Origin of the sequence: Cellulomonas sp. CW35 (assembly GCF_052378485.1) — a bacterium.
In the GTDB taxonomy this organism is placed as follows: Bacteria; Actinomycetota; Actinomycetes; order Actinomycetales; family Cellulomonadaceae; genus Cellulomonas; species Cellulomonas uda.
Genome location: NZ_CP199000.1, coordinates 1303752 through 2226497 on the forward strand (window position 1 = coordinate 1303752; position 922746 = coordinate 2226497).

At 73.9% G+C, this 922746-nt stretch carries 786 protein-coding genes, 10 tRNA genes, 3 rRNA genes, 1 other RNA gene, 10 pseudogenes and 5 riboswitches (2 of these 815 running past the window's edge); of the genes and pseudogenes, 371 read left to right on the forward strand and 439 right to left on the reverse strand.

Annotated features, from left to right (window positions below; translation table 11 throughout):
* From ACT17Q_RS06135 to ACT17Q_RS06150, 4 genes are all read left to right on the forward strand, one after another.
* Positions 1-1532, forward strand: partial view of an ABC transporter substrate-binding protein gene (locus ACT17Q_RS06135; RefSeq protein WP_444665118.1) — the 3' portion only. It extends 109 nt beyond the left edge of the window; 1532 of the gene's 1641 nt are visible here — the last part of the coding sequence; its start codon lies off the left edge, out of view; the stop codon is at positions 1530-1532.
* Positions 1533-1611: 79 nt separating this feature from the next.
* Complete coding sequence (locus tag ACT17Q_RS06140) at positions 1612-2706, forward strand: ABC transporter permease (RefSeq protein WP_444665119.1); 1095 nt, start codon at positions 1612-1614, stop codon at positions 2704-2706.
* 1 nt (position 2707) lies between these two features.
* The gene (locus tag ACT17Q_RS06145) at positions 2708-3856 is read left to right on the forward strand and encodes an ABC transporter permease (protein WP_444665120.1); all 1149 of its coding nucleotides are present in this window, start codon (positions 2708-2710) and stop codon (positions 3854-3856) included.
* Positions 3853-5562, forward strand: a complete 1710-nt coding sequence (locus ACT17Q_RS06150; RefSeq protein WP_268530937.1) for an ABC transporter ATP-binding protein — start codon at positions 3853-3855, stop codon at positions 5560-5562. The genes ACT17Q_RS06145 and ACT17Q_RS06150 overlap by 4 nt, the downstream gene beginning before the upstream one ends.
* 63 nt (positions 5563-5625) lie before the next feature.
* Here the strand turns inward: ACT17Q_RS06150 and ACT17Q_RS06155 are convergent, their stop codons facing one another.
* On the reverse strand, positions 5626-7371 hold the full coding sequence (locus tag ACT17Q_RS06155) for an alpha/beta hydrolase (RefSeq protein WP_444665121.1): 1746 nt from the start codon (positions 7369-7371) through the stop codon (positions 5626-5628).
* A gap of 70 nt (positions 7372-7441) precedes the next feature.
* Here ACT17Q_RS06155 and ACT17Q_RS06160 point away from each other — a divergent pair, with 70 nt between their 5' ends.
* Positions 7442-8077, forward strand: coding sequence for a hypothetical protein (locus ACT17Q_RS06160; protein WP_141319304.1), 636 nt, complete (start codon positions 7442-7444; stop codon positions 8075-8077).
* 9 nt (positions 8078-8086) lie between these two features.
* Here the strand turns inward: ACT17Q_RS06160 and ACT17Q_RS06165 are convergent, their stop codons facing one another.
* On the reverse strand, positions 8087-9136 hold the full coding sequence (locus ACT17Q_RS06165) for a glutathione S-transferase family protein (protein WP_444665122.1): 1050 nt from the start codon (positions 9134-9136) through the stop codon (positions 8087-8089).
* 77 nt (positions 9137-9213) lie between these two features.
* Here ACT17Q_RS06165 and ACT17Q_RS06170 point away from each other — a divergent pair, with 77 nt between their 5' ends.
* From ACT17Q_RS06170 to ACT17Q_RS06185, 4 genes are all read left to right on the forward strand, one after another.
* Positions 9214-10893, forward strand: a complete 1680-nt coding sequence (locus ACT17Q_RS06170; protein WP_444665123.1) for a hypothetical protein — start codon at positions 9214-9216, stop codon at positions 10891-10893.
* Positions 10894-10970: 77 nt separating this feature from the next.
* Positions 10971-12812, forward strand: a complete 1842-nt coding sequence (locus ACT17Q_RS06175; RefSeq protein ID WP_444665124.1) for a metallophosphoesterase family protein — start codon at positions 10971-10973, stop codon at positions 12810-12812.
* 87 nt (positions 12813-12899) lie between these two features.
* On the forward strand, positions 12900-14483 hold the full coding sequence (locus tag ACT17Q_RS06180; protein ID WP_444665125.1) for a D-alanyl-D-alanine carboxypeptidase family protein: 1584 nt from the start codon (positions 12900-12902) through the stop codon (positions 14481-14483).
* Positions 14484-14488: 5 nt separating this feature from the next.
* Positions 14489-15208 (forward strand): metal-dependent transcriptional regulator, encoded by a 720-nt coding sequence (locus ACT17Q_RS06185; RefSeq protein WP_141319314.1) that lies wholly within the window; start codon positions 14489-14491, stop codon positions 15206-15208.
* A 36-nt stretch (positions 15209-15244) separates the two neighbouring features.
* Here the strand turns inward: ACT17Q_RS06185 and ACT17Q_RS06190 are convergent, their stop codons facing one another.
* Positions 15245-17086, reverse strand: a complete 1842-nt coding sequence (locus ACT17Q_RS06190; protein WP_141319316.1) for a helicase HerA-like domain-containing protein — start codon at positions 17084-17086, stop codon at positions 15245-15247.
* Positions 17087-17139: 53 nt separating this feature from the next.
* Between ACT17Q_RS06190 and leuS the strand changes: the two genes are divergently transcribed.
* From leuS to holA, 5 genes are all read left to right on the forward strand, one after another.
* Positions 17140-20064 (forward strand): leucine--tRNA ligase, encoded by a 2925-nt coding sequence (gene leuS, locus ACT17Q_RS06195; protein WP_444665126.1) that lies wholly within the window; start codon positions 17140-17142, stop codon positions 20062-20064.
* Positions 20065-20156: 92 nt separating this feature from the next.
* Positions 20157-21074, forward strand: coding sequence for a DegV family protein (locus ACT17Q_RS06200; RefSeq protein ID WP_444665127.1), 918 nt, complete (start codon positions 20157-20159; stop codon positions 21072-21074).
* Between the two features lie 97 nt (positions 21075-21171).
* A complete protein-coding gene (locus tag ACT17Q_RS06205; protein WP_444665128.1) occupies positions 21172-22026 on the forward strand; it encodes a ComEA family DNA-binding protein in 855 nt (284 codons plus the stop codon).
* Positions 22023-23618, forward strand: a complete 1596-nt coding sequence (locus ACT17Q_RS06210; RefSeq protein WP_444665129.1) for a ComEC/Rec2 family competence protein — start codon at positions 22023-22025, stop codon at positions 23616-23618. The genes ACT17Q_RS06205 and ACT17Q_RS06210 overlap by 4 nt, the downstream gene beginning before the upstream one ends.
* Complete coding sequence (holA, locus tag ACT17Q_RS06215; protein WP_268534607.1) at positions 23615-24580, forward strand: DNA polymerase III subunit delta; 966 nt, start codon at positions 23615-23617, stop codon at positions 24578-24580. The genes ACT17Q_RS06210 and holA overlap by 4 nt, the downstream gene beginning before the upstream one ends.
* 37 nt (positions 24581-24617) lie before the next feature.
* Here holA and ACT17Q_RS06220 read toward each other — a convergent pair whose 3' ends face one another.
* From ACT17Q_RS06220 to ACT17Q_RS06235, 4 genes are all read right to left on the reverse strand, one after another.
* Entirely contained in the window at positions 24618-25232 is a 615-nt protein-coding gene (locus ACT17Q_RS06220; protein WP_094180373.1) for an EAL domain-containing protein, read from the reverse strand.
* 73 nt (positions 25233-25305) lie between these two features.
* Complete coding sequence (locus tag ACT17Q_RS06225; RefSeq protein ID WP_268534597.1) at positions 25306-26043, reverse strand: EAL domain-containing protein; 738 nt, start codon at positions 26041-26043, stop codon at positions 25306-25308.
* A 193-nt stretch (positions 26044-26236) separates the two neighbouring features.
* Complete coding sequence (gene rpsT / locus ACT17Q_RS06230) at positions 26237-26497, reverse strand: 30S ribosomal protein S20 (protein WP_094180372.1); 261 nt, start codon at positions 26495-26497, stop codon at positions 26237-26239.
* Between the two features lie 238 nt (positions 26498-26735).
* Complete coding sequence (locus ACT17Q_RS06235; protein ID WP_444665130.1) at positions 26736-27299, reverse strand: type II toxin-antitoxin system PemK/MazF family toxin; 564 nt, start codon at positions 27297-27299, stop codon at positions 26736-26738.
* A gap of 178 nt (positions 27300-27477) precedes the next feature.
* Between ACT17Q_RS06235 and ACT17Q_RS06240 the strand changes: the two genes are divergently transcribed.
* From ACT17Q_RS06240 to ACT17Q_RS06255, 4 genes are read left to right on the forward strand one after another with little or no spacing between them, the layout of a single operon-like run.
* Complete coding sequence (locus tag ACT17Q_RS06240; protein ID WP_444665131.1) at positions 27478-27921, forward strand: hypothetical protein; 444 nt, start codon at positions 27478-27480, stop codon at positions 27919-27921.
* A 34-nt stretch (positions 27922-27955) separates the two neighbouring features.
* Positions 27956-29563 (forward strand): circularly permuted type 2 ATP-grasp protein, encoded by a 1608-nt coding sequence (locus ACT17Q_RS06245; RefSeq protein WP_444665132.1) that lies wholly within the window; start codon positions 27956-27958, stop codon positions 29561-29563.
* Positions 29557-30486: an alpha-E domain-containing protein gene (locus tag ACT17Q_RS06250; RefSeq protein WP_268534591.1), complete on the forward strand. Its 930-nt coding sequence runs from the start codon at positions 29557-29559 to the stop codon at positions 30484-30486. Before ACT17Q_RS06245 ends, ACT17Q_RS06250 begins: the two co-directional genes overlap by 7 nt.
* Entirely contained in the window at positions 30483-31322 is an 840-nt protein-coding gene (locus tag ACT17Q_RS06255; protein WP_094180367.1) for a transglutaminase family protein, read from the forward strand. Before ACT17Q_RS06250 ends, ACT17Q_RS06255 begins: the two co-directional genes overlap by 4 nt.
* A gap of 19 nt (positions 31323-31341) precedes the next feature.
* Here ACT17Q_RS06255 and ACT17Q_RS06260 read toward each other — a convergent pair whose 3' ends face one another.
* From ACT17Q_RS06260 to ACT17Q_RS06275, 4 genes are all read right to left on the reverse strand, one after another.
* Entirely contained in the window at positions 31342-32172 is an 831-nt protein-coding gene (locus ACT17Q_RS06260) for a PKD domain-containing protein (RefSeq protein WP_444665133.1), read from the reverse strand.
* A complete protein-coding gene (locus ACT17Q_RS06265; RefSeq protein WP_444665134.1) occupies positions 32169-32855 on the reverse strand; it encodes a DUF6318 family protein in 687 nt (228 codons plus the stop codon). The genes ACT17Q_RS06260 and ACT17Q_RS06265 overlap by 4 nt, the downstream gene beginning before the upstream one ends.
* 132 nt (positions 32856-32987) lie before the next feature.
* Positions 32988-33188 carry a dodecin family protein gene (locus tag ACT17Q_RS06270; RefSeq protein ID WP_094180364.1) on the reverse strand — a complete coding sequence of 67 codons (201 nt, stop codon included), beginning with the start codon at positions 33186-33188 and terminating at the stop codon, positions 32988-32990.
* Between the two features lie 129 nt (positions 33189-33317).
* A complete protein-coding gene (locus tag ACT17Q_RS06275) occupies positions 33318-34073 on the reverse strand; it encodes a maleylpyruvate isomerase family mycothiol-dependent enzyme (RefSeq protein ID WP_268534582.1) in 756 nt (251 codons plus the stop codon).
* 158 nt (positions 34074-34231) lie between these two features.
* Between ACT17Q_RS06275 and lepA the strand changes: the two genes are divergently transcribed.
* Both lepA and hemW read left to right on the forward strand, forming a co-directional pair.
* Complete coding sequence (gene lepA, locus ACT17Q_RS06280; RefSeq protein WP_094180362.1) at positions 34232-36103, forward strand: translation elongation factor 4; 1872 nt, start codon at positions 34232-34234, stop codon at positions 36101-36103.
* 24 nt (positions 36104-36127) lie between these two features.
* The gene (hemW, locus tag ACT17Q_RS06285) at positions 36128-37366 is read left to right on the forward strand and encodes a radical SAM family heme chaperone HemW (protein ID WP_094180361.1); all 1239 of its coding nucleotides are present in this window, start codon (positions 36128-36130) and stop codon (positions 37364-37366) included.
* Between the two features lie 21 nt (positions 37367-37387).
* Here hemW and ACT17Q_RS06290 read toward each other — a convergent pair whose 3' ends face one another.
* Positions 37388-37792 carry a DUF4870 domain-containing protein gene (locus ACT17Q_RS06290; RefSeq protein ID WP_244937671.1) on the reverse strand — a complete coding sequence of 135 codons (405 nt, stop codon included), beginning with the start codon at positions 37790-37792 and terminating at the stop codon, positions 37388-37390.
* Between the two features lie 185 nt (positions 37793-37977).
* Here ACT17Q_RS06290 and ACT17Q_RS06295 point away from each other — a divergent pair, with 185 nt between their 5' ends.
* The gene (locus ACT17Q_RS06295) at positions 37978-38871 is read left to right on the forward strand and encodes a hypothetical protein (protein ID WP_444665135.1); all 894 of its coding nucleotides are present in this window, start codon (positions 37978-37980) and stop codon (positions 38869-38871) included.
* A gap of 55 nt (positions 38872-38926) precedes the next feature.
* Here ACT17Q_RS06295 and ACT17Q_RS06300 read toward each other — a convergent pair whose 3' ends face one another.
* Positions 38927-39778, reverse strand: a complete 852-nt coding sequence (locus ACT17Q_RS06300) for a DUF3097 domain-containing protein (RefSeq protein WP_094180359.1) — start codon at positions 39776-39778, stop codon at positions 38927-38929.
* 158 nt (positions 39779-39936) lie between these two features.
* Between ACT17Q_RS06300 and hrcA the strand changes: the two genes are divergently transcribed.
* From hrcA to ACT17Q_RS06315, 3 genes are all read left to right on the forward strand, one after another.
* Positions 39937-40956 carry a heat-inducible transcriptional repressor HrcA gene (gene hrcA / locus ACT17Q_RS06305; RefSeq protein ID WP_141319347.1) on the forward strand — a complete coding sequence of 340 codons (1020 nt, stop codon included), beginning with the start codon at positions 39937-39939 and terminating at the stop codon, positions 40954-40956.
* Between the two features lie 75 nt (positions 40957-41031).
* Positions 41032-42162, forward strand: coding sequence for a molecular chaperone DnaJ (gene dnaJ, locus ACT17Q_RS06310; RefSeq protein ID WP_094180357.1), 1131 nt, complete (start codon positions 41032-41034; stop codon positions 42160-42162).
* A gap of 25 nt (positions 42163-42187) precedes the next feature.
* Positions 42188-42946, forward strand: a complete 759-nt coding sequence (locus ACT17Q_RS06315; protein WP_444665136.1) for a 16S rRNA (uracil(1498)-N(3))-methyltransferase — start codon at positions 42188-42190, stop codon at positions 42944-42946.
* A gap of 82 nt (positions 42947-43028) precedes the next feature.
* Here the strand turns inward: ACT17Q_RS06315 and ppdK are convergent, their stop codons facing one another.
* Entirely contained in the window at positions 43029-45734 is a 2706-nt protein-coding gene (ppdK, locus tag ACT17Q_RS06320) for a pyruvate, phosphate dikinase (RefSeq protein WP_141319352.1), read from the reverse strand.
* Between the two features lie 327 nt (positions 45735-46061).
* On the opposite strand from ppdK, the gene ACT17Q_RS06325 reads away from it, so the two are divergent.
* The 19 genes from ACT17Q_RS06325 to ACT17Q_RS06415 all read left to right on the forward strand — a co-directional run bounded on the left by ACT17Q_RS06325 (position 46062) and on the right by ACT17Q_RS06415 (position 74380).
* Positions 46062-47099 (forward strand): PhoH family protein, encoded by a 1038-nt coding sequence (locus tag ACT17Q_RS06325; protein ID WP_444665137.1) that lies wholly within the window; start codon positions 46062-46064, stop codon positions 47097-47099.
* Positions 47096-47548, forward strand: coding sequence for an rRNA maturation RNase YbeY (gene ybeY / locus ACT17Q_RS06330; protein ID WP_094180354.1), 453 nt, complete (start codon positions 47096-47098; stop codon positions 47546-47548). Before ACT17Q_RS06325 ends, ybeY begins: the two co-directional genes overlap by 4 nt.
* Positions 47545-48834 (forward strand): hemolysin family protein, encoded by a 1290-nt coding sequence (locus tag ACT17Q_RS06335; RefSeq protein WP_141320142.1) that lies wholly within the window; start codon positions 47545-47547, stop codon positions 48832-48834. The genes ybeY and ACT17Q_RS06335 overlap by 4 nt, the downstream gene beginning before the upstream one ends.
* Positions 48831-49763 (forward strand): GTPase Era, encoded by a 933-nt coding sequence (gene era / locus ACT17Q_RS06340; protein WP_141320144.1) that lies wholly within the window; start codon positions 48831-48833, stop codon positions 49761-49763. Before ACT17Q_RS06335 ends, era begins: the two co-directional genes overlap by 4 nt.
* A 107-nt stretch (positions 49764-49870) precedes the next feature.
* Positions 49871-51367, forward strand: coding sequence for an alpha/beta hydrolase family protein (locus ACT17Q_RS06345; protein ID WP_444665138.1), 1497 nt, complete (start codon positions 49871-49873; stop codon positions 51365-51367).
* 186 nt (positions 51368-51553) lie between these two features.
* Complete coding sequence (locus ACT17Q_RS06350; RefSeq protein ID WP_232514689.1) at positions 51554-52384, forward strand: PP2C family protein-serine/threonine phosphatase; 831 nt, start codon at positions 51554-51556, stop codon at positions 52382-52384.
* Complete coding sequence (locus ACT17Q_RS06355) at positions 52381-54051, forward strand: FHA domain-containing protein (protein ID WP_444665139.1); 1671 nt, start codon at positions 52381-52383, stop codon at positions 54049-54051. The genes ACT17Q_RS06350 and ACT17Q_RS06355 overlap by 4 nt, the downstream gene beginning before the upstream one ends.
* 63 nt (positions 54052-54114) lie before the next feature.
* Positions 54115-55671, forward strand: a complete 1557-nt coding sequence (locus tag ACT17Q_RS06360) for a serine/threonine-protein kinase (protein WP_268533672.1) — start codon at positions 54115-54117, stop codon at positions 55669-55671.
* Positions 55672-55694: 23 nt separating this feature from the next.
* Positions 55695-61871, forward strand: a complete 6177-nt coding sequence (locus ACT17Q_RS06365) for an Ig-like domain-containing protein (RefSeq protein ID WP_444665140.1) — start codon at positions 55695-55697, stop codon at positions 61869-61871.
* A gap of 47 nt (positions 61872-61918) precedes the next feature.
* On the forward strand, positions 61919-62875 hold the full coding sequence (locus ACT17Q_RS06370) for an AAA family ATPase (RefSeq protein WP_094180346.1): 957 nt from the start codon (positions 61919-61921) through the stop codon (positions 62873-62875).
* Complete coding sequence (locus ACT17Q_RS06375; protein WP_444665141.1) at positions 62875-64017, forward strand: DUF58 domain-containing protein; 1143 nt, start codon at positions 62875-62877, stop codon at positions 64015-64017. The genes ACT17Q_RS06370 and ACT17Q_RS06375 overlap by 1 nt, the downstream gene beginning before the upstream one ends.
* Positions 64014-66422, forward strand: a complete 2409-nt coding sequence (locus tag ACT17Q_RS06380; protein WP_094180344.1) for a transglutaminase domain-containing protein — start codon at positions 64014-64016, stop codon at positions 66420-66422. The genes ACT17Q_RS06375 and ACT17Q_RS06380 overlap by 4 nt, the downstream gene beginning before the upstream one ends.
* Positions 66419-67639, forward strand: a complete 1221-nt coding sequence (locus tag ACT17Q_RS06385; protein WP_444665142.1) for an RDD family protein — start codon at positions 66419-66421, stop codon at positions 67637-67639. The genes ACT17Q_RS06380 and ACT17Q_RS06385 overlap by 4 nt, the downstream gene beginning before the upstream one ends.
* 330 nt (positions 67640-67969) lie before the next feature.
* On the forward strand, positions 67970-69328 hold the full coding sequence (locus ACT17Q_RS06390) for an outer membrane protein assembly factor BamB family protein (protein WP_444665143.1): 1359 nt from the start codon (positions 67970-67972) through the stop codon (positions 69326-69328).
* A gap of 196 nt (positions 69329-69524) precedes the next feature.
* Positions 69525-71318 (forward strand): 2-isopropylmalate synthase, encoded by a 1794-nt coding sequence (gene leuA, locus ACT17Q_RS06395; protein ID WP_094180341.1) that lies wholly within the window; start codon positions 69525-69527, stop codon positions 71316-71318.
* A 66-nt stretch (positions 71319-71384) separates the two neighbouring features.
* Positions 71385-72116: a DNA repair protein RecO gene (gene recO, locus ACT17Q_RS06400; protein WP_094180340.1), complete on the forward strand. Its 732-nt coding sequence runs from the start codon at positions 71385-71387 to the stop codon at positions 72114-72116.
* A 34-nt stretch (positions 72117-72150) separates the two neighbouring features.
* A complete protein-coding gene (locus ACT17Q_RS06405) occupies positions 72151-72942 on the forward strand; it encodes an isoprenyl transferase (RefSeq protein WP_094180339.1) in 792 nt (263 codons plus the stop codon).
* A 125-nt stretch (positions 72943-73067) separates the two neighbouring features.
* Positions 73068-73775, forward strand: coding sequence for an ABC transporter ATP-binding protein (locus ACT17Q_RS06410; protein WP_444665144.1), 708 nt, complete (start codon positions 73068-73070; stop codon positions 73773-73775).
* On the forward strand, positions 73772-74380 hold the full coding sequence (locus ACT17Q_RS06415; RefSeq protein WP_444665145.1) for an FtsX-like permease family protein: 609 nt from the start codon (positions 73772-73774) through the stop codon (positions 74378-74380). The genes ACT17Q_RS06410 and ACT17Q_RS06415 overlap by 4 nt, the downstream gene beginning before the upstream one ends.
* Here ACT17Q_RS06415 and ACT17Q_RS06420 read toward each other — a convergent pair.
* Positions 74340-76040, reverse strand: a complete 1701-nt coding sequence (locus ACT17Q_RS06420) for an FAD-dependent oxidoreductase (protein WP_444665146.1) — start codon at positions 76038-76040, stop codon at positions 74340-74342. The genes ACT17Q_RS06415 and ACT17Q_RS06420 overlap by 41 nt on opposite strands.
* Positions 76041-76126: 86 nt before the next feature.
* On the opposite strand from ACT17Q_RS06420, the gene ACT17Q_RS06425 reads away from it, so the two are divergent.
* From ACT17Q_RS06425 to ACT17Q_RS06435, 3 genes are all read left to right on the forward strand, one after another.
* Positions 76127-76720: a helix-turn-helix domain-containing protein gene (locus ACT17Q_RS06425; protein ID WP_369826316.1), complete on the forward strand. Its 594-nt coding sequence runs from the start codon at positions 76127-76129 to the stop codon at positions 76718-76720.
* Positions 76721-76759: 39 nt separating this feature from the next.
* Positions 76760-77110, forward strand: a complete 351-nt coding sequence (locus ACT17Q_RS06430) for a VOC family protein (protein WP_444665147.1) — start codon at positions 76760-76762, stop codon at positions 77108-77110.
* Between the two features lie 172 nt (positions 77111-77282).
* Complete coding sequence (locus ACT17Q_RS06435) at positions 77283-78668, forward strand: glycine--tRNA ligase (RefSeq protein ID WP_094180334.1); 1386 nt, start codon at positions 77283-77285, stop codon at positions 78666-78668.
* 75 nt (positions 78669-78743) lie between these two features.
* Here the strand turns inward: ACT17Q_RS06435 and ACT17Q_RS06440 are convergent, their stop codons facing one another.
* From ACT17Q_RS06440 to ACT17Q_RS06455, 4 genes are all read right to left on the reverse strand, one after another.
* Positions 78744-79616: a hypothetical protein gene (locus ACT17Q_RS06440; RefSeq protein ID WP_444665148.1), complete on the reverse strand. Its 873-nt coding sequence runs from the start codon at positions 79614-79616 to the stop codon at positions 78744-78746.
* Positions 79616-80263, reverse strand: coding sequence for a SigE family RNA polymerase sigma factor (locus tag ACT17Q_RS06445; protein WP_444665149.1), 648 nt, complete (start codon positions 80261-80263; stop codon positions 79616-79618). Before ACT17Q_RS06445 ends, ACT17Q_RS06440 begins: the two co-directional genes overlap by 1 nt.
* Before the next feature lie 87 nt (positions 80264-80350).
* Positions 80351-81949, reverse strand: a complete 1599-nt coding sequence (locus tag ACT17Q_RS06450) for a hypothetical protein (RefSeq protein WP_444665150.1) — start codon at positions 81947-81949, stop codon at positions 80351-80353.
* Positions 81946-82527, reverse strand: coding sequence for a SigE family RNA polymerase sigma factor (locus ACT17Q_RS06455; protein ID WP_094182223.1), 582 nt, complete (start codon positions 82525-82527; stop codon positions 81946-81948). The genes ACT17Q_RS06450 and ACT17Q_RS06455 overlap by 4 nt, the downstream gene beginning before the upstream one ends.
* Before the next feature lie 90 nt (positions 82528-82617).
* Between ACT17Q_RS06455 and dusB the strand changes: the two genes are divergently transcribed.
* Positions 82618-83796: a tRNA dihydrouridine synthase DusB gene (gene dusB / locus ACT17Q_RS06460; protein WP_444665365.1), complete on the forward strand. Its 1179-nt coding sequence runs from the start codon at positions 82618-82620 to the stop codon at positions 83794-83796.
* A gap of 27 nt (positions 83797-83823) precedes the next feature.
* Here dusB and ACT17Q_RS06465 read toward each other — a convergent pair whose 3' ends face one another.
* The gene (locus ACT17Q_RS06465) at positions 83824-84732 is read right to left on the reverse strand and encodes a carbohydrate kinase family protein (protein WP_444665151.1); all 909 of its coding nucleotides are present in this window, start codon (positions 84730-84732) and stop codon (positions 83824-83826) included.
* On the opposite strand from ACT17Q_RS06465, the gene ACT17Q_RS06470 reads away from it, so the two are divergent.
* Positions 84701-86314, forward strand: a complete 1614-nt coding sequence (locus ACT17Q_RS06470; protein WP_444665152.1) for an alpha-amylase — start codon at positions 84701-84703, stop codon at positions 86312-86314. The genes ACT17Q_RS06465 and ACT17Q_RS06470 overlap by 32 nt on opposite strands.
* A 73-nt stretch (positions 86315-86387) precedes the next feature.
* On the opposite strand, the gene ACT17Q_RS06475 is transcribed toward ACT17Q_RS06470, so the two are convergent.
* Entirely contained in the window at positions 86388-88103 is a 1716-nt protein-coding gene (locus ACT17Q_RS06475; protein WP_444665153.1) for a glycoside hydrolase family 13 protein, read from the reverse strand.
* Between the two features lie 151 nt (positions 88104-88254).
* Positions 88255-89316, reverse strand: coding sequence for a LacI family DNA-binding transcriptional regulator (locus ACT17Q_RS06480; RefSeq protein WP_444665154.1), 1062 nt, complete (start codon positions 89314-89316; stop codon positions 88255-88257).
* 243 nt (positions 89317-89559) lie between these two features.
* Here ACT17Q_RS06480 and ACT17Q_RS06485 point away from each other — a divergent pair, with 243 nt between their 5' ends.
* The 7 genes from ACT17Q_RS06485 (at position 89560) to dnaG (ending at position 100567) form a co-directional block, all read left to right on the forward strand.
* Positions 89560-90819: a sugar ABC transporter substrate-binding protein gene (locus ACT17Q_RS06485; RefSeq protein WP_444665155.1), complete on the forward strand. Its 1260-nt coding sequence runs from the start codon at positions 89560-89562 to the stop codon at positions 90817-90819.
* Positions 90820-90992: 173 nt separating this feature from the next.
* Entirely contained in the window at positions 90993-92615 is a 1623-nt protein-coding gene (locus ACT17Q_RS06490) for an ABC transporter permease subunit (RefSeq protein WP_444665156.1), read from the forward strand.
* Entirely contained in the window at positions 92615-93520 is a 906-nt protein-coding gene (locus ACT17Q_RS06495) for a sugar ABC transporter permease (protein ID WP_094180317.1), read from the forward strand. The genes ACT17Q_RS06490 and ACT17Q_RS06495 overlap by 1 nt, the downstream gene beginning before the upstream one ends.
* Entirely contained in the window at positions 93517-95364 is a 1848-nt protein-coding gene (locus tag ACT17Q_RS06500) for a glycoside hydrolase family 13 protein (protein ID WP_444665157.1), read from the forward strand. Before ACT17Q_RS06495 ends, ACT17Q_RS06500 begins: the two co-directional genes overlap by 4 nt.
* Positions 95365-95392: 28 nt before the next feature.
* Entirely contained in the window at positions 95393-96676 is a 1284-nt protein-coding gene (locus ACT17Q_RS06505) for a deoxyguanosinetriphosphate triphosphohydrolase (protein WP_268532304.1), read from the forward strand.
* 247 nt (positions 96677-96923) lie between these two features.
* Positions 96924-98540: a glycosyl hydrolase family 18 protein gene (locus tag ACT17Q_RS06510; protein ID WP_444665158.1), complete on the forward strand. Its 1617-nt coding sequence runs from the start codon at positions 96924-96926 to the stop codon at positions 98538-98540.
* 95 nt (positions 98541-98635) lie between these two features.
* Entirely contained in the window at positions 98636-100567 is a 1932-nt protein-coding gene (gene dnaG, locus ACT17Q_RS06515) for a DNA primase (RefSeq protein WP_444665159.1), read from the forward strand.
* A gap of 33 nt (positions 100568-100600) precedes the next feature.
* On the opposite strand, the gene ACT17Q_RS06520 is transcribed toward dnaG, so the two are convergent.
* Entirely contained in the window at positions 100601-101422 is an 822-nt protein-coding gene (locus ACT17Q_RS06520) for a transglutaminase-like domain-containing protein (protein WP_094182218.1), read from the reverse strand.
* Positions 101423-101692: 270 nt separating this feature from the next.
* Between ACT17Q_RS06520 and ACT17Q_RS06525 the strand changes: the two genes are divergently transcribed.
* Positions 101693-102490: a DUF1206 domain-containing protein gene (locus ACT17Q_RS06525; RefSeq protein ID WP_444665160.1), complete on the forward strand. Its 798-nt coding sequence runs from the start codon at positions 101693-101695 to the stop codon at positions 102488-102490.
* 3 nt (positions 102491-102493) lie between these two features.
* Here ACT17Q_RS06525 and ACT17Q_RS06530 read toward each other — a convergent pair whose 3' ends face one another.
* The 3 genes from ACT17Q_RS06530 to ACT17Q_RS06540 form a co-directional block, all read right to left on the reverse strand.
* Positions 102494-103831, reverse strand: coding sequence for an MFS transporter (locus ACT17Q_RS06530; RefSeq protein WP_444665161.1), 1338 nt, complete (start codon positions 103829-103831; stop codon positions 102494-102496).
* Positions 103832-104003: 172 nt separating this feature from the next.
* Positions 104004-104076, reverse strand: a tRNA-Asn gene (locus ACT17Q_RS06535).
* Positions 104077-104122: 46 nt separating this feature from the next.
* The gene (locus ACT17Q_RS06540) at positions 104123-104635 is read right to left on the reverse strand and encodes a hypothetical protein (protein WP_141319813.1); all 513 of its coding nucleotides are present in this window, start codon (positions 104633-104635) and stop codon (positions 104123-104125) included.
* A 64-nt stretch (positions 104636-104699) separates the two neighbouring features.
* Here ACT17Q_RS06540 and ACT17Q_RS06545 point away from each other — a divergent pair.
* Together ACT17Q_RS06545 and ACT17Q_RS06550 are read left to right on the forward strand one after the other, a co-directional pair.
* Positions 104700-104773, forward strand: a tRNA-Ile gene (locus tag ACT17Q_RS06545).
* Between the two features lie 293 nt (positions 104774-105066).
* Positions 105067-105744 (forward strand): transposase, encoded by a 678-nt coding sequence (locus tag ACT17Q_RS06550; RefSeq protein ID WP_157732524.1) that lies wholly within the window; start codon positions 105067-105069, stop codon positions 105742-105744.
* A gap of 2 nt (positions 105745-105746) precedes the next feature.
* Here the strand turns inward: ACT17Q_RS06550 and ACT17Q_RS06555 are convergent.
* Positions 105747-106324: pseudogene (locus tag ACT17Q_RS06555) on the reverse strand (transposase); the annotation flags it as partial.
* Between the two features lie 842 nt (positions 106325-107166).
* Between ACT17Q_RS06555 and ACT17Q_RS06560 the strand changes: the two are divergent.
* A complete protein-coding gene (locus ACT17Q_RS06560) occupies positions 107167-107679 on the forward strand; it encodes a sigma-70 family RNA polymerase sigma factor (RefSeq protein ID WP_094180308.1) in 513 nt (170 codons plus the stop codon).
* Positions 107680-107951: 272 nt separating this feature from the next.
* Positions 107952-108260: a hypothetical protein gene (locus ACT17Q_RS06565; RefSeq protein ID WP_444665162.1), complete on the forward strand. Its 309-nt coding sequence runs from the start codon at positions 107952-107954 to the stop codon at positions 108258-108260.
* Between the two features lie 22 nt (positions 108261-108282).
* Here the strand turns inward: ACT17Q_RS06565 and ACT17Q_RS06570 are convergent.
* Together ACT17Q_RS06570 and ACT17Q_RS06575 are read right to left on the reverse strand one after the other, a co-directional pair.
* A pseudogene (locus ACT17Q_RS06570) lies at positions 108283-109291 on the reverse strand (IS481 family transposase).
* 574 nt (positions 109292-109865) lie between these two features.
* A pseudogene (locus ACT17Q_RS06575) lies at positions 109866-111178 on the reverse strand (ISL3 family transposase).
* Positions 111179-111446: 268 nt separating this feature from the next.
* Here ACT17Q_RS06575 and ACT17Q_RS06580 point away from each other — a divergent pair.
* The 5 genes and pseudogenes from ACT17Q_RS06580 to ACT17Q_RS06600 form a co-directional block, all read left to right on the forward strand.
* Positions 111447-111593 (forward strand): annotated as a pseudogene (locus tag ACT17Q_RS06580) (ISL3 family transposase); the annotation flags it as partial.
* 66 nt (positions 111594-111659) lie between these two features.
* Complete coding sequence (locus ACT17Q_RS06585) at positions 111660-111977, forward strand: helix-turn-helix domain-containing protein (RefSeq protein WP_115941774.1); 318 nt, start codon at positions 111660-111662, stop codon at positions 111975-111977.
* Entirely contained in the window at positions 111974-112921 is a 948-nt protein-coding gene (locus tag ACT17Q_RS06590; protein WP_444662423.1) for a transposase, read from the forward strand. The genes ACT17Q_RS06585 and ACT17Q_RS06590 overlap by 4 nt, the downstream gene beginning before the upstream one ends.
* A gap of 10 nt (positions 112922-112931) precedes the next feature.
* Positions 112932-114101: pseudogene (locus ACT17Q_RS06595) on the forward strand (ISL3 family transposase); the annotation flags it as partial.
* Positions 114102-114491: 390 nt separating this feature from the next.
* Positions 114492-114566: riboswitch (cyclic di-GMP riboswitch) on the forward strand.
* An 18-nt stretch (positions 114567-114584) separates the two neighbouring features.
* Positions 114585-114809 (forward strand): BldC family transcriptional regulator, encoded by a 225-nt coding sequence (locus ACT17Q_RS06600; protein ID WP_094180305.1) that lies wholly within the window; start codon positions 114585-114587, stop codon positions 114807-114809.
* Between the two features lie 111 nt (positions 114810-114920).
* On the opposite strand, the gene ACT17Q_RS06605 is transcribed toward ACT17Q_RS06600, so the two are convergent.
* From ACT17Q_RS06605 to ACT17Q_RS06615, 3 genes are read right to left on the reverse strand one after another with little or no spacing between them, the layout of a single operon-like run.
* A complete protein-coding gene (locus ACT17Q_RS06605; RefSeq protein WP_094180304.1) occupies positions 114921-115457 on the reverse strand; it encodes a TetR/AcrR family transcriptional regulator in 537 nt (178 codons plus the stop codon).
* A 39-nt stretch (positions 115458-115496) separates the two neighbouring features.
* The gene (locus tag ACT17Q_RS06610; RefSeq protein ID WP_444665163.1) at positions 115497-117920 is read right to left on the reverse strand and encodes a YhgE/Pip family protein; all 2424 of its coding nucleotides are present in this window, start codon (positions 117918-117920) and stop codon (positions 115497-115499) included.
* A gap of 25 nt (positions 117921-117945) precedes the next feature.
* Positions 117946-118737, reverse strand: coding sequence for an ATP-binding cassette domain-containing protein (locus tag ACT17Q_RS06615; RefSeq protein WP_268532324.1), 792 nt, complete (start codon positions 118735-118737; stop codon positions 117946-117948).
* A 140-nt stretch (positions 118738-118877) separates the two neighbouring features.
* On the opposite strand from ACT17Q_RS06615, the gene def reads away from it, so the two are divergent.
* Together def and ACT17Q_RS06625 are read left to right on the forward strand one after the other, a co-directional pair.
* Positions 118878-119366, forward strand: coding sequence for a peptide deformylase (gene def, locus ACT17Q_RS06620; RefSeq protein ID WP_094182215.1), 489 nt, complete (start codon positions 118878-118880; stop codon positions 119364-119366).
* A 221-nt stretch (positions 119367-119587) separates the two neighbouring features.
* A complete protein-coding gene (locus ACT17Q_RS06625; RefSeq protein ID WP_094182214.1) occupies positions 119588-120088 on the forward strand; it encodes a DUF3145 domain-containing protein in 501 nt (166 codons plus the stop codon).
* A gap of 63 nt (positions 120089-120151) precedes the next feature.
* Here ACT17Q_RS06625 and ACT17Q_RS06630 read toward each other — a convergent pair whose 3' ends face one another.
* The 5 genes from ACT17Q_RS06630 to ACT17Q_RS06650 all read right to left on the reverse strand — a co-directional run bounded on the left by ACT17Q_RS06630 (position 120152) and on the right by ACT17Q_RS06650 (position 125243).
* Entirely contained in the window at positions 120152-121396 is a 1245-nt protein-coding gene (locus ACT17Q_RS06630) for a beta-ketoacyl-[acyl-carrier-protein] synthase family protein (RefSeq protein WP_268532327.1), read from the reverse strand.
* A gap of 156 nt (positions 121397-121552) precedes the next feature.
* Positions 121553-121801: an acyl carrier protein gene (locus tag ACT17Q_RS06635; RefSeq protein ID WP_094180300.1), complete on the reverse strand. Its 249-nt coding sequence runs from the start codon at positions 121799-121801 to the stop codon at positions 121553-121555.
* 100 nt (positions 121802-121901) lie between these two features.
* Positions 121902-122903: a beta-ketoacyl-ACP synthase III gene (locus ACT17Q_RS06640; RefSeq protein WP_444665164.1), complete on the reverse strand. Its 1002-nt coding sequence runs from the start codon at positions 122901-122903 to the stop codon at positions 121902-121904.
* Positions 122900-123889: an ACP S-malonyltransferase gene (locus ACT17Q_RS06645; RefSeq protein ID WP_094180298.1), complete on the reverse strand. Its 990-nt coding sequence runs from the start codon at positions 123887-123889 to the stop codon at positions 122900-122902. The genes ACT17Q_RS06640 and ACT17Q_RS06645 overlap by 4 nt, the downstream gene beginning before the upstream one ends.
* A 109-nt stretch (positions 123890-123998) precedes the next feature.
* A complete protein-coding gene (locus tag ACT17Q_RS06650; RefSeq protein WP_444665165.1) occupies positions 123999-125243 on the reverse strand; it encodes a PucR family transcriptional regulator in 1245 nt (414 codons plus the stop codon).
* Between the two features lie 169 nt (positions 125244-125412).
* Here ACT17Q_RS06650 and ACT17Q_RS06655 point away from each other — a divergent pair, with 169 nt between their 5' ends.
* On the forward strand, positions 125413-126099 hold the full coding sequence (locus ACT17Q_RS06655; RefSeq protein ID WP_243860745.1) for a hypothetical protein: 687 nt from the start codon (positions 125413-125415) through the stop codon (positions 126097-126099).
* Between the two features lie 101 nt (positions 126100-126200).
* Here the strand turns inward: ACT17Q_RS06655 and aceE are convergent, their stop codons facing one another.
* Entirely contained in the window at positions 126201-128948 is a 2748-nt protein-coding gene (aceE, locus tag ACT17Q_RS06660; protein WP_094180296.1) for a pyruvate dehydrogenase (acetyl-transferring), homodimeric type, read from the reverse strand.
* A gap of 352 nt (positions 128949-129300) precedes the next feature.
* Between aceE and ACT17Q_RS06665 the strand changes: the two genes are divergently transcribed.
* The 7 genes from ACT17Q_RS06665 (at position 129301) to ACT17Q_RS06695 (ending at position 134406) form a co-directional block, all read left to right on the forward strand.
* Complete coding sequence (locus ACT17Q_RS06665; protein WP_094180295.1) at positions 129301-129720, forward strand: DUF3052 domain-containing protein; 420 nt, start codon at positions 129301-129303, stop codon at positions 129718-129720.
* A complete protein-coding gene (locus tag ACT17Q_RS06670) occupies positions 129717-130190 on the forward strand; it encodes a peroxiredoxin (RefSeq protein WP_444665166.1) in 474 nt (157 codons plus the stop codon). The genes ACT17Q_RS06665 and ACT17Q_RS06670 overlap by 4 nt, the downstream gene beginning before the upstream one ends.
* Before the next feature lie 95 nt (positions 130191-130285).
* Positions 130286-130362: transfer RNA gene (locus ACT17Q_RS06675), tRNA-Val, on the forward strand.
* Between the two features lie 42 nt (positions 130363-130404).
* Positions 130405-131235 (forward strand): MOSC domain-containing protein, encoded by an 831-nt coding sequence (locus tag ACT17Q_RS06680; protein ID WP_444665167.1) that lies wholly within the window; start codon positions 130405-130407, stop codon positions 131233-131235.
* Between the two features lie 27 nt (positions 131236-131262).
* Positions 131263-132450 carry a Nif3-like dinuclear metal center hexameric protein gene (locus tag ACT17Q_RS06685; protein ID WP_444665168.1) on the forward strand — a complete coding sequence of 396 codons (1188 nt, stop codon included), beginning with the start codon at positions 131263-131265 and terminating at the stop codon, positions 132448-132450.
* Positions 132451-132514: 64 nt separating this feature from the next.
* Complete coding sequence (locus tag ACT17Q_RS06690) at positions 132515-133255, forward strand: zinc ribbon domain-containing protein (RefSeq protein WP_444665169.1); 741 nt, start codon at positions 132515-132517, stop codon at positions 133253-133255.
* Complete coding sequence (locus ACT17Q_RS06695; RefSeq protein ID WP_444665170.1) at positions 133255-134406, forward strand: bifunctional RNase H/acid phosphatase; 1152 nt, start codon at positions 133255-133257, stop codon at positions 134404-134406. The genes ACT17Q_RS06690 and ACT17Q_RS06695 overlap by 1 nt, the downstream gene beginning before the upstream one ends.
* Here the strand turns inward: ACT17Q_RS06695 and ACT17Q_RS06700 are convergent.
* From ACT17Q_RS06700 to ACT17Q_RS06710, 3 genes are read right to left on the reverse strand one after another with little or no spacing between them, the layout of a single operon-like run.
* The gene (locus ACT17Q_RS06700) at positions 134403-135575 is read right to left on the reverse strand and encodes an SLC13 family permease (protein ID WP_444665171.1); all 1173 of its coding nucleotides are present in this window, start codon (positions 135573-135575) and stop codon (positions 134403-134405) included. The two genes, ACT17Q_RS06695 and ACT17Q_RS06700, sit on opposite strands and share 4 nt — an antisense overlap.
* Positions 135572-136351, reverse strand: coding sequence for a YaaA family protein (locus ACT17Q_RS06705; protein WP_444665172.1), 780 nt, complete (start codon positions 136349-136351; stop codon positions 135572-135574). The genes ACT17Q_RS06700 and ACT17Q_RS06705 overlap by 4 nt, the downstream gene beginning before the upstream one ends.
* 37 nt (positions 136352-136388) lie before the next feature.
* Complete coding sequence (locus ACT17Q_RS06710; RefSeq protein WP_444665173.1) at positions 136389-136736, reverse strand: DUF6191 domain-containing protein; 348 nt, start codon at positions 136734-136736, stop codon at positions 136389-136391.
* A gap of 49 nt (positions 136737-136785) precedes the next feature.
* Between ACT17Q_RS06710 and rnpB the strand changes: the two genes are divergently transcribed.
* The 3 genes and pseudogenes from rnpB to ACT17Q_RS06725 form a co-directional block, all read left to right on the forward strand.
* Positions 136786-137183: RNase P RNA component class A (gene rnpB / locus ACT17Q_RS06715), an RNA gene on the forward strand.
* A 78-nt stretch (positions 137184-137261) separates the two neighbouring features.
* Entirely contained in the window at positions 137262-137888 is a 627-nt protein-coding gene (locus ACT17Q_RS06720; RefSeq protein WP_444665174.1) for a hypothetical protein, read from the forward strand.
* Between the two features lie 75 nt (positions 137889-137963).
* Positions 137964-138311, forward strand: a pseudogene (locus ACT17Q_RS06725) (copper resistance CopC family protein); the annotation flags it as partial.
* A 146-nt stretch (positions 138312-138457) separates the two neighbouring features.
* On the opposite strand, the gene ACT17Q_RS06730 reads toward ACT17Q_RS06725, so the two are convergent.
* From ACT17Q_RS06730 to map, 4 genes are all read right to left on the reverse strand, one after another.
* Positions 138458-139558, reverse strand: coding sequence for a DUF817 domain-containing protein (locus ACT17Q_RS06730; RefSeq protein ID WP_444665175.1), 1101 nt, complete (start codon positions 139556-139558; stop codon positions 138458-138460).
* Between the two features lie 73 nt (positions 139559-139631).
* The gene (locus tag ACT17Q_RS06735) at positions 139632-140435 is read right to left on the reverse strand and encodes an MBL fold metallo-hydrolase (protein WP_444665176.1); all 804 of its coding nucleotides are present in this window, start codon (positions 140433-140435) and stop codon (positions 139632-139634) included.
* A 31-nt stretch (positions 140436-140466) separates the two neighbouring features.
* On the reverse strand, positions 140467-141222 hold the full coding sequence (gene ppgK / locus ACT17Q_RS06740; protein ID WP_444665177.1) for a polyphosphate--glucose phosphotransferase: 756 nt from the start codon (positions 141220-141222) through the stop codon (positions 140467-140469).
* On the reverse strand, positions 141219-142082 hold the full coding sequence (gene map / locus ACT17Q_RS06745) for a type I methionyl aminopeptidase (RefSeq protein ID WP_094180283.1): 864 nt from the start codon (positions 142080-142082) through the stop codon (positions 141219-141221). Before map ends, ppgK begins: the two co-directional genes overlap by 4 nt.
* 92 nt (positions 142083-142174) lie before the next feature.
* On the opposite strand from map, the gene ACT17Q_RS06750 reads away from it, so the two are divergent.
* The gene (locus ACT17Q_RS06750; protein ID WP_141319775.1) at positions 142175-142351 is read left to right on the forward strand and encodes an SPOR domain-containing protein; all 177 of its coding nucleotides are present in this window, start codon (positions 142175-142177) and stop codon (positions 142349-142351) included.
* Positions 142352-142407: 56 nt separating this feature from the next.
* Here the strand turns inward: ACT17Q_RS06750 and panB are convergent, their stop codons facing one another.
* The gene (gene panB, locus ACT17Q_RS06755; RefSeq protein ID WP_094182210.1) at positions 142408-143220 is read right to left on the reverse strand and encodes a 3-methyl-2-oxobutanoate hydroxymethyltransferase; all 813 of its coding nucleotides are present in this window, start codon (positions 143218-143220) and stop codon (positions 142408-142410) included.
* Positions 143221-143313: 93 nt separating this feature from the next.
* Positions 143314-144966 (reverse strand): NAD+ synthase, encoded by a 1653-nt coding sequence (locus ACT17Q_RS06760; RefSeq protein WP_268535439.1) that lies wholly within the window; start codon positions 144964-144966, stop codon positions 143314-143316.
* A gap of 150 nt (positions 144967-145116) precedes the next feature.
* Between ACT17Q_RS06760 and ACT17Q_RS06765 the strand changes: the two genes are divergently transcribed.
* The 3 genes from ACT17Q_RS06765 to ACT17Q_RS06775 all read left to right on the forward strand — a co-directional run bounded on the left by ACT17Q_RS06765 (position 145117) and on the right by ACT17Q_RS06775 (position 150451).
* A complete protein-coding gene (locus ACT17Q_RS06765; protein ID WP_094180281.1) occupies positions 145117-146454 on the forward strand; it encodes a glutamine synthetase family protein in 1338 nt (445 codons plus the stop codon).
* 5 nt (positions 146455-146459) lie between these two features.
* Positions 146460-149507: a bifunctional [glutamine synthetase] adenylyltransferase/[glutamine synthetase]-adenylyl-L-tyrosine phosphorylase gene (locus ACT17Q_RS06770; RefSeq protein WP_444665178.1), complete on the forward strand. Its 3048-nt coding sequence runs from the start codon at positions 146460-146462 to the stop codon at positions 149505-149507.
* Positions 149508-149764: 257 nt separating this feature from the next.
* Positions 149765-150451 (forward strand): BTAD domain-containing putative transcriptional regulator, encoded by a 687-nt coding sequence (locus ACT17Q_RS06775; protein ID WP_268531708.1) that lies wholly within the window; start codon positions 149765-149767, stop codon positions 150449-150451.
* 14 nt (positions 150452-150465) lie between these two features.
* On the opposite strand, the gene ACT17Q_RS06780 is transcribed toward ACT17Q_RS06775, so the two are convergent.
* The 20 genes from ACT17Q_RS06780 to glnA all read right to left on the reverse strand — a co-directional run bounded on the left by ACT17Q_RS06780 (position 150466) and on the right by glnA (position 179736).
* Positions 150466-156420 (reverse strand): hypothetical protein, encoded by a 5955-nt coding sequence (locus ACT17Q_RS06780; protein WP_444665179.1) that lies wholly within the window; start codon positions 156418-156420, stop codon positions 150466-150468.
* 5 nt (positions 156421-156425) lie between these two features.
* The gene (locus tag ACT17Q_RS06785) at positions 156426-159659 is read right to left on the reverse strand and encodes a hypothetical protein (protein ID WP_444665180.1); all 3234 of its coding nucleotides are present in this window, start codon (positions 159657-159659) and stop codon (positions 156426-156428) included.
* A gap of 19 nt (positions 159660-159678) precedes the next feature.
* A complete protein-coding gene (locus ACT17Q_RS06790; RefSeq protein ID WP_444665181.1) occupies positions 159679-161142 on the reverse strand; it encodes a hypothetical protein in 1464 nt (487 codons plus the stop codon).
* On the reverse strand, positions 161139-162032 hold the full coding sequence (locus tag ACT17Q_RS06795; protein ID WP_444665182.1) for a hypothetical protein: 894 nt from the start codon (positions 162030-162032) through the stop codon (positions 161139-161141). The genes ACT17Q_RS06790 and ACT17Q_RS06795 overlap by 4 nt, the downstream gene beginning before the upstream one ends.
* Before the next feature lie 3 nt (positions 162033-162035).
* Positions 162036-163718, reverse strand: coding sequence for a hypothetical protein (locus tag ACT17Q_RS06800; protein ID WP_094180275.1), 1683 nt, complete (start codon positions 163716-163718; stop codon positions 162036-162038).
* Between the two features lie 27 nt (positions 163719-163745).
* Positions 163746-164693, reverse strand: a complete 948-nt coding sequence (locus ACT17Q_RS06805; RefSeq protein WP_141319761.1) for a hypothetical protein — start codon at positions 164691-164693, stop codon at positions 163746-163748.
* A 17-nt stretch (positions 164694-164710) separates the two neighbouring features.
* On the reverse strand, positions 164711-165208 hold the full coding sequence (locus ACT17Q_RS06810) for a hypothetical protein (protein WP_094180273.1): 498 nt from the start codon (positions 165206-165208) through the stop codon (positions 164711-164713).
* Between the two features lie 9 nt (positions 165209-165217).
* Positions 165218-166492, reverse strand: a complete 1275-nt coding sequence (locus tag ACT17Q_RS06815; RefSeq protein ID WP_444665183.1) for a hypothetical protein — start codon at positions 166490-166492, stop codon at positions 165218-165220.
* Positions 166489-168276 carry a baseplate J/gp47 family protein gene (locus ACT17Q_RS06820; RefSeq protein WP_444665184.1) on the reverse strand — a complete coding sequence of 596 codons (1788 nt, stop codon included), beginning with the start codon at positions 168274-168276 and terminating at the stop codon, positions 166489-166491. Before ACT17Q_RS06820 ends, ACT17Q_RS06815 begins: the two co-directional genes overlap by 4 nt.
* On the reverse strand, positions 168273-168725 hold the full coding sequence (locus ACT17Q_RS06825) for a DUF2634 domain-containing protein (protein ID WP_141319753.1): 453 nt from the start codon (positions 168723-168725) through the stop codon (positions 168273-168275). The genes ACT17Q_RS06820 and ACT17Q_RS06825 overlap by 4 nt, the downstream gene beginning before the upstream one ends.
* A complete protein-coding gene (locus tag ACT17Q_RS06830) occupies positions 168722-169123 on the reverse strand; it encodes a PAAR domain-containing protein (protein WP_094180270.1) in 402 nt (133 codons plus the stop codon). Before ACT17Q_RS06830 ends, ACT17Q_RS06825 begins: the two co-directional genes overlap by 4 nt.
* Entirely contained in the window at positions 169123-169773 is a 651-nt protein-coding gene (locus ACT17Q_RS06835) for a phage baseplate assembly protein V (RefSeq protein ID WP_444665185.1), read from the reverse strand. The genes ACT17Q_RS06830 and ACT17Q_RS06835 overlap by 1 nt, the downstream gene beginning before the upstream one ends.
* On the reverse strand, positions 169770-170780 hold the full coding sequence (locus ACT17Q_RS06840) for a hypothetical protein (RefSeq protein ID WP_444665186.1): 1011 nt from the start codon (positions 170778-170780) through the stop codon (positions 169770-169772). Before ACT17Q_RS06840 ends, ACT17Q_RS06835 begins: the two co-directional genes overlap by 4 nt.
* On the reverse strand, positions 170777-171481 hold the full coding sequence (locus tag ACT17Q_RS06845) for a hypothetical protein (protein ID WP_444665187.1): 705 nt from the start codon (positions 171479-171481) through the stop codon (positions 170777-170779). Before ACT17Q_RS06845 ends, ACT17Q_RS06840 begins: the two co-directional genes overlap by 4 nt.
* Positions 171478-172866, reverse strand: coding sequence for a hypothetical protein (locus ACT17Q_RS06850; RefSeq protein ID WP_444665188.1), 1389 nt, complete (start codon positions 172864-172866; stop codon positions 171478-171480). Before ACT17Q_RS06850 ends, ACT17Q_RS06845 begins: the two co-directional genes overlap by 4 nt.
* A gap of 12 nt (positions 172867-172878) precedes the next feature.
* Complete coding sequence (locus tag ACT17Q_RS06855) at positions 172879-173259, reverse strand: hypothetical protein (protein WP_094180266.1); 381 nt, start codon at positions 173257-173259, stop codon at positions 172879-172881.
* Between the two features lie 10 nt (positions 173260-173269).
* Positions 173270-174964 carry a hypothetical protein gene (locus tag ACT17Q_RS06860; RefSeq protein ID WP_444665189.1) on the reverse strand — a complete coding sequence of 565 codons (1695 nt, stop codon included), beginning with the start codon at positions 174962-174964 and terminating at the stop codon, positions 173270-173272.
* Between the two features lie 185 nt (positions 174965-175149).
* Positions 175150-176298, reverse strand: a complete 1149-nt coding sequence (locus ACT17Q_RS06865) for an AI-2E family transporter (protein ID WP_444665190.1) — start codon at positions 176296-176298, stop codon at positions 175150-175152.
* Positions 176299-176711: 413 nt separating this feature from the next.
* A complete protein-coding gene (locus tag ACT17Q_RS06870) occupies positions 176712-178109 on the reverse strand; it encodes a cellulose binding domain-containing protein (RefSeq protein WP_444665191.1) in 1398 nt (465 codons plus the stop codon).
* 202 nt (positions 178110-178311) lie between these two features.
* Entirely contained in the window at positions 178312-179736 is a 1425-nt protein-coding gene (glnA, locus tag ACT17Q_RS06875) for a type I glutamate--ammonia ligase (protein ID WP_141320525.1), read from the reverse strand.
* A gap of 213 nt (positions 179737-179949) precedes the next feature.
* Here glnA and ACT17Q_RS06880 point away from each other — a divergent pair, with 213 nt between their 5' ends.
* A complete protein-coding gene (locus ACT17Q_RS06880) occupies positions 179950-180438 on the forward strand; it encodes an RDD family protein (RefSeq protein ID WP_444665192.1) in 489 nt (162 codons plus the stop codon).
* An 83-nt stretch (positions 180439-180521) separates the two neighbouring features.
* Here ACT17Q_RS06880 and ACT17Q_RS06885 read toward each other — a convergent pair whose 3' ends face one another.
* Both ACT17Q_RS06885 and lipA read right to left on the reverse strand, forming a co-directional pair.
* Positions 180522-181232: a DUF4191 domain-containing protein gene (locus tag ACT17Q_RS06885; RefSeq protein WP_094180260.1), complete on the reverse strand. Its 711-nt coding sequence runs from the start codon at positions 181230-181232 to the stop codon at positions 180522-180524.
* Positions 181233-181273: 41 nt separating this feature from the next.
* Entirely contained in the window at positions 181274-182275 is a 1002-nt protein-coding gene (lipA, locus tag ACT17Q_RS06890; protein ID WP_444665193.1) for a lipoyl synthase, read from the reverse strand.
* A 152-nt stretch (positions 182276-182427) separates the two neighbouring features.
* Here lipA and ACT17Q_RS06895 point away from each other — a divergent pair, with 152 nt between their 5' ends.
* Entirely contained in the window at positions 182428-182919 is a 492-nt protein-coding gene (locus tag ACT17Q_RS06895) for a flavodoxin domain-containing protein (RefSeq protein ID WP_141320519.1), read from the forward strand.
* A gap of 31 nt (positions 182920-182950) precedes the next feature.
* Here the strand turns inward: ACT17Q_RS06895 and lipB are convergent, their stop codons facing one another.
* The gene (lipB, locus tag ACT17Q_RS06900; RefSeq protein WP_444665194.1) at positions 182951-183646 is read right to left on the reverse strand and encodes a lipoyl(octanoyl) transferase LipB; all 696 of its coding nucleotides are present in this window, start codon (positions 183644-183646) and stop codon (positions 182951-182953) included.
* Between the two features lie 42 nt (positions 183647-183688).
* Between lipB and ACT17Q_RS06905 the strand changes: the two genes are divergently transcribed.
* Together ACT17Q_RS06905 and ACT17Q_RS06910 are read left to right on the forward strand one after the other, a co-directional pair.
* Positions 183689-184711 carry a Gfo/Idh/MocA family protein gene (locus ACT17Q_RS06905; RefSeq protein WP_444665195.1) on the forward strand — a complete coding sequence of 341 codons (1023 nt, stop codon included), beginning with the start codon at positions 183689-183691 and terminating at the stop codon, positions 184709-184711.
* Positions 184712-184781: 70 nt separating this feature from the next.
* Positions 184782-186155: a hypothetical protein gene (locus ACT17Q_RS06910; RefSeq protein WP_444665196.1), complete on the forward strand. Its 1374-nt coding sequence runs from the start codon at positions 184782-184784 to the stop codon at positions 186153-186155.
* A 3-nt stretch (positions 186156-186158) separates the two neighbouring features.
* Here ACT17Q_RS06910 and ACT17Q_RS06915 read toward each other — a convergent pair whose 3' ends face one another.
* The 5 genes from ACT17Q_RS06915 to ACT17Q_RS06935 all read right to left on the reverse strand — a co-directional run bounded on the left by ACT17Q_RS06915 (position 186159) and on the right by ACT17Q_RS06935 (position 192450).
* Positions 186159-187049, reverse strand: coding sequence for a TIGR01777 family oxidoreductase (locus ACT17Q_RS06915; RefSeq protein WP_444665197.1), 891 nt, complete (start codon positions 187047-187049; stop codon positions 186159-186161).
* Between the two features lie 111 nt (positions 187050-187160).
* Complete coding sequence (gene sucB, locus ACT17Q_RS06920) at positions 187161-188984, reverse strand: 2-oxoglutarate dehydrogenase, E2 component, dihydrolipoamide succinyltransferase (protein WP_444665198.1); 1824 nt, start codon at positions 188982-188984, stop codon at positions 187161-187163.
* 27 nt (positions 188985-189011) lie between these two features.
* Positions 189012-190397: a dihydrolipoyl dehydrogenase gene (gene lpdA, locus ACT17Q_RS06925; RefSeq protein WP_094180252.1), complete on the reverse strand. Its 1386-nt coding sequence runs from the start codon at positions 190395-190397 to the stop codon at positions 189012-189014.
* A gap of 171 nt (positions 190398-190568) precedes the next feature.
* The gene (locus ACT17Q_RS06930; protein ID WP_094180251.1) at positions 190569-190937 is read right to left on the reverse strand and encodes an oxidoreductase; all 369 of its coding nucleotides are present in this window, start codon (positions 190935-190937) and stop codon (positions 190569-190571) included.
* A gap of 40 nt (positions 190938-190977) precedes the next feature.
* Positions 190978-192450 carry a leucyl aminopeptidase gene (locus ACT17Q_RS06935; RefSeq protein ID WP_268531663.1) on the reverse strand — a complete coding sequence of 491 codons (1473 nt, stop codon included), beginning with the start codon at positions 192448-192450 and terminating at the stop codon, positions 190978-190980.
* 95 nt (positions 192451-192545) lie between these two features.
* Between ACT17Q_RS06935 and ACT17Q_RS06940 the strand changes: the two genes are divergently transcribed.
* The 4 genes from ACT17Q_RS06940 to ACT17Q_RS06955 are packed head-to-tail and all read left to right on the forward strand — an operon-like array spanning position 192546 to position 194638.
* Entirely contained in the window at positions 192546-192905 is a 360-nt protein-coding gene (locus ACT17Q_RS06940) for a hypothetical protein (RefSeq protein ID WP_141319367.1), read from the forward strand.
* Between the two features lie 20 nt (positions 192906-192925).
* Positions 192926-193378 (forward strand): hypothetical protein, encoded by a 453-nt coding sequence (locus tag ACT17Q_RS06945; RefSeq protein WP_444665199.1) that lies wholly within the window; start codon positions 192926-192928, stop codon positions 193376-193378.
* A 4-nt stretch (positions 193379-193382) separates the two neighbouring features.
* Positions 193383-194429, forward strand: coding sequence for a quinone-dependent dihydroorotate dehydrogenase (locus tag ACT17Q_RS06950; protein ID WP_444665200.1), 1047 nt, complete (start codon positions 193383-193385; stop codon positions 194427-194429).
* Positions 194426-194638: a hypothetical protein gene (locus ACT17Q_RS06955; protein ID WP_268531659.1), complete on the forward strand. Its 213-nt coding sequence runs from the start codon at positions 194426-194428 to the stop codon at positions 194636-194638. Before ACT17Q_RS06950 ends, ACT17Q_RS06955 begins: the two co-directional genes overlap by 4 nt.
* 24 nt (positions 194639-194662) lie before the next feature.
* Here ACT17Q_RS06955 and yczR read toward each other — a convergent pair whose 3' ends face one another.
* A complete protein-coding gene (gene yczR / locus ACT17Q_RS06960) occupies positions 194663-196126 on the reverse strand; it encodes a MocR-like transcription factor YczR (RefSeq protein WP_268531657.1) in 1464 nt (487 codons plus the stop codon).
* Positions 196127-196372: 246 nt separating this feature from the next.
* On the opposite strand from yczR, the gene yczE reads away from it, so the two are divergent.
* Positions 196373-197053, forward strand: coding sequence for a membrane protein YczE (gene yczE, locus ACT17Q_RS06965; RefSeq protein WP_232514682.1), 681 nt, complete (start codon positions 196373-196375; stop codon positions 197051-197053).
* A 2-nt stretch (positions 197054-197055) separates the two neighbouring features.
* Here yczE and ACT17Q_RS06970 read toward each other — a convergent pair whose 3' ends face one another.
* Complete coding sequence (locus ACT17Q_RS06970) at positions 197056-198066, reverse strand: aldo/keto reductase family protein (RefSeq protein WP_094180245.1); 1011 nt, start codon at positions 198064-198066, stop codon at positions 197056-197058.
* 295 nt (positions 198067-198361) lie between these two features.
* On the opposite strand from ACT17Q_RS06970, the gene ACT17Q_RS06975 reads away from it, so the two are divergent.
* The 4 genes and pseudogenes from ACT17Q_RS06975 to ACT17Q_RS06990 form a co-directional block, all read left to right on the forward strand.
* Positions 198362-198649, forward strand: a complete 288-nt coding sequence (locus tag ACT17Q_RS06975; protein WP_444665201.1) for an AAA family ATPase — start codon at positions 198362-198364, stop codon at positions 198647-198649.
* 48 nt (positions 198650-198697) lie between these two features.
* Positions 198698-199856 (forward strand): annotated as a pseudogene (locus tag ACT17Q_RS06980) (IS3 family transposase).
* A 146-nt stretch (positions 199857-200002) separates the two neighbouring features.
* Positions 200003-200155, forward strand: coding sequence for a transposase (locus tag ACT17Q_RS06985; RefSeq protein ID WP_444665202.1), 153 nt, complete (start codon positions 200003-200005; stop codon positions 200153-200155).
* A 275-nt stretch (positions 200156-200430) separates the two neighbouring features.
* Positions 200431-201598: pseudogene (locus ACT17Q_RS06990) on the forward strand (IS30 family transposase); the annotation flags it as partial.
* Between the two features lie 159 nt (positions 201599-201757).
* Here ACT17Q_RS06990 and ACT17Q_RS06995 read toward each other — a convergent pair.
* Positions 201758-202348: a DUF3043 domain-containing protein gene (locus ACT17Q_RS06995; protein ID WP_444665203.1), complete on the reverse strand. Its 591-nt coding sequence runs from the start codon at positions 202346-202348 to the stop codon at positions 201758-201760.
* 26 nt (positions 202349-202374) lie between these two features.
* Between ACT17Q_RS06995 and ACT17Q_RS07000 the strand changes: the two genes are divergently transcribed.
* The 4 genes from ACT17Q_RS07000 to ACT17Q_RS07015 all read left to right on the forward strand — a co-directional run bounded on the left by ACT17Q_RS07000 (position 202375) and on the right by ACT17Q_RS07015 (position 214029).
* Positions 202375-203775 (forward strand): dipeptidase, encoded by a 1401-nt coding sequence (locus ACT17Q_RS07000; protein WP_444665366.1) that lies wholly within the window; start codon positions 202375-202377, stop codon positions 203773-203775.
* Positions 203776-204143: 368 nt separating this feature from the next.
* Entirely contained in the window at positions 204144-207047 is a 2904-nt protein-coding gene (locus ACT17Q_RS07005) for a LamG-like jellyroll fold domain-containing protein (protein WP_444665204.1), read from the forward strand.
* Between the two features lie 386 nt (positions 207048-207433).
* Positions 207434-213532 carry an RHS repeat domain-containing protein gene (locus tag ACT17Q_RS07010; protein WP_444665205.1) on the forward strand — a complete coding sequence of 2033 codons (6099 nt, stop codon included), beginning with the start codon at positions 207434-207436 and terminating at the stop codon, positions 213530-213532.
* A 17-nt stretch (positions 213533-213549) separates the two neighbouring features.
* Entirely contained in the window at positions 213550-214029 is a 480-nt protein-coding gene (locus ACT17Q_RS07015) for a hypothetical protein (protein WP_444665206.1), read from the forward strand.
* 16 nt (positions 214030-214045) lie between these two features.
* Here the strand turns inward: ACT17Q_RS07015 and ACT17Q_RS07020 are convergent, their stop codons facing one another.
* From ACT17Q_RS07020 to nadA, 3 genes are all read right to left on the reverse strand, one after another.
* Entirely contained in the window at positions 214046-214588 is a 543-nt protein-coding gene (locus ACT17Q_RS07020; RefSeq protein ID WP_444665207.1) for an acyl-CoA thioesterase, read from the reverse strand.
* 77 nt (positions 214589-214665) lie between these two features.
* Positions 214666-215265 (reverse strand): DJ-1/PfpI family protein, encoded by a 600-nt coding sequence (locus ACT17Q_RS07025; protein WP_444665208.1) that lies wholly within the window; start codon positions 215263-215265, stop codon positions 214666-214668.
* A gap of 36 nt (positions 215266-215301) precedes the next feature.
* Positions 215302-216522 (reverse strand): quinolinate synthase NadA, encoded by a 1221-nt coding sequence (gene nadA / locus ACT17Q_RS07030; RefSeq protein ID WP_444665209.1) that lies wholly within the window; start codon positions 216520-216522, stop codon positions 215302-215304.
* A gap of 93 nt (positions 216523-216615) precedes the next feature.
* Between nadA and ACT17Q_RS07035 the strand changes: the two genes are divergently transcribed.
* Positions 216616-217812 (forward strand): glycerate kinase family protein, encoded by a 1197-nt coding sequence (locus tag ACT17Q_RS07035; protein ID WP_444665210.1) that lies wholly within the window; start codon positions 216616-216618, stop codon positions 217810-217812.
* A 156-nt stretch (positions 217813-217968) separates the two neighbouring features.
* The gene (gene erpA / locus ACT17Q_RS07040) at positions 217969-218319 is read left to right on the forward strand and encodes an iron-sulfur cluster insertion protein ErpA (RefSeq protein ID WP_094182205.1); all 351 of its coding nucleotides are present in this window, start codon (positions 217969-217971) and stop codon (positions 218317-218319) included.
* 99 nt (positions 218320-218418) lie between these two features.
* Here erpA and ACT17Q_RS07045 read toward each other — a convergent pair whose 3' ends face one another.
* Positions 218419-219588 carry a cysteine desulfurase family protein gene (locus tag ACT17Q_RS07045; protein ID WP_444665211.1) on the reverse strand — a complete coding sequence of 390 codons (1170 nt, stop codon included), beginning with the start codon at positions 219586-219588 and terminating at the stop codon, positions 218419-218421.
* Between the two features lie 250 nt (positions 219589-219838).
* Between ACT17Q_RS07045 and ctaC the strand changes: the two genes are divergently transcribed.
* The 3 genes from ctaC to ACT17Q_RS07060 are packed head-to-tail and all read left to right on the forward strand — an operon-like array spanning position 219839 to position 222923.
* On the forward strand, positions 219839-220717 hold the full coding sequence (gene ctaC / locus ACT17Q_RS07050) for an aa3-type cytochrome oxidase subunit II (RefSeq protein ID WP_094180229.1): 879 nt from the start codon (positions 219839-219841) through the stop codon (positions 220715-220717).
* Positions 220717-222528, forward strand: a complete 1812-nt coding sequence (gene ctaD / locus ACT17Q_RS07055) for an aa3-type cytochrome oxidase subunit I (protein WP_094180228.1) — start codon at positions 220717-220719, stop codon at positions 222526-222528. The genes ctaC and ctaD overlap by 1 nt, the downstream gene beginning before the upstream one ends.
* Positions 222525-222923, forward strand: a complete 399-nt coding sequence (locus ACT17Q_RS07060; RefSeq protein WP_094180227.1) for a cytochrome c oxidase subunit 4 — start codon at positions 222525-222527, stop codon at positions 222921-222923. Before ctaD ends, ACT17Q_RS07060 begins: the two co-directional genes overlap by 4 nt.
* A gap of 414 nt (positions 222924-223337) precedes the next feature.
* Here ACT17Q_RS07060 and ACT17Q_RS07065 read toward each other — a convergent pair whose 3' ends face one another.
* From ACT17Q_RS07065 to ctaE, 5 genes are all read right to left on the reverse strand, one after another.
* Positions 223338-223967: a superoxide dismutase gene (locus tag ACT17Q_RS07065; protein WP_141319383.1), complete on the reverse strand. Its 630-nt coding sequence runs from the start codon at positions 223965-223967 to the stop codon at positions 223338-223340.
* A 110-nt stretch (positions 223968-224077) separates the two neighbouring features.
* Complete coding sequence (qcrB, locus tag ACT17Q_RS07070; protein ID WP_444665212.1) at positions 224078-225799, reverse strand: cytochrome bc1 complex cytochrome b subunit; 1722 nt, start codon at positions 225797-225799, stop codon at positions 224078-224080.
* Positions 225796-226839, reverse strand: a complete 1044-nt coding sequence (qcrA, locus tag ACT17Q_RS07075) for a cytochrome bc1 complex Rieske iron-sulfur subunit (protein ID WP_444665213.1) — start codon at positions 226837-226839, stop codon at positions 225796-225798. The genes qcrB and qcrA overlap by 4 nt, the downstream gene beginning before the upstream one ends.
* Positions 226836-227621 carry a cytochrome bc1 complex diheme cytochrome c subunit gene (gene qcrC / locus ACT17Q_RS07080; protein WP_094180223.1) on the reverse strand — a complete coding sequence of 262 codons (786 nt, stop codon included), beginning with the start codon at positions 227619-227621 and terminating at the stop codon, positions 226836-226838. Before qcrC ends, qcrA begins: the two co-directional genes overlap by 4 nt.
* 46 nt (positions 227622-227667) lie before the next feature.
* A complete protein-coding gene (gene ctaE / locus ACT17Q_RS07085; protein WP_094180222.1) occupies positions 227668-228315 on the reverse strand; it encodes an aa3-type cytochrome oxidase subunit III in 648 nt (215 codons plus the stop codon).
* 275 nt (positions 228316-228590) lie between these two features.
* Here ctaE and ACT17Q_RS07090 point away from each other — a divergent pair, with 275 nt between their 5' ends.
* Positions 228591-229016 (forward strand): response regulator transcription factor, encoded by a 426-nt coding sequence (locus tag ACT17Q_RS07090; protein ID WP_141319387.1) that lies wholly within the window; start codon positions 228591-228593, stop codon positions 229014-229016.
* On the forward strand, positions 229013-230056 hold the full coding sequence (gene trpD, locus ACT17Q_RS07095; protein ID WP_094180220.1) for an anthranilate phosphoribosyltransferase: 1044 nt from the start codon (positions 229013-229015) through the stop codon (positions 230054-230056). The genes ACT17Q_RS07090 and trpD overlap by 4 nt, the downstream gene beginning before the upstream one ends.
* Positions 230057-230093: 37 nt before the next feature.
* On the opposite strand, the gene ACT17Q_RS07100 is transcribed toward trpD, so the two are convergent.
* Together ACT17Q_RS07100 and ACT17Q_RS07105 are read right to left on the reverse strand one after the other, a co-directional pair.
* Entirely contained in the window at positions 230094-230375 is a 282-nt protein-coding gene (locus tag ACT17Q_RS07100; RefSeq protein WP_094180219.1) for an Lrp/AsnC family transcriptional regulator, read from the reverse strand.
* A 23-nt stretch (positions 230376-230398) separates the two neighbouring features.
* On the reverse strand, positions 230399-232309 hold the full coding sequence (locus ACT17Q_RS07105; protein WP_444665214.1) for a DEDD exonuclease domain-containing protein: 1911 nt from the start codon (positions 232307-232309) through the stop codon (positions 230399-230401).
* A 130-nt stretch (positions 232310-232439) separates the two neighbouring features.
* Here ACT17Q_RS07105 and ACT17Q_RS07110 point away from each other — a divergent pair, with 130 nt between their 5' ends.
* Both ACT17Q_RS07110 and ACT17Q_RS07115 read left to right on the forward strand, forming a co-directional pair.
* Positions 232440-233807, forward strand: a complete 1368-nt coding sequence (locus ACT17Q_RS07110; protein WP_444665215.1) for an NYN domain-containing protein — start codon at positions 232440-232442, stop codon at positions 233805-233807.
* A 70-nt stretch (positions 233808-233877) separates the two neighbouring features.
* Positions 233878-234111, forward strand: a complete 234-nt coding sequence (locus ACT17Q_RS07115) for a hypothetical protein (protein WP_094180216.1) — start codon at positions 233878-233880, stop codon at positions 234109-234111.
* A gap of 145 nt (positions 234112-234256) precedes the next feature.
* On the opposite strand, the gene ACT17Q_RS07120 is transcribed toward ACT17Q_RS07115, so the two are convergent.
* Positions 234257-236080: an AMP-dependent synthetase/ligase gene (locus ACT17Q_RS07120; protein ID WP_094180215.1), complete on the reverse strand. Its 1824-nt coding sequence runs from the start codon at positions 236078-236080 to the stop codon at positions 234257-234259.
* A 258-nt stretch (positions 236081-236338) separates the two neighbouring features.
* On the opposite strand from ACT17Q_RS07120, the gene ACT17Q_RS07125 reads away from it, so the two are divergent.
* Complete coding sequence (locus ACT17Q_RS07125) at positions 236339-237283, forward strand: ROK family glucokinase (RefSeq protein ID WP_094180214.1); 945 nt, start codon at positions 236339-236341, stop codon at positions 237281-237283.
* 16 nt (positions 237284-237299) lie between these two features.
* Here the strand turns inward: ACT17Q_RS07125 and ACT17Q_RS07130 are convergent, their stop codons facing one another.
* Positions 237300-237932, reverse strand: coding sequence for a hypothetical protein (locus ACT17Q_RS07130; RefSeq protein ID WP_444665216.1), 633 nt, complete (start codon positions 237930-237932; stop codon positions 237300-237302).
* A gap of 115 nt (positions 237933-238047) precedes the next feature.
* On the opposite strand from ACT17Q_RS07130, the gene ACT17Q_RS07135 reads away from it, so the two are divergent.
* The 3 genes from ACT17Q_RS07135 to ACT17Q_RS07145 all read left to right on the forward strand — a co-directional run bounded on the left by ACT17Q_RS07135 (position 238048) and on the right by ACT17Q_RS07145 (position 241584).
* Complete coding sequence (locus ACT17Q_RS07135; RefSeq protein ID WP_141319432.1) at positions 238048-238833, forward strand: lysophospholipid acyltransferase family protein; 786 nt, start codon at positions 238048-238050, stop codon at positions 238831-238833.
* Between the two features lie 181 nt (positions 238834-239014).
* Positions 239015-240235: a pyrophosphate--fructose-6-phosphate 1-phosphotransferase gene (locus tag ACT17Q_RS07140; RefSeq protein WP_141319399.1), complete on the forward strand. Its 1221-nt coding sequence runs from the start codon at positions 239015-239017 to the stop codon at positions 240233-240235.
* Complete coding sequence (locus ACT17Q_RS07145) at positions 240232-241584, forward strand: class II 3-deoxy-7-phosphoheptulonate synthase (RefSeq protein ID WP_094180210.1); 1353 nt, start codon at positions 240232-240234, stop codon at positions 241582-241584. The genes ACT17Q_RS07140 and ACT17Q_RS07145 overlap by 4 nt, the downstream gene beginning before the upstream one ends.
* A gap of 85 nt (positions 241585-241669) precedes the next feature.
* Here ACT17Q_RS07145 and pknB read toward each other — a convergent pair whose 3' ends face one another.
* Positions 241670-243679, reverse strand: a complete 2010-nt coding sequence (gene pknB, locus ACT17Q_RS07150; protein WP_094180209.1) for a Stk1 family PASTA domain-containing Ser/Thr kinase — start codon at positions 243677-243679, stop codon at positions 241670-241672.
* A 124-nt stretch (positions 243680-243803) separates the two neighbouring features.
* Entirely contained in the window at positions 243804-245003 is a 1200-nt protein-coding gene (locus ACT17Q_RS07155) for a LysM peptidoglycan-binding domain-containing protein (RefSeq protein WP_094180208.1), read from the reverse strand.
* Between the two features lie 167 nt (positions 245004-245170).
* On the opposite strand from ACT17Q_RS07155, the gene ACT17Q_RS07160 reads away from it, so the two are divergent.
* Complete coding sequence (locus ACT17Q_RS07160) at positions 245171-245575, forward strand: Rv2175c family DNA-binding protein (RefSeq protein WP_232514677.1); 405 nt, start codon at positions 245171-245173, stop codon at positions 245573-245575.
* Between the two features lie 65 nt (positions 245576-245640).
* On the opposite strand, the gene ACT17Q_RS07165 is transcribed toward ACT17Q_RS07160, so the two are convergent.
* Together ACT17Q_RS07165 and ACT17Q_RS07170 are read right to left on the reverse strand one after the other, a co-directional pair.
* The gene (locus tag ACT17Q_RS07165; protein ID WP_244937675.1) at positions 245641-246792 is read right to left on the reverse strand and encodes a polyprenyl synthetase family protein; all 1152 of its coding nucleotides are present in this window, start codon (positions 246790-246792) and stop codon (positions 245641-245643) included.
* A gap of 9 nt (positions 246793-246801) precedes the next feature.
* Positions 246802-247323, reverse strand: coding sequence for a hypothetical protein (locus ACT17Q_RS07170; RefSeq protein WP_141319401.1), 522 nt, complete (start codon positions 247321-247323; stop codon positions 246802-246804).
* A 108-nt stretch (positions 247324-247431) separates the two neighbouring features.
* On the opposite strand from ACT17Q_RS07170, the gene ACT17Q_RS07175 reads away from it, so the two are divergent.
* The 3 genes from ACT17Q_RS07175 to ACT17Q_RS07185 all read left to right on the forward strand — a co-directional run bounded on the left by ACT17Q_RS07175 (position 247432) and on the right by ACT17Q_RS07185 (position 251168).
* Positions 247432-248685 (forward strand): DUF4192 domain-containing protein, encoded by a 1254-nt coding sequence (locus ACT17Q_RS07175; protein ID WP_198303535.1) that lies wholly within the window; start codon positions 247432-247434, stop codon positions 248683-248685.
* A gap of 122 nt (positions 248686-248807) precedes the next feature.
* Positions 248808-249200, forward strand: a complete 393-nt coding sequence (locus tag ACT17Q_RS07180) for a universal stress protein (RefSeq protein WP_444665217.1) — start codon at positions 248808-248810, stop codon at positions 249198-249200.
* A gap of 372 nt (positions 249201-249572) precedes the next feature.
* On the forward strand, positions 249573-251168 hold the full coding sequence (locus ACT17Q_RS07185) for an RNA polymerase sigma factor (protein ID WP_444665218.1): 1596 nt from the start codon (positions 249573-249575) through the stop codon (positions 251166-251168).
* Positions 251169-251467: 299 nt separating this feature from the next.
* On the opposite strand, the gene ACT17Q_RS07190 is transcribed toward ACT17Q_RS07185, so the two are convergent.
* Positions 251468-251716 carry a DUF7455 domain-containing protein gene (locus ACT17Q_RS07190; RefSeq protein ID WP_444665367.1) on the reverse strand — a complete coding sequence of 83 codons (249 nt, stop codon included), beginning with the start codon at positions 251714-251716 and terminating at the stop codon, positions 251468-251470.
* A gap of 195 nt (positions 251717-251911) precedes the next feature.
* Here ACT17Q_RS07190 and ACT17Q_RS07195 point away from each other — a divergent pair, with 195 nt between their 5' ends.
* The 3 genes from ACT17Q_RS07195 (at position 251912) to ACT17Q_RS07205 (ending at position 256005) form a co-directional block, all read left to right on the forward strand.
* Positions 251912-254041 carry a DNA gyrase/topoisomerase IV subunit B gene (locus tag ACT17Q_RS07195; protein ID WP_141319405.1) on the forward strand — a complete coding sequence of 710 codons (2130 nt, stop codon included), beginning with the start codon at positions 251912-251914 and terminating at the stop codon, positions 254039-254041.
* 52 nt (positions 254042-254093) lie between these two features.
* Positions 254094-255131, forward strand: a complete 1038-nt coding sequence (locus ACT17Q_RS07200; protein ID WP_444665219.1) for a GNAT family N-acetyltransferase — start codon at positions 254094-254096, stop codon at positions 255129-255131.
* 115 nt (positions 255132-255246) lie between these two features.
* Positions 255247-256005 (forward strand): lysoplasmalogenase, encoded by a 759-nt coding sequence (locus ACT17Q_RS07205; protein WP_094180203.1) that lies wholly within the window; start codon positions 255247-255249, stop codon positions 256003-256005.
* Positions 256006-256033: 28 nt separating this feature from the next.
* On the opposite strand, the gene ACT17Q_RS07210 is transcribed toward ACT17Q_RS07205, so the two are convergent.
* Complete coding sequence (locus ACT17Q_RS07210) at positions 256034-258520, reverse strand: DNA gyrase/topoisomerase IV subunit A (protein ID WP_444665220.1); 2487 nt, start codon at positions 258518-258520, stop codon at positions 256034-256036.
* Between the two features lie 119 nt (positions 258521-258639).
* Between ACT17Q_RS07210 and ACT17Q_RS07215 the strand changes: the two genes are divergently transcribed.
* The 4 genes from ACT17Q_RS07215 to ACT17Q_RS07230 all read left to right on the forward strand — a co-directional run bounded on the left by ACT17Q_RS07215 (position 258640) and on the right by ACT17Q_RS07230 (position 263983).
* Complete coding sequence (locus ACT17Q_RS07215; RefSeq protein ID WP_444665221.1) at positions 258640-261405, forward strand: GNAT family N-acetyltransferase; 2766 nt, start codon at positions 258640-258642, stop codon at positions 261403-261405.
* 68 nt (positions 261406-261473) lie between these two features.
* Positions 261474-262046: a DUF5998 family protein gene (locus ACT17Q_RS07220; RefSeq protein WP_094180200.1), complete on the forward strand. Its 573-nt coding sequence runs from the start codon at positions 261474-261476 to the stop codon at positions 262044-262046.
* 13 nt (positions 262047-262059) lie between these two features.
* Entirely contained in the window at positions 262060-263277 is a 1218-nt protein-coding gene (locus ACT17Q_RS07225; RefSeq protein ID WP_232514675.1) for an alkaline phosphatase family protein, read from the forward strand.
* A gap of 19 nt (positions 263278-263296) precedes the next feature.
* Positions 263297-263983 (forward strand): thymidine kinase, encoded by a 687-nt coding sequence (locus ACT17Q_RS07230; protein ID WP_094180199.1) that lies wholly within the window; start codon positions 263297-263299, stop codon positions 263981-263983.
* Positions 263984-264032: 49 nt separating this feature from the next.
* Here ACT17Q_RS07230 and sepH read toward each other — a convergent pair whose 3' ends face one another.
* The gene (sepH, locus tag ACT17Q_RS07235; protein ID WP_444665222.1) at positions 264033-265163 is read right to left on the reverse strand and encodes a septation protein SepH; all 1131 of its coding nucleotides are present in this window, start codon (positions 265161-265163) and stop codon (positions 264033-264035) included.
* A gap of 149 nt (positions 265164-265312) precedes the next feature.
* Here sepH and ACT17Q_RS07240 point away from each other — a divergent pair, with 149 nt between their 5' ends.
* The 3 genes from ACT17Q_RS07240 (at position 265313) to ACT17Q_RS07250 (ending at position 267279) form a co-directional block, all read left to right on the forward strand.
* Entirely contained in the window at positions 265313-265966 is a 654-nt protein-coding gene (locus ACT17Q_RS07240) for a TRIC cation channel family protein (RefSeq protein WP_268531592.1), read from the forward strand.
* Positions 265954-266817, forward strand: a complete 864-nt coding sequence (locus tag ACT17Q_RS07245) for an inositol monophosphatase family protein (protein WP_444665223.1) — start codon at positions 265954-265956, stop codon at positions 266815-266817. The genes ACT17Q_RS07240 and ACT17Q_RS07245 overlap by 13 nt, the downstream gene beginning before the upstream one ends.
* Positions 266818-266979: 162 nt before the next feature.
* The gene (locus ACT17Q_RS07250) at positions 266980-267279 is read left to right on the forward strand and encodes a DUF4193 domain-containing protein (protein WP_013883495.1); all 300 of its coding nucleotides are present in this window, start codon (positions 266980-266982) and stop codon (positions 267277-267279) included.
* Positions 267280-267361: 82 nt separating this feature from the next.
* Here ACT17Q_RS07250 and ACT17Q_RS07255 read toward each other — a convergent pair whose 3' ends face one another.
* The gene (locus ACT17Q_RS07255) at positions 267362-267874 is read right to left on the reverse strand and encodes a DUF3093 domain-containing protein (protein WP_444665224.1); all 513 of its coding nucleotides are present in this window, start codon (positions 267872-267874) and stop codon (positions 267362-267364) included.
* Between ACT17Q_RS07255 and dut the strand changes: the two genes are divergently transcribed.
* The 4 genes from dut (at position 267873) to ACT17Q_RS07275 (ending at position 270472) form a co-directional block, all read left to right on the forward strand.
* Positions 267873-268418, forward strand: a complete 546-nt coding sequence (gene dut, locus ACT17Q_RS07260; protein ID WP_141319418.1) for a dUTP diphosphatase — start codon at positions 267873-267875, stop codon at positions 268416-268418. The genes ACT17Q_RS07255 and dut overlap by 2 nt on opposite strands.
* A 133-nt stretch (positions 268419-268551) precedes the next feature.
* Entirely contained in the window at positions 268552-269322 is a 771-nt protein-coding gene (locus ACT17Q_RS07265) for a DUF3710 domain-containing protein (RefSeq protein ID WP_444665225.1), read from the forward strand.
* Positions 269319-269687: an OB-fold nucleic acid binding domain-containing protein gene (locus tag ACT17Q_RS07270; protein ID WP_094180192.1), complete on the forward strand. Its 369-nt coding sequence runs from the start codon at positions 269319-269321 to the stop codon at positions 269685-269687. Before ACT17Q_RS07265 ends, ACT17Q_RS07270 begins: the two co-directional genes overlap by 4 nt.
* Positions 269688-269770: 83 nt before the next feature.
* Positions 269771-270472 (forward strand): DUF3159 domain-containing protein, encoded by a 702-nt coding sequence (locus ACT17Q_RS07275; protein ID WP_444665368.1) that lies wholly within the window; start codon positions 269771-269773, stop codon positions 270470-270472.
* Here ACT17Q_RS07275 and ACT17Q_RS07280 read toward each other — a convergent pair.
* Together ACT17Q_RS07280 and ACT17Q_RS07285 are read right to left on the reverse strand one after the other, a co-directional pair.
* Positions 270408-271121, reverse strand: a complete 714-nt coding sequence (locus ACT17Q_RS07280; RefSeq protein ID WP_444665226.1) for a potassium channel family protein — start codon at positions 271119-271121, stop codon at positions 270408-270410. The two genes, ACT17Q_RS07275 and ACT17Q_RS07280, sit on opposite strands and share 65 nt — an antisense overlap.
* A complete protein-coding gene (locus ACT17Q_RS07285; RefSeq protein WP_094182198.1) occupies positions 271118-271768 on the reverse strand; it encodes a potassium channel family protein in 651 nt (216 codons plus the stop codon). Before ACT17Q_RS07285 ends, ACT17Q_RS07280 begins: the two co-directional genes overlap by 4 nt.
* Before the next feature lie 104 nt (positions 271769-271872).
* Here ACT17Q_RS07285 and ACT17Q_RS07290 point away from each other — a divergent pair, with 104 nt between their 5' ends.
* Together ACT17Q_RS07290 and ACT17Q_RS07295 are read left to right on the forward strand one after the other, a co-directional pair.
* Positions 271873-273873: an APC family permease gene (locus ACT17Q_RS07290; RefSeq protein ID WP_094180190.1), complete on the forward strand. Its 2001-nt coding sequence runs from the start codon at positions 271873-271875 to the stop codon at positions 273871-273873.
* The gene (locus ACT17Q_RS07295) at positions 273866-275134 is read left to right on the forward strand and encodes a class I SAM-dependent RNA methyltransferase (protein ID WP_444665227.1); all 1269 of its coding nucleotides are present in this window, start codon (positions 273866-273868) and stop codon (positions 275132-275134) included. The genes ACT17Q_RS07290 and ACT17Q_RS07295 overlap by 8 nt, the downstream gene beginning before the upstream one ends.
* Positions 275135-275200: 66 nt before the next feature.
* Here ACT17Q_RS07295 and ACT17Q_RS07300 read toward each other — a convergent pair whose 3' ends face one another.
* Positions 275201-277066 carry a carboxypeptidase regulatory-like domain-containing protein gene (locus ACT17Q_RS07300; protein ID WP_444665228.1) on the reverse strand — a complete coding sequence of 622 codons (1866 nt, stop codon included), beginning with the start codon at positions 277064-277066 and terminating at the stop codon, positions 275201-275203.
* 250 nt (positions 277067-277316) lie between these two features.
* Between ACT17Q_RS07300 and ACT17Q_RS07305 the strand changes: the two genes are divergently transcribed.
* A complete protein-coding gene (locus ACT17Q_RS07305) occupies positions 277317-277490 on the forward strand; it encodes a translation initiation factor 2 (RefSeq protein ID WP_094180187.1) in 174 nt (57 codons plus the stop codon).
* A gap of 320 nt (positions 277491-277810) precedes the next feature.
* Entirely contained in the window at positions 277811-280555 is a 2745-nt protein-coding gene (gene acnA, locus ACT17Q_RS07310) for an aconitate hydratase AcnA (protein ID WP_268531566.1), read from the forward strand.
* Between the two features lie 152 nt (positions 280556-280707).
* On the opposite strand, the gene ACT17Q_RS07315 is transcribed toward acnA, so the two are convergent.
* The 6 genes from ACT17Q_RS07315 to ACT17Q_RS07340 all read right to left on the reverse strand — a co-directional run bounded on the left by ACT17Q_RS07315 (position 280708) and on the right by ACT17Q_RS07340 (position 286024).
* A complete protein-coding gene (locus tag ACT17Q_RS07315; RefSeq protein WP_268531565.1) occupies positions 280708-281181 on the reverse strand; it encodes an aromatic ring-opening dioxygenase LigA in 474 nt (157 codons plus the stop codon).
* Between the two features lie 163 nt (positions 281182-281344).
* On the reverse strand, positions 281345-282238 hold the full coding sequence (locus ACT17Q_RS07320; RefSeq protein WP_094180184.1) for a phosphotransferase: 894 nt from the start codon (positions 282236-282238) through the stop codon (positions 281345-281347).
* On the reverse strand, positions 282235-282957 hold the full coding sequence (locus tag ACT17Q_RS07325; RefSeq protein ID WP_232514672.1) for an NUDIX hydrolase: 723 nt from the start codon (positions 282955-282957) through the stop codon (positions 282235-282237). The genes ACT17Q_RS07320 and ACT17Q_RS07325 overlap by 4 nt, the downstream gene beginning before the upstream one ends.
* Positions 282954-283652, reverse strand: a complete 699-nt coding sequence (locus ACT17Q_RS07330; protein ID WP_232514671.1) for a type 1 glutamine amidotransferase — start codon at positions 283650-283652, stop codon at positions 282954-282956. Before ACT17Q_RS07330 ends, ACT17Q_RS07325 begins: the two co-directional genes overlap by 4 nt.
* On the reverse strand, positions 283649-285103 hold the full coding sequence (locus ACT17Q_RS07335; RefSeq protein ID WP_444665229.1) for a GuaB1 family IMP dehydrogenase-related protein: 1455 nt from the start codon (positions 285101-285103) through the stop codon (positions 283649-283651). Before ACT17Q_RS07335 ends, ACT17Q_RS07330 begins: the two co-directional genes overlap by 4 nt.
* A 93-nt stretch (positions 285104-285196) precedes the next feature.
* Complete coding sequence (locus ACT17Q_RS07340; protein ID WP_444665230.1) at positions 285197-286024, reverse strand: alpha/beta fold hydrolase; 828 nt, start codon at positions 286022-286024, stop codon at positions 285197-285199.
* 65 nt (positions 286025-286089) lie between these two features.
* On the opposite strand from ACT17Q_RS07340, the gene ACT17Q_RS07345 reads away from it, so the two are divergent.
* The 4 genes from ACT17Q_RS07345 (at position 286090) to pflA (ending at position 292012) form a co-directional block, all read left to right on the forward strand.
* The gene (locus tag ACT17Q_RS07345; RefSeq protein WP_094180181.1) at positions 286090-286677 is read left to right on the forward strand and encodes a DUF4126 domain-containing protein; all 588 of its coding nucleotides are present in this window, start codon (positions 286090-286092) and stop codon (positions 286675-286677) included.
* A gap of 78 nt (positions 286678-286755) precedes the next feature.
* Positions 286756-288645, forward strand: a complete 1890-nt coding sequence (gene dxs, locus ACT17Q_RS07350) for a 1-deoxy-D-xylulose-5-phosphate synthase (RefSeq protein WP_444665231.1) — start codon at positions 286756-286758, stop codon at positions 288643-288645.
* Between the two features lie 111 nt (positions 288646-288756).
* Entirely contained in the window at positions 288757-291030 is a 2274-nt protein-coding gene (gene pflB / locus ACT17Q_RS07355; RefSeq protein WP_444665232.1) for a formate C-acetyltransferase, read from the forward strand.
* An 88-nt stretch (positions 291031-291118) separates the two neighbouring features.
* Positions 291119-292012, forward strand: a complete 894-nt coding sequence (pflA, locus tag ACT17Q_RS07360; protein ID WP_444665233.1) for a pyruvate formate-lyase-activating protein — start codon at positions 291119-291121, stop codon at positions 292010-292012.
* On the opposite strand, the gene ACT17Q_RS07365 is transcribed toward pflA, so the two are convergent.
* The 6 genes from ACT17Q_RS07365 to ACT17Q_RS07390 form a co-directional block, all read right to left on the reverse strand.
* Positions 292009-292677: a maleylpyruvate isomerase N-terminal domain-containing protein gene (locus ACT17Q_RS07365; RefSeq protein ID WP_094180177.1), complete on the reverse strand. Its 669-nt coding sequence runs from the start codon at positions 292675-292677 to the stop codon at positions 292009-292011. The genes pflA and ACT17Q_RS07365 overlap by 4 nt on opposite strands.
* Positions 292678-292837: 160 nt before the next feature.
* A complete protein-coding gene (locus ACT17Q_RS07370; protein WP_444665369.1) occupies positions 292838-294952 on the reverse strand; it encodes a 3-hydroxyacyl-CoA dehydrogenase NAD-binding domain-containing protein in 2115 nt (704 codons plus the stop codon).
* Positions 294953-295005: 53 nt separating this feature from the next.
* Entirely contained in the window at positions 295006-296268 is a 1263-nt protein-coding gene (locus ACT17Q_RS07375) for a thiolase family protein (protein ID WP_444665235.1), read from the reverse strand.
* 191 nt (positions 296269-296459) lie between these two features.
* Positions 296460-297794 (reverse strand): HRDC domain-containing protein, encoded by a 1335-nt coding sequence (locus ACT17Q_RS07380; protein ID WP_444665236.1) that lies wholly within the window; start codon positions 297792-297794, stop codon positions 296460-296462.
* A gap of 67 nt (positions 297795-297861) precedes the next feature.
* Entirely contained in the window at positions 297862-298365 is a 504-nt protein-coding gene (locus ACT17Q_RS07385) for a helix-turn-helix transcriptional regulator (RefSeq protein WP_280525816.1), read from the reverse strand.
* A gap of 113 nt (positions 298366-298478) precedes the next feature.
* Complete coding sequence (locus ACT17Q_RS07390) at positions 298479-299063, reverse strand: DUF3000 domain-containing protein (RefSeq protein ID WP_094180174.1); 585 nt, start codon at positions 299061-299063, stop codon at positions 298479-298481.
* A gap of 149 nt (positions 299064-299212) precedes the next feature.
* On the opposite strand from ACT17Q_RS07390, the gene ACT17Q_RS07395 reads away from it, so the two are divergent.
* From ACT17Q_RS07395 to ACT17Q_RS07405, 3 genes are all read left to right on the forward strand, one after another.
* Positions 299213-299785 (forward strand): YbaB/EbfC family nucleoid-associated protein, encoded by a 573-nt coding sequence (locus ACT17Q_RS07395; RefSeq protein ID WP_444665237.1) that lies wholly within the window; start codon positions 299213-299215, stop codon positions 299783-299785.
* Between the two features lie 127 nt (positions 299786-299912).
* The gene (gene gndA, locus ACT17Q_RS07400) at positions 299913-301373 is read left to right on the forward strand and encodes an NADP-dependent phosphogluconate dehydrogenase (RefSeq protein WP_094180172.1); all 1461 of its coding nucleotides are present in this window, start codon (positions 299913-299915) and stop codon (positions 301371-301373) included.
* Positions 301370-302635 (forward strand): carboxylate--amine ligase, encoded by a 1266-nt coding sequence (locus ACT17Q_RS07405; RefSeq protein WP_444665238.1) that lies wholly within the window; start codon positions 301370-301372, stop codon positions 302633-302635. The genes gndA and ACT17Q_RS07405 overlap by 4 nt, the downstream gene beginning before the upstream one ends.
* A gap of 33 nt (positions 302636-302668) precedes the next feature.
* Here ACT17Q_RS07405 and ACT17Q_RS07410 read toward each other — a convergent pair whose 3' ends face one another.
* The 8 genes from ACT17Q_RS07410 to ACT17Q_RS07445 are packed head-to-tail and all read right to left on the reverse strand — an operon-like array spanning position 302669 to position 310208.
* The gene (locus ACT17Q_RS07410) at positions 302669-303154 is read right to left on the reverse strand and encodes a hypothetical protein (protein ID WP_094180170.1); all 486 of its coding nucleotides are present in this window, start codon (positions 303152-303154) and stop codon (positions 302669-302671) included.
* The gene (locus tag ACT17Q_RS07415; protein WP_444665239.1) at positions 303151-303963 is read right to left on the reverse strand and encodes a dihydrofolate reductase family protein; all 813 of its coding nucleotides are present in this window, start codon (positions 303961-303963) and stop codon (positions 303151-303153) included. The genes ACT17Q_RS07410 and ACT17Q_RS07415 overlap by 4 nt, the downstream gene beginning before the upstream one ends.
* A 34-nt stretch (positions 303964-303997) precedes the next feature.
* Positions 303998-305182 (reverse strand): uroporphyrinogen-III C-methyltransferase, encoded by a 1185-nt coding sequence (gene cobA, locus ACT17Q_RS07420; RefSeq protein ID WP_444665240.1) that lies wholly within the window; start codon positions 305180-305182, stop codon positions 303998-304000.
* Positions 305182-306690, reverse strand: coding sequence for a sulfate adenylyltransferase subunit 1 (locus tag ACT17Q_RS07425; protein WP_444665241.1), 1509 nt, complete (start codon positions 306688-306690; stop codon positions 305182-305184). Before ACT17Q_RS07425 ends, cobA begins: the two co-directional genes overlap by 1 nt.
* Positions 306690-307640, reverse strand: a complete 951-nt coding sequence (gene cysD, locus ACT17Q_RS07430) for a sulfate adenylyltransferase subunit CysD (RefSeq protein WP_444665242.1) — start codon at positions 307638-307640, stop codon at positions 306690-306692. Before cysD ends, ACT17Q_RS07425 begins: the two co-directional genes overlap by 1 nt.
* Complete coding sequence (locus tag ACT17Q_RS07435; RefSeq protein ID WP_444665243.1) at positions 307637-308356, reverse strand: phosphoadenylyl-sulfate reductase; 720 nt, start codon at positions 308354-308356, stop codon at positions 307637-307639. Before ACT17Q_RS07435 ends, cysD begins: the two co-directional genes overlap by 4 nt.
* The gene (locus tag ACT17Q_RS07440) at positions 308353-308550 is read right to left on the reverse strand and encodes a hypothetical protein (protein WP_444665244.1); all 198 of its coding nucleotides are present in this window, start codon (positions 308548-308550) and stop codon (positions 308353-308355) included. The genes ACT17Q_RS07435 and ACT17Q_RS07440 overlap by 4 nt, the downstream gene beginning before the upstream one ends.
* Positions 308547-310208 (reverse strand): nitrite/sulfite reductase, encoded by a 1662-nt coding sequence (locus tag ACT17Q_RS07445; RefSeq protein ID WP_444665245.1) that lies wholly within the window; start codon positions 310206-310208, stop codon positions 308547-308549. The genes ACT17Q_RS07440 and ACT17Q_RS07445 overlap by 4 nt, the downstream gene beginning before the upstream one ends.
* A gap of 331 nt (positions 310209-310539) precedes the next feature.
* Here ACT17Q_RS07445 and zapE point away from each other — a divergent pair, with 331 nt between their 5' ends.
* Both zapE and ACT17Q_RS07455 read left to right on the forward strand, forming a co-directional pair.
* Positions 310540-311595 carry a cell division protein ZapE gene (gene zapE, locus ACT17Q_RS07450; protein ID WP_444665246.1) on the forward strand — a complete coding sequence of 352 codons (1056 nt, stop codon included), beginning with the start codon at positions 310540-310542 and terminating at the stop codon, positions 311593-311595.
* Positions 311596-311700: 105 nt separating this feature from the next.
* Entirely contained in the window at positions 311701-314769 is a 3069-nt protein-coding gene (locus ACT17Q_RS07455; RefSeq protein ID WP_444665247.1) for a pectate lyase family protein, read from the forward strand.
* 57 nt (positions 314770-314826) lie between these two features.
* Here the strand turns inward: ACT17Q_RS07455 and ACT17Q_RS07460 are convergent, their stop codons facing one another.
* On the reverse strand, positions 314827-318306 hold the full coding sequence (locus ACT17Q_RS07460) for a proline dehydrogenase family protein (protein WP_444665248.1): 3480 nt from the start codon (positions 318304-318306) through the stop codon (positions 314827-314829).
* Between the two features lie 403 nt (positions 318307-318709).
* Between ACT17Q_RS07460 and ACT17Q_RS07465 the strand changes: the two genes are divergently transcribed.
* The 3 genes from ACT17Q_RS07465 to ACT17Q_RS07475 all read left to right on the forward strand — a co-directional run bounded on the left by ACT17Q_RS07465 (position 318710) and on the right by ACT17Q_RS07475 (position 322211).
* Positions 318710-319960, forward strand: coding sequence for a hypothetical protein (locus tag ACT17Q_RS07465; protein WP_444665249.1), 1251 nt, complete (start codon positions 318710-318712; stop codon positions 319958-319960).
* A complete protein-coding gene (locus ACT17Q_RS07470) occupies positions 319911-321245 on the forward strand; it encodes an RHS repeat-associated core domain-containing protein (RefSeq protein WP_444665250.1) in 1335 nt (444 codons plus the stop codon). Before ACT17Q_RS07465 ends, ACT17Q_RS07470 begins: the two co-directional genes overlap by 50 nt.
* A gap of 369 nt (positions 321246-321614) precedes the next feature.
* Complete coding sequence (locus ACT17Q_RS07475; protein WP_444665251.1) at positions 321615-322211, forward strand: DUF416 family protein; 597 nt, start codon at positions 321615-321617, stop codon at positions 322209-322211.
* 11 nt (positions 322212-322222) lie between these two features.
* On the opposite strand, the gene ACT17Q_RS07480 is transcribed toward ACT17Q_RS07475, so the two are convergent.
* The gene (locus ACT17Q_RS07480) at positions 322223-322456 is read right to left on the reverse strand and encodes a hypothetical protein (RefSeq protein ID WP_444665253.1); all 234 of its coding nucleotides are present in this window, start codon (positions 322454-322456) and stop codon (positions 322223-322225) included.
* A 39-nt stretch (positions 322457-322495) separates the two neighbouring features.
* Here ACT17Q_RS07480 and ACT17Q_RS07485 point away from each other — a divergent pair, with 39 nt between their 5' ends.
* From ACT17Q_RS07485 to ACT17Q_RS07500, 4 genes are all read left to right on the forward strand, one after another.
* Complete coding sequence (locus ACT17Q_RS07485; protein ID WP_444665255.1) at positions 322496-323275, forward strand: transposase; 780 nt, start codon at positions 322496-322498, stop codon at positions 323273-323275.
* A gap of 186 nt (positions 323276-323461) precedes the next feature.
* On the forward strand, positions 323462-324808 hold the full coding sequence (locus tag ACT17Q_RS07490; protein WP_444665257.1) for an IS30 family transposase: 1347 nt from the start codon (positions 323462-323464) through the stop codon (positions 324806-324808).
* Positions 324809-325114: 306 nt separating this feature from the next.
* Positions 325115-325309: a hypothetical protein gene (locus ACT17Q_RS07495; protein WP_444665259.1), complete on the forward strand. Its 195-nt coding sequence runs from the start codon at positions 325115-325117 to the stop codon at positions 325307-325309.
* 5 nt (positions 325310-325314) lie between these two features.
* Entirely contained in the window at positions 325315-325581 is a 267-nt protein-coding gene (locus ACT17Q_RS07500) for a hypothetical protein (protein WP_094180150.1), read from the forward strand.
* A 101-nt stretch (positions 325582-325682) separates the two neighbouring features.
* Here ACT17Q_RS07500 and treZ read toward each other — a convergent pair whose 3' ends face one another.
* The 4 genes from treZ to ACT17Q_RS07520 all read right to left on the reverse strand — a co-directional run bounded on the left by treZ (position 325683) and on the right by ACT17Q_RS07520 (position 333467).
* The gene (gene treZ, locus ACT17Q_RS07505) at positions 325683-327485 is read right to left on the reverse strand and encodes a malto-oligosyltrehalose trehalohydrolase (RefSeq protein WP_444665261.1); all 1803 of its coding nucleotides are present in this window, start codon (positions 327483-327485) and stop codon (positions 325683-325685) included.
* Between the two features lies 1 nt (position 327486).
* On the reverse strand, positions 327487-329994 hold the full coding sequence (gene treY, locus ACT17Q_RS07510; RefSeq protein ID WP_444665263.1) for a malto-oligosyltrehalose synthase: 2508 nt from the start codon (positions 329992-329994) through the stop codon (positions 327487-327489).
* Entirely contained in the window at positions 329991-332255 is a 2265-nt protein-coding gene (gene glgX, locus ACT17Q_RS07515; RefSeq protein WP_444665264.1) for a glycogen debranching protein GlgX, read from the reverse strand. Before glgX ends, treY begins: the two co-directional genes overlap by 4 nt.
* A 114-nt stretch (positions 332256-332369) precedes the next feature.
* Entirely contained in the window at positions 332370-333467 is a 1098-nt protein-coding gene (locus ACT17Q_RS07520) for a carboxylate-amine ligase (RefSeq protein ID WP_444665370.1), read from the reverse strand.
* A gap of 345 nt (positions 333468-333812) precedes the next feature.
* On the opposite strand from ACT17Q_RS07520, the gene ACT17Q_RS07525 reads away from it, so the two are divergent.
* Genes ACT17Q_RS07525 through ACT17Q_RS07535 form a run of 3 tightly spaced genes read left to right on the forward strand, consistent with a single transcriptional unit; the run spans position 333813 to position 338289 of the window.
* Positions 333813-335519, forward strand: coding sequence for a glycosyltransferase (locus ACT17Q_RS07525; RefSeq protein WP_444665265.1), 1707 nt, complete (start codon positions 333813-333815; stop codon positions 335517-335519).
* A complete protein-coding gene (locus ACT17Q_RS07530) occupies positions 335516-336247 on the forward strand; it encodes an HlyD family efflux transporter periplasmic adaptor subunit (RefSeq protein WP_094180140.1) in 732 nt (243 codons plus the stop codon). The genes ACT17Q_RS07525 and ACT17Q_RS07530 overlap by 4 nt, the downstream gene beginning before the upstream one ends.
* Positions 336244-338289 carry a glycosyl hydrolase gene (locus ACT17Q_RS07535; RefSeq protein ID WP_094180139.1) on the forward strand — a complete coding sequence of 682 codons (2046 nt, stop codon included), beginning with the start codon at positions 336244-336246 and terminating at the stop codon, positions 338287-338289. The genes ACT17Q_RS07530 and ACT17Q_RS07535 overlap by 4 nt, the downstream gene beginning before the upstream one ends.
* On the opposite strand, the gene ACT17Q_RS07540 is transcribed toward ACT17Q_RS07535, so the two are convergent.
* The 7 genes from ACT17Q_RS07540 to ACT17Q_RS07570 are packed head-to-tail and all read right to left on the reverse strand — an operon-like array spanning position 338248 to position 344127.
* On the reverse strand, positions 338248-338808 hold the full coding sequence (locus tag ACT17Q_RS07540) for a pyrimidine dimer DNA glycosylase/endonuclease V (RefSeq protein ID WP_444665266.1): 561 nt from the start codon (positions 338806-338808) through the stop codon (positions 338248-338250). The genes ACT17Q_RS07535 and ACT17Q_RS07540 overlap by 42 nt on opposite strands.
* 11 nt (positions 338809-338819) lie before the next feature.
* Positions 338820-339749 carry a prenyltransferase gene (locus tag ACT17Q_RS07545; protein ID WP_369826306.1) on the reverse strand — a complete coding sequence of 310 codons (930 nt, stop codon included), beginning with the start codon at positions 339747-339749 and terminating at the stop codon, positions 338820-338822.
* Complete coding sequence (locus tag ACT17Q_RS07550) at positions 339746-340078, reverse strand: lycopene cyclase domain-containing protein (protein ID WP_094180138.1); 333 nt, start codon at positions 340076-340078, stop codon at positions 339746-339748. Before ACT17Q_RS07550 ends, ACT17Q_RS07545 begins: the two co-directional genes overlap by 4 nt.
* Positions 340075-340488, reverse strand: a complete 414-nt coding sequence (locus ACT17Q_RS07555) for a lycopene cyclase domain-containing protein (protein WP_094180137.1) — start codon at positions 340486-340488, stop codon at positions 340075-340077. Before ACT17Q_RS07555 ends, ACT17Q_RS07550 begins: the two co-directional genes overlap by 4 nt.
* Positions 340485-342086 carry a phytoene desaturase family protein gene (gene crtI, locus ACT17Q_RS07560; protein WP_444665267.1) on the reverse strand — a complete coding sequence of 534 codons (1602 nt, stop codon included), beginning with the start codon at positions 342084-342086 and terminating at the stop codon, positions 340485-340487. Before crtI ends, ACT17Q_RS07555 begins: the two co-directional genes overlap by 4 nt.
* Positions 342083-342985 (reverse strand): phytoene/squalene synthase family protein, encoded by a 903-nt coding sequence (locus ACT17Q_RS07565; protein WP_444665268.1) that lies wholly within the window; start codon positions 342983-342985, stop codon positions 342083-342085. The genes crtI and ACT17Q_RS07565 overlap by 4 nt, the downstream gene beginning before the upstream one ends.
* Positions 342982-344127 carry a polyprenyl synthetase family protein gene (locus ACT17Q_RS07570; protein ID WP_444665269.1) on the reverse strand — a complete coding sequence of 382 codons (1146 nt, stop codon included), beginning with the start codon at positions 344125-344127 and terminating at the stop codon, positions 342982-342984. Before ACT17Q_RS07570 ends, ACT17Q_RS07565 begins: the two co-directional genes overlap by 4 nt.
* Positions 344128-344245: 118 nt before the next feature.
* On the opposite strand from ACT17Q_RS07570, the gene ACT17Q_RS07575 reads away from it, so the two are divergent.
* The gene (locus ACT17Q_RS07575; RefSeq protein WP_444665270.1) at positions 344246-344776 is read left to right on the forward strand and encodes a MarR family winged helix-turn-helix transcriptional regulator; all 531 of its coding nucleotides are present in this window, start codon (positions 344246-344248) and stop codon (positions 344774-344776) included.
* A gap of 33 nt (positions 344777-344809) precedes the next feature.
* Here the strand turns inward: ACT17Q_RS07575 and ACT17Q_RS07580 are convergent, their stop codons facing one another.
* Positions 344810-345874: a LacI family DNA-binding transcriptional regulator gene (locus tag ACT17Q_RS07580; RefSeq protein WP_444665271.1), complete on the reverse strand. Its 1065-nt coding sequence runs from the start codon at positions 345872-345874 to the stop codon at positions 344810-344812.
* A 74-nt stretch (positions 345875-345948) separates the two neighbouring features.
* The gene (locus tag ACT17Q_RS07585; RefSeq protein ID WP_094180133.1) at positions 345949-346197 is read right to left on the reverse strand and encodes a hypothetical protein; all 249 of its coding nucleotides are present in this window, start codon (positions 346195-346197) and stop codon (positions 345949-345951) included.
* A gap of 275 nt (positions 346198-346472) precedes the next feature.
* Between ACT17Q_RS07585 and ACT17Q_RS07590 the strand changes: the two genes are divergently transcribed.
* The 11 genes from ACT17Q_RS07590 to ACT17Q_RS07640 all read left to right on the forward strand — a co-directional run bounded on the left by ACT17Q_RS07590 (position 346473) and on the right by ACT17Q_RS07640 (position 359853).
* A complete protein-coding gene (locus ACT17Q_RS07590) occupies positions 346473-347393 on the forward strand; it encodes a phosphatase PAP2 family protein (RefSeq protein WP_444665272.1) in 921 nt (306 codons plus the stop codon).
* Between the two features lie 192 nt (positions 347394-347585).
* Positions 347586-348797, forward strand: a complete 1212-nt coding sequence (locus ACT17Q_RS07595; RefSeq protein WP_094180131.1) for a toxic anion resistance protein — start codon at positions 347586-347588, stop codon at positions 348795-348797.
* A 7-nt stretch (positions 348798-348804) separates the two neighbouring features.
* Positions 348805-349329 (forward strand): hypothetical protein, encoded by a 525-nt coding sequence (locus ACT17Q_RS07600; RefSeq protein ID WP_444665273.1) that lies wholly within the window; start codon positions 348805-348807, stop codon positions 349327-349329.
* Positions 349326-350894 carry an AAA family ATPase gene (locus ACT17Q_RS07605; protein WP_444665274.1) on the forward strand — a complete coding sequence of 523 codons (1569 nt, stop codon included), beginning with the start codon at positions 349326-349328 and terminating at the stop codon, positions 350892-350894. The genes ACT17Q_RS07600 and ACT17Q_RS07605 overlap by 4 nt, the downstream gene beginning before the upstream one ends.
* Complete coding sequence (locus ACT17Q_RS07610) at positions 350891-352171, forward strand: hypothetical protein (RefSeq protein ID WP_444665275.1); 1281 nt, start codon at positions 350891-350893, stop codon at positions 352169-352171. Before ACT17Q_RS07605 ends, ACT17Q_RS07610 begins: the two co-directional genes overlap by 4 nt.
* Positions 352171-353163: a glutamate ABC transporter substrate-binding protein gene (locus ACT17Q_RS07615; RefSeq protein WP_444665276.1), complete on the forward strand. Its 993-nt coding sequence runs from the start codon at positions 352171-352173 to the stop codon at positions 353161-353163. Before ACT17Q_RS07610 ends, ACT17Q_RS07615 begins: the two co-directional genes overlap by 1 nt.
* Complete coding sequence (locus tag ACT17Q_RS07620) at positions 353160-354278, forward strand: hypothetical protein (RefSeq protein ID WP_444665277.1); 1119 nt, start codon at positions 353160-353162, stop codon at positions 354276-354278. Before ACT17Q_RS07615 ends, ACT17Q_RS07620 begins: the two co-directional genes overlap by 4 nt.
* Positions 354275-356602 carry a tetratricopeptide repeat protein gene (locus tag ACT17Q_RS07625; protein WP_444665278.1) on the forward strand — a complete coding sequence of 776 codons (2328 nt, stop codon included), beginning with the start codon at positions 354275-354277 and terminating at the stop codon, positions 356600-356602. The genes ACT17Q_RS07620 and ACT17Q_RS07625 overlap by 4 nt, the downstream gene beginning before the upstream one ends.
* The gene (locus ACT17Q_RS07630) at positions 356599-357699 is read left to right on the forward strand and encodes a PP2C family protein-serine/threonine phosphatase (protein WP_444665279.1); all 1101 of its coding nucleotides are present in this window, start codon (positions 356599-356601) and stop codon (positions 357697-357699) included. The genes ACT17Q_RS07625 and ACT17Q_RS07630 overlap by 4 nt, the downstream gene beginning before the upstream one ends.
* 64 nt (positions 357700-357763) lie before the next feature.
* Entirely contained in the window at positions 357764-359041 is a 1278-nt protein-coding gene (locus ACT17Q_RS07635; RefSeq protein WP_094180124.1) for a vWA domain-containing protein, read from the forward strand.
* Positions 359038-359853 (forward strand): FHA domain-containing protein, encoded by an 816-nt coding sequence (locus ACT17Q_RS07640; RefSeq protein ID WP_444665280.1) that lies wholly within the window; start codon positions 359038-359040, stop codon positions 359851-359853. The genes ACT17Q_RS07635 and ACT17Q_RS07640 overlap by 4 nt, the downstream gene beginning before the upstream one ends.
* A 22-nt stretch (positions 359854-359875) precedes the next feature.
* On the opposite strand, the gene ACT17Q_RS07645 is transcribed toward ACT17Q_RS07640, so the two are convergent.
* Both ACT17Q_RS07645 and ACT17Q_RS07650 read right to left on the reverse strand, forming a co-directional pair.
* Positions 359876-361648: an acyltransferase family protein gene (locus ACT17Q_RS07645; protein ID WP_444665281.1), complete on the reverse strand. Its 1773-nt coding sequence runs from the start codon at positions 361646-361648 to the stop codon at positions 359876-359878.
* Positions 361624-361854 carry a hypothetical protein gene (locus ACT17Q_RS07650; protein ID WP_444665282.1) on the reverse strand — a complete coding sequence of 77 codons (231 nt, stop codon included), beginning with the start codon at positions 361852-361854 and terminating at the stop codon, positions 361624-361626. Before ACT17Q_RS07650 ends, ACT17Q_RS07645 begins: the two co-directional genes overlap by 25 nt.
* 248 nt (positions 361855-362102) lie before the next feature.
* On the opposite strand from ACT17Q_RS07650, the gene ACT17Q_RS07655 reads away from it, so the two are divergent.
* The 5 genes from ACT17Q_RS07655 (at position 362103) to ACT17Q_RS07675 (ending at position 364629) form a co-directional block, all read left to right on the forward strand.
* Positions 362103-362174, forward strand: a tRNA-Gly gene (locus ACT17Q_RS07655).
* A gap of 45 nt (positions 362175-362219) precedes the next feature.
* A tRNA-Cys gene (locus ACT17Q_RS07660) sits at positions 362220-362290 on the forward strand.
* Between the two features lie 17 nt (positions 362291-362307).
* Positions 362308-362382 (forward strand) — tRNA-Val (locus ACT17Q_RS07665).
* 248 nt (positions 362383-362630) lie between these two features.
* Positions 362631-363764, forward strand: coding sequence for a chorismate-binding protein (locus tag ACT17Q_RS07670; RefSeq protein ID WP_444665283.1), 1134 nt, complete (start codon positions 362631-362633; stop codon positions 363762-363764).
* Between the two features lie 4 nt (positions 363765-363768).
* Positions 363769-364629 carry an aminotransferase class IV gene (locus ACT17Q_RS07675; RefSeq protein ID WP_444665284.1) on the forward strand — a complete coding sequence of 287 codons (861 nt, stop codon included), beginning with the start codon at positions 363769-363771 and terminating at the stop codon, positions 364627-364629.
* A gap of 97 nt (positions 364630-364726) precedes the next feature.
* Here the strand turns inward: ACT17Q_RS07675 and ACT17Q_RS07680 are convergent, their stop codons facing one another.
* Positions 364727-365155, reverse strand: coding sequence for an SsgA family sporulation/cell division regulator (locus tag ACT17Q_RS07680; protein WP_094180119.1), 429 nt, complete (start codon positions 365153-365155; stop codon positions 364727-364729).
* Positions 365156-365613: 458 nt separating this feature from the next.
* Between ACT17Q_RS07680 and ACT17Q_RS07685 the strand changes: the two genes are divergently transcribed.
* From ACT17Q_RS07685 to ACT17Q_RS07780, 20 genes are all read left to right on the forward strand, one after another.
* Positions 365614-365688: transfer RNA gene (locus ACT17Q_RS07685), tRNA-Val, on the forward strand.
* Positions 365689-365930: 242 nt separating this feature from the next.
* A complete protein-coding gene (gene thrS / locus ACT17Q_RS07690; protein WP_444665285.1) occupies positions 365931-367946 on the forward strand; it encodes a threonine--tRNA ligase in 2016 nt (671 codons plus the stop codon).
* A gap of 36 nt (positions 367947-367982) precedes the next feature.
* The gene (locus tag ACT17Q_RS07695) at positions 367983-368552 is read left to right on the forward strand and encodes an HIT family protein (protein WP_232514761.1); all 570 of its coding nucleotides are present in this window, start codon (positions 367983-367985) and stop codon (positions 368550-368552) included.
* A gap of 4 nt (positions 368553-368556) precedes the next feature.
* On the forward strand, positions 368557-369201 hold the full coding sequence (pgsA, locus tag ACT17Q_RS07700) for a phosphatidylinositol phosphate synthase (RefSeq protein ID WP_094180117.1): 645 nt from the start codon (positions 368557-368559) through the stop codon (positions 369199-369201).
* A complete protein-coding gene (locus ACT17Q_RS07705; RefSeq protein ID WP_444665286.1) occupies positions 369198-370178 on the forward strand; it encodes a phosphatidylinositol mannoside acyltransferase in 981 nt (326 codons plus the stop codon). The genes pgsA (ACT17Q_RS07700) and ACT17Q_RS07705 overlap by 4 nt, the downstream gene beginning before the upstream one ends.
* 20 nt (positions 370179-370198) lie before the next feature.
* A complete protein-coding gene (locus tag ACT17Q_RS07710) occupies positions 370199-371395 on the forward strand; it encodes a glycosyltransferase family 4 protein (RefSeq protein WP_444665371.1) in 1197 nt (398 codons plus the stop codon).
* Positions 371392-372069, forward strand: coding sequence for a hypothetical protein (locus ACT17Q_RS07715; protein WP_094180114.1), 678 nt, complete (start codon positions 371392-371394; stop codon positions 372067-372069). The genes ACT17Q_RS07710 and ACT17Q_RS07715 overlap by 4 nt, the downstream gene beginning before the upstream one ends.
* A 261-nt stretch (positions 372070-372330) precedes the next feature.
* Positions 372331-373179 carry a pyridoxal 5'-phosphate synthase lyase subunit PdxS gene (pdxS, locus tag ACT17Q_RS07720; RefSeq protein WP_208405197.1) on the forward strand — a complete coding sequence of 283 codons (849 nt, stop codon included), beginning with the start codon at positions 372331-372333 and terminating at the stop codon, positions 373177-373179.
* The gene (locus tag ACT17Q_RS07725) at positions 373176-373829 is read left to right on the forward strand and encodes an NUDIX hydrolase (protein ID WP_232514664.1); all 654 of its coding nucleotides are present in this window, start codon (positions 373176-373178) and stop codon (positions 373827-373829) included. Before pdxS ends, ACT17Q_RS07725 begins: the two co-directional genes overlap by 4 nt.
* A 69-nt stretch (positions 373830-373898) precedes the next feature.
* Entirely contained in the window at positions 373899-375083 is a 1185-nt protein-coding gene (locus ACT17Q_RS07730; RefSeq protein ID WP_444665287.1) for a pyridoxal phosphate-dependent aminotransferase, read from the forward strand.
* A gap of 88 nt (positions 375084-375171) precedes the next feature.
* On the forward strand, positions 375172-375777 hold the full coding sequence (gene pdxT / locus ACT17Q_RS07735; RefSeq protein ID WP_268534280.1) for a pyridoxal 5'-phosphate synthase glutaminase subunit PdxT: 606 nt from the start codon (positions 375172-375174) through the stop codon (positions 375775-375777).
* A 7-nt stretch (positions 375778-375784) separates the two neighbouring features.
* Positions 375785-376540, forward strand: coding sequence for a YebC/PmpR family DNA-binding transcriptional regulator (locus ACT17Q_RS07740; RefSeq protein ID WP_141319228.1), 756 nt, complete (start codon positions 375785-375787; stop codon positions 376538-376540).
* 178 nt (positions 376541-376718) lie between these two features.
* A complete protein-coding gene (gene ruvC / locus ACT17Q_RS07745) occupies positions 376719-377279 on the forward strand; it encodes a crossover junction endodeoxyribonuclease RuvC (protein ID WP_444665288.1) in 561 nt (186 codons plus the stop codon).
* Between the two features lie 95 nt (positions 377280-377374).
* The gene (gene ruvA, locus ACT17Q_RS07750; RefSeq protein WP_444665289.1) at positions 377375-377998 is read left to right on the forward strand and encodes a Holliday junction branch migration protein RuvA; all 624 of its coding nucleotides are present in this window, start codon (positions 377375-377377) and stop codon (positions 377996-377998) included.
* Positions 377991-379064: a Holliday junction branch migration DNA helicase RuvB gene (ruvB, locus tag ACT17Q_RS07755; protein ID WP_444665290.1), complete on the forward strand. Its 1074-nt coding sequence runs from the start codon at positions 377991-377993 to the stop codon at positions 379062-379064. Before ruvA ends, ruvB begins: the two co-directional genes overlap by 8 nt.
* Before the next feature lie 157 nt (positions 379065-379221).
* Positions 379222-379677: a preprotein translocase subunit YajC gene (gene yajC / locus ACT17Q_RS07760; protein ID WP_232514663.1), complete on the forward strand. Its 456-nt coding sequence runs from the start codon at positions 379222-379224 to the stop codon at positions 379675-379677.
* Positions 379678-379821: 144 nt separating this feature from the next.
* Complete coding sequence (gene secD, locus ACT17Q_RS07765) at positions 379822-381771, forward strand: protein translocase subunit SecD (RefSeq protein WP_444665372.1); 1950 nt, start codon at positions 379822-379824, stop codon at positions 381769-381771.
* A complete protein-coding gene (gene secF / locus ACT17Q_RS07770) occupies positions 381771-382865 on the forward strand; it encodes a protein translocase subunit SecF (protein WP_444665291.1) in 1095 nt (364 codons plus the stop codon). Before secD ends, secF begins: the two co-directional genes overlap by 1 nt.
* Positions 382862-383416, forward strand: coding sequence for an adenine phosphoribosyltransferase (locus ACT17Q_RS07775; RefSeq protein WP_444665292.1), 555 nt, complete (start codon positions 382862-382864; stop codon positions 383414-383416). The genes secF and ACT17Q_RS07775 overlap by 4 nt, the downstream gene beginning before the upstream one ends.
* A gap of 120 nt (positions 383417-383536) precedes the next feature.
* The gene (locus tag ACT17Q_RS07780) at positions 383537-385924 is read left to right on the forward strand and encodes a RelA/SpoT family protein (protein WP_244937662.1); all 2388 of its coding nucleotides are present in this window, start codon (positions 383537-383539) and stop codon (positions 385922-385924) included.
* Here the strand turns inward: ACT17Q_RS07780 and ACT17Q_RS07785 are convergent.
* From ACT17Q_RS07785 to ACT17Q_RS07795, 3 genes are all read right to left on the reverse strand, one after another.
* Positions 385882-386520 carry a hypothetical protein gene (locus ACT17Q_RS07785; protein ID WP_444665293.1) on the reverse strand — a complete coding sequence of 213 codons (639 nt, stop codon included), beginning with the start codon at positions 386518-386520 and terminating at the stop codon, positions 385882-385884. The two genes, ACT17Q_RS07780 and ACT17Q_RS07785, sit on opposite strands and share 43 nt — an antisense overlap.
* A gap of 61 nt (positions 386521-386581) precedes the next feature.
* Complete coding sequence (locus tag ACT17Q_RS07790) at positions 386582-388231, reverse strand: DUF349 domain-containing protein (RefSeq protein ID WP_094180105.1); 1650 nt, start codon at positions 388229-388231, stop codon at positions 386582-386584.
* Positions 388228-389019 (reverse strand): peptidylprolyl isomerase, encoded by a 792-nt coding sequence (locus tag ACT17Q_RS07795; protein ID WP_444665294.1) that lies wholly within the window; start codon positions 389017-389019, stop codon positions 388228-388230. Before ACT17Q_RS07795 ends, ACT17Q_RS07790 begins: the two co-directional genes overlap by 4 nt.
* Positions 389020-389226: 207 nt before the next feature.
* On the opposite strand from ACT17Q_RS07795, the gene ACT17Q_RS07800 reads away from it, so the two are divergent.
* The 4 genes from ACT17Q_RS07800 (at position 389227) to aspS (ending at position 394405) form a co-directional block, all read left to right on the forward strand.
* Positions 389227-389955, forward strand: coding sequence for an MBL fold metallo-hydrolase (locus ACT17Q_RS07800; RefSeq protein ID WP_444665295.1), 729 nt, complete (start codon positions 389227-389229; stop codon positions 389953-389955).
* Between the two features lie 44 nt (positions 389956-389999).
* Positions 390000-391379: a histidine--tRNA ligase gene (gene hisS / locus ACT17Q_RS07805; RefSeq protein WP_444665296.1), complete on the forward strand. Its 1380-nt coding sequence runs from the start codon at positions 390000-390002 to the stop codon at positions 391377-391379.
* Between the two features lie 91 nt (positions 391380-391470).
* The gene (locus ACT17Q_RS07810; RefSeq protein ID WP_444665297.1) at positions 391471-392499 is read left to right on the forward strand and encodes an Rv2578c family radical SAM protein; all 1029 of its coding nucleotides are present in this window, start codon (positions 391471-391473) and stop codon (positions 392497-392499) included.
* 121 nt (positions 392500-392620) lie between these two features.
* A complete protein-coding gene (aspS, locus tag ACT17Q_RS07815) occupies positions 392621-394405 on the forward strand; it encodes an aspartate--tRNA ligase (protein WP_444665298.1) in 1785 nt (594 codons plus the stop codon).
* 102 nt (positions 394406-394507) lie between these two features.
* Here the strand turns inward: aspS and ACT17Q_RS07820 are convergent, their stop codons facing one another.
* Positions 394508-394783 (reverse strand): hypothetical protein, encoded by a 276-nt coding sequence (locus ACT17Q_RS07820; RefSeq protein ID WP_444665299.1) that lies wholly within the window; start codon positions 394781-394783, stop codon positions 394508-394510.
* 87 nt (positions 394784-394870) lie between these two features.
* The gene (locus tag ACT17Q_RS07825) at positions 394871-397105 is read right to left on the reverse strand and encodes an MMPL family transporter (RefSeq protein ID WP_268534267.1); all 2235 of its coding nucleotides are present in this window, start codon (positions 397103-397105) and stop codon (positions 394871-394873) included.
* 139 nt (positions 397106-397244) lie between these two features.
* On the opposite strand from ACT17Q_RS07825, the gene ACT17Q_RS07830 reads away from it, so the two are divergent.
* The 10 genes and pseudogenes from ACT17Q_RS07830 to ACT17Q_RS07875 form a co-directional block, all read left to right on the forward strand.
* The gene (locus ACT17Q_RS07830) at positions 397245-398642 is read left to right on the forward strand and encodes a replication-associated recombination protein A (RefSeq protein ID WP_444665300.1); all 1398 of its coding nucleotides are present in this window, start codon (positions 397245-397247) and stop codon (positions 398640-398642) included.
* 228 nt (positions 398643-398870) lie between these two features.
* Positions 398871-399497 carry a 30S ribosomal protein S4 gene (rpsD, locus tag ACT17Q_RS07835; protein WP_094180098.1) on the forward strand — a complete coding sequence of 209 codons (627 nt, stop codon included), beginning with the start codon at positions 398871-398873 and terminating at the stop codon, positions 399495-399497.
* Between the two features lie 142 nt (positions 399498-399639).
* The gene (locus ACT17Q_RS07840; protein WP_094180097.1) at positions 399640-400008 is read left to right on the forward strand and encodes a DUF948 domain-containing protein; all 369 of its coding nucleotides are present in this window, start codon (positions 399640-399642) and stop codon (positions 400006-400008) included.
* On the forward strand, positions 400008-400400 hold the full coding sequence (locus ACT17Q_RS07845) for a hypothetical protein (RefSeq protein ID WP_444665301.1): 393 nt from the start codon (positions 400008-400010) through the stop codon (positions 400398-400400). The genes ACT17Q_RS07840 and ACT17Q_RS07845 overlap by 1 nt, the downstream gene beginning before the upstream one ends.
* 89 nt (positions 400401-400489) lie before the next feature.
* Entirely contained in the window at positions 400490-403186 is a 2697-nt protein-coding gene (gene alaS, locus ACT17Q_RS07850) for an alanine--tRNA ligase (RefSeq protein WP_444665302.1), read from the forward strand.
* Entirely contained in the window at positions 403186-403812 is a 627-nt protein-coding gene (gene ruvX / locus ACT17Q_RS07855; RefSeq protein ID WP_141322107.1) for a Holliday junction resolvase RuvX, read from the forward strand. Before alaS ends, ruvX begins: the two co-directional genes overlap by 1 nt.
* The gene (gene mltG, locus ACT17Q_RS07860; RefSeq protein WP_444665303.1) at positions 403809-405044 is read left to right on the forward strand and encodes an endolytic transglycosylase MltG; all 1236 of its coding nucleotides are present in this window, start codon (positions 403809-403811) and stop codon (positions 405042-405044) included. The genes ruvX and mltG (ACT17Q_RS07860) overlap by 4 nt, the downstream gene beginning before the upstream one ends.
* A 96-nt stretch (positions 405045-405140) precedes the next feature.
* Positions 405141-406310, forward strand: coding sequence for an endolytic transglycosylase MltG (mltG, locus tag ACT17Q_RS07865; protein ID WP_444665304.1), 1170 nt, complete (start codon positions 405141-405143; stop codon positions 406308-406310).
* Positions 406307-407173, forward strand: coding sequence for a shikimate dehydrogenase (locus ACT17Q_RS07870; protein ID WP_444665305.1), 867 nt, complete (start codon positions 406307-406309; stop codon positions 407171-407173). The genes mltG (ACT17Q_RS07865) and ACT17Q_RS07870 overlap by 4 nt, the downstream gene beginning before the upstream one ends.
* A 260-nt stretch (positions 407174-407433) precedes the next feature.
* Positions 407434-407616, forward strand: a pseudogene (locus ACT17Q_RS07875) (DUF1269 domain-containing protein); the annotation flags it as partial.
* A 68-nt stretch (positions 407617-407684) separates the two neighbouring features.
* Here ACT17Q_RS07875 and ACT17Q_RS07880 read toward each other — a convergent pair.
* Positions 407685-407758: transfer RNA gene (locus ACT17Q_RS07880), tRNA-Leu, on the reverse strand.
* A 163-nt stretch (positions 407759-407921) separates the two neighbouring features.
* Here ACT17Q_RS07880 and ACT17Q_RS07885 point away from each other — a divergent pair.
* Positions 407922-408545 carry an ANTAR domain-containing response regulator gene (locus ACT17Q_RS07885; protein ID WP_232514760.1) on the forward strand — a complete coding sequence of 208 codons (624 nt, stop codon included), beginning with the start codon at positions 407922-407924 and terminating at the stop codon, positions 408543-408545.
* Between the two features lie 64 nt (positions 408546-408609).
* On the opposite strand, the gene ACT17Q_RS07890 is transcribed toward ACT17Q_RS07885, so the two are convergent.
* Positions 408610-409383: an endonuclease/exonuclease/phosphatase family protein gene (locus ACT17Q_RS07890; protein WP_444665306.1), complete on the reverse strand. Its 774-nt coding sequence runs from the start codon at positions 409381-409383 to the stop codon at positions 408610-408612.
* Positions 409384-409633: 250 nt separating this feature from the next.
* Here ACT17Q_RS07890 and ACT17Q_RS07895 point away from each other — a divergent pair, with 250 nt between their 5' ends.
* Complete coding sequence (locus tag ACT17Q_RS07895) at positions 409634-410938, forward strand: ABC transporter substrate-binding protein (RefSeq protein WP_094180089.1); 1305 nt, start codon at positions 409634-409636, stop codon at positions 410936-410938.
* Between the two features lie 187 nt (positions 410939-411125).
* On the opposite strand, the gene ACT17Q_RS07900 is transcribed toward ACT17Q_RS07895, so the two are convergent.
* The 4 genes from ACT17Q_RS07900 to ACT17Q_RS07915 are packed head-to-tail and all read right to left on the reverse strand — an operon-like array spanning position 411126 to position 415311.
* A complete protein-coding gene (locus tag ACT17Q_RS07900) occupies positions 411126-411902 on the reverse strand; it encodes an ABC transporter ATP-binding protein (protein WP_369826337.1) in 777 nt (258 codons plus the stop codon).
* Between the two features lie 23 nt (positions 411903-411925).
* Entirely contained in the window at positions 411926-412885 is a 960-nt protein-coding gene (locus tag ACT17Q_RS07905; protein ID WP_444665307.1) for an ABC transporter ATP-binding protein, read from the reverse strand.
* Positions 412875-413861, reverse strand: coding sequence for a branched-chain amino acid ABC transporter permease (locus tag ACT17Q_RS07910; protein WP_444665308.1), 987 nt, complete (start codon positions 413859-413861; stop codon positions 412875-412877). Before ACT17Q_RS07910 ends, ACT17Q_RS07905 begins: the two co-directional genes overlap by 11 nt.
* Positions 413862-413877: 16 nt before the next feature.
* Positions 413878-415311 (reverse strand): branched-chain amino acid ABC transporter permease, encoded by a 1434-nt coding sequence (locus ACT17Q_RS07915; protein WP_444665309.1) that lies wholly within the window; start codon positions 415309-415311, stop codon positions 413878-413880.
* 429 nt (positions 415312-415740) lie between these two features.
* Between ACT17Q_RS07915 and ACT17Q_RS07920 the strand changes: the two genes are divergently transcribed.
* Positions 415741-416418, forward strand: coding sequence for a GNAT family N-acetyltransferase (locus ACT17Q_RS07920; protein WP_094180085.1), 678 nt, complete (start codon positions 415741-415743; stop codon positions 416416-416418).
* A 63-nt stretch (positions 416419-416481) separates the two neighbouring features.
* Here ACT17Q_RS07920 and ACT17Q_RS07925 read toward each other — a convergent pair whose 3' ends face one another.
* The gene (locus ACT17Q_RS07925) at positions 416482-416949 is read right to left on the reverse strand and encodes a hotdog fold thioesterase (RefSeq protein WP_094180084.1); all 468 of its coding nucleotides are present in this window, start codon (positions 416947-416949) and stop codon (positions 416482-416484) included.
* Positions 416950-417094: 145 nt separating this feature from the next.
* Between ACT17Q_RS07925 and polA the strand changes: the two genes are divergently transcribed.
* From polA to ACT17Q_RS07940, 3 genes are all read left to right on the forward strand, one after another.
* Positions 417095-419755 carry a DNA polymerase I gene (gene polA, locus ACT17Q_RS07930; RefSeq protein WP_444665373.1) on the forward strand — a complete coding sequence of 887 codons (2661 nt, stop codon included), beginning with the start codon at positions 417095-417097 and terminating at the stop codon, positions 419753-419755.
* A gap of 175 nt (positions 419756-419930) precedes the next feature.
* Entirely contained in the window at positions 419931-420275 is a 345-nt protein-coding gene (locus ACT17Q_RS07935) for a DUF485 domain-containing protein (protein WP_444665374.1), read from the forward strand.
* On the forward strand, positions 420272-421930 hold the full coding sequence (locus tag ACT17Q_RS07940) for a solute symporter family protein (protein WP_094180081.1): 1659 nt from the start codon (positions 420272-420274) through the stop codon (positions 421928-421930). Before ACT17Q_RS07935 ends, ACT17Q_RS07940 begins: the two co-directional genes overlap by 4 nt.
* 64 nt (positions 421931-421994) lie before the next feature.
* On the opposite strand, the gene ACT17Q_RS07945 is transcribed toward ACT17Q_RS07940, so the two are convergent.
* Positions 421995-422816 (reverse strand): class I SAM-dependent methyltransferase, encoded by an 822-nt coding sequence (locus tag ACT17Q_RS07945; RefSeq protein WP_444665310.1) that lies wholly within the window; start codon positions 422814-422816, stop codon positions 421995-421997.
* A gap of 139 nt (positions 422817-422955) precedes the next feature.
* Between ACT17Q_RS07945 and ACT17Q_RS07950 the strand changes: the two genes are divergently transcribed.
* The 8 genes from ACT17Q_RS07950 to ACT17Q_RS07985 all read left to right on the forward strand — a co-directional run bounded on the left by ACT17Q_RS07950 (position 422956) and on the right by ACT17Q_RS07985 (position 431983).
* On the forward strand, positions 422956-423981 hold the full coding sequence (locus ACT17Q_RS07950; RefSeq protein ID WP_094180079.1) for a 6-phosphofructokinase: 1026 nt from the start codon (positions 422956-422958) through the stop codon (positions 423979-423981).
* A 218-nt stretch (positions 423982-424199) separates the two neighbouring features.
* Complete coding sequence (rpsA, locus tag ACT17Q_RS07955; RefSeq protein ID WP_094180078.1) at positions 424200-425669, forward strand: 30S ribosomal protein S1; 1470 nt, start codon at positions 424200-424202, stop codon at positions 425667-425669.
* Positions 425670-425813: 144 nt separating this feature from the next.
* A complete protein-coding gene (gene coaE, locus ACT17Q_RS07960; RefSeq protein WP_444665311.1) occupies positions 425814-426458 on the forward strand; it encodes a dephospho-CoA kinase in 645 nt (214 codons plus the stop codon).
* A 225-nt stretch (positions 426459-426683) separates the two neighbouring features.
* Positions 426684-427100 carry a hypothetical protein gene (locus ACT17Q_RS07965; protein WP_444665312.1) on the forward strand — a complete coding sequence of 139 codons (417 nt, stop codon included), beginning with the start codon at positions 426684-426686 and terminating at the stop codon, positions 427098-427100.
* A 63-nt stretch (positions 427101-427163) separates the two neighbouring features.
* Entirely contained in the window at positions 427164-429269 is a 2106-nt protein-coding gene (gene uvrB, locus ACT17Q_RS07970; protein WP_094180075.1) for an excinuclease ABC subunit UvrB, read from the forward strand.
* 172 nt (positions 429270-429441) lie between these two features.
* Positions 429442-429756: a VOC family protein gene (locus tag ACT17Q_RS07975; protein ID WP_444665313.1), complete on the forward strand. Its 315-nt coding sequence runs from the start codon at positions 429442-429444 to the stop codon at positions 429754-429756.
* Positions 429757-429990: 234 nt separating this feature from the next.
* Positions 429991-430989 (forward strand): TerC family protein, encoded by a 999-nt coding sequence (locus tag ACT17Q_RS07980; protein WP_094180073.1) that lies wholly within the window; start codon positions 429991-429993, stop codon positions 430987-430989.
* A 1-nt stretch (position 430990) separates the two neighbouring features.
* Positions 430991-431983 (forward strand): TerC family protein, encoded by a 993-nt coding sequence (locus tag ACT17Q_RS07985; protein ID WP_094180072.1) that lies wholly within the window; start codon positions 430991-430993, stop codon positions 431981-431983.
* Positions 431984-432054: 71 nt separating this feature from the next.
* Here the strand turns inward: ACT17Q_RS07985 and ACT17Q_RS07990 are convergent, their stop codons facing one another.
* Positions 432055-432339, reverse strand: coding sequence for a YciI family protein (locus ACT17Q_RS07990; protein ID WP_094180071.1), 285 nt, complete (start codon positions 432337-432339; stop codon positions 432055-432057).
* Between the two features lie 90 nt (positions 432340-432429).
* On the opposite strand from ACT17Q_RS07990, the gene ACT17Q_RS07995 reads away from it, so the two are divergent.
* Together ACT17Q_RS07995 and ACT17Q_RS08000 are read left to right on the forward strand one after the other, a co-directional pair.
* Positions 432430-433245 carry an aldo/keto reductase gene (locus tag ACT17Q_RS07995; protein WP_094180070.1) on the forward strand — a complete coding sequence of 272 codons (816 nt, stop codon included), beginning with the start codon at positions 432430-432432 and terminating at the stop codon, positions 433243-433245.
* 49 nt (positions 433246-433294) lie between these two features.
* Entirely contained in the window at positions 433295-434452 is a 1158-nt protein-coding gene (locus tag ACT17Q_RS08000; RefSeq protein WP_094180069.1) for an acyl-CoA dehydrogenase family protein, read from the forward strand.
* A 23-nt stretch (positions 434453-434475) separates the two neighbouring features.
* Here the strand turns inward: ACT17Q_RS08000 and ACT17Q_RS08005 are convergent, their stop codons facing one another.
* Both ACT17Q_RS08005 and ACT17Q_RS08010 read right to left on the reverse strand, forming a co-directional pair.
* Positions 434476-435189: an MBL fold metallo-hydrolase gene (locus ACT17Q_RS08005; protein WP_444665314.1), complete on the reverse strand. Its 714-nt coding sequence runs from the start codon at positions 435187-435189 to the stop codon at positions 434476-434478.
* A complete protein-coding gene (locus tag ACT17Q_RS08010) occupies positions 435186-437075 on the reverse strand; it encodes a glycoside hydrolase family 15 protein (protein WP_444665315.1) in 1890 nt (629 codons plus the stop codon). Before ACT17Q_RS08010 ends, ACT17Q_RS08005 begins: the two co-directional genes overlap by 4 nt.
* Before the next feature lie 135 nt (positions 437076-437210).
* Here ACT17Q_RS08010 and uvrA point away from each other — a divergent pair, with 135 nt between their 5' ends.
* Complete coding sequence (uvrA, locus tag ACT17Q_RS08015) at positions 437211-440072, forward strand: excinuclease ABC subunit UvrA (protein ID WP_094180067.1); 2862 nt, start codon at positions 437211-437213, stop codon at positions 440070-440072.
* Between the two features lie 65 nt (positions 440073-440137).
* Here uvrA and ACT17Q_RS08020 read toward each other — a convergent pair whose 3' ends face one another.
* Positions 440138-440641, reverse strand: a complete 504-nt coding sequence (locus ACT17Q_RS08020) for an OsmC family protein (protein ID WP_094180066.1) — start codon at positions 440639-440641, stop codon at positions 440138-440140.
* A 130-nt stretch (positions 440642-440771) separates the two neighbouring features.
* Here ACT17Q_RS08020 and uvrC point away from each other — a divergent pair, with 130 nt between their 5' ends.
* The 9 genes from uvrC (at position 440772) to ACT17Q_RS08065 (ending at position 450023) form a co-directional block, all read left to right on the forward strand.
* Positions 440772-442778 (forward strand): excinuclease ABC subunit UvrC, encoded by a 2007-nt coding sequence (uvrC, locus tag ACT17Q_RS08025; RefSeq protein ID WP_444665316.1) that lies wholly within the window; start codon positions 440772-440774, stop codon positions 442776-442778.
* Complete coding sequence (gene rapZ / locus ACT17Q_RS08030) at positions 442775-443716, forward strand: RNase adapter RapZ (RefSeq protein ID WP_141321604.1); 942 nt, start codon at positions 442775-442777, stop codon at positions 443714-443716. Before uvrC ends, rapZ begins: the two co-directional genes overlap by 4 nt.
* 106 nt (positions 443717-443822) lie before the next feature.
* A complete protein-coding gene (locus tag ACT17Q_RS08035) occupies positions 443823-444827 on the forward strand; it encodes a gluconeogenesis factor YvcK family protein (RefSeq protein WP_141321630.1) in 1005 nt (334 codons plus the stop codon).
* Between the two features lie 46 nt (positions 444828-444873).
* Positions 444874-445854 carry a DNA-binding protein WhiA gene (gene whiA / locus ACT17Q_RS08040; RefSeq protein WP_094182171.1) on the forward strand — a complete coding sequence of 327 codons (981 nt, stop codon included), beginning with the start codon at positions 444874-444876 and terminating at the stop codon, positions 445852-445854.
* 289 nt (positions 445855-446143) lie between these two features.
* Positions 446144-447148, forward strand: a complete 1005-nt coding sequence (gene gap / locus ACT17Q_RS08045) for a type I glyceraldehyde-3-phosphate dehydrogenase (protein WP_094180063.1) — start codon at positions 446144-446146, stop codon at positions 447146-447148.
* A 120-nt stretch (positions 447149-447268) separates the two neighbouring features.
* Positions 447269-448468 carry a phosphoglycerate kinase gene (locus tag ACT17Q_RS08050; RefSeq protein ID WP_094180062.1) on the forward strand — a complete coding sequence of 400 codons (1200 nt, stop codon included), beginning with the start codon at positions 447269-447271 and terminating at the stop codon, positions 448466-448468.
* Between the two features lie 3 nt (positions 448469-448471).
* Positions 448472-449266 carry a triose-phosphate isomerase gene (gene tpiA, locus ACT17Q_RS08055; RefSeq protein WP_444665317.1) on the forward strand — a complete coding sequence of 265 codons (795 nt, stop codon included), beginning with the start codon at positions 448472-448474 and terminating at the stop codon, positions 449264-449266.
* A gap of 152 nt (positions 449267-449418) precedes the next feature.
* Positions 449419-449664 carry a preprotein translocase subunit SecG gene (gene secG / locus ACT17Q_RS08060; RefSeq protein WP_094182170.1) on the forward strand — a complete coding sequence of 82 codons (246 nt, stop codon included), beginning with the start codon at positions 449419-449421 and terminating at the stop codon, positions 449662-449664.
* Positions 449665-449675: 11 nt separating this feature from the next.
* Positions 449676-450023 carry an RNA polymerase-binding protein RbpA gene (locus tag ACT17Q_RS08065; RefSeq protein WP_094180060.1) on the forward strand — a complete coding sequence of 116 codons (348 nt, stop codon included), beginning with the start codon at positions 449676-449678 and terminating at the stop codon, positions 450021-450023.
* A 28-nt stretch (positions 450024-450051) separates the two neighbouring features.
* Here ACT17Q_RS08065 and ACT17Q_RS08070 read toward each other — a convergent pair whose 3' ends face one another.
* The 6 genes from ACT17Q_RS08070 to tkt form a co-directional block, all read right to left on the reverse strand.
* Positions 450052-450750, reverse strand: coding sequence for an O-methyltransferase (locus tag ACT17Q_RS08070; protein ID WP_268534238.1), 699 nt, complete (start codon positions 450748-450750; stop codon positions 450052-450054).
* Between the two features lie 18 nt (positions 450751-450768).
* On the reverse strand, positions 450769-451539 hold the full coding sequence (gene pgl / locus ACT17Q_RS08075; protein WP_444665318.1) for a 6-phosphogluconolactonase: 771 nt from the start codon (positions 451537-451539) through the stop codon (positions 450769-450771).
* On the reverse strand, positions 451536-452465 hold the full coding sequence (locus ACT17Q_RS08080; protein ID WP_094182169.1) for a glucose-6-phosphate dehydrogenase assembly protein OpcA: 930 nt from the start codon (positions 452463-452465) through the stop codon (positions 451536-451538). Before ACT17Q_RS08080 ends, pgl begins: the two co-directional genes overlap by 4 nt.
* The gene (gene zwf / locus ACT17Q_RS08085; protein WP_094180057.1) at positions 452462-454003 is read right to left on the reverse strand and encodes a glucose-6-phosphate dehydrogenase; all 1542 of its coding nucleotides are present in this window, start codon (positions 454001-454003) and stop codon (positions 452462-452464) included. The genes ACT17Q_RS08080 and zwf overlap by 4 nt, the downstream gene beginning before the upstream one ends.
* Positions 454000-455130 carry a transaldolase gene (gene tal, locus ACT17Q_RS08090; RefSeq protein WP_444665319.1) on the reverse strand — a complete coding sequence of 377 codons (1131 nt, stop codon included), beginning with the start codon at positions 455128-455130 and terminating at the stop codon, positions 454000-454002. Before tal ends, zwf begins: the two co-directional genes overlap by 4 nt.
* Positions 455131-455250: 120 nt before the next feature.
* Positions 455251-457419 (reverse strand): transketolase, encoded by a 2169-nt coding sequence (gene tkt, locus ACT17Q_RS08095; protein WP_444665320.1) that lies wholly within the window; start codon positions 457417-457419, stop codon positions 455251-455253.
* Positions 457420-458080: 661 nt separating this feature from the next.
* Between tkt and ACT17Q_RS08100 the strand changes: the two genes are divergently transcribed.
* From ACT17Q_RS08100 to ACT17Q_RS08165, 14 genes are all read left to right on the forward strand, one after another.
* Complete coding sequence (locus ACT17Q_RS08100) at positions 458081-458971, forward strand: heme o synthase (RefSeq protein WP_094182168.1); 891 nt, start codon at positions 458081-458083, stop codon at positions 458969-458971.
* A gap of 13 nt (positions 458972-458984) precedes the next feature.
* The gene (locus ACT17Q_RS08105; RefSeq protein WP_094180054.1) at positions 458985-459947 is read left to right on the forward strand and encodes a site-specific tyrosine recombinase XerD; all 963 of its coding nucleotides are present in this window, start codon (positions 458985-458987) and stop codon (positions 459945-459947) included.
* Between the two features lie 136 nt (positions 459948-460083).
* The gene (locus ACT17Q_RS08110; protein ID WP_444665321.1) at positions 460084-460950 is read left to right on the forward strand and encodes a ParA family protein; all 867 of its coding nucleotides are present in this window, start codon (positions 460084-460086) and stop codon (positions 460948-460950) included.
* Positions 460934-461914, forward strand: a complete 981-nt coding sequence (locus ACT17Q_RS08115; RefSeq protein WP_444665322.1) for a segregation and condensation protein A — start codon at positions 460934-460936, stop codon at positions 461912-461914. The genes ACT17Q_RS08110 and ACT17Q_RS08115 overlap by 17 nt, the downstream gene beginning before the upstream one ends.
* Entirely contained in the window at positions 461911-462564 is a 654-nt protein-coding gene (gene scpB / locus ACT17Q_RS08120) for an SMC-Scp complex subunit ScpB (RefSeq protein ID WP_444665323.1), read from the forward strand. The genes ACT17Q_RS08115 and scpB overlap by 4 nt, the downstream gene beginning before the upstream one ends.
* Positions 462561-463490 (forward strand): pseudouridine synthase, encoded by a 930-nt coding sequence (locus ACT17Q_RS08125; protein ID WP_094180052.1) that lies wholly within the window; start codon positions 462561-462563, stop codon positions 463488-463490. Before scpB ends, ACT17Q_RS08125 begins: the two co-directional genes overlap by 4 nt.
* On the forward strand, positions 463487-464596 hold the full coding sequence (locus ACT17Q_RS08130) for a prephenate dehydrogenase (RefSeq protein ID WP_444665324.1): 1110 nt from the start codon (positions 463487-463489) through the stop codon (positions 464594-464596). The genes ACT17Q_RS08125 and ACT17Q_RS08130 overlap by 4 nt, the downstream gene beginning before the upstream one ends.
* Positions 464578-465300, forward strand: coding sequence for a (d)CMP kinase (gene cmk, locus ACT17Q_RS08135; protein WP_444665325.1), 723 nt, complete (start codon positions 464578-464580; stop codon positions 465298-465300). Before ACT17Q_RS08130 ends, cmk begins: the two co-directional genes overlap by 19 nt.
* Positions 465297-465983, forward strand: a complete 687-nt coding sequence (locus tag ACT17Q_RS08140) for a lysophospholipid acyltransferase family protein (protein WP_444665326.1) — start codon at positions 465297-465299, stop codon at positions 465981-465983. Before cmk ends, ACT17Q_RS08140 begins: the two co-directional genes overlap by 4 nt.
* A gap of 91 nt (positions 465984-466074) precedes the next feature.
* Positions 466075-467550, forward strand: a complete 1476-nt coding sequence (gene der, locus ACT17Q_RS08145) for a ribosome biogenesis GTPase Der (protein ID WP_444665327.1) — start codon at positions 466075-466077, stop codon at positions 467548-467550.
* Positions 467547-468683: a hypothetical protein gene (locus ACT17Q_RS08150; RefSeq protein WP_444665328.1), complete on the forward strand. Its 1137-nt coding sequence runs from the start codon at positions 467547-467549 to the stop codon at positions 468681-468683. The genes der and ACT17Q_RS08150 overlap by 4 nt, the downstream gene beginning before the upstream one ends.
* Before the next feature lie 28 nt (positions 468684-468711).
* Positions 468712-468785 (forward strand) — tRNA-Pro (locus ACT17Q_RS08155).
* A gap of 134 nt (positions 468786-468919) precedes the next feature.
* A complete protein-coding gene (locus ACT17Q_RS08160) occupies positions 468920-469432 on the forward strand; it encodes a YfcE family phosphodiesterase (protein WP_268534218.1) in 513 nt (170 codons plus the stop codon).
* A 45-nt stretch (positions 469433-469477) separates the two neighbouring features.
* Positions 469478-469888, forward strand: coding sequence for a hypothetical protein (locus ACT17Q_RS08165; protein WP_444665329.1), 411 nt, complete (start codon positions 469478-469480; stop codon positions 469886-469888).
* 39 nt (positions 469889-469927) lie between these two features.
* Here ACT17Q_RS08165 and ACT17Q_RS08170 read toward each other — a convergent pair whose 3' ends face one another.
* Positions 469928-470857 carry a VOC family protein gene (locus ACT17Q_RS08170; RefSeq protein ID WP_444665330.1) on the reverse strand — a complete coding sequence of 310 codons (930 nt, stop codon included), beginning with the start codon at positions 470855-470857 and terminating at the stop codon, positions 469928-469930.
* 165 nt (positions 470858-471022) lie between these two features.
* Between ACT17Q_RS08170 and ACT17Q_RS08175 the strand changes: the two genes are divergently transcribed.
* Positions 471023-473290, forward strand: coding sequence for an aryl-beta-d-glycosidase (locus tag ACT17Q_RS08175; RefSeq protein WP_444665331.1), 2268 nt, complete (start codon positions 471023-471025; stop codon positions 473288-473290).
* Here ACT17Q_RS08175 and ACT17Q_RS08180 read toward each other — a convergent pair.
* Positions 473287-473907, reverse strand: a complete 621-nt coding sequence (locus ACT17Q_RS08180; RefSeq protein WP_444665332.1) for a TetR/AcrR family transcriptional regulator — start codon at positions 473905-473907, stop codon at positions 473287-473289. The genes ACT17Q_RS08175 and ACT17Q_RS08180 overlap by 4 nt on opposite strands.
* Positions 473908-474010: 103 nt before the next feature.
* On the opposite strand from ACT17Q_RS08180, the gene ACT17Q_RS08185 reads away from it, so the two are divergent.
* Positions 474011-474355 (forward strand): hypothetical protein, encoded by a 345-nt coding sequence (locus ACT17Q_RS08185; RefSeq protein WP_232514660.1) that lies wholly within the window; start codon positions 474011-474013, stop codon positions 474353-474355.
* Positions 474356-474385: 30 nt separating this feature from the next.
* On the opposite strand, the gene ACT17Q_RS08190 is transcribed toward ACT17Q_RS08185, so the two are convergent.
* The 4 genes from ACT17Q_RS08190 to ACT17Q_RS08205 all read right to left on the reverse strand — a co-directional run bounded on the left by ACT17Q_RS08190 (position 474386) and on the right by ACT17Q_RS08205 (position 477880).
* Positions 474386-474700 carry a DMT family transporter gene (locus tag ACT17Q_RS08190; RefSeq protein ID WP_141321260.1) on the reverse strand — a complete coding sequence of 105 codons (315 nt, stop codon included), beginning with the start codon at positions 474698-474700 and terminating at the stop codon, positions 474386-474388.
* A 10-nt stretch (positions 474701-474710) separates the two neighbouring features.
* A riboswitch (guanidine-III (ykkC-III) riboswitch) is annotated at positions 474711-474775 on the reverse strand.
* Positions 474776-474829: 54 nt separating this feature from the next.
* Positions 474830-476416: an esterase/lipase family protein gene (locus ACT17Q_RS08195; protein ID WP_444665333.1), complete on the reverse strand. Its 1587-nt coding sequence runs from the start codon at positions 476414-476416 to the stop codon at positions 474830-474832.
* Between the two features lie 79 nt (positions 476417-476495).
* Complete coding sequence (locus ACT17Q_RS08200; protein ID WP_444665334.1) at positions 476496-477290, reverse strand: universal stress protein; 795 nt, start codon at positions 477288-477290, stop codon at positions 476496-476498.
* 104 nt (positions 477291-477394) lie between these two features.
* Positions 477395-477880 (reverse strand): YbaK/EbsC family protein, encoded by a 486-nt coding sequence (locus tag ACT17Q_RS08205; protein WP_094182162.1) that lies wholly within the window; start codon positions 477878-477880, stop codon positions 477395-477397.
* A 127-nt stretch (positions 477881-478007) separates the two neighbouring features.
* Between ACT17Q_RS08205 and ACT17Q_RS08210 the strand changes: the two genes are divergently transcribed.
* The 3 genes from ACT17Q_RS08210 to ACT17Q_RS08220 are packed head-to-tail and all read left to right on the forward strand — an operon-like array spanning position 478008 to position 479535.
* A complete protein-coding gene (locus tag ACT17Q_RS08210; RefSeq protein ID WP_444665335.1) occupies positions 478008-478526 on the forward strand; it encodes an RNA polymerase sigma factor in 519 nt (172 codons plus the stop codon).
* Complete coding sequence (locus ACT17Q_RS08215; RefSeq protein ID WP_444665336.1) at positions 478523-479152, forward strand: methylated-DNA--[protein]-cysteine S-methyltransferase; 630 nt, start codon at positions 478523-478525, stop codon at positions 479150-479152. The genes ACT17Q_RS08210 and ACT17Q_RS08215 overlap by 4 nt, the downstream gene beginning before the upstream one ends.
* A 32-nt stretch (positions 479153-479184) precedes the next feature.
* Positions 479185-479535, forward strand: a complete 351-nt coding sequence (locus ACT17Q_RS08220) for a DUF2277 domain-containing protein (RefSeq protein ID WP_094180041.1) — start codon at positions 479185-479187, stop codon at positions 479533-479535.
* Positions 479536-479566: 31 nt separating this feature from the next.
* On the opposite strand, the gene ACT17Q_RS08225 is transcribed toward ACT17Q_RS08220, so the two are convergent.
* A complete protein-coding gene (locus ACT17Q_RS08225; RefSeq protein WP_444665337.1) occupies positions 479567-479863 on the reverse strand; it encodes a hypothetical protein in 297 nt (98 codons plus the stop codon).
* Complete coding sequence (gene mqo / locus ACT17Q_RS08230; protein WP_243860956.1) at positions 479860-481293, reverse strand: malate dehydrogenase (quinone); 1434 nt, start codon at positions 481291-481293, stop codon at positions 479860-479862. The genes ACT17Q_RS08225 and mqo overlap by 4 nt, the downstream gene beginning before the upstream one ends.
* Before the next feature lie 252 nt (positions 481294-481545).
* Between mqo and ACT17Q_RS08235 the strand changes: the two genes are divergently transcribed.
* Complete coding sequence (locus ACT17Q_RS08235; protein ID WP_094180038.1) at positions 481546-481752, forward strand: hypothetical protein; 207 nt, start codon at positions 481546-481548, stop codon at positions 481750-481752.
* A 73-nt stretch (positions 481753-481825) separates the two neighbouring features.
* Here ACT17Q_RS08235 and ACT17Q_RS08240 read toward each other — a convergent pair whose 3' ends face one another.
* The 4 genes from ACT17Q_RS08240 to ligD (ACT17Q_RS08255) form a co-directional block, all read right to left on the reverse strand.
* Entirely contained in the window at positions 481826-483007 is a 1182-nt protein-coding gene (locus ACT17Q_RS08240) for an App1 family protein (RefSeq protein ID WP_094180037.1), read from the reverse strand.
* Positions 483004-483588, reverse strand: a complete 585-nt coding sequence (locus ACT17Q_RS08245; RefSeq protein WP_094180036.1) for a Dps family protein — start codon at positions 483586-483588, stop codon at positions 483004-483006. Before ACT17Q_RS08245 ends, ACT17Q_RS08240 begins: the two co-directional genes overlap by 4 nt.
* 179 nt (positions 483589-483767) lie before the next feature.
* The gene (gene ligD / locus ACT17Q_RS08250) at positions 483768-484673 is read right to left on the reverse strand and encodes a non-homologous end-joining DNA ligase (RefSeq protein WP_094180035.1); all 906 of its coding nucleotides are present in this window, start codon (positions 484671-484673) and stop codon (positions 483768-483770) included.
* Positions 484670-485593, reverse strand: coding sequence for a non-homologous end-joining DNA ligase (ligD, locus tag ACT17Q_RS08255; protein WP_094182160.1), 924 nt, complete (start codon positions 485591-485593; stop codon positions 484670-484672). The genes ligD (ACT17Q_RS08250) and ligD (ACT17Q_RS08255) overlap by 4 nt, the downstream gene beginning before the upstream one ends.
* Before the next feature lie 207 nt (positions 485594-485800).
* Here ligD (ACT17Q_RS08255) and ku point away from each other — a divergent pair, with 207 nt between their 5' ends.
* From ku to ACT17Q_RS08270, 3 genes are all read left to right on the forward strand, one after another.
* A complete protein-coding gene (gene ku, locus ACT17Q_RS08260; RefSeq protein ID WP_444665338.1) occupies positions 485801-486724 on the forward strand; it encodes a non-homologous end joining protein Ku in 924 nt (307 codons plus the stop codon).
* Positions 486721-487809: a PHP domain-containing protein gene (locus ACT17Q_RS08265; RefSeq protein ID WP_444665339.1), complete on the forward strand. Its 1089-nt coding sequence runs from the start codon at positions 486721-486723 to the stop codon at positions 487807-487809. The genes ku and ACT17Q_RS08265 overlap by 4 nt, the downstream gene beginning before the upstream one ends.
* Before the next feature lie 114 nt (positions 487810-487923).
* The gene (locus tag ACT17Q_RS08270) at positions 487924-488205 is read left to right on the forward strand and encodes an HU family DNA-binding protein (RefSeq protein WP_094180033.1); all 282 of its coding nucleotides are present in this window, start codon (positions 487924-487926) and stop codon (positions 488203-488205) included.
* Positions 488206-488272: 67 nt separating this feature from the next.
* Here ACT17Q_RS08270 and ACT17Q_RS08275 read toward each other — a convergent pair whose 3' ends face one another.
* On the reverse strand, positions 488273-488743 hold the full coding sequence (locus ACT17Q_RS08275) for a DUF6328 family protein (RefSeq protein WP_444665375.1): 471 nt from the start codon (positions 488741-488743) through the stop codon (positions 488273-488275).
* Between the two features lie 141 nt (positions 488744-488884).
* Here ACT17Q_RS08275 and ACT17Q_RS08280 point away from each other — a divergent pair, with 141 nt between their 5' ends.
* A complete protein-coding gene (locus tag ACT17Q_RS08280; protein ID WP_444665340.1) occupies positions 488885-489973 on the forward strand; it encodes a threonine aldolase family protein in 1089 nt (362 codons plus the stop codon).
* A gap of 154 nt (positions 489974-490127) precedes the next feature.
* Here ACT17Q_RS08280 and ACT17Q_RS08285 read toward each other — a convergent pair whose 3' ends face one another.
* From ACT17Q_RS08285 to ACT17Q_RS08295, 3 genes are all read right to left on the reverse strand, one after another.
* A complete protein-coding gene (locus tag ACT17Q_RS08285; RefSeq protein WP_444665341.1) occupies positions 490128-491924 on the reverse strand; it encodes a cellulase family glycosylhydrolase in 1797 nt (598 codons plus the stop codon).
* Positions 491925-492041: 117 nt separating this feature from the next.
* Positions 492042-494171, reverse strand: coding sequence for a glycoside hydrolase family 6 protein (locus tag ACT17Q_RS08290; protein WP_444665342.1), 2130 nt, complete (start codon positions 494169-494171; stop codon positions 492042-492044).
* A 221-nt stretch (positions 494172-494392) separates the two neighbouring features.
* Positions 494393-495382 (reverse strand): LacI family DNA-binding transcriptional regulator, encoded by a 990-nt coding sequence (locus tag ACT17Q_RS08295; protein WP_444665343.1) that lies wholly within the window; start codon positions 495380-495382, stop codon positions 494393-494395.
* A 318-nt stretch (positions 495383-495700) separates the two neighbouring features.
* On the opposite strand from ACT17Q_RS08295, the gene ACT17Q_RS08300 reads away from it, so the two are divergent.
* The gene (locus tag ACT17Q_RS08300) at positions 495701-498202 is read left to right on the forward strand and encodes a substrate-binding domain-containing protein (RefSeq protein ID WP_268534180.1); all 2502 of its coding nucleotides are present in this window, start codon (positions 495701-495703) and stop codon (positions 498200-498202) included.
* 132 nt (positions 498203-498334) lie between these two features.
* Here the strand turns inward: ACT17Q_RS08300 and ACT17Q_RS08305 are convergent, their stop codons facing one another.
* Positions 498335-500188, reverse strand: a complete 1854-nt coding sequence (locus tag ACT17Q_RS08305) for a DEAD/DEAH box helicase (RefSeq protein WP_444665344.1) — start codon at positions 500186-500188, stop codon at positions 498335-498337.
* A 270-nt stretch (positions 500189-500458) separates the two neighbouring features.
* Positions 500459-500926: a CoA-binding protein gene (locus tag ACT17Q_RS08310; protein ID WP_444665345.1), complete on the reverse strand. Its 468-nt coding sequence runs from the start codon at positions 500924-500926 to the stop codon at positions 500459-500461.
* A 38-nt stretch (positions 500927-500964) separates the two neighbouring features.
* Here ACT17Q_RS08310 and ACT17Q_RS08315 point away from each other — a divergent pair, with 38 nt between their 5' ends.
* From ACT17Q_RS08315 to ACT17Q_RS08350, 8 genes are all read left to right on the forward strand, one after another.
* Positions 500965-501594 carry a CDP-alcohol phosphatidyltransferase family protein gene (locus tag ACT17Q_RS08315; protein WP_244937680.1) on the forward strand — a complete coding sequence of 210 codons (630 nt, stop codon included), beginning with the start codon at positions 500965-500967 and terminating at the stop codon, positions 501592-501594.
* Positions 501591-502709: a DUF881 domain-containing protein gene (locus ACT17Q_RS08320; RefSeq protein ID WP_444665346.1), complete on the forward strand. Its 1119-nt coding sequence runs from the start codon at positions 501591-501593 to the stop codon at positions 502707-502709. The genes ACT17Q_RS08315 and ACT17Q_RS08320 overlap by 4 nt, the downstream gene beginning before the upstream one ends.
* Positions 502706-503038, forward strand: coding sequence for a small basic family protein (locus ACT17Q_RS08325; RefSeq protein WP_094180027.1), 333 nt, complete (start codon positions 502706-502708; stop codon positions 503036-503038). The genes ACT17Q_RS08320 and ACT17Q_RS08325 overlap by 4 nt, the downstream gene beginning before the upstream one ends.
* Positions 503039-503040: 2 nt before the next feature.
* A complete protein-coding gene (locus ACT17Q_RS08330) occupies positions 503041-504456 on the forward strand; it encodes a DUF881 domain-containing protein (RefSeq protein ID WP_444665347.1) in 1416 nt (471 codons plus the stop codon).
* Between the two features lie 125 nt (positions 504457-504581).
* The gene (locus ACT17Q_RS08335; RefSeq protein WP_444665348.1) at positions 504582-505034 is read left to right on the forward strand and encodes an FHA domain-containing protein; all 453 of its coding nucleotides are present in this window, start codon (positions 504582-504584) and stop codon (positions 505032-505034) included.
* Between the two features lie 166 nt (positions 505035-505200).
* The gene (gene ftsR / locus ACT17Q_RS08340; protein ID WP_268534322.1) at positions 505201-505884 is read left to right on the forward strand and encodes a transcriptional regulator FtsR; all 684 of its coding nucleotides are present in this window, start codon (positions 505201-505203) and stop codon (positions 505882-505884) included.
* A 90-nt stretch (positions 505885-505974) separates the two neighbouring features.
* Positions 505975-506478, forward strand: coding sequence for a bifunctional nuclease family protein (locus ACT17Q_RS08345; RefSeq protein WP_141319449.1), 504 nt, complete (start codon positions 505975-505977; stop codon positions 506476-506478).
* A 148-nt stretch (positions 506479-506626) separates the two neighbouring features.
* On the forward strand, positions 506627-507214 hold the full coding sequence (locus ACT17Q_RS08350; RefSeq protein ID WP_094180023.1) for a MerR family transcriptional regulator: 588 nt from the start codon (positions 506627-506629) through the stop codon (positions 507212-507214).
* A gap of 125 nt (positions 507215-507339) precedes the next feature.
* Here the strand turns inward: ACT17Q_RS08350 and ACT17Q_RS08355 are convergent, their stop codons facing one another.
* Positions 507340-508104 (reverse strand): ParA family protein, encoded by a 765-nt coding sequence (locus ACT17Q_RS08355; protein WP_444661813.1) that lies wholly within the window; start codon positions 508102-508104, stop codon positions 507340-507342.
* A 125-nt stretch (positions 508105-508229) separates the two neighbouring features.
* Between ACT17Q_RS08355 and ACT17Q_RS08360 the strand changes: the two genes are divergently transcribed.
* From ACT17Q_RS08360 to ACT17Q_RS08380, 5 genes are read left to right on the forward strand one after another with little or no spacing between them, the layout of a single operon-like run.
* On the forward strand, positions 508230-509039 hold the full coding sequence (locus tag ACT17Q_RS08360) for an MBL fold metallo-hydrolase (protein ID WP_444661815.1): 810 nt from the start codon (positions 508230-508232) through the stop codon (positions 509037-509039).
* A gap of 28 nt (positions 509040-509067) precedes the next feature.
* Positions 509068-509562: a GNAT family N-acetyltransferase gene (locus ACT17Q_RS08365; protein ID WP_094182152.1), complete on the forward strand. Its 495-nt coding sequence runs from the start codon at positions 509068-509070 to the stop codon at positions 509560-509562.
* 60 nt (positions 509563-509622) lie between these two features.
* A complete protein-coding gene (locus tag ACT17Q_RS08370) occupies positions 509623-511005 on the forward strand; it encodes a ferredoxin reductase family protein (RefSeq protein WP_444661817.1) in 1383 nt (460 codons plus the stop codon).
* Positions 511002-511544, forward strand: coding sequence for an FMN-binding protein (locus tag ACT17Q_RS08375; protein WP_444661819.1), 543 nt, complete (start codon positions 511002-511004; stop codon positions 511542-511544). The genes ACT17Q_RS08370 and ACT17Q_RS08375 overlap by 4 nt, the downstream gene beginning before the upstream one ends.
* 9 nt (positions 511545-511553) lie before the next feature.
* Positions 511554-512288 (forward strand): FAD:protein FMN transferase, encoded by a 735-nt coding sequence (locus ACT17Q_RS08380; RefSeq protein WP_444661821.1) that lies wholly within the window; start codon positions 511554-511556, stop codon positions 512286-512288.
* Here the strand turns inward: ACT17Q_RS08380 and ACT17Q_RS08385 are convergent.
* Together ACT17Q_RS08385 and ACT17Q_RS08390 are read right to left on the reverse strand one after the other, a co-directional pair.
* Positions 512251-513495: a sensor histidine kinase gene (locus ACT17Q_RS08385; RefSeq protein WP_444661823.1), complete on the reverse strand. Its 1245-nt coding sequence runs from the start codon at positions 513493-513495 to the stop codon at positions 512251-512253. The two genes, ACT17Q_RS08380 and ACT17Q_RS08385, sit on opposite strands and share 38 nt — an antisense overlap.
* The gene (locus tag ACT17Q_RS08390) at positions 513492-514166 is read right to left on the reverse strand and encodes a response regulator transcription factor (protein WP_444661825.1); all 675 of its coding nucleotides are present in this window, start codon (positions 514164-514166) and stop codon (positions 513492-513494) included. Before ACT17Q_RS08390 ends, ACT17Q_RS08385 begins: the two co-directional genes overlap by 4 nt.
* Before the next feature lie 148 nt (positions 514167-514314).
* Between ACT17Q_RS08390 and ACT17Q_RS08395 the strand changes: the two genes are divergently transcribed.
* The 4 genes from ACT17Q_RS08395 to ACT17Q_RS08410 all read left to right on the forward strand — a co-directional run bounded on the left by ACT17Q_RS08395 (position 514315) and on the right by ACT17Q_RS08410 (position 518333).
* Positions 514315-516786, forward strand: coding sequence for an FAD-dependent oxidoreductase (locus tag ACT17Q_RS08395; protein WP_444661827.1), 2472 nt, complete (start codon positions 514315-514317; stop codon positions 516784-516786).
* Positions 516787-516926: 140 nt separating this feature from the next.
* Positions 516927-517280 (forward strand): VOC family protein, encoded by a 354-nt coding sequence (locus tag ACT17Q_RS08400; protein ID WP_444661829.1) that lies wholly within the window; start codon positions 516927-516929, stop codon positions 517278-517280.
* Positions 517281-517478: 198 nt separating this feature from the next.
* Positions 517479-517814: a VOC family protein gene (locus ACT17Q_RS08405; protein WP_232514654.1), complete on the forward strand. Its 336-nt coding sequence runs from the start codon at positions 517479-517481 to the stop codon at positions 517812-517814.
* Positions 517815-517871: 57 nt separating this feature from the next.
* Positions 517872-518333 (forward strand): hypothetical protein, encoded by a 462-nt coding sequence (locus tag ACT17Q_RS08410; protein WP_444661831.1) that lies wholly within the window; start codon positions 517872-517874, stop codon positions 518331-518333.
* Positions 518334-518336: 3 nt separating this feature from the next.
* On the opposite strand, the gene ACT17Q_RS08415 is transcribed toward ACT17Q_RS08410, so the two are convergent.
* The gene (locus tag ACT17Q_RS08415) at positions 518337-520622 is read right to left on the reverse strand and encodes a rhamnogalacturonan lyase family protein (RefSeq protein ID WP_444661833.1); all 2286 of its coding nucleotides are present in this window, start codon (positions 520620-520622) and stop codon (positions 518337-518339) included.
* Positions 520623-520848: 226 nt separating this feature from the next.
* On the opposite strand from ACT17Q_RS08415, the gene ACT17Q_RS08420 reads away from it, so the two are divergent.
* Both ACT17Q_RS08420 and ACT17Q_RS08425 read left to right on the forward strand, forming a co-directional pair.
* Positions 520849-521355 (forward strand): hypothetical protein, encoded by a 507-nt coding sequence (locus tag ACT17Q_RS08420; RefSeq protein ID WP_444661835.1) that lies wholly within the window; start codon positions 520849-520851, stop codon positions 521353-521355.
* 192 nt (positions 521356-521547) lie between these two features.
* On the forward strand, positions 521548-521892 hold the full coding sequence (locus ACT17Q_RS08425; protein WP_048341874.1) for an RNA polymerase-binding protein RbpA: 345 nt from the start codon (positions 521548-521550) through the stop codon (positions 521890-521892).
* Between the two features lie 48 nt (positions 521893-521940).
* Here ACT17Q_RS08425 and ACT17Q_RS08430 read toward each other — a convergent pair whose 3' ends face one another.
* From ACT17Q_RS08430 to ACT17Q_RS08475, 10 genes are all read right to left on the reverse strand, one after another.
* Positions 521941-522732: a polyprenol monophosphomannose synthase gene (locus ACT17Q_RS08430; RefSeq protein WP_444661837.1), complete on the reverse strand. Its 792-nt coding sequence runs from the start codon at positions 522730-522732 to the stop codon at positions 521941-521943.
* Positions 522729-524297 carry an apolipoprotein N-acyltransferase gene (lnt, locus tag ACT17Q_RS08435; RefSeq protein WP_444661839.1) on the reverse strand — a complete coding sequence of 523 codons (1569 nt, stop codon included), beginning with the start codon at positions 524295-524297 and terminating at the stop codon, positions 522729-522731. The genes ACT17Q_RS08430 and lnt overlap by 4 nt, the downstream gene beginning before the upstream one ends.
* 536 nt (positions 524298-524833) lie before the next feature.
* Complete coding sequence (locus tag ACT17Q_RS08440; RefSeq protein WP_444661841.1) at positions 524834-526450, reverse strand: amidohydrolase; 1617 nt, start codon at positions 526448-526450, stop codon at positions 524834-524836.
* A gap of 28 nt (positions 526451-526478) precedes the next feature.
* Positions 526479-529388 (reverse strand): DEAD/DEAH box helicase, encoded by a 2910-nt coding sequence (locus ACT17Q_RS08445; RefSeq protein WP_444661843.1) that lies wholly within the window; start codon positions 529386-529388, stop codon positions 526479-526481.
* Between the two features lie 29 nt (positions 529389-529417).
* Positions 529418-530335 (reverse strand): diacylglycerol/lipid kinase family protein, encoded by a 918-nt coding sequence (locus ACT17Q_RS08450; RefSeq protein ID WP_444661845.1) that lies wholly within the window; start codon positions 530333-530335, stop codon positions 529418-529420.
* A complete protein-coding gene (gene tatC, locus ACT17Q_RS08455; protein ID WP_094180007.1) occupies positions 530332-531117 on the reverse strand; it encodes a twin-arginine translocase subunit TatC in 786 nt (261 codons plus the stop codon). The genes ACT17Q_RS08450 and tatC overlap by 4 nt, the downstream gene beginning before the upstream one ends.
* 46 nt (positions 531118-531163) lie before the next feature.
* The gene (tatA, locus tag ACT17Q_RS08460) at positions 531164-531490 is read right to left on the reverse strand and encodes a Sec-independent protein translocase subunit TatA (RefSeq protein WP_444661847.1); all 327 of its coding nucleotides are present in this window, start codon (positions 531488-531490) and stop codon (positions 531164-531166) included.
* 87 nt (positions 531491-531577) lie between these two features.
* Positions 531578-531904, reverse strand: coding sequence for a hypothetical protein (locus ACT17Q_RS08465; RefSeq protein WP_094180005.1), 327 nt, complete (start codon positions 531902-531904; stop codon positions 531578-531580).
* 1 nt (position 531905) lies between these two features.
* Entirely contained in the window at positions 531906-532907 is a 1002-nt protein-coding gene (locus ACT17Q_RS08470; RefSeq protein ID WP_444661849.1) for a helix-turn-helix transcriptional regulator, read from the reverse strand.
* Entirely contained in the window at positions 532900-533922 is a 1023-nt protein-coding gene (locus ACT17Q_RS08475) for a helix-turn-helix transcriptional regulator (protein WP_094180003.1), read from the reverse strand. The genes ACT17Q_RS08470 and ACT17Q_RS08475 overlap by 8 nt, the downstream gene beginning before the upstream one ends.
* A 35-nt stretch (positions 533923-533957) precedes the next feature.
* Here ACT17Q_RS08475 and ACT17Q_RS08480 point away from each other — a divergent pair, with 35 nt between their 5' ends.
* Positions 533958-535094: a DUF3866 family protein gene (locus ACT17Q_RS08480; RefSeq protein ID WP_444661852.1), complete on the forward strand. Its 1137-nt coding sequence runs from the start codon at positions 533958-533960 to the stop codon at positions 535092-535094.
* A 20-nt stretch (positions 535095-535114) separates the two neighbouring features.
* Here the strand turns inward: ACT17Q_RS08480 and ACT17Q_RS08485 are convergent, their stop codons facing one another.
* The 26 genes from ACT17Q_RS08485 to ACT17Q_RS08610 all read right to left on the reverse strand — a co-directional run bounded on the left by ACT17Q_RS08485 (position 535115) and on the right by ACT17Q_RS08610 (position 562567).
* Complete coding sequence (locus tag ACT17Q_RS08485) at positions 535115-535540, reverse strand: PH domain-containing protein (RefSeq protein WP_369826293.1); 426 nt, start codon at positions 535538-535540, stop codon at positions 535115-535117.
* The gene (hisG, locus tag ACT17Q_RS08490) at positions 535540-536388 is read right to left on the reverse strand and encodes an ATP phosphoribosyltransferase (RefSeq protein WP_444661855.1); all 849 of its coding nucleotides are present in this window, start codon (positions 536386-536388) and stop codon (positions 535540-535542) included. Before hisG ends, ACT17Q_RS08485 begins: the two co-directional genes overlap by 1 nt.
* Before the next feature lie 69 nt (positions 536389-536457).
* Positions 536458-536721: a phosphoribosyl-ATP diphosphatase gene (locus ACT17Q_RS08495; RefSeq protein ID WP_094180000.1), complete on the reverse strand. Its 264-nt coding sequence runs from the start codon at positions 536719-536721 to the stop codon at positions 536458-536460.
* Positions 536708-537460: a nicotinamide riboside transporter PnuC gene (gene pnuC / locus ACT17Q_RS08500; RefSeq protein WP_444661857.1), complete on the reverse strand. Its 753-nt coding sequence runs from the start codon at positions 537458-537460 to the stop codon at positions 536708-536710. The genes ACT17Q_RS08495 and pnuC overlap by 14 nt, the downstream gene beginning before the upstream one ends.
* A complete protein-coding gene (ribH, locus tag ACT17Q_RS08505; RefSeq protein WP_094179998.1) occupies positions 537457-537933 on the reverse strand; it encodes a 6,7-dimethyl-8-ribityllumazine synthase in 477 nt (158 codons plus the stop codon). The genes pnuC and ribH overlap by 4 nt, the downstream gene beginning before the upstream one ends.
* Positions 537930-539285, reverse strand: a complete 1356-nt coding sequence (gene ribB, locus ACT17Q_RS08510) for a 3,4-dihydroxy-2-butanone-4-phosphate synthase (RefSeq protein ID WP_094179997.1) — start codon at positions 539283-539285, stop codon at positions 537930-537932. The genes ribH and ribB overlap by 4 nt, the downstream gene beginning before the upstream one ends.
* Positions 539282-539881 carry a riboflavin synthase gene (locus ACT17Q_RS08515; RefSeq protein ID WP_094179996.1) on the reverse strand — a complete coding sequence of 200 codons (600 nt, stop codon included), beginning with the start codon at positions 539879-539881 and terminating at the stop codon, positions 539282-539284. Before ACT17Q_RS08515 ends, ribB begins: the two co-directional genes overlap by 4 nt.
* Before the next feature lies 1 nt (position 539882).
* On the reverse strand, positions 539883-540935 hold the full coding sequence (gene ribD, locus ACT17Q_RS08520) for a bifunctional diaminohydroxyphosphoribosylaminopyrimidine deaminase/5-amino-6-(5-phosphoribosylamino)uracil reductase RibD (RefSeq protein WP_141319504.1): 1053 nt from the start codon (positions 540933-540935) through the stop codon (positions 539883-539885).
* A gap of 80 nt (positions 540936-541015) precedes the next feature.
* A riboswitch (FMN riboswitch) is annotated at positions 541016-541157 on the reverse strand.
* Between the two features lie 76 nt (positions 541158-541233).
* The gene (gene rpe / locus ACT17Q_RS08525; RefSeq protein WP_094179994.1) at positions 541234-541896 is read right to left on the reverse strand and encodes a ribulose-phosphate 3-epimerase; all 663 of its coding nucleotides are present in this window, start codon (positions 541894-541896) and stop codon (positions 541234-541236) included.
* 57 nt (positions 541897-541953) lie between these two features.
* Positions 541954-543549 (reverse strand): RsmB/NOP family class I SAM-dependent RNA methyltransferase, encoded by a 1596-nt coding sequence (locus ACT17Q_RS08530; protein WP_444661861.1) that lies wholly within the window; start codon positions 543547-543549, stop codon positions 541954-541956.
* A complete protein-coding gene (gene fmt / locus ACT17Q_RS08535; RefSeq protein WP_444661863.1) occupies positions 543546-544535 on the reverse strand; it encodes a methionyl-tRNA formyltransferase in 990 nt (329 codons plus the stop codon). The genes ACT17Q_RS08530 and fmt overlap by 4 nt, the downstream gene beginning before the upstream one ends.
* A gap of 93 nt (positions 544536-544628) precedes the next feature.
* The gene (locus tag ACT17Q_RS08540) at positions 544629-546713 is read right to left on the reverse strand and encodes a primosomal protein N' (RefSeq protein WP_444661865.1); all 2085 of its coding nucleotides are present in this window, start codon (positions 546711-546713) and stop codon (positions 544629-544631) included.
* A gap of 82 nt (positions 546714-546795) precedes the next feature.
* The gene (gene metK, locus ACT17Q_RS08545) at positions 546796-547998 is read right to left on the reverse strand and encodes a methionine adenosyltransferase (protein ID WP_094179990.1); all 1203 of its coding nucleotides are present in this window, start codon (positions 547996-547998) and stop codon (positions 546796-546798) included.
* 37 nt (positions 547999-548035) lie between these two features.
* Entirely contained in the window at positions 548036-549232 is a 1197-nt protein-coding gene (gene coaBC / locus ACT17Q_RS08550) for a bifunctional phosphopantothenoylcysteine decarboxylase/phosphopantothenate--cysteine ligase CoaBC (RefSeq protein ID WP_444661868.1), read from the reverse strand.
* A gap of 11 nt (positions 549233-549243) precedes the next feature.
* Complete coding sequence (gene rpoZ / locus ACT17Q_RS08555) at positions 549244-549507, reverse strand: DNA-directed RNA polymerase subunit omega (RefSeq protein ID WP_094179988.1); 264 nt, start codon at positions 549505-549507, stop codon at positions 549244-549246.
* 62 nt (positions 549508-549569) lie between these two features.
* Positions 549570-550139, reverse strand: a complete 570-nt coding sequence (gene gmk, locus ACT17Q_RS08560) for a guanylate kinase (RefSeq protein ID WP_141319518.1) — start codon at positions 550137-550139, stop codon at positions 549570-549572.
* An 88-nt stretch (positions 550140-550227) separates the two neighbouring features.
* Positions 550228-550539: an integration host factor, actinobacterial type gene (gene mihF, locus ACT17Q_RS08565; RefSeq protein ID WP_094179986.1), complete on the reverse strand. Its 312-nt coding sequence runs from the start codon at positions 550537-550539 to the stop codon at positions 550228-550230.
* Between the two features lie 280 nt (positions 550540-550819).
* Positions 550820-551644 carry an orotidine-5'-phosphate decarboxylase gene (pyrF, locus tag ACT17Q_RS08570; protein WP_232514752.1) on the reverse strand — a complete coding sequence of 275 codons (825 nt, stop codon included), beginning with the start codon at positions 551642-551644 and terminating at the stop codon, positions 550820-550822.
* A 47-nt stretch (positions 551645-551691) separates the two neighbouring features.
* Positions 551692-555018, reverse strand: a complete 3327-nt coding sequence (gene carB / locus ACT17Q_RS08575; protein WP_444661871.1) for a carbamoyl-phosphate synthase large subunit — start codon at positions 555016-555018, stop codon at positions 551692-551694.
* On the reverse strand, positions 555018-556241 hold the full coding sequence (gene carA / locus ACT17Q_RS08580; protein WP_141319524.1) for a glutamine-hydrolyzing carbamoyl-phosphate synthase small subunit: 1224 nt from the start codon (positions 556239-556241) through the stop codon (positions 555018-555020). Before carA ends, carB begins: the two co-directional genes overlap by 1 nt.
* Entirely contained in the window at positions 556238-556786 is a 549-nt protein-coding gene (locus tag ACT17Q_RS08585; protein WP_444661874.1) for a PH-like domain-containing protein, read from the reverse strand. The genes carA and ACT17Q_RS08585 overlap by 4 nt, the downstream gene beginning before the upstream one ends.
* Entirely contained in the window at positions 556783-558099 is a 1317-nt protein-coding gene (locus ACT17Q_RS08590; protein WP_094179982.1) for a dihydroorotase, read from the reverse strand. The genes ACT17Q_RS08585 and ACT17Q_RS08590 overlap by 4 nt, the downstream gene beginning before the upstream one ends.
* Positions 558096-559109: an aspartate carbamoyltransferase catalytic subunit gene (locus tag ACT17Q_RS08595; RefSeq protein ID WP_444661876.1), complete on the reverse strand. Its 1014-nt coding sequence runs from the start codon at positions 559107-559109 to the stop codon at positions 558096-558098. The genes ACT17Q_RS08590 and ACT17Q_RS08595 overlap by 4 nt, the downstream gene beginning before the upstream one ends.
* A complete protein-coding gene (gene pyrR / locus ACT17Q_RS08600) occupies positions 559106-559771 on the reverse strand; it encodes a bifunctional pyr operon transcriptional regulator/uracil phosphoribosyltransferase PyrR (RefSeq protein WP_268534096.1) in 666 nt (221 codons plus the stop codon). The genes ACT17Q_RS08595 and pyrR overlap by 4 nt, the downstream gene beginning before the upstream one ends.
* A 110-nt stretch (positions 559772-559881) precedes the next feature.
* Complete coding sequence (locus tag ACT17Q_RS08605) at positions 559882-560679, reverse strand: putative protein N(5)-glutamine methyltransferase (RefSeq protein ID WP_444661878.1); 798 nt, start codon at positions 560677-560679, stop codon at positions 559882-559884.
* A 130-nt stretch (positions 560680-560809) separates the two neighbouring features.
* On the reverse strand, positions 560810-562567 hold the full coding sequence (locus tag ACT17Q_RS08610; protein WP_444661880.1) for a S8 family serine peptidase: 1758 nt from the start codon (positions 562565-562567) through the stop codon (positions 560810-560812).
* 180 nt (positions 562568-562747) lie between these two features.
* Between ACT17Q_RS08610 and ACT17Q_RS08615 the strand changes: the two genes are divergently transcribed.
* The gene (locus ACT17Q_RS08615) at positions 562748-565012 is read left to right on the forward strand and encodes an EAL domain-containing protein (protein WP_141321889.1); all 2265 of its coding nucleotides are present in this window, start codon (positions 562748-562750) and stop codon (positions 565010-565012) included.
* Between the two features lie 94 nt (positions 565013-565106).
* Here ACT17Q_RS08615 and nusB read toward each other — a convergent pair whose 3' ends face one another.
* On the reverse strand, positions 565107-565523 hold the full coding sequence (gene nusB, locus ACT17Q_RS08620) for a transcription antitermination factor NusB (RefSeq protein ID WP_094179977.1): 417 nt from the start codon (positions 565521-565523) through the stop codon (positions 565107-565109).
* A gap of 1 nt (position 565524) precedes the next feature.
* Positions 565525-566088, reverse strand: a complete 564-nt coding sequence (gene efp / locus ACT17Q_RS08625) for an elongation factor P (protein WP_094179976.1) — start codon at positions 566086-566088, stop codon at positions 565525-565527.
* A 235-nt stretch (positions 566089-566323) separates the two neighbouring features.
* Here efp and ACT17Q_RS08630 point away from each other — a divergent pair, with 235 nt between their 5' ends.
* A complete protein-coding gene (locus tag ACT17Q_RS08630) occupies positions 566324-566767 on the forward strand; it encodes a hypothetical protein (protein ID WP_444661884.1) in 444 nt (147 codons plus the stop codon).
* Between the two features lie 10 nt (positions 566768-566777).
* Here the strand turns inward: ACT17Q_RS08630 and ACT17Q_RS08635 are convergent, their stop codons facing one another.
* The 4 genes from ACT17Q_RS08635 to ACT17Q_RS08650 form a co-directional block, all read right to left on the reverse strand.
* Entirely contained in the window at positions 566778-567416 is a 639-nt protein-coding gene (locus ACT17Q_RS08635) for a hypothetical protein (protein ID WP_444661886.1), read from the reverse strand.
* A gap of 49 nt (positions 567417-567465) precedes the next feature.
* On the reverse strand, positions 567466-567906 hold the full coding sequence (locus tag ACT17Q_RS08640; RefSeq protein WP_444661888.1) for a type II 3-dehydroquinate dehydratase: 441 nt from the start codon (positions 567904-567906) through the stop codon (positions 567466-567468).
* Between the two features lie 61 nt (positions 567907-567967).
* Entirely contained in the window at positions 567968-569089 is a 1122-nt protein-coding gene (gene aroB / locus ACT17Q_RS08645) for a 3-dehydroquinate synthase (RefSeq protein WP_444661890.1), read from the reverse strand.
* A complete protein-coding gene (locus ACT17Q_RS08650) occupies positions 569086-569688 on the reverse strand; it encodes a shikimate kinase (protein WP_094179971.1) in 603 nt (200 codons plus the stop codon). Before ACT17Q_RS08650 ends, aroB begins: the two co-directional genes overlap by 4 nt.
* Before the next feature lie 232 nt (positions 569689-569920).
* Between ACT17Q_RS08650 and ACT17Q_RS08655 the strand changes: the two genes are divergently transcribed.
* Positions 569921-573844, forward strand: coding sequence for a fibronectin type III domain-containing protein (locus ACT17Q_RS08655; RefSeq protein WP_444661893.1), 3924 nt, complete (start codon positions 569921-569923; stop codon positions 573842-573844).
* 115 nt (positions 573845-573959) lie between these two features.
* On the opposite strand, the gene aroC is transcribed toward ACT17Q_RS08655, so the two are convergent.
* The 12 genes from aroC to ACT17Q_RS08715 all read right to left on the reverse strand — a co-directional run bounded on the left by aroC (position 573960) and on the right by ACT17Q_RS08715 (position 587258).
* Positions 573960-575147 (reverse strand): chorismate synthase, encoded by a 1188-nt coding sequence (aroC, locus tag ACT17Q_RS08660; protein WP_444661895.1) that lies wholly within the window; start codon positions 575145-575147, stop codon positions 573960-573962.
* Between the two features lie 141 nt (positions 575148-575288).
* Complete coding sequence (locus ACT17Q_RS08665; RefSeq protein WP_444661897.1) at positions 575289-576131, reverse strand: hypothetical protein; 843 nt, start codon at positions 576129-576131, stop codon at positions 575289-575291.
* A complete protein-coding gene (locus ACT17Q_RS08670; protein ID WP_198303525.1) occupies positions 576131-576889 on the reverse strand; it encodes a PilN domain-containing protein in 759 nt (252 codons plus the stop codon). The genes ACT17Q_RS08665 and ACT17Q_RS08670 overlap by 1 nt, the downstream gene beginning before the upstream one ends.
* Positions 576886-577950, reverse strand: coding sequence for a type IV pilus assembly protein PilM (gene pilM / locus ACT17Q_RS08675; protein WP_094179967.1), 1065 nt, complete (start codon positions 577948-577950; stop codon positions 576886-576888). Before pilM ends, ACT17Q_RS08670 begins: the two co-directional genes overlap by 4 nt.
* 111 nt (positions 577951-578061) lie before the next feature.
* Complete coding sequence (locus ACT17Q_RS08680; protein WP_094179966.1) at positions 578062-578844, reverse strand: prepilin peptidase; 783 nt, start codon at positions 578842-578844, stop codon at positions 578062-578064.
* A 6-nt stretch (positions 578845-578850) separates the two neighbouring features.
* Positions 578851-580689: a hypothetical protein gene (locus ACT17Q_RS08685; protein WP_444661900.1), complete on the reverse strand. Its 1839-nt coding sequence runs from the start codon at positions 580687-580689 to the stop codon at positions 578851-578853.
* Positions 580680-581363 carry a PilW family protein gene (locus ACT17Q_RS08690; RefSeq protein WP_094179964.1) on the reverse strand — a complete coding sequence of 228 codons (684 nt, stop codon included), beginning with the start codon at positions 581361-581363 and terminating at the stop codon, positions 580680-580682. The genes ACT17Q_RS08685 and ACT17Q_RS08690 overlap by 10 nt, the downstream gene beginning before the upstream one ends.
* Entirely contained in the window at positions 581360-581881 is a 522-nt protein-coding gene (locus ACT17Q_RS08695) for a hypothetical protein (protein ID WP_444661902.1), read from the reverse strand. The genes ACT17Q_RS08690 and ACT17Q_RS08695 overlap by 4 nt, the downstream gene beginning before the upstream one ends.
* A gap of 29 nt (positions 581882-581910) precedes the next feature.
* Positions 581911-582354: a prepilin-type N-terminal cleavage/methylation domain-containing protein gene (locus ACT17Q_RS08700; protein WP_094179962.1), complete on the reverse strand. Its 444-nt coding sequence runs from the start codon at positions 582352-582354 to the stop codon at positions 581911-581913.
* A 164-nt stretch (positions 582355-582518) separates the two neighbouring features.
* The gene (locus ACT17Q_RS08705) at positions 582519-583751 is read right to left on the reverse strand and encodes a type II secretion system F family protein (protein ID WP_094179961.1); all 1233 of its coding nucleotides are present in this window, start codon (positions 583749-583751) and stop codon (positions 582519-582521) included.
* Positions 583751-585454 carry a type IV pilus twitching motility protein PilT gene (locus ACT17Q_RS08710; protein ID WP_444661905.1) on the reverse strand — a complete coding sequence of 568 codons (1704 nt, stop codon included), beginning with the start codon at positions 585452-585454 and terminating at the stop codon, positions 583751-583753. The genes ACT17Q_RS08705 and ACT17Q_RS08710 overlap by 1 nt, the downstream gene beginning before the upstream one ends.
* Before the next feature lie 124 nt (positions 585455-585578).
* The gene (locus ACT17Q_RS08715) at positions 585579-587258 is read right to left on the reverse strand and encodes an ATPase, T2SS/T4P/T4SS family (protein WP_268531182.1); all 1680 of its coding nucleotides are present in this window, start codon (positions 587256-587258) and stop codon (positions 585579-585581) included.
* 278 nt (positions 587259-587536) lie between these two features.
* Between ACT17Q_RS08715 and ACT17Q_RS08720 the strand changes: the two genes are divergently transcribed.
* A complete protein-coding gene (locus ACT17Q_RS08720) occupies positions 587537-588163 on the forward strand; it encodes an alpha/beta fold hydrolase (RefSeq protein ID WP_444661907.1) in 627 nt (208 codons plus the stop codon).
* Positions 588164-588251: 88 nt separating this feature from the next.
* On the opposite strand, the gene pyk is transcribed toward ACT17Q_RS08720, so the two are convergent.
* From pyk to ACT17Q_RS08800, 16 genes are all read right to left on the reverse strand, one after another.
* Complete coding sequence (gene pyk / locus ACT17Q_RS08725) at positions 588252-589679, reverse strand: pyruvate kinase (RefSeq protein ID WP_444661909.1); 1428 nt, start codon at positions 589677-589679, stop codon at positions 588252-588254.
* A gap of 119 nt (positions 589680-589798) precedes the next feature.
* The gene (locus ACT17Q_RS08730; RefSeq protein WP_094179956.1) at positions 589799-591268 is read right to left on the reverse strand and encodes a glutamate synthase subunit beta; all 1470 of its coding nucleotides are present in this window, start codon (positions 591266-591268) and stop codon (positions 589799-589801) included.
* Positions 591261-595820 (reverse strand): glutamate synthase large subunit, encoded by a 4560-nt coding sequence (gltB, locus tag ACT17Q_RS08735; protein ID WP_268531171.1) that lies wholly within the window; start codon positions 595818-595820, stop codon positions 591261-591263. Before gltB ends, ACT17Q_RS08730 begins: the two co-directional genes overlap by 8 nt.
* Before the next feature lie 178 nt (positions 595821-595998).
* Positions 595999-596970 (reverse strand): prolipoprotein diacylglyceryl transferase, encoded by a 972-nt coding sequence (lgt, locus tag ACT17Q_RS08740; RefSeq protein ID WP_094182143.1) that lies wholly within the window; start codon positions 596968-596970, stop codon positions 595999-596001.
* A gap of 17 nt (positions 596971-596987) precedes the next feature.
* Entirely contained in the window at positions 596988-597827 is an 840-nt protein-coding gene (trpA, locus tag ACT17Q_RS08745; protein ID WP_444665376.1) for a tryptophan synthase subunit alpha, read from the reverse strand.
* Positions 597828-597862: 35 nt separating this feature from the next.
* Entirely contained in the window at positions 597863-599149 is a 1287-nt protein-coding gene (trpB, locus tag ACT17Q_RS08750; protein ID WP_094179954.1) for a tryptophan synthase subunit beta, read from the reverse strand.
* Entirely contained in the window at positions 599146-599958 is an 813-nt protein-coding gene (gene trpC / locus ACT17Q_RS08755) for an indole-3-glycerol phosphate synthase TrpC (protein ID WP_094182141.1), read from the reverse strand. The genes trpB and trpC overlap by 4 nt, the downstream gene beginning before the upstream one ends.
* Before the next feature lie 141 nt (positions 599959-600099).
* Entirely contained in the window at positions 600100-600729 is a 630-nt protein-coding gene (locus ACT17Q_RS08760) for a DUF4190 domain-containing protein (RefSeq protein ID WP_444661913.1), read from the reverse strand.
* Between the two features lie 91 nt (positions 600730-600820).
* The gene (locus ACT17Q_RS08765) at positions 600821-601264 is read right to left on the reverse strand and encodes a DUF2752 domain-containing protein (protein ID WP_444661915.1); all 444 of its coding nucleotides are present in this window, start codon (positions 601262-601264) and stop codon (positions 600821-600823) included.
* An 8-nt stretch (positions 601265-601272) separates the two neighbouring features.
* Positions 601273-602127: a hypothetical protein gene (locus ACT17Q_RS08770; RefSeq protein ID WP_444661917.1), complete on the reverse strand. Its 855-nt coding sequence runs from the start codon at positions 602125-602127 to the stop codon at positions 601273-601275.
* A gap of 4 nt (positions 602128-602131) precedes the next feature.
* On the reverse strand, positions 602132-602437 hold the full coding sequence (locus ACT17Q_RS08775; RefSeq protein ID WP_141319149.1) for an HGxxPAAW family protein: 306 nt from the start codon (positions 602435-602437) through the stop codon (positions 602132-602134).
* A gap of 145 nt (positions 602438-602582) precedes the next feature.
* Entirely contained in the window at positions 602583-603203 is a 621-nt protein-coding gene (locus ACT17Q_RS08780; RefSeq protein ID WP_444661919.1) for a Trp biosynthesis-associated membrane protein, read from the reverse strand.
* Complete coding sequence (locus tag ACT17Q_RS08785; protein WP_141319145.1) at positions 603196-604764, reverse strand: anthranilate synthase component I; 1569 nt, start codon at positions 604762-604764, stop codon at positions 603196-603198. The genes ACT17Q_RS08780 and ACT17Q_RS08785 overlap by 8 nt, the downstream gene beginning before the upstream one ends.
* Positions 604761-605132 carry a phosphoribosyl-AMP cyclohydrolase gene (gene hisI / locus ACT17Q_RS08790; protein ID WP_094179949.1) on the reverse strand — a complete coding sequence of 124 codons (372 nt, stop codon included), beginning with the start codon at positions 605130-605132 and terminating at the stop codon, positions 604761-604763. Before hisI ends, ACT17Q_RS08785 begins: the two co-directional genes overlap by 4 nt.
* 92 nt (positions 605133-605224) lie before the next feature.
* The gene (locus ACT17Q_RS08795) at positions 605225-607057 is read right to left on the reverse strand and encodes an ABC transporter ATP-binding protein (protein ID WP_444661922.1); all 1833 of its coding nucleotides are present in this window, start codon (positions 607055-607057) and stop codon (positions 605225-605227) included.
* The gene (locus ACT17Q_RS08800; protein WP_444661924.1) at positions 607054-608997 is read right to left on the reverse strand and encodes an ABC transporter ATP-binding protein; all 1944 of its coding nucleotides are present in this window, start codon (positions 608995-608997) and stop codon (positions 607054-607056) included. The genes ACT17Q_RS08795 and ACT17Q_RS08800 overlap by 4 nt, the downstream gene beginning before the upstream one ends.
* A 117-nt stretch (positions 608998-609114) precedes the next feature.
* Here ACT17Q_RS08800 and ACT17Q_RS08805 point away from each other — a divergent pair, with 117 nt between their 5' ends.
* Positions 609115-609762 (forward strand): TIGR03085 family metal-binding protein, encoded by a 648-nt coding sequence (locus ACT17Q_RS08805; protein ID WP_094182139.1) that lies wholly within the window; start codon positions 609115-609117, stop codon positions 609760-609762.
* A gap of 28 nt (positions 609763-609790) precedes the next feature.
* Here ACT17Q_RS08805 and hisF read toward each other — a convergent pair whose 3' ends face one another.
* The 6 genes from hisF to ACT17Q_RS08835 form a co-directional block, all read right to left on the reverse strand.
* Positions 609791-610561, reverse strand: coding sequence for an imidazole glycerol phosphate synthase subunit HisF (gene hisF / locus ACT17Q_RS08810; RefSeq protein WP_444661927.1), 771 nt, complete (start codon positions 610559-610561; stop codon positions 609791-609793).
* Positions 610558-611436, reverse strand: a complete 879-nt coding sequence (locus tag ACT17Q_RS08815; RefSeq protein WP_094179945.1) for an FKBP-type peptidyl-prolyl cis-trans isomerase — start codon at positions 611434-611436, stop codon at positions 610558-610560. Before ACT17Q_RS08815 ends, hisF begins: the two co-directional genes overlap by 4 nt.
* A 155-nt stretch (positions 611437-611591) precedes the next feature.
* A complete protein-coding gene (gene pafA, locus ACT17Q_RS08820; protein WP_094179944.1) occupies positions 611592-612953 on the reverse strand; it encodes a Pup--protein ligase in 1362 nt (453 codons plus the stop codon).
* Positions 612953-613651, reverse strand: a complete 699-nt coding sequence (gene prcA / locus ACT17Q_RS08825; protein WP_094179943.1) for a proteasome subunit alpha — start codon at positions 613649-613651, stop codon at positions 612953-612955. Before prcA ends, pafA begins: the two co-directional genes overlap by 1 nt.
* Positions 613648-614490: a proteasome subunit beta gene (prcB, locus tag ACT17Q_RS08830; protein ID WP_444661930.1), complete on the reverse strand. Its 843-nt coding sequence runs from the start codon at positions 614488-614490 to the stop codon at positions 613648-613650. Before prcB ends, prcA begins: the two co-directional genes overlap by 4 nt.
* 6 nt (positions 614491-614496) lie before the next feature.
* Positions 614497-614688: a ubiquitin-like protein Pup gene (locus ACT17Q_RS08835; protein ID WP_094179941.1), complete on the reverse strand. Its 192-nt coding sequence runs from the start codon at positions 614686-614688 to the stop codon at positions 614497-614499.
* A 125-nt stretch (positions 614689-614813) separates the two neighbouring features.
* On the opposite strand from ACT17Q_RS08835, the gene ACT17Q_RS08840 reads away from it, so the two are divergent.
* Positions 614814-618515, forward strand: coding sequence for an SCO7613 C-terminal domain-containing membrane protein (locus ACT17Q_RS08840; protein ID WP_444661932.1), 3702 nt, complete (start codon positions 614814-614816; stop codon positions 618513-618515).
* Between the two features lie 18 nt (positions 618516-618533).
* Here ACT17Q_RS08840 and dop read toward each other — a convergent pair whose 3' ends face one another.
* The 4 genes from dop to ACT17Q_RS08860 all read right to left on the reverse strand — a co-directional run bounded on the left by dop (position 618534) and on the right by ACT17Q_RS08860 (position 624219).
* Positions 618534-620141, reverse strand: coding sequence for a depupylase/deamidase Dop (gene dop, locus ACT17Q_RS08845; RefSeq protein WP_444661934.1), 1608 nt, complete (start codon positions 620139-620141; stop codon positions 618534-618536).
* Positions 620142-620230: 89 nt separating this feature from the next.
* On the reverse strand, positions 620231-621865 hold the full coding sequence (gene arc, locus ACT17Q_RS08850; RefSeq protein WP_444661936.1) for a proteasome ATPase: 1635 nt from the start codon (positions 621863-621865) through the stop codon (positions 620231-620233).
* 140 nt (positions 621866-622005) lie between these two features.
* Positions 622006-623037 (reverse strand): tRNA (adenine-N1)-methyltransferase, encoded by a 1032-nt coding sequence (locus ACT17Q_RS08855; RefSeq protein ID WP_141319125.1) that lies wholly within the window; start codon positions 623035-623037, stop codon positions 622006-622008.
* Between the two features lie 45 nt (positions 623038-623082).
* Positions 623083-624219, reverse strand: coding sequence for a site-2 protease family protein (locus ACT17Q_RS08860; protein ID WP_444661939.1), 1137 nt, complete (start codon positions 624217-624219; stop codon positions 623083-623085).
* Between the two features lie 81 nt (positions 624220-624300).
* Between ACT17Q_RS08860 and ACT17Q_RS08865 the strand changes: the two genes are divergently transcribed.
* Positions 624301-625248 carry a RecB family exonuclease gene (locus ACT17Q_RS08865; protein ID WP_444661941.1) on the forward strand — a complete coding sequence of 316 codons (948 nt, stop codon included), beginning with the start codon at positions 624301-624303 and terminating at the stop codon, positions 625246-625248.
* A 24-nt stretch (positions 625249-625272) separates the two neighbouring features.
* Here the strand turns inward: ACT17Q_RS08865 and ACT17Q_RS08870 are convergent, their stop codons facing one another.
* Positions 625273-625995 (reverse strand): HAD family hydrolase, encoded by a 723-nt coding sequence (locus ACT17Q_RS08870; RefSeq protein WP_268530474.1) that lies wholly within the window; start codon positions 625993-625995, stop codon positions 625273-625275.
* 154 nt (positions 625996-626149) lie between these two features.
* Here ACT17Q_RS08870 and ACT17Q_RS08875 point away from each other — a divergent pair, with 154 nt between their 5' ends.
* Positions 626150-626434 carry a hypothetical protein gene (locus ACT17Q_RS08875; protein ID WP_444661944.1) on the forward strand — a complete coding sequence of 95 codons (285 nt, stop codon included), beginning with the start codon at positions 626150-626152 and terminating at the stop codon, positions 626432-626434.
* Positions 626435-626554: 120 nt separating this feature from the next.
* Positions 626555-627409 carry a PAC2 family protein gene (locus ACT17Q_RS08880; RefSeq protein WP_094179935.1) on the forward strand — a complete coding sequence of 285 codons (855 nt, stop codon included), beginning with the start codon at positions 626555-626557 and terminating at the stop codon, positions 627407-627409.
* A gap of 52 nt (positions 627410-627461) precedes the next feature.
* On the opposite strand, the gene mshC is transcribed toward ACT17Q_RS08880, so the two are convergent.
* Complete coding sequence (mshC, locus tag ACT17Q_RS08885) at positions 627462-628721, reverse strand: cysteine--1-D-myo-inosityl 2-amino-2-deoxy-alpha-D-glucopyranoside ligase (protein ID WP_444661946.1); 1260 nt, start codon at positions 628719-628721, stop codon at positions 627462-627464.
* Between the two features lie 70 nt (positions 628722-628791).
* On the opposite strand from mshC, the gene ACT17Q_RS08890 reads away from it, so the two are divergent.
* On the forward strand, positions 628792-629841 hold the full coding sequence (locus ACT17Q_RS08890; RefSeq protein WP_444661948.1) for a CorA family divalent cation transporter: 1050 nt from the start codon (positions 628792-628794) through the stop codon (positions 629839-629841).
* Positions 629842-629847: 6 nt separating this feature from the next.
* On the opposite strand, the gene ACT17Q_RS08895 is transcribed toward ACT17Q_RS08890, so the two are convergent.
* Positions 629848-630741 (reverse strand): undecaprenyl-diphosphate phosphatase, encoded by an 894-nt coding sequence (locus tag ACT17Q_RS08895; RefSeq protein ID WP_444665377.1) that lies wholly within the window; start codon positions 630739-630741, stop codon positions 629848-629850.
* Positions 630742-630820: 79 nt separating this feature from the next.
* Here ACT17Q_RS08895 and ACT17Q_RS08900 point away from each other — a divergent pair, with 79 nt between their 5' ends.
* Positions 630821-631792 (forward strand): aldo/keto reductase, encoded by a 972-nt coding sequence (locus ACT17Q_RS08900; protein ID WP_094179933.1) that lies wholly within the window; start codon positions 630821-630823, stop codon positions 631790-631792.
* Between the two features lie 22 nt (positions 631793-631814).
* On the opposite strand, the gene ACT17Q_RS08905 is transcribed toward ACT17Q_RS08900, so the two are convergent.
* Positions 631815-632195, reverse strand: a complete 381-nt coding sequence (locus ACT17Q_RS08905; RefSeq protein ID WP_444661951.1) for a primosomal protein — start codon at positions 632193-632195, stop codon at positions 631815-631817.
* 164 nt (positions 632196-632359) lie between these two features.
* Between ACT17Q_RS08905 and ACT17Q_RS08910 the strand changes: the two genes are divergently transcribed.
* Complete coding sequence (locus ACT17Q_RS08910) at positions 632360-632593, forward strand: DUF5703 family protein (RefSeq protein WP_236120559.1); 234 nt, start codon at positions 632360-632362, stop codon at positions 632591-632593.
* A gap of 24 nt (positions 632594-632617) precedes the next feature.
* Here ACT17Q_RS08910 and ACT17Q_RS08915 read toward each other — a convergent pair whose 3' ends face one another.
* Entirely contained in the window at positions 632618-633958 is a 1341-nt protein-coding gene (locus ACT17Q_RS08915; protein ID WP_236120558.1) for a M20/M25/M40 family metallo-hydrolase, read from the reverse strand.
* 132 nt (positions 633959-634090) lie between these two features.
* Between ACT17Q_RS08915 and ACT17Q_RS08920 the strand changes: the two genes are divergently transcribed.
* Together ACT17Q_RS08920 and ACT17Q_RS08925 are read left to right on the forward strand one after the other, a co-directional pair.
* Positions 634091-635242 carry a TRAFAC clade GTPase domain-containing protein gene (locus tag ACT17Q_RS08920; protein ID WP_444661953.1) on the forward strand — a complete coding sequence of 384 codons (1152 nt, stop codon included), beginning with the start codon at positions 634091-634093 and terminating at the stop codon, positions 635240-635242.
* Positions 635239-635616, forward strand: a complete 378-nt coding sequence (locus tag ACT17Q_RS08925) for a hypothetical protein (protein ID WP_236120556.1) — start codon at positions 635239-635241, stop codon at positions 635614-635616. The genes ACT17Q_RS08920 and ACT17Q_RS08925 overlap by 4 nt, the downstream gene beginning before the upstream one ends.
* Here ACT17Q_RS08925 and ACT17Q_RS08930 read toward each other — a convergent pair.
* Positions 635594-637678 carry a M3 family metallopeptidase gene (locus ACT17Q_RS08930; RefSeq protein WP_444661955.1) on the reverse strand — a complete coding sequence of 695 codons (2085 nt, stop codon included), beginning with the start codon at positions 637676-637678 and terminating at the stop codon, positions 635594-635596. The two genes, ACT17Q_RS08925 and ACT17Q_RS08930, sit on opposite strands and share 23 nt — an antisense overlap.
* Before the next feature lie 181 nt (positions 637679-637859).
* On the opposite strand from ACT17Q_RS08930, the gene ACT17Q_RS08935 reads away from it, so the two are divergent.
* Positions 637860-639407 carry a M20/M25/M40 family metallo-hydrolase gene (locus ACT17Q_RS08935; RefSeq protein WP_094179929.1) on the forward strand — a complete coding sequence of 516 codons (1548 nt, stop codon included), beginning with the start codon at positions 637860-637862 and terminating at the stop codon, positions 639405-639407.
* A gap of 55 nt (positions 639408-639462) precedes the next feature.
* Here the strand turns inward: ACT17Q_RS08935 and ACT17Q_RS08940 are convergent, their stop codons facing one another.
* From ACT17Q_RS08940 to ald, 3 genes are read right to left on the reverse strand one after another with little or no spacing between them, the layout of a single operon-like run.
* Positions 639463-639942, reverse strand: a complete 480-nt coding sequence (locus tag ACT17Q_RS08940) for an ACT domain-containing protein (protein WP_094179928.1) — start codon at positions 639940-639942, stop codon at positions 639463-639465.
* On the reverse strand, positions 639939-641033 hold the full coding sequence (locus ACT17Q_RS08945) for a lactate/malate family dehydrogenase (RefSeq protein WP_094179927.1): 1095 nt from the start codon (positions 641031-641033) through the stop codon (positions 639939-639941). The genes ACT17Q_RS08940 and ACT17Q_RS08945 overlap by 4 nt, the downstream gene beginning before the upstream one ends.
* 59 nt (positions 641034-641092) lie before the next feature.
* Complete coding sequence (gene ald, locus ACT17Q_RS08950) at positions 641093-642208, reverse strand: alanine dehydrogenase (protein WP_094182134.1); 1116 nt, start codon at positions 642206-642208, stop codon at positions 641093-641095.
* A gap of 111 nt (positions 642209-642319) precedes the next feature.
* Here ald and ACT17Q_RS08955 point away from each other — a divergent pair, with 111 nt between their 5' ends.
* Complete coding sequence (locus ACT17Q_RS08955; protein WP_232514649.1) at positions 642320-643075, forward strand: fructosamine kinase family protein; 756 nt, start codon at positions 642320-642322, stop codon at positions 643073-643075.
* Positions 643076-643081: 6 nt separating this feature from the next.
* Here the strand turns inward: ACT17Q_RS08955 and ACT17Q_RS08960 are convergent, their stop codons facing one another.
* Entirely contained in the window at positions 643082-644293 is a 1212-nt protein-coding gene (locus ACT17Q_RS08960; protein WP_094179926.1) for an AI-2E family transporter, read from the reverse strand.
* Positions 644294-644478: 185 nt separating this feature from the next.
* On the opposite strand from ACT17Q_RS08960, the gene ACT17Q_RS08965 reads away from it, so the two are divergent.
* The 3 genes from ACT17Q_RS08965 to ACT17Q_RS08975 all read left to right on the forward strand — a co-directional run bounded on the left by ACT17Q_RS08965 (position 644479) and on the right by ACT17Q_RS08975 (position 646532).
* Positions 644479-644561 (forward strand) — tRNA-Leu (locus tag ACT17Q_RS08965).
* Positions 644562-644808: 247 nt separating this feature from the next.
* The gene (locus ACT17Q_RS08970) at positions 644809-645405 is read left to right on the forward strand and encodes a hypothetical protein (protein WP_444661959.1); all 597 of its coding nucleotides are present in this window, start codon (positions 644809-644811) and stop codon (positions 645403-645405) included.
* A gap of 11 nt (positions 645406-645416) precedes the next feature.
* Positions 645417-646532 (forward strand): SPFH domain-containing protein, encoded by a 1116-nt coding sequence (locus ACT17Q_RS08975; RefSeq protein ID WP_444661961.1) that lies wholly within the window; start codon positions 645417-645419, stop codon positions 646530-646532.
* A gap of 149 nt (positions 646533-646681) precedes the next feature.
* Here the strand turns inward: ACT17Q_RS08975 and ACT17Q_RS08980 are convergent, their stop codons facing one another.
* The 3 genes from ACT17Q_RS08980 to ACT17Q_RS08990 all read right to left on the reverse strand — a co-directional run bounded on the left by ACT17Q_RS08980 (position 646682) and on the right by ACT17Q_RS08990 (position 650947).
* Positions 646682-648310, reverse strand: a complete 1629-nt coding sequence (locus ACT17Q_RS08980; protein WP_444661963.1) for a glycoside hydrolase family 43 protein — start codon at positions 648308-648310, stop codon at positions 646682-646684.
* Positions 648310-649881: an alpha-N-arabinofuranosidase gene (locus ACT17Q_RS08985; RefSeq protein WP_444661965.1), complete on the reverse strand. Its 1572-nt coding sequence runs from the start codon at positions 649879-649881 to the stop codon at positions 648310-648312. Before ACT17Q_RS08985 ends, ACT17Q_RS08980 begins: the two co-directional genes overlap by 1 nt.
* Positions 649882-649945: 64 nt before the next feature.
* Positions 649946-650947, reverse strand: coding sequence for a LacI family DNA-binding transcriptional regulator (locus ACT17Q_RS08990; protein ID WP_444661967.1), 1002 nt, complete (start codon positions 650945-650947; stop codon positions 649946-649948).
* A gap of 537 nt (positions 650948-651484) precedes the next feature.
* Between ACT17Q_RS08990 and ACT17Q_RS08995 the strand changes: the two genes are divergently transcribed.
* From ACT17Q_RS08995 to ACT17Q_RS09060, 14 genes are all read left to right on the forward strand, one after another.
* Positions 651485-653152, forward strand: a complete 1668-nt coding sequence (locus tag ACT17Q_RS08995; protein ID WP_444661969.1) for an extracellular solute-binding protein — start codon at positions 651485-651487, stop codon at positions 653150-653152.
* A 92-nt stretch (positions 653153-653244) separates the two neighbouring features.
* The gene (locus ACT17Q_RS09000) at positions 653245-654297 is read left to right on the forward strand and encodes an ABC transporter permease (protein WP_444661971.1); all 1053 of its coding nucleotides are present in this window, start codon (positions 653245-653247) and stop codon (positions 654295-654297) included.
* A gap of 9 nt (positions 654298-654306) precedes the next feature.
* Positions 654307-655269 (forward strand): carbohydrate ABC transporter permease, encoded by a 963-nt coding sequence (locus ACT17Q_RS09005; RefSeq protein WP_094179921.1) that lies wholly within the window; start codon positions 654307-654309, stop codon positions 655267-655269.
* A gap of 184 nt (positions 655270-655453) precedes the next feature.
* Positions 655454-655987, forward strand: coding sequence for a DUF624 domain-containing protein (locus ACT17Q_RS09010; protein WP_232514648.1), 534 nt, complete (start codon positions 655454-655456; stop codon positions 655985-655987).
* Between the two features lie 56 nt (positions 655988-656043).
* Positions 656044-658086, forward strand: a complete 2043-nt coding sequence (locus tag ACT17Q_RS09015; RefSeq protein WP_444661974.1) for a right-handed parallel beta-helix repeat-containing protein — start codon at positions 656044-656046, stop codon at positions 658084-658086.
* A gap of 343 nt (positions 658087-658429) precedes the next feature.
* Positions 658430-658975 carry an outer membrane protein assembly factor BamB family protein gene (locus tag ACT17Q_RS09020; protein ID WP_444661976.1) on the forward strand — a complete coding sequence of 182 codons (546 nt, stop codon included), beginning with the start codon at positions 658430-658432 and terminating at the stop codon, positions 658973-658975.
* Positions 658900-660111 (forward strand): outer membrane protein assembly factor BamB family protein, encoded by a 1212-nt coding sequence (locus tag ACT17Q_RS09025; RefSeq protein WP_444661978.1) that lies wholly within the window; start codon positions 658900-658902, stop codon positions 660109-660111. The genes ACT17Q_RS09020 and ACT17Q_RS09025 overlap by 76 nt, the downstream gene beginning before the upstream one ends.
* Before the next feature lie 155 nt (positions 660112-660266).
* Entirely contained in the window at positions 660267-661769 is a 1503-nt protein-coding gene (locus ACT17Q_RS09030) for a DUF3375 domain-containing protein (protein ID WP_444661980.1), read from the forward strand.
* Positions 661762-662478 (forward strand): DUF4194 domain-containing protein, encoded by a 717-nt coding sequence (locus ACT17Q_RS09035; protein ID WP_444661982.1) that lies wholly within the window; start codon positions 661762-661764, stop codon positions 662476-662478. Before ACT17Q_RS09030 ends, ACT17Q_RS09035 begins: the two co-directional genes overlap by 8 nt.
* Positions 662475-665849 carry an ATP-binding protein gene (locus tag ACT17Q_RS09040; RefSeq protein ID WP_444661984.1) on the forward strand — a complete coding sequence of 1125 codons (3375 nt, stop codon included), beginning with the start codon at positions 662475-662477 and terminating at the stop codon, positions 665847-665849. The genes ACT17Q_RS09035 and ACT17Q_RS09040 overlap by 4 nt, the downstream gene beginning before the upstream one ends.
* Complete coding sequence (locus tag ACT17Q_RS09045) at positions 665846-667096, forward strand: Wadjet anti-phage system protein JetD domain-containing protein (RefSeq protein ID WP_444661986.1); 1251 nt, start codon at positions 665846-665848, stop codon at positions 667094-667096. Before ACT17Q_RS09040 ends, ACT17Q_RS09045 begins: the two co-directional genes overlap by 4 nt.
* Before the next feature lie 49 nt (positions 667097-667145).
* A complete protein-coding gene (locus tag ACT17Q_RS09050) occupies positions 667146-667922 on the forward strand; it encodes an LLM class F420-dependent oxidoreductase (RefSeq protein WP_444661988.1) in 777 nt (258 codons plus the stop codon).
* Positions 667923-667956: 34 nt separating this feature from the next.
* Positions 667957-668904 carry an ATP-grasp domain-containing protein gene (locus ACT17Q_RS09055; RefSeq protein WP_444661990.1) on the forward strand — a complete coding sequence of 316 codons (948 nt, stop codon included), beginning with the start codon at positions 667957-667959 and terminating at the stop codon, positions 668902-668904.
* Positions 668905-669148: 244 nt separating this feature from the next.
* Complete coding sequence (locus ACT17Q_RS09060; RefSeq protein WP_444661992.1) at positions 669149-669643, forward strand: CarD family transcriptional regulator; 495 nt, start codon at positions 669149-669151, stop codon at positions 669641-669643.
* 1 nt (position 669644) lies between these two features.
* Here ACT17Q_RS09060 and ACT17Q_RS09065 read toward each other — a convergent pair whose 3' ends face one another.
* On the reverse strand, positions 669645-671195 hold the full coding sequence (locus ACT17Q_RS09065) for an ATP-dependent DNA ligase (RefSeq protein ID WP_444661994.1): 1551 nt from the start codon (positions 671193-671195) through the stop codon (positions 669645-669647).
* Between the two features lie 111 nt (positions 671196-671306).
* On the opposite strand from ACT17Q_RS09065, the gene ACT17Q_RS09070 reads away from it, so the two are divergent.
* The gene (locus ACT17Q_RS09070; protein WP_236120527.1) at positions 671307-671930 is read left to right on the forward strand and encodes an SRPBCC family protein; all 624 of its coding nucleotides are present in this window, start codon (positions 671307-671309) and stop codon (positions 671928-671930) included.
* Between the two features lie 68 nt (positions 671931-671998).
* Positions 671999-672562: a cysteine hydrolase family protein gene (locus ACT17Q_RS09075; protein ID WP_236120526.1), complete on the forward strand. Its 564-nt coding sequence runs from the start codon at positions 671999-672001 to the stop codon at positions 672560-672562.
* Between the two features lie 18 nt (positions 672563-672580).
* On the opposite strand, the gene ACT17Q_RS09080 is transcribed toward ACT17Q_RS09075, so the two are convergent.
* From ACT17Q_RS09080 to ACT17Q_RS09090, 3 genes are read right to left on the reverse strand one after another with little or no spacing between them, the layout of a single operon-like run.
* A complete protein-coding gene (locus ACT17Q_RS09080) occupies positions 672581-676243 on the reverse strand; it encodes an error-prone DNA polymerase (RefSeq protein WP_444661996.1) in 3663 nt (1220 codons plus the stop codon).
* Positions 676236-677990 (reverse strand): DNA polymerase Y family protein, encoded by a 1755-nt coding sequence (locus ACT17Q_RS09085; protein WP_444661998.1) that lies wholly within the window; start codon positions 677988-677990, stop codon positions 676236-676238. The genes ACT17Q_RS09080 and ACT17Q_RS09085 overlap by 8 nt, the downstream gene beginning before the upstream one ends.
* A 10-nt stretch (positions 677991-678000) precedes the next feature.
* A complete protein-coding gene (locus tag ACT17Q_RS09090) occupies positions 678001-678879 on the reverse strand; it encodes a hypothetical protein (protein ID WP_444662000.1) in 879 nt (292 codons plus the stop codon).
* Positions 678880-679145: 266 nt separating this feature from the next.
* Between ACT17Q_RS09090 and ACT17Q_RS09095 the strand changes: the two genes are divergently transcribed.
* The 5 genes from ACT17Q_RS09095 (at position 679146) to ACT17Q_RS09115 (ending at position 682739) form a co-directional block, all read left to right on the forward strand.
* The gene (locus ACT17Q_RS09095; protein ID WP_444662002.1) at positions 679146-679481 is read left to right on the forward strand and encodes an ArsR/SmtB family transcription factor; all 336 of its coding nucleotides are present in this window, start codon (positions 679146-679148) and stop codon (positions 679479-679481) included.
* Positions 679478-681274: a SulP family inorganic anion transporter gene (locus ACT17Q_RS09100; protein ID WP_444662004.1), complete on the forward strand. Its 1797-nt coding sequence runs from the start codon at positions 679478-679480 to the stop codon at positions 681272-681274. Before ACT17Q_RS09095 ends, ACT17Q_RS09100 begins: the two co-directional genes overlap by 4 nt.
* A gap of 13 nt (positions 681275-681287) precedes the next feature.
* The gene (locus ACT17Q_RS09105) at positions 681288-681827 is read left to right on the forward strand and encodes a YbhB/YbcL family Raf kinase inhibitor-like protein (protein ID WP_444662006.1); all 540 of its coding nucleotides are present in this window, start codon (positions 681288-681290) and stop codon (positions 681825-681827) included.
* A gap of 65 nt (positions 681828-681892) precedes the next feature.
* A complete protein-coding gene (locus ACT17Q_RS09110) occupies positions 681893-682456 on the forward strand; it encodes a YbaK/EbsC family protein (protein WP_232514647.1) in 564 nt (187 codons plus the stop codon).
* Between the two features lie 151 nt (positions 682457-682607).
* A complete protein-coding gene (locus ACT17Q_RS09115; RefSeq protein ID WP_255407184.1) occupies positions 682608-682739 on the forward strand; it encodes a hypothetical protein in 132 nt (43 codons plus the stop codon).
* 48 nt (positions 682740-682787) lie between these two features.
* Here the strand turns inward: ACT17Q_RS09115 and ACT17Q_RS09120 are convergent, their stop codons facing one another.
* The 10 genes from ACT17Q_RS09120 to ACT17Q_RS09165 form a co-directional block, all read right to left on the reverse strand.
* Positions 682788-683621: a TrmH family RNA methyltransferase gene (locus ACT17Q_RS09120; protein WP_141319998.1), complete on the reverse strand. Its 834-nt coding sequence runs from the start codon at positions 683619-683621 to the stop codon at positions 682788-682790.
* Positions 683622-683640: 19 nt separating this feature from the next.
* Positions 683641-684846 (reverse strand): endo-1,4-beta-xylanase, encoded by a 1206-nt coding sequence (locus ACT17Q_RS09125; RefSeq protein ID WP_444662010.1) that lies wholly within the window; start codon positions 684844-684846, stop codon positions 683641-683643.
* Between the two features lie 30 nt (positions 684847-684876).
* A complete protein-coding gene (locus ACT17Q_RS09130; protein ID WP_094179905.1) occupies positions 684877-686160 on the reverse strand; it encodes an MFS transporter in 1284 nt (427 codons plus the stop codon).
* A gap of 58 nt (positions 686161-686218) precedes the next feature.
* Positions 686219-688990, reverse strand: a complete 2772-nt coding sequence (locus tag ACT17Q_RS09135) for a hypothetical protein (protein ID WP_444662012.1) — start codon at positions 688988-688990, stop codon at positions 686219-686221.
* 254 nt (positions 688991-689244) lie between these two features.
* Positions 689245-690366 (reverse strand): lytic polysaccharide monooxygenase, encoded by a 1122-nt coding sequence (locus ACT17Q_RS09140; protein ID WP_444662014.1) that lies wholly within the window; start codon positions 690364-690366, stop codon positions 689245-689247.
* A gap of 167 nt (positions 690367-690533) precedes the next feature.
* Positions 690534-692426 carry an ABC transporter ATP-binding protein gene (locus tag ACT17Q_RS09145; RefSeq protein WP_444662016.1) on the reverse strand — a complete coding sequence of 631 codons (1893 nt, stop codon included), beginning with the start codon at positions 692424-692426 and terminating at the stop codon, positions 690534-690536.
* A gap of 137 nt (positions 692427-692563) precedes the next feature.
* Positions 692564-694306 carry an ABC transporter ATP-binding protein gene (locus ACT17Q_RS09150; RefSeq protein ID WP_444662018.1) on the reverse strand — a complete coding sequence of 581 codons (1743 nt, stop codon included), beginning with the start codon at positions 694304-694306 and terminating at the stop codon, positions 692564-692566.
* A 214-nt stretch (positions 694307-694520) separates the two neighbouring features.
* Positions 694521-695756, reverse strand: a complete 1236-nt coding sequence (locus ACT17Q_RS09155; protein ID WP_094179900.1) for an SPFH domain-containing protein — start codon at positions 695754-695756, stop codon at positions 694521-694523.
* Positions 695757-695788: 32 nt separating this feature from the next.
* Positions 695789-696223, reverse strand: a complete 435-nt coding sequence (locus ACT17Q_RS09160) for an NfeD family protein (RefSeq protein ID WP_094179899.1) — start codon at positions 696221-696223, stop codon at positions 695789-695791.
* Between the two features lie 125 nt (positions 696224-696348).
* Positions 696349-697140 carry an ABC transporter ATP-binding protein gene (locus ACT17Q_RS09165; protein ID WP_141320012.1) on the reverse strand — a complete coding sequence of 264 codons (792 nt, stop codon included), beginning with the start codon at positions 697138-697140 and terminating at the stop codon, positions 696349-696351.
* Positions 697141-697223: 83 nt separating this feature from the next.
* Here ACT17Q_RS09165 and ACT17Q_RS09170 point away from each other — a divergent pair, with 83 nt between their 5' ends.
* Entirely contained in the window at positions 697224-698030 is an 807-nt protein-coding gene (locus tag ACT17Q_RS09170; protein ID WP_444662022.1) for a hypothetical protein, read from the forward strand.
* Here the strand turns inward: ACT17Q_RS09170 and glgA are convergent.
* A complete protein-coding gene (gene glgA, locus ACT17Q_RS09175; RefSeq protein WP_444662024.1) occupies positions 698009-699256 on the reverse strand; it encodes a glycogen synthase in 1248 nt (415 codons plus the stop codon). The genes ACT17Q_RS09170 and glgA overlap by 22 nt on opposite strands.
* A 117-nt stretch (positions 699257-699373) precedes the next feature.
* Here glgA and glgC point away from each other — a divergent pair, with 117 nt between their 5' ends.
* Both glgC and serB read left to right on the forward strand, forming a co-directional pair.
* On the forward strand, positions 699374-700615 hold the full coding sequence (gene glgC / locus ACT17Q_RS09180) for a glucose-1-phosphate adenylyltransferase (protein ID WP_141320016.1): 1242 nt from the start codon (positions 699374-699376) through the stop codon (positions 700613-700615).
* A 116-nt stretch (positions 700616-700731) separates the two neighbouring features.
* The gene (gene serB / locus ACT17Q_RS09185) at positions 700732-701343 is read left to right on the forward strand and encodes a phosphoserine phosphatase SerB (protein WP_232514746.1); all 612 of its coding nucleotides are present in this window, start codon (positions 700732-700734) and stop codon (positions 701341-701343) included.
* 9 nt (positions 701344-701352) lie between these two features.
* On the opposite strand, the gene ACT17Q_RS09190 is transcribed toward serB, so the two are convergent.
* The 3 genes from ACT17Q_RS09190 to ACT17Q_RS09200 are packed head-to-tail and all read right to left on the reverse strand — an operon-like array spanning position 701353 to position 703488.
* Entirely contained in the window at positions 701353-701862 is a 510-nt protein-coding gene (locus ACT17Q_RS09190; RefSeq protein WP_444662026.1) for a SixA phosphatase family protein, read from the reverse strand.
* 56 nt (positions 701863-701918) lie between these two features.
* Entirely contained in the window at positions 701919-702689 is a 771-nt protein-coding gene (gene fabI, locus ACT17Q_RS09195) for an enoyl-ACP reductase FabI (protein WP_141320020.1), read from the reverse strand.
* A 43-nt stretch (positions 702690-702732) separates the two neighbouring features.
* The gene (locus tag ACT17Q_RS09200; protein ID WP_444662028.1) at positions 702733-703488 is read right to left on the reverse strand and encodes a beta-ketoacyl-ACP reductase; all 756 of its coding nucleotides are present in this window, start codon (positions 703486-703488) and stop codon (positions 702733-702735) included.
* 143 nt (positions 703489-703631) lie between these two features.
* Here ACT17Q_RS09200 and ACT17Q_RS09205 point away from each other — a divergent pair, with 143 nt between their 5' ends.
* The 3 genes from ACT17Q_RS09205 to ACT17Q_RS09215 are packed head-to-tail and all read left to right on the forward strand — an operon-like array spanning position 703632 to position 705108.
* Entirely contained in the window at positions 703632-703979 is a 348-nt protein-coding gene (locus tag ACT17Q_RS09205) for a DUF3099 domain-containing protein (protein WP_444662030.1), read from the forward strand.
* Positions 703976-704212: a hypothetical protein gene (locus ACT17Q_RS09210; protein ID WP_094179891.1), complete on the forward strand. Its 237-nt coding sequence runs from the start codon at positions 703976-703978 to the stop codon at positions 704210-704212. Before ACT17Q_RS09205 ends, ACT17Q_RS09210 begins: the two co-directional genes overlap by 4 nt.
* Positions 704209-705108 (forward strand): SURF1 family cytochrome oxidase biogenesis protein, encoded by a 900-nt coding sequence (locus ACT17Q_RS09215; protein ID WP_444662033.1) that lies wholly within the window; start codon positions 704209-704211, stop codon positions 705106-705108. The genes ACT17Q_RS09210 and ACT17Q_RS09215 overlap by 4 nt, the downstream gene beginning before the upstream one ends.
* Before the next feature lie 6 nt (positions 705109-705114).
* Here the strand turns inward: ACT17Q_RS09215 and ACT17Q_RS09220 are convergent, their stop codons facing one another.
* A complete protein-coding gene (locus tag ACT17Q_RS09220) occupies positions 705115-706710 on the reverse strand; it encodes an ABC-F family ATP-binding cassette domain-containing protein (RefSeq protein WP_094179889.1) in 1596 nt (531 codons plus the stop codon).
* Between the two features lie 235 nt (positions 706711-706945).
* Here ACT17Q_RS09220 and ACT17Q_RS09225 point away from each other — a divergent pair, with 235 nt between their 5' ends.
* The 5 genes from ACT17Q_RS09225 to ACT17Q_RS09245 are packed head-to-tail and all read left to right on the forward strand — an operon-like array spanning position 706946 to position 710884.
* Positions 706946-707632 carry a biotin transporter BioY gene (locus ACT17Q_RS09225; protein WP_444662035.1) on the forward strand — a complete coding sequence of 229 codons (687 nt, stop codon included), beginning with the start codon at positions 706946-706948 and terminating at the stop codon, positions 707630-707632.
* On the forward strand, positions 707632-708366 hold the full coding sequence (locus ACT17Q_RS09230; protein ID WP_094179888.1) for an energy-coupling factor ABC transporter ATP-binding protein: 735 nt from the start codon (positions 707632-707634) through the stop codon (positions 708364-708366). The genes ACT17Q_RS09225 and ACT17Q_RS09230 overlap by 1 nt, the downstream gene beginning before the upstream one ends.
* Positions 708363-709004, forward strand: a complete 642-nt coding sequence (locus ACT17Q_RS09235) for an energy-coupling factor transporter transmembrane component T (RefSeq protein WP_232514645.1) — start codon at positions 708363-708365, stop codon at positions 709002-709004. The genes ACT17Q_RS09230 and ACT17Q_RS09235 overlap by 4 nt, the downstream gene beginning before the upstream one ends.
* 37 nt (positions 709005-709041) lie before the next feature.
* Positions 709042-709926, forward strand: a complete 885-nt coding sequence (gene ypfJ, locus ACT17Q_RS09240) for a KPN_02809 family neutral zinc metallopeptidase (protein WP_268532928.1) — start codon at positions 709042-709044, stop codon at positions 709924-709926.
* Between the two features lie 25 nt (positions 709927-709951).
* The gene (locus ACT17Q_RS09245) at positions 709952-710884 is read left to right on the forward strand and encodes an NYN domain-containing protein (RefSeq protein ID WP_141320032.1); all 933 of its coding nucleotides are present in this window, start codon (positions 709952-709954) and stop codon (positions 710882-710884) included.
* An 88-nt stretch (positions 710885-710972) separates the two neighbouring features.
* Here ACT17Q_RS09245 and ACT17Q_RS09250 read toward each other — a convergent pair whose 3' ends face one another.
* The 9 genes from ACT17Q_RS09250 to ACT17Q_RS09290 all read right to left on the reverse strand — a co-directional run bounded on the left by ACT17Q_RS09250 (position 710973) and on the right by ACT17Q_RS09290 (position 718778).
* Complete coding sequence (locus ACT17Q_RS09250; protein WP_444662039.1) at positions 710973-711737, reverse strand: hypothetical protein; 765 nt, start codon at positions 711735-711737, stop codon at positions 710973-710975.
* A 10-nt stretch (positions 711738-711747) separates the two neighbouring features.
* Positions 711748-711865, reverse strand: a riboswitch (SAM riboswitch).
* 103 nt (positions 711866-711968) lie between these two features.
* Positions 711969-712298: a metal-sulfur cluster assembly factor gene (locus tag ACT17Q_RS09255; RefSeq protein WP_094179884.1), complete on the reverse strand. Its 330-nt coding sequence runs from the start codon at positions 712296-712298 to the stop codon at positions 711969-711971.
* Positions 712295-712771, reverse strand: coding sequence for a Fe-S cluster assembly sulfur transfer protein SufU (gene sufU, locus ACT17Q_RS09260; RefSeq protein WP_094179883.1), 477 nt, complete (start codon positions 712769-712771; stop codon positions 712295-712297). The genes ACT17Q_RS09255 and sufU overlap by 4 nt, the downstream gene beginning before the upstream one ends.
* A 48-nt stretch (positions 712772-712819) precedes the next feature.
* Positions 712820-714106, reverse strand: a complete 1287-nt coding sequence (locus ACT17Q_RS09265; protein WP_444662042.1) for a SufS family cysteine desulfurase — start codon at positions 714104-714106, stop codon at positions 712820-712822.
* Between the two features lie 69 nt (positions 714107-714175).
* Positions 714176-714931 (reverse strand): Fe-S cluster assembly ATPase SufC, encoded by a 756-nt coding sequence (sufC, locus tag ACT17Q_RS09270; RefSeq protein WP_141320038.1) that lies wholly within the window; start codon positions 714929-714931, stop codon positions 714176-714178.
* 22 nt (positions 714932-714953) lie between these two features.
* Positions 714954-715286, reverse strand: coding sequence for a non-heme iron oxygenase ferredoxin subunit (locus ACT17Q_RS09275; protein ID WP_141320040.1), 333 nt, complete (start codon positions 715284-715286; stop codon positions 714954-714956).
* Positions 715283-716578: a Fe-S cluster assembly protein SufD gene (gene sufD, locus ACT17Q_RS09280; protein WP_444662044.1), complete on the reverse strand. Its 1296-nt coding sequence runs from the start codon at positions 716576-716578 to the stop codon at positions 715283-715285. The genes ACT17Q_RS09275 and sufD overlap by 4 nt, the downstream gene beginning before the upstream one ends.
* On the reverse strand, positions 716578-718017 hold the full coding sequence (gene sufB / locus ACT17Q_RS09285) for a Fe-S cluster assembly protein SufB (protein ID WP_094179878.1): 1440 nt from the start codon (positions 718015-718017) through the stop codon (positions 716578-716580). Before sufB ends, sufD begins: the two co-directional genes overlap by 1 nt.
* Positions 718014-718778 (reverse strand): helix-turn-helix transcriptional regulator, encoded by a 765-nt coding sequence (locus tag ACT17Q_RS09290; protein WP_444662046.1) that lies wholly within the window; start codon positions 718776-718778, stop codon positions 718014-718016. Before ACT17Q_RS09290 ends, sufB begins: the two co-directional genes overlap by 4 nt.
* Before the next feature lie 203 nt (positions 718779-718981).
* Here ACT17Q_RS09290 and ACT17Q_RS09295 point away from each other — a divergent pair, with 203 nt between their 5' ends.
* The 5 genes from ACT17Q_RS09295 (at position 718982) to ACT17Q_RS09315 (ending at position 723786) form a co-directional block, all read left to right on the forward strand.
* Positions 718982-719926: an ABC transporter ATP-binding protein gene (locus tag ACT17Q_RS09295; protein ID WP_268532960.1), complete on the forward strand. Its 945-nt coding sequence runs from the start codon at positions 718982-718984 to the stop codon at positions 719924-719926.
* The gene (locus ACT17Q_RS09300; protein ID WP_268532963.1) at positions 719923-720741 is read left to right on the forward strand and encodes an ABC transporter permease; all 819 of its coding nucleotides are present in this window, start codon (positions 719923-719925) and stop codon (positions 720739-720741) included. Before ACT17Q_RS09295 ends, ACT17Q_RS09300 begins: the two co-directional genes overlap by 4 nt.
* An 81-nt stretch (positions 720742-720822) precedes the next feature.
* The gene (locus ACT17Q_RS09305; RefSeq protein ID WP_444662049.1) at positions 720823-721827 is read left to right on the forward strand and encodes a COX15/CtaA family protein; all 1005 of its coding nucleotides are present in this window, start codon (positions 720823-720825) and stop codon (positions 721825-721827) included.
* Positions 721828-721921: 94 nt separating this feature from the next.
* On the forward strand, positions 721922-722974 hold the full coding sequence (locus ACT17Q_RS09310) for an ATP-binding cassette domain-containing protein (RefSeq protein WP_094179874.1): 1053 nt from the start codon (positions 721922-721924) through the stop codon (positions 722972-722974).
* The gene (locus ACT17Q_RS09315; RefSeq protein WP_094179873.1) at positions 722974-723786 is read left to right on the forward strand and encodes an ABC transporter permease; all 813 of its coding nucleotides are present in this window, start codon (positions 722974-722976) and stop codon (positions 723784-723786) included. Before ACT17Q_RS09310 ends, ACT17Q_RS09315 begins: the two co-directional genes overlap by 1 nt.
* Before the next feature lie 70 nt (positions 723787-723856).
* Here the strand turns inward: ACT17Q_RS09315 and ACT17Q_RS09320 are convergent, their stop codons facing one another.
* From ACT17Q_RS09320 to argC, 26 genes are all read right to left on the reverse strand, one after another.
* Positions 723857-724465, reverse strand: coding sequence for an NUDIX domain-containing protein (locus tag ACT17Q_RS09320; RefSeq protein WP_094182120.1), 609 nt, complete (start codon positions 724463-724465; stop codon positions 723857-723859).
* On the reverse strand, positions 724462-726129 hold the full coding sequence (locus tag ACT17Q_RS09325; protein WP_444662052.1) for a CTP synthase: 1668 nt from the start codon (positions 726127-726129) through the stop codon (positions 724462-724464). Before ACT17Q_RS09325 ends, ACT17Q_RS09320 begins: the two co-directional genes overlap by 4 nt.
* A gap of 11 nt (positions 726130-726140) precedes the next feature.
* Positions 726141-727817 carry a murein biosynthesis integral membrane protein MurJ gene (gene murJ / locus ACT17Q_RS09330; protein ID WP_444662054.1) on the reverse strand — a complete coding sequence of 559 codons (1677 nt, stop codon included), beginning with the start codon at positions 727815-727817 and terminating at the stop codon, positions 726141-726143.
* The gene (locus ACT17Q_RS09335) at positions 727814-728701 is read right to left on the reverse strand and encodes a hypothetical protein (protein WP_268532975.1); all 888 of its coding nucleotides are present in this window, start codon (positions 728699-728701) and stop codon (positions 727814-727816) included. The genes murJ and ACT17Q_RS09335 overlap by 4 nt, the downstream gene beginning before the upstream one ends.
* Positions 728698-729759, reverse strand: a complete 1062-nt coding sequence (locus ACT17Q_RS09340; protein ID WP_141320057.1) for a copper transporter — start codon at positions 729757-729759, stop codon at positions 728698-728700. The genes ACT17Q_RS09335 and ACT17Q_RS09340 overlap by 4 nt, the downstream gene beginning before the upstream one ends.
* Before the next feature lie 43 nt (positions 729760-729802).
* Complete coding sequence (gene steA, locus ACT17Q_RS09345) at positions 729803-730990, reverse strand: putative cytokinetic ring protein SteA (RefSeq protein WP_094179868.1); 1188 nt, start codon at positions 730988-730990, stop codon at positions 729803-729805.
* 6 nt (positions 730991-730996) lie between these two features.
* Positions 730997-732730 (reverse strand): DNA repair protein RecN, encoded by a 1734-nt coding sequence (gene recN / locus ACT17Q_RS09350; protein ID WP_444662057.1) that lies wholly within the window; start codon positions 732728-732730, stop codon positions 730997-730999.
* Entirely contained in the window at positions 732727-733620 is an 894-nt protein-coding gene (locus tag ACT17Q_RS09355) for an NAD kinase (RefSeq protein WP_094179866.1), read from the reverse strand. Before ACT17Q_RS09355 ends, recN begins: the two co-directional genes overlap by 4 nt.
* Positions 733617-734426 carry a TlyA family RNA methyltransferase gene (locus ACT17Q_RS09360; RefSeq protein ID WP_444662060.1) on the reverse strand — a complete coding sequence of 270 codons (810 nt, stop codon included), beginning with the start codon at positions 734424-734426 and terminating at the stop codon, positions 733617-733619. The genes ACT17Q_RS09355 and ACT17Q_RS09360 overlap by 4 nt, the downstream gene beginning before the upstream one ends.
* Positions 734427-734430: 4 nt before the next feature.
* Positions 734431-734787 carry a hypothetical protein gene (locus ACT17Q_RS09365; protein ID WP_444662062.1) on the reverse strand — a complete coding sequence of 119 codons (357 nt, stop codon included), beginning with the start codon at positions 734785-734787 and terminating at the stop codon, positions 734431-734433.
* Between the two features lie 146 nt (positions 734788-734933).
* On the reverse strand, positions 734934-735968 hold the full coding sequence (locus ACT17Q_RS09370; protein WP_094179863.1) for an HAD-IIA family hydrolase: 1035 nt from the start codon (positions 735966-735968) through the stop codon (positions 734934-734936).
* Positions 735965-736798: a hypothetical protein gene (locus ACT17Q_RS09375; RefSeq protein ID WP_444662064.1), complete on the reverse strand. Its 834-nt coding sequence runs from the start codon at positions 736796-736798 to the stop codon at positions 735965-735967. Before ACT17Q_RS09375 ends, ACT17Q_RS09370 begins: the two co-directional genes overlap by 4 nt.
* A gap of 1766 nt (positions 736799-738564) precedes the next feature.
* A 5S ribosomal RNA gene (gene rrf, locus ACT17Q_RS09380) occupies positions 738565-738681 on the reverse strand.
* A 96-nt stretch (positions 738682-738777) separates the two neighbouring features.
* Positions 738778-741886, reverse strand: a 23S ribosomal RNA gene (locus ACT17Q_RS09385).
* Positions 741887-742314: 428 nt separating this feature from the next.
* Positions 742315-743833: ribosomal RNA gene (locus tag ACT17Q_RS09390) — 16S ribosomal RNA — on the reverse strand.
* Together the 16S, 23S and 5S rRNA genes form the textbook arrangement of a ribosomal RNA operon.
* A gap of 689 nt (positions 743834-744522) precedes the next feature.
* Positions 744523-745785: a tyrosine--tRNA ligase gene (tyrS, locus tag ACT17Q_RS09395; protein ID WP_444662066.1), complete on the reverse strand. Its 1263-nt coding sequence runs from the start codon at positions 745783-745785 to the stop codon at positions 744523-744525.
* A 97-nt stretch (positions 745786-745882) separates the two neighbouring features.
* Positions 745883-746737, reverse strand: a complete 855-nt coding sequence (locus ACT17Q_RS09400) for a DNA-3-methyladenine glycosylase (RefSeq protein ID WP_094179860.1) — start codon at positions 746735-746737, stop codon at positions 745883-745885.
* The gene (locus ACT17Q_RS09405) at positions 746734-747324 is read right to left on the reverse strand and encodes a uridine kinase (protein WP_268530961.1); all 591 of its coding nucleotides are present in this window, start codon (positions 747322-747324) and stop codon (positions 746734-746736) included. The genes ACT17Q_RS09400 and ACT17Q_RS09405 overlap by 4 nt, the downstream gene beginning before the upstream one ends.
* Positions 747321-748769 carry an argininosuccinate lyase gene (argH, locus tag ACT17Q_RS09410; RefSeq protein WP_094179858.1) on the reverse strand — a complete coding sequence of 483 codons (1449 nt, stop codon included), beginning with the start codon at positions 748767-748769 and terminating at the stop codon, positions 747321-747323. Before argH ends, ACT17Q_RS09405 begins: the two co-directional genes overlap by 4 nt.
* A complete protein-coding gene (locus ACT17Q_RS09415) occupies positions 748762-750000 on the reverse strand; it encodes an argininosuccinate synthase (RefSeq protein ID WP_094179857.1) in 1239 nt (412 codons plus the stop codon). Before ACT17Q_RS09415 ends, argH begins: the two co-directional genes overlap by 8 nt.
* A gap of 52 nt (positions 750001-750052) precedes the next feature.
* Complete coding sequence (locus ACT17Q_RS09420; protein WP_198303567.1) at positions 750053-750595, reverse strand: arginine repressor; 543 nt, start codon at positions 750593-750595, stop codon at positions 750053-750055.
* 41 nt (positions 750596-750636) lie between these two features.
* Positions 750637-751569, reverse strand: coding sequence for an ornithine carbamoyltransferase (argF, locus tag ACT17Q_RS09425; protein ID WP_094179856.1), 933 nt, complete (start codon positions 751567-751569; stop codon positions 750637-750639).
* Positions 751566-752882 carry an acetylornithine transaminase gene (locus ACT17Q_RS09430; protein WP_141320861.1) on the reverse strand — a complete coding sequence of 439 codons (1317 nt, stop codon included), beginning with the start codon at positions 752880-752882 and terminating at the stop codon, positions 751566-751568. The genes argF and ACT17Q_RS09430 overlap by 4 nt, the downstream gene beginning before the upstream one ends.
* Complete coding sequence (argB, locus tag ACT17Q_RS09435) at positions 752879-753850, reverse strand: acetylglutamate kinase (RefSeq protein ID WP_444665378.1); 972 nt, start codon at positions 753848-753850, stop codon at positions 752879-752881. The genes ACT17Q_RS09430 and argB overlap by 4 nt, the downstream gene beginning before the upstream one ends.
* Before the next feature lie 50 nt (positions 753851-753900).
* The gene (argJ, locus tag ACT17Q_RS09440; protein WP_444662071.1) at positions 753901-755121 is read right to left on the reverse strand and encodes a bifunctional glutamate N-acetyltransferase/amino-acid acetyltransferase ArgJ; all 1221 of its coding nucleotides are present in this window, start codon (positions 755119-755121) and stop codon (positions 753901-753903) included.
* The gene (gene argC, locus ACT17Q_RS09445) at positions 755118-756182 is read right to left on the reverse strand and encodes an N-acetyl-gamma-glutamyl-phosphate reductase (RefSeq protein ID WP_444662073.1); all 1065 of its coding nucleotides are present in this window, start codon (positions 756180-756182) and stop codon (positions 755118-755120) included. Before argC ends, argJ begins: the two co-directional genes overlap by 4 nt.
* A gap of 95 nt (positions 756183-756277) precedes the next feature.
* Between argC and ACT17Q_RS09450 the strand changes: the two genes are divergently transcribed.
* The 3 genes from ACT17Q_RS09450 to ACT17Q_RS09460 all read left to right on the forward strand — a co-directional run bounded on the left by ACT17Q_RS09450 (position 756278) and on the right by ACT17Q_RS09460 (position 759511).
* Positions 756278-757261, forward strand: coding sequence for a quinone oxidoreductase family protein (locus tag ACT17Q_RS09450; RefSeq protein WP_094179852.1), 984 nt, complete (start codon positions 756278-756280; stop codon positions 757259-757261).
* Complete coding sequence (locus ACT17Q_RS09455) at positions 757258-758025, forward strand: DsbA family oxidoreductase (RefSeq protein ID WP_444662075.1); 768 nt, start codon at positions 757258-757260, stop codon at positions 758023-758025. The genes ACT17Q_RS09450 and ACT17Q_RS09455 overlap by 4 nt, the downstream gene beginning before the upstream one ends.
* A gap of 172 nt (positions 758026-758197) precedes the next feature.
* A complete protein-coding gene (locus ACT17Q_RS09460; protein WP_141320854.1) occupies positions 758198-759511 on the forward strand; it encodes a TrpB-like pyridoxal phosphate-dependent enzyme in 1314 nt (437 codons plus the stop codon).
* Positions 759512-759555: 44 nt separating this feature from the next.
* Here ACT17Q_RS09460 and thiD read toward each other — a convergent pair whose 3' ends face one another.
* The 11 genes from thiD to infC form a co-directional block, all read right to left on the reverse strand.
* On the reverse strand, positions 759556-761088 hold the full coding sequence (thiD, locus tag ACT17Q_RS09465; protein WP_444662077.1) for a bifunctional hydroxymethylpyrimidine kinase/phosphomethylpyrimidine kinase: 1533 nt from the start codon (positions 761086-761088) through the stop codon (positions 759556-759558).
* A complete protein-coding gene (thiE, locus tag ACT17Q_RS09470; protein ID WP_094179850.1) occupies positions 761085-761801 on the reverse strand; it encodes a thiamine phosphate synthase in 717 nt (238 codons plus the stop codon). Before thiE ends, thiD begins: the two co-directional genes overlap by 4 nt.
* Complete coding sequence (thiM, locus tag ACT17Q_RS09475; RefSeq protein ID WP_444662080.1) at positions 761798-762742, reverse strand: hydroxyethylthiazole kinase; 945 nt, start codon at positions 762740-762742, stop codon at positions 761798-761800. Before thiM ends, thiE begins: the two co-directional genes overlap by 4 nt.
* A riboswitch (TPP riboswitch) is annotated at positions 762736-762831 on the reverse strand. It overlaps the preceding gene by 7 nt.
* Positions 762832-763024: 193 nt before the next feature.
* Positions 763025-768307 carry an ExeM/NucH family extracellular endonuclease gene (locus ACT17Q_RS09480; protein ID WP_444662081.1) on the reverse strand — a complete coding sequence of 1761 codons (5283 nt, stop codon included), beginning with the start codon at positions 768305-768307 and terminating at the stop codon, positions 763025-763027.
* 272 nt (positions 768308-768579) lie between these two features.
* A complete protein-coding gene (gene pheT, locus ACT17Q_RS09485; RefSeq protein WP_444662083.1) occupies positions 768580-771147 on the reverse strand; it encodes a phenylalanine--tRNA ligase subunit beta in 2568 nt (855 codons plus the stop codon).
* Entirely contained in the window at positions 771147-772235 is a 1089-nt protein-coding gene (gene pheS, locus ACT17Q_RS09490; RefSeq protein ID WP_268530986.1) for a phenylalanine--tRNA ligase subunit alpha, read from the reverse strand. Before pheS ends, pheT begins: the two co-directional genes overlap by 1 nt.
* A 306-nt stretch (positions 772236-772541) precedes the next feature.
* Positions 772542-773192, reverse strand: coding sequence for an RNA 2',3'-cyclic phosphodiesterase (thpR, locus tag ACT17Q_RS09495; RefSeq protein ID WP_444662085.1), 651 nt, complete (start codon positions 773190-773192; stop codon positions 772542-772544).
* A complete protein-coding gene (locus ACT17Q_RS09500; protein ID WP_268530990.1) occupies positions 773189-774067 on the reverse strand; it encodes a TrmH family RNA methyltransferase in 879 nt (292 codons plus the stop codon). Before ACT17Q_RS09500 ends, thpR begins: the two co-directional genes overlap by 4 nt.
* A 93-nt stretch (positions 774068-774160) precedes the next feature.
* Positions 774161-774544: a 50S ribosomal protein L20 gene (gene rplT, locus ACT17Q_RS09505; protein WP_444662088.1), complete on the reverse strand. Its 384-nt coding sequence runs from the start codon at positions 774542-774544 to the stop codon at positions 774161-774163.
* A 62-nt stretch (positions 774545-774606) separates the two neighbouring features.
* Positions 774607-774801 carry a 50S ribosomal protein L35 gene (rpmI, locus tag ACT17Q_RS09510; protein ID WP_013883985.1) on the reverse strand — a complete coding sequence of 65 codons (195 nt, stop codon included), beginning with the start codon at positions 774799-774801 and terminating at the stop codon, positions 774607-774609.
* An 89-nt stretch (positions 774802-774890) separates the two neighbouring features.
* Positions 774891-776063, reverse strand: a complete 1173-nt coding sequence (gene infC / locus ACT17Q_RS09515) for a translation initiation factor IF-3 (protein ID WP_444665379.1) — start codon at positions 776061-776063, stop codon at positions 774891-774893.
* Between the two features lie 346 nt (positions 776064-776409).
* Here infC and ACT17Q_RS09520 point away from each other — a divergent pair, with 346 nt between their 5' ends.
* The 3 genes from ACT17Q_RS09520 (at position 776410) to ACT17Q_RS09530 (ending at position 778965) form a co-directional block, all read left to right on the forward strand.
* Positions 776410-776838 carry a Fur family transcriptional regulator gene (locus ACT17Q_RS09520; RefSeq protein ID WP_094179843.1) on the forward strand — a complete coding sequence of 143 codons (429 nt, stop codon included), beginning with the start codon at positions 776410-776412 and terminating at the stop codon, positions 776836-776838.
* A 117-nt stretch (positions 776839-776955) separates the two neighbouring features.
* A complete protein-coding gene (locus tag ACT17Q_RS09525) occupies positions 776956-778455 on the forward strand; it encodes a catalase (protein WP_444662091.1) in 1500 nt (499 codons plus the stop codon).
* A 141-nt stretch (positions 778456-778596) separates the two neighbouring features.
* Positions 778597-778965 (forward strand): DUF1844 domain-containing protein, encoded by a 369-nt coding sequence (locus tag ACT17Q_RS09530; RefSeq protein ID WP_141320830.1) that lies wholly within the window; start codon positions 778597-778599, stop codon positions 778963-778965.
* Here ACT17Q_RS09530 and ACT17Q_RS09535 read toward each other — a convergent pair.
* Positions 778946-780199: an MFS transporter gene (locus tag ACT17Q_RS09535; RefSeq protein ID WP_444662093.1), complete on the reverse strand. Its 1254-nt coding sequence runs from the start codon at positions 780197-780199 to the stop codon at positions 778946-778948. The two genes, ACT17Q_RS09530 and ACT17Q_RS09535, sit on opposite strands and share 20 nt — an antisense overlap.
* Before the next feature lie 63 nt (positions 780200-780262).
* Here ACT17Q_RS09535 and ACT17Q_RS09540 point away from each other — a divergent pair, with 63 nt between their 5' ends.
* From ACT17Q_RS09540 to ACT17Q_RS09550, 3 genes are all read left to right on the forward strand, one after another.
* The gene (locus ACT17Q_RS09540; protein WP_444665380.1) at positions 780263-780946 is read left to right on the forward strand and encodes a hypothetical protein; all 684 of its coding nucleotides are present in this window, start codon (positions 780263-780265) and stop codon (positions 780944-780946) included.
* Positions 780947-781026: 80 nt separating this feature from the next.
* Complete coding sequence (locus ACT17Q_RS09545; RefSeq protein WP_268530337.1) at positions 781027-781749, forward strand: S1 family peptidase; 723 nt, start codon at positions 781027-781029, stop codon at positions 781747-781749.
* A gap of 98 nt (positions 781750-781847) precedes the next feature.
* Positions 781848-782417 (forward strand): hypothetical protein, encoded by a 570-nt coding sequence (locus tag ACT17Q_RS09550; RefSeq protein ID WP_094179840.1) that lies wholly within the window; start codon positions 781848-781850, stop codon positions 782415-782417.
* An 11-nt stretch (positions 782418-782428) separates the two neighbouring features.
* On the opposite strand, the gene ACT17Q_RS09555 is transcribed toward ACT17Q_RS09550, so the two are convergent.
* From ACT17Q_RS09555 to ACT17Q_RS09610, 12 genes are all read right to left on the reverse strand, one after another.
* The gene (locus ACT17Q_RS09555; protein WP_444662096.1) at positions 782429-783160 is read right to left on the reverse strand and encodes an SseB family protein; all 732 of its coding nucleotides are present in this window, start codon (positions 783158-783160) and stop codon (positions 782429-782431) included.
* Positions 783161-783163: 3 nt separating this feature from the next.
* Complete coding sequence (priA, locus tag ACT17Q_RS09560; RefSeq protein WP_094179838.1) at positions 783164-783919, reverse strand: bifunctional 1-(5-phosphoribosyl)-5-((5-phosphoribosylamino)methylideneamino)imidazole-4-carboxamide isomerase/phosphoribosylanthranilate isomerase PriA; 756 nt, start codon at positions 783917-783919, stop codon at positions 783164-783166.
* Between the two features lie 91 nt (positions 783920-784010).
* Complete coding sequence (gene hisH, locus ACT17Q_RS09565; protein ID WP_141320822.1) at positions 784011-784652, reverse strand: imidazole glycerol phosphate synthase subunit HisH; 642 nt, start codon at positions 784650-784652, stop codon at positions 784011-784013.
* A gap of 69 nt (positions 784653-784721) precedes the next feature.
* Positions 784722-785897: a GH12 family glycosyl hydrolase domain-containing protein gene (locus tag ACT17Q_RS09570; protein ID WP_444662099.1), complete on the reverse strand. Its 1176-nt coding sequence runs from the start codon at positions 785895-785897 to the stop codon at positions 784722-784724.
* Positions 785898-786039: 142 nt separating this feature from the next.
* Complete coding sequence (locus ACT17Q_RS09575; RefSeq protein WP_444662101.1) at positions 786040-786633, reverse strand: RNA polymerase sigma factor; 594 nt, start codon at positions 786631-786633, stop codon at positions 786040-786042.
* Positions 786630-787460, reverse strand: a complete 831-nt coding sequence (locus ACT17Q_RS09580; RefSeq protein WP_444662103.1) for a hypothetical protein — start codon at positions 787458-787460, stop codon at positions 786630-786632. Before ACT17Q_RS09580 ends, ACT17Q_RS09575 begins: the two co-directional genes overlap by 4 nt.
* A 122-nt stretch (positions 787461-787582) precedes the next feature.
* Positions 787583-788167 carry a hypothetical protein gene (locus ACT17Q_RS09585; protein ID WP_444662105.1) on the reverse strand — a complete coding sequence of 195 codons (585 nt, stop codon included), beginning with the start codon at positions 788165-788167 and terminating at the stop codon, positions 787583-787585.
* A complete protein-coding gene (hisB, locus tag ACT17Q_RS09590) occupies positions 788164-788793 on the reverse strand; it encodes an imidazoleglycerol-phosphate dehydratase HisB (protein WP_244937620.1) in 630 nt (209 codons plus the stop codon). The genes ACT17Q_RS09585 and hisB overlap by 4 nt, the downstream gene beginning before the upstream one ends.
* Entirely contained in the window at positions 788790-789917 is a 1128-nt protein-coding gene (locus ACT17Q_RS09595) for a histidinol-phosphate transaminase (protein ID WP_444662107.1), read from the reverse strand. Before ACT17Q_RS09595 ends, hisB begins: the two co-directional genes overlap by 4 nt.
* A gap of 63 nt (positions 789918-789980) precedes the next feature.
* A complete protein-coding gene (gene hisD, locus ACT17Q_RS09600; protein ID WP_444662109.1) occupies positions 789981-791303 on the reverse strand; it encodes a histidinol dehydrogenase in 1323 nt (440 codons plus the stop codon).
* Between the two features lie 83 nt (positions 791304-791386).
* A complete protein-coding gene (locus tag ACT17Q_RS09605) occupies positions 791387-791911 on the reverse strand; it encodes an SRPBCC family protein (RefSeq protein ID WP_268534008.1) in 525 nt (174 codons plus the stop codon).
* Positions 791908-792291, reverse strand: coding sequence for an ArsR/SmtB family transcription factor (locus ACT17Q_RS09610; protein ID WP_444662111.1), 384 nt, complete (start codon positions 792289-792291; stop codon positions 791908-791910). Before ACT17Q_RS09610 ends, ACT17Q_RS09605 begins: the two co-directional genes overlap by 4 nt.
* Positions 792292-792371: 80 nt before the next feature.
* Between ACT17Q_RS09610 and ACT17Q_RS09615 the strand changes: the two genes are divergently transcribed.
* A complete protein-coding gene (locus tag ACT17Q_RS09615) occupies positions 792372-792584 on the forward strand; it encodes an RNA-binding S4 domain-containing protein (protein ID WP_166772119.1) in 213 nt (70 codons plus the stop codon).
* A gap of 22 nt (positions 792585-792606) precedes the next feature.
* Here the strand turns inward: ACT17Q_RS09615 and dnaE are convergent, their stop codons facing one another.
* From dnaE to mraZ, 21 genes are all read right to left on the reverse strand, one after another.
* Positions 792607-796104, reverse strand: a complete 3498-nt coding sequence (gene dnaE, locus ACT17Q_RS09620) for a DNA polymerase III subunit alpha (protein ID WP_444665381.1) — start codon at positions 796102-796104, stop codon at positions 792607-792609.
* Positions 796105-796223: 119 nt separating this feature from the next.
* Positions 796224-797159 carry an RluA family pseudouridine synthase gene (locus tag ACT17Q_RS09625; RefSeq protein WP_444662114.1) on the reverse strand — a complete coding sequence of 312 codons (936 nt, stop codon included), beginning with the start codon at positions 797157-797159 and terminating at the stop codon, positions 796224-796226.
* Positions 797152-797823 carry a signal peptidase II gene (gene lspA / locus ACT17Q_RS09630; protein WP_444662116.1) on the reverse strand — a complete coding sequence of 224 codons (672 nt, stop codon included), beginning with the start codon at positions 797821-797823 and terminating at the stop codon, positions 797152-797154. The genes ACT17Q_RS09625 and lspA overlap by 8 nt, the downstream gene beginning before the upstream one ends.
* A 38-nt stretch (positions 797824-797861) precedes the next feature.
* Positions 797862-798323 (reverse strand): TraR/DksA family transcriptional regulator, encoded by a 462-nt coding sequence (locus ACT17Q_RS09635; RefSeq protein WP_232514637.1) that lies wholly within the window; start codon positions 798321-798323, stop codon positions 797862-797864.
* A gap of 178 nt (positions 798324-798501) precedes the next feature.
* Positions 798502-799164, reverse strand: a complete 663-nt coding sequence (locus ACT17Q_RS09640) for a DivIVA domain-containing protein (protein WP_094182107.1) — start codon at positions 799162-799164, stop codon at positions 798502-798504.
* A gap of 113 nt (positions 799165-799277) precedes the next feature.
* Positions 799278-799574, reverse strand: a complete 297-nt coding sequence (locus ACT17Q_RS09645) for a YggT family protein (RefSeq protein WP_141318556.1) — start codon at positions 799572-799574, stop codon at positions 799278-799280.
* A gap of 3 nt (positions 799575-799577) precedes the next feature.
* The gene (locus ACT17Q_RS09650; RefSeq protein ID WP_094179827.1) at positions 799578-800048 is read right to left on the reverse strand and encodes a cell division protein SepF; all 471 of its coding nucleotides are present in this window, start codon (positions 800046-800048) and stop codon (positions 799578-799580) included.
* 211 nt (positions 800049-800259) lie between these two features.
* Entirely contained in the window at positions 800260-801030 is a 771-nt protein-coding gene (gene pgeF, locus ACT17Q_RS09655; RefSeq protein ID WP_444662119.1) for a peptidoglycan editing factor PgeF, read from the reverse strand.
* 10 nt (positions 801031-801040) lie between these two features.
* Positions 801041-802276 (reverse strand): cell division protein FtsZ, encoded by a 1236-nt coding sequence (gene ftsZ, locus ACT17Q_RS09660; RefSeq protein WP_444662121.1) that lies wholly within the window; start codon positions 802274-802276, stop codon positions 801041-801043.
* Between the two features lie 314 nt (positions 802277-802590).
* Positions 802591-803334, reverse strand: a complete 744-nt coding sequence (locus ACT17Q_RS09665) for a cell division protein FtsQ/DivIB (RefSeq protein WP_444662123.1) — start codon at positions 803332-803334, stop codon at positions 802591-802593.
* Between the two features lie 311 nt (positions 803335-803645).
* A complete protein-coding gene (murC, locus tag ACT17Q_RS09670) occupies positions 803646-805097 on the reverse strand; it encodes a UDP-N-acetylmuramate--L-alanine ligase (RefSeq protein ID WP_444662125.1) in 1452 nt (483 codons plus the stop codon).
* On the reverse strand, positions 805094-806248 hold the full coding sequence (locus ACT17Q_RS09675) for a UDP-N-acetylglucosamine--N-acetylmuramyl-(pentapeptide) pyrophosphoryl-undecaprenol N-acetylglucosamine transferase (RefSeq protein WP_444662127.1): 1155 nt from the start codon (positions 806246-806248) through the stop codon (positions 805094-805096). The genes murC and ACT17Q_RS09675 overlap by 4 nt, the downstream gene beginning before the upstream one ends.
* Before the next feature lie 10 nt (positions 806249-806258).
* Positions 806259-807560, reverse strand: a complete 1302-nt coding sequence (gene ftsW, locus ACT17Q_RS09680; protein ID WP_444665382.1) for a putative lipid II flippase FtsW — start codon at positions 807558-807560, stop codon at positions 806259-806261.
* 5 nt (positions 807561-807565) lie between these two features.
* Positions 807566-808999, reverse strand: coding sequence for a UDP-N-acetylmuramoyl-L-alanine--D-glutamate ligase (gene murD / locus ACT17Q_RS09685; RefSeq protein WP_444665383.1), 1434 nt, complete (start codon positions 808997-808999; stop codon positions 807566-807568).
* Between the two features lie 87 nt (positions 809000-809086).
* Entirely contained in the window at positions 809087-810169 is a 1083-nt protein-coding gene (mraY, locus tag ACT17Q_RS09690) for a phospho-N-acetylmuramoyl-pentapeptide-transferase (protein ID WP_094179822.1), read from the reverse strand.
* Complete coding sequence (locus ACT17Q_RS09695; protein WP_094179821.1) at positions 810166-811656, reverse strand: UDP-N-acetylmuramoyl-tripeptide--D-alanyl-D-alanine ligase; 1491 nt, start codon at positions 811654-811656, stop codon at positions 810166-810168. The genes mraY and ACT17Q_RS09695 overlap by 4 nt, the downstream gene beginning before the upstream one ends.
* Positions 811653-813248, reverse strand: a complete 1596-nt coding sequence (locus ACT17Q_RS09700) for a UDP-N-acetylmuramoyl-L-alanyl-D-glutamate--2,6-diaminopimelate ligase (protein ID WP_444662130.1) — start codon at positions 813246-813248, stop codon at positions 811653-811655. Before ACT17Q_RS09700 ends, ACT17Q_RS09695 begins: the two co-directional genes overlap by 4 nt.
* A 62-nt stretch (positions 813249-813310) precedes the next feature.
* Positions 813311-815197 carry a peptidoglycan D,D-transpeptidase FtsI family protein gene (locus tag ACT17Q_RS09705; protein WP_444662132.1) on the reverse strand — a complete coding sequence of 629 codons (1887 nt, stop codon included), beginning with the start codon at positions 815195-815197 and terminating at the stop codon, positions 813311-813313.
* A gap of 83 nt (positions 815198-815280) precedes the next feature.
* Positions 815281-815703 (reverse strand): hypothetical protein, encoded by a 423-nt coding sequence (locus tag ACT17Q_RS09710; RefSeq protein WP_094179819.1) that lies wholly within the window; start codon positions 815701-815703, stop codon positions 815281-815283.
* Positions 815700-816716 carry a 16S rRNA (cytosine(1402)-N(4))-methyltransferase RsmH gene (rsmH, locus tag ACT17Q_RS09715; RefSeq protein WP_444662135.1) on the reverse strand — a complete coding sequence of 339 codons (1017 nt, stop codon included), beginning with the start codon at positions 816714-816716 and terminating at the stop codon, positions 815700-815702. Before rsmH ends, ACT17Q_RS09710 begins: the two co-directional genes overlap by 4 nt.
* Positions 816717-816898: 182 nt before the next feature.
* Complete coding sequence (gene mraZ / locus ACT17Q_RS09720) at positions 816899-817336, reverse strand: division/cell wall cluster transcriptional repressor MraZ (protein ID WP_094182104.1); 438 nt, start codon at positions 817334-817336, stop codon at positions 816899-816901.
* A 441-nt stretch (positions 817337-817777) separates the two neighbouring features.
* On the opposite strand from mraZ, the gene ACT17Q_RS09725 reads away from it, so the two are divergent.
* Genes ACT17Q_RS09725 through ACT17Q_RS09735 form a run of 3 tightly spaced genes read left to right on the forward strand, consistent with a single transcriptional unit; the run spans position 817778 to position 822397 of the window.
* Positions 817778-818779, forward strand: coding sequence for an AAA family ATPase (locus tag ACT17Q_RS09725; RefSeq protein WP_141318572.1), 1002 nt, complete (start codon positions 817778-817780; stop codon positions 818777-818779).
* Between the two features lies 1 nt (position 818780).
* Positions 818781-820031, forward strand: coding sequence for a DUF58 domain-containing protein (locus tag ACT17Q_RS09730; RefSeq protein WP_094179816.1), 1251 nt, complete (start codon positions 818781-818783; stop codon positions 820029-820031).
* Entirely contained in the window at positions 820028-822397 is a 2370-nt protein-coding gene (locus ACT17Q_RS09735) for a transglutaminase family protein (protein ID WP_444662138.1), read from the forward strand. Before ACT17Q_RS09730 ends, ACT17Q_RS09735 begins: the two co-directional genes overlap by 4 nt.
* A gap of 132 nt (positions 822398-822529) precedes the next feature.
* Here the strand turns inward: ACT17Q_RS09735 and ACT17Q_RS09740 are convergent, their stop codons facing one another.
* From ACT17Q_RS09740 to ACT17Q_RS09750, 3 genes are read right to left on the reverse strand one after another with little or no spacing between them, the layout of a single operon-like run.
* On the reverse strand, positions 822530-822943 hold the full coding sequence (locus ACT17Q_RS09740) for a DUF3040 domain-containing protein (RefSeq protein WP_094179814.1): 414 nt from the start codon (positions 822941-822943) through the stop codon (positions 822530-822532).
* A gap of 39 nt (positions 822944-822982) precedes the next feature.
* On the reverse strand, positions 822983-824266 hold the full coding sequence (locus ACT17Q_RS09745; RefSeq protein ID WP_094179813.1) for a DNA polymerase IV: 1284 nt from the start codon (positions 824264-824266) through the stop codon (positions 822983-822985).
* Positions 824263-824694, reverse strand: a complete 432-nt coding sequence (locus tag ACT17Q_RS09750; protein ID WP_094179812.1) for an SAV_6107 family HEPN domain-containing protein — start codon at positions 824692-824694, stop codon at positions 824263-824265. Before ACT17Q_RS09750 ends, ACT17Q_RS09745 begins: the two co-directional genes overlap by 4 nt.
* Before the next feature lie 106 nt (positions 824695-824800).
* Here ACT17Q_RS09750 and ACT17Q_RS09755 point away from each other — a divergent pair, with 106 nt between their 5' ends.
* On the forward strand, positions 824801-825721 hold the full coding sequence (locus ACT17Q_RS09755; protein ID WP_444662141.1) for a spermidine synthase: 921 nt from the start codon (positions 824801-824803) through the stop codon (positions 825719-825721).
* Between the two features lie 170 nt (positions 825722-825891).
* Here the strand turns inward: ACT17Q_RS09755 and ACT17Q_RS09760 are convergent, their stop codons facing one another.
* The 5 genes from ACT17Q_RS09760 to ACT17Q_RS09780 all read right to left on the reverse strand — a co-directional run bounded on the left by ACT17Q_RS09760 (position 825892) and on the right by ACT17Q_RS09780 (position 830784).
* A complete protein-coding gene (locus ACT17Q_RS09760; protein WP_094179810.1) occupies positions 825892-826095 on the reverse strand; it encodes a cold-shock protein in 204 nt (67 codons plus the stop codon).
* Between the two features lie 317 nt (positions 826096-826412).
* The gene (locus ACT17Q_RS09765; protein ID WP_094179809.1) at positions 826413-827348 is read right to left on the reverse strand and encodes a proteasome assembly chaperone family protein; all 936 of its coding nucleotides are present in this window, start codon (positions 827346-827348) and stop codon (positions 826413-826415) included.
* Between the two features lie 141 nt (positions 827349-827489).
* Positions 827490-827924, reverse strand: a complete 435-nt coding sequence (locus tag ACT17Q_RS09770) for a response regulator (protein WP_094179808.1) — start codon at positions 827922-827924, stop codon at positions 827490-827492.
* Positions 827925-827953: 29 nt separating this feature from the next.
* Positions 827954-829609 (reverse strand): sensor histidine kinase, encoded by a 1656-nt coding sequence (locus ACT17Q_RS09775; protein WP_444662144.1) that lies wholly within the window; start codon positions 829607-829609, stop codon positions 827954-827956.
* Positions 829606-830784 (reverse strand): PP2C family protein-serine/threonine phosphatase, encoded by a 1179-nt coding sequence (locus tag ACT17Q_RS09780; RefSeq protein ID WP_444662146.1) that lies wholly within the window; start codon positions 830782-830784, stop codon positions 829606-829608. The genes ACT17Q_RS09775 and ACT17Q_RS09780 overlap by 4 nt, the downstream gene beginning before the upstream one ends.
* A gap of 221 nt (positions 830785-831005) precedes the next feature.
* Between ACT17Q_RS09780 and ACT17Q_RS09785 the strand changes: the two genes are divergently transcribed.
* Entirely contained in the window at positions 831006-833237 is a 2232-nt protein-coding gene (locus ACT17Q_RS09785; protein WP_141318586.1) for a HelD family protein, read from the forward strand.
* Between the two features lie 97 nt (positions 833238-833334).
* The gene (gene serA / locus ACT17Q_RS09790) at positions 833335-834534 is read left to right on the forward strand and encodes a phosphoglycerate dehydrogenase (RefSeq protein ID WP_094179805.1); all 1200 of its coding nucleotides are present in this window, start codon (positions 833335-833337) and stop codon (positions 834532-834534) included.
* Between the two features lie 100 nt (positions 834535-834634).
* Here serA and ACT17Q_RS09795 read toward each other — a convergent pair whose 3' ends face one another.
* The 4 genes and pseudogenes from ACT17Q_RS09795 to ACT17Q_RS09810 form a co-directional block, all read right to left on the reverse strand.
* On the reverse strand, positions 834635-834823 hold the full coding sequence (locus ACT17Q_RS09795) for a DUF5302 domain-containing protein (RefSeq protein ID WP_094179804.1): 189 nt from the start codon (positions 834821-834823) through the stop codon (positions 834635-834637).
* A gap of 65 nt (positions 834824-834888) precedes the next feature.
* Positions 834889-836898 carry a S9 family peptidase gene (locus ACT17Q_RS09800; protein WP_444662149.1) on the reverse strand — a complete coding sequence of 670 codons (2010 nt, stop codon included), beginning with the start codon at positions 836896-836898 and terminating at the stop codon, positions 834889-834891.
* A 277-nt stretch (positions 836899-837175) separates the two neighbouring features.
* Positions 837176-837661, reverse strand: a pseudogene (gene nrdR, locus ACT17Q_RS09805) (transcriptional regulator NrdR); the annotation flags it as partial.
* A gap of 114 nt (positions 837662-837775) precedes the next feature.
* Positions 837776-838189 (reverse strand): LysM peptidoglycan-binding domain-containing protein, encoded by a 414-nt coding sequence (locus ACT17Q_RS09810; protein WP_157732488.1) that lies wholly within the window; start codon positions 838187-838189, stop codon positions 837776-837778.
* 470 nt (positions 838190-838659) lie between these two features.
* Here ACT17Q_RS09810 and lexA point away from each other — a divergent pair, with 470 nt between their 5' ends.
* Together lexA and ACT17Q_RS09820 are read left to right on the forward strand one after the other, a co-directional pair.
* Positions 838660-839373 carry a transcriptional repressor LexA gene (lexA, locus tag ACT17Q_RS09815; RefSeq protein ID WP_268534055.1) on the forward strand — a complete coding sequence of 238 codons (714 nt, stop codon included), beginning with the start codon at positions 838660-838662 and terminating at the stop codon, positions 839371-839373.
* Entirely contained in the window at positions 839370-839606 is a 237-nt protein-coding gene (locus tag ACT17Q_RS09820) for a hypothetical protein (protein ID WP_444662151.1), read from the forward strand. The genes lexA and ACT17Q_RS09820 overlap by 4 nt, the downstream gene beginning before the upstream one ends.
* A gap of 65 nt (positions 839607-839671) precedes the next feature.
* Here ACT17Q_RS09820 and ACT17Q_RS09825 read toward each other — a convergent pair whose 3' ends face one another.
* The 5 genes from ACT17Q_RS09825 to ACT17Q_RS09845 all read right to left on the reverse strand — a co-directional run bounded on the left by ACT17Q_RS09825 (position 839672) and on the right by ACT17Q_RS09845 (position 846345).
* Positions 839672-840685, reverse strand: a complete 1014-nt coding sequence (locus ACT17Q_RS09825; RefSeq protein ID WP_094179798.1) for an L-lactate dehydrogenase — start codon at positions 840683-840685, stop codon at positions 839672-839674.
* 90 nt (positions 840686-840775) lie between these two features.
* Positions 840776-842914: an ATP-dependent DNA helicase gene (locus ACT17Q_RS09830; RefSeq protein ID WP_444662153.1), complete on the reverse strand. Its 2139-nt coding sequence runs from the start codon at positions 842912-842914 to the stop codon at positions 840776-840778.
* Positions 842915-843033: 119 nt separating this feature from the next.
* Complete coding sequence (locus ACT17Q_RS09835) at positions 843034-844680, reverse strand: ABC transporter permease (RefSeq protein ID WP_444662155.1); 1647 nt, start codon at positions 844678-844680, stop codon at positions 843034-843036.
* Positions 844677-845600, reverse strand: coding sequence for an ABC transporter ATP-binding protein (locus tag ACT17Q_RS09840; protein ID WP_444662157.1), 924 nt, complete (start codon positions 845598-845600; stop codon positions 844677-844679). The genes ACT17Q_RS09835 and ACT17Q_RS09840 overlap by 4 nt, the downstream gene beginning before the upstream one ends.
* Positions 845601-845649: 49 nt before the next feature.
* Positions 845650-846345 carry a TetR family transcriptional regulator gene (locus tag ACT17Q_RS09845; protein ID WP_268533523.1) on the reverse strand — a complete coding sequence of 232 codons (696 nt, stop codon included), beginning with the start codon at positions 846343-846345 and terminating at the stop codon, positions 845650-845652.
* A 150-nt stretch (positions 846346-846495) separates the two neighbouring features.
* On the opposite strand from ACT17Q_RS09845, the gene nhaA reads away from it, so the two are divergent.
* On the forward strand, positions 846496-847806 hold the full coding sequence (nhaA, locus tag ACT17Q_RS09850) for a Na+/H+ antiporter NhaA (protein ID WP_444662160.1): 1311 nt from the start codon (positions 846496-846498) through the stop codon (positions 847804-847806).
* Positions 847807-847822: 16 nt separating this feature from the next.
* Here nhaA and hflX read toward each other — a convergent pair whose 3' ends face one another.
* On the reverse strand, positions 847823-849367 hold the full coding sequence (gene hflX / locus ACT17Q_RS09855) for a GTPase HflX (RefSeq protein ID WP_094179792.1): 1545 nt from the start codon (positions 849365-849367) through the stop codon (positions 847823-847825).
* Positions 849368-849495: 128 nt separating this feature from the next.
* Here hflX and ACT17Q_RS09860 point away from each other — a divergent pair, with 128 nt between their 5' ends.
* Both ACT17Q_RS09860 and ACT17Q_RS09865 read left to right on the forward strand, forming a co-directional pair.
* On the forward strand, positions 849496-850116 hold the full coding sequence (locus ACT17Q_RS09860) for a methyltransferase (RefSeq protein WP_268533517.1): 621 nt from the start codon (positions 849496-849498) through the stop codon (positions 850114-850116).
* 36 nt (positions 850117-850152) lie between these two features.
* Positions 850153-851616, forward strand: coding sequence for an MFS transporter (locus ACT17Q_RS09865; protein WP_232514632.1), 1464 nt, complete (start codon positions 850153-850155; stop codon positions 851614-851616).
* Here the strand turns inward: ACT17Q_RS09865 and ACT17Q_RS09870 are convergent.
* The 5 genes from ACT17Q_RS09870 to ACT17Q_RS09890 are packed head-to-tail and all read right to left on the reverse strand — an operon-like array spanning position 851544 to position 855236.
* On the reverse strand, positions 851544-851912 hold the full coding sequence (locus tag ACT17Q_RS09870; RefSeq protein ID WP_444662163.1) for a TlpA family protein disulfide reductase: 369 nt from the start codon (positions 851910-851912) through the stop codon (positions 851544-851546). The two genes, ACT17Q_RS09865 and ACT17Q_RS09870, sit on opposite strands and share 73 nt — an antisense overlap.
* Positions 851909-852886, reverse strand: a complete 978-nt coding sequence (gene dapF, locus ACT17Q_RS09875; protein ID WP_094179789.1) for a diaminopimelate epimerase — start codon at positions 852884-852886, stop codon at positions 851909-851911. The genes ACT17Q_RS09870 and dapF overlap by 4 nt, the downstream gene beginning before the upstream one ends.
* Positions 852883-853842, reverse strand: coding sequence for a tRNA (adenosine(37)-N6)-dimethylallyltransferase MiaA (gene miaA / locus ACT17Q_RS09880; RefSeq protein WP_444662165.1), 960 nt, complete (start codon positions 853840-853842; stop codon positions 852883-852885). Before miaA ends, dapF begins: the two co-directional genes overlap by 4 nt.
* Complete coding sequence (locus ACT17Q_RS09885; protein WP_444662167.1) at positions 853839-854606, reverse strand: hypothetical protein; 768 nt, start codon at positions 854604-854606, stop codon at positions 853839-853841. Before ACT17Q_RS09885 ends, miaA begins: the two co-directional genes overlap by 4 nt.
* A 48-nt stretch (positions 854607-854654) precedes the next feature.
* On the reverse strand, positions 854655-855236 hold the full coding sequence (locus tag ACT17Q_RS09890) for a YbjN domain-containing protein (protein ID WP_444662169.1): 582 nt from the start codon (positions 855234-855236) through the stop codon (positions 854655-854657).
* Between the two features lie 87 nt (positions 855237-855323).
* Between ACT17Q_RS09890 and ACT17Q_RS09895 the strand changes: the two genes are divergently transcribed.
* Positions 855324-855923 (forward strand): YbjN domain-containing protein, encoded by a 600-nt coding sequence (locus tag ACT17Q_RS09895; protein ID WP_094179787.1) that lies wholly within the window; start codon positions 855324-855326, stop codon positions 855921-855923.
* Complete coding sequence (locus tag ACT17Q_RS09900) at positions 855920-856438, forward strand: YbjN domain-containing protein (protein ID WP_094179786.1); 519 nt, start codon at positions 855920-855922, stop codon at positions 856436-856438. The genes ACT17Q_RS09895 and ACT17Q_RS09900 overlap by 4 nt, the downstream gene beginning before the upstream one ends.
* A gap of 55 nt (positions 856439-856493) precedes the next feature.
* Here ACT17Q_RS09900 and miaB read toward each other — a convergent pair whose 3' ends face one another.
* A complete protein-coding gene (miaB, locus tag ACT17Q_RS09905) occupies positions 856494-858089 on the reverse strand; it encodes a tRNA (N6-isopentenyl adenosine(37)-C2)-methylthiotransferase MiaB (RefSeq protein ID WP_444662172.1) in 1596 nt (531 codons plus the stop codon).
* 156 nt (positions 858090-858245) lie between these two features.
* Between miaB and ACT17Q_RS09910 the strand changes: the two genes are divergently transcribed.
* From ACT17Q_RS09910 to ACT17Q_RS09925, 4 genes are all read left to right on the forward strand, one after another.
* Positions 858246-859034, forward strand: coding sequence for an amino acid ABC transporter ATP-binding protein (locus tag ACT17Q_RS09910; RefSeq protein WP_094179785.1), 789 nt, complete (start codon positions 858246-858248; stop codon positions 859032-859034).
* Between the two features lie 66 nt (positions 859035-859100).
* A complete protein-coding gene (locus tag ACT17Q_RS09915) occupies positions 859101-859967 on the forward strand; it encodes a glutamate ABC transporter substrate-binding protein (RefSeq protein WP_094179784.1) in 867 nt (288 codons plus the stop codon).
* Positions 859968-860055: 88 nt separating this feature from the next.
* Positions 860056-860730: an amino acid ABC transporter permease gene (locus ACT17Q_RS09920; RefSeq protein ID WP_094179783.1), complete on the forward strand. Its 675-nt coding sequence runs from the start codon at positions 860056-860058 to the stop codon at positions 860728-860730.
* Positions 860727-861605 carry an amino acid ABC transporter permease gene (locus ACT17Q_RS09925; RefSeq protein WP_444662175.1) on the forward strand — a complete coding sequence of 293 codons (879 nt, stop codon included), beginning with the start codon at positions 860727-860729 and terminating at the stop codon, positions 861603-861605. The genes ACT17Q_RS09920 and ACT17Q_RS09925 overlap by 4 nt, the downstream gene beginning before the upstream one ends.
* Positions 861606-861667: 62 nt before the next feature.
* Here the strand turns inward: ACT17Q_RS09925 and rny are convergent, their stop codons facing one another.
* From rny to ACT17Q_RS09955, 6 genes are all read right to left on the reverse strand, one after another.
* Complete coding sequence (rny, locus tag ACT17Q_RS09930) at positions 861668-863206, reverse strand: ribonuclease Y (protein ID WP_444662177.1); 1539 nt, start codon at positions 863204-863206, stop codon at positions 861668-861670.
* 149 nt (positions 863207-863355) lie between these two features.
* Entirely contained in the window at positions 863356-863946 is a 591-nt protein-coding gene (locus ACT17Q_RS09935; RefSeq protein ID WP_198303563.1) for a regulatory protein RecX, read from the reverse strand.
* Between the two features lie 25 nt (positions 863947-863971).
* Positions 863972-865015 carry a recombinase RecA gene (gene recA, locus ACT17Q_RS09940; RefSeq protein ID WP_094182098.1) on the reverse strand — a complete coding sequence of 348 codons (1044 nt, stop codon included), beginning with the start codon at positions 865013-865015 and terminating at the stop codon, positions 863972-863974.
* 233 nt (positions 865016-865248) lie between these two features.
* Positions 865249-866115, reverse strand: a complete 867-nt coding sequence (locus ACT17Q_RS09945; protein ID WP_444662180.1) for an MBL fold metallo-hydrolase — start codon at positions 866113-866115, stop codon at positions 865249-865251.
* Position 866116: 1 nt separating this feature from the next.
* The gene (locus tag ACT17Q_RS09950) at positions 866117-868228 is read right to left on the reverse strand and encodes an alkaline phosphatase family protein (protein WP_444662182.1); all 2112 of its coding nucleotides are present in this window, start codon (positions 868226-868228) and stop codon (positions 866117-866119) included.
* Positions 868229-868325: 97 nt separating this feature from the next.
* A complete protein-coding gene (locus ACT17Q_RS09955) occupies positions 868326-868559 on the reverse strand; it encodes a DUF3046 domain-containing protein (protein WP_094179779.1) in 234 nt (77 codons plus the stop codon).
* A 121-nt stretch (positions 868560-868680) separates the two neighbouring features.
* On the opposite strand from ACT17Q_RS09955, the gene ACT17Q_RS09960 reads away from it, so the two are divergent.
* Both ACT17Q_RS09960 and ACT17Q_RS09965 read left to right on the forward strand, forming a co-directional pair.
* Positions 868681-873726 (forward strand): Lhr family helicase, encoded by a 5046-nt coding sequence (locus tag ACT17Q_RS09960; RefSeq protein WP_444662184.1) that lies wholly within the window; start codon positions 868681-868683, stop codon positions 873724-873726.
* Between the two features lie 9 nt (positions 873727-873735).
* The gene (locus tag ACT17Q_RS09965) at positions 873736-874503 is read left to right on the forward strand and encodes a DNA-formamidopyrimidine glycosylase family protein (RefSeq protein WP_444662186.1); all 768 of its coding nucleotides are present in this window, start codon (positions 873736-873738) and stop codon (positions 874501-874503) included.
* A 2-nt stretch (positions 874504-874505) separates the two neighbouring features.
* Here the strand turns inward: ACT17Q_RS09965 and ACT17Q_RS09970 are convergent, their stop codons facing one another.
* The 3 genes from ACT17Q_RS09970 to pgsA (ACT17Q_RS09980) form a co-directional block, all read right to left on the reverse strand.
* Positions 874506-874847 (reverse strand): helix-turn-helix domain-containing protein, encoded by a 342-nt coding sequence (locus ACT17Q_RS09970; RefSeq protein WP_094179777.1) that lies wholly within the window; start codon positions 874845-874847, stop codon positions 874506-874508.
* A gap of 282 nt (positions 874848-875129) precedes the next feature.
* Positions 875130-875657: a CinA family protein gene (locus tag ACT17Q_RS09975; protein WP_444662189.1), complete on the reverse strand. Its 528-nt coding sequence runs from the start codon at positions 875655-875657 to the stop codon at positions 875130-875132.
* A gap of 1 nt (position 875658) precedes the next feature.
* The gene (gene pgsA, locus ACT17Q_RS09980; protein ID WP_094179775.1) at positions 875659-876246 is read right to left on the reverse strand and encodes a CDP-diacylglycerol--glycerol-3-phosphate 3-phosphatidyltransferase; all 588 of its coding nucleotides are present in this window, start codon (positions 876244-876246) and stop codon (positions 875659-875661) included.
* A 219-nt stretch (positions 876247-876465) separates the two neighbouring features.
* Between pgsA (ACT17Q_RS09980) and ACT17Q_RS09985 the strand changes: the two genes are divergently transcribed.
* Positions 876466-877776 carry a CapA family protein gene (locus ACT17Q_RS09985; RefSeq protein WP_444662191.1) on the forward strand — a complete coding sequence of 437 codons (1311 nt, stop codon included), beginning with the start codon at positions 876466-876468 and terminating at the stop codon, positions 877774-877776.
* 6 nt (positions 877777-877782) lie between these two features.
* Here ACT17Q_RS09985 and ACT17Q_RS09990 read toward each other — a convergent pair whose 3' ends face one another.
* On the reverse strand, positions 877783-880191 hold the full coding sequence (locus ACT17Q_RS09990; RefSeq protein WP_444662193.1) for an EAL domain-containing protein: 2409 nt from the start codon (positions 880189-880191) through the stop codon (positions 877783-877785).
* Positions 880188-882866, reverse strand: a complete 2679-nt coding sequence (locus ACT17Q_RS09995) for a DNA translocase FtsK 4TM domain-containing protein (protein WP_444662195.1) — start codon at positions 882864-882866, stop codon at positions 880188-880190. Before ACT17Q_RS09995 ends, ACT17Q_RS09990 begins: the two co-directional genes overlap by 4 nt.
* Positions 882867-883002: 136 nt before the next feature.
* Between ACT17Q_RS09995 and ACT17Q_RS10000 the strand changes: the two genes are divergently transcribed.
* Positions 883003-883971, forward strand: coding sequence for a DMT family transporter (locus tag ACT17Q_RS10000; protein WP_444662197.1), 969 nt, complete (start codon positions 883003-883005; stop codon positions 883969-883971).
* On the opposite strand, the gene ACT17Q_RS10005 is transcribed toward ACT17Q_RS10000, so the two are convergent.
* Complete coding sequence (locus ACT17Q_RS10005; RefSeq protein WP_166772113.1) at positions 883938-884108, reverse strand: hypothetical protein; 171 nt, start codon at positions 884106-884108, stop codon at positions 883938-883940. The genes ACT17Q_RS10000 and ACT17Q_RS10005 overlap by 34 nt on opposite strands.
* A 21-nt stretch (positions 884109-884129) precedes the next feature.
* Here ACT17Q_RS10005 and ACT17Q_RS10010 point away from each other — a divergent pair, with 21 nt between their 5' ends.
* The gene (locus tag ACT17Q_RS10010; protein ID WP_094179773.1) at positions 884130-884492 is read left to right on the forward strand and encodes a helix-turn-helix domain-containing protein; all 363 of its coding nucleotides are present in this window, start codon (positions 884130-884132) and stop codon (positions 884490-884492) included.
* An 18-nt stretch (positions 884493-884510) separates the two neighbouring features.
* Here the strand turns inward: ACT17Q_RS10010 and ACT17Q_RS10015 are convergent, their stop codons facing one another.
* The 4 genes from ACT17Q_RS10015 to ACT17Q_RS10030 form a co-directional block, all read right to left on the reverse strand.
* On the reverse strand, positions 884511-886196 hold the full coding sequence (locus tag ACT17Q_RS10015; RefSeq protein ID WP_444662200.1) for a ribonuclease J: 1686 nt from the start codon (positions 886194-886196) through the stop codon (positions 884511-884513).
* A 74-nt stretch (positions 886197-886270) separates the two neighbouring features.
* A complete protein-coding gene (gene dapA / locus ACT17Q_RS10020; protein ID WP_141321169.1) occupies positions 886271-887188 on the reverse strand; it encodes a 4-hydroxy-tetrahydrodipicolinate synthase in 918 nt (305 codons plus the stop codon).
* Between the two features lie 79 nt (positions 887189-887267).
* Positions 887268-887801, reverse strand: coding sequence for a dihydrofolate reductase (locus ACT17Q_RS10025; protein WP_094179771.1), 534 nt, complete (start codon positions 887799-887801; stop codon positions 887268-887270).
* Entirely contained in the window at positions 887798-888610 is an 813-nt protein-coding gene (locus tag ACT17Q_RS10030; protein WP_094179770.1) for a thymidylate synthase, read from the reverse strand. Before ACT17Q_RS10030 ends, ACT17Q_RS10025 begins: the two co-directional genes overlap by 4 nt.
* Positions 888611-888691: 81 nt before the next feature.
* On the opposite strand from ACT17Q_RS10030, the gene ACT17Q_RS10035 reads away from it, so the two are divergent.
* From ACT17Q_RS10035 to ACT17Q_RS10050, 4 genes are all read left to right on the forward strand, one after another.
* Entirely contained in the window at positions 888692-889513 is an 822-nt protein-coding gene (locus ACT17Q_RS10035) for an AzlC family ABC transporter permease (RefSeq protein WP_444662203.1), read from the forward strand.
* Positions 889510-889830 (forward strand): AzlD domain-containing protein, encoded by a 321-nt coding sequence (locus tag ACT17Q_RS10040; RefSeq protein WP_444662205.1) that lies wholly within the window; start codon positions 889510-889512, stop codon positions 889828-889830. The genes ACT17Q_RS10035 and ACT17Q_RS10040 overlap by 4 nt, the downstream gene beginning before the upstream one ends.
* 153 nt (positions 889831-889983) lie before the next feature.
* Complete coding sequence (locus ACT17Q_RS10045; protein WP_444662207.1) at positions 889984-890640, forward strand: TIGR00645 family protein; 657 nt, start codon at positions 889984-889986, stop codon at positions 890638-890640.
* Complete coding sequence (locus ACT17Q_RS10050) at positions 890637-891191, forward strand: GNAT family N-acetyltransferase (RefSeq protein ID WP_094179766.1); 555 nt, start codon at positions 890637-890639, stop codon at positions 891189-891191. The genes ACT17Q_RS10045 and ACT17Q_RS10050 overlap by 4 nt, the downstream gene beginning before the upstream one ends.
* Positions 891192-891235: 44 nt before the next feature.
* Here ACT17Q_RS10050 and ACT17Q_RS10055 read toward each other — a convergent pair whose 3' ends face one another.
* The 11 genes from ACT17Q_RS10055 to ACT17Q_RS10105 all read right to left on the reverse strand — a co-directional run bounded on the left by ACT17Q_RS10055 (position 891236) and on the right by ACT17Q_RS10105 (position 904910).
* Positions 891236-891718, reverse strand: coding sequence for a hypothetical protein (locus ACT17Q_RS10055; RefSeq protein ID WP_208405505.1), 483 nt, complete (start codon positions 891716-891718; stop codon positions 891236-891238).
* Entirely contained in the window at positions 891715-892470 is a 756-nt protein-coding gene (gene dapB / locus ACT17Q_RS10060; RefSeq protein WP_444662210.1) for a 4-hydroxy-tetrahydrodipicolinate reductase, read from the reverse strand. The genes ACT17Q_RS10055 and dapB overlap by 4 nt, the downstream gene beginning before the upstream one ends.
* A 49-nt stretch (positions 892471-892519) precedes the next feature.
* Positions 892520-893323 carry a hypothetical protein gene (locus ACT17Q_RS10065; RefSeq protein WP_444662212.1) on the reverse strand — a complete coding sequence of 268 codons (804 nt, stop codon included), beginning with the start codon at positions 893321-893323 and terminating at the stop codon, positions 892520-892522.
* Between the two features lie 61 nt (positions 893324-893384).
* Positions 893385-894728, reverse strand: coding sequence for a M16 family metallopeptidase (locus ACT17Q_RS10070; RefSeq protein ID WP_094179762.1), 1344 nt, complete (start codon positions 894726-894728; stop codon positions 893385-893387).
* A 1-nt stretch (position 894729) separates the two neighbouring features.
* A complete protein-coding gene (locus ACT17Q_RS10075) occupies positions 894730-896958 on the reverse strand; it encodes a polyribonucleotide nucleotidyltransferase (RefSeq protein ID WP_141321157.1) in 2229 nt (742 codons plus the stop codon).
* A 293-nt stretch (positions 896959-897251) separates the two neighbouring features.
* Entirely contained in the window at positions 897252-897521 is a 270-nt protein-coding gene (gene rpsO / locus ACT17Q_RS10080) for a 30S ribosomal protein S15 (protein ID WP_094179760.1), read from the reverse strand.
* 170 nt (positions 897522-897691) lie between these two features.
* On the reverse strand, positions 897692-898723 hold the full coding sequence (locus tag ACT17Q_RS10085; protein ID WP_444662215.1) for a CAP domain-containing protein: 1032 nt from the start codon (positions 898721-898723) through the stop codon (positions 897692-897694).
* Between the two features lie 116 nt (positions 898724-898839).
* Positions 898840-899850 (reverse strand): bifunctional riboflavin kinase/FAD synthetase, encoded by a 1011-nt coding sequence (locus tag ACT17Q_RS10090; RefSeq protein ID WP_444662217.1) that lies wholly within the window; start codon positions 899848-899850, stop codon positions 898840-898842.
* 133 nt (positions 899851-899983) lie between these two features.
* The gene (locus ACT17Q_RS10095; protein WP_444662219.1) at positions 899984-902992 is read right to left on the reverse strand and encodes a glycoside hydrolase family 9 protein; all 3009 of its coding nucleotides are present in this window, start codon (positions 902990-902992) and stop codon (positions 899984-899986) included.
* Between the two features lie 332 nt (positions 902993-903324).
* Positions 903325-904317: a tRNA pseudouridine(55) synthase TruB gene (gene truB / locus ACT17Q_RS10100; RefSeq protein ID WP_444662221.1), complete on the reverse strand. Its 993-nt coding sequence runs from the start codon at positions 904315-904317 to the stop codon at positions 903325-903327.
* Complete coding sequence (locus ACT17Q_RS10105) at positions 904314-904910, reverse strand: TetR/AcrR family transcriptional regulator (RefSeq protein ID WP_232514627.1); 597 nt, start codon at positions 904908-904910, stop codon at positions 904314-904316. Before ACT17Q_RS10105 ends, truB begins: the two co-directional genes overlap by 4 nt.
* A gap of 107 nt (positions 904911-905017) precedes the next feature.
* On the opposite strand from ACT17Q_RS10105, the gene ACT17Q_RS10110 reads away from it, so the two are divergent.
* A complete protein-coding gene (locus ACT17Q_RS10110) occupies positions 905018-906568 on the forward strand; it encodes a DHA2 family efflux MFS transporter permease subunit (RefSeq protein WP_444662223.1) in 1551 nt (516 codons plus the stop codon).
* Between the two features lie 64 nt (positions 906569-906632).
* Here the strand turns inward: ACT17Q_RS10110 and rbfA are convergent, their stop codons facing one another.
* From rbfA to rimP, 5 genes are all read right to left on the reverse strand, one after another.
* Complete coding sequence (rbfA, locus tag ACT17Q_RS10115; protein WP_444662225.1) at positions 906633-907082, reverse strand: 30S ribosome-binding factor RbfA; 450 nt, start codon at positions 907080-907082, stop codon at positions 906633-906635.
* Between the two features lie 171 nt (positions 907083-907253).
* Positions 907254-910112, reverse strand: a complete 2859-nt coding sequence (gene infB / locus ACT17Q_RS10120) for a translation initiation factor IF-2 (protein ID WP_444662227.1) — start codon at positions 910110-910112, stop codon at positions 907254-907256.
* 92 nt (positions 910113-910204) lie between these two features.
* Positions 910205-910489: a YlxR family protein gene (locus ACT17Q_RS10125; protein ID WP_378079048.1), complete on the reverse strand. Its 285-nt coding sequence runs from the start codon at positions 910487-910489 to the stop codon at positions 910205-910207.
* Between the two features lie 191 nt (positions 910490-910680).
* The gene (gene nusA, locus ACT17Q_RS10130) at positions 910681-911730 is read right to left on the reverse strand and encodes a transcription termination factor NusA (RefSeq protein WP_444662229.1); all 1050 of its coding nucleotides are present in this window, start codon (positions 911728-911730) and stop codon (positions 910681-910683) included.
* A complete protein-coding gene (rimP, locus tag ACT17Q_RS10135) occupies positions 911730-912290 on the reverse strand; it encodes a ribosome maturation factor RimP (RefSeq protein ID WP_444662231.1) in 561 nt (186 codons plus the stop codon). The genes nusA and rimP overlap by 1 nt, the downstream gene beginning before the upstream one ends.
* Positions 912291-912414: 124 nt before the next feature.
* Between rimP and ACT17Q_RS10140 the strand changes: the two genes are divergently transcribed.
* Positions 912415-913479 (forward strand): hypothetical protein, encoded by a 1065-nt coding sequence (locus ACT17Q_RS10140; protein ID WP_444662233.1) that lies wholly within the window; start codon positions 912415-912417, stop codon positions 913477-913479.
* Positions 913480-913513: 34 nt separating this feature from the next.
* Here ACT17Q_RS10140 and ACT17Q_RS10145 read toward each other — a convergent pair whose 3' ends face one another.
* Positions 913514-915307 (reverse strand): proline--tRNA ligase, encoded by a 1794-nt coding sequence (locus tag ACT17Q_RS10145; protein WP_444662235.1) that lies wholly within the window; start codon positions 915305-915307, stop codon positions 913514-913516.
* A gap of 127 nt (positions 915308-915434) precedes the next feature.
* Here ACT17Q_RS10145 and ACT17Q_RS10150 point away from each other — a divergent pair, with 127 nt between their 5' ends.
* Positions 915435-916325, forward strand: coding sequence for an Fpg/Nei family DNA glycosylase (locus ACT17Q_RS10150; protein WP_444662237.1), 891 nt, complete (start codon positions 915435-915437; stop codon positions 916323-916325).
* A gap of 27 nt (positions 916326-916352) precedes the next feature.
* Here ACT17Q_RS10150 and ACT17Q_RS10155 read toward each other — a convergent pair whose 3' ends face one another.
* From ACT17Q_RS10155 to ACT17Q_RS10165, 3 genes are all read right to left on the reverse strand, one after another.
* Complete coding sequence (locus ACT17Q_RS10155) at positions 916353-917252, reverse strand: GNAT family N-acetyltransferase (RefSeq protein ID WP_094179748.1); 900 nt, start codon at positions 917250-917252, stop codon at positions 916353-916355.
* A 35-nt stretch (positions 917253-917287) separates the two neighbouring features.
* Complete coding sequence (gene ispG / locus ACT17Q_RS10160; protein ID WP_141318425.1) at positions 917288-918445, reverse strand: flavodoxin-dependent (E)-4-hydroxy-3-methylbut-2-enyl-diphosphate synthase; 1158 nt, start codon at positions 918443-918445, stop codon at positions 917288-917290.
* A 135-nt stretch (positions 918446-918580) separates the two neighbouring features.
* Positions 918581-919900, reverse strand: a complete 1320-nt coding sequence (locus ACT17Q_RS10165) for a M50 family metallopeptidase (protein WP_141318429.1) — start codon at positions 919898-919900, stop codon at positions 918581-918583.
* Positions 919901-920035: 135 nt separating this feature from the next.
* Here ACT17Q_RS10165 and ACT17Q_RS10170 point away from each other — a divergent pair, with 135 nt between their 5' ends.
* On the forward strand, positions 920036-921211 hold the full coding sequence (locus ACT17Q_RS10170) for an NAD(P)/FAD-dependent oxidoreductase (RefSeq protein ID WP_444662240.1): 1176 nt from the start codon (positions 920036-920038) through the stop codon (positions 921209-921211).
* Between the two features lie 53 nt (positions 921212-921264).
* Here the strand turns inward: ACT17Q_RS10170 and dxr are convergent, their stop codons facing one another.
* Both dxr and ACT17Q_RS10180 read right to left on the reverse strand, forming a co-directional pair.
* Entirely contained in the window at positions 921265-922434 is a 1170-nt protein-coding gene (gene dxr, locus ACT17Q_RS10175; RefSeq protein ID WP_444662242.1) for a 1-deoxy-D-xylulose-5-phosphate reductoisomerase, read from the reverse strand.
* Positions 922435-922477: 43 nt separating this feature from the next.
* Positions 922478-922746: the 3' end of a DivIVA domain-containing protein gene (locus ACT17Q_RS10180; RefSeq protein WP_094179744.1), read on the reverse strand. It continues 286 nt past the right edge of the window; the window shows 269 of its 555 coding nt (coding positions 287-555); its start codon lies off the right edge, out of view — the gene reads right to left on this strand; it ends in the stop codon at positions 922478-922480.

Sequence of the window (922746 nt, forward strand, 5' to 3'; positions counted from 1 at the left end):
GCCCGACCGGCGGGGGCGGGGGCACGCTGACGATCGGGACGACGGACAAGGTCACGACGCTCGACCCGGCCGGCTCGTACGACAACGGCTCGTTCGCCGTCATGAACCAGGTGTTCCCGTTCCTGCTGAACACGCCGTACGGCAGCCCCGACGTCGAGCCCGACATCGCCGCGTCCGCGGAGTTCACCGCACCCACCGAGTACACCGTCACGCTCAAGCCCGGCCTGAAGTGGGCCAACGGGAACGACCTGACCTCGTCGGACGTCAAGTTCACGTTCGACCGTCAGCTCACGATCGCCGACGAGAACGGTCCCTCGTCGCTGCTCTACAACCTCGAGAGCGTCGAGGCCAAGGACGACACCACGGTCGTGTTCCACCTCAAGAGCGAGAACGACCAGGTCTTCCCGCAGATCCTGTCGAGCCCCGCGGGCCCGATCGTCGACGAGGAGGTCTTCGCGGCCGACGCGCTGACCCCGGACGCCGACATCGTCAAGGGCAACGCGTTCGCGGGCCAGTACGTCATCACGAGCTACGACTTCAACAACCTCGTCTCGTACGAGGCGTACGCGGACTACCAGGGCGTCCTGGGTGCGGCGAAGACGAAGGAGGTCAACGTCAAGTACTACGCGGACTCCTCCAACCTCAAGCTCGACATCCAGCAGGGCAACATCGACGTCGCGTTCCGCAGCCTCACCGCGACCGACATCGAGGACCTGCGCGGGAACGACGCCGTCCAGGTCGTCGACGGCCCCGGTGGCGAGATCCGCTACATCACGTTCAACTTCGACACGCAGCCGTACGGCGCCAAGACGCCCGAGGCCGACCCGGCCAAGGCGCTCGCGGTGCGCCAGGCCGTGGCGGACCTCATCGACCGGGACGCGATCTCGGAGCAGGTCTACAAGGGCACCTACACGCCGCTGTACTCCTACGTCCCGGCAGGTCTGACGGGCGCGACCGAGTCGCTCAAGGGGCTGTACGGCGACGGCTCGGGCGGCGCGGACGCCGCGAAGGCCAAGGAGCGCCTCGCGGCCGCGGGGGTCACGACGCCCGTGAAGCTCGGCCTGCAGTACTCGAACGACCACTACGGCCCGTCGTCGGCGGACGAGTACGCGATGATCAAGGACCAGCTCGAGGCGGACGGCCTGTTCTCGGTCGACCTGCAGACCACGGAGTGGGTGCAGTACTCGAAGGACCGCACCGCCGACGTCTACCCGGCGTACCAGCTCGGCTGGTTCCCGGACTACTCGGACGCGGACAACTACCTCACGCCGTTCTTCCTGACGGAGAACTTCCTGGCGAACCACTACGCGAACCAGGAGGTCAACGACCTCATCCTGCAGCAGGCGGTGACCACGGACCCCGCCGAGCGCACCTCCGTGATCGAGAAGATCCAGGACGAGGTCGCGGCGGACCTGTCGACGGTGCCGTACCTGCAGGGCGCGCAGGTCGCGGTCGTCGGCAAGGACGTGCAGGGCACGCAGGACACGCTCGACGCGTCGTTCAAGTTCCGCTACGGCGCACTCTCCAAGTGACCCGACGACGGCCCGCCCCGCAGCTCGCGGGGCGGGCCGTCGCCCGTCACGCACCTCCGACGCCGAACCGGGACGACCCATGACGACCCTGACCACCGACGACACGGCGAGCGCCGCACCGGCGGCGACCACGCCCGGGCGACGACGCCCGGGCGGTGGCCTCGGCCGCTACCTGCTGGTGCGCTTCCTGCTGATCTTCCCGACGATCCTCATCCTCGTGACGACCGTGTTCGTCATGATGCGCGCGACCGGCGACCCGATCACCGCGGCCCTCGGCGGCCGCCTGACGGCCGACCAGCTCGCCGAGCGCATCCACGACGCGGGGTACGACCGGCCGATCGTCGTGCAGTACCTCGAGTACCTCGACGGCATCCTGCGGGGCGACTTCGGCACGACGATCTCCGACAACCGGCCCGTGACCGAGGTCCTCCTGACGTACGGCGCGGCGACGCTCGAGCTCGCGGTCTACGCGCTCGTCGTCGCGTTCGCGGTCGGCATCCCGCTCGGTCGGCTGGCCGCCGCGCGCCGCGACACGGGTGCGGACGCGACGCTGCGGGTGTCCGCGGTGCTCGTGTACGCCACGCCGGTGTTCTTCGCGGGGATGCTCCTCAAGCTCGTGTTCTCGGTCTGGCTCGGGTGGTTGCCCGTGGCCGGCCGGGCGTCCACGGGCGCCGAGATCCAGATGCAGCGCACCGGAGCGGACACGGGGATCTACCTCGTCGACGCCATCAGCACGGGCGACGGCGCGGTCGTCGCGGACGTGCTCGAGCACGCGGTGCTGCCCGCGATCGCGCTGGGCCTGCTCACCGCGGGGGTGTTCCTGCGCCTGGTGCGCACCAACGTCATCGGGACGCTGACCACCGGGTACGTCGAGGCCGCGCGCTCGCGCGGCGTCTCCGAGCGGCGCCTGCTGCGCAAGCACGCGTGGCGCCCCGCGCTCGTCCCCATCATCACGGTCATCGGCCTGCAGATCGCGCTCCTGCTCGCGGGCGCGGTGCTCACCGAGACGACCTTCGAGTGGAAGGGGCTGGGCTTCCAGCTCGTCCAGTACCTGCTCGCGCGCGACTTCGTGGCGGTGCAGGGCATGGTCGCGATGCTCGCCGTGATCGTCGCGCTGACCAACTTCGTCGTCGACGTGATCGCGGCGCTCGTCGACCCCCGGGTGAGGTACTGACATGGCGACCGAGTCCCCTGTGCCCACCCCGGTGCCCACCCCCGTCGGGGCCGTCGCGACGCCCGAGCACACGTCACGCTGGAAGCGTCTGCCGGTGGTGCACCAGCTGCGCACGAGCGTCGGCCTGCAGCGCGGAATGCTCGTCGCGGGCCTGGTGCTGTGCGTGGTGTTCCTGGTCGTCGCGCTTCTCGCACCCGTGCTCGCGCCGTACGGGTGGGCGCAGCTGCGCGCCGACGGCGAGTTGTTCGGCGCGCACGTCGAGCCGAACGCCGACCACCTGCTCGGCACGACGGTCGCCGGCTACGACGTGCTGTCGCGCGTCGTGTGGGGCGCCCGCACCGCGCTGTACACGATCGTGATCGGCGTCGCGGCGTCCATCGTCATCGGCGTGGTGCTCGGCCTGGTGTCCGGGTACTTCGGCGGGTGGCTGGACCGCGTGCTCGTCGTCGTGTCCGACGCGATCTACGCGTTCCCGTCGCTGCTGCTCGCGATCCTCGCGGCCATCGTCATCAGCGGCGGGCAGTCGTCCATGTGGGGCGGTGTGATCGCGACCGCCGTGTCCATCACCGTGGTGTTCATCCCGCAGTACTTCCGCGTGGTGCGCGCGGAGGTGGTGCGCGTCAAGGGCGAGGCGTTCGTCGAGTCGGCGCGCGTCGTCGGCTCGGGACACGTGCGGATCATGACGCGGCACGTGCTGCGCAACGCGGTCCGCACCCTTCCGCTGATCGTCACGCTCAACGCGTGCGAGGCCGTGCTGACCCTCGCGGGCCTCGGCTTCCTGGGGTTCGGCATCGAGCCGACCGCCGCGGGGGACTGGGGCTACGACCTGCACAAGGCGCTCGCGGACGTGACGAGCGGCATCTGGTGGACGGCGATCCCGCCGGGTGTCGCGATCGTGCTCACCGCGCTCGGCGTGACGCTCGTCGGGGAGTCGCTCAACGACCTCGCCGACCCGCGCCTGCGCACGCGCCGCCGCAAGGCCCTCGTCGCGGGCGAGGTCGGCCAGACCGTCGCCGTGCCCGGCGGCGTGCTCGCGGCCGGTCCGGAGGGTGTCGGCGGCCTCGACGCGCTCGAGGGCCCGCCGCCCGACGTCGTCCCCGAGCCCGAGGACGGCCCCGCCGAGGAGCCCGCCGAGGAGAAGGACCGATGAGCACACCCGTCGTCGACATCCGCGACCTGCGGATCACGTTCGACACCGACGCCGGACCCGTCGAGGCCGTGCGGGGCGTGAGTCTGCAGGTCGCGCCCGGCGAGGTGCTGGCGGTCGTGGGGGAGTCCGGCTCGGGCAAGACCGTGACGGCCCGCACGATCCTCGGGCTGCTGCCGCGCACGGCACGCACGCAGGGCGCGGTCCTGCTCTCGGGCCGCGGCGGCGGCGGGGCGCGCGACGTCACCACCGCGTCGCCCGCCGAGCTGCGTCGGCTGCGCGGGCAGGACGCCGCGATGGTGTTCCAGGAGCCCTCGTCGGTGCTCAACCCCGTCTACCCGGTCGGCTGGCAGATCGCCGAGGGGCTGCGCTCGCACACGCGCATGTCCCGCGCCGCAGCGCGCGAGCGGGCGGTCGACGTGCTGCGGCGTGTCGGCATCCCGGACCCGGAGCACCGCGTCGACCACTACCCGCACCAGTTCTCCGGCGGGCAGAAGCAGCGCATCGTCATCGCGCAGGCGCTGGTCCTGAACCCGGGTCTGGTGATCGCCGACGAGCCCACGACCGCGCTCGACGTCACGGTGCAGGCCGAGATCCTCGACCTGCTGCGGATCCTGCCGCGCGAGTTCGGCGCGGCGATCGTGCTCATCACGCACAACATGGGCGTGGTCGCCGACCTCGCCGACCGCGTCGCGGTGATGTACGACGGCGAGATCGTCGAGCAGGCCGACGCGCGCACGCTGTTCACCTCGCCCCAGCACCCGTACACGCGCCGGCTCCTGGACTCGGTGCCGCGGGTCGGCGGGCCGTCGCTGCGGGCGCGCCCCGAGCCCACGCTCACGTCGCACCCGGCGGACGCGGGGGCGGCGGCGGGAGCGGTGGCAGGGGCGGTGGTCCGCGCACGCGCGCTCGAGGTGACGTACCCGGGCCGGCTGCGTCGCCCGGGGTTCCGTGCCGTCGACGGCGTGGACCTGCACATCGGGGCCGGTGAGGTGCTCGGCCTGGTGGGCGAGTCCGGTTCCGGCAAGACGACGATCGGGCGCGCGATCGCCGGCCTGACGCACGTCACGGGCGGCTCGCTCGAGGTGCTGGGCGTCGAGATGAACGGCGTGCGCGAGCGCCGGTTCCGCCCGGTGCGCAAGCGCATCGGGTTCGTCTTCCAGGACCCGGCGACGAGCTTCAACCCGCTGCTCACGATCGCGCAGTGCGTCGCCGAGCCGCTCGTCGTGCACGGTGTCGCGACGTCGCCGCAGGCGGCGCGCGGCCGGGTCGACGAGCTGCTCGAGGCCGTGCAGCTGCCGCGCGCGTTCGGTGACCGGTTCCCGCACGAGCTGTCGGGCGGGCAGCGCCAGCGTGCGTCGCTGGCTCGTGCGCTCGCGCTCGACCCGGAGCTGCTGATCGCGGACGAGCCGACGTCCGCGCTGGACGTCTCGGTGCAGGCGCGCGTGCTGGACCTGTTCGCGCGGTTGCAGGCCGAGCTCGGGTTCGCGTGCCTGTTCATCAGCCACGACCTCGCGGTGGTCGACCTGCTGGCGGACCGCATCGCGGTGCTGCACCGCGGGTCGCTCGTCGAGGAGGGCACGGGCGCCCAGGTGCTGGGCGACCCGCAGCATCCCTACACGCAGCGCCTGCTGGCGTCGCTGCCGGTGCCGGACCCGGTCGAGCAGGCCGAGCGCCGGGCGCGGTGGCAGGAGCTGCGCACGCCGTGAGCGGACGAGGGGCGGGGTGCCGGACCGCGGTGCCCGGCCCCTCGTCGACCGTCGCCCGGGCGGTCAGGCCACGGACTCCACGAGCCCGACGACCTCGCGCAGCACGGCCGTGTCCTGGGTCGTCCAGCCGGGCGGCGGGGCGATCGCCGACCAGCCGTCGGCGTACTCCGTGTGGTAGTTGTGCCCGTGGCCGGCGGGTGCCGACCCCGCGACGAACAGGTCGATCGTCGTCTGCCAGAACGTGATGATCGGCACCCAGCGGGTCGAGGGGAGCACGTCCGAGCCGCGAGGCTCGCTCAACCGGTCCGGCTTGTTGAGGACGAGGCGCGGAGACCACCAGGTCACGCCGTCCGACGCGTGCTGGTCGTACACGACGCGCGGACGCTCCCAGTCGTCCCCGAGCGCCCACAGCTGGCGGTCCGAGCCGTCGGCGGGCCGGTTGGCCCACCGCACGGTCCGGCCGTCGTCGAGCACGGGCGTGATCTCGGGCGAGCCGGGGTCGCGGTCCGCGGTGAGCTCGCCCCACAGCGGCGTGAAGCCGGGCGTGCCGACCCACAGGGCGCCGTCCGTGCGGGCGACGACGTCCTGCACCGACGAGAAGGCGCCCTGGGAGCCGTACGACCCGAGCGAGATGCCGGCGGCGTACAGCAGCGGCCGGTCGTCCTCGGGGAGCTGCGACCAACGGTCGTACACGGCCTCGAACAGCGCCTTGCCGGCCGCGGGCGGCGTCGAGCGGTCGCCGACGAAGCTGATCCACGACGGCAGGTAGGAGTACTGCATCGACGCGATCGCCGTGTCACCGCCCCACAGCAGCTCGAGGGAGTCCGACATCGACGGGTCGACCCATCCGGTGCCGGTGGCGGTCACGACGGCGAGCACCGAGCGGTCCCACGCGTGGGTGCGGTCCAGCTCGGCGACGACGAGCTGCGCGACCTCGTCGAGCGAGTCTCCCGCGGACAGCCCGGCGTAGACGCGGATGGGGTCCTGCAGCGGCTCGGTCCTCCCCGTGCGGGCCGCGACCTCCTCGAAGTGGGCGGCCGGGCGTCCGCCGGCGACGAAGGTGCGCCCCTGCAGCCCGAGGTCGTCCCACGCGGACGACGACTCGGGCGACCCGCTGCGCAGCGGGTCGCCGGGTTGCACCACGCCCGGCGCGGTCCCGCTGTCGAGCGTCGAGTAGACGCCGTTGAGCGCCGCGAGGCCGCCCCGCACCACCGTGCCGTCGAGCACCACGACCGTGAGCCACGCGACCAGCGCCACCGCCACGAGGCGGGTGACGGGGACCGGTACCCACCGGCCCAGCACGCGGCCGACGAGCCCGCCCACCCAGCGTGTGACGCGCCGCAGCCCGCGCCCGACCTGGAGCAGCAGCACGGCGAGGACGAGCGCGAGCGTCACGACGACGAAGGGGTGCGACGACTCCGCGGGCGGCTCGCCGAACAGCCCGCGCAGCTCGTCCTGCCACGTGCGGTTCCACCACAGCGCCGCGGGGACCGCGACGAGCGTCGCGGCGAGCAGGACGCGTCGGAACCAGCGGCTCACGCGGCGTGACCACGGCACCCCGGCGCGGCGCACCACCCAGGCGAGCAGCGCGCCGAGCCCGTACCCGATCGCCGCGCAGATGCCCGCGACCGCGCCCTGGTAGAACGCGGCGCGGGGGAGCAGCGCCGGACCCAGCGAGATCGTGAAGAACACGAGCGCCCCGGCCAGACCGGGGCCGGACAGCCGGCGGGGCCAGCGCGCGAACGCGTCGAGGACGCGACGTCCGAGCGTGGGTCGGTGGGGCGTGGCACCGGGGCGCTGGACCGTCATGGCGTCCTCCGAGGTCGCATCGCGGCGCGGCAACCGTCGCGCTCGCCCGTCGCGACCCTAGCGTGGGGGCGTGAGCGACACCGGGTACGGGGACTTCGAGTTCGAGCGACGGTTCTGGGTGCGGGACCTGCCGGTCGACCTGCTCGACGAGTCGCCGACGATCATCGTGCAGTCGTACTTCCTGGCCGACGAGGGTTTCGCGCTGCGCGTGCGCGTCCAGACGTCGGGCGGCGCCCCCGCGGTGGACCCGGCGAGGTCGCCGCTCGAGGTGCTCGACGAGCACGCGGACCGGTTCGACTTCTGCGCCGTCACCGTGAAGGGCCCGATGAACTCCGGCACGCGGTACGAGGCCGAGCGCGAGCTCGACGTCGCGGTGGGGATGGAGCTCGTGCGGCGCGGTGGGCAGCGGGTCGCCAAGACACGGCACTCGGTGTGGCTGGGCGACGACGGCTGGGTCGTCGACGTGTTCGCGGGTGCGAACGCGCCGCTCGTCGTGGCCGAGGTCGAACGTGGCGGACCCGTCACGGACCTCGTCGTGCCCGAGTTCTGCGTCACGGAGGTGACCGACGACCCGCGGTTCGGCAACGACGCGCTCGCGCGCACGCCGTACGGCGCGTGGGCCGCTGGCTACGAACGCGAGCTCGCCGCGACCGGCCCCCGGTTCCTGCCGGGCCTGGGCCGTACGCGTCGCGCCGGCCAGGACTGAGCGGACCCCTCAGGCGGGTCGGGGGGCGGTGTGCTCCGCGGGGACCTCCTCGCCCGGCGCCACCGGACCCGGCGGCGTGCCGTCACCGAACGGTCGCCCGCCGAGCTGCTCGCGTGCGTGCGGCGTCCACCAGCCCGACAGGTCGGGACCCAGGGGCACGATCCCGCGGGCGTTCAGGTCGCGGTGCACCTCGTAGTAGTGCCGCTTGATGTGGACGAAGTCGACCGTGTCGCCGAACCCGGGCGTCTGGAACAGGTCGCGCGCGTACGCCCACAGCACCGGCATCGCCGCCAGCGTGCTGCGGTTGCACTTGAAGTGCCCGTGGTAGACCGCGTCGAACCGCACCAGGGTCGTGAAGAGGCGCACGTCGGCCTCGGTGATGGTGTCGCCGACGAGGTAGCGCCGGCTCGCGAGCCGCTCGCTCAGCCGGTCGAGCCGGTCGAACAGGCGGTGGAACGCCGCGTCGTAGGACTCCTGGTCGCCGGCGAACCCGCACCGGTACACACCGTTGTTGACGTCGCGGTACACGGTGTCCGCGACCTCGTCGATCTCGTCGCGCAGGTGCTCGGGGTACAGGTCCGGCGCGCCCGCGCGGTGGTGCGCGGTCCACTCGGTCGACAGGTCGAGCGTGAGCTGGGCGAAGTCGTTGGTGACGACCTGCCCGGTCGGCACGTCGACGATCGCGGGCACCGTGATGCCGCGCGGGTAGTCGGGGAACCGCGCGAGGTAGGCGTCGCGGATCCGGGGGATCCCGAGCACGGGGTCGACCCCGCCCGGGTCGAGGTCGAACGTCCACGATCGCTCGTCGTGCGTCGGCCCGCACACGCCCAGCGACAGCACGGGTTCGAGGCCGAGCAGGCGTCGCACGATGATCGCGCGGTTCGCCCAGGGGCAGGCCCGCGCGACGACGAGCCGGTACCGGCCCGGCTCCACGGGGTAGCCGTCTCGGCCGTCGGCCGTGATGCGGGTGGTGATGTAGCGCGTGTCCCGCCGGTACTCGGTCCCGTCCTGGGAGTACACACCGGGACGGTCGTGCGCGTCCTGCGCGGTGGGGCTCATCGTCCGATCATGCCCGGTCCGCCCACCGCCGGCAGCCGTAGAGTGGCGGGCCTTGTCTCCGGCAGGAAGGGTGGGGCGTGGGTCGAGGTCGGGTGGTCGTCACCGTCGTGGTGCTCGCGGTGCTGGTGGGGACGCTGGCAATCGTCGTGGGGAGCCAGGGCTGGCCGCAGGCGTGGTCGCCCCGGGGCGCCTCGACCGCACCGTCGGCCGGGGCGTCGGCGGGCACGACGCGCGCGGCGCCGACGCCGACACCGTCCCCCGCGGTCCTCGCCGCGCGGGTGCGGGCCCCGCAGGAGGCGGCCACGGTGCTGGCGGCGGACGACCCGGTCGCCGCGGCGGTGCAGGCGTCCTCCGCGGTGTTCGCGTCCGCGCCCGTCGTCGTGATCGCCCCCGACGACGACCCCGCGGCCCAGGCCACGGGCGCGTCCGCCGCGGTCGAGGTCGGTGGCCCGCTGCTGCTCATGACGGGGTCGACGGCCGACCGACCCGTGCGCGCCGAGATCGTCCGGCTCGCGGCGCGGGCCGTCCTCGTGGTCGGCTCCGCCAGCACGCGCGCACTGCCCGAGTCGCTCGCGCTGGTGCCCGTCCCCGCGGACGCCGACGCCGACGAGCTCGCGGCGGTCACCGGCGCGCGGACGCCGGTGACGGCCACCCGCGCACCGACGCCGTCCGCGTCGTCGCGCGCGACCCCGCCGGCCACCCGACGCCCGGCGCGTGTGCCGGGCCTCGTCGGGCTCACGGGTGCGGGCGGTGACACGACCGCCGCGGTCGCGACGCTGCGAGCCGCACGGATCCCGCTGGTCGCGGTGCCCGGCGCCGACCCGCGCGCCTCGACGCACACGGTCCGGGCGCTCGCGAAGGCCGAGGCGACGCACGTGGTCGCGCTCGGGGCCGCGTTCGGACCCGCGGACCGCCTCGCGGCGCGGGTCGCGACCGCCGCCACCGGGACGCTCGCCCCCGGGGGCGGCCAGCTCGTGTTCCCCGCGGTCGAGGGCGTGCCGGCGAAGCGGTACGTCGCGCTGTACGGCTCGCCCGGCTCGGGTGCGCTGGGTGTGCTCGGCGAGCAGGACGTGCCCGCGACGATCGCACGCGCGCAGAAGGTCGCGCGGCACTACCGTCCGCTCACCGACGCCACCGTGGTGCCCGCCGTCGAGGTCATCGCGACCATCGCGTCCGCCGAGCCGGGTGACGACGGCGACTACTCGCGCGAGCGCCCCGTCGCGGAGCTTCGTCCGCTCGTCGAGGCGGCGGGGGAGGCGGGCCTCGCGGTCGTGCTCGACCTGCAGCCGGGCCGCACGGACTTCCTCACGCAGGCGAAGCGGTACCGCGAGCTCTTGGAGCTGCCGTACGTCGGGCTCGCGCTCGACCCCGAGTGGCGCCTCGAGCCCGACCAGAAGCACCTCGCGCAGATCGGCTCGGTCGGCGTCGACGAGGTCGACGCGGTCGGCGACTGGCTCGCCGAGCTCACCGCGTCGCGCCGGCTGCCGCAGAAGATGTTCGTGCTCCACCAGTTCTCGCTGCGGATGGTCGAGGGCCGCGAGCGGCTCGACACGAGCCACGACGAGCTCGCGATCGTGATCCACGTCGACGGGCAGGGCACGCAGCCCGCCAAGCAGGGCACGTGGCGCACGCTGCGACGGGGTGCGCCAGCCGTGCACTGGGGGTGGAAGAACTTCTTCGACGAGGACTCGCCGATGCTGACCCCGCGGCAGACCTACCAGGTCGACCCGGTCCCGGACCTCGTCACCTACCAGTGAGCCCACGGCCAGGCGGGCCGTCGCGGTCCGACGACCCCGCCGCGATGCGGCGCGCTCACGCGTCTAGGCTCGTCGCGATGAGCGAGCAGACCGACGCGACGAGCGACGACCGGCGCACGCGGTGGCTCGTGCGCGCCGCCCTCGCGCTCGTCGCGGTCCTGGTGTCGCTGACGTACGGCCTCACGACGGCGCGCGCCGAGGCCGGCTTCGGGCCGCACCTGGCGCAGTACGCCGTCACCACCGACGACCTCGTGGTGGTCGACCTCGGCCCGCTCGGCACGCTCGAGGTCGACTCGCCGCTGCCCCTCACGCTGGGTGCGCGCGTGACCGTGCAGGAGATCCCCGCGACGCTGACCGAGGTCGACGACGCGACCACGCTCCAGGCCCTGTCCGGGGACCTGCAGCGGTACGTCCAGTTCTTCTCCGCGCCGCGCGCGACGATCGAGGACGTGACACGCGCGATCGTCGCCGACGCGCTGCGCCGCGCCGGGGGCGCGCTCCTCGTGCTCGTCGGGCTGTGGTGGCTCGGGCGCGTCGCGCTCGGGGCGACCCGTCGCGCGGAGCTGGGCGCCACCTGGGGCGCGCACCGCGCGCAGATCGCCGTGGGCACCGCGCTCGCGGTGGCGGTCGCGAGCCTGACCACGTCGAGCCTCGGGCCGCGGGACCACGTCGACGAGGCGCGGCAGGTCTCGCGCGTGTTCGACGGCACCGCGCTCGAGGGGGCGCGGGTCACCGGCCGGCTCGGCGGCGTCATCGACACCTACGGCGCGAAGGTGCTCGCGGCGTACCGCACGAACGAGGAGTTCTACGCACGCGCGGACGAGGCGCTCGCGGTCGCGTGGGACGAGCGGCAGGACGCGCAGGCGCGTGAGGCGGCGCAGGCGGCGCAGGCCGAGCGGCTCGCGCAGGAGCTCGCCGAGCGCGAGCGCGCGGCGGCCGGGGGTGCCGCGCCTCCCGCCCCGACCACGGACACGACGACGGACCCGACGAGCGCCCCGACGTCGGACCCGACGAGCGCCCCGACGTCGGACCTGACGAGCGCCCCGACGACCTCACCGACGGCCGCCCCGCCCACGACGAGCCCGAGCCCGACACCGAGCCCCACACCGAGCCCGACACCGCCGACGCGCGCGGAGGACCTCGTGACGCTCGTCGTCGTCTCCGACCTGCACTGCAACGTGGGGATGGCCCCGCTCATCACGACGCTCGTCGAGCGGTCGGGTGCGTCGGTCGTACTGGACGCGGGCGACACGACGATGAACGGCACGGCGGTCGAGCAGTACTGCACGTCGACGTTCGCGTCTGCCGTCCCGGACGGCGTCGACCTCGTCGCGGTCGGCGGCAACCACGACTCGGCCGAGTCGGCGCACAGCTACGCGAAGGCGGGCGCGACCGTCCTGTCCGGCAAGGTGGTCGAGGTCGACGGCATCCGGGTCCTCGGCGACGCCGACCCGAACGAGACGCGCGCGGGTGCCGCGACCGCCTCGCTCGGCGAGAGCGCACGGGACGCGGGCGAGCGGCTCGCGGCCGTGGCGTGCGACGACGACGGCGTCGACCTCCTGCTCATCCACACCCCCGCGGTGGGGGAGGCCGCGATGTCGAGCGGCTGCGTGCCCGCGCAGGTCTCGGGCCACCTGCACCGGCGCACGGACCCGCAGCAGGTCGGTCTGGGCGCCCGGTTCATCAGCTCGAGCACCGCGGGCGCGACGCTCGGGCAGGCAACGGTCGGCCCGCTGAACGGCACCGCGGAGCTCACCGTCCTGCGGTGGGACCCCGCGACGCGGCTGTTCGTGGACTCCCAGGTCGTGCGGGTGTCGCCCGCGGCGACGGTCGAGGTGCTCGAGCGCCGCCCCTGGCCGACGGTCGTGCGGCCCGAGCGCGGGTCGCCCGTGCCGATCCGGGGCCCGGTCCCCTTCTGACGGTTCACCCGTGCCTGCTCGCGCGCACGGGCTTACCGTGGACCGGTGGCGAGGCGGCCCGGGGGGATCGCGCCGCGACGGTCGAGGGTGACCGCCGCGTCGTCGCACACGTCCCTGCGGCACTCGCTCGTGCGGGTCGTGCTGACGATCCTGCTGGCCCTGGGCCTGACGGTCCTCGCGATGCTCGGTCCGGTCGCGCCGGGCAACGCGGGTGCGGACACCGACCACCTCGCCGCGGGCGAGTCCCTGCGGCCGCGCGAGTCGCTGGTCTCGCCCGGGGGGACGTCGGTGCTCGTCGTGGGCGCGTCCGGACGGGTGTCGGTGTACGGCCCGGGCGGTGACGTGGTGTGGACCGTGGGCGGTCGCTCGCGCGGTGCGGCGCTCGAGCTCGACGACGAGGGCCACCTCGGGCTCGTCGGGCGGGGCGGGCGCACGCTGTGGACGCCGGACCTCGGCGAGGGCCGCGTCGTCGGGGCCCGCCTCGAGCTGCGGGACGACGGCGACCTGGTGCTGCTCGACGACACGGGCGCGACGGTGTGGGCGACGGGCACGGCGCAGCGCTCGTCGACGCTCGCGGCCGGCGGCTCCGTCCTGCCCGGCCAGCCGCTCACGTCACCGGACGGGCGGCACGTGCTCGTCGTGCGGCGGACGGGCAACGTGGTGCTGCTCGGCCCGGACTCGCGTCCGCGCTGGTCGAGCGCGACCGAGGGCGCGGGCACGGCGTTGACGCTGGACGCGGACGGCGTGCTCGCGGTCCGCGACGCGCAGGGTGCCGCCGTGTGGACCACGCACCGCGCGGCCGTGCCCGGCTCGACGCTCGTCCTGCGCGACGACGGTGACGTGGTGCTCACGGCGCCCGACGGCAACGCGGTCTGGAGCAGCGGGACCGGGCTCGGACCTGCGTCCCTGCCGGTCGACGCCGCGCTGACCGAGGGGCAGCGCCTCGACGGCCCCGACGGTCACCTGCACCTGGACCTTGCCGCGGACGCGCTGACGCTGCGCTACGACGACACCACGGTGTGGACCGCGCCGGCGGCCCCCGGCCCGGGCGGCTCGTTGCACGTGCGCGGTGACGGGCGGCTCGTGCTGGTCGACGGCGACGGCCGGGCCGTCTGGGGGACGCAGGCCCCGGAGGGCGGGGCGCCCGGTTCCGCGCTGCGTCTCGACGCCGCCGGTGCGCTGCTCACGGCGGGCAACGGTCAGGAGCTGTGGCGCGTCGACGTCCCCGCGGACGTGCTCGCGGCCGCGACCGCACCACCGCCCGCCGACTGCTCGCTCGTCGACGGTCCGGTCGGCCTCGACGCCACGGTCCTGACCAGCCACGGCGTGCGCGTGCACGCCTGCCTGGCGGACGCGGTCGACGAGCTGCTCACGCAGGCCCGCGCGGCGGGCATCGACCTCGGGGCGTCCGGCTGGCGCAGCCACGAGCAGCAGGTGGCGGCCCGCGCCCGCAACTGCCACGCGACGTCGTCGGGCGTCGTGTGCCGTCCACCGACCGCCGTGCCGGGCAGCTCGCGGCACGAGCGCGGGCTCGCGCTCGACCTCACGGACCACGGACGGCTCGTGCGGACCGGGACGCCCGCGTGGGACTGGCTGGTCGAGCACGCCGGGCGGTACGGGCTGCAGAACCTGCCGGGCGAGCCGTGGCACTGGAGCGTGGACGGGTCCTGACCCGCATGGTCGCCTGGCCTAGCCTGGTCGTCGTGACCGATGCCCGACCCGAGCCGACCCCCGCGCTGTCGCCCGTCGCGCAGGACTACCTCAAGGTCGTGTGGTCGGCCACGGAGTGGGCCGAGCGACCGGTCACGACGAAGCTGCTCGCCACGCGGCTCGGCGTCGGCGCCTCGACCGTCTCGGAGACCGTGCGCCGGCTCGCGGACCAGGGTCTGCTCACGCACGAGCCGTACGGCGCCGTCGGCCTGACCGACGAGGGGCGCCGGCACGCGCTCGCGATGGTGCGCCGCCACCGGCTCGTCGAGACGTTCCTCGTCGAGGTGCTCGGGTACGGCTGGGACGAGGTGCACGACGAGGCGGAGGTGCTCGAGCACGCCGTGAGCGACGTGTTCGTCGAGCGCGTCGCCGAGCGGCTCGGCCACCCGGTGCGCGACCCGCACGGCGACCCGATCCCCGGCCCCGACGGCAGCCTGGTGGCGCCCGACGCGACGCCGATGTGGGACGCCGACCCGGGACGGTGGACGGTCGCGCGGATCAGCGACGCGGACCCCGACCTGCTGCGCTACCTCGACGAGGTCGGCATCGGCATCGACACCGTGCTGACGGTGGGCCCGCGCCGCGACGCGGTCGGGACGGTCGGCGTCACCGTGGGTGACCGGGCGCTGGACCTGGGCCAGGTCGCGGCGCACGCGATCTGGATCACCCCGGCCGCGACGCGCTGAGCAGGCGGCGGACGCGACGCCCGGGAGGTGCGGCGCTCAGCGCCGCCGCGTGCCGAACACCGTCCGGGTGATCTCCCGGCCGAGCTGCGTGCCGACCGAGCGCAGCAGCGAGTCGAACGCACCGCTCGTGCGCTGCGTGGTCTTCTTGCGTGCCGCGGCGGCCTCCTTCTCGCGCTGCTTGGCGACCCGCTCGGCCTCCTCGGCCTTCTCCTTCGCCTGCTCCGCCTCCTGCGCGGCCTGCTGCGCGGCGAGCCGCTCCGCGGCACTCTGCTCCGCCCGCGCCGTGAGCAGCTCGTACGCCGACTCCCGGTCCACGGCCTGCGCGTAGCGGGCGGCGAGAGGGCTGGCGGTCACCGCGGCGGTCTGCTCGTCGGCCGGGGCCGGGTCCATCGACGACTGCGGCGCACGCAGCCGGGTCCACGCGACGGGCGTCGGGACACCCTTCTCGCCGAGCACCGTCACGACCGCCTCGCCCGTCCCCAACGAGGTGAGCACCTCCTCGAGGTCGTAGGGCGACGTCGGGAACGTGCGCGCGGCGGCCCGCAGCGCCTTGGCGTCCTCCGGGGTGTAGGCGCGCAGCGCGTGCTGCACGCGGCTGCCGAGCTGGGCGAGCACGTCCGCGGGCACGTCCTTGGGGCTCTGGGTCACGAAGAACACGCCGACACCCTTGGACCGGATGAGCCGGACGGTCTGCGTGACCTGCGTGAGGAAGTCGTCGGACGCGTCGTGGAACAGCAGGTGCGCCTCGTCGAAGAAGAACACCAGGCGCGGCTTGTCGGGGTCACCGACCTCGGGCAGGACCTGGAACAGCTCCGCGAGCAGCCACATGAGGAACGTGGAGAACAGCGCGGGCCGGTCCTGCACGCCGGGCAGCTCGAGGGCCGTGACGACCCCGCGGCCGTCGGCGGCGGTGCGCAGCAGCTCGGTGACCTCGAACGCGGGCTCGCCGAAGAACGCGTCGGCACCCTGCGCCTGCAGCGCGACGATCTCGCGCAGGATCACTCCCGCCGTCGCGGCGGACAGCCCGCCGATGCCCTTGAGCTCGGCCTTGCCCTCGTCGGACACGAGGTACGCGATCGTCGACTGCAGGTCCTTGAGGTCGAGCAGCGCGAGCCCCTGCACGTCCGCCCAGTGCATGATCAGCCCGAGGCTGGACTCCTGCGTCGCGTTGAGCCCGAGCACCTTGGCGAGCAGCAGCGGACCGAAGTCCGTGACGGTCGTGCGCACCGGGACCCCGGTGCCCATCCCGCCCAGCGTGAGCAGCTCCACGGGCGACGCCGTGGGCACCCACTCCTGGCCGACGCTGCGCGTGCGCTCGAGGAGCTTGTCCGACGACGTCCCGGGCCGCATGAGCCCGGACAGGTCGCCCTTGACGTCGGCGACGAACACCGGGACGCCCGCGGCCGAGAGCCCTTCCGTCATGACCTGCAGCGTCTTGGTCTTGCCCGTGCCGGTCGCGCCCGCGACCAGGCCGTGCCGGTTGAGCATGGCGAGCGGGAGGCCCACCTGCACGGACGCGACGGGGGAGGAGTCCTCCAGGAACGCGCCGAGCGGGAGCACGGCGCCGGAGAACGTGTAGCCCGCGCGCACCGTCGCCGCGTGCTCCGACAACGTGGCGGGCGTCGACGCGGCCGGCTGGGCGGCGGCGGGCGTCGTTCCGGGCGCCGTGTCAGGCGTCGTACCGGGCGCCGACGAGAGTGCGGCGGCCTCGGCCGCGGCGAGCGCGGCTGCGGCGGCGGCCGCCTTCGCCTCGGCCGCCTCGGCGGCCGCTGCTGCCGCGGCGGCGCGCAGCGCGGCGAGCTCCGCCTCGCCGGCGGGGGCGCTCGGGGTGCTCGGGGTGCCGGCGGCGCCGGCGGCAGGGACCTCGCTGTCCGACATGCGTCGATCCTAGAGCGGCCAGGGGCCCCGCGCGGGCTCGGTAAACTCGCGGGGTGACCACGACCCCTGCGCAGAGCCCCGATCCGAGCGTCGAGTCCCGCGACGACGTGCCGTTCCGCTACACCGCGGACCTCGCACGAGAGATCGAGCTCCGCTGGCAGGACGAGTGGCAGGAGCGCGGGACGTTCTTCGCCGCGAACCCCACGGGTCACCTCACCGACGGTGAGGGGCGCCACGCGGACCCGTCGAAGCGCACGTTCTTCGTCATGGACATGTTCCCGTACCCCTCGGGCGCGGGCCTGCACATCGGTCACCCGCTGGGCTACATCGCGACCGACGTCGTGGCGCGCTACCGCCGCATGCAGGGCGACAACGTGCTGCACGCCCTCGGCTTCGACGCGTTCGGCCTGCCGGCCGAGCAGTACGCCGTGCAGACGGGCCAGCACCCCCGCGTCACGACCGAGGCGAACATCGCGATCATGCAGCGTCAGCTGCGCCGCCTGGGCCTCGCGCACGACCCGCGACGCTCGTTCGCGACGATCGACCCGGAGTACGTGCGCTGGACGCAGTGGATCTTCCTGCAGATCTTCGGCGCCTGGTACGACGAGGACGCGGTGCGCGCCGACGGCGGCCGCGGCAAGGCCCGGCCGATCGAGGACCTCGAGGCCGAGCTCGCCGCCGGCACGCGGCCCGTCCCGGTCGTCGACGGAGTGCGCGCGAATGTCGCGTGGGCGGACCTGGACGCCGTCGAGCGTCGTCGCGTGCTGGACTCGCGCCGCCTGGCGTACGTCTCCGAGACGCCCGTGAACTGGTGCCCGGGCCTCGGCACGGTCCTCGCGAACGAGGAGGTCACCTCCGACGGTCGCTCCGAGCGCGGCAACTTCCCCGTGTTCCAGCGCAGCCTGCGCCAGTGGAACATGCGGATCACCGCGTACGCGGACCGCCTGACCGACGACCTCGAGCACATCGACTGGCCGGAGAAGGTCAAGTCGATGCAGCGCAACTGGATCGGGCGCTCGTCGGGTGCGCACGTGACGTTCGCGGTCGAGGGCGGCCAGGAGGTCACGGTCTTCACGACGCGGCCCGACACGCTGTTCGGCGCGACGTTCATGGTCGTCGCGCCCGAGCACCCGCTGCTCGACGAGGTGCCCGCGGCCTGGCCCGACGGGACCAAGGACGCGTGGACGGGCGGTCACGGGTCGCCCGCCGCGGCCGTCGCGGCGTACCGCGCGGAGGCGGCCGCGAAGACGGCCGTCGAGCGGCAGGCGGACGCGGGCCGCAAGACGGGCGTGTTCACCGGCCACCTGGCGGTGAACCCCGTGAACGGCGAGCCGCTGCCGGTGTTCACCGCCGACTACGTGCTCATGGGCTACGGCACCGGCGCGATCATGGCCGTCCCCGGCGGCGACGCGCGTGACTTCGCGTTCGCGCAGGCGTTCGACCTGCCGGTCGTCTACACGGTCGACGGCGAGGAGACGGACGCCGCCCGCACGGGCGACGGCGCCGTCGTCAACTCCTCGAACGACGAGATCTCGCTCGACGGTCTGGACGTCGCGACCGCGAAGGACCGGATCACGCAGTGGCTCGAGGCCAAGGGCGTGGGGGCGGGCACCGTCACGTACCGCCTGCGCGACTGGCTGTTCTCGCGCCAGCGGTACTGGGGAGAGCCGTTCCCGATCGTCTACGACGAGCACGACCTGCCGATCGCGCTGCCGCTCGACGCGCTGCCGGTCGCCCTGCCCGACGTGCCCGACTACTCACCGCGCACGTTCGACCCCGACGACGCGGACTCCTCGCCCGAGCCGCCGCTGGGCCGCAACGAGGACTGGGTGGCCGTCACGCTCGACCTGGGCGACGGACCGCGCACCTTCCGCCGCGACACCAACACGATGCCGAACTGGGCGGGCTCGTGCTGGTACTACCTGCGCTACCTCGACCCCGCGTCGCAGGACGTGCTCGTCGACCCGGTGCTCGAGAAGTTCTGGCTGGCGCCGGGCCACTCGGGCGACCCGACGGACACGGTCGGGGGTGTCGACCTGTACGTCGGCGGCGTCGAGCACGCGGTGCTGCACCTGCTGTACGCGCGGTTCTGGCACAAGGTGCTGTTCGACCTCGGCCACGTGAGCGGCGCCGAGCCCTTCCACAAGCTGTTCAACCAGGGCTACATCCAGGCGTACGCCTACACCGACGAGCGGGGCGTGCACGTGCCCGCGGCCGAGGTGGTCGAGGACGCGTCGTCGCCCACGGGGTTCTCCTGGGAGGGCCGGCCCGTCAACCGCGAGTACGGGAAGATGGGCAAGTCGCTGAAGAACATGGTGACGCCCGACGAGATGTACGCCGAGTACGGCGCCGACACGCTGCGCGTGTACGAGATGTCGATGGGGCCGCTCGACCTGTCGCGGCCGTGGGAGACGCGCGCGGTCGTCGGGTCGCAGCGGTTCCTGCAGCGCCTGTGGCGCAACGTGGTCTCGGAGACGGACGGCACGCTCGTCGTGTCCGACGACGCCCCGTCGGACGAGACGCTGCGCGTGCTGCACCGCACGATCGCGGACGTCACCGAGGACATGGCGCACATGCGGATCAACACCGCGATCGCCAAGCTCATCGTCCTCAACAACCACCTCACGACGCTGGACGCGGCGCCGCGCGCGGCGGTCGAGGCGCTCGTGCTCATGACCGCGCCGATCGCACCGCACCTCGCCGAGGAGCTCTGGGCCCGCCTGGGCCACGAGCGCTCGCTCGCGCACGCGCCCTACCCGGTGGCGGACCCGGCGTACCTCGTCGAGGACACCGTCACGTGCGTCTTCCAGGTGCAGGGCAAGGTTCGGGGTCGCGCGGAGGTCTCGCCGCAGGTGTCGGACGACGACCTGCGCGCGCTCGCGCTCGCGGACGCCGGTGTGCAGCGCGCGCTCGACGGCCGTGACGTGCGCACCGTGATCGTGCGCGCACCCAAGCTCGTCAACGTGGTGCCGGCCTGATCGGGCGCCGCGGGCGGCCGGCCGCCGGGCCGGTCGCCGTCGTCACGGACTCCACCGCGTCGCTGCCCGAGGGGCTCGCGGAGCGGTGGGGCGTGCGCGTGGTGCCGCTCGACGTGCTCGTCGGGACGCGACGGCACGTCGAGGGCGTGGACCTCAGCCCGGCCGACCTGCTCGGGGCGCTGCAGCGCGGTGAGCGCGTCAGCACCTCGCAGCCACCGCCCGCGGCGTTCGCGGCCGCGTACCGCGCGGCCGCGGAGGCCGGGGCGCGCGAGGTCGTCTCCGTGCACCTGTCGGGAGAGCTGTCCGGCACTGTCGGGGCCGCGCGGGTCGCCGCCGCCGACGCACCGGTCCCGGTGCACGTGGTCGACTCCGCGGTCACCGTCATGGCGCTCGGGTTCGCGGCGCTCGCCGCAGCCCGGCACGCGCGAGGCGGTGCCGTGGGCGGTCCCGTGGGCGGCCCAGGGGGCGACGAAGGCGTTGTGCGTCTCCTGGACGGGCCGCAGGTGTCCGAGCCCGCGTCCACGCGCCTGGTCGACCGGGTCGCGCAGTGGGTCGCCCGGGGCGACGCGCCCGCCCTGCCCGACGGTGACGACGTCGCGCGCGTCGCACGCGAGCGCAGCGCCGCCGCGCGGGCGTGGTTCCTCGTCGACTCGCTCGACCACCTGCGACGTGGTGGTCGGCTGTCCGCGCCCGCGGCGGCGCTCGGCACCGTGCTGGGGCTGCGTCCGCTCCTGACGCTCGACGAGGGCCGCGTGGTCGTGGCCGAGAAGGTCCGCACCCGGCGCGCGGCGCGGGAGCGTCTCGAGGCCGTCGCGCGTGCCCACGCCGAGACACGCGGCCCGGTGCGGGTCGCCGTGCACCACCTGGGGCAGCCCGACGTCGCGGCGGAGCTCGTCGCTCAGGTGCGGCGGTGGCCGCGCGTCGTCGAGGCCGTCGCGTGCGAGACCAGTGCGGTCATCGCGGCGCACGTCGGCCCGGGGCTGCTCGCGGTCGTCGTCGTCGACGCCTGACGCGCCACCCGACCCCAGCCCCCGCACGGGCGCGAGGTCTCCACAGCCGGGGACCGCGCCGTCCGCCGACGGGACGCCGCGGCCTAGCGTTCGGGCGGTGATCCCGCTCGACCCGACCCGGTCCCGCGACGTGCGCTCGCGGCTGCGCGCCCTGACGGCGCCGGACCCCGACGCGGCCGACGACCCCGCACGGCCGGTACCGTCCGGGTCGCGGCGTCCGTTCGGGGACGCGCTCGCGGTCGCCGCGGAGCGGTACGCCGACGCGCACGGCGTGCTGCCGGTGCCCCACCCGGAGCCCGCCCGCGTGCGGTGGCGGCCGAGCGTGCGCAGCGCGCTCGCGGGAGCGGTCGCGCTCGCGCTCGTCGCGGGAGCCGTCGTCGTGCGCAGCGTCGCGACGCAGCCCGGGCACCCGGTCACGCTCCCCGTGCCGGCGCCGCTGGCCTCGTCCCCGGCCCCGCCGTCGGACGCGACGAGCGGCGGCGCGCCGGGTCCCACGGGGCCGGGTGCCACGGCGACCGCGGCGCTGGAGGTCGTCGTGGACGTCGCCGGGGAGGTCGTCCGGCCCGGCGTCGTGCGCCTGCCGGCGGGGTCACGCGTCGTCGACGCGATCGAGGCCGCCGGGGGAGCGACCGGCGGCGCGGACCTCGCGCGGCTCAACCTCGCGCGGGTGCTCGTCGACGCGGAGCAGGTGCTCGTCCCGCGCCCGGGGGATCCGCTCCCGGCCGGTCCGACGTCGGCGTCCTCGAGCGCGTCGTCGGCGGGCGCCCTCGTCGACCTCAACCTCGCCGACGCCGCGACGCTCGACACGTTGCCCGGCATCGGCCCGGTGCTCGCCGGGCGCATCGTCGAGCACCGGACGCAGCGCCCCTTCGGGAGCGTCGACGAGCTGGTCGACGTCCCCGGCATCGGGACGGCGCTGCTCGAGCAGCTGCGCGACCTGGTGCGCGTGTGACGGTCGACCTCCGCCTCGCACCGGCCGCGCTCGGGTCCTGGCTCTCCGCCCTGCTCGTCGTGCGCGCTCCGCCCGGGACGGCGCTCGTCGCCGCGGTCGCTGCGGGGGTCGTGGCGCTCGTCGTGGCGCTCGGGCCGAGCCGGCGCCGCTGGGACGGGATCGAGCGGCCGACGTGGCGGGCGTCGGTGGTCCTGGCGCTGCTGGCGGCCGCGGCGGTGGGTGCCGCCGGCGCCGCGCAGGTCGGGGCGCGGGAGCGCGGCCTGCTCCCCGAGCTCACGGCCGGCGCCGCGGTGGGCACGGTGGTCGGCCGTGTCAGCGCCGAACCGGTGCCGGTGCGCGCGGCGTGGCCGGGTGCGCCGCCGCGCGTGCGGTGGGCGCTCGACGTGACGCGTGTCGAGGCCGCCGGTCGGGCGTCGGGCGCCGTCGGGCGGGTCGTGGTGCTGAGCGGCGAGCCCGCAGCCGGCGGACCGGCGTACGGCGCGCGCGTCCAGGTCACCGGCCGGGTGCACGCGGCGCAGCGCGGGGCCCGCGAGGTGGCGCTGCTGGTCGCGTCCGCCGACCCGGTCGTGCTCGCGCCCCCGCGGGCCTGGGACGCGGCCGCGGGACGGGTCCGGGCGCACGTCCGCGGGCTCGCGGACCCGCTCCCCGGCGACGCGGCGGCGCTCCTGCCGGGCGTGACCGTGGGGGACACCGCGCGCGTGCCCGACGACCTGTCGGACGCCATGCGGGCGTCCGGGCTGACCCACCTCGTGGCCGTCTCGGGCGCGCACTTCGCGCTCGTCGCCTCGCTCGTCCTCGCCGGCACGGCAGCCCTGCGCGCGCCGCCGCGCGTGCAGGCCGCCGCGACCGTCGTCGTCGCCGCCGGGATGCTCGTGCTCGTGCACCCCGAGCCGAGCGTGGTGCGGGCGGCCACGATGGGGGCGGTCGCCGTGCTCGGACTGGCGGCCGGGCGGCCGGCGCGCTCACCCGCGGCGCTCGGCGCGGCCGTGACGGTGCTGCTCGTCGCGGACCCCTGGCTCGCGGCCGAGCTCGGCTTCGCGCTGTCGGTCGCCGCCACCGCAGGCATCGTCCTGCTCGGCGTCGCGCTCACCCGGCGCTGGGCGGGACGGCTCGGGCACGGCGTCGCGGCTGCGCTCGCGGTCCCGGTCGCGGCGCAGCTGGTGTGCGCCCCGCTCGTCCTGGTGGCGAGCGGGGTCCTCACGCCGTGGGGCGTCCTGGCGAACGTCGCGGTCGCGCCCGCGGTCGCGCCGGCCACGCTCCTGGGGCTGCTCGCCGCGGCGCTGGCGCCGTGGTGGCCGGGCGGCGCGCAGGCCGCCGCGGCGGCCGCCGGGGCCGCGTGCTGGTGGATCGGCGCCGTCGCCCGGCACGCCGCGCAGCTGCCCGGTGCGCGTCTCGAGTGGATGCCGGGGACGGCGGGCGTGACGCTCCTCGCCGCCGCCGGCCTCGCGCTCGCGCGGCTGCTGCTCGGGCGGCGGCGGGAGGTGTCGGCGGCGTCTGGCAGGCTGGACTCGTGCCCGCGCCCACCCGCTCCAGCCGTTCCTCCGGTGGTCGTCCCGGCGGTCAGCGCCGCCCGTCGTCGCCCCCCGGCCTGACGTGGGAGGAGGCGGCGCCCGCACCCGTCGTGCTCGTGCGCGGTGCGGAGGGCCTGCTCGTCGACCGTGCGACCGACCGGATCGTCGGCCTCGCGCGCGAGGCGGACCCCGACGTGGAGGTGACGCGGATCGACGCGGCGCAGTACACGGCTGGGATGCTGGGCGTGACGACGAGCCCGTCGCTGTTCGCCGAGGACAAGGTCGTCGTGGTCGAGGCGCTCGAGACGGGCACGGACGACGTGTTCACCGACGTCCAGGCCTACCTGACGGCGCCCGCACCGGGCGTCGTGCTCGTCCTGCGCCACAGCGGGGGAGCCCGCGGGAAGAAGACGCTCGACGCCCTCCGCGCCGCGCGGGTGCCGGAGGTCGCGTGCGACGCCGTGACCTCCGACTCGGACAAGACCTCGTTCGTGAACGCCGAGCTGCGGCGAGCGGGCCGGCGCGCCGACGGCGCCGCGGTGCGCGCGCTCGTCGACGCCGTCGGCAGCGACCTGCGCGAGCTCGCCGCGTCGTGCTCCCAGCTCGTGGCCGACACCACCGGCATGATCGGCGTCGAGGTCGTCGAGCGGTACTACGGCGGCCGCATCGAGGCGACCGGCTTCCGGGTCGCCGACGCCGCGGTGGCGGGCGACGCGGGTCAGGCGGTCGCCCTGCTGCGCCACGCGCTCGCCACCGGGCTCGACCCCGTGCCCGTCGTCGCCGCGCTGGCCGCCAAGCTCCGCACCATCGCGAAGGTCGGCGCCGTGCGCGGCCGCGGGCAGGGCGCGCTGCGGGACCTCGGGCTGGCCCCGTGGCAGGTGGACCGCGCGCTGCGCGAGCTGCGCTCGTGGACGCCGGAGGCGCTCGCGGAGGCGATCAGCGCGGTCGCTCAGGCGGACGCCGAGGTCAAGGGCGAGAGCCGGGACCCCCGGTTCGCGGTCGAACGGGCCGTGCTCCGCGTGGCGGCGGCCGCCCGCTCCTGACGGTCGACCGTCCGCCCGGCCGGCGCCAGGGCGACGGTCAGAGCATCGTGGCCGCGGGGCCGAGGATGTCGCCCTGCAGCAGGTCGAACCCCCACGCGACGCAGTGGTCCACGAGCGCGGCGTCGCTCACCCGCTCGGCGACCACCTGCGCCCCCGTGCTGCGTGCGAGCTCCACGAGCGCGCTGCCGTGCCGGACCAGGTCGCGGCAGTCGATCTTCACGTAGTCGGCCCACGGCAGCATCGCGAGCTGCGCGGCGGTCGCGGTGAAGTCGTCGATCGCCAGGCGGTAGCCCGCCGACCGCAGCCGCGTGAGGCCCGCGAGGGCGGCGTCGTCCGCCGGGACGGTCTCGACGACCTCGAGCACGAGCCGGTCGCGGTGCGGCGGCAGGGTGCGGCTGTCGACCAGGTAGCCACGCGTGACGTTGACGAACGCGAGCGTGTCGTGCAGGTCCATCGTCGGGATCCGGCCGAGCACCGCCTCGGTGGCGTCCTCCTGGCGCCCCTCGTCCCAGTGGTCCACGCCCGCCGGTGTGCCGTCCGGCCTGCGGTACAGCAGCTCGTAGCCGTGCAGGTCACCGCCCGGTGACCAGATCGGCTGGCGCGCGACCTGCGGCGGCGTCGAGGGCCGTGACGCGCTCGTGGAGGGACTCACGCTGGATGAGAGGCGCAGACGCGCGATCCATGACGCCGTTTCGTGAGACACGTCGCCGGCGTCCGTGTCCGCGTCAGTCGACGATCTGGGCGCTCGCGCGGTCGAGGACGCCCGCGCGCTCGAGAAGGTTGCCCTGGAACAGGGTGAACCCCAGGTCACGGGCGTGTGCCATCGCCTCGGGGGTCTCGACGTACTCCGCGACGAGGCTCGCGCCGTACGAGCGGGCGAGCGTGACGACGGGGTGCCCCTCGACGTCGAGGTCCCGCACGTCGACCTTGACGTAGTCCGCGTGCGGCAGGAGTCGACGCTGCGCCGCGCTGCTCACGAACGCCGGCAGCGCGAACCGGTAGCCCTCGGCGCGCAGGCGCCGGACGCCGGCGAGCACGTCGGCGTCGATCGGCACGGTGTCCGGGACGACGAGCACGAGCCGGTCGGGGCGGCGCGGCACCGCGAGGTCACCGACGAGGTACGCGCGCGTGCACCGCACGAACAGCAGCCGTCCGTTCGCGACGCTCTCGAGGTCCGCGCGGCCGAACGTCGCGGACAGCACGTGGGCGGTCGCACGCTCGTGCTGCTGCGCGCTCCAGGAGCCCGCGGAAGCGCCCGACAGGGCGCCGTCCCCGCGGTAGGAGAGCTCGTACGCGACCGGTTGGCCGGATGCGGTGAAGATGCCCTGGCGGCCGACGAGCACGGGGGAGGCCGAGACGTGCGCCTCCCACTGCGTGCGAAGGGCCCCCGGGATCGCGTCGTCCACAGCCGCCGCGAGGCGCCGGAGTGCCGCGTCGTCGAGGTCGTCCTTCACACGCACCATGACATCACAGGTGCGCGGCGCGGTTGCGCGAACGCCCGGGTGGAAATCGCTCGCCCCAAACGTTTCATCCACGCCGTGGTCCACGCTGCCGCGACGCGCGGCCGCCGGAGACGGGACGAGGCGCCACCCCCTCAGGGGTGACGCCTCGTGGCTCACGCACGACGTGCGGCGTGTGCTGCCCGCGCGCGGGAACTCAGAGCGAGTTGACCGACTTCGCGAGCGCCGACTTCTTGTTGGCCGCCTGGTTGGCGTGGATGACGCCCTTGCTGACCGCCTTGTCGAGCTTCTTCGACGCGGTCTGCAGCGCGGCGGTGGCCGCGTCCTTGTCACCGCCGGCGACGGCCTCGCGGACGCGACGGACGTGCGTCTTGAGCTCGGACTTCACCGACTTGTTGCGCAGGCGCGCCTTCTCGTTGGTGCGGATGCGCTTGATCTGGGACTTGATGTTCGCCACTGGTGGACTCTCTTGTGCGTTCGCCGAAGCGATCTGACAGGTCGTAGAGGGCGCGCGCAGCTCCGGGACTGGGGCGTGGGGACACCCGCGGAGAGGAGCTGGGCGAGTGCCCGCCGACCTGGGCGGACACGCAAGGGAAGATGCTACCCGACGCGGACGCCCCCACCCAAGCCGCGCAGCCCGGACCGGCGGACGTCACACCGGGTCGCCACCGCCGGGGTCTCGGGGGCGATGGCCCTCAGACCCGGCCGCGCAGCTCGGTCAGCGCGTCGGTCACCCGCACGAACAGGTCGTGGTCGACGACGGCGCCCTCGCGGCGGATGGAGTCGGGGTCGAGGCGCAGCACCCGGTCCAGGCGGACCTCGCTGTCCCGGCGCCGCGCGTCCCACGGGCCCGAGCCGATGTCCATCCACACGCGACCCTTGCGCGCCTCCCGCGCGGCGTTGCGGCCGTGGTCCGTGCTCGTGAGCATGAGGCCGAGCACGACCGGCCCGTCCCAGCCGACGACGAGCACCGGGCGGTCCTTGCCCTGTGTCGCGTCCTCCTCGTAGGGCACCCACGTCCACACGATCTCGCCCGGGTCGGCGGCGCCGTCCGGCTCGGGGCTGTAGTGGATCGGCACCGCGCCGACGTGGTCCGGCAGCGTGCGGCGTGCGGTCTGTGGGGCCGTCGGCCCCGCGGGGCGCGGTGGGCGCGGTGGGCGCGGGCGTTCGCGGGTGCTCGTCGAGCCGCGTGCGCCGAGCGCGCGCAGCAGCGCGGCAGCGCTGCGCAGGAGGTGCGAGACGGAGGACGAAGCGGGCACGCCCGGGAACCTAGTGGGTCGTCCGGGTCGGTGTGCAACCTCGTCGGGACCCACCGGGTCGCATACCGGGTCTCGTACCAGGTCTCGTACCGGGTCTCGTATGAGGTCCAGCACCAGGTCTACGGTCGGCGCGTGGACGTCCCGGCCGGACGCCACGCGAGGATGGAGGGGAGCGCACATGGCGGGACGGACCACCCGCGTCGAGCCCTGGGACGGGTGGGTCGCGAGCCGGCCCGCGTGCCACCTGCGGGCGTCCGCGGCGCCCGGCGTCCTGCTCGACGCGTTCGTGCGCGCCGCGCGCGGCGCACGGCTGCGCGTCGCCGTCGGCGCGGCGGGGGCGCGCGCCGCGCGGGGCGTGCGCCTGGGCGGCCTCGCCGCCGAGGTCCTCCAGCTGCCCGTCGCGCACCTGTGGGCGCGTCTCGAGGTGCGGGCCGCCGAGCACGCGGTCGTCGACGAGCCGCAGCTGCGCGAGCTGCGGGTCGTGTGCGTCGCGGGGGAGCGCGAGCCGGGCAGCGCGACGAGTGTCGCCCGGCTCCTCGACGACGCGGTGGCGCGCGTGGAGCGCTCGGGCGTCGCCGTCGACGTGCTGCCCTGGGCCGCCGCGCTCGACGGGGCCACGTAACGCGCCGGTGATCTGCCCGGGCTACGTTCGGCCCATGGCGGACCTCTTCGACGACTACCCGGCCGGGGTCGCCTGGGACGAGATGCTCGACCCCGCGACCGGCCCGCGCGCCGCGTACAAGCACGTGCACGCGGCGCTCGCGCAGCTCTCCGCCGGCGAGCTGCGGGCTCGCGCCGACGCTCTCGCCCGCACCTACCTGACGCAGGGCGTGACGTTCGACTTCGCGGGCGAGGAGCGGCCCTTCCCGCTCGACGTCGTGCCGCGCGTCCTGGCGGGCGACGAGTGGGAGCACGTCGCGCCGGGCGTCGCGCAGCGGGTCCGCGCGCTCGAGGCGTTCCTGGCGGACGTGTACGGGCCGCAGCGGGTCGTCGCGGACGGCGTGCTGCCGCGCTCGGTCGTCGTCTCGTCGACGAACTACTGCCGCGCCGCGCGCGGGATCACCCCGCCCAACGGCGTGCGGGTGCACGTGTCGGGCATCGACCTGATCCGCGACTCGCTCGGTGGCTGGCGTGTGCTCGAGGACAACGTGCGCGTCCCGAGCGGCGTGAGCTACGTCCTGTCGAACCGGCGGGCGATGGCGCAGACGTTCCCGGAGCTGTTCGCGGCGCTGCGGATCCGGCCCGTCTCGGACTACCCGCGCCGCCTGCTCGCCGCGCTGACCGCGGCCGCCCCGGCTGGCGTGGACGACCCGACGGTCGTCGTGCTGACGCCGGGCGTCTACAACAGCGCGTACTTCGAGCACTCGCTGCTCGCGCGGACGATGGGCGTCGAGCTCGTCGAGGGTCGCGACCTGTTCTGCGCCCAGGGTCGCGTGTGGATGCGCACCACGCAGGGTCGTCGTCGGGTGGACGTCATCTACCGCCGGGTCGACGACGACTTCCTCGACCCGGTCACCTTCCGTGCCGACTCGCTGCTGGGCTCGCCCGGCCTCATGACGTGTGCGCGCAACGGCACGGTCACCATCGCCAACGCGGTGGGCAACGGCGTGGCCGACGACAAGCTCGTCTACACGTACGTGCCGGACCTGATCCGCTACTACCTGGGCGAGGAGCCGATCCTCGCGAACGTCGACACGTGGCGCCTGGAGGAACCCGGGTCGCTCGAGGAGGTGCTGGACCGGCTCGACGAGCTCGTCGTCAAGCCCGTCGACGGCTCGGGCGGCAAGGGGCTCGTCGTCGGCCCGGCGGCCACGCGCGCCGAGCTCGACGCGCTGCGCTCGCGGCTCGTCGAGGACCCGCGCGGGTGGATCGCCCAGCCCGTCGTGCAGCTGTCGACCGTCCCGACGCTCGTCGAGGACGGGTTGCGCCCCCGGCACACGGACCTGCGCCCGTTCGCCGTCAACGACGGCGACGACGTGTGGGTGCTGCCCGGCGGTCTGACGCGCGTCGCGCTGCCGGAGGGGCGGCTCGTCGTGAACTCCTCGCAGGGCGGAGGGTCCAAGGACACGTGGGTGCTGGGCGGTGCGCCGCCGCGACGCGAGCCCGCGACCGCGGCCGTGCACCAGCCCGTCCCCGTGGGGAACGCGGTGCCGATCGACGCGAACCCGCAGGACATCCGCGCGCACGTCATGCAGCAGCAGCAGCAGACGCTCGACGGTCCCGTGCGCGCGTCGTCGTCGGACCAGGAGGTGGTGACGTGCTGAGCCGCATCGCCGAGTCGCTGTTCTGGATCGGCCGCTACGTGGAGCGGGCCGACGACACCGCGCGCCTGCTCGACGTGCACCTGCAGATCCTGCTCGAGGACCCGTGGGCCGAGGAGGACCTGGCCTGCCGCTCGCTGCTGTCCGTCATGGACCGCCGGCTGCCGGCCCAGGGCGCGCCGATCGGTCGCGTCGAGGTGCTGGACGTGCTCGCGTACGACCGGTTCTCGCCGTCGTCCATCGCCGGCGCGCTCGTCTCGGCGCGGGAGAACGCGCGTCGGGCCCGCGAGGTCATCTCGACCGAGCTGTGGGAGAGCCTCAACGCGACGTGGAACCAGCTCCCGTCGCACATGCGCCCGGCACGGCCGCACGACTACTTCACGTGGGTGCGGGAGCGGGCCGCGGTGGTCGCCGGGGTCGTCGACGCGACCGCGTCCCGCGACGACACGTGGGCGTTCATGGTCCTGGGCCGCTCGATCGAGCGTGCGGACATGACCGCGCGCCTGCTCACCACGCGCGCGCTCGCGGGGTCCGGCGGGCCGGGCTGGACGACCCTGCTGCGCTCGTGCGGCGCGCACGAGGCGTTCCTGCGCACGTACCGCGGCGCGGCGTCCGACGAGCGTGCGGCAGGGTTCCTGCTGCTCGACCGCCTGTTCCCGCGCTCGATCGTGTTCGCGCTCAACCAGGCCGAGGCGTGCCTGGCGGCGCTGGAGCCCGTCGCGGACCGGGCGATCGTCGACGACGCGCGTCGCCACATCGGCCTCGTGCGCACCAACCTCGAGTACCGGCCGCTGATCGACGTGCTCGACGCGCTCCCGCGCGAGATGGAGCAGGTGCAGCGGGCGTGCGCCGCGGCGTCCGACGCGGTCCGCGGCCGCTACTTCCCGTCCGCGCTCACCACGACCTGGGTGGGGGAGAACCTGTGAACCGGCTCCGCGTGGTGCACACCTCGACGTTCCGCTACGCCGCGCCCGTGCAGGCGTCCTACAACGAGGCGCGCATGACCCCGGTGTCGCAGGCCGGGCAGACCGTCGTCTCGAGCAGGTTCGAGGCCCAGCCGCACACGTGGTCGTACGAGTACCGCGACTACTGGGGCACCGCGGTCACCGCGTTCGAGGTGCTCGTGCCGCACGAGTCGATGGTCATCACGGCCGAGCACGTCGTCGAGGTGCGTGAACCCGCCCCGCCCCGCGCGGTGCTCGGGTGGGACGCGCTCGGCACCGACGAGGTCCGCGACCGGATGGCCGAGTTCCTCGCCGACACCCCGACGACCGCCGCCCCCGACGAGGTCGCCGAGCTCGCGCGGGCGAGCGCCGAAGGGTTCGAGCCCTCCGACGCGGCCGTCGCGGTGTGCGAGGCGCTGCGTGACCGCGTCGAGTACATCCCCGGTGTCACCACGGTGCACACCCCGGCCGCCGAGGCATGGGCGGCCCGCGCGGGGGTGTGCCAGGACGTCGCGCACCTCGCGCTGGGTGCCCTGCGGTCCGTCGGCATCCCGGCGCGCTACGTCTCGGGCTACCTGCACCCGACTCGCGGCGGGGAGGTCGGCCAGACCGTCACCGGTGAGTCGCACGCCTGGGTCGAGTGGTGGGTCGGCGACTGGGTCGCGTACGACCCGACGAACCGGGTCCCCGCGGGCGAGCACCACGTCGTCCTCGCGCGCGGCCGGTCCTACGACGACGTCGCGCCGCTGCGCGGCATCTACGCAGGCGCCGGCACGCAGGAGCTCGACGTCGAGGTCCGCATCACCCGCGAGGCCTGACCCCGCAAGCAGGCGCCGGTCAGCCGTCGAGGTGGCTGCGGAGCTCGACGATCTCGAACTGGGGCGTGCTCGACGTCGTGAACGCCGTGCCGTCGATGTCGCGCCACTTGTGCAACGGGTCGATGTCCACTCGGTAGCGACCCGTCCATGTCGTGTACAGGGTGATCCGCGCGCTCCCGGGCTCACGGTACGACCGCGCCAGGTCGTGGTCGGGGTAGGGGTGACCGGGACTCGTCGTCTCCAACGGACGCTCGCCGTCGCCGAAGTCCCACACGAAAGCGATCGGTGTCGCCTCGATATCGAGTCCGAACCCCAGGAGCTCCGTCCGGAAGGTGGCCGGTTCTGCCTCCGTGTAGACGATCGTGGGCTTGTTGACGAGGACCTCACCCCGATCCGGTTGCATGTGCGCTCGCAGCGGCGTGATCGTCAGCTGCCGGAAGTCGTCCTCGGCGACGGCGGGGAGCAGGTCCTCCGGGCAGTGCCATCCCACCTGCTGCTCCCACGGGTTCACGTCCCGTATGCGACGCCAGATCGGCTGGAGCGCGTCGCCGTCCTCACACTCAGGCGGATCGTGCTGGACTGCCGATCCACCCCAGCAGAGATCGTGGCTGACGTCGTCGATCTCCGGAGCACGACTCCAGCACGGGAGGTCGCGCTTCCACTCGTAGATGCCTGCGGTCGGGTTCGCGACATACGCGCTCAGGCCCGCGGTCGCGTTGATCGCGCGAAAGACCAGTTCGTCGTCTCGGGCGCGGCCGCCGACCCCGATCGCGGTACCGGGCGTTGCAACCGTGACTGAGAGGCCGAGTGCAGAGAGGATCGCGACGCCGAGACGGAAGGCTGACCTCATGACGGCTCGACCAGCCCGATCACCTTCCAGCCGTCGTCGGTGTGCATGACGTCGACTTCGAAGGGATGGTTGGTCGCTCCCGGATCTTCCTCGACGATCGACCCGTCAGGAGCAATCTCTCGCGACGGTTCCTGGGTCAGCCTGACCGTCACCGTGAAGTAGTCGGCACTGCGCGCCATGACGTCGGTGGAGTTCACGACGATCGCGCCACCTTCGGTTCTGACCCCTTGTGACTCGTAGTCGCCGATGAGCTCGATGATGCGGTTGCAATACCGGCAGTCGTCGTGGGAGAGGGCCTGCATGCCTTTGAGGTCGTGCGTTGCCGCGGCGTACGGGAAGAGGAGGACGAAGTACTCCGCGACGTCGGCGGCGGCGTCCTCGTCGGCGGGCGCATCCAAGGCTGCCGGGCGCGGCGGAGGGGTCGTGAGGTCAACCGAACTGAGATCCGGCGCCGCCTGGGTCGGTGTAGGCGTCGGTGCAGGCGATGGGGTGATGGGTGCTGTCGTTTCGCGATCGTGGGTGACTCGCGCAGTGGGAGTGTCGGCGGGCGCGCTCGCTGTGCACCCCGCCAGCGCGGCCGTCGCGATGACGGTCGCTGCGAGCGTGCGTGGGCGGAAACGCGAGCGTGGCGTGACCGTGCGGCGGGATCGGTCACACGCCGTGACCGTTGCGAGAAGGCGCATGTGCCGAAGGTACCCAAAGCGGACAGGGCGTCGAGCCGCAGTACGTCAGGCTGTGGACGAGTGTCCGGGGCGTGCAACGACGCCCCGCGGCCGAGGCGTGCGGGGCGTCGCGCGACGATGGTCGATCCGGGGTCACTCGAGGACGAAGGTGACCTCCAGAACCACGTGGTACGCGGTGATCGTGCCGTCGGCCACCTCGACCTTCTGGTCCTTGACCCACGCGCCCGACACGTTGCGCAGGGTCGCCGACGCGCGTTCGACCCCGAGCCGTACGGCGTCGTCGAAGCTCTTCTCGGAGCGGGCGCTGATGGTGGTGATGCGGGCGACGGACATGACGCGACCTCCTGTGGGTTGGTGGTGCGGTGGCAGGTCAGCGCGGGCCGTGCGTGGTGCTGCGCTCGCTGCCGACCGTCCTTCGACTGTGGCCGCGGTCACACCAGCCCGCAACCGGACGGAGCGCCGTCAGGGCGTCAGGCGGCGGGCGAGCGCGTCGTCGAGTGCGGCGGCGTCACCGCGCACCGCGACCTCGTCGGGCGACCGGCGGCCCCACACCAGGAGCGCGAGGTCCTGCGCGGTGCCCTCGACCGTGACGGAGGGTGTGCCCGTGCCGCCCAGCAGCCAGGTCTGGTCCGCGTCGGTCGCGACGAGGCGCACCGGGGCGGGCAGGGGCTGCATGCGCCCCATCGCCTGCTGGCGGGGCTGCATGACGGTGACGACCTCGTCGACCGTGTCGGACCACACGGCGGCGTCGTCGTCGAGGGGGAGCCCACCCGCGGTGCGCAGGTCCCACAGGTGGACGGTCGTCTCGTGGAGCTGGCGGCGGCGCCACCAGGACGCGGGACCGTTGCCGACCAGGGTCCAGCCCTCGGTGTCGCCGAGGCGGACGAGGGTCTCGCGCAGCTCGGCGGCCTGGGTCGCGTAGAACGTGTCGAGCACGAACGGCCCGCGTCCCAGCGGTGTCTCCTGCCGCTTCGACGCCTGGCCCGCGGCCCAGTGGTGGATGCGTCCCAGGTGCACGACGAGGTCGCGCACGCGCCAGCGCCCGCACCACGGCACGCGCGTCGTCGGGTCCACCTCGGCGATCGAGGCGAGGAACGCGTCCTGCGCCGCCACGAGGTGCGTGAGGTGGTCGAGCCCGAGCGGTGCGGGGGAAGGCGCACCGTCCGAGGCGCGTGCGGGCGGCTCGGCGGTCGCGGCGTCGTACGGGGCCCGGGTCATGGGACCATGGTGGCGCCGGGCACCGACACCCACGAGTGCCGGTCCGGCCGAGTCCCGGGCATCTTCCGCCAGGTCCTCGAGCACCGCACCGCACGGCGAGTCCCGGTCGACCGGGGCCTGCCGGCCGTAACCCCGACGAGAACCGGAGCACCCGCCGCGTGTCCCCGATCCCGAGTGCCGCAGCCGCAGCGCGCATCCGCCCTGCCGCCACCGCGCCCGAGCTCCTGCGCAACTTCTGCATCATCGCCCACATCGACCACGGCAAGTCGACCCTGGCCGACCGGATGCTGCAGCTCACGGGCGTCGTCGAGGCGCGCGCGATGCGGGCCCAGTACCTCGACCGCATGGACATCGAGCGCGAGCGCGGCATCACCATCAAGTCGCAGGCCGTGCGCATGCCGTGGCAGGTCGGCGACACCGCGTACGCGCTCAACATGATCGACACGCCCGGTCACGTGGACTTCACGTACGAGGTGTCGCGCTCGCTCGCCGCGTGCGAGGGCGCGGTGCTGCTCGTCGACGCCGCGCAGGGGATCGAGGCGCAGACGCTCGCGAACCTGTACCTCGCGCTCGAGAACGACCTCGCGATCATCCCGGTGCTCAACAAGATCGACCTGCCGGCCGCGCAGCCCGAGAAGTACGCGGAGGAGATCGCGGGCCTCGTCGGCGGCGACCCGGGCGACGTCATGAAGGTGTCCGGCAAGACGGGCGAGGGCGTCGAGGCGCTGCTCGACCGCATCGTCGGGACCATCCCCGCGCCCGTGGGCGCCGCGGACGCGCCGGCGCGCGCGATGATCTTCGACTCCGTGTACGACACCTACCGCGGCGTCGTCACGTACGTGCGCGTGGTCGACGGCAACCTCAACCCGCGCGAGCGCATCGCGATGATGTCGACCAAGGCGACGCACGAGCTCCTCGAGATCGGCGTGATCAGCCCCGAGCCGGTCCCGACGAAGGGCCTGGGCGTCGGTGAGGTCGGTTACCTCATCACGGGCGTGAAGGACGTGCGGCAGTCCAAGGTCGGCGACACGGTGACCAACGCGGCCAAGCCCGCCGCGGAGGCGCTCGGCGGCTACTCGGACCCCAAGCCGATGGTGTTCTCGGGCCTGTACCCGATCGACGGCTCGGACTACCCCGCGCTGCGTGACGCGCTCGACAAGCTCAAGCTCAACGACGCCGCGCTGAACTACGAGCCGGAGACGTCCGTCGCGCTCGGGTTCGGGTTCCGCGTCGGGTTCCTCGGCCTGCTGCACCTCGAGATCATCCGCGAGCGGCTCGAGCGCGAGTTCGACCTCGACCTCATCTCGACCGCCCCGAACGTCGTCTACGACGTCGTCATGGAGGACCGCACGGAGGTCCACGTGACGAACCCGTCGGAGTTCCCGGGCGGCAAGATCCGCGAGGTCCGCGAGCCCGTCGTCAAGGCCACGATCCTCGCGCCGAGCGAGTTCGTCGGCGCGATCATGGAGCTCAGCCAGTCCAAGCGCGGCGACCTGCTCGGCATGGACTACCTGTCCGAGGACCGCGTCGAGATGCGCTACACGCTGCCGCTCGCGGAGATCGTGTTCGACTTCTTCGACCAGCTCAAGTCCCGCACGCGCGGCTACGCGAGCCTCGACTACGAGCCCTCGGGCGAGCAGGTCGCGGACCTGGTGAAGGTCGACATCCTGCTCCAGGGCGAGCAGGTCGACGCGTTCAGCGCGATCGTGCACAAGGACAAGGCGTACGCGTACGGCGTGATGATGACCGCCAAGCTCAAGGAGCTCATCCCGCGCCAGCAGTTCGAGGTGCCGATCCAGGCGGCCGTCGGGAGCCGGGTCATCGCGCGCGAGACGATCCGCGCGATCCGCAAGGACGTCCTGGCCAAGTGCTACGGCGGCGACATCACGCGCAAGCGCAAGCTGCTCGAGAAGCAGAAGGAGGGCAAGAAGCGGATGAAGACGATCGGTCGGGTCGACGTGCCGCAGGAGGCCTTCATCGCCGCGCTGTCGTCGGACTCCGCGGCGCCCAAGGACGCCAAGAAGAAGTGACGCACCTCCCGCTGTGAGCCGCCCGTGAGTCCCGCCCTGCCCGACGGCGACGCCGCTCCCGACGACGGCGCCCTGCCCTCGTCGGTGGTCGAGGGCGCCGACGCGCGCGCGTTCGGGGTGTACCTGCACGTGCCGTTCTGCACGGTGCGCTGCGGGTACTGCGACTTCAACACCTACACCGCGACCGAGCTGGGCGGCGGGGCGAGCCAGGTCTCGTACGCCGCGACCGCGATGCGCGAGGTCGCGCTGGGCGCGCGGGTGCTGCGCGACGCCGGGCTGCCGGAGCGGCGGGTGTCGACGGTGTTCGTCGGCGGCGGCACGCCCACCGTCCTGCCGGCCGACGACCTCGTCGGGATGCTCCGTGCGGTCGACGACGCGTGGGGCCTGGCCGACGACGCCGAGGTCACGACCGAGGCGAACCCCGACTCGGTGACCCCGCGGTCGCTCGCGGCGCTCGCGGCCGGTGGCTTCACGCGCGTGTCGTTCGGCATGCAGTCGGCTGTGCCGCACGTGCTGCGCACGCTCGAGCGCACGCACGACCCGGCACGCATCCCCGACGTCGTGCGGTGGGCGCGGGACGCCGGGCTCGACGTGTCGCTCGACCTGATCTACGGGACGCCGGGGGAGTCGCTCGACGACTGGCGGGTCTCGCTCGAGTCGGCGCTCGCGACCGGCGTCGACCACGTCTCGGCGTACGCGCTCGTCGTCGAGCAGGGCACGCGCATGGCGGTGCAGGTCCGTCGCGGTGAGCTCACGCTGCCGGACTCCGACGACCAGGCCGCCAAGTACGAGCTCGCGGACGACCTGCTGACCGCGGCGGGGCTCGGCTGGTACGAGGTCTCGAACTGGGCGCGCGGCGCGGAGCACGCGTGCCGGCACAACCTCGCCTACTGGCGCGACGACGACTGGTGGGGCGTCGGGCCGGGCGCGCACTCGCACGTCGGTGGCGTGCGCTGGTGGAACGTCAAGCACCCGCGCGCGTACGCGGCGCGCCTCGACGCGGGCCTGAGCCCCGCGGCCGGGCGGGAGGTCGTCGACGAGGAGGGGGCCGCGCTCGAGCGGCTCATGCTGCACGTGCGGCTCGCCGAGGGGATGCCGCTCGACGAGCTCGCCGACGACGAGCGGAGCCGGGTGGCCGGGCTCGTCGCCGACGGGCTCGTCGACGGTCGGACGCTGCTGACCGCGCGGCGTCTGGTGCTCACGCGCCGCGGGCGGCTGCTCGCGGACCTCGTCGTGCGGACGCTCGCGGGCTTCGGCGCCTGAGCACCGCCCGCGAGCGCCGCGTCACTTGACCAGGCGGAGGGTCAGCGGGTAGCGGTACCACTCGAAGCGGCTCGCGGCGACGGCGGCCATGATCTCGAGCACGAGCGCACCGATGCCGACGACGGCGAGGATGACGAAGCCGACCAGCACGATCGTGAGGATCGAGCCCACGACGACCGCGATGAGCACGGTGATCTGGAAGTTCAGCGACTCCTTCGCCTGGTTCTCCAGGTACGGGCCGCGGCCGCGGAACACCAGCCAGATCACGAGCGGCGCGATGAAGCCGAGACCGATCAGGGGCAGGACGTGCGCGAGGATCGCCCACATCTTCTCCTCGTCGGGCCGCAGCGGCTGCGGGCCCGCGCCGTACGCGGGCGGCGGCGGGGCCGAGTCCCAGCCCTGGCCGTTCGGGGGGGTCGTGCTCACGAGGTACCTCCGTCGTGTCGGTGGGTGCGCGTCGGACGTCACCCGGATCGGTGAGGCGGCGACTGTGCTGGTCGCAGGGTAGTCGTTCGGGGTCGTCCACAGGGTCTGCACGGTTCCTTGACACGACTGGTGCACTTCGGTTCGCTTTCGTGGGGCCACCCCCGGCCCACTGACGAAGGAGACGCATGAGCGACACCACGCCGCGGCCGGACGACGGGAGCAACCCGGTCCCGCCCGGACCGCAGGAGCCCACGCCGCCGGCGCCCGAGGGTGCCTACCCGCCGCCTCCCGCCGGTGCCTACCCGCCGCCCCCCGCGGGCGCCACCCCGCCGCCCCCCGGCGGCTACCCGCCGCCGCCCGCCCCGGGCGGCTACGGCGGCGACCAGAGCGTCGACGTCGTCGAGGGCTTCAAGTGGGGCTGGAAGAAGTTCACCGAGAACCTCTCGCCGATCCTCATCGCGATCGTCGCGTACGTCGTCGGCTCGATCGTCGTCATCGGCATCTGGTACTTCGTGATCGCGGGCCTGTTCCTGCGCACGTCGGAGACCACGATCGACGACGAGGGCAACATCACCTTCGGGTCGGGCCCGGGCTTCGCGGCGGTGCTGGTCTCGACGGCGCTGATCTCGGTCGTCGCGGTGCTCGTGCTGTCGATCGTGCAGGCCGGCTTCGTGCAGGGCGCGCTGCGGATCAGCCGTGGCGAGGCGCTGACCGTCGACACGTTCTTCAAGTTCAAGAACCTGCCCGCGGTGATCCTGGCGTCGCTGCTGGTCGCCGTGCTGACGGCCGTCGGCTACGCGCTGTGCTACCTGCCGGGCATCGTGGTCGCGTTCTTCGCGCAGTTCACGCTGTACTACGTCGTGGACCGCGGCTCGGGCGCGGTGGACGCGCTCAAGGCCAGCTTCCAGCTCGTCAGGGACAACATCGTGCCCGCGCTGCTGATCTTCCTCGGCGTCGCGCTCGCGAGCGCCGTCGGTGGCCTCGTGTGCGGTGTCGGCACGCTCGTCACGCTGCCCGTCGCGCTGCTCGCGCAGACCTACGTGTACCGCCGGCTGAACCGCGAGCCGGTCGTCCCCTGACCGGTCCGGAACCGAGGACGGGCTCCCGCGCCGCAGCGCGGGGGCCCGTCCGTCGTCAGGCCGTGACGAAGTCGATGAGCTCCTCGACGCGGCCGAGCAGCGCGGGCTCCAGGTCGGCGAAGGTGCGCACCGTGCCGAGGATCCGCTTCCAGGCCTGCGCGACGTCGGCCTGGTCGGCTGCCGGCCAGCCGAGCTCGCGCAGGATCCCGAGCTTCCACTCGGTGCCGCGCTCGATCGTCGGCCAGGCGGTCAGGCCCAGCCGCGCGGGACGCACGGCCTGCCACACGTCGACGTAGGGGTGCCCGAGCACCAGGACCGTGCCCGCGGGCGCGACGCGCACGGCCTCGGCGGCGATCCGCGCCTCCTTCGACCCCGCGACCAGGTGGTCGACGAGGACGCCGACGCGCCGCTCGGGGGTGGGGGAGAACTCCCGCAGCGCCTCGACCAGGTGATCCACGCCCTCGAGCAGCTCGACCACGACCCCCTCGACGCGCAGGTCGTCGCCCCACACCTTCTCGACCAGCTCGGCGTCGTGCCGGCCCTCGACCCAGATGCGGCTGCCCCGCGCCACCCGCGCCCGGGCGCCCTGGACGGCGCGCGAGCCGGACGCGGTGCGCTCGGGCGGACGCGGCGCCGTCGACGTCACGGGCGCCGTGAGGACCACCGGCTCGCCGTCGACCCAGAACCCCGGCCCGAGCGGGAACGTGCGCGTGCGGCCCTTGCGGTCCTCGAGCACGACGACGTGCTGCCCGCCCGACTTCTCGACGCGCACCACGGCACCCACCCACCCGGTGGTGACCTCCTCCACGACGAGCCCGCGCTCGGCGGCCTGCGGACGCGACGTCCGCGGTCCTCGGTGGTGCTCGGCACGTCCGCCGCCCAGCACGTCCGACCCGTAGCGATCCATCAGCCTGGCTCTCCCTCGTCGCGGTCCGTCGGTCCGTCACCCTAGGGTGCCCACGGACCGCTCGGGCGGCAGCGCCCGCGCGCGGCGTAGGATTGGCACTCGGACGAGGCGAGTGCTACCAGTGACGGGCAGCGGGCGGCGCGACGGACGGAGGCGAGATGAGCGACGAGCGGCGGATGGACGTGCTGCGCGCGATCGTCGAGGACTACGTCTCGACGAGCGAGCCCGTGGGCTCGAAGGCGCTGGTCGAGCGGCACGCGCTCGGGGTGTCGTCGGCGACGATCCGCAACGACATGGCCGCTCTCGAGGAGAGCGGCTTCATCGCTCAGCCGCACACGTCCGCCGGTCGCATCCCGACCGACAAGGGGTACCGCGTCTTCGTCGACCGCCTGACGACCGTCAAGCCGTTGTCCGGGCCCGAGAAGCGCGCGATCGGCGCGTTCCTCGAGGACGCGGTCGACCTGGACGACGTCGTCGACCGCTCGGTGCGGCTGCTCGCGCAGCTCACGCACCAGGTCGCCGTCGTGCAGTACCCCTCGCTGCGGCGCTCCGCGCTGCGCCACATCGAGCTCGTGCCCGTGGGCCAGCGACACCTGCTCGTCGTGCTCATCACCGACACCGGCCGCGTCGAGCAGCGCACCCTCGAGGCGTCGGCCGAGCTCGACGAGCTCGGCGTCGCGCAGCTGCGCGCGACGCTCAACGCGCGCGTCGCCGGCCGCCGGCTCGCGGAGCTGCGCGGCGTGGTCGACGAGGTCTCGCAGCGGTACACCGACGACGACCTCGCGCTGCTGCGCCAGGTCGTGGGCGTGGTCGAGGAGACGCTCGCGCAGGAGAGCGAGGAGCGCGTCGTGCTCGCGGGCACGGCGAACCTCGCCCGCGGGGGCACGGACTTCGCGCGCAGCCTCGGTCCGGTGCTCGAGGCGCTCGAGGAGCAGGTCGTGCTCCTGCGCCTGCTGTCCGAGATGGCCGAGGACACGGCCGCGGTCTCGGTGCGGATCGGGCACGAGACGCAGCACGACGGTCTGGTCGAGACGAGCTTCGTCACGAGCGGGTACGGCGACGAGGGCGGTTCGGTCGCCCGGGTCGGCGCGATCGGTCCGACCCGCATGGACTACCCCGCGACCATGGCGTCCGTGCGCGCCGTGGCGCGCTACCTCACGCGCATCCTCGCCGGGTAGCCCCCGGCCACGCACCGCGGACGCCCGGCGTCCCGACCATCCGACGAGCCCGCCAGGAAGCGAGCAGACCACCACGTGAGCACCGACTACTACGCGATCCTCGGCGTCCCGCGCGACGCGACGCCCGAGCAGATCAAGAAGGCGTACCGCAAGCTCGCCCGGGAGCACCACCCGGACGTGGCGGGCGACGACCCGGCCGCGGAGGAGCGGTTCAAGGACGTCTCGCGCGCCTACGAGGTGCTCGGCAACCCGGAGAAGCGCCGCGCGTACGACCTGGGGGGCGACCCGTCGTCGCCCGGCGGCGGCATGGGCGGGGGCTTCGGCTTCCAGGACATCTTCGAGACGTTCTTCGGCGCCGCGACGGGTGCGGGCGCGCAGCGCGGCCCGATCCCGCGCGCGCGGCGCGGCCAGGACGCGCTGCTGCGCCTCGACCTCGACCTCGCGGAGGTCACGTTCGGCACGCACCGCGAGGTCCCGGTCGACACCGCGGTGGTGTGCCCCACGTGCCAGGGGTCCTGCTGCCGGCCCGGCACGTCGCCGCGGACGTGCGAGGCGTGCCACGGCCGGGGCACGGTGCAGCGCGTGGCGCGCTCGTTCCTCGGCCAGGTCATGACGAACCAGCCGTGCGCGGCGTGCCGCGGGTTCGGCACGACGATCCCGGAGCCGTGCACCGAGTGCGCGGGCGAGGGGCGCGTGCGTGCGCGTCGCACGATCGCGGTGGACGTCCCCGCGGGCGTCGACACGGGCACACGCATCAAGCTCACGAGCCAGGGCGAGGTCGGCCCGGCGGGCGGCCCGCCCGGTGACGTGTACCTCGAGGTGCGCGAGCGCCGGCACGAGGTGTTCACGCGCGACGGCGACGACCTGCACGCGACGCTGTCCGTGCCGATGACCGCCGCCGCGCTGGGCACCGTGCTCACGTTCGAGACGCTCGACGGCGAGCAGGAGGTCGACCTGCGCCCCGGCACGCAGCCCGAGCAGGTCGTGACGCTCAAGGGGCTCGGCGTGGGGCACCTGCACGTCGGCGGACGCGGCGACCTGCACGTCCACGTCGAGGTGACCGTCCCGACGGGCCTCGACGACGAGCAGGCCGAGCTGCTTCGCCGCCTTGCGGCGCTGCGCGGCGAGGAGCGCCCCGAGGGCCGGCTCGCCGCCGCGCACCAGGGCGTCTTCGGCAAGCTGCGCGACAAGCTCGCCGGCCGCTGAGCGTGCGGGACAGGACCCGTAGCCGATGACCGCACCCGTCTTCGTCGTCGACCCCGGCCGCCTCGACCCCCTCGCGGTGGGCGACACGTTCCGGCTCGACGGCACCGAGGGCCGCCACGCCGGGGTCGTGCAGCGCCGGGCGCGCGGTGAGCGGGTCGACGTGGTCGACACGCGCGGCGTACGGCTCGTCGGCGTGGTCGCGCACGCCGGCCACGAGGGCGTCGACGTCGAGGTGCTCGAGCTCGTGCGCGAGCCCACGCCCCGCGTGCGGCTCGTGCTCGTGCAGGCGCTCGCGAAGGGCGACCGCGACGAGCTCGCGATCGAGGCGGCGACCGAGGTCGGCGCGGACGCGGTCGTGCCGTGGCAGGCGGACCGCTCGATCGTCGTGTGGCGCGGCGAGCGCGCCGCCAAGTCCCGCGCGCGCTGGCTCGGCACGGTGCGCACGGCCGCGAAGCAGTCACGCCGCGCGTGGGTGCCGGAGGTGGACGTCGCGCTCGACTCCCGGGCGCTCGCGCTCCGCGCGCGTGAGGTGGTCGCGGCCGGGGGAGCCGTGCTGGTGCTGCACGAGAGCGCGACCGACCCCCTGGCGGGCGCCGAGCTCCCGCAGGACGGCGACGTGCTCGTCGTCGTGGGTCCGGAGGGCGGCATCGGCGACGACGAGCTCGCGCGGCTCGTCGACGCGGGCGCGCGGCCCGTGCGCCTCGGACCGCACGTGCTGCGCACGTCCACCGCGGGCCCGGTCGCGCTGGCGCTGCTCGCGACCCGCCTGGGCCGCTGGGGCTGAGCACGACGGCGCCGGCCCGCGTATCTCCGCGCGGACCGGCGCCGTGCTCGTGCCCGGCGTCACCCCGCCGGGAAGGGGTCCGTCAGCGCGTGTCGCTCGCCGCCGCGACCGCGGAGCGACCGGCCTCGAGCCGCGCGACCGGCACCCGGAACGGGCTGCAGGACACGTAGTCCAGACCGACCGCGTGGAAGAACCGGATGCTCTCCGGGTCGCCGCCGTGCTCGCCGCACACGCCGAGGTGCAGGTCGGGCCGCACGGCGCGGCCCTCCTCGACCGCGATCTGCACGAGGCGCCCGACGCCGCGGGTGTCGACCGTCTCGAACGGGGAGACCGCGAGCACGCCGTTCGCGTTGTACTGCGGGAAGAACGCGCCCTCGACGTCGTCACGCGAGAAGCCCCACGTGGTCTGCGTCAGGTCGTTCGTGCCGAACGAGAAGAACTGCGCCTGCGTCGCGAGGCGGTCCGCGGTGAGCGCCGCACGCGGGAGCTCGATCATGCAGCCGACCGGCAGGTCGAGCGGCTGACCGGTCTCCTGCGACACGTCCGCCATGATCCGCAGCGCCTCGTCGCGTACGAGCCGCAGCTCCTGCACCGAGCCGACGAGCGGGACCATGATCTCGGGCCGTGGCGCGAGGCCGTCCGTGAGCAGCTGCGCGGCCGCCTCGCAGACCGCACGGATCTGCAGCGCGAACAGCCCGGGCACCACGAGCCCGAGGCGCACGCCACGCAGGCCGAGCATCGGGTTCGCCTCGTGCATGCGCCGTACGGCGGCGAGCAGGTGCAGGTCGTGCGGGTCGACCTCGCCGCGCGACTCGGCGAGCGCGACGCGCACCGAGAGCTCGGTCAGGTCGGGCAGGAACTCGTGCAGCGGCGGGTCGAGCAGCCGGATCGTCGTCGGCAACCCGTCCATGGCCCGCAGGATCCCGACGAAGTCCTCGCGCTGGACCGGCAGGAGCGCGTCGAGCGCGGCCTGGCGCTCGTCGTCGTCGGTCGCGAGGACCACCCGCTCGACGAGCACGCGACGGTCGCCCAGGAACATGTGCTCGGTGCGGCACAGCCCGATGCCCTGCGCACCGAGGCGGCGCGCGCGGGCGGCGTCCTCGGGCGTGTCGGCGTTCGCGCGCACGCCGAGGCGGCGGACGGCGTCGGCGTGCGTGAGGATCCGGTCGACCGCGACGACGAGCTCGGCCGTCTCCTCGTCCGCGGCCTCGGCGAGCGCGACGTCGAGACCGTCGTCCAGGTAGCGGCTCACGGGTGAGGGCCGCACGGGTACGGACCCGACGAAGATCTCGCCGGTGGTGCCGTCGATCGCGATGACGTCGCCCTCGTGCACGGTGCGCGGCCCCACGTGCAGGCGGCGGCCGGGCAGGTCGATGTCGAGCGCCTCGGCGCCGACCACGCAGGTGCGGCCCATACCGCGTGCGACGACCGCGGCGTGCGAGGTCTTGCCGCCGCGCGCGGTGAGCACGCCCACGGCGGCGATCATGCCGCCCAGGTCGTCCGGGTTGGTCTCTCGGCGGACGAGGACGACCTCCTTGCCCTCGGCGGCCCACTCCTGGGCCGTCTCCGCGTCGAACACCGCCATGCCGACGGCCGCACCCGGCGACGCGGCCATGCCGCGGGCGAGCAGGTCGCGCTCGGCGCCCGCGTCGAACTGCGGGAACAGCAGCTGGGACAGCTGCGCGCCGGTCACGCGGTCGAGCGCCTCGTCCATCGTGATGAGGTTCTCGTCGACGAGCTGCACGGCGACGCGGAACGCGGCGGGTGCGGTGCGCTTGCCGACGCGCGTCTGCAGCATCCAGAGCTTGCCGCGCTCGACCGTGAACTCGATGTCGCACAGGTCGCGGTAGTGGGTCTCGAGGCGGCGCATCGCGCGGCGCAGGTCCTCGTACGCCTCGGGGTCGAGCCGCTCGAGCTCGGTGAGTCCCGAGGTGTTGCGGATGCCCGCGACGACGTCCTCGCCCTGCGCGTTGGCGAGGTAGTCGCCGTAGACGCCGGACCGGCCGGTGGCGGGGTCGCGCGTGAACGCGACGCCGGTGCCGGAGGTGGGGCCGAGGTTGCCGAACACCATCGCGCACACGTTCACCGCGGTGCCGAGGTCGTCCGGGATGCGCTCCTTGCGGCGGTACAGCCGTGCGCGCTCGGTGTTCCAGGAGTTGAACACCGCGGTGATCGCGAGGTCCAACTGCTCGCGCGGCGACTGCGGGAACTCGCGCCCCGTCTGCTCGCGGACGATGTCCTTGTACGCCCCGACGAGGTCACGCAGGTCGTCGGTGCCGAGCTCGACGTCCGAGCTGACGCCGCGGGCGGCCTTCGCCTTGTCGAGCGCGTCGGCGAACTCCTCACCCGGGATGCCGAGCACCGTGCGGCCGAACATCTGCACGAGCCGCCGGTAGGAGTCCCACGCGAAGCGCTCGTCGCCCGTGAACGCGGCGAGGCCGTGCACGGTCAGGTCGTTCAGACCGACGTCGAGGACGGTCTCCATCATCCCGGGCATCGAGAACTTCGCGCCCGAGCGGACCGAGACGAGCAGCGGGTCTGCCGGGTCGCCGAAGTGCCGCTGCATGGCGTCCTCGAGCCGCCGCATCGCCATGGTGACCTCGACGCGCAGCTCGGCCGGCACGTCGCCGTCGGCCATGTACTCGCGGCACGCCTGTGTCGTGATCGTGAACCCGGGCGGCACCGGCAGGCCCAGGCGGGTCATCTCCGCCAGTCCCGCACCCTTGCCACCGAGAAGGTCGCGGGCATCCTTGTCGCCCTCGCTGAAGTCCCATACGTAGCCGGCCACGGCTCCACCTCCTGGGAGTACGGCCGGGCGTCCTTGCCCGACCGCGAGTAGCTCACCCGAGCCCCGTCGCGCGGGTGACCCACCCAGTCTCGTCCCACCAGGCGGACGCCTCCACGGGACCAACGTCCGCCCTCGCCACCTGCTGCGACGCCGACCCCGCGGTTCCTCCGGCTCTCGCCGCCGATGCCCGGAGCAACCGCGGGGTCGGGGCCGGGGCGGGTCGGGGGCGGGGCTCGGGGCACGGGAGCCGCCGAGAGAGACGGGGGTGGGGGACCGTAGGATGGGGCAGCAGACCACGACGAAGGAGCGACGGCGCACGCCGAGCACATGGCCGACCAGAACCCCGCCCCGCGCGGCGCGAGCACCCCGGCGCCGCACACCGGCGCACCCGCGCTCGTCGAGCACCGCATCACCGTCCCGTCCGAGGTCTCGATGGTCGAGCTGCTCGGGCTGCGCGACGAGGTGCTCAAGGAGATCGAGTCCGGGTTCACCGGAATCGACGTGCACGTGCGCGGCAACGAGGTACGCCTCGCAGGTCCCGCGGGCGACGTCGCGCTGGTCACGCGCCTCGTCGACGAGCTCGTCGAGATGACCGCCGCGGGGACGCCGCTGACCCCGGACGTGGTGCGCCGCACGGTCGCGATGCTCAGCGCCGGGTCGCACGCGCGGCCGGCCGACATCCTGACGTTCAACATCCTGTCGACGCGCGGCAAGACGATCCGGCCGAAGACCGCCGGGCAGAAGGAGTACGTCGACGCGATCGACCGCAACACGGTCACGTTCGGGATCGGTCCCGCGGGCACCGGCAAGACGTACCTCGCGATGGCGAAGGCCGTGCAGGCGCTCAACGACCGCTCGGTCAACCGGATCGTCCTGACGCGCCCGGCGGTCGAGGCGGGGGAGCGCCTCGGGTTCCTGCCCGGCACGCTCGCCGAGAAGATCGACCCGTACCTGCGCCCGCTGTACGACGCGCTGCACGACATGGTCGACCCCGAGTCGATCCCGCGGCTGCTCGAGGCGGGGACCGTCGAGGTCGCGCCGCTCGCCTACATGCGCGGGCGCACCCTCAACGACTCGTTCATCATCCTGGACGAGGCGCAGAACACGTCCGTCGAGCAGATGAAGATGTTCCTCACCCGCCTCGGCTTCGGGAGCAAGGTCGTGGTGACGGGCGACGTCACGCAGGTCGACCTGCCGTCGGGCACGACGTCCGGCCTGCGGGTCGTCGAGCGCATCCTCGGCGACGTCGACGACGTGGCGTTCTGCCGGCTCTCGTCGTCCGACGTGGTCCGCCACCGGTTGGTGAGCGACATCATCGACGCGTACGCGCGCTGGGACGCAGACGGGAGCCACGAGCGCCGATGAGCATCGAGGTCAACAACGAGACCGGGTTCGCGGTCGACGAGGCCGAGTTCGCGGCGCTCGCGCGGTACGTGCTCGACGAGATGCACGTGCACCCGCAGACGGACCTGTCGATCATGCTGGTCGACACGGACGTCATGACCGAGCTGCACGTCAAGTGGATGGACGAGCCCGGGCCGACCGACGTGCTGTCCTTCCCGATGGACGAGCTGCGGCCCGGCCGCGAGGGCGACGTGACCCCCGCCGGTCTGCTCGGCGACGTGGTGCTGTGCCCCGAGGTCGCCGCGCAGCAGGCGGTCGCCGCGGGCCACTCGACGGTCGAGGAGCTGTTGCTGCTCACGACGCACGGGATCCTGCACCTGCTCGGGTTCGACCACGCGGAGCCCGAGGAGGAGAAGGAGATGTTCGGCCTGCAGCGCCGGCTCCTGCTGACCTTCCTGGCCGGCCGGTGAACGACGAGCCGGTCGCGCTCCTCGTCGTCGTCGCCGTCCTGGGCTGGGTGCTCGCGGCGGCGCTGTCGGCGGGCGAGGTCGCGGTGCAGCGCGTCACGCGCGCCGCGGTCACCGAGCTGGTCGCGCGTCGCCACCCCGCCGCCGACCGGATCCTCGGGCTCGTCGAGCACCCGCAGCGCGTGGCCTCCGCCGCGGCGTTCTTCCGCCTCGTCGTCGAGGTGCTCGCGACCGTGTGCCTCACGATCGTCGTCGCCGCCAGCGACCTGCCGTGGTGGGGCGTGCTGCTCGGCGGTCTCGCGCTCGGCGTCGTGTTCGCCTACCTGGTGGTGCGCGTCAGCCCCCGCACGATCGGCCGGCGCCACCCCGTGCGCGTGCTGACCACCCTGTCGCGGCTGCTGGCCGTCGTGTCCGCCGCCGCCGGCCCGCTCGCGCGGCGCACCACCTCGGCGCGCGGCGTGACGGACGACGACGAGGCCGAGCTGCGCGACATGGTGCAGCGCGTGAGCGAGTCCGAGGCGATCGAGGACGACGACCGCGAGCTGTTCCGCTCGGTGCTGTCGCTCGGCGACACGCTCACGCGTGAGGTCATGGTGCCGCGCACCGACATGGTCGTGACGCAGGTCGACACGCCGCTGCGCAAGGCGCTCGCGCTGCTGCTGCGCTCCGGGTTCTCGCGGGTGCCCGTCGTGGGGGAGTCGGTCGACGACCTGCGCGGCGTGCTCTACCTCAAGGACGTCGTGCGGCGGATCTCCGTCGCGGACGCCCAGGGCGACGACGAGGACCCGCTCGACGCGCCCGCCGAGGCGCTCGCGCGGCCCGCCGTGTTCGTGCCCGAGTCGAAGCCCGTCGACGACCTGCTGCGCGAGCTGCAGGAGGGCTCCTCGCACATCGCGATGGTCGTCGACGAGTACGGCGGCATCGCCGGGCTGGTGACCATCGAGGACGCGCTCGAGGAGATCGTCGGCGAGCTCACCGACGAGCACGACCCGAGCGCGCCCGTCGTGGAGGACCTCGGCGACGGTGTGTACCGCGTGCCCGCCCGTCTGGGCCGCGACGAGCTCGGCGAGCTGTTCGGGCTCGAGGTCGACGACGAGGACGTGGACTCCGCGGGCGGCCTGCTGACCAAGGCGCTCGGCAAGGTCCCGCTGCCGGGGTCGTCGGGCGAGATCCACGGGCTGCACCTGGTGGCCGAGAAGGTCGAGGGTCGCCGCCGGCGGCTCGCGACCGTGCTGGTGAGTCGCGTCGAACGGGACGACGACCCCGAGGACGAGGACGAGACACGATGAACGACACCCCCGCGGCACCCTTCCGGTCCGGGTTCGCCTGCTTCGTCGGGCGGCCCAACGCCGGCAAGTCGACGCTGACCAACGCGCTCGTCGGCCAGAAGGTCGCGATCACCTCCGGACGACCGCAGACGACCCGGCACACGATCCGGGGCATCGTGCACCGCGACGACGCGCAGCTCGTGCTCGTCGACACCCCCGGCCTGCACCGCCCGCGCACCCTGCTCGGCGAGCGGCTCAACGACCTGGTCAAGGACACGCTGACCGAGGTCGACGTCGTCGGGTTCTGCCTCCCGGCCGACCAGAAGGTCGGGCCCGGGGACCGGTTCATCGCCGAGCAGCTCACGGACATGGCGCGCGACGGCCGGGGCACGCCCGTGGTCGCGGTCGTGACGAAGGCCGACCTGGTCTCGCGCCAGCGGCTCGCGGAGCACCTGCTCGCGGTGCAGTCGCTCGGGGACTGGGCCGACATCGTGCCCGTGTCCGCGGTCGGCGGGTACCAGGTCGACGTCCTGGCGGACGTGCTCGTCGGGCACCTGCCCGCCGGGCCCGCGCTGTACCCGGACGGTGAGCTCACCGACGAGCCCGAGGACGTCATGGTCGCCGAGCTCGTGCGCGAGGCCGCCCTCGAAGGCGTGCGCGACGAGCTGCCGCACTCGCTCGCGGTCGTCGTCGAGGAGATCGTCCCGCGCGAGACGCCCGCCGCCGACGGCACGCCCATGCTCGACGTGCGCGTCAACCTGTACGTCGAGCGCGACAGCCAGAAGGCGATCGTCATCGGCCGGGGCGGCGCGCGGCTGCGCGACGTCGGCAGCGAGGCGCGTCGCGGCATCGAGGCGCTGCTGGGCGCGCGGGTCTACCTCGACCTGCACGTGAAGGTCGCCAAGGACTGGCAGCGTGACCCCAAGCAGCTCGGCCGGCTGGGCTTCTGAGGGCTGCGCAGGAAGGGACGAGAGCCACGACCGCCACCAGGATCCCGCCGACGGGCACGGAGCACGTTCGGCACCGGGACGAGCACCTGCTCACCGGGCCGTACCGCGTGCTCGCGAGCACCGTGCTCGGCGTCGTCGTGCTCGCCGTGCTCGGCGCCGTCATGGGGCCGCAGTGGGACCCCGTGCCGCTCACCGACCCGCTCACGGTCGAGACGTCGTCGACCGCGATCGGTCAGGCCCCCGCGACCGAGCACCACGACGTGCGCCGCGAGGTCGTCTCGGTGCAGCTCGACGGCGCGACCGTCGAGGCCCAGCTCACCGTGCCGGTCGGGCTGAGCGGGCCCGCGCGCGCGGTGGTCTTCGTGCACGGCGCCGGGACCGGGACGTACTCCGACGCGTTCCACGAGCAGGCGCGCGCGCTCGCCGAGGCCGGTGTGGTCACGCTCGTGCCGAACAAGCGGCTCGACACGTACACGTTGCGGCACCGCGACTACGTGGCGATGGCCGACGACTACGCGCGCTCCGTCGCCTACCTGCGCTCCCTGCCGGAGGTGGACCCCGAGCGGGTCGGCGTGTACGCGGAGAGCGAGGGCGCCTGGATCGCGCCAGTCATGGCCGCGCAGGACCCCGGCCTCGAGTTCGTCGTGCTCGTCTCCGCGCCGGTCGTCCCGCCGCGCCAGCAGGCCGCGTTCGCGGCCGACGCGTACCTGCGCGCGACCGGCGTGCCGCACGGCGTGTTCCGCGCCATCCCGCGCGCGGTCGGCATGGCGATCCCCGGCGGCGGCTTCGAGTACGTCGACTTCGACGCGACGTCCTACCAGCGCCGCCTGACCCAGCCCGTGCTCATGGTCTACGGCACCGGGGACTCGTCGATGCCGATCGTCCAGGGCGCCGTCCAGGTGATCCGGGACGCCGCGATCGCGGGGAACAGCGACGTCACGGTGCGGTACTACGAGGGTGCGTCGCACGGGATCCGGGTCGACGACCAGATCGTGCCCGCGTTCCTGCACGACATGACCGGCTGGGTCGTCGGGCTGCCCGGCACGGCCGGCGCCAGCCCGAAGATCGCGGGCGACCAGCCCAACCAGACGTTCCTCGCGATGCCCGTGCCCGAGCCGCGCTGGCTGCACAACGGCGATGTCGTGGCGGTCACGATCATCGCGTCCTGCGCCGTCGTGCTGCTCGCGGGTCTCGTCGTGCCCGTCTCGCGCGGCGCCGAGCTCGCCGCGGTCCGCCGCGGCGGTCAGCGGTCCGGGCGCCGGTTCGCGCCGGGCGTGGCCCGGTGGACGGCGGCGCTCGGCGCCGGTGCGGTCGTGACCACCGTCGCGTTCGTCTGGTACATCCTCGTGATCGCCCGGCTCGCGCTCGACTACTCGAGCAACGGGCTCGTCGTCACGGGCCTGTGGCTCGCGATCCGCGTCGTCGGCGTGCTCGTCGTCGCCGTCGCGTGCCTGCTGTCCCGCTCGATCGTGCGCAACCGCGCGCAGCACGTGCCGATCGCGCCCGGTGCCGCGCGCACGGTCGCGCTCGTCGGGGTGGTCGGCGCGTCCGCCGTCCTGCTCGTCGTGCTCGCCTACTGGGGTGTGTACCAGCTGGGCATCTAGGATGCCCCGAGCGATCAGGGCGACACCGGACGATCGACCGACTTTCGGGCGGTGATACTCCAGCGCCGCCCTGGTGAGGCACCATGTGGGGGCCGCCACCCGGCGGCCCGGCACCATTCGAGGCGGAGAGGGGCTCGCGTGCGAACGTCGTGGGGTTCTGCGACCGATCGCGGTCTCATCCGTGAGGTGAACGAGGACGCGCTGCTGGCCTACCCGCCGGTGTTCCTGGTCGCCGACGGCATGGGCGGTCACGACGCGGGGGACCTCGCGAGCCGCATCGCGGTCGAGGAGTTCGCGCAGCTCGCCGGCCAGAGCGCCGCGACCGCGGACGACATCCATTCGTGCTTCTCGCGCACGTCCGCGCGCATCCGGGGCGAGTTCACCGGCGGCCGTCAGGGCGGGACGACGGTCGCGGGCGTCGCGGTCACGGTGCACGACGACACGGCCTACTGGCTCGTGTTCAACGTGGGCGACTCGCGCGTGTACCGGTGGGCCGAGGACACGCTCGAGCAGGTCAGCGTCGACCACTCCGTGGTCCAGGAGCTGCTGGACCAGGGCCGGATCGAGCCCGCCGACGCCGACACGCACCCCGAGCGGCACGTGCTGACGCGCGCGCTCGGCACGGGCGACGAGCCCGAGCCCGACTACTGGCTGCTGCCCGCCGGGCTCCACGACCGGCTCCTGATCTGCACCGACGGCCTGACCCGTGAGCTCGGGGACGGCGAGATCGAGGCCGTCCTGTCGCAGGTGGCCGACGCGCAGGACGCGGCCAACGAGCTCGTCCGCCGCTCGCTCGACGCGGGCGCCCGCGACAACGTCAGCGCGGTCGTCGTGGACGTCGCCACGTCCGTCGGCGCGCTCGACGACGTGCACATCACCGTCCCCCGCGCGGGCTCGCAGCTCGGCCCGCACCTGTGGGACGAGATGCTGCACGGCGCGACGGTGCCCCGCGCCCGCCGCTCGTCCACGCAGGCGCCCGGCGCCGGCGACCCGTCGTCCGAGGAGGTCACGTCATGAGCGTCCCCGAGTACCTGCCCGGCCGGTGGACGGCCGTGTCGCGCCCCGGGTTCGTGGCGCTGCTCGGCCCGACCGCCGCGCCCGCCACCGCTCGCGCGGTGTGGGAGGCGTCGCCGGACGGTCTGCTCGCGGCGCTCGTCGTGCTGGCCCGCAACGGGTTCGCGGGGCTCCCCGCGTTCGCGCTCGTGCACCTCGACGGCGACCGCGCGCACCTCGCGCTGCGCGGCGACGTCACCGTCGAGGTCGGCACCGCCTCCGGTCCGCGCACGCTGCGGTCGGGGGACGTGGGCACGTGGAGCGAGCAGGTCGTGGAGGACGTCACCTGGGTGCGGCTGCTGGGTGACGACGCGTCCGACGAGGGGACGCCGCTGCCGCTCGCGGACGGGGTCGCGTCCGGGTCGGTGCTGAGCGTCGTGCTCGTCGAGGGCGCCGACGAGGCCGGCGACGACGAGGCCTCGGACGACGAGGCGCGCGACGGGGCGACCGGCGCGGTCGCGGGGGCCGGCGACGAGCCGACCCCGGACCCGGCCGCCCAGCCTGGTTCCGAGCCAGCTGTCGAGCCCGTCGTCGAGCCCGCTGCGGAGCGCGTCGTCGAGCCCGCTCCCGAGCCCGCCGCCCATCCCGACGACGTCGTCATCGAGGCGCCGCCGGCGCCGCTCGCGCCCACCTCGCCGGTGCTGCCCCCGCCCGGAGCCCCGATCCTCGGCGCCCCGCTGGACGAGCCGGTCGAGGTGCCCGCGCAGCGCACCGAGCCCGACGTGCCGGTCGCCGCCGAGACCGCGGCGACCGGCACGGACGCCCTCGAGCAGGAGGCCGCCGACGAGACCGCCGACGAGAACGCCGCCGACGAGACCGCCGCCGACGAGGGTGACGACGAGGCTGCTCCCGACGAGGAGGCCGCGCACGAGGGCCCCCGCGGCGGGGCCGGTGCGGACGAGAGCGGGTCCGCCGCGGGCCGGGACGCGGCGCCGCGCGCCGACGCGCAGCCCGGCGACGCCCCGACCGACGCGACCCCGACCCACGTCAGCCCGGTGGTGCCCGACGTCCCGGCGGTCCCGGACCTCCCGGTGCTCCCGGCGCCGCCCGCCCCCGAGCCGGTGCCCGCGCTCGTCGCGCTGGGCACCCCCGAGGCCGACGTCGAGTCGACCGTCGACGACGTCCGCACGCTCGTCGGGCCCGCGTCGCAGGACGACCACGACGGTCTGACGATCCTGTCGTCGGACCTCGCGCAGATCCGCGAGCAGCTGCCCGCGTGGGCGGCCCAGTGGCCGCAGGAGGGCGCGACGCCCGGCCCGTTCACGGTCCCCGAGCCGGTGGTCCAGCCCGACCCGCCACGGCTCGTGCTGTCGACCGGCGTGGAGGTCACGCTCGACCGGACCGTGCTGCTCGGCCGCGCGCCGCAGGTCGCGCGCGTGACGAACCGCGAGCTCCCGCGCCTGGTCGCGGTGCCCAGCCCGCAGCAGGACATCTCGCGCACGCACGCCGAGGTCCGCGCCGAGGGCGAGCACGTGCTCGTCACGGACCTGCACTCGACCAACGGCGTGCACGTCACGCGGCAGGGCGAGGGCGCGCGCCGCCTGCACCCGGGCGAGGCGAGCGTCGTCGTGCCGGGCGAGGTCGTCGACCTCGGTGACGGCGTGACGTTCACGGTGGAGGCCGGGCGGTGACGGTCACGGCATGACTTCCCTCACCACGGCACGCGCCGACGCGCGCTGCGCGGGTGCGCGCCGATGACCGCGAGACGCGAGGCGTCGGCACCGCCCACGCTGCCCGGGTACGCGCACGTGCGGACCCTCGGGCTCGGCGGCTTCGCTGACGTGTTCCTGTACCGGCAGGACCTGCCGCGACGTGAGGTCGCGGTCAAGGTGCTGCTCGCGGGCAGCCTGGACGACGAGGTGCGCGCCCGGTTCCAGACCGAGGCCAACCTCATGGCCCAGCTGTCGCACCACCCGTCGATCGTCACGGTCTACCAGGCCGCGATCGCGTCGGACGGACGGCCGTACCTGGTCATGGAGTACTGCTCGCGGCCGGGGCTCGCGGAGCGGTACCGCTCCGAGCGGATCGCGGTGCCGGAGGTGCTGCGCATCGGCGTGCGCCTGGCGTCGGCCGTCGAGACCGCGCACCGCGCGGGCATCCTGCACCGGGACATCAAGCCCGCGAACGTCCTCACCACGGACTTCGGCTGGCCCGCGCTGACGGACTTCGGCATCGCCGCGACCACGGGGCAGGGCGCCGGGGCGACGGTCGGGATGTCGATCCCGTGGTCGCCCCCCGAGCTGCTCGCGGAGCACCCGCACGGCGACGAGCGGTCCGACGTGTACTCGCTCGCGGCGACCCTCTACTCGCTGCTCGCGGGCCGCACGCCGTTCGAGATCCCGGGCGGGCAGAACGGGGCGCAGCAGCTCGTCGCGCGCATCGAGCGCGCGCCGCTGCCGCCCACGGGCCGCGACGACGTGCCCGCGGACCTGCAGGCGGTGCTCGAGCGCGCGATGGCGAAGGTGCCCGAGCTCCGGCACCCGTCGGCCGCCGCGCTGGGCCGCGCGCTGCAGCAGATCGAGGCGGACCTGCGCCTGCCCGTCACGCCGCTGGACCTGCTGGACGAGGGCGTCGTCGAGCCCGCGGCACCGCAGTCCGACAGCGGCGCCGCGGACGCGACGCGGCTGCGCTCGATCGTCGAGATCTCGTCGGCCCCGCCGGCCGCCGCCACCGACGACGCCCAGACGCGCGTGCGGGGCCCGGTCACGGTCCAGCACGACGCCCAGCACGACCTCCAGCACGGCCCCCAGCCGGTGGGACCCGGCTTCCTCGCGCCGCCCCCCGCACCGCCGCAGCCGGTGCCCCTGGGGGAGGTCGAGCACGACGAGGCGCCCGCGCGCGGCCGCACCGTCGCGGCGCTCGTCTCGGGTGCTGTCGTGCTCGCCGCGCTGGCCGTGGTCGCCGCCGCGGCCCTGGGCGGTGGGGACCCCGAGCCACGCCCGGGGGACACGGACTTCGCCCCGACCGACGGGACGGCCGTCGAGGCGGTCGTCCCCGCGCCGCACTCGCTCGAGGGCGTGCGCGACGCGTCGGGGGCCGTGACGTTCTCCTGGGTGAACCCTGACCCGAAGCCGGACGACCACTACCTGTGGGGGGTGCTGAAGGTGACCGGACAGCCGGAGCTGGAGGTGGTCGACGAGCCCACCGTGACGATCCCCGCCGCGCGAGCCGGGGACGAGGTGTGCGTCGAGGTGTCGATCGTGCGCGCCGACCGGCGCGCGTCCGCCAAGCCCGCGCAGGCCTGCGCATGAGGGGCCCGACGTCGCGTCGCAACGTGACGACCGCCGCGGCGGTCGTGACGGTCCCCGCCGTCGTCGCGGTGCTCGCGCTGCTGAACCCGGGCTTCCCGCTCGCGCGCGTGGAGCTCAACGACGGTGCGGTCTGGCTCACGGCCACGCAGGAGCAGAAGCTCGGCCGCTACAACGTGCAGGTCGACGAGCTGAACGCCGGGCTCGTCGCCGAGCAGGGCACGTTCGACGTGCTCCAGGACGGCGCCGACGTGGTGCTCGTGGAGCCCGGCCGGATCTCGGTCGTCGACCCCGCATCGGTGTCGCTCACCACGCAGGTCGCCGCGGCGGGGGTGCAGCCGTCGTTGCGGCAGGACTCGGCGGTGTCGATGACGGCGGGCGTCCTGTCGCTCGTCGACGCCGAGGGCGGGCTGCACGTGCGCGCGCTGTCGGACCTCGACTCGATGCGGCCGGGGGAGGGGGAGCCCGACGCCGAGCTGGGTCGTGGCGCTCGCGCGGTCGTCGGGACGGACGGCGTCGCTTACGGGGTCGCCGCCGACGGCGCGGTCACCGAGGTCGGCGTCGCGGGCGGTGGCGCGCGCGTCTCGCAGGACGGCTCGTTGGGCGAGGGGGAGCTGGACCAGCTCACGGCCGTCGGCGACGAGCCCGTGGGCCTGCGCGGCAGCACGGTGGTCACGCGGCACGGCTCGGTCGAGCTGACCGGCACCAACCTCACGCTCCAGCAGCCCGGGCCGGCGTCGTCGCGCGTGCTCGTCGCGAGCGACACCGCGCTGGTCGAGGTGCCGCTGGACGGGGGGTCGCCGATCGAGCACCCGTCGAACGGCTCGGGCAAGCCCGCCGCGCCCGTGCAGGTCGGCAGCTGCGCGCACGGCGCATGGGCGTCCGCGCAGGGCTCCTACCAGCGGTTGTGCGACGGTGCGGCCCCCGTGGAGCTCGCGCTCGAGGACATGTCCGCGCAGGACGCGCTCGTCTTCCGGGTGAACCGGTCGCAGGTGGTGCTCAACGACGCCGTGCGCGGCCGGGTCTGGGAGCCGCAGGAGGACACCGAGCTGCGGACCCTCAACTGGGAGGACATCAAGCAGAAGAAGGACCCGGAGTCCACGGACGACAAGAACGAGTCGGAGGTCAGCTCGAGCGAGCTGCAGGCCGAGTGCTCCGCCGAGACCGCGCCGCCCGTCGCGAAGGACGACACGTTCGGCGTGCGCCCGGGCCGGACGACGGTGCTGCCGGTGCTCGCGAACGACTCCTCGTCCGACTGCGGCATCCTCGTCGTCAGCGAGTTCGAGTCCCAGAAGGTGCCGACCGAGTTCGGCAGCGTCCGGTCGATCTACGGCGGGCGGGCGTTGCAGGTCGAGGTCGACGGCGACGCCGGCGGCACCGTCGAGTTCTCCTACACGATCGAGGACGGCCGGGGGACGTCCGCGCCGTCGACCGCGACCGTCACGCTCGAGGTCCACGGTGACGGCGACAACACCGCGCCCGTCGAGGACCGTCGCGGTGCGATGGAGGTCGAGCAGGGCGGACAGGCGCGCTACGACGCGCTCGCGAACTTCCACGACCCCGACGGCGACGACATGGTGCTCGTCGGCGCCACGACGGACGCGTCGATCGGGACGGTGCGCTTCCGCCAGGACGGGACCATCACGTTCCGGGCGGACGGCGGCAAGCTCGGCCGGGCGACCGTCACGGTCCTGGTCTCCGACGGCTCGTCGCTCGAGCCCACGGCGGGCACGATCGAGGTCGACGTGCGTTCCGCGGGCTCCCTCGCCCCGCAGATCGACCCCGTGCACGCGGTCACCTACGTGGACCAGCCGGTGCTGCTCGAGCCGCTCGACGCGGTGCGCTCGACGGGCGCCGAGCCCGCGCGGCTCGCATCGGTCGAGGAGGTCACCGGCGCCACCATCACCACGGACCTGCAGGCCGGCACGTTCACGTTCGCCGCGCCGCGCACCGGCTCGTACTACGTGAAGTTCGTGATCGCCGCCCCGCCGCAGCAGGCGACCGGACTCGCGCGCATCGACGTGCGGGAGTGGCCCAAGGAGGCCGAGCCGCCGGTCGCGGTGCGTGACCGGGCGTTCCTGCCCGCGGGCGGCGAGGTCACGATCGACCCGCTCGCCAACGACTCGGACCCCGCCGGCGGGCTGCTCGTGCTGCAGTCCGTCGACACCGCCGACGCGGACGGTCTCAGCGTCGCGATCCTCGACCACCACCTCGTCCAGATCCGTTCCGAGCGCACGCTCGACCGCGTGGTCGTCCTGCCGTACACGATCTCGAACGGCAGCAAGACCGCCACCGGCCAGATCGTCGTGCAGCCCGTGCCGCCGACGTCGTCGACCCAGCCGCCCGTCGTCGAGCCGATCGAGGCGACGGTCCGCACGGGTGGCGTGGTCACCATCCCCGTGCTCGAGAACGCCTACGACCCCGACGGTGACGCGCTCACGCTGCGCCGCGCGCTGGTCGAGGAGCTCGGGGAGGGCGAGGGGCTGATGTTCGTCTCGGGCGACGTCCTGCGCTACCAGGCGCCGTCCAAGCCGGTCACCGCGCGTGCGGTGTTCGAGGTCGAGGACTCGACCGGCGCGGTGACGGCAGCGGCCGTGACGGTGCGCGTGCACGAGTCCGACCCGTCGTCGAAGGCGCCGCCGCAGCCCCGCGATCTCGAGGCGCGCGTGTTCGCGGGCGAGGTCGTGCGCATCGACGTGCCGCTCATCGGCATCGACCCCGACGGCGACGGCGTCGCGCTGCTCGGGCTCGCGAGCGGGACGACGAAGGGACGCGTGCGCGCCGTCGGGCCGGACTGGATCGAGTACGAGGCGTACGCCGACTCGACCGGCACCGAGGAGTTCCAGTACGCCGTCGAGGACTGGGTCGGCCAGCGCGCGGTGGGGACCATCCGCGTCGGCATCAGCCCACGTCCGAGCGACGCGGCCGCCGTGGTCGCGCGCGACGACGAGGTGACGATCCGGCCCGGTGAGCGCATCGAGGTCCGCGTGCTCGCCAACGACGTCGACAACTCCGGTGACGAGCTGACGCTCGCGGGCATCGAGGCCGACGAGGGCGTCGACGCCGTGATCAACGGCCGCCGCGTCGTGGTGACGGCGCCCGACGAGGAGACCGTGCTGCAGATCCTGTACACGGTGACGAACTCGCGCGGCGGGCAGGACTCCGCGGTGCTGACCGTCCGGGTGACCGCGGACGCCGCCGTGCTGCCGCCGGTCGCGGAGGACGTCGTCGTACCCGCGACCGAGACGTTCGGGCTCACCGAGGTCGTCGTCGACGTGCTCGCGACCGCCCAGAACCCCAGCGGGCCGGAGAGCGACCTCGACGTCCGGATCCCCGCGTCCGTCGCGTCGGTCGCGAAGGTCACGGGCGACCGCAAGGTGCTGGTCACGCTGTCCGACCAGACGCAGACCCTGCCGTTCGAGCTCGTCAACGTGCGCGACCCCGAGCGGGCCAACGCCTTCGCGTTCATCACGGTCCCGCCGCTCGGCTTCATCCGCCCGTCGCTGCGCCCGGGCGCCCCGGCGCTGCGCGTCGCGTCCGGCGAGACGCTCACGATCGGGCTCGAGGAGCAGATCAAGGTCGCGCAGGGCCGTCAGCCGTCGGTCGGCGACCCGCTCGAGGTCTCCGCGACGCGAGGCACCGTCAAGATCGCGAAGGACGGCCGGTCGGTCACGTTCACGCCGGCCGACGAGTACTCCGGACCGGCGTCGGTCACGATGCTCGTCACCGACGCGACGTCCGCGAACGACACGTCGGCGCGGACCGCCTACCTCACGTTGCCCATCGAGGTCTTCGCGGTCGACAACCACCCCCCGTCGTTCCTGTCGTCCGCCGTCGAGGTGGCGCCGGGCGACCCGGCGAAGACCGTCGACCTGCGCGCGTTCACGCAGACCCCGGAGGGCACCGAGCCCGCGGAGGGTCGGTACACGTACGCGATCTCCGGTGCCGTGCCCGCCGGCTTCAAGGCGACGGTCGACGGCTCGATGCTGGCCGTGAGCGCGGACTTCGCAACCGACAAGGGCACGCGCGGCGTGCTCCAGCTCACGATCGGGTACGGGCGCGCGGGCAAGCTCGACGCCCAGATCGACCTGCGCGCGATCGCGAGCACCCGGCCCAAGGCGAAGGTGCTCGACTGGACGGTCGAGAAGGCCGAGGAGGGCAAGGCCGAGACGCTCGACGTGCTCGAGGGCGCGTTCAACCCCTTCGCACCCGAGCCCCTGCGCGTGGTCGGTGCCACCGTCGAGTCCGGTCAGGGCACGGCCGCCGCGACGGCGTCGCGGGTCACGGTCACCCCGGCGGAGGGCTTCATCGGCACGCTCGTGGTGCGCTACCGCGTGCGTGACGTGATCGACGAGGCCGACCGTGAGGTCGACGGCCGCGTGACGCTCAAGGTCCGCGGGGTGCCGGACCAGCCCACAGCGCCCAAGGTCGTCGAGTCCCGCGACCAGACGGTCGTCCTGTCGTGGACGGCGCCCGACAGCCGCGGCGCGGCGATCACGGGGTACCGCCTGACGACGAAGGGCGGGCTGTCGACGACGTGCAAGTCGACGACGTGCACGTTCGACGGGCTGACCAACGCGCAGACGTACACGTTCACCGTGGCGGCCCAGAACGAGGTCGGCTGGTCGCAGGAGAGCGCACCGTCCGGTGAGGCCGTGCCCGACGCCGTGCCCGACGCGCCCACGCGCGTCGACGTGGAGGCGTTCGGCGACGGGTGGCTGCGGTGGAGCTGGCCGGCAGCGGCCTCGCGGGGCTCGTCGATCACGAAGTACGACGTGCAGATCTCGCCCACGCCGCCGAGCGGTGGGGCGACGCGCACGTCGACGACCACCGGCATCAAGATCGGCGGGCTGGAGAACGGCACCGCGTACTCGGTCCGGGTCCGGGCGTACAACGACCTCGAGACGCCGAGCCCGTGGTCGGTGTCGTCGGCGACGGAGGTGCCGGCGGGTGTGCCGGACGCGCCGTCCGACGTCACCGCGAACCGGGTCGACACCGAGATGGGCGGGCAGATCACGGTCCGGTGGTCGGTGCCGCCGAACAACGGCGACGCGATCTCGGGGTACCGGCTCACGATCTCCGGCGGACCGAACTCGGGCGAGGTGTCCGTCCCGGCCGGCTCCGACCCGTCGTACGCGTTCAAGGGCGCCAAGAACGGCGTCGAGTACCGGTTCTCGGTCACCGCGGTCAACAAGGCCGGCGAGGGGCCCGCGGGCACCGCGACCGCGCTGACCTACGGCCTGCCGGGCGCGCCCCAGATGTTCACGCCGTCGGCGCCCGCGTTCGAGGGGCGGGTCGACCTCGCCTGGCGGGCGGTGGACGACAACGGTGCGGCCGTCACCTACGAGGTGCGCCAGGACTCCGGCGACCCGCACCCGGTGGGCCCGGGGACGAGCTGGCAGTTCACGGGGCTGGCCGGCGGGGTCTCGCACTCCTACCAGGTGCGCGCCGTGAACGCGGCCGGCCGCAGCGCGTGGAGCGACCCGGTGTCCGCGACGCCGACCACGCCCGCGTCCGCACCCACGGGCGGCGAGGCGACCATCACGGACCGGGCGGACTACGGCAAGCCGACGCAGCTCACGGTCTCGTGGTCGCCGCCGAGCGACGCGGGCTCGAGCGCGACGGTCCGCTACCGCTGGGCGGTGTGGACCGCCCAGAACTCGGCCGAGTCGTCGAGCTCGTCGGAGGCGCGCAGCGCGGCGATCGACATCTCCGGCTGGGACTGGCCCCCGGGCCGGACCCGCACCGTGACGCTGCGTGTGACGGCCGTGACCGAGATCGACGGTCGCACGCGTGAGGGCGGCGTCCTGACGAGGCAGTGGGAGTTCGACGGGTGGGGCTCGCGTCCGTCCGAGGTCACCTCGATCACGGTGACCCCCAGCCCGAGCACGACCGACCCCTCGTCGTTCACGGTCGCCTGGACGGCGCCCTCGGACGGCGGTGTCGCGATCGAGCGGTACGACATCGGGTACCGCATCCAGGAGGGCGGCAGCTTCTCGGGGTGGCGGTCGGTCGGCACGAGCACCGAGGCGACCATCTCGGGGTCCGACGTGATGTCCGGCCGGAAGCCCGGCTCGTACACGCTGATCGTCACGGTGCGGGCGGTCAACGCGCTCGGCGAGGGCCCCGCGGGCCAGAGCACGGCGACGTTCACGATCTCCGACCCCGACGCACCGGACCCCGAACCCACCGGTGGCGGCTGACCGCCGCCGCCCCACGACCGTCGTCGCACACTGAGGAGACCCCGTACATGACCCCCGAGCAGAGCACCTGGTTCGCGGAGACGTTCTCCGCGCTCGCGGAGAACGTCAGCCGCGTGCTGCTGGGCAAGGACCGCACGGTGCGGCTCGCGCTGACCGCGATGGTGGCGGAGGGCCACCTGCTGCTCGAGGACGCGCCGGGCACGGGCAAGACGTCGCTCGCGAAGGCGCTCGCGGCGACGGTGCAGGGCACGCACCACCGCATCCAGTTCACGCCGGACCTGCTGCCGTCCGACGTGACGGGCGTGACGATCTACGACCAGGGGACCGCGCGCTTCGAGTTCCACCCGGGGCCGGTCTTCGCGACGATCGTGCTGGCGGACGAGATCAACCGCGCCTCGCCCAAGACGCAGGCGGCGCTCCTCGAGGTCATGGAGGAGGGCAACGTCACGGTCGACGGCGTGTCCCACCCGGTGGGTCGGCCGTTCATGGTGATCGCGACGCAGAACCCGATCGAGCAGGCGGGCACCTACCGGCTGCCGGAGGCGCAGCTGGACCGGTTCCTCATCAAGACGAGCCTGGGCTACCCGGACCGTGCCTCCACGGTCGAGATCCTCGCGGGGGCCAAGGACCGGACGGTGGGCCTGGGTGCGCGCATCACCACGGAGGCCGTCGGCACGATGGCCGACCTCGCGCGGACGGTGCACATCGACCCCGTCGTGCTGGACTACGTCGCGCGCATCACCGAGGCGACGCGTGACGACAGCCAGACCGCGCTCGGCGCGAGCGTGCGCGGCGGGCTCGCGTTGGTGCGGACCGCCAAGGTCTGGGCCGCCGCGCAGGGCCGCGAGTACGTGCTGCCCGACGACGTGAAGGACCTCGCGCAGCCGGTGCTCGCACACCGCCTGGTGCTCGACGCGGAGGCGGAGTTCGCGGGCGTCACCGCGATCGACGTGCTCGCGCGACTGCTCGACCAGGTCGCGCCCCCGGTGCTGCGGGCGGCCTGATGCGGATCTCGGGCGTCGGCTGGGGGTGCGTGCTCGTCGCGCTCCTCGGCCTCGTGCTGGGCCGGGTGCTCGGCTGGGTCGAGCTCGCGGCTCTCGGCGCGGGTCTCGGCGGCGTCCTCGTGGCGTGCCTGCTCATGACGGTCGGCCGCGCGCGCTACGCGGTGACGCTCGACATGGCGGACAACCGCGTGAAGATCGGCGAGCGCGCGGTCGGTCGCATCGAGATCCGCAACGCCGCGCGGCGCCGGTCGCTGCCGTCGCGGCTGGAGCTGCCGGTCGGGGCGGGTCTCGCGGAGCTCGCCATCCCTTCGCTCGCGCCGGACGCGACGCACGACGAGCTGTTCGCGATCCCGACGGCGCGGCGCGCGGTCGTCGTCGTCGGTCCGGTCCGCTCGGTCCGCGGCGACCCCCTGGGCATCGCGCGACGCAGCGTGCTGTGGACGCGGCCCGTCGACCTGTACGTGCACCCCGCGCTGGTCGCGCTGGGCGGTGCGAGCGCCGGCCTGCTGCGCGACCTGGAGGGGCAGTCGACGCGCGACCTGTCGGACTCGGACATGTCGTTCCACGCGCTGCGGGACTACGTCGCGGGCGACGACCGCCGCTACATCCACTGGAGGACGACCGCGCGGCGCGGCAAGCTCATGGTCAAGCAGTTCGAGGACACGCGACGCACGCAGACGGTCCTGGCGCTCGCGACGAGCCCGGGCGACTACGCGGACGACGACGAGTTCGAGATCGCGGTGTCCACGGTCGCGTCGATCGGCGTGCAGACGCTGCGCGACGAGCGTGACCTCGCCGTGCTCGCGGGTCCGGGGTCGTTGCGGGTGAACACGCCGCCGCTGCTGCTCGACGACTGCTCCGGCCTCGAGCAGGACCCGACGGGCGCGGACGTCACGCTGCTGGGCCGTCGCGTGGTGCGCGAGACGCCGCAGTGCTCGGTCGCGGTGCTGGTGACCGGTTCGGTGCCGACGGACGGCGACCTGCGCCTCGGCACGCGTCACCTGCCGGCGGGCACGCGCACGCTCGTCGTGCGGTGCGAGCTGGCCGCGGAGGTCTCGGTCCGGACGCAGGGTCAGCTCACGCTCGGGACCCTGGGCTCGCTCGACGACCTGCCCCGGCTCCTGCGGCGGGTGGTCTCGTGACGACGACGCTCGAGCGGCCGCGCACCTCGCCCGCGGCGGCCCCCGCGCAGCGGTCCCGCGCCGCCGCGCGGCGCCGTCCGCGCCCGCTCGCGCACGGCGTCGTCGACGCCGTGGTCCTCGTCGGGGTGCTCGCACTGGTGCTCTGGCCGCTGGTCGAGGTGTTCGGTGGCGGTACGGCGGTGCCCGCCGTGGCCGGCGGCCTCCTGCTCGGGACGCTGCTCGCGCTCGCGGGCGCGTGGGCGCGCTGGTCGGGGCTGTCGGTGGTGGCGGTGGCGCTCGCGACGTACGCCCTGGTGGGCGGCGCGCTGGCGGCCCCGACGACGACCGTCGCGGGCGTGGTCCCGACGCCGCAGACCGTGCTGGCGCTCGCGCGCGGCGCGGTGACGTCCTGGTCGCAGGTCGTGACGTTGCAGCCGCCGCTCGGCTCGGGCGGCACGCTGCTCGTCGCGCCGCTGCTGCTCGCGTACGTGGGCGCGCTCGTCGCGGTCGCGACGGCGGTGCGCGTGCGCGGCCGGTGGTCCGCGGCCGCGGCGCTCGTGCCGGTCGCCGTGCTGGTCGTCGTGATCCTGCTCGGCACCCGGTTCCCGAGCGTGCCGCCGCTCCTCACGGGCCTCGTGCTCGCGCTGGTGCTGCCGGCGTGGGCCGCGTGGCGCACGGGTGCGCTGCGACCGCGGCGCGTCGTCGCGCTCGGTGCGCTGGCCGCGGTGGGCGTGGGCTCGGGCGTGCTGGCGTCGCCCGCGGTCGTCGACGACGAGCCGCGCTACGTGCTGCGCGACGAGATCGTCCCGCCGTTCGACCCGCGGGACTACGCGAGCCCGCTGTCGGGCTTCCGGCGGTACCTCAAGGACCTCGAGGACTCGACGCTGCTGACCGTCGAGGGCCTCGAGGCGGGCGACCGCGTGCGGCTCGCGACGATGGACCGGTACGACGGTGTCGTGTGGAACGTCGCGGGAGACGGCTCCGCGCAGAGCTCGGGCGAGTTCCGGCGGGTCGGCGACGTGCTCCCGACGAGCGTGCGCGGCGAACGCCGGACCGTGCGCATCACGGTCGACGAGCTCGCGGGCGTGTGGCTGCCGACGGTCGGGCAGGCGACGTCGTTCCACCTCGACCGCGGCCAGTCGTCGCAGCTGCGCTACAACGACGCGACGGGTGCGGCGGTCCTCACCGGCGGCCTGCGCCGGGGCACGACGTACGAGATCGACGCGGTGGTGCCGCCCGTCCCCGGCGAGGACGACCTCACGTCGTCGGCCGCCGCCGACGTCGCGCAGCCCGCGCTCGAGGGCGTGCCCGACGTCGTGGGCGTGACGGCGGCGGACGTGGCGCGCGAGGCGGGCCGCGCCGTCGAGATCGCCGACGCGCTCGCCGACTGGCTCATCGACGAGGGCTACTACAGCGACGGGCTCGAGGGGCAGGTCGACTCCCTGTCCGGGCACGGCGCGGACCGGATCGCGACGCTGCTGGGCGCCGACCAGATGATCGGCGACGGCGAGCAGTACGCGGCCGCGATGGCGCTCATGGCGCGCTCGATGGGCCTGCCGGCCCGGGTGGTGCTGGGCTTCGTGCCGTCCCGCGAGGACGTGGCGGAGGGCGAGCCGGTCACCGTGCGGGGCGCCGACGTCCAGGCGTGGGTGGAGATCGCGTTCACGGGCCACGGCTGGGTGCCGTTCGACGCGACGCCGCCCAAGGAGAAGACGCCCGACACCGACCCGACCGAGACCGAGGACGACCCGAACCCGCAGGTCGTCCAGCCGCCCCCGCCGCCGCCCGGCGCGGTGACGCCGCCCGACGACGACACCGAGCAGCCCGCACCCGAGCAGCCCGAGGAGGACGACGACGCGTCGGCGCTGTGGCGCACGATCGCGGTCGTCGCCGTCGCGGTCGGCATCCCGGTGCTGCTGCTCGCCGCGCCGTTCCTCGTGGTCGGCGCGATCAAGGCGGCTCGTCGTCGCCGGCGGCGCCGACGTGGCGACACGGTGACGCGCGTGGCGGGCGGCTGGGACGAGGTGCTCGACCACGCCGTCGACCTGCGCCGCACCCCACCGGCCACCGGGACGCGGCTCGAGGCGGCCCGTGCGGTCGCCGCGGCCTTCACGCCCCCCGCCGACGCCGCAGCGCGGCGGCACGCGGTCGCGGGTGAGCTCGGCGGGCGGGTCGCGACGCTCGCGCAGGGCGCCGACCGGGCGGTGTTCGGGCCGGGTGAGCCCGACGACGCGCTCGTCGGCCGCTACTGGTCGCAGGTCGACGAGGCGCTCGCGACGATGCGGGCGACGGTCGGGTGGCGCGGCCGGCTCCGGGCGCGGCTGTCGCTGCGCTCCGTGCGGGCGCGACGCCGTGCCCGCCGCGCACAGGACGGTGCCCCGGTCGCTCGGGGCGCCGCTCGCAGGTCCAGGAAGGAGTCCCGGTGATCCGACACTCGACGGCAGCCCCCGCTGCCGGTCTGGGCCGGCGCGCTGCCGCGGTGGTTGTCGACGCGTCGCTGACCCTCCTGGCGGGCGGCTGGCTGTGGGTGGTGGCGGGCGCGCGGTCCGTGGCCGCGGCGGCCGACGGTCGCACGTCCGCGCTCGGCGACACGGGGCTGCCCGCGTGGGTCACGCCCGCGTGCGCGGCCGCGGTGCTGGTGCTGACGGTCGCGCAGTGGGTGCTGCACGGGAGGTTCGGCTGGACGGTCGGGCGTCGCCTGGTGGGCGTGCGGACCGTGGACGAGCGCAGCCGCCGGCCGATCGGGATGTGGCGCGTGCTGCTGCGTGGCCTCGTGGTCGCGGCGGGCTCGCTCGTGGTGGGCGTCGGCCAGCTCGTCGTGCTGCTGTCGCCGCTGTTCGACTCCTCCGGCCGGCGCCAGGGGTGGCACGACCGTGCGGCGCACGCGATGGTGCTCGACGTGCGGGGCGGTCTCGGTACGGCGGCCGCACCTCCGCCGCCCCCGCGACCCGACCTGCTGCGTGCCGGGACGACGACGTCGTTCCGCGCCCCGGCCGACGAGGTCGGGGTGGTGGGGCCGGTGCCCCCCGTGCCCGCCGTGCCCCCCGTGCCCCCGCCGCCCGGCCCCGGCGTCCCGCACGCCACGGGTGCTGTCCCGCGGCCGCTGGTCCTCGCGCCGCTCGCCCCGCACCGTGCGGGCCCCGACCTCGACACGCGCGCGCTGCCGCTCGTCCCGCCCCCGCCGGCGCCCACGGCCGCCGAGGCGCCGGCCGGCGAGAGCGTGCCGCAGCCGTCGGACGACGACGAGGACGTGGAGTCGACGCGCCGCCGGATTCTCCCGCCGCCGCCCCCGCCCGCGCACGAGCGCGGGACGGTGACGGTCGCGGTGGTGGAGATCAGCGACGGCCAGCGGGTCGAGGTGCGGCGCACCGCGCTCGTCGGGCGCAACCCGGCCGCCGCCGCGGACGGTGTGCAGCTCGTGCGGGTGGTCGACCCCGGCCGGTCGGTGTCCAAGACGCACCTGCAGATCGCGGTCGAGGAGTCGGGCGTGTGGGTCGCGGACCGCGGCTCGACCAACGGCACGGTCGTGACGCTCCCCGACGGCGCGCAGGTCATCTGCCCGGTGGACCAGCCCGTGCGGCTGCGCCTCGGGTCGGTCGTGATGTTCGGGGACTGCGCGATGCGGCTGGTCGCGACGTCCTGACGGGGCGCCCGCGGGTCGTCGTGCTCCCGGCAGGTGACGCGGGGGACCGGGATCGTCGTTCGGCGCCCGTGCGGCGCCCGGCCCCCCTACGCTGGCGGTATGTCCAGCGGTCGTCGGGCTGCACAGCTGCAGCTTGTCGAGGTCGACGAGGAGACCGCCCCCACGGTCGCCCGTGGCAGCTCAGCGCCCGCAGACGGCCGCGCAGACGGCTCCACCGACGGCTCCGCGGCTCGCCCCCGGGCGGGTCGGGCTGACGGTACCGACGCCCCCGGGCCGGCCTCGACGGCCGGCACTGCGGCCGGCACTGCAGACGGCACTGCAGACGGCACGGTGGACACGGTCCCCGACGACGGCGGTCCGGGCGGCCGGCGCGGGCACCTGCGCCGGCATGCGGTGCTCTGGTCGGTCGTCGCGCTCGTCGTCGTGGCGCTCGTGGCGGTGCTCGTCGCCGTCGACGCGGCGCGCCGGGACCGCGCCTACCAGCAGGCCGTGACGGTCCCCGGCCTGCTGACGCCCGTCGACGGCCCGGTGCACGTGCGCTGGCGCGCACCCGCCAAGCCCGGCCCCGGCACGGTGCTCGTCGCCGACGACACGGTCGTCGTCGTCACGCAGGACTCGCAGGGCCGCCACCTCACCGGCTACGAGGCGGGTTCCGGCGCGCAGCGCTGGACCGCGCGCGTCACCCCCGCGCAGGCGGGTGCGCAGGACGTCCCGGTGCAGTGCCCGAGCTGGCGCGAGGGGCGCGTCGACTCGCTCGTCGTGTGCGTCACGGGGCTGATCGAGCCCGTCTACGTGGACGGCGAGGAGGTGACCGCCGGGCTGCGGATCCTCGCGTTCGACGCCGTGACGGGCCAGGAGCTCGGGGCGTGGACGCGCCTCGGCACGCTCACCGGGTTCGGGCGGGTCGGTGGTGACGTGGTCGTCGCGGTCACGGAGCCGGACGGGCAGACCGCGGTCGAGCGGCGGGACGGTCGCACGGGCGACGTGCGGTGGTCGTACCGGTCGCACGAGCGCCTCGCGAGCGCGCTCGCGATCGAGCGCACGACGATGGAGTTCACCGACCGGGTCGCGGTGGTGCGCGGCGCGCAGATCGCGGTGCTGCGGCTCGCGGACGGGTCCGTCCTGCACGACGAGGGGCGCGGGCGCGCCCTGGCGCTCCTGCCGTACCGGGACGGCTACGCGGCGTGGACCCCGGCCGGCAGCGGTCGGCTGTACGACGGCGCCGGCGACGAGGGTCCGGCGATCCCCGCCGTGCCCTCGCGCCTCGACATCGACGACGACTCGGCACCCGACGTCGTGGTGGTGTCCACGGGGCTCGCGATCCGCGCGCTCGAGGCCGCGACGGGTGAGGAGCTGTGGTCGCTGGGCCTGCGCGCCACGCCGCGTGCCGTGGTCGGCACGACGCTGCTCGCGTCCGACGGCGGTCGGTACGCGGCGTACGACGTGCGCACGGGGGCCCCGCTGTGGTCCGACGCGTCGGACGCACCGGACTGGCCGCCGTTGACCGACGGCTCGCTCGTGCTGACCGCGGCGCAGGACGACGGGGTCACGACGTTGACGGCGCGCGGTCTGCGCGACGGGGCGCAGCGCTGGCAGGTGGACCTGCCGCGCCAGGTGACGCAGCTCGCCGCGGTGGGCGGGCTGCTCGTCGGGCGCACGGCCGACGGCATCGTCGTGCTGGGCGCGTGAGCCGACCGGGGCGCGAGCGGGGTTTGCGGACCCCGCCGGGCGGGGGAGTAAGGTGACCGACGTGCTGAGCACCACACGCGTGAGCCTCCTCCTTCGGTGCCGCGGCGGGGCCTTCTAGGCCGGATCCCTGCCGCGGTGTCGTGATGCGCCGGCTGACCACTCGCCGAGTCGAACCACCGAAGGAGCAGGTCCCCTCATGAGCGTCACCCCCACGGGCGCGAGCTACCAGCAGACGAGCCCCCAGAAGCCCTCGGGCATGCCGGTCCACAAGTACCGGCCGTTCCACGAGCAGATCCGCGTGGACCTGCCGGACCGCACGTGGCCGGACGCGCGCATCACGAAGGCCCCGCGCTGGTGCGCGGTCGACCTGCGCGACGGCAACCAGGCGCTGATCGAGCCGATGAACCCGGCCCGCAAGCTCGAGATGTTCGAGCTGCTGGTGGACATGGGCTACAAGGAGATCGAGGTCGGCTTCCCGGCGGCGTCGCAGACGGACTTCGACTTCGTCCGGATGCTCATCGAGGAGAACCGGATCCCCGACGACGTGGTGATCCAGGTGCTGACGCAGTCACGCGAGCACCTGATCGAGCGCACGTACGAGGCGATCGCGGGCGCGAAGCAGGCGATCGTCCACCTGTACAACTCGACGTCGACGCTGCAGCGGGACGTGGTGTTCCGGTCCGACGAGGACGGCATCGTCGACATCGCGGTCTCGGGTGCGCGGTTCTGCAAGAAGTACGAGGAGCTGGTCCCGGACACCGAGGTGTACTACGAGTACTCCCCGGAGTCGTACACGGGCACCGAGCTGGAGTTCGCGGTGCGGATCTGCAACGCGGTGCTCGAGGAGTGGCAGCCGACGCCCGACCGGCCCGTCATCGTCAACCTGCCGGCGACGGTCGAGATGGCCACGCCCAACGTGTACGCGGACTCGATCGAGTGGATGAGCCGCAACCTGCGCTTCCGGGAGTCGGTGGTGCTGAGCCTGCACCCGCACAACGACCGCGGCACGGCCGTGGCGGCCGCGGAGCTGGGCTACATGGCGGGCGCCGACCGCATCGAGGGCTGCCTGTTCGGCAACGGCGAGCGCACGGGCAACGTCTGCCTGGTGACGCTCGGCATGAACCTGTTCAGCCAGGGGGTGGACCCGGAGATCGACTTCTCCGACATGGACCGCATCCGGCGCACGGTCGAGCGCTGCAACCAGCTGCCGGTGGGCGAGCGCCACCCGTACGGCGGCGACCTGGTCTTCACCGCGTTCTCGGGCTCGCACCAGGACGCGATCAAGAAGGGCCTGGACGCCCTCGAGTCGCGTGCCGCGGCGCTGGGCCGCACGGTCGACGACGTGGTGTGGGCCGTGCCGTACCTGCCGATCGACCCGAAGGACGTCGGCCGCTCGTACGAGGCGATCATCCGCGTCAACTCGCAGTCCGGGAAGGGCGGCATCAGCTACCTGATGAAGTCCGAGAAGGACCTGGACCTGCCGCGCCGGCTGCAGATCGAGTTCTCGCAGGTGGTGCAGCGGCACACGGACCAGCACGGCACCGAGGTCACGGCGGACGACCTGTGGCGCATCTTCGTCGACGAGTACCTGCCCGTGGAGGCCGCGAAGGTCGCGACGCCCGCGCAGGAGTTCGGCGGCCTCGTCCCCTGGGGCCGGTTCTCGCTGCAGGGCACGCGCGCGACGAGCGCGCAGGACGGCCCGGACACGCTCTCGGTCGACCTGGTCGACCGGGGGCAGGTCCGCACGCTCGAGGGCTCGGGCAACGGTCCGGTCGCGGCGTTCGTCGCCGCGCTGAAGCAGGTCGGCGTCGACGTCGCGGTGCTCGACTACGCGGAGCACGCCCTGTCCTCGGGAGGCGACGCGACGGCCGCGGCCTACGTCGAGCTCGCGATCGGCGACGAGATCCTGTGGGGCGTCGGCATCGACCCGTCGATCACGACGGCGTCGCTCAAGGCCATCGTCTCGGCGATCAACCGCCACCTGCGCTGAGCCCGCCGAGGGCCTTCTCCCCGCGCCGTCCGCCCGAGCGTGGGCGGCGTGGGGGAGGATGGCCCGGTGAGCCTCTACCGCGACGAGGCGATCGTGCTGCGCACCCACAAGCTGGGTGAGGCGGACCGGATCGTCACGCTCCTGACCCGCCAGCACGGCAAGGTGCGTGCGGTCGGCAAGGGCGTGCGCCGCACGACCTCACGGTTCGGCTCACGCCTCGAGCCGTTCATGCACGTCGACCTGCAGCTCTCGACGGGCCGCAACCTCGACATCGTGACGCAGGCGGAGACGTTGGGGCCGTACGGTCGGCCGATCGCCGAGGACTACGCGCTGTACACGGTCGGCACCGTGATACTCGAGACCGCCGAGCGGCTCGTGGAGGCCGAGCACGAGCCGGCGCTCCAGCAGTACTGGCTGCTCGTCGGCGCGGTCCGCGCGCTCGCGACGCGCGAGCACACGCCGGGCCTCGTGCTCGACTCCTACCTGCTGCGCGCGCTCGCGGTCGCGGGCTGGGCACCGAGCTTCGCGGACTGCGCGCGCTGCGGTGAGCCGGGCCCGCACCACGCGTTCAACGTCCAGTCGGGCGGCGCGGTGTGCGCGCGGTGCCGTCCGCCGGGCTCGGCGTCGCCGGCTCCCGAGACGTTCGCCCTGCTCGCGGCGCTCATCTCGGGCGACTGGGTGGTCGCCGACGCGAGCGCGGAACGACACCGAGGCGAGGCCGCGGGCCTCGTCGCGGCCTTCAGCCAGTTCCACCTCGAGCGGCGTCTGCGCTCGTTGCCGCACGTCGAGCGGGTGTAGCAGGCGTCCCGCACGCGGTCCCGCGGGCGGCACAATGGCGGACGTGTCGACGAGCGTGCAGCCCCCGTTCCCGCACCCCTCGGGTGCGCGGCCCCCCGCCATCCCGCGTCAGTTCGTGCCGCGGCACGTCGCGGTCGTCATGGACGGCAACGGCCGCTGGGCGAACGCCCGCGGGCTGAGCCGCATCGAGGGGCACAAGGCGGGCGAGGCGTCGCTGCTCGACGTGGTGGCGGGAGCGATCGAGATCGGCGTCGAGTACGTCTCGGCGTACGCGTTCTCCACGGAGAACTGGAACCGCTCGCCCGAGGAGGTGCGCTTCCTCATGGGCTTCAACCGCGACGTGATCCGGCGGCGGCGCGACGAGATGGCGTCATGGGGCGTGCGCGTGCGGTGGGCCGGCCGGCGGCCGCGGCTGTGGCGTTCGGTGATCTCCGAGCTCGAGGAGGCGGAGCGACGCACGAAGGACAACACGGTCTGCACGCTGACGATGTGCGTCAACTACGGCGGGCGTGCCGAGATCGCCGACGCGGCCGCGGCGCTCGCGCGCGACGTGCAGGCGGGCCGGGTGAACCCCAACCGCGTGAACGAGAAGGTGTTCGCCCGCTACCTCGACGAGCCCGACCTGCCGGACGTCGACCTCTTCGTGCGCTCGTCGGGTGAGCAGCGCACGTCGAACTTCCTCATCTGGCAGGCCGCGTACGCCGAGATGGTGTTCCTCGACGAGCCGTGGCCCGAGGTCGACCGCCGGCACCTGTGGCGCGCGATCGAGGAGTACGCGCGCCGGGACCGCCGGTACGGGGGAGCGGTCGACCAGCCGAAGGTCTGACCGGGCGTATCCGCCGAGAGGATGACAACGTCTTGCGGCAGGACCGCCGAGGGTCGCACGCGAGCCCGGTACGACGAGACCCGTGAGGGACGTCCGACGCGCGCGTCCGGCGCCAGGCTGGGCGCATGACCTCGACCGCCGCGCACCCGCTCCTCGAGATCACGACGCCCGGGCAGCCGCGTCTGGTCGCCCGTGGCCTCGTGAAGCGCCACGGCGCGACGACCGCGCTCGCGGGCGTGGACCTGGAGCTCGGTGAGGAGGAGTCGCTCGCGCTCACGGGGCCGTCGGGCTCGGGCAAGTCGACGCTGCTGCACGTGCTCGCGGGCATCCTGACGCCCGACGAGGGCACGGTGGCGCTCCGCGGCCGACGTGTGGAGGGCATGTCGGAGCGCGAGCGTGCGCTGCTGCGGCGTGGGCGGTTCGGGTTCGTGTTCCAGCACGGGCAGCTGCTGTCCGAGCTGTCGGCGCTCGAGAACGTCGCGCTCGCGGCGATGCTCGACGGGGAGCCACGCGCCTATGCGGAGGGGTTGGCGGGGCAGTGGCTCGCGCGTCTCGGCCTGGCCGGCGACGAAGGTCGCCGGCCGGGCGAGATGTCCGGCGGCCAGGTGCAGCGCGTCGCGGTCGCGCGAGCACTCGTGACGCGCCCGGACGTCGTCTTCGCGGACGAGCCGGCGGGCCTGCTCGACGAGGCGACGAGCCGCGAGGTCCTGCGCGTCCTGGTCGACTCGACGCGTGCGATCGGCGCGTCGCTCGTCGTCGTCACGCACGACCCGCTGGTCGCCGGGTGGTGCGACCGCCGGGTCGAGCTGCGCGACGGGCGGCTCGACCCGTGAACCCCGTCCTGGCGCTCGGGCCGCGGCTGCGCCGCGCCGAGGGGCGCGACGGCCGGGTGCGGACGGGCGTCGCGGTGGCCGCGTCCGCGCTGACGACGGTCCTCACGACGAGCGTGCTCGCCGTGACCCTCGCGTTCGCGCAGCGCGCCGCGCACCCGGCCGCGGCGTCGGGTCTCGACCACCCGCAGGTGCGGCTCGCGTCCGCCGCGACCGTGCTGCTCGCCGTCGCGCTCGTGGTGCTCGGCGCCGCCGCGGCCCGGCTGGGTGCCGGACGCCGCGACGAGCGGATCGCCACGCTGCGCCTGCTGGGCGCGACGCCGCACGAGGTGCTCGGGCTCACCGCGGTGGAGTCGGCGTCGCACGGGCTGGTGGGTGCGGTGCTCGGGTCGCTGCTGTACGGCGCGCTGCTGCCCGTGTGGGCCGCCGTGGCGCCACCGGGCGCGTTCACGGTCGCGGAGCTGTGGGTCGGCCCGTCGTCGCTGGCGCTCGTGGGTGCGGGCGTGGTGCTGCTCGCGGCGGTGAGCGGCGTGGTGACCGTGCGTCGCACGCTCGTCGGGCCGCCGGTCAGGCGCGTCGCGCTCGCAGCACCGCGTCGTGCACCGTGACGGTCTCGCCCTCGCGCGTGGTCGCGTGACGCGGGACGGCGAGCGCGACCTCGACCGTCCATGCCGCGTCGAGCGCGAGCAGCTCGTCGCGCACCTCGTCCACCCCGGGGAACATCGACGGGTCGTCGGGCCGCCCCACCGGCGCGGCGAGGTCGAGCGCGTGGTGCTGCACGAGCAGGAGCGTCCCGCCGGGTGCGACGAGCCGGGCCGCGCGCGCGACGTGCCCGCGTCGGGCCTGCGGCGCGAGGTGCAGGAAGTGTGACGTGACCAGGTCGAACGTCGACCCGCCGTCGAGCGCCCCGTCATCCAGCGTCGCGAGGTCCGCCTGCACCCAGCGCACGTCCACCCCGGCCTCCTGGGCCGCGCGGGCACCGCGCTCCAGCGCGGTCGCGGCGAAGTCGACGGCGGTGACGCGCCAGCCGCGCTGCGCGAGCCACACCGCGTCGCGGCCCTCGCCCGCCCCCAGGTCCAGCGCGGTGCCCGGCGTCAGGTGCGCCGTCTGGGCGACGAGCGCGGCGTTGGGCTGCCCGCTCCACACCGCGGGCGCGGTGCCGTAGCGCTCCTCCCAGCCGTGCGCGTCGAGCGACCACGCGGACGTCGCGTCGGGCCCCGAGGTGAGCCCGCGCCACCGGCCGACGGCCTCGAGTGCGTCCAGCTCGACCAGCTCGGCGTTGAGCATCCCGGCGACGGTGGCGCCCTGCGCGGCCGAGACCAGCACGGTCGCGGCGGGGTCGGACACGTTGCCCGCCACGCGCACGCCCGGCACTCCGGTCCCGCCCCAGGCGTCCGTGGGCACGGCGCGGGCCACGACGACACCGGCGTGCTCGACGGGCTCCGCACGCAGCCCGAGCGGCGCGAGGTGCTCGTCGTCCGCCTCGAGCAGCGTGCGCACGACCAGCGCGTCGGCGGCGAGCGTCTCGCCCGCGTCTGACCGCACGCCGGTCAGCCGGTCGTCGGTCACGACGAGCTCGGCGAGCCGTCCGAGCGCGACGCGCACGCCCCGTGCGGCGAGCCGTGCCGCCTCGTCGGCGGGCAGCGCGGCGTCCGGGCGCAGCAGCGTGACGCGCGGCGTCCACTGCCGCCACAGCAGCGCGGCGTGGACGCCGAGCGGACCCTCGGCGGCGACGACGACGCGCCCGTCGCCGACCTCCCAGCCGTGGCAGTACGGGCAGTGCAGGACGTCCCGCCCCCACCGCTGCGCGAGGCCCGGGACGTCGGGCAGCGCGTCACGGCCGCCCGTGGCGCTGACGACCGCGCGCGCCGCGAGCCGCGTGCCGCCCTCGAGCGTCACGACGAACGCGCCGAGCTCGCCCTCGACGGCCGTCACGCGCCCCGGCAGCACCTCGCCGCCGTAGCCGAGCACCTCGTCGCGACCGTGCGCGAGCAGCGCGCGCGGGGCGGCGCCGTCGCGCGTGAGGAAGCCGTGCGCGTGCGCGGCGGGTGCGTTGCGCGGTGCGCCCGCGTCGACGACGAGCACGCGCCGCCGGGCGCGGGACAGCACGAGGGCCGCGGCGAGGCCGGCGGGACCGCCGCCTGCGACGACGACGTCCCAGGGTCGGTCGGCGGCGGGCGGGTCAGGCGTCGGTGGGGTGGGCCGCGCCGCGGGGGCGTCCTGGGCGGGCTCGTCGTGGCGGTGGCCGTGCGTGCGCTCGTGCGTCATGGTGTGCTCCTCGCGGTCGTGGTGTGCTGTCCGCACCGTCCCGCATCCGCGGTTGGGGTGGCAAGGATCGTTGCCGGACTGGCAACATGGCGCGCATGACGGACGACGTGCTCTCGGGGGTCGGGCCCCGGCTGCGTGCGCTGCGCCAGCGCAGGGACCTCACCCTCGCCGCGGTCGCGGAGGAGACGGGCATCTCGATCAGCACGCTCTCGCGTCTCGAGGCGGGCCAGCGCCGCCCGACGCTCGAGCTGCTGCTCCCGCTCGCACGGCTGCACCGCGTGGCGCTCGACGACCTCGTCGGCGCACCCGAGTCGCGCGACCCGCGCGTGCACGCGACGCCGATCCACCGGCGCGGGCGCACGTACGTGCCCCTCACGCGCCGTCCCGGCGGGATGCGCGCGTACAAGGTGGTCCTCCCGCCCGAGCCGGGCCCGCCCGGCGAGCTGCAGGTGCACGAGGGGCACGAGTGGGTCTACGTCCTGACGGGACGGCTGCGCCTGCTGCTGGGCGACCGCGACCTGGTGCTCACCGAGGGCGAGGTCGCCGAGTTCGACACCCGGACGCCCCACGCGCTGCTCAACCCCGGGCCCGGACCGACCGAGCTGCTCACGCTGTTCGGTCCGCAGGGCGAGCGCATGCACGTGCGCGCCCGGACCCGGCGGGTCGACGACGCGTCCTGACCCGGCTCGCGTGTCGGCGCCCGGCCCTACGGTGTGCGCATGGCACTCATGGTGGAGATGGTCACGTTCGACTCGACGGACCCGCACGCGCTCGGCGTGTGGTGGGCGCGCCAGCTGGGTGGCACCGTCCAGGGCGAGACCGACGCGTGGTTCGTCGTGGTGACGGACGTGCGCGGCGTGCAGCAGCTCGGGTTCCAGCGCGTCGAGAGCCCGACGCCGGGCAAGAACCGCGTGCACCTCGACCTGCAGGCGCCGGACGTGGCGGCCGAGGTCGAGCGGCTCGTCGCGGACGGTGCGACGCTCGTCGCCCGGCACGCGGAGCACGGCCTGTCGTGGACCGTGCTCGCCGACCCGGACGGGAACCAGTTCTGCGTCTCGCAGCACGCCTGAGCGCTGCGTCGCCCCACGCGCGCGGGGGCGCCCGGCCTGGGTCCTGCGGTACCCGGACGGGCGCGTCGGGCCGGTAGCCTGGGCGGGCTCCGCGGCGCACGTGCACCGCGGACGTCACCCATCCGGCTCACGGCACCCAGCCGCGGGCACCGAGCACCAGGAGAGCACCGCCGTGGCAGCACCCTCGCGTCTGGATTCCGTCGTCTCCCTCGCCAAGCGGCGCGGGTTCGTGTTCCCGAGCGGCGAGATCTACGGCGGTACGCGCTCCGCCTGGGACTACGGACCGCTGGGAGTGGAGCTCAAGGAGAACATCAAGCGCCAGTGGTGGCGTGCGATGGTCACGAGCCGCGAGGACATCGTCGGCCTCGACTCGTCGGTCATCCTGCCGCGTCAGGTGTGGGTCGCGTCGGGCCACGTCGGTGTGTTCACCGACCCGCTGACCGAGTGCCTGAGCTGCCACAAGCGCTTCCGCGAGGACCAGTTGCTCGAGGAGTTCGAGGAGCGCAAGGGCCGGGCGCCCGAGGGCGGCCTCGCGGGCGTGCCGTGCCCGAGCTGCGGCACCAAGGGCGAGTGGACCGAGCCGCGCGACTTCAACATGATGCTCAAGACGTACCTCGGCCCGGTCGAGGACGAGTCCGGCCTGCACTACCTGCGGCCCGAGACCGCGCAGGGCATCTTCGTGAACTTCAAGAACGTGTACACCGCGGCGCGCATGAAGCCCCCGTTCGGCATCGGCCAGATCGGCAAGTCGTTCCGCAACGAGATCACGCCCGGCAACTTCATCTTCCGCACGCGCGAGTTCGAGCAGATGGAGATGGAGTTCTTCGTCGAGCCCGGCACCGACGAGACCTGGCACCAGTACTGGATCGACTACCGCACGGACTGGTACGTCGACCTGGGCATCGACCGGGACAACCTGCGGCACTACGAGCACCCGGCCGAGAAGCTGTCCCACTACTCGAAGCGGACGGTCGACATCGAGTACCGGTTCGGCTTCCAGGGCAGCGAGTGGGGCGAGCTCGAGGGCATCGCCAACCGCACCGACTTCGACCTGTCGACGCACACGGAGCACTCGGGACAGGACCTGTCGTTCTTCGACCAGGCCAAGAACGAGCGGTACGTGCCCTACGTCATCGAGCCCGCCGCGGGACTGACGCGCTCGCTCATGGCGTTCCTCGTCGAGGCGTACGCCGAGGACGAGGCGCCCAACACCAAGGGTGGGGTCGACACGCGCGTCGTCCTCAAGCTCGACCCGCGCCTCGCGCCCGTCAAGGCGGCCGTGCTGCCGCTGTCCCGCAACGAGCAGCTCTCGCCCAAGGCCCGGGACCTCGCGGCCGAGCTGCGCAAGAGCTGGAACGTCGACTTCGACGACGCCGGCGCGATCGGCCGTCGTTACCGTCGCCAGGACGAGATCGGCACGCCGTTCTGCATCACGGTCGACTTCGACACGCTCGACGACCAGGCCGTGACCATCCGCCACCGCGACGACATGTCGCAGGAGCGCGTGGCGCTCGACCAGGTGACGTCCTACCTCGCACCGCGTCTTCTGGGCGCCTGACGCCCGGGTCCCGTGGCCGCACGCGCGGCGAGGCCCGTCCCCGGTCGGGGACGGGCCACGCCGCGTGCTAGCGGGTCACTGCAGGACCTCGCGCGCGAGGTCCTCCATCCACTGCTCGCTCTCCTCGACCTCGCAGGTCGCGTCCGGGCCACGGGAGCCGCAGCTGGTCATCTCGTAGGTCCCGTCCGCCCGGCGGATGACCACGTGGTCGCGGCCGACCGTCGAGCCGTCGGGAAGCTCGCTGCCGGGGCCCTGGTAGAACACGTAGAACCAACGGTCCGAGCCCGGGATCTGGAAGAGCGGCAGCTCGGCCGCCGTCGTCGGGCTCGTGATGATGGCTGCCCTGGGCTCGGGCTCCCCGCCCTGGCCGAGGTGCCCGAGGGTGACCTCGGGGTGGTTCGGACCATCCTTGCCCTCAGGGTCGTCGGGGAACCGCTCGATGCGGTGGCTGGGGTAGAAGAACTCCCGGGACCGCGGCTCCAGCGGATCCGGGGCGTCGTGGAAGTCCCAGACGAGCCCGCTGGGGTACTCGACCCGCACGGCGACGTGGTCCGCGTCGCCGTCGGAGCGCAACCAGACCTTGACCCCGCCCGGTGCGCCGAGGTAGCCGTCGGCACCGGGCCCGACCGCCGCGACGTGGTCGTGGCCGAGGTCGACCGGCTCGGGCGGCGTGGCGGGGACGGCGGTCGCGTCGGTCGGCTCGACGGCGGCCGTCTCGGAGGACGACGAGGCGGGGTCGGTCGTGCCGTCCGCCCGGTCGAGCAGCGGCGCGCCGACCGCGACCGCCGCGGCGAACGCGGCGACGCCCGCGACGGCGCCGGCGGCGTACCGGGTCCGGCGCCTGCGGCGGCCGCGCGACAGGACGAGCGCGGGGTCGAGCGCGGGGCCGGGCTCGGGTGCTGTGTCGTGCGCGGTCGCGCGCAGGTGGTCGAGCAGCGGGTCGTTCATCAGGGCGTCTCCGTCCAGGTCGGTGCGTGCGGGTGGGGTCCACGGGGCGGCTGGTGCTCGGTGCCGGCGGTCATCGCGGCCCGCAGCACGGCGAGCCCGCGGGACGCGGTCGACCGGACGGTCCCGGGGCTGATCCCCAGGTCGTCGGCGACCTCCGTGTCGGACAGGTCGAGGAGGTGGCGCAGCACCACGATGCGGCGCTGACGCGGGGTGAGGAGCGCGAGCGCGCGCAGGAGCTGGTCGCGGTCCTCCGCGCGCCGCGAGGCGGCCACCGGCGTGTCCGGCAGCTCGTACGGCGAGACGAGGACCTCGCGGCGCCGGCGGCGCCACGTGTCGACGCGCAGGTTCACCAGCACCCGCCGCGCGTACGCGAGCGGGTCGCGGCGGGCACGGGACCACGCCGCGTACGTGCGCACGAGCGCCTGCTGCGTGAGCTCCTCGGCGCGGTGCTCGTCACCGACGAGGAGCCACGCGGCGCGCAGCAGGTCGCGCCGGTGCTCGGTCATGAACGCGGTGAACTCCGCGTCCCAGGAGACCTCCGTGGTGGCGGCCCGACCGCGGAGCAGGACGTGCCCGAGCTCGCGAGGGACCGCCGGTGGGCCGGGCTCCGGCCCGCGGTGGTCGTCGGACGTGGACGTCAGCGGCATCGTGGTCACACCGTAGAGAACGCAGCAACCCCGTCCGGTGTTGAGTCCCGACCGTGCCCGACCCGACCGGGAACGCTCGGGTCGCGGTCAGCCGTCCGCGTCGGTGGTCCCGGTCCGCACGCCGCGTGCGGCGAGCTCGGCCAGCAGCGCGGCGCCGCCGTCCGGCTGCGCGTCGAGGCACTCCGCGGGCACACCGGTGCACAGGCCGCCGGTGTCGAGCACGTCGGCCGTCGACCCGCCGCCCAGGTGCAGGACCAGCGGAGCGGCGCCGGGTCCGTCGGCGCGCATCACGCTGCCGAGCGCGACCACGTACAGCCGGGCTCCCGTGCCGGTGGGGTCCTCGAAGGTCGGGATCTCGAGCGCGTGCACGGTGCGCCCGTCGTCGTCGCGGATGCCGTCCGGGAACCAGAGCAGCACGTCGGCCCGGGGCATCCACGGGGGGACGACGCCCGTGACGAGCCGCACGTCGTCCGCGCCCCAACGGGCCGCGCCGGGGTAGGACGAGTCCGCGGCGAGGCGTTCGGCGGTGTCGTCGTCCGACCACGTGACGGGCAGCCGGATCTCGGTGCCCGCGACTCGCGCGACCACGCCGCGGCCGGGTCGTTCGCCGTCCGGACCCCCGGCGGCGAGCAGGTCGGCGGGTGTGGCGCGCGCGAGGCTCACGGTGCGCTCGACCGTCGCGACGACCGAGACGGGCACGCGGACCCCGGTGTCCCAGCCCGCACCCGTCGAACGGGCGAGCGCGGTCGTGGCGCGCACGCCGGGCGCGAGGTCGGTGACGGAGGCGGCCGCGTCGCGCGGCTCGGCGCGGATGGCGGCGACCGCGTCGGCGAGGCCGGGCACCTCGTCGACGTCCGGGCACTGCTCGGGGCCCGCCCCGTCGCACGGCACCGGGACGACGTCCCCGTCGGAGTCGACCAGGAGGACCCCGGACCGGCCCAGGCGCATCCGGGCCGCGACGGAGTAGTCGCCGAGCGCGGCGGCCAGCAGCTGGCCGTCGGGTGCGGCGAACGTCGGCAGCTCGACCACCGTGGTGGCGCCGCCGGTCACCGCGAACCCGGTCGTGCTCCACAGCAGCACGTGGGGCTCCCGGAGGTCCTGGGGGAGGACGACGAGCTCGGTCCACTCGCCGGTCTCGAGCTCGCCCGAGAACCGCAGGCCCTCGGTGGCGGGGGCGCTGCCCCAGGTCCACGTCCCGCCGCCCGTGCCTTCCGCGCTGCCGGCGGCGACACCCGTGTAGTAGGCGGCGGCCTCCTGCTCGCCGTCGGACTCGTGGCCGACCGTGAGCACCAGCTCGCGCTCGTCCGAGCTGAGGCCGAGGTCGACCTGCCACTGCGCGTCCCCGGCGAGGGGCACCGAGTGGCGTTGCGGGGCGCGCGGCGCGCCGACCCGGTTGACCGCGAGCAGCCCCTGCGCGACCTCGACGACGTGGTCGTCGCCCAGGGGCAGCGCGATCTGCGTCGGCGGCTGCGCGGGACGCGGCTCGGCGGTGCGGTCGGCCAGGTCGACGACCACGGTCGCGGCGAGCGCGACCGCGAGCACGCCGCCGGCGACGCGCGTCGCCGTGCGCCGCCGGACGTGCCGGTGCGCCGCGTGCAGCAGCGCGTCGCGGTCCAACGACATGGGCGGGGTCGCCTGCGCGGCGCGCGCGGCGAGGTCCGGGTCCGGACGCAGCTCGGCGCTCATCGGGCCTCCTCCTGGTGCGTGGCGAGCGCGGCGCGCAACGTCGCGAGCCCGCGGGACGCGGTGGACTTCACGGTGCCGACGCTCACACCGAGCTCGGCGGCGACCTCGGCCTCGGGCATGCCGATCATGTGCCGCAGCACGACGATGCGTCGCTGCCGCGGGCTGAGCAGCGCGAGCGCGCGGGCGAGCTGGTCGCGGTCCTCGGTGCGGGCGTGCACGTCGTTGCGCGCGCGCTCCGGCAGGTCCTCGGGCGCGGTGAGCACCTCGCGGCGTCGTCGTCGCCACGTGTCGACGCGCAGGTTCGCCAGGACGCGCCGCGCGTACGCGAGCGGGTCCTGCGCGCGGTGCCACGCGGCGTAGGTGCGCACGAGCGCCTGCTGGGTCAGCTCCTCGGCGCGGTGGGCGTCCCCGCACAGCAGCCAGGCGGTGCGCAGCAGGTCGTCCCCGTGCTCGGCGACGAACGCGCTGAACTGCTCGTCCGTCGCGCTGCGGGTCCGGGCTGCGCGCGGGCGAGGGGCGACGACCGTGAGCTGCTCGACGCGGACGGTGCCGTCCTCGTCGCGTGTCCCGGCTGTCATGGTGGTCACACCGTAGGAGACGCACGAGCGTGCGCGAAGGTTGAGTGCCGGGCGTCACGTCGTGGCGATGGGAGGATGGGGCGCGTGACTGTGACGAACGAGGCGACCACTCGCGCGGCGGGGGCGGTGCTCCCGCCGCTGCGGATCGGCCCCCTGCAGGTCGACACGCCCGTCGTCCTCGCGCCGATGGCGGGCGTGACCAACGCGGCGTTCCGCCGCCTGTGCCGCGAGCAGGGGGCGGGGCTGTACGTCGCGGAGATGGTGACGAGCCGCGCGCTCGTCGAGCGTGGTGAGGAGTCGCTGCGGATCATCCAGCACGAGCCCGACGAGCGGCCGCGGTCGGTGCAGCTGTACGGCGTCGACCCGAGCACGGTCGAGGCGGCGGTGCACATGATCGTCTCGGAGGACCGCGCGGACCACGTGGACCTCAACTTCGGGTGCCCGGTCGCGAAGGTCACGCGCCGCGGCGGCGGCTCCGCGCTGCCGTGGAAGCGCGGGCTGTTCCAGGACATCGTCACGCGGGCCGTGCGTGCCGCGCAGCCGTACGGGGTGCCCGTGACGGTCAAGATGCGCAAGGGCATCGACGACGACCACCTGACGTACCTCGAGGCAGGCCTCGTGGCGCAGGACGCAGGCGTCGCGGCGGTCGCGCTGCACGCGCGCACCGCGGCGGAGTACTACTCGGGCACGGCGGACTGGGAGGCGATCGCGCGGCTCAAGCAGACGGTCACGGACGTCCCGGTGCTCGGCAACGGGGACATCTGGTCCGCGCAGGACGCGCTGACGATGGTCGAGCAGACGGGGTGCGATGGCGTGGTCGTCGGGCGCGGCTGCCAGGGGCGGCCGTGGCTGTTCGCGGACCTCGCGGCCGCGTTCGCGGGGTCCGACGAGCGGGTGCGGCCGGGGCTGCGCGAGGTGGCGCACACGGTGCGCCGGCACGCCGAGCTCATGGTGGAGCACTTCCGCGACGAGTCGAAGGCGCTGCGCGAGATGCGCAAGCACATGGCGTGGTACTTCAAGGGCTACGTGGTGGGTGGCGACCTGCGCGCGCGGTTCGGCCTCGTGAGCTCGCTGGCCGAGCTCGACGAGCTGATCGCGCTGCTCGACCTGGACCAGCCCTACCCGGGCGAGCCCGCCGAGGGTCAGCGCGGCCGGGCGGGCTCGCCCAAGAAGGTCGTGCTGCCGTACGGCTGGCTCGACTCGCGTGACCTGTCCGACGACTTCCGCCGCGAGCTGCACGAGGCCGAGCTCAGCGTCTCCGGGGGCTGACCCCGCTCCGCACGGCGGGGCGGGACCTCACTCGACGCGCGCGACCCGCACCGTCGCGGCGAGCCGGGCCACGTCCTGCACGGTGGCGAGCGGGGCGCCGAGCCCGACGTGCGTGACGGCGAGCCCCGCGGTCGCGGCGGCCTCGGCGAGCGTCCGCGCGCGCGGCTCGCCCGCGAGCACGGCGCGCAGCAGGCCGGCGAGGAACGCGTCACCGGCGCCCTCGGCGTCGAGCACCGGTCCGACGTCGGCCGGCCCGACCTCCCACCAGCCGTCCGCGTCGCGCGCGATGGCCCCGCGGGCGCCACGCGTGCAGACCGCGAGCGACGCGCCGCCCGCGACCGCCGCGGACAGGTAGGCGCCGGGGTCGGCGAGCCGCGCGTCGGACACCAGCAGGACGTCCGCGGCCGCGACGAACGCGCGCTGGTGGTCGCCGATGCCGTCGTCGTCGTGCACGTCGCACCACACCGGGACGTGCGCGGCGCGCGCGACGCTCAGGAGCTCGCGCGAGGACGTGGCCAGGTCGAGGACCGCGGCGTCGGCGGAGCGCACGAGGTCACGCAGCGCGTCGTCCGCCGGGGGAGCGGTGGGCAGCTCGAGGTAGACGGAGAGCCGGTCGCCGTCGTCGGAGACGAGGTTGACGTGCCGCTCGGTGCGGCCCGCGACCGCCGGCCGGCTGAGCACCGTGAGCGGCGCCGCGCCCGCGCGCGGCCGGAGCGCGGTCAGGACCCGCTCCGCGTGCTCGTCGTCGCCGAGGGTGGTGGCGAGCGTGGTGGGCACGCCGAGCGCGGCGAGGGTGCGGGCCTTGCCGGCGGACGTGCCGCCGAGGCCGTCGTGGTGCGCGGAGGCCAGCACCATGTGCGGGACGGGCTCGGGGAGCTCGGCCACCCGGACGACGGTGTTCCAGGTGGCGGGTCCGTTCACGACGACGTGGGTCACGCACGCAACCTACGGCGCTGGACCCGTACCCTGGAAGCGCGCGACGAAAATTGCTGCAACGGATTGCAGCACGCGCAGACCTGTCGACGACGACCTGGTGGTGACGATGACGCACCTCGCACGCCGCACGTGCCGCGGCTTGGCCGCGCTCGCGGCCCTGCTCCTCCTGCCCGCCGCGCTCGGCGCGTGCTCGGACGACCCCCCCGACCCCGCCACGCAGCCCGCGTCGGACGGCAGCGGGCACGACGTCGGCGTGCAGCTCTTCCAGTGGACGTGGGACGCGATCGCGCAGGAGTGCGCCACGACGCTCGGGCCCGCGGGGTACGCGTGGGTGCTCACCTCACCGCCCAACGAGCACATCACCGGCGAGCCCTGGTGGACGTCGTACCAGCCCGTCAGCTACCGCATCGAGTCGCGGCTCGGCACGCGCGAGCAGTTCGCGTCCATGGTCGACGCGTGCCACGAGGCGGGCGTCGACGTGCGCGTCGACGCCGTCGTCAACCACATGACGGGGCAGGACGTGCCCGGCACCGGCTGGGCCGGCTCGCCGTACGAGCACTACGAGTACCCCGGCACGTGGACGCCCGCGGACTTCCACCACTGCGGGCTGACGCCGGACGACGACATCGCGATGTACCTGGACCGCGCGCAGGTCCAGACGTGCGAGCTGCTGAACCTCGCGGACCTCGACACCGGCGCCGCCCACGTGCGCGAGCGCCTCGCGGCGTACCTGCAGGACCTCGTGGACCTCGGGGTCGACGGCTTCCGCATCGACGCGGCCAAGCACATGGCGACCGAGGACGTCGCGGCGGTCGTCGCTGCCCTGCCCGACGACGTCGCCGTCATGCAGGAGGTCATCCGCGGCTCGGCGGAGCCGATCACGCCCGAGGAGTACACCCCGAACGGCCAGGTGTACGAGTTCACGTACGGCAAGGAGCTCGCCGGGGTCGTCGCGGGCTCGCCGGGGCTCGCGCTCGAGCTCGGCGAGTCGACCGCCCGGTACGTGCCGTCCGCCGACGCGGTCGCGTTCGTCGAGAACCACGACACCGAGCGCAACGGCTCCACGCTGTCCTACCGCGCCGGGACCGACGACGCGCTCGCGACCGTGCTGATGCTCGCCGGCACCTACGGCACGCCGCAGGTGTACTCGGGCTACGCGTTCGAGGACGTCGACGCGGGCCCGCGTCAGGACACCGACGGGCGGGTGCTCGACGCGACGTGCGCGCCGGACGTCGCGCCGGGCGACGACCTGGCCCCCGGCGACTGGGTCTGCCAGCACCGCTGGCCGCAGGTCGCGGGCATGGTGGGCTGGCGCGGCGTCGTGGGCGACGCGCCCGTCGTCGACACGTGGTCGCAGGGCGACGCCGTCGCGCTCGGGCGCGGACAGCGCGGGTTCGTCGTCGTGAACCTCGGCGACGACGAGCTGCGCGCGACGCTCGCGACCCGGCTGCCCGACGGCGAGTACTGCGACGTGCTCGCCGGGGCCGGGACGTGCGCGCCGACCCGGGTGCGTGACGGACGCGTCGACGTCGTCGTGCCCGCCGGGTCCGCGGTGGCGTGGGACGTGAGCCGCACGCGCTGACCGCGCCACGACGACGAAGGGCCGGGTCCCGCGGACGTCTCCGCGAGGCCCGGCCCCGGCCGTCAGGCGTGCGTCAGGCGCGCACCCACACCGTGGTCTCCGGCTCGACGAGCAGCGCGCCGGAGGCGTCGCCCGAGACCGGGCCCGACGCGAGCAGCAGCTGCGTCGGCGCGGGCAGCACGACCGGCTCGGCCGACAGGTTCGCGACGACACGCACGTCCCGGTTGACCAGGTCCAGGACGTCGTCGTGCGACGCGTGCCAGGCCAGCCCGCCCGAGCCGAGCGCCTCGGTCTTGCGCAGCGCGAGCGCCGCGCGGTAGAGCTCGTACGTCGAGCCGGGCACACCCCGCTGCGCGTCCAGCGCGTACCGCGCCCACGACAGCGGCTGCGGCAGCCAGGCCGCACCCGTGGGCGAGAAGCCGAACGCGGGGGCGTCGGCCGACCAGGGCAGCGGCACGCGGCAGCCGTCGCGGCCGAGCTCGGCACCCTGCGTGCGGAAGAACGCGGGGTCCTGACGCGCGTCGTCGGGCAGCGCGGTGTGGTCCGGCAGGCCGAGCTCCTCGCCCTGGTAGACGTACGCCGAGCCGGGCAGGCCGAGCATGAGCAGCGTCGCGGCGCGTGCGCGGCGCAGGCCCAGCTCCTCGTCGGGCTGCTCGTCGCGCGCGCCGATGCCGTTCGGGCGCGAGCCCGGCACCGGCAGGCCCAGCCGGGAGGCGTGGCGCACCACGTCGTGGTTCGACAGCACCCACGTGGTGGGCGCGCCGACGGCGTCGCTCGCGGCGTACGACGCCGTGATGACGTCGCGCAGCGAGGGCGCGTGCCACAGCGTCGCGAGGAACGCGAAGTTGAACGCCTGCTGCATCTCGTCGGGGCGCACGTAGCGCGCGAGGCGGGACAGCGGCTCGACCCACGCCTCGGCGACGAGCGCGCGGTCGCCGTCGTACTCGGCGAGCACCCTGTTCCAGGCGCGGTAGATCTCGTGCACGCCCTCCTGGTCGAACATCGGGCCCTGGTTGCCGGACCCCGTGACCTCGTCGACGCGGTCGAGCGCCGACGCGTCCTGCGACCCCTCGATCATGGACACGTGGCCGTGCCAGTCGGGCAGGCCGGGTGCCTTGACCATCCCGTGCGCGACGTCGATGCGGAACCCGTCGACGCCGCGGTCCAGCCAGAACCGCAGGACGTCCTCGAACTCGGCGCGGACCTCGGGATGCTCCCAGTCGAGGTCGGGCTGCTTGGAGTCGAACAGGTGCAGGTACCACTGGCCGTCCGGCACGCGCGTCCAGGCCGGGCCGCCGAAGATCGACTGCCAGTTGTTCGGCGGCAGCTCGCCGTGCTCGCCGCGGCCGTCGCGGAACAGGTACCGCTCGCGCGCGGGAGAGCCCGGGCCGGCCGCCAGCGCCTCGACGAACCACGCGTGCTCGTCGGACGTGTGGTTCGGCACCAGGTCGACGATCACGCGCAGCCCGAGGCCGTGCGCGGCCTCGAGCATGACGTCGAAGTCCGCGAGCGTGCCGAACAGGGGGTCGACGTCGCGGTAGTCCGCCACGTCGTAGCCCGCGTCGGCCTGCGGCGAGCGGTAGAACGGCGAGAGCCACACGGCGTCGACGCCGAGATCGGCGAGGTGCGGCAGGCGCGCGGTGATGCCGGGCAGGTCGCCCACGCCGTCGCCCGTGCCGTCCGCGAACGAGCGCGGGTAGACCTGGTAGATGACGGCGTCGCGCCACCACTCGCCGTCGGGCGAGCCGGGTGCGTGGACGAGGGTCGGTCGGGTGTCGAGGGTGGTCACGCGGTGGTCTTTCTCTGGGGTCCGCGGGCGCGGACGTGCGGGGGTCGGCCGGGGGTGGCCGGGGACCGGGGGAGGCGGGGCTCGACGTCGTGCGCCGGTCCACGCAGCGAGGTGCCGCGGGCCCGGTGACCGGGCCCGCGGCGCTCGCGGGTCAGCGGGTCGCTGCGGGCGCGAGCCCGACCGTGGCGGGTGCCGCACCCGTGGACCCGCGCACGATGAGCTCGGGGTGGAACTTGAGCTCGATGCGCGAGGCGGGGGTGCCGTTGATCTCGGCGACGAGCGCCGAGACCGCCGCGTGCCCCATCGCGAGCACGGGCTGGCGCACCGTGGTCAGGGGCGGGTCGGTGAACGCGATGAGCGGCGAGTCGTCGAACCCGACGACGGACAGGTCGTCCGGCACCTCGAGGCCGCGCGAGCGGGCGGCCCGGATCGCGCCGAGGGCCATGAGGTCGGAGCTGCAGACGACGGCCGTGTGGCCCGAGGCGATGAGCTCGAGCGCGGCGGCCTGGCCGCCCTCGACCGTGAACAGGGTCGAGACGATGTGGTTCTCGGCGTCGGTGAGGCCGAGGTGCCGGTTCAGGTTGTCGGCGAACGCGGCGCGCTTGCGCTGTGCGGGCACGAACCTGTCGGGGCCGATCGCGAGACCGATCGAGCGGTGGCCGAGCGACACGAGGTGCCGGAACGCGAGGTCGAGGGCTGCCTCGTCGTCGATCGAGACGAACGGCGCGTCGACACCGGACGCGAACCCGTTGACGAGCACGATCGGCATACCCCGGCTGCGCAGCCGGTGGTAGCGCTCCTTGCTCGCGGAGGTGTCGGCGTGCAGGCCCGAGACGAACACGATGCCGGCGACGCCGTGCTCGAGCAGCATCTCGACGTACTGGTCCTCGGTGGTGCCGCCGGGTGACTGCGTGCACAGCAGCGGCGTGTAGCCGCGCTCGGTCAGCATCGACTCGATGACCTGCGCGAACGCGGGGAACACGGGGTTGGCGAGCTCGGGCACGACGAGGCCGACGAGGCCCGCGGAGCGGGTGCGCAGCTTCTCGGGGCGCTCGTAGCCGAGCACGTCGAGGGCGGCGAGCACCGCCTGGCGTGCCTGCGCCGACACGCCGTGCTTGCCGTTGAGGACACGGGACACGGTGGCGGTGCTGACACCGGCCTGTTCCGCAAGGTCCGTCAACCGCGTACGCACGGGAGGCAGCGTAGGGGACATGGGACCTCCTCGTCCTCGCCCATTCGGGTTCGTGGGTCTCTCCGGGTCGTTCGAGCAGCCATTCTGGACGTCTGGACGACCGTCTGAAACCGTTGCCTGAAAGTTACCGTAACGACTTGCAGGTCGCGTTGCAACGGCGTTAGCGTCGGCATCATCAGGCCAGAGCCGGTCGCAGGGCCCGTCACAGCACGGTCGTCGCGTGGGCGTCTCTGGGCTACGCCACCCAAGATCAGGAGACACACGATGCGACGGAGCATCCCGGCCCTCGCGGCCGCGCTGGGGCTCGCACTTACCCTCACCGCGTGCGGCGGCAGCGGTGACGACGGTGCGAACGAGACCACGGAGCCGACGGCCGGCGCGGCCACCACCGAGCCCGCGCTCACCGGCACGCTCACGATGTGGGTCGACGAGACCCGCATCGACGTCATGAAGCCGATCGTCGAGGAGTTCCAGTCCGAGACCGGCGTCAAGGTCGACCTCGTGCAGAAGGTGTCGGGCGACATCCGCACCGACTTCGTCTCGCAGGTCCCGACCGGCCAGGGTCCCGACGTCATCATCGGCGCGCACGACTGGACCGGCGAGTTCGTCAACAACGGCGTCGTCGCCCCGATCCAGCTCGGCGCCAAGAGCGACGAGTTCGCGCCGTCCGCCGTGCAGGCGTTCACCTACGACGGCCAGGTCTACGGCGCCCCGTACGCGATCGAGAACATCGCGCTCGTCCGCAACAACAAGCTCGTCCCCGAGACCAAGGCGACGACGTTCGACGAGCTGGTCGCCGAGGGCAAGGCCGCCGGCGTCAAGTACCCGGTGCTCATCCAGCAGGGTGACCAGGGCGACGCGTACCACCTGTACCCGCTGCAGACCTCGTTCGACGCCCCGATCTTCGCCCAGACCGCGGACGGCTCGTACACCACCGACCTCGGCCTCGGCGGCGAGAACGGCGGGAAGTTCGCGACGTACCTGCAGAAGCTCGGCAAGGAGAAGGTCCTCGACCCGGCGCTCGGCGGCGACCAGGTCAAGGAGGCCTTCCTCAACGGCGAGTCGCCGTACATCGTGACCGGCCCCTGGTACACGACCGAGTTCACCAAGGCCGGCCTCGACATCTCCGTCCTCCCCGTCCCGAGCGCGGGTGGCGCGGAGGCCAAGCCGTTCGTGGGCGTGCAGGGCGCGTTCATCTCGGCGAAGTCGGCCAACCCGGTCCTCGCGAACGAGTTCGTCGTGAACTACCTGACGACCGAGGCCGTCCAGTCGAAGCTGTTCGACCTGGGTGGCCGCATGCCGGCCCTGAAGGCCGCTGCGGCCAAGGTCGACGACCCGATCCTCCAGGGCTTCAACGAGGCCGGCGCGACCGGCGCCCCGATGCCGTCGATCCCCGAGATGGGCGCGATGTGGCAGTTCTGGGGCACCACGCAGGTGCAGATCATCGGCGGCCAGGCCACCGACCCCGTCGGCGCCTGGAACACGATGGTCAAGAACATGCAGGACGCGATCGACGCGGCGTGACCTGACCGGCCGCCCGCACCGCCACCCGGCGCGTGCGGGCGGCCGCCTCACGTGCCGTGACCCGGCACGTCCCGGACCCCGCGCCCCCGTACCGCGCCCACGCGCGCGCCGTGCGGCGGCGGAGCACACTGCACACATCGGCGCCCGACGGCGGGCGCCGCGCGGAGGACCCTATGTCGCAGCAGACGATCGCGCCCGACAGCGAGCACGCCCCACCCGAACCACCTCCCGGCGACGCGCGCCCCGTGCGCGGTGACTCCTCGCCGGCCCGGGACTTCTCCCGGGGCTTCCTGGTCAAGCTCGTGCTGGTCGGCCTGATCGACGCGATCGGGCTGTACGGCATCCTCACGGCGATCTCGGTCGAGCAGTGGGCGATCGTCGCCTTCCTCGTCCTGGCTCTCGTCGCCGTCAACTGGGCGTACTTCTCGCGGCGGGCGCTCGCCGCGAAGTACCTGCTGCCCGGGCTCGTGTTCCTGCTCGTCTACGTGATCTTCACCGCCTGCTACACGGCGTACGTGGCGTTCACGAACTACGGCGACGGCCACAACTCCACGAAGGACGACGCGGTCGCCGCGATCCTCGCGCAGAACGAGCAGCGCCTGGAGGGCTCGCAGGCGTACCCGCTGACGATCCTCACCGACGGTGACGGGGCCCTCACGTTCGCGATCGTGCGCGACGGCCAGGCGCTCGCCGGCACGCAGGGGGACCCGCTCGCCCCCGCGCCGGACGCGACCGTCGAGTCCGACAAGGTCACGGCTCTGCCCGACCACGAGGTGCTCGGTTTCGGGGCCGTGGCGCAGCGGCAGCAGGAGATCGTCGACCTGCGCGTGCCGGTGTCCGACGACGCCGCCGACGGGTCGCTGCGCACGCAGGACGGCTCGACGGGCTACATCTTCGAGTCCGTCATGGAGTACGACCCCGCCGCCGACACCATGACCGACACGCAGACCGGCGTGGTTTACCGGCCCAACGACCATGGGCAGTTCCAGGCCGAGGACGGCTCGACCATCACGCCCGGCTGGCGCGTCAACGTGGGCTTCGAGAACTTCACGCGGGCGTTCAGCGACGACCGCCTGCGCACGGCGTTCGTCGAGATCTTCCTGTGGACGTTCGCGTTCGCCCTGCTGTCGGTTGTCACGACGTTCGTGCTCGGCCTGTTCCTCGCGGTCGTGTTCAACGACCCGCGCGTGCGGGCCCGCAAGCTGCTGCGCGCACTGTTGATCCTCCCGTACGCGGTCCCGGCCTTCATCTCCGCGCTGGTGTGGAAGGGCATGCTCAACACGCGCAGCGGCTTCCTCAACCAGGTGATCCTCGGTGGCGCCGAGATCCCGTGGCTGACCGACCCGTGGCTCGCGAAGCTCTCGATCATCGCGGTCAACCTGTGGCTCGGCTTCCCGTACATGTTCATCGTGTGCACGGGCGCGCTGCAGTCGATCCCCGGTGAGGTCTACGAGTCGGCACGCATGGACGGCGCCAAGCCCTGGCGCATCATGCGCTCGATCACGCTGCCGCTGCTGATGGTCTCGGTCGCACCGCTGCTGGTCGCGTCGTTCGCGTTCAACTTCAACAACTTCGCGCTCATCTACATGCTCACCGGAGGTGGTCCCAACTTCGTCGGCACGCCCGTCGTCGTCGGGCACACGGACATCCTCATCTCGATGGTCTACTCCATCGCCTTCGAGAGCGGCCTCAAGCAGTACGGCTTCGCGAGCGCCCTGTCGATCCTCATCTTCATCCTGGTCGGCGCGATCTCCTGGTGGGGCTTCCGTCGCACGCGTCGTCTCGAGGAGCTGTGATGACCACCACCCAGACCCAGCCGGGCAGGGCCACGACGAACCTGCGCCGCAGCGGGACGCACGGGCGGCGCTGGTGGCGCGAGGTGTCGTGGCGCTACCTCGTGGCGCTCGTCATGATCGTGATCTGCGTGACGCCGTTGCTGTACGTCATCTCCGCGTCCCTCAACCCGGGCGGTTCGCTCGTCGGGTCCAACCGCCTGTTCCGCACCGTCTCGGGCGAGAACTTCGCCGACCTGGAGGCGCGCGGGTTCTGGACGTGGCTCGGCAACTCGCTCGTCGTGTGCTCCGTGACGGCGATCGGCACGGTCCTCATGGGCGCCGCGGCCGCGTACGCGTTCTCGCGGTTCCGGTTCAAGGGCCGTGAGAAGGGGCTCACCGGGCTGCTGCTCGCGCAGATGTTCCCGCAGACCCTCGCGTTCGTCGCGATCTTCCTGCTGCTGCTCACGCTCAAGGACGTGTTCCCGGCGTTGGGGCTCGACAGCCTGCTCGGGCTGATCTTCGTGTACCTCGGTGGCGCGCTGGGCGTGAACACGTTCCTCATGTACGGCTTCTTCAACACGGTCCCGCGCGAGCTCGACGAGGCCGCGAAGATGGACGGCGCGACGCACGGCCAGATCTACTGGACGATCATCCTGCGCATGGTCACGCCGATCCTCGCGGTCGTCGGGCTGCTGTCGTTCATCTCGTCGTTCGGCGACTTCCTCATCGCGAAGGTCGTGCTGCAGCGCTCGGACCACTGGACCGTCGCGGTGGGGCTGTACTCGCTCGCGGCCGACGAGCGCACCGCGCCGTGGGGGCTGTTCGCCGCCGGTGCCGTCGTCGCCGCCGTGCCCGTCGTGCTGCTGTTCATGTTCCTGCAGAAGTACATCGTCGGCGGCCTCACCGCGGGGTCCGTCAAGGGATGACGTCATCGGGCCTGCCGCACCACGACGGGTCGGAGCTGTACGTCGCACGCGGCACGCCGCGGCTCGGGGACGTCGTACCCGTCCGGGTGCGCGTCCCCGCGTCGCGGACCGAGCGGGGCGTGTGGGTGCGGGTCGTGCGGGACGGCGAGCCGCGGCTCGTCCCCGCGCGGCTCGATCGCGGCGACGAGCACGAGCGCTGGTACGTCGCCGACGTGCTCGTGCACAACCCCGTCACCTCCTACCGGTTCCTGCTCGACGAGCCCGGCGGGTACCGCTGGCTCGACGGGCGCGGCCTGCACGCACGGGACGTGACCGACGCCGGCGACTTCCGGTTGACCGTGCACGAGCCGGCCCCGCGCTGGCTCGACGACGCCGTGGTGTACCAGGTGTTCCCGGACCGGTTCGCCCGCTCGTCGGGCCACACCGGTCCGCCTACCGGCCCGCTGCCCGACTGGGCGCTGCCGGCCGCGTGGTCCGACGAGCCGATCGGCGCGGGCCCGGGCGTGGCGCAGCAGCTCTACGGGGGTGACCTGGCAGGGATCGAGGCGCGGCTGGACCACCTGCAGCGGCTCGGCGTCGACACGCTGTACCTCACGCCCGTCTTCCCGGCGCGCTCGAACCACCGCTACGACGCGACGTCGTTCGCGCACGTCGACCCGCTGCTCGGCGGCGACGCGGCGCTCGCGTCCCTCGCGGGCGCGGTGCACGCCCGGGGGATGCGGGTCGTGGGCGACCTCACGACCAACCACACCGGCGCGGGCCACGACTGGTTCACCCGGGCGCAGTCCGACCCGACGAGCGACGAGGCGCAGTTCTACTACTGGACCGAGGATCCGCCCGGCTACGTCGGCTGGCTCGGCCACGCGTCCCTGCCGAAGCTCAACTACAACGCCGCGGGTCTGGCCCGACGGCTCGTCGAGGGCCCGGACTCCGTGGTCGCGCGCTACCTCGAGCCGCCGTTCGCGCTCGACGGGTGGCGGATCGACGTCGCCAACATGACGGGGCGGCACGCGGCCGACGACCACACGCACGCGGTCGCCCGCGCGATCCGCACGACGATGGCGCAGGCCAACCCGTCGGCCGTGCTCGTCTCGGAGCACTTCCACGACGCCGCGGCCGACCTGGTGGTGGGCGGCTGGCACACCAACATGAACTACTCGGCGTTCACCCGGCCCGTGTGGACGTGGGTGGTCGAGCCGGGCTCGACGCTGCCGTTCATGGGTCTGCCCGTGCCGGTGCCGAGGTCCGGGGGAGCGGCCATGGTCGCCACGATGCGTGACTTCGACTCGACCGTCCCCTGGTCGGTCACGCGGCACCAGTGGAACCTGCTCGGCTCGCACGACACCGCGCGCATCCGGACGGTCGCCGGGTCGCGCGAGCGCGTGGAGGTGGCTGTCGCGCTGCTGGCGACCTACCCCGGCACGCCCGTGGTCTGGGCGGGCGACGAGGGTGGTCTCACGGGCGTCAACGGCGAGCACGGTCGCGTCCCGATGCCCTGGGACCGCATCGACGGCCGGCCGGGTGCGCAGGGCGCGCCGTGGGACGTCGAGACGTTCGAGACGTACCGCGAGCTCATCGCGCTGCGGCGCTCGTCGCGCGCGCTGCGTGAGGGCGGGCTGCGCTGGGTGCTGGCCGAGGACGACGCTGTGGCGTACCTGCGCGAGACCGCCGACGAGCGCGTGCTCGTCGTGCTCGCACGCGACGCCTGGCCGGGCGCGCGCCTGGCGGTGACCGCGCGCGCGGCCGAGCGGCTGCACGGCGACGGCTCGGTGACCCTGACGCCGGCGGGGCTCGTCGTCGGCGGGTCGCGGGGGCCGTCAGCGCAGGTCTGGCGGCTGTCCTGACCCGTGCCGTTGCGTACGCTGGGCACCGATGACCACGCTGGAGCACCTGGACGTCGGCGGCTACGTCGACGTCGACCGTGAGCGCTGGGTCGCCGAGTCGGCGAAGTCCAAGGGGCGCACGCCGTTCGAGCGCGACCGCGCGCGCATCGTGCACTCCTCGGCGCTGCGCCGCCTGGGTGCCAAGACGCAGGTGCTCGGTCCCTCGTCGGACGACTTCGTGCGCACGCGGCTGACGCACACGCTCGAGGTCGCGCAGGTGGGGCGTGAGATCGCGAAGGCGCTGGGGTGCGACCCGGACGTCGTCGACACCGCGTGCCTCGCGCACGACCTCGGCCACCCGCCGTTCGGGCACAACGGCGAGCGTGCGCTCGCGGCGCTCGCGAAGGGGATCGGTGGCTTCGAGGGCAACGCGCAGACGCTGCGTCTCCTGACGCGGCTCGAGCCGAAGGTCGTCGCGCCGGACGGGCGCTCGGTGGGGCTCAACCTCACGCGCGCCTCGCTCGACGCGTCGGTGAAGTACCCGTGGCGGCACCTGCAGGGGCCCGTGAGTGCGGCGAGCGGGCGGCCGACGCACAAGTTCGGCGTGTACGAGGACGACCTGCCGGTGTTCGAGTGGCTGCGCCGGGACGCGCCCGCGGGCCGCAAGTGTCTCGAGGCGCAGGTCATGGACCTCGCGGACGACATCTCGTACTCGGTGCACGACGTCGAGGACGCGGTGGTGGGCGGCCGCCTCGACCTCGCGGTGCTGTCGATCCCCGACGAGCGGGCGCGCGTCGCGGAGGCGATCTCGACCTGGTACGGCGACGCGGTGGACGAGAACGGGCTGCTGGAGGCGATGGACCGCCTGGTCGCGGCGCGTCTGTGGGCGCCCGGCTTCGACGGCTCACGCGGTGCGCTCGCCCTGCTCAAGGACGCCACGAGCCAGCTCATCGGCCGGTTCGCGAAGGCCTCCCAGAAGGCCACGCGCGCGCAGTACGGCGCCGGTCCGCTCACGCGCTACGCGGCGGACCTCGTCGTGCCGCTCGAGACGCAGGCGGAGATCCTCGTGCTCAAGGGGCTCGCGGTCGCGTACGTGATGGCGCCGCGCGAGCTCGAGCCGCTGTACCACCGCCAGCGCGAGGTCCTCACGGACCTGGTGCACGTCATGGCCGACCGGGCGCCGCTCGCGCTCGAGCCGCCGTTCGCGGCGGACTGGACGCAGGCCGCGGACGACGCGGCACGGCTGCGCGTCGTGGTCGACCAGGTCGCGTCGCTCACCGACGTCTCCGCGGCGGACACGCACGCGCGGCTCGTCCGCCCGCCGCGGCACTGACGGTCCGGGGGCGCCCCCGTCGGATCGCGGGGGAGTGCTGCGTGCGCTCCCGCCGATTTCCCGCGCATCGTTGACCGGATTCCGGCGTTCTGGCTAGTTTCATGGGTGAGGGATTTGTGAATTTCCCTTACAAAATGCCCGCACTTCCCCATCGCACAGGGAGGCAAGGATGCATCACCCCACCAGGCGGGCCGGCGACGGCGCCGGACCCGCACACCAGCAGCGACGACGAGGAGCCCTCGTCGCGATGGCCGCAGCCGCGGCGCTCGTCGCGACCGGCCTCGTCGCCGCACTCCCGGCCACCGCGGCCGGGGCCTTCACGGCGACGTTCACGTCCGCCGGGGACTGGGGGACCGGTCACCAGGCGTCCGTCACCGTCACCAACGGCACGACGAGCACGGCGAGCACCTGGACGCTCGAGTTCGACCTGCCGGCCGGCACCACGATCACCAGCTCGTGGGACGCGGACGTGACCCGCACCGGCACCCACTACAAAGTCACCTCCAAGAGCTGGGCCGGCCCCTTCGCCCCGGGCGCCACCCAGACGTGGGGGTACATCGGCAGCGGCCCGTTCGCGCAGCCCACGGGCTGCACGGTCAACGGCGCCACCTGCACCGGCGGGACCGTCCCGACGAACCCGACGACGAGTCCGACGACGGGTCCCACGACGAACCCGACGACGGGTCCCACGACGGACCCGACGACGAACCCGACCGCGAACCCGACCGCGAACCCGACCGCGAACCCCGCAGGCCGCAAGCTCGTCGGGTACTTCGCGGAGTGGGGCGTCTACGGGCGCAACTACCACGTCAACAACATCAGGACGTCGGGCAGCGCGTCGAAGCTGACGCACATCCTGTACGCGTTCGGGAACACGACCGGCGGGCGCTGCTCGATCGGCGACGCGTACGCGGCCTACGACAAGGCGTACACCGCCGACCAGAGCGTCGACGGCGTCGCGGACACGTGGGACCAGCCGCTGCGCGGCAACTTCAACCAGCTGCGCAAGCTCAAGGCCGCCAACCCGGGCCTCAAGGTCCTCTGGTCGTTCGGGGGCTGGACCTGGTCGGGCGGCTTCACGCAGGCGGCGGCGAACCCCACCGCGTTCGCGGACTCGTGCTACTCGCTGCTCAACGACCCGCGCTGGGCCGGTCTGTTCGACGGCATCGACGTCGACTGGGAGTACCCGAACGCGTGCGGCCTGAGCTGCGACTCGAGCGGTCCGCAGGCGTTCGACCGTGTCGTCACGGCGCTGCGCGACAAGTTCGGCTCGAGCTTCCTCGTCACGGCCGCGATCACGGCGGACGGCAGCAGCGGCGGCAAGATCGACGCGACCGACTACGCCACCGCGGCGACCAAGCTGAGCTGGATCATGCCGATGACGTACGACTACTTCGGCGCATTCAACCCGCAGGGACCGACGGCACCGCACTCGCCGCTCACGTCCTACCCGGGGATCCCGCAGGCGGGCTTCAACTCCGAGGACGCGGTGAACAAGCTCATCGCCAAGGGGATCCCGGCGAGCAAGATCCTGCTCGGCGTCGGGTTCTACGGACGCGGCTGGACGGGCGTCACGCAGAGCGCACCCGGCGGCTCGGCGACCGGCGCCGCGCCCGGCACGTACGAGGCGGGGATCGAGGACTACAAGGTCCTCAAGAACCGCTGCCCGGCCACCGGGACGGTCGGCGGGACCGCGTACGCGAAGTGCGGCAACGAGTGGTGGAGCTACGACACCCCCGCGACGGTCGCCACCAAGACCGCCTGGGCCAGGAGCAAGGGCCTCGGCGGGGCGTTCTTCTGGGAGCTGTCGGGTGACACGAGCAACGGCGAGCTGGTCTCGGCGCTCAAGTCGGGCATCGGCTGACCGGACGACGAGGTGAGGGGGTCGGCGCCGACGGCGTCGGCCCCCTCACCCGCCCGGACGTCGGGACGACGGCGCGGACGACCTAGACTCCTGGCGTGGCGGGACGCATCCGGCGGGAGGACGTGGAGGCGGTCCGCGAGCGTGTGCGCATCGACGAGGTGGTCGGCGCGCACGTGCAGCTCAAGACCGCGGGCGTCGGCTCCCTCAAGGGTCTGTGCCCCTTCCACGACGAACGCTCGCCGTCGTTCCACGTGCGGCCCCAGGTCGGCCGCTACCACTGCTTCGGCTGCGGCGAGGGCGGCGACGTCATCGACTTCGTCATCAAGGTCGACGGCCTGGGGTTCACCGAGGCGGTCGAGTACCTGGCGGGGCGCGTCGGGATCCAGCTGCGCTACGAGGAGGGCGGCGGTCCCGCCCGGCCCGAGCAGGAGCCCGGCCGTCGGCGCCGGCTGATCGAGGCGCACAAGGTCGCCGAGGAGTTCTACCGCGAGCAGCTCACGACGCCCGCCGGTGCCGCCGGCCGGCAGTTCCTCGCCGAGCGCGGCTTCGACCGGACCGCTGCCGAGCAGTTCGGCGTCGGGTTCGCCCCCACCGGGTGGGACGCGCTCATGCGTCACCTGCGCGGGCGCGGGTTCACCGAGCCCGAGCTCGTCGCCTCGGGGCTCGTCAGCCAGGGGCAGCGCGGCGTCTACGACCGGTTCCGCGGGCGGCTCGTCTGGCCCATCCGCGAGGTCACCGGCGAGACCATCGGGTTCGGCGCGCGCCGCCTGTTCGACGAGGACAACGGCCCCAAGTACCTCAACACGCCCGAGACCGCGCTGTACCGCAAGTCCCACGTGCTGTACGGGCTCGACCTCGCCAAGCGCGAGATGCAGCGCGCCAAGCAGGTGGTGGTCGTCGAGGGGTACACCGACGTCATGGCGATGCACCTGTCCGGCGTGGGGACCGCGGTCGCGACGTGCGGTACCGCCTTCGGCTCCGACCACGCGCGCATCGTGCGCCGTCTCATCGGCGACTCCGGTTCCAGCAGCGGCGTGCAGCTCGCGACGGGGGCGTCCGTCGGCGGCGAGGTGATCTTCACGTTCGACGGGGACGCGGCCGGGCAGAAGGCCGCGCTGCGCGCGTTCGGCGAGGACCAGACGTTCGCCGCGCAGACGTTCGTCGCGGTCGAGTCGAGCGGGATGGACCCGTGCGAGCTGCGCCTCGCGCGCGGACCGGACGCGGTGCACGCGCTCGTGCGCGGCCGCCAGCCGCTGTTCGCCTTCGTCCTGCGCTCCACGCTCGCCGCGTACGACCTCGCGACCGCCGAGGGTCGCGTCGCCGCGCTGCGCGCCGCGGCGCCCGTGGTCGCCGGGATCCGCGACACCGCGTTGCGCCCCGAGTACACGCGCCAGCTCGCCGGCTGGCTCGGCATGGAGGACCTGTCGACCGTGCAGCGCGCCGTCGACGGGGCGCGTCGCGGCGGGCCGTCGGGCCGCGGCACGACGAGCGGGCCGACGCGTGCCGGTGCACCCGAGCAGGGCCGCCCCGCCCGTCCGGACCGGTCCGACCCCGTGCTGCTGGTCGAGCGCACCGCCCTCGAGGTCGTGCTCCAGGCGCCGACGCTCGTGCCGGGCGAGTTCGACGAGCTGGGGGCCGACGCGTTCGCCGCTCCGGCCCACCGCGCCGTCCACGAGGCGATCCGGGCCGCCGGCGGTGTCGTCGCCGGTGCCGCGTCCGTCGGCGCGGACGGCAGCGCCGCCGCGTGGGTCGGTGCCGTGCTGGAGGAGGCCGCCGAGCCCGTGCGCGCGCTCGTCACCGAGCTCGCGGTCGCGCCCGTGCCCGAGGACCGTCCCGAGGCGGTCGCCGACTACGTGCGCGGCGTCGTGCTGCGGCTCGTCGAGATGGGCTTCACGCGCCAGATCGCCGAGCTGCGCGGACGCCTGCAGCGCATGGACTCGGGCGCCGACCCGGCGGCCTACCAGGCGGCGTTCGCCGAGCTCGTCGCGCTCGAGGGCCGTCGTCGCACGCTGCGCGAGAGCGCCTGACGCGGCCCGGGGCCGCGGGCGTGACCCGACGCGTCAGCGCAGCGTCCGCAGACCCGTGCCGTCGTCGGACGTGGCCTGCGCCGCCCCGGCCTCGTCGGACGAGGGCGTGACGCTCGCGGTCACCGTCATCGCGCGCAGCGAGAGGTCGCCGCCGTAGTACGACAGGAACGCGGTGTCGGTCGCGTCGCGGCCGGTGGCGATGCGCAGCATCGTGTCGCGCGGCGCGAGGCGGGTCGCGTCGAGCACGTGCCAGGCGCCGTCGACGTACGCCTCGGCCACCGCGTGGAAGTCCATCGGCCTGAGCCGGGGCGCGTACACCGACGCGAGGCGCGCGGGCGTGTCGCACGCGCGCAGCAGCGCGACGACGAGGTGCGCGAAGTCGCGGCACACCCCACGGCGCGCCAGGAGCGTCTCGGTCGCGCCGTCCGTCGGCTGGCTCGCGCCCGGCACGTACCGCACGTGCGAGGCGACCCACCCGACGACGGCGTCGACGAGCTCGGCCCCCGCCAGACCGCGGAACTGGTCGCGCGCGAAGGCGAGCAGGCGGTCCGACTGGACGTACCGGCTCGGGCGGCGGTACTCGACGAGGTCGAGGTCGTCGACGGGCGGGGGCCCGGACCGCCCGGACACGGTCGCGTGGTAGTCGACGACGACCCGGCCCGCGGGGACGTGCACGCGGTGCGAGCGGCCGCCGTGCCCGGACTTGATCTCCAGGACGTCGAGCGGACCGTCCTCGTGGCGCACGACGAGCTGCTCGGTGCGGTCGTAGGAGCCGTCGGCGACCGCGACGGCGAGGTAGAGCTCGAGGGGGCTGCGCACGTCGAGGGAGAGGTGGCAGGAGACGGTGCGCAGCACGGCCGGCGGGTCCATTTCCCCGGCTGTCGGTGGCCGGAATCACGAGGGGGCAGCGCAAGTGTGAGGCTCGCGGGACGGTTCGACAAGCCCGCCCGGTGGGCACGGTGAAACCGCAGGTCAGGCGCCTGTGCTGCGGGTCGCTCGCCGCGTGCGGGGCCTCGACGCGTGGGTGGGTGCACCCCGCCGGGTGCCGCCTGCGGTCGCGCGACCGCGGGGGCGCTGCCACGATCGGTCCTGCCTCCTTCGCCACCCCCCACGACGGGAGACCTCATGTCGAGCGCCACGTACTTCACCGGGACCACGCAGGACGCGTGGGAGAAGGCCGCGCGTGCCGGATACGCCGTCAGCGGCGTGCTGCACGCGCTCATCGGCGTGCTCGCGCTGCGGCTCGCGTTCGGCGACAGCTCGGCCTCCGCGGACCAGTCGGGCGCGCTCTCGACCGTCGCCCAGGAGCCGTTCGGCCAGGTCGTGCTGTGGGTCGCGGCCGTCGCGTTCCTCGCGCTCGGCGCGTGGCAGGCGGCCAAGGCCGCGCACGTCGGCCACGCGGGCCGTGCGCACCGCGGCGACCGCGCGAAGGCCGTCGGCCGCGCGGTCGTGTACCTGGCGCTCGCCGCCACGTCGGTCGCGTGGGCGGATGGTGCGGGCTCGTCGTCGTCGGACCAGTCGAAGGGCATGACGTCGGACCTGATGTCCGCGCCGGGGGGCCGGCTCCTCGTCGGCGCGATCGGCGTCGCCGTCCTCGCCGTCGGGGTCTACCACGTGGTCAAGGGCTGGCGGAAGAAGTTCCTCGAGGACCTCACGGGGCTGCCGGGCGGGCAGGCGGGGCGGGGGACCGTCATCGCCGGCCGCGTCGGGTACATCGCCAAGGGTGTCGCGCTCGGCATCGTCGGCGTGCTGTTCGCGCTGGCCGCGTGGCACGCGGACGAGTCGGAGGCCACCGGGCTCGACGGCGCGATGCGGACGCTCAAGGAGGGGCCCGCCGGGACGCTGCTGCTCGCGCTCGTGGCGGTCGGCTTCATCGCGTTCGGCGTCTACTGCGTGGTGCGCACCCGCTACGGCCGGCTCTGAGGGTCAACGGTCGCGCGCGCGGCGGGGCACGTGCGGGCGGCGCACCGCGTCCCGCAGGCGCGGCACGACGACGCCCTCGTCGGCCATCACCGCGCGCGTCCGTGCGCGGCTGCGCAGCACACCCCACACGCCCAGCAGCCACGGGACCAGGAGCACGCTGAACGCCCAGCGGTAGGCGTCGAGCGAGTACGTCGTCGCGCCCGCGGGGGAGACCGCCTGGAGCGCGACCCCCACGGCCAGGACGCCGACGATCGTGGAGACGAACCCGCCGGTGTTGACGAAGCCGGACGCGGTCCCGAGCCGCTCGGGGGCGCTGTACGTCCGCGCGAAGTCGATCCCGACGAGGGACACGGGGCCGCCCATGCCGACGAGCACGACGAACAGCACCAGCTGCCACATGGGCCGCGGGGTCGAGGGCACCAGCACGACCAGCCATGCGACGAGCGTCATGCCGCACGACCCGAGCACCGCCCAGGTGCGCCGCAGCGGGTGGCGCCCGGTGAACCGGCCGACGAGCGGGCCCGTGGTCATCGCGGTGACGGTCAGCACGGTCAGCAGGGCCCCGGCCTCGGTCGTCGAGCGCCCCTGCGCGGTCACGAAGAACGGCACGCCCCACAGCAGCGCGACGACGTTCGCGGAGAACGGCGTGGCGAAGTGGCTCCACCAACCCAGGCGGGTACCCGGCGGCTCGACCGCGGTGCGCACCGCCCGCAGGAACGACGTGTCGGAGCGCGGCGCGTCGCTCCGGTCGTCGTCGGGCTCGCGGACCCCCAGGAACGAGGCGACGGCCGCGACCGCCCCGACCACCGCGAGCACGGTGAACGTGGACGTCCAGCCGTGGTGGTGCACGAGCCACGCGACGGGGATCGCCGACGCGAGCTGGCCCGACTGCCCGATGAGCCCGGTCACCTGCACCATCAGCGGCGCGCGCATCGGCGGGAACCACTGCGCCACGAGGCGCACGGCCGAGATGAAGATGCCCGCGTCGCCCGCTCCGATCAGCACACGCGCGGCGAGCGCCAGCGGCACGTCGTCCGCGAACGCCAGCAGGAGCTGGCCCGCGGCCATCACCGCCGAGCCGCCGCCGATGACGACGCGCGCGCCGAACCGGTCGAGCACCCGTCCCGCCGGGAGCTGCATGCCCGCGTACACGGCGAGCTGCACGACCGAGAACATCGACAGCGCGGTCGCGCCGAGGCCGAACCGCTCGATCGCCTCGACGCCCGCGACGCCCAACGACGTGCGGTGCAGGACGGCCACGAAGTACGCGGCGACCGCGGCCGTGAACACGACCATCGCGCGGTGCGACGACGTGCGCACGGGGTGCGGCACGCCGGTCATGGGGAGGCTCCGTCTCGGTGGGCGGCTCGGTGAGGGTCGGGACAGGTGCCTCGACGAACCGACCACCAGCCTACGTCCGGCCCGCCGCCGCACCGACCGCGCCACGGGGGCGCGACAGCCGCCCGAGCACGACGAAGGCCCTGCCTGCGATGCAGGTCAGGGCCCCGTGGAGCTCCCCCGACTGGACTCGAACCAGTAACCCTTCGATTAACAGTCGAATGCTCTGCCAATTGAGCTACGGGGGATCGCGCTGCAGAACTCTAGCAGCCGTTCGGGGGTGCTCCCGACCAGTCAGGCCGGCAGCCCGGCGCTCGCGCGGAGCTCGGACTCCGCCGCGTCGACCAGCGCCGCGACCTCGGGCCGGGCGAGGTCGACGCCCTCGTCGGCGACGACCTGCGTGAACAGCTCGCCGTCCTCGTCGCGCCGCAGGGCGACCCGCGCCTGACCGCCACCCGGGAGCGTGACCGAGGTGGCGTGCACCACGGACGACTGCACGCGCTCCCGGAACGTCTGCGCGAACCGCACCGACTGGCGGTCCGTGCCGAAGACGAACGTGTCGCTCGCCCCCCACACCCACCGCACGGCGAGCGTGCGCGTCTCGGGGTCGAGCGAACCGCGGTCCACGTCCGCCCACGGCGTGCGCGCCGCCTCGCCGTCGCGCAGCACGTGCAGCGCGAGTCGCGAGGCGGCGACCCGGCGGCCGTCCGTCAGGGTCGCGGCGACGAGCACACGGTCGCCGCGACGCAGGTCGAGCAAGCGACGGTCGTCGTCCGTGAGCGCGCGGGTGGAGAGGAAGCCGGCCACGGGCCCACGGTACTCGGCCCTGGTCCGGTCCCGTCCTGGTCCCGGTAGCCTGGCGGTCGATCTCGGGGCAGTAGCTCAGCCGGTCAGAGCAGCGGACTCATAATCCGTGGGTCGTGGGTTCAAGCCCCACCTGCCCCACTCGCGTTCTCCCATGTCAGCCCGTACTTTGGCGTCGCCGTCGGGCTACCGGGCGACGACGGGGACCAGTTCAGCCGCCGTGGGGACCAGTTCACGCCCGTCTCGCAGCGCCCGCATCGCCGCGCACCATGCCGACGCTGAGCTCGCCCCGGTGCGGCTCGCTGCCCTGGGCAATACACGAGATGAATCCACTTTCGTCTGGCAGTGGCGCCGGGCCTCTGGCTACCCGTAGCGTTTTCCGCGTAGGCGCTGTACGGAGCCGACACGCCCCCGGAGTGACAAGCCGGGTCGCGATGCCAAGCGACTCGACGGGAAACTGCGAAAGACAGGGGACCAGCGCGAGGAGCGGCAGCGGAGGGTTCACCGGCTTCAGGACCGCCGCTGCCGAGGAGCTGCCCGACGCCGTCGCGGTGATGGACCCCTTCCACGTGGTCCGCCTGGCCAGCGATGCGCCCGACCGGTGCCGACGACGGGTCCAGAACGACCTGCACGGACACCGCGGACGGGCATCCGACCCGCTCTACAAGGCCCGCCGGACCCTGCACACCGGGTCTGACCTGCTCAAGAACAAGCAGAAGGCGATCATCGCCGCGCTGTTCGCGGGAGACGAGCACGTCGAGGTCGAAGCAACGTGGCAGGTCTACCAGACGATGATCGGCGCCTACCGCGACCCCGACGCCACGGCCGGACGGGAGCGGATGACCACGCTGATCGCGTCGATCTCCACCGGCGTCCCGGCAGCGTTGGTCGAAGTCCGCCCCCTGGGTCGGACCCTGAAGCAGCGCGCCGCGGACGTCCTGGCCTACTTCGAGCGGCCGGGCACGAGCAACAGGCCGACCGAAGCGATCAACGGGCGCCTGGAACACCTGCGCGGCACCGCGCTCGGCCTTCGGAACCTGACCAACTACATCACCCGCAGCCTGCTCGAGACCGGCGGCTTCAGGCCGGTCCTACACCCTCCATTGCGATGAGCCGCCAACGGCTCCCCGGTGCCCTCGGGGCCGTGGTCGACGAACGCGCACAACGGGTGGAACCCGAACCCGCGCTTGAACGTCGCCGCGGCCTTCTCCTTCTCGGAGTGCGCGCCCACCAGGGTCGCGTCCAGGTCGATCACCAACGGGCTCGCTGCGCTGCGGTCGTGGTCGGGCGCGTTGACCCCGGCCGCCGCCCAGACCCTGGCCCGCGCCTTCGCGCGTGCGGTGTTGACCGCGGCCAACACCTTGTCCACATCCGTGGCCAGACGCGCGATCGTGCGTGAGGCCGTCGGGTCGGAGGCCACCGGCCCGAACACCGCCGGCTCACCGCGCACGACCGCCAGGTCCGAGCACGCGTCCCACCCAGCGCGAGGGTCAACGCGAGATCCAGCAGCACCTTGGCCGGGTCATGGTGAGCCAGCGGCGCCCGCCACGGCGCGAGCGCCTCCCGCAACGCCACGTCCAGCCCCGCCGCGCGGACCGTGGAGGTCAGCAGGACACCACCTGCCTGCGAGACCGCCGACCCGCCGTTCGCGTCGACCGCAGGTCGCGGGGAAGACCCGGTAGGCTTCTTCACCTGGAAGGTGCTCCTTGAACTGGGTTGATATGTCCGTCGCAAGACACATCATCGCAGGTCAGGAGCACTTTTCACGTCTACGGCACGCCACCGGCGTGAAAGACTGAGGCTAGGTTGTCATGGCTCACGACAGTTCGTGCCGTCGCGTAGGAGTGAGGCAGTGGTGCCCTCGCGGGGGTGGTAGACGTGCAGCCAGCGCCCGGCCGCAGGCACGCCTGTCCCTCGAGGAGTCATCGCTGACGCGGCGGCGGCCTTCGGCGGGCGCCTGGCGCAGCGCTGAGCGCGTCGTCCGATCGCGCAGGTTGCGACCGGGTAGGTCTCGGTGCAGGCGGTGTCGAAGGTGGACGGCAGGTTCGACGAACTGGGCGAGCCGGGACTGAGTCGGCGGCGCATCGTCCAGCAGCGCTGCCCGCCCGTTCGACGACGCAGCCGTTGCGCGCATCGAGGCGCTGCGTCGTGCTCAGGGGACGAAGACGCGGTAGGTCTGCGGGCCTGACCGCCGAATGACGTGGCCGTGTCCACGGCCTGGGGACGGCCGGCCCGACTGGATGGTGGCCGGCGGCGCGACATCGACCCTGACGGTTCGAGCAACACCTCGCGCTCACACAGCGGTGGCCGACCGGCTCACGACTCCCGCCCCGGCCACCCGCGTCCAAGGCCAGAATGTCCAGTGAGCACGACTCGGCATGGGAGCCCCACCGCAGGCGGACGGACGGATCTCGTCGGGACCTGAGCGGTTCGGCGGGACTCGCAGTCGGGCCGACGAGCGACGCGAGTAAACACTCTGGGTCGCTCGGTTCGTCTTAGTAGTAGTGGTGCGGTGACAAGGAGGTGAGCGAACTGTGGCACAGCTCGACGCCGGCGGTGACATGAGCGTCCCTGCGTTCGTTGACGAACACTGGGCGGACCTCATGCGGCTCGCCGTGGCGTTGTGTCGTGACCACGTCGCAGCCGAGGATCTCGTGCAGGACTGTCTAGAGCGACTCCTCTCCCGATGGGGCCGTGTCCAGTCGGCAGACTCGCCGTTAGCGTACGCCAAGCAGTCGCTCGTGCGCCTGTTCATAGACCAGACACGGCGTCGGCGGGTTCGTCTGGTCGAACTCGGCGAAAGCGATGGGCGATCGTCTGACGGTGGCATCTCCGTCGTCGATGGGTACCTGACCGCACTGGCGATGTTGCGGCAACTGCCGCCGCGGGAACGTGCGGTGCTCGCACTCCGATACATCGAGTGCATGGACGACGCGTCCATCGCTCACACACTACGCATCACGCGGAGCACGGTGCGTACAACAGCTCACCACGCACTACGCAAGCTCTCTGTAGGCACTGACACAGAACTGGAGGCTGCAAGATGATGATCTCCGAGGCAGACTTCGCCGCTCGGTTGCGTGCCGAGGCCTCTGCAGCGTCCAGCGATCGGCCACCGCGCCTACTCACCCCAGTCGACGGAACGCGTAGATCCTGGAACAGGGTGGTCCTTGCCGGAGCCGTACTTGCGGTTGCCCTAGGAGGCATCGGCACTCTTGCCGTGCAACTAGGCAACAGTGCGCCCGGGACAGCGGTGCCGCCCGGGGCCGCGCCGACCTCCGTGGACCTCCCCGCAGACGTTGCATCCATCCAGGCGGCTATGAGCGACTCGCTAGCAGTAGGTGACGCGAGGTATGAAGGTGGGACGCTGGCGGACATCGATGGCTGCCTTGGCATCGATGATCGTTTGCTCGTGCTGAAGCGTTCGTTCTGGACGTGGAACACGCAAGAGCAGACGCTGACGTCCCGCACGACCGGTGCGACTTACCGAATCGGCGACGAGTTGCCGCCGCTCAGTGGTGGTTCGTTTGGTGCGCGAAGCGTGCAGGAGACAAGCATCGAGCTGCCTTCAAACTGCGCAGACTTCGACGGCGGCGCCTTCGTGGCTGGTCCGCCGACTGCCCTCTGACGTCCGGCATCCCCCGGGACACCTAGGTGTTCTGGGTCATGACGTTGGTGACGCGTGCGCGCAGGCGTGAGGCCGGGGGCCGGTCGCCGGCGGCGGTGTGAGCGCGATGGTAGTTGTAGTGGATGTTCCAGATCTTGATCGCCGCGGCCCGCTCGGCTTCGGAGGTCCAGACCCGGGCGTAGAGGAACTCCTCGGCCAGGATCCGGTTGTAGCGCTCGACCTTGCCGTTGTGGCGGGGCGTGTGCGGGCGGATGCGCTGGTGGCGGGAGGCGGCCGCGACGACGGTGCGGGTGAAGGCGGTGGCCTTGTAGTTCGCTCCGTTGTCCGTGATCACGCGCACGATCCGAGCGATGCCGTGGGCGGCGAAGAACGCTCTGGCGCGGTGGAAGAACCCGATGGTGGCGGCGGCCTTCTCGTCGGGCAGGTGCTCGGTGTAGGCCAGGCGGGAGTACCCGTCGATCGCCGAGTGCAGATAGACGTAGCCCGCCCGTGCACCCTTGGTCTTCGCGCGCTGGGCGGCCTTGTCCTGCTTCGATCCGCGGCCGTGGGCGCGCCACCCGCCGCCGTCGGGGATCCGTCCGACCTTCTTCACGTCCAGGTGGACCATGTGCCCGGGGTAGCGGGCGGTGATCCGCCCGGTGGCGCGGTTGGCCGACCCGTCGGGGTCGATGTCCCGGCGACGGTTGATCCCCAGGCGCACCAGCCACCGCGAGACCGTCGCGAGCCAGACCCGGTGCCCTGCGCGGGTCAGCTCAAGGTGAATCTGCCGGGCGGTCCACTTGTGCGCTCGGCGCAGCCGCTCGATCAGCTCGACCAGGTCCGGGTCCAGCTGCGTCGGGCTCGAACCGGGCACGCTGGAGCGGTCGAGCAGTCCGACCTCGCCGAGCTCGTCGTAGCGGGCCTTCCCCTTGGACAGGCACTGCCGGGAGATCCCGGCCTCGGCCGCGACATGCGCGATCGGACGCGACCGGCAGCGCTGGACCAGGCGAAAACCGGCCGACAGGGGTCAACGGGGCGTTAGCGTGGCTCATGAGGGGTAGGCCTCTCTCGGCGCGGATGTGTAGGTCGCACTTCCCATCCTGCCGCCGACGGGCCTACCCCTCCCTCACACCCCGCGCCGTGTCACCAACCTCATGAACCACAACACCTAGCAGCCGTCCCACCCACGCCTCGCCGCCGACTCGCAGCCGCCTCGCCCCACACCGCCGTGGACTGGTCGGCCACCGGAGCGGGGGTGCTGGCGCCGACGCCGCAGGCGGCAGCGACGGCACCGACCACCGCCACCTGGTCTCGGTCGTCGCCCCGTCCGTCGTCACGTCGGGCGTCACGGTGTCGCCTCGCCTGCATGGTCATGCGGTCCGGGTTACGCCTGTGCAGGCTTGGTCAGCGGGCTTCGGCAATCTCCGTCCCGGCCGCGGACGACAACGGTGCCCTCGCTGCGGGCAGGCCGGTCGCCTGCGGAAAAGCTGGTCATCGACCCCACCCGGCCCCGCTGCAATGACGCAATCCTGTCAGTTCCTGCATAGACATCGCTCCGCGTGTCTATGCGGACTGCCGTATACTCTTGCGCATGACCGAGACAGTCACACCCACTTTCCAGGCTCTTCACAATGCAGGGTGTAGTCGGGGTCTGAAGCCGCCGGTCTCGAGGAGGCTGCGGGTGATGTAGTTCGTCAGGTTCCGGAAGCCGAGGGCGGAGCCGCGCAGGTGTTCGAGCCGCCCGTTGATGGCCTCGGTGGGGCCGTTGCTGGTGCCGGGCGGTCGAAGAACGCGAGGACGTCCGCGGCACGCTTCTTCAGGGTCCGGCCGAGGGTGATGATCTCGACCAGCGACGTCGGTACTCCGGTAGCGACGCAGTCGATCAGCGCGGTCATGATCTTCTTGCCGGTGGTCCGGTCCGGGTGCCGGTAGGCGCCGATCATCCGCTGGTAGATGCCCCAGGTCGCCTCGACGGGCACGTGCTCCTCGTCGGCGAACAGGGCCTCGAGGCGGGCGGCTTGCCGGTCGGTGAGCAGGTCAGCACCGGTGTGCAGGGTCCGCCGGGCCCGGTAGAGCGGATCGGTCGCGAGGCCGCGGTGCCCGTGGAGCTCCTGCTGGACCCGGCGCCGGCACTTGTCGAGGGCGTCACCGGCGAGGCGCACGACGTGGAACGGGTCCATGACCGCGACCGCGTCGGGGAGCTCTTCGGCGGCGGCGGTCTTGAACCCGGTGAACCCGTCCATCGCGACGACCTGGACGCCCTGCTGCCACGCCTTGGGCCGCCCGGCGAGCCAGTCCTTGAACACCGCCTTGGAGCGGCCCTCGATCATGTCGAGCAGTCGGGACGGCCCCGTGCCGTCCTTCACGGGGGTCAGGTCGATGATGACGGTGACGTACTTGTCGCCACGGCGGGTGTGCCGCCACACGTGCTCGTCCACGCCGATGACGGTGACCCCGTCGAACCGGGCCGAATCGGCGATCAGCACGCGGTGGCCTTCGGCGAGGACGGCGTCGTTGACCGTGTTCCAGGCCACGGCGAGCGCGTCGCGCAGCCGGGCGACGGTCAGGTGCTGGACCACCAGCCCGTTCAGCGCCCACGCCAGCGCGGCACGGGAGAGCTTCGCACGCGGCTCCGCCGCCCGGGTGGTGTCCTGCCGCCACACCCGCTCACAGGTGGGACACCGGTAACGGCGCACCCGCACGTGCAGCGTGGTGGGCCGCCACCCGAACGGCTCGTGCGCCAGTCGGCGCGTGACCGTGTCCCGCACGAGGCCCTCCGCACCGCACTGGCGGCAGAACTCGTCGCCCGGCACCGGGACGACCCGGCACTCGAGCACCGTGCGGCGGTCGGTGACGTGCTGGCCGACGACGACCAAGCCGAGATCGTCCAGACGGGCGAACGTGGTCAGGTCAGGCGGGCAGAAGGTAGCGTCGTCCAACGTCGAGGTCTTTCGGATGGGTTGGTGTGAGAACCCCCATCTTCGGAAGACCTCGACGCCTTCCCCCACCTCGACACGCCCGCCACCACGCCCGACGTCTCACGACATCGTCGACACTCCTACACCCTCATCTGTGATGAGCCACTTTGGCTCTTCGCAGTTGAGGGTGTAGAGCTACGTTGAGGTCGGCGGCGTGGCGGTGCTCGCCGAGGCGTCGAGGTCTTCCGATGATGGCGGTTCCTACGCCGGCCACCCGGAAGACCTCGACATACGCGACGCTACCTTCACCGACCCCGACGTGACGACATTCACGCGCCTGGACGGCCACGGCCTGCGGGTCGTCGGCCAGCGCCTGGAGCCCGGCCGGGCGGTCTTGGCCTGCCGTGTCGCCGAGCCGGATCCTTGGTGTCGGTGTCGCGCGTCAGACTTTGTGGCAGGGCCCGTTGCTTGCGGGCCTGACCTGTGAGGAGTCTGATCGTTCATGGCAAGACCACCGGCCGTTCCGGCCGAGGAGAAGACCAGGATCGTGTTGTCGGTCTTGGCCGGCGAGGTCACCGTCGCCGAGGCCGCCCGGCGGGCGAAGGTGTCCGAGCAGTCGGTCGGGAACTGGAAGCGGGCGTTCCTCGAGGCCGGCAGGACCGGCCTGGCGGCGGGGAAGTCGGGGCCCTCGACGCGTGAGCAGCAGCTGGAGGCCGAGGTCGCCGAGTTGACCCAGGCCCTGGGTGAGGCGCACCTGGAGGTCCGGGTGTGGAAGAAGTCCGCGGAGGGCCGGCTGGGCCCTTCGAGGACCTCGAGGTGATCCGCATCCAGGCGGGCATGCCGACCACGAGGTTCTGCCAGGTGATCGGCGTGCCCGAGCGGTCGTGGCGGCGCTGGCAGGCCCGCGCCCGGGCCGGGTCCCCGGTCAAGGGGCCGTGGCCGCGCCCGGCGCGCGAGAGCGTGCGCGTGGCCGCGCGGCGGCACGCGTTGGCGCATCCGGCATGGGGGCACCGCAAGGTGTGGGCCATGGTGCGCCACGACGGGCACCGGGTCTCCCAGGCCACCGTGCTGCGCCTGCTGCGCGATGAAGGGCTGATCCTGCCCGCCGCCTACCAGCGGGAACGCCGCCAGCTCGCGGCCCGCAGGAAGGCCGCGTTCGCCACCGAACCGACGGGGCCGAACCAGGTGTGGCAGCTGGACTTCTCCGAGTTCGAGACCACGACCGGCGGCACGTGGCGCATCGCCGGGTGCCGGGACTACTGGTCGAAGTACGAGCACCCGTGGCATGTGTCCCCGACCGCGAACCAGCACGACGCGATCGCCGCGATCGAGCTTGCCCTGGCCGACTACGAGGCGATGTTCGGCCGCCCCCTGATCGACGCGTGCGCCCGCGACGGCGACGGCAACGTCGTGCCCGCGGTGACGGTCGTGACGGACAACGGTGGCCCGTTCCGCTCGTTCCGGTTCGAGGCGTTCATCACCGCCCACCCCGAGCTGCGGCACGTGCGCACCCGGGTGCGTACGCCCGGGCAGAACGGGTCACGCGAACGCGGGTTCGGCTCCCTGAAGTACGAGCGGCTCTTCCTCGAAGAGATCGACGACGTCCTGTCCCTCGTCGCGCACGCCGACGACTACCGGGCCGAGTACAACACCGTGCGACCGCACGAGGCGATCGCCTGGAACCGGCCCCTGGAGGTCCACCTGGGCCTGGCCGACCCGCTGACCCCCAACTTTCCCGAGACCCAAGACCTGCCAGCAGCTTGACGCGGGACATCGGCGCTGCGGCGCCGAAGGCGTGGTCCGCGGGACGGTGGTGCGTGAGCTCGCGCACGAGCCTGTGGGCTGGCGCCCCACGATCGTGCAGGTCAGGGTTCCCCGCTATCGGTGCGAGGGCTGCGCGCACGTGTGGCGCCACGACATCTCGGCGGCGGCCGCGCCGCGCGCGAAGCTGACCCGCGGGGCGCTACGGTGGGCGTTGGAGGGCATCGTGATCGCCCACCTGTCGATGGCTCAGGTCGCCGCCGCGCTGGGCGTCGCGTGGCACACCGCGAACACCGCCGTGCTCGCCGAAGGGCGGGCGTTGCTGATCGCCGATGAGCACCGCTTCAACGGCGTGCACGTCATCGGCGTCGACGAACACGTCTGGCGTCATGCCCGCACGGGCGGGAAGTACGTCACGGTGGTCATCGACCTGACCCCGGTGCGCGCCGGCACCGGTCCGGCGCGGTTGCTGGACGTCGTGGAGGGCCGCTCCAAGCAGGTCTTCAAGACCTGGCTCGCCGAACGGCCCGCCGATTGGCGGGCGGGACTGGAAGTCGTCGCGATGGACGGGTTCACCGGCTTCAGGACCGCCGCTGCCGAGGAGCTGCCCGACGCCGTCGCGGTGATGGACCCCTTCCACGTGGTCCTCCTGGCCAGCGATGCGCCCGACCGGTGCCGACGGCGGGTCCAGAACGACCTGCACGGACACCGCGGACGGGCATCCGACCCGCTCTACAAGGCCCGCCGGACCCTGCACACCGGGTCTGACCTGCTCAAGAACAAGCAGAAGGCGATCATCGCCGCGCTGTTCGCGGGAGACGAGCACGTCGAGGTCGAAGCAACGTGGCAGGTCTACCAGACGATGATCGGCGCCTACCGCGACCCCGACGCCACGGCCGGACGGGAGCGGATGACCACGCTGATCGCGTCGATCTCCACCGGCGTCCCGGCAGCGTTGGTCGAAGTCCGCCCCCTGGGTCGGACCCTGAAGCAGCGCGCCGCGGACGTCCTGGCCTACTTCGAGCGGCCGGGCACGAGCAACAGGCCGACCGAAGCGATCAACGGGCGCCTGGAACACCTGCGCGGCACCGCGCTCGGCCTTCGGAACCTGACCAACTACATCACCCGCAGCCTGCTCGAGACCGGCGGCTTCAGGCCGGTCCTACACCCTCCATTGCGATGAGCCGGGAATACGCGCGAATCGCCAGGTGAGCAGCTCGCCGAGAGCGTGCCGACCAGCGGCCTCATGATCCGTTGGTCGTGGGTTCAAGCCCCACCTGCCCCACCCAGCAGCTCCAGCACCCCACCCGGTGGTCGGTTCGTCGCCCGGGACACGCCGAGACCCCACAAGTGACCGAGATCACTTCCGAAACGTCGTCGCGCGTGTCGGGGCGTGTGCCAAGTCAGCAAGAACGGCCCTGAACTGGACGAATGTCCGGATCACAAACCGGACGTCCGACTTGGTCCTGTTCCTCCTGGTCCACCGCGTCCGAATTTCACCCGAATGCCCGTGGTCTCCCACGGCTCGGCTTCTTGCACGCCTGTCCAATTTCGGGGATAGTTCTGAGTTGTCAGCGACAAATGGCAAACCCTCCGCGAGGAGGGGACGCAAAGCCACGGGGCCCACCGGGTCAGCCGAGCTACCGAACGACGAAGGAGAGCCACCATGGCCATCACCACCCCCCACACCGACGCCCCCCTGCAGCAGGGCGCTCTGCTGACCCCCGGCGAGGTCGCGGTCCTCTTCCGGGTCGACCCCAAGACCGTCACCCGGTGGGCGCAGGCCGGCAAGCTCTCGGCGGTCCGCACCCTCGGTGGGCACCGTCGCTTCCACGAGGCCGAGGTCCGTCAGCTCCTGCAGGGCGTCCCGCAGCAGCGCGCGGGCGAGTGAGCGCGGCGGGGACGTCCCGCACGTACGTCAGGCGCAAGGGCCGGTGACCGCGTCACCGGCCCTTCGTCATGCCCGCGCCCGGCGGCGTCCCGCCCGCGGTGCTCGGACCGGTCAGGAGAGCGTCGCCAGGACCGCGGCGCGCACGTCCTCGACCGGGCGGTCCGGCTGGAACACGAGCCACTCGAGGCCCGCGACGAGCGTCGCGCCGAACAGCGCGGCCGCCGTGAACCACGCGTCCCGCTCGGGCCACGCGTCCTGCACGACGGCGGCCAGCGCGCCCATCGACTCCTCGCGCACCTGACGGATCGAGTCCTGCCACGCACGTCCGGAGCGGAACGACTCCGCGACGACGAGCTTGGCGAAGTCGGGGTGGGCCTGCACCTGCTCGAGCAGCGCGCCCACCATGGACTCGACGGCGGCCCGGCCGGACCGGCCGGCGCCCGCCTCCTGCAACGCGGCGGTGAGCCGCGTGACGCCCGCGGCGATGATCGCCTCGAACAGCCCCGACTTCGAGCCGAAGTTGTAGAACACGCTGCCCTTCGCGACGCCGGCCGCGGCCGCGATCTCGTCGACGGTCGTCGCCCCGATGCCGCGGTCGGCGACCAGCGCGAGAGCGGCATCGACGATCTGCTGCCGCGTGTCCGTCATGGTCCGCAACCCTAGACCGCCTCTCGTCGTCCGCCCGGCCTAGATCGACAGGACGGGGTGCAGGCGCTCGAGCGTCCACGTGCGCATGCGCCCCGCGCGCCACGCCGTCACGGCCAGCGAGCCCACGAGGACGCCCGCCAGGACGGCGACCGCGACCCAGAACCGCGCGTCGACGGGCCCCGTGATGACCTCCCGCAGGCCGGTGACCGCGTAGCTCATGGGCAGCAGCGGGTGGATGGCGCGGAAGAACGCGGGCGTCGTCTCCACGGGGTAGGTCCCGCCCGACGAGGCGAGCTGCAGCATGAGCAGGGCGAGGATCGCGACCTTGCCGGCCGCGGGGCCGAGCACCGCCATGAGCATCTGCTGGAGAGCGAGGAACGTCGCCGCCACCAGCATCGTGAACGCGAGCGTGCCGATCCCGGAGCTGAGGTCGAGCCCGAGACCGAGGTGCACCACGCCGAGCATCACGACGACCTGCGCGACGCCGAGCGCGAGCGCCGGCAGGTACCCGGCCAGCGTGACGCGAGCACCGGACGCGGGCGTCGCGAGCGCGCGCGGGGGCAGGGGCCGCAGGAGCAGCCACGTGATGAGCGCGCCGACGAACAGCGCGAGCGGCAGGAAGAACGGCGCGAAGCCCTCACCGAAGCCCTCGGCCTGGCTCACGTGCTCCTCCGTGACGTGCACCGGGGAGGCGATGGTGCTCGCGCGTGCCGGCGCCGCGACGTCGGCGGGGATCGCGGACTCGCCGTCCACGAGGCCGTCGGCGAGCTGCCCCGCGCCCTCCTGCAACCGGCCCGAGCCGTCGGCGACCTTCCCGGCGCCGTCGGCGAGCGTCGCGGTGCCGTCCGCGAGCCGGCCGGCGCCGTCCGCGAGCTCACCCGTGCCGTCGACCAGCTCGTCCGCACCGGACGCGAGGTCGGCGGATCCCGAGCCGAGGCGGGTCAGCCCTGCCGCGAGGCGGGACGTGCCGTCCGCGAGGGCGTCGGCCCCCGTGGCGGCGCTCGTGGTCCCGGTCGCGAGCGCGCTGGATCCGCTCTCGAGCGTGTCCAGACCGTCGGAGAGCGAGGACGTGCCGTCCGCGAGCGTGCTCGCGCCGTCGGCCAGCCGGCCGAGGCCCGAGGCGAGGTTGCCCGTGCCGTCCGCGAGGTCCTGCGCGCCGGCCGCGAGCGTCGAGACGCCGCCGGCCAGGTCGTCCGCGCCGCTCGCTGCGCTCGCCGCGCCGCTGGACAGCGCCGCCAGGCCGTCGGACAGCTCGGAGAGCTGCGCGTCGGACGGCAGGGCCCCGGCCTGCGCGGACAGTCCCGTCAGCAGCTGAGCGGCGGTCGTGTCGCCCGCCTGCGCGCGAGCCGTGAGGTACGCGGAGACCTGACCGAGCCCGGTGCGCAGGGTCGGCACCGCCGACACGAGGGGCGACAGCTCGTCCTCGAGGATGCTCACGCCGGTGGCGAGCGCGGCCGTGCCGTCCCGCAGGTCGTCCGCCCCCGACGAGGCGCTCGTGAGCCCCGAGGCGAGCGTGCCCGCACCGGAGTCGATGCGCGCGGCGCCGTCGGCGGCGGTCTGCGCGGAGCTCGCGAGCGTGGCCGCGCCGTCGGCCAGGGAGTCGGCGCCGTCGGCGGCGTCGTGCGCGCCCTGCGCGACGCGTCCCGCGCCGTCGTCGAGCGTCCCGAGGCCCGCTGCGAGGTCGTGCGCGCCGCTCGCGGCGTCGCCCGCGCCGCGCGTGGCGCTCGTCGCTCCCTCGGCCAGCGTGGCGGCGCCCGTGGCCAGGCGTGCCGCACCCGCGTCGAGCGCGCCCGCCCCCGCGGCCAGGTCCCTGGCTCCGTCCGCCGCGTCGTGTGCACCGCCGGCGACCCGGGTCGCGCCGTCGTCGAGGTCGCCGGCCGCCGCGTGCAGCGTGAGCGCACCGTCGGACGCCTGCGCGAACCCGTCGCGGGCAGCGCCGAGCCCGACGAGCACGCGCTGGGTCGCCTGCTCGCCGATCGAGTCGGAGACCGCGGCCTCGACCTGCGTCATCGCGCTGCGTCCCAGCGTGGAGGCGAGGAAGGAGTTCGCGTCGTCGTACGTCACGAGGATCTGCGCGCTCGTCGGGTCGTCGCCCGACGCGGACGCGACGTCGGCCGAGAAGTCTGCCGGGAGCGTGACCGCGAAGTAGTACGTCCCGTCCGCGACCCCGGCCGCCGCGTCGCGCGCGTCGGTCGGGCGCCAGTCGAGGTCGGCCGACGACGTGAGCGCCTCGGCCACCTCGTCGCCGGCCCGCAGCGGTGCGCCGTCCAGGGTCGTCCCCGCGTCGGCGTTCACGAGCGCGACGGGGAGCCGGTCGAGGTGCCCGGTCGGGTCCCAGAAGGCCCACAGGTACAGGGCCCCGTAGAGCAGGGGCACGAGGATCATCGCGGCGACGGCGAGCCGGGGCAGCCGTCCGCGGCGGAACCGGCGCAGCTCGGTGCCGGTGGTGGTGAGCGCGGGCATGGGGGAGTCCTCGGGGTGAGCGCGGTCAGGCGGCGTCGGTCGCGGGCACGGCGTGCGGGCCGGTCGCGAGCGTCACCTGCGTGGGTGGGGTGCGCCAGGGCGTGCGGCCGACCTCGTCGAGCGAGGCGACCGCCGCGACGACGGTCGTGCCGGAGGCGGTCAGCGCCTCGAGCCGCGACCAGAGAGTCGCCCGGCGGGTGGAGTCGTGGACCTGGTCGACGTCGTCCACGACGAGCAGGCGCGGGCGCTGGGCGGCCGCGAGCGTCACGCGCAGGAGCAGGGTGTCGACCTCGTCGAGGTCCCACACGACGCTCGTCGTCCGGGGCAGGGGCCGCTCGCCGAACACGGGGCGTGCGAGCGCGGCGAACGTGCGCTGGTCCACACGCGGCACGCGCCGGTACCAGGGGGCGAGCCACGTGAGCCGCTCCCGGACGACGTCGCCGACCGTGACGCTCGGGTCGAGGTCGTCGATCCCCGCGAAGCCCGCGATGGCGGCCTCCCGCTGGACGCGGTCGCGCTCGCGGGGCAGGGCGTGGCCCAGGACGGTGAGGGACGACCCGGCGTCGGGGACCATGCGGCCCGCGAGCGTGAGCAGCAGGCTCGAGCGTCCGGCGCCCTGGGGTCCCTGCACGACGGTCAGGGCACCGGCGGGCAGCTCGAGGTCCACCGGGCCGTACACGACGCCACGATCGCCGTGCAGCGCGAGCCGGTGCGCGGCCACGGCCGCCGGGACCGGGGGTGTCCCGGTGTCGGGATCGGAGGCTGCCGGCTGACCGGCGACGTGCTGGGGCGGGCGGAGAGGGGTCTGCTGAACCATGCGATCGGACTCCTGACTGACTGGTCAGTACAAAGCATAGGTCGCGATGCCCGACTCGTCACCCCGCGGGCGCTGTCTGTCCCGTCACACGCGCGGACCGGGCGAGAGCCCGCGCGGCGCGGCATGGGAAGATGCTCGGCATGGCGATGCGAGAGATCCGGACCGTCGGCGACCCCGTGCTGCGCACCCCGTGCGACCCGATCACCACCATCGACGACCGCGTCCGGTCCCTGGTCGAGGACCTGCTCGAGACGGTCGACGAGGACGGTCGCGCCGGGCTCGCCGCGAACCAGATCGGCGTCGGCCTGCGCGCGTTCTCCTGGAACATCGACGACGAGATCGGCTACGTCCTCAACCCGACGATCGTCGAGCTGTCCGAGGACGAGTACCAGGACGGCGACGAGGGCTGCCTCTCGGTCCCCGGGCTCTGGTTCCCGACCCGGCGCGCCTGGTACGCGCGCGTCGTCGGGCACGACCTGGACGGCAAGGAGGTCGTGGTCGAGGGCACCGAGCTCATGGCGCGCTGCCTGCAGCACGAGGTCGACCACCTCGACGGGATGCTGTACCTCGACAGACTCGAGCGGTCCGTGCGCAAGAAGGCGATGCGCGCGATCCGCGAGCAGCTCTGAGCCGCCGCGCCGGCCCGGTCCGGCCGTCGTCGATACGCCCTCCCGGCAACCGGTCAGGCCGGCCGCGTCACGCATCCGGGGGACGTGCGGCGGTTCCGCTTGGCGTCTCGTCGCCTCGTCGTGCATCCTGAAGGCCGTACGCCGCGTGCGCCCCAGGGTGCTCCGCAGCAGTCACGAGGTCGTTGGGGAAGGCGAACCTCGAGCCGCTGATGGAGGACGACATGGCAGGTGCGATCACCCGCGGTGTGCTTTTCGTGCACTCGGCACCGCGTGCGCTGTGCCCGCACATCGAGTGGGCGGCGGGCAACGTGCTGGGTCAGCGCGTCTCGCTGGACTGGACGGAGCAGCCGGCCGGTCCGGCGTTCTACCGTGCCGAGCACTCGTGGCAGGGCGTGCCGGGCACCGGCGCGCGGCTGGCGTCCGCGCTGCGCGGCTGGGCCCACCTGCGCTACGAGGTCACCGAGGAGCCGAGCCACGGCACCGACGGCTCCCGCTGGAGCCACACGCCCGACCTCGGCATCTTCCACGCGCAGACGGACGTGCACGGCAACGTCGTCGTCCCCGAGGACCGCATCCGTGCGGCGCTCGAGCACGCGGGCGACCCGGCGCGCCTGCGCGCCGAGCTCGACCTCGCGCTCGGCCAGGCGTGGGACGACGAGCTCGAGCCCTTCCGCTACGCGGGAGCGGGCGCACCCGTGCGCTGGCTGCACCGCGTCGGCTGAGCTCGCACCCGACAGCACGAAGGGGCGCCCCCACCGGGGGCGCCCCTTCGTCGTGCGTGAGGGTCAGGCGCTCGTGACCACGAGAGCGACGTTGTGACCGCCGAAGCCGAACGAGTTGTTGATCGCGGCAATGTCGCCCGAGGGCAGCGCACGCGGCGTGTCGCGCACGAGGTCGAGAACGAGCTCCGGGTCCGGGTTGCTGACGTTGATCGTCGGCGGGGCCTGACGTCCGTGCAGCGCGAGGACCGTGAAGATCGTCTCGAGCGCACCCGCACCGCCCAGCAGGTGGCCGGTCATCGACTTCGTCGCGGACAGCGCGACGTGGTCCGCGTCGTCGCCCAGCACCCCGCGGATCGAGCGGGCCTCGATGAGGTCGCCCACCACCGTGGAGGTCGCGTGCGCGTTGACGTGCACGACCTCGGGCGCGGACACGCCCGACTCCGCGAGCGCGGCACGCATGGCGCGGACCTGGCCGTCGCCGCTCGGCTCGGGGGAGGTGATGTGGTACCCGTCGGCGGACAGGCCGACGCCCGCGATGCGGGCGTACACGCGCGCCCCACGGGCCGCGGCGTGCTCCGCGCTCTCGAGCACGACGACACCCGCGCCCTCGCCGATCACGAACCCGTCGCGGTCGACGTCGTAGGGCCGGGACGCGCCCTGCGGGTCGTCGTTGCGCAGCGACAGCGTGCGCGACGCCGCGAACGCGGCGATCGGCATGGGGTGGATCGTCGCCTCGGTGCCGCCCGCGATGACGACGTCGGCGCGCCCGGCGCGGATCATGTCGACGCCGTAGCCGATCGCCTCGGCACCCGACGCGCACGCCGAGACGAGCGCGTGCGCACCCGCCTTGGCACCGAACTCCAGCGACACGTAGGCCACGGGGGAGTTGGGCATGAGCATGGGGACGGTCATGGGCAGCACGCGACGTGCGCCCTTCTCGCGCAGCAGGTCCCAGCCGTCGAGCGTGGTCCAGATGCCGCCGATGCCGGACGAGACGACCGCGCCCAGGCGCTCGCCGTCGACCTCGGGGGTGCCCGCGTCTGACCACGCCTCACGCGCCGCGATGATCGCGTACTGCGCGGAGGGGTCCATGCGCTTGAGCTCGGGCCGCTCGAGGACGTCCTCGGGACGGACCTTGATCGTCGCGGCGAACTGCACCGGGATGCCGTAGCGCTCCGACCAGTCCTCCTCGAAGGGACGGGCGCCGGACTCGCCGGCGAGCGCCGCGGCCCACGTGCTCTTCACGTCGCCGCCGAGGGGCGTGGTGGCGCCCAGGCCGGTGACGACGACGTCGGTCGTGTGGCTCATCGTTGCTCCCAAGAGGTCGGGTCCCGGTCTCACGGGTGTCGTGCGGGGGTTCCGGCGGTGCCGGGTGGCCGGGGCCGGACGGGCGGGTGCCGGACGGTGTCCGACGACGCCCGGCGCGTCCGTCCTGCGCACGCGCGCAGGACGGACGCGGGTGGGTCAGGCCTGCGCGTTCGCGATGAAGCTGACGGCGTCGCCGACGGTCGCGAGGTTCTTGACCTCGTCGTCGGGGATGCGCACGTCGAACTTCTCCTCGGCGAGCGTGACGATCGTCATCATCGACAGCGAGTCGATGTCGAGGTCGTCGGTGAACGACTTCTCCGGCTGCACCGCGTCGGTCGGCAGGCCGGTCTCCTCGCTCACGATCTCGGCCAGGCCGGCCAGGATGTCCTGCTCGCTGTACGCCATGGGTGTCTCCTTCGTGGGACGTTAGGGGTCGGACGAACGGTACAGCCGGGCGGCCGGACCGACGGGGGAGTGCGGACCGCGGTCGCGGCCCGCGGGGGTGTCAGGGCAGGACGACGACCTGGGCGGCGTAGACGAGCCCCGCACCGAAGCCGATCTGCAGTGCGAGCGCGCCCGACGACACCTGGCCCTCCCGGAGCAGGCGCTCGGTCGCGAGCGGGATCGACGCCGCGGAGGTGTTGCCCGTGTCGACGATGTCGCGTGCGACCACCACCGACTCGGGCAGCTTGAGCTGCTTGATCATCTGGTCGACGATCCGCATGTTCGCCTGGTGCGGGATGAACGCCTCGACCTGGTCCGCGGTGATGCCCGCGGCATCGAGCGCCTTCTGGGCGACGGGCGCCATCTGCCACACGGCCCACTTGAAGACCGACTGGCCCTCCTGGCGCAGCGTGGGCCAGCCCGCGCCCGTCTGCGTCTCCTTCCAGGAGTGCGTCTGGCGGATGGCCTGCGCCTGGCCGCCGTCCGAGCCCCACACCGTGGGGCCGATGCCGGGCGTGTCCGACGGTCCGACGACCACCGCGCCCGCACCGTCGCCCAGCAGGAACGAGATGGAGCGGTCGGTCGGGTCGATGAAGTCGCTCATCTTCTCGGCGCCGATGACGAGCACGTGGCGTGCGGTGCCGGCGCGCACGAGCGCGTCCGCCTGGCCGATGCCGTAGCAGTAGCCCGCGCACGCGGCCGAGATGTCGAACGCGGCGGCGGGCGTCGCGCCGATCCGGTCGGCGATGATCGCGGCCCCCGCAGGGGTCTGGTGGAAGTACGTGACGGTCGACAGGATGACGGCGTCGATGTCCGCACCGGTCAGACCGGCGTGCTCGAGCGCCTTGCGTGCCGCGCCCTCGGCGAGGTCGAGCACGTCGGTGCCCTCGCCGGCGCGGGCGCGCGTGACGATCCCCGTGCGCTGGCGGATCCACTCGTCGGACGAGTCGATCGGCCCGGCGATGTCGTCGTTCGTCACGAGGTTCTCGCCGCGGACGCCGCCGATCCCGAGGATGCGGGTGTGCGCGGGGCCGGTGGCCTGCGTGAGGGTGGGACGGGTCACGACGACTGCTCCTGGCTGCTCGCGGACGTGGGGACGGCCGACGACGCGTGGCGGCGCACGAGGTCGCGTGCGGCGTCGAGGTCGGCGGGGGTCTTGACGGCGACGGTCTCGACCCCGGGCAGCGTACGGCGCGCGAGGCCCGTGAGCACACCACCGGGGGCGACCTCGAGCAGGCCGGTGACGCCCAGCTCGAGGAGGGTCGCGCAGCACAGGTCCCACCGCACCGGGTTGGCGACCTGCGCGACGACCCGCGCCAGGGCCTGCGCGCCGCTCGCGACCGCGGCGCCGTCGGCGTTGGACAGCAGCGTGACGCCGGGCTCGCCGGGCGTCACCTCGGCTGCCGCCGCGCGCAGCTCGTCGACCGCGGGCGCCATGTGCTCGGTGTGGAACGCGCCCGCGACCTGCAGGGGCACCACGCGTGCGCGGGCGGGGGGCTCGGCGGCGAGCGCGGCGAGGGCGTCCAGCGTGCCGGCGGCGACGACCTGGCCGCCCCCGTTGACGTTCGCGGGCACCAGCGCGTGGCGCGCGAGGGCCGCGAGCACCTCGTCGGGGTCCCCGCCGAGCACCGCGCTCATGCCGGTGGGCGTCACTGCGGCCGCGCGGGCCATGGCGGCACCGCGCACCGCGACGAGCCGAAGCGCCTCGTCGTCGGTCAGGACGCCCGCGACCGCCGCTGCGGCGAGCTCACCCACCGAGTGGCCAGCGGTCACGTCCACGCGGTCCGCGACCGCCGCGCCCAGCGGGGCGCTCACGTCCAGCTCGAGGACCGCGCGCAGCGTCGCGAGCGCGGAGGCGACCAGCAGCGGCTGTGCCACGGCGGTGTCGCGGATCGTGTCGGCGTCCGACGTCGTGCCGTGCGCGACGAGGTCGAGGCCGGTGGCCTGCGATGCACGGCCCACGGCCTCGGCGACGGAGGGCAGCTCGAGCCAAGGGGCGAGCATGCCGGGGGACTGGGCACCCTGTCCGGGGCAGACGACGACGAGCACCCGTCAACTGTGCCTGCCCGACGGCGGGGCACCGGTACGCGGCGCGCACCGAGAATGTGGCGGGGCGTTGTGGCTGTCCTACAAAGCCCTCCTGTCGGTGCGCCGGCGGTCAGGAGGTCGCGTCGAGCCGCCCCACGGCGAGCGCCGTCTGGAGCACGTACGACTCACGCGGGTCGAGCGGGTCCCACCCCGTGACGTCCGCGACGCGCTTGAGCCGGTACCGCACCGTGTTGGGGTGCACGTAGAGCGAGCGTGCGGCCGCCTCGAGCGAACGGCCCGTCCCCAGGTACGCCGAGATCGTCTCGAGGAGCGCGCCCTGGCTCGCGGACAGCGGGTCGTACGCCTGCGCGACGAGCGTGCGGCGTGCGAGCGGGTCGCCGACGAGCACGCGCTCGGGCAGCAGGTCGTCCGCTGCGACGGGCCGCGGCGCCTGCGGCCACGCCGCCGCGGCCTGCAGCCCGGCGAGCGCCGCACGGGCGGAGCGTGCGCTCTCCGTCAGGTCCGCGACCTGCGGCCCCACGACGACGGGCCCCGGCCCGAAGCGCGGGAGCAGCGACGTCACCGCCGCGCGCAGGTCGCCCTCGCCGCCCAGGAAGATGACGAGCCGGTCGCCCTGGATCCCGACGAGCGCGTCGTCGGCCGCGCGGCTGGTCGCACGCCGCAGGTCCGCCGCGCGGACCTCGTCGATCGGCGCCGCGGTCGTCCCGACCACGACGAGGGTGGGACCGCGCCCGCCCCAGCCGAGCGCGGCGACGCGCGAGCGGACCGAGTCGTCCACGTCGCCGCGGACCAGCGCGTCGACCACCAGCGCCTCGAGCCGGGCGTCCCACGCGCCGCGCACCTCGGCGGCGCGCGCGTAGACCTCGGCAGCGGAGAAGGCGACCTCCCGCGAGTACAGGAGCACCGCCTCGCGCAGCTCGCGTTCCTCGCCCGGCGCCGCGAGGCGCTCGGCGTGCGTCTCGACGACGTCGACGACCACGCGCACGAGGTGCAGCGTGTGCTGCAGGGAGATGGACCGCGTCAGCTCGGGTGGGGCGCTCGCGAAGATGTCGCTCACACCGTGCGGCGGGCGGGTCGAGTCCGCGAACCACGTGATGAACGCGCTGATGCCGGCCTGGGCGACCAGGCCGACCCACGAGCGGTCCTCGGCGGGCAGTGTCCGGTACCAGTCCAGGTCCTCGTCGAGGCGGCGCATCGCGGCGGCCGCGAGCAGCCCCGCGCCCTCCCGCACGCGCCGCTGCGTCTCGCTCGTCGGGACGTGCTGCGCCACCGCCTGGGACGGCGTGAGCGCCCCCGGGGCCGCGGCCCGCGGCGTCGTCGTGGAGCGCGCGGGGCGGTCGGAGGAGCGGGACATGCGCCGAGCATAGGCGGACGGCTTGTGGGAAGTCGACAAAGCCCGGCGCGCGTCGCGGCCCGGTTCGCGCCGCTGGGGCCCCGCCCGGAGCCCCGGCGGATCGTCCGTCTGGCCCGGTTCGCGGCGTCTCGGGTCGGTCCCCCGGACGCCGACGGGCTAGTGTCGCAGCATGGCTCTGCTGCCCCGTCTGAGACAGCTGATGCGTCGGCCCTCGTCCGCCTCGCGCGTCGGCGCCCGTCGTCCCACGAGCACGGCGCGCCGCGGCGACACCCTCCACGAGGACGCCCTGCGGTCGATGTTGTCCGACGACCCGAACAACGTGCGCGCGTTCGCGGCCCTCGCCGAGATCGTGCGCCGTCGCGCGGCCGAGACCGGCCCCGACGGCGACCCGTTGACCGCGCCGCAGGACGACGCCGAGCGGCAACGTGCGGCCGACCTCGCGGTGTGGTCGCTCGGCGAGGAGCTCGCGGGCAACCCGCGCGCCTGGTACCCGCTCATCGAGGTCGCCCGCCTGTCGGTGCGCGACGACCACGAGGGGACGCTGCGCCGGCTGACGACCGCCGCGGAGCGTGACCCGTCGGGCACGGCGCTCGTGGAGGCGCTGAGCCTGCTGCGGGAGGCGGGCAAGCCGGTCGACGCGCTCGGGATCGGCGTCGGTCACTGGCGGCCGCGCGAGCACGACCCGGCGGTCGCGCGCCAGCTCGTCCTCGCGGCGGTCGAGGCCGACCGGCCGCTGGACGCCAAGCAGTACCTCGCCAACCTCGACCTGTACCCGGACCAGGCGTCGGTGCGCGAGCTGCGTGAGGAGCTCGCGCACGTCGTCGCGCAGGCACAGCAGGCGATGCCGGGGACCTGAGCGCTCCCGTACCTGAGTACTCCCGCGCCGTCGCGGCGCGGACGACGAAGGGGGCCGACGATCGCTCGTCGGCCCCCTTCGCGCATGTCAGGCGCGGACCGTCAGGAGTCGCCGCCCGCATTGCCGGACGTGCCGGCCGTGACGTCGTGCAGGCGGTAGCGCTCGATCGCCTGCGCCGGGGCGTCCGCGGCCACCGCACCCGTGCGCGCGAGCTGCTGCAGCACGCGCACCGCGGTCGACGGGCCGTCGATCTTGAAGTGCCGGCGAGCGGCGGCGCGCGTGTCCGAGAAGCCGAAGCCGTCGGCACCGAGCGTCGCGTACGTGCCGGGCACCCACGCGCGGACCTGGTCCGCCACGAGGTGGTCGTAGTCCGTCGTCGCGACGAACGGACCCTCGGCCCCCGCGAGCTTCTGCGTGAGGTACGCGGTGCGCGGCTCCTCGTCCGGGCGCAGGAACGCCTGGGCGTCGGCCTCGAGACCGTCGCGGCGCAGCTCGCTCCACGACGTCACGGACCACACCGCGGCCCGCACGCCCCAGTCCTCGGCGAGCAGGTCGCGCGCCTCGAGGGCCCAGGGCACCGCGACACCCGACGCGAGGATCTGGGCGCGCGGCCCGTCACCCTCGGCGGGGGCCAGCAGGTGGATGCCCTTGAGGATCCCCTCGACGTCCACACCCTCCGGCTCGGCGGGCTGGACGATCGGCTCGTTGTAGACCGTGAGGTAGTAGATGACGTCACGGTCACGACCGCCGTTGTCCGGCGCGTACATGCGGTCGATGCCGTCGCGCACGATGTGCCGGATCTCGTAGCCGTACGCCGGGTCGTAGTGCACGACGTGCGGCATGGCGCCCGCGATGAGCGGCGAGTGCCCGTCGGCGTGCTGCAGGCCCTCACCGGTGAGCGTGGTGCGCCCCGCGGTCGCCCCGATGAGGAAGCCGCGCGCCATCTGGTCGCCGGCGGCCCAGAACTGGTCGCCCGTGCGCTGGAACCCGAACATCGAGTAGTAGAAGTAGAACGGGACCAGGGGCTCACCGTGCGTCGCGTACGACGTGCCGACGGCCTGGAACGCGGACGCGGACCCGGCCTCGTTGATGCCGGTGTGCATGATCTGCCCGGACTCGGACTCCTTGTAGCTCAGCATCAGGTCGCGGTCGACCGCGAGGTAGTGCTGACCCACCGTGTTGAAGATCTTCGCGCTGGGGAAGATCGAGTCCAGGCCGAACGTGCGGGCCTCGTCGGGGATGATCGGCACCAGCCGGTGGCCGAACTCCTTGTCCTTCAGGAGGTCCTTGAACAGGCGCACGAGCGCCATGGTCGTGGCGACCTCCTGCTGGCCCGAGCCCTTCGCCAGGCCGTCGTACTTCTCCGGCGCAGGCGTCGTGACGGGCTTGTGCGTCGAGCGGCGCTCGGGCACGAACCCGCCGAGCTGACGGCGGCGCTCCAGCATGTACTGGATCGCCTCGTCGTCGGCACCCGGGTGGTAGTACGGCGGGACGTAGGGGTTCTCCTCGAGCTGCGCGTCCGTGAACGGGATGTGCAGCGTGTCGCGCAGCGTCTTGAGGTCGTCGATCTTGAGCTTCTTCATCTGGTGGGTCGCGTTGCGCCCCGCGAAGCCCGAGCCGAGCCCGTAGCCCTTGATCGTGTGCGCCAGGATGACGGTCGGCTGGCCGGTGTGCTCGCGCGCCGACTTGTAGGCCGCGTAGATCTTCCGGTAGTCGTGACCGCCGCGCTTGAGCGCCCAGATCTCGTCGTCGGTCATCTTCTCGACGAGCGCCTTGGTGCGCGGGTCGCGCCCGAAGAAGTGCTCGCGGATGAACGCGCCGTTCTCGGCCCGGTACGTCTGGAAGTCGCCGTCCGGCGTGATGTTCATCAGGTGGACGAGCGCGCGGTCCTTGTCGGCGTTGAGCAGGACGTCCCACTCGCGGCCCCAGATGACCTTGATGACGTTCCAGCCCGCACCCCGGAACTCGGCCTCGAGCTCCTGGATGATCTTGCCGTTGCCGCGCACCGGCCCGTCGAGGCGCTGCAGGTTGCAGTTCACGACGAACGTGAGGTTGTCGAGGTTCTGCTGCGCCGCGAGGTGGATGAGGCCACGCGACTCGGGCTCGTCCATCTCGCCGTCGCCGAGGAACGCCCACACGTCCTGCTGGCTGGTGTCCTTGATGCCGCGGTTGTGCAGGTAGCGGTTGGTCCACGCCTGGTAGATCGCGCCCGACGGGCCCAGACCCATCGACACGGTCGGGAACTCCCACAGGTCCGGCGCGAGGCGCGGGTGCGGGTAGGACGGCAGGCCGCCGCCGGGGTGCGACAGCTCCTGACGGAACCCGTCGAGCTGGTGCTCGCTCAGGCGTCCCTCGAGGAAGCCGCGGGCGTACACGCCGGGGGAGGCGTGGCCCTGGAAGTACACCTGGTCGCCGCCGCCCGGGTGGTCCTTGCCGCGGAAGAAGTGGTTGAGGCCGACCTCGTACAGCGTCGCGACCGACGCGTACGACGAGATGTGGCCACCGACGCCGATGCCGGGGCGCTGCGCCCGCGTGACCATGACGGCCGCGTTCCAGCGGTTCCACGAGCGGTAGCGCCGCTCGATGACCTCGTCGCCCGGGAAGTAGGGCTCGTTGTGCACCGCGATCGTGTTCACGTACGGCGTGTTCATCGACGACGGGATCGCCACGTTCCGCTCACGCGCGTGCCGCAGCAGGCTCATGAGCACGTACCGCGCGCGCGGGCCGCCCTTGTCGTCGATGAGTCCGTCGAGGGACTCGACCCACTCCCCGGTCTCGTCGGGGTCGATGTCCGGTACCTGGCTGAGCAGGCCGCCGATGAGCGGGCCTGTCTCGTCGATCTGAGCCACCAGTGCTCCTCGCCTCTCGTCGGCGCGCGGGCCGGATCGGCCACGGCGCACATCGTCGGCCCGGGCCCGAGCGTGGCTGGCTGCCGCGTGCACGGGGCGGGTAGTCCGCCCCATTCTCGGACCCTGACGGCCCGAAAGTCACACGCGGGTCATCTCTGGTGCACGTGACGTCCGTGACAGTGCCTCCTGCGTCACACGCCCACCGCACGCCCACCGCACGGCCGCCGACCCGTCCGGCACGGTCCACCGCGGCGACTCTTGCCAGGTGGCGCCTGCTGCGGTGGGCTAGGTTGTGCGCACATCGGGAGGCGCCCGCAGGGGTGGGGGCCGCGACGAAGGGATCGGACGGGACGTGTCAGCGAGTGCGGACGCCGGGCAGCAGCAGGCTGCTCGACTGGGATTCGCCGCGGGGCAGGTGATCCAGGAGCTCGGCTACGACGACGACGTCGACGAGGGCCTGCGCGAGTCGATCGAGGCGATCACGGGTGCCGAGATGGTCGACGAGGAGTACGACGACGTCACCGACGGTGCGGTGATCTGGTTCCGTGAGGACGACGGTGACCTCACCGACTACCTCGTCGACGCCATGACGGTGCTCGAGGACAACGGCCCGATCTGGGTGCTGTCGCCGAAGTCGGGCCGGCCGGGCCACGTGTCGCACTCCGACATCGAGGAGGCCGCGACCACGTCGGGCCTGCACGCGATGTCGACGTTCGCGATCGCCCCGGACTGGTCGGCGACGCGGCTCGGCACGCGCGGCCGCGGGAAGTGACCGCAGCGGGCACGCGTGCGCTCGTCGTCGGCGAGCCCGTGCCGGACCTGACGCTGCCCGACACGCACGGCACGCCCGTCACGCTGTCGCAGCTGCGCGGTGGCGCCGTGGCCGTCGTGTTCGTCCCGTTCGCGTTCTCCGGGATCTGCACGAGCGAGCTGTGCGAGCTGCGGGACAACCTCGAGGCGTTCGACGAGGCCGGTGTACGGCTGCTCGTCGTCTCGTGCGACCCGATGTTCACGCTGCGGGCGTGGGCGGAGCACGAGGGCTACACGTTCGACCTCCTCTCCGACTTCTGGCCGCACGGCGAGGCCGCGCGCGCGTTCGGCGTGTTCGACGAGAGCACCGGGCACGCGCTGCGCGGCTCGTTCCTCGTGGACGCGCAGGGCGTGCTGCGGTGGAGCGTCGTCAACGCGCGCGGCCAGGCGCGTCCGCTCGGCGCCTACCGCGAGGCGCTCGCGGCGCTGTGAACGCCAGCGGGCGCCCGCTGGCGGGCCACCGCGCCGGGCGCCGGGCGCTGCCGGTAGGCTGTGCCGCCGTCGGGCGCCCGGGCGCGCGGCAGCAGGGGCCTGTAGCTCAGCTGGTCAGAGCACCGCGCTTACACCGCGGGGGTCGCCGGTTCGAACCCGGCCGGGCCCACCAGGCGGACGCCGCGACGACGCGCGCACGAGGAGATTGCCCGTCATGAGTGACGCCCGCTCGGGGCCGCTGCGTGTCGCGACGCTCGCCGTACGGCCCGTGAAGTCGCTGCGCGGCGTCGAGGTCGAGCGGGTCGCGCTCGACCGGCACGGGCCCCGCGGGGACCGGCGGTGGATGGTGGTCGGCCCGGACGGCGCGACCGTCACCGCACGGCAGGTGCCGGCGATGCTCGGCCTCACCGCGCGCCCGGTCGACGGGGGTGTGGAGCTCACGGCCCCCGGGCGCGTGCCGCTCGTCGTGCACGAGCCACGCGCGGGCCGGCGGGTCCCCGTGACGCTGTCCCGGGTGGGCGAGGCGACCGCGTGCGCGGCGGAGGCGGACGCGTGGCTCTCCGAGGCGCTCGCGCTCGCGGTGCGGCTCGTGTGGCTCGACGACCCGGCGCGACGGTCGGTCTCGCCCGACCACGGCGGGCGACCCGGCGACCCGCTGTCGTTCGCGGACGCCGCGCCCGTGCTCCTGACGACGACCGCGTCGCTCGACGCGCTCAACGGCTGGCTCGCGCACGAGCAGGGGCACCCGCCGCTGTCGATGGAGCGGTTCCGCCCCACGCTCGTGGTCGACGGTGACCTCGAGCCGTTCGCGGAGGACCGGTGGGCGCGCGTGCGCGTCGGAGACACCGTGCTGCGCTTCGCCGAGCGGTGCGACCGGTGCGTCATGACGACGGTCGACCTCGACACGCTGCGCACCGGCACCGAGCCGACGCGCACGCTCGCACGGCACCGCCGCGAGGGCGGCAAGGTGTGGTTCGGGGTGCGGCTCGTGCCCGAGCAGGTGGGAGAGCTCGTCGTCGGCGCGCCCGTCGTCCCGCTGACCTGACCCGCCCGCCGGGTAGCGTGCTCGTCTGTGAGCGCTCCTCGTCTGGCCGACGTCGTCCGGGTCCTCGAACGGCGCTACCCGCCGTCGACCGCCGAGTCGTGGGACGCCGTCGGCCTGGTCACCGGTGACCCCGACCAGCCGGTACGTCGCGTGCTGTTCGCGGTGGACCCCGTCGCCACGGTCGTCGACGAGGCGCTCGAGTGGGGTGCGGACCTCGTCGTGACCCACCACCCGCTCCTGCTCAAGGGCGTGACGTCGGTGGCTGCGACGACGTTCAAGGGGGCGGTGCTGCACCGGCTGGTGCGCGGCGGCTGCGCGCTGCTGGCCGCGCACACCAACGCGGACGCCGCGACCGACGGCGTCGCGGACGCGCTCGCCCAGGTGCTCGGGCTCGTCGACGTCGAGCCGCTGCTGGCGGACGCGGGCCCTGCGCTCGACAAGCACGTCGTGTTCGTGCCGGTCGCCGACGCGCCGCGCGTGGTCGACGCCATGGCAGCGGCCGGGGCCGGCGCCCTCGGGGCGTACGAGCGGTGCGCGTGGACGACGACCGGCGAGGGGACGTTCACGCCGCTGCCGGGCGCGTCGCCCACGATCGGCTCGGTCGATACCCGCGAGGTCGTCGTCGAGGCCCGCGTCGAGATGGTCGCGCCGCGCGGTGCCCGCACCGCGGTCGTGACGGCGATGCGCGGCGCGCATCCGTACGAGGAGCCCGCGTTCGACGTGCTGGAGGCCGCGAGCCTGCCCGGGAGCACCGGCACGGGACGCGTCGGCAGGCTCGCCGAGCCCACGACGCTGCGCGCGTTCGCGCAGTGCGCCGCGGACGCGACGCCGGCCACCGCGCAGGGCGTGCGGTTCGCGGGCGACCCGGACGGTCGCGTCGAGCGGGTCGCGGTCGTCGGCGGGTCGGGCGACCCGTTCTTCGACGCGGCGCGCGCGGCGGGTGCCGACGTGTACGTCACGGCGGACCTGCGCCACCACCCCGCGTCCGAGCAGCGCGAGCGTGCGGCGTTCGACGCGCGCGGGGGCAGGGCGGCGACGCCCTACCTCGTGGACCTCGCGCACTTCGCGTCCGAGTGGCCCTGGCTGCCGCTCGCCGCGCGCGACCTGGCGGCGGACCTGCACGCGCAGGGCACTACGGTGGAGACCCGCGTGAGCGTGCGGTGCACCGACCCGTGGACGGGTCGCGTCGGCCGCACGGACTCCCGCAGCAGCTAGCCCCGCCATCCGGCGAGAGCCGACGACGACCCACGCGCGCCGCCGCGTACGGAAAGGACTGCCCGTGGCCAACGCCCCCGCAGCGGACCAGCGACGACTCCTCGACGTCCAGGCGCTCGACACGCGCCTCGACCAGCTCGCGCACCGGCGCCGGACGCTGCCCGAGCTCGCGCGCATCGCCGAGCTGGACTCGCAGGTCGCGGACCTGCACACCGCGCTGGTCACGTCGCAGACGGCCGTCGCGGACCTGCGCCGCGAGCTCGCGAAGGCCGAGGCGGACGTGCAGCAGGTGCGGGACCGCGCGGCGCGCAACCAGGCGCGTCTCGACGCGGGTCAGGGCACGGCCAAGGACCTGCAGGCGCTGCAGCACGAGCTCGAGTCCCTCGCGCGGCGCCAGGGCGACCTCGAGGAGGTCGAGCTCGAGGTGATGGAGCGTCTCGAGGCGCACGAAGCAGCGCTCGCCGAGGTCACCGCGGCGCACTCGCAGCTCGTCGAGAGCAAGGCGCAGGTCGTCTCCGAGCGGGACGCGGCGTACGCGCAGCTCGACGCCGAGGCCGCCACCGTGCAGGCCGAGCGGGCGGGCGCCGCGAGCGGTCTCGACGCGGGCCTGGTCACGCTGTACGACCGGATCCGCGCGCAGCTCGGGGGGCAGGGCGCGGCAGCGCTGCGCGGCCGACGCTGCGAGGGGTGCCACCTCGACCTCAACCCGTCCGACGTGGACGTCATCACGGCGAAGCCGGACGACGCGGTGGTCCGCTGCGAGGAGTGCGGGCGGATCCTGGTCCGGCTGCCCGAGGGGCAGTGATGCGGCGGCTCGTCGTCGAGGCCGACGGGGGCTCGCGCGGCAACCCGGGTCCCGCCGGGTACGGCGCGCTCGTGCGTGACGCGGCCACGGGCGAGGTGCTCGCCGAGCGGGCCGACTACGTCGGGATCACGACGAACAACGTCGCGGAGTACTCGGGCCTCGTCGCGGGTCTGCGCGCCGCGGTCGGCATCGACCCCGACGCGGCGATCGAGGTCCGGATGGACTCCCAGCTGGTCATCCGCCAGATGAGCGGTGAGTGGCAGGTCAAGCACGACGACATGCGCCGGCTCGCGGCGCAGGCCCGCGCGCTCGTCGACCCCACGACGGTCACGTGGACGTGGGTGCCGCGCGCCGAGAACGCCGCCGCGGACCGGCTCGCGAACCGCGCGATGGACACGCGTGGCCCGGTCGTGACCGACGCGGCCGCGTCGGCGTCCGTGGCGGCTGAGGCCGTGCGGCGGCGGCAGCCGGGCCCGTCCGGGGCGGGCGTGCGGTTCGACGACGAGCAGCCCGTCACGGTCGTGCTCGTGCGGCACGGCGAGACCGCCATGACCGTCTCGCGCGGCTACTCGGGCTCGGGCGAGCCCGGCCCGCCGCTCAACGACCACGGCCGCGCACAGGCGCGTGCCGCGGCCGCGCTCGTCGACCGCGTGGGCCGCGACCTGTGGGGGGACATCGAGTACCCGAGCGAGCTCCTCGCGTCGCCCATGGTGCGCACGCAGGAGACCGCCGGGATCGTGGCGGAGCGGCTCGGGCTGCCGGTGCGGACCGACGACCGCGTCAAGGAGGCGGACTTCGGTGAGTGGCAGGGTCTGACGTCGGAGCAGATCGAGGAGCGCTGGCCGGGCACGCTCGAGCCGTGGCACACGCTCGCGACGGTGCGACCGCCGGGCGGGGAGTCGATCGCCGACGTCGGGGAGCGGCTGCGGTCGGTGTACGACGACCTCCTCGCGGCGGGCGGGGGACGCACCGTGGTCGTCGTCTCGCACGCCGTCGCCATCCGCGCGGCGCTCGGTCTCGCGATGGGTGCGCACCCCGGGACGTGGAGCCAGCTGCGCGTCTCGCCCGCGTCCGTCAGCATCGTGCGCCTGTACTCCGACCGGCGCCACGAGATCGCCGTGGCGGGAGCGCCGAGCGAGGGCTGGTCCTAGGTCGCGGCGACCAGGGCCGCGACCGACGCCACGAGCGCGAGCGGCGCGAGCAGCAGACCCTGCCGGACGATCGTCGCGGCCGGCACGTCGAGCAGCACCTGACGGCACCGCTGCCACCACAGGACGGTCGCGAGCGAGCCCCACGGGGTGAGGATGGGTGCGACGCCCGTCCCGACGAGCAGCGCGGCGATGCGCAGCGGGTCGCCCGCCGTCGCCGGGTCGAGCGCCAGGAACGCGGGCAGGTTGTTGATCCCGTTCGACGCGAGCGCCCCGACGCCCGCGAGCCGCAGCAGGTCCAGCGGGCCGTGCCCGTCGCCCGCCGCGCGGTGCAGCACGCCCGCGAGGCCGTGCGCGTGCGCGGCCGCGACGAGCACGAACAGCGCGGCGACGACGAGCAGCGTGCGCCACGGGACCATGTCGCCGGGCGCGACCGGCAGCGGTCGGCGCCGCGCGAGCGTCACGGCGAGCAGCACGAGCGCCGTCACGCCCGCGGCGAGCTCGGGCGTGACGCCGACGACGAACGCGACGGCCATCGCGGCGACGGCGACGCCGGTGACGCGCAGCAGGACGGGGTCGGGGGCGTCGGGCGTCGCGACGGGTGCGTACCGGCCGCGGATCGCGCCCCGGTCGCGCACGGCCAGCACGACGACCGTCACGACGACCGCCGCGAGCGCCGGCGCCCACATCAGCGTCAGGTAGTCGGTGCCCGAGCGCCGGATCTCGTGGTCCGCGAGCAGGTTCGTCAGGTTCGAGACGGGGAGCACGAGCGAGGCCGTGTTCGCGAGCGCCACGATGGCGAGCGCCATCGGCAGAGGAGGCGTGTGCGTGCGGCGCGCGAGGGCGATCACGACGGGCGTGAGCAGCACCGCCGTGGTGTCGAGCGAGAGCACCGCGGTCACGACGGTCGCGAGCACGACGACACCGGCCCACAGGACCCAGCGGCGGCCGCGGGCGGCGCGCGCCGCGAGCGCTGCCGCGGCCGCGAACAGGCCGGCGCCGGCGCAGAGCTCGGACACGACCGTGAGCGCGGCGACGAACAGCAGGACGGGGCCGGTGCGCTCGGCGAGCGCGACCGCGTCGTCGCGCGGCAGCACCCCCGTGGCCACCACGACCACCGACACGACGAGCGCGACCACCCACCACGGGCGGCCGCGAGCCGGCGTGCTCACCCCACCACGAGCGTGAGCGTGCGCGGCCCCCGGGCACGTGCGTCGCCCAGCTCGACACCCAGGAGGGCCGTGCCGACGAGCTCGCCGGCCGCGTGCGCCAGCGCCTCGGCGTCCCGCGGCGGCTGCGCGCGACGCGTCAGCAGGTGACGCGCGAGGACGCCCCGCGTGTGCTTCGCGTGGTGCGACACGACCGACCGTCGCCCCGCGAGCTCGCGCTCGACCCGCACGGCCACCCAGTCCGCTCCCGCGGGCGGGCGCCACATCGCGACGTAGTCCGCCGACCGGCCGTCGACGACGAGCGCGCCCTGCGCCTCGGCGTCGAGCACGTCCGGCAGCGCCGCGCGCCAGGCCGCCGCGAGCGGACCGATGCCGGGCAGGTCGACCCTGCCCGACAGCCGGTACGCCGGCACCGCGTCGTCGGGGGTCACGACGCCCCACAGCCCCGAGAAGATCCGCACGCACGCCGCCGCTCGTCGCCGCTGGGCGGGTGTCAGCCCGGCGAGCCCCGCCGCCGCGTACAGCACGCCCGTGTAGACGCCGCGCCCGGGCGCGGCGGGCGCCTCGCGCAGCCGGGTGTTGCGCGCGACCTCGTCGGCCAGGCCGGGGGACACGCCGAGCACCTGCGCCGCGTCCGGCCGGGCCGAGACCTCGACGAGCGCGTCGAGCACCTTGGCGCGCAGCGGGTTCAGCGCGGGGGAGGACAGCGCGTCGAGGTCGACCGGGGCGCCGCGGCGCGGCGCGGTCTTGCCCTCGGACGGGGGGAGCAGCAGGAGCACCGCACGACTGTAGGACGCCCGCACCGCGCGGGCCGCGTCAGTCCGGGTGCGGCGCGACGTGACGTGCGTCGTCCTCGTCGCCGGGCCGGGCCCGCGGTCGCAGCACGACGGTCCCGGAGTCGAGGTCGAACGGCGGTGCGTCGTCGCCCGCGTAGTGGATGTCGAGCCGCTGACGCTCCTTCTCGGCCGTCAGGTGCTCCCGGTTCGGCTGGAACAGGTCGCCGAGCGAGTCGAACAGCCCGCCGGCCGCGCTCCCGACGTCCGTGCGCACCGCGCGCGGCCGGTCGAGGAACCGGTCGAGCCGCCCGCTCGCCACCAGCCGGTCGGCGACGACCAGCAGCCCGCCGACCACCGCGACCCCGACGACCCAGGCGAGCCAGCCCATGCGCCCATGCTGGCACGCGCCCGCGACGTGCGTAGACTCGTCGCGCGGATGAGTCAGCCAGGCGGCCGCGTCGGTGAGGCCCTCGGGCCCCACCGCCGAGGAACGTCCGGGCTCCGTAGGGCAGGGTGGTGGGTAACACCCACCCGGGGTGACCCGCGGGACAGTGCCACAGAGAACAGACCGCCCCGACGTGCCGGTTCGCCGGCCCGGCCGGGGTAAGGGTGAAACGGTGGTGCAAGAGACCACCAGCGCACCGGGTGACCGGTGCGGCTCGGCAAACCCCACCCGGAGCAAGACCAGACAGGGAGCGTTCGAGGGCGGCCCGCCCGAGCTCCCGGGTAGGTCGCTGGAGGCGTGCGGCAACGTACGTCGTAGATGGATGGCCGCCACCCGTGCGCGGGCGACCGCACACGGGGACAGAACCCGGCGTACCGGCTGACTCATCCGTGCCAAACCGTTGAGGTGCGGGGATTCTCACACCTCACGGTGAGGACCTTGGTCCCGTACGCGGGCTAGCGTCGGCTCATGACCAGGGCGTCCACCGCACCGGCGCGTCTCGCGCGTGCGGCGGCGCTGTCGGTCCTGGTGGTCGCGCTGGCCGCGGTCGGGCACGCGCTCGGCGGGGGACCCGCGCCGCAGCCCGGTCTGCTGGTGGCGCTCGTCGCGGTGTCCTCACCCGTCACCGTGCTGCTGTGCGGCCGACGCGTGACGCGCGGGGTCGCGCTCGCGGTCCTCGCCGTGGGGCAGCTGGCGCTGCACGGTGCGTTTACCGTCGTCGGCTCGTGCGCGACGTCCGGACCCGCCGCGGGGGCGCACGCGCACCACGGGGGTGCGCACCTGCAGCACGTGTGCGCCACGGGTGCCGAGTCGCTCACCGGTCCCTCCGCCGGTGCGATGGTCGCGTGGCACGTCGTCGCGACGGTCGTCACCGCGCTCCTCGTCGCGGGGGTCGAGCGCGGCTTCCCGCTCGTCGCAGGGGTGCTCGCGGCCCTGTTCCAAGCGCCCGCCGCGCTCGTCGCACCCGTGCTGGCGCGGCTCCTGCCCGCCGGCGAGCCCGACGCGCGCGTCGCGACGCTGCACCTGCGGGGCACGCCGGCGCGCCGCGGACCCCCTCCGCTGGCGTCCCCGCCCACCGGCACACCGCCGAGCTGACGCGCCGACCGCGCGCGGCCCGGTGCGCCGCACCGACCCCGCCGCCCCGCGGCCCGCCCGAAGGACCCCTGACCCATGCACCGCACCGACCCCACCCCGACGCTGCGCGACGCGCCCCCGACCACCCGACGCACGCTGCGGTCCCTTGCGGCGCTCGTCGCGACGGGGGTGCTGCTCGTGGCCGGGGCGAGCGCCACGCACGCGCACGACACGCTCCTGTCGACCGACCCGGCCGACGGCTCGACCGTCCCGGTCGCGCCCGAGGCGGTGACGCTCACGTTCTCGTCGCCCGCGATGGCGCTCGGCACGCGCGTCGTCGTCCTGACGCCCGACGGCCGGGACGCCGCGGCCGGTGAGCCGCTGCTCGACGGCGCCGCCGTGACCCAGCCGCTGTCGGGTGAGCTGCCGCCCGGCCGGTACACCGTGCAGTGGCGCGTGACCTCCGCCGACGGCCACCCCGTCGACGGGACGTTCGCGTTCACGGCGGCGAGCGGCACCGGGACGCCCGAGCCGCCGCCCACCCCCACGCCCACCCCCACGCAGGCGCAGTCGCCCACCTCCGGTGCGGGTCAGACCGCCGCGCCGTCCCCGACGCCGTCGGCGCTGCCGACGATCGACCCCGGCCCGCGCAGCGGTGGCCCCGCGTCGTTCGTCGTCGGGGCGCTGTTCGTCGTCGTCGCGGCCGTCGCCGTCGCCGCGCTCCTCGCCGCCCGTCGTCGTCGCCCCTGACGTGCGGGCACGTCCCGCGTCCCGCCGACGGTCACCGCGCCGGCCGGCGGGCGCGGGACGTGCACCCACGTGACGAGCACGACCGAGATGACCAGCAGCAGGAACCACGCGACGAGCTTGTGCGGCGACACGGGGTGCCAGCCGGCGGCCTGCGCCGGGTACAGCCACGCGCCGGCGAACGTCGCGAGGTTCTCGGCCACCCAGATCACTGCGGACACGAGACCGAACGCCACCAGGACGGGCATGCGCACCACGCGCGTCAGCACCCGCACGTGCATCACGCAGCGCGCCCACACGGTCAGCACCGCGGCCACCAGCAGCCAGCGCGCGTCCCACCACCAGTGGTGGGTGAAGAAGTTGACGTACACCGCGGCGGCGACGAGCGCCGTGACCCACCGCCGCGGGTAGCGCTCGAACCGCAGGTCGAAGATCCGCATCACGCGCACCAGGTACGAGCCGACCGCCGCGTACATGAAGCCCGAGAACAGCGGCACGGCGCCCACCCGCAGGACGCCGTCCGCGGCGTACGACCACGAGCCCACGTCCGTCTTGAACAGCTCCATCGCGGTCCCGACCACGTGGAAGACCCCCACGACCCGCAGCTCCGCGACCGTCTCGAGGCGCGTGACGAGCATCAGCACCTGCAGCGCCAGCGCCGCGAGCGTCAGGAGGTCGTTGCGTGCCAGCGGCGCGTCGTCGGGGTACCAGAGCCGGGTCGCGAGGATCACCGCGAGCAGCAGCGCACCGAACAGGCACGCCCACGCCTGCTTGAGGACGAACACCACGAGCGTGACCAGCCACGCCCGCGGACCGTCCGTCGGGAGCCCGTCGAGGCGGCGGTGCGCCCACGCGTCGACGCGCTGCTCGACCGAGGTGAGGCCGCGCTCGACGGCGGAGCGGGCGTGAGCCAGCGGGGCGACGACGCGCCGGGGGAGCAGCACGCCACCACCTCACCACGACGCGCCGCCCGCGGGCGGTCGTGCGTGTGGAGGTTCGGGGTGGGGACCGGGCAGGTCAGCGGTGCAGGAGCCGCCGCTGACGGTCGTCGGCGGCACGCTGCCACGCCGACGCCAGGCGCGGGTCGCCCCCGGCACCCCGGTCCGTGGGGGTCGCGTCCGTGAGACCGGCGAGGTACGCGCGGTCCGCCGCGACGCGCGGGGCGAGCGGCCCGGGCGCGCCGTGCCCGGGCACGACGAGCCCGGCGCCCGAGGCGGCCAGGGCGTCGAGCGCCAGGACGTAGTCGCCGAGCGGGTCGCTCGCCGCCTCGTCGAGCAGCGGGACCTCGACGTCGCTCAGCATGTCGCCCGCGACGAGCACGCCCACGTCCGCCACGAGCAGCGCGCCGTGCCCCGGGGCGTGCGCGCGGTGCGCGAGGACCAGGACCCGTGGTCCCGCCCAGCCGAGCGCGGCCGTGTCGAGTGAGCGCCAGCCGGGCGGTGCACCCGCCGGGGCGGGGTGCGTCGGGGCGACCGCGGGGACCGGTGCCATCGCGGCGGGGCCGTCCCCGGGCCGGGACCGCAGGACGCGCGCGAGCTCGTCGTCCGCGTCCCGCTCGGCGGCGAGCGTCGCGTGCTCGTCGTCGCGGGCCGCGACCGCCCAGCGCGGCACACCCGCGAACGCCGGCCCGTCGAGCCGGTGGTCCCAGTGCGGGTGCGTCGACCACACGGCCACCGCGCGCCACCCGGCCGCCGCGAGCTGCGCACCCAACGCCGCGACCTCGTCGGCCGTCACACCCGGGTCCACGACGAGACACGCGCCGCCGGACCCGACGAGCACGGTCGTCGTGGTCGCGTACACCGCGCTCGTCGTGACGAGCACGCCCGGCGCGACCTGCGCGAGGGCCAGGGCGTCAGTCCTCGTCCGTGACCGCCGCGAGGGCCGCCGCGCCCACGATGCCCGCCGCGTTGCGCAGCTGCGCCGGGACGATGCGCGTGCGCAGGTCCAGCAGCGGCAGGAACTTCTCGTGGTGCTTGCTGACCCCGCCGCCGACGACGATGAGGTCGGGCCAGAACAGGTTCTCGACGACCGAGAAGTACCGCTGGAGCCGCTGCGCCCACTGCTCGAAGTCCAGGCCGTCACGGTCGCGCGCCGCGTCCGAGGCGCGCGACTCCGCGTCGTGCCCGTCGATCTCCAGGTGCCCGAGCTCGGTGTTCGGCACGAGGCAGCCGTCGACGACGAGCGCCGAGCCGATCCCGGTCCCGAGCGTCACCACGAGCACGACGCCAGAGACGTCCTTCGCCGCGCCGTACCTCGCCTCGGCGAAGCCCGCCGCGTCCGCGTCGTTCACCGCCACCACGTGCCGGCCGGTCGCCTCCGCGAACAACGTCTGCGCGTCCGTGCCGATCCACGAGTCGTCCACGTTCGCGGCCGACTGCGCGACGCCGTGCAGCATCACGGCCGGGAACGTCACGCCGATCGGGACGTGCTTGTCCAGGTCGAACGAGTCGACGATCTCGCCGACCGTCCGTGCGACCGCGTCCGGCGTGGCCGGCTGCGGGGTGGGGATGCGCAGCCGGTCGTCGGTGAACTCCCCCTTCTTGAGGTCCACGGGGGCGCCCTTGATGCCGCTGCCGCCGATGTCGATGCCGAACGCTCGCTTGCTCATGGCAGTGTCAGGATCTCCGCTCCGTCGTCCGTGACCAGCAGGGTGTGCTCGAACTGCGCGGAGCGACGACCGTCGGCCGTCAGGACCGTCCAGTCGTCGTCCCACATGACCCAGTCCGGCGTGCCGAGGTTGAGCATGGGCTCGATCGTGAACACCATGCCGGGCTCGATGACCGTGTCGTACTGCGGTGCCGCGTCGTAGTGCGGGACCACGAGGCCCGTGTGGAACGCCGGTCCCACGCCGTGCCCGGTGTAGTCGCGCACGACTCCGTACCCGAATCGTGCTGCGTACTTCTCGATCACGCGACCGATGACGTTGATCTCCCGCCCCGGCCGGACCGCCTTGATCGCGCGCTCCAACGCCTCGCGCGTGCGCTCGACGAGCAGGCGCGACTCCTCGTCGACGTCTCCCGCGAGGAACGTCGCGTTGTTGTCCCCGTGCACCCCGCCGACGTACGCCGTGACGTCGACGTTCACGATGTCGCCGTCCTGCACCACCGTGGAGTCCGGGATGCCGTGGCAGACGACCTCGTTGAGGCTCGTGCACAGCGACTTGGGGAAGCCGCGGTAGCCGAGCGTCGAGGGGTACGCACCGTGGTCGAGGAGGAACTCGTGGCCGATGCGGTCGAGCTCGTCCGTCGTCACACCCGGCCGCACGTGCGCGCCGACCTCGGCGAGCGCCTGCGCGGCGAGACGCGCCGCGACCCGTACCCGCGCGACCGTCTCGTCGTCCAGCACGTCGGGTCCGCGGTACGGCGTCGGCGCCGGCTTGTCCACGTACTCGGGGCGCGCGATGGTGGCGGGGACGGCACGACGAGGGCTGATCGTCCCCGGGACGAGCGGGGAGCGGACGGGCGACATGCCTGGCAGTCTACGGACCACGCCGGACGAAGCCCCAGGTCCGGGCCGACGCGCGACCCGAGAGACGCGGACCGACGAGCGAAGGAGCGGACGTGAGCGAGACCCAGTACTGGTACAACACCGAGACCGGCCAGGTCGAGGAGGGCCGGCAGAGCGACTGGAGCAAGGTCATGGGGCCGTACCCCACGCGGGACGCCGCGCAGCACGCGCTCGAGCAGGCGCGGGCGCGCTCCGCCGCGTGGGACGCGCAGGACGAGGCGGACCGCTGACGGCGCCCTGAGCCGCGCGACCGGGCCGCCCGCTCCCGCGCGGGCGGCCCGGTCGCTCACTTCTCGAAGCTGTGCGCCGCGTCGGGGAAGGACCCCGAGCGGACCTCGTCGACGTACGCCGTCGCCGCGGCGCGCAGCGCGGCACCGACCTCGCCGAACCGCTTGGCGAACCGCGGCGACCAGTCGCCCATGCCCGCCATGTCGACCCAGACCAGCACCTGGCCGTCGCACTCCGCGCCCGCGCCGATGCCGATCGTCGGGATCGCGACGATCTCCGTGATGCGCGCCGCGACCGGCGCCGGGACCATCTCGAGGACCACCGCGACCGCACCGGCGTCCGCGACCGCGAGCGCGTCCTCGGACAGCTCCTCGGCGGCCACGTCGCCGCGACCCTGGACGCGCGGGCCGCCCAGCAGGTTCTCGGACTGCGGCGTGTAGCCCAGGTGGCCGACGACGGGGATGCCCGCCGACGTGATCGCCCGGATCTGCGCCGCCGAGCGCTTGCCGCCCTCGAACTTCACCGCGTCCGCGCCCGTGGCCTTCATGACCCGCACCGCCGACTCGAGCGCCTGCTGCGGGCCCGCCTCGTACGAGCCGAACGGCAGGTCCACCACGACGAACGCGCGCGTGGCGGCGCCCGCGACGGCCCGCGCCGGCGGGATCATGTCCTCGATCGTCACGGGCAGCGTGGTGGCGTGCCCGTGCATCGTGTTCCCGATCGAGTCGCCGACGAGCAGCATGTCGACGCCGGCCTCGTCGAAGATCCGCGCGGTGACCGCGTCGTACGCCGTGAGCATCGTGAGTCGCTCACCGCGCTCCTTCGCCGCTCGCAGGTGGTGCACCCGCACGCGCTTGATGGTCTCGCTCATCGTCGCTCCGTTCGTACGTCCCGCGGACGTGGGGTCGGTGGTGATGCGTCGGTGGTGCCGCGTCGATGGTGCTGCGTCGGTGGTGCCGCTCGGTCAGGGCTCGCGCCACCGCGAGGTCACGGGCAGGCGGCGGTCGCGGCCGAACGCGAGGGCGGTGACCTTCGGGCCGAGCGGGTACTGACGGCGCTTCCACTCCGCGCGGTCGACCAGCTGCAGCACCCGGTCGACGACGGCCTCGTCGTACCCGCGGGCCAGCAGCTCGGCACGGCCCTCGGCGTGCTCGACGTACGCGTCGAGCACCTCGTCGAGCAGGTCGTACGGCGGCAGGGAGTCCTGGTCGGTCTGGCCCGGGCGCAGCTCGGCGCTGGGCGGCTTGGTGATCGAGGACTCCGGGATCGGCGGGATCTCGCCCCGGTCCAGCGCGTGGTCGTTGCGCCACCGCGCGAGCGCCCACACACGCGACTTGTCGACGTCCTTGAGGGGCGCGAAGCCGCCGATGCTGCCCGCGTCGTAGATCGTCGCGTAGCCGGTCGCGAGCTCGGACTTGTTGCCCGGTGCGATCACGAGGTGCCCCTCGCGGTTGGAGATCGCCATGAGGATCACGCCGCGCACGCGCGCCTGCAGGTTCTCCTCGGCGACGCCCTCGAGCGCGAGCTGCTCCTGGAACGCGTCCACCATCGACGCGATCGGCTGGACGCGGTAGTCGGCGCCGAGCCGCGCGGCGAGGTCCGCCGCGTCGTCCTTCGAGTGCTGGGACGAGAACGACGACGGCATGGAGACGCCGACGACGTTCTCGCCGCCGATCGCGTCCGCCGCGATCGCCGCGGTCAGGGCCGAGTCGATCCCGCCGGAGACGCCCAGCACCACCGAGCGGAAGCCGTTCTTGCGCACGTAGCCCGCCAGGCCCAGCACCACCGCGCGGTAGGTCTCCTCGTCCGCCCCCAGCGGCGGCACCTGCGGGCCGGGCAGCGACGGCTCGCCCTCGTCGGCCAGGTCCCACACGAGCAGGTGCTCGACGAACTGCGGCGCGGTCGCCAGCGTCGTCCCGTCGCGGTCCACCACGAACGACCCGCCGTCGAACACCAGGTCGTCCTGGCCGCCGACGAGGTTGACGTAGACGACGGGGGCGTCCACCTCCGCGGCGCGTCGGGCCGCGAGCTCCGCGCGCACGTGCCCCTTGCCCTCCTCGAACGGCGAGCCGTTGAGCACGACCAGCGCGGCCACCTCGTTCGCGTCCATCTGGGACACCGGACCGCCGTCCTGCCAGATGTCCTCGCAGATCACCACGCCGAGGCGGCGGCCCGCGACCTCGACGACGCAGATCTCGTCGCCCGAGGTGAAGATGCGGAACTCGTCGAACACGCCGTAGTTGGGCAGGTGGTGCTTCGCGTACCGGGTCTCGACGCGACCGTCACGCAGCAGGACCGCGTCGTTCGTCGGGCGCCGCACGCCCGTCGCGCTCGTGCGCTCGCCGACCGACCCGACGAGCACCGCCACCGCGCCGAGCCCGGCCGCGGCCAGGTCCTGCGCGAGCCGGTCCAGCGTCGCCTGCGCGGCACGCCGGAACGACGCGCGCAGCGCGAGGTCCTCGATGGGGTAGCCGGTGAGCGTCATCTCGGGGAAGACGACGAGGTCGGCGCCCGCGTCCGCCGCGCGGCGGGTCCACTCGAGCACCAGGCGCGCGTTCCCCTCGAGGTCCCCGACGCACGTGTCGACCTGCGCTGCAGCGATCCTCACCCGGCTCACCCCCCGACCCTACCCAGCACCCCGCACCCACCACGCCCCGGGTGGTGTCGGGGGCGGGGTGGGGTGGTGGGTGAGGGGTGGGCGGGGCGTGGCGCGCCGGTGGGTGGGATGGGGGCGGCGCGCGGCGGCGGATCGGGCAGGATATGCGCCATGGACAGGCAGCAGGAGTTCGTGCTCCGCACGGTCGAGGAGCGGGACATCCGCTTCATCCGCCTCTGGTTCACCGACGTGCTCGGCATCCTGAAGTCGGTGGCGGTGGCCCCGGCCGAGCTCGAGGCCGCCTTCTCCGAGGGCATCGGGTTCGACGGGAGCGCGATCGAGGGCCTGACGCGCGTGTACGAGGCCGACATGATCGCCCGGCCCGACCCGTCCACGTTCCAGGTGCTGCCGTGGCGCGGCGAGCGGCACGGCACCGCGCGGATGTTCTGCGACCTGCTCACGCCCGAGGGTGAGCCGAGCCTCGCGGACTCGCGCAACGTGCTCAAGCGTGCGCTGAGCCGGGCGAGCGACAAGGGGTTCACGTTCTACACGCACCCCGAGGTCGAGTTCTACCTGTTCGACGCGCCGGCCGACCCGTCGCAGCCGCTGGTCCCGGTGGACCAGGGTGGCTACTTCGACCACGTGCCGCGCGGCACCGCGCACGACTTCCGCCGTGCGGCGATCACGATGCTCGAGTCCATGGGCATCTCGGTGGAGTTCTCGCACCACGAGGCCGGCCCCGGCCAGAACGAGATCGACCTGCGCTACGCCGACGCGCTGACGACCGCGGACAACATCATGACGTTCCGCCAGGTGGTCAAGGAGGTCGCGCTGGAGCAGGGCGTGTTCGCGAGCTTCATGCCCAAGCCGCTGGCCGACAAGCCGGGCTCGGGCATGCACACGCACCTGTCGCTGTTCGAGGGGGACCGCAACGCGTTCCACGAGCCGGGTGCGCACCTCGAGCAGTCGAAGGTCGCGCGCAGCTTCATCGCGGGTCTGCTCAGGCACGCGGCGGAGATCACCGCGGTGACCAACCAGTTCGTGAACTCGTACAAGCGCCTGTGGGGCGGCTCCGAGGCGCCGAGCTACATCTGCTGGGGCCACAACAACCGCTCGGCGCTGGTCCGCATCCCGATGTACAAGCCCGGCAAGGGCAACTCGGCACGCGTGGAGTACCGCGCGGTGGACTCGGCCACCAACCCGTACCTGGCGTTCGCGGTCCTGCTCGCGGCGGGCCTCAAGGGCATCGAGGAGGGCTACGAGATGCCCGACGGTGCCGAGGACGACGTGTGGGAGCTCACCGACGCGGAGCGCCGTGCGCTCGGCATCGAGCCGCTGCCCACGTCGCTCGACGCGGCGATCGAGGTGATGGAGCGTTCCGAGCTGGTCGCGGAGACGCTCGGTGAGCACGTGTTCGACTTCTTCCTGCGCAACAAGCGCCAGGAGTGGGAGGAGTACCGCTCGCAGGTGACGCCGTACGAACTGAAGCGGTTCCTGCCGGTCCTGTGACCGCGATGAGCGACCGGAGCGAGCGCGGCACGTCGCTGGGGGGCCGGCTCACGCGGGCCGGGGTCGACGACGTCCCGCGCGCGCAGCGCCTGCTCGAGGACGCCGCGCTGCTCGAGGTGCTGCCCGACGCGACGGAGGTGCTCGTCGGGCCGCTCGCGGAGGTCGCCGACCCGGACGCGGCCCTGCTCGCGCTGGCGAAGCTCGCCGGCGTCGTCCGTCCGGACCCGGAGCTGAGCGCTCTGCTCAGGGACGTGCTCACGCACGACGACGAACGGCGTCAGCGCCTCCTCGCCGTGCTCGGGGCCTCGGTGGCGCTGGGCGACACGCTCGGCGCGCACCCGGCGAACCTGCGCGTGCTGGCCGACCCGACCCCGGGCACGGGCGTCCCGGTGGCGCAGGTGCGAGCGGAGCTGCTCGCGGCCGTGGGCGCGGACCCCGACGCGGCGGTGCCGGTCGCGACGCTCGTCGGCACCGCGGGCGTGGACGCGATGCGGCGCGCGTACCGCACACGGCTGCTGCGCATCGCCGCGACGGACCTCACGGTCGTCGACCCGCTGAACCGCATGCCGGGGGTCGCCGCGGCGCTCGCGGACGTCGCGTCGGCCGCGCTGGAGGCGGCGCTCGCGCTGGCGCGCGCCGACCTGCCGGACCACGGTGCGGGCGTGCGGCTCGCGGTGATCGGGATGGGCAAGGCCGGCGGCCGCGAGCTCAACTACGTCTCCGACGTGGACGTCGTGTACGTGTGCGAGCCCGACGAGGGCGCGGGCGTCAGCGAGGCGGACGCGCTGGCCACGGGCACGCGGCTGGCGACGGGTCTGGCGCGCGCGTGCGCGACGCCGTCGGGTGAGCCCGCGCTGTGGCCGGTGGACGCGGCGCTGCGGCCCGAGGGCAAGGACGGCCCGCTGGTCCGCACGCTCGCGAGCCACCGCGCGTACTACGAGCGCTGGGCCAAGACGTGGGAGTTCCAGGCGTTGCTCAAGGCGCGTCCGCTCGCGGGCGACCGGGACCTCGGGCGCGCGTACGTGGAGATGACCCAGCCGTTCGTGTGGTCCGCGGTGCAGCGCGAGCACTTCGTCGAGGACTCGCAGCGCATGCGCCGCAGGGTCGAGGACAACATCCCGGCCGCGGAGGCGGACCGCCAGCTCAAGCTCGGGCGCGGTGGCCTGCGGGACGTGGAGTTCACGGTCCAGCTGCTGCAGCTGGTGCACGGCCGCTCCGACGACGAGATCCGCTCGGGCAGCACGCTCACCGCGCTCGGGGCGCTCGCGGCCGCCGGGTACGTGGGCCGGGACCACGCCGCGCGGCTCGCGGTCTGCTACCGGTTCCTGCGCCTGCTCGAGCACCGCATCCAGCTGCACCGGCTGCGGCGCACGCACCTGCTGCCGACCGCGGACGCCGACCTGCGCCGGCTCGCGCGGTCGGTCGGGATGCGCGCGGAGGGCGCCGAGGGTCTGCTCGAGCGGTGGCGGCAGGTGCGGCGCGACGTGCGGCACCTGCACGAGGAGCTGTTCTACCGCCCGCTGCTGCCCGCGACCGCGCGCCTGTCCGACGAGGAGGCGAGCCTCGCGCCGGACGCCGCCAAGGCCCGGCTCGCGGCGATCGGCTACCGCGACCCGGCGGGCGCGGTCCGGCACATCGCGGCGCTCACCGAGGGTGTCTCGCGCCGCGCGTCGATCCAGCGCCAGCTCCTGCCGGTGATGCTCGGCTGGTTCGCGGACGGGCCCGACCCGGACGGCGGACTGCTGGCGTTCCGCCGGTTGTCCGACGCGCTCGGCCGCACGCACTGGTACCTCAAGCTGCTGCGCGACTCGGGCACGGCCGCGCAGCGGCTCGCGCGCGCGCTGTCGACGTCGCGGTACGTCGCGGACGCGCTCATGCGCTCGCCCGAGTCGGTGCCGTGGCTCGCGGACGACGACGAGCTCGAGCCGCGCACGCGCGAGCGCCTCGCCGCCGAGGCGGACGCGATGCTCACGCGCGCGGACGAGCCCGTGCCCGCGGTCACGCTGCTGCGGGGCTTGCGTCGCCGCGAGCTCGCCCGGACGGCGGTCGCGGACGTGCTGGGCGTCGTGACGGGCATCCGGGCCGCGCAGAGCATGACGGTCGCCGCCGACGTCGTCCTCGCGGGTGCGCTGCGCGTGGCGCGGTGGGAGGTCCGCGAGGCGCGCGGGCTCGCGCAGGACCCGACGCGCATGCTCGTCGTCGCGATGGGCCGGCTCGGGGGCGGGGAGATGGGGTACGCCTCGGACGCGGACGTGCTGTTCGTGCACGACCCGGTGCCGGGCGCGGACCCGCGCGAGGCCCAGGCGTTCGCTGTCGCGGTGGCCACCGCGATGCGCCAGCTGCTCGGTGCGGTGGGCGCCGAGCCGCCGTTGGCGGTCGACGCGGACCTGCGCCCCGAGGGCCGCAACGGGCCCCTCGCGCGGTCGTTCGACGCGTTCGTGGAGTACTACGGCCGCTGGTCGTCGCCGTGGGAGAGCCAGGCGCTGCTGCGCGCGCGTCCCGTGGCGGGCGACGACGAGCTGGGCGAGCGGTTCGTCGCGCTCGTCGACCCGCTGCGCTACCCGGCCGGCGGCCTCGACCCGGCGGCGGTGCGCGAGGTGCGCCGGATCAAGGCGCGCGTCGAGGCCGAGCGGCTGCCGCGCGGTCAGGACCCGGCCCGGCACCTCAAGCTCGGGCGCGGCGGGATCGCGGACGTGGAGTGGACCGCGCAGCTGCTGCAGCTGCAGCACGCCCACGCCGTGCCGGGACTGCGCACGACGAGCACGCTCGACGCGCTCGCCGCCGCGCACGAGGCCGGGCTGCTCGAGGACGACGACCTGCCGGTGCTGGTGCAGGCGTGGGAGCTCGCGTCGCGGCTGCGGGACGCGAACGTGCTGTGGACGGGGCGCGCGGAGGGGGCGCACACGGACGTGCTGCCGCACGACCACCACACGCTCGCGGGGCTCGCGCGCGTGATCGGGATGCCGCCCGGCTCGGGTGGCGAGCTCGAGGAGACGTACCTGCGGACCGCCCGGCGGGCGCGGGCGGTGGTCGAGCGCGTGTTCTACGGCTGACCGGCGCGGCGGACCCCCGGTGCCCGCGGCGCGCCAGGGGTATCTGGGCGCGGTGCCGCGCGCTCCTTCCCGACGACCATGGCGGTCGAACCTGCGGAGGGGCGCGGTGACGACGATGTCGGGTGAGCGTGGCCGGCCCGCGGCGGCCGGTCGGTGACGGGCGGCGACGGGCGATGTCATCCCGTGCGGGGGAGACGGCGTCGGAGGCGGCAGGGGTACCCGGTGCCGCGTCGGTCGAGCGGGGTGGGCAGGCCCACGTGACGCTCCTGGGCGACTTCCGGCTGCAGGTGGCGGGTCGCTCGGTCGAGCTCGGGACGTCGTGCCGGCGGGTCGTGGCGCTCGTGTGCCTGCGCGGCGCGGTGCCGCGCGCGCGGGCGGCGGGGACGCTGTGGCCCGCGGTGGCCGACCGGCGCGCGGGCGCGAACCTGCGGACCGCGCTGTGGCGCGTCGGTGCGGTGGCGCCGCAGGTGCTGCGCGTGGAGCGCGGCTGGCTGGAGCTCGGGCCCGGGGTGTCGGTGGACGTGCGGGACGTCGCGCAGCGCGCGCTGCGCGCGCAGGACGCCGCCGACGACGTCGCGGACCTGCCGCGGCTCGCGGACGCGGACCTGCTGCCCGACTGGGACGACGAGTGGGTCGCGGAGGACCGCGAGCGGGTCCGGCAGCTGCGGCTGCACCTGCTCGAGGCCGTCGCGCGCACGCTCGCCGGGCGGGACCGGTTCGCGGCGGCGGTCGACCTGGCGCTCACCGCGCTGCGCGCCGACCCGCTGCGCGAGAGCGCGCACCGCACGGTGATCGCGGTGCACCTCGCGGAGGGCAACGTCGCCGAGGCGCGGCGGGCGTTCGCGGCGTGCCGCGCGCTGCTGCACGCCGAGCTGGGTGTCGAGCCGTCGGCCGCCACCGCGGCCCTCGTCGCGACGCCCGTGCGAGCGCTGACGGTCAGCTGACTGTCAGCTGACGGTCAGCTGACGGTCACAGCGCACGTCAGGGTGTGCGACGTCGTCCCGTCGCCCACGCTCACGGTGAGCACGTAGGCGCCGGGGGTGGCGGCGGCGGGGAACAGGACGCGCCACGCGGAACCGGTCGCGCCGAGGAACGCGGCCGCGTCGGGCGCGTCGGCGCGAGCGACCGGGTCCGGGGTGCCGGCGGGCGGCGGTGCTCCGCCGATCGTCGCGACGGCGGGCGGCCCGGTCACGTTCGCGGGGACCAGCAGGAACGCCTCGGTGCCGCGGGCGAGCGTGGTGACCTCGGCCGCGTCCGCGCGTGCGGCGGCGCGCAGGGGCACGGTCGTGACGACCTCGACGGTGAACGTCCGCACGGGCACGTCGAGGTCGCGCGACAGGTGCATGCCCGCGAACGCGAGCCCGCCGGTGTACCGCCCGTCGGTCGCGGCGTAGTGCCGGCTGACCTCGACGGGGACGGGCGCGGTGGTGGCCGACACCGCGGTCAGCCGCGCGTCGCGCACGGTCACGGAACCGGCCGGGTCGAGCGCGGTGACCCGGTGGACGCGGGGCGCCCCGGGCGTCGTCGTGACGTCCACGGACTGCGTGGGGACGAGCACGAGACGGTCGCTCGTGCCGGGTGCCGTCGCGTCCAGCGTGCGGCCTGCGGCGGTGACGGTGACGTCCGCGACCGTGACGTCGAACCACAGCGTCTGCAGGTCCTTGGCGTGCGCCTCGACGGCCTCGGTGGCGCCGGCGATCCCGTTGCGGGTGGTGACCCGGTGGTCGCCGGGGCGGGTGAACGCGGCGTAGACGCTCTCGTTGCGCTCGAGCCGCGCGCTGACCGGGACCGAGCCGAGCGCGGACGCGCGGTACCCGAGCGCGTCCGGCGTCCCGCCGCCGTTGAGGGGGAGGGCGCGCGGGTCGGTGTCGCCCTCGTGGTCCGTGAGGACCGCGGAGACAAACCCGCCGGGGTCGGGCGTGGCGGCGTCGGCGCGGACCGCGCCGTTCGGGTCGGCGGACGTGCCCGTGGACGAGCGGGTGGGCATCACGCGCAGGGTCCGCGACAGGTGCACGCCGGGCGCGTCGAGCCGGTCGCGCGTCACGAACGTGCGCGAGCGGTCCCCGGGCGTGAAGCGGTACCGCATGACGTCGCCCACGGTCGCGCGCCGGTCCGCGATCGCGCCGCCGCGCTCGACCTCGCCGGTGAGCCGGGCGAGCGGCGAGTACACGTCACCGGACTCGCTCGACGCCTCCTGCTCGATCGGTGCCTCGTGCTCCTTCTGGAGGCCGAACAGCCGCCCCCACCACACGTACCCGAACGGCAGCAGCGAGAAGTTCTGCGTGCCGAGCAGCCAGCGCATCACGCGCAGCAGCCAGCGCGTCCAGTCGCCCGGTGCGACCGCGGGCTCGACCTGCCCGTACGGGTCGAAGAGCCACTTCATCCACCCCATGCCCATCTCGACCATCGCCGCGGAGTCGGCGTTGCCGAGCGGGTCGCTCGCGCCGACGCGCGCGATGCGCACCGACAGCTCGTCGCCCGTGACGGGGACCCGGGCCGCGAGCTCGACGCGCCCGCCCGCCACCGCGAGGACGTCGGTGCGGAACGGGCGTCCCGACCGGTACCGCACGACGACCCGGTCCTCGGGCTCGAGACCGTGACCCGCGCCCAGGTCCACCGCGAAGTGGTTCGCGGCGTCGACCGTCCCGGCGCGGTAGTCGTACCAGTCGAACGCGCTGCCGGGCTCGTGCGAGTCGTACGCGGCCACGCGCACGTCGCCCGTGAACGTGACCGGCTCGCCGAGCGAGAGCGTCTGCCCGGCGCGGGTCGCGGAGCGGATGACGGTGTCCTCGCCCTGCCGGACGGTGACGCGCCCGGTCGCCGGGATCTTCTCGGCGTCGCCGGCTCGGGCGAGCGTGATCGTCGTGCCCCCGACCGTCACGGTCCCCGCGTACAGGTCCCCGGTGCCGCCGATCGCGCGCCCGAGCCCGTAGAACGCCTTGCCGACGAGCCAGAAGATCCCGCCCCACGTGGAGCCGGCGAGCAGGTTCACCAGACCGCCGTGCGTCATGAGGTCGAGGATCGCGATCGACACGTCCCACCCCGCGGCGCTCTGCTTCTTGCGGACCGCGACGCGGCCGGTCGGCACCGTGCCCGACGAGACGCGCACGCGCACCACGTCGCCCGACGACGAGCGGACCTCGGCCTCGACGATCCGTGCGCCCTGCACCACCTGGAGCGTGTCGCCCTCCGCGAGGGACACCCCGCCGCGCTGCGGGATCGTGACGTCCCACAGCGCGTCCGCGCCCGCCGCGACGCTCGCGTCGAGGAACGCGGAGAACTCCGGCAGCTCGGTGTCGGACGTGAGGATCGCCGGCAGCTCGAGGGCGATCATCGGGAACGCGCAGAACCACAGGGGCCCCCACCGTGCGTACTGGACGGTGTGCGTGAGCTCGTGGTTCGACAGGGACTGGCCGCGGTCGATCTCGGTGGTCTCCTCCTCGGGGACGAGCAGCGTCCCGGGGCCGAGCGTGACGGTACGGGCGTCGCCCACCGCCTCGAGCGCCACCGCGACGACCGACTGGCCGGGCGCGGTCGTGATGGTGCCGGCACCCGGCGGCGTCTCGGCGAGCAGCACGCCCCCGTCGCGCGTCACGGACGCCAGGACCGCCGTCGTCACGTGCGTGAACACCTCCACGTCGACCGCCGACGCGGTGAACGTCGTCGAGAACGTCACGGACCGCACGAGCGCGCCGCCGTTCTGCTGCACGGGGTGCGTGACGTCGCCGTCGACGATGCCGAGCGCCGCGGTCCCCGCGGGGAGGTCGTCGGACCGCCACAGCGAGAACGTCGCCGTCGTCGTCGCGCCGCTTCCCGTGCGCGTGCCCCTGATCCCGAGGGAGGGGCACCCGGTGTCCGGGTCGCCGACGGCGGCCTGGCGCACGGTCGCGGCCGCGCCGGGGGTCAGCGCGGTCGTCGCGGCCGTCACCGTGACGCGCCCGGCGGCCTCGGCGGTGACCCGGTGCCACGTCGTCGCGCCGCCGGACGTGACCTCGACCAGGTCGCCGGGGCGCAGCCGCGGGAACGGCGCGTCGACCGGTGTCCCGGCGACCGTCACCGTCGCACGCAGGTCGAGCGCGTCCGCGGCGGCGACGACCGCGTCGTACGCGAAGCCCGTCGGCTCGAGCCGCACGAGGCGCAGGTCGCCCGCACCGAGGTCGACCGCGGGCGTGAACGTCACGTCGCACCGCAGGTCGCGCACCGCGGTGTGCTCGGTGCCGACGCGCACCGGGAAGCCCGCGCGCAGCCCCGCCGCGGCCGTCGGCGTCGCCAGGGTCGTCGTGCCCGCCGTGACGTCGACGCCCGTGAGCGCGCCGGTGACGGTGGGCGGCTCCCCGGCGACCCGCGTGAGCAGCAGGGGCATGCCCTCGAACCGTTCGGGCGAGGGCACGACGACGGACAGGACCTGCGCGAGCGTGAGCGACGTGAGCGCGGTGCCGCGCGTGCGCCACCGCTCGACGGTGAACGGCCCGGCGCCGACGAGCGGCCGGTCGAGGACGACGACGTCGTGCGTCGGCGCAGCGGGCACCACGCGGGCGTGCGCGGTGCCCCCGGACTCGACACGCAGGACGACGAGACCGGCGGAGCCGTCGGGTGCCGAGCCCGCCGTGAGCGGGGTGTACGTGAGCGCGGGGTCCGTCTCGGCCGCGCCGGTCCGGGTGCCGAGGACCGTGCTCGCGGTCACGGTCTGGAAGCCGGTGGTGCTCGCGGGGGCCGCCACGTCGACCGTGGTGGTCGAGCCGGTCGGGTCCGTCTCGACCCGCACGCCCGTCGTCGTACCGCCGACGAGCAGCCCCGTGGTGCCGCGGCCCGGCGGCGTGGCGGGCGCGAAGTCGAGCGTCGTGCCGGTCGCCGTGACGGTCGTGGTGGGACCCACGACGCCGGTCGCGACCGCGATCGGCCCCGCGAGCGCGGCGGGCAGCGCGCGTTCGAGCGGCACCCGCGCCTCCAGGTGCGCGACGCGCGCGACGAGCACCTGCCCGCCCGCGGCCCGGACGCGCACCAGGTCACCCGGCGCGTACGTCGTCGTCGTGCCGCGCGCGTCGAGGGACGCCGCGGGTGCTCCCGCGGGACGGGACTCCGACGACGCGGGCGCGGCCTCCAGCGGCGTCACGCGCAGCGACGGGCCGGTGAGCGTGAGCTCCTCGGCGAGCTGCACGCGCTCGCCGCCGGGCACCGGGACGACGCCCACCACGGTCGCGATCGCGAGCGCGGTGCCGTCGTCGACGAGCACGAGCGCCCCTGCCGCGAGCCCCGTGGCGGCGTTCGACGTGAGCACCGACCGCTGCTCGAAGTCGCCGACCCCCACCGGGCCCGGTCGCAGCTCGGTGAGCGTCGCGTCGACGTCGTGCCGCGTGTCCATGCGGGGCGTGTCCAGGTGCAGCCCGCCGGACGGGAACCACGGCGTGAGCGTGCCGGGTGCGGCCGGCACGCCCAGCCCGCCGTGGCGGGACCAGGAGGTCAGGTTGCCCGGGAGCCCGGGCATCGTCGTCGGGCCGCACGCCAGGAACGACGTCGGCGCCCCCGTCGGCGCGAGCGACAGGACCGTGCCGTAGTGCGTGGGCTCGTACGCGCCGCGCGGGTCGACCACCTCGCCGCGCTGCAGGAGCGCGAACTCGCTGTCCGGGGACCACACGATGTGCTGCGTGGTGAACGCGCGGCCACCCGTGATGACGTTCATGAACCCGTCGCGGCGCACGCCGAACGACCCCAGCCGGTCGGTCGACGACAGCCCGGTCGAGGAGAAGAAGTCGTACCTGTCGCCCGCGAACGGTGCCGCGAGCAGGCTGAGGAACAGGTTGAACCACCAGTCGATCCCGAAGAACGTCATGATGTTGTTCTGGAACGACCACGTCAGCGTCGACAGCACGAGACCCGCCGAGACCCCGCCCGTCGGGTCGGAGCGACCGACCGGGTCGCCGCGGCACACCTCGAACGCCGAGCGTGGCTCCTTCTCGACCGGCACGGGGCCGGTGTACCCGGCGGGCCGGCGCGGGTCGTCGTCGCCGCCGTGCCACGGGTCCGGCTCGCAGAACGCGCCCGTGCGCGGGTCCAGCCGCCGCAGCGGGAGGTGCACGACGCCGGCGTGCACGCGCCCCCCGAACAGCCCCGGCACGTCGGGCACGTCGAGCAGCCCCTCGCCGTACGCGTCACGCGGCAGCCGCCGCGTACCGTCGGCCGTCACGACGCGCACCGGCGTGCCCGACGGGTCCAGGCTCAGGACCGCAGCCAGCGGGCTGCCGAGCGGGCCGTCCACCCGTGCGAGGCAGCGCATGCCGTCCCACAGGAACACGCAGCGCACGCGCCCGTCGGGCGCACGCGTGACCCAGGTGCGACCCTCGTCGTCCACCGTGTCGCCCGCCGGCCGCGCCGCCAGGAGCCGGTGGCCGCGCGCGTCGTGCGCGAGCACCGTGTCCCCGGCCTCGTCGTGCACCTCGCGCGCACGACCGTCGGGCCCGAGGACGACGCGGCGCTCGCGGCCGGGGCCGCGCACCTCGACGAGCCCGCGCTCGTCGTGCGTGTAGAGCCAGCGGTGCCCGGCCGGTGCCGGGTCCGGACCGCCGGGCAGGCACGCGACGACGCGGCCGCTCGCGTCGCGGCGTACCTCGACGCCGTCGACGAGCACCAGGTGGTCGCCCGACCAGCGGTAGTGCTCGGTCCACGCCGCGCCCGTCACGGGCCGCACCCGGCGGGCCAGCGTGCCCTCGCCGACCTGCTCGCTCGTCGTGCAGACCCCGTGCCAGACGCGCGTGCCGTCGTGGCCGACCGTGAGGTAGTCGCGGCCACCGCCGCGCAGCGCGACCAGCACGCCGGACTCCGCGTCGCGCTCGACCTCGAGCACGCCCGCGTCGCCCAGGTCGACCCGGTCGGTGACGCCCGCGACGTGCGCGGGCCGGTCGGTCGTCGTCGTCATGGTCGTCACCCCACGGAGGCGGACACGGACACGGACGCCGACGCCGAGGCGCCCGCGTACCGGATGGACTCGAGCAGCGCGACGAGCTCGTCACGGATCACCTCGACGAGCGTCGAGACACCGTCCGCGACCTGCGGCGGGATCGCGTCGACGATCGCGAGCATCCCCTCGACGTCGAGCGCGCGCAGCTGGTCGCCGACGGCCTCGAGCTGGGTGCCCACGCCGTCCAGGGCCTCCAGCGGCAGCACCTGCGCGATGCGTGCGACCTGCGCCTCGACGCCCGACAGATCCGGCATCAGGTGCGCCGGGTCGAGCCCACGGATCGCACCCGCCACCTGGCCGAGCAGCGCGTCGAGCTGCGCGGCGAGCACCGCGGGGTCGTACGCCGCGATCGTCGCGCGCACGACCGCGTGCACCTCACCGAGCTCGTCGGCCAGACGCGCGGGGTCGAGCAGCGCGAGCTCGTCACGCAGCACCTCGACGACCGCGAGGTACCGCTGCGCGAGCGAGCCGGGGTTGAACTCCTCGACGAGCGCGCGCACGCGGTCGGCCAGCTCCGTCACGGCGGACCCGGCCGCCGTGAGGAACCCGGGGACCGCCGCGACGATCGAGGCGAACAGCGCGTCGAGCTCGGCGGCGAGCGGTTCCGGGTCGAGCGCCGCGAGCAGGCCGTCGGCGTCCGCGAGCACGCCCGCCGGGAGCGCGGCCTCGAGCAGCGCGGCCACGTTCTCGAGGTCGTCGGCCACGGGTCCGACGAGCGCGCCGGCGAGCCCGCGCGTGCCGTCGAGGACGATCGCGCGCTCACCGTCCACGGCGCGCAGCAGCGCGCCGGGCGAGACGCCGCCGACGAGCTCGACGGACACCGCGACGTCGAGCCCGCCCGCGCTCAGCGCGGCCGACCCGCGCAGCGCGAGCTGCGCGTCGAGCTGCGCGGCGCCGACGGGCGCGAGCGCCGCGGCGAGACCGGCCTCGACCTGCGCCTGCAGCCCGAGCAGCCGGTCACGCGTCGCACGCAGCGCGGCGGCGGTGCCCGTGAGCGTGTCGTCGATCGTCGCGAGCACCTCGCCGACCGGACCGGTACCCAGGTCCTCGAGCGCCTCGCGCAGGCGCGCGGGCAGGTAGCCGACGAGCCGCACGACGTCGCCGAGCCGCAGGTCCGGCGGGGGAGTCGGCTGGGGCCGGTCCGTGGTGGGTGCCGAGCCGCCCGCGCCCACCGCGCTCAGCGTGGGCTCGACGACCGCGCGCGCCGCGGCCTCCCCGGCCTGCGCGGTGACCGCGCCGACGCGCGCACCGATCGCGTCCGGTGCCGGCACCGGGATCGCGCCGGTGAGCTGGCGGTACAGGTCGATCGCCGGGCTGAGCAGCGTGCGCGGGTGGACGCGGTCGACCGCGCCGAGGACCTGTGCGAACACGTCGCTCGCAGGCGCGACGAGCTCGGTCAGGTGGACGCCCTCGACGGCACCGGCCGCGTCGTCGAGGAGCTGCGTGACGCCCGAGGTGAGCGACGAGACGTCGATCGACCGCAGCTGGTCGAACGCGTCCGCGAGCAGCGCGTCGAGCTCGGCCGTCAGGTCGGCGGGGACGAGCGAGGAGATCGCGTCGCTCACGGCCTGCAGACCCTCGCGCACGGTCTGGCCGACAGCCGGCGGGACGGTGAGCCGGGACGCGGCGTCCTCGAGCGGGCGGCGCACGGCCTCGTCGAGGTCGATCGAGTCGAGCAGCCCGACGAGCTGGTCGACGCCCGCGCGCAACGGCTCGGGCAGCTCGACGGACGAGACCACCTCGCCGACCTCCTCGCGCAGCTCTCGCAGCTCGGCGGCGATCGCGGCCGCCGTGTCGGCGATCTGGGTGCCGCCCACCGCGTCGGCGATCGCGTGCGCCGCCTCGGAGAACGCCCGCAGCCCGTCGACCGCACGCCCGAGCACCTCGCTCGCCTCGTCCGCGACGGCCGCGACACCCTCGGCGATCCCGCCCAGCGCGTCGCGCACCGCGTCCACGAGGTCCCGCACGACGCCCTCGAGCCGCTCGACGGCGGACGCGACGAGCGCCGCGGGGTCCGCCTCCGCGAGCGTCTGCGCGACCTGCGTGAGGGTGTCCCGCACGACCGCGACGGGTGCGTCGAGGTCCGCGTCGTCGATCACCCGGGCGAGCCGGGCGATCGCCTCCGACAGCTCCTGGCGCAGCGGACGCAGCGGCAGCTCGCGCAGCAGGTCGCGCACCCAGCCCTTGATCACCTCGACCGACTGGTCGACCACGCCGAGCACGGTCTCGCGCGCCGCGCGCTCGACGTCGTCGAGCAGGTCGCGTGCCGCGTCGAGGGCGGCCTGCGGGTCGATGCCGTCGACGAAACCGCGCGCGTCGGCGAGCATCCCGCGCCACTCGTCGAGCTGGTCGAGCGCGCCCTTCTCGACCGTGTGCAGCGCGCCGCGCAGGGCCCGCACGGGAGCGGCGAGGTCGCCGACGCGCGTCGCGGACAGCACGCCGGCGACCGTGCGCAGCGCCGCGGCGAGCTGGGTGACCGTCGCGGCGCGGACCTCGGCGAGCGTCGCGAGCGCCGTGCGCACCGCGGCGACGTCACCCGCGTCCGCCGCCGCCCGGAGGCGGCCCAGGGCGACGACGAGGCCCTCGCCGAGCCGCGGGTCGATGCGCACCCGGTCGAGCTGCGCGTCCACGGTGCGCGCCCAGCCCCGCACGGGGTCGACCGCCGCCGTGCCGAACGGGAGCAGGATCTGCATGGCGACGCCGACGAGCGCGGCGGGGTCGCGCGGCAGCCCGCGGTCCACCAGCTGCACGAGCGACCGGAGCTGCTCCGCACCGCCCGCGACGGCGCTCGCCTGGTCGCCGAACCCGTCGGCGACGCGTGCCAACGCGTCGCCCGCGTCGCCGGTGCCGGGCATGCTCAGGCGCAGCGGGTCACCCGAGAGCGCGCCGACCAGCCCGGCGACGATGCGTGCGCCGTCCGCGACGGCGCTCGCGTACTGCGCGAGCGGCAGGTCCGCGCCGATCGAGTCGAGCAGCTCGAGCAGCGCGGCGGCGAGCGGCTCGACGAGCGTGGACGGGTCCTCGACGGCCGCCACGGCGGTGCTCACCGCGGTGCCCAGGTCGCCGAGCACGGTCGCGACCGCGCCGTCGCCGAGCAGCGCCTGGAGATCGGACACGTCGAGCGCCGCGGCGATGTCGAGCTTCCCGCCGACCACGGCGGACAGGTCGAGCGCCTGCAGGTCGTCCAGCAGCGTCATGCGAGCCTCCTCACCGCGGTCATGGCGCGAACTCCATGACCGCGCTCGAGAGCGCGACGGTGACGAGCTGGTCGGTCGTCACGTCCCACCCGTCGGTGCCGGCGAGCGACACCCCGGGCACGTGCGTCTCGGGCCCGGTGAGCGTGACCGTGAGCCCGCCGACGGTGACGTGCGCGCCCGCCGCGGGTGCCTCGACCGCGAGGCGCACCGCGGGCTCGGGCGCCGCGAGCCATGCGAACGTGCCGCGGGTCGCGCGCAGCGTCACCTCGAGCGGACGGTCGACCGTCACCGCGTCGCCCAGGTCGAACCACACGACCTGGGGCGTCGAGCGCCCGACGGGCCCGACGAGGCCGGTCGCAGTCACCGTGCGACCCAGCACGACGAGCGACAGGTCCGTCCCGGCGGACGGCCACCCGACGACGCCGACCCGCACGAGCCGCGCGTCGGCGAGCGTCGCTGCCGCGACCCGCCGCGTGACGGGCTCGTCGCGCACCGTGGGACCGCCCAGGCCCGCGTCGACGGCGGGCACCGGGTCGGAGGCCGGGTGCAGCGCGGCGCCGTGGTGGGTCACCGTCAGGTCCGCCCGGGTGCGGGTCGGGGCGCGTCCGGGTGCGACGCCCGGCCGGGGCAGCGTGGTCGCCGTCCCGTCGCAGCCCACGGTGAGCCGCCCGTCGAGCGCGCGCTCGATGACGACGTCCTGCACGTCGAGCCGCACGTGCGCCTCGCCCACGACGTCCGAGCGCACCGTCACCGGAGCGGTCCCGCCCGGCTCGGTCCGCACCGCGGCGGCGAGGTGGCGTGCGAGCGCGGGCGCCAGGTCGTGCGACACCCGGCCGCGCACCGGCCCCGCGACCGCGAGCTGCTCGTCGCCGTCGGGCCCCAGGACGTGCAGCCCCACGGGCATCGGTGCGGCGCGCAGGCGCACGTCGCCGTGCGCGAACGGGAGCTCGGTGAGCGCGTCGAGCGTCCGGCCGGACACGACAGTGACCGTGAGGTCGCCCAGGAGGTCCGGCAGCGTCACGCGCGAGCCCGAGACCGTCCCGCCCGGCAGCTGCGCCGGCACGTAGCCGACCGCCGGCAGCGGGGGAGCCGCGACCACCGGTCGCCCGTCCTGCCGCACCATCACGTGCAGGTCGTCGGACCAGGGGAACGTCTCGCCGTCGGGTGCCGTCACCCACTGCGGGACGGTCAGCGCGCGCGTGGGGACGCGCGGGTCCGGGGGCCGGACGGTGATCGAGGTCGTCGGTCGCTTCGCGGGTGCGACGACGCCCAGGTCGCGCCCGTCGCCCGCGGTCACCGGGTCGAGGGTGAGCAGCGCGCGGCCGACGCGCGCGCCCGTCGCGCCGGCGACGGCCCGCCACGGCGTGCTCAGCACGTGACCGGCGGGCGGCACGGTGACGGGGGCCGGGAGCAGGACGGTGTACCCGGTCATGTACCCGGTCACGGCGACGGCCGGGACCCCGAGCAGGGAGACCCCGGTCACGGCGTCACCACCAGGTCGAACCGTGCGAGCTCCATGCCGGTGCGCGCGTCGGCGCCCTCGCCCGCGCGCGCCAGCACGACGAGCTGCTCGCGCGCGGCGGTCGCCGGTGGGACGTACGTGAACGTCGTGCCCGCACCCGCGTCCCGCGCGTCGACGCTCGCGACGACCTGCGTCCCGGCGGGCGAGGCGGGTGTGTCCAGCGACCCGGCGCCCGGGCCACCGCCCGCGTCGAGCAGGTGCAGCGCGAGCTCGCCGAACGGTGCGCTCGTCGTCGCGCCCGCGGTCACGTCCGCGGTCCCGGTCGCGCCGAGCACCAGGTCGCACGCGACGCCCGCACCGCCCGCGACGAGCGGACCGCCGAGCGTCAGGCGCACCGGGAGCCGGACCTCACGCACGAGGGCCCGGACGATCGCGCGCCCGTCCTGGCCCGCGACGCCGACCGGCCAGAACCAGCCGACCGCCTCGAGCAGCACCGCCGGGTCGTCGTCGCCCACGTCGAGCAGCTCGAGGGAGTCGAGGCGGAACCCCTGGTCACCGGGCGCCAGGAGCGCGCGCCCGGACCGCACCTCGGGCGCCTGCAGCGCGAACAGCAGCGCGTCGGTGGCCGCGAGCAGGCCCAGCCGGTCGCCGGGCGGGTCGGTCGTGACGTCGACGCCGAGCCGCACCCGCAGCCGCACGACGCGCCGCAGCGACGGTGCCCCGGCGCCGGTCTCCGGGCGTGCGGAGAACAGGTCGGGCTCGAGCGGCGAGTACGCCTCGACCCCGAGCCGGACCACCGGTCCGGCACCGTTCGGTGGCGCGGCGCCCCGCCTGCGCACACGTCCGCCGAACGGCGCCGGCAGCGCCGCTCCGAGGACGTCCGCGAGGCGGGACTCGAGCTCGGTGAGCACCCGTCACCCCCGTCCGACCCGCACGTCGACGATCCGTTCGAGCTCGGGGCGCAGCGTCGCGAGCTGCTTCTCGACGATCGTCGGGATGTCCTGGGTCTGCCGCGCGACCTCGTTGGTGACCAGCCCCGCGACCTGCACCTGGAACCCGGCGAGCTCGGCCGCGACCGTGTCCCGCACGCCCGCCGTCTCGCTCGCGACCGCCGAGCGGACGACGCCGGTGACGTCGGTGCGCAGGCCGGTGCCGAGCACCTGCACCTCGGTCGCCGCGGCCTGCCGGGCGACCTCGGCGAGGCGCACCTCGAGGTCGCGCTGGGCCGCGGTGACCTCGGCCTGCAGGTCGAGCCCGAGCTGCGTGCGCGCGTCCTGGACGTCGCGCCCGATGCGCGTCGCGGTCTCCCGGTCGAGCCGCTCGACCTCGGTGAGCAGCTCCTGGCGCAGCGTGTCGCGCTCGTCGACCCCGACGCGGCGGTTGACCTCGATGCGCTCCTCGAGCCGGTCCACCCGCACACCCATCTCCTTGAGCACGCCCTCCAGCCCGGACATGCGCTCGTCCACGCCGCCGACCCGCGCGGTGAGCTCGCCCAGCACGTCCGCCAGGCGGCCCTCGACGGTTTTCTCGACGAGCGCGCCGAGGCTCGCGTCGATGTTCGCCAGCGCCTCGCGCGTCGCCTCGTCGGCCGCGCGCAGCCGCGCGTCGACGTCCGCGCCGACGGCCTCCCGCACCCGTGCCGCCATCGAGTCGAGACCCGCGGCGAGGTCCGCGCGGGACGTGGTGAGGACCTCGTCGACCAACCCGGCGGTCGCCCGCCGCACCCGCGCCTCCACCTCCTCGCCGACCTCCGCGAGCCGGGCGGACAGCACCGAGCGCAGGTCCGTGCCGAGCGTCTCGACAGCGGACGTCGCCTCGGCGCGACCGGCCTGCCGTGCCGCGTCGAGCACCTGGTCCAGGTCGCCCGGGCCGCCGCTGCCGCGCACCTCGTCGATCGCCTCGGTCAGCTGGTCCTGCGTGACGAGCGCGGACTGCAGCTCCGACAGCCGGATCTCCAGCCCGGACGCGTCCAGCAGCGAGCCGTCCGGGCGCGTGAGCCGGTCCCGCAGCTGCTCGACGGACCCGAGCCGCTCCACGAGCCCCGGCACGTCCAGCGGAGCACCGTCGACCTCGAGCATGCTGCCCACCTCGACCGCGCGCCCCACCTCGGTCTGGAGGGTGCGCAGGGTCGAGCGCAGGTCGGCGATGTCACCGCGGTCGTCGGCCGCGCCGAGGACCTTGCGGTTCAGGCGGTCGAGCGTCGCGGACCGCGTCAGGTCGTTCGTCGCGACCACGTCGACGCGCGTGCGCGTCGCGGCCAGGTCGTCGCCCACCCGGCCGATGCGGGTGTCGAGCAGACTCACGTCACGGCGCAGCCTCACGAGCGTCGAGTCCAGCGCCGGGTCCTTGAGCCCGCCGCCCGTGACGATCTGCCGCAGCTGCGGGTCGAGCCAGCCGATGCCCACCTGGTCCGGGTGCTCGTGCTGCGGCACGCCCGCCTGGCCGGTCGCGACCGTGGCCCGGCCGATCTCGACGATCGCGGACACGAGCGTGTTCCAGTCGTCGGCCGCGATGAGCTCACCGCGCGTCTTGCCCGCCAGCGGGCGCAGGCGTTCGACGAGCGCCTGCAGCCGCTCGATCTCGACGGCTGTTGCCATGGTCGTCCTCCTCGCGAGGGTGGGCCGTCACAGGGCCCGGAACAGCGACGGGCCGGTGGCCGCGACGCCGCGTCGGTACGTCTCGAGCTCCTCCTCGGGACGGCTCGCGCCGCCCGCGGAGGAGAACGTCTGCAGCAGCGTCAGCGCGCCGCTGACCTCGGGCGACGCGAGGAACTCGTCGGCCCCCGTGCCCTGCTCGTTCGCGAGCTCGAGGACCTCGCGGATCGCCGCGTTGGAGTGGTTCGCGATGAGCGGGGTCCACTGCGCGGTCGTGACGAGCGTCGACTGCTGCAGCTCGGCGACGCGGCCGAGCACCCGGTCGCGCACCGCGCTGGTCGCCGCCCCCTTGTCGAGCACGGCCGTCAGGCGGCCGCGCAGGTTCTGGCTCTCGACCTCGCGCCGCAGCTCGAGCAGGCTCCGCCCGAACGACTCGCTGAACCGCACGATGTTGCCCTGCACCTCCGCGAACTTCTCCGCGATCTCGGGGTGGTCGTGGCCCACGGGGGACACGAGCCGCGTCAGCTCGCCGACGGCGCGCGCGAGGTCGGCGACCGCCGCCGCGAGGACGTTCCAGTCCTCGGCGCGGATGACCTCGCCCGGCGCCTTGTTCGCGAGCCGTCCCACGTTCGTCGTGACCGCGCCCGCCTGCTGCTGCACCGGGGCCAGGTCGGCGTCCTGGATGTCACGGATCGGCGAGTCCCGGAACAGGTCGGGCGGCACGACCACCGGCACACGCGTGGGGATGTCCTGCGGGAAGAGCCGCACGACACGTCGGTCGATGACGTTCACGAGGTTGGGGTGCGTGACCGTCATCTCCCAGCTGCCCGGGTCGAGGTCGCGCACCAGCAGCGAGCCGTCGAGGAACGGCTTGCGCTCCACCTGCTGCCCCGTGGACTGGTTGACGAGCTTGACGACGGCGTCGCGGTTCGCGGGCACGAAGCCCTCGAGGCGGATGTCGAACGCTGCCTTGGCCATGGTCGGTTCCCTTCGACTCAGGTGAGCCACTGGAGGTCGCCGTACGGGAACTCGACTTCCCAGAACAGCGTCAGCTCGTGGTCGTCGCCCTTGTCGACGGGCGCGAAGACCACGCGGTTGTAGAGGACGGCGTCCGTGTCGCCCTGCGAGACGAGGCCCGCCTCGCGGATGCGCCCGACGGCGGCGTCGTCCGGGAGCGTCGCGCGCACCCGCACCCGCACGACGCGCCGCTCCGGCACGAGCATGGCCGTGAACGCCGACGCGGCGACGGGCGTCGTCGTCGCGCCCACCAGGGCGGCGTCGTCCCCGCCCCCGTTCGTCAGGGCGGTCACCGAGACGTCCTCGGGCGAGTCGTCGTTGGTGCCCACGCCCATGTGGGTGATGGGGTTGCCGACCCCCGCGAACAGGTCCGCGATGATCCGCGCGCCGCTCGCCATCACGGTGTTGTGGGCGCGTCGCTCGTCGACGACGGAACCGTCGTGGTCGCTCAGCACCAGGTGCAACGTGGCCTTCATGGCGCCTCCTCAGGCAAGGACCGAGTCGTCGAAGTCGGTGACGTCGAACGCCGCGCCCGCGTCGGGCAGCGCGTCGGCGCCGGTGGGTCCGGCCTCGCGGAACGTGCGCGGCCAGACGCCGACGAGGTGCGCCTCGCCCGGCTGCCGCTCGGTGAACGCGCGCAGCACCACGTCCGCCGCGATCCCCGCGCCTGCGGTCCGCTCCACCGCGGCGTCGAGGCCCGCCTCGAGCCGGTCACGCGCCAGCACGGCCTGGTCGGCGGCGCCCGCGTCGCTGACCAGCGTGCTCGCGGGCAGTCGGACCTCGAGAGTCGCCGGCTGCGCCTCGACCCACGCGACGCGTGCGGCCACGAGCGCGGGCTGCGCGAACAGCGAGCGGTCGAACGCCGTCGAGTCGAACCGGGCCTGGGTGAGCGAGTCGTCGGCCATCGCGAGCAGGTACCGGTCGAGGCCCGGGGCGTCGTAGGTGGCCAGCGGCAGGAACCACAGGACGTTGGTGCCGCGTGCGAGCGCGCCCGCGACGAGCGTGCCGGCCGGCTCGCCGGGGCCGTCGGCGCCCGCCCGCAGGTCGGTCCAGACCGTGAGCCGGCTCGTCACGTCGCGCCCGTCGAGGTCGGCGCGCAGCAGCGAGCGGTCGGCGGCGGACGGCGCGATCGTCAGCCGCTGGCCGGGCGCGAGCGAGCCGCGGAACAGCACCGCGTGACCGGTGGTGCGGTTCACGACGACGGGCGAGTGCTCGGGCTGCTCGCCCGTGCCCCGCAGCACCACCGCCCACGGCGCGGGATCCATGCCGCGGTTGTCGACCTCGAGGTGCGCGAGCGGTTCCCACCCGCCCGCCTGGGGCAGCCGGGTCTCCCGCACGAGCGTCGGGTTGTCGACGAGCTGCGGGCCGTCGGGCGCGGTCGACCACGCGTCGACGTGGCCGACGGTGCGGATGCCCGCCGCCCGCTGGAAGCCGTCCGCGTAGTCGCTCACGAGCACCCGCAGCGCCTCGCGCGTGACCGCACCGAGCTGCAGGCGGGCGCGCACGACCGCGTGCACCCACGCGCGGTACTCGCCGAGCCCCGCGTGGAACGGCTCGGGCGGGATGTCGAGCAGCGCGGCGAGCGCCGCGGCCTCGTCGAGGTCGGGCGTCGCGTCGAACCAGTGCGCACGCTGCACGCTCACGCCCGCTTCGTCGAGGCCGTCGAGCTGCACGCCCCACGTCCCGGCGAACGCGCCGAGCAGCTCGCCCTCGCGGTACAGCGTGGGCAGGTGGGACAGCACCGCGTCCGTCCGCATCACACGCCCCCCTCGCGCACGTCGAGCGCCACGGAGCGGATCCGGGCGGAGTCCTGCGCACCGAGCGCGTGCGTGCCGAGGCCGTCGGCGAGGCGCAGGAACCGGCCCTCGGCCTCGGTGGTCAGCGCGACGTGCGCGCGCACCACCGCGTACCGCGTGTCGTCACGCACCGCCGCGACGAACGCGTCGACCGAGATCTGCGTGCCGGGGCCGAGGCCCGCGGCCCACGACCGCGCGGCCAGGCTCATCGCCTGCTCCGCCTGGCCCGCCGTGACGCCGGGGGCGAGGTGCACGGGGACGAGCGCGTCGACCTCGACGGTCGCACCCGGGCCCGTGCCGGACTCCGTGCTCACGAGGTGCGTGAACGGCCGGACGGCCGACAGCACGTGCCCCGTCGGGGCCGTCACGCTCGGCTGCGGCCCGGCTCCCGTGTCGAGCCCGAACGTCGCGTCGACGATGCGCGGGTCGGACAGTGCGGCGGCCGAGAGCTGGGCCGCACGCGCGGTGCCGCCCGGCGGCAGCGCGCCGACGATCGCGGCGACGCGCTCCTCGAGCGCGCTCTGCAGCGACTGCAGCTCGGCCCCGCCGACGCCCGAGCCGGCGAGCACGAGCGTGGCGGTCACCTGCACGGGCTGCGGCTGCGTGCGCCCGAGGGTGACCCGCACGCCCGCGGGCCGCAGGTCGTCGACCCGTGCCACGACGCGCGCCAGCAGGTCCGGCGTGGGCTCCCCGTCGTACGAGACCGACAGCAGCACCTCGCCCGGCAGGCCGTGCGGGAACTCCGTGACCGTGACGTCCTGCACGCCCTCGAGGTTCGCCACGCCGTGCCGCAGCGCGTCGAGCGTCCCGCGCGCCGCGACCGCGAGCGCGCCGCGCGCGCGTCGACGCAGGTCGTCGTCGGGCTCGGGTCCGCCCGCCGCCGCCGCGGGGGACTCGTTCGTCACCGCGCCGACCCCCGCGATGAGCACCTCGAGCCGGTCGAGCGCACCCGCCTCGACCGCCGCGGTCGCGGGGGAGAGCGCGGCCGCGAGCACCTCGCGCGAGTCCTCGCCGGTCTCGAGGACCAGCGGGACGGTCGTCGCGTAGCGGTTGGCCTGCGCGTCGGAGACGACCGTGCCGACGGGCACCGTGATGCGTCCGGTCGAGCCGGCGGCGCGCGTGAACCGCACGCGCGCGGTCGGCACGCCCCCGGGTCGTCGGGCGACCCCGACGAGCGCGACGACCTTGTCGAGCGAGGTCCCCTGCGCGGTCTCGAGGAACGCCGAGCGGTACACCGCGTCGAGCCCCAGCTCGACCAGCGCGAGCTCGCGCGCCACGGACTCGAGCAGCGTGCGCGCGACCGACCCGACGCTCAGGTCCGTGACCGGCGCCGGACGGGACTGCGACGGGTAGTAGTTGACGACGACGGTCGAGCCGGTCGGCGGCCGACGGCCCGTGGGCCGGAACCGGATCGCGTCGCGCTCGACACCCTCGCGGCCCGTCGCGACGACCTCGAAGTCGGCGTCCGTGAAGCGGTACGGCACGGGCACCTGCTCCTCGACGGTGCGGCCCTGCGCGTCGCGCACGAGGTCGCCGTTGACGTCCCGCAGCGGCCGGGTGACCTCGACGACGCCCTGCAGGTGGCTCACGCGCCGGATCGGGCGGTCGCGCAGCGAGTCGAGCACGACGAGGTCGCCCGCGGGCACGGTGACGACCTCGCGCACCGTGCCGCCCGTGAGCGTGGTGAGCGTGTCCCGCACGATCTCCGGGTACGGGCGCGGCGAGTAGCCGTCCGGCAGGCCGTTCACAGCTCCACCCCCAGGTCGACCGACACGGGCTGCCCGCCCTCGACGGGCTGGACCGTGAGCAGGAACCGCAGCTCGGACGGTCCCTCCGACGGGATGTCGAACGTCAGGTCGACGACCTCGTCCAGCACGCGCGGCTCGGCGGCGACCGCCTCGAGGACGAACGCCTTGCACCGGGCGCGGCTCGACTCGTCCTTGCGCTCGCCGACCAGCTCGTGCAGACGCGACCCGTACGCGGCGTGCCCGAGCCCGGCGAGGGTGCCGCGCGGCGTGAGCAGCCGCAGCACAAGTGCCTGACCCAGGTTGTGGCGGTCCGAGACGAGCTGCGGGCCGTCCGCGGCGCGGTCGACGAGGCCTGCGCCGAGCCGCAGGTCGAGTGCGGCCGCGTCGTGCGCGGCCATGCCGGGCGGGCCGAGCAGCACGCGCAGGTCGGTGCCCAGGACGTCGCTCATCCGACCATCACCGTCCCGACGGGTCCGACGAGCGTGCCCACGGGCTGGTCGCTCGGGTCGTTGCACGTGGTCACCTGGTCGCCGACACGGGCGACGCCCTTGCCGCCGATCGTCACGGTGCTCGAGGCCTGCGTGACGGTGCCCTCGTCGGACGGCGGCGACTGGAACGTGGTGCCGGGGGGCGTGGCGACGTGCGGGGGCTTGTTCCTGGCGACCGAGTCGAGCGTCGCGGCGGCCTTGCCGCCGATCGTCACGGTGGACGACGTGGCGCTGGTGATCGTGCCGGAGAACACGTGCGGCAGCGGGGTGGGCACGGTCCCGCCGGGCGTCGGGACGAGCACGACGTGCGTGTCGACCGCGACGACCATCGCGTCGGTGCCCACGGCGGGGGTGCCCATCAGTTCACCTCCACCAGGCCGCCGGAGACCGTGACCTTGCTCGACCCGTCGATCACGACCTCGGGCGCCTTGAGCGTCAGCCGGGTCGACGCCTCGAGGCTCACCTCGCCGTTCCCGCCGAGCGTGAGCGTGCTGTCCTTCGCGGTGAGCGTCACGCCGCCGGGGGAGGCGCCGTCGACGACGACCTCGCAGTCGCCGATCGTGAGCGTCGCGCGGTCCTTGGCGAGCTCGATGCTCGTGTCGCCGACGACGAGCGTGACCTGCGGTGCGCTCGCGTCGACCTGCAGGTCGACGTCCTTCCCGCCGGGTGGCAGCTGCAGGACGACCTTGCCGTCGCCGTGCTCGGGCGGTGCCAGGTCGCGGTGGTACAGCCGCCCGACGACGACGCCCGCGTGCGGGTCCCCGTCGGCGAACGCGACGACGACCAGGTCGTCGACCGCGGGCGTGGCGACGAACCCGAGCGCGCCCACCGCGACCGGGACCCGCGGGACGACGACCGCGGTGTCCCGCAGCCGCACGCTCACGCTGTGGTCGGGCGAGCCGGCGGCGGTCGTGTGCACCTCGGTGACGACGGCGACGCTGACCCACGAGCGCGCGTCGGCCTCGTGGCGCGCGATGCGCGCGACGGCGTCGTACAGCACGTCGGTCACAGCAGCCCCCCGAGCGCTCCGGCGAGCCCGCCGAGCAGGTCGTCCGACGCGCCGGCCGCGACGCCCGCGAGCGTGGTGCGCGCGACGCCCGGTGCCAGCTCGTGCCGCACGGTGGTGAGGAGCCACGGGCCGGACTGCGCGGGGTCGGTGGTCTCGTCGATGCGCACGACGTCGCCGGGTCGGCGCGCGGGCTGCAGCCAGCACGTCCCGCGCATGCGCGCCGTCGCGGCACCGCGCCGGGAGGACTCGCCGCGGGCCGCGAGGTCCACGTCGCTGCGGGTGCGCAGGACGGGGGCGGGGGACCAGGTCCGCGTCCCGTCGGGCTCGTCGGCGCCGGTCAGGGGGTCCGTGCTGGGCACCCACGCGTCGGGTGCCTGCGCGGCGCCCGACCCGCCCGCGCCCACGGGCGTGAACTCGTGCGCGGGCGTGTGCGCGGACGTGGTGAACGACGTGAACTCGCGGTCGAGCCGCATCGCGGCGGTGGCGACGCCGACCGGCCACGCGACCACGGTGACGCGCCCCTCGGCGTCCACGGCGGCGACCGCGTCGGACCGGTGCGCGATCGCGGCGACGTGCTCGGCAGCGGTGCGCCGCGCGTCCGCGACGTACGCGGCGGTCTGCGTGAGCGCCGCGACCTGCCCGGTGTCGGCCGACGCGAGGTCGGCGAGCTTGCCGACCACCTGCACAGCGGTGAGCCCGTTGTACGTCTCGGAGGGCCGGGTGGCGGCGAGCGCGGCACCCGCGTCGGTCACGACGACGACCGCGCCGCTCGTCGTGCGCTCGACGTGGTCGACGGTGCCGGTGAGCACGACGGCCGTACCGTCGCCGCCGTCGAGCTCGACGCTCGCGCGCGCGCCGGCGGCCGCGGGCACGTCGACCCCCGCCGCGATCGCGACCTCGGCGCGGTTCACGCCGGGCAGCAGCACGAGCTCGGCCGCGACCGAGCGGATCTGGGCGGTGTAGCGCAGGTCGTCGAGCGTGACGGTGGCGCCGGTCGCGAGGGTCATGAGCCGAACACCTGCCCGAGCGCGTCGAGCGCGGTGCCGAGCTGGTCGCCCGCGGTCTCGATCGAGCGCTGCAGGTCCTGCACCGGCGCCAGGACGCCGTCGAAGTCGAACGACGCGAGCCCGGACAGGGCGGACAGCGCGTCGACGGCGGCCAGCGCGCCCTCGACGGCGCCGGCGACGTCGTCCGCGAGACCGGACAGGTCGTCGAGCAGGTCCGTGTCGAAGCCGAGATCGCCCAGCCCGAAGTCGTCGAGCCCGCCGAACCCCGCGAGCTGCGCGGGCGGAGGCAGGGGCGGGTCCTCGGCCAGCTCGAGCAGCACCTCGACCACGCCGGGCCGCCCGGCGACCTCGCTCGCCGCGAGCCGCGTGACCACCACGTGCTGCAGCTCGAGCGCCGTGACGATGTCCGCCGTGAAGGTCGTGGGCTCGCCCGACGCGGCGAGCGTCTGGAGCGTGCCGAGGTCGTCCAGCGCGGTGGGCCCCGCCAGCACCGCCGCGATCGCGACCCGGTGGCTCGGGCGGCCCGAGCGCTGCTGCGCGTGCCCCGGCAGGCCGAGGACGGGGACGTCGACGAAGCCGCCGTCGAGCGCGTGGTCGACGCGCTGCGCGGCCGTGAGGGTGACGTCGCCGATCACCGGCATGGGGCGGGCACCCTGCTCCGGACCGGGTGCGGGGGCCGACGGCAGGGTCGGGATGCTCATCGCCGCACCCCGCGCAGGTCGGCCGCGCGGTGCAGCGCGCGTGCGAGGGCGTCGGTGTCGACGGGCTCACCGCCCGGGGCGGCGACGTCCGAGGTCCAGGCGGGCCGCGCGGGGGCGGGCGAGCGGTCGTCGAGCGGCCGGCCCGGCGCGCGCCCCGTCGTCACGAGCGAGCCGGGGACGAGGGTGCCGGGGCCGGGAGCTCCGGGCGCGGCGGCCGCGCGGGGCTGCGTGGTCGCCCGTCCTGGCCCGCGGACCGTCGCGTCGGATGCGGTGGACGGTCCGGGCGCGGTCGGCCACGCGTGACCGTCCGGCGCGCCCCACCGGTCGAGCGCCGCGTGCGGCACCGGCAGCGGGGCTCCCGCCGCCGTCGCCGCCCGGCCGTGCGCGGTGCCCGGGCGCGCGTGGTGCGCCGCGCCGTGCCGCTCGGCGGGGGCGGGCGCGGGGCCGACGGCCGCGGCACCGCCCGGCGCCGAGGTGAGCGCCGACGCCTCGTCGCCATGCCCAGCCTGCCCAGCCTGCCCGGCCTGCCCGGCCTGCTGCCGGGAAGCCGGCCGCACGGCGGACCAGCGCCCGTCCGTCGACGCTCGCCCGCCGACCGGTCCCGGCCCGAGCGGGGACGCGCCGTCGCACGGCACGGCGTCGCGGGCGTCGGCGGGCGGGCACGCGCGGTCGTCCCGCGTGCCGAGCGGAGCGCGCACGGCCACCCCGGGCGAGCCGGCCGGACCGGGCGGGTCGTCAGGGTCGGCCGGCGGCGTCAGCCCGCCCGCGACGGGCGCAGCGTCGGGTACCCACGTGCCGGCGTCGGCGGGGCCGCCCGGTGCGGCCAGCACCAGGACGCGCGCGAGGCCGGGGTCCAGCGCCTCACCCGCGCGGGCGAGGAGCCCTGCCGCCAGGTGGTCGCGCACGTCGTCGGGCGTCCGCGGCGCCACGTGGGCCTCGTGGTGCAGCGCGATCCGGGTCCACCCGTCGTCGTCCGTCACGGCGTGCGCGAGGCGGCCCGCGAGGTCGTCGGCGTCCGCGGCGGCGAGGTCGCCGCCCGCAGCCCCCGCTGCCCGGGTCGCGAGCAGACGTGTGCGGACCAGAGCGCCCTCGTGCTCCGCACCGGCCAGGTGCAGCGCCACGGCCTCGAGCGCGGCGCGCGTCTCGTCGTCGCCCGTGCTGCCCGTCCCGCAGGCGGCCGCGAGCACGAGGCGCGCGAGCGAGCGCACCGCGTCGGGACCGGTCAGCTCCGCGGCGAGCGCGACGAGGTCGTCGCGCTCACGCAGCCGCAACCGGCGCAGGCGCGTGCCCAGCACGGCGACGCGCCCGTCGGGCAGCAGCCCTCCGGGGAACGTCGCGTCGCCGACCCGCACCTGCCCGGCGATGAGCTGGACCGCAGCACCCATGACCGTCCGACCTCACCGCTCCTCGCGCACGCGTGTCGCGGTGAACGCGTAGACCGTCTCGCCGTGCCCGCCCGCGCTCATCGCGAACGACTTCTCGGTGAGCAGGCACTCGTCGAAGCTCACCGTGACGGTGGTCTCGCCCTGCCGCAGCGGCGCGGTGATCTGGAAGAACGCGTCGCCGACGAGCGCGTCCAGGTCGGGGGCCGACGACGCGACCCGGATCCGGCCCTCGACGCTGCGACCGCCGGTGATGACGCCGATGCGCTCGGACGAGCCGATCGCGTACAGGTCGGAGCGGGCCACGAGCGAGCGGTGCTCGACGGAGCGCACCCCCTCGACGGGCGTCCCGTTGACCAGGACGGAGCTCTCGTTGGCTGCGTACACGGTGGGCATGGCACGCCTCTCAGTTCTTCACGCGGATGGTGGCGTAGACGAAGTCGATGGCGCGCACGGGGCGGACCGCGATGTCGATGCGGACGTTGCCCTGCGCGAAGTCGAGCTGCGTGGAGTACACGTCGACGAGGAACGCGGGGTCGGTCCCGTCGGTCGACGGCACGAGCTCGCCCGCGCGCTCCATGCGCGTGAACGTCGCGACGATCTGCTGGCGCAGGGCCGTGCGGGCGTCGACGGTGTTGAGCTGGCCGATGAAGTTCTCGGCGATGGCCTTGACCTCGCGCACGCACGCGTCCGCGACGCGGGTGACGGAGATCTGGTCGCCGCTGGTGTCCAGCCCGCGCAGCACGATCACGCCGCGGCCCGACCGGTCGGCGACGACGAGCGCGTTGTGCGTCGGGCCGAGCAGCCGGTTGAGCTCGCTGTCGGTGTAGCGGGCGGGCGGGATGCCGAACAGCGGCACGGGCTTGAACGTCGGGGAGACGGACGGCCCGGTGCGCGCGACCGCGCCCAGCACGGCGCCCGCCGCGCCCGCGGGTGTGACGAGCACGAACCGGCGGTTGCGCACGCCGGCGGCGTGGTCGCGGATCCGGTCGAGGCTGCCCTGCTCGGCGGGGGTCACGGAGCCGAACGCGATGCGCGGCGCGCCGGCGTCGGCCTGCGCCACGGCGTGCGCGACGAGGGCCTGGTGCACGGTCGCGACGAACGTCTCGCCGCGCGTCGGCTCGATGGACGCGGCGACGAGGCTGATGCGCGGGTCGGTCGCCAGCAGGTCGATCGCCGCCTGGTAGTCGGCGGCGCTCGGGGACGTCGCCCCGGCGAGCGGGGTGGGCGCGATCGCCACGGGGAGCCGGTCCGGCCCGGCCAGGGACGAGGCCTGCCGCACGTGGATCAGCGCGCTCTCGCGCAGCACGACGGCGGGCAGGTAGTTCGCCGAGTCGGGGTTCATCGTCAGGCGCGTGAACTCCTCGGCCTGCGCACCGTCGCGCAGCACGCGCACGCGCACGTTGTCCGCCGAGGGCGACAGGAGCTCGACCGTGAGGCCCTCCGGGTCGACGCCGGGCTCCGCGAACAGCGTGAGCAGGGTCTGCGCGGCGCCCGAGCGGGGCACGACGACGCCGGTCCCGTCCGCCGGTATCACGTACGTCCCCGCGGCGGGCAGCGCGTCCGCGAGCGACGGGTCGAGCGCGACGAGGTACAGCGAGCGGGTGTTGATCGTGTCGAACAGGTCCTGGTGCGAGCCGGGCTCGACCACGAGGTCCGTGAACTCCTCGACGACCTGCCCGGCGCGGAACACGCGCAGGCTCACGCGGACGGTCTCGCCCGCGGCGTTCGTCACGGTGCGCACGTCCACCGCGACCTGGTGCGCCCACGTGCCGACCGACCGCGCGCGCAGCAGCACCGCGTCGGTGGACACCGCGTTGCGCAGCAGGAGGGACGCGGCACCGCCGCCCCCGACGGGCGCGACGAGCACCTCGGACGCGCCGTTGGCCAGGGCGTGCACGATCTCGGGCGCGGACGCGACGGTCCCGGGCCCGAGGGCGCCGGCGATCTCCGCGGCTCGTGAGAGGCCGACCAGCGCGGCGGGGGCGGGCGGCCGGTCGACGATGCCGGCGATGCCGACCACGCCCGACGAGGCGGGCAGCGGCGGCAGCACGTCGAACCGTGTCTCGACCTGTACCCCGGGTACGACGAGCGTCGCCATGGCTTCCTCCTCGCGCGACGACCACCGGCACGGTGCACCGGCGACGGGAGCCCGCAGGTCGGACGCCTGCGTCACAGCCCCTGGCAGGGAGCGTGCGCCGCCGCGCGCCTCACGCGCGTCACGCGCGCGTCACAGGGACCGCTCGCGACGGCGTCGGGGCGGGGGAGGAGCGGGTGAAACCCGGGTCAGTCGTCCGTGCGGTCGGCCGGCGCGTCCTCGAGTTCGAGGTCCTCCCAGCCGTGGTCGCGCCGCATGGCCTCGGCGTCCTCCCGCAGGAGCGGGTCGTCGACGATCTCGTGCCGCCGCACGTAGGTGGAGGCGACCGCCTGGATCGTGGCCATCACGGGCAGCGCGAGGAACGCGCCCATGGCACCGAACACGGCGCCGAACCCGATGACCCCGAGGAACGACACCGCGGGATTGAGCAGCAGCGCCCGCGCCGAGATCTTCGGCGAGAACAGGTAGTTCTCCACCTGCTGGTAGGCGATGATCCACGCGAGCACGAGCAGCGCCTTGACCGGCGAGACGGTCAGCGCCACGGCGACCGGCAGGGCGCCACCGATGTACGTACCGATCGTGGGCACGAACTGCGACACCACGCCTGTGAACGCCGCGAGCGGGAGCGCGTACGGGACGTGGATCAGCATGAAGAACACCCAGGTGAACGCCGTGGACAGCGCGGCGAGCACGAGCCGGGAGTTGATGAAGTCCGCGACCTTCTCCTGCGAGACCTCCCACACGCGCAGCACCTCGCGCTGACGGCTCGGCTCGAGGTACGCCAGGACCGCGGCCCGGAACCGCGGGCCGGCGCTCGCCATGTAGTAGGTCACGAGCAGGATCGACGTGGCGTTGAAGATGCCGCCGATGAGCGAGGCCCCGGCCCCGATGATGCCGGGCGCGAGCGACTGCCAGTGCGTCCCGAGCGTGTCGAGCGCCTCGTCGGCCGTCGGGATCTGCGCGCCGAACCGGTCGTCGAGCCACTCCGCGAGGTCCGCGTAGTAGTCGGGCAGGTGCGTGACGAAGTCGACGACCTGCTGCACGAACAGGCTGCCGAAGAGCGCCACCACGACGGTCACGACCACGCCCGCGCCGAGCATGACGAGCCCCGTGGCACGCGTGCGCCGCAGCCCGTGCCGCACGAGCCAGCGGATCGGCGGCTCCATCGCGAGCGCGATGAACCACGACCACACGACGATCGTGATGACGTTCGTCAGGAGCCCGAGCGAGCGCCACACGAGAACGGCGGCGAACACCGCGAGCACGCACATGAGCAGCGCGCGCGGCAGCCAGGCCGGGGGCCGGCGGGCGTCCATCGCGGTGCGGGGCTTCGGCATCGGACCTCGTCACGTCCAGGCGGGGCGGTGCATGTCGCGACGACCGTACCGGGACCGTGACCGGCGCGGGCGCAACCCGGCGCGAGGCGCACCGGTGCGCCGCGCGGTGCACCGGCGCGCGGACCTGCGGATCGCCCACGCCGGGTGGTGCGCCGCTGCGGGCGGTGCTGCGATGGTCGGTGCGCTGCGGTCCCACCCGACCCTCGACGGAGGTGCGTCATGACGGACGGCGAGCTGCGCGCACGGCTCGCGGCGCTCGAGGCCGAGATCGACGCGTCGTTCCCGCTCATGCAGAGCGAGGATCTTGTCCGGCCGCAGAACGCGTACCGCCTGCTGCGCGGCGGCCCGCGGGTGCGATGCAGGACCGGCCGGCACGCGTGCTGCCGTGCCGGCCGGTCCTGCGTGCTCCGGGGTCAGGCGGCCGTGCAGGTCACCGTCGCACCCGCGCCCGACCCGGTGCCCTGGAACCCGAACACCGTGCTCTGTCCCGCGCCGAGGCGCCCGTTCCACGGCGCGTTGGTGACCGTGAGCGGTGAGGTGCCCGTCGACTGGCCGCTCCACACGTTCGTGGCCGTCCCCGACGGCAGGGTCACGGCGACCCGCCACCCGTCGACCGCCGCGTTGGCGGCGACCTTCACCTCGGAGACGAACCCGCCGGGCCAGCTGCTGACGACCGTGTACGTCGCGGTGCACCGGCCCTGCGGGGCGGGCGAGCTCGTGGTCCCGCCGGTCGGCTCGTCCGTCGGGCCGCCGGTCGGCTCGTCGGTGGGCTCGTCGGTGGGCTCCTGCGTGGGCTCGTCCGTCGGACCGGGACCCGGGTCGACGTCGGCCCAGGCGTCCTTCAGGAACGCGGCGATCGTGTCCCAGCTCGGGTTCGGGCTGCCCTGCGTGACGGTCTCACGGCACCCCTGCGTCGTGCGGACCGTCTGCTGGCCGTAGCGCGACGAGCTCGTGACGTCCGCGTGGCTGTGGCCGGCGCCCGGGACGGAGAAGAACCGCGTGTCGACGCACGCGGCCTTGAGCGCGTCGTACAGGATCTCGGTCTGCGCGTGCGGCACGACGTTGTCGGCCCGCCCGTGCAGGAGCAGCATCGGCGGGTCGTTCGCGTCGACGTAGCGGATCGGGTCGGCCTGCCGGGCCTTGTCGGGGCACGACGGGATCGCGCAGCCGAGCAGCTGCGCCTCGGGCGCGTCGGGGCTGTTGTGGTCGATCCAGCCGCCCTGGTCCTGCTGCGCGAGCCGGATGAAGTCGGTGGGGCCGAAGAAGTCGACACCGGCCTGCACCGCGCTCGACACGCCGGTGGTCCCGATCTGCCCCTCGAGCGCCGCCACGCCGCCGGTGAGGGCGCCCATCGCGGCGACCCACCCGCCCGACGAGTCGCCCATCGTCGCGAACCGTGCAGGGTCGATCCGGTACTGCGCCGCGTTGGCGCGCAGGTACCGGATCGCCGCCTTGATGTCGTACACCTGGGCGGGGAACTTCGCCTGCGAGCTCGACCGGACGCTGACGCCCGCCACCGCGATCCCGCGGGGGTTGAGCTGCTGGGCGATGGCGTTGGCCCCCGACTTGCCGTCGTCGGACGTCCAGGCGGAGCCCGTCGACCACACGACGAGCGGCCACGGCCCGGCGCCGTCGGGGACGTACAGGTCGAGCAGGTGCCCGCGGCTGCCGGCCGGGTCGGCCGGTGCGTACGCGACGTTCGTCGTCGTCTGCACCGCGTTCGCCTCGGTCCCCACGGCCGCCACGACCCCCGCGGCGACGAGCGCGGCGACCGCCCACCGCGCCGTCATCCTGATGCGTGCGCTCCACATGACTGTGTCTCCCCTCGAGCGTGGTGTGATCGATCACACCTTCCTGAGGAAGATCGGTGCGGGACCAGGTCCCGAATCCTTTCGGCGTCATGCCCGCACATTTCGGACGAGACGCCACGAGGAGCGCCCCCCGAGCGGGACGCCACGAGGGGCGCCCCGCGAACGGGACGCCCCTCGTGCCGAACTGATCGGGAGCAGCCGATCAGACGTCGTAGTAGAGCTCGAACTCGTGCGGGTGCGGACGCAGCCGGATCGGGTCGACCTCTGCCGAGCGCTTGTAGTCGATCCACGTCTGGATCAGGTCCGGCGTGAACACGTTGCCGGCCGTGAGCCAGTCGTGGTCCGCCTCGAGGTTGTCGAGCACCTCGGACAGCGAGCCCGGGACCTGCTGGATGAGGGCGTGCTCCTCGGGGGGCAGCTCGTACAGGTCCTTGTCGACCGGCTCCGGCGGCTCGATGCGGTTCTGGATACCGTCGAGGCCGGCCATGAGCATGGCCGCGAACGCGAGGTACGGGTTCGACGACGGGTCCGGCACGCGGAACTCGATGCGCTTGGCCTTCGGGTTCGAGCCGGTGACCGGGATGCGGATGCACGCGGAGCGGTTGCGGGCCGAGTAGACCAGGTTGACCGGGGCCTCGAAGCCGGGGACCAGGCGGTGGTAGGAGTTCACCGTCGGGTTCGTGAACGCGAGCAGCGCGGGGGCGTGCTTGAGCAGACCGCCGATGTACCAGCGCGCGAGGTCGGACAGGCCGCCGTAGCCCTTCTCGTCGAAGAACAGCGGCTCGCCGTCCTTCCACAGCGACTGGTGCACGTGCATGCCCGAGCCGTTGTCGCCGAACAGGGGCTTCGGCATGAAGGTCGCGGTGCGGCCGTTGGCGTGCGCGACGTTCTTCACGACGTACTTGAACAGCTGCACCTTGTCCGCGGACTTGGCGAGCGTGTCGAAGCGGTAGTTGATCTCCGCCTGGCCGGCGGTGCCGACCTCGTGGTGGGCGCGCTCGACCTGCAGGCCGAGCTCGTCGAGCTGCAGCGAGATCTGGTCGCGCAGGTCCGCGAAGTGGTCGACCGGGGGGACCGGGAAGTAGCCACCCTTGTAGGGCGTCTTGTGGCCGAGGTTGCCACCCTCCTCGACGCGGCCCGTGTTCCAGGCGGCCTCGATGGAGTCGATGTAGTAGTACGACGCGTTCTGCTTCGTCTCGAAGCGGATGTCGTCGAAGATGTAGAACTCGGCCTCGGGGGCGAAGAACGCCGTGTCCGCGATGCCGGTCGACTTCAGGTACGCCTCGGCCTTCGCGGCGACCTGACGCGGGTCGCGGCTGTAGGGCTCGTCGGTGTACGGGTCGACGATGTGGAAGTTGATGTTCAGCGTCTTCTCGGCACGGAACGGGTCGACGTAGGCCGTCGAGACGTCGGGCACGAGCTTCATGTCCGACTCGTGGATCGCCTGGAAGCCACGGATCGAGGAGCCGTCGAACATCTGGCCGTCGGTGAAGAAGTCCGCGTCCAGCGACTGGGCCGGGACGTTGAAGTGCTGCATGACGCCGGGCAGGTCGCAGAACCGCACGTCGACGAACTTGACGTCCTCGCTCTTGATGAACGCCAGGACTTCCTCTGGCTTGCTGAACATCCGCTGCTCCTCGGTTGGTGGTGCCCCCATCGGGCTGTGCCGAAACTAGGCCGGGGGGATTTCTCGGGTGTGTGTCCTTTGTTACCGCGAGGTTACGGGGACCGCCCTCGTGTAACGATCATGCGAATCGGCCGGCTCGACCCGCCTTGCGCCCGTAGCCCTGCCCGACGTGCGCGGACGGGGCGGACGCACCCGCGCACGTAGGCTGAGCCGGTGACGACGAGGCAGAACGTGGGGTCGTGGCTCGAGGGCGGGCCGTCGGGCGAGGGCGACCATGGCGCCGGGCTCGGACTGGCGCCGAGCGGACCGGGGTCGGCCGCGCCGCTCGGCCGCCGCGGGCTCGCCCTGGTGCTCGACTGGACCCTGTCGCTGCTCCTCGCGTCGGCGTTCTTCTCGTCGTCCGAGGGGCCGTTCTGGGAGCGTGCGGACCCGATGGTGACGCTCGCGGTGTTCGCGGTCGAGAACCTGCTCCTCGTCGGCACGCTCGGGTTCACGGTGGGGCACCGGGTGCTCGGGCTGCGCGTGCGCCGCGCGGGTGCGACCCCCGACGGCCCGCTGCCCGACGACGGCCGCGCGCCCGGTCTCGGCCGTGCGGCGGTGCGCACCGTGCTGCTGTGCCTCGTCATCCCCGCGGTCGTGTGGGACTCCGACGGTCGCGGGCTGCACGACCGCTCCGCGGGCACCGCGATCGTCCGCCGCTGAGCCGGCGGCACCACGACCGTACGACGAAGGGCCCCGCCGCAGGACGGGGCCCTTCGTCATGGGTGCGAGCACGGCGCGGGACGTCAGCGGCCGCGCATCCCCTTGCGGTCCGGGCGCATGCGCATGGGGTCGATGCCCTTCGGGACGGGCAGGCGGGCACCGCCGAGCGCCTGCAGGCGCTTGGTGACCTCGGCGACCTCGGGCTTGGTGAGGCGCGGCTTGAGCTTGCGCACCGCGGCGGGCAGCTTGCGCAGCGGCACCTGGCCCTCGCCGCGGCCGGCGACGATGACCGTGACGGGGACGGTGGGCAGCACGCGGGTCGTGCGCTTGCGCTCCGACTCGAGCAGTCGCGCGACGTTGCCCGTGCCCTCGCCGACGAGCACGACGCCCGGCCGGCCGACACCGCGGAACACCATGTCCTGCGAGCGGGGGTCGATCGCGACGGGCTCCTCGACGAACGTCCAGCCGCGGCGCAGCGTGCGCAGCGCCGCGAGCGCGGCACCCGGCTGTCCCTCGATGCGGGAGTAGGCGGCGGCCTCGGCGCGGCGCGCGAGCAGGAACATCGCGACGAGCAGCGCGAACGGCAGCGACATCAGCACGAAGTAGATGACCGCGTCGAGCAGGACGCCGACGATCACGCCGATCCCGACGACGACGACGAACGCCCCGACGACGACCCAGGTGACGGCGGGATCGGTCTCCCGCGTCATCTTGTACGCCTCCCACAGCTGGTGGTACCAGCGCACCTTCTTGGTCTTGGGCGCGTTCGAGGAGGCGGACTTGTCTCGGGCCATGGTCGCGAGTCTACCGAGCCGCGGGACCCGTCCCGCGCGCGTCAGCGGGCGAGCAGGCTGGACGCCTCCTGGCGGGCCGTCGTCGGCTCGCCGAGGTGCGCGAGGGCCTCGGGGATGGGCAGCCCGCGGCGGCGCATCGCCTGTCCCCACAGCCGTCCGGCGCGGTACGACGAGCGCACCAGCGGACCCGACATCACGCCGAGGAAGCCGAGGTCCTCCGCGACCTGGGACAGCGCGACGAACTCCTCGGGCCGGACCCAGCGCTCCACGGGGTGGTGCCGCACCGACGGGCGCAGGTACTGCGTGATCGTGATGAGGTCGCAGCCGGCCTCGTGCAGCGCGCCGAGCGCGTCGACGACCTCGTCGTACGTCTCGCCCATGCCGAGGATGAGGTTGGACTTGGTGACGAGCCCGGCCTCGCGCGCCCGCGTGATCACGGACAGCGAGCGCTCGTAGCGGAACGCGGGACGGATCTGCTTGAAGATCCGCGGCACGGTCTCGAGGTTGTGCGCGAGCACCTCGGGGCGCGAGTCGTTCACCTCGTCGAGCAGCTCGGGGATCACGTTGAAGTCCGGGATGAGCAGCTCGACGCCCGTGCCGGGGTTGAGCGCGTGGATCTGCCGGACGGTCTCGGCGTACAGCCACGCACCGCCGTCGGGCAGGTCGTCGCGTGCGACGCCCGTGACGGTCGAGTACTTCAGCCCCATCGCCTGCACGGACTCCGCGACGCGCCGCGGCTCGTCGGCGTCGAAGTCCGCGGGCTTGCCCGTGTCGATCTGGCAGAAGTCGCAGCGCCGCGTGCACTGGTCGCCGCCGATGAGGAACGTGGCCTCGCGGTCCTCCCAGCACTCGAAGATGTTGGGACAGCCCGCCTCCTCGCACACCGTGTGCAGGCCCTCGCGCCGCACGAGGCCCTTGAGCTCGGAGTACTCCGGGCCCATGGTCGCGCGCGTGCGGATCCACTCGGGCTTCTTCTCGATGGGCGTGGCGGCGTTGCGGGCCTCGACGCGCAGCATCCGGCGCCCTTCGGGTGCGATCGTCACGCGAGCCACACTAGCCGCCGCGGCCGCACCTGCACCCGCGCGCCCCGGGAGGCGGGCGTCACACTCGGCGGGACCCAGGTCCCGTGCCCTCGCGCCGCGCGCCGGAGAGGCTGGACGTGGCGGCAAGGAGGCCCCGAGGGAGGGAGACCCACATGCGAGTCCTGGTGACGGTCGCGTCCCGGCACGGCGCGACCAAGGAGATGGGCGACGTGGTCGCCGAGGTGCTCCGCGAGGCGGGGCACGTCGTGGACGTCGTCGAGCCCGACGACGTCGACCGGGTCATGCCGTACGACGCGGTCGTGCTGGGCTCGGCGGTCTACGTCGGCCGGCTCTCGGCCTCGCTGCGCGACCTCGTGGTGCGTCAGGGCGCGCACCTGCGGCTGCGTCCGGTGTGGCTCTTCTGGTCGGGTCCCGTGGGCGCGAACCCGGCGACGAGCGAGCCCGACGACGTGCAGGCGATGGTCGAGGCGACCGGTGCGCGCGAGGCACGCTGCTTCGTCGGCGCGCTCGACAAGGCGTCGCTGTCGTTGTCGGAGCGGGCGCTCGTCGCGCTCGTGCGGGCGCAGGACGGCGACTACCGCGACCTCGACGCGGTGCGCGCGTGGGCCGTGGGCGTGGCTGCGGAGCTGCAGACCGCGGCCTGACGCCCGGGGTCGGTCCTGGCGGTGGGCGCCCTCAGGCCGGCGACGGTCCCGGTGCCGTGAGCGCGGGCTCGTCGTCGGGCGTGCCCGTTGCCACCACGCCCGCGAGCGCGTCCCGCAGGTGGCGCTGCACCGGGGCGAGGACGTCGGCGATCGACACCCGCCGGCCGCACTCGACGCTCAGCGACGTCACATCGGCGTCGGGGATCCCGCACGGCACGATGCGGTCGAACGCGTGCAGGTCCGGCTCGCAGTTCAGCGCGAACCCGTGCATCGTCACGCCGCGCGAGACGCGCACGCCGATCTGCGCGACCTTGCGCTGCAGAGCCCCCGGTCGCGCCTCGAACCACACGCCGCTGCGTCCCTCGACGCGCACGGCGGCCAGCCCCAGGTCGGCGCACGTCCGGATGAGCGCCTCCTCGAGCGCGCGGACGTACCGCACGACGTCCACCGGCTCGCGCAGCCGCACGATCGGGTAGCCGACGAGCTGGCCCGGGCCGTGCCACGTGATGCGACCGCCCCGGTCGACGTCGACGACCGGCGTGCCGTCGACCGGCCGGTCCCAGCGCGCCGTGCGTCGGCCGGCGGTGTAGACGTCCTCGTGCTCGCACAGCAGCACGGTGTCCTCGCGCACGCCGTCGGCGACCTCCGCGTGCACCTGGCGCTGCAGGTCCCACGTCGGCAGGTAGGGGACGAGCCGGTCGCCCAGGTCGAGCTCCTCGAACCGCATGCCCTCACCCTAGGCGCTGCCCGCGCGCCTAGGGTGAGGCGCATGGGGACGCTACGGGTCGCTCTGGTCGGGTACGGCGGTGCGGGACGCGGGATCCACGCACGTCTCGTGCGCGCCGCGGGGCAACGGGTCGTGGCGGTCGTCACGCGCAGCCGGGCGGCGCAGGTCGAGGCGGACTGGCCGGGCGCGCGTGTGCTGCCGGACGTCGGGTCGCTGCTGGCGGACCTGTCCGACGTCGACCTCGTCGTGGTGGCGAGCCCGACCGGCGACCACGTCGCGCACGTCGGGGCAGCGCTCGACGCGGGCGTGCACGTGCTCGCCGACAAGCCCCTCGCGACGACCGCGCGGGACGCGGCGGACCTCGTCGCGCGCGGCGGGGACCGGCTGACGGTGTTCCAGAACCGCCGGTGGGACCCCGAGCAGCTCGCGCTGCGCGGGCTGCTCGCGCGGGGGGAGCTCGGCGACGTGCACCGGTTCGAGCGGCGCTGGGAGAGGTTCCGGCCGCAGCCGCAGGACCGCTGGAAGGAGAACGACGTCGAGGCCGGCGGGTTGCTGCTCGACCTCGGCACGCACCTCGTGGACTCCGCGGTGCAGCTGTTCGGGGCGGTGCGCGAGGTCTACGCCGAGCTCGCGGCGCGCAGCACGCCGGCGGTCGACGACGTCTTCCTCGCCCTGCGTCACCGGTCCGGCGTGCTCAGCCACCTGCAGGCGGGCGGACTGGTCGGTGCGCCCGGCCCGCGCACGCGCGTGCTCGGCTCGGCCGGCGCGTACCTCGTGTCGAGCTTCGAGGGCGAGCCGACGCCGTTCGGTGCCCTGGACGACGCGTACGAGGAGGGCCGGCGGCCGGGGGAGCCCGTGCACGAGGGCTGGTTCGTCCAGGGCGCGCAGCGCACCGCCGTGCCCGCCCCGACCGGCGGGCACCACGAGATCTACCCCGCCCTCGCGGCGTGGGTCCGGGGAGACGCACCCGCCCCCGTCGACCCCGCGGACACCGTCGAGACGGCCCGCGTGCTCGACGCCGCGCTCGTCTCCGCGCAGACCCGCACGGTGGTCCCGGTGGTCTGACGGTGGCCTGACGGGTCTCCCTGTGGATGACGCCCGACGGCGTCCGCCCGGATCGGGTTGCATGCGGTCCATGGACGCACGGGTGGACCCAGCGGTGGACCGGGCGCTCGCCGCGGCGGGCTTCCGCGCGGCGGCGCGCGACGCGCACGGCTCGTGGCGTGCGGTCGCGCTCGACGGCTCGGACCGGACGGTCGACCTGCACGTGCTCCCGCAGGACGCGACGACGGGTGCGCGCGCCCGTGCGTTGCAGTCCGTCCGGCACGAGCACCTGGCGCGCGTGCTCGAGGTCGTCCCGCTCGACGACGCTCGGCTGGGCGTGTTCGCCGAGCACGTCGACGGCATCCCGCTCGACCGGCTGTGCGCCGCGCGTGACGCGCTCTCGCCCGGCGAGGCGGCGACCGTCGCGATCCCCGTCGCGCAGGCGCTCGAGGCGCTGCACGAGGCCGGGGTGCAGCACGGGGCGCTGAGCGCGGGGGCCGTCGTCGTCGGACGCGACGGTCGGCCGGTGCTCGCGGGGCTCGGCGCGGCGCTCCACCACGTGCCACGGGCGCACGACGAGTCCGCCGAGGACGTGCGGGCGCTCCTGACCGCGGTGCTCACGTACCTGGCACCCGACGACGGACCGTCCGGATCGGGCGAGGGGCTGCGCGGCGCGCTCGAGGAGCTGTGGCGCGAGGACGCGCCCGCCGCGGGTCGGGTCGTCGACCGCTGCTTCCGGGTCGCCGTACCGTGCGCGGTGCGCCTGCCGCCCGCGCCGGACCGCGAGGTGCCCCGCCGGGGCGTACCGGGCGGCGACGAGGCCCGCGCCGCCACGCGCAGCATCGCCGCGCTGCGCGAGGCGGGCCGCGGCGGCACCGGAGCGCACCGCGTGCGGCCCGCCTCGCGCGCCCGGGCGGTGCGGCCCCTGCTCGTCGGCGCGCTCGCCCTCGGGCTGGCCGCCGTCGGGACCTGCGCCGTGCTGGTCGCCCCGTGGCGCGGGACGACGGACGGCGGATCGGCCGTGGCCTCGGTGCCCTCGTCAGCCGCGCCGCGGGCGACGGGGACGCCGGTCGGGGCGGTGTCGCAGCGCCTCGCTCCCGACGACGCCGCGGTGGCGCTCACGCAGCGGCGTGCCGCGCTGCTCGAAGCCGGCGAGCGGGCGGCGCTCGCGCAGGTCGAGGTCGCGGGCTCGCCCGCGCACGACGCCGACGTGCGGATGCTCGCCGGCCTCGGTGACGACCGGGTGGCGGGGCTCGAGGTCACGGTCACGCGCGTCGAGGCCCTCGACGACGGAGCCGGCGACGAGGCGCGGGTGCGCCTCACGAGCACGACCAGCGCGTACGAGCGCGTGTCGCCGGACGGGACACGCCGCCCCGGCGGACCGGCCACGACGTCTACGGTCGTGCTGGTCCTGCGATGGACCGAGCAGGGGTGGCGCGTCTGGGACGTCGCCGCGGGGGAGTGAGGCTCAGGCGCTCCCGGCGGTCCACCGTGCCGCGGTCTCGAGGTCGGCGTGCTCCGGGACGAACCCGCTTGCGTCGAGGACGGCCGGGACCGCCCGCACCGAGCCGAGCACCTCGGACGCGAAGTCGCGCAGCGCGAGCCGCAGCGCGAACGCCGGCACCGGCACGACCGCGGGTCGGCCGAGCGCCCCGGCGAGCGCGGCCACCACGTCCGCGTTGCGGTCCGCGTGGGTGACGAGGTTGACCGGCCCCGCGACGTCCGCGGTCAGCAGGTGCTCGATCGCGCGGACCTCGTCGTGCAGCGTGATCCACGGCCAGAACTGGCGTCCGGACCCCAGGCGCCCGCCCAGCCCGGCGCGCAGCACGGGCCACAGCGGGCGCAGCGCGCCGCCGCCACGGCCCAGCACGACGCCCGTGCGCAGCAGCACGACCCGCGCGCCGGCCTCCCGCGCGGGCGCGGTCGCCTCCTCCCACTGCCGGACCACCTCGGCGAAGAACGTCGTGCCGAGCGGCTCCCGCTCGTCCAGCTCGGTCTCCCCGCGGTCGCCGTACGCGCCGATACCGGAGGCCTGCAGGAGCGCCGGGCGAGGCCCGTCGAGACCGGCGATCGTGCGCGCCAGCAGCCCGGCGGTGTCGACCCGCGACGCGACGACGTCCCGCTTCCGGGCCGCCGTGAGCGGCCGCGTGCCGGGGTTGGTGCCGGCGAGGTCGACCACGGCGTCGACCCCGGCGAGGGCGGCGGGATCGAGCCGGCCGCGCGCGGGGTCCCAGGACACCTCGGCCGGGCCGCTCGCCGGCCGGCGCACGAGCACCCGGACGTCGTGGCCGGCGTCCCGCAGCCGCGCGAGCAGAGCGGTGCCGATGAAGCCGTGCGAGCCCGCGACCAGGATCTCCATGCTCGCCACCCTAGGCAGCGCGCGGCACCTGCGCCCGCCCGTTCGGCATCCGGGGTCGTCCGGGTACGCCGGAGGCCCGGCCCCTCGCAGGGACCGGGCCTCCGGACGGGGTCACAGACCGAGCTCGGCCTCGAACGCGCCCTCCTCGAGACGGGCCTTGACCGCAGCGAGGTAGCGCGACGCGTCGGCTCCGTCGACCAGGCGGTGGTCGTAGGACAGGCACAGGTAGCACATGGAGCGCACCGTGATGACGTCCTCGCCCTCCGGGCCCTTGACCACGGCCGGGCGCTTGACGATCGCACCCGTGCCGAGGATCGCGGACGTCCCGACCGGGACGATCGGGGTGTCGATGATCGCGCCACCCGAGCCGGTGTTCGTGACGGTGAACGTCGCGCCCGACAGCTCGTCCGGCGAGACCTTGTTGCCGCGCGTGCGGGTCGCGAGGTCCGCGATCTTGCGCGACAGGCCCGCGAGGTTGAGGTCGCCCGCGTCGCGGATGACGGGCACGACGAGGCCGCGCTCGGTGTCGACGGCGATGCCGACGTTCTCCTGGCCGTGGTACGTGATCTGGTTGCCCTCGAGCACCCCGTTGATCTTCGGGAACGCCTTGAGGCCCTCGATCGCGGCGAGCACGAAGAACGGCAGGAACGTCAGGTTGGTGCCCTCGCGCGCCTTGAAGTCCTCCTTCGCGGCGGCCCGCAGACGGGCGATCTTGGTCACGTCGACCTCGACCACCGTCGTGAGCTGGGCCTGCGTGTGCAGCGCCTCGACCATGCGCTCGGCGATGATCTGACGCAGGCGGCTGGCCTTCTCCGTGGTGCCGCGCAGGGGCGAGACGGCAGGGACCTTGGGCGCGGCCGGGGCCGCTGCGGGCGCGGCGGGTGCCGCAGGAGCGGCCGCAGCGGCCTTCGCCGCCTCGGCCTTCGCCGCGGCCTCGAGGACGTCCTCCTTGCGGATCCGACCGCCCACGCCCGTGCCCGTCAGGGTCGAGACGTCGACGCCCTTGTCCGCCGCCAGCTTGCGCACGAGCGGGGTGAGGTAGCCGCCGGCGGCTGCGGGTGCGGCCGCAGCGGCGGGTGCCGGGGCGGCGGGCGGCGCAGCGGCCGATGCCTGGGCCGGAGCTGCCGGAGCAGCCGGAGCGGAGGCGGCGGGTGCCGGGGCCGCGGGTTCAGGGGCGGCCGGAGCCGGGGCCTGCGCCGCGGGCTCAGGGTTGGCCGGCACGGGGGCCGGCTGCGCGGGCGCGGCAGGGGCCTCGGCCGGTGCGGCCGCGGCGCCGGACCCGACCCGAGCGAGCACGGCACCGACCTCGACCGTCTCGTCCTCCTGGACGAGGATCTCGACGAGCGTGCCCGCCACGGGCGACGGGATCTCGGTGTCGACCTTGTCGGTCGAGATCTCGAGCAGCGGCTCGTCGACCTCGACGCTGTCGCCGACCGCCTTGAGCCAGCGCGTCACGGTGCCCTCGGTCACGGACTCGCCGAGCGCCGGGAGCGTGACGTCCTCGGTGTCACCCGAGGCCTGCGGGGCAGCCGCGGCCGGCGCGGGCGCGGCCTCCTCGTGCTGCTCGACCGACTGCTGCGCGGGCGCGGCCTCCGCGGCCGACTCCTCGGCGGGGGCCTGCTGCGCGGGCGCCTCGTCCGCGGGCGCCTGCTCGGCGGGCTGCGCGGCGGGCTCGGCGGACTGCTCGGACGCGCCCTCTCCGGAGCCGATGACCGCGAGCGTCGCGCCGACCTCGACGGTCTCGTCCTCCTGGACGAGGATCTGCTCGAGGACGCCGGCGAACGGCGACGGGATCTCGGTGTCGACCTTGTCGGTGGAGATCTCGAGCAGGGGCTCGTCGACCTCGACCGTGTCGCCGACGTTCTTCAGCCAGCGGGTGACGGTGCCCTCGGTGACGGACTCACCGAGCGCGGGAAGCTGCACGTTCTGGGACATGACCGCGTCGTCTCCTTCGATTCCAGGTCAGTTGTGGGCGTGCAGCGGCTTGCCGGCGAGTGCCAGGTGGGCCTCGCCGAGCGCCTCGTTCTGCGTCGGGTGGGCGTGGACCAGGGCGGCGACGTCCTCGGGGTACGCCTCCCAGTTCACGATGAGCTGCCCCTCGCCGATGAGCTCGCCGACGCGCGCGCCGATCATGTGCACGCCGACGACGGGGCCGTCCTTCTGCCGCACGAGCTTCACGAAGCCCTGCGTGCCGAGGATCTTGCTCTTGCCGTTGCCGGCGAGGTTGTACTCGAGCGTCTCGACACCGTCCGCGCCGTACAGCTCCTTGGCGCGCGCCTCGGTCACGCCGACCGAGGCGACCTCGGGCTCGGAGTACGTGACGCGCGGGATGCCCGACTCGACGATCGGCGCGGGGTTGAGGCCGCAGATCTGCTCGGCGACGAAGATGCCCTGCGCGAAGCCGCGGTGCGCGAGCTGCAGGCCCGGGACGATGTCGCCGACGGCCCAGATGTTCGCGACGCCCGTGTGCAGCTTCTCGTCGGTGATCACGAAGCCGCGGTCGAGCGTGATGCCCTGCTCCTCGAAGCCGAGGCCCGAGGTGCTCGGTCCGCGGCCGACCGCGACGAGCAGCACGTCGGCGTCGAACGTCTTGCCGTCCTCGAGCGAGACGTGCACGCCGTCGTCGTCCTGCGTGACGCCCGAGAACCGGACGCCCAGGTTGAAGGCGATGCCGCGCTTGCGGAACGCGCGCTCGAACGCCTTGGACAGCGCCTCGTCCTCGTTGGGGACCAGGTGGGGGAGAGCCTCGATGATGGTGACGTCCGCGCCGAACGACTTCCAGACGGACGCGAACTCCGAGCCGATCACGCCGCCCCCGAGGATGATCGCCGACTTCGGGATCCAGTCGAGCGTGAGGGCCTGGTCGGAGGTCATGACGCGACCGCCGATCTCGAGGCCCGGCAGCGAGCGCGCGTACGAGCCGGTGCCGAGCACGATGTGCTCGCCCGTAAGCGTCTGGTCCCCGACCTGGACGGTGTTCGGGCCGGTCAGCTTGCCGTAGCCCTCGACGACCGTGATCTTGCGCGACTTGATGAGGCCCTGCAGGCCCTTGTACAGGCCGCCGATCACCGAGTCCTTGTACTGGTTGACGCCCGCCATGTCGACGTGGTCGAGCGTGGTGTGCACGCCGTAGTGCGCACCCTCTCGCGCGTTGTCGGCCAGCTCGGCGGCGTGCAGCAGCGCCTTCGTCGGGATGCAGCCCTTGTGCAGGCAGGTGCCGCCGACCTTGTCGGCCTCGACGAGGGCGACGTTCTTGCCGAGCTGGGCCGCGCGCAGGGCGGCCGCGTAGCCACCGCTTCCCGCTCCCAGGACGACGATGTCGAAGGCGGTGCCGGTGGTCTCGGCCACGTGCAGACTCCTCAGCTCAAGGACGACAGGTTCGCAGGCCGCGCACGCGGGGGTGTGGGTCTGCCGAGTCGCCGACCATCTTGTCATCACGGCTGCGACGGATCGACCGTAGCCCCTCGGCGACCGGTGTGACGCTCGGAACAGTCATCCCAGGTCTGCTGTCCGAGGCGGTCAGGACGACGCCGCGCGGCGCCGCTCGATCCGCTGGCGCGCGTTCCAGTCGCGCACGCGCTGCGGGTACCCCGTGCGCTGCACGTCGTACACCGGGATACCGAGCGTGGACGCGAGCTGCGCGGCGGCACGCGCGTCGGGGACCCGGCGCCGCGTCCACTCGCCGTCCGTCGCCACGAGCATCACGGTCGTGGGGGTCACGTTGGTCTGCGGCTCGACGTACGCCTCGACACCCACGCGCGTGCTGACGAAGTCCTGCAGGTGGGCGAGCGTCGCCTCCCGCGCCTCCTTGGGGGAGGGTTCGCGGGACTCGTCGGACGTGCCGGAACGGTCGGGACGTCGCGAGGAGAGTCGGCGGAACAGGCCCATGGCGAGAGGGTAACCGTCGGGGCTGTGCCTGCGCGGGCCGTCAGGCGTACGACTCGACGAGCGCGAGCAGCGTGCGCACGCCGACGCCGGTGCCGCCGACCGGCGTGTAGTCGTGCGCGCTCTTCTCGTTGAACGCGGGGCCGGCGATGTCGAGGTGCGCCCACGGCGAGTCGCCGACGAACTCGCGCAGGAACACACCGGCGGACAGCATCCCGCCCCAGCGCTCACCGATGTTCGCGATGTCCGCGATCTTCGACTTCAGGCCAGCGCGCAGCTCGTCGGGCAGCGGCATGGGCCAGAACAGCTCGCCGGACTCGCCCGCGGCGGCGACCACGCGGTCGCGTGCCTCGTCGGTGCCCATCACCGCGGACACGCGGTGGCCGAGCGCGACGACCTGCGCACCCGTGAGGGTGGCGATGTCGAGCACGACGTCGGGCTTCTCCTCGAGCGCCGCGACGAGGCCGTCCGCCATGACGAGGCGGCCCTCGGCGTCGGTGTTGAGCACCTCGACCGTCGTGCCGCCGCGGATCGTGATCACGTCGGACGGGCGCTGCGCGGTGCCCGAGGGCATGTTCTCGGCGAGGCACAGCCAGCCGGTCACGGCCACCGGCAGGCCGAGCCGGGCGGCGGCGGCGACCGTGTGCAGCACGGCGGCGGCGCCGGCCATGTCGGACTTCATCGCCTCCATGCCCGCGGCGGGCTTGATCGAGATGCCGCCCGAGTCGAACGTGATCCCCTTGCCGACGAGCGCGACGGTCGCGCGCGGCTTGGCCGGCGAGTACGCGACGCGCACGAGGCGCGGGGGCCGGGCCGAGCCCTGGCCGACGCCGACGAGCCCGCCGTAGCCGCCCGCGGCGAGCGCCTTCTCGTCGAGCACGGTGACCTTGACGCCCTTCACGCCCTTGACCGCGGCCTTCGCCTCGTCGGCGAACACGGCGGGGTAGAGGTCGTTGGGCGCGGTGTTGACCAGGTCCCGCGTCGCGTGCACGGCGGCCGCGACGACCTCGGCACGCGCGACGGCCTCGCCCGCGGCCTTGTCCCGGGTGCGGTCCGTCACGAGCTCGACGCGTGCGACGGGCGCGTCGTGCAGCGAGTGGTAGCGGCTGAACGCGTACGCGCCGAGCAGCGCGCCCTCGGCGACCGCGCCCACGGACGCGACGTCGGGCGTCGGCAGCGCGACCGCGACCGACTCGAGCCCGGCGACCTCGCGCGTCGCGGCACCCGCGGCGCGGCGCAGCGCCTCGCGCCCGGCCGCCGAGCCGTCGAGCTCGGCGTCACCGACGCCGGTCAGGACCAGCGTCGACGCCTTGAGCCCCGTCCCGGGCAGTCGGCGGACCTCGTCGACGGCGCCCGTGATGCCCAGGCGCGCGGCGTCGCGTGCCAGGAGCTGCACGAGCTCCTTGGGCAGCCACGCGGCGTCGACCGCGTCCACCGCGTTCCCGCGGGGGCGGACGGCCACGACGACGGCGTCGACGGCGAGCTGGGCGGGGTTCTTCGAGGTCAGTGAGATCACGCGACGATCGTAACCGCGTGTCCGCGCCGTGCCTCGGGACGTGCGGGGTGGCGCGGGGCCGGTGCGTGCGCGGTGCGGGGGTAGGTTGTGCAGCCGTGAACCTCGTGATCGCCGTCGTCGTCGGCCTGCTCTGCGCGGCCCTGGCCGGCTGGGCCCTGTGGTTCGTCGTGCGGGACCGCGCGGTCGTCCTGCGCCAGCTGTGGGGTGCCGCGGTGGTCGAGGGCGCGCTCGTCGTGCAGGCCGTGGTCCTGGCGGTCGTGCAGGTCACGGGCGAGCACGCGGTGGACGGCGTGCTCGTGTGGGGCTACGTGGTGACCCAGCTGATCGTCCTGCCGCTCGCCGCCGCCTGGGCGTTCGCGGAGCGCACGCGCTGGAGCTCGGTCGTGCTGCTGGTCGCCGCGCTCACCGTCGCCTTCCTGGAGCTCCGGCTCCTGCAGATCTGGGGGACCCTGTGACCGGACCGTCGCACGCTCCGATGCCCGGGCCGGCACCGGCCCACCGCCCCACGGGCTCGGGCGCGGGCCGGCTCCTCGTCGCGGTGTACGGCGTGCTGGCCCTCGCGGCGACCGCGCGCGGCCTGTACCAGGTGACGACCAAGCTCGACGAGGCGCCGCTCGCGTACGCGCTCTCGCTCCTGGCGGGGATCGTGTACGTCGTGGCGACGATCGCGCTCGCCCGTGACCTGCGGCGACTCGCGTGGGTCACGGTGGGCTTCGAGCTCGTCGGGGTGCTCACGGTCGGCGTGCTGTCGCTCGTCGACGTGGGCGACTTCCCGGACGAGACGGTGTGGTCGCAGTTCGGCGCGGGCTACGGGTACGTCCCGCTGGTGCTGCCGTTCCTGGGGCTGTGGTGGCTGTGGCGGACGGGTCGGCCGGTGCCGCCCGGCCTGGACGTACCCGACGACGACGCCGCGCCGACCGTAGGGTGAGCGCGTGTACCGCCTCCTGTTCGACCTGGTCTTCCGGCGTATGGACCCCGAGCGCGCGCACGAGGTCGCGTTCGGCCTGATCTCGTTCGTGGGGCGGGCGCCCGTGCTGCGCGCGCTCGTCGCCCCGCTGTTCGCAGTCCCGCGCAGCGGCGCGGTCCGGGTGTGGGGGCGCGAGCTGCCCGGCCGGTTCGGCCTCGCGGCGGGGTTCGACAAGAACGCCCGTGCGGTCGAGGGGCTGGCGATGCTCGGCTTCGCGTTCGTGGAGGTCGGCACGGTCACGGCCCAGGGGCAGCCCGGCAACGAGGCGCCCCGGCTGTGGCGGGTGCTGGACCGCCGCGCACTGCGCAACCGGATGGGCTTCAACAACGAGGGGTCGCAGGTGGTGGCGCGCCGCCTCGCGCGGCTGCGCAGCACGCCGCACGGCCGCTCGCTCGTCGTCGGCGTCAACATCGGCAAGACGAAGGTGACGCCCGCCGAGCAGGCGGCCGCGGACTACGCGACGAGCGCGTCCCGGCTGGCGCCGTACGCCGACTACCTGGTCGTCAACGTCTCGTCGCCCAACACCCCCGGCCTGCGTGACCTGCAGTCCGTCGAGGCGCTCCGCCCGATCCTCGAGGCGGTGCGTGCGGCGGCCGACGAGGCGACCGCGGCGGCCGCCGTCAACCCCGTGCCGCTGCTGGTCAAGATCGCTCCCGACCTGTCGGACGCGGACGTGGACGCGGTCGCCGACCTGGCCGCCGAGCTCGGGCTCGACGGCGTGGTGGCGGTCAACACGACGATCGGCCACGACCTGGGACCCGGTGGGCTGTCCGGCCCGCCGCTGCTCGCGCGGGGCCTCGACGTGGTCGCCCGGCTGCGCACCCGGCTCGGTGAGGACGCCGTGATCATCGGGGTGGGTGGCATCACGACGCCCGCGGACGCGCGCGAGTACCTCGCGGTCGGCGCGACCCTCGTGCAGGGCTACACGGCGTTCATCTACGAGGGCCCCGCGTGGGCGGCGCGGGTGGGCCGCGCACTGGCGGCCGAGGCCCGGCAGGAGGAGGCGGCGTGAGCACGCTGCGCCCCCAGTGGGAGTGGCAGCTCTCCGGCTCGTCGGGCCCACTGGACCGGCCCGTCAGCCCGGTGTTCGGCAACCGTTACGACGCCGAGCAGTGGCTCGGGGAGCACTGGCGTACCCTCGCCGGGCAGGGCGTCACGGTGGCGTCGCTGCGTCAGGAGGACCGCCCGGTCGGTCCGCCGATCCCGTTGCCCCGGTCCTGACCCTCCTCGCCCGGGCGGCGAGGCCTAGATCACGACGAGCGACGGCTCGGCCTGCGCGGGCGCTCGCTCGACGACACCCAGCTCGGCCCAGGCCCGCGCCAGACCGTCCACCGCGCGCTCGAGCCGCTCGGGCGGCTCCGTGAACGGCACGCGCAGGTAGCGCTCGAGCCCGGGCTCGACACCGAACACCGGGCCCGCCGCGACCCGCACGCCGTGGCGCGGCGCCAGTGCGGCGAGCGCCGACGAGACGGGCGCGCCCAGGTCCACCCACAGGGCCAGGCCGCCGGGCGGGAGGTTCGGCCGCCAGCCGGGCAGACGCTGGGCGAGCAGACCGCGCAGCAGGTCGCGGCGCTCACGCAGCATCGCGCGACGCTGCGCCAGGACCGTGTCGCGCTCGGCGAGCAGGCGGGCGACGACGAGCTGGTCGAGCACCGACGAGCCGATGTCGACGTGCGCACGCTGCGCCGTGAGCCGGCCCACGAGGTCACGGTGCCCGCGCACCCAGCCGATGCGCAGCCCGCCCCAGTACGTCTTGGACGCCGAGCCGAGGCACGCGACCTGGCCGGCGGTGCCGTCGCCCGCGAACGACGCCGGCTCCGGCCCGTCCAGGGTGAGGTCGGTGAGCGCCTCGTCGCCGACGACGAGCGTGCGCGTGCGCACGGCGAGGTCCCGCACGCGGGCACGCTCGTCCGCCGAGAGCGACGTGCCCGTCGGGTTGCGGTGGTCGGGGATGAGGTAGGCGAGCCGAGGTGACGCCTGACGCACGGTCGACGCGAGGAGGTCGAGGTCGAGGCCGTCCGGACCGGACGGCACGGCGACAGGTCGCGCGGACGCGGCCCGCACGGCGTCGAGCGCGTGCGGGTACGTGGGGTGCTCGAGGAGCACGCGGTCGCCCGGCCCGGCGTGCGCGGCGACGAGCAGGTGGATCGCTTCCTGACCACCCGTCGTGACCAGCACCTGATCGGGGGTCGTCGGGGTGCCGCGCTCGGTGTACCGCGCCGCGATCGCGGCCCGCAGCTCGGGCAGGCCGGCGGAGGAGTAGCCGGTGGTCGGGAGGTAGCGGGGCAGCAGGTCGAGGGCGTCGCGCACCGCGTCGTGCAGGCCCTCGGGCGCCTGCGGGGCGGCGGTCGTGAGGTCGACGAGGTCGTCGGGGCGCAGGCTCGTCCGCGGGGTGGGTGCCGGGCCCGGCTGCGGCAGGCGCGCGGGGAGCGTGGTGACCGTCCCGGAGCCGCGGCGCGAGACGAGGTAGCCCTCGTCGCGCAGCGCGTCGTAGGCGGCGGTGGTGGTGGTGCGCGACACCCGCAGCGCCTCGGCCAGCTCGCGCTCACCGGGCAGCCGGGTGCGCAGCGGCAAGGCCCCGGACAGGACGGCCTGACGCAGAGCGTCGGCGAGGGCCACGTACGCCGGGCCCGGTCTGGTCCACGCGCCGAGGAGCGTGGCGACCCCGTGCCCGGAGACGCGCCGGTCGATGGAGAGCTCGTCTGCCATGTAGCCACTCTTGCAGAAGTGGCTATGGAATCAATAGCCATGCCCCGCCAGATTGGTGCCCATGGAGATGGTGGTCGTCGTGACGGGGGTCCTCGTCGCGCTCGTGGCAGCGTTGGGGCGGGTCGTCCGTGCGGACGGTTCGCGCGGTCGCAGGGCCGGTGCCGCAGCGGCGCCGCGGGACTGGGCGGAGGGAACCACCCTCGAGCTCCCGCGCAGCACGTCGGTCCCGTCGGCGAGGATGGGTCGGTGATCCCCGCCCCCGCCGGTCGGCGCCTCGTGCGCCTCGCGCTCGGCCTCGTGCTGTACGCGCTGTCCATCGCGATGCTCGTCGACGCCGGGCTGGGCAACATGCCGTGGGACGTGCTCAGCCAGGGCGTCTCGGGCCGTACGGGGGCGAGCTTCGGCACGGTCACGATCGCGATCAGCGCGCTCGTGCTCGCGTGCTGGATCCCGCTGCGGCAGCGCCCCGGGTTCGGGACGGTCGCCAACGTGCTCGTCATCGGCGTGCTCGTCGACCCGTTCCTCGCGCTGCTCGGCGGTGTCGATGACCTCGCCCCGGGCTGGCGCGTGCTCGTCGCCGCCGCGGGCATCGCCCTCAACGGCCTCGCCACCGCGCTCTACGTCGGCGCCGGGCTCGGCCCCGGCCCACGTGACGGGCTCATGACCGGCCTCGTCGCGCGCACCGGCTGGCCGGTCGCCGTCGTGCGGACCTCCATCGAGGTCGTGGTGGTGGCGACGGGGATGCTGCTCGGCGGGCGGTTCGGCGTCGCCACCATCGCGTACGCGCTGCTCGTCGGACCGCTTGTGCACGTCCTGCTCCCGCGCCTGCGGGTGGACGCCGCGCCGTCGACGCGGCACGACGCGGTCGGGCCGGCCGTCGACCACGACGACCGGCCCGACCGAGCGGGTGTTCCCGAGAGGCGCTGAGGTCAGCGCGACGAGGGCGAGGTCCGGGCGGTCTCGCCCGGGTCCCGCACCACGCTGTCGCCCAGCACCTCGTCGATGCGGGCGAGCAGCTCGTCGGGGATCGTGACGCCCGACGCCTTGACGTTCTCCGCGACCTGCTCGGGACGCGACGCCCCGATGATGGCCGCGGCCACGTTGTCGTTCTGCAGCACCCACGCGACCGCGAGCTGCGCCATCGACAGGCCCAGCTCATCCGCGACCGGTCGCAGCTGCTGCACGCGCTCGAGCGTGGCGGAGTCCTCGAGGAAGCGGCTGATCATCTGCGCGCCGCCCTTGGAGTCGGTGCCGCGCGACCCCGCAGGGGCGGGCTGGCCGGGCAGGTACTTGCCCGTCAGCACGCCCTGCGCGACCGGCGACCACACGATCTGCGAGAGGCCTTCCTCACGCGACGCGGGGACGACCTCCTCCTCGATGACGCGCCACAGCATCGAGTACTGCGGCTGGCTCGAGACGAAGGGGATGCGCAGCTCACGCGCGAGGGCGGCGCCCTCGCGGATCTGGTCCGCCGTCCACTCGCTGACGCCGATGTAGAGCGCCTTGCCCTGCCGCACGACGTCCGCGAACGCGACCATCGTCTCCTCGAGCGGCGTCGAGTGGTCGTAGCGGTGCGCCTGGTAGACGTCGACGTAGTCCGTCTGCAGACGCTGCAGCGAACCGTCGATCGACTCGAGGATGTGCTTGCGCGACAGGCCCGAGTCGTTGGCGCCCTTCGGACCCACCGGCCAGTAGACCTTCGTGAGGATCTCGAGCGACTGGCGGCGCTCGCCCTTCAGCGCCTCGCCGAGGACGGTCTCCGCCGCGGTGTTCGCGTACACGTCGGCCGTGTCGAACGTCGTGATGCCCGCGTCGAGCGCGGCACGCACGCACGCCTTCGCGGTGTCGTTCTCGACCTGCGAGCCGTGCGTCAGCCAGTTGCCGTAGATGATCTCGGTGACCTTGAGGCCAGAGCGGCCCAGGAATCGGTAGTTGACCATTCCACAACCCTACTTCGCCAGACAGGCCTCGTCGGACCTAGGTGCACGACTTCTCCCGCTCGGGCGGCGCGCGACACGCGCGCTTGCCGCCTTCGAGGCGTTCGTCCGCCGCTACTGTGAGTTCGCCCCCAACATCGATGGAGCGTGCCGTGTCGGAGCGCAGTCCCGAGGACGTGTTCACACCGAAGACGATCGTCTCTCGCGAGATGTTCGAAAAGCGGAACGAAGAGGACCTCGAGGGCAACCCCGGGCTGCAGGACACGCTTCGAGATGCGCTCCGCGAGCAGGGGGGCAGGTGGTGGTCTATGGCGACACCGGCGTGGGTAAGTCATCACTCCTCCGCTATGCCGCCGAAGACGAGAACATGGACACTGTCGTCGTCGAGTGCATGTCATCGAAGTCGTACACGGATCTCCTCGAGGATGCCCTACGGAAGCTGATCGACGTAAAGGAGATCCGGCGCTCGAAGTCGTCTTCGACATCGGGGAGCGCTGAGCTCGGTGGAACTCTCAAACTTCTCGTGACAGTCAAGGGCACCCTCACAGGCGCGCGCGGCAAGAGCTCGGGGCTGATGCACGAGTAGGTGACACCCACCTGTGGCGCCGCGGGCGCCGCTGGAAGGATGTGCACCGTGCCCAGGCCCTATCCCAAGGAGCTCCGCGACGATGTCGTAGCGGTGGCTCGCCGCGGGGATGCTCCGATCAAGCAGGTCGCAGCCGACTTCGGGATCGCCGAGTCGTGCCTGCGTAACTGGCTGCGTGACGCCGACGTCGAGGACGGTCAGCGGCCCGGCGTGAGCCGTGTCGAGTCCGTCGAGCTGCGCGAGGCCAACCGCCGCATCCGGCTGCTCGAGCAGGAGAACGAGATTCTGCGGCGAGCTGCGGCGTACTTATCGCAGGCGCATCTGCCGGGAAAATGCTCTACCCGCTCGTGAGCGAGCTCGCCGGCGACGGCATCCCCGTCGCGGTGACGTGCCGGGTCCTCAAGCTCGCCAGACAGCCCTACTACCGCTGGCTCGCCGCACCCGTGGGAGCCCGCGAGCTCGACGAGGCGCACCTGGCCAACGTGCTGTTCGACGCCCACCGGGACGATCCGGAGTTCGGCTACCGGCTGCTGGCCGACGAGGCCGCCCGGGCCGGCCTGCGGGCGTGTGACCGGCGGGTCTGGCGGATCTGCTCGGACAACGGCTGGTGGTCAGCGTTCGGGAAGAGACGGCTCCGGGGTGGTAAGAAGGCCGGCCCGCCGGCCCACGACGACCTCGTCTTGCGCGGTTCCGGGCCGACGGGCCGAACCGGTTGTGGCTCTGGGACATCACCGAGCACCCCACGGCCGAGGGCAAGGTCTACCTGTGTGCGATCAAGAACGTGTTCTCCAACCGGATCGTCGGGTACTCGATCAGCGACCGCATGACGTCCCAGATCGCGGTGAACGCCCTGGTCAGCGCCATCCAGCGGCGCCGGACGGTCGCCGGGTGCGTGGTGCATTCGGACAGGGGCAGCCAGTTTCGAAGCCGGAAGGTGGCCCGCATCCTTGCCGCTCATGACCTGGCCGGGTCGATGGGCCAGGTCGCCTCCGCGGGCGACAACGCCGCCATGGAGAGCTTCTTCTCACTGCTCCAGAACAGCGTTCTGAACCGTCGCCGCTGGACCACCCGCGACGAGCTTCGCCTGGCGATCATCACCTGGATCGAAAGGACCTACCACCGCCGCCGACGCCAGCACCGACTCGGACGGCTGACACCGATCGAGTTCGAGACCATCATGACCACTCAGGTCGCACTCGCCGCCTGAGACCAACTGTCACCAACTCGTGCACCAGCCCCTCTTGCGCCGGTTCCGGGCCGACGGGCCGAACCGGTTGTGGCTCTGGGACATCACCGAGCACCCCACGGCTTGGATTCCAGCGATCGTCGCAACGCCTGCGATGAGGAGTGGCGATGCCGGCGAGGAAGTACACCGACGAGCAGCGACTGGAGTTCCTGGCGTTGATCGATCGGGGCGGCTCAGTCCGGGCGGCCTGCGCGGCGGTCGGGGTGCACCCCGACGCGGCCTACGCGTGTGTCGACGACGCGCTGAGACTGACCCCCTGACGACGAGTGGAAACCACCCCGTCGCTACGGGGTCAGTTCCAGTCCGTCGTTGACAGCGTGGATGAAGAAGGCGGGCTTGTCGACCCCGCGCAGCACGCAGCGCCGGTACACGGCGGCTCAGAAGGGCGAGTTCCTGCGCCGACTCCGAGAGTCAGGAACGTGTCGGCGGTCGCCCGGGAACTCCACTCGGCATCAACCGGGTGACGGCCTACGTCTGGGCGCACAAGGCCGGGATCTTCACCGCCGAGTACTCCGACGCCAAGCGCCAGGAGTTCCTGCGTCTTCGTCGGGAGGGCGTCTCCCGTCGTGCTGCGGCCCGGACGCTGGGTGTCGAGGCGCACCAGGCCTCTGACTGGGACAAGGGGATCCGGGTGTTCTCGAAGGGTCGGATCTACCCCGACGGCAGGGTGGTGCTCTACCGGCCCGAGGAGGTCCTGGCCAACGTGCGCAACCCGAGAACAGCGTGGGTCCAGGCGAGCGGGTCCCGCTGGCCCGCGTCGAGCAGGTCATCCACGCCCGCTACCTGAGCTGCTCGAGCGCGAGCAGCTCAAGGACCTGGTCACTGAGGGCATGTCGATCCGGCAGATCGCGCAGGTTATGGGCCGCTCAGCCTCGACGATCAGCCGCGAGCTGCGCCGCAACACCGTCGCCCGGGGCGACTACCTCCCGCACACCGCGCACCGCCTCTCGGTCAAGCGGCGCGAACGCCCCAGGACCGCGAAGCTGGCCTCCGAGGGACCCCTGCGGGACGACGTCGCGGCGAAGCTGAAGAAGCGATGGTCGCCGGAGCAGATCGCCGCGCGTCTTCGGCGAGAGTTCCCTCATGACCCCAGGATGCGCGTGAGCTGCGAAACGATCTACCAGGCGATCTACGTCCACGCCCACGGTGAGCTGAAGCGCGAGCTCGCCAGATCGCTGCGCCGCGGCCGGTCCAGGCGCAAGCCGCACCGCGACCCCGAGGCCCGCTCGAGCAGGTTCACCGACCCGATGACCCCGCTGTCCCAACGTCCCGCGGAGGTCGAGGACCGGGCGGTCCCAGGACACTGGGAGGGCGACCTGATCCTCGGGGCGGGATCCCGCTCGGCCGTCGCGACAGTCGTCGAACGCACCACCCGCTACCTCGTCCTGGGGCACCTGCCCGTCGAGCGGACCGCCGAAGCCGTCCGTGACAGCCTCGTGGCCGCACTCGCCCAGATGCCGACGAGTCTTCGGCGCACGCTGACCTGGGACCAGGGCGCCGAGATGAGCGAGCACCGCACCTTCACCATGGCGACCGACATGGCCGTCTACTTCTGCGAGCCTGCCGCGCCCTGGCAGCGCGGCACGAACGAGAACACCAACGGGCTCCTGCGCCAGTGCCTGCCCAAACGCTCCGACCTCAGCTCCCACGACATCGACGTCCTCGCCGCGATCGCCGAGGAACTCAACGGACGACCACGCAAGGCCTGGCTCGAGCACTCAACACAGAACGCCGCCACAGCGCACTGGGGGCAAGGCACCGAGGCGCCGCCTGCTACCAACCTGATGGCCGGGTACACCGAGCCGTCGATCGAACCGACTCGATCCAGGGCGCGGGAGGTCTGGGCGCGGCCGCGACGGGACTCACTCGGGGTAGGCGCGGCGCTTCACCTGAGGCTTGGGTAGACGCGAGCGGCGTACCTGGAAGGCTCGCACGAGGCCGTAGAACAGAGCGCCCTGCTGTACTTCGCCGAACTTCGCAATGACGCGTCGCTTGAGCCGGAACCATAGGACGATCGCGTCAATGATCGCCGCCACCGTGAAGGCGTAGAGCACGGCGAGCGCGATCAGGGATGCCCACGCATTGATCTGCATGAATGTCATCTGAACGACGAAGCAGACGAGCACGATCGGGAGAAAGACCTCAACAAGGTTGAGGCGGGCGTCCACCCAGTCGCGCACGAACCGCCGAACGGGACCTCTGTCTCGTGCTGGCATCGCGCTCTCATCTCCGCGCTTCTGTGCCTCATACTCGCGCTCGCGCTGCGTGCGCTGCGCGACGCGAGCGGCCTTCGCCGCGCTCTGCCGGTCGGACGGGACCAGCGGCCGCCGGTTCGCGGCCTCCGCCTCCTTACGGCGCGGCGTCGGACGGCCCTTCCCCTCGATGATGCCGACCGGCAGGTCGTCGCCCGGCTCGGTGGGGGGAGTCACAGGGGGCTTCTGGCGTCCGAACACCCCTACAGGCTAGTCGAGTAGCGTGGCTGGCTGTGACCACCGACCACGTCCCGCCCTGCCTGCCCACCCCCGAGCGGGTCGCCGAGCTGCGCTCGCGCACGTCCGACGCGTTCCCCGCGCTGCGGACCGAGCTCGAGCGGCTCGTGCGCATCCCGAGCGTCTCGAACGCCGAGTTCGACCAGAGGCACGTCGCGGCCAGTGCGGCGCACGTCGCCGAGCTCCTGCGGGGTGCTGGCCTGCCCGACGTCCGCGTGGTCCACGCGGCCGGGGCCGACGGCCGTCGCAGCCGCCCGGCCGTGCTCGCCACGCGGCCCGCGGCGCCCGGCTCGCCGACTGTGCTGCTCTACGCCCACCACGACGTGCAGCCCCCGGGCGACGACGCCGAGTGGCACACCGCACCGTTCGAGCCGGTCGAGCGCGACGGGCGGCTGTACGGGCGCGGTGCGGCGGACGACAAGGCGGGGATCGTCGCGCATGTGGGTGCGCTGCGCGTGCTGGGCGACGAGCTCGGCGTCGGCCTCGTCGTGTTCGTAGAGGGCGAGGAGGAGATCGGCTCGCCGACCTTCGCGGATTTCCTGCACGCGCATCACGACGACCTCGCGGTCGCCGACGTCATGGTCGTCGCGGACTCGTCGAACTGGGCGGTCGGCACGCCGGGCCTGACGACCTCGCTGCGCGGCCTGGTCGACCTGGAGGTCGAGGTGGCCGCGGTCGATCACGCGATCCACTCCGGCATGTACGGCGGCCCGGTGCTGGACGCCCCGACCCTGCTCGCGCGCCTCGTCGCGACGCTGCACGACGAAAACGGCGACGTCGCTGTCGCCGGGCTGCACCGCGCTGCCGACCCGAGCGTCGACTACGACGAGGCCGCGCTGCGCGCCGACGCGGGCGTGCTGGAGGGCGTCCGGCTCGCTGGCACCGGCCCGCTGACCGCTCGTCTGTGGACGCGCCCGGCGATCAGCGTGATCGGCTTCGACGCGCCGCGCGTCGCGAGCGCGTCCAACACCATCGCGCCGCGCGCGACCGCCAAGATCTCGGTTCGCATCGCACCCGGCAGCGACCCGGCGGAGGCGATGGCGGCGATGCGCGCACACCTGGAGTCGCACACGCCGTTCGGCGCCCGGGTCACGGTGCGACCGGGAGAGCAGGGCAAGCCGTTCCAGGCGCCCGCCGACTCACCCACGATGCAGGCCGCCCGGTGGGCGTTCGCGCAGGCATGGGGGACGGACCCGGTCGACATCGGCATCGGCGGCTCCATACCGTTCATCACGGACCTGCTCGAGCTGCGGCCCGACGCAGCGATCCTCGTCACGGGTGTCGAGGACCCGGACTCGCGCGCGCACGGCGCCAACGAGTCGGTGCACCTGGGCGAGCTCGAGAGGGTCGTCCTGGCCGAGGCGCTCCTGCTGGACCGCCTCGCTCGCTGACGCTTGTCGACCAACGACCCCGGCCAGTGCCTGGCCGCCTCGTGTGAGTGCGGGCGGATCGCCGAGCGACACGGAAGCAGTTGGTCGCATCACGGCGACCCGCGCGCTGTTCGACCGCGCCCATGACGCATGCCGACGAGGCGGACGCCGGGCAACATGCGCCGGGACGCGACGACGGACCGTGACCGTCCGACGTGCCGTCGCCCGAACGAGTGAACCGCGTTGAAATCGTCACTGTGGGTCCGGGAGTTCGCACATACTCCAGGCGCCGGGTCGCGCACCGTTGCCCGTCGTGCAGTCTCGGGTTGCAGGGGGAGCGTGTGCGTAAGGGCTTGATGGGTCGTGGCCGGCGGACGGTCGTGACGGCGGTGGTCGCTGTGCTGGTCGCGGGTGCGGCGTATGCGGCGGCGGACGCGGTGCGGGGTTCCGATGTCGACTGCTCGGCGACGGAGGCGCCCACGCTGACCGCGGCGTTGCTGCTCGCTCAGGCGTGCGGGCACGACGTGGTCGCGCTGGACTCGTTGGACCCGTACAGCTCGTTGACCGCGACGCCTGTGGGTGCGGTGCGCGCGAGTGCGAGCACGGGGGCGGTTCGTACGGACGTCTCGGGTGAGTGGGCGCCGGTCGACCCGCGCGTGGTGACCGACGAGGAGTCGGGTGAGCTTCGGGTCGCTTCGCCGGTGCATGCGATCACGTTCGACCCGAAGGACGGGTCGGGGTTCGTCGCCATCGAGTCGGACGAGGGTGCGATCAGCCTCGACGTGCCGGTCGACCTCGGTGCTCCGCGAGTGAGCGGCACGCAGGTGGTGTGGGACGTGCTCGACGCGGCCGGGTCAGTCATCGACGGCGTGGAGCTGATCGCTCAGGTCCAGCCGGATGCGTCCGGTGTGACTCCGTTGTTCGAGGTCCGTGACGCGGCCGCCTACGAGGACCTGGAGCAGGCCTCGGGAGGTCGGATCGCGTTCGAGTACGTGACGTCTGGTTCGCTCGAGCTGCGTGACGAGCGGGGCAAGGCGTTCTCCGCGGTCGATGGCCAGACGGGGGACACGGTGTTCGCGGCTGCCGAGGCGCGGCAGTGGGACAGCGCGTCCGGGGTGCCATCGGGCGGGGAGCGTGAGGGCACCAAGGCTGGGGCGGTCGACTCTGGTGTGGCGCCGGCGGACGGTGACAGCGTTTCCACGCTCGAGGTCGAGGTGAGGGACGACGCGGCGACTGTCGTGGCCGACGGTGACATGGCCGGCGACCCGGACACGGTCTGGCCGGTGACCATCGACCCGAAGATCGAGGACCACAAGCTCAACCAGTGGATCGTGGTCCGCGACTTTGCGGGCTGGCCGTCGAAGTACAACACCGACGGGAACGAGGGCGTGGGGTACTGCCCGTCGGTCTCGGTCACGGCCGGTTGTCAGGGGGTGCACAGGTCCCGGGTCTTCTGGCAGTTCAACAACATGGGGGTGCTCAAGGAGCTCAGCGCGCAGGACGTCATCTCGGCGCAGTTCCGGGCCAAGGGCGTGCACTCCTGGGACTGCTCGGGGCCGGCTCTCGACCTGTACCTCACGGGCGGGTTCACCTCGTCGACGACCTGGGCCACGCAGCCGGCGACGAAGATGAAGCTCTCTTCGGCGAGGCCCAAGCACCGGGACGCGTGTGGTGGGGCGACGTTCGACGAGTGGGACGCGACCGCGGCGGCCAAGGACTACGCGGGCGTGAACACCTCGATGACGCTGGGCCTGCGAGCGGCCAGTGAGACCGAGCCGTCGTGGTGGCGGTACGAGCTGCACACCGCCCAGCTCGACGTCCTGTTCAACCGTGCTCCGACGATCGACACGGCGTCGAGGACGACGTTCTGGACCGCCCGGAAGGCGACCAAGGAGAACGCTTGCAGCGCCACCCCTGTGCTGGTGAACTCGACGGACGTCCAGGTCTCGGTTCTCGCCCGGGACCCCGACGGGAGCCAGGTCAGGGTGCACCTGCAGGTGTACAAGTCCGGGTCGCGGCTGTGGGACTACTCGTTCCAGCTGAAGTCGTCGGGGACCGCGTTCGTCAAGACGATCCCGTCCGAGCTGTTGGGTGACGGCACGTTCAGCTGGCGGGTGCGCGCTGAGGACCCTGACGGGTTGCTCAGTGAGTGGACCTCGTCCTGTTTCTTCGAGATCGACACCGTCAAGCCGGGGCCGATCCAGATCAGGGCGATGGAGGGCGACGAGCGCAAGGAGATTCGAGCCGTCTACGCGCAGCGCCTCGAGCGCGGTGGCGTCGGTCAGACCGGTTGCTTCGAGCTGAGCAGCTCCGCCTCTGATGCCCACCAGTTCTGGTACTCGTTCGGTACCACGGCGCGCGACGAGCACATCCTCGCCTCGAACGGCAAGGCAGTCGTGTGCTTCACGCCGGAGGCAGCCGGGTCCGCGTTCATCAGCGCTCTCATCAAGGACAGGGCCGGCAACGAGTCGGAGAACACGAAGTACGGCTTCTTCGTCGCCCACCCTCGTGAGGACGGGGTGTGGTCGTTCGACGAGGGCACGAGCCCGGCGAAGGACGACTCGCTCGCTTGGGAGCGGGACCCCAAGCTCGGGGTCGGTCCGATCACTGTTGCCGGTGCGAAATGGGCCCAGGGTCCGCACGCGGAGTTCTTGTCGCGCGAGGGTGACCTGGCGCTGGACTTCGACGGTCAGGATGACGAGGCGTACACGGCGTCCCCGGTGTTCGCCACCGACGACAGCTTCGTGATCGCGGCGCACGTTCGGCCCGACGCCGTGGCGACCCCCCGGACGGTCATCGTCCAAGAAGGTGCGACCAACGGTGTCTGGAGCGTCGGACTGGTGAACTCCGGGTGCCCCGGAACGCTCACGACGTGCTGGGGCTTCTCGACGCTGGACAAGTTCGGCGCCACCTGGACCGTGCGGTCTTCGGTTGCACCGGCGAAGTACGCGTGGACCCAGCTGACCGCCGAGTACGACGCCTCCAAGGGCCGGATCCGGCTGTGGGTGTGCGACATCGGCACGCTCAACCGTCCAGCGCCCGGGGAGCCGATCGAGTCGAAGGTGAGCACGCCCAACCCGCTGAGAAGTGCGTCTGGTCCGGTCGTACTGGGACGCGGGCAGAGCGGCGGTGCTGCGGCGGGGTGGTGGGACGGGCGCATCGACAACGTCCGGATGTTCAAGGGCCAGGTCGTGGCTGACGCCAAGATCCGGCGCATGTGCCAGGGCGCCGAGGCGAACCAGGTCCAGGGCGGCGAGGCAGCGCTCGACCCCACGACGACGGTGGGGCAGTGATGAGGGGGACAGTGGTGCGCGGATCGGTGCGTGGGCGGTGGGCCGGGGTGCTGGGCGCGGTCGCGCTTGCGGTCACGGTGACGCTCGTCATGGAGCCGACGCTGAGCGTCGCTGACGACCTTCCTCCGGTGGTGGATGGCCTGGCGACGCGTGCGGAGAACTTCGAGGCCGCATTGGCGGCGTTGGATGAGGAGCAGCCTGTCGAGCCGGCTCCCGTGCCGTCGGGGGAGGCGGATCCGGTTCCCGTGGCTTCCGACGCGCCGGTTGCGCTGGTGGAGCTGCCGTCCGCTGGTCAGACGATCGTGTCGTTCGGCGGCGGGACGCTCGCTCGTGCGTCGACGTCGTCTGCGGCGGCGTCGACGTCCTCCCAGGGCACGGACGGGTGGGTGAGCAGCGTCGTCGGCGGGTTGCCGGTGGCGTTGGCACCCGTTGACGGGGAGAGCGCGCCGCAGGCGGTCGCGGTCCGCGTCGCGTCGCCGGAGGAGTCGATCGCAGAGGATCTCGGGGGCGTGATCGTCGAGGTCGAGGATGCCTCGGACGAGCCGGCGGGGCCGTCGAGCCTGCACCTGCGCCTCTCGTACGAGGACATCTCGGGTCTGTCAGGAGCGGACTGGGGTCCGCGGCTCACGTTGTTCGAGAAGACGGGCTGCGAGCCCGGCGCACCGACCGGTGATGCGGGCACCTCGGATGGTCTCGACGCGGGGTGTACGTGGCTGCCACTGGAGTCGGCGATCAACGACGTCGACGGCCGGACGCTCACCGCGAAGATCGACCTGGCGTCAGCGTCCTCGACCACGGCCGGGTCTTCCGCGTCCGCCGTGACTCTCGCGGTTGCTCCCGCGGCGTCCGGGGCGAACGGTGACTGGGGTGCCACGAGCCTGTCGTCGTCGGCGTCGTGGAATGCGTCCGGCTCGTCGGGGGCGTTCACGTGGACCTACCCGATGCGCGTGCCTGGCGTCGCGGGCGGGCTGGAGCCGCAGCTGTCGCTGTCCTACTCGTCGGCGGTGTCGGACGGCCGTGTCGCCTCGACGAACAACCAGGCGTCGTGGGTCGGTGAGGGCTTCGACCTGACCTCGAGCTACATCGAGCGCAAGTACGTGCCGTGCGCCGAGGACATGGGCAAGGTCGACGGCAGCGCGGCGAGCAACCGGGTCAAGACGGGTGACCTGTGCTGGGGCAAGGACAACGCCTCTCTGGTCCTGAACGGCGTCGCCTCGGAGCTGGTCCCGACCGGGGACGACGAGAACGGGACGCACGCGGCCTGGCGTCTCAAGCACGACGACGGCACCCGCGTGGAGCTGGTGACCACTTCCGTCTCGGACACGGTGCGTGAAGAGTACTGGCGGGTCACGACGTTGGACGGGACGCGCTACACGTTCGGCGAGCACGACGCGGCCTCGAACGCGACCTGGACGGTTCCGGTCTTCGCGAACCACCCCGGCGAACCGGACTACGAGGCAACCTTCAAGTCCGCGAGACGCCTGACGGCCTGGCGGTGGAACCTCGAGTCCGCGCAGGACACGTCGGGGAACACGATGTCGTACTGGTATGTGGCCGAGAAGGCGGCGTACCACAGCCTGGGCGCGCAGAACGTGCTCGGGTACACCTCTGGCGGGCACCTGCAGGAGATCACCTACGGGACCAGGAGCACGAGCGCCCGCGATGGCGCTCCCGCGAAGGTCGTGTTCACGACGAAGGACCGGTGTATCGAGCAGTCGTGCAGCCAGACACAGATGCGGGCCAAGCCGCACCTGTGGCCTGACCTGCCCGCGGACCAGTACTGCGCCCCCGGTTCCACGAAGGCGACGTGCAAGACGCAGTTCTCCCCGGTGTTCTTCGACCGCACCAAGCTGGTCCAGGTCAAGACAGTGACGCTCGACGGTGGCGGCTACGTCCCCGTCGACTCCTGGGCGCTGGCGCAGGTGCTCCGCGCTCCTGACGGGACGACGGCCAAGCAGCAGTCCTCGGGGAGCATCCTGCAGCTCAACTCCCTGACCCACACCGGCATGGGGGGCACGGCCGGATCCAGCGACGACATCGCCCTCGACCCCGTCCTGTTCGAGTGGGAGCTGAAGGACAACCGTGTGGACTCACCGGCCGATGGCCCGTCGGCGATGCGGCGTCCCCGTCTGACGGTGGTCCGGTCGGAGTCGGGCGCCAAGACGCACATCGAGTACGCGGGCGCTGACGAAGCGTGCGCACCGGGCAAGCTCTCGACGATCGACCCGGCGAGCAACACGGCCCGCTGCTTTCCCGTGAACTGGGATCCCGACGGCCAGACGAAGAGCAAGCCGGACTGGTTCCACAAGTACGTGGTGCGATCGATCTCCGAGGACCCCACGTCCGGCAAGAACGTGGACGGCACGGCGGTCACGACGGGCTCAGACTCCGTCGTCTCGACGTACACCTTCGAGAATCCACGCTGGGAGAAGCCCAAGGATGCGTTGACCAAGCCCTCGCAGATCACGTACTCGGACTTCAAGGGCTTCGCCGTCGTCACCGCACGCACGGGCGAAGGGTCTGAGCAGGCCACGTCCGTGACGCGGTACCTGCAGGGCTCCGGGGCCTCCGTCACGGTCGATATCGGAGACACGGAGCCGGTCAAGATCACGGACCGCGACCGGTTCGAGGGGATCGCGTACGTCCAAGACCAGCGCAATGGGGAGAAGGTGGTCACGCGGACGGTCACGCAGCCGACGTCCGTCGTCACCACGGCGACCAGCAGTGTCGACTCGAGCGTGACCGCGCAGGTCATCGGGCAGGTCACGAACCACGAGGTGACCTACGCGGCATCCGGCGCCCGTGACGCGCTGACGCGCGCCACGACGACGTACAACGACCGAGGGCTGCCGGTCATGGTCGATGACGCAGGGGATGTCGCGTCGAGCGAGGACCAGCTGTGCACCCGGTACACGTACGTCGACGCGAGCGAGGCCCGTGCGCGCAACCTCTACGGACTCGTCGAACGGACCGAGGTCGCCCACGTGGGGTGCGATCGAAAGCCGCAGGGACCTGCGGAGGTCGTGTCCGACTCCCTGACGGAGTACGACAGCGCCGGTCGCCCGGTCGCCGCCTGGCGTCTCGACCCCGACATCACGGACGAGGCGACCCGCGCCCCGGACGATCCCGCCAAGCCGGGCTACCAGCTGGTGGGCCGTACCGAGTACGACGCCTTTGGCCGAGTCGTGCAGGTGCGAGACGCACTCGGCAGATCCACGACAACCGCGTACTCACCGATGGGCGCCTCGCTCGTCGAGAGCGTGTCGGTGACGACCCCGCAGACCGCCAGTGGCGACCGCCTCACGACGACGACCACCTATGTCCCGCAGACCGGTTGGCCGGTGCGGTCGACCGACGCGAACAAGCTCGTGACGACGGCCGAGTACGACGCTCTCGGGCGACTGGCGAGCGTGAGGTACCCCCAGCACGCAGGGTCGGGCCCTGCTTCGATCCAGTACGAGTACGAGGTCAACGCACGCGGGCAGAACGCCGTCGTGACCAGGACCCTGGGCGCCGATGGCAAGACCCAGCACGTCAAGGCGGCGCTGTACGACGGGCTCCTGCGTGTGTTCCAGACGCAGGACGAGAATCCCGCGGTCACCACGAAGGGGCAGACGGCCGAGCAGCGTGGGACGGTCCTGTCGCACACGTACTACGACTCAGCCGGCCGCGTGAAGAAGGTCGCGGGGCCATGGGTCGTCTCCAAGACGGTGCCCTCCGCGGTGCCCCAGGACACGCCGAGCTCCAGTCGTCGGGTCACGACGTACCGGTACGACCGAGCTGGTCGGGTCACCGACGAGATCGTCTGGCACAACACCACCTCGAACTCGAACAACGAGAAGTTCCGTACGGTCACGCTCTACGACGGCCGGTACACCACGGTGGTGCCGCCTCAGGGTGGGACGGCCTCGACGACGATCGTGGACGGCAGGGGCAGGACGGTCGCGGCGCGGCAGTACACGACCCGCCCGACCGTCCAGATCACTCTCAACGACTCCACCGTGTCCCTGGACCCGAGGACGGCGTCGTCGGCCGGGTACGTGGAGGCCAGGTACACCTACACGCGGGCCGGCCAGCTGAAGTCCGTGGTGCAGGACTCCACGACCAGCGAGAGCCCGACCTGGACGTACACGTACGACAAGGCGGGCCGCAAGGTCTCCTCGCAGGACCCGGACAACGGCACGACGCGCACCGTGTACGACGCCGTCGACCAGGTCGTCCAGGTCACCGACGCGCGCGGGTACTCGACGTCGACGACCTACGACCAGCTCGGACGCAAGACCGCCGTCGTCGGGAAGACCTCTGCTGGTGCGACCCTCAGCACGGCGACGTTCGTCTACGACACCGCCCCGCTCGTCGGGAAGGAGAGGCTGGCGCTCGGTCAGCTCGCGTCGTCGTCGCGGACCATCGGCAGCGACGTGTACACCACGGCCGTGGACGGTTACGACGTCGCGGGCCGTCCGACGAGCACGACGGTGACGCTGCCCGCTGTCGGCGCGTTGGGCGAGCTGGAGAACCGGTCGTTCACCACCGCGTACACGTACATGGCCGACGGTCAGGTCGAGTCCCTCGCGCTGCCTGCGGTGACGACCGAGGGCGCGTCCGGTGGTGAGGGCGTCCTGGGTGCGGAGACCGTGCGCACGTACTACGACCAGGCGTCCAAGCCTCGGTGGATGGCCGGTGGGTTCGGGTGGGGTACCTACGTCGCGGACTCCCGCTACGACTTCACCGGTCAGCCGAACGCCCTCGACCTGGGCACGACGTACGGCGCCGCGGTCGCCTACTCCTACGACGACCTGACACGCCGGCTGACCGGTGTCGCGCTCATGCGCGAGCAGATCGGCGGGACGGACCTTGACGTCACGTACACCTACGACGACGCGGGCAACCTCACCTCGGCTGTCGACGAGCCGGGGAACACCGCGCTCGGGGTGCACCGCTGCGACGTGCAGAACTTCCGGTACGACGGGTTGCGCCGGCTCACCCAGGCGTGGACCGCGAACGACACCGGTGAGTGCGCGAAGAACGCCACGAACGCCATCTCGAGCAGCCCGGCGCCGTACGACGTGGCGTACACCTACGACGTCATGGGTAACCGCACGACCGCGACCGCCACCGGTGTGAACGGTGCGGTCACGACGACGAGGTACACGTACTCCTCGACCAGGCCGCACCAGCTGCTCGCGGCGAGCACCACCGGCGCGGCCAGCGCGACGGCGACGTTCGCGTACGACGCGGCGGGTCACCAGATCACACGAACGACCAACGGGTCCGAGGTGGGCCTAACCTGGGACGCCGAAGGTGAGCTGACCTCGGTGGGCACGGACACCTCGGCCGTGTACGACGCCAACGGTGACCGCCTCATCCGTGTCGATGGCACGGGCACGACGGTCTACCTGCCCGGTGGCCAGGAGCTGTCGATCAACGCCGGCAAGGTCACCGCGACCCGCTACTACACCTTCGCCGGTCAGACCGTCGCCGTGCGCACAGGACGCGGCCTGGGCGCTGTGACGTCACTGGTCGCGGACATGCACGGCACCACCCTCGCCGCGGTGTCCAACGGTTCCTGGAAGACGACGTCCGTCATCAAGCAGTACACCGACCCGTTCGGCGCGACCCGCGGCACCGCCGCCGCCGTCCCGGGCGACCGCCAGTTCCTCGACAAGACCCGCGACCAGACCGGCCTGACCCTCATCGGAGCCCGCTACTACGACGAACACACCGGCCGGTTCATCAGCCTCGACCCACTGCTGGACCTGTCCGACCCGCAGCAGTGGAACGGCTACGCCTACGCCAACAACAACCCCACGACGTGGGATGACCCCTCGGGCCTCTGGATCCCTGTTCGGCCTGATTACGAGAACGCCGGGCGAACCGGGAATATGCAGACGGGCCACCGCGCCCCCAGCGTCCGGCCTGCGAGCCCTGCAGTCTCCCAGGGTGCGCAGCAGACGATCAGCGTCACACAGACCGTGATGGACATCTTCATGGCCGCGACTAGGGAGTTGTACGAGAAGGCGCACGTGGCTGAAACTACGGCGGCCGCCTATCGGAGGTCCCCGCCCCAGGGTCGCAAGGAGATGAGGGCAGCGCGGGTTGCAGAGGAGTTCAGTAGTAAGTTCGATAAGGGCAAGGGCCTAACGGCACTGGGCAGGGTTGGAGAGGTCGTCGACTTTACGAAGGCAACGACCGTGTTCGGCGTCGCCGGTGTTGCGACGTCCGGAGTCATCTCCTACTCGAACTCGAAGTCGAATGGCGAGTCCGATAAGGTGGCGGTCGCGAGGGGCGTAGGGTCGGCCGCGGCATCCGCAACGGGCGCGCTCACAGGCGCGACCGCCGGAGCTGCGCTTGGTAGCTTTATACCCGTGCTCGGCACGGGGATCGGCGCGCTAGTCGGCGGTGCGATTGGCTTCTTCGCGGGCGCGGTGTATTCCCGTACCACCGACGACGCCATCGACATGACTATTGGACGCGAGCATGAGTAAGGCGGAGGAATCGACTCGTGCTTGAGCAGTATGGGATGTACGCGGCCGCGCTCTGTGGAGTCGTCGCGGTCGTTTTGACCCTCGCGCGCGTGTTGAAGCGCGGTCGGGCCATCGGAGAGTGTCGTAGGCAGTTAGTCGATCGCGGCTATCGTTCGAGCATATACGTCCTGCTCGGGGTTGGCACTGAAGAACTGCTCGGTTGTGCGCCGAGCCACTGGGACGACGTTCCCGCGCTCCTCGCGTGGGGAGGGCCTGGCGTAGCGCTTTGGGGGATCGAGCCGATTCCGCGTAAGTTCCTCGAGGCAGATATGGGCGCGGTCGTCGACGTATATCGAGGATCCGTTCTGCGGCGTAACAACATGCGTGCTGATTCATTGGTTTGTGTCCTTGAGGACGGACAGGAGATCCGCGCACGGTTACGTGCGGGGCGCGTGCGGTCGCGGCGGCTGGATCGGCTCGTCGACGAGGTCCAGCGAGCGGCTGGAATCGAGATGTGAGGGCCCGAACGAGCGCTCAGCGGGCGGCGACGTCGACCGCGCGGGCCCAGGCCGCGACGTCGTCGGGGATCGGGGGGCTCGGCACGGGAGCGCCCGCGAGGAGTTCGACCACGTCGGGGGCCGCGACGCGCGTCCCGTCGCGCCCGAGGAACCGTCCCGCGACCACGCCGCGCGCGACGTGCTCGGGCTGCCCGTCCTTCCCGCGCCGCGAGAACGACTGCTCGAGGTAGACCACGCGCGCGTCCCAGCCGAGCAGCGTCGTCGTGATCTCGAACCGCTGACGGAACGTGAGCGAGCGGCGGTACTTGATGGTCTGCGCGGCGACCACGGGGTACCAGCCGCGCTCGTTGAGCGCGGCGAAGGACCCGAGGTCCGCGAGGTAGTTCGACCGGGCCACGTCCATGCACTGCAGGTAGATGCCGTTGTTGACGTGGCGGTACAGGTCGAGGTCGGACAGGTGCACGCGCATGCGCGTGACCGACGGGCTGAACAGGTCCTGACCGGGGACCACGCGGCGCGGGCGGAACGTGGCGGCCGCGAGCTGGAGGGTGCGGATCACGTCGCGATGTTACTCAGCAGTACGCCTGCCCGCCCGAACCCTGCCTCGTCGTTCGGCGTCCGTCGTCCGGCGCCCCGTCAGACCGGCGGGCGCGGGTCGTACTGGATGCCGCGTCGCACGCCGCGCGCCGCCTCGACCGAGTCGAGCCGCGCGACCAGGTGCAACGCCATGTCGATGCCGGCCGAGACACCCGCCGAGGTGACCACGTCGCCGTCGTCGACGTACCGCGCCTCGCGGTCCACCTGCACGCTCGGGTCGATCTCGGCCAAGAGGTCCAGCGAGGCCCAGTGCGTCGTGGCGGGACGGCCGGCGAGCAGACCGGCGGCCGCGAGCACGAGCGCCCCGGTGCACACGCTCGCGACGAGCGGCGTGCCGGCGCGCATCCGGCGCACCCACGCGAGGTGCTCCTCGTCGCGCATCAGCACCCGGGTGCCCTGGCCGCCCGGGTGCACCAGGACGTGCAGGTCCTGCGCGCCGTCGGCGTCGGTGTCGGGCACCAGACCCAGACCTTTCGCGCAGCGCACGGCGCGGCCGTCGGCCGAGAACGTCACGACCTCGGTGTGCGAGCGCCCGTGTCGCGCCCACGACGCGAGCACGTCGTACGGGCCGACGACGTCGAGCTCCTCGCAGCCGTCGAACACGAACAGACCGATGCGCACAGGCTTCTCGGTGGACACGACTCCTCCTGGGTGCCGGGCCGGGGCGAGACCGGGTCAGTAGCCGGGCAGCGCGAGCATCTGGTCGAGCGCGACGCGTGCCCAGTGCGCGTCGTCCGGGTCGACGACGATCCGGTTCACGACCCGCCGCGCGGCGAGCGACTCGAGCGTCCACACCAGGTGCGGCAGGTCGATCCGGTTCATCGTCGAGCAGAAGCACACCGTCGAGTCGAGGTAGTGCACCGTCTTGTCGGGGTGCGCCGCCGCGAGGCGACGTACGAGGTTGAGCTCGGTGCCGATGGCCCACGACGAGCCGGCCGGGGCGGCGTCGAGCGCCTTGATGATGTACTCGGTCGACCCCACCATGTCCGCCGCGGTGACGACCTCGTGCTTGCACTCGGGGTGCACCAGCACCGTGACGCCCGGGTCGGCCGCGCGCACGTCCGCGACGTTGCGCTCCGAGAACCGCCCGTGCACCGAGCAGTGCCCGCGCCACAGGATCATCCGCGCGTCGCGCAGCTGCTGCGTCGTCAGCCCGCCGCCGGGACGCCGCGGGTCGAACACCACGCAGTCGTCGAGCGACAGGCCGAGCTGCTGCACCGCCGTGTTGCGGCCCAGGTGCTGGTCGGGCATGAACAGCACCTTGCCGGTGCCGTCGACGCCGCCGACCTTCTCGAACGCCCAGCGCAGCGCGACGTGCGCGTTGGACGACGTGCAGACCGTGCCGCCGTGGCGGCCCGTGAAGGCCTTGATCGCCGCGGTGGAGTTCATGTAGGTCACCGGGACGGTGTCGTCCGCGACGCCCGCGTCGACGAGCACGTCCCACGCGTCCTCGACCTGGTCGATCGCGGCCATGTCGGCCATCGAGCAGCCCGCCGCGAGGTCCGGCAGGACGACCTGCTGGGCGTCCGAGGTGAGGATGTCGGCCGACTCGGCCATGAAGTGCACGCCGCAGAACACGACGAACTCCGCCTCGGGACGCGCCGCCGCCTCGCGTGCGAGCTTGAACGAGTCGCCCGTGACGTCGGCGAACGCGATCACCTCGTCGCGCTGGTAGTGGTGCCCGAGGACGAACGCCCGGTCGCCGAGCGCCGCGCGCGCCGCGCGCGCCCGTTCGACGAGGTCGGGGTCGCTCGGGGCCGGCAGGGCTCCCGCGCACTCGACCCCGCGCTCGGACGTGAGGTCCACGCCGCGGCCCAGCAGCAGGAGGGCCGAGGGGGCCGGCTCGACGAACGCGCCGGTGGTCGGCTCGGACGTGCCAGTGGTCGTCAGGCTCACGGGGCGATCCTCGCACAACGCACCCGCGCGCCCGCGACGACTGCGCGTGCGCGCGGGCGTGGGCGACGTCACAGTCCGCCCGCACGTGCGACGATGCGCGGCGTGCGAGTGCTGGTGGCCCCCGACTGCTTCGGCTCGAGCCTGACGTCCGCGCAGGCCACGACGACCGTCGTCGACGCGTGGCGCGCGGCCGCGCCGCACGACGAGGTGACCGGCTGCCCCCTGTCGGACGGCGGGCCGGGGTTCGTCGAGACGCTGCGCGCGACGCTCGGCGGCGAGCTCGTCGCGGTGACCGTGGCCGGACCGCTCGCAGACCCCGCGCCGGCCGCGGTGCTGGTCGTCGACGACGAGCGCGGCCGCACCGCGTACGTGGAGTCCGCGCACGCCGTGGGCCTCGCGCTCGTGCCCGCCGACCGCCGCGACCCCACGCGCACCACCACGCGCGGCCTCGGTGAGCTGCTCGCCGCCGCGCGAGCCACCGGGGCCCGCCGCGTCGTCGTCGGCCTCGGCGGGTCCGCGACCAACGACGCCGGCGCGGGCCTGCTCGTCGGTCTCGGCCACCCGGACCCCCGCGACGTCCTCGGCCACGGCGGCGGTGCGCTCACGGACGTCCGTCCCGACGACCTGCACGGGCTGCGTGCGCTGCGCGACTCCTGGCGCGACGTCGACCTGCTCGTCGCGACCGACGTCGACGTCCCGCTGCTCGGCCTGCAGGGCGCGAGCGCAGGCTTCGCCCCGCAGAAGGGCGCGACCCCCGAGCAGGCGCAGGACCTCGAGCGCGCGCTCGCCACGTTCTCGCGCGCCGCCGTCGACGCGCTCGGCGCGGACCTGCGGCCCGACCTGCTCGCGGGACCCGCGGGCCCGGCCGCCGCGGCGAAGCGGCTCACGCACGCGCCCGGCGCCGGCGCGGCGGGCGGCCTGGGCTTCGGGCTCGCGCTGCTCGGCGGGCGGGTGGTGCCCGGTGCCGCGCTCGTCGCGGACGTCGTCGGCCTCGACGCGCGCATCGCCGCGAGCGACCTCGTCGTGACGGGGGAGGGACGCTTCGACTGGCAGTCGCTGCACGGCAAGGTCGCCGCGCTCGTCGCGGAGCGCGCCCTGCCGCACGCCGTCCCGACGATCGTCGTCGCGGGTCAGGTCGAGGTCGGGCGCCGCGAGTGGGCCGCCGCCGGGCTCGCCGGTGCGTACGCGGTCGCCGACCGGGACGACCTCGTCGCGGCCGCGCTCGCCGACCCCGCGGGCACGCTCGCGGCGAGGGTCGCGCGTGTCGCACGCACGTGGTCGCCCGCCTGAGCCTCGCCACGCTGTGGCGTGCCTCTCGGTCCCGCGGCTCACCGGGCGTGCGGGCGTACGCTTGTCGCCAGGATCCGCACCCGCCCACCGGGAACATCTGCCGCGCCGGCGGGGTTGGGTCCTGCGAAGAACGTTCGTCTTCCGTCAGGAGTGCTCATGAGCGAGACCACCGAGGTCGCCACGCACGGCGTGAACCTCACCGACGTCGCGGCGGACAAGGTTCGCAGCCTGCTCGAGCAGGAGGGTCGTGACGACCTGCGCCTGCGCGTGGCCGTGCAGCCCGGCGGCTGCTCCGGCCTCATCTACCAGCTGTACTTCGACGAGCGCCTGCTCGACGGCGACGCGGTGCGCGACTACGACGGCGTCGAGGTCGTCGTGGACCGCATGTCGGTGCCGTACCTCGAGGGCGCGACGATCGACTTCGCGGACACCATCGAGAAGCAGGGCTTCACGATCGACAACCCGAACGCGGGCAGCGCCTGCGCGTGCGGCGGCTCCTTCAGCTGACGCCTCGGACCTGGTCCGACGACGGCCCGTTCCTCGCCCCGGCGAGCGAGCGGGCCTTCGTCGTCCCTGCGGTCCTCGTCGTCCTTGCGGGTGCTCCCGTCAGACCACGCCGAGGCTCGAGCGCAGCTCCGCGACGACGCCCGGCAGCACGGCCAGGAAGTCGGTGACGTCCTGCGCCGTGGTGGCGTGGTGCAGCGCCACGCGCACGTTGCCCTGGGTGAGCGCGCCCATGGCGGCGAGCACGTGCGACGGCTCCAGGGTGCTCGACGAGCACGCCGAGCCCGAGCCGACCGCGAAGCCGTGGCGGTCCAGCTCGGAGACGATCGCCTCACCGTCCACGTACAGGCACGAGAACGTCAGCACGTGGGGGAGCCGGTGCACCGGGTCGCCGACGACGTCGACATCGGGGACGCGCGCCGCGACCGTCGCGCGGATCGTGTCGACGAGCGGGCGCAGCCGCTGGTCCTCCTCGCGCGCGGCCGCGACCGCGTCCTGCAGCGCGACCGCCGCGGCGAGCGCCGCGGGGACCGACACACCGCCCGGGAACCATCGGTCCTCGTCCTGCGGCCAGTCCGGTGCACGCCGCACGCCCGTGCGCGTGACCAGCACGCCGAGACCACCTGGGCCGCCCCAGTCACCCGGGTCCGCTGCGAGCACGTCCCACGACGATCCCGTGGGCACGTGTCCCACGCTCGCGCCGGCGTCGACGAGCAGCGGCACACCCGCCGCGCGCGCGGCGGCGTGCACCGCGTCGAGGGGCTGGAGCGTGCCGACCTCCCCGTTCGCGTGCTGCAGCGCGGCGAGCGCGACGCCCGGCGCGCGCAGTGCGGCCGCGAGAGCGTCGGGGTCGACCGCGCCCGACCGGTCGACCGGCACGGTGACGTGCTCGCCGGCCGAGCGTTGCGTGACGAAGTCCGCCGCGTGCAGGACGGCGGCGCGCTCCACGGCGCTCGTGACCACGTCCGCGCCGACGCGGCGCCGCCCGCGCGCGACCATGAGCACCGCGGCGTGCAGCGCGGCGGTGTGCGACCCGGCGAGGTCGACGTCCTGCGTCCGTGCGCCGAGCGCACCCGCGATCGCCTCCCGCGCGCCGTCGAGCAGCGCGCGGGCGCGGCGGCCCTCGGCGTGCAGACGGCGCGGGTCGGCCCAACCCTGGTCCAGCGCCTCGACGAACGCGGCGCGCGCACTCGGACGCAGGGGAGCGCGCCCGCCGGCGTCGAGCACCACGCGCCGCGGGGCAGCGGGGCCAGCGCTGAGGTCGTCGTCCACGGCGCCACGCTAGCGGGAGGCGGCGTGGACACCCGTGCACACGTGCACGAGTGGTCGGCCGCAGGGGGTGGCACGGCGGGCGGCAGCGTCGAGCGAGTGTGACGGTGCTGACACGGCGTCGTCATCGCGCGCCGCGAGCGACCAGCAGGGCGGTTCGCGCGCTAGGCTGCACGAGTCGAGGACGAAGGTCCCAGGTGCGTGACGCCCTCGCGGGCGCCGCGGATCGGGGACGCGAGCGAGAGGTCCCCCGTTGCACCCGGAAACCCCCCGCCGGACGCGGCGCCCGGCCCTGAAGTGGGCAGGCATCGCGGCCGTCGCAGCTGTCGCACTGAGCGGATGCTCCGAGCAGGTCGAGCGCGGCTGGCTGCCCGGCAGCTCTGACGCCGAGGTCACGAACCAGACGGGCCGCATCACCGACCTGTGGGTCGGCTCGTGGATCGCGGCGCTCGTCGTCGGCCTCATCACGTGGGGCCTGATGCTCTGGTGCGTCGCCGTGTACCGCAAGCGCAAGTCGGACGACGTGCTGCCCGTCCAGCTCCGCTACCACGTGCCGCTCGAGATCATGTACGTGATCCTCCCGATCGTCATGGTCGGCGTGCTGTTCTTCTTCACGAACCGCGACATGACCGAGATCACCGACACGTCCGGCGAGGCCGACGTGCACGTGCAGGCCATCGGCAAGCAGTGGAGCTGGGACTTCAACTACCTCGACGACGACGTGTACGACACGGGCCAGCACGCCCAGAACGTCGGCACGACCGAGGGCGTCCTCGACGACCAGATCACGCTCTACCTGCCCGTCGGCGAGTCCGTCGAGTTCACGCTGGACTCGCGCGACGTCATCCACTCGTTCTGGGTCCCCGCGTTCCTCTACAAGCTCGACATGATCCCGGGCAAGACCAACCACTTCCAGGTCACGCCTCAGCAGGAGGGCCTCTACCGCGGCAAGTGCGCCGAGCTCTGCGGCGAGGAGCACTCCTCGATGCTCTTCAACGTCAAGGTCGTCTCGCGCGAGGAGTACGACGCGCACATCGACGAGCTCCGTGCCAAGGGGCAGACCGGTGCGCTCGGGCTCGAGTACAGCCGCAAGCAGGACCTGAACAGCGCGACGCAGGAGGACGAGAACTGATGGCCGCGGTCGTGGAGAACATCCCGGGCCTGGCGCCGTCGCGCCAGGGTCTCGGTCGCACCGTGGTCAAGTGGGTCACCTCCACCGACCACAAGACGATCGGGTACATGTACCTGATCACGAGCTTCGTGTGGTTCATCGTCGGAGGCCTGCTGGCGCTGCTGATCCGCGCCGAGCTCTTCACGCCGGGAATGGACCTGTTCCAGTCCAAGGAGCAGTACAACCAGGCGTTCACGATGCACGGCACGATCATGCTGCTGCTGTTCGCGACGCCGCTGTTCGCGGGCTTCGCGAACGTCATCATGCCGCTGCAGATCGGCGCGCCCGACGTGGCGTTCCCGCGCCTGAACATGTTCGCGTTCTGGCTGTTCTTCTTCGGCGGGCTCATCGCCGCCGCCGGCTTCCTCACGCCGCAGGGCGCCGCCTCGTTCGGCTGGTTCGCCTACGCGCCGCTGTCCAACACCGTGTACTCGCCGGGGCTCGGCGGTGACCTGTGGGTCTTCGGCCTCGCGCTCGGTGGCTTCGGCACCATCCTCGGTGCGGTCAATTTCATCACCACGATCGTCACGATGCGCGCCCCCGGCATGACGATGTTCCGGATGCCGATCTTCACGTGGAACACCCTCGTGACGTCGCTGCTCGTGCTCATGGCGTTCCCGCCGCTGGCCGCCGCGCTGTTCGCGCTGGGTGCCGACCGTCGCCTCGGCGCGCAGGTCTTCAACCCGGACAACGGCGGCGCGCTGCTCTGGCAGCACCTGTTCTGGTTCTTCGGGCACCCCGAGGTCTACATCATCGCCCTGCCGTTCTTCGGCATCGTCACCGAGATCCTGCCGGTGTTCAGCCGCAAGCCGATCTTCGGCTACAAGGGCCTCGTCTACGCGACCATCGCGATCGCCGCGCTGTCCGTCACCGTGTGGGCCCACCACATGTACGTGACCGGGTCGGTCCTGCTGCCGTTCTTCGCGTTCATGACGATGCTGATCGCGGTGCCGACCGGCGTGAAGTTCTTCAACTGGATCGGCACGATGTGGCGCGGGAAGCTCACGTTCGAGACCCCGATGCTCTGGACCATCGGCTTCCTCGTGACGTTCCTGTTCGGCGGTCTGACGGGCATCATCCTGTCCAGCCCGGCGCTCGACTTCCACCTGTCCGACACGTACTTCGTGGTCGCGCACTTCCACTACGTGGTGTTCGGGACCGTCGTGTTCGCGATGTTCGCGGGCTTCTACTTCTGGTGGCCCAAGTTCACCGGGAAGATGCTCGACGAGCGCCTGGGCAAGATCCACTTCTGGACGCTGTTCATCGGCTTCCACACGACGTTCCTGGTGCAGCACTGGCTCGGCGTCGTCGGCATGCCGCGTCGTTACGCGGACTACGCCGAGGCGGACGGGTTCACGTGGATGAACCAGCTGTCGACCGTCGGCGCGGTGATCCTCGGCGCCTCGATGCTGCCGTTCTTCTGGAACGTCTACACCACCGCGCGCAACGCGCCGAAGGTGACCGTCGACGACCCGTGGGGCTTCGGCGCCTCGCTCGAGTGGGCCACGTCCTGCCCGCCGCCGCGGCACAACTTCACCTCGCTGCCGCGCATCCGCTCGGAGCGCCCCGCGTTCGACCTGCACCACCCCGAGGTCGCCGCGATGGACTTCGTCGAGCCCGACCCGGGTCCGCTCGACTGGGAGGCCCAGCGCACCGGTGAGACCAGCACGGCCGCCGAGCGTGTCGCGAACGGCACCGGTGAGCCCGAGCAGTCCACGACCGAGATCGTCGACGAGCCGCGCACCAACCCGAACGAGGAGGGGACGAAGTGAAGCTCGAGGCCAAGCTCTTCGGCTACGGGATCGCGTTCTTCGTCCCGGTCGGGCTCGTCTACGCGCTGTGGAGCGACGGTGAGCCGGTCGGTACCGTCGCCATCCCGCTCGTCGGTGGCCTCGTGGGCATGATCGGCGCGTACTTCGCGCTCCTCGCCCGCCGCATCGACCCGCGCCCCGAGGACGACGAGCACGGCGAGATCGAGCAGGGCGCCGGCGACCAGGGCGTCTATGCGCCGTGGTCGTGGTGGCCGCTCGCGATCGGCGCGGCGTCGGCGATCGTGTTCCTCGGCCTCGCGGTCGGCTGGTGGCTCGTCTTCATCGGGGTCGCGGTCGGCGTGGTCGGGCTCGTCGGCTGGGTGTTCGAGTTCTCCCGCGGACAGCACGCGCACTGACCTCCAGCCACGTGCACTGACAGCACACCACAACGCACGAGGCCCGACCGGCACAGCCGGCCGGGCCTCGTCGTCTCTCCGTCGAACCCTGCGAGCCCGCGGTGTCACGGCGCGGCGTGCCGCCGAGCCCGTGGTTGCTCCGGCTCAGCGGTCCGCAACCCGGAGGATCCGCGGGGTCGTCGCGCGGCGTGCCGCCGAGCCCGTGGTTGCTCCGGCTCAGCGGTCCGTAACCCGGAGGATCCGCGGGGTCGTGATGCGGCGTGTGCCGACCCCGTGGTTGCTCCGGCTTACCGGCCGCTTGCCCGGAGAAATCGCGGGGTCGTTGCGTCTGCGCGTCGCTGCGGACGCGGCCAGGGGTGTGCGGGTATGCCGAAGGCCGCCACGCAGGGCGTGACGGCCTTCGGCGGGAGGGTGTCAGACGGCCGGGACGATGAGGCCCGAGGTCTGCGAGCGGGCGCGCTCGAAGCGCGACGCGGCGTCCGCCCAGTTGACGATGTTCCACCACGCCTTGACGTAGTCCGCCTTGACGTTGACGTAGTCCAGGTAGAACGCGTGCTCCCACATGTCGAGCACCACGATCGGGACGAGGCCGAGCGGGAAGTTGCTCTGCTGGTCGTAGAGCTGGAAGATCGCGAGCTTCTGCCCGATCGAGTCCCAACCGAGGATCGACCAGCCGGAGCCCTGGATGCCCACGGCGTTGGCCGCGAAGTGCTTCTGGAAGGCGTCGAAGGACCCGAAGAACTCGTCGATGGCTGCCGCGAGCTCGCCCGTCGGCTTGTCGCCGCCCTCGGGGGAGAGGTTCTGCCAGAAGACCGAGTGGTTCACGTGCCCACCGAGGTTGAACGCGAGGTTCTTCTCGTGGAGGTTGACCGCACCGAGGTCACCGGACTCGCGAGCCTCGGCCAGCTTCTCGAGCGCCGTGTTGGCACCGGTGACGTAGGCGGCGTGGTGCTTGTCGTGGTGCAGCTCCATGATCCGGCCGGAGATGTGCGGCTCGAGCGCCGCGTAGTCGTACGGCAGGTCCGGAAGCGTGTAGTCAGCCATGCGTGAGTACCTCTCCTGCGTCGCGCGGGGGCGAGTGGCTCCCGCTGGGTACGAGTAGGGCGGCCCGCCGGAGTGGCGAGCCGCCCGACCCGGTCAACTCTGGTCCGGGATCAGTGATTCCGCTCGTCGGCGGCCGTCTCGGATGCTGGAGCGCCGGCGCCGACCTGCGCCGGGACCCCGTTCGAGGCCTCGACGGCGTGGTCGTCGTGGTGGCCGTGCGCGGCGTGGGCCGCGGCGAGCTCGGCAGGTGTGACGGGCTCGACCCGGTCCTCGTAGAACAGCTGCGAGAGCCGCTGCCGCAGACGGTCCGCCTTGTAGCCCTTGCGACGCACACCGCGCGAGTCCTCGGCCGGCTCGATCTCGAGCGGCCGGATGGCCTCGTGCTGCACCCGCAGCCAGCGCTCGTGCGCGTCGAGCGGCTTGTGGACCTCGATGTACTCACCCGACGCGTAGCGGACGATGCGACCGGTCTCGTGACCGTGGAGCACGAGCTCACGGTCCTTGCGCTGCAGGCCGAGGCAGATCCGCTTGGTGATCAGGAACGCGAGCCACGGGCCGACGAAGATCAGCACCCGGAACGCCCACGTGATGTCGTTGATCGACATGTGGAAGTGGGTCGCGATGAGGTCGTTCGAGCCCGCCAGCACGAGGATGCCGAACGCGACGAGGAGCGAGACACCGAACGCCGTACGGAACGGGCGGTTGCGCGGGCGGTCCAGCACGTGGTGCTCGCTCTTGTCGCCGGTCGCGAACGCCTCGATGAACGGGTACGCGCCCAGGAGCGTGAACAGGATGCCCGGCACGATCATCGCCGGGATGATCACATTCAGGCTCAGCGTGTAGCTGCCGAGCATGATCTCGGTGCCGCCCGGCATCAGTCGCAGGGACCCTTCGAGGAACAGCATGTACCAGTCGGGCTGGGCGCCCGCGGACACGGGGGACGGGTCGTACGGCCCGTAGTTCCACACGGGGTTGATCGACATCGTGCCCGCCATGAGGGCGATCACGCCGAACACCACGAAGAAGTTGAAGAGCAGCTTGCCGGCGTACGCCGGGAGTGCCGGGTAGCCCACCACGTTGGTGTTGCTGCGGCCCGAGCCCGGGTACTGGGTGTGCTTGTGCATCACCATGAGGAACAGGTGCAGGCCGATGAGGGCGAGGATCAGGCCCGGCACCAGCAGGATGTGCACGGTGAACAGGCGGGGGATCAGGTCGGTCCCCGGGAACTCGCCGCCGAAGATGAAGTACGACAGGTAGGACCCGATGATCGGGATCGCCTTGACGACGCCGTCGGTGATGCGCAGGCCGTTGCCGGACAGGACGTCGTCCGGGAGCGAGTAGCCCGAGAACCCGGCCGCGAGGCCCAGGATCAGCAGCACGAAGCCGACGACCCAGTTGATCTCACGCGGCTTGCGGAACGCGCCCGTGAAGAAGACACGGAACATGTGGACGACGATCGACGCCATGAAGATCAGCGCCGCCCAGTGGTGGATCTGCCGCATGAGCAGACCGCCACGGACCTCGAACGACAGGCGCAGCGTCGAGGAGAACGCCTCGGACATCTCCACGCCGTTCATCGAGGGCCACGGGCCCTCGTAGTGCGTCTCGGCCATGCTCGGCACGAAGAACAGCGTCAGGAACACGCCCGAGATGAGCAGCGTGACGAAGCTGTAGAGCGCGATCTCGCCGAGGAAGAAGGACCAGTGGTCCGGGAACACCTTGCGCGCGAAGAACTTGACCGCGTTGCCGACGCCGGTGCGCTGGTCGAGGTAGTCCGCCGTCGCTCCCGCCGCCTTCGCGCCGCGGGACGGGGCCGTCTTGAGGTCGCTCACTTGGTCGCACGCTCCCAGAAGCTCGGGCCGATGGGCTCGGCGAAGTCGCCCTGCGCGACGAGGTAGCCCTCGTCGTCCACGGTGATCGGCAGCTGCGGCAGGGGACGCTTCGCGGGGCCGAAGACGACCTTGCAGCTGTCCGCCACGTCGAACGTCGACTGGTGGCACGGGCACAGCAGGTGGTGGGTCTGCTGCTCGTACAGCGCCACGGGGCACCCGACGTGCGTGCAGATCTTCGAGTAGGCGACGATGCCGTCGTGCGACCAGGTCTCGCCCTCGGGCGACTGGTCGGACTTGAGGTCGCGCGGGTCGAGCCGCACGAGCAGGACGACGGCCTTGGCCTTCTCGTCGAGCTTGCCCTCGTGCAGGTCCTCGAGGCTCTCGGGGATGACGTGCCAGACGTCGCCGATCGTCACGTCCGACGCCTTGATCGGGCGGCCGGTCGGGTCGGTCGCGAGGCGCGTGCCCTTCTTCCAGATCGTGTGCTTGAACTTGCGCACGTTCCAGTCCTCGCCGACGTTGCCGATCAGCGGGACGAGGAGGGACAGCGGGAACAGGGCGAGCGCGGTGACGCCTGCGCCGATGATCGCGCCGCGACGCGTCAGGCCGGAGTCCTCGCCGCCGTCCTTGAGCATCTGGACGGCGATCTCGCGGGTCTCGTCGGACGAACGGATCTCGTGCCGCTCCTCGACGTACTCGCGGTTGCTCATGAGGAGCTTGATGTAGTAGTTGCCACCGATGCCGATGCCGAGGAGGCACACGGCGAGGCCGACGCCCAGCACGAGGTTCGACAGCCGCATCGAGCCCACGGTCTCGCCCGGGGGGAGCGCGAAGTACGCCCAGACGACGGCGATCGTGCCGAGGATCGACAGCGTGAGCAGCAGGAGGACCTGACGCTCGACGCGCTTGGTGACCCGGGGGTCCACGTCCGCCTGACGCGGCTTGTGCTCGTGCAGCCCGGGGTTCTCGAACCGCGCGGGCGGCTGAGCCTGACCGCCGGAGACGCTGAGCTCCTGGTGGGAGTCGTGGGGGGTGCTCACGAGGACTTCGCTCCGATCCAGACAGAGAGGCCCAGCAGCAGGCCGAGGCCGACGACCCAGGCCCACAGGCCCTCGCTCACGGGGCCGAGCGAGCCGAGGTCGAGACCACCCGGGGAGCCGTTGCCCTGCTCGTCGATGAACGCGATGATGTCGCGCTTCTCCTCGGGAGTGAGGTTGGCGTCGTTGAACACCGGCATCGACTGCGGACCCGTGAGCATCGCCTCGTACAGGTGCGTCGGCGTCGTGCCCCACAGGTTCGGGGCGAACTTGCCCTGCGAGAGCGCGCCGCCCGCGCCGATGGCGTTGTGGCACATCGCGCAGTTGGTGCGGAAGAGCGCCATGCCGGACGCCGAGTCGCCGAGCGCGGGGTCGACCATCTCGGACGTCGGGATGGACGGGCCCGCGCCGAGCGACGCGACGTAGGCCGCGAGCTGCGCGATCTGCTCGTCCGTGAACTGCACGGGCTTCGCCTGGGCCTGCGGGCCGCTCATCTGCATCGGCATGCGACCGGTGCCGACCTGGAAGTCGACGGCGGCGGCGCCCACGCCGATCAGCGACGGTGCGCTGTCGGTGCCGGCCGCGGACGGTCCGTGGCAGGTGGAGCAGTTGGCCTGGAACAGCTTCTCGCCGGCGGCGATGTCGTCAGCGGTCGCGGTCTTCGTGGCGGCCTGGGCCGACGAAGGGGCGACCACGGCGTACACCGCACCGACCAGCAGCAGCGCCAGCAGGAGCAGCAAGGCCGGTGCGCGCCGGTCGTGCCTGCGGGCTGCGAGTGCCTTCACGGATCGATCCTCGTCTCGCAAGTAAGGGGGCAGGGGCGGTGCTGCGTCAGCGCAGCAGGTAGATGACCGCGAACAGCGCGATCCAGACGACGTCGACGAAGTGCCAGTAGTACGAGGTCACGATCGCCGTCGTCGCCTCGTGGTGCCCGAACCGCTTGGCCGAGAACGAGCGGCCGAGCAGGAACAGGAAGGCGATGAGGCCGCCCACGACGTGCAGGCCGTGGAAGCCGGTCGTCAGGTAGAACACGGAGCCGTAGGCGCTGGACGAGATCGTCAGGCCCTCGTGCACCAGCTCGGCGTACTCGAAGACCTGGCCGCCGATGAAGAAGGCGCCCATGAGGTACGTGAGCGTCATCCACTCGTTCATGCCCCAGCGGTTGACCTGCAGGAGCGAGCCGCTCCGCACGGGCTGGAAGCGCTCGGCGGCCCACACGCCCATCTGGCACGTCACCGACGACAGCACCAGGACGGTCGTGTTGATCGCCGCGAAGGTGAGGTTGAGCTTGGCGGTCTGCTCCGCGAACTCCTCGGGCACGGCAGCGCGCACGGTGAAGTACATGGCGAAGAGTCCGGCGAAGAACATGAGCTCGCTGGCGAGCCACACGATCGTGCCGACCGAGACGGGGTTCGGTCGGTTGACGCTCACGTGGGGGGCAGAGCGAGGGGCAGCCGTTGCGGTCGACACGCTGGCCATTATGGCCGATGCGGCGTCCGCATGGGTCATTGGGCCCAGGCGCGGCGGGCGGTAAATGTCACATCGTCATGAACTCCCGGCGTGTCGGGCCGTGCGTTCGTCCGGTGGAGCCGCTGCGCGCGTCCCGTGCGGAGCCGGTGAACAGGCGGCGACGGGGTCTCGCGAGGCCCTGCGGGCCGGTCCAGCCGCCCGCCGGCCCGCCGGGGTCGTCGTGTCCCGCGTCACGCCGTGCCAAGATGCGTTCGACGCACGTCGACGACGAGTGAGGAAGCACCATGAGCACCGCCCAGGACCAGGCCGCCGCGACCCCCGGACCGCGGATCGTCCTCTACAGCGACGACGTGGACGTGCGCGCCCAGGTGCGGCTCGCGCTCGGTCCGCGCCTGCAGCACGGGGCCCCTGCTATCGACTGGGTCGAGACCGCGACCCCTGCGGCGGTCGTCGCCGCGACGGAGGCCGGCGGCGTCGACCTGCTCGTGCTCGACGGCGAGGCCGACAAGCTCGGCGGCATGGGTCTGGGTCGCCAGCTCAAGGAGGAGGTCTACCGCTGCCCTCCGGTGCTGGTGCTGACCGGCCGCCCGCAGGACGCGTGGCTCGCGTCGTGGTCGAACGCCGACGCGACCGTCAGCCGGCCCCTCGACCCGCTGGAGCTGCACCGCACGGTCGTCGAGCTGCTCGCCGCGCAGGCCGTCGCCGGATGAGCCCCGCCGCCACGTGGCCGGACCTCCTGACGGGTCTCGTCGCCGGTCAGGACCTCACCGCGCAGCAGGCGTCATGGGCGATGGACGAGATCATGCGCGGCGAGGCGTCGCCGGTGCAGATCGCGGGGTTCCTCGTGGGCCTGCGGGCCAAGGGTGAGACGGTCGACGAGCTCACCGGGCTCGCCGAGACCATGCTCGCGCACGCCCACCGCATCGAGGTGCCCGGCCGGACGGTCGACATCGTCGGCACGGGCGGCGACCGCGCGCACACCGTCAACATCTCGACGATGGCGTCCCTCGTCATCGCGGGCACGGGGCTGCGCGTCGTCAAGCACGGCAACCGTGCCGCGTCGTCCTCGTCGGGTTCCGCGGACGTCCTCGAGCAGCTCGGGATCCGCCTGGACCACACGCCCGAGCGCGTCGCGCAGATCGCGGCCGAGGCGGGCATCACGTTCTGCTTCGCGCAGGTGTTCCACCCGTCCTTCCGGCACACCGCCGTGGCGCGCGCCGGTCTGGGCATCGCCACGGCCTTCAACTTCCTCGGTCCGCTGACGAACCCGGCGCAGCCACCGGCGGCCGCGATCGGCGTCGGGGACGGGCGGATGGGGCCGCTCATCGCGGGCGTGCTCGCGCGCCGCGGCGTCAGCGCGCTCGTGTTCCGCGGCGAGGACGGCCTCGACGAGATCGCCCCGACGGCCCCGACCCGCATCTGGCACGTGTCCGACGGTGAGGTTGTCGAGCACGTCGTCGACTGGGCTGACCTCGGGGTCGCGCGCGTCGAGCTGGCGGAGCTGCGCGGCGCCGACGCGGGCTACAACGCCGGCGTCGCCCGGGCACTGCTCGACGGCGCGCCGGGACCGGTGCGCGAGACCGTGCTGCTCAACGCGGCGGCCGCGCTCGTCGCGGACGGCACGCTGCCCGGGACGGGCGAGGGCACGCTCCTCGAGCGTCTGACCGCGGGCGTGGAGCACGCACGCGCGTCCGTCGACTCGGGGGCCGCGCGGGAGTCGCTGGAGCGCTGGCGGCGCGCGAGCGCCTGATCACGCGGCAGACGCGGCCGGGGAGCGCCGGGCGACGTCAGTCCTCGAGCCCCAGCGCGAACGCCTGGTCGAGGTCGTGCTGGCTGTAGGTGCGGAACGCGATGTAGGTCTGCGTGCGCAGCACGCCCTCGACCTTGCTCACCCTGTCGGCGATGACGTCGGCGAGGTCGTCGTGCTCGCGCACGCGGACGAGGGCGATGAGGTCCACCTCGCCGGTCACCGAGTAGACCTCGCTGACGCCGCGGATGTCGGCGATCTGCGAGGCGACCTCGGGGATCCGGGCGGCGTCGGTCTCGATGAGGACGATGGCGGTCAGCATGGCGCCATCATGCCGCGCACCGGTCAGGCCGTGCGCGGCATCACGCCCGGCGCGTCGGCCACCGCGCGTGCGAGGTCCACGGGCGTCGTGCCGTCGGCGGAGGGCCGCAGGGCGACCTCGGCGCTCGCCACGTCGTGGCCCGCGACCGCGGCGGCGTGCGCGGCGATCGCGGCCGCCGGCTCGACGTCACCGAGCGCTGTGCGCACCGGGAGCGCCCAGACGCCCACGACGTCGACGATGCGGACGCCCGGACGCTCGAGCCAGTCGAGCACGAGGTCTGCCTCCTCGGGGTGCGCGGCTGCCGCCGGGGGCACAGGTGCCGGGACGTGCTCGGCGGTGGCGCGCAGCGTCGCGATGGTGGGCCGCGGGTCCGTCGCGCGGTCGACGCGGGCCGTCGCGGCGAGCCGGCCGTGGCGGACCAGGACGATCTCCCAGCCCCCGTCGTCGCTGCGGCGCGCCGCGACCACTTCGGCACACCGCGCGACGGGGCCGACCCGCTGCGCGCGAGCGGCACCGCGCAGGAACGCGCCCAGCCGGTCGCGCACGGTGGCGGCCTCCTCGTAGCGCTGCTGCGCGACGAGCGCGTCGATCCGCTCGGCGTGCGCCCCGACGACGGGCGCGGGGTCGCCCAGCATGGCGGAGCGCACACGGTCGGTGACGGCCGCGTACCCGGTGGCGTCCTGCCCGCCGACGCAGGGCGCACCGCACCGGCCCATGTCGGCGAGCGCGCACGCGGACGTGCCGGGGGTGGCGACGAGCGGCAGGCGGCGCGTGCACTGCCGCACCGGGAAGGACTCGTGCAGCGCCTCGAGCGCGAGCTGCGCGGACGACTGCGAGCCGAACGGGCCGATGTAGGCGGCGCCCGGCTCGTCGCGCACCTCGCGCACCACGGACAGGCGGGGGTAGGGCTCGCTCGTCAGCCGGACCCACGGCATCCGCTCGGGGAACCGCGAGCGACGGTTGTAGCGCGGCGAGTGCTCGGCGATGAGCCGCAGCTCGCGCACCCGCGCCTCCAGCGGCGTCGCGCAAACCACGGGGTCGACGCGCTCGGCGATGCGCACCATCTCCTGGATGCGACCACGCTTCTCCGACGACGTGAAGTACGAGCGCACGCGCGTGCGCAACGACGTCGTCGAGGTCCCGACGTACAGGACCTCCTCGTTCGGGCCGCGGAACAGGTAGACACCGGGCGCGTCGGGCAGCCCGTCGGCGAGCGTGCGCTTGCGCCGGACCTCCTGGGGGACCGGGTCGGTCGCGGTCGCGAGGTCCTCGAGGTGCGTGACGCCCAGCGGGCCGAGGCGTCCGAGCAGCGCGTGGAGCACGTCGACCGTCGCGCGCGCGTCCTCGAGCGCGCGGTGGTTCGGCGTCACCCGCGCGCCGAACAGTGCGGCGAGCGTCCCGAGCTTGTGGTTGGGGGCCTCGTCGCGGGTCACGACGCGGCGCGCGAGGCGCACCGTGTCGACGACCCGGTAGCCGGGCCACGGATGACCCGTGCGCGCGGCCGCGGCCCGCAGGAACCCGACGTCGAACGGCGCGTTGTGCGCGACGAGGACGCTGCCGCGGGCGAACTCCAGGAACGAGGGCAGGACCTCCTCGACGGGCGGGGCGCCGACGAGCATCGACGACGTGATGCCGGTGAGGACCTGGATGAACGGGGGCACGGGGCCGCCGGGGTCCACCAGGGTCTGGAACTCGCCGAGCACCTCGCCGCCGCGCACCTTGACCGCACCGATCTCCGTGATGCCGCACTCCGCGGGCGTGCCGCCCGTCGTCTCGAGGTCGACGACCACGAACGTCACCTCGGAGAGCGGCGTGCCGATCTCGTCGAGCGCGAGCTGCACGGGCGCCGGCCCGCCCGCGCCCGGCGTCGCACCGGGTCCCGGCACCGGGTCCCCGACCCAGACGGGTCGCAGGCGGTGCAGGCTCGAGCGCATGTCCCGGACCGTACCCCCGCGCTCCGACACGCCCCGCCGGGCGTGCGCCGCGTGTCGCGTCCCGGTCGGCTCCCGACGACGCGCCCGCGGACTGCGCGCGTGCACCCGAGGCGCGGCCTAGGGTGACGCCATGGTGGTCGACGCGCAGGTCCCGGCGTCGCTGCGGGCCGAGCTCGTCGCGGTCGCCGCCCGCACGCTCGCGGGGTACGACCCGAGCGCGGTCCCGCCGTCGCTGCGGCGCGTCGCGGCGTTCGCCCCGGCGAAGCGCGCGTCCGCGGGTGCCGTCCCGTTGTGGTCCGCGCTGGACGACGAGCACTTCCGCTCGCGCGCCGCGCGCACGTGGGCGGGTGAGCACCCGGACCTCGCGGCCGCGCTGGGCGCGCCCGCGAGACCCCACGAGCCGGACGACGAGCCCGGCGACCAGCCGGAACACGAGCCCGACGACGAGCCCGGCGACCAGCCGGAGCACGAGCCCGACCGTGAGCAGGACCGTGAGCCGCAGGGGCCGCCCGTCGCGGCCCCTGCGCCGTCCCTCGCTGCCGCGGCCGGGGCGTGGCTGCTGGGCGCCGACTGGCGCGCGCTGCTGCCGTCCACCGCGACCGCACCGCACCGCACCGGCCCCGCCACGCCGCCCGACGCGGCCGCGCGCGCCCGGGACGAGCTCGAACGCGTGCGTGCCGAGCGCGACGCCGCACTCGAGGAGCTGGCCACGCTGCGCAAGCAGGCGCGCAGGCTCCGCTCGGACGCCGACCGCGCGCGTGCGGAGGGACGTCGCGCGCTCGAGCAGGCCGCCGAGGAGCTCGCGCAGGCCCGTGCCGCGCGTGACGAGGCGGCGACCGCGCTCGAGGTGGCGGGTGACGAGCGACGAGCGGCCGACGCGGAGCGGACCGCGGCGCGCGCGGAGCTGCGGGTGGCCCGCAAGCTCGCCGACGTGCGCGTGCGGCTGCTGCTGGACACGATCGTCGACGCGGCGAGCGGGTTGCGCACGGAGCTGGCGCTCCCACCGGCGAGCGAGCTGCCCGCGGACCTCGTCGCACCGGCGCAGGAGGCTGCCCCCGCGCGGCTGGGGTCGCGCGGGCGGCACGTCGACGACCCCGGGCTGCTCGACGAGCTGCTGCGGCAGCCGCGCGCGCACCTCGTCGTGGATGGTTACAACGTCACGAAGACGGGGTACGCCGAGCTCACGCTGGAGCGGCAGCGACGCATGCTCGTCGACGGCCTCGCGGGCCTCGCGACGCGCACCGGGGCGGAGGTCACGTGCTGCTTCGACGGCCGCCCGACGCCGCTCGCACCGGGCACGCTCGCCCACGGCGTGCGGGTGCGGTTCTCGGTGGGGGAGATCGCCGACGACCTCATCCGTCGGCTGGTGCAGGCCGAGCCGACCGGACGTGTGGTGGTCGTCGTCACGAGCGACCAGGAGGTGGCGCGCGACGTCGAGGCGCGGGGTGCGTACGTGGTGCCGTCGGCCACGCTCGTCGCACGGCTGCGGCACGCCTGAGCGACCGGCGCCACGCGCGGGCGCCAGGCGTGTCCCGGGCGTGTCGGAGGTCGGCCCTAGCGTCCGGCTCATGATCATCGACTGCGAGGGGTGCACCGCCCGCCCGGCCGCCTGCGCCGACTGCGTCGTCACGTTCGTCCTCGAGGTGCCCCGCCGGCGCGGCGCCGAGCGCACCGGCGGTGGGGACGCGGCCGCGCGGGTCGGCCCGCCGGCGTTCGAGCTCGACGAGGCGGAGCGGGCGGCCCTGGGCACGTTGTCCGACCTGCGGCTGGTGCCGCCGCTGCGCATGGCCGAGGGCGGCTGACGCGCGAGGCAGGACGACGGGTGCGACGACGACGGGTGCGACGACGAGGGTTGCGACGACGACGGTCGCGACGACGACGGGCGGGCGGGAGATCCGTGGGACCTCGCCGCCCGCCCGTCGTCAGTGCACCCGACGCGCGGCGCCGTCAGCCGACGTCGTGCCCGCCGGTCGTCGGGTCGTACAGCGCCTCGACGTCCGCCGCGAAGTCCTTGAGGACGACCGCGCGCTTCACGCTGAGCTTCGGCGTGAGGTACCCGTTCGCGATGGTGAGGTCGGTGTCGAGGATGCGGTAGCGGCGGATCGACTCGGCACGCGAGACGGCCTTGTTCGCGCGCGCGACGGCCTTGTCGATCGAGGCGAGGACGTCGGGGTCCTGCGCGGCCTCCTCGAGCGTGAGGGCGGGCTTGCCGTGCGCGGTCAGCCAGCCGGGGACGCCCTCGGGGTCGAGCGTGACGAGCGCCCCGATGTAGGCGCGCTGGTCGCCCACGACGACGACCTGGCTGATCAGCGGGTGCCCACGCAGCCGGTCCTCCAGCACCGCGGGCGCGACGTTCTTGCCGCCGGCGGTCACGATGATCTCCTTCTTGCGGCCCGTGATGGCCAGGAAGCCCTCGTCGTCGAGCGAGCCGAGGTCGCCGGTGCGGAACCAGCCGTCCGAGAGGGACTCCGTGGTCGCCGCCTCGTTGGCGTGGTAGCCGCGGAACACCTGGATGCCCTTGACCTCGACCTCGCCGTCGTCGGCGATGCGCACGGACGTGCCGGGCAGCGGCACGCCGACGGTCCCGATCTTCGTCCGGGAGGGCAGGTTGACCGTGGCGGGCGCGGTCGTCTCGGTGAGGCCGTAGCCCTCGAGGACGTTGAGCCCCACGCCCCGGTAGAAGTGCCCGAGCCGCTCGCCGAGCGGCGCGCCCCCCGAGATCGCCCACCGTGCCTGCCCGCCGAGCAGCGCCCGGATCTTGTGCAGGACGAGCACGTCGGCGACCTTGTGCTGCAGGCGCAGCCACGGGCTGGGGCCCTTGGGGTCGTCGAGCGCACGCGAGTAGACGATCGAGGTCTTGGCGGCGCGCTGGAAGATCGCGGCCTTGCCGCCCGCGGCGGCCTTCTGCTCGGCGCCGTTGTAGACCTTCTCGAACACGCGGGGGACCGCTAGCACGAACGTCGGCCGGAAGCTGCCGAGGTCCTCGAGCAGCGTGCGCGTGTCGGACGAGTGGCCGAGCACCGCGCCCGCGGGGATGCACAGCACGTGGATGAACCGCGCGAACACGTGCGCCATGGGGAGGAACAGCAGCGTGCGCGCGCCCGGGTCGGAGACGACCTCCTTGAGCCCCTCGACCGCGTTGACGGTGAGCTCGTAGAAGTTGCCGTGCGTCAGCTCGACGCCCTTGGGGCGACCGGTCGTGCCCGAGGTGTAGATCACGGTCGCGACGCTCGAGAGCTCGGCGGACGACCGGCGGCGCGCGACCTCGTCGTCGGCGACCTGGGCACCCGCGGCGACCAGCGTCTCGATCGCGCCCGCGTCGATCGTCAGCACCTCGCGGAGCCCGGGCGCCTCGGCGCGGACCTCGTCGACCGTCGCCGCGTTCGCCTCGTTCTCGACGACGAGCACGCTGACGTCGGCGTCCGTGAGGATCCAGGACACCTGCTCGGCCGACGACGTCTCGTAGATCGGCACCGGGATGGCGCCGGCCGCCCAGATCGCCCAGTCGAGCAGCGTCCACTCGTAGCGGGTGCGCGACATGATGCCGACGCGGTCGCCCGGTTCGACGCCCTTGGCGACCAGGCCCTTCGCGACGGCCACGATCTCGGCGTCGAGCTCGCGTGCGGTGATCGGGATCCAGGGGCCGCTCTGCTCCGTCTTGTGCTCGACGACGACGCCGTCCGGGTCCGCGGCGAGGCGCTCGGCGAACAGGTCGTTGAGGTTGCGGTCAGGCGCGATCTCGACGAGCAGAGGTGTGCTGTACTCGACCATTCTGGCTCCATTGGCAGTGGCGACGGGTCCGACGAGGATACGGGACGTCCGTCCAGGTGGTCGGCCTCCGGCGCGCGTTAGCCTCACGAGGTCGCCCGGACGGACTCACGCACGACCCCCCGCGGGTTGGCGCTAGCGTGGGGGCGCCGGGGATGCGCCGTCAACGCGTCCGCCGAGGCCTCGCAGCACGCGGCCGCACACCACCGACCACGGCTCCTGCCGTGGCCGCAGCACACACTCATCGGGAGCACGAGACGCATGCACGCCATCGGGGTGGACATCGGCGGGACGAAGATCGCCGTCGGTGTGGTCGACGACGAGGGTCGGATCCTGGCGCAGACGCGACGTGACACCGAGCCCGACGACGTCGCGAGCATCGACGCGGCGATCGCGGACGCGTACGCCGAGCTCGCGGTCGAGCACAAGGTCGGCGCGATCGGCCTCGCCGCTGCGGGCTTCGTCGCGGCGGACCGCTCGGGTGTGCTGTTCGCGCCGAACATCGCGTGGCGTGACTACCCGCTGCGGGACCGGATCGCCGCGCTCGTCGAGGACAAGGTCGAGATCGTCGTCGAGAACGACGCGAACGCCGCGGGCTGGGCCGAGTTCCGGTTCGGCGCGGCGCGCGACGTGGACGACATGCTGACCCTGACGATCGGCACGGGCCTCGGCGGTGCGGTGGTCTCCAACGGCGCGCTGGTGCGTGGCTTCGCGGGTGTCGCGGCCGAGGTCGGCCACATGCGGGTCGTGCCCGGCGGCCACTACTGCGGCTGCGGGCACGAGGGCTGCTGGGAGCAGTACGCGTCCGGCAGCGCGCTGGTGCGCGACGCGCAGGCGGCCGCGGTCGCCCACCCGGACCGCGCGACCCGCATCCTGGAGCTCGCCGGCGGTTCGGCCGAGAAGATCGTCGGCCCGCACGTGACGCAGGCGGCGCAGGAGGGCGACGAGCTCGCGGTGCACCTGCTCGCGGAGCTCGGCCGGTGGGTGGGGGAGGGCGCGGCGTCCGTCGCGGCGCTGCTCGACCCCGCGATGATCGTGATCGGCGGCGGCGTGGCCGCGGCCGGGGACCTCGTCCTCGAGCCGGCACGCAAGGGGTTCGCGGACCAGCTCTCGGCGCGCGGGCACCGTCCGGAGGCGACCATCGTCGTCGCGTCCATGGGCAACGACGCGGGCATCGTCGGCGCGGCCGACCTCGCCCGCCTCTGACGCCGGTCCGGGGCGGCTAGACGACCGCCCCGTCGTCGTCCTGGCGCTCGCGGCGCTGCGGCATCCGCCACACCAGCACCGCGACGCCCAGGACGAACACGATGCACGCCGCCTGGGCGAGCGCGGCGGGGGCGTCGCGCCACGCGATGAGGATGACGAGCAGGAGCAGGGGCATGCCGGCCGCCGCGAACCAGGCCATCGTGAGGAGCGGGTCCCCGCCGAGCACGGGGCCCGGGTCGGGCGGGACGAAGCCGTCCTGCGCGTCGAGGTCGTCCTCGGCCTCGTCGTACTGCGAGGTGCCGTCCCAGTCGCGTCCGCTGGCGGAGGCGAGCGGGTCGCGCGGCGTGTCTGGGCCCGCAGCGGGGCGGACGACACGCGCGGCGTCGAACGGCGAGTCGACGCCCGGTGCCACCGGGAAGTCGAGGCCGCCCCGGGCCGCGCTCTCCGCCGCGGTCTCGACGTCGCCGAGCTGCGCGACGATGCTCGCCCAGTCGTCGTCGGCGACGGGGGCGTCCGGGTCCGGCCCCGCGGTGCGGCCCGTCGCGTCGTCGTCGGAGGGGTGCGCGGGCGTCCCGTCGGGACGCGCGTCCGCATGCTCGTCGGGTCGCTCGTCGGGTCGCTCGTCGGGTCGGTCGGAGCGAGCAGCCATGAGAGCACTCTAGAGTCGGTCCAGCGGTCCTGGCGGTCCGCACGGGCGGCCGAGGGTCGTCCGGCGGCGGGTGCCGCCGACGGTGCAGGAAGGTGAACCCTTGTTCTACTGGTTGATGAAGCGGGTCTTCGTGGGTCCGTTGCTGCACCTGGTGTACCGGCCGTGGATCCGGGGCGAGCAGAACATCCCCAGCCAGGGCGCGGCGATCCTGGCGAGCAACCACCTCGCGGTGATCGACTCGTTCTTCCTCCCGCTGATGCTGGACCGCGAGCTCGTGTTCATCGGCAAGCAGGAGTACTTCTCGGGCCGCGGCGTCAAAGGCCGGCTGACCGCGGGCTTCATGCGCGGCGTCGGGACGATCCCCGTGGACCGCGGTGGCGGCAAGGCCTCGGAGGCCGCCCTGCGCACCGGCCTGCGCCGCCTCGAGGAGGGCGACCTGTTCGGGATCTACCCGGAGGGCACCCGCAGCCCCGACGGCCGGCTGTACCGCGGCAAGACGGGCGTCGCGCGCCTCGCGCTCGAGTCGGGGGCGCCGGTCATCCCCGTCGCCATGATCGGCACGAACGTCGCGCAGCCGCTCGGGCGCACGATCCCCAAGATCATGCGCATCGGCATGGTCGTGGGCGAGCCGCTCGACTTCTCGCGCTACAAGGGCATGGAGAACGACCGCTTCATCCTGCGGTCGGTCACCGACGAGATCATGTACGCGATCATGAGCCTGTCCGGGCAGGAGTACGTCGACGTGTACGCGGCCACGCAGAAGGCGCGCATCGCGGCCGGCGTGGCCGACGCGCAGCCCGCGGACACCGAGCCGCGCACCGCGGCCCCGGGCGGTCGCCCCGCGCCCGACGTCCAGGTTCCGGTCCCCCCGAAGGACGAGGGCGAGCCGTCAGTAGGATGAGCCGGACGTCCGTCGTGCACGGTCGTCGTCGAGCCGCGGGACGTGCCCGCGAGCCCGGCCCCGAGTACAGCCGATAGTCCCGCCGTCCCCCGTAGAAGGTCCCGGTCGCGCCGTGCGGCCGCGGCCTAGGGTCGCGGCGTTCCCGCAGGGTCGTCCTGCAGCTCAACGGAAGGTGCCTGTCATGTCGGTCCGTCGCGTCGCCCTCCTCACCGCGGGTGGCTTCGCCCCGTGCCTCTCGTCCGCCGTCGGTGGGCTCATCGAGCGCTACACCGAGATCGCGCCCGACGTCGAGATCATCGCGTACGAGCACGGGTACTACGGGCTGCTGCGGGGCGACAAGATCGTCGTCGACGCCGAGACCCGCAAGAACGCCGGCATCCTGCACCGCTTCGGTGGCTCGCCGATCGGCAACTCGCGCGTCAAGCTGACGAACGCGAAGGACTGCGTCAAGCGCGGCCTCGTCGCCGAGGGCCAGGACCCGCTGCAGGTCGCGGCCGAGCAGCTCAAGGCGGACGGCGTCGACGTGCTCCACACGATCGGTGGCGACGACACCAACACGACCGCGGCGGACCTCGCCGCCTACCTCGCGGACAACGGCTACGGCCTGACCGTCGTGGGCCTGCCCAAGACGATCGACAACGACGTGGTGCCGATCCGTCAGTCGCTGGGCGCCTGGACCGCCGCCGAGGAGGCCGCGGGCTTCGCGGCGAACATCATCGGCGAGCACCGCAGCGGCCCCCGCATGCTCATCGTGCACGAGGTCATGGGCCGGCACTGCGGCTGGCTGACCGCGGCCGCCGCGGTCGAGTACCGCAAGTGGCTCGACCAGCAGCAGTGGGTCCCCGGCATCGGCCTGACGCGTGAGCGCTGGGACGTCCACGCCGTCTTCGTGCCCGAGCTCGCGATCGACATCGACGCCGAGGCGGAGCGCCTCAAGGCCGTCATGGACACGCAGGGCAACGTCAACATCTTCCTGTCGGAGGGTGCGGGCATGCACGAGATCGTCGAGCAGCTCACGGCCGCGGGCACGCCCCCGGAGCGGGACCCGTTCGGCCACGTCAAGCTCGACACGATCAACCCGGGCCAGTGGTTCGCGAAGCAGTTCGCGGAGAAGCTCGGCGCCGAGAAGGTCATGGTCCAGAAGTCGGGCTACTACTCGCGCGCCGCTGCGGCGAACGCCGAGGACCTGCGCCTCATCAAGTCGATGACGGATCTCGCGGTCGAGTGCGCCCTGCGCGGCGAGGCCGGTGTGATCGGGCACGACGAGGAGCGCGGCGACGTGCTGCGCGCGATCGAGTTCCCGCGCATCGCGGGCGGCAAGGCGTTCGACGTGTCGCAGCCCTGGTTCGGTGAGCTGCTGGCGGACATCGGCCAGCCCCTGGTCCCGGCGAGTCACGAGTGAGCGTCACCCCCGACCCCACGGTCGTCGAGGGGCTCGACGCGTGGCGCTCACTGCCCGTCGTGCAGCAACCGGTCTGGCCCGACGCGGACGCGCTGACGCGCGCGACCGACAAGCTCGCGTCGCTCCCGCCGCTCGTGTTCGCGGGCGAGGCCGACGCGCTGCGCGCCCAGCTCGCGGCCGCGGGCCGGGGTGAGGCGTTCGTCCTCGTCGGGGGCGACTGCGCCGAGACGTTCGCCGAGGCGACCGCCGACAACATCCGCAACAAGATCAAGACGATCCTGCAGATGGCGGTCGTGCTGACGTACGGCGCGAGCATGCCGGTCGTGAAGATCGGGCGCATGGCGGGCCAGTACGCCAAGCCGCGCTCGTCGGACACGGAGACCCGCGACGGGGTGACGCTGCCGGCGTTCCGCGGCGACATCGTCAACGGGTTCGACTTCACGCCCGAGGCGCGCACGCCGGACCCGCAGCGGTTGCTCGAGGCGTACCACACGTCCGCCGCGACGCTGAACCTCATCCGTGCGTTCACGACGGGCGGCTTCGCGTCGCTCCTGCGGGTGCACGAGTGGAACCGCGGCTTCACCAAGACCCCCGCGTACGCGCGGTACGAGGTGCTGGCCGCGGAGATCGACCGCGCCATCCGGTTCATGGCGGCGTGCGGCGCCGACTTCGACCAGCTGCGCACGGTCGACTTCTACTCCAGCCACGAGGGGCTGCTGCTCGACTACGAGCGGCCGCTCACGAGGATCGACTCGCGCACGGGCCTGCCGTACGACTGTTCGGCCCACTTCGTGTGGATCGGCGAGCGCACGCGTCAGCTCGACGGGGCGCACGTCGACTTCTTCTCGCGCCTGCAGAACCCGATCGGTGTGAAGCTCGGCCCGACCGCCTCGGCGGACGACGCGCTCGCTCTGCTCGACAAGCTCAACCCGACCGGTGAGGCCGGCCGGATCACGTTCGTGACCCGTATGGGTGCGGGCAAGGTCCGTGACCTGCTGCCGGGCCTCGTCGAGAAGGTCGCGGCCGACGGGCGCCCGGTCACCTGGGTGTGCGACCCGATGCACGGCAACGGGATCACGTCCGCGACCGGGTACAAGACGCGCCGGTTCACGGACGTCATGGACGAGGTCGCGGGGTTCTTCGAGGTGCACCGCGCGCTCGGCACCGTGCCCGGCGGCCTGCTCATCGAGCTCACCGGTGACGACGTGACCGAGGTGCTCGGCGGTTCGGTCGAGATCGACGACGAGCGGCTCGCGGAGCGGTACGAGACCCTCGTGGACCCGCGTCTGAACCACCAGCAGTCGCTGGAGCTGGCGTTCCAGGTGGGCGAGCTGCTGCGCTCGGCCTGACACGTGCGCTGACCACGTGCGCTGACCTGCGCGCGTGCGACGGAGGGTCGGGTCCGCTCTCGGGCGGTCCGACCCTCCGTCGTCGTCAGGTGATCGTGAGGACGACGACCGTGCCCTTGGGGTGCATCGACCCGCCCCCGGGCTCCTGACCGACCACGAACCCGAGGCCGAAGTACGTCGCGGCGTGCCTGACCTCGACCTCGAAGCCGGCGGCCTTGAGCGTGTCCGTCGCCGACCCGATGCCGTTGCGCATGACGTCCGGCACCTTGAACAGCTCGGGTCCCTTCGACACGACGAGCGTCACGGTGTCGCCCCGGTGCCCCCGGGTGCCGCCCTCGGGCGACTGCCGGATCACGACGCCGGCCTTGACGTCGGAGCTGAACTCCTCGGTCGTGCGGACCTTGAGGCCGTCGCCCTTGAGCTGCTTCGCGGCCGCGTCGGCGGCGGCGCCGACCTGGGAGGTGACGGTCACGGGCGCAGGACCCTTGGAGGTGGTCAGCGTCACGACGGTGTGCCGGATCGTGCGCTCACCGGCCTTCGCCGGGGTGCCGTCGGGGAGCTCGGCCGCGACGACGACGCCCAGCCCCGCCTTGTCGTCGTAGACCGGGTCGGCGTACTCGACCTCGAGGTCCGCCGCCACGAGCGCGGCCTCGGCGTCCGCCTGGAGCGTGCCGACGACCCCGTCCGGGACGTCCACGTAGTCGGGTCCCTTGGAGAGGGTGACCTCGACCGTCCCGTCCTTGCGGACCTTGTCGCCCGGCGCGGGATCGCTCGTGACGACGAGGCCCTTGGCGACGTCGCTCGAGAACTCGGAGGTGGTCGTGGACTCGAGCCCGACGGCGGTGAGCGCGGCACGCGCGGCCTCGGCGCTCGATCCCGCGATCTCGGGCACGGTCGTGTAGGCGCCGGGCCCGGCCACCACGTACCACCAGCCCGCGCCCCCGAGCCCGAGCGCCACGAGCAGGGCGAGCACCGCGGCGAGCAGCCGGCGACGCGGTCGACGAGCGGGAGCGGGCGCGGCGGCGGCCGGCGCGATCGCGCGAGGTCCGGAGCCGCCGGTGCCCAGCCCGATCGGGAGCGCGACCGTCGAGCCGCGCGGCAGGTCCTCGATGCGGACGGTCGAGCCGTCGTCGCCGGGGACCGCGTCCGCGCCGTCGGGCAGGGGCGTCTCGTCGGGGTCCGTCGCGGCGGGGAGCACGATCGACGGGGCGACGTCCGCGCGGCGCGAGAGCGTGGCGTCGTCGAGCTCACCGCGGGCGCGGCGCAGGAGGCCGACCGCGGCGGCCGCGTCGACCGGCCGGTCGTCGGGATCGCGTGCGGCGAGCGCGCGGACCAGGTCGTCGACCTCGACGGGGAGCCACTCGAGGTCGTCGGACGGTGCGGGCACGTCGCTGTTGACGTGCTGGTAGGCGACCTGGATGGGCGTCTCGCCGACGAAGGGCTGGCGGCCCGTGAGCATCTCGAACAGCAGGATCCCGCAGGCGTAGACGTCGGTGCGGGCGTCGCTCGCGCCGCGCACGACGAGCTCGGGCGCGAGGTACGCGACCGTGCCCAGGACCGTTCCCGTGGTGGTCGAGGTGACCTCGGTGACGGCGCGTGCCAGCCCGAAGTCGGCGAGTTTGATGCGACCGTCCGTGGCCAGCAGCACGTTCTCGGGCTTGATGTCCCGGTGGACGAGGTCGCCCCGGTGCGCCGCGGCGAGCGCGTCCAGCACCGACTCGGTGATGCGCAGCGCCTCGGAGACGGTGAGCGCACCCTGCTCCGCGAGGCGTCGGCGCAGGTTGGACCCGTCGACGTACTCCATCGTGAGGTAGCTGGTCTCGCCGTCGACGCCCTGGTCGTAAACCGCGACGAGGCCGGGGTGGGTGAGGCGTGCGGCGGCTCGCGCCTCGCGCCGGAACCGCGCGACGAAGTCCGCCCCGGAGCCGCCCTCCGCCAGGTGGGGGTGCATGACCTTGAGCGCCACGTCACGGTCGAGCCGTCGGTCCACCGCGAGGTAGACGGTCGCCATGCCGCCGCGCGCGATCCGGGAGACGACCTCGTACCGGCCGTCGACCAGACGGCCGACGAGCGGATCGGTGACGGCGGTTCCCACGCGGCGAGTCTACGTTCGGCGGGCGCTCGGCCCGGGTATTGGGGCGAGCGTCACGCGCGCGTCGCCCGGCCCGGAGCCCGGCGTCACCGCGTCCCTCACGGGTCCCCGACCGGTGCGTCGCCGGTCAGCGGAAGCGGGTCATGAGGGTCTGGACGTTCGCGGCGTAGCGACGCGTGTCCGAGAACATGCCGTACTTCCGCACCGAGGCCGCACCCTGGTAGTAGCCGGCGATCGCGCTGGGCAGGTCCGGCGACATGCGCACGAGCGCACGCAGGATGACGACGCCCGCGGTGACGTTGTCGTCGGGGTCCAGCAGGTCGAGCTGACGCCCGACGATGCTCGACGCCCAGTCGCCCGAGCTCGGGATCACCTGCATGGTGCCGATCGCGTTGGCAGGGGAGACGGCCGTGTGGTTGAACCCGGACTCCTGGAACGCGATGGCCTGCGCGAGCGCCGGGTCGAGGCCGTAGGCCCGTGCGGTCGCGGCGACCTTCGCCTGCATCTGCGCCGTCGAGGGGACGCCCGCGGCGAGCAGCGCGCGCTTGTTGGCGTTGGCGGCGTCGACGACGTCACGCGCGTAGGTGCGGCCCTCGAACGTCGAGCCGACGAGCGGGCGTCCCGTCGAGGGGGCAGGCGTCGACGAGGCGGCGCCGCCGAGGCGCAGCGTCTGCCCGACCCGGATCATGGCGTTCGCGCCGAGTCCGTTGGCGGAGACGATGGCGGAGACGCTCGTGCCGAACCGCGCCGCCACGCCGGAGACGGTGTCGCCGGCGCGGACGGTGTAGGTCCGCCCCGGGGCGGTCGTGCGTGCCTGCGGCGCGGTGCTGCCGCTGCCGGGGATCGTCAGGGTCTGGCCCTCGATGATGAGGCCGTCGGCGCGCAGGCGGTTGGCCGCGATGATCGCCCGGACGCTCGTGCCGGTCCGCGCGGCGATGCCCGACACGGTCTCACCCGCGCGCACGACGTGCCGCGCCACGGGCGCCTGCGCCGGGGTGCTCGTCGGGCGCGCGGCCGAGCGGGACGACGTGGTCGGGATCGTCAACACCTGCCCGGCGCGGATGCGCGAGGGGTCGGCGAGGGCGTTGGCGCGCGTGATCGCGGCGATGCTCGCGCCGGTGCGGGTGGCGATGTGGCTCACGGTGTCGCCGTCGCGCACGGTGTAGGAGTCGTCCGCGTGCGCGGCTCCGGAGGTGGAGACCGAGATCGCGACGAGCGCGAGCGTGGCACCCGTCCCGCTCGCGGCCCGGCGTGCGGTCCGCCGACGACCGTCGCGCTCGGCGCGGGCGGTCTGCGAACGGCGTGCGGCTGCGGTGCTCGAGGCCATGACGCCCCCCTGAACGGTGTGACACGAGTCAAGACGCGTGACTGGTGTGGCTGATGTGACAGAAGTGAAACTAGCCGACACGCCCGGAGGAGGAAACCCCGAGCCCCGCGCGCCACCCGGACGGCGGGTGCGCGGCGACGGCCCGGACGCTGCGTAGTCTGGGCACCGTGAGCGAGACCCTGGACCCGCACGCGGCTGCTGCCGACGCCCTCGTCGACTCCTGGTTGACCCTGCCCGACGTCGCCGAGCGCGTCGGCCTCGACGTCGGCAAGGTCCGGCGCCTGCTGCAGGAGCGCAAGCTCGTCGGCATGCGCCGGGGCGAGCCCCGCGTCCTGTCGGTGCCGGAGCGTTTCCTGGTGCCCGGTCACCAGGGCGCCGGCGCGACCGGCGAGTGGGCCGCGCTGCCGTGGCTCCAGGGCACGCTGACGGTGCTCGCCGACGCGGGCTTCTCCGACGAGGAGGCGATCGTCTGGCTCTTCACGCCGGACGACTCCCTGCCCGGCGCGCCGATCGACGCGCTGCGGGCAGGCCAGAAGACCGAGGTCCGACGCCGCGCCCAGGCCGAGCTCTAGCTCCCGCCCGCCGGCGCGTCCACCGCGACCGGGGCCTCCGCGACGCGGTGACCGTCAGGTAACGGTCAGGCGCGCCGGTCGACCGCCGCGTGCGCGAGCCGCGTCAGCACGTCCGCGGCGGGCGCGGGCCAGGGCTGCTCGGCGAGCAGCGAGAGGGCCTCGTGCGCCAGGTCGTCGATCAGTCGCTCGACCTCGTCCACGGCACCCGTCGCGCGGATCGCCCGCGCCACGCGCGCGACCTGCGCGTCGTCGAGCGTGCGGTCGCCGAGGCTCGCGCCGAGCAGGTCACCCGTCGCGGCGTCGCCACGCTCGCGTGCCCGCCGCGCCGCACGCGCGACGAGAACCGTGCGCTTGCCCTCGCGCACGTCGTCACCCGCCGGCTTCCCCGTCGTCGCGGGGTCGCCGAACACGCCCAGCACGTCGTCCCGGAGCTGGAACGCCTCGCCCAGCGGGAGCCCGACGGCCCGCACCGTCGCGAGCGCGTCGTCGTCCGCGTCCGCCAGGGCAGCCCCCAGCGAGAGCGGGTGCTCGACGCTGTACCGCGCCGACTTGGCCCGGATGACCTCGCGAGCCCGTCGCTCGTCGGCGGCCGGGTCTCGACCCCACGGCTGGGACTGCGCGAGCACGTCGAGGTACTGGCCCACCGTGACCTCGGTGCGCATGAGGTCGAACACGGCCCGGGCCCGCTGCTGGCGCGCGAGGGGCAGCGGCTCGAGCGCGCGCGCGAACTCCTGCTCGCTCGCGACGAGCGCGAGGTCGCCCAGGAGGATCGCCGCGGAGGTGCCGAACCGGACGGCGTCGCCGTGCAGGCCCTGCTCGACGTGGAGGTCCGCGAACGCGCGGTGCGCGGCGGGCAGGCCGCGGCGCGTGTCGGAGTCGTCCATGACGTCGTCGTGGAACAGTGCCGCCGCCTGGAACAGCTCCAGGGCCGCGCCCACGCGCAGGACCGCCGCGGCGTCCGGTCCGTCCGGCTCGCCGCCGTGCGCGCGCCAGGACCACCAGCAGAACGCCGCGCGCAGGCGCTTGCCGCCCGACAGCATCCTCTCGACCGCGTCGGCGAGGAGGTCGGCCTCCGGGCTGATCGCCGCGAGCGTGCCGCGCAGCTGCGTGACGTGCTCCGCCAGCAGCGCGTCGACCCCGCCGCGGACGTCCTCGAGGTCGACGAGCGTGCGCACGTCGGACGTGGACTCGGACGAGGGGTCGGTGTGGCGGGTCACCACGGCAGCCTAGGGGACCACCACGCGGCCGCCGAGCGTGAGCGTGCGGACACCGTCACGGTCGAGGACCGCGACGGTGAGGACCTCGCCGGACCTGCGCGCGAACGTCGACTCCGCCGCGACCCCCGCCGGCGGCGTCGCGACCGGTGCCTCCGTGAAGCCGGCGTCCGTGAGCGCGCGCCGCAGGTCCGTCATGAGCGTGGTGGCCTCGACCGCCGTGCGCAGGTTGAGGCTGAGGGTCGTGGTCCCGCCGTCGGCGTCGACCTCGGCGGACGACACGAGGATCTGCGCGTCGGCAGGCAGCGGCACCAGGTCCGCAGGGAAGCCGTCGGCGAGCTCGCCGACGGCCGCGTGCTCGTCGTCCGGCGTGTCGAACGTCGCCTCGGCGGTGACAGCGGGCTCGGCGAGCAGGGAGTGCTCGTCCGCCTCCTGCGACGGGTCCAGCCGCGCGGGCTGCGAGCTCGTGCAGCCGCTGACGGCGAGCAGCGCGGCGACCGCCAGGGCGGCGACGCGTGATGTGGTCCGGAGCACCGCGACAGCGTAGCCGCGACCCGACCCCAGGCCGCCGGGCTGCCCGCACGTTCCACAGGCCGGGGGAGCGGCGCCCCGCGTGCCCCCCGCGTGCGGTGTGCTGCGGCCATGACGGCGACCACGACGCTGCGGGTGAACGAGCCCCGCGAGATCCTCTCCCTGCTCCCGTACCGGCTCGGCTTCCGGCCGCGCGACAGCGCGGTCGCGGTCAGCCTGCGCGCACCGCGCGGACGCGTCGGCGTGGTGATGCGTGTCGACCTGCCCGCGCTCGCCGACCCGGACGTGGGGGCGCAGGTCGCGCGGGCGACGGTGGCCGTCATGGGCCGCGACCGGGCGCAGGGCACGATCCTCGTCGTCTACACCGACGCCGACCCGCGGCTGGCCGACGACGACGAGGCGCGCGCGCTGGCGCGTGCGGTCACGCACTACCGCGAGGCGGCGGACGCCCCGCTCGGCGAGGTCGCCGTGTGGGTGGTGACGTCGACCGGCTACCTGTCCTACGACTGCGCGCGCTCGTGCTGCCCGCCGGGTGGCCGCCCGCTGCGCGAGCTCGAGTCGACGCAGGTCTCGGCGCGCATGGTGCTCGAGGGTGCCACCGTCGCGAGCTCGCGCGACGACCTCGTGCGCATCCCGCTGGCGGATCCGCAGCGTCGGCGCGTCGTCGCCCGCGCCCGCCAACGGTGGGAGCGACGCGCCGCGCAGGCGCAGACCGACGGGCCGGCCGCGTGCGAGCACTGGCGGCTCGGGGCGGTGGCCGCGTGGCGGTCGGCGGTCGACCTCGTCGCGGGACGCGCGCCGGCGGGGACGCCCGCGCCGTGGGGTCGGCTGGAGGCCGGGCTCCAGGACCGCCGGGTGCGGGACGCGGTGCTCGCCTCGTTCGTGCCCGGTGTCGGCGACCTGCCGGAGCGCAGCGTGCGGGGCGAGCGGCCCAGCGTCTCGGTGGACGCGGCGATGCAGCAGGTGACCGCGCGGATCGTGCGCTCGGACGCGGCGCTGCCCCCGCCCGAGACGCTCGTCCGGCTGCACGAGGAGACGCTCGAGGCGCTCGTCGCGCACGGGCGACGTGACGCGCAGGCCCCCGCGCTGTCCCTGCTCGCGCTCCTCGCGTGGTGGCGCGGTGACGGGGCGCGCGCGCAGATCCTGCTCGACCGTGCCCTGCGCGACGACCCGGGCTACCGGCTCGCGGCGCTGCTGGCATCCGCGCTCTCGGCGGGGCTCGGCCCGGGCTGGACGCGTGACGACGTGCCGGAGGACGCGGGCACGCCCGACGACGTGCCGGGTCCCGACGCCGGCGTCGACGGTGGGATCGACGACGGCCGCGCGGACCACGCGCCCGACCCTCGGGACGTCCCGCCGAGGTAGCGGCGCGCGGGTGCGGCACGCCGGTGCGAGGTGCGACGCGCCACGCCACGCGCGTCGCCGCAGGTGGAGCCACGGGCCGCGCGGCGGTACGGTCCTCGCACGGGCGTCGAAAGGAGCTCAGCATGGGCATCGTGGTCGGCTACCTGGCGACGCCGGAGGGTCGCGCCGCCCTGCACGCGGCGGTCCAGGAGGCGAACATCCGTGGTCGTAGCGTGGTGGTCGTCGTGAGCTCGCGTGCCGACGAGCCCGCGGAGCAGCGCGCGCTGGTCGAGTCGGAGCTCGCGAGCGTCGCGGCGAACCTCACGTCACAGGGTGTGCCGCACGAGGTGCGGCTGCTCGACGGCGGGGACGTCGCGGACGACCTCATCGCGACGGCGGAGGAGACCGGGGCGGAGCTGGTGGTGCTCGGCCTGCGGCAGCGCAGCCCCGTGGGCAAGCTGATCCTCGGGGCCAACGCCCAGCGCGTGCTGTTCGACGCCCCCTGCCCCGTCCTGACGGTCAAGCCCAAGCACTGACGCGTCAGGGGCTTCGGGTCCCAGACGTCGCGGGGGGCCTCGGTCCGTCGCGCTCGGTGCGCCCGTTCGGGTGATCGGCGGCACGTCTTCCCGGGCCGGGAATCCTCCGGGCCGTCCGTGCGTTGGGTGGGGGTGGAGGTCCCGGCGTCGCCACCGACCGGCCGCGTGAGAGGACTCCACCTGCGTGCCGCGCGCGCCGACGACGGTCCGACCGCTCGTCCCCCCGCGGCGCCAACGAGGCTCCCGCCGAGAACTCCACCCGGTCGTCGCGCACACGTGTGCGCAGGACGACTCTGCGGTGGCGTCGGCTCGGTACAATATCCGTCTACCACCCGGCCTCGTCGCCGGTGTCGTGCTGCCGAAAGGTCGTTCGTGTCGTCCCAGACCCCGCATCCCGCACTCCCTCGTGAGTTCGAGCACCCTGCGCTGCAGGACCTCGTGGTCAGGGGCCGTACCCACGGCTCCGTCGGAGCCGCCGAGGTCCGCTCGGCGTGCGAGCAGGCCGGCGTCGAGGACGCCAAGCGGCTCAAGGCCGTCGTCCGGGGCCTGGCCACGGCGGGCGTCACGGTGAGCGACGCGGCCGCTCCGCGGGTCGCCGCTGCGACCAGCGCCAAGACCCGCACCACCGCGAAGGCGGCGGTCGCCGCCGCGCCCGCGACGAAGTCGGCATCGAAGGCCGTCAAGGCGGTCGCGACCGCCGACGACGACGAGCCGGCTGCGAAGCCAGCCGCGAAGCCGGCGGGCAAGGCGGCCGCCAAGCCTGCGGCGAAGGGCGGCGCGAAGACGACCGCCAAGGGCGCGAAGTCCGCGGCCAAGGGCACCGACGACGACGCGCCGGCCGAGGACGACGAGGACGTCGAGATCGAGGAGATCGACGAGGCGGAGCTCGAGGTCGAGGCCGACGCCGAGCCGGACGCCGAGGCGGCCGACGAGGACGCCGAGGAGGAGAAGCCCGCCGCACCGGCGGCCAAGGCCACCGAGGAGTCCGAGGACTCGGGCTTCGTCTACTCCGACGCGGACGACGACGACGCACCCGCGCAGCAGGTCGTCACCGCGGGTGCCACGGCCGACCCGGTCAAGGACTACCTCAAGCAGATCGGCAAGGTCGCGCTGCTGAACGCCGAGCAGGAGGTCGAGCTCGCCAAGCGCATCGAGGCCGGCCTGTTCGCGGAGGAGCGTCTCGGCTCGGGCGTGTCGATGGAGCCGAAGCTGCGGCGCGAGCTCGAGTGGATCGCGGGCGACGGTCGTCGCGCCAAGAACCACCTGCTCGAGGCGAACCTGCGCCTCGTCGTCTCGCTCGCCAAGCGGTACACGGGCCGCGGCATGCTCTTCCTGGACCTGATCCAGGAGGGCAACCTCGGTCTGATCCGTGCGGTCGAGAAGTTCGACTACACCAAGGGCTACAAGTTCTCGACCTACGCGACGTGGTGGATCCGCCAGGCGATCACGCGTGCGATGGCCGACCAGGCGCGCACCATCCGCATCCCGGTGCACATGGTCGAGGTCATCAACAAGCTCGCCCGCGTGCAGCGCCAGATGCTCCAGGACCTGGGCCGCGAGCCCACGCCGGAGGAGCTGGCCAAGGAGCTGGACATGACGCCCGAGAAGGTCGTCGAGGTCCAGAAGTACGGCCGCGAGCCGATCTCGCTGCACACGCCTCTCGGCGAGGACGGCGACAGCGAGTTCGGTGACCTCATCGAGGACTCCGAGGCCGTCGTGCCCGCGGACGCCGTGAGCTTCACGCTCCTGCAGGAGCAGCTGCACCAGGTCCTCGACACGCTCAGCGAGCGCGAGGCGGGCGTCGTGTCGATGCGCTTCGGCCTGACCGACGGCCAGCCCAAGACGCTCGACGAGATCGGCAAGGTCTACGGCGTGACGCGTGAGCGGATCCGTCAGATCGAGTCCAAGACGATGTCCAAGCTGCGCCACCCGTCGCGCTCGCAGGTCCTGCGCGACTACCTGGACTGACGCGTCGGCCCGTCGGCCCTCAGGGCCGTCGCACCGCACGCACGCCGAACGAGCCCCCGCACCAGTCCGGTGCGGGGGCTCGTGCCGTCACGGGTCGTTCCGTCACGGGTCATTCCCTCACAGGTCGTGCCGGGCTGCGAGACGCTGATGTGCCGACCGGGGCGCGCGACGGGCGGGCGGCCGGACACGGGCGTGCGACACGAGGGGTGGACGACGACGAGGCCCGGACCTTCGCGGTCCGGGCCTCGTCGTCGAGACAGTCGTCGAGAGCGCTCGTCGAGCGGGTCGACGAGAACGCGTCAGCGCACTGCGCCGGCGCCGTGCTCCTCGAGAAGTCGGTCGGTCTCGTCGTGCACCTCGGTCGCCAGCTCGGCGAACTTCGGGGCGTGCTCGCGCGCGTGGTGCGCGCAGAACAGCAGCTCGCCCACGGGGAGCACGACGCGGACATAGGCCTGTGCACCGCACCGGTCGCAGCGGTCGGCGGCGGTGAGCTGGGGGGTCGTCGTCGCTGTCACATCCCCATACAACCATCCGGGCGCTGGATGCATCCCCTCGAGGGCGGGTGGTTCGCTCACCGCGTACCCGAACGTCACACGATCGTGACGGACGCGACACGCAAGGGACCTTCGGCGCACGCCGCGCAGGTCGCCGGGCTGCGGGTGCGGACGTCCCGCGTGTCACGGTGCGTCGCGCCCGGCATGGCGAGCGGGGGAGCGTGGGTGGGCGCGACTACCATCGCACGCGTGACGACGACCTCCTCCCGCTCGGACTACACCGCTCGGCACCTGTCGGTGCTGGAAGGTCTCGAGGCCGTCCGCAAGCGCCCGGGCATGTACATCGGCACGACGGACAGCCGCGGGCTCATGCACTGCCTCTGGGAGATCATCGACAACGCGGTCGACGAGGCGCTCGCCGGCCACGGCGACCGCATCGACATCGTGCTGCACGCGGACTCGTCGGTCGAGGTCCGGGACAACGCACGTGGCATCCCCGTCGACGTCGAGCCCAAGACGGGGCTCACGGGCGTCGAGGTCGTGTTCACCAAGCTGCACGCGGGCGGCAAGTTCGGCGGCGGCTCGTACGGCGCGTCGGGCGGTCTGCACGGCGTGGGCGCCTCGGTCGTCAACGCGTTGTCGTCGCGTCTCGACGTGGAGGTCGACCGCGAGGGCCGGACGCACCGCATGACGTTCCACCGCGGCGAGCCGGGCGTCTACGACGACTCGGCGGGCCGGACACCCGAGTCGCCGTTCGAGCCGTTCGTCTCGGGCTCGGAGCTCGCGGTCGTCGGCAAGGTCGCGAAGGCGCGCACCGGGACGCGCGTGCGGTACTGGGCCGACCGGCAGATCTTCCCGAAGTCCGCGGTGTTCGCGTACGACGAGCTCGTGACGCGCGCCCGGCAGACGAGCTTCCTGGTCCCGGGCCTGACGATCGTCGTGCGCGACGAGCGCGGGCTCGCCGGCACGCCCGGCGAGCACGGGCCGCACGAGGAGACGTTCTGCCACACGGGCGGCGTCGTCGACTTCGTCGACCACCTCGCGCCCGACGCACCGGTGACCGACACGTGGCACCTCACGGGCTCGGGCACGTTCACCGAGACGGTCCCGGTGCTCGACGAGAAGGGCCACATGACGCCGCGCGAGGTGCAGCGCACGTGCGAGGTCGACGTCGCGCTGCGCTGGGGCACCGGCTACGACACGGAGCTGCGCACGTTCGTCAACATCATCTCGACGCCCAAGGGCGGCACGCACCAGGCCGGCTTCGAGGCGGGGCTGCTCAAGACGCTGCGCAAGCAGGTCGAGGCGAACGCGCGCAAGCTCAAGATCAGCGCGAAGGACGCGGCGACCGAGCGCATCGAGAAGGAGGACGTGCTCGCGGGGATGACCGCGGTGCTGACGGTCCGCCTCGCGGAGCCGCAGTTCGAGGGCCAGACCAAGGAGGTCCTGGGCACGGGACCGGTGCGCGGCATCGTGAGCAAGGTCGTCGAGAGCGAGATCACGGCGCTGTTCTCCTCGAGCAGGCGTGAGCACAAGGCGCACTCGGCGGCGCTGCTCGAGAAGGTCGTCGGCGAGATGCGCGCGCGCCTGTCCGCGCGCAAGCAGAAGGAGATCTCGCGGCGCAAGAACGCGCTGGAGTCGTCGTCGCTGCCGGCCAAGCTCGCGGACTGCCGGATCGACGACGTGGAGCGCAGCGAGCTGTTCATCGTCGAGGGAGACTCGGCGCTCGGCACCGCCAAGCTCGCGCGCTCGTCGGACTTCCAGGCGCTGCTGCCGATCCGCGGCAAGATCCTCAACGTCCAGAAGGCGTCCGTCACGGACATGCTGAAGAACGCGGAGTGCGCGGCGATCATCCAGGTGATCGGCGCGGGCTCGGGGCGCACGTTCGACCTGGAGGCGGCGCGCTACGGCAAGATCGTGCTGATGACGGACGCCGACGTCGACGGTGCGCACATCCGCACGCTGCTGCTGACGCTGTTCTTCCGGTACATGCGCCCGCTCGTGGAGAACGGTCGGGTGTACGCGGCGGTCCCGCCGCTGCACCGCATCGAGCTCACGGGCGTGCGCGGCGACGGCGACAAGTACATCTACACGTACTCGGAGGCCGAGCTCGCGGCGACGCTCAAGAAGCTCGACAAGGCCGGTAAGCGTTACAAGGACGACATCCAGCGCTACAAGGGCCTCGGAGAGATGGACGCCGACCAGCTGGCGGAGACGACGATGGACCCGCGCCACCGGACCCTGCGCCGGGTCACGGTCGAGGCCGCGCAGCGCGCCGAGGAGATCTTCGAGCTGCTGATGGGCTCGGACGTCGCGCCGCGCAAGGACTTCATCGTGGCGGGCGCGCACGCGCTCGACCGCGCGCGCATCGACGCCTGACCCACCCCAATTCCGGTTGCCCGTGAGCCGGTCGAGGCCCGAGCCTGGGCGCATGTCCTCCGACACCACCACGCTGCGCCCGATCGCGGAGCGCGCTCAGGCGCCCGCCGAGGTCCGGGTGCCGTCCACCGCGACCGGCCTCACCTGGCGTCCGCTCACGCCGTCCGACACGCCCGCGCTGACCCGGCTCGTCAACGACATCGAGGTCGCCGACGCGGAGCCGTTCCGCACGTCGGACGAGGAGATCGCCGAGCGCTTCGACGGCTCGGGCAAGGACATCGCACGGGACACGCTCGCGGGCGTCGACGAGGCCGGTGAGCTGCGGGCGTGGGCGTTCGTCGTCCAGCCGCCCGGCGACGTGAGCGTGGTACGCACGTTCCTGGAGGGCGGCGTGCACCCGCGGTGGCGCGGCCGCGGCGTCGGGCGCGAGGTGCTCGCGTGGGAGGTCGACCGGGCGCGCCAGCTCCTCGCCGCGACCGGCAAGGACGTACCGGCGCGCATCGGTGCGTTCGCGTCCGAGCAGGCGGCCGCCACGGTGGGCCTGCTGCGGTCCGCGGGGCTGACGCCCGTGCGGGTGTACTTCGAGATGCGCCGGCCGCTCGACGTCGCCCTCCCGGACGCGCCCCTGCCGCCCGGCCTGCGCGTCGAGGCGTGGTCCGACGCGCGCGACGAGGACGCGCGGCTCGCGCACAACGACGCGTTCGCGTCGCACTGGGGGAGCGAGCCCCGTACTCCCGAGTCGTGGCAGGAGGGCCGCGCGCAGTTCGCGCCCGGGTGGAGCCTGCTCGCGGTGGACGATGCGACCGACGAGATCGCGGGCTACCTCGTGGCCGGGCGGTACGAGCAGGACTGGGAGGTCGCCGGCTACAGCTCCGGCTACGTCGAGCTGCTCGGCGTCCGGCCAGCGTGGCGCGGGCGGGGCATCGCCCCGGCGCTGCTGACCGCGTTCATGGCGCGGCTGCGGGAGGAGGGCATCCAGGTCGCCGAGCTCGGGGTCGACACCGAGAACCGGTCCGGGGCGCTCGGGCTGTACACGCGGCTGGGGTTCGAGGCGTTCCACAGCTCGACGCTGTACTCGATCGAGCTCTGAGCGTCGAAGCCCTGACCGGGCGTCCCGGCGCGCGCGTCGGCCCGGGTAGCATCCCGTCCGGCGGACGACGAGGTCCGCCGTCGTGCTGCCGGGACACCGGCGGGAAGGACGCCCGATGCTCTCGTCGGCCGTGCTGCGGTCGTGGTCCGTCGCCTACGTCGTGCTCGTCGCGACCCACCTCGGCGCGCTGCTCGCGGATGCCGACGCGCTCGCCGACCTCACGCAGTGTCTGGTGATGCCCGCGCTCGCGGGTGTGCTCGCGGCCGCGACCCGCTGGCCGCGCGGGCGCGTCGTGACGTGGGCCTTCGCGGCGCTCGCGGCGTCGTTCCTGGGGGACTCGCTGCCGCGGCTGCTCGACGGTGACGCCGCGTTCCTCGCGATGGTCGGGTGCTTCCTGCTCGCGCAGGTCGCCTACGTGGTCGCGTTCGCCCCGCGCGTGCGCCGCAGCGTGGTGCGCACGGCGCCCGGCCGGCTCGCGGCGTACGCGGGCGTGCTCGTCGTCCTGGTCGCGGTGTGCGCCCCGCACGCGGGCGCGCTGCTCGTGCCGGTGGCGGTGTACGGGGGCGTCCTGACCGCCATGGCGGTGCTCGCCACCGGGCTCGGGCGGCTCGGCGCGGTGGGCGGTGCGGTGTTCCTGGTGTCCGACGCGCTCATCGCGCTGGGGCGGTTCGTGCCCGGCTGGGACCTCGCGGGCCACGACGTCTGGGTCATGCTCACGTACACCGTGGGCCAGGCGCTGCTCGTCGTCGCGGTCGCGCGGGACAACCGCGAGCGTCGCCGCGTGCGTCCCGCCCCGGCCCGCGAGGTGCGCGCCGCGCGGCCGCCCGACAACGTCGTGGCGCTCGTCGCGGCGCGCCGGGGGCTTCAGGTCTGAGCGCGCGGTCGGACGCCGCCCCGACGCCTCACCCGATGGCGTGCACGGGCGCGTGCAGGGGGACGCCGGACATGTCGCGGCGGGGGTCCACCGCCGGCAGCTCGACAGGCTGCCCCGCCGAGCCGCACGCCCACGCGGGAGCGGGTCCGACCCACGCGAGGATCAGCGCGTCCTCGCCCTTGAGGAACCGGTGCGAGCGCACGCCGCCCGTCGCGCGGCCCTTGCCGGGGTAGACCTCGAACGGCGAGACCTTCGCGGATCCCGCCTGCGTGCCCGGCAGCGCCGACGACGACCCCGCGACGGTCACCACGACGGCCTCACCGGCGCGTGCGGCGGGCACGCTCGCGAACGCGACCACGCGCTGGCCCGCGGCGAGCTTGATGCCCGCCATGCCGCCTGCCGCGCGGCCCTGCGGCCGGACCTGCGAGGCGGTGAAGTGCAGCAGGGACGTGTCGGACGAGACGAGCACGAGCTCGTCGTCGTCCGTGACGTGCGCGGCGCCGACGACCTCGTCCCCGTCCTTGAGGGAGACGACCTCCCACGCGTCCTTGTTGCCCGGCACGTCCCCCTGCGCGACGCGCTTGACGACGCCCTGCGCGGTCGCGAGCGCGAGCGTCGGGGCGTCGTCGGCGAGCGACGCGAGCGCGACGACGCGCTCGCCCGCCTCGAGCGCGACGACCTCGCCGAGCGGGACACCGCCCCCGAGCGACGGCGCGCCGTTCGTCGGGGGCAGCGCGGGCAGGTCGAGCACCGAGAGGCGCACGACCCGGCCACGGGAGGTGACCGCGCCGATCTCGGCACGCGCGCTGGTCGCGACGACCGAGGCCAGCACGTCGTGCTTCGAACGCCGCGCGTCGGCGGCACGCTCGAGCGGTTCGTCGGTCGCGGTGCGCGCGAGCAGGCCGGTGCCGGACAGCAGCGCCCAGCACGGGGTGTCGGCGATCTCGAGCGACGGTGCGGCGGCGCGGGACGAGCCCTTCGCAGCGGGCGCACCGCTGAGCGCCGTGCCGCCCGCGGACTCGAGGAGGATCGTGCGGCGGGGCGTGCCGTAGGTCGCGGCGGCCTGCGCCATCTCGTCGGAGACGAGCTCGCGCAGCCGCGCGTCGTCCGCGAGGATCGCGCGCAGCTCGGCGATCTCGGACTCCAGCTGCTCCTTCTCGCGCTCGAGCTCGAGGCGCGAGAACTTCGTCAGCCGGCGCAGGCGCAGCTCGAGGATGTACTCCGCCTGCGGCTCCGACAGGTCGAACACGACACGCAGGCGCGAGCGGGCGGCCTCCGCGTCGTCCGACGACCGGATGACCTGGATGACCTCGTCGATGTCGAGGATCGCGACGAGCAGGCCCTCGACCAGGTGCAGGCGCTCGAGACGCTTGTCGAGCCGGTGCTGCGAGCGGCGGCGCACGACGGACAGCCGGTGCGCCACCCAGACCTCGAGCAGCTCGCGCAGGCCGAGCGTGCGCGGCTGGCCGTCGACGAGCGCGACGTTGTTGATCGAGAACGAGTCCTCGAGCGGGGTCGCGCGGTAGAGCTGCTCGAGCACGGCGTCGGGGTCGAAGCCCGTCTTGACCTCGATCACCAGGCGCAGGCCGTGCGCGCGGTCGGTGAGGTCCACGACGTCCGAGATGCCGGAGAGCTTCTTCGCCTGGACGCCCTCCTTGATCTTCTCGATGACCTTCTCGGGGCCGACCGTGTAGGGCAGCTCCGTCACGACGATGCCCTTGCGGCGCGGCGTGACGTTCTCGATCCGCGCGGTCGCCCGGGTGCGGAACGCGCCGCGGCCCGTGCGGTACGCGTCGCGCACGCCGTCGAGCCCGACGATCTTGCCGCCGGTCGGCAGGTCGGGACCCGGCACGAACCGCATGAGGTCCTCGAGCGTCGCGTCGGGGTGCATCACGAGGTGGCGGGCCGCGGCGACGACCTCGACGAGGTTGTGCGGGGCCATGTTCGTCGCCATGCCGACCGCGATGCCGGACGCGCCGTTGACCAGCAGGTTCGGCAGCGCGGCGGGCAGGACCTCGGGCTGCGTGAGCTTGTTGTCGTAGTTCGGGACGAAGTCGACGACGTCCTCGTCGAGCTCCGCGGTCATCGCCGTGGCGGCCGGCGCCATGCGCGCCTCGGTGTACCGCGGTGCGGCCGGGCCGTCGTCGAGCGAGCCGAAGTTCCCGTGCCCGTCCACGAGCGGCAGGCGCAGGCTGAACGGCTGCGCGAGGCGCACCATCGCGTCGTAGATCGCGGCGTCCCCGTGCGGGTGGAGCTTGCCCATGACCTCGCCGACGACGCGCGCCGACTTCACGTACGGCCGGTCGGGACGCAGGCCCATGTCGGCCATCTGGAACAGGATGCGCCGCTGCACGGGCTTGAGGCCGTCGCGGGCGTCGGGCAGCGCGCGCGAGTAGATGACCGAGTACGCGTACTCGAGGAACGAGCCCTCCATCTCGGTCGCGACGTCGATGTCGACGATCTTCTCGACGAGGTCCTCGGGCGGGAGGTTCGGGGTCGCGGGGCGACGCGCCATGGGTGGATGCGCTCCTCGGGTGCTGCGGCTGCGGCGTGGTCCGGCGTGGGGTCGACCCACATTGTCGCGTGCGGGACGAGGTGGACGTGCCAGGCGCGCGGGATCGCTAGCCTGGCGGGATGGACGAGCAGGTGGCCCGCGACGAGGCGGAGGCACGGTACCCGGCCGCGTGGGAGGCCGACGTCGTCCTCCAGGACGGCGGGACCGCGCGCGTGCGTCCGATCCGCCCGTCCGACGCCGACGCGCTCCAGGCGTTCCACGTCGCGCAGTCCGAGCGCTCGACGTACCTGCGGTTCTTCGCGCACCTCGAGCGGCTGCCGGAGCGTGACCTGCGACGGCTCGTGACGGTCGACCACGACGCGCGGGTCGCGCTCGTCGCGACCGTCGACGACGACGAGGCACCCGGGTACCGGATCATCGGCGTCGCGCGGTACGACCGGCTGGACGACGACGAGGCCGAGGTCGCGTTCAACGTGTCCGACGCGCACCAGGGCCGGGGCGTCGGCTCCGTGCTGCTCGAGCACCTCGCCGCGGCGGCGCGCGAGCGCGGTGTGCGGCGGTTCGTGGCCGAGGTGCTGCCGCAGAACGGTCGCATGCTCGCGGTGTTCCGCGACGCCGGGTACGAGGTCCGCCAGCACGCCGAGGACGGCGTGGTCGCGCTCGGGTTCGACATCGACCCCACGGACCGGTCGCTCGCGGTCATGGCGGACCGGGAGCACCGCTCCGAGGCGCGCTCGATGCGTGCGGTGCTGGGTGCGCGGTCGGTGCTCGTCGTCGGACCCGCCCTCCCGGGTACCGCGCACCCGCGCCGGCTGCACCTGGGCATCGCCCGCGCGCTCGTCGCGCACCTCGCGCTCGCGGACCCGGCCGTGCGGGTGCAGTCGGTGGGCACGGACCCGCTGCCGGAGGCGGCGCCCGACGAGAACGGCGGGGACGAGGCCGACCACGGCGCGGCGTTCACGGCGGCGTTCGCGCACGTCACCGGCCCGGTCGACCTGGCGGTCCTGGCGGTCCCCGCCGCCCGCGCGCCGGCGGTCGTGCGCGCGGTCGCGCAGACGGGCGCCCGCGCGGTCGTCCTGACGAGCACCGGGTACGCCGAGACCGGGCCCGAGGGGCTCGCGCTGCAGCGCGAGGTGCTCGCCGCCGCGCACGGCGCGGGGCTGCGCGTCATCGGGCCGGGGTCCTACGGCGTCGTGTCGCTCGGCGAGGACGGTGCGCTCAACGCCTCGCTCGCCGACGAGCTCCCGCGCCCCGGGCGGCTCGGCCTGTTCAGCCAGTCCGCCGCGCTCGCCGTCCCGCTGCTCGCCGCGGTGCGCCGCCGAGGGCTCGGGCTCGCGGAGTTCGTCTCGGCCGGGCACCGCGCGGACGTGTCGGGCAACGACCTGATGCAGTTCTGGGCGGACGACGACGGCACGGACGTCGTCGGCCTCTACCTCGAGTCGATCGGCAACCCCCGCAAGTTCTCCCGCGTCGCGCGGCGGCTCGCGCTCGCCAAGCCCGTGATCGTGCTGACCGCGGGCCGCTCCGGCCACGTGGTGCCGCCCGGGCACGCGGTCCGCGCGACCCAGGCGCCCGCCCGCGTCGTCGACGAGCTCATGCGGCAGTCGGGGGTGATCCGCGTCGAGAACACGCACCAGATGCTCGACGTCGCGCAGGTCCTGGGCGCACAGCCACTGCCCGCGGGACGGCGCGTCGCGGTGGTGTCCAGCTCGTCGTCCGTCGCGGCGCTCGTCGCGGAGGCCGCCTCGACGGCCGGGCTCGTCGTCGCGGGCGCCCAGGTCCTGCCGGAGGACGCGAGCGACGAGGCGGCGCACGCCCAGGTGCGCGCCGCGCTCGAGGACGACGACGTGGACGTCGCGATCGTCGTGCGGATCCCGCTCGTGGGCGGACCGGACCTCGCGTTCGCCCGAACCCTGGCGGGCGTCGCCGCGAGCAGCGGCAAGACGGTCGTGGCGTGCATGCTCGGCCTGCACGGGCTGACCGACGAGCTCACGGCGCCGGACGCCGACGGGACGCCGCGCACCGTGCCCGCCTACGCGACGCCCGAGGACGCGGCCCTCGCGCTCGGGCTCGCGGCGCGCTACGCCTCCTGGCGCGCGCGCGACCACGGCCGGCCCCTGCACCCCGAGGGCGCGGACCTGCGTGCCGCAGGACGCCTCGTGCGCGGGTGGTTGCCCGCGGCGGCGGAGCGCGAGGTCGAGCTGACCGCCGCGCAGGCCGCGCAGCTCCTCGCGACCGTCGGCGTGGACGTGCTCGCGTCGACGCCCGTGCACGACGCCGACGAAGCGGTGGCCGCCGCCCGCGCGATCGGCTACCCGGTCGCGCTCAAGACCACCGTCCCGGCGCTGCGGCACCGGGCCGACCTGGGCGGGATCCGGCTCGACGTGGCGGACGACGTCGAGCTGCGCGCGGACGTCGCCGAGGTGCTCGCGCTCGCGGCGCAGCACCGCTCCGAGGCGGGCGTCGCCCCGCTCGAGGTGCAGGCGATGGCGCCGCGCGGGTCGTCGTGCGTGCTGCGCACCGTCGAGGACCCGCTGTACGGGCCCGTGCTCAGCCTCGGGATGTCGGGCGACGCGTCCGACCTGCTCGGCGACGTGTCGTACGGCATCCCGCCGCTGACCGACGTCGACGTGGCCGACCTCGTGCGCGCGCCGCGCGCCGCGCCGCGGCTCTTCGGGTACCGCGGGCTGCCGCCGCTCGACGTGGCCGCGCTCGAGGACGTCGTCGCGCGCGTCGCCGTCCTGTCCGACGCGCTGCCCGAGCTGCGCAGCCTCGAGCTCAACCCGGTCGTCGTCGCGGAACGGGGAGCCGTCGCGCTCGCGGCCCGCGCGACGCTCGCGCACGCGGACCGCGCCGACGCGACCCGCCGCCTGCAGCGCGGCTGACGCCCGTGTGTCCACATCCACGCCCCGCGCGCTGGGGCGCAGCGGCCGACCGGTGCGAGGATGTGCAGATGCCCGCAGCTTCTCGCTCCCTCCACGAGGACCTGTACCGCGCCGGGTACTACCCGGAGCTCGTCGCCGACGTCCTCGACGTCGCGCTCGCCGACGAGCCGGTCATGGCGCACCTCGTCCACCCCGAGACGACGTTCGACTCCGCCGAGGTGCGCCGGCACGTGACGGTGCTCGTCCTGACCCCGACGCGCCTGGTCTGCGCGCACGTCGACGACCACCCCGCCGACTCCGAGCACCCGTCGTCGGCCGCCTCCGCGACCACCGAGTCGGTGCCGCTGAGCGAGCTGCGCTCGGTCGTGCTCACGCACGTGGTCGAGCGGCCCGAGAGGCACAGCGCGGGCAAGCCCACGCTGGAGCTCACGCTGGCGATCGGCTGGGGCGCGGTCTCGCGCGTGGACCTCGAGCCCGCGTCGTGCGGCGACCCGGCGTGCGAGGCCGACCACGGCTACACCGGCACGCTGGCGCCCGACGACGTGGTCGTGCGTGTGAGCGCCGCCGCCGAGGGCGCCGAGTCCGTGCGCGCGGCGACCCAGTTCGCGCGCACGCTCTCCGCGGCCAGCGCGGCTCGCTGACGTGGTGACCCACGTGGAGGGTCGGGCTCTGCCCGCGGTCCTCGAGGAAGCCGTCGAGCAGCACGGTTTCGTGCTCCCCGGCTCCGACGCGCGTGCGGGCCTCGGCTCGGTCCTCGTCGCGGCGGCGGGCGCGGTGCTGACCGGGACGGCGCCCGCGGGTGCCACCTCGCTCGACGCGGTCGCGGGCGCGTGGCACGCCGCGCAGGAGCGGCTCGGCCTGCCCGTCGCGCCGCGCGTATGCGTCGTGCTCGTCGACGGGCTCGGCCACCTCAACCTCGCCGAGCGCAGCGGCCACGCACCGTTCCTGCGCCGCGCCGGCGCCGGCTGCGAGCCTGTGACCAGCACGTTCCCGTCGACGACCGCCACCGCGCTCGGCACGTTCGGCACGGGCGTCGAGCCCGGCGGGACCGGGATGCTCGGCTACACCGTGCGCGTTCCGGGCACGGGCGCGCTCGCGAACCTCGTGCAGTGGAGCGGCGCGCCCGAGCCGGAGGAGTTCCAGCCGCACGCGAGCACGCTCGAGCTGCTCGCGGGCGCCGGGGTCACCGTCACCAGCGTCGGGCCCGCGCGGTTCGCCGGGTCGGGACTCACGCGCGCCGCGCTGCGCGGCGCGCGCTACGTGCCCGCGGAGTCCCTCGCGGACCGCGTCGACGCCGCGGTGCGCGCGCTGCGCGAGCCAGGTCTCGCCTACCTGTACTGGGGCGACGTCGACAAGGTCGGCCACCACCAGGGGGTCGGCTCGCACGCGTGGGGCGACGCGCTCGCGGACGCCGACTCGGAGCTCGCCCGGCTGGCGCGCTCGCTGCCTCGCGGCACCGTCCTCGTCGTGACCGCGGACCACGGGATGGTCGACGTCGACCCCCGGCTGCGCTGGGACGTGGCGACGGACCCACGACTCGCCGCGGGCGTCGCGCTCGTGGCGGGGGAGCCGCGCGCGAGCCACGTGCACCTCGAGACGGGCGCCCCGCTCGAGCGCGTGCGGGACGCGTGGCGCGACGTGCTCGGCGACGCGGCAGTGGTCCTCACGCGCGGGGAGGTCGTGGACGCCGGGCTGCTCGGTCCCGTCGCGGACCGTGTGCTGCCGATCGTGGGGGACCTCATGGTCGCCATGACGGGTGTGGCGACCGTCGTGGACACGCGCACGCAGACCGCCGCGTCGCTCGAGATGGTCGGCGTGCACGGGTCGCTCACGCCGCAGGAGATGCTGGTGCCGTGCATCGTCGTGGCATGACGCAGGGGTGGGGGTAGCGGTGGCCGAGCTCGTCTTCTTCTCGGGCACGATGGACTGCGGGAAGTCGACCCTCGCGCTCCAGATGCACCACAACCACGCGGCGCGGGGCCGTGACGGTCTGCTCTTCACCCGCCAGGACCGCGCGGGCTCCGCCACGATCTCGTCCCGGCTCGGCCTGACCAAGCGCGCGTACGAGGTCGACGACCGCACCGACTTCTGGGTCGAGGTGCTCGGCCGCCGCACGCAGGGCCGGCCCGTGGACTACCTCATCGGCGACGAGGCGCAGTTCTACACCGCGGCGCAGGTCGAGCAGCTCGCTCGCGTGGTCGACGAGCTCGGCGTCGACGCGTACGCGTTCGGGATCTCGTCGGACTTCCGTGCACGCCTGTTCCCCGGCGCGCAACGGCTCGTCGAGCTCGCCGACCGCGTCGAGATCCTCCAGGTGCGAGCCCTGTGCTGGTGCGGTGCGCGCGCGACGCACAACGCCCGCACGGTCGACGGCGTCATGGTCGTCGAGGGCGAGCAGGTGGTCGTCGGCGACGTCGCGGGGGCGTCCGACCCGCACCACGGCGAGGTGCAGTACGAGGTGCTGTGCCGGCGCCACCACATGCGCCGCATGACGGCCGCCGCGTCGCGCGCGCTCGCGCCGGACGCGGCGCCCGCCCCCCAGCCCGTGCTCGCGGAGCAGCCGACGCTCGACGTGTGACGCGGGGGACCGCCGGGGGACCGCCGGGGCGCTCGCCCCGGCGCGTGCCTCACTCGGGGCGGGCCCCGAACACGATCTCGTCCCAGCTCGGCACCTTCGCGCGGCCCTTGCGGGCTCGCGGGCGCTCCTCGGCCGCCGGCTCCACCGCGGGCTCGGCCGTCGGCTCCGACGGCGGCGCGGTCTCGTCGGCCACCGCGACGGTCGAGTCGGCCTTGTCGGCCCGGGCGGGCAGGTCGTGCGACCCCGCGACGGGAGGCATCGACGGGCGGCGCGGGTGCAGCACGACGGCCTCGCGCTGCGGGTCCGCGTCCGCCGGGTGCGCGCCCGGGACGTCGTCGAGCCGCGTGAAGTCGAACGCGTGCTGCGGCCCGAACCCCTCGAACGCGCCGTCGTCCTCGTCGTCGTCGCCCTCGGCGACGCTCTGCCGCACGCCCCGCCGCGCCTGCAGGTCGTCGAGCAGCGCGTGCGTGCGCTCGTCGGCGTCCACCGCCGGCTGCTCGTGGGTGTCGTCGTCGACCGGCCCGTCGCCGACGTGGCGCACCGAGCCCACCGACTCGAAGTCGAAGACCACGTCCCGCACCGCCGACAGGTGCCGACGTGCCACGGGCTCGTCGGGCAGCTCCGTCTCGGACAGCCACCGGGCCTCGTCCTCGTCCGCGACGAGCGTGCGCGCGCCCGGGTCGAACGTCCAGCGGGCCTCGCGCGGCGAGTCGTCCACCGAGAACCGCGCGAGCACGCACCAGGGGCCGTGCGGCTCACGCGCCGCGTCCCACGAGAGCGAGCCGAGGTCCACCCCGCGCGCGGCGAGCCGGTCCGTGACGAGGTCGCCCAGCACCGGGGCGCCGTGGTCACGCCCGACGCGCGTCGCGCGCGCCTGCTCCGCGACGTACTCGCGCTCCGCGAGGACCGGGCCCTCGTAGCGGCGCACGTGCGCGACCGGCAGGCCGGACGCGTCCGCGACCTCCTGCGTCGTCGCACCGGCCCGGATGCGCGCCTGGATCTCACGCGGGCTGAGCGAGCTCGCTCCCTCGGCCCGCAGCTGCTCGAGCTGTGGGCGGTCGCGCCGCACCGCGGCGCGCAGCGGCTCGTCGATGCGGACGCGGAAGCGCTGGCCGTCCGCGCGCGCGAGCACCAGGTGCTCGCCGTCGTCGTGCAGGCCCACCAGCTCGAGCTCGTCCATGCGTCCTCCTACTGCGTCACGGTCGAGGGTGCCACCTTCTGGGTGTCTCGCGGCGGAGGTGCGCCCGGTGTGCCGCCTGTCGTCGTGATCGTCACACCGCGACACGCCAGGACGGTGCCCGCGACCGCCCCGGCTGTCATCATGCCGTCGTGGTGGAGGACATCCCGTTCGGACCGGTGCTCGAGCTCGTCGGTGTGCTCGTGGGCGCGATGTCCGGAGCCCTCGCGGCCGTGCGCAAGCAGTTCGACGTGTTCGGGATCGTCGTGCTCGGCTGGGCCGCAGGGCTGGGCGGCGGCATGCTGCGCGACGTCCTGATCGGCGCCGTGCCACCGGTCGGGATCGCGGACTGGCGGCTGATCACGACAGCGGTGCTCGGGGCGTTCCTCATGTATTTCTTCCACCCGCGGCTGGAGCGCGCGCGGCGGGTCATCGTCGTGCTGGACGCCGGTGCGCTCGCCGTGTTCACCGTCGTCGGGACCGTCAAGGGCCTCGAGTACGGCACCACGGCCGTGGCGGCGGTCATCGTGGGCGTGATGACCGGCGCCGGCGGGGGAGTGCTGCGCGACGTGCTCTCGGGCGAGGTGCCGGTCGTCCTGCACGACCGCCAGCTGTACGCCATCCCGTCGATGCTGGGCGCGATCGGGGTCGCGGTCTGCTGGTCCGTGGGGTGGCGGACGCCCGTCGTCCTGTCGGCGGTGGTGGTCGGGATCTTCGCGCTGCGGGTGCTGTCGCTGCGGTTCAGGCTGCACGCGCCGGGCCCGTGGCGGGGCCGCCCCGGCGGGCAGGCAGGATGGTCGCCATGACGACCTCCGCACCGCACGACGTCCAGGCCCTCGTCGAGACGGCCGCCACCCTCGCGCGTGAGGCCGGTGCGCTGGTCCACGACGGACGGCCCGACACGGTCCAGGTGCACGCCACCAAGTCGAGCCCGGTCGACGTCGTCACCGCGATGGACCTCGCGTCGGAGGCGCTGCTGCGGCGACGGCTCGCCGAGCTGCGGCCCGGTGACGGGATCCTCGGCGAGGAGCAGGGGTACGAGCCGGGCACGACCGGTGTGACGTGGGTCGTCGACCCGATCGACGGGACCGTGAACTACCTGTACGGGCTCTCGTCGTGGTCGGTGTCCGTCGCGGCGGTCGTCGGGGAGCCCGGTGCGCCGCTGGACGTCGCTCCCGGACCGCGGACGTGGACCGTGCTCGCCGGTGCGGTGCACGCGCCGGTCGAGGGCCGCACGTTCCTCGCCGGCCGAGGTCTGGGCGCGACCCGCGACGGCGTGCCGCTGCGCGCGAACGACGCCCGGCCGCTCGACCGCTGCCTGGTCGGGACGGGCTTCGGCTACCTGGTGGAGCGGCGCCGGGCGCAGGCCGCGGTCGTCGCCGAGCTGCTCCCGCTCGTGCGTGACGTCCGTCGTCTCGGGTCCGCCGCGCTCGACCTGTGCGCGGTCGCGTCGGGCACTCTCGACCTCTACTACGAGCGTGGGCTGCAGCCGTGGGACCTCGCGGCGGGGGCGCTCGTCGCGCAGGAGGCGGGCGCGGTGGTGACGGGTCTGCGGGGGCGTCCGGCGGACCAGGAGATGACCGTCGCCGGGCCGCGCGGCGCCGTGGAGCCGCTGGTAGCGTTCCTCGAGGCGAAGGGTGCCGACACGACGGCGTGAGCGGTATCACTCGTCCGAGTGATCCCGAGTGCGCAGGTTGCGCTCGCACGCGTCCCGGAAGTGGTGCACAATCCCCTCCGCGCGGGAACAAACGGCTCCAGTCATGCATTGATCACGCGTACTCATCAGCCTGCAACACCAAGACGGAGTGTGACGCCCCACATGGCTACCGACTACGACGCCCCGCGCAAGACCGAGGAAGACCTCAGCGAGGACTCCCTCCAGGAGCTTCAGGCGCGGCGTGCGGACAAGAACTCGGGCGTGGTCGACGAGGACGAGACGGAGGCCGCCGAAGGGTTCGAGCTCCCGGGTGCCGACCTGTCCGGCGAGGAGCTCTCGGTCCGCGTCCTGCCGCGCCAGGCGGACGAGTTCACGTGCTCGCGCTGTTTCCTCGTGCATCACCGCAGCCAGCTCGCGTACGAGCGCGACGGCCAGCAGGTCTGCTCGGAGTGCGCTGCCTGACGTCCTTCGTCACCGCAGGCGCCCGTACGACGACGGCCGGTCCCTCCGGGGGTCGGCCGTCGTCGTGTCCGGGCCGGCCGGGTCAGTCGCGCGTGAGCGCGGCGACGAGCGCGGCGGGGCGGCGGGTCGAGACGAGCCAGTACGGCGTCGGGTCCTGCGGGTCCTCGACGTCGACGCGCACGGCCGTGCGGATCCACCCGCGCAGGCACACGTAGGCGCGCGCGTCGAGGCCGGGGCCGAGCGCCTCGCGCAGCGCGGGCCCCTCGAGCACGACCGGGTCGCGCAGGAGGTCCAGCGGGATGTGCGCGCGGCCGGCGTGCAGCTCGCCGGCGTGGACGCGCACACGCGGCGTCCACCGCAGCACCAGCACGACCGTGACGACGGCGACGACGAGCGCGACGACGGTCGCGAGCACGGCGTCCACGGGCAGCAGCGCGACCCACACCGTCAGCGCGAGCCCGACGACCGCGAGCCACCCCAGCGGGGCGGGGCGTAGCCGCTCGTCGAACGAGGCGCCCGGCACGGGGGAGGGAGCGGACGCGGGACGCGTCGTCTCGTCGGACGTCGGGCGTGCGGGGTCGGAGCTCGCGGACATGGCACCAGCATCCCAGACCGGGGCCGGTAGGGTCGGCGCCGTGACGACCGACCCCGCGCTCGAGGTGCTGCTGCAGCGCCTCGACCCCGACCTGCCCGTCCCGTCGTACGCCCACCCGGGCGACGCGGGCGCCGACCTCGTGACCAGGGTCGACGTCGTGATCCCGCCGCAGGGTCGGGTCACGGTGCCGACGGGCACGGCGATCGCGCTGCCCGACGGCTACGCCGCGTTCGTGCACCCCCGATCGGGCCTCGCGGCGCGCCACGGCCTGACCATCGTCAACGCGCCCGGGACCGTGGACGCGGGCTACCGGGGCGAGATCGCGGTGACCCTGCTGAACACCGACGTCGAGCACCCCGTCGAGCTGCACCGCGGCGACCGCGTCGCGCAGCTCGTCGTGCAGAAGGTCGAGCGCGTGCGCTTCGTCGAGGTCGAGCGCCTGCCCGGCTCGCACCGCGGCGAGGGCGGGTTCGGGTCGAGCGGCGGGTGGAGGTCCGCGGCCGCGGCGGCACCGGCCGAGCAGGCGGCAGGCCCCGACGCCTGACGAGGGCCCGTCTGCGGCTAGGTTCGGGACGCCGCGCGGGCTAGTGTCGAACGAGGAGCACCAGTGCAGGCTGCCCGCCGCCGGACGGCGCGGGCGCGCGACGGGCGCGACAGCGCCCGAGGAGGAGTGACACGTGGCGATTTTCCGGCGCCGCCCGCAGGGCGACGACGAGCCCCAGGTGGCCGACGAGCGGCTCGACGCCGAGCCGACCGGGGACGCGGAGGCGGACGCGTCCGCCTCCGACGACGCGCTCGACACCGTCACCGCGGAGCGTCCGGCCGGCGGGCCGTGGGACGCCGACGACGAGGCGACCGCACTGCCGCGGCTCGACCTCGGCGCGCTGCGGCTGCCCGGCGTGCCCGGCATGGAGCTGCGCATGGAGGTCGACAAGACCACGAACGCGGTGTCCGCGGCGGCGGTCTCGATCGACGGGTCGACGCTGCAGCTGCAGGCGTACGCCGCACCGCGCACCGAGGGCATCTGGGACGAGATCCGTCAGGAGATCCAGCAGTCCGTGGTGCAGCAGGGCGGCGCCGCCGACGACCTGCCCGGCCCGTTCGGGCGCGAGCTGCTGGCCCGGCTCCCCGCGCGCACGCCGGAGGGCCGCACGGCCCACCGCCCGGCGCGCTTCCTGGGCGTCGACGGGCCGCGCTGGTTCCTGCGCGGCGTCATCACGGGCCGCGCGGCGGTCGAGCCGGACGCCGCCCAGGTGCTCGAGCGGGTCTTCGGCGAGGTCGTGGTCGTCCGGGGCACCGACGCCCGCCCGCCGCGCGACCTGCTCACCCTCACGCTGCCCAACCGGCAGGAGCCCGGCGCGGCGCCGGCGGCCGACGAGCCGCCCGCAGCGCAGGAGCCCGACTTCGACCCGCTCACGCGGGGTCCGGAGATCACGGAGATCCGATGACGCTCAAGGAGCTGCTGCACACGCTCTCGGCCTCGCAGGCCGAGGTCGAGGCCGCGGAGGAGCGGGTCGAGGCCGGGCGGTCCGTGGGCTGCACGACCGTCGAGAGCGCCCCGCCGCGGCGTCGCGCCAAGGTGAGCGGCGTCCTGCGCTCGGTGACGTTCCGTCCCCGGCAGGGTGTGCCCGCGCTCGAGGCCGAGCTGTACGACGGCTCGGGCTCGCTCGCGCTCGTGTGGTTGGGACGCCGCGAGATCGCCGGCATCATCCCGGGCCGCCGCCTGACGGCGGAGGGCATGGTGTGCCTCGTCGACGGGCGCCGCGCGATCTTCAACCCGCGCTACGAGCTGCGCCCCCGGCCGGGCGAGTGAGCACGCCCGACGAGCGGCCCCCGGCCGCACCGCTTGACGCGGTCGACGACGTGGTCCCGCCCGAGGAGGGCGGGGCACGCGGCATGCGCGTGCTGGCCTCCGACACGTTCTCGGCGTCGGACGCCGTCGGCGGGGTGCGGGGCGTGGTCGAGTCCATCGCGCCGGGGCTGCTGTTCGTCGTCGTGTACCTCGCCACCGGGCAGCGGCTGACGCCCGCGCTGGTCGCCGCGGCCGGCGCCGCGCTCGTCGCGGTCGTCGTGCGGCTCGCGCAGCGCACGCCCGTGACGCAGGCGCTGTCGGGCGTGATCGGCGTCGGCGTGGGTGTCGTGTGGGCGTGGCGGACGGGCGACGCGAGCGACTACTTCGCGTACGGGCTGTGGGTCAACGCGGCCTACCTCGTCGGCACGCTCGCCACGGTTCTCGTCGGGTGGCCGCTCGTCGGTCTCGTCATGGGGCTGTTCGCGGCCGACGGGCCGCTGTCGGGCGGTCCCTGGCGCAACGTCGTCGCGTGGCACGACGACCGCGAGCTGCGCCGCGCCTACACGCTCGCGACGCTGCCGTGGGTCGGGATGTTCGCACTGCGGCTCGTCGTGCAGGTCCCGCTGTACCTCAACGACGACGTCGCGTGGCTCGGCACGGCGAAGCTGGCGATGGGCGTGCCGCTCACGGCGCTCGTGCTGTGGGTCAGCTGGGTGCTGGTGCGTCCGGTGCAGCGAGCCGTCAGGGCACGCTCGGCGCAGGACCCGCAGGACCAGCAGGAGCAGGCACCTTCGTCGCACCCGTGAGGAGGGCCTCGAGGGCGCCCTCGTCGGCCTCGCGGCTCGTCACGAACAGCAGCTCGTCGCGCCCCTCGAGCGTGTCGTCGACGCTGGGTGCGATCGGGCGGCCGTCGCGCACGATGCAGGCGAGCACCACGTCGGTCGGCCACGCCACCTGACCCACGCGCACCCCGACGAGCGGGGCGTCCAGCGGGAGCGTGATCTCGAGGATGTCGGCACCCGACTGGTGGAACGTGAAGATCCGCACCAGGTCGCCGACAGCCACGGCCTCCTCGACCATCGCCGTCATGATGCGCGGCGTGGAGACCGCGACGTCCACGCCCCACGCCTCGTCGAACATCCACTCGTTCTTCGGGTTGTTCACGCGGGCGACCGTGCGCGGCACGCCGAACTCGGTCTTCGCGAGCAGGGAGATGACGAGGTTCGCTTTGTCGTCGCCCGTGGCGGCCACCATGACGTCGCACTCGTCGGCGCGTGCCTCGCGCAGCGTCGGCAGCTCGCACGCGTCCGCGAGCAGCCAGTCGGCCTCCGCGACCTGCGCCACCCGCATCGCCGTCGGCTGCCGGTCGATCAGCGTGACCTCGTGCTCGTGCGCGAGGAGCTCGCGCGCGATCGAGCGGCCCACGGACCCCGCGCCTGCGATGACGACCCTCATTCGGACACCCCCGGCTCGGCGGTCAGCACGCGCTCGACGTGCGCGAGGCCGTCGACACGGGCCATGACGTGCACGACGTCGTTCTCCTGCAGGACGGTCGACGCGTCCGGCAGCACGCCGTCGCCGTACCGCGTGAGGTACGCGACGCGCACGCCCGCGGCGGCCTCGAGCTGCGTGACGGGCCGGCCGACCCAGCCCGTGTGGACGTCGACCTGGGCGAGCGTGAGCTGCCCCGACGAGTCGCGGAACTCGTCCGTGGCGCCGAGCGGCAGCAGGCGGCGCAGCACCTGGTGCGCCGTCCAGCGCACGGTCGCGACCGTCGGGATGCCGAGCCGCTGGTAGATCTCGGCCCGGTGCGGGTCGTAGATGCGGGCCACGACATTCTCGATCTTGTACGTCTCGCGTGCGACCCGCGCCGCCAGGATGTTCGAGTTGTCGCCGTCCGCGACGGCCGCGAAGCCGTACGCGTCGTCGATCCCGGCCTTCACGAGGGTGTCCCGGTCGAAGCCGAGACCCGTGACCTTGTGCCCCGCGAAGCCGCCGGACAACCGGCGGAACGCCTCGGGGTTCTGGTCGATCACGGCGACGGAGTGGCCGTTCTCCTCGAGCGTCTGCGCGAGGTTCGCGCCCACCCGACCGCAGCCCATGATGACGAAGTGCACAGCGCGTCACGCTATACCCCCGCAGGTGCACCCGCAGCCACCGGGGCGCGTCGCACGCGCACGGCCGGGTACGCCTACGATGGGGCATCGTGTCGGACCTCGCGGATGCCGCCAAGAGACTTCTCCTCGGACGCCCCGTCCGCAGCGACAGGCTCGGCCACACGCTCCTGCCGAAGCGGGTCGCGCTGCCGGTGTTCGCCTCTGACGCGCTCTCGTCCGTCGCGTACGCCCCCGACGAGATCCTGCTGACGCTGTCGCTCGCCGGCATGTCGGCGCTCGTGATCTCGCCGTGGGTCGGTCTGGCCGTCGTGGTCGTGATGATCACCGTCGTCGCCAGCTACCGGCAGAACGTCCACGCCTACCCCTCGGGCGGCGGTGACTACGAGGTCGCGACGGTGAACCTCGGGCCGAACGCCGGCGTGACCGTCGCGAGCGCCCTGCTCGTGGACTACGTGCTGACCGTCGCGGTGTCGATCTCGTCGGGCGCGCAGTACGCCGCCGCGGCGGTCCCGGCCCTCAAGGGGCACGAGGCCGTGTTCGCGATCGGGCTCGTCGTGCTCCTCACGCTGGTCAACCTGCGCGGCGTGAAGGAGTCCGGCAGCGCGTTCGCCGTCCCCGTGTACCTGTTCATGCTCGCGATCGGCATGATCGCGGTGGTCGGCTCGGTGCGCTACGCCATGGGCACGCTGCCCATGGCCGAGAGCGCGGGCTTCGAGGTGGCCGCCGAGGCCGGGTTCGAGAACGGGCTCACCGGCCTCGCCGGGTTCTTCCTCGTCCTGCGCTCGTTCGCGTCGGGGTGCGCGGCGCTCACCGGTGTCGAGGCGATCAGCAACGGCGTGCCGGCGTTCCGCAAGCCCAAGTCGCGCAACGCGGCGACCACGCTGGCGCTGCTCGGCGCCATCTCGGTGACGATGATCCTGTCGATCCTCATGCTCGCGCGTGCCACCGGGGTGAAGTTCGCCGACGACCCGCACGAGCAGTTGCTGGTCGACGGCGTGCCCGTGGGAGCCGACTACGAGCAGCACCCGGTGATCGCGCAGCTCGCGTCGGCGGTGTTCGAGGGTGCACCCGTGCTGGTCGCGGTCATCGCGATCGTCACCGGCCTCATCCTCGTGCTCGCCGCGAACACCGCGTTCAACGGCTTCCCGGTGCTCGGCTCGATCCTCGCGCGGGACGGGTACCTGCCGCGCCAGCTCCACACGCGCGGCGACCGGCTCGCGTTCTCCAACGGCATCGTCACGCTCGCCGTGGTCGCGATCGGGCTCATCTGGGCGTTCGACGCCGAGGTCACGCGGCTCATCCAGCTCTACATCGTCGGCGTGTTCGTGTCGTTCACGCTCAGCCAGCTCGGGATGGTCCGGCACTGGACGCGCGCGCTGCGCACCGAGCCGAACCCGACCACGCGAGCCCGCATGAAGCGTTCGCGGGTGGTCAACGCGATCGGTCTCGGGATGACGGCGACCGTGCTCCTGGTCGTCCTGGCCACCAAGTTCACGCACGGCGCGTGGATCGCGATCCTCGCGATGGTCGTCGTGTTCGTGCTCATGCAGGCGATCCACCAGCACTACGTGACCGTGCGGCGCGAGCTCGCGCTGGGCGAGGACGCCGCCGCGGCGCGCGCGCTGCCGAGCCGGGTGCACGCGATCGTCCTCGTCTCGCACCTGCACCGTCCGACGATGCGCGCGCTCGCGTACGCGCGAGCCGCACGCCCGCAGGTCCTCGAGGCGGTCACGGTGGGCGTCGACGAGGAGGACGTCGCGCGGCTGCGCGCGCAGTGGGACGAGATGGACCTGCCCGTGCCGCTGCGGGTCCTCGACTCGCCGTTCCGCGAGATCACGCGCCCGGTGCTGCAGTACGTGCGTTCCGTGCGCCGCGACAGCCCGCGCGACCTCGTCGTCGTGTACATCCCCGAGTACGTCGTCGGGCACTGGTGGGAGCAGCTCCTGCACAACCAGAGCGCGCTGCGGCTCAAGGGGCGCCTGCTGTTCACGCCCGGCGTGGTGGTCGCGTCGGTGCCCTGGCAGCTCGCGTCCTCCGAGGGTCACACCGGCCTCGAGGACCGCGTGCGCCCGGCGGTGCCGCGTGACTGAGAGCGCCACCGACGAGAAGGAGACGGCCATCATCGAGCTCGAGATCGAGCGGGTCGCCCACGGCGGCCACTGCGTCGCACGGCACGACGGGCGCGTGGTGTTCGTGCGCCACACGCTGCCGGGCGAGCGCGTGCGCGCGCGCCTCACGGACGCCGAGCCGGACGCCACGTTCTGGCGTGCCGACGCGGTCGAGGTCCTGGCGGCCTCGCCCGACCGCGTGGAGAGCGCGTGGCCGGCGGCCGGGCCGGACGGGGTCGGCGGTGGCGAGCTCGCGCACGTCGCGCTCCCCGCGCAGCGGGAGTGGAAGGCGGCCGTGCTCCGCGAGCAGCTGCAGCGGCTCGGCGGCGTCGAGCGTGACGTCGTCGTGCACGCGGCGCCGGGCGACGACGAGCGCGGCGGGCTCGCGTGGCGCACGCGCATCGACCTCGTGACGGACGACGAGGGCCGGGCGGGGATGCGACGCCACCGCTCGCACGACGTCGTCGCGCTCGACACGATGCCGCTCGCGGTCGAGGCGATCGCCGAGCTCGACCTGTTCTCGCGACGCTGGCCGGCGGGTGTGCGCGTCGAGGCGGTCGCGCCGGTCGGCGGGGACCGGCCCCTGGTGCTCGTCGACGGCACGCCGTTCGACCTGGGCCGGCGCCGCCCCGACACGCGGCCCAACGCACGCTCGTCCGTGCGCGAGGTGGTCGAGGCCGCCGGGTCGCGGTGGGAGTACCGCGTCGCGGCGGCCGGGTTCTGGCAGGTGCACCGCACGGCGCCCGCGACGCTCGTCGACGCGGTGCTGAGGGGTGCCGGTGACGTCGCCGGGGCGACCGTCGTGGACCTGTACGCGGGGGCGGGCCTGTTCACGGCGCCGCTCGCGGACGCCGTCGGTCCCGAGGGGCGTGTCGTGTCGGTCGAGGGCGACGCGCGGGCCGTGCGCGACGCGCGGCGCAACCTGCACGACCGGGAGCAGGTGACGCTGCACGTCGGTGACGTCGCGCGCACGCTCACGGGCGGTCGCGGGCAGGAGCCCGCGGTCGCGCACGCGGACGTCGTCGTGCTCGACCCGCCGCGCGCGGGTGCGGGTCGCAAGGTCGTCGACGCTCTCGTGTCGCTCGAGCCGCAGCGGGTCGTGTACGTCGCGTGCGACCCGGCCGCGCTCGGGCGCGACGTGGCGCTGCTCGCCGCCGCCGGGTACGAGCTCGTCGACGTCGCCGGTCACGACCTGTTCCCGATGACGCACCACGTCGAGGCGGTGGCCGTCTTCTCCCGCTGACCCCCGGCGCACGCCGCGACGCCCGCCGAGCCCCTGGGCCGGCGGGCGTCGCAGCGCGCGGGCCGGTCAGACGACCTTGGCGGTGCTCGCCGACGACCGCGACTGCGACACGTACCCCGACCGCGAGCCCGTGACCCGCACGTGCAGGCGCGCCCCGCGGTCGGCCTTCGCCACGACGTACGTCTTGCCCGTCGCGCCGGAGATGGCCGTGCCGTTGCGGTACCAGCGGTAGGTGAACGTGACGCCCGAGGGCTTCCACGTGCCGACCTTCGCGGTGAGCGTCCGGCCGACCTTCGCGGTGCCGCTCACGGTGGGCGTCGCGGGCACGAGGACGCCCTTGACCGTCGCCGTGCTCGCCGACGTGCGCGACGCCGTGTCGTAGCCCGCGCGGGCGCCCGTGACCTTGACCTTCACCCTCGCGCCGCGGTCCGCCGCCTTGAGCGTGTAGGTCTTGCCGGTCGCCCCGCTGATCGCCGTGCTCCCGCGGTACCACTGGTAGGTGAGGGTCGTCGGGGTCGGCGACCACGTGCCGACCTTCGCGGTGAGGGTCTGGCCGACGACCGCGGTGCCCGCCACGGTCGGGGTCGCGGGCGTGAACGCCAGGCCGGGGACCCGCACCTTCGCCGTCGCGAGGCGCTCGCCACCGCCGCTCGCCGTGAACCGGGCGCGCACCTCGACGGTCGCGGTGCGGTGCGCCGTCGTGACGGCGAACGTCGTGCCGTAGCCGGCGGGGACGCCGTTCACGTACCACTCGGACCAGACCGACGAACCGGCGGGCGAGAGGGCGCCGTGCGACGCGGTGAGGGTCTGGCCGGGCGCGGGCGTGCCCGTGATCGTCAGCGGCGAGGTGACCGTCGGAGCGGTCCGGCCGATCGGGCCCAGCGAGGTGAGCCGGGTGGCGGTCGCGTACCCGGTGCGCCGCCCCGTGACCTCGACGCCGACCTGCATGCCCTGCTGCGCGCTCGTCGTCGTGAACGTCGCGGCCGTCGCACCCGGGATCTGCTCGCGCCCACCGGCCTCCGAGTACGTGTACCACCGGTAGCTCAGGCTCACGGTGCCGGGGCCCCACGTCCCGGGGGACGCGGTGAGAGTCGCGCCCGTGTCCGTGCTGCCGACGATCGCGGGGTAGCCGAGGGTCAGCGCCTTGCCTGCCGTCGGCATGACGACGGTGACGTCCACGCGCTGACCCACGTCCGTGAACGAGATGTCGCTCGCGTCGGCGAGCGCCACGCCGGACCCGCCGCCCGCGTCCCAGCACCCGTCGGTGTGGCGGACCGCGGGCGTCCACCTGCCCATGCCCTCGTCGGTCGGCTGGTACCAGGAGTCGGTGAAGCAGAGTCGCCACGTCGTGCCAGGGTCCGCCGCGAACCACATGCGACCGCCCTCGTCGGTCAGCAGCGGCCCGTACTGGCGGCCGAGCCACGCACCGGTGTCCGGGTGCTGCTCGAGGACGTCCCACGCGATGTTCGCGAGCGGGACCCCGTGCTCGTCGACCGCGTGCCCGACGAAGCCCGAGGTCGGCCGCAACCGGAACGCCACGCCCGTCAGGTCGCTCGTGCCCGTGTCGAACGTCGTCCACGCCTCGACCCCGGCGGTGCCGTCCCACGTCTGGTGCCGCCACCGGTCCTCGGCCGCCCAGTCGTCGTCGACCGAGAGCTCGCTGCGGCCGGGCGGGACGGCCGCGATGGTGAACCGGCCGTCGCTCGCGGTCGTGGCCGACAGCACGCGGCCACCGCCGTCGGGGCTGATCGAGACGACCAGGTCCGCGATCGGCTGGTCGGCCTCGTCGGTCACGCGGCCGGACACGGAGATGGTGTCGGCGGCGTGCGCGGGCAGCGCCGGGGCCAGTGTCGCGAGGAGCAGGGCGACCACGACGGACGCGGTCCTGCCTCGTCGTCGCAGGGGAGTGCGGGGGCGGTCGGGCAGGTGCACGGTCGTGTCCTCAGGGTCGGTCGTCGTGGCCAGGGCCCTCGGGGGCTGCGCCATCGTATGCGCGTGCACGGCACGAAAGGCCCGGGTTCGTCCCGTGACGCACGGTTCACCCGACCGTGGTGCGCCGACGGTGTCGGTGGTGCGCCGTTCGGGGCGTCGCTGCCGTGCGCGCGGGCGCGGACGCGCCTAGCGTGGAGGCGGGCCCGGCCGGTGCCGGCCGGGGCCGCACACGAGCCGAGAGGAGCCGGGCATGAGCGAGCAGGACGCGGCCCACAAGCTGGCCGAGGCGCGTCGCGTCGCGACGGAGGAGCTGTTCAAGCAGGGCACGCCGGAGTACGACCAGCGCGCGCACCAGCGAGCCGTCGAGGCCGAGCGCAAGGCCGCCGAGGCGGCCCAGGCGGCGAAGGCGGACGGCGAGCACTGAGCCGGCGGGGGAGCCGGGTCGGGCTGACGCGCGACGACGAGGGCCGGGCGGCTGCGGATGCCCGGCCCTCGTGCTCGTCGTCCACGTGCTCGTCGTCCACGCTCGTCGTGCTCGTGCCCGTGCTCGTGATCGTGCCCGGCGGGGCGCTGCCGAGCGCGCCGCGCCGTGGGACGGACGTGCACGAAGGCCCTTCGACCATGTATCTTGACGTCGAGATAACTGGTCGTCCCACCGGCGTCGTCACGGCCTAGGCTGGCATCGACGCCCTGCGGTCCGGAGGACCCCCGTCCCCGGCGCACTCGCCCCAGAAGGAGCCGCCCGTGAGCACCGTCGACAGCTTCGGATCCAAGGGAACGCTGCAGGTCGGTGACGCCTCGTACGAGGTGTACCGCCTGTCCGCCGTCCCCGGACTGGAGCGACTGCCCTTCAGCCTCAAGGTCCTCGCCGAGAACCTGCTGCGCACGGAGGACGGCGCGAACATCACGGCGGACCACATCCGGGCGCTCGCCACGTGGGACCCCGATGCGCAGCCCGACACGGAGATCCAGTTCACGCCCGCGCGTGTGATCATGCAGGACTTCACGGGCGTCCCGTGCGTCGTCGACCTCGCGACCATGCGCGAGGCCGTCGCTGAGCTGGGCGGCGACCCCGAGCGCATCAACCCGCTCGCGCCCGCCGAGATGGTCATCGACCACTCCGTGCAGATCGACGTCGCCGGCCGCGCCGACGCGTTCGAGCGCAACGTCGAGCTCGAGTACCAGCGCAACCGCGAGCGCTACCAGTTCCTGCGCTGGGGCCAGACCGCGTTCGACGACTTCAAGGTCGTCCCGCCGGGCACCGGCATCGTGCACCAGGTGAACATCGAGTACCTGGCCCGCGGCGTCATGGTCCGCGACGGCAAGGCGTACCCCGACACGTGCGTCGGCACCGACTCGCACACGACGATGGTCAACGGCCTCGGCGTGCTCGGCTGGGGCGTCGGCGGCATCGAGGCCGAGGCCGCCATGCTCGGCCAGCCCGTCTCGATGCTCATCCCGCGCGTCGTCGGGTTCAAGCTCACGGGCAACATCCCCGCGGGCGTCACCGCGACCGACGTCGTGCTCACGATCACCCAGAAGCTGCGCCAGCACGGCGTGGTCGGCAAGTTCGTCGAGTTCTACGGCGAGGGCGTGGCGGCCGTGCCGCTCGCGAACCGCGCGACGATCGGCAACATGAGCCCCGAGTTCGGCTCGACCGTCGCGATCTTCCCGATCGACGGCGTGACGATCGACTACCTGCGCCTGACCGGCCGCTCGGCCGAGCAGCTCGCGCTCGTCGAGGCGTACGCCAAGGAGCAGGGCCTGTGGCTCGACCCGACGGCCGAGGGGTACACCGAGCCGGTGTTCTCCGAGTACCTCGAGCTCGACCTGTCGACGGTCGTCCCGTCGATCGCCGGCCCGAAGCGCCCGCAGGACCGCATCGAGCTCTCGAAGGCCAAGGAGCAGTTCCAGCGAGACCTGCCGACCTACGCGCCCGAGCTCAACCAGGTCGACGAGGCCGAGCGTGAGTCGTTCCCGGCGTCGGACTCGCCCGCGATCTCGTCGTCGGCGACCCGCACGTACTCGGTCACGGACAGCGAGGGTCGCGCGTTCGAGCTGTTCCACGGTGCGGTCGCGATCGCCTCGATCACGTCGTGCACCAACACCTCGAACCCGTCGGTCATGATGGCCGCCGCGCTGCTCGCGAAGAACGCGGTCGAGAAGGGCCTCGTCGCCAAGCCGTGGGTCAAGACGTCGATGGCGCCCGGCTCGCAGGTCGTGACGAACTACTACGAGAAGGCCGGCCTGTGGCCGTACCTCGAGAAGCTCGGCTTCCACCTGGTCGGCTACGGCTGTGCGACGTGCATCGGCAACTCCGGCCCGCTCGACGAGAAGGTGTCGGCCGTGGTGCAGGAGCACGACCTGGCGGTCGCCGCGGTGCTCTCCGGCAACCGCAACTTCGAGGGTCGCATCAACCCCGACGTGAAGATGAACTACCTCGCGTCGCCGCCGCTGGTCATCGCGTACGCGCTCGCCGGGACCATGGACTTCGACTTCGAGGCCGACCCGCTGGGCCGCACCGAGGACGGGCACCCGATCTTCCTGGCCGACATCTGGCCCGCGCCCGAGCAGGTGCAGGCCACGATCGACGCGTCCATCGACCGCGAGATGTTCGAGGACGACTACGCCGACGTGTTCTCGGGCGACGAGCGCTGGCGCGGGCTGGACACGCCCGAGGGCAACGTCTTCTCGTGGGACCCGCAGTCGACGTACGTGCGCAAGCCCCCGTACTTCGACGGCATGGGCGCCACGCCCGAGCCCGTCACGGACATCTCGGGTGCGCGCGTGCTCGCGAAGCTCGGCGACTCGGTCACGACCGACCACATCAGCCCCGCGGGCTCGATCAAGGCGGACAGCCCGGCGGGCGTCTACCTCGCCGAGCACGGCGTCGAGCGTCGTGACTTCAACTCCTACGGCTCGCGCCGCGGGAACCACGAGGTCATGATCCGCGGCACGTTCGCGAACATCCGGCTGCGCAACCAGCTCGTGCCCGGGGTCGAGGGCGGGTTCACCAAGAACCTCCTCACGGGCGAGGACACGACGATCTACGACGCGTCGGTCGCCTACCAGGCAGCGGGCGTCCCGCTGGTCGTGCTCGGTGGCAAGGAGTACGGCTCGGGCTCGTCGCGCGACTGGGCCGCCAAGGGCACGCGCCTGCTCGGCGTGCGTGCGGTGATCACCGAGTCGTTCGAGCGGATCCACCGCTCCAACCTCATCGGGATGGGCGTCCTGCCGCTGCAGTTCCCGGAGGGGGAGTCCGCCGACTCGCTCGGCCTGGACGGCACGGAGACGTTCGACATCGCCGGTGTCACCGCGCTCAACGACGGCGTGACGCCGCGGACGGTCAAGGTCACCGCGACGAAGGCGGACGGCTCGCGCGTCGAGTTCGACGCGGTCGTGCGCATCGACACCCCCGGTGAGGCGGACTACTACCGCAACGGCGGCATCCTGCAGTACGTCCTGCGCCAGGTCGCCGGCGTCGCCTGACGCACCACCGCACGAGGCCCGCTCCCGAACCCGGGGGCGGGCCTCGTCGCGTCGCAGGGTCCGGAAGCGGGCCGCACCTGCGGGTACGACGAGGGCCCCTGCCCGCCGGGGGAAGCGGGAGGGGCCCTCGTCGTGGGGGGACGTGCGGTGCGTCAGACCGCCGAGGAGGCGAGCGTCGGCGCGTTCGTCGCGGCCGCGTCGGCCGGAGCGAGCTTGCGGATCGCGACACCCGTGACGGCGAGGACGACGCCCAGGCCCATGACCAGCAGCGCGACACCGAAGGCCACGACCGAGGTGAACAGCGACGCCCGCAGGAAGGAGCCGTTCATCGCGACGGCGCGCAGCGGGTCCTCCTTGTCGAGCTCGGCGTAGGTCTTGCCGCCGGTCGCGTCCAGCGCGTGGTGCTTGATGATGTCGGCCTGCGAGAAGGCCTCCCACGGGGTGTCGACGCGGCCGCCGGCGAATGCCGCGGCGTCGTCGGCGACCGTGATGTTCTCGGCCTTGAGGTTGACCGAGACGGCGGTCCAGGTCGCGGCACCGGCGACGAAGAAGATCGCGCCGAAGATGATGACGATGAGGCCCAGCAGGCGGGGGAGCTTGGTGGTGGAAGCGGTCGGCGTCGACATCGTGTGAAGTCCTTGTCTGATCCCTCGGTCGGAGCTTGTGGCTCCGGCGAACCGGTCCGGCTCGCTGAACTGATCGTTCACCCCCGAAGACGCGTCGACCTGGGACCAACGGTCCATGTGCCTCGGGTCACATGTGGACGCGTATACACCGCGCCGACGCAGGTCAGGACGCCGCGATCTGCTCCGCCGCGTGCCGCCCGACGCGCGCCATGAGCGGGTAGTCCTCGGGGTGGGCCAGGAACACGGGCACGAGCCCGGCGGCCCACGCCCGGGCCCGGCGCCAGGTCGCGTCGTCCCACGCGCGCATCTGTGCGGTGCGTCCGACGAACGCCTCGCGGCCTGCGACGTCGAACGTCAGCCAGCCGGTCGCGAGGTCACTCGCGGGGTCGCCGTGCCCCAGGTCGCCGAAGTCGAGGAGCGCGGTGAGCCGGCCGGCGTCGCTCACCAGGTTGCCGGGGTGCGGGTCGCCGTGGACCCAGACCGGCGCTCGGTCCCACACGGGTGCGGCCAGACCGTCGCGCCACGCGTCCACGAGAGCCGCACGGTGCGGGATGCCGGGCGCGTCGGTGAGCCGTGGGCCGACGACGTCGGCACGTGACGCGAGCGAGCAGCCGCGGTACGGGTTGACCGGAGCGTCGGCGGGCGCGGGCACGTGCAGCGCCGCGAGCGCCTCGGCCAGCTCGTGCGCCCACGGCGTGCGCTCGGTGACGTCGGTCGCGGCCACGACGCTCCCGGGGAACCACGGCACGACCGTCCACGGCCACGGGTAGCGCGCCGACGGGCGGCCCGTGCGCACCGGGGCCGGCACGGGCACGGGTACCCGTGCGGCGAGCTGCGGCAGCCACCGGTGCTCGGTCGCGACGAGGGGCGCGCTCACCTCGCGGACCGGGAAGCGCAGCGCGAGCGTCTCGCCGAGCCGCCAGGTGATGTTGTCCCACCCGTGCACGCGCCCGTGCAGGGACAGGTCGGCGAGGTCCGGGTGCTGCTCGACGAGCAGGTCCCGCGCGAGCGCAGCGCTCACCTCGACCTCGATCAGCGGGTGCCGTGGGCCGCTCACGTGGGCCCGCTCGGCTCGAACCTCTGCCGCTCGAACGCCCGGGTGCGGTCCCACGGGACCGTCCACCCCAACCCGTCGAGGATCCCGTCCAGCACGAGCGCGGTGAAGCCCCAGACCAGCACGCCGTCACCGACGACGAACGCGGGAGTGCGGAGCCGGCCGCGCACACCGGCGTGCTCGACGACCCCGCGTCGGGCCGGGTCCAGCAGCTCGGCGACCGGCGTGCGGAACACCTCGACGGCCTCGCGGTGGTCGACGGCCGCGACCCGGGACGGCGTCGCCCACCACGCGACGACGGGGGTCACGAGGTTGTCGCTCACCGGGAGCGGGACGTCCGCGAGCGTGCCCAGCACCTCGACGCCCGCGGGGTCGAGACCGGTCTCCTCGACCGCCTCACGCACCGCGGCCTCGCGCGGGCCGGCGTCCTGCGGGTCGAGGCCGCCACCGGGGAACGCCACCTGGCCAGGGTGGTGCCCGACCGTCGCGGATCGGCGCTGCAGCAGCACGTCGAGGTCGGCCGGCACGCGTGGCACCCCCGGCGCGTGCGCGGGGAGGTGGTCGAGCACCCCGAGCAGCACCAGCACGGCCGACCGGCGCGCGCGAGCAGGGTCGCGCAGCGCACGCGCGGGGTCCACGGGCCAGCGCACGCCGCGCTCGACGAGCGCCACGAGCTCGTCGCGTGCGTCCGCAGGGCTCAGGGGTCGACCGGGCGAGCTCACCCGCGCGTCCGCACCTGCTCGGCGAACAGCTGCACGACCTTGCGCGCGGCGGGCACGAGGGTCGGCAGCACGCGGGCGCCGTCGAGGCGCACCTGCTCGACCTCGTCGTCCTCCAGGCCGCCCACGAGCCCGGGCGTACCGAGCCACAGCTCGAGCATCGACGCGTCGACCTCGAGGTGGAACTGCACCCCGAGCGCGCTCCCGGCGCGGAACGCCTGGACGGGCGTGACGTCCGACGACGCGAGCAGCGTCGCGCCCGGCGGCAGGCCGACCGCGTCGGAGTGCCAGTGCAGCACGGTGGGACGCGAGCCGAGCGGGCCGAGCACGAGGTCGTCGTGGTGGACGTCGACCGGTGCGAACCCGATCTCCGTGCCGTGCCGGCGCAGCAGCGGTGCGCCCAGCGCCATGCCGAGCAGCTGGGCGCCGAGGCACACGCCGAGCACCGGGACGTCCGCCTCGACCGCGGCCGCGAGCAGCCGCCGTTCGGCGGCGAGCCCGGGGTGGCCGCGGTCGTCGTCGGCGTCCATCGGACCGCCCATGACGACGAGGCCGGAGATCTCCGCGACGTCCGGCAGGGCGGGGTCCGCGGTCCCGACGACCGTGCGCACCCGCACCGGCGCGTCCAGACCGGGCGCGATCATGCCCGGTCCCTCGTACGGGACGTGCGTGAGGACCAGGACCGGGCGCACGCTCACCACCCGTCCGGGAGGGGGCGGCCCTCCTCGTAGCCGGCGGCCGACTGGATGCCGACCGTCGCACGGTCGTGGAGCTCGTCGAGCGTCGCGGCGCCGACGTACGTGGCTGCGGACCGCACCCCGGAGGTGATGTGGTCGATCAGGTCCTCGACGCCCGGCCGGCGCGCGTCCAGGTACATGCGCGAGGACGAGATGCCCTCCTCGTACAGCGCCTTGCGTGCCCGCTCGAACGCCGAGCCGCCGCGCGTGCGCGCCGCCACCGCCCGCGCGGACGCCATGCCGAACGACTCCTTGTAGAGCCGGCCCGAGCTGTCCTCGTGCAGGTCGCCGGGCGACTCGTGCGTGCCCGCGAACCACGAGCCGATCATCACCTGCGACGCACCGGCCGCGAGCGCGAGCGCGACGTCGCGCGGGTGGCGCACGCCGCCGTCCGCCCACACGTGCGCACCGAGGCGGCGCGCCTCCGCGGCGCACTCGAGGACGGCCGAGAACTGCGGCCGTCCGACGGCCGTCATCATGCGCGTCGTGCACATCGCACCCGGGCCGACGCCGACCTTGACGATGTCGGCTCCCGCCTCGACGAGGTCGCGCGTGCCTTCCGCGGTCACGACGTTGCCCGCGACGACCGGCACCTGCGGGTCGAGCGCGCGCACCGCGGCGAGCGCGTCGAGCATCTTGCGCTGGTGGCCGTGCGCGGTGTCGACCACGATCGTGTCGATGCCCGCCTCGAGCAGCGCCGCGGCCTTGGCCTCGACGTCGCCGTTGATGCCGACCGCGGCCGCGATGCGCAGGCGGCCGGAGTCGTCCAGCGCCGGGCGGTAGATGGACGAGCGCAGCGCGCCGACCTGGGTGAGCACGCCGACGAGCACGCCGTCGCGGACCACCGGGGAGAACCGGCGCCGGCTCGAGTGCAGCTTCTCGAACGCCGCCTCGAGCCCCCGCGCACCGCCGGCCTCGACGACCTCGAGGTCGACCGTGGTGGGGTGCGGGGTCATGACGTCCTCGACCTGCGTGAAGCGGTCGACGCCCTGGCAGTCGGCCTCCGTCACGACGCCGAGCGGGCGGCCGTCCGCGACGACCACCGCGGCGCCGTGCGACCGCTTGCCGATGAGCGTCAGGGCGGTGTGCACGGTGTCGTGCGGCGAGACGACGACCGCGCTCTCGACGACGGGGTGCGCGCCCTTGACGGACCGCACGACGTCCTCCACGACGTCGACCGGGATGTCCTGCGGGATGACCGCCATCCCGCCGCGGCGCGCGACCGTCTCCGCCATGCGGCGGCCCGCGACCGCCGTCATGTTCGCGACGACCACGGGGATCGTCGTGCCGGTGCCGTCGGTCGTCGCCAGGTCGACGTCGAAACGTGAGGTGACCTCGGACCGCGTCGGGACGAGGAAGACGTCGCCGTAGGTCAGGTCGGAGGTGGCCGAGTGGCCGGGCAGGAATCGCATGAGGGGTACCCCTTTCCGATGCATGTTACCCGGCGGGGGTACCACCGGCCGGTCCGCTGCCGTGGCCGCCGGTCGGGTCCGCGGGAGACGCCGTCAGTCGCCGAGCGTGTCGATCAGCCAGTCCAGCGCGACGGGCAGCGCACGGAGCACCGAGACGTGCCCGTCGTGCGGGCGCTCCCACAGCTGGGCGTCCGGCAGCAGGCCGAGCAGGCGGCGGCTGTGCGTCGACGGCACGACGCCGTCGAGGCCGCCATGCACGAGCAGCACGGGCGCGCGCACGTCACGGGGGGAGAACCCCCACGGTGAGGCGTAGGCGACGTCGTCGTCGACCGCGCCGTCGGGCCAGGCCTCGCCCGCGGGTCCCGCGTCGGCACCGAGCGCGGCCCACGGGCCCTCCAGCACGTGCCAGTCGGCGTCGACGAACCCCGCGACGCCGCCGTCGTCCACGCGCGCCCGGGCCTCGCGCCCGGCGGACGCCGCTCGCAGCGCGGCGTCCGAGGCCATGCCGGCGGCCCAGTCGAAGCCCGGGTCGAACGGCGCGAGCCCGGCGATGCTGACGACCGCCGTCGCACGCCCCGGCAGCAGTGCGGCGCACGCGAGTGCGTGGGGGCCGCCCCCGGACGCCCCGACGTGCGCCGCGCGCGGCACGTCGAACGCGTCGAGCACCGCCGCGACGTCGCCTGCGGCCGACGCCACGTCCCGGCCGGGCGCGGGCGACGACCCGCCGTACGACGGTCGCGCGTAGGACACGACGCGCAGGCCGCGGGGTCGCGCTGCGGCGAGCACGGGCTCGAGCAGCGCGCCGGACTGCGGCGTGCCGTGGTGCCACACGACGACGGGTGCGTCCGGGCGTGCGTCGCTCGCGTGCGCGCGCAGCACACGGCCGTCGGGCAGGGTCAGCGTGCGGGACGTGGTGGCCACGGCCCGAGTATGGGTCCGGGCGCCCACACGCGCCGCGGGGGCGCCGGCTCGCTAGGGTCGCCGTCATGTTCGTCGCGCTCACCGGGATCGGCCTGTCCATGGCCGCGGGCCTGAACGCCTACATCCCGTTCCTCGTGGTCGCGCTCCTCGCGCGCCTGACCGATGTGGTGACGCTGCCCGACCCGCTGGTGTGGATCGAGTCCTGGTGGGCGATCGGCATCGGCACCGTGCTGCTGCTCGCGGACGTCGTGCTCGACAAGGTGCCCGTGGTCGACTCGGTCAACGACGCGGTGCAGACCGCGATCCGGCCGCTGTCCGGCGGCGTGGTGTTCGCCGCGACCTCCGCCGCCGCTGACCTCGAGCGGTCGGACTGGGTCGAGCGGCACGCGTGGGTGCCGTTCGTCGCCGGGGTGCTCGTCGCGGCCCTCGTTCACGCCGGCAAGGCGACGGTCCGGCCCGTGGTGAACGCCGCGACGCTGGGGGCCGGTGCGCCCGTCGTCTCGACGGTCGAGGACGGCACCTCCGTGGGGCTGAGCCTGGCCGCGGTGTTCGTCCCGGTCCTCGTCCTCGTGCTGCTCGTCGCGCTCGTCGTGGCGTTCGTCGTGCTCCGGCGCCGGCGGCGTGCCGCGACGCGCGGGCCCGACCCGGCCTAGAGTGGGACGTCCGCCGTCGCCGCGCCCACCGGTCACGGGCGAGCGGGCGGGCACCAGGACGAGGGAGGCAAGGACCGCGTGGCACGTTCGCTGCTGTCGTCCATCCGCACACCGGCGGACGTCCGGGCGTTGCGCCCGGGCCAGCTGGACGCGCTCGCGCAGGAGATCCGCACCTTCCTGGTCGACCAGGTCGCGCGCACCGGCGGCCACCTCGGCCCGAACCTCGGGGTCGTCGAGCTGACGATCGCGATGCACCGGGTGTTCTCCTCGCCGCGGGACACGTTCGTGTTCGACACCGGCCACCAGTCCTACGTGCACAAGCTGCTCACGGGACGCCAGGACTTCGCCGCGCTGCGGCGCCGCGACGGCCTGTCCGGGTACCCGAGCCGCGCGGAGTCCGAGCACGACGTCGTCGAGAACTCCCACGCCTCCACGGCGCTGAGCTGGGCGGACGGCCTCGCCAAGGCCAACGAGCTGCAGGGCCGCTCGGACCGGCACGTCGTCGCGGTGATCGGTGACGGGGCGCTCACCGGCGGCATGGCCTGGGAGGCGCTCAACAACATCGCCGCCGCGCAGGACCGTCGGCTCGTCGTCGTGGTCAACGACAACGGCCGCTCCTACGCGCCCACGATCGGCGGCCTCGCGATGCACCTCGACGCGCTGCGCACCACGCAGGGCTACGAGAACGTGCTGTCCTGGGGCAAGCGCACGCTCACGCGCTCCGGCCCGCCGGGACGCCTCGCGTACGACGCGCTGCACGGCCTCAAGAAGGGCATCAAGGACGTCGTCGCGCCGCAGGGCATGTTCGAGGACCTGGGTCTGAAGTACGTCGGTCCGGTGGACGGGCACGACGAGCAGGCCGTCGAGCGCGCGCTGCGACGCGCGCAGGCGTTCGGCGGCCCGGTGATCGTGCACGTCATCACCGAGAAAGGGCGCGGCTACACGCCCGCCGAGCAGGACGTCGCGGACCGGTTCCACGCGGTCGGCGTGATCCACCCCGAGACGGGGCTGCCGGTCGCACCGTCGCGGTTCGGCTGGACGAGCGTGTTCGCCGACGAGATCGTCCGCATCGGCCGGCGCCGGCCGGACGTGGTGGCGGTCACCGCGGCCATGCTCCAGCCGGTGGGTCTCGCGCCGTTCGCGGCGGAGTTCCCGGACCGCGTGTTCGACGTGGGCATCGCGGAGCAGCACGCCGCGACCTCGGCCGCGGGCCTGGCGTTCGGTGGCCTGCACCCGGTGGTCGCCGTGTACGCGACGTTCCTCAACCGTGCGTTCGACCAGGTGCTCATGGACGTCGCGCTGCACCGCGCGGGCGTCACGTTCGTCCTGGACCGCGCGGGCATCACGGGCGACGACGGCGCGAGCCACAACGGCATGTGGGACATGGCGATGCTCGCGATCGTCCCGGGCCTGCGGCTGGCCGCCCCGCGCGACGAGGCGACGCTGCGCACCGCGCTGCGCGAGGCGGTGGACGTCGACGACGCACCGACCGTGGTCCGCTACCCGAAGAGCGCGCTCGTGGCCGAGATCCCCGCGCTCGAGGACCTCGACGGCCTGGACGTGCTGGCGCGCCACGAGGCCGCGGACGCCGACGCCCGGCGCGTGCTCGTCGTCGGCGTGGGGTCGATGGTCGGCACGGGGCTCGAGGTGGCCGAGCAGCTCGCGGCGCACGGGCTGCACGTGACGGTCGTCGACCCGCGCTGGGTCCTGCCGGTCCCGGAGGCCCTCACGAAGCTCGTCGGCGAGCACGACCACGTCGTGACGGTCGAGGACGGTCTCGTGGATGGGGGAGTCGGGTCGCACGTCGCGCAGCGCGCGGTCGAGCAGGGCGTGGTCGTGCCGGTCCAGGCCTTCGGCGTGCCGCGCGAGTTCCTGCCGCACGCGACGCGCGACCAGCTGGTCACAGCCCTGCGGCTCACGCCCGGCGACATCACGCGGGACGTGCTGACGGCTCTGTCCCGGCGCTGACGCGAACAGGTGTGATTCGGGGCACACGGGGTACGGGACCAGGGTCCCGAGACATCCCATCATTCGCTCCGTAGGTTCGGTGGTACCGGACCGATTCCACGAGGAGCGAAGATGTCCACCACCGCCGTACCCGGCACCGACAACCTCGAGGCGACGACGCCTGCAGCCTGGGCGGGGTTCGTCGCCGGACCCTGGGTCGACCACGTCGACGTGCGCGACTTCATCCAGCGCAACTACACGCCCTACGAGGGTGACGGGGCGTTCCTGGCCGGCCCCACCGCGCGGACCACGGGCATCTGGTCGAAGCTCTCCGAGCTGTTCCCCGAGGAGCGCGAGAAGGGCGTCTACGACGTCGACGCCGCGACCCCGTCGACCATCACCTCGCACGCCCCCGGGTACATCGCGAAGGACGACGAGGTCATCGTCGGCCTGCAGACCGACGCGCCGCTCAAGCGCGCGATCATGCCGAACGGCGGCTGGCGCATGGTCCAGACCTCGCTGCAGACGTACGGCTACGAGGCACCGCAGGAGATCGTCGACATCTTCACCAAGTACCGCAAGACGCACAACGACGGCGTCTTCGACGTGTACCCCCCGGACGTGCGCGCCGCGCGCTCGTCGCACATCATCACCGGCCTGCCGGACGCGTACGGCCGCGGCCGCATCATCGGTGACTACCGTCGCGTCGCGCTGTACGGCGTCGACACGCTGATCGACGCCAAGAAGCTCGAGAAGGCCGAGCTCGACATGGAGCGTTCGGTCGAGGACGTCATCCGGGCCCGCGAGGAGCTGGCGGAGCAGATCCGCGCGCTGGGCGAGCTCAAGCAGATGGCCGCGTCCTACGGCTACGACATCTCGGGCCCCGCGACGACCGGCCGCGAGGCCGTGCAGTGGCTGTACTTCGGCTACCTCGCCGCGGTGAAGGAGCAGAACGGCGCCGCGATGTCGCTGGGCCGCACGTCCACGTTCCTCGACATCTACCTCGAGCGCGACCTGGCCGCCGGCACCATCACCGAGGAGCAGGCGCAGGAGATCATCGACGACTTCGTCATCAAGCTGCGCATCGTCCGGTTCCTGCGCACCCCCGAGTACGACAACCTGTTCTCGGGCGACCCGACGTGGGTCACCGAGACCATCGGTGGCATGGGCGAGGACGGCCGCACGCTCGTCACCAAGAACTCGTTCCGCTTCCTGCAGACCCTCTACAACCTGGGCCCGGCGCCCGAGCCGAACATGACGGTCTTCTGGACCGACGCGCTGCCCGAGGGCTTCAAGAAGTTCTGCGCGCAGGTGTCGATCGACACGTCCGCCGTGCAGTACGAGTCCGACGACCTGATCCGCGCCGACTGGGGCGACGACGCCGCGATCGCGTGCTGCGTGTCCCCGATGCGGGTCGGCAAGCAGATGCAGTTCTTCGGCGCCCGCGTGAACCTCGGCAAGGCGCTGCTCTACGCCATCAACGGCGGTCGCGACGAGGTGTCGGGCAAGCAGATCGCCCCGGTGTCCGCGCCGGTCGAGGGCGAGTTCCTCGACTACGACGACGTCATGGCGAAGTTCGACAAGACGATGGACTGGCTCGCCCAGACCTACGTCGATGCGCTCAACTGCGTGCACTACATGCACGACAAGTACGCGTACGAGCGCATCGAGATGGCGCTGCACGACCGCGACATCCTGCGGACCATGGCGTGCGGCATCGCGGGCCTGTCGGTCGTGGCGGACTCGCTGTCGGCCATCAAGTACGCGAAGGTGCGCGCGCTGCGCACCGCGGACGGTCTCGTCACCGAGTACCAGGTGGAGGGCGACTTCCCGACCTACGGCAACGACGACGACCGTGCCGACGACATCGCGGTGTACCTGGTCGAGACGTTCATGCGCAAGATCCGCCAGAACCCGACGTACCGCGGCGCGCTGCACACGCAGTCCGTGCTGACCATCACGTCGAACGTCGTGTACGGCAAGGCGACGGGCTCCACGCCCGACGGCCGGCGCCACGGCGAGCCGTTCGCCCCGGGCGCCAACCCGATGAACGGCCGCGACACGCACGGCATGCTCGCCTCCGCCCTGTCGGTCGCGAAGCTGCCCTACTCTCAGGCGCAGGACGGCATCTCGCTCACGTCGTCGGTCGTGCCCTCGGGCCTCGGCCGCACGCGGGACGAGCAGGTCGCCAACCTCGTCGGCCTCCTGGACGCGTACACGATGTCCCACGGCTACCACATGAACGTCAACGTGCTGAACCGTGAGACGCTCGTCGACGCGATGGAGCACCCGGAGAACTACCCGCAGCTCACCATCCGCGTGAGCGGCTACGCCGTGAACTTCGTCCGGCTGACGCGCGAGCAGCAGCTCGACGTCCTGTCGCGGACGTTCCACGGCGCGGTCTGACACGACGCCGCCGGGGTGGGTCCGTCCCGCTGACACGCGGACCCGCCCCGGTCGGCCCCCCCTTCCCGCACCCCCAGAGGAGACGACGATGAGCACGGTGACCGACCCGCAGGTCGGGGCCCCGGTCGTCCCGCTGGGGATGCCGCTCGTCGGCGGCGCGCACGGGCGCGTGCAGGGTGCCGGCACCGAGGGCCTCGAGGAGGCCACGAACGAGGACCGGTCCGCGCGGCTCGCCGCCGTGCGGGCCGGCGAGGTCGGGTCGGTCCACTCGTGGGAGCTCGTCACCGCGGTGGACGGGCCCGGGACCCGCATGACGGTCTTCCTGGCCGGCTGCCCGCTGCGCTGCCTGTACTGCCACAACCCCGACACCATGCAGATGCGCCGCGGCACGGACGTCACGTCCGACGAGCTGCTCGCGCGGGTGAGCCGCTACCGCGGCGTCATGCGTGCGACGCACGGCGGCCTGACGATCTCCGGCGGTGAGCCGCTCATGCAGCCCGCGTTCGTGCGGCGCCTGCTGCGCGGCGCGAAGGCCATGGACGTGCACACCGCGATCGACACGTCCGGCTACCTGGGTGCGCAGTGCACCGACGAGATGCTCGACGACCTCGACCTCGTCCTGCTGGACGTGAAGTCCGGCGACCCGGAGACCTACAAGCGCGTCACGGGCCGTGAACTCGAGCCCACGCTGCAGTTCGGCCGGCGCCTCGCGGCGCGCGGCGACACGGAGGTCTGGATCCGCTTCGTGCTCGTGCCCGGCCTGACGGACGACGTCGAGAACGTCGAGAAGGTCGCGCAGTACGTCGCGTCGCTCGGCGAGTGCGTCACGCGCGTCGAGGTGCTGCCGTTCCACCAGATGGGCCGCGACAAGTGGGCCGAGCTGGGCATGCGGTACGAGCTCGAGGACACGCAGCCGCCCAGCCCCGAGCTGGTCGAGCGGGTGCGCGGTCAGTTCCGGGCGCGCGGCCTGCAGGTCTTCTAGAACGCGCTGACCTGCTCGGGAGCACGCTGGGGGCGGCTCAGCGTCCGCACCAGTGCGTCCTGCCCGTGCCGGCGCAGTGCGAGGTCGGTCAGGAGGGTCAGCACGGGCGACAGCGCCTCGGGCGCGAAGCGCGGTGCCGGGACCGACAGGCTCGCGGCCAGGTCGTCGGAGTGCACGACGATCTCGAGCAGCCGGGTCGCGACGAAGTCCTCGATCGCCATGGCCGCACCGGTCCAGGGCACGACGACGACAGGCGGCGCGGTCGTGAGCGCGACGTCGAGCCGTGCCGCGACCTCGACCGCCGCGGCGGCAGCCGCCTGCGGGCCCGCGGCCGCCTGCTCCTCGCCGCGCTCGCGCACACCGACGTTCGACGGGCCGTCGAGGTCCTCGCGGATCCACACGGCGTTCGCGTAGTGCGTCGAGACGGGGATCGGCTCGGCCAACCGGGAGTCGTGCGGGTCGTGGGCCGCGAGCGTCTCGACGATCCGCTGCGGCTGGTTCACGAGGTGCCAGGTGAGCGCCCCGACGCTCATGCCGGCGCACGCAGACTCGTCGTGCCAGCGCGTCGTGATCTCGGGCCAGGCGACGAGGCCGGCGAGCAGGCGCGACGCCCCCACGGCCGCGCGGGGGTCGAGGGAGCCGACGAAGGTCAGATCGGGCCACATGGGGACAACCTTGTCACGTCCGGTGGGTGAGGAGGTGGGACCGCGCGTGAGAGCGGCCGCACCGTGGGTGCGACCGCCCTCACGCGTCGTCGTGCGGTCAGGTCGTGCGGTCAGGTCGTCGTGAGAGCGCGTGGTCAGAGCGCGCTGTCGGGCCGCGTGGTCACGCTGTGGGGACGTTCGCCACGCCGTCCGGCAGCAGCCGGCGCCCGAGCACCCGCTCGCTGCAGCCCGTGCGGTCCAGGTACGGCGTGATCCCACCGAGGTGGAAGCCCCAGCCGGCACCCAGGATCATGCACAGGTCGATCTGCTGCGGGGTGGCGACCACGCCCTCGTCGAGCATGTGCCCGATCTCGCGCGTGAGGGCCGTGAGCACCGAGTCGAGGACGCCCGCCTCGTCGAGCGGTTCGCCGAGCGGCTCGGCCTCGCGGGCCGCGTCGAACGTCGCCTGGATTGCCGGGTCGACAGGCTTGGGCAGGCCCTTGCCGGCGGCGGGCAGCACGACGGTCGTGCCGTCCTCGACGAGCCTGGCCAGACCGGGGGAGCGGGGGAACCGCTCGCCCAGGTCCTCGCGCAGCGAGGTGAGCACGTGCAGGCCTACGGCCGGACCGACGAGGTCGAACAGCTCGAACGGCGGCATGGGCAGGCCGAGCGGCCGCAGCGCGCGGTCCGCGACCTCGACGGGCGTGCCCTTCTCGACCGCGTCGACGATCACGCCGAGCAGCAGCACCAGCAGCCGGTTGACGACGAAGCCCGGGCGGTCGGCGACGAGCACGGCCGTCTTGCGGAGCCGGCTCGCGACCGCGAACCCCGTGGCGAGGGCCTCGGGCGAGGTGCGCTCGGCCTGCACCACCTCGACGAGCGGCATGGCGGCGACCGGGTTGAAGAAGTGCAGCCCGACGACGCGCTCGGGATGCTGCAGGTCCGCCGCCATCTGCGTGACCGACAGGGCGGAGGTGTTCGTCGCGAGCACCGCGTCAGGCGAGACCACCTGCTCGACCTCCGCGAACACCCGCTTCTTGAGCGAGAGCACCTCGGTCACCGCCTCGATCACGAGGTCGCAGTCCGAGAGGTCGGCGAGGTCCGTGGTGCCACGCACGGAGCCGAGCAGGCGCGACGCGGCCGCGGGCGACAGCCTGCCGGTCGACGTGAGCCGCTCCACGCCCGAGCGGACCGCCTCGAGCCCCTTGGCCACGCGCTCGTCGTCGAGGTCGCGCATGACCACCGGTACCCCGAGGCGCTGCGCGAGCAGCAGCGCGATCTGCGCTGCCATGAGCCCGGCGCCGACGATCCCGACGCGCGTCACCGGGCGGGCGAGCGCGGCGTCGGGTGCGCCGACGGGTCGCTTGCCACCCGAGACGAGCCCGAACGCGTAGACCGACGCGCGCATCTCGTCGGACAGGATGAGGTCGGCGAGCGCCTCGTCCTCCGCGGCGAACGCCTCCTCGCGTGAGCGGTCGCGCGCGTGGGCGACGAGGTCCAGCGCCCGGTACGGAGCGGGCCGCGAGCCGTGGATCGTCGCGTCGAGGCGTGCGCGGGCGGCGTCGGTCACCGCGCGCCACGTGGCTTCGTCGTCGAGCTCGCGGCGCGGCACGACGACCTCGCCCCGCAGGACGCGCGCGGCCCAGCGCACGGACTCCTCGAGGAAGTCGGCCGTGTCGAGCACGACGTCGACCAGCCCGATCCGCTCCGCCTGCTGCGCCGTGAACGGCTTGTTCGCCGCGGGGCGCGTGAGGATGACGTCGAGCGCGTCCTGCACGCCGACGAGCCGCGGGACCAGGTACGCACCGCCCCACCCCGGCACGAGGCCGAGCCCCGTCTCGGGCAGGGCGAGCGCGCGGACGTCGGCGGCGGCCGTGCGGTAGTCGCAGTTCAGCGCGAGCTCGAACCCGCCGCCGAGCGCGACGCCGTTGACGAACGCGAACGTCGGCACGCCCATGTCGTGCAGGAGCCCGTACGCGGCGTGGCCGCCCCGGCCGAGCGCAAGAGCCTCCTCGCGGCTCGTGACGCCCGCGACCTGCGTGAGGTCGGCGCCGGCGGCCAGGTAGTACGGCTTGCCCGTGACCGCGACCGCCTGGACCTCGCCGGCGCGCACGCGGTCGCGCACCGACGTCAGCGTCGCGGTGAGCTCCGCGATGCCCGTCGGGCCGAACGTGGTGGGCTTGGTGTGGTCCAGGCCGTTGTCGATCGTGACGAGGGCGAGCGTCCCCGCCCCGTCGGGGAGGCGGACGTCGCGGGCGAGGGCGTGCGCGACGCGCTCGGTGCGCGGCGAGCCCACGGCGCCGGTCGTGCGGCCGGTCGTCGGGCTGGGCGTGGGGGTGGTCTCGCCGCTCACGGGGCGACCTCCTCGTCGGTCGGGGCGGCGCCGGCCGCGGTGGTGGCCGTCGGCTCGTACTCGGCGTGGTGCGGGTTCTCCCAGATGACGGTGCCGCCCTGGCCGAGACCGACGCACATCGTCGTGAGCCCGTAGCGGACCTCGGGCCGCTCGGCGAACTGGCGGGCGAGCTGCGTCATGAGCCGGACGCCCGACGACGCGAGCGGGTGACCCACGGCGATCGCACCGCCGTACGGGTTGACGCGCGGGTCGTCGTCCGCGATCCCGAACGCGTCGAGGAATGCGAGCACCTGCACGGCGAACGCCTCGTTGATCTCGAAGAGCCCGATGTCGTCGATCGTCAGACCCGCACGCTCGAGCGCGCGGTGCGTCGCGGGCACCGGACCGACGCCCATGATCTCGGGCTCGACGCCCGCGTACGCGAAGGAGACGAGCCGCATGCGCACCGGCAGGCCGAGCTCGGCGGCGGTGTCCTCGGCGGCCAGGAGGCACGCGGTGGCGCCGTCGGTCAGCGGCGCGGAGGTGCCCGCCGTGACGCGCCCGCCGGGGCGGAACGGGGTCGGGAGCGTGGCGATCGCCTCGACGGTCGTGTCCGGACGGGGCGGCTCGTCGGCCGTCGCGAGGCCCCAGCCCCGCTCGGGGTCGCGCGTGGCGACGGGCACGAGGTCCGGGTCGATCTTGCCCGCGGCGAGCGCGTCGGCGTACTTGCGCTGGCTCGCCACCCCGTACGCGTCGGCGCGCTCGCGCGTGAGGCCCGCGTCGCGGTCGTGCAGGTTCTCGGCCGTCACGCCCATGTTGAGCGCGTCGGCCGCGACGAGCCGCTCGGACAGGAAGCGCGGGTTGGGGTCGGCGTCGAACCCCATGGGGTGGTGGCCCATGTGCTCGACGCCGCCGGCCAGCGCGACGTCGGCCGCGCCCACGCCGATCTGACCCGCGAGGTTGGTGACCGCGGTCATCGCGCCGGCGCACATGCGGTCGATCGCGTAGCCGGGCACGCTGCGCGGCAGCCCGGCGAGCACGCCGACCGTGCGGCCGAGGGTCAGGCCCTGGTCGCCGGCCTGCGTGGTCGCGGCGATCGCGACCTCGTCGACCCGCTCCGGCGGGAGCTGCGGGTGGCGGCGCAGGAGCTCACGGACGGTCTTGACCGCGAGGTCGTCGGCGCGTGTGTGGCCGTACAGGCCGTCGGGGCGTGCGCGGCCGAACGGGGTGCGGACCCCGTCGACGAACACGGTGCGACGGACGGCGGGGGCGGCGGGCATCGGGGCCTCCTGAGGGACGACGGTGTCCAGGGGTGGTCAACGACCGGGAAGCGCTGCGGGTGTCCCGCGAGCTGCACGGACGCCGGGACCTTCGACCCACCGGGCCGAAGTTACCCGAGAGTAACATCCGTCGCCCGGCCCCGGGCGGGTTCCGCGCAGCGATCCGGGCTCAGGCCCGGCTCAGGCCCGGCTCAGGCCCCGAGGGTCGCGAACGCCGCCGCGAACGGCCCCGCCACGAGCTCGACCTGCCACGCGCGAGCGCCCCCGGCGGTGAGCTGCTCGGCGATCGACCCCGCGTCGAGCGAGGAGGGCGGCGACCAGCACAGGCGCCGCAGCAGGTCCGGCTGCAGGAGGTTCTCGACCGGCACCGTGTGCTGCTCCGACAGGCTCGCCACCACGTCGCGCGCGGCGGCGAGCCGTGCGGCAGCGGCAGGGTCACGGTCCGCCCACGCGCGCGGCGGCGGGGGCGCGTCGCTCTTCGGCCCGCGCACCGACGGCAGCTCGGAGTCGGGCAGCGCGAGTGCGCGGTCGATCGCGGACTGCCACAGCGGTGCGCGCCGCCGCGTGCCCTTGCCCGAGAACGCCGGCAGTGCCGTCAGTGCCGCGACACCGCGTGGCAGCGCCTGCGCGGCCGCGACGATCGCCGCGTCCGGCAGCACGCGCCCGGGCGACAGGTCGCGCTGGCGCGCGTTCGTGTCACGCGTCTCCCACAGCTCCCGCACGACCGCGAGCCGACGCGCGTCCCGGACCGCGTGCAGGCCCGAGACGCGGCGCCACGGCTCCACGCGCGGGGGCGGCGCGGGTGCGGTCCGCACGGCCTCGAACTCCTGGGCGGCCCACTCGGCCTTGCCGCTCACCGCGAGCCGCTCCGCCAGGACCTCACGCACCTCCACCAGCACCTCGACGTCGAGCGCCGCGTACCGCAGCCACTCCACCGGCAGCGGACGCGTGGACCAGTCCACGGCCGAGTGCTCCTTGGCGAGGCCGAGGCCGAGGGTGTCGGCCACGACGGCCGCGAGCCCCACGCGTTCCATGCCCAGCAACCGGGCGGCGAGCTCGGTGTCGAACACGCGCGAGGGGCGCATGCCCTGCTCCGCGAGGCCGGGCAGGTCCTGCGACGCGGCGTGCAGCACCCACTCGACGCCGACGAGCGCCTCCGACAGCGCCGACAGGTCGGGCAGCGCGATCGGGTCGACGAGTGCCGTGCCGGCGCCCTCGCGCCGGAGCTGGACCAGGTACGTGCGCTGGCCGTAGCGGTACCCCGACGCGCGCTCCGCGTCGACCGCGACGGGGCCGGTCGCCGCGCCGAAGGCCGCGACGACGGCGGCGAGCGCCTCGGGGGTGTCGACGACCGGCGGGACACCCTCGGCCGGCTCGGTCAGTGCGACGACCTCCACCGCCGCGGGGGTCCCGGGCGTCGTGGTCTCGTCGGTCGCTGCCGGGTCGGTCGCTGCAGGGTCGGCCACGGTCGAGGAGTCGACGTCCGCGGTCCCGGCGGGCGCGCGCTCGTCGTCCTCAGGTCGCATGTTCCCACCGTAGGCGACGTGGCTGCGCTGCCACGCGAAGCGCGCCGCAAGTCGTGGGACGACAGCGTCAGTCGAGGAGTCCGCCACGGAACGACATGGCGACCAGGTGGGCACGGTCGCCCGTGCCGAACTTGCGGGAGATGCGCGCGAGGTGGCTCTTGACCGTCAGCGCGGACAGGCCGAGCTCCTCGCCGATCAGCCGGTTGCTGCGCCCCTGGGCGACGAGCTTGAGGACGCTCAGCTCACGGGTCGTGAGCTCCGGCAGGGACGGCGCGGGCGGGGGAGCGGCCGGTGTGCGCTGGAGCGACGGCGACGTGGCGCCCGCGACCGCGCCACGCACCCCGCCGGCGAGCAGGATGCCGAGCTCCTGGCGGCTCGCGCGGCGGGTCAGCACGACGACGCGCTGGCTCCCGCGGCGGCGCAGGTTCTGTACGAGCGAGCTCCCGTCGCCGTCGGCGAGCTCGGTGACGACGACGCACATGTGGTGGGCCGCGGCGGGGCGCGTCGCGGCCTGGCCCGCCGAGGCAGCAGGACGGGCGACGGGTGCGCGGCGCAGCGGCTCGATGCTCACGACGTGCTGATCGGCACCCCGGTCCGGGGACTTGAGCCCCGGTAGGACGAATCCGTCACACCGGTGACGTGAGTGCGCTGCTCAGGCTGCGTGTCAGCGGTGCGGACCGAGCGTCAGTGGCGCGGGCCGAGCGGGACCACGCCCTCGGGCAGCGGCGGCAGGCCGGCCGCGGTGCACAGCAGCGTCTCCCACGCCCGCAGGTGGTCGCGCAGGTCGTCGTCCGCCGCCGTCCACGACGCGCGGATCTCGAGCTCGGTCTGCTCGGCCCGCACCTCGAGCGCGCCGAAGCTCTGGGACAGCACCCGGGTGACCGTCCCACCCGCGGCGTGCGCCTCGAGGCCGACGCTCGCGAGCGCGTCGAGGAACCAGGTCCACGCGACCTCCGCGAGCAGCGGGTCCGCGCCGACCTCCGGCTCGAGCGTCGCCCGCACGAGCGTCACCAGCCGGAACCGGCCGTCCCACGCCTCCTGGCCCGCCGGGTCGTACAGCACGACGAACCGGCCCGACGCGAGCTCGGCGGCCGCGACGGAGCGACGCGCGGTGCGCACCTCGGCCGTGAGCGCCGCCGAGAAGGGCGCGATGCGGGCCGGACCCGGCACCTCGTCGAGGAGCACCTCGGGTCGGACGCTGACGGCACGCAGCGAGCGCAGGGCCTGGACGAACTCGACGGGGACGTCGTCGGGGCCGGCGGGGGTCATGGTTGCCGAGCGTAGGCAACGGGGCCCACGCGCGCGTGCAGGGCGCGCCGAGCGCCTGTGGAGGACGCGCTCGGGCGTCCTCGTCGCGCCGCTACCGTCCCGACCGTGCCGCACGAGGCGCACCGACGACGAGCGACGGGGGAGCAGTCATGGACGCGAACGGACCACGCACGGGGGACACGGGCGGGGGCTTCGTCCCCTCGGCGCGGACGGGCGGCCGCAGGCCGCGTGCCGGGTCGGCGCCGTCGCGCGCGAGGGGGTCGTCGACGGTCGCAGCACCCGGCGCCGCCGCGGACGGCGGGCCGGACGTCCGCCCGGACGGCCGCCCGGACGGCCGCCCGGACGGCGGGGTGGAGGGCGCCTGGCACGAGGGGGCGAGCGAGCGCATCGCGCGGCAGGTGCGGGACGCGGAGCGGCACGCGGAGGCGGCCGAGGCGCTGCGCGACGAGCTCGCGCGCCAGCACGCGTCCGCGCGCTCCGGGCGCGGCGAGGTGCGCGTGGAGGTCGACGCGCGCGGACGCCTCGTCCGGCTCGTGCTGTCCGACCGCGCGACGGCGCTGCCCGCCGCGACGCTCGCACGGCTCATCGAGGACACGGCCCACGCCGCGGCGCACCAGGTCGACGCGTCGGCGCTCGCGCTCGTCGAGCGGCGCCTCGGAGCGGGCTCCCCGCTGCTGGCCGCGATGCAGGAGGACCTCACGCTCGGCGCGGCCCCGCGGTGAGACATCTTGACCCCTGATCGTCCCGGCGGGGCGTCGGGGCGTGCGCACTAGGCTGAGGCGGCACCTCATCCGGCACACCACACGTCCGCGCCCGCCGAGGCGACGAACCGAAGGAGCACCACACAGCATGGTCGACATCGCCCCCGGCGGTCAGGTCGGGATCGCGCAGATCGGCGTCACCGGGCTCGCGGTCATGGGCCGCAACCTGGCGCGCAACTTCGCCCGCAACGGCTTCACCGTGGCCGTGCACAACCGGTCGTGGGAGAAGACGGCCTCGCTGGTCGCCGAGCACGGCGACGAGGGCACGTTCGTGCCGTCGGAGTCGGTCGCGGACTTCGTCGCGTCGCTCGAGCGGCCGCGCAAGGTCGTCGTGATGGTCAAGGCCGGTGCGGCGACCGACGCGGTGATCGACGAGCTCGTGCCGTTCCTCGAGGAGGGCGACATCGTCGTCGACGCCGGGAACGCGCACTTCCCGGACACGGTGCGCCGCGAGAACGCGCTGCGTGCCCAGGGCCTGCACTTCGTCGGCTCGGGCGTCTCGGGCGGTGAGGAGGGCGCGCTGCTGGGCCCGTCGATCATGCCGGGCGGCACGCGCGAGTCCTACGCGAGCCTCGGCCCGATCCTGGAGACGATCGCGGCGAAGGTCGACGGCGTGCCCTGCTGCACGTACGTGGGCCCGGACGGCGCCGGGCACTTCGTCAAGATGGTGCACAACGGCATCGAGTACGCGGACATGCAGCTCATCGCGGAGGCGTACGACCTGCTCAAGCAGGGGCTCGGCGCGTCCGCCGCCGAGATCGGCGAGATCTTCGCCGAGTGGAACACCGGGGACCTCGAGTCGTTCCTCATCGAGATCACCGCCGACGTGCTGCAGCACGTGGACGCGGCGACCGGGTCGGCGTTCGTCGACGTGGTGCTGGACCAGGCGGAGCAGAAGGGCACCGGCCGCTGGACCGTGCAGAACGGCCTCGACCTGGGTGTCCCGATCACCGGCATCGCGGAGGCCACGTTCGCGCGCGCGCTGTCCGGCGGGGTGGCCCAGCGCGAGGCCGCGCGCGGCGTGCTGCCCGCGGCGACCACGCCGTGGGAGGTGACCGACCGGGACGCGTTCGTCGAGGACGTGCGCCTGGCGCTGTACGCGTCCAAGGTCGTGGCGTACTCGCAGGGCTTCGACCAGATCGCCGCCGCCTCCGAGCAGTTCGGCTGGGACATCGACCGCGGGGCCATGGCGCGCATCTGGCGCGGCGGCTGCATCATCCGCGCCCGGTTCCTCAACCGCATCACCGAGGCGTACGAGCGTGCCCCGCACCTGCCGCTGCTGCTGGCCGACGAGTACTTCGCCGGTGCGGTCGGCAACGGTGTGGCCGCGTGGCGTCGGATCGTCGCCGGGGCCGCGCTGCACGGCGTGCCGACCCCCGCGTTCTCGTCGTCCCTCGCGTACTACGACGGCGTGCGTGCCGAGCGTCTGCCCGCCGCCCTCATCCAGGCGCAGCGCGACTTCTTCGGCGCGCACACCTACCGCCGCACCGACCGCGACGGCTCGTTCCACACCCTGTGGTCGGGCGACCGCACCGAGCAGGACGCGTGACGCAGGCCAGCGCCCCCGCCGGGGGTCACGGGACGGACGCGCGTGCGCTCCAGCCCGTGATCCTCGGCGCGGACATCGGTGTCTACGCGCTCGCGCGGTCGTTCCACGAGCAGTACGGCGTGACGTCCGTGGTCGTCGCGGGCGCCGCGCTCGGTCCCGTGCAGCACTCGCAGATCGTCGAGCACGAGATCGTCGCGGACGGGCACGACCCGCGCCAGCTCGTCGACCGTCTGCTTCAGGTCGCGCACCGCCTGCCGGACCGCCGGCTGCTGCTGATGGCGAACTCGGACTGGCTCGTGCGCGTCGTCGTCGAGCACCGCACCGAGCTCGAGCCGTTCTACGCGGTGCCGTTCCTCTCGGCGGACCTGCTGGCCCGCATCAGCGACAAGGCGACGTTCGCGGAGATCTGCGCCGAGCTCGACATCTCGGTCCCGCGCACGATCGTCCAGTCGTTCGGCGCGGACGAGCCCGACGTTCCCGTCGACCTGGAGTACCCGCTGATCGCGAAGGCGGCGAGCAGCGCGGACTACCAGGACGTCGAGTTCGAGGGGAAGAAGAAGGTCTTCGAGATCTCCTCGGCCGACGAGCTCGCGGCGCTGTGGCGTTCGCTGCGCGCGGCGGGGTACCGCGGCCGGTTCGTCGTGCAGGAACTCGTTCCGGGCGACGACACGCAGATGCGCTCGGTCACCGCGTACGTGGACCAGCGCGGGGTCGTGACCCTCTCGTGCTGCGCGCACGTGCTGCTCGAGGAGCACACCCCGTCCGGCCTGGGGAACCCGGCCGCGATGGTCACCTACCGCGACGACGCGATGCTCGAGCAGGCGCACCGGTTCCTCACCGCGACCGGCTACGTGGGCTTCGCGAACTTCGACGTCAAGGTCGACCCGCGCACGGGCCGGTTCCGGTTCTTCGAGGTCAACCCGCGCATCGGGCGGAACAACTACTACGTGACCGCGGCGGGTGCCAACCCGGTGCGGTTCGTCGTGGAGGACCGCATCGAGAACCGCGCGGTCGATCCCGTCGTCGTCGACCGCGAGGTGCTCTACTCGATCCTGCCGCACCGCCTCCTGCTGCGGTACGTGCGGGACCCGCAGCTCGGGGCGCGCGTGCGCGGCCTGATCCGGGCGGGCGCCACCGCGCACCCGCTGCGCTACCGCAAGGACCTGTCGCCGCGGCGTCGGTTCTACGTGCTCGCGGCAGCGGTCAACCAGGTGCGCAAGTTCCGTCGCTGGTACCCGGAGCCCACTGACACGGGCTTCTGACCCGCGTCGGCGCAAGCGTCGAGATCCTCGCGGTCACCCGAGCTCGGACGTGCCCGAGTACAGGTGCAGCACCGGGATGTGCAGCTCGTCGCGGGCCCGGGACGCCCAGTCGCGGTGGAACGTGTCGAGCCACGCGTGCGGGTAGGTGACGATCGCGACCTCACGCGCGTCGTGCGCCGCGGCGGCGGCGCGCAGCGCGGGCAGTGGGTCGTCGTCGACGACCTCGCCGGTCGCGGTCCGGCCGGCCGCGGCGAACTCCGCGAGCGTGCTCGAGAGCTGCTCGGCGGCCGTCGCGGTCGCCTCGCGCTCGGTGGGCTCCTTGCCGCGCAGGCGCTCGAGCGCGCCCTTGATCTCGCCGAGCCCGAGGTCGTCGACGATGGTCGGCAGCAGCGGTCGGTCGGTGTCGGCGGGCACCAGCACGTGGTACGCGAGCTGCTCGCCCTCGTGGAGGGCGAGCAGGTGCTGGACGTCGACGGGCGCGAGGGTGTCCTCGATGAGCACCAGGATCGTGTCGGTCACGTCGCCGAGCCTAGTTGCGAACGCGCGTCGTGGCTGGCCGTGCGCAGGTCCCAGCGCCCGAGCAGGACGCCGTCGGCGTGCAGGAGCTGCACGAGGCGCGCGGGCAGGGGGTCGCGTACCCACGGCGCGCCGTCCAGGACCCGCGGTGCAGGGCCGCCCACGACCGTCGGGCTCCACGTGAGGAAGAGCTCGTCGACGAGGCCCAGCGACACGAGCTCCCCGAGCAGCGTCGGCCCGCCCTCGGTGAGCACCGCGGTCAGGCCGCGCTCGGCCAGCGCGGCGAGGGCACCTCGCAGGTCGACGGCGGAGCGGCCCGCGACGACGAGGTCGTCGCCGAGCCGGTCGCGCAGCTCCCCGACGCGCGGGCTCGTCGCGCACGTGACGACGAGCGGCGGGCGCTCGGCGTCGAGCAGCGCGCCCGGCACGTCGCCGGACCGCGTGACGACGGCGAGCGCGGGGCGGTCGCCCCGACCGTGCGCGCGGCGCGTCGCGGCCACCGCGGGCGGCAGGTCCAGCTCGCGGTAGCGCTCCTGGCGGACCGTGCCCGCGCCGACGAGCACCACGTCGGCCAGCGCGCGCAGCGCGGTGAACACGCGCAGGTCGGCCGGTCCGTTGATCGAGCCCGTGACGCGGTCCGGGCCGGTCGCGGCGCCGTCGAGCGTGGCGATCATGTTGGCACGCACGGACCGGCCGGGGGCGAGGTCGTCGAGCAGCGCGACCAGCTCGGCCTCGTCCTCCCGCGGCTCGAGCCGCGTGGGGGGCGCGGCGGTCGCGTGCAGCAGGACGTCGAGCGCGGGGGAGTCGGTCATGGTCAGACCGTAGGGTGCCTGCGCTCGCCCCGGGTCACAGCGAGTCGGCGAGGGCGGCGACGTCGCCGACGACGATGACCGCGGGGTTGGCCACCGCGCGCTCGCGCGCGAGGTCCGCGATGGTCGCGAGGGTGCCGACCGTCGTGCGCTGGCTCGGCAGGGTGCCGTTCTCGACGACGGCGACCGGTGTCCCGGGGTCGGTGCCGTGCGCGACGAGCGCGTCGGCGTACGCGCCGATGCGCGCGACCCCCATGAGCAGCACGAGCGTGCCGCCGAGCTGCGCGAGGGCGGACCAGTCGGGGTCGGTGTCGTGCGCGGACAGGATCGTGACCTGACGGGACAGGCCGCGGTGGGTCACCGGGATGCCCGCGGCACCCGGCACCGCGACGGCGCTCGTCACGCCCGGCACGACCGTGACGGGCACGCCGGCCGCCACGCACGCGGCAACCTCCTCGCCGCCACGCCCGAGCACGTACGGGTCGCCGCCCTTGAGACGCACGACGCGCAGCCCGGCGCGCGCGCGGTCCACGAGCACCGCGTTGATCTGGGTCTGCGTGAGCGTGTGCGCGTGCGGGGCCTTGCCCGCCTCGACGACCTCGACCTCGTCGGGCAGCTCCGCGAGCAGCTCGCGCGGCCCGAGGCGGTCGACCACCACGACGTCGGCCTCGGCGAGCGCGCGCCGACCCTTGGTCGTGATGAGCCCCGGGTCACCCGGCCCACCGCCGACGAGCGTGACGGAGCCCGTCGCGGGCGCCCGGTGGTGCCGCAGCGGGAGGCCGCCGGTGTCCAGGAGCAGCGCGATCGCGGACCGCAGCGCGGCGGCGCGACGCGGGTCGCCGCCCGCGTTGACGGCGACGGTGACGTCCCCGGAGCGTGCCACCGCGGGCGTCCATGCGGAGGACGCGGCGTGGTCGTCGGCGCGGACGCACCACACGCGCGCGTTCTCGGCGTCGGCCGCGACCTGGTCGTCGATCGCCCGCACACCCGTGGCGGTGTGCACGAGCCACGCGTCCGCGAGGTCGCCGGTGGCGTAGTCGCGCCGCTCCCAGCGCACGCCGCCGCGCGCGGCGAGCGCCGCCAGGTCCTCGCAGAGCGCGGGCGCGACGACGAGGACGTCGGCCCCGTCCTCGACGAGGCGTGCGCAGCGGCGGGCCGCGACCGGACCTCCGCCGACGACGAGCACGCGCCGTCCGGCCAGGTCCAGCAGGAGCGGGTGCATCAGATGCCTGCCCCCGCGAGCCAGTCCGCGTCGGCCGTCTCGTCCGCGACGACCTCGGGGGCGAGACGGTCGAGCAGCGTCGGGCCGACCATGCCGGCGGCGAGCGTCGAGCCGTCCGCTGGGTCGACGAGGAGGAACGCGCCGGTCCCGCGGTGCTCGGCGTAGTCGTCGAGCAGCACGGGCTCGGCGAGCCGCACGCGCACGCGACCGATCGCGTTGAGCCCGAGCCCCGTGGGGGTCGCGTCCGACGACGTGTCGGTGGCGTCCACCTGGTGCAGCGTGTCGACGCCGCTGAGCAGCTCGACCGTCTGGGTGTCGACGTCGAGGCGAGCGTCGACCTCGCGCAGGAGCGCGCGCACGGTGCGCGTGCCGACGCGGACGAGCAGACGCGCGCCCAGCACCGAGCGGCGCTCCGACAGCCAGCACACGGTGCCCACGAGGTCCTGCCCGAGGGTCACGGACGCACCGGTGGGGACGAGCACGTCGCCGCGGGAGATGTCGAGCTCGTCGGCGAGCCGCACGGTCACGGACCGGCCCGCGGTCGCCTCGTCGAGCGGGCCGTCGAACGTGTCGATGCCCGTGACGAGGCTCGTCTTGCCGGACGGGAGCACCGTCAGCGCGTCGCCCACGCGCACGGTGCCCGACGCGATGCGCCCGGCGTACCCGCGGTAGTCGGGGTGCTCCGCGGTGCGCGGCCGGATGACCACCTGCACGGGCAGGCGCAGCTCGTCCTCGGCACGCGCGTCGGTGACGGGCACCGTCTCGAGGTGCTCGAGCAGCGTCGGGCCGTCGTACCAGGGTGTGCGCGCCGAGCGATCGACGACGTTGTCGCCCGTGAGCGCGGAGACCGGCACGGCCAGCACGTCGCTCAGCCCGAGCCCCGTCGCGTACGCGGCGAAGTCGTCGGCGATCGCGCGGAACGTGTCGCCGTCGAAGTCGACCAGGTCCATCTTGTTGACGGCGAGCAGCACGTGCGGGACGCCGAGCAGCGCGGCGACCGTGGCGTGCCGCCGCGTCTGCTCGAGCACGCCCTTGCGGGCGTCCACCAGCACGATCGCGAGCTGGGCGGTCGAGGCGCCCGTGACCATGTTGCGCGTGTACTGCACGTGGCCCGGGGTGTCCGCGAGGACGAACGCGCGTCGGGCCGTCGAGAAGTAGCGGTACGCGACGTCGATCGTGATGCCCTGCTCGCGCTCGGCGCGCAGGCCGTCGGTGAGCAGGGCGAGGTCGACCTCGCCCGCGGCGGCGCCGCGCGCCGCGGTCGCGCGCTCGACGGCCGAGAGCTGGTCGGCGAGCACCGACTTCGTGTCGTACAGCAGGCGCCCGATCAGCGTGGACTTGCCGTCGTCGACGGAGCCGGCGGTGGCGAGCCGCAGGAGCTCGCGCGAGGCGTGCTCGGCGGCGCCCTCGGACAGCGCGGTGGGTGCGGTGCCGGGGGCGGGGGTGGGGGACGTCGTCACGGGTCTCGTCTCGTCGTTCGTCTGGGTGGGGCCGGGGGCGGTGGGCATCAGAAGTACCCCTCCCGCTTGCGGTCCTCCATGGCGGCCTCGGACGCGCGGTCGTCGGCGCGGGTGGCGCCACGCTCGGTGAGGCGGCTCGCGGCGACCTCGGCGATGACGTCTGCGACGGTCGTCGCGGACGAGTCGACCGCTCCGGTGCAGCTCATGTCACCCACGGTGCGGTACCGCACGGTGCGCGTCTCGAGCCGCTCGTCGGCGCGAGGCCCACCCCACTCGCCGGGTGCGAGCCACATGCCGTCACGCGCGAACACCTCGCGCTCGTGCGCGTAGTAGATCCCGGGCAGCTCGATGCCCTCGCGCTCGATGTAGCGCCACACGTCCAGCTCGGTCCAGTTGGACAGCGGGAACACGCGCACGTGCTCGCCGGGCTTGTGGCGGCCGTTGTACAGGTCCCACAGCTCGGGGCGCTGGCGGCGCGGGTCCCACTGGCCGAACTCGTCGCGCAGGGAGAACACGCGCTCCTTGGCACGCGCCTTCTCCTCGTCGCGACGACCGCCGCCGAACACCGCGTCGAACCGGTTGCTCGTGATCGCGTCGAGCAGTGGGACGGTCTGCAGCGCGTTGCGCGACCCGTCGGGGCGCTCGCTGACGCGGCCGTCGTCGATCGCGTCCTGCACATGCGCGACGACGAGCCGCAGCCCGTGCCGCGTGACCGTCGCGTCGCGGTACTCGAGCACCTCGGGGAAGTTGTGCCCGGTGTCGACGTGCAGCAGCGCGAACGGGACCGCGGCGGGCCAGAACGCCTTGCGCGCGAGGTGCAGCATGACGATCGAGTCCTTGCCGCCCGAGAACAGCAGCACGGGTCGCTCGAACTCGCCGGCGACCTCGCGCATCACGTGGATCGCCTCGGACTCGAGCGCGTCGAGCTGGGTCAGGCGGGTGGGGGACAGCGGGGAGGCCACCGGCGTGGGGGACGTGGCGCCGAGGGTCGTCGTCATGTGTGCAGACCGCATTCCGTCTTGGAGGTACCGGACCAGCGCCCCGCCCGCGGGTCCTCGCCCGGGGCGACGGCGCGCGTGCAGGGGGCGCACCCGATCGAGGTGTAGCCCGCCTGCCTCAGGGGGTTGAGCACGACGCCGTGGGTCTCGACGTACTCGTCCACCTGCGCCTGCGTCCAGGCGGCGAGAGGGTTGAGCTTCACCTTGCCACGCTTGGCGTCCCAGCCGACGACCGTGATGTCGGTGCGGGTCGGGGCGTCCTCGCGGCGCATGCCGGTGACCCACGCCCGGTAGGGCGCGAGGCCGCGCTCGAGCGGCTCGACCTTGCGCAGCGCGCAGCACAGGTTCGGGTCGCGGTCGTGCAGGCGCGGGCCGTGCTCGGCGTCCTGCTCCGCGACCGTGCGCAGCGGCAGGACCGTGCGCAGCCGGATGTCGGTGAAGTCGGCGTAGTAGTCGCGCGTGCCGATCGTCTCGGCGAAGTGGTAGCCGGTGTCGAGGAAGATGACCTCGATCCCGGGCACCGCCCGCGCGGCCATGTGCACGAGGACCTCGTCGCCCATGGACGACGCGACGACGAGGTCGCGGCCGAACGTGCGCGCGGCCCACGCGAGGATCTCCTCGGGGTGGGCGCCCTCGAGCTCGACGCCCGCGCGGGTCGCGAGCTCGCGCAGCTCGTCGGGGGACAGGTCGGCCGCGGCCGGCGTCGTCGTGCTCATCGGGCACCTCCCGCGATCGCCGGGCGCGGCGTGCGCTCAGCCGGGTCGGCGACGGACACGAACCGCACCGCGAAGGTGCGCGCGCACGAGCGGCACTCCCACTGCCCGTGGGTCTCGCCCGCGGGCCACAGGTCCTCGCTCGCGCAGAACGGGCAGTAGTACGGGACCGCGCGTCCCTCGCCGGAGCCGCTCATCGCAGGTCCTCCTCTGCCGCTCGGTGCACCCACTGCGCGAACTGCTCACCCTCGAGGCGCTGCTCGTCGAACCGGCGCGTGACGCGCTCGATGTAGTCGGGCAGCTCGGACGACGGCACGCGCAGCCCGCGCAGCGTCTTGCCGAGCCCGCTGGTGAGGCCGAGCCCGCCGCCGAGGTGGACCTGGTAGCCCTCCTCGCCCTGCGCGAGCGCGCCCTTGAGACCGATGTCGGCGGTCTGGATCCGCGCGCAGGAGTTCGGGCAGCCGTTGACGTTGATCGTGAGGGGCTGGTCGAACGTGGGCAGGCGGCGCTCGAGCTCGCCGACGAGGGCCGTGGCCCTGGCCTTCGTCTCGACGATCGCGAGCTTGCAGAACTCGATGCCGGTGCACGCGAGCGTGCCACGCCGGAACGTCGAGGCGCTGCGCACCTGCAGGCCGAGCGCCTCGAGGCCGTCGACCACCGCGTCGACCTTGTCGCCCGGCACGTCGATCACGACGAGCTTCTGCTCGGTGGTGAGCTGCACGCGGTCCGAGCCCGCGAGCTCGACGAGGTCCGCGACCGCGTCGAGCACCTCGCCCGAGATCCGGCCGACCGCGGGTGCGGCGCCGATGTAGAACCGGCCGTCCTTCTGCGGGTGCACGCCCACGTGGTCGCGTCGGCCCGTCGGCGGGGGCGGCGGCTCGGGACCGTCGGGCAGCGCGTACCCGAGGTACTCCTCCTGGAGCACCTGGCGGAACAGCTCCGGCCCCCAGTCGGCGAGCAGGAACTTCAGGCGCGCGCGCGTGCGCAGCCGGCGGTACCCGTAGTCGCGGAAGATCGACGTCACCCCGACCCACACCTCGGGGATCTGCTCGAGCGTCACGAACGCGCCGAGCCGCTTGCCGAGCATCGGGTTGGTGGACAGCGCGCCGCCGACCCACAGGTCGAAGCCGGGGCCGAGCTCGGGGTGGACCACGCCGACGAACGCGACGTCGTTGATCTCGTGCGCGACGTCCTGGTGCGGCGAGCCGCTGACCGCGGTCTTCCACTTGCGCGGCAGGTTCGAGAACGCCGGGTCGCCGATGTAGCGGCGGTGGATCTCCTCGATCGCGGGCGTGCCGTCGATGATCTCGTCGGCCGCGACGCCCGCGACGGGCGAGCCGATGATGACGCGCGGGACGTCGCCGCACGCCTCCTGCGTCGTGAGGCCGACCGACTCGAGGCGGCGCCAGATCTCGGGCACGTCCTCGATGCGGACCCAGTGCAGCTGGATGTTCTGGCGGTCGGTGATGTCCGCGGTGCCGCGGCCGAACTCGCGCGAGACGCCCGCGACGGTGCGCAGCTGGGCGAGCGACAGCCGGCCGCCGTCGCAGCGCACGCGGAGCATGAAGTACTCGTCCTCGAGCTGCTCGGGCTCGAGCGTGGCCGTCTTGCCGCCGTCGATGCCGGGGCGGCGCTGCGTGTACAGGCCCCACCAGCGCATGCGGCCGCGCAGGTCGTCACCGGGGATCGAGTCGAAGCCCTCGTGGGCGTAGATCGTCTCGATGCGGTGCCGCACGGACAGGCCGTCGTCGACCTGCTTCATCTCCTCGTTGCCGTTGAGCGGTGTCCGCTCGGGGTCGAAGGCCCACTGGCCCTCGGGCTTGGCGGCGGGTGGTGCGATCCGGGTCTGCGCCATGAGGCGCTACCTCCAGGACGTTCACGGGCTCGGCTGCGCTCAGGACCCGGCCTGGAGCCGGGTTCATCCCTCTGGGCACAGACCGCGCGCCCAGGGTGGGGGACGGGGGCGGGGTCAGTTGCTCCGCAGACAGCAGCACATGCACATGGACGTGCGGGCACACGCAGCGGAGGCGGCGCAAGGCCGACAGCACCGCACGAACCCGGACTCGATCACGCGTCGAGGTTCACACGCTGTCGCCCGATCGGGGAGTCCCAGACCGGATGATGAGACGCACATGACACGATGCGGACGCCCGATGGGTCACGAGGTGGACGTACCCTGGACGACCGTGACGGACCTCCAGCCGGACCCGACGCACGGCCGTGCCGCGGCCGTGCGGTCGCTCGCCGCGACCGTGCCGGCGGTCGCGCCCGACCGGCTCGTCGCCGAGCTCGTCCCGCCCCCGCACTTCGCCGGCGCGTCGTTCGAGTCCTACGTGCCGGACCCCGCGCACCCGAGCCAGGCCGCGGCGGTCGAGCGCCTGCGCCGCGCGACCGAGCAGGTCGTCGGGTCGACCGGCTCGTCGTGGTGGCGCCGCCGGCGCACGCAGCCCGAGGCGGTCTACCTCGACGGCGGGTTCGGAGTCGGCAAGACGCACCTGCTCGCGGCGCTCGCGCACGCCGTGACCGCCGCGGGCGGGCGGGCCGCGTTCGGCACGTTCGTCGAGTACACCAACCTCGTCGGAGCGCTCGGCTTCCGGCAGACCGTCGCAGCGCTGTCCGCCTACCGCCTGGTGTGCATCGACGAGTTCGAGCTCGACGACCCCGGCGACACCGTCCTCATGTCGCGCCTGCTGCGCGAGCTCGCGGACCACGGCGTCGCGCTCGCGGCGACGTCGAACACGCTGCCCGAGTCCCTCGGGGAGGGCCGGTTCGCCGCCGAGGACTTCCTGCGCGAGATCCAGGCGCTCGCCGCGCGGTTCGACGTGCTGCGCATCGACGGCGAGGACTACCGCCACCGGTCGGTCGAGCACGGCGACGCGCTGGCCGACGACGCGGTGCGCGAGGCCGTGACGGGTCGTCCTGGCGCGACGCTCGACGACTTCTCGGCGCTGCTCGCGCACCTCGCGACCGTGCACCCCTCCAAGTACGGCGCGCTCCTGGACGGCACGGAGGTCGTCGGGTTGACGGGCGTGGGGCCGGTGACGCGCCAGGAGGTGGCGCTGCGGCTGGTCGTGCTGGTGGACCGGCTGTACGACCGCGACGTGCCCGTGCTGCTCGGCGGCGGCGGGACGCAGGGCCTGTTCAGCGACGAGATGCTGCGCGGCGGGTACCGCAAGAAGTACTACCGCGCGCTGTCCCGGCTCGGCGCGTTGGCCGCCGCCGGCGCTCGCGCCACCGCCTGACCGACGCCGAATCGTTTTGCCGCGCGTTGCCGCGTCCGCGCCCCTTGTTCGTCGGGAAAGCGCAATCCTACGGTGGTGGCCCGACTATCGAAGGTGAGGCATGTGATGAGACGACCAGTCGCAGCGCGACTCGTCGGGCTCGGGGCCACCGTGGCCCTGACCGCGACGCTCGGGCTCGCAGCAGTGTCGACCGGCGCCCAGGCGGCGACCGGACAGGCGACAGGCTTCGCGAGCCTGAACGGAGGGACCACGGGTGGCGCGGGCGGACAGACCGTCACCGCCAGCACGGGCACCGCCATCCACGCGGCACTGTGCAGCCGCGCGAGCTCCAGCACGCCGATCACCATCCAGGTGTCGGGCACGATCACGGTGGGCAACACGGCCAAGGTCTCCGGCTCGAGCTGCAACACCGCTTCCGGCGTGATCGAGCTCAAGGGCATCAGCAACGTCACGATCGTCGGCGTCGGCGGCGCGACGTTCGACCAGATCGGCATCCACATCCGCGACTCCAGCAACATCGTGATCCGCGACGTGACCGTCAAGAACGTCAAGAAGTCCGGGTCGCCCACCTCCAACGGCGGGGACGCGATCGGGATGGAGTCGACCGTCCGCAACGTGTGGGTCGACCACGTGACGCTCGAGGCGTCCGGCGGTGAGGACGAGGGCTACGACGGCCTGTTCGACATGAAGGACGACGTCAAGTACGTGACGCTGTCGTACAGCATCCTGCGCAACTCGGGTCGCGGCGGGCTCATCGGGTCGAGCGAGAGCGACCGGGCGAACTCGTTCATCACGTTCCACCACAACCTGTACTCGAACATCGAGTCCCGCACGCCGCTGCTGCGCGGCGGCGTGGCGCACATGTACGACAACCACTACGTCGGGCTCGGCAAGTCCGGGATCAACTCCCGTGCGGGCGCGCAGGCGAAGGTCGAGAACAACTACTTCGAGGACTCCAACGACCCGCTCGGCACGTTCTACACCGACGAGGCCGGCACGTGGCAGGTCGCGGGGAACATCTTCGACAACGTGACGTGGTCGTCGCGCGGCACGGACAACAACCCCGCGGGACCCGACGTGCGCTCGACGACGAGCGTGTCCATCCCGTACGCGTACACGCTCGACGCCGCGACGTGCGTGCCCGCCCTCGTCGCCGCGACCGCGGGCGCGAACAAGGGGCTGAAGGTCTCCGACGGAAGCTGCTCGCCGCAGACCCCGGACCCGACGACCGACCCCACCGGCGGCCCGACGTCGGAGCCGACCGGTGACCCGACCTCGAACCCGACGTCGAACCCGACCCCCGGTGGTCAGAACCTCAGCATCGGCGCCGGCGCTGACGGCTCGAGCAAGGCCAGCGGCACGAGCTACGGCAACGTCGTCGACGGCAACCGGTCGACGTACTGGTCGCCGGGCGGCTCGACCGGCACGGTCTCGGTCAAGTGGTCGTCGGCGACGACGATCTCGTCGGTCGTCGTCGTGGAGGCGTCGGGCGCGACCGGGCGGCTGGGGTCGTGGAACCTCGTGAACGCGGACACCGGCGGCGTGCTGACGTCCGGCAGCGGCGCGGGTGTGGTCACGTTCCCGACGACGAGCCTGAAGAAGGTCAGCCTGCAGGTCACCGGCTCGAACGGCGTGCCGCAGATCGCCGAGCTCGAGACGTACGCGGGCACCGTCACGACGCCCGACCCGGAGCCCACCAGCGACCCGACGTCCGACCCGGAGCCCCCGGGTGGGCCGCAGCCGAGCGCCGGCACGCTCTACGTGTCGCCGAACGGCAGCGCGGGCGCCGCGGGGACCGAGTCCGCCCCGACGACCCTCGCCTCGGCCGTGAGCAGGGTCGCCCCCGGCGGCGAGATCTTCCTGCGGGGCGGCACCTACCGCCTGTCGGAGACCGTGCTCATCACGGCGGACGGGAAGTCGGGTGACCGCACGCTCCTGTCGGCGTACCCGGGGGAGACGCCCGTGCTGGACTTCTCCGCGCAGAGTGAGCTGTCCACCAACCGCGGCCTGTCGCTCAACGCCGACTACTGGCACCTGTACGGGATCGTCGTGCAGCGCGCGGGCGACAACGGCATCTCGATCGGCGGCAGCAACAACGTCGTCGAGCGGGTCGTCACGCGGCACAACCGCGACACGGGCCTGCAGATCTCCCGGGCGGCGTCCGACACGCCGCGTTCCGACTGGCCGGCGAACAACCTCGTCGTGAGCAGCGAGTCGCACGACAACGTGGACTCCGACGGCGAGGACGCCGACGGCTTCGCGGCCAAGCTCACGGTCGGGTCGGGCAACGTGTTCCGGGACACCGTGTCGCACCACAACATCGACGACGGCTGGGACCTGTACACGAAGTCCGACACCGGTGCGATCGGCCCGGTGACGATCGAGCGCTCGCTCGCGTACGAGAACGGCACGCTGTCCGACGGCAGCCAGGCCGGTGCGGGCGACCGCAACGGCTTCAAGCTCGGCGGTGAGGACATCAAGGTCGACCACGTGGTGCGCAACAGCTACGCGGTCCACAACGGCAAGCACGGGTTCACGTTCAACAGCAACCCGGGCTCCCTGACGATCACGAGCAACGTGGCCGTGGGGAACGCGCAGCGCAACTTCAACTTCGACGGCGGCTCGTCGGTGTTCAGCGGCAACGTCTCGTGCGACTCCGGCTCGAAGGACCGGGTCGTCGGGACGGACCGCGGCGACAACGCGTTCTGGTCCGGCTCGAACGCCTCCGCGTGCTCCGCGTACGACGGCGCCCTGGCGTGGTCGTTCGGCGCGGACGGCGCTCTGCGGGTGACGTTCGGCGGCACGAGCCCGGACCCGGGCCCGACGACGTCGCCCGACCCGGGCCCGACCTCGTCGTCGCCGGCGCCGCCCTCGGACGGCTCCTGCACGGCGGCGGTGACGCAGGTCAACGCGTGGGCCGGGGGCTACCAGGCGACCGTGACGGTCACGGCCCGCGACGGCGCCATCGCATCGTGGCGGACCACGCACACGCTGTCCGACCCGACCGCGGTGCAGGGCTGGAACGGCACGTTCACGCAGTCCGGGACGGCGTTGACCGTCTCGAGCACGCCGTGGAACGGGGCGCTGCCGCCGGGCGGCACCGCCTCCTACGGCTGGGTCGGCTCGGGCGCCGCACCGTCCGTGCCGACGACGGTCGGCTGCACGACCGGCTGACCGTGCGAGCACGGCGGGGGTCCGGGGCGACGTCCCCGGGCCCCCGCCGTGGTGTCCTCAGCCGTCGGTGCACGCGATCGCGACGAGCGACGGCACGGGCGTGCCGAACCGGTGGGTGGTGGTCGTCACGGACTGCTCGCGCAGGAACGGGGCGAGCTCGACGCGCCCGGACTCGGTGGCCGGGTGGTCCCAGACCGCGACGTCCGGACGACCGCGCGTCGCCTCGGCCAGCGTGCCCGCAGCCGCCCCGAGGAGCCGGACGCGCCCTCCGGCCAGGTCCGCGACGCGTGCCGACCACGCCGCGTCGTCCTCGGTGACCAGCGCGCTCGCGGCGTCCGTCAGCGCGACCGCCAGGGCGTCGGGCAGCGGGAGGGCGGTCGAGACGACGACGTCGGTCCCGGCCGCCGCGGCCGCCGCGACGACGCGCGCGAGGTCCGCGACCGAGCCGGCGGCGGCGAGGCGCACGAGCACCGGCTCGGGCACGGGCCGGTAGCGCAGGACGTTGCTCTCGCACGTGAGCCCCGTGACGTCGCGCGGCGAGAAACGGGTCGCGAGCGCGTGGGCGTCGCTGCGGGCCCCGCGCTCGACGGCGTCGGCCTCGTCGGGCGGGAGGTCGGCGTGCGCGGCCGCGACGATCGCGCGCACGTGCTCGTCGGACACCGGGGCGCCCTCGACCGCCTGCGTGGGCCGCCAGGAGACGAGCGTGTCCAGGTAGCCGGGTCCGCCGGCTTTGGCGCCCGGACCCACGGCTGAGCGCTTCCACCCGCCGAACGGCTGGCGGCGCACGATCGCACCGGTGATGCCGCGGTTCACGTACAGGTTCCCGGCCTGCACGCGCGCGAGCCACGTCGCGATCTCGTCGGGGTCGAGCGAGTGCAGACCGCTCGTCAGGCCGTAGTCCACGTCGTTGACGACGGCGATCGCCTCGTCGAGGTCCGCGACGGTCATGACCGACAGCACGGGCCCGAAGTACTCGGTGCGGTGCGACCGGGAGCCGGGCTGCACGCCGACCCGCACGCCCGGGGTCCACAGCCGCCCGGCGACGTCGAGGCGGCGCGGCGTGAGCGCCCACGACTCGCCGGGGTCGAGCTCGGTGAGGCCGCCGAGCAGCTTGCCCGCGGCGGGCTCGACGAGCGGCCCCATCTGCGTGCGCGGGTCGTGCGCCTCGCCGACGACGAGCGACGACGCCGCGTCGAGGAGCTGGTCCCGGAACCGGCGTGAGCGCCCGACCGACCCGACGAGCACGACGAGCGAGGCCGCCGAGCACTTCTGACCCGCGTGCCCGAACGCGGACGCGACGACGTCCTTGACGGCGAGGTCCAGGTCGGCGCTGGGCGTCACGACGATCGCGTTCTTGCCGCTCGTCTCGGCGAGCAGGCGCAGGTCGGGGCGGAACGAGCGGAACAGCGCCGCGGTGTCGTACGCGCCGGTGAGGATCACCTGGTCGACACCGGGGTGCGCGACGAGCGTGCGTCCGAGCGCGCCCTCGTCGACCTGCACGAGGTGCAGGACGTCGCGGGGGACCCCCGCCTCCCACAGCAGCTCGGCGAGCACCGCGCCGCACCGCTGCGACTGGCCCGCGGGCTTGAGCACCACGGCGGACCCGGTCGCGAGCGCGGCGAGCGTCGACCCGGCCGGGATGGCGACGGGGAAGTTCCACGGCGGCGTGACGAGCGTGAGGCCGGCCGGGACGGCGGTCGCGCCGTCCACGCGGTCGAGGTCGCGCGCGAGCTCGGCGTAGTAGTGCGCGAAGTCGACCGCCTCGGACACCTCGGGGTCGCCCTGCTCGAGCGTCTTGCCCGTCTCTGCGGCCATGACCTCGAGCAGCGCGTCGCGGTGCTCGTCGAGCACGTCGCCGGCGCGGTGCAGCACGGCCGCACGCTCGTCGGACGTCAGCGCGGCCCACTGCGCGCCGCCCTCGCGCGCGGCGCCGACCACGGCGTCGACCTCGTCCGGCGAGCGCAGCCACGCACCCGCCGCGGCGTCGGTGCCCAGCGTCGAGCCGGGGACGCGCGCCAGCAGGGCCCGCGCGCGGGACCGGTTCTCGACGACGGCCGGATCGGTGTCGGGCGTGTTCGCGAACCCGCCGAGTGCGGGGCGGGGGACCGCGGCGTACCGGTCCGGCACGCGGTGCCGAGCGGGCGCGTCGTCGTCGAGCGCCGCGACGGACGCGAGGAAGCGGTCCCGCTCGCGTGCGAACAGACCCTCGTCGGAGTCCAGGTCGAACACCGCGGACAGGAAGTTCTCGCTCGACGCGCCCTCCTCCAGCCGGCGGATGAGGTACGCGATCGCGACGTCGAACTCGGCCGGTGCGACCACGGGCGTGTACAGCAGCAGTCCACCCACCTCGCGCCGCACCACCTCGGCCTGGCCCGGCGCCATCCCGAGCAGCATCTCCACCTCGACCGCGTCCCGGACCCCGCGCCGGCCCGCGAGCAGCCACGCGTACGCGACGTCGAACAGGTTGTGCCCCGCCACGCCCAGCCGGACGTTGCCCACGCGCTCGGGCGTCAGCGCCCACTCGAGCACACGCTTGTAGTGCGTGTCCGACTCGCGCTTGGAGTGCCACGTGGCGAGCGGCCACCCGTGCAGCTCGGCCTCGACGCGCTCCATCGGCAGGTTGGCGCCCTTGACGAGCCGGACCTTGACGGGCGCGCCACCCCGCGCACGACGAGCCGCGGCCCAGTCCTGCAGGCGCTGCATCGCCGGCAGCGCGTCCGGCAGGTACGCCTGCAGCACGACACCCGCCTCGAGGTGGAGCAGCTCGGGCTCGTCGAGCAGCCGCTGGAACACCGCGAGCGTCAGGTCCAGGTCGCGGTACTCCTCCATGTCGAGGTTGACGAACGTCGTCGGCGACGAGGCCGCAGCCAGCCGGTACAGCGGGCGCAGCTGCTCGACGACGTGCGCGACGGTCTCGTCGAACGCCCACGGCGCGTGCGGCGCGACCACCGACGACACCTTGACCGACACGTAGTCCACGTCGGGCCGCGCCAGGAGCGCCATCGTGCCGTCGAGCCGGCGCCGCGCCTCTCGCTCGCCGAGCACCGCCTCGCCCAGCAGGTTGATGTTGAGCCGCACGCCCTGCGTCCGTAGCCGAGCGATCGCCCGCGTCAGCCCGCGGTCGCTCGCGTCCACGACGAGGTGACCCACGAGGTGACGCAGCACGCGACGCGCCACGGGCACCACGACGTCGGGCAGCGCCGGCGCGAGCGCACCACCGGCGCGCAGCAGCGCCCGCAGCGGCGGTGCCAGGAACCGCGGGGCGCGCCCCGCCAGGTCGTGCAGCGCCGCCGCCGCGACGCGCGTGTCCTGCGGACGGATCACCCCGTCGACGAACCCGACGACGAACGCCAGCCCGTCGGGGTCGTGCAACGCCGCCGCGAGCTGCGCGGCCGACGCGTCCGGCCGGTGACCCGCGGACTCCTGCAGCCACCGTTGCACGAGCGCAACCGCCTCACGCGCGAGCTCGTCGCGCTCGAGGCGCGCGTCCGGCCGGTGCGGGGGGCCGTCGGGGGCGACGTGGGACGAGATCGTCATGGCGTTCCTTCGTGGGGGTGCGTCTTCGGTGGACCCGGGGTGGTGGTCCTGCACCGAGGATGCGGCCTGCTGCCCGCGCCCGCCAGGTCGACCCCCGCACGGCTTCGGGTTCGAGCGTGGACTGCACCCTGCGCAGTCGGTCGCGAACTCAGCTGTACGACGAAGGTCCCGGGACAAGCCGGGTCGACCGCCTGCGCGTCGATGCCTCGGTTGGGTATTCGAGTGAATTGCACGGCTGCTGACTCGACCGGGAACCCTCGGCCGCCACACTCCTCCTGACTTGATGTGCAGTACCCGGCCCGGTGGTTCACGCACCTTGCTGAGGTCGGTGGACCGGGGGTTACGCGTGCGTGGTTGGAAGCGCGGGCGCCGAGTTGTGGGCGCTGGGGTCGCGGGTGTTCTCGTGGCGGCTGCGGCGTACGCGGCGGTCGACGGGTACGACGCGGCCGGGCGCGTGACAGACGAGATCACGTGGCGCACCAACTCCTCGAACCCCGACTACGAGAAGTTCCGCACCGTCACCGTCTACGACGGCTCCCACACGACGGTCATCCCTCCCCAGGGCGGAACCGCGGTCACGACCGTGCTCGACGCGCAGGGTCGAACCACCACGCTCGCCCAGCACCGCACCCGGCCGGCCCCGGCAGGCTTCAACGCACGCACGGTGCTGGACAGCCAGGTCGTCGCCGCGACGTACAAGTACGACCGGTCGGGCAACCTCATCTCCTTCACGGACAGCGGGGACCTCGCTCGCGGCATCGCGAAGAACACGTGGACCTACGAGTACGACTTCGCGGGGCAGCAGGTCGCAGCGAACGACCCCGATGCCGGCCGGACTACGACGACCTACGACACGCTCGGGCGGATCACGGCCGTCACCAACGGCGCCGGGCAGACCCTGAGCTACACGTACGACAACCTCGGGCGCAAGCTCACGGTCAGTGACGCCTCGGGCCTGCGCACGTCGTTCACGTACGACACCGCCAAGGACGCGGACGGCAACAGGGTCCTGGGCCGGCTGGCGACGAGCACGCGCCACACGTCGGGTGGTGAGTACGTCTCGCAGGTCCTCGAGTACGACCTCGCCTACCAGGCGGTGCGCACGAAGGTCTCACTGCCCGCGTCCGGTGACCTCGCCGGGTTGACGAAACGGGAGTTCGTCACCGAGTACGGGTACACCTCCGACGGGCAGGTGCAGACCGTCAAGCTGCCGCAGATCACGCAGGGGGGAGCCAGCGGCGGTGGAACCAAGGTCCTTGGTGCCGAGACCGTCACGACGTACTACGACACCGCGTCTCGGCCGCAGTGGATGGCCGGCGGGTTCGGGTGGGGCACGTATGTCGCCGAGTCGCGTCGCGACGACTACGGCAAGGTGACGGCGCTCGACCTGGGCAACACCTACGGCGCTGTCGCCTCGTACACGTATGACGAGGTCACCCAGCGCTTGACGGGGATCGCGGTCAAGCGCGAGCAGATCAGCGGGACCGACCTGAACGTCGCCTACACCTACGACCAGGCGGGCAACCTCACGTCCGCCACTGACGCACCCGGGAACCTCCTGCTCGGCCAGAAGCCGGATCGTCAGTGCTTCACCCACGACGAGGTTGCGTCGCCTGACCGCGGCGTGGACGAGCAAGGCGAGCGCGTGTGGTAGTGAGCCGACCTCGACGCTCGAGGTCGCCGGGGCGGCCCCGTACTGGGACACCTACGGCTACGACGATCTGGGTAACCGTCGCGCCCTGACCGCCCGGCGGGCGGGGTCGTGGGGTTCGTGGACCGGCGGGACGACGACGGCCAGCACGTACTCCTACGGGCAGGGGCAGGCCGGCCCTCACGCGCTCACCGGGACCAGCACCGCCACGAACGGAGCGGCGCCCACGACCGCGGGCTACGAGTACGACGCGGCCGGGCGGCAGACCTCCCGGCCGGGTTCGGGGTCGCTGGTGTGGGACGGTGAGGGTGAGCTCACGGCGGTGGGCGCTGCGGGGTCGAGGACCTCGATGCTCTACGACGCGAACGGTGAGCGTCTGACCCGCACGGACTCCTCTGGCACGACGGTGTACCTGCCTGGTGGGCAGGAGATCCGTATCGAGGACGGCGAGGTCGTCTCCGCGGTGCGGTACTACTCGTTCGACGGGCAGACCGTGGCGGTGCGCACCGGCAAGGGTCTGGGGGCGGTCACGTCCTTGGTCGCCGACCTGCACGGCACGGCCCTGATGGCGATCGCGAACACCACATGGACCGCGGCCGGTGTCGTCAAGCAGTACACCGACCCGTTCGGCGCGGCCCGCGGCGCGGGCGTCGACGTCCCCGGTGAGCGGCAGTTCCTCGACAAGACCCGAGACGTGAGTACCGGTCTGACGCAGGTCGGTGCCCGCTACTACGACGAGACCACCGGACGGTTCATCTCCGTCGACCCGGTACTCGACCTGACCAACCCTCAGCAGTGGAGCGCCTACGTCTACGCCAACAACAACCCGACCACCTGGTCCGACCCCACCGGCCTGTTCAGCTGGGGGTCGATCGGGGATGTTCTCAGCGGGTTCGGCAAGGGCACGTACAACACCGTCACCTCCGTCACGCGGTCGCTCAACCCGGTGTCCGTCGTCCAGTCCATCACCGCGATGCCGGCCATCGCGAAGGAGAACGGTGGCGGCGCGTGGGGCTGGTACACGTCTGCGACGTTGACGTTCAACCCGATGTACGGGGCGGTCGCGAACACCTATGCGACCGTGGACGCGGTGCAGGCGGGGAACGTCGAAGCCGCGGCGTTCCACGCAAACCAGCGCAGTCCAGACCACGGCGATCACCGCCGCCACCTTGTACCTCCCCGCCAAGGGCGGAATCGGCGCCATGACCGGCAAGGGGACGCGCCCCACCACCACGGTCAACGGCGGCGGAGGCCGCCGTGCTACGGTCCCCGAGGCAACAACACCTGAGTTGCCCGCGACTGCCGCAAACACCGCAGGGCTTGAGGCCAGAGCGAATGCGGTCCATGGCGCTCTGGATCCGATCGCGCAGAACTCTCGGACGACCGCTGCTCTTGGCACCCGGCAGGGCCAGACGGTCTTGGCGGGAGGTGGCCGCGATCTGAGTCCGGCGCAGCGGGCATTGGCGCAGTCGGACGAGCTCGTGGCGCGGTCTCCGGGTGCTCATGCGGAAGTCACTGCGGTTCGCGGCGCCCAAAGCGTTGGCCTGACTCCCCAGGGAATCGGTGTGTCTCGTCCAATCTGTCCGGCTTGCCAGACCTTCCTCGAGGAGTCCGGGGCGACCATCACAAGTCCGACAACAGCCTGGTGGTTTGGAAGATGAGTGTGCGTGAGTATGACGAGCAGGAGATCCTCGCGCGGCTGGCTGCCCTGGACCGTCGCTCGAAGACGGCGTTCGCCGCGTCATGCGCAGAGCGTCTGGTTCCCCTCTTCGAGCGTTATGCCAGGTCGGTCGGGGCGCCGGAGTTGGGTCCCAGGCTGAGGGGGCTCGCCGATGCAGCCTGGGGCGCAGCCTCGGGCGTGGATATCGACGCCGGTGCGTATCAGGCCGAGGCCGAGGGCATGGTCCCTTCGGATTCGGATGGCTGGGTCTTGGAGACCGGATATGGCCAGAACGCCGCCGCTGCCGTCGCGTATGCCATTCGCACGTGGCTGACGGATGCTCCTCAGGAGGCGGCGTGGGCGGCGCGCCAGGTCTACGAGATCGCCGACTATGCGGTCCTGCAGGGTGACTCTGAACTGGACCTGAACAGTCCTGGCGCCGAGAGGCGGGTCCTGGAGTCGGCCGCCGTTCAGCGTGCGCTTACCGCGATCGCCCGTTCTCTCAGCCTCGTCGAGGCCGCTCCGCTGACCTGGCAAGAGCTCCGGGCGGAGGCGGAAGCGGATGGCCAGCAGTGGGCCAGGGCGCTCCCGTGAGTAGGCGTGTGTCAGCTGGCGTCGGTGGTCAGGGCGCGGAGCTTGGTCTTGGTGACGAGGGCGTCGAGGACTTTGAGTAGTGCGGCTTGGTCGTCGGGGGGCAGGGTGGCGAAGGCGGCGAGCTGGTCGGCCAGGGCGTTGGTGGGGGCGTGCAGGGGCCGGCGGGGCGCGTCGGGGAGGACGAGGTAGTCCACGGTGACGTCGAAGGTCTCGGCGATGGGGTCTGCTGCGGGGCTGGTTGACACTCCATCTGTGGGACGAGGTCCCGCTGGAAGGATGTTGCTGTGCCCAAGAAGTTCCCTCCCGAGTTCAAGCGTGACGTCGTGCGGGTCGCCCGCCGTGGTGATCTGACGCATGCCGAGGTCGCCGCCGACTTCGACATCTCGATCGAGTCGGTGCGGCGCTGGGTGCGCCAGGCCGACATCGACGACGGCGTCGTGGACGGCAAGACGACCAGTGAGCAGAACGAGCTCGTGCAGTTGCGTCGAGAGAAGCGCGGGCGGGCTGGAGATGGAGAACGAGATCCTGCGCCGCGCGGCGGCGCACTTCGCCGCCGGCTCGCTCCCAAAATGAGTTACCCCCTGGTCCGTGACCTGGCCGCCGAGGGCATCCCGGTGCGGTTGACCTGCGGGGTGCTCGGCCACTCCAGGCAGGCGTACTACGCCTGGCTCGCCGATCCGATCAGCGATCGCGAGCTGCAGGACGCCTACCTGACCAACGCGCTGATCGACGCCCACGGCGACGACCCGGAGTTCGGCTACCGGTTCCTGGCCGACGAACTCGAACGCGCCGGTCACGACGTCGGCGAGCGTCGCGTCTGGCGGCTGTGCTCCCAGCAGAAGCTGTGGTCGACCACGGTCCGCAAGGGCCGCCGCGGGACCGGGAAGTCCCCGGGACCTGCGGTCCACGACGACCACGTCCAGCGGAACTTCACCGCGACCGAGCCGGACCGGGTGTGGGTCACCGACATCACCGAGCACCCGACCGACGAGGGCAAGGTCTACTGCTGCGCAAGGACCTGTTCAACAACCGGATCGTCGGCTACGCGATCGACGAGCGGATGACCGCCCAGCTCGCCGTCACCGCGCTGCGCACCGCCGTCGCCCGCCGCCGGCCAACCGGTGTCGTGGTGGTGCACTCGGACCGAGGCTCGCAGGGCGGACTCAACCGGTCGTCGCAACACCTCGTGATCACGGAGGTGTCAGGTGGTGCGACGGCAGCAGCAGGCGGACCGGGCGTTGCGACCGGCGATGCGTTCACCGGGGCGGCCGATTCCCGCTCGGCATGTGGAGCGGGAGTTCTGGCGGTTGATCGCGGCGGGCAAGAGTTCCGAGGAGGCCGCGGCCGGGGTTGGTGTGTCGTGGCCGGTCGGGTCGCGGTGGTTTCGTCACGCTGGCGGGATGGCGCCGTTGCCGCTGGCCGAGCCGACCGGCCGCTACCTGTCGTTCCACGAGCGCGAGGAGCTCGCACTTCTCAAAGCGCGCGGGCTTGGTGTTCGCGCGATCGCCCGCGAGCTGGGGCGTGATCCGGGGACGATCTCGCGGGAGCTGCGACGCAACGCGGCGACCCGGGGCGGCAAGCCCGAGTACCGGGCGACGGTCGCGCAGTGGAAGGCGCAGACCGCCGCCCGGCGCCCCAAGCCAGCCAAGCTCGTCATCAACGCTCGTCTGCAGGAGTACGTCCAGGTCCGGCTGAGCGGCCAGTTGCGCCGACCGGACGGGACGCTGGCGGCAGGGCCGGCGACGACCTGGAAGGGCCTGAACAAGCCGCACCGCAGCGACCGGCGGTGGGCGACGGCCTGGAGCCCGGAGCAGATTTCGCGGCGGCTGGTCATCGACTTCCCCGACGATGAGGACATGCGCATCAGCCACGAGGCGATCTACCAGGCGCTCTACATCCAGGGACGCGGGGCGCTGCAGCGCGAGCTGGTGACCTGCCTGCGGACCGGCCGGGCGCTGCGCAAGCCCCGGGAGCGGGCCCGCAACAGGCCCCAGGGGCACGTCACGGCTGACGTCGTCCTGGCCGAGCGGCCCGCCGAGGCCGAGGACCGGGCAGTGCCCGGGCACTGGGAGGGCGACTTGATGATCGGGCTGAACCGGTCCGCGATCGGCACCGTCGTGGAACGCACGAGCCGCTACACCCTGCTGGTCCACCTGCCACGTCTCGAGGGCTACGGGACAGTCCCACCGGTCAAGAACGGGCCCGCGCTTGGCGGCTACGGCGCCATCGCGATGAAGGACGCCCTGACCGCGACGATGACCACGATGCCGTCCGAGCTGTTGCGGTCGTTGACTTGGGACCGCGGCAAGGAGCTGTCCGCCCACGCGCAGTTCACGATCGACACCGGGATCGCCGTCTACTTCGCCGACCCGCACTCACCCTGGCAGCGCGGCACGAACGAGAACACCAACGGGCTGCTGCGCCAGTACTTCCCCAAGGGCACCGACCTGTCCCGCTGGCCGGCCGAGGACCTCCTGGCCGTCCAGGCCGCGATCAACAGCAGACCCCGCAAGGTCCTCGGCTGGAGAACACCGGCCGAGGTCCTCGATGAGCAGCTACGGTCGCTCCAACGGGCAGGTGTTGCATCGACCGGTTGAACCCAGTCAGTTTCGAGCGCGAAGCTTCCGGGCGGTCCTGACCGCCGCCGGTCTGCAGGGATCGATGGGTCGCGTCGCCTCAGCCGGCGACAACGCCGCCATGGAGTCATGGAACGCACTGCTGCAGAAGAACGGGAGCCTGACCCGCTTCCATGGACACCTTTGCTGAGGTGACGATCGGCCCTGACCCGCCCTCGCTTGGCACGTAACCTTGCGACAAGTAACCTTGTGATCGTGGCGGGCGGACCGACGAACTCTCAGGCGCCCACCGACCCGATCATCTTGGACTCGGCCTACCGCCACGGGGTGAGCGAGGACGACATGCTGCACGCGTTGCGGTTCGCTCTCGCTCATGTCCGCCAGGACGACGACATGGTCATGTTCATCGGTCCCGACGTCGCCGGCGCCCAGCTGGTCGAGGTCGGGGTCGTGATCTGGTGGGGAGGCGAGCTCGCCATCGCCCACGCGCTGCGCCCGGCCCGGAACAAGTACCTCAGGTGATACCCATGCGACCCTCACTGACCGACCTGATCGCCCACGCCGATCAGCTCGCCGACGCCTTCGAGGACTATGACCCGACCGCGGGTGACTTCGACGCGCCGCTGCCACCGCTGATGGCGGTCAAGCTCGCCGCGTTCCGCCGCGCGGCGGCGGAGAAGGAGCTCGCCCAGGCCATCCACGCCGCCCGCGAGGCGCACCTGTCCTGGCGCGAGCTCGGCGAGGCCATCGGCACCACCGGCGAAGCCGCCCGGCAACGCTACCGAGCATCCTGACCCTGTCCTCAAGCGCAGTACAAGCGCCGCGGCACAAGTCGCCGGCGTGCTATCTCCATGAGCGACATGGGTCGGGCCTGAATGGACGGCGGTCCGCGGCGTCACGCACTCGGCGACTCGTCGCGCGGGAGCAGGACCGTGACCGAGGTGGCGGGGACGACGAGCGTGTCCGGGCCGTCGTAGCGAACGGGCTCCCATGCCGCCGCGACGACGAGCGGGACATCGGGTTCGAGCGTGACCGCGCGGTCGTCGTCGTCGAGGTTGACCAGGACGCGTGCGTCGCCGCGGCGCAGGTCGAGCAGCCCGCGCCACGGGCCGTCGCTGTCGTCGGGGCCGGACCACGCGAGGTCCGTCGCGGCCAGGTCGCCGGAGGCTAGGTCGGCGGACGAGCGGCGTAGCGCGACGAGCGTGCGGTACCACTCCAGCAGGCGGGCATGGTCGCCGTGCGTGCGCTCGTCGCGGTCCAGGACCGCTGCGTCGCGTGTCGCCGGGTCCTGCGGGTCCGGGACGTCGACCTCGCGTCCGTACAGCGCGGCCCAGCCGTGGCCTGCGAACTCGGCGCGGCGGCCGTCGCGCACCGCCTGCGCCAGGTCGGGGTCGGTAAACGACGTGAAGAACGGGAACGGGCGGCGCGTGCCCCACTCCTCGCCCATGAACAGCATGGGCGTGAACGGCGAGAGCAGCAGGAGCGCGGCCTCACACGCGAGCCGGCCGGCGTCGAGCAGCGCCGACGGGCGGTCGCCGATCGCGCGGTTGCCGACCTGGTCGTGGTCCTGCACGAAGACCACGAACCGGTGGCCGTCGGTGCCCTCGGGGACGGGCCGGCCCCAGTCACGCCCGCGGAACGTGGAGCGGCCGCCGTCGTGCACGAACACGCGCGTGAGTGCCTTCCGCAGCGTGGCGGGGGAGCCGAAGTCCACGTAGTAGCCGTGGCGCTCACCGGTGACGAGCGCGTGGATCGCGTGGTGCACGTCGTCCGCCCACTGCGCGGTCATGCCCCAGCCGCCCTCGCTGGTCGGCGTGATCGCCACGACGTCGTTGAGGTCGGTCTCGGCGACGAGCGACAGGGGGCGGCCGAGCTCGGCGGACAGTGTCGCGACCTCGTCGGACAGCTCGGCCAGCAGGTGCCGGTCCGAGTCGTCGCGCAGCTCGTGGACCGCGTCGAGGCGCAGCGCGTCCACGTGGAAGTCGCGCAGCCAGCGCAGGGCGGAGCCGATCAGCCACGCGCGCACCTCGTCCGACCCGGGCTGGTCGAGGTTGATCGCGGAGCCCCACGGCGTGTGGTGCGCGTCCGTCCAGTACGGCCCGAACTCGCCCACGTACGCGCCGGCGGGGCCGAGGTGGTTGTGCACGACGTCGAGGCAGACCGCGAGGCCGTGCGCGTGCGCCGCGTCGACGAAGCGCTGCAGCGCCGCCGGCCCTCCGTACGCCTCGTGCACCGCCCAGGGACCCACGCCGTCGTAGCCCCAGCCGCGGTCCCCGTCGAACGGTGCGACCGGCATGAGCTCCACGACGTCGATGCCGAGGGAGACGAGGTCCTCGAGGTGCTCGCACGCCGCGTCGAGAGTGCCCTCGTCGGTGAACGTCCCGACGTGCAGCTCGTACAGCACACGACCGCGCACGTCGACACCGGCCCACCCGTCGTCGGTCCAGGCGAACCGGGCGGTGTCGAACACGCGGCTCGGGCCGTGCACGCCTGTCGGCTGCCACGCGCTGCGCGGGTCCGGGCGGGCAGGGCCGCCGTCGAGCGAGAACGCGTAGTCCGTGCCGTGCGGGAGCTCCCGGTCGTCGTGCCACCAGCCGTCGGGCGACCGCGTGAGCGCCCGGACCTCGCGCGGCGTGTCGTCAGGTCCGACGAGCACGTCGACCCGGGCGGCGTCGGGCGCCCATACCGCCGCGCGCACGTCAGTCCTCCCGCACCAGCAGTGCGACGGGCAGCCGCTCGAGGACGCCCGCGACCGGTGTCACCCCGCCCTCGGTGGTGCGCCCGGTGAGCACGTCACGCCACGTGCCCGGCGGGACCGCGACCGTGTGGTCCGCCCAGCCGCCGAGCCGGTCGACGGACGCCGCGAGCCGCGTCGCGACGACCGTCACGCGCGGCTCGTCGGCGACCGTGCGCGCGTACGTCACGGCGTGGCCCGACGAGTGCGCGAGCGGCACGTACCCGGCCTCGGGTCCGACGAACGCCTCGGGCAGGTCCCGGCGCACCCGCAGGGCCCGCGACGTGACGAGCAGCTTCTCGTCGGACAGGTCACGGGGCCCGGCGCCCGAGTCGAGCCGCTCGAGACGTGCGACCAGCGGTTCGAGCTCGACGAAGCGTCGGTTGTCCGGGTCGACGAGCGTGGGGGAGTCGACCTCGGTGCCCTGGTACACGTCCGGGATGCCGGGCAGGGTGAGCTGCACGAGCTTGGTGCCGAGCACGGCCGCGCGTACCGCGGGCCGCGAGCGCTGCTCGAAGTCGGTGAACAGCGCGACGACCTCCGGGTCGCCCAGCGCGCGCGTCGCGAGGTCCACGACCGCCGCCTCGTACGCCTCGTCGGGTGCGGTCCACCACGTGTACGTCTTGGCCTCGCGCAGCGACTTCGTCAGGTACTCGACCAGCCGGTCGGGTGCGATCGGGCCGTCCGGCGTCCACGTGCCGGCGAGCGTCTGCCACACCCACTGCTCGGCGCGCCCGTCGACACGCGCGCTGCGCGCCGACGCGGTCGCCGAGCGCACGGCCAGCACCAGGCGCGACCACTCCGCGGGCAGCTCGCTCAGCACGCCGAGCCGCGCGCGGGTGTCCTCGCTGCGCTTCGTGTCGTGCGTCGACAGCGTGGTCATCGCGAGCGGCGCGGCCACCTGCTGGCGCGCGGCCCACGCCGCGAGGTCGGTGGGGGTGAGCGCGAACCGCGACGGCTCGCCGCCCACCTCGCACAGCCCGACGAGCTGCGTCCAGCGGTAGTACGCGGTGTCCTCCACGCCCTTGGCCGTGACCGCACCGCACGTCTGCTGGAACCGCACGACGAGCTCGTCGCGCCGCTCGCCGCGCGTGCGTCCCGCACTACCGACCTCGCGCCCGAGCAGGAGGTCGACCAGCACGTCCATGGTGGCGTGCCGCTCGGTCGACATGCGTCCGCGCGCGACGGCGGCGGCGCGCTCGAGCGCGGTGACCGAGTCGGCCGGGACGACCTCGCCGGGCACGACGTACGCGCGGTACCGGTCGAACGCGACGAGCAGCTCGACGAGGCACTCGTGCAGCGCACGCCACGTGTGGTCGCGCAGGCGCAGGTCGTCCGCGCAGATGCTCGCCGCGAGCGTCGTGAGGCGGTACACCTCGGCGTAGAGCGGGCCGTCGACCACCTCGCGCTTGGCCTGCTCGACCACGCGCTCGTAGTCGTCCGACGCCTCGCCCGTGAGCCGGTGCATGAGCGCGCCGAGCGGGGCCGCGCCGCCCGGGTCGACGAACGTCTGCTGGATGCGCCACAGCGCGTCGTAGCCCGTGGTCCCCGCGGTGTCCCAGTCGGCGGGCAGCTCCTCGTCGCCCTCGAGGATCTTCTCGACGACGACCCACGCGCCCCCGCTCGCCTCACGCAGCCGCGCGAGGTATCCCGCGGGGTCGGCGAGGCCGTCGGGGTGGTCGACGCGCAGACCGTCGAGCACACCCTCCTCGAGCAGGTCGAGCACCAGCCGGTGCGTCGCGTAGAACACGTCCGGGTCCTCGACCCGCACCGCGACGAGCGTGCCGACGTCGAAGAACCGGCGGTAGTTGAGCTCCTCGTCGGCCACGCGCCAGTACGCGAGCCGGTAGTGCTGGCGCTCGAGCAGCTCGGTGAGCGGCAGCTGCTCAGTGCCTGCTCGGACCGGGAACACGTGGTCGTGGTACCGCAGCACGGTGCTCGGCCCGCGTCCCGGCACCTCGGCCGTCGTGAGCTCGAGCTCACCGCGTGCGAGCACCGCGCCGATCCGGTCGCCGAGCACGGGCATGAGCACCGCTCCGTCGCCCGCGGACCAGTCCACGTCGAACCACGCCGCGTACGGCGACCGGGCGCCGTCCTCGAGCACCGACCACAGAGCGGCGTTGTGCCACACGGGCGTCGGCACCGCCATGTGGTTCGGCACGATGTCCAGCACGAGGCCCAACCCGGCGGCGTGCGCGGTGTCCGCGAGCCGACGCAGCCCGTCGATCCCGCCCAGGACGGGGGAGACCTCGTCGTGCGCGACGACGTCGTAGCCGTGCGTCGAGCCCGGGGCGGCCGTCAGCACCGGCGACAGGTACACGTGCGACACCCCGAGCGACGCGAGGTACGGGACCCGCTCCGCGACGTCGTCGAACGTGAGGTCGGCGCCGAGCTGGACGCGGTACGTCGAGACCGGCACAGGTCGGCCGGGTGCGACCAACCGGCGCGCGGGCGTCTGCCGCGTGTCCGTCACGCGTCGCCCTCGTGCGCGGTGCCCGACGACGAGCGCGCCGAGGGACGCCGCGTGCTGCGGCGCTTCGGCTCCGTCCGCGTCGGGGTGACCTTCGCCGACTCGCGCGCGGCCTCCGCGATCGCACCCGAGCCGGACGCCGCCGGGATCGGGGTGACCGGCGGCCGCGTGAGCACGACCATCGAGTGCCGCGCGAGCGCGAGCTCCTCGCCCGGCGCCGCGGTGTCACCCGGGTCCACCTGCGAGTCCGTGTCCAGCACCGCGGTCCACTGCTCGCCGTACTCGGAGTCGGGGATGGTGAACGACGTGGGCTCGGGCGACCCGTTGAACAGGATGAGGAACGAGTCGTCGACGATCTGCTCGCCGCGCACGTCCGGCTCGGCGATCGCGTCGCCGTTGAGGAAGACCATCACCGCACGCGCGCTCGAGCTGTTCCACTCCTCGTCGGCCATGTGCTCGCCCGAGGGCGAGAGCCACGCGATGTCCCGCAGGTCCGACTCGCCGCCGTGGTCGGGCGCCCCCGCGAAGAACCGGCGCCGCCGGAACACGGGGTGCTCCTGGCGCAGCTGTACGACGCGACGGGCGAACGCCAGGAGCGCGGTCCGCTCCTCGTCCAGGTCCCAGTCCACCCACGACAGCTCGTTGTCCTGGCAGTACACGTTGTTGTTGCCCTGCTGCGTGCGCCCGAGCTCGTCGCCGTGCGCGAGCATCGGGATGCCCTGCGACAGCAGGAGCGTCGCGAGGAAGTTGCGCTGCTGGCGGCCGCGGAGCTTGTTCACCGCCTCGTCGTCGGTCGGGCCCTCGACCCCGCAGTTCCACGACCGGTTCCAGCCCTCGCCGTCCCGGTTGTCCTCGCCGTTCGCCTCGTTGTGCTTCTCGTTGTAGGAGACGAGGTCGCGCAGCGTGAAGCCGTCGTGCGCGGTGACGAAGTTGACGCTCGCGATCGGCCGGCGGCCGGTGTGCTCGTACAGGTCCGACGAGCCCGACAGGCGGCTCGCGAACTCGCCGAGCGTCGACGGCTCACCCCGCCAGAAGTCACGCACCGTGTCGCGGTACTTGCCGTTCCACTCCGACCACAGCGGAGGGAACCCGCCGACCTGGTAGCCGCCGTCGCCGACGTCCCACGGCTCCGCGATGAGCTTGACGCGCGAGATCACCGGGTCCTGGTGCACCAGGTCGAAGAACGCCGACAGGCGGTCGACCTCGTGGAACTGGCGGGCCAGGGTCGCCGCGAGGTCGAACCGGAACCCGTCGACGTGCATCTCCGTCACCCAGTACCGCAGCGAGTCCATGATCAGCTGGAGCACGTGCGGCGAGCGCATGAGCAGGGAGTTGCCCGTGCCCGTCGTGTCGAAGTAGTGCTCCTTGGCGTCGTCGACCAGCCGGTAGTAGTTGGCGTTGTCGATCCCCCGGAAGCTCAGCGTGGGGCCCAGGTGGTTGCCCTCGGCCGTGTGGTTGTAGACGACGTCGAGGATGACCTCGATGTCCGCGGCGTGCAGCTCGCGGACCATCGCTTTGAACTCCTGGACCTGCTGGCCGGGCTGCTGGAACGCCGCATACGCGTTGTGCGGCGCGAAGAAGCCGATCGTGTTGTAGCCCCAGTAGTTCGACAGGCCCTTCGCCTGCAGCGAGGGGTCGTTGACGAACTGGTGCACCGGCATGAGCTCGATCGCGGTCACCCCGAGCTGCGTGAGGTGCTCGATGACCGCCGGGTGCCCGAGCGCGGCGTACGTCCCGCGCAGCTCCTCCGGGACCGCGGGGTGCTGCTTCGTCAGCCCGCGCACGTGCGCCTCGTAGATCACCGACTCGTGGTACTCGTGCTGCGGCGGGCGGTCGTGCCCCCAGTCGAAGAACGGGTTGACGACCACCGACAGCATCGTGTGCGCGGCCGAGTCGTCCTCGTTGCGCTGCGCGGGGTCGTCGAACCGGTAGGAGTACAGCGACGCGTCGCCGTCGACCTGGCCGTGGATGGCCTTGGCGTACGGGTCGAGCAGCAACTTGGACGGGTCGCAGCGATGGCCGTTCTCCGGGTCGTACGGCCCGTGCACGCGGTAGCCGTACAGCTGACCGGGTTGCACGGCGGGCAGGTAGCCGTGCCACACGAACGCGTCGACCTCCACGAGGTCGACGCGGCGTTCCGTGCCGTCGGGGTCGATCAGGCAGAGCTCGACACGCTCCGCGACCTCCGAGAACAGCGCGAAGTTGGTGCCGGCCCCGTTGTAGGTGGCGCCGAGGGGGTAGGGGCGTCCGGGCCAGATGAGCATGCGACCCAGCGTGCCAGCGTCGGCGCAGGTCGGCGCGGTGAAACAGCGGGAGGCACGTCACACCTGCGCGTGCCGGAGTGCCGGTGCCCCGCCGTGCCGGCTGCCCGCCCGCGCTCAGTGCACGAGCGCGGGTGCGCCGAGCGTGCGCTCGACCGCCCGACGCACCACCGCGGCGTCGTCCTCGCCGCGCGCCCGCCAGCCCATCTGCTCGACCGCGCCGTTGCCGCGCCGACGCACGTGCGCGAGCTGGCGCTCGACCGCCTCGAGGTCGCCGTTCTCGACGAGCGCGTCCCGCACGTGGTCGACGAGCTGGTCCACGACGTCCATCGCGGGCGCCGGACGCCACGTCAGCGGGCTCACGAGGTCGCCGGACAGCCCCGAGCGTGCCGCGCGCCACGCCGCCGTGCGCAACAGCTCGGCGCGCACCGGGTGCTCGTCGCGTGGGCTGCGCACCGCCGTGTCCGCGAGCGCGCGCACGAGCGCGGCCTGCAGCGCCGCGTCACCCGCGTCCAGGCACACGTCCGCGATGCGCACCTCGACGGTGGGGTAGCGCTGGGACAGGCGGGCGTCGAAGTACAGCATGCCGTCGTCGAGGATCGTGCCGGACGCGAGCAGCGACTCGACGACCTCGCGGTACGTCGCCGCGTCGCCGAACGGGGCCGTCGGGCCCGCGGTGGGCCAGCGACCCCACACCTGCGAGCGGTACGACGCGTACCCGCTCGCCACGCCCTGCCAGGACGGGCTGTTCGCCGAGAGCGCCAGGAGCACCGACGTCCACGGGCGCAGGTGGTCCAGCACGACGACGCCCTCGTCGTCGTCGGACACGCTCACGTGCACGTGGCACCCGCACGTGAGCTGCTCACGTGCCGTCAGCCCGAACCGTGCGCGGATCTCCTGCGCGCGCCGGTCGGGGATGACGGTGGGGTCGACCGCCTGCGGCGCGGTGCCGAGCGCGGCGATCCGCACACCGGCGGCCTGCGCGACGGAGTCGACGCGCTCACGTCCCGCACGGACCTGGTCGAGCAGCTCGTCCAGGTCCGTGCACGGGTGCGTGGACGTCTCGACCTGCTCGCTCTTGAACTCCTTCTCGACGTCGCCGCCGGGCACCGCGGTGCTCGTGAGCGCGCGGGCGGCGATGCCGAGCACCGCCGGCGACTGCGCTGCCGGCTCGCCCTCGGGCGTGACCAGCAGGTACTCCTCCTCGACTCCCATGGTTCGCACGCGGCAAGTCTCGGGTCAGATCGTCGTCGCGGCGACCCGAACGGCCGCATGCGGACGGGTGACGGGCGCGTCCACCTGACGGGCGACACGCGGGAGCGCGACCACGGCCCGTATGCGCGCTGACCAGGCACGTCGCAGAGTGTGACGTGGGCCACACCGTCGTGCGGTGGACAGGTTGCCCGAAGTGTCCGTTAGCGTCGCATGTGTTCCGCACGGGGCCGGCAGGACGACCACGGTCACCCGCCCGCCCCCGTGCACCGGCGCCACCGCTGCCGTCGAACGGCACCGGTGGGCCACCCTCCGGTCGTCGTGCCAGACCGACGGAGGGGGCCCCACATGACCACCATGTTCGACCGGCTCGTGCTCGAGCCACGGCGCACCGACGAACCGCTCGCGCGCCCGACGCGCTCCACCGAGACGCAGGCGGCCCAGAGCCCCTCGCTCGTCCTCATGGTCCTGCTCGCGAGCGCGGGCATCGTCGTCTACGCCGTCTTCCTGCTCAACCCGGACAACCGCGGCGACTGGCTGCCCTACAGCATGGTCATCGCCGCAGAGACGGTGCTCGTCGTCCACGCGCTCCTCGCGATGTGGACCGTCCTGTCCGCGGGCCACGACCCGCGCGGCTTCACGTTCCACCACGCGCAGGACCGCCTGTACGACGTCGCCGAGATCATGCGCGACCGGGTCGAGAACCGACCGCAGGACTGGCAGGTGTACCTCGCCGACCGGCCCGTCACCATCGACGTGCTCATCACGACGTACGGCGAGGACCTCGACACGATCCGCAGGACCGTGACCGCCGCGGTGGCCATGCAGGGCCGCCACCGCACCTGGGTGCTCGACGACGGCCGGTCCGACGAGGTGCGGGACCTGGCCGCCGAGCTCGGCGCGCGCTACGTGCGCCGGCTGTCCAGCAACGGCGCCAAGGCCGGGAACATCAACCACGCGCTGTCCATCGCGCGCGGCGACCTGTTCGCCGTCCTCGACGCCGACTTCGTCCCGCACCCGACGTTCCTGCACGAGACCGTGCCGTTCTTCGCCGACGACCAGGTCGCGTTCGTCCAGACGCCGCAGACGTACGGCAACCTGCACACCGTCATCTCGAAGGGCGCCGCGTACATGCAGGCGGTCTTCTACCGGTTCATCCAGCCCGGCCGGAACCGGTTCAACGCCGCGTTCTGCGTCGGCACCAACGTGGTGTTCCGGCGCGCGGCCATCGACTCGGTCGGGGGGATCTACTCCGACTCCAAGTCCGAGGACGTGTGGACCTCGCTCATGCTCCACGAGAAGGGCTGGCGCACGGTGTACATCCCCGACGCGCTCGCGGTCGGCGACACCCCCGAGACCATCGAGGCGTACTCCAAGCAGCAGCTGCGCTGGGCGACCGGTGGCTTCGAGATCATGCTCACGCACAACCCGCTCTCGCGGCGCCACCCGCTCACCCTCGACCAGCGCCTGCAGTACACCGTGACCGCGACGCACTACCTCACGGGCATCGCACCGCTGCTCCTGCTGCTGGTCCCACCGCTGCAGATCTACTTCGACCTGACCCCGATGAACCTCACCATCACGCCGCTGACCTGGGTGCTGTACTACGCGGGCTTCTACGTGATGCAGATCTTCCTGGCGTTCTACACGCTCGGGTCGTTCCGCTGGCAGGTCCTGCTGCTCGCCTCGGTGTCGTTCCCCATCTACACGCGCGCGCTGGTCAACGCGCTGCTGCGCCGCGACCAGGCATGGCACGTCACCGGGTCGAAGGGCGCGTACCGCTCGCCCTTCGCGTTCATCACCACGCAGGTGCTGTTCTTCGAGCTCCTCGCCATCACGACCGCCGTGGGGATCTGGAAGGACGTCTCCAACGGCTACCCGAGCCTCGCGGTCGCGTGGAACGCGACCAACACGCTCATCCTCGGCGGGTTCGTCGTGACCGCGTGGCGCGAGGGACGCGCCGGACGGCGGGCCGCGCGCGAGCACGCGGCGGCCGAGCGAGACATGCACGTGCGCGAGGGCTCCCTCGCGCTGACGACGGGAGGTGCGGCATGACCTGGCGCGTGCGGTTCAAGCTCTTCGCGGGGACGGTCCTCGTGCTGCTCGTGGCGGCCTACGCCACCTACCACGTGAACGAGACGCGCGGCACGGCCGTCAGCGACTCGGCGCAGATCCTCGGGGAGACGTACGTCGTCGGCACCCCGTACGCCGGCCTCGTCGTCGCGCAGAAGGTCGCCGTCGGCGACGTCGTGTCCGAGGGTGACCCGCTGTTCGTCATCGACTCCGCCGCGCTCGACCGCGACCTGTCGCTCGGCACGGTGAGCACCGCGGGGCAGGCGACCACGATCGACGTCGACGGCAACCTCGTCGTCCTCGCGACGCAGGACGGCACCGTCACGGACGTCGCCGCGCAGTCCGGCACGTTCGTCTCCGCCGCGGACCACCTGGCGACCGTGCAGATCGCCGGGTCGCTGTACGTGCAGGCCGAGTACACGCTCACGGCCAAGGAGTACGCCCGCGTCCCGGAGGACGCCGCGGTGACGATCGAGCTGCCCAGCACCGCGACCCTGCGCGGCACCGTCGAGCGGGTGCAGGTCACCACGGTCGGCGGCAAGGCGCTCGCGCTCGTCACGGTCGGGTCCGACGAACTTGTCGACGGCGAGGAGAACGGCCTGGTCGGGTCCGGGACCCCCGTGACCGCGAGCATCTCCCTGCGCAACGACGGGGTGGTGACGACCGTCTCGCACGCCGTGACCACCTACGTCCGGGGGGTGTTCGGGTGACGCGGCGCTGGTGGCTCGTCCTCGCGCTCGTCGCCCTGGTCGCGGTCGTCACGGGGGGTGTCGCGGCCCTCGTGAGCGACCGGGACCGCGCCGCGGCGACCAGCGGCGGTGCACCCGGCCCGCCGGACGCGCGCGTCCCCGCGCTCGACACGGCGGCGCTCGTCGCCGACGTCCCCGCGCGTGACGTGGCACGGCTCCCCACCGCGCGCGTCGCGGACGGGGTGCTGCCGCAGACGAACCGCTGGTACAGCGGCCTGGTGTTCGGCGACGAGCCTGTGTTCGCCCAGCCCCTGTCGTTCCAGCTCACCGACGCGGGCTTCACGCTCGGGCTGCCGAAGCCCGTCGCGACGGAGAAGACGATCGCGGGACCGCACGTCCCCGCGCTCACCGTCGACGTCGGCGCGGCGTCCGCCGTCGTCAGCGCGGCCGACCCCGTCGCGGTGACGATCGACCTGCTGGACGAGTCGGGTGAGGTGCTCGGGCACGTCGCGCTCGCGGAGGGCTCGCCCGTCGTGACGTTCACGGCCGCACGCGACGTCACGGTCCGGACCGACGGCGGACTCACGGCGACGCCCGACGGCCCGGCCGCCGCGCAGGGCGACGTGGCGGGAGCGGTGTGGGCGCTCGCGGCGCCGGGCTTCGACGCGGGTGCCACCTCGCTCGCCCGCGGCGAGGTCGCGGGCTGGTACGCCCTGCCGGACGGGCCGAGCGCGGCGGCGCAGGACGCGTTGGCCGCCGCCGCCCGGCATCCGGTGGAGTCCGTCGACGTGACCTACGGCGTCGACGACGAGCACGCCCGCACCACCCTCACGTACCGGACCCGCGGCGGGGCCGGCGCCTACGTGCTGTCCCCGCACCACCGCGCGGGTGACCAGCCCGCGCGCACCGGATGCGGGCTGGGGGAGTACGCGTCCGTCGGCGGGCCGCTCGAGCTGTGCGCGGGCTCGGTGCTGTCCGCGTACGCGCCGACGGTCGCCCCCGCGGGTGTCCCGGACGTCCGTGAGGCGTCCGACGAGCAGCGCAGCGCGATCCTGGCCGCACTCGAGCAGGACGTCGCCGCGACGCCCGCCTTCCCGTCCGACACCTACTTCGGTGGCAAGGCGCTGTTCCGGGCCGCCACGCTCGTCGTGCTGGGCGAGCAGCTCGGTGCGGACGACGTGGTCGCCGACCTGCGGGCCACGACGGCCGACGCGCTGCGCGAGTGGGCGCAGTCCGACGGCTGCACGCAGCGCGACGCCCGCTGCTTCGTCTACGACCCGACGGCCCGCGCCGCCGTCGGCCTGCAGGCGTCGTTCGGCTCCGACGAGCTCAACGACCATCACTTCCACCACGGCTACCTCCTGGCCGCCGCGGGCCTGCTCGCGGCCGACGACCCCGCGCTCGCCGACGACCTCGGTGTGCTCGACCTGCTCGCGGCCGACGTCGCCAACCCCACGGCGAGCAAAGAGCTCCCGCAGCTGCGCTCGTTCGACCCGTACGCGGGTCACTCCTGGGCCTCGGGACCCTCGCAGTTCGCCGACGGCAACAACCAGGAGTCCAGCTCCGAGGCGGTCAACGCGTGGAACGGCCTCGGGCTGTGGGCCCGCGCGACGGGTCAGGACGCGCTGCTGGTGGAGGCGACGTGGCTCGCCTCGACCGAGTCCCTGGCGGCGCGCACCTACTGGACCGCGCCGGACCTGGCGTGGGCGCCGGGGTTCACGCACCAGGTCGTCTCGCTCGTGTGGGGCGGCAAGCGTGACTACGCCACCTGGTTCAGCCCCGAGCCGGCCGCGATCCTCGGTATCCAGCTCATCCCGATGGGCCCGGCACAGCGTGCGCTCGCCACCGACGTGGACCCGCAGCGGATCCGCGCGGCCGTGGACGAGGGAGGTGCGGACGGGACGGCGACCACGTTCGGCGGCTACCTGCTCGCGTACCTCGCGCTCGCCGGTCCCGACGACGCCGCCACGGCGTGGGAGCGCCTGCGCGCGGTCCCCGACGACGCGATCGACGACGGCACGTCACGCGCTGCGCTGCTCGCCTTCGTCTCCGCGCTCGGCTGACGGCTCGACCCCTGCCACGACTGACGGCTCGACCCCTGCCACGACCGACGGCTCGACCGACGCCTCGACCGACGCCGGTCCGCTCGGCGGACCCTTCTCCCAGGACGCGACCGGACCCGGCACGACGACGAAGGAGGGGTGGGCGCGCAGACGGGCGGCGCGCAGCGCGTGCGCGGCCGCGGGGTCCCGCACGTCGAGCTTGGCGAGCAGGTGCGCGCGCTCGTACGCGAGCTGGCCCTCGGTCACGACGAGCAGCGTCGTCACGTCGCGGGGCAGCTCGGCGTGACGGCGCACGGCGATCCGCATCCGGTCGAACCGGTAGCCGCGCGCGTCCGCCTCGTCGGCCAGCGCCTCGAGGTACGTCCCGACCGCGGCCAGCGGCACCCGGGCGGCGCGGAACCGCTCGAGCTGCGGGTGGCGGCCGTAACCGCCCTCGGGCCGCCGCAGGGCCGCCTGCGCGAGGAGACCCTCGCGCCAGCAGGCGACCAGGCCCACGCGGTCGAGGTGCTCGGGGTGCACGGACCAGAGCCTCACGACCCGCCCCCGACGACGTGCGCGAGGATCAGGCCCTGCGTGACAGCGAAACCCGCGACCAGGTTAAGCCACAGGAAGCGCCGCCAGCCGCGGTTGGCGCTCTCGCACTCCTCGTCGGTCACGTCCCGGAACGGCGCGACGGACACGAGGTAGGCGACCGGCACCGCGGCCGCCAGCGCGGTGGGCCAGCCCGCGGTGAGCAGGAGCACCGCCGCGAGCCCGTAGCCCGCCATGGCGAGGCGCACCGTGCGGCGTGCCCCCAGGACGGTCGCGACCGAGCCGATCCCCGCCCCGCGGTCGGCGCGCACGTCCTGCACCGCACCGAAGGCGTGCGACGCGCAGCCCCACGCGGTGAACGCCAGGAGCGTCGCGACGACGGGCCACGTCCAGGCTCCGCCGGCCGCGGCGACGCCCACCACCGCGGGTCCGACGAAGTGGCTCGCGGACGTCACCGAGTCGACGCCCGGCCGTTCCTTGAACCGCAGCCGCGGTGCGGAGTAGGCGACGACCGTGAACACGCACAGAGCGAGCGGCACGAGCGCCCACGGATGCCCCGCCACGACGGCCAGCACGGCGAGCGCGACGAGGAACGGCGCGTTGCTCGCGACCGCGGCGACCACCGTCGTGCGGTGCCACCGCGTGTCCAGCACGACGCCCTCGACCCCACCCTTGCGGGGGTTCGCGAGGTCCGACTCGTGGTCCCACACGTCGTTCAGCCCGTACATCAGCAGGTTGTACGGCACCAGGAAGTACAGCGTCCCGACGACGAGCAGGGTGTCGACCGAGCCACCCGCGAGCAGGTACGCGGCGGCGAACGGGTACGCGGTGTTGATCCAGCTCAGCGGACGGGAGGACCCCACCACCTGGCGGAGCCCGGCGAGTGCCTCGCTCCCGGGGGTGGTGGCGCGGGGGGTCACGGCGGTCACGCGCGGGCCTCCGTGGTCCGTCGGTCGGTGGTGAGCGCGAGCAGGGACGGCAGCGCGAGCGCCGCCGCGAGCGGCCAGGCGAGGTCCTCGACCGGGGCGCGGCCCACGCGGGGCCCGAGCAGCGCGGCCTCGTCGTAGCGGAACAGGTCGGCGGCGATCATCAGCGAGTCGAACACCACGGTCAGCAGGCACAGCGCGGCCGCGGTCAGCCCCAGCACCGCGAGCAGCCGCGCGGGGCGCCGGCCGCGGCGCGGCTCGGTCGCCACCGCCCACACGGCGACGGCGGCGCACGCCACGACCACGCCGACCCCGAGCCCCGCGTACGTCATGACGCCACCTCGCGCGCGCGGGCGTCGTCGGACGGCACGTGCGCACCCGCGTCGGTGCGCGGCCCGTCGTCGGTGCGGCGCGAGCGCCGGGGTGCGCCGCCGACGAGCCGCTCGGCCCCGCCGGCCGCGACGAGCGTGACGTACGCGAAGAACACGACGAACACCACCTCCTCGAGCGGCAGGTGCGGTGCGAGCCACACACCGAGCAGAGCGGGGGAGTCACCCCGCCCGTAGAACCCGGCCCGGATCGCGACGACGTCCCACAGCAGCAGCAGCGCCGCGGCGGCCGACCCGACGGCGACCGTACGCGCGCGCGACCGCGGGTGCCACAGTGCGAGCCGCCAGCGTCGGTCGAGGAGCGCGACACCAGCGCCGGCCGCGAGCAGGCACAGCAGGTACGCACCCCTCATGCGGCGACCTCGCGCAGCCGCGCGGGGACCGGCAGAGGTCCCGTGGACGTGTCGCCGCGCAGCCGCTTGACGACGAGCTCGGCGCTGATGAGGCACATCGGCAGCCCGATCCCGGGCACCGTCGACCCGCCCGCGTACAGCAGCCCCGCGACCCGGCGGGACGCGTTGCGCCCGCGGAAGAACGCGCTCTGGCGCAGCGTGTGCGCCGGCCCGAGCGCGCTGCCGCTCCAGGACGAGAGGTCGCGTGCGAAGTCGGCGGGGCCGACCGTCCGGCGCACGACGACGCGCGAAGCGAGATCCGGCACCTGCGCCCAGTCGGCGAGCGTCGCGATCGCGGCGTCCGCGACGGCCTCGACGGCCGCGTCGCCCGAGCCCGCGATCCCGCCGGCGCCGATGGTCGGGTCGGCGGGCACGGGGACGAGCAGGAACAGGGTCTCGTGGTCGTCGGGGGCGACGCCGGGGTCGGTGCGCGAGGGTGTGCAGACGTAGAACGAGGCCGGGTCGGGCACGCGACGGCCCGCGCCGAAGATCGCGTCGAAGTTCGCGTGCCAGTCCCGGGTGAAGGCGAGCGTGTGGTGCGCGAGGGCCGGGAGACGACCGCGCACGCCCAGGTGCACGAGGACGGTGCCGAAGCCGGGGTCGCGCGAGTCCCACCACCGCTCGGGGTACGTCGCGAGCTCGGGCGGCAGGATCCGCGTCTCGAGGTCGTGCAGGTCGCCCGCACCGACGACGACGTCCGCGGCGAGCCGCTCGCCGTCGGCGAGGTCCACGCCGACCACCCGGGCCCGGACCCCGCGGCGACCGCGCTCCGGGACGGTGGCGACGCCGGTGACCCGCGTGCCGGTGCGGACGCGCACGCCGGCGGCGGTCGCGGTGCGCACGAGCGCGTCGACGACCGCGCCGAAGCCCCCGCGCGGGTACAGCACGCCCGCCTCGAGGTCGGCGTGGCTCATGAGGTGGTACAGCGACGGTGCGCGGTCGGGCGACGTACCCAGGAACACGGCCGGGTAGCCGAGCACCTGGCGAGCGCGATCGTCGGCGAAGCGCGCGGCGACGAACCGCTCGAGCGACGTGCCGAGGAGCCGGGCCAGCCGGGGGGCGCGGCGGACGACGTCACGCCCGACGAGCCCGCGCGGGCTCGCGAACGTCGTGTACAGGAAGTGTCGCAACGCGAGGTCGTACGCCTCGCGCGACGAGCGCAGGTACGCGTCGAGCCGCGCGCTCGAACCGGGCTCGAGCGCCTCGAACGCCTCGTGCGCGCGGCCCGTGCGCACGTCGACGGCCGGGGCACCGCCCTCGCCCTCGCGCGGCTCGAACAGGACCCGGTAGGCCGGGTCCAGGCGGACCAGGTCGAGCTCGTCCTCGGCGCTCGTGCCGCACAGCCGGAAGAAGTGGTCGAAGACCTCGGGCATGAGGTACCACGACGGCCCGAGGTCGAACGTGAACCCCTCGTGCTGCCACGTCGCCGCGCGCCCACCCACGTGGAGCTGCTGCTCGACCACCTCGACGTCGTAGCCCTCGCGTGCGAGCAGCGCCGCGGTCGCGAGCCCCGCGACACCGGCGCCGATCACCACCGCGCGCCGGCCGGCCCCGCTCATCGCCACCCCGCGGGCAGCAGCGTGCGGGCGACCACGAGCGCCTTGGTCGGTGCGGGCACACGGACCCGCTCGGTCGCGATCCGCTCCGCGGGGGTCGCGCGCAGGCGGGCCGACAGCGCGGCGAACAGGTCGTGCGCGGCCCGCACCCCGCGCCGGCTGGACCGGGGGAGCGCGGCGACTCCCGCGGCGGCGGCGGCCAGGTCGGCGTCGACGTCGTCGAGGAGCGCGTCGCGCTTCGCGTCCGTCAGCGCGTGGGGGTCCAGCCCGGGCACGTACGCGCGCCCGAGGTCGTCCCGGTCGGCGGCGAGGTCACGCAGGAAGTTGACCTTCTGGAACGCGGCGCCCAGGCGGCTCGCGGCCGGCGCCAGGCGCTCGTAGCCGTGCGCGCGCATCTCGTCGTCCGCGTCGGGCGCGGCGACGAACACCCGCAGGCACATGAGCCCCACCACCTCGGCGGACCCGTGCACGTAGGTCGCGTAGGAACGCTCGTCGTGACGCGAGGCGTGCAGGTCGGTGCGCATCGAGGCGAAGAACGGGCGCACGAGGTCCGGCCCGATGCCGTGCTCGCGGGCCGTGCGGGCGAACGCGTGCACCACGAGGTCGGTCGCGAAGCCGGTGCGCAGCGCCGTCAGCGTCTGCTCCTCGAGCGCGTCGAGGTAGGCGGCACGCTCCTCGGCCGTGAGCGCCAGGTCGGGGGCGTCGACGATCTCGTCGGCCACGCGCACGAGCGCGTAGATGACGCGGACGTGACCCCGCACGGGCTCGCGCAGCAGGCGTGTGGCACGGCCGAACGACGTCGAGTACTCGCCGACGACCGTCGACGCGGCGGTCGCGGCGGCGTGCGCGTAGCGCTCCGCCCCGCCGTGCGGGACCTGCGCTCGGGCCGAGCCGCGCGTCATGCCGCGACCCGCGGGTCGTCGACGACGAGGGCGAGCAGGGCCGCGAGGACGTCGTCGGGCAGCCCGGCGTCGCGCGCGACCTCGCGCGCGGCCTCCAGGTGCTGGGCCGCGAGATCCTCGACGAACGCGCGCGACCCGCACCGCACCAACGCGACGCGTGCGGCGTGCGCGCGCTCGGCGGTCAGCGCGGGGTCCCCCAGGGCGGCCGCGACCACCGGCCAGGAGTCCGTCGTGCGGGCGTGGGCGATCAGGGCGGTCACCTTGCCCTCGCGCAGGTCGCCGAGCGCGCTCTTGCCCGTCACGTGCTCGTCGCCGAAGACGCCGAGCAGGTCGTCGTGGAGCTGGAACGCCACCCCGACGAGGCGACCGGCACGGTCGAGCGCCGCGACGACGTCGGCAGGCGCCCCCGCGAGCAGCGCACCCGCGCGCAGGGGCAGCGCGAAGGAGTACGCGGCGGTCTTGAGCTCGGCGACCTGCAGCGCGTCCCCGACGGTCGGCCGGTCCACGCGCAGCGCGAGCCGCACGTCCGCGAGCTCGCCCGCCGCGGACAGCGCGACCGTCTCGTCGAGCAGGTCGAGCAGGGCGGTGACCACCCGGGACGGGGCGGGCGCGGTGGCGAACGCGCGGGTCGCCGCGACGAGCGCGAGGTCGCCCGCGAGGATCGCTGCCGCGCGCCCGTACCCGTGGGCCGCGCCCTCGTCGGCGCCGGCGGACCGGGCGCGGGCCGTGAACGTCCCGGCCACGTTGGGCCGCCCGCGGCGCACGTCGTCGCCGTCGATGACGTCGTCGTGCACGACGAAGGCGGCGTGCAGCAGCTCCACGGCGTCGGCGACGTGCGTGGCGGCGCGGACGTCGGTGCCGCCGAACGCGCGGTACGCCGCGTGCACGAGGTGGGGGCGCACGCCGCGCCCGCCGCGGGTCGCGTCGCCCGCGGCCGTCCAGAGTGCCTGAGCGTGAGCGTCGTGGGGGAGCGCGCCGGGGCCCGCACGGAAGGCGTCGAGCGGTCGCCGCTCGGTCGTGGTGGGCGCGCTCGCCGCAGGTGCGGGGGAGGCCGGGACCGTGCTGGGCGCCGTGCTCGTCGCCGTGCTCGCTGCCGTGGAGCTCGGTGCGGTCGCGGTCTTCGCGACCGTCGTCGCGCTCATGACGTGGCCGGTGCGTGGTGCGGGCGCGCGCGGCGCGCGAGGTGTGGCGTCACGTCGACTCCGTCCCGAGGCGATCTCGCTAGCCTCTCTAGTTACTTGAGAGACTAGTATGACTGCCATGCCCGAGACCGCAACCCCAGAGCACTACTGGTACGGCGAGGACCCCTCGCCCGCCGAGATGCTCGAGGCGTTGCGCGCGTTCCGCCGGGCCGACGCGGCCATGCGCCGCCGCACGGCCGCCGACATGGCCATGAACGAGACGGACCTGCGCGCGCTCCAGGTCGTCATCGCCCGCGAGCTCGACGGTCGCTCGACGAGCCCCCATCACCTCGCGGACGTCCTCCAGATCTCGACCGCGTCGACCACCAAGCTGGTCGACCGGCTCACGCGCTCGGGTCACCTGGTGCGCGAGGCGCACCCGACCGACCGGCGCGGGGTCGTCGTCCGCGCGACGCCGCACGCGCACGACGAGGTGCACGAGAGGCTCGCCGGGATGCATGCGCGCATGGCCGGAGTCGCCGACGACGTCCCGCGCGCCGCGCGCCCGGCAGTGGTGGCCTTCCTGCGCGAGATGACGGCCGTCCTCGACGACGACGAGCCGATCGCGCCGCTCACCACCGCTCCCACGGCGGTCGACGGCGAGGCCTGAGAACCGCGCGACGCGGGGCCCGGCTCGGGCTCGTCAGGCGGGCGCGGGGCCCGTCGAGTCGCGCACGACGAGCTCCGTCGGGACGACGACGTGCTCGGGCGTGCTCGGTGCGGCACCGGGTGCGGCCGCGGCGATGGCGTGCTCGATCGCACGCGCGGCCGCGCGGCCCTTGGCCGCCAGGTCCTGGCGGACCGTGGTCAGCGGCGGGACGACCGTGCGGCTCAGGGCGCTGTCGTCGTAGCCGACGACCGACACGTCGCGGGGCACGTCCAGACCGAGCTCGCCCGCCACGCGCACCACCGCCCACGCCACCAGGTCGGAGAAGCAGAGCACCGCGGTCGGGCGGTCGGGGAGCGTGAGTGCGGTGCGGGCAGCCTCGAGCGCGTCCGCCTCCAGGTTGTCCTCCATGTGCACCGCCACCACGTCGGCACCTGCCGGGCCCAGGGCGCTCATCCAGCCTTCGACGCGCTCGCGCGAGACGAGCCCGACGCCGGCGGTGGCGGGGTCGGGTGCGACCCCGGGCTGCTCGCCCCACGCGGTCGTCAGGAGCGCGACCCGCCGGTGGCCCAGGTCGAGCACGTGCTGCGCGGCGGCGCGCGCCCCCGGGCGGTCGTCGAGCAGGACGCTCGAGGCGCGCTCGACCGTCGGTGCCTGGTCGACGAAGACCAGGGGCAAGGACCGGCGCTCGAGCCAGTCGAACGCGGTGGTGTCCGTGACGCACGCGTACACGAGAGCGGCGTCCATGGGGACGTCGCGTGCCGCGTCCCGGATCGCTGCGCTCTTGGCGGGCAGGAGCGCGAGCGCGAGGCCGGTGGGTGCGAGCTCCTCGGCGACCGAGGCGAAGAACTCGGCGGCGATGGGGTCGCGGAACGCGTTCGCGGGCGACTGCGTGAACAGCACCCCCACGGTGCCCGACGAGCCCCGGGCGAGGATCCGCGCTGCGGGGTCCGGGCCCACGTACCCGAGCTCGTCCGCCGCCGCCAACACCTTGGCCCGTAGCTCGGCAGAGAGCTGGTCGGGCCGGGAGAACGCGTTCGAGACCGTCATGCGGCTCACGCCGACCTTGTCGGCGATCGTCTGCAGCGTGACCCGCCCCACGCTCGTCTCCTGTCGTCCCGACCCCGCGTCCCGCGCGAGGTCCCGGACGTCAGGGTAGGCGACGCCGGCGCGGGTCAACGGACGAGCGCGGAGCGGTCCGCCGGTGCGATCGCGTCCGCGAGCCGGTGCAGCGACCGGGCGCCGCGACGGCGGACGGCGAGCACGCCGCCGTGCCCGCCGGAGTCGGCGGAGCGCCGGTGCGCGACGGGGCCGGTGGTCGGTGCGTCGGGCACCACGGGGGCGTCCGGGAGGGCGCTGCGCGACTGCGTCAGGGTCGCGCGGCGCGAGTGGAGCAGGGCGAGAGGCGGCTGGCTCAGGTACACGGTCGTTCCCCTTCTGTACCGGTCAAGTGATGGCGTCGACGCTACGCCTTCAATCTGTACCGGTCAAGAGATATCTGCGCCGAATGTCGGACCGCCTCCGCTCGGCCCCGCGACACGGCATCGGCCCTGGTCCGGCCCGGTCCGACATCACCCGCGCGGGCGCCGCGAAGGGGGTGGACGCGCTCCCGCGGGGGTCTAGGGTGGCTCGGGTGGTCCGTGCGGTGAGTGGCGTGAGTGGGCATGGCGCGAGTGGGCATGACGTGAGGGGGCGTGACGTGGGCGACGAGGCGACAGGCGCGGCGGAGGAGTCGGCGCGCGGTCGGCGTACCCGCCGGGACGTCATCCGCGAGGTCGTGCTCGTCGTCGGCCTCTACGTCGCGTACTCGGCCACGCGCCTGGCCGCCAGCGGGTCGTGGGACGTCGCCAAGGGGCACGCCCGAGGGATCCTGGACGTCGAGCGCCGGCTCCACATCGACGTCGAGCTCGCGCTCAACACGTGGACCTCGCAGCACCAGTGGTTCGAGATCGCGACGTCGTACTGGTACCAGTCGATGCACTACCTCGTGACGCCCACCGTGCTCGTCGTGCTCTTCCTGCGCCGTCCCTTGCTCTACCGTCCCGCGCGCACCGCCCTCATGGGGGCGACGTTCCTCGCGCTGTTCGGCTACTTCTTCTTCCCCACGGCCCCGCCCCGCCTGCTCGGCGAGTACGTCGACACGGTGTCCGAGACCTCCCGGTGGGGATGGTGGCCCTCGGCCGCCGAGCAGGCCGCGAGCGGCGCGAGCTCCGTGACCAACCAGGTGGCGGCGATGCCCTCCATGCACGTCGGCTGGGCGGTCTGGGTGAGCGCCGTGCTGTGCGTCCTCGTGCGGCCGCTGTGGGCGAAGATCGCGGTCTGGGGCTACGCGGTCACGACGACGCTCGTCGTCATGCTCACCGGCAACCACTGGATCCTCGACGCGGTCGCGGGCGCGGCGATCGTCCTCGGGTGCTGGTGGTTCGCCGGTCACCGCTACGGGCTGTGGGCGCCACGCGCGCAGGTCGACGCCGAGCTCGACGAGCTCGTCGGCGCCGCGCCGGCCGTGCTGCCGCCGACCTCCGCCACCGACGACGGCCTGGCACTCGCAGGCGCGGCGGAGCCGGTGCCCCCCGCCTCGGGGCGCGACGACGGCGAGCCGGACGCCGCCCGTCCCTGACGGCGCGGTCCCTGAGGCCGCCGTCCCTGACGAGTCGGCTCCCGACGGCGGACCCCGGGTCAAGTCCGGACAGGCCGCCCACAACGTCCCCGGCATGGCATAGCGTGCTGCCGGACGACGACGCAGGCCGCAGCCCCCGGGCGCACGGCCCGCGCACGCCCTGATCGCTTGCCCCCACGCGGAGGTGGACCCATGACGGAACCCGCAGCCGGTGCTCCCGCACCCCTGACGCCGCCCCTCGAGCTCGAGGCGCCTGCCCCGCTCGCGCCCGTCGCCCAGACGCAGGCGCCGGCCATGGCGCCCCGGGTCGACGAGGCGGCGCTGCCCGGCCTGGACTCCAAGGTCGAGTCGTACCTGGCCGGCCTCGCGGCCGCGCAGGCGGGCTCGCCCGAGTTCGCCGCCAAGGCCGAGGACGTGCGGACCATGGGCGACGCGGACATCCGCGCGGCCGCCGAGACCTCGAACCGCCTGCTGCAGATGCCCGTCAAGGAGCTGCGCGACGGGGGCGTGTCCGGGACCTCCCAGGTGAGCAGGTCGCTGCTCGACCTGCGACGCACGGTCGAGGAGCTCGACCCGTCCGAGGCCAGCCTGGGCAAGAAGATCCTCGGCTTCCTGCCGTTCGGCGACAGCATCACCGACTACTTCCGGCGCTACGAGAGCGCGCAGAAGCAGATCGACGCGATCGTCAACGCGCTCTACAACGGCCAGGACGAGCTCCGCAAGGACAACGCCGCGCTCAACCTCGAGAAGCAGCACCTGTGGGCCACCATGGCGCGGCTCAACCAGTACGTCTACGTCGCGGAGAAGCTCGATGCGCAGCTGTCCGCGATGGTCGTCGAGGTCGAGCGCACCGACCCGCAGCGGGCGAAGTCCCTGCGCGAGGACGTGCTGTTCTACGTCCGCCAGAAGCACCAGGACCTGCTCACGCAGCTCGCGGTGTCGATCCAGGGCTACCTGGCGACCGACATCATCCTCAAGAACAACGGCGAGCTCATCAAGGGCGTGGACCGGGCGACGACGACGACGGTGGCGGCCCTGCGCACCGCCGTCCTCGTCGCGCAGGCGCTCAACAACCAGAAGCTCGTGCTCGACCAGATCGGCGCGCTCAACGCGACGACGACCGGGATGATCGCGTCCACCTCGAAGCTCCTGCGCGAGCAGTCGGTCGCGATCCAGGAGCAGGCCGCGAGCTCGACGCTGGGGCTGCCGCAGCTGCAGCAGTCGTTCAACGACATCTACGCGACCATGGACGCGATCGACGGCTTCAAGGTCAAGGCGCTCGACTCGATGGCCGCCACCATCGGCGTGCTCGAGACCGAGACCACCAAGGCGCGGTCGTACCTCGACCGCGTGCAGCAGTCCGACCGGACGGGTGCTGCCGGCGGCTCGCTCGACCTGGCCTGAGGCGTCGATGGGGTGGTGGGGTGACCTCGTCGGCCGGGTGCGCGGGCGTGCCGGCGACGGCCCTGAGCCCGCACCCTTGCCCGCGGCGCCGACGTCCACGCAGATCGTCGAGGCGGTGCACGCGGTCGAGCGGGACGTCGAGGGCCGCGTGCCCGCCGCGGTGACCGCGCGCGTGCACCGGATCGCGCGCGTCGTGGAGGACATGGCGCCCCGGCTCGACCGGCTCGGTATCGGGAGCCGCCAGGCGCACACGGTCGTCGCGACCGCGACGAGCTACCTGCCCGAGGCGGTCGGAGCCTACCTGCGGCTCCCGCGCGACTTCGCCGACCGGCGGGTGGTCGCGCAGGGCAAGACGTCGCTCATGCTCCTGTGCGACCAGCTCGACCTGCTCGGGACGACGCTGTCGCAGATCTCCGACGCGGTCTCGCGTCAGGACGCGCGCGCGCTCGTCGCGCACGGGCAGTTCCTCGCCGAGAAGTTCGGCACCTCGTCGCTCGAGGTGCCGCCCGGCGGACCGGCGGTGGCGTCATGAGCGCGGAGGCGCTGCGCACCGCCCTCGACGACCTGGTCGCGGCGGGCGTGACCGCCGGGCTCGCGGTCGGGGAGGTGCGCGACGAGGGTGCGCGGCTCGCCGCGGCGGTGGCCGAGGCGGTCCCCGGGGCCCCCGAGACGTGGGCGTCGGCCGTCGGGCAGGACGGCCTGACGGCCTTCTTCACCGCGGCGTCGAGCGCGCGGCGGTGGCGGTCGTCGCCCACCGACCTGCTCGAGCGGTTGGTCGGGGATGGCTCGCCGCACGCGGCCGGGTACGCACGGGCGCTGGCCGGCGTGACGTCCGCCGCGTGCGACCTCGGGGACGCCCCGCTCGACGTCATCGCGCGCGCGTCCACCACCGCCGCCGTGCACCTGGCCGCGGCCCGGACCGCCGTCCCGGACGCACCCACGCCGCCCACGTCCATCCCGTCGGCTGCTCCCACTCCGTCGGCCGCACCGGACCGGTCCGCGTCGCCCGACGGTGCGCCTGCGGTCGTGGACCGAGCGCCGACCGGCGCCAGCGGGTCCGCGGCGACCGCGACCCTCGGCACGGCGGCCGCCCCCGAGCCGGAGCCGGACCCGCGCACGCTCGACGAGCTGCTCGCGGACCTCGACGCTCTCATCGGCCTGCGGCGCGTCAAGCGCGAGATCCGTGAGCAGGCGCAGCTGCTGCGCGTCGAGAAGCTGCGCACCGACGCCGGGTTGACCGCGCCGACGATCACGCGGCACCTCGTGTTCGTCGGGAACCCGGGAACCGGCAAGACGACGGTCGCGCGCCTCGTCGCCGGCATCTACCGGGCGCTCGGGCTCCTCTCCAAGGGGCACCTCGTCGAGGTGGACCGCTCCGAGCTCGTCGGCGGCTACCTCGGCCAGACGGCGCACAAGACCTCGCAGGTCGTGGCCGACGCGGTCGGCGGAGTGCTGTTCGTCGACGAGGCGTACTCCCTCACGGGCGACCAGTACGGCGAGGAGGCCGTCAACACGCTCGTCAAGGACATGGAGGACCACCGCGACGACCTCGTGGTGATCGTCGCGGGGTACCCGGGCCCGATGGGGCGCTTCCTCGCGACGAACCCCGGGCTCGAGAGCCGGTTCTCCACGACGATCACGTTCGACGACTACTCCGACGACGAGCTCACCCGCATCTTCGAGCTCGCGGCGACCCGGTCCGACTTCGCGCCCGCGCCCGCGACGCTCGAGCGGTTCCGCGGCGTCGCGGCGGCCCAGCTGCGCGGCGAGGGGTTCGGCAACGGGCGGTGGGCCCGCAACATGCTCGACAAGGCCGTGCTGCGTCACGCGTGGCGGTTGCGGGACGTGGCGGCGCCGTCGGTCGACGAGCTGCGCACGTTGCTGCCCGAGGACCTGGTCGAGCGGCCCGACGACGGGCCCGACGAGGACTCGGCCGAGACGACCGGAGCCGAGAGCACGACGCCCGAGAGCATGACGCCCGAGAGCATGACGCCCGAGAGCACGACGGTCGAGAGCGCCGTCACGACGCAGGAGCCGCGCCCGGTCCTGCACGACGCGCCCACCGCAGGGACCGACGACGAAGAGGAGCCCGCGTGACCCCGACGCCCGCCCCGGCCCCAGCGCCGCCCGCCCGTCCCGTTCTCGCGACTCCCGCGGCGGCGTCCGCGCGGACGGGGCGCCTGCGTCGCACCCCGGCGCGACTGCGCCTCGCCGCCGCGGTCGCGGTCGTCGCGTGCGCCCTCGTCGCGGTCGGCGGGCTGCTCGTCGGCCTCGTGCAGGCCGACGCGCTGCGCTCGGCGGCGGACGACACCGCGCAGCAGGTGCGCACGCTCGACGTCCGCAACGACCTGGTCGCCGCGGACGCGACCGCGACGAACGCGTTCCTGGTCGGCGGCCGCGAGCCGGTGGCGCAGCGCGAGCGGTACGACGTGTCCCTGGCGTCGGCGACGAGCGGGCTCACGGCCGTCGCGGGCGCCGACCAGAGCGACGCCGGGCGCCTGCCGGGCGTCAGCACGTCCGTCGCGACGTACAGCGGGCTCGTCGAGCAGGCCCGCGCGAACAACCGGCAGGGGTTCCCGGTGGGCGCGGCGTACCTCGAGACGGCCTCGCAGGAGCTGCGCGCCGAGGCGTTGCCGGGCCTGGACGAGGTCGTGTCCGCGAACGCCTCGAGCGTCACCGACGCGTTCCAGGTCGCCGGCCGCGCGACGCTCGTGCTGCTCGTCGTGCTGGTCGCGCTGGTCGCGCTGGTCGTCGTGCAGGTCTGGCTCGCGTCACGCACGCATCGTCGGCTGAACCTCGGGCTCGTCCTGTCGACCGTGGTGCTGCTGGTCGCGGGCTTCCTGCTCGGGTCGAACCTGGACGGCGGGTCGCGCACCGCGAGCGACGTGCAGGACGGTGCGTACGGGCAGACGGTCGCGGTCGCGCGCGCGTACTCGCTCGCGAACGACGCGAAGGCGGCGGAGTCGTTCACGCTGATCAAGCGGGGTTCGGGTCAGGCGTACGAGGAGTCGTACCAGGCGAGCGTTGACGCGGCCTCGGAGTTGCTCCAGGGCGTCGGTGGCCAGGTCCAGACGACGTTCGACGCCTGGGCGGCCACGCACGACGAGATCCGCGGGCTCGACGACGGTGGGGACTGGGACGGCGCGGTCGCGCTCGCCACCTCGTCGGAGCCGGGCAGCCCGAACGCGCAGTTCGACGCGTTCGCGCAGGAGGCGCAGACCGCCACGGCGGACTCGAGCGTCCAGGCCCGGTCGGACCTCGAGCACGCTGCCTCGGCCTCGGAGCGCACCGCCTGGCTCGCGCTCGTCGCGGGTCTGCTGGCCGCCGGGGCCGCGGTGTGGGGCTTCGCCCCGCGACTGAAGGAGTACCGCTGATGACGACGACGCGCGCACCCCGGACGACGGCTCGCCGCGCCGCGCGCAGGCTCGCGCTGCTCGCGGCGGGCGCACTGGTGCTCGCGGGCTGCACCGCGAACCCGGAGGCGGCGACCGGTGACCCCGGGGTCGAGGCGGTGGCGTCGGCCGCGCCGGGGCCGCGGGCCGCCGCGGTGACGTGCGAGGACCTGACGGCGTCCTACGACCCCGGCGCGGACGGCGCGAAGATCTCGGGCAAGAAGCACGTGCAGGCGATCAAGGAGCGCGGCTCGCTGGTCGTCGGCGTCTCGGCGGACACGCTGCTCATGGGCAGCCGCAATCCCATCACGGGTGAGATCGAGGGCTTCGACATCGACATGCTGAAGGCGGTCTCGACCGCGATCTTCGGGTCGCCCGACCACCTGCAGTTCCGTGTCATCACCTCGGGTCAGCGCCTCGACGTGCTCAAGAACCACGAGGTCGACCTGGTGGCGCGCGCGTTCTCGATCACGTGCGAGCGCTGGGACGAGATCGCGTTCAGCGCGGAGTACTTCCACTCGGGGCAGAAGGTGCTGGTCCCGCTCGACTCGACGGCGCGCGGGATCGCGGACCTCGACGGGGCGCGCGTGTGCGCACCCGAGGGGACCACGACGATCGAGCGGCTCGCGGACTTCCCCGAGGTCGAGGCCGTCGGCGCGCAGACGCACACGCAGTGCCTGGTGCTGTTCCAGCAGGGCAAGGTCGACGCGATCACGGGCGACGACACGATCCTGGCCGGCTTCGCCGCGCAGGACCCGTACGCGAAGGTCGTGGGCGAGGCCATCAGCGACGAGCCGTACGGCATCGGTGTCGCCGCGGACCAGGTCGACCTGGTCCGGTACGTCAACGCGGTGCTCGACGAGGTCAAGGCCGACGGCCGCTGGGCGCAGTCGTACGAGCGCTGGCTGGGTGCGCTCGGGGACGCGCCCGCGCCGCCCGGGTCGGTGTACGGGCGTTCGGCGGGCTCGTCGTGACACCCGCCGGGACGGTGGACCCGCCGGCCGCTCCGGGCCGCCTCGGTGAGGCGATCCCGGCCGCGGACCTGCTGACGTACCTCGCGACGCTCGAGCGGTGGGCCGCGGACCGTCGCGCCGAGCTCGACCGGCTGGACGCGGTGTCGCGGCAGACGGACACACCCGACGCGTTCACCGGGGACGTCGTGCTCGCCATGACCATGTGGCAGGCGATCCGCGGACGGCTGGACCGGCTCGTCGAGGTCTGGGACTCCGGTCGGGCCGACGTGCTCGCGCGTGAGCAGATGTCCCAGCTCGTGTGGGGGCGGTTGGACGCGGGCGGCTCGTCCGCGCTCGTCTCGCTCGTCGAGGCGGTGACGCTGTGCGACGCGATGATCGACCAGCTGCGTGACCGCCTCGCGTTCGACCCCGGCGCCGCGGACGAGGCGGCGCGCCTGCGGGCGGTGCGCGCCGCGGTGGTGCGGTGCGAGGACCTGGCGTCCGACGAGCACGCGCTGCGGCTCGTGCGTGACCTGCGCGCGAGGGAGCAGGGCATCACGGCCCAGGCGGCGCGCGGCGCCGACGTCGCGGGTCCGCTCGCGGAGCTGGAGACCGCGGTCGCACGCGCGGAGCGCGACCTGATCGTCGACGTCTCGCAGCGGCGGACGCTCGCCCGCCAGCGCACCGACGCGGCCGCGCTGCGCGATGCGCTGGAGGACCGTGAGCCCACGCTGCACGCGCTCGCCGACCGGTGCCGGCGCGAGGTCGTCGACCCGCCGCTGCTCGCCGTGCCCGACGTCTCGCGGCTCGGCGACGTGCCGCCGACCCGCGCCGAGGTGGACGCGTTCGTCGAGCGGCTGCGGACGGTGCAGCGCGCGTTCGACGCGGTCGCCGAGGCGTACGGGCGTCCGCTGCGCGAGCGCGCCGAGCTGCGCTACCAGCTCGAGCGTCTGCGGGCGGTGGCGGACGCGAACGGGCGCAGTGCGTCGCCCACGGTCCGCTCGGGGTACGACGAGGCGCGCGACGCCGTCGAGCGCACGCCGTGCGACGTGGTGCTCGCCCGCTTCCTCGTCGAGCAGTTCGAGTTCCTCACCCGCGACCTGCCCGTGCACGGGCCGAAGGGAGCCGCGCGATGACCGCCTGCACCGAACCGGGCTGCACCGGGACGTACGAGGACGGCTACTGCGACGTCTGCGGGTCTCCGCAGGCGCCGACGGCTCCCGCCGGGACGGGGGTGACGGCGGCGCCGGTCGCCGCGGGTGCGTCCGCGACGTCGCTGCTCGGCACGGGCATCGCGGGGACCGCCACGTCGCCCCGCGGCGGCGTCGCGGCGGGCGAGGACCCCGACGCCGAGCGGTCCACGCGCACCGGCCGGACCAGCTCGAGTCGGCTCGCGACCGCGGCGCTGGGCTCGGCGCGCACCGCCGCGACCGGCTCGCGCGCCACCCGGCGCCTCGGCACGGGGTCCACCCGGCTGCGCGGCGCGCGGCTGGGTGCGGGCCTGACGACCGTCCCCTCGGCCCCGGTGCGCGACCCGCTGCAGGTCGTCATGGCCGACCCCCAGGTCCCCGAGCGCAAGCGGTTCTGCCCGTCCTGCGGCGCGCCCGTCGGCCGGGAGCGTGACGGTGTGCCGGGGCGGACCAAGGGGTTCTGCCCGCAGTGCGGGTCGGGCTTCGACTTCGACCCGCGCCTGGTGCCGGGCGACCTGGTCGGCGGGCAGTACGAGGTCGTCGGCTGCCTCGCGCACGGTGGGCTCGGCTGGATCTACCTCGCGCGGGACCAGAACGTGTCCGGACGGTGGGTCGTGCTCAAGGGCCTGCTGAACGCGGGGGACGCGGACGCCTACGCGGCCGCGATCGCCGAGCGGCAGTTCCTCGCGGAGGTCGAGCACCCCCTGATCGTCGAGATCTACAACTTCGTGATGCACGACGGCGCGGGCTACACCGTCATGGAGTACGTGGGGGGCACGTCCCTCAAGGAGATGCTCACGGCACGCCGGGAGGCGAACGCCGGCGTGAACGACCCGCTGCCGGTCGCGCACGCCATCGCCCTCGTGCTCGAGGTGCTGCCCGCGTTCGCGTACCTGCACGACGTCGGGCTGCTGTACTGCGACTTCAAGCCCGACAACGTGATCCAGCAGGGTGACGCGGTCAAGCTGATCGACATGGGCGGTGTGCGCCGCGTCGACGACCTCGACTCGGCGATCTTCGGCACGATCGGCTACCAGGCGCCCGAGGTGGGCGAGGTCGGCCCTTCGGTCGCGTCCGACGTCTACACGATCGGCCGCACGCTCGTGTCGCTCGTGATCGACTTCCGCGGCAACACGACGACCTACGCGGCCTCGCTGCCGGCCGTCGCCGACACGCCCGTGTTCGCGACGTACGACTCGTTCTACCGCCTCGTCGCGAAGGCGTGCGCCCCGGACCCGTCGGACCGGTTCGCGACCGTCGACGAGCTGCGCACGCAGCTGCTGGGCGTGCTGCGCGAGGTCGTCGCGGCCGACCGGGGACCGGGCCACCCGGCGCTGCACTCGGCGGCGTCCGTGCTGTTCGACGCGCCGACGACCGACGGTCCGCATGCTCCGCTGCGGTGGGACGAGCTGCCGACGCTCAAGGTCGACGCGTCCGACCCGGCGGCCTCCTGGCTCGCCGGTGTGAGCGTCGCGGACCCGCACCAGCGCATCGAGGCGCTCGGCGAGGCCCCCGAGGAGAGCGTCGAGGTCCGGCTCGCGCGGGCGCGCGCCGGGATCGAGGCCGGCGAGCCGGAGGTGGTCCGCGCGGCGCTCGCGCAGGTGCTCGACGCCGACCCGTGGGAGTGGCGCGCGGTCTGGCTCGACGGCCTCGCGCAGCTCGCCGCGGGTGACCCCGTCGCGGCCCGAGCGTCGTTCAACGCCGTGTACGGGCAGGTCCCGGGCGAGCTCGCGCCGAAGCTGGCGCTCGCCGTGGCGTGCGAGCTGTCCGACGAGCCCGAGATCGCCGAGCAGCTCTACGTCATCTGCGCGCGCTCGGACGCCAACTACACGGCCGTCTCCGCGTTCGGGCTGGCGCGGGTGCGGCGGGCCGCGGGCGACCTGGACGGCGCGCTCGCCGCGCTCGACCTCGTGACCGCGACCCGCAGCTCGTTCGCGGAGGCCCGCGTGCAGCGGGCCAAGCTGCTGACCACGTCGGACCGCGGCGTGGCGGCCCTCGCGGAGGCGCTCGCCGGGCTCGAGCGCGTGACGGTCGAGCCGCAGCGGCGTGTGGACCTGCGGATCGAGGTGTTCACCGCGGCGCTCGCCGAGGTCGAGCGCAGCGGCGCGAAGCCGACCCTGCGGATCGCGGACGTGCCGGTGGACGACGCGACGCTGCGCGACGCGCTCGAGGCCGCCTACCGCGAGTCCGCCGCGCTCGCGCCGTCGCGCGACGCCCGGATCGCCCTCGTCGACCGGGCCAACGCGGTGCGGCGGTGGACGGCGTGGTGAGCGGGACCACGAGCGCCGTGACGTGCACCGGCTGCGGGGGAGCGCTGCACCCCGACGACCGCTTCTGCGAGGCGTGCGGGACGCCCGTGGGCGCCGGGACCGAACGGGACCGGCCCGACGGCGAGACCGGGAGCCTGCCTCCGGTCCCGGCACCGCCCGCCGCGAAGGTCGCGGACGAGGACGGCGACGACGTGCCGCCGGCCGGCGGGGCACCGGTGTGCCGCGCGTGCGGCGGGAGGGTCGCGGCGGACGGCTACTGCGAGGAGTGCGGCACCCCGGCGGCCTCCGAGCGGGACCACTTCGCGCAGAGCCCATCGTCCTGGGTCGGCGGCGTGTGCGACCGGGGCGTGCGGCACGCGCGCAACGAGGACGCGATGGCGCTGTCGGCGTCCGGCGGCTTCGCGGCGCTCGTGGTGTGCGACGGCGTGTCCACGGCGCCCGGCTCCGACGTCGCGAGCCTCGCGGCGGCAGGTGCGGCGCTCGGCGTGCTCGTCGCGGGTGGGCCTGAGGGGGCCGCGAGGGTGACGGGGACGGTCGCGGCACGTCAGGCGGCGTGGTCGTCGCTGCTGGGACGCGCGGCGGTCGCGGCGGACGACGCGGTGGCGGCGAGCGCCCCCGGCGCGGAGCCCGAGCACGCACCCTCGTGCACGTTCGTGGCCGCGGTGGTCGACGCCGCGCTGCTCGTCGTCGGCTGGCTCGGCGACTCGCGCGCGTACTGGCTCCCCGACGACGGGACGCCCGAGCAGCTGACGGCCGACGACTCGGGTGCCGGCGAGCTCATGGCGCGCGGCGTCCCGCGCGCGGCGGCGGAGGCGTCACCGCAGGCGCACGCGATCACGCGCTGGCTCGGCCCGGACGCCGAGGACGTCACGGCGCGCACCACCGCGGCGACGGTCGACGGACCCGGCTGGGTGCTCGTGTGCTCCGACGGGTTGTGGAACTACTGCTCCCCGGCGCCGGACGTCGCGCGGCTCGTGCGCGAGCACGCCGCCGCGGCCGGTGCGGACCCCACCGCGACCGCGGCCGCGCTCGTCGCCTGGGCGAACGCGCAGGGTGGACGCGACAACGTCACGGCCGCGCTGGCCCGGGTCGGCTAGCCTCGAGCCAGCGCCCGAGGCCCAGCCGCCGGCACCCCGAACGCACACCGACGAAGGATTGAGCGTGGCCGTCTTCACTGCCGAGGTCTTCCAGAACGAGTTCCTGCCCCAGGGCAGCACGGACGTGCACGCGATCGTCACGCTGACGAGCCAGGGCGCCGGGTCCGCGGACACCGCGTCGGGCGCCGTGGCCGAGATCATCATGGTCGACACGTCCGGCTCGATGAGCGGGCGCAACATGGACGCCGCGAAGCACGCGGCGCAGGTCGCGGTGGACCAGATCCCGGACGGCACGTGGTTCGCGATCGTCGGGGGCAGCCACGTCGCGCAGCGCGTGTTCCCGTACCCGAACGCGGTGCGGGACATGGTGCAGATGGAGCCGGGCGCGCGCTTCGAGGCGAAGCGGGCGATCGCGTCGTTGCAGCCGTCGGGCGGCACCGCGATGAGCACGTGGCTCGCGCTCGCCGACCGGCTCTTCGCGACGGTCCCGCACGCGCCGCAGCGGCACGCGATCCTGCTGACCGACGGCAAGAACGAGTCGGAGCCGCGGCAGGCGCTGTCGGGGGTCGTGCGCGCGGTCACGGGTCACTTCCAGTGCGACGCGCGCGGTGTGGGCGCGAACTGGCAGGTCGACGAGCTGCGTGAGATCGCCACGGCGCTGCTCGGCACGGTGGACCTCATCGCGGACCCCGACGACATCGCCGCCGACTTCCGGGACCTGGTGCAGCGCTCGATGGCGCGGGGCATCGCGGACGCGGAGCTGCGGGTGTGGGCCCCCCAGGGCGCCCAGGTGCTGTTCGTCCGGCAGGTGTCGCCGACGGTCGAGGACCTCACGGCCCGCCGGCGCGAGGTCAACCCGCTCACGGGGGCGTACCCGACGGGCTCGTGGGGCGACGAGTCCCGCGACTACCACGTGGCGGTCCGCGTCCCTTCCAAGCCGGTGGGCGCGGAGCAGCTCGCGGCGCGCGTGCAGATCGCGGTGGGCGGCGAGGTGCTCTCGTCGGGCCTGGTGAAGGCGCGCTGGTCCGACGACGACTCGCTCACGGCTCGGATCAGCCCGGAGGTCGCGCACTACACGGGCCAGGCGGAGCTCGCGAGCGCGATCCAGGAGGGCCTCGCGGCGAAGGCGGCCGGCGACGAGGCGACCGCGACGGTGAAGCTGGGCCGTGCGGTGCAGCTCGCCCAGGAGACGGGCAACGACGAGGCGACGAGCCGGCTGCGGCGGGTCGTCGAGATCGAGGACCCGGAGCAGGGCACCGTGCGCCTCAAGCGCAACACCGACCGGCTCGACGAGATGGCGCTCGACACGGCGTCGACCAAGACGACCCGGGTGCGCCGGTGAGCACGGTCCGTTGCCCCGAGGGGCACCCGTCGACGTCGACCGACTACTGCGACGTGTGCGGCGCCCCGATCGCTGCCGGCGGTGCGTCCACGCCGGCCGCGGCGGGCCCGTCGCCCTCCGCCGGGCCGACGACGTGCCCGCACTGCCAGTCGCCCGCGGCGGCGGGTGCGCTGTTCTGCGAGAACTGCGGCTACGACTTCACGACGGGCGCGACCCCCGCACCCCTGGTCCCGCCCGCGGGCGTGGCCTCGACGTCCTCGCCCTCGGTCGCGACGGGTGAGCAGCCCGCGGTGGAGGCGACCGAGGTCCGGGCGCAGGAGCCCGTGACCGACCCCGCGACCGGTGCCTCTCCGGGTCCCGGCCCGGCGTCCGCGGGCGGCGGGCTGCCGACTCCGGCACCGGACGGCCCCGACTCGTGGGTGGCCGAGGTCTGGATCGACCCCGACTGGTACGCGCTCCAGTCGCCCGAGGACCCGATGCCGTCCGCGGGGCTGCCCGTGCTCGTCCCGCTGCGCACGCGCAGCGCGCTCGTCGGACGTCCGTCGGTGTCGCGCAACATCCACCCGACGATCGACTGCGGCGCGGACTCGGGTGTGTCGCGCCGGCACTGCCAGCTCAACACCGACGGCACGCGCTGGTGGGTCGAGGACCTGCAGTCCTCGAACGGCACGTACGTGGCGCGCGTGGGTGAGCCGCTTCCGCAGGCCCCCATCCCGGTGGGTCAGCGCTACGAGCTGGCGGACGGCGACCGCGTGTACGTCGGCGCGTGGACGCGGATCGTCGTGCGGCTCGCGCTGCCGGGCGAGGTCTGAGCCGCAGCGCTCGGGCGTCGACCTAGCCGCGGACCGAGCCGCGGATGCGCTCGGCCACGGCCGCCTCGACCTCGGGGCGCAGCGACTGCGCGAACGTGCGCGTGAGGTGGCCGTGGTCGAAGTACACGATCGCGCCGCCGACGACGTCGTGGCACCGGCCGTCCCAGCAGAGCACGTGGTCGAGGTCGAGCACCGAGACGAGGCCGCTCGCGTCGTCGGCCGCGGCGTCGGCGAGCGGGTCCGGCTCGATCGCGACGCCGGCGGGCCGCGTGCACGAGCGCCATCCGCCACGTTCGCGCGCCACGCAGTCCGGCGCGGGGTCGCCGAGGTCGGGGGTGTCGCGCATGACCAGCACGGGGATGCCCCGGGACGTCAGCCGGTCGAGCAGACGCCCGTACGCGGCCCGCTGCTGGGTGCGCTGGGCCTCCTGCGGCACGTCCAGGAGCGGCCGGAACGTGCGCGCGGCGAGGACGACGAGGTCGGGGTCCCGCGCGACGACCTCGTCGACCGCCCACCGTGTCCACCGGGAGCACCCCTCGACCGCCGACGGCCGGGTCACGTCCACCGGGACGTCGACGGGGTAGCACTCGGACGTCAGGTAGGTCGTGAGCGACCAGCCCTCGCGCTCGACCTGCCCGACGAGCGCGGGCTGCCACTGCCCGGCGTGGGAGTTGCCGAGCAGCACGACCTCGCGGGCCGGGTCCGTGGCGCCGTACGTGCAGGTCCGACGCGAGGCGAACGGGGTGTTGTTCCAGCACCCGTCGGCGTAGAGGTCGCTGCGGTCCCCGGCCGCGACGCCGGGCGCGACGAGCAGCCGGTCGCCGACGGGGTCGCACGCGGGCTCCCGCACCGCCTCCGCGGCGAAGCACGGCTCCTGGCCGGACGTCGCACGCGCGAACAGGTCCTCCTCGTGCGCGGCGCGGGCCGACCCGACCGCACCCGCGCCGACGGCCAGCGCGGCGCACACGGCCGCGGTGACGGCGCCCAGCGCGAAGGTGCGCGGCAGGGACCCGACGAGCCGAGGCGCGTGCCGCACGGGGTCCTCGACCCATCGCGTGCTCGCGGACGCGAGGACGAGCGTGACGCCGACGACGCCCGCCAGGCCCCACCCGGTGAGCTCGGCGCCCACCGCGAACGGCGCGAGCACGAGCAGCGGCCAGTGCCACAGGTAGACGCCGTAGGAGACGTCACCGAGGCGCACGACGGGCCGCCGGCCGAGCACGGCGCCCAGCCCGCCCGGCACGTCGTCGGTCGCGCTCGCGACGACGAGCACCGTCCCGAGCGTGGGTACCAGGGCCGCGGTGCCGGGGAACGGTGTCTCGCCCGTGAACCGCACCGCGGACCAGGTGATCGCCGCCAGACCGACCCATCCCGCGGCGGCGCGCACGCGGACCGCCCCGGTGGTCCGGGCGCCCACGACCGCGACGAGCGCCCCGAGCCCCAGCTCCCACACGCGCGTCGTCGTGACGAAGTACGCACGCGCCGGGTCGGCAGCGGTGAGCGACGCGCTCCACCACAGCGACGCGAGCGTCACGGCCGCGACGACGACGCCCGCGACGGCCCGGCGCCGACCGGTGCGGCGCGCGACGAGCGCGGCGGCGGCCAGCAGCAGCGGCCACACGACGTAGAACTGCTCCTCGACGCCGAGCGACCAGAAGTGCTGCGCCGGGCTGGGGGTGGCGTCCGCCGCCAGGTAGTCCGTGGCCTGCTCGGCGAGCTGCCAGTTCTCCTGGATCAGGGTCGCGGCGAGCAGCTCGCGGGCGGCCTGCGTCAGCAGGTGGCTCGGCAGGAGCACGAGCCCGACACGACGAAGAACACGTCGACGCCCACGTACCCGCCGGGCAGCGCCTGCGGCCAGGCGTGGAAGACGACGACCGCCGCGACCGCGACCGCGCGCAGCACCTGGATGTCGCGCCGCGCGGGCACGGCACGGCGCTCGCGCGGCGTCCGGTCGGAGCCGGCGGCCGCGGGCGGCCGGGGGAGCGTGGTCGTCGAGGTCATGAGCTCGGCTCGCGGGGAAGGGGACGGCTTGCGGGGCCGGTGCCGGGTGTCGGCGACGGACCAGGGTAGGCGGACGGGGGCGTCCAGCGCGCCGCGGGCGCCGCACGCGCGCGGCGACACGCCGGGAGATCCGCGTGATCCTGCGGATCGGGCCCGGGTGCCGGGAGCCAGTTGGACTCTGACGCGAAGACTCGGATAAAGTCTGGGACGCACACGGAACGCCGGTGAGAAACCGGGGGACGTGCAGCGCGGACGTGGCTCAGTGGTAGAGCATCACCTTGCCAAGGTGAGGGTCGCGGGTTCGAATCCCGTCGTCCGCTCGGAGACATCCTTTCGGCTCAGGCCGCTGAGGACTGCGGTCTCAGGGTGGAGTGGCCGAGAGGCGAGGCAGCGGCCTGCAAAGCCGTATACGTGGGTTCGAATCCCATCTCCACCTCGCAGCAACACACCCCCGGGCGATTGGCGCAGCGGTAGCGCGCTTCCCTGACACGGAAGAGGTCACTGGTTCGATCCCAGTATCGCCCACCAGCCAAGGCCCCAGGTCATCGACCTGGGGCCTTCGTCGTACCCGGGCTCGTCGTGCTCGAGCCCGCCGCGCTGGAGACCGTCGTGCCGGAGACCTTCGTGCCGAAGACCTTCGTGCCGGCTGAGGCGGCCGATGCCGACGCCCGATCGTTCTCCCGCGAGCCGCAGGCGTCAACCGGGCGCCCGACCGGGCCGCCCGACGCTCCCGGACGCCCCGACCCGGGCGTGAGTGCGGCGGTTACCGTGTGCGCGTGCCCGAGTCCGCAGCCCACGCCCGGTTCGCCGGCCTGCGGCTGCGCGGGCTCGTCGAGTGCGTCGACGTGCGTCTGCAGCCCGAGCGGCTCGCGGAGCCCGGCTGGTGGGCGCTCGTCGGCGAGTTCGAGGGGCGCGTGCGCGCATGGCGGTTCGAGGAGGCGGACACCGCGCCCGCGGGCGGTGGCGCGGGGTGGGTCGGCCCGCGCGCGGCGGACTGGGTGAGCTCGCTCACGCGGGAGGAGTACGTGCGGGCCGTCGAGTCCGTCCGCGCGCATGTCCGTGAGGGCGACGTCTACCAGGCGAACGTCTGCCGGGTGCTCTGCGCCGAGCTCGGGTCCGCCGACGACGAGCCTGACGCGGCCGCTCTCGCGGACGTCCTGGCGGCCGGCAACCCGGCGCCGTACGCGGGCTACGTGCACGTCCCGCGGGGGAGTGTCGGGGTCGGGGGCACGGACCACGTGGACGGGCTCCGGGACGACGAGGGGGTGTGGGTCGTGACCGCGTCACCCGAGCTGTTCCTGAGGGTCGAGGACGGCGTCGTGACGTCCGCGCCGATCAAGGGCACCGCGACGACCCGCGACGGGCTGACCCCCAAGGACGTCGCGGAGAACGTCATGATCACCGACCTCGTCCGCAACGACCTGCAGCGCGTCTGCGAGCCGGGGACGGTCGAGGTCACGACGCTCCTGGGGGTCGAGGAGCACCCGGGCCTCGTGCACCTCGTGTCGACCGTGCGCGGGACGCTCGCGGCACCGCACCGCGGGTCCGGCGCGCTGTGGCCCGCGCTGCTGGAGGCGACGTTCCCGCCCGGCTCGGTGGCGGGCGCGCCCAAGTCGTCGGCGCTGCGCGTCATCGACGAGGTGGAGCCCGTGGCGCGCGGGCCGTACTGCGGCCTCGTCGGGTGGGTGCACGTGGCGCCGGACGGTGTGGTCCGCGCGGAGCTGGCGGTGGGGATCCGGACGTTCTGGTGGGAGCCGGACGCCGACGGGCGAGGCCGGTTGCGGTTCGGCACGGGCGCGGGCATCACGTGGGGGAGCGACGCGCGCGCCGAGTGGGCCGAGACCGAGCTCAAGGCCGCGCGGCTCGTCGCACTCGCGTCCCGGGACGCAGGTCCGGGGATGTCAGACTGACGCCATGAGCGTCGTGATCTGGACGGACGGTCGACTGCACGCACCCACGGACCGCATCCTCACGGGCGTGGACCACGGCGTGACCGTGGGCGACGGCGTGTTCGAGACGTGCGCGGTCTACGGCGGTCGCGCGTTCGCGCTCACCCGCCACCTGCGGCGTCTCGCTCGCTCCGCGACGGGGCTGGGCCTGCCCGTGCCCGACGAGGACGCCGTGCGCGAGGCCGTCGCCGCGGTGCTGGCCGCCGCGCCCGACGCCGGTCGCCTGCGGCTGACCTACACCGGCGGTCCGGGTCCGCTCGGGTCGCACCGCGACGAGCCCGACGCGCAGCGCCCGACCCTCGTCGCGCTCGCCGGGCCGGCCGCACGTGCCGCGACCAGCCGGGTGGTGCGGGTGCCGTGGGTGCGCAACGAGCGGTCGGCGGTCGCCGGGCTGAAGACGACGTCGTACGCGGAGAACGTCGTGGCGCTCGCCGAGGCGCACCGCCGCGGCGCCGACGAGGCGGTTCTCGCCAACACCGTCGGCCTGCTGTGCGAGGGGACGGGGTCGAACGTCGTGGTGGAGCGCGACGGCGAGCTCGTGACGCCGCCGCTGTCGAGCGGGTGCCTCGCCGGGATCACGCGCGAGCTGCTGCTCGAGTGGGCCGGCGAGGCCGGTCTGCCGGTGCGGGAGGCCGTCGACGGCGAGCTGCGCTACGAGGTCCTCGACGAGGTGCTGGCCGGCCGGGCGCACCTGACGCTGACGGGTTCGATCCGCAACGTGTCGCCCGTGGTCGCGCTCGACGAGCGGGACGTCACCGCGGGGCCGCTCTCGCTCGCGGCCGCCGACCTGTTCCAGGCACGCGCGCTCGACGACCTCGACCCGTGACCGTGGGGCCGGCCCGCGACCGGCGTCGGCACGGCCCCGGACAGCACGAGAGCCGGCCCCGTCGACGGCGACGGGACCGGCGTGATGCTCGGGATGGTCAGGCGGTGAGCAGCGCGGCGATGAACGCCGAGATCTCCGCCTCCATGCGGTCGCTCTCCGCACCCAGCGGCACCAGCTCCTCGGTGCGGGCGAGGAACCGGACGATGGGGTCGCTCGGGGCGGCGAGCAGCGCACTGCCCTCCACCCCGCTCAACGACACGAGCGCGTAGTCGGGATCCGCGTCCCGCCACACCTGGACGTCGCCACTTCCGGCAGGCGCCTCGGACGACGCGTGCATGCCCATGGAGAGCAGCTCGCGGCCGATGAGCCAGGTCGACATGGTGTGCGGGCCGGTGAAGACCGCGCGCACCGTGTACGGGTCCGTGGTCCGGAAGGAGAGCTCAGCGCTCACCGGGATGACGCTCGCGTCACTCCCGATCAGCTGCATGGCGACGACCTCGACGACGTCATACGACGAATGCGTCATCGGGTCCCCTCTTCTCGTTACGTGGGCTGTTCGTCCCATCATGGCAGTGCGATTGCCCGATTGGACCTGAAGTGCACCCAGGTTCACCCGGTGGGACGTGTGGTGACCGTGCTCACCGGGTCCGAGGATGCCCCCGACACGTCATGTTCGGCCACCCCTTCGTGTGGCCGCGTCCTTGTTCCCTGCACGATCGGTCGGTCCGGGCGCGGACTTGAGGCCCGGGTGCACACTTTTTCGGCCGATTTCGGCCGGGCCGTCCCGGTGTGCGTGGCGGAGACCGTCGGCGCGGCGCCGTGGGGGCCGTGCGGCGGTCCCGCATCACCCGTCCGGGGGGTCGAGGACGTGCCCGACCTGCGGGTGGGACCCTGCGCCGGGCCCGGTTCGGAATCTGTGCGCATCCCGGGTAGCATTCCGTCTGCGCCGCTCACGGGTGGTGCACGTCGGCCCTGCCGGCGGACGGGCGATTGGCTCAGTGGTAGAGCGCCTCGTTCACACCGAGGAGGTCACTGGTTCGAACCCAGTATCGCCCACCACCACATCGACGAAGGCCGCCGCGAGGCGGCCTTCGTCGTCCCCGGCCGCTGTCGCGCCGTGGCGCGGCCCTCGTCCGGGCTTCTTCCTCGTCCTGGCTCCGTCCTCGTCGAGACGCGGTCCTCGTCGTGGCGATGCGCGCGAGGTCGGCGACCTGCGCAGGTAGCATCGACGGGTCCGCTGCCCGGCGGAGTCCCACGTCGCGCGGGTGACCGCGCGAGCTCCCGAGGAAGGCCACCACCCCGTGCCTGATCAGATCGCCCTCACCGTCGACGGAACCGCGACCACGGTGCAGGCGGGCACGACGGGCACGGACCTCTTCGGTGACCGCAAGGACGTCGTCGTCGTACGCGTGGACGGCGAGCTGCGCGACCTGCACCTGCCGCTGCCCGAGGGCGCGAAGGTCGTCGAGCCGGTGAGCGTGCACGAGCCCGACGGGCTGGCCGTGCTGCGGCACAGCGCGGCGCACGTGCTCGCGCAGGCCGTCCAGGAGGTCAACCCGACCGCCAAGCTGGGCATCGGCCCGCCGATCACGGACGGCTTCTACTACGACTTCGACGTCGAGACCCCGTTCACCCCCGAGGACCTGCGCGCGCTCGAGAAGGTCATGTCGCGCATCGTCAAGGAGGGGCAGACCTTCCGTCGCTGGGACGTGACCGAGGAGCAGGCCCGCGAGGTCCTCGCGGACGAGCCGTTCAAGCTCGAGCTCATCGGCCTCAAGGGCGACCCGGGCGCGGCGGACGGTGCGAGCGTCGAGGTCGGCCTCGGCGGGCTGTCGATCTACCAGAACGTGCGCGGCGCCGGCCGGGAGAGCGAGACGGTCGTCTGGCAGGACCTGTGCCGTGGCCCGCACCTGCCGAGCACCCGGCTGATCGGCAACGGCTTCCAGCTCATGCGGTCGGCCGCGGCCTACTGGCGCGGCAGCGAGAAGAACCCGCAGCTGCAGCGCGTGTACGGCACCGCGTGGCCCAGCAAGGACGAGCTCAAGGCGCACCTGGACCGGCTCGCCGAGGCGGAGCGGCGCGACCACCGCCGGCTCGGCAACGAGCTCGACCTGTTCTCGTTCCCCGACGAGATCGGCTCGGGCCTGGCCGTGTTCCACCCCAAGGGCGGGATCGTGCGCATGGAGATGGAGGAGTACTCGCGCCGTCGGCACGTCGAGGCGGGCTACTCGTTCGTCAACAGCCCGCACATCACCAAGGCCAAGCTGTTCCACACCTCGCGTCACCTTGAGTGGTACGCCGACGGCATGTACCCCCCGATGAAGCTCGACACCGAGCTCCACGAGGACGGGACGGTCAAGCGTGAGGGCCAGGACTACTACCTCAAGCCCATGAACTGCCCGATGCACAACCTCGTCTACCGCTCGCGCGGGCGCTCGTACCGCGAGCTGCCGCTGCGGCTGTTCGAGTTCGGGACGGTGTACCGCTACGAGAAGTCCGGCGTCGTGCACGGCCTGACCCGCGCGCGCGGCTTCACCCAGGACGACGCGCACATCTACACCACGCGTGAGCAGATGCGCGAGGAGCTCGGCTCGCTGCTGACCTTCGTGCTCGACCTGCTGCGCGACTACGGCCTCGACGACTTCTACCTCGAGCTGTCGACCCGCGACCCCGAGAAGTCGGTGGGCGACGACGCGACCTGGCACGAGGCGACCGAGACCCTGCGCGAGGTCGCCACGGCGTCCGGGCTGCACCTGGTCGACGACCCGGGCGGCGCCGCGTTCTACGGCCCGAAGATCTCGGTGCAGGTCAAGGACGCGATCGGCCGCACCTGGCAGCTCTCGACCATCCAGCTCGACTTCTTCGAGCCGGAGCTGTTCGAGCTCGAGTACACGGCTCCCGACGGGTCGCGCCAGCGTCCCGTGATGATCCACCGCGCGCTGTTCGGGTCGATCGAGCGCTTCTTCGGCATCCTCGTCGAGCACTACGCGGGCGCGTTCCCGGCGTGGCTCGCACCCGTCCAGGTGCTCGCGGTGCCGGTCGCGGAGCCGTTCGAGGGCTACCTCGACGACGTCGTCGCGCAGCTGCGCGCGCAGGGGATCCGCGCTGAGGTGGACCGTTCCGACGACCGCTTCGGCAAGAAGATCCGCAACGCGAGCACGCAGAAGATCCCGTTCGTGCTCATCGCGGGCGGCGAGGACGTCGAGGCGGGTGCGGTCTCGTTCCGCTACCGCGACGGCCGCCAGGAGAACGGGGTGCCGGTGGCCGAGGCGGTCGAGCGGATCGTCGCCGCGGTCCGTGACCACACGCAGGTCTGAGCCGTGGCTGACGACCGGCACCGTCCGGACGCCGGCGTGACGAGTCCCGAGCTCGTCGACGCGCGCGATCTCGCCGGCGAGCCGGACGGCTTCCAGCGGCTGTGGACCCCGCACCGCATGGCGTACATCGGCGGGGAGAACAAGCCCGTCGACGCCGCCGCGGGGCCCGGCTGCCCGTTCTGCCGCATCCCCACGCAGGACGACGAGCAGGGTCTCGTCGTCGCGCGCGGGCAGCGGGCGTACGTGGTCATGAACCTGTACCCGTACAACCCGGGCCACGTGCTCGTCTGCCCGTACCGCCACGTGCCGGACTACACCGACCTCACGGACGACGAGCTCGCGGAGGTCGGGTCGCTCACGCAGACGGCGATGCGCGTGCTGCGCGCGGTGATGTCGCCCAGCGGGTTCAACCTGGGGATGAACCAGGGCGACGTCGCGGGGGCCGGCATCGCGGCGCACCTGCACCAGCACGTCGTGCCGCGGTGGGACGGCGACTCGAACTTCCTGCCCGTCGTGGGCCGCAGCCGGGCCCTGCCCGAGCTGCTCGCCGACACGCGGGCGCGGCTCGCCGCCGCGTGGCCCCAGCCGTCCACCACCGGGAGATGACCGCGTGCTGAACCGACTCCGCGGGGCCATGACCCGCCTGTTCACGCCCGTCGCGCGGGTGCTGCTGCGCGCGGGCGTCTCGCCCGACGCCGTGACGGTCACGGGCACGCTCGTCGTCGTGGTCACCGCTCTGTGGGCGTTCCCCACCGGCCACTTCCTCGCCGGGTCGCTCGTCATCGCGGTGTTCGCGCTGACCGACTCGCTCGACGGCGTCATGGCCCGGCAGGCAGGTCGCTCGGGTCCGTGGGGTGCGTTCCTCGACTCGACGCTCGACCGGTTCGGGGACGCCGCGATCTTCGGCGGGATCGTGCTGTGGGGCTTCGGGGTCGGTGACGACGAGCTGACCGCCACGCTCGCGCTCGCCGCGCTCGTGCTCGGGTCCGTCGTGCCCTACGCGCGGGCGCGGGCCGAGGGGCTGGGCATGAACGGCTCGGGCGGCATCGCCGAGCGCGCGGACCGGTTGCTGCTCGTGCTCGGCGCGACCGGCCTGGTCGGGTTCGGTCTGCCCGTCGTCGTCCTCACCGTGGTGCTCGGCCTCCTCACGGTCGCCTCCGCCGTGACCGTGGTGCAGCGCATGGCCAAGGTGCGCCGGCAGGCGCGCGCGCTCGAGGTCGCGCCGTCCGACGGCGCCGCGGGGGCCGGCGCGTGAGGCTCGACGTCGGGGCGCTCTACGCGTTCGCGTGGCGGCACGCGCACCGCGTGCCGGGACCCGTGCTGCGGGGCGCCGCGAACCTGGGCGCCGACGTCACGTGGTGGCGGCACGGTGACGGGGTCCGGCGGCTGGAGAAGAACCTCGCGCGCGTGCGCCCCGAGCTCGACGCGGCACAGCTGCGCCGGCTGTCGCGCGCCGCGATGCGGTCCTACCTGCGCTACTTCGTCGAGGCGTTCTCGCTGGGCGGCTCCACCGGCGACCAGATCGACGCGCGCGTGCGCGCCGTCGGGCTCGACGCGATCCAGGACCACGTCGCGCAGGGGCGCGCCGTGGTGCTCGCGCTCGGGCACCTGGGGAACTGGGACCTCGCGGGAGCGTGGGCGACGCGCAACGTCGCGCACGTCACGACCGTCGCCGAGCGGCTCGAGCCGCCGCAGGTCTACGAGGAGTTCCTGCGGTTCCGCGAGGGCCTCGGCATGAGGATCCTCGCGCTGGGTGACGGCGACGTGTTCCGCGAGCTGCTGCGCGTCGCGCGCGCACCGCAGGGCGGCATCGTCCCGCTGCTCGCGGACCGTGACCTGACGCACCGCGGCGTCGAGGTCGACCTGTTCGGCCACCGGGCGCGTGTCGCGGCCGGACCGGCCGCGCTGTCGCTCGCGTCCGGGGCGCCGCTGTTCGCGACGGCGATCACGTACGAGCGGCTCCGGGGTGAACGCCGACGGCGCGCCGGGACCCCGTGGGGTCTGCGCATCGACTTCGTGCCCGTGGAGCCCGTGAGCCGCGACGTGCCGCGCGCCGAGCAGGTGCGGGTCCTGACGCAGGCGTGGGTGGACCGCCTCGCGGAGTGCCTGCACCGGCGCCCGCAGGACTGGCACATGCTCCAGCGCGTGTTCGTCGAGGACCTCGACCCCGAGCGGTACGCGGCCACGCGGCGGCGGGCCGGGGAGCTCGACGAGCGGGTGGAGGCGTCATGACCGCGCCCGCGACGCGCGCGCTGCGCGTGGGCATCGTCTGCCCCTACTCGTACGACGTGCCCGGCGGGGTGCAGTTCCACGTCCGGGACCTCGCGGAGGCGCTGCTCTCGCGGGGTCACGCGGTCGAGGTGCTCGCTCCTGCCGACGACGACACCCCGGTGCCCGACTACCTCACGGCCGCGGGCCGGGCCGTCCCCGTCCGCTACAACGGCTCCGTCGCGCGCCTCACGTTCGGCCCCGTGACCGCCGCACGCACCCGCAAGTGGCTCGAGCAGGGCCGGTTCGACGTGCTGCACCTGCACGAGCCGGTGACGCCGAGCCTGTCGATGCTGGCGCTGTGGATCGCGGACGGCCCCGTCGTCGCGACGTTCCACACCTCGACCGTGCGTTCGCGCTCGCTGCAGGTGGCGTTCCCGCTCGTGCGGCAGTCGCTCGAGAAGATCTCCGCGCGCATCGCCGTCTCGGAGGACGCGCGCCGCACGCTCGTCGACCACCTCGGCGGTGACGCCGTGGTCATCCCGAACGGCGTGTACGTGGACACGTTCGAGGCGGCCGAGCCCGACCCGCGCTGGACCGGGTCGCCGCAGGCGCCCACGATCGCGTTCCTCGGCCGGCTCGACGAGCCGCGCAAGGGCCTGGGCGTCCTGCTCGGCGCGGTGCGGGAGGTGCTCGCGCACGTGCCCGGTGCGCGGTTCCTCGTCGCGGGCCGCGGCGAGACGGGGCAGGAGCAGGCGCGCGAGGTGCTGGGGGACCGGGCCGGTGCCGTCGAGTTCCTCGGCGGGGTGTCCGACGAGGACAAGGCCAGGCTGCTCGCGTCGGTCGACGTGTACGTCGCCCCGCAGACCGGGGGGGAGAGCTTCGGCATCGTGCTGGTCGAGGCGATGAGCGCGGGCGCCACCGTCGTCGCGAGCGACCTGGGCGCGTTCTCGCGCGTGCTCGACGACGGGGCGGCCGGCGTGCTGTTCCGGACGGGCGACAGCGACGACCTGGCCCGCACGCTCGTGCGGGTGCTCGCGGACGCGGACCTGCGCACGCGCGTCGAGGCGCACGCGCGTGCCGTGGTCCGCCGGTACGACTGGTCCGCGGTGACGGACCAGGTGCTCGCCGTGTACGAGATGGCCGTCGCCGGAGGGCACGCGCCCGTGGGCGAGGACCCGTCCTCGCTGCGCGGCGCGCGGCTCATGGAGCTGCGCCGCAACCGGGGTGAGGCCCGATGAGGTGGTCCGAGGTCGCGGGCGTCGTCGTCGTGGTGCTCGCCGTGCTGGTGTGGTCGGTGTGGGTCGCGGCGTCCCGGCTCGACCGGCTGCATCGCAAGGTGGGTGCGTCGCGCAGCGTCGTGCAGGCGCAGCTCGTCCGACGCGCGACGGTGGCCGCCGAGCTCGCGACGTCGGGCCTGCTGGACCCGGTCTCGTCGGTCCTCGTGGGGGAGGCCGCGTGGTCGGCGCTCGCCGCGGACAGCGCGGTCGCGCGCCCCGACGCACCGCCCGAGCTGCTCGCGCTGCTGCTGTCGGACCCGCGGTCGAGCGGTGAGCGTGCCCTGTCGTCGCCCACGGAGGGCGCCCTGGCGACGGTCGAGGAGCTGCGCGACGAGCGCGGCGAGGTGGAGAGCGAGCTGAGCGCGACGCTGCGCGCGGTGCTCGACGACCCGGACGAGATCGCCGCGATGCGCGCCGTCCCGGGCGGTGACGAGCTCCTCGACGCACTGAGCTCGGCCTGGTACCGGGCGGAGATCGCTCGTCGGTTCCACAACGAGGCGGTGCTGCAGGCGCAGCGCGTGCGCCGGGGGCGGTTCGTGCGGCTCCTGCGGCTCGCCGGGCACGCGCCCGAGCCGCGCACGCTGGAGCTCGACGACGCGTGGCCGGAGGCGCTCGCGCGGCCCGGCGTCGGCTGACCCCGCAGCGGCGCCGGGGCGTGCCGCGCGTGAGACGTGCGGGCGGGTGCCGGTGCGCCACGCACTAGGATGGCCGGGTCGGTCCGTCGTGGTGCCCGTCCTCGTGTGGACGTCCCGCCCACGCGCGACGGCACCCCCCGACCGCACACCCCGTGACCGCACTTTCCACCTGCGAGGCTCGACGTGACCAGCGACACCAGCCAGCCCACCCCCACGAGCGACGCGGCCGGCGTCGTCGGCACCGCGCGCGTCAAGCGCGGCATGGCCGAGATGCTCAAGGGCGGCGTCATCATGGACGTCGTCACCGCGGAGCAGGCGAAGATCGCCGAGGACGCGGGCGCCGTCGCCGTCATGGCGCTCGAGCGCGTGCCGGCGGACATCCGCGCGCAGGGTGGCGTGGCGCGCATGAGCGACCCGGACCTGATCGACGGCATCATCGAGGCCGTCTCGATCCCGGTCATGGCCAAGGCGCGCATCGGGCACTTCGTCGAGGCGCAGGTGCTGCAGAGCCTCGGAGTCGACTACGTCGACGAGTCCGAGGTCCTCACGCCCGCGGACTACGCCCACCACATCGACAAGTGGGCGTTCACGGTGCCGTTCGTGTGCGGTGCGACCAACCTGGGCGAGGCGCTGCGCCGCATCACCGAGGGTGCGGCGATGATCCGCTCCAAGGGCGAGGCGGGCACGGGCGACGTGTCCAACGCGACGACCCACATGCGCACGCTGCGCGACGAGATCCGCCGCCTCACCTCGCTGCCCGAGGACGAGCTGTACCTCGCCGCCAAGGAGCTGCAGGCCCCGTACGAGCTCGTCAAGGAGGTCGCGACCGCGGGCAAGCTCCCGGTGGTGCTGTTCACCGCGGGTGGCATCGCGACGCCCGCGGACGCGGCCATGATGATGCAGCTCGGTGCCGAGGGCGTGTTCGTCGGCTCGGGCATCTTCAAGTCGGGCAACCCGGCCGAGCGCGCCGCGGCGATCGTCAAGGCGACGACGTTCTACGACGACCCGGACGTCATCGCGAAGGTCTCGCGCGGCCTCGGCGAGGCGATGGTCGGCATCAACGTCGACGACGTGCCGGTGCCGCACCGCCTGGCCGAGCGGGGCTGGTGACCTCACCGGGTTCGACGAGGGCCGCGGGCGACGAGGAGCCCGCGGCCCTCGTCGTGCCCGCCGGTCCGCCGGCCGACGACGCCGGGGACCCGGACGGCAGCGGCACCGGACCGGACCACGCGCTCGGTCCGGAGTGGACCCGCGGTGCGGACGGGATGCTGTCGCGCGCCGCGGCGCGCGTGATCCTGCTCGACGAGCACGACCGCGTGCTGCTGATCCGGGGGCACGACGCGGACCAGCCGGAGCGGTCGTGGTGGTTCACGGTCGGCGGCGGGATCGACGCGGGGGAGTCCGCGCGCGAGGCGGCGGTGCGCGAGGTGCGCGAGGAGACGGGCATCGTGCTGGCCGACGACGCGCTCGTCGGTCCGGTGCTGACGCGGTCGGCGATCTTCGACTTCTTCTTCGAGCACTGCCGGCAGGACGAGGAGATCTTCCTCGCGCGCGTGCCGGCGTCGTCGTTCGTCGCGGAGGACCGCTCGGGCTGGACCGCGCTCGAGCAGGACGTGATCGACGAGCTGCGGTGGTGGTCGCTGGCCGACCTCGCCGCCGTCGAGATCGAGGTGTTCCCCGAGGGGCTCGCGACCCTCGTCGCGGGCCTGCTGCCGCAGTGGGACGGCGAGACGCGCCACCTGGGCCTCGCGCGGGAGTGAGGCTCGCCCGTGCGGGTGACCGTACTGGTCGGTAACCTGCGCGTGACCTGAACCGCCTACCGTCGGAGCATGCCGACCCTCTCGCCGACCTCGCCCGCGCGCGCGATCCCGCGCAGCGGCATCCGGACGCTCATGGAGCTCGCGCTGCGCGACCCCGACGCGCTCCACCTCGAGATCGGCGAACCCGACGCGACACCCCCCGCGCACGTCCTCGACGCGGTCGCGCGGGCCGGCCGCGACGGGCGGCTCGGCTACACCTCGAGCCTGGGCCTCGACGAGCTGCGGGAGGCCGGCGCGGAGCGGATCGCCCGACGGTCCGGCGCGCGCGCCGACGCGTCCTCGGTCGTCGTGACGCACGGCGCGATGAACGGGCTCGCGACCGTGATGACCGCGCTGCTCGGGCCGGGCGACGAGGTGCTGCTGCCCGACCCCACGTTCCCGAACTGGGCGATGGCGGCACGCGCGTGCGCGGCGGTGCCGACGACCTACCCGGCGCACGCCCGGGAGGGCTTCGTCCCGCGGGTCGAGGACGTCGAGGCGGCGATCACGCCCCGCACCCGGGCGCTCGTCGTCTGCTCGCCCAACAACCCGACGGGCGCGGTCTACCCGGCCGCGACGCTCGAGGCGCTCGTCGAGCTCGCACGCCGGCACGACCTGTGGGTCCTGTCCGACGAGTGCTACGAGGCGATCACCTTCGACACCCCGCACGTGAGCCCCGCGGCGTTCGACACCGACGGGCGCGTGCTCGTCTTCCACTCGATGTCGAAGACGTACGCGATGACGGGATGGCGGATCGGACTCGCGCACCTGCCCGACCCGGAGCTCGTCGAGATCGTCGGGCACGTCGCGGAGGGGACGCTCGCGTGCCCGTCGGCGGGCGGGCAGCAGGCCGCACTCGCCGCCCTCACCGGCTCCCAGGAGTGGGTGCACGACGCGGTCGAGTCGTACTGGGACCGGCGCGACGCAGCGGTGCGGCTGCTGACGGCGCGCGGGCTGCGGTTCAGCGAGCCCGACGGCGCGTTCTACCTCATGGTCGACGTGGGCACGCCCGACACCGACGCGTTCGCGACCCGCCTGCTCGCTCGACGGCACGTCGCGGTCGCGCCCGGGTCCACGTTCGGCCGCGGCGCGCAGCGCATGGTGCGCGTGAGCCTGGCGGCGCCGCGCGACCGCCTGCTCGAGGGTCTGTCCCGGCTCGCGGACGAGGTGCGCCCGGCGGCCGGCAGCGCGGCGCGTGCCGCAGCGGCCCGCTGACCGCGCGACCGCAGGGCCGCCGCGCGGTGGAGGCGGCGGGCGTGAGCGCACGCGCCGAGCGGCGCCGGGGGCGACCTAGGATCGCCGGGTGACTGTCACCGTCGGTGTCCTGGCCCTGCAGGGGGACGTGCGCGAGCACGCGCACGCGCTCGAGTCCGAGGGCGCACGTGCGGTCCCCGTGCGTCGCACCTCCGAGCTCGACGCGGTCGACGCGCTCGTCATCCCGGGTGGGGAGTCGACGACGATCGACAAGCTCCTGCGCGCGTTCGACCTGTTCGAGCCGGTGCGTGCGCGGCTGCGCGGCGGCATGCCCGCGTACGGCTCGTGCGCGGGCATGATCCTGCTCGCCGACCGGGTGCTGGGCGGGATCGAGGGGCAGCAGACGCTCGGTGGCGTGGACATCACGGTGCGGCGCAACGCGTTCGGGCGTCAGGTCGACTCGTTCGAGACCGACCTCGCGATCGAGGGCGTCGAGGACGGCCCGCTGCACGCGGTCTTCATCCGTGCGCCGTGGGTCGAGGAGGTCGGCCCGGCGGCCTCGGTGGTCGGGCGCGTCGAGTCGGGGCCGGCCGCCGGTAGGATCGTCGCGGTCCGCCAGGGACCGCTGCTCGTGACCTCCTTCCATCCCGAGGTGACCGGCGACACCCGGGTGCACCGTCTCTTCGTCCAGATCGTCCTCGACACCCAGGGGTAACGAGCGCATGTCGGGTCACTCCAAGTGGGCCACCACGAAGCACAAGAAGGCCGTGATCGACGCGAAGCGCGGCAAGCTCTTCGCGAAGCTGATCAAGAACATCGAGGTGGCCGCCCGCACGGGCGGTGGTGACCCCGCGGGCAACCCCACGCTGTTCGACGCCATCCAGAAGGCCAAGAAGTCGTCCGTCCCGAACGACAACATCGACCGGGCGGTCAAGCGCGGCTCGGGCCAGGAGGCCGGCGGCGCGGACTACCAGACGATCATGTACGAGGGCTACGGCCCCGGTGGGGTCGCGGTGCTCGTCGAGTGCCTCACCGACAACCGCAACCGCGCGGCGTCCGACGTCCGCGTGGCGTTCACCCGCAACGGCGGCCAGATGGCCGACCCGGGCTCGGTCGCGTACATCTTCAGCCGCAAGGGCGTCGTCGTCGTGCCCCAGGAGGGCACCGACGAGGAGGCGGTCATGGAGGCCGTCCTCGAGGCGGGCGGCGAGGAGGTCAACGACCTCGGCGAGTCCTTCGAGGTGCTGAGCGAGGCGACCGACCTCGTGCCCGTGCGGACGGCGCTGCAGGAGGCGGGCATCGACTACGACTCCGCCGACGTGGTGTGGTGGCCGTCGACGCAGATCGAGGTCGACGCCGAGGGTGCGCGCAAGATCCTGCGCCTGATCGACGCGCTCGAGGACTCCGACGACGTGCAGAACGTCTACGCGAACTTCGACGCCTCCGACGAGGTCATGGCCGAGCTCGAGGACGACTGAGCCGGCCGGGCGTGGACCGTCCGAGCACGCGACGAGGGGCGCGTCACCTGCGGGTGACGCGCCCCTCGCGCGTCCCTCGCGCGTCCCGGGCCGGCACCGACGCGTCGCGACGAGCGGCGTGGGCGACTCGCGGCCGCGGGTGCCGGGGGAGCCCGCGGCGGGGTGCGACGATGCGCTCGTGCGAGTCCTCGGTGTCGACCCCGGCCTGACGCGGTGCGGCCTCGGCGTGGTCGACGGCCTGCCGGGGCGCCGCGTGCAGCTCGTCGCGGTGGGCGTGGCGACGTCCGCGCCGACGCTCGACATGGACCAGCGGCTGCTCGTGATCGAGCGGCGGATCGAGGAGTGGCTCGAGGAGCACGCGCCCGACACGGTGGCCGTCGAGCGGGTGTTCGCGCAGCACAACGTCCGGACGGTCATGGGCACCGCGCAGGTCGCCGGACTCGCGATGGTCGCCGCCGCGCGTCGGCGCATCCCCGTCGCGCTGCACACCCCGTCCGAGGTGAAGGCCGCGGTGACGGGCAGCGGCCGTGCGGACAAGCCGCAGGTGCAGACGATGGTCGCGCGTCTCCTGCGGCTCGACGAGGTGCCCCGGCCCGCGGACGCGGCGGACGCGCTGGCGCTCGCGATCTGCCACCTGTGGCGGCCGGCCGGGGCGCTGGGCGCGCCGCAGCGCCCCGGGTCGGCCCTGACCCCGGCGCAGCGCGCCTGGGCCGCGGCGGAGCAGGCGGCGCGGCGCTAGCGTGTCGTTCGTACAGATGTTCGCCCCTGTGGGAGAGTGGCCCGGGCAGGCCGTCCCGACGACCAGCGGACGGCCGTGACGACGAGGGAGGGCGCGTGATCGCCTCGGTACGCGGGACGGTGCTCGCGGTGCGGCTGGACTCGGCGGTGGTCGAGGTCGGGGGCGTCGGGATGCTCGTGCAGGCGACCCCCGCCACGCTCGCGCAGCTGCGCGTCGGGCAGGAGTCGACGTTGCACACCTCGCTCGTCGTGCGGGAGGACTCGCTCACCCTGTTCGGCTTCGCGGACGACGACGAGCGCGAGGTGTTCGAGACGGTGCAGACGGTCAGCGGGGTCGGCCCGCGCCTGGCGCTGGCGATGCTCGCGGTGCACACGCCGGACGGGCTGCGCCGGGCGGTCGCCGACGAGGACCTCAAGGCGCTCGAGCGCGTGCCCGGCATCGGACGCAAGGGCGCGCAGCGCATCGTGCTCGAGCTCAAGGACCGGCTGGGTGCCCCGGCCCCGGCCGTGATGGGCGGGCAGCCGCAGGCCGCCGCGCCCACCGGGGACGACCGGCGCCAGCAGGTCGTCGACGCGCTCGTCGGCCTCGGCTGGAACGCCAAGGTCGCCGAGCAGGCCGTCGAGTCCGTGCTCGAGGACGTCGAGGGCCCGCTGCGCGCCGACGAGGTGCCGGGGGTGCTGCGGGCGGCCCTGCGGAGCCTGGGTGGTGGCCGTGGCTGACCGGGACGACGAGCGCTCCGACGTCGAGCTCGTCACGGAGCGGTTCCCCGCGGAGTCGCTCGTGCACGCGGGCGCGGACGACCTGGAGCGGGCCGCGGAGGCGGCCCTGCGCCCGCGGCGGCTCGCGGAGTTCGTCGGGCAGCGGGTGGTGCGCGAGCAGTTGTCCGTGGTGCTCGACGCCGCCCGGGGACGGGGGAGGGCGCCCGACCACGTCCTCCTGTCCGGTCCGCCCGGGTTGGGCAAGACGACGCTCGCGATGATCGTCGCCGCCGAGCTCGGCGCGTCGCTGCGCGTGACGAGCGGCCCCGCGATCCAGCACGCGGGCGACCTGGCGGCCGTGCTGTCCTCGCTCGAGGAGGGCGAGGTGCTGTTCCTCGACGAGATCCACCGCATCGCGCGGCCCGCGGAGGAGCTGCTGTACGTCGCGATGGAGGACTTCCGGGTGGACGTGGTCGTCGGCAAGGGTGCGGGCGCGTCCGCGATCCCCCTGTCGCTCCCGCCGTTCACCGTGGTCGGCGCGACGACGCGTGCGGGTCTCCTGCCCGCACCGCTGCGCGACCGGTTCGGCTTCACGGGCCACCTCGACTTCTACGACGCCGACGAGCTCGAGCAGGTGCTGCTGCGCTCGGCCGGGCTGCTGGGCGTGCAGCTCGCGGGCGCCGCGGCACGGGAGATCGCGTCGCGCTCGCGCGGCACCCCCCGCATCGCGAACCGGCTCCTGCGCCGCGTGCGCGACTGGGCCGAGGTGCGCGGCGACGGGACGCTGAGCCTGGCGGCGGCGCGCGCGGCGCTCGAGGTGTACGAGGTCGACGAGCGCGGCCTGGACCGGCTCGACCGCTCCGTGCTCGAGGCGCTGTGCCTGCGGTTCGGCGGCGGACCGGTCGGGCTGACGACGCTGGCCGTGGCCGTGGGCGAGGAGCCCGAGACGGTCGAGACGGTCGCCGAGCCGTTCCTGGTGCGTGAGGGCCTCGTGGGCCGGACGCCGCGCGGCCGGGTGGCGCTGCCGGCGGCCTGGTCCCACCTGGGCCTGACGCCACCGCGGGACCCGGGGACGCTGTTCGCCTGAAGGTCGGCGTGGGCAGTTCGTCCCAGCCGTGCCCGGATGACGGCCGCGTGTGAGAGGCTCCCCGCGGTACGGGAACGCCCGCACCTGGACGTGCGTTGGAGCGCTGGGCGGCTACGCCTAGACTGCCCCGGACACGATCGAACGTGAGGACCCCGCTGTGACTCTGCTCAACGCCGCGCCTGCCGCCGATACCGCGGCCGCCACCACCGGTGGTGGCGGCTACTCGATGTACCTGATCCTCATCCTCGCGGTGGCCGCGTTCTGGTTCATGTCGCGCAAGAGCCGCAAGCAGCAGCGCGCGCAGCAGGAGTTCCGCAGCACCCTCCAGCCCGGCGACGAGGTCATGACCGCGTCCGGGATGATGGGCGTCGTGGTCGAGGTCGAGGACGACACGATCACGCTGGAGTCGACCCCGGGCAGCCGCACGCGCTGGGTCCGCGCCGCGATCGCCAAGAAGGTCGAGGCGCCCGTCGCCGACGACCAGCCGTCCGACGAGGACGGCACCGAGGACGACGAGCCCGCCGACCGACTCGACGACGAGCCGATCGACGTGCCCGACGACCTGTCGTCGCTGCCGCCGTCCCGCGGCGACGACGACACCGACCGGAAGTAGTCCCGCGGTCCGACGAGCGGTTCGTCGGACCCAGTCCCCACCGGTCGCACGCGCGACCGGTGCGCGCACGAGAGAAGAACTCCGTTGGCCCCACCCACACGCCGCCGCCGGCCGGTCCGCACGCTGATCACGCTCGTGGTCCTCATGCTCCTGCCGTTCATCGCGGTCTTCATCGGAACGAAGACGTCCGACGCGACCTGGACGCCCAAGCTCGCCCTCGACCTCGAGGGCGGTACGCAGATCATCCTGACCCCGGTGACCACCGACGGCCGGCAGCCGACCTCGGAGGACATCACCCAGGCGATCAACGTCATCCGGCAGCGCGTCGACGGCTCCGGTGTCGCCGAGGCGGAGATCTCCAGCCAGGGCGGCAACAACATCGTCGTCGCGATCCCCGGCAAGGCGTCCGAGGAGACCATCGCGACGGTGAGCCGGTCGTCGCACATGGAGTTCCGCCCGGTGCTCGTCGAGGACTACGCGATCACCGCGCAGCCGACGGCCGACCCGAGCGCCGACCCGAGTGCCGGTCCCAGCGCCGACCCGAGCGCCGAGCCGACGTCGGCGCCCACCGCGGGCGAGAGCGCCGAGCCGTCGCCGACGCAGTCGAGCGACACGACGGCCGACGCGACGGACGACGAGAGCGCGCCCGCCACGGCCGAGCCCACCGAGCAGCCGACCGCGCAGCCGAGCGACGCCGCCTCGCAGGAGCCGTCGCCGGCCGCGACCGCGCCGAGCGAGCCGACGTCGGCGAGCGACAAGGCGTACTGGGTCACGGACGAGGTCCAGGCCCAGTTCGACGCGCTCGACTGCACGGACCCGGCGAACCTCGCCGGCGGTGTCTCGGGCGACCCGGACAAGGCGTTCGTCGCGTGCGGCGTCGACTCCGACGGCAACAGCTCGATGCTGAAGTACATCCTCGGCCCGGTCGAGATCGACGGTTCCGAGATCTCGTCCGCGGGCTCGGGCCTCGAGACCCTCGCGAACGGCGCCATCGGCAGCCGCTGGATCGTGAACATGGAGTTCACGTCCAAGGGTGCCAAGGAGTTCTCGGACGTCACGACGCGACTGGCGTCGCTCACGACGCCGCAGAACCAGTTCGCGATGGTGCTGGACGGCCTCGTGATCTCGGCGCCGAGCGTCGACAAGACGATCCCGAACGGCAAGGCGCAGATCTCGGGCAGCTTCAACCAGACGACCGCCGCGTCGCTCGCGAACCGCCTGAGCTTCGGCTCGCTGCCGCTCAACTTCGAGGTGCAGTCGGAGCAGCAGATCTCCGCGACGCTCGGCACCGAGCAGCTCCAGAAGGGTCTGCTCGCGGGTGTCATCGGCCTGCTGCTCGTCGTCGTGTACTCGCTGATCCAGTACCGCGCGCTCGGCCTGCTGACCGTCGCGTCGCTGATCGTCGCCGCGACGCTGACGTTCGGTGTGATCGCGTTGCTCTCGTGGACGCAGGGTTACCGCCTGTCGCTCCCCGGCGTCGCGGGTCTGATCGTGGCGATCGGTATCACCGCGGACTCGTTCATCGTGTACTTCGAGCGCATCCGTGACGAGCTGCGTGAGGGCCGCACGCTCGGTGCCGCGGTCGAGCGGGGCTGGGCGCGTGCCCGCCGCACGATCCTGGCGTCCGACGCGGTGAACCTCATCGCGGCGATCGTCCTGTACTTCCTCGCCGTCGGTGGCGTGCGAGGGTTCGCGTTCACGCTGGGCCTGACCACGGTCATCGACGTCATCGTCGTGTTCCTGTTCACGCACCCGGTGATGGAGCTCATCGCCAAGACGAGGTTCTTCAACGAGGGCCACGCGGCATCCGGCCTCGACCCGCGCCGCCTCGGTGTGCCGGGGACGCGTTACGTCGGCCGCGGCAAGGTCGCGATGGGCCGGCGCGAGGACACCGAGCCCGGCGAGGGCTCGCTGGCCGCCGAGGTCCGGACGCCTGTCGCGTCCGGTGTCGGTGGCCGCGGGGACGGGCTGACGATCGCGCAGCGCAAGGCGGCCGAGCGTGCGGCGCAGCAGCGCCTCGCGCAGGACCCGGTCGCTGACGCACCGACCGACGACGCGACCGGCGACGCGCCGGCCGAGGGGAGCGAGCGCTGATGGCCGTCGGATTCGCCCAGTGGGGCAACGACCTGTACACGGGCCGCCGTTCGTACGACATCGTCGGCCACCGCCGGGCCTTCTACCTGGCGTCGGCGATCCTCGTGCTGATCTCGGGGTTCCTGCTCGTGAAGCCGGGGCTCAACCCCGGGATCGAGTTCCGCGGGGGCTCGGAGTTCGTCGTCTCGGGCATCGAGGGCGAGCGCGACCAGCAGCTCGCGATCGACACAGTGCTCGCGGTCGCGTCGCAGGAGTCGCCCGAGGTGACCAACCTCGGAGGGGACTCGCTGCGCATCCAGGTCGCCGAGCTCACGGACGCCGAGCTCAAGGAGGTCGCCTCGGCGCTGCAGGCCGCGTTCGACGTCTCGCAGGACGAGATCACGACGCAGTTCGTCGGCCCCACCTGGGGCGCTGACGTGTCCAGCAAGGCCATCAGCGGCATCGTCGTGTTCCTGGTGTTCGTCTCGGTCGTGATGACGGCGTACTTCCGGAACTGGCGCATGGCGCTGGCCGCGCTCATCGCGCTCATCCACGACCTGGTGATCACGGTCGGCCTGTACGCGGGTGTCGGCTGGGAGGTCACGCCCGCGACGGTGATCGGCTTCCTGACGATCCTCGGGTACTCGATCTACGACACCGTCGTGGTGTTCGACAAGGTGCGGGAGAACACCGCCGACACGCTCGACCAGACGCGGTTCACGTACGCGGAGAAGGCCAACCTCGCGGTCAACCAGACGCTGGTGCGGTCGATCAACACCTCCGTCGTCGCGCTGCTGCCGGTGTCCGCGATCCTCTTCGTCGGCGCGTTCATCCTCGGTGCGGGCACGCTGCGCGACATCGCGCTCGCGCTCTTCGTCGGCATGCTCGTCGGCGCGTACTCGTCGATCTTCCTCGCGACGCCGCTCGAGGTGAGCCTGCGCGAGCGCGAGCCGCGCATCAAGGCGCACACCGCCAAGGTCCTCGCCTCGCGCGTCCCCGGAGCGGAGGGCGAGGCCGTCGCGGCGGCGTCGACCGTCCGGGCCGTGGGCCAGCTCCGGCCGGGCGCGCACCAGGGGCAGGCCGCGCAGCCGAAGCGGCGCAAGCCCGCGCGATGAGTGACCTCGTCACCGGTGACCCGGCCCGCGACGCCGTCGCGCGCCGGGTCACCGAGCTCGTCCGGCTCGTACCCGACTACCCGCAGCCGGGAGTGCTGTTCCGCGACATCACGCCGTTGCTCGCCGACGCGCGCGCGTTCGCGGACGTCGTGGCGGCCATGGCGTCGGTGGCGGGTCAGGTCGACCTGGTGGCGGGCATGGAGGCTCGCGGCTTCCTGCTCGCCGGCCCGGTCGCGACCGCGCTCGGCGCGGGCCTCGTGCCTGTCCGCAAGGCCGGCAAGCTGCCCGGCCCGACCGCGACGGCCACGTACGCGCTCGAGTACGGCGAGGCCGAGATCGAGATCCACCCGGCGACCATCACCCCCGGTGCGCGGGTGCTCGTCGTGGACGACGTGCTCGCCACGGGCGGCACGGCCGCCGCGACGGTCGGGCTGCTGCGCTCCTGCGGCGCGGACGTCGTCGGCCTGTCGTTCCTCGTGGAGCTCGCGGGTCTGGGCGGGCGTGCGCACCTGCCCGGGCTGTCCGTCGACACGGTGCTCACCGTCGACTGAGACGTCGTCCGGGCTCACCGCGGGCACGCGAGCGCACGCGGTGAGCCCGCCGGCACGGGTCCCTCGGCGGGCCCGCGCGCGGACGACCCGTCGTGCGGACGTAGACTCGTGCGATCCAGCGTGAGCAGCACGGAGGGAGACCGGGTGGCCGAGGACCTCGTCGCGCCCGCCACGGGCGATCGGTCGCCGTCAGCCGCGGCCCAGCCCACCGGGTCGGCGCCAGCGACCGGCGAGCAGTCCGGCTCGTCGGCGTCGCGGGTGCGCGCGCGTCTGACCCGGTTCGGCGGGACCCGGGGTCCCGCGTACCCCGCGCTCGAGCCCGTCCTGCAGGCCGCGCGAGCGAACCACCCGAAGGCCGACCTCGGCACCGTCGAGCGTGCGTACGTCGTGGCCGAGCGCGCGCACCGCGGCCAGCTCCGCAAGAGCGGCGACCCGTACATCACGCACCCGGTCGCTGTCGCGACGATCCTCGCCGAGCTCGGCATGACCCCGTCCACGCTCGTCGCGGCCCTGCTGCACGACACGGTCGAGGACACCGAGTACTCCCTCGAGCAGCTGCGGCGCGAGTTCGGCCCCGAGGTCGCGATGCTCGTCGACGGCGTGACGAAGCTCGACAAGGTCACCTATGGCGACGCGGCGCAGGCGGAGACGGTCCGCAAGATGGTCGTCGCGATGGCCCACGACATCCGCGTCCTGGTCATCAAGCTCGCCGACCGCCTCCACAACGCGCGGACCTGGAAGTTCGTGCCCGCCGCGTCGGCCGAGAAGAAGGCGCGCGAGACGCTCGAGATCTACGCGCCGCTCGCGCACCGGCTCGGCATGAACACGATCAAGTGGGAGCTCGAGGACCTGTCGTTCGCGACGCTCTACCCGAAGGTCTACGACGAGATCGTGCACCTCGTCGCCGAGCGCGCGCCCGCACGCGAGGAGTACCTGGCGGTCGTGCGGGACCAGGTCGGCGCGGACCTGCGCGCCGCGAAGATCAAGGCGACCGTGACGGGCCGGCCGAAGCACTACTACTCGATCTACCAGAAGATGATCGTGCGCGGCCGCGACTTCGCCGACATCTACGACCTGGTGGGCGTGCGCGTCCTGGTCGACACGGTCCGTGACTGCTACGCGGCGCTCGGCGCGCTGCACGCGCGGTGGAACCCGGTCCCCGGCCGGTTCAAGGACTACATCGCGATGCCCAAGTTCAACCTGTACCAGTCGCTGCACACCACGGTGATCGGGCCGGGCGGCAAGCCCGTCGAGATCCAGATCCGCACGCACGACATGCACCGGCGCGCGGAGTACGGCGTCGCCGCGCACTGGAAGTACAAGGAGAACGCGAAGAGCAACGGCGGCACGCAGACCGAGGCGCCCGGCGGCGGTGACATGGCGTGGCTGCGCCAGCTCGTCGACTGGCAGCGCGAGACGGCCGACCCGACCGAGTTCCTCGACTCGCTGCGGTTCGAGATCGCCGGCTCCGAGGTGTACGTGTTCACGCCGAAGGGTGACGTGATCGCCCTGCCGCAAGGCTCGACGCCCGTCGACTTCGCGTACGCGGTGCACACCGAGGTCGGGCACCGCACGATGGGCGCGCGCGTCAACGGGCGGCTCGTCCCGCTGGACTCCACGCTCGAGAACGGCGACGTCGTCGACGTCTTCACCTCGAAGTCCGAGACCGCCGGCCCGAGCCGCGACTGGCTGGGCTTCGTCAAGAGCCCGCGTGCCCGCAACAAGATCCGCCAGTGGTTCTCCAAGGAGCGCCGCGAGGAGGCCATCGAGCACGGCAAGGACTCGATCGCCAAGGCGATGCGCAAGCAGAACCTGCCCATGCAGCGCCTGCTCTCGCACGAGTCCCTCGTCGCCCTCGCGTCCGAGATGCGGTTCGCGGACGTCTCCGCGCTCTACGCCGCCGTCGGCGAGGGCCAGGTCGCCGCGTCGACCGTCGTGCAGCGCCTCGTGCAGGCGCTCGGCGGGGAGACGGGCGCCGAGGAGGACCTCGCCGAGACCGCGCGCCCCGGCCCGACCGCGCGGCGTGTGCGCACGGGCGACCCCGGTGTCGTGGTCCGTGGCGTCGACGACGTATGGGTCAAGCTCGCGAAGTGCTGCACCCCTGTGCCGGGCGACGACATCGTGGGGTTCGTGACGCGTGGCGCGGGCGTGAGCGTGCACCGTGCCGACTGCATCAACGTCGAGCAGCTCCGCCAGCAGCCCGAGCGCATGCTCGACGTCGAGTGGAGCCACACCTCGTCGTCGCTGTTCCTGGTGCAGATCCAGGTCGAGGCGCTCGACCGGGCGCGGCTGCTCTCGGACGTCACACGGGTCCTGTCGGACCACCACGTCAACATCCTGTCGGCGTCGGTCTCGACGTCGCGCGACCGGGTGGCGATGTCGCGGTTCGTGTTCGAGATGGCCGAGCCCTCGCACCTCGCGTCGGTCCTCGCGGCGGTGCGCAAGATCGAGGGCGTGTTCGACGTCTACCGCATCACCGGGGCCCGGCCCGACGACGCGCTGCGCTGAGGTTCGCCGCGCGCCACGCCGAGGGACGCGACCCGCTCGCTCGCGTCCTCGAGTGCGCCGAAGGCGCGTCGCACGTGCCGGCGCCCCGTCATGGCGGCGAGGCGCGCACGCACCTCCTGCAGGTCCACCCCGCACGAGGCGAGCGCCACGAGCCGCTCGACGGCCGCGGCACCCTCCACCCAGCGCGCGACGTCCGCGCCGGTCCGCACGGGTGAGGTGACGGGGACTCCCGCGACGAGGACGACGTCGCCCTGCGCGAAGACGGTCTCCGCGCTCGCGCGGTCCGGCCGCGCGTCCGGCCGTCGCACGCCGACCGGCACCAGGACGCACGCCCGGGCCGGGGCCCGACCCCCCGCGTGCACCCAGGCAGCGGCGTCCCGGCCGAGCACGCCGTGCCGGGGGAGCGCCGGTGCGAGCGCCTGCGCGCGGTCGTCCGGCTCGGGCGGACGCTCGGTGGTGACGGCGACGTCGTCGGTCAGCGCGACGAGCACGCCGTCGAGCTGCATGCCCACCCACTCCCCGGGCGGCAGGTCGCCGCGGCGCACGAGGCGCGGGAGGACGCACGGGGCGGGAAGGAGCGAGAGGGCGTCGGCCATCCCGTGAGGATGCCCGACGCCCTCCGGCGGCGTGCGCGCGCCTGTGGACAGACGCGACCGGTCAGCCGCGCGCGTCCTGCGCGGCGCGCTGCACCTGCTCGAGCCAGGCCCGACGCGCGTCGAGCGCGGCCTGCGCCTCGTCGATGCGGCGCTGGTCCTTGGCGGCCTTCGCCTTCTCCAGGTCGGCCTCGAGGCCCGCGATCGCCTGCTCGAGCTGCGCGGCCGCGCCCTCGGCACGGGCGCGCGTCTCAGGGTTGGACCGCGTCCACTGCTTCTGCTCCGCCTCGCGGATCGCGGTCTCGACCGCCCGCAGCCGTCCCTCGACGCGCTGGATGTCGGCACGCGGCACCTTGCCCGCGGCCTCCCAGCGGTCCTGGATGCCGCGGATCGCCGCCTTCGCCGCGCCGAGGTCCGTCACGGGGAGCAGTGCCTCGGCCTCGACGAGGATGGCCTCCTTGACCTCGAGGTTCGCCCGGAACTCCGCGTCGGTCGCCGCGTTCTGCGCGTCACGGGCCGCGAAGAACGCGTCCTGCGCCGCGCGGAACCGCGCCCACAGCGCGTCGTCGTCGGCACGGCTCGCGCGGCCCGCGCTCTTCCACTGCGTCATGAGGTCGCGGAAGGCACCCGCGGTCGCGCCCCAGTCGGTGCTCGACTGCAGCCGCTCGGCCTCGTCGACGAGGCGCTCCTTGGCGGCCTTCGCCTGCGCGTTCGACTGCTCGAGCTGCGCGAAGAAGTGCCGACGCTCACGGTCGAACGTGGTGCGCGCGTGGCTGAACCGCTTCCACAGCGCCTCCTCGGTCGGCCGGTCCAGCCTCGGGCCGGAACGCTGCGCGTCCTTCCACTGGTCGAGGAGCGCCCGCAGCTGCTCACCCGCGGGGCGCCACTGGATGCGGCCGGGGTCGGTGGCGGCGATCCGCTCGGCCTGCTCGACGATCGCCGTGCGGGCCTCCACCGCCGCCGCGCGGGCGGCCTGGCGCTCGGCCTCGGCCTGGGCGCGGCGCTCGGCGGCGACGCCGCGCAACGCGTCGAGACGCGCGCGCAGCCCGTCGAGGTCGCCCACCGCGGCCGGCTCGGCGGTCTCCTCCGTGAGCTTGGCGAGCGTCTGGTCGATCTCCTTGACCGACAGGTCCGTCGCCCCCAGGCGCGCCTCGAACAGCGCGACCTTCGCCTGCAGGTCGAGGAATCGGCGCACGTACAGCGCGAGCGCCTCCTGCGCCGTCGCGCCCGGGAACTGGCCCACGACGCGCTCACCCGACGCCTCGCGCACCGTCACGGTGCCCTCCGCGTCGACCGAGCCGAACGTCGCGGCGTGCGCGGCCTCGGCGGCATCGACCGGAGGCACCGGTGCGACGGCCGGGCCGGCCGCCGCGGGGGCGGCGGGCGTCGCGACCGGGGGCCGGGGGAGCGGACGGGCGCTGGGCTTGACCGAGGCCGGCGTGGGCCGCGGCGTCGGAGCCGGAGCGGCGCCGGCCTCCGGAGCGGCGGTCTCGTCGGCTGCGGGCTCGACAGGGGTGTCGTCGGTGGGCGCCGCCTCGGTGACGGGTGCCTCGTCGGATGCCGCCTCGTCGGCCGGCGCGTCGACGACCTCGGCGGGCTCGGGCGTCGCGTCCACGTGCGTCTCGGCTTCGGGAGCGTCCTGCTGCGGCGTCTCGACCTGCTCGGCGGCGGCGTCGGCCGTGCTCGGGGCCGACTGGTCCGGGGTCTGCGTCACTGGATCTTCACTCCCTTGATGATGACGTCGGACACGGGAGAGCCGTCGGTCGACCCGTCCGCAGTGCCCGCGTCGGCGATGGCCGTGACGACGTCCAGACCGGACGTCACCTTGCCGAACACGGTGTAGCCACCCGCCCCGTCGGACGGGATCCTGCTGTCGTCGTAGACGATGAAGAACTGCGAGCCCATCGAGCTGCCGTTGCCGCTCTGCCGCGCCATGGCGATGGTGCCCGCGGGGTACTGCTCGTCGGCGGGGGCGTTCTCGACCGGACCCCACGAGTACCCGGGTCCGCCCATGCCGGTGCCCTCGGGGTCGCCGCACTGCAGGACGTAGATGCCGTCCGTGGTGAGGCGGTGGCACTTCGTGCCGTCGAAGAACCCGTCCTGCGCGAGCGTCACGAAGTTGGCGACCGCCTGGGGTGCCGCGGCGCCGTCGAGGCTGATGCCGAGCGCGCCCTGGCCGAGCGTGATCTCGCCGGTCCACGTGCGGTCCTCGGCGAGCGCCGGGGCGGGGACGAGGTCGGAGTTCGTCGGCTCGCCGGTCGGTGCGCCCGCGGTGGCCGGCGAGACCGGATCGGTCGGCGACCCGGCGGTGTCGTCGGACCCACCGGCGACGACCGCGGCGACGACGCCGATCACGACGACCAGGGCCCCCACGACCGCCCCCGCGACGATGCGCTGGCGGCGCTGGCGCGCCTTGGCCTCGGCCTGCCGTGCCTGCCACTTCTCGAACCGGCGGCGCTCGTACTCGCGCTCGCGCTTGTTGGACACCCGCTTGTTGGACACCCGCACTCCTCGCGTGACTGTCGATGCACCGTACGAGCGGACGTCTCCCGCACCGTCGCACAGTGGAACCCCGGACAGTCTAGGCAGGTGACAGGGGTGTGCGATCCGCACGCCGCGCGCTGGGACGGCGTCCGGGTGACACGCGGTGGTCCCGGCGCCCGCGGCGCGCGTCGCCCGGCCGTCCGCGGGGCGTCTAGCCTGCCTCTCGTGGAGCTCCTGACGGTCCTGTCCCCGGTGTTCGGTGCCCGCACGAGCGTGCTCGTCGCGGACGACGGTGCGTGCGTCGTCGTGGACGCGGGTGCGCTCGTCGCCGACGCGGTCACGTCGCTCGTCGAGGAGCGGGGCCTCGCCCCGCAGGGTGTGCTCGTCACCCACGGCCACGCGGACCATGTGTGGGACGCCGGACCGCTCGCACGGCGGCTCGGCGTCGCCGTGCACGTCCACGCGCGCGACGCCTACCGGCTCGCGGACCCGTTCGGCACGCTCGGCGTGCTCGGGGGAGCGTCGCACGACCCGGCCGGCCCGCTCGCGCAGGCCCTGGCCGCGGTCGGGGCCGACCCGGCGGCGTTCGAGCGTCCGGACGACCTGCGGACGTTCGGCACGCCGCACGGTGCGGCCCCCGACGACGCGGGGGAGCGCGACCAGGACGTGCGGCTCGAGCTCGGGTCGATCGCCGTCGTGGCCCGGCACGCGCCCGGCCACACCGAGGGCTCCACGCTCTACCTCGTCGACGGCCTCGCGTTCACGGGCGACGTGCTGTTCGCGGGGACCGTCGGGCGCACCGACCTGCCGGGCGGCGACCCGGCGGTCATGACCCGCACGCTGCGGGACGTCGTCGCGCGCCTCGACCCGGCGACGCAGGTCGTGCCGGGGCACGGCCCGACGAGCGAGATGCGTCGGGAGCTGGCGACCAACCCGTTCCTCGCGGCGCGCTGACCGCACCGCGCCGAGCGGGTGCGCGCGTCTGGGAGGATCGGGGCATGGCGCGACCGACACCCCTGTCCGGATTCCCCGAGTGGCTGCCCGAGGGGCGCATCGTGGAGCAGCACGTGCTCGACGTCCTGCGGCGCACGTTCGAGCTGCACGGGTTCGCGGGCATCGAGACGCGGGCGGTCGAGCCGCTCGACCAGCTGCTGCGCAAGGGCGAGACGTCCAAGGAGGTGTACGTGCTGCGCCGGCTCCAGGAGGAGCCCGACGCGGCGCCGGAGCGCGCGGGCCAGCTCGGCCTGCACTTCGACCTCACCGTGCCGTTCGCGCGGTACGTGCTGGAGAACGCCGGCCACCTGGCGTTCCCGTTCCGCCGCTACCAGATCCAGAAGGTGTGGCGCGGCGAGCGGCCGCAGGACGGCCGGTTCCGCGAGTTCGTGCAGGCCGACATCGACGTCGTCGGCGCGGGGTCGCTGCCGTACCACTACGAGGTGGAGCTCCCGCTCGTGATGGCGGAGGCGCTCACCGCGCTGCGGGAGATCGGGCTGCCGCCCGTGCGCATCCTCGTGAACAACCGCAAGGTCGCCGAGGGGTTCTACCGCGGGATCGGTCTGACGGACGTCGAGGGCGTCCTGCGCAGCATCGACAAGCTCGACAAGATCGGCGCGGACGCGGTGGCCGGGCTGCTGGTCGCGGAGACGGGTGCCGGCGAGGACCAGGCGCGTGCGTGCCTGAGGCTCGCCGGGATCAGCGGGACCGACGAGGACGTCGTCGACCGGGTGCGCGAGCTCGCCGTCGAGGTGGGCGCGCAGCACGAGTTGCTCGACGAGGGTCTGGGCGAGCTCGGGCAGCTGGTGCGCGCGGCACAGGACCGAGCCCCCGGCGTCGTCGTCGCCGACCTGAAGATCGCGCGCGGGCTCGACTACTACACGGGCTCCGTCTACGAGACGGTGCTCGTCGGGCACGAGCAGCTCGGTTCGATCTGCTCGGGGGGCCGCTACGACACGCTCGCGTCCGACGGGGCGACGACGTACCCGGGTGTCGGCCTGTCGATCGGCGTCTCGCGGCTGGTGTCGCGCCTGCTGGGGGCCGGTCTCGTGCGCGCCACGCGTGCGGTGCCGTCCGCGGTGCTCGTCGCGGTCGCCACAGAGGAGGACCGGCACCGGTCGGACGCGGTCGCCTCCGCGCTGCGCGAGCGGGGCATCCCAGTCGAGGTCGCGCCGTCGGCTGCGAAGTTCGGCAAGCAGATCCGCCACGCGGACCGCCGGGGGATCCCCTTCGTGTGGTTCCCCGGGCCCGCCGAAGCGGGAGGGACCGCGGACGAGGTCAAGGACATCCGCTCGGGCGAGCAGGTGCCGGCGGACGCCGCGACGTGGTCGCCGCCCGCGGAGGACCTGCTCCCGCGCGTGGTCGCCGCGTCGGCGCAGGACTGAGCGCCCCCGCACCGGCCGTCGCCCGCCCGTGACCGACCGGACGTGACCGTCTGGTCTTGATCGGCATGCGTACGTGTGTTCGAATCGATGCGTGCGGTGGGACGGTCAGAAGCTCGAGCACGACGCCGACGTGCTCCCCGGGCTGGAGCTCGCGGGACTCGTGCGGACGGTCCGCACGCCCGAGTTCGCGGGCGTCACGTTCCACGAGATCCACGCGCGGACGGCGCTGTCGCACGTGCCCGCCGCGTCGCAGGTCCCGTTCCGGTGGACCGTGAACCCGATGCGCGGCTGCCTGCACCGGTGCGTGTACTGCTTCGCGCGGGGCACCCACCGGTACCTGGACCTCGACGCGGGCGAGGACTTCGACACGCAGATCGTCGTCAAGACGAACGTGGCCGACGTCCTGCACGCCGAGCTCCAGCGGCCCTCGTGGACCCGCGAGCACGTCGCGCTGGGCACCAACACCGACCCGTACCAGCGGGCCGAGGGTCGCTACCGCCTCATGCCGGGCGTCATTGACGCGCTGGTCGGTTCGGGTACGCCGTTCTCGATCCTCACGAAGGGCACGCTCCTGCGCCGTGACCTGCCCCTGCTCGCGGACGCGGACGTCCCCGTGTCGCTCGCGGTGTCCGTCGCGGTCCTGGACGACGAGCTGCAGCAGCGACTCGAGCCCGGCACGCCGACCGCGCGCGCCCGGCTCGACCTCGTGCGCGCGATCCGCGACGCGGGGCTGCCCGTGCACGTCATGGTCGCCCCGGTGCTGCCGTGGCTCACGGACTCGACCGACCACCTCGACCGCATCTTCGCGCAGGTCGCGCAGGCCGGTGCGCAGCGCGCGACCGTCCTGCCGCTGCACCTGCGGCCCGGCGCGCGCGAGTGGTTCACCGCGTGGCTCGAGCGCGAGCGTCCCGACCTCGTCGCGGCGTACCGGCGGGTGTACGGGGACGGGTCGTACGCGCACCGGGAGTACCGGCAGTGGCTCGCGCGGCGGGTGGCCCCCCTGCTGGCCCGCCACGGACTCGACCGTCCCGACGGTCAGGCCGCAGGCGGTCCCCGCTGGAGGCGTCGCGAGGCGCTCGCGCACGACGCCGCCGCCCAGGTGCAGCCCAGCCTGTTCTGACCGCACGAGCCGCGGGTGCCGGCCGCGAATATCCAGGCGGGCCGGGGCGTCGCGCGCAACTATGATCGTCGGGGCCCCCCAGGGGGCCGCAGACCCCGATCCCTGAACCGAAGGACCTTCCGTGCTGCGCACCCACACCGCCGGCTCGCTGCGGGCCGAGCACATCGGCTCCACCGTCACCCTCACGGGCTGGGTGGACCGCCGGCGCGATCACGGCGGCGTCGCCTTCGTGGACCTGCGGGACGCGTCGGGCATCGCCCAGGTCGTGATCCGGGACGAGGCCGTGGCGCACGGTCTGCGCTCGGAGTACGTCCTGCAGGTCACGGGTGAGGTCGGCCGTCGGCCCGAGGGGAACGAGAACGCGAACCTCGCGACGGGTGAGGTCGAGGTCGTCGCGACCGAGGTCGTCGTCCTCAACGAGTCCGCGCCGCTGCCGTTCCAGGTCTCGTCGTCGCTCGACGAGCAGGTGGGCGAGGAGGCGCGGCTCAAGCACCGCTACCTCGACCTGCGTCGCCCCGCTCCCGCGCGCGCCCTGCGCCTGCGCGCCCAGGCCAACCGTGCCGCTCGCGCCGTGCTCGACGCGCACGAGTTCGTCGAGATCGAGACGCCCACGCTCACGCGCTCGACCCCCGAGGGTGCACGTGACTTCCTGGTGCCCGCGCGCCTGTCGCCCGGCAGCTGGTACGCGCTGCCGCAGTCGCCGCAGCTGTTCAAGCAGCTCCTCATGGTCGCCGGCATGGAGCGCTACTACCAGATCGCCCGCTGCTACCGCGACGAGGACTTCCGCGCCGACCGGCAGCCCGAGTTCACGCAGCTCGACGTCGAGATGAGCTTCGTCGAGCAGGACGACGTGATCGCGCTGGCCGAGGAGGTGCTGGTCGCGCTGTGGCGCCTGGTCGACGTCGAGATCCCGACGCCGATCCGCCGGATGACGTTCGCCGAGGCGATGGAGAAGTACGGGACCGACAAGCCGGACCTGCGCTTCGGTCTCGAGCTCACCGAGCTCACGGAGTACTTCCGCGACACCCCGTTCCGGGTGTTCCAGGCGCCGTACGTGGGCGCCGTCGTCCAGCCGGGTGGTGCCGCGACGCCGCGCCGCGGGTTCGACGCGTGGCAGGAGTGGGCCAAGCAGCGCGGCGCCAAGGGCCTCGCGTACGTGACGGTCGGCGAGAACGGCGAGCTCGGCGGGCCGGTCGCCAAGAACATCACCGACGACGAGCGCGCCGGGCTCGCGGCGGCCACGGGGGCGCAGCCCGGTGACGCGATCTTCTTCGCGGCGGGCAAGCAGTCCGAGGCCCGCGCGCTGCTCGGTGCCGCGCGGCTCGAGATCGGCCGCCGCGGCGGGCTGATCGACGAGTCGCAGTGGTCGTTCGTGTGGGTCGTCGACGCGCCGCTGTTCAAGCCCACGGGCGAGGACGACGACGTCGCGGTCGGCGGGGGCGCCTGGACCGCGGTGCACCACGCGTTCACGTCGCCCACGCCCGAGTGGATCGACACGTTCGAGCAGGACCCGGGCCAGGCACTCGCGTACGCGTACGACATCGTCTGCAACGGCAACGAGATCGGCGGCGGGTCGATCCGTATCCACCGCCGCGACGTGCAGCAGCGCGTCTTCGAGGTCATGGGCATCGGCCCGGACGAGGCGCAGGAGAAGTTCGGCTTCCTGCTCGACGCGTTCCAGTTCGGCGCCCCGCCGCACGGCGGGATCGCGTTCGGCTGGGACCGCATCGTCGCGCTGCTCACCGCCTCGGAGTCGATCCGCGAGGTCATCGCGTTCCCGAAGTCGGGTGGCGGCTACGACCCGCTGACGCAGGCGCCTGCGCCCATCACGCCCGAGCAGCGCCGTGAGGCGGGCGTCGACGCGAAGCCGAAGGCGGCCGCCCAGGTGGCCGAGCCGTCCGCCTGAGCCGCGCGCCCTGGACGACGGGGCCCGGTCCGTCGACGACGGCCGGGCCCCGTCGTCGTCGTGGTGACCGTCCGGCGCCCTCCAGCGCCCCGTGCAGCCTCCTCACCACCGGGTCGGGGGCGGCCCGGCGTCGTCGGAGAACGAGGCGTGCCGGGTGGGTGGCTCGACCGCGGGTACGGTCGGTGGCGGCGGTCGGCGTGCAGCACGCAGCGCGCGGCGGGTGCTCCACCAGCAGGCGGCGGCGAGTGCTGGTGTCGACAGCAGCGCGGTGAACCACGAGAGCGCGTCGCCCGACTCGGGGCTGGACGCACCCGACACGACGTAGCGCACGTAGGCCATGAGGACGACGAACCCGGCGACGGGGACGCGGCCGTCCACGCGACGATCGCCGTCGGCGAGCCTGCGCGCGGTGGTCGTGACGACGTCCCGGCGCTCGGGTCGGTGACCGGCATCGTCGTCCCGCTCTCAGTGCGTGATCGCCAGGCGCGCGTGCACGCGCCTGGCCCACCGCGGTGCCCACCAGTTGGCCTCGCCGAGCACCGTCATCGTCGCGGGGACGAGCACGAGCCGGACGACCGTCGCGTCGATGAGGACCGCGACGGCGAGCGCGAAGCCGACCTCCTTGATGACGAGCAGCTGCCCCGCCATGAAGCCGGCGAACACCAGGATGATGATCGCCGCGGCGGACGTGATGATCCGGCCGGAGCGCTGCAGGCCGAGTCGCACGGCGTCGTCGGTCGAGCGGCCCTGGTCGTGCAGCTCCTTGATGCGGGAGATCAGGAAGACCTCGTAGTCCATCGCGAGCCCGAAGCCGAACGCGAGGACGAGCGCGAGCACGTACGTCTCGATGCCGCCGGTCGAGATGAAGCCCAGCAGGTCGTCGAGATGGCCGTCCTGGAACGCCCACACGAGGACGCCCACGGACGCCGCGAGCGAGAGCGCGTTGGTCAGCAGGGCCTTGACGGGGAGCACGAAGGACCCGGTCATGAGGAACAGCAGCAGCAGGGTCGCGACGACGACGATGAGCACGGCGAGCGGGGCGTCCTCCTGGAGCGCCGCGACGAAGTCGATCTGGAACGCGGCCTGGCCCGTCACCCAGGTGGGGAACCCCGGGTCGAGCGACCGGATCTCGGTGACGACGTCGCGCGCGACGCTCCCGCCGGCGTCGGCGGAGTCCGGGCGGACGCCGATCACGACGTATGGACCCGACGCGGTGGGCGGGTCGACCGACGCGACACCGTCGAGGGCGGCGAGCTCCTGCGCCCAGGTGTCGCCGGCCTCGAGAGACGTCTCGGCGACGACCGTGACCGCGGGTGACGCCGCGGCGGGGTACTCGCGGGCCAGCGTCTCGACGAACTGCCGCTGCGTGCTCGCGGGCGGCAGGAGGCCCGTGGTCGAGCTGCGCAGCTCGAGGTGGGTGAGCGGCAGCGCGAGGACGAGCAGGACGAGCACGGCGCCGCCGAGGAACCGCCACGGGTGGCGCTGCACGCGCTCGGCGAGCCGCGAGAACGCGCCCTCCTCGCTCGCGGTGTCCACGGTGCGGGCGAGGACCGCGCGCACGCCGGGGACGCGGGACAGCAGCCCCCGGCGCAGGAGACGTCGGCCGGTGAGCGTCAGGAGCGCGGGGACGAGCGTGAGCGCGGTGGCGACCGCGATGAGCACGACGGCCACGCCACCGGCGCCGATGGCCCGCAGGATGTCGGGGCTGAACACCAGGAGCGCGCTGATGGCGATCGCGACGGTCACGGCGGAGAACGCGACCGTGCGCCCGGCGGTCGCCATCGTGCGCTCGACGGCGGCCGCGACGGCGCCGTCGCCGCGGCGACGCCGTGCTGCCCGTCCGCCGTCGTCGTCGACGAGGCGGTGCAGCTCCTCGCGGAAGCGCGACACGATCAGGAGCCCGTAGTCGATCGAGAGGCCGAGACCGAGCACGGTGACGACGTTGACGACCGACGAGTCGACGTCCATGACGTGGCTGAGGCCGAGCACGGCGGCGAGCCCGCCCGCGATCGAGGCGAGCGCGCCGGCCATCGGCATCGCGGCGGCGAGGAAGCCGCCGAAGACCAGCACCATGACGACGAGCGCGAGCGGCAGCGTCACGGCCTCACCGGTGCGCAGGTCCTGGCGGACCTGCGAGGTGATCTCCTGCACGATCAGCCGTGACCCGCCGACGACGCCGGTGGCGTCGGGTGCGACCTCGCGCAGGTCGTCCGGCACCCGGTCCAGCCGACGGACCACCGCGTCGAGCGCGGCGTCGCGTTCCGTCGGCCGCAGCGCGGGGTCGAGGTCCACGACGACGAGGAACCCGTCGCCCGACCGCGCGAGCAGCGGCGCGGCCGCAGGGTTCTCGACCCCGCCGGGCAGCGCGACCGGGTCGATCACGGACTCGACACCGGGGATCGCCCCGAGGTCGCGGCGTGGGGCCTCGAGCGCGGCGCCGAGCCCCGTATCGGTGGGGTCCACCCCCGAGACCACGAGCGTGACGGACGTCCCGCCGTCCTGCGACGCGTAGAGCAGGTCGCGCCCCTGGACGCTCTCGGAGCGCGGGACGGTGGGCTCTCCGGTGCTCACGCGGTCGAACACGGACTCGCCCTGGACACCGACGACCGCGAACGCGTAGCCGAGCGCGGCGAGGACGAGCCACACGACGACGACGGTGCGGGGACGGTGCGCGACGAGGCGGCCGAGTCGGGCGAACACGGCGCCATGGTCGCAGGTCCTGGGACGGGCGCGCACACCAGCGCGCCGCGCTGTGGACGAGGGGGTGCCGGCGCGCGACCCCGAGCGTCGGCCGGCGGACCCGCCCGGACGCGTGGGCGCCGCGACGTACGCTGCGCGCATGGACCTGTTCGACGCGGTCAGCTCGACGGCCGCCGGCGTCCCCGCGCCGTCGGCGGGGGCTCCCCTCGCCGTGCGGATGCGCCCGCGCTCGCTCGAGGAGGTCGCCGGCCAGTCGCACCTGCTCGTCCCCGGGTCGCCGCTGCGCCGGCTGGTGGAGCCCGCGGGGGACTCGGAGCGCCGGGCCGCGCCGTCGTCCGTCGTACTGTGGGGCCCTCCGGGCACGGGCAAGACGACGCTCGCGTACCTGGTCGCCGCGACGTCGGGCCGCCGGTTCGTCGAGCTGTCCGCGGTGACGGCGGGCGTGAAGGACGTGCGGCAGGTCGTGGACGACGCGCGGCGCCGGCTCGCCGCGGGCGGGGACGAGACGGTCCTGTTCATCGACGAGGTGCACCGGTTCACCAAGGCCCAGCAGGACGCGCTGCTGCCGAGCGTCGAGAACCGGTGGGTCACCCTCGTCGCGGCGACCACGGAGAACCCGTCGTTCTCCGTGAACTCGCCGTTGCTGTCGCGCTCCCTGCTGCTCACCCTCCAGCCGCTGGGGGTCGAGGACGTGCGGGCGCTCGTGCGGCGGGCGGTGGCCGACGAGCGTGGTCTCGCCGGGAGCGTCGAGCTCGCCGAGGAGGCCGAGGAGCACCTGCTGCGGTTGGCGGGCGGCGACGCGCGCAAGGCGCTGACGATCCTCGAGGCCGCCGCGGGCGCGGCGCTGAGCGACGACGAGCGCGTCCCCGCCACCGACCCGGACACCGCTGGTCAGCCGGTCCCCGTGCCGGTCGACCTGGCGACCGTCGAGCGCGCGATCGACGTCGCGGCGGTGCGCTACGACCGGGACGGCGACCAGCACTACGACGTCATCAGCGCGTTCATCAAGTCGATGCGCGGCTCGGACGTGGACGCCTCGCTGCACTACCTCGCGCGGATGATCGCCGCGGGGGAGGACCCGCGGTTCATCGCGCGGCGCATCGTCATCGCGGCCGCCGAGGACGTCGGCATGGCGGACCCGAGCGCGCTGCAGACCGCGGTCGCCGCGGCGCAGGCCGTGCAGCTCATCGGCATGCCCGAGGCGCGGATCGTGCTCGCCGAGGCGGTCGTGCACCTCGCGACGGCGCCGAAGTCCAACGCGGCGTACGTGGGAGTGGACCGTGCGCTGGCGGACGTGCGGGCGGGGCGCCTCGGTTCCGTGCCGACGCACCTGCGCGACGCGCACTACCCGGGTGCGAAGCAGCACGGTCACGGTCAGGGGTACGTGTACGCGCACGACGAGCCGCACGGCGTGGCCGCGCAGCAGTACCTGCCCGACGAGCTCGTCGGCTCCCGGTACTACGAGCCGACCGACCGCGGGTACGAGCGCCAGGTCGCGGACCGCCTCGACCGGATCCGCCAGATCCTCGGGCCGTGACGCACCTCCCAGGGGCGGATTCGTCGTGGCGTGCTCCCGCCGGGTAAGGTTGACCGGTCATGTGCGTCGCCGTGCCTTCGGCGGGCGTCGTGCAGGACCACCCTGGGGCCTTAGCCAGGACGCCGCGGCGGCAGCAGAGCGCGGTCGCGTCCCTCGAAGGTCGGCCCCACGCCGACGGACCACCGTCCGTCGGGCGTGACGTCAACGAACACGACAGGAAGTACAGCTGTGAGCAGTGTGACCCGTTCGCGCCGCCAGGTCCGCCTGAGCCGCGCCCTCGGCCTGGCCCTGACGCCCAAGGCCGTCAAGCACTTCGAGAAGCGCCCCTACCCGCCCGGTGAGCACGGCCGCGCGCGTCGCCGCACCGAGTCGGACTACGCGGTCCGTCTGCGTGAGAAGCAGCGTCTGCGCGCGCAGTACGCGCTCCGCGAGAAGCAGCTCGCGCGTGCGTACCAGGACGCCCGCAAGGCCCCGGGCCTGACCGGTGAGGCGCTCGTCGAGATCCTCGAGACGCGTCTCGACGCGCTCGTCCTGCGCTCGGGCTTCGCCCGCACGATCCTGCAGGCGCGCCAGGCCGTGACGCACCGTCACATCCTCGTCGACGGCAAGATCGTCGACCGCCCGTCGTTCCGCGTGAAGGTCGGCCAGACCATCCAGGTCAAGCCGAAGAGCCAGGCGACCACGCCGTTCCAGGTCGCCGCCGCGGGCGCGCACCGCGACGTGCTGCCGGCCGTCCCGGGCTACCTCGACGTCCAGCTCGAGAAGCTGTCGGCCGTCCTGGTCCGCGACCCGAAGCGCGCCGAGGTCCCCGTGACCTGCGAGGTCCAGCTCGTCGTCGAGTACTACGCCCGCTGACGCAGCTCGTACCACGTCACGGAGCCCCGTCGCGCGACCTGCGCGGCGGGGCTCCGTCGTGCTCCGCCGACGCGGACGCCCGGGTGCGTGCTCGCGCACGCCGCACGGGTAGGGTGCAACAGTCATCGAGGAAGGACGAGGGATGTCGGTCTCAGACGTCGCGGGGCTGGTCGCGGCCATCGCCTTCGTGCTGCTCGTGGGCCTGCTCGCGGTCCCGCTGCTGAAGCTGGGGCGTGTGCTGGACGAGACGCGCAGCTCGGTCAAGGAGCTCACGGACCACACGGTGCCGGTGCTCGACGAGGCGGCCCAGCTCGTCGCGTCCTCGAACGGCCAGCTCGACAACGTCGACAAGGTCACGACCGCCGCCGCGCAGGTGTCGCAGAACGTGTCGGCGCTCACCGCGCTGTTCGCGGCCACCGTCGGGGGCCCGATGGTCAAGGTCGCCGCCTTCTCGTACGGCGTGCGACGCGCGTTCGGCGGGTTCGCCGCCGGGGCGCGCAAGGTCCGCTGATGCGCCGGCTGTTCTGGGTCGGCGTCGGTGTCGCCGTCACCGTCGTCGTGATCCGCAAGGGCCGGGCGGTCGCCGAGGCGTACCTGCCGCAGGGCACGACCGAGGTCGTGGCGGGCGCGACGTCCCTCACGCGCGCGTTCGCGACCGCGCGCCACGAGTTCGCGGCCGGCATGGCGGAGCGTGAGACGCAGCTGCGCCGAGAGCTCGTCGGCGACGTGGACATCGACGAGGTCCGCGCCGGGGCCGGCCGGCGTGCCGCCGAGCTGCGCTCCGCGTGGGACGACGCGCGTGGCGGTGCCCGCCGTGGCCCGCAGCGCGAGCGGCGCGTGCCGCCCGGCTGGGCCGGACCACTCGACGACCCGGACGACGACGCCGACGCGTCGTTCTTCTGACCGGACCAGACCCCAAAGACCCCGGCCGCGCTCGTCGCGCGGCAGCACCCCCGGGCCGCCAGGCCCACCGTCACGACCCCGAGGACATCATGCGTACCGCCGAGATCCGCCAGCGTTGGCTCGACTTCTTCTCCGCCCGCGGCCACGCGGTCGTGCCGTCGGCCCCGCTCATCTCGCCCGACCCGTCGACATTGTTCGTGATCGCGGGCATGGTGCCGTTCATCCCGTACATGCTCGGGGAGCAGACGTCGCCGTGGCCGCGCGCCACCAGCGTGCAGAAGTGCGTGCGCACCCTCGACATCGAGGAGGTCGGCAAGACCACCCGGCACGGCACGTTCTTCCAGATGAACGGGAACTTCTCCTTCGGGGACTACTTCAAGGAGGGCGCGATCACGTACGCCTGGGAGCTCGTCACGGGCAGCCAGGCGGACGGCGGGTACGGCTTCGACCCCGACTCGATCTGGGTGACGGTCTTCCACGACGACGACGAGGCGGCTGCGCTGTGGAAGCGCATCGCCGGCCTGCCCGACGAGCGCATCCAGCGCCGTGGCATGAAGGACAACTTCTGGTCCACGGGTGCGCGCGGCCCGGCGGGCCCGTGCTCGGAGATCTACGTCGACCGCGGTCCGCAGTACGGCGCGGAGGGCGGCCCGGTCGTGGACGAGGACCGGTACCTCGAGATCTGGAACCTCGTGTTCATGCAGTACGAGCGGGACAACGGCGGCACCAAGGAGTCGTTCCCGATCCTCGGCGACCTCAAGCAGAAGAACATCGACACGGGCATGGGCCTGGAGCGCGTCGCGTACCTGCTGCAGGGCGTCGACAACCTGTACGAGATCGACCAGGTGCGTCCCGTCATCGACGGCGCGGTGCAGATGTCCGGCCGCCGCTACGGCGCCGACCACGACGACGACGTGCGCATGCGGGTCGTGGCCGACCACGTGCGCTCGGGGCTCATGCTCATGGGCGACGGCGTGACGCCGTCGAACGAGGGCCGGGGCTACGTGCTGCGCCGCCTGCTGCGCCGCTCGATCCGCGCGATGCGCCTGCTGGGCGTGGACGACCCGGCGCTGCCGGTCCTGCTCCCCATGAGCCGCGACGCGATGAGGGACTCCTACCCGGAGCTCGAGCGCGACTTCGACCGCATCAGCCAGGTCGCGTACGCGGAGGAGGAGGCGTTCCGCCGGACGCTCGCGGCGGGCACGACGATCCTCGACACCGCCGTCGCGGGCGCCAAGGCGAGCGCACCGGCCGAGACCGGCGCGCGTCCCGTGCTCTCGGGCGCCGACGCGTTCCAGCTGCACGACACGTACGGCTTCCCGATCGACCTCACGCTCGAGATGGCGGAGGAGCACGGCGTCGACGTCGATCGCGAGGCGTTCCGCACGCTCATGGCGGAGCAGCGCTCGCGCGCCCGCGCCGACGCGCTCGCCAAGCGCGCGGGGCACGCGAACCTCGCGGCGTACCAGGACCTGCACCAGACCCTCGCGTCGGAGACGGCCAAGCCCGTGACGTTCGTCGGGTACACCGACGCGCAGGCGCGCTCGACGGTCGTCGGGCTGCTCGTCGACGGCGTGCCCGCCCCCGCCGCGACGGCTCCCGCGGACGTCGAGGTGGTGCTGGACGTCACCCCGTTCTACGCGGAGGCCGGTGGCCAGCAGGCCGACCACGGCACGATCGTGCTGGACAACGGCGCGCGCATCGAGGTCGACGACGTGCAGGCGCCGCTCAAGGGCCTGTCGGTGCACCACGGTCGGCTCGTGGACGGCACGGTGACGCTCGGCGAGCCGGGTACCGCGTCGATCGACACCGGCCGGCGGCAGGCGATCGCTCGTGCGCACACCGCGACGCACCTGGTGCACAAGGCGCTGCACGAGTCGCTCGGCGAGTCCGCGACGCAGGCCGGCTCGCTGAACGCGCCCAGCCGGCTGCGCTTCGACTTCCGCTCGCCGTCCGCGACCCCGGCCGACGTCGTCGCCGAGATCGAGGCGCGCGTCAACGAGCGCCTGCAGGACGACCTCGAGGTCACCGACTCGATCAAGCCGATCGACGAGGCACGCGCGATGGGTGCGATGGCGCTGTTCGGCGAGAAGTACGGCAACGAGGTGCGGGTCGTGTCGATCGGCGGCGACTGGTCGCTCGAGCTCTGCGCGGGCACGCACGTGCGCCGGTCGGGCGAGCTGGGCCTGGTCACGCTGCTGTCGGAGTCCGCGATCGGCTCGGGTGTGCGGCGTGTCGACGCGCTCGTCGGCGCGGGCGCGTACGGCTACCAGGCCAAGGAGCGCGCGCTCGTCGGCCAGCTCTCGGGTCTGCTGGGCGCGCGGCCGGACGAGCTCGCGGAGCGCGTCTCCGGGCTCATGACCAAGCTCAAGGAGTCGGAGAAGGAGCTCGCCGCGCTGCGTCAGGCACAGGTCCTCGCGCTGGCCGGCTCGCTCGCCTCGGGCGCCGAGCAGGTCGGCGTGACGCGCGTGGTCGCGTACGACGCGGGGGAGCAGTCGCCCGACGACCTGCGCACCCTGGTGCTCGACGTGCGGTCGCGGCTCGGGGACTCGGCACCGAGCGTCGTCGCAGTCGGTGGCGTCGCCAAGGGCCGCCCGGTCGTCGTCGTCGCGACGAACGCCGCGGCGCGTGAGGCCGGCCTCCGGGCGGGTGCGCTCGTCCGCACGGCCTCGCAGGTCCTCGGTGGCGGCGGCGGCGGCAAGGACGACCTCGCGCAGGGCGGCGGCTCGGACGCCGACCGGCTCACCGACGCGCTCGCCGCGGTGCGGACCGCGGTCGCGTCCTGATGGCGTACGCGCCGTCCGGCGCCCCCGGGCACGGGACTCCCGGCCCGGGGACGCCGGACGACGTCGCGCACGACGCGCTCGCGCGGGGTCCGCGGCTCGCGGTGGACGTGGGTACCGTCCGGGTCGGCCTCGCGGCCAGCGACCCCGACGGGATGCTCGCGACGCCCGTGGAGACGCTCGCCCGCGACGGTCGCACCCGTCCGGGGCGGCTGCCGAAGGACCTCGCCCGGGTCGTGCGAGAGGCGCGCGAACGTTGTGCGAGGTGTGTGTACGTCGGGTTGCCACGCCACCTTTCGGGGGCGGAAAGCTCGTCCTCACACTCCGCGCGCGCGTACGCTGGCACACTGGCGCAGGCCGTCGCACCGATCGAGGTGCGGTTGGTCGATGAGCGGATGAGCACGGTGTCCGCGCATCAGGCGCTGTGGGCGTCCGGCCGATCCGGGCGCCGCCACCGCGACGTGGTCGACCAGGCCGCCGCGGTGGTGATCCTGCAGTACGCGTTGGACGCCGAGCGTGCGACGGGACGTCGTCCCGGAGAACGGGTCGAGGTGGACCCGTCGCTCGGCCCGACGGGTCAGGGGGCTGTGGGCGACGCGACGGACGACGGTGGAGCGACGCGGACGTGACGGGCAGCCAGACGCAGTGGTGGACGACGGACGGGGCTCCGCCCCGGGTCGCCACTCCCGCGCCCGACCCCGCGGCCGGCCCCGCGTCCGACCGCGCGTCCGACCGCGCGCCCGACCACGCGGCCCGGACGCAGCCGCCGTCGCGCCGGGACCGCCGCTCGGGCCGTGACCGGCAGGAGCGCGAGCGTCAGGAGGGGCGGCGCCGCACGCTCGTCGTGACGCTCGTCGTGCTCGCCCTGCTGGGCGGTGCCGGCTACGTCGTGGCCTCGCTGCTCGCGGGCGACGACGAGCCCGCCGGCACGCAGGCGGTGCGCAAGGTCTCCGACTTCTCGGGACCGGGCCACGGCTCGGTGCGGGTCACGATCGAGGCGGACTCCGGTGCGGCCGCGATCGGTGCGGCGCTCGTCGAGGCCGGTGTGGTCGCCGACGCGGACGTGTTCGCCGAGGTGTACACGTCGCAGGACGCGGGCGAGATCGCACCGGGTACCTACGAGCTCGCGCTCGAGATGAGCTCCGCCGACGCGGTCGCGGCGCTGCTCGACCCGGCGAGCAAGGCGTCCCTGACGGTGACGCTCCCCGAGGGGCTGGCGTCGTGGCAGATCCTGGCGAAGGTCTCCGAGAAGACGACCATCCCGCTCGCGGACCTGCAGGCGGCGGCCCAGGACCCGGAGGCCATCGGTCTGCCCCCGCAGGCGGGCGGCAAGGTCGAGGGGTGGCTCGCGGCCGGCACGTACGAGGTCCCGTCCGACGCCGGCGCGGCGAAGGTGCTCGGCCAGCTCGTCGCGCGCACCGTCAAGGACCTCACCGACCGCGGGGTCGACCCGGACGTGTGGCAGTCGGTGCTCACCAAGGCCTCGCTGGTCCAGCGGGAGATGACGGTGGACTCGACGCGTGCGACGTTCGCCCGGCTCATCGAGAACCGGCTCGAGAAGGAACGGCCGCTCGAGATCCCGGCGACGGTCTCCTACGGCGCGGGGACCACGTCCCCGCCGACCGAGGCGATGCGCGCCGACACCGGCAACCCTTACAACACGTACGTGAACCTCGGTCTGCCGCCGACGCCGATCGCGACGCCCGGCGCAGCCTCGCTCGACGCGGTGCTCGCGCCCGCCGACGGCGACTGGCTGTTCTGGACGATGGTCGACGCCGAGACGGGCGAGACGGTGTTCGCGGTGACGTACGACGAGTTCCAGGAGATGGTCGCGCAGATCGACGCCGCGAAGGACGAGTGAGACGACGAGCAGGACGACGGCCGTGACGTGGGCTCGCCCCCGTCCCGGACCGGCAGACCCGACCGTGCAGACGGCCGACGATGGGGAGAACCCGACGTGAGCGAGAGTCAGACCGAGTGGTGGGCCCCCGCACGCCCGGACGGCGGCGAGGCGCCGCAGGCTCGTGCCACGCGCCGCGACAGCCGTGACCGCCGCAAGCAGGCGCGCGTGCGCAAGGCGCGCCGGCGTCGCACGACATGGGTCGTGCTCGTCGTGCTCGTGCTCGTCGGCGGGGCGGGCTACCTCGTCTGGTCGATGCTCGGCGACATGCTGGGTGGCGACTCCAAGGTCGCGACGGCGACGGACTTCCCGGGCCCGGGACACGGCTCCGTGGAGATCCAGGTCAACCCCGGCGACTCGGGGCAGGCCATCGGCCAGACCCTGAAGGACGCGGGCGTGGTCGCCTCCGTGGGGGCGTTCGTCGATGCCTACGACTCGACGCCCGGTGCGACCGGCATCCAGCCCGGCACGTACTCGATGCTGCTCGAGATCCCTGCGGCGGACGCCGTGACGGCCCTGCTGAACCCCGCGACGCGCGTCGAGGAGAAGCTGGTCGTGCCCGAGGGCAGGCGCGCCTCGCAGATCCTCGCGCTGGTCGCCGACGCGCTCGGCACGTCGGTGGAGTCCGTCGAGAAGGTCGTCGGCGACGGGTCCGCGATCGGCCTGCCCGCGCAGGCGGACGGCGAGCTCGAGGGGTGGCTGTACCCCGCGACGTACGCGATCCAGCCCGACGACGACGCGGCCGGCGTCCTGACGGCGATGGTCACCAAGACCGTGCAGGTGCTCACCGACCTCGGGGTGCCCGAGGACCAGTGGGAGACCACGCTCATCAAGGCGTCCCTGGTGGAGCGTGAGGGCAAGCTCGACGACGACCGCCCCAAGATCGCACGGACGATCGAGAATCGCCTCGCGCAGGACTGGCGCCTCGACATCGACGCGGCCGTCGCGTACGGCGCGGGCGTCAAGGGGACCGAGCTGACGAAGGCCATGCTCGAGGACACCTCCAACCCGTACAACCTGCGCCGGCTCAAGGGTCTGCCGCCGACGCCGATCGCGTCGCCGGGGAAGGCGTCCATCAGCGCCGTCATGCACCCGGCCGAGGGCGACTGGATGTACTGGTGCACGGTGAACCTCGAGACCGGCGAGACGTGGTTCAGCGTGACCGAGGCCGAGCACGGGCAGTGCGTCGCGGCGATGAACGAGTGGCTCGCCGAGAACCCGCAGTGAGCACGACGCAGGTCGTCCGACGCCGCGCCGCCGTCCTGGGGCACCCCGTCGGTCACTCGTTGTCGCCCACGCTGCACCGGGCCGCGTACGCGGCCCTCGGCCTCGACGACTGGACCTACGAGGCGTGCGACGTCACGGAGACGCAGCTCGAGGGGTTCGTCGCAGGGCTGTCCGACGAGTGGGCCGGACTCAGCCTGACGATGCCGCTCAAGCAGACGGTTATCCCGTTGCTCGACCACGTGGAGCCGCTCGCACAGGTCGTCGGGGCCGTGAACACCGTGCTGCTGCAAGGCACCGGTCCGGGCCGGTCGCTCGTCGGCGCGAACACCGACGTGCACGGGCTGGTCGCCGCGCTGCGCGAGGGGCTCGTCCCGGGGACCGCGGTGCGGGACGCCGTCGTGCTCGGTGCCGGCGCGACCGCCTCGTCGACCCTTGCCGCGCTCGCCGAGCTGGGCTGCACCACCCCGCGTGTGCTCGTCCGCTCGGTCGCGCGTGCCGGCGCGGTGCTGCGCGCGGCGCACCGCATGGGCGTCGAGCCGGTCCTGCGTCCGCTCGACGACGCGCCCGCCCTCGGGCTCGCCGCGGACGTCGTCGTCTCCACGCTCCCGCCGCGCGCGGCGGACGCGATCGCCGAGCGCCTCGACCGAGCGCCCCGCGGGGTGCTGCTCGACGTCGCGTACGACCCGCGACCCACGGCCCTGCACGCGCGGTGGGTGACGCTCGGTGGCGTCGCGGTGGGCGGCGAGCGGATGCTGCTGCACCAGGCCGCCGAGCAGGTCCGTCTCATGACCGGGCACCCGGGCCCCGTCGCGGCGATGGACCGCGCCCTGCGGTCCGCGTTGGAGATCACCCCCGCGGGGTGATGGCACGCCATGGGCCGCGCGCCGACGATGGCGACCGTCGGGGTTGGACCGACATGGACCGGCACGGAGGCCGCGATGACGACGTTCACGGCGTGGAAGTTCGAGACCGACGACGGCGCGGCCAAGGCCGTCGTCGCGCTCGAGGCGGCGCAGACCGACGGCCTGGTGACGCTCGTCGACCACGCCGTGATCAGCTGGCCGCAGGGTGAGCAGCGCCCCGAGCTGCACCACGCGCGGGACGACACGAAGCGCGGCACGGCGTGGGTGCGTTCTGGGGTCTGCTGTTCGGCGGGCTGTTCTTCGCCCCGCTGCTCGGCGTCGCGGTCGGCGCGGGAGTGGGTGCCGTCGCGAAGTCGGTCGCGGGGGTCGGCATCCCGGAGGAGGACCTGGAGAGCATCCGCTCCCAGCTCACCGAGGGGACGTCGTTGCTGTGCGCCGTGACCGAGGGCGCGGACATGGACCGCCTCGGCGAACGGCTGCGGGACGTGGTCGTGGTCGTGCTCTCGTGCGGTGCCCCGAGTGGGATTCGAACCCACACTGGATCGGGTTTGAGCCGAACGCCTCTGCCGGTTGGGCTATCGGGGCCGGTCGCCAGCATATCGGCGCATGTCCTCGACCCGGACGGCGCCCGGCCGCGCGTGAACGGTGTCACACGGCGCGCGCGCGGTGCGAGCGGACCGCGGGCCATTACGCTGTGTCCGTGACCAAGGACGCCAGCACCGACCCCGCCCAGGCGAGCTCCGACGCCGTGGACCTCCCCGACACGGGCTCCGCGAGCGCGCCGACGGGCGCGCGCCCGGCGCGGCGTGCCGTCGTCGCCGAGGACGAGGCGCTCATCCGCATGGACGTCGTCGAGACGCTGCGCGACGGTGGGTTCGACGTCGTGGGTGAGGCCGGGGACGGCGAGCAGGCGGTCGCGCTCGCGACCGAGCTGAAGCCGGACGTCGTCGTGATGGACGTCAAGATGCCGGTCCTCGACGGGATCTCCGCGGCCGAGCGGATCGCCAAGGAGCACGTGGCCCCCGTGGTGCTGCTCACGGCGTTCTCGCAGACGGAGCTCGTCGAGCGGGCGCGCGACGCCGGCGCGATGGCGTACGTGGTCAAGCCCTTCAGCCCGGCCGACCTGCTTCCCGCGGTCGAGATCGCGATCTCCCGGTACGCGCAGATCAGCGCGCTCGAGTCCGAGGTCGCCGACTTGGCGGAGCGGTTCGAGACCCGCAAGCGCGTGGACCGGGCCAAGGGCCTGCTCATGACGAAGATGGGGCTGACGGAGCCGGAGTCGTTCCGGTGGATCCAGAAGACCTCGATGGACCGGCGCCTGACGATGCGCGAGGTGGCCGACGCGGTCATCGAGCAGGTCGGCGGCGCCTGACTCCCCGCACTCCACGACGTCCCCGTCGCGACGGCTCCGGCCGGCCGCGGCGGGGACGTCGTCGTCAGGGGGCCGGGGGCCCGAGGCGCACGTCGACGACGAGCGCGCGGTGGTCGGACAGGCCGGTGTCCACGCTGCGGCCGGGGCCGGTCGGGTGGACGTCGCCCTCGGCGAGGACGTGGTCGATCTGTGCGGTGGGGGCGTGCACCGGGTAGGTCGGTGCGTCCGCGAGCGAGCGCAGGCCGGTCGCGGCCCGCGCGGTCGCGGGGCCGACGTTGAGGTCGCCCAGGACGACGAGCGGGCGCGGCAGGTCCGCGAGCTCACGCGCGAGGTGCCGCGCCTGGACCGTGTTCTGCCCCGCGAGGAACGACAGGTGCACGCACGCGACGGTCAGCGGCCCGTCCGGCGTGTCCAGCACCCCGACGAGAGCGGCGCGCGGGTGGTCGTGGTGCGGGCGCGGAAGCCTGCCGGGGCGTCGGGTCCAGGTCACGCCCGGGCGCCGGGGGAGCCGCACCGTGCGCCAGTCGAGCACGGGGAAGCGGGACACCAACGCCACCCCGTACGCGGCACCCCGCGGCGCCGCCTCGTCGCGCGGCTCGCGCCACAGACCCACCGGGCCACGCAGGGTGACGGCCAGTCGCGCGTCGCGGGCGCCGCCGGCCTGCGCGGCGACAGCGGTGAGGTCCGCTCGGCCGGAACGCAGCTGACGGTGGTCGACCTCCTGGAGCGCCAGCACGTCGGCGTCGAGGTCGCGGACCGCGCGGGCGAACCGCGCGACGTCGACGCGGCGGTCGTCGGCCGTCCGGCCGTGCTGGACGTTGAAGGTCGCGAGTCGCACGGGTCGATTCTGCTCGGCGGCGGGCCGGCGCGCGCGGCACGCGGCGTCTTCCGTGGCGAGATCGGCCGTCTCGCCTCGCGGGCAGGGCCGTTCGAGTGATCCGTTTCATCACGACTTGGCAACGAAGCGGTGCGCGATCTTGGCGGACACATTCCGGATACAAACCATGGTTACCGTCGCGTCACGTTGTACGGGAACCGGACTCCACCGGCATCCCGGACGCACCCCTCACGGAGAGGTTGGAACGCCCATGGTTCGTTCTCATCACGCGATGAGGGCCGCGGCCCTCGCCGGCGCAGTCGCCCTGGCCCTGACCGCATGCGGGTCGGACGGCGGCTCGGACGACGAGACGCCCGGCGCCGCCGGCACGTCCGCCGCGCCGACCGGCGGTGGCGGCGACGGCGAGCTCGTCATCGGCACGCTGCTGCCGCAGACCGGTTCGCTCGCCTACCTCGGCCCGCCCGAGATCGCGGGTGTCGACCTCGCGGTGCAGGAGATCAACGAGAACGGCGGCGTCAACGGCAAGGACGTGGTCGTGCACCACGCCGACTCCTCGGACGCCGACCACGGTGACGTCGCTCCGCAGTCGTGGACCGACCTGCAGTCGAAGGGCGTGCAGGCCGTCATCGGCGCCGCGTCCTCGTCCGTCACGCAGCTCGTCGTCGACGACATCACCAACGCGAAGGTCGTCATGGTCTCGCCGGCGAACACGGCGACGAGCCTGTCGGGGTACAGCGACTTCTACTTCCGCACCGCGCCGCCGGACACGGTCCAGGGCTCGGCGCTCGGCAACCTCATCCTCGACGACGGCGTGACGAGCCTCGGGATCCTCGTCTTCAACGAGGAGTACGGCACGTCGCTGCGCGACGTGGTGAAGTCGACGGTGGAGGCCGCCGGCGCGACCGTCACGTACGGCAACAAGGACGAGGAGTTCGACCCGACGTCGTCCTCGTTCGCCGACCCGGTCGCGGGCGTCATGACGTCGAACAACGGCGGCGCGCCCGAGGCGATCGCGATCATCGCGTTCGAGCAGACCAAGTCGATCGTCCCCGAGCTCGTCGCGGCGGGCTACGAGGGTCGCATCTACATGGTCGACGGCAACACGGCCGACTACTCGAAGGACTTCGAGGCCGGCACGCTCGCCGCGTGGACGTCGCAGGGCACGATCCCCGGGTCGTACCCGAACGACGACTTCAAGGCGCGCATGCTCGAGGTCGACCCCGACCTGACGGACTACGCGTACGGCCCCGAGTCGTACGACGCGGCGATCCTCGTCGCCCTCGCGGCGCTCAAGGGCGGCGGCGTCGACGGCGCGACGATCCAGGAGAACATGGCGGCCGTGTCCGGCGCCGACGGCGGCACGAAGTGCACCGGTTGGAAGGAGTGCGCCGACCTGGTGACCGCGGGTGAGGACATCGACTACGAGGCGGTCTCGGGCGCCGGTCCGTTCAACGAGGACAACGACCCGTCGTCGGCGTTCATCGGGATCTACGGCTACAACGACGACAACACGATCACGTGGAAGAAGGCCGTGGAGGGCTCCGTCGAGGGCTGACCCTCGTCGAGCCGACCTGCGCCGGCCCCGGCGGTCACCGCGACCGTCGGGGCCGGCGCACGTCCGGCCCGCTCCGGGCGCGGCACGGGTCCGGAACCGGCCACGCCTCACGGGTGCTGGTGGGCGGCGCGCCAGGACGACGAGGGCCCGACCCCTGGGGGATCGGGCCCTCGTCGTCAGGGCGTGCTCAGTCGGCGGGCTTGTCCTTGGCCGCGGCCTCGACGTCCGTCGCGAGCGTGCCCAGGTACAGCTCGATGACCTTCGGGTCGTGCATGAGCTCCCGCCCGGGGCCCGAGTAGGCGTTGCGGCCCTGGTCCAGCACGTACGCCCGGTCGCAGATCTGCAGGCAGCGCCGCGCGTTCTGCTCGACGATGACGATCGAGACGCCCGCCTTGTTGATCTTGCGGGTGCGCAGGAACGCCTCGTCCTGGCGCACGGGGGAGAGCCCGGCCGAGGGCTCGTCGAGAAGCAGCACGGACGGCTCCATCATGAGCGCGCGGCCCATCGCGACCATCTGGCGCTCACCCCCGGACAGCGAGCCCGCACGCTGCCGTCGGCGCTCGCCGAGCGCGGGGAAGATGTCGGTGACGAACGCGAAGCGCTCGGCGAACCGCTTGTGGTCCTGGAAGATGCCCATCTGCAGGTTCTCCTCGATCGTCAGCGAGGGGAACACGTTGTTGGTCTGCGGCACGAACCCGACGCCGCGTCGCACGAGCTTGTCGGCCCGCAGGTTCGTGATCGTGTCGCCGCCGAGCGTCACGCTGCCCTGGCGGATCGGCACGAGGCCGAACAGGGCCTTGAGCAGCGTCGACTTGCCGGCGCCGTTCGGCCCGATGATGCCGACGAGCTCGCCCGGGTGCAGGACGAGGTTGCAGCCGTTGAGGATGTCGACGCCCGGCAGGTACCCCGCGTACAGGTCGCGTGCGTCGAGCAGCGGCTCGCCGTCGGGTGCACCGCGGTGCACGTCCCGTGCCGTGGTCTGGGTGGTCACTGCGTCGCCTCCTCGGCCTCGGCCTCTGCCTCGTACTGCTCGACGACGTCGTCCGCGAGGAGCGAGTCGTCGCCCAGGTCCGTGTCGTGGTGCGCCCCGAGGTAGGCGTCGACGACGGCCTGGTCCTGCATGATCGTCTCGGGCGGGCCCTCGGCGACTGTGCGCCCCTCGGCCATGACGACGACCCAGTCCGAGATGTGCCGCACCATGTGCATGTCGTGCTCGACGAACAGGACGGTCATGCCCTCGTCGCGCAGCGCCTGGATGTGGCCCAGCAGGGACTGCGTGAGCGCGGGGTTCACGCCGGCCATCGGCTCGTCGAGCATGACCATCGTGGGACGCGTCATGAGCGCGCGCGCCATCTCGAGGAGCTTGCGCTGCCCACCCGAGAGGCTCCCGGCGAAGTCGTCGGCCTTGCCGTCGAGCTTGAACCGCTCGAGCAGCTCGCGCGCCCGCTCCGTGACCTCGGCCTCCTGCGCCCGCCACAGCCACGGCAGCAGCGACCCGAAGATGTTCTCGCCCCGCTGACCGGTCGCGCCGAGCCGCATGTTGTCCATGACGGTCATGCGGGACAGCGCCTTGGTGAGCTGGAACGTGCGCACCATGCCCGCGCCGGCCATCCGGGCGGCGGGCTTGCCCTGCGCCGGGCGCCCCTCGAACGTCCACTGGCCGGCGTCGGCGCGGTCGAACCCGGTCAGCAGGTTGAACAGCGTCGTCTTGCCCGCACCGTTCGGACCGATGAGCGCGGTGATGGCGCCGCGCTGGACCTCCAGGTGCTCGACGTCGACGGCGTTGATGCCGCCGAACGTCCGGCGCACGTCCGACGCGACGATGATCGGGTCGGGCTTGGGGGCGCCGGGGACGCGGGGGACCGAGGCGAGCTCGCGGGCGATGCGCTCGCGCGGGACGACCGCGCGGGCCTCGGCGCCGGGGGTGTCGGGAGTCTCAGCGGACATCGATCGCCAGCTCCTTCTTGTCGCCGAGGATGCCTTGCGGCCGGAAGATCACGAGCAGCATCAGCGTGAGCCCGACGAGCATCCAGGAGAAGGCCTCGGACTGCGTGCTCGAGATGAACGACAGGTCCAGGTCGCGCAGCACGCTCTTGACCAGCATGAACACGGTCCACATGAGGACCGACCCGAGCACGGGGCCGAACACCGTCGCGGCGCCGCCCAGCAGCAGGATCGTCCAGATGTTGAAGGTCATGGTGCGGCCCATCGAGTCGGCCTGCACGGCCGTGGGCAGCGTGTAGAAGATGCCCGCGACCGCGCCGCCGACGCCGCCCAGCACGAGCGCCTGCATCTTGTAGCCGTAGACGTTCTTGCCCAGCGCGCGCACCGCGTCCTCGTCCTCGCGCACGCCCTTGAGCACGCGGCCCCAGGGCGAGCGCATCCACCGCCAGACGAGCAGGCAGCCGATCGCGACCGCGGCCCATGCCGCGACGCGCAGCCACCACGACCCCGAGGTGCAGTTGGGGTAGGTCCACAGCCAGATCGTCGTCGTCCCGTCGGGGAACGGGCACAGCGCCTCGAAGGACTTCTTGAAGCCGTCCCCGCCCGAGAGACCGGAGTTGCCGCCGGTGAGCTCGGTCAGCGAGGTCGAGCGGCTGACGATGCGGACGATCTCCGCGGCGGCGATGGTGACGATCGACAGGTAGTCGCCGCGCAGCTTGAGCGTCGGGATGCCGAGCACGATGCCGAACATGACCGCGGAGGCGATCGCGGCGAGCACCGACGCCCAGAACGGCCACCCGGCGATCGCGGTGATGGCGTAGGAGTACGCACCGAGCAGCACGAACCCGGCCTGCCCGAAGTTGAGCAGTCCCGTCATGCCGAAGTGCACGTTGAGGCCGATCGCGGCGAGCGCGTAGGCCGCGGTCGCGGGGGCGAACGCCTCGCCCGCGACGTTGGTGAGGATCCGGGTCCAGTCCATGGTGTCCCTCCTGGCCTCAGCCGATCCGGTCCCGGCGGCCCAGGATGCCCTGGGGCCGCACGAGCAGGACGACGATGAGGATGAGCAGCGCTCCTGCGTACTTCATGTCGGACGGGATGACGAGGCTCGACATCTCGGCGACGACGCCGATGACGATCGACCCGGCGAGCGCACCCCACGCCGTGCCGAGCCCGCCGAGGGTGACCGCGGCGAACATCAGGAGCAGGACGGTGCCGCCCATGTTCCAGGCGGTCGACTGGAAGTACAGACCGGTCAGCACGCCACCGAGGGCCGCGAGGCCCGCGGCGCCGGTCCAGACGATCCGGATGACGCGCTCGACACCGATGCCCGACGCGGCGGCCAGGGCCGGGTTGTCGGACACCGCGCGCGTCGCGCGGCCGGTGCGGCTGTACAGGAGGAACGCGGCGACGCCCGCGAGGACGACGACCGCGATCCCGGCGGACACGATCGCCTGCTGCGTGAGGGACACGGGCCCGATCGAGACCCGCGTGGGGTTCGTGGTGTCGATGCGCAGCCGGCCGCCACCGAGCAGGAACTGGAACAGGTACTGCAGCACCATCGACAGGCCGATCGTGACGATCATCTGCTGCGTCAGGCCGATGCGCTTGCGCCGCAGCGGTCGCCAGATCCCGGCGTCCTGCAGCCAGCCCGACGCGGCGCCGAGCAGGGTCGCGAGCACCGCCGCGAGCCACAGGTCGAGCCCGACCGTCTGGACGAAGAAGTAGGCGAGGATCGCCCCGAGCGTGACCTGCTCGCCGTGCGCGAAGCTGCTCAGCCCGGTGGTGCCGTAGATGAGGGAGAGCCCGACCGAGGCGAGCGCGAGCAGCAGACCGAACACGAGACCGTTCGCGAGCTGCTGGGCGACGCGCTTGCCCGTCACGCCGCCGCCGGCGGTGCTGCTGCCGCTCGTCGGACCCGGACTGTCGTCCGGTGCGGTGCTCGCGCCGGACGTGGGCGAGGTCGTCGCGCCGCCGGTGGGCTCACCGAGCGCGAACAGCGCGCGCGACTGCGAGTTGAGCAGCACCTTGACGGTCCGGGAGGTCACCGACGGGTCGCGCAGCGTCTCGCCCTCGGGCAGGGTCGCGGGGTCGATCGAGACGGTGTAGTCCCCGGCGGTCGTGACGGGCACGGACCACGTGCCGTCCGCCCCGGTGGTCACCTCGACGCTCTCGCCGCCGCCCTCGACCGTGAGGACCACGCCGACCGCCGGCTCCCCGGCCGCGGTCTTGATCGTCCCCAGGACGCAGCCTGTGGTCGCGTCGGGCGTGCAGGGCGCCGCGGTGGCCGCGGACGCCGGACCGGCGTGCACGACCAGGGCCAGGAAGGCCACCAGCGCGAGCACGAGCGTGCCTGCCGCGCGTCTGGTGCGCCTCGAGATCGCGTGCCGTGCCGTGCCCGGTGCTCGTCCTGGATGGGCGAGAGCGCTCACCTAGGACCTCCGTCCTGTACTCGCAACACCGCCCGGGGGGTCAGGCGGTCGTCCTGCGTGGTGCAAGGTGCTGGTGGTACGGGGTGGTACTGCGTGCTGGTTCTGCGGGGTGCAGCGGTGCCTCGAGCCGCGCCGGGCGCGAGGCGCGGCCGACGTTAGGCACTGATTGTGTCGATCTCGTTTCGCGTTGCCCAGAGGACGGGCGCGTGTCGCACGATCGGACGCGTCCGATGCGCGCAGAACCTCCTGCGGGAGCGGGCGACCGGACGTCCGGAACGTCCCGGAGCCCCGGCTCGGAACGGTCACAGCGCCGGGTCCGGGACTAGGCACGGCGGCCCGATGTGGTCCATGATCGACGTCGGCGCCGTCGTGGGCAGCGGGGCGTGCCGGAGTCCGGATCCCCCTCGTCCGCCGGAGGTGCTCGAAACCGTGCGTCCTGGAGTGCAAGCGCGCGCTGCCCGGCCCGCCGACCTCGACGACCTCGTGCACCTGTGCCTCGAGGCCCGCAAGGAGGCGGGGACCGGCGCCCAGCTCTGCACCGACGACACCGAGCGCCTGCGCCGCCAGCTCGGCGCGCTCCTCGGGGTCGAGGGCGGGATGGTCCTCGTCGGGACGATCGACGAGCAGCCCGCAGGGCTCCTGCTCGGGCGGCTCGTCGGACCGAGCCTGTTCCAGGACGGCACGTCGCTGGCGCTCGAGGCGATCTACGTGGTCGGCACGGCGCGCCGGCGCGGGCTCGGCCACGCGATGCTCGCGCACGCGGTCTCGCTCGCGGACCAGAACGGCGCCGCCGAGGTCTACGCGGCGCCGCTTCCCGGCGCGCGCGGCATGCAGCGCTTCCTGGCCCGGCTGGGGTTCGCCCCCGCCGCGGCGTTCCGGGTCGCCGGTACGGCCGCGCTCCAGCGCCGCCTGCAGCACGACGGCGCGGCGGCGGTGCCCGCGCGCCGGCCTGCTCCCCGAGGGCTCGAGGACCTCATCGCGCGCCGCCGGCAGGCACGCGCCGCCCGGCAGCCGGCCGAGGCCGAGCAGTCCGCGGCGCTGGGCCTGCGCATCGACCGTTCCGCCGCGTTGCGCCGTCCCTCGGCGACGCCCGGCCGGGGCTGGTGACCCGAGCGGCACCGCGTCAGCCGCTCCGGTGCCGCGCCGACGCGAGGCCGGCCCGCGCAGTGCTCAGCGCGCGTCGAGGACCATGCACGTGAGGCGTGCGGTGCACAGCCGTCGCCCCTCGTCGTCGTCGACCACGACCTCGTAGGTCGCCAGCGTCCGGCCCAGGTGCACCGCACGGGCCGTGCCCGTGACGGTCCCGCTCCGGGCGGAGCGGTGGTGCGTCGCGTTCAGCTCGATGCCCACCGCGACCCGCCCCGGTCCGGCGTGCGCGACCGCGGCGTACGAGCCGAGCGTCTCGGCGAGCGCGGCGGTCGCCCCGCCGTGCAGCAGGCCGAACGGCTGCGTGTTGCCGGCGACGGGCATCGTCGCGACCGCGTGCTCGGCGCTGACCTCGCGCACCACGATCCCGAGCCGCTCGATCAGGGTCCCGCGTTCGTCGACCAGCGCCTCGGGGACACCGCTGCGGCCGCTGCCGGGGACGGGGTCCGCGTGGGGGTGTGCGGCGGGCGCGGGCTCGGGCGTGTCGGTCATGGCAGATAGGTTGGCACCCGTGAGCGAGGGACAGCGGGACGTGGACCGGGAAGTCGGGCCGGGAGTCGGGCGGGACGTGGACCAGGACGGTCGTGGCGGGCAGCGGCAGGAGCCTGCGCGGCTCCTGCTGATCGACGGCCACTCGATGGCGTACCGCGCGTTCTTCGCGCTCCCGGTCGAGAACTTCGCGACGTCGTCGGGCCAGCCGACGAACGCGGTGTTCGGCTTCACCTCGATGCTCGCCAACCTGCTGCGCGACGAGCAGCCGACGCACGTCGCGGTCGCGTTCGACCTCGGGCGCACGACCTTCCGCACCGAGCAGTACGAGGCGTACAAGGGGACGCGGGACGCGACGCCCGAGCCGTTCCGGGGCCAGGTGGACGTGATCCGCCGCGTGCTGGAGCCGCTGCACATCCCCGTGCTCACCAAGGAGCGGTTCGAGGCCGACGACGTGCTCGCGACCCTCGCGACGCAGGCGACGGCGCAGGGCATGCACGTGCTCATCTGCACGGGCGACCGCGACGCGTTCCAGCTGGTGCGCGACGACGTGACCGTGCTCTACCCGGTGCGTGGGGTCTCCGAGCTCGCCCGGATGACGCCGGAGGCCGTCGCCGCCAAGTACGGCGTGCCGCCGGAGCGGTACAGCGACCTCGCGGCGCTCGTCGGCGAGACGTCCGACAACCTGCCGGGTGTGCCGGGCGTCGGTCCCAAGACCGCCGCGAAGTGGCTCACGCAGTACGACGGGCTCGAGGGCGTCGTCGCCGCGGCGGACCGGATCACGGGCAAGGCGGGGGAGTCGCTGCGCGCGAACCTCGCGCAGGTCCGGCTGAACCGGCATCTCAACCAGCTCGTCACCGACCTCGAGCTGCCGATGGGCCCGGAGGACCTCGAGGCGCGGCCCTGGGACCGGCAGGCGCTGCACTCGATCCTGGACGAGCTCGAGTTCCGCACGCTGCGCGACCGCCTGTTCGCGATGCTGCCCGACGAGTCGAGCACGTCCGCGGTGGCCGTGGCGGCGGCGGCGCTCGAGCTGGCCGAGCTCGCCGACGGGGCGCTCGAGGGCTGGCTCGCGGAGCGTTCGGACGCGGTGCTGGGCCTGGACGTGCGCGGCTCGGGCGCACCCGCGGGTGGGGACGCGTGGGGTGTGGCGATCGCCGACGCCGAGGGTCGCGCGGCCGTCGTGGACCTGGCCGAGGTGTCGCCCGCCGACGAGCACGCGCTCGCCGCGTGGCTGGCCGACGAGGCGCGCGGCAAGGCGGTGCACGGCGCGAAGGTCGCGGCGCACGCGCTGCGCGGCCGCGGCCTGACGCTCGCGGGCGTGCGCTCGGACACCGAGCTCGCGGCGTACCTGTGCCAGCCCGACCGCCGCGCGTACGACCTGCCCGACCTCGCGATCGGCTACCTGCACCGCGAGCTCGGCGAGGACGACGCCGCGACGGGTGGCCAGGGAGCGCTCGACCTGGAGCTCGACGGCACGGGGGAGGACCGCCGGGCCGCGGTCCGGGCCGCGGCGGTCCGGGACCTGGCCGACGTGCTCGAGTCGGAGGTGGAGGACCGCGGCGCGGCGCACCTGCTGCGGGACGTCGAGCTGCCGCTGCAGGCCGTGCTCGTGCGGATGGAGGGCACGGGCATCGCGGTCGACGCGGATTGGCTGCACCACCTGGAGCGCGAGTTCGACGGCCAGGTGACGCGCGCCGCGCAGGAGGCGTACGCGGTGATCGGGCGCGAGGTGAACCTCGGCTCGCCGAAGCAGCTGCAGGAGGTGCTGTTCGACCAGCTGCAGATGCCGAAGACCAAGCGCATCAAGACCGGCTACACGACGGACGCCGCGGCGCTCACGGACCTGTTCGCGCGCACGCAGCACCCGTTCCTCGAGCACCTGCTCGCGCACCGCGACGCGATCCGCCTGCGCCAGACGGTCGAGGGTCTGCAGCGCTCGGTCGCTCCCGACGGCCGCATCCACACGACGTTCCAGCAGACGATCGCGGCGACGGGGCGGCTGTCCTCGACGGACCCCAACCTGCAGAACATCCCGATCCGCACCGAGGCCGGCCGGCAGATCCGCCGGGCGTTCGTCGTCGGGGACGGGTTCGAGACGCTCCTCACCGCGGACTACTCGCAGATCGAGATGCGGATCATGGCGCACCTGTCGGGCGACGAGGGCCTGATCGAGGCGTTCCGCTCGGGGGAGGACCTGCACAGCTACGTCGGCTCGCGCGTGTTCGGCGTGCCCACCGACGAGGTCACGGCCGCGCAGCGCTCGAAGATCAAGGCGATGTCCTACGGGCTCGCGTACGGGCTCTCGTCGTACGGCCTGTCGCAGCAGCTCTCGATCGAGGTGTCCGAGGCCGCCGAGCTCATGAAGGACTACTTCGCGCGGTTCGGCGGGGTGCGCGAGTACCTCACGGGCGTCGTGGACACGGCACGGGCGACGGGGTACACGGCGACGGTCCTCGACCGGCGGCGGTACCTGCCGGACCTCACGAGCGACAACCGACAGCGCCGCGAGGCGGCCGAGCGGATGGCGCTCAACGCCCCGATCCAGGGCAGTGCCGCGGACCTCATCAAGCTCGCGATGCTCGGGGTCGACGCCGAGCTGCGACGTCGGCGGCTGGACTCGCGCATGCTCCTGCAGGTGCACGACGAGCTGGTCCTGGAGGTCGCCGCCGGCGAGCAGGACGAGGTCGAGGCGCTCGTGCGGGAGCAGATGGCGGCAGCCGACTCGGCCCTCCCGGACGGCCGGCTCGACGTCCCGCTGGACGTGAGCGTCGGCGTGGGGTCGAGCTGGCACGAGGCAGGCCACTGACGCACGTCAGGCGGCGGGGCCGGCACGCACCAGGACGACTGTTTCGACCGGCTGGTGTTGCATTTCGGTGAATTGTCGGGTGTGTCTCTCGATGTGACGCCGTGTCGTGGGTCACACTCATGGCCGGCGGCAATGGTGCCGTTCGCCCGTTCGGGAGGAGACGCGCGTGTCAGAGATGATCGACGAACCACCCCAGACCCCGTACCAGGTGGTCCAGGACAGCCCCGACTTCCAGGCGTTGCGCAGCCGGTTCCGCCGCTTCGTCTTCCCCATGACCGCACTGTTCCTGGTCTGGTACTTCGTGTACGTCCTGCTCGCGGACTACGCGCACGACTTCATGGCCACCAAGGCGTGGGGGAACATCACCGTCGGGCTGCTGTTCGGCCTCGGGCAGTTCGTGTCCACGTTCGCGATCACCATGATCTACGCGCGGTGGGCCAACGACCGGCAGGACCCGGTCGCCGAGGAGCTGCGCGCGAAGATCGAGGACGGCGAGCTCGGGTCGGGTGAGGTGGCATGAGCGCGCTCGTCGGATCGGCGACCCTGGCGGCGGAGTCGAAGACGGTCGGTGAGCCGGTCGTCAACATCGGGATCTTCGCGCTGTTCGTGCTCGTGACGCTCGTCATCGTGTTCCGGGCGTCGCGCAACAACAAGACCGCCGCGGACTACTACGCGGCGGGGCGGTCCTTCACCGGCCCGCAGAACGGGACCGCGATCGCGGGCGACTACCTGTCCGCGGCGTCCTTCCTCGGCATCTGCGGCGCCATCGCGCTCAACGGGTACGACGGCTTCCTGTACTCGATCGGGTTCCTCGTCGCGTGGCTCGTGGCGCTCCTGCTCGTCGCCGAGCTGCTGCGCAACACCGGCCGCTTCACGATGGCGGACGTCCTGTCCTTCCGGCTGAAGCAGCGGCCCGTGCGCATGGCGGCGGCGCTGTCGACGCTCGCGGTGGTGTTCTTCTACCTGCTCGCGCAGATGGCGGGCGCCGGCGGCCTCGTGGCGCTCCTGCTGGGCATCGAGGGAGTGGCCGCGCAGGGCGTCGTCATCGCGGTCGTCGGCGCGCTCATGATCCTGTACGTCCTGGTCGGCGGGATGAAGGGCACCACGTGGGTGCAGATCATCAAGGCCGTCCTGCTGATCGTCGGCGCGGGCGTGATGACGCTGTGGGTGCTCGCGCGGTTCGGGTTCAGCCTGTCGGAGGTCATGCAGGGCGCGGTCGACGCGGCGGGCGAGGGCGGTGAGGCGCTGCTCGGCCCGGGCAAGCAGTACGGCGCGAGCGCGACCAGCCAGCTCAACTTCCTGTCGCTCGCCCTGGCCCTCGTGCTGGGCACCGCGGGTCTGCCGCACGTGCTGATGCGCTTCTACACGGTGCCCTCCGCCAAGGAGGCCCGGCGCTCGGTGGTGTGGGCCATCTGGCTGATCGGCATCTTCTACCTGTTCACGCTGGTGCTCGGCTACGGCGCGGGTGCGCTCGTCGGCCCGGAGGCGATCAAGGCGGCGCCGGGCGGCGTGAACTCGGCCGCGCCGCTGCTCGCGTTCGAGCTGGGCGGGACCGTCCTCCTGGGCGTGATCTCGGCGGTCGCGTTCGCGACGATCCTCGCGGTCGTCGCGGGCCTCACGATCACCGCCGCGACCTCGTTCGCGCACGACATCTACGCGAACGTCATCAAGCGCGGTCAGGTGCGTCCGGACGGCGAGGTGCGCGTCGCGCGCATGACGGTCGTCGCGATCGGGATCCTGGCGATCGTGGGCGGGATCTTCGCCAACGGTCAGAACGTCGCGTTCCTCGTCGCGCTCGCGTTCGCGGTCGCAGCCAGCGCGAACCTCCCGACGATCCTGTACTCGCTGTTCTGGAAGCGGTTCAACACGTCGGGTGCGCTGTGGAGCATGTACGGGGGTCTGATCTCGTGCATCGTGCTCATCACGTTCTCGCCCGTCGTCTCGGGCAAGGTCGACCCGGTGACGGGCGACAGCCTGTCGATGATCAAGGACACGTCGGTCGACTTCCACGTGATCCCGCTCGAGAACCCCGGGCTCATCTCGATCCCGCTCGCGTTCGTGCTCGGCATCGTCGGCACGTACCTGTCGAAGGAGAAGCCGCACCCCGAGAAGTTCGCGGAGATGGAGGTGCGCTCGCTCACCGGTGCCGGCGCGGAGAAGGCCACCGTGCACTGAGCTGTGCCACGTGACGACGGGCGGCCCGCGAGCCGGGCCGCCCGTCGTCACGCCCCCTGCGGGGTCAGGGGCGGTGCGTCACGAAGATCGCGGTACCGGGCAGCAGCGCGCCCCGGACCGGGCCCCAGCCGCCCCACGTGCGGTCGTGCCCCGCGGGCCACTCGGGCTCGACCACCCGGTCCAGCGCCAGGCCCGCGCCGACGACGTCCGCGACGTGGTCGCCGAGCGTGCGGTGGTACTCGGCGTACAGCACGGCCCCCGACGCGCCGAGCTCCACGTACGGGCGCCGGTCGAAGTAGGAGCGGATCGCCGTCAGGCCCTCGGGGTCGTCGGGGAACGCCCACCGCAGCGGGTGCGTCACCGCGAACACCCACCGCCCGCCCGGGCGCAGCACCCGGGCGGCCTCGACGTGCACGGCGCGCGCGTCCGGGACGAACGGGATGGCGCCGAACGCGGTGAACGCGACGTCCACGCACGCGTCCGGCAACGGCAGCCGACGCGCGTCGGCGACCACCGCGGGCACCCGCACGCCGGCCGCCTCGTCGTACCGGCGGCCGGCGGCGAGCATCGAGCGCGAGACGTCGGTCGCGAGCACCGAGGCGCCCTGCGCGGCGAGCCAGCGGCTGCACTGCGCGGCGCCCGCCCCGATCTCGAGGACGCGCGTCGCGGGCGTGATCTCGCCGAGCAGCCGGGCGTCGGCCTCGCGCAGCCCTTCGGGGCACCAGACGAAGTCGGCCGGCCCGAGGAACGCGCCGTGCTCGTCGAGGTACTCGTCGGCGTTCGCGTCCCACCAGCGGCGCCCCGCGGACCCGTCGTCCGCGACGTGGCGGAACGCCACCTCCGCGAGCTCGTCCGGGCGGTCGTCGTCGTGCGCGGCGGAGGGCATGCCACCAGTGTCGCCGACGTCCCTGGGACGGAAGGTCTGCGCTCCTCGCGCCGCGCGCCGTTAGGCTGACGTGCACACGGACGCCCGACGACGCGCGGACCGCTGTTCCCCCACCTGTTGTCGACGAAGGAGCGCACGCGTGCGAGTCGGTCTGCTCACCGGAGGTGGCGACGTCCCGGGGCTGAACGCAGCCATCCGGGCCGTGGTCAAGCGAGGCGAGGGGGAGTACGGCCACCAGATCGTCGGCTTCCGCAACGGGTGGCGCGGCGTCGTCGACGGCGACGTCCAGCCCCTCACGCGCAAGGACATCCGCAACGTCCTGCCCGTGGGCGGCACGCTGCTGGGTACCGCGCGGTTCCACCCGCACGCGTCCGACGGCGGGATCGACGCCGTGCTCGCGACTCTCGAGGCCGAGCGCCTCGAGGCGCTCATCTGCATCGGGGGCGACGGGACCCTGCACGCCGCGAGCAAGATGGCGGAGGCGGGTGTGAACATCGTCGCGATCCCCAAGACCATCGACAACGACGTGTGGGGCACGGACCAGTCCATCGGCTTCGACACGGCCGTGACGGTCGCGACCGACGCGGTGGACCGCATCCACACCACCGCGGAGAGCCACAACCGCGTCATGATCGTCGAGGTCATGGGCCGGCACGCCGGGTGGATCGCGACGACCGCGGGCATCGCCGGTGGTGCGGAGATCGTGCTGGCGCCCGAGGCGCCGTTCGACATCGAGCGCATCGAGCGGTTCCTCAAGCACCGGCACCGCGCGCACGCGAGCTTCTCGATCATCGTCGTCGCGGAGGGTGCGGTCCCGGCCGAGGGCACGGCGATGCACTACGAGACCCAGGTCGGCAAGTTCGGCGAGATCGTCGCCGGCGCGATCGGCGAGCGGCTCAAGGCCGAGATCGAGCAGCGCACGGGGTTCGACACGCGCGTGACCGTGCTGGGCCACGTGCAGCGTGGCGGAACGCCGACGCCGACCGACCGGATCCTCGGCAGCCGGTTCGGCGTCGCGGCGATCGACGCGGTGTCCCAGGGGCGCTCGAACGTCATGACCGCGCTGCGCGGCGACCGGGTCGAGCTCGTGCCCCTCGAGGAGGTCGCGGGCAAGGTCAAGCACGTGCCCGCGGAGCTGCTCGCGGTGGCCAGCGCGCTCGCCTGACCTCCCCGGGGACGCTTTGACCGGTCCCGCCATCCACCGATAGGGTGGACGGCGGTGCCGCGCGCCTTCTTCTCGCGAGCCCGCGTGATCTCCCGTTCGTCGGGAGCCGCGACGGGCCGTCGGGGGCCTCGAGAACACATCCACGTGATCCCGTCGTCGAGACGTGCCCGCCGTCCACGTCCGAACTACTTCCTGTCCGCATCGGAGCCCACCACTACATGAGCATCTCCACCCCCGCGAAGTCCGGCACGCCGCAGGTCGCGATCAACGACATCGGCACGGCCGAGGACCTCCTCGCCGCGATCGACGCCACCATCAAGTACTTCAACGACGGCGACATCGTCGAGGGCGTCGTCGTCAAGGTCGACCGTGACGAGGTCCTGCTGGACATCGGTTACAAGACCGAGGGCGTCATCCCCTCCCGTGAGCTGTCCATCAAGCACGACGTGGACCCCGGCGAGGTCGTCAAGGTCGGCGACGAGGTCGAGGCCCTGGTCCTCCAGAAGGAGGACAAGGAAGGCCGGCTGATCCTGTCCAAGAAGCGGGCGCAGTACGAGCGCGCGTGGGGCACGATCGAGAAGATCAAGGAGGAGGACGGCGTCGTCACCGGCACCGTCATCGAGGTCGTCAAGGGCGGCCTCATCCTCGACATCGGTCTGCGCGGCTTCCTTCCCGCGTCGCTCGTCGAGATGCGTCGTGTCCGCGACCTCGGCCCCTACGTGGGCAAGGAGATCGAGGCCAAGATCATCGAGCTCGACAAGAACCGCAACAACGTGGTCCTGTCGCGCCGCGCGTGGCTCGAGCAGACGCAGTCCGAGGTCCGCTCCACCTTCCTGCAGACGCTGCAGAAGGGCCAGGTGCGCCCCGGTGTCGTCTCCTCGATCGTCAACTTCGGTGCGTTCGTCGACCTGGGTGGCGTGGACGGCCTCGTGCACGTCTCCGAGCTGTCCTGGAAGCACATCGACCACCCGTCCGAGGTCGTCGAGGTCGGCCAGGAGGTCACGGTCGAGGTCCTCGACGTCGACTTCGACCGCGAGCGTGTCTCCCTGTCGCTGAAGGCGACGCAGGAGGACCCGTGGCAGGCCTTCGCCCGGACGCACGCCATCGGCCAGGTCGTCCCCGGCAAGGTCACCAAGCTCGTCCCGTTCGGCGCGTTCGTGCGCGTCGAGGACGGCATCGAGGGCCTCGTGCACATCTCGGAGCTGGCCGTGCGCCACGTCGAGATCCCGGAGCAGGTCGTGCAGGTCGGCGACGACGTGTTCGTCAAGGTCATCGACATCGACCTCGAGCGTCGCCGCATCTCGCTGTCGCTGAAGCAGGCGAACGAGGGCTTCGACCCCGAGTCGGAGGACTTCGACCCCGCGCTGTACGGCATGGCGGCGGAGTACGACGAGCAGGGCAACTACAAGTACCCGGAGGGCTTCGACCCGACGACGAACGAGTGGCTCGAGGGCTTCGAGACGCAGCGCGAGGCGTGGGAGGCCCAGTACGCGGCCGCGCACGAGCGCTGGGAGGCGCACCGCAAGCAGGTCGCGGACGCGCAGAAGGCCGACGCCGAGGCGCAGACGCCCGAGGGCAGCAGCGCTCCTGCGCCGTCGACCTACTCGTCGTCGACCGACGAGGCCACGGGGACGCTCGCGTCCGACGAGGCGCTCGCCGCTCTGCGCGAGAAGCTCACCGGCAACTGAGCAGCTGAACGCACCGCGGGCCTCGTCCCGCGGCGCGCTCCACGACGGGCCGGTCACCTTCGGGTGGCCGGCCCGTCGGCGTGTGCCGGGCCGGCCTCGACCTGCCGCGGGCGCGGGACGGCCCGTGCGGGCAGGATGGGGCCCATGCAGCGCATCGGGTTGACGGGTGGGATCGCGGCCGGCAAGTCCGTGGCGGCGCGCCGCCTGGCCGAGCGAGGCGCCGTCGTCGTGGACGCCGACGCGCTCGCGCGCGAGGCGGTGGCGCCGGGGACGGCCGGGCTCGACGCGGTGGTCGAGGCGTTCGGTGCGGAGGTGCTCGCACCCGACGGCTCGCTCGACCGTGCCGCGCTCGCGTCAGTGGTGTTCGGCGACGACGAGCGTCGGCGGACCCTCGAGGCGATCGTGCACCCCGCGGTGCGGCGCCTGTCGGCCGAGCGTGAGGCCGCCGCCGCGACGGCCGACCCGGGCGCGGTCGTCGTCCACGACATCCCGCTGCTCGTCGAGACGGGTCAGGCCGGCTCGTTCCACCTCGTCGTCGTCGTCCACGCGCCGGCGGTGCTGCGCGTCGAGCGCCTCGTGCGGCTGCGCGGCATGTCACGCGAGGACGCCGAGGCGCGGGTCGCGGCGCAGGCCGGCGACGACGAGCGCGTGGCGGTGGCGGACGTGGTCCTGGACGGGTCGGGGACCGACGCGGACCTGCGCGCGCAGGTGGACAAGCTGTGGGACCGGCTGTGCACGGAGCGGACGCAGGAGCGTGCCGCCGAGGAGACCGACGCGCGGCACGGCTGAGCCGCCCGCCGTCACGCGGCGGGGTGAGCGGATGCGGCGTCCGAGGCACTCTCGGTCACGATCTGGGAACGGCCGTTCCGCCCGTCCGCGCGAGCCGCTATGGTCCCGCCAGACCGGGGACGAAAGTGCCTTGTGCCTGGTGGGGGCTCAACTTCGACGGTCGGACGACCGATAGACGACACATCCGGTGCCGAAGAGGTCGCCGCAACAAGGAGGTACGAGCGGATGGTCAAGCCCGTCCAGACGCGCGCGTCGGTGTCGGTCGCGTCGTCGACGCTGTCCGAGGGTCGCATGCTCGAGCTCGCGGAGAAGGCGGCGATGTCCGGCGACTCGGACGCGGGCCGGTTCCGCGTCGAGGCACGCACCCCGCACTCGACGACGGTGTCGCTGCGTGACCACATCGAGGGTGCGGAGCTGATCCGCTTCGAGGTGCGCACCGACCGTGCGGTGGGCCGCACCACGGCCCGGACCGCGATCACGTTCTTCCGCACCAAGGACGGCGGCGTCAACGCGCTCATCCCCATGGCGAAGCGCAAGCTCCTCGGCTTCAGCGCGTACGAGAGCTTCATGGACTGGTACGTCGCCGCGGTGGTGCGCGAGGACCCGAACGCGATCGTCACCCTGGTCGACGGCAAGGACTGAGCCCCGTGGCCGGCGACTGACGTCGGAGGCGGGTGTGTCGGTGGTCCGACGTACCGTGGTGCCATGCGTCCAGTCACGGAGCTCCAGCGGACCGTCGCGCCCTTCGAGGTCGTGTCGGACTACACGCCGTCCGGCGACCAGCCCCAGGCGATCGCCCAGCTCACGCGTCGGCTGCAGGCCGGCGAGAAGGACGTCGTGCTGCTGGGCGCGACGGGTACCGGCAAGTCCGCGACGACCGCCTGGCTGATCGAGCAGGTGCAGCGCCCGACGCTCGTCATGGCGCCGAACAAGACGCTGGCCGCGCAGCTCGCGACCGAGTTCCGCGAGCTGCTGCCGAACAACGCGGTCGAGTACTTCGTCTCGTACTACGACTACTACCAGCCCGAGGCGTACATCGCGCAGACGGACACCTACATCGAGAAGGACTCGTCGATCAACGACGAGGTCGAGCGTCTGCGGCACTCGGCGACGTCCTCGCTGCTCACACGCCGTGACGTGGTCGTCGTCGCGTCGGTCTCCTGCATCTACGGTCTGGGTACCCCGCAGGAGTACGTGGACCGCATGGTCACGCTGCGCGTCGGCGACCAGGTGGACCGCGACCAGCTGCTGCGCCGGTTCGTGCAGATGCAGTACTCGCGCAACGACATGGCGTTCACGCGCGGTACGTTCCGGGTGCGTGGCGACACGGTCGAGATCATCCCGATGTACGAGGAGCTGGCCGTCCGGATCGAGTTCTTCGGTGACGAGATCGAGGCGATCGCGACGCTGCACCCGCTCACCGGTGAGGTGGTCCGCGCCGAGGACGAGATGATGATCTTCCCGGCGACGCACTACGTGGCGGGGCCGGAGCGCATGGAACGCGCGATCCACGGCATCGAGGCCGAGCTCGAGGAGCGGCTCGCGGAGCTCGAGCGGCAGAACAAGCTGCTCGAGGCGCAGCGCCTGCGGATGCGCACGACGTACGACATCGAGCTGATGCGGCAGGTGGGCTCGTGCTCCGGCATCGAGAACTACTCGCGGCACATCGACGGACGCGCGGCCGGGTCGGCGCCCAACACGCTGCTGGACTTCTTCCCCGAGGACTTCCTGCTGGTCATCGACGAGTCGCACGTGACCGTGCCGCAGATCGGCGCGATGTTCGAGGGCGACATGTCGCGCAAGCGTTCGCTCGTCGAGCACGGCTTCCGCCTGCCGAGCGCCGTCGACAACCGCCCTCTGCGGTGGGAGGAGTTCGTCGAGCGCATCGGCCAGACGGTCTACCTCTCCGCGACGCCGGGCGACTACGAGCTGTCGATGTCCGACGGTGTGGTCGAGCAGATCATCCGCCCGACGGGCCTCGTCGACCCGGAGGTCGTCGTCAAGCCGACGAAGGGTCAGATCGACGACCTGCTCGGCGAGATCCGCGACCGGGTGGACCGCGACGAGCGCGTGCTCGTCACGACGCTGACCAAGAAGATGGCCGAGGACCTCACGGACTACCTGCTCGAGAAGGGCGTGCGGGTGCGGTACCTGCACTCCGAGGTCGACACGCTGCGCCGCGTCGAGCTGCTGCGCGAGCTCCGGCTCGGCGAGTACGACGTGCTGGTCGGGATCAACCTGCTGCGAGAGGGCCTGGACCTGCCGGAGGTGTCGCTCGTCGCGATCCTCGACGCGGACAAGGAGGGCTTCCTGCGCTCGGGCAAGTCGCTCATCCAGACCATCGGCCGTGCGGCGCGCAACGTGTCCGGCCAGGTCCACATGTACGCGGACAAGGTCACGCCGGCGATGCAGCTCGCGATCGAGGAGACCAGCCGGCGCCGCGAGAAGCAGGTCGCCTACAACCTCGAGCACGGGATCGACCCGCAGCCGTTGCGCAAGAAGATCGGCGACATCACCGACATGCTCGCGCGCGAGGACGCGGACACCGCCGAGCTGCTGGGCGGTGGCGGCCGTCAGACGAGCCGCGGCAAGGCGCCGGTCCCCGGGTTCGGCTCGAAGGCGGCGCCGTCCGACGAGCGGACCCGGCTCACCGGGGCTGCCGCAGGTGAGCTCGCGACGCTGATCCAGGAGCTCACGGACCAGATGCACGCGGCGGCCGGTGAGCTGCAGTTCGAGCTCGCCGCGCGGCTGCGTGACGAGATCTCGGGCCTGAAGAAGGAGCTGCGGCAGATGCAGGCCGCGACCGCCTGACGGCACGACGCGTCCACCCACGCGCCACCCGCCCATCCGCAGGACGACGAGGAGTGAGCATGGCAGCACGGATCCAGGTCACGTTCGACGCCGCGAGCCCGCCCACGCTGGGCCGGTTCTGGGCGCAGGTGCTCGGCTACGTGGAGGACGCGCCCCCGCCGCCGTTCTCGACGTGGGACGGGCGCTCGACGCGATGGGCGTCCCGGTCGAGCAGCGCGACTCCGCGTACGCCGTGGTCGACCCGGACGGAGCCGGCCCGCGCCTGTGGTTCCAGAAGGTCCCCGAGGAGAAGTCGGGCAAGAACCGCGTGCACCTCGACGTGACGGTCCGGCCGGACCTCCCGCGCGAGGAGCGTCCGGACGCGGTGCGTGCCCGGGCGAGCCAGCTCGAGGCGCTCGGCGCGCGGCGGCTGTACGAGAAGGAGGAGCTCGGCAGCTTCTGGGTGACGATGCAGGACCCCGAGGGCAACGAGTTCTGCGTCCAGTAGCGGCCCGACGCGCGCGGCCGTGGACACGTGCGGCGCGTGGGGCATCCGTCACCTACGATGGCGGACGGTGAAGGGGAGTACCCCACAATCGGCCGCGTCGTCATCACGGACGCCGCCGGTCGCAGCCCGGCGATCCGCCGTGGTGGCGACCGACGGAGCCCGGTGCGGTCGGCCCGCATCGCGGGCGGGGGAGACCTTCGGTACTGACGCACAACTCGTACCGGAGGTCTGTCCATGGATGTCTCGAGCCTCGTCTGGCTGCTCACGGCCGCCGGCGTCGTCGGTCTGCTCGTCTTCGACTTCTTCGCGCACGTGCGCACGCCGCACGAGCCGACGTTCCGCGAGTCGGCCTGGTGGTCGTCGGTCTACATCGTCCTCGCGCTGCTGTTCGGCGTGGCGGTCGGCGCGTCCTGGGGCTGGGACCACGGCGCGGAGTACTTCGCGGGGTACGTGACCGAGAAGAGCCTGTCGGTCGACAACCTGTTCGTGTTCCTCATCATCATGACGAGGTTCGCCGTCCCCAGGGCGTTCCAGCAGAAGGTGCTGCTGATCGGTGTGGCGATCGCGCTGGTGCTGCGCACCGTGTTCATCCTCGTGGGCGCGGCGGCGATCGAGCGGTGGTCGTGGGTCTTCTACCTGTTCGGTGCGTTCCTCGTGTACACCGGCGTCAAGCTCGCGCGGGAGGACCACGACGGGTCCGACGAGAAGGAGGTCGGCGACGGGTTCCTCGTGCGGGCGGTGCGTCGCGTCTTCCCGACGACGACGGAGTACGACGGCGACCGGCTCACGACCGTGGTCGACGGCAAGCGGCTGCTCACGCCGATGCTCCTCGTCATGGTCGCGATCGGCTCGACGGACATCCTGTTCGCGCTCGACTCGATCCCCGCGATCTACGGTCTGACCGAGGAGCCGTACATCGTGTTCACCGCGAACGCGTTCGCACTGCTCGGGCTGCGTCAGCTGTACTTCCTGATCGGCGGGCTGCTCGAGCGTCTCGTGTACCTCTCGCAGGGCCTCGCCGTGATCCTCGGCTTCATCGGGGTGAAGCTCCTGCTGCACGCGATGCACACCAACGAGCTGCCGTTCATCAACGGGGGCGAGCACATCGAGTGGGCGCCGGAGATCCCCATCTGGCTCTCGCTCACGGTGATCCTGGGGACCCTCGCGGTCGCGACGGTCGCCAGCCTTCTCAAGACACGCAGCGACCGACGCGTCGCTGCCGGACAGGAGTGACGTGGACGTCTCCCTGCTGGTGTGGGCGGTCTCGCTCGGGATCGTGACCGCCCTGCTGGTCGTCGACGTGGTGATCGTGGGGCGCCGGCCGCACGTGCCGAGCACCGCGGAGTGCCTGCGGCACCTCGGGCTGTACGTCGGCCTCGCGGTGCTGTTCGGGCTCGGAGTGCTCGTCACGTCGGGGGGCCAGTACGCGGGTGAGTTCTACGCGGGCTGGCTCACCGAGTACTCGCTGTCGGTCGACAACCTGTTCGTCTTCATGCTGATCATGGGTCGGTTCGCCGTGCCGCGGCAGTACCAGCAGACGGCGCTGCTCGTCGGGATCGTGCTGGCGCTGGTGTTCCGGACCGTGTTCATCCTGCTCGGGTCGGCGATCGTCAGCTCGTTCAGCTGGGTGTTCTACCTGTTCGGTGCGTTCCTCGTGTGGACGGCGTGGAAGGTCGCACGTGAGGGGTCGGACGACGGCCCCGACGAGTTCCACCCGCCCCTGCTGCTGCGCCTCGTGCAGCGCTGGTTCCCGTCGACCACGCAGTACCACGGCGTGCACCTGACGGTCGTCGAGAACGGGCGGCGCCTCATCACGCCGATGCTGATCGTCCTGGTCGCGCTGGGCGCGACGGACCTGCTGTTCGCGTTCGACTCGATCCCCGCGCTGTTCGGGCTGACGAGCGAGCCGTACCTCATCATGATGGCGAACCTGTTCGCGCTCATGGGGCTGCGCCAGCTGTACTTCCTGCTCGGTGACCTGCTCGCGCGCCTGGTCTACCTGAACTACGGGCTCGCGGTGCTGCTCGGCTTCATCGGCGTGAAGCTCGTGCTCGAGGCGTTGCACGAGAACGAGCTGCCGGTCATCAACGGCGGTGAGCCCGTGGCGTGGGCGCCGGAGATCCCGATCTGGCTGTCGCTGGTCGCGATCGTCGTGATCCTCGGGACGACGGCGGCCGTGAGCCTGGTGAAGTCCGCGCGCGACGCCCGGGCGGCGCTCACGCCCTGAGCGGCACGCGGGGTCGGTGCGGTGCCGATGCCGTGCCGGTGTCGTGCCGGTGCCGTGCCGGTGCGGCGGGGTCAGGAGGCCCAGGGACCGAGCACGACGTCCCAGCCGCGCACCTCGGTCTCGGCGACGAGGCCCTCGCGCTGGAACGGGTCGTCCGCGAGCATCGCCCGCAGGCGGTCCTCGTCGTCCGCGACGAGGACGAGCAGCGCGCCGGGCGCGCCGTCCGTCCACGGTCCGGAGCCCTTGAGCGCGCCCGCGTCGGCGAGGCCCGCGAGGTAGGCGCGGTGCTCGGGGCGGAAGTGGTCGCGAGCATCGGTGCGCTCGTCGTAGGTGTAGCGGACGGCGAAGGTGGCCATGGCGACATCCTGCCCGAACGCGACGTGGGATGGCGCACACCGACCGGTCACCGGCACGCGTCGGGCCTGGTCGGGTGGCAGAGTGGCGGGATGACGACTCGCGTGACGCTCGCCGACGGCATGCGCATGCCGGTCCTCGGCTTCGGGGTCTACAAGGTGTCCGACGAGGCCGCGCAGCCCGCGGTGGCCGAGGCGCTGACGGCGGGGTACCGGCTCGTCGACACGGCGACGCTGTACCGCAACGAGGCTGCGGTGGGGCGCGCGGTGCGCGCCAGCGGCCTCGACCGGGACGACGTCTTCGTCACGACGAAGCTGTGGAACGACGCGCAGGGCGACCGCGCCGAGGCGGCGTTCGAGGAGTCGGTCGGGCGCCTGGGGCTCGGCGCGCCGGACCTGTACCTGATCCACTGGCCCGCTCCGGCGCGGGAGCAGTACGTGCCGACGTGGCGCACGTTGCTGCGGCTGCGCGACGAGGGCCGCGTGCGGTCGGTGGGCGTCTCGAACTTCCAGCCCGACCACCTGGAGCGCATCGTGCAGGACTCGGGTGAGGTGCCCGTGGTGAACCAGGTCGAGCTGCACCCGTACCTGCAGCAGCGCGAGCTGCGTGCGATGCACTCCCAGCTCGGCATCGTGACGCAGGCGTGGTCGCCGCTGGGCCGGGGCGCCGTCCTGGAGGATCCCGTCCTGCTCGACATCGCGCGTGAGCACGGCGCGAGCGTCGCGCAGGTGGTCCTGCGCTGGCACCTCGACCTGGGCGTCGCGGTCGTCCCGAAGTCGGTGACGCCCGCGCGCATCCGCGAGAACCTCGCCGCGGCGGACCTCGAGCTGACCCCGCGGGACCACGAGCGGATCGCGGCGCTCGACCGCGGTGAGCGCTCCGGCTCCCACCCGGACCTCGTGAGCTGACCCCGCGGCACCCGATCACCGACCGACCCGAGCACGAGACGAGGCGACCATGGCGCGCGAGCTGCGCACGCTCCTCACCGACGACCTGCTGACCCGCGTGCACGAGCGCGCCGCGGCACACGACCGCGAGAACACGTTCCCGCACGACGACCTCGCGGAGCTCGCGGAGGCCGGCTACCTGCGGGCGTTCGTGCCGCAGCGGCTCGGTGGTGCGGGGCTCACCCTCGAGGAGGTCGCACGCGAGCAGGTCCGGCTCGCCGCCGCGGCGCCCGCGACGGCGCTGGCCGTGAACATGCACCTCGTCGTGACCGGCCTGGCGGCGCAGCTCGTCGAGCGCGGGGACGAGGCGTTCGAGTTCGTCCTGCAGGACGCGGCGGACGGTGAGGTGTTCGCGTTCGGCAACTCGGAGGCCGGCAACGACCTGGTGATGTTCGGCTCGCGCACCCGCGCCGAGCGCCAGGCGGACGGGGGCTACCGGTTCTTCGGCACCAAGATCTTCACGTCCCTGTCGCCCGTGTGGACGCGGCTCGCGACGTTCGGTCTCGACGACTCGGACCCGGCCGACCCGCGCCTCGTCCACGGCGTCGTCGGGCGGGAGGGCGTCACGGCCAAGGACGACTGGGACACGCTGGGCATGCGTGCCACGCAGTCGACGACGACCGTGCTGGACGGCGCCTACGCGCCGCCCGGGCGTGTGTACCGCAGCCTGCCCGCCGGGCCGTCCGCCGACTCGTTCATGTTCGCGTTGTTCTCCGTGTTCGAGATCCTGCTCGGCGCGGTCTACACGGGTATCGGGCGTCGCGCGGTCGAGCTCGCGGTCGCGGCCGCGCGTCGTCGGACCTCGCTCAAGAACGGCGGGCGCGCGTACGCGCAGGACCCCGACATCCGGTGGCGCATCGCCGACGCCGCGCTGCTGCAGGACGGCGCCGAGCTGCAGGTGTTCGCGCTCGCGCGCGACGTCGACGAGCGGGTGGACCACGGCGCGCGCTGGTTCGCCCAGCTCGTGGGGCTCAAGGTCCGCGCGACGGAGTCGGCGCGCCAGGTCGTCGAGCTCGCGCTGCGCGCGTCGGGCGGCGGGTCGTACTTCAGCGGCAACGAGCTGGGCAGGCTCTACCGGGACGTGCTCGCGGGGATCTTCCACCCGTCCGACGACGAGTCCGCGCACGCGACGGTGGCCACGTCCGTGCTCGGCCCGCCGGAGGCCTGACGCGCTACGGCACGCGCGCGCCGTCACCAGCCCCGGGCGCGCCACTGCGCGAGGTGCGGACGTTCCGCCCCGAGCGTCGTGTCGCGCCCGTGACCGGGGTACACCCACGTCTCGTCGCCGAACCGGTCGAAGACGCGGGCGACGACGTCGTCGTACAGCGACGTGAAGTCCTGCGGGGTCGTGGTGCGGCCGACCCCACCGGGGAACAGCGAGTCGCCCGTCAGCAGGTGCACCCGGCCGGGCGCCGCGCCCGGGACGTGGGTGTGCTCGGGCTCGCGGTAGGCGAGCGCGACCGACCCGGGCGTGTGGCCGCGCAGCGCGACGACCTCGAGCGTGACGTGCCCGACGACCAGCAGGTCGCCGTCGTGCAGGCGCTGCCCGACCGGCACGCCCGTCGCCTGGGTGATCGCGTCCGCGTCGTCGGCGCCGGCGGCCGTGCGCGCACCCGTCACCGCGACGACCGACGCGAGCGCTCCGACATGGTCGCGGTGCCGGTGCGTCGTGACGACCAGGTCGAGCCGTGCGCTCGCGTCGCCCTCGCGCACCAGCGCGAGCAGGCGGTCCGGGTCGGCGGCGGCGTCGACGAGCAGCTGTGCGCCGTCGCGGCGGCACGTCAGCAGGTAGGCGTTGTTGTCCATCGGCCCAACCGACACCTTGCGGAGCTCGACCTGGTCGAGCACGCGCACCGCGGTCGGGCCGCCGGGCGTCACGTGACCGGTCCAGGGTGCCGTGCTCATGCGGGTCCCTCCGAGGCGCCCGTGGCCAGCCCGACGGCGTGGGCCGCACGCACGAGCGCGAGGTGCGACAGCGCCTGGGGCACGTTGCCGGCCATCCGGCGCCCGACCGGGTCGTACTGCTCGGCGAGGAGACCCACGTCGTTCGTCAGCCCGACGAGCCCGTCCAGCACCTCGCACGCCTCGTCGACCTGCCCCGTGCGGGCGAGCGCCTCCGCGAGCCAGAACGAGCACGCGAGGAACGCGTGCTCGCCGCCGGGCACACCGTCGTCGGTCCGTTCGGTGCGGTAGCGGCGCAGCAGCCCCGGGGCGACCTCCAGCTCGGCGCGCACCGCGGCGAGCGTGCCGAGGACGCGAGGGTCGTCGGGCGGGAGAAAGCCGACCTGGAGGATCTGCAGGAGCGAGGCGTCGGTGTGCGTCGCGCCGTAGTGCTGCACGAACGTCCCGCGGTCCGCGTCCCAGCCGTGGGCCAGCACGTCCGCATGGATCTCCGCACGCGCCGCGCGCCAGCGGTCGACCGGCCCGGACAGGCCGTGCTCCTCGACGGCGCGCACCGCGCGGTCGACCGCGGCCCAGGCCATGACCTTCGAGTGCACGAAGTGCCGGGGGTCTCCGCGCACCTCCCAGATCCCGCGGTCCGGGTCGCGCCAGTGCCGCAGCAGCGCCTCGAGGAGGTGGCGCTGGAGCGACCACGAGTCCGCGGACTCGGTGATCCCGGCACGGCGTGCCTCGTGCAGCGCGCACATGACCTCGCCCAGCACGTCGTTCTGGACCTGGCCGACCGCGGCGTTGCCGAGCCGCACCGGGCGGGAGCCGGCGTAGCCCGGCAGGTGTCCGAGCTCACGCTCGGGCAGGTCACGCCCGCCGTCGACGCGGTACATGATCTGCAGGTCGGTGGGGTCGCCGGCGACGGCGCGCAGCAGCCAGTCGCGCCACTGGGTCGCCTCGTCGCGGAACCCCTGCTCGAGGAGCGCCTCGAGCGTCATCGCGGCGTCGCGCAGCCAGCAGTAGCGGTAGTCCCAGTTGCGTGCGCCGCCGAAGTCCTCGGGCAGGCTCGTCGTCGCCGCGGCGGCGATGCCGCCCGTCTCGAAGTCGGTGAGGAGCCGCAGCACGAGCAGCGAGCGCACGACGGCCTCGCGGTGCGGCCCCGCGTACCGTGCGCCGCGCGCCCACAGCCCCCACGCGACGCGCGTCGTGTCGACGCGGGTCGCCGCCGCCAGGGGCGGTGGCACCGGCTCCCACGAGCGCGACCACGTGAGGTCGAGCTCGAGCTCCTCGCCCTCCCGCAGCTCGAACGCGTCGCGGTGCCGGTGGTCGTCGGCGTGCGGCAGGCGCGTCCCGCGCAGGACGAGCGCGTCCGGTCCGGCCACCGCGCGGATCCGCGCGTCGGGACCGCCGGTGCGCGTGACCCACGGCTCGATGCCGCCGTAGCCGAAGCGCACCACCCACTCGTGCTCGACGCGCACCGTGCCCCGCGTGCACCGCACGTGCCGCACGAGATCCGCTCGCCCGTCGGAGATCGGCATCGAGTCGGTGACGACGGCGGTGCCGGTGGGGGAGCGGTACGTCGTCTCGAGGACGAACGAGTCGTCGAGGTAGCGGCGCGTGACCTCGTGCGCGTCGGGGACGGTCAGCAGCCAGCGCCCGTTGTCCTCCGTGCCGAGCAGCCGTGCGAAGCACGCCGCCGAGTCGACGTGCGGCAGGCACAGCCAGTCGACCGAGCCGCGGCGGGAGACGAGCGCGGTCGTGCGCCCGTCGCCGACGACCGCGTACTCGGCGACGGGGACGGGGAGGGGCTCGGGTCCGGTGGACGCGATCGACGCGGTGGGGCCCGTGGGCGGCTCGGCGGCGACGGTCGGGTCGTCGGTCGTGGTCGGTTCTGTCGTCATGGTGTGTCCCAGCATGGGGTGATCGGGCACGCTCGGCACGACGACGGCGCCGGGGCGGCCGCGGGCGGCGCGGCTGCTCACCAGGAGGATCGAACGGGTGTGCGATTGTCAGCGGTGGAACGTAGACTGCACGCCGTGAACGACCGTCTGGTGGTGCAGGGTGCCCGCGAGCACAACCTCCGCAACGTCGACCTGGACCTGCCCCGGGACCAGCTGATCGTCTTCACCGGCCTGTCCGGGTCGGGGAAGTCGTCGCTGGCCTTCGACACGATCTTCGCCGAGGGGCAGCGGCGGTACGTGGAGTCGCTCTCGGCGTACGCGCGCCAGTTCCTCGGGCAGATGGACAAGCCCGACGTCGACTTCATCGAGGGGCTGTCGCCCGCCGTCTCGATCGACCAGAAGTCGACGAACCGCAACCCGCGCTCGACCGTCGGCACGATCACCGAGGTGTACGACTACCTGCGCCTGCTGTTCGCGCGCGCCGGGACGCAGTACTGCCCCGTCTGCGGCGAGCGCGTCACCGCGCAGACGCCGCAGCAGATCGTCGACCGGCTGCTCGAGCTGCCCGAGGGCACGCGGTACCAGGTGCTCGCGCCCGTCGTCCGCGGCCGCAAGGGCGAGTACACGGACCTGTTCGGAGAGCTGCAGGCGAAGGGCTTCTCGCGCGCGCGCGTCGACGGGGAGGTCGTGCAGCTCACGGCACCACCGACGCTCGAGAAGAAGCTCAAGCACGACATCGAGGTCGTGGTCGACCGGCTGGTCGCGCGCGAGGGCGTGCAGCGCCGCCTCACCGACTCGGTGGAGACCGCGCTCGGGCTGTCCGGCGGGCTGCTCGTGATCGACCTGGTGGACCGCGACGCCGAGGACCCGGACAAGGAGCGCCGGTTCTCCGAGCAGCGGGCGTGCCCGAACGACCACGTGCTCACGCTCGAGGAGGTCGAGCCGCGCACGTTCTCGTTCAACGCGCCGTACGGGGCGTGCCCGGAGTGCACCGGCATCGGCTCGCGTCTCGAGGTCGACCCGGAACTCGTCGTGCCCGACGAGGAGCTCAGCCTCGCGCAGGGCGCGGTCGCCCCGTGGGCGCAGACCTCCTCGGAGTACTTCGAGCGAGTCATGTCGGCTCTCGCCGACGAGATGGGCTTCGCCATGGACGTGCCGTGGCGCGCGCTGCCGCAGCGCGCGAAGGACGCGATCCTGCACGGCCGCAACCACAAGGTGCAGGTCCGCTACCGGAACCGGTGGGGTCGCGAGCGCCAGTACTCCACCGGGTTCGAGGGCGTGATCACGTTCCTCGAGCGCCGGCACGCCGAGACCGAGTCGGAGTGGAGCAAGGACAAGTACGAGGGCTTCATGCGTGAGGTCCCGTGCCCGACGTGCCAGGGCCAGCGGCTCAAGCCCGAGGTGCTCGCCGTCAAGGTCGGCGGGCGGTCGATCGCGGAGGTCTGCGAGCTGCCGATCCGGGAGGCACGCGACTTCCTCGACACCCTCGAGCTCGGCGAGCGCGAGCGGCAGATCGCGGCGCAGGTGCTCAAGGAGATCCAGGCGCGCCTGGGCTTCCTGCTCGACGTGGGTCTGGACTACCTGTCGCTGATGCGCCCGGCGGCGACGCTCTCGGGCGGTGAGGCCCAGCGCATCCGGCTCGCGACGCAGATCGGCTCCGGCCTGGTGGGCGTCCTCTACGTGCTCGACGAGCCCTCGATCGGCCTGCACCAGCGGGACAACCGACGCCTGATCGACACGCTCACGCGTCTGCGCGACCTGGGCAACACGCTCATCGTCGTCGAGCACGACGAGGACACCATCCGGATGGCCGACTGGATCGTGGACATCGGCCCGGGCGCGGGAGAGCACGGTGGTCGCGTCGTGCACTCGGGCGACCTCGCGGGGCTGCTCGCCTCGAACGAGTCAGTGACCGGCGCGTACCTGTCGGGACGTCGGCAGATCCCGATGCCGGCCGACCGGCGCCCGGTCGACCGGTCGCGGCTCGTGACCGTGCAGGGCGCGCGGGAGCACAACCTGCGCGGCATCGACGTGTCGTTCCCGCTGGGGGTCCTGACGGCCGTCACGGGCGTGTCGGGCTCCGGCAAGTCGACGCTCGTGAATTCGATCCTGTACACGGTGATGGCGAACGAGCTCAACGGCGCGCGCCAGGTCGCCGGCCGGCACAAGCGCGTCACGGGGCTCGACCAGCTCGACAAGGTCGTGCACGTCGACCAGGGCCCGATCGGCCGCACGCCGCGCTCGAACCCCGCGACGTACACGGGCGTGTGGGACAACATCCGCAAACTGTTCGCGGAGACGACCGAGGCGAAGGTCCGCGGCTACACGCCGGGGCGGTTCTCGTTCAACGTGAAGGGCGGGCGCTGCGAGGCGTGCTCGGGCGACGGCACGCTCAAGATCGAGATGAACTTCCTGCCCGACGTGTACGTCCCGTGCGAGGTCTGCCACGGCGCGCGGTACAACCGCGAGACGCTCGAGGTGCACTTCAAGGGCAAGACGGTCGCGGACGTGCTCGACATGCCGATCGAGGAGGCCGCCGAGTTCTTCAGCGCGGTCCCCGCGATCAGCCGGCACCTGCGGACGCTCGTCGACGTCGGTCTGGGGTACGTGCGCCTGGGCCAGCCCGCGCCGACGCTGTCGGGCGGTGAGGCGCAGCGCGTCAAGCTCGCCTCCGAGCTCCAGCGGCGCTCGACGGGCCGCACCGCGTACGTGCTCGACGAGCCCACCACCGGACTGCACTTCGAGGACATCCGCAAGCTGCTCGGGGTGCTGCAGTCGCTCGTCGACAAGGGCAACACGGTGATCGTCATCGAGCACAACCTCGACGTCATCAAGAACGCCGACTGGGTGATCGACATGGGTCCCGAGGGGGGCTCGGGCGGCGGCACGGTCGTGGCGGAGGGGACGCCCGAGCACGTCGCGGGAGTGTCCGCGAGCCACACGGGCCGTTTCCTCGCCGAGGTGCTGGACCTCGAGCCCGCGGCGGTCTCGGCCTGAGCGTGCGCACGGCCCCCGCCGTCCGCCGCACCGCGCGCGTCGGTGCAGTCCTGCCGGTGCGCTCCTCAGACCCGCTCGAACGCCACGGGGACGGGCTCGTGCCGCACGGTGAAGTTGACCGAGCGCGCGACGAAGCAGTGCTCGTGAGCGCGGTGGTGCAGGTCGGCCAGGACGCCGTCGGTCACGGGCTGTCCGTCGGCCAGCACCCGGGTGCGGACGACCACGCGCGGGCGCAGGACGACCTCGGTGAACTGCCCGTGCCCGGCCGCCTCGATCCGCATCGTCCCGGACGCGGCGTCCGCGTACCCGACGACGACCACGCCTGCGGCCGCCGCGAGGTGCAGGAACCAGAGCATGTGGCACTGGGCGAGCGCGCCCACGACGAGGTCCTCCGGCGACCACCGCGACGGGTCTCCCCGGAAGCCCGGGTCCGAGGTGCCCGGCAGGGGCAGCTTGTCGCCCGACGTGAGCTCGTGGTCGCGACCGTACGACGTGTACGTCGACGTCCCCGCCTCGCCCGCTCCGGTCCAGGTCAGGTCCACCGAGTAGGAGTGCAGCAGCTGCGCCATGTCGACACGCTAGCGGCACCCGGTGCCGGGCGCGGGCCGTGCCGTCGTCCGGCGTGGCGGCCGGCCGGTCGAGCCCTCGACGTCCCGGGGCACCGCGGGGTGTGTCCGCGGTGCGAACTAGGCTCGGACCATGGCTGATCCCGCGACCTACCGACCGGCGCCGGGGGAGATCCCCGACTCGCCCGGCGTGTACCGGTTCCGCGACGGTGACGGCCGCGTCATCTACGTCGGCAAGGCCAAGAGCCTGCGGCAGCGGCTCAACAGCTACTTCCAGGACGTGGCGGGGCTGCACCCGCGCACGCAGACGATGGTGACCACGGCGGCGTCGGTGCAGTGGACGGTCGTGGGCACCGAGGTCGAGGCGCTCGCGCTCGAGTACTCGTGGATCAAGGAGTTCGACCCGCGGTTCAACGTGAAGTACCGCGACGACAAGTCGTACCCCTACCTGGCGGTCACGCTCGCGGACGAGTTCCCGCGCGTGCAGGTGATGCGCGGCGCCAAGCGCAAGGGGACGCGGTACTTCGGCCCCTACGCGCACGCGTGGGCGATCCGCGAGACGGTCGACCTGCTGCTGCGCGTGTTCCCCGTGCGCACCTGCTCGGCGGGCGTGTTCAAGCGCGCGCACCAGCAGGGACGCCCGTGCCTCCTCGGCTACATCGACAAGTGCTCCGCCCCGTGCGTGGGACGGATCTCGCCCGAGGACCACCACCGGCTCGCGCAGGACTTCTGCGACTTCATGGCCGGGGACACCACCCGGTTCGAGAAGCGGCTGACGCGCCGCATGCAGGAGGCGGCCGCGGAGCTCGACTACGAGCGCGCCGCACGCCTGCGCGACGACATCCAGACGCTGCGCCGCGCCACGGAGCGCAACGCCGTGGTGCTCCCGGACGGCACCGAGGCGGACGTGTTCGGCCTCGCGGGCGACGACCTCGAAGCCGCGGTGCAGGTGTTCCACGTGCGTGACGGTCGGATCCGGGGCCAGCGTGGCTGGGTCGTCGAGAAGGTCGAGGACGTCGACGACGCGGGCCTGGTGGAGCACCTGCTGCAGCAGGTCTACGGCACGGACGAGGCGGACGGCACCGCGGTCCCGCGCGAGGTGCTGGTGCCGGTGCTGCCGACCGACGTCGACCAGGTCGAGTCGTGGCTCACGGGGCTGCGCGGCTCGCGGGTGCGGGTCCGCGTGCCCCAGCGCGGGGACAAGCGCGAGCTGGCGGCGACGGTGCACCGCAACGCCGAGCACGCGCTGAACCTGCACCGCACCCGGCGTGCGGGCGACCTGACGTCGCGCAGCCAGGCGCTGCGCGAGATCCAGGAGGCGCTGGGCCTGGACACCGCGCCGCTGCGGATCGAGTGCTACGACGTCTCGCACAACCAGGGGACGTACCAGTCGGCGTCGATGGTCGTGTTCGAGGACGGCCTCGCCCGCAAGAGCGAGTACCGCCTGTTCTCGGTGCGTGGACGGCACGGCGAGGGCGCGGCCGACGACACCGAGGCCATGCACGAGGTGATCACGCGCCGGTTCCGCCGCTACCTGGCGGAGCGCTCCGAGTCGGGCGACGTCGAGCTCGGTGACGCGGACGCGGAGGACGGTGAGCGGTTGGTCTCGGGCCCGATCGACGAGACGACGGGGCGGCCGCGTCGGTTCGCGTACCCGCCGAACCTCGTCGTCGTCGACGGCGGCCCCCCGCAGGTCGCCGCGGCCGCGCGGGCGCTCGAGGAGCTCGGGATCGACGACGTGGCGCTGTGCGGCCTCGCGAAGCGGCTCGAGGAGGTGTGGGTGCCGGGCGACGACTACCCGGTGATCCTGCAGCGCAGCTCGGAGGGCCTGTACCTGCTGCAGCGCGTGCGCGACGAGGCGCACCGGTTCGCCATCACGGCGCACCGCAAGCGACGCAGCAAGGGCATGACGGTGTCGGTGCTCGACGACGTCCCCGGGCTGGGACCGGCGCGGCAGAAGGCGCTGCTGCGGCACTTCGGCTCGGTCAAGCGCCTGCGGGCGGCGAGCGTCGAGGAGATCGCCTCGGTCCCCGGCATGGGGGAGCGGACGGCCGCCGCGGTCGTCGCCGCGCTCGCGCCGGACGACACCGCCGCGCCCACCGAGGCTGTCGCCCCGTCCGCTGGCATGCTGGGGACATGACCGAGCCCTCGCCCATCACGGTCCCGGCCGGGATCCCGGCGATCGACGCCGCGACCGAGCACCCCCGGCTCCACCAGCCCCAGGTGCTCGTCATCACGGGCATGTCGGGTGCAGGGCGCACGCGGGCGGCCGCGGTGCTCGAGGACCTCGACTGGTACGTCGTCGACAACCTGCCCGCGCAGATGCTCACGCACCTCGTCGGGATGCTCACCAGCGGCCCGCCCGAGACGCGCGCCCACCGCGTCGCCGCGGTCATCGACGTGCGCGGGCGCGGGTTCTTCGACGACCTCGCCGAGGTCCTCGGCGGGTTGCGCGCGGCGGGCGTCGAGTACCGGATCCTGTTCCTCGACGCGTCGGACGAGGTGCTCGTGCGCCGCTACGAGCAGGTGCGCCGGCCGCACCCGCTGCAGGGCACGGGCACGCTGCTCGACGGGATCCGCGAGGAGCGCGCGGTGCTGTCGGACATCCGCGAGCGCGCGGACAACGTGATCGACACGTCCGAGCTCAACGTGCACGACCTCGCGCGGCAGGTCCGATCGCTCGTCGCGGGGGACGCGGACGACCACCTGCGCGTCAACGTGACGTCGTTCGGGTTCAAGTACGGCATCCCGCTCGACGCCGACCACGTCGTCGACGTGCGGTTCCTCGCGAACCCGTACTGGGTGACGGAGCTGCGGCATCTCACGGGGCGCGACGGCCCGGTGCGCGACTACGTGCTGGGGCTGCCGGGGGCGACGCAGTTCGTCGACCGGTACGTCGAGGCGCTCGAGCCGGTGCTGGCCGGCTACCTCAACGAGGAGAAGCGCTACGTGACCATCGCGGTCGGCTGCACGGGCGGCAAGCACCGGTCGGTCGCGATCAGCGAGGCCATCGCCGCGCGGCTGCGTGACGCGGGGCACCGTGTCACGGTCGCCGCGCGTGACCTGGGCAAGGAGTGAACGGGTCGGTCACCCGGGCCGGGCGCCCGACCACGGGAGGACGACGAGGCCGCGGGGCGGTCCGGTGAGCGCCGAGGTCCGCGGGGCGCCCACGCCGGCGAGCGGCGTGGGGCCGGTCCCGGGCGCCCGCTCGTCGCACCACGGCCCGGCGGTGGTGGCGTGCGGCGGCGGGCACGGCGTCTCGGCGACGCTCTCGGCGCTGCGGCTGATGACGGACCAGATCACCGCGGTCGTGACGGTGGCGGACGACGGGGGCTCGTCCGGTCGGCTGCGCGACGAGCTCGCGGTGCTGCCGCCGGGCGACCTGCGGATGGCCCTGGCGGCGCTGTGCGACGACTCCGACTGGGGGCGCACGTGGCGTGACGTGCTGCAGCACCGGTTCGCGACGGACGGCCCGCTCGACCAGCACGCGCTCGGCAACCTGCTGATCGTGACGCTGTGGGAGCTGCTCGGGGACCCGGTCGCGGGTCTGGACTGGGTGGGCAGGCTCCTGGGTGCGCGCGGGCGGGTGCTGCCGATGACCGAGGTTCCGCTGCTCATCGAGGCGGACGTGCGTCGACCGTCCGGTGTGCTCGAGACGGTGCGCGGCCAGAGCGCGGTGGCCCGCACGACGGATCCGATCGTGCACGTGCGCCTGGTGCCGTCGGACCCGCCCGCGTGCCCGCAGGCGGTCGAGGCGGTCGAGCGTGCGCAGTGGGTCGTGCTGGGGCCCGGCTCCTGGTACACGTCCGTGCTGCCGCACCTGCTCGTGCCCGACCTGCGGGCCGCGCTGCACCGCTCGCCCGCCCGGGTCGTCGTCGTGCTGAACCTCTCGCCGGAGGAGCACGGCGAGACGGCGGGCCTGCGCGCGGAGGACTACCTGTCCGTGCTGCACGACCACGCGCCCGAGCTCGCGGTCGACGCGGTCATCGCCGACCCGCGTGCGGTCGAGGACGTGTCCCGCCTCGCGGCGCACTGCGAGGCTCGTGACGCTCGTCTCCTGCTGCGGCAGGTGGGCCGGTCGGACGGCACGGCCCGGCACGACCCGTTGCGGCTGGCCGCGGCACTGCGTGACGTGGTCGAGGGCGTGCTCGGCGACGTGCACACGGGAGCGGGCCGTCCGCGGCGGTGACGTCAACCGTCCACCGGCGCCCCGCGCAACTGGCAGGATGACGCCCATGGCGTTGACGGCACAGGTGAAGGACGAGCTCGCCCGACTCCAGGTGGACAAGACCTCCTGCCGCAAGGCCGAGGTCGCCGCGACCCTGAGGTTCGCGGGCGGCCTGCACATCATCTCGGGCCGGATCGTCATCGAGGCCGAGCTCGACACCGCGATCGCCGCACGCCGGCTCCGCCAGGCCGTCTCGGAGGTCTACGGCCACGAGAGCGAGATCATCGTCGTGTCCGGCGGGGGTCTGCGCCGCGGGAGCCACTACGTGGTGCGGGTCGTCAAGGACGGCGAGTCGCTCGCACGCCAGACGGGGCTGCTCGACAACCGGGGCCGTCCGGTGCGCGGCCTGCCCCCGCAGGTCGTCGCGGGCGGGATCGCGGAGGCCGAGGCGGCGTGGCGCGGTGCGTTCCTCGCGCACGGCTCGCTCACCGAGCCGGGGCGGTCGTCGTCGCTCGAGGTCACGTGCCCGGGGCCCGAGGCGGCGCTCGCGCTCGTCGGCGCGGCACGGCGCATGAACATCCCCGCCAAGGCGCGCGAGGTGCGCGGCGTCGACCGCGTGGTGATCCGCGACGGCGACGCGATCGGGGCGATGCTCACCCGGATCGGCGCGCACGAGGCGATGCTCGTGTGGGAGGAGCGGCGCGTGCGCCGCGAGGTGCGGGGGACCGCGAACCGGCTCGCGAACTTCGACGACGCGAACCTGCGTCGGTCGGCCCGGGCCGCGGTCGCGGCCGGGGCGCGCGTCGAGCGCGCGTTCGAGATCCTGGCCGAGGACCTGCCGGAGCACCTGCGGGAGGCGGGTCAGCTGCGGCTCGCGCACAAGGACGCGTCGCTCGAGGAGCTGGGCAAGCTGGCCGACCCGCCGCTCACGAAGGACGCGGTCGCCGGTCGGATCCGGCGGCTGCTCGCGACGGCCGACAAGCGGGCCGCCGAGCTCGGCATCCCGGACACCGAGGCGGGTCTGTCGCCCGACCTGCTCGACCTCTGAGCGGAGCCGGCAGCGCGTCTGCGCGGTGCCCGTCCGCGCAGGTCGCGGCGGATCCCAGCACGTGGACAGCGGGCCGGTCTGGGACCTTCGCTGCGTGCTCCTCGGGCCCGGGGGTATAGGCTCGGGATATCCGATCGTCACACGGTCGTCACGCGCTGGGCATGAACCGGTCTGGTCAAGACCTTCGCCCGGTATCGCGGCGGTCGCGGGCGTGAGGCACGCACATCGGCGTGCGGGAACCCACCACCACATTGTGCGCCGACCCCGTCGGCGCTGCCGAGGAGGGCACGTGACCATCAAGGTCGGCATCAACGGCTTCGGCCGCATCGGTCGGAACTTCTACCGGGCCATCATCGCGTCCGGCGCGGACATCGAGATCGTGGGTGTCAACGACCTCACGGACAACAAGACGCTCGCGCACCTGCTGAAGTACGACACGGTGCTCGGCCGCTTCCCCCTGAGCGTGGACTTCGACGACGACAACATCATCGTCGACGGCAAGAAGATCCGTGCGCTCGCCGAGCGCAACCCCGCCGACCTCCCCTGGGGCGAGCTGGGTGCGGACATCGTCATCGAGTCGACGGGCTTCTTCACCGACGCGACCAAGGCCAAGGCGCACATCGACGCCGGCGCCAAGAAGGTCATCATCTCGGCTCCCGCCAAGAACGAGGACGGCACGTTCGTCGTCGGCGTGAACCACGAGCTGTACGACCCGGCGACGCAGCACATCATCTCGAACGCGTCGTGCACGACGAACTGCCTCGCCCCGCTGGCGAAGGCGCTCAACGACTCGATCGGCATCGAGCGTGGCCTCATGACCACGATCCACGCCTACACGGGTGACCAGAACCTGCAGGACGGCCCGCACCGCGACCTGCGTCGCGCTCGCGCCGCCGCGCAGAACATCGTCCCGACCTCGACCGGTGCGGCCAAGGCCGTCGCCCTCGTGCTCCCGGAGCTCAAGGGCAAGCTCGACGGCTACGCGCTGCGCGTGCCGACGATCACCGGCTCGGCCACGGACCTGACCTTCACCGCCTCGCGCGAGGTCACGGTCGAGGAGGTCAACGCCGCGGTCAAGGCCGCCGCCGAGGGCCCCCTCAAGGGCGTGCTGTCCTACGTCGAGGACGAGATCGTCTCGAGCGACATCGTCACCGACCCGCACCAGAGCATCTTCGACTCGAAGCTCACCAAGGTGTCGGGCGACCTGGTCAAGGTCGTCTCCTGGTACGACAACGAGTGGGGCTACTCCAACTCGCTCGTCGCGCTGACGTCGTACGTGGGCGAGCGTCTCTGACGCCCCTGCGGCACCCGTAGCACCACAGCACATGCGTCCGCGTGCGCCCCGGCCACGGCCTCGGCGCACGCGGACGCTGTCGTTGTGACCCCTGTCCACCCGGTACCCCTGGTAGGAGCCATGAAGACCATCGAGGACCTCGGCGACCTGCGCGGCAAGCGCGTGCTCGTCCGTTCCGACTTCAACGTGCCGCTCGACGGCACGACCATCACCGACGACGGCCGCATCCGGGCCGCGCTGCCCACGCTGACGGCGCTGCTCGACGCCGGTGCGCGCGTCGTCGTGACCGCGCACCTGGGCCGCCCGAAGGGCGCGCCCGAGGCCAAGTACTCGCTCGCGCCCGTCGCGGCGCGCCTCGGCGAGCTGCTCGGCAAGCCCGTCGCCCTCGCCGAGGACACCGTCGGCGAGTCCGCCCGGGCGACCGTCGCGGCGCTGCAGGACGGCGAGATCGCCCTGCTCGAGAACATCCGCTTCGACCCGCGCGAGACGAGCAAGGACGACGCGGAGCGCGCGGCGCTCGCCGACGACCTCGCCGCCCTGGCCGACGCGTTCGTCTCGGACGGCTTCGGCGTGGTGCACCGCAAGCAGGCGTCGGTGTACGACGTCGCGCTCAAGCTGCCGCACGCGGTTGGCAAGCTCGTGCTCAACGAGGTCTCGTCGCTGCGCAAGGCGACCGACGACCCGGCGCGCCCCTACGTCGTCGTGCTCGGCGGCTCGAAGGTGTCGGACAAGCTCGGCGTCATCTCGAACCTGCTCGGCAAGGCCGACCGCCTCGTGATCGGTGGCGGCATGCTGTTCACGTTCCTCGCGGCCAAGGGCTACTCGGTGGGATCGTCGCTGCTCGAGGCCGACCAGATCGACACGGTCAAGGGCTACCTCGCGCAGGCCGAGAAGGACGGCGTCGAGATCGTCCTGCCGGTCGACATCCGCGTGGGCGACTCGTTCGCCGCGGACACCCCGGTCGCGGTCGTCCCGGCGGACCAGATCCCCGACGGCAAGATCGGCCTCGACATCGGCCCCGAGTCGGAGAAGCTGTTCGCGTCGAAGATCGTCGACGCCAAGACGGTCGTCTGGAACGGCCCTGCGGGCGTGTTCGAGTTCGAGGCGTTCGCCGGCGGCACCAAGGCCGTCGCACAGGCGCTCATCGACGCCGGCACGGCAGGCGCGTTCACCATCGTCGGCGGCGGTGACTCGGCCGCGGCCGTGCGCACGCTCGGCTTCGACGAGTCCGGGTTCGGCCACATCTCCACCGGTGGCGGCGCGAGCCTGGAGTTCCTGGAGGGCAAGACCCTCCCCGGCATCGCCGTCCTGGAGGACTGACGCATGGCTCAGCGCACCCCGCTCATGGCGGGCAACTGGAAGATGAACCTGGACCACCACGAGGCGGTCCACACGCTCCAGAAGCTCGCGTGGACGCTCAAGGACGGCAAGCACGACTACGCCACGGTCGAGGTCGCGGTCATCCCGCCGTTCACCGACCTGCGCAGCGTGCAGACGCTCGTCGACGCGGACAAGCTCGAGATCGTGTACGGCGCGCAGGACGTGTCGGCGCACACCTCGGGCGCGTACACGGGCGAGATCGCGCCCGCGTTCCTCACGAAGCTGGGCGTCACCTACGCGGTGATCGGCCACTCGGAGCGCCGCGAGTACCACGCGGAGGACGACGCGCTCGTCAACGCGAAGGTCAAGAACGCCCTGGCCGGCGGCCTCAAGCCGATCCTGTGCGTCGGCGAGAAGCTCGAGTCGCGCAAGGCCGGTGAGCACGTCCAGGTGACGCTCGCGCAGCTCGACGGCGATCTCGAGGGTCTGACCGCCGAGCAGGTGCGCGAGGTCGTCGTGGCGTACGAGCCCGTCTGGGCCATCGGCACCGGCGAGACCGCGACCCCCGAGGACGCGCAGGAGCTGGCCGGGGCGATCCGCCGGCGGGTCGCCGAGCTGTACGACGCGGAGACGGCCGAGGCCGTCCGCGTGCTCTACGGCGGTTCGGTGAAGTCGTCGAACGTCGCGTCGATCATGGCGAAGCCGGACGTCGACGGCGCGCTCGTCGGTGGTGCGAGCCTCGACCCGGAGGAGTTCGCGAAGATCGTGCGCTACCAGTCCCACGCGGTCGGTCTCTGACCTGACCCGCACGACGCCCCGGTGCTGCCGTCTCACGGACGCGCGCACCGGGGCGTCGGATGTGGCTTCCCGGGCGACTCGTCGCCTACCCTGTACCCCGGCCCGCACTCCTGGCGCGGGCGACCGGACCGCTAGTGAGGATCGACACCGACGTGACCGCCCTGAAGATCTCGATGCAGGCGCTGCTGGTCCTGACCAGCCTGCTCCTCGTTCCGCTGGTGCTCCTCCACAAGGGCAAGGGCGGTGGCCTGTCCGACATGTTCGGCGGTGGCATCACGTCCAGCGCCGGCAGCTCCGGTGTGGCCGAGCGCAACCTCAACCGGATCACCATCGGGGTCGCGCTCGTGTGGACCGCGGTCATCGTGGTGCTGGGCCTCATCGAGCGCTACGACGGCTGAGGCGGGCGACCATGGCGAGCGGTAACGCGATCCGGGGCTCCCGCGTCGGCGCCGGCCCGATGGGCGAGGCGGAGCGCGGGGACGCGGCTCCGCGCATCTGGATCTCCTACTGGTGCGCGAACGGGCACGAGACCCGCCCGAGCTTCGCGGAGGAGGCGGCCGAGGAGGCCCCCGTCACGTGGGACTGCCCGCGCTGCGGTTTCCCCGCCGGGCAGGACCAGGAGAACCCGCCGGCCCCGGTCCGCAACGAGCCCTACAAGACGCACCTCGCGTACGTGAAGGAGCGTCGGTCCGACGAGGACGGCGCCGCCATCCTCGACGAGGCGCTGGCCGCGCTGCGAGCCCGGCGCGGCGGCTGAGCCGGAACGCGCTCAGGGCAGCACGCGCTCAGGGCAGCACGCGCAGGAGCGCGAAGCCGTCGTACCCCTTGACCCCGACGGTCTGGACGACGGTCGCGTCGAACCGCGGGTGGTCGGCGAGCAGGTCGACCATGCGCCGGACCCCCTGCACGCGGTCGTCGGGGTGGTCCGGGTCGACGACGGCACCGAGACGCACGACGTTGTCGACCACGACGAGCGCGCCGGGCCGGACCAGGGGCAGGATGCGCTCGAGGTAGAGCGCGAGCTGCTGCTTGTCCGCGTCGACGAACACGAGGTCGAACGGCTCGACGTCGCGTCCCGCGAGGGCGACCAGTGCGTCGGCGGCCGGGCCGACGAGGACCTCGACCTGCTCACCGACGCCCGCGGCGTCCAGCGACGACCGCGCGACGTCGGCGTGGTGCTGCTCGAGCTCGAGCGTGACGACCCGGCCGTCGGGCGGCAGCGCCCGCGCGAGCCAGAGCGTGCTGTACCCACCGAGAGTGCCGATCTCCAGCACCCGGCGGGCGCCCGTGAGCGTCGCGAGCAGGTGCAGCAGCTTGCCCTGGTTGGGCGCGACCGCGATGTCCGGCAGACCGGCCGCCTCCGCCCTGGTCCGCGTGTCGACGAGCGCGTCGTCCTCCGGCGTCAGCACGGCGAAGTACTCGTCGACGCGGGACCACAGCGCGTCCTGGCCCTGTGGGGCGTCCTGGGTCGGTCGGCCGGTCATGTGCGCTCCCTCGTGCGGTCAGGCGGTGGTCGCTCCTCCGGGCAGCCCGGCGGCGGCTGCCGCGTCGACGAGCCACAGCGTGCGCTCGGTGCCGAGCGCACCCGCGGCAGGGGTGGTCTCGACGGGGGCCGACGCGAGCGCGGACGCGACGGCGTCCGCCTTCTCGGAGCCCGCGGCGACGACCCACACCTGGCGGGCCGTGCGGATGGCGTCGAACGTGAGCGAGACCCGCAGCGGCGGCGGCTTGGGTGACCCGTGCACCCCGGTCGTCGCGCCGAGCGCCCCGAGCGCCGGGTGGCCGGGGAACAGGGACGCGACGTGCCCGTCGGGACCCATGCCGAGGAGCAGCACGTCGAACGCCGGGACGTCCGCGTGGTCGGACGCGAACCGCGCGAGCTCGGTCGCGTACGCCTCCGCGGCCGCCTCGGGCGTGGTCACGAGCGTGTCGAGCGCGGGGACGGCGTGGACGTTCTCGGCCGGCAGCGCGTCGGCGAGGGCGGTCAGCAGCGCGTCGCGCGCCTGCGTCTCGTTGCGGTCGCGGTCGCCCTCGGGCAGGAACCGCTCGTCCCCCCACCAGACGTGCACCTGCGACCAGTCGACGGCGTCGCGCACGGGGGAGGTGGCCGCGGCGGCGAGCGTGCGGATCCCCACGGTCCCGCCGGTGAGCACGACGTGCAGGGGAGCGCGGTGCGACTGGGCGTCGACGAGCGCGACCAGCAACCGTGCCGCGGTGGCCTGCGCGAGCACCTCCGCGTCGGGGTGGACGACGACCTCGCGTGGCGTGGTCATGCGGCCGGGATCTTCGGCAGGCCCTTGGTGAGCACGTCGCCGTAGACCTCGTCGGGGTCGAGACGGCGCAGCTCCTCCGCGAGGCACTCGCGCAGGTGACGGATCGGCAGCGCGATGCGGTGCTCGGGCTGCTCGGGCTGTCGCAGCGCGGCCGTCTTGCCGTCGGGCCGGTCGAGCACGATGTCCCCGGACGCCCGCTCGAGCCGGACCTGGATGATCGCGGGGGCGTCGTCGATCCGCTCGACCTCGACCGGGCAGCGCAGCGCGTGCGCGAGCCAGGCCGCGACCATGTCGACCGACGTGTGCGTCGTCTGCCCCGAGACGACCGCGCGACGCACCGGCTCGAACGGCGGCTGCTCGAGCGTCGCGGCGATGAGACCGCGCCACAGGGTCGCGCGCGTCCACGCGAGGTCGGTGTCGCCCTCGCGGTAGGAGTCGGCGAGCGTCCGCAGCCACCGACCGGGGTCCGACGAGCGGACGGAGTCGGTGATGCGCCGCTGGGCCATGCGCCCGAGCGGGTGCTCGGAGGGCACCTCGGGCGGCTCGTACGGCCACCAGGCGACGATGGGCGCGTCCGGCAGCAGCAGCGGCATGACGAGCGTGTCGAGGTGCTCGGCAACCTCGCCCGTCGGCCGCAGGATGATGACCTCGCTCGCACCCGCGTCGCCGCCGAGGCGGATCTGGGCGTCGAGGCCCACCTCGGACGGCGCGGCGCCCGCACGCTGCGACGTGATGAGGATGACGCGGCAGGGGTGCTCGCGGCTCGCGTCGTTCGCGGCGGCGATCGCGTGCTCGGGGTCGTGGTCGCCCGTGTCCACGACGAGCGTCAGCACGCGCCCGAGGGCGACCGCACCGCCTTCGTCGCGCTCGGTGAGCAGACGCTTGGCGACCGCGCGCGTCGTCGTGCCCGGCATGTCGATGATCACGGCAGCCTCCACTGGCGCCCGTCGCGCGCCATCATCTCGTCGGCCGAGGCCGGTCCCCACGTGCCCGCCCGGTAGCCGTCCGGCTTCCCGTGGCGCGCCCAGTACTCGATGATCGGGTCGAGGATCTTCCAGGAGAGCTCGACCTCGGTGTTCTGCGGGAACAGCGGCGGGTCGCCCAGCAGGACGTCGAGGATCAGCCGCTCGTACGCCTCGGGCGACGCCTCGGTGAACGCGTGCCCGTAGCCGAAGTCCATCGTGACGTCACGGACCTCCATCTGCGTGCCCGGGACCTTGGCACCGAACCGCAGCGTGACACCCTCGTCGGGCTGCACGCGGATGACCAGGGCGTTCTTGCCGAGCTCCTCGGTGGCGGTCGACTCGAACGGCAGGTGCGGCGCCTTCTTGAAGACGACCGCGATCTCCGTGACGCGCTTGCCGAGCCGCTTGCCGGTGCGCAGGTAGAACGGCACGCCCGCCCAGCGACGGGTGTCGATGTCGACGCGGATCGCGGCGTACGTCTCCGTCGTCGAGTGCGGGTTGAAGCCCTCCTCCTCGAGGAAGCCGACGACCTGCTCGCCGCCCTGCCAGCCCGCGGTGTACTGACCGCGGGCCGTGTGCCGGCCGATGTCGCGGGGCACGCGCACGGCCGAGAGCACCTTCTCCTTCTCGGCCCGCAGCGCGGTCGCGTCGAACGAGACGGGCTCCTCCATCGCGGTGAGCGCGAGGAGCTGCAGCAGGTGGTTCTGGATGACGTCGCGAGCGGCCCCGATGCCGTCGTAGTAGCCCGCGCGTCCGCCGATGCCGATGTCCTCGGCCATCGTGATCTGCACGTGGTCGACGTAGTTCGCGTTCCAGATCGGCTCGAACAGCTGGTTCGCGAAGCGCAGCGCCAGCAGGTTCTGGACCGTCTCCTTGCCGAGGTAGTGGTCGATCCGGAAGATATCGTCCGGTCGGAACACCGACGAGACGATCTCCTGCAGCTCGCGTGCGCTGGCGAGGTCGTGCCCGAACGGCTTCTCGATCACGACGCGGCGCCAGCGGCCCTCCTGCGGCTGCGACAGGCCGGACCGCGACAGCTGCTCGCACACGATCGGGAACGAGGACGGCGGCACCGACAGGTAGAACGCGTGGTTGCCACCCGTGCCGCGGGACACGTCGAGCTCCTCGACGGTGGTCCGCAGCCGGTCGAACGCGGCGGCGTCGTCGAACGTGCCCTGCACGAACCGGATGCCCTCGGAGAGCTGGCGCCACGTCGCCTCACGGAACGGGGTGCGCGCGTGCTCCTTGACCGAGTCGTGCACGATCTGCGCGAAGTCCTGCGTCTCCCAGTCGCGGCGGGCGAAGCCCGTGAGCGCGAACCCCGGGGGGAGCAGGCCACGGTTCGTCAGGTCGTACACCGCCGGCATGAGCTTCTTGCGCGCCAGGTCGCCCGTGACGCCGAAGATCACGAGGCCGCACGGGCCCGCGATGCGCGGCAGGCGGCGGTCGCGCGGGTCGCGCAGGGGGTTCGTCCCCTGCGCGACCTTCGCCAGGCTCACGAGGCGTCCGCCGCGCGGTCGGCAGCCTGGCCGAGACCCTCGGCGACCTTCGCGAGGAGCTGTTCCCAGCTCGCCTCGAACTTGGCGACACCCTCGACCTCGAGCTCGTGCGCGACGTCGTCGATGTCGATGCCGAGCGCGACGAGCCGGTCGAGCAGCGCGGCCGCGTCGGCCTGCGTGCCGGTCACGGTGTCGTGGCCGTCGCCGCCGTGGTCGGCCACGGCGTCCAGCGTCTTCTCCGGCATGGTGTTGACGACGCCCGCGACCACGAGCTCGTCGACGTACAGCGTGTCGGGGTAGGCCGGGTCCTTGACGCCGGTCGACGCCCACAGCGGGCGCTGCGGGTGCGCGCCGGCCGCGGCGAGCGCCTGCCACCGGTCGGACGCGACGACCTCCTCGTAGATGCCGTAGGCGAGCCGCGCGTTCGCGATCGCCGCCTTGCCGCGCAGCTCGGCGGCCTCGGGGGTGCCGAGCGCGTCGAGGCGCGGGTCCACCGCGGCGTCGACGCGCGAGACGAAGAACGACGCGACCGAGGCGACCGGCGCGAGGTCGTGCCCGTTCGCGCGCGCCTGCTCGAGCCCGTCCTGGAACGCGTCGAGGACCGCGGCGTAGCGCTGCAGCGAGAAGATCAGCGTGACGTTGACGCTGATGCCCTCGGCGAGCACGGCGGTGATCGCCGGCAGCCCCTCGAGCGTGGCGGGGATCTTGATGAAGACGTTCGGCCGGTCCACGGCGACCCACAGCGCCTTCGCGGACGCGACCGTGGCCGCGGTGTCGTGCGCGAGCCGGGGGTCGACCTCGATCGAGACGCGCCCGTCCTGGCCGCCGGTGGCGTCGTACACCGGGCGCAGCACGTCGGCCGCGGCCCGCACGTCGTCCGTGGTGATCGCGAAGACGGCCTGGTCGACGTCCGCGCCCTGCGCGGCGAGCGCACGCAGCTGCTCGTCGTACGCGTCGCCCTGGCTGATCGCGGCGGCGAAGATCGTGGGGTTCGTCGTCACGCCCACCACGCCGCGCTCGACGAGAGCGGCGAGGTTGCCGGACCGCAGGCGCTCGCGCGACAGGTCGTCGAGCCAGACGGCGACTCCCGCCCCGGTGAGCCGTGCGAGGGGTCCGCTCGGTGCCATGGTCGTTCCTTCCCTCATGCAGCCGGACGGCTGCGCGCGGCTGAGCCGCGAGGCCTCTCGGTCATCCTGACCGGGCGGGCGGCGGGGCGCCTGCTGGAGGGCGCCCCGCCGCCGCTCGGGTCAGCCCTGCTGGTCGCCCGTGCCGGTGGCCGTCGGGGTCGCCGCGGTCGCCGACGGCGCCGCGTCGCCCCGCGCCGCGGCGATGGACTCGTGCGCCGCCGCGACCACGGCCTCGGTCGTGATGCCGAACTCGCGGTACAGCGTCTGGTAGTCCGCCGAGGCACCGAAGTGCTCGAGCGACACCGTGCGGCCCGCGTCGCCGACGATCTTGTGCCACGACAGCGCGATGCCCGCCTCGACCGAGACGCGGGCGCGGACGGCCGACGGCAGCACCGACTCGCGGTACTCGTCGTCCTGCGCCGCGAACCACTCGAGCGACGGTGCCGAGACGACGCGCGTCGGGACGCCGGCAGCCTCGAGGACCTCGCGCGCCTCGACCGCGAGCTGCACCTCGGAGCCCGTGCCGATCAGGATCACCTCGGGGGAGCCGGTGCTCGCCTCGAGCAGGACGTACGCGCCCTTGGCGACGCCCTCGGCGCCGGCGAAGCCCTCCTCGCCGCGCGGGAACGTCGGGACGTTCTGGCGCGTGAGGATGAGGCCGACCGGGCCGTCGCGGTGCTCGAGCACGGCCTTCCATGCCTGCGCTGTCTCGTTCGCGTCCGCCGGGCGGACCACGGCGAGGCCGGGGATCGCGCGCAGCGCGGTGAGGTGCTCGACCGGCTGGTGCGTCGGGCCGTCCTCGCCGAGGCCGATGGAGTCGTGCGTCCACACGTACACCGACGGCACGCCCATGAGCGCCGCGAGGCGCACGGAACCGCGCATGTAGTCCGCGAACTGCAGGAACGTGCCGCCATACGCGCGCGTCAGGCCGTGCAGCGTGATGCCGGACAGGATCGCGCCCATGCCGTGCTCACGGATGCCGAAGTGCAGCGTGCGGCCGCCCTCGTCGCCCGCGAACTCGTGGGTCGAGCGCTTGGCCGGGATGAAGGACGGCTGGCCCTTCATCGTCGTGTTGTTCGAGCCCGCGAGGTCGGCCGAGCCGCCCCACAGCTCGGGCAGCGCGTCGGCGACGGCCGACAGCACCTCACCCGACGCGGCGCGGGTCGCGACGGCCTTGCCCGCCGGGAACACGGGCAGCGAGGACTCCCAGTCCGCGGGCAGCTCGTGGGCGACCAGGCGGTCCAGGAGCGCCTTGCGCTCGGGGTTGTCGGCGGCCCACGCGTCGAACGACTCCTGCCACGCGGCGCGCGCCTGCGCCGCCCGGTCCGCGAGCGAGCGCGTGTGCGCGAGCACGTCGTCGGCGACCTCGAACGTCTGGTCGGGGTCGAAGCCGAGCAGCTCCTTGAGGCCGCGGATGGAGTCCGAGCCGAGCTTCGAGCCGTGCGACGAGTGGTCGTCGGTCTTGCCCGGCGTCGGCCACGCGATGAGCGTGCGGATGCCGATGAACGACGGCTTGTCGGTGACGGCCTTGGCCGCCTCGATCGCCGCGTGCAGCGCGTCGACGTCCTCGCGGTACTCGCCGCCGGCGGTCCAGTCGACGAACTGGACGTGCCAGCCGTACGCCTCGTAGCGCGCCAGGACGTCCTCGGTGAACGCGATCTGCGTGTCGCCCTCGATCGAGATGTGGTTGTCGTCCCACAGCACGACGAGGTTGCCGAGCTCCTGCGTGCCCGCGATGGACGACGCCTCGCTGGTCACGCCCTCCTGCAGGTCGCCGTCGGACGCGATCACGTACGTGAAGTGGTCGAACGGGCTCGTGCCCGGCGCGGCGTCCGGGTCGAGGAGGTGGCGCTCGCGCCGCTGCGCCATCGCGAAGCCGACCGCCGACGCGAGACCCTGGCCGAGCGGGCCGGTGGTGATCTCGACGCCCGCCGTGTGCTTGTACTCGGGGTGGCCGGGCGTCTTCGAGCCCCAGGTGCGCAGCGCCTGCAGGTCCTCGAGCTCGAGGCCGAACCCGCCGAGGTAGAGCTGGATGTACTGGGTCAGGCACGAGTGGCCCGCCGACAGCACGAACCGGTCCCGGCCCAGCCAGTGGGTGTCCTTCGGGTCGTGCCGCAGCACGTTCTGGTAGAGCAGGTACGCCACGGGGGCCAGGCTGATCGCCGTCCCCGGGTGGCCGTTGCCCACCTTCTCGACGGCGTCAGCGGCCAGGACGCGCACCGTGTCCACGGCCTTCACGTCCAGGTCGGTCCAGCCGACCGTCTGCGCCAGGGGAGCCTTCGCGTTCACCGCACCTCATTCCCACCCGGGGGGAGCCGGGTGACGTTTCCGACTTGCGTGCTTGCTCGCCGCGCGCGTCCCGGGCTGGTCCCGGGTCGCGTCCTCGTCCGTGGCTGGCCCGGTGCCGTCCTCGTCGTCGGTCCGTCCGCGGGGGACGGGCCGGGACGTGACGGAACTCCCGGACGGACTTCGGCTCGCCGCTCGAGCCTATAGCGCACGCGCGCGGGGGTCGCGGTCGTGACCAGTCTCCGGCCACTCTCACAGCCCCGTGGGAGTGCCTGTGCGACGAGCGACCCATCTCACACGACGCGCGGCCCCCGTCCGAGGGGCTTTCGTCCTGCCCCGGGGCGTAGCATGGCGAGGCGACGTCAGATCCCCGACACCCCGACCGGCACGACGCGCGCGCGGACCCGACGACGGGCCGCGCCGCCCGGCCGGCACGACACGAACGGAACCGTCCCGCGTGCGCCTTACGAGCCCCTCGTCCGTCGACGACCGGTCGGTCGACGCCGCGTCCCTGACGGGCGCGCGCGGCGCGCACGGCACGACGACGCCCGGGGCGACGGTTCCCGGCGCGACGGCGCGCGGCGGCCGCCCCGGTCCCCGCGCCGAGGACCGGCCCGAGGGTGGCGCCGATGGTGAGGCGACCGCGGCGCGGCGCCGCGGCCCGCTGGGTCGCGTCGGTGCGGTCGTCGGCCCGTACGTGACGTTGACCAAGCCGCGCGTCGTCGAGCTGCTGCTGGTCACGACGATCCCCACGATGATCCTCGCGCAGGGCGGCTGGCCGAGCCTCGGGCTCGTCGTCGCGACGCTCGTCGGCGGTGCGGCCGCGGCGGGGTCCGCCAACGTCCTCAACTGCTACATCGACCGTGACATCGACCAGGTCATGAACCGGACCCGTCGTCGTCCGACGGCGACGGGCGAGATCAGCCCCGCCGCGGCGCTCACGTTCGGGCTCGTGCTCGGCGTGGTCAGCCTGGTGTGGCTGTGGCTGCTGGTGAACCCGGTGTCGTCGATGCTCACCGCGGGCGCGATCCTCATCTACGTCGTCGGCTACACGATGATCCTCAAGCGCCGCACGCCGCAGAACATCGTGTGGGGTGGCGCGGCCGGGTGCATGCCGGTGCTGATCGGCTGGTCGGCCGTCACCGGTGGGGTCGGCTGGCCGGCGGTGCTGCTGTTCGGTGTGATCTTCTTCTGGACGCCGCCGCACTACTGGCCGCTGTCGATGAAGTTCCGCAAGGACTACGCGGCCGCCGGCGTGCCGATGCTGCCCGTCGTCGCGAAGGACGCGAAGGTCGCGCGCGAGATGATCGGCTACACGCTCGCGATGATCGGGTGCTCGCTGCTGCTGGTCCCCGCCGCGGGCATGACCTGGGTGTACGCGGTCGTCGCGACGGCGCTGGGCGTCTGGTTCCTCGTCTCGTGCATCGGTCTGCTGCGGCGCGCGCAGGACCCGGCGCGCGGCAAGCTGCGCGCGATGAGCGTTTTCCACGCCTCGATCACCTACCTCACCCTCCTGTCGGTCGCGGTGTCGGTCGACGTGTTCCTGCCCCTGTGACGTCGGGCGCGCGGTGGCGGACGACGTCTCGCGCTCGCCGCTCGCGCGCGCGCTCGAGGACTACCTCGCGCACCTGACCGTGGAGCGCGGGCTGTCCCGCAACACCACGTCGGCGTACCGCCGCGACCTCGGCCGGTACGTCGCGTACCTCGAGTCCCGTGGCCGCGCGACGCCCGACGACGTCGTCGAGCAGGACGTCGAGGACTTCCTGGCGGCCCTGCGGACGGGCGCCGACGGGGGCAGCGCGCTGTCCGCCTCGTCGGCCGCGCGTGCCGTGGTCGCGGTGCGCGGCTGGCACCGGTTCTGGGTGCGGGACGGCGTCACGACGAGCGACGCGGCCCGTGCCGTGCGCCCGCCCGCGCAGCCGCGCCGCCTGCCCAAGGCCATCACGGTCGAGGAGGTGGGGCGGCTGATCGACGCCGCAGGGCTCGGCGACGGGCCGACCGCGCTGCGCGACCGCGCGCTGCTCGAGCTGCTGTACGCGACGGGCGCGCGGATCTCCGAGGCGGTGGGGCTGGACGTCGACGACGTGGACGCCACCCCCGGCCGCGCGTCTGTCCGCCTGTTCGGCAAGGGCGCCAAGGAGCGGGTGGTCCCGCTCGGGTCGTTCGCGCTCGAGGCCGTGGAGGCGTACCTCGTGCGCGGCCGGCCCGTGCTCGCCGCGCACGGGCGCGGGACGCCCGCCGTGTTCCTCAACACCCGGGGCGCACGGCTCTCCCGGCAGTCGGCGTGGGCGGCGTTGCGCACGGCCGCCGAGCGCGCGGGGCTCGTCGGCGCGGACGGCACCGCCGCTCACCTGTCGCCGCACACGCTGCGGCACTCGTTCGCGACGCACCTGCTGCAGGGTGGTGCGGACGTGCGCGTGGTGCAGGAGCTGCTGGGGCACGCGTCCGTCACGACGACGCAGATCTACACGCTGGTGACGCCGGACACGCTGCGCGAGGTGTACCAGCTCAGCCATCCTCGGGCGCGCTGAGAGGTGGCACCGGGACGTCGTGCGGGACGCCACCTCGGACGGTGCCTCGGACGGCACGTCGGACGGCATGCCGAACGGCATGTCGAACGGCGCGGTACCGACGCCGGGGGGCGTCGCCTCCGGTAGGTTGTCCGTCGTGGTGACCAGCGAGACGACGCAGGACCAGGTCGACGCCGTCGGGCGTCCGCTCCCGCACTTCCCGGAGCCGACGGCGCTCGCCTCGCACGGACCTGCCCGCGTCATCGCGATGTGCAACCAGAAGGGCGGCGTCGGCAAGACGACGACCACCATCAACCTGGCCGCGGCGCTCGCCGAGTACGGCCGACGCGTGCTCATCGTCGACTTCGACCCGCAGGGCGCGGCGTCGGTCGGCCTCGGCGTGAGCCCGCACGAGCTCGACCTCACGGTCTACAACCTGCTCATGGAGCGTGACGCGCAGGTCGCGGACGTCCTGCGGCACACCGCGACCCCCGGGCTCGACCTGCTGCCCGCGAACATCGACCTGTCGGCCGCCGAGGTCCAGCTCGTCGGCGAGGTGGCCCGCGAGTCGGTCCTCTCGCGTGCGCTGCGCCCGGTGCTGGACGACTACGACGTCGTGCTCATCGACTGCCAGCCCTCGCTGGGCCTGCTCACGGTCAACGCCCTGACCGCCGCGCACGGCGTGCTCATCCCGCTCGAGTGCGAGTTCTTCGCGCTGCGCGGCGTGGCCCTGCTCATCGAGACGATCGAGAAGGTGCGCGACCGGCTCAACCCCCGCCTCGAGGTCGACGGCATCCTCGCCACGATGTACGACTCCCGCACGCTGCACGCCCGCGAGGTCGTCGCACGCGTCCACGAGGCGTTCGGCGACACGCTGCTGCAGACGGTCATCGGGCGCACGGTGAAGTTCCCCGACGCGACCGTGGCCGCCGAGCCGATCACGACGTACGCACCGACGCACTCGGGCGCCGCGGCCTACCGGCAGCTCGCGCGCGAGCTCGTCGCCCGTGGCGACGCCGCCTGAGGCCGCGCCCGGCGGCGACGCGGACACCCGCACGACCGAGGAGCGGTTGCCGGGGCCCGGCACCGCGGCGGAGGGCTCTCCCGCCGGCACCGCCGGCTTCGAGGTGCACCTCGACAACTTCAGCGGTCCGTTCGACCTGCTGCTGGGGCTCATCGCGAAGCACAAGCTCGACATCACGGAGGTCGCGCTCGCGCGCGTGACGGACGAGTTCATCGCGTACATCCGGGCGGCGGAGGCGGCGTGGGACCTCAACCGCGCCTCGGAGTTCCTGGTGGTCGCGGCGACCCTGCTCGACCTCAAGGCCGCGCGGCTGCTGCCGTCGGCCGACGTCGAGGACGCGGAGGACCTCGAGCTGCTCGAGGCGCGTGACCTGCTGTTCGCACGGCTGCTGCAGTACCGCGCGTACAAGCAGGTCGCCGCGGACCTGGCGCGCCGGTGGGGCACCGAGGGCCGGCGGTTCCCGCGTACGGTCGCGCTCGAGCCGCACCTCGCCGCGCTGCTGCCGGAGCTCGTGTGGCAGGTCGGTCCGGACCAGCTCGCGGCCCTCGCCGCGAAGGCCCTGACACCGCAGCCGCCGCCGCCCGGCGTGGACATCAGCCACCTGCACGCGCCGCCCGTCTCGGTGCGCGAGCAGGCCGCGGTGCTCGTCGACCGCCTGCGGCACCACGGTTCGGCCTCGTTCCGTGCGCTCGTGGCGGACGCGGGGTCGACGATCGTCGTGGTCACCCGCTTCCTCGCGCTGCTGGAGCTGTTCCGTGAGGGTGCCGTGGGCTTCGACCAGGTGAGCCCGCTCGGCGAGCTGACCGTCCGGTGGACCGGGGCGGCCGAGGGCGACGTCACGGTGTCCGACGACTTCGACCAGGAGGACGGTCCGGCACCGACCGCGGGCGACGGACCGCCCGACGGACCCGATACGCACGACACGGACGACACGCACGACACGCACGACCGGGAGGACGCATGAGCGTGCACGACGACGAGGCGGGCGCCCGGGCTGCGACGCCCGATGCGGCGCAGGTGGACGTCGACGAGCTGCCGGGCGGCGCGACCGCTGCGCTCGAGGCCGTCCTCATGGTGGCCGACGAGCCGATCGCGACGGTCCGGCTCGCGAGCGTGCTCGCGCTGCCCACCACGCGCGTCGAGGAGCTGGCGGCGGAGCTCGCCGCCGAGTACCGCGGCGAGCGCGGCGGGCGCCCCCGAGGGTTCGAGCTGCGGCACGCGGGGGAGGGCTGGCGCATCTACTCCGCACCCGCGTACGCGGACGTCGTCGGCCGGTTCGTCCTGGACGGCCAGTCCGCGCGTCTCACACAGGCGGCGCTCGAGACGCTCGCGGTCGTGGCGTACCGTCAACCGGTGACCCGCGGGCAGGTCTCGGCCGTGCGCGGGGTGAACGTGGACGGCGTGATGCGCACGCTCACGGCACGCGGGCTCGTCGTCGAGGTGGGCACCGAGCCGACGAGCGGTGCGCTCCTGTACGGGACCACGGGATACTTCTTGGAGCGGATGGGCCTGTCCAGCCTGGACGAGCTGCCCCCGCTCGCGCCTTACCTGCCGGAGATCGACGCCCTCGAGGGCGTCGACGACACCGGCGCCACGATCGGAGGACCTTCATGACCCCCCAGCCTCGCCGCTCGGACGGCGGACGACCCGGACGACCGGGCGCCTCGCGCGGCGGTGCCCCGAGCGGTGGCAAGAAGCCGCACCGCGGGCAGGCCGCGGGCGGTGCGTCGCGCGGGAAGTCCGGCGCCTCCCGCCCGAACCGCCCGCAGGCTGCGCGCCGCGCCCCCGCCCCGGTGACCATCGACGTGCACGACCCGGAGGGCGTGCGCCTGCAGAAGCTGCTCGCCGCCGCCGGCCTCGGCTCGCGACGCGCGTGCGAGACGCTCATCACGTCGGGCCGGGTCGAGGTCGACGGGCAGGTGGTCATGGAGCTCGGGGTGCGCGTCGACCCGAAGAGCGCCGTCGTCCTCGTCGACGGGCTGCGCGTGCAGCTCGACACGTCGCACGTCACGATCGCACTCAACAAGCCCAAGGGTGTCGTGTCGACGATGCACGACGAGCAGGGTCGCCCCTCGGTCGCGCAGTTCGTGCGGGACCGCTCCGAGCGGCTGTTCCACGTCGGTCGGCTCGATGCCGACACCGAGGGCCTGCTGCTGCTCACGAGCGACGGCGAGCTCGCGAACCACCTGTCGCACCCGTCGCACGGCGTGGCCAAGACGTACCTCGCCGAGGTCCAGGGCCGCGTGACGCCCGCGACCGCCACGCGCCTGCAGCGCGGCGTGGAGCTCGACGACGGCCCCGCGAAGGCCGACAAGGTCACGATCGTCCAGGCGCTGCCGCACCTGTCGCTCGTGGAGATCGTGATCCACGAGGGCCGCAACCGGATCGTGCGTCGGATGCTGGAGGAGGTCGGGCACCCCGTCACCAAGCTCGTCCGCACGCGCATCGGCCCGATCCGCCTGGGCGACCTCAAGCAGGGCCGCACGCGTGTGCTGTCGCAGGTCGAGCTGGGATCGCTGATGTCCCAGGCGGGGATGTGACGGCCGCGACCCGCGGCCCCGTCCTCGTCGTCGGCGCCGGGCTGATCGGCGCGTCCGTGGGCCTGCGACTGCGCGCGGAGGGCGTGGACGTGCGCCTCGAGGACCCGTCGCGCACCGCGGTCGCGCTGGCACGCGACGTGGGTGCCGGTCGCCCCGCGAGCCCGGACGACGACGAGCCGGCGCTGGTCGTCGTCGCGGCGCCCCCTGACGTCACGGCGGGCGTGGTGCGCCGCCAGCTCGAGGCGTACCCTCACGCGGTCGTGACCGACGTCGCGTCGGTCAAGGGGCACGTGCTCGCGGAGCTGCGCGAGCACGGTGTGCCGCTCGACCGGTACGTCGGGTCGCACCCGATGGCGGGCCGGGAACGCTCGGGCCCCTCGGCGGCGGTGCCGGACCTGTTCCTCGGGCGGCCCTGGGTGATCGCAGAGTCCGCCGAGTCGTCGCCCGACGCGGTGCTCGCCGTGCGTGCGCTGGCGGTGGACCTGGGCGCGGTGCCGGTCACGATGGCCGCCGACGCGCACGACGCGGCGGTCGCCGCGGTCTCGCACGTGCCGCAGGTGGTCGCGTCGCTGGTCGCGGCGCGGCTCGTGGAGGTCGACGACGCAGCGCTCGGGCTCGCCGGGCAGGGCCTGCGGGACGTCACGCGCATCGCGGCGTCCGACCCGGAGCTGTGGACGTCGATCCTGGCCGCGAACTCCGCGGCGGTCCGCCCGATCCTCGAGTCGCTGCGCACGGACCTGGACGCGGTCATCACCGCGCTCGCGCAGGCGGACTCGGCCACGGGCCCCGAGACGGTGGGCACGGGCGTGCTCGTGACGATCGCGCGCGCGATCGCGGCGGGCAACGAGGGAGTCGCCCGGATCCCCGGCAAGCACGGTGGCGCGCAGCGCGCCTACGAGGAGGTCACGGTGCTCGTGCCCGACTCGCCCGGCGAGCTCGCGCGGCTGCTCTCGGAGGTCGGCGAGACCGGGGTCAACCTCGAGGACCTGCGCCTCGAGCACGCGGCCGGCCGGCAGGTCGGCATGGCGGTCATCTCGGTGCTGCCGGGCAGTGCGACCAAGCTCGAGTGGGAGCTGGCGGAACGTGGATGGAGGCTGGTGGTGTGAGCGCGCTCGTCGTCGCCGTGGACGGGCCCTCGGGGTCCGGGAAGTCGAGCGTGTCGCGGGAGGTCGCCCGGCGTCTGGGGCTCGCGTACCTCGACACCGGTGCGATGTACCGCGCCGCGACGTGGTGGTGCCTGCACACCGGCGTCGCGCTCGACGACCGGGCCGCCGTGGCGCAGGCCGTGCGTGACCTGCCGCTCGACCAGGACGTGGACCCGGACGCGCCGCACGTCGTCGTCGACGGGACGTCCGTGGACGACGCGATCCGCGAGACACGCATCTCGGCCGCGGTGAGCGCGGTCGCGACGAACCTCGACGTGCGCGACGAGCTCCGCCGTCGGCAGCGTGCCGCGATCGCGGAGCAGGCCGACGCGTCGTCCTTCTCGCACGGCCGCGGCATCGTCGCGGAGGGCCGCGACATCACCACGGTGGTCGCGCCCGACGCCGACGTGCGTGTGCTGCTGACGGCGTCCGAGGAGGCCCGGCTCGCGCGGAGAGCACGTGACGTGCACGGCTCCGACGACGCGGCATCGGTCGACGCGACGCGCGACCAGGTGCTGCGTCGCGACGCGGACGACTCGACGGTCGTGCAGTTCCACGTCGCGGCGGACGGGGTCGTGACGGTCGACTCGTCCGACCTGGACTTCGAGCAGACCGTGGCCGCCGTGCTCGCGGTCGTCGAGCAGGTCGGCGGGCAGCGCGCATGAGCGAGGAGCGCGGGCGACCGACGGCGGGCGTGCGGGCCGGTCACGCCCTGGGGCGGGTCATCGCGCACGGCGTGTGGGCGACCCGGGTGCTCGGCGCGCACCGCGTGCCGACGACGGGTCCGGTGCTGCTCGCCGCGAACCACACGGGCGTGATCGACGGACCCGTGCTCGTGGGCGCTTCGCCACGGCCCGTGCACATGCTCATCAAGCAGGAGATGTTCTCCGGCGCGCTGGGTGCGCTCCTGCGCGCGCTGGACCAGATCCCGGTCGACCGGGACAACGCCCGCACCGCGCTCGGGGCGGGCCTCGAGGTGCTCAAGCGTGGGGGAGTCGTCGGGATCTTCCCCGAGGGCAGCCGCGGCAAGGGTGACGCGGCGGACGCGCGCGCGGGCATCACGTGGCTCGCCCTGAACGGCAACGCACCCGTCGTGCCGGTCGCCGTGCTGGGCACGAGGCGTACCGGGCAGGGCGTCAACCACCTGCCGCGGGTGCGCCGACGCCTCGTCGTCGCGTTCGGGGAGCCGGTCGTGGTCGAGCGGGCGCCCCGCGTGTCGGGCCGGCAGGCGATGATCGAGGCCAACGAGCGGATCCGGGACGCGCTCGCGCTGCACGTGGCCGCGACCGTGGAGGCGACCGGCCTCACGCTGCCGGCCGACGCACCGCTGTCCGCCGAGGCCCCCTGAGGGGCTCGCGACCGGGGGTGTGCGCGACGACTCCCTGCCCGACGGCGGTCCGGGGTCGGGTCCAGGGCGTTCGTCAGGGACAATGGGCACCATGAGTGAGCCTGAGGTCGAGTTCGTCCTGCCCGACGAGGCCGGGGACGCCGAGCGTGAGCGCGCGCTGCGGGCGGGTCTGGCGGAGTACGAGCTCGAGGACGACGACCTCGCGCTCCTGCAGCACGACGGGGACGACGAGGACGGCGCCGGTGCCGAGGCGCCCCTGCCGGTCCTCGCGATCGTCGGGCGCCCGAACGTGGGCAAGTCGACGCTCGTCAACCGCATCCTCGGCCGCCGCGAGGCCGTCGTCGAGGACAAGCCCGGCGTCACGCGCGACCGGGTGAGTTACCCGGCGGAGTGGTCGGGGCGGCGGTTCACGCTCGTCGACACGGGCGGCTGGGAGGTCGACGTCGCCGGGATCGACAAGCGCGTCGCCGAGCAGGCGGAGGTCGCGATCGCGCTGGCGGACGCGGTGGTGTTCGTCGTCGACGCCACGGTGGGTTCCACGGACACCGACGAGCAGGTCGTGCGGCTCCTGCGCCGCTCGGGCAAGCCCGTGGTCCTGTGCGCCAACAAGGTCGACGGGCCGGCCGCGGAGGCCGACGCCGCCGTCCTGTGGAGCCTCGGGCTCGGTGAGCCGCACCCCGTCTCCGCGCTGCACGGCCGCGGTACGGGCGACCTGCTCGACGCGATCCTCGACGCGCTCCCGGAGACGTCCGCGCACGGTGTGCTCCGCCCCACCGGCCCGCGCCGCGTCGCGCTCGTCGGGCGTCCGAACGTGGGCAAGTCGTCGCTGCTCAACAAGGTCGCCGGCGCCGAGCGCGTCGTCGTGGACGACGTCGCCGGCACCACGCGCGACCCGGTCGACGAGCTGATCGAGCTCAAGGGCGTGCCGTGGGTGTTCGTCGACACCGCCGGCATCCGCCGCCGCGTGCACCAGACGACGGGCGCGGACTTCTACGCGAGCCTGCGCACGCAGGCCGCGATCGAGAAGGCCGAGGTCGCGGTCGTCCTGCTCGACGCGTCGCAGCCGATGACCGAGCAGGACACGCGCGTCGTGCAGCAGGTCATCGACGCGGGCCGCGCACTGGTGATCGCGTACAACAAGTGGGACCTCATGGACGAGGACCGCCGGCCCTACCTCGAGCGCGAGATCGAGAAGGAGCTCGTGCAGGTCACGTGGGCGCCGCGGGTCAACATCTCGGCGAAGACCGGCTGGCACGCCGAGCGCCTGGTGCCCGCCCTCGAGACGGCGCTCGACTCATGGGACATGCGCATCCCGACCGGCAGGCTCAACGCGTTCCTCGGTGAGCTCGTCGCGGCGCACCCGCACCCGCTGCGCGGCGGCAAGCAGCCCCGCATCCTGTTCGCGACGCAGGCGTCCACGCGCCCGCCGCGGTTCGTCGTCTTCACCACCGGGTTCCTCGACCCGGGCTACCGCCGGTACATCGAGCGCCGCCTGCGCGAGACGTTCGGGTTCGAGGGCACGCCCATCACGATCTCCGTCCGCGTGCGGGAGAAGCGCAAGCGGTGACCTCGGGCGGCGGAGCGACCGGGGCGACGTCGCAGGGCGCGCCCTGGCGGGCCCGCGGGCCGCGCGGCCTGCTCCTGCGGTGGGGGCTGCCTCGCGACCCGCACGCGTCCCGGCACGTCACCGCGTTCCTCGTCGTGACGGTGCTCACCGTCCTGGTCACGCGCGGCGCCCTCGCCGCCACGGGCTTCCCGCAGGTCGGGGGTCCCGGGCTGCACGTGTCCCACGTGCTGTGGGGCGGGCTGCTGCTCGGTCTCGCGGTCCTGCTGGCGCTGTCGTTCATCGGCCCGGTGGTGCGGCCCCTCGTCGTGCTGGTCGGCGGGATCGGGTTCGGGCTGTTCGTGGACGAGATCGGGAAGTTCGTCACGGAGGACTACGACTACTTCTACGGGCCGACCGCGATGCTCGTGTACGTCTCGGTCGTGGCGCTCGCCCTCGTCGGCGAGGTGCTCACCGGCCGTCGCCGCGCCGTCCCGTCGGAGCGGCTCGCGGCAGCCGTCGACCAGGCCGTGGCCGGCGTCGCGGGCGGGTTCTCACCACGCGTGCGGGAGCACGCGCAGGACCTCCTGGGGGCCGCGCAGGGCGTTCCGGGCCACGACGAGGCCGCCGCGCTCGTCGCGACCGTCCGCCCGGACGGCAGCGAGCTGCCCGACCCGGTCGCCGCCGTGTCGCACGGCGTCGTCCGGCTGTCGCGACGCCTCGTGAGCGCGGCGTGGGTGCCGCGCGTGGCCGTCGTGACCATCGCCGGGACGGCGCTCCTCGGCGTCGCGCGCGGCCTGTGGCTCGCGCGTGACGGCGGGACCGCCGGGTGGGTCGTCGGGGCGCTGCTGGCCGGTGGTGCGGCCACGACGGCGGCGTGCGTCGCCGGGCTCCTGGCCGACGACCGCGAGCGCGCGTTCACCTGGTTCCGTCGCGCCGTGCTCGTGAGCCTGCTGATCACGCAGGTGGCACTCCTGCGCATCGAGGAGTGGGTGGGCTACGCCGGGCTCGCGCTCGACGTCGTCCTGCTCGGGCTCGTCGCCGCCGAGCTCGACGTGCTGCGCGAGCGGGAGCACGGGGGCGCGGACGGCGCCGGCGACGGCGGCACGGGTGGGACACGTGGGACGGGAGACGGGGCACCCGCGCGCGTACGGTAGGCTGTCGCAGGCTTCTTCGGGAGCCGTTCGGGCTGTGGCGCAGCTTGGTAGCGCACTTGACTGGGGGTCAAGGGGTCGCAGGTTCAAATCCTGTCAGCCCGACGAGATCAGGCCTGGTGAGACGACGTCTCACCAGGCCTGACGCATGTCCGGGGGCGTGCGGTGCGCGACCCGCACGAGCTCGCGGGGCGGCGCCGAGACCTGCGCGCTCGGGCCAGGTCGCGCACGATGGACCGATGGTCACGCGTCTCCTGCTGGTGTCCGACACGCACGTCCCGGCGCGCGCGCGGCGGGTGCCCGACGACGTGTGGCGGGCGGTCGACGCCGCTGACGTGGTCGTGCACGCGGGGGACTGGGTGGACGTCGAGACGCTGGACGCGTTCGAGGCACGCGCGCCGCGGCTCGTCGGCGTGTCCGGCAACAACGACGGCGCCGACCTGCGCGCACGCCTGCCCGAGGTCGCGCGGGTCGTGGTCGAGGCCGTGCGCATCGCGGTGGTGCACGAGACCGGGCCGGCGGACGGGCGCGCGCGGCGGGTCGACGCGCGGTTCGCGGACGACCGGCCCGACCTGCTGGTGTTCGGCCACAGCCACATCCCGTGGGACGCCGTGACGTCCGCGGGCACGCGGCTGCTCAACCCGGGATCGCCGACCGACCGGCGCCGCCAGCCGGTGTGCACGCTCATGACGGCGGTGGTGGACGGCACCGGCCTGCGCGACGTCACGCTGGTGCCCGTGCGCCGGGGCTGACGGCCCACCCTGGTGGCCGCGTCGGCCGCGTGGCACGCTCGGGACGTGACCCGGTTCGCGATCGACGCGCCCGTCGCCGTCGGCCTGGTGCGCGCCGGGGTGGTCGTGCCCCCGGAGCACTCCCTGGTGGGGCCGGGCGTGCTCCGCTCGGACGCGCTCGCGCTCCTGCGCGAGGAGGTGCTGCGTGGCGAGCGCACACGCCGCGAGGGCTTCGCGGACCTGCACGGGATCGCGATGCCCCGGATCCGGCTGCTCGCGGACCGCGTGACGCGCCGGGTCGCGTGGCAGCCGGCCGACCAGGTGCCGTGGGCGGACGTCCGACGGGCCGAGTACCTCGCGGTCGCGCGGCTCCAGGGCGACGTGCTCGTCTCGGCTGACGACGCGTTGCGGGCGGGCGCATCGGCGGTCGGGATCGCGACGGCGGACGTGGCGGACCTGCGCAGCGCGCTCGGGTGAGGCGCAGCGGGCTCAGCGCGCTCGGGTGACGCAGCGGGCTCAGCGCGCGAGGACGTCCTCGGTGCTCGAGCCGGGCAGCGACACGGTCACCTGCGTGTCCCACGGGTCGCGCGTGGTGATCGCGCGGCCGTCGTCGGCGAACGCGACACCCTGCGCCCGCAGCCGGGCCGCGAGCGCGTCGAGGTCGCCGCGCGTCGGGCCGGTGACCGCGACGTCGCCGAGGCCGAGCGTCGAAGCCCGCGGGCCCGCACCCTGGCTGTTCCACACGTTCATCGCGATGTGGTGGTGGTAGCCGCCGGCGGACGCGAACAGCGCGCCCGGGTACTCGCGCATGGTGGCCTCGAACCCGAGGGTGCGGACGTAGAAGTCGTCGGCGCGTGCGATGTCGCCGACCTGCAGGTGCACGTGACCGACGCGCCCGGCGAGGCGCGGTCCCGCGTCGACGGCCTCCTGCGTGAGGTGCTCGCGCAGGAAGGCGTTGGGGTCGAGGAACTCGGTGGTCATCATGATCTGGCCGCGCTGGTGCAGCCACAGGTCACGGTCGCGGTCGGTGTAGAGCTCGATGCCGTTGCCCTCGGGGTCGGTGAAGTAGAACGCCTCGCTCACGGAGTGGTCGCTGGACCCGACGAACCGGCTGAGCGGGTCCTGCGCGGCGCGGTACACGGTCGCCGCGAGGCTCGAGCGGTCGTCGAACAGGAACGCGGTGTGGAACAGGCCCGACTGGCGGGGGTCGACCGGCGGGAGGTCGGGGGTGTGGACGAGGCGGAGCATCGGGGTGGTGCCGCGCCCGAGCACGCGGTGCACCTCGCGGCCGCGGCTGCGCTCCTCGAGGGGCTCCATCGCGAGCGCGCCGGAGTAGTAGCCGGACATGCGCTCGAGGTCGCCCACGCGCAGGGTCACCGCGTCCATCGTCGTCTCGGGGTTGATGACTTGCTCGTCGGTGACGGCGGCGAGGGGGGACGTGGTCATGGCAGGCGCTCCAGCGGGGGTGGTCGTGGTGGCGGTCGAGCGAGATAGTTGTATGTTCAACTACCAAGGTAGTCCGGGAGGGTGCGACACGCAAGCACGCACGTCACCTACCACTCGGTAGGTAATCGGCTAGCCTCGGCACACGGACCCGCACGAGGAGGTGCCATGTTCGACGTCGACGACGTCCTGCCCAGGCTCACGCTCGAGGAGAAGGCGGCGCTCACGTCGGGTGCCGACTTCTGGCACCTCAAGGCCGTCGAACGCCTCGACGTGCCGTCGGTCATGGTCACCGACGGACCCCACGGCCTGCGCAAGCAGACGAGCGCCTCGGTCGGCCTCGGCCTCGGGGGCGCGGACCCCGCGACCTGCTTCCCCACCGCGGCGGCGCTCGGGTCGACGTGGGACGTCGACCTCACGCGTCGCGTGGGGGAGGCGCTCGGCCGCGAGACACGGGCCGCACAGGTCGCCGTGCTGCTCGGACCGGGCGTCAACATGAAGCGCACGCCCCTGTGCGGCCGGAACTTCGAGTACCTCGCCGAGGACCCCGTGCTCTCGGGCGAGCTCGGCGCGGCGCTCGTCACGGGGGTCCAGTCGCAGGGCGTCGGCACGTCGCTGAAGCACTTCGCCGCCAACAACCAGGAGACCGACCGCATGCGCGTGTCGGTGGACGTCGACGAGCGCACCCTGCGCGAGATCTACCTGCCCGCGTTCGAGCGGGTCGTGACCCGCGCACGCCCCTGGACCGTCATGTGCGCCTACAACAAGATCAACGGCACGTACGCGTCCGAGCACGAGTGGCTGCTCACGCAGGTGCTGCGTGACGAGTGGGGCTTCGACGGAGTCGTCGTCTCCGACTGGGGCGCCGTCCAGGACCGCGCGGTGTCGCTCGCCGCCGGGCTGGACCTGCAGATGCCGTCGGCCGGTCCGCGCTCCGACGAGGCGGTCGTCGCGGCCGTACGCGAGGGGCGGCTCGACGAGGCGGTGCTCGACCGCGCCGTTCGCCGCGTCCTGGAGGTCGTCGCCCGCGCCCAGCCCGCGCTCGACGCACCCGGGGACTACGACGCCGACGCCCACCATGCCCTCGCCCGCGAGGCCGCCGCCGCCGGCACGGTCCTGCTGAAGAACGAGCCCGTCGACGGCGCCCCGCTCCTCCCGCTGGCTCGCGGACGGGTCCTGGTCGTCGGCGAGCTCGCCCGCACGCCGCGCTACCAGGGCGCGGGCTCCTCGCAGGTCAACCCGACGCGTCTCGACGACGCGCTGAGCGCGCTGCGCGCCCAGCGCGACGACGTCGCGTTCGAGCCGGGCTACACCCTGCCGGACGGACGCCCGGGAGACGACGCGTCGCTGCTCGAGTCGGCCGTCGAGGCGGCGCGCGGCGCGGACACGGTCGTCGTGCACCTCGGCCTGCCGGCGCCGGACGAGTCCGAGGGCTACGACCGGCCGCGCCTCGGCCTCCCCGAGAACCAGGTCGCGCTGCTGCACGCACTCGCCGAGGTCACCCGCCGGGTCGTCGTCGTCCTCGCGGGCGGTTCGGTGGTCGAGATGCCGTGGCGCGACGACGCGGCCGCGGTCCTCGTCACGTGGCTCGGCGGGCAGGCGGGCGGGTCCGCCGTCGCGGACGTGCTCACGGGCGCGGTGCCGCCGTCGGGCCGGCTCGCGGAGACCGTCCCGTTGCGGCTCGAGGACACCCCGGCGTTCGGGAGCTTCCCCGGGGAGCACGGGCACGTGCGGTACGGCGAGGGGGTGCTCGTCGGGTACCGGTGGTACGACACGCGCCGGCTGGACGTCGCGTTCCCGTTCGGGCACGGCCTGACGTACACGACCTTCGGGTACGACGACGTGCGCGTGCAGGTCCACGGCTCGGGTGCCGACGTGACGCTCGACGTCGACGTGCGGGTCACGAACCTCGGCGCGCGCGCCGGTGCGGAGGTCGTGCAGGTGTACGTGCGCGACCCGCAGGCCGGAGTGGTGCGTCCCGTGCGCGAGCTCAGGGCGTTCACCAAGCTCACGCTGGGGCCGGGGGAGTCGGCCACGGCGTCGTTCACGCTCACGGCCCGGGACCTGTCGTACTGGCACCCCGGCCTGCGGCGGTGGGTCGTGGAGGGCGGCGCGTTCGTCGTCGAGGTCGGGGCGTCGTCGCGCGACGTGCGCGGCGCGCTCGAGGTGGACGTCGAGGGCGAGCCCCTGTGGGGCGAGCTCAGCGCGATGTCGACGATCGGCGAGTGGCTCGAGCACCCACGCGGCGCGCAGGTCCTGGCGCCGCTGCTCGCACCACGCGAGGGCGAGCAGGGCCTCGCGGACCTCGACGAGACGATGCGCGCGATGATCCTGCAGATGCCCGCCCGTGCGCTCGTCGACTCGGGCTTCGCGCCCCTCGACCACGACGACCTCGCGGCGCTGGTCGCGCTCGCGAACGCCGACGAGGAGGGCTAGTCGCGCAGGTACGACACGTACTGCGCGCGCACGTGCTCGACCATGTCGACGCGCGTCGCGGGACAGTCCGCGCCGAGCAGCCACTGCACCTGGAGCCCGTCCATCACGGCGATCATGCGTCGCGCCGCCGCGACCGGCTCGAGACCGTCGCGCAGCCGGCCCTCCGCCCGGTGCTGCTCGAACACGTGGACCAGGTCCGCGAGCGTGCGGGCGTACCTGCGCTCGAAGTACGCGTGCGCGGGGTGCGCCGGAGACGTCGCCTCGCTCGACAGTGTCGCGAACAGCTCGACGATCCCGGGCCGCGCGGCGTTGCGCTCGACGACGCGCACGAGCGCCTCGAGGTAGTCGAAGCCCGACGCGAGGTCCTGCGCCATGGCGGCGTCGTCGACGTCGTCGCGGCGTTGCAGCACCGCCTCCAGCAGCGCGGCCTTGCTCGCGAAGTGGTGCAGCAGGCCCGGGTGGGAGATCCCGACGCGCGCGGCGATCTCCCGCAGGGACGCCGTGTGGTACCCGACCTCGCCGAACAGCACGAGCGCGGCCTCGAGGATCTCCTCGCGCGTCGCCCGCCCCCGGGCGTACCCGCGGCGCACCTCGGGCTCGGTCTCCTGGGCTGTCACGGGGACAGGATCGCACCTGCCGCCGCCTGGACCCGCACGGCGGGCGGGTGAGAGCGGCCGACCGACGTCGCGGTTCGAACAGGTGTGCGAGTACGATGACCGGGTGGAGCACAGCACGAACCCTCGCGCCGGGGCATGGGCGCCGCGCGGCACCCGGCGCGAGGTCGCGAACCGGGAGGCTCCCGAGCGCATCCCGGTCCGGCCGCAGGGCGACATCCCGGTCATCGTCCGCGTGGTCTGGCTCGACGGGACCGAGGAGTGGCGCCCCGCGCGGGCCGTGCGGTGGACCGCGGAGCACGTCATGGTGGCGTGGCGCGACGACCAGGACGACCCGCGCTCCGAGCGCCACGAGTGGCTGCGGGCAGGCGACGTCGCGCGCTCGGTGAGCTGGTTCGTCGGCCCGCCGCAGACGCCACGGGCGGCGGGCGCGAAGGTCATGCCCGCCTGAGGGGTGCCAGCGGGGGCGTCAGCGGGGGTGTCAGTGGACGAGCTTCAGCCCGACCACGCACGCGACGATGCCCAGCACGAGGAGCAGCCGGACGGCACTGACGGGCTCGGCGCCGCTGAGCATGGCCCAGCCCACCGTCAACGAGGCACCGATGCCGACCCACACGGCGTACGCCGTGCCGACTGGCAGCGTGCGCATCGCGTAGCCGAGCCCCAGCATGCTCGCGGTCAGCGCGACCACGAAGACGACCGTCGGGACGAGACGGTGCAGGCCCTGCGAGCGGCCGAGGGCGGTGGCCCAGACGGCTTCGAGGGCTCCGGACAGGACGAGGACGAACCATGCCATGGCGAGCTCCGACGTGCCGTCTTGTCGCTGTCCGGGTACGGCACCCTCGTCCGGGAGCCCGGCGGCGGGCTCTGCACCCAGGCTCTCACACGGCCTGCCCGCGCGACTGTCGCCCGCCGGTCAGGTCGGTCACACGTGCACCGCACGGTCGAGCGTGGCACGGCCCTGCACCTGGATCGTCACGGCCGCGCCGGCCCCGAGCAGCGGGCGGGCGGCCTCGGGCACCCCGACGCAGGCACGCCACACACCCGGGGCGTCCTCCTCGTCCGTCAGCGGGAGCGTCGCGCCCGGGTCGGGCTTCCAGTCCCGCAGCGCGCCCTCGACCCGTGACCCCCACTCGGCCCAGGCGCGCGGCTGTGCGTCCTGCGAGATCTCGATGTCGACCACGAGGACGTCGGACCAGTCCTCGGCCTGCTCGAGGTGGTCGAGGAACGACAGCAGCCCTCCGGACTTGCGCAGCGACAGCAGCCGCAGCCGCAGCACGTGCCGCATGGTCGTGGACGGCGCCCCCGTCCGGGGGTCCTGCGGGCGGCTCGCCTTCGACCACAGGTACGTGCGCACCAGCGGGACCGGTCGCGCCGCGTCGTCCGTGGTCCTCGGACGCTCGATCTGGATGGGGCACAGGTGCGCGGCGCTCTGCTCGTGCAGCACCACGGGCAGGCCGCGGATCGACATCTGGCTCTCGAGCTGCCAGACGGTGTCGTCGTCCCGCGTCCCGGGCAGCCGCAGCCCGGTGAGGTCGGCCGTGACCTCCAGGTCGCCGAACAGGAACCGGCGCAGGTTCTGGTAGCCCTCCTCGGAGTTGACGATCCCGTAGCGCCCCGAGTGGCTGCGGTGGACGAAGGCACGGGGCGCCTTGTCGATGTAGGCGTTGTCGATCTGCACCAGACCGTCGCTGCGCGGGCCCACCGCGCGCGCCGAGAGCCCGAGCGCGACGTCGTAGTCGGAGGCGTTCGTCCCGACGAGGCAGAAGAACCGCTCGCGCGGGAAGCTCCCGTCGGGCAGGACGGTCGCGTCGAACCCGCCCTCCGGTTCCGTGGCGCTCGCCGGGGTCAGGTACTCGCGCATGCGGCGCGGCCCGAAGATGTCGGCGCCCTGCACGCCGAGCGTGTCCCGCAGCTTCTCGAGGAGCCCGAAGCCGACGTCGAACTCGATCCCGCCGTGCGGCGTCGCGTACGTGAAGACCCGGTCCACCAGGTCCGACGCGACCAGCGGCCGCCCGTCCGGCCCGAGGGTGTCCGGGATCACGCGCTGCAGCATCCCGCGCACGACGAGCCCGCCCATCGAGTGCGCCACCAGGAAGACCCGTGGCGCGCCCGTCCGGCGCCGCACGAGCTGCACCATCTCGAACAGCTTCTGGGACGCCGACTCGATGCTGAACGCGGGTGCGTCCGTCACGAGCTCCGTCGAGTAGTCGTCGTAGAAGCGGTGCACCCAGATCGTCGCGGCGGGCACGTCGCCGTCGCCCCTGGTCTGCAGGTAGGTCGCCTGGTTCCCCTCGACGAGCAGCTGGTACTCGTGGTCGATCATGAGCCGCAGCAGGGGGCTCTCGAACTGGTGGAACTGCGGACGCGCCGAGTCGACGACACGGACCTGCACGGATCCCTCGTTGAACCCGTAGAACGGGTCGGCGACCGCGTCGTTGATGCCGCCGCGTCCCCCCGCGAACCCTCGGACGTAGATGACGGGCAGCCGCCCGTCGCCCGTGTACGACATCGCAGGCCTCCTCGCCCTCCGCCCGCGGCGGTCGTCGGGGAGGAACCGGTGACGTGCGCTCAGATACCGCGGCGGGGCGTCACGGCGTCTCGTCGCGCACGACGAGCACGGGGCACGATGCGAGGCGGGCCACGCGCCTGCCGACGAGCCGTCGCCAGCCGCGTACCTGACGGCTGCCGACGACGAGGAGCCCGGCCGTGCGGGACGCCTCGACGAGCGCGCGCACCGGGTCACCGTCGGACAGGAACGTGCGCACCGGCAGGTCCGGGTAGGTCTCCGCGAGGTCCGCGGCGACGTCGAGCGCGGTGCGACGGCCCGCGTCGTCGTCGTGCGGGCGCCGGGCGTGCAGCACGTGCAGCGGCACCCCGCGGTGGCGCGCCTCGCGCGCCGCGAGCCCGGCCGCGAACCACGACCCCGGCGTCTCGTCGACACCGACGACCACGGGTCCGGACGTCACGAGGTCCTCGCGCACGATCGCGACGGGGCAGCGGGCGCGCCAGGACAGCGCCGTGCCGACCGTCAGCGTCGCCGGCGGTGCGCCGCGCCGTCCGGTGACGAGCAGCTGCGCGTCGCGCGTGTACTCGGTGAGCGCGGGGACGGTCGACCCGTGCAGCAGGACGGCCGTGACGTCGAGGTCGGGGTGCGCTCGCGCGACCCTGGTGCACACCTGGCGCAGCTCGCCCACGAGGGCGTCGTCGTCCGCCGGGACGGCCGGGGCGCCGGCCCACGTCCAGGGACCCACCGCGGGCGCGGCGACGTGCGCGACGACGAGCCGTGCCCGACGCTGCACCGCAGCCTCGATGCCCCAGCGCAGCGTCCGCACGCTGCGTTCCGTCCCGTCGACGGCGACGACCACCGGTCCGTCGATCCGCATCCCGATCACCTCGCTGACCCTGGGTGACGACGCTGCCAGCATCGCCCCTCGAGGGCGCCCGGAGGTGGCACCAAGGTCCCGGCGCGCCCGTGACGCGCGTCGCGTCAGCTCGTGACGGGGTGCACCGAGCCGCCCGTGAGCCGCACGAGCTCGTCGAACGTCGTCGGGAAGACCGTGTGGGGCGTGCCACCCGCGGCCCACACGCGCGCGTACTCGGCGAGCGACTCGTCGACGACCGTCTCGAGCGGCGTCGGGTGCCCGACGGGCGCGACACCGCCGATCGCCTGGCCCGTCGCGAGCCGCACCTGCTCGGGCGTGGCACGCTCGAGCGTCGTGCGGCCGAGCCGGCGGGCGAGCGCGGTCGTGTCGACACGGTGCCGGCCGCTGGTCATGACGAGCAACGGCGTGCCGTCGGCCCAGAACACGAGGCTGTTGGCGATCTGCCCGACCTGGCAGCCGAGCGCGGCCGCCGCCTCCGCCGCGGTCCGCGCGGAGTCGGGCAGCTCGACCACCTCCCCCTCGACACCGGCGTCCGCGAGGGCCTGGGCGACGATCAGGGACCGGGCCGGCAACGAGTTCGTCGTGGTCACGGTCACATCCTGCCGCAGGTCAGGGGGTGCCCCGCGCACGCGTGCCCGTCTGCGTGCCGCGCCCCGGCGCGCGGTCCGCGCACGGACCTCACGCCGTGACGGGCTGCGACGTCTGCACACTGTGACCATGCCCGGACCGTTCGAGGAGGTCGTGCGCGCGCACGGTGCCACCGTGCTGCGCGTGTGCCGGGCGGTCGTCGGACCGCACGACGCGCAGGACGCGTGGGCCGAGACGTTCCTCGCGGCGCTGCGTGCCTGGCCGACGCTCGAGCCCGGGACGAACGTCGAGGCGTGGCTCGTGACGATCGCACGCCGCAGGTCGATCGACGTGTGGCGCGCGACCCGGCGGCGTGCGGTACCCGTCGGTGACCTGCCGGACGCGCCCGCGAGCGACCGGCACCGCGACCTCGACCTGTGGGGTGCGCTCGCGACGCTCCCCGACAAGCAGCGGCACGCGGTCACGCTGCACCACCTCGCCGGTCTGCCGTACGTCGAGGTCGCCGCCGAGCTCGGCGGCAGCGTCGAGGCCGCGCGGCGGGCGGCGGCCGACGGTGTCGCGGCCCTGCGTCGCACGGCGCCGCGGTGGTGGCACGACGAGCAGGACGGCGACCGCGCCGCCCTCCCGCAGACAGGAGACCGGTCATGAGCACCGTCGACGACGAGACCGCGCGCCTGCTGGCGGCCGTGCCGGAACCGGGGGAGCGGGCGATCGCCGACCTGCACGCGCGGCTCGTCGCACGCGCGCAGGACGCGGGCCTGCTCGACGTCGCGTACCGGACGCTCGACGCCCCGGTCGGCACCCTGCTGCTCGCGGCCACCCCGGTCGGGCTGGTCCGCGTCGCGTTCGCGGTGCAGGACCACGACGCCGTGCTGGCCGACCTCGCGGCGCGCGTCAGCCCGCGCGTGCTGGCGGCGCCCCGCAGGCTCGACGACGTCGCACGTCAGCTCGACGAGTACTTCTCGGGCGCCCGCCACCGGTTCGATCTGCCGGTCGACCTGCGCCTCGCGACCGGGTTCCGGCGTGCGGTCGTCGAGCACCTCCCGACGATCGGCTACGGGCGCACGGCCAGCTACGCCCAGGTCGCGTCCGCGGCCGGGCACCCCCGCGCCGTGCGGGCCGTGGGGACCGCGTGCGCGCTCAACCCGGTGCCGCTCGTCGTGCCGTGCCACCGCGTGGTCCGCTCCGACGGGTCCCCGGGCCGGTACGCCGGTGGTGACGCCGCGAAGGCGGCGCTGCTCGAGCTCGAGCGCCCCGGCGGGGACGCGTCCTGACAGGCCCGCGGGCCGCGGCGTAGCGTCGGCACATGTGCCGGAACATCACGACCCTGCGCGGCCTCGAGCCGCCCGCGACCGACGACGAGATCGAGGCCGCCGCCGTGCAGTACGTGCGCAAGGTCACGGGGGTGCGCACACCGTCGGCCGCGACGCGTGAACCGTTCGAGGCGGCCGTGCGGGCGGTGGCGGCGGCGACCGCCGCGATCCTCGCGGAGCTGCCCGAGCGCCGCACCCCGCCACCGACGGTCCCGCCGCTGCGCCGGCCGCAGGTGCAGGCGCGCATCGCGGAGCGGATGGCGGCCCGGGAGGCGCACGAGCGCGCGCACGAACTCGGGCTGCCGCACGACCACGACGACGGGCTCGTCGTCGTGCGCGACTGACCTGTCGCGCAGGGTCGTCGGGCGCGCGGGGTCAGACCTGCGCGTCGACGCCCGGGACCGGCCACGGCACGAGCCGGGGGATGCCCACGGGCGCGACGGCGGCGAGCGCGAGGAAGCGCGCCTCGGCACGGTGCAGGCGGATGTGCTCGTCGAGCGACCACGTCGGGCCGTTCGTGAGCTCCATGCCGCACGCGCACGCGATCGTCACGCGACCGTCGGCCTCCGTGCGCACGAGTCCGACCGTCGTGTGGTCCGTGAACGCCTGCGCCTTCGCGCGGCGCATCTCGGCGCTGACGGCCTCGGGGGCTGAGGGTTCGTCCGGGGTCACGCTGAATGATCGGACGAGAACGCCTCGTCGACCAAGCGGTCCAGCTCGAACGACTCGTCCCAGGTGCCGCCGCCGAGGCTCGGCATCATCTCCCGCAGCGCCGGCTGCCACGCCTCGACCCGCTCCGGGAAGCACCGCTCGAGCAGCGTGACCATCGTCGCGACCGCGGTCGAGGCGCCCGGCGAGGCGCCCAGCAGGCCCGCGATCGAGCCGTCGGCGGACGTCACGAGCTCGGTGCCGAACTCGAGGACGCCGCCGCCCTTGCCCTTCTTGATGACCTGGACGCGCTGGCCCGCGGTGATGAGCTCCCAGTCGGACGCGCGCGCCGTCGGCACGAACCTGCGCAGCGCGGCGAAGCGTGCCTCGCGCGACGCCGTGACCTCGCTGATGAGGTACTTCAGCAGGTCGAGGTTCTGCAGCCCGACGGCGAGCATCGGGACGAGGTTCCCCGGGCGGATGGACCGCACGAGGTCGAGCCACGAGCCGTGCTTGAGGAACTTCATGCTCCAGCCCGCGTACGGGCCGAACATGACCGCGGTCTCGCCCTCGACGACGCGCGTGTCGAGGTGCGGCACGGACATCGGGGGAGCGCCGATCTCGGCCCGGCCGTACACCTTGGCGTGGTGCTGGGCGACGACCGCGGGGTTCGTCGTGCGCAGGAACTGGCCGCTGATCGGGAAGCCCGCGTAGCCCTTGATCTCGGGGATCCCCGACTTCTGCAGCAGGCCGAGCGCACCGCCGCCCGCGCCGATGAACACGAACCGCGCGGTGACGACGCGCGCACGCCGGTGGCCGTTCCAGCGACGGTCGCGCAGCGTCACGCGCCACGTCCCGTCCGCGCGGCGGCGCAGGCGCGTCACCTCGGACTCGAGGTGCAGGGACGCGCCGCGGCGGACCGTGTCGTCGATCATCGAGCGGGTCAGGGCGCCGAAGTCCACGTCCGTGCCGGCGGTGGCACGCGTCGCGGCGACCGGCTCGTCGGGGTCGCGGTCGGCCACCAGGAGGGGAGCCCACCGGCGGATCTGCTCCGGGTCCGTCGAGAACTCGAGGTCGGAGAACAGCGGGTGGCTGCTCAGCGCCGCGTGGCGGCGACGCAGGTAGTCGACGCCCTCGGCGCCGCGGACGAACGTCATGTGCGGCGTGGCGGAGACGAAGCCGGAGCCACCGGGCAGGCGGTCCTTGCCGGCGAGGTAGTGCCACAGCTCGCGCGAGAGCTCGAACTGCTCGTTGATCGTCACGGCCTTCGTGATGTCGACCGAGCCGTCCGGGCGCTGCGGGGTGTAGTTGAGCTCGCACAGCGCCGCGTGGCCGGTGCCCGCGTTGTTCCACGGGTTGGAGCTCTCCTGCGCGACGGCGTCCCGTCGCTCGTGGATCTCGATCCGCCAGGACGGCTCGAGCGTGCTCAGGAGGCTCGCGAGCGTCGCGCTCATGATCCCCCCACCGACGAGCAGGACGTCCAGGTCCGTGTCGGTGCGGGGCTCGGTTCCGGGGGCGGTGTTCCGGGAAGGCACGAGCCGATCGTAAGTTGACGTCGAGATTCTTCACCGCGAGGCACCTGTGATCTTCCCGACATGTGACCTTGGTCTCTGGCGGGGCCGTGAGCAGCGCGGATGCCAGGTGCAGGTCGTCGCTTGCGTGGCCGAACGGGTGCGCGATCGCCGCCGACCGGGTAAAACGATGGCATGCCGCGCGATCACGACCTCGTCTCGAACCCGGCCGCCGAGCGCATCGCCGAGCGGACCCCCGACGACGCGGTGCTCGCCGCCGCGGACGCGCGGTCCGGGGGAGACCCGAGCCGGGCGCCCCGGTCGCTGCGGGCCACCGAGCTGGTCCCCGACGACGAGCCCGTGTCGAGCAACGACGAGTGGGACGACCCCGACCGCCTCTGAGCCCGCCCGCGCAGCCGGTCCCAGCGGCGTCCGTCCGGCGGTCGCCGCTTGCGCTACTTCAGTGCCCGGTGCGCTACTCCAGCGTGATCTGGGCCTGCTGCACCGCGCGCAGCAGCTCGTAGCCGTCGGCACCCTGCAGCACCGGGATCCCGTCGCGCGACGCCTGGTCCTCCGCACGCACCGAGCCCGACGCGGGGACGGGCAGTCCGTGCGCGAGCACGTGCTCCGCGAACGTCAGCTGACGCAGCAGGATCGCGCGCACCCGCTCGGGACGCTCCTGCGCGGCGTGCGCGTAGATCTGCGGGTCGTGCTGGCCGTCGTCGCCGATCAGCACCCACGACACCTGCGGCAGCTCCTGGGTGAGCCGCCGCAGCTGCGACAGCTTGTGCTCGCGGCCGCTGCGGAACCAGCCCGTGTTCGTCGGACCCCAGTCGGTCAGCAGCATGGGGCCGGGCGGGAACCCGAACCGGCGCAGGAAGCGGCCGATCGCGGGCGCGGCGTTCCACGCCCCCGTGGACAGGTACACCACGGGCATGTCCCGGCCCGCGAGGAGCCGCGCGTAGAGGCCGGCCATGCCGGGGACGGGCTCGCGGGCGTTCTCGTGCCGGACGAGCGTGTTCCAGGCCGCGACGAAGATGCGGGGGAGACGGGTGACGAGGACCGTGTCGTCGATGTCGCTCACGATGCCCGACCGCACGTCCGGACCGATCACGTGCACCGGCGCGGTCGCACGCGCGCCGTCCGCCGCGCGCAGCTCCACGTCGTGCCAACCGGGCGCGAGGTCGCTCGCCAGCCGCACGTCCAGGTAGCCGCCGCGGTCGGTCTCGACCCGGTGCACGCGGTCACCGACGCGCACCTCGACCCACGCGCCGGCGACCTGCGCTGTCGCGAACGACCGCCAGCCGCGCACCGCCGCCGCGGGACGCGCACCCGCCTGGGCCGCGGCACCCGCACCCGGCAGGTCCTGCTCGTGCACGACGGGCGCGGCCAGCAGCGTGCGGGCGAACACGCGCACCCAGCCCGGCGCGCCGTACCCGGCGTACGGCTCGATCCGCAGCGTCCAGCCGCGGCGCGCCAGCACCGCCGCGACGCGGCGGTCGAACGCGTCCTCGAGCCGTGCCGCGAGGTGCAGCCGCGCGTCGGGGTGCGCCGAGCACGGCCGCGACGTCCCGGGGCGGACCGCGCGCAGGTCGTCGCCGCGCTGGTCGTCGCCCCGGGCGCCGGGCCGGGCTCCGGGGGTCGTGCGTGGGCTCACCTGGCCGCCGACGCCTTGCGTGCCGCACCCGAGGCCGCGCGCGCGGCCTCCTTCTCGGTGCTCGCGCCCGCCGTGCTCAGCGCGCCGCCCGAGGACTCCAGGTGCGCCCGGACGAACCAGTGGAAGAGCTCCAGCTCGTGCAGGTGGCCGACCAGCAGGTCGTTGGTCACGGTGTCGAGCTCCTCGGTGTCGGCGGCGGCCTTGCGGTGCGCGGTGATCACCCCGACGTAGACCTCGTCGAGCGCGCCCAGGTGCTCCGTGGTCGACGCGCGGCCGATGCTGTAGTCGTCCCACGTGCGGTTCTTCACGAGCGCACCCGGGGTTCCCACCGGTGCGACGCCGAGCGTAGCGATCCTCTCGGCCACCGCGTCCACCATCGCGCGCACGGCGTCCACCTGGGGGTCGATCATCTCGTGCACCGCGATGAAGTGCGGCCCCACGACGTTCCAGTGGATGTGCTTGAGCGTGAGCGCCAGGTCGTTCAGCGCGTCCAGCCGCTCCTGGAGGATCGCCGCGACCGCCGCGCCGTCCTGCGGGGTCAGCGAGGGGACGGTGTACTTCGGCAGGTCCTTGCGCGCCATGTCAGGCTCCTCGTCTCGTGGTCGCGGGCCGTGCGGTCAGGCCCGGGACTCCACGCTGCCGCACGTCGCGACACCTCGCCATCGCAGACGGCCCCGACCGGCGCGCCGGTCCGGGACGCGCCGGGGCAGGCGCCCGGCGGGGGTGCCCCGGGCGTCTGCCCATGCAGGTCACCCGCGCGTCAGGGCGGCGACGGCCGTCCCGCACCGTCCACGAACGGGTCGCCGCGCTCCGCGAGCCGCTGCGCGACGTCGGTGGGAGCGAGCTGGGTGAGACCCGGGACCACCTCGTCCCACCAGCGGGGCGCGGCGACGCGCGGCTCGTGCCGGCCGCGCAGCGAGTACGGCGTGATGGTCGTCTTCGCGGGGTGGTTCTGGGACCAGTCGAGCAGGACCTTGCCGCCGCGCAGGTCCTTGCGCATGACGGCCACGACGAGCTGCGGGTGCTCGCGCGCGAGCTCGTGCGCCAGGTCCCGCGCGTACTGGCGCACCTGGACCGCGGGGCGGCGCCGGGGCAACGGCGCGTACAGCTGCATGCCCTTGCTGCCCGAGGTGACGGGCACGGTCGTCGTCAGGTCGTCCTTGGCGAGTCGCTGCGCGACGAGGTGCGCCACCTGCGTGCACTCGTCGAGCCCCGCGCCCTCGCCGGGGTCGAGGTCGACGACGAGCCGGTCCGCACCGCGCACCTTCCCGCCGCGGGTGACCGACCACTGCGGGGTGTGCAGCTCGAGCGCGCCCGCGTTGGTCGCCCACACCAGCCCCGCGAGGTCGTCGAGGAACGGCAGGTCGAGCTCGGTGCCCTCGTCGTCGTTGCCCGGCGCGGCCGGCAGCACGCGGTGGCGCAGCCACGGCGGCGCGCCGCGCGGCACGTTCTTCTCGAAGAACGGCTGCCCGTCGACCCCGTCCGGGAACCGGATGCGCGTGACGGGCCGGTCCTCGAGCTGGCGCAGCAGCGCGGGAGCGACCCGCACGACGTAGTCGATCAGCTCGGCCTTGGTCGTGCCCGTCGACGGGTACAGCACCTTGTCCAGGTGCGAGACGCGCACCTGCGTGCCGCCCACGTCGAACGTCTGGCGCTCGGGGGTCATGCCGCCTCCCAGGGGTCGGGGACCGTGTCGTCGCGCACCCCGAGCACGACCGGCTGGCGCAGCCGGCCCTGCGGGGTGCGGGTCAGGTAGCGCACCTGCACGACGAGCGTCGGGGCGCACCAGTGCGTGCCGCGTGCGTCGACCCGTGGCACCTCGTCGTCGAACGGGCTCGTGGCCGCGGCGAGCGGTACGACCTCGTCGTGCAGACGTCGCGCGAGGGCGCCCGTCAGGCCGCTGCCCGCCCGCCCGAGGTACCGCAGCGCCCCCGTCGCGTCGCGCGCGCCGAGCAGCAGCGCGCCCAGGCGACCGGACCCGCTCGTCTCGTCGCGCCAGCCGCCGACGAGCGCGGCGACGTGGTGCCGGTGGGCGGCCTTGACCCAGTCGGGCGAGCGGGCGCCCGGACGGTACGGCGACGCGCGGCGCTTGGCGACGACGCCCTCCAGACCGTGCGCGGCGGTGACCGACCAGAGCTCGTCGCCGTCGGTGTAGACGGGCGACAGCGCCACGCGCTCGGGCAGCACGAGCGCCTCGAGCGCCGCCCTCCGCTCGTCGTACGGGCGGGTCGCGAGGTCCACGCCCGCGACCCGCAACGCGTCGAACACGAGGTACGTCACGGGCCGGACCCGGGCGAGCTCGGCCGCGCGACGCGGGTCGCGCACGTGCATCCGCTCGGCGATCGCGGGGAACGACGGGATGCCCGCGTCCATCGCGACCACCTCGCCGTCGAGCACCGTGTCCGGCAGCTCCGCGAGCCCCGCGAGCTCCGGGTACGCGGCCGTCACCTCGCGCTCCGCGCGGCTCCACAGCCGCAGCACCGGGCCCGTGGTGTCCGCGATCGCGCGCACGCCGTCCCACTTGACCTCGAACGCCCAACCGGGACCGCGCGGCAGACCGCCCGAGGTTGCGGGGGTGGCCAGCATGGGGAGCACGGGTCCATCCTGCCCAGGACGGGGTCGGCGGGCGCGGGGGAGCGCGCGGCCGCACCCCGACGGGTGCACGTCGCGCGTCGCCACGAGCGCGGACGGCACGCCCCTGGCAGGCTGGAGCCCCAGGTCGGGGCAGGCGTGGGACACGACAGGCGAGCAGCGACGAGCCCCGGCAGCGGGCACGAGTGACGGAGGCGCACGATGCGGGCGATCTGGAAGGGCGCGGTCGCGTTCGGACTCGTCAACGTCCCGGTCCGGCTGTACGCCGCGACCGGTGAGCACGAGGTCACGCTGCACCAGGTGCACGCCGCCGACGGCGGGCGCATCCGCTACCGCAAGGTGTGCAGCGTCGACGGCGAGCCGGTGACGATGGACGAGATCTCCAAGGGCTACGAGACCGCGGACGGCGAGCTGGTCGTGCTGACCGACGAGGACTTCGCGCGTCTGCCGCTCGCCACCGAGCGGGAGATCGAGGTGCTCGAGTTCGTCCCCGCCGAGCAGGTCGACCCGATCCTGCTCGGCAAGACGTACTACCTGGAGCCCGACAAGACCGCCGCGAAGCCGTACGCGCTGCTGCGCGGCGCGCTCGAGGAGGCGGACCGGATGGCCGTCGTCAAGGTCGCGCTGCGGCAGCGCGAGACCATGGCCGTGCTGCGCGTGCGCGGCAGGGTCATCTGCCTGCAGACGCTCCTGTGGCCCGACGAGGTGCGGGCCGCCGACTTCCCCGTGCTCGACGCGGACGTCACGGTCAAGCCCGCCGAGCTCGCCATGGCCCAGTCGCTCGTGGACTCCCTCGCCTCCGACTTCGACCCCTCGCAGTTCGAGGACCGGTACGAGGCGGCGCTCACCCAGCTCATCGAGGCGAAGGTCTCCTCGGGCGACACGCGGTCCCTGCCCCAGCCCGCCGCGCCCGAGGGCGGCGAGGGCGGCGAGGTCGTCGACCTGCTCGCCGCGCTGCAGCGCAGCGTCGAGAAGGCCCGCTCCGCGCGCGGCGAGACACCCACCGACGACGGCGACGACGCGGCACCCGCCAAGCGCGCCACGAAGCCGCGCACGCGCAAGAAGCCCGCCGACGACGACGCGCCGGAGCCGACGCGCAAGAAGGCCAAGGCCAAGGCCTCGTGACGCCGGCGACACCGGTGACCCCGGACGCCGACGACGCGGCGCGCCGCGACCGCGCCGTCGCCACCCTGCGACGCGTCGCGTTCCTGCTCGAGCGCGCGCAGGCGACGTCCTACCGCAGCGAGGCGTTCCGCTCCGCCGCGAGCGTCGTCGAGCAGCAGGCGCCGGGGCGCCTCGCCACGCTCGTCGCGGCCGGGGGGCTCACCGACCTGCCGTCGGTCGGGGCCCGCACCGCGGGCGTCGTCGAGCTCGCCTGGCGCGGCAAGGAGGTCACCTACCTCACGGAGCTCGAGCGCGAGCTCACGGAGTCGGTCACCGCCGCACTCGACTCCGCCGGCGAGCACGCCGCGGCCGCCCGGACGCTGCGCGACGCGATCCGCGGCGACCTGCACGCGCACTCGGAGGCGAGCGACGGCGGCGCCTCCATCCAGGAGATGGTGCTCGCCGCCCTCGAGCTCGGCCACGAGTACCAGGCGATCACCGACCACTCGCCGCGGCTCACGGTCGCCAACGGGCTGTCCGCCGCGCGTCTGCGTGCCCAGCTCGACCAGGTCGCCGCCCTGAACCGGGCGGTGACGCCGTTCCGCGTGCTGTCCGGCATCGAGGTCGACATCCTCGACGACGGCACGCTCGACCAGGACCCCGACCTGCTCGCCGAGCTCGACGTCGTCGTCGCGTCCGTGCACTCCAAGCTGCGCATGGACCGCGCGGCCATGACGCGCCGCATGATCGCGGCGGTCCGCGACCCCGCGACCGACGTGCTCGGGCACTGCACGGGGCGCCGCCTGCTGGGCCGCGAGCGCCCCCGGAGCGAGTTCGACGCGCGTGCCGTGTTCGACGCGTGCGCCGAGCACGGCGTCGCGGTCGAGATCAACTGCCGCCCCGACCGGCTCGACCCGCCGCACGACCTGCTCGCGCTCGCGGTCGAGGCGGGCTGCGACTTCGCGATCGACACCGACGCGCACGCGCCGGGCCAGCTCGACTGGCAGCTGACCGGCTGTCTGCGTGCCGCGCAGCACGGCATCGACGCCTCCCGCGTGGTCACCACCTGGCCCGTCGAGGAGCTGCTCGCCCGCACCCACGCGTGACGAAGATCGCACGCCACGACGTCCGGCGTGCGCGAAGGGACCTGCACGCCGGGCTAGGGTCGCCTGCGGCCGCCGAGTCCGCCGGCCGTAGGACAAGACAGGAGTCGAACTCACGTGAGCCTCAACCGCACCGAGCTCGTGCAGGCCGTCGCCGGCAAGGCGGGCCTGACCGCGACCGACACCGACAAGGTGCTGCGCGCGTTCCAGGACGTCGTCGTCGAGCAGCTCGCCGCCGGCGAGACCGTCTCGATCCCCGGCTTCCTGGCGATCGGGAGCGCCGAGCGCGCCGCGCGCACGGGCATCAACCCCCAGACCGGCGAGAAGCTCGACATCCCCGCCGGCCACCGCGTGAAGCTGACCGCGGGCAGCACGCTCAAGCGCGCCGTCCAGGGCTGACCGAGCCCCCTCGAAGGCCCGGCACCCCGAGCAGGGGGCCGGGCCTTCGTCCTGCCCGCCGCGGGCGTCAGCTGCGGTCGGGCACCGCGGCCGCGTCCGCGTCCTCCCGGGCGACGTTGCGCCGCCTGAGGACCTGCGGGAGCACCCACCAGCAGAGCGCGAGCACGACGAGCGCCACGGCACCGACGACCACGCCCGCGACCCGGTCGAGCACCACGTCGAACACGAACGACGCGCTGCCGGCGATCGCGAGCGCCAGGACCGCGAGACCGAGCCGGGCGAGCATGTTGCCCGCGTCGACGATCTCCTCCTTCATGCGTTTGCGGAACAGCACCCGGTGCAGGCTCACCGGCGCGACGATGAGCGCGGTCGCGAGGATCGCGAGCACCACGAGGACCAGGTACAGGTCCTGCTGGTAGGCGTCCAGGTCCGCGAACCGCTGCTGGAACGGGATGGTGAGCAGGAAGCCCGTGAGGATCTGCGCGCCCGTCTGCGTGACGCGCAGCTCCTGCAGGAGCTCGTCCCAGTTGCGGTCCATGCGCTCGGTGAACGTCTCGTCGCGGTCCGTGTGGCGCACCAGCCCTCCTCGTGGTCGGGCTGGATCATCCCGCACGACGCGCCCGCGCGCGCGGCGACGAGGGCCCACCGACCACGGCGCGCGGCGAGGGAGACTGGAGCCGTGACTGCGCACCCCACGACGGACCCGACCACGAGCACCGACCCCGCGCCGGCGCACGACCCTGCACGCCGCGACTTCGCGTCCGACAACTACGCGGGCGCGCACCCGGAGGTGATGGCCGCGCTCGTCGCCGCGAACGGCGGGCACGAGACCTCCTACGGCGCGGACGCGTGGACCGCGCGGCTCCAGGACGTCGTGCGGGCGCACCTCGGCCCGCAGGCCGAGACGTTCCCGGTGTTCAACGGCACGGGCGCGAACGTCCTGAGCCTGCAGGCGGTCCTGCCGCCGTGGGGCGCGGTGGTGTGCTCCGGTGACGCGCACATCCACACCGACGAGAACGGCGCGCCCGAGCGCGTCGCCGGGATCAAGCTGCTGCCGGTGCCGACACCCGACGGCAAGCTCACGCCCGAGCTCGTCGACCGCGAGGCGTGGGGGTTCGGCGACGAGCACCGCGCGCAGCCCGGCGTCGTGTCCCTGACCCAGTCGACCGAGGTCGGGACCGTCTACACGCCCGAGGAGATCCGCGCGGTCGCCGACCACGCGCACGCGCTCGGGCTCGCGGTGCACGTCGACGGCGCGCGCCTCGCGAACGCGGCCGCGGCGCTCGGGGTCCCGTTGCGGGCGCTCACCACCGACGCGGGCGTCGACGTCGTGTCGCTCGGTGGCACCAAGAACGGCACGCTCTTCGCGGAGGCCGTCGTGGTGCTCGACCCGGCCGTCGCGACCGGCCTGCCGTACCTGCGCAAGATGGACATGCAGCTCGCGTCGAAGATGCGCTTCCTGTCCGCCCAGCTCGTCGCGCTCTACGAGGGCGACCTGTGGCTGCGTTCCGCCGCGCACGCCAACGCGATGGCGGCCCGCCTCGCCGCCGGCCTGCAGGACGCGGGGGCGGAGCTGCTGCACCCCGCCCAGGCGAACGGCGTGTTCGCGCGACTCACGCCGGCCGTGGCCGACGACCTGCGCCGGCGCTGGCGGTTCTACGACTGGGCGCACGGCACGGTGCGCCTCATGTGCGCGTTCGACACGACCGAGCAGGACGTGGACGACCTGCTCGACGCGACGCGCGCCGCGCTCGCCGCGCACCGCTGAGCCGACCGCGGTCCGACGAACGTGCGCATGCTCGTCGGACCGCGGACGTCGGTCCCGCCCCGCGGTCGTCGGCTCCGCGGGGCGGGACGGTGGACGGCGCCGGTGGCGGGGGAGCCGTCTCCTCCCACCACCGGCGCCCGATCGAGGCCGCCGGTCAGGCGGTCGTGCAGGCCGCGCCGTTGAGCGTGAACGCGCTCGGTGCGGTCGTCGAGCCGGTGTGGGTGCCGTTGAACCCGACCTCGACCGTCCCGCCCGCGGCGAGCGTGCCGTTCCAGGCGGCGTTCGTCACCGTCACGGTCTGGCCGGACTGCGACCAGGTCCCGCTCCAGCCCTGCTCGAGCTTCTGCCCGGCCGGGAGGGTGAACTGCAGCGACCAGCCGGACAGCGCGCTGGTCCCGGTGTTCTTGACCTTGACCCCGACCGACATCCCGGTGCTCCACGCGTTGGCCTGGTAGGTCACCGTGCACGAGCCCGTGGGCACCGTCGTCGGGTCGTCCGTCGGATCCTGCGTCGGGTCGTCCGTGGGGTCCTGAGTCGGGTCGTCCGTCGGGTCCTGCGTGGGGTCGTCCGTCGGGTCCTGAGTCGGGTCGTCGGTGGGGTCGGGCCGGTCGCCGACCTCGCTGAGCGACTTGCCGGTCGTGCTGCTCGGGCCGCCCAGCTTCACCTGGTGGTCGAGTCCGACGAACTTGCCGCCGTCCTGCCACAGGCCGGGCTTGAGGAGCTCGTACTTGGCCGAGTCCCAGGTCTTCCAGTCGTCCAGCAGCAGGCCCCCCGTGTCACCCGAGTTGGGGTTGAGCGACCAGAACGTGTGCGAGATGCGGCGCTCGATCATGAGGTCGCGCAGCGCGGTCATCCAGCGGTCCTGCCGCTCGTCCTGGCCGACCCGGCCGCCCCACTCACCGACGAGCAGCGGCGCGATGTTCTTCTTGTGGATGAACAGCCAGTTCGGGTCCCAGACGTCCGCCTCGAGCGTCGCCTTGGTGAACGGCTTCTGGAACCAGTCCTGCTCGAAGACCAGTGGCCCGTAGTCGTGCGGGGAGTACACGAGCTGGTCCTGGTTGGCGCCCAGGTCGACCGGGTGGTCGGTGACGCCGCGCAGGTTGCCGCCCCACCACGTGCCGTAGAACTCCTTGTTGTTGGTCGACGTCCAGGACACGCCCGGCTTGGGGTACACCTCGATGCCCTCGCACAGGATGAGGACGTTCGGGTTGATCGCGAGGATCTTGCGCCCGGTCACCTGGCACAGGTTCTTGAAGTTGTCCTGGTCGGTGGAGGAGTCCCACTTCGCGCGCGGGGAGGAGTTCGCGGTGCCGTGCGGCTCGTTCTTGATGTCCATCGCGACGAGCGTGTCGTTGTTCTTGTAACGGGCCGTGACCCACTCCCACGCGGAGTAGAAGTCGTCCACGGTCACCGTGCCCTTCCACCACACCGGGTGGAAGTGGCCGGCGTTGTCCGCCTCGGCGCTGTGCACGTCGAGCATGACCTTGAGGCCGTACTTCTCCGAGAGCGCGAGGAAGCGGTCGAACACCTCGAGCGACGTCTTCCCCACGAGCTCGGGGTTCACGTAGGTGTTCACGCCCGAGGAGACCGCTGCCTTGCCGGCCTTCCACTCGAGCAGCAGCTGGGTCGAGATCGGCACACGGACGATGTTGATGCCGTGCTCCGCCATGGAGCGCGTGACGTCCTCGAGGTTGACGGCCCACAGGCCGTGGAAGACGCGCTCGGTGGCGTTGAAGCCGAACCAGTTGGCGCCGGTGAGCCAGACCTCCTTGCCGGACTCGTCGACGATCTTGTTGCCCTGCGTGTGCAGCCAGTCGCTGGTGGGAGCGGCGGCCACCGGGCTCGCGGCGGCGACCGCCAGGGGAGCGGCGAGCGCCGCGACGGCGGCGATGCCGGCGACCACGCGCGCACGCAACGTGCGGCGACGGGTCACGGAAACGGGAGCGGACACGGTTCTCCTCGTCGAGGCGTGAGGTGGGGGCGTTCGGTGGTGTCCCCGCCGTCGGCGGGCGACGGCGGGGACGAGCCGCGGGCGGCCGTGCCGGAGCACGACCGCCCGCGGATCAGGTCACGAGCAGGTGGCGCCGTTGAGCGTGAAGCCCGTCGGAGCGTTGTTCGTGCCGTTGTGCGCACCGTTGAAGCCGATGTCGACGGTCTGGCCGGCGGCCAGCGAGCCGTTCCACGCGGCGTTCTTGGCGGTCACGGTCGAGCCGGACTGGCTCCAGTCGGCGCTCCAGCCCTGCTGCAGCGTCTGGCCGTTGGCGTACTGGAACGTCAGCGTCCAGCCGTTCAGCGCGGTCGTGCCGGTGTTGGTGACCCGGATCGACGCGGTGAAGCCGGAGTTCCAGCTCGACGCGTTGTACACGACCTTGCACGAGCCGGTCGTGGTGGTCGACTTCGTGGTGACCGACAGCGCGGAGGACGGCTGCGAGACGTTGCCCGCCGCGTCCTTGGCCCGCACCGTGTACGAGTACGCGGTCGCGGCGGTCAGGCCGGTGTCCGAGTACGTCGTGCCGGTCGAGGTGCCGACCTTCGAACCGTTGCGGTAGATGTCGTAGCCCGTCACGCCGACGTTGTCGGTCGAGGCGGTCCAGGACAGCGCCACCGAGGTCTCCGTGACCGTGCCCGCCGTCAGGCCGCTCGGCGTCGAGGGCGCCTGCGTGTCGACCGGGTCCTCGGTCGGGTCGTCCGTCGGGTCGTCGGTCGGGTCGTCGGTCGGGTCGTCCGTGGGGTCGTCCGTCGGCTCCTCGGTCGGCTCCTCGGTCGGGTCGGGGTCCTGGCCGTCCGAGCCCGGGATGACCGGGTAGGCGTTCTTCACGAGCGTGACGAACTGGTCCTCGAACCACTGGCCGGCGAGCGGCGCGTTGGGCGTGGCGCCCGTGAGCTGGTTGGACAGCTTCGGCGACACGAAGGTCGGGTCGCACATGCGGTCGAACCGCTTGCCCTGGTCGTTCTCGATCTCCGTCGACGCACCGTCGGACTCACCCGGGGGCTTGATCCAGACGAACGCGTCGAGGTGCGACGCGGTGTAGCCGGACGGCGACGCCTTCGGGAGCTCGCCGATGCCCGCGCCGAGCGGGTTGCACCACGCGCCGCGGTGCACGCGACGGTCGACGCGCGACTCGTTGACGTAGGTGTCGACGTTGGTGCTGGTCGAGACCTTCGTCGGACGGTTCGGGCCGCCCCAGCCGTTGCGCGAGGTGTCGATGAGCATGCCGAGGCTCGTCGGGAAGCCCTCGGCGACGAGCAGCCGGTGCATGTGCGCCGTGAAGTCGATCTCGTCGAAGTCGTTGTTCCACTCGTAGAACTTGCTCGAGCGGATCGGGTTGCCACCGAGCGAGAGCGTCGGGTCGGTGAGGAACGGCTCCTCGAGCGGCGTGGTGTTCGCGACGTCCGAGACGAAGCCGGTGATCGACGCGAAGCCCGCGTTGGTCGTCTTGGCGACCTCGGCGAAGATCTTCGCCGCCGGACCCGCGTTCGAGTCCCAGCCGAGCCAGCCCGAGTGGCCGATGTCGATGTAGTTGTAGACGTTGCCCAGCGCGTACAGCTTGTCCAGCGCGTACTTCACGCCCTGGCGGTAGTACGGCGCCGCCTGCTGGCACGCAGACTCGCTGATGTTGGTGACGAGGTTCGGCAGCGAGTCCGGCTCGATCGTCGCGGCGATGCGCAGGTTCGAGTACTCGGGCTTGCCGAGCAGCGCGACGATCGGGTCGATGTACTCGCTCTGGTACCGCGCCAGGCCCGCGTCCGTGGCGGGCAGCTCGCCGTTCGAGGCGAGCGCGTAGCAGTCACGCCCCGGCAGGTTGTAGATGACCAGGTTGAAGACCAGGGGCTTGCCCGCGGCCTTCTGCTGCTGCACCGCGTTGTCGAGGTGGAACTTCAGGCCCTTGCCGTCCGCGTTGCCCGTGATGGCGCTGATGCGGTCCATCCAGACGGCGGTCGGCTGCTTGGCGACGGTCTGCATCTTCGCCGCGAGCGACGCGTCGCTCTGCTTGGCCGCCGACGCGCGCACCGAGCTCGCCCACGTCGGGTTCACGTACTGGACGGCCCCGGCGTAGGGGTTGTCGACCCGGGCCTCGGCAGCCGAGGCCGGCGACAGGAACGACAGGGTGAGGGGAACTGCGACGAGTGCGGCCGTCGTGGCTGCGCCGACGGTACGACGGCGCCGCCTGGCGACGCTGGGTCCGTGTCGGGACACGTGGTCCTCCGTGTGGTCGAACGGCACTCCCGCGCGACAGTGCGCGGGCGAGGGTCGCCGGGGTCGTCGGTGACCAGGACTCAACCCACCACGCGTGCGTTCTCCGGGGGAGGCCCTAATCGATTCGCCGATACGGGACGCCTCCGGAAGCGGTTCCGTGACACGGTTCAGCGGGGTCCGTCACGGTTCGTCCCGCGCCCGCGGACCCCACCCCGCGGCGCTCAGTGCGCGTGGGGAGCCGTGCTCCCACGCACCGCGAGCGCGCCCACGGCGAACGGGACGCGCGTCGGCTCGCCGTCGCCACCCGCGTCCAGCGTCCCTGTCACCGCCGCCGCGAGCGCGTCACCCAGGTCGTGCGCGAGCGCGGGCAGGCTCGTGAGCGCGGGCGTCGCCAGGCGGCACAGCACGCTGTCCGCACCCGCGACGACCGACACGTCCCACGGCACGACGAGGCCCGTGCGACGTGCCACGTCCAGCCCCGCGAGCGCCATCACGTCGCTCGCCAGCACGACCGCCGTCGGCCGCACCGACTGCGTGAGCAGCCGTCGGGTCGCGCCCGCCGCGCCCTCGACGCTGCCGTCCGTCACCACGACGTCCACGGACACGTCACCGTCACCGAGACCCTCGCGCATGCCCCGCTCGCACGCGGCCGTGCGCAGCCGGTCCGCGGGGTCCGCCACGAGCGCCACCCGGGCGTGCCCGAGGCCGCGCAGGTAGCGGGCGACACGCGCGTACGCCTCCTCGTCGTCCACCTCGACGGCCGCGAGACCGGGCGCGACGCCGACGGGTCCGATGGCCACGGGCCGCAGCCCTGCCTCGGTCGCGGCGCGCAGGCGCACGTCGTCGGAGCGCACCTCGGGGACGACGACGACCTCGCACCGCCGCTCCGCGCCCCACCGGCGGTACAGCTCCGCCGCCGCGGCCACGTCAGGGACCACCCGCAGGTCCACCCCGAGCCCGCGGTCGTGCAGCGCGCGCTGCAGCACCGCGACGACGTCGAGCACGGGCGCGCCGTGCAACGTCTCGCCGGCGACGACCGCGAGTCCCACGGCCTGGGCGCCCGCACGCATGGAGCGTGCGGCGGGGTTGGGGCGCCAGCCGAGTTCGTCGGCCACGCGCAGCACGCGTTCCCGAGTCGCCACGGAGACGCCGCGTCGGTCGTTGAGGGCGTACGACACGACCGCCGTCGACACGCCCGCGGCGCGAGCCACGTCGGCGATGGTCGGTCGTCGTCCTGATTTGGGGGCTGCCGGAGTTGCCACGATCACCTAGTCTGTCGCCCGATGCGGACGAATGGCATCATCTCGGCTCCGACGATGTGGACGGGGTGACCGGTGACGGCAGCGACACCAGCGCGGCGGGGGACCCTCCCCGGGCCCGCGCGGAGGACGGTGGGCGTACTGGCCCCTGTCGTGGGGGGCTTCTACTTCGGCGCGGTGATCGCCGGGGTCGCGCGCGCGTGCAGGGCAGGTGGGCATCGGGTCGTCGCGGTCCAGACGTATCGGGCCGGACTCGAGCGGGAACCCGTCGTGACCTCGGACGACGTCCCCGTGGCGATCGACGCGGTCGACGGTCTCGTGGTGCTCTCGGGCGCCCTGCCGGCCGACCGGCTCCTCGCCCTCGAGCACTCCGGGATCCCGGTCGTGCTGGTCAGCGAGGACGAGTCCACAGGCACCGCGCCGGTGGTGCTGCCCGACAACGCGCACGGCGTGCGCGCGTCCGTGGAGCACCTGGTCGCGCACGGTCACAGGTCCATCGGGTTCATCGGCTGTCTCGACCAGCGGGACATGAGAGAGCGGTTCGAGGCCTACCGCGAGACGCTGCTGGCCAACGACATCGCCCCTGACGACGGCTGGGTGTACCCCGCGAGCGACAACAACGAGGCCGGCGGCCAGGCCGCCGCCCGGCTCATGCTCGCCGACGGCATGCGGACCACCGCGGTCGTCGTCGCGACAGACCGCAACGCCTCGGGGTTCGTCGCCGGGCTGCGACAGGCCGGCCTGTCGGTCCCGCGCGACCAGGCGGTGGTCGCGTTCGACCACGCCGACTTCGGCGCACGGCTCACCCCGCGCCTGACCACCGTGGACGCGCACTTCGACCGCGTCGGCGAGGCCGCCGTCCGCCTCCTGCTCGCGCGGCTGCGCGGCGAGGCGGTGCCCGTCGGCGAGCACCGGACGCCGACGTCGCTCGTGGTGCGCGAGTCGTGCGGGTGCACGCCGCTGCGCCGCATCGAGGACTCGGGCACCGACTGGCGCGACGAGCTGCTCGACCTGGTGCGCACCGCGTTCGCGGGCGGACGGGTCACCGTGCCGGCCCCGCACGCCGCGCGCGGGCACCGCGACAGCCACACCGACGGCCGCGGGGTGCGCGGGGGTGAGCGCCACGAGCGGCGGTCGCCCCAGGAGGCGTGGTGGCGCGCGGTCGTCGAGCCGCTCACCGCGGCCCGCGGGGGAGTGCTGCCCGAGGACCTCGCGATGTCCCGCCTCACCGAGCTCACCACCGGCCTGCAGCCCTACCCGGACGCTCTCGAGCTCCTGGTCGCGGTCGTGCGGCGGGCGCACGACGCGCTCCTCGCGGGCGACGAGCTCGACGCGCGCGCCCGCGAGGCCGTCGAGTCCGCGACGACCGAGGTCATCCTCGCCCTGACGCGCGGCTGCACGGCCGCGCTCCTGCAGCGCGCCGGGCGGCTCGAGTCGACCCTCGTGCACCAGTACGAGGTCGCGACCGACCTGCTGCGCAGCGACGGCGCCGACCCGCGCACGCTCGACTGGCTGCCGCGCTCGTTGCGCGGCCGTGCGTGCCTCGCGCTGTGGGCGGACGGCTCGTCCGGCCCGGACCGACCGCTCGAGATCGTCGGGGTCCGGGACGGGTCCGGCGGGCTCGCGCGGCTCGTCGGCAGCCGCACGGTCGCCGCGGAGTTCCCGCCCGCCGCGATGCTGCGTGGCGGCATGACGGCAGAGGCGACGTTCGTCGTGCCTGTGACCTGCGGGAACAGCGACTGGGGGCTGCTCGCGCTCGAGGGCGCCGTCGACGCCCGGTCCACCACGGCCCGGGACCGCGCCAACCACTGGGCCGCGCTGCTCGCGGTCGCGCTCGACCAGCAGAGCATGCTCGAGTCGCTGCACGAGCAGCGCGTGCAGCTCGAGCAGGCCGCCGCCCGCGAGCGTGCGCTGGCCGACGCGGTCCGGGCGAGCGAGGAGCACTACGCGCTCGCGTCGATGGCCGCCGACGACGGCACGTGGGACTGGGACGTCTCGGCCGGCACGGTCTACTACTCGCCACGCTGGAAGCGCACGCTCGGGTACGACGACGACGCCGTGGGCTCCTCGCCGACCGAGTGGCTCGAGCGCGTGCACCCGGCGGACCGGGACGAGGTCTCGACCGCGATCGCCGCCGCGCTCGCCGGGGTCGACACGACGCTCGAGCTCGAGCACCGCGTGCGCTCCGCGACCGGCGACTACCGCTGGCTGATGTGCCGCGCGATGACCGTGCTCGACGACGCCGGCTGCCCCGCGCGCGTCGTCGGGACCATCGTCGACGTCACCGAGCGCAAGCAGTCCGAGATCGCGCAGCAGCAGGACGCGCTGCGCGAGTCCGAGACGGGCCTCGCGACCCGGCTGCTGTTCCTCGACCGGCTCGGCGGCGCGGTCGTGCGGGCCCACCGCGTGCACGAGTTCGACTGCGCGCTCGTCGTGGTCCGGCTGCCCGGGCTCGACCAGGTCTCGCGCGGCGAGCCCACGGTCTCGGTCCGACAGCTCGCCGAGCGGCTGCAGGCCGCGGTCCGCGCGGGCGACACCGCGGCGCGCATCGCGGAGGACCAGATCGCGCTGCTGCTGGAGGACACCGCCGGCGCGGGCGTGCCGATGCGCGTGCGCCGCGTGATCGACTCGCTCGAGGCCGAGCTGGGCGAGCGCGTGCGGGTCGGTGTCGTGCCGAGCGTGCGGGGCTGCGCCGATGCGTCGGCGGTGCTGCGCGAGGCCGACATCGCGCTGGCACGCGCGGCGGCGGGGCCGGTGCGCACGCACCTGTGAGCGGACGCGAACGGCCTCGCCCGGGAAGGGCGAGGCCGTTCGCGTGTCAGGCGCGGCGCCGGGTCCCGCGCCGCACCCCAGGGGTCAGGAGCGCGGGGTGTCAGGAGCGCGGGGTGTCAGGAGCGCGGGGTGTCAGGAGCGCGCGCGCGACGGGGCGTGCCCGGCGCGGCTCGCACCGTGACCGCCGCGCGGCCCGGAGTCGCCGTGGCCGCCACGCGGGCCCGAGTCCACCCGGATCCGCAGCGGGCGTCCGGCGACGCGCGTGCGGGACAGCCGGTCGACGGCCTCGGCGGACAGGCCGCCGGGGATGTCCACCAGCGCGAAGCTCGGGAAGATGTCGATCTTGCCCACGTCCGCGCCCGTGAGGCCGCCCTCGCCCGTGAGCGCGCCGACGAGCGCACCCGGCTGGAGGCCGTCGCGGTGCCCGACGGCGACGCGCCACCGCGGCGGACCGCCGGCGATGTGGATGCTCGTGCGGCGACGCTCGCGCGGCGGGGCTCCGTCGCGGGACGCGCCGACCCGGTCGTGCGACGGGGCGGCCGCGGCACGCGCGAGCGCGTCGTCGAGGTCGTCGGCAGCGCCGGGGCCCTCGTCGCCGACGGCGAGCGCGAGCACGGTGGCGAGCAGGTCGGCCAGGTCGGCGCCCGGGTCCTCGCGCACGAGGTCCGCGACGGCCGCGCGGTACACGTCCAGGCGACCGGCGGACGTGCGCTGCGGTACGCGCTCCAGCAGCGTGCGCACCCGGTGCGCGCTGACCTCGGCGGGCGAGGGGATGGTGACCTGCTCGAGCGACGTGCGCGTGGTGCGCTCGATGGTGCGCAGTCGCGACTGCTCGGCGGGTGTGACGAACGTGAGCGCGGTGCCGTCGCGGCCCGCACGGCCGGTGCGACCGATGCGGTGCACGTACGTCTCCGGCTCGCGCGGCACGTCGAAGTTGACGACGAGGCCGATGCGCTCGACGTCGAGCCCGCGCGCCGCGACGTCCGTGGCGACCAGCACGTCGAGCGCGCCGCTGCGCAACCGCTCGACGATCTTCTCGCGCTCGCCCTGGGCCACGTCGCCCGAGATGTACGCCGCGGACACCCCGCGCTCCACGAGCGCGGAACCCAGCTCCTCGGCGTTGCCCCGCGTGCGGACGAACACGATCGCGGCGTCCGCGTCGGTGACCGCGAGGACGCGCGCGAGCGCGCCGGCCTTGTGCCGGAACGGGACGACCGCGTAGGTCTGGCGCACGCTCGTCACGGTCGAGGACTGGCGGGCGACCGTGACCTCGACCGGGTCGACCATGTGCTGCTCGGCGACACGGCGGATCGGCGTCGGCATCGTCGCGGAGAACAGCGCGACCTGACGCTGCCGCGGTGCTCGCGACAGGACCTTGTCGACGTCCTCCGCGAAGCCCATGCGCAGCATCTCGTCGGCCTCGTCGAGGACCAGGAACCGCACCTGGTCGAGCACGAGCGACCCGCGCTCGAGGTGGTCGATCACACGCCCGGGCGTGCCGACGACGACCTGGGCACCGCGCTGCAGCGCACGCTGCTGCGGCAGGTACGGCGAGCCGCCGTACACGGGGACCACGTCGACGCCGGGCAGGTGCTTCGCGAAGGAGGAGATCGCGTCGGCGACCTGCATCGCGAGCTCGCGCGTCGGGGCGAGGACGACGGCCTGCACGGCGCGCAGCGCGGGGTCGACCGCGGCGAGCAGGGGCAGGCCGAACGCGGCGGTCTTGCCGGTGCCGGTCTGCGCGACGCCGAGCAGGTCACGCCCGCCGAGCAGGGCCGGGACCGCGCGCTGCTGGATGGCCGACGGGGTGGTGAAGCCGAGGTCCGTCACCGCGCGGTGCAGCGCGGCGGGCAGGCCGAGGTCGTCGAACGTGGGCCCCGACGGGGCGACGGGGGAGTCGGGACCGGCAGGCACGGGGGTGCCCGCGTCGGTCGAGGGGTCGGTGAGGACGTGCGAAGGCGCACGGGTGCCCGAGGGCAGCGACATGGAAGGCCGTTCCGTTCGAGGGAGGACTGAACCGGCGCCCGGATGGCGCACGGCTGTCGCAGCCCCGACACGCACCCGGCAGGTGACTGCAGGTGCCTCACGTACGCGACGCGACTCCGGCTGGCAGCCAGGGCATCGGTCGACTCGAACTTCTGGGGGACGCGACGAACTCCGCGATCGGCGACAGCCTACCCGCCACGGGCGTCCCGGCGCAGGCCACGGCCGGACGGGATCCGGGTGAGTTCGCGCACACCGGTCCGCAGAGTGCGGTCACAGGCCCCGGGCGCGACCCTCGATCGCGGGGCAGGTGTCCATCACGACGTCCAGCCCGGCGTCCCTCGCCCGGGCCGCCGCGGCCTCGTCGACGACGTCGAGCTGCAGCCAGACCGCACGCGCCCCGCGCGCGATCGCCTCGTCGACGACACCGCCCGCGAGGCCCGCGTTGACGAACACGTCGACGACGTCGAGGTCACCCGGCACCTGGTCGAGCGTCGCGTACCCCGGGGCGCCGTGCACGGTCGCCGCGGACGGGTGCACCGGCACGATCTCGTGGCCGAGCTGCTGCAGGTACGCCGCGACGCCGTACGCCGCTCGGGACGTGTTCTGCGACAGCCCGACGACGGCCCACCGGCCGGGGGAGCGCAGCAGGCGGTCGATCACGTCCGGGTCGTTGGTGTGCACGTCGACAGCCTCGCACGCGCGCCGCGCGGGTGCGCGGGGGTCGCATTCGGGCCGCATAGGATCGGGCCCGCACACGACGAGGGAGCGGCGACCGCGTGACGGAGCAGGCTGAGCAGGGCACCCGGGACGACCACGGCGAGGGTCCGGCCGTGACGACGCGCGTCCTGACGGTGCCCAACGCCATCAGCTTCGCGCGGCTGCTGCTCGTCCCCGTGTTCGGCGTGCTCATCGCGTCCGGTCGGGACGGCTGGGCGGTGGTGGTCCTCGCGGTCTCCGGGGCGAGCGACTGGCTCGACGGCGTGCTCGCCCGTCGGCTCGGTCAGGTCAGCCGGCTCGGCCAGCTCCTCGACCCGGCGGCGGACCGGCTGTTCATCGCCGTCACGCTCGTGGGGCTCGTCTGGCGGGACGTGGTGCCGCTGTGGCTGCTCGTCGTGATCCTGGCGCGCGAGGTCGTGCTCGGGATCATGCTGATCGCGCTCGGGCGCGCGGGCTACCCGCCGCCGCAGGTGCACCTCGCGGGCAAGGCCGGCACGTTCGCCCTCCTGTACGCGTTCCCGCTCCTGCTCCTCGCGTCGTGGGACTCGTGGGTCGGCACGGTCGCGGAGGTCGCCGGATGGGCGTTCGCGCTGTGGGGCGTGGGCCTCTACTGGTTCGCGGGTGCGCTGTACCTGCTCCAGGCCCGCCGGCTGCTGCACGCCCCGCCCACGCGTGAGGCCCCCGCGTGACGACGCGGCACACCACGGCGGAGCGCGGCGGGCGGCGGCCCGACGCGTCCATGACGCTGCTCAACGAGGTCTACAGCTCGTCCCTCGACGAGGGGTACGCGCTCGTGGCGGCGCGCCGCGCGGCCGGGAACGCGACGCGCCCGAACGCCGCGCGCCGGGCCGTGGTCCTCGTCGTCGCCGTCGGAGTGGGCCTCGCCAGCTCCGCCGCGGCGATCGCCCTCCACCAGCCGACCGCGGCCGCGCAGGAGGCGCGTGAGCTGCTCGAGTCGAGCATCGTCGACCGGAGCGAGGAGGCCGCCGCGCTGCAGGAGGAGGTCGCCGCGCTCAGCTCGAACATCACCGCGCTGCAGTCCGCGCTCGTCGGGCCCGAGAGCACCCTGCTGCAGGAGGCGGCCGCGGTCGGCGTCGTCGAGGCCGGTCAGGTGCCGGTCGCCGGCTCCGGGCTTCGCGTCGAGCTCTCGGACGCCCCCGACGCGGACCCGGACGCGGGCGACGACGACGCGCGCGTGCAGGACGTCGACCTCCAGATCCTCGTGAACGGCCTGTGGTCCGCCGGTGCCGAGGCGATCGCGATCAACGACCAGCGTGTGACGGCCACGACCGCGATCCGCAGCGCCGGCAGCGCGGTGCTCGTCGACCTCGTGCCGCTGTCCGGTCCGTACCGCGTCGAGGCGCTCGGCAACCCGGTCGAGCTCCAGACCGGCCTCGCCCGGGACACGGCCGGCCAGCTGCTCACCGCGCTGCGCACCACCTACGGCATCGGCGTGGACATCTCCCGGCAGGACGAGCTCTCGCTGCCCGGTGCCGGGCAGGTCACGCTGCGTCACGCGACCGTGCCCGACGACGCGCTGCCCGACGCGCTGCGTCCGACGCCGCCGGCCGCCGACGATCGCGCGACACCCGGCCCGACCACCGACGGCACGCTCGACCAGGGCGCCGGCACCGCCGGCGGGTCGTCGCTCGACGCCACGGCGGACCGCCGGGCGGGCGACGCGCCGAGCCGGTCGGTTTCGTCCCGCGGGGCGCGTGTGGCAGGGTCGGCCACGCACGCGGCCGCGCTGCCCGCCGAGCCGCAGGTGGCAACCGTGCGTGAGCCTGGGGAGGGACAGCCGTGATCGCGGTGATCGGACTCGTGATCGGCGTGGTCGCCGGCCTCGTCCTGCAGCCCACCGTGCCCGCCGAGCTGCAGCCCTACCTGCCGATCGCCGTGGTCGCCGCGCTCGACGCGATCTTCGGCGGTGTCCGCGCGATGCTCGACGGCATCTTCGACGACCGCGTCTTCCTCATCTCGTTCCTGTCGAACGTGATCGTCGCGGCGCTGATCGTGTTCCTCGGCGACCAGCTCGGGGTCGGCAGCCAGCTCTCGACGGCCGTCGTCGTCGTCCTCGGCATCCGCATCTTCTCCAACGCCGCGTCGATCCGTCGCCACCTGTTCAAGGCCTGACCGTGACCGCTCGCGACCCCGCCGCCGACCCCGCGGGGGAGGACCGCGCCCGGCCGGCGGCCCCTGACGCGGTCGTGCCCGCGGTGTTCGACCCGCTCGCCGACACGCCCCCGACGGACGACGGCGCGCCCCGGCCGCCCGAGCCCGCCGACGACCAGGCCGCCGTGCCCGCGTCGTACGAGGACGGAGTGTCGGACGACGGGGTCCTCGACGACGTTGTCGTCGACGACGGTGTCATCGACGACGCGCTCGACGACCAGCTCGACGGCACGCCCGCCGACGTGCCCGACGACGTGTCCGTGGAGACGTCCGACGACAGGCCGGGCGACACAGCGGTGGACGACGAGGCGGTGGACGACGAAGCGGTGCACGACGAGGCGGTCGACGCCCGTGTCCCGTCGGACGACGAGCTCGCGCGCCCGTTGTACGACCCGCTGCCGCCGTCCGACGACGAGCTCGACGACCTGCCGGGGGACCCGCGCGGCACGCTCGCCGAGTCCGACGGCGAACCGGCCGACGTGCCGCCGAGCGAGCCGGATGCGGACGAGACGGCGACCGACGACGCAGCCGCCGACGACGCAGCGGTCGACGATGCAGCGGCCGACGAGGGGCTCACCGACGAGCAGGCCGACGAGCAGGCCGCTGCGCGGGCCGCGGTGCCCGCGACGAGCGCCGCGTTGGTCGACGTCCCGTCGCGCAGCGGCTGGGCCACGCTCGCGCGTGCGATGGCACCGCGTGCGACGCGCGCCCAGATCGCCGCCGGCGTGCTCTGCGCGCTGCTCGGGTTCGCGGTCGTCGTGCAGGTGCGCCAGAACGACGAGAGCGCCCTGTCGGGGCTGCGCCAGTCGGAGCTCGTCCGCGTGCTGGACGAGACGACCGAACGTGGTGACCAGCTGCGTCGCGAGGTCTCGGAGCTGCGCGGCGAGCGTGACCGGCTCGCGTCGGGCTCGGACGGTCAGGCCGCGGCGATCGACTCGCTGCGTCGCAGCGCGATCACGCAGGGCATCCTCTCGGGCCGGCTCCCGGCGCAGGGTCCGGGCGTCCAGGTGACGCTGCTCGACCCCGGCCGCGACCTGCAGCCCGTGACGATGCTCAACATGCTCGAGGAGCTGCGGAACGCGGGCGCGGAGGCGATCCAGCTCAACGACCGTCGCATCACCGCCAGCTCGGCGTTCACGGGGACGCGCGGTGACGTGCTGCTGGACGGGGAGCGCCTCGAGCCGCCCTACGTGTGGTCGGCGATCGGCGACCCGTCGACGCTGTCGATCGCGCTGCAGATCCCGGGCGGGGCGATGGCGACGGTCCGTGGCACGGGCGCGACCGGGGCGGTCGAGGAGCGCGACGAGGTCGTGGTGTCCGCGGTCCGTACGCTGCCCGACCCGGCGTACGCGAGCCCGGTACCGATCGAGGCGGGCTGACGATCGGGGCGCGACGCGGCCGGAGGGCTGCGCTCGGGCCCGCCGATTGCATAGGGTGGACCGATCGGGACGCGACCCGACGGTGGGTTCGACGACACAACCGATGACGGACACGGGAGGCCTTGATGACCGACGACGAGCGGGCGACGCACGCCGCCGGCCCGGAGACGACCGTCAACTTCGGCCAGATCGGCCCGGTCGAGATCGAGCAGGGCGCGCCGGTCGGTCTGACGCCCGACGAGTCGTCCGCGGTGCAGGCACTGCCGCCGACGTCCGCGCTTCTCGTGATGGAGCGGGGTCCGAGCGCCGGCGCCCGGTTCCTGCTGGACGCGGAGCGCACGGTCGCGGGCCGGTCGACGCAGGCGGACATCTTCCTCGACGACGTGACGGTCTCGCGCAAGCACGCGGAGTTCGTCCGTGAGGGCTCGCACTTCGTCGTGCGGGACATCGGCTCGCTGAACGGTACGTACGTGAACCGCCAGCGGATCGACTCGGCGGCGCTGCGCTCGGGTGACGAGGTGCAGATCGGCAAGTACCGCATGACGTTCCACCCGAGCCCGCACCGCGAGGACGCATGACGCGCACGGGGACCCGGCCGTGAGCGGGACCTCGAGCGCTCGTCGCTCCGCCACCGAGCGGGTCGCCGCCTCGACGGCCGAGGTCGGGTCCGTCGACGCCGCGGCGCCCGGCGACGCGACGGGCGAGAGCGCCGCGTCCCGCGAGCAGGAGCCCTGGCCGCGGGGCATCTCGCGCCGGGCGTCCATGCGCATCTCGGACGTGCTGCAGGCGCTGCAGATCGAGTTCCCGGCCGTCACTCCCTCGAAGCTGCGGTTCCTCGAGGAGCAGGGTCTCGTGGAGCCGGTGCGTACCCCGGCGGGCTACCGGCAGTACTCGCCGGCGGACGTCGAGCGCCTGCGCTTCGTGCTGCGCCAGCAGCGCGACCGCTACATGCCGCTCAAGGTCATCGGCGAGCGCCTGGCCGCGTTGGACGCGGGCGAGGAGGACGAGCCGACCCCCCGGGCCCGCCTGGCGGCTGCCGACGGCGTCCTGGCGCGCCCGGACGCGCGGCTGTCCGCCGACGCGCTCGCGCGTGACGCGGGTGTCGAGGCGACGTTGGTGGCAGAGCTCGTCGAGGCCGGCGTGCTGACGCCCGGCCCCGGCGGCGGGTTCGAGCCGTGGGCGCGCGAGGTCGTGGTGACCGCCGCGGCGCTCGCCGAGCACGGCATCGACGTGCGGCACCTGCGGCAGTTCCGCGCGGCCGCGGAGCGGCAGGCGGACCTCGTCGAGCAGGCGGTGGCGCCGTGGAAGGGCCAGCGCAACGCCTCCGCGCGCGCGCGTGCGGCGACGATCGCGGCGGAGCTCGGGGAGCTGTGCGCGCGGATGCACACGGCGCTCGTGCGCTCGTCGGTGGCCGACCTCCTGCCGTGACGGCGGCCCGCCCGGCCGCGCAGGACGCGGGCTCACGCGTTCGTCGCGCGTCCGGCGCGAAGCGGCGGCGGGCGACGTAGCGTGGACCCTGTGGACCCGGATCTCGTCGTCGTCGAGGTGGTCGGGGTGCGACGGCACCCGACCGTGGACGAGAACGTCGTGCTGCTCCTGGACCCGGACTCCGAGCTCGTCGTGCCGATCCTCGTCGGCCCGCACGAGGCGGGTGCCATCGCGGCCGCCCAGGCGGGTGTCGTGCCGCCGCGTCCGATGACGCACGACCTGCTGCGGGACGTGATCCTCGCGGAGGGCGACCAGGTGCAGCGCGCGGCGATCACCCGGCTCGAGGACGGCGTCTTCTACGCCGAGCTGCTGCTGGGCAACGGTGCGCGGGTCGACTCGCGCGCCTCGGACGCGATCGCGGTGGCGCTGCGGTTCGGCATCCCGGTCCTGTGCTCGGCCGAGGTGGTCGCGGTCGCGGGTGTCGAGGTGCAGCGCGAGGACAGCCCGGACGACGACGTCGAGCGGTTCCGGGAGTTCCTGGACCAGGTGACGCCGGAGGACTTCGAGACGGGCGACGAGCCCGGGGAGAGGTGATCCGGAGGTCAACCTTCACGTTGAGGTTGAACTTCAGACACGCCCGCCGCGACACGCCCCGCGTGTCGTTGCGTCCGGGGGTCGGGGTCCCTAGCGTTGCCCTCAGGCGGTCGGGCGATCGCACGACCGTACGACGACTGGAGGAAGCGTGGCCAACGAGAATGCGGAGGACGTGACGATCGTCCCGCAGCGCGCGCAGGGCCTCCTGTTCGACGACGACCTGCCGGACCTGGACGACGCGACCGGCTACCGCGGCCCCACCGCGTGCCGCGCCGCGGGCATCACGTACCGGCAGCTGGACTACTGGGCCCGCACGGGCCTCGTGGAGCCCTCCGTCCGCCCGGCCACCGGCTCGGGCACGCAGCGGCTCTACTCGTTCCGCGACATCCTGGTGCTCAAGGTGGTCAAGCGCCTGCTCGACACGGGCGTCTCGCTGCAGCAGATCCGTACCGCGGTCGGGCATCTGCGTGAGCGCGGTGTCGACGACCTGGCCCAGATCACGCTCATGTCCGACGGCGCCTCGGTCTACGAGTGCACGTCGGCGGACGAGGTCATCGACCTGGTCCAGGGCGGGCAGGGTGTCTTCGGCATCGCGGTCGGCCGCGTGTGGCGTGAGGTGGAGGGCTCGCTCGCCGAGCTCCCGACGGAGCGCGCCGAGGAGGAGACCCCCGCGCCCACCGGCCAGGACGTGCACGACGAGCTGGCGCTGCGCCGGCGCGCACGTACCGCGGGCTGAGCCCCGGCACCACCCGACGTCCACGAAGGCCCGCGGTCCCTGCGACCCGGGCCTTCGTCGTACCTGGGCCCTCGTCGTGCCCGGCCGTTCGTCGTGGCCGGACGCTCGACGGGCGAGGAGCCGTACTAGCGGCGCGGCGCGCGCAGCGCGCGGTCCAGGAGCGCGTCGAAGATGCCCGACAGCTCGGCGGCGGCCTGGCCGGGCCACGCGTGCACGGGCTGCGCGGCACCCTGCGCCTGCTGCAGCGCCGCCCGCTCGGGCACCGAGGGCGCCAGCAGAAGGGGCCCGTACAGCGAGCCGAGCTCCTCGAGGCGGTACGCCTGCTCGAGCGAGCGCGCCCGCACGCGGTTCACGGTGATGCCGAGCGGCTGCAGCTGCGGCGCCGGCCCACGCCGCAGCTCGTCGATCGTGCGCATCGCGCGGCCGACGGCCATCACGGCGAACAGCCCGGGCTCCGTGACGACCATGGCCCGGTCGCACGCGGTCAGGCCCGTGCGCGTGAGCGAGCCGAGCGACGGCGGGCAGTCGACCAGGACCAGGTCGTAGTCCTGGACCCACGACAGCGCGAACCGCAGCCGGTCGAGGTCGTCGTCGCCGAGGCGGTCGTGCTTGGCGTTGCGCTCCGAGCCGACGAGCACGTCGAGACCGCCCTCGGCCCACGAGCTCGCCACGGTCGCGGACCGCACGGTCTCGGCGTTCGGGGTGTCGAGCACGTCGGACACGTCGCTGCGCTCGGCGCGCGCGCCGAGCGACATGGAGCAGTCGCCCTGCGGGTCCATGTCGACGACGAGGGTGCGCAGCCCTCGTTCGAGGGCCGCGGAGGCCAGGCCGAGCGTCACGGACGTCTTGCCGACGCCACCCTTGAGGCTGCACACACCGAGCACGAGCACCTGGTAACCGTATCGGCTGCGGCGCGCCCGGGGAGACCGTGTCCAGCGGGCACGAACCGGGCGGACCGTGAGGAAGTCGGGCGCGGCGGCGTGCGTCCTCGCTGGTGGGCGCGCAGAATCGCCCCATGACACTGCGCCTGACCCGGTGGGGGCACTCCTGCGTGCGGTTCGACGACGAGACCCGCCACCTCGTCGTCGACCCCGGCGCGTTCTCCCGCCTCGACGACGCCCTCGCGGGCGCCCAGGCGATCCTCGTGACCCACGAGCACGCGGACCACCTCGCGGTCGAGACCGTCGCGGACGCGGTCCGCGGTGGCGTCCCGCTGTGGGGTCCCGCGCCCGTCGTCGCGCTGCTGCGCGAGGCAGGTGCCCCGCAGGAGCGGCTGCACGTCGTGAGCGGCGGGGACCATGTGGAGGCCGCGGGCTTCCAGGTGCGGGTCCTGGGGGAGTGGCACGCCGTCATCCACCCGGACATCCCGCGCATCCCGAACGTCGCATACCTCGTCGCAGGCGTGCTGCACCCCGGCGACGCGCACGTGCAGCCCACCGACGCGCCCGACGTGCTCCTCCTGCCGATCTCCGGCCCGTGGTTCAGCCTGACGGACGCCGTCGACCGGGCGCGCGACATCGGGGCCAGGCGCATCGTGCCGATCCACGACGGGCTCCTCAACGACCGTGGTCTCGGCCTGCTGCACACCCTCGTCGGCCGTCTGGTGCGCGACAGCGAGCTCGTCGTGCTCACCGCGGGGGAGTCCCTCGAGCTCGCTCACCCCGGAGGTGACGTCATGACCGGCACGCACCCTGACCTGCCGCCCCACGCCGACGAGATCCCGCTCCTCGAGCAGGACGAGACCATCCCGCCCCGCCCGGAGGAGGAGGTCGCGGACGTCGCGCGCGCCGTGCCCGACCCGCTCGGGCACGGCGGTGGCCAGTGAGAGCCGGTTCGTACGGCATCCTGTGAACGTGCAGATCACGCTGGCAACTGAGGACGACTGGGCGCGAGTGCGTGAGATCCGGCTGCGCGCTCTCCGCGAGGACCCGGGCGTCTTCGGCTCGTCGCTCGAGCGCGAGGAGCGGTTCAAGGAGAAGCACTGGCGCATGCGCACCCGCACCGTGCCGACGTGGCTCGCGGTCGATGCCGACGGGCTGACCCGCGGGCTCGTCTCGATGCTCCTGGAACCGGGTTCGCCCACGGACGACCGGCACATCGTGAGCCTGTGGGTCGCGCCGGAGGCGCGCCGGCGCGGCATCGGGTGGGCGCTGCTCGACACGGTCCGGCAGGCCGCGATCGCCGACAAGGCCCGGACACTGTCGCTCTGGCTCGTGGACGGCAACAACGCCGCGGGCGACCTGTACGTGCGCGCGGGGTTCGCTCGCACCGGCGAGCGGATGGCGCTGCCGCGAGACCCGGACGTCACCGAGGAGCGCTACGTCCTCAAGCTCCCTCGCCACCGCTGACCTGCACGGCACCGCCTGCTTCCGAGAACGCTCTGAGAATCGGTCGTCACGATCGTTCCCATGAGCACGGTCCTCGAGGGACGACCCCCCACCGCGTCCGCCCGCCTCCCGCGACCCGTCCCGCGTAGCGCCGCACCGGGCGGCGCGGTCGTGCGCGGTGCGCTGGTGGTCGGCTGCCTCCTCGTCGTCGCCTTCTGGTGGAGCGGGACGCCCGCGGCGGCGGGCGCCACGCCCGGGGGCGCGGCCACCGGCGCGGGGGAGCTGGCGGGCCTCCTGGCGGCGTTCCTGGTGTGTGCGCAGCTCCTGCTCATCGGCCGCGTGCCCTGGTTCGAGCGCGCCGTCGGCTTCGACCGTCTCGTCGCGTGGCACCGGTCCCTCGGGACGAGCGTCGTGCTGCTGGTCCTCACGCACGTCGCCCTCATGGTCGTGGGCGGGGCGCTGCTCGACCGGCAGACGCCGTGGGGCGAGGCCGTCTCGATCCTGACGACGCAGCCCGAGATGGTCAGCGCGTTCGTCGGCACCGGGCTGTTCGTGCTCGTCGGTGCGACCAGCGCGAGGCTCGCACGCCGCGTGCTGTCGTACGAGGCATGGTTCGTCGTGCACCTGTCGGTATACGTCGGCATCTACCTGACGTTCGGCCACCAGATCGCCGCCGGCGCGCACTTCGTCGCCGACCCCGTGGCGCGCGCGGTGTGGACCGCGCTCTACGTCGCGACCGCGGCCGCGCTGCTCACGTGGCGGGTCCTCGTGCCGCTGCTCGCGCACCGCCGGATGCTCCTGCGCGTCGAGCACGTGGTGCCGGAGGCGCCCGGGGTCGTGAGCGTGTGGCTGCAGGGCCGCGCGGTCGACGAGCTGGAGGCGCGTGGCGGGCAGTTCGTGCTGCTGCGGTTCCTCGTGCGCGGGCACCTGACCACGGCGCACCCGTACTCCCTGTCGATGGTGCCGACCGCGCACCGGCTGCGGGTCACGGTCGCGGCGCTCGGTGACCACTCCGCCGACGTGGCGCGGCTGCGGACCGGGACGCGCGTGCTCGTCGAGGGTCCGTTCGGGCGGTTCACGGCGGACGCGGCGCGCGGCCACCGGTCGCTCCTCGTCGCGGGCGGCGCGGGGATCGGCCCGATCCGCGCGCTCGCGCAGGAGCTGGTCGCGCGCGGGCACGACGTCCAGGTCGTGCACCGCGCGCACGACGTCGCCGGGCTCGCGCTCGGCCGTGAGCTGACGGGCGTGCCGGGCCTGCGCTACCTGGCGCTCCCGGGACGCCGCGCCCAGCTCGGGTACGACCCGCTGGACCGCGAGCACCTCGCCGCTGCGGTCCCCGACATCGCCGGACGCGACGTGTTCGTGTGCGGTCCCGAGTCCATGACGGCCGCGGTCGTCGACGTCGCACGGACGCTGGGCGTCCCGCGGCGAGCCATCCACCACGAGGAGCTGAGCCTGGCATGAGTGCAGCACGCTGGCGCGGGACGCTGATCTACACGGGGACGCTGGCGACCATCGGGACTGTCGCGTTCGCGCGGTTCGGCCCGCTGGCGCAGGCCGAGGCGCCCGCCACGGCCGCTGGCGCGTCCAGCGGGAGCATCGGGGGAGCGGCGCCGTCCGTCGTCGGCGTACCCGGCTCGGCGTCGGTCGCGCCGGGTACGGGGACGGACCGGTCCGGCACGTCGGCGACCGACCCGGCGGACCCCCAGACCGGAACACCGCAGGCCGAGACCGTCACGGTCGTCGGGTCCGTCGCGCAGACCCGGTACGGGCCCGTGCAGGTCCAGGTGACGTTCACGGGGTCCCGCCTCGTCGACGTACGCACGCTGCAGGCCCCGAGCTCGCACCCCGAGAGCGCACAGATCTCGGCCCGGGCGACCCCGCTGCTGGCTCGCGAGGTTTTCGCCGCGCAGTCCGCGTCCATCGACACCGTGTCCGGCGCGACGTACACCTCCGAGGGCTACCGCGAGTCGGTCCAGTCGATCCTCGACCAGCGGGGCTGACCGGTGCGGGTGAGCGAGCACGTCATGGGCACGGTCTTCTCGCTCGACGTCCGAGCGACCGCGCCCGATGTCGCGGCGCGTGCGGCCGCGGACGCGTTCGCGCTGCTGCGCGAGGCCGAGGCACGGTTCAGCCCGTTCCTGGCGGACAGCGAGCTGCGCCGGTTCGAGCGGGGCGAGTGCGCGCCCTCGTCGGACCTGCGCGAGGTGCTCGCGATCGCGGAGCGCGCGTCGGCCGACAGCGGCGGCGCGTTCGACGTGCGGGCGCCGGACGGGTCCCTCGACACGAACGGCGTGGTCAAGGGCTGGGCGGCCCAGCGGGCAGCCGACGCGCTCACGGCCGCCGGCTGCGGCGCGTTCTGCCTGAACGCCGGGGGAGACGTCGTCACCCGCGGGGCCCCCGAGCCCGGGCGCGGCTGGCGGACCGGGGTGCGGGACCCGCACGACCCGCGGCGCATGCTCGCGGTGGTCGAGCTGGGTGACGGCGCCGTCGCGACGTCGGGCGTGTACGAGCGGGGCAGCCACGTGTGGGACGGCCGCACGGGTCGCCCGGCGACCGGGCTCCTGGCGGCCACCGTCGTCGCGGACGACCTCACGACCGCGGACGTGCTCGCGACGAGCGTGCTCGCGCTCGGGCCCGACGGCGTCGCATGGGCGCTCGACCACGGAGCGCGCGACGCGTTCGGCGTGCGGCCCGACGGCCGGCTCGTCACCGTCGCGCGCGCGGCACCGTCGCCGGGAGCGTGAGCGTGACGGTCGTGCCGGGCCGCCCGTCGGCACGGGGACCGGCGTCGACGCCGCCACCGTGCTGCGCGGCGACCTCGGCGACGAGGGCCAGCCCCAGGCCGTAGTGGCGCGCGCCGTCGTCGCTGCGCGCGCGCCGCGACGCGAACCGCTCGAACACGTCGAGGGAGCCGCCCGCCGGCAGACCGGGCCCGTCGTCACCGACCTCGACCGTCACCGATCCTCCGGTCGCGCGGGTCGTGACCTCGACGGTCGTCGTCGCATGGTCGAGCGCGTTGTCGACGAGGGCTGTGACGGCGCGCCGCACGGACGTGGGGGAGACCTCGGCGACCGGCCCGGTCCCGGGAGCCCCGAGGTGGACCAACGCCACGCCGCGTTCCTCGGCGGCGGCGGCAGCGGCGTCGACCACCCCGCGCACGAGGGCGTCCAGGTCGGTCGGCTCGGTCTCGGGAGCGCGCGTGTCGGCCGCGACGAGCATGTCCTCGAGGATCGCGGTCAGCGCGCGGGCGTCCGCCAGCACGCCGTCGACCGCCTCCGGGACGCGTGAGTCGCGCGCGAGCACCCCCTCGCCCTGCAGGCGGCGCCGGAGCAGCTGCACGCGGGTCGTCAGCAGCGTCAGGGGAGTGCGCAGCTCGTGGCTCGCGTCGGCGACGAACCGCCGCTGCAGCGCGAGCGCCTCGACGGTGGGCCGCACCGCACGCCGGCCCAGCCACGCGCCGCCGAGCCCCGCGATCAGCACTCCGGCCGCGCCCGCGACAACGAGCGCGATCACGAGCCGCTCGGTCTCCTCGTGCGCGGGACGCGGGTCCAGCACCGCCTGCGTCACGCCGTGCCGCGCAGGCGCCGTGAGCACGACGAAGGACCCGTCGTCGTCCGCCACACGCGACCACTGCTCGGTCCCCGTGACTGCCGCCGCACGCAGCGCCGCCACGTCCGGGAGGGGGGAGGGCATGCCGTCGGACACCTCGAGCCCGCGCGGGCCGTCGATCGCGAGCCACACGCCGGCGGGTGCGTCCCGCACGTCGTCGGCGGTCCGGACGGCCGAGCGCAGCCGGTCCTCACCCGCACGAGCCTGCGTCGTCGTGACGACGGCCAGTACGACCGCCGCGACCAGCACGACGCTCGCGAGCACCAGGGCCGCGGTCTGCCACCCGAGCACGGCGGCCGTGCGCCGCAGGCGGGTCTGCTCGGCCGGCGTCAGCCCGCTCACGCGTCACCCAGCCGGTACCCGAGCCCGCGCACCGTCGCGACCGCCGACCGGCCGAGCTTGCGGCGCAGGTAGTAGACGTACGTGTCGACGACGCCCTCGTCGTCGACGCCGTCGAACACGTGGGCGAGGATGTCCGCGCGCGAGAACACCTGCCGTGGGCGGGTCGCCAGCAGCGCGAGCAGCGAGCACTCGCGCTCGGACAGGTCGACCGCCGTGCCGTCGGGGCCCGTGACCCGCCGCCCGCGGACGTCCAGCTCGCGCGACCCGAGGTGCAGGACGCCCGTGGGCACCGGACCGGCCGCGCGTCGGTGCAGCGCCCGCAGGCGCGCCGCGAGCTCGTCGAGGTCGAACGGCTTGCCCATGTAGTCCTCGGCGCCGGCGTCGAGCCCGGCCACCCGGTCGGCCGGGTTGCCGAGCGCCGACAGGACGAGTGCCGGAGCGGTGACGCCACGTGCCCGCAACCGCGTCAGCAGGTCGAGGCCCTCGAGGGCCGGCAGGCCGCGGTCGAGCACCAGGAGGTCGAACGGCCGGGTCAGGCCGAGGTGCAGACCACGCTGGCCGTCGCGCGCGAGGTCGACCCGGTAGCCCTCGTCCGTCAGGAACTCCTCGAGCATGCCCGCGAGCTCGCGGTCGTCCTCGACGAGCAGCACCCGGACCCCGTCGTTCGTCATCGGCACGCCTCCCGGCCCATCGTAGGCGCCAAGCGCCGCGCGGCCGTCACAGATACCACCGGGGGTATGCGACCTACGTCCCGCGTCGCCCGTCGGCACCCCACCTAGCGTCGGCTCCAGCAGCACGTCCAGGAAGATCGGAGCAGTCATGAAGGTCGTCGTCATCGGGGGCGTCGCCGCCGGGATGTCCGCAGCCGCCCGCATCCGGCGGCTCGACGAGACGGCGCAGGTCACGGTGCTCGAACGCGGGCACCACGTGTCCTACGCCAACTGCGGGCTGCCGTACCACGTGGGGGAGGTCATCGCCGACCGGTCGCGCCTGCTGGTGCAGACCCCGCAGAGCCTGCGCGCGATGCTCGACATCGACGTGCGCACCGGGGTCGAGGCCGTCGCGATCGACCGCGAGGCCCGGACCGTCCGGGTGCGCGACCTCGCGACCGGCGCCGAATACGACGAGCCCTACGACCGCCTGGTGCTCGCCCCGGGAGCCGAACCCGTGCGGCCGCCCGTACCCGGCGTCGACCTGCCGGCCGTGCACGTGCTGCGGCGCATCGGCGACATGGACGCCATCAAGCGGCTCGTCGACGGCGCCGGGGGAGCGGGCCGCGAGGGCGGGGCCCGGCACGCCGTCGTCATCGGCGCGGGCTACGTCGGCCTCGAGATGGCGGAGAACCTGCAGCACCGCGGCGTCACCGTGGCGGTCGTCGAGATGGCCGACCAGATCATGCCGTCGATGGACCGCGAGCTCACGACGACCGTCGAGAACCACCTGCGCGCCCACGGCGTGAGCCTGCACCTCGGCACCGCGGCCGCCGCGTTCACCGCGCTGCCCGACGAGCGGGTCCGGGTCGAGCTGCGGGACGGCTCCACGATCGACACCGACCTCGTGGTGCTCGCCGCGGGCGTGCGGCCCGCGGTCGGGCTCGCCGTGGACGCGGGGCTCGAGCTGGGGCCGCGCGGCGGCATCCGCGTGGACGCCCACATGCGGACGTCCGACCCGCACATCTGGGCCGCCGGAGACGCCGTCGAGGTCCCGCACACGGTCCTCGAGGGCAGCTGGCTGATCCCGCTGGCCGGACCGGCCAACCGGCAGGGCCGCGTGGCGGCCGAGAACGTCTGCGGCCGCGACACCACGTACTCGTCCACGCAGGGGACGTCGGTCGTGCGGGTGTTCGACATGGTGGCCGGGGGCACGGGAGCCTCCGAGCGGCAGCTGACCGCGGCCGGGATCCCGTTCCGTACGGTGAGCACGCACCCGCACGGGCACGCCGGGTACTACCCGGGCACGGCCATGATGCACGTCAAGATCCTGTTCACGCCCGACACCGGCAGGCTGCTCGGCGCACAGATCGCCGGCTTCGACGGCGTCGACAAGCGGCTCGACGTGCTCGCGACCGCGCTGCGCGCGGGCATGACCGTCGAGGACCTCGAAGGGCTCGAGCTCGCGTACGCACCGCCGTTCGGCTCGGCCAAGGACCCCGTGAACATGGCGGGCTTCGTCGCCGCGAACACGCTGCGCGGCGACCTGGAGCTCTGGCACGCGAGCGACTACCCGGACGCGACGCAGGGCGCGCGGATCATCGACGTGCGCGGGCCCGACGAGTTCGCGCTGTGGCACCTGCCCGGTGCCGAGAACGTGCCTCTCGAGCAGCTCCGTCAGGAGCAGGAGGGCTGGGAGCGGGGGACACCGCTGCGGCTCTACTGCGCCGTGGGCTTCCGGAGCTACCTCGCGTACCGGATCCTGGTGCAGCGCGGCTTCACGGACGTGCGCACCCTCTCGGGAGGTATGGCGACGTTCCGCGCGTTCCACGACGTGACGCCGAGCGAGGTCGACACGCCCGCGCCGGTCATCTCCTACGCCGCGCCGACCGGCGCGCCCGCCGAGGGCACGGGGAGGCTCGTGGACCTCGACTGCACCGGCCTGGCCTGCCCCGGCCCGATCATGAAGCTCCAGGAGCGCATGACGACGCTGTCACCCGGCGACGAGCTCCTGGTGCACGTCTCGGACGCGGGGTTCCGGCTCGACGCACCCGCGTGGGCCGCCCGCAACGGCCACACGGTGCTGGACCTCACGCCCGAGGGACCGGGATACGCCGCCCGCATCCGCAAGGGCGGTGCACCCGGCGACGTCCCCGCCCGACGCCCCGCGCGCGACAAGAAGTCGTTCGTCGTGTTCTCCGGCGAGCTCGACAAGGTCCTCGCCGCGTTCATCCTCGCCAACGGGGCGGCCGCGATGGGGGACGACGTGTCGATGTTCTTCACGTTCTGGGGGCTCAGCTCGCTGCGCCGCCAGGACCCGCCCCGACGCGAGCGGACCGTGCTCGACCGCATGTTCGCCGCGATGATGCCGCGGGGCGCCGATCGCCTGAAGCTGTCGAACCTCCACATGCTGGGGGCGGGGACGCGGCTGATGAAGAAGGTCATGCGTGACCACCAGGTCGCGACGCTGCCGGAGCTCATCGCCTCGGCGCAGGCGTCGGGCGTCCGCCTGGTCGGCTGCACGATGACGATGGACCTGCTGGGCATCGCGGTGGACGACCTCGTCGACGGCGTCGAGCTCGGTGGCGTCGCCACGTTCCTGGGCGACGCGTCCGAGTCGAACGCGGCCCTGTTCATCTAGCGCCGTCCATCTGACGGGGGATCCGGGCGGCTGCTCCTCGTCCGGCCGTCTGAGCCGGGCTGACATAATGTGCATTATCGGCGTTACGCCGTGATGCTCGCCCGGTGACGACGGACCGGGTCGCTGGCGCGATGGCCCCGATGGAACGCGTCCTCGGGATCGGTGGCTGCTTCGTCCGCTCGGCGGACCCCGACGCGCTGCTCGCGTGGTACCGCGACGCGCTCGGCATGGACCTCGGCCCGTACGGGCTGTGGCACCAGGACGACGGCCCGACGGTCGTCGCGGCGTTCCCGACGGACTCCGAGTACCTTGGTGACCCGACGCAGCGCACGATGCTCGGCTTCCGCGTACGCGACCTGGACGCGATGCTCGAGCAGCTGCGCGTCCTGGGTGCCCGGGTGGACCCGCAGACGCAGGACATGGACGGCGTCGGCCGGTTCGGCTGGGTCACCGATCCGGACGGCAACCGGGTCGAGCTCTGGCAGCCGGCGTGACCGCTCCTGGCATACCGGGTGTCGAACGGGTGTTCGACACCCGGCAGTGGTGTCACGGGACCGCATGACGCGGGACAGCGAGGACGTCAACCGCCGGCTGCTCCGCGCGCGGGACGACTACCGCACGCGCACGACGGGCGGGCCCGAGCCCGGGTCGGGGACCTGGGCGATGACGCGGCGCTCGCGTTCTACGTCGACGTGCTCGGCCTCGAGGTCGGTGCGGATGTCGACTTCGGCCCGATGCGCTGGCTCACCGTCCGGGTGCCCGGTGACCGCAAGGAGATCCTGCTCGAGCGCCCCGGCCCGCCCGCGCACGACGAGCAGACGGCCGAGCAGGTGCGCGACCTGGTGACCAAGGGCGCGGGCGGGGGCTGGCTCGCGTTCGAGACCGCCGATGTCGACGGCACGTTCGAACGGCTGGCCGCAGCCGGCGTCGACGTCACGCAGGAGCCCATGGACCAGCCCTACGGTCGGGACTTCGGCATCCGTGACCCGTTCGGCAACCACATCCGCATCGGGAGCCTCAAGGGCTGAACGACCGGACCGCAAAGCCGTTGAGCCGGCCCCGGTCGCCGTGTCAGGGTGCTCGGCATGCGATGGGTCACCGCGGACGAGATCACGGCGGCACGCGACGCGTTCGAGCTCGCGATCGACGGCTGGCGGCGGCCGCGCGCGCACGGGGTCGGCCTCGTCCCGTCGGACGCACCCTCGCCGCGGCCCGAGCACTTCCCGCTCGTGAACTCCCGCGAGCACATGCTGCCGGGCGTCGTCGTCGCGCACGTCGTCGGGCACGCGCGAGGCACCGCGGCCTACCGGCTCACCCGGGCCGGGCTCGAGCGCGCGGTCACGATGCTCGCACCGGCCGAGGCGTGCGACGTCTACCAGCACCCGAACCTGTGGACGTGGCGCGACACGTACCTGCCGAGCCTCGACTCCGACCCGGACGCGACGCTCGTCGCCGTCTTCCTGGACGACGAGGACGACGAGGACGACGCGACCACGGTGCCGGACCCGGCGGTCGCGGCGTTCCGCGGCGCGCTCGCGGCGCGCTGACGCTCAGGGCGTCCAGACCGCCGGCCAGGCGGGAGCGGTGAACCCGTCCCCGAGGAAGAACCCCGTGTGCGGCGGCTGGTTGTACGCGGTGTTCTGCCACGCGATCGCGACCCGGTACGTCTGGTCGTGCAGCAGCGTCGGCAGACGCAGGCTCGTCGCGATCGGCGTCGCGTAGATGCGCAGCGCGGAGTCGTCGCTCGTCGGCCAGACCACCTCCTCGCGCCAGTCCCCCAGCAGGTCGCCGGACAGCGACGGCGTGGCCTTCGTGCCGTTGTTCGAGTGCACGTCCGAGGCCGTGAGCAGCCGCGTGTCGCCGCTCGGGCCGTACTTGTCGACGCGCGTCTGGTCGAGCAGCTCGCGGACCGGGTCGCCGTCCCACCAGGCGAGGAAGTTCGTCGACGAGGGCTTGCGGCCGATCTCCTGCCCGGACGTGCTGCGGAGCTGGGAGTCGGCCGACGACCACGACTCCGCGCCGGGCGAGCCGGCCCACACGTCGTCGGACACCCCGCGCCCGTTGTCGGTGGTCGCGCTCGTGCGCCAGAGCAGCTGCCCGGTGCGGGCGTCGGCCATCCACGAGTCGGGCTGCGAGGTGGACTCGGTGACCTTGTAGTACTCGAGCCCCGGCCTGCTGGGGATCAGGTCGCCCACGTGCCCGGCGTCGCCGTGACCGGTGCCGTTGCTCCACAGGAACCGACCGTCGTCGTCGATCGCCGCGGCGCCGTAGAGGACCTCCTGGCGCCCGTCGGAGTCGACGTCCGCCACCGCGAGCGCGTGGTTGCCCTGCCCGGCGACCGATGCGTTGCCGCTGCTCGAGCTGTTCGAGTCGAACGTCCACCGGCGCGTCAGCGCCCCGCCGCGGTAGTCCCACGCGACGACGACGGCCCGCGTGTAGTACCCGCGCGCCATGATGATCGACGGGCGGACGCCGTCCAGGTACGCCGTGCCGGCGAGGAACCGGTCGACCCGGTTCCCGTACGAGTCGCCCCAGCTCGAGACCGTGCCGCGCGCCGGGACGTACGACGTCGTGGCGCCGATCCGCCCGTCGGAGCCCTCGAACACGGTGAGGTACTCGGGCCCGGACAGGACGTAGCCCGACGAGTTGCGGTGGTCGGCGTTCGCGTCGCCGATCACCTGCCCCGTGCCCGAGCGCGTGCCGTCGGCGGTCTTGACCGCGACCTCGGCTCCCCCGTCGCCGTCGAAGTCGTAGACCTGGAACTGCGTGTAGTGCGCACCGGCCCGGATGTTCCGGCCCAGGTCGATGCGCCACAGCCGCGTCCCGTCGAGCCGGTAGCCGTCGAGGTACACGTTCCCCGTGACGCCCGACTGCGAGTTGTCCTTCGCGTTCGTCGGGTCCCACTTCAGGACGAGGTCGAGGTCCCCGTCGCCGTCGAGGTCGCCGACGCTCGCGTCGTTCGCGGTGTAGTCGCTCCCCGGCTTGGAGATCGGCACGTCGAGGTAGCCGTTCGCGAACGTCAGGCTCGCCGCCGAGGACGCCTGCTCGCTGCCGCCGACGACCGCGCGGACCGTGTAGCGCGCGGACGACGACGCGCCCGCGTCCAGGTAGCTCGTGGTGGTCGTCAGCGGTGACGAGGTCAGCCGTGTGCCGTCGCGGTAGACGTGGAACGTGACGTCACGGGGGTCGGTGCCGAGCAGCCGCCACTGGACGAGGTTGCCGCTGCCGGAGCGGACGCTGATGACGCCGCGGTCGAGCCGCTCGGCCTGCCAGGCGCCGGCAGGCGGGACGGTGGGCGTGGGCGTGGGCGTGGGCGTGGGTGTCGGGGTCGGCGTTGCGCTCGGCGTCACCGAGGGCGTGCTGGATGCCGTCGGTGACGGGGTGCTCGTCGGCTCGCTCGTCGGTGCGACGCCGCCGGTGCACGCCGTCCCGTTCAGCGACACGCTCGTCGGGACGCGGTTCGCGGACTGCCACGAGCCGATGAAGCCGAACGACGCCGAGCCGCCCGCGGCGAGAGCGGCGTTCCAGTCGACGTTGCGGGCCGTGGCCGTGCTCCCCGACTGGGTGACCGTCGCGTTCCACGCCTGGCTGACGGTCTGACCGTCGGCGAACGTCCACGCGACGGTCCAGCCCGTGAGCGCGTCCCCGAGGTTCCTGACGACGACCTCGGCGCCGAACCCGCCCGACCACTGGCTGGTGACCGTGTAGGCGGCCGTGCAGCCGGTGACCGCCGCCGCCGGGCTCGCGACCAGCCCTGCCGCCGCGAGGGCACCCGCCACGCCGAGCGCGGCCGCCGTCGTCGCGGGACGTGCACGGTTCGTCGTCGTCCGTCGCATGTCCCGAACGTACGGGAGGGCGCACGACGGACCGCAAGCCTCGTCGGGAAGCGCGCTCCCTCCCGAAACGATTCCGCCGCCGCGTGCACGTGAACGCACCCCTCGTCGTCCGGCTGCTCCGGCACGACCGCTCGCGACCCGACCCCAGCCGTTCCCGGACGCGCCTCGTCCACAGCGGGCGCCGGCCACGGCCCGCGGCCGCTCGCGGGCGGGCACCGTGGCGCACATGACGCCACGACACTGGGACGCGCACGGCCCCGACGACGACCTCGCCGACCTCGCCGGGCTGGCCGGCACCCCGATCCGCTCGCCCACCGAGGCGTCGCGCGTGCTGCGCCTGCTCGTCGGACCCGAGTCACGTGGACCCGCCGCGCTGTGGTGCGTGCTGCTGGACGCCGACGACCGGCTCCTGCCGTTCGTGCTGGCCATCAGCGACCGACCGCTCGCACCCGACGCCGGCTTCGCGGACCTGCTGTGCGACGACCTCGCGTCGCTGCTCGAGCACCACGCGGTGGGCGGGTCCGTCGTCGCCGCGCTCGTCGGGGACGCCGACGAGGACGTGTGCGACCAGCTCACGTGGTCGACCGCGCTCGAGCGGTCCGCGGAGCGCGCCGGGGTGCCGCTCGCCGCGGTCGTGACCGTGGGCCCGCACGGCCCCACGGTCCTGGTCCCCTGGACGCCGTCCCGCTGCGCGGGTGAAGAACCGGACCCGGGTGGCTGGCCCGAGGGGTAGCGCGGGGTGCGCCGGGCCGGGGACGGGAGCCCGCGTGGGGAAGGTCACTGCCGGCGGAGCGAGCCTGTGCGGCCCGCTCCGCGTGCGTTCACGAAGCCTTCACGTCACGCTGGAACACTGAAGAGCTCCCCACCGTTGACGTCGGTGGAAACCCACACTCGACGGCCGCGATCCGGCACGGAGGTCACACCCATGGCGAACAGGTCCCTGCGCGGCATGCGCATCGGGTCGCAGAGCATGGAGACCGAGGAGGGCGTCGACTTCGCCCCTCGTCTCCAGGCGCACTACGACTGCCCCAACGGCCACACGATCATCCTCCCGTTCTCGGTCGAGGCCGACGTCCCGGTCGTCTGGGAGTGCCGCTGCGGCGCAGAGGCGCTCCTGCGCGACGCGTCCAAGCCGGAGGCGAAGGCCACCAAGCCCCCGCGCACGCACTGGGACATGCTCCTCGAGCGGCGCACCATCGGTGAGCTCGAGGAGCTGCTCGACGAGCGCCTCGACCTGCTCCGCGCGGGCAAGCTGCGCCGCAGCGCCTGATCCCACCAGCGCCTGGTTCGCCGGCCTCCCCCGCCGACCGCGACCGCGTCAGGGCCGCGCCGGGTGCTCCACGCCTCGGCCCGTCACCTTCCGGAACGCTCCCGCCACCTGGCGGGAGCGTTCTGCCATCCCCCACCCCGTGACCTTGAGCAGAGCCTCGACGACGATGTCGCGGCTCATCTTGGACGCGCCGAGCTCGCGCTCGACGAAGGTGATCGGCACCTCCACCACGCGGGCCCCGGCGCGCAGCGACCGCAGCGTCATGTCGATCTGGAAGCAGTAGCCGCGCGATGCGACGTCCACGAGCTGCAGCTCCCGCAGCAGGTCCGCCCGGTAGGCCCGGAACCCACCCGTCGCGTCGTGCACGGGGATACCGAGCAGCAGGCGCGTGTAGGTGTTCGCGCCGCGGGACAGCACCTCGCGGTTCTTCGGCCAGTTGACGACCTCGCCACCCGGCACCCAGCGGGACCCGAGCACGAGGTCCGCGTCGGGGACCGCGGCGAGCAACGCGGGGAGGTCCTGCGCGCGGTGCGAGCCGTCCGCGTCCATCTCGACCACGACGTCGTAGTCGCGCTCGAGGGCCCACCCGAACCCCGCGACGTACGCGGCGCCCAGCCCCTGCTTGCCGGAGCGGTGCAGCACCGTGACGGTGCGCGCGACGCCTGCCGCGCGCTCGTCGGCCGCGATCTGCTCGACGAGCGGACCGGTGCCGTCGGGCGACGCGTCGTCGACCACCAGCACGTCGGCGCCCGGCACGTGCTCCAGCAGCCGGGCGAGCGCGCCCGGGATCGACTCCTTCTCGTTGTACGTCGGGACGACGACGAGCACTCGAGGACTCACGCGGGCTCCCCCCGGTTCGTGCCGCGCAGGCGCGCGGCTCCTACGACGCCGGACACCACGGCGGCCAGCGCGAGGGCGTCGATGACCCACGCCGGCCACCCACCCAGACGCGTCGCCCAGGTCTGCGACGTGCGCAGCGGAAGGCTAGCGATCATCTGGTCCGCCGTGAACAGCTCGGTGCGCCGGGTGACCGCGCCGTTGGGCTCGATGACCGCGCTGACACCCACCGTGGAGATCTGCACGGTGGCCCGACCGTGCTCGACGGCGCGGATGCGCGACATCGCGAGCTGCTGGGTCGACTCGTCGGACCAGCCGAACGTCGCGTTGTTGGTCTGCACGACAAGCACCTCGCCGCCGGAGCGGACCGCCGACCGCACGAGCGGGTCGTACGCGACCTCGAAGCAGATGACGTCACCGATCCCGACCGTGCGCCCGAGGCGCTCGGACTCGAGCGGGACGAAGCCGGGCCGGGTGCCCGGGAGCATGTCGCGGGTCACGCGGTCCACGGCGTCGGAGAAGATCCGTGCCACCGACCGCAGCGGGATGTACTCGGCGAACGGCGCCGGGTGCTGCTTGGAGTAGGACGCGACGACACCTTGTCCGGGCTCCCACAAGACCGAGGTGTTGTAGCGGCCGCCCGAGTCCGGGTACTCGACGGTGCCGACGAGCATGGGCGCACCCACGGCCCGCGCCGCGGCGTCGATCGCTGCGGCGGCGTCCTCGTCGACCTGCGGGTCGATGTCGGTGCCGTTCTCCGGCCACAGCACCAGGTCGAGCTGCCCTGACTCGACCTGGTCGAGCAGCGCGTGGGTCCCCCGCACGTGGTTGTCGAGCACCACCGCGCGCCGCCCGAACGCATCGAGCCCCTGCCCCGGGACGTCCCCCTGCACCGCGCCGACGCGCAGCACGCCGCTCTGCGCGGAGGTCGGCAGCGGGATGGCGACGCCCAGGACGACGAGCAGGACCGCCGCCAGGCCCGCGCTGCCGGCCCGGACGAGCCGGGCGTGGCGCAGCGAGCTCAGGCTGATGCCGAGCAGCACGCCCGCGCCGACCGTCACCGCGCTGAGGGCGGGAACGCCACCGAGCGAGGCGAACGCGACGAGCGGCGAGTCCGACTGCGAGAACGCGAGCCTGCCCCACGGGAAGCCGCCGAACGGCCAGGCGGCGAGGCCTTCCTCGAGCGCGACCCAGACGACCACGAAGACGGGCAGCTGCCACCACACGCTGCGCCACACGGCCTCGCCCCGGCGCGCCCAGGTCCAGGCCGCGCCGAACACGGCCACGTACGCCGCGCACGCGAGCGACAGCGCCAGCCACGGCACGGGACCGACCGCGTCGTCGGCCCACGTGATGAGCGCCGGGTAGAAGGACATGCCCCAAACGAGACCGACGAGCGCGTTCCACCAGACACCGTCGCGACGCAGCGCGAGGTAGAGCAACGCGATGCCGCCGAACGCGGCGGGCCAGACGCCCGGCTCGGGGAACGCGACCCGCGTGAGCAGCCCCCCGGCGACGGCGAGCAGCAACGTCCAGACGCGGGACGGCGGGGTGGCGGCGGCGGGCACCGCGCCAGCCTAGGCGAGAGAACCGGGTGCCCCGACGGACGTCGGGCCCGCGTGCGCTGCCGCCCGTCGCCCTCGTCCTGCGTGCCGGCCGACCGACCGGCCCGCGTGTCCTTCGTACCGGTCGTGCGCCGCGGCGCGATGACCGTTGTCTACTGAACACGCGGGCCCGGTCGGAGCCAGCGAACCGCCTCGAGAGGCGTCCCCCGGACGGGCGTCGTCGGCTCGTCCAGGGCGGGACCTCGTCGTCGTCTGCATCCCCTTGGTCGGCGGGTCAACCGGAAAACTACCGCGCTGGAGAACGGTGTCAACCCCGGCGTCCGCGCAGGCCAGAGGACTCGCCGCAGGTCAGCACGCCCGGATTTCGGGTGGACCGGGGAGGTTGCCCGGCGTGTCGCCCCGCGTGTCGCGCCACCCGCCCTGGTCGACCCGCGTGCTACGCCGAACGGGTGACCCCCTCAGCCGCCGACCGACCGGGAGATTCCACCCTCCGCGCAGCCCGGTTTCACCCGGTCGCCGCACACACGCCCCGGCTGGCCTCAGGCCAGCGTGTCGTACAGGACCGCCCCGTCGCGCACCGTACGCAGGCAGCGGGGCGGCTCCTCGTCCGCGCCCAGCAGCGGCAGCAGCGGCGTGCCCGCCTGGGCGTCCGGGTTCCACGCGGACAGCCGCCCGTCGGGCGCCTGCACCGCGAGGTGCTCGGCGCGCCAGACCGCAAGGTGCGCGGGTGAGCCCACCCGCAGCTCGCCCACCTGGTCGTGCCCCGCGAGCCGCCAACCCCCGCGGGTCGCCGCGCGGAACGCGGCGCGCGCCGAGAGCCGCTGCTCGACCGCGTGGTGCTCCACGGCGGCGCGTACCGCCGCCCACCCGTCGACGGGCGTCACGGGTGAGTCCGAGCCGAACGCGAGCGGCACCCCCGCGCTCGCGAGGTCCGCCAGCGGGTTCAGGGCCGCCGCACGGCCGGCCCCGAGACGCGCGGCGTACATGCCGTCCGCGCCGCCCCACCACGCGTCGAACGCGGGCTGGACGGACAGCCGCACCCCCAGGAGCACGAGCGCCGCGAGCGTGGGCGCGTCGACCATCTCCGCGTGCTCGACCCGCACACCCGTGCGCGCGACCGCGGCCGGGCCGTCGACGTCGACCGCGGCGCGCAGCCCGATCAGGAGCTCGTCCATCGCGCGGTCCCCGATGACGTGGAACCCCGCCTGCACGCCCGCGCGGGACGCGGCCGTGATGTGGTTCGCGATGCGCTCGGCCGTCAGGTGCAGCACGCCGTCACCCGGGGCGTCCGCGTACGGTGCGCGCAGCGCCGCGGTCCGCGACCCGATTGAGCCGTCGACGTTGAGGTCTCCCCCGATCCCGGTGAGCCCCGGGATCGCGGCGAGCAGCTCGCGCGCGTCGTCGACCGTCACGCACGCCTCCCCGCGGTAGCCGACGAGGTGCGGCAGCCCGCCCTCGGCGTCACGCGTGAGCTCGAGGAGCTCGACCAGCCCCGCGCGCGTGTCGATGTGCGGCGCGGAGTGCTCGTGCACCGACACGACGCCGCGCGCGGCGGCCTCCGTCAGCGCACGTCGGTACAGGCGCGTGCGGCGCGCCGGGTCCACGTCGCGCGCGGCGTCGCGGGCCACGTGGTGGGCCTCGCCCTCCACGCGACCGTCGGCGGACCAGCCCGGGAGCGTGTCGAGCGCAAGCCGCCGCGCGAGCCCGGTGGAGACCACCGCGCTGTGCAGGTCGGCGCGCCCGAGGTACACCGCACGACCGCCGGCGGCGGCGTCGACCTCCGCAGCGGTCGGCGCGCGGCCCTCCGCCCAGGCGGTCTCGTCCCACCCGAAGCCCAGCAGCACCTCGTCGCGGTCGTCGTGCGCGTCCGCCGCGCGGCGCAGCGCGTCGAGGGCCTCGTCGAGCGAGCGCGTGCCGCTCAGGTCGACGGACTCGAGCGCGAGACCGGTCTCGAGCACGTGGACGTGCGCGTCCACGAAGCCGGGCGTGACGAGCGCGCCGTCGAGGTCGACGACCTCGTCGGCGCGGGACGCGAAACCGGCGGCGGTGTCGTCGGCCCCGAGCCACGCGACGGTGCCGTCCTCGACGAGCACGGCCTCGGCGAACGGGTCGGCGGGCGAGTGCACGACGCCGCCGCGGTAGAGGGTGGAGCTCACACGCGCACGATAGGGCACGCCGGGGGCGTCACACCGACGAGTAGGCGACCACCCCGCGGCGCAACGCGTCCACCGCACGGTCGGCGGTCGCCCGCAGCCGCGCGTGCGGGGCGGCCTGCGAGAGCTGGTCGAGCACGTCGATCACCTGCTTGCACCACCGCACGAAGTCTCCGGCCGTCAGGTCCCCGCCCCGCAGCACCGCGTCGAGGCTGCGGCCGGCCGCCCACCGGTGGACGGCCTCGACGAGACCCATGTCGAGCGGCTGGATGGTCTCCAGCCGGTGTGCCGTCTCGAGGTCGTCGAGCTCGGACCACGCCCGCACGGTGCCCTCGAGCGCGACACCCAGGCGCGACCGCGGGCCGCCGGGGACGCGCGGCTCGGCGTCCTCGTCGCGGCGCGAGCGGTACACGATCGTCGAGACCGCCGCCGCGAGGGCGGGCGGGTCGAGTTCGTCCCACACGCCTCGACGCAGGCACTCGGCGAGCAGCAGGTCGTTCTCGGCGTACAGGCGACGCAGCCAGCGACCGTCGGCCGTGACCGCCAGCCCGCGCCGGGCCGCGCCCGACGGGCCCTGCGCGGGGTCGTCGGCCGGCTCGAGGTAGCCGAGCGTCACGAGCACGTCGCACGTGCGGTCGAAGACCGCCGAGATCGAGCCGGTGCGGCCCTGGATCCGCCCGACGAGCGCGTCGTGCTCGGACGAGAGCCGGGACCACCGCTCGGCCCACCGCGCGTGGTCCTCGCGGTCGGGGCACGCGTGGCACGGGTGCGCGCGCAGCCGTCGTCGCAGCTCGGCCACGTGCGCGTCCTCCTGGGCCGGGGACGGGCGGCGGGTGCGGGCCGCGCGCTGGGGCGCGACGTCCTCGACCGCGGCACGCAGCCGGGCGGCGAGGTCCCGGCGCGCGGCAGGCACGCGCACGTTGAGGTCGCGCGGCACGCGCACGTGGCCGACGGTGCGCGCGCCCCCACCCACGTCGGCCGCCGTGAGCCGTTGCACCTGCCGGTCCGTCGTCAGGACGGTCGGGCGTGGCCCGTCGAACCCGCCGGCGCGGCCGGGGTCGACGACCACGACGAACCCGCTGCGCCGTCCGGTGGGCACCTCCAGCACGTCGCCGGGCCGCAGACCCTCGAGCGACGCGACCGCGCGTGCCCGCCGTGCCCCCGTCTCCTGGCGGGTGGCGTCCTTCTCCGCACGCGAGATCTCCCGGCGCAGCGCGGCGTACTCGGCGAAGTCCCCGAGGTGGCACCGCATCGCCTCGGCGTACCCCTCGAGCGCCTCGGTGTGCGCCTGCGCCTGCCGCGCGAGGCCGACGACCCCGCGGTCCGCCTGGAACTGCGCGAAGGACGTCTCGAGCACCTCGCGCGCCCGTTCCCGGCCGACCTGCGCGACGAGGTTGACGGCCATGTTGTACGTGGGCCGGAAGCTGGAGCGCAGCGGGTACAGACGCTTGGACGCGAGACCCGCGAGCTGCACGGGGTCCAGCCCCTGATGGGCCACGACGACCGCGTGCCCCTCGACGTCGATGCCGCGACGTCCCGCACGACCCGTGAGCTGCGTGTACTCCCCCGGCGTGATGTCGACGTGCCGCGAGCCGTCCCACTTGACGAGCTTCTCGAGCACGACGGACCGCGCCGGCATGTTGATGCCGAGCGCCAGCGTCTCCGTCGCGAACACGACCTTCACCAGCCCGCGCGAGAACAGCTCCTCGACGGTCTCCTTGAACAGCGGCAGCATGCCCGCGTGGTGCGCCGCGACGCCGCGGCTGAGCGCGTCGGCGAGCTGCCAGTAGCCCAGGACGTCGAGGTCCTCCGGAGGCACGGCCGCGCAGCGCTCCTCGACCACCTGCCGGATCTCGGCCTGCTCGGCCGGTGTCGTCAGCCGCACACCCGCCGCGAGGCACTGCTGCACCGCCGCCTCGCACCCGGCGCGGGAGAAGATGAACACGATCGCGGGCAGCAGCCCCTCACGGTCGAGCAGGTCGACCATCGCGAACCGCGGCACGGGCCGTACGCCCACGCCGGCGGGCCGCCCGCCGCCCGGTCGGTGCCCGCCACGCCCCCGGTAGCCGCGGTCCCCCGGACCGCGGCGCTCGTCGGGCGACCGGGTGGACAGCAGGCGCCGCAGGTCCGGGTTGATCGGGGGGTCCACGCCCGGGTCCGTCGGGTCCACGTGCCCGGCGTACAGCTCGAGCAGCTCGTCGCGTACCAGCACGTGCTGGCCGAGGGGCACCGGCCGGTGCTCGCTCACCACCACGGCGGTGTCGCCGCGCACCATCGCGAGCCAGTCGCCGAACTCCTCCGCGTTGGACACCGTCGCGGAGAGCGAGACGAGCTGCACGTCGTCGGGCAGGTGGATGATGACCTCCTCCCAGACCGGTCCGCGGAACCGGTCGGCGAGGTAGTGCACCTCGTCCATCACGACGAACCCGAGCCCGACGAGCGTCGCGGAGCCCGCGTACAGCATGTTGCGGAGCACCTCGGTGGTCATGACGACGACCGGCGCCTCGGAGTTGATCGTGGTGTCACCCGTCAGCAGGCCCACCCGGTCCGGGCCGTAGCGGCGGACCAGGTCGTTGTACTTCTGGTTCGACAGCGCCTTGATAGGCGTCGTGTAGAACGCCTTGCGGCCCGCGCGCAGCGCGAGGTGGACGGCGAACTCCCCGACGACGGTCTTGCCCGCACCGGTCGGCGCGGCCACCAGCACACCGCTGCCGCGCTCGAGCGCACGGCACGACTCGAGCTGGAAGTCGTCCAGCTGGAAGCCGATCAGCTCGCGGAACTGCGCGAGCTCGCTCGCCTCGTCGTGCGCGCGACGGCGCGACGCCGCGTAGCGCTCGGCGGGCGACGGCTCATCGGGCTCGCGCGGTGCGGACGTCGGGGCCGGGGCGGACGCGCCGGCGTCCGCGACGCTCTGCCTGCGGTGACGGGAACGGGAGGGCACGCCACCACCCTAGGCACTGCGGCACGCCCTCAGGCGAGCACCCGCAGCGCGCCGGGGACCACGTCGAGCTGCAGCGGGAGCGGTCCGACGCGCTCGCCGTCCGCGAACGCCGGCGGCGGCGGCGCCCCGAGCGCGGCCACGGGCTGGACCAGCACGCTGCGCGCGCGCAGGACCTGCACGGCCGGGTGCGCGAGGTGCGTGCCGCGGTAGACCGACGGCAGGACCCGCAGGACGCCCGGGCGCGCGAGCGGTCCGGCGACCACGACGTCGAGCAGGCCGTCGTCGACGCGCGCGTCGGGGGCGATCCGCACGCCGCCGCCGAACCACCCGCAGTTCGCGACCGCGACGACGGGGCTGCCCGACTCCCACACCTGGCCGTCGTACGTCACGCGGTAGCCGAACGGCCGGTACCGGCCGACCTCCGCGAGGAGCGCGCGCACGTACCGGCTCTCCCCGCGCGGCCACGTGTACCCGTTCGCGCGTGCGTTCACCGCGGCGTCCAGGCCGCACGACAGCACGCCGACGTACCACTCGCGCGCCGACGTGCCCGGCGGTCCGACGCGCACCGCGTCGACGCACCGCGGGGTGCCCCGCAGCGCGCGGCCGATCGCCTCGACCGACGCGGCGACGTCCGCGCGTGGCAGCCCGAGGGTGCGCGCGACGTCGTTGCCGGTGCCGGCCGCGACGATGCCGAGCGGGACGTCCGTCCCCGCGACGACGTTCGCGCCGAGGTGCACCATGCCGTCACCCCCCACGACGACGACCGCGTCGAGACCCGCGACCGCGGCCGCGCGCGCCCGGTCCGTCGCCTGCGCGAGCGTCGGTGCCGAGAGGTCCGCCACGTCCAGCCCGAGCGCGCGCAGACGCGCGTGCGCCTCCCGTCCGGCCGTGGCGCCCCGTCCCTTGCCCGCGGTCGGGTTGACGACCAGCCCGACCCGGGCGGTCACGCGGGCGACCCCGGTCCGGACGGGAGCGTCCCGTCGAGCGTCGGCAGGCCCTGCGCGACGCGCCTGCGGTCGACGCGGCGGTCGTGCAGCGTGCAGACGCCGAGGGCGACGAAGTACAGCGCGCAGATCGGCAGCGCGACCGCGATCATCGTGAGCGCGTCGGGCGTCGGCGTCATGACGGCCGCGAACGTGAACGCGACGACGACCGCCCACCGCCACCCGCGGCGCCACGTCGCGGCGCGCCCGATGCCGGCGAAGTTGAGCGCGACCATGAGGACCGGCAGCAGGAACGCGAGACCGAACGCGAGCAGCAGCCGCATGACGAAGCTGAGGTACGTCTGCGCGTCGATGAGGTTGGTCGCGTCGTCCGGGGTGAACTCCGTCAGCAGCCGCACCGCGTTGGGCAGGGCCCAGAACGCGAGCGCCGCGCCCGCGAGGAACAGTGGGACGGCGGCGGCGAGGAAGCCGACCGCGTAGTGCCGCTCCTTGCGCGTGAGGCCGGGCGTCACGAACGCCCACAGCTGGTACAGCCACCACGGGCTGGAGACGAACACGCCGAGGAACAGCGAGACCTTGATCTTCATGTCGAACGACGTCGCGACGCCCGCGAAGTTCAGCGCGACGACCGAGTCGCGCTCCTGCGCGACGTCCCGCAGCGGCTGCTGGAGCAGGCTGAGCACCGGGTCGTAGAGGAACCAGCCCGCGACCGCGCCGACGACGAGGCCGAGCGCGGCGAAGAACAGCCGACGACGCAGCTCCAGCAGGTGCTGGCGCAGCGGCATCCGCCCGCCGGGGGCGGAACCGCGGCGATCGGTGGACACGCGGCTCTCAGGCGGACGTGCTCGGGCCGCTCTCGCCCGGCCGGTCCTGCGGCGCCGGGGCGGACGGCTCGGGTGCCACGTGCGGCTGTACCGGCGGCTGACCGACGGGCGGTTCCGCCTGCGTGACGGGCGGCGCCGCCGGGGCGGTCGACGGCGAGGCGGGGGGAACCGGCGCCGGGGCGTCCGTCGTGAGGTCCTTCATCTCGCGCTTGAAGATCTTCATCGACTGGCCGACGCTCTTCGCCAGGTCGGGCAGTCGCTTCGCCCCGAACAGGAGCAGGATCACCACGACCAGGACGACGATGTGCCAGCCCTGCAGTGCATTCCTACCCATGACAGCCCCTCGACGGACGATGCGACCAGGCGATCCTAACCGCCGCCGCGCCGGGATCAGGTCGAGCCGGATCAGGTCCCGTCGGGATCAGGTCCAGTACGTGCGCCAGCCCCGCGCGACCTCGGCGTGCCGACGTGCCCGCTCCTCGCGCCGGTGCGCACGCTCCCGGCGCAGCCCGCGCACGGCGTCACGCAGCTCGTCGCGGTCCGCGAACAGCGTCGGGTCCGTGCTCGCGCGCCGCTGCGCGGCGAGGTCGGCCAGCTCGGCCGCCCGGTCCGCGAGCTCGGACGTCACCTCGCCGGCCCGCGCGAGCTCGCGACCGAGCGACACGAGCGAGCGCCACAGGCGCCGCGCCAGCAGGAACGCGCCTACGAGAGTCCCGACGACGAGCACCGACCACAGCGCGAACCACACGTCAGGCACCCCCGTCGTGCACCAGGGCGTCCGCCGGCAGGTCCGCGAGCGGGCCGTACGCGGCGAGCGCCGCCCGCGCGACCTGCGCCACGTCGGCGGCGACCGACGCCGGACGCACGTCGAGGACGTCGTCGGCGGCCTGCAGCACCAGGTGCCGCAACCACGCGGGGCTCACGATGCGCAGGTCGATCTCGAACGAGCCGTCCGGGAGATTGCGCACCTCCTGCACGGGCGTGCTCTCGGCGACCCACCGGCCGTGGCTGGTGAGGTGCAGCGTCACGAGCGCGCCGTCGTCGCCCGGGACGAACTCTCCCCCGCCCGGCGGCACGGGGTGCTGCTCGGCGGGCACGTCGAGGACCCGCGCGGACAGGATGCGGTCCACGCGGAAGAGGCGCTCGCCCTCGACCGCGTGGCACCAGCCGAGCAGGTACGAGCGGTCCGTGTCGGTCACCAGGCGGATCGGGTCGACCTCGCGCTCCGAGGCGACGTCGGCCGCGTTGACGTAGCGCACGTGCAGCCGACGGCCCTCGCGCAGCGCGGTCGCGAGCGCGGACGCCACCGCGGGCGCGGCGGCGAGCGTGAGGGACACGTCGACCGTGCCGGCGGCGTCGCCCACGGCGGCGGTGAGCTTGGCGAGCGCGGAGCGCACCACCTGCGCGCGCTCGTCGTCCAGCGCGCCGCCGAGCCCGGCGTCGAGCGCGCGGAGCGCCGCGACGAGGGCGACGCCCTCGCGCGCGGACAGCCGCAGAGGACGCGTCATGCCCCGGGACTCGGTGAGCCGCACCACGCCGCGCTGGTAGGACGAGAAGTCGAAGTCGATGAGGTCGTACGGCAGGTAGCCGGGCGTCCCGCTCACCCACAGCGTGTCGACGTCCGCCATGACCTGCTGGTTCGACACGCCGAACTGCCGTGCGAGCTCGTCGACCGACGCGCCCTCGTGACGGTCGAGGAACGCGATCATGCCCAGGAGCCGCACGACGCGGTCGCTCGCGCGCTCAGCCACGGGTCACCTCCGGGGCGAGCTCGGCCGCGCGGCGCAGCAGGCTGAGCACGTGCCCGCGCACCTCCGGCGGGTCGATCACAAGCACCGCGTCGCCGTACCCGACGAGCTCCTCGGCCAGCTCCCACGCGTTGCGGTACTCGACGTGCACGACGTCGCGGCCCACCAGCACGGGCGCCACCTGCGGGTCGGCGGACCAGTCGACGGCACCCGCGGGGGCGTCGACCGCGCGCACACGCGTCGCCTCGGCCCGCTCCGGCAGCACGGCGAGCGTCGCGACCCGCGACGGCCCGGCCCGCCAGGCGGCCAGCGCCCGGTCGACGAGGTCCGGGTCGGGCGGCGGGAACGCGCCGGGCTCGCCCGTCACGCGGACCGAGCCCTCGATGCGGCTCAGCCGGAACGAGCGCGGCGCCTGCCGGTCCTGGTCCCACCCGACGAGCACCCAGCCACCCCGGCGCGCCACGAGCTGCCAGGGCTCGACGCGACGCTCGCGCACCTCGCCCGTGCTCGCCGCGCGGTACGTGAGGCGCACCACCTGCCGCGCCTGCGCGGCGTCCAGCAGCGGGGCGAACACGCTCCCGCCCGAGCGCACGCGCGGCGCCAGCCCCGCGACCAGGTCGGTCGCACCGGGGCCCTGCCCCACGGCGCGCAGCTTGGTCAGCGCGCGCGACGTGTCGCCCCGCATGGTGCGGTCCTGCCACGTCTGCGCGGCCAGCGTGAGCACGCCGAGCTCGGCCGCCGTGAGGTCGATCGGCGGGAGCGCGTACGCCTCCAGGTCGATCCGGTAGCCGATGTCGTCCCCGTGCCCCGCGTCCGTGACGGTGACGAGCGGGATCCCCAGCTCGCGCAGCGTGTCCTTGTCCCGCTCGAACATCCGCTCGAAGGCGTCGTCGGACGGTGCGTCGGCGTAGCCGGCGACGGAGGCACGCACCTGCTCCTTCGTCATGCGTCCGCGCGAGTTCACGAGGGCGATGAGGAGGTTGAGCAGGCGCTCGGCGGGGTCGATCGGACTGGGCATCGGGTCCAACCGTAGTGGCCGGTAGCGTTGCGGACGTGATCACGTGGCGCGTCGGTGTCGTCGAGCAGGTCGGTACGTCGTGGCAGGGGGCCACCGAGCTGAGCGTCGCCCTGGACCAACCGTGGGCGGACCCGACGCTGCCCGCGCGGGTCAAGGCCCTCGCCTACCCCGCGCTCGTCGGCGAGATCGCCCCGGGCCGGCGCGTGTGGCTCAACGTCTCGGCCCTCGCGCGCGGGCTCGGGACGGGCGGGTACGCCCTGGTCATCGCGCCCGCCGACGGCCAGCCGGTGGAGCCGGCACCGTCCGCCGGCCACCTGGTCAAGGCCCGCTACACGCCGCTGCAGGCGATGGTGCTCGGGGTCGACGACCAGGAGTCCGAGCACCACGACACGATGCGTGACGCCGACGACCTCGAGGGTCTGCCCGTCGTCGTCGCGGACCTGCACTCGGCGCTGCCCGCGATCGTCGCGGGCGTCCGGCTCGAGGCCGCGCGGCTGGGCCGCCCGACGCCGCGCGTCGCGTACGTCATGACCGACGGCGGTGCGCTGCCCGCGTGGTTCTCGCGCGCGGTGGCGGCGCTGCGCGACGCCGGCTGGGTCTCGACGTGCATCACCGCCGGGCAGGCCTTCGGCGGCGACCTCGAGGCCGTGTCCGTGCACACCGCGCTCCTCGCCGCGCGCCACGTGGCCGGGGCGGACCTCGCCGTCGTCGTGCAGGGCCCCGGCAACCTCGGCACCGGCACACGGTGGGGCTTCTCGGGCGTCGCCGCGGGCGAGGCGGTCAACGCGGCCGCGGTGCTCGGCGGCCGTCCCGTCGCGTCGCTGCGCGTGTCGGGCGCGGACCCGCGCGAGCGGCACCTCGGGATCTCCCACCACTCGCTGACCGCGTACGGCCGGGTCGCCCTGTGCCCCGCGGACGTCGTCGTACCGCTCCTCGACCCGGACGACGAGGCGCTCGGCCCGCTGGGCGCGCGCGTGCGCGAGCAGGCCGCGTCCCTCGTCGCTCCCGCCGGGCGGCACCGTCTGGTGGAGGTCGAGGCGGGTGACGCGCTGCGTCGCGCGCTCGCCACGTCGCCCGTGCGACTGTCGACCATGGGCCGCGGGCTCGACCAGGACCCCGCGGCGTTCCTCGCGGCGGGTGCCGCGGGCGTGCACGCGGCGACGCTCGTGTGACCGCCGCGGGGCGGCGGCGCTCAGTCGTCCCGGTCGGTGCGGGTCCTCGCCGCGACGAGGGTCGCCAGGCGGCGCGCCTGCGCCCGCGCGAGCTCCCCGTCCGCGCGCTGGATGCCCATCACCGCGAGCGTGTCGCCGTCCGCCAGGTCGAGCTGGACCCAGGGACTGTCCCCGAACCGCACGGCGACGACCTGCGCCCACGTGAGCCGCGTGGTGACGAGCAGGTTGCGGACCGTGAGGCCGTCCTCGTCGGGCACCGCGCGGACCGACGCCTGGCGCCAGCAGAACCACACGATCGCGAGCGCGAACACCGCGAAGCTCGCGACGTCGAGGGACGTCAGCCCGGGCATGAGGACGACGAGTACGACCGTCGCGGTCACGACGACTCCCGCGAGCACCAGCGACGCGGTGCGCGCGAGCCGGGGCCGGAACGGGGTCAGGTCCACTAGAGCCTGCAGGCGTGGATCGACGTGACGAGGATCGCGCGCGCGCCCAGGTCGTAGAGCTGGTCCATGACGCGGTTGGTCTGGTCGCGTCGGACCATCGCGCGCACGGCCGCCCACTCGCGGTTGTGCAGCGGGGCGACGGTCGGGGACTCGAGGCCCGGCGTGATCGCGACGGCCTGGTCGACGAGGTCGATCGGGCAGTCGTAGTCCATGAGCACGTACTGGCGCGCGGTCAGCACGCCCTGCAGCCGCCGCGTGAGGACCTCGAGCCCCGCGGGAGCCTCGACGTCCGAGCGGCGCACGAGCACGGCCTCGGAGTGCAGCAGCGCCTCACCGAACACCTCGAGCCCCGCGGCACGCAGGGTCGAGCCGGTCTCGACGACGTCCGCGATGACGTCCGCGACGCCCAGGCGGATCGCGCTCTCCACCGCGCCGTCCAGCCGCACGACGCCGCTCGGGGTGACATCGCGCTGCGCGAGCGTGCTGCGCACGAGCACCGGGTACGAGGTGGCGACGCGCTTGCCCGCGATCTGCGCGATGTCGCTCATCGCGCCCGCGGTCGTCGCGAACCGGAACGTCGAGCGCGCGAAGCCGAGCCCGAGGTGCTCGACCGCCGCCGACTCGGAGTCCAGCAGCAGGTCGCGGCCGGTGATGCCGACGTCGACCGTCCCTGCGCCCACGTACACCGCGATGTCCCGCGGGCGCAGGAAGAAGAACTCGACGTCGTTGTCCGGGTCGGGCAGGACGAGCTCGCGCGAGTCGCGGCGCTGGCGGTAGCCCGCCTCGCGCAGCATCTCGACGGCGGGCTCGGACAGCGAGCCCTTGTTGGGGACGGCGATGCGCAGCACGGGGGTTCCTTCGGCTCAGGACGACGGCTCAGGACGACGGCTCAGGACGACGACGGACAGCGGCGCGGTCTACAGGTGCGCGTAGACGTCGTCGAGCGCGAGCCCGCGCGCCACCATGAGCACCTGCAGGTGGTAGAGGAGCTGGGAGATCTCCTCGGCCGTGCGCTCGTCGCCCTCGTGCTCCGCGGCCATCCAGACCTCGGCGGCCTCCTCGACGATCTTCTTGCCGATCGCGTGCACGCCGGCGTCCAGCTCGGCGACGGTGCCCGAGCCCGCGGGCCTGGTCACCGCCTTCTCGGACAGCTCCGCGAACAGCGACTCAAACGTCTTCACGTCGCCCAAGGGTAGACGTTGCGACCGGCACCCCTGTCGCGGGTTCGGCGGCTGGGACGGGCGAGACGTGCTGCGGGGGCGCGCCCCGCCGCGCACGCCACCACACGACGAACCCGGACGTGACCACGCCGCCGTACACGAGGTAGAGCACGGCGGACGGGTAGTAGCCCGCCGAGAGCAGCAGGGGCACACCCACGACGTCCACGGCGATCCAGATGAGCCAGAACTCGATGTAGCCGCGCGCCATGCCGTACGTCGCGAGCAGCGAGCCGGTGAGGATCCACGCGTCGGCCCACGGACCCCACGACCCGAGCTCCCGGAACACCCACGCCAGACCGACCGTCCCGACGACCGCCGCCGGGCCCAGGACCGCCCAGCCGCGCACACCCGCCCACCGCGGCTCGACGGCCGGCGCGTCGGGCAGGCCCGCGGCCTGCGCCGCGCGCCGAGTCCGGCTCCAGCGCAGCCAGCCGTACACCGACACGGCGACGAAGAACACCTGCCGGCCGGCCTGGCCGTACAGGTCCCGGTCCTGCGGGGTGCCGAACACCGCGCCGAGGAACACCGTGAACAGCAGCACGTTCCCGACGATGCCGACCGGCCACGCCCACACCTTCCGGCGCAGCCCGCCGACCGCGGACGCGAGCCCGAACAGGTTCCCGACGACCTCGCGCCAGAGCACCTCGTGGCCGGCGACCGTGAGCGTCGCGTCGAACAGCCAGCCGAGCGGTCCGCTCACCCGCGGCCCAGCCCGCGCAGCGCGGCCACGGTCGCGACCGCCGCCTGCGCCGCCTCGTAGCCCTTGTCCTCGCTCGAGCCGGGCAGCCCGGCGCGGTCGAGCGCCTGCTGCTCGTCGTCGCACGTCAGCACGCCGAACCCGACGGGCACGCCGGTGCTCACCGCGACGTCGGTCAGGCCGTTCGTGGCGCCCGCGCACACGTACTCGAAGTGCGGCGTGCCGCCCCGGATGACGACGCCGAGCGCGACGACGGCGTCGGCTCCCCCGCGCGCCGCGACGGCCGCGGCGACGGGCAGCTCGAACGTCCCCGGCACCCGCACGACCGTGAGGTTCTCCACGTGCGCCTCGGCCAGCGCGCGCATCGCGCCGTCGAGCAGCCCGTCCATGACGACCTGGTGCCACGAGGCGGCGACGACGACCACGCGCAGGCCGGTCCCGTCGACGGTGATGCTGGGTGCTCCGGCGCCGCTCATGCGAGCTCCTCCAGGGGTGCGTAGGTGTGGTCGGTGCGGTCCGCACCGGGGGTTGCCGGTGCCGCGTGCACCGGGTTGACCGGGATCGGGTCGCGCACGTCCGCCGGGTCGTCGAGGTGCAGCACGTGCCCCATCGAGCGCGCCTTGGTGCGCAGGTACTCCTCGTTCTGCGGCGTACGGCCCACCTCGAGCCCGCGCACCTCGACCACGTCGACGCCGTGCGCGCGCAGGCCGGCGACCTTCGCGGGGTTGTTGGTCAGGAGCTGGACCCGCTCGACGCCGAGGTCGCGCAGGATCGCCGCCGCGGCGCCGTACTCCCGCCGGTCCGCGGGCCAGCCCAGGTCGAGGTTCGCCTCGACCGTGTCCCGGCCCTCGTCCTGCAGCGCGTACGCGGCGACCTTCGCGAGCAGCCCGATGCCACGGCCCTCGTGGCCCCGCAGGTACACCACGGCGCCGCCCTGCTCGGCGGCGAGCCGCAGCGCGGCGTCGAGCTGCGGGCCGCAGTCGCAGCGCGCCGAGCCGAACGCGTCGCCCGTGAGGCACTCCGAGTGGACGCGCACGACGGGCACGGGCGCGAGACCGCGCGTGGGCACCAGCGCGACGTGCTCGTCGCCCGTGCGCAGGTCGCGGAAGCCGTGGATGCGGAAGTCGCCGTGCCGGGTCGGCAGGTACGCCGTGTGGGTCGCGTGCACGCGCGGGCGTCCGTCCCCGGGCGCCGCCGGCTCGACCGTGTCGTCGTGCTCGCGGCGCCACGCCACCAGGTCCGCGATCGTCAGCAGCACGAGACCCTCGTCCTGCGCGAGCCGTGACGCCTGGGTGAGCCGCACCATCGTGCCGTCGTCGTTCACGAGCTCGGCGATCGCACCCACGGGCCGCAGGCCCGCGAGACGGCACAGGTCGACCGCGGCCTCCGTGTGTCCCGCCCGGTGCAGGACCCCGCCCGGCACCGCGCGCAGCGGCAGCACGTGCCCGGGCCGGATGAGGTCGCCCGGCCCGCTCGCCGGGTCGGCCAGCACGCGCAGCGTGCGGGCGCGGTCCGCGGCCGAGATGCCCGTGGACACACCCGTCGCGGCGTCGACCGTCACCGTGTACGCGGTGCGACGCGGGTCCTGGCTGTGCGGCACCATCAGCGGCAGGTCGAGCGCGTCGGCGCGGCCCGCGGGCATCGGCGCGCACAGGTAGCCCGACGAGTGGCGGATCGTCCACGCGACCCACTCCGGCGTCGCGGACTGCGCGGCCAGGATCACGTCGGCCTCGTTCTCGCGGTCGGGCGAGTCCGCGACCAGCACCGGCCGTCCGGCGCGCAGCGCCTCGAGCGCCTCCTCGACCGTCCCGGTCACGACGTCGCTCATCGCGCCACCGCCGTCAGCAGCCGCTCGGCGTACTTCGCGAGCACGTCCACCTCCAGGTTCACGGGCGAGCCCGGCTCGAGGGTGCCGAGGGTCGTGCGGGCGAGCGTCGTCGGGATGAGCGACACGCCGAACGACTCGTCGCCGACGTGCGTCACCGTGAGCGAGACGCCGGACACCGCGATCGACCCCTTCTCCGCGACGTACCGCGCGAGCCCGGCCGGCAGGCCGATCTCGACCTCGTCCCACCGCTCCCCCGGCTCGCGCCGCAGCACGGTGCCGACGCCGTCGACATGCCCCTGCACGACGTGCCCGCCGTAGCGCCCACCGACCGCCAGCGCCCGCTCGAGGTTGACCGGCGCACCGGCCCGCAGCGCGCCCAGCGCGGTGCGCCGAAGCGACTCGGGCATGACGTCCGCCGCGAAGGTCCCGTCCCCCGGCAGCCCGCTCACCGTGAGGCACACGCCGTCGACGGCGATCGAGTCGCCCAGGTGCGCGTCGGACACGACGAGCGGGCCGCGCACCACGAGGCGCGCGTCCTGGCCGCGGTCCTCGACGGCGACGACGGAGCCCAGCTCCTCGACGATCCCGGTGAACATGTCAGACCTCCCGGACGGGTGTGGCGACGACGAGCACGTCCGGCCCGAGCGGCAGCACGCTGACCGGCTCGAGCCGCACGGCGGCGGCGATGGACGTGATGCCGAGGTCGCCCACGGCGGACGGCCCGGCACCGAGCAGGACGGGCGCGACGTACGCGTGCACCTCGTCGACGAGGCCGGCGCGCAGGAACGCCGCGGCGAGCGTCGGCCCGCCCTCGACGAGCACGCGCCGGACGTCCCGCGCGGCGAGCTCGCGCAGCACGTGCGCGGGGTCGTGCGTGCGCACCTGGACGAGCGGGCCGCCGGGGCCGCGCAGCCGGGCGTCCCGGGGGACGTCGCGGTGCCCGACGACCACGCGCAGCGGCTGCGCGCCGGCGAGCGTGCCGTCCGCGGTCCGGGCCGTGAGCGTCGGGTCGTCGCGCAGCGCGGTGCCCGTGCCGACGACGATCGCGTCGACCTGGGCGCGCAGCTCGTGCGCGTGCCGACGCGCGACCGACGAGGTGATCCACCGGCTGGACCCGTCGGTCGCGGCGACGCGGCCGTCGAGCGTGGTCGCCGTCTTGAGCGTGACGAACGGGCGGTCGGCGCCCACGGCCGGCAGCCAGGCGCCCAGCAGCGCGCGACCCTCGTCGGCCAGCACGTCCGTGACGACCTCGACGCCCGCCGCGCGCAGGATCTCGACGCCGCCCGCCGCGACCGGGTTGGGGTCCCGCACCGCCACGACCACCCGCGCGACGCCGGCGGCGAGCAGCGCGTCCGTGCACGGGCCCGTGCGGCCGGTGTGCGAGCAGGGCTCGAGCGTGACGACGGCGGTGACGCCACGCGTGTCCTCGCCCCGCGCGGCGGCGTCGGCGAGCGCCGCGACCTCGGCGTGCGGGGTGCCCGCGCCGCGGTGCCACCCCTCGCCGACGGTCGTCGGACCCGCCGTGCTCGTCGCCGGGCCGGGCCGCAGCAGCACGCACCCGACCCGTGGGTTCGGGTCGTGCTCAGGACCGCGCCGCGCGAGCTCGAACGCGCGCGTCATCGCCGCGCGCTCGTCGCCTGTGCTGGTCATGTCCACCTCCCGGCCCGTGCGGGCTCCGGGGGCGCGCGTGCGAGGCACCACGCGTCAACGGCACGCCACCGGGCGCGCCGCCACGTACTTCCTCCCATCCGGACTTTCACCGTCGGTCCTGGAGTTCCACCAGGTCAACCGCCTCGGCCGACTCTCGTCGCCCTGGGCGGGTCGCGGACTGTCACCGCCGGCTCGGACTTTCACCGACCCCGGAGCACGTGTACTCGACCCCGGCTGACGCCGTGGCCTTCTCCTGGATGATGCCACACCCCGCGGGGTGCATCGACGAACGTGCTCGTCAGGCCCAGATCGTGGACGCGAGGTCGCGCAGCGCGTCGACCTCCGCCGCGGCGTCGTCGGCCCCGTAGACCGCCGAGCCGGCGACGAACACGTCCGCCCCGGCCTGCGCGACGCGCGCGATCGTCTCGCGCGAGATCCCACCGTCGACCTGCAGCCAGGTGTCCGTCCCCGCGTCGGTGATCGCCTGCCGCGTGCGGCGGATCTTCGGGAGCGTCCCGTCGATGAAGGACTGGCCGCCGAAGCCCGGCTCGACGGTCATGACGAGGACCATGTCGAGCTCCGGCAGCAGGTCGAGGAACGGCTCCACCGGCGACGCGGGCCGCAGCGCGACGCCCGCGCGGACCCCGAGCGCGCGCAGCTCGCGCGCCAGCCGGACCGGCGCCTGCGTCGCCTCCGCGTGGAACGTGACCGACGCCGCCCCCGCGTGCGCGAACTGCGGCGCCCAGCGGTCCGCGTCCTCGATCATGAGGTGCACGTCGACCGGGACCGGCGAGATCTCGGCGATGCGCCGCACCACCGGGAGCCCGAGCGTGAGGTTCGGCACGAAGTGGTTGTCCATCACGTCCACGTGCACGAGGTCCGCGTTCGCGATCCGCCCGAGCTCGCGCTCGAGGTTGACGAAGTCGGCGGACAGGATGCTGGGCGCGATCTTGGCGGGCACGCGGCCAGCCTAGTCAGGCGTCCCGGCCGGCGCCCCGCCGCGTCCGCCCACGGCCGCTCATCGGCGCCGCAGCAGGGTCAGGTGCATCGCGTCCGTGCCGTGCACGTGCGGCCACAGCTGCAGGTCCAGCCGGTCGCCCACGAGGTCCAGCGGCCCGGAGGCGACCTCGCGCGCCACGGCACGCGCGTCGAGCGTCTCGACCTCGAGCCCGGCCTTCGCCGCAGCGCGCAGCGCGTCGGTCACGACGAGCCGCGTCTCGGCCAGGTGGGGCGAGCACGTCACGTACGCGACGACTCCCCCGGCCCGCACGGCCCGCAGCGCCGAGCCGAGCAGCTCGCGCTGCAGCGCCGCGAGACCCACGAGGTCCGCGGGGGTGCGCCGCCACCGCGACTCGGGCCGGCGCCGCAGCGCGCCCAGCCCCGTGCACGGCGCGTCGACCATCACGCGGTCGAACGCGCCCGGCTCGGCCGCCCCGAGCTCGCGCCCGTCGCCCGTGCGCACCGACTCGACAGCGCTCGCCGGCACCGCCCGCAGCGACTGCTCGACCAGCCGCGCGCGGTGGGGCTGGACCTCGTTCGCGACGAGCCGGGCACCGCGCTGCGCGGCCAGGGCCGCGAGCAGCGCCGCCTTGCCACCCGGCCCCGCGCAGAGGTCGAGCCAGCGCTCGTCGCGGCCCTCCAGCGGCGCCGCGGCGAGCGCGAGCGCGACGAGCTGGCTGCCCTCGTCCTGCACGCCCGCCCGGCCGGTGCGCACGGCCTCGACGCCCGCGGGGTCGCCGCCGCCCGGCAGCACGGCCACGGGCGACACCCGGCCGGGCTCCGCCTCGGCACCGGCCTGCTCGCACAGCTCGGCGGTCGTCACCAGACCCGGCCGGGCGACGAGCGCGACGCGCGGCGCCGCGTTGTCCGCCGCGAGCAGGTCGCCGACGTCGTCGGCCGCGCGGCCGTCGCACACGAGGGCCTCGCGCAGCGCCCGGACGACCCACTCGGGGTGGCTCTGCGTGACCGCGAGCCGCGCGACGGGGTCGGTCTCCTGCGGGTCCGCCGCGTCACCGACCAGCGCGAGCCACGCGTCCAGGTCCTCGCGCGCGACAGCGCGCAGCACCGCGTTGACGAACTGCGACGCACCCGCGCCCGCGCGCTCACGCGCGAGCCCCACGGTCTGCGAGACGGCCGCGTGCGCCGGCACGCGCATGCCGAGCAGCTGGTGCACGCCGAGGCGCAGCAGGTCGAGCACGGGCGGGTCGATGCGCGTGACGTCACGCCCGGCGGCCTGCTCGACCACGGCGTCGTAACGCCCGCGCAGCCGCAACGTGCCGTACGTCAGCTCGGTCGCGAACGCCGCGTCCCGGCCCCGCACCCCACGCTCGCGCAGCAGCGGAGGCAGCACGAGGTTGGCGTACGAGTCGCCCTCGTCGACCGCGCGCAGCACGTCGTACGCCGTCGCGCGCGCGACGTCCGCCGTCCGCGCACGCTGCGACGGTGCCTGCGCCGACCGCTGCCCACGCCCCTCGGCACGCGCCGCGCCACGCTGGCGGCCGCGCGCGTCACGCCGGTCGTCGGCGCCGCGGCGGTCCTGCGCGCCCCGGTCGCCCGGACCGCGGCCACGGCCCTCGCCCCGGCGGGGCTGCTCGCCGCCGGCCTGCGGTCTCACGCCGCGCCGCCGGCGAGCCCGCTGCCGCCGCCGAGCACGCCGGCCCCGGCGACCACGGTGCCCAGCACCGTGCCCTCGGCAGGCCGTGCCCCGCGCGCCCAGTCCGCGGCGGGCATCGCCCGCTTGCCCGGTGGGGTCACGTCACCGAGCCGCACCGCGTGCCCCGCGGTCCCGACGAGCACGTCGTGCTTGCCCGCGCGCACCTCGCCGGGCGCGAGGTCCGTGACGTCGGGCACCTGCGTGACCGGACCGAGGCCGAGCCGCGAGCCGTCGGGCAGCGTCGTCCACGCGCCCGGGGCGGGCGTGCAGCCGCGGATGCGGCGGTCGACGACGTGCGCGGGCGCGCCCCACCGCACGCGCGCGTCCTCCACCTCGACCTTGGGCGCGTGGCTGACCCCGTCGAGCGGCTGGGCGACGGGCGTGAGGTGCCCGTCCTCGAGCGCGTCGAGGGTGCGCACGAGCAGCGTCGCGCCCGCGACCGCGAGCCGGTCGAGCAGGTCGCCCGAGGTGTCGCGGGGCCGGATCGTCTCGGTGAGCGTGCCGAGCACGGGGCCGGTGTCGAGCCCCTCCTCGAGCAGGAACGTCGTCGCGCCGGTCACCTCGTCGCCGGCCATGATGGCGTGCTGCACGGGCGCCGCGCCGCGCCAGGCGGGCAGCACCGAGAAGTGCAGGTTCACCCAGCCGTGCGCCGGCACCGCCAGCAGCGCCGGCGGCACGAGGGCGCCGTACGCGACGACGGGCGCCGCGTCGACGCCGAGACCGCGGATCTCCTCGACGACGGCGTCGTCGCGCAGCGTGCGGGGCGTCAGCACGGGGATGCCGGCCTCGAGCGCGCGCTCCTTGACGGGGCTCGGGGTGAGCGACCGTCCGCGGCCCGAGCGGGCGTCGGGACGGGTGAGGACGGCGACGACCTCGTGGCGGGAAGCGAGGAGGGCCTCGAGGCTCGCCAGCGCGGGCGACGGGGTTCCGGCGAACAGCAGACGCATGGGCTCGATCCTAGGAGCGCACGCGGCCGGCAGCCGCACGCGGTGACGACCGCGCTCGTCGGCGCACGCGACGGCCCGGACCTCGGTGGCCCCTCAGCCCAGGTCCGAGGGGTCGAGCTGGACGCGCACCGTGCCGCCCTCGCGCCGCGCCGACCGCACACCGAGCGACGCCGCGACGGCGGTGGCCAGCGCCGCACCGGCGCTGCGCGGCACCCGCAGCAACGTGCGCACGTCGGGCTCGAACGCGCCCCGCTCCGCGCCCGCGACCGGCACGGGACCGAGGACGTCGAGCGGTGCCGGCAGCGGCGCGGCCCGCACCCGCTGCACGACCGCCGTGACGGCCTCCCGCGTGCCGGTGACGGACGCCATGCGCACGCTCGGCGGGAGTCCGAGCACGGCCCTCTCGTCGAGCTCGCGCTCCGCGAGACCCGCGGGGTCCCAGCGCACGAGGGCCTGCGACGCGCGCGGCTCCGCGTCCCCGACGAGCAGGACGACCCCGCCCTCGCCCACGGGGCGCACGAGCGCGGCCGCCGTGAGCCAGCGCCGCACCGCGTCGGGCAGCACACCGAGAGCCGAGCCGGCGGTCGAGACCGCCGCGTCCAGGAGCACGGCCGCGGCGTAGCCCGCGGGCGCGACCGGTTCCGCGCCGGGGGTCGCGACGACGAGCGCGGGGCGGTCGGGCACCTGCGCGACGACGCCGCTCGCGGCGCGTGCGCCGGACACGACCACGGGCACGCCCGGGAACGCCCGCCCGAGCTCCTCGGCGGTCCGCTCCGAGCCGACGCGCACCGACCGCAGCGCGGACGCGCCGCACTCGTCACAGCGCCAGTCGGTCGCCATCCGGCCGCACCAGGCGCACGTCGGGCTGCCGTCCGCGCGGTGCAGCCCGAGCGGCCCGTGGCACGCGGTGCAGCGGGCCGACGCGCGGCAGCGCCCGCACGCCACCGCGGGCAGGTAGCCCGCCCGCGGGACCTGCACCAGCACGGGACCGTCCGCGAGCCGGTCGCGGATCGTGCGCCACGCGGGCGTGGGGAGGCGGGCTGCCGCGGCAGCGCCTTCACGGGCGAGCTCGGTGGACGTCAGAGCCTGCACGCGCGGCGTGCGGGCGCGGACCCGGGCGCGGTCCGCGCTGACGTCGCGCGCCCACCCCGACGCGACGAGTGCCTGCGCCTCGACCGTGCGCGCGTGCCCACCCACGAGGAGCGCCGCGCCCTCGAGGTCGGAGCGCAGCGCGAGGACCTCGCGCACGTGCGGGTACGGCGCACGCGGCTCGGCGTGCAGCGGGTCGCCGTCGTCCCAGCAGACGGCCAGGCCCAGGTCGTGCACCGGCGCGAACGCCGCCGCCCGCGTCCCGACGACGACGTCCGCGTGGCCCCGGACGGCGGCGAGGAACGCGCGGTACCGGGCAGCCGGCCCTTCCTCGGCCGTGAGCCGGACCGCGCCGCCGCGCACCCCGGGGCTCCAGCGCGGGACGTCGGCGGCGGCGAGCGCGTCGAGCACGCGGTCGACGTCACGTCCGTCCGGGAGGACGACGAGCGCGCCCCGGCCGCCCAGCACGGCGGCGGCGGCGGCCTGTGCGACCGCCGCCGGCCACCGCTCGTCGACCTCCCCGGGCAGCGCGGTCCACACCGCGCGCGGCGCTCCCCCGCCCCGGACGTGCTGCACGAACGCGGACCCGCCGCGGTAGTCCGCCCACGCGGTCGCGTCGGGTGACGGCGGCGGCACGAGCGCGGGCTCGGTGGCCTGCGCCTCGGCCTCGACCCGCGCGTGGCGCGGCGGGACGGCGAGGCGCAGCACGTCCGCCAGCGTCCCGGCCCACCGGTCCGCGACCGCGCGCGCGAGCCGCGCGACCTGCGGCGTGAGCACCGGCTCGGGCGACACGAGGCGGCGCAGCGGGACCAGTGCCCCGTCGTGCTCAGCCGTCGCGACGCGCTCGAGCACGTAGCCGTCGGCGTCCTGCCCGCCGAACCGCACCTTGACGCGCGTGCCGGGGACGGCGTCGTCGGACATCGTGGCGGGCACGAGGTACTCGAACGTGCGGTCGAGGTGCGCGGGCGGCAGGTCGACGCACACGCGCGCGACGGGCAGCGTCTGCGCGACCGCCGCCGTAGCGGCGCGCGGACGCCGGCGCGCCCGCGGTGCGGGCACGCCCTCGAGCGTCAGCTGCTCCGGGTCCACGGGGTCATCTCACCATCACCGGCCCACGCGGCGCGGTCGGCCCGACACGGGCCTGCGCCGCCCGCGAGCACGACGGTCCGGGTCAGCCGACCGCCGCACGCAGCTCGTCGACCCGGTCCGTGCGCTCCCACGTGAAGTCCGGCAGCTCACGGCCGAAGTGCCCGTACGCCGCCGTCTGCCGGTAGATGGGCCGCTGCAGGTCGAGCGTGCGGATGATCGCCGCGGGCCGCAGGTCGAACACCTGCCGGATCGCCTCGGTGAGGCGGGCGTCGTCGACGACGCCGGTGCCGAACGTCTCGACGTACAGACCCACCGGGTGGGCCTTGCCGATCGCGTACGCGACCTGCACCTCGCACCGGCGTGCGAGCCCGGCCGCGACGACGTTCTTGGCGACCCACCGCATCGCGTACGCGGCGGAGCGGTCGACCTTCGACGGGTCCTTGCCCGAGAACGCGCCACCGCCGTGCCGGGCCCAGCCTCCGTACGTGTCGACGATGATCTTGCGTCCCGTCAGGCCCGCGTCACCCTGCGGACCGCCGACCACGAACTGGCCGGTCGGGTTGACGAACAGGTCGTACGACGACGTGTCGAGGTCCACCTGGTCCAGGACCGGGCGGATGACGTGCTCCAGGATCGCCGGGCGCAGCTGCGTGTCGAGCTGCACGTCCGGCTCGTGCTGGGTGGACAGCACCAGCGCGTCGAGCCGGACCGGGCGGTCCCCCTCGTACCCGATCGTCACCTGCGTCTTCCCGTCGGGCCGCAGGCCGGGGACCGTGCCCTCCTTGCGGACCCGGGCGAGGCGCTCGGACAGCCGGTGCGCGAGCCAGATGGGCAGCGGCATGAGCGACGGCGTGTCGTCCGACGCGAAGCCGAACATCAGGCCCTGGTCGCCCGCGCCCTGCAGGTCGAGCTCGTCGTGGTCGTCCGCGTCCTGGCGGACCTCGATCGACTTGTCGACGCCCATCGCGATGTCGGGCGACTGCTGGCCGATCGACACGGACACCCCGCACGACTCGCCGTCGAAGCCGATGTGCGACGACGTGTACCCGATCCCGCGCACGACCTGGCGGATGATCTGCGGGATCTCGACGTACGCCTCGGTGCTGACCTCTCCCGCGACGTGCACCAGACCAGTGGTCACCATGGTCTCGACCGCCACCCGGGCGACCGGGTCCTGCTCGAGGATCGCGTCCAGGATCGCGTCCGAGATCTGGTCGCAGATCTTGTCCGGATGCCCCTCCGTCACCGACTCGGACGTGAAGAGGCGCATCGCGGGAACAGTCATGGGACCAGCGTAATCGCGTGCGCGGGCGTCCCCGCGCTCACACCAGCGCGCGGACCGCGTCCCACAGCGCGTGCGCGACGTCGTCCTTGCTGCCGCGCGCGCTGGCCACGGGACGGCCCGCCGCGTCGAGGATCGTCACCTCGTTGTCCTCGGTGCCGAAGCCGAGCCCGTCACCGACGGCGTTGACGGCCAGCAGGTCGGCGCCCTTGCGCAGCGCCTTGGCGCGGCCGTGCTCGAGCACGCTGCCCTGCGCGTCCCCGGTCTCGGCGGCGAACCCGACGACGACCTGACCTGGGCGGACACGGTCACGCGCGAGCTCGGCGAGCACGTCGACCGTCTCGACGAGCTCGATCGTGGGCGCCGGGGCGCCCTCGCGCTTCTTGATCTTGGCGTCGGCCGGGCTGACCGGCCGGAAGTCGGCGACGGCCGCCGCCATGACGACGACGTCGGCGTCCTTCGCCGCGGTGCGCACGGCGTCGCGCAGCTGCGCTGCCGTCCCGACCGTCACCACGTCGACGCCCCCGGGCGGCGGCACGGCCAGGTTCGCGGCGACGAGCGTCACACGCGCACCGCGCGCGAGCGCGGCCCGCGCGAGCGCGACACCCTGCCGTCCCGAGGACCGGTTGCCCAGGTAGCGCACCGGGTCGACGGGCTCGCGCGTGCCCCCCGCGGACACCACGACGTGCAGCCCCGCCAGGTCGGCCGGGCGTGCGTCGACGAGAGCGAGGGCGGCCGCGGCGATCTCGTCCGGCTCCGGCAGGCGGCCGGGGCCGGTGTCCGCCCCCGTGAGCCGCCCCGAGGCGGGGTCGAGCACGTGCACACCGCGCGACCGCAGGGTCGCGACGTTGGCGACGGTGGCCGGGTGCTCCCACATCTCCGTGTGCATCGCCGGCGCGAGCAGCACGGGTGCCCGTGTGACCAGCAGGGTCGCGGTCAGCAGGTCGTCGGCCTGGCCCGACGCGGCGCGTGCGAGCAGGTCCGCGGTCGCGGGCGCGACCACGACGAGGTCCGCGTGCTGACCGATCGCGACGTGCGCGACCTCGTCGACGTCCTCGAAGACGTCGGTGGTCACGCGCTGGCCCGACAGGGCCTCCCACGTGGGGCGCCCGACGAACTCGAGCGCCGCACGCGTGGGCACGACGCGCACCTCGTGCCCCGCCTCGCGCAGCACGCGCAGCAGCAGGACCGCCTTGTAGGCGGCGATACCGCCCGCGACACCCAGGACGATGCGCACGCGCGTGGGTCTCAGCCCTCGGTGGCCTCGACCGTCAGCAGGCCCTTGTCGATCTCGCGCATCGCGATCGACAGCGGCTTCTCCTGCGGACGCGTCTCCACGAGCGGACCGACGTACTCGAGCAGGCCCTCGTTGAGCTGCGAGTAGTACGCGTTGATCTGGCGCGCGCGCTTGGCCGAGTACAGGACGAGCGCGTACTTCGAGTCGGCACGCTCGAGCAGCTGGTCGATCGGCGGGTCGGTGATGCCCGTGGGGGCGGCGACGGTTCCGGACACGGAGGACTCCCGAGTTCGAGGGGTGGGATCAAAGGACGAGCTGAGACGAGTCTACCCGCGTGTCACGCGGGGACCACGCCCATGACGCGCACGAGCTCGTCCGTGGCACGGGTCACGTCGTCGTTGACGACGACGTGGTCGAACTCGGACTCGGCCGCGAGCTCGACGCGTGCGGTGGCCAGCCGGCGCTCGCGCTCCTCGGCGTCCTCGGTGCCGCGGCCCACGAGGCGGCGCACCAGCTCGTCGAACGACGGCGGTGCCAGGAACACGAACCGCGCGTCCGGCATCGTCTCGCGCACCTGCCGAGCGCCCTGCAGGTCGATCTCCAGCAGCGTCGGCACACCGGCAGCGAGTCGCTCCTGCACGGGACCGCGCGGCGTGCCGTAGCGGTTGCGCCCGTGGACCACCGCCCACTCCAGCAGCTCGCCGTCGTCGACCATGCGGTCGAACTCCTCGGCCGAGACGAAGTGGTAGTGCACGCCGTCGACCTCGCCGGGGCGCGGTGCGCGCGTCGTCGCGGACACCGACAGCCACACCTGCGGGTAGCGCGCGCGGACGTCGGCCGAGACCGTCCCCTTGCCGACGGCCGTGGGTCCCGCGAGCACGGTCAACCGCGCGGGCGTCGTGGTCATCGCGGCTGAGAACTCCTCGCTCGGGGGTGCGCGGCTGCGTCGCCGGACCGTCCGCAGGGGACGTCCGACGACGCAGCGCGACCCTACCTCAGCCGAACCGCTTGACGAGCTCGTCGACCTGGTGCGGGCCGAGCCCGCGCACGCGGCGGGTCTCGGAGATGCCGATGTCGGACATGATCGCCCGGGCCTTGACCTTCCCCACGCCCGGGAGCGACTCGAGCAGGGACACGACCTTGAGCTTGCCGATCGTCTCGTCCTGCTGACCCTGGGCGATGACCTCGGAGAGGCTGCCCTGCGAGTACTTGAGGCGGTTCTTCACCTCGGCACGGGCCTGCCGGGCAGCGGCGGCCTTCTGCAGCGCTGCAGCGCGCTGTTCGGGAGTCAGCGGAGGGAGTGCCACGCGCGTCACCTTCTCATCCAGAGCTTCACCAGCCCAGCTGCCTGAACGGAGCGGACCTGGGGCGAGAAGCCCGCCCCCTGACCGGACCGGCGCCCACGTGATCGCGGGCTGCACCTGTGAACCTAGCGACCGCCCCAGGGGTCGGCAATGTGAACACGCCCGACAAGACGGACCCGCGACCTGCGGGAACGGAGCGGAGCCGGGCACGCCGGTGGGCGGGGTGCGCGACCTCGCCCGGGCGCACCCCGCCCACGAACCGGTTCAGTCCCGTCCGGACGGGTCAGCCCAGCGCCGCTGCGGCCTCCTGCGCCGCGCGCAGCGCCGCCGCGCGCAGGGACGAGACGTCCGGGCCGGCACGCAGCACCCCGCGCGACGAGGATGCCAGCACACGCCCCCGCGCCTCGCCGAACACCGCGCGCAGCTCGTCGGGACCGGCACCCTGCGCACCCACCCCCGGGGCCAGCAGCGGGCCGTTGACGGCCACCAGGTCGGTCCCGGTGGACCGGGCGGCGTCACCGACGGTCGCCCCCACGACGAGCCCGACCGAGCCGAGCGGCTGCGCGCCCGCGTTGAGCGCGGCGGCCTGCGCGGCGACGGCGGCCGCGACCGAGCGGGGCGCGCCGGTCGTCGGGTCCGGCGCCACCGCGTGCTGCACGTCACGCCCCTCGGGGTTCGACGTGAGGCACAGGACGAACAGCCCGCGACCCGTGGTGAGCGCGAGGTCGACCGCGGGTGCGAGCGACCCGAACCCGAGGAACGGCGAGACCGTGAGCGCGTCACCCGCGAGCGGCGAGCCGTCGCGCAGGAAGGCGTCCGCGTACGCGCCCATCGTCGAGCCGATGTCGCCGCGCTTCGCGTCGACGACGACGAGCGTGCCGGCGTCGCGACCCGCCGCGACGACCTCCTCGAGCACCGCCAGCCCGCGCGAGCCGTGGCGCTCGAAGAACGCCGCCTGCGGCTTGACCGCCGCGACACGGCCACCGACCGCCTCCATGACCGTCAGCGCGAAGCGCCGCAGCCCCTCGGCGTCGTCGGGCAGGCCCCACGCGTCGAGCAGGCTCGCGTGCGGGTCGATACCGACGCACAGCGGGCCGTGCGCGGCCATGGCAGCGGCCAGCCGCGCCCCGAAGGGCGCCCGCTCTCCCGCCGCGCTCACGCGGTGACCGCCTCGCGGCGGGCCGCCGTCGCGCTCTCGTGCTCCTGCAGGCTCGTGACCGCGTACGGCCCCGCCTGGGCCGCCTCGATCGCCTGCACCGCCGCGCCGAGCTGCTGGACCGTCGTGACGAGTGCCTTGTCCGCCGCGACCGTGGCCGCCCGGATCTCGTACCCGTCCGCTCGCGCGCCCTGGCCGGACGGCGTGTTGACGACCATGTCGACGTCACCCGCGACGATCAGGTCGACGATCGTCGGCTCGCCCTGCGGGCCACGACCGGCCGAGTTCTTGCGCACCACGGTCGAGCGGATCCCGTTGCGCCGCAGCACGGTCGCGGTGCCCTCGGTCGCGAGGATCTCGAAGCCGAGCTCCGTGAGGCGCTTGACCGGGAACACGATCGAGCGCTTGTCCCGGTCGGCGACCGAGATGAACGCCTTGCCCGCGTCGGGCAGACCGCCGAACGCCGCGTCCTGGGACTTCGCGAACGCCGTCGGGAAGTCGGTGTCGAAACCCATGACCTCGCCCGTCGAGCGCATCTCGGGCCCGAGCACCGTGTCCACCACGTGGCCGTCGCCCGTGCGGAACCGCTTGAACGGCAGCACGGCCTCCTTGACCGCGATGGGCGCCTCGAGGTCGAGCACCGAGGCGTCCGCGGCCGGGAGCAGCCCCTGCGCCTTGAGCTGCGCGATCGTCTTGCCGGTCATGACGTGCGCCGCGGCCTTGGCGAGCGAGACGCCCGTGGCCTTCGAGACGAACGGCACGGTGCGCGACGCACGCGGGTTCGCCTCCAGCACGTACAGGACGTCGCTGACGAGCGCGAACTGGATGTTCAGCAGGCCGCGCACCCCGACCCCGCGCGCGATCGCCTCCGTCGAGAGCCGGATGCGCTCGAGCTCGGCGAGCGAGAGCGTCACGGGCGGCAGCACGCAGGCCGAGTCGCCCGAGTGGATGCCCGCCTCCTCGATGTGCTCCATCACGCCGCCGAGGAACAGCTCCTCGCCGTCGAACAGCGCGTCGACGTCGATCTCGATCGCGTCGTCGAGGAACCGGTCGATCAGCAGCGGCGAGAGCGTGCCCGTGCGACCGCCGTCGGCGGCGTTCTCGAGCGCGCGCTCGACGTACTCGGTGAGCTGCGTCTCGTCGTAGACGATCTCCATGCCGCGGCCGCCGAGGACGTACGACGGGCGCACGAGCACCGGGAAGCCGATGCGGCGCGCGGTGTCGCGCGCACCGGCGAGCGTCGTGGCCGTGCCGAACGCCGGCGCGGGCAGGCCCGCGGCCTCGAGCACCTTGCCGAACTCGCCGCGGTCCTCGGCGGCGTCGATCGCATCGGGTGCGGTGCCGAGGATCGGCAGACCCGCGTCCTGCAGGCGCTGCGCGAGCGACAACGGCGTCTGGCCACCGAGCGTCACGATGACGCCGGCGACCGGTCCGGCCGCGAGCTCGGCGGTGTAGACCTCGAGCACGTCCTCGAACGTGAGCGGCTCGAAGTAGAGCCGGTCGGACGTGTCGTAGTCCGTCGAGACGGTCTCGGGGTTGCAGTTGACCATGACGGTCTCGTACTCGCCCTTGAGCGTCAGCGCGGCGTGCACGCACGAGTAGTCGAACTCGATGCCCTGCCCGATGCGGTTGGGCCCCGACCCGAGGATGAGGATCGCGGGACGCTCGCGCGGCGCCACCTCGGTCTCCTCGTCGTACGTCGAGTAGTGGTACGGCGTGAGCGCCGCGAACTCCGCGGCGCACGTGTCGACGGTCTTGTAGACCGGGCGCAGGCCCACCGCGTGCCGCGCGCCGCGCACCGCGTCCTCGGTGGTGCCGCGCAGCTGCGCGATCTGCGCGTCCGACAGACCGTGGCGCTTGGCGTGCTCCAGCACGTCGCGCGTGAGCGCAGCAGCCGTGCGGGTCTCCTCCGCGACCTCGTTGACGAGCACGACCTGGTCGAGGAACCACGGGTCGATGCCCGTGCGCTCGTAGACCGTCTCGACGCTCACGCCCGCGCGCAGCACCTGCTGGACGTCGATCAGACGCCCCTCGGTCGGGCGGGCGATGCTCTCCACGAGCGCGTCGAGCTCCGCACCCGACGCCACCTCGCCGGCCCAGTGGAACACCGAGCCCTTCTTGTCGATCGACCGCATGGCCTTGCCGAGCGCCTCGGTGAAGTTGCGCCCGAGGGCCATGGCCTCGCCCACCGACTTCATGGTGGTCGTCAGCGTCGGGTCGGCCGCCGGGAACTTCTCGAACGCGAACCGCGGGACCTTCACGACGACGTAGTCGAGCGTCGGCTCGAACGACGCGGGCGTCGAGCCCGTGATGTCGTTGGGGATCTCGTCGAGCGTGTAGCCCACCGCGAGCTTCGCGGCGATCTTCGCGATCGGGAAGCCGGTCGCCTTCGACGCGAGGGCCGACGAGCGCGACACGCGCGGGTTCATCTCGATGACGACGACGCGCCCCGTCGTCGGCTCGACCGCGAACTGGATGTTGCAGCCGCCGGTGTCCACGCCGACCTCGCGGATGACCGCGATGCCGATGTCGCGCAGCCGCTGGTACTCGCGGTCGGTCAGCGTCAGCGCGGGAGCGACCGTGACGGAGTCGCCGGTGTGCACCCCGACCGGGTCGACGTTCTCGATCGAGCAGACGACCACGACGTTGTCGTGCTTGTCGCGCATGAGCTCGAGCTCGTACTCCTTCCAGCCGAGGATCGACTCCTCGAGGAGCACCTCGGTGGTCGGCGAGTAGTGCAGGCCCTGCCCGACGATGCGGCGCAGGTCCGCCTCGTCGTACGCGATGCCCGAGCCCAGTCCGCCCATCGTGAACGACGGGCGCACGACCACCGGGTAGCCGAGGTCGACGACCGCGGCGAGCGCGTCGTCCATGGTGTGCACGATCGCGGAGCGCGCGGACTCCCCGCCGCACACCTCGACGACCTGCTTGAACTGCTCGCGGTCCTCGCCCTTCTGGATCGCGGGGATGTTGGCGCCGATGAGCTCGACGTCGTACTTCTCCAGGACCCCGGCCTCGTCCAGCGCGATCGCGGCGTTGAGCGCGGTCTGGCCGCCCAGCGTCGGCAGGATCGCGTCGGGACGCTCCTTGGCGATGATCGAGGTCAGCACCTCGGTCGTGATGGGCTCGACGTACGTCGCGTCCGCGAACTCGGGGTCCGTCATGATCGTGGCCGGGTTGGAGTTCACGAGGACGACGCGCAGGCCCTCCTCCTTGAGCACGCGGCAGGCCTGCGTGCCCGAGTAGTCGAACTCGCACGCCTGGCCGATCACGATCGGGCCGGACCCGATGACCAGGACGCTGGAGATGTCGGTGCGGCCAGGCATCAGGCGGCGCCCTTCGTGGTCGAGTGCATGAGGTCGAGGAAGCGGTCGAACAGGTAGGCGGCGTCGTGCGGGCCGGCCGCGGCCTCGGGGTGGTACTGCACCGAGAACGCCGGCAGGTCGAGCGCCTGCAGCCCTTCGACGACGTCGTCGTTGAGGTCGACGTGCGACACGACGACGCGCCCGTAGCGACCGCCGTCGTGCGGCGCGACGGTCTCGCCGTCGAGCGGCGCGTCGACCGCGAAGCCGTGGTTGTGCGCGGTGATCTCGACCTTCCCCGTCGCCCGGTCGACGACCGGCTGGTTCACGCCGCGGTGCCCGTAGCCGAGCTTGTACGTCCCGAACCCGAGCGCACGCCCGAGCAGCTGGTTGCCGTAGCAGATGCCGAAGAACGGGATCCGCCGGTCGAGGACCTCGCGCAGCAGCTCGATCTCGTGCGTCGCGGCGCCGGGGTCACCGGGGCCGTTCGAGAAGAACACGCCGTCCGGGCCGGTCGCGAGGACGTCCTCGATCGTCGACGTCGACGGCAGCACGTGCACGCGGATGCCGCGCTCGGCCATGCGCTGCGGGGTCATCGACTTGATGCCGAGGTCGACCGCGGCGACGACCGCGCGTGGCTGCGCGAGCGGTGCGCCGTCCTCGTCGAGCGCCTCCACGACGTACGGCTCGCTCGTCGTGACCTCGCCCGCGAGGTCGGCGCCCACCATCGCGGGCGCCGTCAGGACCTCCTCGAGCAGCTCGGAGTCCGTCTTGTCCCCCAGCGCCTCGCCCGAGAAGATCCCGGCCCGCATGACGCCCCGCTCGCGCAGGTGCCGCGTGAGGGCGCGCGTGTCGAGGCCGGAGATCCCGACGACGCCCTGCGCCGCGAGCTCGTCGTCCAGCGTCCGGCGGGAGCGCCAGCTCGACGGCACGCGTGCGGGGTCTCGCACGACGTACCCGGCGACCCAGATGCGCCCCGACTCGGGGTCCTCGTCGTTGACGCCCGTGTTGCCGATGTGGGGCGCGGTCATCACGACGATCTGGCGGTGGTAGCTGGGGTCGGTGAGCGTCTCCTGGTACCCGGTCATCCCGGTGTTGAAGACGATCTCGCCGAGCGTGGTGCCGCGCGCGCCGTACGCCTGGCCCGCGAAGCTGCGACCGTCCTCGAGCACGAGGCGGGCGGGCTCCCGGCGGGTGGCCGAGGTCGTCGTCGCGGCGGTGGTGGTGTCCGTGGTGGTGTCCGTCATGGCATCTCCTGGTTGCCGCCCGGGGCGGCGGGGGTCTGAGGTTCGAGGGCGGCGACCGCGGCCACCAGGGCCTCGCGGTCGGCCGCGTGCCGGGGCAGCAGGCCGGTGTCCAATCCGCGGTCGTCCGCGGCGCCCGGCGGGAGCCAGCTCACGACGACGAGACCGTCGCGGCCGACGACCTTCCCGGCGATGCCGGGTGCCCGGGCGACGCCGCGCAGCGCGGCGCGTGGGACGAAGACGTCGTGCGCACCGGTGCGACGCACCAGCACACCCGTGTCGTGGACGCTCACCTGCGCCGGGCTGCGCACGCCCAGGTCGTTCGCGACGACCCGCTCGAGCCAGTCGCCCGCGAGGGTCGTCGAGACGTAGACCGCGTCGAACGGGCCCGCGAGCAGCGCACCGAGCTCGTCCGGCACCGCGGGGATCGTCGGTACCGCGGCCAGCGTGCGTCGTCGGCGGCGCTCCCACCCCACGCGTGCGCCCCACAGGGCCAGCACGAGCAGGACGAGCATCGCGCCGACCGTGACGGCCTGCCGGGCGGTCACCGCGCCACCGCCACGTCGTCGTCGCACGGCACGCCGTCCAGCACCGTCGCGCGCCCGCGCAGGAACGTCGCGACGACCGCGCCGGGCAGCTCGCGGCCGCGGAACGGCGAGTTCACCGACTTCGTGGCCTGCGCCTCGGGCCGGACGACGCGGCGCGCGGCCGGGTCGACGAGCGTGAGGTTGGCGGGCTCCCCCACCGCGATCGGACGCCCGTGCCGGTCGTCGACGCGGCCGATGCGCGCGGGCGCCGTCGACAGGACGCGCGCCACGTCAGCCCACGTCATCCGGCCGGTGTCGACCATCGCCTCCTGGACCACGGACAGCGCGGTCTCCAGACCGGTCATGCCGAACGCGGCCGCGGCCCACTCGCAGTCCTTGTCCTCGCGGGGGTGCGGCGCGTGGTCGGTCGCCACGATGTCGATGGTGCCGTCCGCGAGGCCCTCGCGCACCGCCTCGACGTCGGCCTGCGTGCGCAGCGGCGGGTTGACCTTGTAGATCGGGTCGTACCCGCGCGCGAGCTCGTCGGTCAGCATCAGGTGGTGCGGCGTGACCTCGGCCGTCACGTCGATGCCGCGCGACTTGGCCCACCGCACGATCTCGACGGACCCGGCCGTCGACAGGTGGCACACGTGCAGGCGCGAGCCGACGTGCTCGGCGAGCAGCACGTCACGCGCGATGACGGCCTCCTCGGCGACCGCGGGCCAGCCCGCGAGACCGAGCTCGGCGGACACGACGCCCTCGTGCATCTGCGAGCCGGCGGTCAGCCGCGGCTCCTGCGCGTGCTGCGCGACGACGCCGTCGAACGCCTTGACGTACTCGAGCGCGCGCCGCATGACGACCGGGTCGTGCACGCACTTGCCGTCGTCGGAGAACACGCGCACGCGCGCGGCGGAGTCGGCCATCGCACCGAGCTCGGCGAGCCGCTCGCCCTCGAGCCCGACGGTCACGGCACCGACCGGGAAGACGTCGACCCAGCCCGCGCGGCGTCCGAGGTGCCACACCTGCTCGACGACGCCCGCGGTGTCCTGCGTCGGCGTCGTGTTCGCCATCGCGTGCACCGCCGTGAACCCGCCGACCGCCGCGGCGCGCGTGCCCGTCGCGATGGTCTCGGCGTCCTCGCGGCCCGGCTCGCGCAGGTGGGTGTGCAGGTCGACCAGGCCGGGCAGCGCGACCAGGGCGCTCGCGTCGACGACGACCGCGTCGTGCGGTGCGTCGAGCCCGGTGCCGATCTGCGCGACCACGCCGTCGGCGAGGAGGAGGTCGGTGCGCTCGGCGCCCAGCGGTGAGACGTCGCGCAGCAGGTACGTGGTCACTCGGCACTCCTGTTCGAGGTGGGCTGCGGCGTCGCGGCGGGCGTCGTCGGCCCGCCCGCCAGCAGCAGGTACAGCACCGCCATGCGGACCGCGACGCCGTTCGCGACCTGCTCGACGATCACGGCGCGCGGGCTGTCCGCCGCGTCCGCGGAGATCTCCAGACCGCGGTTCATCGGTCCGGGGTGCAGCACGATCGCGTGCTCGGGCAGCGCCTCGAGGCGACGCGCGTCGAGCCCGTAGCCGCGCGTGTACTCCAGCGGGCTCGGGAAGAAGCCGCCGCCGGCGCTCGACATCCGCTCGCGCTGGACGCGCAGCATCATGACCGCGTCGGGCTTGCCGTCCACGATCACGTCGTCGAGCCGGTAGCTCACGTCGCACGGCCACGCCTCGACCCCCACGGGGACCAGCGTCGGCGGCGCGACGAGCGTGACCTGCGCACCCAGCGTGTGCAGCAGCTGGACGTTCGAGCGGGCGACGCGGCTGTGCAGGACGTCGCCGACGATCGCCACGTGCAGACCGTCGAGGTCGCGGCCCGTCGTGTCCCGCGTGCCGCCGGCGCCGACGAGGTGGCGGCGCAGCGTGTACGCGTCGAGCAGTGCCTGCGTCGGGTGCTGGTGCGTGCCGTCACCCGCGTTGACGACCGCGCCGTGCGTCCAGCCCGACGCCGCGAGCGTCTGCGGCGCACCGCTCGCCTGGTGCCGGATCACGACCGCGTCCGCGCCCATGGCCTGCAGCGTCAGCGCCGTGTCCTTGAGCGACTCGCCCTTGGACACGCTCGAGCCCTTGGCCGAGAAGTTGATGACGTCCGCCGACAGGCGCTTGGCGGCCGTCTCGAAGCTGATGCGGGTGCGCGTCGAGTCCTCGAAGAACAGGTTGACGACCGTGCGGCCGCGCAGCGTCGGGAGCTTCTTGATCTCGCGCGCCTGGGTCGCGGCCATCTGGCCGGCCGTGTCGAGGATCAGGACGGCCTCGTCGCGGGTCAGGTCGCCCGCCGAGAGCAGGTGCTTCACGCGGCACCCCCCGGCGTCGCCGGCTCGTCGGCCGACCCCTCGATCAGCACCGCGTCGCGTCCGTCGCGCTCGCTGAGCAGCACACGCACGCGCTCGGACTGCGAGGTCGGCAGGTTCTTGCCGACGAAGTCCGCACGGATGGGCAGCTCGCGGTGGCCGCGGTCGACGAGCGCCGCGAGCTGGACCGCGCGCGGGCGTCCCAGGTCGGAGATCGCGTCGAGCGCCGCGCGGATCGTGCGGCCCGAGAACAGCACGTCGTCGACGAGGACGACCACCTTGTCCTCGAGGTCACCCGGCACCTGGGTCGTGCCGATGGACCGCGTGGGCTGCTGGTGCAGGTCGTCGCGGTACATCGTGACGTCGAGGCTCCCGACGAGCCGGTCGGCGTCCAGCCCCGGCTCGACGTCCGCGATGCGCGCCGCGAGCCGGTGCGCGAGGGGGACACCGCGGGTCGGGATGCCGAGCAGGACCACGTCCTGGCCGCCCTTGTTGCGCTCGAGGATCTCGTGCGCGATCCGGGTCAGCGCCCGGGCGATCTCGGCCTCCCCGAGCACGACGGTCGCCGTCGCGCTCTCCCGCTGCTCCGCGGGGGTGTCGGGGTGTTCCGGCGCGGGACCCGGTGCGGGGCCGCCGTCGGACGGTGTGGGCAGGGCAGCGTTCATGAGCGACTCCTTCCCCGCCTCACGGGACGGGAGTTAAAGGAAGGTCAGCGGTCCTCGCCAGCCTACCGCCTGGGCCCCGTCGACCCGGGTGCGTGTCCGTGCGACGTGGCTCACGCAGAGCCCGGCGTGCGGCGACCGACCACCGCGGTGCCGTCGCGCTCGTCGTCGCGTGCCGTGCGGACCGCGAGCCCCGCCGCCCGCAGCAGCCGCGCGCTCGTCGAGGCCTGACGCGGGCTCGTCTCGACGACGACGTACCCGCCCGGCGCGAGCCAGCCGGCCACGTCGGCGGCGATCCGCCGCTGCAGGTCCAGGCCGTCCGCTCCCCCGTCGAGCGCGACGAGCGCCTCGTGGTCGCGCGCCTCGGTCGGCATCGTCGCGATCGCGTGCGACGGGACGTAGGGGGCGTTCGCGACGAGCACGTCGACCCGACCGCGCAGTGCGCCGGGCAGCGCGTCGAACAGGTCGCCCTCGTGCACGAGCGGGACGTTGCGCCGCGCGCACGCGACCGCGGCGGGGTCGACGTCCGCCGCGTGCACCTGCGCGTGCGGCCAGCGCGCGGCGACCGCCGCGGCGAGCGCGCCGGTCCCGCAGCAGAGGTCCACGACGACTGGCGGGACCTGCGCAGCCCGGGCCTGGAGCAGGCCGTCGACGACGGCCACCAGCAGCTCGGTGCGGCGCCGCGGGACGAACACGCCCGGCGCGACCGTGACGCGCAGCCCCGCGAACGACGCCCACCCGACGACGAGCTCGAGGGGCTCCCCCGCGCAGCGCCGCGCGACGAGCGCGTCGAGGGCCGGGACGTCCAGACCGCTGTCGGCCGCGTGCGCGAGCAGCAGCGCGGCCTCCTCCTCGGCGAACACGCACCCTGCGGCGCGCAGCCGTGCCACGACCTCGACCTCGCTCGTCACCCGGTCACCCTCCCACGGCGCCGGCGGCGCCCGCGGACACGGCGCCGGCGGCGCCCGCGGGCACGCCCGCGGACGCGAGAAGGGCGGGTGCGTCGACGACGCACCCGCCCTTCTCGACCGTGGAGAGCCGTCAGCCGACGCGCGTCCCCGCCGAGTACTTCGGGATCGACACGAAGCTCGCCGTGCCCACCGGCGTGACGCGGACCTTGATGATCGCGCCCTTGTCGAGGGAGTTCAGCGTGCGCGTCTTGCCCGTGGCACCCGAGATCGCCTTGCCGTTGCGGTACCACTGGAACTTGTAGCCGTTCACCTTGCCGGTGAACGAGTACTTCGCGGTCACCGTCTGGCCGACCTTCGCGGTACCCGTGACAGTGACGGCGCCGGCCGGGGCCAGCACCTTCTGCAGGTTCAGGTAGCCCGCGCCGCACCGGGTGGTGGTGCAGTTGTAGGTCGGGAAGCTGGGGTACTTCGGGAACGGCGACGTCGCCTTCTTCAGCCCGGACTCGACGGCGCTGCCACGCAGGCCGAGCGAGTACAGCATCGCCGCGGCCGCGGAGACGTGCGGCGCCGCCTGGCTGGTGCCCATCATCAGACCCCAGGTCTGGGTGCCGGGCTTGGTCGTGCCGGTGTTCCACGTCGACAGGATCGGCCGGTAGCCGTCGGCGTACTCGCCGCCGGGGGCCGAGACCTCGACCGTGTTGCCGTAGTTCGAGTAGCTGGCGCGCTGGCCGTACTCGTCGAGCGCCGCGACCGTGACGACGTTATTGCAGTTCGCGGGGCCGTGCAGCGACGCGCTCTCCGCCGAGTTGCCCGCGGAGACGACGACGACCGCGCCGCGCTTGCGCGCGTTGTCGATCGCCCGCTGCGTCATGGAGCCGCACGCGTGCTTGCCGCCGAGCGAGAGGTTGATGACCTTCGCGGGCGTCTTGTTCCTCGACGTCCCGGAGACGACGCCACCCGACGCCCACGTGATGCCCGCGGCGATGTCCGCCGACGTGCCGCCACCCGCGCCGAGCACGCGCACGTGCTGGATGCGGACGCCCGGCGCGACACCGACGCCCCTCGCACCGTCCCACTTCGCGGCGATGATGCCCGCGACGTGCGTGCCGTGCCACGAGCTCTGGTGCTCGCTGTCCCAGTCACCCTGGTCCTGCGGGTTCGAGTCACGGGCGTTGCCGTCCCGTGCCCGGGCCTTGTCGGAGATCATGTCGTAGCCCGCGACGGTCACGCCGTCGATCTGCGGGTGCGCCGTGCGGCCCGTGTCGAGCACCGCGACGACCACGTTCTTGCCCTTGGTCGCGGGCCACAGCGCCGTGGCGTGGGTCGAGTAGCCACCCGTCGGCCAGGCGACGCCGTCGAGCGTGCCGCGCGACGAGTAGTCCCAGATGTTCCACTGGTACTGCTTGACGTACGGGTCCGTCGGGACGACCGGCCCGGCGGCGTGCGCCGTCGAGATGTAGTTGGGCTCGACGTCCGTGATCCCGGGGACGGCCTTGAGCGCGGTGATCGCGGCCTGGGCCTGAGCGGGCGTCACGGGCTCCTCGAAGTCGACGGCCCACGTCGCGCCGGCGTCGACCGCTGCGGCCCCGGTGGAGACCTTCGCGCCGCTCGCCTTGAGCGCGGACTGCACGGAGGCGTTGGCGGCCGCGCGGGCGGCGACCGTGGCGGTCCCGCTCGCCGAGGCGGCCAGACCGTCCTTGAAGCTGTACACGACGCCCGCGACGAGCGTCTCCTGCTTCTCGACCGCGGCCGAGTCCTTCTTCGGCAGCGTGCCGTCGTCGCTCGCCGCGTTCGCGGCCGGCGCGACGGCAGCACCCACGAGGGTCGCCGCGAGGCCGCTGCACGCGACCGCCGCGATCGCTCGTCTGGCGCGGGTCCAGGTCGTCATCAACTCATCTCCAGTCGTCGTCGCACCCGGGGCTTTTGTCCACCGGGCCCCAGGCAGCGTATTGCCTGAGCTGCCCGACGCACAGGCGTTGTCCGCGCCAGACGCACATTTCGCCCGATGGGGGCGGTGTCACCCGAATGCCGGGTCATGTCGGGCGGTGCGCACGCCGAAGCAACCATCGTGCTCGGGTCGGTTCCCACGTGGGTCTGCGCGGTCCAGCTGCTGGCGGCTGGTCTGGTGGCGGGCCTCCTGGTGCTGCAATGGCTCTGGTGGCGCACCGACCGCCGCCCCGTGGGTGCCGTCTGGGGCCTCGCGTGGTCCGCGGACATCGGGCTGATGCTGCTGGTCGGCGCCGTCGCCGGCTACCTCGCCCCCGGCACCGTGCAGACCGTCCTGACGTTCGTGCACCTCCTGCTCGTCGCCGGCTTCCTCCTGCTCGCGCTCCCGACCACCCGCGCGTTCGCCCAGGGTCCGCGCACGGCGTGGTGGGTCGCCGGCGCGGCCGTGCCGCTCGCCGCGCACGCGATCGCGTGGCTCGTCCCCGAGGTCCGCGACGCCGGACCGCGCAGCGACCTCGCGGTGGGCTCGACGCTCGTCGTCGCGACCCTCGTCGTCCTGTCGTACGTCGTCGTCACGCTCGGACGCCACTCGGTGACCGTGTGGGGCGCGCTGCTCGTGGCCGCCGGCCTGGAGTCGGTGAGCATGCTCGTCGCGAGCGGGTTCATGCCCGACCGCGACATCAGCTCGCTGCTCGCCGCGCTGTGGGCCGTCCCGATCGCGTTCGGCCTCGCCGCCCTCGCACTCGTGCGGGTACGCCAGTCGCAGGACGAGGCGAGCCGGCAGCACCGGATGCGGGACGCGGTCGCGCGCGTGTCCAACGCCGCGTGGTTCGCGCGCGACGCCGACACGCTCCTGCTGCAGGCGCGCGACGAGGCACGCAAGGTGCTCGACGACCCCGCGGTCGAGGGCACGCTGCGCCCCATCGCGCACGGCCGGTTCGTGTGCGAGCTCTACAGCGCGCAGGTCCGCGACGGCCACGAGCGCGCGTTCCTCGTCGACGTCGCGCAGATCGTCTCGGCCGCCGCCGAGCGCTATGCGCTGACCCGCCAGCTGAACCGCACCGCGTTCGCCGACGCGCTCACGGGCCTGCCGAACCGCCGCGCGGTCCAGCAGCATCTGCACGAGGTGCTCGAGCGCGCCAACGTCGAGCGGACCCGCGTCTCGCTCGTGTACTGCGACCTGGACGGCTTCAAGCGCTACAACGACGTGCACGGGCACGCCGGCGGCGACGACATGCTGTGCCGCGTCGCGACCTACCTGCGCGGGGCGATCCCGGGCGAGGAGACGTTCGTCGGTCGCCTCGGCGGCGACGAGTTCGTCGTGGTCATCTCGCGTGCGCCGCTCGACCCCGAGCTCGTCGCGATCGCCCGCTCGCTGCGCGAGGGCTTCGTCGACCGCTCCCCCGGCAACCGGCCGTCGCGGCTCTCCGTCGGCATCGCGACCTGGCAGCCCGGTGACGTCGTCGACGTCGAGGCGCTCGTCCGGCACGCCGACACCGCGATGCTCGAGGCCAAGCGCTCGCGCTCCGGCTTCCGCGTGTTCGACCGTGCGCTGCGCCGCGCCGTCGAGGCCGAGCGGGTGCAGCGCTCCGCGCTCGAGGCCGCGGTCACCGACGGGCTGTTCACGGCGCACTACCAGCCGATCGTCGACGCGCGCACGCTCGAGGTCCTGCAGGTCGAGGCGCTGGCCCGGTGGGACCACCACGGCCGGCTGCTCCTGCCCGTCGACTGGCTGGAGCTCGCCGAGGAGACCGGGCTCATCGTGCCGATCGGGCTGTCGATGCTCAGCCAGGCGCGGCGTGCGCTCGACAGGTTCCAGATGCCCGTCTCGGTCAACCTCGCGGCGCGGCACCTGTCGGAGCCGGACGCGCTCGAGCAGATCGAGACCGCGTGGGGCTCGACGTACTGGGAGCACCTCACGCTCGAGATCACCGAGAGCGCGCTCGTCCAGACCGGCGCCGCGATCCCCGTGCTGTCCGAGCTGCGCGCGCGGGGCACGCGCATCGCCGTCGACGACTTCGGGACCGGCTACTCCTCGCTCGCGCGGCTCGCACGCCTGCCCGTCGACGTCCTCAAGATCGACCGCTCGTTCGTGCGTGAGGTCGACACCGAGCGCGGGGCGTCCGTGGTGCGCGCGATCATCGAGCTGGCGGCCGCGCACGGCCTCGACGTCGTCGCCGAGGGCGTGGAGCGCGCGGCCGACCTGGACGCGCTCGTGCAGCTCGGGGTCCGGCGGGTGCAGGGCAACTTCCTGGGCCGCGCCGCGCCGACGGTCCCCGTGCGGGGCCCGCGCCCCGGTTCGCAGTGGGAGGACACGCGTCCCCTGCGCGTCGTCCCGTCGCCGCGCACCGACGACCGTTTCGACCTGCTGCACCACCGCGCCTGACGGCCTCGGCCGGGCGGGGCCGCGACGACGCGTGTCACGACGACGAGGCGCGCCGCCCCCATGGGGACGGCGCGCCTCGTGACGTCTCGGCCGCTCAGGCCAGGAGCATCGGCTTGAGCTCGACGATCCTGCCCAGCAGGCCGTTGACGAACGTCGGGGACTCGTCGGTCGACAGCGCGCGGACCAGGTCCACGGCCTCGTCGACGGCGACCGCGTCCGGCACGTCGTCGTTGAACAGGACCTCCCACGTGCCGACGCGCAGGACGGCGCGGTCGACCGCAGGCATCCGCTCGATCGTCCAGCCGTGCGAGTGCGACGCGAGCACCTCGTCGATGCGTGCGAGACGTGCGACGACGCCCTCGACGATCTCGACCGCGTACTGCGGCAGCGCCGCCTCCGTGCCGGGCTCGGCGATGCGCTGCGCGAGCAGCGTCACCGGCTCGACGCCGCGCTGGTCGGCCTCGAAGAGGACGTCGACGGCCCGCTTGCGGGCCTTGGACCGGGCTCCCACGTCAGTCGTTCACGCGACCCAGGTAGGAGCCGTCGCGCGTGTCGACCTTGACCTTGGTGTCGGCCTCGAGGAACAGCGGGACCTGGATCTCGTAGCCCGTCTCGAGCGTCGCGGGCTTGGTGCCCGCGCTCGAGCGGTCGCCCTGCAGACCCGGCTCGGTGTACGTGACCAGCAGCGTCACGGACGGCGGGAGCTCGACGTACAGCGGGGCGCCCTCGTTCGTCGCGACCAGCGCGTTCTGGTTCTCGAGCATGAAGTTCGCGGCGTCGCCCACGGTCGCGGCCGGCACGTGCAGCTGGTCGTACGTGTCCGTGTCCATGAACACGAAGTCGTCGCCGTCCTTGTACAGGTACTGCATCTCGCGCTTGTCGACGTTGGCCGTCTCGACCTTCACGCCGGCGTTGAACGTGCGGTCGACGACCTTGCCGCTCAGGACGTTCTTCAGCTTGGTGCGCACGAAGGCGCCACCCTTGCCGGGCTTGACGTGCTGGAACTCGATGACGGTCCAGAGCTGGCCGTCGATGCGCAGCACGGTGCCGTTCTTGAGGTCGTTCGTGGTCGCCACGGTTCGTCGCTTCCTGTCGAGGGTGGATCGAGGCGGCTCGCGCGCCCCGCACCCGACGGGTCCCCCGGGTGGTCGCGTCCGGCCGCAGGCCGCCGACCATCGTACCGTCCCGGCACGCACCCCACCGTCCGCCCGCCGCACGCGCCGCCGCCGGCAGCCCTCGGGACGGTGGTGCCCGACGACCGGCCGGGACGAACCGGGGACGTGTGCGGGTGGCCTGTGGTTCGGTAGGCGCATGCTCGTTGTGCTCGCGGTCCTCGGCGCGCTCGTCGTCTCCGTCGGCGGCGGCTGGTGGTTCGTCTCGGGCGTCCTGCGCCTCGCGTCGCGGCCGGGCGCCGACCCCGTGGCCGGGGCGCGCGGCGCGACGGTCGCCCCCGGGCCGGTGCCGCCCCCGCCCGGTCCGTCGTCGTCCCTCGACCCCGCGGGCCCGGACGGCCCGGCGGCCCGCGCGGCGCTGCGGGGCGGCACGTGGATCGGCTTCCTGGAGCGGGCAGCGGTCACCGCGTGCGTGCTGCTCGGCCAGCCCGCGGGGGTGGCGATCGTCGTGGCCGTCAAGGGTCTCGGCCGCTACCCCGAGCTGAAGGAGAACCCCGGCGCGTCGGAGCGGTTCGTGATCGGCACGCTCGCGTCGCTGATCTGGGCGGCTGGATGGGGTCTGCTCGCGTCGCTGGCGCTGTGAGGTCGCGCGCTCAGCCCTGGGCGGCCAGCAGGAGACGCGCCGCGGCGCCGGACGCGGCGCGCGCCTCGTCGTAGAGCGCCGTGCGCAGACGCTGGCTGACGGCCTGCTGCGTGATGCCCATGGCGGCGGCCACGTCCTCCTGACGCGCGTGGGGTCCTGCCGCGTCAACCGCGTCGACGGCCTCCCAACCCGCCGCGGTGCGCCGCGCTGCGGTCGCGGCGACGAGCGTCAGCACGGCCTCGGCGTCGAGGCCCGCCTGGTGGTGCGCACCGCGGACAGCGAACGGGACCACGCGCTGGCGGCTCTTGGCGGCCTCGACCGCGTCCCGGGCCAGGACGAACGCGGTGCCTGACGCCGCCCGGGAGGTCTCCGCGAGCGGCTCGTCGACCCGTCCGCAGCCGATGCCGACGCTCCAGCCGCCGGCCCGCAGCACCCGCAGGACGATCGCGACGGCCAGCCCGGCGTCGTCGAGCGCGCCCTGCACCTCGTCCCCCACCGTCCGTTCGAACCCGAGCACGACTCCCTCGGGCCGCGGCACGGCCGATCCGGCGACCGCACCGGGCCAGACGTCCTCGAACGCGGCGAGCAACTCGGGCACCCGGTCGCCGTTGCGGCGGCTGCCTCGCTGGTCGATCGTCAGGACGAACATGGCACCAGTCTGCCGACTTGTTCAGTCTCGCACAAGTGTAGGAACTTGTTCAGTCGGTCGGAGCGAGCGCCGACAGCGCCAGACGGTACGAGTCCAGGCCGAAGCCCGCGACCGTCCCCGTCGACACCCCGCCGACCACCGACGTGTGCCGGAACGTCTCCCGCGCGTACGGGTTGGTGATGTGCACCTCGACGAGCCGCAGGCGAGCGCCCGTGACCTGCGCGGCCGCGTCCCGCATCGCGTACGAGTAGTGCGTGAACGCCGCGGGGTTCAGCACGACGTCGCTGCGCGAGTCGACGGCCTCGTGCAGCCAGCCGATCAGCTCCGCCTCGTCGTCGGTCTGCCGCACCTCCACGTCGAGGCCGAGCCCGGCACCCCACCGCTGCACCGCCGACACGAGGTCGGAGAACGACGTGGAGCCGTACACCTCCGGCTCACGGGTGCCCAGTCGCGCCAGGTTCGGACCGTTGAGCACCAGCACTCGCGTCATGCGGGAAGCCTATCGACGGGCCCGCGCCACGCCCGCCGGACGGGCGCCGACGCGCCGCGCGTCACAACGCGACCGCGGACGACGACGTCGCACCCTCGGCGACCTCGGCGTACGCCGCCGCGAGCAGCGTCGGGTCGGGACCCTCCAGGCGCGTGGGACGGCCGACGTCCTCGAGCACGACGAAGCGCAGCAGGTCCCCGCGCGTCTTCTTGTCGCGACGCATCGCGGTCAGCAGCCGCTCCCAGCGGTCGCCGCGGTAGGTCGTCGGCAGACCGAGCGACGTCAGGACCGCACGGTGGCGCGCGACGACGTCGTCGGACAGGCGCCCCGCGAGGCGCGCGAGCTCCGCCACGTAGACCATGCCGACCGACACCGCCGCGCCGTGCCGCCACTGGTAGCGCTCGACGTGCTCGACCGCGTGGCCGAACGTGTGGCCGTAGTTGAGGATCTCGCGCAGGCCGGCCTCCTTCAGGTCCTCACCCACGACGCGTGCCTTCACGACCACCGCGCGCTCGACCAGCTCCAGCAGGACCTCCGAGCGCGCCGCAGCGACCGGGTCCTTCAGGAGGTCCACGTTCCCCTCCACGAGCTCGAGGATCCGCGGGTCCGCGATGAAACCCGCCTTGACGATCTCCGCGAGCCCGGCGACGAAGTCGAAGGGCTGCATGGACTCGAGCGCCGCGAGGTCGCACAGCACCGCCGCCGGGGGGTGGAACGCCCCAACGAGGTTCTTGCCCTCGGCCGTGTTGATGCCGGTCTTGCCGCCGACGGCCGCGTCGACCATCGCGAGCACCGTCGTCGGGACCTGCACCACGCGGATCCCCCGCAGCCACGTCGCGGCGACGAAGCCGCCCAGGTCCGTCGTCGCGCCGCCGCCCACCGCGACGATCGTGTCGGACCGCGTGAAGTCCGCCTGACCCAGGACGCCCCACAGGAACGCGGCGACCTGCGCGGTCTTCGACTCCTCGGCATCGGGCACCTCGGCGCCGAACGTCTCGTAGCCGTGCGCCCGGAGGTCCTCGATGATGACGTCCGCTGTGGTCGCGAGCGCCGCGGGGTGCACGACGAGCACGCGCCGGACCGCCTCCCCCAGCGTCGCCGGCAGCTCCGCGAGCAGGTTCCGGCCGATCACCACGTCGTACGGGCGCTCCCCCGTGACCGTGACTCGTCGCACGTCGCTCACACGTCCCCCTCGTCCGTCGGTGCCGGTGCCTGCGCCGGCTCGCCCGTCGCGCGCGCCGTCCGCAGCGCCGCCAGCTCCACCTCGACCGCCTCCGCCACGTCGGCGGGGCGCAGCCCGTCCGTGAGGACCCGCACCGTGCTCACCCGCTCGTAGACCGGGCGCCGGGCCTCCATGAGCGCCTGCCACTGCGCGCGCGGGTTGCCGAGCAGCAGCGGCCGTGACTGGTTGAAGCCCACGCGCGGCGCGGCGTGCGTGAGCGTCACGTCGAGGAACACCACGTCGCCACCCGAGGCCACGTAATCCGCGAGGACGCGCTGCGTGCCCGCGTCGAGCACGGCGCCCCCGCCCAGCGCGAGCACCCCGTCGTGCTCGGCCACGGCCGCGGCGACCGCGTCGCGCTCGAGCGCGCGGAACGCCGGCTCGCCCTCGTCGAAGAAGATCTCCGGGATGGTCCTGCCTGCACGCGCCTCGACGTCACCGTCCGTGTCCCGCAGCGCGAGGTGCCACCGCTCGGCCAGCGCCGCGCCGACCGTGGACTTGCCGGAACCCGGCGGTCCGACGAGGACGATGCGGGGTCCGGGGCGGTCGGTGGAGGGCACGGGCGGGAGCCTAGTCCAGCCACGACCCGCATCCCGATGGTGTCCGTGCCTGCCTGCGCGACTCACGCTTGACCTGGGCGGACGCCACGTGCGGGACGGCGACTCAGCCTCCTGCGCCGTCCGGTGTGGGCCGTTCGGGTCCTTCTTGCCCCAATTCCTGGATCCGGTCTCAACTCGACGCGGCCAGATGCCGAGTAGCCGACTGACTCGTCGGCCCTAACCCGGAGGAACCGTGCTGCGTCGCACGCTCGCCGTCCTCGTCTCCACCACCTTGATCGTCTCGGCGGTGGCCGCCACCGCCCCCGCCGCAACCGCCGCACCCGAGGCGCCTGCCACGTCCTCCACCGCGGTCGACCAGGACGGCGACATCACGCTCACCTGGGCACCCGCGGACGGCGCGAGCGCCTACTCGCTGCAGGTCGCGACCGACCCGAGCTTCGTCTCGGGCTCGATCCTGACGACGGTGGCGACGTACAACGTCAGCTGGGTGATTCCCACGTCGTGGAGCACCACCGAGGACCGCACGCTCTACTGGCGGGTCGCGTCGTACGGCACCGGCACCACGAGCTCCACGCTCGGCGCGTACTCCGCGCCGACGCAGCTCGACATCACGGCGGGAGCCGTGCCGACGCTCCTCGGACCCGGCAGCGCCACCGGCGGCGTCGTGACCTACCCCGACCCGGTGGTCTTCTCCTGGGAGCCCGTCGCAGGGGCCCAGCTCTACCGGCTGCAGTACGCCTCCGACGCAGGCTTCACGACGGACCTCAAGACGTACACGACGACGGGGACGACCTACACACCCGCGACGCCGCTCGCACGTGAGTCGGGAGGCTTCCCGATCACGTGGCACTGGCGCGTGCAGGCGGTCCTCTACACCGGAGTCACGGCCGGGACGACCGGTCCGTACTCGCAGCCGTGGGAGTTCCGAGTCGAGTGGCCCGCGTCCGCCTCGCAGCCGACCCTCACGTCGCCCGCGAACTGGGTCGCCGGAGCCCCCGGCGTCTCGGACGTCAAGCTCACGTGGACGCCCGTCGCCGGGGCCTCGAGGTACGAGGTCGTGATCGGGACGTCGCGCAGCGACGACGGCACGAGCGTCACGAGCCGGATCCAGGAGGCGAGCGGCACGACGCCCTTCACCACGTGGGTGCCGACGATCGCGTTCGCCGACCGCAACTTCTTCTGGCAGGTCATCCCGTACGACCTGGCCGGCAACCCCGGGACGGCATCGGAGGTCCGGCAGTTCCGCAAGCTCTGGGGCGGCCAGACCGGCCCGCAGACGGCGCCCGCCGCCGACGCGACGTACCCTGCGCCGCTCGTCGGCGGACCGCAGTACGCGCCCACGCCGGTGTCGATCGACGACTTCGAGCTCTCGTGGGACCCGGTGCCCCGCGCGACCCTGTACGAGGTGCAGGTCGTGCCGCACAACGGCGACCCGCGGCTGACCTGCCGCACCGCGTCGACCTCGGCCACGATCGTCGGGTACGTCGCTGCGGGAGCCGGCACGCCCGGTGCGCTCGTCGGCCAGAGCCAGTGCCTCTGGAACGGCGATGCCGCCAAGCGGATCGCCCCGGGCAGGACATACACGTGGCGTGTGCGGGCGATCGACTACTCGGGCAAGGACACGACCGCGCTCAGCGCGTCGACGAACCCGGTCGGCACGCTCGTCAGCGCGTGGTCCGACCCCGAGGAGAGCGGGGCGAGCGACCGGGAGCGCTGGATCGAGGTCACCTCGCCCCGGGACACGAGCGCGCTCGACGTCGAGCCGGACACCACCGCCTGGGCCACCGGCACCGCCGTCGCCGGCCAGCCGTCCCCGACCTTCTCGTGGAACACCGCCCGGTACTGGAAGAAGGTCGGCGGGACGGATACCGACCCGGAGCTGGAGCTGACGCCCGTCGACGGGTACGAGGTCACGGTCGCGCTCAACCCCGACATGACGAACCCCGTCTCGGTGACGCGCACGCCGTCGACGCGTCTGCGGATCAACGGCGTCTTCGGCGACAACGAGACGGGCATGCCGTACTACTGGCAGGTCCGTCCCTTCTGGACGCAGAACTGGACGGCGGTCACGTACACCGCGCTGGGATCCGCGACGAAGCCGAGTTGGACGAAGACCAGCACTGCCACGTCGTTCTTCGACGACGAGACGACGCGCACCGTGAGCGCCGACGGCACGATCGTCTTCGCGTGGCGCCCCCAGGCCGACACCGCGCCCGCGGACGGCGGCTCACGTGGGTACCAGGTGACGCTCACCACGAGCGGCGGCACCCTCGTCGGGACCCAGAAGATCGAGTACCCGTACTTCGTCGCGGTCAACCCGAAGACCGAGGAGCCCCTCGCGCCCGGTTCCTACAAGCTGACGGTCGCGCCGCTCGACGCGAACGGTTCGCCCGGGCGTCCCAGCAGGACGATCGAGTTCAGCACCGCGACGCCCGCCCCCCACACACCGACGAGCCGGACGACCGCGGCGGGCGCCACGCTGTCCTGGCAGACGAGCGCGACGGCGTCCCGGTACGAGGTCCAGTACTGGGCTGCGGCGGGCAGCGAGATCACGGTCTCGAAGCTCGGTACGGAGTCGCTCGCCCAGGGTGCGCTCTCCCTGACCGACCTCTCGGCCGGGACGTACGGCTGGCGCGTCCGCTCGATCGACACCGCCGGCAACGCGTCGCCCTGGAGCACGGGCGCGACGTTCGCCGTCGGGGAGCGTCGGCCGACCCTGCGCACGCCCGTCGACGACGTGCTGACCACCTCGACGCGCGTGCTCGACTGGGCGCCGGTCGAGGGTGCGTCGCGCTACCTCGTGCAGGTCGCGACCACCTCGGGCGGTCTGGCGAGCGCCGCGGTCGTCGAGACGATCGCGAGCGCGTACGCCCCGACGACGGTCGCGTCGTACGGGACGACCTACTACTGGCGGGTGCGGGCCGTCGGCGAGAAGTACGGGAGCGCCTCGCGCCCGGTCCTCGGCGAGTCCACGGAAGGCCGGTACTTCACCCGCACGGCACCTGCCGCTCCGGCGACGACGACGCCGACGCTGAGCACCGGCGGGCTGACGTACGCGTGGACGCCCCTGACGGGCGCCGCGGCGGGTTCGGACGACACCGTCGAGTACGTCGTGCGCTACCGCGTGAAGCAGACGCCCGAGGCGACGTGGACGTACCTGGACGCCATCACCGGCTCGAACGTGGCGGTCAGCGGGCTCGCGTCGAGCACGACCTACCAGTTCGAGGTCGCGGGGCGCACGAGCGAGGGCCAGGGGCCCTGGTCCAGGACCAGCGAGAAGACGACGGCCTCGGTGCCGTCGGCACCCGCGACTCTCACGCTCACGTCCAAGCTGCGTTCGCTGGACGTCGCCTGGGCGAAGCCCGTGACGTCGGGTGCCTCGCTCACCGCGATCACGCTGCGCTACCGCCTGACCACCTCGTCGACGTGGACGACGGTCGCACTGCCGGCCTCCGCCACGAAGTACACGATCACCGGCCTGTCCGCGCTCAAGAAGTACCGGGTCGAGGTCGCGGGCCAGAACGTCGTCGGTACCGGCCTGCCGGCGACCGGGGAGCAGATGGCGCTCGGCACCGCGAGTGCTCCTCGCTCGCTCGCGGCCAAGTCCGGTGACCGCAAGGTCACGCTCACCTGGAGCGCCCCGAGCTCTCTCGGTGGAGACCTGCTCAGCGAGTACGTCGTGCAGATGCGCTCCTACTCGGCCACGACGAAGACGTGGTCCGCCTGGGTCACGAAGACGACGACGCCGTCGCGATCGGCCACGATCTCCTCGCTCGTCAACGGTGCGAAGTACCAGTTCCGGGTGCTCGCTCGCACGCTCGTGGCGAAGGACGGCACGGCCTCCTCCGCCGTCTCGGTGGTTCCCGCCGGCAAGCCGCTGGCGCCCACCGGCGTGAGCGCACTGGCGACGGGCTCCAGCAGGATCAAGGTGAGCTGGGCCAAGGCCAACGCGAACGGCTCGACGATCTCCGGCTACACGGTGCAGTACTCGACGAACGGCACGACGTGGAGGTCGCTCAAGACCACGACGGCGAGCACGACGAGCTGGACCTGGTCGAGCGCCACGAGGGGCAAGACGTACTACTTCCGCGTCATCGCCAAGAGCAACCTCGGCAACAGCCCGGCGAGCTCGAAGGTGCGCGTCGTCGCCCGCTGACCCGCGCCCGGCGACAGACGTCCGACGACGAAGGTCCGGCACCCCTCGGGGTGACCGGACCTTCGTCGTTCAGGAGCGCGCGCCGTGCCGTGCGGGCCGGCGCCGCCGCCGGGGCTCAGCGCAGCAGCTCGGGGATCGCGTCGAGGTACGCCTCGAGGTTGCGCCGCACCTCGCACACCGAGTCCCCTCCGGTCTTCTCCAGCAGCGCGTCCGCGAGGACGAGCGCCACCATCGCCTCGGCGACGACCGCCGCCGGCGGGACCGCGCACACGTCCGAGCGCTGGTGCTGCGCGGTGGCCGGCTCGCCCGTGCTCGTGTCGATCGTCGCGAGCGCGCGCGGGACCGTCGAGATGGGCTTCATGGCCGCGCGCACGCGCAGGATCTCGCCGTTCGTCATGCCGCCCTCGAGGCCACCCGCACGGTTCGAGCGGCGCTGCACGCGCCCGTCGACGCGGTCGATCTCGTCGTGCGCCTGCGAGCCGCGGCGCGTCGCGGTGCGGAACCCGTCGCCCACCTCGACACCCTTGATGGCCTGGATGCCCATGAGCGTCGCCGCCAGGCGCGCGTCGAGCCGACGGTCGGCGTGCACGTACGAGCCGAGCCCGGACGGGACGCCGTACGCGAGGACCTCGACGACGCCGCCGAGCGTGTCGCCGTCCTTGTGGCACTCGTCGATCTCCGCGACCATCGCCGCCGAGGTCTCGCCGTGGAAGCAGCGCACGGGGTCCGCGTCGAGCGCGGCGACGTCGTCGGGGCCGGGCAGCTCCGCGTCGTCCGGCACGGCGACCGGGCCGATCCCGACGACGTGCGAGACGAGCCGGATGCCCGCCGCCTGCTCGAGCAGCTTCGCGGCCACGACCCCGAGCGCGACGCGCGTCGCGGTCTCGCGAGCCGATGCGCGCTCGAGCACGGGACGGGCGTCGTCGAACGCGTACTTGCGCATCCCGACGAGGTCGGCGTGCCCCGGGCGGGGCCGCGTCAAGGGGGCGTTCCGGGCGCGCTGCAGGACCGCCGGGTCGTCCACGGGATCGGCGGACATGACGTCGACCCACTTGGGCCACTCGGTGTTGCCCACCTCGATCGCGACCGGACCTCCCTGGGTCAGGCCGTGCCGGACGCCGCCCAGCAGCCGCACCTCGTCCTGCTCGAACTTCATCCGTGCGCCCCGGCCGTAGCCGAGGCGGCGACGCGCCAGGGCGTCCTGGACGTCCTGGGTACGAAGCTCGACCCCCGCGGGCACGCCCTCGAGGATCCCGACCAGTGCGGGGCCGTGAGACTCCCCCGCCGTCAACCAGCGCAGCATGCGGTCATCCTTCCATGCAGGTGCCGGCCACTCGTCCGTCGTCTGCGACGTGGACGCGCCGTCCGGCCGGGCCCCTCACGCGACCCAGGGCCGCCCCGCACGCGGGACGGCCCTGGTCGACCTGACGGGTGGCTGCCGTCCTCAGTCGGACGAGGCCGAGTCGGAGCCCTCGATCGGGTAGAACGGGTTGCGGTCGGAGCCCGGGGTCGGGAGCGGCGGCTCCTCCTCGCCTTCGCCGACCGGTGCGGCGCCGAGCGTGCCGTCGGGCAGGACCCAGATGAAGCCGTCGACGGTGAGCTCGAGGTCGGCCAGCTCGGTGGCAGGTCGGCCGTCCTGCTGCGCGTTCTCCTCCTGTGCCTGCGCGTTCATACCGCCGACGAGGAAGAGCCGCTCGGTCTTCTGCAGGCCGTCGAGGAAGGCCAGCGTGTTCTGGTAGGTCCCCATCACGATGACCGACACCGGGACCGCGCTCATGCCCGCGGGGACCGCGGGTGCGGCAGGCTGCACGGGCTCCGCCGTCGCGTCCCCGGCACCCGCGGACGCGCTCGGGCTCGGCGTGGGGTCGCTCGCGGGCGCCTCGGTCGAGACGCCGCCCGACGCGTCGGCCGGATTGGTGCCGACGGGCGTCGCGAGCGTGATCGCCTGCGGGTTCGAGGGCGTGAGCTGCGTGACGACGACGCCGTACGCGGCAGCCACGTCGTTGAGCTGACGCAGGTAGGACGAGAGCTGGACGGTGGTGGGGATGCCCTTCTGGAGGCCGGCGAGCTCCGCCTTGTACTCCTCGAGGTGCGCGAAGTCGGCCTTCAGCTCGTCGACCTTCTGGCGCAGGACCACGTTCTGCTGCTCGGTCTGCTCGGTCTGGGCCTTCGTCTCGTCGGCCCGGCTGAGAACCGGCGAGACGAGCAGGAACCAGGCCATCGCCATGAGGACGACCGCGATGAACGCCGTGCCGCCGATCCAGGTGGACTTCTTGCTGTTCCCCATCACTCGCCCTCGTCCTTCGCGTCCGCGTCGGCGTCCGCAGCCGCGTCAGCGGCGGGGTCGGCAGGCTCGAACCGCCCCGACAGGACGCTGGGCTGGATCTGCACGCTGCCGTCGATCTTGTAGTACACGCCGAAGCCCTCGGTCTCCGTGATCGTCACAGCGGTCACGAAGGAGTCGGCGAAGCCCGGGATCGAGTCGAGCGCGTCCATGAGTGCGGCGACATCCGGGACGGTCACGGACCGGGCCGCGAACGTGAGGTTGCCGATGCTCGGGGCCTGCAGGAGGTTCGCCGGCGCGGCCGCACCCTCCATCGGGGTCGCGCCGGCCACGATGAACGAGTCGATGCTCGCGCCCTCGGGCAGCACGGCCGTGATCGCGTCGATGTACGGCTTCCAGACGACGTCGGTCGAGCCGGCGATCTGCCGCGCGCGCTCCGCCTGGGCGAGCTGCGCCTGGACGCGCGGGACCTCGGCGTACTTCGCCTGCTCCTGCGTCAGCCGTGCGGTCTCCGCCTGAGCCGCCTCGAGGTCGGACTGCGCGTTCGCGGCGATGGTCTGCGCGAGCAGCCATACGAGCGCGCACAGCACGAGGACGGCGAGCAGCGCGATGACGAGCCAGCGCTTGATGCTCTGCAGCCCGCGCGCGGCGCGCACCTCGGGCGGCAGGAGGTTGACCTGCGGGAGGCCGGTGATGATCGACTGGGGGGCCTTGGCCTTCGTCGACTTCGACTTCGTCGGACGATCCAGCAACGAGGTCATGCGGCAACTCCGTACGCGAGACCGACGGGAAGGGCGATGAGCGACTCACGTCCCGCGAGGCGCTCACGACCGGCTGACTTGGCCGCACGCAGGCCGGCGAGCGGGTCGCCGAGCGTCACGGCGATGCGGCTCGCGCTCGACAGGTACTGCCCGAGGCCCGGCAGGTGCGCGCCCCCGCCGGTGAGGACGACGAGCTCGATCCCCGCACCGGGGTTGTTGCCCGCGTAGTACACGAACGTGTTGCGCACCGACTCGACGAGCTGGCGCACGACCTCCGCGACGTTCTCGGCGGCCTGCTGACGCTCGGGGGCGACCGCGTAGCCGACGCCGATCTCACGCTTCGCCGTCTCGGCCTCCGCGGCGGAGATGCCGAGCGCGCTCGCGACCGCGGTGGTGACCTGGTGACCGCCGAGGGGAAGGGCGCGCACGAGACGCGGCTGACCCTGCGCGGCGACCACGACCGTGGTGATCTGCGCGCCGATGTCGACCAGCGCGACGGTGCGGTGCGCGTAGTCGCCGCGCGCGAGCGCCCGCACGAGCGCGAAGGCGTTGAGGTCGACCATGGTCGGACGCAGGCCGGCGCCCTCGACGGCGAGCACGTTGGCGTTGACCGTGTCGCGCTGTGCCGCGACCAGCAGGCCGTGCACCATGCGACCGTTGGGACCGTCGACCTCGAGGGTCGGGCAGTAGTCGAGCAGCGCGTCGTTGGTGGCCATCGGCAGAAGATCGCCGACCTGGTACGCGAGCGAGTCGGTGAGCTGCTGACGCGGCATCCAGGGCAGCTCGGTCTCGCGCACCAGCACGCGCTGGTTCCCGACGCCGATCACGACGTCCTTCGTCGGGAACTTTGCCTTCGACCACAGCTGCTTGAGCGCGTTCGCGACGATGCCCTGCTCGACGACCTCACCGTCGCGCACGGCGCCGAGCGGCAGCGGGACCTCACCGAACCGCGCGAGCGTGGGCGGGTTCTTCCCGCTAGGACCACCGGAGCCGAACTCGAGCTCGGCGGCGCGTACCGCGCCCGCGCCGATGTCGAGTCCGATCACACGTGTGCTGGCCACAGGCCGACCTCCGTCAGTAGAGCGGTTCCGACAGTCCTATCGGGTGACCACTCGTCCGACTTGAGGGCGAATGCCGCGCTCTTTCTCCTGGTCGCACGGCGTCCCGAGGGCCTAGATGAGCGACAGGTACCACGAACCGATCTGGTCCCCCAGGACGATGCCGACCCATGCCCCGAGCACCATCCACGGACCGAACGGCACCTGCGTCTTGCGCCCCGCGCGACCGCCGACGAGCAGGGCGACCGAGAACAGGCCACCGAGCAGGAAGGCCGCGAACCAGCCGACGACGAAGCTGGCCCAGCCGTAGTACCCGAGGTACAGCCCGAGCACGCCCGCGAGCTTGACGTCGCCGAAGCCCATGCCGGACGGGTAGACGACGAGCAGCACGAAGTAGACGACGAACATCACGGCCGCACCGATGGCGGCGTGCACGAGCGCCGACCACTGCGCCGTCCCGCCCGGGTTCCAGGCCGCCAGCGCGAGGAGCGCCGCGGCCACGCCGTACGACGGCAGCACGATCGGGTCGGGCAGCCGCTTGCAGTCGAGGTCGATCAGCGCGAGCGCGATCGAGACGGCCGCCAGGTAGAGCAGAGCCGGCAGGACCCACGAGACGCCCGCGAACCACGTCACGAGCGCGAACGCCACCCCCGTCCCGGCCTCGACCAGCGGGTAGCGCGCCGCGATCGGCTCACCGCAGTCGAAGCACCGGCCGCGCAGGACGAGCCACCCCAGCACCGGGACGTTGTGGCGCGCGCGGATGCGGTGGCCGCACCGCGGGCACGCGCTGGGCGGCGACACGACCGACTCGCCCCGCGGTACGCGCCACACGACGACGTTGAGGAAGGACCCGACCGCGAGGCCGAGCAACCCGGCGAGGAGGACGACGATGATCACGAGGGCTCAGGGTGCAAGCGAGAGCGCCTGGTTGTCCATCCGGAAGCGCTCCGAGACGACGAACGCGCGGCCCGCGGAACCGCCGCCCGACGTCGCCGCCGAGTAGATGAGCTTCATCTGGGTGTCGAGCGTGACCGAGCAGCCGTACAGCTGGCCCGTGAGGCTGAGCATGGGGCTGCCGCCGGTCGTGTTCTTCACCGTCCCCGGCGTGTAGACCATCACCTGCGTGTTCGGGCCCTGCGAGAACCCGGTCGTGTTGAAGGTGATGCCCTTGCCGGCGCTGCCGACGGCCGCGCAGTCCGCCTTGCCCGACGGCCACGGCTCGACGAGGTAGAGGCTGTGCTTGTTGCCGTCACCCGACTCGACGCGGAACGCCGTCTTGACCGTGGCGCCCGACATGAACAGCACCGCGTCCGCGTAGAGCTTGATCGTCAGCCCGCCTCCGAGCCCGACGGACGACGTCCCGCAGCCGCCCGAGGCGGTCGGCTGCTGCAGGTCGTAGATCGTCGGGGTCGCGATGACCAGTGGACCGCTGAAGTTCGAGGACCCGCTGACCCAGTCCTGCGAACACTCGTCCGCGAGGTACGGGCCGGTCTTGAGCGCGGCGAGGTCCACGCGCCACTTGCGCTGGATCCAGCCGCTCCACCGCGCGTCCGTCTTGGTCAGCTTGGGGTACTCCAGGCTCGGGTCGCCCGGCGGGAAGTAGACGCTCATGTCCGGCGCCGCCGGCGCGGACACCGACGAGTCGGGGATCGTCTTGGAGGCCGCCGTCACGTTCGCGGCGGTGAAGCCGCCGGTGAGCGAGCCCTTGATCCGCACCGTGCCCGGCGTCGTGATCGTCACCGAGCTGTTCGCGTTGACGCCGTTCGCGATCGTGACGTTGCCGTTCCACGTCTGGGGGTTGGACAGCTTGAGCTGCCCGCCGATCTGGATGTTGCCCTTGAGGTTGCAGGCCGACGAGATCTCGACGTTGCCGACGACGACGAGGTCGCCCAGCACGGTCGCACCGGGGGTCGGGCAGTAGAAGTTGCCGCCCACCCACATCTTGCCGTTGACCTTGCACGTCGTGTTCCACTTGACGTCGCCCGCGACGATCACGTCGCCGCCGACGAAGCCGTCGGCCGGGCACGTCAGGTTGCCCTTGCTGATGAAGCTCCCGTCCATCTTGCAGACGGTGTTGATGATCGACTCCTCGGACAGCGACGAGTTCACGAACACGCCGCCGTCGGTGTCCATCGCCGACGAGCAGTCGAAGTGGTCGGTGACGATGTCGCCGTCGGCGCCGACGAGCGTGAGGTTCGTCGTGGCCTCGGTCTTGACGTCGCCGAAGATCGCGGAGTCGAACTCGGGCGAGGTCGGACGCGACACGACGGTGAACTGGCCGACCATCGTGCGGATGTCGCCCGAGTCGTTGCCGGTACCCGGCGTGCCGCTCCACCCGGTGGAGATCACCCGGAACGGCGTCGGGGTGCCCCCGGGCGGGGCCGCGACCGGGCAGCCGTTCGTCCACGAGGCCTCGAGCGCCGGGTCGGCGCCCGCCGAGACGAGGCGCTGCACCTGCGCACGCCAGGCCGGGCTCGTACCGGACCCCGTGCCACCGGACCAGCAGGTCCCGCTCGCGACATTCGCCGCGGCGGTCTCCATGCCTGCCTCGGCGGCCGACTTCGCGTTCACGGACGAGCGCGAGGCCGTCGTCTGCCCGATCGCGAACACCACCGTGCCGACGAGGGCCACCATGAGGACCGCGATCACGGCGCTCACGCCGATCACCGCCACCAGGGACGCACCCTCGTCGTCGCGACGGGCCCGACGCACGAGCGACATCACGCGGCTCTCTACACGCACGGCATGCCTCCGGGGGTCTCGCCGTCGAGCTGCAGCTGACGGCGCGGGACGATCGTGGACGAGAGGTCGACGGGGACGCGCGAGTCGCCCTCGCGGAAGGTCAGAGCGGCCTGGATGCTGCCGGGGTACCAGGCCTCGGCGTCGACCGCGGGCTCGAGCGCGACGAACGGGCTCGCACCGCTGATGGCGGCCACACCGCGCGCGACGATGGGCCACGACGCCGGGTTGACCGAGGTCGCCGGCGTCCCACTCGCCTGCGCGGGTCGGGTGATCTTGTGCAGCTGGTCGTCGGCGTCGAGGTACCAGGCGACGCACCGCCACGTACCCGTGCTCGCGACCTCGCCCTGGTTCTGCCGGGTCTTGAGGATCAGGACGTCCCCGCGGCCGTCGGTCGGCTCGACGGCCATCGACGTCGACGAGCGCACGTCGGTCTCGACCGCGAGGCGCACCGCCGCCTGCAGCTCGTCGAAGACGACCTTCGCGTTGTTGCTCGTCGTGGTCGTGTCCGTGACGGCACCCTGGGTCTGCAGGGTCTTGATGAACAGCGACCCGATGATGCCGAGCATGATGATCGACATCATGCTCGCGACGATGAGCTCGACCATCGAGAAGCCCGCGTCGGCGCGGTCCTCCCGCACGGCGCGTCGCACGCGGGTGCGCAGGCGGGCGATCACTCGAGCCCCAGCGCGATGCGCGTGGTGCTCGTGGCGAGCACCTTGCTGGTGTCGGACGCCTCGACGACCGTCACCGTGTAGGTGACGACCGGCGCGTTCGACGAGGTGGTGCAGTTGGCGGGCGCAGCGCCCGCGGAGACGATCATCTTGAGCGGGAGCCCGCGACCGTCCATGCGGTTCGGCGGAGCACCGGCCGAGACCACGTCGGCCCACTTCGGGCACGCCTTGACCGAGTCGAGGCCGGCGACAGAGGCGTGCACCGTGTCGACCTGCTCGGAGGCCCACTGCGTCGCGGACTCGATCGCCGAGTTCCGCGCGGAGGCGTTGATCGCCGAGAACAGCAGCGCGATCGTCGTGATCAGGAGGAGCGCGAACAGCAGCATCGAGACCATGACCTCGACCAGGCCGAAGCCCTCGTCGCCCCCACGCCAGGCCGGCAGCCACCGCGCCACGTCAACCTCCTCCGAGACACCGCTGTGGGGCACCACGTGCGTGGTGCCCCACAGCGGGACTGTCATGACTGGAACCAGTCCCAGCGGGGACCAGATCAGCAGGTGGTCGAGCCCGAGAAGATCTCGCCGCTCATGTTGGTCGAGAAGTCCTCGACCTTGCCACCGTCGACGTGGGCACCGATGCACAGGTCGTCGAGCGAGGTGCTCGCGATCGTGATCGTGACGCCCGGGCTCGCCTGGAAGTCCTCGGGAGCGGCCGTGGCGGAGCCACCCGTCGCCGTGAAGGTGTAGGCCGGGGCCGTGCCACCGACGGTGACGCCGGTCGCGTCGGGCGCCTCGGTCAGGACCGAGGCGACCGCGATGCGGGCGTTGCCGAGGTCCGTCTTGGCCGCGGAGTCCTTGGCCTTCTTCTGCTGGTCGAGGTACACCGGGATCGCGATCGCCGCGAGGATGCCGATGATGATGATGACGACGAGGAGCTCGACCAGCGTGAAGCCCTGGTCCTTCTCGTTCATCGCCTTACGGATGCGAGCCATCATGATGATGTCCTCTTCGTTCGAGCGGAGTCTGTCGTTGTCAGAATCAAAGCCCCAGCCTGCGGGGCCGGTTCGGGTGATGCATCCGGTCTATCGTCCGGGTCCGACTCGGCCTTGAGCGGCGGTTCCACCCGGGATCCGAATTCACCCGAACGGCCGCTGAAAGGTCAGCCGATGAGGTCGAAGACGTTGAAGATCGGCAGGTACAGGGCGACGATCATGCCGCCGACGACGAGGCCGATACCGAGGATCATGATGGGCTCGATCAGGCTCGTGAGCTGCTCGGTCGTCGCCTCGACCTCTTGGTCGTAGAACTCCGAGATCTTCTCGAGCATCGTCTCCAGCGCACCCGAGTCCTCACCCACGGCCATCATCTGGGTCACCATCGACGGGAACACCTCGTGCTTGCTCAGCGGGCCGGTCAACGACTCGCCTCGGCGCACGGATTCCTGGACGTCCTTGATGGCGGCCTCGATGACCCAGTTGCCCGAGACCTCGCCGACGATGTCGAGGGCCTGGAGCAAAGGGACGCCGGAGGCGATCATGGTGCCGAAGTTGCGCGAGAAACGGGCAATTGCGATCTTCTTCGACAATGCGCCGAAGACGGGAAGTCGAAGGCGCCACGGATCGACCCGCTGACGCACGCTGTCGTCGTTCTTGTGCTTCTTCCACCACGACATGAAGACGATCGCGGCGACGATCAGCACGGGTCCGAGCCAGCGCATGAGGTTTGAGAGCCACACGAGCATCTGGGTGGGCAGCGGCAGCTCGCCGCCGAGCCCCTCGAACATGTTCTTGAAGACCGGGACGATGAAGATGAGCATGACCGCGACCGCGATGATCGCGATGCAGAACACCACGGTCGGGTAGGCCATTGCGGACTTGATCTTGCCGCGCAGCTTGACCTCGGCCTCGTAGTTCTCCGCGACGGAGACGAGCGCCTGCTCCAGGAAGCCGCCGACCTCGCCCGCCTTGATGATGTTGATCATCAGCGGCGGGAAGACGTCGCGGTGCTTCTGCAGCGCCGACGACAGCGAGCCACCGGTCTCGACGTCGGCGCGCACCGCGCCGAGCACCTTGGCCAACGGCTTGCTCTCGGTCTGCTCCGCGAGGATCGACAACGTGCGCAGCAGCGACAGACCGGCCGAGATCATGGTCGCCATCTGGCGTGACATGACGGCGAGGTCCTTGAGCGTGACCTTCTCGCCCATGCCGGGGATCGTGATCTCGCGCTGCAGACCTGAGGTCGAGACCTCGTTGATCGAGACGGCCGCGAGGCCCATCTCGCGCAGGCGGTTCGCGACCGCGGCCTGGTTGCTCGCCTCGACGCGTCCCTTGATGATCTTCCCGGACTTGTCCCGGACCGCGTACTCGAAGGTCTTGCCTGCCGTCGTCGCCATCACAGGGCCCCGAACTGCGCGTCGGCCAGCGCGGCTCCGCCCTGCGGGCCACCGGAGAACCGGCCGGTCAGACGGTTGAAGTCCTCGACGTGGTGGCACTTCTCGAGCCCGACCTCGTAGGAGATGGTCCCCTTCTTCACGAGCTCGGACAGGTGCTGGTCCATGGTGTGCATGCCCTGCGAGGCGCCGGCCTGCATCGACGAGTAGATCTGGTGCGTCTTGCCCTCACGGATCAGGTTGCGGATCGCGGGCGTCGCCACCAGCACCTCGGTCGCGACCGCGCGGCCCGGCCCGTCGGCACGCTTGCAGAGCGTCTGGCAGACCACGCCCTGGATCGCGCCGGCGAGCTGCGTGCGCACCTGGGACTGCTGGTGCGAGGGGAACACGTCGATGATGCGGTCGATCGTCTGGGCCGCGTCCTGCGTGTGCAGCGTCGCGAAGACCAGGTGCCCGGTCTCGGCGGCCGTCAGGGCGACGGAGATCGTCTCGAGGTCACGCATCTCGCCGACGAGGATGATGTCGGGGTCCTGGCGCAGCACGTGCTTCAGCGCGTTCGCGAACGAGAGCGTGTCGGCGCCCACCTCACGCTGGTTGACGAGCGACTTCTTGTGCCGGTGGAGGAACTCGATCGGGTCCTCGACCGTCATGATGTGGTCCTCGCGCGTGCGGTTGGCGAGGTCGATGATCGACGCGAGCGTCGTCGACTTGCCCGAGCCGGTCGGCCCCGTGACGAGCACCAGCCCACGCGGCAGACCGGCGAAGTTCCCGACGATCGCGGGCACCCCGAGGTCCTCGAGCGGCTTGATCTCGTACGGGATGACGCGGAACGCGGCGCCGATGGACTCGCGCTGCTGGTAGATGTTCACGCGGAACCGGGCCAGCCCGCGCACGGCGTAGGAGAAGTCGAGCTCGAGGTTCGCCTCGAACGTCTCGCGCTGCTTCTGCGTGAGGATCGCGTACAGCGCACGGCGCAGCGGCTCGGGCGCCATCTGGCCGAAGCCCTCGAGCGGCTTGAGCGAGCCGGAGATGCGGACCATGGGCATCGCGCCGGTGGTCAGGTGCACGTCGGACGCCCCGAGCTCGACCATGCGCGTGAGCACGTTGTCGATCGGCAGGTCGCCCTCCTGGGCCTCCTGCGCCATGCCGACGCGGGCGACCGGGGCGCGGTCGCGCGGACGCTTGTCGTCACCGGCCGACACCGACGCGGCGGGACGGGCGGGCGCGCCGGGGGCGGGGGCCGCCGCGGGAGCGGGCGCGTAGCCGGCCGGGGCTCCGGGGGCCGTCGGTGCCGCGGGGCCCGGCGTGAACGTCGCGGGTGCCGTCGGCGCCCCCGCGGGCGTGAACGTCGTCGGGGCCGGGGTCGGCGTGAACGTCGTCGGCGGGCCACCCGGGACGAACGCGGGCTGCGCGCCCTCGGCCGCCCGGGCGTACGTCGGGTGCGCGGGCGAGCCGCCGGGCGTGAAGGCCGGCTGCGGGAACTGCTCCCGCACGGCGGCGACGGACAGCGGCGCGCTGCTCGTCGGCGGCGCCGCCGGGGCGGGCGCGGCCGGCATGACCGGCGCACCGGTCGACTGCGACGGGATCGGCGAGAACATCGTCGGTGTCGCGGGCGGTACCGGCTCGCCCGCCTGCGGCCCCGCGGGGCGGAACGGCGGCAACGGCCGAGCAGGCTCGCCCGCCGCCGGCTGGTAGTACTCGCTCACGTCATTCCCCTCTCGGGTGCCGCGCGGTGCGCGACGCCAGGCCGACTGGTCCCGGAGCGTTCATCGGCGGACGTCTGACCCGACTTGAGGTGATCGCTCCGGCTTCTTCACCCCTTCGCGCAGGTCAGGCGACGACGCGCAGGATCTCCTCGATCGACGTCTGCCCGAGTGCGACCTTGTGCCAGCCGTCGTTGCGCAGCGAGGTCATCCCCTGCTTGACGGCCGTCGACGCGATCTCCGCAGCGGACGCGTGCGCGACGGCGAGCCGCTCGATGTCCTCCGTGACGCGCATGACCTCGTGCAGCGCGAGCCGGCCCTTGTAGCCGGTCTTCGAGCACGCGGTGCACCCACCCGGGCGGAACAGCTCCGGGACCGGCTCGCCGGGCATCCAGGGGAACCGGGCCGCCTCCATCTCCCCGGGGCTCGGCTGGTAGGGCACCTTGCACTTCGGGCACAGGCGGCGGGCGAGCCGCTGGGCGACGACGCAGTCGAGCGCGGAGCCCACGAGGAACGGCTCGATGCCCATCTCCGTGAGACGCGTGACCGCCGAGGGTGCGTCGTTGGTGTGCAGCGTCGAGAGCACGAGGTGGCCCGTCAGCGCCGCCTCGATCGCGATCTGAGCGGTCTCGTGGTCACGGATCTCACCGAGCAGCACGACGTCCGGGTCGGAGCGCAGGATCGAGCGGAGCGCCGCGGCGAACGTCAGGCCCGCCTTCGGGTTCATCTGGACCTGGTTGATGCCCGCGAGCCGGTACTCGACCGGGTCCTCGACCGTGATCACGTTGATCTCGGGCTTCGACACCGCGTTGAGCGTCGCGTACAGCGTCGTCGACTTGCCGGAACCGGTCGGGCCCGTCACCAGGATCATCCCGTACGGCTTGGTGTACGACTCCTTGTACGTCTCGTAGTTGTGGTCGAGGAACGACAGGTCGCGCAGGTCGAGGCTCGCCGTGGAGTTGTCGAGGATTCGCATGACGATCTTCTCGCCCCACACCGTGGGCAGCGTCGCCACGCGCAGGTCGATCTTGCGACCGTTGTGCACCACCGACATGCGGCCGTCCTGCGGCTTGCGCTTCTCGGCGATGTCGATGTCGCTCATGATCTTGACGCGGCTCGTCACGCCACCGGTGATGTTCTTGGGTGAGCGCTGCATCTCGTGCAGCACGCCGTCGATCCGGTACCGCACCCGCAGGTCGTGCTCGGTCGGCTCGATGTGGATGTCCGACGCCCGGTCGGTGATCGCCTGCGTCACCAGCAGGTTCACGTAGCGCACGATCGGCGCGTCGTCCTCGACGAAGTCGCCGAGCTTCGACAGGTCGGCGGCCGCCTGCTCCTCGGCCTGCGACTCCTCGAACGCGTTGGACAGGTCCTCCATCTCGCCGTCGGCGCGCACGAACCGGTCGATCGCCCGCAGCACGTTGTCGTACGTCGCGATCACCGGCATGACCTGCATCCGCGAGACGGTGCGCACGTCGTCGATCGCCATCACGTTGCCGGGGTCGGCCGTCGCGACGACGAGCACGCCCTGGTCGATCCGGATGGGCAGGACGGTGTACCGGCGGCACAGCGCGGCGGGCACGATCGCCACCGCGGCCCGGTCCACGGGGTACTCGTCGAGGTCGACGAACGGCATGCCCGCCTGCGCGGCGAGCGCCTGGACCAGCTGCCCCTCGGTGAGCACACCGAGCTCGACGAGCGTGCGTCCGAGCGAGGACCCGGCAGTCATCTGCTCGTCCAGCGCGGACAGCAGCTGCGCCTCGGTCACCAGGCCTTCCTCGAGCAGGATCTCGCCCAGCTGCTTCACGGCACCTCCCATGGCACGACGGTCGTCATCGCACCTATCGGCACCCGGTGGCCCGCGCCTGAGGTGATCGGGCCGATCACGACGATCCCGGCCGGCACTCCCCCGCCGTGCCCAGGAACGGCGCGTATGCTCACCGCACCTCGCGACCCGGGAGACCCACCATCACCACCGTCCCGCACCACCCCGCACCGACCGCCACACCCGCCGTCACACCCACCGCGGTCGTCGCCGCCGCCGCCGCAGCCGCGCACGACGAGTCGGGCGCACGGCCGATCGTGATGGTGCACGGGACCCGCACCTCGTCGGCCATCTGGGCGCCGCAGGTCGCCGAGCTCGAGCGGCTGGGGCATCCGACGCTCGCGATCGACCTGCCCGGGCACGGGGCGCGCGCCCACGAGCGGTTCACGCTCGACGGTGCGCTCGAGGCCGTCGACGCGGCGGTCCGCTCGTTCGACACGCCGCCGCTGCTCGTCGGTCTCTCCCTCGGCGGCTACGTGAGCCTCGCGTACGCGGGCCGGCACGAGCACACCATCGCCGGCGTGGTCGCCGCGGGCTGCTCGACGCAGACCCGCGGGCCGCTGCTGCGCGCCTACCGCCGGCTGTCCACGTGGGTCACGAGCGCGCTGCACCTGGGCGGCGGGACCTGGCACGTCGTGACCGACATGCTCGCCGCGCTCGCCACGTGTTCGCCGCTCACGGACCTGCGCCGCCTGAGCCTGCCCGTGTGGCTCGTCAACGGCCGGCGGGACCCGCTGCGCCTCGAGGAGCGCCGCTACCTGCGCGCGCACGCCGGCGCGCGGCTGACCGTGGTCCCTCGCGCGGGGCACGACGTGAACACGCACGCGCCCGACGAGTTCAACCGCGTCCTCGTCGACGCGCTGCGGGAGCTCGCGCCCCGCTCCTGACCCGGCGGCGCACCACCACGCACGACGAAGGCCCGCCGCGACCACCCGTGAAGGGCGGCGCGGCGGGCCTGCGTCAGGCTGCGACCGGTCAGGCGACGCGGTCGGACTCGTCGCCGATCTTGTGCACGACGATCGAGTTCGTCGACCCGACGACGCCCACGGGCGCCCCGGAGACGACCACCACGTAGTCGCCCGTCTCGGCGAGACCCTGCGCCTGCAGCGTCTTGTCGACCTGGTCGACCATCTCGTCGGTGCTCGCGACCTGCGGCACCTGGTACGTCTGGGTGCCCCACGACAGCGACAGGACGTTGCGCACCGACTCGACCGGCGTGAACGCGAGCAGCGGGATGGGCGAGCGCAGGCGCGACATGCGACGCGCCGAGTCGCCGGACTGCGTGAACGTCACGAGGTACTTCACGCCGATCCGCTCGCCGATCTCGGCGGCGGCGCGGGTGATCGCACCACCACGCGTGTGCGGCGTCGAGCCGAGGGGCGCGATGCGCTCACGGCCGAGCTGCTCGGTCGCCTCGATGATGCGCGCCATGGTGCGCACCGTCTCGATCGGGTAGTCGCCCACGCTGGTCTCGCCCGAGAGCATGACCGCGTCGGCGCCGTCGAGCACGGCGTTGGCGCAGTCGGACGCCTCGGCGCGGGTGGGCCGCGGGTTCGTCGTCATCGACTCGAGCACCTGCGTCGCGACGATGACCGGCTTCGCGTTGCGGCGGGCGAGCTCGACCGCGCGCTTCTGGACGAGCGGCACCTGCTCGAGCGGCAGCTCGACGCCCAGGTCACCGCGGGCGACCATGATGCCGTCGAACGCCTGGACGATCTCGGCGAGGTTCTCGACCGCCTGCGGCTTCTCGATCTTGGCGATGACCGGGGCGACCCGGCCCTCCTCCTCCATGATCTGGCGCACGCGGTCGTAGTCCGCGGCGTTGCGCACGAAGGACAGCGCGATGAAGTCCGCGCCCTGCGCCAGGCCCCAGCGCAGGTCGGTCTCGTCCTTCTCGCTCAGCGCGGGCACCGACACGGCGACGCCGGGCAGGTTGAGGCCCTTGTTGTTGGAGACACGGCCCGGCACCTCGACGCGCGTGACGACGTCCGTCCCGTCGACCTCGACGACGCGCACGAGCACCTTGCCGTCGTCGATGAGGATCGGGTCGCCCGGCTTCACGTCGCCCGGCAGGCCCTTGAACGTCGTGGAGACGCGGTCCTTGGTGCCCTCGATGTCGTCGGTCGTGATGACCAGCGTGTCGCCGACGGCCACGTCGTGACCGCCCTCGATGAAGCGGCCGAGACGGATCTTCGGACCCTGCAGGTCCACGAGCACGGCGACCGACCGGCCCGAGGCCTGCGCGGCGGCGCGGACGTTCTGGATGACCTTGGCGTGCTCCTCGGGCTCGCCGTGGCTGCGGTTGATGCGCGCGACGTCCATGCCGGCGTCGACCAGCGCCTGGATCATGTCGAGCGACTCCGTGGCCGGGCCGAGGGTGCAGACGATCTTTGCTCTACGCATGAAGGCGAGCCTATGCCTTTCGGGTATGTCTGGCCGGTCCGAACGTCCTGACAGGTCAGGGCGGCGTCCCGATAGTGGACCCGGCGTGTCTGGACGACTCGCCGGGCTGGGGGTGGGGTTCAGGGTCGCAGCGCCACCGTGTCGGCCTCGACGGGGCGCGGCAGCTCGGTCGCACCGGACAGGTACGTGTCCACCGCGGCGGCCGCGGCGCGGCCCTCCGCGATCGCCCACACGACGAGCGACTGGCCGCGGCCCGCGTCCCCCGCGACGAACACGCCCGGCACGGCGGTCGCGAAGTCGTCGGTCCGGGCGAACGCGCCGCGCGGCGTGATCTCGACGCCGAGCTGCTCGACGACGGCCTGCGTCTCGGGGCCGGTGAAGCCCATCGCGACCAGCACGAGGTCCGCCGGGATGTCCCGCTCGGTCCCGGCCGTCGGGACGCGGCGACCGTCGGGCAGGTACTCCGTGGTCGCCAGGCGCAGGCCCGCGACGCGCGTGCCCGTCTCGTCGGGCAGGAAGCCGACCGTCGACGCGAGGTAGGCGCGCTCGCCACCCTCCTCGTGCGACGACGACACCTCGAACAGGATCGGGTCGGTGGGCCACGGCTGGTGCGCGGGTCGGTCCGTCGGCGGCTTCTTGCCGATCGCGAGCGTCGTGACCGACGCGGCGCCCTGGCGCAGCGCGGTGCCGAGGCAGTCCGAGCCCGTGTCGCCACCGCCGATGATGACGACGTGCTTGCCCTCGGCCGTGACCTGACCCTCGACGGTCCTGCCCGCAGCCGCGGCGTTCGCCGGGTGCAGGAAGTCCATCGCGAACATCACGCCGTCCAGCTCGGTGCCCGGCACGCGCAGCTCGCGCGGCACGGTCGCGCCGGTGGCGATCACGATCGCGTCGTAGCGGGCCTGCAGCTGCGCCCACGTCACGTCGCGGCCGATCTCGACGTTGGGCCGGAACCGCGTGCCCTCGGCCTCCATCTGCGCGACGCGACGGTCGATGTGGACCTTCTCGAGCTTGAAGTCCGGCACGCCGTACCGCAGGAGTCCGCCGACGGCGTCGTCGCGCTCGTACACCGCGACGGTGTGACCGGCGCGCGTGAGCTGCTGCGCGGCGGCCAGACCGGCCGGTCCGGACCCGACGACCGCCACCGTGTGACCGGTCAGGCGCTGCGGCACCTGCGGCGTCACGAGCCCGCGCGCGAAGGCCTCGTCGATGATCGAGACCTCGACGTTCTTGATCGTCACGGGCGGCTGGTTGATGCCCAGCACGCACGACGACTCGCACGGCGCCGGGCAGATGCGCCCGGTGAACTCCGGGAAGTTGTTGGTCGCGTGCAGGCGCTGGATCGCGTCCGCCCACTGACCGCGCCACACGAGGTCGTTCCACTCGGGGATGAGGTTCCCGAGCGGGCAGCCGTTGTGGCAGAACGGGATGCCGCAGTCCATGCAGCGGCCGGCCTGCTCCTTGAGGAACGGCTGGCCGTCCTGCAGGTGGGCGTGCACGTCCTTCCAGTCGCGCAGGCGCACCTCGACGGGACGGTTCGGCGGGAGCTCGCGCTCGCGCACCTTCAGGAAGCCACGGGGGTCAGCCACGCGCCACCTCCAGGATCTGGTCCCACACGCCGGGCGCCGTCGGGTCGAGGCCGTCGGCCTCGGCCTGCGCGAGCGCACGCCGGACGCGCGAGAACTCGGTGGGCAGGACACGGGTGAAGCGCGAGCGCCAGTCACCCTCGAGCAGCTCGGCCGCGACCGGCGAGCCGGTCTCCTCGGCGTAGCGGTGCAGCAGGTCGCCGACGACCGCGGCGTCCTCGTCGTCGAGCGGCGCGAGGGAGAGCTCGCCCGTGCGGACCGCGTCGGTGTTGACGAGCTCGGTCTGCAGGTCGACCACGTACGCGGTGCCACCCGACATGCCGGCGCCGAAGTTGCGGCCCGTGCGTCCGAGCACGACCACGGTCCCGCCGGTCATGTACTCGCACGCGTGGTCGCCCACACCCTCGACGACGAGCGTCGCGCCGGAGTTGCGCACCGCGAACCGCTCACCGGTCAGGCCCCTCAGGAACACCTCGCCGGACGTCGCGCCGTAGCCGATCACGTTGCCCGCGATCACGTTGTGGCTGGACGAGAGCACCGCGCTGCGGTCGGGCCGCACGATGATGCGACCACCCGACAGGCCCTTGCCGACGTAGTCGTTCGCGTCGCCGAACAGCCGCAGCGTGATCCCCCGCGGGACGAACGCGCCGAACGACTGGCCGGCCGACCCCGTGAGCGTGACGTCGATCGTGTCGTCGGGCAGGCCCTCACCGCCGAAGCGGCGCGTGACCTCGTGCCCGAGCATCGTGCCGACCGTGCGGTTGACGTTGCGCACGGGCAGCGAGATCCGCACGGGCTCGCGACGCTCGAGCGCGTCCGCCGACAGCGCGATGAGGCGGTTGTCGAGCGCGCGCTCCAGGCCGTGGTCCTGGTTCTTGGTGTGGTGCAGCGCCGAGCCCGGCTTGGGCTGAGGCACCGCGAGCACGGGCTCCAGGTCGAGGCCCTCGGCCTTCCAGTGCTCGATCGCCGTGCGCGTCTCGAGCAGCTCGACGTGGCCGACGGCCTCCTCCAGCGTGCGGAAACCGAGCGCGGCCAGGTGCTCGCGCACCTCGGTCGCGATGAACTCGAAGAACGCCTCGACGAACTCGGGCTTGCCCGTGAACCGCGCGCGCAGCTCCGGGTTCTGCGTCGCGACGCCCACCGGGCAGGTGTCGAGGTGGCAGACGCGCATCATGACGCAGCCGGACACGACGAGCGGAGCGGTCGCGAAGCCGAACTCCTCCGCGCCGAGCAGCGCGCCGATCACGACGTCACGGCCGGTCTTGAGCTGCCCGTCGACCTGGACGACGACGCGGTCACGTAGGTCGTTGAGGACGAGCGTCTGCTGCGTCTCGGCCAGGCCGATCTCCCACGGCGTCCCCGCGTGCTTGAGCGACGTGAGCGGGCTCGCACCCGTGCCACCGTCATGACCCGAGATGAGGATGACGTCCGAGTGCGCCTTGGCGACGCCCGCGGCGATCGTGCCCACGCCGAACTCGGAGACGAGCTTGGTGTGGATCCGGGCGCGCGGGTTCGCGTTCTTCGCGTCGTGGATGAGCTGCGCGAGGTCCTCGATCGAGTAGATGTCGTGGTGCGGCGGCGGCGAGATGAGTCCCACGCCGGGCGTCGAGTGCCGCGTCTTGGCGACCCACGGGTACACCTTGTGACCCGGCAGCTGACCGCCCTCGCCGGGCTTCGCGCCCTGCGCGAGCTTGATCTGGATGTCGTCCGCGTTGGTCAGGTACTCCGACGTCACGCCGAACCGGCCCGAGGCGATCTGCTTGATCGCGGAGCGCCGCTCCGGGTCGTGCAGCCGCTCCGGGTCCTCGCCGCCCTCGCCCGTGTTGGACTTCGCGCCGAGGCGGTTCATGGCGATCGCGAGCGTCTCGTGCGCCTCGGCCGAGATCGAGCCGTAGGACATCGCGCCCGTGCTGAACCGCTTGACGATCGCGCTGACGGGCTCGACCTCGTCGAGCGGCACGGGCTCGCGCACACCCTCCTTGAAGGCGAGCAGGCCGCGCAGCGTCATCAGCCGCTTCGCCTGGTCGTCGACGCGCTGCGTGTACTGGCGGAACACGTCCATCTGGCGCGTGCGCGTCGAGTGCTGCAGGCGGAAGACCGTCTCCGGGTCGAACAGGTGGTCCTCGCCGTCGCGACGCCACTGGTACTCGCCACCGACCGCGAGGCGCTGGTGCGGCTGGCGGTTCCCGGACGCCGGGTACGCGTCGGCGTGCCGCGCGGCGACCTCGGCCGCGATCACGTCCAGCCCGATGCCGCCGAGTCGGCTCGTCGTGCCCGTGAAGTACCGGTCGACGAGCGCCTGGGACAGACCGATCGCCTCGAACACCTGCGCACCGCGGTAGGACGCGATGGTCGAGATGCCCATCTTCGACATGACCTTCAGGACGCCCTTGCCGAGCGCCTTGATGAGGTTCTTGACGGCCTTCTCGGGAGTGACCTCGCCGAGGTAGCCGTGCCGCGACAGGTCCTCGACCGTCTCCATCGCGAGGTAGGGGTTCACCGCGGCCGCGCCGAACCCGATGAGCAGCGCGACGTGGTGCACCTCGCGCACGTCGCCCGCCTCGACGACGAGCGAGATCTGCGTGCGCGTGTGACGGCGCAGCGTGTGGTGGTGCACCGCGCTCAGGAGCAGCAGCGACGGGATCGGCGCCAGCTCGGCGTCCGAGTTGCGGTCGGACAGCACGACGAAGCTCACGCCCTCGGCGACCGCGCGGTCGACCTCGGCGAAGATCTCCTCGAGGCGGGCCTCGAGCGCCGCTCCCCCGCCGGACGCCCGGTACAGGCCGCGGATCGTCGTCGTGCGGAACCCGTGCCGGGGCTCCTTGTCGACGTGCACGATCTTGGCGAGCTGGTCGTTGTCCAGCACCGGGAACGGCAGGACGAGCTTGCGCGCGTGCTCGGGCCCGTCGGCCAGCAGGTTCGGCTCCGGGCCGATCGCGCCGCCGATCGCGGTGACGAGCTCCTCACGGATCGCGTCCAGCGGCGGGTTCGTCACCTGCGCGAACATCTGCGTGAAGTAGTCGAACAGCATCCGCGGGCGCTGCGAGAGCACCGCGACCGGCGTGTCCGAGCCCATCGCGCCGAGCGGCTCGGCGCCCGTCGCGGCCATGGGCGTCAGGAGGATCTTGAGCTCCTCCTCCGTGTACCCGAACGCGCGCTGGCGGCGGCGCACCGAGGCGGCCGAGTGCGCGACGTGCTCGCGCTCCGGGAGCTGCTCGAGGTAGACCGAGTTCTCCTCGACCCACTGCGCGTACGGCCGCTGCGCGGCGAGCTGGGACATCACCTCGGCGTCCGCGATGATCCGGCCCTGGCCGGTGTCGACGAGGAAGAACAGCCCCGGCTCGAGGCGCCCCTTGGCGACGACCGACGCGGGATCGATGTCGAGCACGCCCGACTCCGAGGCGCACACGACGAGCCCGTCCTCGGTCACCCAGTAGCGACCGGGACGCAGACCGTTGCGGTCCTGCACCGCGCCGATGAGCGTGCCGTCGGTGAACGTCATCGCGGCGGGGCCGTCCCACGGCTCCATGAGCGTCGAGTGGTACTCGAAGAACGCCCGCGTCGCGGGGTCCATCTGCGCGTGGTTCTCCCACGGCTCGGGGATCATCATCATCACCGAGTGCGGGAGCGAGCGGCCCGACAGGTGCAGCAGCTCGAGCACCTCGTCGAAGCTGCCGGAGTCCGAGCCGCCGGGCGTGCACACCGGCAGCAGCGGCGTCAGGTCGCCGAGCTCGTCGGACGCGAGCATGCCCTCGCGCGCCGCCATCCAGTTGCGGTTGCCGCGGACGGTGTTGATCTCGCCGTTGTGCGCGATCATCCGGAACGGCTGCGCGAGCTCCCACGACGGGAACGTGTTCGTCGAGAACCGTGAGTGGACCAGCGCGATCTCGGAGGCGTAGCGCGGGTCGGACAGGTCCGCGAAGAACGGCTCGAGCTGCGCCGTGGTGAGCATGCCCTTGTAGGTGACCGTGCGCGCCGAGAGCGACGCGAAGTACACCCCGTGCTCACGCTCGGCCCGCTTGCGCAGGCGGTACGCCCGACGGTCGAGGTCGATGCCGGCGAGCTCGCGCGACGGGTCCGCGACGACGAGCTGGCGGAACACCGGCATCGACGCGCGCGCCGTGGGACCGACCAGGTCCGCGGTCACGACGACGTCGCGCCACGCCAGCACGTCGAGCTTCTCCTCGGCGGCGACCGCCTCGATCGCGGCGACCGCCGCGGTGCGCTCGGCCTCGTCCTGCGGCAGGAACGCCATGCCGATCGCGTAGTAGCCGACCGGGGGCAGCTCCGCGTCGACGACGTCCCGCAGGAACGCGTCGGGGATCTGGGTGAGGATGCCGGCGCCGTCACCGGAGTCCTCCTCGGCGCCCACGGCGCCGCGGTGGTCCAGGTTGAGCAGGGCGGTCAGCCCGGCGTCGACGATGTCGCGCCCGGGCGTCCCGCGCAGCGTCGCGACGAACGCGAAGCCGCAGGCGTCGTGCTCGGCCGACGGGTCGTACAGGGGGTACGCCGCGTGGTCGAGCGAGGTGCTCGGCAGACCGCTGGGCGACGTCATCGCTACCGTCCTCACAGTGCCCCGGCCGGACCGGGGCTCGCACGAACTTGGGGGGATCGGGACGTCGTCGGCCCTTGTGGTGGGCGACGATACAACCCGCCTCGACGGGTGGCCGCATCGCCCTGTGTGACTCGGATCATAGAGATCGGCCACGTGCGGGGCCGGTCCGGTCCCGTCGTCAACGGGCCGGATGACCGTCCTCGTCGTCCACAGGGACGGTCGCCGAGTCGGTGCCCGCGTCCTGTGGGACGTCCTCCTGCTGGGAGATCTGCTGCTCGGAGGGTTCCGGCGACGGATCCAGCAGGACGGTCGTGTCGCGTCCGGGATGCCGACGCCCGACCACCACGAACGCTACCAGCGCTCCGACGCCCACCAGGATGGACGTCCAGACGTTGAGGCGCAGGCCGAGGAAGCCGTGCGCAGGGTCGATGCGCAGCGCCTCGATCCAGACGCGGCCCGTGGTGTACACGACGACGTACAGCCAGAACACGCGGCCGTGCCCGAGGCGGAACCTGCGGTCCGCCCACACCAGCAGCGCGGCACCGGCCAGGTTCCAGAGCAGCTCGTACAGGAACGTCGGGTGGAACAGCGTCCCCGCCGCGTACCCCGCCGTCTCGGCGACCGAGTCGTCGACGCGCAGGCCCCAGGGCAGCGTCGTCGGGCCGCCGAACAGCTCCTGGTTGAACCAGTTGCCGAGCCGCCCGATCGCCTGGGCGACCAGCAGACCGGGGGCGAGCGCGTCGGCGAACGGCGCGAGCCGCACCCCCTGACGCCGGCACCCGATCCACGCGCCGACCGCACCGAGCGCGACCGCGCCCCAGATGCCGAGCCCGCCCTCCCAGATCGCGAACGCCTTCCACGGGTCGCCGCCCTCGCCGAAGTACGCGTCGGGCGACGTCACCAGGTGGTAGATCCGGCCGCCGACGATCCCGAACGGCACCGCCCAGAACGCGATCTCGACGACCTGGTCCCGGTCGCCGCCGCGCTCCTCCCACCGGCGCTGCGTGAGGAGGACCGCGGCGACGATGCCCAGCAGGATCGCGATCGCGTACGCGCGCAGCGGCAGCGGCCCCAGGTACCACACGCCCTGCGACGGGCTCGGGATCGCGGCGCGCACGCCGTCGACGAGCCCGCCGGCGGGCGCGGCCAGGACGAGCGACGCGGCCCTCACCGCGACGCCCCGGCGGGACGCTCGGCCGAGCGCACCCCCGCGGCGAGGGCGGCCGTGACCTCCGCGAGCCGGTCCATACCCGTCGCCTCGTCGGGCACGTCCAGCAGCGAGCGGACCAACGCCGAGCCGACGATCACACCGTCGGCGTACGAGGCGACCTGGGCCGCCTGCTCCGGGCGCGAGACACCCAGGCCGACGCACACGCGGTCCGCACCCGCCGCGCGCGTGTCCGCGACGAGCTGCTCGGCGCGCGAGCCGACCGTGGCGCGCTCCCCGGTCACGCCCATGGTCGAGGCCGCGTAGACGAAGCCGCGGGAGGCGGCGACCGTGCTCGCGAGGCGCTCGGGCGTCGAGCTGGGGGCGACCAGGAAGACCCGGTCCAGACCGTGCTCGTCGGACGCCGCGATCCACGCGCCGGCCTCGTCGGGCACGAGGTCCGGCGTGATGAGGCCCGCGCCGCCCGCCGCCGCGAGGTCGCGTGCGAACGCCTCGACGCCGTAGCGCAGCACGAGGTTCCAGTACGTCATCACGAGCACCGGGGCGCCACGGCCCGCGACCTGCTCGACGGCCGTGAGCGTGTCGCGCACGCGCGTCCCGCCGCGCAGCGCGTGGTCGACGGCGCGCTGGATGACCGGGCCGTCCATCACGGGGTCGGTGTACGGCATGCCGAGCTCGACCACGTCGGCACCCGCGTCGACCATCGTGCGCACCGCCTCGACCGAGCCGGCCACCGACGGGTAGCCGACCGGCAGGTAGCCGACGAGCGCCGCGCGCCCCTGGGCCGCGAGACCGTCGAGCAGCGGCCCCGTCGTGGCGCCCGCGCTCGTGGGTGCCACGCTCGTGGGTGCTGGGCTCGTCGTCCGTCCGCCGCTCACCGGTCTCCCTCGCCCTCGTCGCCCGCGTCCAGCAGGCCGAACCACCGCGCGGCCGTGGCCACGTCCTTGTCGCCGCGCCCCGACAGGTTCACCAGGAGCACGGGCTCGTCGGACCACTGCGCCGCCTGCGCACCGAGCTGGATCGCGCCGGCCAGGGCGTGCGCGGACTCGATCGCGGGGATGATCCCCTCGGTGCGGCACAGCAGCCGGAACGCGTCCATGGCCTCGACGTCCGAGACCGGCAGGTACGTCGCGCGGCCGATGTCGTGCAGCCACGAGTGCTCGGGGCCGACGCTCGGGTAGTCGAGGCCGGCGGAGACCGAGTGGCTGGGGACGGTCTGCCCGTCCTCGTCCTGCAGCAGGTACGAGCGCGCGCCGTGCAGCACGCCCGGGGCCCCGCCCGAGAACCGCGCCGCGTGGTCGCCGGGGCCCAGGCCGCGTCCGCCCGCCTCGAAGCCGAACAGCCGCACGTCGGCGTCGTCCAGGAACGCGTTGAAGATCCCCATCGCGTTCGACCCGCCCCCCACGCACGCGACGACGGCGTCGGGCAGCCGCCCGATCTCGCCGAGCAGCTGGGCGCGCGCCTCCTCGCCGATGACCTTGTGGAAGTCGCGCACCATCTCCGGGAACGGGTGCGGGCCCGTGACCGTGCCGAGCAGGTAGTGCGTCGTCTCGACGTTCGCGACCCAGTCGCGCAGCGCCTCGTTGATCGCGTCCTTCAGCGTGCGCGTGCCGATCGTCACCGGGACGACCTCGGCACCGAGCAGCCGCATCCGGGCGACGTTGAGCGCCTGGCGGCGCGTGTCCTCCTCGCCCATGTACACCGTGCACTCCAGGCCCAGGAGCGCCGCGGCGGTCGCGGTGGCGACGCCGTGCTGCCCGGCACCCGTCTCCGCGATCACGCGCGTCTTGCCCAGGCGCTTCACGAGCAGCGCCTGGCCGAGGACGTTGTTGATCTTGTGCGAGCCGGTGTGGTTGAGGTCCTCACGCTTGAGGAACACGCGGGCGCCGCCACCGACGTGCGCCGCGAACCGCGGCACCTCCGTCAGCGGGCTGGGGCGTCCGGTGTACGTGCGGTGCAGGCGCGCGAGCTCGGCACCGAACGCCGGGTCGGCGAGCGCCTTGTGATAGGCGGTGTCGAGCTCGTCGAGCGCCGCGATGAGCGCCTCCGGCACGTACCGCCCGCCGAAGTCACCCCAGTACGGGCCGACGTGCGTCGCGAGCGACCCGAGCCGGGGCTCCTGGCCGGGGACCAGCGGACGGCCGCTGTCGAGGCCGGTCACTGGCGCACCGCACGCAGGGACGGGTGGGCGCCGGCCGCGACGAGGTCCGCGACCGACTGCCGCGGGGCGTCGTCCGTCACGAGGGCCTCGCCGACGAGCACCGCGTCGGCGCCGGCGCGCGCGTAGTCGACGACGTCGTGCGGGCCGCGCACGCCGGACTCGGCGATCTTCACGATGTCGGACGGGATCCGGGGCGCGACGCGGGCGAACGTGCCGCGATCCACCTCGAGCGAGCGCAGGTCACGGGCGTTGACGCCGATGACCCGGGCGCCCGCGTCGACCGCGCGCGCCACCTCGTCCTCGTCGTGCACCTCGACCAGCGCCGTCATCCCGAGCGAGTGGACCCGCTCGACGAGCGACTCGAGCACGGTCTGCTCGAGCGCCGCGACGATGAGCAGGCACACGTCCGCCCCGTGCGCACGCGCCTCCCACACCTGGTACGGCGTGACGATGAAGTCCTTGCGCAGCACCGGGATGTCGACCCGCGCCCGTACCGCGTCGAGGTCCGCGAGCGAGCCGTTGAAGCGACGCTCCTCGGTCAGCACCGAGATCGCGGCCGCGCCACCCTTCTCGTACTCCGCCGCCAGCGCCGCCGGGTCGGAGATCTGCGCGAGCGCACCCTTCGACGGGCTCGAGCGCTTCACCTCGGCGATGACGGTCACCGCGTCCTCGACGCGCAGACGCGCCACCGCGTCGACCGCCGACTCGCGGCGCGCCGCGAGCTCCTTGACCTCGGCGAGCGGAGTGCGCGCCTCCCGGGCCGCGAGGTCCTCCCGGACCCCCGCGACGATCTCGTCGAGCACGCTCATGGCCACCACACCCCTCGTTCGCGTCCCGGGTGGACCCGCCGCCGCACCGCCGTGCGAGGCCCTCCCCCGGTCATCGTAGAGGCGCCGCGGAGTGACCCGGACCACGGCCCGACTGGTGGACCGGGTCCCCCGCGGGCGTGGTCAGTAGGTCCGGACCGTGCTGTCGGGCGCCGCGATCACGAGGAGCAGGACGAACGCGACCCCGACCACGAAGAGGATCGTGCCGATCCAGCCCGTCACCACGCCCCCGGTCGCGAGGCTGGCGTTGTCGGCCTCCCCCGCGGCGACCGCGCGCTTCGCGTTGTTGCCGATGATGATCGCCGGGATGCCCGAGAAGGGGCCGCACAGCACGATGCTCGCGATGCCGAGCACTAGCGACCACACCCCGAGGCTGTTCTTGGGGTAGGCGCCCGGGGCGTACCCGGGGTACCCCCCGTACGCCGGAGCCTGGCCGTAGGGCTGCTGGCCGTACGCGGGAGCCTGGCCGTACGGCTGCTGGCCGTACGCCGGAGCCTGCCCGTACGGCTGCTGGCCGTATCCCGGAGCCTGGCCGTAGGGCTGCTGGCCGTACGCCGGGGGCTGCCCGTACGTGGGCGGCTGGTCCGCGGGCGGCTGCCCGTAGGCCGGCGGCTGCCCGTACGCCGGCGGCTGGTCGGCGCCCGGCGTGGGCTGCGACGTCTGCTCTCCCGACGACCCCGCGGGCGGGGGCGCGTACGGCGACGCCGGCTCGCTCGGCTGCTGCGGCTCGGTCGGCTGGTCGGGCGTGCTCATCGCGGTGCTCCAGTCGGTCGTGGTGCGGGTGTCGGACGTGCTGGGGTAACTCTGCCAGGCCGGACCCCGTTCTCCGCGCAGGACGAGGCGGTCAGGGGGCGAGCGCCTCGAGGCCCGGCAGGTTGCGCAGCACGCCGAACACGGCGAGCAGCGTGAGGAACAGCCACGCCGACCAGGACGGCAGCAGGGGCGCCGCCCGCCCGCGCGCGACGCGCACGGCCCACCAGACCCACAGAGCCACGACGACGGGGACGAGGGCGACCCACAGCGGGTTCATGGACCACGCGGCCGCGAGGTCGCCGTGCGCGAGGTCGTGCGTCGCGCGCAGCCCGCCGCAGGCCGGGCAGAACAGGCCCGTGGCCGCGTAGAGCGGGCAGTACCCGTAGCTCCCGGACACGTGCGGGTCCCGCAGCGCGACGGCGGCGGTCCCGACGAGCACGACCCCGGCGGTCAGCGCGGGCCCCCGCCAGGCGCGCCGACGACGCGCCGGAGCGGGTGTCGCGGCGACGTGGGGATCGACGACCGGCGCGTCCATGGCGACCGCTACATCGAGTTCTGGGCGAAGGAGGCGAGGTAGCCGAGCGTGCGCAGGAGCGCGAGACCCACGCCCACCCAGCCGAGGATCACACCCGCGCGCGCGACCGAGACGTTCGCGACGACGAGGCCGCGCGCCGCGTCCGACTTGGCGCGGTTGCCGAGCAGGATCGCGGGCACCGCGGCGGCGAAGCCGACGAACGAGCACCCGCACGCCAGGACGATGCCGAGGATCCCGAGCACGAGCGACCAGGTCGCCTGCGGGCTCGACGTCCGCGGCGGGGTCGCGTAGGGGTCGGTGGGCCACGCCCCGTACGGGCCCTGCGACGCACCGTACGCGGGGCCCGCCGGCGGGGTGCCGTAGGAGGGTGCGCCGCCGTAGGCGGGCGGTGCGGCCGGCGGCGTGCCGTACGCGGGCGGGGCCGCATAGGGGTTGTCCGCGGGCTCCGGCGGCGTGCCGTACAGCGGTACCTCCGGCCCGTCCGACTGCGCAGCCGGGGGGACGGGCGCGCTCACGGCCGGCGTGCCCGCGTCCGGCGCGCTCCCTGCCGGCGTGCCCTCGGCGGGGCCATCGGGCTCGTCGGACGACGAGGGCGATGCCGCGGACGCGGGGGTCGCGCCCGAGGGCTCGCCGAACGTCGCGGGCGGTTCGTAGGCCGGCCGCGCGACGTACGCGGGCGGGGCCTCGTACGACGGCGGGGTGTACCCCGTCGCGTCCGGCTCGCTCGCGGCCGTGCCGCCGTCCTCCTGTGCCGACGACGGCGCGTCCGCACCCGGCTCGGCGGGCGCGGACGGCTCGAGCGGCTCGGACGGCGCGGACGGGTCACGCGGCTCGTCGGGCGCGGGCGGCACGGAGGAGGTCATCGGGTCAGTGGCCCCCGCGCGCCTTCTGGCGAGCGAGCGTCGCGGCACCACCCTGGCCGTAGCCGAGGACCTGGAGGACCTTGCCGCCGACCAGGCCGAGCACGCACACACCGATTCCGACCCAGAAGAGCCACACCTGCGCGAAGACCATCGCCAGCGCGGCGATGACGGCGCCACCGACCACGACCCACGTGGTGGTCCAGGCCGCCACGGTGTGGCCGTGGTTCGTCGGCGGGGCCGTCGGCGGCAGGTGCACCGCCTCGGTGGTCGTGGGGTTCTGCGCGCGGTGCGCGAGGGTGTTGTCGGCCATCGTCGACCCTTCCGTACGAGGTTCGCCGCTCACCCTAGCGTGCGCCCGACCTCGCGCCCCGGCACGTCCGCTGCGACGCGGACCACAGCCCGGCAGTCACCCGGCGGAGGCGTGCGGACCACGCGAAGAGGCCCGCCGCGCGGCGTCAGGGGCCTTGCCGCCCGGGCCCGTCCGGACCGTCGGTCGGGTCGTCGCCGCGGGTCAGCGCGTCCCACTGGTCACGCTCGTCGAGCGGCGCGGGCGCGGCACCGCCGGCGGGCACGGTCGTCGACGCGCCCTCGTGGCGGCGGCCGACGGCCCACGAGGCGCTCGCCCGCGCGAGCCAGACCGCGAGCAGCACGACCAGCACCCCGACGACCACCGCGACCCACGGCCAGGCCGAGACCGCGACGTCCTCGACCACGCGCTCGACCCCGAGCTCGTCGGCGACGCTCGGGGCGGCCGCGGAACCGGGCGACCGCAGCACCCCGACGCCGTCGACGACGACGAGCGCACCGGCCAGCGCGACCACGCCCACCACGACCCACCGTCCGGCGCGCCCGACGAGCGCGGCGGCACCCGCGGCCGCGAGCAGCACGAGCGTGACCGCGACGAGCGACGGCGCGGCCGACGAGCCGGCGACCGTGACGGTGCGGGGCTCGCCGAGCACGGTCACGGTCTCGACGGTGAGCCACGGGACGAGCGCGGTGAGACCGGTCAGCGCGGCCGCGAGCAGGAGGAGCACGGCGGCGCGCCCGCGGCCCGGACGACGGGGACGGTCAGACATCCGCGCGTCGCAGGCGGGACGCGACCTGGACGGCGCGCACCGCGGCCTGCGCCTTGTTGCGGGACTCGAGGTACTCGAGCTCGGGCACCGAGTCCGCGACGATCCCGCCGCCGGCCTGCACGGACGCGCGCCCGTCGCGGATCAGCGCGGTGCGGATCGCGATGGCCATGTCCATGTTGCCCGCGAAGTCGAAGTACCCGACCGTCCCGCCGTAGATGCCGCGGCGGGCCGGCTCGACCTCGTCGATGAGCGCGATCGCCCGGGGCTTGGGCGCGCCCGAGAGCGTGCCCGCCGGGAACGTCGCCATGAGGGTGGCCAGCGCGGTCGCCCCGGCACGCAGGCGCCCGACGACCGTGGAGGTGATGTGCATGATGTGCGAGAACCGGCGCACCGCCATGAACTCCACGACCTCGACGCTCGTCGGCTCGCACACCTTGACCATGTCGTTGCGCGAGAGGTCGACGAGCATGATGTGCTCCGCGCGCTCCTTGGGGTCGGCGAGCACCTCGTCGGCCAGCGCGCGGTCCTCCTCCGGCGTCGCGCCGCGCGGCCGCGAGCCGGCGATCGGGAACGTCGTGACGTGCCCGTCGTCGACCTTCACGAGGGTCTCGGGGCTCGACCCGACGACCGCGAAGTCGTGCCCGTCCGCGTCCTGCAGCTGCAGGTAGTACATGTACGGGCTGGGGTTGATGGTGCGCAGCACGCGGTACACGTCGAGCGGCTCGGCCGGGCAGTCGAGGTCGAGGCGCTGGGAGATGACGACCTGGAACACCTCGCCGTCGCGGATCGCGTCCTTGCCGAAGCGCACGGCCTGGTCGAACTCCTCGCGCGTCGTGCGGAACCGCAGCTCGGGCTCGGGCGCGTCGGTGAGCACGGCGACCGCGGACGGCGCCGGGTGCAGCAGCGAGCCCTGCATCGCGTCGAGCCGCGCCACCGCGTCCGCGTACGCCTCGTCGACGCGCTCGTCGGTGTCGTCGAAGTTGATGGCGTTCGCCACGAGCCACACCGACCCGTCCTGGTGGTCGACGACCGCGAGATCGGTCGCCAGCAGCAGCGTGACCTCGGGGACGTCCAGCTCCTCGGGGGCCTTGCGCGGCAGCGTCGGCTCCCAGTGGTGCACCACGTCCCACCCGAGCGCGCCGACGAGCCCACCGGTCAGCGGCGGCAGGCCGGGCAGGACCGGTGTGCGCAGCACGTCGAGGGTGTCTCCGAGGACGTCGAGCACGTCGCCGCTCGTCGGGACACCGACCGGGACGTCGCCCGTCCACACCGCCTGACCGTCGCGCACCGTGAGCGTGGCGCGGGACCGCACGCCGACGAACGACCAGCGCGCCCACGTCCCGTCCGCCTCGGCGGACTCGAGGACGAACGTGCCGGGGCGCCCGGCCGCGAGCGTGCGGTAGAGGCCGACCGGCGTCACGTCGTCCGCGAGCAGACGGCGCACGACCGGCACGACGCGCCGGTCGCGCGCGAGGTCACGGAAACCGTCGAGCGTCGGCCAGGTGGTGCCCCACGGGACCTGCGGGGCGGTGTCCGGCGTCGGCGACGTCCCGGCGCTCATCGTCCGTCCTCCGCCTCGTCGACCGTCACGGGCAGCGGGCCACCCGCCTCGAAGCACGTACGGGCGCCGGTGTGGCACGCGGCGCCGACCTGGTCGACCTCGACGAGCAGCGCGTCGCCGTCGCAGTCGATGCGCACCCCCCGCACGTGCTGGACGTGGCCGGACGTGTCGCCCTTGCGCCAGTACTCCTGGCGCGAGCGGGACCAGAAGGTCACGCGACCGGACGTGAGCGTGCGGCGCAGCGCCTCGTCGTCCATCCAGCCGAGCATGAGCACCTCGCGCGTGTCGTGCTGCTGCACGATCGCGGCGACGAGGCCGTGGTCGTCGCGCTTGAGACGCGACGCGACTGCGGGGTCCAGGGTGGGCACCGGAGAATCCTGCCACGCCCGGGCCTGCGGCCCGGGGCCGCGTCCACCGCGCCGCACGCCGTCGGCTGTGCGTCCACGGGCGTCGGGACGCGTCAGCGCGTCTGCGAGACCCACGCCCCGTGCATGGTCGCGTACAGCCCGCCGGCGACGAGCAGCGCGTCGTGCGGGCCGTGCTCGACCACCCGCCCCGAGTCGACGACGAGCACGGCGTCCGCGGCCTCGGCCGTCGACAGCCGGTGCGCGATCGTGATGGTCGTGCGCCCCGCCGTCAGGCCGGCGAGCGCGCGCGCGAGCCGCACCTCGGTGGCCGGGTCGACCGCCGAGGTCGCCTCGTCGAGCAGCAGCAGGTCGGCGTCGGCGAGGTACGCCCGCGCGAGCGCGACGAGCTGGCGCTCACCCGCCGACAGGGACTCGCCGCGCTGTCCGACGGGCGTGCCGAGCCCGGCGCCCAGCTCGTCGACCCAGGGCCCGAGCCCGAGCGCGTCGACGGCGTCCCGCACGCGGGGGTCGTCGGCCGGCGGCGCCCACGCGGGGTCGTCGTCGCGACGCAGGCCGTACGCGATGTTCTCCGCGAGGGTCCCGTCGAACAGGAACCCTTCCTGCGGCACCAGCACGACGCGGCGGCGCAGGTCGGCGTGCCGCACGGCGCGCAGGTCCGTGCCGTCGAGCAGCACCTGGCCGTGCGTCGGGTCGACGAGCCGCGCGACGAGCCGCGCGATCGTCGTCTTGCCCGAGCCGGTGGCACCGACCACCGCGAGCGACGTCCCCGCGGGGACGGTCACGTCCACACCGTGCAGCACCGGCGGGCCGTCCGGGTACGCGAAGCCCACGCCGCGCAGCTCGACGTGCGCGGGACCGCGCGCGCTCGTCGCGCCGTCGACGGGGTCCGCGATCTCGACGGGCGTCTCGAGCACGCCGAGCACGCGCCGCCAGCCCGCGACCGCGTTCTGCAGCTCGTTGAGGATCTCCGTGGCCATCTGCACCGGCCCGGTGAACAGCTGCACGAGGAACAGGAACGCGAGCAGCCGGCCCGGCGTCAGGTCCCCCGCGACGCCGAGCGACGTGCCGGCGACGACGACGAGAGCGAGCACGAGGTTGGCGGTCAGGACACCCGAGGAGAACACCGCCGCGACGAGGGTCTGCGCCCGCACCATCGCGCGCCGTGTCGCTCGGATCGCGGCGTCGGTCGCCCGCTGCGTGCGCGCCGCGACGCCGTACGCACGGATCGTCTCGGCCCCGACGACGGACTCGGACACCGCACCGAGCATCGCGCCGTACTTCTCGCGCACGGTCGAGTAGCGCGCATTCACGCGCTTCTGCAGCGGCTGCAGCGCCATGACGAGCGGCACGAAGCCGAGCCAGACCAGCAGCGCGAGCTGCCACGAGTAGACCGCCATGAGCACGGTCGCGACGATGATCTGCAGCACCGAGACGAGCAGCATGATCCCGCCCCACTGCACGAACAGCGAGATCGTGTCGACGTCCGAGGTGACCCGCGAGACGAGGCTGCCCCGGCGCTCCGTGCCCCGGGTGAGCACCGACAGGTCGTGCACGTGCCGGAACGCGCGCGTGCGCAGCTGCAGCAGGCCGGCCTCGCTCGAGCGGAACAGGCGGATGTTCACCGCCGCCGAGCACAGGGCACCGAGCACGAGCCCGAGCGCCGCGACGGCCGCGAGCACCGCGACCCGCCGGACGTCCGGACCACCCTCGGCGAGGATGCCCGTGTCGATCGTCTGCTGCACGGCCACGGGCACGAGCACCCGGCCCACGGCCGCGAACGTCGCGAGCACGACGGTCAGGCCGAGCCCCTCGACGAGGCGCGGCGAGACCTCGACGCCGCGCCGCAGGGTCGCGAGCACGCCCAGCGTGGAGGCGGGCGCCATCGCGTGCCCGCGCGTCGGGCCGTCAGCCTGAGCCGTCGTCATCGTGCGTCCACCTCGTCGAGCTCGTCCCGTCCGGGAGCCGGTGCCGACCGGCCGTCACCCTGCTCGTCGTCGGGTGCGTCGTCCCAGTCCTGCGCGGCGCGCCGCTCGCTCTCGCGCTCGTACGCGGTCGCGAGGTCGCGGTAGCCCGGGTCGCGCGCCAGCAGCTCCGCGTGCGTCCCGCGGTCGACGACCCGCCCGCCGTCGAGGTGCACGACCTCGTCGGCCAGCAGCACCGAGGACATGCGGTACGCCACCAGCAGGACGGTCGGTCCCTGACTGCCGGCCGCGCCGCGCAGCCCGCGCAGGATCTCCAGCTCGACCCGGGGGTCGACGGCGGAGGTCGCGTCGTCGAGGACGAGCACACGCGGCCGGCGCACGAGCGCACGCGCGAGCGCGAGCCGCTGCCGCTGGCCGCCGGACAGGTTCGCGCCGCGCTCACCGAGGTGCGCGTCGAGCCCGCCGGGCAGCTCGCGGACCACGCCGTCGACGCGCGCGACGCGCAGCGCGTCCCACACCTCGTCGTCGGAGGGCGCCGCGGGGTCGTCCGCGTCCGCGAGCGTCACGTTGCCACGCACGGTGTCCTCGAACACGAACGCGTGCTGCGCGACGAGCGCGACGTGCGCGGCCAGCGCGTCGGGCGCCATGTCCCGCAGGTCCACCCCGTCGACGCGCACCGCGCCGACGTCCGGGTCCGCGAGCCGTGACACGAGCGCGACCAGGCTCGTCTTGCCCGCACCCGTCGGGCCGACGACCGCGACCACCCGCCCGGGCTCGACGTCGAGGTCGACGTCGTCCACGAGCGTGAGCGGTCCCTGAGCGGTCTCCACGCGCCGCGTCACGTGGTCGAACGTCACGCGCGCGCCCGCGCCGGTGCCGGCCCAGGGTGCGTCGCCCTCGGGCAGCGCGCCACGGCTGTCGACCACGCGCGCGACACGGTCGTAGCCGACGAGCGCGCGGGGCACCTCGCCCAGCACCCAGCCGAACGCGCGGACCGGTACCGCGAGCAGCGTCAGGAGGTACGCCGCGGCGACGACGTCGCCCGTGCCGATGTCGCCCTCGGCGACGCGCCACGTCCCCACGACGAGGACCGCGAGCGTCCCGACGTTCGGCAGCAGGTCGATCACCGGGTCGAAGAACGCACGCACCACGCCGACCCGCACGTTCGCGTCGGCGAGCGCGCCGGACCGCTCCGCGAAGCGCCGCTCCTCACGAGCCTGCGTGCCGAGCGACGTGACCAGCAGCGCGGCCTCGAAGCTCTCGTGCGCGACGTCCGCGACCTCGGCACGCAGCTGCTGCGCGTGCGTGATCGCGGGCGACATGCGGCGCTGGAACCAGGCGTTCGCGACGATCGCGAGAGGCACGACCAGGAGCGCCGCCAGCGCGAGCCACACATCGGTGCGCAGCAGCGCGACGGTCGCGACGACGAGCATCACCACGACGCCGAGCGCGAACGGCAACGGGTTGAACACCGACGTCGCGGCCTCGACGTCCGCACCCGCGTTGGACAGCAGCTGGCCCGTCGGGTGCCGGCGGTGCCACGACATGGGCAGCCGCAGGTACTGGCGGGTGACGCGCAGGCGGTGGTCCTCCTGGATCTGCGCGTAGCCGATGCCGGCGAAGATGCGCCGGCCCGCGACACCGAGCGCGAGGGTCACCGCGACGAGCGCGACGACTCCGCCCGCCCACCAGATGCGCCCCTGCGCGGCCTCGTCGCCGGCGAGCGCGGGGACCACCACGTCGTCCGTCGCCCAGCCGAGGGCGCGGCTGAGCACGACCGTGGTGGCACCGAACACCGCCGACGTGCCCACGGCGGCGACGTACGTCCACGGGTGGGCCCGCATCCCCCGCCAGACGAGCGTGACCGCACGCCGCGAGGTCGACCCCGTCAGGCGCATCGCCCCGGACTGCGTCGGCGTCGACGACGAGCGGGGCGCAGGCATGGCGAAGACCTTCCGGTGGGGAGGAGGGGGGCGGTCATCGTCTCACGGACGTCCGACAGCTTGCCCGGGGCAGCGCTCACCACGCGAGGCGCCCGGACCGGTGGCACGATGACGCGCATGACCTGGCATCCCGTGCTGCGCGCCGACCTCGTCGAGGCCCTGCGGGCCGTCCCGCCGGACGCGCCGACGCTGTGCGAGGGATGGCAGGCCCGGCACCTGGCGGCGCACGTCGTGCTGCGTGAGAGCTCGGCGCGCGTCGGCCTCGGGATCGCCGCGCCGCGACTCACGGATGTGGCCGAGCGCGCGGTCGCCGAGCTCGCCGACACCGCGACGGACGACGCCGGCTACGCCGCGCTCGTCGACCGCGTCGAGGCGGGGCCGTCACGCTGGCACCCCCTGGCCCTCGCGGGCGACGCCGCGAACCGGGTCGAGCTCTACGTGCACGGCGAGGACGTGCGCCGCGGCGACGGCGTGGCGCACGAACGCCCGCTGGACCCCGCCCTCGTCGACGCGCTGTGGCACGACGCGACCCGGTTCGCCCGCGCCCGCACGCTGCGCGTCCCCGTCGGGCTCGTCCTCGTGCGCCCCGACGGCCCGCGCGCCCGGGTGCGCAAGCCGCGCGGCGACCACGGCACGGTCGTCGTCCGGGGCGGCGCGGGCGACCTGCTGCTGTGGGTCTCGGGACGCGGTGCCGCGACGGACCTCGTCGTGCAGGGCGAGGAGGCGGACGTCGCCGCGCTCGCGCGGGCGCTCCCGCTCCCCTGACGACCCGGCGTCCGCGCGCCCCGACGCGTCAGCGGACGGTGATGCCCGCCTCGCGCAGCGCCTGCTTCACGTCACCGACCGTGAGCGTGCCGAAGTGGAACACGCTCGCGGCGAGCACCGCGTCGGCCCCCGCCCGCGCGGCCTCGACGAAGTGCTGCGGCGTGCCCGCCCCGCCGCTCGCGATGAGCGGCACCCGGACCTGGGCCCGCACGTCGCGCAGCATCTCGAGGTCGAAGCCCGACGTGGTGCCGTCGGCGTCCATCGAGTTGAGCAGGATCTCCCCCGCACCCAGCTCCGCGGCGCGCGCGGCCCACTCGACCGCGTCGATCCCGGTGCCGCGCCGGCCGCCGTGCGTGGTGACCTCGTACCCGGAGTCCGTGCGCACGTCACCGGTCACCCGCCGCGCGTCGACCGACAGCACGAGCACCTGCGAGCCGAACCGGTCGGCGATCTCGCCGATGAGCTCGGGGCGGGCGATCGCCGCGGTGTTCACCCCGACCTTGTCCGCGCCCGCGCGCAGCAGCCGGTCCACGTCGTCGGCCGAGCGCACGCCCCCGCCCACGGTCAGCGGGACGAACACCTCCTCGGCCGTCCTGCGCACCACGTCGTACGTCGTCTCGCGGTTGCCCGACGAGGCGGACACGTCCAGGAACGTCAGCTCGTCGGCACCCTCCGCGTCGTACCGGTGCGCGAGCTCGACCGGGTCACCCGCGTCGCGCAGGTTCTCGAAGTTCACGCCCTTGACGACGCGGCCGGCGTCGACGTCGAGGCACGGGATGACGCGCAGGGCGAGGCTCACGGGGCGGTCCCTCCGGGGGTGCGGGCGTTGAGGATGTCCACGACGAACACGACGGTCTGACCCGAGAGCTCCTCGCTCTGGGTCACACCGAGCGCGTACGACGGCGGCACGATGAGCATGACGCGGCTGCCGACCGGCTGGTCGACGAGGCCCTCCTGCCACGCCGGCACGTCCTGCAGCGAGAACGACAGGGGCAGACCGCCCGACGACCAGGTCGAGTCGAACTCCTCGCCCGTCGTCCACGCCCAGCCGGTGAACTGCACGGTCACCGTGTCGCTCGCGACCACCTGACGACCGGTGCCCCGCAGCACGGGCTGCACGCGCAGGGTCGCCGGCGGCTTGGACTCCACGGGCGTGAACGTCGGCGCGCCGCTCTTCGTCTCGCCCACCGCCGGGAACCCCTCGAGCGGCTCGACCGCGCTGCCCTCCGCGCGGGTCGGCAGCACGTCGACGACCGTCGCGGTCGGGTACTCGTCACCGCGCTCCGACGCGGGCGCGACCTGCAGCAGCCGCGCCCCGACGCGTTGGCCGCTGAGCGTCTCGTACAGGTCCGCGCCCAGGTCGGCGCGCGTGAGGACCTGCGAGCGGGGGCTGCCCGAGAAGCTGTCGCGCACGAGCGTCGCGTCCGAGGCGTTCTCGAGCCAGTAGTCGATGAGGATGGGGTCACCGTCGACGAGCGCGGGTCCGGTCCCCTGCCACACGGTCTCGCGGTACGTGTCGGTGACCTGCAGCGGTGCGACGTACGTCAGCGTGGGTGCGACACCCGCGTCACCCGTGACGACGACGTCCGGCGGGACCTGCTCGGGGTCCGAGCACCCGGCCAGGGCGAGCGTCGCCACGCACGCGGCGGCCAGTGCGCCTCGCAGTCCTCGCACCTGCCGTCGTCCTCTCGTCGTCGCCCGTCCCCTGCAGTGCCCAGCAGCCCCTGCCGCCCCCTGCTGCCAACCGCGTTGCGCCCGCGGCTCACCCGGCGGTGGCCGGCCGACACTCTACGGCGTCCACCCTGCGGGCCAGACCAGCGCGCGGCACGTCACATCGACTCGATGAGCCTCTCGACGCGCTCGTCGACGTTGCGGAACGGGTCCTTGCACAGCACGGTGCGCTGCGCCTGGTCGTTGAGCTTGAGGTGCACCCAGTCGACCGTGTAGTCACGACGCGCCTCCTGCGCGGCACGCACGAAGTCGCCGCGCAGCTTGGCGCGCGTCGTCTGCGGCGGGACGCTCGTCGCCTCGAACACCTCGAGGTCGGTCGTCAGCCGCTCGACGAGCCCCTTGGCCGCCAGCAGGTTGTACAGCCCCTCGGTGCGCGAGATGTCGTGGTAGGCCAGGTCGAGCCGTTGCACCCGCACGTCCGACAGCGGCAGGTCGTGCTTCGCCCGGTAGCGCTCGATCAGCCGGTACTTGATCACCCAGTCGAGCTCGCGCTCGACGAGCGACAGGTCGCCCGTGCGCAGCGCGTGCAGCCCGCGACCCCACAGCTCGAGGACCTGCTTGTCCTGCGGCGACCCGCCGCCGCGCTGCGCGACGAAGTCGCTGACGCGCGCCAGGTACTCCTCCTGCAGGTCGAGCGCGGTGACCGTGCGCCCGTTCGCGAGCGTGACCGGTGCGGCGCCCGTCATGTCGTGGCTGATCTCGCGGATCGCGCGGATCGGGTTCTCGAGCGACAGGTCACGGATCGGGATGCCGGCCTCGATGAGGCGCAGGACGAGGTCGGTCGCACCGACCTTGAGCATCGTCGTGGACTCCGACATCGAGGAGTCGCCGACGATCACGTGCAGGCGCCGGAAGTGCTCGGCGTCCGCGTGCGGCTCGTCGCGCGTGTTGATGATGGGGCGCGAACGCGTGGTCGCGCTCGAGACGGCCTCCCAGATGTGGTCGGCGCGCTGCGACAGGCAGTACACCGCGCCGCGCGGGGTCGCGAGGACCTTGCCCGCGCCCGTCAGCACCTGGCGTGTGATGAGGAACGGGACCAGCACGTCCGACAGCCGCGCGAAGTCGCCCTGCCGACGCACGAGGTAGTTCTCGTGGCAGCCGTAGGAGTTGCCGGCCGAGTCGGTGTTGTTCTTGAACAGGTGGATGGTGCCCGGCAGCCCCTCGTGCTCGAGCCGCTGCTGCGCGTCCGCGACGAGCCCCTCGAGGATGCGCTCACCCGCACGGTCGTGCGTGACGAGCTGGCGCACGTCGTCGCACTCCGCGGTCGCGTACTCGGGGTGCGAGCCCACGTCCAGGTACAGCCGCGACCCGTTGCGCAGGAACACGTTCGACGAGCGTCCCCACGCCACGACCTTGCGGAACAGGTACCGCGCGACCTCGTCGGCCGACAGCCCCCGCCCGTCCGTCGCGGCGCACGTGACGCCGTACTCCGTCTCGAGGCCGAAGATCCGCTTGTCCATCAGCCCTCCAGCAGGTCCTCCAGCAGCGGCCCCGCCAGGCGGCGGAACGCGCGGCGCGGACGGGTCCGGTCCAGCACGGCGACCTCGAGCTGTGCCGCAGGGATCGCGCGCTGCTCGCCGCCGTCGTCGGCCGGCGAGCCCAGCGCACGCACCGCGAGCTGCAGCACCTGCGGCAGCGTCATCCCCGGCCGCCACGCGTCGCCCACGAGCGTGCCCAGCCGCTCGGCCTGCCCGCCCATGACCACCCAGCCGTGCTCGTCGGCGACCGAGCCGTCGTACGTCAGGCGGTAGATCTGGTCGCCCTCGGCCGTGCGGCCCACCTCGGCGACGACGAGCTCGACCTCGAGCGGCTTCGACTCGGTGGTGAACACCGTGCCGAGCGTCTGGGTGTACGCGTTGGCGAGCGCACGGGCCGTGACGTCCTCGCGGTCGTAGGAGTACCCGCGCAGGTCGGCGTACCGCACGCCCGCGACGCGCAGGTTCTCGAACTCGTTGTACTTGCCCACCGCCGCGAACGCGATGCGGTCGTAGATCTCCGAGACCTTGTGCAGCGCGCGTGACGCGTTCTCGGTCGCGAACGCGATGCCCTCGTCGTACTGGACCACGACGACGCTGCGCCCGCGCGCGATTCCCTTGCGCGCGTAGTCCGCGCGGTCCTTCATGAGCTGCTCGGGCGAGACGTAGAACGGCATGCTCACGCGCGCTCACCCCCTCGTGCGTGCAGTGCGCGGCGTTCCGCGACGACGGCTTCGGCGACCTGCTCGAGCTCGGCGTCCGCCACCCGCAGGTAGCCGGACTCGGTCACGGTCGCGACGACCGGCCAGATGCGGCGGGTCGTGTCCGGACCGCCGGTCGCGGAGTCGTCGTCCGCGGCGTCGACGAGCGCCTCGACCGCGACGCGCACCGCCTCGGCCGGCGCCAGCCCGGGCCGCCACAGCTTCTTCAACGAGCCGCGCGCGAACACCGAGCCCGACCCGACCGCGTGGTGGTCGTGCTCCTCGTACCGGCCGCCCGTCACGTCGTACGAGAAGATCCGGCCGATGCCGCGCTCGAGGTCGAACCCGCCGAACAGCGGCACGACGGCCAGGCCCTGCAACGCCAGGCCCAGGTTGCCGCGGATCATCGTCGACAGCCGGTTCGCCTTGCCGTCGAGGGACAGGAGGCTGCCCTCGATCTTCTCGTAGTGCTCGAGCTCGAGCTGGAACAGCCGGACGAGCTCGACCGCGAGGCCCGCGGTCCCGGCGATGCCGACCGCCGAGTACTCGTCGGCCGGGAACACCTTCTCGATCTCGCGGCTCGCGATCATCGAGCCCATCGTCGCGCGGCGGTCGCCCGCCATCACGATGCCGCCCGAGCACACGACCGACACGATCGTCGTGCCGTGCGGCGCGTGGACCTGCTCGGCCCCGACGAGCGGACGGTTGCCGGGCAGGAGCGAGGGTGCGTGAGCCGCGAGGAAGTCGACGAACGACGACGAGCCCGGGGTCATGAACGCGGCCGGGAGCCGGCCCGACGCGAGCGGGTCAGGGTGCGTCATGGGCGTTCACTGACCACCCTTCTGGACGAAGCCCCGCACGAACTGCTCCGCGTTCTGCTCGAGCACGTCGTCGATCTCGTCGAGCAGCGCGTCGACCTCGGCGTCCCGGCCCTGCGCGGCGGGTGCGACCGGCTCGGGCGCGTCGTCGACCGGCTCGTCGTCGTCCCGGCGCGGGTTGATCCGCTCCTGACCTGCCATGAGGACCTCCTCGGCGTTGCTTGGTGCTCCTGCGCCCACCCTAGGCCCAAGCCGGAGGCGACTGCCCCGGGTGTCGCGTGCGCGAGACGCGCCCGGCGCCGACGACTGCTGTCATGATGCCCGCCATGACCCAGCCGCCCGTGCCCCGACCGCGTGCCGACGTGCTCGCGCAGGCTCGCCACCTGCTGCTCGACCCGTCCCGCTGCCCCGGGTGCGGGAGCGGGCTCGCGGGAGCCCGATGCCCGGGGTGCGGTCTCGACCTGGCGGGCGCGGCCGGCGCCACCGTGTGGGAGGCGTCCCGAGCGGCCGCCGCGGCGCTCGCCCATCAGCGCACCGTGGTCGACGGCGTGCGGCGCGCCGGCGCGGTGCCCACCGGCGCCGCGGTCGAGGCGCGCGTCCACGGCCCGGTGCCGAGCCCGGGCGAGCCGTACCGCGTCCCGGACGGCCCCCGCACGGTCGCCCCTCCGCCGCCCCCTGCCGCTCGACCCGCGCCGCCCGCCCACCCGCCGCGGCCGACGCGCGCCGCATGGCCCGTGCAGACCGTGCTGGTCACGCTCGGTGCGGCGCTGCTCGCGGTCGCGAGCCTCGTGTTCCTCGTGTTCACCTGGGACCTGCTGACCCTCGCCGCACGTGCGGGCGTCGTCGCGCTCGGCACCGCGGGTGTCCTGACCCTCGCGGTCGTGCTGCGCCGACGCGGGCTGCGGGTCTCGGCCGAGGCGGTCGGCGCCCTCGGTTCGGCGCTGCTCACGCTCGACGTGTGGGCGTTGTGGGCCACGGGACTGCTCGGTACGGCTCCCGGGTGGCTCGTCGGCGGGCTCGGGCTGCTCGCGTGCGGCGCCGTTCTCGCCCTCTACGGCGCGCGCGCCGACCTGCGCAGCGCGACCGTCGCCGCGGCGCTCCTCGTGCCGGCCGCTCCCCTGCCGCTCGCCGCGGCCTCCCGCACGGCCGCGGGGGCGCTCGGCGCGCTGCTGCTGGCGTTCGCGCTCACGTCCGCGCGACACCTGCCGACGGTCCGGGCGCGGGGCGCCGAGCGTCGCGTGCTCTCGGGCGCCGCCGTCGCGCTCGCCTCGCTGCTCGCCGTCGTCCAGCTGGTCGCGCTGCGGTCCGCCGCGCACGGCGGTGGCGCCGCGGGTGGCGCGCTGGTCAGCGCGCTCGTGCTCGCGTGCCTCGTCGCGCTCGCCGCGCAGGCCGTCCTGACCCGCGGCACCCCGGCACGTGCCTGGGCCGGCGCGTCGGGCGCGCTCGCGGCGCTCTCGGCCGCGGTCGCCGTCCCCGCGGTCTCGGGGTCGGTGGTCGTGTGGTCGGCACCGGCCGCTGCGGCCGTCGGCGTCGTGGCCGCCCTGGCGGTGGCCGTGCTGCGGGCGGACGTCCTGCCGTCGGCCGTGCGGGGACCTGCCGAGCGGCCCGCGCCCGGTACCGGCACCACGGCGGCCCGGGTCGCCCCGACGGCGACCGTCGCCGCGGTCGCGGCCGCGGTGACCGCGGGTGTGCTGGCCGTGCCGGAGTGCGGCGTGCTCGCGGTCGCGGCCACGGCGGCCGTGCTCGACCCCACGCGGTTCACCGACGGCTCCGTCGCGTCCGCCGCGGTGACGATGCTGAGCACGGTGCTGCTCGCCGCCGCGCTCGGCGTGCGGATCTCACGCCCGCTGCGGCACGTCGCGGCCGCACTGACGTGCGTGGCGGCGCTCGAGGGTGTCGCGCTGCTCGCCGACGACGTCCAGAGCGCGGTCGGTGGTTTCGTCGCCCTCGCTCTCGTCGCGCTCGTCGTCCCGCTGCCGCGCCCCTGGCGCACCCACACCCGCACGCTCGCCGTGGTCGCGGCGTCCGCGGCGCTCGTCGCGGCGCTGCCCGGTGCCGCGGGTGCGGGGACGTCCGGCGAGCGCGACGCCGGGCTGGCCGCGCTCCTCGTCGCCCTGCTCAGCTCGGCGGTCGTCGTCACCGTGGTCGCGCGGGCCGGCGGGCGCGTCGTACGCGCCGCGGTCTCGTGCGTCACGGCCCTGCTCGCGACGGGAGCCGCCGCGACCGCCCTGCGACTCGGCGGGGCCGACCCTCGCGACGCGGCGCTCGTCGCGGCGACCCTCCTGGGCGTGGTCGTCGTGACCCTCGTGCTGCTGCGTGCCGTCCCGCGCCCCCACCGCGCGGCGCTGCTCCCCGTCGCGGCGACCGTCCAGGGCCTCACCTGGCTCGCCGCGTTCGCGTCGTGGACCGACGAGGGCGCGCGCGCCCCGTTCGTCGTCCTGCCCGCGGTCGCCGCGGTGCAGGCGCTCGCCCTCGCCGCGCTGGGCCGCGGCCGGGTCGGCGCGCTGCCCCGGGTCGCCGCCGCGACGCTCGTCCTGCCCGCGGCGTCGGCCGCGGTGGTCGCCGCCCACCTCGCCGCAGGCACGCCCGGCCGCGGCACGACCTCGCTCGTCGTGTGCGTGCTCGCGTGCGCCGGGGCGCTCGTCGCGCGGGCGCTGGACGGTGGGCGGATCGGCTTCCGGCTGGCGGTCGAGGTCAGCGGCGCGGTGGTCGCGGCGCTCGCGCTGCTCTCGGCACCGACCCGGGGCGTCGTCACGCTCGAGCTCGCGCTCCTTGCCGCGACGGCCGGTGTCGTCGCCCTCGCACCCGACCGGCGTCCGCTGCGGTGGTGGGCGCTGGGACTGGCCGTGGTCGCGTCCTGGACCGGACTCGTGGCGCGCGAGGTCGGCGTCCCCGAGGCCTACGCCGCGCCGCTGGGCCTCGTGCTCGTCGGCGTGGGAGCCCGCCGGGTGCGGCGCGTGCAGCGGCACACGCCGACGCGTCCCGGCGAGGACACGCGCTCGGGCGCCGCGCTCCTCGCCGCCGGCGTCCTGCTGGTCGGGCTGCCGCCCGCGCTCGTGCTGGACCCCGTGGTCGTGGGGTCCGTGCGCCTGGACCGCACCGCGTGGCTGACGCTCGCGCTCGCGGGGGTCGCCGCGCTCGCGTGCCACCTCGCGCGCGGCGCCACGGGTGCACGCACCGCGGCGCGCACGCTCGCGGGCTGCGTCGCGCTGCTCGTCGTGCTCGGGCCCGTGCGGCGCGCCGCCACGGCGCTCGCCGAGGGCGGGGGCGCGGAGGTCTGGGGCCTGGGCGCGGCGCTCGCGCTCGGCCTCGCGGCGTTCGCGGGGCACCGCGCGGGCGCACCGCGTCCCGCCGTGCTCGCCGGTGCGTGGGCCGGCGTCCTCGTCGCGACCTGGCCGAGCCTGGTCGTCGCCGCCACGGCCCTGGCCGACGCCGTGACGCCGGTCGCGGTCCTGCGCCTGGTGGTGGTCGCGGTGCTCGGCACCGCGCTCGCGCTCGTCGGCGTCCGCCGGGGACGTGCCGTCGCGACCGCGCAGGGACTCACGCTGCTCGGGCTCGCCACCCTCGCCGGCGTGGCCGGCGCGGGGCCGCTGCCCGTCGACGGCGTCCTCGCGGTCGGCGGGCTGCTCGCGGGCTGCGTCGGCGGCACGTGGCTCGCGCACGACGAGCGAGCGCGGTCCTGGCCCGCGCTCGGCGGCCCGTGCGCGCTCGTCCTCGCGCCCGCGCTCGTCGGTCTGCAGGTGGCCCCGGCCCCGTGGCGGTGGGGTGTCGTCGTCCTCGGCGCGGTCGCCGCCGTGCTGCTCGGCGCGAGCCGGCGGCTGCAGGCGCCCCTCGTGGTCGGCGGCGTCGTGCTCGCGGCCGAGGTCGCGCTGCAGCTCGTCGCCGCGGGTGCGTCCGTCGTGTCGCACGTCGGCTGGTGGCCGCTGCTGTTCGTCGGGGGCGTCGCGCTCACGGTCGTCGGGGTGACGTACGAGCGACGGCTGCGCGACGCGCGCGAGGCGACCCGCTACGTGGCCCGCCTGCGCTGACCGACCGCGACGCGGCGCTCAGGCGCCGAGGGCCGCCAGCAGCGACGCCGCGTCCGGGCTCGCGTCGAGCAGCGCGCCCACGTGCGCCTGCGTGCCGCGCAGCGGGTCGCGCATCGGGACCCGCTGGAGCGTCGCCGCACCCGGCACGTCGAACACGACGGAGTCCCAGGACGCGGCCGAGACCTGGTCGCCGTACCGCGCGACCGCCTCGCCTCGGAAGAACGCGCGCGTGTCCGTCGGGGCGTGCGCGACCGCACGCTCGACCTCCTGCGGCGTCACCAGCACCTCGACCGCGCCCGCCGCGCGCAGCCGGTGGTACAGCCCGCGCTCGGGGCGCACGTCCGACCACTGCAGGTCGACCGCGGCGAGCCGGGGGTGTTCCCAGGGCAGGTCCTCGCGCCGGCGCATGCCCTCGAGCAGCCTCAGCTTGGCCAGCCACTCGACCTCGCGCGCGCACGACGACGGGTCCGTCCCGAGCCGGTCGAGCAGCGACTCCCAGCGCGTCAGCACGTCACGCGTGTCGTCGTCGAGCGGTGCGCCCACGTGGTCGAGCGCCGTGCGCACCGCACCGAGATACTCGCGCTGCACCTCGAGCGCGGTGAGCCGGCGTCCGTCCGCGAGCTCGACGCGCGCGGTCAGCGTCGTGTCGTGGCTGACCTGGTGCACCGCCGCGACCGGGTCCCGCAGCGCCAGCCGGTCGACCGCCGCGAGCGCCCCGCCCGCGCCGCCCTCGGCGACCGCGCGCTCGACCAGCCACAGCACCAGCGACGTCGTGCCCAGCCGCACGTACGTCGCGGCCTCGAGCATCGTCGCGTCCCCGACGATCACGTGCAGGCGGCGCCAACGCGTCGGGTCCGCGTGCGGCTCGTCGCGCGTGTTGACGATCGGGCGGCGCAGCGTCGTCTCCAGGCCGATCTCGGCCTCGACGTAGTCCGCGCGCTGCGACAGCTGGAAGCCCGCGCGCTCGCCCCGCTGCCCGATGCCGACGCGGCCCGCCCCGGTGAACACCTGCCGGGTGACGAAGAACGGGATGAGACGCGCCGCGAGGTCCACGAACGGCACCGCGCGGTCGACGAGGTAGTTCTCGTGCGTGCCGTACGTCGCGCCCTTGCCGTCGACGTTGTTCTTGTACAGCGCGACGTCGGGCAGCGCCGGGACCGACGCGAGCGCGCGCACCGACGCGAGCATGACCTGCTCACCCGCGCGGTCCCACACGACCGCGTCGCGCGGGTTGGTGACCTCGGGCGAGGAGTACTCGGGGTGCGCGTGGTCGACGTACAGGCGGGCGCCGTTCGAGAGGATGACGTTCGCCGCACCCGGGTCCTCGTACTCCTCGACCTCGGGCCGTTCGAGCTCCTGGGGCCCGTCCCCCGACGGCGCCGGACGCGCCGGGTCGTCCGTGAGCAGCGAGGGGTGCGCCGCGGCGCGCTGCAGGTGGAACCCGCGCGCGTCCATGAGCGGGTCCTCGTCGTCGTAGTCCCAGCGCGCCTTGGTGCGGCCGGCCCCGCGCGCCGCGGCGTGCACCGCGACGACGTGGCTCGACAGGAGCATCGGGTTGGCCATGGGCTTGCCCGGCTGCAGCACGCCGTACTCGGTCTCGATCCCCATCACGCGGCGCACGGTCACGCCGCCCACCCTAGGACGGCGCGCGCCGGCCGGACGACCTGGTCCGCGGACCGGGCCGCCCGGCCGGGCGCCGCGCGAGACCCGCTCGCCTAGAGGTACTGCCCCGTGCTGGTGACCGTCTCGATCGTGCGCGAGCCGTCCGTGCCCTTCTTGCCCTGCACGATCGTCCGGATGAAGACGATGCGCTCGCCCTTCTTGCCGGAGATGCGCGCCCAGTCGTCGGGGTTCGTCGTGTTCGGCAGGTCCTCGTTCTCCTTGAACTCGTCGACGCACGCCGCCAGGAGGTGCTCGACCCGGATCCCCCGCTGGCCCGTCGCGAGCAGGTCCTTGATCGCCTGCTTCTTGGCGCGGTCCACGACGTTCTGGATCATCGCGCCCGAGTTGAAGTCCTTGAAGTACAGGACCTCCTTGTCGCCCGAGGCGTACGTGACCTCGAGGAACCGGTTCTCGTCGGACTCGGAGTACATGCGCTCGACGACGCGCGCGACCATCGCCTCGACCGCGGCCGCCGTGGAGTCGCCGTGCTCGGCCAGGTCCTCGGGGTGGATCGGCAGGTCGGGCGTCAGGTACTTGGAGAAGATCTCCTTGGCGCCCTCCGCGTCCGGCCGCTCGATCTTGATCTTCACGTCCAGGCGGCCCGGCCGCAGGATCGCGGGGTCGATCATGTCCTCGCGGTTCGAGGCGCCGATGACGATGACGTTCTCGAGCCGCTCGACGCCGTCGATCTCGGCGAGCAGCTGCGGCACGATCGTCGTCTCCACGTCGGACGACACACCCGTGCCGCGCGTGCGGAACAGCGACTCCATCTCGTCGAAGAACACGACGACGGGGTGCCCCTGCGACGCCTTCTCGCGGGCGCGGGCGAAGATCAGGCGGATGTGCCGCTCCGTCTCGCCGACGTACTTGTTCAGCAGCTCGGGACCCTTGACGTTGAGGAAGTAGCTCTTCGCCTCCTGCCCCTCCTCGCCGCGAGCCCGCGCCGCCGTCGCGGCCAGCGAGTGCGCGACGGCCTTCGCGATGAGCGTCTTGCCGCACCCCGGGGGGCCGTACAGCAGCACGCCCTTGGGCGGACGCAGGCCGTGCTCGCGGAACAGCTCGGGGTGCAGGAACGGCAGCTCCACGGCGTCCTTGATCGCCTCGATCTGCGGCCCGAGCCCTCCGATGTCCTCGTACTCGATGTCCGGGACCTCCTCGAGGACGAGCTCCTCGACCTCGGCCCGCGGGATCACCTCGAACACGAACCCGCTGCGCGAGTCGATCGTCAGCGCGTCGCCCACGCGCACGCCCGCGTCGGACACCTGCCCGGCGAAGCGCACCACGCGCTCCTCGTCACCACGCCCCACGACGAGCGCGCGGCCCCCGCCGAGCAGCTCCTTGACCGTGACGATCTCGCCCACGTTCTCGTACCCGCCCGCCTCGACGACGGTGAGCGCCTCGTTGAGCATGACCTCCTGGCCGGGCCGCAGCCGCGTGAGGTCGACCGCGGGGCTCGCGCCCACGTGCATCTTGCGCCCGGCGGAGATCACGTCGACCGAGCCGTCCCGGCGGGCGCCGAGGAACACGGCGTACGTGCCCGGGGGCTTGGCGAGGTCGTCCACCTGACGCTTGAGCTCGACGATCTGCTCGCGCGCGGCCAGAAGGGCGTCCGAGAGACGCTCGTTCTTGGCCGCCAGCAGCGCGAGCTCGCGCTGCAGGTCTCGTCCCGTCGGTGCCGGTTCGGTCATGTCGGCCTCCTCGCGTCGTGCCTCGGCTGGCGTACCTGCCGTGGGGTCGCCACCCTAACCACCAGTCTGTGCCCGTGGCAGGCCGAATGCGGCCGTGTCCGCATCCCCGTGACGTAACCGACACCGAGCGGGACGCGCCGTCAGGGGCGAGGGCGCTCGGGATGCGCGTCGCGCTGGGCGCGCCGCACCTTCTTCGCCGAGGTCTCGCGCTCGCCGAGCGCGTCGGGCGTCCAGAGCGCGGGGTCCTCGACGGGCGCACCGTCCTCCGCGACCGGGTAGGAGCCCTTGGCCGGGCGGCGCTTGCGCAGCGGCGCGTCCACACCGTCGGCGAGCCGGCGCGTCGTGAGCAGGAACCCGGTGTGCCCGATCATGCGGTGCTCGGGACGCACCGCGAGGCCCTCGAGGTGCCACCCGCGCACCATCGACTCCCACGCCGACGGCTCGGTGTAGCGCCCGTCGGCGCGCACGTCCTCCGCGAGCCGCGACAGCTGCGTCGTCGTCGCGACGTAGCAGACGAGCACGCCACCGGGTGCGAGCGCGTCGGCGACGGCCGCCAGGTTCTCCCACGGGGCGAGCATGTCGAGCACGACACGGTCGACGCTGCCGGGCTCCGCGACCTGCGGCAGGACGTCCGCGAGGTCCCCGATCGACAGCTGCCAGGCGGGGTGCGGCCCGCCGAAGAACCCTTCGACGTTGCCGCGAGCGATGTCCGCGAAGTCCTCGCGGCGCTCGATCGAGTGCAGCGAGCCGCCGTCCCCGACGGCACGCAGCAGCGACATCGTCAGGGCGCCCGAGCCGACGCCGGCCTCGACGACCGTCGCACCCGGGTAGATGTCCGCCATCGTGACGATCTGCCCCGCGTCCTTGGGGTAGACCACCGCGGCGCCACGCGGCATCGAGAGCACGTGGTCCGCGAGCAGCGGGCGCAGGGCGAGGTACTCGACCCCGCCGCTGCTCACGACGACCGAGCCCTCGGGGCTGCCGATCAGCTCGTCGTGCCGGAAGTAGCCCTTGTGGGTGTGGAACGTCGCGTCCGGCGCGAGCGTGATGGTGTGCAGCCGGCCGCGCGGGTCGGTGAGCTGCACGCGGTCGCCGGTGCGGAACGGCCCGCGGCGCAGGTCGGCACCCGTCGGCCGAGGGGCGGGGGCGGAGGGCGCGGGGGTCGTGGTCACGGCGGTCGAGTCTAGGTGCGCGGGGTCGCGCAGCGGGACGTCACGTCACGCACGGATCGCGGCGACGACCTCGTTCGCGTGCAGCAGGCTGGTGACGCGGCCGTCGACGAGCGCGACGACGACGGGCGACAGCCGCGTGGCGCGCGCGAGGTCCCGCAGGAGCTCCTGCCCGACGAGCGTGCCGTCGACCGTCGCGCCGACGGGGAGCGGGACGCTCACCGCGGTCACCGGCGTCGTGCCCGCGGCCTGCGGCGGCACGCTCGCGGCCGCGGCGCGGTCCACGTACGCCGCGGGGCGGCCGTCGGGCGCGAGGACGACCACGTCGGCCACGCCGGCGGCCGCCGCCACCGAGCCCGCGTGCGCGAGCGAGTCGGCGTGGCCCACGGTCACGGCGCGGTGCCCGACCGACTCGACGGTCACGCCGTCGACGTTGCGCTGGGCCCGCGCGCCACGGATCGCGCCCGACGCGCCCGCCCACAGGAACGCGCCGATGAGGACGGCCCACATGACGTCGAGCACGTCGCCCCCGCCGCCGCTCACGGGCACCCACAGGGCCCACACGACCACGCCCGCCGCGACGAGCCGGCCCACCCAGCCGGCCGCGACCGTCCCGGTGTACCGGCTGCCGGTCACGGCCCAGACGACCGCCTCGAGCACCCGGCCGCCGTCCAGCGGCAGCCCCGGCAGCAGGTTGAACAGCCCGACGAACCCGTTGGTCACCGCGCCCGACCACAGCAGCGCCCACACGACCGTGCCGCGCGGCGCGACGTCCAGCACCAGCAGGACGCCGAACAGCGCTCCCAGGGCGAGGTTCACGGCGGGCCCGACGATCGCGACGAGCGCGTTGGTCGCGGGCGTCGGGGCGGCGCCGCCGAACGCGGTGTGCCCGCCCCAGAGCGTGAGGACGAACTCGTGCGGCTGCTGCCCCCGGGCGCGTGCCACGAGCCCGTGCGCGACCTCGTGCAGGAAGACCGAGACGAACAGCAGCACGACGAACGCGAGAGCGACGACCCAGACCGCGGACCCGTCGAGCCCCGTCAGGGCGCGGGCGGCGGGCACCGACAGCGCCGTCAGCACGGCGACCGCGAGCAGCCAGCTCGGCGCGAGGATCACGGGTGCGCCCGCGACGTGCCCGATGACCCAGCCCTGGGTGGTGCGACGAGGCGGTGCGGGGGTGCTCACCGCACCAGCCTAGGCGGACCGGGCGCGCGGTCCGCCCGCGCGTCGTGCGGCCCTGTCGGCGCCACGACCTAGCCTGGCCGGGTGACATCTGCTCCGTCCGCGCTCGCCCCGCCCGCGCCCGCCCCGCCGTCGCTCGCCCCGTCCGCGCCCGCCCCGGCCGACGAGGCGCCCCCCGCGCGCCCCGCGACGCGACCGGGCCTGTCGCCGTCACGTGCGGGCGACTTCCTGCAGTGCCCGCTGCTGTTCCGGTTCCGTGTGGTCGACCGTCTGCCCGAGCCGCCCAGCAGCGCTGCCGCGCGCGGCACGCTCGTGCACGCGGTGCTGGAGAACCTCTTCGGCCTGCCCGCCGTGGACCGCACGCTGGAGGCCGCGCACGGGCTCCTGCCCGAGCAGTGGGCGCTGCTGCGTGAGCGCACACCCGAGGTGGCCGAGCTGTTCGCCGACGACGGTGCTCTCGCCGCCTGGCTCGAGTCCGCCCGTGCCCTGCTGGCGACGTACTTCACGCTCGAGGACCCGCGCCGGCTCGAGCCGACCGAGCGCGAGCTGTACGTGGTCACCGACCTCGAGGACGGGCCGCAGCTGCGCGGCATCGTCGACCGGGTCGACGTCGCCCCCAACGGCTGGGTGCGCGTCGTCGACTACAAGACGGGGAAGTCGCCCCGCGCCGGGTACGAGAGCTCGGCGCTGTTCCAGATGCGGTTCTACGCGTACGTCCTGTGGCGCACACGCGGGGTGCTGCCCAAGCGTCTGCAGCTCGAGTACCTGGGCGACGGGACGATGCTGCAGCACGAGCCGACCGAGCCCGAGATGCTGACGTTCGAGGCCCGCATCCGTTCCATCTGGGCGGGCATCCAGGAAGCCGCCGCGGCGGGCGACTGGCGCACGCGCCGCTCGCGGCTGTGCGACTGGTGCTCGTTCCGTGCGCACTGCCCCGAGTACGGCGGCACTCCCCCGCTGGTCGACCCGGACGCCGTCGAACGCGCCACCGGCGTGCGGCCGCATGCGGTGGCCCCCGAGGTGGCCGGCTGACCCGCGTCGCGTCCGTCCCGGCGGTCAGCGGGTCGGCGGGACCTCCAGCACGGCACCCGCGGCCAGGTCGCGCAGCACGTCCAGCGTGAGGTCGCGCAGGGACCGGATGCGGCTCAGGCCGGTGCGGTCGGCGACGTGCTGCACGCCGTCGACCGCGAGGGTGCGCGCCCCGGAGGCGAGCGCGGACGCGATGCCCGAGCGCGAGTCCTCGACCGCGACGCACCGCTCGACGGGGACGCCGAGCGCGCGCGCCGCCGCGAGGTAGGGCTCCGGGTCCGGCTTGGGACGGGTCACGTCGTCGCCCGCGACGACGACGTCGAACACGCCGGCCGCGACCGCGAACGGGTCCGCGAGTGGGCGGTAGGACGACGTGACGAGCGCGAGCGGCACGCCCGCGGCGCGCAGCGCCTGGAGCGCGTCACGCGCGCCGGGCTGCCACGGGACCTGCCGCGCGACGCCGCGCGCCACGGACGCGGTCAGCTCGTCGACGATCGTCGGGACGGGCAGGTCCACGCCGCGCGCCCGCAGCACGCCAGCGGAGTGCACCATCGCGGAGCCGACGAGCTCGGTGGCGTCCTGCGCCGTCCACGGGACGCCGAACCGTGACGTGAGCTCGATCTCCGCGGCCATCCACAGCGGCTCGGTGTCGATGAGCGTGCCGTCCATGTCCCACAGCACGGCCGCCGGCAGCGGGCGCGACCCGGACGTGCTCGGGTCGGCGGGCGTGGTCGTGCGCGGCGTGGTCACGTCGTCTCCATGGGGGGCGTGGGCGCGAGCAGGTCGAACGGTCCGGGTGGCTCGCGGTCGTGGCCGACCCTATCCGCGTGTCGTGCCGGCGCGACGACGAGGTCCCTCGACGCGGGGCGTCGCGCGCGGTTCACTGGGCACGGAGGTGGGTGCCATGACCCGACGGTCGGGAGCGGCGCTGCTCGCCGCCGTAGGGGTGCTGCTGCTGGTGGGTGCGTGCGCCGCGGGCGCCAACACCGGGCAGAGCCCGAGCGGGGCGACCTTCTGGTGGGGCCTGTGGCACGGGATGATCCTGCCGGTGACGTTCATCGTGTCGTTGTTCACCGACACGGTGTCGATCTACGAGGTCGACAACGACGGCAACTGGTACGACTTCGGGTTCATGCTCGGGATCGCGCTGTTCTCGGGGCCCGTGATCGCCGGCAGCCGCCGGCGCTGACCTGGCGCTCGGTCGCCACGCCCCGGGACCGGGCCGGCGCCGCGCCCGCGTCGCGCCCGCATCACCCGTCCGGCGGCACGCCGGACGTGCCACCGGGGCGGCGCGGCCTACGCTGGAAGGATGAGCGACTCCCACGAGCTGCCCGCGGACCGCACGGTCCTGCTCGCCGCCTTCGAGGGCTGGAACGACGCGGGCGGCGCCGCGACGCACGCGTTGGAGCACCTGCACGACGCGTGGCACGCGGAGCACGTCGACGAGCTCGACCCGGAGGAGTACCACGACTTCCAGGTCAACCGTCCGCACGTCGCGCTGCGGGACGACGGCACGCGCGAGATCACGTGGCCGACGACGGCGGTGGTCGTGGCGACCGCGCCCCGCTCGGGCCGACGCGTGGTGCTCGTGCACGGCATCGAACCGTCGATGCGGTGGCGCCGGTACTGCCACGAGCTGCTCGACATCGCCGCGACGCTCGAGGTGGACACCGTCGTGACCGTCGGCGCGCTCCTGGCCGACGTGCCGCACAGCCGCCCCATCCCGGTGACCGCGACGTCGGAGGACCGCGGCGTGCGGGACCTGCTCGGCGTCGAGCCGAGCACGTACGAGGGGCCGACCGGGATCGTCGGGGTGCTGCAGCACGAGGCGGGTGCCCGGGGTCTGGCCGCGATGTCGTTGTGGGCGGCGGTGCCGCACTACGTCGCTCACCCGCCGTCGCCGAAGGCGACGCTCGCGCTCCTGCGCCGGCTCGAGGAGGTGCTGGGCGAGCCGATCGAGATGGGTGACCTGCCCGACGAGGCCGCCGCGTGGCAGGCCGGGGTCGACGAGCTCGCGGGCGAGGACGGCGAGATCGGCGAGTACGTCCGTCAGCTCGAGGAGGCCAAGGACACGGTCGACCTGCCCGAGGCGTCGGGCGACGCGATCGCCGAGGAGTTCGAGCGCTACCTGCGCCGCCGCGACAAGGGCACGGGCAGCGCCTGACCCGACGGTCGGGTCGCGCCCGGCAGGCCCGGTCGGGTGGCGGGGCAGGTCGCTACAGGCGCACGCCGAGCAGGGCGTCGACGGTGCGTGCGACGACGCCCGGGGCCCCTTCGACGAACCCCACGCCCCCATCCCGGGAGCCTGCGAGCGTCTGCGCGGCCCAGGCGTCGACCACGGCCAGCGCGCGCGGGGTGTCGAGGTCGTCGGCCACGGCCGCGCGCACGGCGTCGAGCACGGGCGCCGCGTCCACACCGCCGTTGCCGGACATCGCATGGCGCCAGCGGGCGAGCCGCTCCTGCGCGGCGACGAGGCCCGCCTCGGTCCAGTCCCAGTCGTCGCGGTAGCGGTGCGCGAGGATCGCGAGCCGGATCGCCATCGGGTCCACGCCGCGGGCCCGCAGCGCGGAGACGAGCACGAGATTCCCGCGGGACTTGCTCATCTTCTCGCCGTCGAGCCCGACCATCCCCGCGTGCACGTGGACGCGGCCGCCGGTGCCGCCGTCGAGCAGGCGCAGGTGCGAGGTGCTCATCTCGTGGTGCGGGAACAGCAGGTCCGAGCCGCCACCCTCGACGTCGAACGAGCCGCCGAGCGCCTGCCCCGCGATGACCGCGCACTCGATGTGCCAGCCGGGCCGGCCCGCGCCGAGCGACCCGCCGTCCCACGACGGTTCGCCCGCGCGCGCCGCGCGCCACAGCAGGGGGTCGAGCGGCGCACGCTTGCCGGTCCGGTCGGGGTCTCCCCCGCGCTCGGCGAACTGCGCGAGCATCGTGGCCGCGTCCAGGTGCGCGACGGTGCCGAAGCGCTCGTCGGACGCCAGGTCGGCGTACACGTCCTCGCCGGGCGCGTCCGGGGCCGGCACGCGGTACGCGGCGCCGTCCGCGACGAGCTTCTCGACCGCCTCGACGATCGGGGGGATCGTCTCGACGACGCCGGCCCACGCGTCGGGCGGGACGACGCCGAGCGCGGTCATGTCCTCGCGGTACAGGGCCACCTGGTCGTCGGCGAGAGCGCGCCAGTCGACACCCGTCGCGGCCGCGCGCTCGAGGAGCGGGTCGTCGACGTCGGTGACGTTCGACGCGTACTGCACGCGCTTGCCCTCGTCGCGCCACGCGCGGCCCAGCACGTCGAACGCGACGTACGTGGCCGCGTGGCCGAGGTGCGTCGCGTCGTACGGCGTGATGCCGCACACGTACAGCGACGCGTCCTCGCCGGGCGCCGCCACGACGAGCTCGCCCGAGGACGAGTCGCGCACGTGGACGGGGCCGCCGTGGCCGGGGAGCTCGGGGATCTGCGGGGCCGGCCAGGTGAGCACCAGCGCAGCCTAACGGGGCCCACGCGCCCGCTGCGCAGCGCCGCGGTGCGGTCCGCGACACAATCGGCCCGTGAGCGGCGAGCGACAGGTCTACACCGGCGACGAGCACGGGTGGCGAGCGGTGCCCGAGGCACCGGCGGCAGGTCTCACCTGGGTCGTCGTGCCCGACGGCACCGCGCTGCGCGACGAGGCCCGTCGCGGCGGCCTGAGCGAGCAGGGTCTGCGGATGCTCGACGAGCACCCGCTGACCGACCTGCGGCCCAGCCCGACGGGCCCGCTCGACGACTCCGGTCGGCACGTGCGGGGCCACGTGAACCGGTCGAACGCGGGCGAGATCCTGCTGACGCTCCCCACCGTCACGTACGTGGACGCGTCCCGCGACGTGCGCACCGGAGCGCTCACGTGCGTCGTCACGGACCGGGTCGTGGTCGCGTGGGAGCAGGGCGAGGCGGGTGTGCTCGGGGCCGCGGCGCACAAGCTGTGCGGCGGGCTGCCGGTCCCGGACACGGGCACCCGGCAGGTGCTCGCCGCCATCCTCCTGACGCTCGTGACCCGCGCGGCGGACGTGGAGGCCGGGCTCGGTGACGCGGTCGCCGAGCTCGAGCAGCTCGTCGTCGAGACACCCGACCGGTCCCGGACGGCCGACTCCGACGAGGCGTCGTTGGGAGCGGTGTACGGGCTCAAGCGGGAGATCGCCGAGGCGCGCCGCGCGCTGGGCCCGATGACGAGCGCGCTGCCCGAGCTCGAGGCCGAGGCGCAGGAGGCCCGTGCCGCGGACCGGCCGGTGCGGGACCTCGAGGCGACGAGCGCGTGGCTGCGCCGGGTGCGCGAGCGGTCCGACCGTGTGGACGCGCACCTGGACGCGCACGACGGGCTGCTCGACGCGATGCTCTCCGTCCACCTGAGCACCGTGTCGGTGCGGCAGAACGAGGACATGCGCAAGATCTCCGCGTGGGCGGCGATGATCACGGTGCCGACCCTCGTCGCCGGGATCTACGGCATGAACTTCCGGTACATGCCGGAGCTGGACTGGCGCTTCGGCTACCCGTTCGCGCTGACGGTCATGGCCACCGCGTGCGGGCTGCTGTACCGCGCGTTCCGGCGTTCCGGCTGGCTGTGAGCCCGCTCAGCCTGCGGTCACGTCCGCGGCCGGCATCGCGTCGACCGCACCGGTGAGCAGCAGCACGACGACGAGCGCGGCCAGGCCCAGGCGGTAGTAGACGAACGGCCGGTAGCTGAACGTCGAGACGATCTTGAGGAACGCGATGATCACGAGGTACCCCACGACGAACGCGACGAGGGTCGCCAGCAGCGTGGCACCGAACCCCGGCGTCCCGGCCGTGCCGAAGTCGTCGACGGACTTGGCGAGCTGGTAGAGGCCCGAGCCGAACACCGCGGGGATCGCGAGCAGGAACGAGTACCGCGCGGCCGCCTCGCGGGTGTACCCCATGAGCAGCCCACCCGTGATGGTGCCGCCCGAGCGCGACACGCCGGGGACCAGGGCGAGCGCCTGCCAGAAGCCGAACTTCACCGCGTCGCGCACGGTGAGCTCCTCCAGCGGTCGTGAGTGCCGTCCCACCTTGTCGGCCCAGCCGAGCACGAGGGCGAAGACCGCGAGCGTCGCGACGACGAGCCACAGGTTGCGGAACGTGTGCTCGATCGAGTCCTGGAACAGCAGGCCGAGCACGACGATCGGCACCGACCCCGCCGCGATGAACCAGGCCATCAGCGCGTCGTGGTCCGGCACCTGTCCCTGCGGCGCGCCGAGCCGCGAGCGCAGGTCCGTCCCGTAGCGCCCGCGCAGCGCGTACCACCACGCGAGCACGATCCGCTTGATGTCGTGCCGGAAGTACAGCAGCACGGCGGTCTCGGTGCCGAGCTGGGTGATCGCGGTGAACGCGGCACCGGGGTCGCCGCCCATCAGCTCACCCACGATGCGCAGGTGCGCGCTGGAGGAGACCGGCAGGAACTCGGTGAGCCCTTGCACCAGACCCAGGATGATTGCGTCGAACCCGCTGATCTCTGCCACGGGCCGCCACGATATCTCCCCGACGAGCGACTGCCTCACCGTGCAGGTCGCCGGGCTAGGGTGGCGCACCATGGAGCATCGTCACGTGGGCCGGACGGGCCTGCGCGTGTCGCGGATCGGCCTGGGCACGATGACGTGGAGCCGGGACACCGACGAGCACGAGGCGGCCGAGCTGCTGCGCGACCTCGTGGCCGCGGGCGGCTCGCTCGTCGACACGTCCGCGTCGTACGCGGACGGCGGCGCCGAGGAGCTCCTCGGTTCGTTGGTCGGTGCGGTCGTCCCGCGCGAGGACCTGGTGCTGTGCACCAAGGCGGGCGTCCGGCGCACGGCCGACGGGCCGACGGTCGACGCGTCCCGCGGCGGCCTGCTCGCGTCCCTGGACGCGTCGCTCGCGCGGCTGCGTACCGACCACGTCGACCTGTTCCTCGTGCAGACGCCGGACCCGCGCACGCCGCTGGAGGAGACCGCGTCCGCGCTGCGCCAGGCCGTGCTCTCGGGCCGCGCGCGCTACGTGGGGGTCGCCAACCACCCCGGCTGGCAGGTCGCGCGGCTCGCGGGCCTGCTCGACGACGTGCGCGACCACGTCGGGCTCGCGGCGGTCGAGATGGAGTACTCGCTCCTGGAGCGGGGCATCGAGCGCGAGGTGCTGCCGGCGGCGCGGGCGCTCGGGGCCGGCGTGCTCGCGTGGTCCCCGCTGGGCCGCGGCGTGCTCACCGGCAAGTACCGCCGGACGGTCCCGGCGGACTCACGCGCGGCCTCGCCGCACCTCGCGGGCTTCGTGCGTCCGTACCTGACCGGCTCCGCGTCGGCGGTGGTCGACGCGGTCGTCACCGCAGCGAGCGGGCTGCAGCGCCAGCCGCTCGAGGTCGCGCTCGCGTGGCTCGCGCGCCGCGAGGGTGTGGCGGCGGCCGTCGTCGGGGCGCGCACGTCCGCGCAGCTGCGTGGCGCGCTGTCGTCGCTCGACCTCGAGCTGCCCGACGAGATCGAGCAGGCGCTCGACGACGTCTCCGCGCCGACGGTCGGGTACCCCGAGCGGTTCTGACCCCGCGCCCGACGGTCCGCCGTCAGCGGGCGGGTTCGACCTCGGCCTCGTCGTCGTACTCGTCGTCGAAGCCACCGTCCGCATCGTCCGCGTCGTCGAAGTCCGCGTCGACGTCGTCGGTGTCATCGGCGTCGTCATCGGCGTCGTCGTCATCCGCGTCGTCGTCATCCGCGTCGTCGTCGTACTCGTCCTCGTCGTCCTCCTCCTCGGCGAGGTAGAACGGCGTGGCCTCCCCGTGGATCGTGCCGAGCGCGTCGTCGTACACCTCGAACGCATCGGCCAGGACGTCGTAGGCGTCGTCGACCGCGGGGTCGTCCTCGCCCTTGCGCGCGACGACGGCGTTGTAGTGCGCCTCGAGCGCGGCGATGAATCGGTCCAGCGCGGCACGGGGGTCGACGGTCATGCCCCGAACGCTACCGCCGCAACGCGTCGCCCGGCAGGGCAGCAGGGCCCGGTGCGGCGCCCCGCCGGTTGTGACGCATCTCTCCACGTACGTGGATCGCGGCGACGCAGGGGGCACAATGGCCGCACGTCCGACGACAGCCACGACAGGGGACGAGGTGACGGATGACGGTCGGGACACGTCCGCGGCGCCGGGACTGGGTCGCCCAAGGCGGGCAGTACGAGTACCGGGTGATCACCCTGCCGCGCAGCACGAGCCGCAGCGAGGCACGTCAGCTGCTCACCGAGCAGGCCGAGTACGGCCGCTGGGAGCTGGCCCGGACCGTGCTCTACGAGGGCGGTGAGCGGCGCGTGTGGCTGCGCCGCAAGGTCCTGCGCGTGCGCAGCACGCTCGACTGAGCGGGCTCGTGCGACGAGGACCGCTCAGGCGGTCGCGAGCAGGCGGTCCAGGACGCGCGTGCCGAACTTCAGCGCGTCGATCGACACGCGCTCGTCGACGCCGTGGAACATGCCCGCGAAGTCCAGGTCGGCGGGCAGCCGCAGCGGCACGAACCCGTAGCCGGTGATCCCCAGCCGGGACAGCGACTTGTTGTCCGTGCCGGCCGAGAGCGTGTACGGCAGGACCACGGCCTGCGGGTCCTCCGCCACGAGCGCGTCCGTCATCGCGTCGACGAGCGCACCCGACGTGGGCGCCTCGAGCGCGACGTCGTGGTGGATCTTCTCGACACGCACGTGCGGCCCGGCGAGCTCGCCGAACGTGGACCAGAACTCCTCCTCGCGCCCCGGCAGGAACCGCGTGTCGACCGCGGCCTCCGCGCGGCCGGGAATGACGTTCGCCTTGTACCCCGCCGTGAGCTGCGTCGGGTTGGTGGTGTGCCGCAGCGTCGCGCCGACGAACCGGCTCGCCGACCCGAGCGCCGCGACGAGCGCGTCGATCCCGTGCTCGTCCTCGGGGTCGAACGGCAGACCGGTGAGGTCTGCGACACCCTCGAGCAGCGCGCGCACCGTCGGGGTGAGGTCGAGCGGCCACGCGTGCCGGCCGATCCGCGCGACGGCCTCGGCGACGTGGGTCACCGCGTTGTCGGGCGAGACCTGGCTGCCGTGCCCCGCGCGCCCGTCCGCGACGAGCCGCAGCCACGCCAGGCCCTTCTCGGCGGTCTGCAGCAGGTAGGCCCGACGGTCGCCGATCGCGACCGAGAAGCCGCCGACCTCGCTGATCGCCTCGGTCGCGCCCTCGAACAGCTCGGGACGGTTGTCGACGGCCCAGCGCGCGCCGTACGCGCCGCCCGCCTCCTCGTCGGCGAACATCGCGAGGACGACGTCGCGAGCGGGCCTGCGGCCCTCGCGGGCCATCTGCCGCACGACCGACAGGATCATCGCGTCCATGTCCTTCATGTCGACCGCACCGCGGCCCCACAGCAGGTCCCCGTCGACGTGGCCCGCGAACGGGTCGACGGTCCAGTCCTGCGCGCGCGCCGGGACGACGTCGAGGTGTCCGTGCAGGACGAGCGCGGGGCGCGAGCGGTCCGCGCCCTCGATGCGGGCGACGAGGCTCGTGCGGCCCGGCGCGCTCTCGAACACCTCGGGCTCGATGCCGACGTCGCTCAGGAGCGTCGCGGTGTACTCCGCGGCGGCCCGCTCCCCCGGTCCGCTGTTGTCGCCGTAGTTCGACGTGTCGAACCGGATGAGCTCGCGACAGATGTCGACGACCTCGTCGGCGGCCGTCAGGGTCGGGGACGTCGGGGTGGTCTGGCTGCTGGGCACACGTCCACCGTACCCGCGCACCGCGCGGCCCCCCACGGCGTCCAGCCCCGTCTCACGGCGCGAGAACGGGCAGTCGGAGGACGCCCGACCGATGCCCCGCCCGGCGGCCGGTGCCGTCGGTACAGTGCGCGGATGGCGACCCTTCGCGTGCGGGAGCAGCACGTCGCGGTGTTCGGGGAGAGCGGGAGCGGCAAGACCGTCCTGGTCTCGTCCTTCTACGGCGCGGCGCAGGAGCAGACGTTCCAGAAGGAGGGTCTGTACCGCCTCGTCGCCGACGACGTGGGTCAGGGCAACCGGCTGCGGCAGAACTACCTCGGGATGAAGAACGCCGCGCGCGCCCCCGAGCCGACGCGCTTCGCGTCCACCGCGTACGCGTTCACGCTGCAGCTCAAGAAGCACCCGAAGGGCTCGTCGTCGGCCGCCGCGTTCGACGAGCTCCGGCTCGTGTGGCACGACTACCCGGGCGAGTGGTTCGAGGAGGAGCCGAGCACCGAGCAGGAGGCCGCGCGCCGCCTCGAGTCGTTCCGCGCCCTGCTGCGCTCCGACGTGGCCGTGATCCTCGTCGACGGCCAGAAGCTGCTGGACCACGCCGGCGAGGAGGAGAAGTACCTCAAGTCGCTGCTGTGGGGTCTGCGCGAGGGCGTCGTCCGGTTCACGGCGGACCTGCTCGACGACGGTGAGCCGCTCGTGGACTTCCCGCGCATCTGGATCCTGGCGCTGTCCAAGGCGGACCTGCACCCGGACATGGACGTGCACGCCTTCCAGGACCTGCTGATCGAGAAGGCCGCGGGCGACGTCGACGCGCTGCACCAGGTCCTCAAGGAGCTCGTGCAGGTGCCCGAGGCGCTGTCGCTGGGCGAGGACTTCATGCTGCTCTCGTCGGCCCGGTTCGAGGCGGACCGGATCGAGGTCGACCGGCGCGTCGGGCTCGACCTGCTGCTGCCCGTGGCGTGCCTCCTGCCGCTGGAGCGGCTCGTGCGGTGGGCCGAGCGGATCGAGATCCCGCGCCGGTGGCTCGACCGCCTCGCGGACAACGCGGCCGCGATCGCCCCGCTCGTGGGCGGCGCGGCACCGTGGTTCTCGAAGGTCCCGCGGTTCGGCCCGTTCGCGGCGCGCACGCTTCCGCTGCTCGCGGCCGCGCTCCAGCACAGCGGTCCGACGCTCAGGTCGATCAACGCGAAGGCACGGGCCGACGGGGACCACCTGCGCGCGGTGCTGACGCAGTTCCGGCTCGACCTCGAGCAGGGTGTGCAGGACGACCTGCTCGTCACCGGCACGAGATGAACCTCGTGTGGGCCACGCGCGGACGCACGTGGGGCTTCCGGTTCCTGCTCGACGGCGGGCTCGCGGACCCGCTCGCGACGTACGACCGCGCGTTCGCCGGCCTCGAGGGCGAGCGGGAGGTCGCCCGGCGGGTCGGGTCGCTCGTCGTGCTGCGCTTCGCCGACCCGGAGGGCCGCCGGGACGCCGCCGGGCGCACGATCCCGCACGACGTCGTCGTCCTGGCGCCGGTCCCCGGCGACCCGCAGGCGTCCGCCGACGAGGTCCGACGCCTCGTCTGGCCGACGCTCGCGGACGCCTACGCCGGTGTCTGGTCGCGCAGCAGCCCGCCCTCCGCGGCCGAGGTCGCGGCGCTCAGGCGGTCGCCGCCGCGGTGAGGCCGCGCCGCTCGAGCAGCGGGGTGATCTGCGGGTCGCGTCCGCGCAGGTCACGGAACGCCGCCATCGGGTCGATCGAGCCGCCGCGCGCGAGCAGCCGGGCACGGAAGACGTCGCCGTTCTCGCGGCGCAGGCCGCCGTTCTCGCGGAACCACTCGACGGTGTCGGCGTCGAGCACCTCGGACCAGATGTACGAGTAGTAGCCGGCGGAGTAGCCGCTCGAGAACACGTGGTTGAAGTACGCGCTGCGGTAGCGGGGCGGCACGGGTGCGAACGCCACGCCCGCACGCTCGAGCGCGGCCGCCTCGAACGCCTCGACCTGCTCGGGGTCGGTCGGGACCTCGTCGGGCGCGAGGCGGTACCACGCCTGGTCGAGCAGCGCGGCCGCGAGGTACTCGGTCGTCTTGAACCCCTCACCGTCCTGGCGGCCCGCGAGCAGCGTCTCGACCCACGCGGACGGCAGGGGCTCGCCCGTCTCGTGGTGCACCGCGAAGGCCTGCAGCACCTGCGGCTCCCACGCCCAGATCTCGTTGACCTGCGACGGGTACTCGACGAAGTCGCGCGGCACCTCGGTGCCGGACTGCGACGGGTAGCGCACGGCCGAGAGCAGGCCGTGCAACGCGTGCCCGAACTCGTGGAACATCGTGATGACCTCGTCCCACGCGAGCAGCGTCGGCCGGCCGTCGGGCGGCTGGGGGATGTTGAGGTTGTTCACGACGACGGGCGGCTCGCCCAGCAGCGTCGACTGGTCGACGAGGTTGTTCATCCACGCGCCGCCGCGCTTCGACTCGCGCGTCCAGTAGTCCGCGAGGAACAGGCCGAGCCCCGAGCCGTCGACGTCGTGCACCTCGAAGACCCGCGCGTCGGGGTGGTACCCGACGAGGTCGGTGCGCTCGGTGAACGTCAGCCCGTACAGCGCGGTCGCGGCGCGGAACACGCCCTCGTGCAGCACGCGGTCGAGCTCCAGGTAGGGGCGCAGCGCGGTCTCGTCCAGCGACCGGGCGCGCGAGCGGACCCGCTCGGCGTAGTACGCCCAGTCCCACGGCTGCAGCGTCGCGCCCGGGTGGTCCTCGTGCAGCGCCGCGGTCAGCTCCTCGGCCTCACGGCGCGCGTTCGCGACGGCAGCCGGTGCGAGGCGCCCGAGGATGTCCCCCACCGCCTCGGCGGAGCGCGCCGTCGCGTCAGCCGCGACGTACGCGGCGTGGTGCGGGTAGCCGAGCAGCTGCGCACGCTCGGCGCGCAGCCGGGCGAGCTCCAGCAGCGTCGCGCGCGTGTCGTGCTCACCGGCCAGCCCGCGGGACGACGAGGCGCGGTGCAGCCGCTCGCGCAGGCCACGGTCGCGCAGGGTGACCAGCTGCGGCTGGCCGGTGGGCAGCTGGAGCTCGAGCAGCCACCCGGACTCGTGGCCCCGCTCGCGTGCGGCGCGCGCGGCCGCCGCGCGGGCGTCGTCGGGCAGGCCGTCGAGGTCGGCCTCGTCGGTGACGAGCACGGCCGCGGCGTTCGTCGCGGCGAGCACCTCGCGGCCGAACACGGTCTCGAGCGTCGTGATCCGGGCGTTGAGCGCGCGCAGGCGCTCCTGGGCCGCCGCGTCGAGGCGGACGCCCGCGCGCACGAACGCGGTGTGCGTGCGCTCGAGCAGCCACGCCGTGTCGGGCTCGACCGTGAGCGTGCCAGCCTCGACCTGCGCGACGAGCGCCTCGAGCCGCGCGAACAGCCGCTGGTCGAGGTGGATCGCGTCGCGGTGCGCGGCGAGCCGTGGGGCGAGCTCCTCCTCGAGCGCGTCGAGCTCGGGCGAGGAGTCCGCGCTCGACTGGTTGTAGAACGCGGTCAGGACGCGGTGCAGGGTGCGTCCCGCCCGCTCGAGCGCGACGAGCGTGTTCTCGACCGTGGGTCCGCTCGGGTCCGTGGCGACCATCTCGACCTGCGCGCGGTGCTCGGCCATGGCGTACTCGACCGCAGGGCGGTAGTGCTCGGTCCGGATGCGGGAGTAGTCGGGCAGCCCGTACGGCAGGGGCGACGGGACGGCGAACGGGTTCTCGGGGTCGAGCGGCTCACGCTTCATGCCCCGCATCATCACCCACACCGCGCCGTGCGCGCCCGAGCGCGGGACGCACGGGTGCGCACGTCTGCGGATGTCGTGACAAGTCGGGCAGGATCGGCCACCGTGGGGCTCGGAGTCACCCGTTCGGGCGACGCCGACGGCGGCCGACCGGCCGCCGTCCTCGCGACGAAGGGACACCATCGTGGCAGGACGACGTACCTCAGCCCTCGCGGGCACCGTGGTCGCGCTCGTGGTCGGCACGAGCGCACTCCTCGCACCACCGGCCTCCGCGCACGACCGCGGCGGCCACCGGCTGGACCCCGACCGGTTCGCGCAGCAGGTCACGACCCGCGGGGTGTGGCGGCACCTCCAGGAGCTCCAGCGCATCGCCGACCGCCACGACGGCAACCGAGCGGCGCTCACCGACGGCTACGAGGCGAGTGCGCGGTACGTCGAGCGCACGCTGCAGCGCGCGGGCTACCGCACGCACCGGGACCCGTTCACGTTCGGCCTCGAGGTCGTCGACGCCGCGAGCCTCACGCTCGAGCCGGGCGGGACCTACGAGGTCGACCAGATGCAGTACGCCCCGAACAGCCCCGACGGCGGCGTGCGCGCGCGTGCGGCGGTGCCCGTCGACCCGACCGGGTGCACGCCCGAGGCATGGGGCGACGTCGCGACCGTCGGCGCGATCGCGGTCGTCAGCCGCGGCAGCTGCCCGTTCGCCCAGAAGGCCGTCACCGCACAGGCCGCCGGCGCGGTCGGCCTGGTCGTCTACAACAACGTCGAGGAGATGCTCTTCGGCACGCTCGGTGAGGAGGGTCTGGTGCAGATCCCCGTCGCGGGCATGGGCATGGCGGACGGGCTCGCAGTCGTCGGGGCGGTCACCGAGGGCGACGTGATGCTCACGCTCGACACGCGGTTCCACGAGGAGGAGCGCACGAGCTTCAACGTCCTCGCGGAGACCAGGACCGGTCGCGACGACAACGTCGTGATGCTCGGCGCGCACCTCGACGGCGTCGAGGAGGGGCCGGGCATCAACGACAACGGCTCGGGGTCGGCTGTGCTCCTCGAGGTCGCGGTGCAGCTCGCCGAGCAGAAGAAGCACCACAACACGGTCCGCTTCGCGTGGTGGGGCGCCGAGGAGCTCGGGCTGATCGGCTCGACGGCGTACGTCGACGAGCTCGCGACGAAGCCGGGCGAGCTCGACCGCATCGCGACGTACCTGAACTTCGACATGGTCGGCTCGCCGAACTACGTCGTCGGTGTCTACGACGCCGACGAGTCGACCTACCCGGCCCCGGTCGACGTCCCGGAAGGCTCCGCGCAGACCGAGGCGGTGCTGACCGGCTACTTCGACGGCATCGGGCAGCCGTGGGTCGACACCGAGTTCTCCGGGCGCTCGGACTACCAGGCGTTCATCGTCAACGGCGTCCCCGCGTCCGGGCTCTTCACGGGTGCCGACGACGTCAAGACGGACGCGGAGGTCGCGCTGTTCGGCGGCACCGCCGGGATCCGGCACGACCCGAACTACCACACGGCCGACGACGACCTGTCGAACGTGAGTCGTGCGGCCATCGGGATCATGGCGCCCGCGGTCGCGTACGCGACCGCGAGCCTCGCGCAGGACACCTCGGCGATCAACGGGGTGAAGGGCCCGGGCAAGCCCCGTCACCACGGTCCGGGCAAGCCCGGCAAGCGCCACGGGCACCACCCGGCCGGCGAGCATCGGACGCTCGAGCGCGCGTCCTGACGCACTGCTGGGGCTCGGGCGGGGTCGGACGCGGTCCGGCCCCGCCCGAGGCGGGTCACACGGCCGACGGCGGCTCGATGACGATCGCGGTCGAGAGCGCGCCGGCCCGCTGCGCTGCCGCGACGACGTGCTCGACGTCGACGAGCGGCCCCTCCACGAGCACGGGCTGGCCGAGCTGCGACTCCCCCGACCAGCTCACCGCGGCGTGCGGCGGCGGCCGGAACGCCACCTCGCGCGGCAGGTGGCAGACCGCGGCGGCCCGCACGCCCAGGTCCTCGGCCCGGCGCACGACGACGCCCGAGACGGCCGCGAGGCGCTCGACGGCACGCACGAGCTCGTGCTGGCGACGCTCGGTCGTGCGGAACGTCACCGTCACCAGACCGTCGCGCGGTCCCGGGTCGCTCGTCGCGAGAGCGTCGAAGCTGATCCCGCGCGTCGCGAACACCGCCGTCACGGCCGCGACCGTGCCGGGCCGGTTCGCACCCCGCACGAACACGACCCAGCGGTCGTCGTGCACGTCCTGGTCCTGGCTCATCGCGTGACCTCCTCGTCCGAACCCCGCTCGGTCCACGGCGCCACAGCCGCCGCGATCCGCCGCGCGACCGCCGCGAGCCGCTCGTGCTCGTCGTCCGCGAGCGCGGGCAGCAGCACCTGCGTCCACCCCTCGGGGCCGAGCACCACGGGCACGCCGAGCACCCCGTGCACGGGCGCGCCCGCGAGCGTGACCTCACCGTCGAGCAGCACCTGCCCCGCGACCACGGTGTCGCGCCCGTCCAGGACGGTCTCGACGAGGTCGATGGTCGCGCTCGCGGTGCCGGCCGCGGTCTTCGCACCGCTCTGCTGCGTCATCCAGGGGCGCGCGGCGAGCCGCACGTCGGGCGGCCACGTGTCGACCAGCCGGAACGCCTCCGCGAGGTCCTGCACGGCGGCGGTGCTGAGCGCACGCTTGGCGGCGCCGATCTCGTCGGCGTAGGTCGCGAGCGTGCGTGGTCCCCGCACCCGGGCCACCTCGGCGCGACGCTCGGCGACGTCGAGGCCCGCGATCCGCACGGTCGACCACAGCGGGACGAGGTCGTCGCCGTGCTGGCCGACCGCGAACCCGCCGACCCGGTGCCGCCGCACACCGATCGACGCGGCGACCTCGCGGCGGAACCGCAGCGTGTCGAGCCACGCGCCCATGCCGATGACGCGGTGCCGGCCCAACGCGTCCCCGAGCAGCGCGACCCCCAGCTCGACGGGGTTGGAGACCACCACGACGACCTCGCGGCCCGAGCCGTGCCGGGCGAGCGCGTCGGCGTAGGTGGCGAACACCTGCGCGTTGTCGGCGGCGAGCGCGTGCCGGTCGACCGACTCGCCGGGCCGGGTGCCCGCGGTTCGACCGGCCGCGACGACCACGACGTCGGCGACGACGTCCGCGGGGTCGAGCGCGACGTCGAGCAGCGGCGCGTGCTCGTCGTAGGCGTCGACGAGGTCCGCGGCGAGGCCGTACGTGGCGCGCGACGAGCGCCCGTCGGGCCGTCCGACCAGCTGGAGCCGCGAGGTGGGCGGCAGGACCCGTCGCTCGACGAGCTGCGTGCAGATCTGCCGTCCGACGTCGCCCGTCGCACCCACCACCGCCACGTCCATGGCGTGAGACTAGGCGCCGTTCGTTGCGCGCACGTGACGGCACCGCCCGGCGACGAGGCTCAGGCGAGCGCGTCGGCGACCGAGACAGAGGGGTACCCGTGGGCGGCGGCGACCGCGGCGTTGACGAGGCGCCCGCCGTGCGTCGTGAGCCCGCTGGCGAGCGCGGGGTCGTCGGCCACCGCGGCGCGCCAGCCGCGTGAGGCGATCGCGTGCACGTACGGCAGGGTGACGTTGGTCAGGGCGCGCGTCGAGGTCACGGGCACCGCACCGGGCATGTTGGCGACGCAGTAGAACACGCAGCCCTCGACGAGGTAGGTCGGGTCGTCGTGCGTCGTCGGGTGCGTGGACTCGAAGCACCCGCCCTGGTCCACCGCGACGTCGACGAGCACCGAGCCGGGGCGCATGCGTGCCACGAGCTCGTCGGGCACGAGGCGGGGCGCGCGTGCCCCGGGCACCAGCACCGCACCGATGACGAGGTCGGCGTCGGCGACCTCGCGCTCGAGCGCCCACCGGTTCGACGCGAGGGTGCGGATGCGGCCGGCGCTCGCGGCGTCGATCTCCCGCAGCCGCGGCACGGACAGGTCCAGCACGGTGACGTCGGCACGCATGCCGAGCGCGATCTGCGCCGCGTGCCACCCGACGGTCCCGCCGCCGAGGACGACGACGCGTGCCGGGCCGACCCCGGGCACCCCGCCGAGCAGCACACCGGCCCCGCCCTCGTTGCGCATGAGGTGGTACGCGCCGACCTGCGCCGCGAGCCGGCCGGCGACCTCGCTCATGGGGGCCAGCAGCGGCAGCGACCCGTCGGGCAGCTGCACGGTCTCGTACGCGATCGCCGTCGTGCCCGCGGCGAGCAGCGCGTCGGTCGCGGGGCGGTCGGCGGCCAGGTGCAGGTAGGTGAACAGCACGAGGTCCTCGCGCAGGAACGCGAGCTCGGCCGGCGTCGGCTCCTTGACCTTGCAGACGAGGTCCGCCTCGCCCCACACCGTCGCGGCGTCGCCGACGACGTCCGCACCGGCGGCGCGGTACTCGTCGTCGCCGATCGCGGAGCCCACACCGGCGCCGGACTGCACGAGGACCCGGTGCCCGTCGGTCACGAGGTGGTGCACGCCCGCGGGCGTCAGCGCCACGCGGTACTCGCGGTTCTTGGTCTCGGTGGGGACGGCGACGATCATGTCGGCTCCTTCAGGCGAGGGTGGTGCCCGGGGCGGTGGCGAGGGCCGGGTCGCGGACCTGCCGGTCCCAGCATCCGCCGTGCGGGCCGCAGACGCGAGAGGATCGGCGACGTGTTCCGCAAGACGCGCGCCGGCGCACCGCCCGGCTTCTTCCGCTGCGAGGCAGCGGGCCTCGAGTGGCTGCGCGCCGCCGGCGGGGCGCGCGTGGTGCGCGTCCTGGACGTCGGCGACGAGCACCTCGACCTCGAGCAGCTCGCCGCAGTGCCACCGACGCGCGCCGCCGCGGTGGACCTGGGGCGCTCGCTCGCACGCACGCACGCCGCGGGCGCGGACGCGTTCGGGGTCCCGCCCGACGGGTGGACGGGCGACACGTGGTTCGGTCCGCTCGAGGCGCCGCTGACCATGCCGGCGGGGGCCGCCGAGCACTGGGGCGAGCACCTCGCGCACGCCCGCCTGCGTCCGCTCGCGCGCGACCTCGTCGGGTTCGCGCCCGACGAGGTGCTCGACGACCTGCTGCGCGTCGCCGACCGCGCGGAGGCGGGCCGCTGGGACGACGGCGAGCCTCCCGCGCGGCTGCACGGCGACCTGTGGGCGGGCAACGTCATGTGGACGGCGCAGGGTGCGACGCTCATCGACCCCGCCGCGCACGGCGGGCACCGGGAGACCGACCTGGCGATGCTCGCGCTGTTCGGCCTGCCGTTCCTCGACGACGTGCTCGCGGCGTACGACGACGAGCGTCCGCTACGGCCCGGCTGGCGGCGACGCGTCGGCCTTCACCAGCTCTACCCCGTCGGCGTGCACGCGCTGCTGTTCGGCGGTCACTACGTCTCCCACCTGGCCCGGCTGCTCGACCCCCTGGTGCGCTGAGCGCGCTCAGCGTGCCGCGGCCTCGTCGTCGACCTCCAGCGGGACGTCGGACTGCGGGCGCACCTCGTCGTCGGCCTCGTCGGCCTCCATGGGCGGGTCGAGCGTGCGCAGCCGGGAGAACACCGCCCACGCGACCGCGACCAGCGGGACGCTCACCACCGCGCCGAGGATCCCCGCGGTGAGCGTGCCGCCCGCGACCGCGAGCGCGACGACGACCGGGTGGATCGACACCTGCTTGCCCATCACGAGCGGCTGCAGCACGTGCCCCTCGAACTGTCCGATGAGTGCGATCCCGATGCCGACGAACACCGCCGACCAGAACCCGTTGGCCGCGAGCGCGACGATCATCGCGATGACCATCGCAGCGGGCGCACCGACGAGCGGGATGAACGCGCCGATGAACACGAGCACCGCGAGCGGTGCCGCGAGCGGCACCCCGAGGATCAGCAGGAGGACGAACGCGAGCATCCCGTCGGTCACGGCGATGATCACCGTGCCCCGCGTGTACCCCGAGAACGTGTACCACCCCGCGCCGCCGGCCTTGATCCAGCCCTCGCGGAACCGCGCGGGGAGCTGGTTGAGGAACCACGTCCACATCTCCTGGCCCCGCGCCAGGAAGAACACCGTGCAGAAGATCGCGAGCGCCAGCGCCGTGAAGACCTCGACGACCGACCCGGCACGCGACGCCGCCTGCCCCGCGAGCTCGGTGGCGTGGTCCTGGAGCCACTTCTGCCCGTCGCTGATCCACCCCGCGATCTGGTCGCTCGTGATCGTGAACGGCAGCGTGTCGCTCTCGAGGAAGTCGATGATCTGGTCGATGCCGTCGCTGAACTGCTTCGACAGGTCCTCCCACTCGTTCGCCACCGAGTACCCCACGTACGTGAGCAGACCGGCGAAGAAGAGCACCCCGGAGATGATCGCGAGCGCGGTCGCGAGGAACCGCGGCATGACCTTGCTGAACCACTCCACGAGCGGACGCAGCACCGCGGTGAACACCAGGGCCAGGAACACCGCGATGAACAGGAGCTTCACCTGCGACGTCGCGTAGAACACCATCCCGACCGCGATGACCGCGACGATCAGCCGCCACGACACCCCCGCGAGCGAGCGCAGCCAGCGGGGCGCGTCCGGCTCGAGCGGAGGGGGGGTCCGGCGGGGCGACCCGGCGACCCGTCGAGCGGGACGAGCGCCCTGCGACCCGACGCCCGGCTCCGCCATCCGGCACCCCTCCTCGCGCACCTCGGGCCGCCTGTCAGGGGCGCCGCCCGGTTCGTGCTGTGTCGCCATCTCTCGTCCTGTGCTGACGAGTCTGCCCCTCGGGGCCGATGCGTGTCCCGGCGACGCACCGTGCTATGTTTTCTGCCGCACCGCGGGGCTCCTCCGGGATCCCGCAGTGACCACCTGTCCGGGTGGCGGAATGGCAGACGCGCTAGCTTGAGGTGCTAGTGCCCGAAAGGGCGTGGGGGTTCAAGTCCCCCTCCGGACACTCGTTGAGACAGCGACAACAGCGGCCCCGAACAGCAGCGATGCGGTTCGGGGCCGCTGTTGTGCGGGCACCCGGTGCCTCAGTGTGCTGCTCAGTCGAGTGGCCGCGCACCCGGTGCTCTCAAGCCTGGGCATGGCCGTGCCGATCCGTTCGGCACGGAGGCTGTGGAGCCGCATGCGCGCCAAGACGAGCCGACGCCGCTCCCCCTGCAGGATGTACTCCCGCCAGCGAATGGAGATCGAGTTCTGTGTCGAGCTACGTGCTGCAGCCGAACGAGGTCCTCCTGATGAAGGACGTGGGCGTCTCGCATGGCGGCGTGTTCGCGACGTTCAGCGACGAGCTGATCCTGACCAACCTCAACCTCGTGTTGGTCGAGAAGGGGATACTCGGCCAGACCAAGAACGTCATGGTCTTTCCGCTCAGCCAGGTGAAGGTGCACGACGGGCACGCTCAGGCCGTCCTGGGCAGGACCCGCAATCTGACACCCGTGCTCGACGTCTACTTCCTGACCGGTCAGGAGTCGTTCGGCTTCGCAGGCGGTCAACCGAAGGTGCTCGCCTGGGTGGCGGCGATCGATGAGGCCATCACCGGCCGACGTGTCGTTGCTGCGGCGGACGCCCCGACCGCGGCACTGCCGGGTACCGAGATCGTCGCCGACGCCCTCCGGGGGACGATCGGCATGCTCAAGGGCGCCCTTTCCGGACGGCCGACCCCGCCCCCTCCACCAGCTCCTGTCGTAGTCGGCGGCACATGCCACGCGTGCGGGGCGTCGATCTCAGCCACGGCCGGTCACCCACCCACGTGTGACTACTGCGACACGGTCCAGAGGCCCGGAAACCGATAGGAGACGTTGCAGTGGGAGTCATCCAGGCGTTCACAGGTGCCCTGGGCGGGACGTTCGCCGACCAGTGGAAGGACATCATCACCGCCGGGCAGTTCACCGAGCACACCGTGGTCGGGCCCGGGATCCACCGCCATGGGAACGGCGCGTGGGGTTCCAACGTCCGCGGGACCGCAGGCGTCATCACCAACGGTTCGAAGATCTTCGTCCCCGAGAACACGGCCGCCTTCGTGTTCAGCCAGTCCGGCATCGAGGACGTCATCACGGAGCCGGGCGGTTACGAGTACCGCTCGGGCCAGAGCAGCGTCCTGGCTGGTGACTCGGTCGCGACCTCGATCCTCAAGCAAGCCGCGAGCCGGTTCAGCTACGCAGGGCAGACCTCCGAACAGAAGGAGATCGCCTTCGTCAACCTGCGTGAGCTGCGTGGCATCAAGTTCGGCACTCGCGGGCCGACGGTCTACCACGACCGGCACTACGGGGCCGACCTGGAGATCCGGGCGTACGGCTCGTTCTCCCTGCGGGTGGTCGACCCCGTCGCGTTCGTCCGCAACTTCCTGCCGCCGAATACCCGCTACTACACGTTCGACAGTCCAGCCGCCCGCCAGCAGATACTGTCGGAATTCCTCCAGGCGTTCGTCGTTGCGGTGAACTCGCTGTCGTCGACCTATCGGATCTCCGAGCTCCCGGCCCACGCGCAGGAGATCTCGGACGCGATCGCGGACGACGAGGCCGCGCTGGGTAGCTGGATCAGAAGGTTCGGGCTCGACGTCGTGCAGGTCGGCATCGAGAGCATCGAATTCACGCCGGAGTCACGGGAGCTTGTCAAGCAGTTCTCGGCCGACATGCTGAGCGTGAAGGCGTACGAGGGACTCTCGCAGCAGGCCGCGAACACCGCGGCACAGCAGAAGGTCGCGCAGGGCGTCCGGGACCACGGGCTGGGTGACGGTGGAGGCACCCTCCTGGGGATCAACGTCGCCCAGGCGCTGAGCCAACAGCCCACACCGCCGGGACGAGCGGCTTCCCTCGACGAGCAGATCGAGACCGTCAAGAAGCTCAAGGACCTGCTGGACGCGGGGATCCTCTCCGAGGAGCAGTTCGAGCAAAAGAAGCGCGAGGCAATGGGGCTGTAGTGAGTCATCCCGCGCACCGCCCCGTCGCGTCCGTCAGCGGGTGGTGCCGGGAGGACTGCGTGTTGCCTCGATCTCGTCCAGGTCGCGGTGCTCGTCGCCTCCCACGGACCGGACGAAGCGGCCACCCTCGGCGGGACATCGGAACGGGTTCACGCCCTCGTACCGACGGTGGCGTCACCGGCGCGGAACCAGTCGACGTCCACGTGCCCACCGGTCTCGGCCGTGGCGTAGCAGAAGATCGCGAACCGGTACCCGGTGAAGTGGTCGAGGCTGTACTCCATCGCCAGGTCGTCGCCGATCGGCGTCCAGGTGGCGCCGTCCAGCGAGTACGCGAACGTGGCGCGGTCGGCGGCGTCGCGGAAGTCCACGTCCACGCGGAGCAGGACCGTCTCGGCCGTCAGGGGCACGGGCGCACTGGTGAAGGCGACGTGCCCCTGCCGGTCGGCGCGGCGCATCACGAGCCGACGGGCGCCGTCGGTCATCTCGACGCCGACGTAGCCGTACTTCTGCTGGTACGCCGCCAGGCCGGCGACGTCGCCGTCCTTCATGCCGGACACGTCGAGTGAGATCGCGGCGGCGCTCGCGGGCCCGTACGTGCGCTGGGTGAGCGTGTTGCGGGCGTCGAGGATGCTCGACGCGATGCTGCCGGTGGTCAGGCGCAGGTGGCCGGGCCGGTCGGTGAGCGACCAGAACCGGTTGTCGGGGTTGTGGTTCCACTGCCACGACAGCCCGAGGCTCGACCCGTTCCAGGCGTTCTCGTCCGAGGACACCAAGGTTGCGGCGTTGGTCGTGCTCCAGTAGCCCGCCGGGGCGGGGTGGTTGTCGAAGTCGTCCGAGACGAGGAGGTCCGTCGCACCTGCAGGCGGTGCACCTGCTCCGATCACCGGGGCGTCGAGCGAGTAGCTCGGCCACCCGTCGTCCCAGGTCACGCGCGCGAGCTGCGGACAGCGGCCGAGCGGCCCCTCGTCCTGGAAGAGCATGGCGTACCACTGCCCGTCAGCCGCCTGGACGACGCCGCCCTGCGCGACGCCGTCGCCCGGGCGCCCCGCGACCGGGACCGCCTGGCTGAGCACGACCCGGCCCTCCCAGACTCCGCCCTGGGACTGCGGGGTCAGCGACGTCGACCGCCACACGACCTCCTGGCGGATCCCGCCCGTCGGCCACTCGATCATGAAGACGTAGTAGTGGTCGCCGATCTTGTAGGCGTGGGCGCCCTCGGCGTTCAGCCCGCTGGTCTGGTCGACATCGGCGTCCTCGACGAGCCGCGTCGCCGGGCCGTCCCAGGCGAAGGTCCCGTCGTCGTCCCGACGGAGCCGGCGCAGGTCGATCACGCCCCCGCCGTACACGAGGTAGACGTCCTCGTCGTCGAACAGGAGTGACTGGTCGTGGGCGTAGCCGTCGAGGACCGACCTCGTCCACGGCCCGTTCTCGATGCTCGGCGTCGCGTAGACGTACGTCCTGTCGGTGGTCAGGCTGCCGACCGAGACGTAGTACATGCCCTCGTGGTACCTGATGCTCGCGGCCCAGCTCCCCCGCCCGTAGGCGCTGCGCCCGTCGCGCAGGGCGAGCGCGTCCGTGTCGTCGAGAATCGGCCCGGTGTAGCCGACGATCGACCAGTGCACCAGGTCGCTCGAGCGCATGATCGGCACGCTCGGCGCGAAGTACATCGTCGTGCTGACCATGTAGTAGTGCCGACCGTCGAACACGACGTCCGGGTCGGGGACGTCCGCGAAGATGACGGGGTCGGCGACGGTGGTCGCCCGGCCGCCACGCCCCATCAGCGCAGGGCCAGACTGACGGTCACGTAGGAATGGGCGGGCAGGTCGACCTCGAGCCCGCGCGGGTGGGGCCACACGCCGCCGTGCGTCGTCGGCGCGACGGTGTCGGGCCGCTCGGGGGTGTTGTGCGCGTCCAGGGCGGACGCGGTGAGCACCTGCGCCTCGTGCCCGACGACGTCGCGACCGCGCAGGTCGAGCACGACGGTGCGGCCGGTGTCGGTGTCGAGGTTCGACAACGAGACCAACGCGGTGTCGCCCTTGACCGACGCGGACGCCGAGACCAGCGGCAGCTCGGTCCCGTCGACGGTCCGGGTCGTGACGTCGCGCAGGTGCACGGCGAGCGCGGCGGCGTCGTGGTGCCCCGCGTTCATCGCGAAGACGTGGTACGTCGGGGTGAGCACCAGGGCGCCCGTGTCGGGGTCGGTCAGGATCATCGCCTGCAGCACGTTGACCGTCTGCGCGATGTTGGCCATCACGACCCGCTCGGCGTGCCGGTGGAACGCGTCGAAGTGCACGGACGCGACGAGCGCGTCGCGCAGCGTGTTCTGCTGGTACAGGAACCCGGGGTTGGTGCCCTTCTCGACGTTCCACCAGGTACCCCACTCGTCGACGACGAGGCCCACCTTGCGGTGCGGGTCGTACCGGTCCATCACCGTCGAGTGGCGGGTGAGCAGCTCCTCCATGCGGTGCGCCCTGGCCATCGTCGTGTACCACTCGTCGGTGCTGAAGCCCGTGGCGTCGCCCTTGTCGCCCCACGAGCCCGACATCGTGTAGTAGTGCAGCGAGACGGCCTGGAACGGACCGGCGGGCGCGGCCGGGTCGGCGGCGAGGTCGTCGAACGAGCGCATGAGCGCCTCGGTCCAGTGCAGGTCTCCCGAGTCCGCGCCGGCGGCGATCCGGTACAGGATGTTGCCGCCGTGGTTGCGTGAGTACGTCGCGTACTGGCGCGCGAGCGACGCGAACTGCTCGGCCCGCAGGTTGCCGCCGCAGCCCCACGCCTCGTTCCCCAGACCCCAGAACGGGACGCGCCACGGCTCGTCGCGCCCGTTCGCCCGGCGCAGCGCGGCCATCGGCGAGTCGTCCGCGCGGGTCAGGTACTCGACCCAGTCCGACATCTCCGCCACGCTGCCGGACCCGACGTTCCCGCTCACGTACGGCTCGGCACCGAGCAGCTCGCACAGGTCCATGAACTCGTGCGTGCCGAACGAGTTGTCCTCGACCACGTCACCCCAGTGGGAGTTGACCATGCGGGGCCGCTGGTCGCGCGGACCGATCCCGTCACGCCAGTGGTAGTCGTCGGCGAAGCACCCGCCCGGCCAGCGCAGGTTCGGGATCTGCAGCGCACGCAGCGCGTCCACCACGTCGGAGCGGATACCCCGCACGTTCGGCACGTCCGAGTCCTCACCGACCCAGAACCCGCCGTAGATGCACCGGCCCAGGTGCTCGGCGAAGTGCCCGTACACGTGACGCGAGATGCGCGGGCCGGGAAGGTCGAGGTCGATGACCGCCGTCGTGGTGGTCGTCGTCTCGGGGCTTGCCGCGGAGGCAGGCGGAGGCACGGAGGTGCTCACGGGGTTGGTCTCCTTTGACCGGGTAGCGACTGGGTGACGCGCAGAACGGATGGTGGGCGTGTGGTCAGGCGCCGCGCGTGGATCCACGCACCACGAGGCGCACGGGTGCGACGACGTGCTCGGCAGGGCCGGTCCAGCCCGACATCCGGCGGTGCAGCAGCCGGACGGCCGCCTCGGCCACACCCTCGTGGTTGGCGTCCACCGACGTGATGCCGGGAGGCACGAAGCTCGACATGTCGAGGTTGTCGAAGCCGGCGAGCTGCACGTCGACGGGGACGCGCAGCCCGTGGTCCGCCAGGGCGGACAACGCCCCGAGGGCCACGATGTCGGTGACGGCGAAGACCCCGTCGAAGGGCAGCCCGGACGCGATGACCTCGAGCATCGCGTCGCGACCACCACGGGACGTGTAGTCGCTGACGGGCACGACGTAGGCCGGGTCGGCAGCGAGCCCGGCATCCTGGTGCGCGCGCTCCCACCCGAGACGACGGTCCGTGGTCATCGTGTGCGCCGCGTCGGTCGAGCACCCGAGCGCGACGATGCGGCGCGACCCGTGCTCGATCATGTGCGCCGTGGCCAGGAGAGCGCCCGACTCGTTCGCCAGACGCACGTGGTCGAGGTGGTCGGGGACGTCGCGCTCACCGAGCAGCACGATCGGCTTGGGGGTGCGGACCCGCCCCAGCCGCTCCGGGTCGACACCGGCGACGGACAGCAGGACGCCGTCGTAGATCTGCAGGCGCGAGACGCTCAGCGCCTCCATCTCCTGCTCCGCGTTGGCGCTGGTCCGCTCGAGCACGAGGTGGCGTCCCTCCGCCTCGACCAGCGGGGCGACCTGGTCGGCGAGCTCCCCGAAGTAGTCGTGGAAGCTCGGCACGACGAACGCGACGGTGTCGGTCCGTCCGGCGCGCAGGTGCCGCGCGGTCAGGTTGACCTCGTACCCGAGATCCTCGACGGCCGCCATCACGCGGGCGCGCGTCGACTCGCCGACCGGGAGGCGCTCGTTGAGGACGTTCGACACGGTCATGACCGAGACACCGGCCGCGCGGGCCACGTCCGCCATCCGCACCATGTGGATCTCTCCTTCCCGCGACACCCCTGCTCGTCCGGCGTTCGCACGTCGGGCCCGCAGCCCGGCCACATCGCCGGAGCGCGCTCAATATATCGATACAACGCGGGACCGCAAGGCCCGCGTCGATAGTTTCGAACACCCACCCGGCGTGTCGTCCCGCCGCGTCCACGCCGCGGGCACCGCGGACGGGAGCTCGGCACTCTCGCCGCACACGCGGACTGTGATGCATTCTCGCAGGTCACGGCCCTACTGAGCGGCGTGACACCGGGGGCAGGAGTGGCGCGAACCGGGGCGTTCCCGGCCCGGACGACCGCACCGGGAGGTTGCCGTGATCATTTCGAAACATGCGGGGTCTTGACTGGGCCCGGTGGCCTCTCTACTTTAACGCTAAAATCCCGCCGGGATGAGGACGCGAAGCCCCACCGCGCGTCCGACAGGCACGAGTTCCAGTCAAGGTCGACCGGAACAGTTCTCAAGGGAGAGACCTCGGTGCGTACCGCAAGAACGAAGTTGTCAGCTCTTGTCCTGGTGGCAGCCATGTCCGCGGGGCTTGTCGCATGTACCTCGGACAGCGACCCCGACGACGGCCCCTCCAAGCCCGTCGTCATCCCCGAGGGTGATCTCGCGGACAAGTCGGGGACGCTGACCCCCAGCAACCCGACGACGCTCACGACCTGGATCACGACGGCCTCGCAGGCGCCGGCCGCCGACAACAAGATCACCAAGCTGCTCAAGGACCAGCTCGGGGTCACCCTGGAGTACGAGATCGTGACTCCGGACAACGTGGACCAGAAGATCGGCGTCATGCTCGCCGGCGGTCAGTATCCCGACCTCGTCGGGACCACGGACCTCAAGATGCGTCTCCTCGAGGGCGGCGCCCTCCTGCGTCTCGACGACATGCTCGCCACGGGCGACTACCCGAACCTCGCCACGCACGTCGAGGACGACATCAAGAAGATGAGCTACTCGGGCGAAGAGGTGGACCCGGGCCTGTACATCTTCCCGAACTACAACCGCTTCTACGGCGAGGTCACGGGCGGCACCTACTACGGTCCCGCGTTCTGGATCCAGAAGCGCGTCCTCGAGGACGCCGGCTGGCCCGACCTGAGCAACATGACGCTCGAGCGCTACTTCCAGCTCATCGCGGACTACAAGGAGAAGAACCCCGAGACCGAGGGCGCTCCGACGGTCGGCTTCGAGGTCCTGGCGTCGACCGGCCGTGAGTGGGGCATGACGAACCCGCCGGCGCTGCTCGCGGGCTCCCCGAACAACGGTGGCGTCATCGTCGACGACAGCAACAACGCGCAGATCTACGCCGACAAGGACATCGCGAAGGACTTCTACAAGGTCCTCAACGAGCAGTACGCCGCGGGTCTCGTCGACCGCGAGTCCTTCACGCTGACGTTCGACCAGTACGTCGCCAAGCTGGCCACGGGCGCCGTCCTCGGCATGCACGACCAGGGCTGGGACTTCCAGACCGCGACCGACTCGCTGCGCAGCGCCGGCAAGGACCAGTACACCTACGTGCCGCTCATGCCCGTCTACGACGGCGCTGAGCCGTGGTACGCCGACCGCCCGGTCATGAACACCAACCAGGGCTTCGGCATCTCCGTCTCCAGCAAGCAGCCGGAGAAGGCGATGAAGTTCCTCGACCTCATGCTCAGCGAGCCCTGGCAGAAGGTGCTCTCCTGGGGCATCGAGGGCGAGGACTACCAGGTGGGCGACGACGGCATGTTCACCCGCACGGACGAGCAGCGGGCCAACGCCCGTGACCTCACCTGGCGTGCGTCCAACCGCCTCGAGGCGCTGCTCGACGTGCTGCCGAAGCACAACGGCCAGTTCTCCGACGGCAACGCCTACAGCCCCGACGACCAGCCCGCCGAGTTCTTCGCGACGCTGACCGACTACGACCGCAACGTCATGGAGCAGTACGGCAAGAAGACCTGGCTCGAGTTCATGAACCCGCAGCCGGAGAACCCCAAGTACTACCCGGCGTGGAACATCACGCTCTCCGACGACGCCAACCAGGTCAACCAGCAGCTGACCGACGCCAACGTGCAGAACCTGCCGAAGATCATCGCCGGTGACCCGGCCGACTTCGAGGCGAGCTGGAACGCCTACGTCGACACCATCAAGAAGATCGACGTCAAGGTCTACGAGGACGCGATCAACGCCGGCATCCAGGAGCGCCTCGCCAACTGGTAACAGTCCGTGAGTCGTCGTGGTGGGGGGTCTCGACCCCCCACCACGACCGCTCCCGACGGCCACCCACTGCTTCTGACGACGAGGTTGGACAGATGACGGACGCACCGGTGAAGAACCTGGTGACCGCCTCCGGGCCCGAGCCGGCCCCGGAGCCCGCGAGCAGCTCGCGCGCTCCGCGCCGCATGGCCCGGACGCGACCGGCGAAGGAGCCCAAGCGCAAGATCACCTGGGACAGGATCAAGGCGCAGCGGGTCCTTCTGCTGATGGCCGTCCCGCTGCTGATGTACCAGATCCTGTTCAAGTACGTCCCGGTCTACGGCTGGGCGATCGCCTTCCAGGACTACAAGCCGGGTCGCGGCAACATCTGGAACCAGGAGTGGGTCGGCTTCGAGAACTTCGTCGACCTGTTCACCGGCGTCAACGGTGAACGGTTCCGCCGGGTCGTCGTCAACACGCTGGGACAGTCCGTCCTGACCCTGGTGGTCGGGACCCTGGGGGCCATCGTCCTGGCGCTGCTGCTGAACGAGGTCAAGAACGCCCCGTTCAAGCGGATCATGCAGAACATCACCTACATGCCCCACTTCCTCAGCTGGGTCATCGTGGCGAGCCTCGCGTCCGTGGCGCTCTCGCTGCCCTCGTCGGGCGGGTTCATCAACCAGGGCCTCATGAACCTGGGCATCGTGCAGGAACCGATCCTGTTCCTCACCGAGCCGAACCACTTCTGGGGGATCGTCGCAGGGACGAGCCTGTGGAAGGAGCTGGGCTGGAACACGATCCTGTACCTGGCCGCGATCACCGCCATCGACCCGAGCCTGTACGAGGCCGCCGAGGTCGACGGAGCGGGGCGTTACCGCAAGATGTGGAACATCACGCTCCCGGGGATCCGGCCCACGATCGTCGTGCTTCTCATCATCAACAGCGGCTGGATCCTGTCCACCAACTTCGAGCTGCCGTACTTCCTCGGCAACGGTCTGATCTCCGAGACGGCCGAGACCATCGACGTCTTCGTGCTGAGGTACGGCTACCAGCTGGGCAACTACAGCCTCGCCGTGGTCGCGGGCATCTTCAAGACGGTCGTCGCGATCATCCTGGTCGGCTCGGCGAACATGGCGGCCAAGCGCCTCAACCAAGAGACGCTGGTCTAGGAGGACTTCATGTCAAGCACCCTTGCCCCGAAGTCCCTGGAGCGGGGCGCCGCCAGCCCCAGGCGACGGCGCCACAAGTGGACCACCGAGCGGATCATCTTCACGACGCTCAACACGAGCTTCCTCGTGCTCCTCGGGGCACTCATGCTCTACCCGCTTCTGAACACGCTCGCCATCTCGCTGAACGACGGCATGGACGCCGTCCGCGGCGGGATCGGCATCTGGCCCCGTGTCTTCTCGCTGAAGAACTACGAGGTCGTGCTCAACATGGACTCGATCTACCAGGCGTTCATCATGAGCGTCCTGAAGACGGTCGTGGTGGTCGCGACGAACCTGCTGTTCACCTCGATGCTCGCCTACGCGCTCAGCCGCAAGGAGTTCATCTTCCGCCGCCCGATCACGCTGATCTTCGTGCTGACGCTGTACTTCGACGCCGGCCTGATCCCCAACTACCTGCTCATCAAGGACCTGGGCATGCTGAACAGCTTCCAGGCCTACTGGGTGCCGACGATCATCAGCGCGTTCAACCTGATCATCCTGCGCACGTACATGAAGTCGATCCCCGAGGAGATCACCGAGTCGGCACGGATCGACGGCGCGGGCGAGTTCCGCACGTGGTGGCAGATCATCATGCCGCTGTGCAAGCCCGTGCTGGCCGTGGTGGGTCTGTTCGTGGCCGTCGGCAGCTGGAACGCGTGGCTGGACACCCTGCTGTACAACTCCGGCGACCCGGCGCTGACCACCCTGCAGTACGAGCTGCAGAAGCTGCTGGCGAGCTCGATGAACGCGGGTGCCAACTCCGGGAACAGCGCGGCGAACGCGGCGTCGGTGGGAGCGGGCGGGCAGCTCACGACGCCGATCGCGCTACGGTCGGCGATCACCATGGTGGCGGCCGTGCCGATCCTGCTGGTCTACCCGTTCCTGCAGAAGCACTTCGTGTCCGGTCTCATGATCGGCTCGGTGAAGGGCTGACGGCGTCGGCCTCCCGCGCACCGCGGGAGGCCGACCGCGTCCTCGAGAGTCCTCGAGAGTCCTCGACCCCGTCACGTCCGCGCACCGAGAGGCCCCGACCATCTTTCGTTTCAACCCCGCGTCGCTGCTGTGGCGCATCCTCGACTCGCTCGGCTCCATCATCCTGATCAGCCTGCTCTGGCTCGTGAGCCTCGGGCTCGTCGTGACGGCGGGCGCGGGGACCGTCGTCGCGTACGAGTTGTGCCGCAGGTACGTCCTGGGCAAGGACGCCGGGCCCTGGGCAGTCGCCACCAAGGCCTGGCGGCAGAGCTGGGCGCAGGCGACGGTCGTCGGCCTGATGGCCGTCGCGGTCGCGGCGATCGGCCTCCTCACGCTCTCCTACCTGCCCACCCTCGGGCTGGCCGAGGTGCTGGTGCCGCTGCTCGTCATCGGCCTCTTCCTGGTCCTCCTGCTGTTCTGGTGCCTCCCGCTCGTCGCCCGCTTCACCAACCCCACCTGGCGTCAGGTACGCAACGGGCTCACGTTGGGGCTGACGACACCCAGCCTGACGTTCCTGCTCGCGATCGCCGTGTTCGTCGGGTGCGTCGCCATCTGGAACTTCATGCCCGCGGTGTTCGTGGTGCCCGGCCTGATCCTCGTGTGGTGGTGCTACCTGCTCGAGCGGTTCTTCGTGGACCGGGGGTACGTGAGACCCGAGCCGGCGGACGTGGAGGCCTGACACCTCTGCTTCTCCCCCACCACCGCACGACCCAGTGATCGACGAAAGGCGTTGTCGTGACCATCCTGCACGTCGCCGTCACCGGTTCCGACCGCGCTGACGGCTCGGCCGAGGCCCCGTTCCGGACCATCAACCGGGCGGCCCAGGCCGCCCTGCCGGGCGATGCCGTCACCGTGCACGCCGGCGTGTACCGGGAGTGGGTGAACCCCCCGCGCGGCGGGACGGCCGACGCGCCGATCACGTACCAGGCGGCGGTGGGCCCGGACGGACGGTTCGAGCCCGTCACGATCTCGGGGGCCGAGGTGGTCACGGACTGGCGCCCCCACCCGGGCGCCGAGGGCCGCGTCTGGGTCGCGCGGGTGCCGAACGCGCTGTTCGGCGCACGCAACCCGTACGCGGAGCGCATCGGCGGCGACTGGTTCTTCGATCGGGTCAACACCTGGCACACCGGCGAGGTCTACCTCGACGGCAGGTCGATGTACGAGTCGCTGACGCTCGGCGGCGTCGAGCACCCCGAGGTCACCCCCGACTCGTTCGACCCGCAGGGCTCTCTGCTGACCTGGTACTGCGAGGTGGGCGACGACGTCACGACGATCTGGGCGAACTTCGGCGGGGTGGACCCCGCCGAGCACGAGATCGAGATCAACGCGCGCACCTTCGTCTTCTGGCCCGAGGCGACGGGCGTCGACCACATCACCGTCCGCGGTTTCACGCTGACGAAGGCCGCCACCCAGTGGGCACCGCCCACCGCCCTGCAGGAGGGTCTGATCGGCCCGCACTGGTCGACGGGCTGGGTGATCGAGGACAACACGATCACCGACTCGAAGAACGTCGGCGTCTCGCTCGGCAAGGAGGCCAGCACCGGGCAGAACGAGGCAGCCGCGGGGCCCGACGGCGCCAAGGGCGGGACGCAGCGCGAGCGCGAGGTGATCCAGCGCGCGCTCGTCCTGGGCGGACCGGCCGCCGGCGAACCGCACCCGTGGCACCGGGACCACGTCGGCTCGCACACCGTACGGCGCAACACGATCCGCGACTGCGAGCAGGCCGGCGTCGTCGGGCACCTGGGCGCGGCGTTCTCGACGATCGAGGACAACCACATCTTCCGCATCCACGTGAAGCGGCAGTGGCACGGCGCCGAGGTGGCCGGGATCAAGCTGCACGCCGCCATCGACACCGTGATCAGCGGGAACACGATCCACCACACGCACCGCGCGCTGTGGCTCGACTGGCAGGCCCAGGGCACGCTGGTGCGGCGCAACGTGTTCTACGCGTCCACCGCCGAGGACTTCATGGTCGAGGTCTGCCACGGCCCGTACCTCGTCGACTCGAACCTCTTCCTGTCGCCGTGGGCGGTCAAGGACATGTCCTCCGGCGGCGCGTACGTGCACAACTACGTCGCAGGCCGCATCGCGAACTGCACGGAGCACCAGCGGTACACGCCGTACCACGTCCCGCACGCCACGGCCGTGTTCGGCGTCTCGAACATCCTCGGCGGCGACGACCGGTTCTACAACAACGTCTTCGTCGGCGACGGCGGGACCGGGTCCGACGAGGACGCGCACGACGAGCCCGCGCTCGCCAGCTTCTGGTCCGGCGCGATCGACATGGACGGCGTGCCCGGTCAGGCGACGTTCACCCCGACCCCCGTGGGCACGTCGCAGTACGACGCGTACCCGACGCCGCAGGAGTACCCGAACGAGCCGGGCAGCGACCTGGCCGGTCCACGGCTCCCGGTGTCGGTCGAGGGCAACCTCTACGCGGAGGGTGCCGAGCCGTTCCGCGCGGAGGACACCGCACTCGTGGTCGGCGCGTCACCCGTGCGCGTCGAGGTGGTCGACGCCGAGGCCGGCACCGTCCGCGTCGACGTCAGCTTCGCGGGCGAGCTCGACGTCGTCGATCCGGTGACGACCGCGCGCCTCGGGACGAGCTACCAGGCCGAGATGCCCTGGACGAACCCCGACGGGTCCGACCTGGACCTGAGCATCGACGTCTTCGGGATCCCCCGGGACAAGGTCGTGCCCGGCCCGTTCGCCGTCTCGGCAAGCGCGCCCCGGACTCTCCACGCACCTGGCCCGGCTGGTCGACCCTCGACGACGTGACGTGACCGCACGTCTTGCCCTCGACGAACGCGCCGGCTCACGCACGCTCCGCTGCAGTCGCACCTGATGCCGCTTGGCGCCTCGTCCACCGGCCGGGGCGTGTGCCACGAATGATCCCGGCGCGTGGTAGCCGCACGCACCCTGCGGTCCAGGGAGGTGCCCGTGGCGAGACTGAACCGCACCGGAACGCACGAGCCCACCGCTTACACCGATCCGGTGACTGCGCCCCACGCCCCGCTCGGTCCCACGGCGCCGGCCCCCGGCCGGCGTACTGTTCGCCCACGACCACCACGCTGGAGGATTGATGCTGAGGCACGCACGTGCGGTGGGGGCGACTGCTGTGATGGTGCTCATCCTCGGGACCGCCCCCTCGACGAGCGCCGGGGCCGAGGCACCCCCCGCACCGGACTCGTACCCCGCCGTGACCTTCCAGCAGAACGCTCGGCACGACGGGCACTCGCAGGACCCTGCGTTCCGCGGACCGCTCTCCCAAGCCTGGTCCGTGCAGCTCATCGGCGAGGTGGCCTACCCCCTGGTAGCGGACGGTCTCGTGTTCGCGATGTCTGACGACAAGTACGAGCGGGGGCGCAGCGTCACGGCCCTCTCGGCATCCGACGGGCACGTGGTGTGGGGCCCACAGCTCGTCGGCGGGGTCACCGGCGGAGCGAGTTCGTTCTCATACGACGCCGGACGCATCTTCGTGACGAACGACCGTGGCGGGATGATGGCGCTCGACGCGAGAACGGGCGCCCTGCAGTGGAACGTCGAGCTGCCCTTCCAGCACGTCTTCGACCCGCGGCACGCGACGGCGTCGTGTACGTCGTCGGCACCGGCAGCGGCGGGATCATGTACGCGGTCGATCAGGACACCGGCCGCATCATCTGGATGACGGCGGTCGACGTCGGGGGCTCGAGCGCACCTGCGCTCGACGACGAGGGCATCTACGTGTCCTCCGCATGCAAGGTCACCTACAAGCTGGCGTTCGACGGCTCCGTCACCTGGGTGCACTCGGGCAAGTGCACCGGCGGCGGTGGCACGACCCCTGTCCTGCACGACGGCCGCGTGTACGTCCGGGACCTCGACGTCACCGCCTGGCCGAGCATCCTGGACGCAGCAACCGGTTCCGAGCTCGAGATCGCGACGTACCATGCCTGGACCACGCCCGCGTTCGACCAGACCCACATGGTCACGGTCGCGGGCGGGCTGCTTACAGTGCGCGACGCAAGGTCTGGCGAGCCGCTGTGGCAGGCACCCGGTACCGACCACGTGACCCCACCGCTCGTTGTGAACGGCTACGTGCTCGAGGGGCGTCGTGACGGGAAGGTTGACATGCGCGATGTGCGCACGGGCGCGCTGGTCTGGCGGGGAAAGGCGCCCAGCACGATGCGGTTCATCGCGGAGTGGGCCGCACCCCCGCGCCTCGGCATGGCTCAGGGCGACGGCATCCTTGCTGTCCCGGCAGGCTCGACGCTCACGGTGTTCCGACCCGTGAGCGACCCTGCAGTGACGATCACTGGAGCCGCGAGCGGCGCGATCGTGAACCGTGACGCGCTGTACCGGTTCACGTCGAGCGAGCCCCACCCTCAGTTCGTCTGCAGCGTCGATGGGGTTGAGAAGTCGTGCACGTCGCCATGGTCGCCGCGCGGACTGCCCGACGGGCCGCACAGCCTTGAGGTCCGGCTCGCTTACGCGACGGCGGGGGCTGCCAGGGTGCGATTCACGTACGACGGAACCGCACCCGTCCCTCGCGCCTCGTTCCCCACCTCCGTCATCCGCGGCCCCGAGACCGAGGCGCGCTGGGCGGCGACGGACCGAGGTACCGGCGTCAAGTCGTTCCAGGTCCGCGTCGCCCGGTCGCGGGTGGGCCAGCCGCTGTCGGCATGGAAGGTGCTGTCTCCCACCAGCAAGAAGACCCGGACGTTCTCGGTGGCGCGGTCCAACAGGGTGTGTATCTCGGTGCGCGCAGCCGACCGTGCGGGAAACTGGTCGGCCTGGACGAAGACGACCTGCGTCAGGCGCGCCTGACCGGTCCAGGGTGTCCCGGCTCGCCCGAGGAAGGCCAGGCGGCTGCGGGCGCACCGCTGCCGCCGGCACTCCCCGCGCCGCGCCCGACGAGCCGGGCAACTCGCCCGCGAGAGCCTACGGAGTGCCGCAGGCCGCGCCGCCTAAGGTGTCCCGCGATGATCACTCGTGCCGAAGCGGCGTACCTGGGCGCCGTCCGGGCCTTCCAGAACCCGATGCTGGACCTCCTGCACAAGCGGCACGCGCCTCTCGTCGTCTCGCTGCTGTCGCTCGTGTTCACCGCCGAGCGCCCCACGGTCCCCGTGGCAGACGCTCACACCGAGGTCGGCGACGCGCTCGACCAGCTCCGCTCGGCGGGGTTCGGGGACGACCTGCCCACCGGGACGGCGCGTGACCTGTGCCGGCAGTGGGCGGATGCGGGCTGGCTGGTGCGGCAGGTGCTGGACGACGACGTCGAGGTCTACCGCCTGTCGGCGCACGCTGTCGGGGCGCTCGAGGTCGCGGGCCGCGCGGGCGGTGCACGGGCGCGCGTGTCGCAGTCGCGCGTGCGGACGCTGCTGGACGCGGTCGAGCGGCTCGCGCAGGACGCGGACCCGGACGCGATGGTGCGCGTCGCGCGGCTGGACGCGCAGATCAAGGCGTTGCAGACGGAGCTGGAGCGCGTGCAGCGCACGGGCGTGGTCGACGAGGTCGACGACGAGGAGCTGCTCGAGCAGGCCGAGAACGTCGTGCACCTCATGCGCGAGCTGCCGGCGGACTTCGCGCGCGTCGCGGAGTCGATCAAGGCGATGCAGCGCGACGTGGTCACCGCGCTACGGCAGGACGCGCGCCCGACGGGTGACGTGCTGCGCGAGTACCTGCAGCGCGGCGAGCACGTCATGGAGTCGACGGTCGAGGGCCGCGCGTTCGCCGGTGCGCTGCGGCTCATCGGTGACCCGCAGCGGCTCGACGACCTCGCGAGCAACCTCGACGTGGTGCTGCGCCACCGCTTCGCGCGGCGGCTCGACGCGCAGCAGCGCGGCGACCTGCGGGACGTGGTGCGCCGCATCGAGGCGGGCCTGGAGCAGGTGTTCGCGGCGCAGCGCGAGGCGTCGTACGTGATCACCGCTCAGGTGCGCAACCACGACCCGCTGCGCGACCGCCAGGTCGACGCCCTGCTGCGCGACGTGATGACGGGGATGCAGGCGTGGATGCCGGACGCGCGCCGGTTCGAGTCCGTGCCGCCCGTGCGGCGGCTGCCCGTCGCGGACGTCGAGCACCTGCGGCAGACCGTCGGCGACCTGCGCTCCCCCGAGCCCCCGGACCCGCTGACGGACTGGGATGACGAGGACGGCGGTGTCCCGGCCGACGACGCGCGCGCGTGGGGCGGCCCGCACTACGCGGAGCTCGATGCGCACCTGGCGGCGTTCGCGGCCTCGTCGGACGACGACGTGGACGTCGCTGCCGTGTTCGACGCCGCGCCCGACGAGCTGCGCCGCCCTGTCGACCTGCTCGGGCTGCTCGAGCTCGCGCACACCCACGGCATGACCGAGACGGACCGGCTCGCGTTCGTCGACGCGGTCCGGCCCGACGGCACACGCCGCCGCCTGGCGTTCGGCGCGGTCACCACGAGCACGGGCACGAGCACGGGAACCACCCGCACGAAGGACGACGATGACTGACACGACGACCGCCACCGCCGACGAGGCCGGGTTCATCTCCCCCGTCGCGATGGAGGACGACCCGGCGGAGCTGTTCGCGGGCGACACCGGCGCGCTCGACGCGGACGTGCGCCGCGTGCTCGTCCGGCTGCTGCAGCGCCGCTTCCTCGTCGCGGACCGCAACCGCGCGCAGTGGCGCACGCTGCTGGAGAACCAGCAGGTGATCGAGTCGCGCCTGCACGACCTGTTCGTGCACCTCGTCGTCGACCACGAGCGCGGCGTCGCGTACAAGCGGCAGGTGCGCTCAGCGGAGCTCGACGTGCCCGTGCTGCTGCGCGACGAGCCGTACTCGCGCGCCGAGACCCTCGTGCTGGTGCACCTGCGGACCGTGTTCCAGCGGGAGCGCGGCGCGGGCGAGACGTCGGTGCGCGTCGACGTCGAGGAGATCGAGGCGACCGCGCTGACGTACTTCGACCCCGACGACACGAACGTCGCGACGCACCAGCGCGAGATCCGCGCGGCCGTCGCGCGCCTCGCCAAGGACGGGATCATCGACGAGGAGTCCGAGGGTCGGTTCCGGGTGACGGCGCTGGTCGAGGTGGTGCTCAGCAACGAGCGTCTGGCCGAGCTGCGCGACTGGCTGCGCGAGCGCGCCGAGGGCCGTGCGGGCGTCGTCGGGACCCCGTCCGACGAGACCGGCGACGACGAGACCGAGGAGGCCGCGCGATGACGATGGTCGACACCCTGTTCGGCCTGATCCCGGCCGCGTCCACGGGACAGCAGTGGGTCGCGCGCGACCTGCAGCTCGTCAACTGGGGCGGCTACGACGGCCACCACCGCGTGCGTCTCGCCGCCACGGCGACGCTGCTGTCGGGCGGCTCCGGCTCGGGCAAGTCCACGCTCATGGACGCGTACATCGCGCTCCTCATGCCGCACACGACCCCGTTCAACGGCGCGTCCAACGGCGGGGTCGTCGGGCGTCCGCGTGGCAAGGACCAGCGCAACATCCTGTCCTACGCGCGCGGCAAGCTCGACGAGTCGCGCACCGAGGACGGCACGCGCCAGCGCGTGCTGCGCGGTGACGGCCGGGACACGTGGTCCGCGATCGCGATGACGTGGGCCGACCAGTCGGGCACGCAGTTCACCGCCGTGCGCGCCTGGTACGTGCCGTCGGCCGCGCGCACGCTCGAGGACGTCGCAGCGGTGCGTGCGACGCGTGACGGCGAGCTCGACCTGCGTGACCTGGAGCGCGCCGCGGCCACGCGGTTCTCCCGCCCGGCGCTGACCGAGGCCGGGCTGTCGGTCTACGACACGGACCGCGAGTTCACCGCGCGCCTGCACTCGACGCTCGGCATCGGTGCAGCGGGCGACGGGCACAAGGCCGTCGCGCTGCTCGGCCGCATCCAGGCAGGCCAGCAGATCACGACCGTCGACGCGCTGTACAAGGCGATGGTCCTCGAGGAGCCCGACACGTTCGCGACGGCCGACGCGGTCGTCGAGCAGTTCGACAAGCTCACCGGCACGCGCGACCAGATGATCACCGCGCGCCAGCAGGTCAAGGCGCTCGAGCCGATCCGCGCCTACCGCGCGGACATCGACGAGGCCGCGGCCCGGTTGCGCGTCATCGACGAGATCGGCACGTTCGACGACGGCACCTCCCCCGCCGCGCTGTGGAAGCACGCGCACCGCCTCGACCTGCTGCGCGCAACCGAGGCCGACCTGCAGCACCGCCACCACCGCGCACGCGACCTGGTCGCGGAGACCGAGGCCCGCATCGCCGCCGCACGCGCGGAGCTCGACGCCGTCAAGGAGACGCTGTGGACCTCGGGCGGCGACCGCCTCGCGACCGCGCAGCGCGAGCTCGCGGCCGCCGAGCAGCGCCTTGCGACCGTCGAGCGCGCCCGCGCCCGGCTCGACGAGGCGCTCGCGGCCCTGCCCGGCGCGTCGGTGACCACCGAGGCCGAGCACGCCGCGCTCGTCGCGCAGGCGCACGACGCGCTGCGCGACTCCGACGCGAAGGCTGCCGCCCGGCAGGCCCTGTTCGACGCGATGTCGGAGAAGAGGGAGGCCGTCGCCGACCTCGCCGACCTGCGCGGTGAGCGCGCCGCAACTGCCGCGCGTCGGGACAACATCCCGACCGACCTGCACCGAGCGCGAGCGGCTCTGGCCGAGGCCGCCGGGCTGTCGATCGACGACCTGCCCTTCGTCGCCGAGCTCGTCGAGGTCCGCACCGAGCACGAGCCTTGGCGCGACGCGTTCAACCTGGCGCTCGGCAGCTTCGCGACGGTCATGCTCGTCGACTCGGCCAACGTGCGGGCGTTCAGAGCGTCGATCGACTCCGTCCGCACGACGCATCGCATCTCCTTCCAGGGTGTTCAGACCGGAGTCCGCGACGACGTCGCGGTCGACTCCCGCACCCTGCCGGGCCGGCTCGACTACCGGAGGACGCCGTTCACGGGATGGCTGCGGAGCGAGCTCGTTCGGCGGTTCGACTTCGTGTGCGTCGACACCACTGCGGAGCTGGCTCAGCATCCGCAGGCCCTCACCCGCTCCGGCCAGGTCTCGCAAGGCATGCGTGGAGCACACGGCGGTCAGGGTCGGGCGAACATCCTTGGCTTCACGAATACCCGCCGCCTCGCGGATCTGGACCGCCGCATCGAACGCGCCCAGGAGCGCCTCGACGCCGCCGACCAACGGGCCGCGACGGCAGCCGATGCGCTGGACGGATACGAGGCGGCACGTCGGGCATACGAGACGGTCACCGAGCTGACCTGGCCGCAGGTCGACGTCGCAGCGGTCGAGCAGTCTCGTGATCGGTGGGCTGCGATGATCGACGAGGTCACGTCGGGCAACCCCGAGGTCACGCGCCTGCAGCGCCGAGCCGGCGAGCTGGACACCACGATCATGGCGCTCACCGAGGAGCTCGGCCGCTCGAAGGGGCTGGCGGCCGAGCTGCAGGTGCGGTGGACCGGCACGAGCGAGGAGGTCGACGCAGCCCAAGGTGCTCTCGACGCTGCCGAGTCTGCCGGCGTCGTCGTCTCCGAGCCGCAAGGGGCATACCTCGAGGGCCTTCTCGCAGAGCAGACGAGCGCCATCTCGGGGTCCACAGCGCCCGACGACGAGCGGGCACTGCGCGCGTTCGACGACGTCATCGCGAGGGCGGGGGCGCTCCTTCTCGCGGACCGGCACGCGGCGCAGCAGGCGATCAGCACGCAGCGAGACGCACTGCGCCGGACGTTCGAGACCTTCGTCGAGCGGTGGCCCGACCCGAACCTGGGGACCGACCCCGAGGGTTCGTACATCGACTTCGAGCGGATCCTGATCGAGCTCGAGACGAACGCCCTCCACGAGCTCGAGTCCGAGTGGCGCAAGAGCCTGCTGCGGCTGTCCGGCAACGACCTCACGGACCTGCACAGCGCACTGGCACGCTCGGTCAGAGAGATCAAGGACCGAATCCGGCCCGTCAACGAGATCCTCGCCGAACTACCGTTCGCGGACGACCACCACCGTCTACGCATCGACGCCAGAGACACCCAGTCGACGGTCGTCGCTCGCTTCCGCAAGGAGCTCCGCGACCTGCGTGAGCTCCTCGCGACCGAGGCGAACGATGCCGAGCGCGAGCGGCGGTACTTCCGCATGTCGCGGCTCATCGACCGCATCCGCCGCCACTCACCCGACTACGTCGACCTCGTCGACGTCCGCAGACACGTCCGCCTGTCCGCCGAGAAGGTCGACCTCGCGGGCGCGCACGTCGCGTTGTACGACCACATCGGTGAGAAGTCGGGAGGCGAGTCGCAGGAGCTCGTGGCCTTCATCGTCGGCGCCGCGCTGCGGTACCAGCTCGGAGACGCAGGCGCGGAGCGCCCGCGGTACGCGCCGGTGTTCCTCGATGAGGCGCTCATCAAGGCCGACGCGCGGTTCACCGGTCGCGCGATCGGCGCGTGGCGCGGCCTCGGGTTCCAGCTCGTGGTCGGGGCGCCGAACGACAAGGTCAGCGCGATCGAGCCCCATGTCGATCTCCAGTACATCGTCCTCAAGGACGCTGCAGGGCGCTCACGCGCGAAGCCCGTCGCCGGCGTCGCTGACCAAGGCTCCGCATGAGCCGACTCCTCGACGTATCCGAGGCTGCTGCCACGATGGCTCGCAGATGGCGCGCGGCCTGGGCGGACGCCCTCGTCAGCGAGCACCTCTCGCACGAGCCGTGGGTCGTCGAGGTGGCGTTGCGTCCCGGGGAGCGGAGCGGCGCCGACCACCTCCGCGTGCCGGCCGAGCGCCGTCGGACGTGGCACGACCAGTGGCGAGACCTGGAGCGCACGGCGCCGTCAGGGGTCAGCGTGATCCGGGCCCCCGTCCCGCTGCAGGGCGTGCTGACGCCTCTCCCTGCCTTGCTCCGTGTCGAAGGCACTCAGGCGCTCGACGCTTTCTTGGGATCGCACGGCGGAAAGGACGACTCCGCGCTCGACGCCGCTCGTGCGCGTCGGCTCCTTCTCGACCTGACCGAACGTGGCGGGTCCGCGAACGCATCGGCGCTTCGCTCGCTGGTGGGGCTGGACGATGACGACGCGCGTGTGGCGCTCGATGCGGTGGCGTGGCTCGCCGAGCATCCAGACCTGTCCGAGCACACACCACGGTCGCTGCCGATCCCGGGAGCACATGCGAAGTGGGTGGACCAGCATGCACGGCGGCTGCTGCTGCTCACCGGTCGCGACGTCCTCACCGAGACCATGCACAGGCCACCCGTCGCTCATCTCACGTACGTGGACCCCGGCTACCTCGCCACCGGCGGCCGACGGCACGACGCCTGGACGGCGGGCGACTGCCACACCCTGCCGTACGAGCCGCGGGTCGTGCTGGTGGTCGAGAACCGCGACTGCCGGCTTCGGCTTCCGCCGTTCGACGAGGCTGTCGTCGTCGAGGGCGGCGGCCGCGCTGCTGCCACGCTGATCGCCGAGATCCCCTGGGTCCGGTCGGCCGAGAAGGTCGTGTACTGGGGAGACATCGACGCGGACGGCTTCGCGATCCTGGACTCCCTCCGCGCCGCGCTGCGCGAGGCTTCGCCCACGGCCGGTTCCGCGCACGACGTCGTCTCACTCTTGATGGACGCGGTCGCGCTCGAGCGGTATCGGTCGCTCGGCGTCGCGAGAGACCGCCGAGGCCGCCTGCTGCGGCCGTCCTCGACTCCGCTCCGCGAACTCACTGGCGCCGAGAGCGCCGCCTACTCGCAGATCGCCACATCGGGCCCCGCCGACGTACGACGGATCGAGCAGGAGCGGATCCCCATCGAGGACGTCGTCGACGCCCTCGTGAGGTGCGTCGCGCGTCCGGACGACGAGACCGCCGTTCACTGAGAGGGGAAACAGGGGCGCACCGGGCGGATCGGGTCATACGTTGGCGCGCATGACCTTCCCCGTGCGCATCGGTGTCCAGCTCGCGCCCCAGCACGCCGACTACGGCCAGATCCGTGACGCGGTGCTCCGCGCCGAGGACCTGGGCGTCGACGTCGTCTTCAACTGGGACCACTTCTACCCGCTGTCGGGCGACCCGGACGGCAAGCACTTCGAGTGCTGGACGATGCTCGGCGCATGGGCGGAGCAGACCGAGCGGGTCGAGATCGGCGCGCTCGTGACCTGCAACTCGTACCGCAACCCCGAGCTGCTCGCGGACATGGCCCGCACGGTCGACCACATCAGCGGCGGCCGGCTGATCCTGGGGATCGGCGCGGGCTGGTTCGAGCGGGACTACGACGAGTTCGGCTACGAGTTCGGCACCGCGGGCGAGCGCATCGCGGCGCTCGCGGAGGCGCTGCCGCGCATCAAGGCCCGGTGGGCGAAGTCCAACCCGGTGCCCACGCGTGAGATCCCCGTGCTCATCGGCGGCAGCGGCGAGAAGAAGATGCTGCGGATCGTCGCGGAGCACGCGGACCTCTGGCACTCGTTCGGCGACGCCGAGTCGCTCACGCGCAAGAGCGCGATCCTCGACGAGCACGGCGCCGCGGTCGGCCGCGACACCACGACGCTCGTCGAGCGCTCCATCGGCGTCTCGGCCCCGCCCGAGGACGTCGCCGACGGTCTGCTCGGCGCGGGTGCGACGCTCCTGACGATCGGGACGAGCGGGCCGGACTACGACCTGTCACTCGCCCAGAAGTGGGTCTCCTGGCGCGACGCGCACCGCTGATCCCGGTCGGGCGACCGCGGGCGCCTACAGTCACGTGCTCGTGAGCACGCCCGCCCCTACCTCCCCTGCCCCGCGTGTCGGGGTCGTCGTCACCGACTCCTACCCGCTCGAGGACCTGGACCACGACACGGCCCCGCTCGTCGCCGCCCTGCGTGCCCGCGGCCTCGAGGCCGGACCCGTCGTGTGGCACGACCAGTCGCTCGACGTCGCGTCGTACGACCTGCTCGTCCTGCGCAGCCCGTGGGACTACCCGGACCGGCTGGACGAGTTCACCGCCTGGCTCGCGCACGCGGAGAGGACGACGACCGTCCTCAACGACCCCGCGCTCGTGCGCTGGAACCTCGACAAGCGCTACCTCGCGCAGCTCGAGGCGCTGGGCGTCGCGGTGGTCCCGACGACGTACCGCACGCGGGCCGACGAGGTCGTGTGTGACCTCGCGGCGTTCCCGGCGGGCGCGCTCGTCGTCCTCAAGCCCGCCGTGTCGGCCGGTGCGCGGGACACCGGGCTGTTCGCCGCCGACGACCCCGCCGCGCTCGAGCTCGCGGAGCGGATCGTCGCCGCGGACGGCGTGGTGATGGTGCAGCCCGAGGTGCCCGAGCTGTCGTCGGGTGCGGAGAAGGCGCTCTACCTCGTCGACGGCGAGCTCACGCACGCCATCGGCAAGGGCGCGTTGCTCGCCCCCGGCGGCGGGCTCATCGGCGGCGTCTACCAGGAGCACCCGCAGCCCGTCCCGACGACCGCCGACGAGGAGGCGTTCGCCCGGCGGACGCTCGCCGCGGTCAGCGAGGTCACCGGACTCGACGTCCCGCTCTACGCGCGCGTCGACCTGGTCGACTCGGCTGAGCACGGCATCGTCCTCATCGAGGCCGAGCTCTTCGAGCCCGCCCTCAACCTGCACGTCGCACCCCACGTCACGGACGTCGTCGCGGCCGCGATCGACCGCCGAGCCCGCGCGGTCGCACGCCACGACCGCGCGGGGTGAGGGACGCCACCCGACCTGGCGCGACGAAGTGAGGGACAATGGGAGATGTCGCGCTGCACGGCGTCCTCGCGGGACCCCCGCCCCATGAGGTCGTCCGAAGCCCGGCCGACGCGCGAGGCTCACGCGTCGACCCGCCGTCGGGCCACCGAGACCACGACGACGACGGCGCGGCATCGCCTCGTCGAATGAGAAGTCAGTGCCCTTCACCGTCGGTCAGACAGTCGTCCACCCCCACCACGGACCGATGCGCATCAGCGCGGTCGTCACGCGCACCATCCGCGGCCGCGCGATCGACTACCTCGAGCTCGAGCAGCCCGAGCACGACCTGCACGTCTCCGTGCCGATGCCGAGCGCCGAGACGATCGGCATCCGCGCCGTCATGACGCGCGACCAGGTCGACGAGGTCATCGCCGTCCTGCACGGCGACAGCCTGCCGCCCGAGAGCGGCTGGTCCCGCCGCATCAAGGACTACGGGATGCGCCTGCAGACCGGCCTCGCCACCGAGCGTGCCGTCGTCATGCGCGAGATCCTGCGCCACTCGGGCCACAACGCCTCCGGCACCGCCGAGCGCGAGCTCCTGCGCTCCGCGCGCGAGGTCCTCAGCTGCGAGCTCAGCGTCGCCCTCGGCATCCCCGAGGACGAGGCGGGCGCCATGCTCGAGGACGCGGCCATGGACGGCCACGAGGTCCCCGTCCCGCGCCCCCGCTCCCACCGCCGCACCGCCCCGACCGCCGCCTGACTCACGACGCTCCCGTCGCGAGCGCGCGGACCGTGTCGATCGTGTCCGCCTCGGCGGGGGTCTTGTCGTCGCGGTAGCGGACGACGCGGGCGAACCGCAGGGCGAGGCCGCCCGGGTAGCGGGTCGAACGTTGAAGGCCGTCGAACGCGATCTCGACGACCTGCTCGGGGCGGACGTGGACGACCCAGTCGTCGAGCGGCGTCGTCGCGAGCTCGGTGAAGCGCTCGGTCTGCCAGCGCAGCATCTCGTCGGTCATGCCCTTGAAGGTCTTGCCGAGCATGACGAAGCCGCCCTCGCCGTCGCGCGCGCCGAGGTGGATGTTCGACAGCAGGCCGCGCCTGCGACCCGAGCCCCACTCGACGGCGAGCACGACGAGGTCGAGCGTGTGGCGGGGCTTGACCTTGACCCACGCGCCGCCGCGACGCCCGGCCTCGTAGGGCGAGTCGAGCGCCTTGACGACGACCCCTTCGTGGCCGGCGGCGAGCACGCCGCGCAGGTGGGTGCCCGCCTCGTCGGGGTCGGTCGTCACGACGCGGTCGATGCTCGCGGCGGGGTGGTCGGCGAGCAGGCGGTCGAGCACCGCGAGCCGGTCGTGCAGGGGCTCGTCGAGCAGGTCGTCGCCGTCGGCGTGCAGGACGTCGAAGAAGAACGGGCGCAGCACGTACTGCGCCGCGACCTGCGCGTCGCCGCTCGCGGCGCGGGCCGCGGTGTCCTGGAACGCGACGGGACGTCCGGTGTCGTCGACGACGAGCCCCTCGCCGTCGAGCACGAGCGGGCCGCCCGGCAGGGTGCGCACGAGGTCGACGATCTCGGGGACCCGCGCGGTGATGTCGTCGAGGCTGCGGGTGAACACGCGCACGTCGTCGCCGTGGCGGTGCACCTGGATGCGGATGCCGTCGAGCTTGGCGTCGACGACCGCCGGCCCGGGCCCGACGTCGGTCAGCGCGGTCGCCACGTCTGTCGCGGACTGCGCGAGCATGGGCCGCACCGCCCGGCCGACGATGAGCCCGAAGCCGACGAGGACGCTCGCGGCCTCGTCGGGACCGCCCGCCCCGAGCGCGGCGGACGCGACCGGCGCGGTGGCGCCCGCGAGCATCGCCGCGCGTCGCACGGTCGTCGCGGGCACACCCGCGGCCTCCGCGACGGCGTCGAGCAGCAGCGCGTCGAGGGCACCCTGGCGCAGCTCGCCGGTGACGAGGCCGCGCAGGAGGTGCTGCTCAGGCGCGGTCGCCGCGGCGAACATCCGCGCCGTGAGCGCCTGGCGCTGAGTCGTCGAGCCCGGACCGGACAGCTGCGCCATCTGCGCGAACGTGGCGTCGACGTCCGCGAGCGTCAGCGTCGGCTCGGGCGCGGGCTCGGGCAGCTGTGCGAGCGAACGCCACCCCAGCCCGGTGCGCCGCTGGCGCAGCTCACCGCCGAGGTAGTGCGCCACGATCGGCACGTCCGCCGGCGGGGTACGACGCAACAGGTCGACGAGCAGCGCGCGCTTCGCCAGGCGCGAGCGCGTCGCGGCGAGCGCGCGGGACGTGTCGGCGACCTCGGCGAGCAGCATGTCCGCATCGTCCCGCCGACCGCCCACGCCGACCACCGGGCCGACCCGGGAGCGCGTCCTGCGGGACGTTCGTCGCTTGCTCGTCGGGCGCGGGTGCGGTGCGCTGGGGGCATGTCCCCTGTTCGTCGACCCACTCCCCGGGCGGTGGGCGCGCTCACGGTCGCGGCGGCCGTCGCGCTCCTGCCCGTGGCGCGCACGTGGGGGCTGCAGTGGGGCGCGACGGAGGACGAGCTCGACGCGACGCTCGCGGGCGACGACGTCGTCCACGACCCCGGCCTCGTCGCGACACGCGCCATCACCGTCGCGGCCCCCGCGCGGGACGTGTGGCCGTGGCTCGTGCAGCTCGGTCAGGGGCGCGGCGGGTTCTACTCGTACGACTGGCTCGAGAACCTCGCAGGCCTCGGCATCCACTCGGCGGACCACGTCGAGGAGCGGTGGCAGGACCTCGCGCCGGGCGACGAGGTGCGCCTCGCCGCGTCCGCGGCGCTCGCCGTCACGACGGTCGACCCGCCGCACGCGCTCGTGCTCACCGCTCCCGACGCGACGTTCAGCTGGTCGTTCACGCTGCACCCGGGGCGGGACCGCACGACGAGGCTCGTCGTGCGCGAGCGGTACGCGCGGCCGCAGTGGTGGGCAGTACCGGTCAACGAGGCGATCGGCCTGGCGAGCTCGGTCATGACGCGCCGCATGCTCCTGGGCGTGCGGGACCGCGCGGAACGGCACGCACAGCGCTGATCAGGCGTCCGACCTGGGCTGACGCGCGATGCCCGGGCGTTGTCAGACCCCCGTGCTTGGCTGTGACCATGACCACATTCGACAACCGCCCCGGTACCGCACTGCTCGTCATCGACGTGCAGAACGCCGTGGTCGCGCAGGCGTACGAACGTGACGCCGTGCTCGGCCGGATCGCGTCGCTCGTCACCCGAGCGCGCCAGGAGGACGTCCCCGTGGTGTGGGTCCAGCACCAGGCGCCCGCCGAAGGGCTCGTCCCCGGCGAGGACGGCTGGCAGATCGTGCCGGAGGTCGGCTTCTCCCCCGACGAGGCGCGCGTCGACAAGCAGTACGGCGACTCGTTCGAGGACACGCCGCTCGAGTCGCTGCTCGCGGAACGCGGGGTCGGGCACCTCGTCGTCGCCGGTGCGCAGAGCGACGCATGCATCCGCTCGACGATCCACGGGGCGTTCACGCGCGGGTACGACGTGACGCTGGTGGCCGACGCGCACACCACCGAGGACCTCACGGAGTGGGGCGCGCCCGAGCCCGATCAGGTCGTCTCGCACACGAACCTGTACTGGTCGTTCCAGAGCGCACCCGGCCGCACGGCCGCGGTCGTGCCGTCCGACGTGGTGGCGTTCGCCGCCCCGTGACGCCGCCGTCGTCGGGGCTCACTGGAAGTCGCGCGACGACGAGCGGACCTTGAGCGACAGCGGCGCCAGGTGCTCCGCGACGAGGTTCGTCGCGCCGTCCTGGCGTTCCAGCAGACCCCGGACGACGAGCGCGCGGCTCGTGCGCGCCACGCGGCGGAACCGCTGCCACAGGCCCGCCGAGCAGACGATGTTGAGCAGCCCCGTCTCGTCCTCCAGGGACAGGAACGTCACACCGCCGGCCGTGCCCGGGCGCTGGCGGTGCGTCACCACGCCCGCGACCGCGACGCGCCGCCCGGACTCGTGCCCGAACGCCTGCACGACCCGCAGCACCCCCGCCTCGTCGAGCCCGTCACGCACGAACTGCGTCGGGTAGGAGTCCACGGACACACCCGTCGCCCACACGTCAGCGGTCGCGGTCTCCACCGGGCTCAGACCCGGCAGGGTCGGCGCGGCCACGCCCACGCTCACGCCCGGGAGCGTCTCGGGACCCTCCTGCGCGAGCGCGCCCGCGGCCCACAACGCCTCGCGCCTGCTCACGCCCAGCGAGTCGAGCGCACCCGCGGTCGCGAGCGCCTCGAGCTGCGGGGTCGTGAGCCGCACGCGACGCGCCAGGTCCCGCTGGTCGACGAACGGGCCGTGGGCCTCGCGCTCGTCGACGATGCGCTGCGCGAGCGGCTCCCCGATCCCCCGGACCGCGACCAGCCCGAGCCGGACCGCGAGCGCGCGCACCCCGCCCGCAGCACCCGTGGCAGGACCGGTGCGCACGCCCGCCTCGGGGGTCGGCCCCGTGCCGCTCGGGCGGGGCACGAGCCGTGGCTCACCCCCGGTGGGCTCCGGCGCGACGCGCTCGACGCACGCCTGCCCGCGGGAGTGCTGCACGTCCGGGCGCAGCACCTCGACCCCGTGCCGGCGGGCGTCCGCGGCGAGGCTCTGCGGCGAGTAGAAGCCCATGGGCTGCGCCGCGAGGATCCCCGCGTAGAACGCGGCGGGGTGGTGCACCTTGAGCCACGCGCTCGCGTACACGAGGAACGCGAACGAGTACGCGTGCGACTCGGGGAACCCGAAGTCGGCGAACGCCTTGAGCTTGTCGAAGATCTGCTCACCGACCTCGCGCGAGATCCCATGACCCGCCATGCCCGTCATGAGCCGCTCCTTGAGCGCGAGCATGCGTTCCGTCGAGCGCTTCGAACCCATCGCGCGACGCAACTGGTCGGCCTCCGCGGGCGTGAAGTCCGCGACGTCGATCGCCATCTGCATGAGCTGCTCCTGGAACAGCGGCACGCCGAGCGTCTTGCTCAGGGACGGCTCGAGCAGCGGGTGCAGGTACGTCACGGGCTGCCGACCGCGCGCCCGCTCGATGTACGGGTGCACGGAGTTTCCCTGGATGGGACCCGGGCGGATCAGCGCGACCTCGATGACGATGTCGTAGAACGTGCGGGGCTGCAGCCGCGGCAAGGTGCCCATCTGCGCGCGCGACTCCACCTGGAACACCCCGACGGTGTCCGCCGCGCTCAACAGGTCGTACACCAGCGGGTCGTCCTGCGGCAGCGCGTGCAGGTCGAGGTCCGGACCGCCGTGCTCGCGCACGTAGCCGAACGCGATACGCAGTGCCGTGAGCATCCCGAGGCCCAGCAGGTCGAACTTCACGAGCCCCGCGTCGGCGCAGTCCTCCTTGTCCCACTGCAGGACCGTGCGCCCGGGCATGCGCGCCCACTCCACGGGGCACACCTCGATCACGGGGCGGTCGCACATGACCATGCCGCCCGAGTGGATCCCCAGGTGGCGCGGCAGGCGTAGGAACCGCTCCGCGAGGTCGATCACCTGCTCGGGGATCTCCCCCTCGTCGTCGGCCGAGGGCGGCAGCGTCGTCGGGACCACGTCGTGCCCGTCCGCGGTCGCCAGCCCCGGGATCTCCGCACCCCGGGGCGCGCGGCGCGGCGCCGACGAGCCGGGGGCGCCCGAGGTCCACATGGCACCACGCCGCGCGGAGCGCTCGTGGCGGTCCGTGACCACGGGCGCCGCCGTCGCAGACGCGGACCCCGGCCAGGGGCCGGCGTGGCCGGGGTGCGGTCCTGCGGGGCGGACCAGCACGTTCGGGCCGTCCGGCGGCGGGGGCGCCGCGGGCCTCTCACGCAGGCTCCCCCACCGTTCGATCGACTTCGCCCACGCGTCCTGCTGGCCCGCGTCGTACCCGAGCGCCCGCGCCGCGTCCCGCACCGCCGAGCGTGGCCGGTAGGAGATGACGTTCGCGACCTGCGCGGCGTGCTCGCGCCCGTGCACCGCGTAGACGTGCTGGATGACCTCCTCGCGACGCGCGGACTCGATGTCCACGTCGATGTCCGGCGGGCCGTCGCGCTCGGGCGCCAGGAACCGCTCGAACAGCAGGCCGTGGTGCACCGCGTCGACCGCGGTCACGCGCAGCACGTAGCAGACCGCCGAGTTCGCCGCCGAGCCGCGGCCCTGCGCGAGGATCCCGTTGTCCCGGCAGAACTTCACCAGGTCGTAGACGACCAGGAAGTAGCCCGGGAACCCGAGCTCCTCGATGACGCGCAGCTCGTGCTCGAGCTGCGCCCACGCCCCCGGTACGCGCTCGGCCTCGGGCGGGCCGTAGAGCTCGAGCGCCCCGCGGCGTACGAGCTCGCGCAGCCACGTGGCCTCCGTGTGCCCCTCCGGCACCGGGTACGGCGGCAGCGTCGGCGCGACGAGCGACAGGTCGAACGCGCACTGCGCCGCGAGGTCCGCTGCCGCCGCGACGGCCTGCGGGTGCCGGCGGTGGCGCGCGAGCATCTCGCGCGCCGAGCGCAGGTGCGCACCCGTCCCCGCGGGCAGCCACCCGTCGAGGTCGTCGAGCGAGCTGCGCGCCCGCACCGCGGCCAGCGCCGCCGCGAGGTCCGCGTCGCGCGGGCTCGCGTGGTGCGCCGCCGTGGTCGCGACGAGCGGGAGCCCGGACCGGCGGGCGAGCTCGGCCAGCGCGTCGGCACGCTCGTCGTCGTACGCGTCCCCCGTCGCCGTGACCTCCACCGCGACGTTGTCGCGGCCGAACAGCGCGACGAGGCGGTCGAGCTCACGCTCCGCCGCCGACAACCCCTCGGGCGCGACCGGGACGACCCCCGAGGGGTCACCGCCCGCGAGCGCACGCCGCACGGCGCCCTTGCGGCAGCCCGTCAGGACGAGCCACTGGCCCCGCGCGGTCTCGGCGAGCTGCTCCAGGTCGTACTCCGCGGCACCCTTGCGCCCCGTGCGCAGGTGCCCCTCCGCGATCGCGCGGGACAGCGCGCGGTAGCCGTCCGGGCCGCGCGCGAGCACGAGCAGGTGCGTGGAGCGCGGGTCGGGGACGCCCGTGGGCTCGTCGAGCACCGGCGGACCGGGCGGCGGCGCGGGCTCGCGGCCGTGGCGGCGCGCGGTGGGCGCGGGCAGGTGCAGCTCGGCACCGAACACGGTCGGCAGGCCGACCTTGCGCGCGGCCTCGGCGAACCGCACCACGCCGTACAGCCCGTCGTGGTCGGTGAGCGCGAGCGCCTCGAGGCCGAGCCGCGCGGCCTCCGCGGCGAGCTCCTCGGGCTGGCTCGCGCCGTCGAGGAAGCTGAACGCGGAGTGCGCGTGCAGCTCGGCGTACCGGGCGTCCTCCGGCGCGGCCTGCGCGGCGCGTGACCCGCGCGGCGTGGTGGTGCGCTCAGTCATAGCGCGCCTCGCACGCCCACCCGGCGGTCGTCGCGACGAGCAGCGCGGCCGGCTCGCCGTCGAACGCGACCTGCAGGTGCGCACGCGGCGACTGCCCGCTCCACCATCGCCCGGTCAGCACCCACGGTCCCGCCCATCCGCTCACGCGGCTGCGCCGTCCCTGCGACCAGCGGACCCACGCCGGCTCGCCCGCCAGCCCCTCGCGGCCGTCGAGCAGCACCTCGACGCCCGCCGCGTCCTGCACCTGGACCGGCTCGGGCTCGGGTAGCACGGTCGCGGGCGCCGGCGGCGGGAGCCGCCCCGGCCAGGGACGGTCGAGCGGCAACGGCGCGGCACCCTGCTCGCCCCACGGGCGGACGTGGACCTGCTCGCGCACGTCACGTCCGCCCTGCACGCTCGCGGCGAGCAGCCCGCTGCCGCCGAGGATCGCCTGCACGCGGTCCATCGCGCGGTGCGCGCGCAGGTCACCGCCCGACGGGCCGCCCCACAGCCGCCCCTGCTCGGCACCGGCCGGTGCGACGTCCAGCGCCGTGACCGACAGCCGCACGAGCGTGACCGGCGGGGTGTCGTCCGACTCGTGCGCCGCGCGCGCGTCGAACGCCCACTGCACGTCCTCGTCGGTACGACCCGTCGGCCGGTCACCCGGGCGACCGGTCGCGGCCCGCCGCGCGTCCCTCAGCCGCACACGGTCGTCGAGCGCGCGCGAGCGGGCGGTGGCGACCGCGGTGGCGGACAGCCAGCTCTCGAGCTGCCAGCGGATGCGGTCCGTGATGCGCGACGGCGACAGCCCACCCCAGCCGCCGAGGTCGGTGCGCCACGCGCGCACCAGGTCGGTCCCCTCGTCGGTGCGCGCCGCGATCTCGAGGCGCCCGCACGTGAGCGAGCGCTCGACGAGCAGGGTGTGCAGCTCCTCGGCGAGCCGGCGGCCCGCGAACGTCGCGGTGTCGACCCGGTCGACGGGCGGGTCGAGCGCGGTGGCGACCTCCAGGTCGGCCTCGGGACGGCGCCGCACGGGTGGGCGCTCGTCCTCGCCGCGGGCGAGCACGTGCGCCCACGTCCCGAGCCGCCCGAACCGGGCGTGCACGTCCGCGGCGGGCAGCGCCGCGAGCTGCCCCAGCCTCCGCAGCCCGAGCCGGTGCAGCAGGTCCACGAGCTCGTCGACCTGCCGGCCGGAGTCCTCCGTGGTCGCCGCGAACCCCAGCTCCGTCATCGGCCGGGACGCGAGGAACCCGGCCGACCCGCCGGGTGGGACGAGCGCCCCGGTGCGGGCCGCGACGACCGCGGCGAGCAGACCGTCGGCCGTCCCCACGGCGCACTCGTGGCCGGTCTGCTGCGCGACCGCCTCGACGAGCCGCTCGGCGAGGTTCTCCTCCGAGCCGTGGTACCGGCTCGCGCCGCCCGCGGGCAGCAGCAGGAGGCCCGGACGGACCACCTCGACACCGGCGACCACGCTCTCCGCCGCGACCGCGACGGGCTCGAACAGGCGCGTGTCGCGGGCGTCGTCCGCGGGCAGCAGCTCGAGCTCGGGGCACACCGACTGCGCCTGCCGGCGGCGCATGCCGCGCCGCACGCCCTCGACGCGTGCGAGCGCACCCACCGCGACGACGTGCTGGCCGAGCAGCACCGCGGCAGGCACGTGGCGCGGGACCTCGAGCGACTGCGACGCCGCGACCACGGGCCAGTCGGGCACCCACAGGACCGTGGTGCGCGTGCTCGTCGGCCGACGTCCCTCGTCCTCGCCCGTCATCGGACGCCCCTCATCCGACGAGCCTCAGCGCGGGCGCCCGCCGCTCGGCGCGCGGCGCCGCGGCCGCGACCGCGGTGTCCTGCCCGGGTACGGGCAGCGGGAACGTCAGGTCGAGCGCGAGCGGCACCCCGGCACCGGAACGCCCGGCGCGGGCGACCCGCACCAGGTGGGTCCGCAGGCGGCCGTGCCCGTCCCCGAGCCCCGACCAGGCGCCGCGCTCCGCAGTCAGCACGGCCTGCGCGCCCGGCCAGGGCGTGGTGGCGAGCAGCACCGCACCGCGTTCCCGCGCGCGGGCGGACAGGCGGCGCCGGTCCGCGTCGACGAGCCGCGCCTGCGGTCCGACGACGACCACGTCGACCCCGTCCAGCAGGGCCGACAGGACGAGCGCGGCGTCCGGCCCCGGATGCGGGACGACCGCGAGGCGGTCGAGCACGACGCCGGACTCCGCGGCGGCGAGCAGCCCGAGCGCGGGCTGCCCGACGACGGCCGCCCAGGACCCGGCGGCGCTCGCCGAGGCCAGGAGCGCGAGCGCGAGCGACGTCGAGCCCAGGACCGCGGTGGTCGCGCCGCGCCGGAGCCCGTCCGGCAGGAGCGGGGCGATCGCGGGCGGGACGGGCAGCGCGGGACGCTCGGTGGTGAGCAGCGCGGTCGACAGCACACCGGGCGCCCGTACGGGCTGCTCCTGCGGGGCGTGGACCGTCGGCTCAGGGGCCACCGGCACAGCGGCCGCTGCCGGCTCGGGGACCGCCGTCTCAGGGACGGTCGGGACCGCGGCGACGGGCCGCTCGTGCAGCAGCACGCTGCGTGCCCCGGTGCGGCGCTCGGCGTGCGCGAGCGCGAGGCGGGCGCGCGCGACCCGCTCCTCTCGCGACAGCACGTCGACCGTCATCGCTGCACCCCTGTGGACGTCGTCGCCGGAGTCCGGCACCTGCACAGACGTCTCTGACCTGCAGGTTCACCATCAGCGATCGTCTGTTCGAACGTCTGTTCGACAGTTCTAGTACACGCTCCGAGGATCGTGATGTCAACCTGCGGGAGGCCCTGCGGCCCCCTCTCACCCACATGGACGACGACGTCGCGATCCCCACCCGAGGAGGCGTATGGTTTGACAGATTCATCAATCCATCAGGCGTTCTCCCCACCCCTGGAGCACCCGTGCCGCAGTCCGGCATCGACCGACCCCTCGCCGAGGTCAAGGCAGAGCTGTTCAAGGCCCTGAGCCACCCCGTGCGCGTGCGCACCCTCGAGCTGCTCGTCGAGCGCGACCGCCAGGTCGCCGACCTGCTCACCGAGCTCGACCTCGAGGCCTCCCACCTCTCGCAGCACCTGGCCGTGCTGCGACGCACCGGCGTCGTCACCGCGACCCGCCGCGGGAACGCCGTGCACTACACGCTCGCGCTGCCGGCGGTCGCTGACATGCTCGCGGCCGCACGCGCCGTGCTCGTCGACGCCGCCACACGCCGCGCCGAGCTGCTCGAGGACGCGCGGTGACCGCCACCGCGCCCTCCGCCGCGCCCTCCTCCGACCACTCCTCCCACACCTCCTCCACCGACCCCGCCGGATCCTCCAGCGCCTCCGACCCCTGGGCCACCCTGCGCCGCCTGCGCGCGCTGCTCCCCGGCCGCGACGACTACACGGGGCTGTCCCGCTCGTGGCGGCGCGACCTGGTGGCAGGGCTGACGGTCGCGGTCGTGGCGCTGCCCCTCGCGCTCGGGTTCGGCGTCTCCTCCGGGACGGGCGCCGCCGCCGGGCTGGTCACTGCCGTCGTCGCCGGCGCCGTCGCGGCCGTCCTCGGCGGGTCGCACCTGCAGGTCAGCGGACCGACGGGCGCGATGGCCGTGGTGCTCGTACCCATCGTCGCGCGGTACGGCCCGCAGTGGGTGCCCGTCGTGGCGATCATGGCGGGCGGCATCGTCGTGCTCGCGGGCGTGCTGGGCCTCGGCCGGCTCGTCGCGTACCTGCCGTGGCCGGTGGTCGAGGGCTTCACCATCGGCATCGGCGTGGTGATCGCGCTCCAGCAGGTGCCGCTCGCGCTGGGCACGCCGAAGGCGGAGGGCGAGAACGCCGCGCTCGTCGCCGCGCGCACCCTCGCCGCGACCGACTGGTCGGCGGCCGTCGCGCCGCTCCTTCTCGTCGCGCTGGGGGTCGCGCTCGTCGTCGGGCTGCCACGGCTCCACCGCGCGGTCCCGGCCTCGCTCGTCGCGGTCGCCGTGGCCACCGTCGTCGCCGAGGTCGCGCACCTCGACGTGCAGCGCATCGGTGCGCTGCCCTCGAGCCTGCCCGCACCGCACCTGCCGGTCGTGGACCTCGCGACGACGAGCGCGCTGTTCTCGTCGGCCCTCGCGGTGGCCGCGCTCGCCGCGCTCGAGTCCCTGCTGTCGGCGCACGTCGCGGACGGCATGGCCGACGACGTGCCACGCACCCGGCCCAACCGCGAGCTCGTCGGCCAGGGCGTCGCGAACGTCGCGTCCGGGCTGTTCGGCGGGCTGCCCGCGACGGGTGCGATCGCCCGGACCGCGGTCAACGTGCGCACGGGCGCACGCACCCGCGTCAGCGCGCTCAGCCACGCCGCGGTCCTCGCGCTCGTCGTCTACGCCGCTGCGCCGCTCGTCGGCCGCATCCCCGTGGCCGTGCTGGCCGCCGTCCTGCTCGTCACCGCGGCCCGCATGGTCGACCTGCGCGCGGCGAAGGCCATCTGCCGCTCGGGACGCGCGGGCACGCTCGTGCTCGTCGCGACGCTCGTCGTGACCGTCGCGTTCGACCTCGTGCTCGCGGTCGAGGTCGGCGTCGCGGTCGCCGCCGTGCTGTCGCTGCGGGCGATCGCCCGCTCCAGCGGGCTGCACCGCGAGGACCCGCCCGACGAGGTGATCGCGGCCGACACCGAGCGCGAGCTGCTGCACGAGCACATCGCGGTGTACCGGATCGACGGCGCGCTGTTCTTCGCCGACGTCCGGCGCTTCCTGGACGAGCTGATGGCGGTCACCGACGTGCGCGTCGTGGTGCTGCGCCTGTCCCGCGTCACCGTGATCGACACGAGCGGCGCGCACGCGCTCGAGCAGATCGTCACCGACCTCGAGCGGCGCGGCGTCGTCGTGCTGCTCAAGGGGCTGCGGCCCGAGCACCGGCGCGTCGCGGAATCTATCGGCGTCATCGCGGCGCTGCGCCACGAGTCGCACCTGTTCGACGACCTCGACGCGGCGCTCGCCCACGCGCGTGAGCACGTGCGCGCCGAGCGCGTGCCCGCCACGATGGGCTCGGCCACCTACCCCGACAGCACCGCCTGACCCGGAGGACCGCATGGTCTCGATCACCCGCCCCGTCGCGCCGGACCCGTACTCGCTGCTGCCCGCGGTGCCCTCGTTCGAGGTCACGAGCGCGGACTGGACGCACGGTGAGCGCGTCCCGGACGTCCACACCAACACCCCCGCCGGGAGCAACGTCTCGCCGCAGGTCTCGTGGACCGGGTTCCCGGCCGAGACCGCGGGCTTCGCCGTGAGCGTGTTCGACCCGGACGCGCCGGGCGTCGCCGGGTGGTTCCACTGGACGGTGCTGGGCCTGGGCGCGGACGTCACGTCGCTGCCGACCGGCGCCGGCACGCCCGACGGCGCGGGCCTGCCGGCGGGGGCGTTCCAGCTGCGCAACGACGACGGCACGGTCGGGTACGTGGGCTGCGCGCCGCCGCCGGGCGACCAGGTGCACCGCTACTTCCTCGTCGTGCACGCGCTCGACTCCGCGGACCTCGGCCTGACACCCGACGCCCCGCCCGGAGCCGTGAGCTGCGCGCTGGTGTTCCACACGCTCGCGCGGGGCGTCCTGGTCGGCACCTACCAGCGCTGAGCCGCGCGAGACCACGGCGGTGGACGGCTCGGCCGGCGTGCCCGCCGGTCGGTAGGGTGCGGCGCGTGACCCTCGGGACCCTCGACTGGAAGCCGGCGCTCGAGCACCTCGACCTCGTCGCCGCGCCGACCGCGCGCACGCTGAGCGCGTGGGCCGCGGCCGACGCCGACGTGGCGCGGCACGTGCTCGTCGCCGAGATCGACCCGGACCTGGCCGACACGGCGGCGCTCACCGAGGCGTACGCGCTGCCGCCGTCCGCGTCGGCGAACTGCGTGCTCGTCGCGGGCCGACGCGAGGGCGCCGAACGCGTGGCCGCGGCCGTGGTGCGCGCGACGACGCGCGCCGACGTCAACAACGCGGTCAAGCGGCTGCTGGACGTGCGCAAGGCGTCGTTCCTGCCGATGGACCGCGCCACCACGGAGTCCGGTATGGAGTACGGCGGGATCACGCCCGTGGGCCTGCCGGAGGGCTACCGCGTGCTCGTGGACGCGGCGGTCACGGTGCCCGACGAGGCGGGCGCGCTCGTGGTGGTCGGCAGCGGTCTGCGGCGCTCGAAGATCGCCCTGCCGGGTGCGCTGCTCGCGCGTCTCCCGGGCGCCGAGGTGATCGAGGACCTTGCCCTCGCTTGAGCGTCTTGGTCCATCGCACGGGCGTTCTTGACCCCGTGGTGACCGGCCCGTGGGGCACCTGTGGAGGTGTGGCCGGAGCCTCGCCGCGGGCCCGCCGGAGTCGGGACGGACGTCCCTGAGAACCCCGCTGCGGACGTCGGACGATCGGGTCATGCACCTCCTCCTGGCCGACCCCACCCAGACCCTGGACTCCCCCGACGCGGACCGCGACGAGCCGGTCGTCACCACCTTCCTCGCGGTGGCGCAGGCGCAGACCGACGAGCTCCCGCCCTTCTGGGACTGACAGGCACCGACCGGCCCCGCGCTCGAACGACGACGATCCGGCGCGGGGTCACCCCACCGCGCGCGTGGCCCAGAACGCGACAGCGGCCGCCGCGGCGACGTTGAGCGAGTCGACTCCCCCGGCCATCGGGATGCGCACGACGAGGTCGCAGGCCGCCACGGTCGCCGGCTTGAGGCCGTGCCCCTCGGCGCCCAGCACGAGCGCCAGCCGGTCCGGCAGGTCGGCGACGAGCGCGTCGAGCGTGATCGCGTCGTCGCCGAGCGCGAGCGCCGCGGTGACGAAGCCCGCCTCGCGCAGCGTGTCGACGCCCGCGGGCCACGGGTCGATCCGCGTCCACGGCACCTGGAACACGGTGCCCATCGACACCCGCACGGAGCGCCGGTAGAGCGGGTCCGCGCACCGCGGCGTCACGAGCACCGCATCCACGCCGAGGGCGGCCGCCGAGCGGAACGCGGCACCCACGTTGGTGTGGTCGACGACGTCCTCGAGCACCGCGACGCGACGCGCGCCGGCGAGCAGCGCCGCCGGGTCGGGCAGCGGTGGGCGGTGCATCGCCGCGAGCGCGCCACGGTGCACGTGGAAGCCGGTGATCGCCTCGAGCACGGGCTCGTCGGCGACGTACACGGGCACCGGTGGGTCGTCGTCGGCGGGCAGGGAGGCGACCATGCGCTCGAGGTCGGGCACCCACCGCGGCGCGAGCAGCACCGAACGCGGCCGGTGCCCCGCCCGCAGGGCACGCTCCAGCACCGTCGAGCTCTCCGCGATGTACAGACCCTTGGCGGGCTCGTGCCGCGACCGCAGCGCGACGTCGGTGAGCGACACGTAGTCGGCGAGGCGCTCGTCGTCGGGGTCGGTGACGGTCAGCAGGTCCAGGTGCGGCACGACGCGTGGCCTCCCGCGGTCAGGCGGCGAGCCGGACGACGGGCCGGGCGTCGTCCCCGACGACGAACGACGCCGACGCGCCACCGGCGCGCACCTCGTAGTCGCCGCGCCAGCCGCTGACCGTGACCCGGCCCTCGGCGTCGGTGCGCAGCGTCGTCGGGGCGTGCCACCACTGCCCGCGCACGAGGTCGCGCAGCGCGTGGTACGCGGGCTTGGGCGTGCCGTCACGCCGCACCAGCCCCGCGGGCGCGCCGAGCCACGCCCCCTCGTCGCCCAGCCCCCAGTAGGTCACCGACTGCACCGCCGGGTGCTCCGCGAGCAGCGTGTAGTGCGCCGTGAGCTCCGCGGCCTGACGCTCCTCGCCCTGCGGCGTCGAGGGCCACGAGTCGACCACGTAGTCGTTGAGGTCGTCGATCTCGGGCGGCATGAGGTCACCGGACACGAGCGTGGTCTCGGTGAAGTGCAGCGGCAGGCCGAACCGGGCGAACCGCTCGAGCACGCGCTGCGTCTTCTCCTCGCCCCACCAGCCCTGGTGCATGTGGCTCTGCAGGCCCAGCGCGTCGACCTGGATGCCGGCCTCGAGCACGCCCTCGATGAGGCACTCGTACGCGGTCGACATGTCGAAGTCGTTGAGCAGCAGGGTCGCCCCGGGGTTGGCGGCGCGCGCGGTCTCGAACGCGAGGCGGATCGTCTCGATCCGCCCGCGCTGCCACGCGAGCGGCGTGACGGCGTTCTCCTCGGCGCGGAACACGGGCATGATCACGACCTCGTTGATCGCGTCCCACGTGTCCACGAGACCCGCGAACGCCGTGACGTCACGCGTGATGCGCTCGCGCGCGATCCGCTCGACCTCCTCGACCGGGCGTCCGAGCAGCCACTGCGGCGCGAGCGTGTGCCACAGCAGCGGGTGCCCCTTGACGCGGACACCGCGCTCGACGAGCCGGCGTGCGGCCGACGCCAGCGCGTCCGTGCGCGGGTGCCCCTCCTCGGGCTCGAAGTGCCGCCAGTAGAACGGGAGCGTCGCGGTGTCGAACAGCCCGTGCCACAGGTCGTCGAGCGGGGCGCGCTCACCCGGCGCGAGACGGACCTCGTCGAACGCGATGCAGCCGAAGCCGAACGCGTGCCGCGTCTGGGCGACCTCGACCTCACGCTCCGCCAGCGGGCTGCCCTGCGCGTCCAGGACGGTGAGCACGGTCGAGGTGGTGCGGTGGTCGAGCGCGGCCATCGGTCGGGTCTCCTTCATCGGGGTTCGCGGTCAGCGTACGGGCGTCGGGGCGACGAGCCGGCCACCGACGAGCGCGACGACTCCCCCGAGCAGCGCGACCGCGGGCAGCACGAGGAACGCGGTGTGCACGCCGACCGCGTCCGCGAGCGCACCGAGCAGGAACGGTGCCACGCCGATCGCGAGCCCGCCGGCGAGCGTGGCCCGCGCCTGCGCGGCGTCCTGGGCCTGCGGGGCGGTCGACAGCAGCAGCGCGATGGACAGCGGGTACTGCACGCCGCAGCCGAAGCCGGCGATCACGAGGCCGACCACGGCGACCGTCGACGACGACGCGGTCCACAGCACCGCCCAGCCGGCGATCGTGACGGCGAACGACGCCGCGAGCAGCATCGCCGGACGCACGCGCAGCGACAGCGGCCCGACGAGGAACCGCACGCCGGACACCCCCGCGACGAACCCGGCGGTCGTGGCCGTCGCGATCCCGGCACCCGCGGCGGTCTGCTCGCGCACGAGGTCGGTGGACCAGTACGTGGTGATGTTCTCCAGCGCGATCGCGGCGACGACCGCCGCGAGGAAGCACCACGCCGCGAGCGCGGAACGAGGCGCGGGCTCGTCGGGTGCGTCGGGCAGGTCGTCGACCGGGGCGACGGCCCGGTCCTCCACCGGGGCGAGCGCGTCGACCGGCCCGTGCGCGGTGCCCCCCACGGGCACGAGCCGCGGCTCGGCCCGCGACGCGCGGGTGCGCGCCACGGCGGGCGGGGTCATCGCGCCGCCGACGGGCAGCCGGGAGGCGGCCCACGCCGTCAGCAGGGTGATCGCGATGGTCACGGCGACCGCGGGACGCCACCCCCACCCGATCGCGACGCACGCCCCCGCGGCGAGCGGCCCGACGAGGCCGATGCTCGACCCGACGCCGTTCGCCTCGGTCACCGCGGCGGACGCGGCGGGTCCGTGGTGCTGCGCGAGCCCGGCCTGCGACGCGGCGATCGCGACGTTGCCGCCGAGCGCGAGGACCGCGACGGCGGGCAGGCTCACCGCGAGCGATCGCGCCAGCACGAGCGCGAGGACGCCGACCGCGACAAGCACGAGACCGACGACGACGGCCGTGCGCCGGCCTGCGCGCGCCACGAGACGCGGGGCGACCCAGCTGGCGGCGATCGCGCCCACCGCCATCGCGGTGCCGTGCAGGCCGGCCTGCGCGTCGGAGATGCCGAGCTCGTCGGCGAGGAGCGGGACGCTCGGGTTGAAGCTGTACAGGAACCAGCCCCACGCCACGAAGCACCCGTAGAACGTCCAGGTCAGGCGGTCGCGACGCACCGACCGAGGATACGTGTCACCACGAGCGCCGGGACGGGACCGAGGACCGCCCGGCGCGTCACCGGGACGGGCGGCTCGCGCGCAGGCACGCGACGAGCGTGTCGAGCTCGCGCCGGTACTCGGGGGCGCGCGGGTAGCCGGAGTGCGCGACCACCTGCAGGAGGTACGCGTCGGCGTCGACCTCGCTCGCGGGGACGTCGACCGGCGAGTCCGCGTACCCGTCGACGGGGAACCCGATGAAGTCGGTCCGCCGCCAGAGGCTGCGCCACCGCACCGCGCAGGCACCGCCCGGGGGTGACGTGAGCGAGCCGAGCAGCGTCGGCTCGGTCCGGGGGCCGGGCACGGGCGACGGGTCGGCGGCCCACGGGTCGGCGGCCCACAGGAGGGCGCCCGGGCTCGGGCGCGTGCCGAGCACCTCGGGTCCGAACAGCTCCGGGAAGAAGCGTCCGAAGTACGCGCGCAGCTGCGTGCCGTAGGTCAGCAGGCCGACCCGGTGGTCGTGCGGCCCCGCGGGACCGTCCCACCGCGCCAGCAGGGTCGCGACGGCGACGACCCCGCCCAGGCTGTGCGCGGAGAGCAGCACGCGACGCCTCGCGCGGGTCGCCTCACCGCCGGGCAGCGGCGTGCCGTCGTCACCGAGCCACGCGTCGATGCGCGCCCTGAGCTCCGGCACGACGCGCTCGGCGTAGCACGGCGGTGCGAACGGGTGCGCGGCGCGCGGCAGGAAGCACATGAGGTCCCACAGCAGCCCCCAGGGACGCGCGAGCGCGTTCTTGGACCCGGCGAGCACGACGCTCGCGACGACGAGCCCGAACGCCGCGACCACCGCCGCGCCGGACAGGTCGACCGCGAGCGCCCACAGCGTGCCGAGCGCGCCGCCGTACGTCGCGCGCGGGTCGGGCAGCGCGAGCGAGCCGACGAGCGCGAGCAGGTGCAGCACCGCGACCGCGCCGACCAGGCGCTCCGCGCGCTGTGCGAGCGCGGCTCGTCGTCGTGCGGCCTGCACCGCGGCGTCCTCCCCCGTGGTCGGCCGCGGCTGCGCGCCGCCGGGCACGACGGGCACGACGGTGCGGCGCAGCGTCGCCGTGCGGATCCCGAGCACGACGAGGAGCAGGACGAGCAGCAGCACACCGGCCACGCTCGCGACCGCGAACTGCTCGTAGCCCGGCGGGACGTGCAGGTGCGCGGCGGCCGGGCCGTGCACGACCACCGGGTCGCGCAGCGGGTCCTGGGCCGCGGCGTCGTCGAGCGCCTGCTGGGTCTGCGTGGACAGGCGCTGGTTCTCCGCGGCCGCGGGCGCGTCGAGCCACGCCACCGTCCCGAGGACCGCGGCGGCGCTGAGCACCATCGCGAGCCCGCCCGCGAGCGCGAGCAGCACTGCCGGCCCGCGGCCCGCCCAGCCCTCGCACGCGCGACCGGGCCGTCGGCGGCTCACGACCGACGCGACGACGGTGAGCGTCACCAGGCAGAGCCCCGCGACCGTGCGCCACACGACGCCCCACGCGCCGGCGGACCACAGCACCGCGAGGCCGGCGCCGACGGCCGTCGCCAGGACGAGCGGCACCCACACCGCGGCGCGCAGGTGCGCACGGATCCCGACGGCCGCCAGCACGAGCAGGACCATGAGCGCGACGAGCGAGCGGGGCAGCGCGTGCAGCCCGAGGAAGGGCGGTGACGCGGCGTCGGCGGGACGCAGCGGTCCGTCTCCCGAGCGCGCGACCGCCACGACCACCCACCCCAGCAGCACGAGCGCGGCACCCAGGAGCAGCACCTCGGCGGTGCGCGAGACGCGCACCTCGGCGGCGAAGGTCGAGCGGCCTCCGCCCGGCGGGTCGAGGCGCAGCCGCCCCGTGCGCCACGCGGCCAGGGCGACCACCACGGCCGCGGCGAGGACGGCCAGCGCCCACGGCAGCCGCCCGTCCCGCGCCCACAGCGCGGCGTCCAGGCACCCCCGGGTCCCGAACCCGTCCGAGTGCGTGCACTGCGGCACGTCGCGGTACAGGTAGTGCCACGAGACGAGCCCCGCGAGGGTCGCGAACGCCGCCGCGAGGTGCGCGAACCACTGCACGGACGAGCGGCGGGCGTGCGTCCAGAACCCCGGCCGGGCGAGCAGCGGCCAGGTCCCGCGCGGGTCGAGCCCCGCGCCGTCGGCCAGGCCCCGCGCCTTCGTCGTCGACATGCGTCGCTCGTACCGGAGCCGCCCCGTCGAGCCGACCGCCGCGAGCACGACGAGCACCACCGCGGTCGCCGCGACGAGCGCGGCGGTGCGCTCGCCGGTGGACCAGCGCGCCGCCGCGTCGGCCCACCCGGGCAGCGCCGCGCAGACCTGCACGTAGGTGACCTCGCCCGACGACGTGCGCGGCCCGTAGCACTGCGCACCGACGACGCCGAGCGTCACGGTCGCGACCGTCGCGAGCCACAGCAGCGTGAGCAGGAGCCCGAACAGCCGCACGAGCCCACCGCCGGCCGACGACCGTCGCCCGTGCGGCTCGTCGGCGTCGCGCGACCAGTACGCGACGTTCGCGAGCCCGAACGGGATGATCAGCACCCACAGCGCGCGCACGACTCCCGCGACGAGCCCGCTCACGCGACCCAGGCCCGGGACGGCGGACAGCCGCGCCATCGCACCCCACGAGTACGCCTCGCGCCGGACGCCGGGGGGCACCTCGCGCGGGTCGCCCGCGCGACGCGGGACCGCTGCGGCCGCGGCGGTCGGGGCCCAGAAGCTGCCGAGCTCGTCGCCGTCGACCTGCTCGACCTGACCGGGCGCGAGCTCGAGCATGCTCGCGGGCGGCGTGTTGGCGACGCCGTGCACCCGCAGCTCCAGCACGTCGGGCGTCGTGGGCTCAGGCGTCGTAGGCCGATCCGTCCCGCGCCACCACCACCCCCACCGGTGCACGGTCGCCCCCTTCCCGGCGGCCCCCGCCACCCCCGTGGAGCGACCCTAGCCATCCCGGCTCCACGCCCGCCATGCCCGTCTCGTCCCGGTTCGGCGCGTCCGGCCGTGGTGCGCGGTCCGGGTCACGCACCCCGCACGCGACGAGGCCCGGGACGCGCTGCGCGTCCCGGGCCCCGTGCGTCAGGTCAGGCTGCCGCGCAGCTCGCGGTCAGGCCCGAGCTCGACCCCGAGCCGACGAAGCCGGCGGTGGCGCTCTGGCCGGACGCCAGCGTGCCGTTCCAGGCCGCGTTGCTGATCACGTTGCCGGAGGCGGTACCGCCCCACGCCTGCGTGACGGTCGCACCGTTGACGGTGACCTTCCAGCCCTTCAGCCCGCCGGACCCCGCCGTGACGACGACGTCCGCGACGTAACCGCCGGACCAGCTCGAGTTGACCTTCACGGTCGCGGTGCAGGCGCCGGTCGGCACCGTCGGCTCGTCCGTGGGCTCCTGCGTGGGCTCGTCGGTCGGCTCCTGCGTGGGCTCGTCCGTCGGCTCCTGCGTCGGCTCGTCCGTCGGCTCCTGCGTCGGCTCGTCGGTCGGCTCCTGCGTCGGCTCCTGCGTCGGCTCGCCGCCGCCCTCACCGATGATGATGTCGCTGCACAGGTAGTACGGCTGGTCGAGGTGGCTCGCCTGCCAGATCGTGTACAGCACGGCCCGGCCGCTGCGGTTCGGCAGCGACACGTCGGTCTGGTACAGGCCGGTCGTCGGGTACGAGCCCGTCGTCTTCACCAGGTCGAGCGAGCCCCACGTGAGGGCCTGCGTGGTCGGGTCGAAGCCCGGCTTCGTGACGTAGATCTTCAGGTAGTCGGCCCCGTGCTTCGCGCCGTCCGTCAGGGTCAGGCGGAACGAGTTCGGCACCCGCGTCGCCGTCCATGCGCCGACCGTGTCCATCGACTTGTACAGGCCGTTCTGCGTGCGGCCGCCGCTGCAGAGCTGCCCGTCGGGGATCACGGCCTGGTGCTGGCCGCCGACGTTCTCGCGGAACAGGCCGTTCCAGTTCCACATCGCGTTCGGGTTGTCCTGGAACGCCTGCCAGCACATCGGGTCGTCCGTCGCCATCTGGGGGTTGAGGTGGTCGTCGCCCCACCGCTCCCAGCAGCTGTAGTTGCGGGTCGGCGGGTCGGTCACCGAGCCGTGCGCGCTCGCCGACGGAGCCGCGAGCGTGAGGGCGCCCAGGCCCAGCGCGAGGGCCATCGGGACGGCCAGAGCGGCACGGCCCACACGGCGCAGGAGCCCTCGACGGGCGGGGGGTGCGGTCGATCGCATCGTTCCTCCAGGGGGAGTCGGTGTCCCGCGGACAGGCCGCCACGCTGCTGACCCGGCGCGGGCGCGGTCGCCACCACCGTCCACATCGACCACCTGGGTGAACAACGTCCGAAACGGTTCACCCCGGCAATCCGCGACGAACGTCCCTGTCGCACCCCTCGGCCGGGTCAGACCTCCTCGGTCGCCGCCGCCGCGAACTGGCTCTGGTACAGGCGCGCGTACGCGCCGCCCGCGGCCAGCAGCTCCTCGTGCGTCCCCTGCTCGACGATCGACCCGTGCTCCATCACCAGGATCGCGTCGGCATCCCGGATCGTCGACAGCCGGTGCGCGATCACGAACGACGTGCGCCCCGCGCGCAGCGCGTTCATCGCGCGCTGCACGAGCACCTCGGTCCGCGTGTCGACCGACGACGTCGCCTCGTCGAGGATGAGGATCGCCGGGTCGGACAGGAACGCGCGCGCGATCGTCAGGAGCTGCTTCTCCCCCGCCGAGACGCCCGTGCCCTCGTCGTCGATCACCGTGTCGTACCCGTCCGGCAGCGTCCGCACGAACCGGTCGACGTGCGTCGCCTCGGCCGCCGCGACCACCTGCTCGTGCGTCGCGCCGTCCACCCCGTACGCCAGGTTCTCCTCGATGGTCCCGCCGAACAGCCACGTGTCCTGCAGCACCATGCCCGTCTGCCGGCGCAGCTCGTCGCGCGTCAGGTCGCGGGTGTCCACGCCGTCGAGCGTGATGCGGCCCGCGTCGATCTCGTAGAACCGCATGAGCAGGTTCACCAGCGTCGTCTTGCCCGCACCCGTGGGACCGACGATCGCGACCGTGTGCCCCGGTTCCGCGACGAGCGACAGGTCGGTGATCAGGGGCGCGTCCGGCGAGTAGGAGAACGCGACGTGCTCGAACTCGACGCGCCCCCGCACGGGCCGGGCGAGGTGCGCGGGCGAGCGCGGGTCGGGCTCCTGCTCGGGGGCGTCCAGCAGCTCGTACACGCGCTCCACCGACGCGACACCCGACTGCAGGAGGTTCGCCATGCTCGCGAGCTGCGTGATCGGCTGCGTGAACTGACGCGAGTACTGGATGAACGCCTGCACGTCGCCCAGCGTCATCGCGCCCGACGCGACGCGCAGACCGCCGACGACGGCGACGATCACGTAGCTGAGGTTCGACAGGAACCCGAGCGCGGGCTGGATGGTGCCGGAGATGAACTGCGCGCGCCGGCTCGAGTCGTACAGCGCCTCGTTGCGCTCCGTGAACGTCGCCACGGCGTCGTCGGACCGGTTGAACACCTGCACGAGCATGTGCCCGGTGAACATCTCCTCGATGTGCGCGTTGACCTGCCCGGTGTAGGTCCACTGCTCGATGAACCGCGGGCGCGAGCGCCGGGCGATCAGCGCGGCGACGACCATCGACAGCGGTACCGTCACGAGCGCGACGACGGCGAGCAGCGGCGAGATCCAGAACATCATCGCGAGCACGCCGACCACGGTGAGCAGCGACGTGATGACCTGGCTGAGCGTCTGCTGCAACGTCTGGGCGACGTTGTCGATGTCGTTCGTCACGCGGGACAGCAGCTCGCCGCGCGGCTGGGAGTCGACGTAGGCGAGCGGGACGCGGCCGAGCTTGGCCTCGACGTCGGCCCGCAGGCGCAGCACGGTGCGCTGCACGACGCCCGCGGTCATGCGGCCCTGCGCCCAGCCGAACAGGAACGAGCCCACGTACACCGCGAGCACGACGAGCAGGATCGAGCCGAGCCGGTCGAAGTCCACCCCCTGGCCGGGCACCACCTGCATGCCCGAGACCATGTCCGCGAGCTGGCCCTGGCCCTGCGCACGCAGTCCCGCGACCGCGTCCGCCTGGGAGATCCCCGCGGGCAGCATCGAGCCGACGACACCCTCGAACAGCACGTCGGTCGCGGTGCCGAGGAGCTTGGGCCCGACCACCGCGAGCACCACCGACGCCACGCCGAGCACGACGACCGCGACGAGCCGCACCCGCTCGGGCCGCAGGTCCCGCAGGAACCGCCGTCCGGAGGTGCGGAAGTCCATGGACTTCTCGCCGGGCATGCCCATTGCACCCATGGGGCCGTGCCCGGGGCCGGGGCGCCGGGGCCCGGCGGGCCCCGCCGCAGCGGCTGCCGCGGCAGCGGGGGCCGGGGACGGGGCCGGGGACGGGGACGGCGCGGGACGGTCCGCCGGCGCGTTCATGCCGCCTCCTGTGCGCTGAGCTGGGAGTACACGATCTCCTGGTAGGTCGCGTTCGCCGCGAGCAGCTCGTCGTGCGTCCCCTGCCCGACCACGCGGCCGGCGTCGAGCACCACGATGTGCTCGGCGTGCCGGATCGTCGCGACGCGCTGCGCGACCACGAGCACGCCCGCGTCGCGGGTCTCGGGGACGAGCGCGGCGCGTAGCGCGGCGTCCGTGGCGTAGTCGAGCGCGGAGAACGAGTCGTCGAACAGGTACACGCGCGGCCGGGCGGCGAGCGCCCGCGCGATCGCGAGACGTTGGCGTTGCCCGCCCGAGACGTTGGTGCCGCCCTGCGCGATCGGTGCGTCGAGGCCGCCGGGCATGGCCTCGACGAACTCGCGGGCCTGCGCGACCTCCAGCGCGTGCCACAGCTCGTCGTCGCCCGCGCCCGGCGCGCCGTACTCGAGGTTCGAGCGCACCGTCCCCGAGAACAGGTACGGCTTCTGCGGGACCAGCCCGATCTGGGACCACAGCTCGGGCAGCGCGACGTCGCGCACGTCGACGCCACCGAGGAGCACCTGCCCGCCCGTCACGTCGTAGAGCCGTGGCACGAGGTGGAGAAGCGTCGACTTGCCCGACCCCGTCGAGCCGATGATCGCGGTGGTCCGGCCGGGCTCGACCACCAGGTCGACCTCCTCGAGCACGGCGCGCTCGGCACCGGGGTACCGGAACTCGACGCCCCGCAGCTCGAGCCTCGCGCGCGTCCGCGCGTCGGCGGGCAGCGCGACCGGTGCGACGGGCGGGAGCACGCTCGTCGTGGTCTCGAGCACCTCACCGACGCGACCCGCGGCCACGACCGCACGCGGGAACATCACGAACATCATCGTGCTCATCATCACGGCCATGAGGATGTACGCGATGTAGGACAGGAACGCCGTGAGCTGGCCGATCTGCATCGCGCCGTCCGCGACCCGGTGCCCGCCGAACCAGATGACGGACGTGCTGGTCACGTTCAGGACCAGCATCACGGCGGGGAACATCAGCGCCATGAGCTGCCCGGTGCGCAGCGACGTGTCGTACAGCGCGCGGTTCGCCTCGTCGAACCTGGCGGCCTCACGCTCCTCGCGGACGAACGCGCGCACCACCCGCACCCCGGCGATCTGCTCGCGCAGCACGCGGTTGATCGCGTCGATCCGCTTCTGCATCACCCGGAAGTACGGGATCATCCGTGAGACGACCGCCCCGATGACCAGCCCGAGCACGGGCACCGCGACCACGAGGATCCACGACAGCCCGACGTCCTCCTGCAGCGCCATGACCACACCCCCGACGAGCATGATCGGGGCCATCAGGACGAACGTGAACGTCATGAGCGCGACCATCTGGATCTGCTGCACGTCGTTCGTCGTGCGGGTGATCAGCGTCGGCGCGCCGAACTGCCCGAGCTCGCGCGCGGAGAACGTCTGCACGTGCGCGAACAGCCGTCGTCGCAGGTCGCGACCGAAGCCAGTCGCGGCGTAGGAGCCGTACCAGACCGCCCCGATCGCGGTGACGACCTGCACGAGGCTGACCGCGAGCATCACGCCGCCGAGCCGCATGATGGTCGCGGTGTCGCCCTGCGCGACGCCGTCGTCGATGATCCGCGCGTTCAGGCTCGGCAGGTAGAGCGTCGCGAGCGTCTGCACGAGCTGCAGGAGGACGACGGCGGTCACCGCCCCGGAGTACGGGCGCAGGTGCTCCTTCAGCAGTCGGTCGAGCATCGACGCTCCTCACGTCCGGGGGTCACGCGCGGCCACGTCCGCGCACGCGCGGGCCCGACCACCCGCACGCCACGCTAGATGACTGCTGTCTGCAGACGAACACAATTCGCCCTGAGCGCACCCCCGTCGCACCCCCGCCGCGGACGGTCGCGCGACGGGGGTGCCGTGGCAGATGAGGAGGGAGATGCGGTGGGAGATGCGGTGCCGGTGCGCGTCAGCCCTGGTCGCGAGGCTGCGGCGGCGCCGGCGGCTCGTCGCGGGTCGGGGCGGGCGGCGCGTCCTGCGGCGGGACCGGGGGGACGGGCGGCGCCGGCGGCGTCGCGGGACGCGGCGGGACCGCTGCGCCACCCGGGTGCTGCCCGAGCTCGGCCGCGGGGTCGAACGGACGCCCCGACAACGTGCCCGCGCTCGTCGCGTCGGCCGTCGCGGCCGCCGACTCGCGGCGAGCCTCGGCGAGCGCCTCGGCCGGGTCGGTGAGCGTCACGGGCGGCAGGTCGCCGTCCGCGAGCGGCGACTCCCCGGCGGGACGGTCGGCCTCGGTGGCGCCCGGCGCGGGCCACCCGCCGAACCCCTTGGCCATCTGCCCGAGCGCGCCCGTGAGCTCGGCGGGCAGGAACCACATCTTGTTCGACGGGTACGCCGCGATCTTCGGCAGCGTCTGCAGGTACTGGTAGGCGAGCAGCTTGGGGTCGGCGTCGCCGCGGTGCACGGCGTCGAAGACCTGCAGGATCGCGCGCGCCTCGCCCTCGGCCCGCAGGATCGCGGACTGCGCCTCACCCTCGGCCCGCAGGATCGCCGACTGCTTCTCGCCCTCCGCGGTGAGGATCTGCGACTGCTTGACGCCCTCCGCGGTGAGGATCGCCGCGCGACGGTCGCGCTCGGCACGCATCTGCTGCTCCATCGAGCCCTGGACCGACGCGGGCGGGTCGATGGCCTTGAGCTCGACGCGGTTGACGCGGATGCCCCACTTGCCGGTCGCCTCGTCGAGCACGCCGCGGAGCTGGCCGTTGATCTGGTCGCGGCTCGTGAGGGTCTGCTCGAGGTCCATCGAGCCGATGACGTTGCGCAGCGTGGTGACGGTGAGCTGCTCGATGCCGGTGATGTAGTTCGCGATCTCGTAGACCGCGTCCTTCGGCGACGTCACCTGGAAGTAGATGACCGTGTCGATGCTGACGACGAGGTTGTCGGACGTGATGACGGGCTGCGGCGGGAACGAGACGACCTGCTCGCGCAGGTCGACGCTCGCGCGCACGCGGTCGATGAACGGGATGAGCAGGTGCAGGCCCGCGTCCAGGGTCCGGCTGTAGCGTCCGAGCCGCTCGACGATGACCGCGACCGCCTGCGGCACGATCCGCACGGACCGGAACAGCGCGACGAGCACGAAGATCAGGACGAGCCCGCCCACCACGATCAGCGCGAGCTGGCCGACGTCGGTGGTGTCCTCGGTCATGGAGCCTCCTTGGTCCGTTCGGTGGTGCCGCGCTAGGGGCGTGGCGTGGGGACGACGACCGCGGTCGCGCCGTCGATGCGGGTGACCGTGACCTCGGTGCCGGGGGTCAGGGCGTCGCCGTCGGACGTCCGCGCGCTCCACACCTCACCCGCGAGCTTGACCCGCCCGGTCTCGCCCGTGACCGTCGCGATCACGACCGCCGGACGGCCGACGAGAGCGGACGCGTTGGTCTCGACGAGTGGCGTGCGTCGCCGCAGGTGCCGCAGCAGCCACGGCCGCAGCGTGACGAGCAGCAGCACGGACACGACGGCGGCGACGACGATCTGCACCCACAGCGGCGCTCCCGCGGCGCTGGCGACCCCGCCGGCGAGGGCCCCGCCCGCGGCCATGATGAAGACGAGCTCGAGCGAGAGCATCTCCAGGATGCCGAGCACCAGGGCGCTGCCGACCCACCAGAGCCACTCCACCGTGCGTACCTCCCGATCGTCAGCCGTGCACCGATCCTAGGCACACTCTTGACGGTCTCGTGAGGATTCGGGTGCCGAGCGCCCACAAGGAGCGACGTGCGGGCGACGAACGGTCAGGCAGGCGGTCAGGCGAGCGTCGCGGCGCGGGCGGACCAGCGGCCCGCGTGGCGGTCGAGCAGCAGGTCGATCCCGAACGCGCCCGAGAGCTGCTCGGCCGTGAGGACCTCCTCGATGGGGCCGGACGCGTGGACCGCACCGTCGCGCAGGAGCAGCAGGTGCGTGAAGCCCGGCGGGATCTCCTCGACGTGGTGCGTGACGAGCACCAGCACGGGCGAGCGGCGGTCGTCGGCCAGCTCGGCGAGCGCGCCGACGAGCTCCTCGCGGCCACCGAGGTCGAGCCCCGCCGCGGGCTCGTCGAGCAGCAGGAGCTCGGGGTCGGCCATCAGGGCACGGGCGATCTGCACGCGCTTGCGCTCACCCTCGCTGAGGGTACCGAAGTACCGGTCGCCGAGGTGCTCGACCCCGAACGCCCGCAGGAGGTCGGTCGCGCGGGTCTCGTCGAGGTCCTCGTACTCCTCGCGCCACCGCCCCGTCATGCCGTACGCGGCGGTCAGCACCACGTCGCGCACGAGCTCACCCGTGGGGATCTTGTCGGCGAGCGCGGAGCTGGACAGCCCGATGCGCGGCCGCAGCTCGAAGACGTCGACGTTGCCGAGCCGGCTGCCGAGGAGCTGCGCCGAGCCGCTCGTCGGGTGCATGCGCCCCGAGGCGACCTGCAGCAGCGTCGTCTTGCCCGCGCCGTTGCGTCCCAGGACGACCCAGCGCTCACCCTCGGCGACCGTCCACGACACGCTGTCGAGGATCGTCGTCGTCCCCCGTCTGATCGTCACGTCCTGGAGGTCGAGCACGTCGGTCATGGCACGACCCTAACGTTCGAGCGCCCGTCCCCGCGCACACGCCTCGCGACGGACGGCAGGCCCGGACGCCGTACCGTGGGCGGGTGCCCGACCTCGACCTGCCCCGGGGCGCCGTGCTCGCGCTGTGGCTCGGCGCGACCGCCGCCCGCCCCGCCGGCTCCCCCGTGCCCACGGCCGCACTGCGCGGCGTGCAGGGCGACGACGAACCGCACGAGGTGGTGGACGCGACCGGCTCCCGCCTCGACCTCGCCGACGCGCTCGCGTCGTGGACGGCCCCCGACCTCGACGTCGTCGCGCTCCTGCCGGCCCCCGGCGACGTCGCGGGCGTGCCCGCCGCGGTGAGCGCGCAGGCGCTCGACGCGCGTGAGGTCGTCCTGCTGCGCTCGGCAGGCCGCAGCCTCGCGCTCGTCCCGGAGGTCACCGGGTTCGGCTCGGCGCTCGAGCCCGGGCACCTGGTCACGTGGCACGCCACCGAGGTGCCCGACTGGACGCTGGCGGTGCAGGGGCTCGGCACGCTCGAGGACGCCGACCGAGGCCTGCGGCGCGGCCTGACGGACGTCACGGACGCGCTCGTACGCCTCGACGTGGCCCACTGGGACGACGCGCACGCGACGCAGGTGGTCGCGCTGCGCGACGCGGGCGTGCCGACGTGGCGGCTGCCGGACCGTCTCGACGCGCGCCGCGGTCGGATCCTCGCGAGCGCCGCGCGGCTGCTCGCGATCGTGGACCTCGCGACCCGCGACGACGGCGGCGCCGTCAACCTGTGGCAGGCCGACCAGCGCACCGCCGCGCTGCGCGACGTCGACCGGCTCGCGCGTCGTGCGCTGTCCGCCGCGACGTTCGCCGGCCCGGCCGCGGGCCCGGGTCCTCAGGCGAGCACGCCTCGGTAGACCTCGAGGGTGCGCTCGGCGACGGCCGCCCATGAGAAGTGGTCCTCGACCCGCTGCCGGGCCGCCAGGCCCCACCGCCGGGCGCGCTCGACGTCCGTGACCGCCTCCGTGAGCGCGGCGGCGAGGTCGGCGACGAACCGCTCGGGGTCGCGCGGTGTACCCGTGCCGTCCTGCACCTGGTCGATCGGGACGAGCCAGCCCGTGACGCCGTCGTCGACGACCTCGGGGATGCCGCCCGTCGCGGTGCCGACCACGGGCAGCCCGACGGCCATGGCCTCGAGGTTGACGATGCCGAGCGGCTCGTAGACCGACGGGCAGACGAACACCGTCGACGCGGCGAGGACGGCGACGAGGTCCTCGCGCGGGAGCATCTGCTCGATCCACACCACTCCCGAGCGGCGCGTGCGCAGCGCCTCGACGAGGCCCGTGACCTCGGCGGCGATCTCGGGGGTGTCGGGTGCGCCCGCGCACAGCACGAGCTGCACGTCGGCCGGCAGCGACTCGGCCGCGCGCAGCAGGTACGGCAGACCCTTCTGGCGCGTGATGCGCCCGACGAACACGACCGCGGGACGCGTCGGGTCCATACCGAGCGCGCGCACGGTCTCGTCCGCGTGCGCGAGCGCGGCCTCGTCGGTGGGCCGACGCCATGCCGCCAGGTCGATGCCGTTGTGCACGACGTGCACGCGTGCGGGGTCGACCGCGGGGTAGCTGCGCAGGATGTCCTCGCGCATGCCGCCCGAGACGGCGATCACCGCCGCCGCGCCCTCGTAGGCGGTGCGCTCGACCCAGCTCGAGACCGCGTACCCACCGCCGAGCTGCTCGGCCTTCCACGGCCGCAGCGGCTCCAGGCTGTGCGCCGTGAGCACGTGCGGCACGCCGTGCAGCAGCCCGGCGACGTGCCCGGCGAGGTTCGCGTACCACGTGTGCGAGTGCACCAGGTCGGTCGCGACGTCGTCCTCGCCCGCACCGATGCCCGCACCGATGCCCGCGACGATCTCGAGGTCGACCCCGAGCGTCTGCAGCGCCGCGTTGGTGCCCGACAGACCCCCCGGGACCGAGTAGCCGTGCACGCCCTGCTCGCGCGCCGCGTCGTCGCGTGGCCCGTCGAAGCAGTGCACGCGCACGTCGAGGCTGCCCCGCAGCACCGCGGCCAGCTCCGCGACGTGCACCCCGGCCCCTCCGTAGACGTGCGGGGGGTACTCCCGGGTGAGCATGTCGACGCGCACTGACGACCTCCGTGGACGGCGGCCCGCACGCACCGGCGGGCCGTGATGCGCGACACGCTAGCGCGTGAACGCGCCCTGGCCTCGCCCGCACCGCCTGTCGGGCCTAGGGTTCGGGGCATGGCACAACCGCGCGTCCTGGCCATCGTCCTCGCAGGTGGCGAGGGCAAGCGACTCATGCCGCTCACGGCCCACCGGGCGAAGCCGGCAGTCCCGTTCGGCGGGATCTACCGGCTCATCGACTTCGCCCTGTCGAACGTCATCAACTCCCACTACCTGCACGTGATCGTGCTGACGCAGTACAAGTCCCACAGCCTGGACCGGCACGTCTCGAAGACGTGGCGCATGTCGGCCCTGCTCGGCAACTACGTCGCCGCCGTCCCCGCGCAGCAGCGCGTCGGCAAGCACTGGTACCTCGGCAGCGCCGACGCGATCTACCAGTGCCTGAACATCATCGACGACGAGCGCCCCGACATCGTGGTCGTGGTCGGCGCCGACCACGTCTACCGCATGGACTTCTCCCAGATGGTCGACGCGCACATCGCGTCCGGTGCCGAGCTGACCGTCGCGGGCATCCGCCAGCCGATCGAGGAGGCCGACCAGTTCGGCGTCATCGAGACGCACCCGGACGACCCGACGCGCATCAGGGCGTTCCGCGAGAAGCCGACCGACGCGATCGGCCTGGCGGACTCGCCGCACGAGGTGCTCGCCTCGATGGGCAACTACGTGATCGACGCCGACGCCCTGGTGAAGGCCGTGACGGTCGACGCCGAGGACGTGAACTCCCGGCACGACATGGGTGGCGACATCGTGCCGTGGTTCGTCGAGCGCGGGACCGCGGGCGTGTACGACTTCATCCGCAACGACGTGCCGGGCTCGACGCCCCGTGACCGGGACTACTGGCGCGACGTCGGGACGATCGACGCGTTCTACGAGGCGAACATCGACCTCATCGCGGTCGAGCCGGTGTTCAACCTGTACAACGACGAGTGGCCCCTGCACACCGGCTACACGGGTCTGCCGCCGGCCAAGTTCGTGCACGCCGGCGCGGGCCGTCTCGGGCACGCCGCGGACTCGATCGTCTCCCCGGGCGTCGTCGTCTCGGGTGCGACGGTGTCCGGCTCGGTGCTCTCCCCGGGCATCCGGCTGCACTCGTGGGCGCAGGTCACGGACTCGGTGCTGATGGACGGCGTGCAGGTCAGCCGGTACGCGCAGGTGCACCGCGCGATCCTCGACAAGAACGTCATCGTCCCCGAGCGGGCGCGCATCGGGCTCGACCACGAGCACGACCGCGCGCGGGGCTTCACCGTGACCGAGTCCGGGCTCACCGTGGTCCCGAAGGGCTCGATCATCACGGACTGACCTTTGCTCGGCGTCGTGCGTGCGGGCCGGACCGTCGGCGTGGACGGTCCGGCCCGCGGCGCGTCGCGCTCGGTACCCTGCACGCCGTGACGAACGCTGCCGCCGGCCTGCTCGTGATGGACGTCGACTCCACGCTCATCACGGGCGAGGTGATCGAGATGCTCGCGGAGCACGCGGGGTCCGCCGAGCTCGTCACGCAGATCACCGAGCGCGCCATGCGCGGCGAGCTGGACTTCGCGGCGTCGCTGCACGAGCGCGTCGCGACCCTCGCCGGGCTGCCCGTGAGCGTGCTCGACGACGTGCGTGCGCAGATGCGGCTCTCCCCCGGCGCTCGCGAGCTCGTCGCGGCCGTGCAGGAGCGGGGGTGGGCCGTCGGGCTCGTCTCGGGCGGGTTCGTCGAGCTCGTGACGCCGCTGGCCGCGTCGCTGGGCATCTCGCTCGTGCGCGCGAACCGGCTCGAGGTCGGCGACGGACGACTCACGGGACGCGTCACGGGCGCCGTCGTGGACCGCGCCGCGAAGGCGGTCGCGCTGCGCGACTACGCCGCGAGCGTCGGTGTCGACCTCGCGGCGACGGTCGCGATCGGCGACGGCGCGAACGACCTCGACATGCTCGCGACGGCCGGCTTCGGCATCGCGTACAACGCCAAGCCGGTCGTCGCGCAGCAGGCCGACGCGACGATCGAGGGGCGCCTCGACGCCGCCCTCACCCTCGCGCCGTTCGCCTGACGCCCGGCGTCAGGACGCGGTGACCAGGCGCAGGAGCCGGGCGGCGCGCGGCTGGAGGTCGGCCCATGCGCCGTCGAGCTCGAGCCACGACCACGACGCGGTCGGCACACCCACCTGCACGCGCGCGACCGCGGCCTCGTCGGAGCCGGGTCCGGCGAGCGTCGCGGCGGCGTGCGACATGGTCGGCTCGTGCCCGACGACGACGAGCGTGCGCACCGCGGCGGGAGCGGACGCGACGAGCGAGAGCAGCGAGCGCACGCCCGCGTCGTAGACCTCGCCCAGGTACTCGACCGGCGGCTCGAGGCCGAGCGCGCCGCGCACGAGCTCCCAGGTCTGACGTGTCCGCACGGCGCTGGAGCACCACACCAGGTCGGGAGCGACCCCGGCCTCGGCCATCGCCGCGCCCACGAGCGGGCACTGCCGGCGCCCCGCGAGCGCGAGCGGGCGCTCGTGGTCGGGGATGCCGTCGGGGTGCTCCGCCTTGGCGTGGCGCAGCAGCACGAGCCGTCGCGTGCTCACGGGGTCAGCGTGCCACTCGGGCACGTCTCCCGCCCGCACCGCGTCACCGGCCCGGGTCACTGACCCATCGCGTGCACGCCGCCGTCGACGTGCACGATCTCGCCGGTGGTCGCGGGGAACCAGTCGGACAGCAGCGCGGCCACGGCGCGCGCGGCGGGCTCCGGGTCGGTGACGTCCCAGCCGAGCGGCGCCCGGTCGGACCAGCGCGACTCCATCGTCTCGAAGCCGGGGATGGACTTCGCGGCGGTGGTGCGGATCGGGCCGGCGGAGACGAGGTTGACGCGCACACCCGACGGGCCGAGGTCACGCGCGAGGTAGCGCGCGGTCGACTCGAACGCGGCCTTCGCGACACCCATCCAGTCGTAGACCGGCCACGCGAACTTGGCGTCGAACGTCAGGCCGACGACGGAGCCGCCCTCGGTGAGCAGCGGCTGCGCGGCCACCGCGAGCGACTTGAGCGAGTACGCGGAGACCTCGAGCGCGGTGGACACGTCCGCCCACTCGCCCGCGAGGAAGTTGCCGCCCATGACGGACTGGGGGGCGAACCCGATCGAGTGGACGACGCCGTCGAGACGGTCGACGCCGGCCTCGCGCACGCGGTCCGCGAGCGCCGCCAGGTCGTCGGCGTCGGTGACGTCGAGCTGGACCACGGGCGCCTCGACGGGCAGGCGGCGGGCGATGACCTGGGTGAGCCGGAACTGCCGGCCGAAGGACGTCAGGACGACCTGCGCCCCCTCCTCCTGGGCGAGGCGCGCGACGTGGAACGCGATCGATCCGTCCGTCAGGACGCCGGTGACGAGGAGCTTCTTGCCGGTGAGCAGGCCCATGGTGTGTGTCTCTCTTCCGTGGTGCGGGGGTTCGAAGGGTGGGTCAGTGGCCCATGCCGAGGCCGCCGTCGACGGGCAGCACGGCGCCGCTGACGTACCCCGCGGCGGGCGACGCGAGGAACTCGACGGCCGCGGCGACCTCGTCGGGTGTGGCGAAGCGGCCCGCGGGGATCGCGGCCTTGTAGGACGCCTGCGTCGCCTCGGGCAGCGCGCGCGTCATGTCGGTGTCGATGAAGCCGGGTGCGACGACGTTCGCGGTGATCCCGCGGCCGCCGAGCTCGCGCGTGATGGACCGCGCCATCCCGACGAGGGCGGCCTTGGAGGACGCGTAGTTGACCTGCCCGGGACCGCCGTACAGACCCACGACCGACGAGATGAGCACGATTCGCCCGCGACGCAGCCGGATCATGGGCTTGCTGGCGCGGCGCACGCACCGGAACGCGCCCTTGAGGTTCACGTCGAGGACCTCGTCGAACTCCTCGTCCGTCATCCGCATGAGGAGCTGGTCGCGGGTGACGCCCGCGTTCGCGACGAGCACCTCGACCGGGCCGAGCTCGGCCTCGACCGCCGTGAACGCGGCGTCCACGGACGCGCTGTCCCGCACGTCCCCGACCACGCCGAGCACGCCCGGCGGCAGCTCGCCGGCCCGGTAGATCGTCGCGACCCGGTCCCCCGCGGCCACGAACCGCTGCGCGATCGCCCGGCCGATGCCGCGGTTGGCGCCCGTGACGAGCACGACGCGCGGCGCGGGCCGCTCGTCGCCGGACGGGACGCTGGAGTTGTCGGAAGTCTCAGGCACGAGTCACGACGGTAGCCGAGCAGGTGCGCTCGTCGCCGTTCCCGCGCGGCACAGGTTGTCGCGCCCCAGTTGGGGGAAGTGCACAAGAGCGGCGGACGTGGTCCGTGGGTCGGCGCTGGCGCGCAGGAACGTACGATCGAGGCGTGAGGTCACGTCGAGGCGAGGAGCCGGTCCAGCGGATCACCGCTGCGCCCGAACCGCTCGCCGAGGACGTCGCCCGGCGCCAGCGCCGGTACCTCGCCCAGATGGGCGTCCGCCTCGTGTGCTTCGTGCTCACGATCATCACGTGGTCGCACGTGCCGCGGTGGGTGTCCCTGGTGCTCGTCGTCGCCGCCGTGGTGCTGCCGTACGTGGCGGTCATCTTCGCCAACGCGGGCCGCGAGCGTCGCGACGACGCCGAACCCTTCGCCGACCTGCGCGAGATCGGCCCCGGCGGCCGGCCGGGCCGGATCGGCGACACACCCGACGACCCCGCGGGAGGCCGCGCGTGACCCTGCCCGTGCCGGACCCGGTGGACGACCCGATCTGCAGCGCACGCGGCTGCCGGCGGGACGCCACGTGGGCGCTGCTGTGGAACAACCCGAAGCTGCACGTGCCCGAGCGCCGCAAGGTGTGGCTCGCGTGCGACGAGCATCGCGAGCACCTGACGCAGTTCCTCGACGTGCGCGGCTTCCTCAAGGACACCGTCCCGGTGGCGGAGCTCGCGTCGTCGGACGCGCCGTGAGCGCTGCCCGGCGTCGGGCCGTCGTCCTGGTGCTCGTCGGCGTGCTCGTCGCGGTGGCGTGCACGTTCCTGGGTCGCTGGCAGTGGCACCGCCACGAGTGGCGGGACGCGCAGATCGCGACGGTCGAGCGCAACTACGACGCTCCCCCGGTCCCCCTGGCCGACGTGCTGGCAGCACCAGGCGACCGGCTCGCGGACGCCGACGAGTGGTCGCAGGTCCGCACGACGGGTCGCTACCTCACGGACGCGACGGTCCTGCTGCGCAACCGACCGGTCGAGGGCAACCCGGCGTACCACGTGCTCGTCCCGTTCCGGGTCACGGGCACCGACGCGGTGCTCGTCGTCGACCGCGGCTGGGTGCCGACCGGTGCGGACGCGAGCGCCGGCGTCGACGTGCCCCCGCCGCCCGCGGGCGAGGTCGGGCTCGTCGTGCGCGTGCGGCACGCCGAGCAGCCGAGCGACCGCGGCGCGCCCGCGGGGTCGGTGCAGGCGCTGCACCCGGCGCAGGTCGCCGCCGCCGCGGGGCTCACGGACGCCGCGGTCTACGCGGACGCGTACGGGCAGCTCGTCGCCGAGGACCCGGCACCCGCGACACCCCTCGGGGCGTTGCCCGCACCCGACCTCGACCCCGGCTCGCACCTGTCGTACGCGTTCCAGTGGTGGGCGTTCGCGCTGGGCGGCCTGCTGGGCTTCGCCTGGCTCGCCCGCCGCGAGGTCGTCGAGGAGCGCGACGGCACGGGCGCACCGTTCGAGCCGTCCGAGCCCGCGGGCGGGACGGCACCGGCCGCGCCGGCACGCCCCGCCCGGCCCCGCCGGCGCGAGGGCCGGGCCGAGGCCGAGGAGGACGCCCTCATCGACGCCCAGACGCCCGACGACGCGAGCCGCACGGCCCGCTGAGCACGCTCAGGCCAGCGTGATCAGGTCCAGGTAGTCGGCGCTCCACAGGTCCTCGTCACCGTCCGGCAGCAGGAGCACGCGCTCCGGGTCCAGCGCGGCGACCGCGCCCTCGTCGTGGCTCACGAGCACCACGGCACCCTGGTACCCCCGCAGCGCCGCGAGGATCTCCTCGCGGCTCGCCGGGTCGAGGTTGTTCGTCGGCTCGTCGAGCAGCAGGACGTTCGCCGCCGAGACGACGAGCGCCGCGAGCGCGAGCCGCGTCTTCTCCCCGCCCGAGAGCACGCGCGCCGGCTTGTCGGCGTCGTCGCCCGAGAACAGGAACGAGCCCAGGACGGAGCGGACCTGCGTGTCGGAGAGGTCCGGCGCCGCCGAGCGCAGGTTCTCCACCACCGTGCGCTCGAGGTCGAGCGTCTCGTGCTCCTGCGCGTAGTACCCGAGCTTGAGGCCGTGCCCGGGGTGCACCTCGCCCGTGTCCGGGGTCTCGATGCCCGCGAGCAGCCGCAGCAGGGTGGTCTTGCCCGCGCCGTTGAGACCGAGCACCACGACACGTGAGCCGCGGTCGATCGCCAGGTCGACGCCCGTGAAGACCTCCTGCGAGCCGTACGACTTCGACAGGTCCGACGCCGTGAGCGGCGTGCGTCCGCACGGCGCCGGGTCGGGGAACCGCAGCTTGGCGACCTTGTCGCTCGCGCGGACCTCCTCGAGGCCCGACAGCATCCGCTCGGCGCGCCGCGCCATGTTCTGCGCCGCGACGGCCTTGGTCGCCTTGGCGCGCATCTTGTCCGCCTGCGCGAGCAGCGCCGCGGCCTTCTTCTCGGCGTTCGCACGCTCCCGGCGACGCCGCTTCTCGTCGGTCTCGCGCTGCAGCAGGTAGGCGTCCCAGCCGAGGTTGTACTGGTCGAGCGCGGCGCGGTTCGCGTCGAGGTGGAACACCTTGTTGACGGTCGCGCGCAGCAGCTCGGCGTCGTGCGAGATGACGACGAAGCCGCCCGAGTACGCCTTGAGGTAGTCGCGCAGCCAGGCGATCGAGTCGGCGTCGAGGTGGTTCGTCGGCTCGTCGAGCAGGAGCGTCTCGACACCGGAGAACAGGATCCGCGCGAGCTCGACCCGGCGGCGCTGGCCGCCGGACAGCGTCCCGAGCGTCTGGGCGAGCACACGGTCGTCGAGCCCGAGGTTCGCGGTGATGCGGTGCGCCTCCGACTCGGCGGCGTAGCCGCCCGCCGCGGTGAACCGGGCCTCCAGGCGCGAGTAGCGCGCCATCGCCTTGTCCCGCTCGTCGTCGGTGCCCTCGGCCATGACCTGCTCGGTCGCGCGCATGCTGCGCACGATCTCGTCGAGGCCGCGCGCCGACAGCACGCGGTCGAGCGCGAGCACGTCGAGGTCACCGGTCGCGGGGTCCTGCGGCAGGTAGCCGACCTCCCCGCGCGTGATCGTGCCGCTCGTCGGCTGGGCCTGGCCCGCGAGCGTCTTGGTGAGGGTCGTCTTGCCGGCGCCGTTGCGGCCGACGAGACCGATGCGGTCGCCCGCAGCGATGCGGAACGAGGTCTCGGCGAGCAGCTCGCGTGCGCCGATGCGCAGGCCGACGCCGTGGGCGGTGATCACGTGGTGGTTTCCTCCGGAAAGCCCGCGCCTGTCTTGGGCGGGCGCACAAACGCCGTCCATCCTAACGAGCACTAGCGTGACGACCGTCGTCCTTTCCCCCGCCCACCGGCGGGACAGCGGCGCCGTCCGGCACGGACGGGCGCGGCGACGACGAGCACGAGCGCACGAGCGCGGACGACGACCCGACCGATCCCGCACGACGACGCACCGGAGCACCGACCCGAGGGGGCCACCCGTGACCGACGCACGCCAGCACTCCGCACCGCCCGGGACCGCGATCGCGGACGCCCCGCCGTCCCCCGCGCTGCCCGACCCGGCCGCGGTGCTGGACGTCGCGCTGCCCGAGCCCGCCGAGCGGGCGCTCCCCGCGACGGCCGACGTCGCACTCGTCGCGGTCTTCGCCGCGTTCATCGCGGTGTGCGCGGTCGTCCCCGGCATCCCGACGGGCACCGGGGTGCCCGTCACGCTCCAGACCTTCGGAGTCGTGCTGGCCGGCCTGGTGCTCGGCTGGCGCCGCGGCGCGCTCGCCGTGCTGCTCTACCTCGCCGTGGGGCTCGCGGGCGTGCCCGTGTTCTCGGGCGGCACGGGTGGCCTGGCGGTGCTCGCCGGGCCCAGCGTCGGCTACCTGCTGGGCTTCCCGCTGGCCGCCGCGCTCGCGGGCGTCCTCGCGAGCGCCGCGCGCAAGGCGACCGGCCCAGCGCGTTACCTCGTCCTCGTCGCGAGCGGCCTCACCGCCACCGCGCTCACCGTCCACCCGCTGGGCATCGCGGGCATCGTGCTGCGCACCGACCTCACGGCCGGTGAGGCCTTCGCGGCGGGCGCCGTGTTCTTCCCCGGGGACACCGTGAAGACCCTCCTCGCGGCCGCGGTCGCGCTCGCGGTGTTCGCCGCCTACCCGGACCTGCTGCGCCGGCGCCGCTGATGATCGAGCTGAGCGAGGCGCTCGTCACGGCCTGGACGCCCGACCCCTCGGGCGGCCCGGACACCGTGACGCGCCTGCTCGGCCCGGTCACGCTGCGTCTCACCGAACGGCGCGTGGCGGTCGTCGGCGCGAACGGCTCCGGCAAGTCGACGCTCGCACGCCTGCTCAACGGGCTCGTGCTGCCGTCGTCCGGGACCGTGCGCGTCGACGGGCTCGACACGCGTACCGACGGACCGGCCGTCCGGCGGCGCGTCGGCTTCGTGTTCACCGACCCCGACGCGCAGCTCGTCATGCCCACCCCCGTCGAGGACGTCGCGCTGTCGCTGCGGCGCAGCGTGCCCGACGCGCGCGAGCGCGAGGCCCGGGCCCGTGCGGCACTCGCGCGCGTCGGGCTCGCGGACCGCGCCGACCTGCCCGTGCACGCGCTGTCCGGCGGGCAGCGCCAGCTCCTCGCGCTCACGTCCGTGCTCGCGACCGACCCCGACGTGCTGGTCTGCGACGAGCCGACGACGCTGCTCGACCTGCGCTGGCGCGCGGTGGTCGACGACCTGCTCGCCGACCTGCCGCAGCAGGTCGTGGTCGTCACGCACGACCTGGACGCCGCGCAGCACGCCGAGCGCGTCCTCGTCGTCGACGACGGCCGGGTGGTCCACGACGGCGAGCCGTCCGCCGCCGTCGCCGCGTACCGGGACCTCATGGCGTCGTCCCCCGTGCGCGCCGGCGACGTCCCGTGACCCGCCCCGGCACGCCGCTGCGGCCCGTCTGGTCCGGCCCGCTCGGGATGCACCAGCCGGGCACCTCGGTGCTGCACCGGGCGCCCGCGCTCCGCAAGCTCGCGGCGCTCGCACTGGCCGGCGTCGTCGTCCTCGTCGTCCGCGGAGCCGCGTCGGCGCTCGTCGCGCTCGCCGTCGCCGCCGCCAGCCACGCCGTCGCGAGACTCTCGTGGCACCGCACGCGCAGCGGCCTCGTGCGCGTCGGCGCCGTCGCGCTCCTGGTCGGCGGGTACCAGGCATGGTCACGCGGCTGGGCGTCGGGCGTCGAGACCGCCGCCGACCTCGTCGCGCTCGTCCTGCTCGCCACCGTCGTCACCGCGACCACGCGCGCCGACGACCTGCTCGACGCGCTGCGCCGTGCCGCCGGGCCGCTGCGGCACGTCGGCCTCCCCCCGCAGACCGTCGCGCTCGCGGTGAGCCTCATGCTGCGCTCCGTCCCCGTCCTGCTGCACGCCGCGCACGAGTCCCGCGACGCCGCACGGGCGCGCGGGCTCGCCCGCTCGCCGCGCGCGCTCGTCGTGCCGGCCGCGGTGCGCATGGTCGGCCACGCACGCGCGACGGGCGAGGCGCTCGCCGCGCGCGGGATCGGCGAGGGCTGAATCGCGCGGTGCCCGTGCACGGACTACCGTCCCGGGTGTGACGTTCCAGGAGGGTGGCAGCTTCGGCGGCGGACGCGTGCAGTCGCGCCGCTCCGCCGGCGGGCGTGGCATGGCGATCGGCGGCGGCGTCGGCGGTCTCGGGTTGCTCGTGATCCTCGCGATCACGCTGCTGTCCGGGGGCAACGTGGACCCCGGCGCGCTCCTCGGTGGTGGCGGGGGCGAGCCCGGGCAGGACGGCACCGTCGGTGCCTGCACGGCCGAGCAGGCCAACACCGACCGCGCGTGCCGCCTGTCCGCGACCCTCGACTCCCTCGACACGTACTGGACGCCCACCCTGCGCAAGGCGGACGCGACCATCCCGGAGGCCGTGGAGTTCACGTCCGCGGTGCGGACCGCGTGCGGCGACGCGTCGTCGTCGTCCGGGCCGTTCTACTGCCCCGGGGACCGGACGATCTACCTCGACCTGGGCTTCTTCGACCTGCTGACCAGCCAGTTCGGCGCGAAGGGCGGCCCGCTCGCCGAGATGTACGTCTACGCGCACGAGTACGGCCACCACGTCCAGAACGTCACCGGCGTGTTCGACTCCTCCGACCGCCGCGGGTCGGGCGCCGGGTCGGACTCCGTGCGCGTCGAGCTCCAGGCCGACTGCTATGCGGGCATGTGGGCCGGCAACGCCGCGACCACCGAGGACCCCGACACCGGTGTCACCTACCTCAAGCCCATCACCGCCGACGAGCTCGCGCAGGCGATCGACGCGGCCGCAGCCGTGGGCGACGACCACATCCAGCAGCAGTCGGGCGGCGGTGTGAACCCCGACTCGTGGACCCACGGCTCGAGCGAGCAGCGCCAGCGCTGGTTCACCACCGGCTACCAGCAGCGCGACCTCGCGGCGTGCGACACCTTCGCCGCCGACACGCTCTGACGCCCGCATCGGGCAGACTCCGGGCATGAGCACCGACGACAGCTCCGCCCGCGTGGGCGTCTATCTCGACTTCGACAACATCGTCATCTCCCGCTACGACCAGCTCCACGGTGACGGCTCGTGGCGCAAGGACAACGCGCGTGACGCCGGTAAGGACGTCGCCCCTCGGCTCGACGCCGCCCGGGTCGACGTGAGCGCGCTCCTCGACTACGCGTCGTCGTTCGGCACGCTCGCCGTGACCCGCGCGTACGCCGACTGGTCGGTGCCGGCCAACGCGGCGTACCGGCGCCAGCTGGTGGACCGCGCGATCGACCTCACGCAGCTCTTCCCTGCGTCCGGTACCAAGAACGGCGCCGACATCCGGCTCGCCGTGGACGTGCTCGAGGACCTGTTCCGTCTCACCGACCTCACGCACGTCGTGATCGTGGCTGGCGACTCCGACTACATTGCGCTCGCGCAGCGGTGCAAGCGCCTCGGGCGCGTGGTCGTCGGCGTCGGCGTGCCGGGCGGGACCAGCAAGGCACTGATCTCCGCGTGCGACGAGTTCGAGTACTACGACGAGGCCGTGCGGCAGTCGGACGAGGCAGAGGACGACGACACCGTCGTCACGGGCGCCCCGGACGACGCTGCTGCCTCGCCCGTGACGACCGCTCCGCGCACGGCGACGACCGCGACGCGCACCGAGCCCGAGACGTCGTCACAGCCGATCAGCGGTCCGGTCGCGACGCGGCTGCTCGCACGCGCACTCGGGCTGGTCGCGAAGGACGCCGACGGCTGGAGCCAGGCGTCGGCGGTCAAGCAGCAGATGAAGCGGCTCGACCCCCGGTACAACGAGGCTGCGCTCGGCTTCGCGACGTTCACGGACTTCGTGCGCTCACGCCAGGGGCAGGTCGAGCTCCGGGAGGAGGGCCAGGCGCGGTGGCTCCGGCTGCGCGCCCCCAAGTCGAAGAAGGGCTGAGCGCACGCCGCGCCGGGCTGACCTGCGTGGCGCGGCCCAGTGCGACCCCCACCACGCAGGTCAGCCGGACCCACGCGATGCGTCGGTGCTACGCGCGGGCCGCGCGCGCGAAACGGGTCAGGCGGACCCGAACGAGACGGCTCACGACGGCGCCCAGCGCGAGCGGCGCACGCGTCACCGTCGCGAGGGCTCGGGCCGTCTCCCGGCCCACCCGGTCGACGTCAGCGCGGACCGAGGCCGCAATCACTCCCACCTGGTGCGCGCGCAGGGCGTGCGCGAGCGCCGGGACGTCCGCCAGCACGTCGGCGCGCACGGCGTGGTCCTCGGGAGCGAGCAGACGCAGCCACTCCGCGAACAGACGCACTCGTGCTTCCGCCGAGTCGTCGAGCAGACCGGACCGGAGAGCGTCCTGCCGGCTGACCGCTCGCACGGTGCGATCGTGATCCCGCACCGAGTCCAGCTCGACGACCGCCATACCCGACGCCGCGGCGTCGTCGAGCAGCTCGGTCAGGCGCGCGTCGCGCAGCTGGAGCGCGGCGCGGACGGGCGCCCACGACGCGTCGTCGGGGTCGGACAGCCCGGCGAGCTGCACGACCCCGTCGCCGGCCGTCCGACCCGCACGCGAGCGTGCCGCTCCGGCCCGCCGCGAGACCTCGGACTCGAGCCAGGTGCAGTCGTCGCAGAGCGTCTTGGCGACCCTCAGCAGCGACAGACCCCAGTCGCCGACCAGGCACGCGGTGCACAGCTCCCCGCGGGTGACGAGGTCGACACCGGTCCGGCTCGCCTCCGCGACCGCCGCGGGGGCGGGGCGCAGCTCGACGAGACCGTCGGCGCGCAGGAACTTCTCACTCATGGGCGTACTCCCTTCGCACTTCCCGGCGGCGGTCGCCGCCGGGCCGGTCTTCCTCCGGGGCACCGTGCGCGAGGTTGCGCGGTTGCCGGACCAGCACGCGGAGGGCGTCTCGCTGATCGCTCTTGACCTGGGGAGACGCTAACGCGGCCCGGCTCGCACGAGCAAGGGACGTCACACGAACGCGGGCGGTGGACGACGAGTCCGCCGTCCACCGCCCGCGTGCGAGGTGTGTCAGATGTTGAAGCCGAGGGCCCGCATCTGCTCACGACCGTCCTCGGTGATCTTCTCCGGGCCCCACGGCGGCATCCAGACCCAGTTGATGCGGAAGCCGTCGACGATGCCGTCGAGCGCCTGCGCCGACTGGTCCTCGATGACGTCGGTGAGCGGGCACGCCGCCGACGTGAGCGTCATGTCGATCACCGCGGTGTTCTGCTCGAGCGCGACCCCGTACACGAGGCCGAGGTCGACGACGTTGATCCCGAGCTCGGGGTCGATCACGTCGCGCATCGCCTCCTCGACGTCCGCGACGGTCGTCGGTGAGCCAGTGCTGGGGGTGGTCATGCGTCCTCCCGGGATCCGGTCTTGATGAGTGCGTCGTTCAGCGCGACCCAGCCGAGCAGGGCGCACTTCACGCGTGCGGAGTACTTGCCGACGCCCGTGAAGGCGGCGGCGTCGCCGAGCGCCTCCTCGGCATCGTCGTCGTCGAGCCCCTGCCCCCTGGACTGCATGAGGTCGCGGAACGACGCGGCGAGCGTGTCGACGGTGCCCAGCGGCTGGTCGAGCACCAGGTCGTGCAGCACCGAGACCGAGGCCTGCGAGATCGAGCAGCCCTGCCCCTCCCAGCGCAGCCCGCGGACCACCCCGGCGTCGTCGACGTCGACCTGCAGGGTCACCTCGTCGCCGCACGTGGGGTTCACCTGGTGCGACTGCGCCGAGCGGGCGCCGTCGGCCGCCTCGCCCAGCCCTCGCCCGTGCGGGAACTTCGCGTGGTCCAGGATCACCTGCTGGTACAGCTGCTCCATCGAGCTGCTCATACGTCGCCCTTCTCGTGGCGCCGGGGGCGCCGTCAGTCCGTCAGTCCGTCAGTCCGTCAGTCCGAAGAACGCCCGGACCCCCGCGAGCGCTTCCCGGAACACGGCGATCTCCTCGTCGGTGGTGTACACCGCGGCGGTCGCGCGTGCCGTGGCGGCCACGCCGAACCGGCGGTGCAGCGGCTGTGCGCAGTGGTGGCCGACGCGCACCGCGACGCCGGCGTCGTCGAGCACCTGCCCCACGTCGTGCGCGTGCACGCCGTCGACGACGAACGACACCGCGGCGAGCCGGTCTGCGGTGTCGGTCGGGCCGATCACCCGCACACCCGGCACGGACGCCACCGCGTCGAGCAGCAGGCCCGCCAGGTCGTGCTCGTGCGCGGCGACGGCGTCCATCCCGAGGTCGGACAGGTAGGTCGCGGCCGCGCCCATCGCGACGGCCTGCGAGACCATCTGCGTGCCGGCCTCGAACCGCTGCGGCGGCGGGGCGTACGTGGTCTCGGTCATCGTGACGACCTCGACCATCGAGCCGCCCGTCGTGACGGGCGGCATCGCCTCGAGCAGCTCACGTCGCCCGTAGAGCGCGCCGACGCCGGTCGGCGCGAGCATCTTGTGCCCCGAGAACGCGGCGAAGTCGACGCCGAGCTCGTGCAGGTCGACCGGCAGGTGCGGCACGGACTGGCACGCGTCGAGCACCGTGAGCGCGCCCACCTCGCGGGCGCGGGCGACGAACGCGGGCACGTCGGTGATCGCGCCGGTCACGTTGGAGGCGTGCGTGAAGGCCAGCACGCGCGTGCGGTCGGTGACGACGCTCGAGATCTCGTCGGTCCGCAGGCGCCCGTCGTCGTCCACGCCGATCCACCGCAGCGTCGCGCCCGTGCGCAGCGCGAGCTCCTGCCACGGCACGAGGTTCGCGTGGTGCTCGGCCTCGGTGACGACGATCTCGTCGCCGGGACGCAGCGCGAACCGCTGCGCCGCTGCTCCCCCGCGGCCCGCCGTCGCGTTCGACAGCGCGTAGGCGACCAGGTTGATGCCCGCGGTCGCGTTGCTCGTCCACACGAGCTCGCCGGGCGACACCCCGACGAACGACGCGACGCGCGCCCGGGCGTCCTCGAACGCCTCGGTCGCCTCCTCGGCGAGCTGGTGCGCACCGCGGTGGACCGCGGCGTTGCGCTGCAGGTAGAAGTCCTGCTCGGCGTCGAGGACCACGTCGGGCTTCTGGGACGTGGCCCCCGAGTCGAGGTAGACCAGCCGCTTGCCGTCACGCAGCGTGCGCTCGAGCAGCGGGAAGTCGGCCCGCACCGCCGCGAGCTCGGCGGCCTCCAGGGTGGTGCTCACTGCGGATCCCCTCGACGTGGACGGGTGGGGTGCGCGGGTGCCGGGCAGCGGCCCGGCACCCGCACGAGGTCAGGAGTTGACCAGGAACCGGTCGTAGCCCTCGTTCTCGAGGCGCTCGGCGAGCTCCGGGCCGCCCTCCTCCGCGATGCGGCCGTCGACGAAGACGTGCACGAAGTCGGGCGTGATGTAGCGCAGGATGCGCGTGTAGTGCGTGATCAGCAGGACGCCGACGTCGGTCGTCGAACGGACGCGGTTGACGCCCTCGGACACGATGCGCAGCGCGTCGACGTCGAGGCCCGAGTCGGTCTCGTCGAGGATCGCGAGACGCGGCTTGAGCAGCTCCATCTGCAGGATCTCGTGGCGCTTCTTCTCACCGCCCGAGAAGCCCTCGTTCACGGACCGCTCCGCGAACGTCGAGTCCATGCGCAGGTTCTCCATCGCGGCACGGACGTCCTTGACCCACGAGCGCAGCGCGGGGGCCTCGCCGTCGATCGCGGTCTTCGCGGTGCGCAGGAAGTTCGACACCGAGACGCCCGGCACCTCGACCGGGTACTGCATCGCCAGGAACATGCCGGCGCGGGCCCGCTCGTCGACGGACATCGCCAGGACGTCCTCGCCGTCGAGCAGCACCGAGCCGCCCGTGATCTGGTACTTCGGGTGGCCGGCGAGCGAGTACGCGAGCGTCGACTTGCCCGAGCCGTTGGGGCCCATGATCGCGTGCGTCTCGCCGCTGTTCACGGTCAGGTCGACGCCGCGCAGGATGGGCTTGGGGCCCTCCTTCGTCTCGACGCTGACGTGCAGGTCGCGGATCTCCAGGGTGGTCATGCGGGTTGCTCCTCGGTGACGGTCAGACAGTCCGGTCCACGTCGACGAGCACGCGCTCGCCGTCCAGCGTGACCGGGTAGACGGGGACGGGGGTGACGGCGGGCGGGCCGAGCGGCTTGCCGGAGCGCAGGTCGAACCGCGAGCCGTGCAGCCAGCACTCGATCGTGCAGCCCTCGACCTCGCCGTCGGACAGCGAGACCGCGCCGTGCGAGCAGATGTCGCTGATCGCGTGCAGCTCGCCGTCGTCGTCGCGGACGATCGCGACCTCGACGGTCCCGGTCTCGCCCTCGAGCTCGACGCGCAGCGTGCCCCCCGTGGGCACGTCGGACGCGTAGCACGCGAGCTGTGCGGTCATGCCTGCTCCACCACGGCACCCGCGTCGCTGCCCTCGACGGCGACCTGGTCGAGCACGGACATCGACTCCTCGAGCTCGGCCTCGATCGCGGCGATGAGCCGCTCCTCGACCTCCGGGACACCGATCTCGTGCACCAGCTCGGCGAAGAAGCCGCGCACGACGAGGCGTCGCGCGTCGGGCTCGGGGATGCCGCGGGCCCGCAGGTAGAACAGCTGCTCGTCGTCGAACCGGCCGGTCGCGGACGCGTGCCCCGCGCCCTCGATCAGCCCGGTCTCGATCTCGAGGTTCGGCACGGAGTCCGCGCGCGCCCCGTCGGTGAGGACGAGGTTGCGGTTGAGCTCGTACGTGTCGGTGCCCTCGGCCTCGGCCCGGATCAGCACGTCGCCGACCCACACCGTGTGCGCGCCCGCACCCTGCAGCGCGCCCTTGTAGGTCACGCGGCTCACGCAGCTGGGCACCGCGTGGTCGACGAACAGCCGGTGCTCCTGGTGCTGGCCGGCGTCCGCGAAGTACAGCCCGAGCATGGTGACCGAGCCGCCCTCGCCGGCGAACTGCGCGTCCGGGGTCACGCGCACGACGTCGCCGCCGAGCGTCACGACGATGTGCTTGACCGTCGCGTCACGGCCGACCTCGAGGCGGTGCGACGCGGCGTGCACGGAGCCGTCGGCCCAGTCGTGCACGGTGACGACCGTGAGGTGCGCACCGTCCTCCGCGACGATCTCGACCGTCTCGGTGAGCGCGGCGTGGCCCACGTGGTCGATGACGACCGTGCCCTGCGACATGGCCTCGGCCTTCACGACGAGGTGCGCGGCGCTCGGCTCGAGCGGTGCGTCCTGCGTGCCCGCGCCCTCGACGCCCTCGATGCGGATCGACGTGACCTTCGAGGTCACGGCCTCACGCGGGATCGTCACGAGCGTGGCGCGCGGCGCCGAGGCCCACGCGACGGCCGCCGCGCGGTCGCCCGGCTTGCCGACGACACCGAGACGCGCGTCGCCGCGGTCGACGATCTCGACGACGACCTCGGGCGACTCGACGACGGTCGTCAGGACGCCGTGCCCGTCGAGCACGCCGCCCGAGTCCGCGGCGAACAGCGGCGCGAGGCGCGCGACGGGAGCGAACCGCCACTCCTCCTCGCGGCCGGTGGGTACGGCGAAGTCCGCGACGTCGAAGGACGTCCTGCGCTCGGCGCGCGAGGCCTCCGGCACGCCGCCCACACCGTGCGTGTGCGCGCCGTCCGCGACCGCGCGGGAGTGGTCGGTCGCCAGGGCCGACTCGTTCGTGGTGGTCGTCATCAGCCGACGGCCCCTTCCATCTGCAGCTCGATGAGGCGGTTGAGCTCGAGGGCGTACTCCATGGGCAGCTCACGCGCGATGGGCTCGACGAACCCGCGCACGATCATCGCCATGGCCTCCGTCTCCGGCATGCCTCGGGACATCAGGTAGAACAGCTGGTCCTCGCTCACGCGGGACACCGTGGCCTCGTGGCCCATCGACACGTCGTCCTCGCGGACGTCGACGTACGGGTAGGTGTCCGAGCGGGAGATCTGGTCGACGAGAAGCGCGTCGCACAGCACGTTCGACGCGGAGTGCGAGGCCCCCTCGAGGATCTGCACCAGACCGCGGTAGGACGTGCGGCCACCGCCGCGCGCGACCGACTTCGAGACGATCGACGACGACGTGTGCGGTGCGGCGTGCACCATCTTGGAGCCCGCGTCCTGGTGCTGGCCCTCGCCGGCGAACGCGATCGACAGCGTCTCGCCGCGCGCGTGCTCGCCCATGAGGTAGATCGCCGGGTACTTCATCGTCACCTTGGAGCCGATGTTGCCGTCGACCCACTCCATGGTCGCGCCCTCGGCAGCGGTCGCCCGCTTGGTGACGAGGTTGTACACGTTGTTCGACCAGTTCTGGATCGTCGTGTACCGCACGCGGGCGTTCTTCTTGACGATGATCTCGACGACCGCCGAGTGCAGCGAGTCCGACGAGTACACGGGCGCCGTGCAGCCCTCGACGTAGTGCACGTACGAGCCCTCGTCGGCGATGATCAGCGTCCGCTCGAACTGGCCCATGTTCTCGGTGTTGATCCGGAAGTAGGCCTGCAGCGGGATCTCGACGTGCACGCCCGGCGGGACGTAGACGAACGAGCCGCCCGACCACACCGCGGTGTTGAGCGACGCGAACTTGTTGTCGCCCGGGGGGATCACGGAGCCGAAGTACTGCTCGAAGATCTCCGGGTGCTCGCGCAGGCCGGTGTCGGTGTCGAGGAAGATGACGCCCTGCTCCTCGAGCGACTCCTGGATCTGGTGGTAGACCACCTCGGACTCGTACTGCGCGGCGACACCGGCGACGAGGCGCTGCTTCTCCGCCTCGGGGATGCCCAGCCGGTCGTACGTGTTCTTGATGTCCTCGGGCAGGTCGTCCCAGCTGGCCGCCTGCTTCTCCGTGGACCGCACGAAGTACTTGATGTTGTCGAAGTCGATGCCCGACAGGTCCGCACCCCACCAGGGCATGGGCTTCTTCTCGAACATGCGCAGCGACTTCAGGCGCGTCTTGAGCATCCACTCCGGCTCGTTCTTGAGCCGGGAGATCTCCCGCACGACGTCCTCCGAGAGGCCGCGCCTCGCGGTCGCGCCCGCGGTGTCCGTGTCGTGCCAGCCGTAGTTGTAGCTGCCGATCGAGGCGATGGCCTCGTCCTGCGTCATCGGCTGTGCCGGGTCCTGCGTAGGTGCGCTCATGCGTTCGTTCCTTCCGGGGCGAGCACAGGGGGGTTCGTGGTCGGGGCGACGTCGGCCGCGGGTGGCGGCTGGGCGACCGGGATGTTCGTGGTGCACACGTGCCCGCCGCCCGCGAGGGTCGCGAGCCGCTGCACGTGGACGCCGAGCAGGCGCGAGAACGCGCGCGTCTCGGCGTCGCACAGCTGCGGGAACTCGTGCGCGACGTGCTGCACCGGGCAGTGGCCCTGGCACAGCTGGACGGCGTGCAGGCCGGGCACCGTGCGGGCCGTCGCCGCGTAGCCGTCGTCCGACAGCGCGTCCGCGAGCAGCTCGACGCGTCCCGCCACGTCGCCTCCCGCCGCGCCCTCGACGCGCGGCGCGAGCCGTGCCTCGAGCTCCGCGACGCGCTGCGCCGCGAACCGTTCGACGGCCTCGGTCCCGACCGTGTCCGCGAGGAACCGCAGCGCGTCGGTCGCGATCTCCGCGTAACGCTGCGACAGCGCGCTCTGACCGAGCGCCGTCACGACGTACCGCTTCGCGGGCCGGCCGCGGCGGGCCGGTCCGTGACCGACGCCGTCGTGCACCGCGATCTGGGCGGCGGTCTCGAGGACGCCCAGGTGCCGCCGGATCGCGGCGGGCGTCAGGTCGAGCCGTGCGGCGAGGTCGGCGGCCGTGATGGGCCCCTCGCCGGCGACGAGCTGCAGGACGCGCTGCCGCGTCGACGCGTCCGTGGTGTCCTCGCCGTGCCCCGGGAGCGGGACCGCGTGCGTGAGCTCGCTCATCCCACCTCCGCTCGTCGGCTGCTTCGTCGTGCGACGGACCTGCGGCGCGCGACCGATATCGACAACATGGTTGTTGCCAAATTACCCGTGCGCAAGCAAGGCAACCCTTCGCGGGCGCCCGGTCGCGGTGTGACGTCCCCCACCGCCGGCTCGACGCGGAGCGTCAGGGCGCCCCGCGCGCGGCCCACCTAGACTCGTCGTCCGTGCCCGCCTCCCCCGTCGCCGAGCAGGCCGTCGAGATCTCCGGTCTCGTCAAGCGCTACGGCGACCGCGCCGTCGTCGACGGCCTCGACCTCGTCGCACGGCCCGGCGCCGTCACCGCCGTCCTGGGGCCGAACGGTGCCGGCAAGACGACGACGATCGAGTGCTGCGAGGGCCTGCGCCGGCCCGACGCGGGCACCGTGCGCGTGCTCGGGCTCGACCCCGTCGACGACGCGCGCGAGCTGCGCCCCCGGGTCGGCGTGATGCTCCAGGACGGCGGTCTGCCGACCGGCGTGCCCGCCGCGCAGATGCTGGAGCACGTCGCGCGCATGTACGCCGACCCGCGCCCGCTCGACGAGCTCGCCGAGCGGCTCGGGCTCGGCTCGTTCGCGCGCACCACCGTGCGACGCCTGTCCGGCGGTCAGCGCCAGCGTCTCGCGCTCGCCGCGGCCGTCGTCGGCCGACCCCAGGTCGCGTTCCTCGACGAGCCCAGCGCCGGTATGGACCCGCAGTCCCGCCACGCCGTCTGGCAGCTCGTCCGCGAGCTGCGCGACGAGGGCGTGGCCGTGGTGCTCACCACGCATCTCATGGACGAGGCCGAGGACCTGGCGGACCACGTGGTCGTCGTGGACCACGGGAAGGTCATCGCGCAGGGCTCGGTGCGCGACCTGGTCTCGTCGGGTGACGACCGCACGCTGCGCCTCGACGCGACGCCCGGGCTCGACGTGGTCGCGCTCACCGCCGCGCTCACGGCCGACGGACCGGGTGTCACGACGACGGAGACCTCACCCGGCAGCTACGCGGTCGTCGGCACCGTCGGCCCGACGACCGTCGCCGCCCTGACCCGCTGGCTCGCCGAGCAGGACGTGCTCGCGACCCGGCTGACCGTCGGCCGCCGCACGCTCGAGGACGTCTTCCTCGACCTGACCGGGCGGACCCTGCGATGAACCCCGCGCCGACCGGACCCGAGACGGCCCGGCCCCGACCACCCCGGCCCACCGGCTCCCGCCCCCACGCGGGCTCCTCGTCGCGCCGCACGCGTGTCCTCGCGCAGACCTCGTTCGAGGCGCGCGCGATCCTGCGCAACGGCGAGCAGCTGATGGTGACGGTGATCGTGCCCGTGCTCGCGCTCGTCGGGCTCGTGCAGGCCGACGTGCTCGACGTCGACACCGGCGGGCTCAGCCGTATCGACTTCTTCACGCCCGGCATCCTCGCGCTCGCCGTCATGACGTCGTCGTTCACGTCGCAGGCGATCGCGTCGGCGTTCGACCGCCGCAACGGCGTGCTGCGGCTGCTGTCGACCACGCCGCTCGGCCGCGGCGGGCTGCTCGCGGGCAAGGTGCTCGGCGTGCTCGTCGTCGAGCTCGTACAGGTGCTCGTGATCGGGCTCACCGCGGTCGCGCTCGGCTGGCGCCCCGACGCGCTCGGCGTCGCGCTCTCGCTCGTCGCCGTGCTGCTCGGGACCGCCGCGTTCACGTCGCTCGCGATGCTCGTGGCGGGCACCCTGCGCGCGGAGGCGGTGCTCGCGGTCGCGAACCTCGCGCTGCTGCTCCTCGCGATCGCCGGCGGCGTGATCGTCCCCGCGGACCGCCTGCCCGGCCCGCTCTCCCACCTCGCGCTGCTGCTGCCGTCGGGCGCGCTGGGCGAGGCCATGCGGGGAGCGTTCCAGCACGGCACGCTGCCCGCCTGGTCGGTCGTCGTGCTGGTCGGCTGGACCGCGGCGCTCGGGTGGGGCGCCGGGCGGCTGTTCCGCTGGCACTGACCGCGCGGCGCGCGCAACGTCACAGGCCTCCCGGTCCGCCCGCGGCCCGGCTGCCGGACTGCTCGGCCTAGGCTGGTCACCGTGAGTGCGAGCCCCACGTCCGTCGTCCCCGACCGCGAGCCGGCCCGCGGCCTGCGCGGCCGCTGGGTGGCCCTGCTGGCCTGGCTGCGCGGCCACGTGCGGGCGGTGCTCGTCGCGAACCTCGTGCTCCAGATCGCGATCGTCGCCACCGGCGGTGCGGTGCGCCTCACCGCGTCCGGGCTCGGCTGCTCGACGTGGCCGCAGTGCGAGCCGGGCAGCTTCGTCCCGGTGCTGCACGACGCGACCACCTACCACGTGTTCGTCGAGTTCGGGAACCGCCTCATGACGTTCGTGCTCACGCTCGCGGCCGTCGCGGTCGCGTACGTCGTGTGGCCGGACCGCGCCCGCTCCCGCTCGTTCCGCCTGCTCGGCTGGGTGCCGCTCGCGGGTGTCGTGGCGCAGGCGGTCGTCGGCGGCGTGCTCGTGCTCCTGGCGCTGCCGCCGATCCTCGTCTCGACGCACTTCCTGATCTCGATGGCGCTGGTCTCCGCGTCCCTGGTGCTGCTGCACCGCGCCGACGAGGGCGGCGACGGCGTGCCCACGCCGCTCGTCGACCGCACGACCCTGCTCCTGACGCACCTCGCGGCCGGGCTCATGGTCGTCGTCCTCGTGCTCGGCACGCTGACGACGGGCGCGGGCCCCCACTCGGGCGACGACGAGGTCGGCTACCGGCTCGCGGTCGACCCGCTGCTCATGGCGCGCGTGCACGCCGCGGCCGTGTGGGCGTTCACCGCCGTGCTCGTCGCGGTGCTCTGGCGCACGCGCCGCGGCGGTCCTGCGGGGACGCGGGCGCTCGCGGCCCACCGGGCGTCGCTGGTGCTGCTCGGGCTGACGGTCGCGCAGGGCGCGATCGGGTACGTCCAGACCGCGACAGGGCTGCCGATCGCGCTCGTGAACCTGCACCTGGTGGGTGCCGCGCTCCTCGCGGCCGGGACGACGCGCGTGTGGCTGACCACGCGGACCCGGTCGGTCGACGGGACGCCGCGGGTCACGCAGGCGGTCTGAGCGCGCGACGACGCGGCGGCGGGCCGCGGCGCCGGGAGCACTCCGGGGCAAAACGGGATGCTCCGTGTCGGAGGTCACACCTAGAGTCGCGACCATGACCGACGACACCTTCGACCGGCACGCAGGCCGGCACGCCTCCGCGGGTTCGGCCCCGCCGGACGCCGCACCGCAGGCGCAGCCCGCCGTCGTCGCGCGCGGGCTCGTGAAGCGCTACAAGGAGGTCGTCGCGCTCGACGGCGTCGATCTCACCGTCCCCCAGGGCAGCGTCCTGGGGCTCCTCGGGCCGAACGGCGCGGGCAAGACCACCACCGTCCGCATCCTCGCGACCCTCCTGCGGCCCGACGCGGGCACCGCGCAGGTCTCCGGCGTCGACGTGCTGCACGACCCGCGCGCCGTCCGCCGTCGCATCGGCCTGTCGGGTCAGTACGCGGCGGTCGACGAGTACCTCACCGGGTACGAGAACCTCGAGATGATCGGGCGGCTGTACCACCTGGGCAAGGCGCGCTCGCGCGAGCGGGCACGCGAGCTCCTCGCGCAGTTCCGCCTCGAGGACGCCGCGGACCGCCCGTCCCGCACGTACTCCGGCGGCATGCGCCGCCGGCTCGACCTGGCGGGCGCGCTCGTCGCGAGCCCGCCCGTGATCTTCCTGGACGAGCCGACGACGGGCCTCGACCCGCGCGGGCGCGCGGACATGTGGGAGGTCATCCAGACGCTGGTCAAGAGCGGGACGACGCTCCTGCTCACCACGCAGTACCTCGAGGAGGCCGACGTGCTGGCCGACGAGATCGTGGTGATCGACCACGGCAAGGTCATCGCGCAGGGCACGGCCGACCAGCTCAAGCTCCAGGTCGGCGGCGAGCGTCTCGAGCTGTCGGTGTCCGACGCGTCCACGCTCGCGCGCGCGGGCGAGCTGCTCGCGCCGCTCGGCGTGGGGCACGCGACGCTCGACGAGGGCCGCCGCTCGCTCGTCATGCCCGTGACCGGCGGTGCCCGCACCCTCACCGAGGCGCTGCGTCTGCTCGACCAGGCGCAGATCGCGCTCGACGACGTCGGGCTGCGGCGCCCCACGCTCGACGACGTGTTCCTGACGCTCACGGGCCGCCCCGCGGAGGACGACGAGACGACGACGACGAAGGAGGGTGCGTGATGGCGCTCCCCACCGTGCTGAGCGACGCCCACGTCGTCGCACGCCGCAACATCATCAAGATCAAGCGCGTCCCCGACCTGCTGGTCTTCACGACGCTCTCGCCGATCATGTTCGTGCTGCTCTTCGCGTACGTGTTCGGCGGCGCCATCCAGGTGCCCGGCGGCACCGACCCGGGCGCCTACCGCGAGTTCCTCATGGCAGGGATCTTCGCGCAGACCGTCATCTTCGGCGCCACCATCACCGGCGCGGGGCTCGCGGAGGACGTGAAGAAGGGCATCATCGACCGGTTCCGGTCCCTGCCCATGGCGCCCTCGGCCGTGCTGACCGGCCGCACGCTGTCCGACGTGGTGAACAACGTCCTCGTCCTCGTCGTCATGTCCCTCACGGGACTGCTGGTCGGCTGGGCGATCCACAGCTCGGTGCCCGAGGCCCTGCTCGGGTTCGCGCTGCTCATCGTGTTCGCCTACGCGATCTCGTGGATCATGGCGTGGCTCGGGATGCTCGTCCCGAGCGTCGAGGTGTTCAACAACGCGACGTTCATCGTGATCTTCCCGCTCACGTTCGTGGCGAACACGTTCGTCCCGCTCGAGTCGCTCCCGAAGGTCCTGCAGACGTTCGCCGAGTGGAACCCCGTCTCGGCCGTGACGCAGGCCTCGCGTGAGCTGTTCGGTAACATCCCGGCGGGCGTCCCCGAGCCGACGTCATGGCCGCTGCAGCACGCGGAGCTCTACACCCTGATCTGGACGGTCATCTTCCTGGTCGTGTTCATCCCGCTCGCGAACGCGCAGTACCGGCGCAGCACCAGCCGCTGACGCCCGAGACGACGAGGGCGGGGTCGGGACGCAGTCCCGACCCCGCCCTCGTCAGGTCCGACCCCTCGGCTCAGGGAGTGACGGACTCGAGCGTCTCCCAGCCTCGCGCACGCGCCGCGGCCGCCGCGAGCACACCCACCACGGTGGACGGGCTCGCGAACCGGTCGCCCAGCACGCCCGCGACGGCCTCGTCGAGCGGCACCCAGACGGGCACCATCGACGCCTCCTCGTCCTCGCGGACGAACCGGTCGGCGTCCGGCACGGGCGTCAGGTCGCGTGCCAGGAAGACGGTGATCCGCTCGGACGACCCGCCCGGGGTCGTGAAGAACTCCACCAACCGCCACCAGCGACCGGCCACGAGGTCTGCCTCCTCCGCGAGCTCGCGAGCCGCCGCACGCACCGGGTCCTCGCCCGGGACGTCGAGCAGCCCCGCGGGCGGCTCCCACAGCACGTGCCGCACGGGGTGGCGGTACTGCGACAGCAGCAGGACGCGGTCCTCGTCGTCCAGGGCGATGACGGCCACGGCACCCGTGTGCGCCACGTACTCGCGCACGACCTGCGACTCCCCGAGGTCGACCACGTCACGCGCGAGGTCCCAGACCCGCCCGTGGTGGACGACCTCGTGCTCGAGGACGGGGTGCTCGTCCGCGCGGTCGCGCGGCTCCTCGTCGGTGCTCAGCTCTCGTCCTTGCGGGCGAGCGCAGCGCCCACGAGCCCCGCGAACAGCGGGTGCGCGTGCGTCGGCCGGGACTTGAACTCCGGGTGCGCCTGCGTCGAGACGTAGTACGGGTGCACCTGGCGCGGCAGCTCGACGAACTCGACGAGCGACGTGTCGGGCGAGACGCCCGAGATCACCAGTCCGGCCTCCTCGAGCTTGTCGCGGTAGGCGTTGTTGACCTCGTACCGGTGACGGTGCCGCTCGCTGATCCGCGTGGCGCCGTAGGTCTCGGCGACCACCGAGCCCGGCGTCAGGACCGCGTCGTACGCCCCCAGGCGCATCGTGCCGCCCAGGTCGCCGCCGCCGCCCACGATCGCGAGCTGCTCGGCCATCGTCGCGATGACGGGGTGCGTCGGGTCGTCGTCGAACTCCGAGGACGAGGCGCCCTCGAGACCCAGCACGTTGCGCGCGTACTCGATGACCATGCACTGCAGCCCCAGGCACAGGCCCAGCGTCGGCACGCGGTTCTCGCGCGCCCAGCGCAGCGCGCCGAGCTTGCCCTCGATGCCGCGCACGCCGAACCCGCCGGGCACGAGCACCGCGTCGACGCCCTCGAGCGCCGACTGCGCGCCCTGCGGCGTCTGGCAGTCGTCGGACGTGACCCAGCGGATGACGACCTTCGCGTCGTGGTGGAAGCCACCCGCACGCAGGGCCTCCGTCACCGACAGGTACGCGTCGGGCAGGTCGATGTACTTGCCGACGAGCGCGATCTCGACCGAGTGCGCGGGCTCGTGCACGCGCTTGAGGAGCTCGTCCCACCCGCTCCACTCGACGTCGCGGAACGGCAGGCCGAGCCGCTGCACGACGTAGGCGTCGAGGCCCTCGGAGTGCAGCACGCGCGGGATGTCGTAGATGCTCGGCGCGTCCTTGGCGATCGCGACCGAGTCGACGTCGACGTCGCAGAACAGCGCGATCTTGCGCTTGATCGACTCCGGGACCTCGCGGTCCGCGCGCAGCACGATCGCGTCGGGCTGGATGCCGATGCTGCGCAGCGCGGCGACGGAGTGCTGCGTGGGCTTCGTCTTCAGCTCGCCGGACGGGCCGATGTACGGCAGGAGCGACACGTGCAGGAAGAACACGTTGTCGCGGCCGAGGTCGTGGCGCACCTGGCGGGCGGCCTCGAGGAACGGCTGCGACTCGATGTCGCCGACCGTGCCGCCGATCTCGGTGATGATCACGTCGACGTCGTCGGACGCCTGCGAGCGCATGCGCGCCTTGATCTCGTCCGTGATGTGCGGGATGACCTGGACGGTGTCGCCGAGGTACTCGCCGCGCCGCTCCTTCGCGATGACCTGCGAGTAGACCTGGCCGGTCGTGACGTTCGCCGAGCCGACGAGGTTCACGTCGAGGAACCGCTCGTAGTGGCCGACGTCGAGGTCCGTCTCCGCACCGTCGTCGGTCACGAAGACCTCGCCGTGCTGGAACGGGTTCATGGTGCCCGGGTCCACGTTGATGTACGGGTCGAGCTTCTGCATGGTGACCGTCAGGCCACGCGAGCGGAGGAGTCGGCCGAGGCTGCTCGCCGTCAGGCCCTTGCCGAGAGAGGAGGCAACTCCCCCGGTGACGAAGATGTGCCGGGTCAGGTGGTCCGACCGCCCGGAGAGTCGGTGCGCGCGCTCTGTCACGGGATTCCAGCCTACCCGACGTCCCCGCCGCCGGGCCCCCCGGCACGCGGTGAGTCGGACCACTGCGCGGCCGGGGCCGCCGAGCGGTCCGCGCGCAGTACCCCGAGCACCGTGGACCGGTCCGCGAGCCCGACGACGGCCGCGACGACCGCGAGCGCGAGCGTGGCTCCCCCGGCGCCGGCACCCAGCGCGGTCCACACGCCGTGGCCCGCGACGTCCTGCACCGCGTCGGCGACCCATCGCCCGACGACCGCTGCGACACCCACCCCCACCACGAGGACCGCGGTCGTGCGGGCGAGACCGAGCAGCGCGCCCGGCCCGGTGGCGCGACGCAGCAGGACCAGCGCGGCCGCACCGGCGACGAGCATGCCGACCGTGCTCGCGGCCGCGATCGAGACGACCGCGCCACCGTCCGGCAGGCGCAGACGGACCAGGACGACGGCGGCGAGCGCCACGGTCCCCCAGCCGAGGACGTTCGCGGCCGCAGCCGCGCGCCCGCGCTCGAGGGCGTACAGCGACCGCGAGACGTGGAACAGCAGGGCGAACCCCGCGAGCCCCGGCATCATCCAGGTCAGCGCGAGGCCCATCTGGCCGCCGATCGCGGCGTTCCCCGCGATGTGCGCGAACACCGTCGCGACCGCGGGGGCTGCGGCCACGACGACCGCGACACCCACGCCTGCCGCGACGAGCACCGCGCGCGTCGTGACCGCGGCCATCGTCGCGAAGCCCGCACGGTCGCCCGCCGACGCGCGCGCCGCCAGACGCGGGAACGTCGACGTCGCGAGCGGGACCACGAGCACCGCGTACGGCAGCAGGTACACCTGCTGCGTGTAGAGGAACCGCGTGAACGTGCCGACCTCGGCGTACGGCTGCCACCAGGCGACGCGCATGACGACGAGCAGCGCGAGCTGCTGCGCCGCGACGGACCCGACGCCCGCGAGCGCGAGCCGCAGCAGCCGCGGTCCGACGCCCTCGGGGAATCGCGGGGAGACGCGCAGCCGCACGCCGAGCCGGTGCACGGGCACGAACATCGGCAGGCACATCGCGGCGACGCCCAGCGTGGTGCCCCACGCGAGCGCGTCGAGCGCACCCGCCGCGAGCGCGTCGGGGTCGGAGCGCTCGCCGTCCGCGAGCGCCCCGTAGACCAGGTAGGTCGCCATGACGACGAGCGAGGAGATGACGGGCGCGAACGCGGGCCAGAAGAAGCGCTTGTGCGCCTGCAGCACCGCGTACAGCAGGACGGCCACGCCGTACATCGGCACCTGCACGGCGAACACCAGGATGAAGAACCGGATGAGGGCGACCTGGTCCGGCGTGTGCGCGAGGGACTGCGCCACGGGCGACGCGAGGGCCGCGAGCAGCAGCGCGAGCGGGCCGAGCACGAGCAGGGTCCAGCCCAGGGCACCCGACGCCGTGCGCTCGACCTCGCGGCGGTCACCGCGCGCGATCGGCGCGGCGAGCAACGGGATGAGCGCGCCCGCGAGCGCGCCACCCGCGGCGACCTCGAACAGGACGTTCGGCAGCAGGTTGGCGGAGTTGTACGCGTCCCCGATCGCCCCGTCGCCGACCTGCGAGGCCTGCAGGAGCCAGCGCGCGAAGCCCAGGAGCCGTGAGAGCACCGTGACCGCGGCGATCATGGCCGCGGCCCCGGCGAGCCCGCCGAGCGCGCGGCGGACCTGAGGGCTCACCCCTCGTCGCCCGTCGGTTCGGCCGGCGCGTGCACCGGACGACGGCCCCAGCGGTCGATGTCGCGCAGCACCGGCGTCGACTCGATGACGGTCGTGAAGCTCACCTTCTCGCTGGCGAGCGTCAGGCCGACCGTGGCCGCCAGCGCCGCGAGGCGCACCGGGCGAGGTGCGCTGAGCACGACCGCCGCACCGAGCGCGGCACCGAGCGCGTTCGCGCCGCCGTCGCCGAGCATGTCGGTCTCCGCGAGGTCCGCACCCGCGGCTGCCGCCGAGGCGCCCACGACCGACGCCGCAGGCACGGCGCCGGCGCCGGGTCCGACGACGAGCGGCAGCGCGGCGACCGTGCTCGCCTTGAGCGCGCGCCCGGGGCGCAGGTCGAGCAGGTTGACGAGGTTCGCGCTCGTCGCGACGAGGGCCCCCGACAGCGCGACGTCGGCGCCCCAGCCGAGCAGCCCCCGACGTCCGCCCGAGGGCGAGGTCCGCGGTGTGGCGATCGCCGCGGTCACGAGCGCGCCCGCGCCGATGCCGAGGACCTTGAGACCGCCGGTCGTGACGCGGCCATGCGCGAGCGCACCGAGGTGACCGCGCAGGCCCTTGCGCCGGTCCTCGACGTCCTCCGCCAGGTCGTCGACGATCCCGAACGCCGCACCCGTCGCCGTCGCGACCACGGTGGCCGCCGCCGTGCGACCCGGCGCGACGAGCGCGCCGGCGAGGACGCCCGCCGCGACGGCCGGGCCCTCGAGCATGCTGACGGGCTCACCGCGGTGGTTGGTCCGCAGCCAGCGCTGCTGTCCGCCGGGCGCGTGCTCCTCGAGCACGGCCCGCACCACCGCGGTGACGGTCCGTGCCGCCGCCGCGGCGACGAGGCGCCGCGTGACGCTCATCCGCCCGTTCCCGCGGGCGTGGTGGCCGCGCTCGTCGGGTCACCGGTGCCCTGCTCCGGGTCGACGACCGGTGTGCGGTCGACGGGCGGGAGCGTGACCGCCGCGGGCAGCGGGGTCTCGTCGTCGCCGAACCCGTAGTGCCCGATCGTGCCCGAGATGCGCGCGGCGAGCGCGAGCGGCACCGTGACCTGGCCGGTCACGAGCTCGGCGCCGGAGACGGTCGCCAGCCGCGACGCGAGCGCCTCGTCGGCGAGCACCACGTCGACGAGGCTGCCCGCGCCACGCGGGCCGTCGACGAGTACGGAGCCCTCGGACTGCTCCTGGGCCGCCCGCAGCACCGCGACGTGCGCGTCGGTCGAGGCGGCGTCCGCCTCGGTGGTCGGGGTGGCCGCGGTGCCCGCGGACGCGGGCTCGACCGGGACCGCGAGGACGACGACCGCATCGGCGCCGGTCGTGACCGGGTCCGCGAGCGTGATCATGGGGTTGTCGCCCTCCGACAGGATCGCCAGCACGTTCGCAGCGTCCGCGGTCAGCGCGTCGGGTGAGGCCGGGTCGGCACCCGTGAGCCCCTGCACCAGCGCCTGCGCGAGCTGCTCGTCGAGCGTCGCGTCGTCGGCGGGTGCGGGGTCGAGGTTCTCCAGCACGAGGCCGACCAGGGCGTTGCGGTACGAGCGCAGGTCCGGGTCGAACCACGCGTCCGTGAGCGCCACGTGCGCCGTGACCTCGGCACCCGACTGCGCGAGCCGGTCGTCGACGGCGGTGCGCTCGGCCTCGGGGACGTCGCCGAGCGCGACGACCGCGACGCGACGCTCCTCGAGCGCGCCGTCCAGGAGGGCGGGGCCGGACGCGTCGACGAAGGCGCGTGCGTCCGCGAGGTCGCCCGAGGTCTCGTCGAGCTGCGTGCGCAGCTCGTCCTTCTCGGTGCGCAGCTGGTCGACCTGACCGGTCAGCGTGTCGCCGATGGTCTCCTTGAGCGGTCCGGCGCCGAGCGCGATGCCCACGGCGAGCGCGAGGAACACCGAGATCAGCGAGACGAGGTGGTAGCGGAAGTCGATCACGAGGCGGTCTCTCCGTGGGTCGTGCCCGGGGTGGCGTGGGTGCTCATGCGGCGCCTGAGAACAGGCCGCGGACCCACGAGGTGAAGTCGTCGACGCGCGCACCCACGAGGCCGAAGAACGTCTGGCCGGCCTCCGTGGAGGCGAGCGCGACGCCGAGAGCGAGCAGGCCCGCGAGCACCAGGAGCGTGAGCTGCAGGTTCGAGATGCGCTGGCGGTACAGGCGCGAGACGCCCTTCGCGTCGACGAGCTTGCCGCCGACACGCAGTCGCGTGAGGAACGTGCTGGCCATGCCGGAGCGTCCCTTGTCGAGGAACTCGACGAGCGTCGCGTGCGTGCCGACCGCGACGATCAGCTCGGCGCCCTTGTCGTCGGCGAGCAGCATCGCGACGTCCTCGCTGGTGCCCGTCGCCGGGAACACGACGTGCGGCACCCCGAGCTGCTCGACCCGCGCGATCCCGGGCGCACGCCCGTCGCGGTACGCGTGGACGACGACCTCGGCACCGCACGCCAGCGCACGGTCGGAGACGGAGTCCATGTCGCCGACGATCATGTCGGGCCGCCAGCCGGCCTCGAGGATCGCGTCGGCGCCACCGTCCACGCCGATGAGCACCGGGCGGTACTCACGGATGTACGGGCGCAGCGTGACGAGGTCCTCCTTGTAGTGGTACCCGCGCACGACGATGAGCACCTGGCGGCCGTCGATCCGCGTGTCGATGTCCGGCACGCCGACGCCGTCGAGGAGCAGGTCCCGCTCGCGGCGCAGGTAGTCCATCGTGTTCGCGGCGAACGACTCGAGCTGCACGGAGAGGCCGGCGCGCGCCTCCTCCATCGCGAGCGCGACGCTCGCCGTGGTCTGCTCGACCCCCTCGGCGACGAGCGTGCCGCCGTCGTGCACGGCCCCGTCGAGGATGCGGACGTGGTGGCCCTCGGTGATGCCCATGACGTCGGGACCGAGGTCGTCGACCAGCGGGATGCCCGCCTCGACGAGGATCTCCGGGCCGAGGTTGGGGTACCGGCCCGAGGTGGACCGCGCCGCGTTGAGCACCGCCGCCGGCTGGCACGCGACGAGCGCCTCGGCCGACACACGGTCGAGGTCCTCGTGGTCGATGACGGCGATGTCGCCGGGCCGCAGACGCTTGGTCAGCGACTTGGTCCGACGATCGACACGGGCGGGCCCGGCGACCCCGGGTTCAGGCGCGGGCGGACGACGACGACGCAGAGTGGCTCTCATCGTGGTTCATCGTCCCATGCCCGACAGCTCCAGGAGCTCCGCTGCGTGCGCGCGTGCCGAGTCCGAGTCGTCCTGACCGCTCAGCATGCGTGCGAGCTCGCGGACACGCTCGTCGTCCGTGACGGACCTCACGTCCGACGCGGTGACGACGTCGACCCCACCCCGGGTCGACTTCGACACGACGAGGTGGTGGTCCGCGAACGCCGCGACCTGTGCGAGGTGCGTGACGACGAGCACCTGGGCGTCGCGCGCGAGCGCGGCGAGCCGCCGTCCGACCTCGACGGCGGCCTTGCCGCCGACGCCCGCGTCGACCTCGTCGAACACGAACGTCGCGGGCCGGTCCGCGCCCGCGCGCTCCGCGAGCGCGACCTCCAGCGCGAGCATGACGCGCGACAGCTCACCGCCCGACGCGCCCTTGCCGAGCGGCCGTGCGGGCGCACCGGCGTGCGGCACGAGCAGCATCTCGACGTCGTCCGCCCCGTGCGGCCCCGGCTCGGCCGCGGGCTGCACGACGACCTCGACGCGCGCGCCCGCCATGGCGAGGCCGGCGAGCTCGGCGGACACCGTCTTCGCGAGCCGCTCGGCCGCGGCCGAGCGTGCGGCCGACACGGCACCCGCGAGCTCGGTGAGCCGCGCGTCCAGCTCCGCGAGCCGCACGTCGAGCTCCTCGATCCGCTGGTCCCCGCCCTCGAGCTCGATCAGGCGCAGGCTCGCGGTGCGTGACCACTCGAGCACCTCGGCCACGTCCTTGCCGTACGCGCGGGTGAGCGTCGCGAGCTCGGCGCGCCGCTGGTTGACCACCTCGAGCCGTCGCGGGTCCGCCTGCAGGTCGGACGCGTACGACACGAGCTCGGCTGCCGCGTCGGCGAGCACGTAGCCCGCCTCGCCGACGCGCGTCGCGAGCTCGGCCAGGGCCGGGTCGTGCGTCCCGACGTGCTCGAGCGCTCGTCGCGCCTGCTCCACGAGGTCGGCGGCGCTCACGAGCCCGCTGCCGCTGTCCGGGTCACCCGCGAGCGCGTCGTGCGCGGTCACGGCCGCGACGCGCAGCTCCTCCGCGTGCGCGAGGCGCCCCTCCTCGGCGCCGAGCTCGACGTCCTCGCCGGGCTGCGGGTCGACACGTTCGACCTCCGCGAGCCCGAGCCTGAGCAGCTCCGCCTCACGTGAGCGGTCCTGGGCCCGCTCGACGAGCTCGGCGCGCTCGGTGCGCACGCGCGCCCGCTCGGCCCACGCGTCGCGGTACGCGCGCAGCGTCCGTGCGTGGTCCGGCCCGGCGAACTCGTCGAGCGCGGCGCGCTGGTGCGCAGGTGAGCGCAGCCGCGCCTGGTCCGCCTGCCCGTGCACCGTCACGAGCGTCTCCGCGAGCTCGGCGAGCACCGCCTGCGGCACCGAGCGTCCTCCGACGAACGCTCGGGAACGACCCGAGCCGGCCTCACCCGCAGCGCCCACGGTGCGCACGAGCAGGAGGCTGCCGTCGTCGTCCACCGCGCCGCCCGCCTCGGCCGCGCGCTCGAGCGCCGGGTGCCCGGCCGCGAGCACCACACGGCCCTCGACGGCGGCACCGCTCGCGCCGGTCCGCACCGTCGCCGGGTCGGCCTTGCCACCGAGCAGCAGCGCCAGCGCCGTGAGCACCATCGTCTTGCCCGCGCCGGTCTCCCCCGTGAGCACCGTCAGGCCGCGGCCGAGCCGCACGTCCGCGGCGCCGATCACGCCCAGGTCGCTGATCCGGATCTCCTCGATCACCCTGCACCACCGTCCTGCGGCACGTCGCCGTCACGGCGAGCCGCGGCGAGACCCCGCCAACCCGTGACCGGGAGCGCGAACTTCTGGACGAGCCGGGTGGTGAACGGCGCCGGGCTCAGCCGTGCGAGGCGCACCGGCACGTCGCTGCGCGTCACCTCGACGCGCGCGCCCTGCGGCACCTCGACCGTCCGACGCCCGTCGCACGTGAGCTGTCCCGGCGCGGGCGAGCGCTCGAGCACCTCGAGCGCGAGACGGCTCCCCGGGCCGACGACGAGCGGGCGGGCGAACAGCGCGTGCGCCGAGATGGGCACGAGGATCATGCCGTCCACGTCGGGCCACACCACCGGGCCGCCCGCGGAGAAGGCGTGCGCGGTGGAGCCCGTGGCCGTCGCGGCGACCATGCCGTCGCAGCCGAAGCTCGACAGCGGGCGCCCGTCGACCTCGACCGCGACCTCGAGGATCCGCGAACGCTCCGCCTTCTCGAGCGCCGCCTCGTTGAGCGCCCAGTCCTCGACCACGTCGCCGCCGGGGAGCAGCACGCGCACGCGCAGCGTCACGCGCTCCTCGACGTCGAAGTCACCCTCCGTGAGCCGCCGGACCGCCTCGCCCACGTCGTCCCGCTCGCTCTCCGCGAGGAAGCCCACGTGCCCCAGGTTGACGCCGAGCAGCGGCACACCCGTGCCGCGCGTCAGCTCCGCGGCGCGCAGGATGGTCCCGTCACCACCGAGCACGACCGCGAGCTCGAAGTCGGGCAGGTCCGCCGCCACGGTCTCCTCGGAGGCGAGCACCGGCTCGATGCCGGCGCCCTCGAGGACCCGGACGGCCTCACGGGTGGCGCTCACCGCCTCCAGGCGGCCGCGGTGCGTGACGATCAGGGCACGACGCGTCACAGCGCACCTCCTGGGAGCCCGCCGCTGACGACGCGCTCGATCTGCTCGGTGGGGACCTGCGGCGAGACCTCGGCGCGCAACCACAGGAAGTACTCGACGTTGCCGCTCGGTCCGGGCAGCGGGCTCGTGACCACTGCGCGCACCCCGAGGCCGAGTGCCGCCGCCGCGTGCGCCACGGACACGACGGCCTCCGCGCGCAGCCGGGCGTCGCGCACCACGCCGCCCGAGCCGAGCCGCTCACGGCCGACCTCGAACTGCGGCTTGACCATGACGAGCAGGTCGGCGGCCGGCGCGGCGACGGCGGCGAGCGCCGGCAGCACGAGGGGCAGCGAGATGAACGACAGGTCCGCGACGACGAGGCCCGGGGCCGGGTCGACGTCCCCCGCAGCGAGACCGCGGACGTTGACGCCCTCGCGCACGTCGACGCGTGGGTCGTCGCGCAGCCGGTCGACGATCTGGTCGTGCCCGACGTCGACCGCGCACACCGTGCGCGCGCCGCGCCGCAGCAGGACGTCCGTGAACCCGCCCGTGCTCGCGCCCGCGTCGAGGCAGTGCCGCCCCGCGACGACGAGCTGCGGGAGCGCGTCGAGAGCGCCCGCGAGCTTGTGCCCCGCGCGCGAGGCGTACCCCGGGTCGTCGTCGTCCAGCGTGACCGTGACCCCGCGCGCGGGGTCGACCTGCGTCGCGCTGCGCTGCACCGGGCGACCGTCGACGCTGACGCGGCCCGCCGCGATCAGCTCACCCGCGTGGCGGCGCGACCGGGCCAGACCGCGACGCACGAGCTCGGTGTCCAGTCGGGTGGTCACGCGGTCAGCCCTGCGACTCGGCGAGCCGGTCCTGGAGCGCGGAGTGGACCGCGTCGAACGCGGCGACGTGCTCGCCGAGCGGTCGCTCCGCGAGGCCGTCGAGGACGCGCAGCGCCTCGTCGACAGCGGCGTCACCCGTCACGTGGCCCGTCGGGACCACGCCAGCCGGCGTCGCACCGGCCGGGGCCTCGCTCACCGGGACCTCGCTCACCGGGACCGCCTCGTCGGCGGACCCCCCGGACGGCGCGCTGCCCGCGGGAGCCGCGGGGCCCGCTCCTGCAGCCGTCAGCCCGACGGTGGGCGGCGCCACACGCGCCGCCAGACGCGCGGGCGTCGGTACCCCACGCTCGTCGTCGCCCACGTCGACCTCCGTCCGCTCGTCGTCCGCTCGTGGTCCGTCATGTGTCCCGGCCGAGGCCGCTGCACCACGCTACCTGCCCGCGCCGACGCACCACCGGCATGACCCACAGGTGACCGCACCGCCGTCGAGAGGCAGCTCGCGACGCGTCAGACGGCCGAGGGACCGAGCTCGGGCACCGACGACGCGTCGAGCTCGTCCCCGCCGTCGACCGCCGCCCACGCCGCGGCGCACGCCGCTCGCACCTGGTCGAGCGGGTCGACGTCCGAGGTCGACCCACCACGCCCGAGCTCGAGCCGACCGTCGACCACGCGCGCGGCGGCCTCGCGGCACGTCCACCACCCGTCGCCGCCGAGCTCAGGGGCCGGGTGCGTCTCGTGCAGCGCCCGCAGGTCCGCCCCGATGAGGTGCGGCCGCTCGCCCGGGTGCGCGAGCACGTCGTCGCGCGCCGAGCTGACCCCCGTCAGCACGTGCAGCCCGACGAACCCGCCGGAGCGCGCTCCCGCGAGATCGGTGTCGAGCCGGTCACCGACGACGAGCGCCTGCCGCGCCCCCGCCCGCTCGACAGCCATGTGGTACATCGTCGGCGACGGCTTGCCCGCGCTGTCGGGCGCGACGCCCGTCGCGGCCCGGACCGCGCCGACGAGCGAGCCGTTGCCCGGTGCGAAGCCGCGCGCGGTCGGCAGGCTCAGGTCCAGGTTCGACGCGACGTGCCACGCGCCGCGCTCGATCGCGTACGCGGCCTCCGCGAGCTGCGTCCAGCCCACCTCGGGCGCGAAGCCCTGGGCGACCGCGACCGGCTCGTCGTCCGCCGACTCCACGACCTCGAACCCCGCCTGCCGCACCGCCGTGCGCAACCCGGCGCCACCGACCACGAGCACCCGGGCGCCACGCTCCAGGCGCGACCGCAGGAGCTGCGCGGCCGCCTGCGCCGCCGTCATGACCTCACCGGGCGTGGTCGGGATGCCCAGCCCGCTGAGCTGGTCCGCGACCGACTCCGGCTCACGCGAGGCGTTGTTCGTCACGAAGACCAGCCGCATCCCCGCGTCACGCGCGGCCGTGAGCCCGTCGGAGGCGTGCTCGATCGGCTCGTGCCCGCGGTACGCGACACCGTCGAGGTCGACGAGCGCGAGGTCGTACGCCCGCGCCGGCGGCACCGGGGCGGCGATCAGTCCGCCGTTCATGCGCCCGCGTCCTCCTCGTCTCCGGCGGGCACGCCGGCCGCGTCCTCGTCACCGGGGACGTCCTCGTCCGGCACGTGCTCTCGCTCGTCCGCCGCCTGCGCGGAGTCCCGCGAGTCGCGCGCGTCCTCGTCGGAGGGGACGTCGTCGAGGTCCTCCTCGACGTCGAACACGACGATGTCGTCCTCGTCGTCCGCCGGCCCCTGCGTCACCGCGGAGACCTGCGCGGCGCTGAACCGCGCGAGCTCCGCGCCCGCCTCGTCGGCGCGTCCCGCGGCCTCGAGCGCCGCTGCCCGCGCGACGGCGACGCGCACCGCCAGCTCACCGGCGGCCGCGCGCACCTCGGGCGTGCCGAGGACGGCGACCGCGGCCTCCGCCTCGCCCAGGTCGAGCCGGGCGCCGCTGACCACGATCGCGAGCTCCACCCGGGCCTCGGGGTCGAGCGACTCCGCCTCGGGCGACTGCGCCAGGGCGAGCGCCCGCTCCGGACGTCCGAGCCCACGTTCGCAGTCCGCCATGACCGGCAGGTGCTCCGACGAGCCGTTCAGGCGCCGCACGGTGCGCAGCTCACGCAGCGCCTCCGCGTAGCGCCCGGTGCGGTACGCCGCCAAGCCGGCCGCCTCGCGCACGATGTCCACCCGGCCACCCCGGCGAACGGCCGCCTGAGCGTGCTCGTACGCGAGCTCGGGGTCCGTGTCCAGGAGCCGCCCCACCATCACGAGGTGACGGCCGACGATGTTCGCGTTGTCCTTGGAGAGGGTCCGCAGAGGCGCACGCGCGGCCCTGTCGAGGTCGCCGAAGACGACGTCCTCGGGGATCTGCGGGCCCGCCACGCGCTGGTCCTGCGGGGGGCGCGTCGGACGTCGTGCGTCGTCGCGCTCCGAGCGGCCACCGAACGTCCGGTCGCCACCGCGCTGCGGACGGACCCCGCGGTCGAACCGGTCGCCGGTCCGGCCGTAGCCGCTCCCGCTGCGCCGCTCGCCGCGATCCTGCCCACGGACGTCACGTCCGCGGTCGGCGCCTGCCGGACGGCCACCGCGATCCGGACGGCCACCGCGATCGGGACGCTCGCCGGACGTGCGCCCGGATGCCTGCCCCGAACGCTGCTCACCCTCCGCGCGGCCCGTCCGCTCGTCCGGCCGGTAGCCTCCGCGGCCCGCACCGCCTCCGCCACCGGCCGCAGAGCGCGCTCCACCGGGCCGACCCCCCTGAGAGGGCCGTCCACCGGACGCGGGACGCCCACCCCGCTCCGGACGCCCGCCGTATGCGGGCCGCTCCCCGTACGCCGGCCGGTCACCGTATGCGGGTCGCTCTCCGTACGCCGGCCGGTCTCCGCGGGAGGGACGGTCCGCGCCTCCGGCGCGGTCGTCCCGCACCGGACGGTCCCACGAGCCACGGTGATCGTCGCGGCCGGGACGCTCACCTCGAGCCCCCCGGTCGTCGAAGGTCCGTCGGTCGCCCGCCGCGTCGTCGCGCCGGCCGCTGCCACGCGACCAGGAGGGTCGCTCGAACGCCGCACCGGTGGCGCCGACGCCGTCCGGGCGGCTGCCCGAGCGAGCGCCGTAGCCGGACTGCGCCGGCCGAGCGCCGCCACGTCCGCGGGACTCGTCGCGGCCTCCCTGAGCACCGCGCCCGCCCTGCGCGCGCCCGGCGTCACCGGACCAGTCCGCACGCCGCGACCGTTCTCCAGCGACGAACGGGCGACCCCGGCTCGCGCCGGCGTCACCCCGTGACGCCGAGCCGCCCGTCGTCGCCCGGCCGGGACCTCCGGACGAGCTCCAGCGCTGCCCGCCGCGGTCCCCGCCCGTCGAACGTCCCGCAGATGCCGCGCCGGGGGCCGAACGCTCGCTCGAGGAACGCCCCGAGGAGAAACGGTCGGACGACGACCGGTCCGACCACGGACGATCGGACGACGGCCTGCCGGACGAGCGGTCCGACCAGGAACCGGCGGAGGACGACCGGCTGGACGACCGGTCCGACGACGGACGGCCTGCCGACGGACGCCCCGCCGACGAACGGTCCGACGACGAACGGCCGTACGACGCACCGCCGCGCTCACCGCGCCCGTCCGGCGCCGGACGAGAGCCGCGCTGCCCGCCCGTGGCCCAACCGCTCGGCGCGCCACCCGTGGCACCCCGACCGCTCGCCGCACCACCGCCCGCGCCGCCGAACGCACCGCGCCCGCGGCCCTGCGCCTGCCCGCCCTGGCCGCCGGCGCGACCGCCGGCCGCGCCGCGGGATCCGCCAGCCTGGCTCGAGCCGCGCTTCGCGCGCCGACCCGCTTCGTCGCTGTTCATCTGAGAGTCTCCTCGTCCTCGGCGGACATCGTCTCATCCGCTCCGCACACCCGCCGAACCCGCACCCGTGCTCACCACCCGACGCACGCGGTCCGGCACACCCCAGCGCCCCGAGCCAGACCGACCACACGTCCGTCACGTCCGCCCGGCGCCGTGTCGCGGCGGTCCGCCGCCACCGATGCCCTGTGGCGAACGCGGAGCCGCCCCGCAAAACGGGGGTCGCTCCAGAGCACGGCGCGGTCGAGCGCGACTCCGGAAAACAGAAGAAGCCACCCCGTGTGGGGTGGCTTCTTCTGAATGGTGTCCGGCGGCGTCCTACTCTCCCACACCCTGGCGAGTGCAGTACCATCGGCGCTGAAGGGCTTAGCTTCCGGGTTCGGAATGGGACCGGGCGTTTCCCCTTCGCTATGACCGCCGTAACGTTGTCGAGTTGTGAACGGGACTGGTTCGACCGGGGTCGATCAGTGTCGTTCGTTTCTCGGGAACCGCACAGTGGACGCGTAGCAATGAAAGTTGTGGTGAAGTTGTCGGCTGATTAGTACCGGTCAGCTGCGGCAGTCGTTAGTCCTGCCTTCCACATCCGGCCTATCGACCCAGTGTTCTAGCTGGGAGCCTCTCGCCCCGAGGGGCGTGGAAACCTCATCTTGAAGCAGGCTTCCCGCTTAGATGCTTTCAGCGGTTATCCCTTCCGAACGTAGCCAACCAGCCGTGCTCCTGGCGGAACAACTGGCACACCAGAGGTTCGTCCGTCCCGGTCCTCTCGTACTAGGGACAGCCCTTCTCAAGTTTCCTGCGCGCGCAGCGGATAGGGACCGAACTGTCTCACGACGTTCTAAACCCAGCTCGCGTACCGCTTTAATGGGCGAACAGCCCAACCCTTGGGACCTACTCCAGCCCCAGGATGCGACGAGCCGACATCGAGGTGCCAAACCATGCCGTCGATATGGACTCTTGGGCAAGATCAGCCTGTTATCCCCGGGGTACCTTTTATCCGTTGAGCGACGGCGCTTCCACAAGCCACCGCCGGATCACTAGTTCCGACTTTCGTCCCTGCTCGACATGTCTGTCTCACAGTCAAGCTCCCTTGTGCACTTGCACTCGCCACCTGATTGCCAACCAGGCTGAGGGAACCTTTGAGCGCCTCCGTTACATTTTAGGAGGCAACCGCCCCAGTTAAACTACCCACCAGGCACTGTCCCTGGTCCGGATCACGGACCGAGGTTAGATATCCAGAGCGACCAGAGTGGTATTTCAACGATGACTCCACCGACACTGGCGTGCCGGCTTCACAGTCTCCCACCTATCCTACACAAGCCGCACCGAACACCAATACCAAGCTATAGTAAAGGTCCCGGGGTCTTTCCGTCCTGCTGCGCGTAACGAGCATCTTTACTCGTAGTGCAATTTCGCCGAGTTCGCGGTTGAGACAGCGGAGAAGTCGTTACGCCATTCGTGCAGGTCGGAACTTACCCGACAAGGAATTTCGCTACCTTAGGATGGTTATAGTTACCACCGCCGTTTACTGGGGCTTAAATTCTGAGCTTCGCCTTGCGGCTGACCCGTCCTCTTAACCTTCCAGCACCGGGCAGGCGTCAGTCCGTATACATCGTCTTGCGACTTCGCACGGACCTGTGTTTTTAGTAAACAGTCGCTTCTCCCTGGTCTCTGCGGCCCTCCACGCTCCCCGAGCAAGTCGGTTCACGCTTCAGGCCCCCCTTCTCCCGAAGTTACGGGGGCATTTTGCCGAGTTCCTTAACCACGATTCGCTCGATCGCCTTGGTATTCTCTACCTGACCACCTGAGTCGGTTTGGGGTACGGGCGGCTAGGACCTCGCGTCGAGGCTTTTCTAGGCAGCATAGGATCACCAGATTCCCGCTATCGCGGTCACCGTCAGCTCTCAGGCTTCATGAGGTGCGGATTTGCCTACACCTCGCCCTACGACCTTGGACGTGGACAACCATCGCCACGCTTGGCTACCTTCCTGCGTCACCCCTGTTAATACGCTTACCTACTACCGGTTCGGGTCCCGTGCTCCCCTGTGCGGTGCGGCCCGAAGGCCACGGTGCACAGGCTCGGACGGTTAGCATCACCGGGCTCGGTATGGGCGGTCCTTCGCCGGTACGGGAATATCAACCCGTTGTCCATCGACTACGCCTGTCGGCCTCGCCTTAGGTCCCGACTTACCCAGGGCGGATTAGCCTGGCCCTGGAACCCTTGGTCATTCGGCGGACGGGTTTCTCACCCGTCATTCGCTACTCATGCCTGCATTCTCACTCGTGTGGCGTCCACAACTGGGTTACCCCGCTGCTTCACCCGCCACACGACGCTCCCCTACCCATCCACACGACTGAACCACGAAGGCTTGTCGAAAGTGTGAATGCCACAGCTTCGGCGGTGTGCTTGAGCCCCGCTACATTGTCGGCGCGGAATCACTTGACCAGTGAGCTATTACGCACTCTTTCAAGGGTGGCTGCTTCTAAGCCAACCTCCTGGTTGTCTGTGCAACTCCACATCCTTTCCCACTTAGCACACGCTTAGGGGCCTTAGCTGGTGGTCTGGGCTGTTTCCCTCTCGACTACGGAGCTTATCCCCCGCAGTCTCACTGCCACGCTCTGGCTTACCGGCATTCGGAGTTTGGCTAACGTCAGTAACCTGGTGGGGCCCATCGGCTATCCAGTAGCTCTACCTCCGGCAAGAAACGCGTGACGCTGCACCTAAATGCATTTCGGGGAGAACCAGCTATCACGAAGTTTGATTGGCCTTTCACCCCTAACCACAGGTCATCCCCCCGGTTTTCAACCCAGGTGGGTTCGGTCCTCCACGCGGTCTTACCCGCGCTTCAACCTGCCCATGGCTAGATCACTTCGCTTCGGGTCTAGAGCACGCGACTATGAACGCCCTATTCGGACTCGCTTTCGCTACGGCTTCCCCACACGGGTTAACCTCGCCACGTACCACTAACTCGCAGGCTCATTCTTCAAAAGGCACGCCGTCACCCCTGCTAGGGAGGCTCCGACGGATTGTAGGCACACGGTTTCAGGTACTATTTCACTCCCCTCCCGGGGTACTTTTCACCTTTCCCTCACGGTACTTGTCCGCTATCGGTCACTAGGTAGTATTTAGGCTTACACAGTGGTCTGTGCAGATTCACTCCAGGTTTCTCGGGCCCGGAGCTACTTGGGATCCCTCTCGGGAGGCCACGCCATTTCGTCTACGGGGGTACCACCCTCTGTGCCGGGCCTTTCAATGCCCTTCGACTATGACGCGACTTTCTGACTCCCTGCCAGGACGGCAGTCCTGACTGAAAGGTCCCACAACCCCGAACGCGCAACGCCTGCCGGCTTGAACACGCGATCGGTTTGGCCTGATCCGCTTTCGCTCGCCACTACTCACGGAATATCTCTTCCTGCCGGTACTGAGATGTTTCACTTCCCGGCGTTCCCTCCACACACCCTATATATTCAGGTGTGGGTCACCGCACATGACTGCGGCGGGGTTTCCCCATTCGGAGATCCTCGGATCACGGTTCGTTTGCCAACTCCCCGAGGCTTATCGCAGGCTACAACGTCCTTCATCGGCTCCTAGTGCCAAGGCATCCACCCTGTGCCCTTATAAACTTGACCACAAAGACTTTACAAAGATGCTCGCGTCCACTGTGCAGTTCTCAAGCAACGACCGACCCGCCACACCCAGCCCGCCAGCCACCACCCGAAGGCGACGCGGTACGCGACCAGTGACGACCCGAAGGCCACCACCCCCGACCCGGACCCCACACAAGGGACCGACCAGGAGCACGACCCCGAGACAACAACCAACCGGCTGTTCCCTCAGGACCCAACAGCGTGCCAGACACACCACCGCACCAGGCAGCAACCGTTCCCACCCCCCGACCCGAAGACCGAAGGCGTACTAGGCGCCACCTGCCACAACAGCAGGCCATAGTCGATGTTCCACCCGTGAGCACCACCCCGCACACACTCGGCACGGGCATGGGCCTGGACACCTGCACCCACCCCACGACAGGGCCGGCCAGCTGCCAGATGCTCCTTAGAAAGGAGGTGATCCAGCCGCACCTTCCGGTACGGCTACCTTGTTACGACTTAGTCCCAATCGCCAGTCCCACCTTCGACGGCTCCCCCCCAAGGGTTGGGCCACCGGCTTCGGGTGTTACCGACTTTCGTGACTTGACGGGCGGTGTGTACAAGGCCCGGGAACGTATTCACCGCAGCGTTGCTGATCTGCGATTACTAGCGACTCCGACTTCATGGGGTCGAGTTGCAGACCCCAATCCGAACTGAGACCGGCTTTTTGGGATTCGCTCCACCTTACGGTATCGCAGCCCTTTGTACCGGCCATTGTAGCATGCGTGAAGCCCAAGACATAAGGGGCATGATGATTTGACGTCATCCCCACCTTCCTCCGAGTTGACCCCGGCAGTCTCCCATGAGTCCCCGGCATAACCCGCTGGCAACATGGGACGAGGGTTGCGCTCGTTGCGGGACTTAACCCAACATCTCACGACACGAGCTGACGACAACCATGCACCACCTGTACACCGACCTTACGGGGAGCACATCTCTGCACTTTTCCGGTGTATGTCAAGCCTTGGTAAGGTTCTTCGCGTTGCATCGAATTAATCCGCATGCTCCGCCGCTTGTGCGGGCCCCCGTCAATTTCTTTGAGTTTTAGCCTTGCGGCCGTACTCCCCAGGCGGGGCACTTAATGCGTTAGCTGCGGCACGGAACCCGTGGAATGGGTCCCACACCTAGTGCCCAACGTTTACGGCATGGACTACCAGGGTATCTAATCCTGTTCGCTCCCCATGCTTTCGCTCCTCAGCGTCAGTTGCGGCCCAGTGACCTGCCTTCGCCATCGGTGTTCCTCCTGATATCTGCGCATTCCACCGCTACACCAGGAATTCCAGTCACCCCTACCGCACTCTAGTCAGCCCGTACCCACTGCAAGCCCGAGGTTGAGCCTCGAGTTTTCACAGCAGACGCGACTAACCGCCTACGAGCTCTTTACGCCCAATAATTCCGGACAACGCTTGCGCCCTACGTATCACCGCGGCTGCTGGCACGTAGTTAGCCGGCGCTTCTTCTGCAGGTACCGTCACTTTCGCTTCTTCCCTGCTGAAAGAGGTTTACAACCCGAAGGCCGTCATCCCTCACGCGGCGTCGCTGCATCAGGCTTGCGCCCATTGTGCAATATTCCCCACTGCTGCCTCCCGTAGGAGTCTGGGCCGTGTCTCAGTCCCAGTGTGGCCGGTCGCCCTCTCAGGCCGGCTACCCGTCGTCGCCTTGGTAGGCCATCACCCCACCAACAAGCTGATAGGCCGCGAGCCCATCCCCCACCGATAAATCTTTCCACACCCCCACATGCGCAGGAATGTCATATCCGGTATTAGACCCCGTTTCCAGGGCTTATCCCAGAGTGAAGGGCAGGTTGCTCACGTGTTACTCACCCGTTCGCCACTGATCCAACCAGCAAGCTGGTCTTCACCGTTCGACTTGCATGTGTTAAGCACGCCGCCAGCGTTCGTCCTGAGCCAGAATCAAACTCTCCGTCAATGTCTTGCGCCACCCGATCCGAAAACCAGGCAACAAACATTACGAACGGTCCAAACGGACCAAGATTCGGCTTCAATCAAGGACCCACCACCCACGGGGTGGACGGCAGATCCCCATCTCAACCATCAACCCACCCGACAACATCAGGCAGGCCATATGGCATCGACTACTTGGCACACTGTTGAGTTCTCAAGGAACAGACGCGCATCTCCTCAGGATCTTGCGATCCTGGGCGAGAGGCTTGTTGTTTCCCCGTGCGTTTCCCGCTCGGGGCTTCACCACTCTACCCCATCTCCCGGCTGTTCGGAACCGCCCTGTCGAGCGGCCCTGGACCACCGGTCCTGGGCCCGACCGTGCCACAGGCGCACGAAGCACCTGCGATCTGATCGGGGTTGTCCGCCTGCGGGACCAGCCACATCCAGATCCTTGCGGATCCGGCTCCGTGTCCGTTCCTCCCTGCCGGGCGACCTCGAGAACATTACGCGGATGTCGCGGCGAACGCCAAATCCGTGGTCGCGTGACGCCGCTCACCGGGCCCGATCTGTGCTTTGACCTGCGCGGACGCGCCCACGTCGGGTGCCTGCGGTCCTCCGGGGACGGCGCGGGCCGGCTCCCGAGGACCCCGTGGGGTCTCCGGGAGCCAGCCCGCGCCGGGCGTCGCCGAGCGGGCTGACGCCCGGTCCCCGCGATCAGGCCCGGGTGTCCACGACCGCGAGCGTCCGCTTGCCCCGACGCAGCACGGCCCAGCGTCCGTGCAGCAGGTCGCCCTCGCCGAGCGCAGCGTCCTCACCGGTGACGCGGACGTTGTTGACGGACGCCCCGCCCTCGGCCACGGCCCGCCGCGCCTCGGACTTGCTCTTCACCACCCCGGTCGCCGCGAGCAGGTCGACGACGAGGTCGCCGACCGCGCCCGTCGCGGTGGGCAGCTCCGCGACCGCGGCGCCGAGCGTCGCGGCGTCGAGGTCGGCCAGCGAGCCGCGGCCGAACAACGCCTGGGACGCCGCGACCACCGCGTCGGCCGCCGCCGTCCCGTGCACGAGCGCGGTGACGTCGTACGCGAGCGCGCGCTGGGCCTCGCGGGCGGCGGGACGGGACGCCACCGCCTCGGCCAGCTCGTCGATCTGCTCGCGGGTGCGGAACGTGAACACCTTGAGGTAGCCGAGCACGTCCGCGTCGTCGGCGTTGAGCCAGAACTGGTAGAAGGCGTACGGCGTCGTCATCTCCGGGTCGAGCCACACCGTGCCCGACTCGGTCTTGCCGAACTTCGTCCCGTCCGCCTTGGTGATCAGCGGCGTGGTCAGCGCGTGCACGCCGACGCCCTCGACCTTGCGCACGAGCTCGACGCCCGACAGCAGGTTGCCCCACTGGTCCGAGCCGCCCGTCTGGAGCGTCACGCCGTGCCGGCGGTACAGCTCGAGGAAGTCCATGCCCTGGAGCACCTGGTAGCTGAACTCGGTGAACGAGATGCCCTGGTCGCTCGCGAGGCGTCGCGCCACGGTGTCCTTCGCGATCATCGTCCCCAGGCGGAAGTGCTGGCCGACGTCCCGCAGGAAGTCGATCGCCGACAGTGGCGCCGTCCAGTCGAGGTTGTTGACGAGCGTCGCGGCGTTCTCGCCGTCGAAGCGCAGCAGCGGCGCGATCTGGGCGCGGATCCGCTCGACCCAGCCCGCGACCACGTCGCGCGAGTTCAGCGTGCGCTCGCCCGTCATCTTCGGGTCGCCGATGAGGCCCGTCGCGCCGCCGACGAGCGCGACCGGGCGGTGGCCGGCGTCCTGGAGCCGGCGCACCGTGAGGATCTGGACGAGGTTGCCGATGTGCAGGCTCGGCGCCGTCGGGTCGAAGCCGCAGTAGAGCGTCACGGGCCCGGCTGAGAGCGCGTCGCGCAGCGCGTCGACGTCGGTCGTGCTGGCGATGAGCCCGCGCCACGCGAGCTCGTCGAGGATGTGGGTCACGTCTGGTCTCCGGTCAGGGGGCCGCGCGGGGGCGGCTGAGGTCACGGTCGAGAGGTGGCGGCGGGGGCACCGTCGCACGGCCGACGTCGTCGTCCCGTCACGGGACGTCTTCCGACGCCGGCGGGAGATACCCGTCCGACGAGCCGCGCGAGCGCGAGGTCGACGACCGGTACGCCGGGCGGTAGGCCGACACGCTCGGCTCGCCCACGAGCCAGTAGCGCCAGGGGTGCCGGGACGCGTCGCCACCCGGGCCGGACACGCCGACCCGCGGACCGCTCGCCTGCGTCGAGAGCACGGGACCCTCGTGCCGGTGCAGCACGACGCGTCCCCCCGCCTCGGTCACGTCGTCGCCGTTCCACGACCGGTCGACGCCGAGGCACACCGCGAGCCGCGCGGGACCCCGGGCGAGCTGACGGTGGGAGTCGACGACGCCCACGTGCTCACGGCGCGCCCAGGCGAGCTCGGCGCCCGCGACGACCTCGCCCGCCCGGAGCAGGACGGCGGCGGCGCGTCCCGTCGGCTCGGCGACCACGTTGACGCAGTGGTGCAGCCCGAGGTGCCGGTACACGTACAGACGACCGGGCTCGGCGAACATCACGGCGTTGCGCGCCGTGCGGCCCCGGAACGCGTGCGAGCCCGGGTCGTCCGCGCCGGAGTACGCCTCGACCTCCGTCAGCCGGACCGTCACCTCGCCCTCGGGGGTCCGGGACGTGAGGTACGCGCCGAGCAGGTCCCGCGCGACGGCGTGCACGTCCCGCGCGTACCAGGTGCGCGCGGGGACCGCGACGAACCGCAACGGGTCGGCGGCGTCCGGCGAGCGGGGCACGTCCGACGATCGGGGCACGTCCGACGAGCGGGAGACGTCCGGCACGGCGTCCGGTGGGGCCACGGCGTGCGCGAGCGCCCGGTCGACGAGGACCGGTTCGCGGGGGGCGTCCGCCGCGGGGCTCATGGGGTCATCCTGCCAAACGCGTCCAGCCGCACGTCGGCGCGTTCACGGGTGCGCTCGCGCGCGAAGTGCGCCGCCTCGTCCGCCATCCACCGCAGCCAGTGCGCTCGCGCGTCCTGGCCGTCGCGCGCGAGCCCGCGCTCGAGACGCAGCGCGCGGTCGGCCTCGACCCACACGCGCAGCACCGCGACCGGGTCGCACGCGCGTTGCGCCGATCCGCACCCCTCGACCACGAGCAGCTCGGGCACCGGGACGTCGACCCAGTCGGCGAACCGGCCCGCGGTCCAGTCGTACCGCTGGAACCGCCCGGGCCGTCCACGCCGCAGCGGCTCGAGCACCTGCGCCGCGAGCCGCGGCCAGAGCGTGCCCTCGAGCCCGGACCAGCCCGCGTACAGGTCGTCGAGGTGCACGACGAGGGCGCGCACGCCGCGCGCGGACGCCCTCTCGACGAGGGCGTCGCCCGCGGTCGTCTTGCCCGAGCCGGCCGGGCCGTCGACGCACACCACGCGGACCGGACCCAGCCGGGGTGAGGCGACGAGGGCGCGCTCGAGCACCAGCCCGAGCGCGCCCTCGTCGGAGCCGGTGGTCACGGCCTCGGCGCCGCCCAGGCGCGCAGCTGCGCGGCACGCGCGGCCGCCCGCCCCAGCTGCTCGCGGACCCGCACGGGCGCCGTCCCGCCGTACGCCGAGCGCGAGGCGAGCGAGCCCTCCACGGAGAGCACCGAGCGGACCTGCGGCGTCAGGTGCGGCGAGATCGCCGCGAGCTCGTCGTCGGACAGCTCCCACAGCTCGATCGCCGGGGTGTGTGCCTCGCACGCGCGAACGCACTCGCCCGCGACCTCGTGCGCGACGCGGAACGGCACGCCCTGACGCACCAGCCACTCGGCGATGTCGGTCGCCAGCGAGAAGCCCTGCGGTGCGAGCGAGGCGAGCCGGTCCGTGTCGAACGTGAGCGTCGCGACCATGCCCGCGAACGCCGGCAGCAGTACGGTGAGCTGGTCGACCTGGTCGAAGACCGGCTCCTTGTCCTCCTGCAGGTCGCGGTTGTAGGCGAGCGGCAGGCCCTTGAGCGTGGTCAGCAACCCCGTGAGGTCGCCGACGAGCCGGCCGGCCTTGCCGCGCGCGAGCTCCGCGATGTCGGGGTTCTTCTTCTGCGGCATGATGCTCGACCCGGTCGAGAACGAGTCGTGCAGCCGCACGAAGCCGAACTCCTTGGTCGCCCAGAGGATGACCTCCTCGGCGAGCCGCGACAGGTCCACCGCGAGCATCGCCGAGACGAACGCGAACTCCGCGACCACGTCGCGCGACGCCGTGCCGTCGATCGAGTTCTCGACCGGGGCGTCGAAGCCGAGCTCCGCGGCGACTGCGGCGGGGTCCAGGCCCAGCGACGAGCCCGCGAGCGCACCCGAGCCGTACGGGGAGACCGCGGCGCGGCGGTCCCAGTCGGTGTAGCGCTCGACGTCACGCAGCAGCGGCCACGCGTGCGCGAGCAGCGCGTGCGCGAGCAGGACGGGCTGCGCGTGCTGCAGGTGCGTGCGTCCCGGCATGGGCGCGTCGCCCGCGGCCTGGGCCTGCGCGACGAGCGCGTCGACGACGTCCAGCACCAGACCGCTGATCGTGCGCGCCTCGCGGCGCAGGTACATCCGCACGAGCGTGGCGATCTGGTCGTTGCGCGACCGGCCCGCACGCAGCTTGCCGCCCAGGTCCGCGCCCGCGCGCTCGATCAGGCCGCGCTCGAGCGCCGTGTGCACGTCCTCGTCGTCGGGCGACGGGCCGAACGCACCCGACGCGACGTCGGACCGCAGCCGCTCGAGCGCGTCGACCATGCCCGTGACCTCGTCGTCGGACAGCAGGCCCGCGGCGTGCAGCACGTGCGCGTGCGCGACCGAGCCCGAGATGTCGACGTCCGCGAGGCGCCAGTCGAACTGCGTCGAGCGCGACAGCTCGGCGAGGGCCGCGGCCGGGCCGGACGCGAACCGGCCGCCCCAGAGGGCGAGCGGCGCGTCCGGCGCACCGGCCACGGGCGACTCAGGCATCGATCCCGCCCTGCGAGCCCAGGTCCACGCCGTTGCCGAACTTCACGTCACGCGCGGCCGCGAGCTTGCTCGACAGGCCGTAGATCTCGATGAAGCCGCGCGCGGCCGCCTGGTCGAACGTGTCGCCGGTGTCGTACGTCGCGAGGTTGAAGTCGTACAGCGACGAGTCCGAGCGGCGGCCCGTGACAGTCGCGCGGCCGCCGTGCAGGACCATGCGCACGTCACCCGAGACGTACCGCTGCGTGTCCGCGATGAACGTGTCGAGCGACCGCTTCAGCGGGCTGAACCACTGGCCGTCGTACACGAGCTCGGTCCAGCGCTGCTCGACGCCCCGCTTGAAGCGCGCCTGCTCACGCTCGACGGTGACGTTCTCGAGCTCCTGGTGCGCCGCGATGAGCGCGATCGCGCCCGGCGCCTCGTACACCTCACGCGACTTGATGCCCACCAGGCGGTCCTCGACGATGTCGATCCGGCCGACGCCCTGGGCGCCCGCGCGGCGGTTCATCTCCTGGATCGCCTGCAGCGGCGTGACCGGCACGCCGTCGAGCGCGACCGGGACGCCCTGCTCGAACGTGATGACGACCTCGTCCGCGACCGGCGGGAACGTCGGGTCGTCGGTGTAGGTGTAGACGTCCTTCGTCGGACCGTTCCAGATGTCCTCGAGGAAGCCGGTCTCGACCGCACGGCCCCACACGTTCTGGTCGATCGAGAACGGGTTGTGCTTGGTGGTCGCGATCGGGAGCTTGTTGCGCTCGGCGAACTCGATCGCCTTGTCGCGCGTGAGCGCGAGGTCCCGGACGGGCGCGAGGCAGGTCAGGTCCGGCGCGATCGACGTGATGCCGACCTCGAAGCGCACCTGGTCGTTGCCCTTGCCCGTGCAGCCGTGCGCGACCGTGGTCGCGCCGAACTGGCGCGCGGCACGCACCAGGTGCTTGACGATCACGGGGCGGGACAGCGCCGAGACCAGCGGGTACCGGTCGAGGTACAGGCCGTTGGCCGCCAGCGCCGGCATGCAGTACTCCTGCGCGAACTCGTCGCGGGCGTCCGCGACGTACGCCTCGACGGCGCCGCAGTCCAGCGCGCGCTGACGGATGACGTTGAGGTCCTCGCCGCCCTGGCCGACGTCGACCGCCACGGCGATCACCTCGGCGCCGGTGGCCTCGGCGATCCAGCCGATGCCGACGGACGTGTCCAGACCGCCGGAGTACGCGAGGACGACGCGCTCAGTCATGAGATGTCACTTTCTACGAGCTGGTGTGAGTGGGGCATGCGGTTCGCGGCCGTCATTCGCCGGACGCGAGGGTCAGGAAGCGCGACGCCAGTGCGGCGCCGTCCGGGTCGCGGGACACCACGAGGACGGTGTCGTCGCCCGCGATCGTGCCGAGCACGGCGGGCAGGACCGAGTGGTCGATGGCCGAGGCGAGGTACTGCGCGCCGCCGGGCGGCGTCCGCAGCACGACGAGGTTGCCGGACGACTCGGCGGTGAGGAGCAGCTCCGCGCACAGCCGCTCGAGGCGCGCCGCGAGGTGCTCGGTGTCGGTGGCGGGTGCGCTCGGCAGCGACCGCACGGCGCCCTCACCGGGCACCGCGTACACGAGCGCGCCCGACGGCGTGCGGACCTTGACGGCCTGCAGCTCGACGAGGTCGCGCGACAGGGTCGCCTGCGTGACGCTCACGCCCGCGTCCGCGAGCAGGTCCGCGAGCTGCTGCTGGGAGTGCACCTGCTCGCGCGTGAGCAGCGCCGCGACGAGCGCCTGGCGCGCCGCCTTCGTCTGCGGCACCGTCGACGCCGAGCCGCCGGACGAGGTCGCCGGGGTGCCCGGCACCGCCGCCGGCGTGCTCGTCGTGCTCGACACGGACACGTGCGTCACCGTGCCTCGAGCAGGAACGTCAGCAGCGCCTTCTGCGCGTGCAGGCGGAACTCGGCCTCGTCCCACGCGATCGACCGGGGCCCGTCGAGCACGCCCGCGGTGATCTCCTTGCCGCGGTACGCCGGGAGGCAGTGCAGCACCTGGGCGTCGGGCGCCGCGAGGGCGAGCGCGGCCTCGTCGAGCCGGAACGGGACGAACGGCAGCTCGCGCTGCGCCGCCTCCTCCTCCTGGCCCATCGACACCCACGTGTCCGTCGCGACGACGTCCGCGTCCGCGACCGCCTCCGCGATCGAGCCGACCACGGTGACCGAGCCGCCCGTCTCCTGCGCGACGCGCTGCGCGGCGGCGACCACCTCGGGCGCCGGTCGGTAGCCCTCCGGGGAGCCGACGCGCACGTGCAGCCCGGCGGTCGCGCCACCGAGCAGGTAGGAGTGCGCCATGTTGTTCGCGCCGTCGCCGACGTACGCGAGCGTGAGTCCGGCGAGCGCGCCCACCCCGCCACGGTGCAGCGCGACCGCCGACAGGTCCGCGAGCACCTGGCACGGGTGGAAGTCGTCCGTGAGCGCGTTGACCACGGGGACGCCGGCGTGCTGCGCCATCGACTCGATGCGCTCCTGCGCGTGCGTGCGCCACACCACGGCCGCGACCTGCCGGCCGAGGACGCGCGCGGTGTCCGGGATCGACTCGCGCGTGCCGATCTGCGCGAGGTTGCCGTCGACGACGAGCGGGAATCCGCCGAGCTCGGCGATCCCCGTCGAGAACGACACCTGCGTGCGCAGCGTCGGCTTGTCGAAGATCACCGCCACCGCCCGCGGTCCGGCCAGCGGCGTGCGGATGTGCCGGTCGTCGCGGAACGCGAGCGCGAGCTCGAGCACCTGCCGCTGCTCGGCGGGCGTCAGGTCGTCGTCGCGCAGGAAGTGGCGCGTCATGCCGCCACCTCGCCCGGGTCGAGGTCGGCGAGGAAGTCGACGAACGTGCCGAGCTGCTCGTGCGTCACGACGAGCGGCGGCGCCAGCCGGATCGACGTCGGGTTGACCGGGTTCACGATGAACCCCGCGGCCAGCGCGCGCGACGCGACCGCCGGCGCGACGGCCGCCGTCAGGCCGATCCCGACGAGCAGGCCCTCGCCGCGCACGCCGTCGACGAGCGGGTGGTGGAGCTCGGCGATGCGCGCGCGCAGCGCGGCGCCGACGTCGCGCACGTGCGCGAGCAGGTCGTCGCGCTCGATGACGCCGATCGTCGCGAGACCCGCGGCCGACGCGACCGGGTTGCCGCCGAACGTGGTGCCGTGCTGGCCGCGGCCGAGCAGCGTCGCCGCGGTGTCGCCGAACGCGATGAGCGCCCCGACCGGGAACCCGCCGCCGAGGCCCTTCGCCACCGTGACCGCGTCCGGCACGACGCCGCCGCCCACGTGCGGCAGCTGGTGCGCGAACCACTCCCCGGTGCGCCCCATGCCGGTCTGCACCTCGTCGAGCACGAGCAGCGTGCCGTGCCGCGCGGTGAGCTCGCGGGCCCGTGCGAGGTAGCCCGGGGGCAGCGGGAGCACGCCCGCCTCACCCTGCAGCGGCTCGACGAACAGCGCGGACACGTCGCCCGGCTCGAGCGCCGCCTCGAGCGCGTCCGCGTCACCGAACGGCACCCACTCCACCCCGCCGGGCAGCGGCTCGAACGGCTCGCGGTACGCGGCCTTGTGCGTGAGCGCGAGCGCGCCCATCGTGCGGCCGTGGAACGCCCCCTCGAGCGCGAGGACCCGCGTGCGACCCGTGCGGCGCGCGAGCTTGAAGGCCGCCTCGTTGGCCTCGGTGCCCGAGTTGGTGAAGAACACGCGCGAGCCGTCCGGGGCCTGCGCGAGCTCGAGCAGCCGCTCGGCGAACGCGATCTGCGTCGGGCTGCCGAAGAAGTTCGAGACGTGCCCGAGCGTGCCGAGCTGGGCGCTGATCGCCGCCGTGAGCGTGGGGTGCGCGTGGCCCAGGCTGTTCACCGCGATGCCGGCGAGCAGGTCGAGGTAGCGGTTGCCATCGGCGTCCCACACGTAGGCGCCCTCGCCGCGCACGAGCACACGCTGCGGCGGCCCGAACGTGTCCATCACCGAGCGCGAGTACCGCTGGGTCCACTCCGCGACCGACCCGCCCGCGACCGAGACGGGGAGCCCGTCGACGGTCGCGGCGGCCTGGCGCAGCGCGCGGCGGGTCGTCGGGGCGGGGGGTGCCGGGGCGGCCGGCGTGGTCGTCGGCTCGCTCATGCGGGCACCTCCGGGTGGACGACGGGGACAGGGGCGGTGAACGGGGCGTCCTCGGGCTCGGTGTCCGGCAGCACCATCGTGCCGATGCCGTCCGAGGTGAAGACCTCGACGAGGATCGAGTGCGGCGCGCGACCGTCGATGACGTGAGCCCGTCCGACGCCGCCCGTCACGGCGCGCCAGCAGGCCTCCATCTTGGGCCGCATGCCGGAGTCGAGCGTCGGCAGGACCTCCGCGAGCTGGCTCGCCGACAGGCGCCGCACGAGCGACGAGCGGTCCGGCCAGCTGAGGTAGAGGCCCTCGACGTCGGTCAGCACGATGAGCTTGCGCGCACCGAGCGCGACCGCGAGCGCGGCCGCCGCGGTGTCCGCGTTGACGTTGAGGACCTGCGTCGGGTCGTCGATGTCGGGCGCGACCGTGCTGACCACCGGGATCCGACCCGCGTCCAGCAGGTCCTGGACCGCACCGGGGTTGACCTGCACGACGTCGCCCACGAGCCCGACGTCGACCGCCTCTGCGCCGACGAACGCCGTGCGGCGTCGCGCCTGGAACAGCCCGCCGTCCTCGCCCGACAGTCCGACCGCGTGGGGGCCGTGCGCGTTGAGCAGGCCGACGAGCTCACGCGACACCTGGCCCGTGAGCACCATCCGGACGACCTCCATGGCCTCCGGCGTGGTCACGCGCAGGCCGCCGCGGAACTCGGACTCGATCCCGAGCCGGTCGAGCATCGCGTTGATCTGCGGGCCGCCGCCGTGCACGACGACGGGGCGCAGCCCCACCTGGCGCAGGAACACCATGTCCTGCGCGAAGGCGCGCTTGAGCTCCTCGTCGACCATCGCGTTGCCGCCGTACTTCACGACGACGAGCGCACCCGCGAACTTCTGCAGCCACGGGAGCGCCTGGATGAGCACCTCGGCCTTCTGGTCGGGACGCAGGTCGGTGCGGGTGTCGAAGACGAAGTCGTCGGGCACGGGGGTCGCGCTCGGGACGGCGCCCGAGCCGGTGGTCGCGTCGTCGTGGCTCACGTGGAGTACTCGCTGTTCTCGGAGACGTAGGCGTGCGTCAGGTCGTTGGTCCACAGCGTCACGACCTCGTCGCCCGCGTGCAGGTCGACCAGGACGTGGACCTCGCGCGTCGCCGCCAGGTCGACCTTCGAGCGGGGCTCGTGCGCGCCGCCCGCACGGCAGATCATCACGCCGTTGATGGACACGTCCAGCGCGTCCGGGTCGAACGCGGCGACCTCGACGGGCACGGTGCCGACGGACGCGAGCACGCGACCCCAGTTGGGGTCGTTGCCGTACACCGCGGCCTTGAACAGGTTCGAGCGCGAGATCGCGCGGGCCACCGCGAGGCCGGCGTCCTGCGTCTGGGCACCCGTGACGGTGATCGCGATGTCGTGGGTCGCGCCTTCCGCGTCAGCGACGAGCTGGCGCGCGAGCTGCGCGGCGACCGCCGTGACCGCGGCCGTGAAGCCCGCCGGGTCCGGGGCGACGCCCGAGGCACCCGACGCCAGGAGCGTGACCGTGTCGGACGTCGACATGCAGCCGTCCGAGTCGACACGGTCGAACGTCTGCGAGGTCGCCGCGCGCAGCGCCGCGTCCGCGAGCGCCGCGTCGACCACGGCGTCGGTCGTGATGACGCACAGCATCGTCGCCAGGCCCGGTGCGAGCATGCCGGCGCCCTTGGCCATCGCGCCCACGCGCCACACGCCGTCGTCGCCCTCGACCGTCAGGTCCGCGGTCTTGGGGACCGTGTCGGTCGTCATGATCGCCTGCGCCGCCGCGGGGCCGCCCGTCCCGGACAGCGCGGCCGCGGCGGGTGCGACGCCCGCGAGCAGCGTGTCGATGGGCAGGCGCTCGCCGATCAGGCCCGTCGAGCAGACGACGACGTCACCCGCGGAGACGCCCAGCGCGTCCGCGACCGTCTCGGCGGTGCGGTGCACGTCGAGGAAGCCCTCGGGCCCCGTGCAGACGTTCGCGCCGCCGGAGTTGAGCACGACCGCGCTGACGACGCCGTCGGCGACGACCTGCCGCGACCAGGTCACGGGGTGGCCGACCACCCGGTTGGACGTGAACACGGCGGCCCCCACCTGCAGCGGGCCGTCGTTCACGACGAGCGCGAGGTCCGGCCTGCCGGACGCCTTGAGGCCCGCCGTGACACCGCTCGCCCGGAAGCCGAGCGGGGCGGTGACGCCGGGCGAGGGCTGCGCGGAGCCGTCGGCGGTCTGGGTCGAGGTGCTCACGGTGCGACTCCGTCCAGGGGCAGGCCGAGCGTCTCGGGCAGGCCGAGCGCGAAGTTGAGCGACTGCAGGGCGCCACCGGCGGTGCCCTTGACCAGGTTGTCGATGGCCGTCACGGTGACGACGCGGCCGGCTCGCTCGTCGACCGCGACCTGGACGAGCGCGGTGTTCGCGCCGAGCGTCGCGGCCGTCGTCGGCCACTGCCCCTCGGGCAGCAGGTGGACGAACGGCTCGTCGGCGTACACGCTCTCCCAGGCCGCGCGGACGGCGGCCGGGTCGGTCCCGGGCACGAGGCGCGCGGTCGCGGTGGCGAGGATGCCCCGCGACATCGGCACGAGCGTGGGGGTGAACGAGAGCGTGACGTCGGGCGCTCCGGCGGTGCGCAGGTTCTGCGCGATCTCGGGGATGTGCCGGTGGGAGCCGCCGACCGCGTACGGCTGCGCCATCCCCAGGCCCTCGGACGCGAGCAGGTGCGGCTTGAGGCTCTTGCCGGCGCCCGAGTAGCCGTTGGCGAGCACCGCGACCAGGTCGGTCGGCTCGACGATGCCCGCCGCGACGCCGGGCTGCAGCCCGAGCGTCACGGCGGTGACGTTGCAGCCGGGCACGGCGATGCGGGTCGTCCCCGCGAGCGTGGCGCGCTGCGCCGCGGCCGCCTGCTCCCCCGCGTGCAGCAGCTCGGGCAGGCCGTACGGCCAGGTGCCGGCGTGCTCGCTGCCGTAGTACGCGAGCCAGTCGGCCGCGTCGGACAGGCGGTGGTCGGCGCCGAGGTCGACGACGACCGTGCCGGCGTCGCGCTGCGCGAGCTCGGCCGCGACCGCGCCCGAGGCGCCGTGCGGCAGCGCGAGGACGACGACGTCGTGACCGGCCAGGGCCTCGGGCGTCGTGGGGGCGAGGACGCGGTCGGCGAGGCGTCGCAGGTGCGGCTGGTGCTCACCGAGCTGCGTGCCCGCGTTCGCGTGGGCCGTGACCGCGCCGATGCGTGCCTCGGGGTGCTGCAGCAGGAGCCGGAGCATCTCGCCACCGGCGTACCCGCTCGCGCCCGCGACCGCGACTGTGAACGACATGCGCATGAACATACACGTTCGCGCGAATCGATGCACAAAGCGTCGGACCGCGCCCCACCGGGATGAAATGGTGCCCCACGCGCGTTCGGCTCGACGTGCACGCCGTCGAAGCCACCCGCGCCGGTGGACCCGAGGTCCTGTCGTCCGTCACCCGTCCCGACCCGGAGCCCGGGCCGCACGAGGCCCTGGTCCGCGTCGCCGCAGCGGGTGTGAACTTCATCGACACCTACCGCCGCTCCGGCGTGTACCCCGCGAGCTTCCCGCACGTCCCCGGCTCCGAGGGTGCCGGGACCGTGGTGTCCGTCGGTGCGCAGGTCACGCACGTCGCACCCGGCGACCGCGTCGCGTGGTCCGCGGGGCCGGGCTCGTACGCCGAGCTCGTCGCCGTGCCCGAGCGCGAGCTCCTGCCCGTGCCGGACGGCGTGGCCGACGAGGTCGCCGCCGCGCTCCCGCTGCAGGGCATGACCGCGCACTACCTGGCGACGTCCACGTTCCCGGTCGAGCCCGGCACGACGGTGCTCGTGCACGCGGCCGCGGGCGGCGTCGGCCTCCTGCTGACCCAGCTCGCGACCCAGCGCGGCGGTCGCGTCATCGCGACGGTCGGCTCCGTGCAGAAGGAGGCCCTGGCGCGAGGCGCGGGCGCCACCGACGTGATCCGCTACCGCGAGCTCGACGACCTGACGACCGACCTGCCCGCTCGCGTCCGGGACCTGACCGACGGCCGCGGGGTCGACGCCGTGTACGACGGTGTCGGACGCGACACGTTCGACGCGTCGCTCGCGTCGCTCGCCCGGCGCGGCATGCTCGTCCTGTACGGGGCGTCGTCCGGCCCGGTCCCGCCCGTCGACCCGCAGCGGCTCAACGCCGCCGGGTCGGTGTTCCTCACGCGCCCGACGCTCGGGCACTACGTCGCCGATCGCGCCGAGCTCGAGTGGCGCGCGTCCGAGCTGTTCGGCGCGGTGGCCGACGAGCGTCTCGACGTCCGCATCGGCGCCCGCTTCCCCCTGTCGGCCGCGGCTGACGCCCACCGCGCGCTCGAGTCGCGCGCCACGACCGGAAAGGTCCTGCTTCTCCCGTGAGCACCACGAGCACACCCACCCTGAACCCCGTCCGCACGATCACGGTCGAGGTGTGGTCCGACATCGCCTGCCCGTGGTGCTACATCGGCAAGCGCCGGTTCGCCGCCGCGCTCGCCGCCTTCCCGCACCGCGCCCACGTCGACGTCGTGTGGCGGTCCTACCAGCTCTCCCCCGACACGCCGCGCGGGCCGGGCCGTCCCGAGGCCGAGGCGCTCGCGGAGCTCAAGGGGCTGCCGCCCGAGCAGGTGCAGCGCATGTTCGCGCACGTCACGGCCGTCGCGGCGGACGAGGGGCTGGCCTACGACTTCGACTCGGTGCTCGCGTTCAACTCCTACGACGCGCACCGGCTGACGCACCTGGCGCGCGAGCTCGGCGGGTCCCAGCTCGCGGAGCGCACGATCGAGGCGCTGTTCTCCGCGCACTTCGAGCGCGGTGCCGACCTGGGCGTCGACGACGCGCTCGTCGCCGTCGCGCGCGAGGCCGGGTTCGCGCGGGCCGGGCACGACGACGCGGCCGTCGCGGCGTTCCTCGCGGGCGACGCGCAGTCGGACTCGGTCGACGCCGACGTCGCGGCGGCGCGCGAGCTCGGCGTGACCGGCGTGCCGTTCTTCGTCGTCGACCGCCGCTACGCGGTCTCCGGCGCCCAGCCCGCCGAGGTGTTCGCCCAGCTCCTCGACGCGGGCTGGCGCGAGGCGAACCCCCTGCAGGTGCTGACGGGCGACCCGTCTGCCGCGACGTGCACCGACGACTCCTGCGCGATCTGACGACGCGCGGTCCGCAGGCGGTCCGCGGCCGCCGCGCGACCGGCCGGACCGGGGCGGCCATCCGGACGTCGCCTCTCCCCTAGGCTGCAGCCTGCGGACCCACGGCGTCGTGGCCCCTCGCACGCGCGTCGGCGGCCCGCACCGCTCCACGACGCGCCCAGGAGGCACCCGCATGACGACATCCCCGGACGTCCGGCCCGCATCCCGTCCGCTCACGGAACCGGTCGGCACCGTCGTGCCGTCCCAGGTCCCGACGCACTGGTACAACCTCGCGGCGGACCTGCCCGAGCCCGCGCCGCCCGCGCTGCACCCGGGCACCCGCGAGCCGCTCGGCCCGGACGACCTCGCGCCGCTGTTCCCGATGGCGCTCATCGCGCAGGAGGTCAGCACCGAGCGGTACGTCGAGATCCCGCAGACCGTCCGGGAGCTGTACGCGCTGTGGCGCCCGTCCCCGCTGATCCGGGCGCTGCGCCTCGAGCGCGCGCTCGGCACGCCCGCGAAGATCTACTACAAGTACGAGGGCGTCTCCCCGGCAGGCTCGCACAAGCCGAACACCGCGGTCGCGCAGGCGTACTACAACGCCATCGAGGGCACGACCAAGCTCACGACCGAGACGGGCGCCGGCCAGTGGGGCGCGTCGCTGTCCTTCGCGTGCTCGCTGCTGGGCCTCGAGTGCGAGGTCTGGCAGGTGCGCGCGTCGTACGACGCCAAGCCGTACCGGCGCATGCAGATGGAGACGTACGGCGGCGTGTGCCACCCGTCGCCGTCCGACCTCACCGAGGCGGGGCGCGCGATGCTCGCCGCCGACCCCGAGACGACCGGCTCGCTCGGCATGGCCATCTCGGAGGCCGTCGAGGTCGCCGCGCAGGACCCGAACGCGCACTACGCGCTCGGGTCGGTGCTCAACCACGTGCTGCTGCACCAGTCCGTGATCGGCCAGGAGGCCCTGGCCCAGCTCGACGAGGTCGGCGCGAGCGCGGACGTCGTGTTCGGCTGCGCGGGCGGCGGGTCGAACCTCGCGGGACTGAGCTTCCCGTTCATCGGCCGCAACCTGCGCGACGGCACGACGACGCGCGTCGTCGCGTGCGAACCCGCCGCGTGCCCCTCGCTCACGCAGGGCGAGTACCGGTACGACTTCGGGGACGTCGCGGGCCTGACGCCCCTGCTCAAGATGCACACGCTCGGCAAGGACTTCGTCCCGCCGCCCATCCACGCGGGCGGGCTGCGCTACCACGGCATGGCGCCGATGGTCTCGCACGCGCTCGAGCTCGGGCTGCTCGAGGCGATCGCCGTCGACCAGGAGACCGCGTTCGCGGCCGGGATCGAGTTCGCACGGGCGGAGGGGATCATCCCGGCGCCCGAGTCGACGCACGCGGTCGCCGGGGCCATCGCGCACGCCCGGGCCGCGACGACCGAGGAGACGATCGTCATCGGGCTGTCCGGCAACGGCGTGCTCGACCTGCCCGCGTACCACGACTTCCTCTGACGCCCCGACGAGTGGCCCGCGCCCACCGCGGGCCACTCGTCGGGTCAGGCGGGCACCCCGGCGGTGACGAGCTCGTCGGGCGTCGCACGGGCAGGTCCGGGCGCCGGGCGGACCTGGTCGAAGAACGCGACCTCGTGCTCGCAGGAGACCGCGAGCACCTCACGCATCCGGGCCCGACCGGCCGCGTCGAGCGACCGGCCCGCCGCGTCCGCGTGCGCGCGCGCCTGGGCGGTCACGGCCGCGAACTCCTCGTCGCCGTACGTGCCCACCCAGTCGCCGTACGGGTGCGCCGTGAGGTCGCCGGCCCGCGCGCGCAACCGCGCACCGAGGTCCGCGTACACCCAGTAGCACGGCAGCACGGCGGCCACGACGTCGGCGTACGACCCGGTCGCCGCGACCGCGAGCAGGTGGTCGACGTACGCGGTCGTGACCGACGACGCACTCGCCCCCTGACGTGACCCGTCCCGGGCCGACCTCGCCAGGCGCTGCTCGTGCAGCCGCCGCTCGACGTCGAGGCATGCGGCGGCGCCGCGCGCGAAGAACGCCTGCGCCTCCCCGTCCGGGGCGAGCTCGCTCGCCCGCGCGAGCACCCGCGCGTACCCGGTCAGGTACAGCGCGTCCTGCCGCACGTACTCCTCGAACCGGCCGACCGGCAGCGACCCGTCCGCGAGCGCCCGGACGAACGGCAGGTCCTGCGACCGCTCGACGGCGTCGGCGACGAGACCGGCTACCTGCGCGGTGAACGGCCGGGCGCCCAGCCCCGGCGCGTGGTGCAGGTGGTCGACGGGGCCGTGGCCCGCGCCCACCTCCAACCGCGCCCCGGCCGCGATCGCCCCGGTGAGCCACTGCTTGGCCTCGCGCACCGCCTCCGGCCAGCCGTCGCGCGCGGGCCGCAGCGCCGCGACCGCGGCCGACAGCGAGCACCCCGTGCCGTGCGTGCTCGTCGAGGCGACGCGCTGCGCCGCGACCTCGACGACCGCACCGTCCGGGCCGACGAGCGCGTCCGGGCTCGTCGGCCCGCCCAGGTGCCCGCCCTTGAGCAGGACCGTGGTCCCCGACCCGCGGGAGAGGCGGGTCGCCTGGTCGAGCGCCTGCGCCCACGACTGCGCGCGCGGCTCGTCGACGAGCACCGCCAGCTCGGGCAGGTTGGGCGTCACGAGGTCCGCGCGGCCCACGAGCTCGCGCACGGCGATCTCGGCCTCCGGGTCGAGGAGCCGGTCCCCGCTGGTCGCGACCATCACCGGGTCGAGCACGACGACGGGCGAACGCCCCGCGGCACGCTGCCGGTCCAGCCACGCCGTCACCTCGTGCGCGACCTGCGGCGTGGCGAGCATGCCGATCTTCACCGAGTCGACCGTGACGTCGTCGCTGACGGCCTCGAGCTGCGCACGCAGGAACTCCGGCTCGGGGACGTGGACCGCGCGCACGCCGCGGGTGTTCTGCGCGACGAGCGCCGTCACGACCGCCATGCCGTACGCCCCGTGCGCGGCGAACGACTTGAGGTCCGCCTGGATCCCGGCGCCGCCCGTCGGGTCGGTGCCGGCGATGGACAGCGCGCGCACGCGCGACGGGCTCACCGCGCACCCGCCGGCGTCGCCACCGTGCCGCTCGCCGACCGCCGCCACGCGGCGACGAGCTCCGCGGCCGCGGCGGACGGGTCGGGCGCGGAGCACACCGCCGAGACCACCGCGAGCCCGTGGGCGCCGGCCGTCCGCACGGCGTCGACGTCACGCGCGTCGAGCCCGCCGATCGCCACGACCGGCAGCCGGGTGCTCGCGACCGCCGCGGCGAGACCGTCGAGGCCGAGCGCGACGTCGGCGTCGGGCTTGGTCGGCGTCAGCCGCACCGGCCCGCTCCCGACGTAGTCGACCAGGTCGGCCGGGACCGCGCGCACGTCGTGCGGTCGTGCCGCCGAGACGCCCACGACCGCGTCGGGGCCGAGCAACGCACGCGCGTCGGAGGCCTCCAGGTCCCGCTGGCCGACGTGCACACCGTCCACGACCGCACCGCGGGCGCGTGCCGCGAGCACCACGTCCACGCGGTCGTCGACGACGAGCAGCGCGGGTCCGGCGGTGCGCACGGCCTCCGCCACCGCGGTCGTGAGCGCGACCAGGTCGCGCACCCCCGCGCGCGTCGCACGCACCTGCACCACGCCGACGCCCGCGCGCACCGCCGCCGCCGCGACGCCGGCGGGGGCGCGGCCGGCCGCCGCGCACACGTCCGCGTCGAGCACGAGGTACGGACCGCCCGGGAACGGGGGGCGCCGCGACGCACCCGCCGCGCCGGTCACGCGGGTGCCCCGACGGGCGCGGTCGCGGCCCTGGGCGCGCCGATGCGCGCGGGCTCCACGACCAGCCGGTCACCCAGCCCGACGACGTGCTCGGGCCGCAGCCCGTACAGCTCGTCGAGCAGCGCGACCTGGAACGAGCCCGGACCGCGCGCGACCGACGCGGCGCGCTCCGCCGCGAGCCCGAGAACCAGCGAGGAGCCGACCGCCGCGGTGAGCGGGTCGGTGACCGCGGCGAACGCCGCCGCGAGCGCGCCGAGCGCGCACCCTGCGCCGGTGATCGCCGTCAGCAGGGGGTCCCCCGCCGACACGCGCACGGCGACGTCACCCGCGACGACGAGGTCGACCGCGCCCGACACCGCGACCGCGCCGCCCGTCGCGTGCGCGAGGCGGACCGCGGCCTCGCGCGCGTCCTCGACGGCGTCGCACGCGTCGACGCCCCGTCCCGACGACGTGAGCCCCGCGAGGCCCAGGACCTCGCTGGCGTTGCCGCGCACCACCGCGGGCCGCGCACCCAGGAGCTGCTCGGCGAGCCGCGTGCGGACCGACAGCACCCCGACGGCCACGGGGTCGAGCACCCACGGCACGCCGGCGCGCCGCGCCGTGGTCACCGCGGGCTCGAGGCACGCGCGCAGGTCGGGACCGGGCGTGCCGAGGTTTGCCAGGACCGCGCCCGCGACGGCCGCGAGCTGCTCGGCCTCGCCCGGGACCGCGGTCATGGCGGGCGAGGCGCCCACCGCGAGCAGCGCGTTGGCGACGAGGTTCGTCGTCACCTCGTTGGTGAGGCACTGCACGAGCGGCGTGCGTGCCCGGACCGCCGCGAGCGCCTGCGCCGCGTCGGCGGCGAGCCTGCCGGGGCTCAGGGGCGGGGCGCCGCCGGGTTCGTCGGCGCGCTCGTCGGCGCGCTCGTCGGCGGGAGGGCAGGGTGGGACGGCAGACGTCATGGAGATGACATCCCTTCGCTAGTACGAACTAGATCAGGTTCGGCGGGTGTGATCTCAGCCCTGCGTGCAGGGCACCCCGTGTCAGTGCGGCCAGGCTAGCCCGCGCGCACCGCCGCCGTCCGCCCCCCGTCCGCCCACCGGACGGCGCGTCGGCAGGCGCGTCGACGACGACCACCGGGCGAGCCGACCGGCCGGTGGGCCGCACGGGTGGGCATGCGCGAGGAGCGCCCGACCGTGGTGGTCGGACGCCCCTCGAGCGTGCTGGCTGCCGCGTCCCTCGGGTCAGCGGCGGCCGTGCCCCCCGTGCTTCACGACGAGCGTCCGGACCGCGGACACCGAGGCGTACGAGTCGTCGCCCTGGTACTTGGCCCGGACCGTCACGTCACGGGTCACCGCCGGCAGCCGGAACGTCGCCTTCCCCTTCTGGAGCGTCGCGACGAGCGGACGGCCGCCGGCCTCGAGCGTCACCTTGCCGGTCGGCGAGGGGGCACCGGCCACCCCGGCGACCGTGACCGCGATGGTCGGACGCGTGCCACGGGTGACGGTCCACGACGCGGTCGACAGCGCGATCGTCGGCGTCGCCCTGGTGACGGTGAGCCGCACGGGCGCGGAGGTCGAGGCGGTCAGGTCCGCCGAGCCGCCGTACACCGCGGTGAGCGTGTGCGTGCCGCGCGCGAGCGTGCGCGGGAGCACGACCGTCGCGGTCGCCGTCGCGCCCGACCCCGTGAGCGTGCCCGCCCCGAGGACCCTCGCGCCCTCGCGGACCTGGACCACGCCGGTGGGAGCGCCCCCGGTCGACGTGACCGTCACGGTCGCGGTGACCGTGCCGCCGAACGACACGGTCGTCCGGTCGAGGGACAGCGTGGTCGTCGACGTCGCCTTCGCGACCGTCACGGACAACGAGCCCTCGGACCCCTCCCATGCCTCGTCGACCGGGACGAGCACCGCCCGCAGGGCGTGCGTACCCCCGCCCAGCCGGACGTCGAGGCTCGCCCGGCCGAGCTTCACCGGGACGGTCCCGAGCCAGGTGCTCCCGTCGACGAACGTCACCGTGCCGGTCACACCCGCGGGCGTCACGGTCGCGACGAGCGTCTGCGTCGCGCCCGCGACCGGGTCGCCGGTCATCGTGAGCGTCGTGGTGGTCGGCCCGGACGACGCCGGCTCGACCGTGAGCCGCAGGTGGACCGTGGTGCCGCTGGGGCTCGCGACGAGCGTGAGCTCGTGCTCCCCCGCCGCCGTGCCCGCGGGCACGACCGCGGACACCGTGGCCGCGCCGCCGGTGACCGTCGCCGTGCCGATCGACTCACCGTCGAGCCGCACGTCCAGGCTCGTGTTGCGCGGCGAGCCGAGGCTCGTGAGGTCCAGGTGCGACACCTCGAACCCGAGCGTGCCGCCCGCCTCGACCGACTCGGGTGCGTCGCTCACGGCCACGGCGTGCCGCGCGAAGTCGGGCGACAGGCCGGGGTGCGCCCGCAGGTACGCGATCCACGCGTCCCGGTCGACCAGACCCGAGTCACGCGTGTCGCTGCCCTGCGTGAACACCCGGAAGTTGTCGCCGCCCGTCGCGAGGAACGAGAACGTCCCCACGCGGTAGTCGGCTTCCGCGTCCAGCGGCTCGCCGTCGATCGTCACCGACGTGATGCGGCTGCCCTCCGGCAGGCTCGCGTCGTACGTGTACGACACGTTGTCGGAGAGCCCGAGCTGCAGGTATGGCCGGCTCGGCACGTTGCCCGCGGCGTCACGCTGCCACTGCTGCTCGAGCATCGTGCGGACCTGCGCACCCGTGAGCGTCGTCGTCCAGAGGTTGTTGACGAACGGCAGAACGGCGTTCGCCTCGGCGTACGTCACCACACCGTCCGTCGTCTCGGCGCCCGAGCGTGCGTACAGCAGCTCGTTGCGCAGCCCGCCCGGGTTGACGACGCCGATGTCGGCGCCGCCCAACCGGTCCTCCGCGAGGGTGTCGCGCAGCGCGTTCGCCACCAGGTTCCCGAGCGTCGACTCGCTCGCGCGGTCGTCGCGACCCGTCGTCGGCAGCGGGCCGGAGCCTGTGTAGACGCCGTCCACGTACGAGCCGCCGGAGTACGCCGTCGTGATGTCCGCCGTGACCGAGCCGACCGGCTCGCTGCCGACCTCGTTCGCGTACGCGACCGCCGCGTCGACGATCGTCTTGACCTCGGCCACCCGCGGGAAGGCCGCGACCAGGTCGGCGTCCGCCGTCGTCGTGCGCGCCACGTTCGCCTCGGTGTGCGCGAGGACCTCGTCGGTCGCCCGGTCGTACGTGAGGACGACCTTGCCCACGAACTCGCCGTACGAGCCCGTCTGCACGACGGGTCGCGTCGCACCCGGGACACCGGGGACGTCCGCCGACCACGCGTACTGCTTGTGGGTGTGGCCGGTGAAGATCGCGTCGACCGCCGCGGACGTGCCCGTGACGATGTCCGCGAACGCGCCGCCCGCCGCGACCTCCTGCGCGAGCGTGGCGCCGTCGGGCGTGCCCGCGCTCGCACCCTCGTGGTACTCGGCGACGACCACGTCGGCCTCACCGTTCGCCTCGTCGCCGTCGGTGAGCCGCGCCGCGACGCGGTTGACCGCCTCGACCGGGTCGCCGAAGTCGAGGTCCGCGATCCCGGCCGGGGTGACGAGCGAGGGGGTCTCCTCGGTCACCGCGCCGACGACCGCGACGTCGACGCCGTCCATGTCGACCATCGCGTACTCCGGCAGCACCGGGTCCGTCGTGCCCTTCGCGTAGACGTTCGCGCCGAGGTACGCCCACGCCGCGTTGCGGTCGTCGTCCGGGCCCACCACGCGGTCCCGCAGGTCCGCGAAGCCCTGGTCGAACTCGTGGTTGCCCACCGCCGAGGCGGCCAGGTCGAGGGCGTTGAGCACGTCGATCGTCGGCTGGTCCTGCTGGACCGCCGACGCGAACAGCGACGCACCGATGTTGTCGCCGGCCGACAGGAACGCGACCGGTCCCGGTGCGGCGGCGCGCAGCTGCTCGACCGTGCCGGCGAGCTTGACGGTGTTCGACCCCGCGGCGGCGGACTCGATGCGGCCGTGGAAGTCGTTGATGTTGAGGAACGTCAGGTCGACCGTGCTGCCGGCCTCACCCGCGTCGAGCCCCACGACCACCGGGTCGTGGTCCGACGAGCGGTACTCGTCGGACGCGTAGTACAGCGCGCCGTGGTAGTCGTACCGGCTGTACTCGAGCGCGATCGACTCCTCGGCGTTGATCTCCCAGACGTCCGCGCCGGTCGCCCGTGCGAGCGCGTGCTCGTTGAGCAGCACGTGGTCCAGCGACCCCGACAGCCCGCCGAACGAGTACGAGTACTCCCCCGGCGCGAGCTCGGTCGTCGCGTCCGCGTAGCCCGCGTCGTACAGGACCTGGAGCGGGTCCTCGAGGGTGTACGCGTTGAAGTCCCCGACGAGCGCGACCGACTCGACGTCGCCCTGGATGTCGGCGACCCAGTCCCGCAGCGCGGTCGCCTGCGCGACGCGCGACGCGTTCGACGCGCCCTGCCCGTCGCCCGCGTCCGCATCGCCGGGCAGCGGTCCCGCCGAGCCCTTCGACTTGAGGTGGTTGACCGCGACGAGCACCGGCTCGCCGCCGCCGACCGGCGCGAACACCTGCGCGATCGGCTCGCGCGCGTTGTCGAACGGCTCACCGGAACCCGACAGGGTGCCCAGCGCGCGGGACTCGCCGACGCGTTGCACGGCGGCGGGCTGGTAGATCAGCGCGTTCGAGATGACGTCCATCTCGCCGACCGGCGGCAGCTGCGACGACGAGGGCACGAACGCCCAGCGCTCCTCGCCCGCGGCGTCGTTCAGCGCGTCCACGAGCGTGCCGAGCGCCTCGTCGGCGACGCCGTCGACCACGAGCGAGTTCTCGATCTCGAGCAGCCCGACGACGTCCGCGTCGAGCGCGTTGATCGCCGTGACGATCTTCGCCTGCTGACGCTCGAGGTCCGCGGGGTCCCACGCACCGCGCGGGTCGCACCCCTCGCGCACGGTCACGCCGTCGCCGGTGCGGTCCGTGTACGGGACGCAGCCCGGCGTCCGGGCGCCGAGCGTCGTGAAGTAGTTGAGCACGTTGAACGACGCGACGGTGAGGTCGCCGCCCACGTCGCGCGGCGAGTCGGTCCGCGTGTTCTCGACCGTGACCGGGCTGTTCGCCAGACCCTGCACCGGGCGCGTGGGGTCGAGCTTCCACGTGGAGTTCACGTAGGTCACGACGACCGGCTCGTCGAACGTCACCGACGCACCGACCCGCACCGGGTTCTCGAGCGACACGTACGACGGGACGAGCCCCTGGTTCGCGGTGCTGAGGAAGTTCGTCGTCGCGCCGTCGTCGAGCACGACGCCGCGGGCCGCGTTGTCGTCCTTGACGGCCTGGACCGCGGCGGTGTCCTGCGGGTCGGCCACCTCGGTCCACTGCAGCAGCGGCGTGGTGCCCGTCGCCAGCCCGAGCTCCCCGTACTGGTTGGTGGAGAACGTGTTCGTGACCGTGAGGTCGCCGGTGGGCAGCAGGAGCATCGACTCGATCGCCTCACGTGCCGCGGCGGTCGCGGGCCACGCGCCGGTGAGCGGCGTGACGCTCGCGTCGGAGTCGAGGACCTCCAGCCCCGCCGCGCTCGTCACGGTGATCTCGGTGAGCCCCTGGAACTCGCTCACCGCGCCCGTGACGCGCACCTCGTCGCCGATCGTGACGAGGTCGTCGGTGCTCGCCGAGAACACGAAGATCGCGTCGGACGCGGTGCGGCTGCCGAGGGCGCCGCCCGTGCCGGCGGTCTGGATGACGTAGCCGTTGCGGCCGCCCGTGGGGTACGCGGCGGTGACCACGCCCTGGGTCGTGACCGTCCGGCCGGCGTACGGCGACGTGTCACCGGTCCCCTGGACCTCCGCGATCGGGACGACGGTGGGGTCGGGGTCGGGGTCGGTGCCGCCCTGCGCGCGCTGCGGCGTCGGAGCGCCCGCCGCGAAGTCCGCGGCGTTGTCGGCCGTGTTGGTGTGCTCGTCGTCGCGCGAGACCGAGGTGGTCGCACTCGCCGCCGGCGCGGGGCCCGAGCCCGCGTACGACGACGCCGTCGGCCCGTAGCCGACCAGGTCGACCACCGGGTCCTGCCCGGCGCAGCCCGTCGAGCACGTGAGCGACGTCGTCGAGCTCACCAGCGCGACCTTGCCGGCGGTCCCGCTCAGGTTGATCGCCCCGTCGACGTCGACCTCGAGCGCGGCGCCGTTCGACCCGCCCGCGCCGCCGACGAGCAGGTAGCCGCCCGCGGCGATCGAGCCGGTCAGCGGCGTGGTGTTCGTCCACGAGCTCCCGGTCGCCGACGCGTACTGCACCGACCAGCCGGAGAGCGCCACGGGCTCGTCACCCGGGTTGTACAGCTCGACGAAGTCGCGGGCGAGGACCGCCCCGGAGTTGCCTCCTGCGCCGTACACCTCGTGGACGACGACGGGTGCCGTCGGTGAGACGGCAGCGTTCGCCGGGGCGGCGGTGGCCGCACCTGCGAGCACGACGGCGAGGGCGGCGATGCCCCCGGTCAACGATCTGGTGCCACGGAGCACGGGGGCTCTCCTTCGTCGGGGAACGCACGAGCGGTCGCCCGGTAGGGCGACCCGCGTTCACCCTGACGCGCAGCCCGATTTGTCGCAACTACTGGTGAGTAACGATGAGGTGAACTCATCGGACGTCCCATGACGAGCACGTGACGCCGGGTCGTCGTCACCCGTCCGGGGAACGGCGCGGACCGGCCGGGGGACGACGACGGCCCCGGGCGGACCTCCGTGGGAGGCCGCCCGGGGCCGCCGTCGCGCGTCGCTCAGGCCCGCAGCGTGGCTCAGGCCCGCAGCGTCGCGCCGAACCGCGCCCCCGCCTCCGCGACGACCGCCTCGCGCACACCGGCGGTCTCGGCCGCCGTGAGGGTGCGGTCGTCGGCACGCAGCCGCAGCGAGAACGCGAGCGACCGGTGCCCGGGGGCGACCTGGTCACCCTCGTACACGTCGAACAGCCGCACGTCCTCGACCACGTCGCCCGCGGCGCTCGCCCCGGCTCCTGTGCGGACCGCGTCCAGCACGTCCGCGGCCGGCACTCCGGACGGCACGACGAGCGCCACGTCCTCCTTCGCCACCGGGAACGTGGAGACCCCGCGCGCCTGACGCGCCTCGCGCGGCGCGGCCGCCAGCAGCGCGTCGAGGTCGAGCTCGAAGGCCGCCGCGCGGGCCGGCAGGTCGTGCGCCGCGACGACGTTCGGGTGCAGCTCCCCCGCCCAGCCGAGCACCGCACCGTCGGCGGTCTCGACGCGAGCGCACCGCCCCGGGTGCCACGGCGCACGTGCGCCGTCCGCGACGAGCCGCACCTCGAGACCCGCGACCTGCGCCACGCGCTGCACCGCCGCGATCGCGTCACCGTGGTCGGCGCGGCGACCCGCGCCCCACACCCCGGCCGGCTCGACGCGTCCCGCGAGCACGCCCGCGACGTGCCGCGGCTGCGGCGGGACCGCGGCCTCGAGAGCCGCGAGGTCCTCCTGCGACGGCCGCACACCGCCCGGCAGCGACAGGGCGGCGCCCGCCCCCGCGCCCGGGCGGGTGACCAGACCCACCTCGAACACGCAGACGTCCACGTTGCCCCGGGCCACGTTGCGACGCGCGGTGTCGAGCAGCGTCACGAGGAGGTCGGTGCGCATGAACGGCTGCGCGTCCGAGAGCGGGTTGACCAGGCGAACCGCGCGACGACGCTCGTCGTCGCGCGGCAGCGCGAGCGCGTCCAGCTGCTCGGTCGACACGAACGGGTAGCTCAGCACCTCGACCAGCCCGGACTCGGCGAGCGAGTCCGCGATCCCGCGGCGCGCGCGCTGCTCCCACGTGAGCCCCAGCCCCGCGGGCGCCGGAGGCACCACGGACGGGATCGCGTCGTAGCCGCGCAGGCGGGCGACCTCCTCGACCAGGTCGACCCCCGTCGTGAGGTCCGGGCGCCACGTGGGCGGCGTCACCGCGACGACGCCCGGACGCACGTCGCGCACCTCGCAGCCGATCTCGGTGAGGACCGAACGGACCTCGTCGTGCGTGTACGGCACGCCGACGAGCCGGCCCGGCTGCTCGAGGTCGAGCTCGAACGACGCGACGGGCGTCGTGCGGTCCACGTCGGTCAGCGCGACGTCCGCGGTGCCACCACCGTGCTCGACGAGCAGGTCGACGACCCGCTGCACCGCGACCCGCGGCAGGCGCGGGTCGACACCGCGCTCGAACCGCTTGGACGCCTCGCTCGGCAGCCGGTGCCGACGCGCGGTGCGCGCGACGGACACCGGGTCGAAGTGCGCCGCCTCGATGAGCAGGTCGCTCGTCGTCGGCCCGACCTCGGTCTCGCCGCCGCCCATCACCGCCGCGAGGCCGATCGGCCGCGAGCCGCGCCCGTCCCGCGAGTCGGTGATCAGCAGGTCCTGCGGGTCGAGCGTGCGCACCTGGTCGTCGAGCGTGCGGATCGTCTCGCCCGGGCGCGCCCGGCGGACCACGATCGGCTCCGCGAGCGTCGCCAGGTCGTACGCGTGCAACGGCTGGCCCAGGTCGAGCATCACGTAGTTGGTGACGTCGACCGCGAGCGAGATCGGTCGCATGCCCGCCTGCTGCAGCCGGCGCTGCAGCCACGCCGGCGACGGGTCGTCCGCCCGCACGCCCCGCACGACCTGCGCGACGAACCGGTCCGCGCCGGGCACGCCGTGGATCGGCGCGTCGTCCTCGATCTCGACCGCGAACCCGGCCGGACGCTCGTCGACCGGCTCGGGCAGACCCGGGTCGGTGAACGCCGCACCCGTCGAGTGCGCGTACTCGCGTGCGACGCCCCGCATCGAGAAGCAGTACCCGCGGTCGGGGGTCACGTTGATCTCGAGGACCTCCTCGCCGAGCCCGAGCAGCTCGCGCGCGTCGGTGCCGACGGGCGCGTCGAGGCCGAGCTCGCTCAGCACGATGATCCCCGAGTGGTCCTCACCGAGGCCCAGCTCGCGCGCCGAGCAGATCATCCCGTCGCTCACGTGCCCGTACGTCTTGCGCGACGCGATCGGGAACGGCCCCGGCAGCACCGCGCCGGGCAGCGCGACGACGACGTGGTCGCCCACGTCGAAGTTGTGCGCACCGCACACGATGCCCCGCGGGCCGCGCGTGCCGTCCTCGGCGACCTCGTTGTGCTCGTCGCCCACGTCGACGCGGCACCAGTTGATCGTCTTGCCGTTCTTCTGCGGCTCGGGCGTGCGCTCCACGACGCGCCCGACGACGAGCGGACCCGTCACCGCGGCGGCGTGGATCGCCTCCTCCTCGAGACCGACGCGCACGAGGTCGGCCGCGAGCTGCTCGGCCGTCAGGCCGGCCGGGAGCTCGACGTGCTCGCCGAGCCACGACAGAGGGATGCGAGGCATCAGATCACCGCCTGGAACTGGGTGGAGAACCGCACGTCGCCCTCGACCATGTCGTGCATGAGGCCGATGCCGTGGCGGAGCATGAGGGTGCGCTCGATGCCCATGCCGAACGCGAAGCCCGAGTAGACCTCCGGGTCGACACCGCAGGCCCGCAGCACGTTCGGGTTGACCATGCCGCAGCCGCCCCACTCGATCCAGCCGGGCCCGCCCTTCTTCTGCGGGAACCACAGGTCCATCTCGGCGGACGGCTCGGTGAACGGGAAGTACGACGGGCGCAGCCGCGTACGGGCGTCGGGCCCGAACATCGCCTTGGCGAAGTGGTCGAGCGTGCCCTTGAGGTGCGCCATCGTCAGGCCCTCGTCGATCGCGAGGCCCTCGACCTGGTGGAACACCGGCGTGTGCGTCGCGTCGAGCTCGTCGGTGCGGAACACCTTGCCCGGGCACGCGATGTACACCGGCACGCCGCGCTCGAGCAGGGAGCGCGCCTGCACCGGGCTCGTGTGCGTGCGCAGGACCAGGTTGGACGGCGCGTCGGACCCGGCGGGGTCCGCGACGTAGAACGTGTCCTGCATCTGGCGCGCGGGGTGGTCGACACCGAAGTTCAGCGCGTCGAAGTTGAACCACTCCGCCTCGAGCTCGGGACCCTCGGCGATCTCCCAGCCCATCGCGACGAACACGTCGGCGACGCGCTGCTGGAGCACCTCGAGCGGGTGGCGCGCGCCGCGCGGGCGACGGTCCACGGGAAGCGTCACGTCGACGGTCTCCTCGACGAGGACACGCGCGTCGCGCTCGGCCTCGAGGACGACCTGGCGCTCGGCGACCGCGTGGTTGACGCGACCGCGGGCCTGCCCGACGAGCCGGCCGGCCACGCCCTTGTCGGCGGGTGCCAGGCCGCCGATGGCGCGGTTCGCGAGCGCGAGCGGGCTGCGGTCGCCCGTGTGCGCGAGGCGCACGGACTTCAGGGCGTCGAGGTCGCCCGCGGCGGCGACGTCGGCGAGTGCCGCGTCGACCGCGGCGGCGACGCCGGCCTCGTCGAGCGGGGACAGGTCAGGTGCGCTGCCGTCGGCAGCAGCAGGGGTCTCGGACATCCGAACCTTCCGAAGGTGGGCGTGCGGCAGGCGCGCCCACGGCGCGCCCGACCAGCGGGCAAGTCTAGGCGCCCGGTCCGGGGCCGTCCGGGAGGTCCAGCACGCGGCGGCGCCCGTCCGCCCCCACGGGGCGACGAGCCTGCGCGGCTCCGCTCACGTGCGCGTCAGCGCGGCCCGGGAACGGGCTTCGGAAATCGGCGACCAGCCGCCGCGCGTCGAGCGATCACGTGCCCAGCATGGCACGGTCCGGCGCGTGCGGGCCACCGTCCTGCCCGGTGGTCGGCCAGGGCGGCGGTCGGTCGATGGTCAGCCGGTCGTCCCCCGCAGCGGAAGGCGCTCGACCGTGCGGTACAGCGGACCGCCGCCGCGCCCCGCGCCCGGCATGGACTCCACGACATGCACCGCCTCGACGCTCCAGCGCGGGCCCTCGTACACCGCGAGCGCGCGCACGAGCGCCGCGAGCGGGTCGTCCCCCGGCCGCGCGGCGTCCCTGGGACGTCCGCCCTCGGCCGCGGGTCGCGACGAGCGGCGGCGCGGCGGTCCGCTACCCGGGCGCGCGCGGCCGATCGTCAGGTGCGGGCGCCCGCGCACCCGGGCGTCCTGCTGCGCGCCGACGAGCTCGCCCGCGTCGCGGGACGCGCGCACGACGTGCTGGTGCGCGTCGAGCGCACCCGCCGCGCCGACCCACAGCGTCCGGTGCGAGAACACCCCCGCACCGCGCAGGCCGAGCGGGTAGGGCGCAAGGCCCGCACAGGCCGCGTCGAGCGCCGCGACCAGGTCCGGCACGAGGCCGTCGGGAACGTCCCCGTAGAACGACGTCGTCAGGTGCCAGGTCTCGCGCGCGGACCAGCGCACGTCCGACGACGGGCCCGACGGACCGCCGCGCACGCTCGCGAGCGTGAGGTCCAGGTGGTCGAGCACCTCGTCGGACGGCCACACGGCCGCGAACGCCCTCACGAGGCCCGACCCGCTCCCGGCCGCGGGAGCGCGGGCGCGCGCCGCTGCGCCCGGGCGCTCGCGTACAGGCACACGGTCGCCGCCGTCGCGAGGTTCAACGACTCGGCACGCCCGTGCAGGGGCACGCGGACCACCGCGTCCGCGAGCGCACGGTCGGCGTCCGGCAGACCCCACGCCTCGTTGCCGAACAGCCAGGCCGTCGGCGCGGCCAGGTCGGGCACGCCCGCGGGCGCCGCCCCCGCGACGTCGAGCAGGTCGTCGAGGTCGTGCTCCCCCGCGCCGTCGGCGGCCAGGACCGCGAGCCCGGCGGCCCGCAGCGCAGCGACCGCGTCGCCCGTGGCGACCCCGTGACCGACCGGGAGGTGGAAGAGGGAGCCGGCGGTCGAGCGGACGACCTTCGGGTTGTGCACGTCCACGCTCGCGGCGCTCAGCAGCACGCCGCCCGCCCCGGCGGCGTCCGCCGCCCGGATGACCGCACCCGCGTTGCCCGGGTCGCGGACCTGGGCGAGCACCGCGACGAGCCGCGGGGCGGCCGCGAGCACCACGTCCGACCCTGGCTCGAGCAGGTCTGCGACCGCGACCACGCCCTGGGCGTCCGGGCTCATCGCCGCCAGGACCTCGTCGTCGCCGAGCGTGGTCCGGATCCCGCGCCGCGCGGCGGCCTGGACGATCTCGTCGTACCGCTGCGCCGCCGCCGGCGTGAGGTACAGGTCGCGCACGTGCACGCGACCGGTGGGTGACACGGCTTCGCGCACGGCCTGCGGCCCCTCGACGACGAACCGGCCGTGCCGTTCGCGCGCCGCGCGTCCGGCGAGCGCGCGCACCGCACGCACCCGGTCGCTGCGCGGGTTGGTCAGCAGGTCTCGTGCATCCACGGGTCCATCATCGCGGGTCGTGCCGCTCGGGGACGACGAAGCCCCCGGCACCGGGCCGGGGGCTTCGTGGGAGAACTGCTCACGCGTGTCGCGTCAGGCCGCCTTGGGGGCGTTGACGTCGGCAGGGAGCGCGTCCTTGGCCGCCTTGACGAGCGTGTTGAACGCCGCCACGTCGTTGACCGCGAGGTCCGCCAGGACACGGCGGTCGACGTCGATGCCCGCGAGCTTGAGGCCCTGGATCAGACGGTTGTAGGTCATGCCCTCCGCGCGGGCCGCAGCGTTGATGCGCTGGATCCACAGCTTGCGGAAGTCCGACTTGCGCGCCTTGCGGTCACGGTAGGAGTAGACGAGGGAGTGGGTGACCTGCTCCTTCGCCTTGCGGTACAGACGCGAGCGCTGGCCGCGGTAACCGCTGGCCCGCTCGAGGGTCGAACGACGCTTCTTCTGGGCGTTGACCGCCCGCTTCACGCGTGCCACGTGATGCTCCTTGCTTGGTCAGGGCCGGAAGGACCCCGGGCGCCGAGGGGCGCCCGGACGAGTCACTTGCCGAGCAGCTTCTTGATCTTGGGGGTGTCGGCAGCGGAGACGACCACGTCACCGGCGATGCGGCGGGTGCGGCGGCTCGACTTGTGCTCCAGCAGGTGGCGACCGTTGGCCTGCTCACGCATGACCTTGCCCGTCCCCGTCACGCGGAAGCGCTTCTTGGCACCGGAGTGCGTCTTGTTCTTCGGCATGGCTGCCGTGTCTCCTTGTCGTTCGCATCGCACGGGTTCGTGCGACTCGCTCGGGGGCCGGTCCGCGGGGGCGTCCCGGCCGTCTCGGGTCAGTCGGTGCTGCGCGGCGCGCTCGGTCGGGGCCGGGGTGCCGGCCGCGGCGCGGCGGGCTTGGCGGCCGTGGCGCTCGGCTTGGGCGTCGCCGCCGGCTTCGGCGCAGCAGCGGGCTTCGGCGCAGCAGCAGGCTTCGGCGCAGCAGCAGGCTTCGGCGCAGCAGCGGGCTTCGGCGCAGCAGCGGGCTTCGGCGCAGCAGCGGGCTTCGGCGCAGCGGCGGGCTTGGCGGCGGCTGCCGGCCGGGGTGCCGCGGCGGCAGCCGGGCGGGCCGGCTTCTCGGCCACGGGCTCGGCGGCACGCGCCTGCGTCGTACCCTCGTCGCCCTCGTCCGTCGCGCCGGTCGTCGGCTCGTCCGTCGCGCCGTCCGTCGCGTCGGTCTCGACCGCGGCGGGGGCCTCGGCGACCACCGCGGCGGGCGCCGGGGCGCTCACCACGGATGCCTCGTCGGCGTCGTCCTCCGCGTCGGACGCGGAGGCCTGCGCGGCCTTCGCGGCGGCGTTGGCGTCGCGCGCCGCGGCGGCCTGCGCCTGACGACGCTGCTCCTGGCGCTGCTCGGCCTTCTTCTTGGTCGGGCCGATCACCATGATCATGTTGCGCCCGTCCTGCTTCGGGGAGCTCTCGACGAAGCCGAACTCGGCGACGTCGGCGGCGAGCCGCTGCAGCAGGCGGAAGCCCATCTCCGGGCGCGACTGCTCGCGGCCACGGAACATGATCATGACCTTGACCTTGTCGCCGGCCTTGAGGAACCGCTCGACGTGGCCCTTCTTGGTGGCGTAGTCGTGCGGGTCGATCTTGAGCCGGAAGCGGATCTCCTTGAGGACCGTGTTGGCCTGGTTCCGCCGGGCCTCGCGGGCCTTCATGTCGGCCTCGTACTTGTACTTCCCGTAGTCCATGATCTTGACCACGGGCGGGCGCGCGTCGGGGGCGACCTCGACCAGGTCGAGGTCGGCGTCCTGGGCCAGGCGCAGTGCGTCCTCCACGCGGACGATGCCGACCTGCTCGCCGGCAGGGCCGACCAGGCGGACCTCGGCGACGCGGATCCGATCGTTGATGCGGGGCTCGCTGATGGGTGCTCCTCCAGGTTCGTCGTGACGGACCGCCGGGGACGAAGAAGGCCTCCGTCCCGGGTACAGGTGGAGGCCTCTGTCGATCCGGCGCACGACGAGCATGCGCACGCACGACGCGCGTCCTCCCGGCGAGAGCCGGGACGGCGGACGTCGTAGACCGGACCCGGACCCTGTCGCCGGCTCGCGCCGGACGGTCGGGACCAAGGTGGGAGAGACTCCACTTGTGCACCTGGGCCGCGCTCCGGACCCTCACGGGCGTCGGGACACAGCACAGGTCAGTCGGTGGACGAGGCTACCAGACACAACGACGTGCCGACACATCGGGGTGATGCGACCCGGCACCTCGCGCGAGCGCGCGGCGCGGGCACCGGCCCGGCAGGGGCGACGACCACAACTGGAACTGTTCCATTACTTGAATCGTTCCAGTTTCTGTGATGGGGTGGGTCCCATGAACGACGACGAGCTCCTGCGCAGCCGAGGCCTGCGGGTCACGGCGCCGCGGCTCGCGGTGCTCGAGGCCCTGACGGCCTCGCCGCACGCCGACGCCGACGCTGTGCTGCGCGGGGTACGCACCCGCATGCCGTCGGTCTCCGTGCAGGCGATCTACGACGTGCTCGCCGCGTTCACCCAGGCGGGCCTCGTGCGCCGCATCGAGCCCGCCGGGCACCCCGCGCGGTACGAGCGTCGCGTGGGCGACAACCACCACCACGTGGTGTGCCGCGCGTGCGGCGCCGTCGAGGACGTCGACTGCGTCGTCGGTGAGGCGCCCTGCCTCGAACCGAGCGGGACCACGGGCTTCGCCGTCGACGCCGCCGAGGTGACGTTCTGGGGTCTGTGCGCGCACTGCCGCGGCGACGACCCGCACACCACCGGGTAGCTCCCCCGACCGCTCCCCCACCCGTCCGCGTCACGCACCGCGTGCCGCGGGTCCCCCACGACACGGACCGGCACCGCCGGGCCGTGGACCGTCACGCCCACCTGCGAGAGGACACCCATGTCTCACGTGCCCGCCACCACGACGAACTCCGGCGCGCCCGTCGCCTCCGACGCGCACGCGCTGTCGGTCGGCGCGGACGGCCCGATCGTCCTGCACGACCACTACCTCGTCGAGAAGCTCGCGCAGTTCAACCGCGAGCGGGTGCCCGAGCGCGTCGTGCACGCCAAGGGTGGCGGCGCGTTCGGCACGTTCACGGTGACCGGCGACGTCTCCTCGTACACGCGCGCCGCGGTGTTCCAGCCGGGTGCGACCACCGAGATGCTCGCGCGCTTCTCGACCGTCGCCGGCGAGCTCGGCTCGCCCGACACGTGGCGCGACCCGCGCGGCTTCGCGCTGAAGTTCTACACGTCCGAGGGCAACTACGACCTCGTCGGGAACAACACGCCCGTCTTCTTCATCCGCGACGGCATCAAGTTCCCCGACTTCATCCACTCGCAGAAGCGCCTGCCCGGCTCGCACCTGCGCGACAACGACATGCAGTGGGACTTCTGGTCGCTGTCGCCCGAGTCGGCGCACCAGGTGACGTGGCTCATGGGTGACCGCGGCATCCCGGCGTCGTGGCGGCACATGGACGGGTTCGGCTCGCACACCTACCAGTGGATCAACGCCGCGGGCGAGCGGTTCTGGGTCAAGTACCACTTCAAGACGCAGCAGGGCATCAAGAACCTGAGCGCCGACGAGGCGTCGCAGCTCGCGGGATCGGACGCGGACGTGCACATCCGCGACCTGTACGAGCACATCGAGGCGGGCGACTTCCCGCGCTGGACGCTGTCCGTCCAGGTCATGCCGTACGAGGACGCGAAGACGTACCGCTTCAACCCGTTCGACCTGACGAAGGTGTGGCCGCACGCGGACTACCCGCTCGTCGAGGTCGGCGTGATGGAGCTCAACCGCAACCCGGAGAACTACTTCGCGCAGATCGAGCAGGCGACGTTCGCGCCGAGCAACTTCGTGCCGGGCATCGCGGCGAGCCCCGACAAGATGCTCCTCGCGCGGATCTTCTCGTACGCGGACGCGCACCGGTACCGCGTCGGCACGAACCACGCACAGCTGCCCGTCAACGCGCCGAAGTCGTCCGTGCACTCGTACTCGAAGGACGGCGCGGCGCGCTACCACTTCGAGTCGGCGACGACGCCGGTGTACGCACCCAACTCGGCGGGCGGTCCCGCGGCCGACCCGACCCGCGCGACCGACGGCGGCTGGGAGTCGGACGGCGACCTGACGCGCGCCGCGGCGACGCTGCACGCGCAGGACGACGACTTCGGTCAGGCCGGCACGCTCTACCGCGAGGTGTTCGACGACGCGGCCCGCGCGCGCTTCCTGGACACGATCACCGGTCACGTGGGCGGCGTGCGTCGCGCCGACATCCGGGAGCGGGCCGTCCAGTACTGGACGCAGGTCGACGCGGGCCTGGGTGCGGCGCTGCGCGCCCGGCTCGAGGGCACCGCGCCCGTCGAGACCGGCACCCCGGCGACGTCGGCGACGCCCGTCGCCTGAGCCACCACCGAGCGGCCCGCGCGAGCGACCGACGGACGACCCCCGCACGCCCAGGTGCGGGGGTCGTCCGCGTCCGGCGGCGAGACGCACACCACGCACGCCCCGCGCGGGCCGCCGCGCGGCGGGTGCGAGGATGAGCGCATGAGCGACGAGGCCACGCCCCACGACCCCGCCCGTGACGCGACCCGGGACATCGCGGACGTCGCCGCGGTCGAGGTGATCGTCACCGCGGCGGTGCACCTCATGAGCGCCGCCGCCGTCAAGTGCGGCCTCGCCGAGGACGGCCCGGACGGCGACGGCCGGCAGTACCTGGACCTCGACGAGGCCCGCAAGCTCATCACGGCGCTCGCCGCGCTCGTGACCGCGTCCGCACCGGACATCGGCAACCAGCACGCGCGGTCGCTGCGCGACGGCCTGCGTTCGCTGCAGCTCGCGTTCCGTGAGGCGTCGCCGTTCCCGGACGCACCGGGCGAGGGGCCCGGCGAGAAGCTCACCGGCCCGGTGAGCTGACCTCCGCGGCCGCGAGCCCGCGCGTGCCGCCCCGGCGGCGGCGCACCACGTGCTGGACCGCGAGCCCGCCCGCTGCGACCCCGCCCCCGACGACGGCGGCCGTGAGGAAGCCCGCGCCAGGGTGCACGTGGTCGATGACCCACCCGCACAGCGGTGCGCCGAGCGCGTTGCCGACGGTCGACATGGTCCCCGACCAGCCCATGACCTCACCGCGACGTTCCTCGGGCGCGATGCGCACGAGCGTCGCGTTGATCGAGGCGAGCGTCGGCGCGCAGGGCAGGCCTGCGACGAACACCGCGAGCGCGAGCCACACGGGCACGGCCGCGAACGCGGCGGGCACGACCGCCAGCGCGAGCAGCACGACGAGCCAGAGCGGCGGCGGGGAGCTCGACCGTGCACCGTGCACGAGCCCGCCGACGACCGAGCCGCCCGCCCACAGCGCGACCATCCAGCCGACGTCGCCGGGGCGTCCCGCGTCGTTGAGCGACGCGACGAGCGCGACGTCGGTGCCGATGAGCACGAACGACGCCGCCGCGGCCGCGACGAGCAGCACGACGAGCTCGGGCGTGACGACGCGCGTGCGCGCCGGCGCGGCCGCGCCCAGCCCGTGCGCCGGCGCGTCGAGGTCGGCGGGCAGCACGGGCGCGGGTCGCTGCGAGCGGGTGGGCGGGTTCGCCCACATGAGCAGGACGCCGCCGCCGACGGTCGCGACGCCGACGACGGTGAGCGCCGCGGTCGTCGAGACCTGCGTCGCGATGAGCACGCCGACGACGGGCGCGAGCATGAACGTGAGCTCGACGAGCACCGAGTCGAGCGCGAACGCCGTGCGCTGCTGCGCGGGCGGGACCAGCACCGCGAGCGACTGGCGGGCGACCGAGAACACCGGCACGAGGAACAGCCCGGCGACGAACGCCGCGCCGACGAGCGCGTGGTAGCCGAGGTGCGGCGCGACCAGCCAGACGGCGGACTCGACGACGACCGAGGGCGCGATGGCACGCCGCAGGCCGAGGCGGTCGACGAGCCGCCCGCGCCACGGCGCGCCGATCGCGATGCCGATCGTCGACGCACCCGCGACGACCCCCGCCTGGCCGTAGCCGCGGTCGAGCGACGTGACGACGTGCAGCGTGAGGACGACCCCCACCATGGCCGCGGGGATGCGGCACACGAACCCGACCGCGTACAGCCGCGCGACCGCGGGCAGGCGCAGCACGGCCCCGTAGGAGGAGGAAGACATCCCATCATTGTCACCCGTCGTGCGGCGTGCTCCGGCCCGCGTGCCTATCCTGTGCGGGTGCCGATGGAGGACGCGCGCGCGAGCGGGGGACGAGCGTCGGGCACCCCCGGCTGGGTGGCGCACGCCGCGCGGACGCCGCACGACGACGTGCCGCCCCCGCCACCACCCCCCGAACCCGCCGCCGCGCCTCGGGACACGGTTGCGGCCGGCACACCGTCGGTGGCGCACGCACGTCGCCGCTCGCGCGCCGTGCCGGTGCTGGCAGCCGGCCTGACGCTCACGCTCGTCGCCGGCGGCGCGCTGGTCGCGTACCTGTGGCGCACGACGGACGAGTGGCGCGCGACCAGCGCGGGCTGGCAGACGCTCGCCGTGACCGCCGCGGCGGACCTCGAGCGCACGCAGGGCGACCTCGCGGCCGCGCAGGAGGTGCTCGACGACACCCGCGAGCAGCTCGGCACCGCCCAGGACCGCATCACCGAGCTCGCGGACGAGAAGGCCCAGTTGGGTGACGACTCGGCGGCGCAGCAGCAGCTCGCCGACTACCAGGCGCGCGTGTCCCAGGCCGCGGGGAAGGTGGCCACCGCGCTCGCGACGTGCATCGCCGGCCAGGAGCAGCTCATCCGGTACATGGACAACGCCGAGGCCCACGAGCCCGCCGCGCTGCGCCGGTTCCGCGACGACGTCGACGCGCTGTGCGGCCAGGCCACGGAGGCGAACGAGCAGCTCCAGCACGAGCTCGAACCGTGACGCCGGCGCGTCGCCCGTCGCGGGCGGGCTCACGGCCGTCCCGGTCGTCGGGGCCCGCGCCGCGCACGCCGGTCACGGCCGTGCTGGCGGGGCTGGCCGGGCTCGCGCTCGCCGCGTGCGGTGCGCTGCCGCCGCTGCCCGACCCGGTCCCGACGACGCTGGTCGGCACGTCCGCGCCGCTCGCCTCGCCGTCGCCCTCGCCCCGGCCCGGCAGCGCGCTGTCGCCCGACGGCTTCGACGCCGCGATCCGCATGTCGGTACGCATCCGCAACGTCGGCTGCGGCTCGCTGTCCACCGGGTCCGGCTTCGCGATCGACCACCACACGCTCGTGACGAACCGGCACGTCGTCTCGGAGTCCGCGGCGCTCGAGATCAGCACGTACGACGGGCGGGACGTCCGCGCACAGGCGGCGAGCACCGCGTCCCTCGCCGACCTCGCCTTCGTGCGCACCGTCGACCCGCTGCCCGCGTACGGCGGCCTCGCCCCGCTCGACCCCGCACCGGGCGCCGAGGTCACGATCGTCGGCTACCCGCGCGGGAGCCAGCTCACCATGACCACCGGCAAGGTCATCGGCGCGACCACGGACCCGCTGGACGAGAACCTCGGCGAGGTCCTGGTGACCGACGCGCGGGTCGAGCTCGGCTCCTCCGGGTCGCCCGTGCTCGACGCGCAGGGGCGCGTCGTCGGGGTCGTCTACGCGCGGGGCGAGGACGGCACGAGCTTCGTCGTCCCCGTCAGCACGCTGCGCAGCCTCCTGGACGACGAGGAGCAGGTCTCCCCCGCACCCACCTGCACCGGCTAGCACGACCCGCGAGCGGGGGTGGACCTCGCGTGCACGAGCGCGCAGGATCGAGCACGGGGCTCGCACCGCGACGCCCGACCCGACCGCAGGAGGCAGCCATGGCACACGTCCCTCGCTTCGACCCGTCGGCGCTCGCGACCGCCGCGAACGAGACGTTCACCGTCCGCCGCGTGTTCGGCGAGGCGTACGAGCGCGACGGCGTGACCGTGATCCCCGTGGCGCGCGTGTGGGCCGCGACGGGCCTCGGCGCGGGCGACGGCGAGGGCGGCGGGGCGCTCCCGACCGGCGGCTGGGCGCGCCGCGCACGCGCGTGGGCGGCGCGGGGTCGCGGTGTCGAGGAGTGGGACGCCGCCGGCCAGGGCGACGACGGGCCTGCCGACGAGGACGCGTCCACGTCGGGCGACGACGACACGGACCCGGACACGCACGGCGGGTACGGGGGCGGCCACGGCGGTGGCGGCGGTTACGGGGCGCACGTCAAGGCGGTCGGCGTGTTCGTCGTCGACGACGACGGCGTGCACTGGCGCCCGGCGCTGGACCTCAACCGCGTGATCCTCGGCGGGCAGCTCGTCGCGGTGGCCGCGGTCGCGTCGGCCGGGGCCGCGCTGGCCGTGACCGCTGTCGCGAAGGCCGTGTCGCACGCGGTGGCGGCGTTCGCCGACCGCTGACCGCCCGCGCGTCAGGCCGCGCTGCGCAGCCGCAGCTCGAGCGAGTCGACGCGCTCGGCCACGACCTCGTCCGCGGCGAGCGCGGCGTTGACCTGCTCGACCGCGCGCTCGAGTGCGGCCCGGTCGAGGCCCGCGACGAGCGTCGCCACGACCGCGAGCTCGGCCCGCCGCCCGGGCTCGACGTCCGCCCGCACGACGGCCGCGACGGGGGCGAGGGCCCGCGAGACCGCGGCGGCCACGTCGTCGGCCACGGCGCCCGCGTGCACGGCGGGGACCCACGCCTCCTGCTTGGCGAGCGCCCAGACTGCGGGCCGCGGCAGCAGCGCGGGCACCGGCCCGCCGGGGTCGACGACGACGACCTCCCAGCCCTCCTGCACCGCGGACAGCGCGGCGCGGGCGACGTCCGTGGGCACGGGACGCGCGTCGGTGCGCCACGCGGCCATCGTCGCCACCGACGTGAACGCGGGCAGCGCGCGGCGCCCGTCGGGGGTCCGCAGCGCGACGATGCCCGTCGACGCCTCCTTGTCGACCGTGTGCTCGTGCCCGTCGTGCACCACGACGTCGGCGACGTCGAGCTCCGCGAGCACGGGCACCAGCACGCGCGTGCCGGCGAGCGCGGCCACCACCTCGGCGAGCGAGCCCTCACCCGCGCCGAGGGACGCGAGCGCCGCCGCGACCCGCGGGTCCGCTGCGCCGTCGTCGGACGCGAACGGCGACGAGGGCGGCAGCTCGCGACCGGCCACGCGTCAGCCCTCCGTCGAGGGACGCCCCGCGACGTCGAGCGCCTCGGGCAGCGTGAAGGCCCCCGCGTACAGCGCCTTGCCGACGATCGCACCCTCGACGCCCGCGCTCACGAGCGTGCGCAGCACGCGCAGGTCCTCGAGGCTCGAGATGCCGCCGGACGCGACCACGGGCGCCTGCGTGCGCTCGCACACGTCGCGCAGGAGCTGCACGTTCGGCCCGCGCAGCGTGCCGTCCTTCGTCACGTCGGTCACCACGTAACGCGCGCAGCCCGCGTCCTCGAGGCGCGCGAGCACCTCCCAGAGGTCGCCACCCTCCTGCGTCCAGCCGCGCGCCGCGAGGGTCGTGCCGCGCACGTCGAGGCCGACCGCGATCTGCGCGCCGTGCGAGGCGATCACGCGCGCGGTCCACGCCGGGTCCTCGAGCGCGGCGGTGCCGAGGTTGACGCGCGTCGCACCCGTGGCGAGCGCCCGCTCGAGGGACGCGTCGTCGCGGATGCCGCCCGACAGCTCGACCTTGACGCCCTTGCCGGCGAGCTCGGCCGTGACCTCGGCGAGCAGCGTCGCGTTGGAGCCGCGTCCGAACGCCGCGTCCAGGTCGACCAGGTGGATCCACTCGGCGCCGCCGGCGTGCCAGTCGAGCGCGGCGGACAGCGGGTCGCCGTACGAGGTCTCCGAGCCCGCCTCCCCCTGCACGAGGCGGACGGCCTGCCCGTCGGCGACGTCGACGGCGGGCAGCAGCTCGAGGCGGGGGTCGGTCATGCGGGTTCGTCCTCCGGACGGTCGGGGCGGGTCGGGGTGGGTCAGGGCAGGTCGGGGTGGGTCGGATCCGGTCGTCCGCGCGGGGGCGCGGTCAGCGCAGCGAGTCGAGCCAGTTGCGCAGCAGGTGCGCGCCCGCGTCGCCGGACTTCTCGGGGTGGAACTGGGTCGCGGACAGCGGACCGTTCTCGACCGCCGCCACGAACCGGTCGCCGTGCTCGGACCACGTCACGAGCGGCGGGGTGAGCCGCTCGGTCGGCGAGTCCGTCAGGGGGAAGGCGCGCGCGGCGTACGAGTGCACGAAGTAGAAGCGCTCGTCGTGCAGGCCGTCGAACAGGACCGAGTCCTCGGGCGCGTCGACCGTCGCCCAGCCCATGTGCGGCACGACGTCCGCCTCGAGCCGGTCGACCACACCGGGCCACTCCCCCAGACCCTCGGTGTGCTTGCCGTGCTCGACGCCCTCGCTGAACATCACCTGCATGCCCACGCAGATGCCCAGGACGGGCCGGCCACCCGCGAGGCGCCGGTCGACGACCTGGTCGCCGCCGACCGCGCGCAGCCCCGCCATGACGGCCGCGAACGCTCCGACACCGGGCACGACGAGGCCGTCCGCCTCGGTGGCGGCGGTCTTGTCGGCGGTCAGCTCGACGTCCGCCCCGGCGCGCGCGAGCGCGCGGACCGCGGAGCGCACGTTGCCGAAGCCGTAGTCGAGCACGACGACGCGGGGGGTGGGCACGCGCCCAGGTTACCCGCGCGTGCCCACCGACCCGCCGCGTCTACCAGCGGGCGAGACGTCGTCGGCGCGTCACCCGCAGGTGAGCGCCAGGGACGACGGCGCGTTGCCCGTCCCGACGAACCCGAACGTCGTCGACGCGCCCGGTGCGAGCGAGCCGTTGTACGACTCGTTCGCCACGACGAGCGACGAGCCCGACCCCGTCGACCGGCCGTTCCAGACGTTCTGGACGCCCGAGCCGGACGGCAGCGTGCCGCGCACCGTCCACCCGGTGACGCCGCTCGACCCGGCCTTCACGGTGACGTTCGCCTGGAACCCGCCGCCCCACGACCCGACGAGTGCGTACGTCGCCGAGCACGAGCCGCCCGGCGGCGGCGTGGTCTGGGTAGGCGGCGGGGTGGTCTGCGTCGGCGGCTGGCCGTTGCCCGTGACCGAGAAGTCCGTCACCGCCAGACCCGTCCCGCCGATCCACGGCTCGAAGCCCGCCTGGACGCTCGTAAGGTACCAGGACGACTGCCCGTAGCCGCGCGCGAGCATGTCGTCGAAGAACGTCTTGACCGAGAAGCTCACGGAGCCGGCCGTCGAGGTGCGCACGTAGGAGACGACGTTCCAGCCGGTGTTGCCGAACCACACGTCCCACGTCGAGCCCGCGAGGTTCACGGTGGCCACCTTCGAGCCGATCGGCTGGATCGACCCCTGCCGGTTGAGCCAGATCATCAGCTCCGCGCCGTCGTTCTGGCCCGTCGTCGCGCTCGGTTGCGACCGGTGGAACCAGATGTCGTACGCCGCGTCGTACGTGCCGCTGGACGGGTACGTCATCGACACGCTCGTCTGGATCGACGCGAACCGCGAGTCGGACACCCGCACGCCGTTCGGGCCGATGACCTCGGAGCTCGAGCACGTGCCGTAGTGGCAGCCCGCGTAGATCGTCGGGTAGGACTTCGGGGCGCCGTTCGTCGCGGTCTGCCCGTCGGCGCGCGTGATGCGGAAGCCCCGGTCGTTGACCGAGATGCACTGCGTCGCGCTCGTGCCCCAGCGGTTGTTCCCGACGACGTAGCGGCCACCCTGGACGGTCGTCGTGCCGTACTGCTCGCAGATCTCGGAGTCCGCCGCGGCCGGCCGGGCCGTCGCGAGCGTGAGCAGCGCCAGCAGCGCGGCGAGCGCGACCGAGGCGGCCAGCAGACGTGGGCTGCGACGTGGAAGTGGGCTGATTCGTGGAGCGGGGCTGAGTCGTGGACTGCGGCTCATGGAGGAGTCCTTCCGTGTGACGCCCGCCGTGCACGGTGCCCGGAGACCGGTCCCCGACGGCGGTGTCGGGGCGCGGCGGACGCTCGGACCAACAGGTCCGAGACAAGCACCGCCGCACCCCGACCGCGGGACCCGGAACCGTTTAGCGCGACGCCGCCGCGCCGTCCGCCTCGAGCACGGCCCGCAGCCGCCCGCGCGCCCGCGACAGCCGCTGTCGCGCAGCCGCGGGCGTCAGGTCGAGCACCGTCGCGATCTGGTCGCCGGTCAGCCTGTCCCACGCGTCGAGCCGCAGGATCTCCTGGTCCGGCTCCGACAGGCGCGCGAGGGCGTCCCGCACCTGCTCGCCCACCTCGCTGCCGGGCCGCTGCGCCGCACGCACGACGATCTCGTCGCGCAGCCGTCGCACCAGCGCGTCGCGCCGTCGCGCGGCCCGTGCGCCGTTCGCCAGCGTGAGCCGCGCGACCCCGATCATCCAGGCGAGCGCCTCGTCGTCGTCCGACGGCACGTCGTCGCGGCGACGCCACACCGTCGTGAGCGTCTGCGAGAACAGGTCCGCGGCGTCCTCCCGGTGCCGCACGCGCCGCGCGAGGTAGCCCAGCACGCGCGGCCCGAACGTCCGCACGAGCACCGTGACCCGGTCGTCGGAGCGGGTCACGGCTGCGACCGGGGTCGCCGCCCGCTCGGTGCCATCGATCTCGTCTCGCGGCGCCACCAGGTGGCTGACCTGCGCACTCACCGGCCGTCCCCCGCGAGGCCGGCTCCCGCGGGGTCGAGCCCCGGGAGCTCGTCGGTCGTGGCGGGGTCGCCGTCCGCGCCGATCCGCTCGACGAAGTCCGCGACCCCGTTCGCCTCGAGGTCCTGGAGCATCGCAGCCGCGTCACCCGCGCGCACGTCGGCGACGAGCCGCTCCCGGCCCTTCCACGACTCCTCCTCCCACGCCCACCGCGTCGCCTCGAGCGCCGCCTCCCACGCGTCGAGCGCGCGAGCGGCCGCCACGTCGTCGCCCGCCGCGCGGGCAGCGAACCACTGCGCCTGCCACGCGGCGCCCGCGACCGAGTGCAGGGAGGCCGTGATGCCGTCGGCGGACGTCACGCTCGGCTCGTCGACGGGCACGGGCAGGACGTACGCCGCGACCTCGTCCCAGGTCAGCCACGCCGGCAGCGGCTCGTCGCGCGGTGCGAGCGACGCGACCACCGCCGGGGCGTCGGGGTGCGACAGGTCGAGCATCTCGGACGTGTCGGTGCCGCTCTCGTTCCGGTACGTCACGCCGTCGACCAGCAGCAGACCGTCGGGCGTGCCGCCCGCGTGCTCGCCGGTCCACGCACCCGACGCGACCCCCGCCGCCGTGAGCGCGAGGGCCACCGCGGTACCGGTGCCCGCGACGGCCCAGCGCCGCGCGTGGCGCAGCGGCAGGCGGGTCACCGGGGCGGGAGCGCGGTCGGCCGTCGCGTGCCGGGCCACGAGCGGGGCCAGCACGTCGTCGAGGTCCGGGGCGGACCACGGGTCCGCGGCCGCGAGGCGGGCGCGCAGGTCGTCGTCGGTCAGGGGCTCGTGCAGCGTCATCGTCGGTTCCTCCTGTGGTCGGTCGTTCACCACAGGGATGTCCGGGTTCGCGCCGCGTGTGACACGGGACCTCGACGACCCTCTCGACACGCCGCCGGGAGGGGCGTCGGACGGGCCGCCGGTCAGCGCTTGCGACCGCGCGCGAGCGCGCGCATCGCCTGCCACCGGGACATGCCGACGCTCGTCACCACGCCCGGCACCGCGGAGGCCTGCTCCGAGCCCAGCAGCAGGTCCTCGAGCACGGGCGGGGCGTCCGCGAGCACGAGCCCCGCGGGCAGCTCGTCGTCCCGTGCGCCACCGACCCACCGCGCCGCGGCGATCTGCCCCTCGCGGCGCGTCAGCAGGACGACCGGCGTCTGGCGCAGCAGCTGCGAGATCGCGGCCGCGCCCGCGTCGGCGGCGGCCGGGTCCCGCAGGACCGCGACCGCGCCCACGGGCGTCGGGAGCGCGTCGATCTCGACGTGCGCGATCGCGCACGCGGCCGCGAGCGGCTCGGGCGCCGCGACCTGCGTCACGACGAGCGCGACGGTGGGCTCCTGCGCAGGGTCGTCGAGCAGCCCCGACAGGTCGTCGGGCACGACGAGGTCGCCCAGGCCCTCGAGGTCGTCGCCGGTCGCCGCCGCCTCGTCCGAACCGCCCGACGTCGCGGGCTCGCGTGGCTCGTCGGGTCCGGCCTCACCGGGACGCGGGGTCTGCGACGCGCTCACAGCGCGCCCTTCGTCGAGGGCACGCCCTCCACCCGGGGGTCGAGCTGGACGGCGAACCGCAGCGCCCGCGCCAGGGCCTTGAACTGGGCCTCGACGATGTGGTGCGGGTCGCGCCCCTCGAGCACCCGCACGTGGATCGAGAACGCTGCGTGGTGCGCGATCGACTCCAGCACGTGCCGCGTGAGCGAACCCGTGAAGTGGCCACCGATCAGGTGGTACTCCTGCCCGGGCGGCTCGCCGGTGTGCACGAGGTAGGGCCGCCCGGACACGTCGACCACCGCCTGCGCGAGCGCCTCGTCGAGCGGCACCAGCGCGTCGCCGAACCGCGAGATGCCGCGCTTGTCGCCGAGCGCCTCGCGCAGCGCCTCGCCGAGGCAGATCGCGACGTCCTCGACGGTGTGGTGCGCGTCGATGTGCGTGTCGCCCGTCGCCTTGACCGTCAGGTCGATGAGCGAGTGCTTGCCGAGCGCCGTGAGCATGTGGTCGTAGAACGGCACGGTCGTCGAGATGTCCGTGCGGCCCGTGCCGTCGAGGTCGAGCTCGACCACGACGCTCGACTCGCTCGTGGTGCGCTCGATGCGTGCCGTGCGGCGCGTCCGGCTCGAAGGGTCCGTCGAAGGGCTCACAGTCCTGCCACCTCCACCAGGGCGTCCTTGAACGCCTGCGTCTCGTCCGGGGTCCCGACCGACACCCGCAGCCATCCCGGCGGTCCGACCTCTCGGACCAGGACGCCACGGTCGAGCAGACCCTGCCACACCGCGCGCCGGTCGTCGAAGACCCCGAACAGCACGAAGTTCGCGTCGGAGTCCGCGACCTGCAGCCCGCGCCCGCGCAGCCACACCACGAGGGCGTCCCGCTCCTCGCGCAGCGCGCCGACCTGCGCCATCAGCTCCGCCGAGTGCGCGAGCGCGGCCCGCGCAACCGCCTGCGTGACCGCCGACAGGTGGTAGGGCAGCCGGACGACGCGCAACGCGTCGACGAGCGCCGGCGCCGCGGCGAGGTAACCCACCCGGGCGCCCGCGAGACCGAACGCCTTGGACATCGTGCGGCTCACCGCGAGGTGCGGGTACGCGTCCAGCAGCTCGAGCGCGGACGGCGTCCCGGTCCGCCGGAACTCGCCGTACGCCTCGTCGACCACGACGACGCAGCCGCCCGGCACCTGCGCGGCGGCGTCGAGCACCGCGCGGACGGTGTCGAGCGGCAGCGCCGTGCCCGTGGGGTTGTTCGGGCTCGCGAGCAGCACGACCGACGGCGCGTGCTCGGCGATCGCGGCCCGCGCGGCACGCGGGTCGAGGCTGAAGTCCTCCGCGCGACGGCCCGCGACCCACTCCGTGCTCGTGTCGCGCGCGTACTCGGGGTACATCGAGTACGTGGGCGCGAACGACAGCGCGGTGCGCCCCGGCCCGCCGAACGCCTGCAGCAGGTGCAGCATGACCTCGTTCGAGCCGTTCGCCGCCCAGATCTGCTCCGGGCCGAGAGCGACGCCCGACTCCGCGAGCAGGTACGCCGCCAGGTCCGAGCGCAGCGCCTCGAAGTCGCGGTCCGGGTACCGGTTCAGCCCGCGCGCCGCGTGCGCGACGGCCGCGGCGATGTCGGCCACGACCTCGTCGGACGGCGGGTACGGGTTCTCGTTGACGTTGAGCAGCACGGGCACGTCGAGCTGCGGCGCGCCGTACGGCTCGAGCCCCGCGAGCTCGGGCCGGATCGGCAGGCGCTGCGCGCCGGACGTGCTGGTCGACAGGTCGGTCACGGCGGCGATCCTAGGCCGACCGCCCCCCGGCCGGTCGGCGCGGTCCACGGCGCCCACCGGCGCTCAGAACCGCGCGCGCACGGCGTCGCCGTGCGCGGGCAGACCCTCGGCGTCCGCGAACGCGACGATGCGGTCCGCCACGGCCCCGAGCGCGTCCGCGTCGTACTCGATCACCTGGACCGCGCGCACGAACGAGTGCACGCCGAGCCCGCTCGTGAAGTGCGCGCAGCCACCGGTCGGCAGGACGTGGTTCGAACCCGCCATGTAGTCGCCCAGCGACACCGGCGAGAACGGTCCGACGAAGATCGCGCCCGCGCTCGTCACCCGCTCCGCGACCGCCGCGGCGTCGGCGGTCTGGATCTCGAGGTGCTCCGCGCCGTACGCGTTCACCACCGCGAGCCCCGCCTCCAGGTCGTTGACGAGCACGATCGCGGACTGGGTTCCGGACAGGGACGTCGCGACGCGCGCCCGGTGGGTCGTCGCCTCGACGAGGTCGACGAGCTTCGACTCGACCGCCCCCGCGAGCTCGATGCTGGGCGTGACGAGCACCGAGGCCGCGAGCGGGTCGTGCTCCGCCTGGCTGATGAGGTCCGCCGCGACGTGCACGGGGTCGGCCGTGCCGTCGGCGAGGACGGCGATCTCGGTGGGACCGGCCTCGGAGTCGATGCCGACCACCCCGCGCACGAGCCGCTTCGCGGCCGCGACGTAGACGTTGCCCGGGCCCGTCACGACGTCGACCGGCTCGCACAGCACGTCGCCGTCCGCCGCGGTCTCGCCGACCGCGCCGTACGCGAACATGGCGACCGCCTGCGCGCCGCCCACGGCGTACACCTCGTCGACGCCGAGCAGCGCGCACGTCGCCAGGACCGTGGCGTCCGGCAGCCCGCCCCGGTCCTTCTGCGGCGGGCTCGCGACAGCGAGCGCACCCACGCCGGCCTCCTGCGCCGCGACCACGTTCATCACGACGGACGACGGGTAGACCGCGAGACCGCCCGGCACGTACAGACCGACGCGCCGCACCGGGATCCAGCGCTGCCGCACCTGCGCGCCCGGGGCCACCTCGACCGTGAAGTCGGTGGGCCGCTGCGCGGCGTGCACCGTCCGGACGCGGACGATCGTCTCCTCGAGCGCGGCGCGGACCTGCGGGTCGAGCTGGTCGAGCGCGTCCGCGAGCGCCTGCGCGGGGACCCGCAGGTACTCGGGCCGCACGCCGTCGAACCGCTCGGCGAGGTCGCGCAGCGCGGCGGCACCCTGGTCCCGGACCGCCTCGAGGATCGGCGCGACCTGCGCGCCGGCGTGCTCCACGTCGACCTCCGCGCGGGGCAGCTCGGCGAGGAGCTCACGTCGGGACAGCGTGCGACCACGCAGGTCGATGCGGGAGATCATGCCCCCGAGTCTAGGTCGCGCGCGGTGCCGCGTCGGGGCCGTCCGGGCTGCGGTCGTCCGGGCTGCGGTCGTCCGGGCTGCGGTCAGACGTCGTAGCGCGCGCGACGCTCGTCGTACAGCGCGTCCCAGGCCCGAACGGGCCGTCCGGCGCGGTCGTCGTCGAGCTGGTCGAGCACGACGTGCCAACCGCCGCCGTAGCCGCGGGCGGCGGCGGGCTCGAGACCCGTGTGGACGAGCGTGAGCACGGCCCCGTCACCGGCCGCCTCGAGCTGCGCCCGCACGTGCGACGTCCGCTCACCGGGGAAGGACCATGTGAGCTCCAGCACGTGCGGCGGCTCGCACACGAGCACGTCGCCGTGCGCGACGTCGTCCGCGTCGGGGCGGTCCTCTCCCATGCGCAGCTCGTAGGAGCCGCCGGCCCGCAGGTCGCCGTGCAGCGCGCCGAGCCACCGGCGGGCACGTGCCGGTTCCGTGATCGCCGACCACAGGTCCTCGGGCGTGCAGGGGTAGCGGCGCCGGAACTCGACGCGCGCGCCCTCCGCGTCGACGTGCACGGTGCCGTCCGGGCCGAGTGCCTCCGGCGTCGGGTTGCCGGGCGTGCGTGTCATGCGTCCTCCTCGTGCGGTGTGGTGGTGGGGCGCGCCGCGCGCGTGTCGTCGCGGACCCGTGTCTCGCGTCGTCCCCGGGCGACCTCGGTCGCGAGCGCGTCGAGGCGCGGCCGCCACGCCCGGACGAGGTCGTCGGCCCAGCGCGCCACCTCGTCGACGGCCTGCGGCCGCAGCGCGTAGAGGCGGACCGTCCCGCGCGGACGGGACTCGACCAGACCGGCCTCGCGCAGGACGCGCAGGTGCCGGGACACCGCGGGCTGGCTGATCCCGAACTCGCCGCCGACGGCCGTGGCGAGGTCGCCGGCCGGCCGCTCGCCCGTGCTGACGAGCTCCACCAGGCGGCGGCGGACCGGGTCGCCGAGCGCGTCCATCGGGTGCATCCCGCCATATTTGCACGACGCGTTATATAACGCAATGGTGATATGTAGTCGCCCGCCGCGCCGTGCCGCACACTGGGCACGTGGGTACCACCGACGAGCCGATCCGACTCGGCCAGTTCCTCAAGCTCGTGAACCTCGCCGAGTCCGGCGGGCACGCCCGCGCGCTGCTCGACGACGGCGCCGTCACGGTCAACGGCGAGCCGGAGACGCGCCGCGGCCGCCAGCTGCGGCCCGGCGACCAGGTCGAGGTCGACCTCCCCGGGGGCCCGCAGCGCGTGACCGTGGAGCTCTGAGCCGGAACACCCGCCCCGGGGGTCACCCCGTGAGGCAGCCCGGGCCCAGCAACGCCTTGAGGTCGCCGAACAGGGACGGGTTGCGCGTCACGCGCAGGCCGTCGTCCAGCCGCATGACCGTCGCGCGCCCCGGCTGCGTGAGCCGCAGGTGCACCTCGGTGACCCCCGGGTGCGTCGTCAGGACCTCCTTGAGGCGCTCGACGACCGGCTGGGTGCAGCGCGCCACGGGCAGCGTCACGACGACCGGCGCGTCGGCCGCGACGTCGATGTCCGGGAGCGTGACCTCCATGGCCTGCAGCTGCATGGTCTCGTCGCGCCGCCGCACGCGGCCCTTGATGACGACGACCGCGTCCTCCGCGAGGACCGTGGAGTACGCCACGTAGGTCTCGCCGAAGAACATGACCTCGACCGAGCCCTCCATGTCCTCGATCGTGACGGCCGCCCACGCGTTGCCCTGCTTCGACATCTTGCGCTGCAGGCTCGTGATGAGCCCTGCCACGACGACCGTCGAGCCGTCCGGCCGCTGCTCGTCGGCGTTGAGCGTCGCGATCGACACGTCCGCCGACTGCGCGAGCACGTGCTCGAGCCCGGACAGCGGGTGGTCGGACACGTACAGGCCGAGCATCTCCCGCTCGAACGCGAGGCGCTGCTTCTTGTCCCAGTCCGGCAGGTCCGGGATCGCGACCTGGAAGCCCGCCTCGTCGTCGCCCCCGAAGACGTCGGCGAACAGGTCGAACTGCCCCTCGGCCTCCTTGCGCTTGACCCCGATGACCGCGTCGACCGCCTGCTCGTGCACCAGCAGGAGCGCCTTGCGCGCGTGGCCCAGCGAGTCGAACGCGCCCGCCTTGATGAGCGACTCGATGGTCCGCTTGTTGCACACGACCGCGGGCACCTTGTCGAGGAAGTCCTGGAAGGACGTGTACGCGCCCTTCTCCTCACGCGTGCGCACGATCGCGTCGACGACGTTCGCGCCGACGTTGCGGATCGCGGTGAGCCCGAACCGGATGTCCACGCCGACGGCCGTGAAGTTCGCCGACGACGAGTTGACGTCCGGCGGGAGGACCGTGATGCCCATGCGCCGGCACTCACCGAGGTACAGCGCCGACTTGTCCTTGTCGTCGCGCACGCTCGTGAGCAGACCCGCCATGTACTCGGTCGGGTAGTTCGCCTTGAGGTAGGCCGTCCAGTACGACACCAGGCCGTACCCGGCGGAGTGCGCCTTGTTGAACGCGTACCCCGCGAACGGGACGAGCGTGTCCCACACCGCCTGGATCGCCGCGTCGGAGTAGCCGCGCTCGGACATGCCCTGGTGGAAGGGCACGAACTCCTTGTCGAGGATCTCCTTCTTCTTCTTGCCCATCGCGCGGCGCAGCAGGTCGGCCTGACCCAGCGAGTAGCCCGCGAGGATCTGCGCGGCCTTCTGCACCTGCTCCTGGTAGACGATCAGGCCGTACGTCTCGTCGAGGACCTCCGCGAGCGGCTCGGCCAGCTCCGGGTGGATCGGCTCGATCTGCTGCAGCCCGTTCTTGCGCAGCGCGTAGTTCGTGTGCGAGTTCATGCCCATCGGGCCGGGGCGGTACAGCGCGATGACGGCCGAGATGTCCTCGAAGTTGTCGGGCCGCATCTGGCGCAGCAGCGCGCGCATGGGACCGCCGTCGAGCTGGAACACCCCCAGGGTGTCGCCGCGGGCGAGCAGCTCGTACGTCGCCGGGTCGTCGAGCGCGACCTTCTCGATCTCGACGGGGTCCTTGCCGTTCATCACGATGTTCTCGAGCGCGTCGTCGAGGATCGTGAGGTTGCGCAGCCCCAGGAAGTCCATCTTGATCAGGCCGAGGCCCTCGGACGTCGGGTAGTCGAACTGCGTGATGATCGCGCCGTCCTGCGGGCGGCGCATGATCGGGATGATGTCGATCAGCGGGTGGCTCGACATGATGACGCCCGCCGCGTGCACGCCCCACTGGCGCTTCAGCCCCTCGATGCCCTTGGCGAGCTCGACCACGCGCTGCGCGTCCGGGTCCGCGGCGTGCAGCTGGCGGAACTCCTCGGCCTCCGCGAAGCGCGGGTCCTCCGGGTTGAAGATCCCGCCCAGGCTGATGTCCTTGCCCATCACCGCAGGCGGCATCGCCTTGGTGAGCTTCTCCCCCATCGCGAACGGGAAGCCCAGCAGGCGCGACGAGTCCTTGAGGGCCTGCTTGGCCTTGATCGTGCCGTACGTGACGATCTGCGCGACGCGGTCCTCGCCGTACTTCTCCGTGACGTACCGGATCACCTCACCGCGCCGACGCTCGTCGAAGTCGACGTCGACGTCGGGCATCGAGACGCGCTCCGGGTTGAGGAAGCGCTCGAAGATCAGACCGTGCTCGAGCGGGTCGAGCTCCGTGATCCCCATGCAGTACGAGGCCATCGACCCCGCCGCGGAGCCACGGCCCGGCCCGACGCGGATCCCCTGCTCCTTGGCCCAGTTGATGAAGTCCGCGACCACGAGGAAGTACCCCGGGAAGCCCATCTGGAGGATGACCTCGGTCTCGTACTCCGCCTGCTTGCGCGACGCGTCCGGCACGCCGCCGGGGTAGCGCCGGTGCAGGCCGCGCTCGACCTCCTTGACGAACCAGCTGACCTCGTCCTCGCCGTCCGGCACCGGGAAGTGCGGCATGTAGTTCGCCTTGGTGTCGAACGACACCTCGCACTGCTCCGCGATCCGCAGCGTGTTGTCGCACGCCTCGGGCAGCTCCGCCCAGATGCGGCGCATCTCCTGCGCCGACTTCACGTAGTAGCCGGTGCCCTCGAACGCGAACCGGTTGCCGCCCTGCTCGTAGCTGGGCTCCGTCAGCGCCGAGCCCGAGTTGATGGCGAGCAGCGCCTCCTGTGACGAGGCGTCCTCCTCGCGTACGTAGTGCAGGTCGTTCGTCGCGAGCAGAGGCGCCCCGATGGCCTCCGCGAGCCGCAGCAGGTCCTTGAACACGCGGCGCTCGATGTCGAGCCCGTGGTCCATGATCTCGACGTAGAAGTACTCCTTGCCGAAGATGTCCTGCAGCTCACCCGCGGCACGCACGGCCTCGTCCCACTGCCCGAGACGCAGGCGCGTCTGGACCTCCCCCGACGGGCAGCCCGTGGTCGCGATCAGGCCCTTGCCGTACGTCTGGAGCAGGTCCCGGTCCATGCGGGGCCACTTGCCCATCTGGCCCTCGAGCGAGGCCAGCGAGCTCGCGCGGAACAGGTTGTGCAGCCCCTCGTTGTTGCGGGCCAGCAGCGTCATGTGCGTGTACGAGCCGCGCGCCGAGACGTCGTCGGACTCCTGCCCCTGCTGCCCGAACCGCACACGCGTCTGGTCGAACCGGCTGGTACCGGGCGTGACGTAGGCCTCCACGCCGATGATCGGCTTGACGCCCGCCGCCGTGGCCTTGGACCAGAAGTCGAACGCGCCGAACAGGTACCCGTGGTCGGTCGTCGCGATCGCCTTCTGCCCCAGCCGCTCGACCTCGGTGAACAGCTGGCCCAGCCGCGCGGCACCGTCCAGCATCGAGTACTCGGTGTGCACGTGGAGGTGCACGAAGGACGGGTCCTGCACTGCTGCTCCTGCTGCCACGCGCCCGAGTCTAGGTCGCGCCGGGGACACCCCGGCCGCCCGCGCCGGGCGAGTCAGCGATACCCGGCGGAGATCACGTCGAGCGCGTGCTGCAGGTCGTCCGGGTACCGGCTCTCGACCTCGAGCCACCGCCCGGTGCCGGGGTGCTCGAAGCCGAGCCGCACCGCGTGCAGCCACTGCCGCTCGAGCCCGACGCGGCGCGCGAGCGCGGGGTCGGCGCCGTACGTGAGGTCGCCCACGCACGGGTGGCGCAGCGCCGAGAAGTGCACGCGGATCTGGTGCGTGCGCCCCGTCTCGAGGTGCACCTCGACGAGCGACGCCGCCGGGAACGCCTCGAGCAGCTCGTAGTGCGTGACGGACGGCTTGCCGCTCGCGACCACGGCGAACTTCCAGTCGTGGCTCGGGTGCCGGCCGATCGGCGCGTCGATCGTGCCCGACGTCGGCTCCGGGTGGCCCTGCACGAGCGCGTGGTAGACCTTGTCGACCGTGCGCTCCTTGAACGCGCGCTTGAGCGCGGTGTAGGCGTGCTCGCTCTTCGCCACGACCATGAGCCCGCTCGTCCCGACGTCGAGACGGTGCACGACGCCCTGCCGCTCGGCCGCGCCCGACGTCGAGATCCGGTAGCCCGCCGCGGCGAGCGCGCCGACGACCGTGGGTCCGGTCCAGCCCGGCGACGGGTGGGCCGCGACGCCCACGGGCTTGTCGACGACGACCACGTCGTCGTCGTCGTGCACGATCGCCATCCCCGGCACGGGCTCGGGCACGACCTCGGGCACCGCGGGCGCCGCCGACGGGATCTCGACCTCGAGCCACGCGCCGGCCACGAGCCGGTCGGACTTCCCGACCGCGCGCCCGTCGAGCTGCACGCCACCGGCCTCGGCGATCTCCGCGGCGCGCGTGCGCGACACGCCGAGCAGCCGCGACAGGCCGGCGTCGACCCGCTCGCCCGCGAGCCCGTCGGGCACCGGCAGGCTCCGGACGTCAGCCACGGGCCCGCTCCGCGTCCTCGGCGGCACCCGGGTGCGCGTCGTGGTCGGACTCGCGCGTGCCGTCGACGCGCACGCCACGGGCGACGAGCAGCACGACCAGGCCCGCCGCGACGACGATCGCGATGTCGGCGACGTTGCCCACGAACCAGTCGAGGTACGCGATGAAGTCGATGACGTGCCCGCGCGCGAAGCCGGGCTCGCGCGCCAGACGGTCGACGAGGTTGCCCACCGCGCCGCCCAGCAGAAGCCCGAGCGCGACCGCCCAGGCGGTGGAGCCGATCCGACGCGCCACGCGCACGATCACCACGACGACGGCGACCGCGACGAGCGTCAGCACCCACGTCATGCCCTCGGCGATCGACAGCGCCGCGCCCTTGTTGAACACGAGCTGCAGACCCAGCAGCGAGCCGAGCACGTCACGCCGCTCGGCGTCGAGAGCGTTCAGCGCCCACGCCTTCGTGAGCTGGTCGACGACGAGGACGGCGACCGCCAGGCCCAGGAGCAGCGCGACGAGCCGTCGGCGCCGCTCGGGGGCCGCGACGGGCTCGGCTCCGGGCTCGACGACGCGCTCGGCACCGGGCACGTCCGTCACGGGGGCGACCCCCACGCCCGTGTCGGCGGTGGACTCGTCCGGGAGGTCCCCGTCGGGGAGGGTGGAAGGCACCGCAGGAGTCTACGGGCGCCCGGCCGGCGGACGACGCGTCAGCGCCGCTCCTCGCGCTGCTTGCACTCGACGCACAGCGTCGCGCGCGGGAACGCCTGCAGGCGCGCCTTGCCGATCGCCTTGCCGCACGACTCGCACGTCGCGAACGAGCCCGCGCTGATCCGCTGGAGCGCGTGCTGCGTCTGCGCGAGCATGTCCCGCGTGTTGTTGACGAGCGTGAGCTCCTGCTCGCGCTCGAGCGCCGACGAGCCGGAGTCGGCCTGGTCGTCCCCCGCGCCGTCCCCCGAGTTGCGCAGGAGGTCGGACAGCTCGGCGTCCGCGACGGCGAGCTCGCTCGTCAGGCGGTCGATGTCGGAGACGAGGTCGTCGGCGACGTCCTTGACCTCACGCGCGGTCCACGGCTTTTCGCCGTCCCGGACCGGGAACAGTTTGGCGAGCCGCGAGAGCTCCTTGGTGTCGTCAGGGACGACGACGGTGCTGCTGAGCGAGTCGTTCACCACTGGCCAGCCCCCTGTCTGTGAGGTCACGTGACTGTAGACGTGCATACGGGTCGGCACAACAGGACACGCCGGGTGAAAACCCGGCGTGCCATGGCGCTGACCAGCGCAGACGACCGACAGTACCCCGGCTGTCGGCCGTCCGCGCGGCGGGACCCGCGCGAACCGCGCGAGAGGCCCTTTACAGGTTGTGACCCTCGCCCACCGGCTGCGCGGCGGACGAGCGCGGCGGCAGCGCGTTGCCGCGGTTGTCCAGGTCGCCGAGCAGGTTCTCGAGGTAGCTCTTGAGGCGCGTGCGGTAGTCCCGCTCGAACACCCGCAGCTCGTCGATCTTGCGCTCGAGCAGGGACCGCTCCTGCTCCAGCTGGCCGAGCGTGCGCTGCGACGTCTCCTCGGCCTCCCGCACGATGCGGTTCGCCTGCGTCTTGGCCTCGCCGATGAGCCGCTCGGACTCCTCCTGGCCGCTGCGCACGTAGTCGTCGTGGAGCTTCTGGGCGAGCTGGAGCATGCCGGTCGCGGACTCGGGCTCGCTCGAGTGCACGGGCGACGGCGCGGCCGCGACGGGCGCGGGCGCCTGGACGACGGGCTCGGGCACCGGCTCGGGCTTGGGGGGCTGCACGGGCGCGGCGACGGCCTGCTGCGCACCGGCGCGGCTCAGCTCGGCGATGCGCCGCTCGGCTGCCGCGAGCTTGGTCTTGAGGTCCTCGTTCTCGCCCTGGAGGTCGCGCAGGGTGTTGACCACCTCGTCCAGGAAGTCGTCGACCTCGTCCTGGTCGTAACCCTCGCGGAACTTCGTCGCCTGGAACTTCTTGTTCAGGACGTCGTCTGCGGTCAGCAGTGCCATCGTCGTCACCTCGATCGGTCGTGCGGGGTAGGTGGAACTGGTGGCCGGCAGTGACTCGTCCACCTCGGCCACCGTAGCGGACGGATCACGTCAGGGACGCGCGTGCACGGTCTCTAGAACCGCGCGGCGAGCGCCGGGAGCACGGACAGCAGGATGCTGCACAGCAGAAACAGCACCAGGAACGCGAGGTCCAGACGGACCGGACCCAGCGTGATCGGAGGCAGCACGCGGCGCAGTGCGCGCAGCGGCGGGTCCGTCACCGTGTACGTCGCCTCCGCGACGACCAGGGCGACCCCGTGGGGTCGCCACTGGCGCGCGAAGAACAGCACCCAGTCCAGCACGAGGCGGACGAGCAGGAACAGGAAGAAGACGAAGACGACGAACGTCAGCAGGTTCAGGACGAGGGCCACGCGTCAGCTCTGGTTGTAGAACCCCGCGCGGCTCGCGGCGCCGGCCGCGGAGTCGCCCGAGACCTCGACGTGCGCCGGCGACAGGAGGAACACCTTGTTGGTGACCCGCTCGATCGCGCCGTGCAGGCCGAAGATCAGCCCCGCGGAGAAGTCGACCAGACGCTTGGCGTCCGCGTCGTCCATGTCGGTCAGGTTCATGATCACGGGCGTCCCCTCACGGAACGCCTCACCGATCTTGCGCGCGTCGTTGTACGAGCGCGGGTGGATCGTCGTGATCCGCCGCAGCTCGGACACCGGCTGCGGCTGCTCGACCGCGGCGACGCGGGTCGGCCGGAACGGCGTCACCTGCGCCTCGTGCTCCTCGTGCTCCATCGGCACGTCCGCCCCCTCGAACTCGTCGGGGTACTCGCCGTTCGCGGCGCCGTCATCGGCCAGGCCGAGGTACAGCATCGTCTTGCGCAGCGCTCCGGCCATGGCCCCGCTCCTCCCCCGGACGTCGTCCGGACCTGCTCGTCGTCCCACCTCTGCCGCGGCCCGTCACCGCGACGACCGTGGGCCGTCCTTCTCCGCTGGTCACGCTAGCAACGTGCGCCGGATCGCTCATCTCGCGACACGCCGTTTCTGATGACGCTCTCGTGCTCGTCTGTCAAGAGCGGATCCGCACAGTCGTCCCATGTCGGACATGTCAGACAAGTCGCACCACTCCGGCGAACCGGCCCGTCCTGCCCCCGTCGGCCGCGTTCGCGCGGTACGAGAACAGCGTGCCGTCCCGCAGGGTGTCACGCGACGACCGCACCACCCGCTGGACGCCGGCCGCACGCAGCTGCGCCTCGACCCCCGCCGGCAGGTCGAGCGCCGGCGTCCCCCAGGACGTCGTCGCCGCAGCAGCCGGGACCACGCCCACGACCTCGTCGCGCAGCGCCGAGGGCACCTCGTACGAGGCGCCGGCCACGGCCGGCCCGACCGCGGCGTGCACGCGCCCGACCTCACCGCCCCGCGCGACGAGCGCGTCCAGCGCCGCGGTGACCACCCCGTCGACGAGCCCCCGACGACCGGCGTGCGCCGCGGCGACGACGCGCGCGGCCGGGTCCGCGATCAGGACGGGCACGCAGTCGGCCACGAGCACGGCAAGCGCCAGCCCCGGGCTCGTCGTCACGAGCGCGTCCGCCGTCCCGACGGGCTCGAGCACGTCGTCGGGAAGATCGTCGGGACCCACCACGAGGACGTCCGCGCCGTGCACCTGGTCGACGAACGCGACCCGGCACCCGAGGCGCGCCGCGAGGCGACGGCGGTTCTCCGCCACGGCCCGCGGGTCGTCGCCGACGTGCGCGCCCAGGTCGAGCGCGTCGAACGGCGGCCGGCTCACGCCACCGCGGCGGTCGGTGAACCCGGCGACGACGCCGGGGCCGAGATCGACCTCGTCGAGGTGGATCCCGGCCCCGTCGCGGTCGGTCACGAGCGGGACGTCACTTGAGGAAGTCCGGCACGTCGAGCTCCTCGCGCTCGCGCTCGCGCCGCGGCTCGTCCTCCGTGAAGATCCGCGGCACCTCGAGCGCCCCCGTCACGGGGCGGGGCTCCGCCTCGGTCGAGAGGAACGCCGGCACCGCGGGGACCGGCGCGGTCGCGGCCGGGGTGGGGGCGAACGCGGGCGCCGCGTCGACGACCTCGGGACGCGGCGCGGGCACGTTCGGGACCTGGCGCGGTGCCGCGCCGCTGACCTGGCCGAGCGCACGGGAGTCGCGCCGCACGACCGGCGAGCCCCCGTCGAAGCCCGCCGCGATCACGGTCACGCGCACCTCGTCGCCCAGCGCGTCGTCGATCACCGCGCCGAAGATGATGTTCGCCTCGGGGTGGGCAGCCTCCTGGACCAGGCGTGCGGCCTCGTTGATCTCGAACAGGCCGAGGTCCGAGCCGCCCTGGATCGAGAGCAGCACGCCGTGCGCGCCGTCGATGCTGGCCTCGAGCAGCGGCGAGCTGATCGCCATCTCGGCGGCCTGCACCGCGCGGTCGTCGCCGCGTGCGTACCCGATCCCCATGAGCGCCGAGCCCGCGCCCTGCATGACCGACTTCACGTCGGCGAAGTCGAGGTTGATGAGACCCGGCGTGGTGATCAGGTCGGTGATGCCCTGCACACCGGAGAGCAGCACCTGGTCGGCCGAGTGGAACGCGTCGAGCACCGACACCGAACGGTCGGAGATCTGGAGCAGGCGGTCGTTCGGGATGACGATGAGCGTGTCGACCTCGGCTCGCAGGGCGTCGATGCCCGCGTCGGCCTGCACGGAGCGTCGGCGGCCCTCGAACGTGAACGGGCGTGTGACGACGCCGATCGTCAGCGCGCCGAGCGACCGTGCGATGCGCGCCACGACCGGCGCACCGCCGGTGCCCGTGCCACCGCCCTCACCCGCGGTGACGAAGACCATGTCGGCGCCGCGCAGGACGTCCTCGATCTCCTCCGCGTGGTCCTCGGCGGCCTTCTTGCCGACCTCCGGGTCGGCGCCGGCGCCGAGACCGCGCGTGAGCTCGCGGCCGACGTCGAGCTTGACGTCGGCGTCCGACATCAGCAGTGCCTGGGCGTCGGTGTTGACGGCGATGAACTCGACACCCTTGAGGCCGACCTCGATCATGCGGTTCACGGCGTTCACGCCGCCGCCGCCGATCCCGACGACCTTGATGACCGCCAGGTAGTTCTGCGGAGCTGCCACGGTGGGTGCCTCTCGTTTCGTGCCGATCGTGCGAGCCTGTCGGGCGCGGGCCCGGTGGTGTCGTGGGCGGCGAGCCGCTCCACCGACGTCCGCCCCCGCGACACGCCGCGGCGACGACCGCTCAAACCTTCACCCTCTACTTGAGGGTTATAGTTATGTCAGGTGTCCTGTCAGGGCGTGACGCTAGGTCGCGGCCACCCCCGGATCAACGACCGCGCGCGCGTGTCGCGCCGCGGGTTGCGCACATCCGTGCGCCGGGCTCGCGCGGGTCGCGGACGGGCGTCCGCACGCACCCGCGACCGCCGTCCGACCCCTCACTCGATGATGGGCATGCGGGGTGCCGAGACGTCGACGACCTTCGCCCCCTCGACCGCGTCCGACCCCAGCAGCGTCGTGAGCACCGCCGCCTTCAGCGGCGTCTGCGCCGAGCTCCCCCAGTCGACCCGCAGGCCCCCGCGCAGCTTCATCGACACCGTGTCCTGCGTCTGCGCCGAGACCGAGCCCACGCGCGCCGCGAGCGGCGCCGGCAGCTGCTCGACGACGTCCAGCACCGCGCCGAGCGTGCGCGCGTCGCCCGCCGGCACGTCGACCACCGGCAGGGACTCGGGCGCCTTGGCGACGTGCCCGACCTGCACGCCCGCCACGTCGAGCAGCGTGAACCCCTTGCGCCCGTCGGCGGGCACCGCGGCCACCGGCTCCCGCGCGACGATCGTGATCGTCAGGCCGTGCGGCCAGTCGCGCGAGACCGCGACGTCCCGGACCCCGGGGACGTCGAGGACGTCCTGGCGGATCGCCCCCGTGTCGAGCCGCGGCAACGGCGTCTCGTCGCGGGCCTGCACCACCGCGCGCACCTCGTCGGCAGCGACGACCGAGTTGGCACCCTCGATCTCGATGGTCAGCTCGCGCGCGTCGAGCGCCAGCACGGGCGAGAAGAACAGCACCCACGCGAGCGCGCCGAGCACGACCACCGCGCTCACCAGCCCGACCGCCTGCCGGCGGGCGAGCGTGCGGCGCATGCGGGCCCGTTCCTCGAAGCGGGCGGCCGAGGTGGTGGACACGACCGGCGGGACCCGGATGGCCACGCTCGGCGGACCCCCGCGGCCCGCCGCTGCGCTCACGGACCGTGGCGGCGTGCGGGCCGGCCTCGGTGCTGCGGTGTCAGGTGCTGCGGGCTTCGGTGCTGCCGGCTTCGGTGCTGCCGGCTTCGGTGCCGCGGGCTCGGGTGCTGCGGACTTCGGTGCAGCCGTCCGCGCGGGCGTGGACCCCGGGACCGCCCCGTCCGGAGCCGCCGGGTCGGCCGGTCGCGACGTCACGACCCGCGGCGTCGGACGCGGGCGCGGGACGGGCGGCCGCGGCGGCCGGGACGGGCTCATGACGCGTCCCGCTCCCTGGCGGCGAGGTGCTCGAGGATCTCCGGGCCGAGCGTCGTGACGTCGCCCGCACCGACCGTCAGCAGCAGGTCACCGGGACGTGCCGCGTCCGCGACCGCGCGCGCCGCGGCGTGCCGGTCCGGGACGAAGCTCGCCTTGCCGGGCGTCGGCACCCGGTCGACGACGAGCGCGCCCGACACGTCCGGGTCCGGGTCCTCGCGCGAGGCGTAGACGTCGGTCACGACGACGAGGTCCGCGAGGTCGAACGCCGCCCCGAACTCGGTCGCGAACGTGCGCGTCCGCGAGTACAGGTGCGGCTGGAACAGCGCGAGCACCCGGCCCGCGCCGGCGACGGCCCGCGCGGTGCGCAGCAGCGCCGCGACCTCGGTGGGGTGGTGCGCGTAGTCGTCGACGACGCGCACGCCCCCGACGGTGCCCCGGTCCTCGAACCGTCGCCCCGTCCCCCGGAACGCGCCGAGCGCGTGCGCGGCGTCGGGCCCGGGCACGCCGAGGCGCACGAGCACGGCCCACGCGGCAGCCGCGTTCAGCGCGTTGTGCGTGCCGGGCACCGCGAGCGTGACCGTGGTCGCGCCCGTCGCGTCACGCGGCGTGACGTCGAACGTCCAGCGTGCGTCCTCCTGCGCGACGAGCTCGCCGACACGCACGTCCGCGTCGGCGGACCGGCCGTAGGTCAGCACGTCGACCCCCCGGGACGCGAGGTCGTCGGTCACGCGAGCGACGAGCCGGCGCGAGCCGTCGTCGTCGGCGCACGCGACGAGCAGCCCGCCGGGGCGCACCCGCGCGGCGAACGCGACGAACGCGTCCTCGAACGCCTCGCGCGTGCCGTAGTGGTCGAGGTGGTCGGGCTCGACGTTGGTCACGACCGACACGAGCGGCGCGTACGCGAGGAACGAGCCGTCGGACTCGTCGGCCTCCGCGACGAACGCCGCACCGGCGCCGTCGTGCCCGCCGCCCACCGGGCCCGCCTCGGTCAGGACGGTCCCGCCGATCGCGAACGACGGGTCCGCGCCGACCGCGAGGAGAGCCGTCGCGACCATCGCCGACGTCGTCGTCTTGCCGTGCGCGCCCGCGACCGCGACTCCGTCACGGTCGGCCATGAGGGACGCGAGCGCCTGCGAGCGGTGCAGGACCCGCAGCCCCGCGGCGCGCGCGGCGGCCAGCTCGGGGTTGGTCTCGCGCACGGCGGAGGACACGACGAGCGTGTCGACGTCGGCGACGAGCGCCGCGTCGTGGCCCACGTGCACGTCCACGCCCGCGGCACGCAGGCCGGGCAGGGCGGGTCCGTCGGCCGCGTCCGAGCCGCTGACGGCGAGCCCCCGTGCGGCGAGCAGCAGCGCGACCGCGGACATCCCCGCGCCACCGACGCCCACGAGGTGGACCCGTCCGAGGTCGCCGACCGGGACCGGCGCCGCCTGCTCGGGCGCGGTCACGCGGCACCGCCGTCGACCAGCTGCGCCTCGACGAGGTCGACCACCCGGCCCGCGGCGTCGGGCACGCCGACCGACGCGGCCGCCGCGGCCATGCGCCGGCGCGCCTGCGCGGACCCCGGTCCGACGAGCAGCGCGGGCAGGTGCGCGGTGATCCACGCGGCGTCCAGCTCGTCGTCGGCCACGAGGAGCGCCCCGCCCGCCGCGACCACGGGGCCCGCGTTGCGCCGCTGCTCGCCGTTGCCGATCGGGAGCGGCACGTACACCGCGGGCAGGCCGAGGGCCGCCACCTCGCACACCGTCCCGGCACCCGAGCGCGCGAGGACCACGTCCGCGCACGCGAGCGCCAGGTGCATCTCGTCGAGGTACTCGAGCACGTGGTACCGCGCGACCTGCTCGGCCGTGAGACCACCCTCCCGCGCGAGCGCGTCCCGCGCCGCGACGACGGGCCCGGACTTGTCGCGGCCCGTGAGGTGCAGCACCTGCACGCCCGCCGCGAGCAGGTCGCCGGCGGCGGACGCGACCGCCGCGTTGATGCTCGCCGCACCGAGCGAGCCGCCGGTGACCAGCAGCGTCGGGAGGTCCGGGTCGAGCCCGAGCGCACCCGCCGCGCTGCGCCGCGCGGCCGTCGCGTCCGCCGCACGGTCGGCGACCAGCGCCGCGACGGGCGCGCGCAGCGGGAGCCCCGTGACCACGGCACCCGGCAGCGACGTGCCCGGGAACGTGACCGCGACCGCACGGGCCCACCGCGCGCCCAGCCGGTTCGCGAGGCCCGGACGCGCGTTCTGCTCGTGCACCACGACGGGGACGCCGCGCCTGCGGGCCGCGAGGTACGCGGGCGTCGCGACGTAGCCGCCGAACCCGACCACCACCTGCGCGTCGTTCTCGTCGATCGCGCGACCGGCCGCGGCGATCGCCGCGCGCAGCCGTCCCGGCAGCCGGAGCAGGTCGAGCGACGGCCGCCGGGGCAGCGGCACGCGCGGCACCACCGCGAGCGGCAGACCCGCGGCGGGCACGAGGCGCGCCTCGAGCCCCTCCGCCGTGCCGAGCGCCGTCACGGTCGCCCCGGGGTGCCGGCGGCGCAGCTCGTCGGCCACCGCGACCAGCGGGTTGACGTGACCGGCGGTGCCGCCGCCCGCCAGGAGAACGGACACGGGGCGTGCGTCAGGCACGTCCACCACCTCTCGACGTCGTGGAAGATGCGGCCGTGCGCGACCGGTCGGGGCGCGCGGGGCCCCGGCCGAGCCCGACGACCGCGAGCGAGCGTCGCACGGCGCCCGCGCGCGCCGCGAGCGCGTCCGCCGCCCCGGGCTCGTCGCGCGCGAACGCGATGACGACGCCGAGCGCCGCGAGCGTCATGATGAGCGCCGAGCCGCCCGCCGACACGAGCGGGAGCGGCACGCCGATGACGGGCGCGAGGCCGATGACGACGGCGATGTTGACGAATGCCTGGCCGACGATCCACGCGAGGACCGCGCCGGTGGCGACCTTGACGAACGGGTCGGGGTGGCGGCTGATGACGCGGATCATCGCGAACGCCAGCAGGCCGAACAGGCCGAGCACGATGAGCGTGCCCACCAGGCCCAGCTCCTCGCCGAGGATCGCGAAGATGAAGTCGTTGTGGGCCGCGGGCAGGTACGACCACTTCTCGCGGCTCTGCCCGAGCCCCAGCCCGCCGATCCCGCCGCTCGCCAACCCCCAGCTGCCGTGCAGCGTCTGGTAGCAGTCGGCCGACGCCGAGCACTCGTCGCCCCCGAGCCAGCTGCCGATGCGCTGCATGCGGTTCGGGCTGAGCAGGACGAGCGCCGCCACGGCGGCCCCGGCGAGCGCACCCGCCACCGCGAACATGCGCAGCGGCACGCCCGCGACGAACATCGCGCCCGCGACCAGGACGCACAGCACGAGCGCGGTACCCAGGTCGTGCCCCAGCAGGACCGCGCCGATCGCGAGCCCCGCGACCGGGACGGCCGGGACGAACACGTGCTTCCACTGCTCGAGGTACGGCTGCTTGCGCGCGAGCACGGCACCGAGCCACAGCGCGAGCGCGAGCTTGATCGTCTCCGACGGCTGGGCGGTGATGCCGCCGGGCAGTCGCACCCAGTTGGTGTTCCCGCCCGCGCCGGTGCCCAGCCCGAGGAACACGAGCGACTGGAACGCGACCGCGGCACCCAGCGCCGGCCACGCGATCCGCTTGAAGAACCGCACGGGCAACCGCGACAGCACGATCGCGATCGGCAGCCCCACGAGCGCGAACTTCGCCTGGTCGAGGAACACGGCGTACGCGTTGCCGTTCTTGTCCAGGGACTCGACGCTCGAGCTCGACAGGACCATGACCAGGCCGATCACCAGGAGCAGCGCGCTCGCACCGATGAGCACGTAGTAGCTCGTGACGACGCTGTTCCAGTGGCCGAGCAGCGAACCGCGCGCGCGGGCGGACGCCGTCTCGGCGGCGGCGTCCTGCGGCACGGCGCTCACGCGCGTCCGCCCGCCCGCTCGCCTCCCTCGCCCACCGCCGCACGTGCGGCCGCGGCGAACGCGTCACCGCGCGCGGCGTACGAGGCGAACTGGTCCATGGACGCGCAGGCGGGCGCGAGCAGCACGGTCGTGCCGGTCGCTGGCCCGGGACGCACGAGGGTGCGCGCGGCGGTCACGGCGGAGGTCATCACGTCCCCAGTCTCACCGGGGACGATCTCGACCACGGGGACCTCGGGCGCGTGTCGGGCGAGCGCGTCACGCAGCGGCTCACGGTCCGCACCGATGAGGACGACTCCCGCGAGGCGGTCACGACGCGCGCGCACGAGGTCGTCGAACCGGGCGCCCTTGGCGAGCCCGCCCGCGACCCACACGACGCTCCCGGGCGGGAAAGCCCCGAGCGACGCGGCCGCGGCGTGCGCGTTCGTGGCCTTCGAGTCGTCGACGTAGCTGACGTCCACGGACCGGCCGTCGACCGTGAGCATCTGCCTGGCGACCGTCTCGATGCGGTGGTGACCGGGGGCGAACGAGCGCAGTCCCTCGCGCACGTGCGCGGGCTCGACGCCGTGCGCGAGCGCGAGCGCCGCGGCCGCGAGCGCGTCGGCGACGACGTGCGGCGGCACCGTGGCGTCGGGTCCGGCGAGCGCCGCGAGGTCGTCGAGCGTGCCGAGCTCGGCGGCGTGCGTGTGCCGCAGCCGCGCGAAGCCGCGGTCGACGAGCACGTCCTCGACGAGGCCGATCTGGCCCACGGCGGGCGTGCCGAGCGTGAACCCCACGGCGACCGCGCCGTCGACGACGTCCGCGTCCCGCACCATCTGCTCCGTGCGCGGGTCGGCGACGTTGTAGACGCACGCGAGCTGCGCGCGCTCGTAGACACGTGCCTTGTCGGCCGCGTACGCCTCGAGCGAGCCGTGCCAGTCGAGGTGGTCGGCCGCGACGTTGAGGACGGCGGCCGCCCGGGCGGACATGCTGTGCGTGTAGTGCAGCTGGAAGCTCGACAGCTCGACCGCGAGCACGTCGAGCGTCGGGTCCGTCACCGCGTGCACGATCGGCGTGCCGACGTTGCCGACCGCGAGCGCGTTGCGCCCCGCGGCCGTCAGGACCGACTCGAGCATCCCCACCGTCGTCGTCTTGCCGTTGGTGCCCGTGAGCGCGAGCCACGGTGCGGGTGCCCCGGACGGCCCGGGCACGCGCACCCGCCACGCGAGCTCGACCTCGCTCCACACCGGCGTCCCCTGGGCGGCGGCGGCCGCGAGCAGCGGGTGGTGCGGTGCGAGCCCGGGCGAGGTCACGACGAGGTCCGCGCGCGCGAGCCCACCGCCCGCGAGGTACTCGGCGCTCGAGACGGCCTCGTCGGACGCGTCGTCGACCGGCACGACGCGCGCGCCGCGCGCCGCGAGCACCTCCGCCGCCGCGCGCCCGGACACCCCCATGCCGGCGACGACGACGCGAGCGCCCTCGAGGTCGAGCGGGCGCCGCGCCGCGGCGTCGGGCCCTGCCTGGTCAGGTCCCTGCGTCACCTAGCCGGCCACCCACTCGCCGTAGAAGATCCCGACCCCGAGCGCGACGAACAGCCCGGCGATGATCCAGAACCGGATCACGATCGTGACCTCGCCCCAGCCGCCGAGCTCGAAGTGGTGGTGCAGCGGCGCCATCTTGAACACGCGCCGCCCGGTCATCTTGAAGAACCCGATCTGGATGACGTCGGACAGCACCTCGAGCACGAACAGGCCGCCGACGACCGCCGCGAGGATCTCGGTGCGCGTGAGGATCGACAGGCCCGCGAGCGCGCCGCCGAGCGCGAGGGAGCCGGTGTCGCCCATGAAGATCTTGGCGGGGCTCGCGTTCCACCACAGGAACCCGAAGCACGCACCGGTGATCGCCGCGGCGACGACCGCGAGCGCGAGCGGGTCGCGCGTCTCGTAGCAGCGCGGTCCCGCGGAGCCGAGGATCTGGCACGACTGGTTGAACTGCCACACGCAGATGACGACGTACGCGCCGAACACGATCAGCGAGACACCCGTGGCGAGACCGTCGAGACCGTCGGTGAGGTTCACCGCGTTGGACCACGCCGTGATGAGGAAGTTCGCCCAGATCACGAACAGGATCAGGCCGATCGTCGCGCCCGCGAACGCCAGGTCGATGCCCGTGTCGCGGATGAACGAGATCTTGGTCGACGCGGGCGTGCGGAACAGGTCGTTCGGGAACTGCAGCGCCGCGACGGCGAACGCGACCCCCACGAGCCCCTGGCCGACGATCTTCCACCGGGCCTTGAGGCCGAGGCTGCGCTGCCGGCTGATCTTGATGAAGTCGTCGAGGAAGCCGACGAGCCCGAGCCCCGTCATGAGGAACAGCACGAGGATCTCGGACACCGACGGCTCGGTGCCGGTGAGCAGCAGCGCGGCCGCCCAGCCGAGCAGCGTCGCGCCGATGATGACGACGCCGCCCATGGTCGGCGTGCCGCGCTTGGTGAAGTGCGCGGTCGGTCCGTCCTGGCGGATGAACTGCCCGTACTGCCGGCGCACGAGGAACCGGATGAACAGCGGCGTCCCGAGCAGCGCGACGAGCATCGCGACACCGCCCGAGATGAGGACGGCCCTCACGAGCCGCTCACCCCCGCCGGTTCGTCCGTCCCGGCCGTCGCGGCCGGGTCGGCCGTGAGGATGTCACCGAGCCGCCACAGGCCCGCGCCGTACGACGACTTCACGAGCACGACGTCGCCCGCGCGCAGCTCGTCGGCCAGGAACGCCGCTGCGGCGTCCACGTCGTCCGCGAGCGCGACCTCGTCCCCCCAGCTGCCCTCGTGGTTGGCGCCGTCGCGGATCGCCCGCGCGCCCTCGCCCACCACGACCGTCAGACCGATGTTGAGGCGCACCGCGAGCCGACCGATCGCGTCGTGCGCCTCGCGCGAGCCGTCACCGAGCTCGAGCATCTCGCCGAGCACGGCGATGGAGCGCCGGTCCCGGCCGGCGACGACCGCGAGCGCCTTGAGCGCGGCGCGCATCGAGTCGGGGTTGGCGTTGTACGAGTCGTCGATGACCGTCACGCCGTCGGCGCGGTCGACGACGTGCATGCGGTGCGGCGACAGCGCGTCCGCGCCGGACAGCCCGGTCGCGACCTCGTCGAGCGTCAGGCCGGCGGTGAGCGCCGCGGCCGCGGCCGCCAGCGCGTTGTGCACGTGGTGCTCCCCCACGAGCCGCAGCGCGACGTCCGCCTGCGCGCGCTCGGGCGTCCCGTCGCCGACGACGAGCGTGAAGCGCGCACGGCCCGCGCGGTCGACGCGCACGTCGGTGGCGCGCACCCAGGCACCCTGGGACTGGCCGAACGTCACGACCTCGCCGGGTGCGAGCGCGGCCATCGCGACGACGCGCGGGTCGTCCGCGTTGAGCACCGCGACACCCTCGGGCAGGAGCCCCTGGACGATCTCGGACTTCGCCCGTGCGACGTCCTCGATCCCGCCCCCGAACCCGCCGAGGTGCGCGTGCCCGACGACGAGCACCACGGCGACGTCCGGCGGCGCGATGCGGGTGAGGTACGTGAGGTGACCCGGGCCGGAGGCACCCATCTCGAGCACCAGGAAGCGCGTGCTCTCGTCGGCGCGCAGCACCGTCAGCGGCAGCCCGATCTCGTTGTTGAAGGACCGCACCGGTGCGACCGTCGGGCCGGCCGCGCCGCACAGCTGCGCGAGCAGGTCCTTCGTCGTCGTCTTGCCGACCGAGCCCGTGACGCCGACGACGCGCAGCCCGGAGCCGCCGGGCGCGAGCGCGGCCTCGCGCAGCTGCGCGAGCACGTCGCGCGCGAGGTCGCCCAGCGCGACCTCGACGTCGGGCACGACGACCGTCGGGAGCGCCGAGCCGTCCTCACCCGTGAGGGGACGCGCGGCCAGCACCGCGGCGGCGCCCGCCGCCACGGCCGCGGCCGCGAAGTCGTGACCGTCCACGTGCTCCCCGGGCAGCGCGACGAACAGCCCGCCCGGCTCGACGTCGCGCGAGTCCGTGACGACGGCGCCCGCCACCACCTGCGCGTGCGCGACGCCGTGCAACGTCCCGCCGGTCGCCTCCGCGATCTGCGCGGCGGTCAGCGCGATCACGCGGCACCGCCCGCGGCGGGCAGCGGCGGTGCGTCCGCCAGGCCGTCGGCGACGGCCTGCAGGTAGACGTCTCGGTCGTTGTACCGGTGGAACACTCCGGCGATCTCCTGGGTCGGTTCGTGGCCCTTGCCCGTGACGATCACGGTGTCCCCCTCGCCCGCGAGCGCGACGCCGAGGCGCAGCGCCTGGGCGCGTGGGGACACCTCGTGCACGTCCGCCAGGTCGGGCCGCACCTGACGCACGCCGGCCAGGATGGCGGCGCGGATCTCGCCCGGGTCCTCCGAGCGAGGGTTCTCGTCGGTCACGACGAGGACGTCGGCGAGCCGGGCGGCGATCTCGCCCATGATCGGGCGCTTGCCGCGGTCCCGGTCGCCGTCGGAGCCGAACACGATGACGAGCCGGCCGGGCGTGATCGGCCGCACGGCCTCGAGCGCGAGGACGAGCGCGTCGGGCGTGTGCGCGTAGTCGACGATGCCCAGGGGGCGGCCGGGCGCGCGCTCGATGACGCGCTCCATCCGGCCGGGCACGGCGTGCGCGCCGCCGACCGCGTCGATCGCCGTCGCCAGGTCGACGCCCGCCGCGTGGGCGAGCACGATCGCGAGCGCGGCGTTGGACACGTTGACGAGGCCCGGCAGCGGGCTCGCGGCCACGTGCTCGGTGCCGTCCGGGCCGCGCAGCGTGAACGTCGAGCCCACGCCGTCGAGCCCGACGTCGGCCGATACGACCGCCCAGTCCGCCTCCGCCGCCGCGGGGTCGCCCACGTGCGTGGCGAGGGACTCCACCGGGATCCGCGCCTCGCGCACGAGCCGACGGCCCCACTCGTCGTCGACCACGACGACGCCGCGACGCGCCTGACCCGGCTCGAACAGCCGCGCCTTGTCGCGGAAGTAGCCCTCCATGTCGCCGTGGAAGTCGAGGTGGTCGCGCTGCAGGTTCGTGAAGCCGACGACGTCGAACGTCGTGCCCGCGACGCGGTGCAGCGCGAGCGCGTGCGACGAGACCTCCATCGCGACGGCGGTCGCGCCGCGCTCGACGGCGAGCGCCAGGACGTGCTGCAGCACGGGGGCCTCGACCGTGGTGCGCGGGCTCTCGATCGCCTGCGACCCGATGCGCAGCTCGACCGTACCGAGCACGGCCGTGGTGGGGTGGACCGCCCGCAGCGCCGCGTCGACGAAGTAGGTCGTGGTCGTCTTGCCGTTGGTGCCCGTCACGCCCACCGTGCGCAGGTGCTGCGCGGGGTCCCCCGCGACGTGCGCGGCGAGCGGTCCGGCGAGCGCGCGCGGGTCGTCGGCGAGCAGGACGGGGACCCGCTGCGCGAGGTCCCCCAGCTCGGCCACGCCCGCGGCGTCGGTGACGACCGCCACGGCCCCGGCGTCGACGGCCTGCGCCGCGAACCGAGCCCCGTGCACGCGTGCGCCCGCCACGGCCACGAACAGCTCACCGGTGCCGACGTCGTCGGACGCCACGGTCACGCCGTGGACCGTGGTGCCCGCGATGTCCGCCCCGACGCTGACCAGCGAGAACGCGTCCACCAGAGCAGCGAGGGGGAGGTCGGCGGGACGCGTGGGTCGCATCCGTGCCGTCGAGGTCATGGGGAGGAATCTACCGTGGACACCGTCCCCCGACGCGCCGCCGGCCACCGCCGTGGCCGGGCTCACCACGTCGTGGGGAACAGCGTGGCCTTGGTCCCCGAGGGCGGGACGCCCAGCTCGCTCAGCGCGTACGCACCGATCTTGCTGAACACCGGCGCCGCGACGACGCTGCCGTACTCCGAGGTCCGCGGGTTGTGCAGGATCACGCTGATCGCGAGCCGCGGCTCGTCCGCGGGGACGACCCCGATGAACGACGCCGTGATGCCCTGCTTGCCGCCGTTGATCCAGTTCTGCGCCGTGCCGGTCTTCCCGGCCACGCGGTAGCCCGGGATCGACGCCGTCGAGCCGGTCCCCTCGTCGACGACCGACTCGAGCATCGTCATCACCGTCGCCGCGGTCTCCTGGGAGATGATGCGCGTGCGGGCTGCCTTCTTCGACGCGGTGAACGTCCCGTCGGGCGCGGTCCAGCCCTTGACGACGTGCGGCTGCACCCGGACCCCGTCGTTCGCGACGGTCGCCAGCACCTGCGTCGCCTGGATCGCGTTCACCGAGACGCCCTGCCCGAAGAGCACCACGTACGGCGTGCGCGCGTTGTTGCGGTCGCCGAACAGACCCGCGGACTCCCCCGCCAGGTCGATGCCCGTCCGGGAGCCGAACCCGAACCGCTCCAGCCACCGGTAGCGCTGGTCGACGGTCAGCTTGGAGCCGATCTGCACCGTGCCGGTGTTGGACGACTCGGCGAGCACGCCCGCGGTCGTCAGGTGCTGCGTCTCGTGCTCGTGCGAGTCCTTGAACGTCTGGCCGTTCTCGACCGTCAGCTGGTACGGCACGGTCCACCGGTCCGTCGGCGTGACGAGGCCCTCCTCGAGCACCGCCGCCATCGTGATGACCTTGCCCGTCGAGCCCGGCTCGAACACGTTGGAGACGGACGGTGCGAGCGAGCCGCCCGCCGAGTCGCCCGGCTTGTTCGGGTCCCGCGTGCCGGAGTCGGCGAGCGCGAGCACCTCGCCCGTGCGCACGTCCATCACGACGATCGTGCCGGAGTCGGAGCCGGTCGCGGCGACCTGCTCGTTGAGCAGGCTCTCCGCCTTCCACTGGATGTCGGAGTCGATCGTGAGGGTCGCGGAGTCTCCCTGCGTGGCCGGAGTGCCCTCGAAGTACCCGCCGGGGACCTGCTGGCCCTTGGCGCCGCGCTCGAACACCTCGGTCCCCGGCGTCCCCTTGAGACGGTCGTCGAGCGACGCCTCGAGCCCCTCCAGCCCCTGCCCGTTGGAGTTCACGAAGCCGATGATGTTCCCCGCGAGCGGACCGTTGGGATACACGCGGTCCGCGACCTTGTCCACGTTGATGCCCGGCAGCCGCATCGCGAAGATCTCGCGCGCCACCTGCGGGAGCACGCCCTTCTGGAGGTACTTGAAGCTCCGCGTGCCGACGAGCTCGCCCCCCAGCACCGCGGCGTCCGCCCCGAGCAGCGGCGCGAGCCGCTTCGCGACGCCCAGCGCGCCGTCCGGGTCGTCGGGCGCACCCTTGCCGCGGTACTCGCCCACCAGGCGCTGGTTCACCGAGATGTCGTACCGCTCCACGGACGTCGCGAGCGCGACGCCGTCCCGGTCCGTGATCTGCCCCCGTGCTCCGATGATCGAGATGGTCGACAGGCGCTCGTCGCGCGCCTGCTGGGCGACGGACGGCCCGCGGACCGCTTGCACGTACACCAGCCGTCCGGCGAACACGGCGACGACCAGGACGACCGCGACGGCGAGCACGACGAGGCGAGCCCGCCGCCCCGCGCGTCCGGGCCGCGGCGGCCGCGGGACCACGATCGGGGGGCTCGTCGCCCCCCTGCCCCGAGGCGCGGCGGCACCCGGACGCGCCCCCGCGCGGACGGTCTCGACCGTCTCGCGCGTGGGCTGACGCCCGGCGGGCGGCCGACGCGCCGTCGTGGAGCTCACGGAGCCACTGTGCCTGCTGGCGGTCCGGGCGCCCGGACCGCCACGCGGGGTACGGGAACCCGGCCGCGCGGAGACGTCCGTCATCAGCGCCCGCCGGCGGCGCCCTGCACCGTGCCGTCGGAGAGCCGGATCCAGCCCGTGCCCTCCGACGGGACCATCCCGAGCGCGCCCGCCGACTTCGCTAGCTCGGCCGGCGAGCCCTTCGCGTCGAGCGCCGCGGACAGGTCCTTGGCGTCCTGGTCGAGGCGACCCAGCTCGATCCCCAGGTCGTACTTCTCGTACGAGTTCTTCGCCATCTGCGTGTTGAGCAGCAGCGCACCGAGCAGCGCCGCGGCGAGGACGCCCATGCACACGAGCACGAACGGCACCCGCGTGCGGGCGTGCGACGGCGCGCGCACGAGCCGCAGGCGCGGCGCCGCCGGCTGACGTGCGGGGGCCGGCGCGGCGGTGGCGCCGTACGGGCGGGCCGGAGCGGGGTACGCGCGTGCTGCGCTGCTGGCGCTCATGCTGCCCTCCTCGGTGCGGGACGCAGGTGGTCCGGTGTGGTGCGAAGACGTTCTGCCGCGCGCAGCCGCACCGACTGCGAACGGGGGTTGCGGGCGAGCTCGGCCTCGTCGGCCTCCTCCGCTCCGCGGGTCACCAGCCGCAGGTACGGCTGGTGCGTGTCCGGGACCACCGGCAGGTCGGGTGGTGCGCTCACGCTCGCGCCGAGCGCGAACGTCTGCTTCACCATCCGGTCCTCGAGCGACTGGTACGCCTCGACGACGATCCGGCCGCCGACCGCGAGGGCCTCGACCGACTCGGGCAGCGCCCGCGCCAGCGCGTCGAGCTCGTGGTTGACCTCGATGCGCAGCGCCTGGAACGTGCGCTTGGCCGGGTGCCCGCCGGTCGCGCGGGCCGCCGCGGGGATCGCGGCGCGCACGAGGTCGACGAGCTCGTGCGTGCGTGCGAGCGGTGCCGTCGCGCGTGCCCGCACGATCGCCCGGGCGATCCGCGGGGCGAACCGCTCCTCGCCGTACGTGCGCAGCACGCGCGCCAGGTCGCGCTCGTCGTACGTGTTGAGGACGTCCGCGGCCGTCGGGCCGGTCGTGGCGTCCATGCGCATGTCGAGCGGCGCGTCCTGGGCGTAGGAGAAGCCGCGCTCGACCTCGTCCAGCTGCAGCGACGAGACGCCGAGGTCCATGAGCACGCCCTGCACCGCGGGGATCGACAGGTCCGCGAGCACGTCGCGGATCTCGTCGTACACCGCGTGCACGCCCGTGAACCGGTCGCCGAACGGCGCGAGCCGCTCGCTCGCGAGCGCGATCGCCTGCGGGTCCCGGTCGAGGCCGACGACCCGCACGTGCGGGAACCGGCGCAGCACGCCCTCGGTGTGCCCGCCCATGCCGAGCGTGGAGTCGACCATGACCGCGCCCTCGACCTCGAGCGCGGGGGCGAGCAGCTCCAGGCACCGCTCGAGCAGGACGGGCACGTGCCGCTCGGCCGCGCCGCGTGCGTCGGGGTTCGTCGGGGTGTCCACGTGCTCCTCCTCTCGTCGGTCGCGGGTGCGGGTGTGGTTGCGGTTGTGGGTGGGTGATGGTCGGGCGGCCCCTCCGCCGTCCGACCAGATCCCCCACCGGCCCTCTGCCGCGGGGAAGTGCGGCAGAGCGGTCGGGAGGAGATCTCGTCGGGCGGGAGCCGGGCACGTGCGGGACCGGTGGGTCACCACCGCCCTTGCGGGAAGACCTCCTCGGTCGCGTCGGCGTAGCCGGCCTCCTGCTCGGCGAGGTAGGTCTCCCAGGCCTGCAGGTCCCAGATCTCGACGCGCGTCCCGGCGCCGATCACGGCGACGTCGCGGTCGAGGCCCGCGTACTGGCGGAGCATCGGCGGGATCGACACGCGCCCCTGCTTGTCGGGCAGCTCGTCGTTCGCGCCGGACAGGAACACGCGCAGGTAGTCGCGGGCCTGCTTGCTCGTCACGGGCGCCTGCCGGAGCTGGTCGTGGTAGCGGCGGAACTCGTCGAGCGGCAGCAGGAACAGGCACCGCTCCTGACCCCGCGTCATGACCAGACCCTGTGCGAGCTGGGGCCGGAACTTGGCCGGGAGGATGAGCCGCCCCTTGTCGTCGAGACGCGGCGTGTAGGTGCCCAGGAAGGGCATGCCGGAGCCGAGGACGCCGACCGTCTCATGCGACACCACGCCTCCCTCCGAGCAGCCGACGCGGCGGCGGGGGAACCGCCCGGAGGGGACCTGCTCCCCGCCTCACCACGTGCCTCCACGGTACTCCACTTCCCTCCACAAGCACGTCGAAAATCGGCGGTTTCACCCTCGTGGCGCAGCGTTTGCGCAGGTCAGCACCGGTGGTGAGGAGTGGAGGAAGATTTCCGACACGCGTCCTGTTTCGCCGGGCAAGCGCCCACCCGCCGTGCCGTCAGGGCCGCCTCGTCCCGCTCTGTCCGGGTATGTCCCGTGCCCCGGCTGCGTGTCGTGGCGCGCACGTGGAGGGAAGTGGGGACCCACCCCCGGGTGGAAGTCCGCCCGAGTCGTCCCGCGACCGGCGAGCCGCACCGTAGGCTCGGACCCGACCGCAAGGAGGCGCCCATGCTGCAGTCCGTTCCCTCGTCCGACGAGCTCACCGACCTCGTCGGGACGACCGACCGGATGCGTTCCGCCATCGAGCACGTCGTGACAGGACGGCCCGAGCTCGTCCGCACCACGCTCGCCGTGCTGCTGGCCGAGGGGCACCTGCTCCTCGAGGACGTGCCCGGGGTGGGCAAGACCACGCTCGCCAAGGCCCTGGCCCGGACGATCGACTGCACCGTCGGACGCATCCAGTTCACGCCCGACCTCATGCCGAGCGACCTCACGGGCGTCAACATCTTCCGGGCGCAGACCAACGAGTTCGAGTTCCGGCCCGGCCCGGTCTTCGCGCACGTCGTCATCGGCGACGAGATCAACCGCGCGTCGCCCAAGACCCAGTCCGCGCTGCTCGAGTGCATGCAGGAGGGCCAGGCGACCGTCGACGGCCGCACCTACCGCCTGCCGCGGCCCTTCTTCGTCGTCGCGACGCAGAACCCCGTCGAGATGGAGGGGACCTACCCGCTCCCCGAGGCGCAGCGCGACCGGTTCATGGCGCGCCTCACGGTCGGGTACCCGAGCGTCGAGGCCGAGCTCGCCATGCTCGACCAGCAGGAGGCGTCCGACCCGCTCGCCGGCCTCAAGCCCGTCACCGACGCGGAGCACGTCGCCCGGCTCGTCGACGTCACGCGTCGGCTGTACGCGTCGGCCGCCGTCAAGCGGTACGTCGTCGACCTCGTCGGCGCCACGCGCGAGGAGCCCGGGCTCCGCCTCGGCGCGTCGCCGCGCGCCGCGATCCAGCTCCTGCGCGCCGCCAAGGGGCTCGCGGCGATCGACGGCCGTGACCACGTGCTCCCCGACGACGTGCAGCAGCTCGCGCCGTCCGTGCTCGCCCACCGGCTCCTGCCCAGCACCGAGTCCCGGCTGTCCGGGCGGTCGACCGAGTCGATCGTCGAGGGCCTCGTCGCGCGCGTCGCGGTGCCGACCGCCGACGTCGCGGGCGTGGGCGCGCGGCGCGCGGTCTGACATGCGGCTGCAGCCCACGCTGCGCGGCTGGGCGCTCGGCGCGACCGGTCTGGTCCTCGTCCTGCTCGGGATCGGCGCCGGGTCGCGCGACCTCGTCCGCATCGGCGCGGTCGCGCTCGTCGTCGTCGCGGCGGCCGCCGGGCTCGTCGCCTGGCTCGACGCGGGCGGCACGCGGCGCCCCCTGGGCGTGCGGCGCGTGGTGACGCCCAACCCGGTGCACGCGGGCGAGCGCGTCGGCGTCGAGGTCCACATCACCTCCTCGGACCCGTCGGGACGCGCCCGGCTGGCGGGGCTGAAGTTCGCCGAGCAGGCCGCCACCGAGCTGTCCGCGGGACGCCCGCTGCGCGCCCGGGTGCACCGCTCCCCCGGCTCGGTCGTCGTGTCCTACGGCGTGCAGACGGCACGCCGCGGGCGGTGGCCGCTCGGACCGCTCGTCGTGACCAGGACCGACCTGTTCGGCACCGTCGCGAGCACCACCACGCTCGGCGAGCAGGCCGAGGTCACCGTGTGGCCGACGGTCGTCCCGCTGCCGGCGCCGACCGATGTGCTCGTCGGCGAGCCCGACCGCGTCGCGCTCGGCGCCCGCTCCCCGTCGACCGACGACGCGTCCCTGCGCGACTACCGCGAGGGCGACGACCTGCGCCGCGTGCACTGGCGCAGCAGCGCGCGCCGCGGCGAGCTGCTCGTGCGGTCCGACGAGCGCGCCGGGATGCGCCCCGTGTCCGTCCTGCTCGACCTGCCGTACCGCGGCACGCACCTCGAGTGGACGATCTCGCTCGCGGCGTCCATCGCGCTCGCGATGCTCGACGCGGGCCACCCCGTGCGCCTCCTCGACGGCGTCGGCGCGCACAGCACCACGACCGGCGTGCCGTTCCTGCACACGCGGCACGACGGCGCGCGCGCCGCGCTGCTCGACCGCACGGTCGACCTCGAGGCGCCGCGCACCTCCAACGAGGCTCAGGCGCGGCTCGTCGCGGGGGCGCACCTGCTCGAGAGCACCGAGGCCGGGGGCGAGATCGTCCTCGGCGTGCTCGGGCCGCTCGGCGCCGGCGCCCGCACCGCCCTCGCGCACGTCGCGGACACCGCGCAGGGCTGGGCCGTCGTGCGCAGCGACCCGCAGCAGACCGGCGGGCAGCGCGACGCGCGAGCGACCGTCGACGCGCTGCAGCGCGCCGGGTGGCGCGCATGCGAGGCCGCCCCCGGCGAACCCCTGCTCGACTGCTGGCTGCGACTGCTCGGGAGCGCGCGATGAGCCCCCTGCACACGACCCCGCCGCGCGGGTGGCGCGCCGTCGCCACCACCGCCTTGTGCGTGCTCGGGACCATCACGTCCCTGCACGCGCTCACCAACCTGCTCGGCACCGTGCCGTGGCGCGGGCCCGTCGTCCTGCTCCTGCTCGTCACCGCCGCGGCGGTCGCCGTCGTGCGGTCCGTGACCCGCGCCGTGTGGGTCCCGACCGTGGTCGGGCTCGTCGTCGCCACCGTCGCCGTGCTGCTGCGGTACGGGGCACCGCCCGGACGCCTGCAGCTCGTGCCCGACCTCTCGTCGTGGGAGCGCACCAGCGCCCTGTGGTCGCAGGGTGTGCACCTCGTCGAGGTCGCGGTCGTCCCCGTCGACGTCGTGCGACCGCTCGAGCTGCTGCTCGCGGTCGGCGCGCTGCTCGTGTTCCTCGCGGCCGACCTGCTCGCCGTCGGCCTCGCGATGCCCGCGCTCGCCGGCGTCGCGTTCGCCGCGATGTGGACCCCGACGATCGTGCTCGAGTTCCCAGGCCGCGGCTCCGCGATCCTCTGGACCGGCCTGGTCTACCTGCTCCTGCTCGCCCTGAGCGTCGCGCCCCAGCAGACCCGCGCCGACAACGCCCGGCGTGCGGGGCGGGCGACCGCCTCCGCGGTCGCGGTCGTCGCCGTCGCGCTCGTCGCGGGCCCCGTGCTCGCCGCCCTGCCCGGCTGGTCGGCGTGGGGACTGCCGCAGTTCGGCTCCGGCACGGGCGGGCCCGTCGACCTCGCGGCCGACCTCGACGTGCGCGCGAGCCTCGGCGGACGCACCGACCGGGCCGTGCTGCTCTACCAGGTCCACGCGCCGGGCCAGGACGACGACGCACCCGCCCCCACGCCGAGCACGACCGCCGCGCCCGCCGTCAACGCGAACTCCGTCGGCCCGCTGCGCGCCATGACGCTCCTGTCCTTCGACGGACGCTCGTGGCATGCCGACTCCGACTCCGGCCGGTCGCTCGAGATCGGGGCGCTCCCCGGCCTCCTCTCCCCCGACCCGGACCGCCTCGGCACCGAGCCGGACGCCGAGCGCGGGACCCTCGCCGTCGTCGACGTGGAGGTCGGCGCGCTCGAGGACGACCAGCTGCCCATCCCGGTCTTCCCGCGGACGCTCATGATCGACGGTGACTGGACGTACGACCCCGTGCGCGACCAGGTCGACGGGTCGGGCGACACGTACGAGGGCCAGCAGTTCTCCATGGTCGTCGAGATCCCGTCCCTCACCGCCGACGACCTCGCCGACGCCCGCGTGGGCGACCCGGGCGACCCACGCGCTCTCGAGGTGCCCACGAGCTCCCACGCCGGGGACATCCGCGACCTCGCCGTCGAGCTGACCCGCGAGGCCGACACGCCCTACGAGTCCGCGATGGCCCTGCAGTCGTACCTCCGCTCCGCGGCGAACTTCACCTACGACACCCGCGTCGCCCCCGCCCGGACCGACGACGCCGTCTGGGACTTCCTGGAGTCCCGTCAGGGCTACTGCGTGCAGTTCGCGACCGCGATGACCGTGATGGCCCGCTCGATCGGCATCCCCGCGCGCGTCGGCGTCGGGTTCCTGCCCGGCTCGTCCGACGACGGCACCTACGTCATCACCGGTCAGCAGTCGCACGCGTGGCCCGAACTGTACTTCGAGGGCCACGGCTGGGTGCGGTTCGAGCCGACGCCCGCCATCCAGACCGGCGCGCCGCCGCCGTGGAGCGACCCGCTCCTCAACACGGGTGGCGGCGCCCGTCCCACGCAGGAGGCGCTGCCCACCGCCCAGCCCGGTCCCGCCGCGACCGGCCAGGCCACCGCCGCACCGCGCACCGGGAGCGCCACGCAGGACGACACCTGGGTCCCCGTCGCCGTGACCGTCGCCGTCGTCCTCGCGCTCGCCGCGCTGGTCGTCACGCTCATCACCCGGCGACGCGCGCGCGTGCTCGCCGACCTCACCCCCGAGCAGGCCTGGGCGCGGCTGCGACGCTCGCTCGGACGGTTCGGGATCCGCTGGTCCGCCGCGACCACGCCGCGCTCCGCCGTGGCGTCCGTGCAACGCCAGGTCTCCGCGCTCGCCGGGCAGCCGCTCGGCGACGACGCGGTCGCGGCGCTCCACGAGCTCGCGCACGCGCTCGAGCTCTCGCGCTACGCCCCCCAGCCGCCGGTGGCGACCCCCGGCGCCGCGGCCGGGGACGTCGAGCGGGTCCTGGCCGGTGTGCGTGCGGCCGGCGTGACCCGCTCCGGGGCGGTCGCGCACACCGTGCGCTCCCTCCCCGGTGCGGCCTGGCTACGCGGGCGCCGCGCGCGGCGCTCGCGCGCGGCGCAGCGACCGGCCGAGCGCGCGGACGCGCACACCGGTTCGGGCGACTGACACCGCGCGTCCGCTGACACTGCGGAGCGCCCGCCTCCGGGTCACCGGGGGCGGGCGCTCATGCCCGTCGGTCCGCCGACTCCCAGACGTCCCGAGGGCCGTGAAAAGGGCGGGAAGGGAGGCGTGCCGGGATCAGAGGCCGCCGTGCTCGCCGCGGCGGCGGTCCCAGCGGTCCTCCATGCGTGCCATGAAGCCCTGCCCCTTGGGCCGGCGCCCCTGCGACTGCTTGTGTCCCGACGCCTTGCGCACGGAGCCGTCGTCGGCGACGACCCCGGTCGGCCCGGAGGCGCGGTGCGGGCGCGCGAACGCATACGCGACCGCGGCGAACATGACGATGAAGCCGAGCACGCCGAGGAGGGGCAGGCTCCCGGCGGCGCCGATGACGAGCAGCAGGAGCCCGAGAGCCGCACCGATCCCGGCCACGACGTAGCGCCCCACAGCCCGCCGACCGCGCTGGGTGAGCGTGTTCGCCAGGCGTGGGTCGTCGGACGCGAGCTGGCGCTCCATCTGCTCCAGGACGCGCTGCTCGTACTCAGAGAGAGGCATCCCGACCCCCGATGGTCTGTGTCGACGAACGTGTCGGGTTCAGGATAGATCCGCCACCTGGAAGGTGGTAGTCGAGCGGTCGGTGGACGGCGCGTCGAGAGCCGCCCCGGAGCGGATCGCGAGCGTCCCGAACCGGTCCCGCACCTCGTCCATAGCGCGCTCGGCCTCCCGCCGCGCCTGCGCCGGACCTGGGCCCTCCCCGGCGACGTCGTCGAGCGTCGGCTGAAGCGCCGCCTCGGCGACCGCGGACAGCGAGTCGACCCGCACACCCACCAGCCGTACGGGCAGTCCCCGCAGGTCCACGCCCGCCAGGAGCGTGCGCGCGGCGAGGTAGATCTCGCGTCCGACGTCCGTGGGGGTCGCGAGCGTGCGCGAGCGTGTGAGCGTACGGAAGTCCGACGTGCGGACCTTCACGGTCACCGTCCGCCCGACCAGCCCGCGCTGCCGCAGGCGACGCGCACACCTGTCGGAGAGGTCCAACGCCTTCGCCTGGACGACCCCGAGATCGTGCTCGTCCGTGACGAACGTCTCCTCCGAGCCGATCGACTTCTCCTCGCGTCCCGGCTGGACCGGCCTCGGGTCCCGGCCCCACGCGAGGTCGTGCAGGTGTGCACCGGCCACCTTGCCGATCGCCCGCTGCACCGTCGCGACGTCGCAGTCCGCGAGCTCCGCGACCGTCGTGATCCCCCACCGCGCGAGCGCCGCCTCGGTGCGCTCGCCGACGCCCCAGAGCGCACCGACGGGCAGCTCGCGCAGGAAGGCGACGGTCGCGGCCTTGGGGACGAGCAGGACGCCGTCGGGCTTGGCGTGCCCCGACGCGAGCTTGGCGACGAACTTGGTCGCCGCGATGCCGACCGAGCACGTGATCCCGTAACGCCGGTGCACGGTCTCGCGCACGGCTGCGGCGATCTGCGTCGGCGGGCCGAGCCGGCGCCGCGCGCCGGAGACGTCGAGGAACGCCTCGTCGACGCTCACCTGCTCCACGAGCGCCGTGACGTCCGACAGCACCTCCATCACGCCGACCGACACCTCGTGGTAGGCCCGGTGGTCGGGTGGCACGACCACGGCCTTCGGGCACAGCCGCAGCGCGGCCGTCATCGGCATCGCCGAGTGGACGCCGTACGCCCGTGCCTCGTACGTCGCGGCGAGCACCACGCCACGCGCGGCGCCGCCCACGATCACGGGTCGGCCGCGCAGCTGGGGTCTACGGGCGAGCTCGACCGACGCGAAGAACGCGTCCATGTCGACGTGCAGGACCGAGCACCCGTCCTCGCTCGACCCCCAGTCGCGCCGGACGTGCTCCGCGCGCGGACCGCGGCTCATGACGCCCGCACGGCGAGCATCCGAGGACCGGTGCCGATCTCGGCCTCCGCGTCCTCCGCGAGCACGAGCTCGCGCGCGGCGTCGACGAGGTCCTCCGCGGCGCACAGCGTCCGCTCCGCGCGCTCGTCGTCCACGAGGTCGAACCGGCCGGCGTCGACCGCGGAGCGCAGCGCCGCACCGTCGGCGAAGAACTGCGCGAGCGGGGCGAGCTCCGGGGCCACCCGGGTGAGCATCCCCCAGACGGTCCGCGGCGCGCCGCGCCCGGACGGGGTGCCCCGCCGCGCGAGGACCGCCGCACCGGCACGCAGACCGGCGAGGTGCGCGTGACCGAGCCGCTCCCACGGCTCGGTCGAGTACTGGGCGGCGAGCAGCTCGGCGTCGGCACGCCCCAGCAGCTCCTGAGCGCGTCCGCTGTGGATCACCGCCATGCCCGCCACCTCATCTCTCACCGCCCACCTGTGGAACCAGTATCGAACGCCTGTTCGAGTCCCGTCAACCCCGGCGGTCGCGGTCCGCCCGCCTAGAGTCGGCACCATGCCCGACCGAGCACGACGCCCAGGCTCCCACCGACCTCCGACACCCCGTCCGCTGCCCGGACGCGGTCGCGGCCGCCAGGGTGCCCGCACGCTGCGCGAGACCTGGCCGGTCGGGCCCGTCGAGATCCCCACGGGCACCGTCGAGGTCGTGCCGGACCCGGACCACGCGGCGGGGGCCACGCTGCTCGTCAACGGCGTGCCGAGCTCCTACGTCGACCTCGACGACCCCGGCGTGCTGGCGTTCGAGTACATGCAGCAGATGGCGCTCGTGGTCGACGCGCTGCGCCCCGGCGAGCCGCTCGACGTCGTGCACCTCGGCGCCGCGGGCTGCGCGCTCGCGCGCGCCATCGACTGGACGCGGCCGGGCTCGCGCCAGGTCGCGGTCGAGCTCGACGCGCGTCTGCCGGAGCTCGTGCGCACCTGGTTCGGGCTGCCGCGCTCCCCCGCGCTGCGCATCCGCGCGGGGGACGCCCGCGCCCAGCTCGCGCTGCTGCACGGCGCCTCGGCCGACGTCGTCGTGCGCGACGTGTTCGCGGGCGACACGACACCGGCGCACGTCACGACCATCGAGATGGTCCGCGACGTGGCGCGGGTCCTGCGTCCCGGTGGCGCCTACCTCGTCAACTGCGCCGACGGTGCCGACCTCGTCCGGGCACGCAGCGAGGCCGCGACCCTCACCGAGGTGTTCGCCGACGTCGTGGCGATCGCGGAGCCCGCGCTGCTGCGCGGACGGGGGTACGGCAACGTCGTGCTGGCCGCGAGCGACGACCCCGACCTGCTGGCCGTCGCCGGGCTGGCGCGCGCGGTCCGCAGCCTCCCGGCCCCCGCGCGCCTGCTGCGCGGCGACGAGCTGCGCGCGCTCGTCGGGGACGCGGCCGTGCTCCGGGACCCGCCACCGGACCCGCAGGACGCCGCCTGACGAGCACCGGGTGGGCGGCGGGGGCGCACCCGCTCCGCGGACCCGCTCGGGGATTGGGTCAGGGACCTGGCCAGGGACCCGGTCGAAGAACCCGTGCGGAGGACGACGAAGGGGCCGCCGTCACGGCGGCCCCTTCGCGGAGTCGTGCACGCGCCAGGGCGCGGCGGCACTCAGAGGGGGCGGACCTCCTCGGCCTGCGGACCCTTCTGGCCCTGCGTGATCTCGAACTCGACGCGCTGACCCTCCTCGAGGGAGCGGTAGCCCTGCGACTGGATCGCGGAGTAGTGGACGAAGACGTCGGCGCCGCCGCCGTCCTGGGCGATGAACCCGTAGCCCTTCTCAGCGTTGAACCACTTGACAGCACCCTGTGCCATGTCTTGCTTCCTTGTCGTTCCACTCGGTGACGCGTGCGGACCTGCTCCGCACGCGCTGCCGCAATGCCTCACGTCCTGCACCGGGTGGGCCAGCCTCGCGGCTGGTGGGACACCCGCTCCCGAGCCGGGCAGACCCCGGGGAGCGAGGGCACCGGTCAAGCGATCACGCCACTGCAACGGCCCGATCCTTGCACCGGGGATGTGTGCTGCGCCACGCCTGGAAGCGCCCGTCCGCCCACGATTCGACAACGATTGGGTAAACACCCGGGGCACGCTGGTCCTATCGGGTGACCAGGCGTGCCGCGCGTCGGGCTCCCTCAGTCGGTCGTGTCGTCGCGCTGCTGCGCCAGGAAGCGCTCGAACTCGGCGCCCAGCTCGTCGGCCGTCGGCAGGTCCGACGCCTGCGCCAGCAGGCTCGTGCGGCCCGCGCTGCGGCTGAAGGCGTCGTACTGCTCCTCGAGCGCGGACACCAGCTGGCGCACCTCGTCGGACTGCTCCACCTGACGCTCGATCTCGAGGGTCGCGTCGGTCGCGGCCGCCTCCAGCTCGCCCGTCCGCAGGTCGAGGCCGGTCGCGCGCTCCACGGCGCGCAGCCCCGCGATGGTCGCCTGCGGGTACTGCGACTGCGCCAGGTAGTGCGGCACGTGCACCGCGAAGCCCACCGCGTCGTGACCGGCCTGCCCGAGCCGGTACTCGAGCAGCGCTCCCGCGCTCGCCGGGACCTGGACGGTGCCGAACCAGGACGGGTGGTCCGCGACGAGCTCGTCGCGCGTCGCGTGGGCGGTGAACGACACGGGTCGCGTGTGCGGCAGACCCATGGGGATGCCGTGCAGCCCGACGGTGAGGGGCACGTCGAAGCGCTCGACGAGCTCGCGCACCGCCGCCACGTACCGCTCCCACTGCACGTCCGGCTCGTGGCCGTGCAGGAGCAGGAACGGTACGCCCTCGGCGTCGCGCACCAGGTCGACGACGAGCTCGGGCTCGGCGTACGCCGACCACGTGCTCGCGTCGAACGTCATCATGGGGCGGCGCGAGCGGTAGTCGACGAGCTGGTCGGTGTCGAACGTCGCGAGCCGCGTGTGCGCGAGCTCCTCGACCAGGTGCTCGACCGCGAGCTGCCCGGCGGCGCCCGCGTCGACGAACCCGCGCACCGCGTGCACGAGCACGGGACCCGAACCCTGCGCCAGGGAGCGGGCGCGGACCTCGGCAGCGACCGCCGGGTCCACCTGGTAGATCTCGCTGGGGTCCAGCATCGTCGTGGGCGCTCCTGTCGTCCTGAGGTCTGCCGGCCGTCGGCCGGACGTCTGCGCACCTCAACGCGTGCGCCCCGGCGAGGATTCCCACCGGGGCGCACGAGGAGACCGCGCCCGCGGGGCGGGCGGCGTCAGGAGGGGTCAGTGCTGGGGCAGCCGCACGACCTCGACGAAGAACTCGTCGATCTGCCGGACGACGGTGATGAACGCGTCGAAGTCGACCGGCTTGGTGACGTAGGCGTTCGCGTGCAGCGCGTACGACCGCACGACGTCCTCCTCGGCCTCCGACGTCGTGAGCACGACGACCGGGATCGCCCGCAGCCGCTCGTCGGCCTTGAGGGCCTGCAGCACCTCGCGCCCGTCCATGCGCGGCAGGTTGAGGTCGAGCAGCACCAGGTCCGGCGTGGGCGCGTCCGCGTGCTCACCCTCCTTGCGCAGGTAGGCGAGCGCGCTCACGCCGTCGGCCATGACGGTCAGGGTGTTGCGCACCTTGTTGTGCTCGAAGGCCTCGCGCGTCATGAGCACGTCGCCGGGGTCGTCCTCGACGAGCAGGACGTCGATGGTCTTGCGTGGCATCAGGTGCTCCGTTCGGGGCCGGTGTTGTGTCAGGTCTCGTCGGCGGCGGGTGCTGCGGACTGTGCCGAGTCGGGCGGCGCGGTCTCGACCAGCTCCCCCGGACGGTTGTGCGGGAGGGTCCAGCACACGCGCGTCCCGATGCCGGAGGCCGGCTGGTCGATCCAGATCCGCCCGCCGTGGAACTCGACGATCTTCTTGCACAGCGCCAACCCGATCCCGGTGCCCTCGTAGACGTCCTTGGCGTGCAGCCGCTGGAAGATCACGAAGACGCGCTCGGCGTACTGCGGGTCGATGCCGATGCCGTCATCCTCGCACGCCAGCTCCCACCCCTCGTCCGTCTCGCGCGCGTAGACGTGCACGCGCGCGGGACGGTCCGGGTGGCGGAACTTGACCGCGTTCGCGACGAGGTTGGCGAACAGCTGGACCAGCAGCGGCTCCTCACCGACGACGACGGGCAGCGGGTCGTGCGTGACGACCGCGCCGGCGTCCGTGATCGCCTCCGACTGCTGCTCGACCGCCTCGTCGAGGGCCGTGGTGAGGTCCACCTCGGTGAGCTCCTTGCCGACCCGCCCCACGCGCGAGAACCCGAGCAGGTCCTGGATGAGCCGCTGCATCCGCTTGGCACCGTCGACGGCGAACTCGATGTACTGGTCGGCGCGCTCGTCGAGCTTGCCGCCGTAGCGCTTCTGCAGCAGCTGCGTGAAGCTCGCGACCTTGCGCAGCGGCTCCTGCAGGTCGTGCGAGGCGACGTAGGCGAACTGCTCCAGGTCGCGGTTCGAGCGGCGCAGCTCCTCGGCCTGGGTCGCGAGCTGCGCGTGCGCGAGCTCGACCTCACGCTGCGCGTCCCGCGTCCGGCCCATCTCGTCGACGAGAGTCGTGCGCATCTGCTCGACGTCGGCGGCCAGCGTGGCGACCTCGCCCGGTCCGCGCACCGTCACGGGGTGGAGCAGGTCCCCCGACGCGACCACGCGCGCGTCCGCGCCGACGACCTCGAGCGGCTCGATCACCCAGCGTCGCAGCGCGATCCACGTCCCCACGCCCAGCACGACGATCGTCCCGACCAGCACGGGAACCACGAGCGTCGCGAGGCGCGTCCAGGTGGTGAGCTCGTCCGCGACGTCGGCGCGCAGCCCCCGCAGCTCGTCGACGAACGCGACGGCGGCCGCCCGGACCTCGTCGAACCGTGCACGTCCCTGCACGACCTGCGCGTCCTTGACCGACTCCGGGCCACGTGCCTCGATCTGCGCGACCAGGGGTGCGGCGTAGTCGTCGTACCAGGCCTGCGCGAGGTCCTGGGCGCGCTGCGCGGCCGCGGTCGTACCCGGGTCCTCGCGCACGCGCGCCACGTCCCGCGCGATGTCGACGAAGCCGATCGGCCGCTCGCTCGCGGCCTCGTACGGGTCGAGGAACCGCCGCTCGCCCGTGAGCGCGAACCCGCGCAGGCCCGTCTCGGCGTCGATGAGCGCGATGTACGCGGTGTCGGTCTCGGTGATCGCGTCGAACAGGTCCCGCGTGACGATCTCCTGGCGCTGCACCTGCTGGGAGTACGCGACCGCGGCGAGCGCGACGACGAGCACGAGCAGCACGCCGACGACCGAGAACCACCCCCGCAGCCGTTCGCGCAGCGTCTGCTCTCCCCGCGAGCCGGCGGAAGCGGTCGCCGCGGCGGCGAGCGCGGGGCTCACGCGTGCCACCCCACGACGACGACGGCGGCGTCGTCGACGAGGTCGCCGCCGTGCGCGGCGCGCACGCCCTCGATCACCCGGTCGACCAGCGCCGGTCCGTCCGGCTCCCGCGCGCACGCGGCGAGCGACTCGTCCACGACCGCCAGCAGGCCGGCCTTGCCGATCCGGTCGGACGAGCCCGCGAGCGTCGCCTCCATCAACCCGTCGGTGTGCAGCAGAATCCCCCAGTCGTCGCCGAGCTCGAGCCGCAGCGGCTCCCAGCCTCCCCTGACCGGGATGCCCAGCGCACGGCCGCGGCGCGCGCCGCTCACCATCGTCGAGGGCGGCCCGAGCAGGAACGGCACGGGGTGCCCCGCGAGGTACACGTCGGCGGCGGCGCGGTCCGCGTCGACCGCGACCATCGCGAACGTCGTGAAGATCTCGGGCGACGGGCGCTCCGACTCGAGCACCCGCTCGAGCAGGGCCAGCAGGTCCCGCGTGGGCACCTCGGCGAGCACGAGCGTGCGCCACGCGGTGCGCAGCGTGGCGCCGAGCGCGGCCTCGTCGGGCCCGTGCCCGCACACGTCGCCGACGATGGCCAGCACGGTGCCGTCGGGGCGGGCCACCGCGTCGTAGAAGTCACCGCCGAGCACGCCGTCGCGACCCGCGCGGTACCCGACGGCCAGCTCGATCGTCCCGGCGGGCACGGCGGGCCGCGGCAGCAGCGCCTGCTCGAGACGCGTCGTCTCCTGCTCGCGCACGACGCTGCGGTACAGGGCGCGGTCGGCGTCCTCGAGCCGACGACGCGCGATCGCGTACCGCACCGACCGGACGAGCCGCTCGCCGTCGACGTCGCTCTTGTCGAGGTAGTCCTGGGCGCCCGCGGCCACCGCGGCGACGCCGGCGTGCGCGTCGGCCAGCCCGGTGAGCACGACGACGGCCGGCGCGCCCGCCGCGAGCAGCCGCTCGAGCGCCGGGAGCCCGGCCGCGTCCGGCAGGCCGAGGTCGAGCAGCACGCAGTCGACGTCGAGCATCGTGACGGCCTCGTCGAGCGTGCGCGCGCGCCGCAGGTCGGCGTCGAGCCCGGCGTCCGCGAGGTGCTCGGTGGCGAGAACCCAGTCGCCCTCGTCGTCCTCGACCACGAGCACGCGCAGCGGCCCGGGCTCCGCGCCCGCGGGGGCGTCCACCTCGATCACGGCTGTCTCCTTCCTCGGCCCTGCGCAGCGTACGGGGCGTACCGCGACCGCGCAGGTCAGCAGGTCGGGTGGGTGCGGCGGGGCCGCGAGGTCCGTGGCGTGCGGGTGGAACGGCGGCGCGCTCGTCGCGGACGGCGCTGCCCAGGTGGAACAATGGACGGCCCTCGTCCGGCGCCGACGCCCGCCCGGACAGGTCCACCCACTGCCAGGAGGACGCGCGCGTGACGACCACGGACGACGAGATCGCCCTCGAGCAGCGACAGGTCGACGTCGTCTACGGGCGGCTCGACGAGCTGCGCGCGCAGACCCGGGCGCGGCTCGCGGCCGTGCGCCGCCAGGGGCCGTCCGGCTCGCCGCAGAACCGCAGCGAGCGCGACGCGTTCGCGACGCTCTACGAGGACCGCGTCGCTCAGCTCGAGGCGGTCGAGGAGCGGCTCGTGTTCGGCCGGCTCGACCTCGACGACGACTCGACGCGCTACGTCGGGCGCATCGGTCTCACGGACCCCGAGCAGACGCCCCTGCTGACCGACTGGCGCGCGCCCGCCGCGCGGGCCTTCTACCGCGCCACCGCCGCGCACCCCGACGGCGTGCGGCGCCGCCGGCACGTGGTCACGCGCGGACGGACCGTCACCGGCGTCGAGGACGAGGTGCTCGACCTCGACCTGCTCGACGGCGACCCCGACGCGCTCGCCGGCCTGTCCGGGGAGGGCGCGCTGCTCGCCGGGCTGCGCGCGGGCCGCACGGGCCGCATGGGCGACATCGTCTCGACCATCCAGTCGGAGCAGGACGCGATCATCCGCTCGGAGCTCACCGGCGCGCTCGTCGTGCAGGGCGGCCCGGGCACCGGCAAGACGGCAGTGGCGCTGCACCGCGCCGCGTACCTGCTCTACGCGCACCGGCGCGTGCTCGAGCGCTCGGGCGTGCTCCTGGTCGGACCGTCGCGCACGTTCCTGCGGTACATCGACCAGGTCCTGCCGTCGCTCGGCGAGACCGGTGTGGTCACCACGACGATCTCCGACCTCGTCCCGGGTGTCGTCGCGAGCGGCACCGAGCCCGACGAGGTCGCGGCGGTCAAGGGGCGCGCGGTGATGGCGCAGGTCATCGCGCGTGCGGTGCGGGACCGTCAGCGCGTCCCCGCCGGGCCGACGAGCGTGCGCCTCGACGGCCGCACGGTCGTCGTGCGTCCGTCGGACGTGAGCCAGGCGATCGCCCGCGCGCGGCGCCTGCACCGCCCGCACAACCTCGCGCGCGTCGCGTTCGTGCGCGACATGCTCGGCCGGCTCGCGTCGCAGTACGTCGAGCAGCTCGCGTTCGAGGTGCCCGCCGACGAACGCGGGGAGATCCTCGAGGAGCTGCGCACCACGCGCGAGATCCGCATCGCGCTCAACCTCGCGTGGATGCCGCTGACGCCGCAGAAACTGCTGGCCGACCTGTACGCCAAGCCGTGGCGGCTCGAGTCCGCCGCTGCGCAGCTCTCGCCGCGCGAGCGCGCGCTGCTCGCGCGCGACGCCGACGCCCCCTGGACCCCGGCGGACGTCCCGCTGCTCGACGAGGCCGCGGAGCTGCTCGGCGAGGACGACCAGGCCGCGCGGGCGCAGGCGCGAGCGGCCGCCGACGCGCGCCAGCGAGAGGTCGCCTACGCCCGGCAGGTGCTCGAGCAGACCGGCGGTGGCGCGTTCGTCTCCGCCGAGCTGCTCGCCGACCGGTTCGCGTCGGGCGGTCCCGCGCTGACGACCGCCGAGCGGGCTGCCGCCGACCGCTCGTGGACGTACGGGCACGTCGTCGTCGACGAGGCCCAGGAGCTGTCCGCGATGGCGTGGCGCGCGCTGCTGCGCCGCGTGCCGACCCGCTCGCTGACGATCGTCGGCGACGTCGCGCAGACGTCGTCCGCCGCGGGCGCCCGACGCTGGGCCTCGATGCTCGACCCGGTGCTGCGCGGCTCGTGGCGCCAGGCGGAGCTCACGGTCAACTACCGCACGCCCGCGCAGGTCGCGGACACCGCGGGCCGGGTCGCGGACGCCGCCGGGCTGGCCCGCTCGCCGCTCACGTCGGCGCGTGAGGTCCCCGACGCGCTCGAGGTGTCGAAGGTCGCTCCCGACGAGCTGACCGACGCCGCGGTCACGGCGGCCGCGACGGCGTCCCGGACGGTGCACGACGAGTCGGGCGCGGGGCGCGTGGCGGTCGTCGCGGCGCCCGGGCGTGTCGCGGCCCTGCGTGCCGCGGGCGCGGACGCGGGCCTGGCTCTGCCGGCCGCCGGGACGGGGCTCGACCTCGACGCGCCGGTCGTCGTCCTCGACCCGCGCGAGGCCAAGGGGCTCGAGTTCGACGTCGTCGTGCTGGTCGAGCCCGCGGAGGTGCTCGAGCAGTCGGCGGGCGACCTCTACGTCGCGATGACACGCCCGACGCGCGCGCTGCACGTGGTGCACTCGCGAGACCTCCCCGCGGGATTCTGAGCGGCCGTCGCACGGGACCGGGCCCGGACGTGGGTCCGAGGTGTCCGCGAGTCGGACGGCGACGCGCCCAGCACCCGGACAGGCGCACGATGTGCCCGTGCCCAAGGCCCTTCTTCTCGAGAACCTCCACCCGCAGGCCCGCACCATCCTGGAGTCGGCCGGCTTCGACGTGACGACGCGGACCGGCGCGCTCGACGAGTCCGAGCTCGTCGACGCGCTGCAGGGCGTCGAGCTGCTCGGCATCCGATCCAAGACGCAGGTCACCGCTGACGTCCTCGCGCAGGCGCACGACCTCGTCGCCGTCGGCGCCTACTGCATCGGCACCAACCAGATCGACCTGCGCGCCGCCGCGTCCCTCGGCATCGCGACGTTCAACGCGCCGTTCTCCAACACGCGCTCGGTCGTCGAGATCGCGATCGCCGACATCATCGCGCTCACGCGCCGCCTCACCGTCTTCGACAAGGAGATGCACGAGGGCGTCTGGAACAAGTCCGCCACCGGGGCCCACGAGGTCCGCGGCCGCACGCTCGGCATCATCGGCTACGGCAACATCGGCACGCAGCTGTCGGTGCTCGCGGAGAACCTCGGCATGTCCGTCGTCTTCTACGACACCGCCGAGAAGCTCGCGCTCGGCAACGCACGCCGCGCGTCCTCGCTCGACGAGCTGCTCGAGACCGCCGACGTCGTGACGCTCCACGTCGACGGCCGGCCCGGCAACGCCGGCTTCTTCGGCGCCGCGCAGATCGCCCGCATGCGACCCGGCGCGATCCTGCTGAACCTGTCCCGCGGCTTCGTCGTCGACCCCGCCGCGGTGCGCGACGCGATCGTGTCCGGCCACCTCGCCGGCGCGGCGATCGACGTGTTCCCCGTCGAGCCCAAGCGCAAGGGCGACCCGTTCGACTCCGAGCTGCTCGGCCTGCCGAACGTCATCCTCACCCCGCACACGGGCGGGTCGACCGAGGAGGCGCAGGAGGCGATCGGCCAGTTCGTCTCCAACAAGGTCCGCGACTACCTCGCCACCGGCTCGACCACCCTGTCGGTGAACCTGCCGAACGTCGCGCTCGACCAGCCGCCCGGCGTGCACCGCCTCGCGTACCTGCACCGCAACGTCCCCGGCGTGCTCGCCAAGGTCAACGCGACCCTCGCCGAGCACGGCGTGAACATCGAGGGCCAGCTCCTCGCGACCCGCGGCGACCTCGGCTACGTGGTCACCGACGCGGGCTCGCCCGTCGACGACTCGCTCGTGACCGCGCTGCGCGCGCAGCCCGAGGCGATCCGCCTGCGCCTGCTGTCCTGAGCACCGCGCCACCGTCGCCCGGCGGCGCCGGCACGCACGGCGCAAGGCCCCGACCGGACACCCGGTCGGGGCCTTGCTCGTCGTTCGCTGCGGGTCGCCGTCAGGCGGAGCCGGACTTGCGCTGGAACCGGCGCTGGGCCGGGCCCGTCGTCTCGGACCCGTGCACCGAGCCCGTGTTCGACTGCCCGTCCGCCGTGCGGTGCGCGGCACCCTTCTTGCGCTCCAGCGCCTCGCGGAACTTGGCCTTCGCGTCCTCGCTCACGGCCGCCTTCGTGTCGTCGTGCGCCATCGGCACCTCCTCGTCGTCGAAGCCCCAGCGTGACGGACTCGTCGCGCCGGTGCCAACTCCATACCTCAGGCCACGTCCCGCGACCGCGAGCCGACCGGCAGCCAACGGTCCCACCAGCGCAGCACGTGCTCGAACCGGGCGACGCGGTGCGACGGCCGGCCCGAGCGCGTGAGCTCGTGCCCCTCGCCCGGGAACAGCAGCAGCTCGCTCGGCACCCCGCGGCGGCGCAGCTCGACGAACCAGCGCTGCCCCTGCTCCACCGGGCAGCGCCAGTCCTGCTCGGAGTGCACGACGAGCGTGGGCGTGCCGACCTCGCCGACCCGCGCCATGGGTGACTGCGCGGCGACGAGCTCCGCCTCCGTCGCCGGGTCGCCGAGGTACTCCAGCCCGAAGAACCAGCCGATGTCGCTCGAGCCCGTGAAGCTCACCGGATCCAGGAAGCCGCGCTCCACGATCGCGGCCGCGAACCGCTGCGTGCGCGTCGTCAGCCACGCCGTGAGGTACCCGCCGTACGAGCCGCCCATCACGCCCGTGCGCTGCGGGTCGAGCCGCGGATCCGTGAGCGCCTCGTCGAGCAGCGCGAGCACGTCGTCCGCGTCGACCGTCCCGAACGCGCGTCGGATCGCCCGGCCGTGCGCCCGGCCCCGGCCCGACGAGCCGCGCGGGTTGCCGTGCACCACGGCATAGCCCGCCTCGGCGAGCGTCTGCACCTCGTCGAACAGCGCGTGCGTGTACTGCGCGAACGGGCCGCCGTGGATCAGCAGGATCGTGGGGTGCGGACCCGCGCCGTACCGGTCCGGGTCGGGCGTCGTGAGCCACCCCTCGACGCGGTACCCGTCGGGCGCGTGCGCGACGAGCGGTTCGGACACCCGCACACGACCCGTCGCCCGCAGCGGCGCCGACCAGTCGGTCAGGGCTCGGCCCGTGTCGACGAGCACGACGTCCCCCGCGGAGTCCGGCGTCGCGCGGACCGCGACGACCGCGCCGCCCGCCGCTGCTGCCGCGCCGACGACGACCGCGCCGTCGAGGAGGTCCCTCGACCCGCCGTCGGACCCCACGAGCGTCAGGTGCACGGCACCCGAGCGCAGCGGTGCGACGAGCACGCCGTCGCCGACCGGGACCAGCACACCCGGGTCGAGGTCCACCTCGTCGGGGTCGGTGACGCGTCGCGGCGGGCCGGCAGGCCTGGCCTCGGCGGTCAGCGGCAGCTCGAACAGACCCGTGAGCGCCGCGACGAAGTCACGCCCGGACTCCCCCACGTCCTCGGCGAGCAGCCACACCCGCGCGCCGTCGGGCGCCGGGACCGCGCGGGACAGCGACAGGCTCGCGCCCGCGTCGGCGTCCGTGAGCGGCACGACCTGTGCATCGCCCGACACACCCGTCAGGTCCTCCGGCACGAGCAGCGCCACCGCGTCGCGGCGCAGGTCCTGCTCACGCGTGCCGTGCCGGCGCAGCAGCGCCGCGACGGCACGGCCGTCCGGGAACCAGTGCGGCAGGTCCACGTCGTCGTCGGCGCAGGTCAGCGCATACGACGCCGGGACATGGACGGTGGAGCCCGAGGCGTCCGGCACCTCGAGGACGAACACCTGGCGGACGCGGTCACGCAGGTGCCCGAGCCCGTCGGCACGGTTGCGCAGCTGCGTGATCAGCCGGGGCCGCTCGGCACCCGCGTCACCGTCCGCTGCGTACCGGCCCTCGTCCGGCACGCGCGCGACGTACGCGATGCGCCGGCCGTCGGGCGAGAACCGCGGCTGGCCCGCCCCCAGAGGCTGGTCGGTGACCCGGAACGGCTCTCCCCCGCTCGTCTCGACCACGTACAGCTGCGGCTTGTCGCCCGTGGTGGACCGCACGAACACGACCCAACGACCGTCGGGTGAGACGTCAGGCGCGGAGTCCGCGTGGCCGCGCGTGAGGACGCGCGGCGCCGAGCCGTCGAGCGGCACCAGCCAGAGGCCACCGCGGTACTCGTCCGCCTCCTCGTCGGGCTGCGAGAGAGCGACGACGGCCGCCGACCCGTCGGGGACGAGGGCGACGGATCCGGGCGTGCGCAGGTGGAACAGGTCGTGAGGGAGCATGGCTCGACCGTAACCCGCGGCCGACGGCCCCCCGGCACGTGCCCCACCGACCCGGGCCGACGAGCAGCCCGCGCCGGACCACTGTCATCCCTCGCAGCAGCCCCTCGGCTTCCGCCGGGACCGGTCAGCCGGCTCCGCCCGCTCCGGGAGCCGACCCGGCCGGCTGCGCTCCGGAGTCCGCGACTGCGGCATCGGGTGCCTCGGTGCCGGCTTCTGTGGTGTCGGCTACTGCGGTGTCGGCTGCTGCGGTGTCGGGCGTCGCGACGCCCGGCGCTGCTGCGTCCGGAGCCTCGTCGCGAGCGCCCCGGTCGCGGTCGTCACGCTCCGCCCGGAGCACGGTGATCGCGGCCTCGAAGTCCTCGAGCGAGTCGAACGCCTGGTACACGCTGGCGAACCGCAGGTAGGCAACCTCGTCGAGCTCGCGCAGCGGCCCGAGAATCGCCAGGCCGATCTCGTAGGCGTCGATCTCCGCGGACCCGGACGAGCGCAGCGTCTCCTCGACCTTCTGGGCGAGCAGCGCGAGATCGTCCTCGCTCACCGGCCGGCCTTGGCATGCCTTGCGCACGCCCCCGGCGATCTTGTCCCGGCTGAACGGCTCCGTGGCACCCGAGCGCTTCACGACCGACAGGCTGGTCGTCTCCACCGTGGTGAACCGGCGATTGCACGACGGGCACTGACGGCGACGGCGGATCGACGCGCCGTCGTCCGAGGTGCGGGAGTCGACCACCCGGGAGTCCGGGTGCCGGCAGAACGGGCAGTGCACCCTGGAGCCTCCTGCTGCATCGCTGTCGTCGGGCCGCGCTCGCGCGCGTCGCCCACGCGACCGTAGGCCACGCCTCCCCCTGCCGCAAGGCAGTGGCCCGCGAGGGCCCGCGGCTCAGCCGTGTGGGACGACGAGCTCCTGACCGGCGTCGACGTGTGTGCCCGACATGCCGTTGACCCGGACCAGCTCGCGGACCTGGTGCTGCACCGACTCGCCCGCCGCACGAGAGGAGGCGGCGATGTCCCACAGCGTGTCCCCGGTGCGCACGACGTAACGCTCGACCGTCGCGTCCGAGGTGGCACCCGCCGCGGCGTGCGACCCCAGCACGAACGCCATGCCGGAGAGGGCGAGCGCGAGGACCGTGACGACCGCACGCCCGCGGCGCGTCAGCCGCAGCGGCGCCTCGTCCGCGGAGCGGCCCGCCGTCGGCGCGGCCAGAGCCGCGGCACGCTCGCGGGAGGCCCGTGCCGGACGACCTGCTCGACGACCCGCACCGATCATGTCGGGTCCGATCACCATCGCGCTCATCGCTCTCCCTCTCCCTGACATCCGTCCACCGCGCCACGCGTCCGGCCGATCATGCCGCCGGTGCGCCTACCGCGACTCCCGCGCGTCGTACGCGCGTTCGTCATACACGTGTTCGTCGTACGTCTGTACGAAGTTCTACCAGAGGCCTGCGACACGCGTCCAGAGATGTCGAACAGATGTTTGATATCGCCCGTCCACCTGCGTAGGCTTCCTGCCGAGGAACAGCGCACCACCGACCACTGACATCCCCCGCGACGAGGCCGTGGACCAGGGCCTTCCCCGCCGGGGACGCCATCCGGCGGTGCGCACCGGGCGGCGGACCGACGACGCCCCGGAGAGGCCGCCGACGGCGGTCGGTGGCAGGGCGGACTGGAGGGGTGGACGTGACGGACCAGCGAACCGAGGACGTGACCGGGCAGCAGCCCACCGGGGGCGACGCCACCGGCGGCTCCGTCGGCGGCGAGGGACGGCTGGGTACGGTGCACGAGCTGCCCGAGACCCCCCCGGGCCCAGACGGTCTGACGGCGCGTCAGCGCCTGGTCCTGCAGACGATCCGCGTCTCGGTCGAGACGCGCGGCTACCCGCCGAGCATGCGCGAGATCGGCGAGGCTGTCGGGCTGACGAGCCCGTCCAGCGTGAAGCACCAGCTCACGGCGCTCGAGCGCAAGGGCTACCTGCGGCGTGACCCCAAGCGTCCGCGGGCGATCGAGGTCGTGCACCCGGACGACTCGCGCGGCGTCCCGCAGTGGGGCGGCCAGGACACCCCCTCGCAGGTGTCGCTCGGGGACGGGGGCGAGGAGCAGTTCTCGGCGCCCGCGTACGTCCCTCTCGTCGGGCGGATCGCCGCCGGCGGCCCGATCCTCGCCGAGCAGGTGGTCGAGGACGTGTTCCCCCTGCCGCGCCAGCTGGTCGGAGAGGGCGAGCTGTTCATGCTCAAGGTCAGCGGCGACTCGATGGTCGACGCGGCGATCTGCGACGGCGACTGGGTGGTCGTGCGGCGTCAGCCCGTCGCGGAGAACGGCGAGATCGTCGCGGCGATGATCGACGGCGAGGCGACCGTCAAGACGCTGCGGCGCGCGGACGGGCACGTGTGGCTCCTGCCCCACAACGCCGCCTACGCGCCCATCCCGGGCGACGACGCCACGATCCTCGGTCGCGTCGTCAGCGTGCTGCGGAGCCTGTGAGCGCCGTGCCCGGCCGCCTGCCCGACCCGCCACCGGGGCTCGGTCGCCGTCTGGCGCAGCGGCTCGCCCGCCCGTCCGACGACGGGCGCACGAACAGCGCGCGCACGGACGAGACGAACGACGCCGGCAGCACCGACAGCACCGACAGCACCGACAGCACCGACAGCACCGACAGCACCGACGATGCTGCCGTCGCCGACGAGCGCTGGGAGGACCGCACCTGGTCCGAGTGAGGCGCCACGACGACGGACGACGGCCCGCCCCCCGGATCTCCCGGGCGGCGGGCCGTCGTCGTCCGTCAGAAGCCGAAGCGCCGGGCGACGTCCCGCACGGCCTGGGCGGACGAGCGCAGGCCGGAGAGCTCGTCGACGGACATGGGCACCGGCAGGCGGTCGAGCACCCCGGGCGAGCCGACGATCGACGGCACGGACAGGCAGACGTCGTCGATGCCGTAGTACCCGGTCAGGAGCGAGGAGACGGGCAGGACCCGGCGCTCGTCCTTGAGGATCGCCTCGATGATGCGCGACCCGGCGAGCGCGACCGCGTAGTTCGTCGCACCCTTGCCCTCGATGATCCGGTAGGCGGACTCGACGACCTCGCGCGCGATCTCGTCGCGCACCGCGCTGGTGAGCGGTCCCTCGCCCTCGATGCCCTGCCACTCGAGGAGCGGGATCGCGCCGATCGACGCCGAGCTCCACAGGGGCAGCTCGGAGTCGCCGTGCTCACCGGCGATGTACGCGTGCACGTTCTGCACGGCGACCCCGGTGTGCTTCGCGATGAGGTACCGCAGCCGGGAGGAGTCCAGCACGGTGCCGGACCCGAACAGCTGCGTGGGCGGCAGGCCGGAGATCTTGAGCGACGCGTAGGTCACGACGTCGACGGGGTTCGTCACCATCACGTAGACCGCGTTCGGCGCGACCTCGACGAGCGAGGGCAGGACCTTCCTGACGAGCCCGATGGTGGCCTCCGCGAGGTCCAGGCGCGTCTGGCCGGGCTTCTGCTTGGCGCCCGCGGTGAAGACGACCACGTCCGCGTCCGCGCAGACCGCGATGTCGTCGGACCCGACGACCTCGGCCATGGACATGAACTGGATGCCGTGGCCCAGGTCGAGCGCCTCGGCCTCGACCTTCGCCTTGTTGATGTCGAAGAGCGCGACGGTGCGCGCGGCGCCGCGCATCAGCGTCGCGTAGGCCATGGTCGAGCCGACGGCGCCGGCGCCGACGATCGCGACCTTCGACGTCCGCCGGTGGCTCGGGGCGCCGGAGAGGCTGGGCTCCTCGTCGGCGAGGCTCTCGGCGATCTGCTCGGACATCGTGGCGCCTCCTGGCATGGCGGTGGACGGGGGTGACGGGCCCATGACCTGCGCGTCCGCGCGCGGGGCCGTCCCTGGCAGGCTACCGGCTCAGGAGTCCCGCAGGCGCGTCAGCGCGGCGAGCGCGACGTCCCGGTCGGTCGTGCGCCAGAACGCCGGCATGGACCGGGCGAGGAACTCGCCGTACCGGGCGGTGGCGAGCCGCGGGTCCAGGACGGCGACCACGCCCTTGTCCTGCGGTCCGCGGACCAGGCGACCCGCGCCCTGAGCGAGGAGCAGCGCAGCGTGCGTCGCGGAGACGGCCATGAACCCGTTGCCCCCGGACCGGGCGACGACGTCGGCACGGGCGGAGCGAACGGGGTCGTCGGGACGGGGGAACGGGATCCGGTCGATGATCACGAGCCGGCACGCCCGGCCGGGGACGTCGACGCCCTGCCAGAGCGCGAGCGTCCCGAACAGGCAGGTCGGCTCGTCGGCGGCGAACCGTGCGACGAGGGTGGGCAGCTGGTCGTCGCCCTGCAGCAGCACGGGCACGTCGAGTCGCTCGCGCATCGCCTCGGCGGCGGCGTTCGCCGCCCGGCGCGACGAGAACAGGCCGAGGGTCGCGCCGCCGGACGCGCGCACGAGGGCCTCGATCTCGTCGAGCTGCGCGTCGGTCGCGGGCTCGCGGCCGGGTGGCGGCAGGCGCCGGGCCACGTAGCAGATCCCCTGCCGCGGGTAGTCGAAGGGGCTCCCGACGTCGAGGCCGCGCCAGCGCACCGGCCCCGTCGCGTCGGCGGGTGCGGGGTCGGCGCCGGGCACGCTCGTCGGTCCGACCGGTTCCGCGTCGGGCCGCAGCTCCAGCCCGACCGACCGCGCCATCGGGTCGAACGACCCGCCGAGCGCGAGGGTCGCGGACGTGAGCACCGCGGTGCGTCCGGCGAGCAGCTGCGTGCGGATGAGCCCGTTGACGGACAACGGTGCCGCGAGCAGGCGCGTGGTGGTCGCGCCCGAGCGGTCCTCGCCGCGTGCGCACCACATCACGGTCCGGGCGAGGTCCTCGGGAGTGCCGGTCATGCGCTCGGCGGTCTCGAAGAGGGTGAGGACCGCGGACTGGGCGACCTTGCGCCCGCCGTCCGCGGGCGCGCCGCCTGCGCTCCCGCCGCCCTCGGGCCGCAGCAGGGACAGCAGCGTGCGGGCCGCGTCCCGCACCGCCGCGACCGCGTCGTGCACCGCGGGTGGCAGCCCGTCGCTGAACCGCCCCTCGGGCAACGGGACGATCGCGCCCGCAAGCGCCTCCCCCGCGGCCTCGAGGTCGCTGCCGGGGACGCCGCCGTGGCGGCGCGCGACGCGGGCGGCGTGCTGCACGACGGGCAGCGAGAGCTCCGCGGTGGCCTGCGCGGTCACCCGGTCGGCGAGCTCGTGCGCCTCGTCGACGACGAGCACCTCGTGGTCCGGGAGGACGTGCGGGGAGCCGGACGCGGCGATGCCGAGCATCGCGTGGTTCGTCACGACGACGTCGGCCTCGCGAGCGGACGCCCGCGCGCGCTCCGGGAAGCACTCGTCGAGCTTGGGGCACGCGGACCCGATGCACTCGAGCGACGTGACGGACACCTGCCGCCACGCGCGGTCGGTGACGCCGGGGACCAGGTCGTCGCGGTCGCCGGTGTCGGTCTCCTGCGCCCACTCCCGCAGCCGCACGACCTGCTGGCCGAGGCTCGCGGGCGCCGCCTCCCCCGCGTCGGGGTGCTCCGCGGCGCCGGCACGCTCGGGGAGGTCGAACAGCGCGCCCTGGTCGTCCGCGGGGTACCCGCCCTCGACCTTGTGCAGGCACAGGTAGTTGTGCCAGCCCTTGAGCAGGGCGATGTGCGGCCGGCGGGGCAGGTGCCCCGCGAGCGCGTCCGCGACGAGCGGCAGGTCGCGGGTGAGGACCTGGCGCTGCAGGGCGAGCGTCGCGGTGGACACGACGACGCGCTCGTCGGCGTGCACGGCGTGCCGGACGGCGGGTACGAGGTACCCGAGCGACTTCCCGGTGCCGGTGCCCGCCTGCACCAGCAGGTGCTCGCCCGAGTCGAGGGACTGTGCGACGGCCCGCGCCATGAGGTGCTGACCGTCACGCCTGGCGCCCCCGAGGACGCCGACCGCGACGTCCAGGAGCTCGTCGACCGCCCGGTCGCGCTCGGCCGAGCGGGCGCCGGTCTCCTCCGCGGTGTCGCCGTCAGGAGCGGCGGCGGGCGACGGAGACGGCATCGGGCCAGCCTAGTGGGAAGCCCGGACCACCCCACCGGTCGGTGGGGTGGGCGGCCGGTGGGGTGGGCGGCCGGTGGCGTGCGCGGCCGGTGGGGTGGGCGGCTGGTCGGATGCCGGCGTCAGGCGGGTTCGACGTCGCGCCGCGCGAACCGGCGCAGGCCCGTCGAGCCGAGCCCGACGGCCACGGCCGTCAGCACGGCCAGCGGCGCCCAGGCGAGCTCCTCGAGGGGCAGGTACGGGACGGCGGCGAACGGCAGCGCGTCGAGCAGCCAGGCGGGCAGCCCGAGGACCTCGCCCAGCATCGTCGCGATCCACATCGCCACCAGCACGCCCCACGTGACCGGCAGGGCGAGCCGCGGGGCCCACCCGAGCAGCGCGACCGCGAGACCGACGAGCACCATGACCGCGGGCCAGTACGCCAGCGCGGCGCCCGCCATCACGGCGGCCTGCGCGGGGTCGTCGACGGTCGAGCCGTGGACCGCGCCGAGGGTCGCACCGCCGACGACGAGCAGCACGGCCGAGCCGACGACGGGGATCACGAGCCGCTCGAGCGCCCACCGCGTGCGCGACAGCGCGCCGGCGAGCTGCGGCTCGAGGATCCCGGTCGCCTCGTCGGCGCGCAGCGTCAGCGCGGACTGGATCGCGAACACCGCGGTGACCAGGGCGATCATGCTCGCCAGGAGCGCGAGCAGCGCGCTCACCCCGGTCCCGCCCAGGATGGCGGTCGCGTCACCGCCGACGTCGTCCATGAGGTCGGTCATGGCGTCGACGACCGAGCCGAACAGCAGGGCCGTCAGCACGACCGCGAGGCTCCACCCGACGACGGGCCCGCGCTGCAGGCGCAGCCCGAGCCCGAGCGGCGACCCGAACCGGGCGGGCGCCGAGGCAGGACCGGGGCGCGCCGCGAGCAGCCCCGTGCCGTGGTCCCGCACACCCTCGACGGCGACCGCGACCGCGCACAGGCCGACGCTCACGACGACGAGCAGCACGAGCGGCCACCAACGGTTGCCGGCGAACGGCTGCGCCTCCTGCGCCCAGCCGATCGGGGACGCCCAGGTGAGCGTGCCGTCCCCGAGGTCGCCGATCATGCGCAGCACGTAGCACCCGAGCACGACGCACGCGGCGAGCGCGTTGGCCCCGCGCGCCGTGGCCGCCACCTGCCCGGACACGGCGGCGACCCCGAGTCCGAACAGACCGACGCCCGTGACCGACGCCCCGAGCACGAGCGACCCCGCGATCCCCGCACCCTGCGGGTCGAGCCCCTGCGACACCGACACGGCGGCCACCCCGGCCCCGACCGCGAGGCAGAGCGCCGCGAGGACCACCCAGGACGCCGCCGCGTGCGCGTGCACTCCGAGCGCGCGCGAGCGCAGGAGCTCGGTGCGGCCCGCCTCCTCGTCCGCACGACCGTTGCGTGTGACCAGGAAGACCACGCCGAGCGCGAGGGACAGGGCGAGCGTCATCCAGCTCTTCGTCCAGACCGCCCCGCCGAGCGTGTTCGCGACCGGCGACAGCCCGGTGAGCGCGCGGATGCCCGGCGTGTCGGACACGGCCGCGAACTCGTCGAGCGCCTGCTGGGTCGAGAACAGCTCGCGGTAGTAGGACGCGACGTAGGCGACCAGGGCGACCAGCACGACGAGCCACACGACCAGGCGGACGCGGTTGCGGCGCACGACGAGGCGGACCATCGGCGCGAGGCCCGCCAGGTCGTCCGCGCCGCGTCGGGTGGTGCGAGCCGGCGCGCGGCGCGCCAGGGTCGTGGTCACCTGCGTCCTCCCTCGCCCGCCAGGGCCGCGAGCTCCTCGCCGTAGTGGCGCAGGAACAGCTCCTCGAGCGACGGGGGGGTCGCGACGAGCGAGCGGGGGCCGAGCGCCGCGACGCGCGCGAGCACCGCGGGCAGCGCGGACTCGTCGACCGCGAACGTGACGTGCCGGTCGACGACGACGAGGTCGTGCACCCCTGGCAGCTCGGTGAGCCCGTCGGCGCCGCCGTCGAGCACCGCGGTCACCTGGGTCCGCGTGAGGTGACGCAGCTGCGCGATCGTCCCGGACTCGACGGTGACGCCCTCGCGGATGATCGTGACCCGGTCGGCGAGCTTCTCGACCTCGGCGAAGATGTGGCTCGACAGCAGGACGGACCGCCCCTGCGCCTTGAGCTCGCGGACGGACTCGGTGAACGCCGCCTCCATGAGCGGGTCGAGACCGCTCGTCGGCTCGTCGAGCAGCAGCAGCTCGGCGTCCGACGCGAGCGCGGCGACGAGCGCGACCTTCTGCCGGTTGCCCTTCGAGTAGGTGCGCGCCTTCTTGGTCGGGTCGAGCTCGAAGCGCTCCAGCATGGCCGCCTTGCGGCGCGGGTCGAGACGTCCGGAGATCCGGCTCAGGATGTCGATCGCCTCGCCCCCGGTCAGGTTGGGCCACAGCGTGACGTCGCCGGGGACGTACGCGATGCGGCGGTGCAGCCGGACCGCGTCGGTCCACGGGTCGCCGCCCAGCAGGGTCACGGACCCGGCGTCGGCCTTGAGGAGGCCGAGCAGGACGCGGATGGCGGTGGTCTTGCCGGCTCCGTTGGGGCCGAGGAAGCCCACGACCTCGCCGGTGGGGACGGTCAGGTCCAGGCCGCGCAGCGCACGGGCGGGACCGAAGCTCTTGTGGAGGCCCTCGACCTGGAGGGCCAGGGTGCTGGACATGGCTGCACCTCGGGTGGGTGGGGATGGACGCCGCGGGCGGCGGGTGCCGTCACGCGCTCTCGTGCTGCGGCTGCGGCTGCGGCCGGCCGGTCGGCGGGTCGCCCACGTACAGCAGGTAGTCGTCGAGCATGCGGCGTGAGGTGAGCAGGCCCTCCGTGAACAGCTCGAGGGTCGGCAGCACCTGCTCGCGCTGGCGCGCGGCCATCGCCTCGACCAGCGCGTGCGGCGTCGCGTCGGGCAGCGTGAGGAACTGGACGACCAGTGCGCCCATCGTCTGGTGGACCAGGTGGCGCAGCCGCGCCTCCTCGTCGCGCGACGGCCGCAGCAGGCCCGACTCGACGCCCGCCCGCATGACCTCGCGGGCCTTGTCGACGAGGTGGTCGAGGAAGCGCCGCGCGGGTGCGCCGCCGGCGTGGACGGCGCGCAGCATGTAGACGACGAGCACGGCGGCGGGCCCGGGTTCGGCGAGGTTCGCGAGCAGGAACGCGCTGGGGTCGCCCAGGCTGCTCGTCTTGAGCGCCTCGTAGCGGCGCAGCACCTCGGTGTCGCACTGCTCGCGCAGCTCGGCCTTGGAGCGGAAGTGGTGGGTGATGAGTCCGGGCGAGACGCCGGCCCGCTCGGCGATGACACGGAACGGCGCGTCGAACCCCTGCTCGGCGAAGCACTCGATCGCCGCGTCGCGGATCCTCGCCCACGCGGTGAGCTCGCTCGCCGGGCGACCACCCGGCACCGGTGCTGTATGCATGACCAGTAGCCTATACGCGTGACCAGCCGCAGACAACGCCGGCCTGCCGAGAAGCGGCTCCGCGCCCACGCCACGGGCGTCGTAGGATCGGACCCGGAGTGCCGGGAAGCCTGGTCGGCGTCATCGTCGCCGACCCCGAGGACTCCCCGCATGCCGATCGCACCCACCACCCTGCTGTCGCGCCGCTCGTGGCCCGAGACCCGCCGCGTCTCGGAGATCCTCCGCAAGGAGACCGTGGGAGGCGCCCTCCTCCTCGCAGCGACGGTCGTCGCTCTCGTGTGGGCCAACTCCCCTGCTGCTGCGTCCTACAGGGCGCTGCGCGACCACGAGGTCGGGCCCGAGGCCCTGCACCTGCACCTGTCGCTGGGTACCTGGGCAGCCGACGGCCTCCTGGCGATCTTCTTCTTCGTCGTCGGCCTGGAGCTCAAGCGCGAGTTCGTGGCGGGCGACCTGCGCGATCCCCGGCGCGCCGCGCTGCCGGTCCTCGCGGCCGTCGGCGGCATGGTCGTCCCCGCGGTCGTCTACGTCGTGGTCGCCGCACGGTCCGGCGGCGACGCGCTGGACGGGTGGGCGATCCCCACGGCGACGGACATCGCGTTCGCACTCGCGGTGCTCGCGGTCGTCGGCACGCACCTGCCCGCCGCGCTCCGGACCTTCCTGCTCACGCTCGCCGTCGTCGACGACCTGCTCGCCGTCACCGTGATCGCGGTGTTCTACACCGACACGGTGCAGGTCACGCCCCTGCTCGGCGCGCTCGCGCTCGTCGCCGTCTTCGCGGTGGCCGTGCAGCGTCGGGTCCGCTCCGGCTGGCTGCTGCTCCCGCTCGCGTTCGGCGCGTGGACGCTCATGCACGCGTCCGGGGTGCACGCGACCGTCGCCGGCGTGCTGCTCGGCTTCACCGTCCCCGTCGTGCGCAGCGCGCGGGCCGGCGGGCCCACCGCCGGGCCGGGACCGGCCGAGCACCTCGAGCACCGGTTCCGGCCGCTGTCGGCGGGCGTGGCGGTGCCGGTGTTCGCGTTCTTCGCCGCCGGGGTGAGCGTCGGAGGGCTGGACGGCCTGCGCACCTCGCTCACCGACGCGGTGGCGCTCGGCATCGTCGCGGGGCTCGTGGTGGGCAAGCTCGTCGGCATCCTCGGCACCACGTGGCTCGTCGCGCGCGTGACCCGCGCCCGGCTGGACCCGGCCCTGAGCTGGTGGGACGTCGTCGCCGTGGCCGCCTTGGGCGGGATCGGGTTCACCGTGTCGCTGCTGATCGGCGAGCTCGCGTTCGACTCCGCGGTGCGCGCCGAGCACGTCAAGGTGGGCGTGCTCGCGGGCTCTGTCGTCGCGTCCGGCGTCGCGGCCGTCCTGCTCCGCGCCCGCAACCGCGCGTACCGCCGGATCGAGCAGGCGGAGCGGCTCGACTCCGATGGCGACGGCGTCCCCGACGCGTTCGAGGAGGCGGACGACGCCCAGGCGTGACGCTCAGGCGTGACGCTCAGGCGCGGCGGACCGCCGCGGCCTCGAGCTCGGCGGCCAGCGACTCGTCGACGCGCGCGCGCAGCGCCGTCCCGTCGGCCGTGTGCTCCTCGTGGTCGATGTCGCCGTGCTCGTGCACGCGGCTCACCAGGTCGCCGCGGTGGTACGGCACCACCACGTCCACGCTGACCCCCGGCCGCGGGAGCTGGTCCGCGATGAGGGCCTGCAGCTCCGCGATGCCCTCACCGCTGTGCGCCGAGACGACGATCGAGTGCAGCTCACGCGAGCGCAACCGGGCGATCGCCTCGGGCGACGCCAGGTCCGCCTTGTTGAGCACGATGATCTCGGGCACGTCCATCGCGCCGGGGATGTCCGCGAAGACGTGGCGGACGGCCGCGATCTGCCCCTCGGGATCGGGGTGCGAGGCGTCGACGACGTGCAGGATGAGGTCCGCGTCGGCGACCTCCTCGAGCGTCGAGCGGAACGCCTCGACGAGCTGGTGCGGCAGCGCACGCACGAACCCGACCGTGTCGGCGAGCGTGTAGACGCGGCCGTCGACCGTCTCCGCACGACGCACGGTCGGGTCGAGCGTCGCGAACAGCGCGTTCTCGACGAGCACGCCCGCGTTCGTCAGCCGGTTGAGCAGCGAGGACTTGCCCGCGTTGGTGTAGCCGGCGATCGCGACCGACGGGATCGCGTTGCGGCGGCGCGACGCGCGCTTGGTCAGCCGCGCGGGCTGCATCGCGGCGATCTCGCGGCGCAGCTTGGCCATCCGGTTCCGGATGCGCCGGCGGTCGAGCTCGATCTTGGTCTCACCGGGTCCGCGCGAGCCCATGCCCGCGCCCGCGCCGCCGACCTGGCCACCGGCCTGGCGGGACATCGACTCGCCCCAGCCGCGCAGGCGCGGCAGCAGGTACTCGAGCTGCGCGAGCTCGACCTGCGCCTTGCCCTCACGCGACTTGGCGTGCTGGGCGAAGATGTCGAGGATCAGCGCCGTGCGGTCGACCACCTTGACCCGCACGATGTCCTCGAGCGCGCGGCGCTGCGAGGGTGCGAGCTCGCCGTCGACCACGACGGTGTCGGCCCCCACCGCGGCGACGACCGACGCGAGCTCGGCGGCCTTGCCGGAGCCGAGGTACGTGCCCGGGTCGGGCTTCGCGCGGCGCTGCAGCAGCCCCTCCAGGACCTGCGAGCCCGCGGTCTCGGCCAGCGCCGCGAGCTCGCGCAGGGACACCTCGGCCTCGCCGAGCGTCCCGTTCGCCGCGCCCGCGCCGGACGAGCCCCACACGCCGACGAGCACGACCTTCTCCAGGCGCAGCTCGCGGTACTCGACCTCGGTGACGTCCTCGAGCTCGGTCGACAGTCCCGCCACGCGGCGCAGCGACGTGCGCTCCTCGAGGTCGAGCTGGTCGCCGTCGTACGAGGAGTGCACCGTGCCGCCGGCGTGCAGCGCGGTCCCCGCCCTCGCGAGCACCCGCGCCACCACGTCGTCGGCCACCTGCTGGGGCGAGCGCGGCTCGTCCGGCGTGGGGCTCGGTGTGGTGGTGCTGTGGGTCTCGCTCACGCGGCTCCTTCGACGTCGCTGGTGCGGTCCACGCGGGGGCGCACGCCTCCCGCGTCCCGTCCAGGGTCGCACGCCCCCGGCGACGCGGCGACGCGTTTTCGCTCCCGGCGCAGCGATACCCTCGCCCCGTGGCAGCCGACCACTACTTCACCGCGCGGCCCGCGTCCCCCGACGAGCGCCGCACCGTCGTCGTGCACCTCGCGGGACGCGACCTGACCCTCCAGACGGCGGGCGGGGTGTTCTCCCCCGACCACGTGGACCACGCGACGCGGGTGCTGCTCGACGAGGTCCCGTCACCCCCGGCGGTCGGGGACCTGCTGGACCTCGGCTGCGGGTGGGGACCGATCACGCTCGAGCTCGCGCTGCGCTCGCCGCACGCGCGCGTGTGGGCGGTCGACGTCAACGAGCGCGCGCTCGACCTCGTGCGCCACAACGCGGCCGCGGCCGGGGCGACGAACGTGCGGGCCGTGCAGCCCGACGACGTCCCCGACGACGTGCGGTTCGCGGCGCTCTGGTCGAACCCGCCGATCCGGGTCGGCAAGCAGGCGCTGCACGAGCTGCTCCTGCGTTGGCTCCCGCGCCTGGCCCCGGGCGGCCGCGCCCACCTCGTCGTCGGCAAGAACCTCGGTGCGGACTCGCTGCACCGGTGGCTGTCCGACGAGCTCGCGGGGCGCGCGGAGGTGACGCGCCGGGCGAGCGCCAAGGGCTTCCGCGTGCTGGAGATCACGGCGGCCGACGACGCCCGCTGACCGCTCGGCGTGGGTGCGGGTGCCTAAGGTGCTCCGGTGCCTGCCGCCGTGACCCCCGACGCCCGCGCCGCCTGGACCCGGCTGCGCGCCACGACGTGGGCGCTGTGCGCGATCGTCTTCCTCGCGGCGTTCGAGTCGCTCGCCGTCACCACGGTGATGCCCACCGTCTCGCTCGAGCTCGACGGCGCGGGCCTGTACGCGGTCGCGTTCGCCGCACCGCTCGCCTCCGGCGTCGTCGGGATGGTGCTCGCGGGCGCGTGGGCGGACCGCACCGGCCCTGCGCGGCCGCTGGTGGCCGCGGCCGGTGCGTTCGTCCTGGGCCTCGTGGTGGCCGGGCTCGCCCCGACGATGGTCGTGCTCGCCGGCGGCCGTCTCCTGCAGGGCCTCGGCGGCGGCGCGCTCACCGTCGTGTCGTACGTCGTCGTCGCCCGGCTCTACCCGGGTGAGCTGCACCCCCGCGTGTTCGCCGGCTTCTCCGCGGCGTGGGTGGTGCCGTCGCTCGTCGGGCCGCCGGTCGCCGGTCTCGTGACCGAGCACCTGCACTGGCGGTGGGTGTTCCTCGCGGTCGCCGTCCTCGTCGTGCCGGTGGTGGCGGTGGTCCTGCGCCGCGTCGCCCCGGTCGGCGCACCCGAGCCCGCGGACGCGTCCCGGGCCGCGCCGGACCGTGCCGCGGGCGGCTCGCGCGTGGCGTCACGCCGCGTCGCCTGGGCGGTGCTCGCGGCCGTCGCGGTGCTCGCCCTCGGCGCGAGCGCCGAGCTCACCGGCGCGGCGACCACGGCGACCGCGGTCGTCGGCGGTGGCGTGGCGCTCGTCGCCCTCGCCCGGCTCGTCCCCGCGGGGACGCTGCGCGCGGTGCGCGGGCTGCCCGCGGTCGTCGCGTCGCGCGGGCTGCTCGCGGGCGCGTTCTTCGGTGCCGAGGTGTACCTGCCGTACCTGCTCACGCGCCGGTACGACGTCGCGGCGACGCTCGCGGGGGTCACGCTCACGGGCGCCGCGCTCACGTGGGCGCTCGCGTCGTGGCTGCAGGGCCGGCTGGGCGAGACCCGGCTCGGTCACGAGCGCGCGATCCGCGTGGGCACGATCGTCGTCGCGCTCGGGATCGCGGCCTCGACGCTCGCCGCGGCGGTGCACGCACCCGTGCCCGTGCTCGTCGTGACGTGGGCGACCGCCGGGTTCGGGATGGGGCTGACGTACGCCCGCCAGACGGTGCTCGTGCTGCGCTACTCCTCGCGCGAGGCCGCAGGGACCAACAGCTCGGCGTTGTCCGTGGCGGACTCGATCGGCGCGTCGATGGCGCTCGCGGTGACCGGCGTCGTGTTCGCGGCGGCCGCCGACCAGGGCGGCGACGCACCCTACGTCGCGTGCCTCGCGCTCACGGTGGTGCTCGCCGCCGGGTCGGCCGTGGTCGCGCGACGCGTGGCCGCGCGTCAGGCCACCGGCCCCGCCGGGTCGCCGGCGTCCGCCGTGGAGCCCACCGACCCGAGCGCCGCGCGCACCTGAGCGAGCCGCGGCACCCCGGCCGCGCGGTGCCGCACGACGCCGTCGGCGTCGAGGACCAGCACGGTCGGCGTGCTCAGGACACCGAGCCGACGCCCCAGCCGCTCCCCGAGCCGTCCGGCGACGTCCAGCTCGACCAGCCGGACGCCCTCGGCCGTGCCCACCGCGCGCTGGAGCACCACCCGCGCCATGCGGCACGGCTGGCAGAACGTGCTCGACAGCTCGACGACGGTGGCGCGCTCCCCGAGCGGCCCGCCCAGCTCCGCGGGCGAGATCACCGGGACCTGCGAGGCGCTCACGCGCCGAGGAGGGCCGTGACGTCGACGTCCATCTCGCCGACGAGCACCGCGGGCCCTGCGAGCTCCGCGCGGGAGTCCGCGAGCGCGGTGACCCGGACCGTGCCGCCCGGCACGTCCACGAGCCAGACGTCGGGCGCGCCCGGGCCCGCCCAGGTGCGCACGGCCATCGCGGCGGCGACCGCTCCCGTGCCGCACGAGCGGGTCTCCCCCACACCGCGCTCGTGCACGCGCATGCGCAACCTGCCCGTGAGGCTGCCGTCGACGACGGACTCGCCCAGCGGCACGACGAGCTCGACGTTCGTGCCGTACGGGGGCACGGGCTCCACCCGGGGCGCGGTCACGAGGTCGGCGGCGTCGAGCACCGCGGTGTCGGGCAGGGCGAGCACGCTGTGCGGGTTGCCCACGTCGACGCTCAGCGCGGGCCGCGCGACGTCGAGGCCCGCGACCGTGACCTCGGCGTCGAACCCCGCGCTCTGGGCGGCGGCCCCGCCGGGCAGGTGCCAGCGGCCGATGTCGAACGCGAACCACGCCCCGTCCGTGACGTCCTGCGGCACGGCGACCCGGCGCACCCGCATGACGCCCGCGCGCGTACCGACCGCGAGCTCGTCGCCGTCGTCCCACAGGCCGAGCCGGTCGAGGTACAGCGCGAACACGCGCACGCCGTTGCCGCACATCTCCGCGACCGAGCCGTCGGCGTTGCGGTAGTCCATGAACCAGCGCGCGTCGGGAGCGGCCTGGAGCAGGTGCGCCCCCTCGGCGACGTGCTGCGTGCCGACGAGCCGGATCACCCCGTCGCCGCCCACGCCCGCGCGTCGGTCCGCGAGCGCGCGCACGAGCGCCGCGCTCAGGTCGAGGCGCCCGTCACGGTCGTCGAGCAGCACGAAGTCGTTCTGGGTCCCGTGCCCCTTGGTGACGTGCAGGGTCCCGGTCGCGCCCGGGCCGGTGCCGGCGGCGACGTCCACGGCGGCGGTCATGAGCCCAGACTACGGCGGGGCGACGGGTCGTCCGTGGCGTGTCCGAGACGGCCCGCGTCGGCCCGCGCGACGAGCGCGAGCGCGTGCGCGACGAGGTCCGGGTCGCGCGAGTCGAGCCAGTGCACGCGCGGGTCCCGCCCGAACCAGCCCATCTGCTTGCGGGCCAGGCGCCGCGTGCCGGCCGTGATCGCGTCCCGCGCCCCGTCGGTCGTGAGCTCGCCGCGCAGCAGCGCGGCCGTCTCGGCGTACCCGACCGCCCGTGCCGCGGTCCGCCCCATGCCGTGCGCGAGGAGCCGTTCGACCTCGTCGACCAGCCCGTCGGCGAACATCCGCCGCGTGCGTGCGGCGACGCGCTCGTCGAGCACGGCACGGTCGCAGTCGAGCCCGATCTGCACCGCGGGGACCTCGTACACGTGCTGCGGCAGCGACGACGAGTACGGCCGGCCGGTGAGCGCGATGACCTCGAGCGCCCGCACGACGCGACGTGCGTTGCGCGGACCGATCGACGCCGCGGCCGTCGGGTCGACGCGCTCGAGCTCCGCGTGCAGCGCACGGGACCCCTCCTCCTCGACGCGCTGCTCGAGCCGGGCGCGCACGGCCGGGTCCGTGCCGGGGAACTCCATGTGGTCGAGCAGCGCCCGCACGTACAGCCCGGAGCCGCCCGCCGCGACGACCCGCACGCCGCGGGCGTGGCAGTCGTCGACCGCCGCACGCGCGAGCGCCTGGTAGTCGGCGACGCTGGCCTCGTCACGCGGGTCCAGCACGTCGAGCAGGTGGTGCGGCACGCCGCGCCGCTCGGCGGGCGTGAGCTTGGCGGTCCCGACGTCCATGCCCCGGTAGAGCTGCAGCGCGTCGGCGTTGAGCACCTCGCCGCCGAGCGCGAGCGCGAGCTCGACCGCGAGGTCGGACTTGCCGGTCGCGGTGGGGCCGACGACGGCGACGACGAGCGGGCTCACGCCGCCACCCACGTCCCGACGACGTGCTGCGCACCGAGCAGGAGCACGCCGCGCACGTCGGCGACGACGCGCGCCCCGTCGAGCGCGCCGAGCAGCACCTGCCACGGTCCCCAGCCGGTCACCGCGAGCGCCGCGGCCTCGTCGGCGACGAGCCCCGCGAGCCGGTCGAGCGCGTCCGGGTCGGCCGCCGCCAGGTCGGCGACGAGGCGTGCGTCGTACGCGGGAGCGGCGGGGTCGTCGGCGAGGGGGCCGTCCGGCCCGTGCCGACCGCTCGCCGAGCCGACCACGACCAGCGCCGTGCGTCCCTCGCCCACCGCCGCCCGTCCCGCCGTCCGCAGCGCGCCCGCCGCCCCCGCGCGCGGCGTGCGCGCGACCACGAGGCACCCCGTCGGCCCGGACCGCCCGGCCGCGGCGAGCAGGTGCAGCGCGAGCGAGGCGCCGGGCGGCGCCACCCGGCGCCCCTGCGTCCGTACGGAGGACACCGCGACGAGGTCGCCCCCGACGGCGTCGGCGAGCAGGTGGTCCGGTACACCGACGGGCGCGAGCGACGCCGAGACCGGTCCGGCGAGCGCGACGACGTCGTCGGCCGTCGACCCTGCCGCGCCGTCGTCGGGCGCCACCACGACCACGCGGTCGGCGGCGCGCACGGCGGACGCGACCGCCCCCACGGCCGCCGCGCGGAGCGCACCCGCAGCGTCCGTGCGTCCGCTCGCCCCGGGGACCAGGAGCACGGTGTCGGGGACGAGCGCGGCGGCGACGAGCATGCACCGAACCTAGCCGCTCACCGGGCACGCCCCGCGCGGGGCGTGACGTCAGCCCTCGCGCGCCGCGGCGATGCGCGCGCGGTGCTCCTCGACCGCCTGCGGGTAGGCCTCGTCGAGCCGTGCGAAGAACGCGAGCGCGGTCGACACGGCGCAGCTCAGATGCTGGTCGAGCTGCTCGTCCGCGAGCCCGTGCGCGTAGTCCACGGCGTGCTCGGCGTAGACGCCCAGCTGGTCCTCCTCGACGCGCACGTACGTCTTGGGGAACACCTTCGAGGTGTTCCACTCGTTCACGAGCTCGAGCACCTCGAGGTACGCCGCCGCCGGCACCGCGCGCGACCAGCGACCGCGCACCTGCAGGAACTCGCGCTCCGGCCCGATGCGCACGAAGTAGAAGACGTGGTCGTCCCAGATCCCCCCGATGTCGCCGTCGGAGTCGATCGCGTACCGGTACCCGTGCGCGTCGAGGACGGCGGTGATCCGCTCGTTCGACAGCGGCTCGAGGGTGGTCGAGCGCCCGGGCGCCTCCGCTGCCGTCTCGGGCTGGTCGTTCCTGGTGAAGAAGCCCACGGGGGCACCGTCCTCGTCGTCGTCGTGCGCGATCGTCGCGACCCTAGCCCGCGCGCGGCGCACCGGGCGAGCGCGACGCCGCCCGTCCGCCCGTCCACGGTTCGGGACGCCCACCGCGATCCCGCGCGGGGGCCCGGGTAGTGTCGCCCCATGACCGCCACGCCCGACGAGCACCGTCCCTGGTGGCGTCGGCGGCGCGCGCCGGCGGGCACCGGACAGGCTCGCGGTCCCGCCTCCGACCCCAGCGACGACGAGCTCCACGACAGCGTCACGCGTCTCCTCGCGCGCGAGCTGGGCGTCGCCGAGCCCGCGCCGGACCACCCGCGCGCGGTCACGCCGGCCCGCATCGCCGCGTGGATGAGCGACAACCACTTCAGCTACTTCGTCGACAACGACGGCGACCTCGGCGGCCTGTGGCGCGGGCGCCTGTTCTACTTCTTCCTCTTCGGCGAGAGCTCGGAGATCCTGCAGGTCCGCGGCCAGTGGCACCGGGAGATCGCGATCGAGCGCCTCGAGGAGGTGCTCGACCTGTGCAACGAGTGGAACGCCGACCGGATCTGGCCCAAGGCGTACGTGCGCGTGCGGGACAACGGGCGCGTGCACGTCGTCTCGGAGGTCGCGACCGACCTCGAGCACGGCGCGACCGACGCGCAGCTCTCGCAGCTGCTGTTCTGCGGGCTGTCCACCGGCTCGATGTTCTTCGACGCGCTCGACGAGAAGTACCCCGACCCGGCCGGGAGCATGCCGTGAGCGGGCCCGGCTGGCTGCTGCGCGTGCTCGGCGGGCTGCCGAAGCCGCCCAAGGACGTGCCGTCGGACGACGAGGAGCCGCGTCCCGTCACGCGCGACCGCGTGGGCGACTACCTGCTCAGCAAGGGCTACCGGTTCATCGTCGACGACGACGGCGACCTCACCGGGACGTGGGACGGCAGCCGCTTCTGGTTCCTGCTCCTGGGCGAGCACGACGAGATCGTGCAGGTGCGCGGTCGGTGGCAGCGCCAGGTCCCGCTCGAGCAGCGGGGCGCGGTGTCCCTCGCGCTGAACGACTGGAACCGCGAGCGCATCTGGCCCAAGGCGTACGTCCGCGAGGAGGAGGGCATGCTCGCCCTGTACTCGGAGGTGAGCGCCGACTTCGAGCCGGGGGCGACCGACGCCCAGCTCGCGCAGATCCTGGCGTGCGGCCTGGGGACGGGTGTGCAGCTGTTCGCGGCGCTCGAGGCGACGATCCCGGGCCCCGGGCCGACGACCGGGCTGCCGGACGACTGACGCCGCACCCGGCGCACGCGCCGCGGTGCGCCCCACGCGGGTGCGCGTCAGCGGGTCAGCGAACCGTGAGCGTCGGCATCCCCAGGCTCACCGGACCGGCGGGCGCACCGCCCGTGCCGCACGAGCCGCCCGCGTGCTCGTCGTGCCCGTCCTCGTGCCCGTCCTCGCCGCCCTGCCGTGCCGCCCACGCGTCCCCGGCCCGGGTGCGACGCACCGCGAACGGGCCGCCCGTCACCGCGGAGTCCGCGACCAGGTGGTGCGGCGCGCCGTGCGTCACACGCACCGTGACGAGGTCGCCGGGCCGGGGGGCGTCCGCCGGGGCCAGGTCCCCCGGCAGTGCGAGGTGCACGAGCCGGTTGTCCGCGGCGCGCCCCGAGATGCGGCGCGTCTCGCCGTCCTTGCGGCCCTCGCCCTCGGCGACGAGCACCTCGACGACCCGACCCACCTGCGCGGCGTTCTCCTGCGCGCAGATCCGCTCCTGGAGCGCGACGAGCCGCTCGTAGCGCTCCTGCACGACCGCCTTGGGCAGCTGGTCCGGCAGGTCCGCCGCGGGGGTGCCCGGGCGCGGGGAGTACTGGAACGTGAACGCCGACGAGAACCGCGCGGCCTCGACCACGCGCAGCGTGTCCTCGAAGTCCTCGTCGGTCTCCCCCGGGAACCCGACGATGATGTCGGTCGTGATCGCGGCGTGCGGGATCTGCGCTCGGACGCGGTCCAGGATGCCGAGGAACCTTTCCGAGCGGTACGACCGCCGCATCGCGCGCAGCACGCGGTCCGAGCCGGACTGCAGCGGCATGTGCAGGGACGGCATCACCGTGGGGGTGTGCGCCATCGCCGCGATGACGTCGTCGGTGAACGCGGCGGGGTGCGGCGAGGTGAAGCGCACGCGCTCGAGCCCGTCCACGGCACCGACCGCGCGCAGCAGCTTGGCGAACGCGCCCCGGTCGCCGAAACCGACGCCGTAGGAGTTGACGTTCTGGCCCAGCAGCGTCACCTCGATCGCGCCCGTCGCGACGAGCGCCTCGACCTCCGCGAGGATCTCGCCGGGCCGACGGTCGCGCTCCTTGCCGCGCAGGTGCGGGACGATGCAGAACGTGCACGTGTTGTTGCAGCCCACGCTGATGGACACCCAGCCCGCGTACACGGACTCGCGGCGCGTCGGCAGCGTCGACGGGAAGACCTTGAGGGACTCCTCGATCTCGACCTGCGCGCGCTCGTTGTGCCGCGCGCGTTCCAGCAGCGCGGGCAGGACGTCGAGGTTGTGCGTGCCGAACACGACGTCCACCCACGGCGCCCGCTCGACGATGCCCGCGCGGTCCTTCTGCGCGAGACAGCCGCCGACGGCGATCTGCATGCCCCCCGGACGGCTGCGCTTGGTGCCCGCGAGGCGACCGAGGTTGCCGTAGAGCTTGTCCGCGGCGTTCTCACGCACCGCGCACGTGTTGATGACGACGACGTCGGCGTCCTCCGCCGCGACCTGCTCGGGCGTCGCCGCGACGTAGCCTGCCTGCTCGAGCATGCCGGCCATGTGCTCGGAGTCGTGCACGTTCATCTGGCAGCCGAGCGTCTTGACCAGGTAGGTGCGCGCCGAGCCCCGCGGCGCCTCGGCGGGCGTCGGGGCGGGCGCGGGGGCAGGCAGGGTCGTGGACATCACCGACCAGGGTACGCGCGCGTCGTCGCAGGCCGTCGCACCGCGGCGGTGGCCGGGCTGCCGTGACCTGGTCACGCGTCCGGTCCGCCCCAGATGTTTCCTGATCGAAACGCGACGAAGGATGCACCACGGGGCATTTCCCCCTACGTTCGTCGGATGGTGGACCTCGCGACAGCCTCGTCCGGGCCTGCGGCGCACGACGACGAGGGGGCGCCCCTCGTCGAGCTGCGCGGCGTCGACAAGCACTTCGGCCCCCTGCACGTGCTCAAGCAGATCGACCTGACGGTCGCGCGGGGCGAGGTGGTCGTGATCATCGGCCCGTCCGGCAGCGGCAAGTCCACCCTGTGCCGCACCATCAACCGGCTCGAGACCATCGACGCCGGCACGATCACGATCGACGGTCGCGAGCTGCCCGCCGAGGGGCGCGAGCTCGCACGCCTGCGGGCCGACGTCGGCATGGTGTTCCAGTCGTTCAACCTGTTCGCGCACAAGACGGTGCTGGAGAACGTCACGCTGGGGCCGATCAAGGCCAAGGGCGTCAAGCGCGCCGCGGCCCGCAGCCGCGCGATGGAGCTGCTCGACCGGGTCGGCGTCGCGAACCAGGCCGAGAAGCTGCCCGCCCAGCTGTCGGGCGGTCAGCAGCAACGCGTCGCGATCGCCCGGGCGCTCGCGATGGACCCCAAGGTCATGCTGTTCGACGAGCCGACGTCCGCGCTCGACCCCGAGATGATCAACGAGGTGCTCGACGTCATGGTCGGGCTCGCGCGCGACGGCATGACGATGCTCGTCGTCACCCACGAGATGGGCTTCGCGCGCCGCGCCGCGAACCGCGTGGTGTTCATGGACGGCGGCGAGATCGTCGAGCAGGCCGACCCCGAGACGTTCTTCACGTCGCCGTCGAGCGCGCGCGCCCGCGACTTCCTGTCCAAGATCCTCACCCACTGACACTGACCCGGACGACCCGCCGACCTCCCGCACGAAGCGCAGTCACCCGACACGAAGGGACCCACCATGACCCGTCTCACGCACCGGCCGCGCCGGACCGCGGGCGCCGCCGCGCTCGCCCTCGCCGCCGCACTCACCCTGGTGGCCTGCTCGTCCGACGACGGTGACGACGGCGCCACCGGCGACGGGACCGGCGACGGCGGCACGATCCGCATCGGCATCAAGTTCGACCAGCCCGGCCTGGGCTTCAAGGACGGCGACGAGTACACCGGGTTCGACGTGGACGTCGCCCGCTACGTCGCCGACAAGCTCGGCTACTCCGAGGACCAGATCGAGTTCGTCGAGTCCCCGTCCGCGCAGCGCGAGACCATGCTGCAGAACGGCCAGGTCGACATGATCTTCGCGACGTACTCGATCACCGACGAGCGCAAGAAGGTCATCTCCTTCGCCGGTCCGTACTTCGTCGCCGGTCAGGACCTGCTCGTCGCGGCCGACGACACCTCGATCACCGGCCCGGAGGACCTCGACGGCAAGAACCTGTGCTCGGTGACCGGGTCGACGTCCGCGCAGCGCATCAAGGACGACTACGCGGCGGGCACCCAGCTGCTCGAGCAGCCCGGCTACAGCGAGTGCGTCACCGCGCTCACCGCCGGGACGGTCGACGCGGTCACGACCGACGACATCATCCTCGCGGGCCTCGCCGCCATCCCCGCCAACGAGGGCAAGGTCAAGGTCGTCGGCAACCCGTTCTCCGAGGAGAACTACGGCGTCGGCCTGCCGAAGGACTCCGACAAGTGCCAGGCCGTCACGGACGCCATCAACGCGATGCTCGAGGACGGCTCGTGGCAGAAGGCGCTCGACGACAACGTCAGCGCGTCCGGGTACGAGCCGAACGCCGACCTCAACCCGCCGACGCCCGCCGCCTGCGGGTGAGGCCTGACGTCCGGTCGGGCCGTCGGCGCGGCCCGACCGGACGCCGGCGGACCAGCACTCGGGTGGACGAAGCGTGACAGGAGGGTCGGTGGACGACTTCACGTCGTTGTTCAGCGAGTTCGACGTGCTCGGGGCGTTCTGGACCAACATCCAGCTGACGTTCTTCGCGGCGATCGTCTCGCTCGTCGTCGGGACCGTCCTCGCGGTCATGCGCATCTCCCCCGTGCCGAGCCTGCGGTGGGCCGGCTCCACGTACGTCACGCTGATCCGCAACACGCCCCTCACCGTGATCATCGTGTTCTGCGTGCTCGGCCTGTGGGGGCAGCTCGGCATCACGCTGTCGTCCGACTTCCAGCGCAACTTCTTCTGGCTGTCGGTGCTCGGCCTGGCCGTCTACCACGCGGCGTTCGTGTGCGAGGCGCTGCGCTCGGGCGTCAACACGGTCCCGGTCGGGCAGGCCGAGGCGGCGCGCGCGATCGGCCTGGACTTCGCCTCGTCCGCGCGGCTCGTCATCCTGCCGCAGGCGTTCCGGGGCGCGGTGGCGCCGCTCGGCAACGTGCTCATCGCCCTCACCAAGAACTCGACCGTCGCCGCGGCGGGCTCGGTCGCCGAGACCTCGGGGCTCCTGCGCACGATGATCGAGAACCGCCCGGACCTCATCCTGGCGATCTTCTTCATCTTCGCGTTCGGGTTCGTCCTCATCGTCGTGCCCATCGGGCTCGCGACGACGAGCCTGTCGCGGCGGCTGGCGGTGGCGCGGTGAGCGGGTCCGTCCTGTTCGACGCCCCCGGCCCGCGCGCGCGGCGCCGGATGGTCTGGGTCAACGTCGCCGCGACCGTCGTCGTCGTCGGCATCGCCGTGTACGCGCTGGTGCTGCTGAACGGCAAGGGCCAGCTCGACAGCGACCTGTGGGCCCCGCTGTTCACCGTCAGCGCGTGGCAGGACTACTTCCTGCCCGGCCTGCGCCAGACGCTCGTCGCGGCCGGGCTGTCCATCGTCACGGCGGGTGTGTTCGGGTTCCTGTTCGGGCTCGGGCGGCTGTCCGCGTCGCGCACCGTGCGCATGGTGTCGGGCGGCGTCGTCGAGTTCTTCCGCGCGGTGCCCGTGCTCATCATGATGGTCTTCTTCTACATGGCGATCCCCCGGCTCGACCTGGTCTCCCCCCAGGACCTGCCTCTCGTCTCGGTCGTGCTCGGGCTCACCCTCTACAACGGATCCGTGTTCGCCGAGCTCGTGCGCTCGGGCGTGCACAACCTGCCCCAGGGCCAGCGGGAGGCAGCGCTCGCGATCGGGCTGCGCCGGCCGCAGTCGCTGCGCCTCGTCGAGGTACCGCAGGCCGTCATCGCGATGCTCCCGGCGATCGCGAGCCAGCTCGTCGTGATCCTCAAGGACACCGCGCTGGGCGCGATCATCACCTATCCCGAGCTGCTCGCGGCGGCACGACGGTTCGGGTCCGGCAACGGCAACATCCTGCAGGCCCTCGTGGTCGCGGCGGTCGTGTTCATCGCCATCAACTGGCTGCTCACGCGGCTCGCCGAGGCGCTCGCCGGCCGGGTGGGTCGTCGCACGGCCGGCAAGGCGCGCGCCGAGGCGCCCAGCCTCGTCGTGACGGCCGGCGTCGACGACCAGCGGCCCTGACCCCGGCCGTCCCGGTACCGTCGAGTCGCCGTCCGGGCTGCCGTACCCGGCGTCGTCGCGGGTCAGCCGGCGGTGGCGCTCGCGCGGATCTCGCGCACGACCGTGACCGTGATCTCGCCCGGGTAGGTCAGGTCGGCCTCGATGTGCCGCGCGATCGCGCGCGCGAGGTCCGGCAGGCTCCCGTCGTCCACCTCCGACGGCTCGACGACGACGCGCACCTCGCGCCCCGCGGCCATCGCGAGCGCCCGCCGCACGCCCCGGTGCTTCGCGACCAGGCTCTCGAGCCGGTCCATGCGCTCGAGGTACTGGTCGAGCTCCTGGCGCCGCGCGCCCGGGCGCGACGCCGAGATCGCGTCGGCGATCTGCACGACGACGGCCTCGACCGTCTCGAGCGGCACCTCGTCGTGGTGGGCGGCGATCGCGTTGACGACGACGTCGTCCTCCCCGTGGCGCCGGGCGAGCTCGGCGCCCACCGCGGCGTGCGACCCCGGGATCTCGTTCGTGAGCGCCTTGCCCACGTCGTGCAGCAGTGCCGCACGCCGCGCGAGCTGCTCGTCCGCACCGAGCTCCGCCGCGACCGAGCCCGCGAGCAGCGCGCTCTCGACGAGGTGCTCGAGCACGTTCTGCCCGTACGACGTGCGTAGCCGCAACCGCCCGAGCGTGCGCACGAGCACCGGGTGCAGCCCCTCCACCCCCGCGCGCTCGGCCGCGACGTGCCCGGCCGCGACCGCACGGTCGTCGGCGCCGGCGAGCGCCTCGGCGTACGCCTCCTCGATGCGCTGCGGCTGGATCCGCCCGTCCGCGACGAGCGCCTCGAGCGTCACCTGGGCGACCTCGCGACGCTCGGCGTCGAAGCACGAGAGCACCACGGCGTCCGGTTGCTCGTCGACGAGCACGTTGACGCCGGTGAGCGCCTCGAAGGACCGGATGTTGCGGCCCTCCTTGCCGATGATGCGGCCCTTCATCTCGTCCGACGGCACCGGGACGACGGTCAGGCCGGCCTGCGCGCTCGTGGCCACGGCCGTGCGGTGCACCGCGGTCGCGACGATGCGGCGCGCACGGGCCTCCGCGGTGCGGCGCGCCTGGGCCTCTGCGCGTCGTACGTACGACGAGGCCTCGTTCTGCGCCTGCTCGGTGATGCGGCGGGTGAGCGCGGCCCGCGCCTCGTCGGCCGTGAGCCCGGTCGCCGACTCCAGCTCGGCGCGCGCCTGCGCGTGCGCGGCGTCGAGGGTCGTGCGCGCCTGCTGGGCGGCGCGCTCCACCTGGGCGGCGCTGTCACGCTCGGCGGCGGCCAGCGCACGCTCGGCGGCGCGCTCGGCGGTCTGCGCGCTGCGCTCGTGCTCACGAGCGCGCTCCTCGGCGGCCTGGGCCTGCGAGTGCGCCGCGGCGGCGGCCTCGTCGCGCTCGCGCGCCCGCTGCTCGCGTCGCTCGGCGGAGGCGAGCAGCTCACGCGCCGCACCTTTGATCTCGGCGACGTCCTTGGCCGCCTGCTCGCGCTGGGCGCTCGCCTCACGCCGCGCGATGAGCACGAGGATGAGCGCCACGAGGCAGGCGCCGAGCAGCCCGACGACTGTCGCGACACCGCTCCAGTCCACGCTCACCTCCGCTCGTCGCGGTCATTGTCGCGCACGCGCGGCTCCTCGTCCGCCGCGACACCCGAACCAGGACGAGGGCATCCGTCCAGGTCAGTGCCCGAGCGATGCGCCCGGGCGCTCGTCATGAGTCTCTCGTCCTGCCGGACGGGTGCCCCTCAGACGTCCCAGGGACCCGCGGCCGGACCGTCGTCGGCGTGCTGCCCGCGCTCAGCGGCGAGCTCCTCGCGCGCGAGCCGCAGCGCGAGTCCCGGCGCGTAGCCCTTGCGGCCGAGGGTGCCCGCGACCCGCCGCAGACGGGTCGCGTCGTCGAGCCCGGACGTCGCCCGGAGCTTGCGGCGCACGATCGCGCGCGCCGCCTCCTCCTCGTCGTCCTGGTCGACCTGCTCGAGCGCGACCGCCGCGGTCTCGTCGTCGATGCCCTTGCGCCGCAGCTCGACCGCGAGCGCCCGGCGGGACAGCCCGCGCTCCTCGTGGCGGGTCCGCACGAGCATCCGTGCGTACTCGGCGTCGTCGATGAGCCCGACCTCGGTGAACCGGTCGAGCACGCGCGCCGCGACCTCCTCGGGGACCTCGCGACGTGCCATCGCCTCCTCGAGCTGCGCCCGGCTCCGCGGCGCGCCCGTGAGCAGCCGCAGCGCGATGGACCGCGCGACGGACTCCTGGTCGGGCTCGGCGTCGTGCGCCGCGGCGCCCGTCGACGGCGGCTCCTGAGCGGGCCGCCGTCGACGAGCACCCGCGTTGCTCATCGCCATACCGGTGCTCCGACGGAGGTCAGAAGTCGACCGCCGGCGGCGCGTCCGCCGGCACGTCGAGGCGCGCACCGATGCCGAGCTTCTCCTTGATCTTCTTGTCGAGCTCGTCGGCGAGGTCCGGGTTGTCGCGCAGGAACTTGCGCGCGTTCTCCTTGCCCTGACCGAGCTGGTCGCCCTCGTACGTGAACCACGCACCGGACTTGCGGATGAAGCCGTGCTCGACGCCGAGGTCGATCAACGAGCCCTCGCGCGAGATGCCCACGCCGTACAGGATGTCGAACTCGGCCTGCTTGAACGGCGGCGCCATCTTGTTCTTGACGACCTTGACGCGTGTGCGGTTGCCGACCGCGTCGGTGCCCTCCTTGAGGGTCTCGATCCGGCGGATGTCCATGCGGACCGACGCGTAGAACTTGAGGGCCTTGCCACCGGTCGTGGTCTCGGGCGAGCCGAAGAACACGCCGATCTTCTCGCGCAGCTGGTTGATGAAGATCGCGGTGGTGCCGGAGGAGTTGAGGGCACCGGTGATCTTGCGCAGCGCCTGCGACATCAGTCGCGCCTGCAGACCGACGTGGCTGTCACCCATCTCGCCCTCGATCTCGGCCTTCGGCACGAGCGCGGCGACCGAGTCGATCACGATGATGTCGATCGCGCCGGAGCGGATCAGCATGTCCATGATCTCGAGCGCCTGCTCGCCCGTGTCCGGCTGGGACACGAGCAGCGCGTCGGTGTCCACACCGAGCTTCTTGGCGTACTCCGGGTCGAGCGCGTGCTCCGCGTCGATGAACGCCGCGATGCCGCCGGCCCGCTGCGCGTTCGCGACCGCGTGCAGCGCGACCGTCGTCTTGCCGGAGGACTCCGGGCCGTAGATCTCGATGATGCGGCCGCGCGGGAGACCGCCGATGCCGAGCGCGACGTCGAGCGCGATCGAGCCGGTGGGGATCACCTCGACGGGGGCACGGCCCTCGTCGCCGAGGCGCATGATGGAGCCCTTGCCGAACTGACGGTCGATCTGGGAGAGGGCGGCCTCGAGGGCCTTCTCGCGGTCCTGGGGTGCGGGAGGCATGTGCTCCACCTTCGTCTCGAGCAGCTGACGTGCTGCGCCTGCGGGGGCTGGTCTTCTCGTCGTGCGTGACGCTATGCCCGACCACCGACACAGCCGTCGCGCACCTCCCGGCCCTGTGGACGGCCCCTCACGGGGACCGACCTGTGGACGGGTGGACGTCGCGGACGTCGTCACCGCGCACCACACTACCGAACAGACGTTCGATCGCGCGCGACGATGTCCCGCGTGACGCGTCACCGCACGCGCAAGCGGACCTGGTCCCCGGGCTCGAGCACGTGCAGCGCGCAGCCCGGCGCCCGCCGCGCGACGGCCGCGGCGAACGCCGGACCGGCCGCGTCCATCCAGCCGGGCGGCAGCCGCCGCGAGACCGGGGCGTGCAGCGTCCCCCAGTGCACCGGCACGGCCGCCGCTGCCCGCACCGCCGCGACCGCCTCGGCGGCCTGGACCGGGTCCATGTGCCCGCCGGACAGCCGCGGCCCCCACCCGCCCACGGGCACCAGCGCGAGGTCGATGGGCCCACCCGCGAGCGCCGGCAGCTCCGCCATCTGCGGGAACGGCGCGGTGTCCCCCGCGAACCACACCCGCACCCCGGGGCCGACGACGAGGAACCCCACGGCGGCGTTCGGCCGGTGCGGCATGGGCCGGTGCCCGTGCACCGCGGTCACCGGCCGCACACGCACGCCCGTACCGGGCACGTGCCACCACGAGCCCTCGGGCACCGCGACCGCCGGCACGCCGTGGCGGGTGAGCCAGTGGGCGTTGCTGGGCGGTGCGACCACGGGCGTCGCGCCCAGCAGCTCGAGCGAGCCCAGCTCCGCGTGGTCGTGGTGCAGGTGCGAGACCAGCACCGCGTCCGCGTCGCACCAGTCCTCGCGCCGCGGCGCCCCGCCGCGACGGCGCAGCAGGCCCGCGTGACGGCGCAGCAGGGGGTCCGTCAGCAGCCGGACGCGTCGCGCGACCCCCGGCTGCTCCCCCGCGAGCGTGAGGTCGAGCACCACGCTCGCGTGACCGAGCCAGCGCACCGTGACATCGGGCACCGTGACATCGGGCACCGTGACGTCCGGCACCGTGACGTCGGGCATCTCGTCCCGCGACGTCACGTCACACCTCCCGCAGCCCGGCGCGCCGCGCCCACCGCACGAGCTGCTCGTGCACGGCCTCCGCGCCCACGAGCAGGTGCTGCGCGCCGACCGCCTCGCGCAGCTCGTCGTCCACGGGCCACTGCGCGGGGTGCAGGAGCATCGCGAGGTTCTGCGCCCCGCCGATCCCGCCGTGGGACCCGACCTGGCCCTCGAACGCGTGCACGTGCCCGCCCGGCGTGACGCGCGAGACGAGCAGCAGGTCCCCCGTGTGCGGCAGCCGCGCGGCGCGCGCGAGGTCCGCGCGTCCCCGCGGCCCGTACGGCGCCAGCGGGTCCTCCCCCTCGACCGCGTCGGCCGGGTCCGCGTCGCGGTCGGGCTCCAGGAGCACCAGTCCGCGCGCACCGATCGCGACGAGCCCGCGCGTGCGCGTGTCCACGACGACCGCCCCGACGCCGGGCCGCGCGGCTAGCCCCGGCACGAGCGCGGGCCAGCGCTCCTGCATCTCCTCGAGGACGAGCCGGTGGTCGGCTCGCGGGAACCACACCAGCCCGAGGTTGCCGGACCCGACGACGACCACCTCGGGCGGCTCGGGGGTCGCGGAGTCCCGTACGCGACCCGACGCCCGTCCGGCGTCCGGCCCGACCGCGCGGCTGCCGCCCGAGCCCACGACGCTCGTCAGGAGCGCGTTGAGCGGTCCCCAGTCCTCGCCGGTCCCGCTCTGGACACCGCTCGCGTCCGGCCGCGCCATGAGCTCGCGCACGACGTCGAGCAGGCTCGCGCCCTCGAACTGCTCGAACGTCTCGCCGAGCGCCTGCCCGTGGTCGGACAGCACGACGACGCGGTAGTCGCGCGGCGCGACCGCGACGGCCTGCTCGAGCGTGCGCAGCACCCGGTCGAGCCCTTCGAGCGCCCGCAGCGACTCCGGGCGCGTGGGACCGGCGTGGTGCGCGATCTCGTCGTAGTCGACGAGGTCGACGAACACCACCGGGTCGCCCCGGACGACCGCCTCGGCGACGAGCGACGTCGACAGGTCCCGCATGAGCACGTTCGTCACGCCGCGCAGCACCACGTACCAGCCGCCGCGCGAGATGCGCGGGCGCACGTCGCGCACGTGCTGGCGCCGCGCCTGGTACAGCTCCTTGACGATCTCGCCGATCGTGAGCGAGACCGCGCGGGCGAGCACGAACGGGCTCGCGAAGAACCGCACGAACTCCGCCCCCGGCCCCAGGCCGCCGCCCGAGCCGTCGGGGGCGCGCGTGCGTGTGCGGCTCATCACGACGTACGCGCGCTCGGCGTCGCCGGTGAACATCGTGGACACGGCCGTGCCGCCGCCCGCCAGCAGCCCCTTGCCGTCGGTGAGGCGCGCCTCGACGAGCGCGGCGTCGGCGGGGTGGTTGGTCACGACGAGGCGGCCGAGTCCGCGGTCCCACCACCGGAACGCGGGGATCTCGCCGGACTCGCCGTGCAGCAGGCCGGCCTGGCTCGCGGGGGTCGTCGACGGCACGCGCGCCCACCACGTCTCGAGCCGGTGCGTGCCCTGCGTGAGCCAGCGCTGCATCGTCGGCGCGAGCCCGGCCTCGACCGCCTCGCGCAGCACGGGCTCGGCGACGCCGTCGAGCTGCACGACGAGCATGCCCGCGGGCCTGCCCTGCGGCACGCGGCCGTCGAGCCGGCGCGCCTTGCGGCGGGCGCGACGCAGCACGTCGGAGATCACGTACTCGGAGTCGTTCGCGCCGAGCAGCCAGCGGCCGACCGCCATGACGACCGCGGCGATCACGATGACGCGCACCACCGCCCACGCCGAGGTCACCTCGATGCCCGGCACCAGGGAGAGCGCGGCCCACGCGATCGCGACCTGCGCGACGAGGCCGAGCACCAGGGCGCCCATCGCTCCGACGGGCCGTGCGAGCGCGCGCAGCGGGGGGCGCAGCGCGAGGTCACCGACGAACACGAGGAGCGCGACGACGAGCACGCCGCCGACCCCGGTGGCCTCGACGCCGTCGACCAGGGCGATCGCGACCCCGAGACCCGCGGCGGTCGCGACGAGGCCGACGAGCGCGTCGGCCGCGTCACCGAACGTCGGCAGCCACGGCGCGCGCCGACGCGCGGTCTGCTCTCGCCCGTCGTCCACCGGCCGTCCTCGGGTCGTCCTCGGGTCGTCTCGGGTCGCCCACCGGCGGTCCGCCGGATGGTCCCAGTGCTGGTCTACCGGCTGAACGCCGGCCGGTCTACCGGCGGGGTGGCGCCGGGCGGCGCAGGTCGGCGCCCCAGCGCTGCGACTGAGGGATCTGCAGCTCGTCGCACATGGCGTGCCAGACCTCGCGCGGGTCGGCACCGTCCTCGAGCGCGGCCGCGGGTGTGCGGTTCTCGAGCGCGCCGACGACGAGGGTCGCGACCAGCTCGCGCCCGTGCGCGCTGCCGAGCACCTCCTCGACCAGCTCCCAGAACTCGCTGTACCTCACGGCGCCAGCCTGTCACGCGCAGGCGTCGGGACGCACACGGCCGGCGGACGCGGCCGACGGACGCGGAGCCGCGGCCGGGACGCCCGCCCGCGGGCGGCGGGTGTGGGCGCGGCCTGCGACGATGTCGCACGTGGTGCTCACCCGCTTCTCGGAGCCGACCCGCACGTGGTTCACCGGCGCGTTCGCCGAGCCGACCGCCGCGCAGGTCGGCGCGTGGGACGCGGTCTCGGGCGGGCGGCACGCGCTCGTCGTCGCACCGACCGGGTCGGGCAAGACGCTCGCGGCGTTCCTGTGGGCCCTCGACGGCCTGCTGACGAGCAGCCCGCCGGACGACCCGACGCACCGCTGCCGCGTGGTGTACGTCTCACCGCTCAAGGCGCTCGCGACCGACGTCGAGCGCAACCTGCGCTCGCCGCTCGTGGGGATCCGGCAGGCGGCGACCCGGCTCGGCACGAGCCTCCCCGAGGTCGCGGTCGGCACCCGGACCGGCGACACGCCCCCCGCCGAGCGCCGCGCGTTCGCGACGCGACCACCGGACGTGCTCATCACGACGCCCGAGTCGCTCTACCTCGTCCTGACGTCGGGGGCACGCGCCGGGCTCGCGGGCGTGCACACCGTGATCCTCGACGAGATCCACGCCGTCGCGGGCTCGAAGCGCGGTGCGCACCTCGCGCTGTCGCTCGAGCGCCTCGACGTGCTGCTCGAGGCCTCGGGCCGGCCGCCCGCGCAGCGCATCGGGCTGTCCGCGACGGTCCGGCCCGTGGAGGCGGTGGCGTCCTTCCTCGCGGGGGCGCGGCCGCGGTCCGAGGGCGGGCGCGAGGTCGTCGTCGTGCAGCCGCCCGCGACCAAGCAGATCGCGGTCGACGTCGTCGTACCCGTCCCCGACCTGTCCGACCTGGCGTCCGCGGGCGACCCCGCGTCGCGCGCGGCGTCCGCGAGCGACACCGGAGCGCAGGCGACACCCGCCGCCGACGCGTGGTCCCAGGCCGCGGAGGCCGACCTCGCGGGCGACGCCGACCGGCCGCAGCGCCGCGCGTCGGTGTGGCCGCACGTCGAGGAGCGGGTGGTCGACCTCGTCGCCGAGCACCGCGCCACGCTCGTGTTCACCAACTCGCGTCGTGGTGCCGAACGGCTCACCTCGCGCATGAACGAGGTGTGGGCCCAGCGCACCGGCCTCGACGTGCCCGACCCCGGCGAGCTGCACGCCGCCGCCGTCCCGGGGCAGTCGGGCACGGGCGTCGGGATCGACACCCGAGACGCCTCGACGATCCTCGCGCGGGCCCACCACGGCTCGATGAGCCGCGCGGAGCGCACGCGCACCGAGTCCGAGCTCAAGGCGGGCGTCCTGCCGGCGGTGGTCGCGACGAGCTCGCTCGAGCTCGGCATCGACATGGGCGCGGTCGACCTGGTCGTCCAGGTGGGCGCGCCGCCGTCCGTCGCGAGCGGCCTGCAACGCATCGGCCGCGCGGGGCACCAGGTCGGCGCGGTGTCCCGCGGCGTGGTGTTCCCGACGTACCGCGGCGAGCTCGTGGCGGCGGCCGTCACGGCCCAGCGCATGCGCACGGGTGAGCTCGAGCCGCTCGCGGTGCCGAGCAACCCGCTCGACGTGCTCGCGCAGCAGGTCGTCGCGATGGTCGCGGTCGACGAGTGGCCGGTCGACGAGCTCGCGCGCGTGGTGCGCCGCGCCGCCCCGTTCGCCAGGCTCGGCGACGCGACGCTGCGGGCGGTGCTCGACATGCTCGCTGGCCGGTACCCGAGCGAGGAGTTCGCGGAGCTGCGCCCCCGGCTGGTGTGGGACCGGGTCCGCGACGTGCTCGTCGGGCGTCCGGGAGCGCTGCGGCTCGCGGTCACGAGCGGCGGCACGATCCCGGACCGCGGCATGTACGGCGTGTTCCTCGCGTCGCCCACGGCGGCGACGCCCGGCGTCGCGGTGGACCCCGAGATCTCCGCGGGCCGCACGCGCGGGGGCAAGCGCGTCGGCGAGCTCGACGAGGAGATGGTCTACGAGTCACGCGCGGGCGACACGTTCACGCTCGGCTCGTCGACGTGGCGCATCGAGGAGATCACCGCCGACCGCGTGCTGGTGTCCCCCGCGCCCGGGGTGCCCGGGCGCCTGCCCTTCTGGAAGGGCGACTCGCCGGGCCGGCCCGCGGAGCTGGGCCGCGCCATGGGCGCGTGGGTGCGCGAGCTCGCCGCCCTGTCCGACGAGGACGCGCGGCTGGCCGCGACGGCCGCGGGCCTCGACGCGTGGGCGGCCGACAACCTGCTCGCGTACGTGCGCGAGCAGGTGGCGGCCACCGGCGAGGTGCCGAGCGACGTCGCCGTCGTCGTCGAGCGGTTCCGCGACGAGCTCGGCGACTGGCGCGTGGTCATCCACTCGCCGTACGGCGCACGTGTGCACGCGCCCTGGGCGGTCGTGCTCGGCGCGCGGCTGCGCGAGCGGTACGGCGTCGACGCGGCCGCGATGCACTCGGACGACGGGATCGTCCTGCGGCTGCCGGACACGCTGGACGCCGAGCTCGACGACCTGTGGGACGAGCGTCGCGGCGACGCGGAGGGCGCGCCCGGCCTCGACCTGGCGGACCTCCTGGTCGACCCCGACGACGTGGTCGCACAGGTCCGCGCGCAGCTCGGCTCGTCGGCGATGTTCGGGGCACGGTTCCGCGAGGCCGCCGGGCGCGCCCTCCTGCTGCCGCGCCGCCGTCCCGACCGCCGCAGCCCGCTGTGGCAGCAGCGCCAGCGCTCCGCCCAGCTGCTGTCGGTGGCCGCCCAGTACCCCGACTTCCCGATCCTGCTGGAGGCGACGCGCGAGTGCCTCCAGGACGACTTCGACACCGCGGCGCTCGCGGAGCTCGTGCGCGGCGTCGCCGCGGGGCGGGTGCGCGTCGTCGAGGTCACGACGCGCGCACCCTCGCCGTTCGCGCAGTCGCTGCTCATGGGCTACACGGCGCAGTTCCTGTACGACGGCGACGCCCCGCTGGCGGAGCGCCGCGCGGCCGCGCTCACGCTCGACCCGACGCTGCTCGCCGAGCTGCTCGGGCAGTCCGGCGAGTCCCAGCTGGCGGACCTCCTCGACCCGCAGGCGGTCCTCGACACCGAGGCCGAGCTGTCGGGCCGCGCGCCGGACCGGCAGGCGACGACGCTCGAGCAGCTCGCGGACACCGTGCGACGGCACGGTCCCCTGCCCGTCGCGGAGCTGCTCACGCGCGCCGCGCCCGAGGTCCATGACCGTGTGCCCATGTGGCTCGCCGAGCTCGCGGACGCGCGACGCCTGATCGAGGTCCGGCTCGCGGGCGTCCCGCCGCACCGCGCGCAGCAGTGGGCGGCCGTCGAGGACGCGGGCCGCCTGCGCGACGCGCTCGGGGTCGCGCTGCCCGTCGGCGTGCCCGAGGCGTTCACCGAGGTGCTCCCCGACCCGGTGGGCGACCTCGTGCGCCGGTACGCGCGCACGCACGGCCCGTTCACCGCCGCCGCTCTCGCGGCGCACCACGGGTGGGGCGTCGCGGTCGCGCAGCAGGCGCTGGGGCGGCTCGAGGACGCGGGCGTGCTCGTGCGCGGGCGCCTGCGTCCCACCGAGCTGGGCGGGACGGGCGACGAGTACTGCGACGCGAACGTGCTGCGCACGCTGCGCCGACGCTCGCTCGCCGCGCTGCGCTCGCAGGTCGAGCCCGTCGACCCGCGCGCGCTCGGGGTGTTCCTGCCCCGGTGGCAGTCGGTCGCACCCGTGCTCGGCGGCGGAGCCGCCGGGCTGCGCGGTGTCGACGGCGTCGCGCGGGTCGTCGAGCAGCTCGCGGGCTTCGCGGTGCCCGCCTCGGCGCTCGAGGCCCACGTGCTGCCGTCCCGCGTCGTGGACTACCGCCCGGAGATGCTGGACGAGCTCACGGCCGCGGGCGAGGTGGTCTGGGCGGGCCACGCGGCGCTGCCGGGTCATGACGGCGTGGTCTCGCTGCACCCCGCGAGCGTGGCCGACCTGACGCTGGCCGCCCTCGCGCTGCAGGAGGACCTCGCGACGACGAGCCCGCTGCACGTCGCGGTGCTCGACGCGCTGGGCGACGGTGGCGCGTGGTTCGTGGGCGCGCTCACCGCGCGCGTGCGGGACCGCTGGGAGCACGTCGGTGCCCCGGCCGCGCCCGGGGCCGACGCCGCGGGCGACGCGCCCGCCGAGCCGCTGCCCGTCACGGAGCGTGACGTGGTGGCCGCGCTGTGGGACCTGGTCTGGGCGGGGCTCGTCACCAACGACTCGCTGTCCCCGCTGCGGGCATGGCTCGGCTCGGGGACGACGGCGCACCGCACGCGCACGACCGCGCCGCGTGGTCGCCCGCTGCGACCACGGCTGGGGCTGCGCGGTCTGGGCGGTGCACCGGTGGTGCGGCCGCGGGCGGACGGCAGCTCCGCCGGACGCTGGTCGCTGCTCCCTGCCCGGGAGGGCGACGCGACCCTGCGCGCGCACGCGCTCGCCGCCCAGCTCCTCGACCGGCACGGCGTGCTCACACGCGCGGTCGCGCCGCTCGAGGGGATCGGCTCACGGTTCGGCGACGTGTACCGCGTCCTCGGCGCGCTCGAGCAGGGCGGCCAGGTGCGTCGCGGGTACTTCGTCGAGCGGCTCGGCGGGTCGCAGTTCGCCCTGCCGGGCGCGGTCGACCAGCTGCGCGCGGACGCGTCCACCGTGCAGCTCGCGCAGGAGCGCGCCGAGGAGCGCAGCGAGGGCGGCGCGACGAGCGACCCCGCGCTGGACGCCGCGCGGTCGTCGCGGGACGCGCCCCGGCGGGGCAGCGCGCTCGTCGTCGTGCTGGCCGCGACCGACCCGGCCAACCCGTACGGAGGTGCGCTCGCGTGGCCGGACCCGGTGGGCGCCGCGGACGGTGCGGGACACCGGCCCGGGCGCAAGGCGGGGTCGCTCGTCGTGCTCGTCGACGGCGCGCTGGTGCTCTACGTCGAACGCGGCGGCCGGACGGTCCTGTCGTTCGCCGAGGACGGCGAGATGCTCGACGCGGCGGCGCGCGGCCTGGCGTCCGTGGTGCCGCGGACGGGACGCCTGACGATCACGCGCATCGACGGCGCCGCGGTGCTCGCGGACGGTGCCGCGCACTCGGCGGTCGGCACCGCGCTCGTCGCCGCGGGGTTCTCGACCACTCCTCGTGGGCTGCGGCTGGGGTCAGCCCGGTGAGGATGCGCGATGCCCGAGGGTGATGTGCTGCGACGCACCGCGACCCGGCTGGACGACGCGCTCGCGGGACGGGTGCTCGTCCGCGCCGAGCTGCGCTGGCCGTCGGCCGCGGGCGTGGACCTCATGGGACGGACGGTGCTCGGCACGCGTCCCTACGGCAAGCACCTGTTCACACGGTTCGACGACGGCCGCACGCTGCACACGCACCTGCGGATGGACGGCATGTGGCGGGTCGCGGCGACCGGGACGCCGCGGGCGGCCGGGCGCGCCACGGAGATCCGCGCGGTCCTCGCGACGGACCGGTGGACGGCGCTGGGTCGGCTCCTCGGGATGCTCGACGTGGTGCCGACGCGCGACGAGCGGCGGCTGATCGACCATCTGGGGCCGGACGTCCTCGCGGACGAGCTGGACCTCGACGAGATCCTGCGGCGGTGGCGTGCGCAGGGCGCCACTCCCGCCGCGGAGGTCCTGCTGGACCAGCGGGTCGCCGCGGGGCTGGGCACGATCTTCTGCGCGGAGTCCCTGTTCGCGCTCCGGCTGTGGCCGTGGACGCCGGCTGACCAGGTCGAGGACCCCGCCCGGCTCTACGTCGTCGCGCGGCGCCTCATGCAGCGGTCGGTGCTCTCCGGCCGGCCCGACTCGCGCGTGCACGGCCGCCTCCGGCGTCCCTGCACGCGGTGCGGGACGCCCATCGCGGTCGCGCCCGCTCGTCGGCCGCCCATGGAGCGTCCGGTGTTCTACTGCCCGCGCTGCCAGGCCCGGCCCGGGGCGGCCTGACGTCAGCCGATGGGCGCGAGCTCGGAGCGCGGACGGGCCCAGCCGCCCTCGCCCGTGCACCCCATCGACGCGGCCAGCTCCGCCGGGACGGTGTCGGGGATGAGCAGGCCCTCGGCCACCGCGACGCGGTCGCTCACCTCGCGCAGCACGAGGGACATCGGGACGTCGAGCGCCGCGCAGATGCTCTGCAGCAGCTCGGACGACGCCTCCTTCTGCCCTCGCTCGACCTCGCTCAGGTACCCGAGCGAGACCCGCGCCGCCGACGAGACCTCACGAAGGGTCCTGCCCTGGCGCTGACGCGCATCCCGCAGCACGTCGCCGATCTCACGACGCAGCACGATCATCGAGGCTCCCCCTCTCGTCTCGTCCGTCACCCGAGGTCCGACCGCACGGGACACCCCGTGCGCCGCCTCTCGGCCACCCTCACGTGCCGGCGGCCTGTCGACCGACACCCTGTCACCGTACCGTGCCCCGCTGACACGCGCGGGACTACGTCGAGCCGGGGGGCGAGTGTTCATCACGCCTCCTCCAACGTCGGACCAGGTCCGCGTGTTCCCGCCGCCGAGGCGTCCCGGGCGGGCCGACGCGACGATTCACCCGGGCCGGCCGGGCGCCGCCCGGTCCGGCTACGGCAGGTCCTGCCGATCGGGGTCGTCGCCTCGCACCGCGTCGGACACCCGCACCGCGTCGGACACCCGCACCGCGGCAGACAGGAGCGCCAGCGCCTCCTCGACGCACAGCTCGCGGACCTGCGCGCGTCCGCCCCCGAGCCGCAGCGAGCGGACCTCGCGTCGCACGGGCGTCACGACCGCGACGTGCACGGTCCCGGGCGGGTGCCCGTCCTGCGGGTCGGGTCCCGCGACGCCCGTCGTCGCGACCCCGACGTCCGAGCCCAGGCGACGCCGCACGCCGTCCGCCATCAGAAGCGCGACCTCCGGGTCGACCGCACCCACGGCGTCGAGCAATGCCGTCGGGACGCCCAGCAGGGACGCCTTGAGGTCGGTCGCGTACGCGACGACCGCGCCGCGGTGCACGTCGGACGCGCCCGGCACGTCGACGACCCGGGCGCTCAGCAGGCCGCCCGTGAGCGACTCGGCGACCGCCAACGTCCAGCCGCGCTCCCGCAGCGCGTCGAGCGCCTCGGCGGCGGGCACGTCAGATCCCCGGCGGGACGGGCGCCGCGCGGCGGATGCGCACCGCGGTGCGCACGTAGTCGAGCCCGGTCACGACCGTCACGACGAGGGCGGCGGCCATCACGACGCCCGCGAGGACCTCGACGGCGGGCGGCATCGCGGACAACGGCAGGACGTACAGCCCGATCGCGAACGACTGCAGCACGGTCTTGAGCTTGCCGCCGCGCGAGGCGGGCAGCACGACGTAGCGCAGCAGGAAGAACCGCATGACCGTGATGCCGAGCTCACGCACGAGGATCACGACCGTGACCCACCAGGGCAGCTCTCCGAGCGCGGACAGCACGACGAGCGCCGCGCCGATGAGCAGTTTGTCGGCGATCGGGTCGAGCAGCTTGCCGAAGTCGGTGACCTGACCCGTGCGGCGCGCGTACCAGCCGTCGATCCGGTCCGTGACGGCGGCCACCGCGAACACGCCGGCCGCGAGCAGGCGGTACCCCACGCTGTCCCCGCCCTCGGCGAGCATCGCCCAGACGAACACGGGCACCAGCAGGACGCGCGCGACCGTCAGCACGTTCGCGAGGTTCCACGTCGGCTGCGGTGCGGGACTCACGCCGACAGCCTAGGTCGTCCGCGCGCCGGGCCCGGTGACCCGCGTGCGCGGCGCGGCGTGCGACCGGCGGCGGACGGAGGCCGGGGGGGCAGGGGCCGGGCCGACGGAGCCGGGTGGACGCAGGCGCGGGGGCCGACGCACGGGGCGACCGGGTGGACTCGGCGCGACGCGGCCGAGTGCTTGCCCGCGGCACCCGCCGCGGCGGCTAGGGTCCCGCGTGTGACCCGCCACGCCCGACGCCCCCGTCGCTCCTCGTCGCCCGTGGCGCTCACCGCGCTCGTGCTCGTCGTGTCCTGCGTCGCCGCCGCGGCCGCGGTGCTGCGCCCCTGGGAGGCGTCCACGTCCGCCGGGGACGGCGAGCCGGTGGTCGCCACGACGTCCGCCGCGACGGCGAGCCCCACGCCGACGCCGTCGCCCACGCCCGACGCGGACGCGGAGTTCACCATCGTCGCGACCGGGGACGTGCTCCCCCACCAGGCGGTCGTCTCGTCGGCCACGAGCGGCGGGACGGTGGACTTCGGCCCGCTGCTCGCACCGCTCACGCCGTGGGTGCAGGCGGCGGACCTCGCGCTGTGCCACCTCGAGGTGCCGGTCGCCCCGAACGGCAGCAAGCCGAGCGGGTACCCGATCTTCGGTGCGCCCGTCGAGGTGGTCGCCGGGCTCGCCGCGCAGGGCTGGGACGGCTGCTCGACGGCGTCGAACCACTCGGTGGACCGCGGCTTCGCGGGCGTGAGCGCGACGCTCGACGCGTTCGACGCGGCGGGGCTCGGGCATGCGGGCACGGCGCGCACGCAGGCGGAGGCCGAGGCGCCGCAGCTGTACACGCTCGAGCGCGCCGGCCAGACGATCACGGTCGCGCACATCGCCGCGACGTTCGGCACCAACGGCATGCCGGTCGACGCGGACAAGCCGTGGTCCGTCACGCGCATCGACGTGCCGACGATGGTCGCCCAGGCCCGCGACGCGCGAGCAGCCGGTGCGGACCTCGTCGTCGCGAGCGTGCACTGCTGCGTCGAGTACCAGACCGCGCCGACGGCAGAGCAGGAGGACGTCGCGCGTCGGCTCGCGGAGTCGGGCGAGATCGACCTGTACATCGGGCACCACGCGCACGTGCCGCAGCCGGTCGTACGGCTCGACGGGGGCCCGGACGGGACCGGCATGTGGGTCGCGTACGGGCTCGGCAACTACCTGTCGAACCAGGACGGGGCGTGCTGCTCCCCGAAGACGGACTCGGGACTGCTGCTCACCGCGCACGTGCGAAGTCCCGGCGCGTTCGCGGCGGACGGCCGCGCGGCGGGACCCGTGCGGGTCACCGGGGTCGAGTGGACACCGGTGACCGTCGACCGCACGAGCGGGCACCGGGTGCACGCGCTGACCGACATCATCGGCGGGACGTCGACCCTGTCTCCCGACGAGGTCGCGGCCCGGCTCGCGCGCGTCCGGGAGGCGGCCGGCGACCAGGCCGAGGAACGCACCGAGCCGGTGACGCCCACGGGCGATGCGCCCGTCGTGGTGCGCCGGCCGGGCTGACGCCGCTCAGGCGCCCCCCGTCGGCGCCGGCGGACCGTCCGCGGGGGGGTGCGGGGTGCCCGGCTGCGCCGGGCGCGGCGGCGCGGACATGCCGGCCAGCGGCGGCGCCACCGGCGTCGGGCGGGCCGCGGCGTCCGGCCGCCGCACCACCCCGGGCAGCGGCACCGCTGTCGCGGCCTCGGGCGAGCCGGGCGCCGGCTGCGCCCCGCCGTACAACCACCCCTGCCCGTAGCGCCACCCGTTGCGGTGCAGGTACTCGGCCTGCTCGGCGTGCTCGATCCCCTCGGCGATCGTGACCATCGCGAGCTCGCGCGCGAGCGCCCCGAGCGCACGGACCACCTTGCCCGCGGTGGGGTCGTCCGGGATGCCGGAGGTGAAGGACATGTCGAGCTTCACGCCGGCGACCGGCAGGTCGCGCAGGTAGGACAGCGGCGACACGCCGGTCCCGAAGTCGTCGAGCAGGATGGGCACGCCCGCGGCGGACAGCTGCGTGAGCTCGTGGCGGATGCGCGTGCCCGACGCCACGAGCGAGGACTCGGTCAGCTCGACCACGATCCGCCCCGCCATGAGCCGGTGCCGCGAGATCTCCGCGAGCAGCGTCGTCGCGAACTCCCCGTCACCCAGCTGGTCCGCGGACACGTTGACCGACACCCACGTGGTGCGGTCGGACGACGTCGCGACGAACTCGGCGACCTTCGTCGCGACGAGCTGGCCGAGCGGCACCGCGAGCCCCGCCTCCTGCGCGAGACCCAGGAACGCCGACGGCAGCAGCAGCCCGCGGTACGGGTGCTGCCAGCGCACGAGCGCCTCGTACCCGACGACGCGGCCGTCCGCGAGGTCGACGATCGGCTGGTAGTGCACGACCAGCTCGTCGGCGTCGAGCGCGTCCGTGAGCTCGCGCAGCAGGTCGACGCTCGAGGAACGGCCCATCGAGTGGTCGTAGACCTCGGTCCGTCCGCGGCCCGCCGCCTTGGCTCGGTACAGCGCGGAGTCCGCCGCCGCGAGCAGGCCCGGCGCGCCGCCCTGCACGGTCTCCGGGTCGGCGAGCGCGATGCCGATGCTCGCCGCGACCTGCATCCGCCGCCGCGCGACACGCACCGGCTCCGCGAGGCCCGCGTGGATCGCGGCCGCCACCTCGAACACCGCCCGCGGCCCGTCGACGTCCTGCACGACGACGACGAACTCGTCGCCGCCGAGGCGCGCGACCGTCCCGCGCCGCGCGGTGGCCGCCCGCAGCACGCCCGCGACGTGCACGAGGACCTCGTCGCCGGCCGCGTGCCCGTACCGGTCGTTGATCTCCTTGAACCCGTCGAGGTCGCACGCGAGCACCGCGACCCGGTCGACCACGCCCGGCTGCTCGAGCACGGACTGCAGCACCTCCTGCAGCAGGGTGCGGTTCGCGAGGCCCGTGAGCGGGTCGTGCATCGCGCGGTGCGTGAGCATCTCGGCCTGGAGCTTCGACTCGGTCGAGTCGCGGACCTGCACGACGAAGTGGTCCGGCTCGCCCGTGGGCGAGCGCACGAGCGCGGCGTCGAGGACGACCCACACGAGGTGGCCGTCCGCGCGCTGGTAGCGCTTCTCGACCGAGAACCGGTGCTGGCCGCCACCGAGCAGCCGGTCGACCTCGAGGCGCTCGCTCGCGCGCGACTCGGGCGTGCCGAGCGCCTCCATCGGGTAGCCGCGCAGCGCGTCCACCGTCGTCCCCAGCAGCTCCGCGAGGGCCGCGTTGGCCTCGACGACGTGCCAGTCGAGGTCGACGAGCGCCATGCCGATCGGCGCGTTCTCCATCGCGACCCGGAACTGCGTCTCCGAGCGGGACAGCGCCGCCTCGACCTGCCGCGACCCCGTGACGTCGACGAGCGTCGTGAGCACCGCGGGCGCGTCGCCGTCGGCCGCCGCGACGAGCTGGCTCGAGACCTGCACCATGCGCGCCTGCGTGCCCGTGGGGCTCGCGACCGCCACGCCGACGAGCTGCGAGTCGACCGTGTATCCCGCGCGCCCCGTGCGGTAGCCGAGCACGCCCGCGGGGTTCATCGCGAGACCCTGCTCGTTGACCAGCACGACCGCCAGGTCCGTGAGGTGCCGCCCCACGGCGGCGTCCGGCACCACGCCGAGGATCGTCGCGGCCCGGTCGGAGATGTCGAGCACCGTGCCGGACAGCGAGACGACGAGCACGCCCTCCTTGGTGACCGCCTGCAGCGCGTCGTACCGGTGCCGCAGCTCGCGCGACAGGTCGAGCAGGTCGTTGGCGCGGCGCACCTCACGGCGTTGGCGCGCGAGGAGCACGAGCACCCAGACGAGCGCGACGACCGCGATCGCCGCGATGACGAGCGACGCGAGCCCCACCGTGTCGTCCGTCCCCGCGGTCAGCGCCGCGGGCGACGGCGCCGTGGCCAGGACCCGCGTGGGCGTCACCGCCCGCCGCCGGACCAGCCCTGGCCCTCGTCCTCGAGGTCGTCGTGGTAGTCGGTCGCGACCGGGATGCCCTCGTCGCCGGGCAACGGTCCGTCGTCCGCCGGCTCCCCGCGCAGCATCGCGAGCGTCCCGGGCAGGTCGTCGGGCTGCACGAGCACCTCGCGCGCCTTCGAGCCCTCGGACGGCCCGACGATCTCGCGGGACTCCAGCAGGTCCATCAGGCGACCGGCCTTGGCGAAGCCCACCCGCAGCTTGCGCTGCAGCATCGACGTCGAGCCGAACTGCGACGTCACGACGAGCTCGGCGGCCTGCAGCAGCAGGTCGAGGTCGTCGCCGATGTCCTCGTCGACCTGCTTCTTCGGCGCGGCCTGCGCGACGTCCTGCCGGTAGGACGGCTTGAGCTGGGTCTTGACGTGCTCGACGACCGCGTGGATCTCGGACTCCGCGACCCACGCGCCCTGCGTACGCATGGGCTTGGCCGCGCCCATCGGCAGGAACAGCGCGTCGCCCTGGCCGATGAGCTTCTCCGCACCCGGCTGGTCGAGCACGACGCGCGAGTCCGTGAGCGAGCTCGTCGCGAACGCGAGGCGCGAGGGGACGTTGGCCTTGATCAGACCCGTCACGACGTCGACCGACGGACGCTGCGTCGCGAGCACCAGGTGGATGCCGGCCGCGCGCGCGAGCTGCGTGATGCGCTGGATGGACGCCTCGACGTCGCGGGGCGCGACCATCATGAGGTCCGCGAGCTCGTCGACGATCACCAGCAGGTACGGGTACGTCGCGATCTTGCGCTCGGACCCCGGCAGGGGCTTGACCTTGCCCGCCCGGACCGCGGCGTTGAAGTCGTCGACGTGCTTGAACCCGAACATCGCGAGGTCGTCGTAGCGCGCCTCCATCTCCCGCACGACCCACTCGAGGGCCTCCGCGGCCTTCTTGGGGTTCGTGATGATGGGGGTGATCAGGTGCGGGATGCCCTCGTAGATCGTCAGCTCGACGCGCTTGGGGTCGACCAGCACCATGCGCACCTGGTCCGGCGTCGAGCGCATGAGGATCGACACGATCATCGAGTTCACGAACGACGACTTACCGGCACCGGTCGCGCCCGCGACCAGCAGGTGGGGCATCTTCGCGAGGTTCGCGACGACGTAGCCGCCCTCGACGTCCTTCCCGACGCCGATGATCATCGGGTGGTCGGAGCGCTTGGCGGCCGACGAGCGCAGCACGTCGCCGAGCGCGACGGTCTCGCGGTCGGTGTTGGGGATCTCGATGCCGATCGCGGACTTGCCCGGGATCGGCGACAGGATCCGCACGTCGGCCGATGCGACCGCGTACGCGATGTTCTTCGACAGCGCCGTGACGCGCTCGACCTTGACCGCCGGCCCCAGCTCGACCTCGTACCGGGTCACGGTCGGGCCGCGGGTGAAGCCCGTGACCTTGGCGTCGATCTCGAACTGCTCGAGCACGCTCGTGAGCGACTCGACCACGCGGTCGTTCGCGGCCGAGCGGACCTTGTGCGGCGGTCCCTTCGCGAGCGAGTCCTCGGACGGCAGCAGGTAGACCACGTCGCCGCCGAGCATCGGCTGCTCACCGCGCGGGACGCCCGTCGTGGGGGGTGCGGCCAGCTCCGTGGGCCGGGGCGCGGCCGCCGCGGACGCGGCCGCCTCGACGACCGTGGTGGGCTCGGTCGGCGCGTCGGGTGCGACCGCGCGCGTCTCGTCGTCGGGCCCGGCAGGGTCGACGACGGCGGCGCGGACGAACGCCTGGTCCGCCTCGTACTCGTCGAGCGCGGCCTGCGCGGCCTCGGCGGCACGGTCCGCCTTGCGGCGGCGCAGCCCGCGGCGCGCACGCGGCGGCTCGTCCGGCTCCTCGACCGCCGTGTGACCGGCGTTGATGACGAGCGGGGCGTCGTCGTCCTGGGTCGCGGCGTCGTCGTGCTGACCGGTGAGGCGGCGGTAGAGCGCGCGCAGGCGCGGCACGACCTGGTGGACCGGCGTCGCCGTGACGACGAGCAGCCCGAAGAACGTGAGCAGCAGCAGCAGGACCACGGTCACCGGGACCGTCACGAGCGTCACCAGCGGCGTGCCGACGATCAGGCCGACCATCCCGCCCGCGCCGCGCACCGCCTCCATGTCGTCCGTGCTCGGACGGTCCTGGAACACGTGCACCAGGCCGCACACGGCGAGCAGGATCGCCGCGAGACCGATGCCGATGCGGCCGTTCGCCTGCACGCGGTCCGGGTGCCGCATGAGCCGGACCGACGTGGCGAGCAGCAGGATCGGCACGACGACGCCGACGACCCCGAACGTGCCGGCCACGACGTTGTGCACCACACCGCCCGCGGTGCCGGACATCGACCACCACTCGCGCGCCGCCACGACGACCGCGAGCCCCAGCAGCGTGAACGCGAGGCCGTCGCGCCGGTGCGCGGGGTCGAGGTCGCGTGCGTCGCGCCCGACGCGGCGGGCCGCGCCGCCGACGAGGTGCGCGGAGCCCATCCACATGCCCTTGACGATCCGCACGGGCAGGGCGGGACGCGGGGGGCGGGAGGGCGCGGAGGCACGCGCCGCCGGCCGTGCGCCCGACTGCTTGGAACGTGCGCCCGAGCCCGACGGCGTGCCGGCGGACCGTGCGGCGGGCGCGCCGGAGCGCGACCGTGGGGTCGTACGGGTCGCCATGGTCCTCACGGTAGCCGGACGCGCCCCGTCGACGGGGATGGCGCGGCGCCGTGTCGCCCGCGGACGTGTCGGACCCGACCCCTACCGTGTCCCCCGTGCGAACCGAGACCTGCGCGCGACGCCCGAGGAGACGCCCGTGACGCGGCGCGGCTGGGCCCTGCTGCTCACGATGGGCGTCGTGTGGGGCGTGCCGTACCTGCTCATCAAGGTCGCCGTCGACCAGGTCACGCCGGCGGGCGTCGTGCTCGCCCGCACCGGCCTGGGCGCGCTGCTCCTGCTGGCCTTCGTGCCGCGCGCCGGCGGGTTCCGGACGCTGCGGGGGCACTGGCGGCCGGTCGTCGCGTTCGCGGCCCTGGAGATCGTCGGGCCGTGGATCCTGCTGTCGAACGCCGAGCGCACGCTCACCAGCTCGACCACCGGGCTGCTCGTCGCGACCGTCCCGATCGCGGCCGTCGTCATCGGCCGGTTCGTGGACGGGCAGGCGGTCGCGCTCGTGCGGTGGGCCGGCCTCGTCGTGGCGCTCGGCGGCGTCGCGCTGCTCCTCGGTCCGGGCGCGGCCGGGGGCGACGCGTGGGCCGTGGCCCAGGTGCTCCTGGCCGCGCTCGGCTACGCGGTCGCCCCGATCGTGGCCGACCGGCGTCTGCGTGACGTGCCGCCGATCCCGCTGACGACCGCGTGCCTCGGGCTGACGGCGCTCGTGTACCTGCCGGTCGTGCTGCTCGAGGCACCGCACCCGGCGCCCGACGCCGCCGGGGTCCTCGCGCTCGCCGCGCTCGGGGCCGTGTGCACCGCGCTCGCGTTCGTCCTGTTCTTCCGGCTCATCGCGGAGGTCGGCGCGGCCCGCTCGACGCTCGTCGCCTACCTCAACCCGGTCGTCGCGGTCGCGCTCGGCGCGCTCGTGCTCGACGAGCCGATCACCCTCGCGGTGGTCGCGGCGACCGCCCTCATCCTCGTCGGCTCGGCCGCCGCGTCACGTCGCAGCGGAGCCGTGCCCGAGCCCGCGGGCCTGGCACGCGCCGCGGACGCGCTGTCGGACGTCGACGACGAGCCGACGTCCGACGGCACCGCGGGTCAGTCGAAGTCCCAGATCGAGTTCCGGTCGTAGAACGTCAGCACGTACCGGCAGCGGGTGCACACGAGCAGCGTCTTGACGTGCGTCGTGAACCCCCACCGTCCGTCGGTGCGCTCCTGCTGCTGCTCGTAGTCGGTGTTCTGGCACAACGGGCACGGGGGAAGGTTCATGGCACGCGACGCTAGCGGTCCGTGCGCCCCGGCGGGGCCCGTTCGCGGCGCGAGCGAGACCCGGCCGTCCGCGTCGGTCAGACGACGCTCGACCTCGACACGTGGGCGCGTCACGTCCACGTCGCGCGACGCACCTTCACGCGTCGGTTCCGCGAGCGGACGGGCGTCAGCCCCGGGCACTGGCTCGTGCAGCAGCGCCTCGCCCGCGCCCGGGTGCTGCTCGAGACCACGGACCTCACGGTCGACGAGGTCGCGCGCCGCGCGGGCTTCGGCTCCGCGGCGACCCTGCGCCTGCACTTCACCGAGCACCTGCGCACGACACCTCGGCGGCACCGTGAGACGTTCCGCCGCACGGTGCCGCCGAGCAGTGCCGCCGAGCAGTGACGCCGAGCAGTGACGGCGCTACGCCTCCACGACCACCGGGATGATCATCGGGCGGCGACGCAGGCGACCCGAGACCCACCGACCCACGACCCGCCGCATGATCTGCTGCAGCTGGTGCGTGTCGGTCGCGCCCTGCGCGATCGCGTCCTCGAGCGTGCGCGTCAGCTCCGGGAGGATGTCCTCGAACACGTCGTCCTGCTCGGCGAACCCGCGCGCGTGGATCTGCGGGCCCGCGAGCACCTTGCCGTCGGCGGACGACACGACCGCGAAGATCGAGATGAACCCCTCGTCACCGAGGATCCGGCGGTCCTTGAGCTCGGCCTCGGTGATGCCGCCCACGCTCGAGCCGTCGACGTACACGTAGCCGCACGGCACCGCGCCGACGACGGACGCGCGGCCGTCGACGAGGTCGACGACGACGCCGTCCTCGGCGAGCACCACGCGGTCGGCGGGCACGCCGGTCTGGACCGCGAGCGCGCCGTTCGCGACGAGGTGGCGCACCTCGCCGTGCACGGGCATGACGTTGCGCGGGCGCAGGATGTTGTAGCAGTAGAGCAGCTCGCCCGCGGACGCGTGGCCCGAGACGTGCACCTTCGCGTTGCCGGAGTGCACGACGCGCGCGCCGAGGCGCGTGAGCCCGTTGATCACGCGGAACACCGCGTTCTCGTTCCCGGGGATGAGCGACGACGCGAGGATCACGGTGTCCCCCGCGCCGACCGACACCTTGTGGTCGTTGTTCGCCATGCGCGACAGCGCGGCCATCGGCTCGCCCTGCGAGCCGGTGCACATGAGCACCACCTCGTCGTCCGGGAGGTCGTCGACCGCCTTGAGGTCGACGAGCACGCCGGCGGGCACCTTGAGGTAGCCGAGGTCGGCGGCGATCGCCATGTTGCGGACCATCGAGCGGCCGACGAGCGCCACGCGGCGGCCGTGCGCGGCGGCGGCGTCGAGCACCTGCTGGACGCGGTGCACGTGCGAGGCGAACGACGCGACGATGATGCGCTTGCTCGACTCCGCGAAGACCCCGTCGAGCACGGGACCGATGCCCCGCTCGGGTGCCACGAACCCCGGGACCTCGGCGTTCGTGGAGTCGACCATGAACAGGTCGACGCCCTTCTCGCCCAGGCGTGCGAAGGCACGCAGGTCGGTGATGCGCCCGTCGAGCGGGAGCTGGTCCATCTTGAAGTCGCCGGTGTGCAGCACGGTGCCCGCGGGGGTCGTGACCGCGACCGCGAGCGCGTCCGGGATCGAGTGGTTGACCGCGACGAACTCGCACTCGAACACGCCGAGCTGCTCGACCTGACCCTCGCGCACCGCGAGCGTCACCGGCGTGATCCGGTGCTCCTTGAGCTTCGCCTCGACGAACGCGAGCGTGAGCTGCGAGCCGACGAGCGGGATGTCCGAGCGCAGGCGCAGCAGGTAGGGCACGGCGCCGATGTGGTCCTCGTGCCCGTGCGTGAGCACGATCGCCTCGATGTCGTCGAGCCGGTCACGGATGTAGTCGAAGTCCGGGAGGATCAGGTCGACGCCGGGCTGGTGGTCCTCGGGGAACAGCACGCCGCAGTCGACGACGAGCAGGCGCCCGCCGAACTCCAGCACGGCCATATTCCGGCCGACCTCGCCCAGTCCGCCGAGCGCGACGACGCGCAGTCCTCCCTCCGGGAGCGGGGGCGGCGGGGTCAGCTCGGGGTGGGGGTGGCTCAAGTCTTCTCCTGCGACGGGCGGGGCGGCCGGTGGCGCGCTCCCGCGAGGGTGGCCCGGCGCTGCGGGCCCGGTGGTCAGGTGAGGGCCGCGTCGAGCAGCCCGGCGGCGCGCAGCGCGTCGCGGATGCCGTCGACCTCGTCGTCGGTCGCGGGCACGTACGGCAGGCGCACGGTGCGACGCGGGATGAGGCCGAGGACCTCGAGCGCCGCCTTGACGTGCACGGCCTGGAAGCCGGCACCGTTCACGGCGTCGGTGACAGGGAGCGTCGCGGCGTAGGCCCGCTGCGCGGCCGGGACGTCGCCCCGGTCCCACGCGTCGAGCAGCTCGCGGAACATCGCGCTCGCCGCCTGGGTGACGACGCCGACGACGCCGACGGCCCCCACGGCGAGGAACTGCGCGACGAGGCCGTCGTCGCCCGAGTACCAGGCCAGCCCGGTGCGCGCGATGCCGCGTGCGGCGTTCACGGTGTCGCCGGTCGCGTCCTTGAACGCGACCACACGCTCGTCGGCCGCGAGCGTGTCGATCGTGGCGTCCGCGAGGCGCACGCCGGCGCGGCCCGGGACGTCGTACAGCATCGCGGGCAGGTCGCCCGCGTCGAGCACCGCGCGCACGTGCGCGACCACGCCCGGCTGCGACGGGCGCGAGTAGTAGGGGCTCACGACGAGCAGGCCGTGCGCGCCGGCCTCGGCGGCCTGCTCGGCCATCCGCGCGGCGTGCAGCGTGTCGTTGGACCCCGCGCCGGCGACGACGTACGCGCGGTCGCCGACCGCCTCGACGACCGCGGCGATCAGCTCGGCCTTCTCGGGTGCGTGCGTCGTCGGCGCCTCGCCCGTCGTGCCGTTGAGCACCAGACCGTCGTGCCCGGCGTCGACGAGCCGGCGCGCGAGCTGCACCGCGGCCGCGAGGTCCACCTCGCCCTGCGGGGTGAAGGGCGTCACCATCGCGGAGAGCAGCGACCCGAACGGGCGCGAGCTCGACGTCACCTGCGGCATGGCGCCCACCGTACCGCGCACGGACGGACCGACCGCGCCCGATCCACGCTCCGAGCGGCGTGCGCCGCGCCGGTGCGCGTCAGCCGGACGCGCGGACGTACGTCTCGAACCGGTACCGGGCGCCCGTCGACGACGTCGACCAGCCCTCGGCGGGCTCCGCGCGTTCCCGACGCCACCGCTCCGGCGCGAGCCGCGGCGCATGCGTGTCGCCCGCGACGGTGACGTCCACCACGGTGACCTCGGCGCGGTGCGCGTACGGCAGGGCGAGCGCGTAGACCGCTCCCCCGCCGACGACCCACACCTGCTCGCCGCCGGGAGCGTCGGCGGCGAGTGCGAGCGCGGTCGCCAGGTCGTGGACGACGAGCGCGCCCTCGAGCTCGAGCCCGGCCTGCCGGGTGAGCACGAGGTTCGTCCGGCCCGGCAGGGGCCGCCAGCGCGCCGGGAGCGAGTCCCAGGTCGCGCGGCCCATCACGACCGGGTGCCCGTCCGTGAGCGCCTTGAACCGCGCGAGGTCCTCGGGCACGTGCCACGGGAGCGCACCGTCGGCGCCGATGACCCCGCCCGCCGACTGCGCCCACACGAGCGCGACGTGCGGCTCGCTCGTCGTGCTCATACGGCGATCGGCGCCTTGATCGTCGGGTGGTGCTGGTACCCGACCACCTCGACGTCCTCGTACGCGTAGTCGAAGATCGACGCCGCCTTGCGCAGGCGCAGCGTCGGCGCGGGGTACGGCTCGCGCGTGAGCTGCTCGCGGACCTGCTCGACGTGGTTGTCGTAGACGTGGCAGTCGCCGCCGGTCCAGACGAGGTCGCCGACCTCGAGGTCGACCTGCTGGGCGACCATGTGCGTGAGCAGCGCGTAGGACGCGATGTTGAACGGCACCCCGAGGAACAGGTCCGCGGACCGCTGGTAGAGCTGGCAGGACAGCCGCCCGTCCGCGACGTAGAACTGGAACAGCGCGTGGCACGGCATGAGCGCCATGCGCCCCAGCTCGGCGACGTTCCACGCCGAGACGACGTGCCGGCGCGAGTCCGGGTCGGCCCGCAGGTTCTCGACGAGCTGCGCGACCTGGTCCACGTGTCCGCCGTCGGGGGTGGGCCACGAGCGCCACTGCACGCCGTACACCGGCCCGAGCTCGCCGTCCGCGTCCGCCCACTCGTCCCAGATCTTCACGCCCCGCTCCTGCAGCCAGCGGACGTTGGAGTCGCCGCGCAGGAACCACAACAGCTCGAGCACGACCGAGCGCAGGTGCACGCGCTTGGTCGTGACGAGCGGGAAGCCGGCCGACAGGTCGAAGCGCATCTGGTGCCCGAACACCGAGCGCGTGCCCGTCCCCGTGCGGTCCGACTTCGGCGTGCCGGTCTCGAGGACCAGCCGCAGCAGGTCCTCGTACGGGGTGGGGATCGCGGACGGCTGCGTCATGCGCGTCATCGTACGTTCGGCGCGGGCCGTGCGGCCGCAGCGTCCGGCCGTGCCGCGCGGCGCGTGTGCGACCCTGTGCGCGTGACGGACGGCGGTCGGGACGAGGTGCGCGCGGCCGTCCGCCAGGCGCTCTCCGTGTCGCTCGCGACCGGTCTGTACGGGGTCTCGTTCGGGGCGCTGTCCGTGGCCGCGGGGCTGGACCTCGCACAGACCATGGCGCTGTCGCTGCTCATGTTCACGGGCGGGTCGCAGTTCGCGTTCATCGGCGTCGTCGCGTCCGGCGGGACCGCCACGGCCGCCGTGGCCACCGCGGGCCTCCTGGGCGTGCGCAACGGCCTGTACGGCCCGCAGGTCGCTCCCCTGCTGGGGGTGCGCGGCTGGCGCCGCCTGCTGGCCGCGCAGCTGACGATCGACGAGTCGACCGCGGTGAGCACCGCGCACCCACCGGGCCGGGCGGCTCGCGCCGGGTTCTGGTGGACGGGCGTCGGCGTCTTCGCGCTGTGGAACCTGTTCACGCTCGGCGGTGCCCTGCTCGGCGACGCGCTCGGCGACCCGCGCCGGTACGGCTTGGACGCCGCCGCCGCGGCCGCGTTCCTCGCCCTCGTCTGGCCGCGGTTCTCGGGGCCGCACGCGCGGCTCGCGCGGCTGGTCGCCGCCGCGTCCGTCGTCGCGGCGCTCGCGACGACGCCCGTGCTGCCGGCGGGCGTCCCCGTGCTGCTGGCGGCCGCGATCGCGATCCTCGTCGGGATGCTCGCACCGGCACCGGCACCGGCACCAGAACCGGCACCAGCACCAGAACCGGCACCGGCACCAGAACCGGCACCGGCACCCGACCGGCCGCCCGCCCCCGGTCCGCCGGGACACCCGCCTGCGGGCGGCACCGCCGAGGGAGGTCGCCCATGAGCCCCACCGCCACCTGGGTCGCGGTGCTGGTCGGCGCCGCGGTCGTGCTCGCGATCAAGCTCGTCGGGCACCTCGTGCCCGAGCGCTGGCTCGCCGAGCCGCGCGTCGCGCGCACCGCGTCGCTCGTGACCGTCGCGCTGCTCTCCGCGCTCGTCGCCGTGCAGGCCGTCGCGCAAGGGCAGGCGCTCGTCGCGGACGCGCGCCTGCCCGCGCTCGCGGTCGCGGCGGTGGCCCTCGCGCTGCGCGCGCCGTTCGTCGTCGTGGTCGTGCTCGCCGCCGCGACCGCAGCGGGGCTGCGCGCCCTCGGCATGGCCTGACGCCCGCGGCCGGGCCGCCGCCACGCCACCTCCGGCCACCTCCGGGCCACCTCCGGGCCCTGAGCGCGGCCCGGCACCGGACTCGCACCTCGTGCGTTGTACCCTCGCCCGACGACGAGGCCGCGCGTGCGGCCCCCGCCCACCGGAGGACCGATGGCCCAGGCCCCCACCACCACGCCGACGAACCCGTCCGGCGCCGAGACCGTGCAGCGCTCCGCGGTCGGCACGCTGATCTTCGCCTCACGCTGGCTGCAGCTGCCGCTGTACCTCGGCCTGATCGTCGCGCAGGCGTTCTACGTGTGGCAGTTCATGAAGGAGCTGTGGCACCTCGGCGTGGGGCTGTTCACGGGCCAGGTCGAGCACGTGGACGCCGACGGGCACGCGCACGTCGAGGCGTTCACCAGCGGCGACATGATCATCGCGGTCCTCGGGCTCGTCGACGTCGTGATGATCGCGAACCTGCTGATCATGGTGATCATCGGGGGCTACGAGACCTTCGTCTCGCGCATCCGCCTCGACGACCATCCCGACCAGCCCGAGTGGCTCTCGCACGTCAACGCGAACGTGCTGAAGACCAAGCTGGCGATGTCGATCATCGGCATCTCGTCGATCCACCTCCTCGCGAGCTTCATCGAGGCCGAGTCGACCATCGAGAAGACCGGCTGGCAGCCGCTGCTCTGGCAGACCGTGATCCACCTGGCCTTCATCGTCTCGGCCATGGCGCTCGCGTGGATCGACCGCGTCTCCACCAAGCACCCGCCGAAGCCGGTGGCCTCGACGCCCGTCGTCCCGCACGGGGACGCGTCGTGACGCTCTTCCGCGAGACCTCGGACGTCTCGGTGCGGCCCGCCGTGCCGGGCGACGAGGCCGCGATCGTCGACATCCAGGTCGAGGCGTGGCGCGGCGCCCACGGTGACCTGCTCGCCGGTGCGCTCGACGTGCTCGACCTCGACGCGATGCGTGCGCAGTGGGCGGCGGCCGTCACCGCGCCGCCGAGCGGGCACCGCGTGCTCGTGGCGTGCGCGGGTGCCGCGGTCGTCGGCTTCGCGTCGGTCGCGCCCGTCCCCGCCACGCGTGGCGGCGACGCCCCCGGCGGCCTGCTCCTGGCGCTCGAGGTGGCCCCGCCGCACCAGCGCGCGGGGCACGGCTCGCGGCTGCTGGCGGCGGCGGTCGACCTGCTGCGCGAGGACGGCGCGGACCAGCTCCAGACGTGGGTGCTCGACGGCGACACCGCGCGGGCGCAGTTCCTGTCCGGCGCCGGCCTGGGCCCCGACGACACCGTGCGCGAGCTCGCGTCGGACACGCTGCCGGACGGCACGGCCCGCACCGTGCGCGAGCACCGGTGGTGGGCGACGATCTGACGCCCACGACCACGCCCACGACCGCGCCCACGCCGGTGCGGTCGTCAGGGGGCGGTACGGCCGCGGAACAGCGCGCGGGCCCGCGCGAGCGACTCCCGCGCGCGGCGGCGGTCCCCCGCGGCGTCGTACGCGAACGCCAGGTGGTACCACGAGCGCCAGTCGTCGGGCGCGGCCTCGCACCGCTCGCGGACCGCGTCGAACGCCGCGCGCGCGGCCGCACGGTCGACCCGCCCGCCGGGCGAGCGCGGCAGGTCGTCGACGGGCAGCTCGTCCGCGTCCGCGAGCCGGTCCGCCATGCGCTGCACGTCGATCGCGAGGCTCCACTCGCGCGCGACGAACCAGACGGCGAGCACCGGCAGCACCCACAGCGCGACACCGAGGACCACGGCCACGGGCTCGCCCGTGCGGACGAGCGACGTGGCGCGCGACGCGACGAGCAGCACGTACAGCGCGAGCAGCGCCGTGAGCGCGACCGCTCCCGCGAGAGCGACGACCGCGGAGCGGCGGCGAGGGGCAGCCACGCTCAGCCCAGGTCGAGCAGGTGCTCGAGACCGACCGTCAGGCCGGGCCGCGAGGCCACCTGACGCACCCCCAGCAGGACGCCGGGCATGAAGCTCACGCGGTCGAACGAGTCGTGCCGGATCGTCAGCTGCTCGCCCGGGTTGCCGAGCAGCACCTCCTCGTGCGCGGTCAGCCCGCGCAGCCGCACCGCGTGGACGTGCACGTCGTCGACGACGGCGCCGCGCGCACCGTCGAGCGACTGCTCGGTCGCGTCGGGGCTCGCGGCCACCCCGGCCGCACGGCGCGCGCGTGCGATCGCGTGCGCGGTGTGCAGGGCGGTGCCCGAGGGTGCGTCGACCTTGTCGGGGTGGTGCAGCTCGACGACCTCGACGGACTCGAACCAGCGCGCGGCCCGCGCCGCGAACGCCATGGTCAGCACCGCGCCGAGCGCGAAGTTCGGGGCGATCAGCACGCCCACGCCCGGGCGGTCCGCGAGGTGGTCGCGCACCCGCGCGAGCGACGCGTCGTCCCAGCCCGTGGCGCCGACGACCGCGTGCACGCCGGCGTCGACGAGCGCGTGGACGTTCTGCTCGGTCACCGACGGCACCGTGAAGTCCACCGCGACCTGCGCGCCCGCGGCCGTGACCCGCGCGAGGTCGTCGCCCGCGTCGAGTGCCGCGACGAGCTCCAGGTCGGGTGCGGCCTCGACCGCGCGTACCGTCGTCGACCCCATGCGTCCCGCCGCACCCAGCACGGCGACCCTGATCCGTTCGCTCACGGTCAGCCACCCTATCCGTCGCGTGCCGCGGCCCCCGACGCGCGTGCCGTCAGTGGGCGGCGATGGAAAGCGCGAGCCGGTCGACCACGCGCCGCAGCTCGGCGGGCGCGAGGCCCGTCGTCCGCTCGACCTCCCGTGGCGCGGGCCCGCTCGACTCGTACCACTGCAGCGCACCGACCACGTCGCGCGGCGACACTGGCCCCGGACCGGCGGCCTCGCGCACGAACCCCGCGAACCGCACGGCGGCCAGGTAGGACGCGGGCGCGACGCCGACCAGCCGCACGCACCAGCGGTGCAGGTCGCTCACCGTCACCCCCTGCGCTCGCGCCAGGTCTGCCGCTGCGACGAGGCCGCGCGTGCGGTCGACCTCCGCGACGACCTCCGCCATGGCCGTCACCCCCGCCGGCCGGTCCGTCGTGCGGGAACGGGCGACGAGCGCCGCGACGAGCACGCGCACCGCGTCCTCGTCGTCGCCGTGCGCGAGGGCGTCGCGCGCGAGGACCGCGTCCGCCTCGTCGACGACGGCCGCCAGCGGCGCACACCTGTCGACGAGCAGGTCGTGCGGTCGCAGGAGGGCGAGCGCGAGCGGGTGCAGCTGCAGCCCGAGCCGCACCGCCGGTGCCGCCTGCTCGCGCACGACCGCGCGGGACGAGAAGCCGCGCACCCCGCTCGCGTCGTCCGTCTGCTCCCCCGTCAGGACGTCCGTGCGCACCCCCGGTGCGCCGACGACGAGCTGCAGCAGCCCGCGGCCGTCGGGCAGCAGCACCTCGCGGTCACCCCCCTCGTCCCGCAACACCCAGGCGTGCTCGACGAGCAGCGGCGCGGAGGCCTCGATCCACCGGTACGCGGTCACAGCCCCATCATGGCGCGCCGGAGCACGCCCGTGGGCGGACGGGACCGCCCGCCCACGGGCGTCAGTCCCCGAAGGGCCCGACGCGCACGACCGAACGCGGGCGCGACGCGAGCTCGGCGGCGAGCTCCTGCACGTCCTGCACGGTCACCGCGCGCACCCGCTCGAGCGACTCGTCGATCGACAGCAGCGCGCCGTGCACCAGCTCCGCCTTGCCGAGCCGGCTCATGCGCGATCCGGTGTCCTCCATGCCGAGCACGAGGCCGCCCGAGAGCTGCCCGACCGACCGCTCGAGCTCGGCGGACGTGATGGGGGTCTCCGCGAGCCGCTCCCACTCCGCGACCATCAGCGCGACGACCTCGTCGACCTTCGCGGGCGTGCAGCCCGCGTAGAGGCCGAACACGCCGGTGTCGGCGTGGCCGGACGCGAACGAGTACGTGGAGTACGCGAGGCCGCGCTTCTCCCGGACCTCCTGGAACAGGCGGGAGGACATCCCGCCGCCCAGCACGGCGTTGAGCACGGACAGCGTGAACCGCCGGTCGTCGGTCGCGGTCAGCGACGTGCAGCCGACGATGACGTTGGCCTGCTCGGTGTGCCGGCGCACGGAGCGCTCCACACCCACGATCGGCAGCCCGTGCTCCCCCGCGCCGAGCTCGCGCGCGACGTCGCGGCGGCCCGTGGGGCTCGCGTCGTCGGCCAGGTCCCAGCCGCCCGCGGCGAGCGCGTCGGCGACCTGAGCGCACAGCGTGTCGTGGTCGACGCCACCCGCCGCGCTGACGACGAGCGTCTGCGGCCGGTAGTGCCACCGGTAGTGCTCCCACACGGCATCGCGCGGGACCTCACGGATCGTCTCGGGAGTGCCGCCGATGGGCCGGCCCAGCGGGTGCTCCCCGAGTACCCCGCTCGCGAACTGCTCGTGGACGACGTCGCTCGGGTCGTCGTCGTTCATCGCGAGCTCTTCGAGGATCACGCCGCGCTCGGTCTCGAGCTCGTCGGTCTCGAGGCGCGCGGAGGTGACCATGTCCGCGATCACGTCGACCGCCATGGGCAGGTCGGTGTCGAGCACCCGCGCGTAGTAGCACGTGTGCTCCTTGCCGGTGGCCGCGTTGGCCTCGCCGCCGACGGCGTCGAACGCCTCGGCGATGTCCATCGCCGAGCGCCGCGCGGTGCCCTTGAACAGCAGGTGCTCGAGGAAGTGGGTCGAGCCGAAGTGGCCGGACGTCTCGTCGCGCGAGCCGACGCCCACCCAGGCCCCGACGGTCGCCGACCGGAGCCCGGGCATGTGCTCCGAGAGGACCCGGACCCCGCCGGGCAGGACGGAACGACGCACGTGGGCGTCGCCGTCCTGCCCGGCGGACTGCTCCGCGCCCGGGAGGCCCGGGCGCACGAGCGGGAGGTCGAGCGGCACGTCAGGCGTCGGCCGGGGCGGCCTGCGCCGCGTCGGAGTCGGCCTTGTCCTCGTCGACGACCGCGTGCAGCGACAGCTTGCCGCGCGGGTCGATCTCGCCGATCTCGACCTGGACCTTCTGCCCGATCGACAGCACGTCCTCGACGTTCTCGACGCGCTTGCCGCCGACGAGCTTGCGGATCTGGCTGATGTGCAGCAGACCGTCCTTGCCCGGCGAGAGCGAGATGAACGCGCCGAACGTCGTCGTCTTCACGACGGTCCCGACGAAGCGCTCGCCGATCTCGGGCATGTGCGGGTTGGCGATCGCGTTGATCGCGGCCCGCGCGGCCTCGGCCGACGGACCGTCGGTCGCGCCGATGTAGACCGTGCCGTCGTCCTCGATCGAGATGTCGGCGCCGGTCTCCTCCTGGATCTGGTTGATCATCTTGCCCTTCGGGCCGATGACCTCGCCGATCTTGTCGACCGGGACCTTCACCGTGATGACGCGCGGGGCGAACGGGCTCATCTCGTCGGGCACGTCGATCGCCTCGGCGATGACGTCGAGGATCGCCAGGCGCGCCTCCTTGGCCTGCGTCAGCGCACCGGCCAGGACGCTCGCCGGGATGCCGTCGAGCTTCGTGTCGAGCTGGATGGCCGTGACGAACTCGCGCGTGCCCGCGACCTTGAAGTCCATGTCGCCGAACGCGTCCTCGGCACCGAGGATGTCGGTGAGCGCCGCGTAGCGGGTCTCACCGTCCACCGTGTCGGACACCAGGCCCATCGCGATGCCCGCGACCGGCGCGCGCAGCGGCACACCGGCGTTCAGCAGCGAGAGGGTCGAGGCGCAGACCGAGCCCATCGACGTCGAGCCGTTCGAGCCCAGCGCCTCGGAGACCTGGCGGATCGCGTAGGGGAACTCCTCGCGGCTCGGCAGGACCGGCATGAGCGCACGCTCGGCGAGCGCGCCGTGGCCGATCTCGCGGCGCTTCGGCGAGCCCACGCGGCCCGTCTCACCGGTCGAGTACGGCGGGAAGTTGTAGTTGTGCATGTAGCGCTTGCGCGTCTCCGGGGAGAGCGTGTCGAGCTGCTGCTCCATGCGGAGCATGTTCAGCGTCGTGACGCCGAGGATCTGCGTCTCGCCGCGCTCGAACAGCGCCGAGCCGTGCACGCGCGGCAGCACCTCGACCTCGGCCGAGAGCGTGCGGATGTCCCGCAGGCCACGGCCGTCGATGCGGAAGCCGTCGGTCAGGATGCGCTGACGGATGAGCTTCTTCTGCACCGAGCGGTACGCGGCGGAGATCTCCTTCTCGCGACCCTCGAACGACTCGGCGAGCTCGCCCTGGACCTCGGCCTTGATCTCGTCGAGCCGACCCTCGCGGGTCTGCTTGTCGGCGATGCTCAGCGCCTCGCCCAGGCGCGCCGTCGCGGCGGCCTCGACCGCGGCGTAGACGTCGTCCTGGTAGTCCGGGAACGTCGGGAAGACCTGCGTCTCCTTGGCCGCCTTCGCGGCGAGCTCGGACTGCGCCTGGACCAGGACCTTGATGAACGGCTTCGCCGCCTCGAGGCCCTGCGCGACGATCTCCTCGGTCGGCGCCTGGCCGCCCTCGTCCTTGATGAGGTTCCACGACTTCTCGGGCGCCTCGGCCTCGATCATCGCGATGGCGACGTCGTCGCCCACCACACGGCCGGCGACGACCATGTCGAACGTCGCGCGCTCACGCTCGGAGTAGCGCGGGAACGCGACCCACTGGCCGTCGACGAGCGCGATGCGCACGCCACCCACGGGACCGGAGAAGGGCAGGCCCGACAGCTGCGTCGAGATCGACGCCGCGTTGATCGCGAGCACGTCGTACGCGTCGTCCGGGTGGATCGCCAGGACGGTGATGACGACCTGGACCTCGTTGCGCAGGCCCTTGACGAACAGCGGGCGCAGCGGGCGGTCGACCAGGCGGCAGGCCAGGATCGCCTCGGTCGAGGGACGGCCCTCGCGGCGGAAGAACGAGCCGGGGATCTTGCCGGCGGCGTACTGCCGCTCCTCGACGTCGATCGTCAGCGGGAAGAAGTCGAACTGCTCCTTGGGGTGCTTGCCGGCCGTCGTGGCCGACAGGAGCATCGTGTCGCCGTCGAGGTACGCGGCGGCGGAGCCGGCGGCCTGCTTGGCGAGCCGGCCGGTCTCGAACCGGACGGTGCGGGTGCCGAAGCGACCGTTGTCGATCACGGCCTCGGCGAACTGGATCTCGGGACCCTCCACGGGTGCCCTCCTCGTGTGTCGAAGGCGCCGGCCGGTCCCGGCGGTCTTCGATCGAGGCCTACGGAGCTCGTGCTCCGGGGGCCACTACCGAGGACCGGACAGGTGGACCGACGCGGTGGATGGTGCGGTGGTGCTGGTGGTGCGGGTGCGGGTCGGGCGGACGTCACGTCCGCCGCGCTCGCGCGGCACCGCCGACGATCATGCCGCCGGTGCCGCCGGGCTGTCGCGCGACGCGCGGGCCCGACATGCGGACCAGCCCGGACCCCGCACGGGGTCCGGGCTGGTCGCGAGGTTCAGCGGCGCAGACCGAGGCGCTCGATGATCGAGCGGTAACGGTTGATGTCGACCTTCTGCAGGTAGCCGAGAAGGCGACGACGACGACCGACGAGCAGCAGCAGGCCGCGGCGGCTGTGGTGGTCGTGCTTGTGCTCCTTGAGGTGCTCCGTCAGGTCCTTGATGCGCTGCGTCAGGACAGCGATCTGGACCTCGGGGGAACCGGTGTCGCCCTCGTGCGTGGCGTACTCGGTCATGATGGCCTGCTTGGTGGCAGCGTCGAGGGACACGGCTCTCCTTGTGTGGTTCGTTGCGCGGTGCGCCGGGGCACGTCCACCCGGGCTCTCTGGATCCGCGGCCGTTCTGACGGCTCCCACAGACTACCAGGCCCGGCCGGACCGACCGGGACGTGCCGTCACGGGACACGGCGTCACGGGACAGGGCCTCAATGGACAGGGCGTCACGCGGTCGGGTCGTACAGCCGCACGAGGTACGAGTACGACGACTGGCCGCCGCCGCGGATGCCCGTCACCGTGACCCGGTAGTACGCGACCGCCTTGCCCGTGGGGTGGGCGACGCCCGACACGTCGAACACGACCGTGTTCGGCCCGTACCCGGTCTTGACCGGGTGCTTGCGCACCGAGTGCGTCGTGACGACCTTGCCGTCCGTCGTCACGCGCTGCACCTTGACCGCCGCCTTGTCGAAGCTGACCGCGCCGTTCGACGAGGACAGCGACCACCGGCCGTCCGGCTCGATCTGCTGCGGGAACCACCCGCGCGCGGGCCACTCGATCCAGCCCGGCCGCGCGGCGGTGGCCGAGGTCCCGAGACCGAACACCGTCAGTGCGTTGGCGTTGCCGGTCGAGCCGGTCGCGATGTGCGTCGTGGCCGGGTTGAGGATCCAGCGGCGGTGACCGGCCGCGGTGTTCTTGTCGCCGGGCTCGTCCATGTAGGCCGCGATCGCCTTGGAGCCCGCGGCGCCGAGCGCGAGGTTCGACGAGCCCGCCGCCTCCTTGGCCGCGGGCGACCAGCAGCGCGGGAAGTCGCTCTGGCTCGGCGAGTGCGACAGCTTGCCGTTGGCGTCCATGAGCAGCGCAGCCTTCTGCGCCTTGTTGCTCGCGGTCGTGTCGAGCTTCACCGTCGAGAGCTGCACGAGCATGCGCATCGAGTTGACCATGCGCAGCGTGGCCGCACGCGACGCGTCGGACTCCCGCCCCATCGAGCACGACGAGACGCTGCCCGACCACGAGACCCGGGTGCCGAGGGCCGGCACGATGCGGGTGCGGTAGAGGTTGGTGACCCAGGCCTTCGTCGGCATGCGGTCCGACGTCCCGGACGCCGCGACGTCGGTCGCCGCAGGGGCGGCGACGAGCGCCCGCGGCGCGGACGCCGACGACCGCACGGGTGCGGCCGAGGCCGGCAGCGCGCCCGCCGCGAGGAGCGTGGACGAGACGAGGACGAGAGCAAGGACGCGCGTGCGGGCTGGGCTCACCCGACACCTCCAGGACGACGGCGGACGCTCGGCAGGACCGGGACCCCTCGCGAGGTCCCGACACGGCCATCGGCAGGTCGGGGCGGCGACCTGAGGCTTTCGTCCGAAGATCCTCGTCAGTCGTCCGAGGCCAGGACCTCGCGGACCCGCTCGACGTCCGCGTGCATCTGGTCGAGCAGCTCGTCGACCGACGAGAACCGCAGCGTCGGGCGCAGTCGCGCCACGAGGTCGAGCACGACCTCGTCGTCGTACAGGTCGAGGTCGGTGCGGTCGAGCACGTAGGCCTCGACACGGCGCTGCACCCCGTCGAACGTCGGGTTCGTGCCGATCGACACCGCCGCGGGCAGGCGCACCTCGTCGACCGGCGTGCCGTCCGCGCGACGCGTGCGCCGCAACCAGCCGGCGTACACGCCGTCAGCCGGGACCATGCCGACCGCGTCCTGCGCGAGGTTGGCCGTCGGGAAGCCGAGCTCGCGGCCCCGGGCGTCGCCGTGCACGACGATCCCGCGCAGCCGGTGCGGGCGCCCGAGGACGAGGGCCGCCTGCTCCACGTCGCCGGCCGCGAGCGCCTCACGGACCCACGTCGAGGACCAGCGGCGCGCCCCGCCGGACGCGTCGTCGGCCGGGCCGCCCTCGCCGGACGTGATGTCGTCGGGCGTGATGTCGTCGATGACCTCGACGTCGAACCCGTGGCGCCGCCCGAGGTCGACCATCGTCGACAGGTCGCCCGAGTTCTGCCAGCCGAACCGCACGTCGCGCCCGACCACGACGGTGCGCGCGTGCAGCCCGTCCACGAGGTACGTGCGCACGAACTCCTCGGGGCTCTGCCGCGCGAACTGCAGCGAGTACGGCAGCAGCAGCACCGCGTCGAGCCCCGTCGCCTCGAGCAGGTCGAGCCGGTCCTCGTCGCCCGTGAGCAGGGGCGGCGCGTCGTCCGGCCGGTGGACCTGCAGCGGGTGCGGCGTGAACGTCACGGCCACCGCTGACCAGCCACGGGCGCGCGCGTCCGCGGCCATGCGCCGCAGGACGTTCGCGTGACCGCGGTGGACGCCGTCGAAGTTGCCCAGCGTGACGACGGTGGGACCGACGTCCGCGGGGACGTCGGCGAGGTCGGACCAGCGATGCACGCGCCGATCATGCCACCGCGGCACGGCCCTCGGCGGCCACGTACCACGGCGCGACCCCGCCACCGACACCTGGACGGGTCGGTGGCGGGGTCGCGTCTGGTGCGGCGGGCCGCTGCGGTCAGGTGCCGTCAGGTCACCCGCGACCGGGCCACGGGATGGGACCCGGACCCTTCGGGCCGGGGCCCTTGGGGCCGGCGAGCACCGTCACCCGTGCGACGTCGGTCGTGGCCGTACCCGACGCGTTGCGGAACACCGCGCGGTACTGCGCACCGTCGGTCGCCGGCGTCACGACGATCCGCAGGGTCGTCGTCCGGGCGCCGGGCACGTCCACCCAGCGACCCTTGGCGTCACGCACCTGCCACTGCACGGACGGCGCGGGCTTGCCGCTCGCGGTGGCCCGCAGCGCCACGGACGTGCCCTTCTTCGCCGAGACGTCCGACGGGTGCTTGGTCACGACCGGCGCGGTCGGGACCCCGCTCACCCCGAGGTCGGCGACGAACGACGCGACCCAGGACATCGGGGCGTTCCAGTTGATGGTCAGCTCGTTGACCGACCACGCCTCGATGTCGTCGACGTAGCAGAGCTGGGGCGCGCAGTCGTGACCCGGCGGGTAGAGCCGGTTCATGACCGGGTCCCACGTGCTGCTCTGCGAGTTCGGGCCGCCCGCGATCGTCCCCGGCGGCGGCGGGACGAGCCACCGGCTGTGCTGGTGCGAGGAGAACTTGGTGCCGTACCCGGTGATGTAGGAGATGTTCAGCGCGTTGCGCCCGAGCAGGTAGTCCATCGACTCCAGCACCGCGTTCGCGAACCGCGCCTGACCCGTGAGGTCGTACGCCGTGGCGAGCACGACCTGGTTGTTGAGCACGGACGAGCTCGAGCCCCACACGTACGAGCCGTCGGCGTCGCCCGGGTAGGTCGTGCCGAACGCCTCGGCCTGCTGCCAGGCGAGGATCTTCTCGGCCCCGGTCACGACCGACGCCTGCACGGCCTTGCGGGTCGGCAGCTTGCTGGGCACGGTCGCGAGGTCCATCCGGCCGAGCGCCGCGACGCTCCCCCAGGAGAACCCGGAGCGGGCCCAGATGTCGCTCGTCGCGAGCGGGCTGCTCTGCACGGCGGTCTCGAACGTCTTCTCACCCGTCGTGAGGTAGAGCTCGGCGGCCGCCCAGTAGAACTCGTCGCTGACGTCCGTGTCGTCGTACGGGCCGCCACCGTTCTGCCCCGCGGACTGCGGCGCGTACAGGTCGGGAACCCGCTTCGCGGCGGCGTAGGTGCTGCGCGCGACGCTCAGGAGCTGCTGGGAGAACGCCTTGTCGTACTTCGCGAACAGTCGCGCGCCCTGCGCGGCGGTCGCCGCCACGTTGAGCGTCGCGGCCGTCGACGGCCGGTGCAGGCGGCGCTCCTGCGGGTCCTGCGACGGCAGGAGGCCGAGGCCCGTCCAGCCGACGTCGTGGATCTTGTGGTGCACGAGGCCGTCGAGCGAGCGCTTGTCGGTCGCGGACACCGTCATGCCGGAGCCGGTCGGCACCTGCATCTGGAGGAAGAACTCGAGCTCCCAGCGGGCCTCGTCGAGCACGTCCGGCACACCGTTGCCGCTCTCGTCGGCCGGCACGTCGAGCGTGCCGTCCTTGAGGGCGCCGCGGGCCGCGTCGGGCGAGTGCAGCGACCGCTCGTACATGCTCAGCAGCTGCGCGACGGCGATGCCGCCGTTGACGACGTACTTGCCGTGGTCGCCTGCGTCGTACCACCCGCCGACGACGTCGAGCGAGTAGCCGGTCGGGCACGTCCAGGTGCCGTAGGACCACGCGGCACCGTCCTCGGCCGCGGTCAGGCACGCGACGTCGAGGTCGCCCTTGTTGACCTCGCCGTCCGGCCCGGACACGTGGCCGGCGGGACGGTCGTAGCGGTCGTCGGGGACGTCCACGGCGATGCCCGAGCGCACGGGGTAGAAGTAGTTCAGCGCGTCGTAGCGCAGCTGCGCGTACAGGTCCTTCGCGATCGCGAACGGGTCGCTGCGGTCCTCGCCCACGACGAGCGTGTAGCCGCTGCCGGCCGTGCGGAACGACGAGAAGTCGATCGTCTGCACGGTGAGCTGCGACGAGGGGTCGAGCCCGGCGGGCGTCGCGTCACCCGAGGCGACGGTGGCGCCCGACGAGTCCTCGAGCCGCCACGCGAGCGGCTCGGTGGCGTCGCTCACGACCGTGGCGTTCTTCGGCCCGTCCGGCAGGTAGCCGAGCTGGTTGACGCGCACGGGTCCGCGCACGTCCGGCTCGTACGGCGGCGGGGGCGTCGCGACCTTCTTGAGCGACAGGCTCGTGATGCAGAACGTGAAGTCCCCGCGGGCACCCATCTGCAGCGCGACCTGCCCGACACCGACGGCCGGGTCGTCGGACTGCGCCGGGAACGTCACGGGCGAGGTGAACGCGAGCTCGTGCTCCGTGAGCTCGGTCGACAGCTGGGTGTTGTCGGCGAACGCCGCGCGCCACGGCACGGCGTTCTCGCCGACGATCGTGCGGATCGTCGCCGCGTTGCTCGCGCTCGCCGTGAACGTGAGGCGGTAGTTGGCGTCCTCCTCGATCGGCAGCCCGTTGAGCACGAGGCCGTCGTACTGCCCCGAGCCCGCGGGGACCTCGAAGCACAGCGGCTCCCCCTCGCCCGGCTCGGAGGTCACGGTCCAGCCGGCCGCGCTCCACCCCTCGGGCAGCACACCGTCGAAGGTGGTGTCCGGGATCAGCTCGGCGTCGCCCGCGAGCTGGAAGTCGTCGAGGCAGAACGTGTAGTCGGCCGCCTGCGCGCCGAGCTGGAACGACAGGTTGCCCTCGCCGCTGAACTCGGGGTTCCAGGTGAACGAGTACTCCTGCTCCTGCGAGGTCAGGGCGACGGTCGACGCCACGTCGTCGGGCCACCCGATGCCCGCGCGCAGGTTGACCGAGACGTCCTGCGTCGCGTGCGCGGTGAAGGACACCGTGTAGGTGGTGCCCGCCTCGAACGTGATCCCGTCGTGCTGCGCGGCGACGGTCCACGGGTCTTTCGTCCCCGTGGGGACGACGACGCAGAACTCGCCGTCGACGACGGACGACGTCGAGTCGCCGCCGTAGCTGTGCCAGCCCTGCGCGCCGGACTCGAAGTCGTGCGTCGACCCCACGGGATCCGCGAGGGCGGCCGGCGCGACGACCGTCGCGGCGACCAGGGCTGCGGCCGTCAGGCCTGCAGAAAGGACAGCCGTGCGTGCACGGCGACTGGACCAGGAAACCACGTCGTCTCCTCGAAGCCGGGCCAGATGGCCACAGGGCGCTGCCACGAGAGCCGGACACCACCCTCGATCGTCGCCAGGGGGACGGTACAGCGCAAACCAGGCGTACGGAACCGGTTCCGAGCACCCGAACCGGTTCGAAGCGCGACGTCAGCACGCATGTCACCCGGATCGGTGACCTCCGCACGAGTTGCCCGTGGCCGGACCTCCCGGCGCCGGCGGGGTCAGTCGGCTGCGAGCACGAGCACCGGGCGGGCGCGGCCGTCCCGCAGGCGCAGCAGCGCGACCAGCCGCCCCGAGGGGTCGATCGCCGCGACGGTCGCGTCCGGGTCACGGGTCGTGGCGTCGGCCCGCAGCGCCTGGCCGTACCCGAGCGCCCTGGCCTCGGCCTCGTCGACCAAGCGCACGGGGAACGTCGCGCGCGCCGCGTCCGCGAGCGGCATGACCTCGACCGGGACGTCGTCGGGTGACGCCGCGAGCGCCTCCAGCGTGCGAGCCTCGGAGAGCGTGTAGCCGCCCACGCGCGTGCGTCGCAGCGCGGTCAGGTGCGCACCCACGCCGAGCGCGGCACCCAGGTCCCGGGCGAGCGCCCGGACGTACGTCCCCGACGAGACGACCGTCCGGATCTCGACGTCGAGCACCCGCACACCCTGGGCCTCGGCCGCGCGCACGTCACCGACGACGAGCTCGTGGACCGTCACCGGCCGCGCCGGGAGCTCCACCTGCTCACCGGCCCGCACGCGCGCGTACGCCCGCTCGCCGTCGACCTTGATCGCGGACACCGCGCTCGGGACCTGCAGGATCTCGCCGGTGAGCGTCCGCGCGGCCGCCTCGACCTGCGCGCGCGTCAGGTGCGCGGCGTCGTCGGCTCGCGTGACCTCGCCCTCGGCGTCCTCGGTCGTCGTCGCGATGCCGAGGCGGACCGTCGCCGCGTACTCCTTGTCCGCGCCCACGACGTAGGTCAGCAGGCGCGTCGCCCGCCCCACGCCGACCACGAGCACGCCGGTCGCCATCGGGTCGAGCGTGCCCGCGTGCCCGACCTTGCGCGTGCCGGCGATCCCCCGCATGCGCGCGACGACGTCGTGGCTCGTCCACCCGGCGGGCTTGTCGACGACGACGAACCCGTCGGCCGCGGTCGGCCTGCGACGCGGCCGCTCCCCCTGCGCGGCGCGGCGTGCCCGCGCCTGCTCGTGCGCGTGGGTCCGGGCCGCGTTCACGCGCCACCCGCCGCGCGGTGGGCGGTCAGGGCGACGCACTCGAGCAGCCCGTCCATACCCGGGTCCTCGCCCGGGTGCGCCTCCGCGTCGGTCGCGACGAGCACGTTGAGGAGCATCCCGAACGCGACGAACTGGCGCGCCTCGTCGGGCGTCGCACCGGTGGCGTCGACGTAGAGGCGGTACGCCTCGCCCAGGCAGTGCCGCGCGGCGCGGCCGACCTGCTCGTCGGCGCTCGCGATGAACCCGTGCATGAGCAGCCGCAGCAGGTCGCGGTCCTCGATGAGCTCGAGGTAGGCGCGTCCCATGGCCTCCTTGGGGTCGTCCTCGCGCGCCGCGACGGTGAGCGCGCCGACGACGCGGTCCGCGGCCTGCTGGTACGCCTCGAGGAACAGGTCCCGCTTGGACCCGAACAGCCGCACGACGTAGGGCTGGGAGACGTCGGCGGCGCGCGCGACCTCGTCCGTCGTGGCGGCGAAGCCGCCCTCGGCGAACACCCGGCGGGCCGCGCCGAGGATCTGCTCGCGCCGCTCGTCGCCGGACATCCGGGTGCCGCGTCCGGGCTCCGTCGCCCGCTCGTGCGTCTCGCTGGTCATCTTGACAGGTTATCAGCCGATGCCTACGGTCCCTCTTGTTAGTAATCACTCAATGCCAACAAGCAGTCCGGGGATCCGACCCCGGCCGGACCCGCAGGGGAGATCCGATGACCACGCACCTGACCGCCGGGCCACCACCCGGCGCCGGCCCGGCCCGCACGGGGGCACGTCGGCGCACCGCCGGCACCGGCATCGCACTGCTCGCCGCATCGCTGCCGATGTTCATGGCCACGCTCGACAACCTCGTCATGACGACCGCCCTGCCCGTGCTGCGCACCGAGCTGTCGGCCTCCCTCACCGAGCTGCAGTGGATGGTCAACGCGTACACGCTCGCGTTCGCGTCGCTCATGATCGCCGCCGCGACGCTCGGCGACCGGCTGGGACGGCGACGCGTGTTCGTCGGGGGCATCGTCCTGTTCGCGCTCGCCTCGATCGCGTCCGCGCTCGCCACCACCCCCGAGCTGCTCATCGCCGCCCGCACCGTCCAGGGCGCGGGGGCCGCCGCCGTCATGCCGCTGTCGCTCACCCTCCTCGCCGCCGCCGTCCCGCCCGCGCGGCGTGCGATGGCGATCGGCGTGTGGGGTGCCGTGTCCGGCCTCGGGGTCGCGCTCGGCCCCGTGATCGGCGGCGCCGTCGTCGACGGCATCTCCTGGCAGGCGATCTTCTGGATCAACGTGCCGGTCGCGCTCGTCGCGGTCCCGCTCGTCCTGCGCGTGCTCCCCGAGTCGTCCGGACGCGCGCAGCGCATCGACGTGCCCGGGCTGCTGCTCGCCGCGGCCGGTGTGCTCGCGCTCGTCTGGGCGGTCGTCAACGGCAACGACGAGGGCTGGGGCTCCGGCCGCATCGTCGGCGCCACGGTCGCCGGCGTCGTCCTGCTCGTCGGCTTCCTGCGCCGCGAGGCCCGCACCGACCATCCCCTGGTGCCCCTCGGCCTGTTCCGCGTGCGCTCGTTCTCGGTCGCCAACGGCAGCGCGTTCCTCTTCTCGGTGGGCGTCTTCGGCACCGTGTTCGTGCTCTCGCAGTACCTGCAGATCGGCATGGGGTACAGCCCGCTCGCAGCCGGGATCCGCACACTCCCCTGGACCGCCGCACCCATGCTCGTCGCACCGCTCGCGGGCCTGCTGGCCCCCCGGCTGGGCGTACGCCCCCTGCTGACCGCGGGGCTCGCGCTGCAGGCCGTCGGCCTCGCGTGGCAGGCCGCGGTGATCGGCGACGCGACCGTGTACGCCGACCTGGTCCCGGGTCTCGCGCTCGCCGGCATCGGCATGGGCCTGACGTTCGCACCGTCCGCCACCGCGGTGCTCGCCGACATGGTGCCCGACGACCACGGCACCGCGAGCTCCGTGAACGCGACGATCCGCGAGGTCGGCGGCGCCGTCGGTGTCGCGGTCGTCGTCGCCGTCTTCCAGGCCGCGGGCGGCGCGCTCACACCCGACGGGTACGCACAGGGCCTGCGCCCGGCGGCGTTCGTGGGCGCGGCGGTCGTCGGGCTCGGCGCCGTGGTCGCGGCGCTCATGCCCCGCGCGACGGGCCGCATCACGCCCGACGTCGACGTGGTCACGCCGGACGACCGCCGCTCCGACCTGGACCTCGACACGGACCCGCACCCGGAACGCCCGGCCGCCGCCGCGGCCGAGCCCACGCTCGCCGCACGCTGACGGCGAGACGCGACGAGGGCGCCCCGAGCATCTCGGGGCGCCCTCGTCGCGCGTGCACGGACGGTCAGCCGCGCGTGTCGTCCTCGTCGTCCTCGTCGGCGGGCCGACGGTACGGGTCCGCCTCACCGGCGTACGACGACGACCGCGCGAGCGCCTGGAGCTCCGCGTCGCGACGCGCGGCGTCGGCGAGCGCCTGCTCGAGGTGCGCCGCGGTCTCGGGCACCGCGTCCAGGTGGAACGCGAGCGTCGGCGTGAGCCGCACCCCGGTCTGCTTGCCGACCTCGGAGCGGATGACGCCCTTGGCCGACTCCAGCGCCGCCGCGCTGCCCGTGCGGGCGTCGTCGTCGCCGTACACGGTGTAGTAGATGTCCGCGTGCTGCAGGTCGCCCGTGACACGCACGTCCGTCACGGTCACGAACCCGAGCCTCGGGTCCTTGATCCGCGTGTCCAGCATCTGCGCCACGACCTGCTGGATCCTCTCGGCCAGCTTCCTGGCCCGCCCTGTGTCCACCATCGGGACCTCCCTCTCGAAGTCTTCGGCCTCGCCGCGCCCCACGGCGCGTGCGCGGACAGGAAGACCGGTGACGGGTCTCCTCACGGCCGTGGTTGGGCCTGGCGGGTGGCCGTCCCGTCAGGGGCGGCCACCTGGTAGGCCGTGAGGAGACCCGTCACCGGGCCACGAACGTCAGGCGCGCGGCTTCTCCCGCATCTCGAACGTCTCGATGACGTCCTCGAGCTGCAGGTCGTTGTACGACCCGAGGCCGATACCGCACTCGTAGCCCTCACGGACCTCGGTGGCGTCGTCCTTGAACCGCTTGAGCGACTCGATCGTGAGGTTGTCCGCGATGACCTTGCCGCCGCGGAGCACACGCGCCTTGGAGTTCCGTCGGATCTCGCCCGAGCGCACGATCGAGCCGGCGATGTTGCCGAACTTCGACGAGCGGAAGACCTCGCGCACCTCGGCGGTACCGAGCTGCGCCTCCTCGTACTCCGGCTTGAGCATGCCCTTGAGCGCTGCCTCGACGTCGTCGATCGCCTGGTAGATGACCGAGTAGAAGCGCACGTCGACGCCCTCACGGTCGGCCAGGTCCTCGACGCGCTCCGCGAACTTCACGTTGAAGCCGATGATGATCGCCGAGTCGACGGTCGCGAGGTTGACGTCGTTCTGCGTGATCGCACCGACACCGCGGTGGATGACGCGCAGGTCGACCTCCTCGCCCACGTCGATCTTGAGCAGCGCGTCCTCGAGCGCCTCGACGGCACCGGACACGTCACCCTTGATGACCAGGTTGAGGGTCTCGACCTTGCCCTGGGCGAGCGCCTGCGTGAAGTCCTCGAGGCTGATGCGCTTGCGGCGCTTGGCCAGGAGCGCGGCACGCTCGGCCGCCTCACGCTTCTCGGCGATCTGACGGGCCGTGCGCTCCTCGGGAGCCACGAGCAGCGTGTCGCCCGCGGACGGGACGGACGCGAGGCCGAGCACCTGCACCGGACGGGACGGGCCCGCCTCGACGACGGTCTCGCCGTGCTCGTCGAACATCGCACGCACGCGGCCGTAGGCCGTGCCGGCGACGATCGCGTCACCGACGCGCAGCGTGCCGGACTGGACCAGCACGGTCGCGACCGCGCCGCGGCCCTTGTCGAGGTTCGCCTCGATGGCGACGCCTCGCGCGTCCTTGTCCGGGTTGGCCCGCAGGTCCAGAGCGGCGTCGGCCGTGAGCAGGACCGCCTCGAGGAGCTGGTCGATGTGCAGACCCTGCTTCGCGGAGACGTCGACGAACATCGTGTCGCCGCCGTACTCCTCGGCCACGAGGTTGTACTCGGTGAGCTGCTGGCGGATCTTGGCGGGGTTGGCCCCCTCCTTGTCCACCTTGTTGACCGCGACCACGATCGGCACGTTGGCCGCCTGCGCGTGGTTGAGCGCCTCGATCGTCTGGGGCATCACGCCGTCGTCGGCCGCGACCACGAGGATCGCGATGTCCGTGACCTGCGCACCGCGGGCACGCATGGCGGTGAACGCCTCGTGACCCGGGGTGTCGATGAACGTGATGGGACGCTCGACGCCCTCGTGCTCCTTGACCACCTGGTAGGCACCGATGTGCTGGGTGATGCCGCCGGCCTCGCCCGCGACGACGTCCGTGGAGCGGATGGCGTCGAGGAGCTTGGTCTTTCCGTGGTCGACGTGACCCATGACGGTGACGACCGGCGGGCGCGGCGCGAGGTCCTCGTCGGACTCGCCCGCCTCCTCCGCCTCGAGGTCGATGTCGAAGGCCCCGAGCAGCTCGCGGTCCTCCTCCTCGGCCGAGACCATCTCGATGACGTAGCCGAGCTCCGCCGCGAGCGTGCCGAACGTGTCCTCGTCGAGCGACTGCGTCGCCGTCGCCATCTCACCGAGGTGGAACAGCACGGTCACCAGGGCCGCGGGGTTGGCGTCGATCTTGTCGGCGAAGTCGTTCAGCGAGGAGCCGTGCCGCAGGCGGACGACCGTCGTGCCGTTGCCGCGCGGGACCTGCACGCCGCCGAGCGACGGGGCCTGCATCGCCTCGAACTCCTGGCGCTTCGCCCGCTTGGACTTGCGCCCACGCACGGGACGACCGCCTGCGCGGCCGAAGGCACCCTGCGTCGAGCCACGACCGGCACCGCCGGGACGACCGCCGCCACCGGGACGACCGGCGAAACCGCCGCCGCCGCCGGGTGCACCGCCGCCGCCACCGGGACGACCGCCGAAGCCGCCGCGACCGCCGCCGGCACCACCGCCACCGGGGCGCGCGGGGCGCTCACCGGGGCGGCCGACGCCGCTCGAGGTACGGCCGGGCATCATGCCCGGGTTCGGGCGCGGACCACCCGGACGCGGCGCGGGACGCGGGCCGCCGGGGCGGTCGCCCGCACCCGCGGCGGGAGCGCCCTCGGGACGCCGGTCGCCGGGACGCGGCATGCCCTGCGAGGGCGCGAACGGGTTGTTCCCCGGACGCGGACCGCCGGGACGCGGACCACCGGAACGCTCGCCACCACCCGCGCGGGGCATGCCCTGCGACGGCGCGAACGGGTTGTTGCCGGGCCGGGCCGCGGGACGCGGCGCGCCCGGACGTGCGCCACCCGGCGCACCGGAACGCTGACCCGCGGGACGCGGGGCGGGGCTCGCACCGGGCGCGGGCGCCTTGGCAGCGGGCGCCGGCGCGGCCGGACGTGCCGCCGGGGCGGGTGCCGCAGCCGCGGGCTGAGCCGGGGCCGGGGCGGCCGGGCGGGCCGGGGCGGGTGCCGCGGGAGCGGGCGCCGCCGCAGCGGGTGCCGCCGGAGCGGGCGCGGCGGGTGCCGCAGCGGCCGGACGGGCCGGCGCGGCGGGTCGGGACGGCGCGGGGCGCGCCGCGGGCTGCGCGGCGCCACCGCCGGCAGCGGGGTACGTGTCGCGCAGCTTGCGCACGACCGGCGGCTCGATCGTCGAGGACGCCGAGCGGACGAACTCACCCATCTCGGTGAGCTTCGTCATGATGGTCTTGCTGTCGACCCCGAGCTCCTTCGCGAGCTCGTAGACGCGAAGCTTGGCCACTTCTCTCCTGTCTCGGTCCGCCCGAGACAGGGTCGGACCGTCGTTAGTGCTGGGTGCGCGTGCGCATCTGCTGGGTGCTCATCGCGAGGCACTCATCGGTGCGTGCTCATCGGGTCGCCATCGGCTTCCAACCCGCTTCCTTCATCGACGGTCGACGTCGGTGCTCCCGACGCCGTGAGCTGGTGCTCGAGGTGCTCCCGCACCGCAGCCACGTCCGGCACGGCCTGCAGTCGCAGGGCCCTGCCGAACGCGCGTCGGCGCGTCGCGAGCTCGAGGCATCCAGGATCGAGGTGCAGCCAGGCACCCCGGCCCGGCATCCGGCGGGCGACGTCCACGACGAGCGCGGGTCGACCCGCGCCGTCCGGGACGGCGACCACCCTCAGCAGGGCGGACCTGAGGCCGGTGGCTCGGCACCCCACGCACGTGCGGACCGGCGCACCCGCGGCCTTCCTCGTGAGACGGACGTCTCGGCGTGCTGAGGAGGTCACGGACTGCGTGCCGACGGTCGCGTCGGCGTGCGGGGACTGCCGGGCGTCCGGCCCAGCCACGGTGAGTCTACCCCCGCGGGTCACCCCGCGTCGTCCGGGTTGCGCGCGGCGGCGCGGTCCGCGGCCGGCGCGGCACCGGTCTCGTCGCCCTCGGCGTCCGAGCGGATGTCGATGCGCCAGCCGGTGAGCTTGGCGGCCAGACGCGCGTTCTGGCCCTCCTTGCCGATCGCGAGCGACAGCTGGTAGTCCGGCACGACGACCCGTGCGGCCCGCGCGTCGGGGTCGACGACCGTGACCGAGATCACCCGCGCGGGCGACAGCGCGTGCGCGACCATCTCCGCCGGGTCGTCGCTGTGGTCGACGATGTCGATCTTCTCGCCACGCAGCTCGGCCATGACCGCGCGCACGCGGCCGCCCATCGGACCGATGCACGCACCCTTGGCGTTGACGCCCGGCACGGTCGCGCGGACCGCCATCTTGGTGCGGTGCCCGGCCTCCCGGGCGAGCGCCGTGATCTCGACCGTGCCGTCCGCGACCTCGGGGACCTCGAGCTCGAACAGCTTGCGCACGAGGTTGGGGTGCGTGCGTGACAGCGTGACCTGGGGGCCACGGGCACCGCGCGCGACCTCGAGCACGTAGCCGCGGATGCGCTCGCCGTGCACGTACGTCTCGGACGCGACCTGCTCGTGCGCGGGCAGCACGGCCTCGGTCCCGCCGACGTCCACGAGCACGACCCGCGGGTCGGGGCCCTGCTGGATGACACCGCCGAGGACCTCGCCCTCCTTGCCGCGGAACGTCCCGAGCACCTGGTCGTCCTCGGCGTCGCGCAGGCGCTGCACGATGACCTGGCGCGCGGTGGCGGTCGCGATGCGGCCGAACCCCGAGGGCGTGTCGTCGAACTCCGGCATCTCGGCCAGGACGTGCCCGTCGTCGTCGACCTGCGCGGCCTCGCGCGCCCACACCGTGACGTGACCCGTGCGGCGGTCCACCTCGACGCGGGCGCGCTGGTGCGCGCCAGGCGTGCGGTGGTAGGCGGAGAGCAGCGCCTGCTCGATCGCGGCGACCAGCACGTCGAGGCTGATCTCCCGCTCCCGCTCGAGGCTGCGCAGGGCCTGCATGTCGATGTCCATCAGCTCTCCCGTCCGGCGTCGTCCGCGCCGTCGTCGTCGGGGCCGAGCCCCGACAGGTCCACCTCGACGCGCGCGTCCGCGACGTCGTCGAGCGCGATCGTCAGCGGGGCGCCGACGCGCGGCGGCCGCCCCTTCAGCCCGGGGGTGACGGGGACGACGACGAGCGCGTCGTCGTCCTGGACGTCGGTGAGCCGACCCGTCACGACCTCGCCGTCCCGGCGTCGCACCCGGACCGAGCGGCCCACCGCGCGCACGAAGTGCCGGCGGGCGGTCAGCGGGCTGTCCGCGCCGCGCGAGCCGACCTCGAGCGTGTACGCGCCGGCGACCGGGTCGGACGCGTCGAGAGCGTCGGACACGGCGCGCGTCACCTCGGCGACACGGTCCAGGTCGACGTCCCGCTCGTCGTGCTCGTCCGGGCCCACGAGGACCTCGACGACCTGCCGGCCGCCCGAGCGGCGCACGCGCACGTCCTCGAGCACGAGACCGGAGGCGGCGACCACGGGGTCGAGCACCTGCCTGACCCGCTGCGCGGGTCCGGCGGCGGATGCGGCTGCGACCATGACCGCCTCCTTCGTGTGCACGGGGCCGGGGCCCTCGAGTTGTGGCACCCAGGGTAACGACTGTCGCGGGCACGCGACGGCCGGTACCCGGCCGGCGGGGGTCAGCGTGGCAGGATCGCCCGCGATGAGCACCGCGATCCCGCCCGTCCCGTCCACCTCCCGCGTGGCGAGGATCACGCGCGCCCGGGCGCGCCGGCGCCCGCTCGCCACCCTCGCCGTGCTCGCCGTGCTCGCCGTGCTCGCGCTGAGCGGGTGCGGGATCCGGCTCGAGACGCCCCCGCCCGTCGAGCCGTCGCCGGACGCGGTCGAGCAGGTCCGCGGCCGCACGGTCGCCGACGCGCTCGCGCTCGAGGCCGCGGCGGACGGCGCGCTCGCCGTGACGACGGACCAGGCCGTCGCGCCCCTGCTCGCGCAGGTCGCGGACGTGAGCACGCGGCACGCGGCCGCACTGGGCGGCGAGTACGAGTCCGGGATCGTGGACGCGGACAGCGGGCCGAGCCCCACGCCGAGCCCGACGACCGCCACGACGACCGCGCAGGACGTGCTCGCGCTCCTGGGCACGACGAGCGCCACCGCCCGGACCGACGCGAGCACCACCGACGACGGTCCGCTCGCGCGCGTCGTCGGGTCCGTCGCCGTCGCGCGCGGGGACCTCGCGCTGCGGCTCGCGATCGCGCTCGGCGAGGACTCCCCCGCCCCCGGGGTCCCCGACGAGCTCGTCGTGCCCGCCGAGGTCCCGCCCGTCGTCGGCGGCCCGCTCGCCCGCGCGCACGACGAGGCGGGCTTCGCGCTCGAGGTCGTCGCCGCGCGCGGCGCGAAGGACGCCCGCCCGACGGTCCTTGCGCAGGCGCGCGCGCAGCGGACGCGCGCCGAGCAGTGGGCCGGCGCCGCCGGGATCTCGAGCACGCCCGAGGAGACACGGCTCGCGCAGTACGCCCTGCCCGCCGACCTGGACACGCCCGCCGCGCTGGCCGCGCTCGTGCGGGGCGTGCACGCCGGGATCGGGCAGGCCGCCGCGGCCGCGCTCGCGCAGGTCCCCGCCGGCGCGCGGGAGCCCTACCTCGACGAGCTCCGGGTCGCCGTGGAGCGCGCCCGCGCGGCCGGCGCGCCCGTGCAGGCGTTCCCCGGCCTCCCCGAGCAGACGGACCCGACACCCGCAGCGACCCCGGATCCCGCAGCGACGTCCTGAGGCCCGAGCGACGTCCTGGGCCCCGGCGCTCGCGTCAGAGCAGAGCGGCGACCCGGCCGGCGACGACCTCGACCGCGTCGGCGACCGGCACGTTCTCGCCGTCGCCCCCGGCGCGCGAGCGCACCTCGACGACACCGTCGGCCAGACCCCGGCCCACGACCACGACGAGCGGCACGCCGAACAGCTCGGCGTCGGCGAACTTCACGCCGGGCGAGACCTTCGGGCGGTCGTCGTACAGGACCTCGACGCCGCGCGCCTCGAGCCCGCGCGCGAGCTCGTCGGCGGCGTCGAACACGGCCTGGTCCTTGCCGGTCGCGACGAGGTGCACGTGTGCGGGCGCGACGTGCGCGGGCCACGCGAGGCCCTTGTCGTCGTGGTTGGCCTCGGCGAGTGCCGCGAGCACGCGCGTCACGCCGATGCCGTAGGAGCCCATCGTGACGACCTGCGCCTTGCCGTTCTGGTCGAGCACGGTCAGACCGAGCGCGGCGGCGTACTTACGGCCGAGCTGGAAGATGTGGCCGATCTCGATGCCGCGCGCGAGCTCGAGCGGGCCCGATCCGTCGGGCGCGGGGTCGCCCGCGCGCACCTCGGCGGCCTCGACGGTGCCGTCGGCGGTGAAGTCGCGGCCCGCGACGAGGTCGAACACGTGCCGGCCGGGCTCGTTCGCGCCGGTGATCCAGCGTGTGCCGGCGACGACGCGCGGGTCGAGCAGGTAGCGCACCGCAGTGCGCCCGGGGTCGTCGGCCGCGCGACCGTCCGCGTTGGGCCCGAGCACGGCGGGGCCGATGTACCCGCGCACGAGCTCGGGGTGTGCCGCGAAGTCCGCGTCGCCCGCCGCCTCGACCTCGGCCGGGGCGACCGCCGCCTCGAGCCGCTTGAGGTCGACCTCCCGGTCGCCGGGCAGGCCCACGACGACGAGCTCCCGCTCACCGTCCGGGTGCACGAGCGCGAGCACCACGTTCTTGAGCGTGTCCGCGGCCGTCCAGGCGCGGTCGGGGCGCGCGAAGCGCTCGTTCGCGAGCGCGACGAGCGTGTCGATCGTCGGGGTGTCCGGCGTGTCCTCGACGTGCGCCGCGGGCGCGTCGTCGAACGGCAGCGCCTCGGGCACGACGGTGGTGACCGCCTCGACGTTCGCGGCGTACCCGCCGGGCGAGCGCACGAACGTGTCCTCGCCGATCGCCGTCGGCGTGAGGAACTCCTCGGAGCGCGAGCCGCCCATCGCGCCGGACGTCGCCGCGACGATCACGTACTCGAGCCCGAGCCGGTCGAAGATCCGCTGGTACGCCAGGCGCTGCGCCTCGTAGGACGCCTCGAGGCCCGCGTCGTCGACGTCGAACGAGTACGCGTCCTTCATGACGAACTCGCGGCCGCGGATCAGGCCCGCGCGCGGGCGCGCCTCGTCGCGGTACTTGGTCTGGATCTGGTAGATCGACAGCGGCAGGTCCTTGTACGACGAGTACAGGTCCTTGACCAGGAGCGTGAACATCTCCTCGTGGGTGGGCGCGAGCAGGTAGTCGTTGCCCTTGCGGTCCTTGAGCCGGAAGATGTTCGGCCCGTACTCCGTCCAGCGACCGGTCGCCTCGTACGGCTCGCGCGGCAGCAGCGCCGGGAAGTGCACCTCCTGCGCGCCGGCGGCCGCCATCTCCTCGCGCACGACCGCCTCGACCTTGGCGAGCACGCGCAGGCCGAGCGGCAGCCAGGTGTAGATGCCGGGGGCGGCGCGGCGGATGTACCCCGCGCGCACGAGGAGCTTGTGGCTCGCGACCTCGGCGTCGGCCGGGTCCTCGCGCAGCGTGCGGACGAACAGCGTGGACAGACGCAGGAGCATGAGCCGAAGCCTAGTTGCCCCGCGCGGGTCCTCCGCACGCCCGCTCCACGGCGGCCGGCTCGCCCCACGACCGGCACGCACGACGATCCGGGCGCGGGACGGGCGTGACGTGGGCCACGATGGACCCGTGCCCGAGCTTCCCGAGGTCGAGGCGCTCGCCGCGTTCCTGCGCGAGCGCGCCGTCGGCCGCACCGTGACGCAGGTCGGCGTCGGCGACATCGCCGCGCTCAAGACGTTCCGCCCGCCGCCCGACGCGCTCGTCGGCGGGACGGTCGTCGACGCTGCCCGGCACGGCAAGTGGCTGGACCTGCTCGTCGCGACCTCGACCGGCGAGCCGCTGCACCTGGTGTGGCACCTGTCGCGCGCGGGGTGGGTGCGCTGGTCGGAGAAGCTCGCGACGACGCCCGTGCGGCCGGGCCGCTCGCCGCTCGCGCTGCGCGTGCGCCTCGACGACGGCTCGGGGTTCGACCTGACCGAGCAGGGCACGCGCAGACGGCTCGCGGTGCACGTGGTCGAGGACCCCGCCGACGTGCCGCAGATCGCGTCGCTGGGCGTCGAGCCGCTCTCGCCGGAGTTCACGCGCGAACGGTTCGGCGCGCTGCTCGCCGCGCGCAACCAGCAAGTCAAGGGCCTCCTGCGCGACCAGGGCACGATCGCGGGCATCGGCAACGCGTACTCCGACGAGATCCTGCACGCGGCGCGCACGTCACCGTTCGCGCTCACCGGCAAGCTGTCCGACGAGCAGGCCGACGTGATCTACGCGGCCGTGCGGGAGGTGCTCGCGCAGGCCGTCGCCGAGGCCTCGGGCAAGCCCGCGGCCGAGCTCAAGGACGCCAAACGACGCGGCATGCGTGTGCACGGACGCACGGGCGAGGCGTGCCCGGGCTGGGACGGTGTGCCGTGCGGTGACACCGTGCACGAGGTGTCGTTCGCCGACTCGTCACTGCAGTACTGCCCGACGTGCCAGACCGGCGGCAAGCCGCTGGCCGACCGGCGCATGTCCCGGCTGCTGCGCTGAGCCACGCGCGGCGCGGGTGCGGACCGGCTAGAACAGCACCGTCGCGTACGAGCCGACCTGGCGGAAGCCCACCGCGGTGTACGCCGCGATGGCGCGGGCGTTGTAGTCGTTGACGTACAACGAGACCACCGGGGCGACGTGGCCGCGCGTCGCCTCGACGACGGCCGCCATCCCGTGCTCCGAGAGCCGCACGCCACGCCGCTCGGGCTCCACCCACACGCCCTGGACCTGGGCGACCCCGCCGGCGACGGCCCCGAGCTCGGCCTTGAACGTGACGCGCGGCGCCCCGTCCGACCCCGGCTCCATGCGCACGAACGACCGTCCCTGGTCGATGAGCGTGCGCACGCGCGTCTCGTACGGTCCGCGCGGGCCGCTCGCGGGCGAGTACCCGACCTCCTCGGTGAACATCGCGATGCACGCCGGGAGCACGAGGTCGAACTCGTCGGGGCGGGACAGGCGGACCTGCGGGTCGGGCGACACCGAGGGCGCGGTGTCGATCACCATGGACGGCTGGTCGGGCCGGACCTCGCGCACGCCGGGCCACACCGCGCGCAGGCGGTTCCACAGCCCCAGGACGGCGGGAGCGGGCCCGACGATCGACGAGCAGCGCCGACCCTGCCGGGCCGCGCTCGTCGCGAACGCGTCGAGTGCGTCGGACACGACCGCGGGGTCCTCGACGGGCACCACGGGCACCATGTTCGCGCCCGCCCAGCACACCGCGACCAGCGCACCCCCGTGGTGGTAGCCCCACAGCGCGCCGCCGGCCCCGCCCAGCCGGGCGGACCGCGCCGCCTCGATCCGGGCCGTCGCCAGAACCGAGCCGACGGGGTCGAGCGCGCACACCTCGAGCGCCGCCCCGAGGTCGACGTCGTCCAGGACTCGTGCCCCGGGCCGGCGGTCGAGCAACATCGCACGCCGCGGGCCCATGAGCCGATTGTGCCTCACGCCCCCGGGATGCGCCGTCAGCCGACGGTGACGACCGGGCTCGTGCCCTCCTCGCTCGGCTCCATCGTCTCGGCGATGCGCATGGCCTCCTCGATGAGGGTCTCGACGATCTGCGACTCGGGGACGGTCTTGACGACCTCGCCCTTGACGAAGATCTGGCCCTTGCCGTTGCCCGACGCGACGCCCAGGTCCGCCTCGCGCGCCTCGCCGGGCCCGTTCACGACGCACCCCATGACGGCGACCCGCAGCGGTACCTCGAGACCTTCCAGGCCGGCGGTCACCCGCTCGGCGAGCGAGTACACGTCGACCTGCGCGCGCCCGCAGGACGGGCACGAGACGATCTCCAGCTTGCGGGGCCGCAGGTTGAGCGACTGCAGGATCTGGATCCCGACCTTGACCTCCTCGACCGGCGGCGCGGACAGCGAGACGCGGATCGTGTCGCCGATGCCCTTGCTCAGCAGCGCGCCGAACGCGGTCGCGGACTTGATCGTCCCCTGGAACGCGGGGCCGGCCTCGGTGACGCCGAGGTGCAGCGGCCAGTCGCCCCGCTCCGAGAGCAGCTCGTAGGCGCGCACCATGACGACCGGGTCGTTGTGCTTGACCGAGATCTTGAAGTCGTGGAAGTCGTGCTCCTCGAACAGCGACGCCTCCCACACGGCGGACTCGACGAGCGCCTCGGGCGTCGCCTTGCCGTACTTCGCGAGCAGGCGCGGGTCGAGCGAGCCGGCGTTGACGCCGATGCGCAGGCTCACGCCCGCGTCCGCGGCGGCGCGTGCGATCGCCCCGACCTGGTCGTCGAACTTGCGGATGTTGCCGGGGTTCACGCGGACCGCGGCGCACCCGGCCTCGATCGCGGCGAACACGTACTTCGGCTGGAAGTGGATGTCCGCGATCACCGGGATCTGCGACTTGCGCGCGATCGCGGGCAGCGCGTCGGCGTCGTCCTGGCTCGGCACGGCCACGCGCACGATGTCGCACCCCGCGGCCGTCAGCTCGGCGATCTGCTGCAGCGTCGCGTTGACGTCGGTCGTCGGCGTGGTCGTCATCGACTGCACGCTCACCGGCGCGTCACCGCCGACCTCGACCTTGCCGACCCGGATCTTGCGGGTGGGACGTCGCGGCGCCAGCACGGGCGCGGGTGCCTCGGGCATGCCCAGGGAGATCGGTACGCTCACGCGCCCATCATCCCACCTGCGCGGCGAGGTGTCGGCGTGCAGGCGCGCGTGCACCGGGTACCCGCACGCGATCCCCACACGACCCGCGGGTCGGTGCGGGTCAGCGGGACCGGATCTCCGCGACGCGTGCGCGCGTCACGTGATCGTCACCGGGTCGACGATGTCCGCGTACACGAGCAGCAGCCCCATCGCCCCGAGCACCACGAACACCGAGTACGCGAGCGGGACGAGCTTCGCCGAGTCGAACGGCCCCGGCCGCGGCAACCTGCGCAGCCGCGCGACCTGGCGCTTGCCGCCCTCCCACAGCGCGGCCGCGACGTGCCCGCCGTCGAGCGGCGGCAACGGGATGAGGTTGAACACGAACAGCGCGATGTTCAGCGCCGCGAGCATCTCGAGCAGCATCGCCAGACGCAGCCCCCAGTCGATGCCCTCGCCCTGCACGGAGGCCACCTCGCCCGCGAGCCGTCCCACGCCGACGATCCCGACGATCGAGTCGGAGCCGCGCTCGCCGTCGCCGAACGTCGTCTGCACCAGGTCGACCACGCGCGCCGGCAGCGTCGCCACGACCGACACGGTCTGCCACGTGCGGTCCGCGACCTCGCCCGGGACCTCGCCGAGCGTCGCCGAGCGGTACTGCACGGTGGGTGAGACGCCGACGAAGCCCACCGGCACCGTGACGAGCGTGCCGTCCTCGTCGTGCACGGGCGCACCGTCCTCGTCGTACGCCGGTCGCTGCGCGACCACGGGCGTGACGCTGAGGTCGACCTGCGCACCGTCCCGCTCGACGACGACGTCCGTGGGCTCGGCACCGGTCGCGCGGATGAGCGTCGAGAGCTCGTCCCACGACGAGACCGGGGTGCCGCCCCAGCTCAGGACCGTGTCGCCCGGGCGCAGCCCCGCGGCCGCGCCCGGCGCCGCCTGGTCCGAGTCCGCGCACGCGCGGTCCGCGTCGTCGCCCGGCGGGATCACACACTGCGACACCGAGTCGAGCGTCGTGGACGTCACCGGGACGCCGAAGCCCATGAGCACGATCGCGAGCAGGACGAACGCGATGAGCAGGTTCATCACGGGCCCGCCGAGCATCACCACGAGCTTCTTGGGCGTCGACAGGCGGTAGAACGCGCGGTGGTCCTCCCCCGGCAGGATCTCCGCGGCGCTCGCGTCGCGGGCGTCCGCCGCGAGCCGTCCCATCCACGTGCGAGCGGGCGGGTTGCCGACGGCGTCCGCGGGCGCGTACATCCCGACGAGCCGCACGAAGCCGCCCAGCGGGATCGCCTTCACCCCGTACTCGGTCTCGCCGCGCGTGCGGGACCAGAGCGTGGGCCCGAACCCGACGAAGTAGTGGCTCACGCGCACACCGAAGCGCTTCGCGGGCACCATGTGCCCCACCTCGTGCAGCGCGATCGAGCCGAGCAGCACGACGAGCGCGATCAGCACGCCCAACAGGTACGCCACACCAGCCTCCTCGACGCCCGGCACCGGGACGGGTGCGGGTCGCCCCATCATCCCCCGACACGCTGTGCGCACGTGACGCCCTTCGCTCCTGCGTGGCGAGTTGTCCGCGCGCGGCCGCCGGGCGAGCATCGGCGGATGGACCTGCGTGCCCTGCTGCGCCCGACCGACGCCGCCGACGACCCCGCGCCGTGGGTCGACGAGGCGGCCACGCCCCGGCCCGCGCTCGACGGCGACACCACGTGCGACGTGCTCGTCGTGGGCGCCGGCCTGACCGGTCTGTGGGCCGCGTACTACCTGCTCGAGGCCGACCCGGCGCTCGACGTGCTGCTCGTCGAGCGCGGGACGACCGGTCAGGACGAGCGCGGGATCGGCGCGTGCTCCGCGCGCGTCGGGCTCGACGCCGACGGCATCGCCCAGCGGTACGGCGACGCCGCCGCGCACGACGCCCGTGCCGTGCTGCGCGACGCGGTCGTCGAGGTCGGCGGGGTCGCGGCCGTCGAGGAGGTCGAGTGCGGCTTCCGGTTCGGGGGCGAGCTCGTCGTCGCCGGGGACGACGAGGCGCTGGCGCGGCTCGCGCGGCAGGCGACCGCAGCGACACGCTGGGGCGACGAGACGCACGTCCTGGACGCCGCCGCGCTCGCCGACCACGTCCGCGTCGAGGGTGCCGTCGGTGGGACGTGGTCACCCGAGGCCGCGCGGCTCGACCCCGGCGCCCTCGCGCGGGGGCTGCGCGACGCGCTGCTGGCGCGCGGGGCGCGCGTGGTCGACGCCACGGCCGTGGCGCGCGTGAGCGTCGGCGCGGCGGTCACGACCCACGGGACCGTCCGCGCCGCGAGGATCGTCGACACCCGCCCGTCCGGTGCGCGCCGGGGCGCCGCGACGCTCGCGACCGCTCCCCTGCCGGAGGCGACGTGGGCGGCGGTCGGTCTCGCGCGCGGCGAGGTGCTCGCGCACTGCGACGGGCTGCGCGTCGTGCGCGAGCCCGCCGGGCGGCTCGTCGCCGGGCGCGCCCCCGCCGCCGGGCGCGGCACCCGTGCAGTCGGTGCCGCGGCGCGGTCGGCGGACGCGCTGCACGCCGCGCTCGTCGCGCTGCTGCCCGTGCTCGCCGACGTCCCCGTCACGCACGCGTGGCTGCGTCCGCTCGCCGCGCCGGGCGCGCTGCCGTCGGTCGGGCTGCAGGACGAGCACGCGTGGGCGCGCAGCGGCGGCACCGGGCCGGCGGCGGCCAACGTCGCCGGCAGGACGCTCGCCGAGCTGGTCACCGGCACGCAGTCCGCGCTCACGCGCGCGCCGTGGGTGCGGCGCGGCTGAGGCCCGCACCACGCCGCTGCCGGTGGGTCAGGCCCGTGGGTCAGGCCCGTGCGTCAGACCTGCGCGAGGATCTCGTCGGCGCGGGCGCGCGCCCAGCGCTCCGCCTCCAGCACGACGTCGAGCGTGAGGTCCGCCGCCCGCGTCCCGTCGTGCTCGTCGACCACGCGCTCCACCGTCGACACGATGTCGAGGAACCCGATGCGGCCGGCCAGGAACGCCGCCACGCACTGCTCGTTCGCCGCGTTGTAGACGGCCGGGTGCGTCGCGGACGCGGCCACGGCGTGCCGCGCGAGCCGGACCGCGCCGAACAGCTCCTCGTCGAGCGGCTCGAACGTCCACGCCGTGGGGCTCGTCCAGTCGCACGCCGCCGCCACGTCGTCGAGCCGGTCCGGCCACGACAGCCCCAGCGCGATGGGCAGGCGCATGTCCGGGGGTGACGCCTGCACGATCGTCGAGCCGTCGACGAACTGCACCATCGAGTGCACGACGGACTGCGGGTGCACGACCACGTCGATCCGGTCGGCCGGGACGTCGAACAGCAGGTGCGCCTCGATGAGCTCGAGGCCCTTGTTCATGAGGGTCGCCGAGTTGATCGTCACGACCGGGCCCATCGCCCACGTCGGGTGCGCGAGCGCCTGCTGCGGCGTCACGACCTTGACGTCGTCAGCCGTCCAGCCGCGGAACGGCCCGCCCGACGCCGTGAGCACCAGACGTGCCACCTCGACGCGCCGGCCGGAGCGCAGCGCCTGCGCGATCGCCGAGTGCTCCGAGTCCACCGGCACGACCTGGTCGGGCCGCACGGCCGCGGCGTGCACGAGCGCGCCCCCCACGACCAGGGACTCCTTGTTGGCGAGCGCGAGAGTGCTCCCCGCGCGCAGCGCCGCGAGCGTCGGGCGCAACCCCACCGAGCCGGTGATGCCGTTGAGCACGACGTCCGCGCCGGCACCCGCGAGCTCCTCGGCCGCGGCGGAGCCCGCGAGAACCTCTACGCCGGGCACGCCCGCCCCCGCGAGCGCCTCGCGCACCGCCGGGACCCGCGCCTCGTCGGCGACCGCGACGACGCGGACGTCGAACCGTGCCGCCTGCGCCGCGAGCGCCGCGGGATCGCCGCCGCCCGCCGCGAGACCCACGACCTCGAACCGGTCGCGGTGACGGGCCACGACGTCCAGCGCCTGCGTCCCGATCGAGCCCGTCGACCCGAGCAGGCACACGGTCGTGGTCATGCGAGCCTCCTCGCGGTCGTGGCCGGCCGGCGTCCGTCGTGCGTCACTCGACGCCGAGCAGGACCTCGACCGCGCGCGCCATGAACGCGTCGACCGCCGGCTCGCCGTACGCGTCACGGCCCTTGCGGCGCCGGAACGTCGCCGAGCGCACCTCGCCCGACGTCAGCGGGACGCCGCGGTCGAAGTACGCCACCAGGCGGTGGCACAGCTCGTCGACGTCCGCGGGCTCGTACCCCTGCTCCCGGCCCTCGGGCGGCGCGAACCGGTCGCCGTCCGGCCGGCCGAGCCGGCCGTAGAGCGTGCGCGCCTGCT

Excerpts from the sequence above, each read along its gene's own strand:
- ACT17Q_RS06140 (WP_444665119.1), top strand. The coding sequence starts at position 1,612 with ATGACGACCCTGACCACCGACGACACGGCGAGCGCCGCACCGGCGGCG.
- ACT17Q_RS06145 (WP_444665120.1), top strand. The coding sequence starts at position 2,708 with ATGGCGACCGAGTCCCCTGTGCCCACCCCGGTGCCCACCCCCGTCGGG.
- ACT17Q_RS06150 (WP_268530937.1), top strand. The coding sequence starts at position 3,853 with ATGAGCACACCCGTCGTCGACATCCGCGACCTGCGGATCACGTTCGAC.
- ACT17Q_RS06155 (WP_444665121.1), bottom strand. The coding sequence starts at position 7,371 with ATGACGGTCCAGCGCCCCGGTGCCACGCCCCACCGACCCACGCTCGGA.
- ACT17Q_RS06165 (WP_444665122.1), bottom strand. The coding sequence starts at position 9,136 with ATGAGCCCCACCGCGCAGGACGCGCACGACCGTCCCGGTGTGTACTCC.
- ACT17Q_RS06175 (WP_444665124.1), top strand. The coding sequence starts at position 10,971 with ATGAGCGAGCAGACCGACGCGACGAGCGACGACCGGCGCACGCGGTGG.
- ACT17Q_RS06185 (WP_141319314.1), top strand. The coding sequence starts at position 14,489 with ATGGTCGCCTGGCCTAGCCTGGTCGTCGTGACCGATGCCCGACCCGAG.
- ACT17Q_RS06190 (WP_141319316.1), bottom strand. The coding sequence starts at position 17,086 with ATGTCGGACAGCGAGGTCCCTGCCGCCGGCGCCGCCGGCACCCCGAGC.
- ACT17Q_RS06225 (WP_268534597.1), bottom strand. The coding sequence starts at position 26,043 with ATGGTGCGTGTGAAGGACGACCTCGACGACGCGGCACTCCGGCGCCTC.
- ACT17Q_RS06240 (WP_444665131.1), top strand. The coding sequence starts at position 27,478 with ATGGCGGGACGGACCACCCGCGTCGAGCCCTGGGACGGGTGGGTCGCG.
- ACT17Q_RS06245 (WP_444665132.1), top strand. The coding sequence starts at position 27,956 with ATGGCGGACCTCTTCGACGACTACCCGGCCGGGGTCGCCTGGGACGAG.
- ACT17Q_RS06260 (WP_444665133.1), bottom strand. The coding sequence starts at position 32,172 with ATGAGGTCAGCCTTCCGTCTCGGCGTCGCGATCCTCTCTGCACTCGGC.
- ACT17Q_RS06265 (WP_444665134.1), bottom strand. The coding sequence starts at position 32,855 with ATGCGCCTTCTCGCAACGGTCACGGCGTGTGACCGATCCCGCCGCACG.
- ACT17Q_RS06270 (WP_094180364.1), bottom strand. The coding sequence starts at position 33,188 with ATGTCCGTCGCCCGCATCACCACCATCAGCGCCCGCTCCGAGAAGAGC.
- ACT17Q_RS06275 (WP_268534582.1), bottom strand. The coding sequence starts at position 34,073 with ATGACCCGGGCCCCGTACGACGCCGCGACCGCCGAGCCGCCCGCACGC.
- ACT17Q_RS06295 (WP_444665135.1), top strand. The coding sequence starts at position 37,978 with ATGAGCGACACCACGCCGCGGCCGGACGACGGGAGCAACCCGGTCCCG.
- ACT17Q_RS06300 (WP_094180359.1), bottom strand. The coding sequence starts at position 39,778 with ATGGATCGCTACGGGTCGGACGTGCTGGGCGGCGGACGTGCCGAGCAC.
- hrcA (WP_141319347.1), top strand. The coding sequence starts at position 39,937 with ATGAGCGACGAGCGGCGGATGGACGTGCTGCGCGCGATCGTCGAGGAC.
- ACT17Q_RS06315 (WP_444665136.1), top strand. The coding sequence starts at position 42,188 with ATGACCGCACCCGTCTTCGTCGTCGACCCCGGCCGCCTCGACCCCCTC.
- ACT17Q_RS06325 (WP_444665137.1), top strand. The coding sequence starts at position 46,062 with ATGGCCGACCAGAACCCCGCCCCGCGCGGCGCGAGCACCCCGGCGCCG.
- ybeY (WP_094180354.1), top strand. The coding sequence starts at position 47,096 with ATGAGCATCGAGGTCAACAACGAGACCGGGTTCGCGGTCGACGAGGCC.
- era (WP_141320144.1), top strand. The coding sequence starts at position 48,831 with ATGAACGACACCCCCGCGGCACCCTTCCGGTCCGGGTTCGCCTGCTTC.
- ACT17Q_RS06355 (WP_444665139.1), top strand. The coding sequence starts at position 52,381 with ATGAGCGTCCCCGAGTACCTGCCCGGCCGGTGGACGGCCGTGTCGCGC.
- ACT17Q_RS06360 (WP_268533672.1), top strand. The coding sequence starts at position 54,115 with ATGACCGCGAGACGCGAGGCGTCGGCACCGCCCACGCTGCCCGGGTAC.
- ACT17Q_RS06370 (WP_094180346.1), top strand. The coding sequence starts at position 61,919 with ATGACCCCCGAGCAGAGCACCTGGTTCGCGGAGACGTTCTCCGCGCTC.
- ACT17Q_RS06375 (WP_444665141.1), top strand. The coding sequence starts at position 62,875 with ATGCGGATCTCGGGCGTCGGCTGGGGGTGCGTGCTCGTCGCGCTCCTC.
- leuA (WP_094180341.1), top strand. The coding sequence starts at position 69,525 with ATGAGCGTCACCCCCACGGGCGCGAGCTACCAGCAGACGAGCCCCCAG.
- ACT17Q_RS06405 (WP_094180339.1), top strand. The coding sequence starts at position 72,151 with ATGGCGGACGTGTCGACGAGCGTGCAGCCCCCGTTCCCGCACCCCTCG.
- ACT17Q_RS06410 (WP_444665144.1), top strand. The coding sequence starts at position 73,068 with ATGACCTCGACCGCCGCGCACCCGCTCCTCGAGATCACGACGCCCGGG.
- ACT17Q_RS06420 (WP_444665146.1), bottom strand. The coding sequence starts at position 76,040 with ATGACGCACGAGCGCACGCACGGCCACCGCCACGACGAGCCCGCCCAG.
- ACT17Q_RS06425 (WP_369826316.1), top strand. The coding sequence starts at position 76,127 with ATGGCGCGCATGACGGACGACGTGCTCTCGGGGGTCGGGCCCCGGCTG.
- ACT17Q_RS06430 (WP_444665147.1), top strand. The coding sequence starts at position 76,760 with ATGGCACTCATGGTGGAGATGGTCACGTTCGACTCGACGGACCCGCAC.
- ACT17Q_RS06440 (WP_444665148.1), bottom strand. The coding sequence starts at position 79,616 with ATGAACGACCCGCTGCTCGACCACCTGCGCGCGACCGCGCACGACACA.
- ACT17Q_RS06445 (WP_444665149.1), bottom strand. The coding sequence starts at position 80,263 with ATGCCGCTGACGTCCACGTCCGACGACCACCGCGGGCCGGAGCCCGGC.
- ACT17Q_RS06450 (WP_444665150.1), bottom strand. The coding sequence starts at position 81,949 with ATGAGCGCCGAGCTGCGTCCGGACCCGGACCTCGCCGCGCGCGCCGCG.
- ACT17Q_RS06455 (WP_094182223.1), bottom strand. The coding sequence starts at position 82,527 with ATGACAGCCGGGACACGCGACGAGGACGGCACCGTCCGCGTCGAGCAG.
- ACT17Q_RS06480 (WP_444665154.1), bottom strand. The coding sequence starts at position 89,316 with ATGTCCCCTACGCTGCCTCCCGTGCGTACGCGGTTGACGGACCTTGCG.
- ACT17Q_RS06485 (WP_444665155.1), top strand. The coding sequence starts at position 89,560 with ATGCGACGGAGCATCCCGGCCCTCGCGGCCGCGCTGGGGCTCGCACTT.
- ACT17Q_RS06490 (WP_444665156.1), top strand. The coding sequence starts at position 90,993 with ATGTCGCAGCAGACGATCGCGCCCGACAGCGAGCACGCCCCACCCGAA.
- ACT17Q_RS06495 (WP_094180317.1), top strand. The coding sequence starts at position 92,615 with ATGACCACCACCCAGACCCAGCCGGGCAGGGCCACGACGAACCTGCGC.
- ACT17Q_RS06500 (WP_444665157.1), top strand. The coding sequence starts at position 93,517 with ATGACGTCATCGGGCCTGCCGCACCACGACGGGTCGGAGCTGTACGTC.
- ACT17Q_RS06505 (WP_268532304.1), top strand. The coding sequence starts at position 95,393 with ATGACCACGCTGGAGCACCTGGACGTCGGCGGCTACGTCGACGTCGAC.
- ACT17Q_RS06510 (WP_444665158.1), top strand. The coding sequence starts at position 96,924 with ATGGCCGCAGCCGCGGCGCTCGTCGCGACCGGCCTCGTCGCCGCACTC.
- ACT17Q_RS06525 (WP_444665160.1), top strand. The coding sequence starts at position 101,693 with ATGTCGAGCGCCACGTACTTCACCGGGACCACGCAGGACGCGTGGGAG.
- ACT17Q_RS06530 (WP_444665161.1), bottom strand. The coding sequence starts at position 103,831 with ATGACCGGCGTGCCGCACCCCGTGCGCACGTCGTCGCACCGCGCGATG.
- ACT17Q_RS06550 (WP_157732524.1), top strand. The coding sequence starts at position 105,067 with ATGCCAAGCGACTCGACGGGAAACTGCGAAAGACAGGGGACCAGCGCG.
- ACT17Q_RS06565 (WP_444665162.1), top strand. The coding sequence starts at position 107,952 with ATGAGCGACTCGCTAGCAGTAGGTGACGCGAGGTATGAAGGTGGGACG.
- ACT17Q_RS06585 (WP_115941774.1), top strand. The coding sequence starts at position 111,660 with ATGGCAAGACCACCGGCCGTTCCGGCCGAGGAGAAGACCAGGATCGTG.
- ACT17Q_RS06600 (WP_094180305.1), top strand. The coding sequence starts at position 114,585 with ATGGCCATCACCACCCCCCACACCGACGCCCCCCTGCAGCAGGGCGCT.
- ACT17Q_RS06605 (WP_094180304.1), bottom strand. The coding sequence starts at position 115,457 with ATGACGGACACGCGGCAGCAGATCGTCGATGCCGCTCTCGCGCTGGTC.
- ACT17Q_RS06610 (WP_444665163.1), bottom strand. The coding sequence starts at position 117,920 with ATGCCCGCGCTCACCACCACCGGCACCGAGCTGCGCCGGTTCCGCCGC.
- ACT17Q_RS06615 (WP_268532324.1), bottom strand. The coding sequence starts at position 118,737 with ATGGTTCAGCAGACCCCTCTCCGCCCGCCCCAGCACGTCGCCGGTCAG.
- def (WP_094182215.1), top strand. The coding sequence starts at position 118,878 with ATGGCGATGCGAGAGATCCGGACCGTCGGCGACCCCGTGCTGCGCACC.
- ACT17Q_RS06625 (WP_094182214.1), top strand. The coding sequence starts at position 119,588 with ATGGCAGGTGCGATCACCCGCGGTGTGCTTTTCGTGCACTCGGCACCG.
- ACT17Q_RS06630 (WP_268532327.1), bottom strand. The coding sequence starts at position 121,396 with ATGAGCCACACGACCGACGTCGTCGTCACCGGCCTGGGCGCCACCACG.
- ACT17Q_RS06635 (WP_094180300.1), bottom strand. The coding sequence starts at position 121,801 with ATGGCGTACAGCGAGCAGGACATCCTGGCCGGCCTGGCCGAGATCGTG.
- ACT17Q_RS06650 (WP_444665165.1), bottom strand. The coding sequence starts at position 125,243 with ATGTCCCGCTCCTCCGACCGCCCCGCGCGCTCCACGACGACGCCGCGG.
- ACT17Q_RS06655 (WP_243860745.1), top strand. The coding sequence starts at position 125,413 with ATGGCTCTGCTGCCCCGTCTGAGACAGCTGATGCGTCGGCCCTCGTCC.
- ACT17Q_RS06680 (WP_444665167.1), top strand. The coding sequence starts at position 130,405 with ATGAGTGACGCCCGCTCGGGGCCGCTGCGTGTCGCGACGCTCGCCGTA.
- ACT17Q_RS06695 (WP_444665170.1), top strand. The coding sequence starts at position 133,255 with ATGCGGCGGCTCGTCGTCGAGGCCGACGGGGGCTCGCGCGGCAACCCG.
- ACT17Q_RS06710 (WP_444665173.1), bottom strand. The coding sequence starts at position 136,736 with ATGGGCTGGCTCGCCTGGGTCGTCGGGGTCGCGGTGGTCGGCGGGCTG.
- ACT17Q_RS06720 (WP_444665174.1), top strand. The coding sequence starts at position 137,262 with ATGACCAGGGCGTCCACCGCACCGGCGCGTCTCGCGCGTGCGGCGGCG.
- ppgK (WP_444665177.1), bottom strand. The coding sequence starts at position 141,222 with ATGAGCAAGCGAGCGTTCGGCATCGACATCGGCGGCAGCGGCATCAAG.
- map (WP_094180283.1), bottom strand. The coding sequence starts at position 142,082 with ATGTCGCCCGTCCGCTCCCCGCTCGTCCCGGGGACGATCAGCCCTCGT.
- panB (WP_094182210.1), bottom strand. The coding sequence starts at position 143,220 with ATGAGCGAGACCATCAAGCGCGTGCGGGTGCACCACCTGCGAGCGGCG.
- ACT17Q_RS06765 (WP_094180281.1), top strand. The coding sequence starts at position 145,117 with ATGGACAGGCAGCAGGAGTTCGTGCTCCGCACGGTCGAGGAGCGGGAC.
- ACT17Q_RS06770 (WP_444665178.1), top strand. The coding sequence starts at position 146,460 with ATGAGCGACCGGAGCGAGCGCGGCACGTCGCTGGGGGGCCGGCTCACG.
- ACT17Q_RS06780 (WP_444665179.1), bottom strand. The coding sequence starts at position 156,420 with ATGACGACGACGACCGACCGGCCCGCGCACGTCGCGGGCGTCACCGAC.
- ACT17Q_RS06785 (WP_444665180.1), bottom strand. The coding sequence starts at position 159,659 with ATGACGCTGCTGGACGACCTGCAGGCGCTCGACCTGTCCGCCGTGGTC.
- ACT17Q_RS06800 (WP_094180275.1), bottom strand. The coding sequence starts at position 163,718 with ATGGCAACAGCCGTCGAGATCGAGCGGCTGCAGGCGCTCGTCGAACGC.
- ACT17Q_RS06805 (WP_141319761.1), bottom strand. The coding sequence starts at position 164,693 with ATGGCCAAGGCAGCGTTCGACATCCGCCTCGAGGGCTTCGTGCCCGCG.
- ACT17Q_RS06810 (WP_094180273.1), bottom strand. The coding sequence starts at position 165,208 with ATGAAGGCCACGTTGCACCTGGTGCTGAGCGACCACGACGGTTCCGTC.
- ACT17Q_RS06825 (WP_141319753.1), bottom strand. The coding sequence starts at position 168,725 with ATGAGCGACGTCCTGGGCACCGACCTGCGCGTGCTGCTCGGCCCGCCC.
- ACT17Q_RS06830 (WP_094180270.1), bottom strand. The coding sequence starts at position 169,123 with ATGGGCACCCCCGCCGTGGGCACCGACGCGATGGTCGTCGCGGTCGAC.
- ACT17Q_RS06840 (WP_444665186.1), bottom strand. The coding sequence starts at position 170,780 with ATGACCCTCGCGACCGGCGCCACCGTCACGCTCGACGACCTGCGCTAC.
- ACT17Q_RS06845 (WP_444665187.1), bottom strand. The coding sequence starts at position 171,481 with ATGAGCATCCCGACCCTGCCGTCGGCCCCCGCACCCGGTCCGGAGCAG.
- ACT17Q_RS06850 (WP_444665188.1), bottom strand. The coding sequence starts at position 172,866 with ATGGGTGCTGCGGTCCAGCTCATCGCCGGGCAGGTGCGGGTCGGCGAC.
- ACT17Q_RS06855 (WP_094180266.1), bottom strand. The coding sequence starts at position 173,259 with ATGCCCACCGTGTACGCAGCCAACGAGAGCTCCGTCCTGGTCAACGGG.
- ACT17Q_RS06860 (WP_444665189.1), bottom strand. The coding sequence starts at position 174,964 with ATGGCGACGCTCGTCGTACCCGGGGTACAGGTCGAGACACGGTTCGAC.
- ACT17Q_RS06865 (WP_444665190.1), bottom strand. The coding sequence starts at position 176,298 with ATGCCGAAGCCCCGCACCGCGATGGACGCCCGCCGGCCCCCGGCCTGG.
- ACT17Q_RS06870 (WP_444665191.1), bottom strand. The coding sequence starts at position 178,109 with ATGTGGAGCGCACGCATCAGGATGACGGCGCGGTGGGCGGTCGCCGCG.
- glnA (WP_141320525.1), bottom strand. The coding sequence starts at position 179,736 with ATGTTCAGCAAGCCAGAGGAAGTCCTGGCGTTCATCAAGAGCGAGGAC.
- ACT17Q_RS06885 (WP_094180260.1), bottom strand. The coding sequence starts at position 181,232 with ATGGCCCGAGACAAGTCCGCCTCCTCGAACGCGCCCAAGACCAAGAAG.
- ACT17Q_RS06895 (WP_141320519.1), top strand. The coding sequence starts at position 182,428 with ATGCGAGTCCTGGTGACGGTCGCGTCCCGGCACGGCGCGACCAAGGAG.
- lipB (WP_444665194.1), bottom strand. The coding sequence starts at position 183,646 with ATGCGGTTCGAGGAGCTCGACCTGGGCGACCGGCTCGTCCCCTACCTG.
- ACT17Q_RS06905 (WP_444665195.1), top strand. The coding sequence starts at position 183,689 with ATGGGGACGCTACGGGTCGCTCTGGTCGGGTACGGCGGTGCGGGACGC.
- ACT17Q_RS06910 (WP_444665196.1), top strand. The coding sequence starts at position 184,782 with ATGGACGCACGGGTGGACCCAGCGGTGGACCGGGCGCTCGCCGCGGCG.
- ACT17Q_RS06915 (WP_444665197.1), bottom strand. The coding sequence starts at position 187,049 with ATGGAGATCCTGGTCGCGGGCTCGCACGGCTTCATCGGCACCGCTCTG.
- sucB (WP_444665198.1), bottom strand. The coding sequence starts at position 188,984 with ATGTCCCAGAACGTGCAGCTTCCCGCGCTCGGTGAGTCCGTCACCGAG.
- ACT17Q_RS06930 (WP_094180251.1), bottom strand. The coding sequence starts at position 190,937 with ATGGGCCTGTTCCGCCGACTCTCCTCGCGACGTCCCGACCGTTCCGGC.
- ACT17Q_RS06945 (WP_444665199.1), top strand. The coding sequence starts at position 192,926 with ATGCCCGGGCCGGCACCGGCCCACCGCCCCACGGGCTCGGGCGCGGGC.
- yczR (WP_268531657.1), bottom strand. The coding sequence starts at position 196,126 with ATGGCAGACGAGCTCTCCATCGACCGGCGCGTCTCCGGGCACGGGGTC.
- ACT17Q_RS06970 (WP_094180245.1), bottom strand. The coding sequence starts at position 198,066 with ATGGTCAACTACCGATTCCTGGGCCGCTCTGGCCTCAAGGTCACCGAG.
- ACT17Q_RS06985 (WP_444665202.1), top strand. The coding sequence starts at position 200,003 with ATGCCGGCGAGGAAGTACACCGACGAGCAGCGACTGGAGTTCCTGGCG.
- ACT17Q_RS07035 (WP_444665210.1), top strand. The coding sequence starts at position 216,616 with ATGCGCGGCGTGCGAGTGCTGGTGGCCCCCGACTGCTTCGGCTCGAGC.
- erpA (WP_094182205.1), top strand. The coding sequence starts at position 217,969 with ATGAGCGAGACCACCGAGGTCGCCACGCACGGCGTGAACCTCACCGAC.
- ctaD (WP_094180228.1), top strand. The coding sequence starts at position 220,717 with ATGGCCGCGGTCGTGGAGAACATCCCGGGCCTGGCGCCGTCGCGCCAG.
- ACT17Q_RS07065 (WP_141319383.1), bottom strand. The coding sequence starts at position 223,967 with ATGGCTGACTACACGCTTCCGGACCTGCCGTACGACTACGCGGCGCTC.
- ctaE (WP_094180222.1), bottom strand. The coding sequence starts at position 228,315 with ATGGCCAGCGTGTCGACCGCAACGGCTGCCCCTCGCTCTGCCCCCCAC.
- ACT17Q_RS07090 (WP_141319387.1), top strand. The coding sequence starts at position 228,591 with ATGAGCACCGCCCAGGACCAGGCCGCCGCGACCCCCGGACCGCGGATC.
- trpD (WP_094180220.1), top strand. The coding sequence starts at position 229,013 with ATGAGCCCCGCCGCCACGTGGCCGGACCTCCTGACGGGTCTCGTCGCC.
- ACT17Q_RS07100 (WP_094180219.1), bottom strand. The coding sequence starts at position 230,375 with ATGCTGACCGCCATCGTCCTCATCGAGACCGACGCCGCCCGGATCCCC.
- ACT17Q_RS07105 (WP_444665214.1), bottom strand. The coding sequence starts at position 232,309 with ATGCGCTCGAGCCTGCACCGCCTGCGACCCGTCTGGGTCGGGGACCCG.
- ACT17Q_RS07110 (WP_444665215.1), top strand. The coding sequence starts at position 232,440 with ATGGTGGTCGACGCGCAGGTCCCGGCGTCGCTGCGGGCCGAGCTCGTC.
- ACT17Q_RS07115 (WP_094180216.1), top strand. The coding sequence starts at position 233,878 with ATGATCATCGACTGCGAGGGGTGCACCGCCCGCCCGGCCGCCTGCGCC.
- ACT17Q_RS07120 (WP_094180215.1), bottom strand. The coding sequence starts at position 236,080 with ATGGTCGAGTACAGCACACCTCTGCTCGTCGAGATCGCGCCTGACCGC.
- ACT17Q_RS07125 (WP_094180214.1), top strand. The coding sequence starts at position 236,339 with ATGCACGCCATCGGGGTGGACATCGGCGGGACGAAGATCGCCGTCGGT.
- ACT17Q_RS07130 (WP_444665216.1), bottom strand. The coding sequence starts at position 237,932 with ATGGCTGCTCGCTCCGACCGACCCGACGAGCGACCCGACGAGCGACCC.
- ACT17Q_RS07135 (WP_141319432.1), top strand. The coding sequence starts at position 238,048 with ATGAAGCGGGTCTTCGTGGGTCCGTTGCTGCACCTGGTGTACCGGCCG.
- ACT17Q_RS07140 (WP_141319399.1), top strand. The coding sequence starts at position 239,015 with ATGTCGGTCCGTCGCGTCGCCCTCCTCACCGCGGGTGGCTTCGCCCCG.
- ACT17Q_RS07155 (WP_094180208.1), bottom strand. The coding sequence starts at position 245,003 with ATGGCCTCGAGCACCGCAGCCGCACGCCGTTCGCAGACCGCCCGCGCC.
- ACT17Q_RS07175 (WP_198303535.1), top strand. The coding sequence starts at position 247,432 with ATGACGGCGACCACGACGCTGCGGGTGAACGAGCCCCGCGAGATCCTC.
- ACT17Q_RS07180 (WP_444665217.1), top strand. The coding sequence starts at position 248,808 with ATGGGCATCGTGGTCGGCTACCTGGCGACGCCGGAGGGTCGCGCCGCC.
- ACT17Q_RS07190 (WP_444665367.1), bottom strand. The coding sequence starts at position 251,716 with ATGCATCCAGCGCCCGGATGGTTGTATGGGGATGTGACAGCGACGACG.
- ACT17Q_RS07200 (WP_444665219.1), top strand. The coding sequence starts at position 254,094 with ATGTCCTCCGACACCACCACGCTGCGCCCGATCGCGGAGCGCGCTCAG.
- ACT17Q_RS07205 (WP_094180203.1), top strand. The coding sequence starts at position 255,247 with ATGCTCTCGTCGGCCGTGCTGCGGTCGTGGTCCGTCGCCTACGTCGTG.
- ACT17Q_RS07210 (WP_444665220.1), bottom strand. The coding sequence starts at position 258,520 with ATGGCGCGTCGCCCCGCGACCCCGAACCTCCCGCCCGAGGACCTCGTC.
- ACT17Q_RS07215 (WP_444665221.1), top strand. The coding sequence starts at position 258,640 with ATGGACGAGCAGGTGGCCCGCGACGAGGCGGAGGCACGGTACCCGGCC.
- ACT17Q_RS07220 (WP_094180200.1), top strand. The coding sequence starts at position 261,474 with ATGCCCGCAGCTTCTCGCTCCCTCCACGAGGACCTGTACCGCGCCGGG.
- sepH (WP_444665222.1), bottom strand. The coding sequence starts at position 265,163 with ATGGACGAGCTCGAGCTGGTGGGCCTGCACGACGACGGCGAGCACCTG.
- ACT17Q_RS07245 (WP_444665223.1), top strand. The coding sequence starts at position 265,954 with ATGGTCGCCATGACGACCTCCGCACCGCACGACGTCCAGGCCCTCGTC.
- ACT17Q_RS07250 (WP_013883495.1), top strand. The coding sequence starts at position 266,980 with ATGGCTACCGACTACGACGCCCCGCGCAAGACCGAGGAAGACCTCAGC.
- dut (WP_141319418.1), top strand. The coding sequence starts at position 267,873 with ATGGCACCAGCATCCCAGACCGGGGCCGGTAGGGTCGGCGCCGTGACG.
- ACT17Q_RS07255 (WP_444665224.1), bottom strand. The coding sequence starts at position 267,874 with ATGTCCGCGAGCTCCGACCCCGCACGCCCGACGTCCGACGAGACGACG.
- ACT17Q_RS07270 (WP_094180192.1), top strand. The coding sequence starts at position 269,319 with ATGACGCTCAAGGAGCTGCTGCACACGCTCTCGGCCTCGCAGGCCGAG.
- ACT17Q_RS07275 (WP_444665368.1), top strand. The coding sequence starts at position 269,771 with ATGCGCGTGCTGGCCTCCGACACGTTCTCGGCGTCGGACGCCGTCGGC.
- ACT17Q_RS07280 (WP_444665226.1), bottom strand. The coding sequence starts at position 271,121 with ATGAGGGTCGTCATCGCAGGCGCGGGGTCCGTGGGCCGCTCGATCGCG.
- ACT17Q_RS07285 (WP_094182198.1), bottom strand. The coding sequence starts at position 271,768 with ATGGGCTGCGGTCGGGTGGGCGCGAACCTCGCGCAGACGCTCGAGGAG.
- ACT17Q_RS07305 (WP_094180187.1), top strand. The coding sequence starts at position 277,317 with ATGAGCGAGCAGGACGCGGCCCACAAGCTGGCCGAGGCGCGTCGCGTC.
- ACT17Q_RS07315 (WP_268531565.1), bottom strand. The coding sequence starts at position 281,181 with ATGTCGACGCCGACCGCTTCCACCACCAAGCTCCCCCGCCTGCTGGGC.
- ACT17Q_RS07335 (WP_444665229.1), bottom strand. The coding sequence starts at position 285,103 with ATGCGATTCCTGCCCGGCCACTCGGCCACCTCCGACCTGACCTACGGC.
- ACT17Q_RS07345 (WP_094180181.1), top strand. The coding sequence starts at position 286,090 with ATGTTCGTCGCGCTCACCGGGATCGGCCTGTCCATGGCCGCGGGCCTG.
- pflB (WP_444665232.1), top strand. The coding sequence starts at position 288,757 with ATGTCCACCACCGCCGTACCCGGCACCGACAACCTCGAGGCGACGACG.
- pflA (WP_444665233.1), top strand. The coding sequence starts at position 291,119 with ATGAGCACGGTGACCGACCCGCAGGTCGGGGCCCCGGTCGTCCCGCTG.
- ACT17Q_RS07365 (WP_094180177.1), bottom strand. The coding sequence starts at position 292,677 with ATGTGGCCCGATCTGACCTTCGTCGGCTCCCTCGACCCCCGCGCGGCC.
- ACT17Q_RS07375 (WP_444665235.1), bottom strand. The coding sequence starts at position 296,268 with ATGCCCGCCGCCCCCGCCGTCCGTCGCACCGTGTTCGTCGACGGGGTC.
- ACT17Q_RS07380 (WP_444665236.1), bottom strand. The coding sequence starts at position 297,794 with ATGCGACCTGAGGACGACGAGCGCGCGCCCGCCGGGACCGCGGACGTC.
- ACT17Q_RS07390 (WP_094180174.1), bottom strand. The coding sequence starts at position 299,063 with ATGACCCCCGCCGGCCCCGACGACGTCCCCGTCGAGTTCGTCCAGGCC.
- ACT17Q_RS07395 (WP_444665237.1), top strand. The coding sequence starts at position 299,213 with ATGGACGCGAACGGACCACGCACGGGGGACACGGGCGGGGGCTTCGTC.
- gndA (WP_094180172.1), top strand. The coding sequence starts at position 299,913 with ATGGTCGACATCGCCCCCGGCGGTCAGGTCGGGATCGCGCAGATCGGC.
- ACT17Q_RS07415 (WP_444665239.1), bottom strand. The coding sequence starts at position 303,963 with ATGACCGACTCCCCCGCGCTCGACGTCCTGCTGCACGCGACCGCCGCG.
- cobA (WP_444665240.1), bottom strand. The coding sequence starts at position 305,182 with ATGCACCCGCTCCTGCTGGACCTGGCCGGACGGCGCGTGCTCGTCGTC.
- ACT17Q_RS07425 (WP_444665241.1), bottom strand. The coding sequence starts at position 306,690 with ATGCCCACCGCCCCCGGCCCCACCCAGACGAACGACGAGACGAGACCC.
- cysD (WP_444665242.1), bottom strand. The coding sequence starts at position 307,640 with ATGACGACGACCCTCGGCGCCACGTCCCCCACGCCGGTGGCCTCCCCG.
- ACT17Q_RS07435 (WP_444665243.1), bottom strand. The coding sequence starts at position 308,356 with ATGAGCACGACGACGCCGGCCGCGGCCGACCTGTCCCCCGACGAGCTG.
- ACT17Q_RS07440 (WP_444665244.1), bottom strand. The coding sequence starts at position 308,550 with ATGAGCGGCTCCGGCGAGGGACGCGCGGTCCCGTACTACTGCCCGTTC.
- ACT17Q_RS07445 (WP_444665245.1), bottom strand. The coding sequence starts at position 310,208 with ATGGCGCAGACCCGGATCGCACCACCCGCCGCCAAGCCCGAGGGCCAG.
- ACT17Q_RS07455 (WP_444665247.1), top strand. The coding sequence starts at position 311,701 with ATGAGACGACCAGTCGCAGCGCGACTCGTCGGGCTCGGGGCCACCGTG.
- ACT17Q_RS07460 (WP_444665248.1), bottom strand. The coding sequence starts at position 318,306 with ATGACGATCTCGTCCCACGTCGCCCCCGACGGCCCCCCGCACCGGCCG.
- ACT17Q_RS07475 (WP_444665251.1), top strand. The coding sequence starts at position 321,615 with ATGAGTGTGCGTGAGTATGACGAGCAGGAGATCCTCGCGCGGCTGGCT.
- ACT17Q_RS07490 (WP_444665257.1), top strand. The coding sequence starts at position 323,462 with ATGCGTTCACCGGGGCGGCCGATTCCCGCTCGGCATGTGGAGCGGGAG.
- ACT17Q_RS07500 (WP_094180150.1), top strand. The coding sequence starts at position 325,315 with ATGCGACCCTCACTGACCGACCTGATCGCCCACGCCGATCAGCTCGCC.
- glgX (WP_444665264.1), bottom strand. The coding sequence starts at position 332,255 with ATGCTCATCTGGCCCGGACGCCCCTACCCCCTCGGCGCCACCTACAAC.
- ACT17Q_RS07520 (WP_444665370.1), bottom strand. The coding sequence starts at position 333,467 with ATGGGAGTCGAGGAGGAGTACCTGCTGGTCACGCCCGAGGGCGAGCCG.
- ACT17Q_RS07525 (WP_444665265.1), top strand. The coding sequence starts at position 333,813 with ATGACCACCATGTTCGACCGGCTCGTGCTCGAGCCACGGCGCACCGAC.
- ACT17Q_RS07530 (WP_094180140.1), top strand. The coding sequence starts at position 335,516 with ATGACCTGGCGCGTGCGGTTCAAGCTCTTCGCGGGGACGGTCCTCGTG.
- ACT17Q_RS07550 (WP_094180138.1), bottom strand. The coding sequence starts at position 340,078 with ATGACGTACGCGGGGCTCGGGGTCGGCGTGGTCGTGGCGTGCGCCGCC.
- ACT17Q_RS07555 (WP_094180137.1), bottom strand. The coding sequence starts at position 340,488 with ATGAGGGGTGCGTACCTGCTGTGCCTGCTCGCGGCCGGCGCTGGTGTC.
- crtI (WP_444665267.1), bottom strand. The coding sequence starts at position 342,086 with ATGAGCGGGGCCGGCCGGCGCGCGGTGGTGATCGGCGCCGGTGTCGCG.
- ACT17Q_RS07565 (WP_444665268.1), bottom strand. The coding sequence starts at position 342,985 with ATGACGCGCGGCTCGGCCCGAGCGCAGGTCCCGCACGGCGGGGCGGAG.
- ACT17Q_RS07570 (WP_444665269.1), bottom strand. The coding sequence starts at position 344,127 with ATGAGCGCGACGACGGTCGCGAAGACCGCGACCGCACCGAGCTCCACG.
- ACT17Q_RS07575 (WP_444665270.1), top strand. The coding sequence starts at position 344,246 with ATGCCCGAGACCGCAACCCCAGAGCACTACTGGTACGGCGAGGACCCC.
- ACT17Q_RS07595 (WP_094180131.1), top strand. The coding sequence starts at position 347,586 with ATGACGGAACCCGCAGCCGGTGCTCCCGCACCCCTGACGCCGCCCCTC.
- ACT17Q_RS07600 (WP_444665273.1), top strand. The coding sequence starts at position 348,805 with ATGGGGTGGTGGGGTGACCTCGTCGGCCGGGTGCGCGGGCGTGCCGGC.
- ACT17Q_RS07605 (WP_444665274.1), top strand. The coding sequence starts at position 349,326 with ATGAGCGCGGAGGCGCTGCGCACCGCCCTCGACGACCTGGTCGCGGCG.
- ACT17Q_RS07615 (WP_444665276.1), top strand. The coding sequence starts at position 352,171 with ATGACGACGACGCGCGCACCCCGGACGACGGCTCGCCGCGCCGCGCGC.
- ACT17Q_RS07625 (WP_444665278.1), top strand. The coding sequence starts at position 354,275 with ATGACCGCCTGCACCGAACCGGGCTGCACCGGGACGTACGAGGACGGC.
- ACT17Q_RS07650 (WP_444665282.1), bottom strand. The coding sequence starts at position 361,854 with ATGACCTCGACGACCACGCTCCCCCGGCCGCCCGCGGCCGCCGGCTCC.
- ACT17Q_RS07675 (WP_444665284.1), top strand. The coding sequence starts at position 363,769 with ATGAGCGTCGTGATCTGGACGGACGGTCGACTGCACGCACCCACGGAC.
- ACT17Q_RS07680 (WP_094180119.1), bottom strand. The coding sequence starts at position 365,155 with ATGACGCATTCGTCGTATGACGTCGTCGAGGTCGTCGCCATGCAGCTG.
- ACT17Q_RS07715 (WP_094180114.1), top strand. The coding sequence starts at position 371,392 with ATGAGGTGGTCCGAGGTCGCGGGCGTCGTCGTCGTGGTGCTCGCCGTG.
- pdxS (WP_208405197.1), top strand. The coding sequence starts at position 372,331 with ATGGCCGAGATGCTCAAGGGCGGCGTCATCATGGACGTCGTCACCGCG.
- ACT17Q_RS07730 (WP_444665287.1), top strand. The coding sequence starts at position 373,899 with ATGCCGACCCTCTCGCCGACCTCGCCCGCGCGCGCGATCCCGCGCAGC.
- ACT17Q_RS07740 (WP_141319228.1), top strand. The coding sequence starts at position 375,785 with ATGTCGGGTCACTCCAAGTGGGCCACCACGAAGCACAAGAAGGCCGTG.
- secD (WP_444665372.1), top strand. The coding sequence starts at position 379,822 with ATGCTCCTGCCGTTCATCGCGGTCTTCATCGGAACGAAGACGTCCGAC.
- secF (WP_444665291.1), top strand. The coding sequence starts at position 381,771 with ATGGCCGTCGGATTCGCCCAGTGGGGCAACGACCTGTACACGGGCCGC.
- ACT17Q_RS07775 (WP_444665292.1), top strand. The coding sequence starts at position 382,862 with ATGAGTGACCTCGTCACCGGTGACCCGGCCCGCGACGCCGTCGCGCGC.
- ACT17Q_RS07785 (WP_444665293.1), bottom strand. The coding sequence starts at position 386,520 with ATGGCCGACGCCCTCTCGCTCCTTCCCGCCCCGTGCGTCCTCCCGCGC.
- hisS (WP_444665296.1), top strand. The coding sequence starts at position 390,000 with ATGGCGCGACCGACACCCCTGTCCGGATTCCCCGAGTGGCTGCCCGAG.
- ACT17Q_RS07830 (WP_444665300.1), top strand. The coding sequence starts at position 397,245 with ATGGACCTGTTCGACGCGGTCAGCTCGACGGCCGCCGGCGTCCCCGCG.
- ACT17Q_RS07840 (WP_094180097.1), top strand. The coding sequence starts at position 399,640 with ATGTCGGTCTCAGACGTCGCGGGGCTGGTCGCGGCCATCGCCTTCGTG.
- ACT17Q_RS07845 (WP_444665301.1), top strand. The coding sequence starts at position 400,008 with ATGCGCCGGCTGTTCTGGGTCGGCGTCGGTGTCGCCGTCACCGTCGTC.
- alaS (WP_444665302.1), top strand. The coding sequence starts at position 400,490 with ATGCGTACCGCCGAGATCCGCCAGCGTTGGCTCGACTTCTTCTCCGCC.
- ruvX (WP_141322107.1), top strand. The coding sequence starts at position 403,186 with ATGGCGTACGCGCCGTCCGGCGCCCCCGGGCACGGGACTCCCGGCCCG.
- ACT17Q_RS07895 (WP_094180089.1), top strand. The coding sequence starts at position 409,634 with ATGGTTCGTTCTCATCACGCGATGAGGGCCGCGGCCCTCGCCGGCGCA.
- ACT17Q_RS07905 (WP_444665307.1), bottom strand. The coding sequence starts at position 412,885 with ATGTCCGCTGAGACTCCCGACACCCCCGGCGCCGAGGCCCGCGCGGTC.
- ACT17Q_RS07910 (WP_444665308.1), bottom strand. The coding sequence starts at position 413,861 with ATGGACTGGACCCGGATCCTCACCAACGTCGCGGGCGAGGCGTTCGCC.
- ACT17Q_RS07925 (WP_094180084.1), bottom strand. The coding sequence starts at position 416,949 with ATGACCGACACGCCCGAGCCCGCGCCCGCCGCACACCCCCACGCGGAC.
- polA (WP_444665373.1), top strand. The coding sequence starts at position 417,095 with ATGGCGTACCGCGCGTTCTTCGCGCTCCCGGTCGAGAACTTCGCGACG.
- ACT17Q_RS07935 (WP_444665374.1), top strand. The coding sequence starts at position 419,931 with ATGATCGACGAACCACCCCAGACCCCGTACCAGGTGGTCCAGGACAGC.
- ACT17Q_RS07940 (WP_094180081.1), top strand. The coding sequence starts at position 420,272 with ATGAGCGCGCTCGTCGGATCGGCGACCCTGGCGGCGGAGTCGAAGACG.
- ACT17Q_RS07945 (WP_444665310.1), bottom strand. The coding sequence starts at position 422,816 with ATGCCCTCCGCCGCGCACGACGACGACCGCCCGGACGAGCTCGCGGAG.
- rpsA (WP_094180078.1), top strand. The coding sequence starts at position 424,200 with ATGAGCATCTCCACCCCCGCGAAGTCCGGCACGCCGCAGGTCGCGATC.
- coaE (WP_444665311.1), top strand. The coding sequence starts at position 425,814 with ATGCAGCGCATCGGGTTGACGGGTGGGATCGCGGCCGGCAAGTCCGTG.
- ACT17Q_RS07965 (WP_444665312.1), top strand. The coding sequence starts at position 426,684 with ATGGTCAAGCCCGTCCAGACGCGCGCGTCGGTGTCGGTCGCGTCGTCG.
- uvrB (WP_094180075.1), top strand. The coding sequence starts at position 427,164 with ATGCGTCCAGTCACGGAGCTCCAGCGGACCGTCGCGCCCTTCGAGGTC.
- ACT17Q_RS07980 (WP_094180073.1), top strand. The coding sequence starts at position 429,991 with ATGGATGTCTCGAGCCTCGTCTGGCTGCTCACGGCCGCCGGCGTCGTC.
- ACT17Q_RS07990 (WP_094180071.1), bottom strand. The coding sequence starts at position 432,339 with ATGGCCACCTTCGCCGTCCGCTACACCTACGACGAGCGCACCGATGCT.
- ACT17Q_RS07995 (WP_094180070.1), top strand. The coding sequence starts at position 432,430 with ATGACGACTCGCGTGACGCTCGCCGACGGCATGCGCATGCCGGTCCTC.
- ACT17Q_RS08000 (WP_094180069.1), top strand. The coding sequence starts at position 433,295 with ATGGCGCGCGAGCTGCGCACGCTCCTCACCGACGACCTGCTGACCCGC.
- ACT17Q_RS08005 (WP_444665314.1), bottom strand. The coding sequence starts at position 435,189 with ATGAGCACGGCACCCTGGACCGGTCACGTGACGCCCGGCGGCCCGACC.
- ACT17Q_RS08010 (WP_444665315.1), bottom strand. The coding sequence starts at position 437,075 with ATGACGACAGAACCGACCACGACCGACGACCCGACCGTCGCCGCCGAG.
- ACT17Q_RS08020 (WP_094180066.1), bottom strand. The coding sequence starts at position 440,641 with ATGGCGCAGCTGCTGCACTCCTACTCGGTGGACCTGACCTGGACCGGA.
- uvrC (WP_444665316.1), top strand. The coding sequence starts at position 440,772 with ATGGCTGATCCCGCGACCTACCGACCGGCGCCGGGGGAGATCCCCGAC.
- rapZ (WP_141321604.1), top strand. The coding sequence starts at position 442,775 with ATGACCGAGCCCTCGCCCATCACGGTCCCGGCCGGGATCCCGGCGATC.
- whiA (WP_094182171.1), top strand. The coding sequence starts at position 444,874 with ATGGCGTTGACGGCACAGGTGAAGGACGAGCTCGCCCGACTCCAGGTG.
- ACT17Q_RS08050 (WP_094180062.1), top strand. The coding sequence starts at position 447,269 with ATGAAGACCATCGAGGACCTCGGCGACCTGCGCGGCAAGCGCGTGCTC.
- tpiA (WP_444665317.1), top strand. The coding sequence starts at position 448,472 with ATGGCTCAGCGCACCCCGCTCATGGCGGGCAACTGGAAGATGAACCTG.
- ACT17Q_RS08065 (WP_094180060.1), top strand. The coding sequence starts at position 449,676 with ATGGCGAGCGGTAACGCGATCCGGGGCTCCCGCGTCGGCGCCGGCCCG.
- ACT17Q_RS08070 (WP_268534238.1), bottom strand. The coding sequence starts at position 450,750 with ATGACCGGCCGACCGACCCAGGACGCCCCACAGGGCCAGGACGCGCTG.
- pgl (WP_444665318.1), bottom strand. The coding sequence starts at position 451,539 with ATGACCACGCCACGCGAGGTCGTCGTCCACCCCGACGCGGAGGTGCTC.
- tal (WP_444665319.1), bottom strand. The coding sequence starts at position 455,130 with ATGGCACCGAGCGGACCCCTCGCACGGCTCACCGGGGCGGGAGTCGCC.
- scpB (WP_444665323.1), top strand. The coding sequence starts at position 461,911 with ATGAGCGTGCACGACGACGAGGCGGGCGCCCGGGCTGCGACGCCCGAT.
- ACT17Q_RS08125 (WP_094180052.1), top strand. The coding sequence starts at position 462,561 with ATGACCCCCCAGCCTCGCCGCTCGGACGGCGGACGACCCGGACGACCG.
- cmk (WP_444665325.1), top strand. The coding sequence starts at position 464,578 with ATGGAGGCTGGTGGTGTGAGCGCGCTCGTCGTCGCCGTGGACGGGCCC.
- ACT17Q_RS08140 (WP_444665326.1), top strand. The coding sequence starts at position 465,297 with ATGAGCGAGGAGCGCGGGCGACCGACGGCGGGCGTGCGGGCCGGTCAC.
- der (WP_444665327.1), top strand. The coding sequence starts at position 466,075 with ATGAGTGAGCCTGAGGTCGAGTTCGTCCTGCCCGACGAGGCCGGGGAC.
- ACT17Q_RS08160 (WP_268534218.1), top strand. The coding sequence starts at position 468,920 with ATGGTCACGCGTCTCCTGCTGGTGTCCGACACGCACGTCCCGGCGCGC.
- ACT17Q_RS08170 (WP_444665330.1), bottom strand. The coding sequence starts at position 470,857 with ATGACCACGTCCCCCCTCGCCGCCGTCACCGACGAGCAAGTCATCAAC.
- ACT17Q_RS08175 (WP_444665331.1), top strand. The coding sequence starts at position 471,023 with ATGTTCGACGTCGACGACGTCCTGCCCAGGCTCACGCTCGAGGAGAAG.
- ACT17Q_RS08190 (WP_141321260.1), bottom strand. The coding sequence starts at position 474,700 with ATGGCATGGTTCGTCCTCGTCCTGTCCGGAGCCCTCGAAGCCGTCTGG.
- ACT17Q_RS08195 (WP_444665333.1), bottom strand. The coding sequence starts at position 476,416 with ATGTCGTACACGGGCGACGGGCGGCTGCCCGTCATCTACGTCCGAGGG.
- ACT17Q_RS08200 (WP_444665334.1), bottom strand. The coding sequence starts at position 477,290 with ATGCGGATCGACGGACCGGTGGTCGTCGCCGTCGACGGGACGGAACGC.
- ACT17Q_RS08210 (WP_444665335.1), top strand. The coding sequence starts at position 478,008 with ATGCCCGGACCGTTCGAGGAGGTCGTGCGCGCGCACGGTGCCACCGTG.
- ACT17Q_RS08215 (WP_444665336.1), top strand. The coding sequence starts at position 478,523 with ATGAGCACCGTCGACGACGAGACCGCGCGCCTGCTGGCGGCCGTGCCG.
- ACT17Q_RS08220 (WP_094180041.1), top strand. The coding sequence starts at position 479,185 with ATGTGCCGGAACATCACGACCCTGCGCGGCCTCGAGCCGCCCGCGACC.
- mqo (WP_243860956.1), bottom strand. The coding sequence starts at position 481,293 with ATGAGCGCGACGCTCGCGAGCCTCCTGAGCACGCTCGAGCCGTCCTGG.
- ACT17Q_RS08235 (WP_094180038.1), top strand. The coding sequence starts at position 481,546 with ATGCCGCGCGATCACGACCTCGTCTCGAACCCGGCCGCCGAGCGCATC.
- ACT17Q_RS08245 (WP_094180036.1), bottom strand. The coding sequence starts at position 483,588 with ATGGCGCGCAAGGACCTGCCGAAGTACACCGTCCCCTCGCTGACCCCG.
- ligD (WP_094180035.1), bottom strand. The coding sequence starts at position 484,673 with ATGACCCCCGAGCGCCAGACGTTCGACGTGGGCGGCACGCAGGTGCGC.
- ligD (WP_094182160.1), bottom strand. The coding sequence starts at position 485,593 with ATGCTGGCCACCCCCGCAACCTCGGGCGGTCTGCCGCGCGGTCCCGGT.
- ku (WP_444665338.1), top strand. The coding sequence starts at position 485,801 with ATGCGGGCGATCTGGAAGGGCGCGGTCGCGTTCGGACTCGTCAACGTC.
- ACT17Q_RS08275 (WP_444665375.1), bottom strand. The coding sequence starts at position 488,743 with ATGGACCGCAACTGGGACGAGCTCCTGCAGGAGCTGCGCGTCACGCAG.
- ACT17Q_RS08305 (WP_444665344.1), bottom strand. The coding sequence starts at position 500,188 with ATGTCGCTGCCCTCGGGCACCCGTGCGCCTTCGCACGTCCTCACCGAC.
- ACT17Q_RS08310 (WP_444665345.1), bottom strand. The coding sequence starts at position 500,926 with ATGCGGCCCGAATGCGACCCCCGCGCACCCGCGCGGCGCGCGTGCGAG.
- ACT17Q_RS08335 (WP_444665348.1), top strand. The coding sequence starts at position 504,582 with ATGACCGACGACGAGCGGGCGACGCACGCCGCCGGCCCGGAGACGACC.
- ACT17Q_RS08360 (WP_444661815.1), top strand. The coding sequence starts at position 508,230 with ATGACACTGCGCCTGACCCGGTGGGGGCACTCCTGCGTGCGGTTCGAC.
- ACT17Q_RS08370 (WP_444661817.1), top strand. The coding sequence starts at position 509,623 with ATGAGCACGGTCCTCGAGGGACGACCCCCCACCGCGTCCGCCCGCCTC.
- ACT17Q_RS08375 (WP_444661819.1), top strand. The coding sequence starts at position 511,002 with ATGAGTGCAGCACGCTGGCGCGGGACGCTGATCTACACGGGGACGCTG.
- ACT17Q_RS08390 (WP_444661825.1), bottom strand. The coding sequence starts at position 514,166 with ATGACGAACGACGGGGTCCGGGTGCTGCTCGTCGAGGACGACCGCGAG.
- ACT17Q_RS08395 (WP_444661827.1), top strand. The coding sequence starts at position 514,315 with ATGAAGGTCGTCGTCATCGGGGGCGTCGCCGCCGGGATGTCCGCAGCC.
- ACT17Q_RS08400 (WP_444661829.1), top strand. The coding sequence starts at position 516,927 with ATGGAACGCGTCCTCGGGATCGGTGGCTGCTTCGTCCGCTCGGCGGAC.
- ACT17Q_RS08410 (WP_444661831.1), top strand. The coding sequence starts at position 517,872 with ATGCGATGGGTCACCGCGGACGAGATCACGGCGGCACGCGACGCGTTC.
- ACT17Q_RS08415 (WP_444661833.1), bottom strand. The coding sequence starts at position 520,622 with ATGCGACGGACGACGACGAACCGTGCACGTCCCGCGACGACGGCGGCC.
- ACT17Q_RS08420 (WP_444661835.1), top strand. The coding sequence starts at position 520,849 with ATGACGCCACGACACTGGGACGCGCACGGCCCCGACGACGACCTCGCC.
- ACT17Q_RS08425 (WP_048341874.1), top strand. The coding sequence starts at position 521,548 with ATGGCGAACAGGTCCCTGCGCGGCATGCGCATCGGGTCGCAGAGCATG.
- tatC (WP_094180007.1), bottom strand. The coding sequence starts at position 531,117 with ATGCCGCTGCGCCAGCACCTGCTGGAGCTGCGTCGTCGGCTGTTCTTC.
- tatA (WP_444661847.1), bottom strand. The coding sequence starts at position 531,490 with ATGGGTAGGAATGCACTGCAGGGCTGGCACATCGTCGTCCTGGTCGTG.
- ACT17Q_RS08475 (WP_094180003.1), bottom strand. The coding sequence starts at position 533,922 with ATGCCCAGTCCGATCGACCCCGCCGAGCGCCTGCTCAACCTCCTCATC.
- ribH (WP_094179998.1), bottom strand. The coding sequence starts at position 537,933 with ATGAGCGGCGCCGGAGCACCCAGCATCACCGTCGACGGGACCGGCCTG.
- ribB (WP_094179997.1), bottom strand. The coding sequence starts at position 539,285 with ATGAGCGACGTCGTGACCGGGACGGTCGAGGAGGCGCTCGAGGCGCTG.
- ACT17Q_RS08515 (WP_094179996.1), bottom strand. The coding sequence starts at position 539,881 with ATGTTCACCGGGATCGTCGAGGAGCTGGGCTCCGTCGTCGCCGTCGAG.
- ribD (WP_141319504.1), bottom strand. The coding sequence starts at position 540,935 with ATGACCAGCACAGGCGACGAGCGCGCGGCGATGACGCGCGCGTTCGAG.
- fmt (WP_444661863.1), bottom strand. The coding sequence starts at position 544,535 with ATGCGTCTGCTGTTCGCCGGAACCCCGTCGCCCGCGCTGGCGAGCCTC.
- metK (WP_094179990.1), bottom strand. The coding sequence starts at position 547,998 with ATGACTGTTCCCGCGATGCGCCTCTTCACGTCCGAGTCGGTGACGGAG.
- gmk (WP_141319518.1), bottom strand. The coding sequence starts at position 550,139 with ATGACCACGACGCCCGCGCGGTTGACCGTGCTCGCGGGACCCACGGCC.
- pyrF (WP_232514752.1), bottom strand. The coding sequence starts at position 551,644 with ATGGCCGCGCACGGCCCGCTGTGCGTCGGTATCGACCCGCACGCGAGC.
- carB (WP_444661871.1), bottom strand. The coding sequence starts at position 555,018 with ATGCCTGGCCGCACCGACATCTCCAGCGTCCTGGTCATCGGGTCCGGC.
- carA (WP_141319524.1), bottom strand. The coding sequence starts at position 556,241 with ATGACGGACACCACCACGGACACCACCACCGCCGCGACGACGACCTCG.
- pyrR (WP_268534096.1), bottom strand. The coding sequence starts at position 559,771 with ATGAACGCTGCCCTGCCCACACCGTCCGACGGCGGCCCCGCACCGGGT.
- ACT17Q_RS08610 (WP_444661880.1), bottom strand. The coding sequence starts at position 562,567 with ATGACGACCTGGACCCGCGCCAGACGAGCGATCGCGGCGGTCGCGTGC.
- ACT17Q_RS08630 (WP_444661884.1), top strand. The coding sequence starts at position 566,324 with ATGCTCGTTGTGCTCGCGGTCCTCGGCGCGCTCGTCGTCTCCGTCGGC.
- ACT17Q_RS08635 (WP_444661886.1), bottom strand. The coding sequence starts at position 567,416 with ATGTTCGTCCTGACGATCGACCAGCGAGGCAGCCGCCGCAACGGCGAC.
- ACT17Q_RS08640 (WP_444661888.1), bottom strand. The coding sequence starts at position 567,906 with ATGACGCGAGTGCTGGTGCTCAACGGTCCGAACCTGGCGCGACTGGGC.
- aroC (WP_444661895.1), bottom strand. The coding sequence starts at position 575,147 with ATGCTGCGCTGGTTGACGGCGGGGGAGTCTCACGGCCCCGCACTGGTC.
- ACT17Q_RS08665 (WP_444661897.1), bottom strand. The coding sequence starts at position 576,131 with ATGGGGAACAGCAAGAAGTCCACCTGGATCGGCGGCACGGCGTTCATC.
- ACT17Q_RS08670 (WP_198303525.1), bottom strand. The coding sequence starts at position 576,889 with ATGACCTCGTTGCTGGATCGTCCGACGAAGTCGAAGTCGACGAAGGCC.
- ACT17Q_RS08695 (WP_444661902.1), bottom strand. The coding sequence starts at position 581,881 with ATGACAGTCCCGCTGTGGGGCACCACGCACGTGGTGCCCCACAGCGGT.
- ACT17Q_RS08700 (WP_094179962.1), bottom strand. The coding sequence starts at position 582,354 with ATGATGGCTCGCATCCGTAAGGCGATGAACGAGAAGGACCAGGGCTTC.
- ACT17Q_RS08705 (WP_094179961.1), bottom strand. The coding sequence starts at position 583,751 with ATGGCGACGACGGCAGGCAAGACCTTCGAGTACGCGGTCCGGGACAAG.
- ACT17Q_RS08720 (WP_444661907.1), top strand. The coding sequence starts at position 587,537 with ATGGTGCACGGGACCCGCACCTCGTCGGCCATCTGGGCGCCGCAGGTC.
- pyk (WP_444661909.1), bottom strand. The coding sequence starts at position 589,679 with ATGCGTAGAGCAAAGATCGTCTGCACCCTCGGCCCGGCCACGGAGTCG.
- gltB (WP_268531171.1), bottom strand. The coding sequence starts at position 595,820 with ATGACGTCGCCCAGCGGTCTGCCGAGCACCTCGCTCGACCACGCGGCG.
- trpC (WP_094182141.1), bottom strand. The coding sequence starts at position 599,958 with ATGAGCGTGCTCGACGAGATCGTCGCGGGGGTCCGGGAGGACCTCGCG.
- ACT17Q_RS08760 (WP_444661913.1), bottom strand. The coding sequence starts at position 600,729 with ATGAGCACGCCCGACCAGCCGACCGAGCCGCAGCAGCCGAGCGAGCCG.
- ACT17Q_RS08765 (WP_444661915.1), bottom strand. The coding sequence starts at position 601,264 with ATGGACGCGCCGGTCGTCGATCCCCACGTCGCCGCGACACCCGCTCCG.
- ACT17Q_RS08770 (WP_444661917.1), bottom strand. The coding sequence starts at position 602,127 with ATGACCTCCTCCGTGCCGCCCGCGCCCGACGAGCCGCGTGACCCGTCC.
- ACT17Q_RS08775 (WP_141319149.1), bottom strand. The coding sequence starts at position 602,437 with ATGGCCGACAACACCCTCGCGCACCGCGCGCAGAACCCCACGACCACC.
- ACT17Q_RS08780 (WP_444661919.1), bottom strand. The coding sequence starts at position 603,203 with ATGTCTGACCGTCCCCGTCGTCCGGGCCGCGGGCGCGCCGCCGTGCTC.
- ACT17Q_RS08785 (WP_141319145.1), bottom strand. The coding sequence starts at position 604,764 with ATGAGCGCCGGGACGTCGCCGACGCCGGACACCGCCCCGCAGGTCCCG.
- ACT17Q_RS08795 (WP_444661922.1), bottom strand. The coding sequence starts at position 607,057 with ATGACGACGGCTCAGGCTGACGGCCCGACGCGCGGGCACGCGATGGCG.
- ACT17Q_RS08800 (WP_444661924.1), bottom strand. The coding sequence starts at position 608,997 with ATGCCTGCGCCCCGCTCGTCGTCGACGCCGACGCAGTCCGGGGCGATG.
- ACT17Q_RS08805 (WP_094182139.1), top strand. The coding sequence starts at position 609,115 with ATGACCTGGCATCCCGTGCTGCGCGCCGACCTCGTCGAGGCCCTGCGG.
- pafA (WP_094179944.1), bottom strand. The coding sequence starts at position 612,953 with ATGGACAAGCGGATCTTCGGCCTCGAGACGGAGTACGGCGTCACGTGC.
- prcB (WP_444661930.1), bottom strand. The coding sequence starts at position 614,490 with ATGACGCACCCTGACCCGCTCGCGTCGGGCCGGCTCCCGGCCGCGTTC.
- ACT17Q_RS08835 (WP_094179941.1), bottom strand. The coding sequence starts at position 614,688 with ATGGCAGGTCAGGAGCGGATCAACCCGCGCCGGGACGACGACGAGCCG.
- ACT17Q_RS08840 (WP_444661932.1), top strand. The coding sequence starts at position 614,814 with ATGACCCAGCCGCCCGTGCCCCGACCGCGTGCCGACGTGCTCGCGCAG.
- arc (WP_444661936.1), bottom strand. The coding sequence starts at position 621,865 with ATGACCGAACCGGCACCGACGGGACGAGACCTGCAGCGCGAGCTCGCG.
- ACT17Q_RS08875 (WP_444661944.1), top strand. The coding sequence starts at position 626,150 with ATGACCCGACGGTCGGGAGCGGCGCTGCTCGCCGCCGTAGGGGTGCTG.
- ACT17Q_RS08880 (WP_094179935.1), top strand. The coding sequence starts at position 626,555 with ATGAGCGACTCCCACGAGCTGCCCGCGGACCGCACGGTCCTGCTCGCC.
- ACT17Q_RS08900 (WP_094179933.1), top strand. The coding sequence starts at position 630,821 with ATGGAGCATCGTCACGTGGGCCGGACGGGCCTGCGCGTGTCGCGGATC.
- ACT17Q_RS08905 (WP_444661951.1), bottom strand. The coding sequence starts at position 632,195 with ATGACCGTCGACCCCCGTGCCGCGCTGGACCGATTCATCGCCGCGCTC.
- ACT17Q_RS08910 (WP_236120559.1), top strand. The coding sequence starts at position 632,360 with ATGACGGTCGGGACACGTCCGCGGCGCCGGGACTGGGTCGCCCAAGGC.
- ACT17Q_RS08920 (WP_444661953.1), top strand. The coding sequence starts at position 634,091 with ATGGCGACCCTTCGCGTGCGGGAGCAGCACGTCGCGGTGTTCGGGGAG.
- ACT17Q_RS08925 (WP_236120556.1), top strand. The coding sequence starts at position 635,239 with ATGAACCTCGTGTGGGCCACGCGCGGACGCACGTGGGGCTTCCGGTTC.
- ACT17Q_RS08930 (WP_444661955.1), bottom strand. The coding sequence starts at position 637,678 with ATGAAGCGTGAGCCGCTCGACCCCGAGAACCCGTTCGCCGTCCCGTCG.
- ACT17Q_RS08940 (WP_094179928.1), bottom strand. The coding sequence starts at position 639,942 with ATGAGCCAGGACCAGGACGTGCACGACGACCGCTGGGTCGTGTTCGTG.
- ACT17Q_RS08945 (WP_094179927.1), bottom strand. The coding sequence starts at position 641,033 with ATGGACGTGGCGGTGGTGGGTGCGACGGGCGACGTCGGACGGCAGATC.
- ald (WP_094182134.1), bottom strand. The coding sequence starts at position 642,208 with ATGATCGTCGCCGTCCCCACCGAGACCAAGAACCGCGAGTACCGCGTG.
- ACT17Q_RS08960 (WP_094179926.1), bottom strand. The coding sequence starts at position 644,293 with ATGGCGGAGCCGGGCGTCGGGTCGCAGGGCGCTCGTCCCGCTCGACGG.
- ACT17Q_RS08980 (WP_444661963.1), bottom strand. The coding sequence starts at position 648,310 with ATGGGGCGTGGCGGCCGGGCGACCACCGTCGCCGACCCCGTCATCTTC.
- ACT17Q_RS08990 (WP_444661967.1), bottom strand. The coding sequence starts at position 650,947 with ATGGTGCGGATGGCGGACGTGGCCCGCGCGGCCGGTGTCTCGGTCATG.
- ACT17Q_RS08995 (WP_444661969.1), top strand. The coding sequence starts at position 651,485 with ATGTCCGCGGGGCTTGTCGCATGTACCTCGGACAGCGACCCCGACGAC.
- ACT17Q_RS09000 (WP_444661971.1), top strand. The coding sequence starts at position 653,245 with ATGACGGACGCACCGGTGAAGAACCTGGTGACCGCCTCCGGGCCCGAG.
- ACT17Q_RS09005 (WP_094179921.1), top strand. The coding sequence starts at position 654,307 with ATGTCAAGCACCCTTGCCCCGAAGTCCCTGGAGCGGGGCGCCGCCAGC.
- ACT17Q_RS09020 (WP_444661976.1), top strand. The coding sequence starts at position 658,430 with ATGGTGCTCATCCTCGGGACCGCCCCCTCGACGAGCGCCGGGGCCGAG.
- ACT17Q_RS09030 (WP_444661980.1), top strand. The coding sequence starts at position 660,267 with ATGATCACTCGTGCCGAAGCGGCGTACCTGGGCGCCGTCCGGGCCTTC.
- ACT17Q_RS09035 (WP_444661982.1), top strand. The coding sequence starts at position 661,762 with ATGACTGACACGACGACCGCCACCGCCGACGAGGCCGGGTTCATCTCC.
- ACT17Q_RS09040 (WP_444661984.1), top strand. The coding sequence starts at position 662,475 with ATGACGATGGTCGACACCCTGTTCGGCCTGATCCCGGCCGCGTCCACG.
- ACT17Q_RS09045 (WP_444661986.1), top strand. The coding sequence starts at position 665,846 with ATGAGCCGACTCCTCGACGTATCCGAGGCTGCTGCCACGATGGCTCGC.
- ACT17Q_RS09050 (WP_444661988.1), top strand. The coding sequence starts at position 667,146 with ATGACCTTCCCCGTGCGCATCGGTGTCCAGCTCGCGCCCCAGCACGCC.
- ACT17Q_RS09060 (WP_444661992.1), top strand. The coding sequence starts at position 669,149 with ATGCGCATCAGCGCGGTCGTCACGCGCACCATCCGCGGCCGCGCGATC.
- ACT17Q_RS09065 (WP_444661994.1), bottom strand. The coding sequence starts at position 671,195 with ATGCTGCTCGCCGAGGTCGCCGACACGTCCCGCGCGCTCGCCGCGACG.
- ACT17Q_RS09070 (WP_236120527.1), top strand. The coding sequence starts at position 671,307 with ATGTCCCCTGTTCGTCGACCCACTCCCCGGGCGGTGGGCGCGCTCACG.
- ACT17Q_RS09075 (WP_236120526.1), top strand. The coding sequence starts at position 671,999 with ATGACCACATTCGACAACCGCCCCGGTACCGCACTGCTCGTCATCGAC.
- ACT17Q_RS09080 (WP_444661996.1), bottom strand. The coding sequence starts at position 676,243 with ATGACTGAGCGCACCACCACGCCGCGCGGGTCACGCGCCGCGCAGGCC.
- ACT17Q_RS09085 (WP_444661998.1), bottom strand. The coding sequence starts at position 677,990 with ATGACGGGCGAGGACGAGGGACGTCGGCCGACGAGCACGCGCACCACG.
- ACT17Q_RS09090 (WP_444662000.1), bottom strand. The coding sequence starts at position 678,879 with ATGACGGTCGACGTGCTGTCGCGAGAGGAGCGGGTCGCGCGCGCCCGC.
- ACT17Q_RS09105 (WP_444662006.1), top strand. The coding sequence starts at position 681,288 with ATGGTCTCGATCACCCGCCCCGTCGCGCCGGACCCGTACTCGCTGCTG.
- ACT17Q_RS09115 (WP_255407184.1), top strand. The coding sequence starts at position 682,608 with ATGCACCTCCTCCTGGCCGACCCCACCCAGACCCTGGACTCCCCCGAC.
- ACT17Q_RS09125 (WP_444662010.1), bottom strand. The coding sequence starts at position 684,846 with ATGGCCGCGCTCGACCACCGCACCACCTCGACCGTGCTCACCGTCCTG.
- ACT17Q_RS09140 (WP_444662014.1), bottom strand. The coding sequence starts at position 690,366 with ATGCGATCGACCGCACCCCCCGCCCGTCGAGGGCTCCTGCGCCGTGTG.
- ACT17Q_RS09145 (WP_444662016.1), bottom strand. The coding sequence starts at position 692,426 with ATGCCCGGCGAGAAGTCCATGGACTTCCGCACCTCCGGACGGCGGTTC.
- ACT17Q_RS09150 (WP_444662018.1), bottom strand. The coding sequence starts at position 694,306 with ATGCTCGACCGACTGCTGAAGGAGCACCTGCGCCCGTACTCCGGGGCG.
- ACT17Q_RS09155 (WP_094179900.1), bottom strand. The coding sequence starts at position 695,756 with ATGACCGAGGACACCACCGACGTCGGCCAGCTCGCGCTGATCGTGGTG.
- ACT17Q_RS09165 (WP_141320012.1), bottom strand. The coding sequence starts at position 697,140 with ATGACCGACGTGCTCGACCTCCAGGACGTGACGATCAGACGGGGGACG.
- glgC (WP_141320016.1), top strand. The coding sequence starts at position 699,374 with ATGGCACAACCGCGCGTCCTGGCCATCGTCCTCGCAGGTGGCGAGGGC.
- serB (WP_232514746.1), top strand. The coding sequence starts at position 700,732 with ATGGACGTCGACTCCACGCTCATCACGGGCGAGGTGATCGAGATGCTC.
- fabI (WP_141320020.1), bottom strand. The coding sequence starts at position 702,689 with ATGGGCCTGCTCACCGGCAAGAAGCTCCTCGTCACCGGCGTCCTGACG.
- ACT17Q_RS09230 (WP_094179888.1), top strand. The coding sequence starts at position 707,632 with ATGATCGAGCTGAGCGAGGCGCTCGTCACGGCCTGGACGCCCGACCCC.
- ACT17Q_RS09245 (WP_141320032.1), top strand. The coding sequence starts at position 709,952 with ATGAGCACCGACGACAGCTCCGCCCGCGTGGGCGTCTATCTCGACTTC.
- ACT17Q_RS09250 (WP_444662039.1), bottom strand. The coding sequence starts at position 711,737 with ATGAGTGAGAAGTTCCTGCGCGCCGACGGTCTCGTCGAGCTGCGCCCC.
- ACT17Q_RS09255 (WP_094179884.1), bottom strand. The coding sequence starts at position 712,298 with ATGACCACCCCCAGCACTGGCTCACCGACGACCGTCGCGGACGTCGAG.
- sufU (WP_094179883.1), bottom strand. The coding sequence starts at position 712,771 with ATGAGCAGCTCGATGGAGCAGCTGTACCAGCAGGTGATCCTGGACCAC.
- sufC (WP_141320038.1), bottom strand. The coding sequence starts at position 714,931 with ATGACCACCCTGGAGATCCGCGACCTGCACGTCAGCGTCGAGACGAAG.
- ACT17Q_RS09275 (WP_141320040.1), bottom strand. The coding sequence starts at position 715,286 with ATGACCGCACAGCTCGCGTGCTACGCGTCCGACGTGCCCACGGGGGGC.
- sufD (WP_444662044.1), bottom strand. The coding sequence starts at position 716,578 with ATGACGACCACCACGAACGAGTCGGCCCTGGCGACCGACCACTCCCGC.
- sufB (WP_094179878.1), bottom strand. The coding sequence starts at position 718,017 with ATGAGCGCACCTACGCAGGACCCGGCACAGCCGATGACGCAGGACGAG.
- ACT17Q_RS09290 (WP_444662046.1), bottom strand. The coding sequence starts at position 718,778 with ATGAGCGAGCTCACGCACGCGGTCCCGCTCCCGGGGCACGGCGAGGAC.
- ACT17Q_RS09300 (WP_268532963.1), top strand. The coding sequence starts at position 719,923 with ATGAACCCCGCGCCGACCGGACCCGAGACGGCCCGGCCCCGACCACCC.
- ACT17Q_RS09310 (WP_094179874.1), top strand. The coding sequence starts at position 721,922 with ATGACCGACGACACCTTCGACCGGCACGCAGGCCGGCACGCCTCCGCG.
- ACT17Q_RS09315 (WP_094179873.1), top strand. The coding sequence starts at position 722,974 with ATGGCGCTCCCCACCGTGCTGAGCGACGCCCACGTCGTCGCACGCCGC.
- ACT17Q_RS09335 (WP_268532975.1), bottom strand. The coding sequence starts at position 728,701 with ATGAGCGTCACGCGGCGCCTCGTCGCCGCGGCGGCGGCACGGACCGTC.
- steA (WP_094179868.1), bottom strand. The coding sequence starts at position 730,990 with ATGAGAGCCACTCTGCGTCGTCGTCGTCCGCCCGCGCCTGAACCCGGG.
- ACT17Q_RS09370 (WP_094179863.1), bottom strand. The coding sequence starts at position 735,968 with ATGAACGGCGGACTGATCGCCGCCCCGGTGCCGCCGGCGCGGGCGTAC.
- ACT17Q_RS09400 (WP_094179860.1), bottom strand. The coding sequence starts at position 746,737 with ATGAGCCCCGCGGCGGACGCCCCCCGCGAACCGGTCCTCGTCGACCGG.
- argH (WP_094179858.1), bottom strand. The coding sequence starts at position 748,769 with ATGCCTGAGTCGCCCGTGGCCGGTGCGCCGGACGCGCCGCTCGCCCTC.
- ACT17Q_RS09415 (WP_094179857.1), bottom strand. The coding sequence starts at position 750,000 with ATGACTGAGCGCGTCGTCCTCGCGTACTCCGGCGGTCTGGACACGTCC.
- argF (WP_094179856.1), bottom strand. The coding sequence starts at position 751,569 with ATGACGCGCCACTTCCTGCGCGACGACGACCTGACGCCCGCCGAGCAG.
- ACT17Q_RS09430 (WP_141320861.1), bottom strand. The coding sequence starts at position 752,882 with ATGAGCGAGCCGACGACCACGCCGGCCGCCCCGGCACCCCCCGCCCCG.
- argC (WP_444662073.1), bottom strand. The coding sequence starts at position 756,182 with ATGTCGTTCACAGTCGCGGTCGCGGGCGCGAGCGGGTACGCCGGTGGC.
- ACT17Q_RS09460 (WP_141320854.1), top strand. The coding sequence starts at position 758,198 with ATGACGACATCCCCGGACGTCCGGCCCGCATCCCGTCCGCTCACGGAA.
- thiM (WP_444662080.1), bottom strand. The coding sequence starts at position 762,742 with ATGACGTCTGCCGTCCCACCCTGCCCTCCCGCCGACGAGCGCGCCGAC.
- pheT (WP_444662083.1), bottom strand. The coding sequence starts at position 771,147 with ATGCCTCGCATCCCTCTGTCGTGGCTCGGCGAGCACGTCGAGCTCCCG.
- pheS (WP_268530986.1), bottom strand. The coding sequence starts at position 772,235 with ATGTCCGAGACCCCTGCTGCTGCCGACGGCAGCGCACCTGACCTGTCC.
- rpmI (WP_013883985.1), bottom strand. The coding sequence starts at position 774,801 with ATGCCGAAGAACAAGACGCACTCCGGTGCCAAGAAGCGCTTCCGCGTG.
- infC (WP_444665379.1), bottom strand. The coding sequence starts at position 776,063 with ATGCTCGTCGTGCGCCGGATCGACAGAGGCCTCCACCTGTACCCGGGA.
- ACT17Q_RS09520 (WP_094179843.1), top strand. The coding sequence starts at position 776,410 with ATGAACGACGACGAGCTCCTGCGCAGCCGAGGCCTGCGGGTCACGGCG.
- ACT17Q_RS09525 (WP_444662091.1), top strand. The coding sequence starts at position 776,956 with ATGTCTCACGTGCCCGCCACCACGACGAACTCCGGCGCGCCCGTCGCC.
- ACT17Q_RS09530 (WP_141320830.1), top strand. The coding sequence starts at position 778,597 with ATGAGCGACGAGGCCACGCCCCACGACCCCGCCCGTGACGCGACCCGG.
- ACT17Q_RS09535 (WP_444662093.1), bottom strand. The coding sequence starts at position 780,199 with ATGTCTTCCTCCTCCTACGGGGCCGTGCTGCGCCTGCCCGCGGTCGCG.
- ACT17Q_RS09540 (WP_444665380.1), top strand. The coding sequence starts at position 780,263 with ATGGAGGACGCGCGCGCGAGCGGGGGACGAGCGTCGGGCACCCCCGGC.
- ACT17Q_RS09550 (WP_094179840.1), top strand. The coding sequence starts at position 781,848 with ATGGCACACGTCCCTCGCTTCGACCCGTCGGCGCTCGCGACCGCCGCG.
- priA (WP_094179838.1), bottom strand. The coding sequence starts at position 783,919 with ATGACCGACCCCCGCCTCGAGCTGCTGCCCGCCGTCGACGTCGCCGAC.
- ACT17Q_RS09570 (WP_444662099.1), bottom strand. The coding sequence starts at position 785,897 with ATGAGCCGCAGTCCACGACTCAGCCCCGCTCCACGAATCAGCCCACTT.
- ACT17Q_RS09580 (WP_444662103.1), bottom strand. The coding sequence starts at position 787,460 with ATGACGCTGCACGAGCCCCTGACCGACGACGACCTGCGCGCCCGCCTC.
- hisD (WP_444662109.1), bottom strand. The coding sequence starts at position 791,303 with ATGATCTCCCGCATCGACCTGCGTGGTCGCACGCTGTCCCGACGTGAG.
- ACT17Q_RS09605 (WP_268534008.1), bottom strand. The coding sequence starts at position 791,911 with ATGACACGCACGCCCGGCAACCCGACGCCGGAGGCACTCGGCCCGGAC.
- ACT17Q_RS09610 (WP_444662111.1), bottom strand. The coding sequence starts at position 792,291 with ATGCACCCGATGGACGCGCTCGGCGACCCGGTCCGCCGCCGCCTGGTG.
- dnaE (WP_444665381.1), bottom strand. The coding sequence starts at position 796,104 with ATGCTGGACGGTGCCGCGCGGCTGGGCCAGCTGTTCACCGAGGTCGAG.
- ACT17Q_RS09640 (WP_094182107.1), bottom strand. The coding sequence starts at position 799,164 with ATGGCACTGCTGACCGCAGACGACGTCCTGAACAAGAAGTTCCAGGCG.
- ACT17Q_RS09650 (WP_094179827.1), bottom strand. The coding sequence starts at position 800,048 with ATGGCCGGAGCGCTGCGCAAGACGATGCTGTACCTCGGCCTGGCCGAT.
- murD (WP_444665383.1), bottom strand. The coding sequence starts at position 808,999 with ATGGGGGTGTCCGGGCGCGCGGCGGCGGAGGTGCTCGCGGCGCGCGGC.
- ACT17Q_RS09700 (WP_444662130.1), bottom strand. The coding sequence starts at position 813,248 with ATGACCTCGACGGCACGGATGCGACCCACGCGTCCCGCCGACCTCCCC.
- ACT17Q_RS09710 (WP_094179819.1), bottom strand. The coding sequence starts at position 815,703 with ATGAGCGCCAGCAGCGCAGCACGCGCGTACCCCGCTCCGGCCCGCCCG.
- mraZ (WP_094182104.1), bottom strand. The coding sequence starts at position 817,336 with ATGCCCTTCCTGGGCACCTACACGCCGCGTCTCGACGACAAGGGGCGG.
- ACT17Q_RS09725 (WP_141318572.1), top strand. The coding sequence starts at position 817,778 with ATGCTGCAGTCCGTTCCCTCGTCCGACGAGCTCACCGACCTCGTCGGG.
- ACT17Q_RS09730 (WP_094179816.1), top strand. The coding sequence starts at position 818,781 with ATGCGGCTGCAGCCCACGCTGCGCGGCTGGGCGCTCGGCGCGACCGGT.
- ACT17Q_RS09735 (WP_444662138.1), top strand. The coding sequence starts at position 820,028 with ATGAGCCCCCTGCACACGACCCCGCCGCGCGGGTGGCGCGCCGTCGCC.
- ACT17Q_RS09740 (WP_094179814.1), bottom strand. The coding sequence starts at position 822,943 with ATGCCTCTCTCTGAGTACGAGCAGCGCGTCCTGGAGCAGATGGAGCGC.
- ACT17Q_RS09745 (WP_094179813.1), bottom strand. The coding sequence starts at position 824,266 with ATGAGCCGCGGTCCGCGCGCGGAGCACGTCCGGCGCGACTGGGGGTCG.
- ACT17Q_RS09750 (WP_094179812.1), bottom strand. The coding sequence starts at position 824,694 with ATGGCGGTGATCCACAGCGGACGCGCTCAGGAGCTGCTGGGGCGTGCC.
- ACT17Q_RS09755 (WP_444662141.1), top strand. The coding sequence starts at position 824,801 with ATGCCCGACCGAGCACGACGCCCAGGCTCCCACCGACCTCCGACACCC.
- ACT17Q_RS09760 (WP_094179810.1), bottom strand. The coding sequence starts at position 826,095 with ATGGCACAGGGTGCTGTCAAGTGGTTCAACGCTGAGAAGGGCTACGGG.
- ACT17Q_RS09765 (WP_094179809.1), bottom strand. The coding sequence starts at position 827,348 with ATGCTGGACCCCAGCGAGATCTACCAGGTGGACCCGGCGGTCGCTGCC.
- ACT17Q_RS09770 (WP_094179808.1), bottom strand. The coding sequence starts at position 827,924 with ATGCCACGCAAGACCATCGACGTCCTGCTCGTCGAGGACGACCCCGGC.
- ACT17Q_RS09795 (WP_094179804.1), bottom strand. The coding sequence starts at position 834,823 with ATGGCGCACGACGACACGAAGGCGGCCGTGAGCGAGGACGCGAAGGCC.
- ACT17Q_RS09800 (WP_444662149.1), bottom strand. The coding sequence starts at position 836,898 with ATGCTCCCTCACGACCTGTTCCACCTGCGCACGCCCGGATCCGTCGCC.
- ACT17Q_RS09810 (WP_157732488.1), bottom strand. The coding sequence starts at position 838,189 with ATGAGCGCGATGGTGATCGGACCCGACATGATCGGTGCGGGTCGTCGA.
- ACT17Q_RS09825 (WP_094179798.1), bottom strand. The coding sequence starts at position 840,685 with ATGTCCGAGCAGATCGCCGAGAGCCTCGCCGACGAGGAGCCCAGCCTC.
- ACT17Q_RS09830 (WP_444662153.1), bottom strand. The coding sequence starts at position 842,914 with ATGCCGTCTCCGTCGCCCGCCGCCGCTCCTGACGGCGACACCGCGGAG.
- ACT17Q_RS09840 (WP_444662157.1), bottom strand. The coding sequence starts at position 845,600 with ATGTCCAGCACCCTGGCCCTCCAGGTCGAGGGCCTCCACAAGAGCTTC.
- ACT17Q_RS09845 (WP_268533523.1), bottom strand. The coding sequence starts at position 846,345 with ATGCATACAGCACCGGTGCCGGGTGGTCGCCCGGCGAGCGAGCTCACC.
- nhaA (WP_444662160.1), top strand. The coding sequence starts at position 846,496 with ATGCCGATCGCACCCACCACCCTGCTGTCGCGCCGCTCGTGGCCCGAG.
- dapF (WP_094179789.1), bottom strand. The coding sequence starts at position 852,886 with ATGACCGCCGCCGTGGACGTCGCCGCCGGCACCGGCCCGGGCGCGACC.
- ACT17Q_RS09885 (WP_444662167.1), bottom strand. The coding sequence starts at position 854,606 with ATGCTCGTCGCCGCCGCGCTCGTCCCCGACACCGTGCTCCTGGTCCCC.
- ACT17Q_RS09895 (WP_094179787.1), top strand. The coding sequence starts at position 855,324 with ATGACCGCCACGCCCGACGAGCACCGTCCCTGGTGGCGTCGGCGGCGC.
- miaB (WP_444662172.1), bottom strand. The coding sequence starts at position 858,089 with ATGTCCACGACCCTGCCTGCCCCCGCGCCCGCCCCGACGCCCGCCGAG.
- ACT17Q_RS09910 (WP_094179785.1), top strand. The coding sequence starts at position 858,246 with ATGGTGGACCTCGCGACAGCCTCGTCCGGGCCTGCGGCGCACGACGAC.
- ACT17Q_RS09915 (WP_094179784.1), top strand. The coding sequence starts at position 859,101 with ATGACCCGTCTCACGCACCGGCCGCGCCGGACCGCGGGCGCCGCCGCG.
- ACT17Q_RS09935 (WP_198303563.1), bottom strand. The coding sequence starts at position 863,946 with ATGAGCAACGCGGGTGCTCGTCGACGGCGGCCCGCTCAGGAGCCGCCG.
- recA (WP_094182098.1), bottom strand. The coding sequence starts at position 865,015 with ATGCCTCCCGCACCCCAGGACCGCGAGAAGGCCCTCGAGGCCGCCCTC.
- ACT17Q_RS09960 (WP_444662184.1), top strand. The coding sequence starts at position 868,681 with ATGTCGCACGTGGTGCTCACCCGCTTCTCGGAGCCGACCCGCACGTGG.
- ACT17Q_RS09965 (WP_444662186.1), top strand. The coding sequence starts at position 873,736 with ATGCCCGAGGGTGATGTGCTGCGACGCACCGCGACCCGGCTGGACGAC.
- ACT17Q_RS09970 (WP_094179777.1), bottom strand. The coding sequence starts at position 874,847 with ATGATCGTGCTGCGTCGTGAGATCGGCGACGTGCTGCGGGATGCGCGT.
- ACT17Q_RS09995 (WP_444662195.1), bottom strand. The coding sequence starts at position 882,866 with ATGGCGACCCGTACGACCCCACGGTCGCGCTCCGGCGCGCCCGCCGCA.
- ACT17Q_RS10005 (WP_166772113.1), bottom strand. The coding sequence starts at position 884,108 with ATGAACCTTCCCCCGTGCCCGTTGTGCCAGAACACCGACTACGAGCAG.
- dapA (WP_141321169.1), bottom strand. The coding sequence starts at position 887,188 with ATGCCGCAGGTGACGTCGAGCTCGCGCCCGTTCGGGTCGCTGCTCTCC.
- ACT17Q_RS10025 (WP_094179771.1), bottom strand. The coding sequence starts at position 887,801 with ATGAGCACGACGAGCGAGCCGCACGTCGCGCTCGTGTGGGCGCAGTCG.
- ACT17Q_RS10030 (WP_094179770.1), bottom strand. The coding sequence starts at position 888,610 with ATGACGCAGCCGTCCGCGATCCCCACCCCGTACGAGGACCTGCTGCGG.
- ACT17Q_RS10040 (WP_444662205.1), top strand. The coding sequence starts at position 889,510 with ATGAGCCCCACCGCCACCTGGGTCGCGGTGCTGGTCGGCGCCGCGGTC.
- ACT17Q_RS10045 (WP_444662207.1), top strand. The coding sequence starts at position 889,984 with ATGGCCCAGGCCCCCACCACCACGCCGACGAACCCGTCCGGCGCCGAG.
- ACT17Q_RS10105 (WP_232514627.1), bottom strand. The coding sequence starts at position 904,910 with ATGACCAGCGAGACGCACGAGCGGGCGACGGAGCCCGGACGCGGCACC.
- ACT17Q_RS10110 (WP_444662223.1), top strand. The coding sequence starts at position 905,018 with ATGACCACGCACCTGACCGCCGGGCCACCACCCGGCGCCGGCCCGGCC.
- rbfA (WP_444662225.1), bottom strand. The coding sequence starts at position 907,082 with ATGGTGGACACAGGGCGGGCCAGGAAGCTGGCCGAGAGGATCCAGCAG.
- nusA (WP_444662229.1), bottom strand. The coding sequence starts at position 911,730 with ATGGACATCGACATGCAGGCCCTGCGCAGCCTCGAGCGGGAGCGGGAG.
- rimP (WP_444662231.1), bottom strand. The coding sequence starts at position 912,290 with ATGGTCGCAGCCGCATCCGCCGCCGGACCCGCGCAGCGGGTCAGGCAG.
- ACT17Q_RS10140 (WP_444662233.1), top strand. The coding sequence starts at position 912,415 with ATGAGCACCGCGATCCCGCCCGTCCCGTCCACCTCCCGCGTGGCGAGG.
- ACT17Q_RS10145 (WP_444662235.1), bottom strand. The coding sequence starts at position 915,307 with ATGCTCCTGCGTCTGTCCACGCTGTTCGTCCGCACGCTGCGCGAGGAC.
- ACT17Q_RS10155 (WP_094179748.1), bottom strand. The coding sequence starts at position 917,252 with ATGGGCCCGCGGCGTGCGATGTTGCTCGACCGCCGGCCCGGGGCACGA.
- ACT17Q_RS10170 (WP_444662240.1), top strand. The coding sequence starts at position 920,036 with ATGGACCTGCGTGCCCTGCTGCGCCCGACCGACGCCGCCGACGACCCC.
- dxr (WP_444662242.1), bottom strand. The coding sequence starts at position 922,434 with ATGACCACGACCGTGTGCCTGCTCGGGTCGACGGGCTCGATCGGGACG.